Source organism: Gelidimonas denitrificans, assembly GCF_055694065.1.
Window position 1 is genome coordinate 687832 of the sequence record NZ_CM146350.1, and the last position, 922746, is coordinate 1610577.

The 922746-nt window shown below is 54.3% G+C and carries 831 protein-coding genes, 18 tRNA genes, 2 other RNA genes, 5 pseudogenes and 3 riboswitches (2 of these 859 cut by a window edge); of the genes and pseudogenes, 504 read left to right on the forward strand and 352 right to left on the reverse strand.

Annotation, left to right across the window (positions count from 1 at the left end; translation table 11 throughout):
* From ispH to FKCLFG_RS03230, 5 genes are all read left to right on the forward strand, one after another.
* On the forward strand, window positions 1-780 hold the 3' portion of the coding sequence (gene ispH / locus FKCLFG_RS03210) for a 4-hydroxy-3-methylbut-2-enyl diphosphate reductase (RefSeq protein WP_472614792.1). It extends 156 nt beyond the left edge of the window; 780 of the gene's 936 nt are visible here — the last part of the coding sequence; its start codon lies off the left edge, out of view; its stop codon occupies window positions 778-780.
* 787 nt (window positions 781-1567) lie between these two features.
* Window positions 1568-2497, forward strand: a complete 930-nt coding sequence (locus tag FKCLFG_RS03215; protein ID WP_472614793.1) for a branched-chain amino acid ABC transporter permease — start codon at window positions 1568-1570, stop codon at window positions 2495-2497.
* Window positions 2498-2508: 11 nt separating this feature from the next.
* Window positions 2509-3735, forward strand: coding sequence for an ABC transporter permease subunit (locus FKCLFG_RS03220; protein WP_472614794.1), 1227 nt, complete (start codon window positions 2509-2511; stop codon window positions 3733-3735).
* Window positions 3735-4505 (forward strand): ABC transporter ATP-binding protein, encoded by a 771-nt coding sequence (locus tag FKCLFG_RS03225; protein WP_472614795.1) that lies wholly within the window; start codon window positions 3735-3737, stop codon window positions 4503-4505. Before FKCLFG_RS03220 ends, FKCLFG_RS03225 begins: the two co-directional genes overlap by 1 nt.
* Complete coding sequence (locus tag FKCLFG_RS03230; RefSeq protein ID WP_472614796.1) at window positions 4505-5230, forward strand: ABC transporter ATP-binding protein; 726 nt, start codon at window positions 4505-4507, stop codon at window positions 5228-5230. The genes FKCLFG_RS03225 and FKCLFG_RS03230 overlap by 1 nt, the downstream gene beginning before the upstream one ends.
* Window positions 5231-5327: 97 nt before the next feature.
* Here the strand turns inward: FKCLFG_RS03230 and FKCLFG_RS03235 are convergent, their stop codons facing one another.
* Together FKCLFG_RS03235 and FKCLFG_RS03240 are read right to left on the reverse strand one after the other, a co-directional pair.
* Window positions 5328-5621, reverse strand: a complete 294-nt coding sequence (locus FKCLFG_RS03235; protein WP_472614797.1) for a YkvA family protein — start codon at window positions 5619-5621, stop codon at window positions 5328-5330.
* Window positions 5622-5896: 275 nt separating this feature from the next.
* Window positions 5897-6460: a phasin family protein gene (locus FKCLFG_RS03240; protein ID WP_472614798.1), complete on the reverse strand. Its 564-nt coding sequence runs from the start codon at window positions 6458-6460 to the stop codon at window positions 5897-5899.
* Window positions 6461-6871: 411 nt separating this feature from the next.
* On the opposite strand from FKCLFG_RS03240, the gene FKCLFG_RS03245 reads away from it, so the two are divergent.
* From FKCLFG_RS03245 to pbpG, 5 genes are all read left to right on the forward strand, one after another.
* A complete protein-coding gene (locus FKCLFG_RS03245; RefSeq protein WP_472615780.1) occupies window positions 6872-7795 on the forward strand; it encodes a histone deacetylase family protein in 924 nt (307 codons plus the stop codon).
* A gap of 65 nt (window positions 7796-7860) precedes the next feature.
* Complete coding sequence (locus tag FKCLFG_RS03250) at window positions 7861-8742, forward strand: DMT family transporter (RefSeq protein ID WP_472615781.1); 882 nt, start codon at window positions 7861-7863, stop codon at window positions 8740-8742.
* Window positions 8742-9176: an acyl-CoA thioesterase gene (locus FKCLFG_RS03255; RefSeq protein ID WP_472614799.1), complete on the forward strand. Its 435-nt coding sequence runs from the start codon at window positions 8742-8744 to the stop codon at window positions 9174-9176. Before FKCLFG_RS03250 ends, FKCLFG_RS03255 begins: the two co-directional genes overlap by 1 nt.
* A 16-nt stretch (window positions 9177-9192) precedes the next feature.
* Entirely contained in the window at window positions 9193-9888 is a 696-nt protein-coding gene (locus FKCLFG_RS03260; RefSeq protein WP_472614800.1) for a nitroreductase, read from the forward strand.
* Between the two features lie 183 nt (window positions 9889-10071).
* Window positions 10072-11178 (forward strand): D-alanyl-D-alanine endopeptidase, encoded by a 1107-nt coding sequence (pbpG, locus tag FKCLFG_RS03265; protein ID WP_472614801.1) that lies wholly within the window; start codon window positions 10072-10074, stop codon window positions 11176-11178.
* Between the two features lie 183 nt (window positions 11179-11361).
* Here the strand turns inward: pbpG and FKCLFG_RS03270 are convergent, their stop codons facing one another.
* The gene (locus FKCLFG_RS03270; RefSeq protein WP_472614802.1) at window positions 11362-12147 is read right to left on the reverse strand and encodes an IclR family transcriptional regulator; all 786 of its coding nucleotides are present in this window, start codon (window positions 12145-12147) and stop codon (window positions 11362-11364) included.
* Between the two features lie 169 nt (window positions 12148-12316).
* On the opposite strand from FKCLFG_RS03270, the gene FKCLFG_RS03275 reads away from it, so the two are divergent.
* Entirely contained in the window at window positions 12317-13042 is a 726-nt protein-coding gene (locus FKCLFG_RS03275) for a (Fe-S)-binding protein (RefSeq protein WP_472614803.1), read from the forward strand.
* A 24-nt stretch (window positions 13043-13066) separates the two neighbouring features.
* A complete protein-coding gene (locus FKCLFG_RS03280; RefSeq protein ID WP_472614804.1) occupies window positions 13067-14473 on the forward strand; it encodes a LutB/LldF family L-lactate oxidation iron-sulfur protein in 1407 nt (468 codons plus the stop codon).
* Between the two features lie 141 nt (window positions 14474-14614).
* Here FKCLFG_RS03280 and FKCLFG_RS03285 read toward each other — a convergent pair whose 3' ends face one another.
* From FKCLFG_RS03285 to FKCLFG_RS03310, 6 genes are all read right to left on the reverse strand, one after another.
* Window positions 14615-15595: an NAD(P)H-quinone oxidoreductase gene (locus tag FKCLFG_RS03285; RefSeq protein ID WP_472614805.1), complete on the reverse strand. Its 981-nt coding sequence runs from the start codon at window positions 15593-15595 to the stop codon at window positions 14615-14617.
* A 337-nt stretch (window positions 15596-15932) separates the two neighbouring features.
* The gene (locus FKCLFG_RS03290; RefSeq protein WP_472614806.1) at window positions 15933-16526 is read right to left on the reverse strand and encodes a DUF938 domain-containing protein; all 594 of its coding nucleotides are present in this window, start codon (window positions 16524-16526) and stop codon (window positions 15933-15935) included.
* Between the two features lie 111 nt (window positions 16527-16637).
* Window positions 16638-16714, reverse strand: a tRNA-Pro gene (locus FKCLFG_RS03295).
* Between the two features lie 81 nt (window positions 16715-16795).
* Complete coding sequence (locus FKCLFG_RS03300; protein WP_472614807.1) at window positions 16796-18286, reverse strand: DUF3482 domain-containing protein; 1491 nt, start codon at window positions 18284-18286, stop codon at window positions 16796-16798.
* A 10-nt stretch (window positions 18287-18296) separates the two neighbouring features.
* Entirely contained in the window at window positions 18297-19835 is a 1539-nt protein-coding gene (locus FKCLFG_RS03305) for a hypothetical protein (RefSeq protein ID WP_472614808.1), read from the reverse strand.
* Between the two features lie 62 nt (window positions 19836-19897).
* Window positions 19898-21154: an MFS transporter gene (locus tag FKCLFG_RS03310; protein ID WP_472614809.1), complete on the reverse strand. Its 1257-nt coding sequence runs from the start codon at window positions 21152-21154 to the stop codon at window positions 19898-19900.
* 323 nt (window positions 21155-21477) lie between these two features.
* On the opposite strand from FKCLFG_RS03310, the gene ubiE reads away from it, so the two are divergent.
* The 19 genes from ubiE (at window position 21478) to FKCLFG_RS03405 (ending at window position 44503) form a co-directional block, all read left to right on the forward strand.
* Window positions 21478-22212 carry a bifunctional demethylmenaquinone methyltransferase/2-methoxy-6-polyprenyl-1,4-benzoquinol methylase UbiE gene (gene ubiE / locus FKCLFG_RS03315; RefSeq protein ID WP_472614810.1) on the forward strand — a complete coding sequence of 245 codons (735 nt, stop codon included), beginning with the start codon at window positions 21478-21480 and terminating at the stop codon, window positions 22210-22212.
* A gap of 146 nt (window positions 22213-22358) precedes the next feature.
* Window positions 22359-22946: a ubiquinone biosynthesis accessory factor UbiJ gene (locus tag FKCLFG_RS03320; RefSeq protein ID WP_472614811.1), complete on the forward strand. Its 588-nt coding sequence runs from the start codon at window positions 22359-22361 to the stop codon at window positions 22944-22946.
* A complete protein-coding gene (gene ubiB / locus FKCLFG_RS03325; protein ID WP_472614812.1) occupies window positions 22947-24515 on the forward strand; it encodes a ubiquinone biosynthesis regulatory protein kinase UbiB in 1569 nt (522 codons plus the stop codon).
* 322 nt (window positions 24516-24837) lie between these two features.
* On the forward strand, window positions 24838-25446 hold the full coding sequence (locus FKCLFG_RS03330) for a methyltransferase (protein ID WP_472614813.1): 609 nt from the start codon (window positions 24838-24840) through the stop codon (window positions 25444-25446).
* Window positions 25447-25520: 74 nt separating this feature from the next.
* Complete coding sequence (locus tag FKCLFG_RS03335) at window positions 25521-26489, forward strand: MBL fold metallo-hydrolase (protein WP_472614814.1); 969 nt, start codon at window positions 25521-25523, stop codon at window positions 26487-26489.
* Window positions 26490-26652: 163 nt separating this feature from the next.
* Window positions 26653-27012: an FmdB family zinc ribbon protein gene (locus tag FKCLFG_RS03340; RefSeq protein WP_472614815.1), complete on the forward strand. Its 360-nt coding sequence runs from the start codon at window positions 26653-26655 to the stop codon at window positions 27010-27012.
* A gap of 243 nt (window positions 27013-27255) precedes the next feature.
* The gene (locus FKCLFG_RS03345; protein WP_472614816.1) at window positions 27256-27879 is read left to right on the forward strand and encodes a DUF502 domain-containing protein; all 624 of its coding nucleotides are present in this window, start codon (window positions 27256-27258) and stop codon (window positions 27877-27879) included.
* Between the two features lie 80 nt (window positions 27880-27959).
* Window positions 27960-29759 (forward strand): aspartate--tRNA ligase, encoded by a 1800-nt coding sequence (aspS, locus tag FKCLFG_RS03350; protein ID WP_472615782.1) that lies wholly within the window; start codon window positions 27960-27962, stop codon window positions 29757-29759.
* Between the two features lie 69 nt (window positions 29760-29828).
* On the forward strand, window positions 29829-30305 hold the full coding sequence (gene nudB, locus FKCLFG_RS03355; protein ID WP_472614817.1) for a dihydroneopterin triphosphate diphosphatase: 477 nt from the start codon (window positions 29829-29831) through the stop codon (window positions 30303-30305).
* A gap of 186 nt (window positions 30306-30491) precedes the next feature.
* Window positions 30492-31283, forward strand: a complete 792-nt coding sequence (locus tag FKCLFG_RS03360; protein ID WP_472614818.1) for an endonuclease/exonuclease/phosphatase family protein — start codon at window positions 30492-30494, stop codon at window positions 31281-31283.
* Window positions 31284-31292: 9 nt separating this feature from the next.
* A complete protein-coding gene (gene clsB / locus FKCLFG_RS03365; RefSeq protein WP_472614819.1) occupies window positions 31293-32456 on the forward strand; it encodes a cardiolipin synthase ClsB in 1164 nt (387 codons plus the stop codon).
* 151 nt (window positions 32457-32607) lie between these two features.
* Window positions 32608-33483, forward strand: coding sequence for a phosphate/phosphite/phosphonate ABC transporter substrate-binding protein (locus tag FKCLFG_RS03370; protein ID WP_472614820.1), 876 nt, complete (start codon window positions 32608-32610; stop codon window positions 33481-33483).
* Window positions 33483-36719, forward strand: a complete 3237-nt coding sequence (locus tag FKCLFG_RS03375) for an EAL domain-containing protein (protein WP_472614821.1) — start codon at window positions 33483-33485, stop codon at window positions 36717-36719. The genes FKCLFG_RS03370 and FKCLFG_RS03375 overlap by 1 nt, the downstream gene beginning before the upstream one ends.
* Window positions 36712-37089 carry an RNA-binding S4 domain-containing protein gene (locus FKCLFG_RS03380; RefSeq protein WP_472614822.1) on the forward strand — a complete coding sequence of 126 codons (378 nt, stop codon included), beginning with the start codon at window positions 36712-36714 and terminating at the stop codon, window positions 37087-37089. Before FKCLFG_RS03375 ends, FKCLFG_RS03380 begins: the two co-directional genes overlap by 8 nt.
* A 290-nt stretch (window positions 37090-37379) precedes the next feature.
* A complete protein-coding gene (locus FKCLFG_RS03385) occupies window positions 37380-38012 on the forward strand; it encodes a TetR/AcrR family transcriptional regulator (RefSeq protein WP_472614823.1) in 633 nt (210 codons plus the stop codon).
* Between the two features lie 38 nt (window positions 38013-38050).
* Window positions 38051-39841, forward strand: coding sequence for an acyl-CoA dehydrogenase C-terminal domain-containing protein (locus FKCLFG_RS03390; RefSeq protein WP_472614824.1), 1791 nt, complete (start codon window positions 38051-38053; stop codon window positions 39839-39841).
* Between the two features lie 144 nt (window positions 39842-39985).
* Window positions 39986-42373: a 3-hydroxyacyl-CoA dehydrogenase/enoyl-CoA hydratase family protein gene (locus FKCLFG_RS03395; protein WP_472614825.1), complete on the forward strand. Its 2388-nt coding sequence runs from the start codon at window positions 39986-39988 to the stop codon at window positions 42371-42373.
* Between the two features lie 102 nt (window positions 42374-42475).
* Window positions 42476-43672, forward strand: coding sequence for an acetyl-CoA C-acyltransferase (locus FKCLFG_RS03400; protein ID WP_472614826.1), 1197 nt, complete (start codon window positions 42476-42478; stop codon window positions 43670-43672).
* Between the two features lie 69 nt (window positions 43673-43741).
* Window positions 43742-44503, forward strand: a complete 762-nt coding sequence (locus FKCLFG_RS03405) for an enoyl-CoA hydratase (RefSeq protein WP_472614827.1) — start codon at window positions 43742-43744, stop codon at window positions 44501-44503.
* On the opposite strand, the gene FKCLFG_RS03410 is transcribed toward FKCLFG_RS03405, so the two are convergent.
* Both FKCLFG_RS03410 and FKCLFG_RS03415 read right to left on the reverse strand, forming a co-directional pair.
* Complete coding sequence (locus tag FKCLFG_RS03410; protein WP_472614828.1) at window positions 44504-44905, reverse strand: YciI family protein; 402 nt, start codon at window positions 44903-44905, stop codon at window positions 44504-44506. It abuts the gene before it with no gap.
* Window positions 44906-44953: 48 nt separating this feature from the next.
* Window positions 44954-45367, reverse strand: a complete 414-nt coding sequence (locus FKCLFG_RS03415; RefSeq protein ID WP_472614829.1) for a VOC family protein — start codon at window positions 45365-45367, stop codon at window positions 44954-44956.
* 334 nt (window positions 45368-45701) lie between these two features.
* Here FKCLFG_RS03415 and FKCLFG_RS03420 point away from each other — a divergent pair, with 334 nt between their 5' ends.
* A complete protein-coding gene (locus tag FKCLFG_RS03420) occupies window positions 45702-46496 on the forward strand; it encodes an SDR family NAD(P)-dependent oxidoreductase (RefSeq protein WP_472614830.1) in 795 nt (264 codons plus the stop codon).
* Window positions 46497-46745: 249 nt separating this feature from the next.
* Window positions 46746-47483: a metallophosphoesterase family protein gene (locus FKCLFG_RS03425; protein ID WP_472614831.1), complete on the forward strand. Its 738-nt coding sequence runs from the start codon at window positions 46746-46748 to the stop codon at window positions 47481-47483.
* Window positions 47484-47768: 285 nt separating this feature from the next.
* On the opposite strand, the gene FKCLFG_RS03430 is transcribed toward FKCLFG_RS03425, so the two are convergent.
* On the reverse strand, window positions 47769-48143 hold the full coding sequence (locus FKCLFG_RS03430) for a hypothetical protein (RefSeq protein WP_472614832.1): 375 nt from the start codon (window positions 48141-48143) through the stop codon (window positions 47769-47771).
* Between the two features lie 353 nt (window positions 48144-48496).
* Here FKCLFG_RS03430 and dacB point away from each other — a divergent pair, with 353 nt between their 5' ends.
* A complete protein-coding gene (gene dacB / locus FKCLFG_RS03435) occupies window positions 48497-49921 on the forward strand; it encodes a D-alanyl-D-alanine carboxypeptidase/D-alanyl-D-alanine endopeptidase (RefSeq protein WP_472614833.1) in 1425 nt (474 codons plus the stop codon).
* Between the two features lie 490 nt (window positions 49922-50411).
* Here dacB and FKCLFG_RS03440 read toward each other — a convergent pair whose 3' ends face one another.
* Genes FKCLFG_RS03440 through FKCLFG_RS03450 form a run of 3 tightly spaced genes read right to left on the reverse strand, consistent with a single transcriptional unit; the run spans window position 50412 to window position 52363 of the window.
* Window positions 50412-50912 carry a TPM domain-containing protein gene (locus FKCLFG_RS03440; protein ID WP_472614834.1) on the reverse strand — a complete coding sequence of 167 codons (501 nt, stop codon included), beginning with the start codon at window positions 50910-50912 and terminating at the stop codon, window positions 50412-50414.
* A gap of 2 nt (window positions 50913-50914) precedes the next feature.
* A complete protein-coding gene (locus tag FKCLFG_RS03445; protein ID WP_472614835.1) occupies window positions 50915-51754 on the reverse strand; it encodes a TPM domain-containing protein in 840 nt (279 codons plus the stop codon).
* 15 nt (window positions 51755-51769) lie between these two features.
* Window positions 51770-52363 (reverse strand): LemA family protein, encoded by a 594-nt coding sequence (locus tag FKCLFG_RS03450; RefSeq protein WP_472614836.1) that lies wholly within the window; start codon window positions 52361-52363, stop codon window positions 51770-51772.
* Window positions 52364-52522: 159 nt separating this feature from the next.
* Here FKCLFG_RS03450 and pyrF point away from each other — a divergent pair, with 159 nt between their 5' ends.
* Together pyrF and FKCLFG_RS03460 are read left to right on the forward strand one after the other, a co-directional pair.
* Window positions 52523-53338 carry an orotidine-5'-phosphate decarboxylase gene (pyrF, locus tag FKCLFG_RS03455; protein ID WP_472614837.1) on the forward strand — a complete coding sequence of 272 codons (816 nt, stop codon included), beginning with the start codon at window positions 52523-52525 and terminating at the stop codon, window positions 53336-53338.
* A 35-nt stretch (window positions 53339-53373) separates the two neighbouring features.
* The gene (locus FKCLFG_RS03460; RefSeq protein WP_472614838.1) at window positions 53374-54813 is read left to right on the forward strand and encodes a pyridoxal phosphate-dependent decarboxylase family protein; all 1440 of its coding nucleotides are present in this window, start codon (window positions 53374-53376) and stop codon (window positions 54811-54813) included.
* A gap of 287 nt (window positions 54814-55100) precedes the next feature.
* On the opposite strand, the gene FKCLFG_RS03465 is transcribed toward FKCLFG_RS03460, so the two are convergent.
* The 7 genes from FKCLFG_RS03465 to FKCLFG_RS03495 form a co-directional block, all read right to left on the reverse strand.
* Complete coding sequence (locus FKCLFG_RS03465; protein WP_472614839.1) at window positions 55101-55325, reverse strand: hypothetical protein; 225 nt, start codon at window positions 55323-55325, stop codon at window positions 55101-55103.
* A 272-nt stretch (window positions 55326-55597) separates the two neighbouring features.
* Complete coding sequence (locus tag FKCLFG_RS03470) at window positions 55598-56092, reverse strand: CinA family protein (RefSeq protein ID WP_472614840.1); 495 nt, start codon at window positions 56090-56092, stop codon at window positions 55598-55600.
* Window positions 56093-56145: 53 nt separating this feature from the next.
* Window positions 56146-56670, reverse strand: a complete 525-nt coding sequence (locus FKCLFG_RS03475; RefSeq protein WP_472614841.1) for a phosphatidylglycerophosphatase A family protein — start codon at window positions 56668-56670, stop codon at window positions 56146-56148.
* Window positions 56667-57659 carry a thiamine-phosphate kinase gene (gene thiL / locus FKCLFG_RS03480; RefSeq protein ID WP_472614842.1) on the reverse strand — a complete coding sequence of 331 codons (993 nt, stop codon included), beginning with the start codon at window positions 57657-57659 and terminating at the stop codon, window positions 56667-56669. The genes FKCLFG_RS03475 and thiL overlap by 4 nt, the downstream gene beginning before the upstream one ends.
* A 104-nt stretch (window positions 57660-57763) precedes the next feature.
* On the reverse strand, window positions 57764-58339 hold the full coding sequence (locus FKCLFG_RS03485) for a TMEM165/GDT1 family protein (RefSeq protein ID WP_472614843.1): 576 nt from the start codon (window positions 58337-58339) through the stop codon (window positions 57764-57766).
* A 145-nt stretch (window positions 58340-58484) separates the two neighbouring features.
* A complete protein-coding gene (cphA, locus tag FKCLFG_RS03490) occupies window positions 58485-61073 on the reverse strand; it encodes a cyanophycin synthetase (protein WP_472614844.1) in 2589 nt (862 codons plus the stop codon).
* Window positions 61074-61130: 57 nt separating this feature from the next.
* Complete coding sequence (locus FKCLFG_RS03495; protein WP_472614845.1) at window positions 61131-63329, reverse strand: cyanophycin synthetase; 2199 nt, start codon at window positions 63327-63329, stop codon at window positions 61131-61133.
* 266 nt (window positions 63330-63595) lie between these two features.
* On the opposite strand from FKCLFG_RS03495, the gene FKCLFG_RS03500 reads away from it, so the two are divergent.
* Entirely contained in the window at window positions 63596-65896 is a 2301-nt protein-coding gene (locus FKCLFG_RS03500) for a cyanophycin metabolism-associated ABC transporter (RefSeq protein ID WP_472614846.1), read from the forward strand.
* Window positions 65893-66369: a cyanophycin metabolism-associated DUF1854 family protein gene (locus FKCLFG_RS03505; protein ID WP_472614847.1), complete on the forward strand. Its 477-nt coding sequence runs from the start codon at window positions 65893-65895 to the stop codon at window positions 66367-66369. Before FKCLFG_RS03500 ends, FKCLFG_RS03505 begins: the two co-directional genes overlap by 4 nt.
* A gap of 202 nt (window positions 66370-66571) precedes the next feature.
* Here the strand turns inward: FKCLFG_RS03505 and FKCLFG_RS03510 are convergent, their stop codons facing one another.
* The 8 genes from FKCLFG_RS03510 to FKCLFG_RS03545 form a co-directional block, all read right to left on the reverse strand.
* Window positions 66572-68191 carry a bifunctional aminoglycoside phosphotransferase/ATP-binding protein gene (locus FKCLFG_RS03510; protein WP_472614848.1) on the reverse strand — a complete coding sequence of 540 codons (1620 nt, stop codon included), beginning with the start codon at window positions 68189-68191 and terminating at the stop codon, window positions 66572-66574.
* 32 nt (window positions 68192-68223) lie between these two features.
* Entirely contained in the window at window positions 68224-68688 is a 465-nt protein-coding gene (locus FKCLFG_RS03515; RefSeq protein ID WP_472614849.1) for a copper chaperone PCu(A)C, read from the reverse strand.
* Window positions 68689-68747: 59 nt separating this feature from the next.
* Entirely contained in the window at window positions 68748-68984 is a 237-nt protein-coding gene (locus FKCLFG_RS03520) for a DUF2789 domain-containing protein (RefSeq protein WP_472614850.1), read from the reverse strand.
* A 42-nt stretch (window positions 68985-69026) separates the two neighbouring features.
* Window positions 69027-69350 carry a chaperone modulator CbpM gene (locus tag FKCLFG_RS03525; protein ID WP_472614851.1) on the reverse strand — a complete coding sequence of 108 codons (324 nt, stop codon included), beginning with the start codon at window positions 69348-69350 and terminating at the stop codon, window positions 69027-69029.
* A 15-nt stretch (window positions 69351-69365) separates the two neighbouring features.
* Entirely contained in the window at window positions 69366-70328 is a 963-nt protein-coding gene (locus tag FKCLFG_RS03530) for a DnaJ C-terminal domain-containing protein (RefSeq protein WP_472614852.1), read from the reverse strand.
* A gap of 92 nt (window positions 70329-70420) precedes the next feature.
* Entirely contained in the window at window positions 70421-71119 is a 699-nt protein-coding gene (locus tag FKCLFG_RS03535) for a VIT1/CCC1 transporter family protein (protein WP_472614853.1), read from the reverse strand.
* Between the two features lie 53 nt (window positions 71120-71172).
* Window positions 71173-72099, reverse strand: coding sequence for a cation diffusion facilitator family transporter (locus FKCLFG_RS03540; protein ID WP_472614854.1), 927 nt, complete (start codon window positions 72097-72099; stop codon window positions 71173-71175).
* A 74-nt stretch (window positions 72100-72173) separates the two neighbouring features.
* Window positions 72174-72812, reverse strand: a complete 639-nt coding sequence (locus FKCLFG_RS03545; protein ID WP_472614855.1) for a nitroreductase family protein — start codon at window positions 72810-72812, stop codon at window positions 72174-72176.
* A 266-nt stretch (window positions 72813-73078) separates the two neighbouring features.
* Here FKCLFG_RS03545 and FKCLFG_RS03550 point away from each other — a divergent pair, with 266 nt between their 5' ends.
* The 5 genes from FKCLFG_RS03550 to FKCLFG_RS03570 all read left to right on the forward strand — a co-directional run bounded on the left by FKCLFG_RS03550 (window position 73079) and on the right by FKCLFG_RS03570 (window position 80460).
* Entirely contained in the window at window positions 73079-73945 is an 867-nt protein-coding gene (locus FKCLFG_RS03550; protein ID WP_472614856.1) for a DNA ligase, read from the forward strand.
* Between the two features lie 253 nt (window positions 73946-74198).
* Window positions 74199-76148, forward strand: a complete 1950-nt coding sequence (locus tag FKCLFG_RS03555) for a PhoX family protein (protein ID WP_472614857.1) — start codon at window positions 74199-74201, stop codon at window positions 76146-76148.
* A 129-nt stretch (window positions 76149-76277) separates the two neighbouring features.
* Complete coding sequence (locus FKCLFG_RS03560) at window positions 76278-77954, forward strand: methyl-accepting chemotaxis protein (RefSeq protein ID WP_472614858.1); 1677 nt, start codon at window positions 76278-76280, stop codon at window positions 77952-77954.
* Between the two features lie 356 nt (window positions 77955-78310).
* Complete coding sequence (locus FKCLFG_RS03565; RefSeq protein WP_472614859.1) at window positions 78311-79741, forward strand: IS1182 family transposase; 1431 nt, start codon at window positions 78311-78313, stop codon at window positions 79739-79741.
* Window positions 79742-80181: 440 nt separating this feature from the next.
* Window positions 80182-80460: a hypothetical protein gene (locus FKCLFG_RS03570; RefSeq protein ID WP_472614860.1), complete on the forward strand. Its 279-nt coding sequence runs from the start codon at window positions 80182-80184 to the stop codon at window positions 80458-80460.
* A 248-nt stretch (window positions 80461-80708) separates the two neighbouring features.
* Here the strand turns inward: FKCLFG_RS03570 and FKCLFG_RS03575 are convergent, their stop codons facing one another.
* The 4 genes from FKCLFG_RS03575 to FKCLFG_RS03590 all read right to left on the reverse strand — a co-directional run bounded on the left by FKCLFG_RS03575 (window position 80709) and on the right by FKCLFG_RS03590 (window position 83748).
* The gene (locus FKCLFG_RS03575) at window positions 80709-80981 is read right to left on the reverse strand and encodes a hypothetical protein (RefSeq protein ID WP_472614861.1); all 273 of its coding nucleotides are present in this window, start codon (window positions 80979-80981) and stop codon (window positions 80709-80711) included.
* Window positions 80982-81539: 558 nt separating this feature from the next.
* Window positions 81540-82613: an ACR3 family arsenite efflux transporter gene (arsB, locus tag FKCLFG_RS03580; protein ID WP_472614862.1), complete on the reverse strand. Its 1074-nt coding sequence runs from the start codon at window positions 82611-82613 to the stop codon at window positions 81540-81542.
* A gap of 29 nt (window positions 82614-82642) precedes the next feature.
* A complete protein-coding gene (locus FKCLFG_RS03585) occupies window positions 82643-83146 on the reverse strand; it encodes an arsenate reductase ArsC (protein ID WP_472615783.1) in 504 nt (167 codons plus the stop codon).
* A 221-nt stretch (window positions 83147-83367) separates the two neighbouring features.
* A complete protein-coding gene (locus tag FKCLFG_RS03590; RefSeq protein WP_472614863.1) occupies window positions 83368-83748 on the reverse strand; it encodes an ArsR/SmtB family transcription factor in 381 nt (126 codons plus the stop codon).
* A 544-nt stretch (window positions 83749-84292) separates the two neighbouring features.
* Between FKCLFG_RS03590 and FKCLFG_RS03595 the strand changes: the two genes are divergently transcribed.
* Both FKCLFG_RS03595 and FKCLFG_RS03600 read left to right on the forward strand, forming a co-directional pair.
* Window positions 84293-85312 carry a hypothetical protein gene (locus FKCLFG_RS03595; protein WP_472614864.1) on the forward strand — a complete coding sequence of 340 codons (1020 nt, stop codon included), beginning with the start codon at window positions 84293-84295 and terminating at the stop codon, window positions 85310-85312.
* Window positions 85305-86207, forward strand: a complete 903-nt coding sequence (locus FKCLFG_RS03600; protein ID WP_472614865.1) for a hypothetical protein — start codon at window positions 85305-85307, stop codon at window positions 86205-86207. Before FKCLFG_RS03595 ends, FKCLFG_RS03600 begins: the two co-directional genes overlap by 8 nt.
* A gap of 621 nt (window positions 86208-86828) precedes the next feature.
* Here the strand turns inward: FKCLFG_RS03600 and FKCLFG_RS03605 are convergent.
* Window positions 86829-87008 carry a hypothetical protein gene (locus FKCLFG_RS03605; protein ID WP_472614866.1) on the reverse strand — a complete coding sequence of 60 codons (180 nt, stop codon included), beginning with the start codon at window positions 87006-87008 and terminating at the stop codon, window positions 86829-86831.
* Between the two features lie 84 nt (window positions 87009-87092).
* Between FKCLFG_RS03605 and FKCLFG_RS03610 the strand changes: the two genes are divergently transcribed.
* From FKCLFG_RS03610 to FKCLFG_RS03620, 3 genes are all read left to right on the forward strand, one after another.
* The gene (locus tag FKCLFG_RS03610) at window positions 87093-87836 is read left to right on the forward strand and encodes a Mut7-C RNAse domain-containing protein (RefSeq protein WP_472615784.1); all 744 of its coding nucleotides are present in this window, start codon (window positions 87093-87095) and stop codon (window positions 87834-87836) included.
* A 161-nt stretch (window positions 87837-87997) separates the two neighbouring features.
* Window positions 87998-88861 carry an aldo/keto reductase gene (locus FKCLFG_RS03615; RefSeq protein WP_472614867.1) on the forward strand — a complete coding sequence of 288 codons (864 nt, stop codon included), beginning with the start codon at window positions 87998-88000 and terminating at the stop codon, window positions 88859-88861.
* Entirely contained in the window at window positions 88861-89547 is a 687-nt protein-coding gene (locus tag FKCLFG_RS03620) for a DUF6064 family protein (RefSeq protein WP_472614868.1), read from the forward strand. The genes FKCLFG_RS03615 and FKCLFG_RS03620 overlap by 1 nt, the downstream gene beginning before the upstream one ends.
* A 172-nt stretch (window positions 89548-89719) precedes the next feature.
* Here the strand turns inward: FKCLFG_RS03620 and FKCLFG_RS03625 are convergent, their stop codons facing one another.
* The 4 genes from FKCLFG_RS03625 to FKCLFG_RS03640 all read right to left on the reverse strand — a co-directional run bounded on the left by FKCLFG_RS03625 (window position 89720) and on the right by FKCLFG_RS03640 (window position 91800).
* On the reverse strand, window positions 89720-90202 hold the full coding sequence (locus FKCLFG_RS03625; RefSeq protein ID WP_472614869.1) for a hypothetical protein: 483 nt from the start codon (window positions 90200-90202) through the stop codon (window positions 89720-89722).
* 121 nt (window positions 90203-90323) lie between these two features.
* The gene (locus tag FKCLFG_RS03630) at window positions 90324-90800 is read right to left on the reverse strand and encodes a Spy/CpxP family protein refolding chaperone (RefSeq protein ID WP_472614870.1); all 477 of its coding nucleotides are present in this window, start codon (window positions 90798-90800) and stop codon (window positions 90324-90326) included.
* Window positions 90800-91189, reverse strand: coding sequence for an anti-sigma factor (locus tag FKCLFG_RS03635; protein ID WP_472614871.1), 390 nt, complete (start codon window positions 91187-91189; stop codon window positions 90800-90802). Before FKCLFG_RS03635 ends, FKCLFG_RS03630 begins: the two co-directional genes overlap by 1 nt.
* Window positions 91190-91251: 62 nt before the next feature.
* Window positions 91252-91800: a sigma-70 family RNA polymerase sigma factor gene (locus FKCLFG_RS03640; protein ID WP_472614872.1), complete on the reverse strand. Its 549-nt coding sequence runs from the start codon at window positions 91798-91800 to the stop codon at window positions 91252-91254.
* A 187-nt stretch (window positions 91801-91987) separates the two neighbouring features.
* Here FKCLFG_RS03640 and ssrA point away from each other — a divergent pair.
* Window positions 91988-92349, forward strand: a transfer-messenger RNA (tmRNA) gene (gene ssrA, locus FKCLFG_RS03645).
* A gap of 481 nt (window positions 92350-92830) precedes the next feature.
* Window positions 92831-92906: transfer RNA gene (locus FKCLFG_RS03650), tRNA-Asn, on the forward strand.
* A 303-nt stretch (window positions 92907-93209) separates the two neighbouring features.
* Here FKCLFG_RS03650 and FKCLFG_RS03655 read toward each other — a convergent pair.
* Both FKCLFG_RS03655 and FKCLFG_RS03660 read right to left on the reverse strand, forming a co-directional pair.
* Entirely contained in the window at window positions 93210-94022 is an 813-nt protein-coding gene (locus FKCLFG_RS03655; RefSeq protein ID WP_472614873.1) for a M90 family metallopeptidase, read from the reverse strand.
* 283 nt (window positions 94023-94305) lie between these two features.
* Entirely contained in the window at window positions 94306-95187 is an 882-nt protein-coding gene (locus tag FKCLFG_RS03660) for a LysR substrate-binding domain-containing protein (protein WP_472614874.1), read from the reverse strand.
* 173 nt (window positions 95188-95360) lie between these two features.
* Between FKCLFG_RS03660 and FKCLFG_RS03665 the strand changes: the two genes are divergently transcribed.
* The gene (locus tag FKCLFG_RS03665) at window positions 95361-96302 is read left to right on the forward strand and encodes an NAD-dependent epimerase/dehydratase family protein (protein WP_472614875.1); all 942 of its coding nucleotides are present in this window, start codon (window positions 95361-95363) and stop codon (window positions 96300-96302) included.
* A 78-nt stretch (window positions 96303-96380) separates the two neighbouring features.
* On the opposite strand, the gene FKCLFG_RS03670 is transcribed toward FKCLFG_RS03665, so the two are convergent.
* The 6 genes from FKCLFG_RS03670 to FKCLFG_RS03695 form a co-directional block, all read right to left on the reverse strand.
* Entirely contained in the window at window positions 96381-96626 is a 246-nt protein-coding gene (locus tag FKCLFG_RS03670; protein ID WP_472614876.1) for a hypothetical protein, read from the reverse strand.
* A gap of 90 nt (window positions 96627-96716) precedes the next feature.
* Window positions 96717-97415 carry a dioxygenase family protein gene (locus FKCLFG_RS03675; protein WP_472614877.1) on the reverse strand — a complete coding sequence of 233 codons (699 nt, stop codon included), beginning with the start codon at window positions 97413-97415 and terminating at the stop codon, window positions 96717-96719.
* Window positions 97416-97601: 186 nt separating this feature from the next.
* Entirely contained in the window at window positions 97602-98891 is a 1290-nt protein-coding gene (locus FKCLFG_RS03680; RefSeq protein ID WP_472614878.1) for a c-type cytochrome, read from the reverse strand.
* A gap of 133 nt (window positions 98892-99024) precedes the next feature.
* A complete protein-coding gene (locus FKCLFG_RS03685; protein WP_472614879.1) occupies window positions 99025-99708 on the reverse strand; it encodes a hypothetical protein in 684 nt (227 codons plus the stop codon).
* A 197-nt stretch (window positions 99709-99905) separates the two neighbouring features.
* Window positions 99906-100130: a DUF2788 domain-containing protein gene (locus FKCLFG_RS03690; protein ID WP_472614880.1), complete on the reverse strand. Its 225-nt coding sequence runs from the start codon at window positions 100128-100130 to the stop codon at window positions 99906-99908.
* On the reverse strand, window positions 100127-100939 hold the full coding sequence (locus tag FKCLFG_RS03695) for a DUF2189 domain-containing protein (protein WP_472614881.1): 813 nt from the start codon (window positions 100937-100939) through the stop codon (window positions 100127-100129). The genes FKCLFG_RS03690 and FKCLFG_RS03695 overlap by 4 nt, the downstream gene beginning before the upstream one ends.
* A gap of 30 nt (window positions 100940-100969) precedes the next feature.
* On the opposite strand from FKCLFG_RS03695, the gene FKCLFG_RS03700 reads away from it, so the two are divergent.
* From FKCLFG_RS03700 to FKCLFG_RS03720, 5 genes are all read left to right on the forward strand, one after another.
* Window positions 100970-101185 (forward strand): hypothetical protein, encoded by a 216-nt coding sequence (locus FKCLFG_RS03700; protein ID WP_472614882.1) that lies wholly within the window; start codon window positions 100970-100972, stop codon window positions 101183-101185.
* Between the two features lie 18 nt (window positions 101186-101203).
* Complete coding sequence (locus tag FKCLFG_RS03705; protein ID WP_472614883.1) at window positions 101204-102196, forward strand: YihY/virulence factor BrkB family protein; 993 nt, start codon at window positions 101204-101206, stop codon at window positions 102194-102196.
* 193 nt (window positions 102197-102389) lie between these two features.
* Window positions 102390-102815 carry an OsmC family protein gene (locus FKCLFG_RS03710; RefSeq protein ID WP_472614884.1) on the forward strand — a complete coding sequence of 142 codons (426 nt, stop codon included), beginning with the start codon at window positions 102390-102392 and terminating at the stop codon, window positions 102813-102815.
* Window positions 102816-103048: 233 nt separating this feature from the next.
* Window positions 103049-103585, forward strand: coding sequence for a peptidylprolyl isomerase (locus tag FKCLFG_RS03715; protein ID WP_472614885.1), 537 nt, complete (start codon window positions 103049-103051; stop codon window positions 103583-103585).
* A gap of 398 nt (window positions 103586-103983) precedes the next feature.
* Complete coding sequence (locus FKCLFG_RS03720; RefSeq protein ID WP_472614886.1) at window positions 103984-105033, forward strand: phospholipase A; 1050 nt, start codon at window positions 103984-103986, stop codon at window positions 105031-105033.
* Window positions 105034-105230: 197 nt separating this feature from the next.
* Here FKCLFG_RS03720 and FKCLFG_RS03725 read toward each other — a convergent pair whose 3' ends face one another.
* The 8 genes from FKCLFG_RS03725 to FKCLFG_RS03760 form a co-directional block, all read right to left on the reverse strand.
* Complete coding sequence (locus FKCLFG_RS03725; RefSeq protein WP_472614887.1) at window positions 105231-105920, reverse strand: DUF4197 domain-containing protein; 690 nt, start codon at window positions 105918-105920, stop codon at window positions 105231-105233.
* A gap of 288 nt (window positions 105921-106208) precedes the next feature.
* On the reverse strand, window positions 106209-106586 hold the full coding sequence (locus FKCLFG_RS03730) for an oxidoreductase (protein ID WP_472614888.1): 378 nt from the start codon (window positions 106584-106586) through the stop codon (window positions 106209-106211).
* A 226-nt stretch (window positions 106587-106812) separates the two neighbouring features.
* On the reverse strand, window positions 106813-107097 hold the full coding sequence (locus FKCLFG_RS03735; protein ID WP_472614889.1) for a DUF2442 domain-containing protein: 285 nt from the start codon (window positions 107095-107097) through the stop codon (window positions 106813-106815).
* Between the two features lie 159 nt (window positions 107098-107256).
* Window positions 107257-107523 carry a hypothetical protein gene (locus tag FKCLFG_RS03740; protein WP_472614890.1) on the reverse strand — a complete coding sequence of 89 codons (267 nt, stop codon included), beginning with the start codon at window positions 107521-107523 and terminating at the stop codon, window positions 107257-107259.
* Between the two features lie 150 nt (window positions 107524-107673).
* Entirely contained in the window at window positions 107674-109077 is a 1404-nt protein-coding gene (locus FKCLFG_RS03745; protein ID WP_472614891.1) for a hypothetical protein, read from the reverse strand.
* Window positions 109078-109228: 151 nt separating this feature from the next.
* On the reverse strand, window positions 109229-113143 hold the full coding sequence (locus tag FKCLFG_RS03750) for an AAA family ATPase (RefSeq protein ID WP_472614892.1): 3915 nt from the start codon (window positions 113141-113143) through the stop codon (window positions 109229-109231).
* A gap of 11 nt (window positions 113144-113154) precedes the next feature.
* Window positions 113155-113619 (reverse strand): endonuclease domain-containing protein, encoded by a 465-nt coding sequence (locus FKCLFG_RS03755; protein WP_472614893.1) that lies wholly within the window; start codon window positions 113617-113619, stop codon window positions 113155-113157.
* Window positions 113620-113719: 100 nt separating this feature from the next.
* Window positions 113720-114976: an exonuclease SbcCD subunit D C-terminal domain-containing protein gene (locus FKCLFG_RS03760; RefSeq protein WP_472614894.1), complete on the reverse strand. Its 1257-nt coding sequence runs from the start codon at window positions 114974-114976 to the stop codon at window positions 113720-113722.
* 179 nt (window positions 114977-115155) lie between these two features.
* Here FKCLFG_RS03760 and FKCLFG_RS03765 point away from each other — a divergent pair, with 179 nt between their 5' ends.
* Window positions 115156-115533 carry a YajD family HNH nuclease gene (locus FKCLFG_RS03765; protein ID WP_472614895.1) on the forward strand — a complete coding sequence of 126 codons (378 nt, stop codon included), beginning with the start codon at window positions 115156-115158 and terminating at the stop codon, window positions 115531-115533.
* 71 nt (window positions 115534-115604) lie between these two features.
* Window positions 115605-116231: a 3'-5' exonuclease gene (locus FKCLFG_RS03770; RefSeq protein WP_472614896.1), complete on the forward strand. Its 627-nt coding sequence runs from the start codon at window positions 115605-115607 to the stop codon at window positions 116229-116231.
* Window positions 116232-116331: 100 nt separating this feature from the next.
* Here FKCLFG_RS03770 and FKCLFG_RS03775 read toward each other — a convergent pair whose 3' ends face one another.
* Window positions 116332-116631: a hypothetical protein gene (locus tag FKCLFG_RS03775; RefSeq protein ID WP_472614897.1), complete on the reverse strand. Its 300-nt coding sequence runs from the start codon at window positions 116629-116631 to the stop codon at window positions 116332-116334.
* Between the two features lie 128 nt (window positions 116632-116759).
* Here FKCLFG_RS03775 and corA point away from each other — a divergent pair, with 128 nt between their 5' ends.
* Window positions 116760-117740, forward strand: a complete 981-nt coding sequence (corA, locus tag FKCLFG_RS03780) for a magnesium/cobalt transporter CorA (protein WP_472614898.1) — start codon at window positions 116760-116762, stop codon at window positions 117738-117740.
* Between the two features lie 142 nt (window positions 117741-117882).
* Here the strand turns inward: corA and FKCLFG_RS03785 are convergent, their stop codons facing one another.
* Window positions 117883-118320 (reverse strand): opioid growth factor receptor-related protein, encoded by a 438-nt coding sequence (locus FKCLFG_RS03785; protein WP_472614899.1) that lies wholly within the window; start codon window positions 118318-118320, stop codon window positions 117883-117885.
* A gap of 352 nt (window positions 118321-118672) precedes the next feature.
* Between FKCLFG_RS03785 and FKCLFG_RS03790 the strand changes: the two genes are divergently transcribed.
* Window positions 118673-118930 carry a hypothetical protein gene (locus FKCLFG_RS03790; protein ID WP_472614900.1) on the forward strand — a complete coding sequence of 86 codons (258 nt, stop codon included), beginning with the start codon at window positions 118673-118675 and terminating at the stop codon, window positions 118928-118930.
* 237 nt (window positions 118931-119167) lie between these two features.
* On the opposite strand, the gene FKCLFG_RS03795 is transcribed toward FKCLFG_RS03790, so the two are convergent.
* From FKCLFG_RS03795 to FKCLFG_RS03860, 14 genes are all read right to left on the reverse strand, one after another.
* Window positions 119168-119779, reverse strand: coding sequence for an NAD(P)-dependent oxidoreductase (locus tag FKCLFG_RS03795; protein ID WP_472614901.1), 612 nt, complete (start codon window positions 119777-119779; stop codon window positions 119168-119170).
* Window positions 119780-119850: 71 nt separating this feature from the next.
* Window positions 119851-120213 (reverse strand): cupredoxin domain-containing protein, encoded by a 363-nt coding sequence (locus FKCLFG_RS03800; protein WP_472614902.1) that lies wholly within the window; start codon window positions 120211-120213, stop codon window positions 119851-119853.
* A gap of 9 nt (window positions 120214-120222) precedes the next feature.
* Window positions 120223-120750: a DUF4142 domain-containing protein gene (locus tag FKCLFG_RS03805; protein WP_472614903.1), complete on the reverse strand. Its 528-nt coding sequence runs from the start codon at window positions 120748-120750 to the stop codon at window positions 120223-120225.
* 434 nt (window positions 120751-121184) lie between these two features.
* Entirely contained in the window at window positions 121185-121784 is a 600-nt protein-coding gene (locus FKCLFG_RS03810; protein WP_472614904.1) for a hemerythrin domain-containing protein, read from the reverse strand.
* A 68-nt stretch (window positions 121785-121852) separates the two neighbouring features.
* Window positions 121853-122554: an ABC transporter ATP-binding protein gene (locus FKCLFG_RS03815; RefSeq protein ID WP_472614905.1), complete on the reverse strand. Its 702-nt coding sequence runs from the start codon at window positions 122552-122554 to the stop codon at window positions 121853-121855.
* 7 nt (window positions 122555-122561) lie between these two features.
* Window positions 122562-123350 (reverse strand): ABC transporter ATP-binding protein, encoded by a 789-nt coding sequence (locus FKCLFG_RS03820; RefSeq protein ID WP_472614906.1) that lies wholly within the window; start codon window positions 123348-123350, stop codon window positions 122562-122564.
* Window positions 123343-124413 (reverse strand): branched-chain amino acid ABC transporter permease, encoded by a 1071-nt coding sequence (locus tag FKCLFG_RS03825; RefSeq protein ID WP_472614907.1) that lies wholly within the window; start codon window positions 124411-124413, stop codon window positions 123343-123345. Before FKCLFG_RS03825 ends, FKCLFG_RS03820 begins: the two co-directional genes overlap by 8 nt.
* 4 nt (window positions 124414-124417) lie before the next feature.
* Window positions 124418-125290 carry a branched-chain amino acid ABC transporter permease gene (locus FKCLFG_RS03830; RefSeq protein ID WP_472614908.1) on the reverse strand — a complete coding sequence of 291 codons (873 nt, stop codon included), beginning with the start codon at window positions 125288-125290 and terminating at the stop codon, window positions 124418-124420.
* Between the two features lie 126 nt (window positions 125291-125416).
* The gene (locus FKCLFG_RS03835; protein WP_472614909.1) at window positions 125417-126598 is read right to left on the reverse strand and encodes an ABC transporter substrate-binding protein; all 1182 of its coding nucleotides are present in this window, start codon (window positions 126596-126598) and stop codon (window positions 125417-125419) included.
* A 24-nt stretch (window positions 126599-126622) separates the two neighbouring features.
* The gene (locus FKCLFG_RS03840) at window positions 126623-127429 is read right to left on the reverse strand and encodes an alpha/beta fold hydrolase (protein WP_472614910.1); all 807 of its coding nucleotides are present in this window, start codon (window positions 127427-127429) and stop codon (window positions 126623-126625) included.
* Window positions 127430-127462: 33 nt separating this feature from the next.
* The gene (locus FKCLFG_RS03845; protein ID WP_472614911.1) at window positions 127463-127951 is read right to left on the reverse strand and encodes a hemerythrin domain-containing protein; all 489 of its coding nucleotides are present in this window, start codon (window positions 127949-127951) and stop codon (window positions 127463-127465) included.
* Window positions 127952-128003: 52 nt separating this feature from the next.
* On the reverse strand, window positions 128004-129590 hold the full coding sequence (locus FKCLFG_RS03850; protein WP_472614912.1) for a benzoate-CoA ligase family protein: 1587 nt from the start codon (window positions 129588-129590) through the stop codon (window positions 128004-128006).
* A 61-nt stretch (window positions 129591-129651) separates the two neighbouring features.
* Entirely contained in the window at window positions 129652-131238 is a 1587-nt protein-coding gene (locus FKCLFG_RS03855; RefSeq protein WP_472614913.1) for a 3,4-dehydroadipyl-CoA semialdehyde dehydrogenase, read from the reverse strand.
* A 51-nt stretch (window positions 131239-131289) separates the two neighbouring features.
* Window positions 131290-131763, reverse strand: coding sequence for a 4-hydroxylaminobenzoate lyase (locus tag FKCLFG_RS03860; protein WP_472614914.1), 474 nt, complete (start codon window positions 131761-131763; stop codon window positions 131290-131292).
* Between the two features lie 237 nt (window positions 131764-132000).
* Here FKCLFG_RS03860 and FKCLFG_RS03865 point away from each other — a divergent pair, with 237 nt between their 5' ends.
* The 11 genes from FKCLFG_RS03865 to fdhF all read left to right on the forward strand — a co-directional run bounded on the left by FKCLFG_RS03865 (window position 132001) and on the right by fdhF (window position 147690).
* Window positions 132001-132900, forward strand: a complete 900-nt coding sequence (locus FKCLFG_RS03865; RefSeq protein ID WP_472614915.1) for a helix-turn-helix transcriptional regulator — start codon at window positions 132001-132003, stop codon at window positions 132898-132900.
* Between the two features lie 452 nt (window positions 132901-133352).
* Complete coding sequence (gene boxC / locus FKCLFG_RS03870; RefSeq protein WP_472614916.1) at window positions 133353-135011, forward strand: 2,3-epoxybenzoyl-CoA dihydrolase; 1659 nt, start codon at window positions 133353-133355, stop codon at window positions 135009-135011.
* A gap of 49 nt (window positions 135012-135060) precedes the next feature.
* Complete coding sequence (gene boxB / locus FKCLFG_RS03875; RefSeq protein ID WP_472614917.1) at window positions 135061-136488, forward strand: benzoyl-CoA 2,3-epoxidase subunit BoxB; 1428 nt, start codon at window positions 135061-135063, stop codon at window positions 136486-136488.
* A 103-nt stretch (window positions 136489-136591) separates the two neighbouring features.
* Entirely contained in the window at window positions 136592-137836 is a 1245-nt protein-coding gene (boxA, locus tag FKCLFG_RS03880; RefSeq protein ID WP_472614918.1) for a benzoyl-CoA 2,3-epoxidase subunit BoxA, read from the forward strand.
* Between the two features lie 41 nt (window positions 137837-137877).
* Window positions 137878-138678, forward strand: a complete 801-nt coding sequence (locus FKCLFG_RS03885; protein WP_472614919.1) for an enoyl-CoA hydratase-related protein — start codon at window positions 137878-137880, stop codon at window positions 138676-138678.
* Window positions 138679-138701: 23 nt separating this feature from the next.
* Complete coding sequence (locus FKCLFG_RS03890; RefSeq protein WP_472614920.1) at window positions 138702-140228, forward strand: 3-hydroxyacyl-CoA dehydrogenase; 1527 nt, start codon at window positions 138702-138704, stop codon at window positions 140226-140228.
* On the forward strand, window positions 140225-141034 hold the full coding sequence (locus FKCLFG_RS03895; protein ID WP_472614921.1) for an enoyl-CoA hydratase/isomerase family protein: 810 nt from the start codon (window positions 140225-140227) through the stop codon (window positions 141032-141034). The genes FKCLFG_RS03890 and FKCLFG_RS03895 overlap by 4 nt, the downstream gene beginning before the upstream one ends.
* Window positions 141031-141516 (forward strand): MaoC family dehydratase, encoded by a 486-nt coding sequence (locus tag FKCLFG_RS03900; RefSeq protein WP_472614922.1) that lies wholly within the window; start codon window positions 141031-141033, stop codon window positions 141514-141516. The genes FKCLFG_RS03895 and FKCLFG_RS03900 overlap by 4 nt, the downstream gene beginning before the upstream one ends.
* Window positions 141517-141820: 304 nt before the next feature.
* Window positions 141821-143023 (forward strand): 3-oxoadipyl-CoA thiolase, encoded by a 1203-nt coding sequence (pcaF, locus tag FKCLFG_RS03905; protein ID WP_472614923.1) that lies wholly within the window; start codon window positions 141821-141823, stop codon window positions 143021-143023.
* Between the two features lie 47 nt (window positions 143024-143070).
* A complete protein-coding gene (locus FKCLFG_RS03910; RefSeq protein WP_472614924.1) occupies window positions 143071-144789 on the forward strand; it encodes an NADH-ubiquinone oxidoreductase-F iron-sulfur binding region domain-containing protein in 1719 nt (572 codons plus the stop codon).
* A 30-nt stretch (window positions 144790-144819) separates the two neighbouring features.
* The gene (gene fdhF / locus FKCLFG_RS03915; RefSeq protein WP_472614925.1) at window positions 144820-147690 is read left to right on the forward strand and encodes a formate dehydrogenase subunit alpha; all 2871 of its coding nucleotides are present in this window, start codon (window positions 144820-144822) and stop codon (window positions 147688-147690) included.
* Window positions 147691-147843: 153 nt separating this feature from the next.
* On the opposite strand, the gene FKCLFG_RS03920 is transcribed toward fdhF, so the two are convergent.
* The 3 genes from FKCLFG_RS03920 to FKCLFG_RS03930 all read right to left on the reverse strand — a co-directional run bounded on the left by FKCLFG_RS03920 (window position 147844) and on the right by FKCLFG_RS03930 (window position 150502).
* Window positions 147844-147919, reverse strand: a tRNA-His gene (locus tag FKCLFG_RS03920).
* A 99-nt stretch (window positions 147920-148018) separates the two neighbouring features.
* Window positions 148019-148870, reverse strand: coding sequence for a glutamate racemase (gene murI, locus FKCLFG_RS03925; protein ID WP_472614926.1), 852 nt, complete (start codon window positions 148868-148870; stop codon window positions 148019-148021).
* A gap of 93 nt (window positions 148871-148963) precedes the next feature.
* Window positions 148964-150502: a fumarate hydratase gene (locus FKCLFG_RS03930; RefSeq protein WP_472614927.1), complete on the reverse strand. Its 1539-nt coding sequence runs from the start codon at window positions 150500-150502 to the stop codon at window positions 148964-148966.
* Window positions 150503-151290: 788 nt separating this feature from the next.
* On the opposite strand from FKCLFG_RS03930, the gene acs reads away from it, so the two are divergent.
* From acs to FKCLFG_RS03975, 9 genes are all read left to right on the forward strand, one after another.
* Entirely contained in the window at window positions 151291-153273 is a 1983-nt protein-coding gene (acs, locus tag FKCLFG_RS03935) for an acetate--CoA ligase (RefSeq protein ID WP_472614928.1), read from the forward strand.
* Window positions 153274-153409: 136 nt separating this feature from the next.
* Window positions 153410-153500: transfer RNA gene (locus FKCLFG_RS03940), tRNA-Ser, on the forward strand.
* A 266-nt stretch (window positions 153501-153766) separates the two neighbouring features.
* Window positions 153767-153859: transfer RNA gene (locus FKCLFG_RS03945), tRNA-Leu, on the forward strand.
* 164 nt (window positions 153860-154023) lie between these two features.
* A complete protein-coding gene (locus FKCLFG_RS03950; protein ID WP_472614929.1) occupies window positions 154024-155262 on the forward strand; it encodes a tyrosine-type recombinase/integrase in 1239 nt (412 codons plus the stop codon).
* A gap of 99 nt (window positions 155263-155361) precedes the next feature.
* The gene (locus tag FKCLFG_RS03955; protein ID WP_472614930.1) at window positions 155362-156165 is read left to right on the forward strand and encodes a hypothetical protein; all 804 of its coding nucleotides are present in this window, start codon (window positions 155362-155364) and stop codon (window positions 156163-156165) included.
* Between the two features lie 116 nt (window positions 156166-156281).
* Complete coding sequence (locus tag FKCLFG_RS03960) at window positions 156282-156524, forward strand: helix-turn-helix transcriptional regulator (protein WP_472614931.1); 243 nt, start codon at window positions 156282-156284, stop codon at window positions 156522-156524.
* A gap of 44 nt (window positions 156525-156568) precedes the next feature.
* The gene (locus FKCLFG_RS03965) at window positions 156569-156838 is read left to right on the forward strand and encodes a hypothetical protein (RefSeq protein WP_472614932.1); all 270 of its coding nucleotides are present in this window, start codon (window positions 156569-156571) and stop codon (window positions 156836-156838) included.
* Window positions 156835-158628, forward strand: a complete 1794-nt coding sequence (locus FKCLFG_RS03970) for a DUF927 domain-containing protein (protein WP_472614933.1) — start codon at window positions 156835-156837, stop codon at window positions 158626-158628. The genes FKCLFG_RS03965 and FKCLFG_RS03970 overlap by 4 nt, the downstream gene beginning before the upstream one ends.
* A 2-nt stretch (window positions 158629-158630) precedes the next feature.
* The gene (locus FKCLFG_RS03975; RefSeq protein ID WP_472614934.1) at window positions 158631-159203 is read left to right on the forward strand and encodes a hypothetical protein; all 573 of its coding nucleotides are present in this window, start codon (window positions 158631-158633) and stop codon (window positions 159201-159203) included.
* Between the two features lie 360 nt (window positions 159204-159563).
* Here the strand turns inward: FKCLFG_RS03975 and FKCLFG_RS03980 are convergent, their stop codons facing one another.
* From FKCLFG_RS03980 to FKCLFG_RS03990, 3 genes are all read right to left on the reverse strand, one after another.
* The gene (locus tag FKCLFG_RS03980; RefSeq protein WP_472614935.1) at window positions 159564-160628 is read right to left on the reverse strand and encodes a hypothetical protein; all 1065 of its coding nucleotides are present in this window, start codon (window positions 160626-160628) and stop codon (window positions 159564-159566) included.
* Window positions 160597-161415, reverse strand: a complete 819-nt coding sequence (locus FKCLFG_RS03985) for an LPD3 domain-containing protein (protein ID WP_472614936.1) — start codon at window positions 161413-161415, stop codon at window positions 160597-160599. Before FKCLFG_RS03985 ends, FKCLFG_RS03980 begins: the two co-directional genes overlap by 32 nt.
* A 146-nt stretch (window positions 161416-161561) precedes the next feature.
* Window positions 161562-162437: a hypothetical protein gene (locus tag FKCLFG_RS03990; protein WP_472614937.1), complete on the reverse strand. Its 876-nt coding sequence runs from the start codon at window positions 162435-162437 to the stop codon at window positions 161562-161564.
* A 3-nt stretch (window positions 162438-162440) separates the two neighbouring features.
* Here FKCLFG_RS03990 and FKCLFG_RS03995 point away from each other — a divergent pair, with 3 nt between their 5' ends.
* Window positions 162441-162647, forward strand: coding sequence for a hypothetical protein (locus FKCLFG_RS03995; RefSeq protein WP_472614938.1), 207 nt, complete (start codon window positions 162441-162443; stop codon window positions 162645-162647).
* 29 nt (window positions 162648-162676) lie between these two features.
* Here the strand turns inward: FKCLFG_RS03995 and FKCLFG_RS04000 are convergent, their stop codons facing one another.
* Window positions 162677-162808, reverse strand: a complete 132-nt coding sequence (locus FKCLFG_RS04000; RefSeq protein ID WP_472614939.1) for a hypothetical protein — start codon at window positions 162806-162808, stop codon at window positions 162677-162679.
* A 132-nt stretch (window positions 162809-162940) separates the two neighbouring features.
* Here FKCLFG_RS04000 and FKCLFG_RS04005 point away from each other — a divergent pair, with 132 nt between their 5' ends.
* Window positions 162941-163408: a hypothetical protein gene (locus FKCLFG_RS04005; protein WP_472614940.1), complete on the forward strand. Its 468-nt coding sequence runs from the start codon at window positions 162941-162943 to the stop codon at window positions 163406-163408.
* Window positions 163405-165051 carry a hypothetical protein gene (locus tag FKCLFG_RS04010; RefSeq protein WP_472614941.1) on the forward strand — a complete coding sequence of 549 codons (1647 nt, stop codon included), beginning with the start codon at window positions 163405-163407 and terminating at the stop codon, window positions 165049-165051. Before FKCLFG_RS04005 ends, FKCLFG_RS04010 begins: the two co-directional genes overlap by 4 nt.
* Window positions 165052-165229: 178 nt before the next feature.
* On the opposite strand, the gene FKCLFG_RS04015 is transcribed toward FKCLFG_RS04010, so the two are convergent.
* The 3 genes and pseudogenes from FKCLFG_RS04015 to FKCLFG_RS04025 all read right to left on the reverse strand — a co-directional run bounded on the left by FKCLFG_RS04015 (window position 165230) and on the right by FKCLFG_RS04025 (window position 167686).
* Entirely contained in the window at window positions 165230-166345 is a 1116-nt protein-coding gene (locus tag FKCLFG_RS04015) for a YpsA SLOG family protein (RefSeq protein ID WP_472614942.1), read from the reverse strand.
* A 2-nt stretch (window positions 166346-166347) separates the two neighbouring features.
* Window positions 166348-167542, reverse strand: a pseudogene (locus FKCLFG_RS04020) (RtcB family protein).
* A gap of 3 nt (window positions 167543-167545) precedes the next feature.
* Window positions 167546-167686 (reverse strand): hypothetical protein, encoded by a 141-nt coding sequence (locus FKCLFG_RS04025; protein ID WP_472614943.1) that lies wholly within the window; start codon window positions 167684-167686, stop codon window positions 167546-167548.
* A gap of 667 nt (window positions 167687-168353) precedes the next feature.
* Between FKCLFG_RS04025 and FKCLFG_RS04030 the strand changes: the two genes are divergently transcribed.
* A complete protein-coding gene (locus FKCLFG_RS04030) occupies window positions 168354-168599 on the forward strand; it encodes an HGGxSTG domain-containing protein (RefSeq protein ID WP_472614944.1) in 246 nt (81 codons plus the stop codon).
* Between the two features lie 9 nt (window positions 168600-168608).
* Here FKCLFG_RS04030 and FKCLFG_RS04035 read toward each other — a convergent pair whose 3' ends face one another.
* The 17 genes and pseudogenes from FKCLFG_RS04035 to FKCLFG_RS04115 form a co-directional block, all read right to left on the reverse strand.
* Window positions 168609-169997, reverse strand: coding sequence for a capsule biosynthesis protein (locus FKCLFG_RS04035; RefSeq protein ID WP_472614945.1), 1389 nt, complete (start codon window positions 169995-169997; stop codon window positions 168609-168611).
* Between the two features lie 529 nt (window positions 169998-170526).
* Window positions 170527-172626 (reverse strand): capsular polysaccharide biosynthesis protein, encoded by a 2100-nt coding sequence (locus FKCLFG_RS04040; protein WP_472614946.1) that lies wholly within the window; start codon window positions 172624-172626, stop codon window positions 170527-170529.
* An 85-nt stretch (window positions 172627-172711) separates the two neighbouring features.
* Window positions 172712-173797, reverse strand: a complete 1086-nt coding sequence (gene pseI / locus FKCLFG_RS04045) for a pseudaminic acid synthase (protein WP_472614947.1) — start codon at window positions 173795-173797, stop codon at window positions 172712-172714.
* The gene (gene pseH, locus FKCLFG_RS04050) at window positions 173769-174296 is read right to left on the reverse strand and encodes a UDP-4-amino-4,6-dideoxy-N-acetyl-beta-L-altrosamine N-acetyltransferase (RefSeq protein ID WP_472614948.1); all 528 of its coding nucleotides are present in this window, start codon (window positions 174294-174296) and stop codon (window positions 173769-173771) included. Before pseH ends, pseI begins: the two co-directional genes overlap by 29 nt.
* Window positions 174289-175395, reverse strand: a complete 1107-nt coding sequence (pseG, locus tag FKCLFG_RS04055) for a UDP-2,4-diacetamido-2,4,6-trideoxy-beta-L-altropyranose hydrolase (protein WP_472614949.1) — start codon at window positions 175393-175395, stop codon at window positions 174289-174291. Before pseG ends, pseH begins: the two co-directional genes overlap by 8 nt.
* A gap of 10 nt (window positions 175396-175405) precedes the next feature.
* Window positions 175406-176101, reverse strand: coding sequence for a pseudaminic acid cytidylyltransferase (gene pseF, locus FKCLFG_RS04060; RefSeq protein ID WP_472614950.1), 696 nt, complete (start codon window positions 176099-176101; stop codon window positions 175406-175408).
* Window positions 176098-177258, reverse strand: a complete 1161-nt coding sequence (gene pseC, locus FKCLFG_RS04065) for a UDP-4-amino-4,6-dideoxy-N-acetyl-beta-L-altrosamine transaminase (protein WP_472614951.1) — start codon at window positions 177256-177258, stop codon at window positions 176098-176100. The genes pseF and pseC overlap by 4 nt, the downstream gene beginning before the upstream one ends.
* A gap of 2 nt (window positions 177259-177260) precedes the next feature.
* Window positions 177261-178259 (reverse strand): UDP-N-acetylglucosamine 4,6-dehydratase (inverting), encoded by a 999-nt coding sequence (gene pseB, locus FKCLFG_RS04070; RefSeq protein ID WP_472614952.1) that lies wholly within the window; start codon window positions 178257-178259, stop codon window positions 177261-177263.
* A 218-nt stretch (window positions 178260-178477) separates the two neighbouring features.
* Window positions 178478-179299, reverse strand: a pseudogene (locus FKCLFG_RS04075) (hypothetical protein); the annotation flags it as partial.
* An 18-nt stretch (window positions 179300-179317) separates the two neighbouring features.
* A complete protein-coding gene (locus tag FKCLFG_RS04080) occupies window positions 179318-181174 on the reverse strand; it encodes a tetratricopeptide repeat protein (protein WP_472614953.1) in 1857 nt (618 codons plus the stop codon).
* Window positions 181175-181285: 111 nt separating this feature from the next.
* Complete coding sequence (locus FKCLFG_RS04085) at window positions 181286-184891, reverse strand: capsular polysaccharide export protein, LipB/KpsS family (RefSeq protein ID WP_472614954.1); 3606 nt, start codon at window positions 184889-184891, stop codon at window positions 181286-181288.
* Window positions 184892-184897: 6 nt separating this feature from the next.
* Complete coding sequence (locus FKCLFG_RS04090) at window positions 184898-186619, reverse strand: polysaccharide biosynthesis/export family protein (RefSeq protein WP_472614955.1); 1722 nt, start codon at window positions 186617-186619, stop codon at window positions 184898-184900.
* A 4-nt stretch (window positions 186620-186623) separates the two neighbouring features.
* Window positions 186624-187727: a KpsE/RkpR family capsule polysaccharide export protein gene (locus FKCLFG_RS04095; protein WP_472614956.1), complete on the reverse strand. Its 1104-nt coding sequence runs from the start codon at window positions 187725-187727 to the stop codon at window positions 186624-186626.
* Window positions 187724-188389 (reverse strand): ABC transporter ATP-binding protein, encoded by a 666-nt coding sequence (locus tag FKCLFG_RS04100; protein ID WP_472614957.1) that lies wholly within the window; start codon window positions 188387-188389, stop codon window positions 187724-187726. Before FKCLFG_RS04100 ends, FKCLFG_RS04095 begins: the two co-directional genes overlap by 4 nt.
* Window positions 188386-189177, reverse strand: a complete 792-nt coding sequence (locus FKCLFG_RS04105) for an ABC transporter permease (protein WP_472614958.1) — start codon at window positions 189175-189177, stop codon at window positions 188386-188388. Before FKCLFG_RS04105 ends, FKCLFG_RS04100 begins: the two co-directional genes overlap by 4 nt.
* 510 nt (window positions 189178-189687) lie before the next feature.
* Window positions 189688-190773, reverse strand: coding sequence for a hypothetical protein (locus FKCLFG_RS04110; protein WP_472614959.1), 1086 nt, complete (start codon window positions 190771-190773; stop codon window positions 189688-189690).
* Window positions 190774-190908: 135 nt separating this feature from the next.
* The gene (locus tag FKCLFG_RS04115; protein ID WP_472614960.1) at window positions 190909-192786 is read right to left on the reverse strand and encodes a hypothetical protein; all 1878 of its coding nucleotides are present in this window, start codon (window positions 192784-192786) and stop codon (window positions 190909-190911) included.
* 25 nt (window positions 192787-192811) lie between these two features.
* Between FKCLFG_RS04115 and FKCLFG_RS04120 the strand changes: the two genes are divergently transcribed.
* The 3 genes from FKCLFG_RS04120 to FKCLFG_RS04130 all read left to right on the forward strand — a co-directional run bounded on the left by FKCLFG_RS04120 (window position 192812) and on the right by FKCLFG_RS04130 (window position 193620).
* Window positions 192812-193078 carry a hypothetical protein gene (locus FKCLFG_RS04120; RefSeq protein ID WP_472614961.1) on the forward strand — a complete coding sequence of 89 codons (267 nt, stop codon included), beginning with the start codon at window positions 192812-192814 and terminating at the stop codon, window positions 193076-193078.
* Between the two features lie 51 nt (window positions 193079-193129).
* Entirely contained in the window at window positions 193130-193327 is a 198-nt protein-coding gene (locus FKCLFG_RS04125) for a hypothetical protein (RefSeq protein ID WP_472614962.1), read from the forward strand.
* Window positions 193328-193446: 119 nt separating this feature from the next.
* Window positions 193447-193620, forward strand: coding sequence for a hypothetical protein (locus FKCLFG_RS04130; protein ID WP_472614963.1), 174 nt, complete (start codon window positions 193447-193449; stop codon window positions 193618-193620).
* A 489-nt stretch (window positions 193621-194109) separates the two neighbouring features.
* Here the strand turns inward: FKCLFG_RS04130 and FKCLFG_RS04135 are convergent, their stop codons facing one another.
* A complete protein-coding gene (locus FKCLFG_RS04135; protein WP_472614964.1) occupies window positions 194110-194304 on the reverse strand; it encodes a hypothetical protein in 195 nt (64 codons plus the stop codon).
* 916 nt (window positions 194305-195220) lie between these two features.
* On the opposite strand from FKCLFG_RS04135, the gene FKCLFG_RS04140 reads away from it, so the two are divergent.
* Window positions 195221-195811: a hypothetical protein gene (locus FKCLFG_RS04140; protein WP_472614965.1), complete on the forward strand. Its 591-nt coding sequence runs from the start codon at window positions 195221-195223 to the stop codon at window positions 195809-195811.
* Between the two features lie 144 nt (window positions 195812-195955).
* Entirely contained in the window at window positions 195956-198520 is a 2565-nt protein-coding gene (locus FKCLFG_RS04145) for a DUF349 domain-containing protein (protein WP_472614966.1), read from the forward strand.
* 81 nt (window positions 198521-198601) lie between these two features.
* Here the strand turns inward: FKCLFG_RS04145 and FKCLFG_RS04150 are convergent, their stop codons facing one another.
* Entirely contained in the window at window positions 198602-199726 is a 1125-nt protein-coding gene (locus FKCLFG_RS04150) for an ABC transporter ATP-binding protein (RefSeq protein WP_472614967.1), read from the reverse strand.
* A gap of 100 nt (window positions 199727-199826) precedes the next feature.
* Between FKCLFG_RS04150 and FKCLFG_RS04155 the strand changes: the two genes are divergently transcribed.
* The 9 genes from FKCLFG_RS04155 (at window position 199827) to FKCLFG_RS04195 (ending at window position 209690) form a co-directional block, all read left to right on the forward strand.
* A complete protein-coding gene (locus FKCLFG_RS04155; protein WP_472614968.1) occupies window positions 199827-201488 on the forward strand; it encodes an ABC transporter permease in 1662 nt (553 codons plus the stop codon).
* Between the two features lie 297 nt (window positions 201489-201785).
* Window positions 201786-201893: riboswitch (ZMP/ZTP riboswitch) on the forward strand.
* 135 nt (window positions 201894-202028) lie between these two features.
* Window positions 202029-203276 (forward strand): serine hydroxymethyltransferase, encoded by a 1248-nt coding sequence (gene glyA / locus FKCLFG_RS04160; protein WP_472614969.1) that lies wholly within the window; start codon window positions 202029-202031, stop codon window positions 203274-203276.
* Between the two features lie 206 nt (window positions 203277-203482).
* Entirely contained in the window at window positions 203483-203947 is a 465-nt protein-coding gene (gene nrdR / locus FKCLFG_RS04165) for a transcriptional regulator NrdR (RefSeq protein ID WP_472614970.1), read from the forward strand.
* A gap of 300 nt (window positions 203948-204247) precedes the next feature.
* Window positions 204248-205312 (forward strand): bifunctional diaminohydroxyphosphoribosylaminopyrimidine deaminase/5-amino-6-(5-phosphoribosylamino)uracil reductase RibD, encoded by a 1065-nt coding sequence (gene ribD, locus FKCLFG_RS04170; protein WP_472615785.1) that lies wholly within the window; start codon window positions 204248-204250, stop codon window positions 205310-205312.
* Window positions 205313-205326: 14 nt separating this feature from the next.
* The gene (locus FKCLFG_RS04175) at window positions 205327-205938 is read left to right on the forward strand and encodes a riboflavin synthase (protein WP_472614971.1); all 612 of its coding nucleotides are present in this window, start codon (window positions 205327-205329) and stop codon (window positions 205936-205938) included.
* A gap of 154 nt (window positions 205939-206092) precedes the next feature.
* A complete protein-coding gene (gene ribBA, locus FKCLFG_RS04180; protein ID WP_472614972.1) occupies window positions 206093-207205 on the forward strand; it encodes a bifunctional 3,4-dihydroxy-2-butanone-4-phosphate synthase/GTP cyclohydrolase II in 1113 nt (370 codons plus the stop codon).
* 104 nt (window positions 207206-207309) lie between these two features.
* Window positions 207310-207801, forward strand: coding sequence for a 6,7-dimethyl-8-ribityllumazine synthase (gene ribH, locus FKCLFG_RS04185; RefSeq protein ID WP_472614973.1), 492 nt, complete (start codon window positions 207310-207312; stop codon window positions 207799-207801).
* Between the two features lie 122 nt (window positions 207802-207923).
* Complete coding sequence (nusB, locus tag FKCLFG_RS04190; protein WP_472614974.1) at window positions 207924-208394, forward strand: transcription antitermination factor NusB; 471 nt, start codon at window positions 207924-207926, stop codon at window positions 208392-208394.
* 123 nt (window positions 208395-208517) lie between these two features.
* Window positions 208518-209690 (forward strand): pyridoxal phosphate-dependent aminotransferase, encoded by a 1173-nt coding sequence (locus tag FKCLFG_RS04195; RefSeq protein WP_472614975.1) that lies wholly within the window; start codon window positions 208518-208520, stop codon window positions 209688-209690.
* A 183-nt stretch (window positions 209691-209873) separates the two neighbouring features.
* On the opposite strand, the gene FKCLFG_RS04200 is transcribed toward FKCLFG_RS04195, so the two are convergent.
* Complete coding sequence (locus FKCLFG_RS04200; RefSeq protein WP_472614976.1) at window positions 209874-210851, reverse strand: transglycosylase SLT domain-containing protein; 978 nt, start codon at window positions 210849-210851, stop codon at window positions 209874-209876.
* 492 nt (window positions 210852-211343) lie between these two features.
* On the opposite strand from FKCLFG_RS04200, the gene ubiD reads away from it, so the two are divergent.
* Window positions 211344-212828 (forward strand): 4-hydroxy-3-polyprenylbenzoate decarboxylase, encoded by a 1485-nt coding sequence (ubiD, locus tag FKCLFG_RS04205; RefSeq protein WP_472614977.1) that lies wholly within the window; start codon window positions 211344-211346, stop codon window positions 212826-212828.
* Window positions 212829-212873: 45 nt separating this feature from the next.
* An RNA gene (gene ffs, locus FKCLFG_RS04210) (signal recognition particle sRNA small type) lies at window positions 212874-212972 on the forward strand.
* A 47-nt stretch (window positions 212973-213019) separates the two neighbouring features.
* Here the strand turns inward: ffs and FKCLFG_RS04215 are convergent.
* Window positions 213020-214681: an isovaleryl-CoA dehydrogenase gene (locus FKCLFG_RS04215; protein WP_472614978.1), complete on the reverse strand. Its 1662-nt coding sequence runs from the start codon at window positions 214679-214681 to the stop codon at window positions 213020-213022.
* Between the two features lie 170 nt (window positions 214682-214851).
* Between FKCLFG_RS04215 and FKCLFG_RS04220 the strand changes: the two genes are divergently transcribed.
* The 8 genes from FKCLFG_RS04220 (at window position 214852) to FKCLFG_RS04255 (ending at window position 225288) form a co-directional block, all read left to right on the forward strand.
* Window positions 214852-216027, forward strand: coding sequence for an efflux RND transporter periplasmic adaptor subunit (locus FKCLFG_RS04220; RefSeq protein ID WP_472614979.1), 1176 nt, complete (start codon window positions 214852-214854; stop codon window positions 216025-216027).
* Window positions 216024-219116 (forward strand): efflux RND transporter permease subunit, encoded by a 3093-nt coding sequence (locus FKCLFG_RS04225; protein WP_472614980.1) that lies wholly within the window; start codon window positions 216024-216026, stop codon window positions 219114-219116. The genes FKCLFG_RS04220 and FKCLFG_RS04225 overlap by 4 nt, the downstream gene beginning before the upstream one ends.
* Window positions 219117-219338: 222 nt before the next feature.
* Window positions 219339-221336, forward strand: coding sequence for a DNA polymerase III subunit gamma/tau (gene dnaX, locus FKCLFG_RS04230; protein WP_472614981.1), 1998 nt, complete (start codon window positions 219339-219341; stop codon window positions 221334-221336).
* A gap of 2 nt (window positions 221337-221338) precedes the next feature.
* Entirely contained in the window at window positions 221339-221665 is a 327-nt protein-coding gene (locus tag FKCLFG_RS04235) for a YbaB/EbfC family nucleoid-associated protein (protein WP_472614982.1), read from the forward strand.
* 55 nt (window positions 221666-221720) lie between these two features.
* Window positions 221721-222317 carry a recombination mediator RecR gene (gene recR / locus FKCLFG_RS04240; RefSeq protein ID WP_472614983.1) on the forward strand — a complete coding sequence of 199 codons (597 nt, stop codon included), beginning with the start codon at window positions 221721-221723 and terminating at the stop codon, window positions 222315-222317.
* Between the two features lie 178 nt (window positions 222318-222495).
* Entirely contained in the window at window positions 222496-223536 is a 1041-nt protein-coding gene (locus tag FKCLFG_RS04245; protein ID WP_472614984.1) for an ABC transporter substrate-binding protein, read from the forward strand.
* 88 nt (window positions 223537-223624) lie between these two features.
* Window positions 223625-224434 carry an ABC transporter ATP-binding protein gene (locus FKCLFG_RS04250; RefSeq protein WP_472614985.1) on the forward strand — a complete coding sequence of 270 codons (810 nt, stop codon included), beginning with the start codon at window positions 223625-223627 and terminating at the stop codon, window positions 224432-224434.
* 2 nt (window positions 224435-224436) lie between these two features.
* Window positions 224437-225288 carry an ABC transporter permease gene (locus FKCLFG_RS04255; RefSeq protein WP_472614986.1) on the forward strand — a complete coding sequence of 284 codons (852 nt, stop codon included), beginning with the start codon at window positions 224437-224439 and terminating at the stop codon, window positions 225286-225288.
* A gap of 83 nt (window positions 225289-225371) precedes the next feature.
* Here FKCLFG_RS04255 and tal read toward each other — a convergent pair whose 3' ends face one another.
* On the reverse strand, window positions 225372-226307 hold the full coding sequence (tal, locus tag FKCLFG_RS04260; protein WP_472614987.1) for a transaldolase: 936 nt from the start codon (window positions 226305-226307) through the stop codon (window positions 225372-225374).
* Window positions 226308-226438: 131 nt separating this feature from the next.
* Here tal and rpiA point away from each other — a divergent pair, with 131 nt between their 5' ends.
* Both rpiA and FKCLFG_RS04270 read left to right on the forward strand, forming a co-directional pair.
* Window positions 226439-227110 carry a ribose-5-phosphate isomerase RpiA gene (gene rpiA, locus FKCLFG_RS04265; protein ID WP_472615786.1) on the forward strand — a complete coding sequence of 224 codons (672 nt, stop codon included), beginning with the start codon at window positions 226439-226441 and terminating at the stop codon, window positions 227108-227110.
* 139 nt (window positions 227111-227249) lie between these two features.
* The gene (locus tag FKCLFG_RS04270; RefSeq protein WP_472614988.1) at window positions 227250-227678 is read left to right on the forward strand and encodes a hypothetical protein; all 429 of its coding nucleotides are present in this window, start codon (window positions 227250-227252) and stop codon (window positions 227676-227678) included.
* Between the two features lie 107 nt (window positions 227679-227785).
* On the opposite strand, the gene FKCLFG_RS04275 is transcribed toward FKCLFG_RS04270, so the two are convergent.
* From FKCLFG_RS04275 to FKCLFG_RS04300, 6 genes are all read right to left on the reverse strand, one after another.
* Complete coding sequence (locus tag FKCLFG_RS04275) at window positions 227786-229363, reverse strand: aldehyde dehydrogenase (NADP(+)) (protein ID WP_472615787.1); 1578 nt, start codon at window positions 229361-229363, stop codon at window positions 227786-227788.
* 49 nt (window positions 229364-229412) lie between these two features.
* The gene (locus FKCLFG_RS04280; RefSeq protein ID WP_472614989.1) at window positions 229413-230132 is read right to left on the reverse strand and encodes a ribonuclease activity regulator RraA; all 720 of its coding nucleotides are present in this window, start codon (window positions 230130-230132) and stop codon (window positions 229413-229415) included.
* A gap of 14 nt (window positions 230133-230146) precedes the next feature.
* The gene (gene araD, locus FKCLFG_RS04285; RefSeq protein ID WP_472614990.1) at window positions 230147-231886 is read right to left on the reverse strand and encodes an L-arabinonate dehydratase; all 1740 of its coding nucleotides are present in this window, start codon (window positions 231884-231886) and stop codon (window positions 230147-230149) included.
* A 78-nt stretch (window positions 231887-231964) separates the two neighbouring features.
* Window positions 231965-232834, reverse strand: a complete 870-nt coding sequence (locus FKCLFG_RS04290) for an ABC transporter permease (RefSeq protein ID WP_472614991.1) — start codon at window positions 232832-232834, stop codon at window positions 231965-231967.
* Window positions 232835-232836: 2 nt separating this feature from the next.
* Complete coding sequence (locus FKCLFG_RS04295; RefSeq protein WP_472614992.1) at window positions 232837-233685, reverse strand: ABC transporter ATP-binding protein; 849 nt, start codon at window positions 233683-233685, stop codon at window positions 232837-232839.
* A gap of 86 nt (window positions 233686-233771) precedes the next feature.
* Complete coding sequence (locus tag FKCLFG_RS04300; RefSeq protein ID WP_472614993.1) at window positions 233772-234794, reverse strand: ABC transporter substrate-binding protein; 1023 nt, start codon at window positions 234792-234794, stop codon at window positions 233772-233774.
* Window positions 234795-235028: 234 nt separating this feature from the next.
* Between FKCLFG_RS04300 and FKCLFG_RS04305 the strand changes: the two genes are divergently transcribed.
* A complete protein-coding gene (locus tag FKCLFG_RS04305) occupies window positions 235029-235727 on the forward strand; it encodes a GntR family transcriptional regulator (protein ID WP_472615788.1) in 699 nt (232 codons plus the stop codon).
* A 353-nt stretch (window positions 235728-236080) separates the two neighbouring features.
* Here the strand turns inward: FKCLFG_RS04305 and FKCLFG_RS04310 are convergent, their stop codons facing one another.
* Together FKCLFG_RS04310 and argA are read right to left on the reverse strand one after the other, a co-directional pair.
* Window positions 236081-236353 carry an oxidative damage protection protein gene (locus FKCLFG_RS04310; RefSeq protein WP_472614994.1) on the reverse strand — a complete coding sequence of 91 codons (273 nt, stop codon included), beginning with the start codon at window positions 236351-236353 and terminating at the stop codon, window positions 236081-236083.
* A gap of 55 nt (window positions 236354-236408) precedes the next feature.
* The gene (gene argA, locus FKCLFG_RS04315; protein ID WP_472614995.1) at window positions 236409-237719 is read right to left on the reverse strand and encodes an amino-acid N-acetyltransferase; all 1311 of its coding nucleotides are present in this window, start codon (window positions 237717-237719) and stop codon (window positions 236409-236411) included.
* Window positions 237720-237772: 53 nt separating this feature from the next.
* Between argA and hrpA the strand changes: the two genes are divergently transcribed.
* The 5 genes from hrpA (at window position 237773) to minE (ending at window position 243813) form a co-directional block, all read left to right on the forward strand.
* Window positions 237773-241624 (forward strand): ATP-dependent RNA helicase HrpA, encoded by a 3852-nt coding sequence (hrpA, locus tag FKCLFG_RS04320; RefSeq protein WP_472614996.1) that lies wholly within the window; start codon window positions 237773-237775, stop codon window positions 241622-241624.
* A gap of 48 nt (window positions 241625-241672) precedes the next feature.
* Entirely contained in the window at window positions 241673-241861 is a 189-nt protein-coding gene (locus FKCLFG_RS04325) for a hypothetical protein (protein ID WP_472614997.1), read from the forward strand.
* Window positions 241862-241956: 95 nt separating this feature from the next.
* Entirely contained in the window at window positions 241957-242694 is a 738-nt protein-coding gene (gene minC, locus FKCLFG_RS04330) for a septum site-determining protein MinC (RefSeq protein ID WP_472614998.1), read from the forward strand.
* Between the two features lie 38 nt (window positions 242695-242732).
* Window positions 242733-243548 (forward strand): septum site-determining protein MinD, encoded by an 816-nt coding sequence (gene minD, locus FKCLFG_RS04335; RefSeq protein ID WP_472614999.1) that lies wholly within the window; start codon window positions 242733-242735, stop codon window positions 243546-243548.
* Between the two features lies 1 nt (window position 243549).
* Window positions 243550-243813 (forward strand): cell division topological specificity factor MinE, encoded by a 264-nt coding sequence (gene minE, locus FKCLFG_RS04340; protein ID WP_472615000.1) that lies wholly within the window; start codon window positions 243550-243552, stop codon window positions 243811-243813.
* Window positions 243814-244352: 539 nt separating this feature from the next.
* On the opposite strand, the gene FKCLFG_RS04345 is transcribed toward minE, so the two are convergent.
* The 4 genes from FKCLFG_RS04345 to FKCLFG_RS04360 all read right to left on the reverse strand — a co-directional run bounded on the left by FKCLFG_RS04345 (window position 244353) and on the right by FKCLFG_RS04360 (window position 249304).
* Entirely contained in the window at window positions 244353-244571 is a 219-nt protein-coding gene (locus tag FKCLFG_RS04345; protein WP_472615001.1) for a DUF1059 domain-containing protein, read from the reverse strand.
* Between the two features lie 497 nt (window positions 244572-245068).
* Window positions 245069-245437: a DUF4148 domain-containing protein gene (locus FKCLFG_RS04350; protein ID WP_472615002.1), complete on the reverse strand. Its 369-nt coding sequence runs from the start codon at window positions 245435-245437 to the stop codon at window positions 245069-245071.
* 272 nt (window positions 245438-245709) lie between these two features.
* Window positions 245710-246660 (reverse strand): hypothetical protein, encoded by a 951-nt coding sequence (locus FKCLFG_RS04355; RefSeq protein ID WP_472615003.1) that lies wholly within the window; start codon window positions 246658-246660, stop codon window positions 245710-245712.
* 559 nt (window positions 246661-247219) lie between these two features.
* Entirely contained in the window at window positions 247220-249304 is a 2085-nt protein-coding gene (locus tag FKCLFG_RS04360) for an EAL domain-containing protein (RefSeq protein WP_472615004.1), read from the reverse strand.
* Between FKCLFG_RS04360 and FKCLFG_RS04365 the strand changes: the two genes are divergently transcribed.
* Window positions 249303-249425 (forward strand): hypothetical protein, encoded by a 123-nt coding sequence (locus FKCLFG_RS04365; protein ID WP_472615005.1) that lies wholly within the window; start codon window positions 249303-249305, stop codon window positions 249423-249425. The two genes, FKCLFG_RS04360 and FKCLFG_RS04365, sit on opposite strands and share 2 nt — an antisense overlap.
* On the opposite strand, the gene FKCLFG_RS04370 is transcribed toward FKCLFG_RS04365, so the two are convergent.
* Window positions 249422-249580 carry a hypothetical protein gene (locus tag FKCLFG_RS04370; RefSeq protein WP_472615006.1) on the reverse strand — a complete coding sequence of 53 codons (159 nt, stop codon included), beginning with the start codon at window positions 249578-249580 and terminating at the stop codon, window positions 249422-249424. The genes FKCLFG_RS04365 and FKCLFG_RS04370 overlap by 4 nt on opposite strands.
* Window positions 249581-250227: 647 nt before the next feature.
* On the opposite strand from FKCLFG_RS04370, the gene FKCLFG_RS04375 reads away from it, so the two are divergent.
* Both FKCLFG_RS04375 and FKCLFG_RS04380 read left to right on the forward strand, forming a co-directional pair.
* Window positions 250228-251427 (forward strand): chromate transporter, encoded by a 1200-nt coding sequence (locus tag FKCLFG_RS04375; protein ID WP_472615007.1) that lies wholly within the window; start codon window positions 250228-250230, stop codon window positions 251425-251427.
* Between the two features lie 35 nt (window positions 251428-251462).
* A complete protein-coding gene (locus tag FKCLFG_RS04380; protein WP_472615008.1) occupies window positions 251463-252521 on the forward strand; it encodes a DMT family transporter in 1059 nt (352 codons plus the stop codon).
* A gap of 163 nt (window positions 252522-252684) precedes the next feature.
* Here FKCLFG_RS04380 and FKCLFG_RS04385 read toward each other — a convergent pair whose 3' ends face one another.
* Window positions 252685-254007, reverse strand: coding sequence for a ferredoxin reductase family protein (locus FKCLFG_RS04385; protein WP_472615009.1), 1323 nt, complete (start codon window positions 254005-254007; stop codon window positions 252685-252687).
* Between the two features lie 189 nt (window positions 254008-254196).
* On the opposite strand from FKCLFG_RS04385, the gene otnI reads away from it, so the two are divergent.
* From otnI to FKCLFG_RS04410, 5 genes are all read left to right on the forward strand, one after another.
* On the forward strand, window positions 254197-254994 hold the full coding sequence (gene otnI / locus FKCLFG_RS04390) for a 2-oxo-tetronate isomerase (RefSeq protein WP_472615010.1): 798 nt from the start codon (window positions 254197-254199) through the stop codon (window positions 254992-254994).
* A gap of 556 nt (window positions 254995-255550) precedes the next feature.
* A complete protein-coding gene (locus tag FKCLFG_RS04395) occupies window positions 255551-257473 on the forward strand; it encodes a DEAD/DEAH box helicase (protein ID WP_472615011.1) in 1923 nt (640 codons plus the stop codon).
* Window positions 257474-257632: 159 nt separating this feature from the next.
* On the forward strand, window positions 257633-257806 hold the full coding sequence (locus FKCLFG_RS04400; protein WP_472615012.1) for a heavy-metal-associated domain-containing protein: 174 nt from the start codon (window positions 257633-257635) through the stop codon (window positions 257804-257806).
* On the forward strand, window positions 257784-258191 hold the full coding sequence (locus tag FKCLFG_RS04405) for a hypothetical protein (RefSeq protein ID WP_472615013.1): 408 nt from the start codon (window positions 257784-257786) through the stop codon (window positions 258189-258191). Before FKCLFG_RS04400 ends, FKCLFG_RS04405 begins: the two co-directional genes overlap by 23 nt.
* 54 nt (window positions 258192-258245) lie before the next feature.
* Window positions 258246-259394, forward strand: a complete 1149-nt coding sequence (locus FKCLFG_RS04410; protein ID WP_472615014.1) for a branched-chain amino acid ABC transporter substrate-binding protein — start codon at window positions 258246-258248, stop codon at window positions 259392-259394.
* A 186-nt stretch (window positions 259395-259580) separates the two neighbouring features.
* Here FKCLFG_RS04410 and FKCLFG_RS04415 read toward each other — a convergent pair whose 3' ends face one another.
* Window positions 259581-260594 carry an AI-2E family transporter gene (locus tag FKCLFG_RS04415; protein WP_472615015.1) on the reverse strand — a complete coding sequence of 338 codons (1014 nt, stop codon included), beginning with the start codon at window positions 260592-260594 and terminating at the stop codon, window positions 259581-259583.
* A 572-nt stretch (window positions 260595-261166) separates the two neighbouring features.
* On the opposite strand from FKCLFG_RS04415, the gene pgm reads away from it, so the two are divergent.
* From pgm to FKCLFG_RS04435, 4 genes are all read left to right on the forward strand, one after another.
* Entirely contained in the window at window positions 261167-262816 is a 1650-nt protein-coding gene (gene pgm, locus FKCLFG_RS04420; RefSeq protein WP_472615016.1) for a phosphoglucomutase (alpha-D-glucose-1,6-bisphosphate-dependent), read from the forward strand.
* 114 nt (window positions 262817-262930) lie between these two features.
* Window positions 262931-263485, forward strand: coding sequence for a DUF488 domain-containing protein (locus tag FKCLFG_RS04425; RefSeq protein WP_472615017.1), 555 nt, complete (start codon window positions 262931-262933; stop codon window positions 263483-263485).
* Between the two features lie 179 nt (window positions 263486-263664).
* Complete coding sequence (locus FKCLFG_RS04430) at window positions 263665-264081, forward strand: nucleotidyltransferase substrate binding protein (protein WP_472615018.1); 417 nt, start codon at window positions 263665-263667, stop codon at window positions 264079-264081.
* The gene (locus FKCLFG_RS04435; protein WP_472615019.1) at window positions 264078-264386 is read left to right on the forward strand and encodes a nucleotidyltransferase family protein; all 309 of its coding nucleotides are present in this window, start codon (window positions 264078-264080) and stop codon (window positions 264384-264386) included. The genes FKCLFG_RS04430 and FKCLFG_RS04435 overlap by 4 nt, the downstream gene beginning before the upstream one ends.
* A 131-nt stretch (window positions 264387-264517) precedes the next feature.
* Here the strand turns inward: FKCLFG_RS04435 and FKCLFG_RS04440 are convergent, their stop codons facing one another.
* The gene (locus FKCLFG_RS04440) at window positions 264518-265681 is read right to left on the reverse strand and encodes an MFS transporter (RefSeq protein ID WP_472615020.1); all 1164 of its coding nucleotides are present in this window, start codon (window positions 265679-265681) and stop codon (window positions 264518-264520) included.
* Between the two features lie 237 nt (window positions 265682-265918).
* Between FKCLFG_RS04440 and FKCLFG_RS04445 the strand changes: the two genes are divergently transcribed.
* The 11 genes from FKCLFG_RS04445 (at window position 265919) to FKCLFG_RS04495 (ending at window position 276966) form a co-directional block, all read left to right on the forward strand.
* A complete protein-coding gene (locus FKCLFG_RS04445; protein WP_472615021.1) occupies window positions 265919-266392 on the forward strand; it encodes a gamma-glutamyl-gamma-aminobutyrate hydrolase family protein in 474 nt (157 codons plus the stop codon).
* Window positions 266393-266483: 91 nt separating this feature from the next.
* Window positions 266484-267854: a glutamine synthetase family protein gene (locus FKCLFG_RS04450; protein ID WP_472615022.1), complete on the forward strand. Its 1371-nt coding sequence runs from the start codon at window positions 266484-266486 to the stop codon at window positions 267852-267854.
* 288 nt (window positions 267855-268142) lie between these two features.
* The gene (locus FKCLFG_RS04455; protein ID WP_472615023.1) at window positions 268143-269588 is read left to right on the forward strand and encodes an aspartate aminotransferase family protein; all 1446 of its coding nucleotides are present in this window, start codon (window positions 268143-268145) and stop codon (window positions 269586-269588) included.
* A 345-nt stretch (window positions 269589-269933) separates the two neighbouring features.
* Window positions 269934-270173 (forward strand): ChaB family protein, encoded by a 240-nt coding sequence (locus FKCLFG_RS04460; RefSeq protein WP_472615024.1) that lies wholly within the window; start codon window positions 269934-269936, stop codon window positions 270171-270173.
* A 74-nt stretch (window positions 270174-270247) separates the two neighbouring features.
* A complete protein-coding gene (locus FKCLFG_RS04465) occupies window positions 270248-270382 on the forward strand; it encodes a hypothetical protein (protein ID WP_472615025.1) in 135 nt (44 codons plus the stop codon).
* Window positions 270383-270467: 85 nt separating this feature from the next.
* Window positions 270468-270626, forward strand: coding sequence for a hypothetical protein (locus FKCLFG_RS04470; protein ID WP_472615026.1), 159 nt, complete (start codon window positions 270468-270470; stop codon window positions 270624-270626).
* A gap of 517 nt (window positions 270627-271143) precedes the next feature.
* Window positions 271144-272637, forward strand: coding sequence for an aldehyde dehydrogenase (locus tag FKCLFG_RS04475; RefSeq protein WP_472615027.1), 1494 nt, complete (start codon window positions 271144-271146; stop codon window positions 272635-272637).
* Between the two features lie 234 nt (window positions 272638-272871).
* On the forward strand, window positions 272872-273687 hold the full coding sequence (locus FKCLFG_RS04480) for an ABC transporter substrate-binding protein (protein ID WP_472615028.1): 816 nt from the start codon (window positions 272872-272874) through the stop codon (window positions 273685-273687).
* A 224-nt stretch (window positions 273688-273911) separates the two neighbouring features.
* Window positions 273912-275369: a Ppx/GppA phosphatase family protein gene (locus FKCLFG_RS04485; protein ID WP_472615029.1), complete on the forward strand. Its 1458-nt coding sequence runs from the start codon at window positions 273912-273914 to the stop codon at window positions 275367-275369.
* Window positions 275370-275515: 146 nt separating this feature from the next.
* A complete protein-coding gene (locus FKCLFG_RS04490; RefSeq protein WP_472615030.1) occupies window positions 275516-276031 on the forward strand; it encodes a hypothetical protein in 516 nt (171 codons plus the stop codon).
* A 167-nt stretch (window positions 276032-276198) separates the two neighbouring features.
* Window positions 276199-276966: a GNAT family N-acetyltransferase gene (locus FKCLFG_RS04495; RefSeq protein ID WP_472615031.1), complete on the forward strand. Its 768-nt coding sequence runs from the start codon at window positions 276199-276201 to the stop codon at window positions 276964-276966.
* A gap of 203 nt (window positions 276967-277169) precedes the next feature.
* Here the strand turns inward: FKCLFG_RS04495 and FKCLFG_RS04500 are convergent, their stop codons facing one another.
* Both FKCLFG_RS04500 and ppk1 read right to left on the reverse strand, forming a co-directional pair.
* On the reverse strand, window positions 277170-277628 hold the full coding sequence (locus FKCLFG_RS04500) for a SixA phosphatase family protein (RefSeq protein WP_472615032.1): 459 nt from the start codon (window positions 277626-277628) through the stop codon (window positions 277170-277172).
* Between the two features lie 2 nt (window positions 277629-277630).
* Complete coding sequence (gene ppk1 / locus FKCLFG_RS04505; RefSeq protein WP_472615033.1) at window positions 277631-279730, reverse strand: polyphosphate kinase 1; 2100 nt, start codon at window positions 279728-279730, stop codon at window positions 277631-277633.
* Window positions 279731-279953: 223 nt separating this feature from the next.
* Between ppk1 and pstS the strand changes: the two genes are divergently transcribed.
* The 8 genes from pstS (at window position 279954) to FKCLFG_RS04545 (ending at window position 287348) form a co-directional block, all read left to right on the forward strand.
* Window positions 279954-281006 carry a phosphate ABC transporter substrate-binding protein PstS gene (gene pstS / locus FKCLFG_RS04510; protein ID WP_472615034.1) on the forward strand — a complete coding sequence of 351 codons (1053 nt, stop codon included), beginning with the start codon at window positions 279954-279956 and terminating at the stop codon, window positions 281004-281006.
* 218 nt (window positions 281007-281224) lie between these two features.
* The gene (gene pstC, locus FKCLFG_RS04515) at window positions 281225-282157 is read left to right on the forward strand and encodes a phosphate ABC transporter permease subunit PstC (protein ID WP_472615789.1); all 933 of its coding nucleotides are present in this window, start codon (window positions 281225-281227) and stop codon (window positions 282155-282157) included.
* Window positions 282154-283014 carry a phosphate ABC transporter permease PstA gene (gene pstA, locus FKCLFG_RS04520; RefSeq protein WP_472615035.1) on the forward strand — a complete coding sequence of 287 codons (861 nt, stop codon included), beginning with the start codon at window positions 282154-282156 and terminating at the stop codon, window positions 283012-283014. Before pstC ends, pstA begins: the two co-directional genes overlap by 4 nt.
* 18 nt (window positions 283015-283032) lie before the next feature.
* Complete coding sequence (gene pstB / locus FKCLFG_RS04525) at window positions 283033-283818, forward strand: phosphate ABC transporter ATP-binding protein PstB (RefSeq protein WP_472615036.1); 786 nt, start codon at window positions 283033-283035, stop codon at window positions 283816-283818.
* 34 nt (window positions 283819-283852) lie between these two features.
* Complete coding sequence (gene phoU, locus FKCLFG_RS04530; protein ID WP_472615037.1) at window positions 283853-284557, forward strand: phosphate signaling complex protein PhoU; 705 nt, start codon at window positions 283853-283855, stop codon at window positions 284555-284557.
* A 5-nt stretch (window positions 284558-284562) separates the two neighbouring features.
* Window positions 284563-285252, forward strand: a complete 690-nt coding sequence (locus FKCLFG_RS04535; protein ID WP_472615038.1) for a response regulator — start codon at window positions 284563-284565, stop codon at window positions 285250-285252.
* A 13-nt stretch (window positions 285253-285265) separates the two neighbouring features.
* A complete protein-coding gene (phoR, locus tag FKCLFG_RS04540; RefSeq protein WP_472615039.1) occupies window positions 285266-286582 on the forward strand; it encodes a phosphate regulon sensor histidine kinase PhoR in 1317 nt (438 codons plus the stop codon).
* Between the two features lie 325 nt (window positions 286583-286907).
* Window positions 286908-287348 (forward strand): hypothetical protein, encoded by a 441-nt coding sequence (locus FKCLFG_RS04545; RefSeq protein WP_472615040.1) that lies wholly within the window; start codon window positions 286908-286910, stop codon window positions 287346-287348.
* A gap of 145 nt (window positions 287349-287493) precedes the next feature.
* Here FKCLFG_RS04545 and FKCLFG_RS04550 read toward each other — a convergent pair whose 3' ends face one another.
* The gene (locus FKCLFG_RS04550; protein ID WP_472615041.1) at window positions 287494-288534 is read right to left on the reverse strand and encodes an extracellular solute-binding protein; all 1041 of its coding nucleotides are present in this window, start codon (window positions 288532-288534) and stop codon (window positions 287494-287496) included.
* Between the two features lie 158 nt (window positions 288535-288692).
* On the opposite strand from FKCLFG_RS04550, the gene FKCLFG_RS04555 reads away from it, so the two are divergent.
* Complete coding sequence (locus tag FKCLFG_RS04555; protein ID WP_472615042.1) at window positions 288693-289598, forward strand: patatin-like phospholipase family protein; 906 nt, start codon at window positions 288693-288695, stop codon at window positions 289596-289598.
* 9 nt (window positions 289599-289607) lie between these two features.
* Here FKCLFG_RS04555 and FKCLFG_RS04560 read toward each other — a convergent pair whose 3' ends face one another.
* Window positions 289608-290126 (reverse strand): C40 family peptidase, encoded by a 519-nt coding sequence (locus tag FKCLFG_RS04560; protein WP_472615790.1) that lies wholly within the window; start codon window positions 290124-290126, stop codon window positions 289608-289610.
* 269 nt (window positions 290127-290395) lie between these two features.
* Between FKCLFG_RS04560 and FKCLFG_RS04565 the strand changes: the two genes are divergently transcribed.
* The 4 genes from FKCLFG_RS04565 (at window position 290396) to greA (ending at window position 295991) form a co-directional block, all read left to right on the forward strand.
* Window positions 290396-290803: a GlcG/HbpS family heme-binding protein gene (locus FKCLFG_RS04565; protein WP_472615791.1), complete on the forward strand. Its 408-nt coding sequence runs from the start codon at window positions 290396-290398 to the stop codon at window positions 290801-290803.
* Window positions 290804-291035: 232 nt separating this feature from the next.
* Window positions 291036-292199 (forward strand): glutamine-hydrolyzing carbamoyl-phosphate synthase small subunit, encoded by a 1164-nt coding sequence (gene carA, locus FKCLFG_RS04570; RefSeq protein WP_472615043.1) that lies wholly within the window; start codon window positions 291036-291038, stop codon window positions 292197-292199.
* Window positions 292192-295410: a carbamoyl-phosphate synthase large subunit gene (gene carB, locus FKCLFG_RS04575; RefSeq protein WP_472615044.1), complete on the forward strand. Its 3219-nt coding sequence runs from the start codon at window positions 292192-292194 to the stop codon at window positions 295408-295410. Before carA ends, carB begins: the two co-directional genes overlap by 8 nt.
* Window positions 295411-295514: 104 nt before the next feature.
* Window positions 295515-295991, forward strand: coding sequence for a transcription elongation factor GreA (gene greA / locus FKCLFG_RS04580; protein WP_472615045.1), 477 nt, complete (start codon window positions 295515-295517; stop codon window positions 295989-295991).
* Window positions 295992-296129: 138 nt separating this feature from the next.
* Here the strand turns inward: greA and FKCLFG_RS04585 are convergent, their stop codons facing one another.
* Complete coding sequence (locus FKCLFG_RS04585; RefSeq protein ID WP_472615046.1) at window positions 296130-296603, reverse strand: YhbY family RNA-binding protein; 474 nt, start codon at window positions 296601-296603, stop codon at window positions 296130-296132.
* A gap of 47 nt (window positions 296604-296650) precedes the next feature.
* Between FKCLFG_RS04585 and FKCLFG_RS04590 the strand changes: the two genes are divergently transcribed.
* From FKCLFG_RS04590 to glmM, 4 genes are all read left to right on the forward strand, one after another.
* Window positions 296651-297295: an RlmE family RNA methyltransferase gene (locus tag FKCLFG_RS04590; RefSeq protein ID WP_472615047.1), complete on the forward strand. Its 645-nt coding sequence runs from the start codon at window positions 296651-296653 to the stop codon at window positions 297293-297295.
* Between the two features lie 127 nt (window positions 297296-297422).
* Window positions 297423-299309, forward strand: coding sequence for an ATP-dependent zinc metalloprotease FtsH (gene ftsH / locus FKCLFG_RS04595; protein ID WP_472615048.1), 1887 nt, complete (start codon window positions 297423-297425; stop codon window positions 299307-299309).
* Window positions 299310-299394: 85 nt separating this feature from the next.
* Window positions 299395-300234, forward strand: coding sequence for a dihydropteroate synthase (folP, locus tag FKCLFG_RS04600; RefSeq protein ID WP_472615049.1), 840 nt, complete (start codon window positions 299395-299397; stop codon window positions 300232-300234).
* Window positions 300235-300254: 20 nt separating this feature from the next.
* On the forward strand, window positions 300255-301586 hold the full coding sequence (gene glmM / locus FKCLFG_RS04605) for a phosphoglucosamine mutase (protein WP_472615050.1): 1332 nt from the start codon (window positions 300255-300257) through the stop codon (window positions 301584-301586).
* A 77-nt stretch (window positions 301587-301663) separates the two neighbouring features.
* Here the strand turns inward: glmM and FKCLFG_RS04610 are convergent, their stop codons facing one another.
* From FKCLFG_RS04610 to FKCLFG_RS04630, 5 genes are all read right to left on the reverse strand, one after another.
* The gene (locus FKCLFG_RS04610; RefSeq protein WP_472615051.1) at window positions 301664-302491 is read right to left on the reverse strand and encodes a lipase family alpha/beta hydrolase; all 828 of its coding nucleotides are present in this window, start codon (window positions 302489-302491) and stop codon (window positions 301664-301666) included.
* A gap of 254 nt (window positions 302492-302745) precedes the next feature.
* On the reverse strand, window positions 302746-303249 hold the full coding sequence (locus tag FKCLFG_RS04615; RefSeq protein ID WP_472615052.1) for an RDD family protein: 504 nt from the start codon (window positions 303247-303249) through the stop codon (window positions 302746-302748).
* A gap of 6 nt (window positions 303250-303255) precedes the next feature.
* Window positions 303256-303882 carry a DUF3106 domain-containing protein gene (locus FKCLFG_RS04620; protein ID WP_472615053.1) on the reverse strand — a complete coding sequence of 209 codons (627 nt, stop codon included), beginning with the start codon at window positions 303880-303882 and terminating at the stop codon, window positions 303256-303258.
* A 2-nt stretch (window positions 303883-303884) separates the two neighbouring features.
* The gene (locus tag FKCLFG_RS04625; RefSeq protein WP_472615054.1) at window positions 303885-304310 is read right to left on the reverse strand and encodes a DUF3619 family protein; all 426 of its coding nucleotides are present in this window, start codon (window positions 304308-304310) and stop codon (window positions 303885-303887) included.
* Entirely contained in the window at window positions 304307-304876 is a 570-nt protein-coding gene (locus FKCLFG_RS04630) for an RNA polymerase sigma factor (protein ID WP_472615792.1), read from the reverse strand. Before FKCLFG_RS04630 ends, FKCLFG_RS04625 begins: the two co-directional genes overlap by 4 nt.
* Window positions 304877-305412: 536 nt before the next feature.
* Between FKCLFG_RS04630 and FKCLFG_RS04635 the strand changes: the two genes are divergently transcribed.
* The 8 genes from FKCLFG_RS04635 (at window position 305413) to FKCLFG_RS04670 (ending at window position 313044) form a co-directional block, all read left to right on the forward strand.
* The gene (locus tag FKCLFG_RS04635) at window positions 305413-307131 is read left to right on the forward strand and encodes an acetolactate synthase 3 catalytic subunit (RefSeq protein WP_472615055.1); all 1719 of its coding nucleotides are present in this window, start codon (window positions 305413-305415) and stop codon (window positions 307129-307131) included.
* 1 nt (window position 307132) lies between these two features.
* A complete protein-coding gene (gene ilvN / locus FKCLFG_RS04640; protein ID WP_472615056.1) occupies window positions 307133-307624 on the forward strand; it encodes an acetolactate synthase small subunit in 492 nt (163 codons plus the stop codon).
* Window positions 307625-307659: 35 nt separating this feature from the next.
* Window positions 307660-308676, forward strand: a complete 1017-nt coding sequence (gene ilvC, locus FKCLFG_RS04645) for a ketol-acid reductoisomerase (protein ID WP_472615057.1) — start codon at window positions 307660-307662, stop codon at window positions 308674-308676.
* Between the two features lie 80 nt (window positions 308677-308756).
* The gene (locus FKCLFG_RS04650; protein WP_472615058.1) at window positions 308757-309494 is read left to right on the forward strand and encodes an SIMPL domain-containing protein; all 738 of its coding nucleotides are present in this window, start codon (window positions 308757-308759) and stop codon (window positions 309492-309494) included.
* Window positions 309495-309505: 11 nt separating this feature from the next.
* Window positions 309506-309697, forward strand: coding sequence for a hypothetical protein (locus FKCLFG_RS04655; RefSeq protein WP_472615059.1), 192 nt, complete (start codon window positions 309506-309508; stop codon window positions 309695-309697).
* A gap of 152 nt (window positions 309698-309849) precedes the next feature.
* Entirely contained in the window at window positions 309850-310542 is a 693-nt protein-coding gene (locus FKCLFG_RS04660) for a phosphatidylserine decarboxylase (protein ID WP_472615060.1), read from the forward strand.
* Window positions 310543-310579: 37 nt separating this feature from the next.
* Window positions 310580-311464: a CDP-diacylglycerol--serine O-phosphatidyltransferase gene (gene pssA, locus FKCLFG_RS04665; protein WP_472615061.1), complete on the forward strand. Its 885-nt coding sequence runs from the start codon at window positions 310580-310582 to the stop codon at window positions 311462-311464.
* 29 nt (window positions 311465-311493) lie between these two features.
* A complete protein-coding gene (locus tag FKCLFG_RS04670) occupies window positions 311494-313044 on the forward strand; it encodes a 2-isopropylmalate synthase (RefSeq protein WP_472615062.1) in 1551 nt (516 codons plus the stop codon).
* 166 nt (window positions 313045-313210) lie between these two features.
* Here the strand turns inward: FKCLFG_RS04670 and FKCLFG_RS04675 are convergent, their stop codons facing one another.
* The gene (locus FKCLFG_RS04675; RefSeq protein ID WP_472615063.1) at window positions 313211-313747 is read right to left on the reverse strand and encodes a hypothetical protein; all 537 of its coding nucleotides are present in this window, start codon (window positions 313745-313747) and stop codon (window positions 313211-313213) included.
* Window positions 313748-313895: 148 nt separating this feature from the next.
* On the opposite strand from FKCLFG_RS04675, the gene rpsO reads away from it, so the two are divergent.
* The 4 genes from rpsO to FKCLFG_RS04695 all read left to right on the forward strand — a co-directional run bounded on the left by rpsO (window position 313896) and on the right by FKCLFG_RS04695 (window position 318219).
* Window positions 313896-314165, forward strand: a complete 270-nt coding sequence (rpsO, locus tag FKCLFG_RS04680) for a 30S ribosomal protein S15 (RefSeq protein ID WP_472615064.1) — start codon at window positions 313896-313898, stop codon at window positions 314163-314165.
* Window positions 314166-314371: 206 nt separating this feature from the next.
* On the forward strand, window positions 314372-316516 hold the full coding sequence (gene pnp / locus FKCLFG_RS04685) for a polyribonucleotide nucleotidyltransferase (RefSeq protein WP_472615065.1): 2145 nt from the start codon (window positions 314372-314374) through the stop codon (window positions 316514-316516).
* A gap of 189 nt (window positions 316517-316705) precedes the next feature.
* Window positions 316706-317272: a dCTP deaminase gene (dcd, locus tag FKCLFG_RS04690; protein WP_472615066.1), complete on the forward strand. Its 567-nt coding sequence runs from the start codon at window positions 316706-316708 to the stop codon at window positions 317270-317272.
* A gap of 167 nt (window positions 317273-317439) precedes the next feature.
* A complete protein-coding gene (locus FKCLFG_RS04695) occupies window positions 317440-318219 on the forward strand; it encodes a YoaK family protein (protein ID WP_472615067.1) in 780 nt (259 codons plus the stop codon).
* A gap of 102 nt (window positions 318220-318321) precedes the next feature.
* On the opposite strand, the gene FKCLFG_RS04700 is transcribed toward FKCLFG_RS04695, so the two are convergent.
* The 3 genes from FKCLFG_RS04700 to FKCLFG_RS04710 form a co-directional block, all read right to left on the reverse strand.
* Complete coding sequence (locus tag FKCLFG_RS04700; RefSeq protein ID WP_472615068.1) at window positions 318322-320586, reverse strand: Orn/Lys/Arg family decarboxylase; 2265 nt, start codon at window positions 320584-320586, stop codon at window positions 318322-318324.
* A 211-nt stretch (window positions 320587-320797) separates the two neighbouring features.
* On the reverse strand, window positions 320798-321292 hold the full coding sequence (locus tag FKCLFG_RS04705; RefSeq protein ID WP_472615069.1) for a dihydrofolate reductase: 495 nt from the start codon (window positions 321290-321292) through the stop codon (window positions 320798-320800).
* A gap of 85 nt (window positions 321293-321377) precedes the next feature.
* Window positions 321378-322691, reverse strand: a complete 1314-nt coding sequence (locus tag FKCLFG_RS04710; RefSeq protein WP_472615070.1) for a cation:proton antiporter — start codon at window positions 322689-322691, stop codon at window positions 321378-321380.
* A 217-nt stretch (window positions 322692-322908) separates the two neighbouring features.
* On the opposite strand from FKCLFG_RS04710, the gene FKCLFG_RS04715 reads away from it, so the two are divergent.
* Window positions 322909-323751 carry a ferritin-like domain-containing protein gene (locus tag FKCLFG_RS04715; protein ID WP_472615071.1) on the forward strand — a complete coding sequence of 281 codons (843 nt, stop codon included), beginning with the start codon at window positions 322909-322911 and terminating at the stop codon, window positions 323749-323751.
* Window positions 323752-323811: 60 nt separating this feature from the next.
* Here the strand turns inward: FKCLFG_RS04715 and FKCLFG_RS04720 are convergent, their stop codons facing one another.
* The 5 genes from FKCLFG_RS04720 to FKCLFG_RS04740 form a co-directional block, all read right to left on the reverse strand.
* Complete coding sequence (locus tag FKCLFG_RS04720; protein ID WP_472615072.1) at window positions 323812-324267, reverse strand: tellurite resistance TerB family protein; 456 nt, start codon at window positions 324265-324267, stop codon at window positions 323812-323814.
* Window positions 324268-324343: 76 nt separating this feature from the next.
* The gene (locus tag FKCLFG_RS04725) at window positions 324344-325318 is read right to left on the reverse strand and encodes a thymidylate synthase (RefSeq protein WP_472615073.1); all 975 of its coding nucleotides are present in this window, start codon (window positions 325316-325318) and stop codon (window positions 324344-324346) included.
* 65 nt (window positions 325319-325383) lie between these two features.
* A complete protein-coding gene (locus FKCLFG_RS04730; protein WP_472615074.1) occupies window positions 325384-325515 on the reverse strand; it encodes a thymidylate synthase in 132 nt (43 codons plus the stop codon).
* A gap of 302 nt (window positions 325516-325817) precedes the next feature.
* On the reverse strand, window positions 325818-326168 hold the full coding sequence (locus FKCLFG_RS04735; RefSeq protein ID WP_472615075.1) for a DUF5335 family protein: 351 nt from the start codon (window positions 326166-326168) through the stop codon (window positions 325818-325820).
* A gap of 186 nt (window positions 326169-326354) precedes the next feature.
* Window positions 326355-326858, reverse strand: coding sequence for an Hsp20/alpha crystallin family protein (locus FKCLFG_RS04740; protein ID WP_472615076.1), 504 nt, complete (start codon window positions 326856-326858; stop codon window positions 326355-326357).
* A gap of 133 nt (window positions 326859-326991) precedes the next feature.
* Here FKCLFG_RS04740 and FKCLFG_RS04745 point away from each other — a divergent pair, with 133 nt between their 5' ends.
* Window positions 326992-327141, forward strand: a complete 150-nt coding sequence (locus tag FKCLFG_RS04745; RefSeq protein ID WP_472615077.1) for a hypothetical protein — start codon at window positions 326992-326994, stop codon at window positions 327139-327141.
* Between the two features lie 199 nt (window positions 327142-327340).
* Here FKCLFG_RS04745 and FKCLFG_RS04750 read toward each other — a convergent pair whose 3' ends face one another.
* From FKCLFG_RS04750 to FKCLFG_RS04770, 5 genes are all read right to left on the reverse strand, one after another.
* Window positions 327341-327595: a hypothetical protein gene (locus tag FKCLFG_RS04750; RefSeq protein ID WP_472615078.1), complete on the reverse strand. Its 255-nt coding sequence runs from the start codon at window positions 327593-327595 to the stop codon at window positions 327341-327343.
* A gap of 318 nt (window positions 327596-327913) precedes the next feature.
* On the reverse strand, window positions 327914-329767 hold the full coding sequence (locus FKCLFG_RS04755) for an ABC transporter transmembrane domain-containing protein (RefSeq protein WP_472615079.1): 1854 nt from the start codon (window positions 329765-329767) through the stop codon (window positions 327914-327916).
* The gene (locus FKCLFG_RS04760; RefSeq protein ID WP_472615080.1) at window positions 329764-330843 is read right to left on the reverse strand and encodes a lipocalin-like domain-containing protein; all 1080 of its coding nucleotides are present in this window, start codon (window positions 330841-330843) and stop codon (window positions 329764-329766) included. Before FKCLFG_RS04760 ends, FKCLFG_RS04755 begins: the two co-directional genes overlap by 4 nt.
* Window positions 330843-333377 carry an FtsX-like permease family protein gene (locus FKCLFG_RS04765; protein ID WP_472615081.1) on the reverse strand — a complete coding sequence of 845 codons (2535 nt, stop codon included), beginning with the start codon at window positions 333375-333377 and terminating at the stop codon, window positions 330843-330845. Before FKCLFG_RS04765 ends, FKCLFG_RS04760 begins: the two co-directional genes overlap by 1 nt.
* Window positions 333378-333402: 25 nt before the next feature.
* Window positions 333403-334050, reverse strand: coding sequence for an ABC transporter ATP-binding protein (locus FKCLFG_RS04770; protein ID WP_472615082.1), 648 nt, complete (start codon window positions 334048-334050; stop codon window positions 333403-333405).
* 324 nt (window positions 334051-334374) lie between these two features.
* Here FKCLFG_RS04770 and FKCLFG_RS04775 point away from each other — a divergent pair, with 324 nt between their 5' ends.
* Both FKCLFG_RS04775 and FKCLFG_RS04780 read left to right on the forward strand, forming a co-directional pair.
* Window positions 334375-334752 (forward strand): cupin domain-containing protein, encoded by a 378-nt coding sequence (locus FKCLFG_RS04775; protein WP_472615083.1) that lies wholly within the window; start codon window positions 334375-334377, stop codon window positions 334750-334752.
* 108 nt (window positions 334753-334860) lie between these two features.
* A complete protein-coding gene (locus FKCLFG_RS04780) occupies window positions 334861-335421 on the forward strand; it encodes a chlorite dismutase family protein (RefSeq protein WP_472615084.1) in 561 nt (186 codons plus the stop codon).
* Between the two features lie 378 nt (window positions 335422-335799).
* On the opposite strand, the gene FKCLFG_RS04785 is transcribed toward FKCLFG_RS04780, so the two are convergent.
* Window positions 335800-336063 (reverse strand): Txe/YoeB family addiction module toxin, encoded by a 264-nt coding sequence (locus FKCLFG_RS04785; RefSeq protein WP_472615085.1) that lies wholly within the window; start codon window positions 336061-336063, stop codon window positions 335800-335802.
* Window positions 336060-336302: a type II toxin-antitoxin system Phd/YefM family antitoxin gene (locus tag FKCLFG_RS04790; RefSeq protein ID WP_472615086.1), complete on the reverse strand. Its 243-nt coding sequence runs from the start codon at window positions 336300-336302 to the stop codon at window positions 336060-336062. Before FKCLFG_RS04790 ends, FKCLFG_RS04785 begins: the two co-directional genes overlap by 4 nt.
* A 463-nt stretch (window positions 336303-336765) precedes the next feature.
* Here FKCLFG_RS04790 and FKCLFG_RS04795 point away from each other — a divergent pair, with 463 nt between their 5' ends.
* Entirely contained in the window at window positions 336766-337134 is a 369-nt protein-coding gene (locus FKCLFG_RS04795; RefSeq protein ID WP_472615087.1) for a CzcE family metal-binding protein, read from the forward strand.
* 182 nt (window positions 337135-337316) lie between these two features.
* Here the strand turns inward: FKCLFG_RS04795 and FKCLFG_RS04800 are convergent, their stop codons facing one another.
* From FKCLFG_RS04800 to FKCLFG_RS04810, 3 genes are all read right to left on the reverse strand, one after another.
* A complete protein-coding gene (locus FKCLFG_RS04800; protein ID WP_472615088.1) occupies window positions 337317-337745 on the reverse strand; it encodes a hypothetical protein in 429 nt (142 codons plus the stop codon).
* A gap of 209 nt (window positions 337746-337954) precedes the next feature.
* The gene (locus tag FKCLFG_RS04805; protein WP_472615089.1) at window positions 337955-338599 is read right to left on the reverse strand and encodes a hypothetical protein; all 645 of its coding nucleotides are present in this window, start codon (window positions 338597-338599) and stop codon (window positions 337955-337957) included.
* A gap of 77 nt (window positions 338600-338676) precedes the next feature.
* Window positions 338677-339030: a thrombospondin type 3 repeat-containing protein gene (locus tag FKCLFG_RS04810; protein ID WP_472615090.1), complete on the reverse strand. Its 354-nt coding sequence runs from the start codon at window positions 339028-339030 to the stop codon at window positions 338677-338679.
* 341 nt (window positions 339031-339371) lie between these two features.
* Here FKCLFG_RS04810 and FKCLFG_RS04815 point away from each other — a divergent pair, with 341 nt between their 5' ends.
* Window positions 339372-339977, forward strand: a complete 606-nt coding sequence (locus FKCLFG_RS04815) for a chemotaxis protein CheB (RefSeq protein ID WP_472615091.1) — start codon at window positions 339372-339374, stop codon at window positions 339975-339977.
* Window positions 339978-340125: 148 nt separating this feature from the next.
* Here the strand turns inward: FKCLFG_RS04815 and FKCLFG_RS04820 are convergent, their stop codons facing one another.
* From FKCLFG_RS04820 to FKCLFG_RS04855, 8 genes are all read right to left on the reverse strand, one after another.
* A complete protein-coding gene (locus FKCLFG_RS04820; RefSeq protein ID WP_472615092.1) occupies window positions 340126-341346 on the reverse strand; it encodes a hypothetical protein in 1221 nt (406 codons plus the stop codon).
* A 183-nt stretch (window positions 341347-341529) separates the two neighbouring features.
* On the reverse strand, window positions 341530-342261 hold the full coding sequence (locus FKCLFG_RS04825; protein ID WP_472615093.1) for a hypothetical protein: 732 nt from the start codon (window positions 342259-342261) through the stop codon (window positions 341530-341532).
* A 24-nt stretch (window positions 342262-342285) separates the two neighbouring features.
* Window positions 342286-342861 (reverse strand): hypothetical protein, encoded by a 576-nt coding sequence (locus tag FKCLFG_RS04830; RefSeq protein WP_472615094.1) that lies wholly within the window; start codon window positions 342859-342861, stop codon window positions 342286-342288.
* Entirely contained in the window at window positions 342858-343145 is a 288-nt protein-coding gene (locus FKCLFG_RS04835; RefSeq protein ID WP_472615095.1) for a DnaJ domain-containing protein, read from the reverse strand. The genes FKCLFG_RS04830 and FKCLFG_RS04835 overlap by 4 nt, the downstream gene beginning before the upstream one ends.
* 102 nt (window positions 343146-343247) lie before the next feature.
* Window positions 343248-344042, reverse strand: coding sequence for a phosphonate ABC transporter, permease protein PhnE (gene phnE, locus FKCLFG_RS04840; RefSeq protein ID WP_472615096.1), 795 nt, complete (start codon window positions 344040-344042; stop codon window positions 343248-343250).
* 4 nt (window positions 344043-344046) lie between these two features.
* Entirely contained in the window at window positions 344047-344877 is an 831-nt protein-coding gene (locus FKCLFG_RS04845) for a PhnE/PtxC family ABC transporter permease (RefSeq protein ID WP_472615097.1), read from the reverse strand.
* 5 nt (window positions 344878-344882) lie between these two features.
* A complete protein-coding gene (locus tag FKCLFG_RS04850) occupies window positions 344883-345707 on the reverse strand; it encodes a phosphonate ABC transporter ATP-binding protein (protein WP_472615098.1) in 825 nt (274 codons plus the stop codon).
* Window positions 345708-345720: 13 nt separating this feature from the next.
* Window positions 345721-346599, reverse strand: a complete 879-nt coding sequence (locus FKCLFG_RS04855; RefSeq protein WP_472615099.1) for a putative selenate ABC transporter substrate-binding protein — start codon at window positions 346597-346599, stop codon at window positions 345721-345723.
* Window positions 346600-346797: 198 nt separating this feature from the next.
* On the opposite strand from FKCLFG_RS04855, the gene egtD reads away from it, so the two are divergent.
* Entirely contained in the window at window positions 346798-347787 is a 990-nt protein-coding gene (egtD, locus tag FKCLFG_RS04860; RefSeq protein ID WP_472615100.1) for an L-histidine N(alpha)-methyltransferase, read from the forward strand.
* Window positions 347788-347805: 18 nt separating this feature from the next.
* On the forward strand, window positions 347806-349014 hold the full coding sequence (egtB, locus tag FKCLFG_RS04865) for an ergothioneine biosynthesis protein EgtB (protein ID WP_472615101.1): 1209 nt from the start codon (window positions 347806-347808) through the stop codon (window positions 349012-349014).
* 150 nt (window positions 349015-349164) lie between these two features.
* On the opposite strand, the gene FKCLFG_RS04870 is transcribed toward egtB, so the two are convergent.
* The 7 genes from FKCLFG_RS04870 to senB form a co-directional block, all read right to left on the reverse strand.
* The gene (locus FKCLFG_RS04870) at window positions 349165-349839 is read right to left on the reverse strand and encodes a phosphatase PAP2 family protein (RefSeq protein ID WP_472615102.1); all 675 of its coding nucleotides are present in this window, start codon (window positions 349837-349839) and stop codon (window positions 349165-349167) included.
* Between the two features lie 72 nt (window positions 349840-349911).
* A complete protein-coding gene (locus tag FKCLFG_RS04875) occupies window positions 349912-351702 on the reverse strand; it encodes a PAS domain-containing sensor histidine kinase (protein ID WP_472615103.1) in 1791 nt (596 codons plus the stop codon).
* Window positions 351703-351849: 147 nt separating this feature from the next.
* Window positions 351850-354435 (reverse strand): chemotaxis protein CheB, encoded by a 2586-nt coding sequence (locus FKCLFG_RS04880; protein WP_472615104.1) that lies wholly within the window; start codon window positions 354433-354435, stop codon window positions 351850-351852.
* A 165-nt stretch (window positions 354436-354600) separates the two neighbouring features.
* Window positions 354601-356304, reverse strand: a complete 1704-nt coding sequence (gene leuA, locus FKCLFG_RS04885) for a 2-isopropylmalate synthase (RefSeq protein WP_472615105.1) — start codon at window positions 356302-356304, stop codon at window positions 354601-354603.
* Window positions 356305-356372: 68 nt separating this feature from the next.
* On the reverse strand, window positions 356373-356519 hold the full coding sequence (locus tag FKCLFG_RS04890) for a hypothetical protein (protein ID WP_472615106.1): 147 nt from the start codon (window positions 356517-356519) through the stop codon (window positions 356373-356375).
* Window positions 356520-356765: 246 nt separating this feature from the next.
* Window positions 356766-357827: a selenide, water dikinase SelD gene (gene selD, locus FKCLFG_RS04895; RefSeq protein WP_472615107.1), complete on the reverse strand. Its 1062-nt coding sequence runs from the start codon at window positions 357825-357827 to the stop codon at window positions 356766-356768.
* Between the two features lie 19 nt (window positions 357828-357846).
* Entirely contained in the window at window positions 357847-358809 is a 963-nt protein-coding gene (gene senB / locus FKCLFG_RS04900; RefSeq protein WP_472615108.1) for a selenoneine biosynthesis selenosugar synthase SenB, read from the reverse strand.
* A 48-nt stretch (window positions 358810-358857) separates the two neighbouring features.
* Here senB and senA point away from each other — a divergent pair, with 48 nt between their 5' ends.
* Window positions 358858-360048: a selenoneine synthase SenA gene (gene senA / locus FKCLFG_RS04905; protein ID WP_472615109.1), complete on the forward strand. Its 1191-nt coding sequence runs from the start codon at window positions 358858-358860 to the stop codon at window positions 360046-360048.
* 163 nt (window positions 360049-360211) lie between these two features.
* On the opposite strand, the gene FKCLFG_RS04910 is transcribed toward senA, so the two are convergent.
* The 6 genes from FKCLFG_RS04910 to FKCLFG_RS04935 all read right to left on the reverse strand — a co-directional run bounded on the left by FKCLFG_RS04910 (window position 360212) and on the right by FKCLFG_RS04935 (window position 366366).
* Entirely contained in the window at window positions 360212-361627 is a 1416-nt protein-coding gene (locus FKCLFG_RS04910) for a DEAD/DEAH box helicase (protein ID WP_472615110.1), read from the reverse strand.
* 317 nt (window positions 361628-361944) lie between these two features.
* Window positions 361945-363354, reverse strand: coding sequence for a c-type cytochrome (locus FKCLFG_RS04915; RefSeq protein WP_472615111.1), 1410 nt, complete (start codon window positions 363352-363354; stop codon window positions 361945-361947).
* An 18-nt stretch (window positions 363355-363372) separates the two neighbouring features.
* Window positions 363373-365004 carry a GMC family oxidoreductase gene (locus FKCLFG_RS04920; RefSeq protein WP_472615112.1) on the reverse strand — a complete coding sequence of 544 codons (1632 nt, stop codon included), beginning with the start codon at window positions 365002-365004 and terminating at the stop codon, window positions 363373-363375.
* Window positions 365005-365014: 10 nt separating this feature from the next.
* The gene (locus tag FKCLFG_RS04925) at window positions 365015-365560 is read right to left on the reverse strand and encodes a sugar dehydrogenase complex small subunit (RefSeq protein WP_472615113.1); all 546 of its coding nucleotides are present in this window, start codon (window positions 365558-365560) and stop codon (window positions 365015-365017) included.
* Window positions 365561-365638: 78 nt separating this feature from the next.
* Entirely contained in the window at window positions 365639-365959 is a 321-nt protein-coding gene (locus FKCLFG_RS04930; RefSeq protein ID WP_472615114.1) for a carboxymuconolactone decarboxylase family protein, read from the reverse strand.
* Between the two features lie 23 nt (window positions 365960-365982).
* Window positions 365983-366366, reverse strand: coding sequence for a DoxX family protein (locus FKCLFG_RS04935; RefSeq protein WP_472615115.1), 384 nt, complete (start codon window positions 366364-366366; stop codon window positions 365983-365985).
* A gap of 307 nt (window positions 366367-366673) precedes the next feature.
* Between FKCLFG_RS04935 and FKCLFG_RS04940 the strand changes: the two genes are divergently transcribed.
* Window positions 366674-366832 carry a hypothetical protein gene (locus tag FKCLFG_RS04940; RefSeq protein WP_472615116.1) on the forward strand — a complete coding sequence of 53 codons (159 nt, stop codon included), beginning with the start codon at window positions 366674-366676 and terminating at the stop codon, window positions 366830-366832.
* An 84-nt stretch (window positions 366833-366916) separates the two neighbouring features.
* Here the strand turns inward: FKCLFG_RS04940 and fabI are convergent, their stop codons facing one another.
* Window positions 366917-367699, reverse strand: a complete 783-nt coding sequence (gene fabI, locus FKCLFG_RS04945) for an enoyl-ACP reductase FabI (protein WP_472615117.1) — start codon at window positions 367697-367699, stop codon at window positions 366917-366919.
* A gap of 308 nt (window positions 367700-368007) precedes the next feature.
* Here fabI and FKCLFG_RS04950 point away from each other — a divergent pair, with 308 nt between their 5' ends.
* From FKCLFG_RS04950 to truA, 12 genes are all read left to right on the forward strand, one after another.
* Window positions 368008-369807 (forward strand): extracellular solute-binding protein, encoded by a 1800-nt coding sequence (locus FKCLFG_RS04950; RefSeq protein ID WP_472615118.1) that lies wholly within the window; start codon window positions 368008-368010, stop codon window positions 369805-369807.
* A 282-nt stretch (window positions 369808-370089) separates the two neighbouring features.
* On the forward strand, window positions 370090-371148 hold the full coding sequence (locus FKCLFG_RS04955; RefSeq protein ID WP_472615119.1) for a microcin C ABC transporter permease YejB: 1059 nt from the start codon (window positions 370090-370092) through the stop codon (window positions 371146-371148).
* Window positions 371145-372182: an ABC transporter permease gene (locus FKCLFG_RS04960; protein WP_472615120.1), complete on the forward strand. Its 1038-nt coding sequence runs from the start codon at window positions 371145-371147 to the stop codon at window positions 372180-372182. Before FKCLFG_RS04955 ends, FKCLFG_RS04960 begins: the two co-directional genes overlap by 4 nt.
* The gene (locus FKCLFG_RS04965; protein ID WP_472615121.1) at window positions 372179-373804 is read left to right on the forward strand and encodes an ABC transporter ATP-binding protein; all 1626 of its coding nucleotides are present in this window, start codon (window positions 372179-372181) and stop codon (window positions 373802-373804) included. The genes FKCLFG_RS04960 and FKCLFG_RS04965 overlap by 4 nt, the downstream gene beginning before the upstream one ends.
* 203 nt (window positions 373805-374007) lie before the next feature.
* Complete coding sequence (locus FKCLFG_RS04970; protein WP_472615122.1) at window positions 374008-374847, forward strand: M48 family metallopeptidase; 840 nt, start codon at window positions 374008-374010, stop codon at window positions 374845-374847.
* Between the two features lie 190 nt (window positions 374848-375037).
* Window positions 375038-376441: a 3-isopropylmalate dehydratase large subunit gene (leuC, locus tag FKCLFG_RS04975; protein ID WP_472615123.1), complete on the forward strand. Its 1404-nt coding sequence runs from the start codon at window positions 375038-375040 to the stop codon at window positions 376439-376441.
* A 24-nt stretch (window positions 376442-376465) separates the two neighbouring features.
* Complete coding sequence (locus tag FKCLFG_RS04980) at window positions 376466-376588, forward strand: entericidin A/B family lipoprotein (protein ID WP_472615124.1); 123 nt, start codon at window positions 376466-376468, stop codon at window positions 376586-376588.
* A 10-nt stretch (window positions 376589-376598) separates the two neighbouring features.
* Window positions 376599-377246: a 3-isopropylmalate dehydratase small subunit gene (leuD, locus tag FKCLFG_RS04985; RefSeq protein ID WP_472615125.1), complete on the forward strand. Its 648-nt coding sequence runs from the start codon at window positions 376599-376601 to the stop codon at window positions 377244-377246.
* Window positions 377247-377311: 65 nt separating this feature from the next.
* Window positions 377312-378382 carry a 3-isopropylmalate dehydrogenase gene (leuB, locus tag FKCLFG_RS04990; protein ID WP_472615126.1) on the forward strand — a complete coding sequence of 357 codons (1071 nt, stop codon included), beginning with the start codon at window positions 377312-377314 and terminating at the stop codon, window positions 378380-378382.
* Window positions 378383-378439: 57 nt separating this feature from the next.
* Window positions 378440-379567 carry an aspartate-semialdehyde dehydrogenase gene (asd, locus tag FKCLFG_RS04995; protein WP_472615127.1) on the forward strand — a complete coding sequence of 376 codons (1128 nt, stop codon included), beginning with the start codon at window positions 378440-378442 and terminating at the stop codon, window positions 379565-379567.
* A 205-nt stretch (window positions 379568-379772) separates the two neighbouring features.
* Window positions 379773-382505, forward strand: a complete 2733-nt coding sequence (locus FKCLFG_RS05000) for a motility hub landmark protein FimV (protein ID WP_472615128.1) — start codon at window positions 379773-379775, stop codon at window positions 382503-382505.
* Window positions 382506-382580: 75 nt separating this feature from the next.
* Window positions 382581-383396, forward strand: coding sequence for a tRNA pseudouridine(38-40) synthase TruA (gene truA, locus FKCLFG_RS05005; RefSeq protein WP_472615129.1), 816 nt, complete (start codon window positions 382581-382583; stop codon window positions 383394-383396).
* Between the two features lie 393 nt (window positions 383397-383789).
* Here the strand turns inward: truA and FKCLFG_RS05010 are convergent.
* From FKCLFG_RS05010 to FKCLFG_RS05035, 6 genes and pseudogenes are all read right to left on the reverse strand, one after another.
* Window positions 383790-384029, reverse strand: a pseudogene (locus FKCLFG_RS05010) (DUF2249 domain-containing protein); the annotation flags it as partial.
* Window positions 384030-384166: 137 nt separating this feature from the next.
* Window positions 384167-385228 carry a hypothetical protein gene (locus tag FKCLFG_RS05015; RefSeq protein WP_472615130.1) on the reverse strand — a complete coding sequence of 354 codons (1062 nt, stop codon included), beginning with the start codon at window positions 385226-385228 and terminating at the stop codon, window positions 384167-384169.
* 250 nt (window positions 385229-385478) lie between these two features.
* Window positions 385479-385658, reverse strand: a complete 180-nt coding sequence (locus tag FKCLFG_RS05020; protein ID WP_472615131.1) for a hypothetical protein — start codon at window positions 385656-385658, stop codon at window positions 385479-385481.
* The gene (locus FKCLFG_RS05025) at window positions 385634-386209 is read right to left on the reverse strand and encodes a zeta toxin family protein (RefSeq protein WP_472615132.1); all 576 of its coding nucleotides are present in this window, start codon (window positions 386207-386209) and stop codon (window positions 385634-385636) included. Before FKCLFG_RS05025 ends, FKCLFG_RS05020 begins: the two co-directional genes overlap by 25 nt.
* 91 nt (window positions 386210-386300) lie before the next feature.
* Window positions 386301-386603 carry a TPR end-of-group domain-containing protein gene (locus tag FKCLFG_RS05030; RefSeq protein WP_472615133.1) on the reverse strand — a complete coding sequence of 101 codons (303 nt, stop codon included), beginning with the start codon at window positions 386601-386603 and terminating at the stop codon, window positions 386301-386303.
* A 16-nt stretch (window positions 386604-386619) separates the two neighbouring features.
* Window positions 386620-388377 carry a glutamine--tRNA ligase/YqeY domain fusion protein gene (locus FKCLFG_RS05035; protein ID WP_472615134.1) on the reverse strand — a complete coding sequence of 586 codons (1758 nt, stop codon included), beginning with the start codon at window positions 388375-388377 and terminating at the stop codon, window positions 386620-386622.
* 196 nt (window positions 388378-388573) lie between these two features.
* Between FKCLFG_RS05035 and FKCLFG_RS05040 the strand changes: the two genes are divergently transcribed.
* Window positions 388574-389332, forward strand: a complete 759-nt coding sequence (locus tag FKCLFG_RS05040; protein WP_472615135.1) for a sulfite exporter TauE/SafE family protein — start codon at window positions 388574-388576, stop codon at window positions 389330-389332.
* Between the two features lie 105 nt (window positions 389333-389437).
* On the opposite strand, the gene FKCLFG_RS05045 is transcribed toward FKCLFG_RS05040, so the two are convergent.
* Together FKCLFG_RS05045 and FKCLFG_RS05050 are read right to left on the reverse strand one after the other, a co-directional pair.
* The gene (locus FKCLFG_RS05045; RefSeq protein ID WP_472615136.1) at window positions 389438-390523 is read right to left on the reverse strand and encodes an alpha/beta hydrolase; all 1086 of its coding nucleotides are present in this window, start codon (window positions 390521-390523) and stop codon (window positions 389438-389440) included.
* Window positions 390524-390956: 433 nt separating this feature from the next.
* The gene (locus FKCLFG_RS05050) at window positions 390957-391445 is read right to left on the reverse strand and encodes a DUF1499 domain-containing protein (RefSeq protein ID WP_472615137.1); all 489 of its coding nucleotides are present in this window, start codon (window positions 391443-391445) and stop codon (window positions 390957-390959) included.
* Between the two features lie 54 nt (window positions 391446-391499).
* On the opposite strand from FKCLFG_RS05050, the gene ugpQ reads away from it, so the two are divergent.
* The 12 genes from ugpQ to FKCLFG_RS05110 all read left to right on the forward strand — a co-directional run bounded on the left by ugpQ (window position 391500) and on the right by FKCLFG_RS05110 (window position 406389).
* Window positions 391500-392288 carry a glycerophosphodiester phosphodiesterase gene (gene ugpQ / locus FKCLFG_RS05055; protein WP_472615793.1) on the forward strand — a complete coding sequence of 263 codons (789 nt, stop codon included), beginning with the start codon at window positions 391500-391502 and terminating at the stop codon, window positions 392286-392288.
* A gap of 133 nt (window positions 392289-392421) precedes the next feature.
* Window positions 392422-395043 (forward strand): alanine--tRNA ligase, encoded by a 2622-nt coding sequence (gene alaS, locus FKCLFG_RS05060; protein ID WP_472615138.1) that lies wholly within the window; start codon window positions 392422-392424, stop codon window positions 395041-395043.
* A 289-nt stretch (window positions 395044-395332) separates the two neighbouring features.
* Window positions 395333-395560 carry a sulfurtransferase TusA family protein gene (locus FKCLFG_RS05065; protein WP_472615139.1) on the forward strand — a complete coding sequence of 76 codons (228 nt, stop codon included), beginning with the start codon at window positions 395333-395335 and terminating at the stop codon, window positions 395558-395560.
* Between the two features lie 577 nt (window positions 395561-396137).
* Window positions 396138-397133 (forward strand): ABC transporter substrate-binding protein, encoded by a 996-nt coding sequence (locus tag FKCLFG_RS05070; RefSeq protein WP_472615140.1) that lies wholly within the window; start codon window positions 396138-396140, stop codon window positions 397131-397133.
* A 12-nt stretch (window positions 397134-397145) separates the two neighbouring features.
* Window positions 397146-397970: an ABC transporter permease gene (locus FKCLFG_RS05075; protein ID WP_472615141.1), complete on the forward strand. Its 825-nt coding sequence runs from the start codon at window positions 397146-397148 to the stop codon at window positions 397968-397970.
* A 12-nt stretch (window positions 397971-397982) separates the two neighbouring features.
* A complete protein-coding gene (locus FKCLFG_RS05080) occupies window positions 397983-398774 on the forward strand; it encodes an ABC transporter ATP-binding protein (protein WP_472615142.1) in 792 nt (263 codons plus the stop codon).
* 22 nt (window positions 398775-398796) lie between these two features.
* On the forward strand, window positions 398797-399066 hold the full coding sequence (locus FKCLFG_RS05085) for a hypothetical protein (protein ID WP_472615143.1): 270 nt from the start codon (window positions 398797-398799) through the stop codon (window positions 399064-399066).
* A 16-nt stretch (window positions 399067-399082) separates the two neighbouring features.
* Window positions 399083-400960 carry a sensor histidine kinase gene (locus FKCLFG_RS05090; RefSeq protein WP_472615144.1) on the forward strand — a complete coding sequence of 626 codons (1878 nt, stop codon included), beginning with the start codon at window positions 399083-399085 and terminating at the stop codon, window positions 400958-400960.
* Window positions 400960-402315, forward strand: coding sequence for a sigma-54-dependent transcriptional regulator (locus FKCLFG_RS05095; protein WP_472615145.1), 1356 nt, complete (start codon window positions 400960-400962; stop codon window positions 402313-402315). The genes FKCLFG_RS05090 and FKCLFG_RS05095 overlap by 1 nt, the downstream gene beginning before the upstream one ends.
* Window positions 402316-402624: 309 nt before the next feature.
* Entirely contained in the window at window positions 402625-403374 is a 750-nt protein-coding gene (locus tag FKCLFG_RS05100; RefSeq protein WP_472615146.1) for an electron transfer flavoprotein subunit beta/FixA family protein, read from the forward strand.
* Window positions 403375-403488: 114 nt separating this feature from the next.
* On the forward strand, window positions 403489-404418 hold the full coding sequence (locus tag FKCLFG_RS05105; RefSeq protein WP_472615147.1) for an electron transfer flavoprotein subunit alpha/FixB family protein: 930 nt from the start codon (window positions 403489-403491) through the stop codon (window positions 404416-404418).
* A 168-nt stretch (window positions 404419-404586) separates the two neighbouring features.
* The gene (locus tag FKCLFG_RS05110) at window positions 404587-406389 is read left to right on the forward strand and encodes an acyl-CoA dehydrogenase (RefSeq protein WP_472615148.1); all 1803 of its coding nucleotides are present in this window, start codon (window positions 404587-404589) and stop codon (window positions 406387-406389) included.
* Window positions 406390-406623: 234 nt separating this feature from the next.
* On the opposite strand, the gene FKCLFG_RS05115 is transcribed toward FKCLFG_RS05110, so the two are convergent.
* Entirely contained in the window at window positions 406624-407880 is a 1257-nt protein-coding gene (locus FKCLFG_RS05115; RefSeq protein WP_472615149.1) for a D-amino acid dehydrogenase, read from the reverse strand.
* Window positions 407881-407983: 103 nt separating this feature from the next.
* On the opposite strand from FKCLFG_RS05115, the gene FKCLFG_RS05120 reads away from it, so the two are divergent.
* Window positions 407984-408472 carry an Lrp/AsnC ligand binding domain-containing protein gene (locus FKCLFG_RS05120; RefSeq protein WP_472615150.1) on the forward strand — a complete coding sequence of 163 codons (489 nt, stop codon included), beginning with the start codon at window positions 407984-407986 and terminating at the stop codon, window positions 408470-408472.
* Between the two features lie 9 nt (window positions 408473-408481).
* Here FKCLFG_RS05120 and FKCLFG_RS05125 read toward each other — a convergent pair whose 3' ends face one another.
* The gene (locus tag FKCLFG_RS05125) at window positions 408482-408898 is read right to left on the reverse strand and encodes an NINE protein (RefSeq protein ID WP_472615151.1); all 417 of its coding nucleotides are present in this window, start codon (window positions 408896-408898) and stop codon (window positions 408482-408484) included.
* 368 nt (window positions 408899-409266) lie between these two features.
* Here FKCLFG_RS05125 and rpsP point away from each other — a divergent pair, with 368 nt between their 5' ends.
* The 7 genes from rpsP to FKCLFG_RS05160 all read left to right on the forward strand — a co-directional run bounded on the left by rpsP (window position 409267) and on the right by FKCLFG_RS05160 (window position 413745).
* Window positions 409267-409518 carry a 30S ribosomal protein S16 gene (rpsP, locus tag FKCLFG_RS05130; RefSeq protein ID WP_472615152.1) on the forward strand — a complete coding sequence of 84 codons (252 nt, stop codon included), beginning with the start codon at window positions 409267-409269 and terminating at the stop codon, window positions 409516-409518.
* Window positions 409519-410073, forward strand: a complete 555-nt coding sequence (gene rimM / locus FKCLFG_RS05135) for a ribosome maturation factor RimM (RefSeq protein WP_472615153.1) — start codon at window positions 409519-409521, stop codon at window positions 410071-410073. It begins immediately after the preceding gene.
* A 55-nt stretch (window positions 410074-410128) separates the two neighbouring features.
* Entirely contained in the window at window positions 410129-410875 is a 747-nt protein-coding gene (trmD, locus tag FKCLFG_RS05140; RefSeq protein WP_472615154.1) for a tRNA (guanosine(37)-N1)-methyltransferase TrmD, read from the forward strand.
* A 113-nt stretch (window positions 410876-410988) separates the two neighbouring features.
* Window positions 410989-411372, forward strand: a complete 384-nt coding sequence (gene rplS, locus FKCLFG_RS05145; protein WP_472615155.1) for a 50S ribosomal protein L19 — start codon at window positions 410989-410991, stop codon at window positions 411370-411372.
* Window positions 411373-411444: 72 nt separating this feature from the next.
* Window positions 411445-412116 carry a CoA pyrophosphatase gene (locus FKCLFG_RS05150; protein ID WP_472615156.1) on the forward strand — a complete coding sequence of 224 codons (672 nt, stop codon included), beginning with the start codon at window positions 411445-411447 and terminating at the stop codon, window positions 412114-412116.
* A 177-nt stretch (window positions 412117-412293) separates the two neighbouring features.
* Window positions 412294-413250, forward strand: a complete 957-nt coding sequence (locus FKCLFG_RS05155; protein WP_472615157.1) for a CobD/CbiB family protein — start codon at window positions 412294-412296, stop codon at window positions 413248-413250.
* 162 nt (window positions 413251-413412) lie between these two features.
* Window positions 413413-413745, forward strand: a complete 333-nt coding sequence (locus FKCLFG_RS05160; protein ID WP_472615158.1) for a DUF3579 domain-containing protein — start codon at window positions 413413-413415, stop codon at window positions 413743-413745.
* 439 nt (window positions 413746-414184) lie between these two features.
* On the opposite strand, the gene FKCLFG_RS05165 is transcribed toward FKCLFG_RS05160, so the two are convergent.
* Complete coding sequence (locus FKCLFG_RS05165; protein WP_472615159.1) at window positions 414185-417091, reverse strand: Rne/Rng family ribonuclease; 2907 nt, start codon at window positions 417089-417091, stop codon at window positions 414185-414187.
* 575 nt (window positions 417092-417666) lie between these two features.
* Between FKCLFG_RS05165 and FKCLFG_RS05170 the strand changes: the two genes are divergently transcribed.
* From FKCLFG_RS05170 to FKCLFG_RS05235, 14 genes are all read left to right on the forward strand, one after another.
* A complete protein-coding gene (locus tag FKCLFG_RS05170; protein WP_472615160.1) occupies window positions 417667-418668 on the forward strand; it encodes an RluA family pseudouridine synthase in 1002 nt (333 codons plus the stop codon).
* 103 nt (window positions 418669-418771) lie between these two features.
* A complete protein-coding gene (locus tag FKCLFG_RS05175; RefSeq protein ID WP_472615794.1) occupies window positions 418772-419431 on the forward strand; it encodes an HAD-IIIA family hydrolase in 660 nt (219 codons plus the stop codon).
* Window positions 419432-419809, forward strand: coding sequence for a Rieske (2Fe-2S) protein (locus FKCLFG_RS05180; protein WP_472615161.1), 378 nt, complete (start codon window positions 419432-419434; stop codon window positions 419807-419809).
* Between the two features lie 167 nt (window positions 419810-419976).
* Window positions 419977-420939, forward strand: a complete 963-nt coding sequence (locus tag FKCLFG_RS05185; protein ID WP_472615795.1) for a S49 family peptidase — start codon at window positions 419977-419979, stop codon at window positions 420937-420939.
* Window positions 420940-421555: 616 nt separating this feature from the next.
* Entirely contained in the window at window positions 421556-422035 is a 480-nt protein-coding gene (gene iscR / locus FKCLFG_RS05190) for a Fe-S cluster assembly transcriptional regulator IscR (RefSeq protein WP_472615162.1), read from the forward strand.
* A gap of 19 nt (window positions 422036-422054) precedes the next feature.
* Window positions 422055-423308 (forward strand): IscS subfamily cysteine desulfurase, encoded by a 1254-nt coding sequence (locus FKCLFG_RS05195; protein WP_472615163.1) that lies wholly within the window; start codon window positions 422055-422057, stop codon window positions 423306-423308.
* A gap of 61 nt (window positions 423309-423369) precedes the next feature.
* Entirely contained in the window at window positions 423370-423768 is a 399-nt protein-coding gene (gene iscU, locus FKCLFG_RS05200) for a Fe-S cluster assembly scaffold IscU (protein ID WP_472615164.1), read from the forward strand.
* 57 nt (window positions 423769-423825) lie between these two features.
* Window positions 423826-424149, forward strand: coding sequence for an iron-sulfur cluster assembly protein IscA (gene iscA / locus FKCLFG_RS05205; RefSeq protein ID WP_472615165.1), 324 nt, complete (start codon window positions 423826-423828; stop codon window positions 424147-424149).
* A gap of 138 nt (window positions 424150-424287) precedes the next feature.
* Window positions 424288-424803 (forward strand): Fe-S protein assembly co-chaperone HscB, encoded by a 516-nt coding sequence (gene hscB / locus FKCLFG_RS05210; RefSeq protein WP_472615166.1) that lies wholly within the window; start codon window positions 424288-424290, stop codon window positions 424801-424803.
* 27 nt (window positions 424804-424830) lie between these two features.
* Window positions 424831-425451, forward strand: coding sequence for a LysE family translocator (locus FKCLFG_RS05215; protein WP_472615167.1), 621 nt, complete (start codon window positions 424831-424833; stop codon window positions 425449-425451).
* Window positions 425452-425457: 6 nt separating this feature from the next.
* Entirely contained in the window at window positions 425458-427326 is a 1869-nt protein-coding gene (gene hscA, locus FKCLFG_RS05220; protein WP_472615168.1) for a Fe-S protein assembly chaperone HscA, read from the forward strand.
* 80 nt (window positions 427327-427406) lie between these two features.
* Window positions 427407-427745: an ISC system 2Fe-2S type ferredoxin gene (gene fdx / locus FKCLFG_RS05225; RefSeq protein WP_472615169.1), complete on the forward strand. Its 339-nt coding sequence runs from the start codon at window positions 427407-427409 to the stop codon at window positions 427743-427745.
* Window positions 427746-427782: 37 nt separating this feature from the next.
* On the forward strand, window positions 427783-427977 hold the full coding sequence (gene iscX, locus FKCLFG_RS05230) for a Fe-S cluster assembly protein IscX (RefSeq protein WP_472615170.1): 195 nt from the start codon (window positions 427783-427785) through the stop codon (window positions 427975-427977).
* 228 nt (window positions 427978-428205) lie between these two features.
* Window positions 428206-429051: a class I SAM-dependent methyltransferase gene (locus tag FKCLFG_RS05235; protein ID WP_472615171.1), complete on the forward strand. Its 846-nt coding sequence runs from the start codon at window positions 428206-428208 to the stop codon at window positions 429049-429051.
* A gap of 84 nt (window positions 429052-429135) precedes the next feature.
* Here the strand turns inward: FKCLFG_RS05235 and FKCLFG_RS05240 are convergent, their stop codons facing one another.
* The gene (locus FKCLFG_RS05240; RefSeq protein WP_472615172.1) at window positions 429136-430326 is read right to left on the reverse strand and encodes an acetyl-CoA C-acyltransferase family protein; all 1191 of its coding nucleotides are present in this window, start codon (window positions 430324-430326) and stop codon (window positions 429136-429138) included.
* Between the two features lie 294 nt (window positions 430327-430620).
* Between FKCLFG_RS05240 and ltaE the strand changes: the two genes are divergently transcribed.
* Both ltaE and phaP (FKCLFG_RS05250) read left to right on the forward strand, forming a co-directional pair.
* Complete coding sequence (gene ltaE, locus FKCLFG_RS05245; RefSeq protein ID WP_472615173.1) at window positions 430621-431640, forward strand: low-specificity L-threonine aldolase; 1020 nt, start codon at window positions 430621-430623, stop codon at window positions 431638-431640.
* A 184-nt stretch (window positions 431641-431824) separates the two neighbouring features.
* A complete protein-coding gene (gene phaP, locus FKCLFG_RS05250; RefSeq protein WP_472615174.1) occupies window positions 431825-432391 on the forward strand; it encodes a TIGR01841 family phasin in 567 nt (188 codons plus the stop codon).
* 294 nt (window positions 432392-432685) lie between these two features.
* On the opposite strand, the gene FKCLFG_RS05255 is transcribed toward phaP (FKCLFG_RS05250), so the two are convergent.
* The 4 genes from FKCLFG_RS05255 to FKCLFG_RS05270 form a co-directional block, all read right to left on the reverse strand.
* Window positions 432686-433387 (reverse strand): outer membrane lipoprotein, encoded by a 702-nt coding sequence (locus FKCLFG_RS05255; RefSeq protein ID WP_472615175.1) that lies wholly within the window; start codon window positions 433385-433387, stop codon window positions 432686-432688.
* 172 nt (window positions 433388-433559) lie between these two features.
* The gene (lysS, locus tag FKCLFG_RS05260; RefSeq protein WP_472615176.1) at window positions 433560-435089 is read right to left on the reverse strand and encodes a lysine--tRNA ligase; all 1530 of its coding nucleotides are present in this window, start codon (window positions 435087-435089) and stop codon (window positions 433560-433562) included.
* A gap of 79 nt (window positions 435090-435168) precedes the next feature.
* Window positions 435169-436273 (reverse strand): peptide chain release factor 2 gene (gene prfB, locus FKCLFG_RS05265; RefSeq protein WP_472615177.1). Its coding sequence is split into 2 segments (ribosomal slippage): window positions 435169-436191 and window positions 436193-436273, totalling 1104 coding nucleotides; the frame shifts between segments, so codons are not numbered across the junction.
* A 77-nt stretch (window positions 436274-436350) separates the two neighbouring features.
* Window positions 436351-436545, reverse strand: a complete 195-nt coding sequence (locus FKCLFG_RS05270; protein ID WP_472615178.1) for a hypothetical protein — start codon at window positions 436543-436545, stop codon at window positions 436351-436353.
* A gap of 231 nt (window positions 436546-436776) precedes the next feature.
* On the opposite strand from FKCLFG_RS05270, the gene FKCLFG_RS05275 reads away from it, so the two are divergent.
* The 13 genes from FKCLFG_RS05275 (at window position 436777) to FKCLFG_RS05335 (ending at window position 448869) form a co-directional block, all read left to right on the forward strand.
* Complete coding sequence (locus FKCLFG_RS05275) at window positions 436777-437985, forward strand: cation:proton antiporter (RefSeq protein WP_472615179.1); 1209 nt, start codon at window positions 436777-436779, stop codon at window positions 437983-437985.
* A gap of 15 nt (window positions 437986-438000) precedes the next feature.
* Window positions 438001-439116: a YbdK family carboxylate-amine ligase gene (locus FKCLFG_RS05280; protein ID WP_472615180.1), complete on the forward strand. Its 1116-nt coding sequence runs from the start codon at window positions 438001-438003 to the stop codon at window positions 439114-439116.
* A gap of 295 nt (window positions 439117-439411) precedes the next feature.
* Window positions 439412-439648: a heavy metal translocating P-type ATPase metal-binding domain-containing protein gene (locus FKCLFG_RS05285; RefSeq protein WP_472615181.1), complete on the forward strand. Its 237-nt coding sequence runs from the start codon at window positions 439412-439414 to the stop codon at window positions 439646-439648.
* Between the two features lie 15 nt (window positions 439649-439663).
* Complete coding sequence (locus FKCLFG_RS05290; RefSeq protein WP_472615182.1) at window positions 439664-441982, forward strand: heavy metal translocating P-type ATPase; 2319 nt, start codon at window positions 439664-439666, stop codon at window positions 441980-441982.
* Between the two features lie 80 nt (window positions 441983-442062).
* Window positions 442063-442203 carry a cbb3-type cytochrome oxidase assembly protein CcoS gene (ccoS, locus tag FKCLFG_RS05295; RefSeq protein ID WP_472615183.1) on the forward strand — a complete coding sequence of 47 codons (141 nt, stop codon included), beginning with the start codon at window positions 442063-442065 and terminating at the stop codon, window positions 442201-442203.
* A gap of 257 nt (window positions 442204-442460) precedes the next feature.
* Window positions 442461-443912, forward strand: coding sequence for a cytochrome-c oxidase, cbb3-type subunit I (gene ccoN, locus FKCLFG_RS05300; protein ID WP_472615184.1), 1452 nt, complete (start codon window positions 442461-442463; stop codon window positions 443910-443912).
* Between the two features lie 27 nt (window positions 443913-443939).
* Entirely contained in the window at window positions 443940-444557 is a 618-nt protein-coding gene (gene ccoO / locus FKCLFG_RS05305) for a cytochrome-c oxidase, cbb3-type subunit II (protein WP_472615185.1), read from the forward strand.
* Between the two features lie 51 nt (window positions 444558-444608).
* Window positions 444609-444764: a cbb3-type cytochrome oxidase subunit 3 gene (locus tag FKCLFG_RS05310; protein ID WP_472615186.1), complete on the forward strand. Its 156-nt coding sequence runs from the start codon at window positions 444609-444611 to the stop codon at window positions 444762-444764.
* A gap of 2 nt (window positions 444765-444766) precedes the next feature.
* The gene (ccoP, locus tag FKCLFG_RS05315) at window positions 444767-445750 is read left to right on the forward strand and encodes a cytochrome-c oxidase, cbb3-type subunit III (RefSeq protein ID WP_472615187.1); all 984 of its coding nucleotides are present in this window, start codon (window positions 444767-444769) and stop codon (window positions 445748-445750) included.
* A gap of 38 nt (window positions 445751-445788) precedes the next feature.
* Window positions 445789-447201, forward strand: coding sequence for a cytochrome c oxidase accessory protein CcoG (gene ccoG / locus FKCLFG_RS05320; RefSeq protein WP_472615188.1), 1413 nt, complete (start codon window positions 445789-445791; stop codon window positions 447199-447201).
* A gap of 9 nt (window positions 447202-447210) precedes the next feature.
* Window positions 447211-447765, forward strand: coding sequence for a FixH family protein (locus FKCLFG_RS05325; protein ID WP_472615189.1), 555 nt, complete (start codon window positions 447211-447213; stop codon window positions 447763-447765).
* 25 nt (window positions 447766-447790) lie between these two features.
* Window positions 447791-448048, forward strand: a complete 258-nt coding sequence (locus FKCLFG_RS05330; RefSeq protein WP_472615190.1) for a hypothetical protein — start codon at window positions 447791-447793, stop codon at window positions 448046-448048.
* 62 nt (window positions 448049-448110) lie between these two features.
* A complete protein-coding gene (locus FKCLFG_RS05335; protein WP_472615191.1) occupies window positions 448111-448869 on the forward strand; it encodes a sulfite exporter TauE/SafE family protein in 759 nt (252 codons plus the stop codon).
* A 200-nt stretch (window positions 448870-449069) separates the two neighbouring features.
* Here the strand turns inward: FKCLFG_RS05335 and FKCLFG_RS05340 are convergent, their stop codons facing one another.
* The 6 genes from FKCLFG_RS05340 to FKCLFG_RS05365 form a co-directional block, all read right to left on the reverse strand.
* The gene (locus FKCLFG_RS05340; RefSeq protein ID WP_472615192.1) at window positions 449070-451205 is read right to left on the reverse strand and encodes a 3'-5' exonuclease; all 2136 of its coding nucleotides are present in this window, start codon (window positions 451203-451205) and stop codon (window positions 449070-449072) included.
* Window positions 451205-451576 carry a response regulator transcription factor gene (locus FKCLFG_RS05345; RefSeq protein ID WP_472615193.1) on the reverse strand — a complete coding sequence of 124 codons (372 nt, stop codon included), beginning with the start codon at window positions 451574-451576 and terminating at the stop codon, window positions 451205-451207. Before FKCLFG_RS05345 ends, FKCLFG_RS05340 begins: the two co-directional genes overlap by 1 nt.
* Window position 451577: 1 nt before the next feature.
* A complete protein-coding gene (locus FKCLFG_RS05350) occupies window positions 451578-454304 on the reverse strand; it encodes an ATP-binding protein (RefSeq protein ID WP_472615194.1) in 2727 nt (908 codons plus the stop codon).
* A 1-nt stretch (window position 454305) separates the two neighbouring features.
* A complete protein-coding gene (locus FKCLFG_RS05355) occupies window positions 454306-454554 on the reverse strand; it encodes a hypothetical protein (protein ID WP_472615195.1) in 249 nt (82 codons plus the stop codon).
* Window positions 454555-454683: 129 nt separating this feature from the next.
* A complete protein-coding gene (locus FKCLFG_RS05360; RefSeq protein ID WP_472615196.1) occupies window positions 454684-456348 on the reverse strand; it encodes a cation acetate symporter in 1665 nt (554 codons plus the stop codon).
* Window positions 456348-456653, reverse strand: a complete 306-nt coding sequence (locus tag FKCLFG_RS05365; protein WP_472615197.1) for a DUF485 domain-containing protein — start codon at window positions 456651-456653, stop codon at window positions 456348-456350. Before FKCLFG_RS05365 ends, FKCLFG_RS05360 begins: the two co-directional genes overlap by 1 nt.
* A 400-nt stretch (window positions 456654-457053) precedes the next feature.
* Here FKCLFG_RS05365 and FKCLFG_RS05370 point away from each other — a divergent pair, with 400 nt between their 5' ends.
* Window positions 457054-458970 (forward strand): DUF294 nucleotidyltransferase-like domain-containing protein, encoded by a 1917-nt coding sequence (locus tag FKCLFG_RS05370; protein WP_472615198.1) that lies wholly within the window; start codon window positions 457054-457056, stop codon window positions 458968-458970.
* Window positions 458971-459021: 51 nt separating this feature from the next.
* Here the strand turns inward: FKCLFG_RS05370 and FKCLFG_RS05375 are convergent, their stop codons facing one another.
* The gene (locus FKCLFG_RS05375) at window positions 459022-459861 is read right to left on the reverse strand and encodes a universal stress protein (protein WP_472615199.1); all 840 of its coding nucleotides are present in this window, start codon (window positions 459859-459861) and stop codon (window positions 459022-459024) included.
* A 237-nt stretch (window positions 459862-460098) separates the two neighbouring features.
* Here FKCLFG_RS05375 and FKCLFG_RS05380 point away from each other — a divergent pair, with 237 nt between their 5' ends.
* Window positions 460099-460677: a phasin family protein gene (locus tag FKCLFG_RS05380; RefSeq protein WP_472615200.1), complete on the forward strand. Its 579-nt coding sequence runs from the start codon at window positions 460099-460101 to the stop codon at window positions 460675-460677.
* 13 nt (window positions 460678-460690) lie between these two features.
* Here FKCLFG_RS05380 and FKCLFG_RS05385 read toward each other — a convergent pair whose 3' ends face one another.
* The 5 genes from FKCLFG_RS05385 to FKCLFG_RS05405 form a co-directional block, all read right to left on the reverse strand.
* Window positions 460691-461335 carry a response regulator gene (locus tag FKCLFG_RS05385; RefSeq protein WP_472615201.1) on the reverse strand — a complete coding sequence of 215 codons (645 nt, stop codon included), beginning with the start codon at window positions 461333-461335 and terminating at the stop codon, window positions 460691-460693.
* A 161-nt stretch (window positions 461336-461496) separates the two neighbouring features.
* Window positions 461497-461973, reverse strand: coding sequence for a universal stress protein (locus FKCLFG_RS05390; protein WP_472615202.1), 477 nt, complete (start codon window positions 461971-461973; stop codon window positions 461497-461499).
* Between the two features lie 431 nt (window positions 461974-462404).
* Complete coding sequence (locus FKCLFG_RS05395; RefSeq protein WP_472615203.1) at window positions 462405-462866, reverse strand: sll1863 family stress response protein; 462 nt, start codon at window positions 462864-462866, stop codon at window positions 462405-462407.
* A 170-nt stretch (window positions 462867-463036) separates the two neighbouring features.
* Window positions 463037-464731 carry a single-stranded-DNA-specific exonuclease RecJ gene (recJ, locus tag FKCLFG_RS05400; protein ID WP_472615204.1) on the reverse strand — a complete coding sequence of 565 codons (1695 nt, stop codon included), beginning with the start codon at window positions 464729-464731 and terminating at the stop codon, window positions 463037-463039.
* Between the two features lie 261 nt (window positions 464732-464992).
* Entirely contained in the window at window positions 464993-466063 is a 1071-nt protein-coding gene (locus FKCLFG_RS05405) for a hypothetical protein (protein WP_472615205.1), read from the reverse strand.
* A 209-nt stretch (window positions 466064-466272) separates the two neighbouring features.
* On the opposite strand from FKCLFG_RS05405, the gene crcB reads away from it, so the two are divergent.
* The 11 genes from crcB (at window position 466273) to ftsB (ending at window position 478143) form a co-directional block, all read left to right on the forward strand.
* On the forward strand, window positions 466273-466656 hold the full coding sequence (gene crcB / locus FKCLFG_RS05410; protein ID WP_472615206.1) for a fluoride efflux transporter CrcB: 384 nt from the start codon (window positions 466273-466275) through the stop codon (window positions 466654-466656).
* Window positions 466657-466756: 100 nt separating this feature from the next.
* Window positions 466757-466999, forward strand: a complete 243-nt coding sequence (locus FKCLFG_RS05415; protein ID WP_472615207.1) for a DUF190 domain-containing protein — start codon at window positions 466757-466759, stop codon at window positions 466997-466999.
* A 199-nt stretch (window positions 467000-467198) separates the two neighbouring features.
* Window positions 467199-468464, forward strand: a complete 1266-nt coding sequence (locus tag FKCLFG_RS05420) for a lipoprotein-releasing ABC transporter permease subunit (protein WP_472615208.1) — start codon at window positions 467199-467201, stop codon at window positions 468462-468464.
* Complete coding sequence (gene lolD, locus FKCLFG_RS05425; RefSeq protein WP_472615209.1) at window positions 468457-469227, forward strand: lipoprotein-releasing ABC transporter ATP-binding protein LolD; 771 nt, start codon at window positions 468457-468459, stop codon at window positions 469225-469227. Before FKCLFG_RS05420 ends, lolD begins: the two co-directional genes overlap by 8 nt.
* Window positions 469217-470050 carry a TatD family hydrolase gene (locus FKCLFG_RS05430; protein ID WP_472615796.1) on the forward strand — a complete coding sequence of 278 codons (834 nt, stop codon included), beginning with the start codon at window positions 469217-469219 and terminating at the stop codon, window positions 470048-470050. Before lolD ends, FKCLFG_RS05430 begins: the two co-directional genes overlap by 11 nt.
* A gap of 118 nt (window positions 470051-470168) precedes the next feature.
* Window positions 470169-472622, forward strand: a complete 2454-nt coding sequence (locus FKCLFG_RS05435; RefSeq protein ID WP_472615210.1) for a DNA internalization-related competence protein ComEC/Rec2 — start codon at window positions 470169-470171, stop codon at window positions 472620-472622.
* Window positions 472623-472635: 13 nt separating this feature from the next.
* Complete coding sequence (locus tag FKCLFG_RS05440) at window positions 472636-473442, forward strand: alpha/beta hydrolase (RefSeq protein ID WP_472615211.1); 807 nt, start codon at window positions 472636-472638, stop codon at window positions 473440-473442.
* Between the two features lie 301 nt (window positions 473443-473743).
* Complete coding sequence (locus tag FKCLFG_RS05445; RefSeq protein WP_472615212.1) at window positions 473744-475402, forward strand: CTP synthase; 1659 nt, start codon at window positions 473744-473746, stop codon at window positions 475400-475402.
* On the forward strand, window positions 475399-476250 hold the full coding sequence (kdsA, locus tag FKCLFG_RS05450; protein ID WP_472615213.1) for a 3-deoxy-8-phosphooctulonate synthase: 852 nt from the start codon (window positions 475399-475401) through the stop codon (window positions 476248-476250). The genes FKCLFG_RS05445 and kdsA overlap by 4 nt, the downstream gene beginning before the upstream one ends.
* 78 nt (window positions 476251-476328) lie before the next feature.
* The gene (eno, locus tag FKCLFG_RS05455; RefSeq protein WP_472615214.1) at window positions 476329-477612 is read left to right on the forward strand and encodes a phosphopyruvate hydratase; all 1284 of its coding nucleotides are present in this window, start codon (window positions 476329-476331) and stop codon (window positions 477610-477612) included.
* 165 nt (window positions 477613-477777) lie between these two features.
* Entirely contained in the window at window positions 477778-478143 is a 366-nt protein-coding gene (gene ftsB, locus FKCLFG_RS05460) for a cell division protein FtsB (RefSeq protein WP_472615215.1), read from the forward strand.
* A 54-nt stretch (window positions 478144-478197) separates the two neighbouring features.
* Here ftsB and FKCLFG_RS05465 read toward each other — a convergent pair whose 3' ends face one another.
* The 3 genes from FKCLFG_RS05465 to FKCLFG_RS05475 all read right to left on the reverse strand — a co-directional run bounded on the left by FKCLFG_RS05465 (window position 478198) and on the right by FKCLFG_RS05475 (window position 480770).
* Window positions 478198-479127 (reverse strand): delta(1)-pyrroline-2-carboxylate reductase family protein, encoded by a 930-nt coding sequence (locus tag FKCLFG_RS05465; protein ID WP_472615216.1) that lies wholly within the window; start codon window positions 479125-479127, stop codon window positions 478198-478200.
* A 162-nt stretch (window positions 479128-479289) separates the two neighbouring features.
* Entirely contained in the window at window positions 479290-480243 is a 954-nt protein-coding gene (gene hslO / locus FKCLFG_RS05470) for an Hsp33 family molecular chaperone HslO (protein ID WP_472615217.1), read from the reverse strand.
* 2 nt (window positions 480244-480245) lie between these two features.
* Window positions 480246-480770, reverse strand: a complete 525-nt coding sequence (locus FKCLFG_RS05475; protein WP_472615218.1) for a gamma carbonic anhydrase family protein — start codon at window positions 480768-480770, stop codon at window positions 480246-480248.
* 58 nt (window positions 480771-480828) lie between these two features.
* Here FKCLFG_RS05475 and FKCLFG_RS05480 point away from each other — a divergent pair, with 58 nt between their 5' ends.
* Window positions 480829-481668 (forward strand): ferritin-like domain-containing protein, encoded by an 840-nt coding sequence (locus FKCLFG_RS05480; RefSeq protein ID WP_472615219.1) that lies wholly within the window; start codon window positions 480829-480831, stop codon window positions 481666-481668.
* A gap of 312 nt (window positions 481669-481980) precedes the next feature.
* On the opposite strand, the gene FKCLFG_RS05485 is transcribed toward FKCLFG_RS05480, so the two are convergent.
* Complete coding sequence (locus FKCLFG_RS05485; RefSeq protein ID WP_472615220.1) at window positions 481981-483666, reverse strand: acyl-CoA synthetase; 1686 nt, start codon at window positions 483664-483666, stop codon at window positions 481981-481983.
* A 61-nt stretch (window positions 483667-483727) separates the two neighbouring features.
* Here FKCLFG_RS05485 and FKCLFG_RS05490 point away from each other — a divergent pair, with 61 nt between their 5' ends.
* The 10 genes from FKCLFG_RS05490 to FKCLFG_RS05535 all read left to right on the forward strand — a co-directional run bounded on the left by FKCLFG_RS05490 (window position 483728) and on the right by FKCLFG_RS05535 (window position 493182).
* The gene (locus FKCLFG_RS05490; RefSeq protein ID WP_472615221.1) at window positions 483728-484615 is read left to right on the forward strand and encodes an alpha/beta fold hydrolase; all 888 of its coding nucleotides are present in this window, start codon (window positions 483728-483730) and stop codon (window positions 484613-484615) included.
* A 131-nt stretch (window positions 484616-484746) separates the two neighbouring features.
* Window positions 484747-485580 carry a 3',5'-nucleoside bisphosphate phosphatase gene (locus FKCLFG_RS05495; protein ID WP_472615222.1) on the forward strand — a complete coding sequence of 278 codons (834 nt, stop codon included), beginning with the start codon at window positions 484747-484749 and terminating at the stop codon, window positions 485578-485580.
* Window positions 485581-485729: 149 nt separating this feature from the next.
* Complete coding sequence (gene htpX / locus FKCLFG_RS05500; protein ID WP_472615223.1) at window positions 485730-486617, forward strand: protease HtpX; 888 nt, start codon at window positions 485730-485732, stop codon at window positions 486615-486617.
* Between the two features lie 101 nt (window positions 486618-486718).
* Window positions 486719-487342 carry an L-threonylcarbamoyladenylate synthase gene (locus FKCLFG_RS05505; protein ID WP_472615224.1) on the forward strand — a complete coding sequence of 208 codons (624 nt, stop codon included), beginning with the start codon at window positions 486719-486721 and terminating at the stop codon, window positions 487340-487342.
* Window positions 487343-487565: 223 nt separating this feature from the next.
* Window positions 487566-488225, forward strand: a complete 660-nt coding sequence (locus tag FKCLFG_RS05510; protein WP_472615225.1) for a site-2 protease family protein — start codon at window positions 487566-487568, stop codon at window positions 488223-488225.
* Between the two features lie 10 nt (window positions 488226-488235).
* Window positions 488236-489438 (forward strand): tryptophan--tRNA ligase, encoded by a 1203-nt coding sequence (locus FKCLFG_RS05515; protein WP_472615226.1) that lies wholly within the window; start codon window positions 488236-488238, stop codon window positions 489436-489438.
* A 28-nt stretch (window positions 489439-489466) separates the two neighbouring features.
* A complete protein-coding gene (locus tag FKCLFG_RS05520) occupies window positions 489467-490051 on the forward strand; it encodes a class I SAM-dependent methyltransferase (RefSeq protein WP_472615227.1) in 585 nt (194 codons plus the stop codon).
* A 102-nt stretch (window positions 490052-490153) separates the two neighbouring features.
* The gene (gene dapA / locus FKCLFG_RS05525; protein WP_472615228.1) at window positions 490154-491056 is read left to right on the forward strand and encodes a 4-hydroxy-tetrahydrodipicolinate synthase; all 903 of its coding nucleotides are present in this window, start codon (window positions 490154-490156) and stop codon (window positions 491054-491056) included.
* Window positions 491057-491130: 74 nt separating this feature from the next.
* Window positions 491131-492321 (forward strand): outer membrane protein assembly factor BamC, encoded by a 1191-nt coding sequence (gene bamC / locus FKCLFG_RS05530; protein ID WP_472615229.1) that lies wholly within the window; start codon window positions 491131-491133, stop codon window positions 492319-492321.
* 78 nt (window positions 492322-492399) lie between these two features.
* Window positions 492400-493182 carry an MBL fold metallo-hydrolase gene (locus tag FKCLFG_RS05535; protein ID WP_472615230.1) on the forward strand — a complete coding sequence of 261 codons (783 nt, stop codon included), beginning with the start codon at window positions 492400-492402 and terminating at the stop codon, window positions 493180-493182.
* A gap of 110 nt (window positions 493183-493292) precedes the next feature.
* On the opposite strand, the gene FKCLFG_RS05540 is transcribed toward FKCLFG_RS05535, so the two are convergent.
* The gene (locus FKCLFG_RS05540) at window positions 493293-493520 is read right to left on the reverse strand and encodes a hypothetical protein (protein ID WP_472615231.1); all 228 of its coding nucleotides are present in this window, start codon (window positions 493518-493520) and stop codon (window positions 493293-493295) included.
* A gap of 286 nt (window positions 493521-493806) precedes the next feature.
* A complete protein-coding gene (locus tag FKCLFG_RS05545) occupies window positions 493807-494928 on the reverse strand; it encodes a JmjC domain-containing protein (RefSeq protein WP_472615232.1) in 1122 nt (373 codons plus the stop codon).
* 66 nt (window positions 494929-494994) lie between these two features.
* Between FKCLFG_RS05545 and FKCLFG_RS05550 the strand changes: the two genes are divergently transcribed.
* Window positions 494995-495543: an FKBP-type peptidyl-prolyl cis-trans isomerase gene (locus FKCLFG_RS05550; protein ID WP_472615233.1), complete on the forward strand. Its 549-nt coding sequence runs from the start codon at window positions 494995-494997 to the stop codon at window positions 495541-495543.
* 183 nt (window positions 495544-495726) lie between these two features.
* Here the strand turns inward: FKCLFG_RS05550 and FKCLFG_RS05555 are convergent, their stop codons facing one another.
* On the reverse strand, window positions 495727-496674 hold the full coding sequence (locus FKCLFG_RS05555) for a hypothetical protein (protein WP_472615234.1): 948 nt from the start codon (window positions 496672-496674) through the stop codon (window positions 495727-495729).
* A gap of 12 nt (window positions 496675-496686) precedes the next feature.
* Window positions 496687-499365 carry a DNA mismatch repair protein MutS gene (gene mutS / locus FKCLFG_RS05560; protein ID WP_472615235.1) on the reverse strand — a complete coding sequence of 893 codons (2679 nt, stop codon included), beginning with the start codon at window positions 499363-499365 and terminating at the stop codon, window positions 496687-496689.
* 258 nt (window positions 499366-499623) lie between these two features.
* Here mutS and ada point away from each other — a divergent pair, with 258 nt between their 5' ends.
* Window positions 499624-500745, forward strand: a complete 1122-nt coding sequence (gene ada, locus FKCLFG_RS05565) for a bifunctional DNA-binding transcriptional regulator/O6-methylguanine-DNA methyltransferase Ada (protein ID WP_472615236.1) — start codon at window positions 499624-499626, stop codon at window positions 500743-500745.
* Between the two features lie 265 nt (window positions 500746-501010).
* Complete coding sequence (alkB, locus tag FKCLFG_RS05570) at window positions 501011-501664, forward strand: DNA oxidative demethylase AlkB (RefSeq protein ID WP_472615237.1); 654 nt, start codon at window positions 501011-501013, stop codon at window positions 501662-501664.
* Between the two features lie 142 nt (window positions 501665-501806).
* On the opposite strand, the gene FKCLFG_RS05575 is transcribed toward alkB, so the two are convergent.
* The 10 genes from FKCLFG_RS05575 to FKCLFG_RS05620 form a co-directional block, all read right to left on the reverse strand.
* Complete coding sequence (locus FKCLFG_RS05575) at window positions 501807-502838, reverse strand: Glu/Leu/Phe/Val family dehydrogenase (protein ID WP_472615238.1); 1032 nt, start codon at window positions 502836-502838, stop codon at window positions 501807-501809.
* Between the two features lie 198 nt (window positions 502839-503036).
* Entirely contained in the window at window positions 503037-503741 is a 705-nt protein-coding gene (locus tag FKCLFG_RS05580; protein ID WP_472615239.1) for an ABC transporter ATP-binding protein, read from the reverse strand.
* The gene (gene livG, locus FKCLFG_RS05585) at window positions 503741-504508 is read right to left on the reverse strand and encodes a high-affinity branched-chain amino acid ABC transporter ATP-binding protein LivG (protein WP_472615240.1); all 768 of its coding nucleotides are present in this window, start codon (window positions 504506-504508) and stop codon (window positions 503741-503743) included. The genes FKCLFG_RS05580 and livG overlap by 1 nt, the downstream gene beginning before the upstream one ends.
* On the reverse strand, window positions 504505-505743 hold the full coding sequence (locus FKCLFG_RS05590) for a high-affinity branched-chain amino acid ABC transporter permease LivM (protein ID WP_472615241.1): 1239 nt from the start codon (window positions 505741-505743) through the stop codon (window positions 504505-504507). Before FKCLFG_RS05590 ends, livG begins: the two co-directional genes overlap by 4 nt.
* A gap of 81 nt (window positions 505744-505824) precedes the next feature.
* Window positions 505825-506751 carry a high-affinity branched-chain amino acid ABC transporter permease LivH gene (livH, locus tag FKCLFG_RS05595; RefSeq protein WP_472615242.1) on the reverse strand — a complete coding sequence of 309 codons (927 nt, stop codon included), beginning with the start codon at window positions 506749-506751 and terminating at the stop codon, window positions 505825-505827.
* Window positions 506752-506880: 129 nt separating this feature from the next.
* Window positions 506881-507996, reverse strand: a complete 1116-nt coding sequence (locus tag FKCLFG_RS05600) for a branched-chain amino acid ABC transporter substrate-binding protein (protein WP_472615243.1) — start codon at window positions 507994-507996, stop codon at window positions 506881-506883.
* A 210-nt stretch (window positions 507997-508206) separates the two neighbouring features.
* The gene (gene lpdA, locus FKCLFG_RS05605; RefSeq protein WP_472615797.1) at window positions 508207-509640 is read right to left on the reverse strand and encodes a dihydrolipoyl dehydrogenase; all 1434 of its coding nucleotides are present in this window, start codon (window positions 509638-509640) and stop codon (window positions 508207-508209) included.
* Window positions 509641-510981 (reverse strand): dihydrolipoamide acetyltransferase family protein, encoded by a 1341-nt coding sequence (locus tag FKCLFG_RS05610; protein ID WP_472615244.1) that lies wholly within the window; start codon window positions 510979-510981, stop codon window positions 509641-509643. It lies immediately after the preceding gene.
* A 1-nt stretch (window position 510982) separates the two neighbouring features.
* Window positions 510983-512026 (reverse strand): alpha-ketoacid dehydrogenase subunit beta, encoded by a 1044-nt coding sequence (locus FKCLFG_RS05615; protein ID WP_472615245.1) that lies wholly within the window; start codon window positions 512024-512026, stop codon window positions 510983-510985.
* Between the two features lie 2 nt (window positions 512027-512028).
* On the reverse strand, window positions 512029-513261 hold the full coding sequence (locus tag FKCLFG_RS05620) for a thiamine pyrophosphate-dependent enzyme (protein WP_472615246.1): 1233 nt from the start codon (window positions 513259-513261) through the stop codon (window positions 512029-512031).
* Between the two features lie 772 nt (window positions 513262-514033).
* Here FKCLFG_RS05620 and FKCLFG_RS05625 point away from each other — a divergent pair.
* The 3 genes from FKCLFG_RS05625 (at window position 514034) to FKCLFG_RS05635 (ending at window position 516390) form a co-directional block, all read left to right on the forward strand.
* Window positions 514034-515917: a methyl-accepting chemotaxis protein gene (locus FKCLFG_RS05625; RefSeq protein ID WP_472615247.1), complete on the forward strand. Its 1884-nt coding sequence runs from the start codon at window positions 514034-514036 to the stop codon at window positions 515915-515917.
* A 109-nt stretch (window positions 515918-516026) separates the two neighbouring features.
* Window positions 516027-516164: a hypothetical protein gene (locus tag FKCLFG_RS05630; RefSeq protein WP_472615248.1), complete on the forward strand. Its 138-nt coding sequence runs from the start codon at window positions 516027-516029 to the stop codon at window positions 516162-516164.
* Between the two features lie 58 nt (window positions 516165-516222).
* Window positions 516223-516390, forward strand: coding sequence for a hypothetical protein (locus FKCLFG_RS05635; protein WP_472615249.1), 168 nt, complete (start codon window positions 516223-516225; stop codon window positions 516388-516390).
* Between the two features lie 272 nt (window positions 516391-516662).
* Here FKCLFG_RS05635 and FKCLFG_RS05640 read toward each other — a convergent pair whose 3' ends face one another.
* Window positions 516663-517103: a CBS domain-containing protein gene (locus FKCLFG_RS05640; RefSeq protein WP_472615250.1), complete on the reverse strand. Its 441-nt coding sequence runs from the start codon at window positions 517101-517103 to the stop codon at window positions 516663-516665.
* A gap of 381 nt (window positions 517104-517484) precedes the next feature.
* Entirely contained in the window at window positions 517485-518204 is a 720-nt protein-coding gene (locus FKCLFG_RS05645; protein WP_472615251.1) for a Crp/Fnr family transcriptional regulator, read from the reverse strand.
* A gap of 422 nt (window positions 518205-518626) precedes the next feature.
* Between FKCLFG_RS05645 and aceA the strand changes: the two genes are divergently transcribed.
* Entirely contained in the window at window positions 518627-519925 is a 1299-nt protein-coding gene (gene aceA, locus FKCLFG_RS05650) for an isocitrate lyase (protein ID WP_472615252.1), read from the forward strand.
* On the opposite strand, the gene FKCLFG_RS05655 is transcribed toward aceA, so the two are convergent.
* Window positions 519881-520141 (reverse strand): hypothetical protein, encoded by a 261-nt coding sequence (locus tag FKCLFG_RS05655; RefSeq protein WP_472615253.1) that lies wholly within the window; start codon window positions 520139-520141, stop codon window positions 519881-519883. The genes aceA and FKCLFG_RS05655 overlap by 45 nt on opposite strands.
* A 261-nt stretch (window positions 520142-520402) precedes the next feature.
* On the opposite strand from FKCLFG_RS05655, the gene FKCLFG_RS05660 reads away from it, so the two are divergent.
* Entirely contained in the window at window positions 520403-521320 is a 918-nt protein-coding gene (locus tag FKCLFG_RS05660) for a 23S rRNA (adenine(2030)-N(6))-methyltransferase RlmJ (protein WP_472615254.1), read from the forward strand.
* A gap of 65 nt (window positions 521321-521385) precedes the next feature.
* Here FKCLFG_RS05660 and FKCLFG_RS05665 read toward each other — a convergent pair whose 3' ends face one another.
* Both FKCLFG_RS05665 and FKCLFG_RS05670 read right to left on the reverse strand, forming a co-directional pair.
* Window positions 521386-522138, reverse strand: a complete 753-nt coding sequence (locus FKCLFG_RS05665) for an SAM-dependent methyltransferase (RefSeq protein ID WP_472615255.1) — start codon at window positions 522136-522138, stop codon at window positions 521386-521388.
* An 89-nt stretch (window positions 522139-522227) separates the two neighbouring features.
* The gene (locus FKCLFG_RS05670) at window positions 522228-522842 is read right to left on the reverse strand and encodes a Maf-like protein (RefSeq protein ID WP_472615256.1); all 615 of its coding nucleotides are present in this window, start codon (window positions 522840-522842) and stop codon (window positions 522228-522230) included.
* A 117-nt stretch (window positions 522843-522959) separates the two neighbouring features.
* Here FKCLFG_RS05670 and FKCLFG_RS05675 point away from each other — a divergent pair, with 117 nt between their 5' ends.
* From FKCLFG_RS05675 to FKCLFG_RS05810, 28 genes are all read left to right on the forward strand, one after another.
* Window positions 522960-523454 carry a YceD family protein gene (locus FKCLFG_RS05675; protein ID WP_472615798.1) on the forward strand — a complete coding sequence of 165 codons (495 nt, stop codon included), beginning with the start codon at window positions 522960-522962 and terminating at the stop codon, window positions 523452-523454.
* 94 nt (window positions 523455-523548) lie between these two features.
* Window positions 523549-523731, forward strand: a complete 183-nt coding sequence (gene rpmF, locus FKCLFG_RS05680; RefSeq protein ID WP_472615257.1) for a 50S ribosomal protein L32 — start codon at window positions 523549-523551, stop codon at window positions 523729-523731.
* A gap of 142 nt (window positions 523732-523873) precedes the next feature.
* Window positions 523874-524956, forward strand: a complete 1083-nt coding sequence (gene plsX, locus FKCLFG_RS05685; protein ID WP_472615258.1) for a phosphate acyltransferase PlsX — start codon at window positions 523874-523876, stop codon at window positions 524954-524956.
* A gap of 18 nt (window positions 524957-524974) precedes the next feature.
* Window positions 524975-525961 (forward strand): beta-ketoacyl-ACP synthase III, encoded by a 987-nt coding sequence (locus FKCLFG_RS05690; RefSeq protein ID WP_472615259.1) that lies wholly within the window; start codon window positions 524975-524977, stop codon window positions 525959-525961.
* Between the two features lie 23 nt (window positions 525962-525984).
* Window positions 525985-526917 carry an ACP S-malonyltransferase gene (fabD, locus tag FKCLFG_RS05695; protein ID WP_472615260.1) on the forward strand — a complete coding sequence of 311 codons (933 nt, stop codon included), beginning with the start codon at window positions 525985-525987 and terminating at the stop codon, window positions 526915-526917.
* Window positions 526914-527669, forward strand: coding sequence for a 3-oxoacyl-ACP reductase FabG (fabG, locus tag FKCLFG_RS05700; RefSeq protein WP_472615261.1), 756 nt, complete (start codon window positions 526914-526916; stop codon window positions 527667-527669). The genes fabD and fabG overlap by 4 nt, the downstream gene beginning before the upstream one ends.
* A gap of 126 nt (window positions 527670-527795) precedes the next feature.
* Entirely contained in the window at window positions 527796-528038 is a 243-nt protein-coding gene (gene acpP / locus FKCLFG_RS05705; RefSeq protein ID WP_011871492.1) for an acyl carrier protein, read from the forward strand.
* Window positions 528039-528067: 29 nt separating this feature from the next.
* Window positions 528068-529309, forward strand: coding sequence for a beta-ketoacyl-ACP synthase II (gene fabF, locus FKCLFG_RS05710; RefSeq protein WP_472615262.1), 1242 nt, complete (start codon window positions 528068-528070; stop codon window positions 529307-529309).
* Window positions 529310-529357: 48 nt separating this feature from the next.
* The gene (locus FKCLFG_RS05715; RefSeq protein WP_472615263.1) at window positions 529358-529864 is read left to right on the forward strand and encodes a protein YgfX; all 507 of its coding nucleotides are present in this window, start codon (window positions 529358-529360) and stop codon (window positions 529862-529864) included.
* Between the two features lie 94 nt (window positions 529865-529958).
* On the forward strand, window positions 529959-530561 hold the full coding sequence (gene rpoE / locus FKCLFG_RS05720; RefSeq protein WP_472615264.1) for an RNA polymerase sigma factor RpoE: 603 nt from the start codon (window positions 529959-529961) through the stop codon (window positions 530559-530561).
* Window positions 530562-530622: 61 nt separating this feature from the next.
* Window positions 530623-531300, forward strand: coding sequence for a sigma-E factor negative regulatory protein (locus tag FKCLFG_RS05725; protein WP_472615265.1), 678 nt, complete (start codon window positions 530623-530625; stop codon window positions 531298-531300).
* Window positions 531301-531303: 3 nt separating this feature from the next.
* Complete coding sequence (locus FKCLFG_RS05730) at window positions 531304-532323, forward strand: MucB/RseB C-terminal domain-containing protein (protein ID WP_472615266.1); 1020 nt, start codon at window positions 531304-531306, stop codon at window positions 532321-532323.
* A gap of 4 nt (window positions 532324-532327) precedes the next feature.
* Window positions 532328-533815 (forward strand): DegQ family serine endoprotease, encoded by a 1488-nt coding sequence (locus FKCLFG_RS05735; protein ID WP_472615267.1) that lies wholly within the window; start codon window positions 532328-532330, stop codon window positions 533813-533815.
* 79 nt (window positions 533816-533894) lie between these two features.
* The gene (locus FKCLFG_RS05740) at window positions 533895-534161 is read left to right on the forward strand and encodes a glutaredoxin family protein (protein WP_472615268.1); all 267 of its coding nucleotides are present in this window, start codon (window positions 533895-533897) and stop codon (window positions 534159-534161) included.
* 390 nt (window positions 534162-534551) lie between these two features.
* Window positions 534552-536345, forward strand: a complete 1794-nt coding sequence (lepA, locus tag FKCLFG_RS05745; protein ID WP_472615269.1) for a translation elongation factor 4 — start codon at window positions 534552-534554, stop codon at window positions 536343-536345.
* A complete protein-coding gene (gene lepB / locus FKCLFG_RS05750; protein ID WP_472615270.1) occupies window positions 536342-537253 on the forward strand; it encodes a signal peptidase I in 912 nt (303 codons plus the stop codon). The genes lepA and lepB overlap by 4 nt, the downstream gene beginning before the upstream one ends.
* Before the next feature lie 20 nt (window positions 537254-537273).
* Window positions 537274-537657, forward strand: a complete 384-nt coding sequence (locus FKCLFG_RS05755) for a DUF4845 domain-containing protein (RefSeq protein ID WP_472615271.1) — start codon at window positions 537274-537276, stop codon at window positions 537655-537657.
* Between the two features lie 33 nt (window positions 537658-537690).
* Window positions 537691-538518 carry a ribonuclease III gene (rnc, locus tag FKCLFG_RS05760; protein ID WP_472615272.1) on the forward strand — a complete coding sequence of 276 codons (828 nt, stop codon included), beginning with the start codon at window positions 537691-537693 and terminating at the stop codon, window positions 538516-538518.
* Window positions 538519-538584: 66 nt separating this feature from the next.
* Complete coding sequence (era, locus tag FKCLFG_RS05765) at window positions 538585-539514, forward strand: GTPase Era (protein WP_472615273.1); 930 nt, start codon at window positions 538585-538587, stop codon at window positions 539512-539514.
* A 22-nt stretch (window positions 539515-539536) separates the two neighbouring features.
* Complete coding sequence (gene recO / locus FKCLFG_RS05770; protein ID WP_472615274.1) at window positions 539537-540442, forward strand: DNA repair protein RecO; 906 nt, start codon at window positions 539537-539539, stop codon at window positions 540440-540442.
* A 32-nt stretch (window positions 540443-540474) separates the two neighbouring features.
* Complete coding sequence (pdxJ, locus tag FKCLFG_RS05775) at window positions 540475-541248, forward strand: pyridoxine 5'-phosphate synthase (protein ID WP_472615275.1); 774 nt, start codon at window positions 540475-540477, stop codon at window positions 541246-541248.
* A 23-nt stretch (window positions 541249-541271) separates the two neighbouring features.
* A complete protein-coding gene (gene acpS, locus FKCLFG_RS05780; protein WP_472615276.1) occupies window positions 541272-541664 on the forward strand; it encodes a holo-ACP synthase in 393 nt (130 codons plus the stop codon).
* Window positions 541665-541680: 16 nt separating this feature from the next.
* Window positions 541681-542760 (forward strand): beta-N-acetylhexosaminidase, encoded by a 1080-nt coding sequence (gene nagZ, locus FKCLFG_RS05785; RefSeq protein WP_472615277.1) that lies wholly within the window; start codon window positions 541681-541683, stop codon window positions 542758-542760.
* A gap of 149 nt (window positions 542761-542909) precedes the next feature.
* Window positions 542910-544763, forward strand: a complete 1854-nt coding sequence (uvrC, locus tag FKCLFG_RS05790) for an excinuclease ABC subunit UvrC (protein ID WP_472615799.1) — start codon at window positions 542910-542912, stop codon at window positions 544761-544763.
* 63 nt (window positions 544764-544826) lie between these two features.
* Window positions 544827-545411 (forward strand): CDP-diacylglycerol--glycerol-3-phosphate 3-phosphatidyltransferase, encoded by a 585-nt coding sequence (pgsA, locus tag FKCLFG_RS05795; protein WP_472615278.1) that lies wholly within the window; start codon window positions 544827-544829, stop codon window positions 545409-545411.
* Between the two features lie 49 nt (window positions 545412-545460).
* Window positions 545461-545536 (forward strand) — tRNA-Gly (locus tag FKCLFG_RS05800).
* A 40-nt stretch (window positions 545537-545576) separates the two neighbouring features.
* Window positions 545577-545652, forward strand: a tRNA-Gly gene (locus FKCLFG_RS05805).
* Between the two features lie 40 nt (window positions 545653-545692).
* Window positions 545693-545768 (forward strand) — tRNA-Gly (locus FKCLFG_RS05810).
* 108 nt (window positions 545769-545876) lie between these two features.
* Here FKCLFG_RS05810 and FKCLFG_RS05815 read toward each other — a convergent pair.
* The gene (locus tag FKCLFG_RS05815) at window positions 545877-546356 is read right to left on the reverse strand and encodes a high-potential iron-sulfur protein (RefSeq protein WP_472615279.1); all 480 of its coding nucleotides are present in this window, start codon (window positions 546354-546356) and stop codon (window positions 545877-545879) included.
* A gap of 272 nt (window positions 546357-546628) precedes the next feature.
* On the opposite strand from FKCLFG_RS05815, the gene FKCLFG_RS05820 reads away from it, so the two are divergent.
* The 5 genes from FKCLFG_RS05820 to FKCLFG_RS05840 all read left to right on the forward strand — a co-directional run bounded on the left by FKCLFG_RS05820 (window position 546629) and on the right by FKCLFG_RS05840 (window position 550077).
* Window positions 546629-547276 (forward strand): dienelactone hydrolase family protein, encoded by a 648-nt coding sequence (locus tag FKCLFG_RS05820; protein ID WP_472615800.1) that lies wholly within the window; start codon window positions 546629-546631, stop codon window positions 547274-547276.
* Between the two features lie 89 nt (window positions 547277-547365).
* Window positions 547366-547953 (forward strand): hypothetical protein, encoded by a 588-nt coding sequence (locus FKCLFG_RS05825; RefSeq protein WP_472615280.1) that lies wholly within the window; start codon window positions 547366-547368, stop codon window positions 547951-547953.
* Entirely contained in the window at window positions 547950-548297 is a 348-nt protein-coding gene (locus FKCLFG_RS05830) for a peptidase associated/transthyretin-like domain-containing protein (protein WP_472615281.1), read from the forward strand. Before FKCLFG_RS05825 ends, FKCLFG_RS05830 begins: the two co-directional genes overlap by 4 nt.
* 444 nt (window positions 548298-548741) lie before the next feature.
* Complete coding sequence (locus tag FKCLFG_RS05835) at window positions 548742-549098, forward strand: DUF1304 domain-containing protein (protein ID WP_472615282.1); 357 nt, start codon at window positions 548742-548744, stop codon at window positions 549096-549098.
* Window positions 549099-549279: 181 nt separating this feature from the next.
* Window positions 549280-550077: a DUF4145 domain-containing protein gene (locus tag FKCLFG_RS05840; protein WP_472615283.1), complete on the forward strand. Its 798-nt coding sequence runs from the start codon at window positions 549280-549282 to the stop codon at window positions 550075-550077.
* Window positions 550078-550542: 465 nt separating this feature from the next.
* On the opposite strand, the gene FKCLFG_RS05845 is transcribed toward FKCLFG_RS05840, so the two are convergent.
* The 25 genes from FKCLFG_RS05845 to FKCLFG_RS05965 form a co-directional block, all read right to left on the reverse strand.
* On the reverse strand, window positions 550543-551991 hold the full coding sequence (locus FKCLFG_RS05845) for a cobyric acid synthase (RefSeq protein ID WP_472615801.1): 1449 nt from the start codon (window positions 551989-551991) through the stop codon (window positions 550543-550545).
* A gap of 41 nt (window positions 551992-552032) precedes the next feature.
* On the reverse strand, window positions 552033-552923 hold the full coding sequence (locus tag FKCLFG_RS05850) for a cobalamin-binding protein (RefSeq protein ID WP_472615284.1): 891 nt from the start codon (window positions 552921-552923) through the stop codon (window positions 552033-552035).
* Window positions 552920-553930: a threonine-phosphate decarboxylase CobD gene (gene cobD / locus FKCLFG_RS05855; RefSeq protein ID WP_472615285.1), complete on the reverse strand. Its 1011-nt coding sequence runs from the start codon at window positions 553928-553930 to the stop codon at window positions 552920-552922. Before cobD ends, FKCLFG_RS05850 begins: the two co-directional genes overlap by 4 nt.
* Window positions 553931-554427: 497 nt before the next feature.
* Window positions 554428-555378 carry an adenosylcobinamide-phosphate synthase CbiB gene (gene cbiB / locus FKCLFG_RS05860; RefSeq protein ID WP_472615286.1) on the reverse strand — a complete coding sequence of 317 codons (951 nt, stop codon included), beginning with the start codon at window positions 555376-555378 and terminating at the stop codon, window positions 554428-554430.
* The gene (cobU, locus tag FKCLFG_RS05865) at window positions 555372-555941 is read right to left on the reverse strand and encodes a bifunctional adenosylcobinamide kinase/adenosylcobinamide-phosphate guanylyltransferase (protein ID WP_472615287.1); all 570 of its coding nucleotides are present in this window, start codon (window positions 555939-555941) and stop codon (window positions 555372-555374) included. Before cobU ends, cbiB begins: the two co-directional genes overlap by 7 nt.
* Window positions 555938-556708 (reverse strand): ABC transporter ATP-binding protein, encoded by a 771-nt coding sequence (locus FKCLFG_RS05870; protein ID WP_472615288.1) that lies wholly within the window; start codon window positions 556706-556708, stop codon window positions 555938-555940. Before FKCLFG_RS05870 ends, cobU begins: the two co-directional genes overlap by 4 nt.
* A complete protein-coding gene (locus FKCLFG_RS05875; protein WP_472615289.1) occupies window positions 556708-557748 on the reverse strand; it encodes a FecCD family ABC transporter permease in 1041 nt (346 codons plus the stop codon). Before FKCLFG_RS05875 ends, FKCLFG_RS05870 begins: the two co-directional genes overlap by 1 nt.
* A gap of 348 nt (window positions 557749-558096) precedes the next feature.
* Window positions 558097-558672 (reverse strand): HupE/UreJ family protein, encoded by a 576-nt coding sequence (locus FKCLFG_RS05880; RefSeq protein ID WP_472615290.1) that lies wholly within the window; start codon window positions 558670-558672, stop codon window positions 558097-558099.
* Between the two features lie 110 nt (window positions 558673-558782).
* Window positions 558783-559379: a 5,6-dimethylbenzimidazole synthase gene (gene bluB, locus FKCLFG_RS05885; protein ID WP_472615291.1), complete on the reverse strand. Its 597-nt coding sequence runs from the start codon at window positions 559377-559379 to the stop codon at window positions 558783-558785.
* A gap of 18 nt (window positions 559380-559397) precedes the next feature.
* Window positions 559398-560723, reverse strand: coding sequence for a cobyrinate a,c-diamide synthase (locus tag FKCLFG_RS05890; protein ID WP_472615292.1), 1326 nt, complete (start codon window positions 560721-560723; stop codon window positions 559398-559400).
* Entirely contained in the window at window positions 560720-561322 is a 603-nt protein-coding gene (gene cobO / locus FKCLFG_RS05895) for a cob(I)yrinic acid a,c-diamide adenosyltransferase (RefSeq protein ID WP_472615293.1), read from the reverse strand. Before cobO ends, FKCLFG_RS05890 begins: the two co-directional genes overlap by 4 nt.
* 6 nt (window positions 561323-561328) lie before the next feature.
* Complete coding sequence (locus tag FKCLFG_RS05900) at window positions 561329-562435, reverse strand: CobW family GTP-binding protein (RefSeq protein WP_472615294.1); 1107 nt, start codon at window positions 562433-562435, stop codon at window positions 561329-561331.
* Window positions 562432-563994, reverse strand: coding sequence for a precorrin-3B C(17)-methyltransferase (cobJ, locus tag FKCLFG_RS05905; RefSeq protein WP_472615295.1), 1563 nt, complete (start codon window positions 563992-563994; stop codon window positions 562432-562434). Before cobJ ends, FKCLFG_RS05900 begins: the two co-directional genes overlap by 4 nt.
* A gap of 231 nt (window positions 563995-564225) precedes the next feature.
* The gene (locus tag FKCLFG_RS05910) at window positions 564226-565008 is read right to left on the reverse strand and encodes a cobalamin biosynthesis protein (RefSeq protein ID WP_472615296.1); all 783 of its coding nucleotides are present in this window, start codon (window positions 565006-565008) and stop codon (window positions 564226-564228) included.
* The gene (gene cobM / locus FKCLFG_RS05915; protein WP_472615297.1) at window positions 565005-565823 is read right to left on the reverse strand and encodes a precorrin-4 C(11)-methyltransferase; all 819 of its coding nucleotides are present in this window, start codon (window positions 565821-565823) and stop codon (window positions 565005-565007) included. Before cobM ends, FKCLFG_RS05910 begins: the two co-directional genes overlap by 4 nt.
* Window positions 565820-566581 carry a precorrin-2 C(20)-methyltransferase gene (cobI, locus tag FKCLFG_RS05920; RefSeq protein WP_472615298.1) on the reverse strand — a complete coding sequence of 254 codons (762 nt, stop codon included), beginning with the start codon at window positions 566579-566581 and terminating at the stop codon, window positions 565820-565822. Before cobI ends, cobM begins: the two co-directional genes overlap by 4 nt.
* Window positions 566578-567732: a cobalt-precorrin-5B (C(1))-methyltransferase CbiD gene (gene cbiD, locus FKCLFG_RS05925; RefSeq protein WP_472615299.1), complete on the reverse strand. Its 1155-nt coding sequence runs from the start codon at window positions 567730-567732 to the stop codon at window positions 566578-566580. Before cbiD ends, cobI begins: the two co-directional genes overlap by 4 nt.
* The gene (locus FKCLFG_RS05930) at window positions 567719-569290 is read right to left on the reverse strand and encodes a precorrin-8X methylmutase (protein WP_472615300.1); all 1572 of its coding nucleotides are present in this window, start codon (window positions 569288-569290) and stop codon (window positions 567719-567721) included. The genes cbiD and FKCLFG_RS05930 overlap by 14 nt, the downstream gene beginning before the upstream one ends.
* A gap of 5 nt (window positions 569291-569295) precedes the next feature.
* Window positions 569296-570000: a cobalt-precorrin-7 (C(5))-methyltransferase gene (locus FKCLFG_RS05935; RefSeq protein WP_472615301.1), complete on the reverse strand. Its 705-nt coding sequence runs from the start codon at window positions 569998-570000 to the stop codon at window positions 569296-569298.
* A gap of 192 nt (window positions 570001-570192) precedes the next feature.
* Entirely contained in the window at window positions 570193-572139 is a 1947-nt protein-coding gene (locus FKCLFG_RS05940; RefSeq protein WP_472615302.1) for a putative cobaltochelatase, read from the reverse strand.
* A gap of 11 nt (window positions 572140-572150) precedes the next feature.
* Window positions 572151-576296 (reverse strand): cobaltochelatase subunit CobN, encoded by a 4146-nt coding sequence (locus FKCLFG_RS05945; protein WP_472615303.1) that lies wholly within the window; start codon window positions 576294-576296, stop codon window positions 572151-572153.
* Window positions 576289-576627: a (2Fe-2S) ferredoxin domain-containing protein gene (locus FKCLFG_RS05950; RefSeq protein ID WP_472615304.1), complete on the reverse strand. Its 339-nt coding sequence runs from the start codon at window positions 576625-576627 to the stop codon at window positions 576289-576291. The genes FKCLFG_RS05945 and FKCLFG_RS05950 overlap by 8 nt, the downstream gene beginning before the upstream one ends.
* A gap of 325 nt (window positions 576628-576952) precedes the next feature.
* On the reverse strand, window positions 576953-577744 hold the full coding sequence (locus FKCLFG_RS05955; protein WP_472615305.1) for a CbtA family protein: 792 nt from the start codon (window positions 577742-577744) through the stop codon (window positions 576953-576955).
* 20 nt (window positions 577745-577764) lie between these two features.
* Window positions 577765-578115 carry a CbtB domain-containing protein gene (locus FKCLFG_RS05960; RefSeq protein ID WP_472615306.1) on the reverse strand — a complete coding sequence of 117 codons (351 nt, stop codon included), beginning with the start codon at window positions 578113-578115 and terminating at the stop codon, window positions 577765-577767.
* A gap of 23 nt (window positions 578116-578138) precedes the next feature.
* Window positions 578139-578370: riboswitch (cobalamin riboswitch) on the reverse strand.
* A 118-nt stretch (window positions 578371-578488) separates the two neighbouring features.
* Window positions 578489-580438: a TonB-dependent receptor gene (locus tag FKCLFG_RS05965; RefSeq protein ID WP_472615307.1), complete on the reverse strand. Its 1950-nt coding sequence runs from the start codon at window positions 580436-580438 to the stop codon at window positions 578489-578491.
* A gap of 71 nt (window positions 580439-580509) precedes the next feature.
* Window positions 580510-580743: riboswitch (cobalamin riboswitch) on the reverse strand.
* A 258-nt stretch (window positions 580744-581001) separates the two neighbouring features.
* On the opposite strand from FKCLFG_RS05965, the gene cysK reads away from it, so the two are divergent.
* The 3 genes from cysK to FKCLFG_RS05980 all read left to right on the forward strand — a co-directional run bounded on the left by cysK (window position 581002) and on the right by FKCLFG_RS05980 (window position 582927).
* Window positions 581002-581934: a cysteine synthase A gene (cysK, locus tag FKCLFG_RS05970; protein WP_472615308.1), complete on the forward strand. Its 933-nt coding sequence runs from the start codon at window positions 581002-581004 to the stop codon at window positions 581932-581934.
* A gap of 342 nt (window positions 581935-582276) precedes the next feature.
* Window positions 582277-582561, forward strand: a complete 285-nt coding sequence (locus tag FKCLFG_RS05975) for a DUF3563 family protein (protein ID WP_472615309.1) — start codon at window positions 582277-582279, stop codon at window positions 582559-582561.
* Window positions 582562-582798: 237 nt separating this feature from the next.
* Entirely contained in the window at window positions 582799-582927 is a 129-nt protein-coding gene (locus tag FKCLFG_RS05980; RefSeq protein ID WP_472615310.1) for a hypothetical protein, read from the forward strand.
* 35 nt (window positions 582928-582962) lie between these two features.
* Here FKCLFG_RS05980 and panC read toward each other — a convergent pair whose 3' ends face one another.
* The 11 genes from panC to metG all read right to left on the reverse strand — a co-directional run bounded on the left by panC (window position 582963) and on the right by metG (window position 595283).
* Complete coding sequence (gene panC, locus FKCLFG_RS05985) at window positions 582963-583802, reverse strand: pantoate--beta-alanine ligase (RefSeq protein WP_472615311.1); 840 nt, start codon at window positions 583800-583802, stop codon at window positions 582963-582965.
* 66 nt (window positions 583803-583868) lie between these two features.
* Window positions 583869-584672 carry a segregation and condensation protein A gene (locus FKCLFG_RS05990; protein WP_472615802.1) on the reverse strand — a complete coding sequence of 268 codons (804 nt, stop codon included), beginning with the start codon at window positions 584670-584672 and terminating at the stop codon, window positions 583869-583871.
* A 90-nt stretch (window positions 584673-584762) separates the two neighbouring features.
* On the reverse strand, window positions 584763-584972 hold the full coding sequence (locus FKCLFG_RS05995; RefSeq protein WP_472615312.1) for a DUF3460 family protein: 210 nt from the start codon (window positions 584970-584972) through the stop codon (window positions 584763-584765).
* A gap of 109 nt (window positions 584973-585081) precedes the next feature.
* Window positions 585082-585594 carry an NADH-quinone oxidoreductase subunit B family protein gene (locus FKCLFG_RS06000; RefSeq protein ID WP_472615313.1) on the reverse strand — a complete coding sequence of 171 codons (513 nt, stop codon included), beginning with the start codon at window positions 585592-585594 and terminating at the stop codon, window positions 585082-585084.
* On the reverse strand, window positions 585594-587150 hold the full coding sequence (locus tag FKCLFG_RS06005; RefSeq protein WP_472615314.1) for a hydrogenase large subunit: 1557 nt from the start codon (window positions 587148-587150) through the stop codon (window positions 585594-585596). The genes FKCLFG_RS06000 and FKCLFG_RS06005 overlap by 1 nt, the downstream gene beginning before the upstream one ends.
* Window positions 587147-588607, reverse strand: coding sequence for a hydrogenase 4 subunit F (locus tag FKCLFG_RS06010; RefSeq protein ID WP_472615315.1), 1461 nt, complete (start codon window positions 588605-588607; stop codon window positions 587147-587149). Before FKCLFG_RS06010 ends, FKCLFG_RS06005 begins: the two co-directional genes overlap by 4 nt.
* Before the next feature lies 1 nt (window position 588608).
* On the reverse strand, window positions 588609-589268 hold the full coding sequence (locus FKCLFG_RS06015; protein ID WP_472615316.1) for a formate hydrogenlyase: 660 nt from the start codon (window positions 589266-589268) through the stop codon (window positions 588609-588611).
* A 1-nt stretch (window position 589269) separates the two neighbouring features.
* Window positions 589270-590220 carry a respiratory chain complex I subunit 1 family protein gene (locus tag FKCLFG_RS06020; protein ID WP_472615317.1) on the reverse strand — a complete coding sequence of 317 codons (951 nt, stop codon included), beginning with the start codon at window positions 590218-590220 and terminating at the stop codon, window positions 589270-589272.
* Window positions 590217-592226: a hydrogenase 4 subunit B gene (hyfB, locus tag FKCLFG_RS06025; RefSeq protein ID WP_472615318.1), complete on the reverse strand. Its 2010-nt coding sequence runs from the start codon at window positions 592224-592226 to the stop codon at window positions 590217-590219. Before hyfB ends, FKCLFG_RS06020 begins: the two co-directional genes overlap by 4 nt.
* Before the next feature lie 378 nt (window positions 592227-592604).
* Window positions 592605-593084 carry a GNAT family N-acetyltransferase gene (locus tag FKCLFG_RS06030; RefSeq protein ID WP_472615803.1) on the reverse strand — a complete coding sequence of 160 codons (480 nt, stop codon included), beginning with the start codon at window positions 593082-593084 and terminating at the stop codon, window positions 592605-592607.
* Window positions 593085-593162: 78 nt separating this feature from the next.
* Window positions 593163-595283, reverse strand: a complete 2121-nt coding sequence (gene metG, locus FKCLFG_RS06035; RefSeq protein WP_472615319.1) for a methionine--tRNA ligase — start codon at window positions 595281-595283, stop codon at window positions 593163-593165.
* Between the two features lie 125 nt (window positions 595284-595408).
* Between metG and apbC the strand changes: the two genes are divergently transcribed.
* The 17 genes from apbC (at window position 595409) to FKCLFG_RS06120 (ending at window position 612444) form a co-directional block, all read left to right on the forward strand.
* Window positions 595409-596497, forward strand: a complete 1089-nt coding sequence (gene apbC / locus FKCLFG_RS06040) for an iron-sulfur cluster carrier protein ApbC (protein WP_472615320.1) — start codon at window positions 595409-595411, stop codon at window positions 596495-596497.
* A gap of 198 nt (window positions 596498-596695) precedes the next feature.
* Window positions 596696-597217 carry a DUF3305 domain-containing protein gene (locus tag FKCLFG_RS06045; protein ID WP_472615321.1) on the forward strand — a complete coding sequence of 174 codons (522 nt, stop codon included), beginning with the start codon at window positions 596696-596698 and terminating at the stop codon, window positions 597215-597217.
* Window positions 597204-597836: a DUF3306 domain-containing protein gene (locus tag FKCLFG_RS06050; RefSeq protein WP_472615322.1), complete on the forward strand. Its 633-nt coding sequence runs from the start codon at window positions 597204-597206 to the stop codon at window positions 597834-597836. Before FKCLFG_RS06045 ends, FKCLFG_RS06050 begins: the two co-directional genes overlap by 14 nt.
* Complete coding sequence (locus FKCLFG_RS06055; protein ID WP_472615323.1) at window positions 597833-599947, forward strand: 4Fe-4S binding protein; 2115 nt, start codon at window positions 597833-597835, stop codon at window positions 599945-599947. Before FKCLFG_RS06050 ends, FKCLFG_RS06055 begins: the two co-directional genes overlap by 4 nt.
* Before the next feature lie 12 nt (window positions 599948-599959).
* A complete protein-coding gene (locus FKCLFG_RS06060) occupies window positions 599960-600574 on the forward strand; it encodes a TorD/DmsD family molecular chaperone (RefSeq protein ID WP_472615324.1) in 615 nt (204 codons plus the stop codon).
* A gap of 369 nt (window positions 600575-600943) precedes the next feature.
* Complete coding sequence (locus tag FKCLFG_RS06065) at window positions 600944-601141, forward strand: hypothetical protein (RefSeq protein ID WP_472615325.1); 198 nt, start codon at window positions 600944-600946, stop codon at window positions 601139-601141.
* A gap of 15 nt (window positions 601142-601156) precedes the next feature.
* Window positions 601157-604117: a formate dehydrogenase subunit alpha gene (locus FKCLFG_RS06070; protein WP_472615326.1), complete on the forward strand. Its 2961-nt coding sequence runs from the start codon at window positions 601157-601159 to the stop codon at window positions 604115-604117.
* A gap of 31 nt (window positions 604118-604148) precedes the next feature.
* On the forward strand, window positions 604149-604778 hold the full coding sequence (gene fdh3B / locus FKCLFG_RS06075; RefSeq protein WP_472615327.1) for a formate dehydrogenase FDH3 subunit beta: 630 nt from the start codon (window positions 604149-604151) through the stop codon (window positions 604776-604778).
* Window positions 604775-605002 (forward strand): hypothetical protein, encoded by a 228-nt coding sequence (locus FKCLFG_RS06080; protein ID WP_472615328.1) that lies wholly within the window; start codon window positions 604775-604777, stop codon window positions 605000-605002. Before fdh3B ends, FKCLFG_RS06080 begins: the two co-directional genes overlap by 4 nt.
* Before the next feature lie 31 nt (window positions 605003-605033).
* Window positions 605034-606164: a formate dehydrogenase subunit gamma gene (locus FKCLFG_RS06085; RefSeq protein WP_472615329.1), complete on the forward strand. Its 1131-nt coding sequence runs from the start codon at window positions 605034-605036 to the stop codon at window positions 606162-606164.
* A gap of 19 nt (window positions 606165-606183) precedes the next feature.
* Window positions 606184-606549 carry a hypothetical protein gene (locus tag FKCLFG_RS06090; protein ID WP_472615330.1) on the forward strand — a complete coding sequence of 122 codons (366 nt, stop codon included), beginning with the start codon at window positions 606184-606186 and terminating at the stop codon, window positions 606547-606549.
* Between the two features lie 58 nt (window positions 606550-606607).
* On the forward strand, window positions 606608-607465 hold the full coding sequence (locus FKCLFG_RS06095; RefSeq protein ID WP_472615331.1) for a formate dehydrogenase accessory sulfurtransferase FdhD: 858 nt from the start codon (window positions 606608-606610) through the stop codon (window positions 607463-607465).
* A 105-nt stretch (window positions 607466-607570) separates the two neighbouring features.
* Complete coding sequence (gene gltX / locus FKCLFG_RS06100; RefSeq protein ID WP_472615332.1) at window positions 607571-608962, forward strand: glutamate--tRNA ligase; 1392 nt, start codon at window positions 607571-607573, stop codon at window positions 608960-608962.
* 62 nt (window positions 608963-609024) lie between these two features.
* Window positions 609025-609100, forward strand: a tRNA-Ala gene (locus FKCLFG_RS06105).
* A gap of 28 nt (window positions 609101-609128) precedes the next feature.
* A tRNA-Glu gene (locus FKCLFG_RS06110) sits at window positions 609129-609204 on the forward strand.
* An 81-nt stretch (window positions 609205-609285) separates the two neighbouring features.
* Window positions 609286-609361, forward strand: a tRNA-Glu gene (locus FKCLFG_RS06115).
* 494 nt (window positions 609362-609855) lie between these two features.
* Window positions 609856-612444 (forward strand): bifunctional aconitate hydratase 2/2-methylisocitrate dehydratase, encoded by a 2589-nt coding sequence (locus FKCLFG_RS06120; protein ID WP_472615333.1) that lies wholly within the window; start codon window positions 609856-609858, stop codon window positions 612442-612444.
* A gap of 256 nt (window positions 612445-612700) precedes the next feature.
* On the opposite strand, the gene FKCLFG_RS06125 is transcribed toward FKCLFG_RS06120, so the two are convergent.
* The 3 genes from FKCLFG_RS06125 to aat are packed head-to-tail and all read right to left on the reverse strand — an operon-like array spanning window position 612701 to window position 615320.
* Complete coding sequence (locus tag FKCLFG_RS06125; RefSeq protein ID WP_472615334.1) at window positions 612701-613738, reverse strand: quinone-dependent dihydroorotate dehydrogenase; 1038 nt, start codon at window positions 613736-613738, stop codon at window positions 612701-612703.
* A gap of 38 nt (window positions 613739-613776) precedes the next feature.
* Complete coding sequence (locus FKCLFG_RS06130) at window positions 613777-614514, reverse strand: arginyltransferase (protein WP_472615335.1); 738 nt, start codon at window positions 614512-614514, stop codon at window positions 613777-613779.
* Window positions 614511-615320 (reverse strand): leucyl/phenylalanyl-tRNA--protein transferase, encoded by an 810-nt coding sequence (aat, locus tag FKCLFG_RS06135; RefSeq protein WP_472615336.1) that lies wholly within the window; start codon window positions 615318-615320, stop codon window positions 614511-614513. The genes FKCLFG_RS06130 and aat overlap by 4 nt, the downstream gene beginning before the upstream one ends.
* Before the next feature lie 179 nt (window positions 615321-615499).
* On the opposite strand from aat, the gene FKCLFG_RS06140 reads away from it, so the two are divergent.
* The gene (locus tag FKCLFG_RS06140) at window positions 615500-616702 is read left to right on the forward strand and encodes an ammonium transporter (RefSeq protein WP_472615337.1); all 1203 of its coding nucleotides are present in this window, start codon (window positions 615500-615502) and stop codon (window positions 616700-616702) included.
* 258 nt (window positions 616703-616960) lie between these two features.
* On the opposite strand, the gene FKCLFG_RS06145 is transcribed toward FKCLFG_RS06140, so the two are convergent.
* Complete coding sequence (locus FKCLFG_RS06145) at window positions 616961-618064, reverse strand: NAD(P)/FAD-dependent oxidoreductase (RefSeq protein ID WP_472615338.1); 1104 nt, start codon at window positions 618062-618064, stop codon at window positions 616961-616963.
* Between the two features lie 123 nt (window positions 618065-618187).
* A complete protein-coding gene (gene fdxA, locus FKCLFG_RS06150; protein ID WP_472615339.1) occupies window positions 618188-618511 on the reverse strand; it encodes a ferredoxin FdxA in 324 nt (107 codons plus the stop codon).
* A gap of 311 nt (window positions 618512-618822) precedes the next feature.
* Here fdxA and FKCLFG_RS06155 point away from each other — a divergent pair, with 311 nt between their 5' ends.
* From FKCLFG_RS06155 to FKCLFG_RS06175, 5 genes are all read left to right on the forward strand, one after another.
* Entirely contained in the window at window positions 618823-619485 is a 663-nt protein-coding gene (locus FKCLFG_RS06155; RefSeq protein ID WP_472615340.1) for a LutC/YkgG family protein, read from the forward strand.
* A 178-nt stretch (window positions 619486-619663) separates the two neighbouring features.
* Window positions 619664-621052, forward strand: a complete 1389-nt coding sequence (locus FKCLFG_RS06160) for a sodium:proton antiporter (protein ID WP_472615804.1) — start codon at window positions 619664-619666, stop codon at window positions 621050-621052.
* A gap of 7 nt (window positions 621053-621059) precedes the next feature.
* Window positions 621060-622037 carry a 2-hydroxyacid dehydrogenase gene (locus FKCLFG_RS06165; RefSeq protein ID WP_472615341.1) on the forward strand — a complete coding sequence of 326 codons (978 nt, stop codon included), beginning with the start codon at window positions 621060-621062 and terminating at the stop codon, window positions 622035-622037.
* A gap of 4 nt (window positions 622038-622041) precedes the next feature.
* A complete protein-coding gene (locus FKCLFG_RS06170) occupies window positions 622042-622320 on the forward strand; it encodes a polyhydroxyalkanoic acid system family protein (protein WP_472615342.1) in 279 nt (92 codons plus the stop codon).
* A gap of 248 nt (window positions 622321-622568) precedes the next feature.
* Window positions 622569-622823, forward strand: coding sequence for an acyl-CoA-binding protein (locus FKCLFG_RS06175; protein ID WP_472615343.1), 255 nt, complete (start codon window positions 622569-622571; stop codon window positions 622821-622823).
* A 151-nt stretch (window positions 622824-622974) separates the two neighbouring features.
* On the opposite strand, the gene FKCLFG_RS06180 is transcribed toward FKCLFG_RS06175, so the two are convergent.
* Together FKCLFG_RS06180 and FKCLFG_RS06185 are read right to left on the reverse strand one after the other, a co-directional pair.
* The gene (locus FKCLFG_RS06180; RefSeq protein WP_472615344.1) at window positions 622975-623136 is read right to left on the reverse strand and encodes a hypothetical protein; all 162 of its coding nucleotides are present in this window, start codon (window positions 623134-623136) and stop codon (window positions 622975-622977) included.
* 19 nt (window positions 623137-623155) lie between these two features.
* Complete coding sequence (locus tag FKCLFG_RS06185; RefSeq protein ID WP_472615345.1) at window positions 623156-623512, reverse strand: FKBP-type peptidyl-prolyl cis-trans isomerase; 357 nt, start codon at window positions 623510-623512, stop codon at window positions 623156-623158.
* Between the two features lie 564 nt (window positions 623513-624076).
* On the opposite strand from FKCLFG_RS06185, the gene FKCLFG_RS06190 reads away from it, so the two are divergent.
* Window positions 624077-624153 (forward strand) — tRNA-Arg (locus tag FKCLFG_RS06190).
* Window positions 624154-624742: 589 nt separating this feature from the next.
* Here the strand turns inward: FKCLFG_RS06190 and cobA are convergent.
* Window positions 624743-625576, reverse strand: a complete 834-nt coding sequence (cobA, locus tag FKCLFG_RS06195) for a uroporphyrinogen-III C-methyltransferase (RefSeq protein ID WP_472615346.1) — start codon at window positions 625574-625576, stop codon at window positions 624743-624745.
* A gap of 270 nt (window positions 625577-625846) precedes the next feature.
* Here cobA and FKCLFG_RS06200 point away from each other — a divergent pair, with 270 nt between their 5' ends.
* From FKCLFG_RS06200 to FKCLFG_RS06240, 9 genes are all read left to right on the forward strand, one after another.
* Complete coding sequence (locus FKCLFG_RS06200) at window positions 625847-627577, forward strand: cytochrome D1 domain-containing protein (protein WP_472615347.1); 1731 nt, start codon at window positions 625847-625849, stop codon at window positions 627575-627577.
* An 11-nt stretch (window positions 627578-627588) separates the two neighbouring features.
* A complete protein-coding gene (locus tag FKCLFG_RS06205) occupies window positions 627589-627924 on the forward strand; it encodes a c-type cytochrome (protein WP_472615348.1) in 336 nt (111 codons plus the stop codon).
* Between the two features lie 95 nt (window positions 627925-628019).
* A complete protein-coding gene (locus FKCLFG_RS06210; protein ID WP_472615349.1) occupies window positions 628020-628424 on the forward strand; it encodes a c-type cytochrome in 405 nt (134 codons plus the stop codon).
* The gene (locus FKCLFG_RS06215) at window positions 628420-629598 is read left to right on the forward strand and encodes a cytochrome D1 domain-containing protein (protein WP_472615805.1); all 1179 of its coding nucleotides are present in this window, start codon (window positions 628420-628422) and stop codon (window positions 629596-629598) included. The genes FKCLFG_RS06210 and FKCLFG_RS06215 overlap by 5 nt, the downstream gene beginning before the upstream one ends.
* A gap of 16 nt (window positions 629599-629614) precedes the next feature.
* Window positions 629615-630694 carry a siroheme decarboxylase subunit beta gene (gene ahbB / locus FKCLFG_RS06220; protein WP_472615350.1) on the forward strand — a complete coding sequence of 360 codons (1080 nt, stop codon included), beginning with the start codon at window positions 629615-629617 and terminating at the stop codon, window positions 630692-630694.
* The gene (locus FKCLFG_RS06225) at window positions 630681-631124 is read left to right on the forward strand and encodes an Lrp/AsnC family transcriptional regulator (RefSeq protein ID WP_472615351.1); all 444 of its coding nucleotides are present in this window, start codon (window positions 630681-630683) and stop codon (window positions 631122-631124) included. Before ahbB (FKCLFG_RS06220) ends, FKCLFG_RS06225 begins: the two co-directional genes overlap by 14 nt.
* 3 nt (window positions 631125-631127) lie before the next feature.
* Window positions 631128-631664 carry a siroheme decarboxylase subunit beta gene (gene ahbB, locus FKCLFG_RS06230; protein WP_472615352.1) on the forward strand — a complete coding sequence of 179 codons (537 nt, stop codon included), beginning with the start codon at window positions 631128-631130 and terminating at the stop codon, window positions 631662-631664.
* A gap of 22 nt (window positions 631665-631686) precedes the next feature.
* Window positions 631687-632892 carry a heme d1 biosynthesis radical SAM protein NirJ gene (gene nirJ, locus FKCLFG_RS06235; protein ID WP_472615353.1) on the forward strand — a complete coding sequence of 402 codons (1206 nt, stop codon included), beginning with the start codon at window positions 631687-631689 and terminating at the stop codon, window positions 632890-632892.
* Window positions 632889-634517 carry a cytochrome D1 domain-containing protein gene (locus FKCLFG_RS06240; RefSeq protein WP_472615354.1) on the forward strand — a complete coding sequence of 543 codons (1629 nt, stop codon included), beginning with the start codon at window positions 632889-632891 and terminating at the stop codon, window positions 634515-634517. Before nirJ ends, FKCLFG_RS06240 begins: the two co-directional genes overlap by 4 nt.
* Window positions 634518-634666: 149 nt before the next feature.
* On the opposite strand, the gene csgH is transcribed toward FKCLFG_RS06240, so the two are convergent.
* The 7 genes from csgH to FKCLFG_RS06275 all read right to left on the reverse strand — a co-directional run bounded on the left by csgH (window position 634667) and on the right by FKCLFG_RS06275 (window position 639156).
* Window positions 634667-634975 carry a curli-like amyloid fiber formation chaperone CsgH gene (gene csgH, locus FKCLFG_RS06245; RefSeq protein WP_472615355.1) on the reverse strand — a complete coding sequence of 103 codons (309 nt, stop codon included), beginning with the start codon at window positions 634973-634975 and terminating at the stop codon, window positions 634667-634669.
* A gap of 218 nt (window positions 634976-635193) precedes the next feature.
* Window positions 635194-635889, reverse strand: a complete 696-nt coding sequence (locus FKCLFG_RS06250) for a hypothetical protein (RefSeq protein ID WP_472615356.1) — start codon at window positions 635887-635889, stop codon at window positions 635194-635196.
* A gap of 52 nt (window positions 635890-635941) precedes the next feature.
* Window positions 635942-636535, reverse strand: coding sequence for a hypothetical protein (locus FKCLFG_RS06255; RefSeq protein ID WP_472615357.1), 594 nt, complete (start codon window positions 636533-636535; stop codon window positions 635942-635944).
* Between the two features lie 157 nt (window positions 636536-636692).
* Window positions 636693-637607: a CsgG/HfaB family protein gene (locus FKCLFG_RS06260; protein WP_472615358.1), complete on the reverse strand. Its 915-nt coding sequence runs from the start codon at window positions 637605-637607 to the stop codon at window positions 636693-636695.
* A complete protein-coding gene (locus tag FKCLFG_RS06265; protein WP_472615359.1) occupies window positions 637604-638053 on the reverse strand; it encodes a curli assembly protein CsgF in 450 nt (149 codons plus the stop codon). Before FKCLFG_RS06265 ends, FKCLFG_RS06260 begins: the two co-directional genes overlap by 4 nt.
* Window positions 638054-638086: 33 nt before the next feature.
* Window positions 638087-638569, reverse strand: coding sequence for a CsgE family curli-type amyloid fiber assembly protein (locus FKCLFG_RS06270; RefSeq protein WP_472615360.1), 483 nt, complete (start codon window positions 638567-638569; stop codon window positions 638087-638089).
* A gap of 356 nt (window positions 638570-638925) precedes the next feature.
* A complete protein-coding gene (locus FKCLFG_RS06275) occupies window positions 638926-639156 on the reverse strand; it encodes a hypothetical protein (protein WP_472615361.1) in 231 nt (76 codons plus the stop codon).
* Window positions 639157-639183: 27 nt separating this feature from the next.
* On the opposite strand from FKCLFG_RS06275, the gene FKCLFG_RS06280 reads away from it, so the two are divergent.
* The 11 genes from FKCLFG_RS06280 (at window position 639184) to FKCLFG_RS06330 (ending at window position 651700) form a co-directional block, all read left to right on the forward strand.
* Window positions 639184-640215: an adenosine deaminase gene (locus FKCLFG_RS06280; RefSeq protein ID WP_472615362.1), complete on the forward strand. Its 1032-nt coding sequence runs from the start codon at window positions 639184-639186 to the stop codon at window positions 640213-640215.
* A 218-nt stretch (window positions 640216-640433) separates the two neighbouring features.
* The gene (locus FKCLFG_RS06285; protein ID WP_472615806.1) at window positions 640434-642935 is read left to right on the forward strand and encodes an ABC transporter permease; all 2502 of its coding nucleotides are present in this window, start codon (window positions 640434-640436) and stop codon (window positions 642933-642935) included.
* A gap of 13 nt (window positions 642936-642948) precedes the next feature.
* Window positions 642949-643362, forward strand: a complete 414-nt coding sequence (locus FKCLFG_RS06290) for a group II truncated hemoglobin (protein ID WP_472615363.1) — start codon at window positions 642949-642951, stop codon at window positions 643360-643362.
* 66 nt (window positions 643363-643428) lie between these two features.
* Window positions 643429-644859 carry a DNA recombination protein RmuC gene (locus FKCLFG_RS06295; protein WP_472615364.1) on the forward strand — a complete coding sequence of 477 codons (1431 nt, stop codon included), beginning with the start codon at window positions 643429-643431 and terminating at the stop codon, window positions 644857-644859.
* Window positions 644860-645211: 352 nt separating this feature from the next.
* Window positions 645212-645637, forward strand: a complete 426-nt coding sequence (locus FKCLFG_RS06300; RefSeq protein ID WP_472615365.1) for a c-type cytochrome — start codon at window positions 645212-645214, stop codon at window positions 645635-645637.
* Window positions 645638-645677: 40 nt separating this feature from the next.
* Window positions 645678-647078, forward strand: coding sequence for a cbb3-type cytochrome c oxidase subunit I (locus FKCLFG_RS06305; protein ID WP_472615366.1), 1401 nt, complete (start codon window positions 645678-645680; stop codon window positions 647076-647078).
* A 56-nt stretch (window positions 647079-647134) separates the two neighbouring features.
* Window positions 647135-647725: a cytochrome c oxidase subunit 3 family protein gene (locus FKCLFG_RS06310; protein ID WP_472615367.1), complete on the forward strand. Its 591-nt coding sequence runs from the start codon at window positions 647135-647137 to the stop codon at window positions 647723-647725.
* A 19-nt stretch (window positions 647726-647744) separates the two neighbouring features.
* Complete coding sequence (locus FKCLFG_RS06315; protein WP_472615368.1) at window positions 647745-647999, forward strand: cytochrome C oxidase subunit IV family protein; 255 nt, start codon at window positions 647745-647747, stop codon at window positions 647997-647999.
* 20 nt (window positions 648000-648019) lie between these two features.
* Window positions 648020-648835, forward strand: a complete 816-nt coding sequence (locus FKCLFG_RS06320) for an AAA family ATPase (RefSeq protein WP_472615369.1) — start codon at window positions 648020-648022, stop codon at window positions 648833-648835.
* Window positions 648832-649854, forward strand: a complete 1023-nt coding sequence (locus FKCLFG_RS06325) for a 4Fe-4S binding protein (protein WP_472615370.1) — start codon at window positions 648832-648834, stop codon at window positions 649852-649854. The genes FKCLFG_RS06320 and FKCLFG_RS06325 overlap by 4 nt, the downstream gene beginning before the upstream one ends.
* Window positions 649855-649858: 4 nt before the next feature.
* Window positions 649859-651700, forward strand: a complete 1842-nt coding sequence (locus FKCLFG_RS06330; RefSeq protein ID WP_472615371.1) for a nitric oxide reductase activation protein NorD — start codon at window positions 649859-649861, stop codon at window positions 651698-651700.
* 167 nt (window positions 651701-651867) lie between these two features.
* Here FKCLFG_RS06330 and moeA read toward each other — a convergent pair whose 3' ends face one another.
* The 4 genes from moeA to dapC all read right to left on the reverse strand — a co-directional run bounded on the left by moeA (window position 651868) and on the right by dapC (window position 656134).
* On the reverse strand, window positions 651868-653166 hold the full coding sequence (gene moeA, locus FKCLFG_RS06335) for a molybdopterin molybdotransferase MoeA (RefSeq protein ID WP_472615372.1): 1299 nt from the start codon (window positions 653164-653166) through the stop codon (window positions 651868-651870).
* A gap of 82 nt (window positions 653167-653248) precedes the next feature.
* Window positions 653249-653845 carry a molybdenum cofactor guanylyltransferase MobA gene (gene mobA / locus FKCLFG_RS06340; RefSeq protein WP_472615373.1) on the reverse strand — a complete coding sequence of 199 codons (597 nt, stop codon included), beginning with the start codon at window positions 653843-653845 and terminating at the stop codon, window positions 653249-653251.
* A gap of 210 nt (window positions 653846-654055) precedes the next feature.
* Window positions 654056-654883, reverse strand: coding sequence for a 2,3,4,5-tetrahydropyridine-2,6-dicarboxylate N-succinyltransferase (gene dapD / locus FKCLFG_RS06345; RefSeq protein WP_472615374.1), 828 nt, complete (start codon window positions 654881-654883; stop codon window positions 654056-654058).
* Window positions 654884-654919: 36 nt separating this feature from the next.
* A complete protein-coding gene (dapC, locus tag FKCLFG_RS06350) occupies window positions 654920-656134 on the reverse strand; it encodes a succinyldiaminopimelate transaminase (RefSeq protein WP_472615375.1) in 1215 nt (404 codons plus the stop codon).
* A 268-nt stretch (window positions 656135-656402) separates the two neighbouring features.
* On the opposite strand from dapC, the gene smc reads away from it, so the two are divergent.
* The 5 genes from smc to def are packed head-to-tail and all read left to right on the forward strand — an operon-like array spanning window position 656403 to window position 664603.
* Window positions 656403-659927, forward strand: a complete 3525-nt coding sequence (smc, locus tag FKCLFG_RS06355; RefSeq protein WP_472615376.1) for a chromosome segregation protein SMC — start codon at window positions 656403-656405, stop codon at window positions 659925-659927.
* Window positions 659924-661063 (forward strand): cell division protein ZipA C-terminal FtsZ-binding domain-containing protein, encoded by a 1140-nt coding sequence (locus FKCLFG_RS06360; RefSeq protein WP_472615377.1) that lies wholly within the window; start codon window positions 659924-659926, stop codon window positions 661061-661063. The genes smc and FKCLFG_RS06360 overlap by 4 nt, the downstream gene beginning before the upstream one ends.
* Window positions 661063-663168, forward strand: a complete 2106-nt coding sequence (gene ligA, locus FKCLFG_RS06365; protein WP_472615378.1) for an NAD-dependent DNA ligase LigA — start codon at window positions 661063-661065, stop codon at window positions 663166-663168. The genes FKCLFG_RS06360 and ligA overlap by 1 nt, the downstream gene beginning before the upstream one ends.
* 6 nt (window positions 663169-663174) lie before the next feature.
* Window positions 663175-664053: a UTP--glucose-1-phosphate uridylyltransferase GalU gene (gene galU / locus FKCLFG_RS06370; protein ID WP_472615379.1), complete on the forward strand. Its 879-nt coding sequence runs from the start codon at window positions 663175-663177 to the stop codon at window positions 664051-664053.
* Between the two features lie 16 nt (window positions 664054-664069).
* Window positions 664070-664603 carry a peptide deformylase gene (def, locus tag FKCLFG_RS06375; RefSeq protein WP_472615380.1) on the forward strand — a complete coding sequence of 178 codons (534 nt, stop codon included), beginning with the start codon at window positions 664070-664072 and terminating at the stop codon, window positions 664601-664603.
* 261 nt (window positions 664604-664864) lie between these two features.
* On the opposite strand, the gene FKCLFG_RS06380 is transcribed toward def, so the two are convergent.
* The 3 genes from FKCLFG_RS06380 to map all read right to left on the reverse strand — a co-directional run bounded on the left by FKCLFG_RS06380 (window position 664865) and on the right by map (window position 669067).
* Window positions 664865-665611 (reverse strand): pseudouridine synthase, encoded by a 747-nt coding sequence (locus FKCLFG_RS06380; RefSeq protein ID WP_472615381.1) that lies wholly within the window; start codon window positions 665609-665611, stop codon window positions 664865-664867.
* A gap of 70 nt (window positions 665612-665681) precedes the next feature.
* Window positions 665682-668234 carry a [protein-PII] uridylyltransferase gene (locus tag FKCLFG_RS06385; RefSeq protein WP_472615382.1) on the reverse strand — a complete coding sequence of 851 codons (2553 nt, stop codon included), beginning with the start codon at window positions 668232-668234 and terminating at the stop codon, window positions 665682-665684.
* 2 nt (window positions 668235-668236) lie between these two features.
* The gene (gene map / locus FKCLFG_RS06390) at window positions 668237-669067 is read right to left on the reverse strand and encodes a type I methionyl aminopeptidase (RefSeq protein ID WP_472615383.1); all 831 of its coding nucleotides are present in this window, start codon (window positions 669065-669067) and stop codon (window positions 668237-668239) included.
* 153 nt (window positions 669068-669220) lie between these two features.
* Here map and serA point away from each other — a divergent pair, with 153 nt between their 5' ends.
* Complete coding sequence (gene serA / locus FKCLFG_RS06395) at window positions 669221-670450, forward strand: phosphoglycerate dehydrogenase (RefSeq protein ID WP_472615384.1); 1230 nt, start codon at window positions 669221-669223, stop codon at window positions 670448-670450.
* Between the two features lie 152 nt (window positions 670451-670602).
* Here the strand turns inward: serA and FKCLFG_RS06400 are convergent, their stop codons facing one another.
* Complete coding sequence (locus FKCLFG_RS06400; protein WP_472615385.1) at window positions 670603-672183, reverse strand: acetyl-CoA hydrolase/transferase family protein; 1581 nt, start codon at window positions 672181-672183, stop codon at window positions 670603-670605.
* Window positions 672184-672419: 236 nt separating this feature from the next.
* Complete coding sequence (locus FKCLFG_RS06405) at window positions 672420-672995, reverse strand: helix-turn-helix domain-containing protein (RefSeq protein ID WP_472615386.1); 576 nt, start codon at window positions 672993-672995, stop codon at window positions 672420-672422.
* Between the two features lie 167 nt (window positions 672996-673162).
* Between FKCLFG_RS06405 and kbl the strand changes: the two genes are divergently transcribed.
* From kbl to FKCLFG_RS06435, 6 genes are all read left to right on the forward strand, one after another.
* Window positions 673163-674380: a glycine C-acetyltransferase gene (gene kbl / locus FKCLFG_RS06410; RefSeq protein ID WP_472615387.1), complete on the forward strand. Its 1218-nt coding sequence runs from the start codon at window positions 673163-673165 to the stop codon at window positions 674378-674380.
* Between the two features lie 11 nt (window positions 674381-674391).
* On the forward strand, window positions 674392-675369 hold the full coding sequence (locus FKCLFG_RS06415) for an NAD-dependent epimerase/dehydratase family protein (protein WP_472615388.1): 978 nt from the start codon (window positions 674392-674394) through the stop codon (window positions 675367-675369).
* Between the two features lie 86 nt (window positions 675370-675455).
* Window positions 675456-676859 (forward strand): L-serine ammonia-lyase, encoded by a 1404-nt coding sequence (locus FKCLFG_RS06420; protein WP_472615389.1) that lies wholly within the window; start codon window positions 675456-675458, stop codon window positions 676857-676859.
* 167 nt (window positions 676860-677026) lie between these two features.
* On the forward strand, window positions 677027-678226 hold the full coding sequence (locus FKCLFG_RS06425; RefSeq protein ID WP_472615390.1) for a PQQ-dependent sugar dehydrogenase: 1200 nt from the start codon (window positions 677027-677029) through the stop codon (window positions 678224-678226).
* Window positions 678227-678268: 42 nt separating this feature from the next.
* Window positions 678269-678442, forward strand: coding sequence for a hypothetical protein (locus FKCLFG_RS06430; protein ID WP_472615391.1), 174 nt, complete (start codon window positions 678269-678271; stop codon window positions 678440-678442).
* 3 nt (window positions 678443-678445) lie between these two features.
* Window positions 678446-679267: an SIR2 family NAD-dependent protein deacylase gene (locus tag FKCLFG_RS06435; RefSeq protein WP_472615392.1), complete on the forward strand. Its 822-nt coding sequence runs from the start codon at window positions 678446-678448 to the stop codon at window positions 679265-679267.
* 100 nt (window positions 679268-679367) lie between these two features.
* Here FKCLFG_RS06435 and FKCLFG_RS06440 read toward each other — a convergent pair whose 3' ends face one another.
* Window positions 679368-680018: a hypothetical protein gene (locus FKCLFG_RS06440; RefSeq protein WP_472615905.1), complete on the reverse strand. Its 651-nt coding sequence runs from the start codon at window positions 680016-680018 to the stop codon at window positions 679368-679370.
* 58 nt (window positions 680019-680076) lie between these two features.
* Entirely contained in the window at window positions 680077-680502 is a 426-nt protein-coding gene (locus FKCLFG_RS06445) for a hypothetical protein (RefSeq protein ID WP_472615393.1), read from the reverse strand.
* Window positions 680503-680654: 152 nt separating this feature from the next.
* On the opposite strand from FKCLFG_RS06445, the gene FKCLFG_RS06450 reads away from it, so the two are divergent.
* The gene (locus tag FKCLFG_RS06450) at window positions 680655-681653 is read left to right on the forward strand and encodes a helix-turn-helix transcriptional regulator (RefSeq protein ID WP_472615394.1); all 999 of its coding nucleotides are present in this window, start codon (window positions 680655-680657) and stop codon (window positions 681651-681653) included.
* Window positions 681654-681839: 186 nt separating this feature from the next.
* On the opposite strand, the gene FKCLFG_RS06455 is transcribed toward FKCLFG_RS06450, so the two are convergent.
* Entirely contained in the window at window positions 681840-682226 is a 387-nt protein-coding gene (locus FKCLFG_RS06455; protein ID WP_472615395.1) for a hypothetical protein, read from the reverse strand.
* A 302-nt stretch (window positions 682227-682528) separates the two neighbouring features.
* Between FKCLFG_RS06455 and FKCLFG_RS06460 the strand changes: the two genes are divergently transcribed.
* Window positions 682529-683182, forward strand: a complete 654-nt coding sequence (locus tag FKCLFG_RS06460; protein WP_472615396.1) for a hypothetical protein — start codon at window positions 682529-682531, stop codon at window positions 683180-683182.
* Between the two features lie 273 nt (window positions 683183-683455).
* On the opposite strand, the gene FKCLFG_RS06465 is transcribed toward FKCLFG_RS06460, so the two are convergent.
* The 4 genes from FKCLFG_RS06465 to FKCLFG_RS06480 all read right to left on the reverse strand — a co-directional run bounded on the left by FKCLFG_RS06465 (window position 683456) and on the right by FKCLFG_RS06480 (window position 687214).
* Entirely contained in the window at window positions 683456-684421 is a 966-nt protein-coding gene (locus tag FKCLFG_RS06465; RefSeq protein ID WP_472615397.1) for an alpha/beta hydrolase, read from the reverse strand.
* A 244-nt stretch (window positions 684422-684665) separates the two neighbouring features.
* Complete coding sequence (locus FKCLFG_RS06470; protein WP_472615398.1) at window positions 684666-685169, reverse strand: thermonuclease family protein; 504 nt, start codon at window positions 685167-685169, stop codon at window positions 684666-684668.
* Between the two features lie 168 nt (window positions 685170-685337).
* Window positions 685338-685757 carry a hypothetical protein gene (locus tag FKCLFG_RS06475; RefSeq protein ID WP_472615399.1) on the reverse strand — a complete coding sequence of 140 codons (420 nt, stop codon included), beginning with the start codon at window positions 685755-685757 and terminating at the stop codon, window positions 685338-685340.
* Window positions 685757-687214 (reverse strand): multicopper oxidase domain-containing protein, encoded by a 1458-nt coding sequence (locus FKCLFG_RS06480; protein ID WP_472615400.1) that lies wholly within the window; start codon window positions 687212-687214, stop codon window positions 685757-685759. The genes FKCLFG_RS06475 and FKCLFG_RS06480 overlap by 1 nt, the downstream gene beginning before the upstream one ends.
* 335 nt (window positions 687215-687549) lie before the next feature.
* On the opposite strand from FKCLFG_RS06480, the gene thrC reads away from it, so the two are divergent.
* The 6 genes from thrC (at window position 687550) to FKCLFG_RS06510 (ending at window position 694294) form a co-directional block, all read left to right on the forward strand.
* A complete protein-coding gene (gene thrC / locus FKCLFG_RS06485) occupies window positions 687550-689034 on the forward strand; it encodes a threonine synthase (RefSeq protein WP_472615401.1) in 1485 nt (494 codons plus the stop codon).
* A gap of 183 nt (window positions 689035-689217) precedes the next feature.
* Window positions 689218-690450, forward strand: a complete 1233-nt coding sequence (locus FKCLFG_RS06490) for a molybdopterin molybdotransferase MoeA (protein WP_472615402.1) — start codon at window positions 689218-689220, stop codon at window positions 690448-690450.
* 8 nt (window positions 690451-690458) lie between these two features.
* A complete protein-coding gene (gene moaD, locus FKCLFG_RS06495; RefSeq protein ID WP_472615403.1) occupies window positions 690459-690716 on the forward strand; it encodes a molybdopterin converting factor subunit 1 in 258 nt (85 codons plus the stop codon).
* Between the two features lie 74 nt (window positions 690717-690790).
* Window positions 690791-691789, forward strand: a complete 999-nt coding sequence (locus FKCLFG_RS06500) for a Stealth CR1 domain-containing protein (protein ID WP_472615404.1) — start codon at window positions 690791-690793, stop codon at window positions 691787-691789.
* Between the two features lie 184 nt (window positions 691790-691973).
* On the forward strand, window positions 691974-693605 hold the full coding sequence (locus FKCLFG_RS06505) for a methyl-accepting chemotaxis protein (RefSeq protein ID WP_472615405.1): 1632 nt from the start codon (window positions 691974-691976) through the stop codon (window positions 693603-693605).
* Window positions 693606-693700: 95 nt separating this feature from the next.
* A complete protein-coding gene (locus FKCLFG_RS06510) occupies window positions 693701-694294 on the forward strand; it encodes a chalcone isomerase family protein (protein WP_472615406.1) in 594 nt (197 codons plus the stop codon).
* A 71-nt stretch (window positions 694295-694365) separates the two neighbouring features.
* Here FKCLFG_RS06510 and FKCLFG_RS06515 read toward each other — a convergent pair whose 3' ends face one another.
* Window positions 694366-694725, reverse strand: coding sequence for a YbaN family protein (locus tag FKCLFG_RS06515; protein ID WP_472615407.1), 360 nt, complete (start codon window positions 694723-694725; stop codon window positions 694366-694368).
* Window positions 694726-694870: 145 nt separating this feature from the next.
* Between FKCLFG_RS06515 and moaE the strand changes: the two genes are divergently transcribed.
* Complete coding sequence (gene moaE / locus FKCLFG_RS06520; protein ID WP_472615408.1) at window positions 694871-695359, forward strand: molybdopterin synthase catalytic subunit MoaE; 489 nt, start codon at window positions 694871-694873, stop codon at window positions 695357-695359.
* 13 nt (window positions 695360-695372) lie between these two features.
* Here moaE and FKCLFG_RS06525 read toward each other — a convergent pair whose 3' ends face one another.
* Entirely contained in the window at window positions 695373-697109 is a 1737-nt protein-coding gene (locus FKCLFG_RS06525; RefSeq protein ID WP_472615409.1) for a histidine kinase N-terminal 7TM domain-containing diguanylate cyclase, read from the reverse strand.
* A gap of 662 nt (window positions 697110-697771) precedes the next feature.
* Between FKCLFG_RS06525 and FKCLFG_RS06530 the strand changes: the two genes are divergently transcribed.
* Window positions 697772-698458: a RibD family protein gene (locus FKCLFG_RS06530; protein WP_472615410.1), complete on the forward strand. Its 687-nt coding sequence runs from the start codon at window positions 697772-697774 to the stop codon at window positions 698456-698458.
* Window positions 698459-698692: 234 nt separating this feature from the next.
* On the opposite strand, the gene FKCLFG_RS06535 is transcribed toward FKCLFG_RS06530, so the two are convergent.
* Window positions 698693-699598: a LysR family transcriptional regulator gene (locus tag FKCLFG_RS06535; protein WP_472615411.1), complete on the reverse strand. Its 906-nt coding sequence runs from the start codon at window positions 699596-699598 to the stop codon at window positions 698693-698695.
* A 199-nt stretch (window positions 699599-699797) separates the two neighbouring features.
* Between FKCLFG_RS06535 and aceB the strand changes: the two genes are divergently transcribed.
* The 6 genes from aceB to FKCLFG_RS06565 all read left to right on the forward strand — a co-directional run bounded on the left by aceB (window position 699798) and on the right by FKCLFG_RS06565 (window position 705550).
* Window positions 699798-701384: a malate synthase A gene (gene aceB / locus FKCLFG_RS06540; protein WP_472615412.1), complete on the forward strand. Its 1587-nt coding sequence runs from the start codon at window positions 699798-699800 to the stop codon at window positions 701382-701384.
* 200 nt (window positions 701385-701584) lie between these two features.
* Window positions 701585-702982 (forward strand): MATE family efflux transporter, encoded by a 1398-nt coding sequence (locus FKCLFG_RS06545; RefSeq protein ID WP_472615413.1) that lies wholly within the window; start codon window positions 701585-701587, stop codon window positions 702980-702982.
* Window positions 702983-703014: 32 nt separating this feature from the next.
* The gene (locus FKCLFG_RS06550; RefSeq protein WP_472615414.1) at window positions 703015-703146 is read left to right on the forward strand and encodes a hypothetical protein; all 132 of its coding nucleotides are present in this window, start codon (window positions 703015-703017) and stop codon (window positions 703144-703146) included.
* Window positions 703147-703344: 198 nt separating this feature from the next.
* A tRNA-Cys gene (locus FKCLFG_RS06555) sits at window positions 703345-703418 on the forward strand.
* Between the two features lie 472 nt (window positions 703419-703890).
* Window positions 703891-704088: a DUF3149 domain-containing protein gene (locus tag FKCLFG_RS06560; protein ID WP_472615415.1), complete on the forward strand. Its 198-nt coding sequence runs from the start codon at window positions 703891-703893 to the stop codon at window positions 704086-704088.
* 481 nt (window positions 704089-704569) lie between these two features.
* Window positions 704570-705550, forward strand: a complete 981-nt coding sequence (locus FKCLFG_RS06565; RefSeq protein ID WP_472615416.1) for a glucokinase — start codon at window positions 704570-704572, stop codon at window positions 705548-705550.
* 18 nt (window positions 705551-705568) lie between these two features.
* Here the strand turns inward: FKCLFG_RS06565 and FKCLFG_RS06570 are convergent, their stop codons facing one another.
* From FKCLFG_RS06570 to glgA, 8 genes are all read right to left on the reverse strand, one after another.
* On the reverse strand, window positions 705569-710842 hold the full coding sequence (locus FKCLFG_RS06570) for a malto-oligosyltrehalose synthase (protein ID WP_472615417.1): 5274 nt from the start codon (window positions 710840-710842) through the stop codon (window positions 705569-705571).
* Window positions 710835-712742 (reverse strand): malto-oligosyltrehalose trehalohydrolase, encoded by a 1908-nt coding sequence (gene treZ / locus FKCLFG_RS06575; protein ID WP_472615418.1) that lies wholly within the window; start codon window positions 712740-712742, stop codon window positions 710835-710837. The genes FKCLFG_RS06570 and treZ overlap by 8 nt, the downstream gene beginning before the upstream one ends.
* Window positions 712726-714897: a glycogen debranching protein GlgX gene (gene glgX / locus FKCLFG_RS06580; RefSeq protein WP_472615419.1), complete on the reverse strand. Its 2172-nt coding sequence runs from the start codon at window positions 714895-714897 to the stop codon at window positions 712726-712728. Before glgX ends, treZ begins: the two co-directional genes overlap by 17 nt.
* Window positions 714898-715204: 307 nt before the next feature.
* Entirely contained in the window at window positions 715205-715903 is a 699-nt protein-coding gene (locus FKCLFG_RS06585) for a mechanosensitive ion channel family protein (protein ID WP_472615420.1), read from the reverse strand.
* A 147-nt stretch (window positions 715904-716050) separates the two neighbouring features.
* A complete protein-coding gene (gene treS / locus FKCLFG_RS06590; protein ID WP_472615421.1) occupies window positions 716051-719455 on the reverse strand; it encodes a maltose alpha-D-glucosyltransferase in 3405 nt (1134 codons plus the stop codon).
* Between the two features lie 10 nt (window positions 719456-719465).
* On the reverse strand, window positions 719466-721463 hold the full coding sequence (locus FKCLFG_RS06595) for an alpha-1,4-glucan--maltose-1-phosphate maltosyltransferase (protein WP_472615422.1): 1998 nt from the start codon (window positions 721461-721463) through the stop codon (window positions 719466-719468).
* Between the two features lie 28 nt (window positions 721464-721491).
* Entirely contained in the window at window positions 721492-723429 is a 1938-nt protein-coding gene (glgB, locus tag FKCLFG_RS06600) for a 1,4-alpha-glucan branching protein GlgB (protein ID WP_472615423.1), read from the reverse strand.
* A gap of 205 nt (window positions 723430-723634) precedes the next feature.
* Window positions 723635-725176 (reverse strand): glycogen synthase GlgA, encoded by a 1542-nt coding sequence (glgA, locus tag FKCLFG_RS06605; protein WP_472615424.1) that lies wholly within the window; start codon window positions 725174-725176, stop codon window positions 723635-723637.
* Between the two features lie 744 nt (window positions 725177-725920).
* On the opposite strand from glgA, the gene FKCLFG_RS06610 reads away from it, so the two are divergent.
* The 6 genes from FKCLFG_RS06610 to tssA all read left to right on the forward strand — a co-directional run bounded on the left by FKCLFG_RS06610 (window position 725921) and on the right by tssA (window position 733475).
* Window positions 725921-728362, forward strand: coding sequence for a PAS domain S-box protein (locus tag FKCLFG_RS06610; protein WP_472615425.1), 2442 nt, complete (start codon window positions 725921-725923; stop codon window positions 728360-728362).
* A 170-nt stretch (window positions 728363-728532) separates the two neighbouring features.
* Window positions 728533-728609: transfer RNA gene (locus tag FKCLFG_RS06615), tRNA-Arg, on the forward strand.
* A 176-nt stretch (window positions 728610-728785) separates the two neighbouring features.
* A tRNA-Arg gene (locus tag FKCLFG_RS06620) sits at window positions 728786-728862 on the forward strand.
* A gap of 315 nt (window positions 728863-729177) precedes the next feature.
* Window positions 729178-729381 (forward strand): cold-shock protein, encoded by a 204-nt coding sequence (locus tag FKCLFG_RS06625; protein WP_010398811.1) that lies wholly within the window; start codon window positions 729178-729180, stop codon window positions 729379-729381.
* A gap of 230 nt (window positions 729382-729611) precedes the next feature.
* Entirely contained in the window at window positions 729612-732203 is a 2592-nt protein-coding gene (clpB, locus tag FKCLFG_RS06630; RefSeq protein ID WP_472615426.1) for an ATP-dependent chaperone ClpB, read from the forward strand.
* A gap of 219 nt (window positions 732204-732422) precedes the next feature.
* Window positions 732423-733475 carry a type VI secretion system protein TssA gene (gene tssA, locus FKCLFG_RS06635; RefSeq protein WP_472615427.1) on the forward strand — a complete coding sequence of 351 codons (1053 nt, stop codon included), beginning with the start codon at window positions 732423-732425 and terminating at the stop codon, window positions 733473-733475.
* 27 nt (window positions 733476-733502) lie between these two features.
* Here tssA and FKCLFG_RS06640 read toward each other — a convergent pair whose 3' ends face one another.
* The 6 genes from FKCLFG_RS06640 to FKCLFG_RS06665 all read right to left on the reverse strand — a co-directional run bounded on the left by FKCLFG_RS06640 (window position 733503) and on the right by FKCLFG_RS06665 (window position 741860).
* Window positions 733503-734285, reverse strand: a complete 783-nt coding sequence (locus FKCLFG_RS06640) for an OmpA family protein (protein WP_472615807.1) — start codon at window positions 734283-734285, stop codon at window positions 733503-733505.
* 4 nt (window positions 734286-734289) lie between these two features.
* Window positions 734290-735276, reverse strand: a complete 987-nt coding sequence (gene tagF, locus FKCLFG_RS06645; RefSeq protein ID WP_472615428.1) for a type VI secretion system-associated protein TagF — start codon at window positions 735274-735276, stop codon at window positions 734290-734292.
* Window positions 735273-739127, reverse strand: coding sequence for a type VI secretion system membrane subunit TssM (gene tssM / locus FKCLFG_RS06650; protein ID WP_472615429.1), 3855 nt, complete (start codon window positions 739125-739127; stop codon window positions 735273-735275). The genes tagF and tssM overlap by 4 nt, the downstream gene beginning before the upstream one ends.
* 26 nt (window positions 739128-739153) lie before the next feature.
* Window positions 739154-740623: a hypothetical protein gene (locus FKCLFG_RS06655; protein WP_472615430.1), complete on the reverse strand. Its 1470-nt coding sequence runs from the start codon at window positions 740621-740623 to the stop codon at window positions 739154-739156.
* A 46-nt stretch (window positions 740624-740669) separates the two neighbouring features.
* A complete protein-coding gene (locus FKCLFG_RS06660) occupies window positions 740670-740933 on the reverse strand; it encodes a PAAR domain-containing protein (RefSeq protein WP_472615431.1) in 264 nt (87 codons plus the stop codon).
* Window positions 740934-741020: 87 nt separating this feature from the next.
* The gene (locus FKCLFG_RS06665) at window positions 741021-741860 is read right to left on the reverse strand and encodes a M15 family metallopeptidase (protein WP_472615432.1); all 840 of its coding nucleotides are present in this window, start codon (window positions 741858-741860) and stop codon (window positions 741021-741023) included.
* Window positions 741861-742015: 155 nt separating this feature from the next.
* On the opposite strand from FKCLFG_RS06665, the gene FKCLFG_RS06670 reads away from it, so the two are divergent.
* The 12 genes and pseudogenes from FKCLFG_RS06670 to FKCLFG_RS06725 form a co-directional block, all read left to right on the forward strand.
* On the forward strand, window positions 742016-742945 hold the full coding sequence (locus FKCLFG_RS06670; RefSeq protein ID WP_472615433.1) for a hypothetical protein: 930 nt from the start codon (window positions 742016-742018) through the stop codon (window positions 742943-742945).
* Window positions 742946-743188: 243 nt separating this feature from the next.
* Entirely contained in the window at window positions 743189-746188 is a 3000-nt protein-coding gene (locus FKCLFG_RS06675) for a type VI secretion system Vgr family protein (RefSeq protein ID WP_472615434.1), read from the forward strand.
* 29 nt (window positions 746189-746217) lie between these two features.
* Window positions 746218-748371 (forward strand): M23 family metallopeptidase, encoded by a 2154-nt coding sequence (locus FKCLFG_RS06680; protein ID WP_472615435.1) that lies wholly within the window; start codon window positions 746218-746220, stop codon window positions 748369-748371.
* On the forward strand, window positions 748368-748868 hold the full coding sequence (locus tag FKCLFG_RS06685; protein ID WP_472615436.1) for a hypothetical protein: 501 nt from the start codon (window positions 748368-748370) through the stop codon (window positions 748866-748868). The genes FKCLFG_RS06680 and FKCLFG_RS06685 overlap by 4 nt, the downstream gene beginning before the upstream one ends.
* Window positions 748869-749187: 319 nt before the next feature.
* Window positions 749188-749799, forward strand: coding sequence for a hypothetical protein (locus FKCLFG_RS06690; protein ID WP_472615437.1), 612 nt, complete (start codon window positions 749188-749190; stop codon window positions 749797-749799).
* Window positions 749800-750075: 276 nt separating this feature from the next.
* Window positions 750076-750702, forward strand: coding sequence for a hypothetical protein (locus FKCLFG_RS06695; protein WP_472615438.1), 627 nt, complete (start codon window positions 750076-750078; stop codon window positions 750700-750702).
* A gap of 48 nt (window positions 750703-750750) precedes the next feature.
* Complete coding sequence (locus tag FKCLFG_RS06700) at window positions 750751-751791, forward strand: DUF2345 domain-containing protein (RefSeq protein WP_472615439.1); 1041 nt, start codon at window positions 750751-750753, stop codon at window positions 751789-751791.
* Between the two features lie 164 nt (window positions 751792-751955).
* Window positions 751956-753464 carry an esterase/lipase family protein gene (locus FKCLFG_RS06705; protein ID WP_472615440.1) on the forward strand — a complete coding sequence of 503 codons (1509 nt, stop codon included), beginning with the start codon at window positions 751956-751958 and terminating at the stop codon, window positions 753462-753464.
* Window positions 753457-754068: a hypothetical protein gene (locus FKCLFG_RS06710; protein WP_472615441.1), complete on the forward strand. Its 612-nt coding sequence runs from the start codon at window positions 753457-753459 to the stop codon at window positions 754066-754068. Before FKCLFG_RS06705 ends, FKCLFG_RS06710 begins: the two co-directional genes overlap by 8 nt.
* Window positions 754069-754083: 15 nt before the next feature.
* Window positions 754084-754482: pseudogene (locus tag FKCLFG_RS06715) on the forward strand (T6SS immunity protein Tli4 family protein); the annotation flags it as partial.
* 78 nt (window positions 754483-754560) lie between these two features.
* Window positions 754561-755082: a DUF2345 domain-containing protein gene (locus tag FKCLFG_RS06720; protein WP_472615442.1), complete on the forward strand. Its 522-nt coding sequence runs from the start codon at window positions 754561-754563 to the stop codon at window positions 755080-755082.
* Between the two features lie 119 nt (window positions 755083-755201).
* Window positions 755202-755313: pseudogene (locus FKCLFG_RS06725) on the forward strand (DUF1289 domain-containing protein); the annotation flags it as partial.
* A 139-nt stretch (window positions 755314-755452) separates the two neighbouring features.
* Here FKCLFG_RS06725 and fumC read toward each other — a convergent pair.
* Together fumC and FKCLFG_RS06735 are read right to left on the reverse strand one after the other, a co-directional pair.
* Window positions 755453-756871 (reverse strand): class II fumarate hydratase, encoded by a 1419-nt coding sequence (gene fumC / locus FKCLFG_RS06730; protein ID WP_472615443.1) that lies wholly within the window; start codon window positions 756869-756871, stop codon window positions 755453-755455.
* Between the two features lie 111 nt (window positions 756872-756982).
* A complete protein-coding gene (locus FKCLFG_RS06735) occupies window positions 756983-757408 on the reverse strand; it encodes a thioredoxin family protein (protein WP_472615444.1) in 426 nt (141 codons plus the stop codon).
* A gap of 216 nt (window positions 757409-757624) precedes the next feature.
* Here FKCLFG_RS06735 and FKCLFG_RS06740 point away from each other — a divergent pair, with 216 nt between their 5' ends.
* From FKCLFG_RS06740 to FKCLFG_RS06750, 3 genes are all read left to right on the forward strand, one after another.
* The gene (locus FKCLFG_RS06740) at window positions 757625-758794 is read left to right on the forward strand and encodes a polysaccharide biosynthesis/export family protein (protein ID WP_472615445.1); all 1170 of its coding nucleotides are present in this window, start codon (window positions 757625-757627) and stop codon (window positions 758792-758794) included.
* A complete protein-coding gene (locus FKCLFG_RS06745; RefSeq protein ID WP_472615446.1) occupies window positions 758791-759261 on the forward strand; it encodes a low molecular weight protein-tyrosine-phosphatase in 471 nt (156 codons plus the stop codon). Before FKCLFG_RS06740 ends, FKCLFG_RS06745 begins: the two co-directional genes overlap by 4 nt.
* A 265-nt stretch (window positions 759262-759526) precedes the next feature.
* Window positions 759527-761776, forward strand: a complete 2250-nt coding sequence (locus FKCLFG_RS06750; protein ID WP_472615447.1) for a polysaccharide biosynthesis tyrosine autokinase — start codon at window positions 759527-759529, stop codon at window positions 761774-761776.
* Window positions 761777-761945: 169 nt separating this feature from the next.
* Here the strand turns inward: FKCLFG_RS06750 and FKCLFG_RS06755 are convergent, their stop codons facing one another.
* The 3 genes from FKCLFG_RS06755 to FKCLFG_RS06765 all read right to left on the reverse strand — a co-directional run bounded on the left by FKCLFG_RS06755 (window position 761946) and on the right by FKCLFG_RS06765 (window position 766262).
* A complete protein-coding gene (locus tag FKCLFG_RS06755) occupies window positions 761946-763307 on the reverse strand; it encodes a hypothetical protein (RefSeq protein WP_472615448.1) in 1362 nt (453 codons plus the stop codon).
* Between the two features lie 572 nt (window positions 763308-763879).
* Complete coding sequence (locus FKCLFG_RS06760) at window positions 763880-765178, reverse strand: putative glycoside hydrolase (RefSeq protein ID WP_472615449.1); 1299 nt, start codon at window positions 765176-765178, stop codon at window positions 763880-763882.
* A 10-nt stretch (window positions 765179-765188) separates the two neighbouring features.
* Window positions 765189-766262 carry a glycosyltransferase family 2 protein gene (locus FKCLFG_RS06765; protein WP_472615450.1) on the reverse strand — a complete coding sequence of 358 codons (1074 nt, stop codon included), beginning with the start codon at window positions 766260-766262 and terminating at the stop codon, window positions 765189-765191.
* Between the two features lie 582 nt (window positions 766263-766844).
* Here FKCLFG_RS06765 and FKCLFG_RS06770 point away from each other — a divergent pair.
* The 10 genes from FKCLFG_RS06770 (at window position 766845) to FKCLFG_RS06815 (ending at window position 781123) form a co-directional block, all read left to right on the forward strand.
* Window positions 766845-768320, forward strand: coding sequence for an O-antigen ligase family protein (locus FKCLFG_RS06770; protein WP_472615451.1), 1476 nt, complete (start codon window positions 766845-766847; stop codon window positions 768318-768320).
* Window positions 768321-768346: 26 nt separating this feature from the next.
* The gene (locus FKCLFG_RS06775; protein ID WP_472615452.1) at window positions 768347-769447 is read left to right on the forward strand and encodes a glycosyltransferase family 4 protein; all 1101 of its coding nucleotides are present in this window, start codon (window positions 768347-768349) and stop codon (window positions 769445-769447) included.
* A complete protein-coding gene (locus tag FKCLFG_RS06780) occupies window positions 769448-770620 on the forward strand; it encodes a glycosyltransferase family 4 protein (protein ID WP_472615453.1) in 1173 nt (390 codons plus the stop codon).
* Entirely contained in the window at window positions 770610-772061 is a 1452-nt protein-coding gene (locus tag FKCLFG_RS06785) for a lipopolysaccharide biosynthesis protein (RefSeq protein WP_472615454.1), read from the forward strand. The genes FKCLFG_RS06780 and FKCLFG_RS06785 overlap by 11 nt, the downstream gene beginning before the upstream one ends.
* 69 nt (window positions 772062-772130) lie before the next feature.
* Complete coding sequence (locus FKCLFG_RS06790) at window positions 772131-773570, forward strand: phenylacetate--CoA ligase family protein (RefSeq protein ID WP_472615455.1); 1440 nt, start codon at window positions 772131-772133, stop codon at window positions 773568-773570.
* A gap of 141 nt (window positions 773571-773711) precedes the next feature.
* Entirely contained in the window at window positions 773712-775157 is a 1446-nt protein-coding gene (locus FKCLFG_RS06795) for a phenylacetate--CoA ligase family protein (protein WP_472615456.1), read from the forward strand.
* Window positions 775158-775419: 262 nt separating this feature from the next.
* Window positions 775420-776517 carry a glycosyltransferase family 4 protein gene (locus FKCLFG_RS06800; protein ID WP_472615457.1) on the forward strand — a complete coding sequence of 366 codons (1098 nt, stop codon included), beginning with the start codon at window positions 775420-775422 and terminating at the stop codon, window positions 776515-776517.
* Between the two features lie 107 nt (window positions 776518-776624).
* Window positions 776625-777710: a glycosyltransferase family 4 protein gene (locus FKCLFG_RS06805; protein ID WP_472615458.1), complete on the forward strand. Its 1086-nt coding sequence runs from the start codon at window positions 776625-776627 to the stop codon at window positions 777708-777710.
* 197 nt (window positions 777711-777907) lie between these two features.
* Window positions 777908-779932, forward strand: coding sequence for an alginate lyase family protein (locus FKCLFG_RS06810; RefSeq protein WP_472615459.1), 2025 nt, complete (start codon window positions 777908-777910; stop codon window positions 779930-779932).
* A gap of 249 nt (window positions 779933-780181) precedes the next feature.
* Entirely contained in the window at window positions 780182-781123 is a 942-nt protein-coding gene (locus tag FKCLFG_RS06815) for a lipid II:glycine glycyltransferase FemX (RefSeq protein ID WP_472615460.1), read from the forward strand.
* An 8-nt stretch (window positions 781124-781131) separates the two neighbouring features.
* On the opposite strand, the gene cysE (FKCLFG_RS06820) is transcribed toward FKCLFG_RS06815, so the two are convergent.
* The 5 genes from cysE (FKCLFG_RS06820) to FKCLFG_RS06840 form a co-directional block, all read right to left on the reverse strand.
* On the reverse strand, window positions 781132-782022 hold the full coding sequence (gene cysE / locus FKCLFG_RS06820) for a serine O-acetyltransferase (RefSeq protein ID WP_472615461.1): 891 nt from the start codon (window positions 782020-782022) through the stop codon (window positions 781132-781134).
* Window positions 782023-782126: 104 nt separating this feature from the next.
* Complete coding sequence (locus FKCLFG_RS06825; protein WP_472615462.1) at window positions 782127-783416, reverse strand: glycosyltransferase family 4 protein; 1290 nt, start codon at window positions 783414-783416, stop codon at window positions 782127-782129.
* The gene (locus tag FKCLFG_RS06830; RefSeq protein ID WP_472615463.1) at window positions 783377-784069 is read right to left on the reverse strand and encodes a class I SAM-dependent methyltransferase; all 693 of its coding nucleotides are present in this window, start codon (window positions 784067-784069) and stop codon (window positions 783377-783379) included. The genes FKCLFG_RS06825 and FKCLFG_RS06830 overlap by 40 nt, the downstream gene beginning before the upstream one ends.
* Entirely contained in the window at window positions 784053-785363 is a 1311-nt protein-coding gene (locus FKCLFG_RS06835) for a nucleotide sugar dehydrogenase (protein WP_472615464.1), read from the reverse strand. Before FKCLFG_RS06835 ends, FKCLFG_RS06830 begins: the two co-directional genes overlap by 17 nt.
* Window positions 785364-785809: 446 nt before the next feature.
* On the reverse strand, window positions 785810-787237 hold the full coding sequence (locus FKCLFG_RS06840) for a sigma-54-dependent transcriptional regulator (protein ID WP_472615465.1): 1428 nt from the start codon (window positions 787235-787237) through the stop codon (window positions 785810-785812).
* A gap of 652 nt (window positions 787238-787889) precedes the next feature.
* Here FKCLFG_RS06840 and FKCLFG_RS06845 point away from each other — a divergent pair.
* The 9 genes from FKCLFG_RS06845 (at window position 787890) to FKCLFG_RS06885 (ending at window position 797558) form a co-directional block, all read left to right on the forward strand.
* The gene (locus FKCLFG_RS06845; RefSeq protein WP_472615466.1) at window positions 787890-788555 is read left to right on the forward strand and encodes a phosphoribosylanthranilate isomerase; all 666 of its coding nucleotides are present in this window, start codon (window positions 787890-787892) and stop codon (window positions 788553-788555) included.
* A 12-nt stretch (window positions 788556-788567) separates the two neighbouring features.
* Window positions 788568-789800 carry a tryptophan synthase subunit beta gene (trpB, locus tag FKCLFG_RS06850; RefSeq protein WP_472615467.1) on the forward strand — a complete coding sequence of 411 codons (1233 nt, stop codon included), beginning with the start codon at window positions 788568-788570 and terminating at the stop codon, window positions 789798-789800.
* Between the two features lie 240 nt (window positions 789801-790040).
* Complete coding sequence (gene trpA, locus FKCLFG_RS06855) at window positions 790041-790838, forward strand: tryptophan synthase subunit alpha (protein WP_472615468.1); 798 nt, start codon at window positions 790041-790043, stop codon at window positions 790836-790838.
* Window positions 790839-790890: 52 nt separating this feature from the next.
* A complete protein-coding gene (gene accD / locus FKCLFG_RS06860) occupies window positions 790891-791763 on the forward strand; it encodes an acetyl-CoA carboxylase, carboxyltransferase subunit beta (protein ID WP_472615469.1) in 873 nt (290 codons plus the stop codon).
* Between the two features lie 97 nt (window positions 791764-791860).
* Window positions 791861-793165 (forward strand): bifunctional tetrahydrofolate synthase/dihydrofolate synthase, encoded by a 1305-nt coding sequence (gene folC, locus FKCLFG_RS06865; RefSeq protein WP_472615470.1) that lies wholly within the window; start codon window positions 791861-791863, stop codon window positions 793163-793165.
* A gap of 27 nt (window positions 793166-793192) precedes the next feature.
* Window positions 793193-794179: an SPOR domain-containing protein gene (locus tag FKCLFG_RS06870; protein ID WP_472615471.1), complete on the forward strand. Its 987-nt coding sequence runs from the start codon at window positions 793193-793195 to the stop codon at window positions 794177-794179.
* Window positions 794180-794219: 40 nt separating this feature from the next.
* Window positions 794220-794708: a CvpA family protein gene (locus tag FKCLFG_RS06875; RefSeq protein ID WP_472615472.1), complete on the forward strand. Its 489-nt coding sequence runs from the start codon at window positions 794220-794222 to the stop codon at window positions 794706-794708.
* A gap of 21 nt (window positions 794709-794729) precedes the next feature.
* On the forward strand, window positions 794730-796247 hold the full coding sequence (gene purF / locus FKCLFG_RS06880; protein ID WP_472615473.1) for an amidophosphoribosyltransferase: 1518 nt from the start codon (window positions 794730-794732) through the stop codon (window positions 796245-796247).
* A 69-nt stretch (window positions 796248-796316) separates the two neighbouring features.
* Window positions 796317-797558 (forward strand): cystathionine gamma-synthase family protein, encoded by a 1242-nt coding sequence (locus FKCLFG_RS06885; protein ID WP_472615474.1) that lies wholly within the window; start codon window positions 796317-796319, stop codon window positions 797556-797558.
* 120 nt (window positions 797559-797678) lie between these two features.
* Here the strand turns inward: FKCLFG_RS06885 and FKCLFG_RS06890 are convergent, their stop codons facing one another.
* Both FKCLFG_RS06890 and FKCLFG_RS06895 read right to left on the reverse strand, forming a co-directional pair.
* On the reverse strand, window positions 797679-798272 hold the full coding sequence (locus tag FKCLFG_RS06890; protein WP_472615808.1) for an LOG family protein: 594 nt from the start codon (window positions 798270-798272) through the stop codon (window positions 797679-797681).
* Between the two features lie 64 nt (window positions 798273-798336).
* Window positions 798337-799002 carry a TetR/AcrR family transcriptional regulator gene (locus FKCLFG_RS06895; RefSeq protein ID WP_472615475.1) on the reverse strand — a complete coding sequence of 222 codons (666 nt, stop codon included), beginning with the start codon at window positions 799000-799002 and terminating at the stop codon, window positions 798337-798339.
* 254 nt (window positions 799003-799256) lie between these two features.
* Between FKCLFG_RS06895 and FKCLFG_RS06900 the strand changes: the two genes are divergently transcribed.
* Together FKCLFG_RS06900 and FKCLFG_RS06905 are read left to right on the forward strand one after the other, a co-directional pair.
* A complete protein-coding gene (locus tag FKCLFG_RS06900; RefSeq protein ID WP_472615476.1) occupies window positions 799257-799622 on the forward strand; it encodes an HPF/RaiA family ribosome-associated protein in 366 nt (121 codons plus the stop codon).
* 272 nt (window positions 799623-799894) lie between these two features.
* Window positions 799895-800842 (forward strand): DUF808 domain-containing protein, encoded by a 948-nt coding sequence (locus tag FKCLFG_RS06905; RefSeq protein ID WP_472615477.1) that lies wholly within the window; start codon window positions 799895-799897, stop codon window positions 800840-800842.
* A gap of 36 nt (window positions 800843-800878) precedes the next feature.
* Here FKCLFG_RS06905 and FKCLFG_RS06910 read toward each other — a convergent pair whose 3' ends face one another.
* The 4 genes from FKCLFG_RS06910 to wrbA are packed head-to-tail and all read right to left on the reverse strand — an operon-like array spanning window position 800879 to window position 803738.
* Entirely contained in the window at window positions 800879-801304 is a 426-nt protein-coding gene (locus FKCLFG_RS06910) for a hypothetical protein (RefSeq protein ID WP_472615478.1), read from the reverse strand.
* Window positions 801305-801337: 33 nt separating this feature from the next.
* Window positions 801338-802744 carry an FAD-binding oxidoreductase gene (locus FKCLFG_RS06915; RefSeq protein WP_472615479.1) on the reverse strand — a complete coding sequence of 469 codons (1407 nt, stop codon included), beginning with the start codon at window positions 802742-802744 and terminating at the stop codon, window positions 801338-801340.
* Window positions 802741-803133, reverse strand: a complete 393-nt coding sequence (locus FKCLFG_RS06920; RefSeq protein WP_472615480.1) for a DUF2069 domain-containing protein — start codon at window positions 803131-803133, stop codon at window positions 802741-802743. Before FKCLFG_RS06920 ends, FKCLFG_RS06915 begins: the two co-directional genes overlap by 4 nt.
* Window positions 803133-803738, reverse strand: a complete 606-nt coding sequence (wrbA, locus tag FKCLFG_RS06925; RefSeq protein WP_472615481.1) for an NAD(P)H:quinone oxidoreductase — start codon at window positions 803736-803738, stop codon at window positions 803133-803135. Before wrbA ends, FKCLFG_RS06920 begins: the two co-directional genes overlap by 1 nt.
* 191 nt (window positions 803739-803929) lie before the next feature.
* On the opposite strand from wrbA, the gene FKCLFG_RS06930 reads away from it, so the two are divergent.
* From FKCLFG_RS06930 to rpoD, 3 genes are all read left to right on the forward strand, one after another.
* Complete coding sequence (locus tag FKCLFG_RS06930; protein ID WP_472615482.1) at window positions 803930-805198, forward strand: YihY family inner membrane protein; 1269 nt, start codon at window positions 803930-803932, stop codon at window positions 805196-805198.
* Between the two features lie 225 nt (window positions 805199-805423).
* The gene (locus tag FKCLFG_RS06935) at window positions 805424-805663 is read left to right on the forward strand and encodes a hypothetical protein (protein ID WP_472615483.1); all 240 of its coding nucleotides are present in this window, start codon (window positions 805424-805426) and stop codon (window positions 805661-805663) included.
* A gap of 460 nt (window positions 805664-806123) precedes the next feature.
* On the forward strand, window positions 806124-808289 hold the full coding sequence (gene rpoD / locus FKCLFG_RS06940; RefSeq protein WP_472615809.1) for an RNA polymerase sigma factor RpoD: 2166 nt from the start codon (window positions 806124-806126) through the stop codon (window positions 808287-808289).
* A gap of 302 nt (window positions 808290-808591) precedes the next feature.
* On the opposite strand, the gene FKCLFG_RS06945 is transcribed toward rpoD, so the two are convergent.
* Window positions 808592-809491, reverse strand: coding sequence for a 1-aminocyclopropane-1-carboxylate deaminase/D-cysteine desulfhydrase (locus FKCLFG_RS06945; RefSeq protein ID WP_472615484.1), 900 nt, complete (start codon window positions 809489-809491; stop codon window positions 808592-808594).
* A gap of 192 nt (window positions 809492-809683) precedes the next feature.
* Window positions 809684-811279, reverse strand: coding sequence for an OpgD/OpgG family glucan biosynthesis protein (locus FKCLFG_RS06950; protein WP_472615485.1), 1596 nt, complete (start codon window positions 811277-811279; stop codon window positions 809684-809686).
* Window positions 811280-811344: 65 nt separating this feature from the next.
* Here FKCLFG_RS06950 and FKCLFG_RS06955 point away from each other — a divergent pair, with 65 nt between their 5' ends.
* The 5 genes from FKCLFG_RS06955 to FKCLFG_RS06975 are packed head-to-tail and all read left to right on the forward strand — an operon-like array spanning window position 811345 to window position 818055.
* A complete protein-coding gene (locus FKCLFG_RS06955) occupies window positions 811345-811533 on the forward strand; it encodes a hypothetical protein (RefSeq protein ID WP_472615486.1) in 189 nt (62 codons plus the stop codon).
* A 32-nt stretch (window positions 811534-811565) separates the two neighbouring features.
* A complete protein-coding gene (locus FKCLFG_RS06960) occupies window positions 811566-815357 on the forward strand; it encodes an ATP-binding protein (RefSeq protein ID WP_472615487.1) in 3792 nt (1263 codons plus the stop codon).
* Window positions 815347-815973 carry a condensin complex protein MksE gene (locus FKCLFG_RS06965; RefSeq protein ID WP_472615488.1) on the forward strand — a complete coding sequence of 209 codons (627 nt, stop codon included), beginning with the start codon at window positions 815347-815349 and terminating at the stop codon, window positions 815971-815973. The genes FKCLFG_RS06960 and FKCLFG_RS06965 overlap by 11 nt, the downstream gene beginning before the upstream one ends.
* Window positions 815974-815981: 8 nt before the next feature.
* Window positions 815982-817211 carry a hypothetical protein gene (locus FKCLFG_RS06970; RefSeq protein WP_472615489.1) on the forward strand — a complete coding sequence of 410 codons (1230 nt, stop codon included), beginning with the start codon at window positions 815982-815984 and terminating at the stop codon, window positions 817209-817211.
* On the forward strand, window positions 817204-818055 hold the full coding sequence (locus tag FKCLFG_RS06975; protein WP_472615490.1) for a DUF7281 domain-containing protein: 852 nt from the start codon (window positions 817204-817206) through the stop codon (window positions 818053-818055). The genes FKCLFG_RS06970 and FKCLFG_RS06975 overlap by 8 nt, the downstream gene beginning before the upstream one ends.
* A gap of 334 nt (window positions 818056-818389) precedes the next feature.
* On the opposite strand, the gene FKCLFG_RS06980 is transcribed toward FKCLFG_RS06975, so the two are convergent.
* Window positions 818390-818466, reverse strand: a tRNA-Pro gene (locus tag FKCLFG_RS06980).
* A gap of 185 nt (window positions 818467-818651) precedes the next feature.
* Between FKCLFG_RS06980 and FKCLFG_RS06985 the strand changes: the two genes are divergently transcribed.
* Window positions 818652-819800 (forward strand): M14 family metallopeptidase, encoded by a 1149-nt coding sequence (locus FKCLFG_RS06985; protein ID WP_472615491.1) that lies wholly within the window; start codon window positions 818652-818654, stop codon window positions 819798-819800.
* A gap of 115 nt (window positions 819801-819915) precedes the next feature.
* Here the strand turns inward: FKCLFG_RS06985 and FKCLFG_RS06990 are convergent, their stop codons facing one another.
* The 4 genes from FKCLFG_RS06990 to FKCLFG_RS07005 all read right to left on the reverse strand — a co-directional run bounded on the left by FKCLFG_RS06990 (window position 819916) and on the right by FKCLFG_RS07005 (window position 823888).
* A complete protein-coding gene (locus FKCLFG_RS06990) occupies window positions 819916-821139 on the reverse strand; it encodes a DUF2863 family protein (protein ID WP_472615492.1) in 1224 nt (407 codons plus the stop codon).
* A gap of 160 nt (window positions 821140-821299) precedes the next feature.
* Window positions 821300-821773 (reverse strand): hypothetical protein, encoded by a 474-nt coding sequence (locus FKCLFG_RS06995; RefSeq protein WP_472615493.1) that lies wholly within the window; start codon window positions 821771-821773, stop codon window positions 821300-821302.
* A gap of 24 nt (window positions 821774-821797) precedes the next feature.
* Window positions 821798-822811: an HpcH/HpaI aldolase/citrate lyase family protein gene (locus FKCLFG_RS07000; RefSeq protein WP_472615494.1), complete on the reverse strand. Its 1014-nt coding sequence runs from the start codon at window positions 822809-822811 to the stop codon at window positions 821798-821800.
* Between the two features lie 87 nt (window positions 822812-822898).
* A complete protein-coding gene (locus FKCLFG_RS07005; RefSeq protein ID WP_472615495.1) occupies window positions 822899-823888 on the reverse strand; it encodes a malate dehydrogenase in 990 nt (329 codons plus the stop codon).
* Window positions 823889-824198: 310 nt separating this feature from the next.
* Here FKCLFG_RS07005 and FKCLFG_RS07010 point away from each other — a divergent pair, with 310 nt between their 5' ends.
* From FKCLFG_RS07010 to FKCLFG_RS07070, 13 genes are all read left to right on the forward strand, one after another.
* Window positions 824199-824990: a GntR family transcriptional regulator gene (locus FKCLFG_RS07010; RefSeq protein WP_472615496.1), complete on the forward strand. Its 792-nt coding sequence runs from the start codon at window positions 824199-824201 to the stop codon at window positions 824988-824990.
* Window positions 824991-825159: 169 nt separating this feature from the next.
* Entirely contained in the window at window positions 825160-825582 is a 423-nt protein-coding gene (gene sdhC / locus FKCLFG_RS07015; RefSeq protein WP_472615497.1) for a succinate dehydrogenase, cytochrome b556 subunit, read from the forward strand.
* Window positions 825583-825948: a succinate dehydrogenase, hydrophobic membrane anchor protein gene (gene sdhD, locus FKCLFG_RS07020; RefSeq protein ID WP_472615498.1), complete on the forward strand. Its 366-nt coding sequence runs from the start codon at window positions 825583-825585 to the stop codon at window positions 825946-825948.
* Window positions 825949-825950: 2 nt separating this feature from the next.
* Window positions 825951-827729, forward strand: coding sequence for a succinate dehydrogenase flavoprotein subunit (sdhA, locus tag FKCLFG_RS07025; RefSeq protein WP_472615499.1), 1779 nt, complete (start codon window positions 825951-825953; stop codon window positions 827727-827729).
* A gap of 16 nt (window positions 827730-827745) precedes the next feature.
* Window positions 827746-828456 (forward strand): succinate dehydrogenase iron-sulfur subunit, encoded by a 711-nt coding sequence (locus FKCLFG_RS07030; RefSeq protein ID WP_472615500.1) that lies wholly within the window; start codon window positions 827746-827748, stop codon window positions 828454-828456.
* A gap of 115 nt (window positions 828457-828571) precedes the next feature.
* Window positions 828572-828841 carry an FAD assembly factor SdhE gene (locus tag FKCLFG_RS07035; RefSeq protein WP_472615501.1) on the forward strand — a complete coding sequence of 90 codons (270 nt, stop codon included), beginning with the start codon at window positions 828572-828574 and terminating at the stop codon, window positions 828839-828841.
* Window positions 828842-828900: 59 nt separating this feature from the next.
* Window positions 828901-830208 carry a citrate synthase gene (gltA, locus tag FKCLFG_RS07040; RefSeq protein WP_472615502.1) on the forward strand — a complete coding sequence of 436 codons (1308 nt, stop codon included), beginning with the start codon at window positions 828901-828903 and terminating at the stop codon, window positions 830206-830208.
* A gap of 201 nt (window positions 830209-830409) precedes the next feature.
* On the forward strand, window positions 830410-833265 hold the full coding sequence (locus tag FKCLFG_RS07045) for a 2-oxoglutarate dehydrogenase E1 component (RefSeq protein WP_472615503.1): 2856 nt from the start codon (window positions 830410-830412) through the stop codon (window positions 833263-833265).
* Window positions 833266-833324: 59 nt separating this feature from the next.
* A complete protein-coding gene (gene odhB / locus FKCLFG_RS07050; RefSeq protein WP_472615504.1) occupies window positions 833325-834587 on the forward strand; it encodes a 2-oxoglutarate dehydrogenase complex dihydrolipoyllysine-residue succinyltransferase in 1263 nt (420 codons plus the stop codon).
* Window positions 834588-834667: 80 nt separating this feature from the next.
* A complete protein-coding gene (lpdA, locus tag FKCLFG_RS07055) occupies window positions 834668-836095 on the forward strand; it encodes a dihydrolipoyl dehydrogenase (protein WP_472615505.1) in 1428 nt (475 codons plus the stop codon).
* A 10-nt stretch (window positions 836096-836105) separates the two neighbouring features.
* Window positions 836106-836513 carry a hypothetical protein gene (locus FKCLFG_RS07060; protein ID WP_472615506.1) on the forward strand — a complete coding sequence of 136 codons (408 nt, stop codon included), beginning with the start codon at window positions 836106-836108 and terminating at the stop codon, window positions 836511-836513.
* Window positions 836514-836961: 448 nt separating this feature from the next.
* Window positions 836962-838059 carry a cell division protein ZapE gene (zapE, locus tag FKCLFG_RS07065; RefSeq protein WP_472615810.1) on the forward strand — a complete coding sequence of 366 codons (1098 nt, stop codon included), beginning with the start codon at window positions 836962-836964 and terminating at the stop codon, window positions 838057-838059.
* 132 nt (window positions 838060-838191) lie between these two features.
* A complete protein-coding gene (locus tag FKCLFG_RS07070) occupies window positions 838192-838851 on the forward strand; it encodes a hypothetical protein (protein ID WP_472615507.1) in 660 nt (219 codons plus the stop codon).
* 27 nt (window positions 838852-838878) lie between these two features.
* Here FKCLFG_RS07070 and FKCLFG_RS07075 read toward each other — a convergent pair whose 3' ends face one another.
* On the reverse strand, window positions 838879-839664 hold the full coding sequence (locus FKCLFG_RS07075; RefSeq protein WP_472615508.1) for a PP2C family protein-serine/threonine phosphatase: 786 nt from the start codon (window positions 839662-839664) through the stop codon (window positions 838879-838881).
* Window positions 839665-839866: 202 nt separating this feature from the next.
* Here FKCLFG_RS07075 and FKCLFG_RS07080 point away from each other — a divergent pair, with 202 nt between their 5' ends.
* The 3 genes from FKCLFG_RS07080 to FKCLFG_RS07090 all read left to right on the forward strand — a co-directional run bounded on the left by FKCLFG_RS07080 (window position 839867) and on the right by FKCLFG_RS07090 (window position 842446).
* Window positions 839867-840073 carry a YdcH family protein gene (locus FKCLFG_RS07080; RefSeq protein WP_472615509.1) on the forward strand — a complete coding sequence of 69 codons (207 nt, stop codon included), beginning with the start codon at window positions 839867-839869 and terminating at the stop codon, window positions 840071-840073.
* 82 nt (window positions 840074-840155) lie between these two features.
* Window positions 840156-842132, forward strand: a complete 1977-nt coding sequence (locus FKCLFG_RS07085; protein ID WP_472615811.1) for an ATP-dependent DNA helicase — start codon at window positions 840156-840158, stop codon at window positions 842130-842132.
* Window positions 842133-842281: 149 nt separating this feature from the next.
* Complete coding sequence (locus FKCLFG_RS07090; RefSeq protein ID WP_472615510.1) at window positions 842282-842446, forward strand: hypothetical protein; 165 nt, start codon at window positions 842282-842284, stop codon at window positions 842444-842446.
* Window positions 842447-842669: 223 nt separating this feature from the next.
* On the opposite strand, the gene FKCLFG_RS07095 is transcribed toward FKCLFG_RS07090, so the two are convergent.
* Complete coding sequence (locus FKCLFG_RS07095; RefSeq protein ID WP_472615511.1) at window positions 842670-843644, reverse strand: NADPH:quinone oxidoreductase family protein; 975 nt, start codon at window positions 843642-843644, stop codon at window positions 842670-842672.
* 121 nt (window positions 843645-843765) lie between these two features.
* Here FKCLFG_RS07095 and surE point away from each other — a divergent pair, with 121 nt between their 5' ends.
* From surE to FKCLFG_RS07130, 7 genes are all read left to right on the forward strand, one after another.
* On the forward strand, window positions 843766-844503 hold the full coding sequence (surE, locus tag FKCLFG_RS07100) for a 5'/3'-nucleotidase SurE (RefSeq protein WP_472615512.1): 738 nt from the start codon (window positions 843766-843768) through the stop codon (window positions 844501-844503).
* Window positions 844500-845357, forward strand: coding sequence for a protein-L-isoaspartate(D-aspartate) O-methyltransferase (locus FKCLFG_RS07105; RefSeq protein WP_472615513.1), 858 nt, complete (start codon window positions 844500-844502; stop codon window positions 845355-845357). The genes surE and FKCLFG_RS07105 overlap by 4 nt, the downstream gene beginning before the upstream one ends.
* A gap of 50 nt (window positions 845358-845407) precedes the next feature.
* The gene (locus FKCLFG_RS07110; protein ID WP_472615514.1) at window positions 845408-846343 is read left to right on the forward strand and encodes a peptidoglycan DD-metalloendopeptidase family protein; all 936 of its coding nucleotides are present in this window, start codon (window positions 845408-845410) and stop codon (window positions 846341-846343) included.
* Between the two features lie 6 nt (window positions 846344-846349).
* Window positions 846350-847387, forward strand: coding sequence for an RNA polymerase sigma factor RpoS (gene rpoS, locus FKCLFG_RS07115; RefSeq protein ID WP_472615515.1), 1038 nt, complete (start codon window positions 846350-846352; stop codon window positions 847385-847387).
* 125 nt (window positions 847388-847512) lie between these two features.
* Window positions 847513-848856: a 23S rRNA (uracil(1939)-C(5))-methyltransferase RlmD gene (rlmD, locus tag FKCLFG_RS07120; RefSeq protein ID WP_472615516.1), complete on the forward strand. Its 1344-nt coding sequence runs from the start codon at window positions 847513-847515 to the stop codon at window positions 848854-848856.
* A gap of 37 nt (window positions 848857-848893) precedes the next feature.
* Window positions 848894-849304 (forward strand): LysR family transcriptional regulator, encoded by a 411-nt coding sequence (locus FKCLFG_RS07125; RefSeq protein ID WP_472615517.1) that lies wholly within the window; start codon window positions 848894-848896, stop codon window positions 849302-849304.
* A 452-nt stretch (window positions 849305-849756) separates the two neighbouring features.
* The gene (locus FKCLFG_RS07130; RefSeq protein ID WP_472615518.1) at window positions 849757-851442 is read left to right on the forward strand and encodes a thiamine pyrophosphate-binding protein; all 1686 of its coding nucleotides are present in this window, start codon (window positions 849757-849759) and stop codon (window positions 851440-851442) included.
* A 36-nt stretch (window positions 851443-851478) separates the two neighbouring features.
* Here the strand turns inward: FKCLFG_RS07130 and FKCLFG_RS07135 are convergent, their stop codons facing one another.
* Both FKCLFG_RS07135 and FKCLFG_RS07140 read right to left on the reverse strand, forming a co-directional pair.
* Window positions 851479-852699: an AI-2E family transporter gene (locus tag FKCLFG_RS07135; RefSeq protein WP_472615519.1), complete on the reverse strand. Its 1221-nt coding sequence runs from the start codon at window positions 852697-852699 to the stop codon at window positions 851479-851481.
* A gap of 228 nt (window positions 852700-852927) precedes the next feature.
* On the reverse strand, window positions 852928-853239 hold the full coding sequence (locus tag FKCLFG_RS07140) for a BON domain-containing protein (protein ID WP_472615520.1): 312 nt from the start codon (window positions 853237-853239) through the stop codon (window positions 852928-852930).
* Window positions 853240-853617: 378 nt separating this feature from the next.
* On the opposite strand from FKCLFG_RS07140, the gene FKCLFG_RS07145 reads away from it, so the two are divergent.
* From FKCLFG_RS07145 to FKCLFG_RS07155, 3 genes are all read left to right on the forward strand, one after another.
* A complete protein-coding gene (locus FKCLFG_RS07145; protein ID WP_472615521.1) occupies window positions 853618-853878 on the forward strand; it encodes a heavy-metal-associated domain-containing protein in 261 nt (86 codons plus the stop codon).
* Window positions 853879-854229: 351 nt separating this feature from the next.
* On the forward strand, window positions 854230-855363 hold the full coding sequence (locus FKCLFG_RS07150) for a methyl-accepting chemotaxis protein (RefSeq protein WP_472615522.1): 1134 nt from the start codon (window positions 854230-854232) through the stop codon (window positions 855361-855363).
* A gap of 58 nt (window positions 855364-855421) precedes the next feature.
* On the forward strand, window positions 855422-856030 hold the full coding sequence (locus FKCLFG_RS07155; protein WP_472615523.1) for an FmdE family protein: 609 nt from the start codon (window positions 855422-855424) through the stop codon (window positions 856028-856030).
* Window positions 856031-856312: 282 nt separating this feature from the next.
* Here FKCLFG_RS07155 and FKCLFG_RS07160 read toward each other — a convergent pair whose 3' ends face one another.
* The 9 genes from FKCLFG_RS07160 to FKCLFG_RS07200 form a co-directional block, all read right to left on the reverse strand.
* Entirely contained in the window at window positions 856313-856633 is a 321-nt protein-coding gene (locus FKCLFG_RS07160; RefSeq protein WP_472615524.1) for a non-heme iron oxygenase ferredoxin subunit, read from the reverse strand.
* A gap of 103 nt (window positions 856634-856736) precedes the next feature.
* Window positions 856737-857093, reverse strand: coding sequence for an SUF system Fe-S cluster assembly protein (locus FKCLFG_RS07165; protein ID WP_472615525.1), 357 nt, complete (start codon window positions 857091-857093; stop codon window positions 856737-856739).
* Window positions 857094-857097: 4 nt separating this feature from the next.
* Entirely contained in the window at window positions 857098-857547 is a 450-nt protein-coding gene (gene sufU, locus FKCLFG_RS07170) for a Fe-S cluster assembly sulfur transfer protein SufU (RefSeq protein WP_472615526.1), read from the reverse strand.
* The gene (locus FKCLFG_RS07175) at window positions 857544-858812 is read right to left on the reverse strand and encodes a SufS family cysteine desulfurase (protein WP_472615812.1); all 1269 of its coding nucleotides are present in this window, start codon (window positions 858810-858812) and stop codon (window positions 857544-857546) included. The genes sufU and FKCLFG_RS07175 overlap by 4 nt, the downstream gene beginning before the upstream one ends.
* A 2-nt stretch (window positions 858813-858814) precedes the next feature.
* Window positions 858815-860185 (reverse strand): Fe-S cluster assembly protein SufD, encoded by a 1371-nt coding sequence (gene sufD / locus FKCLFG_RS07180; RefSeq protein WP_472615527.1) that lies wholly within the window; start codon window positions 860183-860185, stop codon window positions 858815-858817.
* Window position 860186: 1 nt separating this feature from the next.
* The gene (sufC, locus tag FKCLFG_RS07185; protein WP_472615528.1) at window positions 860187-860960 is read right to left on the reverse strand and encodes a Fe-S cluster assembly ATPase SufC; all 774 of its coding nucleotides are present in this window, start codon (window positions 860958-860960) and stop codon (window positions 860187-860189) included.
* A 24-nt stretch (window positions 860961-860984) separates the two neighbouring features.
* Window positions 860985-862451 carry a Fe-S cluster assembly protein SufB gene (gene sufB / locus FKCLFG_RS07190; protein ID WP_472615529.1) on the reverse strand — a complete coding sequence of 489 codons (1467 nt, stop codon included), beginning with the start codon at window positions 862449-862451 and terminating at the stop codon, window positions 860985-860987.
* Window positions 862448-862960: an SUF system Fe-S cluster assembly regulator gene (locus FKCLFG_RS07195; protein ID WP_472615530.1), complete on the reverse strand. Its 513-nt coding sequence runs from the start codon at window positions 862958-862960 to the stop codon at window positions 862448-862450. Before FKCLFG_RS07195 ends, sufB begins: the two co-directional genes overlap by 4 nt.
* A 141-nt stretch (window positions 862961-863101) precedes the next feature.
* Window positions 863102-863536 carry a MarR family winged helix-turn-helix transcriptional regulator gene (locus tag FKCLFG_RS07200; RefSeq protein WP_472615813.1) on the reverse strand — a complete coding sequence of 145 codons (435 nt, stop codon included), beginning with the start codon at window positions 863534-863536 and terminating at the stop codon, window positions 863102-863104.
* 507 nt (window positions 863537-864043) lie between these two features.
* On the opposite strand from FKCLFG_RS07200, the gene FKCLFG_RS07205 reads away from it, so the two are divergent.
* Entirely contained in the window at window positions 864044-864589 is a 546-nt protein-coding gene (locus tag FKCLFG_RS07205; protein ID WP_472615814.1) for a YIP1 family protein, read from the forward strand.
* A 40-nt stretch (window positions 864590-864629) separates the two neighbouring features.
* Here FKCLFG_RS07205 and FKCLFG_RS07210 read toward each other — a convergent pair whose 3' ends face one another.
* A complete protein-coding gene (locus FKCLFG_RS07210; RefSeq protein ID WP_472615531.1) occupies window positions 864630-864827 on the reverse strand; it encodes a hypothetical protein in 198 nt (65 codons plus the stop codon).
* Here FKCLFG_RS07210 and FKCLFG_RS07215 point away from each other — a divergent pair.
* From FKCLFG_RS07215 to FKCLFG_RS07370, 32 genes are all read left to right on the forward strand, one after another.
* Window positions 864826-866496 (forward strand): cbb3-type cytochrome c oxidase subunit I, encoded by a 1671-nt coding sequence (locus FKCLFG_RS07215; RefSeq protein WP_472615532.1) that lies wholly within the window; start codon window positions 864826-864828, stop codon window positions 866494-866496. The two genes, FKCLFG_RS07210 and FKCLFG_RS07215, sit on opposite strands and share 2 nt — an antisense overlap.
* 2 nt (window positions 866497-866498) lie before the next feature.
* Entirely contained in the window at window positions 866499-867092 is a 594-nt protein-coding gene (locus FKCLFG_RS07220; RefSeq protein ID WP_472615533.1) for a cbb3-type cytochrome c oxidase subunit II, read from the forward strand.
* 65 nt (window positions 867093-867157) lie between these two features.
* The gene (locus FKCLFG_RS07225) at window positions 867158-867754 is read left to right on the forward strand and encodes a c-type cytochrome (RefSeq protein ID WP_472615534.1); all 597 of its coding nucleotides are present in this window, start codon (window positions 867158-867160) and stop codon (window positions 867752-867754) included.
* 20 nt (window positions 867755-867774) lie between these two features.
* Window positions 867775-868422 carry an SCO family protein gene (locus FKCLFG_RS07230; RefSeq protein WP_472615815.1) on the forward strand — a complete coding sequence of 216 codons (648 nt, stop codon included), beginning with the start codon at window positions 867775-867777 and terminating at the stop codon, window positions 868420-868422.
* Window positions 868419-869054, forward strand: coding sequence for a hypothetical protein (locus FKCLFG_RS07235; protein ID WP_472615535.1), 636 nt, complete (start codon window positions 868419-868421; stop codon window positions 869052-869054). Before FKCLFG_RS07230 ends, FKCLFG_RS07235 begins: the two co-directional genes overlap by 4 nt.
* A gap of 106 nt (window positions 869055-869160) precedes the next feature.
* Complete coding sequence (locus tag FKCLFG_RS07240; RefSeq protein ID WP_472615536.1) at window positions 869161-869922, forward strand: metallophosphoesterase family protein; 762 nt, start codon at window positions 869161-869163, stop codon at window positions 869920-869922.
* A 353-nt stretch (window positions 869923-870275) separates the two neighbouring features.
* A complete protein-coding gene (locus FKCLFG_RS07245) occupies window positions 870276-870719 on the forward strand; it encodes an OsmC family protein (RefSeq protein WP_472615537.1) in 444 nt (147 codons plus the stop codon).
* Between the two features lie 359 nt (window positions 870720-871078).
* A complete protein-coding gene (nosZ, locus tag FKCLFG_RS07250) occupies window positions 871079-873010 on the forward strand; it encodes a TAT-dependent nitrous-oxide reductase (RefSeq protein WP_472615538.1) in 1932 nt (643 codons plus the stop codon).
* A gap of 478 nt (window positions 873011-873488) precedes the next feature.
* A complete protein-coding gene (locus FKCLFG_RS07255; RefSeq protein WP_472615816.1) occupies window positions 873489-875711 on the forward strand; it encodes a 4Fe-4S binding protein in 2223 nt (740 codons plus the stop codon).
* Window positions 875708-877012, forward strand: coding sequence for a nitrous oxide reductase family maturation protein NosD (locus FKCLFG_RS07260; RefSeq protein ID WP_472615539.1), 1305 nt, complete (start codon window positions 875708-875710; stop codon window positions 877010-877012). The genes FKCLFG_RS07255 and FKCLFG_RS07260 overlap by 4 nt, the downstream gene beginning before the upstream one ends.
* Window positions 876984-877922: an ABC transporter ATP-binding protein gene (locus tag FKCLFG_RS07265; RefSeq protein WP_472615540.1), complete on the forward strand. Its 939-nt coding sequence runs from the start codon at window positions 876984-876986 to the stop codon at window positions 877920-877922. The genes FKCLFG_RS07260 and FKCLFG_RS07265 overlap by 29 nt, the downstream gene beginning before the upstream one ends.
* The gene (locus tag FKCLFG_RS07270) at window positions 877906-878730 is read left to right on the forward strand and encodes an ABC transporter permease (RefSeq protein ID WP_472615541.1); all 825 of its coding nucleotides are present in this window, start codon (window positions 877906-877908) and stop codon (window positions 878728-878730) included. The genes FKCLFG_RS07265 and FKCLFG_RS07270 overlap by 17 nt, the downstream gene beginning before the upstream one ends.
* Complete coding sequence (locus FKCLFG_RS07275) at window positions 878727-879275, forward strand: nitrous oxide reductase accessory protein NosL (protein ID WP_472615542.1); 549 nt, start codon at window positions 878727-878729, stop codon at window positions 879273-879275. The genes FKCLFG_RS07270 and FKCLFG_RS07275 overlap by 4 nt, the downstream gene beginning before the upstream one ends.
* Window positions 879276-879295: 20 nt before the next feature.
* Entirely contained in the window at window positions 879296-879946 is a 651-nt protein-coding gene (locus FKCLFG_RS07280; protein WP_472615543.1) for a hypothetical protein, read from the forward strand.
* 102 nt (window positions 879947-880048) lie between these two features.
* A complete protein-coding gene (locus FKCLFG_RS07285) occupies window positions 880049-880507 on the forward strand; it encodes a c-type cytochrome (protein ID WP_472615544.1) in 459 nt (152 codons plus the stop codon).
* Window positions 880508-880742: 235 nt separating this feature from the next.
* Window positions 880743-881642 (forward strand): FAD:protein FMN transferase, encoded by a 900-nt coding sequence (locus FKCLFG_RS07290; RefSeq protein ID WP_472615545.1) that lies wholly within the window; start codon window positions 880743-880745, stop codon window positions 881640-881642.
* A gap of 445 nt (window positions 881643-882087) precedes the next feature.
* On the forward strand, window positions 882088-882513 hold the full coding sequence (gene ndk, locus FKCLFG_RS07295; protein WP_472615546.1) for a nucleoside-diphosphate kinase: 426 nt from the start codon (window positions 882088-882090) through the stop codon (window positions 882511-882513).
* Between the two features lie 60 nt (window positions 882514-882573).
* Window positions 882574-883743 (forward strand): dual-specificity RNA methyltransferase RlmN, encoded by a 1170-nt coding sequence (rlmN, locus tag FKCLFG_RS07300; protein ID WP_472615547.1) that lies wholly within the window; start codon window positions 882574-882576, stop codon window positions 883741-883743.
* A 47-nt stretch (window positions 883744-883790) separates the two neighbouring features.
* Window positions 883791-884540 carry a type IV pilus biogenesis/stability protein PilW gene (gene pilW, locus FKCLFG_RS07305; protein WP_472615817.1) on the forward strand — a complete coding sequence of 250 codons (750 nt, stop codon included), beginning with the start codon at window positions 883791-883793 and terminating at the stop codon, window positions 884538-884540.
* On the forward strand, window positions 884533-885459 hold the full coding sequence (locus tag FKCLFG_RS07310) for a helix-turn-helix domain-containing protein (RefSeq protein WP_472615548.1): 927 nt from the start codon (window positions 884533-884535) through the stop codon (window positions 885457-885459). Before pilW ends, FKCLFG_RS07310 begins: the two co-directional genes overlap by 8 nt.
* A gap of 6 nt (window positions 885460-885465) precedes the next feature.
* A complete protein-coding gene (gene ispG / locus FKCLFG_RS07315) occupies window positions 885466-886734 on the forward strand; it encodes a flavodoxin-dependent (E)-4-hydroxy-3-methylbut-2-enyl-diphosphate synthase (RefSeq protein WP_472615549.1) in 1269 nt (422 codons plus the stop codon).
* A gap of 48 nt (window positions 886735-886782) precedes the next feature.
* Window positions 886783-888129, forward strand: a complete 1347-nt coding sequence (gene hisS, locus FKCLFG_RS07320; RefSeq protein ID WP_472615550.1) for a histidine--tRNA ligase — start codon at window positions 886783-886785, stop codon at window positions 888127-888129.
* A 20-nt stretch (window positions 888130-888149) separates the two neighbouring features.
* Window positions 888150-888800, forward strand: coding sequence for a YfgM family protein (locus FKCLFG_RS07325; protein WP_472615551.1), 651 nt, complete (start codon window positions 888150-888152; stop codon window positions 888798-888800).
* 17 nt (window positions 888801-888817) lie between these two features.
* Window positions 888818-889966, forward strand: coding sequence for an outer membrane protein assembly factor BamB (gene bamB / locus FKCLFG_RS07330; protein ID WP_472615552.1), 1149 nt, complete (start codon window positions 888818-888820; stop codon window positions 889964-889966).
* Between the two features lie 7 nt (window positions 889967-889973).
* The gene (gene der, locus FKCLFG_RS07335) at window positions 889974-891311 is read left to right on the forward strand and encodes a ribosome biogenesis GTPase Der (protein ID WP_472615553.1); all 1338 of its coding nucleotides are present in this window, start codon (window positions 889974-889976) and stop codon (window positions 891309-891311) included.
* A 123-nt stretch (window positions 891312-891434) separates the two neighbouring features.
* Window positions 891435-891671 (forward strand): RNA chaperone Hfq, encoded by a 237-nt coding sequence (gene hfq / locus FKCLFG_RS07340; RefSeq protein ID WP_025916438.1) that lies wholly within the window; start codon window positions 891435-891437, stop codon window positions 891669-891671.
* Window positions 891672-891709: 38 nt separating this feature from the next.
* The gene (gene hflX / locus FKCLFG_RS07345) at window positions 891710-892834 is read left to right on the forward strand and encodes a GTPase HflX (protein WP_472615554.1); all 1125 of its coding nucleotides are present in this window, start codon (window positions 891710-891712) and stop codon (window positions 892832-892834) included.
* A gap of 47 nt (window positions 892835-892881) precedes the next feature.
* Window positions 892882-894177, forward strand: coding sequence for an FtsH protease activity modulator HflK (gene hflK, locus FKCLFG_RS07350; protein WP_472615555.1), 1296 nt, complete (start codon window positions 892882-892884; stop codon window positions 894175-894177).
* A complete protein-coding gene (gene hflC, locus FKCLFG_RS07355; RefSeq protein WP_472615556.1) occupies window positions 894177-895067 on the forward strand; it encodes a protease modulator HflC in 891 nt (296 codons plus the stop codon). The genes hflK and hflC overlap by 1 nt, the downstream gene beginning before the upstream one ends.
* 147 nt (window positions 895068-895214) lie before the next feature.
* Entirely contained in the window at window positions 895215-896366 is a 1152-nt protein-coding gene (locus tag FKCLFG_RS07360; protein ID WP_472615557.1) for an ATP phosphoribosyltransferase regulatory subunit, read from the forward strand.
* 3 nt (window positions 896367-896369) lie between these two features.
* The gene (locus tag FKCLFG_RS07365; RefSeq protein ID WP_472615558.1) at window positions 896370-897686 is read left to right on the forward strand and encodes an adenylosuccinate synthase; all 1317 of its coding nucleotides are present in this window, start codon (window positions 896370-896372) and stop codon (window positions 897684-897686) included.
* A 15-nt stretch (window positions 897687-897701) separates the two neighbouring features.
* Window positions 897702-898238 (forward strand): phosphoribosyltransferase, encoded by a 537-nt coding sequence (locus FKCLFG_RS07370; protein ID WP_472615559.1) that lies wholly within the window; start codon window positions 897702-897704, stop codon window positions 898236-898238.
* A gap of 257 nt (window positions 898239-898495) precedes the next feature.
* On the opposite strand, the gene FKCLFG_RS07375 is transcribed toward FKCLFG_RS07370, so the two are convergent.
* Window positions 898496-898580, reverse strand: a tRNA-Leu gene (locus FKCLFG_RS07375).
* Window positions 898581-898866: 286 nt separating this feature from the next.
* On the opposite strand from FKCLFG_RS07375, the gene rnr reads away from it, so the two are divergent.
* The 4 genes from rnr to FKCLFG_RS07395 all read left to right on the forward strand — a co-directional run bounded on the left by rnr (window position 898867) and on the right by FKCLFG_RS07395 (window position 903661).
* Window positions 898867-901299: a ribonuclease R gene (rnr, locus tag FKCLFG_RS07380; RefSeq protein ID WP_472615560.1), complete on the forward strand. Its 2433-nt coding sequence runs from the start codon at window positions 898867-898869 to the stop codon at window positions 901297-901299.
* 2 nt (window positions 901300-901301) lie between these two features.
* Window positions 901302-902042: a 23S rRNA (guanosine(2251)-2'-O)-methyltransferase RlmB gene (rlmB, locus tag FKCLFG_RS07385; protein ID WP_472615561.1), complete on the forward strand. Its 741-nt coding sequence runs from the start codon at window positions 901302-901304 to the stop codon at window positions 902040-902042.
* A 145-nt stretch (window positions 902043-902187) separates the two neighbouring features.
* A complete protein-coding gene (gene cysE, locus FKCLFG_RS07390; protein ID WP_472615562.1) occupies window positions 902188-902937 on the forward strand; it encodes a serine O-acetyltransferase in 750 nt (249 codons plus the stop codon).
* Window positions 902938-902959: 22 nt separating this feature from the next.
* Entirely contained in the window at window positions 902960-903661 is a 702-nt protein-coding gene (locus tag FKCLFG_RS07395) for a YceH family protein (RefSeq protein WP_472615818.1), read from the forward strand.
* A 234-nt stretch (window positions 903662-903895) separates the two neighbouring features.
* On the opposite strand, the gene FKCLFG_RS07400 is transcribed toward FKCLFG_RS07395, so the two are convergent.
* The 3 genes from FKCLFG_RS07400 to FKCLFG_RS07410 are packed head-to-tail and all read right to left on the reverse strand — an operon-like array spanning window position 903896 to window position 905846.
* Window positions 903896-904684, reverse strand: coding sequence for a UDP-2,3-diacylglucosamine diphosphatase (locus FKCLFG_RS07400; RefSeq protein WP_472615563.1), 789 nt, complete (start codon window positions 904682-904684; stop codon window positions 903896-903898).
* Window positions 904685-904723: 39 nt separating this feature from the next.
* Window positions 904724-905215, reverse strand: a complete 492-nt coding sequence (locus FKCLFG_RS07405; protein WP_472615564.1) for a peptidylprolyl isomerase — start codon at window positions 905213-905215, stop codon at window positions 904724-904726.
* A gap of 52 nt (window positions 905216-905267) precedes the next feature.
* Window positions 905268-905846, reverse strand: a complete 579-nt coding sequence (locus FKCLFG_RS07410) for a peptidylprolyl isomerase (protein WP_472615565.1) — start codon at window positions 905844-905846, stop codon at window positions 905268-905270.
* Between the two features lie 476 nt (window positions 905847-906322).
* Between FKCLFG_RS07410 and cysS the strand changes: the two genes are divergently transcribed.
* The 7 genes from cysS (at window position 906323) to FKCLFG_RS07445 (ending at window position 914387) form a co-directional block, all read left to right on the forward strand.
* The gene (gene cysS / locus FKCLFG_RS07415; protein ID WP_472615566.1) at window positions 906323-907738 is read left to right on the forward strand and encodes a cysteine--tRNA ligase; all 1416 of its coding nucleotides are present in this window, start codon (window positions 906323-906325) and stop codon (window positions 907736-907738) included.
* The gene (locus FKCLFG_RS07420; protein WP_472615567.1) at window positions 907735-908382 is read left to right on the forward strand and encodes a DNA-3-methyladenine glycosylase family protein; all 648 of its coding nucleotides are present in this window, start codon (window positions 907735-907737) and stop codon (window positions 908380-908382) included. Before cysS ends, FKCLFG_RS07420 begins: the two co-directional genes overlap by 4 nt.
* 31 nt (window positions 908383-908413) lie before the next feature.
* The gene (locus tag FKCLFG_RS07425; RefSeq protein ID WP_472615568.1) at window positions 908414-909388 is read left to right on the forward strand and encodes an acetyl-CoA carboxylase carboxyltransferase subunit alpha; all 975 of its coding nucleotides are present in this window, start codon (window positions 908414-908416) and stop codon (window positions 909386-909388) included.
* A 4-nt stretch (window positions 909389-909392) separates the two neighbouring features.
* Window positions 909393-910853, forward strand: coding sequence for a tRNA lysidine(34) synthetase TilS (tilS, locus tag FKCLFG_RS07430; protein ID WP_472615569.1), 1461 nt, complete (start codon window positions 909393-909395; stop codon window positions 910851-910853).
* A 132-nt stretch (window positions 910854-910985) separates the two neighbouring features.
* Complete coding sequence (locus FKCLFG_RS07435) at window positions 910986-912236, forward strand: aspartate kinase (RefSeq protein WP_472615570.1); 1251 nt, start codon at window positions 910986-910988, stop codon at window positions 912234-912236.
* 107 nt (window positions 912237-912343) lie between these two features.
* Window positions 912344-912437 (forward strand) — tRNA-Ser (locus tag FKCLFG_RS07440).
* A gap of 201 nt (window positions 912438-912638) precedes the next feature.
* Window positions 912639-914387: a DUF6538 domain-containing protein gene (locus FKCLFG_RS07445; protein ID WP_472615571.1), complete on the forward strand. Its 1749-nt coding sequence runs from the start codon at window positions 912639-912641 to the stop codon at window positions 914385-914387.
* 743 nt (window positions 914388-915130) lie between these two features.
* Here FKCLFG_RS07445 and FKCLFG_RS07450 read toward each other — a convergent pair.
* Window positions 915131-917176: a hypothetical protein gene (locus tag FKCLFG_RS07450; RefSeq protein ID WP_472615572.1), complete on the reverse strand. Its 2046-nt coding sequence runs from the start codon at window positions 917174-917176 to the stop codon at window positions 915131-915133.
* A gap of 222 nt (window positions 917177-917398) precedes the next feature.
* On the opposite strand from FKCLFG_RS07450, the gene FKCLFG_RS07455 reads away from it, so the two are divergent.
* From FKCLFG_RS07455 to FKCLFG_RS07465, 3 genes are all read left to right on the forward strand, one after another.
* On the forward strand, window positions 917399-917554 hold the full coding sequence (locus FKCLFG_RS07455) for a peptidoglycan-binding domain-containing protein (RefSeq protein WP_472615819.1): 156 nt from the start codon (window positions 917399-917401) through the stop codon (window positions 917552-917554).
* Between the two features lie 233 nt (window positions 917555-917787).
* Window positions 917788-918042, forward strand: coding sequence for a hypothetical protein (locus tag FKCLFG_RS07460; protein WP_472615573.1), 255 nt, complete (start codon window positions 917788-917790; stop codon window positions 918040-918042).
* Between the two features lie 733 nt (window positions 918043-918775).
* Window positions 918776-919546, forward strand: a complete 771-nt coding sequence (locus tag FKCLFG_RS07465; RefSeq protein WP_472615574.1) for an SIR2 family NAD-dependent protein deacylase — start codon at window positions 918776-918778, stop codon at window positions 919544-919546.
* Between the two features lie 158 nt (window positions 919547-919704).
* On the opposite strand, the gene phaP (FKCLFG_RS07470) is transcribed toward FKCLFG_RS07465, so the two are convergent.
* The 4 genes from phaP (FKCLFG_RS07470) to FKCLFG_RS07485 all read right to left on the reverse strand — a co-directional run.
* Window positions 919705-920271, reverse strand: a complete 567-nt coding sequence (gene phaP / locus FKCLFG_RS07470) for a TIGR01841 family phasin (RefSeq protein WP_472615575.1) — start codon at window positions 920269-920271, stop codon at window positions 919705-919707.
* Between the two features lie 623 nt (window positions 920272-920894).
* Window positions 920895-921305, reverse strand: coding sequence for a group III truncated hemoglobin (locus FKCLFG_RS07475; RefSeq protein WP_472615576.1), 411 nt, complete (start codon window positions 921303-921305; stop codon window positions 920895-920897).
* A gap of 64 nt (window positions 921306-921369) precedes the next feature.
* Window positions 921370-922575, reverse strand: a complete 1206-nt coding sequence (hmpA, locus tag FKCLFG_RS07480; protein ID WP_472615577.1) for an NO-inducible flavohemoprotein — start codon at window positions 922573-922575, stop codon at window positions 921370-921372.
* A 73-nt stretch (window positions 922576-922648) separates the two neighbouring features.
* Window positions 922649-922746: the final stretch of an RrF2 family transcriptional regulator gene (locus tag FKCLFG_RS07485; protein ID WP_472615578.1), read on the reverse strand. It continues 382 nt past the right edge of the window; only the last 98 of its 480 coding nucleotides appear in the window; the start codon falls outside the window, past its right edge; its stop codon occupies window positions 922649-922651.

A 922746-nucleotide genomic window follows, 5' to 3' on the forward strand; every position in this document is an offset into this window, starting at 1 on the left:
CGTGTCAAGGGGGCGATCTTCATCGAGGAACTCGATGACGTGCCGGCCGGTAATATTGTGATTTTTTCCGCGCATGGTGTTTCCAGGGCCGTGCGTGACGCAGCAACCGCACGCGGCTTGACCGTTTTCGATGCAACCTGTCCTTTGGTGACCAAGGTGCATATGGAAGTGGCGAAAATGCGGCGGGAAGGGCGTGAAATCGTCATGATCGGCCATCAGGGCCATCCTGAAGTGGAAGGCACGATGGGGCAAGCGGAACAGGGGATGTATCTGGTGGAGACCGTTGCCGATGTCGAGGCCCTGACCGTGCTGCGGCCCGACATGCTGGCCTATGTTTCGCAAACCACTCTTTCCGTTGATGATACGGCCGATATTATTGCCGCATTGCGAAGCCGCTTTCCGCTCATCGTCGAACCGAAAAAAGGTGATATTTGCTACGCCACCACGAATCGCCAGGAGGCGGTCAAATTTATGGCGCCACAGGTAGATGTGGTCATTGTTGTAGGTAGCCCAAACAGTTCCAACTCAAATCGCCTGCGTGAAGTCGCCGAGAAAAAGGGAACCATAGCGCATATGGTTGACAATGCTGCCCAAATCGATCCCAACTGGTTAGCTGACAAGAGAAGAATTGGTGTAACTGCGGGCGCATCTGCTCCTGAAGTATTGGTGCAAGCTGTAATCGACCGCCTGACAATGCTGGGAGCCAAGAACATCAGGCACCTTGAAGGGGTTAAGGAGCACGTTACCTTCCCCATGCCAAAAGGTCTGGGCCACTCGTGACAGGCGACCGCTGTTCGCGTATTTGGAAGCAGCGCGTTTGTGTAGTTTTTTGTTTAAAAAACGTGGCTTCTGATTTGATGCGGCGAACGAGATTGGCGCATGTCGATGCATAGGTGCGCGCCACATATTGGGCAAATACGCGCAAAGAAAGCGTAATCATAGTGTTTGTCCACATTGAAATAGTGGATAAATGCAGTTCCCATGCAGTAACTTTTCCTGTAAATACAAAAAATACAGGTGCATTTTTTGTATGCAAGTTATTACCATGGCGAAAATTGTTATCTGTGTCCCAATACGCATTGATTACGTGGTGCTGAACTATGTTCAGGATAAACTGAAATTTTCCATATATTGTTTATCGAATTCCTCATTATCATATCTACCGTGCGAAAGCTGCGGTTTTTAGCCGTACGCAATAAAAATTGTTTGATATATAAGTATTGAAGTAGCATGAATCTGCGCTGAAGTGGCCAAATTGTTATTTGGATTGTGTACAATCCCGGCCTAATTTGGATGTGCCCCAATAGAGGGCGCACACACATTAAAAAATCGTTTAAATAAAACGCAAGATAAGGAGACAATATGTATATTGAACACTTCCTCAATGCTCCCCTGGTAGTGAAAAGTTTGATCGCGTAAGCGGTAAAAAAGCCTCACGGCACCCAAGAGTTTTACGACGGGTGCCGTTTTCATTACTAGGAACGGTTTTTGCTGCAGTCGCACATGATGCGATCGTAGGTGAGCCGCAGAATAACTAAATTACGGTCCTCTAAGGGAGCTTGAACTTATGGATATTTTTATCCAACAAATCATTAACGGCCTGGTCCTTGGCAGTATGTATGCGTTGATTGCTCTTGGTTACACAATGGTATACGGCGTTCTTAGTCTTATTAATTTCGCCCACGGTGAGGTATTAATGATCGGTGCAATGGTCGGACTGACCGTTCTCAAGATTATCCAAACCTCGGCACCCGACATGCCGGGTATCTTCAAGCTGGCAATCGCAATTGCGGCTGCAATACCGGTATGTGTGATCGTCAATGTATTTATTGAACGTGTGGCCTACCGACGGCTGCGCAATGCGCCACGTTTGGCCCCTTTGATTACGGCTATCGGTATCGGTATTTTGCTGCAAACTTTTGCCATGATGATTTGGGGGCGCAGTCCATTGCCTTTCCCGCAGGTCATGTCGAGTGAACCGATTCATATCGGCGGCGCACTGATTTCCCAGACCCAGGTCATGTTGCTGGTGCTGGCAACTATTTCGATGGTGGGCTTGGTAATCCTGATTGAAAAAACCAAGATGGGTCGCGCCATGCGCGCCACCTCGGAGAATCCGCGCGTGGCTGGCTTGATGGGAGTCGATGCGAATAAAGTGATTGTGGCGACATTTGCCATCGGTGCCGCTCTGGCGGCGGTAGCCGGTGTAATGTGGGGTGCCAATTATTCTTCGGCACAGTTTGCGATGGGGTTTTTGCCAGGTTTGAAGGCATTTTCTGCTGCTGTGCTGGGTGGCATCGGTAATATATATGGTGCGATGTTGGGCGGCATTCTGTTGGGGGTAATTGAAAGCCTGGGTGCTGGTTATATTGGCGATCTGACCGGCGGCTTTCTGGGTAGTCACTATCAGGATATTTTTGCTTTTGTCGTGCTAATTATAGTATTGACACTGCGCCCGTCCGGAATCATGGGTGAGCGTGTGGCTGATCGCGCTTAAAGGAAAACTTCATGGCACTTAACTTTGACATCAAAAAGAATCCGACCACTGCTTATTCCAGCTTTGCCATTCTGGCAATCGTCGCGATTGCATTCCCTTTTTTCGCCGCCAATTTTGGTAACTCCTGGGTGCGCATTATTGATTTTGCACTGCTCTACATCATGCTCGCCCTGGGCTTGAATATTGTTGTGGGTTTTGCCGGTTTGCTCGATTTGGGCTACATCGCTTTTTATGCTGTCGGTGCTTACACTACGGCCTTACTTGCGTCGCCGCAGTTTGCGGTAGTGCTGGAGTCGTTTGTGAATCAGTACCCGCCCATCGGCAATTTTTTATTGTGGGTATTTGGCCCTGAAATTGCGCAAAATGGGATTCATCTCTCGGTCTGGTTGATTGTGCCAATTGCAGGAGGCGTGGCGGCATTGTTTGGGGCTTTGCTGGGTGCGCCGACACTGAAACTGCGTGGCGATTATCTGGCGATTGTGACGCTCGGGTTCGGCGAAATCATACGGATTTTCCTGAATAACCTGAATGGGCCGGTGAACATCACCAACGGGCCGCAGGGCATCAATATGGTCGAGCCGATTCGGATCTTCGGCGTTTCTTTGGCAGGTGAATCAGGCTCGATGGCGACGGTTGAATTTGGCAGTTTTTCTATGCCATCGGTAAATGCATACTATTTTCTGTTTCTGGCCTTGTGCATTGTCATCGTTCTGATTACTTCCCGCCTGCAGCATTCGCGTCTTGGCCGGGCCTGGGTTGCCATTCGTGAAGATGAGATTGCTGCGAAAGCAATGGGCATCAATACCCGGAACATCAAGTTGCTAGCGTTCTCGATGGGAGCCTCTTTTGGTGGCATCTCCGGAGCGATGTTTGCGTCTTTCCAGGGCTTTGTTTCCCCGGAATCCTTCACCTTAATGGAATCCATCATCATTCTGTCAATGGTGGTGTTGGGCGGGATGGGGCACATTCCCGGTGTGATACTGGGCAGTATTATTCTTGCCGCCTTGCCTGAGGTACTACGTCATGTAGTTGAACCGGTTCAGAAGTTACTGTTTGGACATGTGATCATAGATGCAGAGATTCTGCGCCAATTGCTGTACGGCTTGGCCATGGTTCTGATCATGCTCAACCGCCCCGCAGGATTGTGGCCAGCCCCCAAGCACGAGGATAGACCTGATGCAGATATCGATAAGCCGGAGCGCGTAACCGGCGTAGTTGCTGCCCAAGGAGAGCATTGATGAGCGACCAAATCATTCTGAAAATTGCCGGCGTCAACAAACGTTTTGGTGGCTTGCAGGCATTATCGAATGTCAATCTCCAGATTGTCAAAGGACAGATATATGGCTTGATCGGTCCCAATGGAGCTGGCAAGACAACTTTTTTCAATGTTATAACCGGCTTATACCAACCTGATACCGGCTCGTTTGAGCTGGCTGGCAAGCCTTACTCGCCTTCAGCGCCGCATGAGGTCGCCAAGGCAGGAATTGCACGCACGTTCCAGAATATTCGTCTATTCAGCGAAATGACGGCACTCGAAAATGTCATGGTAGGGCGCCACGTGCGCACCCACCAAGGTGTGCTGGGCGCGATTCTGCGTTATAAAGCCGCGCGTAAAGAAGAGCAGGAAATTCGCGCACGTGCAATGGAGCTTTTGGATTTCGTCGGTATAGCAAAGTTTGCAAATCGGACTTCGCGCCATCTGTCATATGGCGATCAACGCCGTCTGGAAATTGCGCGCGCGCTCGCTACTGATCCGCAACTGCTGGCTCTGGACGAGCCAGCAGCCGGCATGAATGCAACCGAGAAGCTGGGCTTGCGCGAATTGCTGGTGAAAATCAAATCTGAAGGCAAGACTATTCTGCTTATCGAGCATGATGTAAAACTGGTGATGGGTCTTTGTGATCGTCTCACTGTTCTGGATTATGGCAAGCCAATCGCGGAAGGGTTACCGTCCGAAATCCAGAAGAACCCGGCTGTTATCGAGGCGTATTTGGGAGGTGCTCATTAATGGTTGCAAATGTACTCAAAATTACCGGTCTGAAAGTTTCCTACGGCGGCATTCAGGCTGTCAAAGGTATCGATCTCGAGGTAAATAAAGGCGAATTGATTACGCTTATTGGTGCTAACGGCGCTGGTAAGACAACTACTCTTAAGGCGATTACGGGCACCTTGCCGATCTGTAGGGTGGATGGCGATATGCAATATATGGGCAAATCGATTAAGGGCCAGGAGTCGTTCAAGCTAGTTAAGAATAATCTTGCCATGGTGCCGGAAGGCAGAGGCGTCTTTACCCGCATGAGCATCAAAGAAAATTTGATGATGGGAGCTTTTACGCGGGACGATAAGGCTGGTATCGAAGCAGATATCGATAAATGGTTTGGTGTATTTCCTCGTTTGAAAGAGCGCGCATCGCAGATGGCGGGAACCCTGTCTGGTGGCGAGCAACAAATGCTCGCCATGGCGCGCGCATTGATGTCGCATCCTAATTTATTGCTGCTTGATGAGCCATCCATGGGCCTGTCGCCAATCATGGTTGAAAAAATCTTTGAAGTTGTGCGCAACGTATCGGCCGAAGGCGTGACCATCTTGCTAGTCGAGCAAAATGCGAAGCTTGCCCTGCAGGCGGCCCATCGTGGTTATGTGATGGATTCTGGTTACATCACCATGAGCGGAGATGCAAAAGATATGCTGAACGATCCGAAAGTCAAAGAGGCTTATCTGGGTGAGGGCTGATTAAAGCCTGTTATCTGTGTTTGACGAATAAAAATGCCTTGCCTGAATCATTTGCAAGGCGTTTTTCATGGCCAATATCAATGCCGGTGACGTGCACTCACTCGGCTTTTCCTGAGCGGTATTTGTACCTGTTCTCTGCTGCTCGCCTGATATGCGGAGGTACTTTCTTGAGCAGAAAAGGTAAGCCCAGAGCAAGTAGTGTTGCATCATCGAGCCAGCCCAATACTGGGATCAGGTCAGGGAACACATCCCATGGGCTGATAACGTATAGCGCTAACAATATCGCCCCGATCTTGATATAGACGGGTGTTTCAGACTGGCGTAATGCGTACCACAACAGCGACGCATCGCGACCGCCTGCTTTTAGCAAAAAAAGAATACGGGTTAGCACGGGGATCTCCTGTTCCAATATTTTAAAATACATAGCCTAGATGCGATGCAAGGCTTAAGCAACGGCAGGTTGCAAGAGTCATAGCTATCAGTCTATTCCATATTCCGCGAACGAACAGGATCTGGCTGGGCGAGTACCGCCGGTGCTTCAGTATTGTTTACAAATAAAAAATGCCCCGTAATTACGGGGCATTTGGAATGTGCGACTAGCGCCAATTCAGTTGTTACTGCATCCGCAAATCCGAAGAACGGAGTGTGGTTGCTAAACGTGTGTAATTATTTCTTTACAGCGCCGCTTACTTTGCTTGTTGCATCAGTAAATTTGTTCGCAGCGGTATTCATGTTGGTTTCTAGCGTTTCAACTGCTTGCTTCGTGGTTTTTGTCAGCTGATCATAACCGGCGTTGGCGTTACCAATCGCTGTTTTAAGCATTGCGACAACATTTTCAGAACCAGCTGGCGCGTTTTTTGTGACTTCTTCAATCAGTGACAGCACTTTACGGTTGGTTTCAGCAATTTGTGTTTCAGCAATCTTGGTAAACTCTGCTTGAGCGTTTGATGCGATATTTGCCAGATGACGGCTATATGCTAGTGCTTTCTCGGCAGTTGGCTTGGCTTGAGTTGTTGTCAAGGAAAAAAATTCTTGGGAGTCTTTGGCAGAAAGTAATTGCCTAACTGCAACCGTAGATTCTTCCAGTGAGGCTTTGGCTGCATTCATGTTCAAGTCAATAACTTTTTCAACGCTTTCAAATGCTTTATTTGTCAGTAACGTGATCATGGCGATTTGTGCTTCAAAATTTGCTTTGGTAGCGCTGGAAAATTGTTCTGGGACTGAAAACATGGAAATCTCCTAGGATTATCGGGTGGTTAAGTAATATTTTGAAATTAAATTGTGCATCGCAACAATTCTTATTTTAGTGGTTAAATAATATTAGTCAAGAATTTATTTGTGCAAGGCACAAATAAATGTCAGGTTATGCGCGTGTGACTTTGATCGGCATTTTTCGCGCTTAATACATGAGTATGCGTAGTTAGTCGCGTGCAATCGCTCAGGCGCTTGCCCCCAATTACTAACTGCTGCAAACGGTAAATTTTCGCTGTGCTGCGTCGCTGTGCTACATATTTATCGGGCTGCTTGGTTGATGCTCGATTGTCAATGGCAGAAGTATTTCCGATCCTTCGCTACCCCGGAACGCAATCTTGCCAACATGCTACACTTTCAAGCCCCCCAAATATTGATTTCCTTTCCGCCTTGAACGCCTATTACAGCGACCACTTCGTTTTGCCTTTGCCTGTTGGGCATCGCTTCCCGATGGAGAAATACAAGCTTGTTCGTGAGGCTGCACTCACGGCTGTTCCAGCTCTTCAGTTACAGGAAGCGCCATATACATCAGATGGTGTCCTGGCTCTGGCGCATGATCCAGCGTATATCCGGCGTGTTGCAGCAGGAGAGTTAACCACTCAGGAGCAAAAAATCATCGGCTTCCCCTGGTCGCCTCAGATGGTCGAGCGGTCCCGCCGTTCTGTCGGGGCGACCATCGAGGCCTGCCGCGCGGCATTGCGTTCTGGAGTGGCGCTCAATCTTGCGGGCGGCACTCACCATGCTTATGCCGGCCATGGTGCAGGGTTTTGTGTCTTCAATGATGCTGCAATCGCAGCCCGCCAGATGCAGTCTGAGCAAAGGTTGCGCTCTGTCGCGATCGTTGACCTGGATGTTCATCAAGGCAATGGGACTGCATCAATTCTGGCAAAAGATGATTCGATATTCACTTTGTCGATACACGGAGCCGATAATTATCCATTCCAAAAAGAACAAAGCGATCTGGATGTCGGATTGCCCGATGGTACCGGCGACGCTGCGTATCTGAACGCTTTGCGGGATTCTCTGGGAGCATTATTTGCGCGTTTTTCGCCACAATTGATCCTGTTTCTCGCCGGAGCCGACCCGCATGAAGGTGATCGGCTAGGGCATTTGAAGCTGACTTTTTCAGGGCTTGCTGCACGTGACAGAATGGTGCTCGATGCTGCCTATAGCAGAAAAATACCGGTTGCAATAGCGATGGCAGGCGGTTATGGCAATGATATCCGCGACATAGTTACGATACACTTGCAGACGATCGCAATTGCAGCAGAATATGCGCTGCGATGGCAGGATCATTACAGCAGTGCGGTATAACGTACTGCAACATTTTTAATTCACTTATGACTCGTGCCATAAACTCCCCAGCGATCAGCAAAACAATGACCGGCGCACCGCAGAATCGGTGGCTAGTTGCCACTCCCTTTATTTTTGTTTTAATCTGGAGTACGGGTTTTATTGTGGCCAAGTTTGGCTTGCCTTACGCCCCTCCATTGACTTTTTTATTGCTCCGTTTCACTGGCGTATTGATGGTATTGGTACCGCTGGTGCTGCTGATGCAGGCCCCTTGGCCAGTGGGCCAGATACGGCATATTGCCGTGGCGGGTATTTTTGTGCAGGCAGGTTATCTGGCCGGTGTCTGGTGCGCCATCAAGCTCGGCATGCCTGCCGGTTTGTCGGCGCTGATTGTGGGCATGCAGCCGATTCTGACGGCGTTTGCGGCACCTTTGATCGGCGAATCGGTAAAAAGGCGTCAATGGTTAGGATTGTTATTAGGACTGTTCGGCGTGGGGTTGGTCGTTTCCAATAAAATTACCGTCATTGGCTTATCTTGGGAGAGCATTGCCTTGTGTCTGGGGGCGTTATTATCGATCACGATTGGCACTCTGTATCAAAAACGATATTGCGCACATTTCGATCTGCGTACTGGCACTACCATTCAGTTTGTCGCATCATTCATAGTTATATTGCCGATGGCAATAGTGTTTGAGCATGTGACGCCGGCTTTGGCCGCCGTACAATGGACGCCGCAGTTTATTGGCGCATTGCTATGGTCAGTCTTTGCCTTGTCGATTGGCGCCATTTTCCTTTTATTTTCGCTCATCCGCAAGAGCGCCGCCACCAGCGTCGCCAGCCTTTTATATTTAACGCCGCCAACCACCGCAGTAATGGCATGGATGATGTTCGGTGAAAGCTTCAGCATTGCAGGTATTGTCGGTATGCTGGTGGCAGTGATTGGTGTGGTTTTCGTTATGAGGAAATAATGCGGATAAAAGCGAACCAGCGCAGTGAATACAAGTATTTTCAAGAAATTACGACACGCTGGATGGACAACGATGCTTACGGGCATGTCAATAATGTGATTTATTACAGCTGGTTCGACACGGTTGTAAACCAATTTCTGATAGAACAGGGTGCGCTGGACGTTGATCATGGCCGGGTCATTGGACTGGTGATCGAAACCCAGTGCAACTATTTCGCATCAGTGGCTTTCCCGGATCGGGTGTATGCAGGATTACGTGTCAGCAAACTGGGAAACTCCAGCGTGCGCTATGAGGTGGGAATTTTCCGCGGCGACGCCGATGTTGCAGCTGCTCAAGGGCATTTCATCCATGTATATGTCGACAGAGCGACGCGTCGCCCGACTGCAATTGCCGACAATATGCGAGAGCTTCTCCAATCCATTCAAATCGAGTAACAGAAAGACATACATCATGATTGAGACAGCAGAACAGAAAATTGTGGATGCAGCGATCGTTTCCCGCCGCTCCATCCGCGCCTTCTTGCCCCAGGCGGTGGCGCGTGAAGACATCGAAAAAATTCTGGAGGTTGCAGCACGCGCTCCCTCCGGCACCAATACACAACCCTGGAAAGTGTATGTGCTGACCGGCGCCATCAAAGATCGGTTGTCTTCGGAAATTGCGCAAGCCTTTACCGACGTTGCTGCCGCTCAGGAGCACGTGGAAGAATATAGTTATTACCCGCGCCAATGGGTGTCGCCTTACGTTGATCGTCGTCGCAAGGTGGGCTGGGATCTGTATGCGTTGCTCGGATTGACGCGTGATAACAAGGCGGGAATGCAGGAGCAGCATGGCCGAAATTATGCATTTTTTGATGCGCCAGTCGGTTTGATGTTTACTATCGACCGAATCATGGAGCAGGGGTCATGGCTGGATTACGGCATGTTTCTACAGAACATCATGATCGCTGCACGTGGCCGTGGCCTCGATACCTGCCCGCAAGCGGCATTCACCCAGTATCATAAAATCATTCGCAATGTGCTGGAGTTGCCGGATAATGAGATGGTTGTCTGCGGCATGTCGCTGGGTTATGCGGATATGGGCAAGGTTGAGAACACCTTGCAGACCGAGCGTGATCCTGTAACAGGCTTCGTTAAGTTCCTGGAATGATCATCCTGGAACCTGTCGAGGCTCGCGTCTTAACAGTCCGTTTATATTTTAATTTGTGGCCCCTCAATAATATGAAGAATTTTGTTCAAGTCTCTGCGCTAACCCCCTAATTTACTTGCGAATTTTATCGGTTTTGCTAAACTAAAAATGTATAAAAATTTGCACCAAATAGGGAGGTTCCAGATGCCTAAGTCGGCGTTAATTTTATTTTTTTCAATACTGTGCGTTACTATTTCTGCGCCCGCAGCGCTGGCTAAAGAAGTCACCCCGCATGCAGTGCAGCGCAAGAAAAGCAGCGTGCAGCCAGCGGTCACAAAAAGCAAATCTAAAGTCATTGCCAGTCAGGGCCGAGCAAAAAGAGTCATTGTCGGCCATAAAAAAAATGCAAAGATTGTCGCATCCAGTCACAAGCGCAAAACTGCGTATAAGCGCGTATTGACAGCGCCGCCTGTAGTGGTAATACCGGCCAAGCCAACGTTTGGCGACATGGCTGGGTTGAGCCACACGCGTGACTCGCTTGCTCTTGAATCCAATGTCGCATTTGTCATGGATCAGGCGACTTCTGAAGTGTTGTTTGAAAAAAATTCAAGGGTGCCGTTGCCGATGGCGTCCATCACCAAATTGATGACAGCGCTGGTCGTGCTTGATTCCGCACAAGATATGAACGAAATACTGGAAGTGACTAGCGAGGATATCGATTATGAAAAGAATAGCCACTCCCGCCTGAGAGTGGGGTCTCAGTTGTCGCGCACCGATATGCTGCATATTGCACTGATGAGTTCGGAAAATCGTGCCGCTTCGGCGCTAGGACGTAGCTATCCAGGCGGTTTGAAGAATTTTGTCAAGCGCATGAATGAAAAGGCGCGAACGATCGGCATGACTAATTCCATGTATGTCGATTCTACCGGGCTATCGAGCCGGAATGTGGCCAGCGCGCGTGATCTGGCCAAACTGGTCAGTGCTGCCTACAATTACCCGATAGTGCGCCAATATTCGACCGACACCAGTTATATAGTGGAGCCGGGAGGGCGCGCTTTGCAATACTCAACATCCAATCGATTGGTCAAAAATCCGGAATGGGATATCGGCTTACAAAAAACAGGTTATATCTCTGAAGCCGGACGATGCTTGGTGATGCAGGCAAAGATCGACGGGCGACCGGTTGTGATGGTTTTCCTCGACTCTAAAGGCAAGTTATCACGCTTGGGGGATGCCGCAAGGATACGCAAATGGCTTCAGGCGTCGCCACCAACATTCTCCGGGACGCATGCGCTCGCCGAACAAAGTTAATTGCTCGGCGACAGGATAAAAAAAGGCGAACCTTGGTTCGTCTTTTTTTATCCTGTCGCTTTTCGAAGATTGCTGTCTCGAATGCTGTCATTCCATATATATTTCATGGGGGTATTTTTTCTACCGTGCTATATTATTGCGGAAACATAGTGAAAAATAATCATACTCGCTCATGTTTGTCGATCATGGGTTTTGCGCAACGTAACCCAATGTAGCTGAAATCTGGTTCGCGGTCTGGACCAGGTCTTCCACCCAGTCATCTTGCAGGCGATCTGCCGGAGCGGAGATCGACAAGCCGGCAATCAGTTTTCCACTGTCGTCTCGAATGCCGGCGGCCATGCAGCGTACCCCGAGTTCGAGCTCTTCGTTGTCGCGCGCATAGCCGCGTGCGCGGATCAGGCTCAATTCACGCTCCAGTTGGCCTAGATCGGTAATCGAATTCTTGTTATGACCTGTCAGGCCAGTGCGGGTGGCGTAGGCGCGCACTGTTTTCGGTTCGTCGACCGACAGGAATAGCTTGCCGGTCGATGTCAGGTGCAGCGGGCCGCGGCCGCCGATGGCTCGCACCACCTGCATGCCGGAACGTTCGGAAAATGCCCGATCGATATAGACGATTTCATCGCCCTGTCGCACCGACAGGTTGATGGTTTGCTGCGTCTTTCGATGCAGGGTGCGCATGAAATCCAGCGCTGCCTCGCGCACACTCAAGCGGCTCTTGACGATATTGCCCAGCTCCAGCAGGCGCATGCCCAGACGGTAAGTGCCGGGGTCAGCCCGGTCGACAAAGCGGGTCACTACCATATCGCCGAGGATGCGATGTGCGGTTGACGGATGCAATCCGGTCATTCTGGAAAGTTCCTTGAGACTGACCGGGTCCGGGTAGAGCGCCAGCGCATCGAGCAGCGAGACCATGCGTGCGATTACCTGAATCGAGGTTGTACTTTTAGTTGGTGTTAATTTGCTTTTCATTATTCATGGGCACATCAGAATGCTTCTTTATACCACAATGTGAAAAAATATTGCGGGAAGCGAAAATATTCCTGTGAAATAGCATAAATTATTTCATCAGCGGGAGCGGTGTTCTTTCCAATTCCACGCGTCATAATAAGGTTTGTCTAAAATTAAACGGGAGCAGTCGATGCGTATCGGATTATTTGTAACCTGTCTGGTCGATATGGTCCGTCCGGAAATTGGCTTTTCCACACTGAAGCTGCTGGAGTCCAATGGCTGCGAAGTGGTGGTGCCGGATTTGCAGACCTGTTGCGGTCAGCCTGGTTATAACTCCGGTGACCGTCAATCGGCGCGTGCGCTGGCCGAAAAATTCCTGAATGAATTCGAAGGTTTCGACTATGTGGTGATTCCATCCGGCTCCTGCGGCGGCATGGTCAAGACGCATTATTCAGACCTGTTTGCCGATGATCCAGATCTGCTCGCACGCATGCGCAAGCTGGAACCACGTGTGTTCGAGCTGACCGATTTTCTGGTCAGCGTACTGAAAATAGCAACCCTGCCTTCCAGCTTCAAGGGCCATGTTACCTATCACGATTCTTGTTGCGGCCTGCGCGAACTGGGCGTGCAGGCGCAGCCGCGCGCGCTGCTCGGCCAGTTGCCCGATGTCCACCTCACCGAGATGAAAGATAGCACCGCCTGCTGCGGTTTCGGCGGCACTTTTGCAATCAAATACGGCAACATCTCGAGCGCCATCGTGGACGAGAAGTGCGCCAACATTCATGGCTCCGGCGCTGACGCGGTGGTGCTGGGCGACTTGGGCTGCATGCTCAATATCGAAGGACGGCTGCGCCGCACCGGCGATGACAAGACCCGTGTTTTGCACGTGGCGCAAGTGCTGGCTGGCGATTGCTAACAAGAAAAGCAAAGAGACAACATCATGCAAATCCAATCGATGCATTTCAAGGCCCGTGCCGGGCAACGCCTGGCTGACGTGCGGCTGCAAAACAACCTGAAAAAACTGTCGACCAAGTTCGTAACAGGCCGCGCCTCGGCGATCATGGAGCTGGACGACTTCGAAGGTACGCGCGACACCGCAGTCGAGATGCGCATGCGCGCCATTGAAAACCTTGATGTCTGGCTGGAGACTTTCGAGAAGGAAGCGACCCGGCGCGGCGCCACCGTGCTGTATGCGGAAAGTGCCGCAGATGCGTCGCGCCTGGTGGTCGAAATCGCCCGCAAGCACGAGATAAAAAAAGCCATCAAGTCAAAATCGATGGTGTCGGAAGAAATGGCGCTGAACCAGGCGCTGGAAGCTGCCGGCGTGCAGGTGGTCGAAACGGATCTCGGTGAATACATCCTGCAGATCAACGGCAACGAAGCGCCGTCGCACATCATCGCGCCGGTGGTGCACAAGGATAAGGAAGAGATCTCCGACCTGTTCGCCCGGGTTCACAAGCGGCCGCGTCTGACCGACATTCCGGCCATGACGCGGGAGGCGCGCGAAATCCTGCGGCCGCAGTTTTTGTCCGCCGACATGGGCATTACCGGCGGCAATTTCATCATTGCCGAAACCGGATCGGTCGCGATCGTCACCAATGAGGGCAACGAAGGCATGTGCACGATCATGCCGCCCAAGGTGCATGTGGTGGTGACCGGCATCGAAAAGGTACTGCCGACGCTGGAAGACCTGGCCACCGTGATGCGCTTGCTGCCGCGTTCGGCCACCGGCCAGTCGATCTCGAATTATTTTTCCCTGCTCACCGGCCCGCGCGCGGAAGGCGAGCAGGACGGCCCGGAACACATGTATTTCGTGCTGATCGATGGCGGGCGCACCGGATTGATCGGGGGCGAATTCCAGGACATGCTGCGCTGCATTCGCTGTGGCGCCTGCATGAACCATTGCCCTGTGTACCAGAAAATCGGCGGCCACAGCTATGGTTGGGTCTATCCGGGGCCGATGGGCAGCGTACTTACGCCGGCCTATGTCGGGATCGAAAACGCACTCGACTTGCCGCAGGCGTCAACCCTGTGCGGCGAGTGCGAGGTGGTTTGCCCGGTGAAAATCCCGCTACCGGACCTGATGCGCAAACTGCGCGAGGAACAGTTTGCAAAGCAATTGCGGCCACCAATGGAGCGCCTCGGCTTGCGGGCATGGGCCTATTTCGCCAAACGGCCTGCCTTGTATCACTTGGCGACCAAGGTCGGCGTGCGGGTGATGCGCCTCATGGGCGGCAGTAAAAAATCGATTTCCAGGTTGCCGTTCGCGGGCGGCTGGACCGATTATCGCGATATACCTGCGCCCTCCGGCAAAACTTTCCGCGAGCTGTACAAAGAGCGCAAGTGATCGGCTACGGCTGCAATGCCGTAGCATTCACACATGTTCGCGATTAATATCGCAGATAAATAAATGATGGGGTATGCCAAATAATGGCACATTTACCGCATATATCAATTGCAGAAACATAAAATACCGTAGCAAGTATATTTATATGACCTGCAAAATGATTTTTCCGATATGCGTACTCGATTCCATCAGACTATGCGCCTGCGCCGCCTGAGCCAGCGGGAAAGTCTGGAAGATGACAGGTTTGATGGCTCCGGATTCAAGCAGCGGCCAGACCCGCTGCAGTAGGTTTTTCGCAATCGCTGCCTTGAATGCAACCGGACGCGGTCGCAGCGTCGAGCCGGAAATCGTCAGGCGGCGCAGCAGAATTTGCCCCAGGTTGATATTGGCTTTGGAGCCGCCGAGCAAGGCAATCAGGCCGATGCGGCCATCGTCGGCCAGACAGCTGATTTCACGCGCCACATAATCACCGCCGACCATGTCGAGGATCACATCGACGCCTTTGCCGTCGGTCAATTGCTTGACGACAGCGGTGAAATCTTCCGTTTTGTAATTGATGCCGCGCTCGGCTCCCAGCGCTTCGCAGGCGCGGCACTTGGCGTCGCTGCCGGCGGTGGCGAAGACCCGATGCCCGAGCGCGCTGGCGACTTGCAGCGCGGTCACGCCGATGCCGGAAGTGCCGCCCTGCACCAGCAGGGTTTCCCCGTCAGTCAGGCGGGCGCGGTCAAACACATTGCTCCACACGGTAAAAAAAGTTTCCGGCAGGGCGGCAGCCTGCAGCGCGCTCAAGCCCTTCGGTATCGGCAGGCATTGTTCTATCGGCGCCACGCAATACTCGGCATACCCGCCGCCTTGCACCAGCGCGCACACCATGTCGCCGATTTGAAAGGCGCAGCCGCTCAAGTCACCGCCGGCAATTTCGCCTGCTACTTCCAGGCCCGGCAGGTCGGATGCGCCGGCAGGGACCGGGTAGTTGCCGGTTCTCTGCAGGACATCCGGCCGGTTCACTCCAGCAGCATGGACTTTGATCAATAGTTCGCCGGCTTTCGGAATCGGCGTCGGGCGTTGGCAAATTTGCAGCACATCGGGCGCGCCGTATTGGGTGATTTCAATCGCATTCATGTGATTTCCTTGGTCTGAAATTCATTATCCTAGCAGCCATCGCAGCTGTAGCGCTTTCAACCAAACGGTTAACTGTTATTTTTAGGATTAGAGGGGGCGACTCGATGTTGTAGAGAATTTTACCGGCGCTGCTGCAGTGGCTAACGTGGGCTGGTTGCTGTTGCTGTATGGCATAGGCAAAAAAAAGCCCGCTGATTAAAGCGGGCTTAAGTCCATATCTGGGAAGAGATATAGAGGAGACAGACGCATTATGCTGCACTGCAAGATAGCGCGATAATTTTTTATATTCATATCAATTATTGTCATCAGTAATATCTCGTGCGAGCTTGTTGGTGCATCAGGTGCGTCGCCACACCAGCAGTTGGTTGTTGGCCGGCATCTTGTAATCTTCCTGCAGCACCAGGCCTTGCGCAGCGGCCAGCGCATTCACCGCTTCGAAATCGCGAATCCCCATGTGCGGCGCTTGTGCGCGCAGCATTGCATCGAATTCCGCATTGCTTGGACTGCTGAACCGGCCGCCATAGTTGAACGGGCCGTAAATGCAGACCAGACCGCCGGGCGGCAAAAGGCGGCCGATGCCGGCAAACATCGCTTCGACTTCTTGCCACGCCATGATGTGGCAAGTATTGGCGCTGAAGACCGCATCGAACGGCCCGCTCGGCCAGTCCGGCTGGCTGACTGACAATGTTAGCGGACCTACGACATTGGGTAAGTGCGCTTCCTGCTGCCAGGCGATGATGCTGGGATGATTGTGCGGCAAGTCGCTGCTGTGCCAGACCAGATGCGGCATGGCAGCGCCGAAATACACTGCATGTTGGCCGCTGCCGCTGCCGATTTCAAGCACATGTGTGCTGTTTTTCAGGATCTGTTGCAGAAGAGCGCAGATAGGTGCGCTGTTGCGTTCGCAGGCGGTGGAAAATTGCTTGGGCATGGCGGCTGACGGATAGAGTGTGCGGCCGATCAGTGTAACTGTGAAGTGCGCGGGTGTCGCAAGGGTGTCGGAAATGAAAAAAGAGCTGTCAAAGACAGCTCTTTTTAAACTTGGTCGGAGTACAAGGATTCGAACCTTGGACCCCCTGGTCCCAAACCAGGTGCGCTACCGGACTGCGCCACACTCCGAAGAGATCGGATCATACCTAGCTATTCGCAGCAGGTCAATCACAGAATTGCTGCATAGCGCAAATATTCCGAAATGGCGCATCACTTCCCGCCGTCTGGATGGAAGATGGCGGCGGCCGTTGGGTAGAGCGAGATCAGCAAGTCCGCTGCGCAAATGGCGAGCACGGCCTCGATCTCTGGCGTAATGCGGCCGATGTCATCGGTTGATTTGCCGAGAGCCCAAATGGCATGAATTTCGGTGCGATGGGTGTTGACGATATCGGCTACGGCTTTTTGCCAGAAAGTCGGGTGCTCGCTTTGCGCAAAATCGCCGCGTCCACGACCGAAATGCGCCACCGCCAGGTAGCGCAGCAGGGCCGAGCGCACCAAGCCTTCATAAAACTCGGCCGACCAGCGGATCGACGGTGTTTTCCCTTTGACCAGATTGTAGCCACGCGCCAGACCGCTGGCGCCTAATGCCCCAGTGATGCCGCCGGCGACCATGCCGCCGCCGAAAGTCAGGCCGCCGGCGGCGATGTCGGCAGCCAAGCCGCCTAATGCCCCGGACAGCAAGCCGCCGAAGATTGCTGCGGTGTTGGTATTGAACGGCATATTGGCGCTGTAATCGTCGTGCAGGCGACGCAATACCTCTTGCGCGGCATGGCCCTGCAGCCCGTGTCGCTGGATCAGCCGATCTGTGGTGTGGTGGATATCGGCATCGAGTCGCTCTGCCATCCTTTGCATCGCCGCATCCTTGTCCGATGGGGCGTTATGGCCGAAGGATTTGATGAGTCCGCCGATCTTGCTGGTCCAGGTCGGATTGCTGACGGTTTCGCGGTCGCACGCGGTGCGTGCCAGCTGCGCGGCCAGGATCGCCATCGCGTCATGAAAACTGGATAGGTTTTGCGCGCGCCAGACGCTGCGCAGCGTGTCGAAAACGCTTTGTTTGTCAGCCGGCAGCAGGCTGGCGACGGTGTCCAGCAAAATCCCTTCCTGCACCCAGCAGCGAGCGAACGCGTCCAGCGTCAGCACTGCGCGCAGAATCGGAAAGCGCTGCAGATGGACGCGCCATTTTTGTTCTTCCTGCGCTTCCAGGTCGCCTCTGTGTGGCGGACCGATCTGGTTGAGTAGCAGCACTACCGGCTTGCCGATCCAGCTCAGGATTTGCATCTCCATATCGACATACGCGGCGTCTTGCGGGTCTTCGCAGGCATTGACCAGATAAAGGATCACGTCGGCCTGTTCGCGCGCGTTGCGCATTGCTTGCTGACTGCACCACAGCGGACGGTCGGCAAACCGGTCCCATACCTGAGTCATGATCCAGCCAATCGGATTGCCGGACATTTGCAGCCGGTGCAGCAGGCGCGCGGTATCGCCAAAGCCGGGCGTATCCCACAGCATCAAGGCGTCGCCTTGTTTGGTGCTCAGCATCGGGTAGGCCTGGGCCAGATCAGTGACATGAGCGGCGTCGCGCACTTCACCGACGTCGCGTCCCAGCAGCGTGCGTGCCAGCGTGGTTTTGCCGGCATTGGTGTGCGAGATCAGGCTGAGGTTGATGGGGCTGCTCGTGTCGTTTCGATGTCCGTCGGTCATGCTGTCATCCCTATTCCAGAACGATGTTTTGTAGTTGCAGCTGCGCGTTGCTGCACTCGCCATCTTCGCAGCCGAGGTCGAGCGCCAGCATTTTTACTTGATGTTGCTGCAGAATATGTTGCCAGCCGCGGCGTCGCTCGGCGAGCCGTTCGGCCGCGCCGGCCTGGCCCGCCAATCGCTGCCGGTAGGGCGATTCATCCAGTATCGCCAGCAATTGGCAATGGTCTTTACGTTGCGCCAGCTTGCGTTGAATTTCTTCCATCAATGTGCCCTGAATTTCATGTTCCGGCGTGGCTGCCGCGCTAAACAGCACGATGTTCAGGGTGGTCGGATTTTTTGTCTCGTCTGCGATATCGCCCAGCAGGTCGAGATGCTCTTGCTCGCTGCCATACGCTACAGTCGGTGCAAATTCGATCTGGCTGGCCGGACCCAGCGCATTGCGCAACATATCAAGCAAGCGCTGCCGGGCCGCTGCAGCGAGGTGGTAACTGTAGGGCGTTATGTTTACCCGCCTTTTGTTATCGTCCGGACTGGCCAGCAGGCGGCGCAGGTACGATTCGCCCGGATCGGCCAGCGGAAAGCGCTGTTGCAGACGGTTGGCGCGGTTGGCGGCATAGGTGGCCAGCAACAAGCGCGGCAGAATGATGAAGAGGGCGACGGTGGCTGCATACAAATGAATCCAGCGCGCGGCATTTTCGCCTGCTTGCAAGCCGTTCCATTCGATGGCGACGAGTTGCGCGGCGCTGGCGAGCGGAATCCCGGTCAGTTGCGATGCAGGGTTGAGTATCAGGTGCAGCAAGCTTTCCAGCATGCCGGCATTGAGGAAGGTGCTTTGCCAGCCAGCCAGATATTCCAGCCCGAGACCGCGCACATACATGCCGGCCAGCGTGCCGGCAGCCAGCAGTGCGGCACTCAGATGCAGAATGCAAGCGGCGCGCTGCGCCATCTGCGGGCTGCAGAAAGCTAGCCAGTCCCGGCCAAAGCGCGCCAGGCTGGCGTTCAGCGGCGACCCTTTCGGCAACTGCATTTGGTCTGATGCGGTAAAACTTACTGTGCGCGCCAGGCGGACCAACAGTTGCGCCAGCGTGGCCGACCTGGCGCGCATGCCGAGCAGGTTACCCAGCGCATTGAGCATCAACAGCAGATACACCAGTGCATTCCAGGCCAGCATCGTCAGTAACGGGAGCGACAGGATATTGATCCGTTGACCGGCAGTCATTTCATTGGCCAGCGCACCGAGCAGGAATGCCCCCAGCGGCAGCGCCCACAGCAGCCAACGCGGCCAGCGCGCCAGCAGATCGAACGGGCGCAATGCCACCTGCTTGTTACTTAGGCGGGCGCGCAACAGTTCGGCGCGCCTGACAAGGAAATCCTGCTGGGCAACGCTTGGATCCTGGCTGCGGGAATCCTGATTTTCGTCCAGTGGAGCTTGCGCACGCGCGGTCTCGCTGGCCCATTGCCGATCCTCGCGCGGCAGAATGGCGCCGCCGGTGTCGCTCAGTTCGATGGCGCGCACCAGCAATACATTGCGTGCCTGGGGTTCTTTCAACGGCGCATTCCTTAGATTCCGGTTCAAATCAGGGTTGGGTGTGGATGTTTTTGGCTCTCGGGCTAGGCGCGCCGCTCTGTAATGTCATCTTCTATAATCGCTCTGGGATCCATCTGCAGCACCACCGGCGAACTGCTACTCATCACCACCACATAGTCCGCTTTATCGGCCGCCGGCACTGCAGGAAACAGTTTCATCCGGTGTGATATGAACACGGCGAACAAGCCTAGCACCAGGGCAAAAAATAGCATCAGACTTGCAGCGCCGAAGGTATCCATTAAAGCGCCAGCGAGGGTGGGGCCAATCGCCGCGCCAACTCCGTGCACCAGCAATAAACCGCTCGTAACTTCAAGCAAGATGGAGGAGTCAATCAAGTCGTTGACATGCGCGACGTTGAGCCCGTAAAGCGTAAAAACCAGGCCGCCATATAAAGCGCCAAGTCCAATCAGAGAATTTTCCGATGCCCCGGAAAGCAAAAACCCCACACCCGCCAGCACTGCGCTGCCGATGCAGACCCATAGCATGACGACCCTGCGATCATGGCGATCGGAAAAATTTCCCACCGGCCACTGGAATATGGCCCCGCCTAAAATTGTTACTGCCATGAAGGTGGCAACACCAGCCGTTGTGAAGCCCACGCCCTGCGCGTAGGCCGCGCCCATTCCGTAAAACGCACCATTCAGCAAGCCGGAACACACCGCGCCAGCAACGCCTAACGGCGAGATTTTATACAGTTCACGCAGTCCCATCCGTGGCGTATCTACCGGCTTGGGCTCCGCTATGCGAATCAGCGTTATAGGCAGCAAGGCAAAAGAGAACAGCACGGACACCATGGCGAAGGAAAAAAAACCGAGCCTGTCGCCGACTAAAATCAACCATTGTCCCAAGGCCAATGCCACAAAACACACCGACATATAGATGGCAAACACTTTGCCGCGTTGATGGTTGGGCGCCAATACATTGAGCCAACTCTCAATTACGATATACAGCCCTACCAGACACACCCCCGTGAGCAAACGCAGCAATCCCCAGAACCAGGGATCAACCCAGAGCGCGTGCAGGATGGGCATAGTCGAAGCAATGGATGCCATCGCAGCAAATGCCCGAATGTGGCCCACCCGCCGAATGACCGCAGGACAAATGAAGGTGCCCAGCACAAACCCGGCAAAATACGCCGACATGATCAAGCCGGTGACCACGCCGGAAAAATCGGCTAATCCTGAACGTAAACCTAGTATCGAAAAAAGTAGACCAACGCCCACGATCAGCATGCTTACCCCGCTGAGCAACGAGGCTAGCGGGATCAGCAATCCTTGCATTTATGGGTCTCTTTTGATGAAATCAGCTTGAGCATTGAATCGGTTTTAATTTCGGCTTTGTTGATTGATTTGCCACGGCTTATTGCGTCGCATTGGCGCAATGGATCTATCGCGATAGCCTGCAAAACATCGAAGTATATAGTGGATTGCGGTCGCTACCGGCGCTGCTCATGCTTCGTTGCCGCATCTGCGCAGGTGCGGTAAAGCGGTGCTTGTATAATCAGGAACTTTAATGCATGGCGATCTGCAGGAGCCGACCCTGTCCGTGCACAATGAATCTCCGAATATCCCAATCTCCCACGCTCCTTTACGCGCTTGAAGCCATGACAAATACAACCCATTTCGGTTTTCAGACCGTCGACGAAGAAGAAAAGGCCCACAAGGTTGCCGAAGTTTTTCATTCGGTCTCCGCCAAGTACGACGTGATGAACGACGTCATGTCGGTCGGCCTGCATCGGCTCTGGAAAATGTTCACCATCGCGCAGGCTGGAGTGCGGCCCGGTTTCAAGGTGCTCGATATTGCCGGCGGCACCGGCGATTTGGCCAAGGCGTTCGCCCGCCAGGCCGGCAGCAGCGGCGAAGTCTGGCTCACCGACATCAATGAATCGATGCTGCGTGTCGGCCGCGATCGGCTGCTTAATCAGGGCTTGAATACGCCTGCCATGTTGTGCGACGCTGAAAAACTGCCATTCCCGGATAATTATTTCGACCGCGTCAGTGTCGCCTTCGGACTGCGTAACATGACGCACAAGGATGTGGCGCTAGCCGAAATGCAGCGCGTGCTGAAGCCGGGCGGCAAGCTGCTGGTGCTGGAGTTCTCCAAAGTCTGGCAGCCGCTGCAAAAGCCGTACGATCTGTATTCGTTCAAAATCCTGCCGTGGATGGGGCAAAAAATCGCCAACGATGCCGAAAGCTACCGCTACCTGGCCGAGTCGATCCGCATGCATCCGGATCAGGAAACCCTGAAAACCATGCTGGAAGAAGCTGGTCTGGAGCGCGTCAATTATTTCAACCTGAGCGCCGGCGTGGCGGCACTGCATACCGGCGTCAAGCTGTAACCGGACGCAACCATCCAGCGCACAGACGACGGCGGTTTTCTCATCCTCTTTCAAGAGAGCAGGTGGGAGTTTTTGCTCCTCCCCTTGAAAGGGAGAAAATTCCTCCTGCGCCATTTCCAGTTCGGCTATCAATGATCCCTTCCGCAATGTTTCCAACCATTTTGCCCGCCATCCTGCCCGCAGCCATCAATCACTTGCTGGCCCAGGAGCCCTGGGCGCGTGACAAGCTCGCTGTCCATGCCGGCAAGATTGCCTGCTTCGACGCCGGCCCGCTTTGCGTCCGGTTCAAGGTCGCGCCCGGCGGCATGCTGGAATCCGCCCCGCCCGAAATGCCCGCTACCGTCACTATCCGCGCTCAAGCTGCGGATCTGCCGCTGATGTTGCAAAACCGCGAACGCGCATTTTCGTATGTGCAGATCGAAGGCGATGCCGATTTCGCCAATACGATCTCGCAACTCAGCCAGACATTGCGCTGGGAAGCGGAGCACGATCTCAGCAAGCTGGTAGGCGATATCGCCGCTACCCGCATCGTCAGCGGCGTCAGGTCTGCATCCCGCAGCGTGCAGTCGACCGCGCAATCGCTGGCGGAAAATGTCGCAGAATATTTTCTGGAAGAGAATCCGACTCTGTTAAGACCGCAAGCGGTAAGCGATTTCGGACGGGAAGTCGCACGCATGCGCGATGATGTCGAGCGCCTCGCCAAGCGCATTGAAAAATTACAGAGGCGCAAGTAAATGATTTTGATCCGGAAATTTTTACGTTTGTTCAAGATCGCGCGCGTGGCAATCCGCTACGGATTGGACGAGATCGCGATTTCCGGCCTGGCCGTGCCGCGCACTGCAAAGCTGATCGATACGCTGATTTTCTGGCGCGACATTTCCGCCCCGCGCGGCGAACGCCTGCGCCGGGCGCTGGAAGATCTGGGCCCGATTTTCGTCAAGTTCGGCCAGGTATTGTCGACCCGGCGCGACCTGATGCCGCCCGACATCGCCGACGAACTGGCTCGGCTGCAGGACCGGGTGCCACCATTCAGCAGCGCACTGGCGATTGCGCAAATCGAAAAATCGCTCGGCGCTCACCCCGATACGCTGTTTGCTAGCTTCGAGCGGACGCCGGTAGCTTCCGCCTCGATCGCCCAGGTGCATTTCGCCACGCTCAAAGACGGCACCGAGGTCGCGGTCAAGGTATTGCGCCCGGGCATGAAAAAATCGATCGATGAAGATGTCGCCCTGATGCACATCGCCGCCGATCTGGTCGAGCGGCTATGGGCCGACGGCAAGCGCTTGAAACCGAGGGAAGTGGTCGGCGAGTTCGATAAATACCTGCACGACGAACTCGACCTGATGCGCGAAGCGGCCAATGGCAGCCAGTTGCGCCGCAATTTTGCCGACTCCAATCTGCTGGTGGTGCCCGAGATGTACTGGGACTATTGCTCGTCCGCGGTAATCGTGATGGAGCGCATGAATGGCATCCCGATTTCGCAGCTGGACCGGCTGCAAACGGCCGGCGTCGATCTGAAAAAATTGTCGCGCGATGGGGTGGAAATTTTCTTCACCCAGGTTTTTCGCGATGGGTTCTTTCATGCCGACATGCATCCCGGCAATATTCTGGTGTCGATGGACCCGGCCACCTTTGGTCGTTATATCGCGCTCGATTTCGGCATCGTCGGCACTCTCAATGACTATGACAAGGATTACCTGTCGCAAAATTTCCTTGCTTTCTTCCGGCGCGACTACAAGCGGGTCGCCGAAGCGCACATCGAATCCGGCTGGGCCCCGAAGGAAACCCGGGTCGACGAGCTGGAGTCGGCGGTGCGGGCCTGCTGCGAGCCGATTTTCGACCGGCCATTGAAGGACATTTCGTTCGGGCAAATCCTGTTGCGGCTGTTCCAGACCTCGCGCCGCTTCAATGTCGAGGTGCAGCCGCAACTGGTGCTGCTGCAAAAGACTTTGCTCAATATCGAAGGATTGGGCCGGCAGCTCGACCCTGAACTCGATTTATGGAAGACCGCCAAACCGCATCTGGAACGCTGGATGAGCGACCAGATCGGCTGGCGCGGCCTGATTGAGCGGCTCAAGGCGGAAGCGCCGCGCTATAGCCAGTTGATGCCGCAGTTGCCACGCCTGGTGCATCAGGCATTGACGGTCGCCGGCCAGCCGCAGCCGCAAAACACCGATCTGCTGAAGCATTTGCTGATCGAGCAAAAGCGCACCAATCGTCTGTTGAGCACCGTCATCTATTTCGGCAGCGGTCTGGTGGCCGGCATCATTCTGATTCAGGTGCTGATGCGGATTTATTATTAGAGTCTGTCGTTACTATTCAGGCCACTATAAGCAATTGCCAAACCGAAGTGGTTTTTGTAGGAGCGCACCCGGGCGCGACCAACGGCCGCAGTCTTGCGACTGCTTTCGCGCCCGGGTGCGCTCCTACAGCACCACTTCGCTCTTAATTGGCATGCCGCTTGAATAGTTATAGCCTGTCCAATTTATATGGGAGTATGACGTTAAAGCGCACTTTTCTCGCATATAAACAAAGCGGATTGTTAAAATACGTCCAGTAGTATAAAAAAATAGAAGCGCGTTTCGCTTTTGCCCTGAATCCCATTCTCCCCAAAAAGACCACTCCATGACGACCTTCGAGAGCCGCGATCCGACCGACCAGGCGTTCTGGAACGAGCGCTTCGACCGCAATTTCATGCCGTGGGACAAGGGCGGCGTGCCGGCCGCTTTGCGCGATTTCGTTGCGCAAGCGGCGCAAGTGTCACCTAATGCGGTGGTGCTGATTCCCGGTTGTGGCAGCGCTTACGAGGTTGCTTATTTGTCCGAGGCCGGTTGGGACGTGACTGCCATCGATTTCTCTGCGGCGGCGGTTGACGCTGCACGCGCGCTGTTGGGTCAGTGGGCGGCGCGGGTGGAGCAGGCGGATTTCTTTACCTTCACACCCCAAAAACTGCCTGACATTATTTACGAACGGGCATTTCTGTGCGCGCTGCCGCCGCGCATGCGTGCCGCAATCGCCGCCCGCTGGGCCGCTTTGCTGCCGCCCGGCGGATTGCTGGCCGGCTTTTTTTACTTCGACGACGCGCCCAAAGGCCCGCCATTCGGTATCGCCGCTGCACAGCTGGATGCCTTGCTCCAACCTTATTTCGAGCGCATCGACGATAGGCCGGTGATCGATTCGATTGCAGCTTTCGCCGGCCGTGAGCGCTGGCAGGTGTGGCGGCGACTGGCGTGACGGTGGCTGGCGTGAGATTTGCCGGCTTCGGGGATACGTTACACTCGGCACACGATTTTTTGGAACCTGATCCCATGTTGAGAATGACAAAAAACAAATCCATTATGTCGTTGCGCGGCTTGCTTGGGATTGTCATGGCGTGCTGCTGCACGCTGGGTGCTGCGGCGGATCTGCAATTGGAGCCGGTGCGGGTCGCTCCCGGCGTGTATGTCGTGTATGGCGACCTCAAGCCGGCCAGTTACGGCAACGATGCGCTGACGGTCAACCTCGGCTTTGTCGCCACCTCGGCCGGGGTGGTCGTCATCGACAGCGGTCCCTCGTATCGCGTAGCCCAGATGCTGCATCGGGCAATCGAGAAAATCAGCAGCTACCCGATCAGATACGTTATCAACACAGGCTCCGACCCGGCGCGCTGGCTCGGCAACAGCTACTTCAAAAAACTCGGTGTGCCCCTGATCGCCCATGAGGAAGCCCGCAAACTGATGGAGATGCGCGGTGCCGATCAACTCAAGGCGATGCAGGCTTTGCTGCAGGAAAAGGCTTACGGTACCGAAATCGCCCTACCACGCGGTTTTTCTAGCGACATGGAAGAGGTCCGCTTCAGCGACAGCCTGCTGCAATTGTCGTATTTCGGTCCATCTCAAAGTCCCGGCAACATCGCGGTCTGGCTGCCGCGACAGGAAATCGCGTTCGCTGGCGCCATCATGCAATCCGACGTCTTGCTCACGCTTACTCCCGACAGCCGCATCGCCAGCTGGATCGCTGCTTACGATAGCCTTGCCGGCTTGCGCCCGCGTCAGATTGTTCCTGGCCGCGGCGCGCTCGTCGAGCTGACGCGCCTGGACGCCGACACCCGCGCCTATCTCGTAACATTGCAAGCCGAAATCGACCAAGCGGTGCAGCGTGGCGCAACCAAAGCCGAAATTATTTCTCAGACTGAAAAGTCGAAAAAACTTACTGCGTTCAAGCGCCTGGCGGGTTACGCCGCATTGGCCCCAGCAAACGTTTTGCAGGTTTTACGTGAGAAGGATGTGCTGCGTTGATACCAACCAGTGCAGCCTTCCTGATCTGAAAGTCATGCTTTTCAATCTCTGCCGGATTGCCGACTGCCTTCCGGGCGATTTTGACGCGCCCCTGCCAGCGCGGTGATAGTGCCGGCGAAAACCTTTATAATGCCGGGTTTTGGATGATTTTTCCGGGATTACCATGCCAATCTATGCTTACCGCTGCGAAGTCTGTGGCTTTGCCAAAGATGTGCTGCAAAAAATGTCTGATGCGCAGTTGACCGAATGCCCTTCTTGCGGCAAATCCAGCTTTAAAAAGCAAGTCACTGCTGCCGCTTTTCAGTTGAAGGGGTCGGGTTGGTATGCGACCGATTTTCGCGGCGGTTCTGGCGGCGCCAATACTAACGCTAGCGCCAACGGGGGCGGTGAAACTTCTACTGTCGGCGCGTCGTCTGACAGCAGCGCTGCAACAACGGCAACGACAGCAGCTGCAGCGCCAGCGACAGCGGCGTCGTCCGGCGTCTCTGCCGGCAGCAAAGCAAGTGTTTCTGCCGAGAAATAATCGCCATCTATAGATCCGGAATGAATAGTATTGGAACCGGATTCCCTCACTTGCAGTGCGCGTCTCCGCTTGCAAGCGGAGACCGTTACGCAGGCGGATGGCATGCCATCCGAAACACCTGCTTCACCCCCCAGCTCCTCTCTCCCGCTCGCGGGAGAGAGGAGCGAAGTGAGTCGCTACGCGACTTTCGCGTTTAACTGAAATACCTGCTGCCAGCCTTGATGGTTGGCAATAAAGAAAGCCATGCGCAAATATTTCATCACGGGTTTGCTGGTTCTGGTGCCGCTGGTCATTACCTTGTGGGTGTTGAGCCTGATTATCGGCACCATGGATCAATCCTTGCTGCTGTTGCCGGAGCGCTGGCAACCGAAGACGCTGTTTGGTTTCAACTTGCCTGGGCTGGGGACGATTCTCACATTGCTGTCGATCTTCCTGGTCGGCTTGCTGGCGCAGAACTTCATTGGCAACTATGTGGTGGTCGCCTGGGAGGGTGTGCTCAGGCGCATTCCGGTGGTCAATTCGATTTATTCCGGCGTCAAACAGGTTTCCGACACGCTCTTTTCGCCGAACGGCAATGCCTTTCGCAAGGCCTTGCTGGTGCAATATCCGCGTGAAGGCTCGTGGACTATCGCCTTCATGACAGGCACCCCGGGCGGCGATGTCAAAAACCATTTGCTGGGCGATTACGTCAGCGTCTACGTACCGACCACGCCAAATCCGACTTCAGGCTTTTTTCTGATGATGCCCAGGGCAGATGTGATCGAGCTGAACATGAGCGTCGATGCAGCGCTGCGCTATATTGTCTCGATGGGCGTGGTGGCGCCGGAAAATACCGCTGCGCCACGCCCCAAAAAAACTGCGCCATAACGACTCACCGCAACTCACCGCGATCCACCGAACAACCGAACACTGAATTTTGATATAGACAGGGTAAGACAATGTCCTCCATGCGAACCAACTACTGCGGCCTCACCACTGAGGCACTGCTCGGCCAAACCGTCAGCCTGTGCGGCTGGGTGCATCGTCGCCGCGATCACGGCGGCGTCATTTTCATCGACCTGCGCGACCGTGAGGGCTTGGTGCAGATCGTCTGCAATCCGGAGCAAGCCGAGGTATTCAAGGCGGCCGAACAAGTGCGCAATGAATTCTGCCTGCGCGCCATCGGCACCGTGCGCCACCGCCCGGACGGCACCATCAACAACAATCTGAAATCCGGCAAGATCGAAGTAGTGTGCGAGACCTTGGAAGTGCTCAATCCATCGGTTACGCCGCCGTTCCAGCTTGATGACGATAATCTGTCGGAAACCACGCGCCTGACGCACCGGGTGCTGGATTTGCGCCGCCCGCAAATGCAAAACAATTTGCGTCTGCGCTACAAGGTGACGATGGAAGTGCGCAAGTTCCTCGATGAACTCGGCTTCATCGATATCGAAACCCCGATGCTGACCAAATCCACGCCAGAAGGCGCGCGCGATTATCTGGTGCCGTCACGTGTGAATGCCGGCGCATTCTTCGCGCTGCCGCAATCGCCGCAATTGTTCAAGCAATTGCTGATGGTGGCCAACTTCGACCGTTATTATCAGATTACCAAATGCTTCCGCGATGAAGACTTGCGCGCCGACCGCCAGCCTGAATTCACCCAGATCGATTGCGAAACTTCATTTTTGAACGAGCAGGAAATCCGCGACATGTTCGAAGACATGATCCGCCTGGTGTTCAAGAACTGTCTGAGCGTCGAACTGCCCAACCCATTCCCGGTGATGGATTACGCCACCGCGATGGGCGTGTACGGCTCCGACAAGCCGGATATGCGCGTCAAGCTGGAATTCACCGACCTGACCGCCGTCATGAAAGATGTCGATTTCAAGGTATTCAGTGGCGCGGCCAACATGGAAGGCGGTCGTGTGGTCGGCTTGCGGGTGCCAGGCGGAGCGGCGATGCCGCGTTCCGAGATCGACGCTTACACCCAGTTCGTCGCGATCTACGGCGCCAAGGGGCTGGCTTACATCAAGGTCAATGAAATCGCCTTGGGCCGCGAAGGCTTGCAATCGCCGATCGTCAAGAACCTGCATGACGCCGCACTGGCGCAAATCATCCTGCAAACCGGCGCACAAGACGGCGATCTGATTTTCTTCGGGGCCGACAAGACCAAAGTCGTCAATGATGCAATCGGCGCGTTGCGCGTGAAGATCGGCCATTCCGATTTCGGCAAGAGCCACGATTTGTTTGACGATGCATGGCGTCCGCTGTGGGTGGTGGATTTCCCGATGTTCGAATTCGATGAAGATGGTCAGCGCTGGAACGCTTGCCACCATCCGTTCACTGCGCCGAAAGACGGCCACGAAGATTACCTGGAAACCGATCCCGGCAAGTGCATCGCCAAGGCTTACGACATGGTCTTGAACGGCTGGGAACTGGGCGGCGGTTCGATCCGTATCCACCGCGCCGACGTGCAGAGCAAGGTGTTCCGCGCGTTGAATATCGATGCCGAGGAAGCGCAGCTCAAGTTCGGCTTCCTGCTCGACGCGCTGCAATACGGCGCGCCACCGCACGGCGGCCTGGCTTTTGGCCTGGATCGCCTGGTGACGATGATGACCGGTTCCGACTCGATTCGCGACGTCATCGCCTTCCCTAAAACCCAGCGCGCCCAGTGCCTGCTGACGCAAGCGCCGTCGGTAGTGGACGAGAAGCAATTGCAGGAATTGCATATCCGTTTGCGCAATGTGGAACCGGTGGTGAAGGCTTGATGCCAGACGGTTTCGGGGCATAATCAAAAGGCGCGGATTTTCGCGCCTTTTTTTCGACTTAATATTGAGATGACTCCTAAAATCCCCGAATCCGTGCTGGTTGTGATCTATGCCGCCAATCTCGATGTGCTGCTGATAGAGCGCGCCGACCATGCTGGCTATTGGCAGTCGGTGACCGGATCGAAGGATTTTCCGGAGGAGCCCTTCGCACTGACTGCTGCGCGCGAAGTGGCGGAAGAGACCGGAATTCTGGTTGCGGATTGTGCGCAGCCGAGCGGCTCTGCGGTGCCGTTGCATCATCTGCGCGACTGGCAGCTATCGAATATCTATGAGATTTATCCAATCTGGCGTCATCGTTATGCGCCCGGGGTGACGCAGAATACCGAACATGTGTTTGGCCTTCTGGTGCCGCGCTCGATCCCGATTGTGCTGGCGCCGCGCGAGCATGTCCGGCATCGCTGGCTGCCTTATCGCGAAGCGGCGGATCAGTGTTTCTCACCTTCCAATGCGGAGGCGATTCTGCAGTTGCCGGCGCATCTGGGCTGATTGCATGTGGCTAGCGCGGTTTTCGACAAAGTAGCATACTGATAAATGTATTTTTTTATACCGCATTGTTTTATTGCGGCAAAGGCATGATTATTAACCATACTCCCATATTTATTATTTCTCATAGAGGCGGTGCCGGGCGCATGTAGTGGTTGTAATCTGATCGGCAGACGGTAGAATATTCACATGAAACTAAGCATCGCAACTTATAACATCCACAAGGGCATGTCTTCCTTTGGCAGCCATCCGCGCATTCTGGCGATGAAGAAGGCTATCGATGCACTCGATGCAGATTTGGTGTTTCTGCAGGAAGTGCAGGGACGGCATGATTTGCATGCGGCGCGCTATCCGCTGTGGCCAAGCCAGGCGCAGGCTGCCTTTCTGGCTGGCGCCTCGCGCCATTCGGCATATGGGATGAATGCGGTGTATAGCCACGGCCATCACGGCAATGCGCTGCTGAGTCAGTTCGAGATAGCTTCGTCGAGCAACCGGGATATCTCTGACCATGCATTCGAGCAACGCGGGATTCTGCATTGCGTGGTGCGCACGCCAGCCGTCGAGGTGCATTGCTATGTGATCCATCTGGGACTGTTTGCGGCTGGGCGGCGACGCCAGACCGAGGGCTTGATCGAAACTATCGAGGCCTCCGCAACGCCAGGCGCGCCGATTATCATTGCCGGCGATTTCAACGACTGGGGCAATCGCCTGAGCGCGGCGCTGCAGTCGCGCCTGGGCGTGACGGAAGTATTCGACGATGGCATGCCCAAATTGCGCCTGCGCGATTATTTGCACCGCAAGAGCCGCCGCGTGCCGACGGCAATGCCGGCGCGCACTTTTCCTGCCGCCTTGCCGATGTTGCGGCTGGACCGGATTTATGTGCGCGGTTTTACGATCGAGTCGGCCGAGGTGCTGCACGGCGCGCTGTGGGCCGGGCTGTCGGACCATGCCCCGATTATCGCGACGCTGCGTCTTTGCTAGTCGCGGCCCATGCGACAAGTCAACTTCACTTCTCAAAACTCCGTCACGTTGCTGTATTGCGGCACTGAATTCTTCCCGGCCCTGATTGCGGCGATGGATGCTGCGGTGTCCGAGGTGTACCTGGAAACCTATATTTTTGCCGACGACATCACCGGCCAGGCCGTCAGGGAGGCGCTCAAGCGGGCGGCGGCGCGCGGCGTGGCGGTCAACGTGATCAGCGACTGGCACGGCACCGGGCGCGTCTTTACTGGCTTGCTCGACGCCGAACTGCGGGCAGCCGGCGTGCATCATCGCATCTTCAATCCCTGGTTTCGTCGCGGCGTGGCGCGTTCGCACCGCAAGATCTGCGTGGTGGATCGGGACTGCGCGTTCGTCGGTGGCCTCAATATCAATAACGACTTGCAGGACGACAGCGATGCATCGGTGCGGCTGCCTGCGCCGCGCTGGGACTTTGCCGTGCAGGTGCGCGGCCCGCTGGTGGACGTGATTTATGACGAGGCGCGGGCGCAGTGGGCGCGCTTGGGCAAGATGCCGCTGATAGCGCGGCTGGAACTGTTTCAGGAATTGCGCACCAAGCGGCCGACGCGATCGAACCAGCCGGCGCTGGCCGGGCTGGTGGTGCGCGACAATCTGCGCAATCGCCGCACCATCCAGCGCGCTTACCTGCAGGCGCTGGGCGGCGCGCGCAAGAGCGCATTGCTGGCCAATCCCTATTTTGCCCCGGGCCACAAGTTCCGCCGGGCGCTGGCGGCTGCCGCAGCGCGCGGGGTGGAGGTGACGTTGCTGATCGGAGTCGGACAGTTCCGGTTGCAGGATTCAGTGGCGCATGCGTTCTATCCGAAACTGCTGAAAAGCGGCGTCAAGGTGGTCGAATACCGCAAGACCCAACTGCACGGCAAGGTCGCGGTAGTGGATGACGATTGGGCCACGGTCGGCTCCAGCAATTGCGACGGCCTGAGCCTGTTCATCAATCAGGAGGCGAATGTGGTGGTGAAGGATGCCGCATTTGCCGGCACGCTGCGGCGTCATATCGAGGATGGCATTGCCGCTGGCGTGATGATCCAGCTGGAGGATTTCACCAGTATTCCGTGGTACAAGCGGGTCTGGTACGGCTTCACGTATCTGGTGTATCGGGGTGTGATGCGCATCGTTACCCTGGGTAGTTATTCCTGATGGCGTTGCGGTTTTGGCAGGAGCGCCTTCAGGCGCGATTTAAACCCGGGAGTGACTGATTTTGTCAAAATAATTGCTTGATGTAAATTTTACCCAATAGAATGTTGGGAGCAATTGCTATGGATATGCATGTAGTTTTTTAGGGGATGTCATGGTCCGGCCAATTTTTCTGGCGCGTGTTGCATTGATTTTTTTCGGGCTGGAATGCGTTGCGTTTCAGGTCTGCGCCACCGAAGCTGCCGAGACCGCCTCGGCACCCGCCTACACTTATTTCGGTGTGCTGAATCAACGCTCCATCACTCTGACCGCAGAATTGTGGAATCCGATTTTGCGCTATGTCAGCGCCAGAAGCGGCGTGCCATTACGTTTGAAGATGGGCAAGACTGCTCAGGAAACCACGCAGATGACGCTGCGCGGCGAGTTTGACTTTGTGTACACCAACCATCTCTTCACGCCGGAACGCAACCAACTCGGTTATCAGATCATCGCCCGCTTCAATACGCCGGGGATTCGTGGTCAGATCGTGGTGCCGGACCATTCACCGATGAAGACACTGCGCGATTTGCAGGGCAAGGAAGTCGCTTTCTCCTCGGTTGGTGCGTTTGCCGGTTACTCGCTGCCAATGGCTGGCTTGCTGCGGACTGGTGTGCGGGTCAATCCCTTGTTTACCGGTAATCAGGAGTCGAGTATGGCGCGTCTGGCGCTGGGCAAGGTGGCCGCTGCCGGGGTGAATAGTCAGGTGATGGAGAATTATGCGCAGCGCGAGAGATTCAAGTATCGCGTGCTGTACAGTTCCGAGCCGTATCTCGATCTGCCAGTGATGGCGCATCCTCGTGTTTCCTTGGATAAAGTTAAACGGGTACAGAAAGCGTTGCTGGGAATGGGAGCAGATACCGAGGGACGGCAGATTCTGCAGGCGGCAGCCGATCTTCTCAAGAGTCGGCAATTGCGGGAATTCATCGTCGCAGACAAAGCGGATTATGAAAATTATCGCCGGTTTTACCGGACTACCAAGGTAGGGAAATAGTGACGTATCTGATTGAAAAAATAGTGCAGGCATGGCGCAATACCGGGCTGTATGCGCGTTTGTCGCTGCCCATTTTCTTGCTGATCCTGTCGGTGACTGTGGTCCAGGGATACTGGCTGCTATCGGATGCAAAATCCGATGCGCAGATAAGCTACCGGGAGGAATTGCACGAAATACAACGCTACCTGGCGCCGACCTTGGCCGAGCTAGTAGTGATTGAAGACATCAGTGCGATCAGGCAGTTGCTGCAATTGCAAGTCAGTGAGCGTGCTGATCTTGAATGGGTGCAGTGGCAGTACCAATTGAATCTGCTGCAAGTGATGGATCCGGATGACAGAGTCGGGCTGGTTGCGCCAGCCTGGTTTGTGGGCCTGCTTTCGATCCCTGCGTTAGAAGCGGCGGGGCCGGTCATGCTCGGCGGCGAGCACTACGGTGTCTTACGCTTACGGATCACGCCGGTCCCGGTCATCAACAAGGTATGGCGCCGATTTCTGGATTGGGGCAAGCTTTTCAGTGTATTGAGCTTGGCGCTATTCGTACTGGTGAATCTGATCCTGCGCGGCAATCTTGCTGCGCTCAGGCAACTTTTTGATGCGGTCAAGAGATTCAAGTCAGGCAATTACAGCGTGCGTGTGCCGGCCAGTGGCGGCACCGAGACCCGCGCGGTGGCCAGCGCTTTCAATGACATGGCCGCCGAACTGGAAGCCTTGCTGCAGTCATTGAAAGAAAGTCACAGCACGCAAAGCCAGCAACTGCATTTCAACCAGCAGTTGCTGGCGGCGTTGCCAATCCCCATCTATTTCAAGGATACCGAGGGGCTGTGCCTCGGTGTAAATACGGCTTGGGAAAATTTGTACGGATTTTCTGCCGACCAGATTGTCGGCCGCACTGCGCAGCAGGTATTTTCCAGTGCGCCGGAGTTTCTCTCTTATCACACCGGAATGGATGCCGAGTTATTGCGCCACCCGGGCCGGCAGACCTACGAAATCGTTATTCTGGCGCATGGCGCCTTGCATGATGTCATTTATTGCAAGGCCACCTACACCAATGTTGACGGCAGCGTGGCCGGTTTGATCGGTGCGATTGTCGATATTACCGAGCGCAAACAGGCGCAAATCGCACTGCAAGCGGAAAAGGAGTGGGTCGAGGTGACGCTTGCGTCGATTGGCGACGCGGTGATCACCATCGACCTGGAGGGCCGGGTGGGGATGCTTAACGGCGTGGCGCAGCAGCTGACCGGGAATACTTTCGATGCGGTGCAAGGGCATCCGCTGGAGGCGGTTTTCAAGGTGTTGGATGAAACGACCCGACAGCCTGCCAAGGATTTCATCTCGTCTGTCACGTCGGGAGAACCCCGTACGGCGCTTACCAACTTGATATTGCTGGGCAAGGAGGGCAAAGAGTGTTCGATCGAATGTTCGGCAGCTCCCATCCGCAATCCCGGGGGCACGCTATTCGGCTGCGTGCTGGTGTTTCGCGATGTCAGCGAGAAGCGCCATTTGCTCAGTCAGATCACCTGGCAGGCCAGTCATGACGCGTTGACCAAACTGCCCAATCGGGTCTTGCTGGCAGATCGCTTCCGGCAGGCCATCGCCGGTGCGCAGCGCCACCAACAGCTGCTGGTGGTTTGCCTGCTTGATTTGGATGGGTTCAAGCCGATCAATGATTATTACGGCCATGAGTTGGGCGATCATTTGCTCATAGAGCTGGCCGGCCGCTTGTCATCTGCGCTCAGAGGCGAGGATACCGTGGCCCGTCTGGGCGGAGATGAGTTCGTCCTGCTACTCAGCGGCTTGAACGATACCAATGAAATCGGGCTGGCGATGAGCCGGATTCTGGCGAAAGTGGCCGAGCCTTATCTGCTCGATGGTCAGCAGGTCCAGGTTACGGCCAGCATCGGCGTGGCGGTATATTCGCACGACGATGTCGATTCGGATACCCTGCTGCGGCATGCCGATCAGGCCATGTATCAGGCCAAGCAGGCCGGGCGCAGTCGCTATCATCTGTTTGACACTAATCAGGATCATCAGGCGCAAAGCCAGCAGCATCAGCTGGATCGTATTCGTCGGGCGCTATTGCAGGGCGAGTTGCGTTTGTATTATCAGCCCAAGGTCGATATGCGACGTGGACAGGTGGTCGGGATGGAGGCGCTATTGCGCTGGCACCATCCTGAAAGAGGCGTGGTCGGGCCGCTGGATTTCCTGCCCCTGGTCGAGCAAACCGACCTGATCGTCGATATCGGCGAGTGGGTGCTGCACGAAGCCCTGCGGCAAATGGCGTTGTGGGCGGAGATGGGGGCGAGCTGGGTTGTCAGCGTCAATATTGCTGCACGTCATTGTGAACGTCCTGATTTCCTGGCGCGACTCAAAGACATCCTGGCCGACCATCCCGCGGTATCGCCCCGCCTGCTGGAGCTGGAGATTCTGGAGTCGGCCGCGCTGGGCGATATCATTTACGTGCGCAATCTGATTACAGCCTGCCATGCGCTGGGCGTGACTTTCGCGCTGGATGATTTTGGCACCGGCTATTCATCGTTGACCTACCTCAAACGCTTGCCCGCCGATGTGTTGAAAATCGATCAAAGCTTTGTGCGTGGCATGCTCGATGATCAGGCGGATTTGGCGCTGGTCAAGGCGGTCATCAGCCTGGCAGCGGTATTTAATCGCACCGTCATTGCGGAAGGGGTGGAAACTGATGAGCATGGGGCGTTGCTGATGCAGCTGGGGTGCGATCTTGCGCAAGGTTACGGCATTGCCCGTCCGATGCCGGCAGCGCAAGTGGTGGCCTGGTCACGGCAATACCGTCCTGCGCCACTGTGGGCTGAATGGGCCGATAGCAAATTGGATGACAAGGATTTTCCGCTGCTGGTGGCGCAATATGATCATCAAAAATGGGTCAGGCAAGTGATGGATTCGAGTGAAGGCCAATGTGCATTGAGTTTTTCGCAGATCAATGACCATCATTGTTGCCGTTTTGGCCTATGGTATGACGGGCATGGCAGTACGCATTACGGCCATTTGCCGGAATTTTCCGCGCTGGAAGCGCTGCATGTCAGGATGCACGATATCGGGCCGGAAATTGTGGGTTTGAATAGCGCCGGCCAATTTGCAGCAGCCAAGGCATTGGAGCCGGGTTTGCTGCTGATGCAGGAAGAGATGCTGCTGCAATTGGCAAGCTTGCAGCAGGCAGTGGCCAAGCAGCGCTCTGGAATGCACAATGGGAGTGATGATGTCTGACCATGTGCGTATCGATAAATGGCTGTGGGCGGCGCGCTTTTTCAAGACCCGTTCACTCGCCACGGATGCGGTCGATAACGGCAAGGTGCGCTGCAACGATGAGCGCGTCAAACCGGCGCGCAACCTCAAGCCCGGCGACATCCTGACCATCAATAATGGCGCGACCGAATGGGAAGTCGAGGTGGTCGGCTTGTCGGACCTGCGCGGTTCCGCCCCGCAAGCGCAGCTGCTGTATGCAGAAACCCCCCGAAGTAGTTTGAAACGCCAGAACGAGACCGAACAGCGGCGCCTGTTCCATGAACCTACCAGCGAGATCAAGGGCCGCCCCACCAAGCGCGACCGGCGGCTGCTGGATAAATCCAGCACATAAGACGCACGCAATTGTGTAGGTTGGATGAGCGGCTTCATCGCTGAACCTACAAAACTGCCCCGACATTTGCGGGCGTGAATGTCGGATTACGCACTCGCTAACCTGACGTAACCCACCAATAATCCCCCGCATCACCAAATAGAACGCCAGCTCTAAACTTCCGGTTTGACATTTGTAGCGTGCAGCATAAAATAGAACGGCCGTTCCTATTTGATTTGTGCCAGACTTCTGCAAATCGATTAAACACCATTTGGATACCTTTGAACATTATTAATACGCCATTAAAATCCATGAGAAAAGGCGAGCTTACCCGCGCCGCCATTCTCGATGTGGCACTCAATCTTGCTAGCCGGAATGGCTTGGAAGGTCTGACGATCGGCTTGCTTGCAGAAAAGATGCACATGAGTAAATCCGGCGTGTTTGCGCATTTCGGCTCACGCGAAGATTTGCAAATCGAAGTGCTGAAGCTGTATCACAGCCATTTCGAGCAGGAAGTGTTTTATCCAAGTACGAAAGCGCCACGTGGATTGCCGCGGCTGGAAGAAATGTTTGCGCGCTGGGTCAAACGCGTGACGGTTGAGATCGCCTCCGGCTGCATCTACATCAGCGGTGCTGCCGAATACGATGACCGTCCGGGCCAGATTCGCGATGCCTTAGTCGGCATGGTGCGCGCCTGGCAGGAAGCCTTGCTGCGTTGCGCACAGCAAGCGGTCGAAATGGGCCATTTACGCATTGAGACCAATCCGCAGCAAATGGTCTTCGAGATTTACGGGTTGATTCTTGCCTTGCATCATGATGCCCGGTTCTTGCAGGTGCCTGGCAGTGTGGAGCGGGCACAAATCGGTTTTGAACGCTTGATTGAAAGCTATCGCATGCCTGCCCCGGATGCTATTGGCAGAAATAGTAAACCCACCGCCACATAAAGTTGGCGGTTTAATTTAAATGTTGTGAGGAGAAAATAATGGGTCAATACGTCGCTCCCTTGCGTGATATGCAATTCGTGCTACATGAATTGCTGCATGTTGAAGATGCACTGAAGCAAATGCCGAAACATGCTGATATCGATGCCGATATCATCAATCAGGTACTGGAAGAGGGCGGCAAGTTCACCTCAGAAGTATTGTTCCCGTTAAACCACTCCGGTGACCGCGAAGGCTGTCATCACGACAAGGCGGCGCACAGCGTGACCACGCCAAAGGGCTACAAAGAAGCGTACCAGCAATATATCGCTGCCGGCTGGCCGGCATTGTCATGCGACCCGGAATACGGCGGCCAGGGCTTGCCGCTGGTGCTCAACAATTCGTTCTACGAGATGATGAATTCGGCCAACCAGGCCTGGACCATGTACCCCGGCCTGTCGCACGGCGCGTATGAATGTCTGCACGAACACGGCACGCCGGAGCAAAAAGCGCTGTACCTGCCGAAGCTGATCTCCGGCGAATGGACCGGCACCATGTGCCTGACCGAGTCGCATTGCGGCACCGATCTGGGCATGTTGCGCTCGAAGGCGGAGCCGCAAGCGGACGGCTCCTACACGATCAGCGGCAGCAAAATTTTCATCTCGGCCGGCGAACATGACGTGGCGCCGAACATCCTGCATCTGGTGCTGGCGCGTCTGCCAGGCGCACCGGAAGGCTCGAAAGGCATTTCGCTGTTCCTGGTGCCGAAGTTCCTGCCGAACGCCGACGGCACGCTGGGCGCGCGCAACCCGATTACCTGCGGCGCGATCGAAGAAAAAATGGGCATCCACGGCAACTCGACTTGCCAGATGAACCTGGACGGCGCCACCGGTTGGCTCATCGGCGAACCGCACAAAGGCTTGAATGCGATGTTCGTGTTCATGAATGCGGCGCGTCTGGGCGTGGGCATGCAGGGCCTGGGCCTGACCGAAGTGGCTTACCAGAACGCCGTGGTATACGCCAAAGACCGGATTCAGATGCGCAGCCTGTCGGGCGTGAAAGCGCCGGACAAGCCAGCCGACCCGATCATCGTGCATGCCGACGTGCGGCGCATGCTGCTGACCGCCAAAGCGTATGCCGAAGGCGGCCGCGCTTTCTGTTCGTATGTCGCGCTGCAGATCGACCGCGAACTGAATCATCCGGATGCAGATGTGCGCAAGGAAGCCGCCGACCAGGTCGCGTTGCTGACGCCAGTCGTGAAAGCCTTCATCACCGACAACGCCTGGATTGCAACTTCCGAGTGCATGCAGGTGTACGGCGGCCACGGTTTCATCGCCGAGTGGGGCATGGAACAGTATGTGCGCGACGCCCGCATCAACATGATTTACGAAGGCACCAACACGATCCAGTCGCTGGATTTGCTGGGCCGCAAGATCCTGATGGACAACGGCGCCAAATTGCGCAAATTCGGCGCGCAGATTCAAGCTTTCGTGGAAGAAAACGGCACCGACGAAGCGCTGTCCGAATTCATCACCCCGCTGGCCGATATCGGCAGCAAAGTGACCAAACTGACGATGGAAATCGGCATGAAGGCGCTGCAGAATCCGGACGAGGTCGGGGCTGCCGCGGTACCGTATCTGCGCGTAGTCGGGCATCTGGTGTATGCGTACTTCTTCGCGCAAATGGCCAAGGTCGCACTGGAAAAACAGGACTCCGGCGATACTTTTTACACTGCCAAACTGGCCACCGCGCGCTTCTATTTCGCCCGCCTGCTACCGGAAACCGCGATGCTGATCCGTCAGGCGCGCTCTGGTTCGGCCAGCCTGATGGCGCTCGACGCAGATTTGTTCTAAACCACATACTGTTTAGTGTATTTTTTTATTCCGCAATAAAAATATGCGGTAATTGCGGCATTTATTCGCATACTCCCGTCAATAATCAATATAAGCGGCGGGGTATGCGGTGCTGAAAATAGCTGTATTTGAGAGGATTAAATGATGTCGAATTTCATCGTAAAAAAAGTTGCAGTACTGGGTGCCGGCGTCATGGGGGCGCAAATCGCCGCCCATTGCATCAATGCCAAAGTACAGGTTGTATTGTTCGATCTGCCTGCCAAGGAAGGGCCGAAAAACGGCATCGTCCTGCGCGCCATCGAGAATCTGAAAAAACTCAACCCGGCGCCGTTCGGCAACAAGGATGACGCCGCCTATATCGAAGTCGCCAATTACGAAGACAACCTGGAGCTGCTCAAGGGCTGCGACCTGATCATCGAAGCGATTGCCGAACGGATGGACTGGAAGCACGACCTGTATCAGAAGGTCGCCCCATTCATCGCGCCGAACGCGATTTTCGCTTCCAACACTTCCGGCCTGTCGATCACCGGATTGTCCGAAGGCTTCAGCGCGGAACTGAAAGAACGCTTCTGCGGCGTGCATTTCTTCAACCCGCCGCGCTATATGCATCTGGTGGAACTGATCCCGACCGTTGCGACCCGTCCCGAAATCATCGACCAGCTCGAAGGCTTCCTGACCACCACGCTGGGCAAAGGCGTGGTGCGCGCCAAGGATACGCCGAACTTCATCGCCAACCGCGTGGGCGTATTCGGCATGATGGCAACCATGTTTGAGGCCGAAAAATTCGGCTTGACGGTGGATGTGGTCGATGACCTGACCGGCAAGAAACTGGGGCGCGCCTCTTCTGGCACGTTCCGCACTGCCGACGTGGTCGGGCTCGACACCATGGGCCACGTCATCAAGACCATGCAGGACAATCTGGCCGATGACCCGTTCTTTGCGATCTACAAAACGCCGGATGTGCTGGCTACGCTGGTGGCTGCCGGCGCACTCGGTCAGAAGAGCGGCGCCGGTTTCTACAAGAAAGTCGGCAAGGAAATCCAGCGGCTCGATTTCGCCAGCGGTGAATACGTCGCAGGCGGCGCCAAGGCCGCCGATATTGTGGCCCGTATCCTGAAAGAAAAAGATCCGGTCAAGCGCATGAAAGCGCTGCGCGAATCGAGCAACCCGCAAGCGCAATTCCTGTGGGCCATTTTCCGCGATGTGTTCCATTACATCGCGATCCATCTGGATACCGTGGCCGACAATGCCCGCGATATCGATTTCGCGATGCGCTGGGGTTTCGGCTGGAACGTCGGCCCGTTTGAAACCTGGCAAGCATCCGGCTGGCAGCAAGTTGCAAGCTGGGTCAAGGACGACATCGACGCCGGCCACGCGCTGTGCGATGCGCCGCTGCCGGCCTGGGTGTTCGACGGCCGTGAAGGGGTGCATACCGCTGACGGCTCGTATTCTGTCATCAGCAACAGCTATGCACCGCGTTCCACTCTGCCAGTCTATGCGCGCCAGATATTCCGCGCGCCGGTCTTTGGCGACGGCGCAGCCGATGGCCGCACTGCCGGCGTGACCGTGCATGAAGACGATTCGGTGCGGATCTGGCATCAGAACGACGATGTGCTGATCCTGTCGTTCAAGACCAAGATGCACGTGATCGGCGACGGCGTGGTCAACGGCATGAAAATGGCGCTGGCGGAAGCTGAAAAGAATTTCAAGGGTCTGGTGATCTGGCAGGCCGATGCAGCCGAAGGCGGCGCTTTCTCCGCCGGGGCCGATTTGCAATCGATGCTGCCGCTGTTCATGTCCGGTGGCGTCAAGGCGATCGAGCCGGAAGTCGTCAAGCTGCAAAACGCCCATCAGGCGCTGAAATATGCAAATGTGCCGGTAGTCGCCGCAGTCGCCGGCCTGGCGCTGGGCGGCGGTTGCGAAATTATGCTGCACGCGGCCAAGCGGGTGGCCTCGATCGAATCCTACATCGGCCTGGTGGAAGTCGGCGTCGGCCTGATCCCTGCCGGCGGCGGCTTGAAAGAAGCTGCCGTGCGCGCCGCCGCCAACGCCAAAGGCAACGATTTGCTGCAATTCCTGAAAGTCTCTTTCACCAATGCCGCCATGGCGAATGTGTCGAAATCGGCATTGGAAGCGCAGAAAATGGGTTACCTGTCGGCTGACGACGTGATCGTATTCAACACTTATGAGTTGCTGCATGTAGCCAAAGTCGAAGCGCGCGCAATGTTCGACGCCGGTTATCGCGCTCCGCTGCCGGTGCAAGTGCCGGTGGCGGGCCGCTATGGCATGGCAACCATCATGGCGCAACTGGTCAACATGCGCGACGGCGGCTTCATCTCGGCCCACGACTACAAGTTGGGCGCGATGATCGCCGAAATCGTCTCCGGCGGCGAAGTCGAACAGGGCAGCATCGTGAATGAGCAATGGCTGCTCGATCTGGAGCGCAAAGCCTTCATGGAATTGCTGAACCATCCCAAGACCCAAGAGCGGATCATGGGCATGATGCAGACCGGCAAACCAGTTCGCAACTAGTAACTTAACTAGTAACTAATATCATCACTCCTATTAAATTAGGGGTGGCCGATTTTTCTCCCTGCGCCTGAAGCGCAGGGAGTTAAAACAAGGAGCACCACAATGACCAAACAACTTCAAGAAGCCTACATCGTTGCTGCAACCCGTGCCCCGATCGGCAAGGCGCCGCGCGGCATGTTCAGAAATACCCGTCCGGACGACCTACTGGTGCGCGTGCTGCAAAGCGCGCTGCTGCAGGTGCCGAACCTCGACCCGGCACTGATCGAAGACGCCATCGTCGGCTGTTCTTTTCCGGAAGCGGAGCAGGGCGGCAACATGGCGCGCATGGCGATATTGCTGGCCGGATTACCCAATACCATCGGCGGCGTCACCGTCAACCGCTTCTGCGCGTCCAGCATCACCACGATTGCGATGGCGGCAGACCGCATCCGTGTCGGTGAGTCCGATGTGATGATTGCCGCCGGTGCGGAATCGATGTCGATGGTGCCGATGATGGGCCACCATCCGTCGATGAACATGAACCTCTTCAAGGATGAAAATATCGGCATGGCCTACGGCATGGGCCTGACTGCAGAGAAAGTCGCGCAGCAATGGAAAATCTCGCGTGAAGCGCAGGATCAGTTCGCGGTGGATTCGCACCGCAAGGCGATTGCCGCCCAGCAGGCCGGTTACTTCAACGATGAAATGACTTCAGTCGATATCATCGAACGGGTGCCGAACCTGGCCACCGGCCAGATCGACATCAAGACCCGCACCGTCAGCCAGGATGAGGGCGCACGCGCCGACTCCACGTTGGAATCGCTGGGTCGCCTGAAACCGGTATTCGCCGCCAAGGGCACGGTGACTGCGGCCAACAGCTCGCAAATGTCGGATGGCGCCGGCGCGCTGATCCTGGTCAGCGAGAAAATCCTGAGGCAGTTCAACCTGACTCCGCTGGCACGTTTCGCCTCGTTCGCAGTCAGGGGCGTGCCGCCGGAAATCATGGGAATAGGACCGAAATTTGCGATTCCTGCCGCCTGCAAGGCCGCCGGCATCACGCAGGACCAGATCGACTGGTTCGAGCTGAATGAAGCGTTCGCTGCGCAATCGCTGGCAGTGATTCAGGACCTCGGCCTCGATCCATCCAAAGTCAACCCGATGGGCGGCGCGATTGCGCTGGGCCATCCGCTGGGCGCAACCGGCGCGATCCGCTCCGCCACCACCATCCACGCATTGCGCCGCAACAACCTGAAATACGGTATGGTGACCATGTGCGTCGGTACCGGCATGGGCGCGGCTGGGATTTTCGAGCGCATGTAATCACGCTTGATTGCATCGACAGGCGCGACCGGCAATCCCGGCGCGCTTTTTTAATATTAGGGAGACAAGATGGATATTTTGACCAGCAAGAATGCGGGCATCCTGACGATAGAATTCAATCGTCCCGACAAGAAAAATGCGATCACCGCCGCGATGTATCAAAGCATGGCCGATGCCTTGCAGGATGCAGAAACAGACGGCGCGGTGCGTGCCATCCTGTTCGTCGGCAAGCCGGAAATTTTTACCGCCGGCAATGACCTGGCAGATTTCATGGCAAATCCGCCACGCACTGAAGCCAGCCCGGTATTCCAGTTCCTGCAGCAGATCAGCCACGCCAGCAAACCGATCGTGGCGGCGGTATCCGGCGCAGCGGTCGGCATCGGCACCACCATGCTGATGCATTGCGACCTGGTGTATGCGGCCGATAACGCCCGCTTCTCGATGCCGTTCTCGCAACTCGGCCTGTGCCCGGAAGCAGCGTCGAGCCTGCTGTTTCCGCAGATTGTCGGCTATCAGCGCGCAGCGGAGAAGTTGCTGTTGGGTGAAGCATTTTTAGCCCAGGAAGCTTTCGACATGGGCTTGGTGAATCGTATTTTGCCGGCCGATCAATTGCTGGAGTTTGCGCGCCAACAGACCGCTAAATTGGTGGCTTTGCCAGCTTCTTCGATTCGCACCACCAAGCGTTTGATGAAGAGTCAGAAAGCGGCGATTGAAGCCAAAATCGCGGAAGAGGGGCAATATTTCCGCGCGATGCTGTCTGCGCCGGAAGCGAAAGAAGCTATCAGCGCATTTCTGGAGAAACGCAAACCGGATTTCACGCAATTTTCCTGATCAATTGACGCTGCCAAAAGATGCCGGTGGTTCGCCGGCGTCAGCAGGGAAGTCCGAGAACTCCATCACCTGACGCACCTCGATGGTTTCATTGTCGGAAGCGGGGCAGCGCGAGGCCCATTCGAGCGCCTCTCGCTTCGACTTCACCTGAATCATCCAGTAGCCGCCGAGCGTTTCCTTCACCTCAGAGAAGGGACCGTCGGCCACCATCGGCTTACCTCTGGAAAACGTGACGCGCGCACCCATCGAGGGCGGGTGCAGGCCAGCGAGTGCGAGCAGCACGCCGGCCTTTTGCAGGGATTCGTTGTACTGCATCATCGCTTCAACCGCCTTGGCGTCCGGCATGGTACCCGGCGCTGCATTCTCATACCCGTTGGGGATCATCAGCATCATGAATCGCATTGCGGTAACTCCTTCTGGTGGGCGTTGGGGCAGGGCTTTTGGACCGGCTCAGGGCATGACGATGACCATCCAGCCAACGCCGAAACGGTCGGCAACCATGCCGAAGCGCGAGGAATAAAAGGTCTTGGCCAATGGCATCTGGACCTGCCCGCCGTCGGCCAGAGCGGCGAACCGCCTTTCGGCCTCGGCATCATCAGGCACTGCGAGCGAGAGCGCAAAGCCCTGGAAATTCGGCTGCCCCAGGCAGCGGCCATCTGAAGCCATCATCGTTGTATCGCCGATGCGCAAGCTCGCATGCATCACCTTGTTCTCCGAACCGGGCGGACACATCCCAGGCTCGTGCGGCTCCGGGCTGTCCTGGAAGCGCATCAGCATCATCACTTCTGCGCCGAGCGCGCTACGGTAGAACTCGATGGCCTCTTCGCAACGGCCATCAAAGAACAGATAGGGTTGGACTTGCATAGGAATCCTTTCGGGTTGGGTTAGCAGCCGGACTTGCGGACGGACCCGGCCGGTTGGAGAATCCGCACTTTGACTCTACGACGAACGAGGCTGCGCACAGTCGACTTTGCACAAACTTTTTTCATCCGGATCGCAGTCCTCCCGACGCCCGGAGCCTGCCACGGCCCTCCGATACACCCCAAATCGCTCAGTATCGAACAACAGCAGAATATATTGTTAAACTTGCCATATTGGCCGCGAGGTGCGGCTTGCTTGAGGGCCGCCGCGGCACTATTGACACACTTTTCCACGCTGATTGCGCACTTCTCATCTCCGTCACAAAAGGATCACTCTCATGAAAATCGACCTCTCCGGCAAGACTGCCATCGTCACAGGTTCCACGGCCGGCATCGGCTACGCCATCGCCAAAGGCTTGGCGCAGGCGGGTGCCGAAGTGATAGTGAATGGCCGCACGGCAGCCGCTGTCGAACGTGCCGTCGCCAGGCTGATGTTGGAAGTTGCGCAAGCGAACATCCGTGGCGTTGCGGCCGATGTCGGTTCTGCCGATGGCTGCGCGGCACTGGTGGCTGCGCAGCCATCAGTCGACATCCTGGTCAACAACGTCGGCATCTACGGGCTGCAGGATTTCTTCGAGATTCCGGATGCCGAATGGAACAGATTTTTCGAGGTGAATGTCATGTCGGGGGTGCGGCTGTCGCGTGCCTATCTGCCCGGCATGGTGCAACGTCATTGGGGCCGCGTACTGTTTCTATCCTCGGAGTCGGCGCTGAACATTCCTGCCGACATGATCCACTACGGCTTCACCAAGACAGCACTCCTTTCGATCTCACGCGGGCTGGCCAAGCGTGTTGCGGGCACGGGCGTTACCGTCAACGCCATTCTGCCCGGTCCAACCTTATCGGATGGCCTCGAAGCCATGCTGAAAGAAGAGCAGAAGGCATCAGGCTTGTCTATGGAAGCGACGGCAGCAGCTTTTGTAATGAAGCATCGCCCCAGTTCGATCATCCAGCGCGCAGCGACCGTAGAAGAGGTGGCGAATCTGGTCGTCTACGCCGCTTCTCCCCAAGCTTCGGCCACCACCGGCGCGGCACTGCGGGTGGATGGCGGTGTGGTCGAAACCATCGCTTGATGGCATGCGTATGTTCGGCTCTTACAAGAACGATTTGGCGAACATGGCTAAACATTAATCTGCACGAATTGACTGCTTCGGGGCGACTCCAGCCATTCACGAATCTTGCATATTGGCCAATAACGACAATCATCCGTGCGCATCAGCTAGGCAGGATAAGGTTTGGCTTGGCAGCGACTGTTGGCGTAAGTGGCGCAAAAATTACGTCTTTTAGGACGTTTTCCTATAGTTATCGTGAAAGCCCACTCTATGCGTATTGCCGTTGTATCAGACATTCATGGAAACTTACCCGCACTTGAGGCGGTTGTGCGAGACATCAAACGCCGCGGCGTCGATGCCGTAGTTAACCTTGGAGACAGTTTGTCGGGCCCGTTATTGCCCCTCGAAACGGCGCAGTTCCTAATGTCACAAGATTGGGTTCATCTTGCCGGCAACCACGAGCGCCAGCTTCTTACTCACGGGCCGGGCCAGCGCGGTGCCTCTGACGAATTCACGCATTCCAAACTAACCGCCAAAGAGTTTGACTGGCTGGCCTCACTGAAGCCGAGTGTTACGTTTAGTCCTGAAGTGTTGCTTTGCCACGGCACTCCAGCGAGTGACGTCGAGTATTTTCTCGAAACGGTCGAGCCTACACACGTACGTGCTGCCACGCAGCTAGAGATTGATGCACGCCTTGGCGCAGTTCGCGCTGAACTGATTGCCTGTGGACACACTCATGTTCCAAGGTTGGTGCGTTCATCGGTTGCTCAACTAATCGTGAATCCAGGCAGCGTAGGGCTCCCAGCCTACGACGACATTTATCCGTATCCACACGTTATTGAGGCTGGTAGCCCAGACGCCCGCTATGCAATCATAGAGCGACGGGATGGTGTGTGGGCGGGTGCGCTCATTGCGGTTTCCTACGATTACAAGGCGATGTCGAAACTCGCGCAGGGGCGGCAAAGGCAGGATTGGGCCAAAGCCCTATTGTCTGGGTACATGTCTTGAACATGGCTAAACATTAATCTGCACGAATTGACCGCTTCGGGGCGACTCCAGCCATTCACGAATCTCGCATATTGGCCAATAACGACAATACATCGGTGCGCATCAGCTAGGCAGAATAAGGTTTGGCTTGGCAGCGTCCAATGTTGCCCATCTGCATGTGTAATTTCATTATGCGGCTTGCGGGCAAATGGCTACCCTAAACCCCACAGCATCCAGATTCCTTGGCGAACCCGTAACTACCAAGCCAGGGTTCGCCCGGGGTTCCTTAGCGCGGCGGCGGCACAATCACGATGGTTTCGCCATTTGAGGTTCTGGTGCCCGTGTTTCCTCTTGCGCCAGTCCTGCCGGTGGCGCCGGTGCCTCCAGTTGCACCGGTGTATCCGGTGGCACCGGTATCCCCAGTGGCACCGGTGTATCCAGTCGCGCCAGTATCCCCGGTTGCGCCAGTGTATCCAGTGGCACCGGTTTCCCCGGTTGCGCCAGTGTATCCGGTGGCACCGGTTGCGCCGGCACCGCCAGCCCTGCCGGTTGCACCGGTGTATCCAGTCGCGCCGGTGTCACCGGTTGCCCCTGTGTATCCGGGCTCTCCTTGCGGTCCGGCCGGACCTGCGGGAAGCGAAATACATCCACCCAGCGCGAGAGCAGCCAATATTGCAACAAACAGTTTTGAGTACTTCATGATGATTTCCTTTATTTGGCAAACGAGTACTACGCACGTTATTGTGAGCAGCCACCCGGATTCGATCAGTTTCCGACGACAAGGTTCAGTGTCGGCAGATCAGACCATCGCTATTGCAAGGTCGCATCCGCAACCGACACGCACCGATAACCCCGGCGCATATCCTGTCGATGCGTTGCGATTGTTGATGATGCTACGCGAACTGCCCAGCTGATTCTGTACGCTAGCGCGCATAGTAAAATTTGTCTGCAGGGCCCATCCGTGTGCTCGCGCCAGAGAGATTGGCGAACAAGTGCAACGGCCGCATGCGCCTCAAATTACCAACAGGAATACGATGCACTTATTTACCATTAACAAATTTGCCAGATTGGCCGCCGGGAGTTGCTTGCTGGTGTGGGCCGCTGCGGGCTGGGCTCAGACGTTGCCGGCGACGGTGGATGACGCTCTGCAGCGCGCCGGCATTCCGGTGGCCGGGGTCGGGATTTATGTGCAGGACGTGTCGGCTGGCGCGGCGTTGCTGGAGGTCAATGCAGCGGTCGCGTTCAGTCCGGCATCGGTGATGAAGCTGGTGACTACCGATGCGGCGCTGGAACTGCTGGGTCCTACTTACGCCTGGAAAACCCGGGCTTATGGAGCCGGGCCGCAGCGCGGCGATGTGCTGCAAGGCGATTTGATCATCCAGGGCAGCGGCGACCCGAAACTGGTGCTGGAGAATTTCTGGCTGTTCCTGCGCCGGATTCGGGCTCAGGGAATCCGCGAAATCAGCGGCAATCTGGTGCTCGACCGCAGTGCGTTCGAGGACAATCCGCACGATGCGGCCGCCTTCGATGACGAGCCCGGCAAGCCGTACAACGTCGGGCCGGACGCCTTGTTGCTGAACTACAAGACGATAGGTGTGCGCTTCTTGCCGGATGCGGCTGGCACCGTGCGGGTCTCGATGGATTTGCCGTTTGCCGGATTCAGGGTCGCCGCGCCGCTGCTCTCAAACGGCGATTGCGGTAACTGGCAGGATAAGCTGGGCGCTGAATTCACCGCCGATGGCCTCGTTTTTAACGGCGCGTTTCCGGTCGCATGCGGCGACAAGACCTGGTACATGAACCCTTACCGAATCAGCCATGTGGAGTTTTTCGGCAAGATGTTTCGCCAGATGTGGCTGGACCTGGGCGGGACGTTCAATGGCGCAGTCATCAACGGCCGCCTGCCTGACGACGCCAGCCTGATTGCCGAATGGTCATCCCAGGCGCTGCCGGAAATCGTCCGCGATATCAACAAATACAGCAACAACGTGATGGCGCGCCAGGTTTTGTTAAGCCTGTCGCCCGCAATCCCGCTGCTGCCGGCCAGCACCCGGCGCGGTGCCGATGCGGTGCGTTTCTGGCTGGCGGGCAAGGGCATCGCTGCGCCGGAACTGGTGATCGACAACGGTTCCGGCTTGTCGCGCACCGAACGTATTTCACCCCGCACTCTGGGGCGCATGCTGGTGGCGGCATTCCATGCGCCGACCATGCCGGAATTCATCGGGTCGCTGCCGCTGGTGGGGCTGGATGGCACGATGCGCAAGCGGCTGCGGGATGACGATATCGCCGGCCATGCCCATATCAAGACCGGTTCGCTGGACCAGGTGCGTTCGATTGCCGGCTTTGTACTGGCCGCGTCCGGCCGGCGCTATGTGGTGGTGTGCCTGATTAACGATCGCAACGCCGCAGCGGGACGCGCGGCGCAGGATGCGTTGCTGCAGTGGATTTATCAGGCTGGGTAAGTTACTGTTCAGCCCCCTAGGGATGCCCCCTCGCCCGCTTGCGGGAGAGGGTGATTGCAAAGTCGACGACTTAATTAATCGCTGCACTCTTCGTGGATGCTTTGTCGGGGTAGCCCGACAGCTACTCACTTTTCTTTGCTTCGCCAAAGAAAAGTAAGCAAAAGAAAGGCGACCGCAGACTTGCCCTTCGGGTACCCGTTTGTGTGCTGCAAAAAATGGGAAATGAAGGAACTCGCTACGCTCAGACAGCCTTCATTTCTGATCCATTTTCTTCAGCGCACAAACGGCTGCGTCCCAAGCGGCCTAACGTCAAAAACAGCGTCAAGACAACCGTCAATAGCATAAATTCATCACGTGGATATCCACCGTATAGTGGGCTGAATAATTACCCTGGTAATAATTTTTACGGGGGTATGCAAGTTTTCCGCATTAGGTATATGCGGAAAACGATGTCGCCTATTGGAGTATATTGCTCACGCAGAGCATTGCATCACAGCAGCACCGGCCGGTTGTCGAGTTGATTGCTGCTCGCGCCCTGCGCCGGGTAATGCTTCTGCAGCAATGCATTGATTTTTTGCAGCGCCGTAATGACGCTGTGGTGAAACTCGTCACGGGCGAAGCCGTGTGTCATGGCGTGACAAATTGCTTGCCAGTCGCTGCTGTCAACCTGCCGGCCTACGCCCCGGTCGGTCACGATCTCGACCTTGCGATCGGCTAGATTGACGTAAACCAGTACGCCGCAATTCTCTTCGGTATCCCAGATCCGATGCAGTGCGAACAGTTCGCGGGCACGGTCGCGGGCCGAGACATGCTGCAGCACTTCGGCCAGGGTCAGCGACGGCTCGATGATCAGGCAGACTTCGGCCCGGTGCAGCGCTTCGCCTGCGGCGATGGCGGCTTCAATCGCTTTCAGGGTGGCGGGCGGAAAAACGCGGCGGCCGGTGCCGGAAGTCGTCAGCAGATGCCGCTTCAGGCGTGTAAGTAAATGCATCATCACCAATCCCCCGACGCGCCACCGCCATCAAAACCACCACCTCCACCACCAAAACCACCGCCACCACCGCCGCCAAAACCACCACGGGATGAGCCACCGGAATGTCTGCCGAATTCGCCGCCCAGCAGGCCCCCTAGTCCGGCGCTGCCCAGAATCACGCCGGCGTTGCGGCCCTTGGCGCCGTATTTGAAGGAACTGCGCGAGCGCTGATAGATGATGGCGATGAACATGAATAACAGAAACAGGATCGGCAGCCAGCCCGAGAGCCCATCGTCCGTCGCCTGTTGTTTACTCTTGCCGGTGGGCGCTGGCAGATGCTCCTGATCCATCAGTGTGGTCAGTGCGGTGATGGCGGCCACCAGCCCGCCGTGATAATCGTTCTGGCGGAAATACGGCGCGATCACGTCCTGCAGGATGCGTTTCGACTGGGCATCGGTGACGGTGCCCTGAATCCCGCGCCCGGCCTCGATGCGCAAGCGGCGCAAGGCTTTATCGTTGTCTTTTGCGACCACCAGGATGACGCCGTCATCGACGCCTTTGCGCCCCAGCTTCCAGGCGTCGGCTACCCGGATGCTGTATTGCTCGATGGCTTCCGGCGCGGTGCTAGTCACCAGCAAAATCGCAATCTGGCTACCGCTGCGGACTTCGTATTCCTTCAACACCTGGTCCAGATTGCTGCGCTGCTTGGCGTCCAGCATCCCGGCCTGATCGATTACATGGGCCGACAGCGGCGGCACCGCTACAAGGCCTTGTAACTGCGCTTGCACCTGCGCCTGCGCGCCAGCCATCGACAACCATAGCGCCAGGGTGCAGGTGAGCAGAATACGGAATGTGTACATGCTTGTGTGTGAAAATTATTTGCCGAAATTCACTGTGGGTGCGTTCGAGATTGCTTTTTCATTCTCGACCGTAAACGAGGGCTTGACTTTGTAGCTGAAGACCATCGCAGTCAGATTGGTCGGGAAGCTGCGCGCCAGCACGTTGTATTCTTGCACGGCAACAATGTAACGCTGGCGCGCCACGGTGATCCGGTTTTCGGTGCCTTCCAGCTGTGATTGCAGATCGCGGAAGCTGGTGTCGGCTTTCAGATTCGGATAATTTTCCGACACCGCCATCAGGCGCGACAGCGCGCCGGACAATTCGCCCTGTACTTGCTGGAACTTGTTGAAGGCTTCCGGATTGTTCAATACTTCCGGCGTGATCTGGAAGCTGGTGGCGGCGGAGCGCGCCTTGATCACGGCTTCCAGCGTTGCACTTTCGTGCGAGGCGTAACCCTTGACCGTATTGACCAGATTCGGGATCAGATCGGCGCGGCGCTGGTATTGGTTGACCACTTCGCCCCAAGCCCCCTTGATGCCTTCATCCTTGGCCTGAAAATCGTTATAGCCGCAGGCCGACAGGGTGACGCTCAACACCGCGATTGCAATCAGTTTCAGCCATTTGTTCATTTTATTTTTCCTGAAGTATTGGGATAGTAATGCAGTGATCATCATGTTACCGCTCAAAGCTTATTTTGGGGACTGTGCCGGGATTTCAATTGTTCGCCGTCCGAAACAGCATGATCGGTGGCGTTACAATGCACGGGTTTGCCTCACTCAAGACACGTCATGACATTCATCGAAAAACTCTCCGCCGCCTGGGCCGCGCACGATTCTCTGTTGTGCGTTGGGCTGGACCCCGACATCAGCAAATTCCCGCCTCATCTGCAAGGGCAACCGGACGCGATCTTCACTTTCTGCAAGGCGATTATCGATGCGACAGCCGATACCGCGTGCGCGTTCAAGCCGCAAATCGCCTATTTTGCCGCGATGCGGGCCGAAGATCAGCTGGAAGCGCTGTGCAGCTACTTGCGCGTCAATTATCCACAACTGCCGGTGATTCTGGACGCCAAACGCGGCGATATCGGCGCTACCGCCGCACAATATGCGCGCGAAGCGTTCGAGCGCTACGGTGCCGATGCGGTGACGGTGAACCCGTACATGGGTTCCGATTCAGTCGCGCCGTATCTGGAATGGCAGGATCGCGGCACCATCGTGTTGTGCCGCACCTCGAACCCGGGCGGCTCCGACCTGCAATTCCTGAACGCCAACGGCCGTCCGGTGTACCAACATGTGGCGCAACTGGTGGCCGAAAAATGGAACACCAACGGCCAGTGCGCGCTGGTGGTCGGCGCGACCTTCCCCAACGAACTGGCTGCGGTGCGCGCGATTGTCGGCGAGATGCCGCTGCTGGTGCCCGGCATCGGCGCGCAGGGCGGCGACGTTGCCGCCACCGTGGCAGCGGGCAAGACCGCCGATGGCTGCGGCATGATGATCAATTCTTCCCGCGCCATTTTGTATGCGGGGCAGGGCGAGGATTTTGCCGCTGCCGCACGCGTGGTGGCGCTGGCGACGCGGGATGCGATCAATCGCTGCCGTAAATAATCTCCATTTCGCACATCAAGAGAAATAAGCAAAAAATGATTTCGAAAGATTCCCCCTCGCTGGACCCGGATGACTGGCAAGCGCTGCGTGCGCAAGGCCACCTAATGCTGGACGACATCATTGATTACATGGCGAACGTGCGCCAGCGCCCGGTCTGGCAACCGATCCCGCAGCACAAGCGCGACATTTTCACCGAACCGTTGCCGACCGCGCCGACTGCTTTGGCCGCTGTGCATGACAGTTTCATGCAGGATATTCTGCCGTATGCAGGCGGCAATACGCATCCCGGCTTCATGGGCTGGGTGCAGGGCGGCGGCAATCCGGTCGGCATGCTGGCCGAGATGCTGGCGGCCGGTTTGAACGCCAATCTCGGCGCGCGCGATCAGATGCCGCTGGAAGTGGAACGCCAAGTGCTACGCTGGGTGCGCGAACTGTTCGGCTTCCCGGATACGGCCACCGGCCTGTTCGTCACCGGCAGTTCGATGGCGAACCTGATGAGCGTGCTGGTGGCGCGCACTGCGGCGCTCGGGCTGGAAGTGCGGCAGCACGGGCTGGCCGCCGACGACCGCCGGCTGACCGCCTACACTTCGGCCGGCGCGCACGGATGCATTGCGCAAGCGGTCGATTTGTCCGGGCTGGGTTTTGATGCCTTGCGGGTGATTCCGATGAATGCGCAGCATCAGATGGACCTGGCGGCGCTGCAGCGCGCGATTGTTGCCGATCGCGCACAGGGTTTCACGCCATTCTTCATTGCCGGCTCGGCCGGCACGGTCAACCACGGCGCGATTGATGACTTGACCGCGCTGGCTGATATCGCGGCCAGAGAAAGGCTGTGGTTCCATGTCGATGGCGCTTACGGTGCGCTCGGGATGTTATCAAGCGAAATCGCGCCGCGTCTGAAAGGCATCGAGCGCGCCGACAGCATCGCCTTCGATTTCCACAAATGGATGCAGGTACCTTACGACGCTGGCTTCTTTCTGGTGAGGGATGGCACAGTACATCACGACGCCTTTGCTTCGCCGGCGGCGTATCTGCGCAGAGAAACACGCGGTCTGGCGGCCGGTTCGCCCTGGCCTTGCGATTTTGGCCCCGACCTGTCGCGCGGTTTTCGCGCCCTCAAAACCTGGTTTACGATCAAGGTCTACGGCGCTGAAAAGCTCGGGCGGGTGATTGCCGGCACTTGTGCGCTGGCGCAATACCTGCAGCAAAAAATCGAGGCCGAACCGAAGCTGGAACTGCTGTCACCGGCCTCGCTCAATATCGTTTGTTTTCGCTATCGCAGCGCCGAGTGTGATCGCGTCAATGCCGAACTGATCGCCGATCTGCACGAATCCGGCATCGCCGCCCCATCCGCCACCACGGTCCACGGCTGCCTGGCGATACGGGTGGCGATCGTCAACCATCGCACCGAGAAGCGCGATATCGACGCCCTGTTCGACGCAGTGATCAAGCTGGGCGATGCAGCGGGCAAGTAAAAAAGATGCGATAGATATTGAAACAGCTTAATGGCCAGCATGGCGCGAACTTCATTCATGGCGGCTGGCTGGGCTCGACCGCCGGGACGGAATCGCTGGTTGTATTGGGATTATGCTGAAAACAGCATGAAAGCAGGATAAGCAGAATTGGCAGACAGAATTGGCAGAATTAACAGGCAGCCACAACGGAAAACACCGAGACGCTCAGTGTCCCGTGTGGCTGGCATATGCCAAGTCGCACCGTAGAGGCATCAGTAGCTGGTCCACCTCTATCGTATAAGCGGCAGCTAATATTGTGATTGTGGCTTATTTTTCATTTCGTCATTCTTCATCATGCACTCTTTCATCATCATTTCATCTTTCTCCATTTTGCAGTCCTTCATCATCATGTCCTGCTTATTCGAGTCCTGCTTATCCATCATGCGGTCTTTATGCATCTTGTCGTGTCCAGGTTGCGCGCATCCTGCCAGTACACCCAAGGATATGCTCAGCACTGCAATAAGCTTATTCATATTGTTTTTCCTCAAATATAAGTTGCATAAGTCGCGCGATATTGCGCAATTTAGTTTAATTAAATTTAGTGATTACTTTGTTGTCGCGGCTCAAAAAGGTGCTAATTGAAGTGGCGATTTGCCATGCAAATCCGTTGCCGGGAATGATTGGGCATATGCTAACCGGACCGGTTGCCAGAACCAGGCACGCATGCGGGTGAGCATGTGGCGTGCCAGTTGGTTCGTGCCCTGCAATGAGGTGCGGTTGAGGTGGCGCTGTAAAACCGTCGTTTTTAGGATGAAACAGGCGTTTTCAGGAAGCGCAATATCCCGTTCAAGCTATGTACCACGGTCTGTTCACGCACCGCGTGCCGGTCGCCAACGAACACCTTGCGTTCGGTTATGGTCCGCCCACCCATGGCCCAGCTGAAGCAGACGGTGCCGACTGGCTTGCCCGGCACTGCGCCGGTGGGGCCGGCAATTCCTGTGGTGGCGATGGCGATGTGCGCATTGCTGTTGACCAGTGCGCCTTGGGCCATCGCAGCGGCGATTTCTTCGCTGACCGCGCCGTGTTGCGCAATCAGCACTGCCGACACGCCCAGCATTTCAGTCTTCGAGTCGTTTGAATAGGGGATGTAGCCGCAGTCGAACCATTCCGAGGAACCGGCAATTTCAGTGATCGCTTGCGCCACGCCGCCGCCAGTGCAGGATTCTGCGGTGGCTAGCAGCAAGTCTTTTTGTTGCAGTGCCTGGCCGACTTCTGCGGCCAATTTGATGATGTCTTCCATTTCAGTCCCCTCTGGTTTGTCACTGTTGTAAATCTAAACTTAGTCCTAAATCTTTACATTGCGCGCCACAACGCGAACACCAGCAAGGTGTAAAACGCTGCCATGATGTCGTCCCACATTACGCCAAAGCCTCCCTTGAGGTGTTGGTCGAAATAGCGAATCGGTGGCGGCTTAACCATATCAAAAAAACGGAACCAGACAAAGGCCCAGCATTGGGTATTGAAGTCGGCCGGTGTAATGAAGAGCAGCACCAGCCAGAACGCGATGATTTCATCCCACACCATGCTGCCGTGGTCGGGCGCGCCCAGATTGCGCCCGGTGATGGCGCAGACCCAGACCCCGAGCGCGAAGCCGAGCACTATGATGATGGCCCAGTTGGTCGGGGTGAAGAGCTCCGGCCAGCGCAAGCTCAAAACTGCAAACGACAGCCAAGCGTACAACGTGCCGGAGGTGCCTGGCATGATCGGCGACAAGCCGCTGCCGAAGCCCTGGGCGATCAGATGCGCCGGATGGGCCAGCATGAAGCGGGCAGTGGCCTTGATTGGGTGGGCGCTGTGGCTGGGTTTTGGTGTGTTCATGGGGACGTGAAATGGTCGAAAGAAGAGTACTGCAGATCGAGCGTCGCGCCGTCGGCGTCAACCAGACGCAGGCCGGTGGCCGGCTCGATGCTGCCGATGCGCGTGACGGCGGTGCCGGCAGCGTGCGCCGCAGCCAGAACCGCGGCCCGGTGCGCGGTGGCGGCGGTGAAACAGAGTTCGTAATCGTCGCCGCCGGCCAGTGCAAATTGGCGCTGTAGCGCTTGCGGCTGTCGCGTTAGTACCGGGCCCAGCGGCAGTGCATCGAGGTTGATCCGCGCGCCACAACCGGAGCGCTGCAAGATATGTCCGAGGTCGCCGCTCAAGCCGTCCGAGATATCGATGGCGGCATGGGCGATGCCGCGCAAGGCCAGTCCGAGCGCCACGCGCGGGGACGGTGCATCCATGCGCAGCGCGGCAGCGGCCTGGCTTGCGTGGTCGAGCGCGACTTCCTGCCGCAAGCCGGCCAGCGCCAGACGCGCGTCGCCCAGCGTGCCGGAGATCCAGATATCGTCGCCGGTTTGCGCGGCGTCGCGCCGTAGCGCTTGCCCGGGCGGGATTTCGCCGAAGATCGTGATGCAAATATTCAATGGCCCCCGCGTGGTATCGCCGCCGATCAGTGCGCAATCGTGGGCGTCGGCCAGCGCGAACAAGCCGTCGGCAAACCCCGCCAGCCACGCTTCGTCAGCCTGCGGCAAGGAAAACGCCAGCGTAAAGCCGAGCGGCCGAGCGCCCATCGCCGCCAGGTCGGACAGGTTCACGGCCAGGCATTTATGGCCGAGTTTCTTCGGATCGGCGTCGGGGAAAAAATGCCGTCCCTCGACCAGCATGTCGCTTGAGACCGCCAGCTCCATGCCGGGCGTCGGACGCAGCAGAGCGCAATCGTCGCCGATGCCCAAGGTAATTTGGGAACGGCTCCGATTGGGGCGGGTGAAGAAGCGAGCAATCAGGTCAAATTCGGAAATCGTGCTTTTGGGGACTGTTGATGCCATATTTTTCCGTCATGGTTCTTTTGAAAGAGCGCCGTAGGATGGGTTGCGCCCATCCTACTGCATTCGTTTTGCCTGAGTAGTGCGTGACAGCAATTAATTGCGACTTAAAAGCCCAGTCGCGCGCCTGCGCCAAACAAGGTGGCCGCGCCCAGAATGGCGAAGATGGCCGCCGCAATTCTGTGCACCAGGAGCACCGGCATCTTTTCGGCAATCCGGTTTCCCAGAAAAACTGCGGGTACGTTGGCGATCATCATGCCCAGCGTGGTGCCGGCTACGACGGTAAACAGGGCTTGATACTGCGCCGCCAGCGCGATCGTGGCGACCTGTGTCTTGTCGCCCATTTCTGCCAGGAAAAAGGCCACAAGCGTAGTGCCAAACACGCCGAAGCGGACGAATTTGGCGTCGCCTTCATCGAACTTGTCTGGAATTAAAGTCCAGATTGCCATGCCGATAAACGAGATGCCGAGCACCCAGCGCAGGGTTTGCGGCCCCATCAGTGTGGTAATCCAGGCCCCGAGCGCGCCGGCGAAGCCGTGATTGGCAAGGGTGGCTACCAATATGCCGAGCACGATGGGAACCGGTTTTTTATATTTTGCGGCGAGGATGAAGGCGAGGATTTGTGTTTTGTCGCCGACTTCGGCCAGGGCTACGATCCCGGTCGAAATGAGAAATGCTTCCAATTGATGCTCCTGGAGTAACTTTGCGGGGGTATTTTTTTTGTCCGCAGGTTATATATGCGGAAAATGGCATGTTTTTTGGCATACCCACCATGCCTTTGATATGTGGCATGGTGGGTTGGCGCTGAACGCAGCGACGCCCAACACTTTACTGCGGGCTGGATTGGCCTTTTTCTGCGCAGCGCTGTGCAATATACGCCAGCGCTTCTTCCACCTGATCGATCAGAATCAGGCATAAGTCGCCGGCTGCCAGGCTGTCCAGTGCGGTATCGATGGCGATGAATTCGCCATGCACTTCCTTTACCGACGTGGTGCGCTTTGCCTGTTTCAGACCATCGCGCAGCAGTGCCATGACTTCGCCGTCGGCACGGCCGCGCTGACACTGGTCTTCATACAGGATGGCTTCGTCGAAGGCGTCTCCGAGGATCTCGGTTTGGCGCCGAATGTCGTGGTCGCGCCGGTCGCCGGCAGCACTGATGACGACCGAGCGGCGCTGCGCCGGCATGTTCTCGATTGCGGCCACCAGCGCCGCAATCGCATCCGGATTGTGGCCGTAGTCGGCAATGATGGTGGCATCGTTAAACGAGAACAGGTTGAATCTTCCCGGCGCGCTGTGGGCGTCGTTGATGAAGGTATTCAAGCCGGCATGAATGATTTCCCAGTCGAGGCCCAAACCCCATGCTGCGCCCACCGCCGCCATCGCGTTTTCAACCTGAAAGCCGATAGCGCCTTTGTGGGTCAGCGGGATCTGTGCCAGTTCGATCCGATGCGTGTTCCGGCCCTGTGCGGCGACGATTGCGCCCTGTTCCAGATACACCACGCGCAGTCCTTGCGCGCGGTGAGTCGCAATCACCGGATGGCGGGGATTCATGGCGAAATAGGTGACCGAGCCGGGACAGCCGATTGCCATTTCGGCCACCAGCGGGTCGGCTGCGTTGAGCACCGCTACCCCGTTGGGGGCCACATTTTCGACTATCACCCGCTTGACTACAGCCAGGTCTTCCACGGTGCTGATGAAGCTCAAGCCGAGGTGGTCGCCGACACCGATATTGGTCACCACGGCGACATTGCAGCGATCGAACCCGAGCCCTTCGCGCAAAATTCCGCCGCGCGCGGTTTCGAAAACCGCGGCGTCCACATCAGGGTGCATCAATACGTTGCGCGCACTGCGCGGACCGCTGCAGTCGCCGCTGTCGATGCGCTTGTCTTCGATATAAATACCATCGGTGCTGGTCAGGCCAACCCGGTATTTGTTGGTTTTCAGGATGTGCGCAATCAATCTCGCAGTGGTGGTTTTGCCATTGGTGCCAGCCACGGCGACTACCGGAATCCGGCCATCGTCGCCCTCGCGATACATGGTGGCAATGATCGCTTCGCCGACTGGGCGGCCTTTGCCGTATGAAGGGTGCAGATGCATGCGCAAACCGGGTGCTGCATTGACTTCGACAATCCCGCCGCCTTGCTCCTGCAATGGCTTGCGCACGGTTTCGCACACCACGTCGACGCCGCAAATGTCGAGTCCGATCATCTGTGCCGCTTGCACCGCGCACGCTGCCAGCTCCGGATGGACGTTGTTGGTGACGTCGGTCGCCGTGCCGCCGGTGGAGAGGTTGGCATTGTTGCGCAGCGCCACCGGCTCGCCTTTGGGAGGAATGCTCTGGATCGTGTAGCCGTGCTTGGCTAAGGTTGCCAGAGTAATGCTGTCGACTCTGATTTTGGTCAGGGAGGTAGCGTGGCCGTCGCCGCGCAGCGGGTCAAGGTTGATGTTTTCGATCAGTTCGCCGATGCTGTGAATGCCGTCGCCGATGACTTGCGGCGGGGCGCGGCGGGCTGCGGCGATGAGTTGATTGCCGATCACCAGCAAGCGGAAATCATGGCCCGGCAGATAGCGTTCAACGATCACGTCCGAGCTGATTGCAGACGCTACGGCGAAGGCCGTCAGTACTTCTTCGCGGGTCTTGATGTTGACCGCGACGCCTTTGCCCTGGTTGCCGTCGCGCGGCTTGAGCACGACCGGGCCGCCAATTTCAAGTGCAGCTTTCCAGGCATCTTCCGGATTCGATACCGATCGGCCTTGCGGCACCGGCACTCCTGCTGCGTGCAGCAAGATTTTAGTCAGTTCCTTGTCTTGCGCAATCGCTTCGCCAATCGCGCTGGTATGGTCGGTTTCTGCGGCTTGAATGCGGTGCTGCCGGCTGCCCCAGCCGAATTGCACCATGCTGCCTTCGGTCAGGCGCCGGTACGGAATGCCGCGCACGGTTGCCGCCTGCACAATGGCGCCGGTGCTGGGCCCGAGCCGCACGTCTTCATCGAGTTCGCGCAGGCGGGCCAGCGCTTGCGCCAGATCGAACGGCGTGTCTGCAACTGCGGCGCAGCACAGATTTTGCGCCAGCTCGAAGGCAAGCCGGCCGACTGCTTCTTCGCTGTACTCGACTACCACCTGATAGGTTCCCAGGTCAATTGTTTGCAGCGAGCGGCTGAAGGTGACCGGGCATCCGGCCTGCGCCTGCAGGCCGAGCGCCGCGGCTTCCAGCGCGTGCGCCATGGAGCAGGGGGCTTTGTGGCGCACCTGATCGAGAAATTTTATTTCGGGAAAGCGTGCGCGCAGTCTGGCTTCGAAGCCGGGAATGTCGGTAATTGAACGTTCTGTGTCGAGGCAAGACACGATCGCTTCGATCGAGGTATGACGGCTCCAGAGGTTGGGGCCGCGCAATGCTCGAATACGTGATATTTCCATGAATATTTCCTTGTGTGCATTCAGCACGCTGAACGTGCATTGATGCAGCGAATAGTCTTAATGTGCGACATTCTTATTATCAAAATCGAAGGTTTGAATGCCGGCGCGGATCAGATCGTCGGCAATACCCAGCGCCCAGGCCGCAGCCACGGCGGCCTGAATGTTTTGCGTAATAAAGGGCCGCTGGGCGGGGTCCGGAAAGGATATGGTGCCGAGATCGATGACGGCGGTCTGGTTCATGCCGGTGGCCAGCACGACGTGGCCATTGTCCACAAATACGCAGCGCCTGCCCTTGGCGCGGTGCTTGGCTACGGCAGGGATGTCCCAGGAGGTGCTAAAGAAAATCACGCTGCCATCGCACAAGGCCGCCATCTCGGCTACCAGCGGATCGGCCGCATTGAGCACCGCCACCCCTTCCGGCAACACCAGGTCGACCTGGGTCCGTGCAACATTGACCATTTGTTCGGCGTTATTGATATGCAGTTCCGGCAAGCACTCCTGGGGATCGATGTTGGTCACGACGCCGACCTGGCAGCGGTCATAAGCCAGTCCCTCGGTCAGAATGGTGCGCCAGCTATTTTCAAAAACGGCGGCCTCTACCGACCGGTTCAGGAGCACCCGGTGCGCCGCCTGCCAATGGGCGCAGTCGCTTGATTCGACGGGCTTTTCGCGTAAATACAAGCCGTCGCTGCAGGCCAGCCCGACATACGCACCGTGCAGGTGCAGCAGTCGGGCGATCAGGCGCGCCACCATGGTTTTGCCCGAGCTGCCGGTCACGCCGACAATCGGAATCCGGCCGCAGCCGCAGTCGTTGCTGTTCTGCGGAGCCGGGAACAGGTGATCGACGATCGCCTGCCCAATCGGGCGGGCCGGGCCGTCGGCCGGTTTCAGGTGCATCAGCAATCCGGGGCCGGCGTTGACCTCGACAATCGCGCCGCCTTGCTCTTCCAGCGGACGGGAAATGTCGGCGGCGACCAGATCGACCCCGGCGATATCGAGTCCGATGATGCGCGCAGCCAGCGAAGCCGCAGCCGCCACTTCCGGATGGACCAGATCGGTGACGTCAAAGGCGACATTGCCATTGCGCTGGATCAGTACCGCGGCGCCGGCCGGCGGCACCGCATCAGGGCTAAAGCCCTGGCGCGACAACTCCAGCAGTACCGCAGGGTCTTCATCGACCAAGACCAGATTGAGCGGGTGATCTTCGGTGGTGCCGCGGCGCGGGTCGGTATTGATTTGATCGTCTATCAGTTGCGTGATGCTGGCTTTGCCATCGCCGATGACCGACGCGGTTTCGCCGCGCGCTGCCGCCACCACACGGCCGCCGACAACCAGCAGCCGGTGTTCGTTGCCGGCCACGAAGCGCTCGACTATGACTGCGCTGCCTTCTTCGGCTGCCAACTGGAAAGCCGCCTCGATATCGCTGCGCGTTTTCAGGTCGGTGGAGACGCCGCGGCCGTGGTTGCCGTCCAAAGGCTTGAGCACTACCGGAAGGCCGATATCTTGCGCGGCTTCCCACGCATCTTCGAAGTTTTCGACAATCCGTCCTTCGGGAATCGGCACGCCGCAGGATTGCAGCAGATTTTTGGTCAAGTCCTTGTCGCGCGATATGCTCTCGGCAATTGCGCTGGTGGCATCGGTTTCCGCAGTCCAGATGCGCCGTTGTTTAGCGCCATATCCCAGTTGCACCAGATTGCCTTCGTTGAGCCGAATCGAAGGGATGCGCCGTTCGTTTGCGGCCTCGACGATGCAGGCGGTGCTAGGGCCCATAGCTACTGACTCGCGTATCTCATGCAGCTCTGCAATGGCCGCGGCAACATCGAACGGTTGATCTTCGATTGCCGCCATGACCAGATCGCGCGCCGCCACCAGCGCGGCCCGGCTGACTTGCTCGTGTCTGGCGCGCACTGCGATCTTGTAGACGCCGCGCTGCCCGGTCTGGCGGGCTTTGCCGAAACCGCTTTGCATGCCGGCCAGGTTTTGCAACTCGATCATCACGTGTTCCATGATGTGCGCCGGCCAGGTGCCGTCGCGCAGGCGTTCCAAAAAGCCGCCGCGCTTGCCGATCCCGCAGCGATGCTCAATGAGTCCCGGCAGCCATGCTGTCAGGCGCTCGTAAAAGCCGGGAATGGTATTGGAGGGTGCATCTTCCAGGTCATTGATATCGACCCAGGCTTCCAGGACTGGACGATAAGTCCAGATGTTCGGCCCGCGCAAAGACAACACATTGATGATGTCGATAGTTTTTTTATTCATATGAATAGTGAGGCGGTTAGATGAAAAGCAAAAAATGTATACGTACAAAGTAACTTTAACGCGCCTGACGAAATTTGGTTTGGATTAGAGGAGGGAAATTGTGTGCGGATGTGAAATACTAGCAAATAACTGCAATGCCTTTGGATATACTTGGCGCAAAATAGCGATTAAACCTAAGTTAAAAGATAATTTCAAGATAGTTTCAAGTTAATTTCAAGATAGTTTCCGCTCATAAACCCATTTACCGCACGCCCCCTGCCGCTTTAATGAAAACTGCCTCGCCAATATTGTTATCTAAAAAGTATGAAATGCCTGCCGCCTGGCATCACGACTTACATTCTCAACTGGTCAAAAATGAAACTGTGCTGGCGCATTGCGAGATTGATCTCGATGCGCAGTTGCACTTTGTGCCGGGCATCGTGGTTGTCAGCAACTTCAGGTTGCTTTTCAAAACCCGTGACGATGCCGTCTGGCAACAGTGGTCGTATCGACCGGATCTGATTCTGGTGCATCAGGATCATGCCGGCGTGGGCAGCCTCGAACTGCACGATGCCAGCGCCCGCCTGGCTTGCTGGCGCTATACGTTGAGCCATAACCCGGACGCGTTGCGCCTGATGGTCCAGTTCGAGCAGCAATGCCATGCTGCCGTATCGGGCCAACCGGTGGCCGAGCCCGACGAAACCGTGTGCCCGAGCTGCAACGCGATTCTGGAGCCTGGGCAGGAAGAATGCCCGACCTGCACTCCGGACGCCGCCACTGCACCGTCGACCTGGACGCTGTTCCGGCTGTGGCGTTTTGCCCGGCCCTACAACGGCCAATTGCTGCTGGGATTCATCCTGACTCTGGCCGCCACCGCAGCGACTTTGGTGCCGCCCTACCTGACCATGCCGCTGATGGACAATGTGCTGATTCCGTACCAGAACGGCGCGCCGATTGATGTCAGTCTGGTGACGCTGTATCTGGGCGGCCTGTTTGGCTCGGCCTTGCTGGCCTGGCTGTTGAGCTGGGCCCGCACGTATATTCTGGCCCTGGTGAGCGAACGCATTGGCGCCGACTTGCGCACCAGCACCTATGAACATTTACTGCGGCTGTCGCTCGAATATTTCGGCGGCAAGCGCACCGGCGACCTGATGACGCGCATCGGCTCCGAGACCGACCGCATCTGCGTGTTCCTGTCGCTGCATCTGCTGGACTTCGCCACCGATGTGCTGATGATCGTGATGACGGCGGCAATCCTGATTTCGATCAATCCCTGGCTGGCGCTGGTGACGCTGGTGCCGTTGCCGTTCATTGCCTGGATGATCCATGTGGTGCGCAACAAATTGCGCTATGGCTTTGAAAAAATCGATCGCATCTGGTCGGAAGTCACCAATGTGCTGGCCGACACCATCCCCGGCATCCGCGTGGTCAAGGCTTTTGCCCAGGAAAAACGCGAGGCGGCGCGCTTTCGCGAAGCCAACAACCACAATCTCGCGATCAATGATCGGGTCAACAAGATCTGGTCGCTGTTTTCGCCAACCGTGGGATTTTTGACCGAAATCGGTTTGCTGATAGTGTGGGCGGTCGGCATCTGGCAAGTTTCGCACGGCATGATAACGGTCGGTGTGCTGACCGCGTTTCTGGCTTACATCAGCCGTTTTTACACCCGGCTCGACTCGATGAGCCGGATCGTTTCGGTGACGCAGAAGGCCGCAGCCGGCGCCAAGCGCATCTTCGATATTCTGGACCATGTATCGAGCGTGCCGGAAGCGGCCAATCCGGTCCATCTGGCGAAGATTGAGGGCCGGATCGAGATCAGGAATATCGGCTTTCGCTACGGCAACCGGGCGGTAATTCGCGACCTCGATCTGACCATCCAACCGGGCGAGATGATCGGCCTGGTCGGCCATAGCGGCTCCGGCAAGAGCACGCTGGTCAACCTGATTTGCCGTTTTTACGATGTTTCCGCCGGCGCGATCCTGATCGACGGCGTCGATATCCGTTCGCTGCCGATTTCGGAATACCGCAGCAATATCGGCCTGGTGCTGCAGGAACCGTTCCTGTTCTTTGGCACCATTGCCGAAAACGTCGCCTACGGCAAGCCGGACGCCAGCCGCGAGCAGATCATTGCCGCCGCCCGCGCCGCCAACGCGCATGAATTCATCCTGCGCCTGCCGCATGGCTACGATTCGATGGTCGGCGAGCGCGGCCAGACCTTGTCCGGCGGCGAGCGGCAGCGGATCTCGATTGCGCGCGCGCTGCTGATCGATCCGCATATCCTGATCATGGATGAAGCCACCTCGTCGGTCGACACCACCACCGAGCGCGAGATTCAAAAGGCGCTGGATAACCTGGTGCGCGGCCGCACCACAATCGCGATTGCGCATCGGCTTTCTACGTTGCGCCAGGCCGACCGGTTGGTGGTGATGGATCGCGGCCAGATCGTCGAGGTCGGCAAGCACGATGACTTGCTGGCGCGCGAAGGCGCTTACTATCGGCTGTATCAGGCCCAGGCGCGTCAGGCCGAGCAGGATAGGCTGGAGCAAGGCGTGGAGCACAGCGCGGAACTTGATGAAAGTGTTGCATGAGTGATTTGAACGGTTTTAATGTAGAGCGCAATGCTTTCGGCAAACTGGTATTTACCGCCGCCGGGGAGACTGAGAGCCACGTCGGCGTGGTGCCGGTACGCGCATTTCCCATCGCCGCGCCAGACAGTGGAATTGCCATCGTCAGCGCCGAAGGAAGCGAATTGGCCTGGATCGACCGCTTATCCGATCTGCCCGAGGGCGTGCGGATATTGCTGGAGCAGGAGCTGGCCAGCCGCGAATTTTTACCGCAGATTCTGCAGATTCTGCGAGTGTCGGCATTCGCCACGCCCAGCACCTGGCATGTCGATACCGACCGCGGCGACACCAGCTTCGTGCTCAAGGGAGAAGAGGATATTCGCCGCGTCGGGCCAGAGGGACTCATCATTGCCGACAGCCACGGCGTTCAGTATTTGGTGCGCGACATGCAAACGCTGAACCAGGCCAGCCGCAAGTTGCTGGACCGGTTTTTGTAAAAAAGACGTGGGTAGGGCGGGCGCAACCTGCGCCAAATCTGGAAATATGTTGCAGAGTGCGCGCGTGGATTGCGCCCACAATACTTATTGTATATTGGAGTATGCCTAAAAACAGGCATATTTACGCATATATTTAAACGATTTTTAAATAATACATATGCAGGTATGCATTCCCGCACAGAAACTTGTGATGCGGGTTGCATCAAATCGCTGCCAGCAATCGATCCAGCTGGTCCCAATTCTGCGTTAAAGCCCCAAAGCCGCTGCTGCCGGCTTGACTTTCGAATATGACGGTGTGCGTTAATTCTTCCGCCGACAAGGGTTGCTGGACGCTTGCGAGTTTTTCCAGCACCGCGAGGTTGGCGTCCGACGGATCGGTGCCGAGCGCGCTGCGGTGCAGGATGCGGCGGCGCAGAGTCGCTGTATCGGCCTGGGTCGAGGCGATTGCGAACGGAACCGCCATCTGCTGCGCCAATTGCCGGAACATTGTTCGTTCTTCCTGCCGCAGGAAGGCGGCATCGACGATTACCGTATAACCGGCTTCGATCAACTGCCGCGCCATGTGCTGCAGCCGGCTATAGTTTTGGCGGGTTGCCGTGGGGCTATAAATACCTTGATCGATATCGTGATCGGCATTGCTGCGGCCGCGGTCGAGGGCTTTGATGCCAAACAGACGCTTGCGTTCGACATCGGAGCGCAACCGGATCGCATGCTGACGTTCCAGCGCTTCCTGTGACAGCGTGCTTTTGCCGGAGCCGGGCAAGCCGTGGCTGATGATCAGCGCCGGTTGGCGGGTGCGCAGCAGCGTGCTTGCCAGATTCAGGTAGCTGCGTCCGCTAGCCAGCGCTTCTGCTGCGTCGGCCTGCGATATTCCGGGCTGGCTGATGCGAATCGCGCTTATTTTGGCGCGCACCGTGGCCCGGCCCGCCAAATAGAAGCGCAGCAACGCCACGCCGGCGTAGTCGCCGCTGATTTCCAGATAAGCATTGAGCAGGCGAAAGGCGAGTCCGCTTTGTTGATGGTGCATCAAGTCCATCATCGGGAAAGCGAGTTCGTTGATGACGTCGATCCAGCGCAAGCCGGGATCGAATTCGAGACAATCGAACGGCACCGGTTGATCGTCGATCAGCACGATATTGCCCAGATGCAGATCGCCGTGGCATTCGCGCACGAAACCGTCGCGGCGGCGTTGTTCGAAGATCGGCTGGCAGGCAGCAAATTCCGCTTCCGTAGCGTGCCGCAAATCCTGCAAATTTTGCTGGTCTTCAGCGCTATTCAACAGCGCATCGAGTTGTTCGAAATTCTGCTGGCTGACGGCAAGAATGGCTTCAGCAGTGCCGAACTCGCTGGCCGGGTTGGCCGACTGCAGGTCGGCGTGAAAGCGCGCCAGGATGGCGGCCAAGCGGTCGATATGTGCGGCGCGCAACTGGCCGGCGGCCAGCGTCGTATCCATTTTGCCGGAACCATCGAAACGGCGCATCCTGACCGCATATTCAAGCGCCGGCAAATGACCCAGCAGCGGCGCATTGACGCTGCCGCCGATAGGAATCACATCGATATAAATATCCGGCGCCAGCCGCCGGTTGAGCCGGATTTCTTCTGCGCAAGAGAATTCCCGCCCGGCCAGCGTGCTGAAGTCGAGAAAGCCCAGATCGAGCGCCTTCTTGATCTTGTAAGCAGTGTCTGCACTCAGCAAAATCCATGAAATATGGGTTTCGATCAGCTCCATGCGCTGCCGCTGCAGCGCATGGATAAGTTGCAATTGTTGTTGCAACTGCTGCTGCAGGGCGGCCGGCGGGGTGGCGTGCAGCTTATTTGGCATCGCGCATTTCCCGGAAGGTTTTATGACGCTTGCTAATGCGAAGCAAGGTGTTTCATGCCGCCGGCCGCAGCGCTATTGAGCGGCCGCGCCGGCACTTGCAGTTCGATGGTCTGGCGTTTCTTGTCCTTGCCTTCGAATACCAGCGTCACCGGCACCATGTCGCCATCCTTGATTTGCTGTTTCAGGTTGATCAGCATGATGTGATAGCCGCCTGGCTTCAGGTCGACAGCTTTGCCGGCCGGCAAATCCACGCCGGGAACGGCGCGCATCTTCATGATGTTGTTTTCCATCGACATTTGATGCACTTCGACCACGCTGGCAGCCGGCGAGCGCACTTCGACTAAGCGTGCATCCTGTTTGGCGGTCAGTTGCATGAAAGCGCCGGTGGCTTTTTGCTGCTGGACGGTGGCGCGCACCCAAGGGTCTTTAACTTCGACCTGGGCTAAAGCGGCAGTGGTGGAGAGTGCGAGCAGAGAGGCAAGAATTACATTTTTCATGGATTTCCTTTAATTTTTAATCGGGCGTGGATGCCGACGCGCAGTACAACCGAAGTGCATTATTTGGCGCGCAGCGCCACGTTCAGATGATCGACGATCTCGGCCCAGTCGGCGTCTTCCAGAATCTCTTCACGTAAAAATGCGGCTTGGGCCGGGGTCCAAAACGGCGCATCGGCCAGTGCAACATCAGCCGCTAGCGGCGCATGGGTGGCGATGAAGCGGTCGATTGCCTCGATTTCTGCGGGCAAGCCCAATTGCTTGAACAATTCTGCTAGCGGATGTACGGGTTGTTCCATGACGGTCTCCTGGTGAGTTTTCAATGCGTTTCAAATGCGTTTTCAATGTGCGCTGCGGCGCTTGAGTTGGGTTTTCAGCGCCGCGATTTCATCCAGTAGATTCAGCGCCAGCGCGGCTCCGGCCGGATTGATTTCGAGGTCGCGGGTGAGCCGCACAGCCAATCGCGCGCGCTGCAGCGCGGCACCGCCAAAGCGCCAGTCTTGCGGCTGCAACTGTGAACTGCGCGGCTCCAGCATGCCTTCCAGCACCCAGATCGTGATCTGTTCCTGTGGCGCATCGCACGCCTGGCACAGCTCAATTAAGGTCAGTTCGATTTCTTCCTCGACCACCTGACCTTGAAGATAGCTTGTAGTTGTTTGGTTCATCAGATTGTCTCCAAATCATCCCAGCAGATGGGCGCGCGGGTTGAAGTCGAAGGCTTGCGCCATCGCGCGGTAGGCTTCCTTGGCGCGCTCGTCGTTGGCGGGCGGCAGCGCGATCACCAGCACCGCGTACAGATTGCCGGCCGGGTTGCCTGGAATGCCCTGGCCTTTCAGGCGCAGCTTGCGCCCGGCGCTGGAGCCGGGCGGGATGGTCAGATGCACCGAGCCTTCGGGCGTCGGTGCGGTGACGCTGCCGCCGAGCGCGGCTTCCCACGGCGCCAGCGGCAAATCGAAATAGACATCGCGCCCATCGACCCGATAATGCGGGTGCGCACGGAAGACGATTTCCAGATACAAGTCGCCGGCCGGCCCCTGGCCCAGCCCCGGCCCGCCTTGACCGGAGAGGCGCAAATGCTGGCCCTCGCGAATTCCTTTCGGGATGGTGATGTCGAGCGTGCGGTCCTGGGTGCTGACGTGACCTTGGGCGTCCATGGTCGGCAGGCGCAGCGAGATGCTGCGCTGCGCTCCGTGGTAAGCGTCTTGCAGATCGATTTGCACCTTGGCATGATGATCCTGGCCTTGCGCTTGCCTGGCCTGCCCCGGCGCATGGTTGGCTGCTGCTGCGGCTCCGGCCCTGCGGCCGAACAGCGCTTCGAAAAAGTCGCTGTAATCGGCACCGTCGCCGGTCCCGCTCCCAGTATCGCGGCCACTGAATTCGAAACCGGCATCCCAGTTCGGCGGCGGCTGGAATTCCTGCCCGTTCTGATGCTGGCTGCCGACCTGGTCGTAGGCGGCGCGCGTTTCCGGGTCTTTGAGCACCTTGTACGCTTCGCCCATTTCCTTGAAGCGTGCTTCCGCTCCCGGTTCCTTGCTGACGTCGGGATGGTATTTGCGCGCCAGTTTACGATACGCGCCCTTGATTTCATCCTGGGTGGCGGTGCGCGGCACGCCTAGGCTTTCGTAATAATCTTTGAATTTCATGGATCGATGCTTCCGCGTGCGGGGTTAAGAAAACGCAATGAGCCTTATTGAAATTAGCGCATGTTGCATGGGTACTGCTTGCGTTGCATCAATTACATCACGGCACCAAACAGTTTTCCCGCGCCAGCCGTGGCCGCCATCGCCAGCGCGCCCCAGAAAGTCACGCGCAGCGCCGCCTGGAATACCGGCGCGCCACCAGTGTAAGCACCCAGTGCGCCTAGTGCGCTCAGACACACCAGCGAGGTGCCGGCTACCAGCGGCACCAGTTGCGGCAGCGGAGCCAGCAGGGTCGTCAATAGCGGCAAGGCGGCGCCTGCGGCGAAGGTGACGGCCGAGGTCAGCGCGGCTTGCACCGGCCGCGCGCTGACGGATTCGGAAATGCCGAGTTCGTCGCGTGCATGGGCGCCCAGCGCGTCATGCTGCATCAACTGGCGCGCCACTTGCGCCGCCAGTTCACGCTTCAGCCCGCGACGTATATAAATAGCGGTCAACTCTTGCTGTTCGTGCTCCGGTTGTTCGGCCAGTTCGATCCGTTCGCGCTCCAGGTCGGCTTGCTCGGTGTCGGATTGCGAACTGACCGAAACATATTCGCCGGCCGCCATCGACATCGCTCCCGCCACCAGCCCCGCCACGCCGGCCACCAGCAGTTCGCTACGCCCGCCACTGGCCGCAGCAATGCCCACCATCAGGCTGGCGGTGGAAACGATGCCGTCGTTCGCCCCCAGCACGGCGGCGCGCAGCCAGCCGATGCGTTCGGTGCGGTGCAGTTCGGGGTGTCTGTGACGGGTCATGTTGATCTCTCTTGCAACGCGAATGCGATGGCTGGCGGTATCGGCAGCCGCAGTTAATGAGAGTGGGCGTGGCTGTGCGGCGCATTCGGCGCGGTCGGGCCGTCGCACGATGGCATCAGGGATGCCGTTGCGACTTGCAGCGTGGCATGGTCGATATCGAAGCGCTCGTGCAGTCCGGTGCTGGCCTGGCACAGGAACGCGTCGCCCGGATGCCCGGCAGACATGATCAGGTGGGCGGTGAGCGCCACCTGCGAGGTGCCCATCGCCCACACATGCAAGTCATGCACGCGGGTCACGCCGGGCAACGATTCCAGATAGGCGCGCACCTCGGGCAGAGCGATTGCTTCCGGCACGCCATCGAACAACAGGTGCAGCGATTGCCGGAACAGGCTCCAGGTGCTGACCACAATCACGGCTGCAATCAGCAGACTGGCCACCGGGTCCAGCCAGTTCCAGCCGAACCATAGCGCCAGCGCGCCGGCACCCACTACGCCGGCTGACACCAGCGTGTCGGCCGCCATGTGCAGGAATGCGCCGCGGATATTCAAGTCATTCTTGCCGCCATGCATGAACAGCAGCGCAGTCGCGCCATTCACGGCAATGCCGATTCCCGCCACCAACATGATGGTCACGCCCTGCACCGGTCCCGGCGCACCCAGTCGTCCGATCGCTTCCCACGCCAGTGAACCCATCGCCACCAGCAGCAGCAATGCATTGGCAAAGGCGGCCAGAATGGAGGCGCGTTTCCAGCCGTAGGTATGGCGCGCGTCCGGCCGCAGCCTGCCGGCCAGCGCACCGCCCCACGCCAGCACCAGCCCGGCCACGTCGGATAAATTGTGGCCGGCGTCAGCCAACAATGCCAGCGAGTTGACCTGCCAGCCATAAAAGGCTTCCAGTGCGACAAAAACGGTATTGAGCGCGATGCCAATCGCAAACGCGCGGTTGAAGCTAGCAGGCGCGTGATCGTGTCCAGCGCTCATGCGCGCGCCTCATCGATCAATCTGAAAACCTGATGCAAACCTGTCATGAGCAATACTCCGCCTGTTTTTTAATTTTAAAGAATGGAGGTGAATTCCCACGGCCTCGGCCGCGCTTGCTGCGGTTTGCGCTTGCTGGCGGTGCCGATATTGATGAAGCATACCGGATGCTCGCCGGCGGCCAGCGCAAATAATTGTTGCATATGCACCGAGCACATCGCCTGTCCGCTGGTCAGACCGGCGCCGAAACCCATTGCATTGGCCAATAGCAGCATGTTCTGCAGCGCGCAGCCAAACGACACCATACGTTCCAGCGCCGGAATATCCGGCTCGGCCGGCCCCAGTTGGGCCACCGCCAACAGCAGCAGCGGCGCACGGTGCGCTTTTTCACGCGCGCTGGCAATCTGTTCGGGCGTGGCGTCGGCATCGCGCTCGATCAGCGCTTGCGCGAACACTTCGCCCAGCAGCGCACGCTTGTCCGGCGGGATGATGACGAAGCGCCACGGATGCAACTGGCCGTGATCCGGCGCTGCGGCGGCAGCGCCCAGCAATTGTTCGAGTTGGGCCGGTGTCGGGCCGGGCGCGGCCAGCCGTTTGGGTGAAATGTTCTGGCGCGAGTGAATCAGTGCCTGCGCGACGTCGCATAACTCTTCTGCCGACACCGCTGCCGGCGCGGCAGTGCTGTGTGTCTGTGGCGCTATCGATAACTCCGACATGGATGATCCTTTCCCGGTAATCCTGCAAATCTGAAGCCCAGATTTTGCATTATCGCCCCGGCCCGCGCAATGCTCCAGCGCACAGGGTGGGGTTGCGCCGGCAGGCATTGCAATGCATGGTAAATTATTGCTTGTAAGAATGTTATCAACCGTTCAGGAGAACTTACTGTGATTAATGTGCGCTCCCATCTTTCACTTTTCCCGCAGTGCCATCGTGTCGCCAGATTGCGAGGCATCCGATGAAGCTGCCTCCGTTGAAGTTGCCAATGCGGCGTTTGCTCGTGCTGTTAATGCTGGGCGGCGCGCTGCATTCCGGGCCGATGGCGCATGCAGTCGCAACCGAAAATATTACCGACGATGCAGCGCCACCCGTGTTGCTGGCGCAAAATTTCAATGAGGCCATTGACCCCGGAGCTTACCTGGTGAGCGAAAAACTCGACGGCGTGCGGGCATTGTGGGATGGCAAAGCGCTGCACTTTCGCAGCGGTAGGACAATCCAGGCGCCGGACTGGTTTATTGCCGGTTTTCCGGCGCATCCGCTGGATGGCGAATTGTGGATGGGGCGGCGCAAATTCGACCTGTTGTCGGCTGCGGTGCGGCGCGACAGTCCGAGCGACGCCGAGTGGCGTCAAATCAGCTATCAGGTATTCGAGTGGCCGCAAGCGCCCGGCACTTTCAGCGAACGCGTAGCAGCGTTGCAGGTCAGCGTGGCGCGCGCCAATCTGCGCTGGCTGCAGCTGGTGCCGCAAGTGCGCATCGCCAATCGTCAGGCGCTGCAAGCCCGGTTGCAGCAAGTGGTGCGCGGCGGCGGTGAGGGCTTGATGCTGCACCGCGCCGATGCGCTCTGGCAAACCGGACGCACCGATGCGCTGCTGAAACTCAAACCGCAGCATGACGCCGAGGCCAAGGTCATCGCCCACCTGCCGGGAAAAGGAAAATACCAGGGCATGTGCGGCGCATTGCTGGTGGAAAGTCCCGACGGGCAGCGCTTCCGCCTAGGCAGCGGCATGAGCGATGCGCAGCGCCGCGCGCCGCCACCGGTAGGCAGCATCGTGACCTACCGCTACCGCGAACGCACGTCGAAAGGCTTGCCGCGCTTCGCCAGTTTCATGCGGGTGCGCGCGCCAGAGTAAGTCCGGCTCTTTGGGATTGGCAAAAAAAACCAGCTGAATGCTGGTTTTTTTTGCGCTCGGCCATCGTTAAGTCCAATCTGTTGTCATTCGAGCGTCATATTCCCACTGTACATTTTCGTTTGCTGCGCTGCACAAGGTCATTCCTGGTCCACAACCTGCGTTGCGGCAGCGGGCAGCGCCAAAAACGCTGTTGGTTATTGCTGGTATTAATTTCTTTACCGCTCATTTTTGTACCCATTATGGAGTTTTCGACATGCACGAAATCACAGACAACAAGCGCCGCAGTATTCTGAAAATGTTGGCCGGCGTACCGCTGTTGCCCGTTGCCGGATTAAGCAATGCCATGTTCCTGGCTGGTTGTGGCGGTAGCTCTGCCGCCGTAGCGGCGTCTGCTGCAACCATTGCTGCCGTCTCTTTTGTGTCGATGACCGCGCCGAGCGCCGCTGCAGATCAAGCCACCACCAGCGTAAAGTCGAAAATGTTGCTGGAGATGTCCGACGGCAGCAAGCAGGAAGTGGCATTGAGTTATCAGCCGTTTTTCATTACGGGCGACAAAGTGCCTGATGGCAAGGGCGGCACAGTGGTGGCCGGCGGCTATTTCGATATCAATGGCCAATCCATCCTCGACCCCAGCGCTGCCAGCAAGCCGCAATTTTATTCGGATAGCCCGGACGGTTATACCCTGTTGAAGCTGGACAATCCGACGGTTTCCGGTGTGACCGGCAACACGGTTTTCGCGGTGGTGCAATTCGAGTACACATCGACCGATTCCGCTGGCGGAGATATGTACGGCAAACTGCCTTCGCCGATCGCGATTCTGACGCTGGATCAGGATAAGAAGTCCGGTCAGCTCAAATTGGTCAAGTACGCCACCGTCGATACTGCGCCAGCCCATGGCCTGTGGATTACGTGCGGCGCCAGCATTTCGCCATGGAATACCCATCTGTCGAGCGAAGAATATGAGCCGGATGCGACTACCGCTGCTAACGACGCCGGCTTCAAGGCTTTCAGCCAGAATTTGTTTGGCGGTGCCGCCAGGGCCAACCCGTATCACTACGGGCACATGCCGGAAATAACCGTCAAGCCGGACGGCACCGGTTCGATAAAAAAACATTACTGCATGGGCCGCATCTCGCATGAGTTGGTGCAAGTCATGCCGGACCAGCGCACCGTGTTGATGGGCGACGATTTCACTAACAGTGGCCTATTCATGTTCATCGCCGACAAGGCCGCCGATTTGTCGGCAGGCACTTTGTACGTGGCGAAGTGGAAGCAAAAAACCGCAGACAACGGCGGTTCCGCCGACCTTGGCTGGATCAGGCTCGGCCATGCCAGCAGCGCGGAAATCGAGGCGCTGGCCAATAGCCTCAAAGCTGCCGACATCGTCGATGTGAAAACGGCCGATCCGCTGGATGTCAGCTATACCAAAATCGGCTTTAGCGGAAAATTCAACTGGGTCAAATTTGTACCCGGTAAAGAACAGGCCGCGATCTTCCTGGAAACGCATCGCTACGCAGCCTTCAAGGGTGGCAGTCTGGGTTTCACCAAAATGGAAGGCGTGACCGTCAATGTCAAGGACAAGAAGGCATATCTGGCCATGTCCTACATTCAGGGCACCATGATCAATGGCACTACCGACATCAATGTCAAGGGCCCCAAGGCGGGCGCGGTGTATCAGCTGGATCTGGTTGATGCGCAAAAGGACGATGCCGGCGTCGTGATCGATAGCGCCTGGGTGCCGGTATTCATGGCGATCGTGCCGGCGCTGGTGGGTGCGGATCTGGCGGTGCCGGATGCGATCGGCAATCTGGCCGATGTCAACCTGATCGCCAATCCCGACAACCTCAAGTTTTCCGAGCGGCTGCGCACCTTGTTCATCGGAGAAGACAGCGGCATGCACGTCAATAATTTTCTGTGGGCGTACAACGTCGATAGCAAGGTGTTGACCCGCATCTTGTCCTGTCCGGCCGGTGCCGAGTCGACCGGTCTGCAGGCGGTCGACAACTTGAACGGCTTCGCTTACATCATGAGCAATTTTCAGCATCCCGGGGACTGGCAGTTATCCAAGGATAGCGGCAACAACGTGACTGGCGGCCTGCATTCCAAGGTCTACCAGGATCTGGACGCGCTGATTAACCAGAACTACAAAAACAAGCACGGCGGCGGTGTCGGCTACATCCAGGGCTTGCCGCTAGCCGGCTAAACCGCAATCGCACATGTGCATTAAGTTACGTCCGTTTCGAAGAGTTTGAAAATATTCTTCGGAACGGTTTTATGCATTGAACGACAGACAATATCGCAGCGCTGCCAGAGTTAAAAAGAGGTCAAAATCATGAATAATTACAGTATCAGTACCCGTTTGAATGCCGGCTTTGCCGCTGTGCTGATCTTGATGCTGGCGATTGCCGGACTGGGTATCGCCCGATTGCAGGCGGTGGGCGAAGTGGTCCACACGATGTCATCTGAAACCATGGCAATCGAGCGGCTCGGCGCAGAATGGTTTACCGAGATCAGCGTCAATAGTGCGCGCACCGTAGCGGTTGCCAGAACCGATGAGCCGGAATCCCAGGAATATTTCAAAGAGCAAATCAGATTCACCGACAATAGAATCAGCACGATTCAAAAAAACCTGGAGCCGATGATTGGATCAGCCGGAGGCAAAGCGCTGCTGCTGCATATCGCTGAAAAACGCAAATTGTATGCAACTGTCGGCGGCACCATTCTCGAACTCAAAAGGACCGGGAGGAATGCGGTTGCCGACCAGATGATCGAGGAAAAATTCCTGCCAGCGGTCGATGCCTATCTGCACAGCGCCCGTCAACTGATTGTCTATCAGCAAAGCCTGTCGCTGGCACTGGCTAGCCAGGCCGACCATCATTTTCAGAACGGCCGCATCCTGATGGCGTCCCTGAGCATGGCTGCACTGTTACTCGGGCTGGCGTGCGCATGGCTGATCAGCCGTTCCATCTCAGTACCGTTACATGCAGCGGTGCGGATTGCCCAGCGCGTTGCCGCAGGCGATCTATCGGCGCAAATCGTGGTGGCCGGCAAGGATGAAACCGGCCAGCTACTCGCCGCGCTACGCGACATGAATACCGCGCTGCATCAAGTCATTGGCAACGTTCGCAATGGGGTTGATACCATTGCGCTGGCTTCCGGCGAAATCGCCACCGGCAACGCCGACCTATCGTCGCGTACTGAGCAACAGGCCAGTGCGCTGGAAGAAACCGCCAGTTCGATGGAAGAACTGACAGGCGCCGTGCGCCGGAATGCCGACAATGCACACCAAGCCAATCAGCTGGCGGTGTCGGCCTCCAGCGTGGCGCTCAAGGGCGGCCAAGTGGTGTCGCAGGTGGTTGACACCATGGGCTCGATCAAGGCCGGTTCGAGCAAGATTGCCGACATCATCAGCGTCATCGACGGCATCGCTTTCCAGACCAATATCCTGGCGCTGAATGCAGCAGTCGAAGCGGCGCACGCCGGGGTACAAGGACGCGGCTTTGCAGTAGTCGCCGCCGAAGTGCGCAATCTGGCGCAACGCAGCGCCAGTGCCGCGAAGGAAATCAAGGCGCTGATCATTGACTCGGTACGACAAGTCGATCAGGGCAGCAAGCTGGTGGATGACGCTGGCCAGACCATGATTGAAATCGTCGGCTCGGTCAAGCGGGTGGCCGACATCATGAGCGAGATCACCGCCGCCAGCCAGGAGCAAAGTGCCGGCATCGAACAGGTCAATCAAGCTATCGGCCAGATGGATGCAATGACGCAACAGAATGCGGCGCTGGTGGAACAAGCGGCAGCAGCGGCCGAAAGCATGCAGGTTCAGGCGGTTTCGCTGACGCAGGCGGTCAGTGTGTTCAAGTTAGGCCACGAAATTGAAGCGGCACCGATAGCCGCAGTTTTTACACAACCACAACGCGCTACGCTGCAAATGGGTGGCCGCAGGCTGGCGATTGACTACTCTGGCAATGGATCGGAAAATCGATTTTCAGCAGCATTGTGCAATTGAATATACCTAAGCATGTATATTTACAATCCGCAATGAAACAATGCGGAAACATAGGCGTTTTTACCTATACTCCCACGATAAAAGTTAAGGCGTAGGGCATCAATAAGCGTAGCGCATTGCGCCGTTAGCGGCGTGCAACCAGGTGCGGCCAACAGCTGCAGTGTGGCGACTCTGTCGCGCCGCTTCGCAGCAATAGCGGTCTGTCACCGTATCTGCCTGACCGGCAGAATCCGGCCGAGGCTGTGTCAAAACGCATGAAATATTATTAAAAATACTCCGATTGCAGCGTCCTACGTGTAAACAAAACCAGTCTTCAAACGTTATATGAATATCGCATTCAACGTTGGGGTATCTACATGGGGCGTTTTGTTCCAGGTGAAGATCGAACCCAGGGCACACTCCTGCCCGAGCTACTGGATGATTACGTCACAGAGAGTAATGCGGTGCGCGTGATTGACGTCTTCGTTGATCAACTTGATCTCGGCAAGCTTGGTTTCGGCGGGGTTGAACCAGAGGTCACAGGCCGACCTTCTTATCATCCATCCACACTCCTCAAAATCTATATTTACGGCTACCTTAATCGCATTCAATCAACGCGACGCCTTGAGTTGGAAACACAACGCAATGTCGAGTTGATGTGGTTGATCTCCCGGTTGATGCCGGACTTCAAAACGATTGCCCGATTTCGCAAGGACAATGGCAAAGCGATTCGCAGCGTGTGCCGTCAGTTTGTTGACCTGTGCCGCCAGCTCGATTTGTTCTCACAGGCGATCGTCGCCATCGACGGCAGCAAGTTCAAAGCGGTCAACAATCGAGATAAGAACTTTACCTCTGCAAAGATGGAACGTCGTATGCAGCAGATCGAGGACAGCATCAATCGCTACCTCGCTGTGCTCGACACCGCAGACCGGGAAGAACCTGCGCTCGTCCTTGCCAAGACAGTCCGGTTGAACGAGAAGATTGCTGCACTGAAGGAAAAAATGCAGCAACTCAAAGAACTCGAAATGCAGATGAATGCGGCGCCGGACAAACAAATCTCGCTGACTGATCCCGATGCGCGATCAATGAAGACCAGAGGCACCGGCATTGTCGGTTACAACGTTCAGACAGCGGTTGACACCGAACACCATCTCATCGTCGCACACGAAGTGACCAATGTTGGCAGCGACCGCAGCCAACTGTCAACGATGGCCAAGCAAGCGCGTACAGCGATGGGCACCAAAGAACTCACCGCACTGGCAGACCGCGGTTACTACAAAGGCGAAGAAATTCTGGCCTGTCATGAGGCCGGCATTACGGCACTCGTTCCCAAATCGCTCACTTCCAACAATAAAGCGAAAGGGCTATTCGACAAGAAAGAATTCATTTATCTGGCCGACAAGGATGAATATCGGTGCCCTGCGGGACAGCAGTTAATCCACCGTTATACGTCTATCGAACAAGGCAGGAAACTCAACACGTACTGGAGTTCAGGATGCCAAACATGTCCATTGAAAGCGAAGTGCACTCCAAGCACGGAACGGCGCGTCAAGCGCTGGGAGCATGAAGCGGTACTCGATGCCATGCAAGTGCGCCTGGAAAATGCGCCCGACACGATGGTGGTGCGTAAGCAAACCGTCGAGCATACGTTTAGTACGCTCAAAGCTTGGATGGGGGCGACGCATTTCCTGACAAAGACACTGGAGCACGTCAGTACCGAGATGAGTTTGCATGTGCTAGCGTACAACATGAAGCGCATGATGAAAATCGTGGGTATTGGCCCATTGATGCAGGCGATGCGGGCCTGAAGGCCTTTTTTACTTCACCAACCACGTTCAATTGAACGAATGGCAGTCATTCTTTGCTTGAATTTCGAAAAACCATTTCCAACGATATTTGCCAAATTGATTACCAGGCGTGGCTGTTGTGGCGCGTTGGTCAAGATACAAAGCATTCTGCGCAGTCTTTTGCGCGTATCTTGCGTTTTGACACAGCCTCGGCCAGCTCCGGTCATTCGGTGATCTCTGATGTCTGCCAACTGACCGCCAGCAACGCATCAGGGTACCGACGTTAAAAAGTCCTAGCGAACTTCCACACTTCAACCTTGCTAGAAGCAGGGTGTTGGTTGCGTGGGGGCGTCAACTTAGCTTGGACAGGATCGAAATACCGAAGCGGGAATGATCGGAGGGGTGCATGATATAAGCAAGGGCCGCAATCGGGCTGCGGACGGTTTAGGAGTGAATTGGGCATGACAACCAGGATCACTGTAGCCGCAGGCAACGCCAGGATCGGCGATATTATCTACAACGGCCTTGGCACTAGCAAACACCCAACCTACGCCTGGGAAGCTATCACCCAGGTCAATTCGGTGGATGGACTGATTCAGCTGATTACAGGCCGTCTCGACGGTCCACACGGTGAATTCTGGTTCGACCCGGACGAATCAGTTGTCGTGGTTCGCCACCCACCGGCAGAGCCCAAACCAGCTATCGCAGAGCCCCATAACAAGCGAGCTCACGGGCATTAGGACAGGCTTTATCCTTGGCGGTGGTTGCATGATGGCCCATTGGCGCCACAAAATACACGGGCTGCGACTGGTGTCGGCCAAAATCGGTCGTTCGATTCGCCTGCATGGCAGAAAAAGCGGACGACCAAGATGTTTTAAATCACCTTGACCTTAGTTTACGCGTCAAGCGCAAATCGAGAAGAGAGTTTAGAGTTACGTGTCGCAACCGTGCGCAATTGTTGATGTGGACAAGTTAGGCGCGGGTGATGCTAATCATCTTTATAGTGTTTCTCCTTCTTGCCTTTCTTTAGTTTGCATTTGTCTTTCTTGCATTTCCAGTATCCGTCTTCTTGCTCTACATAAACTCGCTGTGGTTGTACGTAGACTGCCTGAGGCTGCACATATACAGGCGCCGGTACATAGATACCTGGGATACCCACATTGATGCCCACATCAACGGTGCTTGCCATAACAGGTGTCAAAGAAAGTATTGATGCAGCTGCAGTCATGAGATACGCCGAAGCGGAGAGATACTTTTTCATTATTTTGACTCCTTTATTTATGTAATCATTGAAAACTTAACTACTCTAGATAACTAGATGGAAAAAGTAAGAGTCGTTGCAAAATGTATGTATTGGATGTAACTTTTATTTTAGCCTTGACGGGCAGCAACCCTGCGGGATTCTGCTAGGAATGCAAGATTGAATTTAACAAACCACTTTTTTCATAACGGTTTGAGCTGTGGGGGGCCTCATCTGGAAGAAGTTGCAGTTTGCCGTGTGCGACAGCGTTGCGTAACGATAACGCCCCTTACTGAACAACACTTGGAATTGTGGCCACTCTGGTCGGAAATGGTGTTGTGTCCAAGCGTAATTGCGTTGCTAAAGATGCCATGCCGTGAACCGTCAAAATTTGTGCTTTTTGTTGTGTCTGACCGGCGGCTTTGGGTCGGGAGCCGCCTTTCACCTGAAAAACTTGAACGACCGGAATTACTTTTCATCCGTCCCTCAAAACTACTCATCTGAAACGGCACGCTCTCTGTCTTAACAGGGCATTCAGACAGAATGGTTTGGCCACATGAATATCTATTCGTTAAACACTTAGCCGCGCTCGTACCAAGTTTTAGAGTTGTTGACGACCTTCACCACCAGCAGCATCACCGGCACTTCGATCAGCACGCCGACCACGGTCGCCAGCGCCGCGCCGGACTCGAAACCGAACAGGCTGATCGCTGCCGCCACCGCCAGCTCGAAAAAGTTGGAAGCGCCGATCAGCGCCGACGGGCCGGCTACCGAATGCTTTTCGCCTACTTTCTTGTTAAGCCAGTAAGCCAATCCCGCATTGAAGAAAACCTGGATCAGGATCGGCACCGCCAGCAGCGCAATCACCAGCGGTTGCCGTAGGATGGCGTCGCCCTGGAATGCGAACAGCAATACCAGCGTTGCCAATAAGGCGGCAATCGACCACGGCTGAATTTTGTGCAGCACCGCATCGAACCTGGCCGTGCCTTTGGCCAGCAGCGCGCGCCGGATTATCTGGGCGATGATCACCGGCAGCACGATATACAACACTACCGAAGTCAGCAGCGTGTCCCACGGCACGATGATGCTCGACACGCCCAGCAGCAAAGCGACCAGCGGCGCGAACGCAAACACCATGATCGAGTCATTGATCGCCACCTGCGACAGCGTGAAATACGGGTCGCCGCCGGTCAGCCGGCTCCAGACGAACACCATCGCGGTGCAGGGCGCGGCTGCCAGCAGGATCAGGCCGGCGATGTAGGAATCGATCTGCGCGCTCGGCAAATACGGTGCAAACCAGACCCGGATGAAGAGCCACGCCAGGAACGCCATCGAAAACGGTTTCACCGCCCAGTTGACGAACAGCGTGACGGCAATGCCCTTGCTGTGCTGCCTGACCTGATGCAGCGCGCCGAAGTCGATTTTCAGCAGCATCGGGATGATCATCACCCAGATCAGCAAGCCGACCGGCAGGTTGACCTTGGCAATTTCCATTGCGCCAATCGCCTTGAACATATTCGGCCAGCCTTGGCCGAGCGCGATGCCGACCACGATGCAGATCGCAACCCACGCCGTCAGATAGCGTTCAAAAAAACTCAGCGGAGCCACAGCCCCAGCCGCCTGTTTGGCGGTAACTTCACATTGTGCAGACATAACAGTTCCAGTAGGGATGCAGGGATAACTTAGGCGCTCTGGCTTTGGCCGATTTCGCGCAAATGCTTTTGGAGCGACAGGCGATCGAGCTTGTCGATCGGCAGGCTCAGGAGCAGCCGGATGCGGTTGGTGATTTCCATGTGGGTGTGTGCGAAAGCCCTGCGTTTGCTTGCGTCGTCGCCTTCCACATGCGACGGGTCGGCGAAGCCCCAATGTGCGGTGACCGGTTGTCCCGGCCAAAACGGGCAGACTTCGCCGGCCGCCTGATCGCAGACGGTGAAAATGAAATCCATCTGCGGCGCGCCGGGCCCGGCAAACTCGTCCCAGCTTTTGCTGCGCAGCGTGCTGACGTCATAACTGTGGCTTTGCAACAAATCCAGTGTCAGCGGATGCACTTCGCCGCGCGGGTGACTGCCTGCGCTGTAAGCACGAAAGCGTCCTGCGCCAAGCTGATTCAGGATGGATTCGGCAATGATGCTGCGCGCCGAGTTGCCGGTGCAGAGGAACAGCACGTTGTAAATTTTGTCGCTCATAGCGAACTCCGTTTGGCAATGGTTGGTGATACTTGAAGAGGTGCATCTGTCAACGCCAATAAGTGCCAATAAGCGCGCCACGCCGACCGGTTCCTCGGTCAGCAGCGGCACTACTGCATAACGCTGCGCATGTTGCGTTGCTACCAAGTCGATCTGCGCCAGTTCGTTGGCGGCGCGGCGCAGATCGGCTTGCAAATTCGCCGATGCACAAAAAAGCAGGTTTATCGGATTGAATTTTCAAGCGGGTTTGATGCAGTCGCAACAGCGTCGCCATCGGCGCACAGCGGCGTATCGCACCCGACCGCGCACTGTTCCGGATGTCCGGTACAGCATTCCTCGGTCAGGTAAGTGATCAGTTCCTGCATCAGCGGCATATTTGCGCGGTAGCGCTGAAAGCGGCCTTCCTGGGTCGAACTCAGTAAATTGGCCTGCGTCAGCGCCTTCAGGTGAAACGACAAATTGGTCGGCGCAATATCAAGCGCACTGGCGATTTCGCCGGCGACCAGACCCGCCGGGCCGACGCGCACCAGCAGCCGATACACATCGAGCCGGATGCCGGAAGCCAAAGATTCGAAGACAGTAGTTGCGGTTTTTTTATCCATGAGGCGATTATACGACGACTATTCAACAATAGTTGAAGTATAAAAACGATGGGTCGGATTGCGGCCGGGGCAGAGTGCGTCGGCGGTCAGATGGGCCGTCAGGTTGGTGCAATTTAATTGGGAGTATAAGTAAAAAATAATGCTTTATCGCATGTTTTAATTGGTCTTTTAAAAATACAGATAGCCGTATGTTTTTAGCGTGGGAGACGGCTGCAAGCAGTTGTTGACCGGTTCGACAAGGCCAAAATCATGCAGCCGAGTGCGATGCAGCTGACTTGTCATGCATCACGGCGGGTGGGACGAGCAGTGGACGGGATTTGATCAGGCCAGGTGATTGACTGCAATCGACCCAAACCAGCCAGTCAAGCTTATTTCTTGAATGTCAACTATGCAGCGGAAGCGGCCGGTCAGGCTTTGCGGCCGACATGCCGCAGCCGGCCATCTCAAGCCGGAATGCTTGTTAGCTAAGCTTGGATAGGATTGTAGCTTTCAGCTTAAAGACGTATTATCCAAAAATTAATAATTTTTAATTTTGAGGCAGAGCGTGAAAATACTTGATATGCAAATTGATGGAGTTATTAATGGCCAAGTCGCCCTTGCGAAAATGTCTTATAAAGAAGCCGTTAAGGTTTTGGTGCCGCTAATTGATAAAACAGAATTTCAGCGCAAGCTTCAGGATAAGAAATTTTATAACAAATTGGAGAGGGATATTGAAGACGGCTGCGTAATGCCACCAATTACAGTTGCTATATTAACTTCTGAGTCTTTCAATACCCTCAAAGAAATCGAAGAACATGTTAATAAAAGCATTGCGAAATCCTTTGTATTGGATGGAATTCAACGATTAAATACGCTGTCGAGGGCTGCTGCTAAATTCGATTTTACCGACGAATATCAGATATATATCAATTTTATTTTGTGCGATTCCGTCGAAAAATTGCTTTATAGAATGATCACTCTCAATAATGGCCAACGTCCTATGACGCCAAGGCATCAGGTTGAGATTATGATTGCCAATGTTTTTAACTTTAAAGATATGGGAATTGATATCGTTGCTGAGAAAGATTCAACGGTTGCAAGCGCACGAAAGGCATTTAGGAAAGCAGATATCATTCAAGCATATTTGGCGTTTATGGCCGATAGCCCTATTGTTGACAATAAAAAAATTATCGAAGAGAAAATGGATGAGCTGCTTGTCGGTCGAATTATGGCTGTTGAGCCTAAAAAATATATTTCTAGTTTTAAAAATTTCGTCATTTTACTTGCGAGATTCCAGAAAAATCCAGAAGCATTCAAATGGTTAAAAGTGACCAATAATCTTGTTGGGCTTGCAGCTGGGATTAAACATTCGATGGAATCAATGCAATCGCTAACTGAGGAGGAATTTGCTGAATTTATAGAAATTTTTGATCAAGCATTTTCTGATTTTAATCCTTCTCGGATTAAAGTTGGAAAGTACCGTAGGGAGCTTGTATATGAATATTTTAAGAATTTCGACGAATATAAGATGCTGGACGCCGATGAGCTGCTGAGCGTATTCGCGGAGCTCACGGCAAATGATTGAGCGATACTCCTATGTCGAGAAAATATTTGATCAAGATAATCAGTTTTCGACCGGATTATCGCTAGCTAAGAATTCGAATCCGGCATTTCGTATTTTTAGATTGTTGTCAGGTAGTTGCGACCTTAAGGATGAGTATTTTTCGCAATTATTTAAGGTCCGAGTCAATTATCTCAATATTCCATTTAGTAAAAACCATCGATTGAGCAAGAAAATTATTCTTCAAAGCTTTCCAGATGAGGTTACTTTATCTGATTTATCGGATTATTTTCTCAATTTCAAAGCCAACGTAGAGTTTTATAGATTAATTGAATTCGAGTTGATCAATTGCCTAACATCTCGTATGCAAGGACGATATTTAGAGGCATTTGTTTTCCTTTATAGATTATTGGAAGGAATTTGCTACAGTGTCCCACTTATGTATATTTCTCGTTCAAAAATCTTTATGAGCTCTTTTAAGTCTCTGCAGGCTTGTATGCCTGCATCAGAGAAAGAAGGTGAATTATTATTATTTAAGAATTTTATTGATATACATTGGAATAAAAAATCTTTTTTTGAGTTAACAATGGATATTAATTTGTCAGAAATTGAAGTGGAGGAAATGAGAAGTGTCTATTTCGAAATGTACAAAAAACTCATTCCTAGAGGTGGCATTGAATCGGAAACTGAGGATGAGGAAATAAAGGTTAAGTTCCCTGATTTTAGAGGATTTTTGGTTTCAATCAGGAATCGATATTTTCATTTTTTGCAAGGCAGCTGGCAAAAAAATATAGAATCAGGAGAAATTGTTTTCCCTGATTTATTTTTTAAACCATTGATCGATTTAGGATTAAATTGGATAGCAATTTCACTATTTGAGATAATAAGTTTTGATATTGAAAATAACAGTGCCAAGTAGAACATCTGACGATGAAGACTAGACGTATCTCTTGCAGCACGAGAAGCAACTCGCCAACAGTATAAATCTTAGCCATGTAGGTGCCTGGTTTGATTGCGCGGCGCTCGGGGCCGCCCACAACGACGCACGAGCGTTTAAATGGAACACTTCCCTTCTTTCGGCTAAGCTCTAATCGTCGTATCAGTGCCGGATTGTTCATTGCTGTGCGCTCCTTTAAGCCTCGCGTTGGCTAAACCGCAGTGTTATGGACACAACCAGCCGACTCTCTGCTTTGAAAGGCCGCTTTCAGAAAGTGGCAACTTTCGCTATTGGGTCGCCCAATAAACTGACCGTCCGCTCTCAGTCTGGTACTGCCGGTAGCAATCGCCATCCCATCGTCAGCAATTTGCCTGATAGCTGACGTTCGCATGTTTCATGCGACTGACTGGAAATGGCCGGTAACAGCCATTCATCACAACTCCAATAACAAGTTGATCAACACGTCTGCATGAGTTGCACTTGCGTGCTGTGCCAGATTTCGATGTCCAGCAACCGATCAGCCGTTCGTCGTTGCAAGAGCCGCGACGCAGGGGCTTATCGCGCAGCCGGAACGGCTCCTGGAACAATTCACCGTCTCGGAAATTAATGCAACATAAGTTGGAGTATCATTAATAAACATAACTCTGCCGCATATTTTAATTGGTATATTAAAAATACAATGGTGGAGTATGTTTTAATTTTAGTAGTGCCGAAGCGGGCAGGGTTGCCGCCAATAGCATGCGCCAGCATTTCAGGACTGCGCTTGCCGGTGGGCGCAATCAAGCTTTCGGCCCTCCTCGCTTTGTGCCGTTTTTTTATCGGCGCACTATGATTAAAAGCAGTTTTCTGAAATGGCAGGCTGGCGCAATGGTCACCGCAACATTCCGCTTCTATCAAGAATTGAACGACTTCCTGGCTCCCGAGCGGCGCCGGCAGACATTCGATTGTCCATGTGCGCAGTCGGCAACGGTCAAGCACATGATCGAAGCGCTCGGCGTCCCCCACACCGAAGTCGAGCTGGTGCTAGTCAACGGCGAGTCGGTCGGCTTTGAGCGGATGCTGGAGGAGGGCGACCGGGTGGCGGTTTACCCCAAGTTCGAGACGTTCGACGTCAGCCCTTTGCTGCGGGTGCGCGACACCCCGCTGCGCATCATGCGCTTCGTCGCCGATGCCCATCTGGGCGGGCTGGCGCGTCTGCTGCGGATGGCCGGTTTCGACACGCTCTACGACAACAAATTTGACGACAACGAAATTGAAACCATCGCCGCCCGGCAAGGCCGCATCGTGCTCAGCCGCGATCGCGATCTGCTCAAGCGCCGCTCGATCACGCACGGCTGCTACCTGCATGCGCTAAAGCCGGCGCAGCAATTGCGCGAACTGTTCGAACGCCTGGACCTGGCGCGCAGCGCGCGGCCGTTCACGCTATGCCTGCATTGCAACACGCGATTGCATGCGATCGACAAGGCGCTGGTGCTGCAGCGGATTCCGCCGAACACGCGCGCATTTTATGACCATTTCAGCACCTGCGATGCTTGCCGGCGCATATTTTGGCAAGGTTCGCACTGGCAGCGCATGCGCGCGCTGCTGGATGACATCGCGCTGCCACGCTGATCAAGACGTCCTGCGGAACTCTTCATGCAGGCAGCTATTCAAATCATTGTCTCAAGTGCAGTGGTATGCAGGATATTGAACGGAGTGTTTCCATACAGCAGCCTTTACATCCGCGACGCCGTTGTTTGCTCCAATCCCTGTTGGTAATCGGAGCTAGCGTCATGCTTGGCCCGGCGTTCGGAGCGACGCCGCAACAGGCGATACGCACCCGGCCGATCCGCTCCAGCGGCGAAGTCTTGCCGGTGATCGGACTGGGAAGCTGGATCACTTTCAATGTGGGCAACGACCGTGTCGCCCGCGATGCCTGCATCGAGGTGATGCGCAACTTTTTCGATGCCGGCGGCCGCTTGATCGATTCTTCGCCGATGTACGGCTCTTCGCAGCAAGTCATCGGCGATGGGCTGAGGAAACTGGGCATGGCGTCACGCGCATTCTCGGCCGACAAGGTCTGGACCCCTTCCGGCTCGCGCGGCCCGAACCAGATCGGGATATCGCGCCGATATTGGGGCATTGCACGTTTCGATCTGCTGCAGGTCCACAATTTGCTGTCCTGGCAAGCGCATCTGCCGACGCTTCTTTCGATGAAATCGGCCGGTCAGCTGCGCTATGTCGGGATCACAACTTCAGAGGGCCGTCGCCACCCCGAAATCGAACAGATCATGCGCAGCCATCCGATCGACTTCGTTCAGATCACCTACAACATTTTCGACCGCGAGGTCGAAGCACGCATTCTTCCGCTGGCGATTGACCGCGGTATCGCGGTGATCGTCAACCGGCCATTTCGTCAGGGGGCGCTGATCCAGGCGGTAAAACGTCATCCGCTGCCGCCATGGGCAGTTGATATCGATTGTGCGAACTGGGCCCAGTTCCTGCTCAAGTTCATCGTTGCGCATCCGGGGGTGACCTGCGCCATTCCGGCGACCTCCAGCGTGGCGCATGTGCGCGAAAACATGGGTGCCACATTCGGCCGTATGCCGGATGAAGCAATGCGCCGCCGCATGATCGCCTATGTCGGGAAGCTCTGATGTCCGAGCGGTGGACTTATACGCTGTCGGATTTTCTGATGTTTTCGGCGCAGACCTACTATCGCCTGTTTGAACTCTACAACGGCGAAATATGGCCAGCCCAGATCCTGGCTATCGCGCTCGGCATCGTGATTCTGGTGTGTTTGCAGCGCGCCCGCCACTGGCAAGGAAGGATCGTCGCGGCGATCCTCGCGGCGTGCTGGCTGTGGGTGGCCTGGGCATTTCACATGGAGCGTTACGCAACCATACATTGGGCCGCGTGTTATTTCACGATCGGGTTTGCGATCGAGGCGCTGCTTCTGATCTGGACTGGAGTCATTCGCGGTCAACTTTTATTCAGGCCGGCAGCCAAAGCAATCCGTCGCGCCGGTTTTTATCTGTTTCTGTTCGCACTGGTGGTTCAGCCATTAATTGGGCCAGCCATCGGGCGGCCGTGGCTGCAGGCCGAAATCTTCGGCATTGCGCCCGATCCTACCGTCATCGCAACGCTGGGCATCCTGTTGTCCGCGTCGGGGTGGATGCGCTCGGTACTGCTATGCATCCCGATAATATGGTGCGTCATCAGCGGCGCCATGCTTTGGGCGATGGGGTCTGCAGATGCGCTGCTGATGCCGCTTATTGCGCTACTGGTGTTGCTCCTGGTCGCGGGCCAGGCGCGGTCTGTTTGCGCCGGGCGTACTCGCTGAGTGGCTGGTTGCGGGCGTCCGCTAACTGCTAGGCGTTGATGTCCCTTGGCGCGCATGCAGTGCGCAATACAGGTCTGGACGAGACATTCCGGCGGTAAAAGCCGGGTTTTGGCGCAAGATGATCACTGAACCAAAACCACTGTCTGTGCCTGTTTGGCTCAAGCATGATGCATTAATGCGGCAGCTTGATCTCCTTCCAGTCTGCGTGATCGAAATATTTTCCATAGCTATTCAGGGATTGCACAATCTTGACTACGCCCAGCGCTCTTTTCTGGTCGGGCTGCTTGCCGGTTGCGGTATCAATGCCGCTCATGATGTCGCCCACAACGATGTGGAGTTGGGCGTCCGCCTCGGGATCGAGCTTGCAGTTCTGCACGATGTAGGTGATCTGTGCAGTGACGTCATTGCCGAACGCGTCGTACTGCGCTGGCGTCAGCTTGCCGCCGTGGGCTGCCGGCAATGTGGTTGCAGCGGTGGCTCGGATATTATTCATGGCTTGGCGCAGCGGTGCATCGGTAATCCATTTCTTGCCGGCATTGAGTTCGAGTTGGGCCTGCACCGCAGCGCCATGTTCGTGTTTGAGTGCCGCTCCGGCCAAGGTGGGTAAAGGTAACGCCAGTGCGATTGCCAGCAGCAAAAATTGAGGTGATTTCATGCGAACTCCGTATCAGGTTGAATCAAGTTATGTCGAGCAAAACGTCCGACTGCCTGTTTAAACGAACGGCTAGTGCGCATGTTCCATTTTTTTGCAACTTGATGCTGAAGAGTACGAATTTTCATGGTTCGCGGTGCAGCAATTCTTCTTCCGTCGCCGCATTCGTGTAACGGTTAAGCAGCAGCGCCATCAATGCAGCGCGCTGCCGCTGATCCAGCAAATCGCGCTCGGCCAACAGTTGCGTAATCACGCGGCGCTGCTGCGCGTCTTGCAGCGTCGCGATCCTGGCTTGCTGGGCATCGATTTTTACCCGCTCGGGCTGGGTCGAAAAAATGTGCTTTATCAGCGTTTCGCGGTGCTGCCCGATTTCGCGCCAGTTGGCGGCCAGATCGGTAACGAAACCTTGCTCGATCTGGTGCCAGCGAATCCGTTGCTCGGCAGTCAATTGCAGTTGATCGGGCAGGTTGGCCGGTGGTTCGCTCTGCCCGTTCCGGGACGCCGGTGTTGCTCGCAGTTGGTGGTAGGCGACCGTTGCAGCGAAACCGACATTGAGCGAAAGTGAGGCTGCCAATAGCCATTTCCAAGTGTTGCGATGCATTACATTCCCCTTGATAGGCGACAAAGTTCAGTGGCCGCGCACAACCCGCCCGGGGGTACCGGATCGAATACGCGCACCATCGCGGCTGGTGGCGCGCTGGCGATTGTGCCGCCAGTCAACAGGACGCCGAGCCAGATGCCGCAGGCCAGCGACGCAGCCGCTGCCAATCCGGTCGGCCCCCATGCAAACCAGAAAGATCGGGCAGGCTGGCGCTGCACGGCCCCGTTGCGAATGCGGTTCTGCAGCCGGGCGGCCAGATCAAACCCCAAAACTGGCGAAGGCAAGTCGCGCAGATTTTGTTGCAGCGCGGCCAGCACCTCCAACTGGTGCTGGCAGAGTGGACAACTTTGCAAATGGACTGTGAACTGAGCGTGCTCATGGACCGCCATAGCGTGGTCCAGATAGTTCGATAATTTGTTGTGTTGCGGGCAATGCATGACAAGTCCTCCCATCAACGTTCAATGTGGGCCAGTAACGCAGTGCGCGCCCGGGCGATACGCGATTTGACCGTGCCGAGATTCAATTCCAGAACCAGCGCAATTTCATCGTAAGTCATTTCTTCGATTTCACGCAGCAGCAAAATCTCGCGCTGCTCCACAGGCAGCTTTGCCAGCGCGGTCTCCAGTTGGCGATAGCGTTGCACCGTTTCCAGTCGCGCATCTGGCCCCGCGGTTGGATCTTGCAGTGCAGAATCTTCTTCCAGTTCGATGAAGACCACTCGTTTTTCACGCCGCAAGCGGTCGAATGCAATGTTGCGTGCGATCCGGAACAGCCAGGTCTTGAACAGCGCATCGGGACGCCAGCGTGCCAGATTTTGATAAGCCCGCAAAAAAGTATCCTGTGTCAAATCCAGCGCAGCATCTGGTGCGCACGTCAGGCGCACCAGAAAGCGATAAATACGATCCTGATAACGTGCAACAAGCTCCGAAAACGCCTTGCCATCCCCATCTTGGGCCAGCGTCACGCATTGATGATCGTTAAGGTTGGAAAAAATTCGCATTGCACAGTTTAACGAACGGACGTTGAAAAAGTTCCAATCGTCGGGCTGGGGGAACACGATATTTACAGACCGAGCGTCTCTATTGTTTTGCGTCGTTGGAGAATTCGCGTAGTCTTTCTTTTGCCATCGGCTCTTGAAACCAGTCAGCGAGATGCCAACTACTACGCTACAATACAAGTTCTGTATTGGGGGCGACCTGGTTTCGACAGGGGTTGCAAAGCAGCGCAGGGCATACCGAGGACTGGTTACCTCGTAAATACATCCAGAAAAAACACAACTGCAAACGATAACTCGTACGCACTAGCCGCTTAATAACCGGTTAGCTCTACACCACTTCTTCCTTGGGGTGGGCTGGTAACAGCAGTAGAGTCATTCACAAGGAATCGCAATCGGCCGGGTCGCTTGGTCAGTTGCTAAATAATAGGCGACTCGTCTTTACGCAGCGTGTGCGTCCGCGGCGTACGGATTAAATCAAATGGCAGCACTAAGTATGTAGAACTGTCTGTAGAGTACTTCTGGACGCGGGTTCGATTCCCGCCGCCTCCACCAAATATTCGTTTCAAGAAGTCCATAGAAATCCAAAAGCCCACATTTCTTTCCAGAGAATGTGGGCTTTTTATTGGTCAACTGCCTGTCATGTCCACGTTATCGCCCGTCCGGGCTATTTTTCCGTTTTCTCGTGCTTGCTGTTTTGGATATAGTAAAGCTGATGGCAAGTAAGGATCTCGCGTCTACAAAAAATGGGACGAGGACAAAGCAACGTCGTCCGGCGGCGTCATCTTTGAGAATTTAAAAATCATGAAGAAACTGATCAAGCTCACCAGCTAATAATTGAGCTAATAGTTGCTTTCACAGTATTTTTATTGCCAATTTGCCTCATCTTGGTCATGCGCCTTTTACCTCAAAGGGGGGGGGGCATTACTGCTTAATACAAACAAACCTAATAAAAATTGGGCGCATCTTAATTAACGCCTGTTATAATCTTAGGCTTGCTTTGATTCTGATGATAATATCAAAAACAAGCGGCAATTCCCTGATAGCTCAGTTGGTAGAGCGACGGACTGTTAATCCGCAGGTCCCAGGTTCGAGTCCTGGTCGGGGAGCCAGAATACACAAAGGGTCGGGCTATGATGCTCGGCCCTTATCAGTTTACAGCTTTGCACCATTGGGTTTCCAACCAGTAGGCTGCAATTTCACAAATCCGCAAGCGCGGTGCATCCCAATATCAAGCACAAATAAGACTCCAAGGTTTTGCCTGGCTCACGACACCATGCATTGAGCGTTTCGCCTATTAGTCCGCAGGTTTCTTGCCGGGCAAGTAGTTGTTCTTCAGCATACCAGTCTTGGGTCGCTTGTCTTTGACCGCCATTACGCCGCGCTTGTCCATCGATCATTTCAAAATGGCGCACTCACTGCCATTCACGTGGATCAACGCAGTAGTACTCTCTGAGCGCAGCAAACAGGGCCGGGTGCTGCTGGCCCAGCGCCACGGATTTTTCAAAAAAAGCCTCGGTCGCCACGGCAAAAAATTCTGCCGGATTGGTCGCGCCATAGGGATCGATTACGCTCACAGAATGATGCTGCGCGGCCTCTTGCAACAGCGCAAACTCTTGCAAAAAAATCGTTGACCAGCGCGCATAACGTGCCTTGCTGATCAAATACGGCGCGCCATTCGTGCTGCCGGATTCGCTGTCGAGTTGATGCGCGAATTCATGCAACACCACGTCAGAGCCCGGCTCAAGCACCGCGTTGCGGCGCTGAATGTGATCCCATGCCAGGATCACGCGATCATCGCTCCAGGATTCGCCCAGCAAGGTTTGATTGCGATGCGTGACCAGTCCGTCGGCATCGACCTCGGCATGCTGCACCACGAAAGCCGATGGATACACCAGCACGAAAGAGAGCGCCGGATACACCAGCGTGGGCCGATTGAGCAGCAGCAGACATGCCTTGCCGGCAATCGTCAGCTTGATTTCGTCGGTGATGGTCAAGCCATCGCATCCGACGAACTTTTTCTGGTGCAGAAATTGTTGTATCAGGCGCTTTAACTGCAACTGAAGATCGGCCGGCATGCGGTTATAGACCGGCATATTCTCACGCAGAATTTTTGCGTAACGACGCGGAAAAGGGCGCGCAAGCGCAAGTTGCAAGCGGTATTTCGGCAGCCAGAACAGCAGCCCGATTACGACCATCAACAGCACCATCAGCAGAGTGAATGCCATTACACGGCCCGATTTTCTGTGTCGTTTATTGTCGCATTCATGGATTTCCTCTTTACCTGATGAATCCTTGGTAGATGGGACAGGCAAAGCGAAAAGCAATAGTCGGCGCGAAGCTGCATTTTCAATGAGGAGATTCTGTTTTAATTTGTTAAAAATATGGGGGGTATAACTTAAAATATGTATGTTTACACATATAAATAAAGCACATACTAAAAATACACGTTTATGTATATGTTGAAACGTTGCGCTTTGCGGGCAATGATGTACGTAAGCCCATGCGCTCTCACAGCTTCTGCTGCAAAAATTCCAGGAAGCAGCTAATGCGTCGCGACAACTGCGTGTTGCGATAGTAGACCGCATGGATCTGCTGATCGGCGCCATTGTAGAAATCCGCACACACCGTGATCAAACGCCCCGCTGCAATATCCTCCCGCGTCATGAAATCCGCCAGGCACGCGATGCCTTGGCCGTACAGCGCCAGTTGCCGCAGCGTTTCACCGCTGGATGCGGCCAGCGTCGGCGTGATCGCCAGTTGATCGCCATTCTTGTGGCGCAGCGGCCAGACGTTGCCGGCCTCGTATTGGGTAAAACCCAGCAACTGATGCTGCGCCAATTCCTCGACCGTGGCCGGCGTGCCATAGCGCTGCAAATAGTCGGGGCTGGCCAGCAAGTGGCGCGGGCTGGTGCTCAAGGCACGCGCATGCAGCGTCGAATCCTGCAACGCGCCGATCCGAATCGCGATATCGGTGCGATGTTCCAGCAAGTCGATAATCCGATCATTGCTGGTCAGTTCCAGCGTGATATCCGGATAGCCGGCGCGAAATTCGGCGACGTGCGGAACGATGCAATGCAGCATGAACGGCGAAGCCGCATCGACGCAGAGGCGGCCCGCCAGTTTCTGGCCGCGGATGCGGATCGACTCTTCCGCTTCGTCCATCGCGGCCAGGATGCTGCGCGCTTTTTCCAGCAGCAACTGGCCTTCTTCGGTCAGCACCATGCGGCGCGTGGTGCGTGCCAGTAACGAGGTCGCGAGTTTTTCCTCCAGACGCGATAGCGCCCGGCTGACGCCGGACGTGGTTTGCCCGAGATGCGTGGCCGCCGCGCTCAACGTGCCGCTATCGACGACAGCGATAAAAACAGCAAGGTCATCCGAATTGATATCCATTGGTATTCCTTATTGTTGATTATGAATCACATATTATTTGATATTAGCGCTATTTTTCTCAACAAACTAAACGCGCATAGTATCGACTTCAGATCAGCGCCGCGGTCCGCTCACGGCAGCCTGGCACAATTTAATCGGCGCTTCGCTGCGTCATCAACCTCAATGGACACAAAATGAACGTATTTATCACAGGTGCAACAGGTTTTATCGGTGGCTCGGTTGCTGCGCGTTTTATTGCCGAAGGATATACGGTGCGCGGTTTGGTGCGCACCGAAGCGCAGGCTGCGCGTTTGACTGCGCTGGGTATTGAACCTGTCCTGGGCAGTCTGGAAGATGTTGCGGTTCTGACGCGTGAAGCGCAGCGTGCGGATGCGGTGGTGAATGCCGCCAGCTCGGACAATCTGCCTGCCGTTGAAACCTTGCTCAACGCGCTGGCCGGCTCAAACAAAGTATTTATCCACACCAGCGGCTCCAGCGTGATTGGCGACGATGCACGCGGCGAATGGGCTTCCGAGCAAATTTTCGATGAAGATACGCCCTTCACCCCGGCACCGGAAAAAGCCCTGCGCGCGGCTCTGGACAAGTTGATCTTGGACGCCGCCGGGCACGGCGTGCGTTCGGTCATTCTGTGCAACACCATGATTTATGGCAATGGCCTCGGGCTGCATCCATATAGCGTCCAAATTCCACCCTTAGTGGCGCAAGCGCGCAAAAGCGGCATCGCCCGCTTTGTCGGCAAGGGCGTCAATATCTGGTCCAACGTGCATATCGAAGATGTAGTCGAACTGTATTTGCTGGCGCTCCAGAAAGCGCCGGCCGGATCGTTCTATTACGTTGAAAACGGACAGGCTTCGTATGGCGAGATCACTGCCGCGATCGCCGAACGGCTGGGTCTGGCTGCGCCGCAAGCGTGGCCGGTGGAAGAGGCGATCAAGGAATGGGGTTTCGGCCACGCGGTGTATTCGTTCGGCTCCAACAGCCGGGTTTCGGCCAAGCGCGCACGCAATGATCTGGGCTGGAGACCGAAGCACACTTCGGTCATCGAGTGGATCAAGCGCGACATGAAGATCAGCGACGAAATCGACGCAAGCGGAAAAATCACGGATACCCAATAATAACTTGCAGCAATCCCAATCTCGCAAGCAGCGCGGACCGGCTTTGCAGCCCAATCTACCGCGCTGCTTGTGAGGGGTTTATTCGCGCAAAAAATACAGTCCAGCACACAGACCGACGCCAATCAGATACAGCAGCCAAGTCTGCGAGACCGCATACGGATAAAGCATCAGACCGATGCCGATCCACTTCGGAGTGCTGCTATAGGTTTTTTTGCCATAGCGATAGGCGGCAATGCCGATGATGCCAAAGACGATTGCGCCCAGCAGGTATGCCGGGCTGGGTAATGTCAGCCCAAGAGATCCAAGAGTATTCAAGTCATCCATGGTGGGTGTGCAATCCAGTGGTAATGATGAATGCTGTGGACTTTTATCGATCCCCTGAAATGGCAGCATTGGCCTGCATATTGCACGCTATCAAGCCTCAGGCGTCATTCCCAGCACTATATCAAAGCGTGCGGCCAGTTCGCCCGCATGTGCCTGGTTGGGTAAAAACGGTACCAGCACCGTAGCGCGTTGTTTGGAGTCGTGGATGGTGCGCAATACGCCGTCGCGCTCGTTTAAAGTGTGGCCTTGCACATATAACTGGGTGGTCAGCAATTCGCGGCCGCCCTTGTGCAACTTGACGTGGATATGCGGCGTGCGCCCCGGATACGGCACCGGCTTGATGGTGCGGAAACGGTATTCACCGCTGCGGCCGGTCTCAAAGCGGCCAAAACCCTGGAAGTTGGCATCGTTTCTGGCGCTGGCGTCGGCCGAATGGATGTAATGACCGTTATGGTCGACCTGCCAGATTTCTATCACCACCCCGCGCAAGGGATTGCCTTGCAGATCCAGAATGCGCCCGGTCAATTCGGTAATCTCGCCCACAGCCGGCGTCTTGTGCCCTGTAATGATGGTCAAGTTGTTATCCTGATCGAGCGGCAGCCGGTCGGGATAAAACGGCCCTTCCGTCTGCGCCGGTGTCGTGCTCAGGCCTTGCGCCCATGACTGCGGTGCACTGCAAACTAGCGCGCCGAGCAACAAACGGTGTAACACGATGCGGCGTTTATTCTCGCCCGCATCACCATCGCGCGGCAGACCCGGTTCGGATCGTGCGGTTTCGGCGTCGGGCATCGCAGCTTATCCTTGATTGTTCACACAATGTTTGAGAGTCGGAAAGACCATTGAAGTTGCAGCCATGTCGAGGCACCGGATGCCAGGGCCACTGTTCACTAATAACAAAGGAAACTGCAATGAACAAACTGTTCGCACGCCGGTTTTCCTGCTGAAGGCATCAACCCGGCGCCAACTGCAACCTGCTCACAAGGATTTCAGATACTGCGCCAGATCGGATGCTTCAGCCGGTGTCAGGCCCAGCGCTTTTTTCGTGTCATAGGTCTGGACCACCGCCTCCAGCGTTGCGGCAGTGCCGTTGTGGAAATACGGTGGATGCTGCCACACCCCACGCAACGGTGCGGTGCGGTACTGTTTGGTTGCGCTGCGCGAGGCGTAGCTCGGCGCGCCGTTGGGTTCCGGCTCGCTCACCACATCGCTAACAGGATGGAGCTGGAAATTGGCATCGGTGAACTCGGCCCCGCTATGGCAACTCGCGCAATTTCCTTTCCCCGCGGCGTTGAAGACAAGCTTGCCGCGGGCTGCAGCAGTTGCATCAAAACTGTTGGCCGGAGCTGGCGGCGCAGTCAATGTCAGCTGATACGCCTGCAATGCGGGCAGCTTCGAGCTGATCAGATCGTCGGCGCCATTGGTTACATTGACGCCATTGACGCCAATGCGCGCATCGGAGAATGTGCCGTGTCCACCCATTTGCGTGACGCCTACATAACGGTTCCAATAGGCCAAATCTTCGCCATCGCCGGTGGATGTGATGCGATGAATGCCTTTTAATCCGTATGCGGGAGGAATCACCTGCGGGCCATTAAAGCCATCCTGATTGAAGCGCGGATCGTACTTGCCCTTGCCCCAGGAGAGATAGACTGCTTTCTTGGCGATATCCAGCGCCGGTGACGAGGCAATAATGGCGCCTGGATCGAGATCCCGATTGGGCCATCCGTCCAGCCGCTTTCCGATGCCGGGCGCGAACGAATTGTCGACGGTTGAATGGCATAGCGCGCAGGTGACGCCTACCCGGGTCAGCGTGTCCTTGCCATTGATGGTTTCGACCTTGCCCTGGACTCCAACCACTGCGTTCAGCTTCAGCAAAGCAACCGTGGTGGCCGGGCTATTCAGGTCAACAGTGCCGTTCTGTATTCCCAGTACTAGCGCTGGCGGCAAAACCTCCGAATCCACTTTCAAGCCAAATACCGTCAGCGCAGTCACGGGACTGACTGCTGTGCTGATCACTTCATGCAGGCGCAGCGTGTCGGTCCATTGCGTTTCGTCGCCAAAGGTGTCGAAGCGGAAGATGGTCTTGCCTTGCGCCACCACCGCAGGATCTGGTGTCGTACTCTCGGCCCTGTCGTGGTCACTGCCACAGCCGTTGAGCGCGACAGAAGCGAGGCTGGCGGCACCGATCAGCAACAATTTGTACTGACGATCTGAGAAAACCAAGCGTTTGATGCGACTCACTCTGGATCTGCTGGAAGATTCCATAACCATTCTCCTGATTGGCGATCTGGTGCAAACCGGCTGCAACCGACAGGTCCGCTTGCATGATGAGGCATCACCACACCATTTTTAGCGGAACGCGGTTGCTCTTTAACGCAGTCTATTGATGCTTGTGGCCTTACTTGACCGCAAAACAATACAGCAAGCCCGCGCCGCCAGTGCTGCGCAGCGCATCGAGGCTGCAACCGCCCCTGGACGGGTGGGATGCGTTCCATGATTTGGAGGCGTCGTCGTCCTTCAGGCCGATGCGGTCATGATGGCCGAGCATGGCCACGCCTTCGCTGCCACTCTTGGTCCAGTTGCCGCAGGTCATATCTGCGGCGCCCGCAAAAGCCTGTCCGTCGGGCTGAGACCCGGTCAGGATGTCGTGCATGTTGGGCGTATCGCCGCGGCCATTGATCACTTCGCCTGTTTCAGTCAGAGCCGTCTGCTTGTTAATTTTATTGTTGCTGTGCAGCGCATCAACGCTGCCGGCAATCACCACGCCCTTGGCGTTTTGCCACGGCCCGGTGCCGATGCGGTCGCGCGCATTGACTGCAGGCGCAGCGGCAGTGGCGCTGGTGCTGAGGTAGGCATGCCAGGTATGGCTGCCGGCACCCGCTGCATTGGCCAGCGTCTGGCAATGCCGATCGGCACCCGCCAAGCCGCCCAGATCGGCACCGTTGCCGGGGTTGCTGCTGCTGACGAAGAACGTCATCGGGCTTTGATCCGGGCCTTTTACCGAGTTTTGCATCTGCGAGCAAGCTGCCAACAGGCCGGCAGCGGCGCAGGTAAGTAGCGATAATCTGATGGGGATGCGCATGGCTGATCTCCTGTTATTTTTCGGGATTATGCTGTGCCTGCAGCGCCTGCACAGGTTTTCAGTCTAGGCGATGTGGTGTTAATTGCAAGCCGAAAGCCAGTGATGCGCGCTTTGACGTGCTGGCGCAAGCACCGGGTCTTGCGGTTTTTTGCCCGGCTACGAATTGCGCGTTCCAGCCGTGATCCCTGCGCCGCACATTATTTGATGCCAAGCGCCCATTGAATGATGTATTTGGCTACAAATCCCACCATCCCAAACGCCAGGCCGAGGAACAGCACAAAAGCACCAAAGCGTCCGGCCTTGGCTTGCCATGCAAGCTGGCCGATGATGAACAGCATGTAGAGCATAAAAGCGCCCACGCCAAAGGTCAGGCCAAAATTGGCGATCTGGGCTTCCGTGAAGCCGAATACTGTGCCGGTCAAGAGTGCTCTCCATTGTTGATATCAGGGGCGGCAGCTTCCACCAAGTCGCGATAAGCATGCCAACTGGCGTGGCCGAGCAGGGGAATGAGCAGAATCAGGCCCAGCAGCAGCGATGCCAGCCCGAGCAAGGTAAAACCCATGATCAGCCCGGCCCATAACGCCATCGGTGCCGGGTTGGCCAGAATCACTCTCCAGCTGGTCAGGACCGCATCCATCACGCTGATTTTCCGGTCCAGCAGCAATGGCATGGTCACCACGCTGGAGGCGAAAACCGGCGCCGCCATGACGCCGCCAAGCACCAGCCATAATTCAAATAAATAATTGTCGGGCGCCAGCATCACCCGATGCACAAATTCCATCGGGCTGGCGATGGGCTGCGGCGCAAACGAAATCACCAATGCCGCCGAAGTCATGACCCAGCCGGTTCCTGCCAGCGCCAGCAACAAGCCGAAACGCACCAGCCGGGTATCGAGCACACCGTCAGGCGTGCGCCATTGCAGCCAGGTACGCAGCACGCACTGGGCATTGGCCGGTGCGCCGCGCTCCAGCGCACGACTCAGCGCATACAGCCCGGTCGCCAGCACCGGCGCCACCAGCAAAAAACCGGAAAAGGCGCCGGTCAGCAACCAGAAGCGATCGTGTGCAATTGCTGCCAACAGCGCACCGAACAACGCAACTGCCAAGCCATGCGCGATGCTCAACGGCGGGCAACGCGCAATATCGTGCCAGGCCAGAATCAGCCATTGCAAAGGCCGCAACAGCGGTATGGTACGCACAGCAGGAGCTTGGGTCGGGAAGGTGGTTGGCATGATGGTTTTGTGTTTTAGAGGGAAGTAGGCATGTACAGAACACTTGATCCAAGGCAAGTTGCCTATGGTATACGGATATTGATAACGATACTGATAGCGCGCCGTGTCTGCGATCCTGATTCGTTACCCAACGATGCATCAATTTTACTTTTCCAGCCGGAAATTCAAACATTGCGCTGCCACTTTATGAAGGCAGAGCGGCTTAAAGCGAAAGCAGCGAATGTAGGTAAAATCATGACTTATTGACCACCCCAGTGAAAAGTCATGACCGTGAAAAATATCTGGATACTGATTAAAGCCGCCGCCTCGTCCTGGGTCGACGACTATGCACAAAGCATGGGCGCGGCCCTGGCTTACTACACCATGTTCTCGATCGCACCGTTATTGCTGATTGTGATTTCGATCGCCGGACTTATCTTCGGCGTCGAAGCCGCGCGCGGCGAAATTGTCGGGCAGTTGCAGGGTTTGATGGGGCAGCAGGGCGCGGAAGCCGTGCAGGGTTTGCTGGAAAGCGTGAACAAGCCGGCCGAAAGCGTCGTCGCCACGCTGGCCGGAGGAGTTCTGCTGTTGATCGGCGCCACAACGGTGTTCGGCGAACTGCAGGATGCGCTGGATCGGATCTGGCGCGCACCCAAAAGAAACAAGGGCGGAATCTGGAGTTTGCTGCGGGCGCGCCTGCTGTCTTTCGGCATGATCATGGGCATCGGCTTTTTATTGATGGTGTCATTAGTGGCCAGCGCGGCACTGGCCGCACTGGGAAAATTGTGGGGGCCGCTGTTCGCACATTGGGAAATCTTTGGCAACGTGATTGATTTCCTGGTCAGCTTCGCATTCACCACCACAGTATTTGCCATGATCTACAAGATCATGCCGCGCGCGCGCGTTGACTGGATGGACGTGTGGATCGGCGCCGCCGTGACCGCTCTGCTGTTTTCGATCGGAAAATTCCTGATCGGGCTCTACATCGGCAAAAGCGGTGTGACGTCGGGATTCGGCGCCGCCGGTTCGCTGGTCGTGGTGCTGGTGTGGGTCTACTACTCGGCCCAAATATTTCTGATGGGCGCGGAATTTACCTGGGCTTATGCGCTGACATTCGGATCGCGCAAGAAGCAGCCGGTGCCCGCCGCTGCGCCCGAAGTTCCCAGCCAGGCGACAAAAAGCCAGCCTGATGAAAACATGATCGAGGCCAAGCAAGCGGCGCTAGAGGAGGACCGCAGCCAGAAAAATGAAAGCGGCGCGCCGCAAGCTAAAAACTAAAGCTTAACGGCCGCTTGTCGTCGCACTGATTCGCTTCCTTGCACCGCAGCACAGCTTTCGCGCTTATCCCGCCGGGCTGGCCAAATTTGCATCGGATTGACGCGTTATTCTTGCAATTTCTCGCCGCGTCGGCTGTCATACAGGCGGGTGCTGCAAAAGCAGCGCCCTTTTCTCTCAACACCAAGGAGCTATCATGATCAAGAAAGCATGGGCGGTCTGGAAGGGCGGTATCAAGGAGGGCGGCGGGACAATTTCCACCGAAACCGGGGTTCTCAACGAAGCGCCTTATGGTTTCAAGTCGCGGTTTGAAAACGGCAAGGGTACTAATCCGGAGGAGTTGATCGGGGCTGCGCATGCTGGTTGTTTTTCGATGGCGCTGTCCTTAATGCTCGGAGAGGCCGGCTTAACGCCGGAAAAGATCGAGACGCATGCTGATGTGACTCTCGAAAAGGTAGGCGACGGCTTTGAGATCACTGCCAGCCATCTCACCGTGGTGGCAAAAATCCCCGGCGCCGATCAGGCCAAGTTCGAGGAAATTGCAAACAAGGCCAAGACCGGTTGCCCTGTATCCAAGCTGTTGAAGGCAAACATTACGATGGATGCACGGTTGGAGCCATGAACAAACCGCGTGCGTCGGACTATCGGTAAGTCGGCGCTGCGCTTGCGAAGCCCAACATGCGTTAGCGATATCTGCATGTTCCGAATGTTGGGCTTTGCGGCCCAACCTACCGTGCCGGGACGATAAATAAGGAATAATAGAGGGCAGCGCACAAAGTAGTGCTGAAAACCTGATCTGTCCCTATCATTCGTGCCTGCATCAATAACCCAACCAACAACACAGAAAGAGAAAAAATGACTACATTAAAAGCCATCATGGAAACCAGCAAGGGCACCATCAACATCACCCTTTTTGCCGATCAGGCGCCGGTCACGGTTGCCAACTTCGTCAACCTCATTGGCCGCGGTTACTACGACGGGCTTAAATTCCATCGCGTTATCGACAATTTCATGATCCAGGGCGGCTGCCCGCAAGGTAGTGGCATGGGCGGCCCCGGCTATGATTTTGAGGATGAATTTTCCAAGGACCTGCGTCATGACAAGGCCGGGATATTGTCGATGGCAAACTCCGGCCCAGCCTCCAACGGCAGCCAGTTCTTCATTACCCACGGCCCGACACCGCATCTGGACGGCAAACATACCGTGTTCGGCGTCGTGGTCGGCAGCGAAGACCAGAAAGTGGTCAACAGCATCGCCAAGGATGACATCATCAAAAAAGTCACCATCGAAGGCGATGCTTCCGCGTTGCTGAAACAGGTCGAAGAGAAGCTGACAAAATGGAATCAAGTCATCAACAAAAGATTCCCCAACCTCAAGCCAAGCGCTGCTTAACACGTCAATAAGGCGTCAATAACGTGGGGTGGTCACTACCTCCGCGTAACATAGCGTGGGCACATTTCTGTGCCCACGCACTGGTAAAGCCGCCGGCATAACCTCTACCTGACTTGCGCGATTTACCTGACGCAGCCCACTTTCCTCAAACGAACGGCGTCACTCCCGGAACCTGCGGTGCAATACGCGTCGCTATTGCCCTACTAATTGCCCCTTACGGCCTTTGTGATTTGTCAAAATACATCCGAAATACTGTTTTTCTGGTGAAGAGAATAGTCATTCAGCCATAGCGAACTAGTAAGATCAATCACAAAACAGGTCCCGGCGCAATATTTCAAATGCATGAGATTGAACAGTCTCAATCCTTTCAAGACCGGATAACGCACAGAAAGCGACCAATGCTGACCAGGCTCAATCCAAAATCAATGACTCTATTGCTTCTGATTTCTGGCCCAGCGTTGGCGTTGGAGCAGCCGGCAACATTGGCGGACTGCGCCCGTATTGTCGAAAACAGCCAGCGGCTAGAATGCTTCGACCGACTCGCCGCCAATGATATTCGGCCAAGCAACGACAACCCGCAGCAGGTGGCTGTCCAGGCGCAGCGGTTGCCTGAGCGTTCCCTGGCTGCCGGCCATCTCCGTACCGGGCAGTCAGAATCTTCGAGCCTTGCAGAACAATGGGAATTAGGCGTGGAGGACAAGCGCGGTGTTTTTGCCTTTCGTCAGCATAGGAAAAACACCCTTCTGGCCACCTATAGCACTGCGCCCAATGCGGCCCCGTATCTTCCTTTCAAAAACCTGGCGCCCGAATCGTCCGGCCTTTCCCATTCTGAAATCGCGTTCCAGCTCGGCTTCAAGCTGAAGCTGCTGGAAGACTTCTCTGCCCGGCACGCCGACCTATGGTTTGGCTACACGCAACAAAGCTTCTGGCAGGCGTACAACAAAAGCGTATCCAGCGCCTTCAGGGAAACCAATTATCAACCTGAGGTGATGGCAGTCTTGCCGGTGAACTTCACGCTATTGGGGATGAATGCGCGCTTTATCAATTTTGGATTCGTGCACCAATCCAACGGCCAGGCATCGACGCTATCGCGGAGCTGGAACCGACTGTACCTGCAGGCAGGCCTGGAAAAAGACAACTTTAGCGTTTTAGCCCGGATATGGAAACGCCTTGAAGAACGTCGGACGGATGATAACAATCCAGACATACTGGACTACATGGGTTACGGCGACATCGTGGGAACTTATACATCCGAGGGCCACGAATTCTCGCTTCTAGCCAGACGCAATTTCAGTACTAGTCGAGGTGCAATCCAGGCTGGCTGGGCATTTCCGGTGGCGAATCAGCTGAAAGGGTATGTGCAATTATTTTCAGGATATGGGCAAAGCCTGATCGACTATAACTATTCACAAAAAATGATTGGATTGGGCCTGCTCCTCAATTACTAGCGCTCATTTGATCAAATCCCTGCTACACCTTTGCGCCGCCCCATCTTCATGGTTTTATAAAAAATGTGGAGTATCAGTTAAAACAGGCATGTTCCCGCAGGTACCACCTGCGGTATTAAAAAATACACTTGTTGGTATGCATAGGTACATGCAGCCTTACGAATTGCGGTTTACGGGCTTGCCCGTATGTTACCGATTCAACGCAAGGCCCCGAAAACCTTGCCGATGATCTTGCTGCCGCTGCCGATCGGGTCCTGCCGGATCGCTTTTTCTTCCTCTGCGATCATCGTATACAGGCCATCCAGCGCGCGTTGCGTTACATAGCTTTCGACGGTGGCTTGCTGTTGCCCCAGTCCCAGCTTCGATACCTGACCCATCACGCCGTTGTACTGGGCAGACAGGCCGGAGCGGTCGGTGACCTTCTTCACCACAGGCAAAAACGTGACACTGAGCTGGTCGGCCGTCTTCTCACGAAAAAACTGGGTGACCGAGGTGTCGCCGCCAGTCAGAATATTTTTGGCATCGGTCACCGACATCGACTTCACTGCCTTGAGTAGCAGCGGTTTGGCCATCGGCACCGCCGCCTCGGCCGCGCGATTCATTGACACCACCAAGTCATCGAGTTGCTGGCCGCGGCCGGTCATCTTCAACAACGGCCGCGCCTGTTCCAGTATTCCCGGCAACTGGATCTTCACCTTGTCGTTATTCAGGAAGCCATTCTCGACCCCGAGTTTGGCCACCGCCGCAACCGAACCCTTTTCCAAGGCTGCCTTCAGACCGCTGCTGGCATCCTGATTTGACAGATCCGCCAGCGAAAACGCCAGCGCGCCCGAGGCAATCAGGCACAGCGGCAACAACAGTGATTTTGCGAAAAGACGGTTTGACATGGCGGACTCCAGTGGGTTGACATGACGCGGCATGCGCGCTGAATAGCATTGGAAAATATACCCGAAGCCCGCGAATCGCGTGCGGCTTACGCATTGCGCCGGCCAGCCTTTATGGTTTTATAAAGCAGGTGGAGTATCAGTTAAAACATGCATTTTTCCACATGTATCACTGCGGTATTTAAAAATACACTTGTAGGTATGCGTGGAAACTACGAATTGCGCCTACGGCATTGGCACCGGGATAGCCCGCTTGCAGTTGCCTGACAGGCGGGCTGGAGCAGTGGCCGATTAATTGTAATCGTGCTGGTCGTGCTTGCTGGAAATCAGCTTGTTTCTGGACAGCGACATCATCAGGACCGCGATCAGTTCATGCATGATGATCGTATGGTGATTGCCGCTCTTCTGGAAATAATCGCGCAACTGCTCGCGCACCTTCGCCACGCCGGTCACATCGATCAGGATGTCGACGCCGTTGCCTAGCCGCGCAATATCCATAAAGTCGGCGGTGGTCACAATGCCATGCTCGCGCGCCAGCTTGATGCCCGGCATATCCTGGTTCAGGTCAGCCACGCCGACCACTTCGACAAAGCTGGAATCGAGCAGTTGCTTCAAGAGCGGGGTACCGGTTTCTCCGGCGCCGATTACGCCAATACGGATTTTTTCCATGATATTTCGCCTTTATTTTGCAATGTAAAAAATCGAGTTTCGTTTCGCTGACATTATAGCCCTGCAACTGATGACAAAAAGCAACTAAACAAAGCTGCCGCCGGCTTGTCGTTATCGCGTAAGACACCCTACGGAATACGCCTTACGGCCTTGAAGTTTTCCCGCAAATATCCGTGAATATTCAATCTCGGGTTTGGCAGCCCAAGCTACCTTGACATGACGAATATCACGAAATATAGCCCCACTTCCTAAATTGCGACTGCAGCGACGGATCGTTTTTGAATGCTGTGAAATAAACAAACTCAGGCGCAAGATCAAGCCCATTCGGCCAGACGACGGTATCGAGTTCCGGCTCGAGGGCAACTTGGGAGAACAGGGAGATGTCTTGCAGCGACTGGAATACGCCTTCCTTTAATGCCGGCGATAAATCCGCTTCCCCTTTGCGCCCGTCATTAAAGACCACTTCGATTTTGTAATCCTTGACGTATTTCGCACTCGTAATATGCAGCATGCTTGTTTACTCCAAAATTACTCCAACGGGGCGATGGGGGCAGGGTTTTTATTTTTTGCGCACCATGCACATGGAACCATCTGTAGGTTGGCGCTGAGTTTGCGAAGCCCAACATTTGTTAACGATATCTGTATGTTCCAAATGTTGGGCTTTGCGGCCTCACCTACGTGCTATTTTTAACAGATTTTTTTTGCTGGGTTTGATAAGATTATCTGAAACTTTCTCAGCTTTAAGATTTTCAATTTCAATTTTAAGAGATTCTATTATTTTATCTTTATCAACAGTATTGCCACCTTTGACAACATAATTAGTTAACATTTTTAACTCATCTTTATAGGCAAGTAGAGGTTGATATAAGCGATGATATGCACGCCCTATAGCGCCACGAAACAATGTGAGTTCTGGTGAATTGGTACCGGTGTTCAATACATGTTGTTTGGATATTCCAGGATATGGATCAATAAAAACAATTTTTTTAATACCTAATTGGTATGCCTTTTTGGCGCATAACTCGCAAGGACTAGCTGTAGTAAATAAAACGCCGCCTTGTATTGCCTCACCGCCATATTTTGCAATTTATAAAAAAGCATTTTCTTCGGCATGCAATGATCGTGTATGTACTTGGTTTTTTTCCCCATCTATTTCATTTTGAATGTCTTTAAAATAGTAAGAAAACGGTATCCCTTTGAGTAATGGAGTCTCCATTTTATTCTTGAATGTTAATCGCATTACTTTCTGAAATTGTTCGTCTGTTCTTTCATAATGGCTATATATTTCATTTTCCCCACCATCCAATAAATCGCCAGCACTTCTTAGCTGACATGGTGTTTGTCCTTCAGGGGTGCTGTTCCATCCGACAGCCTTAACTGAATAATTTTTATCCGTAACAACTGCTCCTACTTGTCGAGAAATACAGCCAGAATTTAATTTCGCACTGTATGCAAGTTGCATCCCTCTTTCAATTGCAGTTGGAGTTACTAATCCCGGATGAAGTATTAAAGAAATATACCAAGATAATTGAAATTTTAATTCATTAGTATTAAATTCCTGACGATCTGGATTATTTAAATGTATATCTGAAATTTCTATACATTTTTGAATATTCTGTGATATGTATATATCTTTCCCTGAAAGTTTTTCAGGGTATTCTTTTCTATCAAGCGCTGTAATTTGTTGTTCTGAGAATTTGTGGCTATTTCTGAGATGCTTCAGTCTTTCATCGTTCGGAGTATTAATAGAGATTAAATAGAACCCAGAATATCGTTGATGAAAAAAAACAGCTTCAAATGGGTTTCTTATCGCATCAATTGTAATATAGGCACCACTTTCATTTTTTTCTCTAATAACTTTTATAAGTTTGTTTACAATTTTTGGTAGTGTAAATATTTTATCTGCATTAAATTTTATATCGTTAGCACTTCCTGATGCTCGGATGTTGTCTCCGATATTTTGGTATATAGATGTGTATGAACTTGTTCCTAATTTCTTTTGTAAAATATCTTTAAATTTAGCGCAGAATTCTGGTAGATATTCGAAATATATTTGCCATGCCATTACTTTTTTTTCTTCATCTGGCATGGTTTTATAATTTTTTATTGTAATATGCGCATTTTCATAATATTCTTTATATTCTTTTAATTTATTTTCTGTTGTTTCTATATTTTCGCTGAGTATTTTTGAAATTAATTCTATTAATTGCGCGTAGTTTAATTCAAGGAGTATGCCTGTTATAACATCCCTCATTTGAATTTTAATGAATTGTTTCCAGTTTTTATTTATATAATTTCTAATAATTTTGTATTTTAATATGTCATTTCTAGCTGTATAGGCACTCGAATTTTCAGGTATTGATATATTTTTATTTGATAATATATCTGCAGCAGTAGTACACCCAGATCCTGTTCTTCCAGTTAATCCAAGTATTATAAATTCACCAGTTTCTTTAAATACTCTTTCAAGGGCATTCGCTTCATCGCTCAAAATTTTTACTCCTTATTATGTATATTTATAGAAATTTATTTAATTAAATATTTATGTTTTTATGGTACTTCAAACTATAAAAATATATTACGACAATAACTATATGTGATTTAATTGTATTGAAGGTGATTATTTCAAATAAGCAACTATCTCACCCAACCCCCACCAAACTCCGCCCTCCTGCCGTCCTCTGCACCAATATCCTGGTCGCAATCCGTTCCGTCATTTCCTGCACATGCGAGATCACGCCGACTTTGCGGCCCATCGATTGCAGGCCGTCGAGCGCATCCATTGCGACGCGTAACGTGTCGGCATCTAAGCTGCCGAAACCTTCATCAATGAACAGCGATTCGACCCGCACCCGGTTGCTTGACAGCGATGCGAGGCCGAGCGCCAGCGCCAGCGAAACCAGGAATGATTCGCCGCCGGATAGCGAGTGGACAGAGCGCAATTCATCCCCCATGTCCTGATCCACCACCATCAGCGCCAGCGTGTCGGGGATGCGTTGCAGCCGGTAGCGGCGCGAGAGTTCGTTCAGGTGGCGGTTGGCGTAGCCGAGCAGCACGTCGAGTGTGGTTTGCTGCGCGTAATTGCGAAATTTTTTGCCGTCGGCGGCGCCGATCAGGTCATTGAGTTTCGCCCACAGCCTGTAGGTGGCTTCCTGCTTGGCGATGGTGGTGAGCATGTCGGCCGCATGCACGCGGCGCGCCTGGTCTTGGGCCAACGACAGTTGCAATCCGGTGGCTTGGGCGTGGGCGCTCTGGCGCTCGGCGGCCAAGCTGTGCAGCGCTTGCTGCAGCGTGTCTATCGGGTTGGCGCTGATGTCGGCTGCAAGCTCGGGCGCAATCGCGTCGGCTTCTGTTTCGTCCAGCGTGTTTTCTATAGGTGCTGTGTCGGCTGGATTGTCCTCTTGCGGTGGGCGCTGTTGCTGGTGCGCTTGCCGTTGGCTGGTGCGCTCTTGCAGCACGGTGGCGGCTTGCTGGACGGCGGCGTCGATTGCGTGTAATTGCTTGCGCTCGCTGGTGATCCAATCGGCGGGGTGGGCTAGCAGCGCGTGCAGTTGGGCGGTGTCGAATGTGGCCGGTTCGTTGTCGGCAACCTTATTTGCAACATCATTTGCAACATCATTTGCAACATTATTTGCAACATTAACGCGGCTGATCCAGTCGGCCACTTGCTCGGCGGCGGTTTGGGCTTCGCTGGTGTGGCTGGCGAGGCGCGCTTTGGCTTGTTCCAGCGCTTCGCTAAAACGGGTTTGAGCTTGCTTGCTGTCGTTGCTGGCTTGGGTGCGTTGAAGTAATACGGTTTTGGCGGCGGTAATCGCGTTGGCAAGTTGCGTTTCTATCTGTTGTACCGGCTGACCATTGAATAGCGCGTGGCGTTGGGCTTGCATCGCTTTCAATGCGGCGTCGCTGGCGGCGAAGGCGCTGTTGGCGCGCAATTGATCGGCGGCTGCCTTGTTGTGCGCATCGAATAATCCCCTGTGTTCCAGCGTCAGAGTGACGTTGTATTGCAGACCTTGATCGCGGGCGTTGCGCTGGGTTTGCCATTGCTGGACGTTGTGCGCGCAGCGATTGTAGAAGGCGTCCGGCTCTTGTTGCCAGTCGATTCTCCAGCCGATTTTTCCATCGATTGCCCCGTTTTCCGCATCATCCGGAGCGCTGAAGGCGGCGTCGAGCTGGTCCAGGCACTGGGTTAAGCGTTGCTGGCTTTGGGTCAGTTGTTCGGTGCTGGCGCGTTGTCTGGATTGGGTCTCAAACAGCGCGATTTGCATCGCGCTGGCGGCTTCTTTCTTTGCGTTGTGTTCTGTCGCGGCGCGCTCGAACGCGGCTTGGGCTGTGTCTTTGGCTTGGGCGGCGCTGCGCCAATCGGTTTCCAGCTGGTTGATGCTGCGCAGTTGCGTTTGCACGGTGGTGCGCTGGCTGGCGAACCAGTCGGCTTGTTGTGCAACATCAATCTCTGTTAATTCGACGGCGATCGGGTGCGCTTGCCAGTCTTGGCGGTGGCGCTCTAGCGCGGCGTGCAATTGCTGCTGCTCTTTTTCGATGGCGGCCAGTTGGCGGCGGTGGCTGGCAGCGTCCGCGCTGTGGGTGGCGTGCTGTTGGTGCGCGTGCTGAGATTGCTGGCGGCAGTGGGCAACTTCGGTTTGCAGGCTGGTCAGCATCGCGTGCAGTTGCGGATTGTCGATATCGACAGAATACGGATGCGCGGTGGCGCCGCAGACCGGGCAGGGCGCGTCCGGTTCCAGCGCGGCGCGCAGGGTTTCTACGTTTTCACCGCAGGCGGCTTCGGCGCTTTTCAGCGAGCGTTCGGCTTGCGCCAATGCGGCGGTGCGCGCCGGGATCTGTGCGCTGACTTGGGCCAATGCAGCATCGGCTTCGGTTGCGGCGTGCTGGCTGTTTTGGCTTTGCGTGTGCAGCGCTTGTTGGCGTGTTTGCTGCTCGGCCAGTGCGCTCCAGATTTGCTCGGCGCTGCCGAGTTGGTCGCGGCGGGTTTCTGCGTTGTGCTTGCGCGCTTGCAGCGCGGCGATGTCGATGCTAGCGTGTAGCAGTGCGGCGTGCTGGCGCTGCTGGTCGGCCTCGTTCAATGCGACGCCGGCGGCAGAGAGTGCTTGTGTCGTCGCGTGGAGTTGTGCGTTCTGCTTGGCTTCATTTTGTGAAAATGTTGCCAGTATGCATTCAATATTACCTATTTCATTGCGTAAAATGCATGCCTGCTTTAGGAGTATATCCCAGCGCGGCCAATTTTCCGCCAGCGTTTGCAGCGGTGCGTGTTGCGCTAGCCAATGTTCGGTGGCTTGCTGCTTTTGTTGCGCATCGTTGATTTCTGTTTGCTTGGTGTGCAGGTTTTTCTGGGCCAGCGCGGCGGCTTGGCCGGCGTCGATTTGCGCTTGCTGCGCTTGACGATGCGCGGGCAGCGATGTGTCGATGCGGGCGTCGAGCGCCTTGGCCTGATCCAGCGTGGGGGCGGCGTTGCTTTGCGCTTGTTCGGTTTCCAGCAGCGTGCGTTGCGCGATTTCCAGCGCGGCGTCGGCTTGCTGGCGGGTTTGCTCGGTGTTGGTCAGCGTGGTTTGGCAATCGGCAATCGCGCTGTGATCCTGGGTGATGGTGCGCGTCAGCCGGTCGACTTCGGCCACTAGCGGGCGGGCGGCTTGTACCGATTCGACACGTTGCAGGTCGGTGCGGCGTTCGGCGGCGGCCTCTTGTTCCGTTTGTTTTTGCTGCAATTGCGCTTGCGCTAGTTGTTCGTTCTGGTGGAATTTGTCGTCGTCCTGATGCCAGCGCAGTTGGATGTCGAGTTCAGTTTTGCGCAGATCAAGCGCGCTGACGGCGGCGTTGGCGGCGCTGCTGTCTTGTTCCAGTTGGCTGCGGGCATCGTCGGGCAGCGGTCGCTGGTCGGCCAGTTGGTCATTGATGCGCTGCAATTTAAGCTGTTCTTCCTTGGCGCGGACAAAAGCGCGCTGCGACAGGACGCTGTAGATAGCGCTGCCGGTCAGGGTTTCCAGCAATTCGCCGCGCTCGTTGTCGTCGGCTTTCAGAAATGCAGAAAACTCGTTTTGGGCCAGCAGCACCGCGCGGGTGAATTGGTCGAAGGAGAGGCCGATGCGTTGCACGATTTCGCCTAGGACTTCCTTGTTGGTACCGCCGATGGGATGCAGGTCGGGCAATTGTTTCAGGCTCATGTCGGTTTTTTGCAAGCCGCCGCCTGCTTTGCCACGCGCACGCCGCACGCTCCAGCGGGCGCGGTAGGCAATGCCGTCGTTGCCGACAAAATCGACTTCTGCATATCCTTCTGCGGTGCCGCGCCGTAACAGGTTTCGGGCGTCTTGCTGGCTGATAGTGTTGTCGCCAACGTCGGGCAAGCCGATGCCGCCGGCTTTTAATAGCCGCGGCGTTTTTTCATACAGCGCCATGCACAGCGCATCCAGCAGCGTGCTTTTGCCGGCGCCGGTCGGGCCGGAAATAGCGAACAGGCCGGCTGATTTCAGCGGTTCCTGTTCAAAATCGACTTCAAATTCGCCCGCCAGCGAGGCCAGGTTTTTGCCACGGATTGCGAGGATTTTCATATCTTAATTATTTACTTTTCATTTCTCTCCCTTCTCCCGCTTGCGGGAGAAGGGCCGGGGATGAGGGCGGTCGTCGGAGCCGTATTGCGGGTATTTACCGACGCCGTAGCTTGCAACACCTGATAAATCGACTCCAAGACACCTTCCGTTTCCGTCAGCATCTGGTTATTCCAGAAGCGCATTATTTGGATGCCTTGCCCGCGCAACCATTGATCCCGTACCTGATCGTACGCCACCGCCTCGCTATGCTGCCCTCCATCAAGCTCAATGCCGAGCTTACGTTCATCGTAGTAAAAATCCAGAATGTAGCGTCCGACTGGATGCTGTCGTCTGAATTTTGCACCAGCGAGACGGCGATTGCGCAATAGCTTCCACAGCAATGCTTCGGCGTCGGTCATGCCGCTCCGCATTTCTCTGGCCCAAGTGCGGATATCGTCGGGGAGTCTGGCAGGGTGGTGGGGTGAATGGATTTCCATTGAGCAGGTTTATTGGGTTGTTTTTAGGGTAGTGATTGTGCGGAGTCCCTCATCCCCAGCCCTTCTCCCGCAAGCGGGAGAAGGGAGTAAATGCAGGATTTCAATGAATATCTTCGGATGGGTTGAGCATCAATTCGGCAAAGGCGGCGCGCAGTTCCAGCGGCGCGTCGGTTTTATATTTGGTGCTGTAGAGCCGGTTGAAGATGTCTTCCGGTTGCAGCCGTTCCAGTTGGTCTAGCGATACGGTGGTGTCATTCGCGCTGGTCACGATTTTGGGCGTGAAGCTGGTTTCGATCTTGGCCAGGCGCACCTGCTTGCCTTCCAGCGCGGCTTCGATGCGGGCGCGCAGGCCGGGTTCGGGCGCGTCGAGACGGATGCGCACTTCCAGGTACGGCTGTCGCTGTAAATCTGCATGGTCTGGTAATGCTAGCGCGGCCAGCGCAGTGATCACTTCTTGCAGCGGAGCAGGCTGTTTCGGCACGCGCAACAATTCGACTGCGCGCGGCACCGGCAGGGCGGTAATGTCCACCACCGTTTCGCCATTCAGATCGACGCGCAACACTTGATGCGGATAGTTGACTTCGGCAAACGACATTGGCAGCGGGCTGCCGCAATAGCGCAGGTGCGCTTGCTTGCCGACGCTTTGCGCCAGGTGCAAATGGCCCAGCGCCGCATAGGCGATTGCGGGGTCGAAGATGCCTGCAGGCAACGCTTCGGTGCCGCCGATGACGATGCGGCGCTCGGAGTCTTGCGAGATTTCGCCGCCCACCATGTGGCAATGGCCCAGCGCGACAATCGCCTGGCCGGGCTGGCGCAATGTCAGCGCATGTTGCAGCGCCTGACGGTACAGCAGCGCGATGCCTTCCATGTAGGGATCGTCCGCAGTTTCTGTATTTTTTTCAGTACGCGGTACGTCGCCGGGGCGCAGGAAAGGGATCGCCAGACACCAGGCGGCAATATCGCCCAGCCGGTTCTTGAGCGGCACCACCAGCCGCGCAAGGTCGATTGCGCCGTCCGGCAAGCGTGGAACAAAGCCGATCACGGTCGCGTCCAATGTTTCCAGCAGCGGCCCCGGCGCTTCCAGTCGGCCCGGTGAATCATGGTTGCCGGCGATGATGACGATGTTCAGATGCGGCACCCGCGTTTTGGCTTGCTGCAAAAAGCGGTACAGCTGCTTTTGCGAAGCGGCGGATGGGTTCGCGTTGTCGAAGATGTCGCCGGAGATCAGCAAGCCTTCGGCCTGTTCGGCGACGAGCGTATCGAGCAGCCAGTCCAGAAAGTGTTGATGTTCGAAGCCGCGTTCGAAATTGTGCAGGGTCTGGCCCAGATGCCAGTCCGAGGTGTGGATGAAGCGCACGATGATGTCCTTTGGTCAGCGTTTGGGTGACGGGAGGTAGTGATATATTGGCCGTTAATATAACTGATGTTACGCACAAAAATCAGCAGGTAGGATGGGTGAAACCCATCATGCGCTGTGGTAATTACAGTGATGGGTTTCACCCATCCTACAAAACTGCTCAAGCCAAAGGAAGAACCATGTTGCCGAAAAAACCGGACAGCGCCAAGCTGGACAAGATCGTCGCCGATGCGCGCCGTAACGCTGATCAGCGCGAGCTGGGATACCGCGAGCGTGCGCTGAAAATCTACCCGTGGATTTGCGGCCGCTGCATGCGGGAATTCACACTCACTAATCTGTCGCAACTGACCGTGCATCACCGCAACCACAATCACAGCGACAATCCGCCCGACGGCAGCAACTGGGAATTGCTGTGCCTGTACTGCCACGACAATGAACACTCGCGCTATCTGGAAGCCGATCAGCAAGGCACGTCGGCGCAGGGCAGCGGCGGCGTGCAAGCGGCAACCCATAATCCTTTTGCCGCCTTGTCTTCCCTGATTAAGAAACAGCCTTAATGGTATCTATGCAGACCGCTTTGTGTGCCTGAGATAATGCGCCTTCCAATATTCACCAGAAAGAATGTGCCGTGTTCGACAAACCGATTGTGATGCTGGATTTTGAAACAACAGGCTTGTCCCCGGATAGAGGCGACCGCATTACCGAGGTTGCGGCGCTGCGCATCGTGGATGGCAAAATCGCTGAACGCTATGTGTCGCTGGTGAATTGCGGGGTGCGGATTCCATCCTTCATTACCGGCCTGACCGGCATCTCGCAATCCATGGTGAATGCCGCGCCAAGGGCGTCGGTGGTGGTGCCGGAGTTACTGGATTTTATCGGCGGTGACGCGTTGTCGGCGCATAACGCCAGCTTCGATCTGCGGTTTCTGCTGGCGGAAAGCCGGATGCAAGGTTTGAGTCCGGCGCATCAGGGCTTGATCTGCTCGCTCAAATTGTCGCGGCGGGTGTTTCCCGGCATGGCCAGTTACAAGCTGTCAGCGCTGGCGTCGGCGCTGCGCATCCGCTTCAACAGCGCAGCGCATAGGGCCGAAGCCGATGCCGAAGTGTCGGCCAAGTTGCTGCTGCATATCGGCGATCATCTGGGATGTCATTACGGCCTGCGCAAGATTGATCCGCTGTGGCTGGAATCGGTCAACCGCCAGAGCGCGGCCAAGGTGCCGGACTTCCTCAAAAAGCGCTGTGCAATGCAGGCGTAGCAGTGGATCGCTGAGGATTCGGTTTGCTGATGCTTGAGTCGCCCAGGCAAGAGTAATAAAAGTAATGCAGCTTCCTGAATAACTAGATGGCTCAATATTGTTATAAAGCAAGGCGATATTGCTGAGGGTTATCTGTTTTTCTATTGAATAGTGGAGACCTCTTCATATAATGATCTGCTGTAATAAGTTGCAGCAAATAAGCGAGGGTGCCATGGAGAACGTATTGCAAAAGACCATTGAAGTTCCACCACAGCGGAAAAAAAATGGCTTCAATTTTAATAAATTTCAAGCAATCGTTTGCATGGCAGCCTCCGCAGTCGTCAGCATTGGCTTGATCGTCTGGGCGGTTAAGGCGATTTTCTAAAATTGCGCGCTGCGCTCCACTGCGTTTGCGCTTCATTATCCAAGTCCGTGGGATTTGACCAGAAAACCGCAGAGGTTTTCTCCGCCTTCGTGAGCCGGGCAAGCGTTAAATAAATGGCAGAATTAGATAATTGCCACCACAGAAAACAATCAGAGGACGCATCAATGAATGCACCAAACGCGATTATCAATTGCTGCGCGTACAGAAACGGTAAAAAGCTAAAAGACATCACGATTGAAGCCATCAGTGACGTGTTACAGGAAAACGATACTTTCGTTTGGGTCGGGCTGCTCGAACCGGACCCAGAACTGATGGGCAAAATCAAAGAGGAATTCGGTCTGCACGAACTGGCAGTAGAAGATGCACATAAGGCGCATCAGCGGACAAAGCTGGAAGAATATGGCGACACGCTATTTTTGGTTCTCCACACCGCAATGTTGGCTAATGAAGAGATTCAGTTTGGCGAAACGCATATTTTCCTGGGACCACGCTTCGTTGTCACCATACGGCATGGGCAATCGATGGGCTACGCCAAGGTTCGGGAACGCACCGAGAGCCTGCCAGACAGGCTGGCAAACGGCCCCGGCTATGTGTTGTATTCGATTGTCGATTTCGTGGTCGACCAGTATCAACCGTGTATCGACAATCTGCAGGCAAGGTTCAAAAGCTTTGAGAACCAGCTGTTCAAACCTAGTTCTCAAGCAGACAACTTACAGGATTTTTACAGCCTGAAAAATGAACTGCTGACACTGCACGCGGCGGCGGTGCCATTAATCGAGATTTGCACGCAATTACTGCGCTTTCATAGCGACATAATCCCCAAGGAAAACCGCATTTATTACCGGGACATCATCGACCATGTCGCCCGGGTCACCCATGCCGCCGACCGGATGCGCGAAATGATTAATGCCGCGATGCAAGTCGCCCTGGCGCAGGTGACTATTCGCCAGAACGAAGTGGTCAAACGGCTCGCCGGCTGGGGCGCTATTTTGGCGGTGCCCACCATGGTATTTAGTTTGTATGGGATGAATTTCGAGTACATGCCAGAACTGAAATGGAAATGGGGTTACCCGATAATTTTGGGCTGCATTATGGTTGGCTGTGTTTTGCTGCACCGCCGGCTGAAGCGTGCCGGTTGGTTATAAAAACATCAAATGAAAAAACTGTTTCCTTTTCATGAAAAAAATTCAATTGGATGTTTAGGCATTGATTGCATGGCTATTTTTATAGCGAGACGTCGACAGTTTTTCTTTGCCGAACACGTTTCCCGGGCCCCTTGGGAAGACGTTAAAACTTCACTGCGTTCTGCCAGTAAGCCAGTGCAACCTTGCGGCTGGAGCTCAAGGAATTTTCCAGAACCATATTCTCCAGGAAGCTTAAAAATGCCTGCGCTTCGGCGTTCAATCCAAATAAATTCAGTGAATGCAGTATTCGGGTAATTCGCAAGTCATTGTGGGTCGGCGTCCAGGCCCAATTCGAACAACGCGCATGCCAGTTGGCGGACTTGATGATGTCTGCGCCGCTCCACTCAAGGCCATAGAAACGCAACATCCGGCTGAACCCGTCTCGCAGACCAGCGAGGACTTTGGGGTCATGGCCAAGCTCGCTGCACTCGTTTCGGGTTAGCACGGGCGCGTCTGCATTGACTCTGCTCGGCTCCTCAAGCGGAAAGAGCCACTGAATGAAATCATGCTGGAATTCAAGCGCATCGTCCGACCATGCCAATATGCTTTCAAGCGAACGCCCACCACTGTCAACTCCATCTCGGGATAGAAAATGTCTGGCCGTATCTTTTATCTGAAGTTTGATGTTGGCTCCTGTGCGTTTATGGGCGTTCAGATGGGAACGGTATTTGTCGCGAGTATGTCGGTGAACTTGTTTGTTGCGAAATAGATCTCTATATAAAGTGTGAACAAGATGCGCCTGCTCACCTTAGCGAACGCTGTTTCAAACAAGCTCAAAAACAACGAATCGCATGCTATGTAAGCATCATCTTCTTGAGCAATATCACTACACAGTTATTCTGAAATGATATTTTCTCCTGGCTGTATTTTGTTATAAAAAAAAGGAGAGAGACATGACAGAAAACAAAACAAAACAAATATGCCCGAACTGCAGGCAGGCCAGTGGTGTAGAGATAATCTATGGCAGCGTCGATACGTTAAGCGAAATCCTTCGCAGCGCTGTGAAAGATGGCGATGTTGTGCTCGGAGGCACTTATCGCAAGTGGGACTGGGAGGAAGAATTAATCAACACCAAGTGCTTGCAATGCAACCATGAGTGGCACTGGCGGCATAAAAACTTGTGGCATAAACAAAATTTAATTCACGCCTAGACAATGCCAGTCGCAGAAATGATGTCCTGATATTGTCATAGTTCCGTAGTCAGATTTTATTGCAATACGTTAATAAACGCTTGCCCTCTCTGGCCGCTATGAGAGGGCCGGTTACTCAGTAGCGAATTAGCGAGCTCTTTTCTCATCATCCCATCTGTGCTGTTTCCACGATAAAAAGCAATACGAAAAGCAGTATGTTTCGCACCCTGCTCGGGCGGTTCAATCCTGATTTATCGCTCAATAGGCGACCGTGAAGCGTTGGCGGACGTGCTGCGGGCGCTCAAGTTCGTCGATCATGGCCACCGCGTAGTCTTCCATCGAGATGCGGCTTTGGCCGCTTTCATCTGACAGCAGCTGGTCTGTGCCAACGCGGTACTTGCCGGTGCGCTCGCCTGGCGCAAACATGGCGGGTGGGGACAGGAAGGTCCAATCCAGCTCCGTTTCAGCATGCAGGTCATCGAGGAATTGCTTGCCCGGGATGGCTTCCACCTTGTACTCCTCGGGGAAAGTCGGGCTGTCGAGTAGCAACGTTCCCGGAGCGACTTCCAGGCTGGCGGCACCTCCCACGACCAGCAGGCGTTTCACGCCGGATGCCCTGACCGCCTGAAGTAGCGGGGCCGCCTTCAGCACTTGAAAAGTGGCCGCGCTGATAACCGCGTCGTGACCGCGCAAGCGTGGAGTCAGCTGCTCCGGTTGCGTGGCATCACTTTTTTGTACGGTCACGCCTTCGGGCACATCCGCTTTTTCTGGCGAACGGACAATGCCCGTGACAATGTGGCCACGGCGAAGCGCTTCTGCGGCAATGCGGGAGCCGGCGCGGCCGGTGACTCCAATAATCGCAATTTTCATGAGTACTCTTCCTTCTGTAGTGATACACGCCATGCGAATTCAGGGCAAGAAATTGGTGCTCAATTGGTCCCCTATTTGACAACCAGATTTCCTTTCATCGTCGGATGAAACGTACAAACATACGGGAAGACGCCTTTCCTGCGTACCTTGAATTTCCAGGAACGGTTCTGCGCAATCTCGCCGGAGTTGAAACTGCGATTTTGTGCGGTAGCGGTATGCGCAACGATATCTTTGTTTGTCCACACAATTGTATCGCCAGCGTTTGCCGCAATAACCTGCGGGGAAAACTGCATTGCCTCGATGATGACGGTATGCACCTTCGGTTTCGCAACCGCATGCGATCCGTGACCTGCGCTAAACAGTGCAACAGCCAATAACAATGCACCCCCGGTGTAACGCGGGTGTTTATTGCCCGGGGGTGTTAAAGCGAGCACAGCAATGACTTATTTCAGTGACGTCTGTACCTTCATCGCATGCTGCAAATGCGCGTCAAATGCCGGACGAGTTTTTGTCAGTAAATCTTTTAATTCAGCATTTTTCGCGTTTGGCAGGAGAGTCTTGTCGATGGCATCCAGCACAGCCTGGTGATAAGTCACTTCATTATCGACATATGCTTTGTCGAATTCAGCGCCCTTGAGACCTTTAAGTTTTTTCAGGTTCGCGGCGCCGTCGTCGTTGAGACTCTTGCTGGTCGGGCTGTCCTCAGGTTTTACCTTAAGTTTCTTAACCAGCGCCGACGCCGATTTGTTGACGCTGGTATGGTCAGTAATCATGCGCTGCGCAAAGGCCTTAACTTCTTTGTTCTGTGACTTGGACTTGGCAAGCTTTCCGGCGTTGATATCAACCGTGTTCGCAGCAACAACGATACCTGCGATTTGGGCATCGTTCGGCGCCTCCGTTTGCGCAAACGAGACCGTTGCAACGAAACTCAGCAAAGCCGCTGCTGCAAGACCGCCAAATGTTTTTTTCATGAAATGCCTCCAAAATAAGGTTATTTTGCCAAATGTTGTAAACACGCTCCAGCAAGCGGACGATTCTTCTTTATGGTGGTAAATCGCGCGCCGCCAAGATGCTGCATTGCCTGTTGTGGAGCATTTGTACTGCAACAAATTATGGATTAATGCATGAATATTAATTTGCGTTTTGTCAATGCCCGTGGCTTCGATGGATTTGATGTTGTCAAAATTTATGGCGCGTCAAGACAAGGCTGGTAGAGCATTCTCAGGATCAACGGGTTTTTAAAAAGAAAGGAGTATTGCCATTTTTATGGCAATACGCGCATATATTAATTGCGAAAATAAAATATACTCCGATTAATGCAGGCAGTCGTTGAATCCCCCGTAATCTGGGCCACTGTTCCGACGCACTCCACTCCGTTCCTTTTTTGCGGGCAAGTTGCGTAGCATCAGTGTGGTAATGGCCCCAACCCAAGCGGCGCAGGTGTGATGTTCACAATCAGTGAGAACAGCTGGTCGAAGCTCTCCTGGTATTCAGCGCCGGCAAGCGGGTCCTGATTGTCAGCAAACTGCGCATCGATGACGGCCCAGTCATCCGGCGTCAGGAACTTAATGGCGGCGGGAAGAATCGCATCTTCTTCCAATTTCATATGACCAAAATAGAATTTTGAATAGGTTTCCACCATGTCAAAAAATGACTGGAATGCTGCGGCGCCCTCAAGTTCATAGTGCGTCAGTGCGCGTTCCAGTGCGCGCACCTGCGACTCGCCTTGCATGTGCTGGGACGCAAGTTCATCCAGAGTCTGATTGACTTGATTGGTGCGCTCGTGTAATCGTGCAAACAGGTATTGATCTTCTTTCGGATGATGTACTTGCTCCGGATACTCGCTAATGTAAAGCAGCATTGCCCGAAACACCTTGGGGTCCGGCGCCTTCCCTGCGTTGTTGATAGCACGCACGAAATGCTGCATGCCATGGATTACGGCCGACAACCGATCGTGCTCATCCTGGATGACACGTATCGCAATATGATTTGATAGCACACGCATAAAAGATCCTCTTGAAATCAGGTTGCCCGGATTGCTCCGACAAAGTGTTGATGCTCGAAGATGGGCGTCTAAACGCCAAGATAGCGTGACAGCTTATCGGCGGCATTCAATAGCGTTGCCGATTCGCCGGCCAGCGCGATTTTCCCTTTTTCCATGATGACCGCCACATCGGTATGGGACAGAACAGAGTGATAGTTACGGTCCACGATCAGCGTGCTGATGCCGGTTTGACTTATTTGTCTGATCACGCGCCAGATTTCCAGGACGATCAGCGGCGCTAACCCTTCGGTGGCTTCGTCAAGGATCAGCAGATCGGGGTTCGTCATCAGCGCCCGTCCAATGGATAGCATTTGTTGTTCGCCGCCAGACAACTGTTGGCCGCCGTGGTCGAGCCGCTCGGTTAACCTGGGAAAGGTTTCCAGCACCCGATCGTAGGTCCAGTCGCATCGGCCTGCAGCCCCAGGCCGCGCGCTCATCACCAGATTTTCTCTGACTGAAAGATTGGGGAAGATCCCCCGGCCTTCCGGAACGTAGCCGATGCCCAGGCGCGCCATGCGTTCGGGGGTGTGGCCGGTGACATCTTTGCCACGCCATGCTATTTGGCCTGATGCCGCCGGCACGAAGCCCATCAAGCTGCGGATCAGCGTGGTCTTGCCCATGCCGTTGCGGCCCAGCAGTCCGACTGCTTTTCCTGCCGGAATCTCAAGATCGACGCCATGCAAAATATGACTGTCACCGTAGTAGGTATTGAGAGATTTAATTTTTAGCATGGTTGCCTTAAGCTGAATGCGTTTCGCCCAGGTAGGCCACTTTGACGTCGTGGTTGTTGCGGATATTGTCCGGCGCGTCAGTCGCAATGACTTGCCCGTTGACCATCACAGTAATGCGGTCGGCCACGCGAAACACTGCATCCATGTCGTGTTCGACCAGCAAAATCGCATGCGCAGTTTTAAGCCTCTCAAGCATCGATAACATGCGATCCGTTTCTTCTGCACCCATGCCTGCGAGCGGCTCATCGAGCAGCAATACCTTGGGATTGGTGGCCAGACACATGGCAATTTCCAGCTGGCGCTGCTGACCGTGGCTGATGGTGCCGGCGATAAGATGCGCGAAATCGTGCAAGCCGGCAGATTCAAGCGCATGCCACGCAGTCTCCACGCTATGCGGGCATATTGCTGCCGCCTCCCATAACAACCAGGGCCGTTGCGCCGCAGCTTGCGCGGCCAGGCGGCAGTTCTCCAGCACCGTAAACTTTGGAAATATGGTGGTGCGCTGATAGCTGCGACCGATGCCGGAACGCGCACGGCGCGCTTGCGACCATCCGGTAATATCGATTCCGCTCAATGTAATTGCGCCGCTAGAGGCCGCAATTTCGCCGGACAACATGTTGATCAGGGTGGATTTGCCCGCGCCATTGGTGCCGATGACCGCATGCACCTCACCGATATGCAAATCTACCGACACCCCGTTGACAGCCGCGAGGCCGCCAAAGCGACGGGTGAGCGCCGCCGCTTGCAACAGCGGCGCTGCTGCAGCCAGTACTTGAGCGCGCGCAGGATTAATCATGAGGTGCCTCCTTGTCGTTGGGGCGGTGGGGCGTTGAAAGTGAAAGGCGCTGGCCGGCTCTGCTGCGCTGCCATTGCGCGAGCAAGCCGATCAGACCATTGGGCATGACGGCGACAAAAAATATCATCGTCAACCCCAGCGTCATTTGCCAGCTATGCGCGATCTGGCCGAAGATCGCCTCGGATGAATAAAACTCTTTCAGCAAGATGAACGCCACTGCGCCAATGATGGCGCCGCGCAAGCTGCCCAAACCACCCAGAATAATCATCAGCAGCACCGCGCCGGATTCATGCCATGACAACAGCTCCGGATTCACAATGCCATTTTTTGCAACAATCAAGAACCCGGCCAGCCCGGCCAGCATGGCAGCGATGACGAACGCTGCCAGTTTGTAGTTATACGTGTTGTAACCGGTTGCCCGCATGCGCTGCTCGTTGGCACGGATGCCGGCGAGCGCATGGCCGAAGCGGGAGCGCTGCATCATCGCCAGCAGCGCGTAGCTTGCCGCCAGACAGCCGATCGCAAAAAAATACATGTGCCGCGGTTTTTCCAGGTCTAGCAGAGTGAAGTCGCCGATGCGCAACGCCGGCCGAAAAGTCAGGAAAATGCCATCGCTGCCGCCGCCGAGTGCCGTATCGTGGAATACGAAATAAGCCATCTGTGCAAACGCCAGCGTCACCATGATGAAATACACGCCTTTGGTACGCAAACTGAGCGCACCGACGAACAGCGCATAAGCGCCGGCGCCCAGCATTGCCAGCGGCAACAGCCAGCCGATCGAGGAAGCCGAAGCATCGGACGATGCCAGCACCGTGATGTAAGCGGCAATGCCAAAGAAAGCGGCGTGCCCAAGGCTGATCAGGCCAGTGGTGCCGACCAGCAGTTCCAGGCTTAACGCGAAGATTGCGTAAATCACGATCTTCAGCACCAGATCCTGCAGATAGGACGACAAAAACATCGGCAGCGCGGCGAGCACGACCGCGCCAGCTACTGGCAGCAACCAATGCCGGATACTGTTGTGGGAAGGTGCGATTGCCGGACTTGAGAGGGACGATATGGCCATGATTTTAGTATCCTTTGCTTTTCAAGCCTTCGGGACGCCAGATCAGAATCAGCGCCATCAGCAGGTACACGCTAAGGCCGCTGAACTGGGCGAAAAATACCTTGCCGAAGGTGTCGACAAAACCCACCAGCAATGACGCGATCAAAGCGCCAGAAATGGAACCGATGCCGCCGATGACGACCACCACGAAACAGATGATCAGGATCTGCCCGCCCATGCCCGGATAAACCGAGGTCATGGGCGCGGCAATCATGCCGGCCAGTGCCGCCAGCGCCACGCCGGCGGCAAACACAATCCGGTACAACAGCTTGATATTGATGCCCAGGCCGCGCACCATGTCGCGGTTGCTGGCGCCGGCCCGGATCATCATGCCCAGCCGTGTGCGGTTGACCACAAAATACAGTCCGATTGCCACCACCAGACAGGCCGCCGATGCGAACAGGCTGTATACCGGATAGCTCATCAAGTCGCCGAGCTGGATGCTGCCGGACAGCCACTCGGGCGCTTTGACGCCGTGTACTTCGTTGCCGACCAGCAGGCTGCGCGCTTCCTCGAACACCAGGATCAGCGAATACGTCATCAGCACCTGCTGCAGGTGGTCCCGCTGATACAGGTAGCTGAAAAACAGCCATTCCAGTACGAAACCGAACAAGGCGGCCAGCACGACCCCTGCCAGCAGTTGCAGTAAAAACTGATCGCCGAAGAAAGGCGCCAGCCCGAACGCCATGTACGCGCCTATCATGTAAAAGCTGCCATGGGCCAGATTGATCACGCCCATGATGCCGAAAATCAGGGTCAGACCGCTCGCCACCAGAAACAGCAGCAAGCCATATTGCACAGCGTTCAAACACTGCGCCAGAAACGTAGAGATATCCATGGTGATTCCAGGTAGCAATAGGGCCGATGCGAACAACCGGTGCGCGCTCGTAAGATGGGCTTGGGTAGCATTGGCAGCATGGGCGGCAGCGGTGCCGCTGCCGCCCATGTCCATGCTGCCAAAACATTACATTCTGCAGCCCTTGGCCGGATCAGCCAGTGCCTTGATCGCGACGTTCTTGATTTCGTTATTGTTGGCTTTGACCTGACGCAGATAGATATCCTGAACCGGGTTATGTGCAGCCGAGATGGTGAATTTTCCGCGTGGGCTATCGATCTGCGCCGCCGCCATGCCGGCGATGACCTTGTCCTGTTTCTTGATATCGCCGCCAGCCGCTTTCAGGCCAGCCGCCAGCATTTGCGCGGCATCGTAGCCCTGTACTGCATACACATCGGCATTGACCTTGTAGGCTTTCGCAAAGCTGAGGCGAAATGCGTTGTCGCGCGGCGTATTCAAATTGTCCGCATAGTGCAGGGTGGTAAACATTCCCTGCGCTGCGTCGCCTTGCGCTTCCAGCGTGCCGTCTGTCAGGAAGCCGGGGCCGTATAACGGAATCGTTTTGTTCAACCCGGCCGCGGCATAGTCCTTGACGAACTTGACCGCGCCGCCACCGGCAAAAAATGCATAGACTGCATCCGGCTTCTGCGCTGCAATCTGCGTCAGCATTGCCTGGAACTCTACATTCGGAAACGATAACGTCATGTTTTGCGTCACTTTGCCGCCGGCCTTCTCGAATCCCTCGGTGAAGGCTTCCACCGACTCATTGCCGAACGCGTAGTTCCAGGTAATCGTCATGATTTTTTTGTGTCCACGCTCGGCGGCCACCTTGCCCATTGCAAAACCGGACTGCCAACTGGAGAACGAACTACGGAAAATATTTTTCGCGCACATTGCGCCGGTGATCGCATTGGCGCCGGCATTCGGCACAATCAGCAGCGTTCCTGTTTCCTTGGCAACCTTGGCCATGCCGAGCGCCACGCCGGAATGCACGGTGCCGACCAGCACATCGACCTGATCGCGCTTGATCAGCTTGTTGACGTTATCGATGGCTTTTGCCGGGGCGGATTCATCGTCGACCTTGAAATACTGTATTTCCCGCCCGGCCAGTTTGCCGCCCTGTTCAGAGACATACAGCTTGAAGCCATTTTCGATCATCGTGCCGAGACCGGCGTAGGTGCCGGTCGCCGGCAGCATCAGGCCGACCTTCACTGGCGCAGTTTGCGCATGAACCTGGCTGGCCAGAAATAATGTTGCGGCTGCCACGGCGAATTGGGTAGGTTTGAAACGAAGTTTGAAATTGAGTTGCATGTTGTCTCCTGCTTATGTGGTTTTTTAAACTCTGTGGGTAATGAAATGCGCAACTTCCTGGCTGAGTGCTTCTGGCTGATCGCGATGCGGTGAGTGGCCGCATTGCGGTAGCACGACAATCTGTGCAGCCGGAATTTTTCTTTGAATTCCGTAGACTTGTTCGAGGGTGCCGTATTCGTCGTCTTCGCCTTGAATCGCAAGCACCGGGCAGGTGATGCTGGTGAGATCGTTTTCGATATTCCATGCACGGAATTCGGGGTCAAGCCAGATATCGTTCCAGCCCCAGAAAGCCGAATCGACGTCGGCATGGTATTGCGCCAGCCTGGCGCGCAAATTTTTCGTCAGATAGACGTCCCGAGCGACGCGGATGCTGGCGACGGTAATATCTTCGACAAAAATATGCGGGGCGGCGACCACAATTCCGCTCAGATTTTCCGAAAAACGCGACGCATACAGCAGGGCGATCGAAGCGCCATCGCTGTGGCCGAACAGCCAGGGATGTGCAATACCCAGGTGCGAAAAAAAGGCCGGCAGCACCTGATGCGCCTGCGCATGCATGAAGCTGACTGGCCACTTCTCCGTTGCCGGCCTTGGTGTCGATTGACCGTAGCCGTAGCGTGAAAACACCAGTCCGGTAAAGCCGTGCGTCCGGCAAAAAGTCTCGGGAAAATCTTTCCAGAGCGCGATCGAACCCAGGCCCTCATGCAGAAATACGATTACCGGGTAGTCGGAATGCCTGGCGCCGATCCATTGATACTCCAGCCTGAGCGGGCTATTGCGCCATTGGATATCGGCAAACTGGACGCCGCTATTGTGCATATCTGAACGCATCGCAGATGGTTCCTTTTCGTGTTCCATGCATTGCTACCAGGCGCTATAGCGGTTGGTGGCGAAAGCTGCGCCGATGATTTGCCAGTCCGCTTGCGTCAGGTATTTTTCCGCTCTCGGGATGACGATATTTTCTTCCTTGCTCATGTGATCCCAATTGAACTCGGCATACGCGGTAAGGGCCAGATCGAAAGGCGCAAGCGCGCCGCCGTCGCGATAGGCGGCAAGTTGCTTGCGCAGAGCTTCAAGCAATTCGCCACCCGTTTCATGCTGGGCTTCGAGAAGATCGAGAATCGGTGCCGACTCGGGATCGCGTATGCGCAGAAAGCGGAACAAATATTCGTTTTCCTTCGGATGATGGACCCGCTCCGGTATCACTTCGATGTAGTCGAACATCGCCCCGAACAGCGCGAAGTCGGGCGCTTCTGTGCCGTCTTTGACCCGTGTAACGTGGTCCAGCAGCCCCTTGAGAACTGCTGCGATGGAACGATGTTCATCGCAGAGGATAGCTATTGCAGTATTCATTGTCTCGGTACCAGGTTAGTTGTGGGATCTCGGGCCGCTGCTGTGATTCAGGTCAGGCGGCTCCGGCGCGCAACTTGAAGCGCTGTATCTTTCCGGTTGCGGTTTTTGGCAATTCGTCGACGAACTTCATCCAGCGCGGGTATTTGTAGGGCGCCAGGCAGCCTTTTACATGCGCCTTTAATTCCGCCTCCAGCTCGGGCGAAGGCACAATGCCCGGTTTCAGCACGATATAGGCAATCGGCTTGATGAGCTTGTCGTCGTCTTCCTTTCCTACCACGGCGGCTTCCAGCACGGCAGCGTGACCGATCAATGCCGATTCGACTTCAATCGGCGAGACGTAAATGCCGCTGACCTTGAGCATGTCATCGCTGCGGCCGGCATAGACGAAATACCCATCTTCGTCTTCATGGTATTTATCGCCGCTGCGGGTCCAGCCGCCGAGAAAGGTGTGACGCGATTTTTCACGGTTGTTCCAGTAAAGGGTGGCGCTGGTGGGGCCGGAAATATGCAGTTCACCCGCTTCGCCACGCACCACCGGCTTGTCTTCTTCATCGACCAATCGCACCGCATAGCCGGGAACCGGCTTGCCGGTGGTGCCGTAACGGACTTCTCCAACGCGGTTGGAAAGAAAGATGTGCAGCATTTCGGTGGAGCCGATGCCATCCAGAATATCCAGGCCGAAGTGCCTCGACCAGCGTTTGCCGATTTCTTCGGGAAGCGCTTCGCCGGCAGAGATGCAACGACGCAGCGTGAGTTCGTCGCGAGCCGGCAGCTCCGGATTGGCCAGCATGGAGGCGTACAAAGTAGGCACGCCGCAGAAAATGCTGGGCTGATGCTGGCGCAGGCGCGCGCAGACCGAGGCCGGCGTCGGACGTTCAGCCATCAGCACCGCCGTGGCGCCAACCGCCATGGGAAACGTCAGACCGTTGCCGAGCCCGTAAGCAAAGAACAGCTTGGCGGCTGAGAAGATGACATCGTTCTCGTTGATTCCTAGGATCGGCCGTGCATACAGTTCTGCGGTCTGGATCAGGCTGGAATGGACATGCACGGTGCCCTTGGGCGCGCCAGTGGAGCCGGACGAATAGAGCCAGAAGCAGGGCGTATCGCTGGAAGTGGCTGCGACTGCAAAGTCGCCGCTGGCCTGTTCCAGCAGCGGGGTAAGCCCATCCGGGACTTGCTTGCTGCCGGCGACCAGAATGCGCTCCAGCGTCGGCACTTTGCCCAACAATGGCTGGAACAGCGGCAGCAGCGCGGCTGAAACCACCGCAATTCTGGCCGCGCTGTCGGTCAGCATGTATTCGTAATCACCCTGGGTCAGCAGCGTATTGACCGCAATCGGCACCACGCCAGCCTTGATCGCACCCAGAAAAACCGTCGGAAAATCGATCGTGTCATGGATGCACAAGAGAATGCGCTGCTCGGCCACTACGCCCAGTTGACCGAGTACATTCGCGAATGCGGAGCTTCTATGCGCAACTTCGCCGTAGGTGTATGCGCCGTTGTCGTCGATGAATGCAGGCTTGTCTTTGCGGCCTGCCTGCAGATTGCGTTCGATCAGGTCATGCGCCGCGTTGTAGCAACGCGGAATATCGATGACTGGCGGGCTTACCCGATGGTCAGCTGTAGATAAATCCGGCATTTCATCTCCTGTTGTTGCGCATCGCATGCCACATGCCGCGCGCTAAAATTTCATCAACTTCTCAAACGTTCCAGTGTGCTGCGGTGGGCGCCAGTTGCTGCAGCGTGACGGACGATCCTTGCAGTGCCGCGCGGCGGTGGTAAAAACCCAGTGCGCGCAAGCCGCCCAGTTCCTCGCCGCCGCCGGCGCGACCCGGTCCGCCGTGGATCGATGCGGGCATCACATTGCCGTGACCGGTATGGGTTTTGCCGACATCGGGGCTCACTATGTGAACCCGGCCATGGGTGCCGGCCAGTTCGCGTCCGACCTGCGCCATCCACGCGCTATCTGCGCTGAATACGGAGGCCACCAGCGACCCCAGGCCGCGATGGGCCAGCGCCAGCGCATGTCCGGTATCGCGATAGCCAAGCAAGGTCGATACCGGTCCGAATACTTCATGGTCGTGCACCAGCACGGCCTGATCCGCATCGCGCACGCCCAGCAAGGTGGGCGCAACGCATGCGGCGATGGCAGGATCGACATCTATCAGCGCCTGCTTGCTGCCGTCATACAGAACGCTGGCTTCGCTGGACAGTTGGGCAATGCCTGCCTGTACGCTGTCAAACTGCTCGCGGCTGACCAGCGAGCCCATCCGCACTTCCGGATTGCGCGGATTGCCGACACTGACCTGCGCCAGTTTGGCGCCGACCGCTTCGGCCACCGCATCGAAAAATTGTGCGGGAACCAGCGCGCGGCGAATCGCGGTGCAGCGTTGCCCGCTCTTGGTGGTCATTTCGCGTACCAGTTCATTGACGTAAAGCTCGAACGCGGCGGTTCCCGGTGCGGCGTCGATACCGAGCATCGACGAATTCAAGCTGTCGGCCTCGATATTGGCGCGCACCGAATGGCGCGAGATGGCGGCGTGCGAGCGGATCAGCGCAGCGGTATCGGCCGAGCCGGTAAATGACAACACATCGAATGGCTGCAATGCGTCGAGCAGGCCGGCGGAACTGCCGCAGACGATGGACAGCGCACCCGCAGGCAAAATGCCGGCGGCGATCACGTCGGCCACCATGCGATGGGTCAGCCAGGCGGTGACCGTGGCCGGCTTGATGATGACCGGCACCCCTGACAGCAAGGCCGGCGCCGCTTTTTCCCACAAGCCCCAGGCCGGGAAATTGAATGCATTGATAAACAGCGCGACACCGCGTACTGGCGTCAGGATGTGTTGCGATTGAAATAGCTGATCTTTCGACAGCATCGCCGCAGCGCCGTCGAGCAGCGTGCGGACGTCGCCCAGTCCAGCGCCGATCTTTGCGTAATAGCCCAGCGTAAATGCCGCGCCTTCGATATCGACCGCGGAATCGGCTTTGGTGGTGCCTGAATTGGCTAGCGAGATATCGTAATAGGCGTCGCGATTGGCTTGCAGCACTTTCAATATCTCGCCCAGCATGCCGGCACGTTGACCATAAGACATTGCTTGCAGCCCGGGTGCGCCTTGGGTGCGGGCGAAAGCAAATCCTGCATCCAAACCTGCGGCAGGCCCGCCCGCAGTGGCAAGCGGCTGGCCAGTGACCGGATCAAGCAAGGTAGCGCTGCGGCCTGATTCAGGTTGCCAGACGCCGCTTAAATAGTTGGGAAGATGGGGAAGATGGGAGAGAGGGATCATGTGAATGCAATCAAAAAATGGGGAATCGGCCAGCAGGATCGAATGGTGCGATTACGCCGCTTCAGGCGTAAAGTCGATTGCGCCTTGCGGCAGCAGATACAGCACTAGAGCGCGCCCTTTGGCGACAGTCGGGCGATGTCCGCTGCCGGGTTCATAGACGCACCAGCCGGCCGGGTTGGCGTCGAAGCAGGCGCCCTGCGTCAGCGGCATGATCAAATCTATCTCGCCGTTGGGATGGACATGGTAAGGGCCGGCCACATTCTCCATCTCGACCACGTCGACGCTGAAACCGTGGGTAGCCTCGGTGGCCTTCAGCACGCGGCCGTAACGTATGCCGGCACCTTCCCGATTGCACATCCAGCCATCCTTGACGCCAATCTTGCAGGCAGCGAAAATCGCTTCGAACAAATCGCTTTTGGAACCATGCTCCGCATTGAGGTGCGCCTCAAGCATTGACCCCAGCGGAACCCCGGCAATTTCTCCGGTCAGACGGGCAATCAGCAACTGAAATCCGTTTATATCCACTTTTATATCCACGTTTAATTCTCCGGGAAATGCGCTTGTGATTTATAGTGCATCAAGTGCTTGCGTTACAGGATTTATAATGCATATTTGAATAAGTATATGTGCATTATTTTGCTTGTGTCAAGCATATATGCATGCATTGCGCATATAATTTGCTGGCCTGCTGATGCATGCTTGTATTTACAAAAGCGGTTTAAAAAGCGCGGGATGAATTGATAATTTTTTATGGCAATTTTTATGACAGATAACTCAGAGCAACGCAAAGATCCATTCCTGATTGCGCTCGGCGAGCGCTTGAAAATCCTGCGGGCGCGGCGCGGCCTGACGCGCAAGGCGCTGGCGCGCATGGCCGATGTGTCCGAGCGCCATCTTGCCAACCTGGAATCCGGCGTGGGCAATGTCACGGTGCAGTTTCTGCGCCAGCTCACCTCGGTGCTCAATTGCACGCTGGCCGAAGCGATCGGCGATGAAACTGCGTCGTCGCCGGAATGGCTGATGATTCGCGAAATTCTCCGTGGCCGCTCAGAGACCGAGCTGGCCAAGGGCCGCGCCGCGCTGGCGGGCGTTTTTGATGCGCCGACCAGCGAATCGGCACGCCGTCAGCGGGTGGCGATGATCGGTTTGCGCGGCGCAGGCAAATCGACGCTGGGGCAAATGTTGGCAGACAACTGGGTGGTGCCGTTCATCGAACTGAGCCGGCAGATCGAAACGCTGGCGGGTTGCAGCATTTCAGAAATTTATAGTTTGTATGGCCCAAGCGCGTATCGACGCTATGAATATCGCGCGCTGGAAGACGTGATACGGCGCTTTCCACGCGCGGTGATTGCCACGCCGGGCGGCATCGTTTCGGAGCCTGCGACCTTCAACTTGCTGCTTTCGCATACCTACACAGTCTGGATGCAGGCATCCCCGGAAGATCATATGGCGCGCGTGCTGGCCCAGGGCGACACCCGACCGACCTTCGGCAACCGTGAAGCGATGGAGGATTTGAAACGCATCATGGAAAGCCGCGCAGAGTTTTATTCCAAGGCCGATGCCGTGTTCAATACCAGTGACATCACGCAGGAAGCGGCTTTTATGGGGCTGGTAGACCAATTGCGCGGCTCCGTCCTGGTGCAGGACAAGGTTTTCTATTAAGTGTCGCACGGTGGCTGATCAGCACAATGTTGGGCTGCGATGGTGGCTAATAAGGCGTTAGCCCAGCCTGCACATTCAAGAAATATGCAGGAGTATATGAGAAAATATGCCATTCTCCGCATATATGTAATGCGTATTCATAAATACATACCGTAGTTAGCCAGATTGGCGCTGCGCTTGCGAAGCCCGCCATCCTGCGCTGCGCACGATTCAAACCAAAGTCAAAAAATCCCCCCAGTACCTTAATAATGTGCCGGCTGCCATTGCGTAGCTGTCCATTATTTGCATTACTTGCCGGCTTGCACGGCGTCATTCCCATCACCGCGGCCAAAATACTATTTTTTATAGTGAATGCAAAAAAATGCATTTTGATGCTTGACTGTAGAATTTATATGCAATATATTGCGTATATAGATTTTTTTCAATGTATCTTAATGCCTACGTGGAGTGCCATGAATACCTCGCCGCAAATCAGCTATCAAACCGCACCTGAGCGTTATCAACATTGGTCCATTGCCTGCGACGGACCGATTGCCACACTGACCATGAACATCAATGAGGATGGCGGCTTAAAGGAAGGTTACAAGCTCAAGCTCAATTCCTATGACCTCGGGGTCGACATCGAACTCAATGACGCGGTGCAGCGGATTCGTTTTGAACATCCGGAAGTGCGCACGGTGATCCTCACCAGCGGCAAGGACCGGATTTTCTGTTCGGGCGCCAACATCTTCATGCTGGGCAAATCAACCCATTCGTGGAAAGTCAATTTTTGCAAGTTCACCAATGAAACGCGCAATGGCCTGGAAGATTCCAGCCGGCATTCCGGATTGAAATTCATTGCTGCGGTTAATGGCGCTTGCGCCGGTGGCGGCTATGAACTGGCTGCCGCCTGCGACGAAATCATTCTGGTCGATGATCGCGCTTCTTCCGTGAGCTTGCCGGAAGTCCCGCTACTGGGCGTTTTGCCCGGCACCGGCGGGCTGACACGCCTGACCGACAAGCGCCGCGTGCGCCATGACCATGCCGATATTTTTTGCACCACTTCCGAAGGCGTGCGCGGACAGCGCGCCAAAGACTGGCGTCTGGTGGATGAGATCGCGACACCGGCGCAGTTTCAGCAAACCGTGCGTGACCGTGCGTTGGCGCTGGCCGCCAACAGCGACCGTCCGGCAGACGGCAAGGGCGTCAAGCTGACGCCTTTGCACCGGACCCAGACCGACACCACGATCGATTATGAATTTGTCGGCATCGTGATGGATCGTGATGCGCGCCATGCGACGCTGACCGTCAAGGCGCCCACTGCGCCGCAGCCAACCGATATCGCTGGCATCGAAGCCGCAGGCGTGCAATGGTGGCCATTGCAGATGGCGCGAGAACTCGACGACGCGATTTTGCACCTGCGCACCAATGAACTCGAGCTCGGTACCTGGATCCTGAAGACCCGCGGCGATGCGCAAGCAGTCCTTGCCAGCGACGCCACGTTGCTGGCGCATAAATCGCACTGGCTGGTGCGCGAAACCATCGGCTTTTTGCGCCGCACGCTGGCCCGGCTCGATGTGTCGTCGCGCTCGCTGTTTGCATTCATCGACGAAGGTTCCTGCTTTGTCGGCAGCTTGCTCGAAATTGCATTGGCGGCCGACCGCAGCTACATGCTTGCCCTGCCATCGACACCGGAGCAGGCACCGCGGATCGCCGTATCCGAGCTTAATTTCGGCAGCTTGCCGATGGTCACCGCGCAATCGCGCATCGCACGCCGCTTCTATGAAGACGAGGCTGAGATCGCTGCGGTGCGCAACACCATCGGGCAATCACTTGATGCAGGTCAGGCTCTGGCGCTGGGCATGATCACTACCGATCCGGATGACCTGGATTGGGCCGATGAAACCCGCATGGTGCTGGAAGAGCGCGCCAGCATGTCGCCCGATGCCTTGACCGGGCTGGAAGCCAATCTGCGCTTCAATGGCAAGGAAACCATGGAAACACGCATTTTCGGCCGTTTGACCGCCTGGCAAAACTGGATTTTTATCCGTCCGAATGCGGTGGGTGAATTGGGCGCGCTGAAGGTCTATGGCAGCGGCAACAAGGCCAAATTCGATATGAACCGCGTTTAAAGATTGACGCTATCAACTCTTGCAATAACCCTGATTAAAGGAATTTACCGTGAGCACAATTGATTACAGTGAACTAATCCCAAACAACGTCAATCTGTCCGAAGACAAGACATTGCAGCGTGCGCTGGAGCATTGGCAGCCTAACTACCTGAACTGGTGGCGCGACATGGGCCCGGATAACTCGAGCGGCCATGACGTGTATTTGCGTACCGCTGTCAGTGTTACGCCAGAGGGCTGGGCCAGTTTCGGCCATGTGAAGATGCCGGACTATCGCTGGGGCATCTTCCTGGCGCAAGCCGAGGAAGGACGCAAAGTCAATTTCGGCGAGAATAAAGGCATGGCTGCCTGGCAGGACGTGCCCGGCGAGCACCGCGCCAATCTGCGCCGCATGATCGTCACGCAAGGCGATACCGAGCCGGCGTCAGTCGAACAACAGCGCCATCTGGGTCTGACCGCGCCATCGCAATACGATCTGCGCAATCTGTTTCAAGTCAATGTCGAGGAAGGCCGCCATTTATGGGCGATGGTGTATCTGCTGCACAAGCATTTTGGCCGCGACGGCCGCGAAGAAGCGGAAGCACTGCTGCAGCGCAATTCCGGCGACGCAGAGAAGCCGCGCATCCTCGCAGCATTTAATGAAGAGACGCCGGACTGGCTGGCGTTCTATATGTTTACGTACTTCACCGACCGTGACGGCAAGTTCCAGTTGTGCGCATTGGCCGAATCCGGCTTCGATCCGCTGTCGCGCACCTGCCGCTTCATGCTGACTGAAGAAGCGCATCACATGTTCGTCGGCGAATCCGGGATTTCACGCGTGGTTGCCCGTACTTGCGCTGTCATGAAAGAGTTCGGCATCGAAGATCCGGCGCAAGTGCGCGCCAAGGGCGTGATCGACCTGCCAACCATCCAGCGTTACCTGAACTTCCATTTCAGCGTCACGATTGATTTGTTTGGCGCCGACCAGTCCTCGAATGCGGCGACTTTCTATAGTGCGGGCCTGAAAGGCCGCTATGAAGAAACCAAGCGCGATGATGACCATCTGTTGAAGGATGGCCATTACCACATTCTTGAGATTGCCAACGGCGCACTGGCGGAGCGTGAAGTCCCGCTGCTGAATTCGCTCAATGAAGTGCTGCGCGACGATTACATCCGGGACGCAGTGGCCGGCATCGGGCGCTGGAATCGGGTGATCGAGAAGGCAGGATTGAGCTTTCGTCTGACCGCGCCGCACAAGGCATTCAACCGTCATATCGGTGCGTTTGCAGATACCCGCATCTCACCTGATGGCAGAGTAATTTCAGAAGTGGAATGGGCTGCCAATGCGCGCAACTGGCTGCCTAGCGAGGAAGACCGTGCCTATGTCGCATCGCTGATGGGGCGCGTGATCGAGCCGGGCAAATTTGCCAACTGGATTGCGCCGCCGCCGGTGGGCATCAATCGGCAAGCGATCGATTACGAGTACGTCCGCTTCAACTAGGCAGAACAGGGTTGCCCGGCATTGATCGCTAATTGATCGGTCAACCCTGTTTGATTTTGTCCGCACTAGGCTGCACTAATGCGCACCATATGGATGGCACCCGATGAACGCTCCCGAATCAATCGTATTGATACGACAACATGTAATCGATCCTGAGGTTTGCATTCGCTGCAATACCTGCGAAGAAACTTGCCCGGTCGATGCCATCACGCACGACAGCCGCAATTACGTGGTCAACGTGGATCTTTGCAATGGATGCATGGCGTGCATTTCGCCGTGCCCAACCGGTTCGATTGACCACTGGAGAACCGTGCCGAAAAATGCGGCGTATTCGCTGGCAGAACAATTCGGCTGGGATGAGTTGCCAGCGCAACAGGAAATATCGGACGACGCGCTGGTCAGTTCTGCTCAGGATGACGCTGCGAAGGTGACGATTGAAGGGCTGCAAATCAACGCAGCCACATCTTCCTCTTCTACCATCGCGCCGTGGTCGGCGGCGCATCCCTACATCAATTTGTACACGCTGAAAAATCCGGTGACGGCAACGGTGGCGGGCAATTACCGCCTTACCGCAGCGGATATGGAAAGCGATATTCACCATATCGTGCTGGACTTCGGCACCCAGTTTTTCCCGATTCTGGAAGGGCAGTCGATCGGCGTCATTCCGCCCGGCGTCGATGCCGGCGGCAAGCCGCATTACCTGCGCATGTATTCGGTTGCCAGCCCGCGCGAGGGCGAGCGCGACGGCTACAACAACCTGGCGCTGACCGTCAAACGCGTGGTGGAAAACCATGAAGGTCATCCGGTGCGCGGGGTCGGCTCCAATTACCTATGCGATCTGCAAAAAGGCGATAGCGTCCAGGTTGCCGGCCCGTTCGGCGCCAATTATCTGATGCCGAACCAACCTGGCGCCAATATTCTGATGATTTGCACCGGCACCGGCTCGGCCCCGATGCGCGCCATGACCGAGCACCGGCGTCGCCTGGTGACAAAAGGGCAGTCAAAAGGGGGCAAGCTGATGCTGTTTTTCGGTGCGCGCCGGCCGGAAGAGTTGCCCTATTTCGGCCCTCTGCTGAAGCTGCCGACCAGCTTCATCGACATGCATCTGGCTTTTTCCCGGGTGGAAAATCAGCCGCGCGCGTATGTGCAGGACAAGATACGCGAAGCCGGCAGCACAGTGACCGATTTGCTCAATGGCGACAGCTACATCTATATCTGCGGCCTGAAAGGCATGGAGACCGGCGTCATGGAAGCACTGCGCGAAAGTTGCAGCGCGGTCGGCATGGATTGGCCGTCGCTGCACGGCAAGATGGTCAGGGAAGGGCGTTTCCATGTCGAGACCTACTGAGCCCGTCTATTTTTTACGTTCAATTGTTAGCAGGAGTCATGTTGGCTGATTCAAATTACACAACGCTCAAACTGGCGACCGACGGGCGCGGCGTCTCGCAGGTCACGCTCGCCAAACCGGAAACACTGAATGCGTTCGACGAAACAATGATCGCCGAGTTGAGCGCTGTATTCGACGCACTCAGCAATGCGCACGCTACCCGGGTGGTGGTGCTGGCCGCCGAAGGCCGCGCCTTCAGCGCCGGCGCGGACCTGCGCTGGATGGAGCGCGCCAGCAATAATTCGCAGCAGGCCAATCTGGCCGATGCGCAGCGCTTTGCCCGCATGATGCAGCTGATCCAGACTTGCGCCAAGCCGGTCATCGCACGGGTTCAGGGCGCAGCCTATGGCGGCGGTGTCGGCCTCTGCTGCGCCTGCGACATTGTGTTCGCGGTGCCGCAGGCGCGCTTTGCGGTGAGCGAGGCAAAGTTCGGCATCCTGCCGTCCGTGATCGGCCCCTACCTGAACAATGCAGTGGGCAAGCGCCAGGCGCTGCGGCTGGCATTGACCGCAGAACTGATCGACGCCGCACGCGCCGCCGAGATCGGGCTGGTGCATGAAGTCGTGGCGGCGGATCAGCTGGACGCTGCGATTGAAAAAACCATCGTGCAATTGCTGGCCAATGGGCCCAAAGCATTGGGCGAGATCAAGCTGCTATACGGTCAGCTCGCGGTAGCCGAGGTGGATGCAGCGGTGCGTGAACTGACCGCGCAAACGATTGCACGGGTACGCTCGACGCCGGAAGCACGCGAAGGATTTGCGGCATTCCTGGCCAAACGTCCGGCCGCCTGGGTGAAGTCATGACAGAGACGAAAGAGCCGATTCCTATGACAACAGAATATCCAATCAATACGCAACCGGCCATGCAGCAATTGGTGGGCGTAATCGGTGCCGGCACCATGGGCGCGGGTATCGCGCAAGTCGCTGCGGCGGCCGGGCATCCGGTGCGCTTGATGGATGCGCGCCCGGATGCGGCCCGCGCAGCCCATGACAATATTGCTGCAGCACTGTCTGGCCTGGTCGGCAAGGGACGCCTGTCCGCGCTCGAGCGGGAAACGATTCTGGCGCGCATTGTGCCGGTCGATACGCTAGCCGATCTGGCCGAGGCCGCACTGGTGGTGGAAGTGATCGTCGAGCAATTGCAAGCCAAGCAAGCCTTGTTGCGCGAACTGGAAACGCACGTCGGCCGCCATACCATCCTGGCGTCGAATACCTCGTCCCTGTCGATTACCGCACTCGCCAATGGCATGCGGCATCCCGAGCGGGTGGTCGGCATGCATTTCTTTAATCCTGTGCCCCTGATGAAGCTGGTCGAGGTGGTTTCCGGCGCGGAGACTGCCGCCGGCGTCGCCGATGCGATTGTCGATCTGTCGCGTCGCTGGGGCAAGACGCCGGTGCATGCAAAATCGACGCCGGGCTTCATCGTCAATCGGATTGCGCGGCCGTTCTATGCGGAAGCGCTGGCCTTGCTGCAGGAACAGGCCGCCACGCCGGCCCAACTCGATCGGGCGGCACGCAGCGCCGGGTTCCGGATGGGGCCGTGCGAACTGATGGACCTGATCGGGCACGACATCAACTACGCGGTGACGGTCTCGGTGTTCGATGCCAATTACGGCGACCGCCGCTATCTACCGTCGCTGGTGCAGAAAGCACTGGTTGACGGCGGCCGTCTGGGGCGCAAAGTGGGCCAGGGTTTCTACGAGGGAGCACCAGCCCCGGTGCCGAATCTACCAGTCAGCAATCCAGGATTGCCGATAGAAGTAATGGGAAATACGGCAATCATCCAAAAGCTGGCGAACTGGTTGAATAGCAGGCAACTGGCGTTTTCCCATGTGGCCGACAGCGACTGGAAAGGCTTGCGGATCGGCGACGCGGAATTGCATCTGACCGATGGCCGCAGCGCCGCCCAACTTGCCAGTGAACGCAACATCAGCCAACTGGCAGTCATCGATCTGCCGCTGCTGTCCGAACGCAGCGACGCAATCGGGATTGCATTTGCTCCAGATGTGTCGTCTGAAGCGCAGGCCGGCATCGCGGCCACTCTGGCCGCCTGCGGCCTGCAAGCGATCGTGATGCGCGATGTGCCGGGTCTGTTGATCGCACGCACGATTGCGATGCTGATCAATGAAGGTGCCGATGCGGTGCATCAAGGCGTCTGCGACGCAGCGAGCGCCGATCTGGCGATGAAGCTCGGCACCAATTATCCGGCCGGACCGTTTGAATGGCTGCAGCAGATTGGCGTTGATTACACCGTCCATCTGCTCAACAATTTATTTGCCGCGTACCGTAGCGAACGCTACCGTATCAGCCCCTTGCTGCAACATCGCTACTGGATCGAAAGGCAGACAACATGAACATTTCCATTCCCGTAGACACCATCAATTTTCGCGTCGAGATCGACCATGACGGCATTGCGCATCTGATATTTCAACCGGCAGGCGGGATGCCGGTGACCGATGCGCAAGGCCACGGTGCGCTGGCTTCCATCTGGCGCACGCTGAATGCGCATCCGCAGGTAAAGGTTGTCCTGGTGCGCAGTGAAGGCAAGGCATTTTGTGCCGGCGGTGCGCTGGACATGGTGGAAGACATGCTGCACTCCGAGCAGTCACGTATGCGCGTCATGCGCGAGGCGCGTGAACTGGTGCAGGGCATCATCGACTGCGACAAGCCGATTGTTTCTGCGATCAATGGCGCGGCAGTCGGGGCCGGATTGGCGGTGGCATTGCTGGCCGATATCTCGGTGGCCTCGCGCAGCGCCAAACTGATCGACGGACACACCAAACTGGGGGTGGCTGCCGGCGATCATGCGGCCCTGATCTGGCCGCTGTTGTGCAGCATGGCCAAGGCAAAATATTATTTATTGCTGTGTGAAACGGTCAGCGGCGAGGAAGCGGAACGGATCGGCCTGGTCAGCCTCGCAGTCGATGCCGAACAATTGCAAGACCAGGCATTGGAGATTGCGCAAAAGCTGGCGGCAGGCAGCCAGAGCGCACTGGCCCACACGAAACGTTCGCTCAATCACTGGTTGCGCGCCGCCTGGCCGGCTTTTGAAGCATCCTTGAATGCCGAGATCATGGGCTTTGGTCATGCGGATGCGCGCGAAGGACTGGCCGCCATCAAGGATAAACGCGCCCCTCAATTCAATCAGGTCGCCTCATGAAATTCGCAGATCTGAGCAGCGGCCAGCGCATCACCCTAGGCCCGGTGGAAGTCGATGCCGAAGAAGTCCTTGCCTTTGCCCGCAAGTACGATGCGCAGTGGTTTCATACCGATCCGATGCAGGCGGAACAAGGGCCTTGGGGTGGCTTGATCGCCAGCGGCTGGCATACCTGTGCAATGGCGATGGGGCTGGTCAGCAACCACATTCTGAACGGTTCCGAATCGTATGCATCGCCCGGCCTGAACTATGTAAAGTGGCCGCATCCGGTGCGCCCCGGCGATCTGCTGACCCTAAGCGTGCTGGTCCATGAGTCGCGCAGATCAGCGGCAAAACCCTGGCTGGGGATCATTCGCTGGCAGTGGATCATGCAGAACCAGCGTGGCGCGGAGGTGCTCGACCTTGAGGCCACCAGCCTGTTTCGACTTGCGGCAGAAGCAATGCCGCCAAGCGTTGATCTGCCAGCCGGTGCGCTCCGGCCGTAATGCATACTGGCTTGCGTATATATTTAATTGTATTTAAATATATGCGGGAAATGATGTGTTTTTATTCATACTCCCTATTTATTTAACACCACAGTAACTATTCAGCCGGCAAGGAAATTAAGAGTGAGATGCTGCGATTTTGTAGGAGCGCACCCGGGCGCGAAAGTAGTCGCCAGACTGCAGCCGTTGATCGCGCCCAGGTGCGCTCCTACAAAAAACTGCATTCTGTGGCTAAGTAAGCCCTCGAAGTAAACCTTGTTAATGTCGCTTGAGCGACCCATCCATTTTCTTATTTGGACATCTGATGAACCAAGCCTATATTTGCGACGCACTGCGCACCCCGATCGGCCGCTATGCCGGTGCCTTGAAAGATGTCCGTGCCGACGACCTTGGCGCAATCCCGCTGCGCGCATTGATTGCCCGTCATCCCAAACTGGATTGGGCCGCCGTGCAGGATGTGATTTATGGCTGCGCCAATCAGTCGGGTGAAGACAATCGCAACGTGGCGCGCATGTCTGCGTTGCTGGCGGGCCTGCCGCAGGAAGTGCCGGGTTCCACCATCAATCGTCTGTGCGGCTCAGGCATGGATGCGGTAGGTACTGCCGCGCGTGCGATCCGCTGCGGCGACACTGACCTGATGATCGCCGGCGGCGTCGAATCGATGACGCGTGCGCCGTTCGTGATGGGCAAAGCCGATAGCGCCTTTGCGCGCAACGCAGAAATTTTCGACAGCACGATGGGCTGGCGTTTCGTCAATCCGCTGATGCAAGCGCAATACGGCGTCGAGGCGATGCCGCAGACGGCCGAAAACGTCGCCACCGAGTTCCGCATCAGCCGCGAAGATCAGGATTTGTTTGCCGTCGCCAGTCAGACCAAGGCTGCTGCCGCGCAATACAACGGCATCTTCGCGCAAGAAATTACGCCGGTCATCATTCCGCAGAAAAGAGGCGAGCCAGTTACTGTCACGCATGACGAACACCCGCGCGCAACCAGCATGGAAACGCTGGCGAAATTGAAAGGCGTGGTGCGCCCGGACGGCAGCGTGACCGCAGGCAATGCCTCGGGCATCAACGATGGCGCGTGTGCGCTGTTGCTGGCCAGTGAAGCCGCTGCCAGACGGCACGGCCTGACGCCGCAAGCGCGCATTGTCGGCATGGCAACCGCTGGCGTCGCACCGCGCGTGATGGGCCTCGGCCCGGCGCCCGCAACCCAGAAGTTGCTGCAGCAATTGGGCATGACGCTGGAGCAGATGGATGTGATCGAATTGAATGAGGCATTCGCCGCGCAAGGGCTGGCGGTGCTGCGCATGCTGGGCTTGCAGGACAACGATCCGCGTGTGAATCCGAACGGCGGCGCGATAGCATTGGGGCATCCGCTCGGCATGAGCGGCGCGCGGCTGGTGACAACCGCGATGTATCAGCTGCATCGTAGCGGTGGGCGCTACGCTTTGTGCACCATGTGCATCGGCGTCGGCCAGGGAATTGCAATAGTGATCGAGCGGGTTTGATGTGCTTACAATGCTAAACAAGCAATCATGAAACGGGCCACTCAGGCATGAACCAGACCATTATCCCCATCATCGCAAGCGGGGGCGACAGACAGCGCAAGCGCCAGGCGCCGAAGGGCCGTCGCGTCGATCCTGCTGCGCTGGCCGAGGTGCAGGCGCTGCTCGGTGCGGCGTCGCGTCAGCCCGATCTGCTGATTGAACATCTGCACAAGATCCAGGACCGTTTCGGCTGTTTATCAGCCGCGCATCTGGCGGCTCTGGCGCAAGAGATGCTTTTGTCCCAGGCCGAAGTGTATGAAGTTGCGACCTTTTATCATCATTTCGATGTCGTCAAGGAAGGCGAGAGCGCACCTGCGGCATTGACGGTGCGGGTCTGCGACAGCTTGTCGTGCGAAATGGCCGGCGCGCGCGAGTTGCTGGCAAAACTCCCGCAAATATTAGGCAAAGAGGTGCGCGTGATCGGCACGCCCTGCGTCGGCCGTTGCGAGCAGGCGCCGGTTGCCATCGTTGGGCAAACCCCGGTGCCGCGCGCCAGTTGCGATGCGGTTGCCATCAACGTTTCAGCCCAAGTTGCGGCCAAGGCAGTGCAACCTATCCCGGACGGCTGCATCGACTATGCCGGTTATCAAGCGCAAGGCGGTTATGCGTTGTTGCAGGACTGCATTTCCGGCGTGCGCGAGGTCGAATCGGTGCTCCGGACAATGGAAGGCTCCGGCTTGCGCGGCTTGGGCGGCGCGGGCTTTCCGGCCGGGCGCAAATGGCGCATCGTGCGCGCGGAAGCCGGGCCGCGCCTGCTGGCCGTCAATATCGATGAAGGCGAGCCGGGCACCTTCAAGGATCGGGTCTATCTGGAACGCGACCCGCATCGCTTTCTGGAAGGCATGCTGATTGCCGCATGGGCGGTCGGCATCGATGCAATTTATATCTATCTGCGCGACGAATACCACGCTTGCCGCGCCATGCTGGAAGCCGAACTGGACAAGTTGCGCGCCAACCCGCCGATGCCTGCAATGCCGCAAATTTTCCTGCGGCGCGGCGCCGGTGCCTACATCTGCGGCGAAGAATCGGCGATGATCGAATCGATCGAAGGCAAGCGTGGCATGCCGCGCCTGCGCCCGCCCTATGTCGCGCAAGTCGGCTTGTTCGGCCGGCCAACGCTGGTGCACAACTTCGAAACCCTATTCTGGGTCCGCGAGATATTGGAAAAAGGCGAAGACTGGTTCGCCTCCCACGGCAGAAACGGCCGCAAGGGCTTGCGCTCGTTTTCAGTTTCCGGTCGCGTCAGGCAGCCTGGCGTCAAGCTGGCTCCGGCCGGCATCACAATTGCCGAACTGATCGATGAGTATTGCGGCGGCATGCAGGACGGCCATACCTTCTATGCGTATCTGCCGGGCGGCGCATCGGGCGGCATTCTGCCGGCGACGATGAGCGCGATTCCGCTCGATTTCGATACCCTGCAACCCTACGGCTGCTTCATCGGTTCGGCTGCGGTCATTGTGCTGTCGGATCAGGATACGGCGGTCGGCGCGGCGCGCAACCTGATGCAGTTTTTCAAGCACGAATCCTGCGGTCAATGCACGCCGTGCCGGGTCGGCACCGCCAAGGCGGCCAGTTTGATCGAACGGCCGAAGTGGGCGCAGTTGGACATCGCGTTGCTGGCAGAGTTGTCGAACGTGATGCGGGACGCCTCGATTTGTGGCCTGGGCCACGCGGCGCCGAATCCGATCGATTGCGTGGTCAAGTATTTTCCGCATGAACTGGCCTGACAATTTAGCCTAAAGGCGCAAAGAACCATCATGAATGTGATTGCCAGAAATGAAATGGCGCAGCTTGCAGCGCCGCACGTTACCTTCACGCTGAATGGACGCGAAGTGCATGGCAAGGCGACCGAAACCCTGCTGCAGATCGCCAGCCGCGAAGGTATCGAGATACCGCATCTTTGCTACAAGGAAGGATTGGAAGCGGTCGGCAATTGCCGCTCCTGCGTGGTCGAGATCAATGGCGAGCGGGTGCTGGCAGCGTCATGCTGCCGCAATCCAAGCAACGGCATGGAAGTCACCTCCAATAGCCAGCGCGCCGTTGCGTCGCAAAAAATGGTGCTGGAACTGCTGCTGTCGGACATGCCGGAAACCAGCTATACGCGCAACAATGAAGTCGATTTCTGGAGCCGTGCGCTGGGCGTGGACAAACCGCGCTTTACTACCAGTGCCAGTGCCAGTGCCCGCACCCGCGCCAAAGTCCAGTCCGATGTTTCGCATCCGGCCATCACCGTCAACCTGGACGCCTGCATCCAGTGCACCCGCTGCGTGCGCGCCTGCCGCGACGAGCAGGTCAACGACGTGATCGGGCTGGCTTTTCGCGGCGATCAGGCGAAAATCGTGTTCGACATGGATGATCCGATGGGCGCATCCACCTGCGTCGGCTGCGGCGAATGCGTGCAGGCTTGCCCGACCGGCGCGCTGATGCCGGCGCGCGATGCGGCGCTGGCGAAGCCCGACAAGAGCGTTGCTTCGGTCTGCCCGTATTGCGGGGTCGGCTGCCAGCTGACGTATCACGTCAGGGACAACAAGATCGCCTTCGTCGAAGGGCGCGACGGCCCGGCCAACCACGGTCGCCTGTGTGTGAAGGGACGCTACGGCTTCGATTATGCGCATCATCCGCAGCGCCTGACAGTGCCGCTGATCCGGCGCGCCGATGCGCCCAAACGCGGCGACTTCACGATGGACCCGGAGCGCGTGATGGATGTGTTTCGCGAAGCCAGTTGGGAAGAGGCGCTGGCGTTAGCCGGCGGCACGCTGGCAAAAATCCGCGACACGCATGGCAAAAGATCGCTGGCCGGCTTCGGCTCGGCCAAGGGTAGCAACGAGGAAGCGTACCTGTTTCAGAAGCTGGTGCGGATCGGCTTCGGCAGCAATAACGTCGACCATTGCACCCGCCTGTGCCATGCATCGTCGGTGGTTGCGTTGCTGGAAGGCATCGGCTCCGGCGCGGTATCCAATCCGGTGATGGATGTGACCAAGGCGGAAGTGGTGGTCATTATCGGCGCGAATCCGACCGTCAATCATCCGGTAGCCGCGACCTGGATCAAGAATGCGGTGAAGAACGGCACCAAGCTGGTAGTGTGCGATCCGCGCCGCTCCGATATGGCTAGGCTCGCGCACCGCTTCCTGCAGTTCAAGCCGGACACCGACGTTGCCATGCTGAATGCGATGATGCACGTGATCGTGCATGAGAACCTGGTCGATCAGGAATTCATCGACAGCCGCACCATAGGCTATGCGGAATTGAGAAAGAACGTCGAGGGCTATAGCCCCGAACTGATGGCCCCGATCTGCGGCATCGATGCCGACACCATCAAATATGTGGCGCGGCTATACGCCAACTCCAGGGCATCGATGATCCTGTGGGGCATGGGCGTATCGCAGCATATCCACGGCACCGACAATGCGCGCTGCCTGATCGCGCTGGCGCTGATGACCGGGCAAATCGGCCGGCCCGGCACCGGCTTGCATCCGCTGCGCGGACAAAACAATGTGCAGGGCGCGTCCGATGCCGGCCTGATTCCGATGATGTATCCGGACTACCAGCATGTGACCGATCCGCAAGTGCAAGCCAGTTTCGAACAAAGCTGGCAGCTGCCACCCGGCACGCTGGACGACAAGCCCGGCCTGACGGTGGTGGAAGTCATGCACGCAATCAAGAAAGGCGAGATTCGCGGCATGTACGTGATGGGTGAGAATCCGGCGATGTCGGACCCGGATGCCAACCATGCCCGCGAGTCGCTGGCCGCACTGGATCATCTGGTGGTGCAGGATATCTTCCTGACCGAGACCGCGTATCTGGCCGATGTGATCCTGCCAGCTTCCGCCTTCCCCGAAAAAACCGGCAGCTTCACCAACACCGACCGGCTGGTGCAGATGGGCCGCCAGGCCATTGATCCGCCAGGCGACGCCAGGCAGGATTTGTGGATCATCCAGCAGATCGCACAGCGGCTTGGGCTGGATTGGCATTACGGACATGTCTCGGAAGTATTCGACGAAATGCGGCATACGATGCCGAGCATCGCCGGCATCACCTGGGACCGGCTGGAACGCGAGCATGCAGTGACTTACCCGTGCCGCAATGAAGGCGATCCGGGCCAATCGGTCGTGTTTATTGAAGAATTCCCCAGAGAAACAGGGCGTGCGCGTTTTGTGCCGGCCGACATCATTCCGGCTGCCGAACGCCCCGATGCCGAGTATCCGATGGTGTTGATTACCGGGCGCCAGCTGGAACACTGGCACACCGGCAGCATGACGCGCCGTGCGACCGTGCTGGATGCGATCGAACCAGATCCGGTGGCGCTGGTGCATCCGCTCGACCTGGATGCGCTGGGTGGAAAGCCGGGCGATATCGTGACCATCGAATCGCGGCGCGGCACGGTTTCCCTGTATGCGCGGGCCGATGACAGTTCGCCGCGCGGCGCGGTTTTTGTGCCGTTCTGTTATTACGAAGCTGCGATTAATAAGCTGACCAATGCGGCACTGGACCCATACGCAAAAATTCCCGAATTCAAGTATTGCGCGATTCGCATTTCCCTGGGCGGCGCGGTGCCGCTGCAAGGCAGTTATGGCGGCGGGCAAGCGCTGGATAAGTTGGGTAATAAGTTGGGTAAGCTGGCGAGGTAGCCGAAGTTGCCATCGGCATCACAAAAGCCGCCTTGCGTGGCTTTTTTTCGGGCTCTTTTTAAATTCAAGTTCCAAAAATTGGAATTCACGTTCCAAAAATAAAAAAGAGCTACCAGCCGAAGCGTGTAACTCTTTGATTTAATGCGTATTCTGTGGGGTGGCTGATGGGGCTCGAACCCACGACAACAGGAATCACAATCCTGGACTCTACCAACTGAGCTACAGCCACCACTGTTTTTTGCTTTTCTACGTTGATTTGCAGAAGACGACGATTATATAAATTTGTGCCTTGCTTGTAAATCAAAATATGCACTAGTTTATTTGTTTTCTAGCTGACCGCCACCATTGCAATGCTTGGCTGCAGGTGCAACAGATTGCTTAAAGCGACTTTTAGCGCTGTTTCGTTGCCGGTGGTAAATGTCTGTAGCTGACCCGGGTTGCTGGATGTGTTCAGCAGTTCATGATTTTTGAGGATTCGCTCCAGTTGCAAGGCAATTGGCAGGCCGGTGTCGATGATGGTCACTGGCTGAGACGCGGCGCGGCGGGTTGCATCCTGGAGCAGCGGCAGCACGAAAGGGTAATGGGTGCAGCCGAGTACCAAGGTATCGGCTCCCTGTGCAATCAGTGGCGCGACATAACGCTGCACCAGCAAGGCGGTTGCTGCGGATTGCAGTTCGCCTTTTTCGATCTGGTCGGCCAGTCCGGCACAGGCTTGTGTGAATACCCGTACGCCAGTGCTGGTAGCGATGTGTTCGCTCAGTTGCCTGAATTTGCTGCTGGCAAGCGTGCGTTCAGTGGCGAGTACGCCGATCGCGTTGTTTTTGGTCAGTGCTGCAGCCGGTTTGAGCCCGGGTTCGACGCCGACTAGCGGCAACTGCGGGTAACGCGTTCGCAGTGCCTTAATGGCAGCTGCGGTGGCAGTATTGCAGGCCACTACGATGGTTTTGGCACCGTTCAGCAGCAGGAAGTCTGTAATTGCCAGCGTACGGTTGACGATGAATTGCTCGGTTTTTTCGCCGTAAGGGGCAAAGCCAGAGTCAGCAAAATACAGCAAATTTTCTTGTGGTAACTGGGCCTGGATATGGCGCAATACTGACAGGCCGCCGATGCCGGAGTCAAAAATGCCGACGGGCGCATCTGCTGCCGTAAAAACGCTGGTGCGCACGGAGGAAGTGGTCAAGGGACGATGCGGAAAAGTGTATGGGATTGGATTGCCGGGCGAAGTGGCCGAAAACAATATTCAGTACTTCGTCCGGCGAGGGCAGATCCGTATTTACTTGGTGGTAACTGCGATGTCGCCCACGGAGGTTGCGGCAATCCGGGCTTGCCATTCTTTCGGTCCGGTATCGTGGACTGAGGTGCCGTTAGCATCGACCGCTACTGTGACCGGCATGTCTTTCACGTCAAATTCGTAAATTGCTTCCATGCCGAGGTCGGCAAAGCCAACCACTTTTGCGCTCTTGATGGCTTTCGAGACCAGATAAGCTGCGCCGCCGACCGCCATCAGGTAAGCCGATTGGTGCCGCTTGATCGATTCGATGGCAACCGGGCCGCGTTCTGCTTTGCCGACCATGGAAATCAGGCCGGTTTTTTCCAGCATCATGTCAGTATATTTGTCCATCCGGGTCGCGGTGGTTGGACCGGCCGGGCCAACTGCTTCGTCGCCAACCGGGTCAACCGGGCCGACATAGTAAATCACGCGATTGGTGAAATCGACCGGCAATGGCTCGCCCTTGGCCAGCATGTCGGCGATGCGCTGATGAGCGGCATCGCGGCCGGTCAGCATCTTGCCGTTCAATAGCAGGGTTTGGCCCGGCTTCCAGGATGCAACTTCTGCCTTGGTCAGGGTATTGAGGTCGATGCGTTTGGACTTTTCGGTGTCCGGTGCCCATTGCACTTCCGGCCAGTCCGACAGAGATGGCGGTTCCATGAAGACCGGGCCGGAACCGTCGAGCACGAAATGTCCGTGCCGCGTTGCCGCACAGTTCGGGATCATTGCCACCGGCTTGGAGGCGGCATGGGTCGGATACATCATGATTTTCACGTCGAGCACCGTGGTCAGGCCGCCCAAGCCCTGCGCGCCGATGCCGAGCGCATTGACTCTCTGGAATAGTTCGATGCGCAGTTCTTCAGTCTTGTTCTGCGGGCCGCGTTTAAGCAGGTCGTACATGTTGATGTCTTCCATCAGCACTTCTTTTGCCATCAGCATAGCTTTTTCAGCAGTGCCGCCGATACCGATCCCTAGCATGCCCGGCGGACACCAGCCGGCGCCCATGGTCGGCACGGTCTTCATGACCCAGTCCACCACCGAGTCGGATGGATTGAGCATCACGAACTTGGTCTTGTTCTCGGAGCCGCCGCCTTTGGCTGCGATCTGGACCTCGACTGTGTTGCCGGGTACTAATTCCATGTGGATCACGGCTGGGGTGTTGTCGCGGGTATTTTTGCGCTCGAAAAGCGGGTCTGCCACGATCGAGGCGCGCAACTTGTTTTCCGGATTGTTGTAGCCGCGTCGCACGCCTTCGTTGATGGCGTCGGCGATGGAGCCTTTGAAACCTTCAAACCGGACTTCCATGCCGATTTTCAGAAAAACATTGACGATGCCGGTGTCCTGGCAGATCGGGCGGTGACCTTCGGCGCACATCCGGGAATTGGTCAGAATCTGCGCAATCGCATCCTTGGCCGCCGGGCTTTGCTCCGCCGCATAAGCGCGTCCCAGATGCGCGATGTAGTCGGCCGGATGGTAATAGCTGATGTATTGCAGCGCGCCGGCAACGGATTCAATAAGGTCGTCTTGCTTGATGAAGGTCATGATGGTTCTCGCTTGGCTAAAATTAAGGATTGCTATTCTTTTGGCGTATGCAGGCCGGAATGGGGTTGTGGTCGACAATCATCGGTAGACAGTTGAGCCCAAGAGCTGTCGTGCTGGTGTATGAATGAAAGGTGAATTGTGGGCTCGGTCTGTGGTAATAATTGTAATGAACAGATTTGCAAAAAAATGGATTTTGGAAATTTTTTAACGCGTCGCATGCTAAGCGGAAATTTTTCATGGGTTTCCATGGAAAAATATACTGGCATTTGTATTTTTTAAGTGTCGCTAAAACAATGCGATCAAATCGGTATTTTTATCTATACTCCAACATTAAATTTATTATTTAAGGGCGTTTTGCGCTTGTCTTATGTTTTTCCAAACATCTTTCTATTGTTTCTGAACCAGACGGGATTTTACACTTGCTGGCCACGAAGTCGACACATGGGCGATTCTTGACCCGCTAAAACGCCTGCCGGCGCCGCTCGGCGTGAAACCTAACCCGGGATTGCGCTCAAGTTTTGAGGCGATAAAATCGTTACAACAATGACGAAACGCAATAACGCAGACGGCAAAGCTGGCATAACCATGAATGTGTTTTGGCGAAATTCAGCGGAAAGAAAGAAATAAGCAGAATTTCTCGACTTTATGACACATGCAACGCCAGGTTTTCAAGTACGCATGTTTGTGCTACAGCGTATTGATCGTATGCCCGGTTCCGGATGTGTAAGACTTTAGTAAGAGTAAAAGTCTATGTTATCAACTAAATCATCATCACATGGAGAAGACAAATGGCAGGCATTGAATCCACAAATCAAGAGAGTCGTGTTTTTCTGCCGCCGGCAGAGTTCGTCAAGAACGCCACCATATCCGGCATGGATGCCTACAATGCGATGTGCGCCGAGGCAGAGCAGGATTACGAAGGTTTCTGGGCTAAGTTGGCACGTGAAAACATCCTCTGGCAAAAACCTTTCACCAAGACCCTCGACGAATCCAATGCGCCGTTCTACAAATGGTTTGAAGACGGCCATCTGAACGCCTCTTACAACTGTCTCGACCGCAATCTGGAAAACGGCAACGCCGACAAGACTGCAGTCATTTTTGAGGCCGACGACGGCAGTTCCACCAAAGTCAGCTACCGCGAACTGCACCGTACCGTCTGTAAATTTGCCAATGGCTTGAAATCGCTCGGCGTCAAGAAAGGCGACCGCGTCGTCATCTATATGTCGATGTCGGTCGAAGGCGTAGCCGCCATGCAAGCTTGCGCACGCATCGGTGCCACCCATTCGGTCGTGTTCGGCGGCTTCTCCGCCAAGTCTTTGCAGGAACGCATTATTGATGCCGGCGCCGTTGCCGTTATCACCGCAGATGAACAGTTCCGCGGCGGCAAGCATCTGCCTCTGAAAGCCATCGTCGATGAAGCGCTCGCACTGGGCGGCTGCAGCACGATTCGCAATGTCATCGTCTATAAGCGCACCGGCGGCAATATCAGCATGGTCGAAGGACGCGATCTGTGGCTGCACGATCTGCTACAAGATCAGGCCGAAAGCTGCGAACCGGAATGGGTCAGCGCCGAGCATCCATTGTTCGTCTTGTACACATCCGGCTCCACCGGCACCCCCAAGGGCGTGCAGCACTCGACCGGCGGCTTCCTGCTGTGGGCCATGCTGACCATGAAGTGGACCTTTGATATCAAGCCTGACGACGTATTCTGGTGCACCGCCGACATCGGCTGGGTCACCGGCCATACCTACATTGCCTACGGCCCGCTGGCAGTCGGCGCTACCGAAATCATCTTTGAAGGTATTCCGACTTACCCGAACGCTGGCCGCTTCTGGGACACGATTGCCAAACACAAGGTCAGCATCTTTTATACTGCACCAACCGCAATTCGTTCGCTGATTAAGGCCGCCGATGTAGACCCGAGTGTCGCCCCGGCGCAATACGATCTGTCCAGCCTGCGCTTGTTGGGCTCGGTGGGTGAGCCGATTAATCCGGAAGCCTGGATGTGGTACTACAAAAATATCGGCAGAGAAAACTGCCCGATAGTCGATACTTTCTGGCAAACCGAAACCGGTGGCCACATGATCACGCCGCTGCCGGGTGCGACACCGATGGTGCCGGGCTCCTGCACTCTGCCATTGCCAGGCATCATGACGGCGATTGTCGACGAATCAGGGCAAGACATGCCGAACGGCCAAGGTGGCCTGCTGGTGGTCAAACGCCCTTGGCCGGCCATGATCCGTACCATCTGGAATGATCCGGAACGCTTCAAGGCGAGCTATTTCCCAGCCGAGCTTGGTGGTAAGACTTATCTGGCCGGCGACGGTGCAATCCGCAATCCGGATACCGGTTACTTCACCATCACTGGACGCATCGACGATGTGCTCAACGTTTCCGGTCACCGCATGGGTACGATGGAGATCGAATCGGCACTGGTGGCTAACCCGCTGGTAGCCGAAGCCGCGGTGGTGGGTAAGCCGGACGACACCACGGGCGAATCGATTTGCGCCTTTGTGGTGTTGAAACAGGCACGTCCAATGGGCGATGACGCAAAACGTATCGCTACCGAGTTACGCAACTGGGTCGCCAAGGAAATTGGCCCGATTGCCAAGCCAAAGGAAATCCGCTTTGGCGACAACCTGCCGAAAACTCGTTCCGGCAAGATCATGCGCCGTTTGCTGCGTGTGCTAGCCAAGGGCGAGGACATCACGCAGGACATCTCGACACTGGAAAATCCAGCCATTCTGGAGCAGCTAAAGCAGGCACAGTAATTTCAGTAGATGTGCAAGGAAGCGGTGCATTGGTTAGATGCACCGTTTTAAATTTTAAGATCCCGTCATTAGTTAGCACTGGCAATATTTACGTATTGTTTGTTATAATCTGCGGCTTCGCAAGAGCGAAGATGCAGGAGAGATGGATGAGTGGTTGAAGTCGCACGCCTGGAAAGCGTGTATAGGTTCATAGCCTATCGGGGGTTCGAATCCCCCTCTCTCCGCCACAGTGTTTATAAGGCCTCCCAAGTGGGAGGCCTTTTCATCAGAGGCGGACGCCGTTACTTATATTGTAGGAATCCCCGTTCTATAGACTGGGAAGACGTCAAGTGCTCCGTTGTAGTAAATATGGTAAATATAAAATTTTTGATTTGCGGTAGGTGTAAACAGCTTGTAAAGCTTTTCAGACCGGTTACAATTCGGCCTACTGCTACAGAATCACAAAGCGCCTTAGTCGTTTTATTTCTAGGCAAATTGTTTTAAATGGTTGCATGCCCGGGTGGTGAAACTGGTAGACACATCGGACTTAAAATCCGCCGCTTACCTGAAAAGGAGCGTGCCGGTTCGATTCCGGCTCCGGGCACCAAGAACACCGCAAACGTTAGCTAAGTTTGCCTAAAAGCCCCTAAGAAATCAAACGCTTAGGGGCTTTTTCACGCTTGTAGCGCCAAAGTTTGCCAATTGACACCCACTATTTTTAGGGGCAGTCTTAGGGGCATACAACATCACGAAAATGGTTGCCCCTAAAATATGGCCAGAATCGCCGTCCCCCTCTCCGACATACGGATTAAAAACGCCAAGTCCAAGGACAAACCCTATAAGCTCGCGGACGGCGGCGGTCTGTACTTGGAGATCATGCCGACCGGCTCGAAGCTGTGGCGCATGAAATACAAGCAGGCGACCGGCAAGGAAAGCCGCCTATCGTTCGGCGTCTATCCTGATGTGTCTCTCGTGCAGGCGCGAAAGCAGAGGGACGCGGCGCGAGAACTGAAAGCGACGGGTACCGACCCCGGACAACTCAAGCGCGACGACAAGCAGGCCAAGGCCGTTGCAGGGGCGAATACCTTTGAGCGTGTGGCGTGGGCGTGGCTGGGAAAGACTGCGGCAATCCGTGCGGCGACAACGCAAGACAAGGTAACAAGCTGGTTAAAAAAGGATGTGTTCCCCTTCATCGGAAATATGCCCGTCTCCTCAATCAAGCCGCTTGACGTGTTGGCGGCCGTACAGAAAATAGAAGCGCGTGGAGCCGTCGATTCCGCACATAGTGTAAAGCGGCTATGCGGGCAAATTCTGCGCTACGCCGTGGCGACGGGACTTGCAGAGCGCGACGTGACGATGGATTTAAAAGGAGCATTGTCGGTTGCACCTCAAATACACTACGCTGCCATCACGGAACCAAAGCAGGCCGGGGAGTTGATGCGTTCAATTCATGCATACGCTGGACACCCCTACGCAGTAGCGGCGCTGAAATTATCACCGCTGGTATTTGTGCGCCCCGGTGAATTGCGTTCTGCTGAGTGGGCAGAAATCGACCTGGACGCGGCAGAGTGGCGCATCCCTGGCAGCAAAATGAAAATGAAGATCGACCACCTTGTACCGCTATCCGTGCAAGCCGTGGAAATCCTGCGCAGCGTACACGCCATGACCGGGGGAGATAGATTCGTTTTCCCAAGCATCCGCACCGGCGCACGCTGCATGAGCGAAAACACGATCAATGCTGCATTGCGCAGCATGGGTTACGGCAAGGAAGTGATGACAGCTCACGGCTTCCGGGCGATGGCGCGCACGATCATGGATGAAGTGATGGGCGAACGGGTTGATCTGATCGAGCACCAACTGGCGCACGCCGTCAAAGACCCGAACGGGCGCGCCTACAATCGAACAGCACACCTACCAGCACGCCGGAAGATGATGCAGCGATGGGCCGACTACCTAGGCGGATTGAAGGACGGGGCCGAAGTGACCCAACTCCACGGTAGCACCACATAGATTCACCAGTTTAATCATACCTACCGCGACGGCGAAAAACAAAATTTGTCCTTTATTCTTCTTGCATGGATTCTATTTAAAGAGAAATAAAAAGCCACAATGACTCTAAAATTTGCAGCCTATCACCCATATTTAAGCTACTTTGGAAATGGCAAAAATTTTATAAATAATGACGGTTGCCACATAATTTCTATACATCTTCAACCGAATATGAGCGACAACGGTTTAGCATTATGGCGGTTAGGAAAGAAAGCATTTTCTGCAATGCCAATGTTTGAAAGTATAGAAAAATTCGATCACGAATATAAGAGGTATCGGAATGGAATTAAAGTTCTAGAGGACGTAATAAAAGACTATTCACCGGGGAATCTTGTTTTTAAGAACGAAGATGAAGATGAAAAAATTTTTAATCCTAATTTTGGCGATATGAGATCCAGTCAACTACTAGATACTTATTTTCAATTGGGAATGAGGAATAGTAAAAATTGTGGACATTTGGCCTATCCCTTCTTATTCTCATGTTTAGAAGAAATTGATAACACCTTATGTTTGTTGGAATTGGATATGCGTGCAGGATTAGTGGATGCGATTATTTTTGCGGCGAACTCCTATGCAAATTTTCACTCTATAAATTCAGGGGATGACAGATTACAACAAGCGCGTAGTGACTTGGCTATGTTTGGCGCCATTGAACGATACAAGCGCGACCCTAAGCAAAATGAAAAATCTTTTATTTTAGAATGCTGGAAGGTATGGCAGGCAAAACCTGATCAATATAAAAGCAAAGCCAATTTCGCTCGCGCAATGCTGGACAAGTGCGAGCACCTGACCAGTCAAAAGAAAATAGAAGATTGGTGCAGGGTTTGGGAAAATGCCAAAACCGCCGCTATGCCAGCACAGTGAGCATCATTCCAGCAAAGTGCGCACCGTGCAAGCACAAGGGTTTTTTGATTCAACCGTAACGCCTATCTTGCATCAACCCGGCATCCAGTCCGGTACAAAGCAAAAGATAGGCAACCATGGCAAAGCGTACGGCCCCCCCGGTAGCATCCAGCAAAACCCTGCCCCTAGACGGCATGAGCCGTTGGAATCAGATCGCCCCGTTTTCCCCCTTCAGCCGTGAGAAATACCGGCAACTGGTTCGAGTCGGAAAAGCACCCCAGCCCATCAAATTTTCCGAACGCTGCACGGCCTACCAAAACAGGGAGCTTCATCGCTTTTTTGCAGACCCGCTGAACTATCGTGCAGAGGGTTTTGCATAATGAGCGCGCTGAACCAATTAAAAGAAGCCGTAGACGCAGGTGGCATGCCTGCCAAACGTATCCTGTGGCTCGGCCTGGGCATCACCCCGCAAAAACTCAACGCAATAAAAATCGAAATTAATGACCTGCCGACCGACAACGAATGCCTGTCAGTGGCAGGGCTGGACATTGTGCTGACCTATCGTGGCAACCTGACCAAGTACCGCACTTTGTGGAATATATGCGGGTCATTGCTGCAGGCCAGTCCGCGACGATTGCAAATAGTGGACGTCGACACATACCGCATTGCATTCCTCAAATTGGGGGCGATATGAACCTGGTCGCTACGCCAAAAATGATGATAGAGCCCGCCGAGCCGGACTTGATCGAGATGCGGGAGTTGATCGCAAAAAGCCGTGCCGTTGATTTGATACAGCATGTCGATGGTATTCCAAAAGGTTTTGTAGTATCCAAATCAGGCGTGTTCTTCACCCCCGACAGCACAGAAAAAACAGAGGCGAAAACTATCCGCGTGTGTTCTGAATTGCGCGTCATTGCCTTGAGTCGTGACCGCGCATCCGAGGGATGGGGGCGCGTGATCGAATTCAAGGATGCCGATGGCATTTACCATAGATGGTCAGTTCCAATGGAAATGCTAGCGAGTGATGGTGTAGAAGTGCGGAGGGAGTTGCTGCGCCTGGGGCTTTCAATTGGACCCAGCATGGCTGCTAAAAACAAACTATCTGAGTACTTGATTGAGAGCAACCCAACAATACGAACGCGATGCGTTCAGCAAACCGGCTGGTTTAATAATGTCTTCGTCATGCCTGATAAAACCATAGGCAAAGGTAATGAAGTCGTCTTGTATCAGTCAGAAAGCAAGATCGTCTGCCCATACGCACAAGCCGGTACGCTGGCACAGTGGCGCGATGAAGTGGCGCTTCTTTGTATCGGCAACAGCCGTTTGATCTTTGCCACTTCCGCTTCGTTTGCCGGCATGATCCTGCATCATGCCGGGCAGGAATCAGGTGGCGTTCACTTTGTCGGCAGCAGTTCGACAGGCAAGAGCACTGCGCAATTGGTGGCGGCTTCTGTCTATGGCAGTCCGGTATTTAAAAAAACCTGGAAAAACACCGGCAACGCACTAGAGGGCACATGCGTACTCCATAACGACGCGGCGCTTATTCTGGATGAAATGGCCGAAGTCGAGCCCAAAGAGGTCGGCAGCATCATCTACATGATCGGCAACGGCACAGGCAAAGGAAGAGCCAATCGCACAGGGGATGCAAAGCAGCGGAAAACGTGGCGTTTGATGACCATATCTTCGGGGGAAATTGGACTGGCGCAGCATATGCGCGACGGCGGCAAGATTGTCAGGGCAGGGCAAGAAGTGCGCATGATCGACATTGCAGCCGATGCAGAAGCCGGCCATGGAGTGTTTGAAGATTTGCACGGCCATCAGGGCGGCGCCCCGTTGTCGGATGCTATCAAGGAGGCTACACAAGCGTACTACGGCACGCCTGCAATCGCTTTCTTGGAGCGATTCACCAGTGACCTGAAAACCTTTCCCGCAATGCTAAAGCAGGCAATGAGCGTGTTCGTAGCGAGCAACCTGCCCAGCGGTGCCGGCGGACAGGCAGCACGCGTATGCAACAAGTTCGCGGTCATTGCTATTGCAGGCGACTACGCTACAGAAGCAGGCATTACCGGATGGCAGCAAGGCGATGCAGCAGCGGCAGCGTCAACGTGCTTTCAATCGTGGCTCGACAGTCGCGGCGGTGGTGGCAATCAGGAAAAAAGTGCAATTTTAGCCGGCGTGAAGGCGTTTTTTGAGTCGCATGGGGAATCTAGGTTCTCTGACATGACTGATACGTCCGGCAGGGCAACGATCAATCGAGCGGGGTTTCGCACCGTCAAAACCAAGGGGCAGGAATACTATGTTTTGCCTGAGGCATACCGGCGGGATATATGCGCTGGGTTCGATATGACGACCGTCACCAAGGTTTTGAGGGATGCCGGATGGATTGAGGCGGACAAGGAGGGGAAAGCGGCACAGAGCAAGAACTTGCCGGAAATGGGGAAGACTCGCTGTTATGTATTCACATCAAAAATGTGGGAGGCATAACTATGTGGCTCGATGCGTTCAAACCAAAATCCGCGGAAGTGCAAAAAGTCGGTATTCCCGGTGTTCTGGGTGTTCCGCCATCCCGTAAACTCAATGAATACGCGAGTTTCGCTGGAACACCTGACCGGAAACTCGAAAAAAATGAAGGTGTTCCCGGTGTTCCTGGTCGGACTTCTGGAACACCCAGAACACCACCAAACGCCATGGACAAGACAGGGTGTTCCAGCGATGAACCACCCAACCAGCCCAATGAATACGGTGACTTCCCTGTTTTTGGAACACCGGGAACACCTGGAACACCGCGAAAACACGGTAAGCCAGGAAATAAAGCAGATGCAGCCGAAACGCTGGCCCAATTTCGCTTTGATCATGTCCAGCAAGAGATTGATGCAGGATATCCCGCGGATGAATTGCGGCGCACCAATAACATTGCATGGAAACTGATTACGGCGCGTGGCTTCCTGTTTGATGAGGCGATAACAGCAGCGGCCCAGTGGGTTGTAGATAATCCGCCACACCATGACGAAGCCGCTTTCGTTGACGTGATGGCGCTCTGTAAAGGGATGAAGCAATAGCCACAGTGCAAAAGAAATCAACCCCATTGAAATCGCGCCGAAGAAGTTCGTGCCACGGACGGCGCGGCAAAACTGGCGCGATTTTAATCGTACATCGGTCATCTGGCAGCATACAAAAGGTAGAAGCACATGCATAAAGAAATCAGCATCAACTGGGGCGCCATTGAGACAGACTATCGCGCCGGAGTGAAATCCTTGCGCATCATCGCAGGAGAACGCGGCGTGACCGAAGGTGCTGTGCGCAAACGTTCCAAACGCGATATGTGGGTGCGCGATTTGCATTCGAAGATCAAAGCCAAGGCCGATGATCTGATACGAAAAGCAGTGGTACGCAGCGTGGTACGCACGGAAAGCGCGATTTCAGAACGCGTACTGGTAAAGGTCAATGCCCAGGTCCAGACCGACGTGATCCTGGCGCACCGCACCGACATTGCCCGCACCCGCAAACTGGCAATGACGCTGCTGGAAGAATTGGAGATCGCTACCGGCGACAATGCGATGCTGCGCGACTTGGCCATCTTGATGTACTCCCCGGACAAGAACGGCGTCGACAAGCTGGGTGAAATCTATCAGAAGGTCATCGCCATGCCGAGCCGGGTCGATGCGCTCAAGAAGGTGGCGGAGACGTTGCGCACATTGATTGCATTGGAAAGGGAAGCGTTCGGCATCGTTGACAAGGACGATGGCGCGGGCAACAACGCGATCGAATCCGTCATCAAGCGTGTGCTGGAAAAGCATCCGCGCGAGTAAGGACATCGCGCTTGAATAGGCGATAGCCAAGCAGTTGGCCGTTATCAAATTGCAGGACCGCATCGGATTTCGATCGAGAAGTTCGACGCTATCCGGGATTAAAGTGTGCATGGCAGGATCGGCGCGCGCCAGCGTGGCGTCGTGCATCAGCTCGTACAGTTGCCGCTCGTCGGCCAGTTCTTCCCAGTCCACCGTGATCTTGTCGGCCCCGGCCACGGCCACGGCCTTGTTCTTGTCGGCGTCCATCTGCGTGACCAGCTTGTTGTACTGGCCCAGCGGCGGGATATCCTGCTCGTACAGTTCCAGCGCCTGCAGCGCCAGGCCGCGATAGTCGGCCAGGCTATTGCCGGCCTGCTTCAGATTGGTGACGGTGATTTTCTTCAGTGCGGCGCCGATCGAGCGGTCGTGCATGTTGCCCATGATGCTGTCGTCGCCCGGATCGAAACTACCATTGTTGCCGGTGGCGCTCTTGATCTGGTTCGGATTGAACGCGATCCAGGTGGGAGCCGGCCATTCATCCGCGGCCATCGTGTCTTTCAATGACGCGTCGCTGGCTACGTGGATGCCGTCATACCCTTCTGCCTCAAGCTTGGCGCGCAAGGCTTCGGCCTGTTCGATGCGGGCTTGCTGCGGCCTGATGGCATCATGGCGCGAACTCGGCAATGGACATTTCATAGGGGTTACTGATATCCAAGTACACCGGCATGATGTTGCCGCCTTGCTTTGGCCCCCGCGTTATCGGCCCTGTGCTCAAGTCTTCGCGTTGCGGCACGAACTCGCCGGCCACCTCGGACGATTCGGAAAAATAGTGCCCAAGGTAGGCGGTAGCGTGCATTGATGACGCGCTTGACTTGGCGCCATCGAAAATATCGAAGTCGCCGGCGGTGCCGTGATACACCACCAGCGGCCGGCCGTCGGCGTCGACTACCTTGCTTTTACGGAACCAGTTCTTGAACGCCTGGGTGGCGGTTTGTGCTATATTTAAATTGGCTTCCGACGCAGGCTGGAGTGATGAAGTGCCGGGCTCGTTTCCAGGCAGGTTCCCTGAACCCCCGTCGAAAGCCGCTTCCCGGTTTTCAAAATGGTCATAGTATCGTTTCCCATCTGACATTTCCCGTACCACAAAGCGCACCACCGATTGTTTGTCACCAATAATGACGGGCGTATCGTAATAGTGGATCGCCTTGACCTCTGCCGGGCCTTTGTTGTCCGGCACGGTTGCAGCCAATATTCCGTTTCTGATGATCTGGTCCAGCTTGGTGGCGAGGGCTGCGGTCACAAAGTCGACATTCCCGCTCAATGTGTGCCTGATTCCCCTCCACGGCACTTGAATCTTTGCGTTATCCGAAGCAATCGTCAGAGGCGTCGGCGTCGGACGTGGTCCCGTGCTTGTCCAGGCTAAAAGCCTGAATTTCCCCGTGCGGCGAACCGTGTTACACCACAAGTGGATTGCCTTGGCCATCGACTACCTTGCTTTTACCGAACCATTTTTGAACGACTGGGTGGCGGTCTGCCCGGTATTCCCGCTTTGTCCCGTTGCGGGCTGTTCCTGGAATTCTCTGCCATCAGCGCCCGGCCCAGGGTCAGCGCATGCTCCAGTGCGTCGCTCTAATGCACCTGCATCCCCAAAGCAGCGCGCACGACATCGACAAAGCGCGCCCACATCGACTTGAACTTGCCGGCCAACGGGATTGCCTGCAGCGCCGCCCGGCCGCCCTGCTGGATCGCGCGGGCAGTGGCCGCATGGGTCAGCTCATGAATCAGGTTGCGCTCGGCGTTTTCTGACGCGTACAGCGCCACATGATGGTTCTTGGGCGAATAGCTGGCCACGAAATCGCCGTGCGGGCGGTCCACCTGGAACGTGGCGCCGGCCTTGCTGCCAGAGCCCACCGTCGCATCGACCCCGTGGGCCAGCAATTGCGCCGCAATGGCCCGGTTACCGGCGCTGCCGGATTCATTGACGATGCGCGTGAGCAATGCGGTCGCGGTGGCGCCTTGCTGCACGTCATCGAACAGCGTGGCGTCGAGCTTAGACGCCGGATCATAACGCTCCCAGCGCGTCGAGCGGGTCTCGGGCGCGGTGTTGTCGCGCAGCTTGGCGAAGGTAGTGGCGATCAGATTGCGGGCGTCGTCCTGCGCGGCGTAGGAGCGCCATTTTTGCGCCGCGGCGGCGAATTCGAACGCATCGGCCAGTCTGGCCATCCAATGCGACACTGCGCGCCGGGCTTTTGCCAGCAGGGTATTGTTGTTGTAGCCGGTAGGCTGGGTCTGCATGATTTCGGCCAGGCCCGCCAGTGCTTCATCGACCCCACGAGCGCGGATGTAATTGGCTGGGCGGCCTTGCTGGCGCATCCGGTCGCCTTCCGCGCCGGCTATCCATGCATTGGCTTTGTTGCGCACCCATTCGTCGGACAGATACAGCTGCCCCATGGTTTGGATATACTGATCTTCTGTCAAGAAACGGCGCAAGCCGAAATGGAGCATTTCATGCCACAAAGTCCGCGTGACGGCGTCGATGTCGAGCAGGCCATTACGAAACAGAATGATCTTCCCGTCTATGGTTACACCCTGGGCGACGACGCCACCAGATTCAGCAGTCCCCATGTCTTGAGCCCGGTCAAGCACAGTTACAGGTATTGTCGTTTTGAGTGGATCAACAAGCTGCTCAATGCGCTCAAGGATAACGCCGACTGACAGCCAGGCATTTTCTGGCACTTCTGTGGCTAGGGCAGATAGACTTCCAGTAGGCGATACATGGTGCGCACCGATCCGAGGCAACGCCCCTCGTCGAGCAAGGCGGCATAAATCGCATAGGGTGTGCGGTCTCTAAAACGCGCAGTGTCGAACCCGGACATGATGAAAATCAACACATCGAGGAATGGCCGCCCGTGAGCTGATCGACATACTGCGCCTGCGCAAGCCCCATGCCAAAATAATTCTGCACCCTTAGTGCTTTAGTGCTTTAGTGCCTTAGCGAGGAGGAAAGCATGTTTGGCGACGCTTCTTTCATTGGAACGAGAAATTCGGGCATGCATTGGGTTGCCGCGTTCATAGCGGGGTTTATAGCAGTCCTCATTTTCCATCAACTGACTTTGTCACTGCTTGCTTCGCTGCAAATAACACAAGGCGTTCCCTATTCACTCAAACCTGTAGGCCCATTTGCATTGCCACAGTTTTTGTCTGCTGCATTCTGGGGCGGAATTTGGGGAATCGTATTTTATTTCTTCAGCCGGCGCTGGGGTCATGATTATGCATACTGGCTAAAGGCATTCGCGTTTGGCATGATTTTTCCTACGCTCGTTGCCTGGTTCGTGGTCGCCCCATTAAAGGGGTTGCCGATCGCAGCAGCGTGGAAATTCAATGGAATGCTGACGGGGCTGTGCGTGAACGCGGCATGGGGATTAGGCACCGCAATCCTGCTTCGGTTATATGCTCGATGGCTTGAACATCGATGATCGATATCTCGTCACTGCTTAAAGCCTTGCCGGTCTCAGGCCTTGCGCCGCTATGGATGGCGATAATTGAAGGATTAGGCGATAAAGAGCCTGAAGGTGGGCGTAATCCCACCATTTATCTTCTTGAGCCGCCGGCAGGGCAGCATGTACCGTTTATTGATCCGGTACAGGCCATGACCATCATTTTCAAACATCAAGGCACACACTCTGATTTTGCGGCGACACGGGCGACAGCCAAATACGCAGAACTTAGACCTTCGCTCCAATTGCTTCAACGGGTCCGGTTTTATGGTGATCTCCATTCCGATTCACCTGAATGTATTCCAGCCCCTGTCTTGATCGGCTTTTTGCGTGAGCAAGAATTAGCTTCTGAAGCGTTGATATGTTTTCTTGAACGCGCTGTCGATGCCGTAACGCGAGCACCGATTTTTCAGGGTCCGGACAATGGGGAGACCCCCTTGTCGCTTTCCGAGCTTCCGGACCTGCCCACGCCCAAGTCAATGATCGAATTTCTTCCTTGTCCTTTTTGGGATGACTCGACGGAAGAAGACGACCAGAAGGATCGTGTCTCTGCATGGCGCGAGGAAATACGTCCCGTGGCTGAAGACCTTGAAAACCGATTGGGCGAGCCTGTGTATTACTTTGGAGATCCCGCTTGCGACTACGACGCAGATAGTGCCCATCGCTTCTTAACACTGCATTGTTGTTGTATGTTGCGGCCGGAATCGTCGTTTGTCCGGTTCCTGATTGAAGCCAGTGGAGCGCAGAACGTTGCGGAATTCAAGAGCGCGATGATCAGTCCGGGAAGCTATACGCATCCGTTCAAGATGAACGACGCCTTCACCGGGTGGGAATCGAGGTTTTTACGTCTTGAATACTCCCCTCTGACGATACGTAGAGTCTGCATTGTTTTCTCGACATTGGCCGCCCGGCCTTGGGCAGAATCGTTGTTGTCCCAGCAAATCAACGCCGCCGTCTTTATCGTCGCACCGAAGATGCTTGTCCCTGACGAATGGATAAAGTCAGCGACAAAAAATTGCCGAAATTGGGAGATTCAATATCTACAAGACGGAAAGCTGGATAACCCAATCGAAGTGCTTTCCCGCGTTGACGCGCTCTACGTGGTTGCAGACGAAAAGAGCCCCAGTTCTGGATTTGATCTCAGAATCTCTGCGCCAATGGAGGACTTGCTTTGGCGGGCACATGTGCTCCAGGTTCCGACGAAATTCTTCTGCATCAATGGATCTCAATGGGCGAATCCGGAAACCAGCCTGGAAGCCCGTGGTGTGCCAGAAAGAGTCGCTGGCCAGGATAAATTGCGTGCGTTATTTACCCATCAGCTCGAAGAAATCCATGTGGACTGTGACTATTGCAGTAGCGGCCTTTGGAACAGCAGAGGTCAAATGCTGGGCTACGATCTCCTGTCCCTCCCGTTCCCACTTGTGCAACGCCTGGCCGCTTGGCAACTGGATTTTGATGAAACAGAATTTCCTCCCGCCACTGGCGATGAGGCTTGGTGGAATAGGTATGAACAGGAAGAAATTGAGATCGCCAAGGATCTGCAAGCCGCACTTGGGGGCGGCACACGTATAAAAGTCTTCCGTCACGCTCGTTGGGAGTGGATCGGCGACATCAATTCATAATTGCCACACATCAGGAAATCAATCTGCATTGTCCAATCGATTTCCGGCGCGTCCATCGAGACAACTTTGACGGACCGCTCTTGCGCATTCGTTCGCATCGCTTTATTGTCCGGGCTGCCAGGCCACGGAACACAAGCCAAATGCCGTAAATGCCGACCAGCACCGCATCACTCGCCTATCAATCACCTTTAGGCAGGAGGGGCAGCACCTCCTTGCTGAAGGTCGCTAATAGCTGCGCATCCCCGTTGGCGCCGGGCCCGACTACGTTGAGTATGCGGATAGGCGTTTGGTCCAGCCAATCGGCCAATGCATGCCGACATTCCATGCTCGGGTGTAGGTGAAGCCACGGTTTTCCCATGCGCTGGGCGAACTGTCGGGCCAGTAGGCTTCTACCCGACAGATCCGGCTGGATCGAGACGATCAGTGTAGCGTCGCAATCGCGCACATTGCTCTTCGTCATGCACCGCTGGGCGCCACTCGGCAGTTCGGATATTTGGTAACTTGCGCAGTTCGCACCGTCATTAACCCATCGTCCGTCGGAGTACTGTCCACCATGGGAAATGTCGTTCTCGATTGCCCAGTCGAGCGCCGCAAGCTCAGCGCCTGTTTGACCACAGCAGACGATTCTCTCGATCGCGACAGTTCGAGGGCGGTTGCGTTCGAGCCACCGATCAATCATCGAAAAGTCCAGTCTGCGAATATCGATCCTGCGGAAATACTGTTCGTCATTGTGCAAGTAGTCCTGCCAGAGACCCGCCGCCCACGCTTCTGGCCTGAAATCATGGGAAATGAAGTCGGCAAACCTGCGCCGCCATTCAGCGAGGAACTCGTACCTGCGCACCCGGCACACAATGCCGCGTTCGGCATCGATTTCAGGCGCGTCCTGCCACGTTCCGTCCGCTTGCTCATTGGGCATGGCAGGCCGCAGCGCCCGAAATTCGAGCCAGTTTTCGTCGTAGGGCAGCACGCTGAGCCGTGTCAATATCCCCTCTTCGTCGATTTCCACGATAGCGGGCAGCCGGTCTTCGACGATGTCGTGGAGCCAGTCACGCAGATCATGGAATGGTGCGCCAATAGTGCTCAGGTATGCGATGTGGTGCTGGCCGAACGCGCTGCTTACCAGCACCAAGTCCGCCCATCCCGCGTCGGGTGGCGTGAAGCATACCGTCAGGAGGGACTCCCACAACGCGCAGTTCCACGGCTGCCTCAACAACCCGAAGACGGGATGGGGTTCATCCGGGATATCAGAGTCGATTGCCAATGGTTTGACATCGGTGATTTCTCCGTGCTCCATACTCACCCCTTTACGCAGACGACCTGCTTGAGCGTATGCAGGATTTCAGTCAGGTCGCTCTGATTGTCCATGACCTGATCGATGTCCTTGTAAGCGCAGGGAATCTCATCGATCACACCCTTGTCCTTGCGGCAGATGACGCCAGCGGTCTGCCGCGCCAGGTCGGGCTCGGTAAAGTGCTTCCCGGCGGCCGTGCGGCTCATCCGTCGGCCGGCTCCATGGGCGCTGGAGCAGAAACTCTCGGGATTTTCTTTTCCGCGCACGATGTAGCTGCACGTCCTCATGCTGCCAGGCACGATGCCCAAATCACCCTCACGGGCGCGGATCGCCCCTTTGCGAGTGACCCAGACGTTCGCGCCATAGTGGTGCTCCATGGCCACATAATTGTGGTGGCAGTTCACGGCATCGGTCGTAACCCCGAAGGGCGGCAGGTGAAGCGCCAACGCGGATAACACCAGATCGAGCATCGCCTGGCAGTTCTGCATTGCATACTTTTGAGCCCAGTGCACCGCTTCGATGTAGTCGGCGAAGTGCTCGGTGCCCTCCGGGAAGTAAGCCAGATCCCGATCGGGCAACTGGAACATCCAGCGCTCCATGTCCTTGCGGGCCAGTTGTATGAAATAGTCGGCGATCGCGTTGCCGATGCCCCGACTGCCGGAATGCAGCATCACCCAGACACGATCGGCCTCGTCGAGGCAGACCTCGATGAAGTGGTTGCCACCGCCGAACGTGCCCATCTGGTTCATCCAATTGGAGAACTTGCCAAATGCCTTCAAAAGTTGGGGGTGTCGGTCGGTCAGCGTCTTCAGCCCCGGCTCGAACGGCCGAGCGGCCACCATCAGCACACGGTCGTCGGCGTGCTGTTCACGACCGACCGGCACATCGTGAGTGATCTGGTCGAAGACCTTCTTCAGCGCCTTTTCGTCGAGATCGTTGGCCGTGATCGAGAGCCGCGCGGCGACCATGCCTCAACCAATGTCCACCCACGACGGCCGGAATGATGGCCTTGTGCGTGGCAATCACCAAGCCGATAGTGGCGCCGATTCCCAAATGCACATCAGGCATCGCGGCGACGTGGTGGTAGACGAAAGGCAGGCTGGCGATGTTGGCCAGTTGTTCCTTCGATCGCTCATCGATGTCGTCAGTCCAGATCTTGACCGGGACGTGGCTACTCTTGAGAATTTGTTGAACTGGCATCCGTCATTCTCCTTTGCCCAATTCGTAGTACTGCTTGGTCGGTTCGACGCCGTCTTCCAGCCGCAGTTCAAATTGGTTGTTGGTTTTCTGGCCCTGTCCCGCCTCATGACTGTTCAGATCGGCGGACTGCTGCTTATCTTGCATCCGGACTCCTTCCACCACCGTTCCCAAGGTTTAAACCCGGTCCGGCCAGGCATTGCGGTTATTCCGTCCAGGACTGCCATCATTTCTTTCACCAGCCACGCATAAACGCCGGGACGACCAGCGTCCGATTCGTCCGCGAACAAACTCTTGAGTCTCTGGGCAATTACATTGAAACGTTGCAGCACCCGCATCTTGGCGCGCGTGAGGTTCTCGTTGACATTCTATTATTTCATAGCGATCTTTTTCGCTCTACAAAATTTAAAGAGCAAAAATTGCCTTGATTTTTATCAACTCGATAAACCACATAGTAATCATGGTCTTAGGTAACGTTGCTCTAAGTTATTCACAAGATTGTCCACAGTTAATGTGAGTAACTAAGCAGCGTTGCAACCTTTAATTGGAGGCGAAATTACAGATATGTTTGAGGCTGGGGAAGAGTTGACGGTCCGGTCGAGATAGCACGGCTCATCAATGCCAGTGGCCGGATGATGTCGGCGTTTCAGCAAGGACTGCTCGCTTTGCACCGTATCAAAAACGGCGGCAATCAGTCTATCGTTGTGCAGCACTTCCATGTCACTGGTGGTCAAACGCTAGTTACCGGCAGCATGCAGGCTGGGGAGCGTCACACGTTACTCGGGGGTGGTAAGTGAATTCTAAGAACAACCCGATGCAACTAGTTGAAGCCCCCCGCTGCGGTGCCCGGACGCATTCTGGCGCACCTTGTAAATCACCCGCTATCCACGGCAAGAAGCGCTGCAGGATGCATGGTGGCATTGGTTCAGGCGCACCCCAGGGAAACCAAATTGCCTTGAAGCATGGCCGCTACGTGGCAGGAGTGATATTTCAAAGGCGCAAAGTGTCGGCGCTCATGGAGGAATTGAGACGCCTCGTAGCCCTGGTGCCGCCCCTATGACGACCACTATCAAGTCGCTGATTGAATATCTACTCGCTGGGCGCCAGCCATTGTTGCGTTGTCTGCTTCTGGCCGTTTGAACGTCCTGACGTTGTGCCGCAGCAACAATACGAGCGGTACGGGTAGCTGCATCTTAGGTAGCGACGCTGGCTCCGTCGGTAGTGTGTGGAAATCGCGCCCGTAAAAAGCGCCATTCAGCTGGGTCTGGGTAATCAGAAAGGCGCGAAAGCGGCGCCACAGCACCTTGTCGACCCGGCCCCGATATGACCAGAACTGCGCCAGTTCTCCCTGAAACGTCAGACCCGGCAAATCGTACAGCGCCCGTCCCAGCACCATCAACGGCTTGTCGTGGTACAGCGCCGACAGGCCGACTGTGCTATTGATCGTCAGCATTCCGCGCGCATGCCGCAACAGGGTAGGGAGGTGCACATCGTGCACGTAATGGACTCGCCCGCTGACGCCGTATTGTTGACTGAGGGTCGTGATCAGGCGCCGGTAGTCGCGCTGTCCGCGATCCATCGGATGATGCTTGAACACCAGATGATGACCGGCGTCGGCATGCGCGGCGAATGACAGCAACACTTCGGTAATGAATTCGCGCACATCCTGATAGGCGCTGTGACGCAGCACCTGGCTGTCGTTATATACCTGCAGCACCACGGCAAAATATCGGTCATCCCGCTGCCGCAGCAGCGTCTCGAACACGGGCTTGTCGCGCCGGAGGTTCACACGCTTGCGTATCCATGACCTGAACCATGCGCGCGCCTCGTAGGAAATCGAGAATATCTTGTGATGGCGATAGGCCGGATAACGGCTACGCAGCAGCCGTCCAGCCGCGTAGTACAGCATAGCGCTCCACGCCGCGCGGCCAAAACTGGGGTACGCCGGTTTCGGTTTCGGTACATCGATTTCCGGCAAGGCACGGTAAAAATCGGTAGCGCGCGGCAATAGCGAGTGGACGTTGACGCCGCCACGTTCCAGCGTGATGTAATCCGGCCGGATGTAGCCTTCCTCAAACGCAAAGAACGGTATGCCCAGTCCGGCCGCCAGTTCCGCCGCCGCTTCATGGTAGTGCCGGCAATCGCCGAAACATACGATGCCATCGATGTGGTGAGTCTGTATGAATTGCCGCAAAAAAACCGGAAAGTCCCTCGGCGTGCCACGGTAATCGGTCGCGTTCAGATGACGATGGAACAGCCAGTCGCCACCATTGAAATTGATCTTTCGGACATGAACTCCATGCTCTGCCAGCCATACTGCCACCCGGTTGAAGAAATTGCCCATCGGCCCCTGCAACAGCAGCACGCGCTTGCACTGCAACAGATGATAAAACCCCGGCAAGGTGTAATCACCTTGTCGGTAGCGTAAAACCTGTTCTGCGTCCAAACGTGCGCTCATCTCTTATCGCCCCAGCTCATTACGTAATCATTGCCTCAAGTTATTATTTTACGATATTTGCCTGGAAGAAATTCACACAAACCCGTTTCGGGCGCCGCATTATCTGGATAAGTGGGTTTTTTTTGCGGCGGTGCAACATTGGGCTGGAAAGGACGGGCCAAATCGCATTTGATGCTGTTATAAGCTGAGATGCTTTATGCTCAATTGGGCATGATGGCGCAGCATGATCGAGCGCGGGGGTTATGCAGGAAGATATTCAAATAGCTCACGCCAGTAAACTAGTTCTCTTGCGTAAATAGCGTGATCTCACTATGCAGGTATTTTAATAAACCCCATGTTTGCATGCGCAAGCAGTGCTCTTTAAAGTCATACTCCAGTTAATCTGGATATTTCACAAAGCCGTAGCGATCTTGCTGCAGGCTTTTGTAGGAGCGGACCTGGCCGCGAACAGTCCTGAAAGGATTGAATAACAAAGCAATCGCGGCCGGGCCTGCTCCTACAAATAACCCTATCCATCTGACGATATTCATCAGCACCGCGACAACCAGGCGTTCGCCAAAATTCCCAGCTTGCGCCACTGCCGCCTGACCATCCCCACCCGCAACTTCTCCAGCCCACCGCTGGCCTCCAGCGCATTCCGGGTTTCCACAACGCGGTGCAGCACTGCCTCGCAACTGGTGTAACCCTTCAAGTCCCAGTCCCAATAAATCGGATAGCGCAGCAAGGTGCCGGCCACCAGTTCGTCCAGCGTCAAACGCCGCTGACGGCGTGCAAAGGCAGCGCCTTCCTTGAGCACATCCTCGGTCAAGCCCCAACCGGCATAAAACGGCTGGCCATACACCACCACCCGCTTGCCGCGCAACAGTGCATCAAAACCGGTCAGCGAAGTCATCGTATGCACCACGTCGCACGCGTCGATGCAGCTCACCACCGAAAACCGTGCCTCTACATGGTCAGCCAACTCCTGCGCCTGTGTCAGCGCCAGTTTGCCGGCACGATTACCCGACATCACATCCGGGTGCGGCTTGTAGACGATAAAGGCATCCGGATGTGCGCGGCGCGCCGCCTGCAGCAGACCCAGGTTGGTGTTGACACCCGTGCAGCCATAGCGGATCGATGCATCGTCCTCCACCTGACCCGGCACCAGCACCACCTCTCTGGCCCCGCTTGGCCAGACCAGCTTATCGCGCGGCTCCAGGTTGTATTTGGTAATGCCGTGTTCAACGATCAAGGACCGCACATGGCGCGCGCGCGCCAATTCTTCTTCGGAAAACTGTGCCGTGCCGAGAACCTGCTCCAGGTCAGAAGGCTGGGTCGGATCAAAATAAATCCCGCACTCATCCAGCACCAGCGACAACGGACGAATCAGATCCGAACCCAGCCCCACGGAGCGCACAAAACCATCTTCCATGCGCAGCACACGCGCTGAATTTTCGCCAGCCAAGGCCAGCAACCCCGCCGGAGCCTGCCGCCCCCAGTAGACCAGACAGTCGCCAGACCGTGGTTCCAAGGCTGCTACCGCCCTGACGTTGGGCACAAACACCACCTGCTTCTGATCCAGCGACAACAAGGGCTTGATATTGGTCGCCTTCCAGCGCCGAAAACCCACACAGATCATCCGGCCCGGATAGCGGGCTGCTATATCCCGCTGCCGCACCAGCCAGTCGATCACGTCAAAAATCGTTCCGCGTTGATGCGTCACCGGATTCAGGTAGCGGGAATAATGAAAATAGGCAGCAGCAAACAGCTCATCCACCGAGCGCTGGCGGGTGCGGCGCGCACAGCTTTGCCGGTCATCCGTCGCCCCCCAACCCGCATACCAAGGCATACCGAACACCGTCACCGGCTTGCCGGCCAACAATGCCTCGAAGCCCATGGTCGAAGTCACCACATAGACCCGATCCATCTGCTCGATCAAACTCAGCGGATTGATCGCCTGGCGCAGCACCACGGTGCTCTCGTCATCCTGCACATGCGTCAGGTAACCGCTCTTGCGGCCGGAGGTTACTTCGGGATGGGTTTTGATATAGATCGTGGCGTGCGGGTTTTCCGTGCGGGCAGCAGCCAGCATGGCGGCAAAGGTTTCCGCACCGGCACCGCCCAGCGTCACACTCATGTCGCCGGCGGTCTGATCGATCACCAGCACCCGCTGAACAGTCCCTGGGTTTGCCCCCTCGCCCGCAAGCGGGAGAGGGCCGGGGAGAGGGAGGTTTTGATGGCAGCGAAGAGAAAATTCCTCCAAGTCCCACAAAGGCGCATGGTTGTACTTGCTCAACCGGCCCCCAAGCACCAGCGCCTTGGCCCGCGCCACATCGGCGGCAATGCCATCCAGCAGATCAACGGGTGAAGCCAGCAAAGATTCCAGCGCCGACGGCCGGATGCTGTCGTAGTAAATGCCCTGATCATCTACCACAAGTGACATTGGTGGGAAATGCTCACCCGTGCCGAAGGAGCGCAAAAAGCCATCTTCCAACCAAATAGCTTGCCCACCAGCCCGTTCTGCATACCAATCGGCACGCTTTGCGCTGGCCTTCGCCCCCCAACCTACCCAATTGGTATCGGCGTCACCGCCCAGCGGTAACAACGCCACCTTGATCGGCTGACTGCAAAATGCGTTGAGCAGGGGCAAGCGCCATAACCCGTAACTCCATATAGGTATTCGAATCACTGGAAAAGCCGTGAAAAACGTATCTGAGAAGTAACGCAGGCAGGCATTACGACAACTGCGTCAACAGCACCGGTGTATTGACGTCCACGTCGCTACGCATCCGCTTGCCGATCACGGCGTCCAGATGCTTTGGTGCGGCCCCGAACCCTGGACGCACACTGCGTACAGCATCAGGCGTCACCACGTCGCCAGCCTTGAGAGCTTTCACAAAATAAAGAGAACGGCGGAACTGCGCATTGCCTTGCTCGCTGGATTTACGGCCGTAATCTATCTTGCCCAGTGCCTCCCAAGCGGTGCGCGCACCGTTGCAGAGTGCAGTGAGTTCTGCCGGCTCAAGCGAAAAACTGTCATCCGGGCCGCCGCCGCTGCGGTTGAGGGTAAAGTGTTTTTCGATGATTGAAGCACCCACTGCCACACTGGTGATGGCTGTAGTGTTGTCCAAGGTATGGTCGGACAGACCGGTCACCAGCCCAAAGCGCTGCATCATGTCCGGGATGGTGCGCAGGTTGTAATCCCCGGCCGGTGCCGGGTAGCCGCTGACGCAATGCAGAATGGCCAGTTCCTTGCAACCGCCCGCGCGAGCGGCCTCTATGGCTTCCCGAATCTCTTCGGCATCGGCCATGCCGGTGGAAATAATCATTGGCTTGCCGGTGCTGGCGACGTATTTGATCAATGGCAGATCGACGGCTTCAAAAGAAGCGATTTTGTAGGCGGGAGCATTCAAGTCTTCCAGCAAATCGACGGCGGTATTATCGAAAGGCGAACTGAAAATCGTGATATCGAGCTTGCGAGCGTACTCGAACAGCGGAGCGTGCCACTCCCAAGGCATGTGCGCCTGGCGATAAAGGTCGAAAAGAGTTCTGCCATCCCACAGCCCACCGCGAATACGAAAGTCTTCCGAATCGCAGTCCAGGGTGATGGTGTCGGGCCGATAGGTCTGCAGCTTGACGGCATCGGCACCGGCGATCTTAGCCGCTTCGATGATTTTCAGTGCGGTTTCCAATTTTCCGTTGTGGTTTGCAGATATCTCGGCAATCACAAAAGGGGGAGCATCTACCGCAATACGCCGACCGGCAATGCTAATGCTAGGGTTGTACATGTTGTCATTCTCCTTGATGCGGTTGCCATTCATGGCTTAGCAGGCCAAAACAGACTACTGAGTGATAACGCTCGCCATCGAAGTGCTGGTCGCGCAGAATACCCTCCTGCTGAAAGCCCATGCTGCGATGGAAGTTGATTGATCGTTCATTGAAAGCGAGGGCCTGACCACAGATTTTGTGTAGATTCAGCTTCTGAAAAGCGTATTCGAATGCCGATTGCCCCAGTTGACGACCACTGCCTTTAGGTGCATCCGGATCAATATAGAAACCCCAATCCGCAACGCCAGAGCTGCCTAGTTGGCTAAAATTGATGAACCCTAACGAGGCTTCTCCAGATTCGAAGATCAGCAAATTTTTGCACGGGTCCTGAGAAGCACGCTTAAACCAACTTCGGTGCTCGGCCAAGCTGATTTCATGCTGGGTATACATGTAGCGACGGATGTCAGGGTGATTGCGCCATGCCAATACTCGTTCCAGATCCGCAAGGGTCATGGTGCGGACACGTTGGCTGTTTATGCGGTTGTCAGTCATGGATAACTCTCAGTTGGTGGATTAAGCGCGCCATCCCTTGACCATCGCTGATTTGGCTTGCGGTGTGACTCATGTTGCATAAAATCTCATCTTGAGCCAATGCAACCATGGCCAGAGGAAGCTGCATTGGAATATCGCCCACCTCCCCGATCAGGCAGACGCCGTTAGCAGCCTGCAAGGCTTTAGCGCCGGGCCATTGATTATCCGCCAGTACCACCATCAGAGTCGGTAATCCCAGGCAGCAACGCTCCCATGCCGTACCGCCTGCTGCACCAAAGGCCAGATCACTATCAGCCATGCGCTGCGCCATATCGTTGATATTTACCAGCACTTCGGTGGACCATGGCATTTCAGCTGCCTGTTTTTCTACTTCCTGCAACCAAGGTGCCTTCCAGCCCATGACGACATTGATGTGGCAGTCTGCAGGAAGTGGACATGCCTTTAGCGCTTCGAGTACTTGCCCGGTGGCATTGGGTTGATCCACGCCGCCCATGGTGATGAGCAGTTGCTTGAGCGCGGGTTGGCCGCGTCGCTGCAAACTATACTCACGCAAGGCGGCGAACTCGGGTCGCAACAACGCATATTGAGGGCCGGCCAGTACAGAGCAATGTTCCGACACCAGGCCGGCATAATGCTTGACTTCACGCCCGAGATTCTGATCCAGCAGCAGATCGCAGTGGTGGGCTCGATCGGCGAGGTCATCAATGGCCAGTAATCGCTGGTAATGGGGCCGCAAAGCAATTTCCCAGCGCTGGTCGAGGCCGTAGTGATCAACTACCAGCCAGTCAGGCTTGATTGCCACGAGGATTTCGCCGGTTTGTTGTGCATCGGCCTGCCAATCGCAGCCCAGCCAAACCGAGTGGGCTGGCAAGTCGCTGCCACAGGCAAAGTTCGGCTGAAAATCAGTAGGCCCGGTTGGCAAGACACTGACGGCAAAGCCTCGTTGGCGAATGACCTCAAGCAGATGGCCAGGATGCTCGCGGCTGACGAAATGACACTCGCAACCTTGTTCTTTCAGGGCTTCGGCCAGAGTCAGGCAGCGCATGACATGGCCGCTGCCAATGTGCAGAGAGGCATCGGCACGGAATACTATTCTCATGGCACTCACGTCAGCCGATCTGTGCTTGCATGGCCTTGAACATCCACTCGGCCCTCAGCCAGTCCTCAGGCGTATCGATATCCTGCACGCGATGGCGCGGCAGCAAGACGGGAGCAGAATCGGGACTGAAGATCATCTTACCTTCCAACCAGGCCTTAGCCTGTCCCCAGTAGAACTGACCAGCATCGTGATAAGCCTCTTCGAGATCCTGCGAACGGGTGTTGAAATGCGCGGGATTGAACATTTCAACCCGGCATTCGCCAGTGATACGAATGGCGCGCTGGATCGGGAAGGCGTAACTGGTCACCGAGAAAGCATAGTCACTACCGGTCTCGTCGAGCGTTTCCAGACCGTGCTGAATATCCTTTGCCCGGACGAAGGGGGCTGTGGCGTACAGGCAGCAGACTTGCTCGGCAGCCTGCCCTTGGTCTTTGACCCACTCAATCGCGTGGCGAATGACCGGAATAGTGCCGACGTGGTCATCCGACAACTCCGCGGGACGCATGAACGGCACCGTAGCCCCATACGCCCGTGCGACTTCGGCAATCTCGGCATCATCGGTGGATACAATGACCTGATCAAAACAGGCGCTTTGCAGCGCTGCCTCAATGGACCAAGCGATCATTGGTTTACCGCCGAACAGTTTGATGTTCTTGCGCGGGATACGCTTGCTGCCGCCGCGAGCAGGGATGACAGCTAGTCTCATATCTGAATTGCCTTGCGTACAGCTGCCACTACCTCATCCTGCTGCGCTTCGGTCATGGTCTGGAACATCGGTAGGCTGATGGCTTCACAGTAATAGTTTTCCGCTTGCGGAAAATCACCTTGATTGAAACCCATACGCAAGTAATGCGGCTGGGTATGCACAGGGATGTAGTGTAGGTTGACCCCAATGCCCAGTTCACGCAGCGACTCGAAAACTTGGCGATGCGTCTTGCCGATGTTGTCCAGTTGTAGTCGGATTACATATAAGTGCAGGCCGGAATAACTGTCCGGATGTTGCCAAGGGGTGATGACAGGCAGTTCGTCGAGCAGTCTGTCGTAGCGCCGGGCCAATTGGTGACGGCGGGCGACGTACTGATCTAATCGCTCCATCTGGCTGACACCCAATGCTGCCTGCAACTCGGTCATGCGATAGTTAAAACCGAGATCGATCTGCTGGTAATACCAAGGACCGTCAGCCTCGTGTGTCATCTGTGCCGGGTCACGGGTGATGCCGTGGCTGCGCAAGAGGTTCATTTTATTGGCGAGTTCAGGATCGTTAGTCAGCGCCATGCCGCCTTCGGCGGTAGTGATGATCTTCACCGGATGGAAGCTGAATACGGTGATATCACTGTAGCGGCCGTTACCAATTGGCTCGCTTTTGTAGCGACCGCCGATGGCGTGCGATGCATCTTCGATAATCTTGAAGCCATAGCGCTGCGCAAGCGCGTGGATGGCCGCCATGTCGCACGGTTGGCCGCACAGATGTACCGGCACCACCACCTTGGGCAGGCGGCCTTCGCGCTCGGCAGCGATCAGCTTGCGCTCCAGTGCCTGGGGGCAGAGGTTGTAGGTAGTCGAGTCGACATCAACGAAATCGACTTTCGCACCGCAATACAGCCCACAATTGGCCGAGGCGACGAAGGTGATCGGTGTGGTCCACAACCAGTCACCTGGGCCGAGACCGAGCGCCAGGCAGGCGATATGCAGTGCCGACGTGGCGCTATTTACTGCCAAGGCATGTCGGGCACCGCAGTAGTCGGACACCGCTTGCTCGAATCGCGGCACCATCGGCCCTTGAGTGAGGTAGTCCGAACGCAGCACCGCGACCACGGCATCAATGTCTGCCTGGGTAATGTCCTGGCGACCGTACGGAATCATGCTCAGATGCTCCCGATTTTGTGCTGGTTGGCAGTAATCCAGTCCTTCAAGTCCCTGTTGCTCATCCATTCCGGGTTGTTGTCGCTGGTGTAACTGAATCCTTCGGCCACCTTTTGTCCATCCTTGATACGCTTCACGCAATTGCTCCAGTTGTTGATGGCGGGCAGAATTTTGTAATGCTCGGGGTATTCGTACGTATAGAAAGAGTCGTCCTCACCGATCATTTGTTCGTGCAGCTTTTCACCGGGACGAATGCCCACGAAGTCCAGCCGAGCTTCGGGGGCAACAGTCTTGGCAAGCTCGGTGACTTTCATCGACGGGATTTTTTTTACGTAGATTTCCCCGCCTTCCATGTCGTCGAAGGCATGCCACACCAGATCTACGCCTTGCTCCAGCGAAATCATGAATCGCGTCATGCGCTCCTCGGTGATTGGCAGAACGCCCTTGTCCTTGATCGACATAAAGAAAGGGATCACCGATCCGCGCGAACCCATGACATTGCCGTAACGGACTACGGCGAAGCGGGTATCGTGTCCACCCGCATAGGAATTGCCTGCGACAAACAACTTGTCGGAGGCCAATTTAGTAGCGCCATAAAGGTTGATCGGGCTACTTGCCTTGTCGGTAGACAACGCCACCACGCGTTTAACGCCCTTGTCGATACAAGCGTCGATCAGATTCATCGCGCCGTTGATATTCGTCTTGACACATTCAAAAGGGTTGTACTCGGCGGTCGGTACAATTTTTGTTGCCGCCGCATGGACCACATAATCTACGCCATCGAGCGCACGGTAGAGACGGTCTTTGTCGCGCACATCGCCGATAAAGAAGCGCACGCGCGGGTCGCCTTGAAAGAGCTTGGCCATTTCCCATTGCTTCATTTCATCGCGTGAATAAATGATGATTTTTTTAGGGTTGTGTTTGGCTAAAGTCATTGGAACAAAAGTATGACCAAAAGAGCCAGTGCCGCCAGTTACAAGAATCGTTGAATTATCTAACATGTTATTTAAATTTCTAAGTAGTTAAAAATAGGAGCCAGCGCCCCGAAAAAATCATGAAGCTTTTCGTGCTAGATCATCGAAATATGGTTTAACAAATTCGGCATAGGTTTTATCGATAAATGAAAATACGCGTTGGTAATCTTGAAAACCGCAGCAAATCTGGCCATCTACAAATCCCATGGCTTTCTCGGGTGCTACCGAATCAGCTTCCAGCGTCGCTAAGACAGCGCTTCGAAACATCCGACATCCGTACCCGGTGTATGCGCCAATCCATAGGACCTTGCATCTTCGACCAGCAATACCGAAGGCTTGCGCCTGCGCAGAAAGGAAATATGACCATGCAGACGGTAGCCAATATGCAGATCCATATCGTCATAAACGTCCAGGTTCTTCACCTCGCCATACAAATGCAATTCCGCGAACCCTAGCGCTACAGCATGATCCGCAATTTTTTGATGGTTGGGACCAGCCTTGCTATGAAACGCCACATAGAGTTTCGCATCCGGGAAACGCGCTTTAATCAGGTCAAGCAAGCTAAATGATTGCGCCTCATATCGCGGGTGATGTTGAATCGTAAATACAACCGAGTTAATTGTTTTAGGCGGCACAAATGCCGTATTTACTTTTTCCTCGTCGAAAATTGCCAAATCCCCGCTGTATACCGCCGGAATCTCATGACGCTGTAGAAGCTCGACGATAAGCTGATCGCGGCAAGGCAATGCACCGGATCTGGCTGTTATAAAGCGCAAAAATTCCAGAGTTTCCTTACCATATTCATAGGTCTCGAATGTGCTGTGCGCAGGAATCGTGTGTTGGAACGAACAGCCGATCGGATAAAAATTCGGCATTCTCTCCAAATCAGAATACAAACTGAATAATCCCGGATAAACGCCATCCGATACAGAAAATCCGGGCGCGATAATGTTCCGGATTGCGCCATCAGCATAATGGTCCAGACTCTCCTCGCAAAAAGCCATGATCGGCTTGAAATCCGGATTTCTCGACGCAATCATCTTGATCGCCGAATAAGTAATAAGATTGTCACCAACATTTTTAGACTAATGCCCTGGAAAAGTTGTCAGCAGCAAATTCCTTTGGGCAAGTGGTCCGGCAATTTTTTCTTTGGGTACCTCGATGCTCGATAAATCGGATTTTTCTTCACTGGCAGAAGTGACCGTGTACTCGGTCTTAATTTTAATGCTGTTTGGAAATTTAGTTAATCCTTCCGCCAGCATTGCATCAGCTTTGTCAAGCCTTCCCAACTTTCTGTATACTTGCGCTAAGCGTACATAAGTCTTATCTCCAGCCCGAGTTCCTTGCAGAGCCAGTAATTTTTCCAATCTCTCAACCGCAGCGGGCCAGTTCTTCTGGGTTTGTGCGTTCCAAGCAAATTCGCTTTGTATTGAAACGTTGTCCGGAAATGCTTCTAGCCCATCAAACGCGACAGCCTCAGCCTCTTTAAACTGCTTGGCATTGCGATAAGCTTGCACCAAGCGCACAAAAGTCTCAGCGGTTTGATTTTTACTGCCTTCGATGGTCAACAGTTTTACGAGTCGATCAACAGCAGCGGGCCAATTTTTTTGAGCCTGTGCTATACAGGCATATCGGCTTTGAATTAGTGTGCTATTGGGAAAATTTTCAAGCCCCTCAAGCGCTGCAACCGTTGCATTTTCAAAGTCTATTGCTTTTAAATTTATGCCGATCAAATCCACATAGGCAATTTCCGTGATCTTTTCTTTTTTATGGCTAAGTGAATTGTAAGGATTTGAGAGATGTTGAATATCCGAACATATTTCACTTAGTAAAGTTTCCGACAATGGCGCTAAGGATGGCGCAGTCGAATTAGATTCATTCAATAATGGCAAATATAGGCTAAGGTCTTTTTTAATATCCGTAATTATTTGCAAATATAACTTATGCTCATCTTCGTATTGTCGAAATTTTTTATGAATCATGGACATGCCAAATAATGCCTGTTTTCTATATTCTTGACTTGGCTGCACGGCCATGAATGCGTCTATTGCCTCTTTATGCCTGCCCATGCGTCGAAGACATTGAGCCTTCAGAAAAAGCATTTCCGCGATAGGCCCGTGATCATCTATTGCTGTCTCAACTAATTTTAATGCAGATTGAACCACTCCTCGCGCGCGCAGGTGTGCGCAAATTTGCAGAACATCATGAAGTTTTAACTTGCAATAAATTATCTGAATGTATTCGTTCAAAAAAGCATCAGAGAAAATAGCAGGCTCAACGAAGTCATAATGAGAAAAAATCTCGTGGGGGGCGGACAATGGCTCTAGCAGCTTAGACACATCAATATGATGTACAAAGTCGTCGATTACCTTGTTCAGTAAGTCATGATCCTTTAAATGTCGAGCCGTACCATGGCCGCATCTTTTAAAAAAATAACTTTTGCAGTCAAGCCATTTGTTTCGGAAGTATTCTGCGCAAACTACATCTGATGGGGAATTAATTCCGGCAAAAATTAATGCCCTTCTTGGACTTTGCATATTCTCTAAGCGCGGTAAATTGCCACTCAGATTGTCACCTTTGGAAAAATCGCTATAAACGTTGAGATGGAGTTCTGGAGCGAAACAGATAAGTTCCGCATGGAGATGGGATGCAAATAGCGTAGCTCCAAATGCCCCCATTGATGATCCAATAAATATAATCCTTTTCGCTCCTGTAGTGGCAATTAACTCTCGGAGTTGCAGCAGCGAGGAATCAAAATCTTCTCCCCAGCATGGCAATCCATTGATATACCAATCTTTGGCGCAAGAGTTTAAATAAATATTGGAAGCATCATCCGGCACGGGATATTTATCAAACTTTCCTTTGGGTCTGTTTCGACTGGAAACATGCACAAAACAAAGGTGTGCCCCTTTCCGGATTTCCACATTTATATATTGCTCCATCAGTACCTTTGATTTTTTTGGATTTCTTCAGACATCATCGACAATGTAATTTGTGAAATTAAAAAACTCATGCTTCATAGCATGCAAATATTTATTTTTTAAATGGCTATTTTAAGCCGTGCGTCGATCCAAGACTTCTTGGTTGCCACACTCAAGTAGTTTCTTGCATAACTGATTGACCAAAGTGCTCTTGTCACCAAGCACCGGCCCTTCGATATGGATAATGCTGTTGTGCCAAACATCGGTGCCGAGCTGGTCTATTTTTCTCCAATACAGCTCTGATGAATTTGAAAGCAGCCATGTCGGGCAGCCAAGTGCACCGGCAAGCTCTACTACAGTGGTAGCAGGCGCGACTATCAAATCCATACATTTCATCAACGCAGCCACGCTATCAAAATCATTATAGTGGTCTATTTCAGCAATGTTAATTACCTTGCCGGGATAGCGTTTTTCAATCCAGTCCAGTTCTTCCTGGCATTCGTCATACTGAAAATTAACAAACTGCAAGCCATCGATTTTGAATATAGGTTCAAGTTCTTCCACTGTCAGGTAATGTTCATTACGAGAATGGGTAGTTAAGCTGCTGCGCCAACTCACACCGATTAATTTGATATTTTTAGGCAGTTGGTTGCGATAAAATTTGGTCAACGAATCATCATGTTTCAGATAAGGCTTGCCAGGGAATGCTTCATAACCTGGCAAGCATTCATGAAGCATGTCAGTGACAAGCATGACTTGATCTGCCTTGTGGATCGCATCAGTCGCTGTATTGTCAATAACCCCTGTTAAATCCGAGCCTAATACGTTTGTATAGTCTTGCGGGTTAATTTGATCACTATTTCTCGGACGAGATACGGGGACAAATTTCAGATTTGCAAACGATCTCGTAAATATATTTAGCAATCTCGGAGAGCAACTAATCGAAATATTTTTTTGAACAAGCTTGGCCGGCAGTAAGTTATAAATACTGGCAAATCTTATTTCATCCCCGGGGCCAAATATAGCCAGTGCAATTAATTTATCGGTTTCAGATACTTGAGATCCGGGATAAAAATACTTATCCGAATAATAGGTTGCCACGGTCTTCTTAATGGACAATTCTGTAAATGTTTCAAGCGCCTCTTTAACCATGCGGCAACCAAAATAAACCTTTCTTGGATGCATGTCGCCAAGTTCAATTTTTCTGAGCTGAGCATCTTTAAGCAGCTTGAGACTTTGCTCATACATTCCAGCTAGCACATACAAACGAAGCGTCTCGCGGTAGTTCGCACTCGTTTTTTGCAACTTCCTCGCGTCATCCATAACTTTTAGGGATTCTTCGAGCCTATCAGCATACGAAAGCGCTTGCGAATACGCAATTCTAATATTAGCTGACTGGTCACCTTGAATAATCAGATTTTCTATTATTTTCACGGCCAATAATGGTTTTTCAATGGCAATAAAGCCTGAAGCCTTTCTTATAGATTGTTCATTATCCAGCATTAAAGTACTGGTAAAAATTCTCTCCAATTTGTCATCATCAAAATTTTCTGAAAACTTTTTAACTAAAAATGTTGCATCATTAATTTTATCTGGTTTTAGAGTAATTAATTTAACGAGACACTGAATAAATTCTAAAGGATTGCCTGAAATGCACTTTGCAGTGAAACTTCTGGCTTCTATTAAACTCATCATTCTATTCAGATCATTTAAATCGATATGCTGACCAAATTTCGCAATATTTTTTGCAGAGTCGTTATCAAATTTAATGTCAGCAAGCTTTGCCATTTTCTGAATTATTTTTGACACTGAAAACCCTGCCAATAGCAATTTTTTCCCAACTTCCATCGCGTCATCATGTTTTCTCATTGACACGTTATGTTCAAACATTTCGAGAAGCAAATCTGCTTGATCTTTTGAAATTAGGGGAATTTCTATATCATTAGAATTGGGCAAGTCTGCATCTTTGTTGGCATTTGCACTAACATTTTCCCGCTCATTTTCGGTCTTAATCAAGCGCAAACTTGCTTCTTGGCTTCGCGCAAGCTCTTTAGCTAGCATATGCAATGAAGCTTTGCTGTCTTTTGATTCTGCAAGCAACCAAGCGAATTGCCTGGCAATATATTCACCAGGGTAGAATTTACTCAAATCCAACAATAGGAAATTAAATATATCTGGATCGATATGATCTCGAACGGCATTGATAAATATCTCACGAGAAGAGTTGCTTTTACATGCCCCCGACAAAGTATAAACCAACACTATTTGGTACATACGTCCCGGTTGATTACTTAGCAGGCTTTTAAAATCAATTTGACCGATCGCTTTTTGAACTAGTGCTTCATTTTCATTTGTCTGTTTTTTAAACAAAAGATGAGGCCAATAATCAGATTTTGCAAATGCTTGAATGTTTTCAGCCGTATCCGCTTTTTGTAAATTAAACAGCTCAAAACTTCCAATTTCGTAATCAGCTTTAATTCTTAAGCACGCTGCCTGTAACCCGATTTCGTTGTCCTCCAAATCGGCCAGGTACCGTGGGTACTTTAAATAAATACCCGCAAACAGTTCCAGCAGTGTTCGCTTCGTCGTCCGCCGCGGAAATTCCACACGATCGTCGGTCAGTCCCCAACCGGCATAAAATGCAGCGCCGACGACAGTCACTTTTTTCCCTCTAAGCAAGGCTTCGAGCCCGGACAAGGATGTGATCGTATAGACATGATCCACTGTATCCAGAAATTCGATGAGTGAAATATCGGGCGATGTCAACTCGCATATTTTTTCGACAGTGCGCGCCCTGAATTTGCTCTTTTGATAACCCTGATATATATCGGGATGCGGTCTGTACAAAATATCCGCATCGGGGTTTTCAAATTTGGCGAGACGGATCAGTTCAATCATCGACCAGCGGTCGGGATTGCCCAAGCGGACCGACATGTCGTTATCCACCTGGCCCAATACGACGACTCTTTTGCGGATTTTAATGACACTCGAATTGCCGGTGTTGAAACTCGGAGGATTGTATTTGGACAGCGCGAGATCCTGCATCAAGGCCATGCAGGTTTTCGCGGAAGCCAGTTCCTGCTCAGAAAACGTGTGATGATTTAATATCTCCTCGATGTCCGACGCTTCTTCAGGATTATAGTGAAGTCCTTTTTCGTCCAGTAAAAGAGAATAGGGAGTCGAGTGCGATGCGCCCAAGGAAGAAGAGCGAATGAAGCCATCTTCCATGCGATAGATTCTGATGTTATTTGCTCGCGCATACCACTTTACGATCCACGACTCCGTATAACCCCAGAATATGAAGGCAGCCGGCTTCAACGGAAATCTTTTAATTGCAAATAATGATTGCAGTGACAGAATCTTTCTTGGTGCAATAGCGGTACGGTACTCCGGCAGATAATCGCTGACGAATCCCCATTTCCAGTTATTAAAACCCCACAGGATGGCAACCGGCTTGTCGCTGTTTTTATCGCGCCAGTCATCACCGACAAGATTGAAATCGCCAAACCGGTTCTCCTCGCCAAAGACATCGTAAGGATCAATGACGGTAAAAGGATAGGCATCCGAAACTGGTTTTTTCTTCTTGAAAAAAATCCTGTCCCGGATCTTGAAAATATAGTTTACTTTCCGCCGGTCGTTCGTGAGCGCGCCATTAAACAAGGAGATAGACAGCTTGTCTTTGCTATCCAGAATGAATTGTTTGGAATTGCTCAGCAATTTTTTAAAGTTGATATCCATTTTTTATTACAATCCCAAAACAACCTTCGCACTTACCGCTATCTGGTAAATGATCTGGGTCATGTCTTTCCAAATCTGCCGCGACTTCACGTCGATCTTCGGCAGTACCAAAATCTCATCACCAGAACGGATGGCGACGTCGCCATTGCTGAAGTCAAAAAATCCTTTGTCGCTATTTGCTTCGGCAAAGCTGCCGTCGCGATGGGCGACGACGATGCGCGCAGTCTCGGCGTTCTGGGTGTAACCGCCGGCGCGACGCACATACGCATCCATGCTCAAAGCCTTGTCGAACGCGATGGCGTTGGGGAACAGCACTTCACCGCTGACCAGTACCAGGCCGTCTTTGATGGGTACGCGCAGAATGTCGCCGTTTTCCAGCAGCAGGTCGCCTCTGGTATCAGTTTGGGCGATCACCACTTGGCCGGACGGTTCGATCTTTTTGGCACGCTCCACCCATTGCAGCAGCAGGTCAGCTTCATCTTTGCGCAGGCGCGCTTCGTCGCTGGTGCCGGAGCGGGCTGTCAGGGCGGCGGCTTCCAGGCTTCTGAGCGAGGCTTGCAGCATTTGCTTTTGGCGCTCTTTGACGCTGATGCGAAATAGTTGCAGGCTGTCTTTGTCGGAGCGTTCCGAATATTGGATTTGCTGCAGCAGTGCAGCCATGCGCACGCCGTAGGGCAGCACATATTCCTGCGCGCTCTGGTGTTCGCCTTCCACCCGCACGGTGATGGTCCCGGGCTTCTTGTCGGCGGTGAATTCGAGTTCATCGCCGTTTTGCAGGACGACGCGGGCGGCGTCAAGCAGCGGGTAGTACTCGGTGTTTTTGACGGAGCCGGTATTGCGTATCACGCGCACATGTGTGGCTGCGGCTTTGGGGCTGGTCACCTTGACCAGATCGGCCACGGTGCGGGTGCTGTCGGCGAATTCGAAGCGTTTGGCATTTTCTGTCAGGCCGGCGACCTTGACGGTGTTTTGACGCGGCGCGACAAAGATCACGTCGCCATCGGCTAGTTGGATTAGCGGCATGGTGCCGTCGAGCAGGAAGTCGTACAGGTTGGCGCTGGCGCGTACCTGCTGGCTGCGCTTGACTTGCACCTTCAGGAATGAGCCGCGCTCGGGGTCGATGCCGCCGGCCTGGTCCAGATAGTGCAACAGGCTGTCCATGCTGGTGCCGCTATACAGGCCGGGGCGGTTGACGAAGCCGCTGACGAACACCCGCACCGGTTGGGCCGCGGCCAGGCTTGCGTAGCTGAACACATTGGAGCGGAAGACCTTGCCGACCGCGGCTTCCACCAGGCGCTGCAAGTCCTGGTTGCGCACGCCCAGCACCTGCACCGGCCCGGCATGCGGCAGGAAGATGTTGCCTTTGGGGTCGACGGTGAGCGGTGCGTCGAAGTCGAACGCGCCCCAGAGACGTATCTGGATCTTGTCGCCCACAGCGACTGCGTAGTCTGGGTTGAACTGGGTGGCGCCTTCGCGGGCGAATGCGCCGGTGAAGAGGTTGGCGCCGAAGACATCGCTGTTCTGGTTGGCGGAGTAATCAAAGAACTGAGGTGGTTGGGTGCGTGGTTCTGGCGCTGCTGGTTTTGGCTGTGCGGTGGCGGCTGCGTCGGTGCGCAAGTTTAGCGCCTGGTTTACGCCCAGCGGGTCATTGGTCGCTGCAAGGGTAGGGGTGACCAGCGCTGTGGCGATGACCCCGGTGAGAATTACGGAAAACAATTGCTTGAGCATGGGGTCAGTCCTTATGGTCGCGCACGATGGCAGCCAGCAGGTGCACTACACCGGCCAGCAGCAAAGCGACCAGCATGAACACCAGGGTGTTGTAAAAACGGCGGGGTTCCAGCGCAGATTCTGGCATGGTGGGTGCCTGTAGCACGGAGACTTTCTTGATCGTGCGGGTGGCTTCGATGCGACCTTTTTCCAGCGCCACCAAGCCGGTTTTGTAGATGTCTTGCGCAAAGGCGGCCTCCATTTCCAGCCGCTGGAATTCTTCTATCGTGCGGTTGAGTGTTTTGCCGTCGGGCGAGGCGAGCTTGGCTTGCTCCTGGGTGATCTGTTTTTCCACAGCGGCGATTTGCTGGCTGATCTGGACGATGTTGGGGTGGCTGGGGACCAGATAGGCCTGGTTTGCACTGCGCTGGGTTTCCAGTTCGGTGCGCTGTGCTTCGAGCTTGGCGACGATGCCGGCAATGTTTTCTGCGGTGGCCTGGGGCGAGACCAGGCCTTTCTTGTCCTGGTAGCGCAATACGGCCTGGCGTGTCTGCATCGTCCGCTGGTTCATTTGGGCCACCTGATTTTCCAGGAAGGCAACCTGCCCTAGCGCCAGACTGTGGGCCATGCCGTTCATGAAACGCTCGCCCTCCTGCACCAGTTGGGTGGTGATCGCATGGGCGGTCTTGCGGTCGTAGCCCTGGGCCTTGATCATCAGTACGCCGGCGTAGTCGTCGAACTCGACATTCACCCGGGACAGGTAATAACGGTGGAACCATTCGATGGCGGTGTCCTGAGACCACATGCGCGAGAGGGGGTCGCGATCCTGGTCGCTGTAGTGGGCGCGCAGATGCAATGCCGCGTCGAGTTTCTTGAGCATGTCCACCGAGAGCAGGTGGTCGCGCAGCAACAACTGATCAGCACGGTTGCCGCCGGCGCCGCCCAGCAGGCTGGAGAAATCCATGGTCTGACCGCCTGCTAGATCGGTGCGCTGGATGATGACGTGCGCTTCCGACACGTAACGGTCCGACGCAATCGCCAGCCAATACACTGCTGCCAGCAGAGAGGCGATGACGGCTGCGCCAATGATGCGGCGGCGCAGCAGGGTTTGTTTGATGCGATCTATCATTTGGGTAGGCTGTCCTTGTAGGCTTTTAGCGCGTCGTCAATCTGGTCGAACCAGTGCGCCTTGCCATCGTGTATCCAGATACCGGCTGAGCAGAATTGCCTGAGCGTGCCTTCGCCATGGGACACCATGATCAGGCCGGCATGGTCGGCCAGTTTTTTGAACGCGGCGGCGGCTTTGTTTTTGAAGGCGGCGTCACCGGTGGCGGTTACTTCATCTGAAATATATACATCAAAGTCGAAGGCGAACGACAGCGCGAACTGCAGTCGCGACTTCATGCCGCTGGAGTAGGTTTTAACGGGTTCGTCGAAGGCGTCACCGATTTCGGCAAAGTCCTGGATATAGGCTAGACGGTCGGGAATATCGTCTTCATGGCCATGGATGCGGCACACGAACTTGGCATTTTGGCGGCCCGTGAGTGAACCTTGAAAACCGCCGCCAAAACCCATCGGCCAGGATACACGGCACTGCCGCTCAACCCGGCCCTTGTTGGGCTGGTCCACGCCGCCAATAATGCGCAGCAGCGTCGACTTGCCGGTACCACTGGCACCGATCAGACCCACATTGAGCTTGGGTGGGATGGTGAAGCTCACCCCTTGCAAGATCCATTTGCCGGCGCCGTGATCGGTTTGGTAACGCTTGTGCACGTCGTCGACGATGATCATTGGGTGGTCAACCTCAAGGCAAACTGGCGTTGCAGCGCCAGTCCCAAAAAGATACTGACTAGCGCGAACTGATAAATGTAGGCAATGCTCAACTCAGGGACCGCGTGGTAATACGGAGCAAAACCGAGGCGGGCCGCCTCCAGACCGTGTGCCACCGGATTGAGCAACAGCCAGTCACGGTAAGGCTGCGGCACGGCGGAAATCGGCAACATAACACCGGAGATGATGTAGAGCGGCATCATGACCAGCTTGAGGACCCGGCCCAGTTCGGGCACCAATTTAACCGCCACCGATGTCACCAGGCCGAAACCCATGCCCACCAGCCAGAGGCCGAAGAAGGCTTCGAGCACCGCCAGCGGATCTGCAGGGACTACCGAATGACCGAACAAGGCTGCACCGGCCAGCAAAATACTGATGATGATGATCATCAGAAAGCCTTCCAGGCCGCCACGCACCAGAACGGTATCAACCGGCTTGACCTGCCTGTAGACAAGGAGCGCCTGGTTGGCCCCGACCGCATTCATGACCTGGGTGCCGGTGCGGCGAAACATGAAAAAACCCAGTAACCCGGCTATGATCCAGATGGCGGTGTCGATGCCGCCTATGGTGCGTACGCGAATCACCGTGAAAATTAAGATCAGATAGGACACATGAAACACAGGTTCGACCAGCAGCCAGAACCAGACCGCGCGCCCGGAAAAGAGGCGGCTCAGTGCCTCGCGCAGGAACAGCGCTTTCCAGACGGAAAGCGTAATGACGATGGAGCTGCGGGGCGAATGGACTTGCATGTTATTGCGCGCCCAGTACAAGCCGCGAAAAACGATGCAGGCGTGAAGGAATAGCTGCCACGGCCCGGGGGATTGATCCTGAACTGGCGCTTTCTTTCACTGAATTTTCTGCACTTGCAGCAAAAACTTCATTTTCGCGTTGACCCACACACCCACCTCTATCATTAATTAAAAAGCCCCCAGTTGAACCCGGCAGAAAGGCATCTGTCGGGTTCGACTGGGGGACATGGCAATATCTCTGGGTGGCTGCTAAGTCCTTGACTAAACCAAATTAATTTTGCCAGTGCGCAACACAAGGCAAATTAGGTGCGAAATGGTAACATTTGCAGGGTTTTTTTGGTTGTTTTTAAGCAACTAGCGGAAATCACCTGAAGCAAAATATTTTTTGTGGTGGGTAAATGGGTTTGGGCAAAGCGAAACCCAACTTGTTTGAATCCCCGTGTGCGGGAGCTCGTCTCATGTTGTGCTGTGCAGCACAACATGCTGCACACTTTCCAAAATAGCGACTGACTAGAACGTGAAAATCAGTCCCGTGCTTACTATTCCGTAACGTTGATTGAACCGATCCGCGGTCAAACTGTTATAAGACAATGGCACTTCACCATTGAACTGATTTAGCATGTACTGACCCCGCAGAAAAACGATCGTATTCTTGAAAGCTTTGTAGCTGACATCACCAACAAGGACATGATTATGCTTGTAAGGTGTGTCGCCTCGGGCGTCGATGATGCCGTCGACTTCACTGCGATTGATCGTCTGATACTGATAGCCGCCCCGAACCCGCCAGTCATCCGTGTGCCAAGCTGCCATAAAACCAGCCTGATAATACGAGGCGGTATATTTAGCTTCTTTGTTGACATTGACGGTGGCGCTAGTCGGTTGTGCGAACCTGGTGACAACAACTGCAGCATTGCAAGGCTGCGCGAGTGTGCTCACCACTTCGGTCTGGCTGAATGCGACGTTATATTCGCAGCCGTCTTTTCTGGATGTCGCGCTGACCGAGTCAAACGTGACGCGACTTACACCTGCACCTGCGAAAATTGACACCTCGGTCCGCTGCGATACAGGCCAAGTGCCAATCAAATCAAGTTGATATTGTGTGTCTTTCGGCTTTGTTACTGTCGCCGAAGTGAATTTGGTGCCGGCTACTGTCGTATTGGTGAATTTTGTAAGCGAGTCTGCATAGTTACCCCAGGCACCCAGCCGGACTGCCACGCTCGGCATGGCTCCTCTGCCCTCGATCACCTTGTACTGGCCAGCAAGTTGCCACGTATTGAGTTTTGCCAGGAAACTGCGATAGTCGATTTCCCTCTGCCACAACGCGCCATCCACCCACAGTTGCGGGGTGATTGCAATGCCGCCGCGCACGTGAGCACCTTTGTAATCTCCCACAGTCGTGGTCGCACCGTTCTTTTCTCGCGCATTCAGGAAGTCGAGCGAGTTGTTGAGCACGTCATAACTGACTTCAACTTCACTTGCCCAAGGTATGTTGTTCTGGTTCGCCGTGAGAAGTGCGTCCAGCGGAGCTGCACCCACGGATGCGCAGGCAGCTGCATTTATGAGCACAGCACCGATGATGCAGCAAGGTTTATTCATTGAAAATTCCGGTCTGACGTCTTGCACAAGGATGATCGAATAGCGAAAGTGACAATTCACTGACTATGATTGAAAAAGAGCGGCCAACAGCGCCGCTCCCTATCTAATTAATACAACAACTTTAGTTAGCTATGATCATTGAATCGTGAGATTGCCTGAAAACCCGACACCGCTTACCGATTGGACTGGATCGCTGTGGGTCACTGCAATCGTGGTGGACGGTAGCGCTGAACCGTTGGCATTCCGGACTTTTAGACCACCAACCGCGAGATTGATCTCAAATTTACCGGCAATGCTGGTAAATTTCTGCGCAGTGGTTTTGGTCGTGTTGTCGACACTAGTGAGAACCTTGTTGACCATTGCTTGATAGTTCAAAGTCAGTGCGTTGTTTGTGACAGTAATCGGTTTGAAAGTCAAATCAGTCAATGTGAGATTGAATTCAGTACCGCTACCCGCGTGGCCGAATACGTAGACCTTCGCGGTGCTATCAGGAACAATCGACAACTGGCCGTTAGTATTTGCGACATTAACCTTGTCGATCATCAGTTGCAGAACGCGTTTTTCACCTCCGACTTCCACCAATTCCAGAGCCAGGCTAGCTACGGTATTGATCACAGGCGTGCCGGTGATGCTGAAATCAAGCCCGAACGTAGTTGGTGTGCTGATCGACGCCCCAGCTTTCAAAGTTACATATGAAATTGGATTTCCGTTGATGCTGACTGAATCACTCTGCAGCGCCAGATAATTGGCCGTTGTCGAAGTCTGGATTGGAGTTGCTGCGGGATCTTGAAGTGTTGAGGACAATTCAGTTAGGGCCGTCGCATCTGTAGCTTGCAGAAACTTCTGCGATTGCGTAAGAATTTGTGCACTAGCGCTAATCACATCCGCATCGCTGATCGCGAAAGCTGCGTATTTGCTATCGGCCTTCATCAACTTGACCGCATCAACTGCCGCTGCGCTCAACATAGAAGAATTCACTACACCGCCTGCGCCGAATAGAGGTGTACTTGGTTTAGCCAGCAATGTTGCAGCAACTGCTTTAGCTACGTGGGAATAAATGCCGGATATATCGCCGCCGCCAGCTTCAGCCTCAAATACATTTGCCAACTGCTGAATGATTTGTTGCACTGCGAGAGTGACTCTATGCAATTCAAAATTCTTACCGTCTGCAGGATCAAGCTTGGTTACGTCGGTTCCTGCCGGCAATCCCAGCGCGGTGGCCAGTTGCGCAGCTGTCATGCCGGTATCGGCGAGCAGGGATGTCAATGGAGTGACGACTATGCTACCTGCAGGGGCTTTCAGAGTGCCATTGAAATGATGTCCTGTCGCCTCATCAGTACCACCGGTAACCACTACAGTGCTGCTGCAACCTGCCGGGAATGTGAAAACACCGCCAGCGATAGTTTGTACCGTAGCTTCACCTGCGTCGGCAACACCATTCTTGTTAGCATCACAGAACACCGTCGAACCTTTGAGGTATCCGTCGACTGCCTTGCCTGAGGTTGGAGTCGCAGCGCTACCGCCACCGCTACCGCTACCGCCGCATGCCGCGAGGGCTAAAGTCATAGCCAACAAAAGGACAGCGTTTTTCTTTTTAAACATTTTAGGATACCTATAGGTAGATTTTGCTACAAAAAATGACAATAATTGAATTTGATAATTGTCGGATAGTAACACTAATTTATTTCTAGAAAAACACTTTTTCTTGGGAGTAACGTATGCTCCAAGCCAGTTGCTTCGTCTCATTAACAGTGCAGTAATGCCGGCGTTAACTTCCAGATTACTTCCGGTACTTATCGGATGAATCCATAGGTAGGCATAACAGGCCATCCATTGCGGATGCATGCTGGAATCGCGAATTGCCATGAAATATAGCGATTCATCGTTGCCATTTTCATTGCGGACGGTTTTGCCAATGCCTGCTCCGCATGCTTTTTCATTTAATTTTTGTAATCGTTTTTTTGATAGCTGTCTCTGCCATGGTCGGCATAGCCGGACAGATACAAGCCCCATCGGCCTTCTTTGCCCGCGAACTGAAATGCGCTATCAACTCGTTCGTCGACTGCAACAGGAGGCCATCTCCGTCCAACACCGTTGCCGCGTCCTGTGCGTCAGCCGTTCCGGCTATTACGAGGCACAGCATCGTTCTGCCAAGCCGGCTTTGTGCAAAACCAGCGCCCGCCTGAAAGCCGCATTCATGGCCAGCCATCAAAGCTATGGAAGCAGTCGGTTGGTCACATCGATGGCAAACCAGGGAATCCAGATTGGGTGTTACAAGGTATGCAGCCTGATGCGCCAGGCTTAAAGCCCGTCTGGAAGCGCAAATTCGTTCACACCACCAGACAACAAGCACGACTTGCCAATTGCCGCCAATGTGCTCGACCGGCAGTTCAATCCGTTCGCGTCGAACATGGCATACGTGGCCGACATCACGTACATTCGTACTGGCGGCGGATGGCTGTATCTCGCAATCGTGCTTGACCTGTTCGCGCGCAAAGTGGTCGGCTGGCCATGGCTACGAGTATGCCTGCCGAATTGGTCTGCGCTGCCTTGAACATGGCCAATTCAACAGCGGCAACCGGCACCGGGCCTGATCGTCCACTCTGACCGTGGCAGTCATATGCCAGTAAGCTATATCAGGATCTGCTGGACGAACATGGCTTTGTTTGCAGCATGAGCCGCAAAGGTAATTGCTGGGACAATGCGGTCGCAGAACGCTTCTTCATGAACTTCAAGATGGAGCGCGTTTGGCAACGTCAATGTGCCAATCACATGGAGGCCAAGGCTGACATCACGGACTATCGTCGGCTTTTACAACTGCAAGCGATTGAATTCAGTATTGGGTAATCTGCCGCCCGCCGCCTATGAGCGGAAAATGGCAGAAAAAGAACTATTGGTGTGTCCGAAATTACTTGACCACTGCAAACGCTACCTGACGAAAAACTATTAAATTTTTTACACCGATAGAAGAATATCATCATGGTGATGATGGCAGGTTTAGGCTTGTTGGCTGGGACCAGATCAAGAACAGTTAAGAAATTATTCTTAGGGGCAGATTTGGGGGCATGCTCTAATTTAAAAAAACGTAGAACGTTTATACATATAGGTTTTAAGAGATTTGGCGGTTCCGGCTCCGGCACCAAGTAGTTTTTTTTACCGTATTAATTTCTCTCAAAGCCCGCATGCTTCTCAGTATTGTGGGTTTTTTGTTGTCTTACGCCATTTCAAGCAGTAAATAACTTGATTAACCCAATTTAATAATCCCGGTTTAATTTTTAGATAGCTATTCCATGCGAGCGCTATCTTTCGCTCAATGCACAGGTTGTGAAATGCGTTCTATTTTAATCCCCATGTTGTCGCATAGTTAATTTCAAATGAATTGGATTTACCTGTTGGAGGCGTGGCATCGAGGGTTCCACTGGTACTACCACACTGAATATTCAAAAAAATATACAAGGGAGCAGACATAATTATATTTACTGAACAGGCTTCTTTTTCATCAAAATAAAATTTTTGCTTGTTCGCTTCCAATTTCAGCTCATATTTGTGAAAACACGTTGAAATACCACTCAAATTCGTAAGTATCTTCGTATGGCTCGGGCCTTTGGGCCCAGACGCACTCTTTGCCAGGTTGCTACCGCAGAAGCTGTCGGATGGAGTTTCGTACCAGCCTATTTATTTGGCAGTCCACCACCCGGATATGCTTCCATTATGTCTGTCTCCGGAAAAAATATCATCACGTAAATAATGATAAACAAAATGTGGGCCCAATACATTCCTTAGTGGTATTTTCGCTTCCATTTAAAAATAACAATCAGCCCGTGAAAAGCGGCAGCCTGTATCGAATATTCTGCCGTAGAACTTTCCGGTTTCATCTGGTTCTGGCCAAATCTTGAGTTGGCCGTTTGATACCGTATATGGGCGTTCTAAAGATCGGGATTCAGATCCATGTTGAATTCCTCGGAGAGCGCTGAAACCTAGGTATTTCGATTTGAATATTATTGGTAACAAACCAGGTTTCAATTGTGTTCGTAATTTTATATTTTAGATTAAAGACATTCTAATAATTTAGAATATATTCAGAATGTATTATAGATAATACAAATTCATTTGATTAATAATATCTATCAGCTCGAATTTAAAATCGCAGATATCGTATTTCGACATTTTTGTACCGGAAATTGTAAGCTCACGAAAACTGCATGTGCGATCGAATTTTCATCACCGCGGCAAGAGGTTCGCATCTTTACGCTCAAGAACGAAATTGTGACTAGCTAGCAGCTAGTTATTTTTTAGTCAAGAAGTTCCGTCATGGTTATTGCGCCATCTCAAAATCTCGTTATCACGCGTCTTTTATAATTTGGCTTGTGTACGCTTTTATGTATATCTATCGATTCAATTTGGTCGCTCGTTGCCCACAACGGCAGCCGATGGCTGAGGATCTACTATGCTGACGACTACTTATTCCCTCATCGTGTTTTCTGCTGAAGAAAACGGCACTCGTACAAAACTAGCGTCGTTGCGCGATCATATTCAGCAGGGAATGACGGGCATTTCTGTGATGGATAGCGCCATGATAGATGGCGTATTAACGCAATTAAATCATTTTCATGAATGCGCTCAGTGCCGCAAGATAGATATCTACCTAATAAGCAGAATGCGCAAAATGAGTCTGTATGCAGGTTCACTGTTGGCAGAGCTGGAATCGATGGGCCTGCTCATTTTGAACATATTGCGTTCAATAAGAGGAAAGCTGACGCAGGCGCTTGGACGAGGAGGCTTGCGTGCGCTGGAATTGCAGGAAGCCGTCGAACTGTACTGCACCACAGTGTTGAAGAAAGTCGACAAGGAAGAAAACGCGTTATTCCCGATGGCAAGCCGGATATTGACGGCGGAAGACTGGTTTCAGATTGCCAGACAATTACTGTCTCACAATGCCAAGATAGGCACTTCCGCTGCGGTACCTGTTGTGTCCCAAAAGACAAGTGCTTTATTGGATCGACCGGCCTTATTCGATAACGATACCGGCAATCTGTAGTACCCAGCCATCAATTTGGATCGGCTAAGAGATTTTGGAGCCGATCCCCCGCAAGTTAGACAGGCTGTAAGATGACAAAAACGACTGCAGGAAGGCAGCGGCTTGTTATTATGTGCGCCTTGTTCAACCTTCCTCGTCCTCGTCATGTTTTCTTTCCTTTTCAGGCGTTCTGCCAAGAAGTCCTTATCCGTACCGCCAGTGGCGCGGTCTGCGTCGGCTGAAGCTAAATCGCAGCAAGAGAATGCCCGGCAAGCGGCTCTGGCCCAGGCCGGCGCTCTGGAAGGCCAGGAAACAGCCGCAGTGGAATTCATACTGCAATGCGGGTTTGCCGATGCGCGCCTGATAGCGGCCGCTCACATCAATTCGCAGTCGCTGCAGGAACAGGTACGTAGCGCGATGCGCAATACCGATCGCCGCGTTGCCCGATTGATGCAAGGCAAAATCGAGTCCAGCCTGCAACTTGCCCAGTGCGAACAGCGGGCGCAGCAATCTCTGGAACAGGCCCATCGACTTGTTGCCGATCCGCAATTAATGCCGAATCAGGTCGCCGATCTGGACCGGATTTGGACTGCAATCAATGTGCCGATAGGGCAAACCCGGCAGACCTTCGAGACCGTTCGCGCCGCTTTGCACAGTCGCCTGACGTGTCAGGTGGAATTGCAGCGTGCGTTAATCGATGCGATGGCCCGGTTGCGCCAACTCCCGAGCGCGCTTGACGATGCGCCCGACCTCAGTGTTATTGCCAACACGCTCGATGAACTGGCGCTGACGGTGGAGCAGCATGCCGCTGCCACTGAAGTGCCGGCGTTGCCGAAGCACTTGCTGCCGGCTTGCCTGAAAGAACTGGACATGGCGCGCCAGAAACTGGCAGTGCGGCAGCGCCAAAGCGCACTGTTGGCCAGTGCAGTATTGCTTACCGCAAATGAAACAGAGACGCCACCGGCACCGGAGGCATCATCTGCGTCTGGACCAGCAGGCAGTGACGAGTTTGATGTGGATGCGAATTTTCAAGATGTGGTGCCAGCGACGTTGATTGCGGAGCTGATTATATTGGAAGCAGAATCCGCAGCGCCCCAGCCAACTGCGACACCGCAAGCAGCAATAGATCCTGTGACTGCCGCCCAGTTGCAGGAACTGAAGCAGCGCTTTGCCGAAGCACTGGATGGCATGGAAAAAGCGCTGGAGCAAGGCTTGTTGCAGGTGGCCTGCGAGCACGACAAGGCGTTGCGCGCAATCGATGCCAAATTATGCAAACCGTCGGCAGCACAAGCGCCGCACTTGGCCAAGGCCCGGGTGGAGTTGGCGCATCTGATGAGCTGGGCGCGATGGGGCGGCAATGTTTCACGCGAAGAATTGCTCAAGACTGCCGAAGAATTGCCACTGCAAAAATTGCCGCTGGCAGAGCTGGGCAAAAAAATCGGTAGCCTGCGCGAGCGCTGGAAGTCGCTCGACGTCTCGGCCGGCGCGTCATCGCGCGAACTGTGGCATCGCTTCGACGCTGCCTGCAACTGTGCCTATGAACCGGTAGCCGCCCATTACCGGGAACTGGCCGAGGAGCGCCAGCAAAATGCAGTCAAGGCGCAATCATTGCTGGAGCAATTGCGCAGTTTGAGTGCAGAAACGCAGGAGGCATCTGAGGTCGACTGGAAGAATGTTGCGCAACAATGCCAGCGCATGCAGTTGGCATGGCAGCGGCAGGGCATCATCGAGCGCAAGGAGAAAAAACGTCTGGACGCCGAATTTACCGCCGCCCTGTCCGTACTGGCCGATCCTTTGGCGCGCCAGCGCGCCGCCGCCATCGAGCGTCGCGAACGCCTGATCACCGACGCCAGCGAGATTCGCGCCGATGACCGCACTGCGCCCGAGGCGCTGCGTGCCTTGCAGGCACGTTGGCAAGAGCAATCGCTCTCTCTGCCGCTGGAGCGGCGCGACGAACAGGCGTTGTGGGTGCGTTTTCGCGAGGCTTGCGACGCGGTCTTTGCCAAGCGCAAGGAAACGGCACAGGTCGCCGATGCTGATCGGTTACAGAATTTGCAGCAGAAAGAAGCGATCTGTGCCGGTCTGGAAGCCGCCGCGAAGGAGTCTCCCGCTGCGCTGGACAGGATTTTGCGCGAGTTGCAGGATAGCTGGAGCCAGACCGGTTATGTGCCGCGAGCCGCCGAGCAGCAATTGACGCAGCGTTTTGATGCCGCGGTGGCTGTTTTGCGGCAACGCATTGATGCGGCCCAACGCGTCGCGCAAACCGGCGAACTCGCTACGCTGCAGTGCAAATTATCCCTGTGCCAGGCGGTCGAGGCGGCAATTGCGCAGGTGCCGCAGTCAGATAGGGACTGGTCCGCCGAATGGTCGCAGCAAGCGCCGCTGGCGGCGCATCTTGAGCGTGCGCTGCAGACGCGTTTTTCCGCTGCGTTGACGGCTTTGGCAGCCAATGACAGCGCGTATGCGGCAACGTTGGCCGATAACAGCGCGCAACTGGGGCAGGAACTGTTGCGGCTGGAAATTCTGCTGGGCTGCGACAGTCCGGCAGAATTGTCGCGCGAGCGTCTGAAGATGCAGGTGGAAGTTTTGCAATCGTCGCTGCGGGCGGGGCAAAAACAGGTCACGCAACAGGAGCAACTCGTCGCCTTGTGCGCATTGCCTGCAACAACCGATGCCCAGAGTGCGCAGCGCATCGCGGATTTGCTGCAGAAAATGAAAAGCGGTGACTGATGGGTGGAACCCATTGCATATCGAACTAACAGGATGGGTTGCACCCATCCTACTGTCTTTCGTGGACAATGTTCAAGCCAGCTACTCAGCAACCGCCGTGTGTTCCAGTTCCGGTTCGCTCAGAAACGTCACCACGTGATCGGCGCACAGCCGAATCCCGATTTTCTCGCCGACCGCATGATCGTGATGCGATGGCACCAGGGCCAGCAAAGGCTGGCCGCTCGGCAATTTCAGCGTATACAGAAAATCCGCGCCGCGGAATGCCTTGCGCACCACCTCGGCCTTGAGCACGCTTTCGTCGTCATGCACCACGTCGTCGGCGCGCAGTAGCACGTCGACCTGCCGGGCATTTTTTGCATTGGTGGCGCAGGTGTCCATTCCTTGCCACAAGGGCAAACACCCGAGTTCGATGTTTACCAGCTCGCCGGGGATGTCCATGACGCCCGGCACGAATACGCCGTGGCCAATGAAATCGGCCACAAAGCGCGAGGCCGGCCGGTGGTACAAGTTGTAAGCGCTGTCCCACTGCACAATTTCCCCGGCCTGCATGACCCCGATCTGGTCCGCAATCGCAAACGCTTCATGCTGGTCATGCGTGACCAGCACCGCAGTCGTGCCGCTGGCTTTCAGGATATCGCGCACTTCGGCGGCCAATCGTTCGCGCAGATCGACATCCAGATTAGAAAACGGTTCATCCAGCAGCAACAGATCCGGCTCGGGCGCTAAGGCGCGTGCCAGAGCAACCCGTTGCTGCTGACCGCCGGAGAGTTCGTGCGGATATTTGTCGCTCTGCACCGACAGCCCGACCAGGCTCAACAAGGCCTGAACCCGCTGCATGCGCTGCGGTTTGGCCAGTTTGCGCAGACCGAAGGCGATGTTTTCCGCCACGTTTAAATGCGGGAATAGTGCGTAATCCTGAAATACCACGCCGACCTGGCGGCTTTCAGGCGGTGCAGTGACGCCGGGGCGGCTGATTTCCCTGCCGCCCAAGGCGATCCGCCCGGCCAGCAACGGTTCGAACCCGGCTATCGCGCGCAGCACGGTGGTTTTGCCGCAGCCGGAAGGTCCTAGCAGGCAGCCGATTTCTCCGCGCTCTAATGAAAATGACAATGCATGCACGATCTCATGCATATCGCGTCCGAGCTGATAGCCGACCCGGATCGACTCAACGCGAAGGTGTGCGGTGCCAGGAGATGGATTGTCCATAATAGTAAATTCAGTTTGCTTGTTGGTTAATAATGTCACTGCACCATATTCCAATTGATTATAATTCTCATTTAGCCGGACGTGCAGTTAATCCCACTTTATGCCTTTCTCGAATAATCATTCCCCACGCCAGGCTGGCGGTTTTCATCCCATGCTATTGGCGTCGCTGGTAGTGGCTTTTCTGGTGGGCGTGCCGATTTTTGGCGTGCTGTCGAACTTACTGGTCGGCGGCGCTGATGGCGCCGGCGAATCCGGTGCGTCCACGCTGGCGCATTTGTGGAGCACGGTATTGCCGGAATACCTGTTCAACAGCTTTGCGATTGCCGCCATCGTGGCGGTGCTGGGCGCGACTATCGGCATCGGTTGCGCGTGGCTGGTGGCGGCTTTCGATTTTCCCGGCAAGCGGATGTTCGAATGGGCGCTAGTCTTGCCGTTGGCGATGCCGGCCTATGTCGTGGCTTACGCGTACACCGATTTCCTGCAATTTTCCGGCCCGGTACAAAGCGGCCTGCGCGCACTGTTCGGCTGGCAGCCGCACGAATACTGGTTTCCGCAGATACGCAGCGTGGGTGGCGCCGGCGTGCTGTTTGCGCTGGTGCTGTATCCGTATATTTATCTGCTGGCGCGCAATGCTTTTCTGGAGCGCAGCCCGCGCATGCTGGATGCAGCGCGCACGCTGGGCGTCGGCCCGTGGCGCGCATTCTTTACCATCAGCCTGCCGCTGGCGCGTCCCGCCGCCGCCGCCGGCATTGCGCTGGCATTGATGGAAACGCTGGCCGACTACGGCGCAGTGGCTTATTTCGGGGTGCCGACCCTGACCACTGGCATTTATAAATCCTGGTACGCTTTTTCCGACCGCACCGCCGCCGCGCAGATCGCTGCGGTATTGCTCATTACCGTCACGGTATTGATGCTGCTGGAACAGAAAAGTCGCGGCCGCGCGCGCTATTACGCGGCCGGCGGGCGCACCAGCGGCCAGTTGACGCGGTCTTTGCCGGGCAGATCGGGCTGGCTGGCGACCTTATGTTGCGCGCTGCCGGTATTAACCGGATTTTTGCTGCCATTGCTGATTTTGGTGCGGCTGGTCATGCGCGAGGATGCTCTGGCAATGGGTGCGCGCTACCTTGGTCTGGTGAAAAACAGCGTCACGCTGGGCGGCGTGACCGCGCTGCTGGCAGTGCTGATCTGCGTTTTGCTGGCGTATGCGGCACGCGTGAGCCAGAGCCGGGTGCAAGCTGCCTGCAACCGCATCGTGACCATGGGTTATGCGGTGCCGGGCGCAGTGATCGCGGTGGGCATTCTGATTCCGTTGTCGCGTCTTGATAGCCTGGCCGCTGGATACGGCGCAACTTTTTTGTTGGCCGGCAGCTTGGCGGCGCTGATTTATGCGTATCTGGTGCGTTTTCTGGCAGTGTCTTATCACGGGGTGCAGGCCGGGCTGGCGCGAATCACGCCTGCGATGGATGCCAGCGCCCGCAGCCTCGGCCACGGTTTGGGCTCGATGCTGCTGCGGGTGCATGCGCCGCTCTTGTGGCGCAGCGTGCTGACCGGCGGCTTGCTGGTGTTCGTCGATGTCATCAAGGAATTGCCGGCAACCCTGACCATCCGCCCGTTCAATTTCGATACGCTGGCCGTGATCGCGTTCCAGCTCGCCTCTGACGAGCGATTGGGCGAGGCGGCGCTGCCCGCACTCACCATCGTGCTGATCACCACCATCCCGGTGATCATCCTGGCCCGCGCTATCGCCAAGGGCGATAGCTGATGCTTCTCTTGATGTTTGTATAAATGAAGGAGTATGCTTAAAAAGCATGTTATTGCCGCATTGATATATGCGGTATTTAAAAATACAGCAATGTGTATCATCATGATGATAAGTCGAAGTTTTTGTAGGTCGGGTTAGCGGTTTCATCGCGTAACCCGACGTTTGCGGCCTGGGAATGTCGGGTTACACACTCGCTAACCCGACCTGCGATGCATTCCCACTCGCCACCAATAACATCCGGGGAAAAACCCGGCGGCTTGCTCAAATCATCTCCTTACCTTACAATTTGCGGACCATTTCATCTCACGTGACTGGCGAAAAGTCGGAAGGACGCACTTCCGGCGACAAGGTGGGTATCCACTGGGGAACGTGAGAATTCTTTAGCCGTTCGCCTGGGCAGCCCAAAATGGAGTGCACGACTGAGGCTGTCCGTCATTTACATCTTGCATTAGATGCATTAGATGCATCAGATGACTCCTCAATCGATCCCAGTAAAAACTTAGTTGCACTTATTTTGCATACTTATCGATAGGAATCCGCATGTTCTCCAAAGACCACACCATCGCCAATATCGACCCTGAATTGTGGGCCGTGATTCAGCAAGAAAACGTTCGCCAGCAAGATCATATCGAACTGATCGCGTCTGAAAACTATACTTCGCCAGCCGTCATGGAAGCGCAAGGCTCGCAACTGACCAATAAATACGCCGAAGGCTATCCAGGCAAGCGCTATTACGGCGGCTGCGAATTCGTCGATGTCGCCGAACAATTGGCGATCGACCGCATCAAGCAATTGTTCGGTGCCGAAGCCGCCAACGTGCAGCCGAATTCCGGCTCGCAAGCCAACCAGGGCGTGTTCTTCGCCATGCTGAAACCAGGCGACACCATCATGGGCATGTCGCTGGCTGAAGGCGGTCACCTGACGCACGGCATGAAGCTCAACATGTCGGGCAAATGGTTCAATGCCGTTTCCTACGGCCTGGACGCCAATGAAGAAATCGATTACGACGCCATGGAACGTCTGGCGCGCGAACACAAGCCGAAGCTGATTATCGCCGGCGCGTCGGCCTATGCACTGCGCATCGATTTCGAGCGTTTCTCTAAAATCGCCAAAGAAGTCGGCGCTTATTTCATGGTAGACATGGCGCACTACGCCGGCCTGATCGCCGCCGGTGAATATCCGAACCCGGTGCCATTCGCCGATTTCGTCACTTCCACCACGCACAAATCGTTGCGCGGCCCACGCGGCGGCTTCATCCTGATGAAGGCCGAGCATGAAAAAGCCATCAACTCCGCGATTTTCCCAGGCATCCAGGGCGGCCCGCTGATGCACGTCATTGCCGGCAAGGCAGTCGCCTTCAAGGAAGCGCTGGCGCCGGAATTCAAGACTTACCAGCAGCAAGTCGTCAAAAACGCCAATGCGCTGGCACAAGCGCTGATCGCGCGCGGCTTGCGCATCGTCTCCGGCCGCACCGAAAGCCATCTGATGTTAGTCGACCTGCGCGCCAAGAACATCACCGGCAAGGCCGCCGAAGCATTGCTCGGCTCCGCCCACATCACCTGCAACAAGAATGCGATTCCGAACGATCCGGAAAAACCATTCGTGACCTCCGGCATCCGGCTTGGCAGCCCGGCCATGACCACCCGCGGGTTCGGGGAAGCGGAAGCGACCAAGGTCGGCCACCTGATCGCCGACTTACTCGACAACCAGAACGACGCCGCCACCATCGACCGCGTCAAAGCCGAAGTCAAGAAACTGACCGACGCTTTTCCGGTCTATGGCTCTTAGGTTTAGTCAAATAAGCACGCAGTCATCCTGAAAAGGATGCGCTGCTGAGAAGCACAGACGACTTCCCTGAAGCTTTCACGGAAGTCGTTTGCACATCGTCGGCACATCCGTACACATGGACACAAAATGCATACAGCAGCTTCCTCCGATCCAAAACCATTGATGCCGCACGGCATCCAAGCGGTACTCTCGATCCATTTACCATCATGAAATGTCCGTTCTGCCACCACGAAGACACTCAGGTTCTCGACACCCGTCCATCGGAAGAGGGCGATTCCATTCGCCGCCGCCGCCGATGCATCAAATGCGAAAAACGCTTCACCACTTATGAACGCATCGAACTCACGATGCCGGTCATCGTCAAGAAAAATGGCAGCCGGGTTGAATTCGCCGCCGCCAAATTGCGCGCCAGTCTGATGCTGGCACTGCGCAAACGGCCAGTTTCTGCCGAGGTCGTGGACGCCACTATCAGCCGCATCGAGCAGAAAATCCTTTCCCTTGGCGAGCGTGAAATCAGCACCGGGCAGATCGGAGAATTGATTATGGAAGAGCTCAGGCAGCTAGATAATATTGCGTACATCCGTTTCGCATCTGTCTATAAGAATTTTGAAGACTTAGGGGCGTTCCAGGATGCGATTAAAGAGGTTGATCCAGAGCGCAATCGGCACTGAAACGACCCGCAGAATTGACTTGTATAAATGTATTGGATAGTTGATTGCGTGTGCTGCACTAATCACTTCAGCATCAAGCTTTTCATAAAAATATACTGCATTGTGTAATATTTTTATATTCAATATATGCATGCGTAAGACTGGCTATTTTTTGTCATACCCCCTCATTAAATTACATAAATAGTAATTTCAAGAAGCGCTTGCCGACTTTGTAAAATCGATTTCTTCGGCTTTGCGTTTATCCTGCATCATCAAACATTCTTTCAAAATATCGTGGAAATTCTCAATCATTTGCAAGGTATGGCGCTGGCTTTGAAGTGGGCGGAGCGCGGGCTGCTTACGACCGCCCCCAATCCCCGTGTCGGCTGCGTCATCGTCAAAAACAATCGCGTCATCGGCACAGGCTTTACCCAGCCGCCCGGCGGCAATCATGCCGAAATCGAAGCACTGCACGACGCCGCCGCCAAAGGGTTTGATGTACGCGGCGCAACCGTGTATGTGACGCTGGAGCCGTGCAGCCATTTCGGCCGCACCCCGCCTTGCTGCGACGCGCTGATACGCGCTGGTGTGGCCAGGGTGGTGGCGGCGGTGCAGGACCCGAATCCTCTGGTTGCCGGGCAGGGCTTGGCGCGCCTTAAAGCCGCCGCAATCGACGTCGTCTGTGATGTAGTGGCCGATGCAGCGCGGGAAATGAATATCGGTTTCTTTTCCCGCATGCAGCGCGGTAAGCCTTGGGTGCGGATGAAAGTGGCGGCCAGTCTGGATGGCAAGACTGCGCTGGCCGATGGGCAAAGCCAATGGATTACCTCGCCGGCGGCGCGTGACGATGGTCATGCCTGGCGCGCACGGTCCGGTGCGATCCTGACCGGGATCGGCACGGTAAATGCAGATGATCCACAAATGACGGTGCGCGCGCTGGCTGTGACGCGTCAACCGCTGCGTATCGTGATTGACAGCAAACTGGCGATTAGCCCGGATGCGCGCGTGCTGGCGGGCGACGGCAGCCTGGTGGTGGCGGCGCAAGCCAATCCTGGAAAAGAAGCGCAGTTGCGCGATATGGGGTGCGAAGTCATTTTTCTGCCCAACGCCGCCGGCAAGGTGGATTTGCCGGCGCTGATGCAGGAACTGGGACAGCGGCAGATCAATGAGTTGCATGTCGAGGCCGGTTGCAAGCTCAATGGTTCATTGATCCGCGCCGGTTGCGTCGATGAGTTGCTGCTGTATCTGGCGCCAAGCCTGATTGGTGAGGGCATGCCGATGTTTGCGCTGGGCGCGCTGGAGTCGTTGCAGCACAAGCGCCTGCTGCGCTTTCACGAAATCCGGCAAATCGGCGAGGATGTGCGTATCCTTGCCCGGTTCAATTAATTTTTTGGTGCGATATGTTTACAGGAATTGTAGGTGCAGTAGGGAAGATTACTTCAGTGCACGCGCAGGACGTGGGGGCGGACGCTGGCGTGCGTTTGACCATTGATGCCGGCGGCATGCCGATGCAGGACGTGGCCCTGGGCGACTCGATTGCCATCAATGGCGCCTGCATGACGGTGGTCGATAAGACGTCGCAGGGTTTTGTGGTGGACGTCTCGCGCGAGAGCCTGAACCATACGGTCGGCCTGGATGCGGTGGGCGAAGTCAATCTGGAGAAGGCGCTGACGCTGGCTGACCGGCTCGGCGGTCACCTGGTCAGCGGCCATGTGGATGGCTTGGGTACCGTCTGCAAGTTCGAGCCGATTGGCGAATCGTGGGAGCTGGTGATCGAAGCCCCGCTCGCCTTGGCTAAATATCTGGCGTACAAAGGCTCGATCGTGGTCAATGGCGTCTCGCTGACCGTGAACCGGATCGAAGATGTGGCCGCAGGCTGCCGTTTCTCGATCAACCTGATTCCGCACACGATTGAAGTGACCGTACTGAAACATTTGAAGGTGGGCTCGAAGGTCAATCTTGAAATTGATTTGATCGCGCGCTACGTCGAGCGGATGCTGTCAGTGCAGTAATGCTATTGATTTTTTCGGTATGAAAAGCAGTCTTCCGGCTGCTTTCTCGGTTTACGCAACGGCGTTAGGCATGAATTCCAGCATAGTTGGCCGTTTTGAGATTGCTCTAGCTTAAATCCATTAAAATAGCGGTCTGTTCAGGATAAAAAAAGTCATGTCTATTTCAACTACGCAAGAAATTGTTACCGAGCTTCGCGCCGGACGTATGGTAATCCTCGTCGACGAGGAAGATCGTGAAAATGAAGGCGATCTGGTACTTGCCGCAGAATTTGTAACGGCTGAGGCAATCAACTTCATGGCCAAATTCGGTCGCGGACTGGTGTGCCTGACCTTAACGGAGGAGCGTTGTGCGCAACTCGATTTGCCCATGATGACAGCCAATAACGGCACTTTTTACGGCACCAACTTTACGATGTCGATCGAGGCTGCCGAGGGCGTCACCACCGGCATTTCCGCGGCTGACCGTGCCAAGACCATTCAGGTCGCAGTCAGCAAGGACGTCAAGCCGTCCGATATCGTCCAGCCGGGGCATATTTTCCCGCTCAAGGCGCAAAAAGGCGGCGTCTTGATGCGCGCCGGTCACACCGAGGCTGGCTGTGATTTCGCCGAGCTGGCGGGTTTGACGCCTGCCGCGGTGATTTGCGAAATCATGAATGACGACGGCACCATGGCGCGCTTGCCCGATTTGATCGAGTTCGCCAAGCTGCACGGTTTGAAAATCGGTACGATTGCCGATCTGATCCATTATCGCAACCAGCACGAAAGCGTGATTGAGCGGATTGCGGAGCGTTCGATGCAGACCATCCACGGCGAATTCAAGGCGATCGCTTACCGCGACAAACCTAGCGGTGCCGCCCATCTGGCTTTGGTACACGGCAATATCACGTCTGACAGCGAAGCTTTGGTGCGGGTCCATCAGCCGGTTTCGGTCCTCGATTTTCTGGAAGTGCAAGTGACTACCCATTCGTGGAATCTGGCATCGGCAATGACAGCCATCAAGGCTTCCGAGTGCGGCGTGGTGGTATTGCTCAATTGCGAAGAATCGGCCGAGCAAATGTTTAGACAGTTTGCAGCGCTGAATTCGCCCGAGGCTAGCCCGCGTCCGCGCGGCGCCAGCGTGGATTTGCGCAACTACGGCATCGGCGCACAGATATTGAAGGACGTCGGCGTGCGCAAGATGCGGCTGCTGTCGAGCCCGCGAAAAATGCCTTCGATGACCGGCTTTGACCTGGAAGTGACCGGTTATCAGAATCACCCGCTGGATTAAGCACGCAGTCACGTTTTGCGAATTTTCAACAATGCCATTAGTTAGAGCGTAACTAAGACGTAACTAAATCGCAACTAAAGCGTACGAGCGCACAAAGGAAAATCATGACTGTAGGAAAATTCGAATCGAATATGAATGGCGAAGGCTTGCGCATTGGCATCGTTCAGGCGCGCTTCAATCCGGATGTTTGCCATGGCTTGTTGTCGGCTTGCATTTCTGAACTGCAACATCTCGGCGTGGCGCCTGAAGATATCCTGCATGTGAGTGTGCCGGGTGCGCTGGAAATTCCGTTAGCCTTGCAAAAAATGGCGGACAGCCAGCAATTCGATGCGCTGGTGGCGCTGGGCGCAGTCATTCGCGGCGAAACCTATCATTTTGAACTGGTCTCGAACGAATCCGGCGCCGGCATCACCCGCGTCGGTCTGGATGCCGGCATCCCGATTGCCAATGCGGTGCTGACCACCGAAAACGACGAGCAAGCCGAAGTGCGCATGGCCGAAAAAGGCGTTGATGCGGCGCGGGTTGCAGTCGAGATGGCAAATCTGGTTCTGGCATTGGAAGAGTTGGCCGATTTGACCGATCTGCCCGAGCAGTAAAGTTGGCGTGACAAACGAATGCATCCCGAGCCAGGTTCCAGCGAACTGTCGGGCTGCGGTATCTGTACTGCAACAAAATACGCACATGGCGCTGGCCATGGCGCGAGATAGACCTGAAATTTATGACCAACAAGACCACCCTCCATGCCAATCCGAGCAAAAGTCGCTCACCCCGTCACCGGGCGCGCGAATTCGCGTTGCAAGGCCTGTACCAATGGCTGCTCAATAACGAGGATGTCAACGCCATCGAAGCCCATATCCGCGAAGCGCATGGCTTCGACAAGGCGGACAAGGAGCATTTCGACGCCTTGTTGTACGGCGCCATCAATGCCGCAGTGCCGTTGCGGGCCGAAATAGCCCCGCTGATTGACCGCGCCATCAGTGAATTGTCGCCGATTGAACACGCGGTTTTGCTGATCGGCGCTTATGAATTGAAAAACCATCTTGAAATACCGTATCGCGTCGTCATCAACGAAGCGGTCGAGATAGCCAAATCTTTCGGCGGCATCGATGGTCACAAATATGTCAATGGCGTGCTGGATAAGTTGGCCGGCAAGATGCGCGAAGCCGAAGTCCAGGCTGGCCGCAAATAAGACAATATCGCTCTTTTCCTTCGGGGAAGAGCGCAAAAAAACCGCCATATCGTGATGGGCTTTTCGGTGCCAAAGTGCCGATGACCGATCGCCATGGCGGTTTTTCTTTTGGAAAGAATACCCATGTCATCGATTAGCATCGCTGCGCGCTTGCAAAACATTGCACCATTTCATGTGATGGAAATCGCCAAAATGGCCGCCGCACTGGAGCGGGAAGGGCGTCACATCATCCATATGGGCATTGGCGAGCCGGATTTTACCGCGCCGCCGGCAGTGATCGAAGCTGCTGCCCGGGCCATGCAGGACGGCCGGATGCAATACACCGCAGCTACCGGCCTGCCAGAACTGCGGGTGGCGATCTCGGACCATTATCGCCAGGTATATGGGCTGGAAGTGGCACCGACACGCATCATCGTCACCGCCGGCGCATCGGCGGCGTTGCTGCTGGCTTGCGCCGCGCTGGTCGACAAGGGCGCGGAAATCCTGATGCCGGACCCATCTTACCCATGCAACCGCCATTTTGTCGCCGCCTTCGACGGTTGTCCGGTGATGATCCCGAGCGGCCCGGCCGAGCGTTTCCAGCTGTCCGACGCCATGGTGCAGGGGCATTGGAACGACGCGACCCGCGGCGTGCTGCTGGCTTCGCCATCGAACCCGACCGGTACTTCGATTGCGCCGGAGGAATTGCAGAAAATTGTCGCAACCGTGCGCAGCAAGGGCGGCTTCACCATCGTGGACGAGATTTATCAGGGCTTGAGTTACGATGCCGCGCCGTTTTCCGCATTGTCGCTGGGCGACGATGTAATCGTGATCAACAGTTTTTCCAAGTATTTCAACATGACCGGCTGGCGTCTGGGTTGGCTGGTGGTGCCTGAGGCGCTGGTGTCGCCGCTCGAAAAGCTGGCGCAAAACCTGTTCATTTGCCCATCCACCATTGCGCAGCATGCGGCGCTGGCATGCTTTACGCCGGAATCGATTGCGATTTACGAGCAGCGCAAAGCCGAGTTCAAACGCCGCCGCGACTATATCGTGCCTGCCTTGCGCGCGCTGGGTTTTGTGGTGCCGGTGATGCCGGATGGGGCGTTTTATGTGTATGCAAATTGTTCGGCATTCACTGATGATGCCGATCAGTTGACGATAGATATGTTGAACCAGGCCGGCGTGGTGCTGGTGCCCGGACTGGATTTTGGCGCGCATACGGCGCGCAACTATATCCGTCTTTCATACGCCACATCGATGGAGAATTTGCAGGAAGCAGTGCGCCGTTTGTCTGTATTTCTGGCTGGCAGGAAGTAATATACTAGACATCGTATTTTTAATATACGCATATATGTATTGCGGTAAATCGATGTTTTTTAGCTATACTCCTTTTTTTTCTTCGATATGTGCGCGCCATAAAAACCTTGGCAGCAATAAAAAAGAGCCTCTCGTTACAGGGCTCTTTTTTATTGCGTTGGTCGCACTCTAGTTGGTCACGCTCTATAAGGCGGCAACCTGATCGGATGAGTTTTTCTGATTGTGCTTTGGCAAGTCATCTCTTGCGGTCGGTGGCAGTTCGGCAGGCTCGGCCTTTTTAGCCATTATTGGCCGCGCGTGCGGTCTTGCTCTAGCCGTTATGTGTGATGACACTTTCTTGCCCGTCGCAACTTCCTGCAGGTAACTGTATTCGGATAGAACTTTGCTGCCATAACCGGAATCAGTGGCGAATGCGGCCGCGCCGACATATTTCTTCAGGCCAGCCTCGACTGAGCCGCCCTGGACCACATATTCCTTCAGAATGCGCGAACCTACCTTGATGTTGGCTACCGGATTCAAGGCTGCTTCAACGCCGCCGTGTTTCTGGAATTTATCCTGATGAATTTTTGACATCACCTGCATCAGGCCTTGCGCGCCCACTGGGCTTTCAGAGAGCGGATTGAAACGCGATTCAATAGCAATCACGGAAAGAATCAGCAACGGGTCCAGTTTGAGCTCGTGCGCTACCTGATAAGAGGTCAATACCAGCTTGTGAATGGCGTCCCCGGCAACCCGGTAGCGCTTGGAGAGCCAGTAGGTAACCCATTTTTGCTGCGTCGAAGTGGCGCCAGCAGCTTGCTGTGGCCGCTCGGCCCGGGTCGTTTCCGGTTGGGTAGCGCGAATTTCCGGAGCAGTGGCGGCTGCAGCAGTGTTTAGCACAACCGGCGCTTGCGGCGCTTTCGCAGCGACGTTTGCATTTGTGTCATTTGCCGCATATTTTTCGGCGAATGGGGACCACTCCTTGAGTCGGTCGGCTAGCTCCGGCTTGACGAATATCAGGCTGACCAGGCCGATCGCAAGCAGACCTAAAATCAATACTGTGCGGTGCGCGGTAACGACATAATTTTTAGCCGCTTCACGGGCAAAATTTGTCCATAAGGCAGACTGGCCCGCCGTTTTTTGGGCATAACCGTACATTGCCCTGTTAATCTGGATAAACATGGAACCTCCTGAGCTGTCACGGCACGCACAGAATCCCGTTAATAGCGCATCAGATGCACAATCGCGAGAGACTTGTTACAAATATCGTGATTCAGAAACATCGTTTGTCGTCGCATGGCGCGCACGACAAACGCCGGAGTTGTTTGCTGCAGCTGGCTGCTCTGTGTGTCGGCAGGGTGTGGCAAACAACTTTTATCGGGGGCAAGGCAGACGCCTTATGAAAACACTCCTTAAAATGTCATATGGGGCCCCGAACCCCGTGAACATGAAAAATGTTTTTTTTACGCAAGTTTTTTATGCTAGTAAAGAACGCTTTCTCATCAAGTTGGCGCATTGTAGAAGCGTGAATATATCAAGTCAATACTATAAAATTTAATTTCTATTACTTTTATGTCTTATGTTTATGCTGCTATGCAGCATAAACCCATTAAATCAACTACTTGGCAGTACTTTCTCGGACAATGAGATAACTTTTGAAAACACTGTAAAAAAATGAAATATTCAGATTTGCGGGATTTTATTTCTAAATTGCAACAAATTGACGAGTTAAAGCGTATTTCCACGCCGATTTCGCCGCATTTGGAGATGACCGAGGTGTGCGATCGTACTTTGCGCGCCGGCGGACCGGCGCTTTTGTTCGAGCGGCCGGTCGGGCATAGCATGCCGGTGCTGGGGAATCTGTTCGGCACACCGCGCCGCGTGGCGCTGGGCATGGGAGCCGACGATGTCAGCCAATTGCGCAAGATCGGCCATGTATTGGCGAGCTTGAAGGAGCCGGAGCCGCCGAAAGGCTTCAAGGAGATTCTGGGCCTGGGTTCGCTGGTCAAGGCGGTCTGGGATATGGCGCCGAAGGAATTGCGCGGCGCGCCTTGCCACGACATCGTGTGGGAAGGCAATGATGTCGATCTGGCCCGGTTGCCGATTCAATACTGCTGGCCGGGCGATGCCGCGCCATTGATAACCTGGGGTCTGGTGATCACCAAGGGGCCAAACAAGAAGCGCCAGAATCTCGGCATTTACCGCCAGCAGGTGATCGGTCGCAACAAGGTGATCATGCGCTGGCTCGCGCATCGTGGCGGCGCGCTGGACTTTCGCGAGCATGCGATTGCCAGCAAGGGCCAGCCGTATCCGATTGCAGTCGCGCTCGGCGCCGACCCGGCCACCATACTGGGCGCAGTCACGCCGGTGCCGGATAGTTTGTCGGAATACCAGTTTGCCGGCTTGCTGCGCGGCAGCCGCACCGAACTGGTGAAAGCCATCGGCAGCGAATTGCGGGTGCCGGCCTCGGCCGAAATCGTGCTGGAAGGGCATATCTATCCGGATGAGTCGCATCCAAGCGGTTACGAACACGCATTGGAAGGGCCGTTTGGCGACCATACCGGTTATTACAACGAACAGGATTCGTTTCCGGTGTTTACCATTGACCGCATCACGATGCGGCGCGATCCGATTTACCACTCGACTTATACCGGCAAGCCGCCGGACGAACCGGCGGTGCTGGGCGTGGCGTTGAATGAGGTATTCATTCCATTGTTGCAAAAGCAGTTTGGCGAAATCACCGATTTTTATTTGCCGCCCGAAGGCTGCAGCTACCGGATGGCGATAGTGCAAATGAAGAAGTCGTATGCCGGCCATGCCAAGCGGGTGATGTTCGGGGTCTGGAGCTTTCTGCGCCAGTTCATGTATACCAAGTTCATCGTGGTGGTGGATGAGGATGTGAATATCCGCGACTGGAAGGAAGTGATCTGGGCCATCACTACCCGGGTTGATCCGTTGCGCGACACCACGCTGGTCGATAACACGCCGATCGATTATCTGGATTTCGCTTCGCCGGTCAGCGGCCTGGGCTCCAAGATGGGGATCGATGCCACCAATAAATGGCCGGGCGAGACCAGCCGCGAGTGGGGCACCACGATCCAGATGACGCCCGAGGTCAAGGCACGCATTGATACCATTTGGCAAGAACTGGGAATCTAAAAACACAATGCTGTAGGGGCCGATAAGTCGAGTATAATTCGCCTCGGCGGGCCCCTGCGCATTGTGGCATGGCTAACCTGGTCAGGTCGGGAACGAAGCAGCCACGGCCATTACCTGCAAGTGCCGCAGATCAGGCTCGCCTTTGTTTTTCTCCAGATTTTCCCCCATCTTCGGTATTTTCCCAGTCATTTTTAAACCGGCCAGGCGCGCTCCAGTATTGCTGTTTGCGAGCTGACAGTTGCCAGCGTGCCATAGACTCGGCCGGATTCGGTATCGATTCTGCTGGCGAGGAAGGCTTCGGCAATCGGCGCTGGCGCATGACGCAGCATCAATACGCCTTGCGCGATCAGCACCAGGCGCTGGGCAAAGCGGCGCGCCTGCGCTTCGCGCTGCTCCGGCGGCAACATTAAGTCGCCGCGCAACGCTTGCATCATGCGCTGCAGCCCGGGGTGGCCCGCAGCGGTTTCTTGCAGGTTGTCCAACAGCAGATGGAATCCTTCCGCTTCGCGATCGATCGCGCGCAATACGTCCAGGCACATCACATTGCCGGAACCTTCCCAGATCGAATTGACCGGTGCTTCGCGATACATGCGCGCCATCGGCCCGCTTTCCACGTAGCCGTTACCGCCCCAGACTTCCATGCATTCGCCGGTGAATTCCAGTGCGCGCTTGCAAATCCAGAACTTGGCGGCAGGCGTCATGATGCGCTGCCATGCGCGTTGCAACTGTGGTTGATCTTGAGGCCGATCTTTAAACTGCTCGCAAGCGCTGGCCAATTGCAGCATCAGCAAGGTTGCGGCCTCGCTTTCCAGCGCCAGATCGGCCAGCACATTGCGCATCAGCGGTTGTGCTGCCAGTGGGCGGCCGAATGCGCTGCGATGGCGGGCGTGGTGCGCGGCCTGCACGAACGCCTGGCGCATCAGCCCGGCGCTGCCGATCACGCAATCGAGCCGGGTGCTGTTGGCCATTTCGATGATGGTGGGAATGCCGCGTCCTTCTTCCCCGATCATGATGCCGTAGGCATCCTGGAACTCGACTTCGGCGCTGGAGTTGGAGCGGTTGCCCAGCTTGTCTTTCAGGCGCTGGATCAGCACCGCATTTTTCGTGCCGTCCGGCCGCCAGCGCGGCACGAAAAAGCAGGACAGGCCCGGATCGGTGCGTGCCAGCACCAGATGGGCGTCGCACATCGGCGCCGAGAAAAACCATTTGTGGCCGGTCAGCGCATAGTCGGCCCCGCGCCCAATGCCGGACAGCGGCCGCGCCAGCGTGGTGTTGCTGCGCACGTCCGAGCCGCCTTGCTTTTCGGTCATGCCCATGCCGATCAGAATCGAGTGCTTGTGCGCCAGCGGCAGATCGCGCGCATCGTGCTGACTGGAAAACAGCTTGACTTGCAACGTGGCGAATAGTGCGGCTTCGTTCCGGAGCACCGGGATCGCGGCAAAAGTCATGGTGGTCGGGCATAACGAGCCGGATTCCACTTGCGCATGCAGGAAGTAGCCGGCCGCGCGCGCCGCCTGCGCGCCCGGCTGCGGCCGCATCCACGGCAGCGCGTGCAGGTTTTCCTTGCGCAGCAGGGCCAGCAGCGCATGCCAGCTCGGGTGAAATTCAACCACATCGATGCGCTGTCCGTTGCGGTCATGCGTGTGCAATTCAGGCGCATGCCGGTTGGCCAGTTCGCCCAGTTCCAATACCGCTGGGCGACCCAGTTCAGCGCCGAACTGCGTCAGTGCCTGGGTGTGCCAGACCGCCTGCTCGCGCTGTACGCCTTCAGCCAGCGCAATATCGGTCGTAAACAGGTTGTAGTCTTGCAATTGCGGCACTTGATTGGTGATTTCGTGGGTTTGCCATTGCATGGTGCATACCTTTTTCCGTTTAGCGGTTACTCCAGAATAGATCGTTCATGCGGGGTTTGCCAAGGATTCGCTAGGGTCTGGCCAATACATTGCGATACATACCATCGGTTGACCGACATTGCTTTAGGTAAGTATTATCGACAGCTGCCTTTATAGATTGATTATTTCTTATGCGTTTGACTTTCAAGTATTTACTGATTGCTGCCGGTGTCGTGGTGCTGGGTGCGGGTGCTGTTGGCGCTTATTACGTGATGGTTCCTGACAGGAAACCGGTCGCGGCCAAAGCGCAGGATTCGTCCCAGAGCGTGAAGACTGTAGTAGCCGAGCAGAAATCGATGCCGATCACGATCAATCTCAACGGGAATGTCGTAGCCATCAATACAGTCGATGTGCGCCCGCAAATCCAGAATGTGGTGCGCGCGATTCACGTTGTTGAAGGGCAGGAAGTGCGCGCCGGTCAGTTATTGCTGACTCTCGATGGGCGCAGCGATGCCTCCATTGTTGCCAAGGCGCAGGCGCAACTGGCCAAAGACCGCGCCGATCTGGTGGATGCCGAAAGCACGCTCCAGCGCAACGAGGACTTGCTAGCCAAAAAATTTGTCTCGCAGGCGGTGGTCGATACCGCGCGCAGCCGGGTTGCCGCCGCGCGCAGCGTGATGCGCGCCGATCAGGCCAGCATCGAATCCAGCAGCATTGCACTCGGTTATAACAAGATTGCCGCCAGCATTAGCGGCCGCATCGGCGCCATCAATGTACACGCAGGTAGTCTGGCGCAACCGAGCGCCGCGCCGATGCTGACCATCTCGCAACTCGATCCTATTGCTGTCAGCTTTTCTGTGCCGGAGCGCGAGCTCGCCAATATCATCGCGACTTACCCCAAGCTGGATGCGCCGGTGCTGGTGCAACTGCCAGGCGGCCAGACGATTGAAGGCAAGTTGTCTTTCGTCGACAATGCTGCGGATGCCGCCACCGGCACGATACGGATGAAGGCGCAGTTCGCCAATCCGCAAAAACGGCTGTGGCCGGGTTCGTTCGTGAATGTCCGGCTGATTTCGCGCACTCTGCCGGCGGCAGTGGTGGTGCCGGCGCAGGCAATCATCACCGGCCCAACTGAACAGTTTGTGTATGTGGTGCAGCCTGACCATAGCGTGAAACCCCGCAAGGTCAGCATTGTGACTATCGAGGATGGGCAGGCTGCTGTGTCCGGCCTGGAAGCCGGTCAGCGCGTGGTGCTGGAAGGCGCACAAGACCTGCGTCCCGGCGCCACTGTCAAGGAAGTTCAGTCCGATATCCCAGCGCTTCCGGCTGCGGACAATGCCAAGCCACAACAGAAAAATCCATCGTGAATATTTCGGAATTATGTATCCGCAGGCCGGTAATGACGGTCTTGCTGTCGGTGGCCCTGGTCGTCGTCGGCTTGTTTGCCTATAACAAATTGCCGATTGCGGCCTTGCCCAGCTATAACACGCCGATCATCAATGTCAGCGGCTCTTTGCCGGGGGCCAGCCCCGAGATCATGGCGTCGTCGGTCGCAACGCCGCTGGAGAAGCAGTTTTCCACCATCGCCGGCCTGGCTACCATCAGTTCCAGCAACACCCTGGGCAGCACCTCGATCACGTTGGAATTTACGCCCGACCGGGACATCGATGCCGCTGCAGTGGATGTGCAGGCAGCCTTGCTGCGCGCGCAGCGCAGCTTGCCGGATGAAATGACTTCATTGCCCTCTTACCGCAAGGTCAATCCGGCGGACTCGCCTATTCTCTTGCTGGCGCTGACATCGCCGTCGATTTCGCTGGCCGATTTGGATGACTATGCGGAAAACCTGATTTCTCCTACGCTGTCGATCATCGATGGCGTGGCGGAGGTGTCGGTGTTTGGCCAGCGGCGTTACGCGGTGCGGGTGCAGGTCAAGTCGGACCAGTTGGCGGCGCGCAACCTGACGATGGATGAACTCGCCAGCGCCTTGCGCGCGGCCAATGCGAATAGTCCGGTTGGCGTGCTGGATGGCGCGCGCCAGAGCCTGACCCTGCAGGCGAATCAACAATTGCGCGATGCTAATGCCTTCGCCAACCTGGTGATCAGTAGCAAGGATGGGGCTACGGTAAGGCTCAAGGACGTCGCGAATGTGATTGACAGCGTCGAATCGACCAAGAACGGCAGCTGGTCGAATGGACAGCCTGCCATCGTGCTGGCGGTATTGCGCCAGCCGAATGCGAATACGGTGGCGGTGGTGGATGCGGTAAAGGCGGCTTTGCCGAAATTTCAGACGCAGATGCCGGCCTCAATTGATGTGCGGATATTGAACGACCGCGCGACCTCGGTTCGGGAAGCAATTCACGATGTGAAATTTACCTTGCTGCTGACCATTTTTCTGGTCGTGATGGTGATTTTCCTGTTCCTCAAGCGCTTGTCGGCCACCATGATCCCGGTGGTGACGCTGCCGATTTCGCTGATCGGCTGTTTCGGCCTGATGTACTGGCTCGGTTACAGCCTGGACAATATTTCCCTGCTCGGCATCACCATCGCGGTCGGCCTGGTGGTCGATGATGCGATCGTGATGCTGGAAAACATTGTGCGTTATGTGGAGCAGGGCATGGAGCCGCTGCCGGCCGCTCTGAAAGGCTCGCGCGAGATGGTGTTTACAATTATCTCGATTTCGATTTCGCTGGTGGCCGTATTCATTCCGATTTTCTTCATGCCGGGCGTGATCGGCCAGATGTTCCACGAGTTTGCGGTGGTGGTGTCGCTGGCGGTGCTGGTGTCGGCTGCGGTGTCGCTGTCGCTGGTGCCGATGCTGTGCAGTCGTTTCCTGCGCCACGAGACGCATGAAAACGATAGCTGGCTCAGTCGCAACTTCGAAAAAGGCTTCCAGGCGGTGGTCAGGGGCTATACGCATGGGCTGGACTGGTGTTTGGTACACAGCAGGACGGTATTGCTGGCGGCGCTGTCCACGTTTGCCCTGACTGCGGTGTTGTTCATCGAGATACCGAAAGGCTTTTTCCCGAGCGAAGATATCGGCCAGATTAGCGCCTCGATCGAGGGACCGCAGGATATCTCTTATCCGGCGATGGCGGCGCTGGTCCAGAAGGTGGCGGCGCTGGTCGAGAACGATCCGAACGTGGAGAGCGTCATGGCCCGTGCCAGAAGCGGCAACAGCGGCAACATGTTCATCGGTCTCAAACCAAAGGCGCAACGCCAGTCGATGGATGCGGTGCTGGAGCAACTGCGCAGCAAGGCCAATAGCATCCCCGGCCTGTCGGTGTATTTGAGCCCGGTGCAGAATTTGCGTCTGGGCGGCAAATCCAGCAAGAGTCGCTATCAATATGTACTGCAAAGCGTGCGCGCCGATGAACTCAACGATTGGTCGGAACGGCTGCAAGCCAAAATGCGGGCCGATCCGATCTTTCGCGACGTCACCAGCGACTCCCAGTTGAAAGGCTTGCAGGCGCAGTTGGATATCGACCGCGATCGCGCCAATACGGCCGGGGTTCAGGTCGAGGATATCCGCACCGCGCTCTACAGTGCCTATGGGGAACGCCAGGTCTCGACCATTTTTACCAGCAGCAACAGCTTTCAGGTGATTCTGCAGGATGCCGATAGCGGCAGTCAGGACGAGACGGATTTGCATAAAATCCATGTGCGCAGCACAAATGGCACTCTGGTACCATTGATGAGCATTGCCAGCGTGCGCCGCACGGTCGGGCCGGTCACGGTGAATCACCAGGGACAGTTGCAGGCCATCACCATTTCGTTCAACCTGGCCGCGAACAGCCCACTGGGTGACGCCAGCGCAAAAATCGATCAGTTCAAAATCGCATTGGGCATGCCGGCCAGCGTGATTACTTCCTACGCCGGCGATGCTGCCGCTTTCCAGTCGTCGCAGGGCAGCCAGGTCGCACTGTTGCTGCTGGCGGTGATCGTGATCTACATCCTGCTCGGCGTGCTGTACGAGAGTTATATCCATCCGCTGACGATCCTGGCCGGTCTGCCTTCGGCCGCGATTGGTGCGTTGCTCACCTTGCGTCTGTTCGGTTTCGAGCTGACCTTGATCGCCACCATCGGCATCCTGATGCTGATCGGCATCGTCAAGAAGAACGCCATCATGATGATCGATTTCGCCCTGGCAGCGCAGCGCAACCAGGGCATGACGCCGTTTGATGCGATCCGCAGCGCCTGCCTGCTGCGTTTCCGGCCGATCATGATGACCACGCTGGCGGCCCTGATGGGCGCGTTGCCGATTGCGCTCGGGTTGGGGGCTGGGGCCGAATTGCGCCAGCCGCTGGGCTTGGCAATCGTCGGCGGCTTGATCTTTTCGCAGGCGATCACGCTTTTCATTACGCCGGTGATTTACCTGTTCCTGGACCGTTTCAGCGGCAGCGGCCCGCTGCAAATCGCGCCGGAACTGATGCCGGATGATTACAAGCGCGCCGGTTAAACTTGGTGATTTTTAGAAATAGCAGGAGTATGCAAATAAATACAGTTATTGCCGCAATGTAAGCAGCATAACTTTAAAATACATAAAGCAGTATGTTATTTATTGGGAAGCGCGAGAATGCGGCTGCGATTGCCGGCGGCGTTCTGTGCGGCGCATCCGACTAAAATCCCGGCTTGCCACGGCGCTTGAATTGTTTGCTGCTCCATAAGGTAAAATCACGCCATGTCATATCAAGTCCTCGCCCGCAAATACCGCCCCAAAAACTTCGAAACCCTCGTCGGGCAAGAGCATGTGGTGCGCGCATTGACGCATGCGCTGGAACAAAAGCGCTTGCACCACGCGTATCTGTTTACCGGCACCCGCGGCGTGGGCAAGACCACGCTGTCGCGGATTCTGGCCAAAGCCCTCAATTGCATCGGCGCCGATGGCAAGGGCGACATCACCGCCCAGCCCTGCGGCGTGTGCGAAGCCTGCACCGCCATCGATGCCGGGCGCTTCATCGATTACATCGAAATGGATGCCGCCTCCAACCGCGGCGTGGACGAAATGGCGCAATTGCTGGAGCAGGCGGTGTACGCGCCGTCCAACGCGCGCTTCAAGGTCTACATGATCGATGAAGTCCACATGCTCACCAATACCGCCTTCAATTCGATGCTGAAGACGCTGGAAGAGCCGCCCGAGCATGTCAAGTTCATTCTCGCCACCACCGATCCGCAAAAAATCCCGGTCACGGTGCTGTCGCGCTGCCTGCAATTCAACCTCAAGCAAATGCCGCCGGGCCACATTGTCAGTCATCTGGAAAATATTCTGGGCCAGGAACAGATTCCATTCGAGTTGCCGGCGCTGCGTCTGCTGGCGCAAGGCGCGCAAGGCTCGATGCGCGACGGCCTGTCGCTGACCGATCAGGCGATTGCCTACGCGGCCGGAAAAATTACGCTGGAAGCAGTGCAGGGCATGCTGGGCGCGCTCGATCAATCGTTCCTGATTCGCCTGCTCGATGCGCTGGCGGTCGAAGATGGCGCTGGTTTGCTGGCGGTTGCCGATGAAATGGCGGCGCGCAGCTTGTCGTATAACGGCGCGCTGCAGGATTTGGGCACTTTGCTGCATCGTATTGCGCTGGCGCAAACCGTGCCGCAAGCGCTGCCGGATGATTTGCCTGAGCGCGACGATGTGCTGCGTCTGGCCGCCTTGTTCGATGCCGAAGAAGTGCAACTTTTTTACCAGATTGCCGTACATGGCCGCAATGAACTGGGGCTGGCGCCGGATGAATATGCGGGATTTTCCATGACGCTGCTGCGCATGCTGGCGTTTCGTCCCGGCGTCGGCGTCGGCGTCGGCGGCGCGCAAGCGGCACTAGTATCAGCGATTGTGCGACAGCCGGCTGCCAGAACAGCATCAGGCATGAACGCCGCAGCGGCGAGTGCAGTCGCCAGTCCCGCTCCGGCGGTAGCACAGGTTGCAGCACAGGTTCCAGCAAAAACCGGCATCAGCCCGGCAATGGCCGCCTTGCATGCGGCGCGTGCCGGGAGCAAATCCACGTCAGGTGCAAACCGATCCAGGCCAAGCGCGACCGTCAGCACCAGCAGCAGCATCAGTGCGCCGCCACCGTGGGACGAGGACGAATCGTTGTCCCGAGTTGCGCCATCTGCACTTTCCACATCCGGTTCTCCTGACGCGGCGGCTCAAAAAAAAACTGAATCGTCCGCGCAACCCGTATCTTCAGCCGTTGCCGTAACCGCGCAGGAGCCGCCACCGACTGTGATTTTGGCACCGGAGCCGGCACTGATACTGGAATTTCATCCATTGCCAGCCCTGGGCTGGGACGGTGACTGGCCGCTGTTGGCAGCGGCTTTGCCGATTCGCGGTGTGGTGCAGCAACTGGCCTTGCAAAGCGAGTTGGGCCAGGCGGCAAGCGAGGGCGACGGCGCTGTATTGCATTTGCGGGTGCCGATGGCAACCCTGCTGTCTTCCGGCAGTGTCGATAAACTTACCGCTGCATTGAACGTCCATTTCGGTCAGCAGCTGCGTATCACAACTGAAATCGGCGCGGTGATCCATACCGCCAACGCCCAGGCCAAAGCCGCGCAGGCCCAGCGCCAGCGCGAAGCGGAAGCAACGATTCAGAACGATCCTTTCGTGCAAACTTTAATGCGCGAATTCGGCGCCACCGTCGTACCGGGATCGATCAAACCCCTTTTATTAAAAACGCAAGGAGAGTAACCATGATGAAGAACCAACTGGCAGGCTTGATGAAGCAAGCGCAGGCAATGCAAGACAACATGAAAAAAGCCCAGGACCAACTGGCCCTGATCGAAGTCGAAGGCCAATCCGGCGCAGGCCTGGTGAAAGTCGTGATGACTTGCAAAAATGACGTCAAACGCGTCACCATCGATCCATCCCTGTTGGGCGACGACAAAGACATGCTGGAAGACTTGGTGGCAGCTGCGTTCAACGATGCGGCGCGCAAGGCCGAAGCCACTTCCGCAGAAAAAATGAGCGGACTGACCTCTGGCATGCAGATGCCTCCCGGCTTCCAATTGCCGTTCTGATGCAGCGATTATTTTCGCAGTCATTGTCGCAGTCACTGTTTAGGACGCGGACTCGGTGAAAACACCTTCCAGCCTGAGCCTGCTGACCGAAGCGTTGCGCCGCCTGCCCGGCATCGGGCCGAAATCGGCGCAACGCATGGCCTATCACTTGCTGCAGCATGACCGCGACGGTGCGGCGATGCTGGGCCGGGCGCTGTTCCAAGCGGTGGAAAACATCCGTCACTGCAGCCTGTGCAACACTTTCACCGAACACACTGTGTGCGAAATGTGTCTGGATGAAGAGCGCGACAAATCGCTGTTGTGCGTGGTCGAGACGCCCGCCGATCAGCTGATGATCGAACAGACATTGACCTTCAAAGGGCGTTATTTCGTGCTGATGGGGCGGCTTTCGCCGCTGGACGGCATCGGCCCGAAAGACATCCACCTCGAAAAACTGATCAATCGCGCCACCGATGGCAATGTGGGCGAAGTCGTGCTGGCTACCAATTTCACCAATGAAGGCGAAGCCACCGCGCACTACATCAGCGAAATGCTGAAAGCGCGCGGCCTGAAAGTCAGCCGTCTGGCGCGCGGCGTACCGGTCGGCGGCGAGCTGGAATACGTCGATGCCGGCACCATCGCCCGCGCCATGCTGGACCGCCGCGCAACCTGAGCGTTGGGGTATGCTCAAGAAAATACACCGGGCTGAGATGGCGGCCGTATTGCCATACTCATTGCCGTACTCATTGCTGTACTGCTGCATTGCATCAAAATTATTGATACAAGCTGGGTTATGATTAGAGCGAAATTTTTCCATAAGGAAACGTTCACGCCACACAGGAGACGGCATTATGAGCAAGGTTTATTTCAAGAAATTGGGTGGCGCGCTGGGACTTTTTTTGTTCGGGCTCACCGCTGTTAATGGTTCACTATTGGCGCAGACCATTGAGAAGCCGAAGGTTTCAATCGCCGTCGGCGGCAAAAACCTGTTTTATTACCTGCCCCTGACCGTTGCCGAGCAACTCGGTTACTTCAAGGATGAAGGCTTGCAAGTCGAAATCAGCGATTTCGCCGGCGGCTCCAAAGCCCTGCAGGCGCTGGTAGGCGGCAGCGCCGATGTCGTTTCCGGGGCCTATGAACACACCATCACCATGCAGGCCAAGGGACAGCCGATCACCGCATTTGTCCTGCAGGGGCGCGCACCGCAAATCGTGATGGTGGTCAGCAACAAAACCATGCCGAATTACCGATCGGTGGCGGATTTGAAGGGCAAGAAAATCGGCATTTCCGCGCCCGGTTCCTCGACCAACATGATGGCCAACTTCGTGCTGGCAAAAGGCGGCCTGAAGCCATCCGATGTGTCTTTCATCGGCGTCGGCACCTCGGCTGGCGCCTTGTCGGCGATGCGTTCCGGCCAGATCGATGCGATGGCCAATCTGGACCCGGTGATCACGATGCTGGAGCAGAAAAAAGAAGTCAGGGTAATCGCCGACACCCGCACCCTGAAGGACACCAATGCCGTTTTCGGCGGTCCGATGCCGGCCGCAACCCTGTATACATCCGAAGCCTTCCTGCAAAAATATCCGCATACCGCGCAAGCGCTGACCAATGCGATGGTGCGCTCACTGAAGTGGCTGCAAAAGGCCACACCGTCTGACCTTATCAAGGTGGTGCCGGAAAGCTATCTGCTGGGCGACCGTGCGCTGTATATCGATGCTTTCACCAAGGTACGCGAAGCGCTATCGCCGGATGGCACTTTCCCAGCTGCCGGCCCGAAAACTGCGCTGGCTACCTTGCAAGCCTTCCAGCCTGAACTGGCTGGCAAAAAAATCGATCTTGCCAAGACCTACACCAATGAATTTGTAAAGAAGGCTAACGCCAAATACAAATGATCTTCGGCGCTTCCGGTGCAAGCCGGAAGCGCCAACCTCCCTCGCAATCCGTATGACAATGGATTCCGGCTTGCCGGAATGAACCTCCATGACACCAGCACTTTCCCTGGATAATATTTCCTGCACTTTCATATCGAAACAGGATCGTTCGCAGCGCTATACCGCAGTGGCCGATACGCAGCTCCATATCGCGCCGGGCGAATTCGTGTCCGTGGTCGGCCCGACCGGTTGCGGCAAATCGACCTTGCTCAATGTCGGCGCCGGCTTGCTGGAGCCTTCCAGCGGCAGCGTCAAGGTTTTCGGCGAACCGCTGCACGGCATCAACCGCCGCGCCGGCTACATGTTTCAGGCCGATGCCCTGATGCCCTGGCGCAGTGCAATCGACAACGTGATTGCCGGACTGCAGTTTCGCGGCATGGAAGACCAAGCGGCCAAAGCGCTGGGCGAAAAATGGCTGGTGCGGGTTGGCTTGCAAGGTTTTGGCGACCGTTATCCGCATCAGTTGTCGGGCGGCATGCGCAAGCGCGTCGCACTGGCACAAACCCTGATCCTCGACCCGGACATCATCCTGATGGATGAACCGTTCTCCGCACTGGATATCCAGACCCGCCAATTGATGGAAAACGAGGTGCTGGAACTGTGGAATGCGAAGAAAAAAGCGGTGCTGTTCATCACTCACGATCTGGATGAAGCGATTTCCATGTCGGACCGCGTGATCGTGTTATCGGCCGGCCCGGCCACCCATCCTATCGGTGAATTCATCATCGATCTGCCGCGCCCGCGCGACGTGGCGGAAATTCGCATGCATCCACGCTTTGTCGAACTGCATGCGCAAATCTGGTCGGTCTTGCGCGATGAAGTGCTCAAGGGCTATCAACAACAAAACAAGGCAGCCTGATCATGTGGCAATTATTGAAACCGAATCACAACAATCTGCGGGCCTGGCAAGTGCTGGTACTGGTCGTATTTCTGGCCGGCTGGCAGATTGCAACGCGCGATCCGCAAACCGCCTTCTTCTTCGGCGAACCGCTGATCGTCATGCAGCGCATCTGGCAGTGGTTTACCGTCGGCAGCGGCAGCCTGGAGGTCGGCATTGGCGACAGCACCTGGTTCACCCTGCATTTCCCGGCTGAAATCTATTCGCACCTGCTGGTGACGCTGACCGAAACCTTGCTGGCCTTCGGCATCGGCACCTTGCTCGGGCTGGGAGTCGGCCTGTGGCTGGCCCTGTCACCGTTGACCTCGGCCATATTGGACCCTTACATCAAGGCCTCCAATTCAATGCCGCGCGTGATCCTGGCGCCGATCTTCGCGATGTGGTTCGGCCTGGGCATCTGGTCGAAGGTGGCGCTGGCGGTGACGCTGGTGTTTTTCATCGTGTTCTTCAATGTGTACCAGGGCGTCAAGGAAGTCAGCCCGATCATCCTGGCAAACGCGAAGATGCTGGGCGCTAACGGCAAGCAGTTGCTGCGCAGCGTGTATCTGCCGTCGGCAACCTCGTGGGTGTTTTCCAGTCTGCATACTTCGGTTGGACTGGCGTTCGTCGGCGCAATCGTCGGCGAATACCTCGGCTCCGCGCGTGGCGTCGGCTATCTGATTCTGCAGGCGGAAGGGAGTTTTGACATCAATACCGTGTTCGCCGGGATCGTGGTGCTGACCGTGTTTGCGCTGATACTCGATACGGCGGTCGGCCTGATAGAAAAACGCCTGATGAAATGGCAGCCGAAAGGCGGCGAAACCGAAAAAATATGAGGCGTTGACCAAGCGCGAATTTTGCAGAATTTACCAAAAAAAAGCGGCCGTTTGGCCGCTTTTTTGTTGCTGCAAGGTGATACCTAGCGCAGCGCTTCGATCATCTGTTCCAGTTTGACCGAATCGGCGCAGAACTGGCGGATGCCTTCGGCCAGCTTTTCGGTCGCCATCGCATCGTCGTTGAGCATGTTGCGGAAGGTTTTTTCATTCAGCACCAGTTTTTCGATTTCGGCGCTTTTGGCGTCTTCCTGGTTCAATGTGCGGCTGATTGGAGCCTCGCTGTCGGTCAGCTTTTGCAGCAATTCCGGGCTGATGGTGAGCAAGTCGCAACCGGCCAGAGCAAGTATCTGCGAAGTATTGCGAAAGCTCGCGCCCATGATTTCGGTGGGGTGGCCAAATTTGCGGTAATAGGTATAGATGCGCTTGACCGATTGCACGCCGGGGTCGAGCTCGCCGCTGTATTCCTGCCCGGTCGACTTCTTGTACCAGTCATAGATGCGGCCGACGAAGGGCGAGATCAGTTGCGCGCCGGCGTCGGCGCAGGCGACAGCTTGCGGCAATGCAAACAGCAGCGTCATGTTGCAGCGGATGCCTTCCTGCTCCAGCACTTCGGCCGCGCGGATGCCTTCCCAGGTGGATGCGATCTTGATCAGGATGCGTTCGCGCGCAATCCCGGCCGCTTCGTACAGCGCAATCAGCGCGCGCCCTTTGGCGATCGAGCCCACGGTGTCGAACGACAGGCGGGCGTCGGTCTCAGTGGAAACGCGGCCGGGAATAATCTTCAGAATTTCAAGCCCGAACGAGACCAGCAGGCGGTCGATGATATCGGCAGTCGGTTTGCCGCGATGCTGCTGGACCGCCTGTTCCAGCAAATGCCGGTATTCCTCCTTTTGCACCGCTTTCAGGATCAGCGACGGATTGGTGGTGGCGTCACGCGGCGTGAACGCTTTCATGCTCTGAAAGTCGCCGGTATCGGCGACGACGGTGGTGTACTGTTTGAGTTGTTCCAGTTGATTCATGGTGAGCATGTCCGTGTGATGTAGTGCGATAAGTTAATCAGCTTATTGTAGCCGCATCGCCGCGCCGCACGTTTGGCCGATCCGCTAAAATACGTCCATTCCAACTGAAGGCAACTGATATGGCAACTCTGATGACGCAAGATGAACTGAAGCAGGCAGTGGCGCGGGCCGCAATCGAATACGTGGTCGAAGGTGAAATCGTCGGTGTCGGCACCGGCTCCACCGCCAATTTTTTCATCGACGAACTGGCGAAAATCAAAGACAAAATCAAGGGCGCGGTCGCGTCTTCCGAAGCCACCGCCCAGCGCTTGCGTTCGCATGGAATAACCGTGCTGGACTTGAATCAGGTCGCATCGATGCCGGTGTATATCGACGGCGCCGATGAAATCACGCCGTTTGGCGCGATGATCAAGGGCGGCGGTGCGGCGCTGACGCGCGAGAAAATCGTCGCATCGGTGGCCGACAAGTTCATCTGCATCGCCGATGGTTCCAAGCTGGTCGATGTGCTGGGAAAATTCCCGCTGCCGGTCGAGGTGATCCCGATGGCGCAAGCGGTGGTGGCGCGCAAATTGGCGCTACTCGGCGGCGAACCGCGCCTGCGCCTGAAAGATGGCGTGCCGCTTCACACCGACAATGGCAACGTGATCATCGACATGGTTGGCATGCAGATCCTGAATCCGGTCGAGATGGAAGCCATCATCAATAACATCGTCGGCGTGGTAACGGTCGGCCTGTTCGCCAAACAAGGCGCGAATGTGTGTTTGCTGGGTACTCCGGAAGGCCTCAAGAAATTAGTTTTTTGATGGAGTATAGGTAAAAACATGGAATTGTCCGCATATTTCATATGCATACGTTAAAAATACCCGTCATAGTATTTTAATTATTTCAATGCGGGTGAGGGTTGTCCATTCATCGCCCCATTTTTTTGTCAGGATGCAACACGTGCCACTAGACCCAACCGCAATAAGCTGGACCAATCCCCGCAACATTCCTTTGGCGGAGGGAAAGATATTGCTGTATCTCATCCGTGTGGTCGACGCTACCGGGACGCAATACAGCTATATCGGCCAAACCAAACAAGGCGCGAAAGGATTGCAGGAATACGTCAAGGACGTCAAGAAAATTTTTGCAGCGAAGCCGCGCAAAGCCACGCTCGGCAAAGGGAAATACCGGGCGGTGCATCTGGCGCTGGCCAAGGCGTGCGAGCACGGCTGGGCTGTCGAGTTTTACCCATTGGAAAATGTCGGCATCGCGCTGCTGGAAAAAGTCGAGCAGAAACGCAAGGCCGAGCTGGAATGCAACCTGAACGCCGGTCGCAACTGGCTGGTCGAGGATTACAACAGCCTGTCGATCGCAGACCTGTTGCAATGATGTGGAATGCCGGCACTGGTTGTCACGCCGGCAACATGGGCATTGCACTCGAGAGTTGAAGTCGCGATGTCCGCGGGTGATGCTGCCAAAAACTGCCTTGGCTCCTCTCAGGCGTTGGCCAATTCGCCGTCAAGCACTCTCCATAAGCCAAGCGCATTGCCGTCCTGCAGAGATGCAGGCAGCAGATCCGCAGGCAGATCCTGATAACAAACAGGGCGCAGGAAACGGTCAATCGCACCAGCCCCGACCGACGTGCTGCGGCTGTCGGAGGTGGCGGGAAACGGGCCGCCATGCACCATCGCATGCGAGACTTCAACCCCGGTCGGATAACTGTTGACCAGAATCCGGCCCGCCTTGCGCTCCAATATGGGCAATAGCTGCTGGGCCGCGGCACGGTCAGCTGCGGTCAAGAATAAAGTGGCGGTCAATTGGCCGGACAGCTGTTCGGCAACTTCTCGCAACTGTTCGATGCTGCGGCAGGAGACGATCAGTGAACACGCGCCGAACACCTCATTTTCCAGTGCCGGTGTCGCCAGGAAAGTATCGGCGTCGGTCATGAACAGCGCGGCCTGCCCGGCGCACGGTGCTGCTGCGATCTGACCCCGCGCCAACAAGCGCACACCGGTTGTGGCGGCCAGACGTTCGACGCCCTTGTCATAGGCGGCGTGGATGCCGGGGGTGAGCATGGTGGCGGCAGATTTGCCCTGCAATGCTTCGACTGCGGCGTCGCTAAAGGCGGTCAGACATTCGCCTTCAAGCGCGATGACCAGACCCGGATTGGTGCAGAACTGCCCGGCACCCATGATCAGGGAATCGACAAAGCCCGTGCCGATTTGCCGCGCCTGAGTTGCCAGCGCATCCGGCAACAAGAAAATCGGATTGATGCTGCTCATCTCGGCATAGACCGGAATCGGCTCGTCGCGTTGCGCTGCAGCACGAACTAAGGCGAGGCCGCCCTGGCGCGAGCCGGTGAAGCCGACCGCCTTGATGGCCGGATGGCCGGCCAGTTCCTGACCGACCAGATTGCCATCGCCAAAGAGCAAGGAAAACACGCCTTCATGCAGGCCGCACGATGCGACCGCTGCCTGGATTGCCTTGCCCACCAGTTCCGAGGTGCCAGGATGGGCGCTATGCGCCTTGACCACGACCGGGCAGCCGGCAGCTAGCGCAGATGCGGTATCGCCGCCCGCGACTGAAAATGCCAGCGGAAAATTGCTGGCCCCAAAGACCGCGACCGGACCCAGGCCAATCTTGCGCAGACGCAGATCGGGCCGCGGCGGTGCGCGCTCTGGCAGCGCCGAGTCCAGCGTCGCCCCGAGCCAGCGGCCGTCGCGCACCACCTTGGCAAACAGTCGCAGCTGACCGACCGTGCGGCCGCGCTCGCCTTCCAGGCGCGCTTGCGGCAAGCCGGATTCCCGCATCGCGCGCTGGATCAATGCCGGGCCGATGTCGATGATATTTTGTGCGATCTGCTCCAGAAACCTGGCACGCTGCTCCAGCGTGGTTTCCCGATAACTGTCAAACGCCTGCTGCGCAAGAGTACATGCATGGTCTACGTCAGCGACATTGCCGGCGCCGAACGCCGGTTTGATTTCGCTGCCGCTTGACGGGTCAATTGCATACAGTTGACGTTCGGTGCCGTGTACGGCTGTTTTGCCGATCAGCATGTCGCCGGTGATGTCAATATTCAAGATGAACTCCTGGGTCTGGTATGGAATGGCAACAGGGCAAAATTTAACGATCCTTGGCCTTGCGCCAGACGGCGAAATCGATACGCGACTGCTCGTCGGTTGGTGGGTACAGGCCGAGAATGCTGCGCCCCTTGGCCACTTCTTCCATCACGAAATCCTCGAAAGACGTCATTTCAACGGCTTCGTCAGCGATTTCGTCGGCAATGCCGGCCGGGACCACAATCACGCCCTCGGCGTCGCCTACCATCACGTCGCCAGGGAAGACGGCCACGTCGCCGCAGCCGATCGGCACGTTGATGTCGAGCGCCATGTGCAAGGTCAGGTTGGTCGGTGCCGAAGGGCGGTTGTGATAGGCGGGCATCGCCATCTGCGCGATTTCAGGCGAATCGCGAAAGCCGCCGTCGGTGACGATGCCGGCCGCGCCGCGCACCATCAGGCGCGAGATCAGGATGCCGCCAGCCGATGCAGCGCGCGCGTCCTTGCGGCTGTCGATCACCAGCACTGCGCCGGGCGGACATTCTTCGACCGCCCGGCGTTGCGGATGGTTGCGATCCTGGAACACGCTGATTTGATTCAAGTCCTCGCGCGCCGGGATATAGCGCAGGGTATAGGCTTCGCCGACCATGTTGCCGGCCTCGGGGTTCAGGGGCCGCACGTCCTGAATGAACTGATTGCGCAGGCCGCGCTTGTAGAGCGCGGTGCACAGGGTCGCGGTGCTGACGGTCATGAATTTGGCGCGGGTCTGCGGATTAAGTGTTGTCATGTCTGTTCCAGTAATTAAAATATGTCGGGTTCACGGACGGCTGCGCCAAAATCGGTGCGCAGGAAGTCAAAATCGCAACCTTCATCGGCCTGCCCGATGTGGCGCGCAAACATCCAGCCATAACCGCGTTCGAAATACGGTTTAGGCGCGACCCAGGCTGCCTTGCGCTGCGCGAATTCTTCTTTGGAAATATCCAGATTGATGCTGCGGGCATCGACATCGACCGAGATCATATCGCCGGTGCGCACCAGCGCCAGCGGGCCGCCAATGTGCGATTCGGGCGACACATGCAGGATGCAGGCGCCGTAACTGGTGCCGCTCATGCGCGCATCCGACAGGCGCAGCATGTCGCGCACGCCTTGCTTGACCAGCTTGGTCGGAATCGGCAACATGCCCCACTCCGGCATGCCGGGGCCGCCTTGCGGGCCGGCATTCCGCAGGATCATGATGTGGTTTTCGGTGACGTCGAGATTCTCATCATCGACCGCTGCTTTCATTGACGGATAATCGTCGAACACCAGCGCCGGGCCGGTGTGTTTGAAGAAGCGCGGCGCGCATGCACTCGGCTTGATCACGCAGCCGTTGGGCGCCAGGTTGCCTTTCAACACGGCCAGCGCGCCTTCCGGATACAACGCTGTTTCCACCGTGCGAATCACGTCATCGTCATAGACCTCGGCCGTGGCGATATTTTCCCCCAAGGTTTTGCCGGTCACCGTCAACACGTCCAGATGCAGCTTGTCGCGGATGCGGGTCATCAGCGCCGGCAAGCCACCGGCATAATAGAAATCTTCCATCAGGTAGGTGTTGCCATTGGGGCGGATGTTGGCGATCACCGGCACCTTGCGGCTGGCGCGCTCGAAATCATCGAGGCCGATGTCGCAACCGGCGCGGCGCGCCATGGCGATCACGTGAATCACCGCATTGGTCGAGCAGCCCATCGCCATCGCCACTGCGATCGCATTTTCAAATGCGGCGCGGGTCTGGATGCGCGCCGGCGTCAGGTCTTCCCATACCATTTCCACGATGCGGCGTCCGCACTCAGACGACATGCGGATGTGGTTGGCGTCGGCGGCCGGGATCGATGAAGCGCCGGGCAGCGTCATGCCAATCGCTTCGGCAATGCCCGTCATCGTGCTGGCGGTGCCCATGGTCATGCAGGTGCCGTGGCTGCGCGCGATGCCGCCCTCGATGCCGACCCATTCTTTATCGCTGATCTTGCCGGCACGCCGCTCGTCCCAGAATTTCCAGGCGTCCGAGCCGGAGCCGAGCACCTGACCTTTATAGTTCCCGCGCAACATCGGGCCTGCCGGCAAATAGATCGCCGGGTAGCCGGCACTGGTTGCGCCCATCAATAAGCCGGGCGTAGTCTTGTCGCAGCCGCCCATCAGCACCACGCCGTCGACCGGATGGGAGCGCAGCAATTCTTCCACTTCCATTGCCAGCATATTGCGGTACATCATCGTGGTTGGTTTGACGTTGCTCTCAGACAGCGAAATCGTCGGCAATTCAACCGGAAATCCGCCGGACTGCAACACGCCGCGCTTGACGTCTTCCACGCGCTGCTTGAAATGCGAGTGGCAGGAATTCAGGTCGGACCAGGTGTTGAGGATGCCGATGATCGGGCGTCCAACCCAATCTTCGGGCGCATAGCCCATCTGCATGATGCGCGAACGATGCCCGAACGAGCGCAGGTCGTCCGGTGCAAACCATCTGGCGCTGCGTAATTCTTCTGGTGTTTTTCTTGGGTGAGTCATATCGGCGCCTTGGTTTAGCGAAGTATTTAAGGTGGTGTGCCGGACCGCGGTTACGCGGCCCGTTAGTCAATCAAGCAATCAGCCCTGCAGGCCCCATTTTTGAATGGTCTTGCGTTCGATGATGCGGAAGATGAAGTTTTCGACGATCAGACCAATCGCAATTACCGTCAGCAATCCGGCAAAGACGGCCGGGATGTCGAGCAGGTTGCGGTTTTCGAAAATGAACCAGCCCAGGCCGCCCTTGCCGGACGAGACGCCAAACACCAGTTCGGCCGCAATCAGGGTGCGCCAGGCGAACGCCCAGCCGATTTTCAGGCCGGTCAGGATCGAAGGGAAGGCGGCCGGCACCAGAATCTGGGTCACATACGCAATCCCCTTCAGTTCATAGTTACGCCCGACCATGCGCAAGGTGCGCGAGACGCCGAGGAAGCCCGCATGGGTGTTGAGTGCGACCGCCCACAGCACAGAATGGATCAGCACAAATACCAGGCTGCCATTTCCCAGGCCGAACCAGATCAGCGCCAGCGGCAGCAGAGCGATTGCCGGCAGCGGGTTGAACATGGCCGTCATCGTTTCCAGAAAATCGGTGCCGATACGGGTGTTGATGGCGAGGATGGTCAGGATCGCAGCCAGGGTGATGCCGGCGGCGTAGCCCATCAACAGCACCTTGATAGTGGTGAAAGTGCGGTCGACCAGGGTGCCGTCTGCGAAGCGGCTGTACATCGTGTGCAAGGTTTCCGACAGAGTGGGAAACAGCAGCGGGTTGTCCAAAATCGTGGCATACACTTGCCAGACGATCCCGATAAAAACAATGATCCCGGCCTTGCGCAAGAATGCGTTGCCCCACAGCCGTTCCATGGTGCTTAATTTGCGCTCGACTTCGGTGGGCTCGCCGGCCAGGCCGGAGGCGAAATCCGATTGCAAAATGATGCGTGATGTATTCGTCATGATTATTCCCTGTGACCTGGTTCGGCAAACAGCATGTCGTGGATCTGCTGTTCGAGTTGGGCGGCGCTGCCATCTTCGGCCGAGACGGTCTCGACCCCGGTGACTTCGGCCTTGACCCGGCCCGGATGCGGCGACAGCAGCAGAATGCGGTTGCCGATCTTGATCGCTTCGGCAATCGAGTGGGTCACGAACATGACGGTGAAGCGCGTGTCGTCCCACAGCTGCAGCAATTCATCTTGCATTTGGCGGCGCGTGAGCGCATCAAGGGCCGCGAACGGCTCGTCCATCAGCAAAATATCCGGCTCCATCGCCATGCCGCGCGCGATGGCAACCCGCTGTTTCATGCCGCCCGACAGAACGTGCGGCAGGCTGTTGGCGAAGCTGCTCAGGTGTACTTTGTCGATATACGCCATGGCGCGCTCTTTGGCATCCTTGCGCGACATCTTGCGCGCTACCAGCAGCGGAAACATGACATTGTCGAGCACGGTTTTCCAGGGCAGCAATTGATCGAACTCCTGGAACACCATCATGCGATCGGCGCCCGGTTCGGTCACGGTGCGGCCGTTGATGCAAATCTTGCCTTCGCTCGGCGTCAGATAACCACCGACCGCCTTGAGCAGGGTCGACTTGCCGCAGCCGGACGGCCCCAGCAGCACGAAACGATCGGATTTATTGACCTGGAAGCTGACCCGCTCTGTTGCGGTGATCAGCGAAGTCGGCGTCTTGTAGCGCAGCGTGACCGAGCTGACTTCCAGCAGTGAGGTTGCGGCTGCAGTTGTGGCGTGGCCGGCGGGCTGCGCCGCGTCCTGCGCAACGGCGCTGATGCGGGGAAATGGTTGGACTATTGACATGATGGTGGCGGGCTGCTTTTAGGTGTGGGGGAGCAAACCGGACGGTGCATTGCACCGTCCGGTCGTTTCGTCGCGAAAACCGTGGGCTAGTTGCCGTTGAGGTCTTTGGAAGACGGCAGGTAATAATCGGACCAAGCTTTTGGCATGGCTTTCAAAGTGCCGGTTTTGTAGAGGTGCGCGGCAAATTTCATGGTGCCTTGCGGCTTCGGACTAAAGTCCATCATGCCGGGCTGTTTCATCAGCTCTACCAAGTCTTCGATACTGGTTTTATCCTTGGTCACTTCCTTGTAGATCTCGAGCGCGGCGCGCGGGTCCTTCTGGATGAAGGCAATCGCTTCGATGGTGGCCGCCTTAAGCGCTTCGATCAGCTTCGGGTTGGCGTCGGCGAACTTGGTGGTGGTAAAGAACTGGCCTTGGGTCAGCGGACCGCCGATGATGTCGGTCGATTGCATGATGGCGCGCGCGCCCGGAACCGTTTTCAATTCCATATACTGGTACGGCGGCGCGGAAAAGTGATTCGTCACTTCATGCGTGGCGATGCTTAACGCAGCGGCGGCGTCGGGATGGCCGAGCTGCACCGTATTCGCGTCCAGCTTGGACAACTGGTCAGGACCGAAAGCCTTGACAGAAGCCATTTGCAGCAAGATGGCCTGGGTCGAAATTTTCACAGTCGGGACGGCAATTCTATCGGCCTGGCCGAAATCCTTGATCGACTTGACCTGGGGATTGCGCGTGATCAGGATCAGCGGTTGCGCCGAGATGGCGATGATGCCCTTGACGCCGCCGCGCGTGCGATCCCACAACAGCAGCAGGTTGCCAACCCCGGTATTGACGATATCGACGCCGCCAGCGAGCAGGGCATCGGTTTGCGCGCTGCCACCGTTAAAGGTCAGCCAATTGACGCTCACATTGGGCATGCCCATTTTTGCGGCCTGTTTTTCAATCAGGTGCTGCTTTTCCATCACATGGGTTGGCAGATAAAGAATGCCATTTTGACGGGTGATGGCGAGCTCTGATTTCTGCTGGGCCATGGCGCCGGCGCCACACAGAGTGCTGCCGATCGCGAACGCTACACTGGCGCAAAGGAATCGCGCTTTATTTCTCATCATGATGCTGTCTCCAGTTCGGTTGCATTACATAGATTGATGCTGCATAACGGTCTTTCAGTTGCCGTTTTGAAGCATTAAAACACTAATATATTAGTGTGTCAATGATGCGAAAAATGTTTTATGATGTGCCCACACGCAAGCGGAAATGCGCCTTTCAGATTCTTTATCGCCCTATTCACAACCCTGCTCACAACCCTGTTCACAACTCTACTTACCAGACGAAATAAAATTTTTATGAACGCAATCCTCCAACCTCCGCAGCATCAGCTTGACCGTTTCCGGCATGCAGCCCCGCAGGTGTTCGAGCATCTGCGTGAAATGATCATATCGATGACCCTTACGCCCGGAACCGTATTGTCCCGCGCTGAACTTGCCGCGCAGTTCGGCCTGAGCCAAACGCCAATACGCGATGCCTTACAGCAACTCGGGGTGGAGAATCTGGTGGATATATTTCCGCAGCATGCGACAGTTGTGCGGCCTATTGAGATTCCCCTGGCCCGGCAAGCACATTTTTTGAGACGCTCGATTGAACTGGAAATTGTTCGCACCCTCGCAGAAATGCGGGATGCAGACTTGATTGCACGTCTACGGAGCAGCCTCGCGCATCAGCGCCTTCTGGTCGATATGGATGAGCTCAAGGAGTTTGCCGCAGCTGATCAGGCATTTCATAAGCTGATGTATGACGCTGCACACGTACCTGATCTCTGGGTGTTGGTGCGCCGCCATAGCGGCCATCTTGATAGATTGCGGCATCTGCACTTGCCTATTCCGGGCAAGGTGCATGCAATCTTGCAGGACCATACGGAAATTGTGGACGCGATAGCAAACGGCGATGCAGCTTTGGCGCAACAACAGTTACGCAACCATCTGTCCGGCACGCTTTCCCATATTGAAGAGATCCGTGCGCGCTTTCCGGCCTACCTTAAAGATTAAGAATTGGCGGCTATTCAGCCCGCCACTTGGAGCGCAGAACGAACGCCCGGCAGCAGGCTGAAGAAGCTGGCTACAGGAAAATTTTTGCCGGCATGTTTGCGGGAAAAGTTGGCAACTCAACCTTGTTTTATGCATGTTAGCCGTGGAGTATGGCGAAAAATATAGCATTTACCGCATGTATTAATGCGGTATATTTAAATACTCTATGTGTTATCTATGCAGGTTAAACGCTTGGGCAGGTGGTCCGCAGGCACAGGTTTGGAGTCTGCAGTTTCAATATATTGATGGGAAAAAGCCATAAAAAAACCCGCTGGAGCAAACCAGCGGGCAGGTCTTGATTGCGCCGACAGTGCTTACTCGGTCGGCGGCGTATATCCGGTTGCGGCATCGGCACCTTCGCCAAAGAAATACTTTTCCATCTGCGTAGCCAGGTATTTGCGGGCCCGCAAATCGGCCAGGTTCAGGCGGTTCTCGTTGACCAGCATGGTCTGGTGCTTGAGCCAGGCTGCCCAGGATTCTTTCGATACGCTTTCGTATATCTTTTTGCCGAGTTCGCCCGGATACGGTGGGAAGTCCAGTCCTTCGGCTTCCTTGTTCAGTTTGATGCAGTGAATCATGCGTGCCATTGTGTTCTCCTTGGGTGCCATCCTTGCGGGAATGGCTGAACTTAAAGATTGAAAATTAAAGATTCTTGATCAAAACCAGCGATTTGCGCTGCCAGTTATACATGTGTTGCCGGTCTTTTGGCAGCGCGTCGACGCTGGCCCGGATAAAGCCGCGTTTCAGGAACCAGTGCGCGGTGCGCGTGGTGAGCACAAACAGTTTGCTGAAGCCGGCCAAGCGCGCGCGTTTTTCCATATGCATAAGCAGGCGTTCGCCGTCGCCCTGGGCTTGCACCTCCGGGTTGACCGTCAGGCACGCCATCTCTGCCATTTTTTCCGAATGGAATGGATAGAGCGCCGCGCAACCGAAAATCACGCCATCGTGCTCGATCACCGAGAAATAATCGATTTCGCGTTCGAGCAGTTCGCGCCCGCGTTTGACCAGGGTGCCGTCGGCTTCCAGCGGCTCGATCAGCTTCAGGATGCCGCCGACATCTTCAATCGTCGCTTCGCGCAGGCTTTCCAGGTTTTCGTAACTGATCATGGTGCCCACGCCGTCATGGGTAAACAGTTCCAGCAGGGCCGAGCCGTCCAGATCGAACGGCACTATATGGACACGCGGAATGCCGCTTCGGGAGGCGCTGACGCAGTTTTTTAAATAAAACGCGGTATCTTCATGCAGATATCCGGTATTGAGTACGGCGTCGGCCTGGGCTGAGGACAATTCGCGTATTGCGACTCCGGCACTGTCCAGCATCATCGGCGTTTCGGTAATGAAGATCAGTTTTTCAGCCCGCAGCGCGATGGCGGCAGAAACTGCAACATCTTCCATGGTCAGGTTGAACGCTTCGCCGGTGGGCGAAAAACCCAGCGGCGACAGTAATACCAGGCTGCCGGCACTGAGGATCTGATCGATGGTTTCGTAAGCGATCTTGCGGGTTTGCCCGGTCAGTTGCAGGTCGATTCCATCGACGATGCCGAGCGGACGGGCGGTGACGAAATTGCCGGAAATGATGGTGATTGCGGCGTGCGCCATCGGCGTATTCGGCAAACCCTGGCTAAACGCGGCTTCGATGTCGAGCCGCAATTCGCCTGCGGCTTCTTTCGCGCATTCCAGCGCGGCAGTGTCGGTGATGCGTATGCCGTTTTGAAAAAAGCCCTCGACATTGCGCAACGCCAACTGTTCCGCCACTTGCGGGCGCGAGCCATGCACGATCACGATTTTGATGCCGAGCGCATGCAGCAGCGACAAATCCTGCGCCAGCACCGGCAGCACGCCGGCCGTGACCAGCTCGCCCGGGAAGGCAACCACAAAGGTCTTGCCGCGAAACGCATGAATGTAGGGAGCGACAGAACGTAGCCACTGGACGAATTGAAGTGAATTTTCCATGCGCGCATTATAATTCGGCACGCTCTATTTCGTGCCTGTGTCTCTTAAAATCAATGTTAAATCCCCGCCATTCGCAGCCAAAACCTGCCGTAATTCCATTTCGCAATCCACTGCCACCGATTACTTTCCCGGAAGAATTGCCGGTGTCAGGCATGCGTGCCGACATTGCAGCGGCGATACAGGCGCATCAAGTCATCATCGTCTGCGGCGAAACCGGCTCCGGCAAGACCACCCAGTTGCCGAAAATCTGCCTGGAACTGGGGCGCGGCCAGCTGGGCCTGATCGGCCACACCCAGCCGCGCCGGATTGCAGCGTCTTCCACCGCCAAGCGCATCGCGCAGGAAATCGGCTCACCGTTGGGCGAGCATGTCGGTTTCAAGGTGCGTTTTGCCGATACGCTGACCCGCGGCGCATCGATCAAGCTGATGACGGACGGCATCTTGCTGGCTGAAACTCAGACCGATCCGCTGCTGAAACAATATGACACCATCATCATCGATGAGGCGCATGAGCGCAGCCTGAACATCGATTTCCTGCTGGGCTATCTGAAGCAATTGTTGCCACGGCGGCCGGATTTGAAAGTGATCATCACTTCCGCCACCATCGACGCCAACCGTTTCGCGCGCCATTTCGGGACCGATGAAAAACCTGCACCGGTAATCGAAGTGTCCGGTCGCCTGTATCCGGTCGAGCTGCGTTATCGCCCGGTGCAAGCCGACGCCAAGGACAAGGATCGCGATTTGATGACGGCGATTACCGATGCGGTCGATGAATTGTGCCGCATCGGTTCCGGCGACGTGCTGGTGTTTTTGCCCGGCGAGCGTGAAATTCGCGACACCGCCGAAGCGTTGCGCAAGCATCATCCGGCGCATGTGGAAATTCTGCCGCTGTTTGCGCGCCTGTCGGCGCAGGAGCAGGAGCGCGTCTTCAAGACGTCGAATGGACGCCGCATCGTGCTGGCCACCAATGTGGCCGAAACTTCGCTGACCGTGCCCGGCATTCGCTACGTGGTGGATGCCGGTCTGGCGCGGGTGAAACGATACAGCTATCGCAATAAAGTCGAGCAATTGCAGATCGAGCCGATTGCGCAATCGGCGGCTAATCAGCGCGCCGGGCGTTGCGGCCGGGTCGCCGCCGGCGTGTGCATCCGCCTGTATGAAGAGCAGGATTATTTGCTGCGGCCGAAGTTCACCGAGCCGGAAATCCTGCGCTCGTCGCTGGCGGCGGTCATTCTGCGCATGAAGTCGCTGCACTTAGCCGATGTCGAAACATTTCCTTTCATCGAGCCGCCGCCGGGGCGGGCGATTGCCGACGGCTATCAATTGCTGCAGGAGCTGGGTGCGGTGGATGACAACAATGCCTTGACGCCGCTGGGCAACAAGCTGGCCAAGCTGCCGCTCGATCCCCGCGTCGGGCGCATGATTCTGGCCGCGCTGGAAAATGTCTGCCTGACCGAAGTGTTGATTATCGCGTCGGCCTTGTCGGTGCAAGACCCGCGCGACCGGCCGATGGAGGCGCAAGCCGCGGCTGACGCCGCCCACAAGAAATTTGCCGACGAGAAATCGGAATTCCAGAGTTATCTGAAAATCTGGAAATGGTTCGAAGACGCGATCGAGCACAAGAAAACCAACCGCCAGTTGCAAGACAATTGCCGCGCCAACTTCCTGTCGCAAATGCGCCTGCGTGAATGGCGCGACGTCCACACGCAACTGCTGACCATCGTGCGCGAGCAGGGCTGGCGGCTGAATGAAGCGCCGGCCACGTACGAGAATCTGCACAGCGCGCTGCTGACCGGCTTGCTCGGCAACGTCGGCTTCAAGGCCGAAGACGAGCCGCACTTCCTGGGCGCGCGCGGCATCAAGTTCCATATCTGGCCCGGCTCCAGCCTGCTCAAGAAGCCGGGGCGCTGGGTGATGGCGGCCGAACTGGTCGATACCACGCGGCTGTATGCACGCTGCATCGCGCAGCTTCAGCCGGAATGGCTGGAGCGCGTCGGCAGCCATCTGCTGAAGAAATCCTGGGGCGAGCCGCGCTGGGAAAAGCGCTCGGCGCAAGTCTCGGCTTCCGAGCGTGCCACTTTGTACGGGCTGGTGGTGTACAGCCAGCGCCGCATCAACTACGCGCTGATCAATCCCAAGGAAGCACGCGAAATCTTCATCCGCGATGCGCTGGTTGGCGGCGAATTCGACACCCGCGCACCGTTTTTCGCCTTCAACCACAAGCTGGTGCGAGAAATTGAGAATTTGGAACACAAGTCGCGTCGGGTCGATGTGCTGGTCGACGAAGCGCTGATCGCCGCCTTCTACGACCAGATCATTCCAGCTGACGTGTGCAACGGCATCACGTTCGAAAAGTGGCATAAGGACGCCACCGCGCAGAATCCCAAACTGTTGTACTTGAATCGCGACGATTTGATGCGGCACGAGGCGGCCGGCATCACCACCGACTTGTTCCCGAAAAAATTAATGGTGGCCGGTGCCGAAATGCTGCTGACCTATCATTTCGAACCCGGCAGCCCACGCGACGGCGTCACCATGGCCGTGCCGCTGTATGCGCTGAACCAGATCAGCGCCGACCGCTGCGACTGGTTGGTGCCCGGTATGCTGAAGGAAAAAATTCATCTGCTGCTGAAATCGCTGCCGCAAAAACTGCGTCGCCACTGCGTGCCGCTGCCGAGCTACGCCGCAGATTTTTGCGAGCGGGCCGAGTTTGGCAAGGGCAATCTGATCGATGCGCTGATCGCCGACATCCGCGAGCAAGTCGGTCTGGTGCCGCTGACCACCGATTTCAAACAGGAAACCCTGCCGACCCATCACACGATGAACATCAAGGTCATCGATGAGCATGGCCGGCAACTGGAAATGGGCCGCAATCTGGCCGCCTTGCGCGCCGAGTTCGGCGGGCAGGCAAGGGAAAGTTTCCAAAAGCTGGCAGTGCAGGCGGTGACGGCATCGGGCGATGGCGCACCCGGCGTTTCTCAAATGGCAGTGCGTGGCGGCACGACTGCCCCATCGACGCAAGCCATCGGGCAAGCTGCCGGCAAAGCCAGCAATCCGTCCCAGCAGGAAAGCCTGACCAGTTGGTCGTTCGGCGCGCTGCCGGAACTGTTGGAAGTGCAGCAAGGCAAGCAAACGCTGATCGGCTTTCCCGCCCTGGTGGATCAAAAAACCCATTGCACGCTGGAAGTGTTCGACGACCCGGCCGTTGCGCAGCGCACCCACCGCATCGGTTTGCGCCGTTTGTTCGCGTTGCAGTTGAAGGAGCAGGTCAAGTATCTGGAGAAAAACATTCCCGGAATGCAGCAAATGGGCATGCAATTCATGGCGCTCGGCACCCAGGAAGAATTGCGCGACCAGATCATCCAGACCGCGCTCGATATCGCCTGCCTGCAGGAACCGTTGCCGACCGATGCGACCGCGTTCGACAAACGTCGCGACGAAGGCAAGTCGCGGCTGGGCTTGCTGGCCAACGAAATCGCGCGCCTGATCGGCCAGATATTGACCGAATTCCACGGCTTGCCGAAGAAGCTGCAAGGCGCCAAAGCCCATGCTGCGGCGGCAGCCGACATGCAATCGCAATTGCAGGCCCTGATCGGCAAACGTTTTCTGGCAGACAACGCCTACGCGCAACTGGCGCATTTTCCGCGCTACCTCAAGGCCATCAATGTCCGGCTGGACAAGCTGCGCGCCGATCCGGCACGCGACGTCAAGCTGATGGCGGAATGGGCTGCCGTTGCAACGCCCTGGCAGCGTGCGCTGAAAGAGCGGCACGCTGATCCGAAAATGACCGAATTCCGCTGGCTGCTGGAAGAGTTGCGGGTCTCGCTCTACGCCCAGGAATTGCGCACGCCGATGCCGGTATCGGCCAAGCGGCTGCAGAAGGTGTGGGAATCAATGCAGCGATAAATCAAGGAGTATGTTGATATTTATCAATAAATATATGCGGGAATTGATATGCATATATGGGAGTATGGTATTGCATCAACGCTTGAGAAAACAGCTCGCTTGTATGTGGCCCAGCATGTTGCCCATTCAGCCGGTGAATTAGCTGGTTTTACGGTCATCAACCTATTCAAAGCGGGGTTTCATCGTTATATTGTTATCAATCGCAGCGCTGGAAACACGCTTCGTATTTGTCGATAAAATTCCCTGTGTATTGTGATGAATGTTCATGGTCCGATGTCCATGGAAATTTGTTGCTTTAACGGTAATAAATAGTAATAACATTTTTCGTTTTTATGCAAAATAGCAAAAGCAAAAAGCCGATTGAAATCAAGATATCCACCGTGGTCGCGGTCTCCGTCATCCTGCATGTTGCAGAGTTGCCGCTGTTGCAGGCGGCGCTGCTTGAAATGACCGGCGGTGCGCCGGATTTTTTTGATGATGAATTTGCCGTGATTGACGTCGGCACGCTCGATCTGACTGGCGCGGTGGTCGATTGGCCGGCCCTGATCGACTTGCTTAAATCGCATCACCTGAATCCGATGGCGGTGCGCAATGCCCCGGCCGAATTGCACGCCCAGATCAAGGCATATGGCTTGAGCATTGACGTGGTGGCCAGGCCGCGCGCTGAAGAAAGTGAGGCCGCAGCGCCATCTATAATTATGCAGGCAGCGCCGCTCGCGGCTGCAGCGGCGATGATCATCGATACGCCGGTGCGCGCCGGACAGCGCATTTATGCGCGCGGTGTTGATCTGATCATCACCGCGGCGGTCAATAACGGCGCCGAAGTGATTGCCGATGGCAGCATCCATGTCTATGCGCCATTGCGCGGCCGCGCGCTGGCCGGCGCCAGCGGCAATGCCGATGCCAGAATTTTCGCCATGGTGATGGAGCCCGAGTTGGTGTCGATTGCCGGCATGTATCGCACTTTTGAAAACGGCTTTCCCCAAGACAAGGCGCCGCAGCCTGCGCAAGTCCGTCTGATCGGTGACAGGATCGAGATCGTCTCACTCAATCCTGCTCCGCGTTCCTGATCTGTATTCCCTATTTCGTATTCTGAAGGAGTTTTTTTGTGGCAAAAATCATTGTTGTGACTTCCGGCAAGGGCGGTGTCGGCAAGACTACCTCCAGCGCCAGTTTTTCTACCGGTCTGGCCATGCGCGGTCACAAGACTGCGGTGCTGGATTTCGACGTCGGCCTGCGCAACCTCGATCTGATCATGGGCTGCGAGCGGCGCGTGGTGTATGACCTGATCAATGTCATCAAGGAAGAAGCAACGCTGAACCAGGCTCTGATCAAGGATAAGCATTGCGACAACCTGTTCATCCTGCCTGCTTCGCAGACGCGCGACAAGGATGCGCTGTCGGAAGCTGGGGTCGAAAGGGTGCTGCAGGATCTGGTTAAAATGGGCTTCGATTACATCATCTGCGATTCGCCAGCCGGTATCGAGCACGGCGCGCTGATGGCGCTGACCTTTGCCGATGAAGCCATTGTGGTGACCAATCCCGAGGTATCGTCGGTGCGCGATTCCGACCGGATTCTCGGCATCATCCAAGCCAAATCGCGCCGCGCACTGAATGGCGGCGAGCCGGTCAAGGAACATTTGCTGATCACGCGCTATTCGCCCAAGCGGGTCGAGGCCGGCGAAATGCTGTCGTACTCGGATGTGCAGGAAATTCTGCGCATACCGTTGGTCGGCATCATCCCGGAATCGGAATCGGTGCTGCACGCATCGAACCAGGGCAATCCGGCGATTCACCTCAAAGGCAGCGACGTCTCCGAAGCCTATGAAGACCTGGTGTCGCGTTTTCTGGGCGAGGAAGTGCCGCTGCGCTTCACGACTTACGCCAAGCCGGGGATATTCAAACGCATGTTTGGAGGCAAGTGATATGGCACTGCTCTCATTCTTGTTCAAGGACAAGCCTAAAAGCGCGTCTGCCGCCAAGGAACGGCTGCAAATCATCATCGCCCGCGAACGCAGCGGCCGCGATGGCTACGACTTTCTGCCGGCGCTGCACAAGGAGTTGATCGAAGTCATTTCCAAATACACTAAGGTAAATGCGGAAGACATCATGATTTCGCTCGACCGCAAGGGCAATTTGGAAGTGCTGGATGTGAATGTGGTGCTGCCGGACCCGCAAATTAAGCGTTAATTTTTGGCAACGATGCAGTCCATAAAGAGTGGAATGGTTTTCTCCTCCGCTATCAAGGGGCGGCCGGCGCTCCCATCAAGCCCGCACGACTTAATATCTAATATCGCGTAAGCCCTTAATTCTTGAGGGCGCTCTCTCGCGATGGTAGCTGCCTATTCCTGCGGGATAACCAGCATAATCGATTGAGTAATGACGGAGTATCATCGAAAAGAATGCATTAGACGCATGCAAAACAGCGCTTGCGAAAAATACACACATTAGTATATTTCATCGTCAGATTTCGCCAGAAATGCGTGGGCAGCATTACAGAATCCCCCGAGCAGCATCCAGCCACCCCAGGCAATCAGCAACAGTCTCAAAGTAGCTTGCCGCCACTTGCCATAGATTGCCCTTGGTGCGGCTTCTATACTTTCATTACCCAGTGTATTGCTACGCCACCAAGCTGGCTTGGTTATGCTCCACATGGGCCACCGAACTGTGTGTGCTTAAAACTAATCGGGCCGGCTACTTCCAGCATGGCGGCCCTTGCGCAAAGCGCATCAAGCCTGTTGCTTGACCGGAGCCTCGACAGGCGGCGTGCCTTCCTTGAACAATTGTTGTAGCTGCGTGCGCAGTTCCGGCGTGTCCGGATGCTGGTGGACCGACACCGCATGTTGTACTGCGGCATCCAGCAACTCTTTGTCTGTGTCGGCAGACAGCGCCACCGTGCAATTCGTGTCGCTTGGGAATTCCCGGCAATCAATATATTTACGTGTCATTTCAACCTCCTCATCAAGCAAATGATGGCAAAACTCGGGGTAGGGCATAGTTCCGAGTCCGCCCGGACGAATACAAATGCGGACTAGGCCGCACTTTTATTTATAGTTGAAAACACCCCGCCCGCAAGACCATCTCGACACCAAATTGACGGCGTTATAGACGCTGATCAAAGAAACCGCAGTTACGATCTTATTTTGATAAAACCTGGCACCGCCTTTGTCCGCAGCTTCTGGTCGACGATCAATGCCGGCCGCCGTGCCGCTTTCTTACCGTAAAACAGATAAATACACATCGTAACGCACGCAATGCAGAGGTTTCACCAACAGCAACACGTGATGAACGGCAGATAAAAAAACTCCCGCGAGATGATCCAGTTCAGGTCATCTCGCGGAAGTTTAATTGTTACTGTAAAGCAAATTTACAGTTGTACGGTTATCCACCGTTCATTACTCATTTATCGTGTATTCATTGTTTTCGTGCGTTCAAAGTAACCCTTTCACCTGCCATACATCTCGTCGAAAGCTGGTTTATAGTCTTTCATGTACTCAATCGTTTCAGCTTTTACTTCTTCGCGTGTGCGACCGGAATAGCGTGAACCAGCGACACCGTGTGCGCCCGACCATTCACTCAAGTTGTCGCCGCGTTCGCTCTGCATCAACAGACCAGCGGCACGGGCTTGATCCAACTCAGCGCGCACTTCAGCACGAGATTTGGTTGATACTGCAATCGGCCCTTCAGAAGGTTCATCTGCGAAAGTTGAGCCGACGGTAGCGACTGCAGATAACGCAATCACCACAGCAACTAATAATCTGGTTTTCATATAGCCTCCAACCAGTAAAAATAACACCTTATCTGGCGGCTCCATCAGAGGTGTGCCTTACGCACCTCATCATTCATAAAAAAAACCGCCCCCACGCTTGCAATCATGAAACCACTTACTCTTGTTGCAAACCATCCTTCAAACATCCTTCTTTTAACGAAATAAAATCAAGACCATTTTCAAGAATCCGAACCAGCGTTTTAATCATCAAATAGATTTTAAGCTGTCGCATGAATAAATCTTGATTAAATTCTAGTTCGTAAAATGTGTAATGCAAGCTTTAATCAGCATTAAATTAGTGCTGTATTGAACCAGTATTAAACGCCAGGGATTGCAGCTGTTTGGCTGGAACCCGCTGCGTCGGGTTGCGCCAATACCAGCGGTTGCGACCCAGCCTTGACAAATTTGTGCTCACCGGCCTCGGGTGCGTCGAAATGAAACATTCGCATGGCAAGTCGGGTGAATTCCTGGTGCTCCGGGGGAGTCCTGCTGTGCCAACTGGCAAGGTGATCATAAAATCCCATTTTTTCTTGTGGCGCGCTGGGATTGAGGAAACCGACCGCCTGCCAGTCCTGGGTATGTTCGAGGATAGGCAGGAACAGATTGGCGACTAACTCATTTTTGCCGCGCAGATAAGGGTTTTCAAGCAGCAGCGGCCCATTTTCCCGGAACCATTGCGCCAGCGACGTGTTGACAGGAAGTTGACGACGCGGGTCGTTTAGCACCCGTCCCATAAACCTGTCTAAAGTCGGCGCGTATGAAGCCCATCCCGCGCGCGGCAGCGACTGCTCCCAAGTCGCGGACAGTCGTCTCAAGGTATACAACGAGACGGCTTCGCACAGTGTTTCCTCAAACCACAGGTGGGGTGCAATATTTGGTGGCGCGTGATTCTCGTAGTTGGCGAGGATATGAAATAGCTCGTGGGAAAACTCATAGACGAACTCTGCCCAATGCTTGCCCTTGGCAGCCAAATGAACCTGGTATTCGTTGGCCGGCCCCTTTTGGTACAACACAATAGGGCCTTGGGTGGTGGGCGAGACGATGATCGGACCCAGTTGCCGATCTGGAAAATGTATCAGCAGTTGGTCCGCGATCGCATACAACAAGGTTTCGATTTCCTCCGGTTTTGCATCGCCCCAATCGCCATCCATGACCCGGATCATGAATTTGTGGCTCTTCTCGGCACTTTGGCTATTGCCAGTTTTTTTCTGCTGGTCGATTTTCAAGTCCGCAGCACGGACTCCATGCGTGGTCAAAATCGACAGCATGATTGATGCACCCACAACAACCCGTCTCATGATTACCTCCGTAGCCAAGGAAACAGTGACACAGAAAACGCGATCCAGCCATGCCCGCAGTTGTTTAACCCAGCTATTTAAAATTTATACAGTCAAAATTTGTATCGAGTTTTGCAATTATTGAATCCGGTCAATGCTCAACTGGAATTTTCAATATCACATGTTCAATGTAGTCCATCGTCAATACACTTGCAACGACGAATGCTGCATCGGCAGTGCCTTCGGACATAGTTCATGCGGCAAAAAGTTAGCGCCTAGTCCACAGTCGATAGAGGCGAAAAAGGGCGGCGACATGCGGCTTCAGCCTTGCTGTAAAAATTCTCTGCATTAATTATAGTTAACGGGAGTATATTGTTAAATGCCGAGTTATCCGCATGTATGCATTGCGTAACTTAAAATACTAAAGCTAGTATATTGTGAGTAGTGTAGTCCTGCGGTGCCGGCATGCAATGTCCTGGTTAGTCGAAATCGAGGTAATCCGGAAGCCGGAATCGGCCAATGTCGCCGATTCAAAAATGGCGGCATCCGATTATCCGTACGTACTGCCAGCATTCCTGCTGGCGGTGATATAGGTGTAGCAGGTCCGTGCATCTTCAGCGAGTTCAAGGAAACTAATGGTGCGGTGTTGCCATTCGTTGAATTCAGGTTCATCCGGCCTTGGCGTGAGATCGCGTAACGCCATGCTCCAGTCCACGAAAACGCGGTGCTTGGCCCGTCCTTCAATGACCAGGCGCACATCGCAGTGGCGAGGATCGTCCTTGATCTTGTCCAGCAGGGCGAACAAGACTTCCCGCTTGCCTTCCAGCATTTGCATGAAGTAGCCATCCTGATAGATCAGGCAGCCGGTGACGCCCACCGAACGATTGGAAGCCTGGGACTGTTTCAGCAGAGCATCGAGTGTCTGCCCGGCCATCGGTTCCACCGCTTGGCTGACATAGATCAGGAAGTGGAGGGAAGCCGCAGCGCCCGGCGAGCCGTCCCGGATTTCACGCTCCACGGTCTCGATAAAAGTCTTTTCCTGTAGTGGGCGGTGAAAATGGTAGCCCTGGATGAAATCGCAGCCATAGGCGCAGAGTTCGATCTGCTGGGCACTGTTCTCGACCCCTTCCGCTACCAGTTTCAGCCCGAGCGCGCGGCCGAGGCCGATCACGGCACGAATAACGGTGCGGTTCTCGGGGCTCTTGTTGATGCCATCGACGAAGGTCCGGTCAATCTTCAGTACGTCGACCGGCAGCCGCGTCAACTGTGCCAGCGAGGAATAGCCAGTGCCGAAATCGTCTACGGCCACCCGCAGACCGAGATCGGTCAAGCTACGCAATATGCGCAGACTGGTTTCAACATCCGCCATCAGCGAGGTTTCAGTGATTTCCAGCACCAGGCGTGTCGGGTCGGCCCCGGTCGCGCGCAGCATGGTTGTAAAATCTTCGGCCAACGACTCTTCATTCAACTGCCGCGCCGAGACATTCACCGAGACGTAAGGGGCATTCCTACCCCAGCGATGGCGCCAGTCGACTTCAGCCTGGCAGGCCTGGTGAAATACCCAGGCGCCGATTGGCACGATGACGCCCGTCATCTCTGCAATCGGGATGAAAACCTCCGGGGAGACCTCGCCCTCGGACGAGTTCCAGCGCAGCAGCAGTTCTGCGCCGACAATACGGCCACTCTCTGCCGCAACGATGGGTTGAAAGCGGGGCGACAACTCGTCACGTTCAATCGCCATGCGCAGGCCATTGGTAATGGCCATCCGCTGCTTGGCCTGCTCGTGAAGACTCTCGCTGAAAAACTGCCAGCCATCACGGCCTTTTTCCTTCACCGCATACATCGCCGTATCGGCATAATGCAGCATGTCGTCAGCGCAGTGCGTACTGCCGTTGCCGATAGCGATACCCACGCTGGCCGTCACAAACAACGGCAGGCCCGCGAAATCGAATGGTTGGCGCAGAGCATTATTGATCCGTTCCGCCAGGACGGACAGAGTGGCCGGTTGTTCCACCTGATTGCACAGAACAACAAACTCGTCCCCGGCCAGGCGCGCCACGGTGTCGCCCGGCCGCACCTGCTCGATCAGTCGGTTCGCCACAGTCTTGAGCAGCATGTCACCGGCTTCATGGCCGTGGGTGTCGTTGATCGTCTTGAACCAATCGATGTCTACGAACAACAATGCCACGCTCAATCCATTGCGTCGCGATCGCTGCAAGGCAGTGACGATTCTTTCGCGGATCAAAGCACGGTTGGGTAGACGAGTCAGGGCGTCATGGGTTGCCCGCCACGTCAGTTCTTTCTCAACTTTCTTGCGCTCGGTGATGTCGCGCAGGGTAACAATCAGCATCCATTCGTGGTTATTATGGAATTTGGTGATGGAGGCCTCAAGCGGAAAAAAACTGCCATCCTTGCGATATCCGGTTACCTCATTACGCCCAGACATGCGACGCTCGGTTTCCTTCCCATCGACAAACCGTTTTAATAATTCGGCATACCGTTGACGGAAATGGGGCGGCAGCAGTAGGTGCACCGACAGGCCGAGCAGTTCTTCCTCGCTGTAGCCGAACATCAGGCAGACGCTACGCTTGGATTCGGTGATGATGCCATGGGCGTCCGTGGCCAGAATCGCCATGTTCGCTTTGGATAGGTTTTGTTGCATGGTGCCGATCTTTCGTCTTGCGACACTGACTACTGCCGCCAATGTGGTCGTGACCTCGGGTGATGTCGGCGATGCGCTCAACCGAGCCGCCTAAACCTGCTCAAGCGCACGCTCGGCAATCTGCGGCGGATTGCGGCAGACATTCTCGACGATGCAAAACGTGCTATCGACCTTGCAGCGCAATAGATAACTATTGATGATGACATGATGAATTTTGGCATTTCTGTGGATAATTGCAGTTAATTTCAACCGAAAAAGCCGTTGAATGCTGGCTGGAGCAGTCCCCAATGCAAGTCGTCACAGATAGCGATTTAGGGATTTGGAAATTTGGAATACGCTGATGCCTGATGCGGCTTTGGAGTCGAAAAAACCTCGTAAAATCCCGCAAGCCAATATTTACACAAAGAAATTTTGTGGTTTTGATTTGTAACAATTCATGCGTAGATTCCTGCGTGCGGTACTGCTGGCACTACTTAATATTGCGTCTTGACTAACTTATATTGTGCATCTTAATCACGGCGAGCACCGTCTACAAAAACATCAAAGACACGAAAAAAGAGTGGTCATGGGGCACATAGAAGGAGTGTGTAGAAACAGGACTCTACGCTGAAATTACGATTGAGCGCATTTTCTTATTTATTGGAGTATTTTTACAGTACCAATAAAAATATGCGATAAATACCATGAAGATAGTGATACACCCTACTTTTTACGAATCACATTGGGTTGTGGTGTCTTTCGGGTTTTTTATATTTTTCATGGACAATGCGTAATATCAGGACTTTGTCTGACTGTCGCAACCAAGGTCGCGGTGCAACGATGACGATGCATTCTTGCAAGAGATGGGCGGCGTGCCGGCCTCGCTGTACACCCATTTCAACAAAGAGCCCGCAACCATGAACGAATCCGCTGAAGCTGTCACCGCGCCCGGGTATAGCCTGCAACAATTAGTCTGGTACATGCTGCATCTGGGCGCACTGGGATTTGGCGGGCCGGTGGCACTGGTCGGCTACATGCAGCGCGACTTGGTCGAGGCGCGCAAATGGATTACGCCGGCCGACTATAAGGAAGGCTTGGCGCTGGCACAACTTGCGCCCGGTCCGCTAGCGGCGCAACTCGCCATCTACATGGGTTACGTCCATTACCGCATTCTGGGCGCTACGCTGGTCGGAATCGCTTTCGTCATTCCCTCGTTTCTGATGGTCGTGGCGCTCGGATGGGCGTATGTGCATTTTGGCGGATTGCCCTGGATGCAGGCAGTATTCTATGGCGTCGGGGCAGCGGTCATCGGCATCATCGCAATCAGTGCGAAGAAATTGACGGCCAAAAGCGTAGGCAAAGACAAGCTTCTATGGGCGATCTATTTACTTCTCGCTGCCGTGACGGTAGTGACCGAATCCGAAATTGCGTGGCTCTTTATTGCGTCCGGCGTATTGGTGTGGCTGTTGCGCGCACCGCCGAAATGGTTGCGCAAAACCAGTCTTCACGCGGTGGGTTTGGTACAGATTGCACCTATCGCACAACTGCCGCTGGTGCCCGGTTTGTTTGGCGCGGTAGATATTGCATTGCTGACGCAACTCGGGATTTTCTTCACCAAGGCCGGTGCCTTCATTTTCGGCTCGGGCCTTGCCATCGTGCCGTTTCTCTATGGCGGCGTGGTGACCGAGCATCACTGGCTCACGGATAAGCAGTTCGTCGATGCAGTGGCGGTGGCAATGATTACCCCCGGTCCGGTCGTCATTACCGTCGGTTTCATCGGCTACCTGATTGCCGGATTGCCCGGTGCCTGCGTCGCGGCGCTGGGCACTTTCATCCCGTGCTACCTATTCACCATTATCCCGGCGCCTTATTTCAAGAAATACGGAAAACTGCCCGGCGTTATTGCTTTTGTCGATGGCATCACCGCGGCTGCGATTGGCGCAATCACCGGCTCTGTCATCGTGATAGCCAAGCGTTCCATCATCGATATCCCGACAGCTTTAATTGCCCTGATTGCCATCGCGGTGCTGTGGAAATTCAAAAAGCTGCAAGAGCCGGTAGTGGTTGCCGTTGCCGCGCTTGCCGGACTGGTGCTGTACCCGTTGTTGCATGAGTAGGTTGGCGATCAACCAAAGGTACAAAGGTCCATAAGATGCGCTGGAAAAAAAGATTGTTGCAGCCGGGTGTGGCGGCAGCGCTGGGTGCGGCCTTGTTGTTCGGCGCGGGAACGCCGCTGGCAAAGTCGCTGCAGGATGGTGGTGCTGGCGTTACTCCCTGGATGCTGGCCGGACTGCTGTATTTGGGTTCCGGCGTCGGCCTTGCGCTGTATCGCTTTCTGATCCATGCCCCGGCGGTGCATCTTCCCCGCGATGAACGCGCCTGGTTTGCCGGCGCTATTATTTTTGGCGGGATAGTCGCGCCCGTGTTGTTGATGCTTGGCCTGACCGGGATGCCAGCCTCCGGCGCATCTCTTTTATTGAACGCCGAAGGCGTGTTTACTGCGCTGCTGGCATGGTTTGTATTCAGGGAAAATTTCGACCGGCGCATTGCGCTCGGCATGGTTGCCATCGTGCTAGGCGCGGCCATTCTCAGCTGGCCGGGGGATTTCAGTTTCGCCGGGATGATGCCGGCGCTGGCGATCCTGGCTGCATGCTTGGCCTGGGGCATCGATAATAATTTGACGCGCAAGGTGTCGCTCGCCGATGCGTCGTGGATTGCGTCAGTAAAGGGTCTGGTATCCGGTTGCGTCAATCTGACTCTGGCTTTGATGTTGGGGGCCGCAATGCCGCAGCCGCTGATTATTGGGCAAGCGCTGCTGGTGGGTTTTCTGGCGTATGGAATCAGTCTGGCGCTGTTTGTGGTTGGGCTGCGGCACCTGGGCACCGCGCGCACCGGAGCGTATTTCTCGGTCGCGCCATTCTTCGGTGCCGTGCTTGCCGTGTGGATGGGAGAACCGATAACGCTGCCATTGCTGGTTGCCGGCGCATGCATGGCGGTGGGAATATGGCTGCATCTGACAGAGCGCCATGCGCACCGCCATACGCATGAAGAAATCGAACACGACCATTCGCATCTCCACGACGCGCACCATCTGCATGACCACGATCACTTTGTCGCGCCCGGGATCAGGCATAGCCATCTGCATCGGCACGACGCGATCGCGCACACGCATGCCCACTTTCCGGATGCGCATCATCGACACCGACATTGATAGGTATTGAGGCGAGCAAGCAACTTTTGAAAGAATTGTGTCATGAATTTTTTTCGTGCTTTTTGTGGACAACAGGATAGGGTGCGCTATGCGCACCACCATCCATCATTGGCGCTAACCTGACGGCCGCATCGGTGCCGATGACGCACCGATGCGGTGCACATTAGCGCATCTCGAATGCTTCCTGGTGGAAGCTGAGGCGGCTTTTTAACGCGCTTTGCAAGCCCTCTTTGAGAGCGTCTGCAAGTCCTTGGGGACCGCAGAACCACACTTCCGTGCGTTTGATGCCGGTCTGCGTGGCGCTCAGTTTGTCGGTGGTCAGTACTTCGCCCTGACGGGCGCCATGTACGTGCAGCCGCACGCTCGGGAGGGTTGCGCACAGCGACTCCAGCTTCGCAACCAGGTTGTCGGTGTCGCGGTCGCGTGTGCAGTAGTGCAGATCGGCCACAGGCGCTTTTTCTGGCTGGCCTTGTAGCGCTTCGAGCCAGGCGAGGAACGGCGTAATGCCGATGCCGCCGGCAATCCATATTTGCTGCGCACGCGGGTTGCGGCGCGACAGGTCGAAGTGCCCGTATGGCCCTTCGACTTTGACCGTTTGCCCGGATGTTAATCGCTGCGCCAGGCCGCGGGTGTAATCGCCCAGCCCCTTGATCTGCAAGGTAATGTTGCGGTCGCTCCGGTTTGCGCTGGCAATGGTGAAAGGATGCGCGCCCTCGTTTGGATCAAAAGTGACGAAGGCAAATTGACCGGGGCGATGGCCTTTCCAGTCTGCGTCGAGGCGGCAACATACTTCGGTGATGTCGGCGGCGCTGCTGCTGACGGAAACAATCGTCCCGCTCACCAATCGACGCTGCCCGATGCGTCCGGTGAGCGAGAGCACGCTGGAAATCGCGCCACCTGTGAGCAATAGCGCAAGCAATACGCCGACCGGTTGCAGCCAGTAGTCAAGCGGCGCCAGCATCGCGGTGTGAAAGGCGAGCACCAAATAGATAGCTGGCATGATCCGGTGCAAATGGCGCCAGAATTTATAAGGGAAGCGCTTCCAGAGTGTGAGCAACAGCATCGCCAGCACTATGTAAATGGCCCATTCGCCCATGTCCTTGGAGAGATGGCGCAGGGTGTTGAACAATCCGGTGTAATGCTCTTTCGGCAAGCGGCCTGCGCTGCCGATCAATGTCTTGAGCACATCGCTTGACATCTTAAGCAGCCAATGTGCTGCGGCGAAACCAATGGCGAGAATACCCGCCCATTTGTGCAGCCGATAAATGCGATCCATGCCGCCCAACGGCCGTTCCAGCCAAGCCGGCCGGGTGGACAGAATCATGGACAGCGACATCAGCGCAATAGAAAAGAGCCCGGTCAGGTACAAGCCTTCCTGACGCATGGTCCATACAAGGGAGCCGCCGGACGGGCCGGTGCTGGAGAGAATATCCCAACCCCAAGTGAGGGTGACGATGGCCAAAAGGCCAGTAAGAATTGTTTTCATGGTTTGAGCCTGAAAGTTGAGGAGCTGTCCGCTGCAAGGTAGCGCAGCGGTCGAATCTGTGACCGTGCAACCATTTTGCGTAATCACGCCTGAACCTGCGGTGAAGCGCTCGTTCATGCTGGGTTCAGGATTGCCCGGGGTAGTGAGGGTCGTTATCATTGATGGATATTCAGCCTCAAAGGATTTGCTATGCCCCGCTTTGCCGCCAATCTCACCATGATGTATACCGAACATGCCTTCATCGACCGCTTTGCAGCGGCGGCGCAGGATGGTTTCAAGGCGGTGGAATTCCTGTTTCCATACGAATATCCGGCCCAGACTTTGCGCCAATTGCTGGCGGATAACGGATTGGCGCAAGTCTTGTTTAACGCGCCGCCCGGCGACTGGGAGAATGGCGAACGCGGCCTGGCGTCGTTGCCGGGGCGCGAGGATGCATTCAAGCGTTCGATCGACATTGCGCTGGAATATGCGCACGTGTTGGGCAACAGCAAGCTGCATGTGATGGCCGGTTTGATACAGCCGCAGCAAGACCAAGGCCGCCAGCGTGCGGTGTATCTGGAGAATCTGTCGTATGCGGCGCACTTGGCGGCGGCGCAAGGCGTGACTGTCGTGATCGAGCCGATCAATACCCGCGATATTCCGGGTTACTTCCTGACCCGGCAGGATGCGGCACAAGCCATCTGCGCCGAGGTGGTGGCCGCCAATTTGCAGGTGCAGTTCGACCTGTATCACTGCCAGATCGTGGAAGGCGATCTGACAGCCAAGCTTAAACGCGATATGGCGCGCCAAGCGTGCGGCACTGGTGGCATCGGTCATATCCAGATCGCCGGTGTGCCCGAGCGGCACGAGCCGGATCTCGGCGAGATCAATTATCCTTACCTGTTCGAGTTGATCGACAGCCTCGGTTATCAAGGCTGGATCGGTTGCGAGTACCGGCCGCGCGCCGGCACTTCGGCTGGGCTGGACTGGCTGAAGCCGTGGCTGTAAAGAGATTGCAGGCGTCAGAATTTGTTGCTGCTATGCAGCAATGGCCCGCAATGATCGGCTCTTTCATCATCACCGGCGAAGCCGGCACCCGGTTGCGGTTGCAGTCCCGCAGCCTGAAATAATATTCGGCCTTGGCGCTTGAAAAACTCTGCAATGCGCACGATGTACTCGCAAATCCCTCTCATATACGCCTGAATATCCTGATGAAGACGATAAAAAGTACTACTGCAATCGATCCCGCGCTGCCGCGCCGGTACCTCCCGCGTTGAATCGTATTATGTATTTCGTGAATAATACATATTTGAATAATAAATTAGTGATATATGCTGCATTGCGATATAGTTTGCCTGTCTCCTCCAACTCCGTAAAAAGATTGGATTTAGCCCGCGCCGCAAGGTCCGCGGGCATTTTTTTGCCTGCATGTCTTTAGCCACGCTGCTGCGCCGGCCATATCGTTCGCGCCGTCAAAGGTCAACCCCGCCTGCGCAACAACAGAGTAAACTGCGCACCACGTTCTTTCGCATAGTGCGATTCGAGCGAACTTGTGAGCGTCACCATGTCTGAAACACCTATTCCGTTATTTTCCGATCTAAACCTCAGTGCGCCATTGTTGCGCGTTCTGCAGGACCTCGGCTATGAGTTGCCGTCGCCGATTCAGGCGGCCACGATTCCTATTTTGCTGGACAATCGCGACGTGATTGGCCAGGCGCAAACCGGCACCGGTAAAACCGCCGCTTTTGCGCTGCCGATTCTGGCCCGCATCGACCTCAAGCAGACCACACCGCAAGCGCTGGTGCTGGCGCCGACGCGCGAGCTGGCGATTCAGGTGGCCGAAGCATTCCAGAGCTACGCCGCGCATATTCCCGGCTTTCATGTGCTGCCGATTTACGGCGGCCAGAGTTATGGCGCGCAACTCTCCGCATTACGCCGCGGCGTGCATGTGGTGGTTGGTACGCCCGGTCGCGTGATCGATCACCTCGATAAAGGCTCGCTGGACCTGTCGAAACTCAAAACGCTGGTACTCGATGAAGCCGACGAGATGCTGCGCATGGGTTTCATCGATGATGTCGAACGCATCCTGCAGGAAACGCCGGAATCGCGCCAAACCGCCTTGTTCTCGGCCACCATGCCGTCGGCCATCAAGCGCATCGCCCAGACCTATTTGCGCAAGCCGTCGGAAGTCACGATTGCCGCCAAAACCGGCACCGCCGACAATATCCGCCAGCGCTACTGGCTGGTGTCCGGCATGCACAAGCTCGATGCGCTGACACGGATTCTGGAAGCTGAAACGTTCGACGGCATGATCATTTTTTCGCGCACCAAACTGGGCACCGAAGAATTGGCCAGCAAACTACAGGCGCGCGGTTTTTCTGCGGCGGCGATCAATGGCGATATCCAGCAGCAACAGCGCGAACGCACCATCGGGCAACTCAAGAGCGGCGAGATCGATATCCTGGTCGCCACCGATGTCGCCGCCCGCGGGCTGGATGTGGAGCGCATCAGCCACGTGATCAATTACGATGTGCCGCACGATCCGGAAAGTTATACCCACCGCATCGGCCGCACTGGCCGTGCCGGGCGCAGCGGCGAGGCGATTCTGTTCATCACCCCGCGCGAACGCAATTTGCTGAAAGCGATCGAACGCGCGACCCGCCAGCCGATTTCGCAGCTGGAATTGCCGACCGTGCAAGTGGTCAACGACGTGCGGATTGCCAAGTTCAAGGATCAAATCACCGATACGCTGGCCCTGGGCGAACTGGAAATATTCACGTCGCTGATCGAAGAATATGAGCAGGAGCACAATGTTCCTGCGCTTGACATCGCGGCAGCACTGGCGAAAATGGCGCGCGGCAACGTGCCGCTATTGCTGGATAAAAAACAGCGCGAGCCGCAAGCAGCGCCGGCCCGGTTCGATGAAAGACCGGCCCGTTCCAGCAAGTTTGAGCGCCCTGAGCGGCAGGAGCGGTTTGAGCGTCCTGAACGTCCTGAGCGTTCCGAACGGCAAGAGCGCAGCGAGCACGCCGAGCGTCCGGCTTTCCCAAGGAAAGAGCGGGGCGAGCGCCCGGCTGACGCCGGCATGCAGACTTTCCGCATCGAAGTCGGCCATGCGCACGGCGTCAAGCCCGGCAATATCGTCGGCGCGATTGCCAACGAGGCCGGGCTGGACTCCAAAAACATCGGCCGCATCGACATCCAGGATGATTACAGCATGCTGGATCTGCCAGCCGACATGCCAAAAGAGCTGCTCGATCATCTGAAAACCGTGTGGGTGGCTGGACAACAGTTGCGCATCAGCCGCGATGGCGAACAGCCGGATAATGCCGAAAAACCTGCCGGCAAGAAAACGCCGTTTGCTGCTGCCAAAACGGGTGGCGATAGACGCGTGGGCGAGAAAAAATTCGGCGACAAACCGCCGTTCAAAGCCAAAAGCGATTTTGCCAAGGCCAAGCCACATCGCAAAGGCCCCAAGCCGGCGTAATGTTGAGCAGGTCGGGTTACGCGATGAAGCCGCTAACCCGCCTGCTGATTCTACTGATTCCGACTCGTCCTGTTTGGCGAACATGTAAGGTCAATATTTCATTGGATTTTTGCCAGATCGGTCTAAAAATTGAAAACTATACTGATCAAAGTGACTGGCATGGAGAACGCGCAATGCGTTCGCCTGGTCACCAATGCGATCCAGGATCTGCCCGGCATCGGCCACGTTGAGGTTTCTCTGGTCAACGGCGAAGCCAGCATCGAGCATGGACCGATGGTGTCGCACGAAGATATTCGTCAGGCAATCCTGGATGCCGGCTTTGACGCTTCCTGAACCCGTTTCCTGGATGCACTTGCTGACGCCTTACGAGGCCGAGGCCTGGATCGAAAATCTGAACCAGGCGTTGCAACAGTACCTACCCGAAGTCAGCACAGGCGGTTACGGCGTCTGTTTTTCGCTGGCGCAAGGGGGCGATATTTTTTTGCATAGCACCTCGGAAGGGTATGTGCTGCTGGACGTTACGCCGGATGCGCAGTGGGCCGCGCCGGTGATTGCGGCCGCCGTCAACGTCGCGCAACCTGACTCCCAAATCTGGCATTTCCCCGACGACAACTTAGTGCAATTGGTGCTGGGGCTCAGCAGTTTGGTCGCGTCAACAACCCTGGTCTTGCGCCACGATTTCCATTTGAACAGAAAGCGCATTCCGCCGCATCGCTGAGTGGTCAATTTCAGCCGGCTGCACCTCCCATTTCCACCACTGAGTAAATTTTCCATGAATCAGACAAAATTAATTCCACTACTGGGCGCGATGGCGTTCGCTATCGCAGGCAATGCCGCGGCCGCCGAACAAGTCGTCAAGATTGGTCACGTCGCACCGATTTCCGGCGGTATCGCCCATATTGGCAAGGATGTTGAAAACGGCGTGCGCATGGCGATCGAGGAACAGAACGCCAAAAACATCGTCATTGGCGGCAAGACAATCAAGTTTGAATTGCTGGCGGAAGACGATGCCGGCGATCCAAGACAAGCCACCACCGTGGCGCAAAAACTGGTGGATGCGAAAGTCAATGGCGTCATTGGCCACCTCAATTCCGGCACCACGATCCCCGCTTCGCGCATTTATCACAACGCCGGCATTCCGCAGATTTCCCCTGCCGCTACCAATCCGAAGTACACCCAGCAGGGCTACAACACGACCTTTCGCGTAGTCGCCAACGACAGCCAGCTCGGCGGCGCGCTCGGCCGTTACGCCACCGATGTCCTGAAAGCCAAGAATATTGCGGTGATCGACGACCGTACCGCATACGGCCAGGGCCTTGCGTCCGAGTTTGCCAAGAGCGTCAAGAAGCAGTCGGCAAGCGCCAACATCGTATCTAGGCAGTACACCACGGACAAAGCGACTGACTTCAACGCGATTCTGACCGCGATCAAGGGCAAAAATCCCGACGTTATCTTCTTCGGCGGGCTCGATTCGGTAGCCGGCCCGATGCTGCGCCAGATGAAGCAACTCGGCATTCATGCCAAGTTCATCGGTGGCGACGCCATTTGCACCGGCGAACTTGTCAAGCTGGCCGGCGACGCGATGGGCGAAGGCCAGGTGTATTGCGCGGAAGCGGGCGGTGTGATTGAGGCCAATAAAAAATCGCTCGACAACTTCAAGACTGCCTACAAGAAGAAATTCAATGCCGAAGTCCAGATCTATTCGCCGTATTCATTTGACGCCACCAACGCCATGATCGCTGCGATGCAGCAAGCCAATTCGGTCGCGCCGGCAAAATATCTGCCGTTTTTGGCCAAAATCAACTACAAAGGCGTGTCGGGCATCATCGCCTTCGACGCCAAAGGCGACATCAAGAATGGCGCGCTGACGATCTACACCTACAAGGACGGCAAGCGCACTCTGGTGACCGTGACCAAGTAAGTCGGGTGTACATGATGCCGGCACAACTGAATAATGGTTGCGCCGGCATTTTTATTTGTTATTAAATAACGTGGGGTATATGGAAAAACATGTGTTTTTCCGCATATATATTATGCGGTATTAAAAAATACATGGGGTAGGTTGGCGTCGAGCCAGGCGCAGCCCCATAGGACGACAAAAAACTGTCTAGACCCAGCCGCAATCGTGCAATTCCTTCTTGCAGTAGGCGTAAAACACCGGTGCTGCAACCACGCCGTGCAGGCCGAATAGCGTTTCCATTACCAGTATCGCGGTCAGCAATTCCCACGCGCGGGCGTTGACTTGGGCGCCGATGATTCTGGCATTCAAAAAATACTCCATCTTGTGAATCACGATCATGAAGATCAGTGAGGAAATCGCCGTATGCAAGCCGTGCGACAAGGCCACAATCACGATCACCGTGTTAGAGACGATGTTGCCGACCACCGGTATCAGGCCGACAATAAAAGTGATGGCAACCATGCTCTTGGTAAATGGCAGATGCACGCCTGCCAGCGGCAGCACCACCATCAGATAAAGCGCGGTGAAGGCGGTGTTGATGAGCGAAATCCGGACCTGGGCGAACACTACTTTCTGGAAAATTTCGCGCAAATTGACCACCCGTTGATGTAGCGCGGCGGCAAATGGCTGGTAGTGCGCATGCGCAGTGGCGTCCTGCAGCGCGACCATGCTGCCGATGATCATGCCGAGCAGCAGATGGACGATGATGCGCCCGGCTTCTTGCCCTAGCAATTTTGCCTCGCCCGCGTGCGCCCGCAACCAGTCGGTCAGGAGTGCGCGCAACGCATCGACGCCATCCGGCAAATGTTCGCGCACCCAGGCCGGCGTTTGATCGCGCGACGCTTCGATAATGTCGGCCAGCTTTTGCAGCAGCGCGGAAAGATTGCCGGTATCGCTGCGTGCGAATGCAAATATTGCCCAGATCAGGGCCGACACCGCCGCCACAATCAGCCCGGACAGCAAGGCAACCGCGATCCAGCGCGCCTGGCTGTTGCTAAATTTTTTGGCAATCGTGGGCGCTACCTGATGCACCAGAGAATGCACCAGCAAGCCGGAAAACAGCGCCAGCAGCAGGCCCGATTTGAGGACAATAAATAACGCCAGCGCCATCAGTGCGTAAGAGACTGCGACCGGCAAAGTGATCTGGCTTGGTTTGTTCATAGGGACAATGAATGGGAAGGTGAGCGTGATTAAGCCACTGCTTGTCAATAAACTCAATCGAAATAGGATTGAAGCACATCTGTCGAGAACAAAATGGCGCGGTGAATGTGCCGCTTAAATGCCAGCGAAGGTGGGAGTATGTTGATAAAACAATGCCTTTGCGCAAGTATATAAAGCGGCTTTAAAAATACATTAATCAGTATGTTAAGTCGTCATCAGTTGCAAATAATCAAGCTATTTTCCAGCAAAAAGGCGCCGCCGGCCCGGTTTTGATGCGCCGGCCACACTTGTCTGGCGCTGCGCCGCTCCGCGCCTTCATAGTCGGCCTTGCTGCAGGTTTGACCCAGATGACAGTTCAACCTACAAAATCCAGGCTATGTTGGCTAGCGCACAGAGAAGGATGATTTTTCGCGGTATTATTAAATTTACAATAATAATATGCGTATTGCATCGCAACACTTCCTCTCTAGCCCACGCAACACCACAACGAGTATCGTCATGGACCCATTATTCGCATCACCCCAATCTTCCATCTGCCTGATCCGGCGTTGTCATCTGCCGGAGATCTGCGCATGAGCACCACAATCAGCCCGCTGGCCGGCAAGCCGGCGTCGCAGTCGCTGCTGATCGATGTGCCGAAGTTGCTGGCGGCGTATGCCGAGCTGCACCCCGATCCTTCGGTGCCCGCCCAGCGCGTCGCTTTCGGCACCTCCGGTCACCGCGGCAGCTCGTTCGAGTGCAGTTTTAATGAATCGCATGTGCTGGCGATCAGCCAGGCGATTTGCGAATACCGCAAAATCCAGGGCATCGATGGCCCGCTGTACATCGGCATGGATACCCATGCGCTGTCGCAGCCGGCGTTCGAGAGCGCGCTGGAAGTGTTGGCCGCCAACGGGGTTGAAACGATGATCTCCAAGGGCGGCGAATTCACGCCCACGCCGGCGGTCTCGCATGCGATTCTGGTCTACAACCGCGGCCGCACATCGGGGCTGGCCGACGGCATCGTCATCACGCCCTCGCACAACCCGCCCGCCGACGGCGGCTTCAAATACAACCCGCCCAACGGCGGCCCGGCCGATACCGGCATTACCGGCTGGATTCAAGCCAGGGCCAACGCTCTGCTCGAAACCGGCCTGAAGGAAGTGCGGCGCATGCCGCTGGCGCAAGCGCGCCGCGCCGCCACCACGCATGAGTACGATTATCTGGAAGCCTATGTCGCCGACCTGGGCAGCGTGCTCGATCTCGATGTGATTCGCGCTTCCGGCATCCGCATGGGGGTGGACCCGCTGGGCGGCGCGGGCGTGCATTACTGGGCCCGGATCGCCGAGCGCTATCGGCTCGATCTGAGCGTGGTCAGCGAGGTAGTCGACCCGACTTTCAGCTTCATGTCGCTGGATTGGGACGGCAAAATCCGCATGGACCCGTCTTCGTCCTATGCGATGCAGCGGCTGATCAGATTGAAGGACCGCTTTCAGGTCGCCTTCGCCTGCGACACCGATTACGACCGTCATGGCATCGTCACGCCCGGTGCCGGGCTGCTGCCGACCAACCATTACCTGAGCGTCGCGATCGACTACCTGTTCCGCAATCGTCCGCACTGGAACCCGCAAGCGGCAGTCGGCAAATCGGTGGTCAGCAGCGCGCTGATCGACCGCGTGACGCAGCGGCTGGGCCGCAAGCTGTACGAGGTTCCGGTCGGCTTCAAGTGGTTCGTCGATGGCCTGTGCGACGGTTCGCTCGGTTTCGGTTGCGAGGAAAGCGCCGGCGCAACTTTCAGCCGCATCGACGGCACCGTCTGGACCACCGACAAGGATGGCATCGTGGCGTCGTTGCTGGCGGCGGAAATCAGCGCCCGCAGCGGCCGCGATATCGGCGATTTGTATCGCGACCTGGTGCGTGATTTGGGCGAGCCGTTCACGGATCGGGTCGAAGCGCCGGCGACTGCTGAGCAAAAAACCCGATTGGCGAAGCTGTCTCCGAGCCAGATACAAAGCACCGAGATGGCGGGCGAGAAGATCGAAAGCGTGCTCGATCATGCGCCCGGCAACGACGCGCCGATTGGTGGCATCAAGGTGATTACCGCCAGTGGCTGGTTCGCGGCACGCCCGTCCGGCACCGAGGACATCTACAAAATTTACGCGGAGAGCTTCAAGAGCAAGGCGCACCTGAAATCGATCGTGCAGGAGGCGCAAAGCATCGTCGATGCCGCGCTCGCGGCGTGATGTCGTCAGTGGAGCCGCGAAATGCAGCCATGAAATGGAGCCGCAAACGCGGCGGCTCTCGAACACGGGCACAGGTCTGGCGCGCAAACCAGCGCCGGGCAAAGGAGCTCGTGCGTGAGCAATGCTAATGCGCTAACGGTCTGGACTATCGGCCATTCGACGCATACGCTGGATGATTTTCTGGCGCTGTTGGCGCAGTACCGGATCGAGGCGGTGGCGGACGTGCGCAGCTTTCCTGGCTCGCGCCGCTATCCGCACTTTGGCCGGCTCGCGTTGGAAGCTAGCCTGACCCAACATCAGCTTGAATATCACTGGCTGCCGGCGCTCGGCGGACGTCGCCGGCCGGTTCCGGATTCGCCCAATACCGCCTGGCGCAATATCAGTTTTCGCAGCTACGCCGATTATATGCAGACGCCGGAATTCGCCGCGGGCCTCGATCAGTTTCTGGAACTTGCGCAGCGTTTGCGCACCACCCTTATGTGCGCGGAATCCCTGTGGTGGCGCTGTCACCGCTCGATGATCGCCGACGCCCTGCGCGCCCGCGGCATCGACGTGATGCATATCCTCGATGCGAAACACAGCACGCTCCATCCCTGGACTGAGCCGGCGCGCATCGTGGACGGCAAGTTGACCTATATAACTGCGGAAAACGACGCGCCGTTGCTGTGATCCCTCTGTCCGGTAAAAACGCAGATTGGCGCAAGTCTGCTGGCACATTCCGAATCGGCAGGCAAAGCAGGTATGTCTTGGCAGACGGCCTAGTAGAATGTGATGCATCGTTGCAGCATTAGAAAAATTGATAATTTTATATGCGTCGGCGCACCCACCACCTAACGCAATGGATTGATATGAATTTGCAACTTGACCTCTCGTCGCTGGTAAATGCCTTGTTGCGTCTGGAGGAAGCGCTGCAAGCGCATGGCGCTACGCCGGAGAACACGTTGTATCGTGATGCGACAATTCAGCGCTTTGAATTCAGTTACGAGCTATCCCACAAAATGCTCAAGCGTTATCTGGAAATGGCATCGCCCAATCCGGCCAGCATCGATGAGATGGCATTCCCCGATATGATCCGTAGCGCCAGCGAGCAGGGCTTGCTGCGCAGCGGTTGGGATCGCTGGAAGGACTATCGCAAGGCGCGCAGCATCACCAGTCATACCTATGATGAAGAAAAAGCCAAACAGGTGATGACCATCGTTCCCGACTTCCTGCAAGAAGCGCGTGCATTGCTGGGCGAACTCCAAAAAAGGGGTAAAAACGCATGAGTTCCATGCCTGATATAGACATCACCCCGGCGCAGTGGGTCAGCATATCCACCATCTTGCAGCGTCACGTATCGGGCCAGCCGATCTGGGCATTCGGCTCCCGCGCCACCCGCAGCGCCAAGCCCTACTCGGACCTCGATCTGGCGATCATCGGCGAACAGCCTTTGTCAATCGCGCTGCTGGCCGCACTGGAGCATGATTTCACCGAATCCGACTTGCCGTTCAAGGTGGATGTGATCGACTGGGCAACCACAAGCGAGGGATTTCGCGGGATCATTGCGCGAGATCGCGTGGTGTTGAAATGATACGTAGGAAACTGCAGGCCAAACGCACATGGCGCATATCGAAATTATTTATAAAATATCGGAGTATGCATAAAAACACTGTAATTTACGCATGATACACATGCGCATATAAAATATACTGGCACAAATAACTAAGTCCGCGCCAGTTTCTTGGCGATGAAGGCCGGGCGCTGTTCCCACAGCAGGCTGGCCACGAAAGTTGCTGCTCCCAGCCACAATACGACCACCAGCGCATTGACGTTGATGCTTTCCATTAAGGCTCCGGTCAGCAGCGGTCCGCCGCTGCCGGAGACGCCCCAGGTGGCGTTGATGATGGCGGTGGCGGCGACCAGGCGCTGGCCGGAAAAGCGTTCGCCGCAGGCCACCAGCGACAGCACATAGATGCCGCCAACAGCGCCGCCCAACACATACAGCAGGGTCCACCACAACCATGGCAGCGTGACTGCAAACGGCATCAGCGGCAGCAGCAGGCAGACGACTAATCCGCATCCCATATGGACGCGAGCACGGCCGGCGTGGTCGGCCAGCCAGCCGAGCGGGAACTGTAAGGTGGTGTTGCCGATCAACATCACGCTAGCAGACAGTAGCGCCTGTTCGACCGGAACCCCATGGCGCATCCCGAACAGCGGCAGCAGGCTTAGCGCCAGCGCATCGAACAGCGCGAAGAAGGCGGTGCCGAGGATGATCACGGGCATGCGCGGAGCGACGATTTTCCAGTCGGCCTTGTGCTCGTCGTCGATGATGTGGCTGCGGTTGGACATCAGCGCCAGGCCCGGAATCGATAGCAGAAACAGTGCGCCGCAAGCCGCGAAGGGCCAGGCAATCCGGCCTGAAAGCAGCGCCACCAAAGCCGGGCCGATCAGCTGGAACAGCGTGAAAGTGGTGGCATACAGCGCCAATACCCGCCCGCGCGAGCCATCCGGCGCCAGCTTGTTGACCCAGGCTTCGCCGACGGTAAACAGCACGCCCAGAGCTGCGCCGAAGATGAAGCGCAGTGCGCTCCAGTAGATCAGGTCGGTGCTGGTTTGCATCAGCACAGTGGCCAGCGCGGCAATTGCCACCGCGCCGATCATGCTGTTGCGCGGCCCGAAGCGCGCCACCCAGCCCGCCACGAACGGCACCACCGCCAAGATGCCGAGCGCGCCCAGCGCCGTCATCAGGCCGACGATATGGTTGCCCAGGCCGCGCTGATCGAGCGTTAAGGCGGTCAGCGGCAAGGTTGCGCCGAGGCCCAGGCCGACCACGGCCACGCTGACGGTGAGCGCCAGAAAATCCCGCCACGGCAGCGTCTTCATGGCCGCGCCCCGTGAGCGGCAGGCTGGCCGAACGCGAAAAAGTCAGCCAGTGCCAGAGTCGCTTCTGGCAGATCGGTAGTCGGATGATTGATTGTCAAGGGATGTAAAGTGCTTCTGTCGATAGGATAAAAGTGGTGTTGGCGGTTTCATGCAATCCAGCCCGGGATAATTTTAACAGCGCTGGACGGCGGCACTTGCATGCTCCTTCTCTCCCTGCCTCTCCCACAAGCGAATCGCATGGCGATTCGGGCACCAGGAAAAGTCATGCCAGGAGAGCATACAAGAGGAGCAAAACAGTGGATTGCCAGTTGGTGCGCTGCAAAACGTTTTGTTGTGACAAATTTCTACCAGCCGCGTTATGCTGATTTTCCTGATGCTTTTATGGATCGTGTTATGGATTGCGTTAAGTCCATCCCACTCGTCATCGTTCCTGCTTGCACCCTGCAGCAAGGCGCACATCCTAGCTATGTCGCGCAAATGAAATATGTCGATGCGGTATTGACCGGCGCTACTTGCCTGCCTTTGATTTTGCCTGCGTTGGGCGCGCGTATCGACTGGGATGCTCTGTTGTCTGCGGTCGATGGCGTGATGCTCACAGGATCGCCGTCCAATGTGCATCCCAGCCATTTCGGCCAGAGTGTCTTTGATGCTGCATTCGGCGCAGCTTGCCGGCAATACCAGTCGCAGAGATGCGCGCAAGTTGATTTATGAATATACCTAAGTAGTGCAGGCACGGAGCCTGCACTACTTGAAATACATAATATGAAATACATAAAATAGTTAAGCAACGATGGAGGCAGTTATGTCGATACGTGAAAACTTTTCTTATACGGATATGGATCTGTGGCTCAACGAAAAACGGGTTACGGAAATTGAATGTCTGGTGCCGGATTTGACCGGTGTGGCGCGCGGCAAGATTCTGCCGCGTGGAAAATTTACCCAGGAGCGCGGCATGCGTATCCCGGAAGCGGTATTAGGGATGACGGTGACCGGCAACTATCCGGTGGACGACGGGCCGTATGATCGCGCCATTTCATCGACCGACCGCGACATGATCCTGAAGGCGGACCCGACCACCATCACGATGGTGCCGTGGGCGGTCGATCCAACCGCGCAGGTGATTCACGACTGTTTTTTTGCCGATGGCATGCTGGTCGACTTCGCGCCGCGTTCGGTGCTGCGCCGGGTCCTGAAATTGTATGCGGACAAGGGCTGGAGGCCGGTGGTGGCGCCCGAGCTGGAGTTTTATCTGACCGCCAAGAATACCGATCCCGATTTGCCTTTAAAGCCGCCGGTCGGACGCAGCGGCCGCGCCGAAACCAGCCGCCAGGTCTACAGCATCGACGCAGTCAACGAGTTCGATCCCTTGTTCGAAGATATTTACGATTACTGCGAATTGATGAATCTGGACGTCGATACGCTGATCCACGAGATCGGCGCCGGCCAGATGGAAATCAACTTCCTGCATGGCGACCCGCTGGGCCTGGCCGACAAGGTGTTCTTCTTCAAGCGCACCCTGCGCGAAGCGGCGCTCAAGCATGATATGTACGCCACTTTCATGGCCAAGCCGATGACGGGCGAGCCGGGTTCGGCGATGCATGTGCATCAGAGCGTGGTGGACGCCCAGACCGGCCTGAATATTTTCAGCAATCAGGACGGTTCGGCGGCACCCATCTTCAAGCATTACATCGGCGGCCTGCAGCGCTACATGCCGGCGGCGATGGCGATCGTCGCGCCGTATGTCAATTCCTATCGCCGCATCGTGCGTCATACCGCAGCGCCGATCAACATCCAGTGGGGCCAGGATAACCGTACCGTCGGTTTCCGCGTGCCGGAATCCGGGCCGCAGGATCGGCGCGTAGAGAACCGGATCATCGGCGCCGACGCCAATCCTTATCTGGCGTTGGCGGTGACACTGGCATGTGGTTATCTGGGCATGACCGAGCAACTGGAACCGACTCCGATCACGGTCGGCAGCGCCTACGATCTGAAATTCGAGCTGCCGCAAGGCTTGCCGGAGGCGCTGCAATTATTGCGCGCGGAAGACAAGCTGCGCAGCGTGCTGGGCGAACGCTTCATCGATGTCTATTCGGCCATCAAGGATCTGGAGCACGCGGAATTCATGCAGGTGATCAGCCCTTGGGAACGCGAACATTTGTTACTGCACGTTTAAGGTAAATATTCGCTACGCGAGGACCGCTTGGTCCCCTCTCCCGGCATGGCTTTTCCTGGTGCCCGAATCGCCATGCGATTCGCTTGTGGGAGAGGGTTAGGGAGAGGGTCTTAGCAAAAATTGCGGCCGCATTATGTGGCAATACAATCAAGGTTAAGCCTTGTTTTGACCACCTTCGTTCTTGCGAGCACCCTCTCCCCAGCCCTCTCCCGCGCGCGGGAGAGGGGGCAGTCTAGTAACCATTTAAGACCCTATTGAAGCTATTACATCAAAAATTTCAGGTAAATCATGCATACAAAAACACTCGCCCCAACGGCCATCGTCGCACCTGCTGCAACCCGGCAGCACGCGCAATACAACACCAAGGCAATCCAGCAGTTGGATTCCGCCCATTTTTTGCATCCATTTACCGACCACAAGGATCTGGCCAGCCGCGGCGCCCGCGTGATGGTCAAGGGCGACGGCATCTACCTCTGGGATTCCGAAGGCAAGCGCAGCCTGGACGGCATGTCCGGCCTGTGGTGCGTCAATGTCGGCTACGGCCGCAACAGCATTGCGGACGCGGCCTATGCCCAGATGCAGCAACTGCCTTTCTATAACAGTTTCTTCAACACCACCAACATTCCGGCGGTGGAACTGGCCCACGCACTGGTCGAGATTTCTCCGCCGCAGTTCAATCATGTCTTTTTCACCAACTCCGGATCGGAAGCCAATGACACCAACGTGCGCATGGTGCGGCGTTACTGGGATTTGATGGGATGCAAAGACCGACACGTGATCATCAGTCGCCACAACGCGTATCACGGCAGCACGATGGCAGGCGCTTCGCTCAGCGGCATGTCCGCGATGCACGAGCAGGGCGGTTTGCCGATTCCGGGCATAGTCCACATCGGCCAGCCGTACTATTTGGAAGGCGGCAAGGGCATGACGCCGGAAGAATTCGGCTTGAAAGCGGCTTCCTGGCTGGAAGAAAAAATTCTTGAGGTGGGTCTGGATAAAGTGGCTGCTTTCATCGGCGAGCCGGTGCAGGGCGCCGGCGGCGTCATCATCCCGCCCTCGACGTACTGGCCGGAGATTCAGCGCATCTGCGACAAGTACGGCATCCTGCTGATCGCCGACGAAGTCATTTGCGGCTTCGGCCGTCTGGGGCACTGGTTCGGCTCGGAATACTTCGGCATCAAGCCGGATTTGATGACTTTTGCCAAGGGCGTGACATCCGGTTATATCCCGCTGGGCGGCGTGCTGGTGGGGGATCGTGTGGCCGATGTATTAATCGAGAAGGGCGGCGATTTCAATCATGGCTTCACCTATTCAGGCCATCCGGTCGCCTGTGCCGCCGCACTGGAAAATATCCGCATCATTCGCGCAGAGAAGCTGATCGAAAAAGTCCGCGCAGAAACCGGCCCTTATCTGAAGCAGCAATTCGAAGCGCTGGCCGATCATCCGCTGGTCGGCATGGCGGAGGCCTGCGGCTTCGTCGCCGGACTGGTGTTGGTCAAGGAAAAAGGCGCGACCATTTTTGACGCGGTTCCCTTCCCGAAAGAAGTGGACATCGGCATGGTGTGCCGTGGCCACATGTTCGACAACGGCATGATCATGCGCGCAGTAGGGGGCCGCATGATTATTGCGCCGCCGCTGGTGATGACGAAAGCGCAAATCGACGAAATGGTCGCTTTGATCCGGTTCTGCCTGGATGCGACTTTGGCGGATTTGACAGCGCGCGGTTTGCGCTGAAATACTGCATGCAGGTTTGATAAAATTTTCTGCTGCGGCTGGGAAGGCACACTCCACGAAAAACAGGCTAGGTGGCAGTTGCTTGTTGTCAGTGTCTTTCTTTCCCGAGGATGCCCGTAGACAGATCAACAGTTAAGTGCGAGATATCCGCCCAAAGGCGGTCAGTACATGCCGATTGATGGGTGCAAGCGGTATGGTATTGCGCGCTCCTCACTCCGGCATGGGGTTTGCTTATATACAGTATGTGGGACAGAGTTACTGTAGCGGCAAAAGAGGTTGACGGCGTGAAATCAATCAGCAATCAACGCAATGTCAAAGCACCAGCCCGAAGCTCAGGGAGCAACCATGCCCTACCATAATTTAAGTGATTTACCAGACAGCGTGCGCAATCATATGCCCGGCCATGCTCAAGAAATTTACAAGGAAGCCTTCAATCACGCATGGCAGGAATATGCCGACAGCGAGCAGCGACGTGAAGATGCGTCACGCGAAGAAACCGCCCATAAAGTCGCATGGGCAGCCGTAAAACGGAGTTATCAAAAAGACGATAAAACCGGCAGGTGGAAACCGAAACCGAAAAATTGAACTGTGCGCTGGTGGGAATATTGGTTGTAGCGAGGCCAAACGTGAATTCGTAGTCGCCACAAGATCATTCTGCTATGTTGTCATCCACCTTAAAATTCGCCAATTCGAAGCGCGAAGTCGATCTTGGCAGTGGTATTCCCAAGATTGAATTGCTGCGCTTTTATGCGGTTTTTGCGGCTATCCCTTGGGATGGCATGGAGGTTGCATAGATTGTGGCCGACGCCGTTTATCGCTGCGTTCACGTGGCTTTGCCGTCGGTGAAGTCTCATTTTATTCATTATTAGGAGCGTTGCCATGAATGCCCCCACTGAAAAGCATAAGGATCTGCCAAGCACCCCAAAGCAGGATGCGAAATCGGATGAACATAAACAACACGAGTCAAAGAGCAAACAACAAGATACCAAGAGCGGCCAGCAGAAAAAAGGTTCCGACACCCACCATAAGGGCAGTTAATTTTATCTGACCAAGGCGCGGGCTAGCTGCCCGCGCTTTTTTATTGTCCCTGACGCAAACAAATTGTATTTTTTACATTGTCTCTGTAATTTTTACCATTTTTGCATCGTTGAGTCCGTTCGCAATTGTTTCCCATATCATTTAGGATTTCCGCAAATATTGTGGGTTGTAGTAATAGTGCAGGCCTCCAGTTTTGCACCGGGCTGCAGACACGGAAGTCTGCACTGCTTGATTTTGCGTAGGAATTACGTCTGCCGTGAAGTTAAAAAAAATTTCAAGACATTCACCTCCTTAACATTGCAGCCTGCCAATTGATGCCCGCCGCGTCCGCCACCTCAAGGTCAGACTTCGGCATCGTTCAGAATATCCACATTCCGCGCTAGCCATTCTTCGAGGCAGCACCGGCACCAACGCCTACGTGATAGTGTCAAGCTTATGTGAGCCTGTGAGCGCATGCGCCAGAAACAAGTTTCGGTTGGACTACTTAATTAACAATTCAAGCTTAAGGAGCAGCAACATGCAAAAACAAAAAACAGATTGGCATGCGCAAGCAGCCGCCATGCAATTCAACGGCCGTGCTTTCATCAACGGCGAGCGGCTGGCGGCGCAATCGGGCGCTACTTTCGAATGCCTGTCGCCGGTGGATGGCCGCAAACTCACCGATGCGGCGCGTTGCGACGCGGCCGATGTCGATGCAGCGGTGCTTGCAGCCCGTGCGGCTTTTGACGATCGGCGTTGGGCCGGTCTGGCGCCTGCTGCGCGCAAACGCATCCTGATCAAGTTTGCCGATCTGATGCTGCAGCACCGCGATGAACTGGCGCTGCTGGAGACGCTCGACATGGGCAAGCCGATCAAGTACAGCCGCAGCGTGGATGTGCCTGCCGCCGCCAACTGCATCCGCTGGTACGGCGAAGCGATAGACAAGATTTATGACGAAATCGCCCCTACCGCCGACACCGCCTTAGCGCTGATTACGCGTGAGCCGGTCGGCGTGGTGGCTGCCATCGTGCCGTGGAATTACCCGATGATGATGGCGTCATGGAAGATTGCGCCGGCGTTGGCAGCGGGCAACAGCGTGGTACTCAAACCTTCCGAAAAATCGCCATTGAGCGCGTTGCGGCTGGCTGAAATCGCGCTGGAAGCCGGCATTCCGGCCGGCGTTTTCAATGTCGTGCCGGGTTACGGCCATGAAGCCGGCAGCGCGCTGGCGTTGCACATGGATGTCGATTGCATCGGCTTCACCGGCTCCACCAAAGTCGGCAAGCTGATTTTGCAATACGCCGGCCAATCCAATCTGAAACGCGCCTGGACCGAGCTGGGCGGCAAATCGGCCAACATCGTCTGCGCCGATTGCCCCGATCTGGATGCGGCGGTGAAAGCATCGATCGGTTCGATCTACTTCAATCAGGGCGAGAGCTGCAACGCGCCTTCGCGCCTGTTCGTGGAAGAATCGATCAAGGCGGAATTTCTGGCCCGTGCAGTGGCCATGCTGCCGCATTTCCAGCCCGGCGATCCGCTCGATGAAGCCACCGTGATGGGCGCGATTGTCGACAGCATCCAGCTTAAAACCGTGCTCGGTTATATCGCATCCGGCCAGGCCGAAGGCGCCAAGCTGCTGTCCGGCGGCACGCAGCAGCGCAGCGAATCCGGCGGCTATTACGTCGCGCCAACCTTGTTCGACGAGGTGAACAGCAGCATGAAAATCGCCCGCGAAGAGATCTTCGGGCCGGTGCTGTCGGTGATCGGCTTCACGGACTTGAATGACGCGATCCGCCAGGCCAATGCCACCACCTACGGCTTGCATGCGGCGGTCTGGACAGCGGATATCAACAAGGCGATCCAGACGTCGCGCGCGTTGCGTGCCGGCACCGTGCATGTGAATTCCTACGACGAGGACGACATCACGGTGCCGTTCGGCGGCGTCAGGCAATCCGGCAATGGGCGCGACAAATCGCTGCACGCGCTGGAAAAATACACGGAACTGAAGACCACCTGGATTCACATCGGCTAATGCGCATTGGCGCATTGGCACATTGCGGGCCAGACTTTTGGCCGCGTAGATAAAACCTGCATCACTCTTGTGTTGCAGGTTTTATGTTTTATGCCAGTATTTTTATAGACGCTTTATTTGTATGCGAAAAAGGCATTATTTTCGCCTATACTCACGTTTATATTTGACGCTGAAACCGGCGCTGATGTAAGCATAAACACCAAATTTTTTTAAACCACTGCACAGGACCGTTCCATGTTGCGTCGTCACGTTTTACGTTTTTCCATAGCACTTGCCTTGGCTCCGTTTTTGACCGGATTCGCCGCAGCGCAGGAAGTCATCAAACTGTCCACCACTACCAGCACGGAAAATTCCGGCTTGCTGGCCTACTTGCTGCCGCAATTCGAGGCCAGCACCCACACCAAAGTGCATGTGATCTCGGTCGGCACCGGCAAGGCGCTGGAGCTGGCGAAAAACGGCGATGTCGATGTGACGCTGGTGCATGCGCGGCCTTCCGAAGACAAGTTCATTGCCGCGGGATATGGCGTGAACCGGCGTGACGTGATGTACAACGATTTCATCATCGTCGGGCCGGAAAACGACCCGGCCGGCATCCGGGGCAGCCAGGACGTGATCGGCGCAATGAAGAAGATAGTCGATAGCAAAGCCAAGTTCATCTCGCGCGGCGACAACTCCGGCACCGATCAGATGGAAAAAAACTACTGGAATGATGTCGGCGTCAAGCCGCAAGCGCCATCGTATATTTCTGCCGGTCTCGGCATGGGCGAAGTCCTGACCATGGCGGCGCAATTGCAAGCCTATACCCTGACCGACCGCGCAACCTATGGCGCATATCGGGCCAAAACCGGCTTGGCGGTGGCGGTGCAGGGCGACCCGAAAATGTTCAATCCCTACGGCATCATTGCAGTCAATCCTGCCCGATACAAAGACATCAATTACAAAGGGGCAATGCTGCTGATCAACTGGATCACGTCAGCCGAAGGGCAAAAGAAAATTGCCGATTTCAAAGTCGATGGGCAACAGTTGTTTTACCCTTCAGCAACGAAATAATAGCCGGGAAAATTTCTGGCAGCGCGGTCCGTTGTCATCAAATCGTCATATGGTGCGATTACAGTGAATGGCGTGGGCGATAGTCTCGGCTATCACTGTATATTGACGCTTTATTTCACGAAAATACCGCCGGAATCCCGTTGCATCCAGGATGCAGCGGCTATATTCGCGGCCTGTTTGTCTTTGGCCGGGGTTCGGTACGCGATTGAATACGAGAGGGTTGCATGTTTGCTGCAGTAGATTTGGGTTCGAATAGTTTTCGCCTGCATATCGGTGTGCATGACGGCGAGACGATACGTGTGGTCAAGAGTTCGCGCGAGCCGATTCGCTTCGCCGCTGGCCTGGACCAGAATGGCTTTTTGAGCGAGCAAGCGATGCAGGGCGCGATAGAAACTCTGCGCCGTTTTAACGCCGTATTGGCGGCTTTTCCGCTGCATGCGATCAGGGTGGTGGCGACCAATACTTTTCGGATCGCCAAAAATGCGGCCGATTTTTTGCCGCTGGCGGAGCAGGCGATCGGATATCCGATAGAGATCATTTCCGGCGAAGAAGAAGGACGCCTCATATACATGGGCGTCGCATGCTCGGTGTCGGTCGCCAGCGAGCGACGGCTGGTGCTCGACATCGGCGGCGGCTCCACCGAGCTGATTCTGGGACGCGGCCCCGACATCGAACATGTCGAGTCATTCGGCATCGGCACTGCCAAGCAAAGTCTGGTATTTTTTCCTAGCGGCAGCATCGATGCTGTGACTTTCGATGCTGCGATACTTTCCGCCCGCAGCCATTTCGAAGATGCCGCGCCGCCCTATCATCCCGACAATTGGTCAGTTGCCTACGGCTCTTCCGGCACCATGCGGGCGATTTCGGATGCGATCCTGAAGAACGGCCTCGGCGACGGTGCGCTGTCGCATGCCAATCTGGACGCTTTGCGGCAGCGCCTGATTGCGTTTGGCAGTGTCGACAAGATTGATCTGATCGGCTTGAAGCCGGAGCGCGCGGCAGTGCTGGTGGGCGGGTTGTCGATTTTGATCGGCGTAATTCAGGAGCTTGGCATCTCCAGCCTGCAGCCGATTGCAGCCGGGCTGCGCATGGGCGTCATGTGGGATTTGTATTTGCGCTCCACCCGGCGCGATCGGCGCGAGCAAACGGTGCGCGATTGCCTGCAACGCTTTCATGTGGTGGAAAAGCGCGCCAACAGCGTCGCCGCCATCGCGGTCACTCTGTACCGGCAACTGAAGCCGGCGTCTGACGCCCTCGGCAAGCAGCTCTACTGGAGCGCGTTGCTGCATGAGGTTGGCCTGGCGGTGTCGCAAACCGATTATCACAAGCACGGCGCTTACCTGATCGAACATGCTGATTTGCCCGGCTTTACGACCCGCGAGCAAAAGCTGATGAGCCGTTTGATTCTGGCGCAAAAGGGCAATCTGCGTAAAGTCAGCGAGGTTTTATCCAATCCGGATTCGGCCAAGGCGGTATTGGCGCTACGTCTGGCGGTCATATTCATGCATTCGCGCATTGATTTGGACGTAAGCAGCTTGCGCCTGAAGATGAAAAACCGGATCGAACTGGAGCTGCGCCGTGACTGGATCGCGAGCCATCCGACCATTTTGTACTGGATGGAAAAAGAAATCGATTGCTGGGAAGATGTCGACATCGATTTCGTTATCAAGCGCACTGCGTGACACCTAATCTCTAGCCCCTCTAGCCCTCTATCTCTCTAGTCTTTAATTCCGCGGGCGTTCCAATGCGGCGTCCGGGGAGTAATTTAATTCTTGCATAATCCTATTTAATTTTATATATTATTTATACTATTTATTGGAGTATGAAAATGAACAAGAATCCTGTGCCAAAATCAGAGAACGCTGCAACTCCTGTTGCAGAAAAACCGGCGCCAGTCGTAGTCAAGGCAGCAACTGCTGCAGCGCCGTCCAAGACGGCTGCGGTGGTCAAAGTAACGCGCGTTGGCAAGCCGCCAGTCGCTACAAAAGCAGTTGTAAAACCAGTCGTAAAAAAGGCTGTAGCCCCCAAGGTCGTCAAAAGCACCGTGGCAAAAGTTGCCGCATCCGCAGTCAAGCAGCCGGCAGTTGCCAAGCCTGTGGTCGTAGCCAAGGAAAAAGCTAAAAAATCCAAGCTGGTCAGGGATAGCTTCACCATGCCGGAAGATGAATTCGCCGTTCTGGGTAAGGTCAAAAAAGCATCGCTCAAAGCTGGCTTCGATGTCAAGAAAAGCGAATTGTTGCGCATCGGCGTGGCGCTGGTCGATCAGCTGAGCGTGGCCCAATTGCAGAGCGCATTGGCTGGCCTGATGCCATTGAAGGCGGGGCGGCCGAAGAAAGACAAGTAATCCATCTGCGCAGAAAAGTAAGCAACACTACGCCGGGGCAATCGCCCCGGTTTTTTATGCATCGCAGTCAACAATTCTGTGCGCATGTCACGCAATCGACATGCAGCCGTCATGGCACGGAAATATTCCGCAGTTACGCTCTGCTTGTCTCCAATACAAGGGCGAACATGCGATTACTGACAATTCCTGCCGATGCGAACCCGCATTTTTCAAAACTGACATTAAGCCTTGCCACCAGCCCGGCCGAGGTGCGCGAAGTGCAGCGCTTGCGCTACAAGATTTTCATCAAGGCCATGGGGCTGACGACGCTGGTCAATCCGGAAGGTCTGGATCAGGATGAGTTCGATGCGTTCTGCGACCACCTGATTGTGCGCGACGGCAAAACCCTCAAGGTGGTCGGCACTTACCGCGTGCTGAGTGCCGATGCGGCACGCCGGATTGGGCGTTTCTATTCCGAGCAGGAGTTCGACCTCAGCCGGCTGGCGCATTTGCGCGGCCGCATGGCCGAAGCCGGGCGCGCCTGCATTCATCCCGATTATCGCAGCGGCGGCGTCATCATGTTGCTGTGGGCGGGGCTGGCCGCGTACATGCGCCGTGAACGTTGCGATTACCTGATTGGCTGCGCCAGCGTTAGCCTGACCGATGGCGGTCATAACGCAGCCGCGCTGTATCACGCGCTCACCGAACGCAATCTGGCGCCGCCCGAATATCGGGTAACACCACACCTGCCGTTTCCGACTGAAGAGCGCGAGGCAGGTCACGCGCCGGTTATCCCACCGCTATTGAAAGGCTATCTGCGCAGCGGCGCCTGGGTCTGCGGCGAACCGGCCTGGGACCCCGATTTTCACTGCGCCGACCTGTTCCTGCTGTTGCCGCTGGATCGGCTCGATGGCCGTTATGCGCGCCATTATCTGAAAGAGACGGATGCGTTGTGACGTCTTTCTTTCAGGCGGCCGGTCGTAGTGGCGGGTTTGGAGCCCGCCACTACGATGCCAACACGTTCATGGTGTGCTTAAAGATTAGAATGATGTTATTAAGTGCGGGAGTATATTAAATAATGGTGCCATTGCCGCATATATACATGGGTATCTTAAAAATACACATCAATGCACATAAAAATGTCATGCAATATTCATGATTATTTCAGCACCAGCTCCGGCGCCATTACAGCGCGCACATAAGTCTGGCTGAGGTCGTCCCGCATTTTTTGCGCAATCCACCAGACGCTGCCTTTGCGGATCGGCCAGTCTTGTTCGGCGCCGGTTATGAGCAGGGCTGCCAACTGGCCCAGGCTGGGCTGGTGGCCGATGATCAGGACCGGTTCGCGGCCTTGCGGCCAGTTTGCTGCAGCCAGTATTTTTTTCGCAGTGGTGCCGGGCGCGAGTTCGGCGCTGAGTTTGAATGGGCGTCCCAGCACTTCGGCGGTCTGGCGGGTGCGAGCGGTTGGGCTGACCAGAATTTTGCAGCCGCTGGGCAGGGTGCTATCGAGCCACTCGGCCATTTTCGCTGCCTGTTTGCGGCCTTTGCCGGTCAGAATACGATCCGCATCGGGCTCGCCCGGTTCAGCTTCTGCGTGACGCCACAGGATCAGTTCCATCATCAACCCTCATCAATTGCAGTGTGCGATCCCAGCGTTTGCATCAGGAATTGCTGGGCGCAAAAGTGGGCTTGTTTGGGGCGTGGTTTCTTGCGGTGGTAAGCGCCGCTGGAGCTCAGTTCCCACGCATTTACATTGTCTTTCAGGTAGGGACGCAAGCCTTCGGATATCACGCGTTTCTTGAGCGCCTTGTCATATATCGGGAATGCGACCTCGATACGGCGCAGCAGGTTGCGGTTCATCCAGTCGGCGCTGGCCAGATAGACGTTGTGCTCTAGATCATTGCGGAAATAATAAATGCGGCTGTGTTCCAGGAAGCGGCCGATGATCGAGCGCACCTTGATGTTGTCCGACAGGCCGGGCACGCCGGGTTTCAGCGCGCAGGCCCCGCGCACGATCAGGTCGATCTTGACGCCGTCGGTGGAGGCCGCATACAGCGCGCGGATTACCGGTTCATCGACCAGTCCATTCATCTTGGCGATGATGTGCGCCGGCCGGCCTTCGCGGGCAATTCTGGCCTCATTGCGAATCGCGCCGATGATGTTTTTTTGCAGTGAAAACGGCGCCAGCCATAGATGTTTCATGCGTTTCGGCACGGTCAGGCTGGTCAGGTGCATGAATACTTCGTTGACTTCGGTGCCGATTTCAGGGTGCGCGGTCAACAGGCCGAAATCGGTATACAGCCGGGTGGTTTTCGAATGGTAATTGCCGGTGCCGAGATGGGTGTAAGTGCGCAGTACGCCTTTTTCGCGGCGGATCACGAGCGCCAGCTTGGCGTGCGTTTTCAGCCCCACCACGCCATACACTACTTGTGCACCGGCTTGTTCCAGCTGATCGGCCCAGTTGATGTTGGCTTCTTCATCGAAGCGCGCCATCAGTTCGACGATGACGGTAACCTCCTTGCCCAGCCGGGCCGCAGTAATGAGCGCCTGCATCAGATCGGAATCCATGCCGGTGCGATAGATGGTTTGCTTGATGGCCAGCACATCGGGGTCCTGCACCGCGCACCGGATGAAGTCGATCACGGTCTGAAAGGTCTGGAACGGATGGTGCAGCAGCACATCCTGTTTCTTGAGCAGGGTGAAAATGTCGCCGTTGGACGGCAGCGGCGACTGTCCCGGAAAAAAAGGCGGAAAGCGCAGGTTCGGCGCTTGGGCGTGATCAATCAATTCTGACAGGCGCACCATGTTGACCGGCCCATCCACTGCATACAAACGGCTGTGATGCAGCGAAAACTGGTTCAGCAAAAACTGCGACAGATATTCAGGACAGTTTTTCGCCACTTCGAGCCGGACCGCGGCCCCGAACTGGCGGCTTTGCAACTCGCCTTTCAGGGCTTGGCGCAGATTTTTGACTTCTTCCTCGTCAACCCACAGATCACTGTCGCGCGTAACGCGAAATTGCGAGTAAGCCAGCACTTCGCGGCCGGTAAACAGATCCTCGATATGGGCATGAATAATGGAGGACAACAGGCAGAAGGTGATGCCGCCGCCGGACAGCGCTTGCGGCAATTCGATCACGCGCGGCAGTACCCGCGGCGCTTTCACGATGGCAACCGCGGTGCCGCGGCCAAACGCATCCTTGCCGGACAGTGAAATGATGAAATTCAGGCTCTTGTTAACAACTTGCGGGAATGGATGCGCCGGATCAAGCCCGATGGGTGTCAGCAATGGCCGTACTTCGCGTTCGAAATAGGCTTTTATCCAGGCCCGTTGCGCATCATTGCGCTCATTATGGCGCAGCAGACGGATGCCGTTTTTGGACAGTTCCGGCAACACCGCGTCATTGAGAATCGTATATTGATGTTGCACCAGTTGGTGGCATTCAGCACTGATGCGATCCAGTGAAGCCAGCAGGCTGGGATGTTCGGTGAGGACACCATCGATGCTGTTCTGCGCCAGGATACTGGCCACCCGGACTTCAAAGAACTCATCCATATTGCTGCTGACGATACACAAATAGCGCAGGCGTTCCAGCAGTGGCACGCTGCTGTCTTCAGCCTGGGCCAGCACGCGCCGGTTGAAGGCGAGCAAAGACAATTCGCGGTCAAGATAGACGCTGCTATTGGCATAAGGGGCAATGATGGCAAGACTGGACTTCATATTTTTTTTATTCATCGTTACACGGAAGCAATGGTAAAAATTTGGATAAATGAGTAGGTTAAGATTCTGGCAGTGTAGAGAGCTAATATGACAAGTTAATGACGAATTGACCTTAATATTAATGCCGCCTGGAAATATATCAAATAAATACTTCGCGTCATAAAGATGTCATAAATGTTCGGTAGAGTTCAGCCTGTCACATTTTTTACACAACGGAGCTGTCATGAATCTGAACAAACTCATTAAATCAGTAGTGCTTACAGCAGTCACAGCAGTCTCGGCAATGACGTTCTCTACCGTAGTGGCAGCCGATATCACAGGCGCCGGTGCAACTTTCCCGTATCCGATTTATGCAAAATGGGCCGAAGCTTACAAAGCGGCTACCGGCAACAGCCTGAACTATCAGTCGATTGGTTCCGGTGGCGGCATCAAGCAGATCAAGGCAAAAACTGTCAACTTCGGCGCTTCTGATATGCCCCTTAAATTTGAGGACATGGAAGCGGGAGGATTGATGCAGTTTCCTGCCATCATGGGCGGCGTTGTACCTATCGTCAACTTGCCAGGTGTCACTCCAGGGCAATTGAAAATGACTTCCGATGTTCTTGCGAAGATTTATCTCGGCAAGATTGTCAAATGGAACGCGCCTGAAATCGTTGCGATCAACGCAGGGGTGAAACTTCCGGATCAAGACATTACTGTAGTGCATCGTTCAGATGGTTCCGGCACGACATTTGTATGGACTGATTTCCTCTCCAAGACCAATGCCGACTTTAAAGCGGTGGTTGGCGCTGGTACTGCCGTTAAATGGCCTGCCGGTGTCGGCGGCAAAGGCAATGAAGGCGTTGCAGCCAACGTGCAACGTATCAAAGGCACGATTGGCTACGTAGAGTATGCATACGCGAAGAAGAATAAGATTGCGCATACCCAGGTAAAGAACCGTGACGGTCAATTCGTGCAACCTGACGATGCGAGTTTCAAGGCCGCAGCAGCGGGCGCTGATTGGGTGAAGACGCCAGGCATGTCGGTTCTGCTGACGAATCAGCCTGGTAAGGCAAGCTGGCCTATCACTAGCGCATCATTCATCATCATGCACAAAGCGCAAGCAGACGCAGGTCGTGCGAAAGAAGTATTGAAGTTTTTCGACTGGTCATATAAAAATGGCGGCGCGATGGCTACAGAACTTGGCTATGTGCCGATGCCTGCTCCAGTCGTCAAGCTGGTCAATGACGCCTGGAAAACACAACTGAAGGACGGTTCCGGCAAGGCAGTTTGGTAAGATAGTAATATTTGAATAGCTGCCGGCCGCCGGTTGTTAATAAGCATCCGGCGGTCGGCCGCTATTCTATCCCCCACTTCGGGATGTCATATGATCGCAGTCTTTTTTAAATACCCCAACCCATGAGCGCAAACATGAATGCCTTTTCGGATCGAGTTTCGCAACAAAATGGTGAAGCCAGTGATGGTCATATATTCAGCAAGGCGCTGAAGGCCACGATGCGCAAGCAGCGGCTTCAGGACTTTTTCTTCCATAAATTGACACTCTTGTTTGCCCTGAGTGTCTTGTTCGTTTTGATGGGCATTATCGTTTCGTTGATGATTGGCGCCTGGCCGGCTTTGCATGAATTCGGGCTGCCTTTCGTTACCAGCATCGAGTGGGACCCGGTCAATGATAAATACGGCGCTCTGATCGCTATCTCCGGCACTCTTGTTACTTCATTGATCGCACTGTTGATCGCGTTTCCGATCAGCTTCGGCATTGCCCTGTTCCTGACGGAAATCTGCCCGGCGTGGTTGAAGCGTCCATTGGGTACGGCAGTCGAGTTGCTGGCCGGAGTGCCCAGCATCATTTACGGTATGTGGGGCATGTTCATCTTTGCACCCATATTTGCCGACTATATTCAGCCGGCGCTGGCCAATACACTGGGGAAATTGCCCGTTATCGGCGAGTTGTTCAAAGGCCCGATGATGGGGATCGGCATGCTGGCCGCGGGTTTGATTCTGGCGATCATGATCATTCCCTTCATTGCCTCGGTGATGCGCGATGTATTTGAAACGGTGCCGCAGGTATTGAAAGAATCCGCCTATGCGCTCGGCTGCACCAAATGGGAAGTGGTGCGCAATGTTGTTTTGCCCTATACCCGGATTGGCGTGGTTGGTGCCGTGATGCTGGGCCTCGGCAGGGCGCTTGGCGAGACGATGGCGATTACCTTCGTGATCGGCAATGCGCACAAATTATCATGGTCTCTGTTTGCCGCGGGCAACAGCATCGCGTCCACTCTGGCAAACGAGTTCGCAGAAGCTGAGTCGGTTTTGCATGTGTCGTCGCTCTACGCTCTGGGCCTGATCCTGTTTGTAATCACCTTCATCGTGTTGTCAGCCGCTAAATTAATGTTGATGGGCATGTCCCGAAAAGAGGGGGTGAAATGAAAAATCCCGAGATGAATCCGGTGTATCGCCGGCGCTTGTGGACTCACCGAGTCGGCATAGCACTGTCGTTTTTCGCGATGGCGATCGGCTTGTTTTTCCTGATGTGGATCTTGCTGACCTTAGTCATTAAAGGCGTGGGCGGAATTGATCTGGCTATGTTCACACACACCACTCCCGCTCCCGGCAGCGAAGGCGGTGGTTTGATGAACGCGATTATCGGCAGCCTGTTAATGGTGGGCGCCGCCGCTTTCGTCAGCACCCCAATTGGTATTCTGGCGGGCATTTACTTGGCTGAATACGGAGAAGTCAGCTGGTTCGCCCAAATCACGCGCTTCGTCACCGATATCATGTTATCGGCACCGTCGATTGTGATCGGCCTGTTCATTTATGCAATTTATGTCGCCAACGTGCATCATTTCTCCGGTTGGGCCGGTAGTTTCGCGATGTCTCTGATTGCAGTTCCAGTGGTTGTGCGCACCACCGACAATATGCTTAATCTGGTCCCTACCAGCCTGCGCGAAGCAGCGTTTGCTCTTGGTGCACCGCGCTGGAAGGTGGCGACATCGGTGCGCCTGCGCGCGGTAAAGGCGGGGGTTGTGACCGGTATATTGCTGTCAATTGCACGGATCTCCGGCGAAACCGCACCGTTGCTGTTTACTGCGTTGAATAACCAGTTCTATAGCGCGAACATGAACGCTCCGATGGCCAATTTGCCGGTCGTGATTTACCAGTTTGCCATGAGCCCGTACGATAACTGGCGCTCGTTGGCCTGGGGCGGCGCGCTACTGGTGACATTTAGTGTTCTGGGCTTGAATATCCTGTCGCGCACCTTGTTTAATCAGAAAATCCAGCATTAACTTTCCACAGTGATCGATATGCATAATCAAACGTCTGTGAGCATGAACCCAAAAACGACTATCGGAATTTCTGACCTGAATTTTTTTTATGGCGCTTTTCAAGGCTTGAAAAATATCAATTTGAATATTCATGAAAAGAAAGTGACTGCCTTTATCGGTCCTTCCGGCTGCGGCAAATCGACTTTGCTGCGCACGCTGAATCGCATGTACGACCTGTATCCAGGGCAGCGCGCCGAAGGCAAGATCATGTATCACGGCAGCAATATTCTGGATCAGGGACAGGATGTCAACATGCTGCGCGCCAAAGTCGGCATGGTGTTCCAGAAGCCGACACCATTCCCGATGTCGGTCTATGACAACATTGCCTTCGGGGTGCGCTTGTATGAAAACCTGTCCAAAGGTGCGCTGGATGAACGGGTCGAATGGGCTCTGAAAAAAGGCGCAATCTGGGATGAGGTCAAGAACCAGCTGAACAAAAGCGGTCTTAGTCTGTCAGGCGGCCAGCAGCAGCGGCTGTGCATTGCGCGCGGAGTGGCGGTCAAGCCGGAGGTGCTGCTGCTGGATGAGCCGACCTCGGCGCTGGACCCGATTTCTACCGCCAAGATTGAAGAACTGATCAATGAACTGAAGGAGGATTACACGATTGCCATCGTCACTCACAACATGCAGCAGGCGGCGCGCATCTCTGACTACACTGCATACATGTATCTGGGCGAGTTGGTCGAATTCGGCGAGACGGATCAGATATTCATGAATCCGGCGAAGACGGAAACGCAAGATTACATTACCGGCCGTTTTGGCTAATCCCTGCATCTATTAAAACTACAAGGAGAAAATGATGCCAAGTGTGCATTCTTCCAAACAATATGATCTGGAGCTGGAAACGATGCAGTCCCAGGTACTGGCAATGGGCGGTTTGGTCGAGAGCCAGTTCCACGATGCGATGGCATGTTTTCGCAGCGGCGATATGGCGCAGGCTGAACAGGTCATCAAGGGCGATGCTGCGGTCAATCAGCTTGAAGTTGCCCTGGATGATGCCTGTAGTCGTTTGATCGTACGGCGTCAGCCAACTGCCAACGATCTGCGCATCGTCATGTCGACGGTCAATATCATTACCGATCTGGAGCGAATCGGCGACGAATCCAGCAAAATTGCCCGAGCCGCCAAGAGCATCAATGAACGTGGTGCAGCGATTCTGAATCACTTTGAGACCGTACGCGTAATCGCCGCCAGCACCAGCGCCATGTTGCATGATGCGCTTGATGCACTCGCACGCCTGGATGAGAAACAGGCGATTCAGATCATTGCGCAGGATGATGGCGTCGATTACGAGTTCCGTTCCATCATGCGCAATCTGGTTACTTTCATGATGGAAGATCCGCGTACGATTTCGGTTGCGCTCGATACCCTATGGGTTGCCAAGGCGATAGAGCGAATCGGCGATCACGCTAAAAATATTGCCGAATATGTCATTTACATCGTTGAAGGCAAGGATATTCGGCATACCGATTACGCTGCTGCCAATAAGGATAGCGCAGGGTAAGCATTATGGCGGTCGATAAAATATCCATTCTGGTGGTGGAAGATGAGCCTGCAATTGCGGAACTACTGGTTTTCACTTTGCGCTCCGCTGGCTGGAGCCCGGTAGTGGTGCGCAGTGTTGCGGATGCCTGGGAGTTTCTGCAGAAAAACACGCCGCAAATGATCTTGCTGGACTGGATGCTGCCCGACCAGAGCGGCTTGCGGCTGCTTTCCCGGGTGCGCGCCGAGCGCCAGTGGAATGGCTTGCCGATCATCATGCTGACGGCCAAAACCATGGAAGAAGATAAGATCGCCGGGCTCGATCACGGGGCCGATGATTACATCACGAAGCCATTTTCTCCGCGCGAACTGACTGCGCGCATCAATGCCATGCTGCGGCGCAAAAGCCCTGAACATGCGCAGAGCATGATGGCGATTGATAATGTGATGCTCGACCCGCTGAGTTGCAGCGTCAGCATCCTTGGACAAAAAATCGAGATCGGGCATGCTGAATACAAGCTGCTGAAGTTTTTCATGGCGCACCCGGAGCGGGTTTTTTCCAGGAGTCAATTGCTCGACAATGTATGGGGTGACCATGCCGTTATTGAAGAGCGTACCGTCGATGTGCATGTGCTGCGGCTGCGCAAGGTTCTGAAAGGTGCAGAGCATTTGATCAAGACCGTGCGTAGCGTAGGTTATATGCTGACCGAAAAATGAGTATCCAGACATTATGAGAGCAGCGTTGTTGTTCTGGATTCCGGCCGCCTTGCGGCTGATAATCCTCTTGCTTGGGGCCACAGTCTTAGGATATTTTTTCGGCCTGGTAGCGGGTTTGATTGCCGCCCTGATCGCGGTCATCAGTCAGTTGGGCCTGCAACTATCCTATCTTTACCAGTTAAATTCCTGGCTGGATGAGCCCATCAGCGCGAAATTGCCCGATGGCTGGGGCGCCTGGACCGATGTTTTCTCCCGTCTGTACCGAACCCGCCGCCTGGATGAAAAGAATCAGATTGAGTTGACCGAGTGGCTGGCGCGCTTTCGACAGGCTATGCACTTGCTGCCTGACGGGGTGGTCATCATGGATGATGTACTGTTTCTGGAATGGTGCAACCCGGCGGCAGAAGAGCATCTCGGCCTGACCCTGGATCGGGACAAGGGAATGCGGGTGACCAACCTGGTGCGCAGCCCGGACTTCATGGATTACATTATCCTGGGCCGTTATGAGCGGCCGCTGACGCTGTCGTTTAAAGAGCGCAAGCTAATCGTCCAGATTATCCCTTTCGAAAGTCGCCGCCAGATTCTGGTCACGCATGATGCGACCGATTCCGATCGTATTGACATGATGCGGCGCGACTTCATCGCCAATGCTTCGCATGAATTACGTACGCCGTTGACTGTCATTAACGGTTTTCTTGAAATTGCGCTCGGCCAGGGCAAGCTGGAGCCGCAAACCCGGACCGCGCACCTGAAGCTGATGTCAGAGCAGGGCAGACGCATGCAGAACCTGGTGGAAGACATGCTAACGCTGTCTCGCCTGGAGTCGGTCGATTACCCGATACGCTCGCAACATGTCAAGATACAGGTGTTGCTGGAAAGCATTCTGCGCGAGGCTAATGCCCTATCATCCGGACGGCATACGGTAACGCTGGAAATCGACGGCCCCGACATCAAGGGCAATACGGAAGAACTCAGAAGCGCTTTTGGCAACCTGGTGTCAAATGCAGTGCGCTATACCGACGACGGAGGAACCATCCAGATCGGCTGGCACATGGGTGCCAGCGGGCCACAATTTTCGGTGCAGGACACTGGCATCGGGATTTTGCCGGAAAATATCGCGCGTCTGACCGAGCGCTTCTATCGGGTCGACAAAAGCCGCTCCCGCGAGACCCAAGGCACAGGCTTGGGTCTGGCTATCGTCAAGCATGTGCTGTTGCGGCATGGCGCGACTCTGTCGATCGAATCGGCGCCCTCCGCCGGCAGCACCTTCACCGTACAGTTTTCCCATGGGTCTTTGTGTGAGCCGGCAGCGCTGCCGATGACAAAATGATTCCATTTGTTTCGTTTGATCTATGCCATAGGATCGCCTGTTATTTGTTTCATGGTGGCATTTTGCGGGCAGAATAAGACCCTATATCTCCGAGTCTTTGCGTCTTTGAATTGCTCCGGGATACTTCCTGAATGGCTTGGTATCGTCGTCGTCCAGGTTTATCAAACGGTCAAACGGGCACCATATGAGACTGATGCGGCGTTGCGATCTGAAAAAATGCTGCACCGCCGGCGTTTTTTTAATGCTATCCGGGTGCGCCAGTCTGTTGCCGCATTCCCGGGAAGATATGCGCACTCCATGGCACAGTTATTCTGATGCACAAGCCATGTTTGACAGCATCATTCCCTATACAACTTCGACAGCGGAACTGAAAGCGTTAGGCGTCGATCCGGAAAAAACGCCAAACGTCGCCATCTTGAGTCACGCCGACTTGCTGCGCAAGATTACCGCCGGCTCTTCCATCGATATCCGTTTGCTGGATACGGAATTGCAAAGCTGCCTGATGGAAAGTAAGACTTGCGTTGCCTATGAGATAGAACAGACGCATCTTGAACGCAAACGTTTTGGCAATTTTTGGTTGGATTTTCTGAATTTCCAGCGACGCGTGGATATTTCCGGATGGCAGTTCGATGCAATCGTCGTGGTCAGGAATGCGCGCGTGATATACAAACTGTGGAGTGGCAAGCCGAATATCCGGCAATTGCAGGAAGAGCGCACCCCTTTGGGGCCGCTACAGGGCTTGGGCGGTTCTTTGGTGCGCCGCTAGAGTCTGCTCCGGTCTCTTTTCCGGTGCTGCCTTGCCTCTGAAGTACTGGATAATGTATTTTAATTTTACCAATTAAATAATGCGCTAACAGGATAGCTATTACTGATACTCCCAATAACTATCCTGTTGTGTGGAGATTCGCGATTTATTTGTAGCCGGCGCGATCAAGGATTTTTTGCGCCACAATCTGGTTCTTGCCTATGGTGGCGATGGAAAGTTTCTCGGCCTTGAATTTGCCGAGCGACTCCAGTGCGGCATTGTGCGTTTTGACAGTGTGCACCGCTGGCCATTCGTTATTGCCATCAGAGAAATTACGCTGGGCGGAATCGCTGGCCAGATATTCTAAAAATTGGACTGCTGCTTTCGGGTGCGGAGCATTCGTGGCAACTCCGCCGCCGGCGACATTCACGTGTGCGCCAGAGGTTTTTTGATTGGGCCAGACAAAGCCGATCTTGCTCATTGCCTGGCGATCTTCCGGTTTGGTCGAGCGCATCATGCGCACGTAGTAATAGGTATTGGCTAGCGCTACCCCGCATTCGCCGGAGGCTACGCCATTGATCTGGTCGGTGTCGCCGCCGCGCGGAGGGCGGGCAAAATTGCTGACCATGCCGCGCGCCCAATCTTCTGTGGCCTTCTCGCCATCGCGCTCAACCAGAGAACCGATCAGGGACAGCATGTAAGGATGCGAGCCGGAGCGGGTGCAGACTTTACCCTTGTTTTTCGGTTCAGCCAGAGCTTCGTAAGTTGCTACATCTTCCGGTTTGACTGTTGCTTTGTTGTAGACGATGACGCGGGCGCGGGTCGAAAAGCCATACCACTGCGGTCCTTGGCCAGCGTCATTGCCTTGTAGGTGGGCCGGGATGCGCGCTGCTAGCACCTTCGATTTGACTGGTTGGAACAAACCCTCAATTTGCGCGCGCCACAGACGCGCGGCGTCCACCATCAGGATGATATCGGCCGGACTGTTCTTGCCTTCAGTCTTCAAGCGTTCTAACAGCGCATTATCGTCGGCTTCGATGCGGTTAATTTTGATCCCGGTTTTTTTGGTAAAGTCGCCATATAACGCATCATCGGTCTGGTAGTGGCGGGCCGAATAAATGTTTAACTCCTTGTCTTCTGCATGGACGCCAGCAACGACAGACAATGCAATAGCAGCGGACAGGATGTTGAGGGTGAATTTATGCATGCGGAATCCTTAAATGAGAATGATTTGCAACTTTTAAAGTATAACTGAAACAATTTTAAATACAAATCATTCTCAATTAAAAAATTTCGCAACGCAATATAAACCCGCGTCATAAGCTACAATCCGCACGTTACAAAACAGGCCCAAGCCATAACTCAATGCCATCTCTACGTTGTTTGTTTCCCTGCCTGAGCGCGGCACTATTTCTGATAAGCGGTTGCAGCCTGATTGCTCCAGCCCCGGTTGCCGAACCTGTAGCCATTAAACCAGTGCGTAATATCAAGATTGGACTGGCTTTAGGTGGTGGTGCTGCCCGCGGTTTTGCCCATATCGGCGTGATCAAGGCATTGGAGGTGCAAGGTATCGTTCCCGATATCGTGGTTGGAACCAGCGCCGGCAGCCTGGTCGGCGCCCTGTATGCGGCGGGCAACAATGGCTTCGCTTTGCAGAAAATGGCGATGGAGATGGATGAAGCCGCTATTTCGGACTGGTCGGTGCCGCTGTTTTCCAAGTTTAGCGGAATCATCAAGGGTGAAGGTTTGCAGAATTACATCAACAAGACGATTCGTGACGTGCCGATTGAAAAGCTGAAAAAGTCGTTCGGCGCAGTGGCGACCGATTTGAATACCGGTCAGCCCATTTTGTTTCAAAGGGGTAATACCGGCCTGGCAGTCAGAGCTTCATCGGCTGTACCCAGCATTTTTCAGCCGGTTAAAATCGGTAGCCATACTTATGTCGATGGAGGATTGGTGTCGCCAGTTCCCGCGAAGTTTGCGCGCGACATGGGGGCCGATTTTGTGATTGCGGTAAATATTTCATCGCAAGCCGATGTACTGACGGCGTCGGGTTCGCTTGATGTTCTGCTACAAACTTTCACCATCATGGGGCAGCGGATCAATAAATATGAGTTGAGAGAGGCTGATATCGTCATCCAGCCTGGTTTGGGTGGCATGAAGGGTAATGACTTCAATGGCCGTAATGTAGCCATCATGGCCGGTGAAAAAGCAACCGTTGCCGCGATGAGTGAAATCAAGAACAAATTAAAGGTAATGCGGCAGCAATAAAGCTCTTATTTATTGCACTGGTTCATTGATGCGGCGGGCGCCGTTGAAACGCTGTTTCCAGTATCCAATATCCATGCTTTCAATCCGCACCCGACCTCCGGCCGATGGGGAGTGGATGAACTTGTTATTGCCCAAATAAATTCCGACGTGCGAAAAGCTACGCTTAAGCGTGTTGTAGAACACTAGATCGCCTGGTTGCAGGTTTTGCGGCTCAATTGTCTCGCCAACTTGGCTAATTTCAGCCGAAGTGCGGGGCAGATTGGCTCCCCAAGCTTCTTTAAATACGTAACGCACTAAACCGCTGCAATCGAGCCCGCTTTCAGGTGTGTTGCCGCCGTATTTGTAGTGAATTCCGATCATCCCCATCGCTTGCATGGCCAATTCCGAGGCGCGATTGGAAAATTCAGCCGCACGATGACCCAAGTTCTGCAGTTTTTCGAGCGCAATGTTGGTTTTTGGCGGCAAAGGTTCAGAGGCCCAAGTCTGGCCATAACATAGCAGTGCGCTAACAAACATACACGAACGCATAATTTTTCTGCTCTGGCTAAACGCGAATTCTATTGTCATTGTTGCAACTTTATTCTATGAAGCTACAATGTAAATGAATGTCGCCAGCCTGTCAAAGTGCGGGACTGAAATAAATTTCATTTAATGGCTGGTTTTAGTCCGTCTGCGAAGGTCATCACTCTTGTTAAATGTGGCTGGCTTTAAGCGGCTTGCTGAAAGTAAAAACAGTTTTGATAGTGGGTATCTGGCACCTGTCGTACAATCCAGCAATATTCATTTCAGGAGGCGTGATGCAATCCAAGCAAATATTGACCCTTGACGATGTCAAGAAAATTGCCGCCGCAGCAGAAGCGGAAGCCAATAAAAACAATTGGGCAGTCGTGATTTCGATTGTGGATGACGGCGGGCATTTGCTCTGGCTGCAACGATTGGATGGGGTGGCACCGATATCGGCCCATATTGCGCCAGCCAAGGCAAAAACCGCTGCAATGGGTTGTCGTGAATCCCGGGTTTATGAGGAAATGATCAACAACGGTCGCGTTTCTTTCATGTCGGCACCATATATCGATGGCATGCTTGAAGGTGGTGTCCCTATCATGATTAATGGGCAATGCCTGGGAGCGGTCGGTGTCTCCGGCGTAAAATCTGCCGAAGATGCGCAGATTGCCAAGGCGGGTATCGCTGCATTATCGTTGTAAGCACACAAAATCTTTCCCTGACGTTTGTGGGTTTCTTACGCAAGCTTACAGATTTACGGGAGAGGGTATTTTGCGTTACAATCACCGGGTTTAACTAAACTTACACCCGCCGTAGCGCATACCATATTTCATCCTGTCAAAACAATTTGTCACCGACTCAGGCATATAAGCCCGAGACGCCGGTGATTGTCTTGGTACGGCGCAGCGGCGGTAACAATATCAGGAGTTACCCTTGCTGCCATTCTTTTCTGGCCACACCGTTCCGGCCATACTCGCACTAGCAGATGGGTCGATTTTTCAAGGTTTCTCAATTGGCGCTGAAGGCCATACAACCGGTGAGGTGGTATTCAACACTTCGATGACCGGTTACCAGGAAATTCTTACCGATCCTAGCTATAGTCATCAGATCGTCACACTTACTTATCCCCATATCGGAAACACCGGCGTCAACCCTGAAGATGTGGAGTCCGGCAAAATACATGCGGCTGGACTAATCATCAAGGATTTGCCGATTGTTACATCCAGCTTTCGGGCCACGCAAACTTTATCGGATTATTTAAAAGCTGAAAACATCGTTGCCATTTCCGGTATCGATACTCGCAAACTGACCCGAATTCTGCGCGAAAAAGGGGCGCAAAGCGGTGCCATTCTGGTGGGCAATGATGTCGATCAAGCATTGGCGCTGGCACGCACTTTCCCAGGACTTGGTGGCATGGACCTGGCCAAGGTGGTGTCTACTACCAAACCTTATTCCTGGGTCGAGACCGAGTGGCATTTGGGTAGGGGCTATGATCGGCAAATAGCGCCAAAATATCATGTTGTCGCTTTCGATTACGGCATCAAGCGCAATATCCTGCGCATGTTGGCACAACGCGGTTGCAAGATTACTGTGCTGCCCGCACAAGCCAGCGCTGCAGAAGCATTGGCCCTGAATCCGGATGGCATTTTTCTGTCCAATGGCCCAGGAGACCCGGAGCCTTGTGATTACGCCATCACTGCTGTCACGGAATTGATAGAGAGCGGTATTCCGACTTTTGGTATCTGCCTTGGACATCAAATCATGGCACTGGCCTCCGGCGCAAAAACGCTGAAAATGAAATTTGGCCACCACGGTGCCAACCACCCGGTACAGGATTTAGAAACCAGGCAAGTGCTGATTACTTCGCAAAACCATGGTTTTGCGGTGGATGCGGCAACTTTGCCGGCCAACTGCCGAGTGACCCACGTATCTCTTTTTGATGGCTCATTACAGGGTTTTGTTCGCACCGACAAGCCTGCTTTCTGCTTTCAGGGACATCCTGAAGCGTCGGCCGGCCCGCACGATATCGCCCACCTGTTTGACCGCTTTGTGACAATGATGGAAACAAGCGTGACGGAGAAGAAAAAAAATGCCTAAACGCAATGATATTAAAAGCATCCTGATTATCGGTGCCGGTCCGATCATTATCGGCCAGGCCTGCGAATTCGATTATTCCGGCGCACAAGCGTGCAAAGCCCTGCGTGAAGAGGGCTACAAAGTTATCCTGGTCAACAGTAACCCGGCGACCATCATGACCGATCCGGAAATGGCCGATGTAACTTACATCGAGCCGATCACTTGGCAGGTGGTCGAACGCATCATCGACAAGGAACGTCCGGATGCGATTCTGCCGACCATGGGCGGCCAGACCGCGCTGAACTGCGCGCTTGATTTACACAATAATGGCGTGCTAGCCAAGTACAACTGTGAACTGATCGGCGCTTCGCCGGAAGCAATCGACAAGGCCGAAGACCGCTCCAAATTCAAGCAAGCGATGACCCGGATCGGTCTCGACTCTGCTCGCTCCGGTGTGGCGCATACGATGGAAGAGTCCTGGGTAGTACAAAAGGAACTCGGTTTCCCGACGATCATCCGCCCTTCGTTCACTATGGGCGGCAGCGGTGGCGGGATTGCGTATAACGCAGAAGAGTTTGAAACCATCTGCAAACGCGGCCTGGAAGCGTCCCCGACTTCCGAATTGCTGATCGAAGAATCACTGATCGGCTGGAAAGAGTATGAGATGGAAGTGGTGCGCGACAAGGCGGACAACTGCATCATCGTTTGCTCAATCGAAAATCTCGACCCGATGGGCGTGCATACAGGCGATTCGATCACGGTCGCGCCGGCGCAAACGCTCACTGACAAGGAATACCAAATCATGCGCAACGCCTCACTGGCGGTTTTGCGCGAGATCGGTGTCGATACCGGTGGCTCGAACGTGCAGTTTTCAATCAATCCGGCAGATGGCCGCATGATTGTCATCGAGATGAATCCGCGTGTATCGCGTTCTTCTGCGCTGGCATCGAAAGCGACCGGTTTCCCCATCGCGAAAATCGCTGCCAAGTTGGCGGTCGGTTTCACGCTGGACGAGTTGCGTAACGAAATCACCGGTGGTGCAACTCCGGCTTCGTTCGAACCATCGATAGACTATGTTGTCACCAAAATTCCACGTTTTGCCTTCGAGAAATTCCCGCAGGCGGATTCCCATCTGACTACGCAAATGAAATCGGTGGGCGAAGTGATGGCGATCGGACGCACTTTCCAGGAATCTTTCCAGAAAGCGTTGCGCGGTCTGGAAGTTGGTGTCGATGGTCTGAATGAAATGACCAAAGATCGCGAAATCATAGAGGAGGAACTCGGTGAACCCGGCCCGGAACGTATCTGGTATGTGGGCGATGCATTTGCCCAGGGTTTTACACTCGAAGAAGTGCATCAGCTAACGCATATCGACATGTGGTTTCTGGTGCAGATCAAGGAAATTGTCGATATCGAATTGTGGCTGGAAACCCAGACCCTCGATGCGCTGGACAAACCGCTGCTGTACAAGTTGAAACAAAAAGGCTTTGCCGACCGTCGTCTGGCAAAGTTGCTCAAGACTACCGAAACTGTTGTGCGTGAGAGGCGCCATGCGTTGAATATTCGCCCGGTCTACAAGCGGGTCGATACTTGCGCAGCGGAATTCTCGACCAAAACCGCGTACATGTACTCGACTTATGATGAAGAGTGCGAAGCGCAGCCGACTGACCGGAAAAAAATCATGGTGCTGGGCGGTGGTCCAAACCGTATCGGTCAGGGCATCGAATTCGATTACTGCTGCGTTCATGCAGCACTGGCGATGCGTGCGGATGGCTATGAAACCATTATGGTCAACTGCAACCCCGAAACGGTCTCGACCGATTACGACACCTCGGACCGGCTGTATTTCGAATCGCTGACACTGGAAGACGTTCTGGAAATCGTTGCCATCGAAAAACCGTACGGCGTTATCGTCCAGTACGGCGGTCAGACGCCGCTGAAACTGGCACTCGAATTGGAAGCCAACGGTGTGCCCATCATCGGCACTTCACCAGACATGATCGATGCAGCCGAGGATCGCGAGCGCTTCCAGCAATTATTGCAAGAATTGAATTTGCTGCAACCGCCTAATAGGACTGCGCGCACCGAGCAGGAAGCGCTGGAAAAGGCAATGGAGATTGGTTATCCGCTGGTTGTGCGCCCATCGTATGTGCTGGGTGGGCGTGCGATGGAAATCGTGCACGAGCAACGTGATCTGGAACGCTATATGCGCGAAGCGGTCAAGGTATCGCATGATTCGCCGGTATTGCTGGATCGTTTCCTCAACGATGCGATCGAGTGCGATGTCGATTGCATCAGGGATGGCACGCGAACCTTTATCGGTGGCGTGATGGAGCATATCGAACAGGCTGGCGTACATTCCGGCGATTCTGCGTGCTCGCTGCCGCCTTATTCACTGTCGCAGGAAACCATTGATGTGATGAAGCTTCAAACTGCACAGATGGCGCAAGGCTTGAATGTGGTGGGTCTGATGAATGTGCAGTTTGCCATTCAGCAAAAGGACGGCAAGGATATCGTTTATGTGTTGGAAGTCAATCCGCGCGCCTCGCGCACGGTGCCTTTCGTCTCCAAGGCCACGGGTCTGCAACTAGCCAAAATTGCGGCGCGCTGCATGGTTGGGCAGTCCCTGGATAGTCAGGGCATTCTGAACGAAGTAGTGCCGTCTTATTACAGTGTCAAGGAAGCGGTTTTTCCGTTCGTGAAATTCCCGGGCGTGGATACAATTCTTGGCCCTGAGATGAAATCGACTGGCGAAGTCATGGGAGTCGGCAAAACCTTCGGTGAGGCTTTTGTTAAATCCCAGCTCGGTGCTGGCGTGAAATTGCCCAAGTCCGGCAAGGTATTTATTAGCGTCAAAGCCAGCGACAAACCGATCGCCGTGCAAGTCGCCAAAGATCTGGCTCGGCTCGGATTTGCGATTGTTGCCACCAAAGGTACGGCAGCAGCCATCAGCGCCGCTGGGGTGCAAGTCACGATGGTCAACAAAAAGAGCGAAGGTCGACCGCACGTTGTGGACATGATCAAGAATAACGAGATTGCCATGGTCATCAACACGGTCGAAGAAAAGCGCAGTGCGATCATCGATTCACGTGCCATCCGCACCTCTGCACTGGCAGCGCGTGTGACGACGTTTACCACTATTTTTGGCGCGGAAGCGGCGGTGCAGGGTATGGCGCATCTGGATAAGTTGCATGTCTATGATTTACAAGGGCTGCATAAAACTCTACACTAAGACGATACTTAAATAGTTAAACCCTAACCTGCAGAGGTCATAAACGGTGCCGAGCCTGATCGGTACCTTTTGTGGCCTCTGTAGCATTTATATAGTTGGAAATTATGAGCTCAGTACCTATTACCAAGCACGGCGCCGAACTTCTCAAGCAAGAGTTGCATCGTCTGAAAACAAAAGATCGTCATGAAGTTATTAGCGCAATCGCCGAAGCGCGCGCGCAGGGCGATTTATCTGAGAATGCCGAGTACGATGCGGCCAAAGAAAAGCAGAGTTTTATTGAGGGGCGTATTCAGAATCTGGAAGGAAAACTGGGCGCAGCCCAGATTATCGATCCATTGTTGCTGGAGGCTGAGGGACGCGTGGTGTTTGCTTCAACTGTCTACCTCGAAGATCTGGAGTCGGAGCTGAAAGTGACCTATCAAATCGTCGGTGAAGACGAGGCCGATATAAAGGAATTGAAGGTATCGGTGACATCTCCAATTGCTCGCGCACTAATTGGCAAATCCGCCGGCGATGTGGTCGAAGTTATGGCTCCAGCAGGTATCCGCGAATATGAAATTTTGGAAGTGCGTTATATTTAAAGCGCCTGCTCTGTGTTTCGCATCGATTGCCAGCAATTGAATTTTCAATGATTAACAGGGGGTATATTGAAAAATGCACCGTTCTCCGCATATTAATAAAGCGAAAAAATTTATACCCCCGTTTTTCAGTACTAGACGCTATTTGCTTCCGAGTGCGCTTTTTTTGGCGCTAGTTTGACGGGGCTTGGCGCGTTTGATGGTGCCACCTTCGGTTACGCGCTCATTGCCTTTGAGCATCACCTTGCTAACTGAGGGGCGCTTTGTTCCGCTGGCACTAGGTTTGACAATGGTCACCTCGCGCATGCCTCTGCCTTTTTTCTCGACGCGTCCTTTTGATGCTTCTTTTTGAGGACGATAAACCACCAGCAGTTTTCCAATATGCTGCACTGGAGCAGCCTTGAGATTTTCGCAAATGGTGTCATACATGGTAATCCGGGCTTCACGATCATCACCGAAAACACGTACTTTAATCAATCCGTGCACATCGAGCCCCGCATCAATTTCTTTGAGCACGGCAGGCGTCAAGCCGGCTTCACCGATCAACACAATAGGATTGAGCGCATGCGCTTCTGAGCGGAGTGCGCTACGTTCTACGGGGGTAAGTTTCAACATGATTTCGGTAACCAACTAATATATTCTAAAGGCACTATTCTACGCGAATGGCTAAAAACAAATTAAACAAAAACTGGCTGCACGATCATATCAACGATCCCTATGTAAAGCTGGCGCAGAAAGAGGGTTATAGAGCCCGGGCTGCATATAAGCTCAAAGAGATTGATGAGGATGAAAAACTGGTCAAGCGCGGCCAGGTCATTGTTGATCTAGGCTCTACTCCAGGCAGTTGGTCGCAGTATGTGCGCAATAAACTCTCCGGCCAGGATGGAGGTGGCATTCATGGCACGATTATCGGCCTGGACCTGCTGCCCATGGAGCCAATTGCGGATGTGCACTTTATTCTGGGGGATTTTCGTGAGGACGGTCCCTTACTTGCTCTGGAAAATGTGTTGGCTGGGCGCAAGGTAGATCTTGTGTTATCCGATATGGCTCCAAATTTATCCGGGATTGCTGTGACAGATGCGGCGCGCGTCGAATACCTGATCGATTTGGCCATAGCCTTCTCTAAGATACATATGAAGCCATCCGGCTCTTTACTGGTCAAATGTTTTAATGGCATGGGCTTCAATGATATTTTGGCGAAATTAAAATTGGAATTTAAAATTGTTACACAGAAGAAACCGAAAGCGAGCAGGGACAAGTCTTCTGAGATATTTTTACTTGGAAAAATTTTGAAAAATCCTGCGTAGATTACATTTCACACCTTGATTTTCACATTAAGCAGTCGCATATGCGCAATATCAAGCGCATGACATTGCGCGTAAAATAAGCACAGTGGGATAGGCAACAAATCGCGTTCGCGCTAAAGGAGTTCTTGTGAACAATATGTTTTCCAAAACAGCAATTTGGGTGGTGATTGCCCTTGTGCTATTTACCGTATTTAAACAGTTCGATAGTCGAGGAATGGCGGCTGGTGCTACACCTATTCAATATTCCGATTTTCTCGATGAGGTGAAGGCCCAGCGCATCAAGGAAGCGGTTATCGAGGATCGCAGCATCATTGCGACCACGAGCGATGGCAAGAAAGTTAAGACTTCAGTTACTTATCTAGACCGTGGTTTGATCGGCGATTTGGTCAACAATGGCGTCAAATTCGACATCAAGCAACCCGAAGAGCAGTCTTTCTTGTCGCAAATCTTCATTTCCTGGTTCCCGATGTTGTTACTGATTGGAGTGTGGGTATTTTTCATGCGCCAAATGCAGGGTGGCGGCAAGGGCGGTGCCTTTTCTTTCGGCAAATCCAAGGCGCGCATGCTCGATGAAGCTAGTAATACGGTGACTTTCGGCGATGTGGCCGGTTGCGATGAGGCCAAGGAAGAAGTGCAGGAATTGGTCGATTTTCTGAAAGAGCCTGCCAGGTTCCAGAAATTGGGCGGCCGCATTCCGCGTGGTGTCCTGTTGGTTGGACCTCCGGGTACAGGCAAAACTTTGTTGGCGCGCGCCATTGCTGGTGAAGCGAAGGTGCCTTTCTTTACAATTTCAGGCTCCGATTTCGTTGAAATGTTCGTGGGCGTTGGTGCGTCGCGGGTACGTGACATGTTCGAGAATGCCAAAAAGAATGCGCCCTGCATTATCTTTATTGATGAAATTGATGCGGTCGGACGTCATCGTGGTGCTGGCATGGGCGGCGGCAATGATGAGCGTGAACAAACGCTGAACCAGTTGCTGGTCGAGATGGATGGCTTCGAACCTAATGCCGGTGTCATTGTGATTGCCGCAACCAACCGTGCCGATGTTCTAGATAAGGCGCTGCTGCGCCCTGGCCGTTTTGACCGTCAGGTAGTGGTTGGTTTGCCTGACATACGCGGTCGTGAACAGATTTTGATGGTGCATATGCGCAAGGTGCCGGTTGCACCCGACGTCAAGGCAGATATTCTGGCCCGTGGCACTCCTGGTTTTTCTGGTGCCGACTTGGCCAATCTGGTCAATGAAGCCGCACTGTTTGCAGCCCGCCGCAATAAGCGACTCGTCGAAATGAAAGATTTCGAGGATGCTAAAGACAAAATCGTAATGGGCCCCGAGCGCAAGTCCGCGGTCATGCGCGAAGAAGAACGCAGGAATACGGCTTTCCACGAATCCGGGCATGCGGTAGTAGCAAAATTATTGCCAAAAGCAGATCCAGTGCATAAAGTCACCATCATGCCGCGTGGTTTTGCGCTCGGTCTGACGTGGCAATTGCCGGAGCATGATCGCGTCAATATGTATAAGGACAAGATGCTGGAAGAAATTGCCATCCTGTTTGGTGGCCGTATCTCGGAAGAAATTTTCATGCATCAGATGTCGACCGGCGCCTCGAACGACTTTGAACGCGCTACTAAACTGGCTCGCGCCATGGTCACTCGCTACGGCATGTCAGAATCTCTTGGTACGATGGTGTATGAGGATACAGAGCAAGATGCCTACTTTGGCCGCTCGTCTGCAAAGACAGTATCCGAGGCCACGCAACAAAAAGTTGACACCGAGATTCGACGCATTCTCGATGAACAGTACGCACTCTCACGTAAATTGCTGGAAGATAATCGTGAAAAAGTCGAGATGATGGCCAAAACCTTGCTGGATTGGGAGACCATTGATGCAGACCAAATCAACGACATTATGGAAGGCAACGCGCCACGCCCACCTAAAGATGGCATTCCGGCGAAGCGTTCTTCGTCCGATGATCATTCCGGTGATATATCACCCACTGCAACTGCACCTGCTTAACAACAGAAAGTTGTCCTCAGGCTGGACCCAGATGTAATTGCAAGGGTGAGACTATTCGGTCTCACCCTTTTTTATTATGGTCAATATGGAAACTTATTTTCAATGTGGACGTTATCGCTTGCCACTGCAGGAGGGTACGCGGCCACTCGTTATGGGCGTGCTGAATGTGACCCCGGATTCTTTTTCGGACGGGGGGCAATATCATGCGCTTGAGTCTGCGCTGTCGCATGCCGAACAGATGATTGCCGAGGGTGTCGATATCATCGACATTGGCGGTGAAACCACACGCCCCGGGGCTAAAGTGTTGCCTCTGAAAGAAGAATTGCAACGCATAATGCCGCTTGTTTACGCTTTACGTGATTGTGGCAAACCGATCTCGATCGATACCTACAAGCCGCAGGTAATGCGCCAAGCCTTGGCAGCTGGTGCCGACATGATTAATGACATCAACGGTTTCCGTGCGGAAGGGGCCGTGGATGCTATTAAAGACAGCGATTGTGGATTGTGTGTGATGCACATGCAAAAACAGCCGCAAAATATGCAGGATTATCCGCAATATACAAATCTGGTAGATGAGGTGGTTTGTTTTCTTCGGGAGCGCGTCGCGGTACTGCAGGCAGCAGGTGTTTCCCGCTCACGCATTTGTATTGATCCCGGTTTTGGCTTTGGCAAAACTTTGCCGCACAACCTGGATTTACTCAAGAGCATCGCCGTGATGCAGGAGACGCTGGACTTACCTTTGTTGGCCGGACTGTCGCGCAAATCCATGCTGGGTGCAATAACCGGGCAACCGGTTCAGAAGCGGCTTGCCGGTAGCCTTGCAGCTGCCTTGGCTGCGGCAGCGAATGGCGCCAAGATAGTGCGCGTGCATGATGTAGCAGAAACAATTGACGCTCTTGCCGTCTGGCAAGCGGCGACACGATAAATAGAATAATGAGGATCAATATGTCGAGGAAATATTTCGGTACTGACGGAGTGCGCGGTCGCGTGGGAGATGCACCGATTACCCCTGATTTTGTCATGCGGCTCGGTTATGCAGCAGGAAAAGTGCTCACCCGGACCGGGCTGACCGATACTAAGCCGGCAGTATTGATCGGCAAGGACACCCGTATCTCTGGTTATATGCTGGAGGCGGCGTTGGAAGCAGGGTTTTCCGCCGCCGGCGTAGATGTAATGCTGGCGGGCCCGGTGCCGACACCCGCAGTAGCCTACCTGACCCGCGCACTTCGTTTGTCTGCCGGTGTTGTTATTTCTGCTTCCCACAATCCTTACTATGACAATGGGATCAAGTTTTTTTCTGCCCAGGGCAACAAATTGCCGGATACCGTCGAGCAGGCAATCGAAGATGCGCTGGAGACTCCCATGTCCTGCGTATCTTCTGAGAAATTAGGTAAAGCCCGACGTATTGATGATGCGCAGGGCCGATATATCGAGTTTTGCAAATCGACTTTTCCGAATGAGCTGGATTTGCGAGGGCTGAAAATTGTTCTCGATTGTGCTCATGGTGCCGCCTACCAGATTGCCCCGCTTGTATTCCATGAATTAGGTGCGGATGTCGTCACCATTGGAAATCAGCCTAATGGCTTGAATATCAATGACGGTTTCGGCGCTACAGCGCCTGAGGCCTTGATAGCTGCCGTGCGCGACCATCAGGCTGATCTGGGCATTGCTCTGGATGGCGATGCTGACCGTTTGCTGATGACAGACGCTAGCGGGTGCCTGTATAACGGTGACCAATTGTTATATTTGATGGTCAAGGACCGATTAAAGAATGGGCCAGTGAGCGGCGCGGTTGGGACGCTGATGACTAATATGGCGTTGGAAGTTGCCTTGAAAAAAATGGGTGTCGGTTTTGCTCGTGCCAAGGTGGGTGATCGCTACGTGCTTGAAGTGCTGCAGGAACGTGGCTGGATTTTAGGCGGCGAGGGTTCTGGCCATCTATTATTTCTTGATAAACAGACGACAGGCGATGGCATCGTTTCAGCTTTGCAAGTTCTGTCTGCCCTGAAGCGCAGCGGTATGACGCTGGCCCAGTCGGTAGCTGACCTCCCGTTATTCCCGCAGACTTTAATCAATGTCAAAGTACCGGCCGGTTTCAATTGGCTGAAAAATGCTGGAATGGTGGCTGAGAAAGAGAAAGTGGAGCGTGAATTGGGTGACAACGGTCGTGTGCTGATCCGCGCGTCTGGCACCGAGCCACTGATACGTGTGATGGTTGAGGCTAAAAGCGCAGATTTGGCGCAACAGATGGCGCATCGTATTGCCACGAAAATATGAATTCAAAATTATTGTGGATTATTCCCCCGTGGTATTACGGTTGAATAGGTACCTGCGGTTGCAGTTTTCCTGAAAACCTAACCGTGCTCGACTGCAAGCTTGATTTCTTCAAGAGCCAGCGCTTGCACTACCGGGTGCAGTCCCAGAGCGACATGACCGATTTCAGACAATCCGATGTTTTTTGCGCCGTGGAGATGGCATGATCGTTGTGGCGCTACTATATTGTCGTGCAGCGAATAGATGGAAGTAATCAGCGCGCGACTGGCGGCGTCTTCCGAGTTGGCTAAATTGCGCAGCCAGTCGGAGGGCTGACCATGCTCCGCATCGCCACACCATCGCATCTGCAGACTGTTGATGCCAATAGCAAAATTCGCCAACACAGTGCCATGATGCGGGGTTCCAACAGAGATGATTTTTGCTATCCTGCGGCCGCTGTACTGGCGCAGATATGCCCGCGCGACCAGCCCACCCATGCTGTGCGCCAGAATGATAATTTGCTCTTTCCCGGTTGCTCGGCAGAGGTATTTCACCGCTTTGTCAATGCTGGCAGCATAGCCATCAATTCCACCCAATAATGGCTCAAGGTCGACAGCTTTGTGACTGATGTGCGACTGCACCAGGCACCGATGCATGCTGTGCCAATAGCCGCTATTGCAGCCATATCCATGTATGAGTAATACCGGCAACCCCGTTGCCTGCGGTGCAATAGCACCGGAAAATGATCGGAATGGCATATGCCACGAAGTCACCAGCATGCTAGCCCAGAACTCCTGCAGCAATAAGTGTATAGCCGTTTTCCAGCCAAGCCGCTGTTCGGTTGGTAGTGGGCTGCGGTGGCGATAGGCAATGAAAAAGCTGTTGGCGATCAACATAAAGCGAGCGCCGACGACTGCGCTGAAACTCAAGATCCATGCCAAAGGAATGCTGGTAACAAATAAAAAATCACGCAGCAGAATGTACAGACCAACGATTAGGGCGATTTGTAAAACAATCAAAACATTCGTGAGGAGTGTAATCATGAAAAGCCCAGTGCGACCACATCGAGGCGGTGATGGGTTACATGCGTTTTATTTTAAACAAATTTATATGGGAGTATGCTGTTAAACACCTTATTTTCCGCATAATAATAAGCGAATGTAAATAATACATGCCTTGGTATTTATTTTGCGCAGGTTTTTTTGCTGGGTGCCAGACTGACCAATCTGGTGCCGGCAAGTTTGTCATGTAAAAACTGGCCGTCTTTATCCAGTTTTGCTGTCAGTGCCCACAGGCACATGCCGGTAGCTATAACGCCAATGCCTTCCCACCCTTTCAGGCCCAATGCAAAATTGAGTGCCATGGCCGGCAGAAACCACATCCATGCCAGAAGGTAGCGTAGCGCCGCTTTGGCGAATGGGACGCTATCCAGACCAGGCGCTTCAAGCTTGATATGCCAAGTCTTCATCGCCAGTGTCTGGCCGCCGCGCATCCAGCTATACAAAAAATATGCACCCAAAACAATAAACAGCCAGAATTGTCGTGTGTGTCGCAATGTCAGAGCATGGCGGCTTTGCGTGAGGGTATCGAGTAGCAGCCCCGCAACGAAAACGATGCCAAAAACCAGCATGGCTTCGTACAGCATGCAGACCAAGCGACGTTTAAGCAGGGCAGGTGGTTTCAGCAAGGAGTTCTACTTTGTGTCGAGTGGCGCGGAGGGCGTCAGTATACTGGAATCTTTGTCAGGCGTTTGATTGGGTGACGTCGGTATCTTTTTGGGCTCTACACGCAAAATTTCATTGTTTTTGTGCGCCCTGGATAAATTTGCTACTTTTTTTCTGCTGGCAGCGGCAGCGGCAAGACTTTTTTTCTGTTCAGCGGAAAGTTGTTGATACTTTTGCCAATGTGCGCTTTTTTGGCTTGGATTGATTTTTTTTGCGCGCCAATAGTTCTCACGTGCAATGTGCCGTTGTTGCGGAGATAACTTGACCCATTCGCGCATCCGATTTTGTATTCGTCGGCGCTCTTCCGGCTGCATCGAGGGAAATTTATTGCCGATTGCCAGCCATTTCGTTTTCTGGGCGGAACCCATGCTGCCCCAATCGGCCGCCAATGGAGCAAGCGCCTGCTGTTGCGCTGCGGTTAATGTTGACCAGCCAGATTTGGCGTCACTTTGGGATGCCGCGGCCGCTTGAGTTGTCGTGGCAGTCGTACTTTGTGCCGCCGCTTCCGGGTTGGGGCCGCAGAGCGATAATGCGATTGTTAAAGCAATAAGCGCACATGCGCGAACTGTAGAGTGGAAAGTAATTTCATGCTCCATATTTACTCGCCGCGGTCAGTGAGATACGCGTTGAAACCATGATCGAGATAGGCGGCCGGCGGTAGTTCATCTGTCAGAATTGCGGTGTCGATATCTGCTGTGTCTGCGATACGCTGTTGCTGTTCAAATTGATAAATGCCGACTAGTCCGCCAATTAATACAAGCGCCGGCACGGCCAAGCCGATACGCTGCAACCAATTGAATGGAGTATGCAAGCCTAGTGTGCCGTGTGCGCCATATCCTGCAAGCCCTGCTTGTGTTACGGCTACGCGCAGCGGGGCATCTTTTTTCTTGCGCGACAATGCAATATTACGTGCCGTGGCCAATCTGGATACCGTGTCGTCTGGCAAATTCGCCATATTTTGATCCAGCGCGTGCCGAATTTTATAGGCGAATTCCAGTTCTTTGGCTTCTTTTGCGGTATTCATAATCGTATTCCTTTGGCGCGCAGAGAGATTGCGAGTGCATGCGTTGCCCTTGAGCAATGCGTTTTTACACTTCCTTCAGAGCAACCCATTGCGTCGGCTGTTTCCGTTACATCCATGTCCTCCCAATAACGCATCAGGAATGCTTCCCGTTGACGGGCAGGTAGTTTTTGTACTTCCGCGTCGATCAAGGTCAGCACCTGCATGCGCTCTACTTTGTCTGCACTGGATTCGGTTGCTTGCGAATCTCCCTGAGCTTCATGGTGTTCAAGCAGATCGAAGTCTTCGCCTTCTTCAGTGTTGCCGCGCATTGCCGAAAAAAGCGTAACCCAAGTGTTGCGCACTTTTTCCCGACGGAAAAAATCCAGGATGGTGTTTTGTAGAATGCGCTGAAACAACATCGGTAGCTCAGCGGCTGGTTTATCGCCGTATTTTTCAGCGAGCTTGATCATTGCGTCCTGCACAATATCCAGTGCCGTCTCGTTTTTACGTACTGCATAGAGCGCGTGTTTGTAGGCGCGACGCTCAACATTTTCCAAAAAATCCGAGAGTTCTTTGTCAGTTGCCACGTGCAGAAATGGTAATCGTGCGTTAAATAAAATAAATTCAGCCGGCGTCACAGTAAAACTGCAATGAAAGATACTGCATCGAACAGACTGGGGGATTTGGCGCAGTTTTTAAATTACGGGGCAATCGTAGCAAATATGGGGAAATCCTGCCTGCTTTTTGTAAGGGATGCCTAATTTGCACAGGATTAGCTTGACCAAAATGGTGCTACGCATTAACGTTACATTCGCTTCGCAATCTCGGAGTTACTGGTCTTTTCGTGCGCCGCGCATGATGCAGTGCATCGATTAGACGTGCTTTTACTTAAGAAGCTGTTTGTTCTAACCCACGCCACAAGCGTGAGAAATCGTAGTGCCGCAACAAAACTCTGGCTGAACGAGTGGCGTTTAGCGCTCACTTTGAACCATGTCTACGGATATGCTACGAAGCGACGTGACCGCACAAGAAAGGGAAGCCTCGGATTGTCGCATTGCACAGCATGATTTCGTCAGGAAAGAACATCCGATCAATCTCCAATGGATCTTGAAAGGAATGTAGCATGAGTGCAGAAGAAATTACAGGCGCGGAAATTGTAGTGCGTTGTCTGGCTGAAGAAGGTGTAGAACACGTTTTCGGCTATCCCGGCGGTTCGGTACTTTACATATACGACGCCATTTTCAAACAGAATAAGTTTCAGCATATTCTGGTGCGTCACGAGCAGGCTGCAGTGCATGCCGCCGATGCTTATTCGCGCAGTTCCAAAAAAATCGGTGTGGCCCTAGTCACGTCTGGTCCAGGCGTCACCAATGCGGTGACCGGTCTGGCTACTGCCTATATGGATTCGATTCCGATGGTGGTGATATCCGGCCAGGTGCCGTCGCACGCAATTGGGCAGGATGCGTTTCAGGAATGCGATACGGTGGGCATCACCCGTCCTTGCGTGAAACATAATTTCTTGGTCAAGGACGTCAGGGATCTGGCAACAACAATACGCAAAGCGTTTTTCATCGCGACTACCGGCCGTCCGGGCCCGGTACTGGTCGATATCCCTAAAGATATCTCGATGCACAGGTGCGTCTTTGAGTATCCGCGCGAACTGGAAATGCGTTCTTACAAGCCGGTCGATAAAGGCCATTCGGGCCAGATTCGCAAGGCGGTGCAATTGTTGCAGCAAGCCGAGCGGCCGATGATCTATGCTGGCGGCGGCGTGATTTTGGCCAATGCTGCTCCTGAGTTGAACAAGCTGGTCGATAAGCTGGGTTTTCCCTGCACCAATACGCTGATGGGATTGGGATCATGCAGAGCTTCCAGCGATAAATACGTGGGCATGCCCGGCATGCATGGTACCTATGAAGCGAACATGTCGATGCAGCATTGCGACGTATTGATCGCCATTGGTGCCCGTTTTGATGATCGCGTCATCGGCAATCCAAAACATTTTTGTTCATCCCCGCGTAAAATTATTCACATCGATATCGATCCATCGTCGATTTCGAAGCGCGTCAAGGTGGATATTCCGATTGTTGGTAACGTCAAGGATGTGCTGCAGGAATTGCTGGCGCAACTGGATGCGTCCGAGCTCAAGCCTAATGCAAACGCCCTGGCAAATTGGTGGAAACAGGTAAATGAATGGCGTAGTCGCGAGTGCCTGAAATACCCGACATCAACCGAGGTCATCAAGCCGCAGTCGGTGGTGCAAAAACTGTGGGAAGTCACCAAAGGCGATGCCTTCATTACTTCCGATGTGGGGCAGCACCAGATGTGGGCGGCGCAATATTATCCGTTCGAGAAGCCGCGACGCTGGATCAATTCCGGCGGTCTGGGCACGATGGGAGTCGGTCTACCTTTCGCAATGGGCGTACAGATGGCCAATCCGGATGCCACGGTCGCCTGCGTAACGGGTGAGGGTTCGATCCAGATGTGCATACAGGAACTGGCGACCTGCAAGCAGTACCACCTGACGCCCAAGATCATCATGCTCAATAACCGTTTTCTAGGCATGGTGCGTCAATGGCAGCAAATCGATTACGGCTCGCGCTATGCGGAGTCATATATGGATTCGTTGCCGGATTTCACCAAACTGGCTGAGTCTTTCGGCCATGTCGGCATGAAGATCGAAAAACCGGGTGATGTCGATGGTGCAATGCGCGATGCGTTTGCGATGAAGGACAAGTTGGTATTCATGAATTTCATTACGGATCAAACCGAGAACGTCTGGCCGATGGTCAAGGCAGGCAAGGGTCTGACTGAAATGCTGTTGGGCTCGGAGGATCTGTAATATGCGACATATCATTTCTGTATTGCTGGAAAATGAGGCAGGGGCTTTATCGCGTGTAGTAGGCCTGTTTTCCGCTCGTGGTTACAATATCGAGACTTTGACGGTCGCGCCAACGGAAGATGCAACGCTGTCCCGCATGACTATCGTCACTAGCGGGTCTGATGACGTCATCGAGCAAATTACCAAGCACTTGAATCGCCTGATCGAGGTGGTCAAGGTGGTTGATTTGACCGAGGGTGCGCACATCGAGCGTGAATTAATGCTGATCAAAGTGCGCGCGGTCGGCAAGGAAAGGGAAGAGATGAAACGCACCGCGGATATTTTCCGTGGCCGCGTCATTGATGTCACCGATAAAACTTATACCATCGAACTTACTGGCAATAAGGGCAAGCTTGATGCATTTATCAATTCAATCGAGCGCACCGCCATCCTGGAAACGGTCCGCACCGGCGGTTCCGGCATCGGTCGCGGCGAACGCATCCTCAAAGTTTAATGTAATCATCACCTTCAACTGATTTGGGAATAATAATGAAAGTTTTCTACGATAAAGATTGCGACCTGTCGCTGATCAAAGGCAAAACTGTAGCAGTTATCGGATACGGTTCGCAAGGCCATGCACACGCACAAAATCTCAATGACTCAGGCTGTAAAGTTACGGTCGGCCTGCGCAAGGGCGGCGCTTCCTGGGACAAGGCTAAAAATGCCGGCCTGAATGTTGCCGAAGTCAATGACGCGGTCAAGGCTGCCGATGTCATCATGATCCTGTTGCCGGACGAGAATATCGCTCAGGTTTACAATGAAAACGTCGCGCCGCACGCCAAGCAAGGTGCCGTACTGGCTTTCGCGCACGGCTTCAATGTGCATTACGGCCAAGTCGTGCCACGCGCTGATCTTGACGTCATCATGATCGCACCGAAAGCGCCAGGTCACACTGTGCGTGGCACTTACACCCAAGGCGGTGGCGTACCGCACCTGATTGCCGTCCATCAAGACAAATCCGGCATTGCCCGTGATATCGCGCTTTCCTACGCAATGGCCAATGGTGGTGGACGTGCCGGCATCATTGAAACTAATTTCCGCGAAGAAACTGAAACGGACTTGTTCGGTGAACAGGCTGTCTTGTGCGGCGGTACTGTTGAACTGGTCAAAGCCGGTTTTGAAACTCTTGTGGAAGCAGGTTATGCACCGGAAATGGCTTACTTCGAGTGCCTGCACGAGTTGAAGTTGATCGTCGACCTGATTTATGAGGGCGGTATCGCCAACATGAACTACTCGATTTCGAACAACGCCGAGTATGGCGAATACGTAACTGGCCCGCGCATTGTGACGGAAGATACCAAGAACGCCATGCGCCAGTGTCTCAAAGACATCCAGACCGGCGAATACGCGAAGAGCTTCATCCTGGAAAATAAGGCCGGTGCACCGACCCTGATTTCCCGCCGTCGCCTGACTTCCGAGCATCAAATTGAGGAAGTTGGCAGCAAGCTGCGCGCCATGATGCCTTGGATTGCCAAAAACAAGCTGGTTGATCAAAGCAAGAACTAAGAAATAGTCGTATCCGTATTGTTGTTCATTTAAAAAAAGGGGTGTGCGGCGACGTACACTCCTTTTTGTCTGGAAATGTTATGAAAAAAATCTGCACAGCAGTATCGCTATTGTTTGCAATCACTGGCGGGGCCATGGCTGCGCAAGTTGCCACTACCGGCACTCTCGTGAGCGTTTCTGCGGCTGGTGAAGTCCGGGCAGAAAACAATGAAGCGCGCGCCTTATTTTTTATCGAAGAACAGGATAAGGACAAGGCAGCGGCCGCTTCGAGGGTTAACCAGAAAATGAAGCAGGGCGTAGATATTCTAAAGAAGGAAGATCCTCAAGCGAAACTGGCTTCGCGCAATTACTACACTTATCCGGTCTATGCAGAAGAGCAGCCGCAAAGTGGCAATGGTGAGCCCAAGCGCCTGTTGACAGGATGGCGGGTCGGGCAATATCTGGACATGAAAACCGAGAACTTGCAAAAACTGCCCACCACCGTAGCAGCAGCACAAAATATTCTGGCGCTCAATGGCGTCACATTCGGCCTGTCCGAAGCCTTGAGTAAGCGCCTCGATGCAGACCGCATTACCGACGCTTACCAAAATCTGATGGCGCGGGTGCAGGTGATTGCCAAGGCGATGGGGCGCAATGTGGCAGACGCTGTCATGGAAAATATCGATTTTGACGGCGGCGATAATCCTGGACGGCCCTATATGGCAGCGTCAACGATGGGAAAATCGGCCAGAATGGATGGGCAGGTTGCCGAAGCCAGTTTCGAGCCAGGAGAAAGTACGCTAGCCACGCGCGTGGTGGCGCACGTACGGTTCAAATGACGCGGTAGATTATGGGCATTCTGTACAAAGTCATCGGGCTGTTGCTGCTGCCCTGTTTTGCATCCTGTTCCAAGCCGGCGCCGCCAGAAAATAATCCGCTCATGGAGCCGGTGAAAGCGCTGGAACGAGCCAAGGCTGTGGAAAGCCAGGTCACGCAGCAGGCCGAGCAGCAAAAGCGCATGTTCGAAGCCATAGAGAAATAGCGCGGTTTTCGTCGCAAGGAATTGACGTTATACTTGCCAGCCAAAATATTTGTTATGTCATTTTCATATTTGCCCCGGCCATATTGCATGAATATCGGAAGTGCAGGCAATAAGAAGGTATGGCAGAGAAGCCGGCACCGACTGATTTGGAAATGGAATTACGAATTACAATACGGGGCAAAAAGCCTCTCTACCGGAGTTATTATTTGAATAATTATCCTCATCCGATCATCGCGCGCGAAGGCTGGCCATTTTTGGCGATTGCCTTTGTAGTTGCCATTGTCGTTAGTACTTATTCAATCGCAATATCGATCCCATTCTGGATCATCGCCTTGTTTGTGCTGCAATTCTTTCGCGATCCTGCCCGGGTTATTCCACAACAGCCCAACGCAGTATTGTCTCCGGCCGACGGCCGAATCGTCGTGGTAGAAAAAGCGCACGATCCTTATGCCGGGCGCGAAGCGCTTAAAATCAGCGTCTTCATGAATGTGTTCAACGTCCATTCCAATCGGGCGCCGGTCGACGGCGAGATTGTGAATGTGCAATATTTCCCCGGAAAATTCGTGAATGCCGACCTCGACAAGGCATCGATAGAAAATGAGCGGAATGCGCTAACGATCACTGCATCGAATGGTCAAACCGTTACCTGCGTGCAGGTAGCAGGATTGATTGCCCGTCGCATCCTGTGCTATGTCAAAACGGGCGATAACTTGCATCGTGGTCAGCGCTATGGATTTATCCGTTTCGGTTCGCGCGTGGATGTCTACCTGCCGCTGAGCGCGAAACCCAAAGTTGCGGTAGGCGACAAGGTATCGGCGACCGAAACAATTTTGGCCGAATTTTAATTCCTGCAACAATTGGGCATCGCCAGAATGGAACTGCATGACAATCTTCAATCGTCGTAAAGCGAAAAGCAGCACCAACCTGTCGTCTAGGGCGCTCCGCGCAAAAAATAAATTATTGCACGGAGTGTCGCCGGATGAAGACGCGATAGCTGTTCGCCGGTTGCCGCGCCGCGGCATTTATCTGTTGCCCAATGCGGTGACTACCGCCGCACTGTTTTGCGGGTTCTATGCCATCGTGATGGCCATGAACCTGAAATTCGATCATGCGTCGATTGCCATTTTTGTCGCCATGGTGCTCGATAGCCTGGATGGCCGGATCGCCCGGCTGACGCATACCCAGAGCGAATTCGGCGCGCAATACGATAGTTTGTCCGACATGGTGTCATTTGGCGCCGCGCCCGCACTGGTGGTCTACGAGTGGTCTTTGCGCGGCATGGGTAAACTCGGCTGGCTTGCCGCTTTCGTTTATTGCGCTGGGGCCGCCTTGCGTTTGGCGCGCTTCAATACCAATATCACGGTGGTAGACAAACGCTATTTTCAGGGTTTGCCAAGTCCCGCCGCCGCCGCCCTGGTAGCGGGTTTTATCTGGCTGATGGACGACTTGCGTTTTGCCGGTGCCGATTTAAACTGGCTAGCCTGGTTCATTACACTCTCAGCGGGCCTGACGATGGTTACCAACGTCCCGTTTTACAGTTTCAAAGACATCAACTACCGAAAATCAGTCCCTTTCATCGCGCCTCTGCTGATTGTGCTGGCTTATGTTGCGGTATCAAGCGATCCACCCAAGGTTTTGTTTGGCTTATTTGTCTTGTATGGCTTGTCCGGGTATGTGCTGTATTTCTGGCGTTTGTTCAAGGGCAAGCCGGTCAGCATCATCCAGACCAAAACGGAATCTCACGACGATGATATCGATATCAAATAGAAATCTCGCGTCTTAATCAGGAGCACAGCATGGCCGCAAATTCAGCAGAAAAGCTCATCATATTCGACACCACCTTGCGCGATGGAGAGCAATCTCCGGGCGCCTCGATGACCCGGGACGAAAAGATCCGCATCGCCCGGCAACTCGAGCGCATGCGCGTCGATGTCATCGAGGCCGGTTTTGCTGCTGCATCCCAGGGTGATTTTGAATCGATCAAGGCGATTTCCGGCATCGTAAAAGATTCCATCGTGTGCTCGCTGTCGCGCGCCAATGACCGCGATATCGCACGTGCGGCGGAAGCGCTGGCACCAGCCGAGCGCTTTCGTATCCATACTTTCATCGCGACTTCACCGTTGCACATGGAAAAAAAGCTGCGCATGACGCCCGATCAGGTGTTTGAACAAGCCAAACAGGCGGTGCGATTTGCGCGAAAATTCACCGACGATGTCGAATTCAGCCCTGAGGATGCAAGTCGTTCCGACATGGATTTCCTGTGCCGGATACTGGAGGCGGTGATTGCCGAGGGTGCTACCACCATCAACTTCGCCGATACGGTCGGCTACGGTGTGCCGGAGTTGTACGGCAATATGCTGAAAAATGTGCGGGAACGGATTCCGAATTCAGACAAGGCAATCTGGTCGGTGCATTGCCATAACGACTTGGGCATGGCGGTCGCCAACTCGCTGGCCGGGGTCATGATCGGCGGTGCGCGGCAAATCGAGTGCACGATCAATGGCTTGGGTGAGCGCGCCGGCAATACGGCGCTGGAAGAAGTCGTGATGGCACTGCGCACCCGCAAGGATTATTTTAATTTTGAAGTGGGCATTGACGCTACGCAAATCATGTCGGCTTCCAAATTGGTGTCGCAAATCACCGGTTTCGCGGTACAGCCGAACAAGGCTATTGTGGGCGCCAATGCGTTTGCCCACGCGTCAGGCATCCATCAAGACGGCGTCCTGAAGGCGCGCGATACCTATGAAATCATGCGGGCCGAAGATGTCGGCTTGTCGGCCAACAAAATTATTTTGGGAAAATTGTCCGGACGTAATGCATTCAAGCAGCGGTTGGACGATATGGGCATCGCTCTCGATTCCGAAGCGGAAGTCAATGCGGCATTCGCACGCTTCAAGGAACTGGCCGACCGCAAATCCGATATTTTCGACGAAGACATCATTTCCCTGGTGTCCGACGAGCAGCAATCCCGCGAAAAAGAATGCTATCGATTCGTCGCACTATCGCAGCATTCCGAAACTGGCGAGCGGCCGGTAGCGAAAATCGTATTTTCGATTGAGGGGAAAGAAACTTCCTGCGAAGGGCAGGGCAACGGTCCGGTTGATGCCACCGTCAATGCGATCGAGTCGATTACGCAAAGCGGCGCCGAACTGTTGTTGTTTTCAGTCAATGCCATTGCCACCGGCACCCAAGCGCAAGGCGAAGTAACTATGCGCCTGTCCAAAGCCGGGCGTATCGTCAATGGCATAGGTGCAGACCCGGACATCGTGGTGGCATCTGCCAAAGCCTATCTGTCGGCATTGAACAAGCTGCAATCGAAGTCGGAAAAGCTCAATCCACAGTTGTAATGCAGATGTTCGTTCTGGACTGATAAGCGCGCAGGCCTTAGTCTGCACGCTCAATATAGGGAAATTATGGGGGTATGCCCATAAAACATCAATTTCCCGCATTAAATTTGTGCGCCGTTTAAAAACACAGCACGCAGTATGCTTTTATTCGCAAATGCTGCTTGTTCTACCTCATCCGATTGAAGAAATGTCTGCCTACCAATTCTTCCCGCGGCTCCAGCCAGGTATCCGGCCCATTCATCATCTTTCGCACGATGCCATTGCGATCGAAATGAACGTGCATCATCGAATCCCACACGCCATTTTCCTTGTAGCGATAAGTCCACACCGTCAAGTCCGATAATGACAGATAAGAGGTTTCAGCCGGCTTGCCGAAAGTGTGCAAAACGGTTTCCTGGTTCGTTACGCCGATCTTCACCGTTGCAAATTTTTGTGTGGTGAGCACTTGCTCATAGGATTTTAGCCGCTTGCTGGCGTCCAGCCGCGCCATGTAGGTTTGCTGTCCCCACGGGCCATGCACATATGCCAGGATGCTGTCGTCCCCGTCCTGATAGCGCGCGCTGGGTGAGCCCAACTTGCTGATGATTTCAGCTTCGCTCTGGCCGGGTGTAACGACCGGCACGCCAAGGTTGGCGCAACCTGCCAAACTGACCAAGATACAAGCCAGCAAAATTAGTTGGGCTGGTTTGGGGAATGTTTTCATCGGATTTTCTCACTCTGACCAAGTGTTTGAATGGACTTTGCATTTCCGCTATAATGCGCGTCTGGTTTAAATTAAGACCAGATTTTTATTTATTTGTTCACGGTGTGTAGGGTTAATTACTCTGTGCATCGCATGTTAAAGGTTCATTATGACTATCGAAAAATCCGCAAAAGCTGCCATCGTTGCAGACAATGCCCGCGCCCAAAATGATACCGGCTCCCCGGAAGTGCAAGTTGCGTTGCTGACCGCGCGCATCAATGACCTCAATGGCCATTTCAAACAGCACGTTAAGGATCACCATTCACGCCGTGGTTTGATCATGATGGTCAACCGTCGCAAAAGCCTGCTCTCTTACCTCAAGAGCAAGAACGTAAGCCGTTATCGCGACCTGATTCAAAAACTCGGTTTGCGTAAATAAGCAGTCCACGTTATTGCTATCGGATCGTATAAGTTGAAATGCCTGCGCCAGTTCGCTGTCGCAGGCATTTTGCTATTTTGCGATTCTGCATCGCAATGTTGTTTTGGTGTAAAGCAAGAGGGTGGCACGTCAACATTGACTTGGCACCTGCGGTGAGGTGAACGACAGCGCCTGAAATTCTGTCGGCAATTAGAAAGGAACTCTCCGTGTTTAATAAAGTCACTAAAACCTTCCAGTACGGCCAACACCAAGTCACGCTCGAAACCGGCGAAATCGCACGCCAAGCCTCTGGCGCAGTTCTGGTATCGATTGAAGATACTGTTGTGCTCGCTACTGTTGTGGCACGCAAAGATGCCAAGCCTGGGCAGGATTTTTTCCCCCTGACCGTTGATTATGTTGAGAAAACCTATGCTGCCGGTCGTATTCCCGGCGGTTTTTTCAAGCGCGAAGGCCGTCCTTCTGAAAAAGAGACATTGACTTCGCGCCTGATCGATCGTCCAATCCGCCCTCTGTTTCCAGAGGGTTACATGAATGAAGTACAGATCATCATCCATGTGCTGTCAGTCAATCCTGAAATCGACCCTGATATCGCAGCAATGATCGGCGCTTCTGCCGCGTTGAGCGTAGCCGGCCTGCCTTTCAACGGCCCGGTCGGTGCTGCTCGCGTCGGTTATGTCGATGGTCAGTATGTGCTGAACCCGACTACCTCGCAGTTGGTGAACTCCCAAATGAATCTGGTGGTTGCGGGTACCGAACTGGCTGTATTGATGGTTGAATCCGAAGCCCAGCAATTGTCGGAAGAAGTCATGCTAGGCGCAGTGATGTTCGGCCATGAGCAAATGAAAGCAGTCATCGACGCGATCCACGAACTGGTGCGCGATGGTGGCAAACCGGAAGTGCAGTGGGCACCAACTGCAAAAAACGAGTCGCTGATTGCTGCTGTTACCGCAGTCGCCGAGCCGCTGTTGCGCGCCGCTTATCAAATCAAGGAAAAACAAGCTCGCACCGCCAAGCTCAAAGAAGCGACCGCGAGCGTATCTGCTGCACTGGCCGAGCAGGCGGCAGCCCGTGGCGAAACGGCGCCGGATGCAGCTGAAGTTGGCAATATGCTGTTCGACCTCGAAGCCAAAATCGTGCGTTCCCAGATTCTGGACGGCGAACCGCGCATCGATGGTCGCGACACGCGCACTGTACGGCCGATTTCGATTCGCACCGGTGTCTTACCGCGTACCCACGGCTCAGCATTGTTTACCCGTGGTGAAACGCAGGCTTTGGTTGTTGCTACTCTCGGTACTGCACGCGACGAGCAAAAAATCGATGCGTTGATGGGCGAGTACGCTGATCGCTTCATGTTGCATTACAACATGCCTCCGTTCGCCACCGGCGAAACCGGCCGTGTCGGTACCCCGAAACGGCGTGAAATCGGCCATGGCCGTTTGGCCAAGCGCGCGTTGCTGGCAGCCTTGCCGGCACCGGAAGATTTCAGCTACTCGGTACGTCTGGTGTCGGAAATCACTGAATCGAATGGTTCTTCCTCGATGGCTTCGGTCTGTGGCGGCTGTCTGGCGCTGATGGATGCCGGCGTGCCGATGAAGGCGCACGTGGCCGGCATCGCGATGGGCTTGATCAAGGACGGCAGCAAGTTCGCCGTGCTGAGCGATATCCTGGGCGATGAAGATCACCTGGGCGATATGGACTTCAAGGTGGCCGGCACTGCGGAAGGCATCACTGCGCTGCAAATGGATATCAAAATCCAGGGTATCACCAAGGAAATCATGCAAGTCGCACTGGCGCAAGCCAAGGAAGGCCGCATCCATATTCTGGGCAAGATGCAGGAAGCAGTACCGCACGGCAGCAAAACCGAGCTGTCCGACTTTGCACCGCGTCTGATCACGGTCAAGATCAATCCGGAAAAAATCCGTGACGTGATCGGCAAGGGCGGCGCAGTAATCCGCGCGCTGACCGAAGAAACCGGCACCCAGATCGACATCAGCGACGAAGGCATTGTGACCATTGCGTCGGTCGATGCCAGCGCCGGCCAGGAAGCCAAGCGCCGTATCATGGAATTGACGGCGGAAGTCGAAGTCGGCAAGATCTATGAAGGCACAGTCCTGAAATTGCTCGATTTCGGCGCGATTGTCCAAGTCATGCCGGGCAAGGATGGTTTGCTGCACATCAGCCAGATCGCCAACGAACGCGTCAATGCGGTCGCTGACTATCTGAAAGAAGGCCAGCAAGTCAAAGTCAAGGTACTGGAAACCGATGACCGCGGCCGCCTGAAACTGTCGATGAAAGCCGCAGCGGCGGAAACCGGCGAAGCTGCACCACAGCAGTCGCAACCGCAGCAGTAATTTACAGCGCGTCTGTAGCAAACCGCCCGTACTGTAAAGCCGGGCGGTTTTTTACATTTGCGCGAGCCTGAGAACTAGCAGTAGAGGCAATACGACGCTCATGGCGTAAAATTAGGGGTTGGCAATTCGAGCGATAACAGACAAGCTCGCAACCTTTTATTCACTTTTAGCTAAAATTAACCGTTCATTATGAGCATCAAATCCGATAACTGGATCCGCCGCATGGCGCAACAGCACCGCATGATTGAGCCTTTCGAGCCTGGACAGGTGCGTGAGCAAAACGGCCACAAAATCGTCTCCTACGGCACTTCTTCCTACGGTTACGATATCCGCTGCGCCAATGAATTCAAAATTTTCACGAATATCAACAGCACCATCGTGGACCCCAAGAATTTCGATGAAAACTCTTTCGTCGATATCAAGAGTGACGTGTGCATCATCCCGCCCAACTCGTTTGCCTTAGCCCGCACCATCGAGTATTTCCGTATTCCGCGCAGCGTGCTGACCATTTGCCTGGGAAAATCGACCTATGCGCGTTGCGGCATCATCGTCAACGTGACCCCGTTTGAGCCCGAGTGGGAAGGTTATGTGACGCTGGAATTTTCCAATACCACGCCGTTGCCGGCCAAGATTTATGCCAACGAAGGTTGCGCACAAGTGTTGTTTTTTGAAGGAGACGAGGTGTGCGAGACGTCTTACAAGGATCGCAATGGAAAATATCAGGGCCAGATGGGCGTGACACTACCCAAGGCTTGATCCTTAATTTTTGTGAAAAAATAGGGAGTATCACTCCTAAACAAGTATTCCTGCATGCTTTCCATGCGCATAATAAAATACAAATATGAGTATATCAATGCCCGGTAACTGTGAGATATGACTTCCATTTCGCAGTGTAGTACCTGCATTTCGTTTTAAGTTTTATCATGCCAATTTTGTATCTCCGTCGCCTGACGGGTAAGGAACGTACTGCGGCGTCGAATCGGCATCTCGGTTTTTCGCTCGCTTTCATTGCCGGCGCCATCAATGCCGGCGGATTCTTTGCGGTCAATCAGTACACCTCCAACATGACCGGTATCGTCACCTCGATGGCTGACGATCTGGCGCTGGGCAATGTCGCCCTGGCGCTGGACGGATTAGGCGCCCTGTTGTCGTTCGTTAGTGGCGCTGCCTGCTCGGCGCTATTGATTAACTGGGCACAGCATCGAAATATGCAAAGTCAATATGCGTTTCCGCTGATGCTGGAAGCCGGCTTGCTGCTGTGCTTCGGACTGATGGGCGGCACGCTTTCGTTGCGTACCGGCTTGTTCGTGCCGGTCACGGTGATGCTGTTGTGCTTCATCATGGGTTTGCAAAACGCAATTATTACCAAGATATCGCATGCCGAAATAAGGACTACCCATGTTACCGGCCTGGTGACCGATATTGGTATTGAGCTCGGCAAGCTGTTGTATTGGAACAAGACACACCATGTTGGCGACGCTGCTCACGTGCAGTCGAATCTGCCCAAGTTGCGTCTTTTGAGTACGATATTATTAATGTTTTTTTGCGGAGGCGTGACCGGCGCGCTGGGTTTCAAGCATGTTGGCTTTATTTCCACCGTGCCGCCGGCCGTGCTTCTGATGCTCTTTGCCGTGGTTCCGGTGCTGGATGACGTGAAGAGCATCGCGCGGCGCTACTGGATCAGGCGGCGGTGGTTTCGCTGAGTCCGATTGCCTCCTGGCAGCTGTGATAAAACTGATTCTTGATCAGCCACAAAGGCATGTCGGGCAAGTTCCTTTGTGACTGATGCTCGGGACTGAATCGAATTACTGCTGAACGCAATCGACGTAGTAGCACAGCTTGCCATCCACTTCGCCCTTGACCAGACCATGCACATCGGTCTCGAAACCAGGGAATTTCTCGTTGAAATCGCGGGCAAAGCGCAGGTAATCTACGATGATCTTGTTAAAGCGCTCGCCGGGGATCAGCAGCGGAATGCCGGGCGGGTAGGGCGTCAGCAGGATCGAGGTGACGCGGCCTTCCAACTCGTCAATCGGCACCCGATCGATGGTGCGGTGCGCCATCTTGGCGAAGGCGTCGCTCGGCTTCATGGCCGGCTGCATGTCCGACAGATACATCTCGGTGGTCAGACGCGCCACGTCATAAGCCTTGTAGGTTTCGTGAATTTGCTGGCATAAATCGCGCAAGCCCATTTGTTCGTAGCGCGCATTCTTGCCGTTGTTGGCGGCGGCGAACTCGGGCAGGATGCGCCAGATCGGCTGGTTTTTATCGTAATCGTCCTTGAACTGCTGCAGCGCGGTCAGCAGCGTATTCCAGCGGCCTTTGGTGATGCCGATGGTAAACATGATGAAGAACGAATACAGCCCGCATTTCTCGATGATGACGCCGTGCTCGGCCAGATATTTGGTCACGATTGAGGCCGGGATGCCGGTCTCGCCGAACTTGCCGTCAATCGACAAGCCGGGCGTCACGATGGTGGCCTTGATCGGGTCGAGCATGTTGAAGCCCGGCGCCAGTTTGCCGAAACCATGCCAGGTATCTTCGGCCTTGATGACCCAGTCCTCGCGCGATCCGATGCCTTCTTCGGCCAAGCTGTCCGGGCCCCAGACATGGAACCACCAGTCAACGCCGTATTCTTCATCGATCTTGCGCATGGCGCGGCGGAAATCCAGCGCTTCGAGGATCGATTCTTCCACCAGCGCAGTGCCGCCCGGTGCTTCCATCATGGCGGCGGCCACGTCCAGCGAGGCGATGATCGCGTATTGCGGCGAGGTCGAAGTGTGCATCAGATACGCTTCGTTGAAAGCATCCTTGTCGAGCTTGACCGACTCCGATTCGCGCACCAGAATCTGCGACGCCTGCGACAGGCCGGCCAGCAACTTGTGGGTCGATTGGGTCGAGAAAATCATCGACTCCTTGGCGCGCGGCCTGTCCTTGCCGATCGCGTGCATATCCTTGTAGAACTCATGGAAGGTGGCGTGCGGCAGCCAGGCTTCGTCGAAATGCAGGGTATCGATTTTGCCGTCCAGCATTTCTTTCAGCGTTTCGACGTTGTACACCACGCCATCGTAGGTCGATTGCGTGATGGTCAGGATGCGCGGTTTCTTGTTGGTCGCTTCACGGGCGAACGGGTTGGCTTCGATCTTCTTCTGGATGCTTTCCAGCGTGAATTCTTCCAGCGGGATCGGGCCAATGATGCCCAGATTATTGCGGGTCGGCATCAAAAATACCGGAATTGCGCCGGTCATGATGATCGCATGCAAAATCGATTTGTGGCAGTTGCGGTCCACTACCACGATATCGCCCGACGCCACCGTCGAGTGCCAGACCATCTTGTTGCTGGTGCTGGTGCCATTGGTGACGAAATAGCAATGGTCGGCATTGAAAATGCGCGCCGCGTTGCGCTCGGATGCGGCCACCGGACCGGTATGGTCGAGCAACTGGCCGAGCTCTTCGACTGCGTTGCAGACGTCGGCGCGCAGCATGTTTTCGCCGAAAAACTGGTGGAACATCTGGCCGATCGGCGACTTCAGGAAAGCCACGCCGCCCGAGTGGCCGGGGCAATGCCAGGAATAAGAGCCGTCCTGCGCGTAATGCACCAGCGCGCGGAAAAATGGCGGCGACAGGCCGTCGAGATACGATTTGGCTTCGCGGATGATGTGGCGCGCGACGAACTCCGGCGTGTCTTCGAACATGTGAATGAAACCATGCAGTTCGCGCAGGATATCGTTCGGGATGTGGCGCGAAGTGCGGGTTTCGCCATACAGATAAATCGGGATATCGGCATTCTTGTAACGAATTTCCTGGACGAAGGCGCGCAGCGATTTGAGCGCGTGATTGGTTTCTTCCAGCGAGCCGCCGCCGAATTCTTCGTCGTCAATCGACAGGATGAAGGCCGAAGCGCGGCTTTGCTGCTGCGCAAATTGTGACAGGTCGCCATAACTGGTGACGCCGACAACTTCCATGCCTTCCTGCTCCATCGCCACGGCCAATGCGCGAATGCCCAGGCCGGAAGAGTTTTCTGAGCGGAAGTCTTCGTCGATGATGACGATCGGGAAGCGGAATTTCATGAGGTCTCCAATACAGTCGGATTACTTGGGAGACGCCTGGGCCAGTCGTGGCGAATGCCACTCCGCTTGCGCGCCGAAAAATTTAAGAAAGGATTTTCCCAGATATGCGGGTCAATGGGGAAAAAAATAACCCTGAACATTGCCAGAGCGCCGCCGCAGCGGGAAAGCGTTATTTTAGAGCCACAAAATGGCGCCTCAAGGGAATATTCCGCTAACGTTTTTGATAAGTCACGAAAGCGTAATTAAAGTCATTTTGCGCGCAATGATGCTGCTCCCGGGAAACTTCGCGCCAGTCTTGTGCGGAAATCGGCGGGAAAAAAACATCGCAATTAAAATTTTTGTCGATCTCTGTCACGATCAAACGCTCTGCCAGCAGCAGCGTTTCCGCGAAAATCTGCGCGCCGCCGATGATGAAGGCTTCTGCCTCTCCAACCAGTTGCAGGGCAGCGGCGATGGAATTTACAACTTCGATCCTGTCGTGGTTTGTAGCGGCACCGCATGCCGTGCCCCGGCTGATGACGATATTGCGCCGGTTCGGCAGCGCTCGGCCGATCGAATCGAAGGTTTTGCGGCCCATGATGATCGGGTGTCCGGACGTGGTGCGCTTGAAGTGCGCCAGGTCTTCCGGCAAACGCCAGGGCAGAGTGTTATTGATGCCGATCCCGTGCAGGGAATCGGTGGCGACGATGATGGTGAGTTTGCTCATGGAATGGCTGGCTTTTGCTGAAACGGTTGAATAGCGAGGATACCAGAGGCAATCGGTGCAGAAATCTGTTTGGACTGACAGCCTTTTAAGATTCGCGCTTGCGCCGCCAGAAAATATGCATCAAGGGCTTGACGCTGATGCCATGCACCACGATGGACAGCGTGATCACGATCAGCGTCAATTGTATGAACTCCAGGGCCATCGGCTCTGGCAAGTCGTGCTGTATCGCATACATCAGGTAATACAAAGAGCCTATGCCGCGCACGCCGAACCAACCGGTCAGGCAGCGCAAGCGCCATGGCGTGCCGCTACCCAGCATTCCCAGCATCACGCTCACGGGACGCGCCACCAGGAACAGGAAGAACGCAAAGCCCACCGCCCGCCAGCTCCACGAATTAATAAACAACATGCCGCCCACCAGCAGAATTAGCACCACTTCCGACAATCGCTCTAGATGTTCCTTGAACACCAGAGCGCCTTCGCTGACTGTTTCCGCCGCTGCATCAGCATGCACATCAACACCGGAAGCGTCTTTTGATTCCGGCAGCGGCCGGCCATCATACTGCTGGCCTTCGGCGCCACCAGACAGCGTTAACTCGGTTTGGTGCAGCGCGACAGCGGCAAAGAACACCGCCAAAAAGCCCCAGGCATCCATCAACACGCTCAAGCCATACACGACCCCGATCAAGCCCAGCCCAAGAAAATCGTCCAGGAGCTTCCTGCTCTGCTGCGGGCCGCGTATCTTCCAGACCAGCCGCGCCAGTAATACGCCCGACACCACGCCCAATGCGATGCCTGCCACCGTCGCCCATAGTACGTCCAGCAAGACCCAGCGTATTCCGGTTTCACCCACTTCATGCAAACCCAACATCCCCATGCCCAGCATCACAAACGGGAAGGCGCTGCCGTCGTTGATGCCCGCTTCGCAAGTCAGGGTAAAACGCAGTTGGTCGTGGTCGCCAGGATGGCGAATCTGCACGTCGGTTGCCAGCACCGGATCGGTGGGCGCGACGATAGCACCCAGCAATATGCATGCGCCCAGCGGCAAATCCAATACGTAGTAGCTAAAGGCTGCGACCAGCGCGACGCTAGCCGTCATCGACACGGTGGCCAGTAGTATGGGGGTGCGCCATCGTTTTAAACTGATGGGCGCCGGCATTTTGACGCCGGCAGAAAATAACGATATCAATACCGCGATTTCGGTCAGAATTTCCAGTAGCGCCGATTCATACAGCGGATTGAAGTGCAAGATATCCAGCACGGTAGGCCCTACCAGCAAGCCCGCCGCGAGATAAATAATGGCGGACGTGATAGGTAAATGCTTCAGTCTGGAAGAAGTCAGCCCCATGAAAAGCAGCAAACCGCCAACCAGTAAAAACCATAATGCAGTAGGAATCATGGTATCCGTTCAAACTTGCCATCTTGCATGGCGGGGTAAAACTTAATGCATTTGACAACAGTTTATCCGATTACGCCATCGCCGCAATGCGCGAGGCGCTGCCGGTCGCTGGTGATGTTTAGCGCTGTTGTATTGTTTTATATATAAGTGTTGAATCGAACCGCCGGCACTTGTTACACTTGTTATAGTCTTATCAAGAAAATAAGTGGGGATCGTTATGCCAAGCCCAGATATACACTTACCCCTCGCAGCATCGCATCCGTGGTTGATTGACCAGATTGCGTTTGACTGCATAGCGCATGAACGCATCGTCGCTGAGGACACGTGGTTTTATGTGCTTGCTGCGGCGTCCTTCGTCGAGAGTTTGGCGGATTTATACGCAGACAACCTGTTGCGCCACATGGAGGACGATCCCGAAACCAGCCAATGGCTGCGCGAGCGCTGGGAACCGGAGGAGTTGCAGCACGGACGTGCGTTGCGTCGCTATGTGGAGACGGTGTGGCCCGCGTTCGATTGGCAAACCGCATTTGACGGCTTTTGCACAGACTATCGCCCGTATTGCAAACCCGAACTGCTGGAGCCCACGCGCACGCTAGAGATGGTGGCACGTTGTGTGGTGGAAGCCGGCACCGCAGGCCTGTATGGTTTGCTGCAGCAAGTCAGCCCGGAGCCGGTGCTCACCACGCTCGTGGGGCATATCCGCGACGATGAAGTGGGGCATTACAAATACTTTCACCACTTTTTCCTGCGTTATCGCGCGATAGAGCGTCCGTCACGCTGGCAAGTGGCGCGTGTATTGCGGCAGAGATTAGGGGTAATCGGTCAGGAGGATGCCTACCTGGCGTTGAAAAATGCATTTGTAGTGCGCAACCCGGGACAGGCATTTAGTCCGAAGGATTTCCAGCGGTTTCAACACACGGCGGGCCACTGGGCGCGCGCCGATTATCCTTATGAAATGACGGTGAAAATGCTGCTCAAGCCGCTGCGCCTGCCTGGCCTCATCAACCGCATGGCTTTGCCGCTGCTGGTGCATCATGCCCGGCGCGTGGTAGCGCCGTGAACGCCGATGGGTTATTTCGTCGGTCGGGATGACCTTGGTCGCCCCGGCCTTGAAAAATAATTATTCCAGTTCAAATTCCGATGGATTAATCGCTAATTCCTTGGCGATTTTGACGGCTACCTTTTTCTCCGTATCGTCAAAATTGCCGTCGGAAGCGGCAATCGCAATAATCATGCGAATCAACAGACGCGAAGCCTCGGCATTCGATTTCATCTTGCCCAATGCCTGATAAGCCTTGGCTTCACCAATGTCTTTATCGAATTCAATCTGCCCGACAAAATCCTGGAAAGCCTTGATGACATCACTGGTCGTAAAAATCGATAGTGCGTCGTGGCTTTCGATGAATTTAATCATTTTTTGTTTTTCTTCTGAGCTGATATTGCCATCAGCCATTGCAATCAGTGCCGAACCGGCCATAGACGCATTCAGAAAATCCTTATTTTTGTATTTCAAGGCTTCTGTTTTTAATTCACCGGCTTTTGTTTTCAGCTTACTCAGAAAATTATTGAAACTCATTATGGATTCCTTGGTTAAGTATGTTGTTAGGTTGACTATGCATCTTACTTTTTTATCTTACTTTTCAAACGCTTGCTTAAACTGCCATGGGCGCGGTTAAAGCTGGGTGGTGCTGATAGTTGCTTAATGAAAAATCGGACGGTTCTATTTTTTCAAGCCACTCCGGTTCGAACTTTCCTGTCGCAGCAAAATCTGGAATGCGATCGGAAATGACTAACTCCGGCGCGGCGTATGGTGCGCGCTGCAATTGCTCCTGCAGCATATCGAGATGATTCTCATAGATATGGGCGTCCCCGATGAAATACGTGAACCAGCGCGGTTTGTATCCGGTCAGCCGGCCCACCAAGTGTAGCAGCGCTGCCGCTTCAGCCAGATTAAACGGCGTTCCCAAACCGATATCGTTGCTTCGGATATACAGGCAAAGCGAGATTTCCTTAGCTGTGGCATTCGGGATGAACTGGTACAAAAGATGGCATGCCGGCAGCGCAATGGAATCCAGATCGGCGCAATTCCAGCCGTGGAACAAAATGCGCCGGCTTCCAGGATTCGCGATGATCGTGCGCAGACAATCGCCCAGTTGATCGACTGCCTTATACAAAAGAATCTTGTTGACGCCCTCATCCTGCAGCGCCGATACCACCCGAAACCCTCTGTTTTTCGCGTCCGCAATTTGCAGCGTTCTGGTAGCGTCAAGCAGCTTGTAGGCTGGCCATGCGCGCCACTGGACGCCATACACCGGGCCCAGATCGTCTTCTTGCAGCCGGTACGGGTTTGAAAGCCATTCGGCATTTTCGTTGGCGTTCTGGTCCCACACCTTGCAGCCCAGAGCGCGAAAGTCGGCCGCACTGCGCGATGCTCGCAAAAATCCGACCAGCTCGCCCACGACTGATTTGAATGCAAGCCTCTTGGTTGTAATCGCCGGGAAACCGTCGTTTAACAAATCGAAGCGCAGCATGGCGCCAGGAATGCTGATCGTTCTAATCCCGGTGCGATTCTCTTGCCAACTTCCAGTGTCAATAATGGTTCGGACCAGATCGAGGTATTGCTTCATTGCATTTTTCCAATTCAGGTGCTGGATAGGTGGGGGCGCTTTCCGGTGGGCTTTCTTGCGCGTGGTCAGCGCAACGCTACTTGCAGATTGACGCGCATCCGATGGCAGAATGTTGCGCGTGCGCCGTCACCGGTGCGATCTGTTTTTTCGCTGCCGTGATCATAAACATGGCGCATGAAGTCGAGGTATCGGCGCATGGTGCTTTTGGCGAAAAAGATGTGTGGATTATATATAGATACCTACACACAGCAGACAGGAAGGGATTGTGGCGCACCACAGAAATTATATGAATAAAAAATCATTGGAGTATCGTTAAAAACACCTGTTTGCCGCATATTTACGCTGCAGTTATAAAAAATACATTGCGCAGTATATGCATGGTTGCAAGCCATGCTTGGCGGGCGTAACCCGGCCTTTCTGATCTTCATGTGCTTGATGAATACCGTCGGCATGGCGATAAAACCTCCGGCACCATCTTCGATTTTCTCGATAGCCTTACTTACGAAGCAGGTTTTCCGGACAGCAGGAGCGGGTCTCTCAAACGAATGATGTGCTGTATGTCATCCTCATCGGTGACGCTAATACTGAGCAATCCGGCCGCGCTCTCGTCCACAAATATCGTCTTTGGCTTATGAATCAGGTGGTCAAGCCCTTCCAGCCCGATCTCTAGCATGTCGCCCTTGGGGTTGTAGGTCACGCCGAACATCGGCACCCATTCTGCAGCGATATGGTCGCCGAGACTCAATCCCACCACCTCGATCTCGGCGCATTTCCGATCCAGGCCGCCAACTTTGGAAACGCCATCAAAAAACGTTTTCCATTCCGATTTTTCAATCTTGCGCGTAGTCATGATGCATTCTCCATCAAGTGAAATTGCCGGCGTGCTTAGTCTGCACGCCGACTGGAACCTCATCCCTTATGGCTTAATGGTCATTGCCAGGGATAGCCCAACCTGGATGCGGCACTGGCCGCACTGATACTTCGCACTGCCACATATTTATCGATGATTCCCGATATGCATTTTTCCGGACAAACCCTAGCTGACCTTGATCTGGGTCTCTCTCGTTTTTGTCGGCTCGGCCTTGGTCAATTCGATTTTGAGCACGCCGTTATGGTAGCTTGCGCTTCCTTGGTCGACGACAATCGGCGCCGGCAATGGAATGGTGCGGCTGAAGCTGCCGTAAGCGCACTGGAGTACACGGTAACGTCCATCGCCGGACTCTGATTCGAAACGTTTTTCTCCGCGCACGATGAGCACATCATTGCGCACCTCAATGTCGAAATCGCTCTTTTCCATGCCGGGCACTTCGAGCCGAACCATGATCTTCTTGCTATCCTCGAACACATCGCCGGCAAGCAGCGCCCAGTTCGGCGACGGCAGGTCGAAATCATTGCGGATATCGACCGCTGCCGATGCTTTGTCGCCGGGCTTGAAGCGGGTTAATGCACCGGCCGCCTGATGACGCAGCCGACGCCATCCTTCGGTGGCCGATTCCCATAACTCTTCCACATCCTGTTTCAATTCTTCGAGAATTCGCATGGCGGCTCCATTGCAAGATGGCGCACTTGTTGTGCGCTGGTGTCTAGAAAATGGTTACAGCCGATCAGTCGTATGCAACCGGGCGAAGTGCGTGCCTTCTTTACGCCTGTAAATAAGGAAAATGCTAAGGTAAATGCAGTTATTTCCTGTCATTGTTACTTTTGGACAGTCCAAAGGCGATGAGTTCTATGACAATGCCCAATGCGGCAAGTACAGCGCCGATCCATACATTGCCTGGCGCAAGAAAAATCAGCAACCCGCCCAGAACAACCAGAACGGTTGAAAGCGCGCGCCGCCAGTGCGGATGTTTAACCACATGCATTTACCTGGATTCCCACTGTAAAATTTCTCGGTAAGAATTCATAAATTGGACATGGCCGGCATCAGGACGTTTGGAAAACACATCATGATTCCATCATGAGATTGCAGATTGGATGCGTGTTGATTTGGCTCAAAACGATGCGATCCGAGACGTATCCTGCTTATTTCCTATTTAACTGCTTTTCGAAAGCCACATCCAGCTTGCTGACCCGCCTGGCCACTTGCGGGCCGACGCTGTTGACGTATTTCACGAAGTCGTCCAGCGGCAGCGCCTGGCCCATTTTTTCCTGCTTGCCTAGACCTGTGTTGAGCACCAGATAGAATAATTCGTCGCCGGTGCGCACCATCGAATACGGCTTGTTGCCGTCGCGCGCTTTCAGGCGTTCGATGGCGGCGCTGGCTTTGGTTGATCGCATCTTGCTTGCTCCTCGGGAAAAGATAATTTGATGTGCAGTGTCGGTTTGCACTGTGCGCGCCCGACTTGAATATAATTTTTATAGGGAGTATGCCAAAAAACATACACTACTCCCCATATTTTTAATGCGCTATATAAAAATACATAACGTGGTATGTTATTTCAATAAGGCCGTAAGCCGCATCATGTAGGGCGTCAATAAGCGCAGCGCATTGCGCCGCATGTACGTTAAATATTGTGAAAATTTAGCATATTACCTATGGCGCAATGCGCTGCGCTTATTGCACCCAACGAGAAAACGGTTGCCCAATAATTAAAATTATCCCGGCAGCGTATGGAACTGCAGCGCCGCCAGATTCGCATAGATTCCGCCCAGCGCCACCAGCGATGCGTGGGTGCCGGTTTCGACGATCTGACCATCTTCCATCACGATGATGCGGTCGGCGCGCTGCACGGTAGCCAGACGGTGCGCGATGATGACGGTGGTGCGGCCGACCATCGCCGCTTCCAGCGCCTTTTGCACCAAGCGTTCGGATTCGGCGTCGAGCGCGCTGGTGGCTTCGTCCAGCAACAGCAGCGGCGGGTTCTTTAACAGTGCGCGGGCGATGGCGATGCGCTGGCGCTGGCCGCCGGACAGGCGCACGCCGCGCTCGCCGAGGAAGGATTGATAGCCTTCCGGCAGTTGTTCGATGAACTCGTGCGCGGCGGCCATTTTGGCGGCGGCGATCACTTCCTCGTCGCTGGCACCGGCGCGGCCGTAGCGGATATTTTCCAGCGCATTGGCGGAGAAAATGACGGTGTCTTGCGGCACGATGCCGATGGCGTCGCGCAATATCTGCAAATCAAGCTGCTTGATATCGACGCCGTCGAGCGTGATTTGCCCTTGCTGCGGATCGTAAAAGCGCAGCAGCAATTGGAATAGCGTGGTCTTACCGGCACCGGACGGGCCAACCACGGCGACGGTTTCGCCCGGTTCGATTTCCAGCGTCAGCTGCGACACAGAGTCCGTCAGCGGCCGTGACGGATAGTGAAAAAACACGTTTTTCAGCGCCAGCGCCGAGCCGACTGCGGCGCGCGGCGGCAACGGTTGCGGCTGGGCCGGCGACTGCACTTGCGAATGCGCCGACAACAATTCCAGCAAGCGCTCGGTGGCGCCGGCTGCGCGTTGCGCCTCGCCCAGCACTTCCGACAGTGCGCCGATGGAGCCGGCCACCAGCACCGCGTACAGGATGAATTGCCCCAGTTCGCCGCCGCTCATGGTGCCTTGGATCACCGCATGGGCGCCGAGCCACAGCACGAATACGATGGCACCGAATACCAGCAGAATCGCCACCGCCGTCATGGTGGTGCGGGTGCGGATGCGCTGCATCGCGGTAGCGAACGCATCCTCGACCGATGCGCCAAAGCGCCGGCCTTCGATCGCTTCGTGGGTGAAAGCTTGCACGGTCGGCATCGCGTTGAGTATTTCACCCGCCATCGCCGAGGCATCGGCAATCCGGTCTTGCGAGGCGCGCGACAGTTTGCGCACCCGCCGTCCGAAAAATACGATCGGCAGCACCACCACCGCCAGCAACACGATGATGATGGCGGTGAGCTTGACGCTGGTGACGAACAGCATGCCGAGGCCGCCGACGAACAGCAGCGCATTGCGCAGCGCCATCGAAATGCTGGTGCCGACCACGGCCTGGATCAAAGTGGTGTCGGCGGTCAGGCGCGACAACACTTCGCCGGTCTGGGTGGTTTCGAAAAACTGCGGACTCTGGGTGATAACGTGGCGGTAGACCGCGCTGCGGATATCGGCGGTGACGCGCTCGCCCAGCAACGACACCATGTAAAAGCGGGCAGCGGTGGCGATTGCCAGTACCGACGCCACGCCAAATAAGGCCAGAAAGTAAAAATCGACGTTCTGAATGTTCTTGCTACCGGCAGCGACGACAGCGCCGGCGTTGCCAAAGCCGAGATCGATCATCTGCCGGAATGCATACGGAATCGCCAGCGTGGCGCCGGCGGCGACCAGCAATGCAATCCCGGCCAGCAGGAATTCACGCTTGTAAGGCGCGAGAAAAGGCAGCAGTCCTTTGAGTGTGGCCAAGCTGCTTTTTTGCGGCTTGAGCGCGATTGCGGTGCTGCTGGAAGTTGTGCTGGTGCTGGATGTTGTGCTGGTAGTGGTCATAATTTCTGTGGTTTGTCGTATCCGGTCATTTCAAGATAGCCGCGCCCGGCGGGTGCGCCGTCGCGGCTGATGGTCACAGCGCCTTCCCAATATACCGCGCCGGTGGAGCGCCGCGCATCGAGTTCCTGATCATCCTGCAACGGGGTTATGTGCCAGAGATCGCCGCCGGTTTGTATCTGCATCGCCACCGGGTAAATCGCTTTGGTGCGCGGCGATTGCCAGCGCCGTTGCGGGGTAAATAGTACGGCGTCCGGCATGAATTGTGTCATCTTTCCGGCTGGATTGCGCAGCGCAGCATGGCTCCACAGTGTCGCGCCGGCTTTGCTTCTGATGCGAAACGCCATCAGCGCGCTGCCATCATCCAGATTCGCGCCCAGCCAGTCCCAGCCGGCCGCATCGGCATCCAGCACGCTGCTCGACCATTCGTGATCGAGCCAGGCTGTGCCGGTTACTGTTAGCGGTTTGCCCTGGCGGATCAAAGTGCCGGCGACCGTCAATTGCGGCTCGCTGTAGTAATAACTGGCTTGTTGCGGTTTCGGCCCTTTGCGCGAGTAACCTTGTTCGCCTTGCAGCATCGGCGCTTGGCTTGGCTGCAGCGTCAGTTGCAAATCGAAGTCGCGGGTACGGACCACGGCCTGATAGCGGCCATCGGCGCTGCGGGTAAGCTGCCAGTCGTCGAGCTTGACGTCGGTATCGCCTTCCGCCGCGTAAGCCAGGCCAAAACCCTGACGGGCGCTTTTTTCGCTGTGCAGTAATTTCTTTTCAGCCGGATCGGACAAAGCCGCGTGCGCGATGATCAGTTGCTTCGGCGCAAAGTTGCTCGGGTTGGCGGCATCATGCTCGGTGGCCGAGCGGAAGAAAGTGATCTGGAAACCGAGCGGCTTATGCTCCGGCATTTGCAGCCAGCCGGTTGCGTACCACCATTCGGTGCGAAATTCAGGATGCGCGCCGAAGTCGGATGGAAAAATGAGCGCTTTATCCGGCGTGACCGCGGAGAATTGCGGCGGCGCAGCCCAAGCATTGGAAAGTAGCAAACACAGAAGTAGGGTGCGCCATGCGCACCGGAACAATTCCATCACCAATCCTCCTTCACCGCCTGAATCGCGCTGCCCGACAACGCTTGCCGTCCCGCCACCAGCGCTGTCAATGCGGCCGACACCAGCAGCAAACCGGCCACGGATACCAGCAAACCCCACGGCATGTGCAATTCCATAGTCCAGTGAAACGATTGCGGATTGACGATAAATACCAAAATCAAACTGATCAGCCAGCCCAGCACGAAACCCACCGCAATCCCGATCGCCGTCAGCAAGCCGCCTTCGGCCGCCAATATCGCCAGAATCTGCCGGCGCGTGACGCCAATGTGACGCAACATGCCGAACTCCCGGGCGCGCGCCAGGGTTTGCGCGGAAAAGGTAGCGGCCACGCCGAACAGGCCGATCACGATTGCGATCAGTTCCAGCAAATAGGTGACGGCAAAGCTGCGGTCGAAAATCTTCAGGCTGACAGCACGGATCTGGCCCGGCTCGGAAAACTCCAGTGCGCTGCCGAACGCAAGCCGCTTCAGCGTGGCGCTGGCTTGCGCCGGATTGACGCCGGCTTGCAGCCATAGCGCAGCATCATTGACCGTCAAATCGCCGGTCAGATTTTGATAATCCGATAGCCGGATTTGTATCGCGCCCGACTGTCGCGCATAGTCGCGCCAGATGCCGGCCACGACGAAGTCGTGTGGCTTGCCGCCAATCGGCAGGCTGACGCGCTTGCCCACCGCATAGCCGTACAAATCGACCATCGCTTCCGAGACCCAGATCGGCATCGCATCGGTGGGAACGATGGTGGCGCCGATAACCGGCACCACCTTGCCCGGCGCGTTGACATCAATCGGGCGCGCCAGCAAAACCACATCGGCGCGGTCGGACGCCAGCGCCAGTTTCGACAGGCGCAGGAAATCGGCGCGATTGACGCCGTTGGCAGCGCGGATCGCCTGTTGTTCCTCCGGCTGCAGACGGCCAGTGTCGCCTGTCATCGCCGAGCGCACATAAAGTTGGGCCGGCAAAACCTGCGTCAACCAGTCATCGACCGAGACCCGGAAGCTGGCGACCATGATCGCCATCGCCACCATCAGCGCAAAACTCGACAGCACGCCGCCCAGCGCAATCGAGGCTTGATTCGGCGCATTCGCCAGCCGCGCCAGTGTCAGGCTCAACACCACATTCGGCGTCTGTATCCGGCCCGTGAAAGAAAACAGGCCGGCTGCCAGACGTGGCATCAGTGCGATGCCGCCAATCAGCAGCAAGGCTACCGCCAGAAATCCGAATACCGGCAAGTCCGCCACCGGCGGCAATTGCGTGAATACTACGCCCAATGCCAGGCAAGCCAGCGCCGGCCACGGCGACGCCAGTTTCGCCAGCGCCGCATCTTCGCTGCCGGATTTGAGCGCCAGCGCAGGTTGGGCGCGGGCGGCTTCCCACGCCGGAGCCGCCGCGCCCAAAACGGCTACCGTCGCGCCGAGCACAAAGAACACCAGCGCGGCCAGCGGGCTGAAATGCACGGTGGGTTGCACTCCGGGGAAATAACCGCCGCCCAAGTCGCCGCCAAAAAAATGCAGAGCGGCAGCCGCCATCCCGTATCCGGCTGCGATGCCGCAAGCGGCGCCGATTGCGCCCAGCGTTGCGCCTTCCAGCAATATCTGGCCCATCAAATGGCGGCGCGTCATGCCCACCACGCGCAACAGCGCAAACTGGCTGCGGCGGCGCAGCACCGACAACGCCTGGGTGGAAAACACCAGAAACGCACCGGTAAACAATGCCACCAGCGCCAGCACATTCAGATTGACGCGGTAAGCGCGCGACATATTGGCGGTGCGCGCTTCCTGATCGGCGGTTTCCGTCGCCAGCAAACGGCCTTGAAATTCGCGGTTGAGAGCAGCCTTGAAAGCAGCGCGATTGACGCCGTCAGCCAGCTTCAGTTCGATCCGCGACAGCTGGCCGATGCGCCCGAAGCGCCATTGCGCCGCGCCGATATCCATCACAGCGATGCGTTGTCCGGCGCGGGAACGCAGCAAAGTGCCGGCCACGCGCAAACGGATGGTGCGACTGCCTGAACGCAGCTGCAAAAATTCGCCTGACCGAATTTTTAGCCATTCCATTGCTGCCGGGGAGAGAAAAATCGCATCATCGGCGAGAGTGTCGAAAGGTTGATCGTCAGCGGGAATTCCGATCAAGTCGGGCGCAATTTCAGCGGCACGGAACACATCAATGCCGAGAATCTTCAGCGCGCTGCGCTCACCTGAACCGGGTGCATTAACAACGCTTGCGTCCAGTTCCAGCACCGGACTAGCCAGCGCCACGCCATTACGCTCTGCCAGCAGCGGATAAAGCCGCTCGTCAAAGCGCGCCTGTACGCCGCGCACCTGCAAATCGGACAAGCCCGACAGGCTCTTGATCGCCGCCGAAAATTCGTTAAAAGCCGCCGCATTGATCAGATGGATCGCAAACCCGAGCGCCACCCCCAGCGCAATCGCGCCGATGGCGACAATGGCGCGCACCGGATGGGCGTGCCATTCGCCGAGCAACAGCCAACGGGTCAGGAGTCGCAAACGGATTGGCATGGGCGCAGACATTGAGGTAAGAAAATCAAGCCGGGCGCAAGCCGTTTTTGCTCAACACCAGCACGCGGTCGGCCAATTCCGCCGCCGCATACGAATGGGTCACCATGATGGCCGACGCGCCGCTGGCCTTGATTTCTGCACGCAACAACAGCAACACGCTGTGCGCAGTGTCGGGATCGAGGTTGCCGGTCGGCTCGTCGGCCAGCACCAGATTCGGCCGATGCACCAGCGCGCGGGCAATCGCCACCCGCTGCATTTCGCCGCCCGACAATTGGCGCGGGAAATCTCCGCCGCGCCCCTGCAAGCCAACCGCATCAAGCATTTCCTGCGCCCGATGCCGGCTTTCGCCATTCAGCAGCAAGGGCAGGGCGATGTTCTGTTGCAAGGTCAGATGCGGCAATACATGGAAAGCCTGGAACACGAAACCCATCTTCTTGCGCCGCAATAAAGTCGCAGCGTCGTCATCCAGCGCCGACATGACGACGCCATCAATAACCACCTCGCCCGAGTCCGGCGTATCCAGCCCGGCAATCAAGTTCAACAGCGTCGATTTGCCCACGCCCGATTCGCCCATCACCGCAATGAATTCACCCGCAGTCAGCGTGTAAGACAAGTCATCCAGCACGGGTTGTGCATTGCGGTACGACTTGGTGATATGGCGCAGTTCCAGCATGGATGCTCCGGTGGTGTTGTCCGTTTTGAATTGCGGAGAATTGCTATTTAGTTTTAATAATATAGGGAGTATCAATAAAAAATGCCACTTCTCCGCATATTTTCATTGGCTTTTATAAAAATACGTTGTTGAGTATGTTTTTAGCTAAATACGATAGATTGATAATGGGCGCTGCCGGCGAGAAATAGCTTATCGGCGTGTTGGGTGTAAGCGCTGATTATCCTGCATACGGCGGTTGGACGGGCGCGAAGCAGCAGCGTTTTGGATGATGCGCCATCCGAGTGCGTTTTTGCGGCGCGTATACTGAGCCGTTTCGGAATACTTATGAACGAGGATATCGCTATGACTCCCGCAGTAAGAAAATTTGTAGTGTCGGAGTTTGCCAGCCCGTCTGATGGCGAGCCGATTCGATCTGTAGTGCTGGAAACAGAAGAGTCCGTAATCGTCGTTTGGCATGTTCTTCCTGGGCAAGAACTCGCTGCTCACGTTCATTCACACGGCCAAGACACCTGGACCGTCCTCTCGGGTTCTGCCGATTATTACCAGGGAAACGGCGTGGTTACCAAGCTTAAAGCCGGAGAAATTGCCGTCGCGAAACCTGGGCAAGTTCATGGTGCCATGAACACTGACGCGAAAGATCCCTTTGTCTTCGTTTCCGTAGTAGCGCCGGGTAATGCCGGCTTTGCGTTGGCTGAAAAATAACCGTTAACAGCAGATGGCCGCGGTGAATGAAGCTCTAACATGCATTCCACCGGACTGCCTGCGGCGGCAGGTGAATTTAGATGTCAGACCTCAGCACGAAAGGTTGAAATGAATACACGATTATTTGCATTCGTCGGCGCAGACATTGGCCCATGGCGAATTGTCAGGACCGAAACCAGAGTTGGCGAGCCCCTGCCTGAAGCCAAAAGGCTCAACGTCGTATCCGCTTCAGAGGTGCAGTCTGAAACCAGTGCACCCTGGATACTTCGTGGGATAACCAGCAATGAACGATATGTCATGCGCGCAGAGAAGAACGAAATTGTGGCGAAGCAGCAAGGTCTGGCGCGCCCAGAAGCAACGTGCGCTGCACTAATACCGATCCGGAAGAACACAGCTTGGTGGGAGCTCACGCAAGACGAGCGCCAGAGCGTTTTCGAACAGTCAAAGCACGTCCAAATCGGGCTTAAGTACTTGCCTGCAGTAGCGCGCAAACTCCACCACTGCCGCGACCTCTCTGAGAATGAACCGTTCGATTTTCTTAATTGGTTCGAGTACGCGCCCATCCATGAGGTTGAGTTCGACAGGCTGCTTTCCGAACTGCGTGCGTCAGAGGAATGGAAGTACGTTGACCGAGAAGTCGATATCCGTCTCATACGCGAACATGTCTAACTCTTCGTTACAAGGTCGTAATCCGCACCCTTATGAAATGGACTCCACCATGAATGCTGCCGCAAAAGTAATCGGCCTGGATATTGCCAAAAACGTGTTTGTCGCTGTCGGCCAAGATACGCACGGGAAGATTGTATTGAAGCGCACATTATCGTGTAGTGACATGCTCAGTCATGTAGGGCGGGTGCAACCCGCATAGGGAGCATCAAAGGCCGTAACCCGCAACACGCGGGAGGGCGCAATTGAAGCGAAGCGCATTGCGCCGTATGTGAGTTTCAGTACTACTGGGGTCAGTCTCGATTAGTTTACTAATCAAAAAAACTATTCCGAAGCGGATTCCCTTTAATCTTGGTCCAACTGGTTGATGGGTGCGCGGCATTACTCATAGTGCGACCACATCCTGAGTATCTTGACGGTCCGTTGTTCCTCCAACACTTGATAGACCAGACGGTGCTGAATATTGATGCGCCGCGAATAAGCGCCAACCAAGTCCCCAACCAGCTTTTCGTAAGGAGGTGGATTCTGGAATGGGTTTTCGCTCAGGACCGCCAGCAATGACTTGGTTTTTTCCTTCAATCCGGCGGATGCCAGTTTCTGGGCATCTTTTTGCGCGTGTTTCGTGTAGACAATTTGCCAGCTCACCAGCCGAGCTCCTTGCCGCATTCGTCAACGGAAGCCGACAATCCTTCCCGTATCGATTCGCGCATGCCAGGGATAGACAATAGATAAACGGTTTCCTGAATCGATGCCCAGTCGTCTGCCGACACCAGCACTGCGTTGTGTCGCTTGCCAGTAATGACAATGGGTTGATGGCTGGTAGCCGTTTCATCGATCAGGCGATAAAGGCTTGCCCGTGCTTCGCTTACGGTAATGGTAGTCATGTTTTGCTCCTTCGTTGATTGCAATACCGTACGTTATGACGTACTTTTTGTCAATTTGCGCGTTTGGTGAATGATAACGAGGCTGCGCTAAATACGATGGATTGATGATGGGCGCTGCCGGCGAGAAATAGCTTATCGGCGTGTCGGATGTAAGCGCTGATTATCCTGCATACGGCGGTTGGACGGGCTAGTTATAGCGCCGCACGATCCCGCCCTGCAATCGGATTTCGGCAAAAGATTCACGATGAAGAAATATGTGTTTCCAGGACACCTGGCATGACGGTAATGAGACTTCGGTTGTATTTGGCGCAACATGCGGCGCAATGCGCTGCGCTTATTGACGCCCTACGAATTGCGCCTTACGAATTGCGGTTTACGACCGTGGAGTTGATCGGGCGGCGCAAGCGGTGACGCTGCGCATAGGTTAAGATTTTCTTAATCGCCCAATTTCAGGAGATACGTCATGAGTTCAAAATTGCGTTTTCCAGTCATTTTTACAGCCATGTTATCCACTGCATGCGTGTCTCCAGTTGCTTGGACGCCTCGATCTGATCTTTTGGGCAGTCCGGCATCAGTATCAGCCGCCGCGCGTGCGATTGTTATTACCCCGGACACTAAGTATGTAAACGTAATCGGCGGCGAAACCATTAGGTTCATTGCGGGTGACAAATCATTCGCCTGGGCTTTTGATGGTGCAAGAGACGCATTTTACTTAGACCAGATTGCACCACCAGGCGTGCTTGACCACAAAGTGATCGCTTATGTCGCGCCGAATCCTCTATATACCGGCGGTAATGGCGATCGTGCGGGTGATGGCGGCGGTCATAAGTAACTCCCGCGTCAGAACAGATGTCGCCTCGATAGGTATTTAATCAGCGGGGGCGCGAACGCATGATCCGCGTGGAAAGGCCGTAACCCGCAACACCCGGTAGGACGCAATTGAAGCGAAGCGCATTGCGCCGTATGTAAAGCATCAGGCACGACGCCGCGCGGGTTGCACCCGCACTTCATGACTTATTTGTCATCCGGCACAACAAGTTCTCGCAACACGCCACCGTCACGTACGGTGCCGCTGGTTGTGCCTTCACCCTCTATGCGGCGCTGACACGCTTCACGCTCCTCTGCCGGCAGCGCATTGCAACGTATCAAGGCATTTTGCTGATACGCACCCTGGCCGCTATCGAGGCGTCCCTTTTTTGACTCTTGCAGCGTTGCCCCGGCCTCTTTCAGGCACGTTGCGCGATCCTGGTTCGACTGGCCACTATTGCACACTGCGCGATCTGCCTGGTAGCGTGCGTTCGCGTCTGCCACATTACTTGCAGCCATTGCCGCTGTTGCGGCAAACGCGGTGCTCAATATGAATAGCGCCAGAGCCGGCAAGCGAGTTGTTTTACGGTGGTTATTCGTGGCTGCTGAAGCCCAATGAATTTGATTAATTGACATGATGATCTCCGATTTAGAGCCTGAATCTATCGAAAAACGGTGCCTGTTGTATGTGCGCTACCCGACTTAGTGCGCGCTTAATTGCGCCCGCTAACGGATCTCTGTGAGGCTTGCCTGGCGCAATCAAATTCCTCCCCACCGGCTTCGAGAATGGATTTTTGCCGATGGAACTCAGACGCGCCTTATCGGCGCTTATCTGTTCCTTTCTGTTAATAGCGCTCGCGGCGATCATCGCGCATCATCCGCTCCACCTCATCACGCAACGCCGTCAATTCATTTCGTAATTGAAGCTTTTCTTGCCGGGTAACGATGCCATCAGACTTGAAACGGGCTTCCTGGCGTTCAATCTCGCGTTCCCTGCGCTCCAGTTTGCGCGCTTCACCTTCCGTTATGCGGCCGGAGCGAACCCCTTCTTCAATCCGATCGCCGATTCTGAATTCGCGACTGTCGATACCGGGCGTATTGTCTGGCCGGTCAGACCGGTCAGCCCGGTCAAACTGGCCTGACTGTCGTGCATCAGCGCGAGGATTTGAATTGGTGATTTTATATTCAACTTCAGCGCGGAGGGCATCCAGATCCTGCCTTAATTGCTGGCGTTCTTGCGGACTGGCAGAGCCATCAGACTTAAAGCGATTTTCCCGGATTTGAATTTCCCGGTCACGTTGATATAGATACTGCGCCTCAGCAGGGGTAATGCGCCCAGACGCCAAACCTTGTTGAATCCGTGCGTTGATATCTTGCTGGGCACGGTTGATATCGGGTGTATTTGTACCTTGCGCCATCACTGGGGACATGCCTATGCCAGCAAACAAAGCAGAAGCTAAGAAGGAGCCAGCTATCAATTTCGATTTCATATCGTTTTCCTATTGTGTTTATGGATTAGCAAACAACGTGCAGAACAATTTAGCGAAAGGCTTGAATAGCAACGTATTTAATCGCGGTATGGGTTGTTCGGCCGGCGGTCAAAGCGGTTTGGTACGCCGTCACCATCACGGTCACGGTCGAAGCGGTTTGGTACCCCGTCATGATCGCGATCATGACGGGGGCGATGATCGCGATTCCAGCGAGGTTGGCGCCAGTCCTGCCTGTATGGCTGTTCCACATAGTAGGGTTGCGGCTGTACATAGACCGGGCGCGGCTGCACATAGACCGGCGCTGGTTGCGCATAGAAACCCGGAACCCCAATACTGACTGAAACGTCAGCACGCGCCATGGCAGGAGCGGCAGCTAACATCAGCATGGCGCCTGACAATAATCCTGTGATAACTGCGAATCGGCTTTTCATCGTAAATCTCCTTGAAATATTTCCGGTTGATGTCCGTATTACATGCCAAACAACGATGCCCTGCAATGCCGGATGCGTAACCGAGGTAACCAGATGTATCGGCACAGGGAAGCGGGAAGGGCAAGTCTGCTGACCAAATCAATTTCCAGCGCGCGCCGGCATCGGCAGAAAAAGTTCTCGTGCTGTCTTGATTTTCCGCATTGAAAATCCACATGCCAAGTGCCAAAGATGCCTGTCCGGTTATTCTTTGTATGGTGCGCTCGCAGTATCCTGAGATGCGTTCCCGACCGGCTGCTATGCGCAAAGTGTGTATTTGTGAACTACTCTATTGGGGGGGATATATGTCGATTACAGCGGGTGCCCCGGTGAAAGATTTTCCTATCGTTTGCGTCGGCGGTTCGGCCGGCGGCCTGGACGCCTATATTCGGCTATTGCAAAATCTTCCGGCTGACATGGGTGTCGCCGTCGTCGTCGTTAATCACATCACAATCATGCCTACCCGCCTGCATGAAATTCTTCCTCGCTACACAACTATGCCGGTCGATCTCATCACGGAAAGTTTGCTAATCGAACCTAACCGCGTATTTATCATTCCCGCAAATCGGGATTTACATGTACTTAATGGAGAGTTCCGACTAAAGCCAATCTCAAAGCCGCGGGGCTGGCCTGATGTCATCACGGTTTTCCTGCGTTCACTGACGCGTTACTGGGACGGCAAGCTGATTGCTATTATTGTCTCTGGCTATGATGGCGACGGGGCAGCAGCGCTGTGCGGCATCCAGGAAGTAGGCGGTATTACCATCGCGCAAAAGCTTAGTACCGCAAGCCAATCAGACATGCCGGCGAGCGCAATCGATAGCGGGTGCATCGATTTTGTGCTGTCGCCAGAAGAGATTGCGCAAGAAATTGTGCGCATTGCGCGAGAGTCGAAGTTGAAGACGAAGTAACACGAACTGCCGCTTGAGGGCGATATCGCCCATTCAAATTGCCGATGTTCGATGTTAATAGCTGCTCAATTTGCAACTTGCAGGTTGCAGGATCATTTCAGGAGGTAGGGTGCGCGCTGCGCACCGATTTGCGGCCAATCACGGCCAATCACGGCGTTTTCAGAATATTGCAGTTGTCCTTCAAGAAAGACAGTACTTCGACGAATTTTGTATCCCAATCGTCCAGCAGGTATTTTTCTGCTTCCGCAAAAAAATCATCCCATAGCGCTACCAAGCCTTCGCGCATTTCGTATGGGGCAAATTGGTTGATGTATGCCGGCACCAATACCGGATTGATGCCTTCCTTGCGGATTTTTCGCACTATTTCCCGCGCTTTTTTCTCGTTGATGCTGATTTTTGGCGCGGCGCTTCCGGCCAGACAGAGAAATAGGGTCAGCAGGGAATCCGAGTCCGATTTGCCTTCGGTGACGCGGGTCCAGTCTTTCGAGACGATGGCGTCAAAATTGCTCACATCGTCGGCGTCGTCACTGCGCAAGAAGTATTTTTGCTTGAGCTTGTCCAGCAACTCGGCCAGCGTGGTGCTCGGGTCGAGGATTTCCGGGATGTCGGTCTTGACGATTTTCTTGCGGATACGCTCCACAATGGGCCTGTACTGCTCGGGCATGTCGTCGGGGATCACGTGGGCGCGTTTTTTGGCGTCGGCGCTAATGCCCTTGGTTCTCAGAGCGTCTATCAATTGTGCAAATTCGAATGCGCTCGGCATCGCGCCTGCCTTGCTCTGACTTTTGCTGGCGCTCAAACGCAGCAGTATCGCAGTGCGTATCACCAGTTCAGCGGCTTCATCTTCCAGCGCGTCAGCGGGCATTCCTGCCTGTTCGGCGAGCCAGATCGCCGCTGCAATTTCATCCTGCGCATCTATGCGTTTCTTCTGCTCTTTCCGGTAGGCAACTGGCGTCAGGCGCGACCATTTTTCCAGGAAATCCTTGACCTGCGTGCTCTTGTGGCTGCCGATGATGGCGTCTTCCGGCAGGGCAAACAATTTTTTCAGCATCTCGGAGCCGCCGCGCGAATGCGACAGGAATGAATTGTCGCGCAGCGATTGCGCTGCCTTTTCCACATCCCCAGCGGTTTTTTCTTCAAGGTACAGACTCACCAGATTGACCATGCGCGTCAGCGCAGTTTCCACATTCGGGCGCAGGTATTGGGAGCCAAAAAAGTCGGCAATCTGGATCATGCCTTTCGGCGCGTCATCCAGAATGGCGCGCACTTTGGCAGGATCAATGATGCTGTTTTGCACTCCGAAATGCAGCGCCTTTTCAAAAAACGGGCGACCGTCGTACAGTGAAATCTTGTTGCTGTTATCGGGCATAGGAAATTGGAATTGGTTTAAAACGGTCTGATGCAGCACGGTGCAGGCAAGACATGACATGAAAAACATTGTCCACGAAAGACACGAAAAGCACGAAAGAATGCATAAACCTTTCTTTGTGCTGCGACTGAGAAGGGTTTTTCGTGCCTTTCGTGTTTTTCGTGGACAGTTTTACTGCATTATTTACAGCGCGGATTCCTCGCCCAATACAGCGGCAGGCGCTTCTTCCTGAACCTGTTCTTTGGCGTTCAAGGCCGCTTCAGCAAGCGCTTCAAGGCGCACGCTGTCACGCCAGCGCGCGCGCAACATGAACAGAATTTCGCTGAACAGATCGGGGGTGACATAGCGCAGCGTCCAGGTCAACTCCATCCAGTCGTGATCATTCACTTCTTCCAGGCTGAGGCGCGGATGCTCGTCGGGGTCGGCCGCCAGGTCATAATCGACCAGAGCGGTTTTCGACTCGTTGCCGTACTTGAAAAGATCGAACGTCGAGTACTGAAAGAAATGTTCAACCCGTTCGGCCTTGTCGGACAGATAGTCCACCAGCGCATCGCAGCCGCCATCGAGCGCGCCAATCGCATTCAGGAATTCGCCGGTATCGTGGTCTTCGCGAAAGATGACCGAGTTGATCATGCCGCGCAAGTGTTCGTGGCTGACATCGTTGTAGCGCGTCTCCAGAACCACCGCGCGGGCGAATTGTTCCGGCGTGACCAGCATATTGACGATGGACTCCTTGGATACGTCATATTCCCGAATGATCGCCAGCAGGTCGGAGGGCGGCAGATCATCGAGGGCGACCACCAGCGCGTAATCGCCCTCGGTATCGGCCAGGGATACCAGCGCAAATTCCGCACCGATAATATCGCCGGCGCGGACCAGACTTTGTGCTTTCAGTAGTGCAGGAATGGTGTTCATGGGCTATCCAGTGCAAAAAAGTGATTAGTTGTTGCGGTCAAATCCCTGTTCGGCGAGCCAGTCTGATCCTGCTTCTGCGAGATCGGAATCTGCGTCATTCCTGTCATCGTTTTCGTCGCCATAGTCGTTGCCAAATTCGTCACCATCATTGCTATCGGCCTCATCCGAGCCCTCGGCGTCATCCGAGCCGGCATGTTGCGGGATGCCGATATCGCCTCTGCAGTGCAGATATTCCAGGCCGGCTGTGACGATCAGGAACTGTTCGCCGTCCGGATGTGCAAGGACAGTTTTGGCAAGCTTGCTGGCCCATGCGGTTAATTCCAGCGATGGCAGCAGCGTTGCCCACAAGGGAAAATCTTCCGGCTCCTTGGTTACCAATGCTTCCATTGCCTTGCCGCTGACAAAGTTGATGCCGTTGTGGAAAGCGACTGCACCCATTTCCGGATAGTTCTTGATCATCGGCATCAGGGAAGGGATTTGGGCCCGCTTCGCTTCCAGTCGCGACGCTAGGACATCATTGCCGGCAGAATCGGTGCTCATGTCATCAAGCTCGGAATCATAGGCGGATTTGAGGTCGTGGAAAAATGGGGAAAGTCTCAATGCAGTACTCCTTGAATATAATTTGTCCAAATTTCTTTGGCTGTTTCAATCGGGTTGTCGAGCAAGTTGCGGCGGCGATTTTCATCATAGGCAGACCGTTTTGCTGCGACCGACAGCGTGTCATACGCTTCCTTGATTTCCCGAAATTTGTCTGGCGCATCGTCCGATGCATTCTTGTCCGGATGGAACAATGACGCTTTTTGCCGGAAGGCAGTTTTTACCTCCGCGAGCGAGGCGTCGCTTTCGATGCCCAACACGAGATAGTAATCTTTAATATTCTTCATTTAAGCTACCTTGGTATTTCTATGAGTATATTTAATGACCGCAATTAAAATATGCGTGAAATATACTAAAAATATCAATACTCCTTGTTTTTAGAAGTTTGACTACCGGGTCATTAGGCGCCGCAGCCAGAAACTGATTGCATCGACTGCAGCTACCATCATCAGCATCGCAATGATGACGCTGGCGGCTTGCTGCATCTGGAATAGCGACAGGTGGTATTTCAGCATCTGGCCCAACCCGCCGGCGCCGACCACGCCCAGGATGGCGGCGGCGCGGATATTGTTTTCCCAGCGGTACAGTGTATACGACAACATTTGCGGCAGCACTTGCGGCAGTGTCGCATAAAAGAAGGCCGTCATCGGCCGCGCGCCGTTAATGCGCAGCGTCGCTTCCGGCGCTGGCGGCAGGTTTTCCAGCGTGTCGGCGAACAGACGTCCCAGTACGCCGGTGGTATGCGCCGCCAGCGCCAGCGTGCCGGCGAACGGGCCAAGGCCGGCGGCAATCAGCAGGATCGAGGCCCAGACCAGTTCCGGTATCGAGCGCAAGATATTCAGTTTCAGGCGGATCACCGCGCGCGCAGTGCGGCCAAAGCGGCCGCTGGCCGGCAGCGCCAACGCGATGCCGAGCACGACTGCGATGCCGGTGCCGAGCGCCGACATCGACAGGGTTTCCAGCGTGCCGATGGCGATTTTCAGTAGGAAAGGTCCGGCCAGTTCAGGCGGCGCGAAGCCATGCAAAAATTCCATGCTGGAGCGCAGTGCATCGGCACTGAACAGCGCGCTCCATTGCAGCGGCAGCGAGGCAAAACTGGCGACGATCAGCGCCAGCAACGCAACGAGCAGGGCGACAGCAGAAAAATCGGCTACCGGCGGCGAGGGAATTTGACGGGTTTTCATGGCATTAACCCAGGCGTTTGCGCAAAAAGGTGCTGACCAGATCGGCGCACGCCACCAGCAGCACGAAGATGATCAGCATGGTGGCGACTTCGCCGCCGGCCAGCATCTTCATCGATTCATCCATCCGTTGCCCGAGGCCGCCGGCACCGACGAAGCCCATGATGACCGAGCCCCGGATCGCGCATTCCCAGCGGTAGGTGGTGTAAGACACCAGTTCCGAGGCCGCTGCCGGCAACGTGCCATACAGCAGCGCAGCCAGCCGGCTGCTGCCATTTTTCAGCAGCGATTCTGTAGCATGGGCGTCGGTGGATTCGAGGATTTCGGCGTACACCTTGCCCAGCATGCCGCAGTAAGTCAGTGCAATTGCCAGCACGCCGGCAGTCGGCCCCAAGCCGACGATGCGCACGAACAGCAGCGCCCAGACCAGTTCCGGCACGCTGCGCAACAGCACCAGCAGCCAGCGCGCAATTTGCCGGATGATGAAGCCGGCCAGTCGCATGCGGCCGCTGCCGAGACGGGAAATCGATAGCGACTGCGTCACCAGCAAGGTCAGCGGGATTGCTCCCAGCAATGCCAGAGTCAGGCCGGCGGTAGCCATGGCGACGGTTTGCCAGGTTGCTGCCACCATCAGCTGCAGAAATTCGCCCGAATGGGCCGGCGGCGCAAAATCGGCCAGGAAGCGCCCGGCAGCGTTCAGGCTTTGCGCATCGAGCAAAATCCAGGGTTTGAATTCGCTCGCTACCAGCATCGGCCACAGCAGCACCAGCGCGATGATGCTGCCCATAACGCGGGCGCGCCAGGCTGGATCGGGATGTTGCGAACGGGTTACAGGCATGGGTGTCAGCAGTGCGCAATGACGATGGCAGGCGGTGCGAAATCTACGGGTTGCGGCGTGCTGCCGGCATTCTGGTACAGCGCCGCAATCATCGCGTCGGTCACTTGCGCACGCGCCGCATCGAACATGATGCGGCCATCGCGCAAGCCGACGATGCGCGGGAAATGGCTGCGCGCCAGCTCCACCTGATGCAGGCTGCAGATCAGCGTTGCATTGCGGCTGGCAGATTCTTGTTGCAGCGCGGCCAGGGTTTGCAGCGCCAGTGTCGGGTCCAGCGCCGACAGCGGTTCATCGATCAGGAAAGCTTCGGCGCTGGATACCAGCAGGCGCGCCATGCCGCAACGCTGGCGTTCGCCGCCGGACAGGCGATCGACCCGCGCATACAACTTGTCTTGCAGATTAAAACGCGCCAACGCGTCATAGGCGGCTTGCGCGTTGCGCGCGCCCGGCTTGATCAGCGACGCCAGCGCCCGCCAAAAGCCCCATTGCGGCAAGCGTCCGGCCAGCACTGCCGTCACCACGCGCTGGCGCGGCGGCAGCGGCGGCGTTTGCGGCGCCAGAAACAGCCGCGCGCGCAGCAGATGGCGCTCGGCGTGGGTCAAATCCCAGGGCGACATTCCGAATGCGGAAAATTCGCCCGATTGGGCCCGATGGGCGCAGGCGAAAGTGTGCAGCAAGGTAGTCTTGCCGGCGCCGGAAGGCCCGATCAGCGCCACCTGTTCGCCCTGGTCGATCGACAGGCTGACGTCAAGCAAGGCAAATCCGGCCCCGGCATCTGCATGCGCGGTCGAAGGATGGCGTACGCTGACGCCGCGTAGAACGAATGACATTGTTATTTCAGTCTTATTTCAGCAAGCCGGCGTTGCGTGCTGCCGCTTCGATGGCTGCATAATTTTCAGCCTTGGTCGGAATGAATTTGCTGGCGCGTTGCAAGTCGAGGATTACCTTGTCGGCCGGATTCTTGGCATCCAGCGCCAGGAAAGCGTCGGACAGTTTTTTACGCACTACCGGGTTCATGTCGGCGCGCACGGTCCAGTTATAGTCGTAATAGCCGGGCGTGGTGTAGAACACATGCACCACTTTGGTGTCGACCTTGCCGCCCGCGACCAGTTTTTCCCAGACCGAAATATTCAGCGCGCCGGCATCGACTTTGCCGCCGGAAACTGCGGCAACGGTGGCGTCATGCGCGCCGGAGAAAGCGATGCGCTTCATGTCGGTATCCGGATTGATTTTCGCTGCCAGCAGGTAGGAACGCGGCATCAGATGACCGGAAGTAGACGATTCGGAACCGAAGGTGAAAGTCTTGCCTTTCAGGTCTTCCAGTTTGGTGATGTCTTTGCTCGTGGTGATGAAGACCGATTTGAATTTCTCGTCTTCTGCGCGTTGCACCAGCGGCACAACCTGGTTGTTGCTGCGTACTTTGGCCTGGATGAAAGTGAAGCCGCCGAACCAGACCATATCTAGTTTGTTATTGATCAAGCTTTCGACCGATGTTGCATAGTCGGTTACCGGCGTGAATTCGACCTTCATCCCGAGCTTTTTCTCCAGATAATCGCCCAGCGGCTTGAACTTGCGCTGCAATTCAGTCGGTGCTTCGTCGGGAATGGCCGACACGCGCAAAACCTGCTGCGCCTGCGACAGGCCGGATGACAACAGCATGACTGATGCGAGTGCGGTCGACAGCAGCGTTTTGAGCATTTTGGAGCACGAGAGATGCGACATGGAAAACCTTTCTTAGTGTTTGCGAGAATTTTTGGCGCGATTTTGTGTCTATTTCAGGCGCGTATTATCCGCGAATTACCAGTTACGGGCATAATTGGTAAAAATTCAAGTTCAAGATGTCGCTGCAGGAGTTGCTGGTTTTTGCTGGTTTTTGCTGATTTTTGCTTATTCCCGATCAACTTACCTGAATCCATACCTATGCCACTACAACAGAGACTTTCCGCGTCGCGTGCGACCGCCGCAGATCTGCTGCACAACAGCGCGGCCAACGCAGAGGCGATACGCGCCGAACTGCACTCGGGCTTGCTGGCAGCACAAGCCACCACTTCACCGAAATACCTGTACGACGCGCTCGGCTCCCGTTTGTTCGAGGCGATCTGCCTGGTGCCGGAATATTATCCGACGCGCACCGAGGCGGCGATTTTCGATGCCAACCTGGCGCAGATCGCGCAAGCGGTCGGGCCGGGTGCAACCTTGATCGATCTGGGCGCCGGCAATTGCGCCAAAGCGGTGCATCTGTTCCCTGCCTTGCAGCCGCGCCAGTATGTGCCGATCGATATCTCGGCCGATTTTCTGGCGCAGGCGCTGGCGCCGATACAGCCGTGCTTTCCGGCTATCGAAATGATGGGAGTCGGGCTCGATTTTTCCAGCAACCTGGAGTTGCCTGCTACCGTCAGGCACGAAAAACGGGTGTTTTTTTATCCGGGCTCGTCGATCGGCAATTTTGCGCCGGCACAGGCGGCGGCCTTCCTGAGCCGGATACGCGCTGCTTGCGGTGCCGACGGCGCGCTGCTGATCGGGGTCGATTTGATCAAGGATCACGCCATCCTCGACGCCGCCTACGATGATGCGCTGGGAGTGACGGCGGCGTTCAACCTGAATCTGTTGCATCATCTGAACAGCTTGCTCGGCACCGATTTTGCGGTGCGCGATTGGCGGCATCGGGCGTTTTACAGCCCGCAGCAGAGCCGCGTCGAAATGCATCTGGAAGCGCGCCGGCCGCTGACTGTGCGCTGGCCGGGCGGGCAGCGCCATTTTGCCGAATTTGATCGCATCCATACCGAAAGCAGTTACAAGTACACCCCGCAATCGTTTGCCGACTTGCTCGGCGCAGCCGGTTTTGGCGCGATCCGGACCTGGACCGATGCGCGCGGCTGGTTTGCCGTCATGCATGCGCGGGCTGTGTGACCGGACCAGGAGCCCGACATGCTCATTTCCCTGCTGGCTGAATACGACCTGACAAGACAGGCCACGTTGGCGCTGACTGAGCCGTTGTCCGACGAGGATTGCTGCGTGCAATCGATGCCGGACGCCAGCCCGGTCAAGTGGCATCTGGCGCACACCACCTGGTTTTTCGAGACTTTTGTGCTGGAGCGGTTCGAGCTTAACTTCAAGCCGCATCATCCGGCTTTCCGTGTGCTGTTCAACTCGTATTACCACGGTATCGGCAACCGGCATCCGCGCGCCCAGCGCGGCCTGATCACGCGGCCATCCCTGGCCGAGGTGGAAGATTACCGCAGTAATGTCGATGCCCGCATGGCGGCGCTGATTCTGATCGCCGCCGCGTTGTCGCCGGCACGGTTGGACGAACTGGTGCAACTGGTGACGCTGGGCTTGCAGCACGAACAGCAGCATCAGGAACTGTTGCTAACCGATATTCTGCATCTGCTTTCCTGCAATCCGATGCTGCCCGCCTATGCCAGCGGCGCGGTGCCGCCGCTGGCCTTGGTGTTGCCCCTACATTGGCAACAGCATCAGGGCGGCTTGGTCGAGATCGGTAATGCCGGCGGCGGATTCTGTTTTGATAACGAGTTGCCGCGTCACCGGCAGTTTGTCGAACCGTTCGCGCTGGCGTCCCGGCTGGTGACGAACGGCGAATACCTGGCTTTTATCGAGGATGACGGCTATCGGGAGCCCGCAGAGTGGCTGTCCGAAGGCTGGGATTGGCTGCAATTGCAGCAATCTCAGCAACCGCTGTACTGGCGTCAGATCGACGGCGAGTGGCATGAATTTACCCTGCACGGTTTGCAACCACTGGATTTGCAGCGCGCAGCCACCCAACTGTCTTATTTCGAGGCCGATGCTTACGCCCGCTGGTTTGATGCGCGCCTGCCCAGCGAAGCCGAGTGGGAGTGTGCGGTGGACAGCCAGGCGCAGTCAGATGAACAAGCTTTATTGCAATTATTCGATACCGCATGGCAATGGACGTCGAGCAGCTATGCGCCGTATCCGGGCTTTCGGGCGGCTGCAGATGCGATCGGCGAATACAACGGCAAATTCATGGTCAATCAATATGTATTGCGCGGCGCATCCTGCGCCACGCCGGCTGATCATGCGCGCTCCAGCTACCGCAATTTTTTCCCGACCAGCGCGCGCTGGCAATTTACCGGCATCCGCCTGGCACGATCTTTGTGATTTTTTGAGGTGCGACTCTATGGGAGTATGCCTAAAAACAAGGTATTTTCCGCACGTTTTAATTGGTTTTTAGAAATATACCATTTATAGTATGTTGCTAAAAATTATGCGATATCAAGTTTGGTGTAGGGGTGGGTTTGGAATCCGCCCCTAAAATTCAACGCGCATTTTTGCAAAAGGCTGTTCTTTTCCAGTAATGCCGAGTTCCGTGTCGTGATGCAATTTCCAGTTCGCACGCGTATACGGTTTGTCATGGCCGGAGAGGACGAGCGCCACTTTGGTTAGCATGCTTTGCGACGGCACCGGTTTTACATACGACATGCCTATCAGGCCAATGAGGGTTGCGATCATCAGTGCACGGTTCAGCAGGGGTTTTTCCAGCTTGCAAGATAATGCGATGAAGCCCAGGCTGACCGCGGTGCCGAGGATCCCGCCCGATACCGCTTCCGTTACCGAATGGACTTGCACCGCAATGCGCGAGGTGCAAATCAGCGCTCCCAGCAACAGCCCGCCCAGCACTCCGGCGGTGCGGGTCGCAGTGCCGGCGTTTTGCAGCACTAGGTAGAACAGCACCGGCATCACCGCCATGGCGCGCATCGCGTGACCACTGAAGCCGGTAAAATCCAGCGCCGGGATGCCGACGCCCCAGCCGATAAAGGCGATTTTCGATGCAATTACGACCGCCAGACCTGCGCCAAACAAGCCGCACCACCACAAAGACATGCGCCAAGCCCCACCCAGCGCAAGCCAGGCGGCAAAAGCGGCGGCAGCAGGCATCATTACGGTGCTGCCGCCATAACCGGTAATCGTGGTCCAGTAATGCATGTGAAAATTTCCTAAAATGTAAATGAATAAAAAAATCCCGACCAGGCGGGAACCCGGCCTGTCGGATATGCGTTATTGAGCGTTTTCGGGTTCAGCGTTCTTGGGCGGGTACGCAATCGGGATGATGACGGTCAAAGCGGTGCCCTGGTTCTCGCGGCTGTCGATGATCAGTTTGCCGTGCAGCGTGTTGACGCGTTCCTTGATGCCGATCAGTCCATATGAATGTGTTTTCCTGTGGCTATTCGGGAGCAAGCCGATGCCGTCGTCGGCCACTTTCATCAACACGTTGCCGGCCTCCTGCGACAGGCTGATCGTGATTTGATTGGCTTGGGCGTGACGGCAGACGTTAGCCAACGATTCTTGCAGAATGCGAAACAGTGCGGTGGATTGCTCGTCATCGAGCTTGTACTGCGCATCGGCGCCGCTGATGTTCAGGGTGCAGGTAATGCCGCTGCGGCGCTGGAATTCCTTGACTTGCCACTCGAATGCCGCCGGTAGGCCCAAGTCCAGTACCGGCGGGCGCAGATTGTTGATGATGCCGCGCACCGATTTGATGGTGGTATCGATATCATTGAGCGCCGACTTGACCTTCGCGTTGAGTCGCGGATGGCTGTGTGCGGTGCGTGCTGCCAGCATCGAGGCGTCGATGCGCAAGGCCATCAGATTCTGCCCCAGTTCGTCGTGAATTTCGCGCGCGATGCGCTTGCGTTCGCTTTCCTTGACGACTTCCTGATGCGCGGCCAGGCTGCGGATGGTTTCCTGCGATTGCAGCAAGGCATCTTCAGTTTGCTTGAATTCGGTAATATCAAGCACAGAGCCGACCAGCGTTTGTGGCTTCTGGTTTTCGTTGTACAGGATGTTGCCCTGTAACCGGACGTGCCGTATCGTCCCGTCCGGGCGGACAATCCTGCTGATGCCGCTGAAGTTGTTATCGTGCTCGATTGCGTGCTGGATCATCTGATATGCCGCCTTGCCATCTTCCGGATGCATAACTTGCAACATATTTGCAATGCTGGGAATAAATGCTTGCGGCGGCAGGCCACAAATCCGGAAAAATTCATCCGACCAGAGTGATACACCGCTGGCAATGTTGCGCTCCCAACTACCCACATGCGCCACCCGTTGCGCCTGATGCAAGATATATTGGGTGTGCTTCAGCGCTTCTTCGGTGCGTTTGTGTTCGGCAATTTCTGCGTTGAGCCGGGCATTTGTCTGTAATAGTTCCGCGGTGCGTTCCCGTACCTTTGCTTCCAGGTTGTCATGGGCGTTGTGCAGTGCCTGCTCGGCCGTCTTGCGCAAGCTGATATCTTCTACTACCAGGCGACAGGTGTGTTCGGCGGCATCAGCATTGGCTTCGATATGGGCGAAAAACGGGCGTTGCTCGGCATTCAGAAGCTGCACTTCGCACGACTGTTTTGTCTCGCTGGCAAATACGCGCGTCAGAAAAGCATTGAAGGTCGGACGTGATTCGGGCGAGATGAAAGCGCCAAAGCGCCGTCCCACCAGTTTGGAGCGCGCCAGCCCGATCAAACTGGTGCCGGTCAGGTTGACTTCGTGCAAGGTAGCGTCGCGGTCCAGCGTGAAATACCCGATCGGGGCAAACTCATAGAGATCGGTATAGCGCGCCAACAGCAATTCGATTTCCCGTCGGGCATCTTGCAGCTCCAGTAGTTCGCTATTTTGCAGCGTGAGTTCGATTTGATTGACCTGCAGTTCGTGCAGTTGCTTGCGTACATCCGTGTCACTAAGCAATGTTGCCGGATTGAGGCCGTCATTGCGCAACACTTGCTCCGCTCTCAGACGCAGATGATCGGTGCCTGTGGAGTCATTAGAACTATTCATTTTTTGTTTGTTAGCAGTCATTAATATCTCCCTTCAGGTCTTTGCAGGTCGTACTGCGCAAGAAAGAATGCATTGCTTATTTATACATAATATAGGTTTGGACGCAATATGTTTGGTGCGATGGAAAGTGTGCTGAGTATGTTGCAACCATCGGCCGCGCGCGTCATTTTATTTCTTGGCGGCGCTGATTTTCAGGCGCAGTTCTGCTTCCAGATGTTTGGCGACGGTGATGTCGGTGAAGGTCATTACCACACCGTCGATCACGTTTTCCAGCGTGCGGTAAGGCATGATGCGCGCTTTGAACCAGCGACCATCGCCGGTTGCAATCTGTTTTTGCGAAAACACCAGCGTGCGCAGCACTTCGCGGGCGTCCTGCTGCAGTTCCGGATAGCCTAAATCAGTGACAATGTCGCTCAACGGGCGTCCGATATCGCTGCCGATCAGTTTGAAAATCTGGGTTGCGTGGGTGGTGAAGCGCCGTACATGTAGTGATTCGTCCAGAAATATGGTGGCAATGTCGGTGCTATTGAGCAGGTTTTTCATGTCGTTGTTGAGCAGCGACAGATCGTCTACCTTTGATTGCAGTTCGGTATTGACGGTTTGCAACTCTTCATTCAGGGATTGCATCTCTTCCTTGGAGGTGGTCAATTCCTCGTTGGTGGATTGCAGTTCTTCATTGGTCGACTGTAATTCTTCATTGGTGGCGGTAAGCTCTTCCTGCGAGGTCTGCATTTCTTCGCGGATGAGCAGGATCTCTTCGCGGGCGCGTTCCAGTTCGGCCTGCGGCACATGGTCGAGCAGGTCGGTGGTTGGGGCCGTCTTCACCAGTGGTGTGGCCACATCGGTAAATACGATCATGACCATGCCATGCAACAGTTCCGGTTTTTCAATCAACTGCACCGTGATATTGACGGTTTGCACTGCGTCGCCGCTGCCTTCGAGCTGCAAATTTTCCAGCGTGACGGCGCCAGTCTGGCGCACCACTTTTTTGAATGCGCTGGCCAACTGGTGGCGCAAGCTGTCGCGCGCCATCGCATAAATATTCCAGTTGGCCTTGCCTGCGGCCGGCTCCAGATATTTTCCGGTGCGTCCATTGATGTACAGGATGTCGCCCTCGGCGTTGACCAGGACTGCTGCCGGCGTGTATTGCTGCAATAAAAACTGATCGGCTTGAAACTGCAGGTTGGTGGCCGGGTGGACGACCTTGTGTTGCTCCTGCACGACGCTTAATCCGACCGGAAATTTGACTGGAAAATCGACCGCCGTAGTGCGCGAGGTATTGCTAAGACGCCGATACAGCCGCGCCTTGTTGTCCAGCGGCGCGAATAGACTGGTAAAGCTGCCGGTGGTTTCGGCGCTTCCCAAGAGCAAAACGCCGTCGCGGTTGAGCGCGTAGTGAAACAGCGGTATCAGCCTGGCTTGCAGTTCCGGCCCGAGGTAGATCATCAGGTTGCGGCAGGTCAGGATGTCGAGTTTGGTGAAAGGCGGGTCCATGATGATGTTTTGCGGTGCAAAGACCACCATTTCCCGGATTTCCTTGCCAATCCGGTAGCCCTTTTCATCGGCTATGAAAAATCGACTCAGGCGCTCGGCAGAAACATCCGCAGCAATATTGGTGGGAAAGAGACCCTGACGCGCACGGTCGATCGCATCATGATCCAGATCGGTGGCGAAAATCTGCAATGAATAGCGCGCTTTCGGCTTGATGCGTTCCAGCGTTTCCTTGAAAACAATGGCCAGCGAGTATGCCTCTTCGCCGGTCGAGCAGGCCGGCACCCACGCTCGCAGCGCCTTGCCATTCGGATTGGCGGCCAATAGCGCAGGGAGTGTTTCGCTTTGCAAATAATCCCAGACTTGCGTATCACGGAAGAAATTGGTGACGCCGATCAGCAATTCCTTGAATAGCAAGTCTTGCTCCTGCGGATTTTCGCGCAGATAGCGCACGTAATTGCTAATCGCGTCGATCTGGTGCAGGCTCATGCGGCGCTCGATGCGGCGGTAGACGGTGTTTTTCTTGTAGAGCGAAAAATCGTTGCCGGTGCGCTCGCGCAGCAAGATGACGATTTTTTCTAAGGCGCTCTGGGATTTGCTTTCCAGAATCAGTTCATGTCCGGTGTTCGGGCGCACTTGCCGCAGGTAGGTTATGATTTTTCCCGGCAATTCTTCCACGGGGGCGACGATGTCGGCCAGCCCGGCATTGATCGCGCTGTGCGGCATCGCATTGAATTTGGCGCTGGCCGGCTCCTGCACCACGGCCAGTCCGGCTTTTTCCTTGATGGCGCGCAGGCCCAGCGTACCGTCCGAACCCATTCCCGACAGAATGACGCCGATCGCCATTTCACGCCGATCTTCGGCCAGAGCCCGAAAGAAGAAATCAATCGGCAAACGCAGCCCACGCGGCGCTGCCGGTTCCAGCAGGTGCAGCAGGCCGTGCAGGATCGACATATCCTTGTTGGGCGGAATCACATAGACGCAATTCGGCTTGACCTTCATGCGGTCGGTGGCTTGAAAAACAGCCATCGGCGTGATGCGCTGCAGTAGCTCGGGCAGCATGCCTTTGTAGGTCGGGTCCAGGTGCTGGATCACGACATACGCCAGTCCGCTTGCCAGCGGCACGTTTTCAAGAAATTGCGTCAGCGCTTCCAGTCCGCCGGCGGAGGTGCCGATGCCAACCACCGGCGGCATGCCGGTCTTCGGCTTTGCTTTGGACGCGACGATTTTCTTCACTGAAATTGATTGGTCCAAATTGGCCATGCATTCTTTCTTGCCCGCAAAGCGCGGGATTTCGGGCGCTAGTCCGCAATTGTATCAATGCCAGGCGCGTTCAATAATCAATCGATATTGCGACGGCGCAAAGTAGTCGCGGGATCAGAGGCGGGCAGGGTAACAATAACCCATGCCACGCCGCTGTCTGCGCAACTACGCGCTAATTATTACCTGCGCACTGCCCGCCTGCTCCCGCTGGCGCAGCGCCAGATGCCGGTTGACGGCGCTCAGTACCGCCTTGAACGAAGCGGTCACGATATTGCCATCGAGGCCGACGCCGAACAGGGTTGGCCCATTTTCGAGGCGCAGCTCGACGTAGCACACCGCCTGCGCATTGGCGCCGGAACCGATCGCATGTTCGTGATAATCCATCAACTGGATATCCAGGCCGAGCGCATTGACGAAGGCATCGATCGGCCCGTTGCCGCCGCCCGCCAGCGCCATTTTCTTGCCATTCTGGACGATGTCGATTTCAATCTGGACCGCTTCCGCCTTGGCAGAATCCTCTTCCATGCGGTGCGCCTGATAGGCATAGGGCGTGGTGTGAGCGAGGTACTCCTGCTCGAAAATAGCGTAAATGTCTTGCGCGGCAACTTCGCCCCCGGTGCGGTCCGTGGTTGCCTGCACCGCGCGGCTGAATTCTATTTGAAGGCGGCGCGGCAGCGACAAACCGTATTCCTGTTCCAGCAAATACGCCATGCCGCCTTTGCCGGACTGGCTATTGATGCGGATCACCGCGTCGTAGCTGCGCCCGAGATCGGCCGGATCAATCGGCAGATACGGCACGTCCCACTGTGCCTCCGCCTGCTGCTGGGCGAGACCTTTTTTGATCGCATCCTGATGCGAGCCGGAGAAAGCGGTAAACACCAGATCGCCGACATACGGATGGCGCGGATGCACCGGGATCTGGTTGCACTCTTCGACGCAGCGCCGCACGCTATCGATATCGGAAAAATCGAGCCCCGGATGTACGCCTTGGGTGTACAGATTCATTGCCAGCGTCACCAGATCGACGTTGCCGGTACGCTCGCCATTGCCGAACAAACAGCCTTCGACCCGATCCGCGCCGGCCATCATCGCCAGTTCGGCTGCGGCCACCGCGCTGCCGCGGTCGTTGTGCGGATGGACGCTGATGACGATTGCATCGCGCCGTGCCAGATTGCGGTGCATCCACTCGATCTGGTCGGCATACACGTTCGGCGTACTGGATTCGACGGTGGCCGGCAGGTTGAAGATCATCTTGTTATCCGGTGTGGGCTGCCAGACTTCGGACACCGCATCGCATACCTCTTTGGAAAATTCCAGCTCGGTCTGGCTGAACGATTCCGGCGAGTATTCGAAACGCCACGCGGTTTCCGGATGCGCGCCAGTCATGGCTTTGATGTGCCGGGTGCCGCTGATGGCGAGCGCCTTGATGTCAGCGCGCGACATTTTGAAGACGATGCGGCGAAAAGCCGGCGCCACCGAGTTGTACAGATGCACGATTGCGCGTTTGGCGCCGAGCATGGATTCGATCGTGCGGTCGATCAGGACCTCGCGCGACTGGGTCAACGCAATAATGCTGACGTCGTCCGGAATGCGGTTTTCATCAATCAACATGCGCACGAAATCAAAATCGGTTTGCGAGGCGGAAGGAAAGCCGACTTCAATTTCCTTGAAGCCGATCTTGACCAGCATCTCGAAAAAACGCAGCTTCTTTTCCAGGCTCATCGGCTCGATCAATGCCTGATTGCCGTCGCGCAAGTCGCTGCTCATCCAGATCGGCGCTGTGGTGATGATCTGATCCGGCCAGCTGCGGTTGCTTATTTGGACAACGGGAGACGGGCGATATTTGGCTGCAGGGTTGAGCAACATCATGATGAATCCTTTGGGTTTTGAGAAAAATTTGAATAGCGAATGTGGCAGCGAGGCTGCCTGACTGCCACTTAACGCGAGGCCAGGCAACCGATCGGTAGCGGTAGCAGCAGTAGTGGCAGTAGCGGTAGATTCAGCAGACCCAGCGAGCGCGCAACAACCATCATGGCGACAAATGCGCCTTGCGTGATGGTTGCAGGATTCGGTGTGGAATGCATGTTGGATATTAAATCAGCAGTATTGTTTTCTTGCCGGACTGCTGGCAGCGCGCTGCCAGCAGGGTAAAACAGAAGGCGGGCGTTTTACGCCAGCGGCAGTCGTAGCAAGCCTGCTAGCGGAGCGCCAGCAGGCTGTACAAAGTTCGGAAGGGGGAATTGAGCGAATGACATGGGCTCAATGTAGTAGGCGCAAGCGGGGTTTGTCAAGCCTCTTGCGGTATTTCATGCATATTGGCGATGCTGCAACTACGCTGCTGCTACGACTATCCCGGCTGGTCCTTCTGTCATTTCGCCAATCACTGCCGCGTCGGCAAAGCCTTCACGGGCGAATAATGCAAGGATTTCGTCTACCGCGGCCGGATCGCACGAAACCAGCAAGCCGCCGGAAGTTTGCGGGTCGCATAGCAACGCTTGTTGGGTCGGCGTGATGGCGTCCACCAGTTTCACATCGTGGCCGTAGGCTTCCCAGTTGCGGCCTGAGGCGCCGGTGATAAAGCCTTGTTCAGCCAGTTGCTGGACGTTCGGCAGCAGTGGAATCTGCGCCATGTCGAGCTTGGCGGTCAGCTTGGCGCCGCGCGCCAGTTCCAGCAAATGGCCGAGCAGGCCGAAACCGGTGACGTCCGTCATTGCATGCACAGTGTCGAGGTCGGACAGCGCGCGGCCGGGTTTGTTGAGCTTGGTGGTGTTGGCTATCATCGCCGCGTAGCCGGCGGCGTCCAGCGCATCTTTTTTCAGCGCAGCGGACAGGATGCCGACGCCGAGCGGTTTGCCGAGAATCAGCTTGTCGCCTGCCTTGGCGTCGGCATTGCGCTTGACTTTGGACGGGTGGATCAAGCCCATCACGACCAGGCCATAGATCGGTTCCACTGAATCGATGGTGTGTCCGCCGGCAATCGGGATGCCGGCTTCGGCGCAGATAGCTTCGCCGCCGCGAATGATTTGGCCAATCACTTCCACCGGCAGTTTGTTGATCGGCATCCCTACCAAAGCCAGCGCCATGATCGGCGTGCCGCCCATTGCATACACGTCGGAGATCGCATTGGTGGCGGCGATCCGGCCGAAGTCAAACGGGTCATCGACGATCGGCATGAAAAAATCGGTGGTGGCAATTAGCGCCTGCTCGTCATTGAGCTTGTATACCGCTGCGTCATCGGCAGTTTCGATGCCGACCATCAACTCTTTCGGCACCGGGAAGCCGACCGAATTTTTCAGAATTTCAGACAGCACGCCGGGCGCAATCTTGCAGCCGCAGCCGCCGCCGTGGGAAAACGCGGTCAGTTTGATTTTCGAGTCGGTCGGTGTATTCATTGGGATTGCCTTAGTAAGGTCATAAGTGAAGCAGATTATCCATCAACTGCAGCAAAGCGGTTTTTTCCCGCTCTGGTGAAAATAGCGGCGCACGCGCCGCGCATTGCCTTTGCAGCAGCGCGTAAAACGCCGGGTCGGCGATGCTTTGGTCGATCAGATGCGCCAGTTGCCGGCTGTCTCCCAGCGGAAAATAGCCGGCGTAGTCGTCGCCCAGCATGCCCCGGTTGCCGGATATGTCGCTAGCCAATATCGGCACGCCGCTGGCGATGGCTTCGATAATGACATTGGCGCCGCCTTCCATCCTGGAACTGATGACCATCAGATGGCTGCGCTTCAAGCGCTGGCGGGTGGTCGCATGCGGCTGGTCGCCGAGCCAGCGGTAGCGCGCTTCTTGTTGTTCAGTTTGCGCTGCCAGGCGGCCGAGAGCAGGTTCCAGCGCACCGCCGATATGGATCAGCCGCGCTTGCGGCGATTGCACCAAATGGACGGCGCGCATGAAGGTGGCCGGGTCCTTTTCGGCGCGCAGGTGGCCTATCATCGTTATATTCAGGTGCCGCCGTGCTGCAGGTGATGTAGATGCGACGGCTTTCAGAGTCGGCGTCGATTGGTGGATAACCTGTGTTTTTGCGCGCAGATCGGCCGTCAATTCCTGCCGTCCCGACGCTTGCAATACCACCAGTTGTGTGGCAAGTTGCAGCGAGCGCTGCGCGCTGGTATCGGTTTGGATGTCGCGATACAGGTCGGTGCCGGTCAGTACCACCACCAACGGAGATTCGGGCTGGGCCGCGGCAAATGCCGCAATCGATTCCGCAGAGCGTCGCGCATGCAACGCGATCATTGCATCAATTTTCTGGCCGTCCCACTCGGCGGCGATGCGTACTCGATAATGTTGGCGAAGAAATTGCGACCAGCGCCGGGCAGTTTGCCAGTTGCCGTTATTGGCTTTTGCCAGTGCGGGACTGATAATGACAATCTGCGGCATATTTCTTGTTAGCATATTCCTCGATAGCGCGAAAATTTTCCGAAAAATATGATAAATCCTTCGTTTCGAAACGCCTCTTCGGAAGAACTGGCAGCGGCCTTGCAAGACGCGAGGCATTATACGCTGGTGCTGTTTGATCGTTTTTCGGCCGCCAGCCTGGATGTATCAGCGCATGTGCCGTTTTTGCCCATCATCAATCCGCCGCTGTGGGAGTTGGGGCATATCGCTTGGTTCGCCGAATGGTTCGTGCTGCGCGAGGCCGAATCGAGCAACCCCGCTGCGGCGCAGCGCCCCTGCCTGCTGACACAGGGCGACGACTGGTTCGATTCGAATACCGTGCCGCATCGCACGCGCTGGCTGATCGATTTGCCCAGCGCCGGCGCGCTCAAGATGTATTGCTGCGAGATATTGGATCGGGTGCTGGATAAGCTGGAGAAATCAGGCGCATCAGGCCGTGACTTGGCACCTTACCAGCTGGTGTTAGCGCATGAAGATATGCACGGCGAGGCTTTCGCGATGACCTTGCAAACCCTGGGTCTGGAAGCACCGCCGCGGATAAACCAAACGACGGCAGCGCCAGCGCCGCAGATTGCGATCGATTTTCCCGGCGGCACGATGATGCTCGGCAGCGCACCGGAGTCCGGCTTCGTGTTCGACAACGAAAAATGGGCACATCCGATGCTGGTGCCTGCCTTTAGTATCGATGCAACATTGGTGTCGAATGCCCAGTACAGCGATTTCATTGCGGATGGCGGTTATCAGAAGTCGGATTTTTGGAGCACTGCCGGCCGGGCATGGCTGATGCAGCAGGACCGTTCAGCACCGCGTTACTGGCAGCGCGATGGTCTTGGGTGGTGTACTGAAAGTTTCGGCCGGCTGACCGCTTTGCCTGCCCATCAAGCGGTGCGCCATATCAGCCTGTTCGAGGCGCAGGCTTACTGCCGCTGGGCCGGTCGCCGGTTGCCAAGTGAATCCGAGTGGGAGTACGCGGCCATGTCGGGTCATGCGGCTTTTCAATGGGGTAGCTTGTGGGAATGGACCTGTACGCAGTTCGAGCCTTATCCCGGCTTTGTGGCAGATGCCTATCGCGAGTATTCGGCGCCCTGGTTTTGCACCCATCAAGTCTTGCGCGGCGCATCTTTTGTGACCCGGCCGCGGATGCGTTCACCGAAATTCAGGAATTTCTATTTGCCGCAACGCGACGATTTCTTCGTCGGCTTCCGGACTTGCGCTGCATGATAATGGGGTAATTCAGTTAGATATACATGGCAATGTATTTTCTAATATGCCAATGAGAATATGCGGAAAATGGTATGTTTTCTGGCATACCCATGGTAAACGTAAAAATGGCCGCCGGATTGCTCCGGCGGCCATTTTCTATCTTGCGACTACTTGTTGCCGATTACCGATTGCCATCGCTGTAAGAGCGACGCGCACCGCCGGTGTCGCCGGTGCGGCCTTTGTAGCCGCCGCCATTACCGTTGGCACTGCGCGGCGCAGCATTCGGATTGCTGAAAGTGCGTTGGCCTGGTTTGGCGCTGCCACGATTGTCGCCTGGCTTCCAGCCGCCTGCTTTAGATGGCGAACGTGAAGTAGACGCTGTCTTTTTAGGCTCAAAACCTTCAACCACATCGACTGGAATCAATTGCTTGGTGAAGCGTTCGATACGCTTGACGTTCATGCCTTCAGCATGATTTACCAGTGACACGGCAACGCCGTTACGACCAGCACGGCCGGTACGACCGATACGGTGGACGTAATCTTCCGGGAATTTTGGCAAATCGTAGTTGAACACATGCGTGATCGCCGGTACGTCGATACCGCGGGCGGCAACGTCGGTGGCAACCAGCACGCGAACTTGACCGCGGCGCAGCGAATCCAGTGTGCGGTTACGCGCACCTTGGTGCATGTCGCCATGCAGCGCAGCAGCGGAGAAGCCAGCGATGTTCAAGCGGTCGGCTATGGTGTCGGCGTCACGCTTGGTGGCGGTAAATACAACTGCCTGGTCCATCGTGGCGTCGCGCAACAGATGGTCGAGCAAGCGATTCTTGTGCGACAGATCGTCTACAAAGTGGACTTTCTGGGTAATGTTTTCATGCTTGGTGGCGGAGCCGGCAATTTTGACAACAACTGGATTGTTGGTGATTTGCTGTGCCATGCGGCCCACTGTGCCGTCCAGCGTAGCGGAGAACAACATGGTCTGGCGTACCGCAGGAGTGGCAGCAACGATTTTTTCGATGTCTTCGATGAAACCCATATCCAGCATGCGGTCGGCTTCGTCCAGCACCAGAATTTGCAACTGGGAGAAGTCAATCTTGCCCGATTCCATATGATCAATCAGACGTCCAGGCGTGGCGACCAGAATTTCCGGGTTTTTCGCCAGCAATTGCATCTGTTTTGGATAAGGCATGCCGCCCAGGATGGAAATAGTTTTCACACGCTTCATGTGCGAGCCGTATTTTTCAGCAGCATTGGTAATTTGCAGCGCCAGTTCACGCGTCGGCGTCAGCACCAACATTTTTGGCTGTGCCGGCTGAAAACGTGGACGGTCGCCGCGGGCACGGGCTGCCTGGCGTTCTTGATTGGAAGTTTTGTTTTGTCCCGCATCGGCTGGTTGCTCGATGGAGGCGAATTTGTGCAGTGCAGGCAACATGAACGCGGCAGTTTTGCCGGAACCCGTTTGCGACGAAACCATCAGGTCGCGGCCCTGCAATGCTGCCGGAATTGCTTGTTCCTGAACCGTGGTCGGCTTGGTGTAACCAGCCTCAGTCAGTGCTTGAATTACGGACGCGTGTAGGCCTAGAGCTTCAAAAGTCATTTTTTTCTTTCGTAAAAGTCAGCGTTCATGCAAATGCGAGAACGCAAAATAGCAACGCCAACCAACGAAATGACTTGAAATGAATACAAAGAAATTTCGGCACAAAAGCTTTGCGCCGGGACTGTGTCGGTGTGACACAAAAGGCGGGAAGGCTTTAAATGCTGCATCCGATGGAATGCAACATAGGCTTGCGAAGCTGCTAATTTTATTGCGGTTTTATTATTTCTGCGCTGCGTACTGCAATGCAAGGCGCATATCATACAGCAGTTTTGCTGCACTTGCACCATCTCATTCAATCCGTATCGGACGCGGTGGATTCAGGGCTTGTTTTCCCGGGATGGCCGCTTGCGTCGGGCGAGCGCGAAGAGCGCGGCGATGATCGCAATGAAGAGCGCGGCGATCCCCAGTCGTGCCGCCAGCAGCAGATTCGACGGTGCGCCGCCGGCCCGCAGGGTTTTTACCTGCGCCGCGCTGATCTGTGCCTTTGGATTGCCATAGTGTTGCAGCAGATACGCGCCCAGCGTTGCAATCTGTTGATCCGACAACTCCTTTTTAAATCCCGGCATCAACACCTCAGACGTATCGCCTTGTCGCTGAATGCCTTCCAGCAGCACCATCGCCAGATTGTTGGTGTTGCTTCTGCCGAGCGCCGTATTATGAAACAGCGGCGGCAAACCGCCATCGAAGCTGCCCTGGCCGCGGGCCTGGTGGCAGGTCGCGCAGTGGGCGTCATACAGTTGCGGGCCGTTCATCCGGCTCAGGTCGCTGGGCAATGCCACGCCGCGGATGCTGTTCAACTCGTCGGCCGCCGCGCCCCATGCATATACCGGGCGGGTGTCGGCCGCCTCGCGCAGCGCCGGTACCGTCTTTAGATAGCTGGCCATTGCGCGCAAGTCGTCCTCGGTCAGATGCCGTAGGCTGTGATCGATCGCCTCCGCCATCGGGCCGGCCGTCTGTGCCTTGTCGGCAATATGGCCGAGTCGCAAATAGTCGATCAGTTCCTGCTCACTCCAGCCGCCGACGCCGCTATTCGGATCCGACGTGATATTCGGCGCGTACCAAGCGCCGACATCGCCGCCGGCCAGTTCGAGCGATTTCTTTTCAGCCATCAACATATTGCGCGGGGTGTGGCAGGAGCTGCAATGCGCCAGCCCGCGCGTCAGATAGGCGCCGCGATTCCATTCCGGGCTCTTGCCGGCGTCCGGTGCGAACGGCTTGCTGTCGAGGAACAGCAGATTCCAGACCGCCATCGTGGGCCGGATGTTGAAGGGGAAGGGCAGCCTGGTCTGTTGTTGCGGTGCGGCATCCACCGGTGCTACGCCCTGCATGAAATACGCGTACAGCGCGCTGGTGTCGTCGTCCGAGACCAGTGCGTAAGAGGTGTAGGGCATCGCCGGATAGAGCTGCCGGCCATCGGCACGGATGCCGGCGCGCAAGGCAGCGTTGAATTGCGCCTGCGTATAGTTGCCGATGCCATGGGTTTTCGAGGGCGTGATGTTGCTTGACACAATCGTGCCCAGCGGAGTCGGTAGCGCCAGGCCGCCGGCCATGGCCTTGCCGCCCGGCGCGGTGTGGCAGGCGATGCAATCGCCGGCGGTGGCCAGATATCGGCCGCGCTGGACCAAATCGGCATTGGCGGCCTCCGGCGCGGCGGCGCAAGCGTTCCAGCTGGCGAGCGCCAGCGCGACGGTGCTGAAATTAAGGTGCAGGCGTGTCATCCATTTCATTGCAGGCCACCTTGACGCTCAGGATTTCGGCGCAGCCGCAGCCGGCGCACGCAGGTTGGATTGTTCGAGTATGTGCTGCGCGGTGCGCAGCGCCACGGCCAGCCCGGTCAGGGTCGAATTGCAGGTGCCCGCGGTGGGCAGCACACCGGTGCTGGCGATGAACAGGTTGTCGTGGTCGTGTGTCCGTCCGTAGCCATCGACCACCGAGGTGTTCGGATCGGTGCCCATGCTCATGGTGCCGCAGATGTGCTGATTGTTGGCGAAACTGCCTTCCTTGCTGTAGCGCAGGTTGCTGCTGCCCATCAGTTCGGCAATCCGCGCGAAATCGGCTTTGGATGTCTCCGCGCCCTTGCGCGTGTAGTCGTCGATCGCGTAGTGCGCCTGCGGTTTTCGGATGCCCATCGCATCTTTCTGGTCACTGAGCGTGATGCGGTTTTCCGGGTTGGGCAAGACTTCCAGCACGTTCTTGACGTTGAACTCGTGGGCGGCGCTATGGCGCAGGCGCTGCTCCAGTTCGATGCCGTACACGCCCTGGTCGATTAACGATTGCGTGCTGCCGGCCACCCGCGAGCTGTTGGTGAAATCCAGGCGGTACGGCGCATGTTCGCTGCGGAACGGGCCGTCGCGCAAGGTATTGATCGAGTTCGGACTTTGCGGCCCGCGTCCCAGCCAGAGTTCTTCCTCGACGTCAAATGTCAATGAGGTGCTCGGATGATCCATCAGGTTGCGCCCCACCATGTCGGAACTGTTGGCCAGGCCTTTCGGATACTTGTCGCTGGCCGACAGCAACAACAGGCGCGGGCTTTCGATGCCGTTGGCCGCGAGAATGAAGCTCCTGGCCGTGACACGATGCGATAGCTTGTCGGGGTCGTAATAATGGACGGCGGCAATCCGGCCCTGGGCATCATGCTCGATCCGGTACACATTGGCGTTCGGAATCAGCCTGGCGCCGGCGGCTTCGGCGTCGGCGGCCGCAATACCGCCGTGGTATTGGGCATCGATCGGGCAAATCGGCTGGCAACTATTGTTGCCGCAGCAGGCCGGCCGGCCGCCGTAGGTGCGGCTATTGCGTGCGGTGGTGTTGCCGACCACCTGGTAGGCCGGTGCCAGCCGTTCGCGCAAGCGCTGCATCGCATACGGTTCGGCCACCGGTTCCATTGGAAACGGTTGGCTGCGCGGTGAGCCGGTGTTGGGTGCGCCCGACACGCCCATGATCTGTTCGCCTTCCTGGTAATACGGGTCGAGTTCTTCGTAAGTGAGTGGCCAGTCCACGCCGACCCCGTACAGGCTGCGTATGCGCAGGTCGTTCGGCAGCATGCGCCATGCCTGCGCGGCCCAATGCCAGGTAGTGCCGCCGACCTGCCGGATGTACTCGGCCGGATACGGATACGGCCCGGCCTGCACCAGATAGCCATTGTCCTTGGGCTGGTATACCGGATACGGCGCCCAGGGCGACGGCGGATACGGCGACATCCAGTCGCTCTTGCGGGTGGAATTGCGGAAGCGGGCCACGATTACGTCGCGCGTGATGCGCGGCCCGGCTTCCAGGATGATGACCGATGCGCCGTGTTGCAGCAATTTGCGCGCGATGAGCGAACCAATGATTCCGGAACCGATGACCACGAAGTCGGCCGACAATTGTTCGGACATGGTGCGCTCCTCAGAGTGGTTTTCTGGCCCAGCTGCCGTACACGCCGTAGGCGTAGGTCGGCGGCTTCAGCTTGTCTGCGACGATGACCGCGTTGAGCGCGGTTTCATACGCCAGACAGCGTGCCTGCTCGCCGCTGCCGACGATGCCCATGAACCAGGCGGTGACGATCTTGCGCGGCAGCGCGGCCAGCGGCGAATGCTCGGCGTCCAGTATCTGCTGCAATTGCAACAGATCGATCTTGCGCGCGTTGAGCAGCGCCAGCAGCGCCCTGGTGGCCGCAGGAAAGCCAGGATCGTCGGCGCTGAGGGCGTCGTACAGGCGCGTGGCCTGCACCGTATCGAGCGATTGGCGACCTGCCAGCAGCGCGGAAACCGCCAGGAATGCGCCGTGGTCGAGGTCGGCCGCCGGTTGCGCCAGCGCCCACGGAATCAGTGAAACGGTGTAAGTGGACAACAGCCCGGCCGACAGCAAACCCGCCAGCAATGTGCGCCGCGCAGGATTGGGCGAGCCGGCGCTCCCTGTTGTTTTCTCTGGAATTTCCTCTGGATAATCCATGGCAAGTGTCCATCTCAACAAATACTCAAAAGGAATGGTGCGCACCGATCATCGGGATCGTCCGATTGTTGACGCCGCTCAGGGTTGCTTGACTGAAAAGGCGTCCATTACACGCGCTGAGTACACCAGCGCCGCTCCGGCATTGACCGCGATGGCGACGCCCAGCGCTTCGGCGATTTCTTCCCGGCTGGCGCGGTGCTTGGCGGTGGCGTCGGTATGCGTCGTGATGCAGCCGTCGCAGCGGAGCGTGACCGCTACCGCGAGCGCGATCAGTTCGTGCGGATTGGGGCCGGTATCTTCGCCGCCATGCTGTAGCGGCTCATCGGTCAACAGCCGGAGCGGCCCGATGTCGATGATGTGCTGCAGCTTGCCCTGGCCCTTGTGGACAGTGATATCCATCACGATCTCCCTGGGTTGCGCGATTATTTCCTGCTCTTGTCGTCGATGCTCGGCGAGCCGGCGCCATATTTGACAAACATCAGAAAGCCGCCGGCCATCGCCAGGTTCTTCAGGAAGTTATTCATCTGATTTGGATCGGCAAAATTCGTATGCGCTACCAAGGCTGTTCCCACGCTGAACAGTGCCAGAATCGCCGCCACCCAGCGGGTCTTGAAGCCGAACAGCAAAGCCAGGCCGCCGCCCAGTTCGATCAGGATTACCAGCGGCGTCAGCACAGCCGGCATTGGCAGGCCGATCGACGCAAAGTATCCGACGGTGCCGCTGTAGCCCATCAGTTTGCCGAGGCCCGCGATGATGAAAATTTGCGACATCAGCAGTCGTGCTGCGATCGTAAGCACCTTGTCCATGATGACCCCTCTGTTATTGGCAAAACGGAAACAAATCATTGATCAGATTAGCCCCGTTGCGTGCCTCCGCTTTGTTTTGCAACAATAAATACAATGCTGCCGTTGCGCACCTGTGCGCGAAAAATGCGAAAAACACGAGCCTGCCCCGCAATGCGGCGGTTTTCTTGCATATATGGAGTATGTTTATTTTTATGGCATATACCGCATATAGCTATTGCGGATGTAAAACATACTCCAGCAATAATCAATCATGTTTCAACCATATTTTTTCGTGTATTTCGTGCGGTCGCGGCATAAGGAATGCCGAGTGCCGCGACATCCGTGCGGCAAGACGGGCGAAGGGCGCAAACCCGGGGGAGTTGTGACTGGACTGGTGCAGGACGGCATCGTCCATGTGTTGCGGACGGCGCGCGATCCTGGTCGCAAGATCGCGGCCGCTGATGGGGAGTTGCTGCAGCGGCGCTGAATCATCCGGCCGCCGCCATCCTGCATTTGGGGAAATGCCGATGGCTGTGAATGCTGGCTGTGAATCCTATTCACGGCGCAATTTTTAGTCCGCGTTGATTCCCATTACATGCGAGAAGCCGCCATCGACATAAGTGATTTCGCCGGTGACGCCAGCCGCCAGATCCGACAGCAGGAAAGCGGCGACATTGCCAACATCTTCAATCGTTATGTTGCGGCGCAGCGGAGCATGTTCGGCGACAAAACCGAGCAATTTGCCGAAATCCTTGATGCCGCTGGCAGCCAGGGTTTTGATCGGGCCGGCAGAGATGCCGTTGACGCGAATGCCTTTTTTGCCGACCGATTCCGCCAGGTAGCGCACGCTGGCTTCCAGCGAAGCCTTGGCCAGACCCATCGTGTTGTAGTGCGGAATGGCGCGTACCGAGCCGAGGTAAGACAGCGTCAGCAATGCCGAATTGGCGCGCAGCATCGGCAATGCCGCTTTGGCCAGCGCCGGGAAACTGTAAGCCGAAATATCATGCGCAATCGCGAACGCTTCACGCGTGAAGCCATCGAGGAAGTCGCCGGCAATCGATTCGCGCGGTGCGAAGCCGATCGCATGCACCAGGCCGTCGAGATGCTGCCAGGATTGGCCCAGATCGGCGAACAGTGCATTGATTTGATCGTCGCGGCTGACGTCGCAATCGTAAATCAGTGTGCTGTCGAATTCCTTGGCGAAATCGACGGTGCGTTCCTTGAAGCGTTCGCCGACATAGGTGAATGCCAGTTCGGCGCCTTCGCGTTTGCATGCTTTTGCGATACCGTACGCGATGGAGCGGTTTGACAACAAACCGGTGATCAGAATTTTTTTGCCTTGCAAGAATGCCATGTATGTCTCCAGGTGCTACCGCAGGATAGAAGCGGCTTTCAGCGCCAAACTGGCGGGAAGCTGCAAATATATATTCGAATAGGGTTATTTCTTCGGTGTGCCCGAGTTTTTTATAAATAGCTCGGGATTGTAGGTTGTCGTCGACGGGACGGCAACTGTTCTCGCGATACTTTCTTGCGATACAGTCCGGTGCGAAGTATAAATGTTCGCGTTCGTGCCGGGTGCCTTTCGGTAAAATGGCGTAAAAAAGAGGGAGTTGTGATGCACGATATGCACTTTGGTTCCCGGCACCTGTTCTGGTGCGCCGGATGAAAAAAATTCTGAATGCCTTAGTGCTGTGCGCCAGTTGCCTGCTCGGCACTCATGCCTTGGCCGCGCCTGCTTTCTCGCTCTATGACACGCCGCGCTATGCAGCCGGTTTCACCCATTTCGACTACGTCAATCCGGCCGCGCCGAAGGGCGGCGAGCTGTTCCTGGCCAATCCCGACCGCCGCACCAGTTTCGACAAGTTCAATCCTTTTTCGATGAAAGGCGTCGCCGCTGCCGGCGTCTCGACCCTGATGTTCGAGACCCTGACGGTGGGTTCCAGCGATGAAATTGCGACCATGTACGGCCTGCTGGCCGACGACATGGAATTGGCGCCGGACCGGATGTCGATGACGTTCCGGCTCAATCCATTGGCCCGCTTCAATAATGGCGATCCGGTGCTGGCAGTCGATGTCAAACACTCATATGACATGCTGGTGACCAAGGGCGCGCCGCAATTCAAGTCGGTGTTTGCCGATGTCAAGCAATGCGTGGTGACCGGCGAGCGCAGCGTGCGTTTCGATTTCAAGACGCTGAACCATGAATTGCCGCTGATCGTCGGCAGCGTGCCGGTGTTTTCGCGCAAGTGGGGCGCGAAAACCGAATTCGACCGGATTCAGCTGGAGCCTCCGATCGCCTCCGGCCCGTATCTGATCGATAAATTTGATATTGGCCGCGCCATCAGCTTCCGGCGCAATCCGTCGTATTGGGGTACGAACGTGCCGTCGCGCAAGGGCATGTTCAATTTCAACCGGATCAATTATCGTTTTTATCAGGACGATGTGGCGCGACTGGAAGCGTTCAAGGCCGGCGAGTTCGATGTCGTGGTCGAATACAGCGCGAAGAACTGGGCGCGCAGCTATAAGGGGCCGAAATTCACCAGCGGCGAGATCGTCAAGCGTGCCTTGACGCATTCCAACGGCGCTGGCATGCAGGGCTTCGTGATGAACTTGCGGCGGCCGCAGTTTCAGGATATTCGGGTGCGCCGCGCACTGGCGCTGGCGCTGGATTTCGAATGGATGAACCGGCAACTGTTTTACAGCCAATACACGCGCATTTATTCGTTCTTTAATAATAGCGAGATGGCCGCGACCGGTTTGCCGTCGGAGGACGAGCTGAAGCTGTTGCAACCGTTGCGCGCCAAGCTCGACCCGGCGGTGTTCGGCCCGGCTCCGCTGCCGCCCAGCACCAACCCGCCGGCGTCGCTGCGCGCCAATCTGCTGCAAGCCAAGGCTTTGCTACAACAAGCCGGTTGGAATTACCGCGACGGCGCGCTGCGCAATGCCAAGGGCGAACCGTTCGAGTTCGAAATTCTGGACGACCAATCGGCGCTGTCGCGCGTCATCAGCGTGTATGTGCGCAATTTGCAAAAGCTGGGTTTTCAGGTCAAGCAGCGCACTGCCGATTTTGCGCTGGTGCAAAAACGCATGGAGGAATTCGATTTCGACATGACCAGCACCCGGTTCCCGGATGTCACCAGCCCGGGCAATGAAATGTTTGACATGTTCGGCTCCAAAGCGGCCGATCAGCCGGGTTCGAACAATGCCTGGGGACTGAAAGATGCTGCGGTTGATCGCTTAGTGGAGTTGTTGGTTGCGGCAAAAACGCGGCGCGATTTGGTGGCAGCGGCGCGAGCCTTGGACCGGGTTTTGCTGCACAAGCATATCGTCGTCACGCACTGGTTTTCATCCACCCATCGTGTCGCTTACCGCAATCGTTTCGGCATTCCCGCCAAGATGCCGCTGTATTACCAGGCCGATCCGTATGTGATTTCGAGTTGGTGGGAAGAAAAACCTAGATGACAATTAAAACCTGATGTTGCGCAGGATGCAAAGACAGGAGAATTCTTGTCCACGAAAGACACGAAAAGCACGAAAGAATGCATCGCAGCCACTTTTCGACTGCAGCTAAGAAGGTTTGTTCGTGTCTTTCGTGGATTGAATTTTTTATCTGTAATATCAGTAAAAACTATGGAGTATGGTTAAAAATAGTGCATATTCCGCATACTTTATATACGGAATATAAAAATACAATTGGTAGTATATTAGTAGTATTCATGCGACACGAATCGGAATGAGACAACGATGAATCTGTGGGCTTACATAGCGAAACGCCTGTTGCTGATGCTGCCGACCTTGATCGGCGTGGTCAGCATCACCTTTGCGGTGATCCAGTTCGTGCCCGGCGGTCCGGTTGAGCAAGCGTTGCTGGAACTCAAGGGGCGCGGCGCGGCGGGCGAGGCATCCGGCGGCGGCGCGGCACAATATCGTGGCCGGCAAGGGATCGATGCCGAGCGGGTGGCGGAGATCAAGGCGCTGTATGGTTTCGACAAGCCAGCGCCGGAGCGTTTCTGGAAAATGCTCAAAGGCTTTGCCACCTTCGATCTGGGCCAGAGTTTTTACCATCACAAGGATGTCTGGGAATTGGTTAAATCCAAGCTGCCGGTGTCGATCACGCTGGGATTGTGGACTTTCTTCCTGACCTATTTCGTCTCGCTGCCGCTGGGGATTGCGAAGGCGATCCGCGAAGGCAGCCGTTTCGATGTGTTGTCGAGCATGCTGGTGTTGATCGGCTATTCGATTCCGGGCTTTGTGCTGGGCGTGTTCCTGCTGGTGATGTTCGGCGGCGGCAGTTTCGTGCAGTGGTTTCCTTTGCGCGGTTTGACCTCGGATAACTGGGAATCCTTGTCGTTGCTGGGCAAAGTGCTCGATTATCTGTGGCACATCACGCTGCCGGTGACGGCTTCCGTGGCCGGTTCTTTTGCGGTCATGACGATGCTGACCAAGAACACTTTTCTGGAAGAAATCCGCAAGCAATATGTGCTGACCGCGCGCGCCAAGGGTTTGAGCGAAAACACGGTGCTGTACAAACATGTGTTTCGCAATGCGCTGATTCCGCTGGTGACCGGCTTTCCGGCGGCATTTATCGGCGCTTTCTTTGCCGGCAGCTTGCTGATCGAAACCCTGTTTTCGCTCGACGGTCTGGGTTTGCTGTCGTATGAATCGGTGGTGCGACGCGATTATCCGGTGGTGATGGGCACGCTGTATCTGTTTACCCTGATCGGCCTGGTGGTCAAATTGTTGGGCGACCTGTGTTACGTCTGGGCCGACCCGCGGGTGCAGTTTGAAAGTCTGAACAAATGACAACTTCTTCCGCTTCCATATCACCGGGACGCCGCATCTGGCTGCGTTTCAAGCAAAACCGCCGCGGTTACTGGAGCCTGATCCTGTTTTCCGTTTTATTTGGACTCAGCCTGATGGGCGAATTGTTGTCCAACGATAAGCCGCTGGTGGCGCGTTACAACGGCGAACTGGTGTTTCCGGTGCTGATAACCTATTCGGAAAAAACCTTCGGCGGCGATTTTGATTCGCAGGCAGATTATCTCGATCCCTTCATCCGCGAGCAGTTCAGCAAAAATGGCAACTGGGCGATTTACCCGCCGAACACGTACAGTTTCGACACCCTGAATTATTTTGCCAAGTCGCCCAATCCAGCGCCGCCATCCAGCGAAAACTGGCTCGGTACCGACGACCGCGGCCGCGATGTGAGCGCCCGCCTGCTGTACGGTTTTCGGGTATCGGTGCTGTTTGCGCTGGCGCTGACTTTTACCGGCGTGCTGCTAGGCATGATCACCGGCGCGGTGCAGGGCTATTTTGCCGGCAAGACCGATTTGCTTTTTCAACGCTTCATGGAAATCTGGAGTTCGATGCCGGAACTGTACTTGCTGATTATCTTTTCTTCGATTTTCGAACCCAGCATTGGCCTGTTGTTGATATTGCTGTCGCTATTCGGCTGGATGGGTTTGTCGGACTATGTGCGCGCCGATTTTCTGCGCAACCGCAATCTCGAATACGTGCAGGCGGCGCGTGCGCTGGGCTTGTCGCATGGGCAAATTATCTGGCACCATGTGTTGCCAAATAGCCTCACGCCGGTGGTTACCTTTTTGCCGTTTCGCATGAGCGGCGCAATTCTGGCGCTGACCAGTCTGGATTTTCTCGGACTGGGCGTGCCACCATCCACGCCTAGCCTGGGCGAATTGCTTGCCCAGGGCAAAAACAATCTGGATGCCTGGTGGATCGCGCTGTCGACGTTCGCGGTGCTGACTATCACCCTGCTGCTGCTGACCAATATCGGCGACGCCTTGCGCAATGCGCTGGATGTACGGAGGAAGGCATGAGCTTGCTGGAGATACACAACTTGAGCGTGGCCTTTGGTTCGGCCACCGTGGTCAATGACGTCAGCTTCTCGATTGCTGCCGGCGAAAAGCTGGCGATTGTCGGCGAATCCGGTTCCGGCAAGACCGTCACCGCCTTGTCGCTGTTGCGGCTGAATCAGGATGCGCGTTATGACGGGCGCATCCTGTTCGAGGGACAGGACATCCTGAGCCGCTCGGAAGCTGCGATGCGTGCTGTGCGCGGCAAGGACGTGGCGATGATCTTTCAGGAACCGATGACGGCCTTGAATCCGCTCTTCACCATTGGCAACCAGATCGCCGAAGTCCTGATGCAGCATGAAGGCATCAGCACCAAGGCGGCGGCGCTGCGCACCGTCGAATTGCTGGACAAAACCGGGATTCCGGAGCCGGCGCGGCGGGCTTTGTCGTATCCGCACCAACTCTCCGGCGGCCAGCGCCAGCGCGCGATGATCGCGATGGCGCTGGCCTGCAAGCCCAAGCTGCTGATCGCCGACGAGCCGACTACCGCGCTGGACGTGACGATCCAGGTGCAAATTCTGGAGTTGTTGAATCAATTGCAGCGCGAAGAAAACATGGCGGTGCTGATGATCTCGCACGACCTGAATCTGGTGCGCCATTTTGCCGACCGGGTGGGCGTGATGGAGCAGGGCCGTCTGGTTGAAATCGCGCCGACGGCAGAATTGTTTGCCCATCCGCGCCAAGCCTACACGCGCCAATTGCTGGCTAGTCGTCCGCAACGGCAGGTTAATCCGGTGGCGACCGACGCACCGGTATTGCTGGCTGCGCAACAGTTAAGTTGCACCTTCCAGATCAAGCAGGGCTGGTTCAAAAAATCGCAATTTGTCGCCGTCGATGACGTCACGTTAACGCTGCAACAAGGCGAAACGCTGGGCATCGTCGGCGAATCCGGCTCCGGAAAATCGACGCTGGGGATGGCCTTGCTGCGGCTGTCTTCGGCCAGCGTCGAGGGCCGGATTCAGTTTGACGACCAACCGGTGAGCGCGATGTCGAGCGCCGCGATCCGGCCCTTGCGCGCCAAGATGCAGGTGGTGTTCCAGGACCCGTTCGCCTCGCTGTCGCCGCGCCGCACTATTGAGCAAATCGTCGGCGAAGGGCTGGCGCTGCACCAGCCGCAATTGGACGCCGCCGGGCTGCGCGCCGCGGTGGTCAGCGGCTTGCTCGAAGTCGGCCTGAGCGCCGACATGCTGTCGCGCTATCCGCATGAATTTTCCGGCGGCCAGCGCCAGCGCATCGCGATTGCCCGCGTGCTGGTGCTGAAGCCGGCGCTGATCCTGCTGGACGAGCCGACTTCATCGCTGGACGTTTCGGTGCAGCAGCAGGTTTTGCTGTTGCTGGCGGAATTGCAGCGCAAATACGGCATGGCATATTTGTTAATCAGCCACGATCTGGCCGTGATCCGCGCGATGGCGCACCGAGTGATGGTGCTGAAGGACGGCAAGGTGCTGGAAGCCGGCCTGACCGAAACGGTCATGTCGCAGCCGAGCCATCCCTACACGCAACGGTTGCTGGCGGCTTCGGCGTATGCGCTGGAGGGGCAAAGCGCGAAGGCGGGTTTGGAGCGCGGCCCAGCGAAAGAAGAATGATTGCAGGCGTCGGATGGGTGAAACCCATCATTTGCGTTGATAGCGATTGAAAAGCGATGGGTTTCACCCATCCTACTAAAAAACAGGGAGTATAGTAAATAATAGGCTTATTCACGCTTATATTATTGCGGATGCTAAAAATACAGTATTAAGTATAATTAATAGAACGGAAACTGATCGGCTGCCCGCCAAGGAGATGCAAGATGAAAAAATCCCATGTTCATATAATTTCCAGGCCGCTCGGTGCGCTGGCCGCTGCGCTGATTCTGGCATCCTGCAGCACAGTCCAGACTACCCAGGGCGGCGCTGTCGGCGTTGGCCGCGCGCAAAGAATGTCAGTGTCGGAGCAGCAGGTAGAACAAGCGGCGCGCCAGCAATATGCGGAAGTGCTGGAGGATGCGAGGAAGAAGGGCACGCTGAACCGGGATGCCGCGCAAATAAGCCGGATTCGCAGCATTGCCAATCGCCTGATTGCGCAGACTGGCGTATTCCGTCCTGACGCGCGCAACTGGCAATGGGAAGAAAACCTGATCACCGCGCCCGAAGTCAACGCCTGGTGTATGCCCGGGGGCAAGATTGCGGTGTACACCGGCCTGATTGAAAAATTGCGCATCAGCGACGACGAACTGGCTGCGGTGCTCGGCCATGAAATCGCCCACTCGTTGCGCGAACATGCGCGCGAGCGGGCTTCGCAGCAGGTGGGAACCGATCTGGCCTCGGCCGGCGCAGAAATACTCGGGTCCATTTACGGCATCGGAGGGCTGGGCAAGGTCGCCAGCACCGGCTTGCAGCTCGGCATCGGCTTGCCGAATTCGCGCTTGCATGAGACCGAGGCCGACCGCATCGGCGTTGAACTGGCCGCCCGCGCCGGTTTCGACCCGCGCGCTGCAATCAGCCTGTGGCAAAAAATGGCGCAAGTGAGCAATGGTTCGTCGCCGGAGTTCCTGTCGACGCACCCTTCGCGCGAAAGCCGCATCAGCGATTTGACCGAATATGCGCAACGCGTGATGCCGCAGTTCGAGCAGGCCAGGAAAAAACGTTGATGCCGCTGATGCCGTGCGCGCTGGATATGGGGGCGTGGGAGGTGCGCGCGATCTCGCCCGGTAAATTTGCTGCGCCCGTATTCGACTTCGAACTGCGTACAAATATGCCATAATCCAAAGCTAATTCATGCATTTGCACGCATATTTACACCAAAATTTATACCGAAATTTACACTAAGCAGCTTAAAACATGGCCAAGACGCTCTATGACAAACTTTGGGATTCGCACGTTGTACATGCCGGCGAAGATGGCACCACGATACTGTATATCGACCGGCATCTACTGCACGAAGTCACCAGCCCGCAGGCTTTCGAAGGGTTGAAACTGGCCGGGCGCAAGCCGTGGCGGGTTGCTGCCAATCTGATGGTGGCGGACCACAATGTGCCCACTACCGACCGCATCCACGGCATTGCCGATCCAACTTCACGGCTGCAAGTCGAAACGCTGGATGCGAACGCCGCTGAATTCGGCCTGACCTATTTCAACATGCGCGACAAGCGCCAGGGCATCGTCCATGTGATCGGGCCGGAGCAGGGCGCAACGCTACCCGGCATGACGGTTGTTTGCGGCGATTCGCACACCTCGACCCACGGTGCGTTCGGCTGCCTGGCGCACGGCATCGGCACTTCCGAAGTCGAACACGTGCTGGCGACGCAGACCTTGCTGGCGAAAAAATCCAAGGCGATGCTGGTGCAGGTGGACGGCGCACTGCCGTTCGGCGTCACCGCCAAGGATATCGTGCTGGCCATCATCGGCAAGATCGGTACCGCCGGCGGCACCGGTTACGCGATTGAATTCGCCGGCTCGACCATCCGCAGCCTGTCGATGGAAGGCCGCATGACTGTCTGCAACATGGCAATCGAAGCCGGTGCCCGCGCCGGCATGATCGGCGTCGATGAAACCACGATCAATTATGTCAAGGGACGGCCGTTGTCCCCGGTCGGCCCGCACTGGGACCGCGCAGTGGACTATTGGCGCACCCTGCATACGGATGCAGGCGCCCGGTTCGACCTGGTGGTGACCCTGAATGCAACTGAAGTCAAGCCGCAAGTAACCTGGGGCACTTCGCCCGAGATGGTGGTCTCGATCGAGGATCGGGTGCCGGACCCGGATCAGGAAAAAGACGCAGTCAAGCGCGATGCAATGGAAAAAGCCCTGGCTTACATGGCTTTGAAGCCGAATACCGCGATCTCCGACATCCGCATCGACAAGGTTTTCATCGGTTCTTGCACCAATTCGCGCATTGAGGATTTACGTGCCGCCGCTGCAGTGGTGCGCGGCAAGTATCGGGCCTCGAATGTGCGGCTGGCGATGGTGGTGCCAGGCTCCGGCCTGGTGAAAGATCAGGCCGAGCGTGAGGGACTGGACAAGATTTTCCGGGATGCCGGTTTTGAATGGCGCGATCCGGGTTGTTCGATGTGCCTTGCCATGAATGCCGATCGACTGGAGCCGGGCGAGCGCTGTGCTTCGACCTCGAACCGCAATTTCGAAGGACGCCAGGGGCAGGGCGGTCGCACCCATCTGGTGTCGCCCGAAATGGCCGCTGCCGCTGGTATCGCCGGACATTTCGTCGATGTGCGGCTGTTCCGTTAAACCACTTATCACTAAAAAATCAATATGAAAAAACTATTCGCCCTGAGCTGCATCGTTTTCATCCTGAGCGCCTGCAACACCATGGAAGGGTTTGGCAAGGATGTCCAAAAAGTAGGCACCAAGGTTGAGGGTGCGGCGAGGAAATAAAGCAAATATTATGGAAAAATTTACCGTACTCGATGGCTTGGTAGCACCGCTGGATCGTGCGAATGTGGATACCGATGCCATCATCCCGAAGCAGTTCCTGAAATCCATCAAGCGCTCCGGTTTTGGGCCGAACTTGTTTGACGAATGGCGCTATCTCGACCATGGCGAGCCCGGGCAGGATAATACCCGGCGTCCGCTCAATCCCGATTTCGTCTTGAATCAGCCGCGTTATCAGGGCGCTGCCATCCTTTTGACGCGCAAGAATTTTGGCTGTGGCTCATCGCGCGAACATGCGCCATGGGCGCTGGAGCAATACGGTTTCCGGGCCGTGATTGCGCCCAGCTTCGCCGATATTTTCTTCAATAACTGTTACAAGAATGGCTTGCTGCCGATTGCGCTGACCGAGTCGCAGGTAGATCACCTGTTTAATGAAGTCAAGGCGTTTCCGGGTTTCCGGCTTGTGATCGATCTGGAAAAACAGTTGGTGACGACCGCCAATGGCAGCGTAGCGTATCCATTCGATATCGATACATTCAGGAAGTATTGCATGCTCAACGGGCTGGATGACATCGGGCTGACATTGCGTCAGTCTGACCTGATTCACGCTTTCGAAGAACGCCATATTGCCTCCCAACCTTGGCTGGCCAATACTATTTGATGCTTGCATCTTGACCGACTAATTAGTCGGTCAATCATTTAGTCATTTAATTGCAAAGAACAACAATGAAAATCGCAGTCTTGCCGGGCGATGGCATCGGCCCTGAAATCATCGAACAAGCGGTGTTGATACTTAACGCGCTGGGCGAATCTTTTGAGATGGAAACTGCGCCTGTCGGCGGTGCCGGTTATGCCGCGCATGGTCACCCGCTGCCGGAAGGTACGCTGAAACTGGCGAAAGAGGCCGATGCCATCCTGTTTGGCGCGGTCGGCGACTGGAAATACGACACGCTGGAACGTTCGTTGCGCCCGGAACAGGCAATTCTAGGCTTGCGCAAAAACCTGAATCTGTTCGCCAATTTCCGGCCTGCTATTTTGTATCCGGAACTGGCTGGCGCATCCACACTGAAGCCGGAAGTGGTTTCTGGTCTCGACATTCTGATCATCCGCGAACTGACCGGCGACGTTTATTTCGGCCAGCCACGCGGTGTGCGCGAATGTCCGGACGGCCCGTTCAAGGGCCAGCGCGAAGGTTTCGACACCATGCGCTATGCGGAAGGTGAAATCCGCCGCATTGCCCACGTCGCATTCCAGGCGGCGCAAAAACGCGACAAACGCCTGACCAGTGTGGACAAGGCCAATGTGCTGGAAACCTTCCAGTTCTGGAGAGACATCGTCACCGACGTCCACCGCGAATATCCGGACGTGGCGCTGGACCACATGTATGTTGACAACGCCGCCATGCAACTGGTGCGGGCCCCGAAGAAATTCGACGTGATAGTGACCGGCAATCTGTTCGGCGACATCTTGTCGGATGCCGCTGCGATGCTGACCGGTTCGATCGGCATGTTGCCATCGGCTTCGCTGGACGCCAACAACAAGGGTTTGTATGAGCCGTCACATGGTTCCGCACCCGATATCGCCGGCAAAGGCGTGGCCAACCCGCTGGCCACGATTCTGTCGGCAGCGATGATGTTGCGTTTCTCGCTGAACAAGGCGCAGCAGGCTGATCGGATTGAAGCCGCCGTCAAGAAAGTGCTGGCGCAAGGCTTGCGCACACCGGATATCTTTGAGGCTGGCACGCGCAAGGTCGGCACCCAAGAAATGGGCGCGGCGGTGTTGCAAGCACTGGCCTGAGTAGTACCTTATATCGGTAACGATTGAAATATTTTTGGAATTGCACGTGAGGAAATTATGAAATTAGTCGGTTTAGTCGGTTGGCGCGGCATGGTTGGTTCGGTCCTGATGCAGCGCATGCAGGAAGAGGGCGATTTCGCCCATATCGAACCCGTATTCTTTTCGACCTCGAACGCGGGTGGCACAGCGCCCACAATGGCGAAAAATGAAACGGCGTTGAAAGACGCCAATGACCTCGATGCACTCAAGAAATGCGACATCATCATCACGTGCCAAGGCGGCGATTACACCACCGAAGTGTTTCCAAAGTTGCGTGCAGCAGGCTGGAACGGCTACTGGATCGATGCGGCATCGACCTTGCGTATGCAGGACGATGCGATCATCGTGCTCGATCCGGTTAATCTGGGCGTCATCAGAACCGCGCTGGACAATGGCGTGAAAACCTATGCGGGCGGCAATTGCACCGTGTCTTGCATGCTGATGGGTTTGGGCGGCTTGTTCCAGCATGATTTGGTGGACTGGATGACCGCGATGACGTATCAGGCTGCCTCGGGCGGCGGAGCCCAGCACATGCGCGAATTGCTGACCCAGTTTGGCACCATCAATTCTTCGGTGAAAGCGTTGCTGGACGACCCGGCTTCCGCCATCCTGGAAATCGACCGTCAGGTACTCGCCACACAACATGGTATGGGCGCTGATGAAACCCAGCAATTCGGTGCTCCTCTGGCCGGCAACCTGATTCCGTGGATAGACAAGGACCTCGGCAACGGCATGTCGCGCGAAGAATGGAAGGCCGGCGCCGAAACCAACAAAATTCTCGGCAAGGGTGAAGGATTCGGTTCCAGGGCGATTCCGGTGGATGGCCTTTGCGTGCGCGTGGGCGCGATGCGTTGCCATTCCCAGGCATTGACCATCAAGCTCAAAAAAGATGTGCCGCTCGATGAAATCAACGACATCATTGCGCAGAATAATCAATGGGTGAAAGTGGTGCCGAACAACCGCGAAGCATCGATGCGGGATTTGACGCCTGCTGCAGTTACGGGCAGCCTGACCATCCCAGTGGGGCGCATGCGCAAGATGCAGATGGGTGGCGAATATCTTTCCGCATTTACGATTGGCGACCAACTGTTGTGGGGTGCAGCAGAACCCTTGCGAAGGATGCTAAGGATATTGCTGGAAGCATAATTTTTTGTTGTAAATATACAAATCTAACCCACTGAATTTTATTCGAGAGAATGTTTGGTGGGTTTTGCATATCAAGTGTGGGCTTAGTGAATGTGGTTCGCTTGCACGGCAAAGATTGTAATGATATGTTGATCGCTCTGAGAACAATATTGCCCGGAAGCAGTAATCGTGTTTCTTGTAAGGTAAGCTAACCGTAAGCATAAATATGCCAATCAATACGCATCCAAAAAGCCCGTCCAAATTTATTTCCTCTAGCCTAAGAACACTAGCCTTTGCTGTGGCTTCGACCGTATTGTGTTCTGCAGCGCATGCTGCCGGCTTGGGTAAACTGACGGTTTTGTCCTCGCTCGGACAGCCGCTCAGGGCGGAAATTGAACTATCTTCTACCTCTCAAGACGAGGCCGGATCTTTAGTGGCGAAACTGGCCCCAACCGATGCATATCGACAAGCTAAAATTGATTTCAATCCTGTCTTGCTGTCATTGCGTTTCGCTATTCTGCAGCGTGGAGGGCGGCAAGTCATTAGCATGACTTCAACGCAGCCAATTAATGAGCCGTTCGTTGACGTGCTGCTTGAACTGGGCGGGAACAAAGGCCGCCTGATTCGCGAATACACTTTCTTGCTGGACCCGGCTGACTTGCGCCTGAGTCAGAATGCCCAGGTAGTTACACCGGTGGCGGTGCCCGTTGCGCCGGCGCTGGCAACCGCAGCGTCCGCCCCAGGATTGCCCCCGCAAGAAAGGGCCGCAGGGGTCAATAATCCGGTGGCAAAAGAACGTTCCAGGGCAATCGAAGACAAAAAATCCGCCAGTTATAGAGTCAAGAGCGGGGATACGCTGACTCTTGTTGCATTGAAATTCAAGCCGGAAGGCATTTCGCTGGATCAAATGCTGGTTGCATTGTATCGGGCGAATCCGAATGGATTTGTCGGCAACAACATGAACCGGATGCGTGCCGGCGCTGTTTTGTCGGTTCCCGACAGTAATACTACAAGCAACGTCGCGTCACCTGCCGCTTCTGCCGTCGTGATTGCTCAGGCTGCTGACTTCAACGCTTATCGTAACCAACTTGCCGGCAAGATTGCCCGAGACGCAGCAAAATCTTCTGCCGCAACGAAACAAAATGCGCAAAATACGCAAAGTGCGGTAGGCAAGATTGAGGCCAAAGTCGAAGAAACGCAGGCAACCGTTTCTGAATCAAAAGATAAATTGCAGTTATCCAAAGCGGTTGCCGGGGCCGGCAGCCCAGCCGGACTGGCTAACGGAGCTGCGCTTGGCGGCGAAAACACAATTGCAGCCGATAAAGCGCTAGAAGAGGCAAGTGCGCGCATTAAGATCCTGGAGAAGAATTTAAACGACTTGCAACAGCTTCTGGAGATCAAGAATAAATCGCTGACGGAACAACAACTTAATGCACAAACTGCTCAAACTTTGAAAGTGGCGCAGCCAGCAACGCCTGCTGCAGTTGTCCCAGTTGCCGCATTGTCAGCGCCGGCGCCGACAAAAGCGAAAGTAGTCGCTGCAGAGCCGCTCGCCAAAACAAGTTTCTTTGACGAATTACTGGATAATCCTTTATTGCTGCCTGGCGCCGGTATTCTGATCGCCATTCTGGGCGCTTTCGGTATCTACAGTAATCGCCGTAGAAAAAAATCGCACAATAAGTTCGACGACAGCACGTTTGCCGCATCGGGTCTGCAAACGAATTCACTTTTTGGCTCGACCGGCGGCCAAAGCGTGGATACCAACAATAGCGTCTTCAATTCCAGTTTTGCACCGTCAGCCAGCCAACTCGACGCCAATGAAGTCGATCCGGTCGCTGAAGCAGATGTGTACATTGCCTATGGGCGCGATGCTCAGGCTGAAGAAATTTTGAAAGAGGCGTTGAGGACGCAGCCGGACCGCCATCCGGTACGTCTGAAGTTGCTTGAAATTTATGCGAATCGCAAGGATTTACGCTCTTTTGAGATGCTTGCCAGCGAACTGTATGGAATGACAAAGGGGGAAACTGATGAGTGGCATCAGGCTGCCCGGCTCGGTGCGGCACTGGACCCGAATAATCCTTTATATGCCGGTGGCGCGCTTTCTGAAGAAATCGCTGCCAAGGCCGTTGCATTGGGTGCGCCAACCTTGCCCCTGGAAGAACTTGATCCGGAAGCTCTGCTGGGCAATTCGCAATCGCATGCCAACGTTGATTCGGTGGAGTTTGCATTCGAAGCTATCGAACCGGTGCCGGTAATTGGACCCAAGCCTGAATCTGCCGAATCGATTGATCCGGTTCCTGATTATATTGCCGAGGCAGAGAATTCGATTTCCAATGGACTTGATTTTGATTTGGGTGAGATTGCTGACTCTACATCGGAATTCGATACAGTCGCGACCAAGGATAACGAGCCTGACGATAGCAGCATTGATTTTGTAACTGAATCCCTGGCTGAACCCGTCATGCCGGAAAAGGAAGTGGAGGCCGCACCTAATTCCATTTTTCCCAAGTTCGATTTGGATGAATTCGATTTTGATTTCCTGGGAAGCACAGCAACCGACAAAGCAGATGCCGGGCAAGATTCGCAGCTACCATTGGCGAATGCGGCTCATGCCGCTTTGCCTGTAATGGATGCTGAAATTGAAATTGAACTTGAACCTGAAACGGAAGCTTCTGCCGAGCCGACAACACCAGGGCTAGAGTTCGATTTATCCGGATTCGATCTGGATTTTGATCCAGTCGAGCAGCCAAGCGCGTCTACTCCAGATGAATTAGATCAAGTGGCACAATCCGATATGGTTTTTGGAGATGTTGAAATGTCGACAAAACTCGACCTGGCAGTTGCTTACCAGGAAATTGGCGACAAGGAAGGTGCTCGCGAGTTGCTGGATGAGGTGCTGATGGATGGCACAGCGGCGCAAATCGAGAAAGCCAAAATCATGCTGGCCGAACTGGTCTGATTACTTATGTTGCAAAGGACGGGCGCAGCGTTTTGCTGACGCCCGTTTTATTTTTTGATATTGAATGGATCTGAATTGAAGCGCATAGCCCTCGGTATTGAGTACGACGGTTCGCCCTGGTCTGGCTGGCAAACCCAGCCGGATGGCAGGACAGTTCAGGATGTACTGGAATCCGGACTCGGTAAATTCACCCGGCGCGAGATGGCAACCGTGTGCGCTGGCCGCACCGATGCAGGTGTCCACGCAATAGAACAAGTAGTGCATTTTGATACCGATATAAGCCGGGAAACGGCTTCCTGGGTGCGCGGCGTGAATGCTTTTCTACCGCCCTCGATTGCAGTACGCTGGGCCTGCGAAGTCAAGCGTGATGACGATGTGGCTGACCACGCATCTGGCCATTTCCATGCGCGCTTTAGCGCGAGCGCGCGCACTTATCATTACGTCATCTATAACCATCCGATCAGATCGCCACTGTTGACCGGAAAAGTCGGCTGGGTATTTCGTCCGCTGGATGAAAACAACATGCGCATTGCAGCCCAAGCGCTGATTGGCGTACATGATTTCTCCGCCTTCCGGGCCTCGCAGTGCCAGGCAAAATCTCCTGTGCGGACGATGCATGCGATCGATATTGTGCGCAACGGCAATTTGATTGTAATTACCTTGTGTGGCAATGCTTTTTTGCATCACATGGTTAGAAATATCGTCGGGTCCTTGATATTCATCGGCAACGGTAAAAAGTCATCCGATTGGCTAAAAGAAGTACTGGAGGGGCGCGATCGGAAGTATGCAGCGCCAACATTCATGCCCGATGGACTGTATCTGGCGAAAATTGAATACGATCAAAAATGGCGATTGCCACAGGAAGAGATGAATTTTTTGCCGTGGATATAAGGCTATCAACTATTTCATGATTATTGAAATATGTTGGAGTATGCTAAATATCGTATTAAACGCCGCTTTAATTCATTGGCTATTATAAAAATACGGTAGATAGTATGTGTAAAAAATTTAATGGCTTGGCAATGACAGCCAGCGCGGACACGAATATCGTTTGATATAAGTTTGTAAATGCTGGTGATGATTAGATCGACGCCACTTTGGCAAAACCTGTTTTTGACCAAAGTGAAGATTCCGGCGCCATCGTTGACGCCGTGGGGTGCAGGGCATCAACGATGGCATTGCAAATCAGGAACCCTTGCAGCCACAACCGCCGCCACCACCGCCGCATCCGCCTGATTGCGGCGCATTATCGGCATCAGCCGCTGCTACCGGCTGTTTTGGGTGGATAGTGAAATCAATCACCACGGCATCCGGGCCATTTTGCACATATTCATGGCGAACCTGGCCATCGTAGCGCTGCTGAATCTGGCTCAATAATGGCAGAGGATCATGATCGTTGACAAAGCGCATTACATCGCCTTGCTCCAACGATTCCAGCGCACCAAAAATGGCCGCATGGCGCAAGCGTTTGGAAACGCCACGTACATCGAATTGATAAACTTCAGGGGTTGCTTGGATTGACATAATAAATTCCGAAAAAGTAATACGTCATCCTATTTTTTACCCTGCGTGATTTCCTTAAGACCGATCAAGTTTTTGCAAAGGTGTTCAGCGTCGGGCCCGCCGTGCGCACTTTAAAACGGCTGGCGGCCTCCAGGCTCTTAGAATGCATACCCGACACCGATCAGCAGCACGTCGGTGTCGCGGTGGTAGTCGGTGAGGACGCGGTTCCATGAAAATCGCAGCAGGAAGTCCTGACTCAAGCGGTAACGCGCGCCTATCGAGAGCAAACCTGCCCATTGCTTGCGCTTGTCCTGCCCGCGGTCGAAGGCGAGGTAAGGCCCGGCACCAACTCCCAGCGCAAGCCGTTCGTTCAGCGGACGTACCAGCCAAAGTTGCGTGGCTACGCCTTGGCGGCGCAGCAGGTGGGCATCGTTTTCGTTCAGCCAGGTGAGCGTCCAGTCCAGATTGCGGCCAAGTCCGCGCCGGTATTCCAGGCTGGTGGCCGTCGCATCTTCAGAGTGGAAGCTGTTGACTATGGTTTGCCCCACCGACAGCGTCAGTTCGTGGCCGGTGGCCGACCGGTCTGACGACGACATGGTGCTCTGCGCATCCGGCACCGGCGAGTCATCAAGACGGTAGCCGACACCGAGCAGCACGGAAGAAGTATCGATGCCGTCGGGCACAACAACCCGGTTGGCGCGCAGCTGCACGAACCAGCGCCGTTGCGTCTGCCAGGTCGCTGCCAGGCTGGCCAGCATGCCCCAGCCGTGCTCGTTGAGGTGATCGGCGCCGTTGATGGAAGTGGTGTCGAAGTAAAAATAAGGACCGATCCCGGCGGCAACCGAGAGCCCCGGCCCCAGCTCGTTGGTGCGCGCCCAAATCTGGGCGCCGATGCCGTCGCGGTGATGGTTAGCCGGGTGGCCCTCGTTGAGATAGGTCAGGCCCAGTGCTGCATGATTGCCGAGCCGGTGTTGATAGTCCAGCGACCAGGCATAGGTATTTTCATCCGTATGGCGCTGTTTCAGTCCCCCAGCCAGTATGGAAATCTCCTGCGCCTGCACAGAATGCGCGACCAGACTCAACAACAGGAAAATGGCAAAAAGCGCATCACGCATCTTGATTGACTCCGTCAACTCGGATACCGGGGGCAGAACACGATTTATCCAGATAAAACCGATGCCGACAGCGGGCACCGAATCACGCGCCTTCGAAGCGGACACGCTTGATTATAAGGTTATCGCATTTGCAATGTTGATGGCTAATGCAAGGTTTCTTGCTTGATGTTGCGTCAGCTGCAGTTATTCGCCTGCACTTGCTGTAAAACAACGCTGGCTACACGTGTAGGATTTAAGAAATACATGGGTATGCGATAGAAACATCGACTTGCCGCATGAATTCACTATGAGTTGAAAAATACAGTATTAAGTATATTGCAGGCGCAGAATGTGAAAGAAATCCAGATTATGCATGCTAGGGACGCTGTTTTTCTGTCTCGGATTGTGCCGGCATGGGTAAAAATCCCAAGCGCCGCGCCTTGTCTACCGCCTCAAACACCGCTTGTTTGACGAATTTTTCCAGTGTGGCGGTGTCACGCAATTTCTCAGCAATAGGATCGGGCTGCTGATTTAAATCGATTGAATCTTGTTCCATGATGTTTCCTCATAAATTTTATCCTGTACGCCAACTGCACCTTCTGCAATTAACTGCGGGTTAGCAGGTTCAGAATTGTCGAATACGCTCCATTCGTCCGCAATCGGCAAATACAGCGAGCGAAAATTTTGCACGCTGCGTGCATAGCGCCGTGCGATCACATCGGGCGGAATATCATGCCCACCCATCCGTACACGCAATGCAACCCGTTCTTGCGCCAGCCTCACAGTATTGAGCCAGACATAGCAAAGATCAACCCGATAGCCTTGCGCTTTCAGTTTAGTCAGGAAAACCGAAAAGGTACGACTGGATAAGGTAGATTCAAACGCAAAACTCTTGCCCGAGCCAGCCAATTCATGCAAGCGACGCAACATGATGCGCCCCGCTTCAAACGCAGCGGCTTCCGGATTAAAAGCGGAAAGCCCGGCAGCGATTTGATCCACATTCACAAAATCCGGAATCGCCAGATAGTCACGCAAGACCAGCGGCGCAATGGTGGATTTGCCTGCGCCGTTGGGACCGCCTATGACGATTACGTGGGGTTGGGGCATGGTGGTTTGCTTGGTTCTTGATATGGGGTTGAGTGTTGTGCTGGTGAAACTTTAGCCCAACCTACGGGCTGTTGGTGTGCGACTTGCGGTCTTAGATCGATATTGCGCGCGCAAAATCATTGTCAGATCTAAAATCATCAAAGGCAGGCCACCTTAATGCATCAAACCGAAATGTCTTGTCGTCTTCCATGGCTTTTTTGATATTTTCTAACATTTCATTTTTCTTGTTTAGAAGTGCATAGGATGCGGCTTTGACACTGTGTGACGATGTGAAATTTAGAACGGTTTCCAGCCGACTAGTTTGTACTTTATTTTTAAGTTTTTTACACGCTATTTCGTAGTTAATAATTTCTCCTTCAGCCTCAGCCCGGTAGGGCGGAAAAGCGAAGCGCATTCCGCCGAATGACCACTTACTTCCCCCAACTATCCTTCAAAGTCACCACCCGATTAAACACCGGCTTCCCGGCCACAGAATCCACCCGATCCACCACAAAATACCCTTGCCGCTCGAACTGATAGCGGTCTTCCGGCATCGCGGCGGCCAAGCTGGGTTCCAGGTAGGCCATCACCACTTCCTTGGCGGTCGGGTTCAGGGCCAGTTTGAAGTCGCGGCCGCCGGCGTCGGGTTGCGGATCGGTGAACAGGCGATCAAACAGGCGCACTTCGGCTTGCAGCGCTTCGTGGCTGCTGACCCAGTGGATGTTGCCTTTGACTTTGTAATTGGCGCTGCCCTCAGTGCCGCTTTTGCTGTCGGGGAAATAGTTGCAATGCACGGCGATTACATTGCCGTCGGCGTCTTTGTCGCAACCGGTGCATTCGATTACATAGCCGTAACGCAGCCGCACTTTGTTGCCGGCCTTGTCGCCGATCGGCGGATAGAGGCGGAAGTAGCCTTTGCTCGGCTCTTGCATGAAGTCATCTTGCTCGATCCAGAGTTCACGGCTGATGTTGAAGTGGCGCAGGCCGCGTTCCGGGTAATGCGGGTGGATCGGGGAGGTGCAGGCGTCGCGCAACTCTGCGGGGAAGTTGTCGATGATCAGTTTTAGCGGACGCAATACGGCGGCGGCGCGCGGCGCTTTCGGGTCCAGGTCTTCGCGCAGGCAGCCTTCGAGCGTGCTCATGTCGATCCAGCCGTCGGATTTGGTGACGCCGATGCGTTCGCAAAACAGTTGGATCGATTCCGGCGTGTAGCCACGGCGGCGGATGCCGACGATGGTTGGCATGCGTGGATCGTCCCAGCCATCGACGATGCCTTCGTCCACCAGTTGTCGCAGCTTGCGCTTGCTGGTGACGACGTAGGTCAGGTTCAGCCGCGCGAATTCGTACTGGTGCGGCACCGGTTTCTGGAAGAAACCACCTGCGGCGCAGCGCTCTATGATCCAGTCGTAGAACGGGCGGTGATCCTGGAATTCCAGCGTACAGACCGAATGCGTGATGTGTTCGAGCGCGTCCGACAGCGGATGCGTGAAATCGTACATCGGGTAGATGCACCAGGTGTCGCCGGTGCGGTGATGATGCGCGTGGCGGATGCGGTAGATGGCAGGATCGCGCAGGTTCATGTTGGGCGAAGCCATGTCGATCCTGGCGCGCAGGATGTGTTCGCCATCCTTGAATTCGCCTGCCTTCATGCGCCGAAACAGGTCCAGTGATTCGGCGGCCGGGCGCTGGCGGAACGGCGAATCGATGCCGGGCTGGTTGAAGTCGCCGCGGTTGGCTGCCATGTCTTCGGCGCTCTGGCTGTCGACATAGGCGTGGCCGCTTTTGATCAGGTATTCGGCCATGTTGTAGAGCTGGTCGAAGTAATCGCTGGCGTAGTGCAAATGTTCGATGCCGTCCTGTTCCCAGCTGAAGCCGAGCCACTTGACGCTGTCGATGATGGTGTCGACGTATTCCTGATCTTCCTTGGCCGGGTTGGTGTCGTCGAAACGCAGATGGCAGCGTCCATCGTAATCGCGCGCCAGACCGAAATTCAGGCAGATCGATTTGGCATGGCCGATGTGCAGGTAGCCGTTCGGCTCCGGCGGGAAGCGGGTAATCACGTTCGGCAAACCGGGGCGAGTGTAAGTGCCGGCCTGGAGGTCGGTCTCGACGATGGCGCGCAGGAAGTTGGAGGTGGCCGGAGTTGTTGCGGCGGCTTGGCCATTGCCTTTTTTGATGTCGGTGCTCATGTGTGTTCTTTGATGATGTGTTGGATTGATATTGGTTGAAAGCATTCTACCGTAGAGGCTGACAGGCAGTCGGCTAGTGTGGCTGATGCAATAGTGCAACAGGCAGCCTTGCCAGACGTTAGACTGATGGGCTTTGATTGGCCCAGTTGCACCGAACCGCGCCGAATCGCCATTTTGTTTCCAAGCCTGCCATCCGATGACCGAAATACTATTGCTGTGCCTGTTCGCCTTTTTTGCCGGCTTGATCGATGCGGCAGTCGGCGGCGGCGGTTTGATCCAGATTCCTGCGCTGTTTAATTTCATGCCGACTACCGCGCCGGCGACTCTGTTCGGCACCAATAAGGTGGCGGCTATTTCCGGCACTTTTTTCTCTGCGCGCTCGTATTTCAAGCGGGTGCGCATTGCCTGGACGCTGGTGTTGCCGGCTGCGGCCAGCGCGTTCGTGATGGCATTCGCCGGAGCGGCGACGGTGTCGATGGTGCCGAAATCGTTTCTGAAACCGGTGGTGTTCTTCCTGCTGGTGGTAATTGCAATTTATACGCTGTGGAAAAAGGATTTTGGCACTATCCACAAGCCGGTCCAGGTCGGCCGGCGCGAAAAAATTATCGCGGTGCTGATCGGCGGCGCGATCGGTTTTTACGACGGCTTGTTCGGCCCCGGCACCGGCAGTTTTTTGATCTTCCTGTTCATTCGCTTCTTCGCGTTCGATTTTCTGAATGCTTCGGCTGCCGCCAAATTCGTCAATATCGCCACCAATGCGGCCGCGCTGGCTTTCTTCGTACCGGCCGGCTATGTGTTGTGGCAAGTTGCGCTGCCGATGGCGCTGGCCAATATTATTGGCGCGGTTTGCGGCACTTGGCTGGCGCTGCACAAGGGTGCCGGATTTGTGCGGGTATTGTTTCTGGTGCTGGTGACAACGCTGATCATGAAGCTCGGCTACGAGATATTCTTTTAACTGATTCAGCGTTGGTTTGATGGGATTATTGCGTGGTCATTGCGCGTTGTTTCTGGCAGCCACAAGTCTTTTGCCAATGGCGCGCTAATGATCAATAGCTAATAACTAACGCGCGCTCGAAAAAGCCTTCTTCAGTGCCTCCGCCGCCATTTTTTCCGCTGCTTTTGCTTTCGGCACGACGGCTCCCATGCCAAAGAACTCGTGCGTGACGCCGGTATATTCTTTATACGTAACCTTCACGCCGTCTTTCTTCAATCGGTCGGCATAGCTTTTTCCCTCAGAGCGTAGCGGGTCGATTTCAGCTGCAATCACCGTAGCCGAAGGCAGACCTTTCAAGGATTTTGCTTTCATCGGCAATGCGTAAGGATTGTCGCCGTCCTCCTCCTTGCTGGAGTAGTGCTTGAAAAACCATTGCATCATGGCCTTATTGAGCGGTTTGGCTTCGGCATTTTCCTGATACGAAGGGGTATTGAAGCCGTTATTAACCACCGGGTAGACCAGCAATTGATGCACCGGCAAAGGCGCCTGTTTGTCCCGCGCCATCAGCGACACCACTGCCGCCAAGTTGCCGCCGGCGCTTTCGCCGCCTACCGCAACACGCTTCGGATCTGCATTGATTTCTTTCGCATGTTCCAGCACCCAGGTGTAAGCGGCGTAGGCATCGTTGGGCGCGGCTGGAAATTTATGCTCGGGTGCCTGGTGATAGTCCACCGCCACCATGATGGCTTGCGCGCCTTTGGCCAAGGCACGGGGCGAGGCATCATACGTTTTCGTATTTGCGATGACAAAGCCGCCGCCGTGGTAATACAGCATGACCGGAAACGGTCCTTTTCCTTGCGGGGTGTAGACGTGAATCGGAATTTCGCCGGCTGGCCCCGCAATCGTCATGTCTTTCACGCTCACGCCCGGTTCAGGGTCTGTGCTTTTTCCTTGATCCTGCAATACTTTCTTGACCGCATCCGCCGGCGTGGGCTGTTTGCGCGCTTCTTCGGGGGTTAAGGTTTCAAGCGGTTTTGCTCCAAGCGCTGCCAGCGCATCGAGCACCTTTTGCATGTGCGGTTCGGCCATTGACTGCTTGCTGGCAGGTTTTACGTCATTTTTCGGGTCATTTTTCGCATCATTTTCTTGTGCAGGAGAGAAGCCGGCAGCCAGGAAGAGTGCAGTGGGAACAATAAAATAGGTGCTTTTCATGCCAAGTTCTTTCTGATTGTTATTCAAAATTGATTGGGAGCATTCCTGGACATTGTAAATATGCAAATTTGGCTGATTTTGCCACCCACTCGAATATGCGGTGCATTGCCTATTGCGCGGCTGGGCCAAGTTAGTCATGGTGTTTTTCTTGTTCGTTCCTACTTGCGTAACAATTAGTTGAAATTAGTACAAACCCGGATCGATTTCAAGCGGGGGATGCTTGGTTTGTGCGTAACAACAAATTCATTGTTCTGGTTCAAATCAGCCGGCCATAACATTGCTACGGATTAACGCGCGCTGTTTCAATCACCTCGCTAGCGCCGGGCTTTGTGGGTGCAGTTTCATAGGGAGTATGGTGATAAATACAGTGTTTTATGCATATATTCACTGCGTAAATTATAAATACATTATCCAGTATGATTTTAATGCCAGGTCACTGTGCTGCAAATGCGCTTCGAACCGCTTCCAGCCGCTTGCGGTTGACGCCGAAATCCTTGCGCCCCAGGCGCGATGCCGAGCGCATCTGGATCACTCCGGCTGGTTCGTCGAGTGCAAATTCGACATCGTCGATATATTTCATCAGAAGCGTCTGAAATTGCGCGTACAGATAGCCGGGTTCGGCGCTGATGACGGTGGCGCCGCGCATGCCGCGCACGATGGCGGTCAGCCTGGCGAAAGCCGCCTTGCCGTCGCCGCGATAGACGAGCGGGGCGATCACGTGATAATCGGTGTGCGGATGCAGCGCGGCCTGGCTGGAAACGCTGTTCCAGGCGTCGGCCCGCGGTGGTTTTAGCTGGCCGTCGTGCAGCCCCAGATCGGCCGGCTGTTTGCCGTTAAGCAGCCCGGCCTGACCGACCGCCAGCACCAGCAGCGGAATGACGATGAACACGACGACGGCGATCACACGCAGAGTTTGGCTCATGATGGGCGGCTGGCTGGTATCAATGATTGGTATATTACCGTCATGCGTAAAACATTGTGGCCCTATCCGAAAATCGTCGCCCATCGCGGCGGCGGCGCGCTGGCTCCCGAAAACACGCTGGCGGCGTTGCGCTGCGGCTTGGCGCACGGTTTTCATGCGGTCGAGTTCGATGTGATGTTGAGCCGGGACGAAATTCCGGTGCTGATGCATGACGAGCAATTCGGCCGCACCATCAGTGGCGCTGGCAGCGTGCCGACGTCGAGTGCGGCTGAACTGGCCGCGCTGGACGCCGGCAGCTGGTTTGGCAGCGCATTTGCCGGCGAACCGGTACCGAGCTATGCGCAAGTGGCGGCGTTCTGCCGGGCCCAGGCTATCTGGATGAACGTCGAACTCAAGCCGGCCGCTGGTTTCGAGGCTGCAACCGGGCGCGTGACGGCGACGCTGACGCGGCAACTGTTTGCCGACGAAATCGCCGCTGAAATTGCAACTCCAAGCGCCGCTCCGCGCGCTTTGCCCTTGTTTTCTTCATTTTCTTTTGATGCATTGATGGCGGCCCGGGCCGCTGCGCCTGAAATCCCACGCGGCTATCTGGTGGATGTGATCCCGCCCGACTGGCGCGCACGATTGCTTGCGTTGGCGGCAGTGGCGCTGCACACCAATCATCAAAATCTGTCACGCACACTGGCGCAGCAGGTAAAGGCGGCGGGCTATGGCCTTTTTTGTTACACCGTCAACGACCCGGCGCGGGCTGCGGAAATTCTGTCCTGGGGCGTGGACGGATTTTGCACTGATCGCATCGACCTGATCGGCGCGGATTTTTCGCTGGGTGCGGCGGCGACGTAATTGCTGATAAATAGCCAATTTATAGCCGCTTAATGGACGGTAAGCGGCGGGTAAATGCCATTTACCCATCACGTATAATCGTTTTTCTTGCAAAGCATCTTTTATAACGCATTCTTATTCTTAGCCAAAGCACATGAACTCGTCCGAAATCCGCGATAAATTCCTCCAGTTTTATGAATCCAAGGGCCATACGGTGGTGCGCTCATCAAGCCTGATTCCCGGCAATGACCCGACCTTGTTGTTTACCAACTCCGGCATGGTGCAGTTCAAGGACGTGTTTCTGGGCCAGGACAAGCGCAACTACACCCGCGCCACGACTGCGCAGCGCAGCCTGCGTGCCGGCGGCAAGCACAACGATCTGGAAAACGTCGGCTATACCGCGCGTCACCATACTTTTTTCGAGATGCTGGGCAATTTCTCGTTTGGCGATTATTTCAAGCGCGACGCGATCCATTACGCATGGGAATTGCTGACTTCGGTCTACAAGATGCCGAAAGAAAAGCTGTGGGTAACCGTCTATTTTGAGGACGACGAAGCGTATGCGATCTGGGAAAAGGAAATCGGCGTGCCGGCCGAGCGCATCATCCGCATCGGCGACAACAAGGGCGCGCGCTACGCATCGGACAACTTCTGGCAGATGGCGGAAACCGGCCCGTGCGGCCCGTGCAGCGAGATTTTTTACGACCACGGCGCCGAAATTTGGGGCGGCCCTCCGGGCAGCGCCGAGGAAGACGGCGACCGTTACATCGAGATATGGAATCTGGTCTTCATGCAGTTCAACAAGGACGAGAAAGGCGTGCTGCACCCGTTGCCGAAACCTTGTATCGACACCGGCATGGGACTGGAGCGCATCACCGCAGTGCTGCAACATGTGCATTCGAATTACGACATCGACAGCTTCCAGACGCTGATCATCGCTGCGGCGCGTGAAACCGGCTGCATGGACCTGACCGACAATTCGCTCAAAGTGATTGCCGATCATATCCGCGCCTGTTCCTTCCTGGTCGTCGATGGCATCATCCCCGGCAATGAGGGGCGCGGCTATGTGCTGCGTCGCATCGTGCGCCGCGCGTTGCGCCACGGTCACAAGCTGGGTCAGACCAAACCGTTCTTCTTCAAGCTGGTCAAGGATCTGGTGGGCGTGATGGGCAATGCCTATCCGGAACTGACTGATGCCGCATCCCGCGTCGAGCAGGTATTGCAACAGGAAGAAGAACGCTTCGGCGAGACGCTGGAACACGGCATGAAACTGCTGGAAACCGCGCTGGCCAAGAACAGCAAGAAGCTCGATGGCGATACCGCCTTCGCCTTGTATGACACTTTCGGTTTCCCGCTCGACTTGACCGCTGACATCTGCCGCGAACGCAATATCACGCTCGACGAGGCAGGTTTCGATGCTGCGATGGCGCGCCAGAAGTCAACCGCGCGCGCCGCCGGCAAATTCAAGATGGCGGCCGGTATCGAATACAGCGGCGACAAGACCCAATTCGTCGGTTACGACCGCTTGATCGAGGCCGGCAAAGTCGTCGCGCTGTATGTGGACGGCACCGCGGTACAGTCGATTGCGGCGGGCCAGCATGCGATTGTGGTGCTCGATAGCACGCCGTTCTATGCGGAATCGGGTGGACAGGCGGGCGACTCCGGCGTGCTGGAATCGGTCTATGGCGCTGACGCGGCGCGCTTCGAAGTGGAAGACACGCAAAAAATCCAGGCCAACGTTTTTGGCCATCACGGCATCCTGAACAAAGGCGTGCTGACTATCGGCGATACGCTCAATGCGCAGGTCGATGCGGCTGTGCGCGCGCACAGCATGCGCAACCATTCGGCCACGCATTTGATGCACAAGGCGTTGCGCGAAGTGCTGGGCAGCCATGTGGCGCAAAAAGGTTCGCTGGTCGACGCCGACAAGACCCGCTTCGATTTCAGCCATAACGCACCGATGACGGCTGACGAGATCGGTCGCGTCGAAGATATCGTCAATCGCGAAATTCTCGCCAACGTCGCGACCCAATCGCAAGTGATGTCATATGACGACGCGGTCAAGCACGGCGCGATGGCGCTGTTCGGCGAGAAATACGGCGACGAAGTGCGGGTGCTGGATATCGGTTCCTCGCGTGAATTGTGCGGTGGCACGCATGTATCGCGCACCGGCGACATCGGCTTGTTCAAGATCGTCGCCGAAGGCGGCGTCGCGGCCGGCATCCGGCGCGTCGAAGCCGTCACCGGCGAAGGTGCGCTGGCGCTGGTGCAAACCTTGAGCCGCCGGGTGCAGGACGCCGCGGCCGCACTGAAGGCGCAACCGGAAGAATTGACGCAGCGCATTATGCAAGTGCAGGACACCATCAAGACGCTGGAAAAAGAAGTCGCCGCGCTGAAATCAAAACTCGCTTCCGGTCAGGGCGATGAATTGCTCAAGCAAGCTGTGGCTGTGAACGGCATCAAGGTGCTGGCTGCAACGCTGGACGGCGCCGATGTGGCGACGTTGCGCGAAACTATGGATAAGCTCAAAGGCAAGTTGAAAACCGCCGCCATCGTGCTGGCCGCCGTCAATGACGGCAAGGTCAGCCTGATCGCCGGCGTGACTGCCGACGCGACTGCAAAAGTCAAAGCCGGCGAACTGGTGAATTTCGTCGCGCAACAGGTCGGCGGCAAAGGCGGCGGCCGCGCCGACATGGCGCAAGCCGGCGGCACCGATCCGAGCGGTCTGGCGCAAGCGCTGGCCGGCGTTGCGGCCTGGGTCGGCGAGCGCACCTGAGTATTGCTGCGGAGCGAGCGGGCTTTGCCTGATTTCAGGTTTTGCCCGGTCTGAAGCGCTGCGCCGATCATCGATTTCATGCTGATCGGCGCAGATGCGTTCACGCACCAGATTGAACGCAATGTGTTGTTTTTAATCGCATTAACATTAACTCTCCATGATTTTGCACCGGTCTGTTGCATGTAAGGATCACGATTGAAAATTATTTTGTTGCGACGCACCATGAAAATGCGTTTTCTGTGAAATTTGGCGTATTATTTGATGACTAAATTATCCACGGATAGAAATCATGCAATTTAATAAAGAGATAGATGCACGCGGTCTCAATTGCCCTCTGCCTATTCTGAAGACCAAAAAAGCGTTATCTGAAATGTTAAGCGGGCAAATATTGCACGTGCTGGCAACAGACCCTGGTTCGGTGCGGGATTTTCAGGCGTTTTCGAAACAGACCGGTAATGAATTGTTGTCACATGAAGAACACGATAGGGAGTTTGAGTACTACGTTAAACGCAAGTAATTTATAAGTAAATCCCCCGCTCCGCTGGGACTCAACAAGATAGGCGCCCACTCCAATAACGCGATTGCGATTTTGGGCGGCCTTGCCCGAAATAGGCGCATGGTGTTTTTCCTGCCGCCCCCCGCTGTACCGCCTCCGGCGTTTTGATTCGAAACGACCGGTGCGCACATTTTCCTCCACTGCACCATCCCGCCCTCTATTGTTTCTAAAAAACAATATTAACGCCTGCTGCTTTTAGCGATAGCCCCAAAAATTAGCCAGAGAATGGACCTGCGTGGACCCGCGTTCTGCCTGTGGCGGCGCACTCCCAAAAACTATTGCTGCCTGCATGGCGGTGCGATGTCTGTGCGGAAATCCAGCCTCGGATTGCGTGCCTAGTGCGGAAAGCCAGAAAATCCCTGTTTTCCAAGCTTTAAAAATTTTATAAATATTCCTTTTTATTCATGATGTTAGGCAAGTATCCTGCTGTTTTTTGAGGTTGGCATGAAAGATGCTTTTACCTGTTGCAGGCGGCAGGGTATTAATGCCGTGCGCCCGAAATGCAACGCATACAATAAATCCAAAACAGGAGAAGACAATGAATTCAAAACACCATCTCAAGAGATTCCTCACCACGCATACTCTGGCTGCACTGGTCGCGGTGGCCGGGTTTCCGCTGGTCGCGAATGCCGCTGACCTGGTTCGTCTGGGCAATCTGAAATTCGCCCACTACGGTGCGGTCGCCTATATGAAAGAAATTGCACCCAAGTACAACCTGAAAATTGAAGAGCGGGTATTTGCCAAGGGGCTCGATATCGTCCCAGCGATCATCGCCGGTGAAATCGATGTATCGGCCAGTGCGCTGGAAGCGGCGATATCCGGACGGGCCAGCGGGGTCAAGGTATTTCTGGTGGGCGGGTTTGCCAAGGGCGGCGTGCGCATCGTCGGACGCCCCGATCTGAATATCCGCAGCATTGCCGAACTTAAAGGCAAAAAAGTCGGTGTCACCAGAGGTGGCCCGCAGGAAATTCTGCTGTTTACCGAGCTGGCAAAAAACCATCTGACATGGTCGGATAAGCCGGGCAAGGATGTTCAGATCATGTACATGGGATATCCGGACCTGAACCAGGCCCTGTTGACGAAAAACATCGACGCGATGAGCCAGTCCGAGCCTTATTCCACCCAGGCGCTGAATAAAAAATATGGCACGGAAATCATGCGTCCGTATGACACCCCGCTGGGCGAGCCGGTGCGGGCGCTGGTGATGACGGAAAAAATGTACAAGGAACGACCTGACGTGGCAGTACGTTTCATGCAGTGCTTTGTGGCGGCCACACGCCATTTCATCAGCGATCCGCTAGCGGCCGAGACGTATGTCCGTGCCTCGATGTTCAGGAATCAGGTCAGCAGCGAGGATTATCGCGACGCGATGGAGAATGCCTCCTTTACAGAAGATATTTCCGTCAATCACGTGCAATTGACGACCGATTACATGGTGAAGTACGGTATCGGGAAGATGTCAAGCCCTCCTGCAGCGCTCGATTGGGTCAAACTCGATTTGCTGGGCCAGGCCAAGAAGTCGATCAAGAATTGAGAAGGGACCGACATGAACTTCTCTTTTCTCAAAAAATTTCTGCACGGCGCGATCGTGCCCCTGATTGCGCTGGCGCTGTGGCAAGCGCTGTCGTGGTTTGGATTGATCAATCCACAGATCGTGCCGTCGCCGCTGGCGGTGGTGCGCAAGTGGGGCGAATATCTGGCGCCAACCGAAGCCTACTCCCCGGAACTGGGGAATTACGCGCTGTGGCTGCTATCCGGTGAATTGCTGCACGACGCTTATGCCAGCATGTCACGCGTGATTGGCGGATTCCTGATCGGCGCGGTGCTGGCGCTGCCGCTCGGGCTGTTGATGGGGACCAATAAAACGATCTACAAACTGTTCGATCCGCTGATTCAGGTGCTGCGTCCGATTCCACCGATTGCGTACATTCCCTTGGCGATTTTATGGTTTGGCTTAGGCAATCCTCCCGCGTTCTTCCTGATCAGCATCGGCTCTTTCTTCCCGATCCTGATGAACACTATTGCCGGTGTGCGTCATGTCGATGGCATTTACATCCGGGCGGCGCGCAATCTTGGCGCCGGGCAAATGACCATGTTCCGGCGCGTGATTCTACCGGCAGCCACGCCCTATATTTTGACCGGCGCCCGGATTGGCATGGGGACCGCATTCATCGTGGTGATCGTGGCGGAAATGATCGCGGTCAACAATGGCCTTGGATTTCGGATTCTGGAAGCTCGCGAGTATTTCTGGTCGGACAAAATCATCGCCGGGATGTTTACGATCGGCTTCTTCGGCCTGGCAATCGATATGGCAATGAACGCGTTGAATAACCACTTGCTGAAGTGGCATCGCGGACTCGAGCACAACTAATCTGGAGACAATATGACAACCATCAGAATTGAAGCAGTCAACAAGGTATTTTCTGGCGACGGCGGCGATGTGGTAGCGCTCAAGGATATCAATCTGACGATTGCCGGCGGCGAATTCATTTGCTTGCTCGGCCCATCGGGTTGCGGGAAATCGACGCTGCTCAACGCCATAGCCGGATTTTCACATCCGACTTCGGGTGGCATTTGGGCCGGCGACGTGCGCGTCGCCAAGCCTGGCCCGGATCGCGGCATGGTGTTTCAGGAATATGCGTTGTTTCCCTGGATGACGATTCAGCAAAACATTGCGTTTGGCCTCGAAATCGCCGGACGTTCGGCGTCTGCGATCCGGGAACGGGTCGAATTATTGCTGAACATGTTGGGCCTGCATGAATTCCGGGATCGTTTTCCGAAGGACTTGTCCGGTGGCATGCGGCAACGGGTCGCCATCGCACGGGTGCTGGCGCTGGATTCCCCGATCATGCTGATGGATGAACCGTTCGGTGCACTGGACGCATTGACCCGCCGCAACCTGCAGGATGAGTTGCTGAAGATATGGAAAGAGTTCGGCACCACCATCGTTTTCGTGACCCACAGTATCGAAGAGTCGATCTATCTGGCTGACCGCACCATAGTCATGACGTATCGCCCCGGCACCATCAAGCGCGATGTGCGGATCGCGCTGCCGCGCCCACGCGACCCGAGCGACCCCGAGTTCAACCGCCTGAAACGGGAACTTGGTACGCTGGTGATGGAAGAGCAGCAACGCCATCGCCAGGATGAAATGCTGGCAACAACGGCGGATTGAGGCGCTCTATTGATCCGCAACGATGATGCGGCGGAAAGGATTTTCCAATAAACCAACCTTTCCGCAACTTCATTTTTACAATTTATGCTGGAGTATAGTAAAAAATACTGCTTCTTCCGCTTTATTTTATAGCGATTTAAAAAATACACTTGATAGTATATTTTTATTGGCAAGAAGGCTGAAAGGCTGGTCTTCTGCCCTGCCGAGTCCCCTTCGCCTGCCTGCCGCGGTGTATGATGGCGCGCCGGTCGATGCCGGGTGTGCATCGATGTTGTCACAAGGTGTGGTTTAAACGCGGAGTTCAGCCAGTGTTCGCTCATCGCAATCTCAAAAACTCGGTCATGGTAGTGCTGGCACTGGGCTTGCTGGTCGCAGTTGTGGTTTTTGCCTACTGGTTTGCGAAACGCCGCAGTCTGGACGATATGCATCGGATACTGGCGCCGCGTGCGGAGTTTTACGCGGCAACTCTCGACGGCATCCTGAGTAAATATGAATTCCTTCCCTTGGCGCTGGCGCAAAGCGCTGAAGTGGCCGATCTGCTGCAACACAAGGACGCGGCAAAGGTGGCGCGCGTCAATGGCTATCTCGAGGATATCAATGCCCGTGTCGGTGCCTTCGCCGTCTACGTGCTGGACCCTCAGGGCGTCGTGTTCGCATCGAGCAACTGGCGAGAGCTGACTTCGTATGTCGGCCAGAACTATGCTTTCCGACCGTATTTTGAACAAGCCATTCGCGGCGGGATCGGACGTTTCTACGGTATCGGCGTATCGACCGGCGAGGCCGGATTGTTCATTTCCCAACCGATTCGACGTGGCGGGCGCATCATCGGCGTCGCGGCGGCAAAAGTAAATCTTGACTGGATCGAACGGTCATGGCGAGCGCCGGGCGCAACCGAGCGGATATGGGTGACCGATTCCAATGGCGTAATCATCCTGTCCTCATTTCCCGGTTTGAAATTTACAACCCTGGTGCCGTTGTCGGATGCGCGCAGAAAAACGATTAGCCAGCAGCGCCAATTCATGCATGAAGCCTTGCCCTCGGTTGACCATCCGGTGCTGGAGCAATTTGCAGATGGGGCGAAGGTCATCTCTCTGACCCACCCGGCGCATGACCGTGCGGCACCCAGCGGTGAGTTTCTTGCTGTGGGGCGTCGCCTTGCACCTTTGGAATGGCAAATTACCGTGTTGTCCGATCTGGGCCAGGTGCGCGCGGTAGCCAGAAATGCGGCGCTCGCTGCGACGCTTGCCTGGGCGGTAGTATTGCTCGGCGTATTGTATGCAAGGCAACGCCGCCGGCGCATACATGAACGGCTGGCCGCGCAAGCAGCACTCAAGTGTGCCTACGATGAGCTGGAAATCAAGGTTGGACAACGGACTTCGGATTTGCTCGATGCCAATCAACGTCTGCAAGCCGAAGTGGCCGAGCGCGAGCGCGCAGAACAAACGCTGCGCTGCGCCCAAGCCGAACTGGTGCAAAGCGGGAAACTGGCCGCGATCGGACAGATGGCGGCGGGCGTCACCCATGAACTGAACCAGCCGCTGGCCGCACTGCAAACCTTTTCTGATAATGCCCGGGTATTCATTGCGCGGGGCCGCACCGAGGAAGCGCTGGAAAATCTTTCCATCATCTCCGATCTGGTTAAACGGCTTGGTTACATTACCTCGCAGCTGAAAGCATTTGCGCGGCGCAGCGACGATGCCAGAAGGCCAGCCCATGTGCAGAAAGCCTTCGCACAGACGATGCTGTTGCTGCATGCAAGAATTGCCGCAGAACAGATACAGCTGACAGCTGCGTGGCCGCAGCAGCCACTCGTAGTACTGTGTAGCGAGATCGGGCTGGAGCAGGTTCTTACCAACCTTTTGTCAAACGCGATCGACGCGATGGCCGAATCCGCTACCAAGCGGATCGAGCTCAAGACCGTGAACAATGCCGATTGCCTGGAAATCCACATCTGCGATACAGGGACCGGAATTCCTGCGACTCTGATCGAGAAGATATTCGACCCGTTCTATACCACCAGGGAGCAAGGCTTGGGGCTGGGGCTTTCGATTAGCGCAGGGATCATTCGCACCGCCGGCGGGCTGCTATCGGTTCGAAACCGGCCAAGAGAAGAGGGCGGCGGTGCGGAATTTATCATCAGGCTGACATGCGTATCCGAGTGTGATGCCGAAAAGAGGGAAACATGATGCAGGAGCGAAGCTTTGACGGCATGCAGGTCTTGTTGGTGGAAGACGATGCGATTGTCAGGAAGGGGGCCAAGCAGGCTCTGGAATTGGCCGGTCTGAGCGTCATCCCGTGCGCCACTGCCGAGCAGGCGCTCGAATATTTATCACCTGAGTTCCCCGGCATTGTGATCAGCGACGTGAAGTTGCCCGGTATCGACGGCCTGGAATTGCTGCGAATTGCAGTCACGCAAGATGCGTCGTTGCCGGTCATTCTGGTTACCGGCCATGGCGATGTCTCGATGGCGGTGAGCGCAATGCGGCAAGGCGCCTACGATTTCATCGAGAAACCATTCTCCGCCGATCTGCTGGTAGATGTGAGTTATCGCGCGCTGGATAAACGGCGCCTGGTGCTGGAAAACATCGATTTGCGACGGCAACTGGAAAACCGCGAGGGCATCGAGGCACGGATTATCGGGCGCAGCAATGCCATTGCAAAGGTACGGCAAGTTGTACTGAGTCTGGCGGCGAAGTCGGCGGACATCATGATCCTGGGCGAAACAGGCACGGGCAAGGAGCTGATTGCACGCTGCCTGCATGACTTCAGCGATCGCAGAGACCATCACTTTGTCGCGATTAATTGCGGCGCCTTGCCGGAGTCTATTTTTGAGTCCGAGCTGTTCGGTCATGAGGAGGGGACATTTACCGGCGCCAACCGGCAACGCATCGGCAAGATTGAATACGCTAGCGGGGGTACGCTTTTTCTGGATGAAATTGAAAGCATGCCGCTCTCGCTGCAGGTCAAGTTGTTGCGCGTGTTGCAGGAAAGGCAGGTGGAGCGGCTGGGGTCGAATCAGGTGATTCCGATCGATTTGCGGGTGATTGCCGCGACCAAAGACGATCTGCGCATTCTGGCCGAGCAAAACAAATTCAGGGCCGACCTTTACTACCGCCTGAATGTTGCCAGCATGACCCTGCCCGCGCTGCGGGATCGGCGTGAAGATATACCGCTGTTATTCGAATTCTTCGTTTTGCAGGGGGCGGTACGCTATGGCCAGACTGCCCCCTTGATCGGGATCGAATTATTGCGTGCATTGATGGCGCAGAAATGGTCAGGCAATGTGCGGGAACTGCGCAATATTGCCGATCGCTTTGTCTTGGGATTGCTCGACGAAATGTTGATGCCGTCCGGCATGCAGCGGGAAGGTTCGCTTGCCGAGCAGGTCGACGCATTTGAAAAATCCATTATCGAGGATGGTCTGCGGCGTCTGGAGGGTAATGTGGTTGCAGCGGCCGAGAGCCTGAATATCCCGCGCAAAACGCTGTATGACAAGTTGAAGCGATTTGAGATATCTACAGAAAAATTCCGATCCAGATGAATGAAGCGTCTGGCAAGGCTGGCTACAGTGCGTGGGTCGGATTCAGGATTTTCTTGCATGGATTAATCCGCAGTAATCACCCATGTAAAATGCGCTGCTGCAGCGTCGATGTGATAAAACCTTGCAACTACTGCCAGCAGAACTGAATATAGGCAATTGTTGAAAACAAGCGGCATTCAGGTGCAGGAATAAATAGAACGACCGTCTTAAATTATGTCTCGGTGTTTATGATTCGCTTTATAATTCAATTTCGTTTACGTTAACGTCAATTAAACTTCATTTGCAAACTTGCACAGTAAAGGCAGAACTATGAAAGTCTTGGTCCCGGTCAAACGCGTGGTGGATTACAACGTCAAGGTGCGTGTCAAGTCAGACAACACTGGTGTCGATATCGCCAACGTCAAAATGTCGATGAATCCGTTCGATGAAATCGCACTGGAAGAAGCGATGCGGCTGAAAGAAGCAGGCAAAGTTACTGAAGTTGTCGCCATTTCATGCGGCGTGACGCAATGCCAGGAAACCCTGCGCACCGCGATGGCCATCGGCGCCGATCGCGCCATCCTGGTCGAAACAGAATCCGACATCCAGCCGCTGGCCGTGGCCAAACTGCTCAAGGCGCTGGCCGACAAGGAACAACCGCAACTCATCATCCTCGGCAAACAAGCCATTGATGACGACTGCAACCAGACCGGCCAGATGTTGGCGGCCTTGCTGGGCTGGCCACAAGCCACTTTTGCTTCCAAAGTCGTGCTGGAAGACGGCAAAGTCACCGTCACCCGCGAAGTCGACGGCGGCCTGGAAACACTTGCTTTGACCTTGCCTGCGATCATCACCACCGACCTGCGCCTGAACGAACCGCGCTACGTCACGTTGCCGAATATCATGAAAGCCAAGAAAAAGCCGCTCGACACAGTCAAGCCGGCCGATCTGGGTGTAGACGTCAGTTCGCGCCTGAAGACCCTGAAAGTTGTCGAGCCAGCCAAGCGTAGCGCCGGCATCATGGTGCCAGACGTCGCCACGCTGGTTGCAAAACTCAGAAACGAAGCGAAAGTCATTTGATTCACTGAATGACGCATTGATCGATTTATTCATTGATTTACGGACGATAGGCGCAGATTGTGGCACCGCGTCCTTTTCACTTCATCCTGCTCATCCTGTTATTAGGAAAACATCATGGCTGTACTCGTCATTGCTGAACACGACAATGCTTCCTTAAAAGGAAGCACGCTCCACACCGTCACCGCTGCCGCCGCCTGCGGTAGCGATCTTCATATTCTGGTAGCGGGCCACAATTGCGGCGCTGCCGCCCAGGCCGCGGCCCAGATCGCCGGCGTCGCCAAGGTACTGGTGGCCGATGCCGCCGCTTTTGCCGACGGCCTGGCCGAGAACGTGGCGGAACAAGTGCTGGCAATCGCCAACAACTATTCCCACATCCTTGCGCCTGCCACTGCCTACGGCAAAAACATCCTGCCTCGCGTGGCGGCCAAACTCGACGTCGCTCAGATCTCCGAAATCACCCGGGTTGATGCGCCCGACACCTTCGAGCGTCCGATCTACGCTGGTAACGCGATCGCTTACGTACAGTCGAGCGATCCGATCAAGGTCATCACCGTGCGTTCAACCGGCTTCGATGCCGCTGCTGCCGGCGGCTCCGCTACAGTCGAAAACATCGCAGCGGTGGCCGATTCCGGCAAATCCGCCTTCATCGGGCGCGAAGTCGCGAAATCGGACCGTCCTGAACTGACCGCCGCCAAGGTCATCGTATCTGGTGGGCGCGGCATGGGTTCCGGCGAGAACTTCAAGATCCTTGAACCGCTGGCTGACAAGCTTGGCGCCGCAATGGGTGCCTCGCGCGCTGCAGTCGATGCCGGCTTCGTGCCGAACGACTGGCAAGTGGGGCAGACTGGCAAGATCGTCGCGCCGCAGTTGTATATCGCGGTCGGTATCTCGGGCGCGATCCAGCATCTGGCCGGGATGAAGGATTCAAAAGTCATCGTTGCCATCAACAAGGATGCGGAAGCGCCGATCTTCAGTGTGGCCGATTACGGTATCGTCGGCGATTTGTTCGATGTGGTGCCGGCACTCGTGGCGGAATTAGGTTAATTCGCCGATTTAACGGCATTAAAGCGATGGGACGTTTGGTCTTTGTCGCTAGATTGACAGGCACGCGCCTGTCAATCCGCAATAATTACAGGGTTTGTTAGCAATGGGTTCTTGACCGAGCCTATCGCTAACAGACCTATATTTTTGCCCATTTACTGGAGTTGGACGATGAGTTATGTTGCACCTTTGAAAGATATGCTGTTCGCGATGAATGAACTCGCTGGTTTGTCTGTCGTGAACGGCCTGCCGGGTTGCGAAGACGCTACACCGGAAACCGTTGAGGCGGTGCTGGAAGAAAATGCCAAGTTCTGTGGCGAGGTCATTGCCCCGCTGAATTGGGCGGGTGACCAGACGCCGAGTACTTGGCGTGATGGCCAAGTCACTACCACCAAGGGTTTCAAGGAAGCGTTCAAGGCCTACGGCGAAGCCGGCTGGCAAGGCGTGCAACATCCGGTCGAATTTGGCGGGCAGGGTTTGCCAAAACTGGTGGCAACGCCGTGCATCGAAATGCTCAATTCTGCCAACCTGTCTTTCGCCCTGTGCCCACTGCTGACCGATGGCGCGATTGAGGCGCTGATGACTGCCGGTACTGACGAACAAAAATCGATCTATCTGGAAAACCTGATCTCCGGTAAATGGACCGGCACCATGAACCTGACCGAGCCGCAAGCCGGTTCCGACCTGGCAGCAGTACGCACCCGCGCGGTGCCGCAGGGTGACGGCACTTACAAGATATTCGGCACCAAGATATTCATTACCTACGGTGAACACGACATGGCCGAAAATATCGTCCATCTGGTGCTGGCCCGCACCCCCGATGCGCCTGAAGGAGTGAAAGGCATTTCACTGTTTGTTGTGCCGAAATTCATGGTCAATGCCGATGGTTCGCTCGGTGCGCGCAACGATGCGCATTGCGTCTCGATTGAGCACAAGCTCGGCATCAAGGCCAGCCCGACCGCAGTATTGCAATTCGGCGACCACGGCGGTGCCATCGGTACTTTGGTCGGTGCAGAAAATCGCGGTCTGGAATACATGTTCATCATGATGAATGCGGCCCGTTTTGCGGTCGGGATGCAGGGCGTAGCTGTCGCCGAGCGCGCCTATCAGAAAGCCGTGCAGTTCGCCAAAGACCGCGTGCAGTCGCGCGACCTGGCCGGTTCCGCCGGGCCGGTAGCTATCATCCATCATCCGGACGTGCGCCGTATGTTGATGTCGATGCGCTCCCAGATTGAAGCATCGCGTGCGCTGGCTTACGTCGCCGCCGCCGCTTCCGACATCGCGCATCACCATGCTGATGATGCGACGCGCAAGACCAATCAGGCTTTTTACGAATATCTGGTGCCGATCATCAAGGGTTGGTCGACCGAGATGTCGCTGGATGTGACCTCCACCGGCGTGCAGGTGCATGGCGGGATGGGCTTTATCGAGGAAACCGGCGCGGCGCAGCATTATCGCGATGCCAGAATCCTGACCATTTACGAAGGCACGACTGCAATCCAGGCCAATGATCTGGTTGGCCGCAAGACGGTGCGCGATGGCGGTGCGACTGCCAAGACGATTATTGCCCAGGTACGTGCAACTGAAGCGGCGCTAGCGGCCCACTGCGTACAACATGCGTCAGCCGATCTGGCCGCCATCGGCACGCAACTCGCTGCCGGCGCGACTGTGCTGGAAGAAGTTGTTACTTATGTGGCCGGCAACATGAAGTCCGACATCAAGGCTGTGTTCGCCGGTTCGGTGCCTTACCTGAAGCTGGCGGGCATCGTGCTTGGCGGCTGGCAAATGGCGCGTGCGGCATTGATTGCCGACCAAAAACTGCAATCAGGCGAGGGCGATGCCAAGTTCTACCAAGCCAAGATCGGTACGGCGCGTTTCTTCGCAGACCACATCCTGTCGCAGGCGGCCGGCTACCGGACTGCAATTGTTGCGGGCAGCGCGGGCGTCTTGGCGCTGACCGAAGACCAGTTCTGATGTAGTTCCCGGTCTCCACGATGAAAGGGCAGCCTGACAGCTGCCCTTTTTTATTGCAACAATTGTTTAAGGAGAGCACGTCTGCGATTAATTATCAACCTAACCGGTAAACCCGGTTTGCACGCCAACGGATCAGTTCAAAAATGTCCGGGGGCGGCAGGATATTGAGTTTAATCTCAGGTTTAATCTATCTCAGTCCGGTTAAGCTATTGGTGGCGCTTGTCGATGCAGGTCTCAAGTTTTTGCATACCTGCGCACACCTAGATCCTCCGCTGCAATTTCCGGTGTCTTGTCCGACATCAAATCTGCCAGCAATTGTCCTGAGCCGCACGACATGGTCCAGCCCAAGGTGCCGTGGCCTGTATTGAGCCATAAACCGGGGATGGAGGTTGGGCCGATAATCGGAGTGCTGTCTGGAGTCATTGGCCGTAGTCCGGTCCAGAAGGTGGCTTGCTTGACATCGCCGCCGTGCGGGAATAAGTCGGTGACCACGTACTCCAAGGTCTCACGCCTGCTGTCATGCAGTTCCAGGTCGTAGCCGACCAGATTGGCCATGCCGCCGACGCGGATGCGGTCATTGAAACGGGTCACAGCAACTTTGTAGGTTTCGTCCAAAATAGTCGAGACTGGAGCTGCCGCTGCATCGGTAATCGGCACAGTGATCGAGTAGCCCTTGACCGGATAGACGGGAACATCCACCATGCCGCGCAACAGAGCGGTCGAAAAGCTGCCGAGCGCCACCACAGTTGCATCCGCTTCCACAGTTTCGCCTGCCGAGCGCACCCCCCTCACTTTGCCGCCTTCGATCACCAGACTGTCAATACTGCGGTTGAACAGGAAACGTACCCCGGCAGCTTGCGCCAGTGCGGCGAGTTTGGTGGTGAAGAGTTGGCAATCGCCAGTCTCGTCGTTGGGCAGGCGCAGGCCGCCGCTCAATTTGTCTTTTATCTGCTCCAATGCAGGTTCGGCACGACTGAGTTCATTTCTGGTGAGTAACTCGAACGGTACGCCCATCTCATGCAGGACCGCGATATCCTTGGCAGTGTCATCTACTTGCTTCTGGGTGCGGAATACTTGCAAGGTGCCCTGTTGACGTCCTTCGTAATCGATGCCGGTGTCGGACCTGATGGTCTTGAAGCAATCCCGACTATATTCGGCCAGCCGCACCATGCGCGCCTTGTTGACCGCATAGCGTTTCTCGGTGCAATTGGCTAGCATCTGGGTCAGCCATTGCAGTTGAAACAGTGAGCCGTCCGGCTTGAGAGACAAGGGCGGATGTTTTTGCAGCAACCACTTGATCGCTTTCGCGGGTACGCCTGGGCCGGCCCAGGGTGATGCGTAGCCAGGGGAGATTTGTCCGGCGTTGCCGAAGCTGGTCTCCAGTGCGACTTCGGGCTGGCGCTCGATTACAGTCACATCATGCCCTGCACGTGCCAGATACCACGCGCTGGTGACGCCGACTACACCGGCTCCAAGAATCAGAATGCGCATTAGAATCTCCTGAAAAAATACATATATATTATTAAGTATTGCTATGGTAGTGATTACAATCTAGTAAATGTTCATGTATTTCAGTGTTTTAAAGGAAAAAATAATGCGTATTCAACGACAACCTGTGCGCACTCTGGATAAGCTAGATCGCAAGATACTGACGCTATTGCAGCAGGATGGCCGGATGGCGATGACTGAATTGGCTAATGCGGTCGGCCTGACCATCACCCCTTGCATCGAGCGCGTCAAGCGCATGGAGCGTGACGACATCATTACCGGTTATCACGCGCGTGTTAACCCCTTGTCGCTGGATGCGGGTTTACTGGTGTTTGTTGAAATTACGCTGTCGGCCAAATCCGGGCGGACTTTTGATGATTTTCGACGCGAGGTGGTGCGGATTCCGCAAGTACTGGAGTGTCATCTGGTCTCGGGCGACTTCGATTACATCATCAAGGCCCGCATCAAGGAGATCGGCCAATATCGAAAATTGCTGGGCGATATCCTGCTGCAGTTGCCGGGAGTAACGCAATCAAAAAGTTTTGTCGTAATGGAGGAGGTCAAGGAAACATTGACGTTACCCACAGACGTATGACTCTCTGGCTCATCCGAAAGCGCCGCCGGTCAGTAATAGGTCCGAAATGCGCGCCATCGCAGCAATCAGAGCGGTCGCACCGGTGCCGACAGTCAGTACCAGCAATATTGCCAAAGGCCAGTCCGACATAGATTGTCGTCCTGAATTGGGATTGAAGCGCGCATCCCATACATCATCGGACGTGACGCCGATAGTCAGCGATTCGATGCATCCCGCCAGCACAGACAGGACGAACAGACAGCCTGTAAACATCCAGGGTTGATCAGGTGCCATCAGAGCGATCAGCACAGAGATCGGAAGACTGGCAAAGTGTAGCCACGCCCATTTGTCTTGCCAGCCATGTAAATACACCCGATGCAGGCCCATACCGCCCAGAAACGTGGCTAAAAAAGTGGCAACAGTCTTGTTTTTGTGGCGAGAGCACATAATTTCGTTAATTATGGTTAATTAATACAGGGAGTATGGCTTAAAACGCATAGTTTTCCGCATATATATTGGATGTTATTTAAAATGCACTATAGAGTATAGTGCATGACCATGCGGTATTTTTGAAATTCATAGCCTTGTAGCGATTCTGCTGAGTTTGAACTATTATTCCGGGCATTGTCCGGGCGACTGTTAAGCCAATGTTAAATATCTGATAAATGGAAGTCTTGATAGCGCCGAGTGCAGATGGTTTTGCCATGGTTGGCAACTGCGCGCAGCCGGCAATATGTTTCTTGTTGCAGTGGCCGTGGTAATCAAGCTATAATTTACGGCTTTTTCCGCATTCGAACACTTTTTTGGAAATAAATATGGTCGTCATTCGTTTAGCTCGTGGAGGCGCAAAAAAGCGTCCTTTTTTCAATATCGTAGCAACTGATTCACGCAATCGTCGCGACGGTCGTTTTATCGAACGTATCGGTTTTTATAATCCGATGGCTGCAGGTGGTGAGGAATCGATTCGCATTGTGCAGGATCGTCTGGCTTACTGGCAGGGCGTTGGCGCACAATTGTCGCCTACAGTGGCTCGCCTGGTTCAGGCTGGCAAAAAAGTAGCTGCTTAATTGTCGCTTAAAGTTGTAGCAGGGGTGCAAATTCCTGCCGATTTAGTGCTGGTGGGGTACGTATCTGGTGCTTACGGAATTCAAGGCTGGGTTCGTATCAGGCCATATTCTGCTGACGCTGATGCGCTGCTGAACGCAAAAAAATGGTGGTTTGACCGGCCTGATGTGCATGATGTTGATGTGATTCAGGCAAAGTTGCATGTTGACGATGTCGTTGCGCAATTGGTCGGAGTCTCAGGTCGTGACGCGGCGGAAGCGCTGAAGGGTACCGCTATACAGATTCCTCGCAGCCATTTTCCTACTCTGGCAGATGGTGAATTTTACTGGGTTGATTTGATCGGCCTGGATGTCAATGATCTGGAAGGTGCGCCTCTGGGCGTCGTCCAGGATTTGATGAGTACCGGTGCGCATCCGATTCTGCGTGTGGCGGTGGTGGATCTCCAAATTAAGGATAAACCGGCACGGGAGTTATTGATTCCTTTTGTGGATCAGTTCGTCAAGACGGTTGATTTGCAAGCGCGAAAAATTACGGTCGACTGGGGTCTGGATTATTAGATTCCCGCATACTATGTTCTTGATCTGGCTGGCATTGTTGGGATAAGGAGGCGAGATGCAATTTGATGTCGTCACGCTCTTTCCTGAGATGTTTGTTGCGCTGACGCAGTCCGGCGTTACAAGGCGTGCATTTGAACAAAAAAAATGTGATTTGATGTTGTGGAATCCGCGTCAGTTCACGTACGACAAGCATCGCACCGTAGACGACCGGCCGTATGGCGGTGGACCAGGGATGGTGATGCTGGCTCAGCCTCTGGATGCAGCCATTGACGCTGCCAAGCAGCGTCAGAAAGCGTTGGGTTTGCCTGTTCCAAAAGTGGTGTATTTGTCGCCACAGGGTAAGGTGCTGAATCATCGGCGTGTAATGGAATTGACCAGGCAGCCTGGGCTGGTGCTGCTGTGCGGGCGTTACGAGGCGGTTGATCAGCGTTTGCTGGACGCCTGTGTTGATGATGAAATCAGTCTCGGCGATTTTGTTCTCTCCGGCGGAGAATTGCCTGCGATGGCCTTGTTGGATGCGATTATCCGGCAATTGCCTGGTGTGTTACACGCCGAGTCATCTGCAATTGAAGATAGTTTTGTCAACGGTTTGCTCGATTGTCCGCACTACACAAGGCCGGAGAACTATCATGAAGTGCTGGTGCCTCCAGTATTATTAGGTGGGAACCATGCAGATATTTATAAATGGCGACGTCAGCAGGCGCTCGAAGCAACTGCCAGGAAACGTCCAGACCTGTTAGCTAAAGCGCGTGAGGAAGGTTTGCTTACAGTTGCAGATGAGAAATTTTTAAGGTGTTTTTAGTAGATAGTAAAGAGCGGCTAAAACCATTTGGTTTGCCGTATGTTTAATCCCATCCTCTACTGGGCAATGGTGGAAAATCAAATGCGCCAGCAAGATGGTATATGGAGTTAAAAATGAATTTGATTCAACAACTTGAGCAAGAAGAAATTGCTCGCTTGGACAAGAATATCCCAGAATTTGCACCTGGCGATACCGTCATCGTCAATGTGAACGTTGTAGAAGGTACGCGCAAGCGCGCGCAGGCTTATGAGGGTGTGGTTATTTCTCGTCGTAACCGTGGCTTAAATTCCAACTTCATCGTTCGCAAGATTTCTTCTGGTGAAGGCGTCGAGCGTACATTTCAGTTGTATTCTCCATTGATTGCTTCAATTGAAGTCAAGCGTCGTGGTGATGTTCGTCGCGCCAAACTGTATTACCTGCGCGAGCGTTCAGGTAAATCGGCACGTATTAAAGAAAAATTGCCAAATCGTCGTACGGTGGCAAAAAAATCCGCATAACGTCGGGTATGTGTTTTGTGTGAAAAAAGGGCGCCCGATGGTGCCCTTTTTTTGTTGAAGCAGAGGTGACTTTTGTCCAAACTGATTTTTGACCCGAAAATTGCACCAGTGGTGTCGATTGCAGGCGAACTGGCGGTGCCATCGGAACACCTGGTGTCGTCGTGGCTGCGACAGCGCTTTGCCAGTCCGCCGGTGTGGCACCCCGAAATCACAGACGAACACGGCTTGAGATTGCAGCGATTGCCGCTACGCCCAGCATCGGTGCTAATTCCTCTAGTGGCTAGAGAGGGTGGGATGACTTTGCTTCTGACCCAGCGTACTGCACATTTGCATGATCATGCGGGGCAGGTCAGTTTTCCTGGCGGCCGTGCCGAAAAAATCGATGTGTCGGCCATTGAGACCGCCTTGCGGGAAACTGAAGAGGAAGTTGGTATTCATCGTAGTCGTCTGGATGTATTGGGCACCTTGCCCAACTATTGCACTATTACCGGTTATCTTGTTACTCCGGTAGTTTCAATCGTCACGCCTCCATTCGATTTCGAGCCAGATCCTTTTGAGGTCGCCGAGATTTTCGAGGTCCCGCTCTCATTTTTGATGGACGGTGCGCATCATCAGCGCCGCACAACCGAATTTCCGGCGGGACTTGGTCGCCGAACATTCTATGCCATGCCTTATGAACGATTTTTCATATGGGGTGCGACTGCAGGCATGCTGCGTAACCTGTTCCATTTTTTGAGAGCTTAATTTATTGTTGCTGCGGTATGCTCTCAGGATGGCATCGTTTACTGTAAATTCCGATTATAGAATTATGTTTTTCCATATTATCGTCAGTCCTCTGTTTTTTTCTGATCGTATAAAGCTGTTTGATTCTATTGGTGCGCTAGGTTAAGGTAGAGCTTCACTGATTTTTAAGATGTTCCAATGACCTTTCTCTCCATACTTTGCGCTTTGTTGATTGAGCAACTCAAGCCGTTACGCGCGGACAATCCGATTTATACCGAAATCAAAGCTCTGGCAGTCCGTGCGGAAGGCTGGTTCAACGCCGGTCAGGCTCATCATGGACAGCGCGCCTGGATTTTCATGATGCTGGCACTAATGTTGCCCACCATATTGATTTATTGGCTAAGCATCAAAATCAGCCCGATTGCTGCCTTTGCCTGGAATGTCTGTATCGTGTATCTGACGCTCGGTTTCAGGCATTACAGCCATTTTTTTACTTCTATTCAATTGGCATTGAATGCCGGCGACGATGTGACCGCTCGTAACTTGCTGGCAGAGTGGACTCAACAGGATACAGTCGGTATGGATGTTGCTGAAATATCGAGGATTGCAGTCGAAAAAGCCCTGATTTCCACACATCGGAATGTGTTTGGTGTTTTTTTCTGGTTCCTGATGCCATTGGGCCCTGCCTGCGCAGTCATGTATCGCGTTGGCGAATATCTGGCACGTGCTTGGAATGATTCAGATCGCGTGGGTAGCAAAACGTTTGGCCAGTTTTCTGCCCGCGCGTTTTATATCATCGACTGGATTCCGGTGCGTTTGACGGCAGTGGCATTTGCCATAGTGGGCAACTTTGAAGATGCCATTTATGCTTGGCGCAATTTTGCAGGTAACTGGAAGGATGAAGCGATTGGTATCATCCTTTCCTCTGGCGGCGGTGCCATGGGCTTTCGGCTTGGCACACCGTTTGAAAATGCGATCGACATATTGCCTGTAGATGCCGCTATAGTGGACTCGATTGCCATTGAAGTTGATAGCGCACCGGGAGATGAACCATCGATCCGTGCGCTGCAGAGTACGGTGGGTCTGGTGTGGCGCGCACTCTTACTTTGGATGTTATTGCTCTTGCTATTGTCGATAGCAGTCTGGCTGGGTTAGTCTTCCAGAGGCTATTGGTTGCTATCGATTTCATATTGTGGCTTGCTTTTTCGTGCACAAGTCTTCTATAAGATATAATACGTAAGAATTTTAAAGGCTTGATGCTACATAATGGCGGCAAGCAAACCTGGATAGCAGATATTATAGAAATTAGCTGCAAACATGGCGCATAAAGATATAGATCCAATCATTAAAGAGTTTTTCATACTCGGCATTAATAGTAATGGAAAACAGTTTCGCCCAAGCGATTGGTCTGAACGCCTATGTGGGGCCATGTCCTGCTTTCAGCAGGGTGGAGGCAGAAACGCCCATCTCCAGTATTCGCACTATGTGCGTCCGATTCTGCTCAATGGCATTCGTTCAGTAGTGGTGAACGAAAAATTGCGCCTGATTGAGCCGCTGGCATACCATTTTGTTGTTGATTTTGCAAAAGATAATGATTTGCAAGTGGTCGATGCCTGTTTGCTGCCCGAGCCTGATAAGAAAAAAATCTAAAAATGTCTTTCCTAGCTGCAATCGTAGCTGATTTTCTTGCCTGCGCTGCTTAAAAATCAATTATTTGTTGAGAGTAAGAAATTAGATGCGGTGCGCCCAGACTACTTTACATTTGAAAATGGATTGATGGATTGATGGATCGACAAAATAGCAACAACTTCTGAGATTACTTTTGGTAAGGTAACGTATTTCTAACCATACTGCAATAATTAACGGTACTGAGATGGGGCTGTCGAGTGCCTTTAATGAAGTAGTTCCCCTATGTATTTTCAAGTATTCAAGTGTGGTGTGCTTGATTTTTTCATCAGTATCGTGTTTTTTGCTTACTCCAAAAACGGCTACTTTAGTATAGTAAAGAATGTAAAAAAGGAGAGCTGTTGCTCTCCTTTTTTACATATAAAATCTGGCTGTTTTGTTAAAATAAAAACAGTCCCTCAGATTAACTGCGTGTTTCTACCTGTGATAACGGTTCCGTCGATAACGATGGCAATGGCTTGCGCTCGCGATGCACTTCCACGGGGGGAGCAATTTTGTCAGCAGCTTCCTGTGCTGCGCGCAATTTCTCTGGATCGGTAGTAGCTTGCATAAGACCAGCCGAGGCAAGTACTTGCTGCAAATCGAGAGCGGTGCTTGGCATTGAAACTGCAGAGATGGGGGTAGATGCAATCGGTGTTTCCTCCTCAATCGGAACAGCAACTGCAACTGGCACAGTTACCTCAATCATCTCAACTGGAGCAACCACCTTACTCGGAGTAGCCATTTCATGCGGTGCAGTGGATTCACTTGATGTCGTTTCTGCATCATTAATCTCGACAACAGGTATTGGAGCAATAGCGGTCGGTGCCGGGGTTATCTCGATGAACGCATTTACCGCGATTTCAGGCACTGTCTCGATCCGGGTTGTAGCAGGTGCTACGATGGACACGGCGTCAGATACTATTGGCGTCGAGTGAACCATATTGGCCCAAGTTGATTCAACAGTTGCTTCAGTTGCCTCTGTAACGGCATTATCATCGACGAATTCGAGTTCGTCTCCGGCCTCGCGATCGCGACGGTTGCGGTTGCGGCCACCACGACGGCGGCGGCGGCGCGGCTCATCGCCCTGCTCACTGGTTTCTGCGCTCGTTAGGGCGGCATCTTCCATAGTCGATTCGCTGCTATCCGTATTGTCGGGTAGAAGTATTGGTGCAGCAACAGCAACAGCAACAGATACAGTACTGGCGTCGGCGGCCAATGGTAGCGACGGAAGCGGCAACGCCTCTTCAATTTTCAACTCCGCAGCATCGGAATCCTTATTTTCAACGCGGCTGCGTTGCTGCCGCTCTCCACTATTGCGACCACGACGACCTTCATTTCCTTCTTCAACTTCGCGTGGCGGCCTGGGTTGGCGCGGAGGGCGTGGCGTGCGTATTTCCATAGCCTCGCTTACGACGGGCTTGACTATTTCGTCACTGACATCAAGCCGTGCAGCGTCACGTTCTTCGCGGTTGCCACGGTCTTTGCTATTGCGACCGCCTCGGCTGCGCGGGCCGCGGCTGTTGCGCTCATTGCGTTCGCGGCTTGTTTGTGGTTTTTCCTCATAGATAATGACTGGAGTGGCAACGGTCGTGAGCGGTTTTTTGCCGAACAACAAGTCCATGAATTTGCTTAAGAAACCTTCCTTAGCCGGCTTTTTCGCTGCCTCTGCAGAGGTGTTTGCCAAAGGCACCGCTACCGGTGTGCGATCTACCAGCGGGGCAGGTTGAGATGGCGTGATTCCTTTGACCATAGCTTCCTGGCGAGGCTTTATTTCCTCTTTTTGGCGCTTACCGTAACCGATGTCGGTTTCAGCCTCTTCCACCATAGTATAGCTGGCCTGGCTGTCTTCCAAGCGCGGATCGTCCAGTTTGATACGTTCGAGTTTATAGTGTGGTGTTTCCAGGTGTTTGTTCGGAATCAGGATTACGGTAACGCGATGACGAGTCTCTATTTTTAGTATTTCGCCACGTTTTTCGTTAAGCAGGAAGGCTGCGACATCCACTGGAGCCTGTACGTGGATGGCGGCCGAATGTTCTTTCATCGCTTCTTCCTGGATGATGCGCAGGACTTGCAAAGCGGAAGATTCGGTGTCGCGGATATGGCCAGTGCCGTTGCAGCGCGGGCAGGTTACATGGCTGCCTTCTGATAGTGAAGGGCGCAAACGCTGGCGTGACAATTCCATTAGTCCGAAACGGGAAATTTTGCCCATCTGGACCCGAGCACGATCATAGTGCAGCGCATCTTTCAGGCGGGTTTCAACTTCACGCTGATTTTTTGCGTTCTCCATGTCGATGAAGTCGATCACGATCAAACCGCCCAGATCCCGCAGGCGCATTTGGCGGGCAACTTCTTCGGCCGCTTCAGCGTTGGTATTGAAAGCCGTGGCTTCGATATCCGAGCCGCGTGTTGCGCGCGCTGAATTGACGTCGACTGATACCAGTGCTTCAGTATGGTCAATCACAATCGCGCCGCCGGACGGCAACGGCACAGTCCGCGAATAAGCGGTTTCGATCTGATGCTCGATCTGGAAGCGGGAAAACAGTGGTACGTCATCGCTATAGCGCTTGACGCGATGCACCATGTCGGGCATCACATGGCTCATGAACTGGTGTGCCTGTTCGTAAATGCCATCTGTATCGATCAGGATTTCGCCGATATCTGGCTGGAAATAATCGCGAATAGCGCGGATCACCAAAGAAGATTCCTGGTAAATCAGGAATGCACCCGGCGCTGACTTGCCGGCACCTTCAATCGCACGCCAGAGCTGCATCAGATAATTTAAATCCCATTGCAGTTCGTCCACATTGCGCCCAATTCCTGCTGTGCGGGCAATGACGGACATGCCGCCTGGCAAATCCAGCTTGTCCATGGTTTCGCGCAGTTCCTGGCGGTCTTCGCCTTCTACTCGGCGCGACACACCGCCGCCGCGCGGATTGTTCGGCATCAGAACCAAATAGCGGCCCGCCAGTGAAACGAAGGTGGTCAGAGCAGCGCCTTTATTGCCGCGTTCCTCTTTTTCCGCCTGCACCATGATTTCTTGGCCTTCACGCAAGGCATCCTTGATCGAGGTATTGCGGACATCAACACCTTCCTTGAAGTAGCCGCGTGCGACTTCCTTGAACGGTAGGAAACCGTGACGTTCTTCACCATAATTGACGAAGCAGGCTTCCAGAGAGGGTTCGATGCGGGTGATGACACCCTTATAGATGTTTGACTTACGCTGTTCGCGTCCGGCCGCTTCGATATCGATATCGATGAGTTTTTGCCCATCGACAATAGCGACGCGCAATTCTTCTTGCTGCGTGGCATTAAACAACATGCGTTTCATGTATATGCTCCATGGCCAAAAGGCCAGCTTAAATGCTGTCTGATCTGTTTGTTAGCAGGCAGCAAATGTATAGGGATGCACGCAAAACGATAGCTTGGGGAGAGAATTGCCTTATTCTGAAGAAGACGGGCCATAGGCGCCGAATTCAACATGGGCGCGGATGGAGTCAATCTGTTTGCCGAGTGCGCACATCGTCAGTGGTGCTTCTGTCGTCGAATCTATCGATTCAGATGCTTGGCGGTGAGCAGTTAAAATGAGCTAAACAAATTACGGGTTTAGCGAAAGCGGCAATAGTAATCAACCACATCAACCAGCAAGCCTTCTTTTATGTTTAGTATGAAGGTGGGCTTACCGGCAATATATCCTTGTAATCCAAGCAATCTTTTCCAACATCCTTTACGTTATCCGATTACAACAACGGTGCAACCTTGATTCGCACAGAATGGTACGTACACATCTTTTCCACCGAATTTGCAAATTGGCGAGGCCAGTGGAGACGCCCCTGTGTAGAATGCCTTTATTATTCTTACACTTGCGACGGTTTTTAACTGTAGCGAAATGATTATATATTCAAAATGAAAGACTTAATGAGATTTTCTGGGAATGAGGCTCAAAAGCCGGTTCATCATCCGGAGTTGCAAAACCAGTCGCCCGCGCGATTCGTCCATATCGCTGAAGAAGAAGCCGGGCAGCGGATCGACAATTTTCTGCTGCGCGTATGCAAGGGTGTGCCAAAAAGTCATATTTACCGGATTTTGCGTTCTGGGGAAGTTCGCGTCAACAAAGGGCGGATTGATCAAACATATCGGTTGCTGCCGGGCGATATGGTGCGTATCCCGCCGATTCGCGTATCGGAAAAAAAAGTGCAATCGGTACCTGGTGCGGAATTTAAAATATTGCTGGAGGATAATCATCTTCTTGTGATTGATAAACCTGCAGGTATAGCTGTACATGGAGGCTCTGGAGTAAGTTATGGTGTGATAGAACAGTTGCGTGCAGCCCGTCCTGATGCGAAATTCCTTGAACTGGTGCATCGACTGGACCGCGATACCTCAGGTATTTTATTGCTGGCGAAAAAACGCTCTGCCTTGGTGCTTCTGCATGAACAGATCCGTGAAAGGCAACTGGATAAGCGTTATCTGGTACTCGTGCATGGTGATTGGCAAAATCAACGACAGCATGTCAAATTGCCTTTATTTAAATACACTACGTCCGAAGGAGAGCGCAGGGTGCGGGTGCAGGCGGATGGCTTGGCATCGCACACCGTGTTTACATTATTAGAAAATTATGGAGCGTTTGCATTGCTTGAGGCAGAATTGAAAACAGGCCGCACACACCAGATTAGGGTGCATTTAGCATCAAGCGGATTTGCGATTGCAGGTGACGATAAGTATGGCGATTTTGCCCTCAACCGTGCATTGTTAAAAGCGACTGACACGCGTGGTGTACTAAAACGCATGTTTTTGCATGCGCATCAAATCACTTTTAATCATCCCGAAACGGGCAAGCCTGTGACTTTAAAGGCAGCACTGGCGCCGGAATGTGAAAATTTCTTGAAAAGCATGATGCGTGTTTGAAAATGCCGCGTTAAATTGATATAACACGAGCCTATTAAAGGCCGCTTTTAACGCTTTACCAACATATGAATTAATGGAGTTGGCAGTATGTGCTGCCAAAAAAATGGCAAGAAAGCAATTTGATTTAATCGTGTTCGATTGGGATGGCACCCTGATGGATAGCACTGCGACCATCGCTAAATGCATTCAGTCATCGGCCAGGGATTTGGGCTTGCCGGTTCCGGACGATAAAACGGCATCGCACGTGATTGGATTGGGTTTGCAAGAAGCCATGGAGGCCGCGTTGCCTAGCGTCAACCCAAAATATTATCCGCGCATGATCGAGCGTTATCGTTACCATTATTTGACTAAAGACCACGCATTGACCTTATTTGAGGGCGTTCCTAAGATGCTGGCAGAGTTATCGCAAGAAGGGTATTTTCTTGCTGTAGCAACCGGCAAGAGCAGGGTTGGCTTGAATCGAGCTCTAGACGCTGTCAATTTGTTGTCTTTATTTGATGCGACACGTTGTGCGGACGAAACCTTTTCCAAGCCCCACCCAGCCATGCTGCAAGAATTAACCCGTGAACTTGGTCAGGATGTAAAGCGCACAGTCATGATCGGCGATACCACGCACGATCTGCAGATGGCTGCCAATGCAGGTGCCGCCGGCATTGCCGTAGAGTATGGCGCGCATCCAGAGCATCAATTGCGAATAATGAACCCGTTGTTTTCAGCCAGTTCCGTGCCTTTGTTACATGACTGGTTGTGTCGGTACGCGTAAATGAGAATAGTCGATGTAATCATTCCAATCTGTGGTTCGGATGAAGTCCAGGAAGGTGGAAATGGGGTGCGTTTTCTCGTTACTGCGGGGGGAGAAGATGCCGTGGGCTTCGTCGTACGTCATAAAGGTATCGTGCGTGGCTTTCTGAACCGATGCGCGCATGTTCCAATGGAACTAGATTGGAATCCAGGTGTTTTTTTTGAATCCAGTGGCTCATATCTCATGTGTTCAACACATGGGGCACTTTATACTCCAAGTACAGGAAATTGTGCCGGAGGACCTTGCCGTGGTGCAAACTTGCGGGTAATAACAGTCCTTGAAGTCGATAACGAGATTTTTTGGCAGGCGGATGACTACATTCGCCCGGCAATGGCCTGATACAGTATCTCGATAGTTAAACGGCAGCAATTATTCCCGTCATTTTTTCGTAAATATTCTATCAATCGCTTCGAAGCCGCGTTTGCATTTTGCGGCCATCAGGGCAAACGTAAATAGCTAAAACCATGAATGATAATGACTTCGACAGTTTATCTAGGAAGAATTCAATGGACCAAATGAAATCCGACAATAAAAAAGATGGATGGGAGCGTGAGGTGTTGGAAAAATTAGCTTTTTCCACAATCAGGGAGCAGCGAGCAAGCCGTCGTTGGGGAATATTTTTCAAGCTTTTAACGCTTTCTCTCCTTTTTTATGGCTTTTGGCTGATATTCAATCTGGGTGATGCCACTATGAGCACGCAGGGTCGCCATACCGCGCTGGTAGAGATTAATGGGACAATTGAAGCCGGAGGCAGTGGTGCGGCTGATGTGGTTGTTCCCGCGCTGAATAATGCATTTTCTGCAGATTCGTCCGTTGGCGTCATTTTGCGTATCAATAGTCCCGGTGGAAGTCCGGTGCAGGCTGGCATGATCAACGACGAAATTGTGCGGATGCGAAAAACGTATCCGGGCAAGCATCTTTATGTTGTCGTTGATGAAGTTTGCGCATCCGGCGGTTATTACATTGCTGCGGCCGCAGATAAAATTTATGTCAATAAAGCCAGTATCGTCGGTTCTATTGGAGTGCTGATGGATGGTTTTGGCGTAGCTGGTTTGATGGAAAAGCTCGGCGTTGAGCGTCGGTTGCTTACTGCAGGAAGTAACAAGGGTTTCATGGATCCATTTTCGCCGCAATCTGAAAAAGATAAAGCTTATGCTCAAACCATGCTGGATGAAATTCATACGCAATTTATCGATGCGGTACGCAAAGGCCGCGGAGCGCGCCTAAAAGAGTCGCCCGAGATATTTTCCGGTTTATTCTGGAGTGGGGCCAAGGCAATTGAGTTGGGCTTGGTTGACGGGCTGGGAACAGTTGATACAGTCGCTCGCGAAATAATTAAAGCTGAAGATATTGTCGATTACACCGAGCATGAAGGCTTGCCTGACCGAGTCTTGAAAAAATTTGGAGCTGCGGTGGGGGCCGCAGCGGTCAAGTCGGCATGGCATGGCACTCTGCCGATTTTGCGATAAATGATGGCAAACTGAGTCCGGGGAAAAAGTATCTTTGGATGCAGTTTGAGGGGGTTTTTTTGCCGCAGCGTTACAAAGAACTGCAAGCTTAATAAATAGAGATATTCTTGCTTTTGTTTTTTAAACGCAAATATTTCCTTGTAACTTTTGAGTCACTGCCTATATTTAGAATGTGATCAGTTGGTTCCGCAAGGAGGTGAATATTCACACAATATTTGAGTTTTAGAAGTAATAAGTTTGGATACGAGAACACTACTCGTAACCGCATTCAATGCGGCCTGAGGAGTATGATGCTCCTTAAAAATGCTCCCACAATACAAGGGGAATGAAAGCGGCGGCGCAATACCGCCGTTTTTATTTGATTCTGAGTTTTCTTTCTGCGGTCGGGTAGCGCCTGTTCGCAGATGCAAAGAGTGCATCTTGGCGGAGTCCAGCCATCGTTCGACCAACCCAGTTCTCTGAAAAAAAATAGCGTTCACCAGGATCAGGCTCTCCTCATCCATCCTTGATGCTTACCTGACAGATTTACTCAGGTTTGCTATACTTGACAAAATCGTTTGGGAATTAAATGAATCTTTAATGGTTTGCTGAATGTGTTTTTAGGATTGGGGTTTTGATGCGTCTGACAACAAAAGGCCGTTTTGCGGTGACTGCCATGATTGACTTGGCTTTGCGTCAGGATAATGGCCCTGTCAATCTGTCTGGCATCAGCCAGCGGCAGGAGATTTCACTTTCTTATCTCGAGCAACTGTTTGGCAAGTTGCGTCGCCATAAGATTGTAGAGTCTGTGCGTGGTCCAGGAGGGGGTTACAGCTTGGCGCGCAAGGCCGAGGATGTAACGGTGGCAGACATTATAATTGCGGTTGATGAGCAGCTTGACGCGACCCAATGTGGTGGCAAGGAAAATTGTCAGCACTCGAAACCGGAAACCGGTGGCCGTTGCATGACGCATGACCTGTGGACAACCTTGAATGCAAAAATGGTCGAATATCTCGATTCCGTGTCGCTCAAGGATCTTGCTGATCAGCAAATACAAAAGAATACTGAACAAAACGTGATTGTCATGCAATCGCGTCGTACCCACGTCGTCGCCTGATGATATTTGGAGCTTGAGAATGAATGCACCGTTGGAAAAAAGCCTGATCGAGTCATTGAAGGCACCGCATTTCCCTATTTATATGGACTATTCTGCAACAACGCCGGTTGATCCACGCGTTGCTGACAAAATGATCCCTTATCTGCGTGAGCAGTTTGGCAATCCTGCTTCGCGTAGCCACCTGTATGGTTGGTCGGCTGAAAAAGCCGTGGAGGAGGCGCGTGCGCAAGTCGCCGCGCTGGTGAATGCCGATCCGCGCGAAATTATCTGGACTTCCGGCGCTACCGAAAGCAATAACCTCGCTATCAAGGGCGCAGCCCAGTTCTACAAGACCAAGGGCAAACACATCATCACCGTCAAGACCGAGCACAAGGCAGTGCTCGATACGGTACGCGAACTGGAGCGGCAAGGCTTTGATGCAACCTACCTGCAGCCGCAAGAAAATGGCTTGATTACGATTGACCAATTGAAAGAAGCGATCCGTCCCGACACGATCCTGGTATCGGTGATGCTGGTCAATAACGAAATCGGCGTAATTCAACCAATCGACGAGATTGGCGAGCTATGCCGCGCCAAAGGCATCATTTTTCATTGTGATGCAGCCCAGGCAACCGGCAAAGTGGAGATCGACCTGGAAAAGTCCAAGGTTGATCTGATGACTTTCACCGCACACAAGACTTATGGCCCGAAAGGTGTTGGCGCACTGTACGTAAGGCGCAAGCCACGGGTACGCATCGAGGCGCAAATGCATGGCGGCGGACATGAACGCGGCTTGCGTTCCGGCACCTTACCGACGCACCAGATCGTTGGCATGGGTGAGGCTTTTCGTATCGCCAAGGATGAAATGGCGACAGAAATGGTCCGCATCAAAGCGTTGCGTGACCGTCTGGCCAAGGGTTTACAGGATATTGAAGAGGTCTACATCAACGGCGACATGGAACACCGTGTGCCGCACAATCTGAATGCAAGCTTCAATTTCGTCGAAGGCGAATCGCTGATTATGGCGATCAAGGATATCGCGGTATCGTCCGGCTCCGCCTGCACTTCGGCCAGCCTGGAGCCTTCCTATGTATTGCGTGCGCTGGGTCGTAGCGATGAACTGGCGCATAGCTCGATTCGGTTCACCATCGGCCGTTTTACAACTGAAGAAGAAATTGATTTCACCATCGAACTAATGAAATCCAAAGTGGCTAAATTGCGCGAACTGTCGCCGCTATGGGACATGTACCAAGAAGGAATCGACATCAGCTCAATCAAGTGGGCAGCCCACTAAGCTGGATTTTTTCGTATAGAAATGTAAAACGAATCAACGTATTGTTTTAAGGATCATCAAAATGGCTTACTCGGAAAAAGTTCTCGATCACTACGAAAATCCCCGCAATGTCGGCACGTTCGACAAAGGTGACGATTCTATTGGCACCGGCATGGTTGGTGCGCCCGCTTGCGGCGATGTGATGAAGCTGCAAATCAAAGTCGGCGCGAATGGCGTGATCGAAGATGCCAAGTTCAAGACTTACGGTTGCGGCTCCGCGATCGCATCCTCGTCGCTGGTGACCGAATGGGTCAAGGGCAAGACGCTGGATCAGGCGCTGGATATCAAGAACACACAAATTGCCGAAGAACTCGCGTTGCCGCCGGTGAAAATCCACTGCTCTATCTTGGCTGAAGATGCGATCAAGGCAGCGGTGCTGGACTATAAAACCAAGCACGGCGCGCAATCGCCAGCGGCATAAGTATTTGGTGCAAACAGCATTCCTTCTCCCAATCGGGGGAAGGGTATGGAGAAAATCATGGCAATCACTCTGACTGAAAAAGCGGCGAAACACATCAGTCGTTACATTGACCGGCGTGGTAATGGCATCGGCCTGCGTTTCGGGGTTCGTACCACCGGTTGTTCCGGTTTGGCCTACAAGCTCGAATATGTTGACCACATGGAAGCGGAAGACATCGTGTTCGAATCGTATGGCGTCAAGGTATTCGTCGATCCGAAGAGCCTGTCTTATATTGACGGCACCGAACTGGATTTCGCTCGCGAAGGCTTGAACGAAGGTTTCAAGTTCCATAACCCGAACGTCAAGGACGAATGCGGTTGCGGAGAATCGTTTACGATCTGACGTATTTTGCAGAGTGCAGATTATCGCTTTCTACTTTTCTTCCCCCCATTCTCTGCTGAAAATGATGGGCATATTGCCCGAAAATGAGCCTGTTGATGTTTGGACAGGCTTTTATTTTGATTATTGTGCAACTACAAAATGCAAAATCACTTCGACTTATTCCAGTTTCCGCAACAGTTCACGATCGATGCCAATGCGCTGGATGCCGCATATCACGAGGTCCAGAATCGTGTTCATCCTGATAAGTTTGTCAGTGCCACCGACGCCGAAAAACGGGTGGCGATGCAATGGGCGACACGCGCCAATGAAGCTTATCAGACCTTGAAGGATTCTCTCAAGCGTGCTGCTTACCTATGCGAACTGCATGGCATCGATCTGCAGACAGAATCGAATACCTCGATGCCGACGGCATTTCTGATGCAGCAGATGGAATGGCGCGAAGCGCTCGATGATGCCAGGGCGACCAAGGATGTGTCGGCGCTGGACCGGATTGATGCCGAATTGCGTACGGTACGCAAGGACCAAGTGGCGCGGATCGGCACCGCGCTCGATGGCGCAGATTTCACGCAAGCAGCGTTGGGCGTGCGCCAATTGATGTTTCTGGAAAAATTCGGCCATGAGATCGGTGATACATTCGCCGCCCTCGAAGCTTGAGTTCCGAATACGCGAAAGTGACAATTGATGCCTGATATCTGGTTATTCCTGGCCGCTGCCGCGACTGTGACGCTGGCACCGGGGCCGGACAATATTTATGTGCTGACCCGCGGCATTACGCAAGGCAAAAAGGCCGGTTTGGTGGCCGCGCTGGGTTTTAGCTCCGGACTGATTTTCCATACCTTGCTGGCGGTGCTTGGTTTCGCCGCGATGATCAAGGCTTCGCCGATTGCTTATGACGTGATCCGCTATGCGGGAGCCGCGTATCTGATCTACCTCGGTGTGCGTACTTTACGCTCTGGTGCAATCGTCAACACGGGCGCGCCTGTCGCTCTGGTCGCACCAATCAGAATTTATTGGCAGAGCGTGATCGCGAATATCCTCAATCCCAAGGTAACGCTGTTTTTCATCGCTTTCCTGCCGCAGTTCGTCAATCTACAGGCTGGGCACGTCGCAGCACAAATGTTGTTGCTGGCAGCATTATTCATTCTGGTAACGCTATGCATATTCGGGAGCCTCGCCTTATTTTCCGGAATAGTCGGGGCCTACCTGCAGCGTAACGCTTCCGCTTCCATTTATTTGAATCGTCTGGCAGGGTGCGCCTTTATCGGCCTCGGTATCCGCATCGCCTTGCCGGCATCACGGTAACTTCGCATGGCACTCTTACAAATCGCAGAACCCGGCATGTCCACCGCGCCGCACCAGCATCGGCTGGCGGTCGGGATTGATCTAGGTACCACCAATTCGCTAGTCGCCACCGTGCGCAACAGCATCCCCGAAATCCTGATGGATGCGGAAGGGCGCTGCTTGCTGCCTTCCATCGTGCGCTATCTGCCAGGCGCTCAGGTGCATATCGGCCACAAGGCGCAAGCGGCGCAAACCACGGACCCGAAAAACACTATCGTGTCGGTCAAGCGTTTCATGGGGCGCGGCCTGAAGGATGTTCCGTATGTCGAAAACCTGCCCTACGATTTCCAGGATGCGCCCGGTATGGTGCAGATTAATACCATTGCCGGCGTGAAAAGCCCGGTGGAAATTTCCGCCCAAATTCTTGCCACATTGCGCCAGCAGGCGGAAGACGCGCTTGGCGCCGATCTGGTCGGTGCGGTCATTACGGTGCCCGCGTATTTCGACGATGCGCAGCGCCAAGCCACCAAGGACGCTGCCAAGTTGGCTGGCTTGAACGTATTGCGCTTACTGAGCGAGCCGACTGCGGCGGCGATTGCTTACGGACTGGATAATGGCTCCGAAGGAATTTATGCGGTGTATGACCTCGGTGGTGGCACTTTCGATATTTCAATCCTGAAGCTGACCAAGGGCGTGTTCGAGGTTTTGTCCACTGGCGGCGATTCTGCACTGGGCGGTGACGATTTCGATCATCGCTTGTTTTGCTGGATCATCGAACAGGCGAAACTGGCGCCGCTGTCGGACCGGGATACTCGCCTGTTGATGGTCAAGGCGCGCGAAGCCAAAGAGCTGCTGTCCTCCAAATCCGAGACCCATATCGATGCAGTGCTGCACTCGGGCGAGAACGTGCATCTGGTATTAAGCGCCGCTAAATTCGTCGAGATTACCCAGCATTTGGTTGCCAAAACCCTGTCGCCTTGCCGCAAGGCGCTGCGCGATGCGGGTTTGTCCACGGACGATATCGATGGCGTGGTGCTGGTCGGCGGCGCGACCCGGATGCCGCATGCCCGCAAGGCGGTCGGCGATTTCTTCCAGAGCACGCCTCTGGCCAACATCGATCCGGACCAAGTAGTCGCGCTGGGTGCGGCGATTCAAGCCAATTTGCTGGCGGGCAATCGCGCTGCGGGCGACGACTGGCTGTTGCTGGACGTAATTCCGCTGTCGCTCGGGATCGAAACCATGGGCGGTTTGGCTGAAAAAGTCATCCCGCGCAATGCCACCATTCCCTGCGCCAGGGCGCAAGAATTCACTACCTTCAAAGACGGTCAGACTGCGCTGGCGGTGCATGTGGTGCAGGGCGACCGCGAACTGGTCAGCGATTGCCGCTCGCTGGCGCGCTTCGAGTTGCGGGGCATCCCGCCGATGGCGGCCGGCACCGCGCGCATCCGGATCACTTATCAGGTCGATGCGGACGGCCTGCTGTCGGTGTCGGCGCGTGAATTGCGTTCCGGCGTGGAAGCCTCGATCGTGGTCAAGCCATCGTACGGCCTGGGCGATGACGAGGTAGCCCGCATGTTGCAAGATTCATTCGCGTCGGCGGATATCGACATGCAGTCGCGCGTCTTGCGCGAAGAGCAGGTCGAGGCCGAACGGATCATGCTGGCAACGCAGTCGGCGCTGGAAAGCGATGGCAACTTGCTATTGTCTATTGATGAGCGCATCGCAATCGAGGTCTTGCTGCAAGGCGTACGGGCGCAAGTGCAGGGCATCGATCATGTCGCCATTCGCGCTGCGGTCAATGCGCTGGCGCACGGCACTGAACAATTCGCGGCCCGGCGCATGGATCGTAGCGTGCGTTCTGCGCTGGCAGGCAAGAAGCTCGATGAAATCGCCTAAGGCTAGAATAATGCTTTAACAATTTAATGCGTCGTTTCCTGCCGGAGACGACAGCTCATCCCATTATCGAGGTAAATATAGTGCCCCAAATCGTCATACTTCCCCACCCGCAACTGTGCCCGGAAGGCGTGGTAATCGATGCGCCGGTCGGAAAATCGCTGTGCGATGTATTGCTTGACAGCGACATCGAGATTGAACATGCATGTGAAAAATCCTGCGCCTGCACCACTTGCCACGTCATCATCCGTGAAGGCTTTGCCTCGCTGGAAGACGCAACTGAAGCCGAGGAAGATTTGCTCGACAAGGCCTGGGGCCTGGAACCGGCTTCACGCCTTTCCTGCCAGGCGCTAGTGGGCGAAGAAGATTTGGTAGTCGAAATTCCAAAATACACAATCAACCACGCCCGCGAAATGCATTAGTTGCATTATTCGCAGACAGGTGAGACCGGAGAAGCGCATGAAATGGACCGATACCCAGCGTATTGCAGAAGAGCTTTTCGATAAATTCCCGCAGATTGATCCGTTGACAGTGCGCTTTACGGATTTGCATCGTTGGGTGACTGAACTGGATGGTTTCGACGATCAGCCTGAACATTCGGGCGAGAAAATACTCGAAGCGATTCAGATGGCCTGGATCGCCGAAGCAGAATAGATTCAGCCTAAAATCGCACTGAAATACGCGCTGGTACGTACACTGGTATGTAGTCATAAGGCGTTTTAAACGCGTTCAATGTAGATGATAATACTGTGTTGTGTATTTTTTTAATCCGCAATATAAATATGCGGTAATAGCAATGTTTTTAGTGGTACTCCCTGTTTTTTAAATTACGCAGGAATTTTTCCGGTACTTTTTTCTGCGTTCAGAATGGATGGTTGTGCAATGACAGATGTAAAACCCGCAAGCCAGATGCATGAAATCCGACCTGGCCAGTCGATTGAACTGCTCAAGGAATTGCATATCTTGACGCGCGACGGCAAGATGAATCAGGATAGCCGCCGTAAGCTCAAGCAGGTGTATCACCTATATCAATTCATCGAACCATTGATGCAGCAAGTGTTGCAGGAGCGCAGCGAAATCCGTTTGGTCGATCACGGGGCAGGGAAGTCGTACCTGGGCTTTATTCTGTACGATTTGTTTTTCAAGTCGTTGGCCGGCTCTTCGCATATTTACGGTATCGAAACCCGGGATGAACTGGTCAGGAAGTCCGAAGAATTAGCAGCACGGTTGGATTTTCCCGGCATGTCTTTCCTGAATCTATCGGTAGCCGAGTCTACATTGTCCGACTTGTTGCCAGCCGAGGTCGATATTGTCACCGCCCTGCATGCCTGCAACACGGCTACCGACGATGCGATTCATTTCGGTTTGAAAAAGAAAGCGCGTTTCATGGTGCTGGTACCTTGCTGCCAAGCAGAAGTCGCTTCAGTGCTGAAAAGGAACAAGGGCAAAACGCTGGCAAAAAGCGCCTTGACCGAAATCTGGCGCCATCCGCTGCATACGCGCGAATTCGGCAGTCAGGTCACCAATGTGTTGCGTTGTCTTCAACTGGAAGCACATGGTTATCAGGTCAACGTGACCGAACTGGTCGGTTGGGAACATTCGATGAAGAATGAATTGATCATCGCCACTTATCAGGATTTGCCGCGCAAGCGTCCGTCGGAACGGCTGCAGGAAGTCTTGGCAACGCTGGGGCTGGAAGAAATGACAGAGCGATTTTTTACCGCATAGCGCTAATGCTCTGTAAACGTTAAAAACCCGCGCATCGTTCTCGATGCGCGGGTTTTTAACTGATTAGACTTTGGCAGTAACGACTCAGAGGCGTTCGATGACCGCTGCAATACCTTGGCCGCCGCCAATGCACATGGTGACCAAGCCGTAGCGTTTGTTGGTGCGAATCAGTTCATACACGCACTTCACGGTCAGGATCGCACCGCTCGCGCCCAGTGGATGGCCTAGCGCAATTGCGCCGCCGTTCGGGTTTGTGCGCGCTGGATCGAGTTCCAGGCCGCGGCAGACGCCCAACGACTGCACTGCGAAAGCCTCGTTCGATTCGATTACATCCATGTCGTCCAGTGTCAGACCGGCGCGTTTCAGCGCAAGTTGCACGGCAGGAATCGGGCCGGTACCCATAATCGCGTTATCCACGCCGCAAATCGCATACGACACCAGACGTGCCAATGGCGTCAGGCCAGCGCGTTCCGCTGCGGATGCTTCCATTAATACACAGGCAGCGGCGGCGTCATTCAAGCCGGAAGCGTTACCAGCAGTCACGGTGCCGCCTTCTTTCTTGAATGCCGGCTTGAGCTTGGCCAGGCTTTCCATCGTCGTATCCGCTTTTGGATGCTCGTCTGTATCAAAAACGACTACGCCTTTGCGGGTCTTGATTTCGATTGGAACGATTTGCGATTTGAAGTGACCTGCAGCGATTGCGGCAACCGCTTTCTTCTGGCTATTCACGGCAAAGGCATCCTGCTCTTCGCGCGAGATACTGTATTTGTCTGCCATGTTTTCAGCCGTGATGCCCATGTGGCCCACGCCAAACGGGTCGGACACTGCGCCGACCAGCATGTCGATCATCTTGGTATCGCCCAGACGTGCGCCCCAACGAGCCGACGGAACAGCAAACGCGGCACGGCTCATGGTTTCAACGCCGGCACCGACGGCAATGTCGGTGTCACCCAACTGAATCGCATTGCTTGCGGTAATGATTGCTTGCAGGCCGGAACCGCACAGGCGGTTCAGGGTCAGTGCCGCCGATTCCAGCGCCATGCCGGAATTGATGCCGACCACGCGCGAAACGTACATGTCGCGTGCTTCAGTGTGGATCACGTTGCCGCACACGATTTGACCGGCGCTCGCAGGATCTACCTTGGCGCGGGAAAAGGCTTCCTTTACTGCATACGCCCCAAGGTCGCAGGCTGCTATGTCTTTCAAGGTTCCGCCATAAGTGCCAATTGCAGTACGTGCTGCGCCGACGATCACTACTTGTCTTACGTTTGCCATGTCATTTCCTTGTGATTAAATTATCTGTAGTTAACGAATGATACGAAATATGCAGCGATGCCAAGCGCGCAAACTTGCATCCAAATTAATTATAGCGCGCAACAACACATAAATTTCTTGCTATAAAGCGGAAACAAGCATGCTTGCCAAGGTAATATCGGAGTTGCTTAATGCGCTACGGTAGCACAGGCCGGATGGCTACAACCTGTTTCAGAGAGATAGTATGCGCTGCATCAATTTATTGCTGTTATTGCATCTGTTAAATCGGTATGCGTCAAAAAAAGGAAAATAAACATGACACGACTAACAATCGACCTGCGTAGCGATACGGTCACCCAACCTTGTGCCGCCATGCGCGCCGCAATGGCGCAGGCACCGGTGGGCGACGACGTGTATGGCGATGACCCCAGCGTCAATCGTTTGCAGGCACTGGCGGCAGAAATTTTCGGTTTTGAAGCGGCGCTATTCGCGCCTTCCGGCACCCAGACCAATCTGATTGCCCTGCTCACGCACTGCGGACGCGGCGATGAATACATCGTAGGCCAGCAGGCGCACACCTATAAATATGAAGGCGGCGGTGCCGCCGTTCTGGGCAGCATCCAGCCACAGCCGCTGGCGCATCAGGCCGATGGCAGCCTGGCGCTGGAAGATATTGCCGCTGCCATCAAACCGGACGACTTTCATTTCGCCCGCAGTCGTTTGCTGGCGCTGGAAAATACCATTGGCGGGCGCGTGCTAGGTGCCGATTACCTGCGGGCCGCTACCGATCTGGCCCATCAGCGCGGCTTGGCTACCCACCTTGACGGCGCACGGATCTGCAACGCGGCGGTGCAGCAGGGCATCAGCCTGAAAGACTCGGTCCAGGGTTTTGACAGTGTTTCGGTTTGCCTGTCGAAGGGACTCGGCGCACCGGTCGGTTCGGTACTGTGCGGTAGTCTCAGCTTTATCGGTCAAGCCTTGCGCTGGCGCAAGATGCTGGGTGGCGGCATGCGTCAGGCTGGCATCTTGGCCGCTGCCGGCATCTATGCGCTGGAGCATAACGTTGCGCGCTTGGCCAAGGATCACGCCAATGCACTGTATCTGGCGCAAGGGTTGGCAGAGATACCTGGCCTGGTGGTGCAGGTACCGCAAACCAATATCGTGTATGTGGATTTGCCGCCACAGTGCTTGCCGGATCTTGCGGCTGCGCTGCATGAAAGCGGCATCGTTGCCAGCGTGAGTGCCCATATGCGGCTGGTGACACATAAGGATGTGTCGCGTCAGGACATGGCATATGTAATTGAGGTATGTGCGCGCTGTATTGGGGCGAACTGACCTGCTCGCGGTTCAATCGATGTACCAATAGTGCAGTGTGAGACACAGTGCTGTTTGTTTTTGTTCTTTTATGCTGCGCTGCACAAATAATTCTGGACAATTTTTTTCTGCATGTGTAAAGTGTATTTGTGCAGTGCAGCATTACTTGGTTTAATCATCCATCTTTATCAGCAAGGAGAATGTTATGTCTACAATTCAAGAGCAGTTTCTGGAAGCCAGCAAGTCGCATTTTGAAGCACAATTGGCAATGATCAATTCATTGACTGCCAAGGTGTTTGGCGAAGCTGAAAAAATCATCACACTGAACGTCAATGCCGCCAAAGCCACATTCGAAGATTCTGCAGCCGCAGGCCAAGAGTTGCTGGCTGCAAAAGACGCGCAAGATTTTATGAAGATTTCCGCTGCCCAGACACAGCCGAGCGCAGAAAAAGCAATGGCGTACAGCCGTGAACTGGCCAGCATTACTGCCGCCAGCCAAAAGGAACTGACCAAGGCTGCAGAGGCGCAGATCGCAGAAACTAACGAAAAACTCACGAAGATGATCGCCGAACTGACCAAGAACGCTCCGGCCGGTTCCGAAAGCATGGTTGAGATGCTCAAGTCGGTGGTTGCCAATACCAATGCTGGCTACGATCAGATGCTGCAAACCACCAAAAAGGCAGCAGAAACATTGGAAGAAAATGTTGCCAAGGCATCTAAAAGTTTTTCTGAAGCAGCACAGAAGTCGACTGTCAAAACCGGTAAGAAGTAATTTGGTGACGACAATCTAAAAAAGGGCCGCCATTGCGGCCCTTTTTTGCGTTTACCGGTTGCTGCCGATTATCTTATTGCGAGATGAAACTGCCATAATGTTTTTATAAAATTAATAATAACTATGGGAGTATGCTAATTAATACTGGCTTTTCGCATAATATGAATTGGCCTATTTAAAATACACAAGCATGTATAACTCAGGTGACGCTTTTCTTACGGACTGGAACGGCAGGCAAGCAAAAAGGCGGCAGTGCCGCCTTTTTGCTTAGACTAAAGACAAGCTCCAGATTGTTTATCCTTGCGAAGTCAAGCTGCCGTTAACCACTTTGATCCGGTCGCCACTGCGCCATCCTGATTGCCCGGAATCAGCAAAACTGCGCATGCTGCCGTCTTCCATGCGAACCCGAATTTCATAATTGGTGGTGGTCCGGGTGCGTCTTTCAACTTCATTGCCGGCAAATCCGCCGCCGACAGCACCGGCTACGGTTGCCAGCTTTCTGCCGTTGCCGCCGCCGACCTGATTGCCCAATATGCCGCCGAGAACGGCACCGGTGACAGCGCCGATACCGTTCGGTTGCGCCGCTTGCTGGATCGCATTCACTGATTCAATCGTGCCGCAATTGCCGCAGATTGCGGCCTGCACCGGTGGCACATAGGCGTTTTCACTATAGCTCGGAGCCTGTTTATAGACCGGCTTATGCACCGGCTTAAACACTTGTTTGTGCGTGGGTTGGCTTTGTGCGTCCGTAGTGGAGCTGGCCTCTTTCGTGGTTGCGAACTGTGTTACTTCCGTGGTCGGCACCAGCGGCGATACTTTATCGGCGGCGGGTATTGGCGCCGATGACGCAAGTACCGCTACCGGTGTCGTGCTGCTGTTTGAGTTTGGTAGCAAGCCGGTCATGGCGGCCACGCCGACCAGACTGAGCAACATGACCGAGACAGCGGCACCTGCAACCAGCGGGTGGATTTTGCTTGATGTTTTTTGATTTTCCATTATCAGTCCCGAATGCCATTGATTATTTTGATGACGTGATTATCAATGCTAAAACGCAATACAAAAAGTCGGATTGTGTGTCAGTTGTAAGGCTATGTAAGCGGAATATTTCTGGCATAAATGCGATGGGGCCGCATCGCGCGGCCCCATGAAACTTCCTATTGCAGAAAAATCAGTCTTCGCGGCGCAAATGCGGAAACAGGATGACGTCGCGGATATTCGGCGAATCGGTGATCAGCATGATCAAACGGTCGATACCGATACCGCAGCCGCCGGTCGGCGGCAGGCCGTATTCAAGCGCGCGGATGAAGTCGGCGTCGTAAAACATCGCTTCCTCGTCGCCGGCATCCTTGGCCGCGACTTGCGCTTGAAAGCGCGCAGCCTGGTCTTCCGCATCATTCAACTCGGAAAAACCATTGGCGATTTCGCGCCCGACGATGAACAGTTCGAAGCGCTCGGTGATGCCGGGCTGGGTGTCGGAAGCGCGCGCCAGCGGCGATACTTCGACCGGGTAATCGATGATATAGGTTGGCTCCCATAGCTGCGCTTCGGCGGTTTCTTCGAACAAGGCCAGTTGCAGCGCACCCAAGCCGGCGCCGGCGAATGGCTGAACACCGAATTTTTTCAGTTCAGCCTTGATGAATTCGCCGTCGTGCAGTTGTTCATCGGTGTAATGCGGCGCGTACTTGTTGATTGCGCCGACGATGGTCAGGCGATGGAAGGGCTTGGTCAGATCGAGTTCGCGACCCTGGTACGTCAGCAGGGCGGTGCCGTGCGCATCGATGGCGGCCTGGCGGATCACCGCTTCGGTGAAATCCATCAGCCACAGGTAATCGACATACGCGGCATAGAATTCCATCATCGTGAATTCCGGATTGTGGCGCGGCGATACGCCTTCATTGCGGAAGTTGCGATTGACTTCGAATACGCGGTCGAAGCCGCCGACTACCAGGCGCTTCAGATACAGTTCTGGCGCGATGCGCAGGAACATTTGCATGTCCAGCGCGTTGTGATGGGTGATGAAAGGCTTGGCTGTCGCACCGCCGGGAATGGTGTGCAGCATCGGTGTTTCGACTTCCATGAAGTCGTTTTTTTCCATGAAACGGCGGATCGACGAGATCGCAGCGGTACGCGCCTTGAAAGTGCGGCGCGTTTCTTCGCTCATGATCAGATCGACGTAACGCTGCCGGTATTTGGTTTCCTGGTCGGAAAGGCCGTGGAACTTGTCGGGCAGCGGACGCAGCGATTTGGTCAGCAGACGCAGCTTGGTGACCTTGATCGACAATTCGCCGGTTTTGGTCTCGAACAGCGTGCCTTCAGCGCCGAGGATATCGCCCAGGTCGTAATGCTTGAACGCTGCGTGCTCCGCTTCGCCGGTCACGTCATTGGTGATGTAAAGCTGGATGCGGCCGTCGGCTTTGGGTCCGGAGGCGTCCTGGATGGTGGCGAAGGAAGCTTTGCCCATGACGCGCTTGAGCATCATGCGCCCGGCAACCACCACCGTCACCGGTTCGGTCAGTAGCGTTTCACGTGCGGCTGCGCCTTGGTATTGCGCCTGTAGTGCAGCGGCCTTGTGCTGTGGCCGAAAATCGTTTGGGAAGGCAATTCCCTGGGTGCGAAGTGCAGCAAGCTTGCTGCGCCGTTCGGCGATGATCGAATTTTCGTCTAGCGGCGTAGCCGCTGGTTCATTGTGCTTGGTCATATTATTTTAGGCAATGTGTGCAAAATGGCGAGATGGTGAGATAGCGCGTGGGCGTATCGGGCCGGAATGCGAAGTGAGTTTAGACGCCCTGTTTTAGCGAGGCAGCGATGAATTCATCCAGATCACCGTCCAGTACCGCTTTGGTGTTGCCGGTCTCGAAACCGGTGCGCAAATCCTTTATGCGCGACTGGTCGAGCACGTAAGAACGGATCTGGTGGCCCCAGCCGACATCGGTTTTGGAGTCTTCCAGCTTCTGCTGTTCGCTCATGCGGTTGCGCATTTCCAGTTCAAACAGTTTGGCTTTGAGCATGTCCCACGCTTCGGCGCGGTTGCGATGCTGGCTGCGGTCGTTCTGGCATTGCACCACGATACCTGTTGGTCCATGCGTCAGGCGCACCGCGGAATCGGTCTTGTTGATGTGCTGGCCACCGGCGCCGGAGGCGCGATAGGTATCGATTCGCACGTCGGCCGGATTGATGTCGATATCGATCGAATCATCGACCTCCGGGTATACGAACAGGCTGCAAAATGAGGTATGGCGACCGTTGGCGGAGTCGAACGGTGATTTGCGCACCAGTCGATGCACGCCGGTTTCGGTGCGCAGGAAGCCATAGGCATAATCGCCTTCGACTTTCAGGGTCGCGGTCTTGATGCCGGCCACTTCACCGTCGGACTGTTCCAGGATTTCGACCTTGAAATCCTTGCGTTCGCAATAACGCAAGTATTGGCGCAGGATCATCGAGGCCCAGTCTTGCGCTTCGGTGCCGCCGGCACCGGACTGAATGTCGATGAAGCAGTTGTTCGGGTCCATCGGATTGCTGAACATGCGCCGGAATTCCATCGCGGCAACACGGGTTTCGATATCTTTGGTGTCGGCTTCTACCGCTTCAAGCGTGTCTTCATCCTGCTCTTCGCGCGCCATCTCGAACAGGTCGCGGGTATCGCGCAGATCGGCTTCGATCTTGATCAGGGAGTAGACGATATTTTCCAGCGACTTTTTTTCCTTGCCCAAGTCCTGCGCCCGTTTCGGGTCGTTCCAGACAGTGGGGTCTTCCAGTTCCGCGTTGACGGATTCGAGTTTCTCGGACTTCAGATCGAAGTCAAAGATACCCCCGAAGTTCGGTTTCACGGCTAGCCAGGTCGGCGAGCAAGGCGGAGAGGGCGTTTAAGCGTTCAGCTTCCATGATGTAATTATCTGCAATCAAACCGCAAATTATACCCGAGCATGTAGCAAAAATTGTTCTGCGCATGTATTCCTACACTACCCAAAATGCGCGTTATTGACGCCGCATTGCTTTTCGATCCATGCGCAATAGCGTTGCGCAGCACGCATCACCAGCCGAAATTTCTTCAAAATACCCAAATGGGTAAACGCTTCTTCAAAGCAATTTTTGCCATTATTTTTCATTTTGGTAATATCTGCACTTCTTTTGCGAGGCAAAATTGTTTTTTTCACAAATGCGTTATTCGTTAGAATGTATCTGCGCAGGTCTCCAATAATCATGTTGTCCGATTAATTTCTTTGGCGGTATGGAACAAGAATAATCGTCGTCGGACAAGCACTTTTCAGGCAGTTGCCCGTATTTCTTCGTGGTTTTCAATAGGTTCAATAGCGGTTTTTTGCCTACGATAATTACAGGCATGCATTTTTATCCATGCGCTACCTTACTTGTCATAGGAAACCCATATGTCATCATTCAGTTTTTTTCCAGACCTGCCAGGCAGCCTTAATGTTTTGACCGCTTTGGGGTTGATACTGATTGCCGGGATATTTGGCGCACGTCTGGTTAAGCATTTTGCTCCGGTGCCGGCGATTACCGGTTATGTGCTGACCGGATTGTTGATCGGCCCCGTTGGCCTGAATCTGATCAGCGCTACCGCGCTCAATGAGCTGGAGCTGATTGTCGAACTGGCGCTGGGTTTATTCGTCTTTGAGCTGGGGCGGCGTCTTGATTACCGCTGGCTGCTGAAAGAACGGTGCCTGCTGATTACCGGCGTAGCCATCAGCATCAGCGTGTTTGTAGCCTTATTTATATTGTTGCTCAGTCTGGGGCTCGATACCCTCACTGCGGCACTGGCTGCGGCCATCGGCATGGCGAGTTCACCGGCGGTGACGCTCAATGTGGTACAGGAAGTCAGGGCCGAAGGCCAGGTCAGCGCCCGCATGCTCAATATCGTTGCGATCAACAATTCGCTGGCTTTTCTGCTGTTTATCGTGTGCCTGTCGGTGCTGCATTGGCAGTACGGCGCCAGTTGGAGTATCGCCCTGCTGCATCCGTTGTATCTGATTTTCGGCTCCATCGTGTTCGGTTTGCTGGCCGGCAGATTGCTGGTTTTTGCCAGCCGCCACCTGGGGCCGGAGAGTCACGCGCAGCGGATCGTGGTGTTTGCGCTGGTTGCAGCCACCATCGGAATTGCCGATATGTTCAAATTCCCGGCGCTGGTGTCGTTGCTGGTATTTGCCGTCAGCAGCCGCTATCGCGACCGTCAGCAAGTGGTGGTCGAATCCGAATTCAGCCAGATCAACAGTCTGCTATGCGTCATCTTGTTCGTGTTCGCCGGCGCCCGTCTGGAGCTGGCGCATCTGGGACAGTTCTGGCTGATTGGCCTGGCGTACATTGCGGTGCGGTTGGCCGTCATGACTGGGCTGGGCGCATTGTTGTCGTCCTGGAACGGCTTGCATGCGCGCCAGGGCGCGTTGCTCGGTTTGGGCTTGTTGCCGATGTCCGGGGTTGCCATCCTGACCGCGCAGTATGTTTCCAGTATTCATCCCGAGTTTGGCGCGCAGCTCTCGGCGCTGGTGCTATCGGTGGTGGTGGTGCTGGAAATCATCGGCCCGATTTCGACCCATTACGCACTGCTGGCGTCGGGCGAATCGAATATTCATAAACCCTGAGCTGAGGAGAAAATCATGCTGGAATTCATATCTTCCAAGCCGCTGACGATGGGCGTCGAGCTGGAATTGCAAATCGTTAATCGGCGCGACTACAATCTGACCCGCGGCTGCCCTGATTTGCTGGCGCTACTGGACAAGACCGCGCACGGTTACGACATCAAGCCCGAAATTACCGAAAGCATGATCGAGATTGCCACTTCGGTGCACACCAATCATCGCGATATGCTCTCTGAGCTAGCTGCTATGCGCACGCTGCTGGTTACTGCCGCAGACAAGGTCAATGTTGGCCTCGCAGGCGGTGGCGCGCATCCGTTTCAGCACTGGGACGAGCAACGCATTACGCCGGTTGCGCGCTACCATCTGGTGTCGGAACTGTATGGCTATCTTGCCAAACAATTCACCGTATATGGCCAGCACATCCATATCGGCTGCGCCAATGGCGATGAGGCGGTGCGACTGGTGCATCTGCTGGCGCGCTACATTCCCCACTTCATTGCGCTGTCGGCTTCCTCGCCGTTTTATCAGGGCGTCGATACCGCGTTCCAGTCTTCGCGCCTAACCAGCATCAACGCGTTTCCTCTGAGCGGCTGCATGCCGTTCGTGCTGGACTGGGCAGCGTTCGATGCGTATTACCAAAAGATGGCGAGCTTGAATATCGTTGCCAGCATGAAGGATTTTTATTGGGATATTCGGCCCAAGCCGGAATACGGCACGGTGGAAATCCGGGTCTGCGATACCCCGCTGGGGATCGGCACGGCGGTGCAGTTGGCTGCTTACGCGCAAACTCTGTGCAAATACTTCCTCGATCATCGTGCGCTGTGTCCGACCCAGGATACGTACCTGACGTATTCGTATAACCGTTTCCAGTCGTGCCGCTTCGGACTGGCGGGTCTGGTGATCGATCCGGCCAAAAATACCCAATTGCCGATCAAAGACGATATTCTGAATACACTCGACATGCTAGGCGACACTGCGCGCGAACTCGGCACCACGGACGTGATAGCGGCAATCCGGGAAAACGCGATCAAGGGCAGTTCCGACGCGGACTGGTTGCGCGCCGCCTATGCTGAAACAGGTTCACTGAACGAAGTGGTGCGGCGGCAAGCGGAAGTGTGGATGGGCAACGCTTGAAAATTCTTCCTTGATATTATTTATAGTGGGAGTATGGCGAAAAACATGGCATTTTCCGCATTATATAATTGCGAATTATTAAAATACAATGGTATGTATCGTTGTATTGAGAAATTAGTGGCAAAACCATATTGGCAGCCCGCTCATCCTGTATTCGATCGTGCGCACGCTTAAACCGGTGTCTGAATCAGGCACAATGGCAACTGTGGCGACAACAAAGCTAAATCGTGAGCATGTGCAATTCTTTCAATCCCTTGATTAAAAACGCCAGCGCGCAATGCTTGCTGCCCGGATAATGCTGCGCAAATTGTCTTCCGCGCTGGCCGCGATGTTTGCCAGATCGGCTGCCGCCAATCCGAAGATCGCATGCTTCCACTGCGGCGAACTGGTACGCCAGAAGCGCGTGGTGCAAGTCGTGTTCGACGGTGTTTGCCGCGACGTCTGTTGCCACGGCTGCGCCGCTATCCTGTCTACGGTCGAACAACTGGGCCAGTCTGAACAATACCTGGCCCGCAAACAGCAATTAGATTAGAGATGGATGCGCCCGATGCATAATTCACACCCAGCCTCAGCCTCCCCGGGCAGCCTTGCGCCAGCCGCCGGCGACCCTGCCCTGAAACACGAAAAATTGACAATTGGCGGCATCCGTTGCGCGGCCTGCGTGCAATTGATCGAATTCCGTCTGCAACAACTGGTCGGCGTAACTGCTTTCAAGGTCAATAGCGCCAGCCATCGCGCCGAAATCACCTGGGATAACCGCAGCATATCGCTGCCGCGCATCGTGGCGGCTATTTCGGATTTGGGCTATAGCGCATTGCCGGCCGGTTCGCAAGGCTCGCTGGAAGAGCGTGAAAAGAAAATGGCCCTGTGGCGCCTGTTTGTGGCCGGGTTTGCGATGATGCAGGTAATGATGTATGCATTTCCGGCATATCTGGTTCCGGTGGCTACCGTAGGTGGCGATCTGACGCCCGATATCGACTTGCTGCTGAAATTGGCGAGTTTGGCAATTACGGTGCCGGTGGTGGTGTTCTCTGCCTGGTCATTTTTCCGCGCTGCCTGGCGCGATCTGCGCAATCGGCATGTCGGCATGGATGTGCCGGTCTCGGTGGGGGTGCTGGTGACTTTTTTCGCCAGCATCTGGGCCACTTTTGCCGGCGGCCCGGTGTATTACGATTCGCTCATCATGTTCGTATTTCTGCTGCTGGCAGCACGCACCATCGAAGCCAAGGTGCATCGAAAAAGCACCTCGGCCTTGCGCGCGCTGATCCAACTGGTGCCGGCGCACGCCGAAAAATTGACCGATTACCCGAATTCGCGTCAGGTCATTCAGATTGTCGCAGAGTCGCTGCAGGCCGGCGACAACATCCTGGTGCCGGCCGGCGCCCACATTCCGGTCGATGGCGTGGTTATCGAGGGCCAGAGCGAGTGCGACGAAGCCTTGATGACCGGCGAATCGCATCCGGTTCTCAAGTCCCGCGGCAGCAAGCTGATCGGCGGCGCACTCAACCTGATCGGACCGCTGGTGATGCAGGCCGAACAGGTGGGCGACCAGACCCAGCTCTCGTCGCTGGTCAAGATGATGGAAGCCGCAGCCAATGAAAAACCGCCGCTGGTGGCGCTGGCCGACCGTCATGCCAGCCGCTTCCTGTTTGCTATCATGCTGCTGGCTATCGCATCCGGCATCGTCTGGTGGCAAATCGATCCGGCCCGTGCGCTGTGGATTGCCGTCACCATCATCATAGTTACCTGTCCCTGCGCATTGTCGCTGGCCACTCCGGGCGTGATGTCGGCGGCAGTCGGACGGCTGGCCAGGAATGGCGTGCTGATCGCGCGCGGCCGGGCGATTGAATCACTGGCACGCACCACTCATGTGGTGTTTGACAAGACTGGCACACTCACTCACGGCCAGCTACGCCTGCTCGATACGTTGTTGCTGCGACAGGATGCAATCTGGAACGGAGATTCCGCGCAGGCGGCAGCGGCCAGCTTGGCCGCTGGCTCGCTGCACCCGGTGTCGCAGGCACTGGCAGCGTCACCAGCCTCAATAGTGCAGGATGAACGGCGCGCGCAAGGCATCCCGGAGTTTGAAAGCATCACGGAAATTGCCGGTCTAGGTCTCCAAGCCCGCGCTGGCAGCGGACAGACTTACCGTTTGGGAAGCGTGCATTTCGTGCAACAACTGCACTGCCAGCCATTGGAAATTCCGCCGCAATATGCTGGCAAGACTCTGGCCGCGTTCGGCGACGCAGGCGGCTGGATTGCCCTGTTCGTGATGCAGGATGGATTGCGTTATGACGCCAAGGATTTGATTGCTTTTCTGCTGCAGCAAGGTAAGAAAGTCATGCTGCTGTCAGGCGACAGAACGGATGTGGTGGCGCAAGTCGGGCAGGAACTCGGCATTGCAGAAGCGTTCGGGGAGCTGGGTCCGGCACAGAAATATGCGGCGATTAAAAAAATTCAACAACAAGGCGGGGTGGTCGCGATGGTCGGCGACGGCATGAACGACGGACCGGGACTGTCGCTAGCCGATGTTTCGATTGCGATGGGGCAGGGCGCACCGATTTCACAGGCCAGAAGCGACGTGATTCTGATTTCAAACCATCTGGGCGATTTGCGGCACGCCTTCCAGACCTCGGTCAAAGCGATGCTGCTGATCCGGCAGAACCTGGGCTGGGCCCTGCTGTATAACGCGATCGCCATTCCCGCTGCAATGTCGGGTGTGCTGGTGCCGTGGCATGCCGCAATCGGGATGTCCCTGAGTTCTCTGGTGGTGGTACTCAATTCGCTGCGCATATCCTCTCAAAATACGCAATCGCAGCGCAATTTGAATGGCACAATAGCGGCTGTTGCGCGGCATGCGGGGTGAGTTTTGGCCTGCGTTTCGAATGTCGCGGGTGATTTTTGTTTGGGCCAAGCATTTTTTGTCGACACGGGTAATTGCTTTCTATGGATATACTTTATTTACTGATTCCGATGAGCGTCGTACTGGTATTTGCCATCGGCGCGGTTTTCTGGTGGGCAATAAATCATCGTCAGTTCGATGACCTCGATGAAGTATCTGAACGCATTCTGAACGATCCCGATTAATGTGCATTGTTCTCGGCGGAAACTGCACCGGGAATGATAAAAAATATCGCAACAGAGCCTGGCATATCCATTTTTTAGCCAGCAGCTTGCATATTTGTCGCTAACACGAAAATCAATTACAAGCTTTCCTATTTCACCGCCATTGGTCGGCGTCTGCGGCGTCCTGCCGAATTTGATTTAGATCAACATTTGATTTCCACCCAGCACTTAAAGTGGCGTCAGAATTTAACAAACGAGCTTAATAACCGAGCTAAAACATGAGCCAATCAAAAGTAGATACCTACAATTATCGTGTGGTGCGCCAGTTTTCCATTATGGCGGTAGTCTGGGGCCTGGTAGGCATGACGGTAGGGGTGCTAATTGCCGCCCAACTGGCGTGGCCGGAGCTGAATTTCGGCATACCTTGGCTGAGCTTTGGCCGATTGCGACCATTGCATACCAACGCAGTGATTTTTGCGTTTGGGGGTTGCGGCCTGTTTGCCACTTCATATTATGTAGTGCAGCGCACCTCTAATGTGCGTTTGTTTTCCGACAAGTTGGCGGCATTCACTTTCTGGGGTTGGCAACTGGTGATTTTACTGGCGGCTATTTCGCTGCCTCTAGGCTATACCCAAGGCAAGGAATATGCCGAACTGGAATGGCCGATTGACATTCTGATTGCCTTGGTCTGGGTAGCTTATGCAGTGGTGTTTTTCGGCACACTGGTCAAGCGCAAGGTTGCGCATATCTACGTGGCAAACTGGTTTTATGGCGGCTTTATTCTGGCGGTCGCGTTGTTGCATATCGTCAATGCTGCCGCCATCCCAGTATCTTTTACCAAATCGTACTCGGCTTATGCCGGCGTGCAGGATGCAATGGTGCAATGGTGGTATGGCCATAACGCGGTCGGTTTTTTCCTGACAGCGGGTTTCCTGGGAATGATGTATTACTTCATTCCGAAAGTCGTTGAACGTCCGATTTACTCGTACCGTCTGTCGATCGTCCACTTCTGGGCGCTGATTTTCACTTACATGTGGGCCGGTCCGCATCATTTGCATTACACAGCGCTGCCTGACTGGACGCAATCGGTCGGCATGGTGTTTTCGCTGATTTTGTTGGCGCCTTCGTGGGGCGGCATGATTAACGGTGTGATGACCTTGTCCGGCGCCTGGCACAAATTGCGTAGCGACCCGATTCTGCGCTTTTTGATCGTGTCCCTGTCGTTTTATGGTATGTCCACCTTTGAAGGCCCGATGATGGCCATTAAGACGGTCAATGCGCTTTCGCACTACACCGACTGGACTATCGGGCACGTACATTCGGGTGCCTTGGGCTGGGTTGGGTTCGTTACCATCGGCAGTCTGTACTACATGATCCCGCGTCTGTTCGGGCGCACTTCGATGTACAGCAAATCGCTGATCGAGGTGCATTTCTGGGTGGCTACGATTGGCGTGGTGCTGTATATCGCATCGATGTGGATTGCCGGCGTGATGCAGGGCCTGATGTGGCGCGCTGTCAATGTCGACGGCACCCTGACCTACACTTTTGTTGAGTCGGTCAAGGCTACCTACCCGTACTACGTCATTCGCTTGACCGGTGGAGTGCTCTATCTTTCCGGTATGTGCTTTATGGCCTACAACGTATACAAAACCATTGCAGGAGTAGCGCCTTCGGAAGCAAAGATTCCGGTATTGGCACCAATGGCAGGTCATTCGACTGCCAAAGCCTGAATCAACAGACGTCTTTAGGAGAGAATAATGCGTAAATTTACTCATGAAATGATTGAGAAGAATGTCGGCTTGTTACTGGTGCTAATTATCCTGGTGGTGAGCGTCGGCGGTCTGGTGGAAATTGTTCCCTTGTTTTTTCAAAAATCCACCACCCAGCCGGTGGCTGGCTGGAAACCGTATTCGGCGCTGCAATTGTCGGGCCGGGATATTTATCTGCGTGAGGGTTGTTATAACTGCCATTCTCAGATGATTCGCCCGTTTCGGGCCGAGACCGAGCGTTACGGGCATTATTCGGTCGCTGGAGAATCGGTCTATGACCATCCATTTCAGTGGGGTAGCAAACGCACTGGGCCGGACCTGGCCCGTGTCGGCGCGCGCTATAGCGATAATTGGCACCGCACTCACTTGAACAATCCACGCGATGTTGTGCCTGAATCGAACATGCCAGCTTATCCGTGGCTGTCTCAAAACACGCTCAATGCAAACGATGTCGCGCCCAAAATGCGTGCTTTGCGCAAGGTGGGGGTTCCATACACCGATGTCGAAATTACGCAAGCTGCAGCAGAAATTGACGGCAAAACAGAGCAGGATGCCTTGATTGCCTATTTGCAGATCCTCGGGACTGCAATCAAGAACAAGGATTAAGCGCTGGCCGGAGTGAATAATGTCTAGGCAAGTCGAGATAGCGAGGGATGTATGAATTTCACATTGATAAGCAGCATTGTTACGGTACTGAGCTTTGTGGCTTTTGTCGGTATTTTATTTTGGGCTTACAGCCGAAATAATAAGGAGCACTTTGACGCGCTCGGCAAGTTACCTATTGATAACGATAATGAAACGACAGGAAACTGATCATGGCAGATTTTTTTAATCAGGGGTGGAGCATCGGGATCGCCATCGTGGTGGCGATCAGTATCTTGGCGTGTGGATTGCTGTTATGGTCGCAATCAAAAGTGCGGGTCAAGTTGGGTCAGGACGGCAAGCCTTTGCCAGTGGAAACTACCGGGCATGTCTGGGACGGTAATTTGTCTGAAAACAACAATCCATTGCCGCGCTGGTGGATGGGCCTGTTTTACATGACGATAGTATTCGGCGTTGTATACCTGGCGCTGTATCCGGGCATGGGAAGCTGGCAGGGTGCATTCGGCTGGAGCCAGTTGAGTGAATACAACCAGGAAGTGGATGCCGGCGAGAAACAATACGGTCCACTATTCAACAAATTCCTTGCAATGGATATTCCGGCAGTAGCGAAAGATCCGCAAGCCAGAGAAATCGGCCAGCGACTCTTCCTCAATTCCTGTGCGCAGTGTCACGGATCCGACGCGCAGGGTACCAAGAGTTTTCCGAATCTGGCTGATAAGGATTGGTTGTACGGTGGCGCACCGGAAGCCATTAAAACCACTGTACTTGCGGGACGAAATGGTCAGATGCCGCCAATGGGTGCTGCCGTGGGAAATGAGGATGATGTACGCAATGTTGCCAACTACGTGCTGAGTTTATCAAAATCAACGCACGATCCAATCAAGGCAGTACTGGGCAAACCCAAATTTATGGTGTGTGCCGCTTGTCATGGAGCCGACGGCAAAGGCAACCAGGCGTTGGGAGCACCCAATCTGACTGACAAGATATGGTTATACGGCGGTGATATTAATACCGTCATGGAAACCATTAATAAAGGGCGCACCAACCTGATGCCCGCCCACAAGAGCATGTTGGGTGAAGCTAAAGTGCATCTGCTAGCAGCGTATGTATGGGGGCTTTCAAATAATCCATCTTCCGATGGGCAAATTTCCACCTCAGATGCCAAGACAGTTGGGTTATTGGCAAATACCAAATAAAACAGGATATCTACCTTAGACAGGCAGTAACGATTTAAATGGAAATTAAGCCACTAAAGCAATACAGCGCCAAGGAAATTGACCAGTCGCTTTTCGAGACAGGCAAGAAGATTTATCCACGGGCGCTGACCGGCTGGTTCTCGACATGGCGCTGGACTATGGTTTGGTTTACCCAAATCATTTTTTACGGGACCACCTGGCTCACATGGAATGACCGCCAGGCGGTACTCTTTGATTTGGCTGCCCGTAAATTTTATATTTTCGGTATGGTTTTCTGGCCGCAGGATTTTATTTATCTGGCCGTCTTACTGGTCATTGCGGCTTTATCGTTATTCTTGTTTACGGCCGTGGCGGGCCGTGTTTTTTGCGGATACGCTTGCCCGCAAACCGTCTACACAGAAATTTTCATGTGGATCGAGAGCAAGATTGAGGGCGACCGCGCCAAGCGCATGCGCCTCGATGATGCGCCGATGTCGCCACGCAAATTTATTCTTAAAACAACCAAGCATGTCGCCTGGATCGCGGTTGCACTCTGGACCGGCTTTACATTTGTCGGCTATTTCACGCCGATTCGCACCTTGGCCGCAGAAGTTGCCAGCTTTGATCTTGGCCCGTGGCAAATATTCTGGATACTGTTTTACGGTTTTGCCACTTACGGCAATGCCGGCTGGATGCGGGAACAGGTTTGCAAGTACATGTGCCCTTATGCACGTTTTCAAAGCGCGATGTTCGATAAAGACACCCTGACCGTGACTTACGATGAGCAGCGCGGCGAACCGCGCGGCTCACGTAGCAAGCAAGCCGATCTCTCGACACTGAATCTCGGCTCCTGCATTAATTGCACTCTATGCGTGCAGGTATGTCCGACTGGGATTGACATCCGTAACGGCTTGCAATACGAGTGTATCGGTTGCGCTGCTTGTATTGACGTCTGCGATCAGGTCATGGACAAGATGCATTACCCGCGAGGCTTGATTCGGTATACCACCGAGCATGCGCTAGCGGAAAATCTGAGCAAGCGCGGCATCTGGGGCCGCGTCTTGCGCCCTCGTACCTTGATTTATTCGGGGATTCTGGGCTTGATCATATTGATTACCGCTCTATCACTGGCCACTCGTTTGCCACTGAAGGTGGATGTGATTCGGGACCGCGGCATGCCGCGCATCATGGAAGACGGATCGGTGCATAACGTGTATCGCCTACAGGTAATGAATACCGAGGAAACTCCCCACCGATACACGATAGAAGTTGGCGGTATTTCGGGCGCGGAAATTATTTCCGATAACAACTTTGCCGTTCCGGCGGCGTCCACGACAGCAGTGCCAGTCAGGGTTCGGGTAGCATCGGGCCAGGCTGAGCCTGGCTCCAATAAAATCGTCTTTACCGTGCAAGATCATGATGATATGAGCGTGTCAGTGAGCGAAAAAGCGGTATTTCTGATCCCGCGTTAAGGAAATATTATGGAAGCACGTCTTCATCCAGAACTTCAGCCAGGCAAAGCCAAAGCTGTGCACTGGTATACCGAGCCTTGGGTCTGGTTAGTGATTGCAGGGCCGGCGATCGTTATGGTTGCTGGTTTTTATACCGCTTATTTGGCCTTTCAAGGGGCCGATAAAGTGGTTGCCCAGGATTATTACAAGCAGGGTTTGATGATCAATACGAATATCCAGCACGATGCCAATGCCCGTGCCCGCAACATGTCTGCTGATATGGATTTTGATCGGGTAACTGGCCGCATTGCAATCCATGTGAAAAGTGACGCCGCCCTCCCGGACTCCTTGCAGTTAAGCATTGCAGAATCCAGCCCGCGTTCTGCCGTCAATGAATTCATCCGTCGTGGCACTCTGAATCGGACCAGCCCGGGCACTTACCAGCTGATGTACTTGCCGCCATCTGCGCCTGCGCAGCAGGCTAACCTGCTTTGGCATGTCAAGATCGAAGCTCCCGATTGGCGGCTCACCGGCGATTGGTCCGATCCAATGCACGCCCAGTTACAACTCAAGGCAATCAATTGATTCCATACAGCAGAAGGGGTGTAATGTGAAGAGTACCGAGGCGGTGTATCCAGCGGTTGCCGTGCGCAGTATCCTGATGGTGATACTCTGGCCTTCATTCCTGACAGCATGTGTGGCAAGCGGGCTGCTGTTTAGCCTGGTCGATCCGGAGCAGCTGATTCTTCTGGATAATAGAATTGAATTAAGCAATCTGGGTGTGTACACCATAGGTTTTTTTGTGTTCTGGTTATTGGGGGCAATCTCCAGCGGCCTGACGGTTTTGTTGTCGACCGATTCCAAATAATCGGAAATAATCTGAAATTGCGCAGCGCGCTTTGCCCGCAGTCCTCGGGGATTTAATCCGACATGCTTTCCGTTCCATTAGTTATTGCAGCACTATCCGCTGGCCTGCTTGGCGGTGCGCATTGTATTGGCATGTGCGGCGGTATTGCAAATCTGCTGGGTTCTGCCGGATCTGCAGGTTCTTCCGAACGCAAAGTCATCTCCATCAAACTGCAACAGTCCGGTGCGCCTGGTAAAGCATGGCGCATGTCAGCATTGCTGCATGCCGGCCGTATTTGTACCTATGGCGTGCTCGGCGGCATAGTCGGTGCGCTGGGTGCTGCCGGCTTGCTTTTCAAACCATATCTGCCGGTGCAGATGACAATGTTTATTGTCGGTAATTTGGCCTTGATCTGGCTGGGGCTGCGTTTGGTCGGTTATGCGCCAGGATTGATGCTGCTCGATCGACTGGGGCAAAAAATTACATCTCGTGTAAAACTGCCGGTCCGGTTTTCACTGGCTGCACAAACGCGCCGCCATCCGTTTCTGGTCGGCATGACATGGGGTTGCATGCCCTGCGGTCTGGTGTATGCCGTTCTGCCATTTTCATTGCTGTCGGGTGGCGCTTTTTCCGGTGCAGTGCTGATGCTGATTTTCGGTCTGGGCGCCTTGCCATACCTACTGTTCGCGCAGGGGATGGGCCAATGGCTCAATCAGCGCGTTTTACCTATTATTTTGCGGTGTAGCGGTGCTGCAGTATTGATCGGCATCGGCCTGTTCGGGTTGTGGCATTACGATATGACGGGCTTGCCGGCCATATTCTGCGTCACGCCAATACATTAATCCTGGAGCCGAAGCCAAAGCTCAGAAACGCCTTATGCACTGTGCTGCAGAATCTGCGATTCAGGCACCGCTTAATCGGCTGAAATGGACGCCGAAAATATAATAAAAATTGTGGGGTATGCGCATATTAATAGGGTTTCACGCATGTGTTAATTGCGTATATAAATATACAGATATAGGTATATGTTTTCTTCCAAGCGTTAATAGTGGACCCGTGCGTAGGGCGTCAGCTGTGCTGCATCGCGCGCTTGCTTGAGGGTGAAGATACCTTTTTCGGCCAGTAATGGAATCATTTTGAGCAGCACCTCGGCGGTGACGATGGCGTCTCCCAATGCGGTGTGGCGACCGACAATATCTACTCCGAGGCGAATTGAGATTGCTTCCAGCGAGTGCTGTTCCTGGTGCGGATGAATTACTTGAGACAGCAGCAAGGTGTCGAGGACCGGTTGGGTGAAGCTGATGCCAGTTCTTGCCTCCAGCATCTGTAAAAAACGCATGTCGAACGCTGCATTGTGTGCCACCAGAATGGTGTCTTGGGCGAAGCGATGGAATTGCGGCAGCACTTTTTCTATCGCCGGCTGACCGATCAGCATGGCGTCGCTGATGCCATGGATGGCGATTGATTCTGCGCTGAGTTTGCGGCCTGGTTGTATCAGTTGATCCAGGTTTTCATGCGACAACAGGCGGCCATTGACGATATGCAGTGCGCCCAGCGAGATGATTTCATCGCCGGCCGCTGGTTCCAGCCCGGTGGTTTCGGTGTCGAACACGGTGTAGCTGAGTTGCGACAGCATTTGCTGATCAAGCACTGCGGTCTGGCCCGATTGCTGGAACAGGTTAAAGTCGTAAAATTCTGGCCGCGCGGATGTGCTGCGGCGGATATCGAGTGCTGCCCGCGCTGCCGCCAGTGGCAATAGCAAGCGGTAGCACGAGGTCTGCCGCGCCAGATCAAACCGGTAAACTGCTTCGCCGCCTTGGCCAGCGATCACCGCGTTTAAGGTGAGTAATGGGTTGGCGGCGCCCATCTGGAGCGGCGTGTTCTCCCATAATCGCAAGGTTTCTGCGGCCACCGGCGCACCGCGCCAGGTCAGGTCCAGATGGGCCAGGCGTTCGGTACGCTGCAAATCTAAATGCAGCGTGCTGACATTGCATTGGGTGGTCAGGCGCTGCGTCAAATACGCCAGTGATTGTGTCAGTGCATAACTATCCACCTTCAGCCACAGCGCTGGATCGATGGTGTCGCTGCTGTTGATGCGCAGGGTTGGCGTTGCGATGCGCCGCTGCAACAGTGCAATCAGATCGACGCCACGCATCTGTTCAAGCTGCCAACCTTCGTTTCGACAATCAGCCTGGCCCTGTTCCGCCTGGTTGATCTGGCGTGCCAGGCGCTGCGATTCATCATCTATGACGGCAGTGAACTGGCTTCTTTTTTCGCTACTCATGTCGGGGAATTGCTGCATCGTTTCCAGCGATGCGCGGATGTTGGCCAGCGCCGCACGCGTGTCCTGGGTAAGCGACTGCAGTAATGTGTCGCGCTGGCTTTCTGCGGCAACGTTGCGGGTGATGTCTTCCAGCGTCAGCACAAAGCCGTCTAGTGCATTGCTGCCGTCCAGCACCGCAGCCATGTGCGCGCGCACCAACTGGCCATTGGCCAGGGTGGCAACAAAATCGGAGACTGCTCGCGCTGATGGTTCGGTCTCTTGTCGGCGTTGATGCTGGATTTGTTCCAATGCATGCACGATTAAGTCGCGCTCAATCACGCCAAAAATAGAGCGCCCCAGCCCAATCGTGGTGCCGGTCGCATCGTGCGCCTCCAGCACTTCGGTTGCGTGGGTGTTGTAGAGCAGGATGCGACCTTCGATATTGCAGACCAGAACACTTTGGGCCAATTCCGACATCAGCACTGCCAGCCGGTTTTTTTCTTCCGCCAGTGCACGATTGGTCTGCGCAATTTTGGCTTGAACGTCAAGTTGCAGCGCCTGAAAAGTGGTTGCGAGAGTGTTGATTTTTCCTGCCAGCACACGTACTTCTGCCGCCCCCTGCGGTGTTGCGCGATGTTCCGGATTGGTGCTCAGCATTATTACGACATCTTCAGCCAGTAGCGCCAGCGGACGCACATAGCGGTCCTGCAGCGCCGCAAGGCCGGTGCCCAATCCCAGCAGTAGCAGCAGCGCCAGTGGAATTAAAAGTGGCAGGCGCGAACCCAAGAGTTGGGCCAGCAACGCCTGTTGCGGTGCCTCCAGACTCGCTGACAAGATCAGAAACGGGAGGACGAAAATCCCCAGAAGAACTGCATACAGCAGCGCCAGCACCAGCCAGAAACGCATTTTCGCCATCATTCGTGCGCCAGCAGGCGCTGCACCTGGGCGATCAGATCCTTGGTGGAAAACGGTTTGGTGACATATGCATCGGCTCCCAGCGCGATCCCTTTACTCACTTCTATTTCGCGCCCCTTGGCCGAGAGCATGACGATCTTGATCTGGTTCCATTGACTGTTTTCGCGCACTCGCTGGCAAACTTCGAAGCCATTGAGTTTTGGCAGCATGATGTCCAGCAGCACCAGGTCAGGCTGGAAAGAGGCAATTTTTTGCATCGCATCTTCACCGTCGCGTGCGGTAGCGACTGCATAACCGCTTTGTTGCATCAGGAATTCAAGCGAGATGACTATGTTCGGTTCGTCATCGGCAATCAGGATTTTATGGGTCATGTTATGTCTCCGGCGTTGCTGCTAGTGGTAGCGTAAACGCAAAAGTTGCGCCTTCGCCCGGCCGGGATTGGACCCATAACCGGCCACCGAAATGATGAATGATTTCCCGGCTGATCGGCAAGCCGAGTCCGGTTCCTTGCGGTTTGCCGGTCAGCGTGTCGCCGCCCTGGCGGAATCTGTCGAAAATCAATTCCTGGTCTTGCTGCTGCACGCCGGGGCCATTGTCGTTGACCGCAACTTGCCACTGATCGCCAAGCGTATCCAGGCTGACGCGGATGCGGCCTTGGGTTTGATCGCAGAACTTGACTGCATTCGACAGCAGATTGAGCATCACTTGCATCAGACGGTCATGGTCCGCCACGATGGGTGCCGGCTGCGATGGCAATTCAAGCGTCAGGCGGATGCCATTCTCCTTCAGCAACTGGCTGATGGTGCTGAGCGAATCGGTAATTACATCCCTCAGATCGAGCGCTACCGCTTGCCATTCTGCGCTGCCGGAGCCGATCTTGGCAAGATCGAGTACATCGTTGATCAGCCGGGTCAGGCGTTCGCTTTCCTTGATCACTATATCCAGATACGCACTGCGTTGAGCGGCTGCCAGGCCGGGATTGTCGCGCAGTATTTCCGAGAAGGCTCGAATCGAGGTCAGCGGCGTGCGCAGCTCATGGGTTATGGTCGAAATGAAATTATCTTTTAAATGATCCAGCTCGGTCAGTCTGGCATTGGCGGCCTTCAGTTCAGTCGAGGCTTGTTCCAATTCGTGCGATTTTTGCTCCAGTTCACGGCTGTAGGCGATTACTTGCGAAGTTTCATTCAATATCGCCATGACTTCTTCCAGTCCGAGCGGCTCTTCATCTACCACCGATGCGATCATGGCGCGCGCCGAAGCCGCGCCAATGGTGCCGGCCAGCTGGATTTCAGCGAAATGCACCAGTTCGGCATCGGCCATCTTGAGATTTTTGGTACCGCGCTGCCGGCTGTGCTGGGCCAGCAATGCATCGGCTCGGGCGGCTCCCAGGAAGCGCCGCAACAAATCCGACAGTACCTCGACCGAGGCACTGCCGCGCCATACGCGGGTGCCAAGCGCGCGGGCGTCCACAAACAAAATCGCCTGGGCTTTTTCGGCGGCATTCTGACGCCCTGTGAGCGAAACCCCAACATACAAGCCCAGATTAGCCAGCAGGCTCCAGAACAGCGCGTGCGATACCTGATCCAGCCCGTTCAAGCCGAACAGTTGACGCGGTTTCAGCCATTCGATGCCAAACGGCCCGAGTTCGATAAAACTTTCTGGCAGCCAGCCGGACTGTGCAAACGAGGGCAGCAGCAGGGTGTACAGCCAGAGCAGAAAGCCGGCGCATAAACCGGTCAGCGCGCCGCCCAGGGTACCGTTTTTCCAGTAGATGCCGCCCAGCATGGCCGGCGCGAACTGGGCCACCGCCGCAAATGAAATTAGGCCGATCGAGACCAGCGCATAGGTTTCTCCGGCCAGGCGAAAATACGCGTAGCCCAGCATCATCAGCAGCACGATCGCGCCGCGCCGGATATTGAGTAGAAACTTGCTCAGGTCGGCATGCCGGTTGCGCCGAAAGGACGCGCTGCGCAACAGCAGCGGCATTACCAGGTCGTTACAGACCATGGTGCTCAGAGCGATGCTTTCGACGATGATCATGCCGGTTGCCGCGGACAGTCCGCCGATGAATACCAGCAGCGTCAAGCCTTGCTGCTGTGTTTGCATCGGCAGCGCGAGCACGAACATGTCGGCATCGACGCTGCCATCGGGGAAGTGCATGATGCCGCCAAACGCAATCGGCAGCACAAAGATGTTGATGATCAACAGATATAGTGGCAACACCCAGATGGCGCGGTTGAGGTGGCTTTCATTGATGTTTTCAATCACTGCTATCTGAAACTGGCGCGGCAGAAACAGCAATGACAGCATCGACAGCAGGATCAGCGAAGCCCAGCTGCCGAAGGCGATGCTGCCAGTGTCGCTGCCGACGGTGAGTAATTTTTGCAATTGCGGAACCAGCTGGGCCTGCTGGAACAGGTCGCCAAAACCGTCATACATGCTGAAGGTAACGAAGATGCCGACCGCCAGGAAGGCCACCAGCTTGACGATGGATTCGAAGGCGATGGCGGCCACCATGCCTTCATGTCGTTCTGCAACATCCAGATGGCGGGTGCCGAACAGGATGGTGAAGGTTGCCAGCAGCAGGGCAATATACAGCGTGGTGTCGCTCCAAATCGGCCCCGCCTCGATACGCCCGGTCATGATGCTCGGATAGTGCAGCAGTACGGAAAAGCTGGCCGAGACGGCTTTCAGCTGGAGCGCGATGTAAGGCACGATACCGACTACGGCAATGATCGTCACCAGCCCTCCGAGCAACGCGCTTTTGCCATAGCGTGAAGCGATGAAGTCGGCAATGGAAGTGATGCGGTTGGCTTTGCTGATGCGGATGATCTTGCGCAGCACCATCCACCACAGCGCGATCATCAGCGTCGGGCCTAGATAGATCGGCAGAAATCCGATGCCGCTTGCAGCGGCGCGCCCGACGCTGCCGAAGAAGGTCCACGAAGTCGCATACACTGCCAGCGATAGCGCATAAATTGTCGGATTATTGATGATGCTGGCACCGGCGTCGGCCCGTTTGTCGCCGTAATAGGCGATCGCAAACAGCAGGCCCAGATAGGCGAACGACGCCAGTACGATGACCCAGCCCTGCAGCATCTCAGTCTTCCGCAGCCAGAGTCACGGCGTCGCCGGCCGCATGGCTCTCGGGGTGCGACGATTTTTCCGCAATATACGCCAGCAGGCCGATAATTAGCGCCCAGACAATAAACAGATAAGCATACAAAATAGGGATGCCGAGCCAAGTGTTTGCATCGTTGAAAAGTGCCAGTAGCGGGTAATTCAACAGGAGCCAACCCAGGACGAATATGGCGGCAAAGCGCTGGCCGGTAAGGTTGTGTTGGAACATGGAATATCCTTTGCGGCCTGACTTCGGATGGGATTGATATTGCTCTAAAGCGTGGCGACCGTCAAATTTGCTCCGATTAAAAAAGCCCCGGAAATTACTTGCCGGGGCTTTGTGTTTCACATCAGGATATTAATGACCGGAAGCGCCTGCAGCTCCGATACCGGTTTCAGAACGCACTTTCTGCGCTTCGTAACCTGCGCGGTCGAGACGGGCCCGATCGCTGGTGTCAAGAATCGAAAACAGCCAGATGCCGACGAAACCGGCAGTCATTGAGAACAATGCCGGCGAGGTGTACGGGAAAATCGCTTCCGCGTTACCTAATACATCAACCCATACCGACTTCGATACCACCGTCAAACCAACTGCGGTAATCAGGCCGAGGAAGCCCCCGATGGTGGCGCCGCGCGTGGTGCAATCTTTCCACAAAACTGACATGAACAACACCGGGAAGTTGGCCGAAGCGGCAATCGCGAATGCCAACGACACCATGAAGGCAATGTTCTGTTTCTCGAACACGATACCCAGAACCACCGCAATGATGCCCAGGACAATGGTAGTGATGCGCGATACCCGTAGTTCACTGGCGCTGTCTGCCTTGCCTTTTTTGAACACGGTTGCATACAGGTCATGCGATACCGCTGACGCGCCGGACAGCGTCAAGCCTGCCACAACAGCCAGGATGGTTGCAAACGCTACGGCCGAGATGAAGCCGAGGAATACGTTGCCGCCCACTGCTTTTGCCAAATGGATAGCTGCCATGTTATTGCCGCCCAACAGCTTGCCGGCCATATCCTTAAATTCAGGATTGGTGCTTACCAGAACGATGGCGCCAAAACCGATGATGAAAGTCAGAATGTAGAAGTAAGCGATCCAGGTGGTGGCCCAGAATACCGATTTGCGTGCTTCTTTTGCACTTGGCACAGTGAAGAAACGCATCAGGATGTGTGGCAAGCCGGCAGTACCGAACATCAGAGCCATACCGAACGAGATCGCAGAGATAGGGTCCTTGATGAAAGTGCCTGGCCCCATGATGGATTGCCCTTTTTCATGAATTTCAACCGACTTGGCAAACAGCGCTTCAGGGCTGAAATTGAATTGCGACATCACGACATAGGCCATGAAGGTGGCGCCTGACAACAGCATGATCGCCTTGATGATCTGTACCCAGGTGGTTGCAGTCATGCCGCCGAACAAGACATAAACCATCATTAGGCTACCGACGATCACGACTGCGATCCAGTATTCCAGGCCGAACAGCAGCTTGATCAACTGGCCGGCACCCACCATTTGTGCGATCAGGTAAAAAGCGACTACCACCAGCGTACCCGACGCTGCAAAGATACGAATTGGCGTTTGCGAGAAGCGATAAGCTGCTACGTCGGCAAAGGTGAAGCGGCCGAGGTTGCGTAGCCGTTCCGCCATCAGGAAGGTAATGATAGGCCAGCCGACCAGGAATCCGATCGAATAGATCAAGCCGTCATAGCCATTCAGATAAACCGCAGCCGAAATGCCCAGAAAGGATGCTGCCGACATATAGTCGCCGGCAATCGCCAGACCGTTCTGAAAGCCGGTGATGCCGCCGCCTGCAGTGTAGAAATCGGCTGCGGACTTAGTTTTGGCAGCGGCCCATTTGGTAATGAACAGGGTGAAGATAACAAACGCGGCAAACATGCTGATTGCCGTCCAGTTGGTCGGCTGCTTGACAGCCTGACCAAGATCGGCGCCGGCAGCATAAGCGGCACCTGCCAGCGAAAACAGTGCCAGCGCACCAAAAATACGTTTCATATTCGACATTAAAGAACCTCTTTACGAATTTTAGCGGTTAGATCATCGAATTCGGTATTGGCGCGTCGAACGTAGATGCCTGTGATGATGACGGTAAATACAATCACGAAAAGCCCGATTGGCATGCCCCAGGTCATGACGCCTGCCCCCATTTTGGTGGAGAGTAATTCCTTGTCGAACGCGATCAGCATGATGAAGCCGTAATACACGATCATCATGAGCCAGGTCAGAGTCCAGCCATAACTTGAGCGGGTTGAAACCAGCTTTTGATAGTTAGGGTTGGATTTTATCTTTTGAACAAGATCATCTTCCATTTTTGAAATCTCCTATAGTTAGATTGTCAGTACGCGAGGTCGAATTGATAGAGACGTTGGCGCAGGAAAATTATCGGTTCGCCTGGCGCCATTTGATGTAAAGAGATGTTTAAATCATCGTCACAATATGGCCTCAACAATCAGGCTATCTTCAATTACTTACTTCACACTTACTTTGTGCGCAATCCTTGAATAGGAAAATTAATGCGCTGGCAGCAGCTAAGTGCAGATGCGCGGCGCAGCCGGGCCGAGATTTGGCGCTGATTTAATACTGTTCTGTGTAATTATTTATCGGCATTAAATGCGTGCGGTAAATGCACTATTATTGGCTATACTCCTATAGATTTCCTTATTCCATAAACCTGCTTCTTTTCTCTTTATTCATGTGCGGGCCGATCCTATGCGCCAGACCAAATCCTCCTTGACCGACAAAGAGCTTGCCAAGATGGCAGATTTAGAACCATTTTCCACCTTGGCGCAGGAACGGCTGCGGGAACTATTCGAGGCAGCCCAGCTGGTTTGCTTTGCCGCCGGCGCACCGATTTTTGATTCCCAGCTTCAGCACGGACAGCGCGGCATCCTGATTATTCGTCAGGGACGCGTGTCGGTGCGCAGCACCGCCATAGAAAATGGTGCCGGCGAACTGCTCGGTCCCGGCATGTTGCTGCCGCTCGATCTCGCTCTGCCGGGGCGGGAGACGGATGAGACCTATACCGCAGCCGAAGATTGCGTGTGCTGGTCGCTGGCGGCACCTTGCATTGCCGCGTTGCGGGCAGAGCCGGCGGTGCTGCGCTGGGCCATCGCCCAGTGCTGGCGCCATCACGAGCGGATGCTGCACGATATCGCGGCCGATATTGAATCAAACCGCATCGCCGCACAGATCAAGTTTCAGCCTTTGAGCAGCCTGATCAAGCACAGTCCATTGACTGTCGACGTATCAGATAGCGTCAGCCAGGCGATTGCACTCATGACCCAGCACCGCATCGGGTCGGTGATCGTGACCGATGCCGGGCGCGTGGCCGGCATACTGACCGAGTCCGATACGCTGCGACGGGTACTCGGGCCCGGCTTGGATCTGGCGCGTCCGGTCAGCACGGTAATGACGCCAGCGCCGGTATGTTTGCCTATGACCAGTTCGGTGGCGGAAGCGGCGCTTGCTATGGCCAGCCGCTCGATTCGTCACCTGCCGGTGGTGTCGGAAGATGGCGCGCTGGTTGGAGTAATTTCGGAGCGTGACCTGTTCGTGCTCCAGCGTACCGGTTTCGGCCATCTGGAAGCCCCGATCGAGCGGGCAACTTCGGTGGCAGCGTTGCGCAATGCGGTCGATAGCATCCGTACCACCTGCAGTGGTCTGTTTCGTTACGGCATGAGCGCCGAGCAGATCACGGCCATGGTCTCTGCGCTCAATGACCGGGTGCTGGTTCAGCTGATCCACATCGTCGGCGAGCCGGTGATGCAGGAGGGGCAAGAGGGGCAGCCAGCGCGCTATTGCTGGCTGGCCTTTGGATCGGAAGGGCGCCAGGAGCAGACCTTTTCCACCGATCAGGACAATGGCATCATTTTTGCGCCGCCGCCGGGCGCCGATGCAGCTGCAGTCACGGCGCTGCGCAACACATTGCTGCAGTTTGCGTCCACCGTCAATGTGGGGCTGGATGCCTGCGGCTTCCCTCTGTGCGAGGGCGACATCATGGCGCGCAATCCCAAGTGGTGCCTTACTTTCGATGAATGGAAGAGCCGTTTTGCCACATGGATTTGCACGTCCGACCGGCAAGCGTTATTGCTTTCAAGTATCTTCTTCGATTTGCGCCCCCTGTACGGGGATGCGGCACTGGCGGAAACCCTGCGCGACACTCTATTTGCGCTGTGTCGGGATAATCCCCTATTTCTGCATCTGATGGCCAAGAATGCGCTGGAAACCTCGGTTCCGCTGGGCGTGCTGTCGCGTTTTTCCACCGATGGCGGCAAGTTCGGAGGGACTATCGACCTGAAAAAACGTGCGGCCCGACTGTTTGTGGATATCGGCCGAATCTTTTCTCTGGCGCACGGTGTGCGCGCCACCAATACCGCCCAGCGCCTGCTGTTGGGCGGCGCCAGGGCGGGGCGAAAACCGGAGGCGATCGAGGCCGATGTCGCAGCCTTTCATTTCATCCAGACCATCCGCATACGCGGCCAGCTCAACCGTTCCGCGGACAGTCACGATGATCCTAACCGGATCAATCCCTATGCCTTGAACGAAATCGATCAGCGGGTTTTGATCGAAGCATTACGGCAGGTAAAGCTGTTGCAGGCGCGCTTGCGAGTTGACTATCAGATATGAGCCGGCCGGACTCTCCCTGATCCGGCGAATGGTCGGCGAGCCTGTCAGATGTTAATGCGACATCAGCACCGGCAATGTCATGGATTGCATCATGGTGCGGGTGGCGCCGCCAAGCATCGTTTCACGGAAGCGTGAATGACCGTAACCGCCCATGACGATCATGTCCACATGCATATCGCTGGCCAGGGATAACAGGCTGTTGCCAATATCGATGTTGCTAGCTTGTAGCGATACTTCGACCTTGACGCCGTGGCGGGCCAGGTACAGTGCGATATCGGCGCCGGGCTCGACGCCGTGGGTATCGGTCTTGGCGTCGTTGTTGAATATCACGACATGGACGATCTCGGCCCGTTTCAATAGCGGGATCGCATTGGTCACTGCGCGGGTGGCTTCCTTGCTGCCATCCCACGCGATCAGGATGCGTTTTCCGACTTTTTCAAAGTGTCCTGCATAAGGAATCACCAGCACCGGGCGCCCGCTATGGATCAACACATATTCCGGAAAATCTGACAGCACGGTGGGCGATGCTTGATCCGGATCGATTTGTCCAATCACCACCAGATCGCTGTAACGGGCCTGCAAGCAGATGCCGCCGGCAGCCTCGTCATCGATCACCCGCTGCTCGAATGAACTGACGCCGATTTTCTGAACCAGCGGCTCGAATTGCTGCAGCGCCAGGTTGGCGCGCTCCCTGAGAAACGCCATGTGCGAGATCAAGCCCGGATCGTTGTCGCTGATGGTCTGGTCCCGATACAGGTAACGGGATACGCCGGTCATCGCTGCGCCGATCAGGTGGGCATTTTCAGCCAGTGCGATTTCACTCGCAATCCGGATGCAATCTGCTGCGTGTTTTGACTCGTCGACGTGCACGAGAATGGTCTTGAACGACATGGCGTACTCCCTGGTTGATGTACAACTGAAAACAGTAATGTGGGCCGCTCCCGACAGGTTTGATCAATATCAATATTTTTAGCCGCAGTTGCGGAAGCGGTAGTGAATCAACTTTTGATATTGCTCAAACCACGATTCCCTCCAAGTACAAGAATATTCTTTCATGCGGTGGCCGGATTCTTTGTTTGCCGCAGAATGTCGCCCATGGTTTCTCATTAATTATCCAGGAGCACCATCATGCAAAACTCCGAAAACACTATGTTAGATTCCTGCAAAAACCAGTTGCATGCAACCCAGCAGCTGGCAGAAACAGTATTAACCTGCACCGAAAAAATCGATCAGGTAATTCTGAGTACAGCGCATGCGTTGTTCAATGAGCAAATGCGGCTTGCGCAGGCGCTGCTGACCAGTCGTGATATGAATCAGATTGCCCTGTTGCAATCGAGTTTTTTCATACACACGCCGGATTACATTAGCAAATCCCAGAAAGAGATGTTGCAAATATGTCAGGAAATGCAAAACAAGGTCGGAAAAAACATTGAACAGTACTTTGAACATGCCAGTAACGCACAATTCATGCCGATGCCCATGATGCCGATGCCAATGCCAATGGCGGGGAGTAAGGGCAGTGGTGACTTAATGAGGCCAATGAGCGATCTGTTTAATGTCTGGAGCACGGCCTTGAAGGAGGCGTCGACTCTTGCTACCCATAATATCGAGGTCGCTCGCACCAATTTTGAAAAAGTCAGCGACACCATCACGGAAGAAAAGAAAGCCGCAATCAAATTCGCAACCGTCCACGAAAAGCAGAAGTAAGAATTTTCCGGCGTCAGCGATGCGGGGTGTTAATAATGTTTTGCGCCACCGCATACTGCACCAGTTGCGCGAGCGAATCCATATGCATTTTGTGAAGCAAGTTGGTTTTGTGGGTGCTGATGGTTTTTACGCTTAAATGCAAGAATTTGGCAATTTCGGTAATCGATTTGCCATGCACCAGAAGATTGAAAACCTCGAATTCGCGGTTTGACAGCCGGTCGTGCGGCAATATCTCGTGCGGCTCCATGATTTCCAGCGCCAGTTGCTCGGCGACTTCGGCGCTTATGTAGGGGCGACCGGCCGCCACTTTTTCAATCGCACTGAGCAATTGCGTACCGGCGCTTTCCTTGGTCAGGTAACCGCGCGCTCCCGCCCGTATCGTGCGCACTGCATATTGCTCTTCTTCATGCATGGTGAGCACCAGAATCGGCAGTTTTGGCGCTTCGATCTTGATTTGCCGGATCAGTTCGACCCCGCTGCGCCCAGGCATCGAAAGATCCAGCAGCAGCAGGTCAAATCCGCCTTCCCTTACTTTTGCCAGAACTTCAAAGCCGTTAACGGCTTCGCCGACGACTTCGATATTTTCTGCGCCGTCCAGGATGCGTTTGAGGCCTTCACGCATGATGGTGTGATCGTCTGCAATGACTAAACGTATCATAGGTTTAACCATTCTTGAAAGGTAAGGTGATTCCTTGAGTGGACAGAAGCATTGATCTTAAGCCCGGGCGGAACGATGTTGTGAATGTAGCACTATTCATTCCGGGCCTATGGTGTTACGACTATCCTGCGATACAACACAATCATAATTATTCAGTCTAATCAAGCGGTGCTTGATTTGGTGCTTGATTTTCCCACCCGATATACCAGCACCGGGATCTTGCATAAGGAAAGCACTTTCGAGGTAACGCTGCCCAGAATCAGTTGCCCCCAACCGCCGCGTCCGTGGGACCCCATAAAAATCAGGTCGCACTGATTTTCCTGGGCTACGTGGACGATATTTTTCGCAGGAGTATCCGCAAACTCGATTAACCCGGTAAATTTCAGGCCGGCGGCCTCAGCCGATTTCTGTACCGTCTGCAAGTAGCTTTCCCCTGCCTGGCGCATTGATTCCTTATACTCTTCTTCAGACGGATAGCTGGGGGGAATGATTTCCACATAGATCGGATACTGGTAATCGGGGGCGACGTACACTCCCACCACTTCAGCATTCAATTGCCGGGCAAATTCCACACCGGCTTGTGCGGCAGTGTTGGAGAAGTCGGAACCATCAGTTGGAATCAAAATCTTTTGATACATATGGCCTCCTTGAAGAAATATATTCCGAAGTGTTAAAGGTGACAGGCTGCTTATGACTATGCTTTGCGAATGAACAAACTGCACTCCTGATAATTGCAAACAATTGCAAATTGGCAAAGGAAGTATAGGTGATTGTGGCAATGGTGGCTAGATTTACCTTGATGGTGCAGGGAGCTCCGGCAGCAGGCCGTCGCGCGACTCCGACTCGGGTAAGAATGCCTTGAAAAAATGGTGCATAAAGCTGAGAAAAACCAGCCAGCCGGCCCCAATAGTGGCGCTTGGCGTGACCTCATCTTGCTCCGCTGGGAGCAATTGCGTATTTCAATCTCTTCCAGAAAAGCATAAAAATACGAGAGTATGCTTTTTTTCAATGCCTTTCCCGCATTAAAATAATGCGGCATTAAAAATACAACTTGCAGTATGTTTCTATCTCAATACGAACTGCCCGTCGGATTCGATTGCTTGCCGGACTTTTCGACTGATCCTTTGAGTTTGTCGATCGCTGCGGTGAAAGATGTTTTCATGTCTTGCCAGGCGCTTGCGCTGGCGTTTTTGAGCGCGTTGAATTTCGTCTCAAGATCTTTGAGGTCCTGGTTGAAGCCCTGAATATCCGTTGTCAGCTTTTTTTTCAAAGCGGCGCTGGCGTCTTTCGCCTTGACTCCCAGTTCATCGACCTTGGCTCGCAACTGGTCGATTTCCTGGCGCGCCATCTGCAGCGTGGATTCGCGTTCGCTCTGGGTAGCCGTCGCTGCGCCGCTTGCTTGCGTTTGTGGTGCCGATGGTTCTGCCGTCCCCATTTTCGGCAGCGGTGTTTCAGCCTTTTCGCATCCTGCCAGCAAGCTCAGACTGGCCGTCAATGCAATTGCAATCACAGATAATCCGGTTCGTTTCATCTTGGGCCTCATCGGGAAAAAGAGAAAAGCGTGGGATGCCTGCAGCAAGGACGACGTACATCGGAGACCGGCCCAAGCTGCCGCATTTCACGCATTTCCAGCCTAATGCAAGAGCCTGCAGCTTGTCTGATAAAAATCAAATCGCCGCAATAAAAACCAGCCTTGCGCGCTCAGGCCGCTTCCGCATGCTCCACCATCAATTGCACCCGTGTCACGCCGTTGTATTCATTGGCGTCGAGCCGGAATGCAACGCGGGTCCGTTCCGGCAGCGCATCGGCGTGGCCGAACCAGATCGCATCGAAGCGCTGGCCGTTTTTTTCCAGCTGCAGTTTCAGGTGGCGCTCCTTCAGCACGCGCTGGCTGACGATGCGGAATTCGTCGCAAAACAGCGGCGGCGCGAAACCTTGGCCCCACACCTGGCCATCCATGACTTCGATAAACTGGGTGGTGAAATACGCGTCTTCCAGCGCGCCGTCGGTTTCGATGATGCGCTCCAGTTGATGCGCGCCGAGCCAGCTTTGTCCGACGGCCTCGAACGCTTTTGAAAACGCCGGCAACGCATCGGCGCGGATCGTCAAGCCGGCCGCCATCGCATGGCCGCCGAATTTTTCGATCAGGGTCGGGGCTTGCTTGGACACCAGATCGAGCGCGTCGCGCAGATGGAAGCCCGGGATCGAACGGCCCGAACCCTTGATCAATCCTGCGCCGCCGGGCGCGAAGGTGATAGTCGGGCGGTAAAACTTGTCTTTCAGGCGCGAGGCGACGATCCCGATCACGCCCTGGTGCCAGCTTTCATCGAACACGGTGATGGTAGTGCTGTCCTGCGGCGCGAAGTCGTCCAGATGCAGCAGCGCGGCGTCCTGCATGTCGGCTTCTATCGCACGCCGTTCGATATTGATTTCATTGAGCTGTTGCGCAATCGCCCAGGCCCGGCCTTCGTCGTCGGTGCTCAGGCATTCGATGCCGAGAGACATGTCGGCCAGCCGTCCGGCCGCGTTCAGCCGCGGCCCGAGCGCAAAGCCGAGATCGAACGGCGTGGCGCGCCGGGCTTCGCGCCCGGCAGCGCGAAACAGCGCCGCCACGCCGGCGTGCATGCGGCCGGCGCGCATGCGCTTCAAGCCCTGCGCCACCAGAATCCGGTTATTTGCATCGAGTTTGACCACGTCGGCCACCGTGCCGAGCGCCACCAGGTCGAGCAGGGAATCGAGCTTGGGCTGGGTCTGGGCATCGAATACGCCGCGCTGGCGCATTTCGGCCCGCAGCGCCAGCAGCACGTAAAACATCACGCCCACGCCGGCCAGGTTCTTGCTGGGGAAACCGCATTCAGGCTGGTTCGGGTTGACGATCACACGCGCATTCGGCAGCGTGTCGCCCGGCAAGTGATGGTCGGTAACCACCACTTCGACGCCGCGCCGGTTGGCTTCCTCCACGCCGTCGATGCTGGCGATGCCGTTATCGACGGTGACGATGATGTCGGGCGATTTTTCGCGGATGGTCAAATCGACGATTTCGGGCGTCAGTCCATAGCCGTATTCGAACCGGTTCGGCACGATGAAGTCGACTTGTGCGCCTAAAGCACGCAAGCCGCGCAAGCCTACCGCGCAGGCAGTGGCGCCGTCGCAGTCGTAATCGGCGACGATCACCAGCTTTTTGTGCGCGGCAATCGCATCGGCCAGAAATGCCGCCGCTTCATTAATGTGCAGCAAGCCGCCGGGCGCCATCAATGATTTCAATTCGCTGGATAGTTCGTGCATTTCGGTCAGGCCGCGCGCCGCATACACGCGCGCCAACACCGGATGGACGCCGCTCTGGCGCAGCATTTCGGAAGCGCGGAAAGAATAAGGACGGGTGGTGATTTGGGTCATGGTGTGTCTTTTTTAACTGATGTTACGGATTGTCCACGAAAGACACGAACAGGCGTTCAGAGTGCGATGAGTTCGGTAAAAATAAGGAGTATCGTAATTTTCATGGCAATTCCCGCATATATTTATTGCGGCTTTGAAATATACTCAACACATTGATGGAAATGCGTTGAGTCCTTGCCTTAACTTGGTGCTTATTCCGCACTATTTTTTCGTGCCTTTCGTGGACATCATTTTTGCCATGATGAACCTGCGTAGCGCCGCTTACCGGAGTTTATTCAGCGTCGGCTGCAACCAAAACCGCCGCAACGCCATTCTGCTGGTGCGGTAACCGCGCAATTCTTTGTTGTGGTTCAGAATCAGCGCAATGCTGCTGATTTGACCGGACTTCAACGCGTCCAGCAGCGGCGCGAACCAGTGTGATTCCAGTTCCTGTACTTGCGCCAACCAGCGCCCCCAGTCGCCGGCCAGAGCTGCTTCCAGCAGCGCGTCGAGCACCAGCAAGCCCTGTTGCGGCGCAGCCGAAATCAGTTGCCCGGCGGTCATGTCGCGGGTCTGGCCCAGCGCGCCCATCCACTTGGGCAAGTTGATCGCGGCGGTATAAGAAGGGTGCGCCGAAGAGTGCGCCGGGGTTTGCTCCGACAGCATGGCGGTTGGCGTGCCGCCCCACAGCCAGAGCGAATTGACCGGCTTCTGACCGCGCATTTCACGCGCTTGATTGATCGCATGATCGTGCCAATGCATCTGGACTTCATTTTGCAGCTTGCGCCAGTCGCGCTCAAAGGGGCCTTTCGGCATCCAGATATCGATATTGTGGCCGCAGGCCGCGTCCGGCGTAGAAGTGCGCAACGCATTCCAGGCATCGGCGCGCATGAACCAGGTGTGTGCATCGCCATAGCGCAGCGACATCCCAACTTCCGTAAATAGCGGTTCGGCCAAGTCGAACAGGGCGCGGGACTCCTGCTCGGAAATCGCTAACTGCCGCTGATCCATCAGCACCAGATGGTCGCGCGTGACATGAATGTGGACCGGGTGCAGCAGAAACCAGACGCCGTCATCCGGACTCAGGCCGAACATTTTCATCGCCGCCGCCGCCACCGGCGGACTGCCGCCCTGCGCCAAGTGCGCAGCCAGCCCGAATTGCTGCGCCAGCCAGGCTTCGTGCGGCAAGGCGTTGGCAAAGCCGTCGAAAGTCTGCCATTGCGGCGCTTGCGGCACGATTTTGGCGCGTCCAAGCAGGGTGGCTAACGCCGGGGTTTTTAATTGCCTGATCAGGTCAGGCGCCAGTTCAGGCGGCGGCAGGCCGAACGGCAGCAGGATTTCAATATGACTCATGCCGCGATTGTAGGACAAAAAGCGCATATTAATCCCGCAGCTTCTCAGCAAACGGCAAGCGTCATGTGCCCGCATGATGTTGGTTTTTCATCGAACTTTCTTGTTGCTCGCGGAGAGTCGCAGTAATCTACCCGCACTAATAATTGCCATGCAGAGTCGACCATGCCGGAAGAATGTTTATATAAAATTAAGAAAGCGGATTGAGCGCTATGATTGCTTCGATCGTATCCATCGCTTTGGGCGCAGCGCTTGGCGCGTTGCTGCGCTGGAGGCTGGGGCTGGCATTGAATGCAATCTGGCCGAATTTGCCGCTCGGCACTTTGGTGGCAAACTTGGTCGGCGGCTTGCTGATTGGTATTGCGAGCGAAGTTTTGATCAGCCGGAGCGCCATTCCGCCCGAGTGGCGGCTGGCCATCATTACCGGTTTTCTGGGCGGTTTAACCACGTTTTCAACCTTTTCGCTGGAAGTCAGCACGCAACTGCAGCAGGGCAGAATCGCCAATGCCGGGATTGAAATAATGGTCCATGTGGTGGGTTCGGTGCTGCTGACAATCGTCGGCATCGTGATTGCGCAACAAGTGCTGCGCGCCTGATTCGGCCTGATTCAAGGAGAATTGCATGACCGGTTATCAACTGACATTCTTTACCCAGCAAGGCCGCCGCCATGGCCATGTGCCGCTGGCCGAATAGCTGATGGCGCTGGTGCAGTCGATGCAAATTCGAGGAGCAACCCTGCGCACCGCGCAGGAAGGCATCGACAGCCATCACCGGCTGCATTCCGCCCATTTTTTCGAGCTGGCCGATCAACCGGTCGAGGTCACCATGGTGGTTTCCGAAGAAGAGTCGGAAAAATTGTTTGCGCTTCTGAATGCGGAGCCGGGCCTGCATCTTTTTTACGCCAAAACCGCGGTTGAATTCGGCACCATCGGAGCGTAGGAGCACGGCATGCCGTGCCGTACCCATACAACCACGGCATGCCGTGCCCCACGGACATCGCCCGGCCAATTGGCTTGGCGCGGATTGAAACAAACGATAAATACCGCAAACGTTATAACGTATCATTCTGCATCGCCCTGCCAATTGGCTGGGCGCGGATTGAAACAAACAAAAAAAACAAACAAACGGGAATTACACATTGAGTATCTTAAAAAACCTGCCGTTTGAATGGCTGGTCGGCTTGCGCTATACCCGCGCCGGACGACGCAGCGGGCGCAATAGTTTCATTTCCTTTATTTCACTGATTTCGATGGCCGGCATCGCGCTCGGCGTGGCGGCGCTGATTGTGGTGCTGTCGGTGATGAACGGCTTTCAGAAGGATGTGCGCGACCGGATGCTGTCGGTGCTGGCGCATATCGAAGTATTTGACGCCAGCGGCGCCATGACCGACTGGCAGGGCACCGCCAGGCAAGCGATGCAGGATAAGGAAGTCATCGGTGCCGCGCCGTATGTAGCCACGCAAGCGATGCTCACGCGCGACGATATCCTGCGCGGGGTCGTTATCCGCGGCGTGTTGCCGCAACAGGAACGGGCGGTGTCGGATGTCGCCAATCAGGTGCGCCAGGGCAACTTCGATGATTTGAAGGCGGGCGAATTCAACGTGGTGCTGGGCGGCGAACTGGCGCGCGCGCTGCATGTGGAAATTGGTGAAAAAGTGACGATGCTGGCGCCGCAAGGACAGGTGACGCCGGCCGGCGTGCTGCCGCGGCTGAAGCAATTCACCGTGACCGGCATCTTCGAGGCGGGGCATTTTGAATACGATTCGACGCTGGCGTTCATCCATCTGGAAGACGCGCAAAAGATGTTCCGGCTGGCAGCGCCGTCCGGCCTGCGCCTGAAAATCAGCGACATGCAGCGCGCGCCGCAAGTGGCGCAGGATTTGTCGAAACTCCTTTCCGGCGACTTGATCATCAGCGACTGGTCGAAGCAAAACCGCAACTGGTTTGCCGCGGTACAGACGGAAAAACGCATGATGTTCATCATCCTGACCCTGATCATCGCAGTGGCCGCCTTCAATCTGGTGTCGACCCTGGTGATGACGGTGACCGACAAGCAGGCCGATATTGCGATTTTGCGCACGCTGGGCGCGTCGCCGGGTTCGATCATGAAAATATTCATGATTCAGGGCGCGCTGGTCGGCTTGCTCGGCACCGGAATCGGCGTCTTCCTGGGCATTCTGGTGGCGCTGAATGTCGATGTGATCGTGCCAGTTATCGAGCATCTGCTGGGCGTGCAGTTTTTGCCCAAGGATATTTACCTGATTTCCTCGCTGCCGTCCGATTTGCGCTGGCCCGATGTCTACACCATAGGTTGCGTGGCGGTGGTGCTGGCTTTCCTCGCCACTTTATACCCGAGCTGGCGCGCCGCGCGCGTGCGCCCGGCGGAGGCTTTACGCTATGAATGATCTTAATACCCATCTCCGGGAGCACTCGTTGCCGCCGCTGATCCAACCCGTCGTATTGTCGTGCCGTGGTCTGTCCAAAAAATTCGTCCAGGGTGCATATTCGGTCGATGTGCTGTCCGGCATCGACCTCGATGTGCGCAAGGGCGAGCGGGTGGCGATTGTCGGTGCGTCCGGTTCCGGCAAATCGACCTTGCTGCATTTGCTGGGCGGCCTCGATACGCCGACCTCGGGCCGAGTATCTTTGCTGGGGCGCGATTTTGCCAGCCTGAACGAAAAAACGCGCGGCGATGTGCGCAATACCGCACTCGGTTTTGTGTACCAGTTCCACCATTTGCTGCCGGAATTCTCGGCGCTCGATAATGTCGCGATGCCGCTGCTGATCCGGCGTCTCAGGCGCAGCGATGCGCAGCAACAGGCGGCAGCGATCCTGACGCGGGTTGGATTGGGGCACCGCGTCACGCATGTGCCGGGTGAATTGTCCGGCGGCGAGCGGCAGCGGGTTGCGCTGGCGCGCGCGCTGGTGACGCAGCCGGCTTGCGTGCTGGCCGACGAGCCGACCGGCAACCTTGACCGCAAGACTGCACATCAGATTTTTGATCTGATGCTGGAATTGTCGAGTACGCTCGGCACCGCCTTCATCATCGTGACGCACGATATCGAACTGGCGCGGCGTTGCGACCGCGTGCTGCGTCTGGCCGAAAATGGCTTGCAGCCCTATGTTGAACAAGTTGAACAAGTTGGGCATATCGAGCATGTGGATTGACAGCCATTGCCACCTGGACGCGCACGAATTTGGCGCCGACGGTGGCTTGGCGGGCGCATCAGTGGCGCAAAAGGCGGCGCAATTGGGCGTCGACTGGATTGTCATTCCGGCGGTGGAGTCTGCCAATTTCGCGGCGGTTGCCGCCTTAGCGCACAGCCAGCCCAATTGCGCGTATGCGCTGGGGATTCATCCGATCTTCGTGCCGCAGGCGCAACAGGCCGATTTAGACGGTTTGCGCCAGAGCGTGGCGGCTGCAATGCAGGATCCGCGCCTGGTCGCAATCGGTGAAATCGGACTCGATTTCTTTGTGCCCGACCTGAAAACTGCGGCCATGGCTGAAAAGCAGACCTATTTCTACCGCGAACAATTGAAAATCGCCCGCGACTTTGGGCTGTCGGTGCTGTTGCATGTGCGGCGCTCGCAGGATTTGATACTCAAGCAGTTGCGCATAATTGCTGTTCCCGGGGGCATCGCGCATGCATTCAACGGCAGCATGCAGCAAGCGCAAGCTTTCATTAATCTCGGCTTCAAGCTGGGCTTTGGCGGCGCGATGACTTTCCCGCGTGCATTGCAGGTTCGCCGTCTGGCCGTGGCGCTGCCGCTGGAATCTATCGTGCTGGAAACCGATGCGCCGGACATTTCGCCGGCATGGCTGCACCCGGCGCGCAACAGCCCGGAACAGTTGCCGCAGATCGGCGCGCACCTGGCCGAGCTGCGCGGGCAAGCGGCCAGCCATGTCGCCAGCGTTACCTCCGCCAATGTCGCGGCGGTGCTGCCGAGATTGGCAGCGCTGGCAGCCGTCAACGTTCAAAATTTTCGATAGCATTATAAAAAATGGCAGAGTATGCCGATAAATTGCCTATTTTCCGCATATGTACAATGCGGAATTTAAAAATACGCAATCCAGTATGTTAAATATTCAGTTTCCCATATAAATATCCATGCGTAGCGCCATCATCGGTTTTGTGATCGGTATTGTCTGGCTGCAAAACCAGCCGGCGTTGCCGACTTTGGCGCTTACGTTGCTGTTGCTGGCGGCGGCAGCGATGCTCGGCATGGCTGCGCGGCGCTGGCTGCGGCCAGTTTTGCGGCCGGCTTTGCTGCTGGTCTGCGGTGCCGCGCTGGGTTTTGTCTGGGCCGGGCTGCTGGCGCAGCAGCGTCTGGCGCATGCGTTGCCGGACGATTGGGAAGGGCGCGACGTGACGCTGATCGGCACCATCGACAGCCTGCCTTACCGCTTCGATCAGGGCGTGCGCTTCAATCTGGCGCTGGAGCAGATGGTGGCTTTGCAGCCGGACGGCAGCACGTTAATAGTCCCCGACTTGCCGCCCGATTTCCCGCCTAAAATCGCCTTGTCCTGGTATGCGATGCCGGCAGCGGATGTGGTGCCGGCGATTGAGCCCGGTGAGCGCTGGCAACTCACGGTGCGGCTGCAAAAGCCGCACGGCAATGCCAATCCCGACGGTTTTGATTATGAAGTTTGGCTGCTGGAGCAGAATCTGCGCGCCACCGGTTATGTACGGCCAGATGCGCAAGCGATGCTGAAGAACCGGCGCTTGTCCAGTTTTGTGTTTGGCTTCGGCAATCTGGTCGAATACTGCCGCGCCGGTTTGCGCGAACGCATTTATGCCGCATTGCCCGAGCATGAATATGCCTACGCCGGCGTGATTGTCGCGCTGGTGGTCGGCGACCAGCGCGGGATCAATCAAAGCGACTGGAAAGTATTCAACCGCAGCGGCATCGGCCACCTGATTTCAATTTCCGGCCTTCACATCACGATGGTGGCCGGCTTGTTTGCTGCATTGGCGCAATGGCTATGGCGGCGCTCATTTTTTACCAATGCCGAGCTGCCTTTGCTGCTGCCAGCGCAAAAAGTCGCAGCCTTAAGCGGGGCCGTGATTGCGCTGCTGTATGTGCTGCTGGCCGGTTTCGGGGTGCCGGCGCAGCGCACTTTATACATGTTGACGGTGGTGGCAGTTGCGCTCTGGTGCGGTCGCCTAACCAGCGTTTCGCACGTGCTCTGCACTGCATTGCTGGTGGTGGTTGTGCTCGATCCTTGGGCAGTGCTTTGGCCCGGATATTGGCTGTCATTCGGCGCGGTGGCGACCATCCTGTATGCCAGCGTCGGGCGCGCCCAGCCGCAGCGCCATCTGACGGAGATGCCCGACAGAATGACGCGCTGGCGTCAGATTCTGACATCCGCCGCCCATACCCAGTACGTGGTGACGCTGGGTCTGGTGCCGATGACGATGCTGCTGTTTGGCCAGGTGTCGCTGGTCAGCCCGGTGGCCAACGCGGTCGCGATTCCACTGGTCGGTTTGCTGGTGACGCCGCTGGCCTTGTTGGGCAGCGTGCTGCCGGCACCATTATCGGACTGGATTTTGGTCGTCGCGCATGCGCTGGTGGCGTGGCTGGCGGACGGGTTGCAGTGGCTGGCCGGTTTACCGTGGGCGGTCTGGTCGGCGCCGCTGCCGTCCTGGTGGATTTTCCTGTTCGTCTTGCTGGGAGCCGTATGGTTGCTGGCGCCGCGCGGCTGGCCGCTGCGTTGGCTGGGTCTGGCGGGCTGGCTGCCGCTGGTGCTGAACAGCCCGACCCAGCCGCAGCCGGGCCAGATGTGGGTGACGGCTTTCGATGTCGGCCAGGGCATGGCCTTGCTGGTGGAAACAAAGCAGCACCGGCTGCTGTACGACACCGGTGCGTATTATTCGCCGCAATCGAATGGCGGCAACCGCGTCATCTTGCCGTACCTGAAAGCGCGCGGTATTGCGACACTGGATGGATTGGTCGTGAGCCACAACGACAGCGATCACTCCGGCGGCGCGCTGTCGATTCTGGACGAGATCAAAGTCGGCCAGGTCTGGTCTTCGTTGGCGCTGGCAAGCCCAATTGTCGCTGCGTCGCCGCGCCATCAGCATTGCGTGGCAGGGCAATCGTGGCAGTGGGATGGGGTCCGGTTCGAAATGCTGCACCCGCAAGCTTTGATCCTGGATAACCCGAAACAGAAGCCGAATACGCTCAGTTGCACCCTGAAAATCAGCGCCGGCGGCCTTTCGATCCTGCTGCCGGGCGATATCGAGGCGGCGCAAGAATCCGAGTTGCTGGGCAGTAACCGCGACGCATTGCGTGCTAATGTGCTGCTGGCGCCGCATCATGGCAGCGGCACTTCGTCGACCGTGGCTTTCCTGGATGCAGTCCGGCCGGATCTGGCGCTGTTTCAGGTCGGCTACCGCAACCGTTATCGGCATCCGAAGCTAGAAGTGTTCGAGCGTTATGGCGCAATGGGAATACAGCGCCTGCGCAACGATGCATCCGGCGCAATCACTTTACAATTCGATCAGACAGTACACATTTCCGAATATCGCAGCAGCCATGCCCGCTACTGGTATGGGCGCTGAAACAAAAAATATAATGACAACCAAACCACTACTCCATTTCGCCCACGCAAACAGTTACCCGGCCGGCACTTATCGCGTATTTTTCCAGCATCTGCAACAGCATTACCGGGTTCAGGCGCTCGACATGCATGCCCACAACCCGAAATATCCAGTCAAAAACGGCTGGCGCGCGCTGAAACAGGAATTGATCGACGACATGGCGGCGCGTTATACCAAACCGGTGATTCTGGCCGGCCATTCGCTGGGCGGGATGCTGAGTCTGATGGCGGCCAAGGATCGGCCCGATCTGGTGCGTTGTGTGGTGTTGCTGGATTCGCCAGTGGTGGCGGGATGGCGCGCATTGCTGTTGCGGGTCGCCAAATCGACCGGCCAGGATTTAAAATTTTCGCCGGCCAGGCTGTCAATCAAGCGCCGCAACGTGTGGCCCGATACCGACGCCGCATTTGCGCATTTCGCCGCCAAGAAGATGTTTGCGGTTTGGCCGCCGCAAGTGTTGCACGACTACCTCGACAGTGGGCTGGTGCCGCATCCGGATGGCGTGACCCTGCGCTTTACGCGTGAGATCGAGACCGCCGTCTATCGCAGCCTGCCGCATCATCTCGGCATAATTGTGCGGACACCGTTCCCGGTGCCGGTCGGGTTTGTCGGCGGCACCGATTCAGTCGAGTGCCGGCAAGCCGGTATGGCTGCAACCCGGCGTCTGGTCGGACGGCATAACCGGAAAATCCCGGGCGGCCATCTGTTTCCGATGGAGTCGCCGGTGCTGGCCGCCAGCGCCCTGCACGACATGATCCGGTCGCTTTTACCGTCGCGGGGGTAAACCTTGCTACGCACTCGTCCGCGAAAGACACGAAAAGCACGGAAGAATGGAATAAACATGGGAACGATTTTTGCAAGTTGGGTTAGCGGCTTCATCGCGTAACCCAACTACTGATTCCGATTCATCCGGTCCCGGACGTGCGTATCTAACATCAGTGGGTAATTTCCTCTGAGCATTAATCCTTTTTTGCGGCTTGCCGATCTGCCGGAATGGGCCAGATTGGGCTGGGATAGTGGCAAGTACGGTGCCGGTTTGCGGTATAATTTCAATTTCCCGCTCGTGCCGCTCGGCACCTTCTGCAATGACCAAGTTTGTATTCGTAACCGGTGGCGTAGTCTCTTCCCTTGGCAAAGGAATTGCAGCCGCCTCCCTCGCCGCGATTCTCGAATCCCGCGGCCTCAAAGTCACCCTTCTGAAGCTCGATCCGTATATCAACGTCGATCCCGGCACCATGAGCCCGTTCCAGCATGGTGAAGTGTTCGTAACCGACGATGGCGCCGAGACTGATCTCGACCTCGGCCATTACGAGCGTTTCATTTCGACCCGGATGAAGAAGGTCAATAATTTCACTACCGGCCAGATTTACGAGTCCGTGATCCGCAAAGAGCGCCGGGGCGAGTACCTCGGCAAGACCGTGCAGGTGATTCCGCACATCACCAATGAAATCCAGGATTACATCCATCGCGGCGCTTACGGTTACGACGTCGCATTGGTTGAAATCGGCGGCACCGTCGGCGATATCGAATCGCTGCCATTTCTGGAGGCGGTGCGCCAATTGAGCCTGCGCGCCGGCCGCAATGCTGCCGCATTCGTGCACCTGACACTAGTGCCTTACCTGGCTTCCGCCGGCGAACTGAAGACCAAGCCAACCCAGCACAGCGTGCAAAAATTGCGTGAAATCGGCATTTCGCCGGACGCCTTGCTGTGCCGCGCCGACCGTCCGATCCCGGATGACGAGCGGGCCAAGATTTCTTTGTTTTCCAACGTGGTCGAAGAAGCGGTGATCTCGGTCTGGGATGCCGACACGATTTACAAGATTCCGCAAATGCTGCACGACCAGGGCCTTGATGACATTGTCTGCGAAAAGCTCGGCCTGTCGCCGAAGCCCGCCGATCTGTCGATGTGGACCAAGCTTATATACGCGCTGGAACACCCGAAGACCGAAGTGACCATCGGCATGGTCGGCAAATACGTCGATCTGACCGAATCCTACAAGTCCCTGATCGAAGCGTTGCGTCACGCCGGCATTCATACCGAAAGCCGCGTCAATATCGAGTACCTGGATTCCGAGGAAATCGAAGAAAAAGGTACGGCAGCACTCGCCAAGTACGATGCGATTCTGGTGCCGGGCGGCTTCGGCAAGCGCGGTGTGGAAGGCAAGATCGCCGCCGCCCAGTTCGCGCGCGAACACAAGATTCCTTATCTGGGAATCTGTCTCGGGATGCAGGTTGCCTTGATTGAATACGCGCGCAACATGGCCGGCCTCGCCAATGCCAATTCGACCGAATTCAACCCGGAAACCGATCAGCCTGTGGTGGCCCTCATCAATGAGTGGCAAAACCATGATGGCCAAGTAGAACGACGCGATATCAATTCCAACCTCGGCGGCACCATGCGTCTCGGTGCGCAAACCTGCACGGTCAAGCCGGGCACAATGGCAGCGGAAATCTATGGCACTACGGTGACGGAACGCCATCGCCACCGCTACGAAGCGAATAACCATTATCTGGGTCGGGTCGAAGAAGCCGGCATGGTTGTGTCGGCCCGTACTCCAACCGAAAATCTGTGCGAAATCATGGAGCTGCCGCGCTCCGGACCGAACGCGCATCCGTTCTATTTCGGCGTGCAATATCACCCGGAATTCAAATCGACTCCGCGTGATGGTCATCCGCTGTTCACCGCCTTTATCAAGGCAGCACTGGCCTACAAGCAGGCTGCCGAAGTTACGGAGACCGCATGAAGCTTTGCGATTTTGAGGTCGGTCTCGACTATCCATTTTTCCTGATCGCCGGCCCGTGCGTAATCGAGTCGCGCCAGATGGCTTTTGACACCGCTGGTCAGCTGAAGGAAATCACCGCGGCGCTGGGAATTCCATTCATCTACAAATCCTCCTTTGACAAGGCCAACCGTTCTTCCGGCACTTCTTTCCGCGGCCTCGGCATGGAAAAAGGCCTGGAAATTCTGGCTGATGTAAAGAAACAAATCGGGGTGCCGGTCCTGACAGATATCCACGAGATCGACGAAGTCAAACCGGTAGCCGCCGTGGTCGATGTGTTGCAAACGCCAGCTTTCCTGTGCCGCCAGACCGATTTCATCCATGCTTGCGCGCAGTCCGGCAAGCCGGTGAACATCAAGAAAGGTCAGTTTCTGTCGCCGCACGACATGAAAAACGTGATCGACAAGGCGCGTGCCGCCGCCAGGGAAGCCGGTTTGCCGGAAGATAATTTCATGGCGTGTGAACGTGGCGCATCGTTCGGTTACAACAACCTGGTGTCCGACATGCGGTCGCTGGCGATCATGCGCGAGACCGGTTGTCCGATCGTGTTCGACGCTACCCATTCGGTGCAATTGCCGGGCGGGCAGGGCGCGACTTCCGGTGGACAGCGCGAATTCGTGCCAGTGCTGGCGCGGGCTGCGGTAGCGGTGGGCATTTCCGGCATCTTCATGGAAACCCATCCGAACCCGGCAGAAGCAATGTCGGACGGCCCGAATGCAGTGCCGCTGGCGCGCATGCGCGAACTACTGGCGACCTTGATCGATCTGGACCGGATCGTAAAGAAAAACGGCTTCCTCGAATCCAGCTTCTGATTCAAGCTGATTTCTGGTGATCCTCAAGCCATTCAGTACCAGATTACCAATCTACAAAATTCTTTTTTGGAGCTTTACATGAGCGCTATCGTTGACATCATCGGCCGTGAAATACTCGATTCACGCGGCAATCCTACTGTCGAATGCGACGTACTGCTGGAATCCGGCGTCATGGGCCGTGCTTCAGTGCCGTCCGGCGCATCGACCGGTTCGCGCGAAGCGATTGAACTGCGCGACGGCGACAACAGCCGTTACTTCGGCAAGGGCGTGCTGAAAGCCTGCGAACACATCAACACCGAAATCTCCGAAGCGATCATGGGACTCGACGCCAATGAGCAAGCGTTTCTGGACCGTACCCTGATCGACCTCGACGGCACTGAAAACAAATCCCGCTTGGGTGCCAACGCCATGCTGGCAGTCTCGATGGCAGTTGCGAAAGCCGCTGCCGAAGAAGCTGGCCTGCCGCTGTACCGCTATTTCGGCGGCTCCGGCGCAATGCAGATGCCGGTGCCGATGATGAACATCATCAATGGCGGCGCGCACGCCGACAACAACCTGGACATTCAGGAATTCATGATCATTCCGGTCGGCGCACCGAGCTTTCGCGAAGCGATTCGCTATGGCGCCGAAGTATTTCACACGCTGAAGAAAATTCTGCAAGGCAAGGGCTTGACCACAGCCGTCGGTGACGAAGGCGGTTTTGCGCCATCGGTCGCCAACCACGAAGAAGCCATCAAGCTGATCATTCAGGCCATCGAAGAAGCCGGCTTTGAACCAGGCACCCAGATCGCACTCGGACTGGACTGCGCCGCCAGCGAATTCTACAAGGATGGAAAATACCACCTGGCCGGCGAAGGCTTGACGTTGTCGGCAACCGATTTCACCAACCTGCTGGAAACCTGGTGCGACAAGTACCCGATCATCTCAATCGAAGATGCAATGGCTGAAAACGACTGGGAAGGCTGGGCAATCTTGACCAAAGCCTTGGGCCAGAAAGTCCAGCTGGTGGGCGACGACCTGTTCGTGACCAACACCAAAATTCTGAAAGAAGGCATCCAGAAGGGCATCGCCAATTCGATCCTGATCAAGATCAACCAGATCGGCACTCTGACCGAGACTTTCGCTGCGATTGAAATGGCCAAGCGCGCCGGTTATACCGCAGTGATTTCGCACCGCTCCGGCGAGACCGAAGATTCCACCATTGCCGACATCGCGGTCGGCACCAATGCACTGCAGATCAAGACCGGCTCGATGTCGCGCTCGGACCGCATGGCGAAATACAACCAGTTGCTGCGCATCGAGGAAGATCTGGGCGACATCGCCAGCTATCCTGGTCGTGATGCGTTCTACAACTTAAAATAAACCGATTCCATTTCTAAATCACTCGTGCACTTTGTCGGCTTCGCTTGCCGTACCTGCGTACTGTCTACGCTTCGCCTTCGCGTTCACGAATGATGTAGAAACGGAATAAGGCCCGGTCGCAAAAATTCAGTTTTGCGACCGGGCTCTTGATCCTGATTTTTCCCGATGCGCCTGATCACCATTTCCCTAGTGCTATTACTGGCGCTGATCCAATATCCACTCTGGTTAGGCAAGGGCGGTTGGTTGCGTGTGTGGGATCTGGATCATCAAGTCAATGAGGCGCTTGACAAGAATATTGCGCTCAAAGCGCGCAACGACAAGCTCGAATCTGAAGTTCGTGATTTGCAGGATGGCACCGGTGCGATTGAAGAGCGGGCCCGGTCTGAGCTGGGCATGATCAAGGAAGACGAAATATTCATTCAGTTGCTGGCGCCTAGCGCGGGTGGCGCGCCGCTTCAGATAGCACCACCGCCAGTACCAAAGTTAGCACCTCGCCCCAAGGCGCCTGCAGCTAAAAAACCTGCCCGGTAGCGCCGGCGGCGCAAAATCTGCGCCGTCTGCCTTTTTGGAGGATGGAATCCAGGTTTATGCCAGCGACCCCAGCGCCACCCGTGCCGCGGCCAAATCCCAGGCGGCCTGACCTACGGTTTTAAATACCGGCATCTTCGGCATTTGCGCCGATAAGCGCACCGTGCCATCCAGTAGTTGTGATAACGCAACTACCTGGCTCCAATCGACTTCAGCCTGCAGCAGATCGCCTGCCTCATGCCGGGCACCGTCCAGATCGTCCACTATTATTTGCCGCTGGTGCAGTAATTGCGGCGGAAATTCCGCCATCTCAGGCTTGAACGCGCCCACTCCGATAGCCAGCGTGGCGGCGGCAATCTGCCTCGGAATGACCGGGGTTTTGGACGTGGTTAAGGCGATCACGACATCGGTTGCGGGCAACTCCGATTCCAGTTGTGCTGCGCAAAGCGGCGCAGCGGTAATCCCGGAATGGCGCTCGCGCAACGCAGCGCAAAATGCTTGCGCCTTGTGCGTCGTAGTGGCGGCGATCCAGAACCGCGACACGCCAAAAAAATCCACCAGCGCTTCGACGTGCGCTGCAGCCTGGATTCCGGTGCCGATGATCAGCACTGATTCGGGCGCTTGCGGCATCAGAACCTGAATTCCCAGCAGCGTGACGGCCGCGGTGCGGCGCGCGGTAACGGTCGGGCCATCCAGCAGCATCAGCCTGCGCCCGCTGGCGGTTTTAAAAACGATCACTTCGCCCTGAATTGCGGGCAGGCCGTGCTGCGCATTGCCGGTGTGCACTGTCACCAATTTGGTCACGCTGATGTCGCGGCCGATGGCGGGCATACACAGCAAAACGCTGGCCGGATCAATCGGCACCACCAGACGCTCGGGAGCCTGGATGTGCTGCTGGGCTAATTCGCGCATCGCTTGCGCGATCGCAGGCACCAGTCTGGAATAAGGCAACGCTTGCGCAGTTTGGCTCGAATCTAAAATTTTCATGGCGATAGTTTTATAATTTTTATAGGGGGTATATGCAAAAAATCATGATTTTCCGCATATATCTATTGCGCTATCAAAAAATACATTGGCGGGTATATGTTCCGGAAAAATCTGCTACGCCAGCCGCCCGGATTGCTGCACGCCGGCTCAAGATTGCGCAATTCAATGCTTGAATGCGCTGTCAGGCAGCAAGTGTTCGACCGGCACGCCAGTCACAAACAATTGCGCGCAATCGACTTTGTCGAACGCGTAGTGCTGGCCGCAAAAGTCGCAATTAATCTCCAGCGCGCCTTGCTCCTGCAGCGCCTCGGTGATTTCGTCCTGACCCAGCATCTTCAGCATGTTGCCGACTTTCTCGCGGCTGCAGTTGCAATGAAAGCAAGGTTGCCGGGGTTCGAAGACGCGGATGGTTTCTTCCCAGAACAGGCGGTGCATCAGAGTGCTGATGTCGGTCGATAGCAACTCGTCGCGCTGCAAGGTGGTTCCCAGCGCCACTGCGCGGTGCCAGGTTTCCAGGTCATCTTCGACCGGGGCGTCGATGCCGCCGTTCTTGGGCAGTTTCTGCAGCAGCAAGCCGCGCGCTACCGCGCCGTTGGCGGCAAGCCAGAGCTTGGTGTCGAGCTGCTCGGAACGCAGCATGTAATTTTCGATCACTTCTGCCACCGAATCGCCATCCAGCGGCACGATGCCTTGATAGGCTTGCTGGCCCGGCAGTTTGTCGTGCGGATCGAGCGTGATCGCAAAGCGGCCTTTGCCGTGCGCATGTATCAGTTGCTGCAAGCCGGCCGCGTCGTCGATGACAACATCAGGCGCGAGTTTGGCGGTGGCGCGCAGTTGCAGATCGGCGTCGCATTCGACCACCAGCAGCCGCACCGGGCCATCGCCGTGGATCTGCATGATGATCGCGCCATTGAATTTAAGATTGGCCGACAGCAGGGCGGCCGCCGCCAGCATTTCGCCCAGCAGCGTCTTGACTGCCGGCGGGTATGCGCTGTGCACCAGAATCTGCTGCCAGGTGTCGGATAGTTCAACTAACTCGCCGCGTACCGCGGCGTTTTCGAACATGAATTTTTGCAGCGTATCTGCTGTGTCTGCGGTATTTTCTGTAACTGCCATCATCATCCGATCCGTTTGCATTCTGTTTTGAACAATTGGCCGCGCGCGACGTAACTGGCGGCGCTGGCCTGGAGTTGCGCCACGTCCTGTTCGCTCAAGCTGCGCACGGCCTTGGCCGGCGCGCCGATGATCAGGCTGTTGTCGGGGAATTCCTTGCCTTCGGTGACCAGCGCACCGGCGCCGACCAGACAATTTTTGCCGATTTTTGCGCCATTCATGATCACGGACTGAATACCGATCAGCGTACCGTCGCCGATGGTGCAGCCGTGCAGCATTGCCTGATGGCCGATCGTGACATTCTCGCCGATGGAAAGCGGATAACCGATGTCGGTATGCAGCACGCAGGATTCCTGCACGTTGCTGTTTTTACCGACGCTGATAAGTTCATTGTCGCCGCGCAGCGTGACTTCGAACCAGACGCTGGCGTTGGCTGCAATGTCGATTTTGCCGATCAGGTTGGCGCTGTCGGCGATGAAGGCGGAAGGATCGATCCGGGGCGCGTGTTCGCCCAATTGGTAAATGGCCATGTTGTTCCGTAAAATAAGGGGGTTAAATTTTTTATGGCGTTATTTTAACGCTGCCCGCATGAATCCATCTTCCCCGCCTGATTTCTCTCCATCACTAGCAGAGTTGCGTGATTTGCGTGCCGCCGCGCTGTTCTGGTTGTGCGAACCCGATCCAACCCACAAAGCCGCAGGCGTGACCGCACTGGCGCAGGCTTGGCAAACGGGCGCGATGGCGCTCGATGTGGCGGCGACGCTGGCGACGGATCGCACCATTCCGGGCCAGCCGGCCAAGCCGGAACTGGTGTCGCCGCTGGCGGTGAAGCGGCGCGCAATGCACACCGTCGAAGGCCGGGCAATCCTGATCCATGCGCTGGCGCACATCGAATTCAATGCGATCAATTTGGCGCTGGATGTGATCTGGCGCTTTCCGGATATGCCGGTGGCGTATTACGCCGACTGGCTGCAGGTGGCCGCCGAGGAAGCGCTGCATTTCTCGCTGCTGGCCGGGCATTTGCACGCTCAGGGTTACGCTTACGGCGACTTTCCGGCGCATAACAGTTTGTGGGAAATGGCGGCCAAAACCTCGGACGACATTCTGGCGCGCATCGCGCTGGTGCCGCGCACCATGGAAGCCCGCGGGCTGGATGCCGCGCCGCCGGTGCGCGCCAAGCTGGCGCAGGCCGGCGACTTGGCGGCAGCGGCGATCCTCGACATCATCCTGCGCGATGAAATCGGCCACGTCGGCATCGGCAACCGCTGGTACGACTGGCTGTGCCGGCAGCGCGGCCTGGAACCGGTCGCAACTTACGCCCGGCTGGCGCAGGAATTTGCTGCGCCGGTGCAGCGCGGCCCGTTCAACCTGGAAGCGCGGCGGGCGGCGGGTTTCAGCGAGGCGGAACTGGCGGCGCTGGGGCAGTGAAGCGTTGCGATCCACCAAAATCGCACCATTTCGCTTTTCATTGGCTTGCCGGCTGAATAGTTATTTAATTTTTTAATAATTGGCAGTATATAAATATACCGCATGTTATATATGCGGTAAATGCCGTGTTTATTGGCATACTCCATATAGGATAGCAGATATGGAAGTCGCTGCCGGTTTGGCTGTATAGCTAAATTCATCCATGCGCTGCGCGACGAAGGCAGAATCCAGGCCGAAGCCTGGCTCACTCAAAATTTCGACAGCATCGGCGCGCGTTCGTCGTTCAACCTGGCGCGCCTGCTGCACGCGTGACTAGGGCTGGGCGGCGCGCTCCTGTTCCATCAGGCGCAGCACGCGGCGCTGGATTTTGCCGGTGGTGGTCATCGGCAATTGCGCGATGAATTCGATCTCCTTCGGATATTCATACGGCGCCAGCTTGCCGCGTACATGATTTTGCAATTCGGCAATCAAATGCTGGTCGCCGATGATGCCGTCGGTGAGCACCACGAAGGCTTTGACGATGTTGCCGCGTTCTTGGTCCGGCTTGGGCACCACGACCACGTTGGCCACTGCCGGATGCTTGAGCAGGCAGTTTTCGATTTCGGAGGGGCCGATGCGGTAGCCGGCGGCCTTGAACATGTCGTCGGCGCGGCCTTCATACCAGAGGTAGCCGTCGCCATCCATCCGCGCCAAGTCGCCGGTGCGGCACCATGCACCGCTGTATTTGCTGCTGGTCGCTGCCGGGTTTTTGAAGTAACCGATGAAAAATATCGGGTCCGCATCGCCGTGGATGTCGGTGCGGTTGAGCGCCACTTCGCCAATCGTGCCGGCACCCACCGGATTTCCGTCGTCGTCGATCACCGCGACCCGGTGGCCGGGGTAAGGGCGGCCCATGCTGCCGGCTTTGGCCGGCCACTGCAGATAGGAATTTCCGACGATGTAATTCACCTCGGTCTGGCCAAACATTTCATTGACCGTAATGCCGAGCGCGCTGCGGCACCAGTCGAACACCGCATCGCCGACCGCTTCGCCGGCGCTCATGATGGCGCGCAACTGCAGCGTGTGATGCTGTTTCGGATCAGGCCTCGCTTTCATCATCATTTTCAGCGCGGTGGGGAACAGGAAGGCATTGGTGATGCGATATTTTTCCAGCAGCGTGAAAGCAGTTTCTGCGCTGAAGCGGCCGCGGTAACCCAGAATCGGCATGCCGAAATACAGGGTCGGCAACAATGCATCCATCAGGCCGCCGGTCCAGGCCCAGTCGGCTGGCGACCAGAAGACGTCGTTATCTTGCGGAAAGCCGTTTTGCGATGCGACAAAGCCGCTCAGGTTGCCGATGATGGCCGAATGCGGGATCAGAGCGCCTTTTGCCGGGCCGGTGGTGCCGCTGGTATAGATCAGGATCGCCGCATCGGTGGCCAGTGTCACAACCGGCGCAAATTCGACGCTCGCCTGCGCCATTTCCTGCTGCCAGTCCAGCGCGTCGGGCAGACTGCACTCCAGCGCCAGCATATGTTTGAGATGCGGGCAAGCGGCGCGTATTTGTTGCAGATGGGCCGCGCCGGCCTGATCGACGATGGCTATCGTCGCCGCGCTATCCTGCAAGCGATATTCCAGCGCATCGGGGCCAAACAGGGATGACAGCGGCATGGCGATCGCGCCGAGTTGATGGCAGGCGATATGCGTAATCGCCGTTTCGGGACATTGCGGCAAAATGATCGCTACGCAATCGCCGCGTTGCACCCCGAGTCGGCGCAACAAATTGGACAGCCGGTTGGCCTGTTCTTGCAGCGCCGCATAGGTGAGCGTTGCGGTGTGGCCGGTTTCATCTTCGTGATAAATCGCGATGCGCTTGCTGCTGTTGCTGTCCTTGGCCCAGCGGGTGCAACAGACTTCGGCAATATTGAGTTCGGTCGGCACCTCCCAGTGAAATGCTTGGTAGATCGCGGCGTAATTGTCTGCCGCATCTGTCGTCGGTGTGGAATTGGGTGAATTCATTGGGTCTCCAGTATAATTATTGAACGGTCGTGCTTTTTAATCGCTGGTTAAACAAATATTTATGGAAATCATCAAACAATCTCGCTCTGAATTTATCACGCTTCGCGGCCTGCAATACCATGTGCGCCATTGGGGTAATGATGATGCGCCAAAACTGTTCATGCTGCATGGCTGGATGGATGTGTCGGCCTCATTCCAGTTCGTAGTCGATCGTCTGCGTCAGGAATGGCATGTGATTGCGCCGGACTGGCGCGGTTTCGGCCTGACGCGATCAATCGGCGTTGACTGTTATTGGTTTCCCGATTATGTGGCCGACCTGGATGCGTTACTAGACCACTATGCTCCGGCGCAGGCGGTCAATCTGCTGGGGCACAGCATGGGCGGCAACGTGGCTGGCATTTACGCCGGCGTGCGGCCGCAGCGCGTCGGCAAGCTGATCAATCTGGAGGGTTTCGGCATGCCTGTGACGCATGCGCAGCAAGCGCCCGGACGTTACGCCCAGTGGCTCGATGCATTGCGCCAAAAGCCGGCGCTACGCACTTATCCGAGCCAGGCGGCGGTTGCCGCCCGGCTGCAAAAGACCAATCCGCGCCTGAGCAATGCGCGGGCGGCTTTCCTTTCTGCGCATTGGGCGGCTGAAAATAGCGACGGCGCTTGGGAAATTCTCGGCGACCCGGCGCATAAAATGACCGGCCCGCTGCTGTATCGGGTCGAGGAAATCATGGCTTGCTGGCAGGCAATTACGGCACCGGTGCTGTGGGTCGAAGCTAGCGATACCGATGTCTGGAAGTGGATGGGGCCGAAATCGGAGGCCAGAATCGAGATCGATCGCCGCATCGGTTTTATCCGCAATGTCACCACCGCAATGATCGACGACGCCGGCCATATGCTGCACCATGATCAACCGGAAGTTCTGGCGCGCCTGGTGGAAGATTTTCTGCTGGAATAATAAGAATCACGCTGATGCTGGCCGAGGCACTGGCGAAGCGAAAAATGTGCACTTGCAGCATTAGTCTTCCAAGGGGGGTACAATAAATTTCCCCCTGATGCGCAACCCGCTACCATTTTTATGTTATTTCCATGTTAAATGCCGATCTCCATTGCCATTCCAACGTCTCCGATGGCGTCCTGACACCACAGGCGCTGGCTGCGCGCGCCAAACTTAATGGCGTTGAGCTGTGGGCCTTGACCGACCACGATGAAGTTGGCGGCATTGCGCGGGCCAGAGTGGCCGCGGCTGAGAACGGGCTGCGCTTTGTGGCAGGGGTTGAGGTTTCCGTCACTTGGGCGGCGCAGACGGTGCACATCGTTGGCTTGCAGGTTGATGAAACCAATAGTGCGTTGTTGCAAGGCTTGCAGGCGACTCGCGGCGGGCGCGAACATCGCGCACGCGCAATCGCTGCAGAACTGGCGCAACATGGTATTGCGGATGCTTACCAAGGCGCGCTCAAGTACGTGGGCAATCCGGATTTGATTTCCCGCACCCATTTTGCCCGCTACATCGTCGAGTTAGGCCATCAACCGGACATCAGCGCGGTGTTCCGCCATTATTTATCGGAAGGCAAGCCCGGTTACATACCGCACAGCTGGGCCACGCTGAAAGATGCTGTCAGCTGGATCCGTGGTGCCGGTGGCACTGCAATTGTGGCGCACCCGGGGCGCTATAAATATAGCGCGCTGGCACTGGGCGCATTTTTGGATGAATTCAAGCAGCTCGGCGGCGCCGCTATCGAGGTTGTTACCGGCAGCCATACGACCGACCAGTATCCGATTTATGCCAAGGTGGCGCAGGACTACGGCTTCATGGCGTCGCGCGGTTCGGACTTTCATGGACCGCACGAGTCGCGCGTCGATCTGGGCGGATTGCCGCCTTTGCCGGCTGGCGTGATACCGGTCTGGCACGACTGGATTTGACCGTTCCACGACTGGGCTATCGTTCCTATACGCAGCGCAAACAGACGCGCTATATGTACATTCTGCCAGGCTTGCACCCTTGAAATTTCTTTGTGAACGCCTTATCTTCGGAATAACTTATTTCTGATCCAGTCGATAAAAGGCTTTAAATGAAACGCATTGTCCTGTTCCTCGCCACCAACCTTGCCGTGATGCTGGTTATGTCCGTCGTATTGTCGGCATTGGGGGTGAATCGCTACTTGACTGGCAGCGGCCTGAATCTGGGCAGCCTGATGGCGTTTTCTCTGGTGATCGGCTTCACGGGCGCGATTTTTTCCCTGTTGATTAGCAAACCGATGGCGAAATGGTCCACCGGCGCGCGCGTCATCGATGCACCTGCGTCGTCCACCGATCTGTGGCTGCTCGATACGGTGCGCCGCCTAGCCGAGAAAGCCAGCATCAGCATGCCGGAAGTAGCGGTGTTTGATGGCGCGCCGAATGCCTTTGCCACCGGCGCATTCAAGAACTCTGCGCTAGTTGCGGTTTCCACTGGCTTGCTGGAAAGCATGACCAAGGAAGAAGTCGAAGCCGTCATCGGCCATGAAATTTCTCACGTTGCCAATGGCGATATGGTAACCATGGCCTTGATTCAGGGCGTGGTGAATACCTTCGTGGTCTTTTTGGCGCGGGTGGTGGCTTATGCAATCGACAAGGCCGTGTTCCGTGGCGGCAATAACGATCGCGGCCCCGGCATCGCCTACATGGCTACGGTGTTCGTCTGTGAGCTGGTGTTCGGCTTGCTGGCATCCATCATCGTGGCCTGGTTTTCGCGCCAGCGCGAATTCCGTGCGGACGCCGGATCAGTGCAGTTGCTGGGTCGCACCGAGCCGATGGTGCATGCGCTGGCCCGTCTGGGCGGCGTTGAACCGGGCGAGTTGCCGAAGTCGATGGCAGCGTCCGGGATTAGCGACAAGCCGGGTTTTTCAGCGCTATTTTCGACCCATCCACCGATTGAGGCGCGTATTGCGGCACTAACTGCGTTGCGCGGCGGCCAGTAAATTTGTAATTACCCAATTACCCTTAATCCCATATTTAACCCACATTTAATCCACTACAGCGACGGTAGTTTCTTACGCTACCGTCGCTTTCATTTTCCATCATGAGCCAATTTTTCCAGCTACACCCAGACAATCCGCAACCGCGCTTGCTCAAGCAGGCGGCGCAAATCATCCATGCCGGCGGCATCGTTGCATTGCCGACCGATTCCTGCTACGCGCTGATCTGCCATCTCGATGACAAACACGCGGTCGAACGCTTGCGCCGTATCCGCGGCATCGATGACAAGCATCTGTTGACCTTGCTGTGCCGCGATTTGAGTGACATCGCGGTCTATGCGCGAGTCGACAATACACAGTTCCGCATGCTCAAGGCCGCCACGCCCGGCCCGTATACCTTCATTCTGGAAGCCACCAAGGAAGTGCCGCGCCGTTTGAGCCATCCGTCGCGCAAGACGATCGGCTTGCGAGTGCCGGAAAACCGCATCGCGCAAGCTTTGCTGGAAGAGCTGGGTCAGCCCTTGCTGGGTACGACCTTGATCTTGCCGGGACAAACAGATCCATTGAGCGACCCGGAGCAGATTCGCGAACTCCTGTCCAAGCAAGTCGAACTGATTGTGGATGGTGGGACCCGTGGCTTGGGAGTGACTACCGTGATCGATTTGGTTGGCGCTGAGCCGGTGCTGGTGCGCCAAGGGCGCGGCGACGCCGCATTATTCGGTTTGTAAGAAATTCCAGGAAAAATCCGCGTGCTTTAGTATAGTGTGGTATGTATTTTTTTATAGTCAATATTTATATGCATAAATAGCACTATTTTTACCTATACTCCCATCATGTTTAAAATATGATGGGAGTGTGAAACGTACCTGCTCCGGTTTTTATCGCGCTTGATGCGGTATCTGTAATTGCCGCAAACCGGTGGCGGCCCATCCCCTCTGATAAAATCCAGCCATGAATGACATGATCCAAACCGTCGCGGTATATGCGCTACCGGTATTATTCGCCATCACCCTGCATGAGGCGGCGCATGCCTATGCTGCCAAGTATTTCGGCGATTTGACTGCTTACCAGCAGGGGCGCATGAGCCTCAATCCGATCAAGCATATCGATCCTTTCGGCACCATCCTGATCCCGATCATGATGTATTTCGCTACCAGCGGCGCTTTTCTGTTCGGTTACGCCAAGCCGGTTCCAGTTGATTTTTCACGTTTGCGTAATCCGAAGAAGCAAATGGCCTGGGTCGCTCTGGCGGGTCCGGCGGCGAATCTATTCATGGCACTGTTGTGGATGATATTCGGCATTCTGCTGGCTGCGCTGCAGGTAGGCGACGTGTTTTTCATGCGCATGGTGCAAGCCGGAGTGCTGGTCAATCTGGTGATCTTTGCTCTCAACCTGTTTCCGTTGCCGCCACTGGACGGTGGGCGCATCGTCACCAGCCTGCTGCCGGATAAATATGCGGTTCAGTTTGCCCGCATAGAACCTTACGGCTTCTTCATCCTGATTGGACTGATGCTGCTGCGTGTGTTGGAATATTGGCTGATACCGGTAATGGTGATTGCCAATACCGTATTGAAATTAATCGTTTCTCCTTTGAACTTACTTTTGAACTGACCGACTAACTATGTATCCTGATCGCGTTGTATCCGGCATGCGCCCCACCGGCGCCTTGCACCTTGGCCATTATCATGGCGCCTTGAAAAACTGGATAAGGATGCAGACCGAAATGCCGTGCCTGTTCTTTGTTGCCGACTGGCATGCATTGACTACCAACTATGACGACCCTTCGCTAATAGAATCTAGCACGTGGGATATGGTGATCGATTGGCTGGCGGCCGGCGTGGACCCGTCCGAAGCGACACTCTTCATTCAATCCCGGGTGCCGGAACATGCAGAATTGCACTTGCTGCTGTCGATGGCCACGCCGCTGGGCTGGCTGGAGCGGGTGCCGACCTACAAAGATCAGATCGAAAAGTTGTCGCACAAGGATCTCACTACCTACGGCTTTTTGGGTTATCCATTGCTGATGGCTGCCGATGTGCTGATTTATCGCGCCACCCAGGTGCCGGTAGGCGAGGACCAGGTGCCGCACGTCGAGATAACGCGTGAAATCGCGCGCCGTTTTAATCATTTATATGGCAAGGAAAAAGGCTTCGAGGAAAAAGCGCAGGGCGCAGTCAAGAAACTCGGCAGCAAGCGCGCCAAGATGTATAACCAATTGCGCACCGAATTCCAGCAGCAAGGCAAGGAAGATGCTCTGGAGCAAGCCAAAGCCATGCTTGATGATGCGCAAAGTCTATCGATGATCGACCGTGAGCGGCTATTCGGCTATCTGGAAGGCAGCCGCAAGCTGATTCTGGTCGAACCGCAGGCGCGTCTGACTGAGTCCTCGCGCCTGCCGGGGCTGGATGGGCAAAAAATGTCGAAAAGTTACGGCAACGCGATTGCGCTGCGCGAGGACAAGGACTCGGTCACCAGGAAAATCCGCACCATGCCGACCGATCCGGCGCGCGTGCGCCGCACTGACCCGGGCGATCCGGAAAAATGCCCGGTGTGGCAGTTGCACCAGGTATATTCCGATTCCACCACCAAGGAATGGGTGGTCAAGGGTTGCACCTCCGCCGGCATTGGCTGCCTCGAATGCAAGCAGCCGGTGATCGACGCGGTGTTGAAAGAGCAGGAACCGATGCGCGAACGAGCCCAGCAATACCTCGACGATCCGTCGCTGGTGCGCGCAATCGTCGCCGACGGCTGCGACAAGGCGCGCAAACTGGCGCAGGAAACCATGCGCGACGTGCGCGAGGCAATGGGTTTGAGCTATAGCTAGCCTAATAAGCATCAATAAGCCGATCCGGATGCGCCATCTTGCCGCTTCGCCCACAGGTCAGGGTGCTCCTTCCGCCTGGGTGCAGCGCTTTGCTGCGCTGATTCCGCCAGGAATAGTGCTGGATTTGGCTTGCGGCAGCGGTCGCCATGCGCGCCTGTTGGCGGCTTTGGGGCATCCGGTATTGGCTGTGGATCGCGACTCGGCTGCGCTGGCTAGCGCGGCCGGCCAGGGCGTGGTCACCTTGCAAGTCGATCTGGAAGCCGATGCTGCGGAATGGCATTTTGACGCCGGACATTTTGCTGCGATTATTGTTACCAACTACCTGCATCGACCTTTGTTCCCGCATATTTTAGACAGCTTGGCAAACGGTGGCTTGCTGATATTTGAGACTTTCGCCAGCGGCAATGCGCTCTACGGCAAACCGTCCAATCCGGATTTTTTGTTGGGCCGGGGCGAGTTGCTCGAAATGCTCAGGCAGCATCCTTCAGTTACCATGCATGTGCTCGCATTTGAAGACGGTTATACCGAAGTGCCGAAGCCTGCGATGGTGCAGAGGATTTGCGCCATCAAAAACGCAGCAGACTTTGCTCCTGGTCAGCCGCGATTGTTTTGAAACCCTATACAAGCAAAAAAAGCAAAAGAGCAACACTGCACCACGGCCGCGGGCTATCCGCTACAATTAATCCTTTATATCCCAACGTATTAAAGACTCTCTATGATTAAGGGCAGCATAGTAGCAATCGTCACCCCCATGCACGCAGACGGCAGCCTCGATCTGCCTGGCTTGCGCAAACTAATCGACTGGCACATCGCAGAAGGCACCGACGGTATCGTGATCGTCGGCACCACCGGCGAATCGCCGACGGTCTCGGTGGAAGAGCACTGCGAACTGATCAAAGTCGCGGTCGAACATGTCAACAAGCGCATTCCGATCATTGCCGGCACCGGCGGCAATTCTACTTCCGAAGCAATCGCGCTGACGCGTTATGCCAAAGAAGCTGGTGCCGACGCGTCCCTGCTGGTGGTGCCGTATTACAACCGGCCCACGCAGGAAGGCATGTATCAGCACTTTAAAAAAATCGCCGAATCGGTTGATTTACCGGTGATCCTGTATAACGTTCCCGGCCGTACCGTGGCCGATATGCATAACGACACCATCCTGCGTCTGGCGCAAGTTCCGGGCATCATCGGGGTCAAGGATGCAACCGGCAACATCGGACGCGGCACCGACCTGATTCGTCTGGCACCGCAATCTTTCGCGGTATATTCAGGCGATGATCCGACCGCCATGGCTCTGATGTTGTGCGGCGGTAAAGGCAATATTTCGGTAACCGCCAACGTCGCTCCGCGCGCGATGCATGCATTGTGCATTGCGGCAATGGAAGGCAATGTGGCGCGAGCAATTGAAATCAACAATCGATTACTGCCGCTGCACAACAAACTCTTCATCGAACCAAACCCGCTGCCGGTCAAGTGGGCGTTGACTGAAATGGGTTTGATTCCGCCGGGGATCCGGCTGCCGCTGGTGCCGATGTCTGCGCAATACCAGGATACGGTACGTTCTGCCCTGCGAGAATCCGGTGTATTGCCGGGTGCATTACAGGGTAAATCGCAGTAAGCGCCAACTTCTTTAACGGCCGGAGAGGTTGCATTACTCCGGCTCCGAACTTCGCTTTTTCATTCCGAAATGATATGACTATTCGCAAGAACACTCAGATGGATCAACGTAAGATCGCCCAGCGTGGCATTGTTTATGGCCTGGTTTTGGCTGGCCTGGCCGGTTGCAGTTCCATCGGTTCCATGCTTGAGTCAGACAAGCTCGATTACAAAAGCGCGGGCAAGGCATCCACATCTTCTTTGGAAATTCCACCGGATCTGACGCAGTTGCAGCGCGACAACCGCTATACAATTCCTGATATCAATAACCGTGGCACTGCAACCGCTTCTGGTTTTAACTTGCAACAAAATGTGCAGCGTCCAGCCGCAACTGCTGCAGCGGTTGCGCCCAAGGCGGTGGCCGACATGCGCATCGAACGGGCTGGCGACCAACGCTGGCTGGTCATCAAGCAAGCGCCGGAAGTGTTGTGGCCGAAAATCAAGGAATTCTGGCAGGAATCCGGCTTTTTGATCAATATTGAATCTCCTGAAACCGGCGTGATGGAAACCGACTGGGCAGAAAATCGGGCAAAAATTCCGCAGGATATTATTCGCAAAACCCTGGGCAAGGTTCTGGATTCGTTGTATTCGACCGGTGAACGCGATAAATTCAGGACGCGGCTGGAGCGTGGCGCTGATGGCACCACCGAAATTTTTATCAGTCACCGCGGCGCGCAAGAAGTGCTGACTGGCAGCGACAAGGAAACTACGGTATGGACGCCGCGCCCTGCCGATCCTGAGCTTGAAACCGAATTTCTGGCACGTTTGATGGCGCGCTTCGGCGTCGAGACAGAGCAGGCCAAGGTGATGGTGGCGAACGCCGCGCCTGTGCAGGCGCGGGCCAGGATCGTCAAGGCGGGCGGCGCCAATGGCACCTATGTCGAAGTTGATGAAAACTTTGATCGGGCCTGGCGTCGGGTAGGCCTTGCTCTGGACCGGGTCGGATTCACGGTGGAAGACCGCGATCGCAGTCAGGGCCTGTATTTTGTCCGTTACGTGGATCAAGACCTGGATGCCAATAACAAGCCTACTGCCGAGAAAGGCTTCCTGTCCCGCCTGTTTTCATCCAGCCCTTCTGACAAAGCCAAAAAAGCGCAGCGTTATCGGGTTGTGGTCAAGGGCGTTGCCGCGACCAGTCAGATATCTGTCATGGATGACAAAGGAAATTCTGAAACTTCATCGGCGGCCGGGAAAATTCTATCTTTGCTGAATGAGCAATTGAAATAAATTACGGGAGCTGAGGTTGCTTATGGCGTTTATGGCTTTCATGGCGCTGAAGGTGCCAATTATCGCTGTACCTGTTTTTTGAAGTTTTCCAGCCTGGGCAGCGGCAGCGATGGTAACGCGCTGCTGATCTGCGCTGCATCGGGTATCACGCGCACCACGGTGATGCTCGATTGTGGCTTTGGCATGCGCGAGGCCGAACGCAGATTACTACGACTTGGCATGACGCCAGGAGATTTGTCCGGCATCGTGGTCACCCATGAACATCAGGATCATGTCGGCGGCGTATTCACGCTGGCGCGCCGCCACCGCATTCCTGTCTGGCTCAGTTTCGGTACTTATCTGGCTGTAGCGCATAAATGCGAGGGAGTTGAACTGCATTTTTGCCGCGATGGCGATAATTTGACCATTGGCGACTTGTCCTTGGCGCCTTACACCGTGCCGCATGATGCGCGCGAGCCGCTGCAATATATCGCAACCGATGGAAACTCCACACTTGGCGTGCTAACCGATGCAGGCCAATCAACGCCGCATCTGGTGCAGGCTCTGGGCAGATGCGACGCTCTTTTGATGGAGTGCAATCACGATCGGGTGATGCTAGCCAATTCCAAATATCCGTATTCACTCAAAAAGCGTATCGGCGGCGGCTATGGACATCTTTCCAATAAAAGCGCGTCAGAGATTCTGCGTCAAATCGACAAGTCACGCCTGAAGCGGCTGGTCGGAGGCCATCTCAGCCTACAAAACAATACGCCTGAACTTGCTCTGACAGCTTTAATGCGGGGTTTGGATGGTCATCAGGCCGAGGTGACAGTGGCATGTCAACAGGATGGATTCGGCTGGATCGACTTGTCGCTGACTTGATTTATTTTTGTGTCCACGGTACGGACAAGTTTTTTGCTGCAGCGCAATAAAATTTGTTTCAGATACAAAAAAGCCAGCCGACTGGCTGGCTTTTTTAAGCAATCTTACGATTACTTGGCTGGTGCATCAGCAGCTGGTGCAGCAGGAGCAGCTTCAGCAGCTGGTGCGGCAGGAGCAGCTTCAGCAGCTGGTGCGGCAGGAGCAGCAGGTGCAGCTTCAGCAGCTGGTGCAGCAGGAGCAGTTTCAGCAGCTGGAGGAGTAACAATAACTTCTTCTTTTTTGCCGCAGCCAACCAAAACGATAGCCAACAGGGAAGCTAACAAAAGTGATTTTTTCATGGGTATTCCTTAGGTTGAATAAATTACAAATTTATGCGATGAATAATTACCGGTAATTATCGCTCAATAGGCTGGTCTTTGTTCGAATATGCACTTTTTGGTGCACTGCGATACTTATGACCCTACCAACCCGAGATTATAGTGATTTTTCAGCGTTCTGCTATAAGTGCTTAAATTATTTTTTGTAATATCGCAACATATGCCGGCTCAAATCCAGTAGCCCGAGATGAAGACGCGCCATTCCGTAAATTTGATTAGGCATTGTGTGTTGTTAATATATAAATATTTAAGCTGGGTTCAGCCAGCCGTCCTTGTACCACAAATGCAGTGCCTCATGTACGTCAAGCGAAGCAGTCGCTACTTCTTTGCCGTCCAGCACACGGCTATCCGCCAGCAAGTCAAGCGTGGCCTTGTCGGCGCGAGCGACGGCGAACGATTCTCCATTGATGAAGACATGTTTGCCGCGATACAGCATTTGGGTTTTGCGGGATAGCGTTAGGCCGCGCTCGCTGGCCGCCTTTATGAATTTTTCAGCAGAGAGCGGGCGTGCTGGCGGCTTAAAAGTGACGCTGGCTTTCGGCTCCGACAGGTAGCCGCCCAGAAACAGCGCCATATCGTCTTCGGTGAATTGCACCTTGATCAATTCAGCCGAGATGCGCGACAGCATGGCGCGGCTGATTTCGGCCGGGTGCGCAGTCGGTTTCAGGTCCGGGTCAGCGTATTTTCCGGGCAGGTCGATCGAATCGGCCATGAATTGCAGGAATGCTTCACCCAGTTCCTGGTAGGCAGGGGCCCGGAACCCGATCGAGTAGGTCATGCATTCGCCGAGCGCGACGCCGTCATGGGCGTAATGGGGTGGCAGGTACAGCATGTCGCCCGGTTCCAGCACAAACTCTTGTTCCGGCTGAAAATCGCGCAGGATCTTGAGTGGCAAGCCTTCGATGATGCTCAGGTCTTTTTGCGCCCCGATACGCCAATGGCGCTGGCCGTGCGCCTGCAGCAGGAACACGTCGTAGGAATCGAAATGCGGGCCGACGCCGCCGGTGTCGGTGGCGTAGCTGATCATCAGGTCGTCTAGGCGCGCATCGGGCACGAAGCGGAACTGCCGCAGCAGCGCATCGGCCGCATCATGATGCAGGTTGACGCTTTGCACCAATAGCGTCCAATTCTTCTGCAGCAGGTCGGGAACGGCATCAATCGGACCGTTTTCCAGTTTGTATTGCTGATCGAAATGGGTCAGTAGCCGGGATTCAACATCCTCTTGCCGGGCCAGCGCGAACAGCGCCTGGCGCGATAGCAGGGGCTTGAAGCCGGGAATGGCTTGCCGGATCAGCAGCGGTTTTTTATGCCAGTAATCGCGGAAGAATTGTGCCGGCGTCAATCCGCCCAGGAGAGTGAGTTTTTTCATGCGTGCATTATAGTCAAGCTAGCTGGGCAGGTATAATCTGGCCATTAACCTCAGAAAGGATTGAACATGAAGATTGCCAAAAATACGGTAGTGACTGTGCAATACAAACTGTCAGATGCACAAGGTAATCTGATCGAAGAGGGCCGTGAACCGATGGTGTATCTGCATGGCGGCTACGAGAACACCCTGCCCAAGATCGAGGAAGCGCTGGAGGGCAAGGAAGCCGGCTTTGAGACCACGCTCCAGGTTGAGCCGGACGACGCCTTCGGTGAATACGATGCCGAGCTGGTCAAGGTCGAGTCACGCAAACATTTGCCGAATCCGCTGGAAGTCGGGATGCAGTTCGAAGGCACTCCGGAAGAAGAAGATGGAGACGACAATGGCTTGATTTTTACCGTGACCGATATCACCGACGACAAGGTGGTGCTGGACGGCAATCATCCGCTGGCAGGCATGGCGTTGCGGTTTTGGCTCAATGTCAAGGAAGTTCGCGCCGCCACTGAGGAAGAAATTGTGCATGAACACGTGCATGGTGCGCATGGCCACCATCATGACGATGACGATGATCTCGATGAAGGCGCGGGTGACGCATTTCGCTCCCATCCGCTGCACTAAATCGGCTGCTACCGGAAGCAAAATTTGCAATATAAAAAAACCGCAGACTGCGTTCTCTGCGGTTTTTTTACGTCAGGCAATTTTGAACGCGGTTTTTGTGCGAAATATATACTAATTATAGTATTTTTAGTAACCGCTTAATATATAAGCGGTAATAGGCATGTTTATACACATACTCCTTGTTTAATCTGCGATCGATGATGCTGTGAGGCGAAACAGCGTGCGGCTTGCCGGTTGGACGCTGATCTTTGCCCAGCCGGTGCTTAGGCCCATGCTGCCGATGTTTGCCTGCCAGTTGATCGCATCCGGTTTTGCTTGCGCCTGGCCGTGCAGCAGCAACACCTTGCCGGGGAATTTTTTTGCCAGTGCGGCGAGTTGCTTGCGCACTTCGATAAAGCCATCGCGCCGCCCTCCGAGCTTGGCCAGTTGCACCGCATCGGGCACGATTAACGGGTTGCCATCGCAAAACAGCACGATCGCCCGATTTTTTCGCTGCGCCGCATGGATGAAGATCCGTTCCAGCCATTCGCGATTGGCGATTAAACGGTCTTCGAATTCGCTGTTGCGCCCGGCATCCGGCAGGTAATGGTTGTTGTCGGCGGGAAAATTGATGGTTGCAAACAGGACGTTGCCATATTCCCACCGGGCATTTTCCGCATAGCTGCGAAATTTGGCGCTGCTGCTCTGGCGAATCAGCGTGGTGCTGGTGCTACCAAACGACACATCGTCTGAAAAAAACAGTTCGCGTACGCGATTCAATTTTTGAATCGCGATCGATTTGCCGTTTTTGGCTTTGCAATTTGCCCAGTCGCTGGCGGCAAGCGATACGATCAACGCGTTTTCAGATCTGCCGAAGATTTTTCGGCTGCGAGAATATACATTGTCGCTACAGCTCTCGGTGTCGGATTTGATGCCATTGACAACCACGAACCCAAGGTTCTCTGCATTACTGGCATTGATTGCCTGCTGCAGCGGGTTTTTATTGGCATCAAGCTGGAAGGTATGCGCAATCACGCCAAAGTCGAAGCTATTCGGTTGCGCCCCTGCAGCCACGGATGGAGTCAGCAGCAAGCTGGCCAGGAGTGGTGATAAAAACGGCAATAAAAATGGAAATAAAGCCGGTCGATTCATCGCAGCGCGCATTCAGGCATTGGCCAATTGTTTGAGGCGATACAGCGCATCGAGCGCTTCACGCGGCGTCAGTGCATCCGGTTCGATCTCGGCCAGCGCGTCGGTGACGGCATTGCGTGCGGTGGGTTCTGGTTCGATCTCCGGCGGTTCGATCTCCATTGCGCTGGCCGCTGCAAACAGGTCCAACTGCGGCGACGCCGATGCCGAATGCGCCTCCAGCGTAGCCAGATGCCGGCGCGCGGCGCGGATCACCGTCGGCGGCACTCCGGCCAGTTGCGCTACTTGCAAACCGTAGCTTTGCGAGGCCGGGCCGGCTTCCACCGCATGCAGGAACACGATGTTGTCCTTGTGTTCGATCGCCGACAAATGCACGTTGGCAGCGCTCGGATGCAGTTGCGGCAGTTGCGTCAGTTCAAAGTAATGGGTGGCGAACAGCGTCAAGCTTTTGGTGGTTTCGATCAGATGCCGGGCAATCGCCCAGGCCAGCGCCAGACCGTCGAAAGTGGAGGTGCCGCGCCCGACTTCATCCATCAGCACCAGCGATTGCTGGGTGGCGCCGTGCAGGATGGCAGCCGATTCGGTCATTTCGACCATGAAGGTGGAGCGCCCGCCTGCCAGATCGTCGGCCGCGCCGATGCGCGTGAAGATGCGGTCGATCGGGCCAATCGAGGCGCTGGCGGCCGGGACATAGCTGCCGACATACGCCAGCAGGGTGATCAACGCCACCTGGCGCATGAACGTCGATTTGCCGCCCATGTTGGGGCCGGTGATCAGTTGCAGCCGGCGCTCGGGATTGAACAGGCAATCGTTGGCGATGAAGCGTTCGATCTGGTTTTCCACCACCGGATGGCGGCCTTGCACGATGTCAATGCCGGGCTCGGCTACCAGCGTCGGTGCGCACCAGTTGTGGCGCGCAGCGTGGCCTGCCAGCGCCACCAGCACATCGAGTTGCGCTACCGCATGGGCAATATTTTGTAACGTGGCAATAAACGGCGCCAACGCGGTGAGTAGTCCTTCATACAGATATTTTTCGCGTGCCAGCGCCCGTTCCTGCGCCGACAAGGCCTTGTCTTCAAACGCCTTGAGTTCCGGCGTGATGTAGCGCTCGGCATTTTTCAGGGTTTGGCGACGCCGGTAATCGTCCGGCACCTTGTCGGTTTGGCCGTGCGTGACTTCAATGTAAAAGCCCTGCACCTTGTTGTATTCGACCCGCAAATTGGCGATGCCGGTGCGCTGGCGTTCCCGCGTTTCCAGATCGAGCAGGAATTGCCCGGCGTTCTCGGACAGCGCGCGCAATGCATCGAGCTCCGCGTCGCAGCCGGTTGCGATCACGCCGCCGTCGCGCACCATGGCGGCCGGTTCCGTCATCACGCTGCGCGTGAGCAGATCGAGACAGTCTTGCGGGGTGGCTAGTGCATCCTGCAGGTACGCCAGCAAGGCGGTGTCGGCTGCGCTAGTGCAGCGCGTAACCTGGTCGCGCAATGCCGGCAATTGTTGCAAGCCGTCACGCAGGCTGGCCAAGTCGCGCGGGCGGGCGGACACCAGCGCGATGCGGGTGGTGATGCGTTCGATATCCGGAATCGCAGCCAATAGTCGCGACAGTGCATCGTTAGCGTCGTACTGCTGCAGCGCGGCAATCGCGCCAATCCTTGCCTGTGCGATAGATTTGTCGCGGCTGGGATGGTGCAGCCAGTGGCGCAGCAGGCGCGAGCCCATCGCGGTGCGGCAATGGTCCAGCAACGAAAATAACGTGGGCGCCGCCGATGAAGCATCCTGGCCGCGTATCGTTTCGCTGATTTCAAGGTTGCGCCGGGTAGCCGCATCGAGCCCAATGAATTCGTTTTCGGACTCGACCGTCAGCGTGCGCACATGCTGCAAGCTCTTGCCCTGAGTCGCTTGCGCATAGCGCAGCAGAGCGCCGGCTGCGCCGATGGCGGCGCTGAAGCCTTCTGCGCCGAAACCGCTCAGGGTGGCGACATTGAGCTGTTCCAGCAAGGCTTTTTGACTGCTGGAGAAATCGAAATGCCAGTCTGCCACCCGCACGGTTTTATCGGCGATATTCGCCGGCAGCGCGAAATCGCCGCCATCGGCCAGCAGGATTTCGGCCGGTACGATGCGCTCCAGTTCCTGCTGCAGGCGCGTATCGGAGGGTTTCGCCTGTTGCGTAAATTCCATCAATTTCAATGCGCCACTGGCCATCGAGAGCCAAGCCAGGCCGATAGTGACGGTTTTGCGTTGCGTGACTTTGCACAGGGCCAGCAAAGGCTGCTCGGATTTTTCCGCCAGCAGATGCGGGTCGCTCAAGGTTCCGGGCGTGATGACGCGCTGGACCTTGCGCTCGACCGGGCCCTTGCTGGTCGCCGGGTCGCCGATTTGCTCACAGATCGCAACCGACTCGCCCTGCTTGATGAGTTTGGCCAGATATTGGTCGGCGGCATGAAAAGGAATGCCCGCCATTTTGATCGGATTGCCGGCGGAAGCGCCGCGTTGGGTCAGCGTAATGCCCAATAGTCGTGAAGCCTTTTCCGCATCTTCGAAAAACAGCTCGTAAAAATCGCCCATCCGATAAAACAGCAATGTGGATGGATAGTCCGCTTTGATGCGGAAATATTGCTGCATCATTGGAGTGTGCTTTTCCAGGGGCTTTATTGCACTAGATTTTTCCTGGATTTCATTGATTTCTACCGCCATTCAATCCTCTCGTGTGGTGTCAACTAAAGACACTTTTTTCAAATTTTTCACTAAAAAGTAGCAGCTCAGTAGCATGGCTGCTGACTTTGCCGATGCGCATCGGAAGATGCGGTTTGCGTCCTGAGCATTTCCCATTGCCGAAAGGCGATACTGACCATCTGCGCCATTGCAGGATTTAAAAGCAAGCGCCGGAGTGCAGTGTACTGTAGTCGTTGCTAAACTTGGTTTCAACAAGTAGCTCGTTGAAAGGAATGCAGCATGAACATATCAGCGAAAAATGCACAACAGGCGGCCGCCACCCTCGGCGATCCGCGCTGGGCTGCGGTTGTCGCTCGTCAGCCCGAGGCAGAGGGCACGTTTTATTACTCGGTCAACAGCACCGGCGTGTATTGCCGTCCTTCCTGCGCAGCCAGGTTGGCGCGGCCGGAGAACGTGCGTTTCCACGCGAGTTGCGCGGACGCCGAACTGGCCGGATTTCGGCCCTGCAAGCGTTGCAAACCGGACCAGCCTTCGCTGCTTGAGCAATATGCAGTCAAAGTCACTGCAGCCTGCCGGATTATCGAAACATCGCAGAGCGTGCCGGGCCTGCAGGAGTTGGCACAGCGCGTCGGCGTAAGCCCTTATCATTTTCATCGCCTGTTCAAGCAGGTCACCGGATTGACGCCAAGGGGATATGCGACGGCGCAGCGCGAGCAGCGAGTGCGCAATGCACTTGACGGTAGTGACACGCGCATTGGCACCATCACCGCAGCCATTTTCGACGCCGGTTACAACGCCAACTCCCGTTTTTATGAAAAATCGGATGCGCTGCTGGGGATGACGCCGACCACCTATCGGGCCGGCGGCGTCAACACGGAAATCCGTTTCGCGATTGGCGAATGCACGCTCGGTGCGATTCTCGTGGCCCAAAGCGAGCGCGGCGTTTGCGCGATTCTGCTGGGCGACGATCCCGACGCGCTTGCGCGCGATCTGCAAGATCGCTTCCCCCGCGCCACGCTGATCGGCGGCGACAGTGCATTTGAGCAACTGGTGGCCACGGTGGTCGGCTTGGTCGACGCGCCCGGCACGGGTCTGGGCCTGAATTTGCCGCTGGATATACGCGGCACCGCATTTCAACAACGGGTCTGGCAAGCGCTACGCGAGATTCCGTCCGGCCAAACCGCAAGCTACACCGAGATCGCCCGCCGTATCGGCGCTCCGAAATCAATGCGGGCGGTGGCTGGGGCGTGCGCCGCCAACGCGCTGGCGGTGGCGATTCCATGCCACCGGGTGGTGCGCAACGATGGCGGCCTGTCCGGCTATCGCTGGGGCGTCGAACGCAAGCGCGCTCTGCTGGAGAATGAAGCGCGCGCATTGCTGCAACAGGAGGTGCAGGGATAACAAGTCCGCAATGGCAATCTGACGCATTCTCCACGAAAGACACGAAAAGCACGAACATCACTCAGAACCCAACTGGTTTCATGAAAATAGGGAGTATCACAATTTTCATGGCATTTTCCGCTTATATTAATTGCGTATATTAAATACACTGCAGATAGTACATGGCATGAGCCGAACCCTTGCCGGCGCGCACGCAGCTTTTTTCGTGCCTTTCGTGGAGATTTTTTCACCATGATGAACCTGCAACATCAGAGGCGTAACATCCGTGACAATGAATCTATTCGACGACACTGAGCAAGGCCGAACCTGGCGCGAAGAGTTGTGTCCAGGTGCAGTAGTGCTGCGCGGCTTTGCGCTGGAATGTCAGACGACTATCTTGGCGGCCTTGCACGAAATCACAGCCAAAGCGCCGTTTCGCCACATGGTCACGCCAGGCGGTTTTCGGATGTCGGTGGCGATGACCAACTGCGGTGCCTGCGGCTGGGTGTCCGATCGTAGCGGCTACCGCTATGACGCGCTGGACACCGACAGCGGCCAGCCTTGGCCGCGCATGCCGGAGGCGTTCCTGAATTTGTCCCAAGCGGCCGCGGCGAGCGCCGGTTTCCAGAACTTCGAACCGGACGCTTGCCTGATCAACCGCTACCAACCGGGCGCACGCCTGTCGCTGCATCAGGACAAGAACGAGCGCGACTTTGGGCAACCGATCGTCTCGGTCTCGCTCGGCATTCCGGCGGTCTTTCTGTTCGGCGGTTTCCGGCGCGACGACAAGCCGATGCGGGTGCCGCTGACGCATGGCGACGTGGTGGTGTGGGGCGGTCCGGCAAGGCTGCGCTATCACGGCGTGATGCCGCTAAAAGCGGGCCATCATGTGTTGTTGGGCGAACAGCGCATCAATCTGACATTTCGCAAAGCAGCCTGATTTTGAAATCGAATATTGAAAGCCGCGATGGGTGTTGATCACTTCAGGATATTTGAAGAAAAGTGAAGAAAATCCATTCGCCCTGTATTGCCATTCAGTAAGTTGAATAGCCCACAGGGCATATATATTCCCAGTCCCTAATTTATCGCTTGAAGCGCGCTTCCGCCATTTCGTCGGCCACCACGCTGGTCGGTAATCCTTCGCGGTCGGCGCGGGCGAAGACTTCAGCCAGGGTGTCGCTGATTTTACGCACCTGGGCTTCGACTTCAGCCTCCGGTTTGTGGAAGTATTCGTAACAGACCTTGATGATGCCACCGGCGTTGAGCACGAAATCCGGTGCGTACAGCACGCCTTTTTGACGCAGCAGTTCGCCCACGTCGGCGGTGGCAAGCTGGTTATTGGCAGCGCCTGCCACGATCTTGGCTTTGAGGCGGGACAGGGTGTCGGGGTTGAGGGTAGCACCCAGCGCGCACGGGGCGTAGATGTCGGCCTGTACATCGTAAATGGCGTCGGCCGCTACGATTTCGGCACCGAACTCGGCACGGGCACGTTCCAGCGCGGCGCGGTCGATGTCGGCCACGATCAGTCTGGCACCGGCTGCATGCAGGCGGCGGGCGTAGTCGTAACCGACGTGGCCCAGACCTTGCACCGCAACGGTCAAGCCTTCCATCGTGTCACGCTTGAGGTGGTGCTTGACGGCCGCCTGAGCGCCGACAAAGCAGCCCAGTGCGGTGTGGGGCGATGGATCGCCACTGGCCCCGAGACCGGCAACATAGCCGGTTTTGGTGGCGACATGCGCCATGTCTTCCGGGCTGGTGCCAACGTCTTCGGCCGTGATGTAACGGCCGCCGAGGCGTTCCAGCGCTTCACCCAAGGCTTCGAACAGGGCCGGCGTCTTGTCGGTCTTGGGGTTGCCGATGATGACGCTTTTACCGCCGCCGAGGGGCAGGCCGGCGACCGCGTTCTTGTAGGTCATGCCGCGCGACAGGCGCAGCACGTCGTTGATGGCCATCGCTTCGCTGGCGTAATTCCACATGCGGCAACCGCCCATGGCCGGGCCGAGGTTGGTGTTGTGGACCGCGATGATGCCTTTGAGGCCGGATTTTGGTTCGGAGACGAATACCACTTGTTCGTGGTCGTCGAAATTGAGTTCATTGAAGATGAAAGCGCTCATGCTGATGGCTCCGCGCGGATGACAGACACTCGACCGGATAAGGGCGGGTGATGCTTTTCCACATTGTTTATGGTTAAAGGTCAGTAGGTAAAACGAGGCGTTTGCGGCGGGTTGGTGCCGGCAAACGATACAAGCGGCGATTTTGTCGCCTCGGTATGCTATAAATTATCGGTTTTCAAAAGCGCAATTACACGCGCCTCAACCCTCGCCCAGATACGCTTTGCGCACTGCATCGTTGGTCAGCAAATTGGCGCCGGTATCGGCCAGCACCACGCAGCCGTTTTCCAGCACGTAACCGCGATCAGCCACATTCAGCGCCTTGTTGGCGTTCTGTTCGACTAAAAATACTGTTACGCCCTGCGCGCGAATGGTGCGGATGATCTCGAAAATCTGCGCGATGATCAGCGGCGCCAGGCCCAGCGTGGGCTCGTCCAGCAACAGCAGGCGCGGCCGGCTCATCAGGGCGCGACCAATCGACAGCATTTGCTGCTCGCCGCCCGACATGGTGGCGGCGCGTTGATTATTGCGCTCCATCAAGCGCGGAAACAGCTTGAAAACGTGTTCGATGCCGGCGTCGATTTCCCCGTTGCTAGCGAAAAAGGCACCCATCTTCAGGTTTTCCAGCACGGTCAGGCTGGGGAACACGCGCCGTCCTTCCGGCGAAATCCCGATCCCCATGCGCATGATTTCATGTGTTGCGCACTGCGTGATATCGCGCCCTTCAAACAGGATCTTGCCGCTGGAGGCGCGCGGTTTGCCGCACAGCGTCATCAGCAGCGTGGTTTTGCCGGCGCCGTTGGCGCCGATCAGGGTCACGATTTCGCCCTGTTTGACTTCAAGCGAGACACCGTGCAAGGCTTCGATGGCACCGTAGTGAGTGTGTACCTGCTCAAACTGCAACATCATTCTTCTCCCAGATAAGCTTTGATCACGCGCGCATCGTTGCGTACCTCGATTGGCGTTCCTGTCACGATCGGCTTGCCTTGCTCCATCACCAGAATGCGGTCGGAAATGCCCATGATCAGGCTCATGTCGTGCTCGATGAGCAGCACGGCCACGTCATGTTCGCGTCGCAGGCGGTCGATCAATTGCTGCAATTCCTGCTTTTCCTGTGGATTCAAGCCGGCTGCCGGCTCGTCCAGCAACAGCAGACGCGGCTTGGTGATCATGCAACGGGCGATTTCCACGCGGCGCTGAAGGCCGTACGACAGCGTGCCCGCTGCGCGGTTGGCCAGCGCCCGCAAGTTCAGCTGGTCGAGCCAGTAGGCGGCACGCTCCAGTGCCTCGCGCTCGGAGCGTCGATAGCCGGGTAGTTTGAGCAGGCCCGGCAACAGCCCCGTGCGGAGCTGGGTATGCTGCGCCACCAGCAGGTTTTCCAGCACGGTCATGCTCTTGAACAAGCGGATATTCTGGAACGTGCGCACCAATCCATGGCGCGCCACCAGATGGCTCGGCATGCCGCCGATAGCGGTGTCGTCGACCAGAATAGCGCCGTCGGTCGGCCGGTAAAATCCGCTGATGCAATTGAATACGGTGGTTTTGCCGGCGCCATTGGGGCCGATGATCGCAAAAATTTCTTTTTGCATCACAGAAAAATCGACGCCATCGACTGCCAGCAAGCCGCCGAAACGCATCGACAGCCCAGCAACTTTCAATAATACGGCGCTCATTGCGGCAACTCCACATGTGGGCGAGTGGCGGGCAGCAAGCCCTGCGGACGCCACATCATCATCAAGACCATCACCAGGCCGAAAAACAGCATCCGGTATTCGGCAAAGCCGCGCGCCAGTTCCGGCAATACAGTCAGCAAAATCGCTGCCAGAATCACGCCCAGTTGCGAGCCCATGCCACCCAGTACCACGATGGCCAGGATCAATGCTGACTCGATGAAGGTAAACGATTCCGGTGTGACCAGGCCCTGCCGGGCGGCAAAGAAGCTGCCGGCGAGTCCGGCAAAAGCCGCGCCCAGCGTAAAGGCGGACAGCTTGACCCGGGTCGGATTGATGCCGAGCGAGCGGCAGGCGATTTCATCTTCCCGCAACGCTTCCCAGGCCCGTCCCATCGGCATGCGGATCAGGCGACTGGTCACGAAGTAGGTAAACAGCACCAGCAGCAACGCCATGAAATACAAGAAGATCACCATGTGCCCACCCTCATAGGGCAGACCGAGCATTTGGTGGAAGGTGGTGCCGCCTTCGACGCTGGCGGTGCGCGTCATTTCGATCCCGAACACGGTGGGTTTGGGAATGCCGGACACGCCATCCGGGCCGCCAGTCAGGCTGGTCAGGTTGTTGAGCAGCAGACGAATGATCTCGCCGAAGCCGAGCGTGACAATGGCCAGATAATCGCCGCGCAAGCGCAATACCGGAAAGCCCAGCAGAAAGCCGAATAGCGCCGACATCCCGGCGGACAGCGGCAGGCATTCCCAGAACGTCAGGCCGAAATACTGGTTCAGCAGCGCATAGGTGTAACCGCCCACCGCATAGAACGCAACATAGCCCAGATCGAGCAGGCCGGCAAAACCGACCACGACATTCAAGCCCAGTCCGAGCACGATATAAATCAACGCCAAGGTGGCCACGTCTACCGCGCCACGTGAGCCGAAGAAAGGCCAGAGCACGCCGATTACCAGCAGCAACAGCACGATGGCGCGTTGTTGCCCCGGCTGCATCCGAGGTACCGCCGGCCAGCGCACGCTGGCGCGCACGTCTGCCGTGGTGCGCGCCAGCCACGGTTTGGCGAGTTGAAACAGAAACACCAGCGCCACCGCCATCAGTACCGGTGTCCAGTTTGGATGCAACACGACCCGATAGCCTTCAAACTGCAATCGCAGTCCGAGGATAGGAATCGTCAGAATGGCGGTTACTACTGCCGCCGCCACGGCGTTCTTGAATGTATGTCCCATCGGGCGTCCGTTCTATTCTAATGTCTCGTTTTTGTCAGCCTGGCCAGCGCTGCTAGCGCTTGTATTTGTGTGTGCGTTGCTTCACACTTTTTCCACATCCGGTTTGCCCAGCAAGCCAGTCGGACGGAATAGCAGAATCAGCACCAGCAGGCCGAACGACACCACGTCTTTATATTCGGAAGGCATGTAGCCTGCGGCGAAGGTTTCCGCCAGGCCCAGCAGTACGCCGCCCAGCATCGCACCCGGAATGCTGCCGATGCCGCCCAGTACCGCCGCGGTGAAGGCCTTGATGCCGACAATGAAGCCGATGTACGGATTGAGCTTGCCGACCGATAATGCGATCAGCACTCCGCCCACCGCAGCCAGCATGGCGCCCAGAACGAAGGTGAAGGAGATCACGCGGTTGGTATCGATGCCCAGCAGATTGGCCATTCCCATGTCTTCGGCACAGGCACGACAGGCGCGTCCCATGCGTGAACGTCCGATAAACAGCGTCAGGGCCACCATCAGCAGCAGCGTTACGCCAACGATCAGCAGACGCGAATAGGGAATGGTGACAGTGAAGTCGCTACCCATTTGAAACTCGATGGCGCCCGAGATCAGCATTGGCACCGACATGTCGCGCGAACCCTGGCCCAGTTGCACGTAGTTTTGCAGGAAGATCGACATGCCGATGGCCGAGATCAGCGGCACCAGGCGCGGCCCGCCGCGTAGCGGCCGGTAGGCGACCCGCTCGACCGTCCAGCCGTATAAGCCCGTCACCAGCATCGATACCATAAGTGCCGCAACCAGTATCAGCGGCAACGGATAACCGGCTTGCACGCCGATGGCGGTGAGTGTGACCAGGCCGACATAAGCCCCGATCATGTAAATTTCGCCATGCGCGAAATTGATCATTCCGATAATGCCGTAGACCATTGTGTAGCCGATGGCGATCAGCGCGTAGATTGCGCCCAGACTTAGACCGTTGATAAGTTGCTGGGTAAATTGCGGAAGCAGCTCATTCATGGATATGTATGCATGGGAAAAAGAAATTATAGATGGCACGCGCTCCCCATCCATATTGCGATGGGGGCAGGTACAAGGTTGAGATCAAATTTGCCCGGATACCATGTGCAGGTACCGTGCCGCTACCGACTACTTGGCTTCGCTCTTGGTAGCGTCCTTATGCCAGGTATACACAACGAACTTGAAGGATTTCAGATCGCCCTTGGCGTCATATGCCACGTTGCCGATCGGCGTTTTGAAAGGATTGCTGTGGATGTAGGCGGCAACCTTGGTCGGGTCGGTGCTCTTGGCGCCGGTCATGGCGTCGGCAATGACTTTTACGGCTGAGTAGGCAGACAACTGGAACGGCCCGCTCGCGTCACGCTTTTTGTCTTTGAAGGCTTTGACCAGGGCGGCGTTTGCAGGGTCGGCAGCAAAGTCAGCTGGCAGTGTCACCAGCATGCCTTCAGAGGCCGGGCCGGCGATCGCCGTAATGTCCTTGTTGCCGACACCTTCCGGACCCATGAAGACCGCTTTGATGCCTTGCTCGCGCGCCTGGCGCATCAGCATGCCCATTTCCGGGTGATAACCACCGAAATAGACAAAATCCACACCTTTGGATTTTAGTTTGGTAATGACGGCCGAGTAATCGCTGTCGCCTGCGTTGATGCCTTCAAACAGCACGACCGGAATCTTCGCTGCTTCCAGGCTCGCTTTGACTGAAGAGGCAACGCCCTGTCCATACGATTGCTTGTCATGCAGAACCGCTGTTTTTTTGGGTTTGAGCTTTTCGATTACATACTTGGCGGCGGCAGGACCTTGCTGGTCATCGCGGCCGATGGTGCGGAAAATGAATTTGTGCGGTTTGTTTTCAGTCAGTTGCGGCGCGGTGGCCGAAGGCGTGATCATGACTACGCCTTCATTCTCGTAAATATCCGAAGCTGGAATGGTGGAGCCCGAGCAGACGTGACCGATCACGTATTTGATGCCCTGGCTGACGATTTTGTTGGCCACTGCCACCGCCTGCTTCGGCTCGCAGCTGTCATCCATGATCACGGCTTCGAATTTATTGCTGCCGCCGGCAGCGTTGATCTGTTCGATGGCAGTCAGTGCGCCGGCCTTGACCATATCGCCATACTGCGTCACGGCGCCAGTCATCGGACCGGCGATGGCGATTTTTACGGTTTCCGCGTGGGCAACCCCTGCAAAGGAGACGGCAGCACTGACGGCCAAGGCAATTTGTGTAAGACGATTCAACGATTTCATGAAAATTCTCCGATTTATTTTGTTATGGTTGCGGTAATGTCGATTCAGCATGACAACGTCCGGGTTTCCTATTATGCCTATAGGAATTTATAAAAAGGGCTGCCGGTTTCAGGTGCAGCCGATTTATTTTTTGCCGTAGAGCTGAATTAATCCACGGCTTGAAATTTTGGATGTTCCAATCCTGACGGGAATTTGCCAGGTGAGAGGTCGTTAGACATGCAATGCATGTCCGAGCGCGCGCAGCGCTGCTTCCTGTACCGCTTCGCCGAGTGTCGGATGGGCGTGGATGGTGCCCGCCACGTCCTCAAGCAGTGCGCCCATCTCAATCGAATGACAGAACGCTGCGCTCAGTTCGGATACGTTGCGTCCCACCGCCTGCCAGCCGACAATCAGATGGTTGTCACGGCGTGCCACCACGCGCACAAAACCGTCCGTGGACTCAATGGTCATGGCGCGGCCGTTGGCGGCGAACGGAAACAGTGCATTGATGCAGTCAAGTCCCGCTTTCAGCGCGCTTTGTGGCGTCTGACCGACGACCACCACTTCGGGATCGGTGAAGCATACGGCGGGCATTGCGGCCGGCAAGAAATGACGGCGTTTGCCGGCAATGATCTCGGCCACCATTTCACCCTGCGCCATGGCGCGGTGTGCCAGCATCGGCTCACCCGTCAGATCGCCAATCGCCCAGACATCGCGCATCGAGGTACGGCATTGGTCGTCGATTTTCACCGCGTGACCCGCCATGTCGAGCATCAAATTTTCCAGGCCCCAGCCTTGCGTGCGAGGGCGACGGCCGACCGCCACTAGCACTTGGTCGGCCGGCAGTTCAGATTCTTCGCCCTGCGTGTTGCGCACACGTACCGCCTCGCCGCTCGCGTTCAATCCCTGCACCGTACAGCCCAGATGCAATTTCACTCCCAGCCGTTGCAGCGCGGCAGCCACCGGCTTGGTCAGATCTTCGTCGTAGGCAGGTAGCACGCGGTCGATCGCTTCGACCACGCTTACCTCTGCACCCAGCTTGCGATAGGCGATACCCAGTTCCAGCCCAATATATCCGGCGCCGACAACCACCAGACGCCGGGGCAGCGATGATGGCGACAAGGCTTCGGTAGAACTGATTACGGGGCCGCCGAACGGCATGTTTGGCAGCGCCACCGACTGCGAACCGGTTGCCAGTAACAAGTGCTGGCAACCTATACGCAGCGGCGTAGATCCTGCCACAGCCCCCGCACTTTCTGCGCCTTCGCCGTTCTGTTGCACCTCGACCGTCTTGCCGTCGATGATGCGCGCCCACCCTTTAATTACCTGCACTCCGTTTTTCTTGAGCAGCGCCGCCACGCCAGAGGTCAGTTTGGTGACGATGCCATCCTTCCAGCGCACTGTTTGCGCCAGTTCGATGCGCGGTGACTGTACATGGATGCCCAGCGCCGAGTCGGCAGCATAATGGCACGCCTTTTCGAACTCGTCGGCGGCGTGAATCAATGCCTTGGACGGGATGCAACCGATGTTCAGACAGGTTCCGCCAAGTTGCTCGCCTTCGATTAGCGTAGTGGCAATACCCAGTTGTGCAGCACGAATTGCGGCGATGTAACCGCCAGGACCGCCGCCGATTACCAGCAATGTTGTTGATTGTGTGTTCAATATTTACTCCACGAACAGGGTTGCCGGACATTCCAGATAGCCGCGCAGCGTTTGTATGAACTCGGCTGCGTGCATGCCATCGACTACCCGGTGATCGAATGACGACGATAAATTCATCATTTTTCGCGCCACCACCAGACCGCCACGCATCATCGGCCGTTCGACCATCTTGTTGACGCCGACGATGGCCACCTCGGGATGATTGATGACCGGCGTGGAGACGATGCCGCCCAATGCACCCAGGCTGGTAATTGTGATGGTGGAACCAGAAAGCTCTTCGCGCGTCGCCTTGCCGCTGCGCGCAGCTTCGGCCAGGCGTGCCATTTCCGCTGCGCACGACCACAGGTCACGCGCCTCCGCATGCCGCAACACCGGCACCACTAGGCCAGCGTCGGTTTGGGCGGCAATGCCGATGTGGACCGCACTGTAGCGCGTAACGATGCCGGCATCGTCGTCGAAACGTGCATTGATTTGCGGAAACTCGCGTACCCCGAGTACCACCGCGCGCATCAGCAGCGGAAGCAAGGTAAGTCGTCCACGCTCAGCGCCCCATTGATTGTTCAGACGGGTGCGCAACGCTTCGAGCTCGGTTACGTCGATTTCTTCGACATAGGTAAAGTGCGGAATGCGCCGTTTGGCCTCCTGCATCTTCTGCGCTATCTTGCGGCGCAGTCCGATGATCGGCAGCGCTTCTTCGTCATTGCGCTCCTGGTAGCGCATTTCATTCTTGGTTGCGCCTTGTGGATTTGCGCCGCGGGCGACATAAGCATCAAGGTCTTGTTGCATGATGCGGCCTGCCGCACCACTGCCTTGCACGTACTGCAGTTCGACACCCAGATCCCAGGCGCGTTGGCGCAAGGCGGGCGACGCGAGAGGTTTTTCGCCGGCTTGCCGCGCTGCTGACGCAACATATGCCGGTGCCGTGTTCGCAGTATTGTTCAGCGCAGGGATTTTCTTGGGTGCAGGTGCAGCCACAGCCACAGGCGGTGTGATTGGTTTGGATGCAGTCGCAGCCGTGGATGGCACATTCGGCACGTTCGGTTCGGCTGGCGTCGCGATGGGGGCCGCCGCGTTGCTGGCACTGGCGTCAACGTTGCCTTTGCCTTCGATTTCAATCCGTATCAGTTCAGCGCCTACCGCTATCACTTGTCCGGCTTTCCCGCCCAGAGCCAGGACGGTGCCTACCACTGGTGACGGAATCTCGATGGTGGCTTTGTCGGTCATTACATCGGCCAGTACCTGATCCTCGGCCACGGCGTCACCTGGTTGCACACGCCACACTACTAATTCGACTTCTGCAATGCCTTCGCCGATATCCGGCATCTTGATTACATGAATACCCATGTCATGCCTCCATCGTACGTTTGAATGCCGCCGCTACTCGCGCTGGTCCGGGGAAATAAGCCCATTCCTGCGCATGCGGATAAGGCGTGTCCCAGCCGGTCACACGCTCGATCGGCGCCTCAAGCTGATAGAAACAATGTTCTTGCACCAGCGCCGTCAATTCGGCACCAAATCCGCCGGTGCGCGTCGCCTCGTGCACGATCACGCAGCGGCCAGTCTTTTTAACCGAAGCAATAATAGTCGGCAGATCCAGTGGCCACAGGCTGCGTAAATCGATAATTTCAGCATCGATCCCGCTCTCTTTTGCTGCGGCCTCCGACACGAAAACCATGGTGCCGTAAGTAAGCACTGTCAGAGCAGTTCCAGCACGAAACACCGACGCTGTCTCCAGCGGTATCGTGTAGTAGCCTTCCGGCACTTCGCCCAGCGGATGCTTGGACCACGGTACTACCGGTTGGTCGTGGTGGCCATCAAACGGTCCGTTGTACAGGCGTTTTGGTTCGAGAAAAATTACCGGGTCGTCGTTTTCTATCGAAGCGATCAGCAAGCCCTTGGCGTCGTAAGGATTGGACGGCATTACGGTGCGTAGTCCGCAGACATGCGCAAACATTGCTTCCGGGCTTTGGCTGTGGGTTTGCCCACCGTAAATGCCGCCGCCGCAGGGGGTTCGGATCGTGATCGGCGCGGTGAACTCTCCGGCTGAGCGAAACCGCAGTCTTGCCGCTTCGGAAACAATCTGGTCGTAGGCGGGATAGATGTAATCGGCGAACTGGATTTCGAGCACTGGCCGCAAGCCATACGCTCCCATGCCGACGGCCGCACCCACGATTCCTCCCTCGGAAATTGGGGTATCAAATACCCGTGATGTGCCGTATTTTTTCTGCAAGCCTTCGGTGCAGCGAAATACGCCACCAAAATAGCCAACATCCTGGCCGAACACGACCACATTGTTATCGCGTTCAAGCATCACATCCATGGCCGAGCGCAAGGCCTGGATCATGGTCATGGGCGTCTTTTTTTCGTTCATGTTTTTATCTGCGCTCATGGTCAAATTCCTAGCTGCTGGCGTTGTACTCGCAAATGTTCCGGCATCTCTTTATAGATATCGTCAAACATCTCGGCAGGGCTGAAAACATTGCCGCTCGCCATCGTGCCGTATTGCTCGGCTTCTTTTTGCGCGGCAATAACTTGCAACTCCAACTCCTTCTGGGTTTCTGCATGCTCTTGTTCTGACCACGCGCCAATACCGATTAAATACTGTTTGAGTCGTGCAATCGGATCGCCGAGCGGGAAGTGCGCCCAGTCGTCGGCCGGACGGTACTTGGACGGATCGTCCGAGGTCGAGTGCGGACCGGCGCGATAGGTGACCCATTCGATCATGGTCGGACCCAGGTTGCGTCTAGCCCTTTCGGCAGCCCACTTCGAGGCCGCGTAAACGGCGAGGAAATCGTTGCCATCCACACGTAGTGATGCGATGCCGCAGCCGACACCGCGTGCCGCGAAAGTAGTGTCCTCGCCGCCTGCGATAGCCTGGAATGTTGAGATGGCCCACTGGTTGTTGACCACATTGAGAATGACCGGCGCCCGATATACATGGGCAAAAGTCAGAGCGGTATCAAAATCGGCTTCGGCAGTAGCGCCATCGCCAATCCAGGCCGAAGCAATCTTGGTGTCGCCCTTGATGGCAGAGGCCATTCCCCAGCCCACTGCTTGAATGTACTGGGTCGCCAAATTGCCAGAGATTGAGAAGAAGCCAGCCTCACGCACCGAATACATCACCGGCAACTGCCGTCCCTTGAGGGGATCGCGCTCGTTCGACATAAGCTGGCAAATCATATCCACCAGAGGCACGTCGCGTGCTATCAGGATGCTTTGCTGGCGATAGGTAGGAAAGCACATGTCGTCGACGTTGAGCGCCAGCGCTTGTGCCGTCCCGATGGCTTCTTCGCCCAGGCTCTGCATGTAAAAAGACATTTTTTTCTGGCGCTGTGCGATCAGCATGCGGGCATCGAAGATGCGCGTTTTCATCATGGCGCGCAGCCCGGTACGCACTGTTTCCAGTTCGATTTCCGGTACCCACGGCCCGACGGCGTGACCTTCGTCGTCGATCACCCGCACCAGCGAATAGGCAAGATCGAGGGTATCAATTGGCGACGCTTCAACCGGAGGTCTTCGCACCTCGCCCGCAGGCGATAGCCGCAAATAAGAAAAATCAGTCGCATGACCCGGGCGCCCAGTAGGCTCCGGCACATGCAGACGAAGGGGTTCGTTCTGCCGCATTCGTGTCTCCTCGCGTGATCGTGTCGCGCGTTTTGTCGTTATATTCGGCTCGGCGCATGGTGGTGACCGGTGCCGACCTTTTGTTGTCTTGAAGTCTGCGTGATTGCCGCTGGCTTCATTTTTCACTGATAGGAAATCCAATTGGATCGACCGAAGTATCCTCGTCGTGCATAAGCATGTCAACTCGAAGTCGTCGTAATGTCAGGGCTATCTCATCAAAATTAATTTGACATAAATCATTGCAAAAATCGGAATTTTCTTTTCGCGAAAAAGGAGAAACGCGATGGAAAAATAAATAGAAGAAAAGTTCCAAGAGCATTTTTGAAAATTGACGGATCTATATTGACGGATCTATAAATAGAATGGAAAAACTGTATTCGTTAGAGAAATTTTTTTGCGATGTTGTATGGATTCCGGTTGCACTTCGTGTCTGAATCCGCGTGCTAAAAGCGAGAAAATCTTAAAGTGCCGGACCATAATTTCCCCGATTGCAGCTAGGAAAAAATTGTTCAACATCTACTCTCGGCAATATCTATAAAACAAACAGAAATGCCGCAGAACATTTAAAATTGGCTTTGAGCATCATCGCCGACGCCATCCTGCGCTAATGGAATTACTTCGTTTTTCTACAGACAAGCAATGAACTTCCGCAAATTTTTTTAAACGTTCTTAGTTTTAAATTGATCCGGAAATTTCAGGATGATCTTCATGAAATTTCAGAAACAATCCTAAAAGTTCACCAACATCCGGGTATCTTACAAAGGTTTTCACTATGTTTTCATCACTGCGCACACGGCTCATCGCCATCTGTGTTTCTGTCGTTGTTCTCGCCATGCTGATCGTCGTGACGGTCAATTACAACACCGCCAGGCGTCATACGCTGACGTCATTGAATGGGCAGATGCAGCAGCTGTCGCAGAGTCATGCAAGCGGCATTGCCGAGTGGGTGCGTTCAAAGCGCACGGTCGTGGAGTCGATCAAACTAAACATCGGTGCGCCAGATCCATTGCCGTTTTTGACGGCGGCGGATAAGGCCGGCACGTTTGACAATGCCTATATCGGCTTCGCTGATAAACACGCTGTTTTCTCTCGGCCGGAAGGCATTCCTGCCGACTACGACCCTACGGTTCGGCCGTGGTACACGAGGGCCGCGCAGACTGGCGGACCAATCCTGACGACACCCTATGTCGATGCCGCCACCGGCAAGCTGGTGGTCACTTTCGCCGAGCCTGCCAGTTCACAAGGCAATCTTCAGGGCGTGGTCGCAGCCGACGTTCTTCTGGATAACGTGGTGAAGACGGTGATCGCGATCAAGCCGACACCGAACAGTTTTGCCTTCCTGCTGGACGAAAATGGCATGATCATTGCCCATCCGAATAAACAGCTGACGATGAAGCCTGTGTCGGACCTGAGCCCAGATTTGACTCCTCAGAGGCTGACAGAGATTGACCGTTCCCGGCAAAACGATGCGGTGCATCTTAATGGTCGTGATGGCATGCTGCATGTGACCCGCGTTGAAGGCACCGATTGGTTGCTCGCTGTCGTTCTCGATCGAACTGAAGCGACGCAAGCGCTGGCCGCAATGCTGACCACGTCCGCCATTACCGCGTTGCTGGTCATTGCACTGGCTGCGTTGCTATTGACCGTGATAGTCGCAAAGGCACTGAAGCGGATGCAAATGGCGCGCGATGCAATGGAGGATATCGCTTCCGGTCATGGCGACCTGACCCGACGCCTGGATGATCGCGGTTCAGATGAATTGGCGCAGATCGGCAGCGCCTTCAATCGCTTCATCGGTAAAATCGCTTCTATGCTGGTGGAAATTCGCATCGCCGGTGAGTCGGTCAAGGTGGCAGCTCAGGAAATCGCGATGGGTAACCTTGATCTGTCTTCCCGCACCGAAGAGCAAGCCAGTTCGCTGGAAGAAACGGCCTCATCGATGGAAGAACTGACCTCGACCGTAAAACAGAGCGCTGAAAACGTGCATCAAGCGAACTTGTTGGCAGGATCTGCATCCGAGGTGGCGCAAAAGGGCGGAGCCGTTGTGGCGCAAGTCATTGAAACGATGGGATCGATCAATGCATCCGCGAATAAAATTGTAGATATCATCAGCGTGATCGATGGCATTGCATTCCAGACCAATATTTTGGCGTTGAATGCCGCCGTGGAAGCGGCACGTGCGGGAGAGCAGGGACGCGGCTTTGCCGTAGTCGCCACCGAAGTGCGCAACCTCGCCCAGCGCAGCGCGTCGGCCGCCAAGGAGATCAAGATTCTGATTGGCGACTCGGTCGACCAAGTCGAGGCTGGCAGTAAATTGGTGGGGCAGGCCGGCACCACGATGGACGATGTGGTGACAAGCATCAAACGGGTAACCGACATCATGAGCGAGATCACGGCTGCGGGCCGGGAGCAGAGTAGCGAGATCGAGCAAGTGAATCAGGCCATCGCTCAAATGGATCAAGTAACGCAACAGAATGCGGCTTTGGTGGAACAGGCGGCCGCAGCAGCCGAGAGCCTGCAGGATCAGGCCACTAGCCTGACGCACGTGATCAGCGTGTTCAAACTCGACGATCAGCCGAGGATAGCGGCACCGTCACCCCGGTCAAACCAAGCGCGCCATTTCCTGCCAGACGATGCGTCAAGTCAGGACGCATGAACACCAAGGCGATTGCATGAAGCGGGTGCCAGTACCATGACCAAGAATCGAAAGTAGTGCTTGTAAGCTGGTCCGGAAAGGCGTTTACTCTCGATACTTGGACGTCGAGATGGCAAACGCACCGATATCACTGCTCGAAGCATTCGAAGAATTGTTGCTGGCCGCCATTTGCGCATTCATCAGTGGGCTGTGCCCGTCACTGGCGGGCCAGCACATGGCTATCGATGGCAAATGTGTACGCGGCTAGCATGGTGGCAAGCAGAGCGCATTCATCTGTATAGACCTAGAGCAGCACGAGTGGTTTGATGCTTGAGCAGATCAAAACTGCCGACAAGAGCAACGAGATCACCGCCATACCGGAATTGCTGCATGCACTGGCATCAAAGGGAGCATCGATCGCCATCGACGTGATACCAGCACGACATTGCTGCACAAAATTGTGCAAAGCGGTGCGGACTACGTATTGGGTGTGAAGAACAACCAATCCGGCCTGGACGAAGCCGGATTGGCAAGGCGCACAAAACTTCGCCATTCTGCGCCGTATTGCGCTCAACCTGCTCAAAAGCGACATCACCACAAAACTCGGTATCACCGCATCGCCGCATCGCCAACAAGCGACTGAAAGTCGGTTGGAACGTTGATTACCTCGGCAAGTTACTGGGCCTAAACAACTGACCATTCATGCAATCGCTTTGGTGGAAACGGTTATCGCTTCCAAGTCGTTTCACGACCATATGTCAATCCCTTAACCCCGCTCGCCCATGATGTAGTGTTCAAGCTGCTGAATAATGAATTGCTGTTCGGAAATTATGTCTTTCACCAGGTCGCCGATAGAAATAAGGCCAACCAACTTGCCATTGTCCATGACGGGTAAGTGTCGCAATCGATTTTCAGTCATCAATGCCATGCATTGCTCATTGGTTTGGTCAGGGCTTACATACATGACAGGGGAAGTCATGATGTCGCTGACCGGGGTATTGTCCGACGAGCGCCCCAGGATATGCACTTTCCGGGCGTAGTCACGTTCGGTAACAATGCCGACGACCCGTTCTCCCTCCATTACCAACAGCGCTCCAATACCTTTCTCTGCGAGTAACTTGATAGCATCCAACACCAATGCTGCGGGCGTGATGTTCCAGACCGTCTGATTGTGCTTTGAGTTGAGAATCTGTGCGACGGTTTGCATGGCTGATCTCCTTTAAAAATTTCAATATAATAACTATATATTCGCTGATTCGGCCTATCCTGACAATCGTTTCTACTGTTGGTTTTGGGATGGATGCCGTAAAACCATTTCGCGCTACAACAAAATATATTTTCCTTTAAAACAATCTCAGTCTGCCACGAGCGTGAATTTTTTAGTGTCCTTTGGAGGCACTCATGCGACGTCCTTGCTTGGGTATGCCGAATAGTTGACCTCGCTCAACACAGTACCGTGCCACCAGCCTTTTCATAGCCAGTTTTCAGCGGCAAACAACTGACGCGCGGCAGGGTAAAAAGGAATCGGGGATTGGCGTTCTCTAAGCAAGGATATTGGAAGCGGCGGTCGCTATGGGTGATTTGCCGCTTACAAAGCGCTGGATTGCGACTCCTTCTCCAGTGCCGCAATATCGATCTGGTAGTGACGGTCGCCACCATTGATGCGCCTGATTTTCCCCTCCCGCAGCAGAGTGTTGATAATACGGCTGGCTGTTTCGATGGTCATGCCCAGCACCGAGCCTATGTCTTCCAGCGAAAACAGCGATGACACATCGGAATCATCCGAGTCACGCATCTTCAATAGCAGGCGGGCCATTCGTACGCGCGCCAGACCGTTGGTGAGCTCGCCAAACCATTGGTCGGCCTCGATCACGGTCTCGTGCCATTTCCTCATCAAATTGCGGTGCAAGCGGGGCGACTCGCGATCCAGACGTGCAATGGCATCGCTCGGAACACGACAGGCAGTTACTGTATTGATGGCAATTGCGTCGTTCTCGTAATGTTGGCTGAGACTGGCTTCCAAGCCAACGATGTCGCCGGTGCGCAGGATGCGCAGGATGCGCTGGGTGCCATCGGCATTCAGGCGATTCAACTTAACCATGCCGCTACGAATCGTATACAGACCATTTACTTTATCACCCTGCTTATATATTACCGCTCCGGGAGTAAACCGGAAATCTTCGATGGGCGCTTGAATCAGACGAAAATCTTCATCGGTAAAATCAGAAAATAATGAGTTTTTACGCACTGCGCACTTACCGCAATCGGCAATATCTCGTATTACAGGATGAATTTGCGTAACTTTCATAATGGGTCTCTGGTTGCGAGAAAAATATAAGTACTCGGATAATACATGGATGTTTGACTAGGGAAAACCAAGCTTGCCTCTATTGTAAGTCGAATCAATTGTTGCGACGCAATACAACTGCACCTGAAAATAAATCTTTCATACCTTATTTTTAAATGGCCAACTAGATATTTTTCATGAAGTGGAATCATTTTTTCATATCGTGGAAACTGATTCGCTCCAATAACGAAGTTATCTTTCATTTTGAGAAATGATATTCCACATCGCGATAATTAGTTTATAAGGTATTGATAAATATAAATAAAATTTTAGATATATGTCTTATATAAGACCTTGTTGCTTTGCAAAAAAAAGCCTAATATTATTTACATCAACTTTGACTTTATTTAATTTATCTACTTTTTTGCCATCAGGAGAATGCAATGTCGACACGTGAACAGCAAGTAGCAGAACTGCAAAAAGATTGGGACACCAACCCGCGCTGGAAAGGTATCAAGCGTAACTACAAAGCGGAAGACGTGATCCGTCTGCGTGGCTCCATCAAGGTTGAGCACACTTTGGCGAAAAACGGTGCCATCAAGCTGTGGGACCTGGTCAACAACGAGCCGTTCGTCAACGCACTCGGCGCATTGACTGGCAACCAGGCAATGCAACAGGTCAAGGCAGGCCTGAAAGCGGTCTACCTGTCCGGCTGGCAAGTTGCAGGCGACGCCAACGTTGCTGGTGAAATGTATCCCGATCAATCGCTGTACCCAGCCAACTCGGTACCGCTGGTGGTCAAGCGCATCAACAACTGTCTGACCCGCGCTGATCAGATTCAATGGTCCGAAGGCAAAGGCGACACCGATTTCTTCGCGCCGATCGTGGCCGATGCAGAAGCCGGTTTCGGCGGCGTGTTGAACGCATTCGAATTGATGAAATCGATGATCGAAGCGGGCGCTTCCGGCGTTCACTTTGAAGATCAGTTGGCTTCGGTCAAAAAATGCGGTCACATGGGCGGCAAGGTTCTGGTTCCTACTCGTGAAGCGGTTGAAAAACTGAATGCTGCGCGTCTGGCAGCCGACGTTATGGGCACACCAACTGTATTGTTGGCTCGTACCGATGCAGAAGCAGCCGATTTGATCACCTCCGATGTGGATGACAATGACAAGCCATTCCTGACGGGGGAGCGCACGGTTGAAGGCTTCTACAAGACCAGACCAGGTCTAGAACAGGCAATCTCGCGCGGTTTGGCTTACGCTGAATACGCCGACATGATCTGGTGTGAAACCGGCAAACCTGACCTGGAATACGCCAAGGCATTCGCTGACGCGATTCACGCCAAGTTCCCAGGCAAGCTGTTGTCCTATAACTGCTCACCGTCGTTCAACTGGAAAAAGAACCTGGACGATGCCACCATCGCCAATTTCCAGAAAGAACTCGGCCGCATGGGCTACAAGTTCCAGTTCATCACCTTGGCTGGTTTCCACGCACTGAACTACGGCATGTTCAACCTGGCGCACGGCTATGCCCGCAACCAGATGTCGGCTTTCGTTGAGTTGCAAGAATTGGAATTCGCAGCAGCCGAAAAAGGCTTCACCGCAGTCAAGCATCAGCGTGAAGTCGGTACTGGTTACTTCGATGCAGTAACCCAGGTAATTCAGCAAGGCCAGTCGTCCACCACTGCACTGCGTGGCTCAACTGAAGATGCACAATTCTTCGATGACAAGAAAGTTGCATAAATCGCGCACATTGCGCTGATGCTGCGTCGGGAAAATTTCTTCGGCGCTGCTAATGCTGCGATGATGTTGCAATAAAAAAACCGCCGGGGGCAACTCTGGCGGTTTTTTTATTGCAACATCATCGCGTTCTATTAAGTGCTTGAAATGCTTGCGTCCTCTTAATACTGGAGTGGAGAATATTTTTTTCACGCATTTAATATATGCGGTAAATCCCATGATTCTTGGCATACTCCCTATTTATATTTTTCCGCCTGCTTATCTTGCCTGCTGCCGAGCGCTGGCCGGGTTGGTAATTCTGTTGATGGCATGTCCGCAGTGCAGACTTGTTAGAATGGCGGCATTGTTGCGGCGGCGCGCACCGCGTTTTTCTGTCGACTTGAAAGGTGCGGTTTTTGATCAAGCGTCAAAAATTTTATTGGCCGTCGCTACGCCGTTTCTTACTAAATATACTCACTTACCACGATTGAACCCTTTTTTATGTTGAGCTACCGCCACGCCTTCCATGCAGGTAACCACGCCGATGTCTTAAAGCATGTCGTGACCATGCAGTTACTGCAGTACCTCGGCCAGAAAGACACGCCTTACATGTATATCGACACCCACGCCGGTGCCGGGCTGTATGCGCTCGATAGCAGTTACGCGACCAAGAATGCCGAATTCGAAAGCGGCATAAGCCGTCTGTGGGAGCGCAAGGATATGCCTGCGCCGCTGGCCGAATATGTCAAGCTCATCAAGCAGCTCAATCCTAGCGGCAAGATGCGCTATTACCCCGGCTCGCCTTATGTGGCAGATAAAACCATGCGCGAGCAAGATCGTCTGCGCCTGTTCGAGCTGCATCCGAGCGATAGCAAGATTCTGGCCGATAACTTCCGCAAGCTCGCAGCGCACGCGGCAGAGCAGGGGATACGGCAGACGGGACGCGGCACGCGCGTGATGATTCAGCGCGCCGACGGTTTTGCCGGTTTGCGGGCGTTATTGCCGCCACCGTCGCGGCGCGGCTTGGTACTGATCGACCCGCCCTACGAGGATAAAAGCGACTATCGCCGCGTTAAAGACACGTTGACAGATGCATTGACCCGTTTTGCTACCGGCACTTACGCGGTCTGGTATCCGGTGCTTAACCGGATGGAGTCGCGCCAGTTGCCTGAAAAGCTGAAACAACTGCCCGCCAGCGGCTGGCTTAATGTCACGCTTTCCGTTTGTGCGCCGTCGCCTGATGGTTTCGGCCTGCACAGCAGCGGTATGTTCGTGATCAATCCGCCGTGGACGCTGGAGCCCATGCTCAAGGAACTGATGCCCTACTTGGTGAGTGCGTTAGGAACCGACGCCAATGCCGAATTTACACTGGAATCGGGCGCGACGTTAGCGAAGTTTACCGGTACGCGTCGGGTTTAACTGATATGAAAATCGCGCTCAAAGCTGTTATCGGCTATTTGCCGGCCGCGACCGCCTACAGAGCGTTATTGCGTCAATAGCAAAAATACCGTCGGTTTTTTGTGGAAAGCAGGCATTTCGCCGGCACCGAGTTCCCGGCGCCACTTGCCAGCTGTTTGCGTACGAATCGATTCGGTCGGCAAAGTCAGGTCTGTGGCGATGCAAATCAGGGTATCTGGCAGGCAAGCGCCGGCCAGTGCTTCGAGCATCGCACCGTTGCGGTACGGCGTTTCAATGAAAAGTTGGGTTTGCTTCTCCTGGCGCGAGCGCTCTTCGAGCGCCTTGATGCGCTTTATACGCAATCCGGCATCGGTCGGTAAATATCCGTTAAAAGCAAAACTCTGGCCGTTCAGGCCGCTCGCCATGACAGCTAGCAGCAGCGATGACGGCCCGACCAACGGGCGCACCTGAATGCCGTGTTGATGCGCCAAACGCACCAAATTGGCGCCTGGGTCGGCCACCGCCGGCACCCCTGCTTCAGAAATCAAGCCCGCATCCTGGCCGGCCAAAATCGGCGCCAGTAATGCCGGCAGGGCTGCAGCTGGAGTATTGACATTCAACTCGGCAATGCTAATTTCCTGCAAAGGTTTTGCCAGTGGATGTGTGGCAGCAAGCAATTTCAGGAAAGCGCGCGTCGATTTGGCATTTTCCGCCACAAAATAATCGAGACCAGCGCTAATGGCCTGGACTTGTTGTGGGATGATGCGCGACAACAAGTCGCCTGCCTCGCCATCGGTCTGGCCGAGCGTGTTGGGGATTAGATATAGAATGCCAGCCATAGTTTTATCGATAATATAATGAGTATATTTTTATAGCCATAATTAATGTGCGGTAAAGTGGCAATAAAACACTATACCCATTACTGTATTTATATGGAAGTGTAAAATGGCACGCCGGCGCGGCGTAGCATCGTAGTCAGCGCAATGAGCGGCAAGCCGGTCAGGGCAGTGGGATCGGTGCTCTCGATTTTTTCAATGATCGTAATCCCCAGCCCTTCGTTTTTAGCACTGCCAGCACAGTCGTAAGGCTGCTCAATATGTAAGTAAGCACTCAATTCATTGTCTGGCAAGTCGCGGAAAGTGACGAAAGTTTGGACATTCTCGACTTGTACCTGATTTACAAGCGTGTTCTGGCGGCTATCCCAAAGACATAAGGCGGTATGAAAAATCACGCGGCGGCCGCGCATTTTTTGCAATTGAAGCAATGCGTTTTCATAATTTCCCGGCTTACCGATCTGGAGATCGTCGAGTGTGGCGACCTGATCCGAGCCTATCACCAGCGCGCCCGGTGCTAACGTTGCGATTGCTTGTGCTTTTGCGCGGGCCAGACGCAGCGCGGTCATTGTCGGTGTTTCGCTGGCAAGCGGGGTTTCGTCGATATCAGGAATCAATACCTCGAACGGCAATTGCAATCGGCTCAATAATTCATGCCTGTAACGTGAGCTTGATGCAAGAATTAGTCGGGGCGGTAATTTGAGAATCAATGTGAATGACCTGGTTAGCTAACGAATATAAATATACTTCGATAAAGTGCGCTAACACTTTGACGAATGCTTGAAAAGCCTGTTATTATCGCAGGTTTTCCGGGTTCGGCTTTGCCTATGAATGCTTTTGTAATCGACGCCTTCGAATTTTGTCGGCTTAAAGAACGCCGTCAAGGTGAGATAGCTGTCGCAGATTCTTCACGGCTTTCAGGCGAATGTATTGATAAATCAGCAGTTCTGTCCTGGTCGATTGATGGCGGAACCGGCGCTTTAGGGTTTGAGCAACTGACGTTGTCCGTATCCGGATCTGTGTCACTGCTGTGTCAGCGCTGTTTGACTCCATGTACATTTGATATCGCATCCGAATCAAGCCTGACTCTTGCAAAAGATGATGTGCATGCGGATGAAATTGAAACAATGCTGGACGACGATGCAATAGACGTTATCGTTGGAACAAAAGAGCTGGATGTTGTTGAGCTGATTGAAGACGAGGTGTTGTTGGCGATACCTCTTTCACCCAAGCATGAAGTATGTCCGGATCCAGCAGCGCTGAAGGCTTTGAATGGGGCAAAAAAAAGCTCGCCATTTGATGTTTTGAAGCGGTTGAGTTAGGCTGGGAACTGATTTTAAGCAAGTGTTCCAGTTTGCCTGTGGGCTTGTAAACTGGATGTGTTACTATTTTTGATCTTGAGTATTAGGAGTTATCATGGCTGTTCAGCAAAATAAAAAATCCCCGTCGAAGCGCGGCATGCATCGTGCGCATTCTTTCCTGGTTACACCACAATTGGGCATTGAACCAACTACTGGCGAAACGCACTTGCGTCACCACATCAGCCCAAATGGCTTTTATCGTGGTCGTAAAGTGCTAAAGACAAAGAACGACGATTAATCGCAGTTCCGGATTAAGAACGGCGTGACGAGTTTTGACTTGGCGCCGTTTTTTTGCGCCTAAAATTAATGCTTCCGTGATTTTGAATCGCGCCGATTCTGCCCCATAATGCGTGGCTTGCATAAGGCACTGAATCAAAATAATGACAATTAAAATTTCTATTGACTGCATGGGCGGCGATCATGGTCCGTCTGTTACTGTACAAGCCGCCATTGCATTTCTCAATCGTCAACCCGATGCCGAGTTGGTGCTGGTTGGACTGGAAGACGTGATTCTCGCGGAATTGAAAAAACATAAAGCGGTAGGACATACGCGTCTGTCCATAGTGCATGCATCCGAAGTTGTCACGATGGACGATCCCGTAGAAATTGCCTTGCGCCGTAAGAAGGATTCCTCCATGCGCGTAGCAATTGGTCTGGTGAAGGACGGACGGGTGCAAGCCTGCGTATCGGCTGGTAATACGGGTGCGCTCATGGCGGTATCGCGGTATGTGCTCAAAACGATAGCGGGTATTGAACGTCCGGCCATCTGCGGCATTCTTCCTAATCAGAAAAACGGCCCAACCTACATGCTCGACCTTGGCGCGAATGTGGATTGCAAGCCGCAGCATTTGCATCAGTTTGCTATCATGGGCTCGGCGCTGGTATCGGCGATTGAAGGTAAGCCCAGACCGACAATCGGCTTGCTGAATGTCGGTGAAGAAGCAATTAAGGGCAATGACGTCGTCAAGCAGGCGGGTGAATTACTGCGTGCTGACAGTGCCAAGGGTCTACTTAACTTCTATGGCAATGTAGAGGGCAATGATATTTTTGAAGGCACTACAGATATTGTCGTTTGCGACGGTTTTGTTGGCAATGTTACATTGAAAGCGGCTGAAGGCATGGGCCGCTTGGTAAAATCAGGATTGACAGCAGAATTCAAGAGCAATTTTTTGAGTATGTTGGGTGCATTACTGGCGCAGAAAGCAATTAAATCTTTTTCCGCTCGGATGAATCCGTCCCGCTACAATGGTGCCAGTTTGTTGGGATTACGCGGCTTGGTATTCAAGAGTCATGGCGGTGCAGACACCTATGCGTTTGAATGCGCAATCAGACGAGCTTTTGACGCAGCAAAGTATGATGTTTTGTCCCGTATTTCCAGGGCGATCGAAGACTTGATGCCGACTACAGTAAGCGAAATCTTGCCAGGTCCAGATGCAATCAAATCAACGCAATTAACTAAGTAATAATGAGCATAAAACGGCATGAATCCATACAGTAAAATCATTGGAACAGGTAGTTTCCTGCCTAAAAATCGTGTAACGAATCAGGATCTCGCCAAACGAATGGCTGAAAAGGGGATCGAAACTTCGGATGAATGGATTGTTTCGCGCAGTGGTATTTCTGCCCGTCACTATGCTGATCCAGGTACACAATCCAGCGATCTGGCTGTTGAAGCTGCAAAAAATGCACTTCAGATGGCTGGACTGGTTGCAAATGACATTGACCTGATCATTCTTGCCACATCAACGCCAGACTACCTTGGCGGTTTTCCCAGCACCGCGACCGTAGTGCAGCGCAAGCTTGGTATTACCAATGATTGTGCCGCTGTGGATGTACAGGCGGTATGCAGCGGATTTATCTATGCCGTTTCTATTGCTGATAGTTTCATCAAATCTGGTGCACACAAGAACATACTCGTAATTGGCGCAGAGGTGTTTTCCCGCATCCTCAATTTTGACGATCGTGGAACCTGCGTATTGTTTGGCGATGGCGCCGGTGCCGCTATTCTGTCATCTTCTGAAGAGCCAGGGATTCTGGCCAGTAAATTACATGCGGATGGAAGGTATAACGAGATTCTATATGTCTCTGGCAATGTCGGTGGTGGGGTCCTGGAAGGTAGTGCTTTTCTATATATGGACGGCCAGGCAGTGTATAAGTTGGCGGTAAAATTACTAGATAAAGTCGCGCATGAAGTGCTCGATAAAGCTGGACTAAATGCATCGCAAGTAGATTGGATGGTTCCACACCAAGCGAATATCCGAATTATGCAGGGCACAGCCAAGAAGCTCGGTTTGCCTATGGAAAAAATGATTGTCACAGTTGATCAGCATGGCAATACATCTGCAGCATCCATTCCATTGGCACTGGATGTCGGTATGCGCGATGGACGCATCAAGGCTGGGCAAACTGTGATGATGGAAGGCGTTGGTGGTGGTTTCACTTGGGGTGCGGTGCTCGCACGGATGTAATTAATCGATTATCAATAACTAGCATGAAAAAATTTGCATTCGTATTCCCGGGTCAGGGCTCTCAAAGCATTGGGATGTTAAATGGCTTCACAGATAACGTAGTCGTGCGGCAAACTATTGCTGAAGCATCAGAGGCATTGCAGTGTGATCTTGCCAAGTTGATCGGGGAAGGTCCGAAAGAAGAACTGGATCTAACAACGAACACACAGCCGATAATGTTGGCTACTGCCGTAGCGTTTTATCGGGCATGGATTGCCGTCGGTGGTGCGATACCATCACTTGTTGCAGGCCACAGTCTTGGTGAATATTCTGCCTTAGTCGCTTCTGGCGTCATACCGTTTTATGATGCTGTGCGTTTAGTGCGTTTTCGTGCGCAGGCAATGCAAGAAGCTGTGCCCGTCGGCAAAGGCGGCATGGCAGCGATCCTCGGTTTGTCGGACGATGCAGTGCTTGAAATATGTGCGGCGTCCGCGCAAGGCGAGGTTGTGGAGGCGGTTAATTTTAATGCGCCGGCACAAGTGGTAATTGCAGGGCACAAAAATGCCGTTGAGCGCGCCTGTGAAGCGGCCAAGGCAAGTGGTGCGAAGCGTGCATTGCTACTTTCCGTATCTGCTCCATTCCATTGCTCTTTATTAAAGCCAGCATCAGACCGTTTGCGTGATTTTATGGCGGACCTGACTTTTTTTGCACCACGGATTCCTGTGATCAATAACGTCGATGTTGCAATCGAAAACGATCCATTGAGAATCAAGGATGCTTTGGTGCGACAGGCTGCTAACCCGGTCAGGTGGGTAGAAACGATGCAAAAAGTTGCAGCAGAAAGTGTTACCCATGTCGTAGAATGCGGACCGGGCAAGGTATTGATCGGGCTGACAAAGCGTATCAATGCTGATTTGGCGGTGGAAGCACTTTTTGATCAGGCATCTCTGGATAAAATTTTGGAGCTAATGAAGTGACGGTGCGCAATTTAAATAATCAAGTGGCACTAGTTACCGGTGCTTCCCGTGGCATTGGCCGCGCAATTGCACTCGAATTTGCCAAGCAAGGAGCGATAGTCATCGGTACCGCAACTTCCGAAGCTGGAGCCGCTGTAATTACCGATTACCTAGCTACATTTGGTGGTGGTCTGGGTAAGGGTGTGGTACTTGAGGTGAACGACGTGGCGGGATGCAGCGCGCTGGTTGATCATATTCAGAAAAATTACGATGGGTTGTCGATTCTAGTTAACAATGCCGGCATTACGCAAGATCAGCTTGCTTTGCGTATGAAAGAAGAAGAGTGGGATGCTGTCATTGCGACTAATTTGACAGCAGTGGCACGTCTTTCCCGCGCTGTGCTGCGTGGCATGATGAAAGCGAAAAGTGGGCGCATCATCAATATCACTTCGGTGGTGGGATCGACAGGCAATCCAGGGCAAATGAACTATGCGGCGGCAAAAGCCGGAGTGGCAGGGATGAGTAGAGCGCTGGCGCGGGAAATTGGCAGTCGCAATATCACTGTCAATTGTATTGCCCCCGGCTTTATCGATACGGATATGACAAAATCATTGAACGATCAGCAAATAGCGGCATTATTAAGTCAGATACCATTAAATCGTTTTGGCATACCTGAGGATATCGCTGCTGCTGCAGTATTCCTAGCCTCACCTCAGGCAAGTTATATCACCGGCACGACCTTGCACGTTAATGGCGGGATGTACATGGGATGATGTATCACTGATGGATGTTATTAGTTTTTAAGCTAAATTTGAACGAAGAAACTGAAATTTATTTTTTGCGTCGCAAACCTGATAAAATGCGCGCACTTTCCGTAACCAATACACTGGAGGCAATACATGTCTGATATTGAACAACGCGTAAAAAAAATCGTTGCAGAGCAACTGGGTGTCGCCGAAGCTGACATCAAAATCGAATCATCGTTTGTTGATGATTTAGGTGCGGATTCACTCGACACAGTTGAGCTCGTCATGGCATTGGAAGATGAATTTGAAATGGAAATTCCGGATGAGCAAGCCGAGAAAATAACTACTGTGCAACAGGCGATTGATTATGCCAAAGCACACGTTAAGGCTGCTTAAATTACTTTGATTGACTTCTGGAGAACTGTTTGAGCCGCTCACGTGAACGCCGTGTCGTCGTAACTGGTCTCGGTTGCGTTTCACCTATTGGCAACACGGTTGCCGATACGTGGAGCGCAGCGATCTCAGGCAAATCCGGTATTGCGACCATTACCAAGTTTGATGCTACATCTTTTTCGACGCATTTTGCAGGAGAGGTGAAGGGCTTCAATATTGAGGAATATATTCCTGCTAAGGAAGCACGTCACATGGATGCTTTTATCCATTTTGGTGTGGCAGCCGGAATTCAGGCAATGCAAGATAGTGGTCTGGTTGTAACAGAAGCTAATGCCGAGCGCATTGGCGTCATAATAGGATCTGGCATCGGTGGTTTGCCAATGATTGAGCAGACGCACACAGAATATGTCGCGCGCGGACCGCGTCGGATTTCACCGTTTTTTGTGCCCGCATCCATCATTAACATGACTTCCGGTCACCTGTCGATCAAGTATGGGCTAAAAGGTCCTAACCTTGCCATTGTTAGTGCGTGTACTACTGGTTTGCACAGTATTGGTACAGCTGGGCGCATGATTGAATATGGCGACGCCGATGTGATGATTGCCGGTGGCTCAGAATCCACCTTGTCGCCGCTCGGTCTGGGGGGGTTCGCTTCTGCCCGTGCACTTTCCTCGCGTAATGAAGATCCTCAGACCGCATCTCGACCTTGGGATGCCGATCGTGACGGATTTGTACTTGGGGAAGGGGCCGGTGTGATGGTTCTGGAAGAGTATAAGCATGCAAAAGCGCGAGGTGCCAGGATATATGCTGAACTCGTCGGGTTTGGCATGAGTAGCGATGCCTACCACATTACCGCGCCAAATATGGATGGTCCGCGTCGCAGCATGGTGAATGCATTAAAAAACGCAGGCATTAATGTCGATGAAGTGCAATACCTTAATGCGCATGGCACATCAACGCCAATTGGTGACAAGAATGAAACTGATGCGGTCAAGGCTGCATTTGGTCAGCATGCCAAGAACTTGATCGTTAATTCGACAAAGTCAATGACCGGTCACTTACTGGGCGGTGCTGGTGGGTTGGAATCTGTCTTTACAGTGTTGGCCTTGTATAACCAAGTATCACCGCCGACTATTAATATTTTCAATCAGGATGCTGAGTGTGACCTGGATTATTGTGCTAACACAGCACGAGATATCCCTATTCAATATGCAGTCAAAAACAACTTTGGCTTTGGTGGTACCAACGGTACACTCATTTTCGGAAAAATCTAATTAATACAGCCCGTCCTCGCGAAGGGCGGCTCCTTTTTTCTTTCAATTATGTCCATAGCGGTCACTACCGTTGTGCGTCCATCCCGATTGTTGCTGGTCATGGTGACCGCGGCTTGGCTATGCATCATTTTGATCGCAGGTCTGATAGGGTGTAATTATTTGAGCATTTTGTCATCGTGGGAGCGTCTATTCGTCGTGCTGGCCTATTTTTTTGTGGCAAGTCCATGTTGGAGTTTCTTTTTTTTCTTTGCACAAAGATATTATTTGATCACCATATCTCCTGCCGGGCAGATACGATTATTAGAGTTGGGCACATCGGCCAATAATGGATGGGGCGTATTGGATAACGACAGCTCTGGTAAGTTTATTGTCAATTTGTTGGAAGATTCGACTTTATGGCCAAAATTGTTATTGTTGCGCCTGCGTTCAGATAGTGGGCACCTTACTGTTTTACCTATATTGCCAGATAGTGTTTCACTTCAGTCATTCAGGTCATTGTCGGTAGCTTTACGATGGATCGCTGCACGGGTAAAACGAGATAATAATGAAATTTGATGAGGCTTTCAATCTCAAGAGTTGAACTTAATGCATTGCATGCAGTCAATAGTTTTAAGCCGCGTGCATGTTGCGAAATACAAGGGAATAAGGATTGACAACAGAACGCGACATTGATAAACGACTTGTCGAGCGTGTTCAGCATGGCGACAAAAAAGCGTTCGAGCTATTGTTTTCCAAGTATCAGCGGAAATTGATGCGGCTTGTGTCTCGACTCGTCCGTGATCAGGCAGAAGCAGAAGATGTAGTGCAGGAAGCTTTTATTAAGGCTTATCGTGCATTGCCACAATTTCGCGGAGACTCAGCCTTTTATACGTGGTTGTATCGGATTGGCATCAACACGGCAAAAAATTACTTAGTCACGCAAGGACGGCGCGCACCAACCTCGACCGACGCAGACGTAGAAGAAGCGGAAACTTTTGACGATGGAGAGCACCTAAGGGATATCAATACACCGGAATCTATGCTCGCTACTAAGCAAATTGCCCAGACAGTGAATCTGGCAATGGAATCCCTTCCTGAAGAGTTGCGTACAGCGATTAGTTTACGTGAAATTGAGGGTTTAAGTTATGACGAAATTGCGGATGTGATGGAGTGTCCGATCGGTACGGTGCGCAGCAGGATATTTCGTGCCAGAGAAGCGATAGCAGAAAAATTAAGACCACTGTTGGATACAGCATATGACAAGCGCTGGTAAAACAGGATCAACCACTTGAGCTTAAGGGGATAACCAAGCTGCGGCAAGGTAATTTATGAACATGAAAAAAATGACCCAAGAACACATTTCGGCTTTTGCCGATTCTGAGTTGGCAGATCAGGAGTTCGCTGCTGTGTTATCTGCTCTTCGCGTTCCAGAACAGCGCGAAGCTTGGGATGTTTACCATCGTATTGGTGATGTATTGCGTTCGGAAGATCTGGCATATGAGATGCGGCCTCGGGCACAGCAGCGGATGGCAGCTTTACTGGATGCAGAACCGATTGTATTTGCGCCTGCCCAAACGAGTAATCAGTCTAAAAGGCTGTCTTCTGATTTTGAGTACTTGTCCGTTGAACAAAACGGACCTGCATCAAAGAGGATTGGGAAACATTTTTTCAGACCCGGGCTTGCAGTTGCGGCGGCGGCAGCAGTTGCGTTTTTCGCTGCACCCCCACTCATGGTTGCATTCAATGGCTGGGGCACTGATGTTCCTCGTTTTGCGTCATCTAGTTCGCCTGTGATGGCAGCGGTTGAAAAAGGTAATATCAAACTTAAGGCGGGAGTTACCACCAAAGACAGCGTTATGTATGCGACTGATACGAGCTCTTCCAATGTGATGTTGCACGACTCCAATATGGATGAATATCTTTTTGCGCATCAACGCTTTTCTCGTTCTGGCTACAGTAATGCACAGTATGCAAAACCTGCGTCTTTTACAACAGAAATACAAAATAATTAATTTATGCGCATAGCATTGGTTGGGATGAGGCTTGTCGTTCTTTTTTTTATTTTTTATGCATTTTCTGCGCGAGCAGGCAATAGTAATTCTTCCGGAAATCTTCCTGAGCAGACAATGTTCAAAAAGATGAGGGTGGCTGCGCAAAAATATAATTATTCCGGCACGTTCGTGTATCAGCAGGCCAATCAAATGCGTACATCACGCATTACGCATTTGCTGGAAGGGGAAAACGAGCTTGAAAAACTTGAGATACTCGATGGTAATTTGCGTGAATACATACGTCGTAACGAAGAAGTAACCTCTTACATCCCGGAAGAAAAAACGCTTTTAATTGAAAAGCGTGTGACTCAAGATGTCTTCCCTGCAATATTTTCTGCTAGCTTGGATGACGTTGCTATTTATTACCATTTCAGGAAGAGTGGTGATGGCCGTGTGGCGGGATTTTTTTGTCAGTCCATTCTGCTGGAGCCGAAAGACGATTTGCGTTATGGCTACAGGCTATGTGTTGAGAAAACCACCGGCTTGTTATTGCGCGCACAAACGCTGGATAAGGATAATGCAGTAATCGAGCAAATCTTTTTTACCCAGATTGAAATCGGTAAAATTGATCGCAACCGCGTTAAATCTGGTTTTGGAAATGTTTCAGGCTGGCGCTTAGAGAGTGCAGCCATGAAACTCGTCAGTATTCATGGCTGGGAAGTTAAATGGGTGCCGCCCGGATTCAAGAAAATTCGTGAAATGAAACGCCTGGTTTCGGACAATTCTGCTTCTGCTGTCGAACATGCTAACAAGCCAGTTGTTGTCAGGCGTGAGATTGAACAAATAGTGTTTTCCGATGGCCTTGCAGCGATCTCAGTATTTATCGAACCTAGTACGCAAAGCCGCACGGAGGGTGTGCGTCAGCAGGGTGCAATGAGCATTCTAGGTAAGCGGCAAGGTGATTTTTGGCTTACTATCGTCGGTGAAGTGCCTGCAAAATCAGTTATGCAACTGGCTAACTCCATTGAATACAACCCAAAATAACCATATGAAAATTCCTATTTTTATTAGCAAGACACTTTCTGTGATCATGTTGAGTGTGGTAGGCGTGTTTTTTTCGTCTGCTATACCCGGCTTGGGTGGTAGTGCGATTGCGGCTCCTGCAGCGGTGATGCCTGCTGGTTTGCCAGATTTTGCCGCGTTGGTGGAAAGAACCGGCCCTGCAGTAGTCAATATACGTACGACGGAAAAAATGAAAGCCGAACCTGCTACTCGCAGTAATGATGAGCAGGAGATGCAGGAATTTTTTCGCCGCTATTTTGGTATTCCGATCCCGCAGCAGCCTGACCATGCCCCACGTAACAACAAGCAGGCTCCGCAACAAGAGGAAGACGTGCCACGTGGAGTTGGTTCAGGATTCATCCTGTCGGCAGATGGTTATGTGATGACCAATGCGCATGTCGTTGATGGTGCGGATGAAGTCTATGTCAAATTAACTGACAAGCGGGAGTTCAAGGCGAAAATTATTGGCGTCGACAAACGCACCGATGTTGCTTTGGTCAAGATTGAAGGTAGCAATCTGCCGCGCTTGACCATTGGTGACTCCAACAAGATTCGGGTGGGCGAGTGGGTGATTGCGATCGGCTCCCCCTTCGATCTGGACAATACAGTGACTGCCGGCATCATTTCGGCCAAAGCGCGTGAGACCGGGGATTATTTGCCTTTGATTCAGACTGATGTCGCAGTCAACCCAGGTAATTCGGGTGGTCCTTTAATCAATATGCGCGGCGAGGTAATTGGTATCAACTCCCAAATCTACAGTCGCTCCGGCGGTTACATGGGAATTTCGTTCGCCATTCCGATTGATGAGGCGATTCGCGTTTCCGAACAATTGAAAGCATCAGGCAAGGTTACCCGTGGTCGTATTGGGGTGCAGATCGGCGAAGTTACCAAGGATGTCGCCGAGTCGCTTGGCATGTCCAAGGCACAGGGAGCGCTGGTGCAGCGGGTCGAATCAGGTAGTCCGGCAGAAAAGGGGGGGCTGCAGGCTGGCGATATTATTCTTAAATTTAACGGTATTGCCATTGAGCGACTCTCCGATTTGCCGCGCCTGGTGGGTAATACCAAGCCAGGTACCCGTACTTCGTTGATGATCTGGCGCAAAGGCGCTAGTCGCGAACTGGCTCTGGTGATCACGGAAATGGAATCCGATAAAGTTGTTCAAAAAGAGGATAAGAAAGCCAAGCCTGCTGCTGTAGCAAATGCTTTGGGCTTAGTGGTCAGCGACCTTGCGGTTGCGCAAAAGAAAGAGCTCAAAGTCAGCAACGGTGTAATGGTTGACTCTGCCGAAGGATCAGCCGCTCGGGCTGGGCTGCGAGCCGGCGACCTGATTTTGCAATTTAATAATACCGATGTCAAAGATGCAAAGGAGTTCAACGCATTAGTGGCGAAAGCTGAACAGAAAAAAATGGTGGTACTGCTGGTGCGTCGCGGGGATTCTTCGCAGTTTGTCCCGCTAAAGCCAAATAGCCAATAAATCAGTTGCCGTTTGCAAGGGCTGCAAGCTAATCTGGCTTGCAGCCCTTTGTTTTAATAACGCTTACTGGGTGCGGTCCATGATTAAATTTACGCTTTACTCGCGACTGTATTGCCATTTGTGCGATGACATGTTGCAAGCATTGGAGGCGCTGCGGGAGCTAGCTTCATTTGAAGTGGAAGTTCTGGATGTCGATAGGGATGAGGCCTTGTTGGCGCAGTATGACGAACTGGTGCCAGTGCTGGTCGGGTGTCGTGACGATGCGACCGCGCTGCAGTTATGCCACTATCATCTGGATGTAGAGAAGGTAAGTGCGTTTTTGATGATCCAGCCCGATCATGCATGATCCCTATGATTACAGCTTCCTTGAAACTGACATTAATAAACGTACAGCTATAGGTATTTTTTAAGACGCACTGATTACGTGCGGTAAGCACTATGTTTTTTCATATACTCCATATAAATTATATTTTTTGGAGAGCTATTACGAATCTGATAAGAGATCATTTTTGTGACGTGCTGACGTTCCGGATTGGTTTGGTGGGAAAATTTTTCTGCTTGATCTTTGCAGTTTGTTTTTGGGCTGGGACAAGTCTACAGTCGATGGTCCCGATTACATGGGTATTCCATCCTAAAATCCGGTAAAATGCCGGCTTCGAATAACCTTCAGCAATAAGGCGCTCGCCAGGGAAATTGCCCGGCTTCGAGCGCCTTTTTTGTAACCGCGCTTGGCTCAATGAATAATATCCGCAACTTTTCCATCATCGCTCATATCGATCACGGCAAATCGACTCTGGCTGATCGCATCATCCAACTCTGCGGCGGCTTGTCTGACCGCGAAATGGAAGCACAAGTTCTTGACTCCATGGATATCGAGCGTGAGCGTGGCATCACGATCAAGGCGCAAACGGCAGCGTTGAGTTACAAGGCCCGCGACGGCCAAATTTACAATCTGAACCTGATCGACACTCCCGGTCACGTCGATTTCAGTTACGAAGTCAGTCGTTCTTTATCCGCTTGTGAAGGCGCGCTGCTGGTAGTGGACGCCTCACAAGGAGTGGAGGCGCAAACCGTTGCCAACTGTTACACCGCAATTGAGTTGGGAGTGGAAGTGGTGCCGGTCTTGAACAAGATCGACCTACCGTCTGCCGACCCGGAAAACGCGATTGCGGAAATCGAAGAAGTCATCGGCATTGATGCCGCCGATGCGGTCCATTGTTCCGCCAAGACCGGCCTCGGCGTGCAGGATGTAGTTGAGTCGATGATTCGCAAGGTACCGCCGCCGCAAGGCGACCCGGATGCGCCGTTGCAGGCCCTGATCGTCGATTCGTGGTTCGATAATTATGTCGGTGTGGTAATGCTGGTGCGCGTAAAAAACGGCACCCTTCGTCCCAAGGATAAAATTCTGTTCATGGCTACCGGGGCGCAACATCTGGTCGAAAGCGTTGGGGTGTTTACGCCAAAATCTGTGTCCAGAAGTTCCTTGTCGGCGGGACAAGTCGGCTTCATCATCGCCGGCATCAAGGAATTGAAGTCGGCCAAGGTGGGCGATACAGTAACCTTGCTGGGAAAACCTGCGGCGGAAGCGTTACCCGGCTTCAAGGAAATCCAGCCGCAAGTCTTTGCCGGCCTGTTTCCGGTCGAAGCGAATCAGTATGATGCGTTACGCGACTCGCTCGAGAAGCTGAAACTGAACGATGCGGCATTACAATATCAACCGGAAGTGTCGCAGGCGCTCGGTTTCGGTTTTCGCTGTGGATTCCTGGGCTTGCTGCACATGGAAATCGTGCAGGAGCGACTGGAACGCGAGTTCGATATGGACTTGATTACTACCGCGCCTACCGTGATTTACGAGGTTGTGTTGCGCGATGGAACCATTTTAATGGTTGATAATCCATCCAAGATGCCAGAGCCCTCCAAAATCGAAGAAATTCGCGAACCCATCGTCACCGTCAACCTCTACATGCCGCAGGAATATGTCGGCTCGGTGATCACGCTGTGCACCCAGAAGCGCGGCATTCAAATCGACATGAATTACCATGGTAAGCAAGTTCAATTGACCTACGAAATACCGATGGCGGAAATTGTGCTGGATTTTTTTGACCGCTTGAAATCGACTTCGCGCGGCTACGCCTCAATGGATTATGTGTTCAAAGAATATCGCACGGCCGATGTAGTCAAGGTGGACATGCTGATCAATAGCGAGAAAGTCGATGCGCTGGCGATCATCGTGCATCGCGCCAACAGCCTATACCGCGGCCGCGCAGTGGCTGCGAAAATGCGCGAACTGATTCCGCGTCAGATGTTTGACGTTGCAATCCAGGCTGCCATTGGCGCCAACATCATTTCACGCGAGAATGTCAAAGCCTTGCGCAAGAACGTGTTGGCCAAGTGTTACGGCGGCGATATCAGCCGCAAGCGCAAGCTGCTGGAAAAACAGAAGGCTGGTAAAAAACGCATGAAGCAAGTCGGCTCGGTGGAGATTCCGCAAGAAGCGTTCCTGGCTATTTTACAAGTGGATGACAAATGAACCTGCAAGCTATTTTGGGAAATTTCGCATTAATTCTCTTCGTTCTGACGATTGTTACCGGGGCGGTCTGGTTTCTGGATAAGTTTTATTTGTCTAAACAGCGGCGTGCTGCGGCAAATGCTGCTTTGGCTGCATTTGATGCACGCAATGCCAAGTTGCAAAGCGATGGCATCAAACTCGATATCAGCGGACGTGCCGCGATGGAAGCCAATATCCTCAGACAACCCACCTGGATTGAATATTCCGGGAGTTTTTTCCCTGTTATTGCGATGGTTTTTTTTCTGCGCTCATTTTTGTATGAACCTTTCAAGATACCGTCGAGTTCGATGGTGCCAACCCTGGTGATAGGGGATTTGATTTTGGTAAATAAATTCACTTACGGGATTCGTTTGCCTATCATTAACAAGAAAATAATCGAAATCAATAATCCGCAGCGCGGTGATGTGATGGTATTCAAGTATCCGAAGGATACGGCGCTGGATTACATCAAACGGGTGGTCGGTGTGCCTGGCGATAAAATAATGTACAAAAACAAGCGCTTAACGGTAAATGGTGAAAAAATTAGCTATCAGCCACTACCAGATTACCTTGATGAAGAACATTTGAGCTATTCCAAGCAATACACGGAGAATTTGACCGGGGCCGCGCACCAGATTCTCAACGATGAGCGGGCACCATCGTTCGTGCAAAATCCCGACGCTTTTCCGCAGCATGAATTGTGTACTTATAATATCGAAGGATTCGCGTGTATCGTGCCGAAAGGGCATTATTTCATGATGGGCGACAATCGCGACAATAGTCTGGATAGCCGCTACTGGGGTTTTGTACCGGATCAGAATATAGTCGGCAAAGCATTCTTCGTCTGGATGAATCTGGGCGATATCAAACGTATCGGCAGTTTCCATTAAATCAAAACGGGGACGGATGTATGCGCGCAGCAGTAAAAATCAGACAACAGGGGCTTACTCTGGTAGGGTTGATTTTTGTATTGGCAATTGTCGGTGTGATCGCCATATTGGCAATGAAGGTGGTGCCAACTGCAATTGAATACAGTGCAATCCGCAAGGCTATTGTGTCGGCAAAAGATAGTGGCACGACCGGGGCTGAAATCCGGGCCGCCTTTGACCGGCAAGCAAATGTCGGCTATATCGATGCGATTGCCGGCAAGGATCTGGACATCACTAATGTTGATGGTGAAACGGCGGTAAGCTTTGCTTACCAGAAAAAAATTCCTCTGTTTGGCCCTGCTACCCTGTTGCTTGAATATGCTGGCACCACGGCCAAAATTTCTCCAACCAAAGTGTTAGATTGAGATAAGTTGAAATAGATAGAGTTACGGACCAAAATGGATTTGATGTTATTACAGAAGCGAATGGGCCATACGTTCAAGAATATCGCCTTGATGGAACAGGCCTTGACGCATCGCAGCCACAGCAGCTTGCACAATGAGCGTGTCGAGTTCTTAGGGGACTCGATACTGAATTGCGTGGTCGCTTCATTATTGTATAAGCGCTACCCCGACATCAATGAAGGGGATTTGTCGCGCGTGCGTGCCAACCTCGTCAAGCAGCAGGCATTGTTCGAGATAGCCCAAAGCTTGGGCTTGTCGCATTTTCTCCGTCTGGGCGAAGGAGAGTTGAAATCCGGCGGTTTCCGGCGGCCATCCATATTGGCCGATACGCTCGAAGCCATGTTCGGCGCTATTTATCTGGATGCAGGTTTTAATGTTGCGCACGATGTCATTTGCGCGCTATACAACCCGATTCTCGATTCGGTCAATCTGGCTACTTTAGGTAAAGATGCCAAAACGCTATTGCAAGAATTTCTGCAAGGCAAAAAAATAGCTCTGCCACAATACAATGTGGTGGCCACGCACGGGGCTGCGCACAATCAGGAATTCGAAATTGAATGCCTGGTTCCCAAGCTCGATATCCAGGTATTCGGCACTGGTGGAAACCGGCGTGCCGGGGAGCAGGAAGCGGCAAAACTGGCATTGGAGGCTGCAAAAGCTGTAGCCTTGAAGCCAGCTGCACACAAGATCAAGCCGCGTGCTTCACAATTGAAGCTGACTGGAATAGCGACACACCAGCCTGATGCGCCTGTAAATTCAACTGCCGAGAATACGGAACGAAACCCGGAGCGCTCCGGACTCGACAGCGCAAAAATAATATAATGCCAGTATGTTCAGATCCATATCCGAACCCCATCATCCATTACCGCCACCGATACTCAAAAACGCATGACAGAATCCGTAACTACCGAAGCTTCCGCAACTCCTCCAATCCCCGCTAATTTCCGCTGTGGGTACATTGCCATTGTCGGCCGCCCAAACGTCGGGAAGTCAACCTTGATGAATGCCTTGATTGGCGCCAAAGTCAGCATTACGTCGCGTAAGGCGCAAACCACGCGCCATCGCATCACCGGCATTCAGACGGTTGAGGATGCGCAATTCGTATATGTCGATACGCCAGGCTTCCAGACGCGCCATTCGAATGCATTGAACAAGACGCTCAATCGCACGGTCACTGGTACGCTCGGCGCTTCCGACGTGATCCTGTTCATCATCGAAGCTGGCACGTTCGGCCCTGCGGATAGCCAGGTGCTGGCGCTGATCCCCAAAGACGTGCCTTGCATCCTGGTCATCAATAAATCGGATCGCATCAAGGACAAGGCTGTGCTGCTGCCATTCGCACAAAAAATTGCGGCGATGCATAATTTTGCTGCTGTAGTGCCGGTGTCGGCCAAGCTGCGCTTTCAGCTCGATAATCTGCAAGGCGAAACCAAACGCTTCCTGCCGGAAAATCAGCCGGTATTCGGCCCCGACGATATCACCGACCGCAGCGAAAAATTCCTTGCCGCCGAGATCGTGCGGGAAAAATTGTTCCGCTTTGTCGGCGACGAGTTGCCGTATACCAGCACCGTATTGATTGAGAAATTTGAGCAGGAAGGCGATCTGCGGCGCGTTTTTGCTGCCATTCTGGTGGAACGTGACACGCACAAGTCGATGGTCATCGGTCAAAAAGGTGCGCGTCTGAAAGATATCTCGACTCAATCGCGGCTGGATATGGAAAAACTCTTCGGCGGCCCGGTCTATCTCGAAATCTGGATCAAAGTAAAATCCGGCTGGGCCGATAACGAAGCCGGATTGCGCGCCTACGGTTACGAGTAAGACCAGGAATCTGACGGACGTGGTGGAAGTGACAAGCGCTGACGTCACGCAGCCGCCCGATGCTGCAACATCCGTGCGGCAGCCAGACTTGGCGCAGGACAACATTCCTGAATCCAGCAAGCCAGTTGTCAAGCGCGGCCCACGGGCCCAGCGCGCGGCCAATTCCACTAGTGCGGTTGCAGAGCCGCCGCCCAAGCGGCTCCAGTCGCTGGAAAAAAATCATCGCATCCTGGCGCAACCCGGTTTCGTGCTGCACAGTTATCCGTACAAGGAAACCAGCCTGATCATCGATTTTTTTTCGCGTGATCATGGCCGCGTGGCGCTGGTTGCCAAAGGCGCCAAGCGCCCACATTCTGCCTTGCGCGGCGTGCTGCAGACGTTTCAGCCGCTATCGGTGGGCTGGAGCGGCAAGGCGGAAATCCGTACCCTGATTAGCGCGGAATGGGTCGGCGGCTTACTGCCGCTGGAAAAATCCGCGCTGTTGTGCGGCTTTTATCTGAATGAATTACTGGTCAAGTTGCTGGCGCGCGATGATCCGCATCCAGCTCTGTTTAATCATTACGTTTCGACCCTGAACCAGTTGGCGCATGGTGAAGCCGCACCGATCGTATTGCGCCGTTTTGAGCGTGCGTTGCTGAAAGAAACTGGAGTGGCGGCTGATCTGACTCTGTGTACCACCACGCGACATGTCGTAACAGCGGATGCCATATATGTCGTCGATCCGGAGCGCGGAGCGCGTCTGGCGCGGTCCAGCGATCCCTGGCCGCGGGTTAAGGGGCAGACTTTGCTGGATATGGAGTGCGGGAATTATGCCGCTCCAACCACTCTTGCCCAGAGCAAGCTCTTGATGCGCGCATTGCTGGCCCATCATTTGGGCGGTGCACCGCTCAATACGCGCCAAATTCTGATAGATTTAATGCAGTTATAAGTCAACCATAGTCACCACTCTCCATCACCCAAATGAGCTTCTTGCAACCGACCAGTCAAATCATCGATTTAGGCGTCAATATCGATCACGTAGCAACCTTGCGCAATGCGCGCGGCACCATTTATCCGGACCCCATCCGCGCTGCGTTGTGGGCCGAAGAGGCCGGTGCCGATTCCATTACCCTGCATTTGCGCGAGGACCGGCGGCACATCAAGGATGCCGACGTAATAGCGATTCGCCCCCAACTGCTGACCCGGATGAATCTTGAATCTGCAGTCACCCCCGAGATGGTCGATTTCGCCTGTCGCATCAAGCCGCAGGATGTGTGTCTGGTGCCTGAGCGGCGCGCCGAAGTGACCACCGAAGGCGGGCTCGATGTGGTGCGCTATTTTGCGCAAATCAAAGCCGCAATACTTCAGTTGCAAGCGGAAAATATTCGCGTGAGCCTGTTCATCGATCCTGACCCTGAGCAGATTGCAGCGGCCGCGCAAGTCGGCGCGCCGGTGATTGAGCTGCATACCGGCCGCTATGCGGATGCGCATACGCAGGAAGAGCAGAGCAAAGAATTGGCACGGGTAAAAGAAGGTGTGTTGGATGGCATCAGGCGCGGCATGCAAGTCAATGCAGGTCACGGCCTGCATTACACCAACGTGCAAGCGATCGCCGCCATTCCCGGGATTGCCGAGCTCAACATCGGTCATGCTATCGTGGCCCATGCGGTATTCGTCGGCTGGAAAGCGGCGGTGGGCGAAATGAAAGCGATCATGGTGCAAGCGCGTCTGGCTGCACTGCAAGCGTGCGAGTAGATGAAATAACGAGTGGGTGAAAAATGATTTTCGGCATCGGCACTGACATCATCCGCATCCAACGCATCGAGGCTGCACTGGAGCGCAATGGCGAGCGCTTTGCAGAAAAAATTCTCGGACCGCTGGAGCTGGAAAAATATCATCGGCGCAAACAGCAGGTCGCCGCACGCGGCATCCGTTTCCTGGCTACCCGTTTTGCCGCCAAGGAAGCGTTTTCCAAGGCAATCGGACTCGGCATGCGCATGCCAATGACCTGGCGTGCGATGCAAACGCTCAATGCCCCGAGCGGCAAGCCGATCGTTGTCGTCAGCGGTGCGCTCAAGGAATTCATGGACAACAATCGGTTAGCGGCCCAAGTTTCGATTACCGACGAGACCGATTATGCGGTCGCCTTCGTGATGGTAGAAAAAACGTAAAAAAGCATAGAAAAACATGAGAACAATTCGTAAGGCAGATTTCATTACCCCATCCCTAGTCGCCACCCTCGGCCCGATCATGCTCGATGTGGTCGGCACTACGCTGGACGCTGAGGACATCCGCCGCATCCAGCATCCGCAGACTGGCGGCGTCATACTGTTTGCGCGCAATTACACCAGCCGCAAGCAATTGACCGCATTGACCGCCGCGATCCATGCGGCCCGCCCTGGCGTCCTGATTGCGGTCGATCACGAAGGCGGGCGCGTGCAGCGCTTCAAAACCGGTGGCTTCACCAAATTGCCGGCGATGCGGACTTTGGGGGCTTTGTGGGAGCACGATGTATTGCAGGCCACCAATGTCGCCACTGCGGTGGGCTATATTCTTGCCACTGAGCTGCGCGCCTGCGGCGTCGATATGTCCTTTACCCCGGTGCTGGATCTGGATTATGGCGCATCCAGCGTGATCGGCGACCGCGCCTTTCATCGCGATGCGCGGGTGGTCACGCTGTTGGCGAAGAGCCTGAATCATGGTCTGCTGCTCGCCGGCATGGCGAATTGCGGCAAGCATTTCCCCGGTCATGGCTTTGTCCAGGCCGATTCGCATGTCGCCATTCCGGTCGATGAGCGGCCGCTGCAAGCCATTCTGGCGGAAGATGCTGCGCCTTACGACTGGCTCGGCATGAGTTTGTCGGCAGTGATGCCAGCTCATGTGATTTACCCCAAGGTGGACAAGCATCCAGCCTGTTTTTCCAAAAAATGGTTGTCGATGCTGCGCAATGAGATGGGCTTCGAAGGCGTCATTTTCAGCGATGATCTGAGCATGGAAGGCGCCAGCGTGGCTGGCAGCGTGCTCGACGGCGCCAAGGCAGCACTGAAAGCAGGTTGCGATGTGGTGCTGATCTGCAACGCACCCGACAAGGCAGATCAGCTGCTGGCAGGGATCAAGCCTGGCACCAGCTTGGCCGCGCGTGCCGCTGCTGCGCGTTCGGCGGCGCGCCTCGCCGCTATGTTGCCGGTTGGGCCCGCGCTGGATTGGCAAAACTTGCAACAGGATGCGCGTTACCAGGCTGCACTTGTCCTGATGAAATCACTATAAATTGTATTTATAGTGAGTATATTTTTTTCAGCCATAAATTAATGCGGTAATAGCATTGTTTATTGGTATACATAGCTTAGTATATTTTATTTTATGATGCCGTATAAACACTGTTCTTGACTGACACATTAGGTATTCATGTCCTCGCGATGACCGAAAATGTTGTTCCACTTCCCCGTGATCTTGTTTTGGAAACGGTTGCCAAACTGCCGCATTTGCCCGGCGTGTATCGCTATTTCGATGTGGAAGATAAGGTGTTGTATGTTGGCAAGGCGCGCGACCTGAAAAAACGCGTTTCGAGTTATTTTCTGAAAAATCTCGCTAGCCCGCGCACTGCAATGATGGTCGAGCGCATTGCGCGGCTGGAAACCACAGTGACCCGTAGCGAGGCCGAGGCCCTGATTCTCGAAAACAATCTGATCAAATCGCTGCAGCCGCGTTTCAATATTCTGTTTCGCGACGATAAGTCGTATCCCTATCTGAAGATCAGCGGACAGAACGTGCCGCGCATGGCGTATTACCGTGGCGCGGTCGACAAGAAAAGCCAGTATTTCGGGCCGTTCCCGAGCGCCTGGGCGGTCAGGGAATCGATGCAAATCCTGCAGAAGGTTTTCCAGCTGCGCACCTGCGAAGATAGCGTGTTTGCCAACCGTACCCGGCCCTGTCTGTTGCATCAGATTCACCGCTGCAGCGCGCCTTGCGTAAATATTATTGCGCAGGAGGATTACCTGGTCGATGTCGAGAATGCAGCCAAATTCCTGCGCGGGCGGCAGTCCGAGGTGCTGCAGACGCTGGAAGCGAAGATGCATGGGTTTGCCGCTGAACTCAAGTTCGAGCAGGCTGCGGCAGTACGCAATCAGATGAATGCGTTGTCGCGGGTGCTGCACCAGCAAAGCATGGAAACCACGGACGATAGCGATATCGATATCATCGCGGTGCTGGTGCAGGGTGGGCGCGCCTGCGTCAATCTGGCTATGGTGCGGGGCGGACGCCATCTTGGCGACCGCGCTTATTTCCCGATTCAGCTTGACAGCGCCGACGTTGGTGCCGGCACGCTGGAAGTTGAGGTTCTGAAGGCATTTCTGGCCCAGCATTACCTCGACAAATTTATTCCCGGCACGCTGATCCTGAGCATCGAATTTGATGAGCCCGCTTTGATGGTGGCGCTGATGGAGCAATGCGGTCATCGGATCAACCTGCTGTTTCAGCCGCATGGACAGCGCCATCAATGGCTGGAAATGGCTGCCAAGGGAGCCGAGATATCGCTTGCGCGCCTGCTCTCGGAGCAAGGTTCGCAGCAAACGCGCACCCGCATGCTGGTCGATGTGCTGGGCATCGATATTGCCGATATCGATGCATTGCGCATCGAATGCTTCGATATCAGTCACACCCAAGGCGAAGCGACTCAGGCATCGTGCGTGGTGTTCCAGCATCATGCGATGCAAAATGGCGAATATCGGCGCTACAACATCACCGACATTACGCCCGGCGACGATTACGCAGCAATGCGCCAGGTATTAAAACGGCGCTACGAGAAAATCGCCAACGGCGACGGCATAATGCCGGACGTGGTGTTGATCGATGGTGGTAAAGGCCAGGTCGAGGTGGCGCGGCAAGTGTTTAGCGAGCTGGGGCTTGATATCAGCCTGATTGTCGGCGTCGCCAAAGGGGAAGGCCGCAAAGTCGGACTGGAAACGCTGGTGTTCGTTGACGGCCGTGCGCCGCAGGAGCTGGGGCGCGAATCTGCCGCCCTGATGCTAGTGGCCCAGATTCGTGATGAGGCGCACCGTTTTGCCATCACCGGCATGCGAGCCAAGCGTGCTAAAACGCGCCAGACTTCGCGTCTGGAAGAGATTGAGGGAATTGGCGCTAAACGGCGTCAGAAACTTCTGATACGCTTCGGCGGTCTGCGTGGCGTGGTAGACGCCAGCGTGGATGATATTGCTTCGGTTGAGGGCATTTCGCGACAACTGGCAGAAGAGATCTACAAGCAACTGCACTGAATCGGTCGCTGGATTGCCTTATCAGCGATTCGCATATTAAGATAAGAATCAAAAGATAAACTTATGCCACTAAACATTCCTATTTTTCTTACTTGGTTGCGCGTCGCGCTGATTCCGCTGGTGGTCGGCGTATTTTATTTGCCCCACGGAATGTTGTCGCCCGACGCCCAGGGCTTGGCCTCAACGCTCATATTCATAGTGGCTGCCATAACGGATTGGTTAGACGGTTTTCTGGCCCGTCGCTGGAATGAGACTTCTGCATTTGGCGCTTTTCTGGACCCGGTGGCGGACAAGCTGATGGTAGCGGGCGCATTGCTGATACTGGTGCATCTGAACCGTGTCGATGCAGTGATTGCATTCATCATTATCGGGCGGGAAATCACCATCTCGGCGTTGCGCGAGTGGATGGCGCAGATCGGCGCTTCCAAATCGGTTGCAGTAAGCTCTTTGGGGAAAATCAAAACCGCGGCGCAAATGATTGCCATCCCCATGCTGCTTTACTATGACGACCTGTTTGGCGTAATCGACACGCGCCTGTATGGTGCCTGGCTAATGGTTGTGGCGGCGGTTCTTACCGTGTGGTCGATGTTTTATTATCTGCGCCGAGCATGGCCGCTTATCAAAGAAAACGCCGGTAAATCACTCTAAGTTCTTGACAAGCAATTTACGTATTATATAATGTGCGACTGTTGTGAACGCGGGAGTAGCTCAGTTGGTAGAGCGCAACCTTGCCAAGGTTGAGGTCGAGAGTTCGAGCCTCTTCTCCCGCTCCAGTTTTAGAAGTGGCAGTAATATTAGTAAAGCAAGAAAATTGCGGGAGTAGCTCAGTTGGTAGAGCGCAACCTTGCCAAGGTTGAGGTCGAGAGTTCGAGCCTCTTCTCCCGCTCCAGTTTTAGAAGTGGCAGTAATATTAGTAAAGCAAGAAAATTGCGGGAGTAGCTCAGTTGGTAGAGCGCAACCTTGCCAAGGTTGAGGTCGAGAGTTCGAGCCTCTTCTCCCGCTCCAGTTCATAAAAGGAAGCTATCAAGCTTCCTTTTTCTATTTTCGCCTGGCTTTTTCCTCGTGTCTAATTGGCCTGCGAATTGCGCTGTCCGGCCTTGATGAAGTAACGACTCAAACCTTCTTGGCCCACAGACTGCACCAGCCCTCGGGGCTGATCTGGCCATCAACCAGCTTGCAGGTATTCGATTCGGCAATGAAATTCTGGCATCCACTGCATTTCTGCTCGCCCTTCGGCTGAGTCTGGTACTGCACGCTTGCCTGTGGCACTTTCTTGGTCGCCGCCGGTGCGGCAGAATCTGCACTGGGGGTTGGAGCGCTGGCTGGAGCGGAACTGGTTGAGTTCGCGCCTTTCTTTGAATCACATCCTGAAAGTGCGATCGGCAGCCACAGACTGCAACCAACCGCCAGTGCTCCGCGCAATACAACCCTGCGTGGCGGGATTTCTTCTTGCATCATGCTTTCTCCTTTGGGGGATGCTTCCTGGATCTTGCCGCGCCGTGCTTTCACCTTGCCATTGAACTGCTTCCAGTTGCCTTCAACGATATTCTTCACCATCTCGAATTCACGCATTTCATGCAGACTTAATGACACAGCGGGTGCACCGGTCTTTGGCTAACCCGTGCGCCAAAATCCCGGCTGGCATCTCAGGCGAAAAACCGTATAGGTTCAGCATGCGTGGCCACTTTATTTGTTTTTTTGTCATCCATGTTGTTATCTTGTTCGATTCCACAGCAACTGGATTGAGAGAAATCAAGCAGATTGCAGCCAATTTAAGCCGCATCAACAAAACCTGCAACGACGCCAATAACAGCGCGATCCCGTGTCATATCATCAAAAACATCATCCACGAAAGCCACGCGACCATGGAAACCGCCAACTTCGACCAGGTAGTATCGATTCCCGCCGCAGACGCGGTCATCGAAGGGCGCCTGGTGTTGCCCGGCGAAGCCATCGGCATTGTGGTGTTTGCCCACGGCAGCGGCAGCTCACGTCATAGCCCGCGCAACAATTATGTGGCAAGCATGCTGTATCAGGCGCAGATCGGCACGCTGCTGCTGGACCTGCTGACACCGCAGGAAGATGAAAAATACGCAAACCGGTTTGATATCGCACTGCTCACCCAGCGCCTGCTTGCCGCGCTGGAATGGCTAAAGAGCGAAACGCGGAGCCGGGCATGCAAGCTGGGGATTTTTGGTGCCAGTACCGGCGCTGCCGCCGCACTGGAAGCTGCAGCGGTGCTGGGCGACGACATTAGCGCGGTCGTGTCGCGTGGTGGACGCCCCGATCTGGCCAGCAGCACGCTGCATAAGGTCCGGGCAGCGACCTTGTTGATCGTCGGCGCCCAAGACGAGCAAGTGCTGCAACTGAATCGACAGGCCTATGCCCAATTACAATGCGAAAAATCCCTGGATATCATTCCCGGCGCGACCCATTTGTTTGAGGAAGCCGGCACCCTGGAGCAGGTCGCCCATAGTGCTGCGGACTGGTTTGAAAAAATATTTCGGAGTTAGGGTGGCAGCCGACATGGATACGCAGCAAAACTGTCGCCCATATCAAAGTTAGATCCGCCCATTGACCCATCACAAGCCGGGAAAAAGTAATGACTGCGTTTGAGATAGTCGCACTTATAGGTGCTTTTGCGGGCCTTGCCATGGTTCTTGGCGGCATATGGTTGGTAGCAAAGGGGGTCATTACGATGGCCGCAACCCCCAAGGCGGATGCGCTGACAATTGAATGGAAGAAACAATTTAGGCTGAATACTCAGGTTCCCGGCTTGGCATTCTTCCTGGTAGGCCTACTGTTCGTATCTGTCTCATTGGGATTCCTGAAACCCCCAGAGATAGTGCCGATCGAATTTGAAGGCCAAATCAAGGGAGTTGATGAGCCTGTTTCTGTCTTTGTACGGCCCGCGAATTGGGAGCTGCCCAGCAACACAACGGGACAAATAAACGGGAAGGTATATCCAGACTTCTCTTTTCTAGTGCTCATAATTAGTGCGCCAGGATACGAGCCGTTCACGAAGTCGATAAAGATAGGCGCCGACGGCCAACGCCTGGCACGACTTGGTACCTTAGAATTGCGTCGCAAAATTCGCGAGAGTGACCTCGACAAAAAGATCGCCGACCTGCCGTTCAACTCGCCTGCACCCGCAGCCCCTAACGCCGCTGCCTTCGGAGTACCGCAATGAAAGACCGCAGATATTTTCTTTCAGCAATCGTTGCCGCCGCGGCATTGGCATTGGCATCCTCAGCAATTGCGCAACCCATCTACGGACCGAGCGTTCCAGTTCAAGGTCAACTGCTGTCACGCACTCTCAACACGCCAGTCCCGGGTGTAACCGTGTTTCTGATCCATCCAGTACTCGGGCGAAGCGGACCTTCGTTTACAGACGCATATGGCCGCTTTGGATGGTTCGCAATACCCATTCGGCCGGAGCCCTACTTCATTGAGCTGTACTGGGGCCAGAATTTGATCTACCGCCAATTGATTTCGATAACCGCCCCAACGCTGCTTCCGCCCATCTATCTGTGACAAAGCGGTCTAATCAATAACCCTGTGGTCGAGCGGGACACACCCACCCACACGGTAGCAAGCCTGGCCGTTGCAGGCAGCGTCCGGTATTCCCAAAAGCAACTGGCTTCCGCACCCCCGCAGGGTACGGTCTTTGTTGGTTCCATCCGCGCTACGCGATCTGGACCGACAACATACTTCCGTTGATGAAATTGCCCTAAGGTTACCCACATTTTCTATGAATAACGCTGTGCGCAAGAAGCCTGGAAATTTATTAAGTCATTGAAGAAAAACACTTTTATGGCAATGCAGAATTGCATTGCATCGGCTTGCGATCAATGCAGGAGAATAACAAACAGGGCCTGAAATACCACCTTTCGTATAAGGTGCCAACTCAGAACCGATCTCACATGTAATGTCAGAGTTAGTCGAAACTACTACAATTTATCAAGCACAGGAGCTTCTATGTCGCTGATCGCCAACCTAGTCGTAGCCCTGATCGGGCTCCTGCACGTCTACTTCCTCGTGCTCGAAATGTTCCTTTGGGATAAACCAGCCGGGCTTCGCGCTTTCGGCCAAACCAAGGAGGCCGCTACCGCCTCGAAAGTTCTCGCTGCCAACCAAGGCCTATACAACGGCTTCCTGGCCGCCGGTCTGTTTTGGAGTCTGATTCTTGGCGCAAGCGGCACCGGCGTGAAAGTGTTTTTCCTCTGCTGCGTTCTGATTGCGGGACTGTATGGCGCGGCAACCGCCAGCCGAAAAATCCTCTTTATCCAGGCCGTTCCAGCGGCACTTGGTCTGGTTTTGGTGCTTCTGTCGTGAGCACGCCCGCACACATGCGGCGCAATGCGCTGCGCTTATTGATGCCCTACGAATTGCGCTACGGCTTTCTATGTACAAGCCAAGTCGCCCAATTCATTCAACATGGGTGCCACGCGCCAATCGACTTAAACGTTAGGCAGAAAAGCCGAAGATTCGGCACGTCCAAAAGGTTATCTATCAAATGAACATAGAATACAAAGCCATTACCGATCGTATCGCCGCCTTGATGATCCGTATTCCGAAACTCGGTTTATTTCTGCAATCGGCTCAGGCGTATCTGTCATCCGATCCTGCAAGCTCTTTGACCAAGTCCCGCATTATTTTGGAAAAGCTGCTTCTGATGCTTTATCGCAAGGAGATGAAAAAGGAACCGTCACGGCCGATGATTGGAGACATGTTGGGTGACAAGGGGTTTATTGTCAAAATTCCCAGGCGGATCTCTACACGTATGAGCGCCGTCAGGGATATGTCAAATCTTGGTCCGCACGGCGAAGATGTCATTGCGGCTGACGCCATCCGTGTGATGCGAGACTTGATTGACGTGCTGGAGTGGTATGTAGCAAATCACAATCCCAATTTTCAGGTGCCTGTAGGTGACGACGCCAGACAGTTTCTCGACATCCTTCCGCAATTGAGGACCAAGTACCAGCAGTATCTGCGTTCCGAGATCACATCAGTCAGGTTTGTCCAAACTCCGGATCGCTGCTATCTCGAAATCACGACAGCTGACAATGTCAGCGGCTACCTAATGGACGAGACTAGTAAGCGCACTGATTTGGCGTTCATTTCAGGCAGTTCCACGGCTGATGACCAGTTATTATTTAGCCCAAAAAATTCCATCACCGAAAATGCGATCCGTCTCCTTACAAACTTCGACGTGGTATCAATCATCAACTGCACCGACTTATTTATGCCGGAGGCTGCAAAGAGGATCGACGACCATTGGAGGCAGCATCGCGAACTTCTAGATAATGTATAGGTTCCGCTGGAATGGAAGCGGTGCCTCACAAATCAATCAACCAAGGACGTAAAGCGCAATGCGTAGGGCGTCAATAAGCGTAGCGCATTGCGCCGCATGCCTGCGCAGCATGACAACTCCCGATAATCCACAATGCGGATGATCCGATAACACGGCCCATGCATGGATGATAAAAGGATGCGTAATCCGAACCAAGCGAACCCGCATCCGGGAGAAGATCAATATGATGTACCAGCAGATCGTTGTCGAATCGCCGCAGAAGAGTCATCGGAAAGAAGTAAGTGCCGCCCGGACGCCATGCGCGTCGGTAATTGAGTACTGTTAGTATTTACATACGTAACATATGGCGCAATGCGCTGCGCTTATTGACGCCCTACAAATTCAACCTATACATTAGATGGGTATTTTTATAATACTAATGAGAACGTGCGGCTAACGATGCGTTATTGGATATACCCCACTGAATCATGATTTAGCATGGCGCCATATCGCTGCCAGCAAAGGCGCGCTGGCGTCGGCGATGCGGTCCAGGCTTTGTTCGCGCAATTGTCCCAGATCGACGGTTTCGTCCGTTTCCAGACCGGCCCAGCGCAGCAGCGCGGCGCAGGCGGCGGGGCTGTCGAACAGGCCGTGCAGGTAGGTGCCCATGATTTGGTCGTCGTTTGAACGGGCGCCTTCCGGCCGTGTTTGGGCGCCATCGTCGATGATGAAGGCTGGGCGCGCTAATGCTGCGCCGTGCGAAATGCCCATGTGGATTTCGTAACCAACCACCGGAATGCATGCTTCCACATCGCCAAACGCGCAGTGGCCGGCGGCTTGCGATAGATGCTTGTCCTTTGTCAGCAGGGTGTCGATATCGAGCAAGCCCAGCGCGGGCGTGACGCCTGCCGCGCCTTCGACACCGTGCGGGTCGGTCACGCTCTGGCCCAGCATCTGGAAGCCGCCGCAGATGCCGATCAGTTTGCCGCCGTAGCGCAAATGCTTGACCAGCGCATCCTGCCAGCCTTGCGCTTTCAGCCAGTCGAGATCGGCGCGGGTATTTTTGCTGCCGGGCAGGATGATCAGGTCGGCGGCCGGGATCGCGTGGCCGGGGCCGACGAAGATCAGATCGACGTCGGGATGGGCGCGCAGCGCGTCGAAATCGGTATGGTTACTGATTCTTGGGAAGACTGGCACCACGACGCGGAATTTTCCGCCTGCGGTCTGGCCCGGCTGGATCGCATCTTCTGCATCGAGGAATAATCCATGCAGATAGGGCAAGACCGCCAGCACCGGTTTGCCGGTTTGCTGCTCCAGCCAGTCGAGGCCGGGTTCGAGCAGGCTGATGTCGCCACGAAAACGGTTGATCACGAAGCCGATAATGCGCGCGCGTTCGCTGTCCGACAGGCAGGCTAGGGTGCCTACGAAATGGGCGAAGACACCACCGCGATCAATATCGGCCACTAGAATTACCGGGCAATCGACTGCTTCGGCAAAGCCCATGTTGGCGATGTCGCGGTCGCGCAGATTAATTTCGGCCGGGCTGCCCGCGCCTTCGACCAGCACCACTTCATAGCCGGCCAGCAAGCGCTGGTGCGATTCCAGCACCGCTGCCATCGCGATCGTTTTGTACTGGTGATAATCGCGGGCGTTCATGTCGGCGCGCACCTGGCCGTGGATGATGACTTGCGCGCCGGTGTCGCTGGACGGCTTCAGCAGCACCGGGTTCATGTCGGTGTGCGGCTCCAACCCTGCGGCCCGCGCCTGCAAGGCTTGGGCGCGGCCGATCTCGCCGCCGTCGGCGGTGACGGCGCTATTCAGGGCCATGTTTTGCGGCTTGAATGGCACCACCCGCACTTTTTCACGCGCCAGCAAACGGCACAGCGCTGCCACCACGGTGGATTTGCCGGCGTCGGAGGTGGTGCCTTGCACCATCAAGGTACGGTAGGGGAAGTTTGTCGTGGCTTGATTTGTCATTATTTGATCTTTCGGTGTTGGCGCGCCAGTTCGATTTTTTCGCACAGCGCAGCCGCGCCGTCTATCATGCGCGGCCCGGCGCGGCTGAGTAGGTCGCCGTCGAGTGAAAATAAATTACCGCGCCGCACTGCCGTCATGGTGCTGTAGCGCTTCCATACATTGACGCCGCCACTGGCTTGATTGCGCTGGTCGCCGCTGAAAATGGCTTCCGGATTTTCTTGCAGCACCGCTTCGATACTGACATTGGGCGCGGTGACTGTCATGTTGGCAAAGATGTTTTCGCCGCCGCACAGGCGCATCGCGTCGCTCAGGATGTGCTGGCCGTTGAGCGTGTACAAGGGTTTGTCCCAGACTTGGTAAAACATCCGCACTGGCGGTCGGCTTTGATATTGCGTCTTCAGCTTTGCCAGTTTCTGGCGCAGCTCGGCGGCGGCTGCCTGTGCCGTCTTGTCGGTTCCCAGTAGCTTGCCGATGCGCAGGATGTTGTCGGCAATGTCATCGAGCTTGTGCGGCTCGCTATAAAACAGCGGGATGCCGAGTGCGCGCAATTGCGTGATCTGGCGTTCCGCATTGCCGTGCAGCCAGACCACGATCAGGTCCGGCTTCATGGCAATCACCCGTTCCATGTCGATCTGGCGGTTGTCGCCGACCTGCGGAATGCTTTTAGCTGCTGCTGGAAAATCGCTATAGCTGACGGTACCGACGATGCGCTCGCCGCCGCCGGCCGCGAATACCATTTCAGTCACGTGCGGGGCCAGCGTCACCACCCGCTGCGCCGGTTTTTGCAGGGTCACTGTCATGCCGGCGTCATCCCGCACGCTGATCGCCGCCATTGCCGGGCCGGCTAATAAACCGAGGATGAGGAATAACCAATGCAGTCGATTGTTCATAGTTTTTCTTTGTCCCATGTCGTTAGCGCCGCGCCCAGGCGCTGCCATCCATCTTCATCCGGCGGCAGTCCGAGCCGGATACCCCGGGCGGCATTCTCAAACAGGCGCACCCAGATGCCGCGCCGCGCCATGTGCTGCCAGAAGGCAGCGGCCTGCGGTTGCTGCTCCGGCCACCACTGGTACAGGTCGCTGCCATTGCTGGCAATGCCCACTTCAGCCAGCAGTTGCCGCAGGCGCGCGCCATCCATGTGCAATTCGGCGCGCATCGCGCGCTGCCATGCGCGATCCATCAATGCGGCGCGGCCAATCTGCTGCGCCGGGCCGCTGACCGCCCACGGGCCGAGCATGTCAGCTAGCGCCGTCAACATCTGCTGCCGGGCGGCGACGAAGCCCAGCCGCAGACCTGCCAATCCGAAAAATTTACCAACCGAGCGCAGTACGATCAAGCCCGGCCGGTCGCTCCATTGCCCGATGCTGTTGTGCGGCGTCATGTCGCCGAAGGCTTCGTCCACCACCAGCCAGCCGCCGTGCGATGCCAGCCGTTCAGCCCAGGCCAGCAGCAGTTCCGGCGCGACAGTGGCGCCGGTCGGGTTGTTCGGATTGCAGATCACCATCACGTCGCACGCATTCACCGCAGCATCCAGTTCGGCGTAAGGAACTTGCCGCAGTTGATGCCCATGCTGCGCCCAGTGGTGCGCATGTTCCGCATACGAAGGCGCTGCCACCACCACCTTGGATGCTCCATTTAACAACAGGCGCAAGCGCGGCAAAGCCTGAATCGCTGCCTGCGTGCCAGCCACCGGTAACATCAGCGGCGCGTTGTAATACGCGCAAGCGGCCAGCGCCAGTTCCGGATCGGTTTCCGGCAGCCGGTGCCAGGCGTCAAACGTCAGTTGCGGCGCTGGATACGGATGCGGATTGATGCCGGTCGAGAGGTCGAGCCAGTCCTGCAATGGCCGATCAAAACGGATTGCCGCGTCGCGCAGATTGCCGCCGTGTTCCAACATATATCATCACCTCAATCGTAACTGTTCAGACTACTATGAATGCCCCCTCGCCCGCTTGCGGGAGAGGGTTGGGGAGAGGGCGATTGCAAAGTCGACGACTTAATTAATCGCTTTGCTCTTCGTGGATGCTTTGTCGGGGGTAGCCCGACGGCTACTCACTTTTCTTTGCTTCGCCAAAGAAAAGTAAGCAAAAGAAAGGCGACCGCAGACTTGCCCTTCGGGTACCCGTTTGTGTGCTGCAAAAAATGGGAAATGAAGGAACTCGCTTCGCTCAAACAGCCTTCATTTCTGATCCATTTTCTGCAGCACACAAACGGCTGCGCCTCAAGCGGCCTAACGTCAAAAACAGCGCCAATACAACCGCTAATGACATAAAAATGTAACTTGGATATCAACCGCATAGCTGGCTGAACAGTTACCCTCAATCAGTAGTTGCAGGGGGTATATCGATAAAGCATAGCATTTCCGCATATTTTCATTGGGTATTTAAAAATACCTTAATTAGTATATGCAAGTATCGCAGTCAGACCCAGAACAACAAACCAGAGCGCTGCCGTTGCCGCCACCAGCTGCCAGGCGCGGCAGATGTCCGCCGCCACCGCAGTGCGCCCCAAGCCCAGCGGCGGGCGTTGTTCAAGCTCGCCGTGATACACCGCTGCGCCGCCCAGCGTCAGACCGAGCGCACCGGCACCGCTGGCCATCACCGGCCCGGCGTTGGGGCTGGACCAGGCCGGCGCTTGCGTGCGCCAGCACTGCCAGGCGCGGCGTTTGTCGGCCAGAGTTTCGCCCAGCAACAAATACGAGGCGGCCGTCAATCTGGCCGGAATCCAGTTCAGCACATCATCAAAGCGCGCCACAAAGCAGCCGAATGCCAGAAAGCGGGGAGTGCGGTAACCCCACATCGCGTCCAGCGTATTGGCCAGCCGGAACAGCAGCGCGCCCGGCCCGCCGGCAATGATGAACCAGAACAGCGTGCCGAATACCGCGTCGTTGCCATTTTCCAGCAGCGATTCCACGCCGGCCTTGGCCAGATCGGTTTCCTGCGCGGTCTGGGTGTCGCGGCTGACGATGCGGGCGGTCAACAAGCGCGCCTGCGCCAGATCGCCGCGCGTCAAGGCGTGGGCAATCGGCAGCGCATGTTCGCGCAGGCTGCGCAAGCCGATGCAAAAATACAGCAGCAGCGCATGCAATACCAGCCCCGCACTGCCCATGCCGCTATCGGTCAGCCACACCGCTAGCAGCGTGAACGGCATGACCGCCAGCAGCCACGCCAGCGTGCCGCGCCAAAAACGGCCGGTGCCGCAGTTCAGCCGGCGTTCGATCAGATTCGCCCAGCGCCCGAAACCCACCAGCGGATGCCAGCGCCGCGCCTCGCCCAGCAGCGCATCGAGCGCGATGCCGGCCAGCGTCAGCAGCGCCAGCAACGGCAAATCCAGCCCGATCAGCATCGGCCGCCCTTGAGCGCCAGCGGCAAACCGGCTGCAACCAAGATCACCCGTTCGCAACGGGCCGCAACCGCCTGATTCAGGCGTCCGGCTTCGTCGGCGAACCAGCGCGAAACTGCACTGAGCGGCACCACGCCCATCCCGACTTCATTCGAGACCAGCACGACGTCGCCGCTCACCGTCTCCAGCGCGTGCAAAAACCGTTCGCGCTGGACTTCAAAACAGGCCGGCGGCGTGATGCGGCCGATTTCGGGAAAATCCTGCGCTTCGGCAAACAGCAGATTCGACAGCCACAAGGTCAGACAATCGACCAGCACCAGGCGCCCGGGCGTGCTCCATTGCAGCAGCGTGTCGCCCAGCGCCAGCGGTTCTTCCACCGTGGTCCAGACGGCAGGGCGCTGCTGCCGGTGATGCGCAATGCGTGCTGTCATTTCAGAGTCGCCGGCCTGGGCGGTGGCGAGATATACCACTTCGCGGCCGCTGGCAATCGCCACACTTTCGGCGTAGGCGCTCTTGCCGGAACGGGCGCCTCCCAGAATTAAAGTACGGGTCAAGTGTTGGTTCATGTCGTTTCCTCGACGGGAATATAAATTGTCCGCTTGCCGTGTTGCACCGTTTCAATCGGATGCCCGAGGCAGCGGCTCAGAATCGGCGCTTGCATCACTTCGGCCACCGGCCCCGCCTGCCATCGGCCGTCGCCCATCAACAGCAGCGCGTGACTGGCGACGCTGTGGGCCAGATTCAGGTCGTGGCCGACCATCACTACGGTTTTAGCCTGCTCGCGGCACAGTTGTGCCAGCAAACGCATCACGCTGACCTGATGCGCCAGGTCCAGCGCATTGGCCGGCTCGTCCAGCAGCAGCAGGGACGTATCTTGTGCCAGCAGTGCGGCAATCGCGACCCGCTGTCGTTCGCCACCGGACAGCGTGCGCACATCGCGCGCGGCCAGCTGATCGACTTCCATTGCCTGCAGCGCCCGGTGTGCGGCCAGATGGTCGTCGCTGGCTTCCCAATACTGGTCGGCGTGATACGGATGGCGCGCAGTCAGCACGGTTTCGATCACGCTATAGCCGAACGCGTCGCTGCGCGCTTGCGGCAGATAAGCGCGTTCGCGTGCCAGCGCTTCCAGCGGCCAGTCGGATAGCGCTTTGCCGCCCAGTTCGATATGGCCGCCGTCCGGTTGACGCAAGCCGGCCAAGGTGCGCAACAACGTGCTTTTGCCCGCGCCGTTGCGGCCGATGATGCACCAGCATTGTCCAGCCTCGATTTGCCAGTCCAGACCATCCAGCAACAGGCGTGCGCCGATCTGCAGTTTTAGATTAAAGGTGCGCATTATTTCCGTCGGATATGGTGGAGCTGCAACAGGAATACTGGCACCCCGATCATCGCGGTCACCACGCCGACCGGCAATTGTTGCGGCGACAGCACGGTGCGCGCCAAGGTGTCGGCCAGCACCAGAAAAGTCCCGCCGACTAGCACCGCTGCCGGCATCAACAATCGATGGTCCGGCCCTAGCGCAAAGCGGCAGGCGTGCGGCACGATCAGCCCGACAAAGCCGATGCTGCCGGCGCTGGTGACCGCGCTGGCGGTGAGCACGGCAGCGCACAGGAATAGTCCTTGGCGCAGCAAGCCGACGCGCACCCCCAAGGTTGCCGCCGCCTCCGCATGCAGCGCCATCACATTGATCGAACGCGCCACCCGCTGCGCGAACAGCAGGGCTGCGATTAGCACCAGCCACGGCAGCCAGCGCACCTGGGTGCCGGACAGATCGCCGATCATCCAGAACACCATGCCGCGCAAACGACTGTCCGGCGCAATCGACAGCATCAGGGTCACCAGCGCACCGCAACCCGAGGCCAGAATCACGCCGGTCAGCAGCAACAGCGAGGCCCCGCCCTCCGCCGCCAGGCCGCCGCGCAGATCGCGCCGCGCCAGCAGATACAGCAACAGAGCCACCGTTATTGCGCCGCCGAAGGCAGCCGCATCGATCACCCAGGCCGACGCCATCAGCAGCATCGCCGCCAGCGCGCCGACTGCCGCGCCACCCGAGACGCCCAATACATACGGGTCGGCCAGCGGATTGCGCAACAATGCCTGCATCATCACGCCGGCCAGCGCCAGCGCAGCGCCGGTCACGAATGCGGATTGCGCCCGCCCGAGGCGCAACTCAAGCAGCGTCGCCGCCAGCGTGGTCGGCGCGCCTTGCAGGATTTCGCCCAGGGCCGCCACCAGATCAGACACCGGCAACACGATTGATCCCACCATGCCGGCCAACAGCAGCGCGCAAGCGGCAAGCGCCGCCAGCAAGGTCAGGGTGACGAGGCTGCGATGGCGCGCCGTGAACGATGCAGCAGAATCAGGATTACAAGACACTCTTGTCCTTTGTCAGGGATAAAACGGCTACCAGCATAATGTGCACCGGCCTTCAAGTTGGTGATTGTACTTTTGCGACAACTTAAGCCGGACGGGTCGGATACGGTAGGTTGGTGCTGAGCGGTTTCTGTAGGAGCGCACCCGGGCGCGATTAACAGCTGCAGTCTGGCGACTGCTTTCGCGCCCGGGTGCGCTCCACCAAAATCGTGGCATTTCGCTCTTAATTGTCTTGCCGGTTAAACAGTTACTCAATTTTTAATAAACATGGGAGTATGCCTAAAAATAGCGGATATCCCGCATATATCACTTACGCATTTAATAAATACCAGACAGAGTAACAATAAACAATCAGATCCCCGCCATCATCCAGGCGCCGCTGGCGGCCACCACGGCGCCGGTTGCGCGCAGCACCAGATTTTGTTTATCCAGGCCCTTGCCCAGCGCCAGGCCGAGGCCATGCAACGCGGCGGTGGCTGCGACAAAGCCGATGCCGTACTGCCATGCCGAACCGAGCAGCGGCATTTCCGCTCCGTGCGCATGGCCATGGAAAATCGCGAACAAAGCCACAATGCCGGCACCAATCGCCGGCGTCACGCGCACCGAAAAAGCGATCAGCAAACCCAGTATCAGCACCGAAGCGGCAATGCCGATTTCGACCATCGGCAATCCGATACCGGCCATGCCGACGCCGCCGGCGACTGCCATCAGCGCCACGAAACTGGCCGGCACCAGCCATTTTGCCCGCCCGCCCAGCTGAAAGGCCCAGACCCCGACCGCGACCATCGCCAGCAAATGATCCAGGCCAAACAGCGGATGGGCAATACCGGCCATCAAGCCGCCGCCATGACCAGGATGGGCATTGGCAATGCCGCAGAAAGCGACGGAAATCAGGGCGATACAACAGCGGATAAATTTACGGTTCATTGGAGTTTCCTTAAGATAAAAATGTGACGGACGATTCAGGTTTATTACGATTCTTTATTTATTTCAGTGTTATTGCGCCAAACGTTCTCATACACCATGTCCTGCAAATCCTACCGCTGGGCCCAGCCTTCCAGCTCCAGCATCGGCTTCGGATAGAACGCTTCCACGTGTCCCACGCACAATATGGCGACTGGTTTGGCACCGTCAGGCATGCCCAGCAGCAGGCGCAGTTGCTCCGGGTCGAACAAGGAAACCCAGCCCACGCCGATCCCTTCGGCGCGCGCCGCCAGCCAGAGGTTCTGGATCGCACAGGCGACCGAGGCCAGATCCATTTCCGGCAGCGTGCGGCGTCCGAACACATGCTCGTCGCGCCGGTCCATCAGCGCCACCACCAGCAGTTCGCCGCACTCGCGTATCCCTTCGACCTTGAGGCGCATGAATTCGTCTTCGCGCTCCTGCAAGGCCTGCGCGGTAGCGACGCGCTCCTGCTCGACCATCTGATGAATCGTGCTGCGCAGGGCGGTATCCGAAATCCGGATGAAGCGCCACGGCTGCATGAAGCCGACGCTGGGCGCCAGATGGGCCGCATGCAGCAGGCGCGCCAGCAATTCCGGCGCGATCGGGTCGGGCAGAAAATGGCGGATATCGCGCCGTTCGGCAATGGTCTTGTAGACCGCTGCGATCTCTTCGTTGCTGAATCGGTTCATGGCAAGCTCATGGAAAATTCATGGCAAAAACAGCGCGGCGGCCGCGGCTGGGTTGGAGGGGAAGTAACAGTGCAGATAACTGGCTGTCAGTCGCCCTGATTGGAAGATTTTTTCACCGGGCGAGGTATTGTGCAAGCGGGTTCCGCAAGCCAGCGGCACTAACGGCGACTCGATCATCGAATGGTGAAAGGTATGGCTGCGCAACACGCCGCCCGGCATCGGCGCCGATTGATAGCCGAGGCCTGTCAGGCGCGGCTGCATCACCGCATGCCCTGGCAGCAGACCGGCCATCGCGCCGCGTTGTCCGGACTTGTCGGTCAGCGATTCGAACAGGTACAGCATGCCGCCGCACTCCGCGTACATCGGCTTGCCCTGTTTGAAATGGTGCTGCAATGCCGCTTTCAGCGCCACGTTGTCTTGCAACTCTGCCAGATGCAGTTCCGGATAGCCGCCCGGCAGGTACAGGCTGTCCACCTGCGGCAGCGCCTGGTCAAGCAGCGGGGAGAAAAATACCAGTTCGGCCCCCATCGCCCGCAGCAGATCCAGGTTGGCCGGATAAATGAAGGAGAACGCCGCATCGCGCGCAATGCCGATGCGCACGCCGGACAGGAGCTGCTGCGGCTGCTGCGGTGCATTTTCAGCGCCGGCGTTGAATTCGACGGCGGCCGGCAATGCGGCCAGGCCGGTCAATCCAATTGAAGCGGCGGCGGCAGACAGGCGCGCTTCGAGGTCGTCGATCTCGTCGGCCTGCACCAAGCCCATGTGCCGTTCCGGCAACGCAAAATGTGCGGCACGCGGCAGGCTGCCGAAATAATGCAGTTCCGGGCGCATGCCCTGCTGGATCATTTCCGCATGGCGTTCGCTGGCAACTCCGTTGGCGAATACGCCGGCAAACGGCAGCCCCGCACGGAAATGCGCGAGCCCGTAGGCGATCGCGCCCAGCGTTTGCGCGACGCCCTTGGCATCGATCACGGCCAGCACCGGTACGCCCAATAGTTCGGCCAGATCGGCGCAGCACGGCGTGCCGTCGAACAAGCCCATCACGCCTTCGATCAGGATCAGATCGGCATCCAGCGCGGCTTCATATACCAGCCGCCCGCATTCGGCCTCTCCGGCCAGCCACAGATCGAGCTGATACACCGGCTGACCGCTGGCACGTTCCAGAATCATCGGATCGAGGAAATCCGGCCCGGCCTTGAATACTCTGACCTTGCGCCCCTGATCCGCATGAAAACGCGCCAGCGCCGCCGTCACGGTGGTTTTGCCGTGATTGGAAGCGGGCGCGCTGACGAATAGGGCAGGGCATAGGGCAGGGCAGCGTCGCGGATTGTGCGAGCTACTCAAAACTCGACGCCTTTTTGCGCCTTGATGCCCTGGGTCTGATACGGATGCTTGAGCGGGCGAATCTCGCTGACCAGGTCGGCCAGTTCGATCAGCTGTTCCGGCGCATGCCGGCCGGTGACCACAATGTGCAGCATCTCGCGCCGCTTGGCGAACACGCCGAGCACTTCGGCCAGGTCCAGGTATTGATACTTGAGCACGATATTCAGTTCGTCGAGTATCACCATGTCGTAGCTCGGATCGTTGATCATCCTGAGCGCTTCGGCCCAGCCGCGGGCCGCGGTTTCGATGTCGGCGTTGCGGTCCTGGGTGTTCCAGGTGTAACCGGCTCCTACTACGTGGAAGTCGCAGTTCGGATTGCTGCCCAGCACTTCGCGTTCGGCGCTGTGCAACGCGCCCTTGATGAATTGCACCACGCCCAGCTTCATCTTGTGCCCGAGTATCCGCATCCCCATGCCGAAGGCGGCCGTGGATTTGCCTTTGCCGGTGCCGGTGTAGACCATCAGCAAGCCTTTTTCCTTTTGCGCAGCGGCCTTCTTCTTTTCGAAGCCTTCCTTGTGGCGCTCGGTCATCCGCTTGTGGGCTGCTGTATCAGTCTTCATTCAGAATTATCTCCAGGTGGTTCCGCTCAGGTCGGATAAAAGTGCCGCTACCCGGGCACGGCTCGGGTGGTAGCCGATGAAGACCAGCTCCGATTTCTGCGGTGCCGGTTTGGCCGCATCGGCGCTGATGACCAGCCGCGAACGCACCGCCTGTACCAGCACCGCGCTGGCGCTGTCATCGCTGCGAATGAAGCCCTTGATGCGCAGCAGCGGTTCCTGCTGTGCGGCTGCCAGCAGCGCAGCTTTCAATTTTTCGGTCTGCTGCGGCGCGCTGCTGCGCAGCGTAAACGACAGCCAGCCCGGGTCCTGCTCATGGAAGTGCTTGTGCGTCGCCAGCCCGTGCGTATGGGCATTCATGCCGGAGTGTGCATGGCCGTTCAGGCGGCTCTGGCTGGCGAGTACCGACGCATCCGAACCCGGCATCGACGCAACCGGGGTATAAGTTTGGTGCGCGACCAGCGTTGGCTGGTGCAGCCGCAGCCCCAGTGCCAGCCGGATATCGAGTTGCGCGTTGTACGCGAGTTCCAGGAAGCGCACGTTTGGCGCACGTTGCCGCACCCGGGTTTCGGCCAGCAGCAAAGCGGCTTCATCCATCGCGTCAATCTTGTTGAGGACCACCACATCCGCATATTCGAGCTGCTGATCGAACAGGCTGGATATCGAATTTTCAACTGCGGAATTGGCTTCAGCACTGCGTTCGAACTGATTCGACAGCAGCAATGGCGTATCCACCACAGCCAGCGTCGCGTCCAGGATGAAATCGCCGGTCAATTCAGGCCCTTGCAGCAGTTCCATGATCGCCGTTGGCAGCGCCAGTCCGGAGGTTTCGATCAGCACATGATCGACATTCGCACGCCGCGCAGCGATCGCGCGCATGGTGGGGATAAACAGTTGGTCGTCGCCATACGCAATCAAGCCGTATGGAAAATCATGAATCCGGATCTGCTCGTGACCGTCCGCACTGTCGCGAATCAGCGCACCATCGATCGACACTTCGCCGAACTCATTGATCAATAACGCCAAGCGACGACTTTGCCGGCTTTTGATCAGGTTGCCGAGCAAGGTGGTTTTGCCGGAGCCGAGGAAGCCGGTCACGATGGTGACTGGGATCATTTCCTGATATCCCATGCAGTCAACTGCTGCACCACCGCAGCGAAGGTCGAGGCGGCCAACGGGTACGCCAGTTGCGGGCGTTTGATCACCAGCAGCGGAATATCCAGCGCTTGCGTCGATGCCATTTTGGCGCGATAGCCGCCGGCGTCGCCGGAATCTTTGGTGACCACGCAATCGATTTCCCAGTCCTGCCACAGCGCGGTATTGAACGCTTGCGAGAACGGCCCTTGCATCGCACAGATATGGCTGCGCGGCACCCCTGAATCGATTGCCCGTTGAATGAATTCAGGTTCCGGCGTGACCCGCACAAACCACTCGCGCTCGGCCGCACCCGGAGTTTGCAGAAAGGTCGCCAGATCTTTGGAGCCTGTCGTCAGAAAAATCCGCTTGCCGGTCGCAATCGCGTGCTGGGCCGCCTGCTCGACGCTGTCGAACAACTTTTCGTGCAAATCACTGCCTTCCGGTTCAAGCGTGCTGGGACGCTCGTAACGGATATACGGAATCCCGAGTGCCTGCGACAGGCCGATCAATTGTTCCGACATGTGGTTCGCATACGGGTGCGTCGCATCGACCAGTACGCTGGCCCGGGCGCGGGTCAGCGCCTGTTTGCGCGCTTCCACCCCTTGCCGCCCGGCCCAGACTGTCACGCCCGGGCAATTGTCCATCGCCACTTCCGCGCCGTATTCGGTGGCGGCGGAAACCACCACCGGATACTCCAGTCGCGCCAATTCGGTAGCCAGCGCATTGCCGTCGCTGGTGCCGGAAAACACCCATACCGCGTGTTCCGGCATCGGTTCATCTTCCACCTGCTGCTTGGCCGGAGAGGCCCAGTCGTTGTAGCCGCGCGGGGTGAAAATCCAGTCGCGCTTGCGCTCGGTAAAGCGGTTGCCGATCACGATGGTGGTCAGCATGTCGAACTTCAGCGTTAGCAATTCGTCGAGCCGGTGGATGCTGACTTTCTGGTCGGGCCGGTAGGCATTCCGGACCACGCCGCACAGCGTTTGCGGGGCTTTTGATTCGAGCATGATGTTCAGGATTCGGTACACGCCTTGCTGACGGCCGGCGCTCTGCACGTTGTAAAACACGCAAGCCAGATCGGCCTGCGCAATATGGCGCGCGCGGTTTTCGATCCAGTCCCACGGGCACAGCAGATCGGACAGGCTGAGGGTCGCGAAGTCATGCGACAGCGGCGAGCCAAGCAGCGATGCGCAGGCATTGGCCGAGGTAATCCCTGGCACCACGTTGACCGCGAAGGTATCGTCTTCGCGGATTTCCTCGAAAGCCAGCGCCGCCATCGCATAAATGCCGATGTCGCCGCTGGAAACCAGCGCGACTTTGGCGCCGCTGCGGGCCTTCTCGATTGCCAGCAATGCGCGTTCGCGCTCCTGCGTCAGCGGCGGCGTGTGGACTTCCTTGCCGGCCAGCCAGGGTTCGATCCAGCGCAAATACAGCTCGTAGCCGACAATCACATCGCTGTCACGCAATGCCGCTTCGGCACGCGGCACGATCATATCGGCAAATCCCGGCCCGACTGACACCAGATTCAATACTCCACTCATAATCCTAAATTCCCCAGTTGACCGCTTAGTGGCTTCGATATCCACATGATTAGATTGATGTTTTTCCCACTAATGGGTTTACTTTTTGGGTGGCCCCGCTACAGGTGCGATTGCACATTTTTCCGGCTCCCTGGCGTTGTTGTTCCTCCTAGCAGAATGCAGTCTGCGTCGTCGTCACGCCTAGCCAGGAATCCGGAAAAACGCACACTCGCACCTGCCCAACTGAGGAATCTAGGATCCCATCCAATTCATATCCTGCACCACTGCCACGGCTACGCCGTCCAAAGTTGTTTTCGGCACCAGCAAATGACCGCGCCCGCTGGCAATCAGCGCGCACGGCTCGCATACCCCATCAACGCCCACATTTTGCTGCACCCAAGCCGAAGGCTGCGTCACCCACGGCCGCGCTGCCACGGTTGCGCGTGCAATCACGCGCAACGGCAAGTCATGGCGCTCGCAGAAATCGAGCAATCCCGGCTCCCGCGCTTTCAGATCTATGGTCGCGATCTCGCGGATTTCACTGATGTGGCGCTGCCCCAGTGTCAGCGCCTTGCACACCGCCGCTTCGATCCGCTCGGCAGGCACGCCTTTGCGGCAGCCGATCCCGACCACCAGCGGCTTCAGGGCCTCGGTCGCGGTGGTCACCACCGGCACCGCGCCGACCGCATTGGCAACCCGATACGCGAGACGGTTGGCGCCGCCTTCGTGACCGGCCAGCAGCGACACCGCATAACGCCCGGCTTCATCCATCACCACCAGCGCCGGGTCGCTGTGCTTGTCCAGTGTCAGTCCGTCGAGAAAACGTACTGCGATACCACTGGCCGCCAGCATCAGCCACTGCCCATGCCGTCGATAAGTTGCTGCGAACTGCTGTTTCTGCGGCACCTCGGGATTCAGCCAGGGTCGATAGATTTCACCGCCGAGCCGTGCTTGCAGGGCAAGCGCCAGCGCTTCGCCTTCTGCGCGCACCGGCCAGATGCCGAGCGAGGCATCAGCAGCATTCAAAACACTCACGCAGCGGCCTTTTCAGGCTGCTCTGGCGTTTCGGCTTTGACGGCTTTCGACCTGGGTTTTTTCACCGCACGGAACAGATGCTTGAAATCCTTCGAGTACAAGCTCGATTCCACTTGCGCGCCATGTCCCAGCGCCGCGCCGACCAGCATCATGGTGGTCAGGTTCCATTCGCCGCGCTTGGTCTCTTTCAGTATCGTGCCCAGCGTGCCCTGATAGATGCGCTGTTCCGGCCAACTGGCGCGATACACCAGAGTCACCGGCGTATCCTCCGGATAATGCAGGCGCAAATCGGTGACGATCTTCTTCAGGTGCGGCCCCGACAGGAAGATGCACATGGTGGCGCGATGCTCGGCCAATTTGGCAATCGCTTCCGCTTCCGGCACCGCTGACGCCCGCCCGGAAACACGGGTCAGGATCACGGTCTGCGACACCTCCGGCTTGGTCAGTTCGGACTTGATGGCGGCTGCGGCAGCACTGAACGACGACACGCCGGGCACCACTTCGTATTCGATGCCGAGCGCATCAAGCCTGCGCATCTGCTCGGCCGTCGCACCATAGATCGCAGGATCGCCGGAATGCAGACGCGCCACATCGCTGCCGGCCGCTTGTGCGCGCACATAGCAAGCCTCCTGCTGTTCCAGGTTGAGTTCAGCGGTATCGATCAGCTCGGTTTCCGGGCGACAATGCTGCAGCATCTCTTTCGGCACCAGCGAACCTGCGTACAGGACCATCGGGACTTGCCCCAGAACTTTCGCGCCGCGCAGCGTAATCAGATCGGATGCGCCGGGACCGGCGCCTATGAAATACACTTTCATGAATGTCTCTTTTCTCTTGGTGTCTTGCGTATCAGTAGCGTGGCGAGGTAACCCATCGCCTCGGTCGCGCACAGGCTGCCGACATCGGCAGACAGCATTTCGCCCGGCAAGCCGATGCGGCGCGCAAACGCGCAATGCTCGGCAATACCCATCTCGCGCAGCAAATCCAGCACCCAGGGCAGACGCGCACCGACCTTCATCAGCACGATGATGTCGTGACTCTCGATGTCGCTGCGCAGCGCGGCGGGATCATCGGGGCAGGGCAGGATCAGGGTGCGCTCCTTGCCTTCGCCGAGCGGCCAACCGAGCGCCGACGCGGCTGACGCGTAGCTGGTAATGCCGGGGAAAGTGCGATGCGGCATACCCGGCAGCCGATCGCGCAATGCTGCCAGCACATAGCCGTAAGTCGAGTAGGTGAGTGAATCGCCGATTGTCAGGTAAGCCACATTGCGCCCGGCGCACAGCTCGACGGCAATCGTCTCGGCCACGCCGGTGTAATGTTCGCTTAACACCGAGCGGTCCGGGTCCATGTTGAACTCGACATCCCGTATCCGTTCCGGTGCTATATCAAAACCCGCAATACCGGTCAGACATTGCAAGGCGACCGAGTCCTGCGTACCACGCGCCCGAGGCGCGAACACGACATCAGCCTGCTGCAGGGCCTCGACTGCGGCCAGCGGAATATAACCGGCCGGGCCGGGGCCAACACCTATGCCCCAGAACATGCCGAGTTTTTGGGGCGTGCCGGTCGCACTCATGCGTCCTCTCCAAGTGCATTGCCGTGCAGATCGAACAGGCGTACTTCAATCCGCTTTGCGGCTGGCACGCGCTGGTGCGCCAGCACGCCGATGCGGCGTTCGATTTCGATCCACAAGGCGTGCGCGCCGGGTTCACTTTTCATTCGTTCCATTGCTGCTTCCACTGTGTTTGCATTCGTTATTTCCTGTACCAGATGCGGCGCGAATCCGCGCTCCGCCGCCACCCGTGCCACACATCCCATCGCCATTCCGCTCTTGCTGGAATGCGTGTCCCACACGCCGTCCAGCACCTTGGCCAGCTTGCCCGGATGCCCTAGAAGCCACAGCACATCCAGCCCGCGCTGCTCCTCGATCAGCGCTTTTTGCGTGAAGTCGAGCGCGTCGCCCAGGAAATTCGCAATTTGCACCGTGCGCTTTTCCGGCAACAACAGCACGTCCTTGGCGTAGTCGCGGCCGATTTTGCCCGGCAGGTAGGCGATGCACTGCGCATCGCCGCCCAGTGCGACCCGGATGTAGACCTCAATCGAGGCAATCCAGGACGCCATCGACATCGGCTCGACAATGCCCGAGGTGCCGAGAATCGAAATTCCGCCAAGAATGCCGAGGCGCGGGTTAAAGGTTTTTCGCGCAATCACTTCGCCGTTTTCGCAACCGATGCGCAAATCGAAACCTGCATCCTGTTCTTTTCCGCCATCAGCCTGCTCCGCCAGCACTTCGGCCACCGTCTGCCGCATCATCTGGCGCGGCACCGGATTGATCGCCGGTTCCCCCACTGCCACCCGCAAACCGGGCTGGGTCGCGGTGCCGACGCCTTTGCCGGCGAAGAACCGGATTTGCCCCGCATCGTTGCGACACACTTCGGCGAAGATGGTCGCGCCGTGGGTATTGTCCGGATCATCGCCGCCGTCTTTCAATACTTCGACGCGCACCGTGGTTTCGTCCAGCCAGTGCACATTCTGGATCGGCACTATCAGGTAATGGGCGCGGTCCGGCAGCGTCACGCGTACCCGCTGACATTCCTTGCCATTGAGCAGCAGGTAAAGTGCAGCCCTGACTGCGGCTGTCGCGCAACTGCCCGTGGTACGCCCCCGGCGCAGGCCATTCAGCGCCAGTACACTCAGATCGAATTCCTCTTGTTCAGCCAGGTTCATACGCTGCGAGCTGATTTAATGCATCGATCATCATTGCGTTGACCACGGTTGCCGCCCAGGGCGAACCGCCGCGTGTGCCGCTGTTGGTAATGCGCGGCACTTGCATGCAGCGCCGCAAACTGTCCTTGCTTTCACGCGTGCCGACAAAGCCAACCGGCAGTCCGATTACCAATTGCGGACGCCAACCGTGTCCGCGTATCAGGCGCGTCGCTTCTGTGATGGCGGTGGGCGCATCGCCTATTGCCAGAATGATGTCGTTGCCGAATTTTTCCCACGCGCGCCGGATTCCGGCTGCAGAGCGGGTGATGCCTTGCGCCTGCGCCATCAGCGCGGTTTCCCGATCATGCACGCCGCACCAGGTCTCGATGCCGAGTTGCTCCAGCAATGCGCGTTTCAGGCCGGTCTGCACCATGGTCACGTCAGTCACCACACGCTTGCAACGCAATAGCGCGCGGATGCCGGTCTCAATCGCGCCCGGCGAAAAATAGATGTCATCGACCGCGTTAAAGTCGCCGCTGGTATGCACCAGCCGCTGCAGCGCGGTCAGATGCGCGGCAGGGAAGATCGACCAGTCGCGCCCCGCCGCGATAATGCGAAAGCTTTCGGCTTCGATCGGGTGCGGTTCATAACGCGTGAATTCGGGTTCGGCAGGCGTCGGGGGCAGGGTGGCTGCGCCTTCCAGCAAGCCACGCACCTGCAGATGATGCGCTTGCTGCGGCTCTCCGACTTGCTGTTCGAAGCCGACAATTTGCACCCGGTACTTGCACAGCGAACAATTCATCGCTGCACGGCCCTCAACCGCCTCCCGCGCACGATCGATCAACACATCGGCCACGAACGGATGCACCCCGAGATAAGCGGCCTTGAGCAGTTCCAGTTCCGGCTCGCGCTGCTGTAATGCATCGGCGGCGGCGTAAATCCGCTTTACCAGCACGCCGTCGAACAGGAAGAACGGCAGCACGACCAGCCGCTTGAATCCCAGGCGGACGGCAGCGCGCAGGCCGTCATCGACCAATGGCTTGGCGGTGCCGGAAAAACAGACATGGACGCCGCCGAAACCCATGCCTTCTTCGAGCATACGGGCGAGCTTGGCGATTTCTCCGTTGGCATCCGGATCGGTGGTGCCGCGTCCAACCAGCACCAGACAAGTATCGTCGCGCCGCACTGTCTGCGCGGAAAGCGCTTCGGCCGCAACGATGCGTTCCCGGGCCAGTTGCAGCAGTTGCGGATGCAGATTCAGCGGCGCGCCGAAATGGAAATCGATCTCCGGATATTCCTGGGCCAGCGCCAGCACCTCGCTCGGCATGTCATTTTTGGCGTGGCGCGCACCCAGCAGCACTCCCGGCACCACCGCAATTTGCCGCACGCCCGCAGCCAGGTTGGCTTTAACCGCCTGGTCTATCGTCGGATTGGCAAATTCCAGATAACCGTGACTGACCACATGCTGTGGCGCACGTGCGCGGACCAGCTCAACCAGCGCCTCGAACTCGCGCACGCCATCCGGGTCGCGGCTGCCATGACCGGCAACGACGATGCCGAACTGAGCAGGATTTTGCATCTGCGTCATTTCTGCACCGCTGCTTCGATCTGGCTGGACATCGGATTGCGCGTGCGGATCAGCATGATGCTCATGTCGGAGACATCGCGCTGCGCGCATTCGGCCAGCGTGCCGCGCCATTCCGCTTCGCCGCGTGTCAGGTTCTCCCAGACTTCAGTCGGATGTTCGGGCGAAATGCCATTTTCGAGCAGGTAAGCTGCGATATGGCGTGGCATGAACGAGCGCGCTGCATCCCACGGGCAGGGGATCACGATGGCATTGCGATTATCTTCGAGCACATGCACCAGATGACGTTTGAACGGAGTCAAATCGCCGCGCCGATGAAAGGTGATGAAGGTGGTTTCATCAAAGCAGACCTTGCCGCGTGAGGCCAGAATTTGGGCCGAGGAAATGCCGGGCAGGGTTTCCACCGGATGGCCGCAGGCGCGCTCGACCCGTTCCAGATACTGGAAGCCGCTGAAATGGATGTCGCCCATGAAAACCACCACGCAACGCTTGCCCGCATGATGCGCCGCGGCCACTTTGTCCAGTTGCGCGACCTGGTCGCGATAGTTCATCAGCACCACTTCTGCGCTGGCCGGAATGATGCTTTGCACGACATTGACCACCGCGTCGAACCCGGCCACCACGTCGGCATCACGGATCAATTCTGCGCCGCGCTGCGTCAAATAACCGATGTCGCCCGGGCCTGCTCCAATACAAATAATCATGTTGGTTCCTTAATATTTGTCAACGGGATTGATGCTTCCCATATTCATAGGACTTACGCAATCCCAGAAACGTAGGTCGGAAAAGCGCAGCGCCTTCCGACAATCAGACGCAACGTCGGAAGGCGCTGCGCTTTTCCGACCTACAGTTCTACTTAAAAAGCCGTATTTTGTGTAAGTCCTAATTCATGTTGCTCATGTTGTTTTCATGCAGCCACGGATCGTCAGCGCCAGACTTTCCGCCGACAGCTCTTCCAATGTCAGGCATTCAGCGCCTAAAGCCTGCGCCAGTTGCGCGGCCCGCCCCAGGCGCAGATAACCGGTTTCGGTATCGAGCACCAGCGCCGGCACAGCGCGCGCGGCCAGCATCTCTGCCAGCGCCAGCGTTTCACGCCAGGGATCGCCGCCATCGTGCAATGCCACGTTGGCCTTGCCGTCACTGAGCAATACCAGCAATGGGGGCGCACCGTTGGCAGCGGACTGCTCCAGGGTTTCCAGCGCCATTTGCAGTGCGTGTGGCAACGGCGTGCGGCCGCCGGTGGGCAGCTCGCGCAAGCCCTGTTCGGCACGATCGACGCTGCGGGTAGGCGCCAGCAGCAGCGCCGCTGCGTCCCCGCGAAAGGAAATGACTGCCACTTCGTCACGCCGCTGGTAGGCATCGGTCAGCAGTGCCAGTACCGCGCCCTTGACCGCTTCCATGCGGCGCTGCGCAGCCATCGAGCCGGACGCGTCCACCACGAACAGGATCAGATTGGCGCTCTTGCCGGCGCGAATCTGCTGGTGCAGATCGTTCTTGCTTACTTTGAATTCCAGCGGATTACCTGGTGCGGCAGTGCGCAGCGCCGCGCTTCGCAATGTGGCCCCGACCGCAAGGCTGGTTGGATTCTGATCCGGTACTGCACGCACCATACGACCACGCGGCACATCCGCTACCGCGCTGCGCCGGCCGGCGATGGAACGCGCAGAAATTGCGTCCACTGCAATCCGCCGCACAGTACCGCTGGCTGCGGCGGCGAATACCTGTTGCCCGGTTTCTTGTTCATTATTTTGTTCGCGCTCTTTTTCATCCCTTTGCTGCGGCCCGTCTTCCTCGGATGATGCTTCGGACTCTTGTTCCGACTCTTGCGGCTGGCTGGCTTGCTGCATCAATTCGTCAAGTCGATCCTGATCCAGTCCCGGCTGTTCGAAAGGCTTGCGCCGGCGGCGGTGCGGCAGCACCAGTTGCGCCGCACTGCGCACATCGTCGGGCATTACCTGCAAGCGCCCGTCGAGTGCCGCCAGCGCGCGCGATGCCTTGTGCATCACGATATCGGCACGCAGGCTGGCGACATCGAATTCGCAGCACAGATGGCTGATCAGATCGAGCAGTGCATCATCCAGTATCACTTTCGACAATAACTGCTGCGCGGTGGCAAGTTGCGCCCGCAATGCATTTTGCTGTTGAGCCCAGGCGCTGACGTAGCCGGCCGGATCGGCTTCAAACGCAATGCGACGGCGCACCACTTCGGCGCGCAAGGTCTTCTCGCGCGGCGCGGCCACTTCGACCATCAGGCCAAAACGGTCCAGCAGTTGCGGGCGCAGATCGCCTTCTTCCAGATTCATGGTGCCGATCAGGGTGAAACGCGCCGGATGCGTGACCGACAGACCTTCGCGCTGCACCGAATTGACGCCCATCGCCGCCACGTCCAGCAGTACATCGACCAGGTGATCTGCCAGCAGGTTGACTTCATCTATATACAGAATGCCGCGGTGCGCTGCCGCCAGCAAGCCGGGTTGAAAAGCGCGCTTCGCGCCCTGCAACGCGCGCTCCAGATCGAGCGTGCCGAGTACCCGGTCTTCGGTCGCGCCCAGCGGCAGCGTAATGAAAGGCACTGCAGCAGGCTGCACGATGGCAGCCGCGTCGCTGCAGATTTCGCAGTGCCCGCACGGCGTACCGGGCAGACAGTTGAACGCGCAACCTACAATGCGTTCGATTGGCGGCAGGATATCGGTCAGCGCCCGCGCTGCCGTGCTTTTGGCGGTGCCTTTATCGCCCCGGATCAGCACCCCGCCCAGAGTGGTATCGACCGCGCACAGCAGCAACGCCGTCTTCAACTGCGGCTGTCCGACGATGGCGGAAAATGGAAAATGCATGTTTGTCATTTTTTCTAAGTTTATATGCCGCGCGGAGTTTCGCCGCGCGCTTCCAGCAAGGTTTCGCTTTGCAGATACAGTGCGCGCAGCGCTTCCAGTGTCTGCGGTTTCGGCTCGGCCCACATGCCGCGATGGGCGGCTTCCAGCAGGCGCTCGGCGATGGCGTTCTGCGCCCACGGATTGGCTTCCTGCAGGAAGCGCTGAATTTCGGGATCGAATGCATAACTGCTCGCCACCTGCTCGTACATCCAGTCATCCATCACCTGGGCAGTGGCGTCGTAACCGAACAGGTAATCGACTGTTGCAGTCAGTTCCAGCCCGCCCTTGTAACCATGCCGCTGAATGCTCGCCAGCCACTTCGGATTGACCACGCGCGAGCGGAACACCCGCAGGGTTTCTTCCTTCAGATCACGGACCTGAGCCCGCGCCGGATCATGGCTGTCGCCGAAATAGCGGCGCGGCTGCTGGCCGGTCAGCGCGCGGATGGTGGCGATCATGCCGCCGTGAAATTGCAGGTAATCGTCGCTATCGAAAATGTCGTGCTCGCGATTATCCTGGTTGTGCAGCGCCACCTGAACGCCCGACAGCCGGACCCGGAACGCATCGCGCTGGTCTGTCCCTTGCGCGCCACGCGCATACGCATAGCCGCCCCAGTTGACATAGGCTTCGGCGAAATCGGCATCGGTTTGCCAGTTTTTTTCCTGAATCAGCGGCAGGATACCGGCGCCGTAGCTGCCGGGTTTTGCCCCAAAGACACGATAGCCAGCACGTTGTGACGCCTCTTCTTGCGGCAATCCCTTGCCAATCCACTCGCCCAATTCAGCCAGATAATGCTTGCGCACGAAATTCTGCGACGGCGGCTCGTCGAGCTTGATCACGGTATTGACCGCATCATCGATCAGGTCGATCAACTGCGGGAATGCGTCGCGGAAAAAGCCGCTGATACGGGTTGTCACGTCGATGCGCGGGCGTTTCAACTCTGCCAGCGGCACCACTTCGACACCGATCAGCTGACGGTTCTCCGGCCGCCACACCGGGCGCACGCCGAGCAGTGCCAGTATCTGCGCCACGTCGTCGCCGTGGGTGCGCATCGCGCTGGTGCCCCAGATGCTGAGGGCGACGCTTTCCGGATAATCCCCGGTTTCACGCAGATGGCGCGTCAGCACTTCGTGCGCCAGTTGCTGCCCGACACGCCAGGCCGATTGCGACGGCACGCTGCGCGGATCGACTGAATAGAAATTGCGCCCAGTCGGCAGGATGTGCGCCATGCCGCGCGTCGGCGAGCCGCTTGGCCCTGCAGGAACATAAGCACCGGACAAACCGCCCAACAAATTATCGATCTCGTCCGAAGCGCGCGCCAGGTTCGGCACCAGTTCGCGGCAGGCAAAACCGAGGACCCGGCGCAAGGCGTCGTAACGAACGCTGTCATCCGTGACTGCAACTTTGTGGACGATTTTGGCCGGCATGCTGCGCGCCGCGGGTTCTTTTAACCGGTGTTTGCTCACTTGCGACAGAACACTGCTGCGCGAGCGCAGTGCCGGTTGCAGCAGCGGCCGACTGGCTGCGGCGCTATCGGCATCCAGTCCGGAAAATGTCTTGGCCAGGACTTCGTCGATACGGGTTGCAAGATAATCGTGGGCCTGCAATTCGATGAACAGTTTGCGGCACAGCACGTCGATTGCCTCCAGCGCATCGGCGCGCGTGACCACAGGCCGTTCGGCCAGCCGGCCCAGGGCGCTGACGACATTCAATCGACGCCCCTTGGAATCCAACAGCATCTCGATTTGCAAGCCGAACAGCCGCGCCACTTCCGCCTGCAGGCCGGGAATATCCTGATTCGGCAGACGCGTCAGCGACACCAGCATGTCCACCAGTTGCTCGTCTTGCGGCGACTGCCCGAGAATATGCAGGCCGTCGCGGATTTGCGCCATCCCCAGTTCGCACAGGTAGCCGTCGAGATCTTCAATCAGATGGGCGACATCGGCGCCTTCCATATTTGTCAGCGCAGCCGGAAGTGCTTCGTCATCCTCATGTGGATGATCGTGATCGTGCCCATGTTCATGCTCGTGATCGTGATCGTGCTCGTGCTCGTGCTCGTGCTCGTGATCATGGTCATGGTCATGGTCATGATGCAGCAGTCGGGCCTGCAAATCCGCATCCAGATTGGTTTGCTTGACCAATTCCCATATCTGTTGCTGCAACAGCGGCAGCTTGGCCGGATCGAGAACCTCGACCTGATAATACTCATCGACCAGTTGCGTCAACTGGGCCAGCGCGCCATAGGTGTCGGCGGTGGTCATCGGCGGCGTCAGGTGATCGACGACGACCGCGTGGGCGCGGCGTTTGGCCTGCGCGCCTTCGCCGGGATCGTTGATGATGAATGGGTAGAACAGCGGAATATCCGCCAGCAGCGCATCCGGAAAGCAATTCTCGGACATGCCGACGCCCTTGCCGGGCAACCATTCGAGCGTGCCATGCTTGCCGACATGGACGATGGCGTCGGCGCGCCATTCGTCGCGCAACCAGCGATACAAAGCGTAGTAATGATGGGTCGGCGGCAAATCCGGCTGATGGTAGATCGCGTCCGGGTCCATGCCGTAGCCGCGCGGCGGCTGCAGTGCCACGAAGGCATTGCCCAGTTCTATCCCCGCCAGCGCAAGATGATCGTCATGCAGATAGGCGACACCCGGCGCTGCACCCCATTGCGCAGTCATTTTTTCCTGCATTTCGTGCGGCAAATCGGCAAACCAATCTGCGTATTGCGCTGATGGCACGCGGCCAACCGCGTGCGTCAACTGCTCGCTGGTGAGATAGGTATTGTCGTAGGCGCAGCGATCAATCAGCGCGTGGATCAGCCCGGTGCCGCTCTCGGGCAACTGATCAATTTGGTAACCGGCGTCTTGCATTGCACGCAGGATATGCATCAGCGAGGCAGACGAGTCGAGGCCCACCGCGTTACCGATTTGCGATGCCTTGCTATTCGAATTGGTGAAGATGAAAGCCACGCGCTTGTCCGCATTGGGCAAGCGTTTCAACTGTGCGAAGCGCGCCGCCAGCCCGGCTACACGCGCCACGCGATCTGGTACCGGTTCGTATTCGATCAGCTCTTTGGAGTGGCCGACAGAGTGGCCGGCAGCCCTGGCCTTGAACGATACCGGCACGCTGATAATGCGCCCGTCGAACTCCGGCAACACTACGTTCATTGCTGCTTCGAGCGGATTCAGGCCACGCGCCGATTGCTGCCACTGATCTTGCGTCATGCCGCTGGTAATGGCTTGCAGCACTGGCACATTCAACTGTTCCAGCGCGCTTACCGACCAGCCGGCCGGGGTGGGCCCGCCCGGCGTGATTTCGCCCATCGCAAACGAGGTGGTGTTGATCAGCACGTCGATATGCGAAGCCGGCTGACCGTCGATTGAACCCGTGAAATAAGCCAAGGCAGTCGGCAGCTGTGCGCCGCCATCGCTGCCGGCACGTAGCGACGAGGTGAATACCGGCAGCACATTCATGCCGTGCTTTTCCAGCGCATCGATCAACGCATCGACAAAACGCGTGTTGCCGCTGATCCAGTGCGCACGGTAGAAAATAATTCCGACGTTCGGCCGCTGCGATCCATGCACTAATTCGCGCTGCGCCAGCCAATCATCGATGCCAGCGCCCTGGGCCAGATCCGGGTGGTAGATTCCGTGCTCGGGCAAAGCAACCGCAGGTTCGTAGGCGAAGCCGCTCAGTAGAAAATGATCGGATAAATAACACAAGAACTGGGCCAGATTCACGCTGCCGCCAGCTTGGAAATACGCCAGCGCCTGCTGCAATACATCCGATGCAACAGTCGATACAGCCGCCAGCTCCAAGTCGGGTTCACCGGTGCCGCTGATTGCGATCAAATGCAGACCGCGATTCTGGACTTGTCGCAGCAGTTCGGCAAAACCCAGCACGCTGCCAAGACGCCCCAGTACCCGCAAGATAATGATTTGTGCGTCGGCGAGTTCATGCGTCAGCAACGCCGCCATCCGGGTTTCACTTTCCAATGCTTGCAGGTTGACTCCGGCGACAGCAGGAAATTCTTGTGGCAGTTGCGCCAGCGCACTTTGCAGGACGGTCAGATCGTTCGGTGCATGCGTCAGCAATGCGATTTGGGAACGCGGCAGCATTGCTTCAGACATGTTGGTTTTCCAATGAGCAGGTATCGCCTTCAGCCAGGCGATGAAAAATCAGATCGCTGACTTCGCGCCCACCTTCCAGATGTTCGACAACGATGCGTTCCAGCGCTGCCTCGTCGGCACATTGGTACCAGACGCCTTCCGGATACACGACGAGTATCGGTCCCTGATTCTGGCAGGCAACCATGCAATGGGTTCGGGTGCGCTTGATGCGCAGCTCCGGGCGGGCGTCAATCTTCTCCCCCATCAATTCGAACATGGCTTGCGCCTGCACGCCATCTTCGGTACAGCGCGGCCCGACGCACATGAATACGTGTCTGGTGTGAGTTCTCATCAAATTTTCTACAAAGTTGTCCGGGTTTGCACCACGGAAGCAGTTAGCTGACTGGTATTACTAAAGCAGTTTTTTGTAGGAGCGCACCCGGGCGCGAAAGCAGTCGCCAGACTGCAGCCGTTGATCGCGCCCAGGTGCGCTCCTACAAAATCGCACCATTTCGTTCTTAATTGCCTTGCCGGCTGAATAGTTGCGTTATTTTCATAAAAGTAAGGAGTATCGTTATTTTTATTGTGTTTACCGCATATATTTATTGCGGTAATAAAATATACTATTCTTGGTATATAAGTCCGTCATCCCCGTGAAGATGGGGATGAACGGATTTTCAGGGATTACTTCTTGCGTGCTGAATAGTTGCGAGCTTCTTGTAAAACAAGCCCATCAAGCCACCCAGCGCCAGCCAAAACACCGCATTCGCAATCGTTGTGGCCTGGATGAAATCCTGCGCCAGTTCGGCGGGCGCTGCGCTTGCGTGAACTTCCGGCTGTGGCGCACCAATCAGATGCGGAACAGCCAGCAACAATGCGCCGAACAGTTTGAGTTTCCAGTTGCGCGTAAAAATCAGCAGCGATAATCCGCCGGCCGTCACCACCGCAGTGCCGAGCCACCATAGCTGCCGATCCGCCAGCGGCGCTGCTTCGGTGCCGGGCACCTCCGGCGGCAAGCCCAAGGAAGGAGCAACGAAAAAAACCGCGTAGCCAGCCAGTCCCCACAACAAGCCGGAACGCCAGCCGCCGGCATCACTGCGCAAGCACAGGCCAGCGCCCAGCAGCAGCCCGAAACCAACGGCCAGAATGGTATTGGCCAGCACCGTAAACGCCGTCCGCTCCATACCATCGGCAGGCTGCCACGCATCCGGCGCATGTTCGTGTTCGTGCGCTTGCTCAGGCGTATGGGTATGCGCATTTTCGGCATGTGAAGGCGCAACAGCAGCATCGGATACTGCGGCCGCAGCCGCAGCTTCTTCATACACTTCGGCCTTCGATATGATCGGGCTGACCTGGATTTTCTGAACAACAGTCAATGTCAAGCCCGCCAGCATTCCTGCCAATGCAGCAGCGGTAACGATGCGCTTGAATGCCGCCATATTGAGGATGCCTGGCATTGGTATTGGCATATTCATCAGTGACATGCGAATCAATGACAAGGAAAAGCTGCGGAATGACGGGCGTCATGCGCGGCATTATGCAAAACTGAAGTCTCGGCGAAAGCCGCGCCATATAGCAGCACCAGTCCAAGGCTGCAGGAAAGTAAAACAGGCATTACTTTGTCTTTCCAGACAGTTGAGCGGGGCTGCGAGTCGACGTTATCGAGCAAACCAGGTATTGAAGACATCTGATACTCCTTCTTGAGGGAAACACCCAAGCCATGGCAGCGATCAGCACAGAGATGGATGACATCTGCATAGCGAATCAGCGCCATAAGCGCATGAACAAGCTTGTATGTTGAGAAGGAAGTGACAGACGGAGGGCGCAAAAGGCCAGCCATCTGCATCGCCCTCCGCGATACAAACTCTACGATAGCTTCAGGCTGGTCTCCGGGCTTACGAGTGGAATTCCCTAGTCGGGTTTTCCTAGATTTGCGCCTTCCCATGCATTGCACAGTGGCTTACTGCAAATCTTTTTACTCGATTACCGTTGCGGGGGCAGCGTCGGATTTGCTCTCTAAATCAGAAAACTTACCGACTTCCCATTTCATTTTGCAAACGACTGTTTGCAAAATACCTGAAACAATGAAAATTATTATAGGTGCCGAAGGAGATACTTACAAGCCTTTAAAACGCGCTATTCAGTCAAAGCAGCATCGTTCATGAGGCCTGTAATGCAAGTATTTCCAGCGGTAAACACAAACATCAAAACGATCAGAAATCGTAGCGCGCAGAAAGCTTCAACTGGCGGCCGGCATCAGGGTAAATCCCGCCACGGCAACTGAATGCTTGGCTGAAGTAATCCCTGTTGGTCAGGTTGGTGCCGGCGATCGCCAACTCCCATGCGCCGAAGCGTTTGGCATATCGTCCATCCAGAGTCACAAAAGATGGTATATGCGACGGACAGCTATTGTCGAAATCGCCGCCATAACGCTGCGCATCCACCCACTGCACGCCGATATTGGCGGTCTGGCCATTGCCCGGAAGCCAACTCAAACGGACCGAAGCAGTGTTTTTCGGCACCAATACCAGTTCGCGACCGGTATTGGGGCCATCAGTAAATTTGGCGGAAACATGTTGCAAGTTGGCCGATAGCATGAAAGCGGTTGCCAGGCGCGTGCTGGCTTCAATTTCCACTCCTTGGCGACGGGTTGGGTCGAGATTGGTGTTGGCGCCAAACAAGCCTACCGTCGGATCGAAGAAAATTTCGTTTTTCAAACGATGCTGGAACAGTCTGACCGTAACTTTTTTACCGGCGTCGCCGATGCTGCCGCCGAGCTCCAGATCGCGCGAGATTTGTGCTTCGAGCGGCGTATTGAAGACTGGCGTGAAGCCGTTTTCATCGACATTGGCTACGCGGAAACTCCTGCCGGTCTTGGCGAAAAGGTTGACCATAGAAGTGACGTCATAGCTGCCCTGCAGTTCCCAAGCATTGAGGGAGTGCGATTTGGTGTAGTTGGTTCCGCCTGCCGGATCGACAGAATCCTTGTCGAAGATTTCGTGGCGTGCGCCTAGAGCCACGCGGGCTGGACCCACACGGATCTCGTCACGCGCGTAAACCGCTTTTGATTTCTGGGTGGCATGTTCAAAGTCTGTGTCGCGACTCCAGTCTAGGAAATCGAATCCAGCGACCAGTTCGTTGGTCATGCTGCCTTGTGCCGTGACATTACGTATGCGCGGCGAAAACTGGGTCTGCTTTCCCTTGAGAATAAAGTTTGGTGTACCACCGCTTCCAAAATTAGTGGTTCTTTCACGGTGCGACAACTCGGCCGCGGCTTCCCAAGCGCCAAATTTGCGCTCGATGAAAGCCGTGTAGCGGTTGGTGTCGATGGAAGCAAAATCATCCGGCTTAAGGGTTTGGCGCGGATTTTTTTCAAATTGCTCCAAAGTAAGCCCGCCCGCCAAACGGGAATCCTGACGCGCGATATCCACCCGCAAGCCGACTCGTCCCTCGTTTGACGCCCATTGCGCACCACCGCTGAAATTTTCCTGGTTCACCGCATTGTTGTCGCGGTAGTTGTCGGACTCCAGCTTGCTGACGTTGGCATCCAGAGAGAATCCATCCCAGCCTTTCGCGACGGAGGCACGTACAGCTTTGTGGTTGAACTGGCCGATTTCGGCCGTCACGGAACCATGCGTCGCATTCAATTGTGGACGCTTGGTGATGATATGGATCACGCCGCCAGTTGCACCATCTCCATACAGCACGCTGCTCCCGCCGCGCACGATTTCGATGCGTTCAACGGTTTCAATAGGAATGGAAGAAAAAACCGCTCCGCCAAACTCGCTTTCCGAAAGTCGGACACCGTCAACCATAACCACCAGATTGTTATCGCTGGTGGTGCCGAAGCCACGCATATCGAGAGAAAAATCCTGCGTCCCAAAAAGATTCTGGCGGCCATACACGCCGCCTATTTTGCGGATCGCTTCATTGACATTATCGGCACCGGCCTCACGAATTTGGTCGGCTGTGATAACTGTCGCACCGATCGGACTGAATGCAGGATCGTTCGCAAAACGTGAAGCCGTCACCATAACCGGCGCCAGCGTTTTATCGTTATTGGTTTGGGCTGATGCCGGAGCGATGCAGCAGGCAGATAAGGCAGACGCCAGCGCAAGCGGCTTCCAGGCCGGCGTGCGGCTGGGGAGGGTGGAGAAAATCATGATGTCGTTTCAAATAAAAATCCCCCGGCCTGCGTCCCCGCAAGCCGGAATCAACGAAAGTGCGGGTTCGCGCGCTTCCACCTATTCTGGCCGGTATCCGGGCTGACAAGCCAAACCGTCTCACCTTCCCGTGCGAGTTGCACAGTGGTCCTGAGAGGCGGTTTGTCACTGAAATTCATAGTGACGCTTGTTTTACCGTTGCGGGGGCAGCACACGTTGGCGGACGAGGGTGTCATCTACGCCGTGTTTCCCGTTTAACTGCAGACATGGGGATGTCTGCGGGCACCAAAACGTGCGTATTGTATGCCGCAAGCCCAGCTTGCAACAACCGCGCTCTAAAAATCTTGTGCTGGTATTTTGTCAATCCGCATGGATTGGCGCGGTAAATAGAGTATTTTATTGTTTGCTTTGGGCAAGTATGTTAATTGTTAAAACGTTACTAAAAATCCGGAAGATACCGATTTGTAAGGTTTTTCCAGAATTACGAAACGGGCATCTCACGGCATAAATCGCACGCTAAAAATCGCTAATTACATGCCCATAATGGGCTAGAGAGCTTATCCATGAAAATCGCAAACGATGTCACCGCACTGGTTGGCAATACGCCTTTGGTCCGTATCAACCGCATGGCGCAGGGCGCGGTTGCCACCGTGCTTGCCAAACTGGAATTTTACAGTCCGGCGCACAGTGTCAAGGACCGCATCGGCGTGTCTATGATCGAGGCCGCAGAGCAGGCCGGCCTGATCAAACCCGACACCATCATTGTTGAGCCGACCAGCGGCAACACCGGCATCGCGCTGGCCATGGTGTGCGCGGCGCGCGGCTATCGCTGCATGTTGATCATGCCCGACACCATGAGCCGCGAGCGGCGCATGCTGCTGCGTGCTTACGGTGCGGAATTGGTGCTTACGCCGGGCAGCGAAGGCATGCCGGGCGCCATCAGGAAGGCCGAGGAGTTGGTGGCGTCAGATGCGCGCTACTTCTTGCCGCAACAATTCAAGAATGCGGCCAATCCAGAAGTGCATCGCCGCACTACGGCTGAGGAAATCTGGAACGATACCGACGGCCAGGCCGATATTCTGGTGGCCGGGGTCGGCACCGGTGGCACCATTACCGGCGTGGGTGAAGTATTGAAAGCACGCAAGCCCGGCTTCCAGGTGATTGCAGTGGAGCCGGATGGTTCGCCGATGTTGTCCTGCGGCACCAAAGGCCCGCACTTGATTCAAGGGATCGGCGCCGGTTTTGTGCCGGATATCCTGAACACGCAGATTTACGATGAAGTCATACGGGTCAAGAATGACGACGCGTTCACATTCGCCCGCCGTGCCGCGCGCGAAGAAGGTTTGCTGGTTGGCATTTCATCCGGCGCTGCGCTCTGGGCTGCGCTGGAAGTTGCGCGCCGTCCGGAGAATGCCGGAAAAATGATCGTTACCATCATTCCATCCTTTGGCGAACGCTATCTGAGTACGGCGCTGTATGCCGATCTGATGGATTGATCGGGACCAAAGGCAAGTAGGGCGGATTATGTTGCGTTGCGGAATAATTCTTATACGGCAAGTCTCAGCCTATACATAAATTATTTATTGGGTATTTTAAATTATGTGAATGCTGTTATTCCGCAGTTGCTGGTTTCTCTACTTTGAAGCAATTTTTTCTTGTTTTTTTCTGGTTTTTACAAGAATTTTGCTTCGAAGTTAATTTTGTTACGGTAAATCATCTACCTTAAGATATTCTTTTTATGAATAAAACGTATAGTTAAACATAATTTGATTTATATCTTTCTGTGCCTATACTTATACTGCATTGCAGCATTTTAGATTACACAGAAGGAGTAAATTATGTCCATCCATACGCACCCAGCAAGTAGTTCACCCAGATTCAACATTCTGCAGTTCATATATGCGCGACTGGTTCCTGTTGCGGCTAACGTCGGCGCAGAACGCAAACCGATGGGATTTTTCAAACGCTTGGGCCAAAGGATTGAGCGCAAGGATATGGAGCGGAAAGAAGCTTATTTGGCTGATGCGTCCGATATCTATGATCTGGAACATCGGATGAAACAATTTGAGAACATGCGTTCTAATAATTCCAGCCAATGGGGCAACAATTCAAGGTACTACTGATCTGGTCTGGTGTGTTTTGTGGTTTTCATGCGCAATTCAGGCTCCATAGCCCATGTAATGAAATTGAAAAAAATCAAACTTCACTGAGCCCGGTCCATAATCGTCAGGTTTTGGTGCATCCAGCGCAATAGCAGGCTAACGTTAAAAATCAATTAACTGGTTGACGCAGTGCACGCGAACTGAAGTCGCGCTGCGCCGTTGAGACGTTGGTAATGTGCATGTTTTTAGTGCACTCGCGTGCAACAACTCAGCAGCGGAGCAGGAGCAGGCGTCACCATGGGTGCCACGCTCTACGCGAACGCTTTGTCCAGCCCGCAGGACGCTGCGTCCACTTACCTGAAAATAATGCGTTACAACATCGAGTAGTTGATGCTGGGACAAAAATTGAATTGAGAGTTTCCTCAGATTTCGAGGTTGTCGATCAAGCGTGTGACGCCTATTTTGGCGGCGCACAACGCTACTAACGGCACGCCTTCTGCCAGATCGCCAGCGGAGGGCGGTTGGAGGTCGATGCGCTTGCGCACGGCAACGTAATCCGGCTTCCACCCGCGCTTTTCCAGTTGCGCCATCGCGTGCCGCTCCAGTTCGAACATGTCGAGATGGCCGGTCCGGACTTCTTGCGCCACCGCGTTCAGGGTCTGGAACAGGTGCGGCGCTTCGGCCCGCTCGTCGCTTGATAAATAACGATTGCGCGACGATAGCGCCAGGCCGTCGTCTGCCCGATAGGTTTCGGCTGCGATGATCTCAGTCGGTAGCGCGAACTGCCTGGACATGTTGCGTACAATCATCAATTGCTGGTAATCCTTCTTGCCGAATACCGCCACCTTGGGTTGCACGCACGAGAACAGTTTCAACACCACCGTGGTGACACCGGTGAAGAAACCAGGGCGAAACTCGCCTTCCAGGATATTGCCCAGATCGTTTGGCGGCTGCACCCGGTATTCCTGCGGTTCCGGGTAGAGGTCTTTTTCGGTTGGTGCGAACAATACGTAGACGCCTTCTTTTTCCAGTTTTTCGACATCGGCCTGGAAGGTGCGCGGGTACTTGTCAAAATCTTCGTTGGGACCGAATTGCAGGCGGTTGACGAAAATCGATGCCACCACAGGGTCGCCGTGCCGGCGCGCCAGACGCATTAGCGACAAATGCCCCTCGTGCAGGTTGCCCATCGTGGGGACGAATGCGCTACGCAACTGGCCGCGTAACTGATCGCGCAATTCTTCAATCGAGGTGACTATTTTCATGGGACTCTTTCAGGCTTGTGTCAAGTGTGCGCCGGCATCTCGGCAAGGACGAATGCATTTTGATAATCAGGTCGGCGCGTAAGCCAGCCGTACGTAAATCGGGGCAAACGGTTCAGCCTGGGTAATTTCTATCAGGGTTTCTTTTGCCAGTTCGAGCAATGCGACAAAATTCACCACTAATACCGGTATTCCGCGCGTGCTATCGAATAGATCCGAAAACTCGACAAATTTGCAGCCTTGCAAGGCACGCAGGATGCCCGACATGTGCTCGCGCACCGAGAGTTCTTCGCGGCTGATCTGGTGGTGCTGGACCAACGTAGCCCGACGTAGCAGGTCGGCCCATGCCGATTCCAGTTCTATGACGCTAATATCGGCCCAGCGCACCACGCTTTGATCCACCTGTACTTGTGGCAGCAGGAAATCGCGCCCCAGTTGCGGCAGTGCATTGATCTGCAGTGCAGCCAGCTTCATCTGTTCGTATTCCAGCAGGCGGCGTACCAGTTCGGCGCGCGGATCTGCGGCTTCGTCGCTGCTATCGATTTTCCTGGCCGGCAGCAACATGCGCGATTTGATCTCGATCAGCATGGCCGCCATGAGCAGGTATTCGGCTGCCAGTTCGAGATTGTGGATGCGCACCTGCTCGACGTATTGCAGGTATTGCCGGGTTACCTGCGCCATCGGGATGTCGAGGATATTGAAGTTTTGCCTGCGAATCAGATATAACAACAAATCCAGTGGCCCCTCGAATGCTTCCAGAAAGATTTCCAGCGCATCCGGTGGGATGTACAGGTCGGTGGGCATGCGCAACAGCGGCTCGCCATACAATTTGGCCAGCGCAGGGGTTTCAACCGGACTATCGCTGGCACTCACGACTGCTTTATCAACTGCGGTTGCGGCGTTTTCCTGTATCGACGGCTGTGTCGGTTGTGCCTTGAGTTGCACTTTCTGCAACTAGTACTCTTAAAGTTTATTTTGGTACACGTAAGCCTGTTGCTTCACCTGCGAATCCTTGATGCGTTCTTGCGTATTCAGATCAAGTGGTTCTTTGTCCCACAGCAGGGCGCGACCTTCGCGTTGGCTTTTTTCGATGTTTGGATTTTGTTCCTTCAAATTCTTGAGAAACAGGGTTATTTCGGATTCGTAGCGCTGGAATTGTTTGGTGAGTTTCATTATGTTTTTGATTGTCTGGTAAGTTCAAGACATTATTCTACCTTGTCTCAAAGCGATTTTAACCAAAGGAAAAAGTACTTTGTGCAACGATCTGCTTGCACGATTCGTTTTAAACGCGTGCAGATACCGCTGTCAATATACCCCTGAGAATGTCGATTGGTTTTGGCGGGCATCCGGGCACGCTCACATCGACCGGAATCACATTGGAGACGCGCCCGCAACTTGCATAACTTTCGCCGAAAATTCCGCCAGTGCAGGCGCATTCTCCAATTGCCACGACAAGTTTCGGATGCGGTATAGCGTCGTAGGCATACTGCAAAGCGGCTTCCATGTTTTTTGTCACCGGGCCGGTGACCAGCAGCATATCGGCATGGCGCGGACTGGCAACGAACTTGATGCCCAGTCCCTCCATATTGTAGTAGGGGTTGCCCAACGCCTGTATCTCCAGTTCGCAGGCATTGCATGAGCCGGCATCCACTACGCGAATACATAAGGCGCGCCCAAGAGTATGCAGGATTTCCGTTTGAATTTTTCCATGTTCTGTGCGCCAGACATCATGCGGCTCGGGTGCCGTTTCGGTCGGAATGCCAACATGAACGATTTGTTTAAATAGTTGCCACATCAGAGGTCATGTCCCGAATAGCTGAGGTTGAAGGATTTGTTGATCAGCGGAAAATCCGGAACAATATTGCCCATGATTGCATGTTGCAGAATTGGCCAGTTCTGCCAGGAAGGATCGTGGCAGTGACAACGGAGAATATTTCCTTGCGCATCATTTTCTATCGCCACAAATACCGCGCCGCGCCAGCCTTCTACCCAGCCTACGCCTAAACCATCGGTACTGGGTTTGGGCAAGGAGACTGTGGTCGGTCCTGGCGGTAATTGACGCGCGATTTCCCGCAACAGACGAATGGATTCGAAAATTTCTTCGAACCGTACAAATACCCGCGCCGCGACATCACCATTGTTGTGCGTCGCCATGTGAACATTGAGTTGCTCATAGGGACTAATGGGCTGATCGGTCCGCACATCCCATGCCTGCGCGCTGGCCCGTCCGGCCAATCCGCACAAGCCGAGTTCTGATGCCAGTTTCGGCAACACACGGCCGGCGGTAATGAACCGGTCCTGCAAGCCAGCATGTCCTTCATAGATGCTGCGAAGCGTTTTGACCTCCGCCTCAATGTGCGCGCACTGCGTCGTCATCAAGTCTATGCCAGAGGCGTCAATATCGACTGCCGTGCCACCGGGGACAATACAATCCATCATGAAACGGTGGCCAAACAGTTGATCATTCAGCCGCACCCAATCCTCTTTCAGCAACATGAACTGCGCTAGTCCCACCGCAAAACCAGCATCATTTCCGATCCCGCCCAAGTCGCCCAAGTGATTGGCGATACGCTCACGTTCCAGCAGCAATGCGCGTAACCATTGCGCGCGCGACGGTATTTGGCATGCGGTTGCGGCCTCAGCGGCCATGCAATAGGCCCAGGCAAAGGCGACCGTCGAATCGCCAGAAACGCGGCCCGCAAGCTTGTATCCGTCAGCGATATGGAGCCTGGTAAAAAGCTTATCGGTCCCTTTGTGGGTATAGCCAAACCTTTGTTCCAGACGCAAAACTTTCTCGCCCACTACCGAGAAACGGTAGTGTCCAGGCTCGATAATGCCGGCATGAATTGGGCCTACGGCAATTTCGTGTACGCCGTCTCCCGCTACCGATACAAACGGATAGTTTTCCAGCTCGCTGTCAAATTTTTCTAGTCCTGAATATTGTTGGCGTAGCGGGAAGTAGTCTTTAGGCCACCTGCCGTGATTGAGCCAGGGACGCACATCTTCCGCTCTGTTCGCACTAATGCCTAAAAGATCGAAAATTGACCGTTGCATGCGCACTGCAGCGGGGAACACTCCGGACAGGTCCGGATATCCTTCCTGTTCGCTCACCACTAGCCGAAACCAAAGCAATCCCTCTGCCACACAATACGCTGCCGAGATAATGAATTGATCGGTCTCTGGCGTTTTGTGGGTACCCCAAAGAGAGATCAGACGCCCTCTTTCAGTCTGGATTATTTGTGCAATGCGCACCCAGTCCTGCCTCCCGATCTCGGCAATCCATGCCGGCGCGCTTCCCGGCAACGATCTCAAAGGAACCGCATATCTTTCAACCAAGTCATCAGTTTTCATACATTCCCCACGATGATATTGGCCGCTTGCCGGAACCACGTATTCAGGTAGGGCGGGATATACAAGCCGAGCATCAGCGCCAGCCCAAGATGCATGAATACCGGTAACAATGCCGGCGAGTGCGCGAGCGGCTTCGCGGTGGTTTCGCCGAATACCATAGCCTGCACGCGACTAAAAATCGAGGCGAACGCTACGCCCAGCGACAACAGCAGTATCGGTGTCGCCCACGGCAAATCACGCATGGCGGTTGTAACAATCAAAAACTCACTGGCGAACACGCCAAACGGCGGCAAGCCGAGAATCGCCAGCGATCCTATCAGCATGCCCCAGCCCACTGTCGGACTGACTTTTACCAAGCCGCGGATGTCTGCGATGACCTGGGTGCCCGCCTTCTGACAGGCATGACCGACAGTGAAAAAAATCGCGGATTTCACTAGCGAGTGCACCGTCATGTGCAGCAAGCCGGCATACGTTGCGATTGGCCCACCGATGCCGAATGCAAAAGTCATCAGCCCCACATGTTCGATTGACGAGTAGGAAAACATGCGCTTGACATCTTTTTGCCGCGACAAGGAAAAGGTCGCCACTACCACCGAGATCAAACCGAAGCCGACTAGCAACTTGCCCGGGATGCCATTCTGTAACGCGCCGTCTGCGAGAACTTTGAAACGCAGCACCGCATACAGCGCGACATTGAGCAAAAGGCCCGACAGCACTGCAGAGATTGGCGTTGGCCCTTCGGCATGGGCGTCGGGCAACCAGTTATGCAGCGGCACCAGGCCCATCTTGGTGCCGTAGCCGACCAGCAGGAACACAAATGCGAGCGACATGATGGCTGGCTCAAGTTGTGTCTTGATGCCATTAAGATTGGTCCACAACAGCGCATCACTGTCGCCGCCAAGCTGACGATCAGCGGCAAGATACAAAAGTATCGTTCCAAACAGTGCCAGTGCAATACCGACGCCGCACAAGATGAAATATTTCCAGGCCGCCTCCAGGCTGGTGAGGGTGCGATATACGCTAACCAGCAGAACGGTAGCCAGCGTTGCGCCTTCCATTGCCACCCACAAGATGCCCATATTGTTGGTCAACAGTGCCAGCAACATGGTGAACATGAATAGCTGATACATGCTGTGATACAGACGCATGCGGCTAGGCGTCATCTTGCCGCGATCGCGCTCGATGCGCATGTAGGGACGGGAAAATAATGCGGTAGTCAAGCCGACAAAAGCGGTCAAAGTGACCAGAAAAACATTCAGGGGATCGACGAAGAATAATTTTCCGAAAGCGAAGATGGGACCGCCGGCGATGATCTTTGCAGTCAATACTGCGGCTGCAATGAAGGTAACCAAGCTGAACCCGACATTGACTTCAGGCGCTGCTTCATGTTGCCCAACCAGGCCCAGCACGACGCCGCCTAGTAACGGCGTGATGAGAACCAGCAATAATGGATCCATGTCAGTCTTCTTTCAGCTTTTCCAGATTGTGGATATCGAGGTTGTCGAACTGCTCGCGGATCTGGAACATGAATATGCCAAGTATCAAAATACCGACCAGAACGTCAAGCGCTATTCCGAGTTCGACGATCATCGGCATGCCGTTGGTGGCGGCAGTCGCCGCAAAAAACAATCCATTCTCCATGGCGAGAAATCCGATTACCTGCGGCACCGCTCTGGAGCGCGTGATCATCATCATGAATGCAAGAAGGATGCAAGCCAGCGCAATGCCCAGGGTGCCGCGGGCGATCGAGGAAGATAGCTTTGCTACCGGAAGAGCGAGATTGAAGGCGATGATCACCAGCACAATCCCGACCAACATGGTGGCGGGAACATTGATCAACGGTTCCACATCCCACTTGACATTCAAGCGCAGAATTAACTTGTGGAGTATCCAGGGAATCAACAGCACTTTAAGCGCAAAGGTCAGGCCGGCAGAAAAATACAGATGAGGGTCATTCGTGACATACGCCACCACTAAAGCGGAGGCAACCAGCGTGGCGCCATGCAAGGTGAACAGGTAAATCAATGAAAGGATTCTGCGTTGACTAAGCATGGCAAAAGTCAGTAACAGCAGCGTGGCAGCCAGCAGGTTCAAGATTTGTATCGTGAAGTTTGGCATTCTATGCGCCTAAAAGGAAATGCACGAGCATGCCGATGACCGCCAGAAGAAACGCGGTGGTAAGAAATTCAGGGACCCGGAAGATGCGCATTTTGGCGCTACTCATTTCGATCATGGCGAGTAATGCGCCACCAATGGCCAATTTAATTAACAAAATAGGGAGTGCCGTGAGCAGCGCAAGCGGATGGCTCGCTTCCGCGATACCCCAAGGCAGGAATAGTGCAATTCCTATGCAGGAATAGGCGAAAAGTTTCAGGCTGGCTGCCCATTCCATCAATGCCAGATGGCGTCCCGAGTATTCCAGTAAAAGCGCTTCATGAATCATGGTCAGTTCGAGATGCGTGGCGGGATTATCGACTGGCACACGGGCATTTTCTGCCAGCGATACCATCGTAAATGCCACTCCGGCAAAGGCCAGGCTGGGGTAGATCGCCAACTCGCGATGCACCAGACTATCCACCATGCTGGTCAGCAGGGTCGATTGTGTAATCAGCGAAGCGGAAAACAACACCATCAGCAGTGCGGGTTCAGCCAGGAAGCCGACCAGCATTTCTCGCCGCGCACCCATGCTGCCAAACGCGGTGCCGACGTCCATCGCGGCCAGCGACATGAAAACGCGCGCCAGCGCCAGCAGGCCGACTAGCGCAATCGCATCGGCGGCAGGCGATAGCGGCAGATCGGTCGACAGGGTCGGCGTGATCGCGCAAGCCAACGTCAGGCAGCCAAACACGATATAAGGCGCGGTGCGAAACAGCGGACTAGCGTGTTCGGCCAATACGGATTCTTTATGGAATAGCTTGTGCAGCATGCGGTAAGGCTGGAACAGGCTGGGAGCCTTTTTATTCTGCAGCCAGGCTCGACACTGATTGACCCATCCGGTCAACAATGGCGCAGCCGCCAGCGCCAGTATTATTTCCAGTAGTTGTACAAAAGAACCAATGAAAGTGATCATAAATTCACCGCCAGCAACAATATCAAAAGAGTCAGAAAACTGTAGAACAGATACACAGCAATCCGCCCTTGCTGCAGCAGGCTGATTACGCGCGCGATGCGATCGGTAATCGCCTCGATCGGACGATACAGCAGGCCCCAGAAAGGATCTTCAATCGTCACCTTGTAGCGAGGAATTTTATCGAATGCTGAAGGTAGTTCGCGCGTCATTCGGAAAAAAGAGCCGAAAATTTCCCGGATCGGCTGACCGAAGCCTTCTGCTGTGTCTTGCATCCGAGCCGTTTGAAAAGGGAATCCGCAAGCCCATGGAATAGAGCGCCGGAAGCGGCCATGGTACAGGCGTCGCACTAGAAAATAAGCCGCGACGCAGCATGCTATCAATACCAGCACGAATGCCACCGGCATGTAACTGGCCCGATCTGGCGTGACTGGTGTAAGCAGCAGCCAACCGCTTTGCGTGACGGCCGCACCGATGCCGCCGCCTACCAGCAGGTGCGTGACTTGATCTATCAGCACCACCACCTGCACCGGAAACAAGCCGAAGAATATGCATGCTGCGACCAACCATGCGAAACCCGTGCGCTCCCAATTATCCGCATCATGCGCACCGTACAGCTTTTGCTCGCGCGGCTGGCCGAGAAAGATGATCGCGAAAAATTTGACCATCACGTAACCTGCCAACGCGCCAACCAATGCGATGACCGCAGCCACGACAGGGATCAGCATATTGAGGAATGAGTTCGGCAACCCCGGAGTAAATAAGAAGCTTTGCAACAACAGCCATTCCGACACGAAACCACCGAACGGAGGCAGGCCGGCAGCCGCCAGTGCGCCCACCAATGCTGCCCATCCGGTCCAGGGCATAAAGCGCATCAGCCCGCCCAGATGACCGAGACTGCGCTCCTTGGTTGCATGCAGCACCGTGCCGGTGCCGAGGAAAAGCAAACTTTTGAAAGCGCCATGGCTTGCCACATGATAAAGCGCTGCAGTGAGCGACAGCGCGGCCAGGGCCGTCATGTCGTAGGCGCTAAACAGAATCGTCAATCCGATGCCGACAAATATCAATCCGATATTTTCTATGGAAGAGTAGGCCAGAAGACGTTTCATGTCAGTTTGGGCCGCACTCAGCACCACGCCGAACAAGGCTGTCGCAAGTCCGATTGCCAGCGTAATGCCACCCCACCACCAAACCTGGGTATGCAGCAAATCGAACGTTACCCGTAAAACGCCATAGATGCCGGTCTTCAGAACGAAGGCGCTCATCAGGGCCGAGATCGGCGATGGCGCGGCCGGGTGCGCTTCCGGAAGCCATATATGTAACGGCAATATGCCGGCCTTGGCGCCAAATCCGAATAGCGCCAGAAAGAAAGCGATCGCGGCCCAGAACATATCCAAATGCTGCAGGCGCATGTTGGCAAATGTGTAGTCGCCGGTATTCGCCTGTAGCAGGCCAAAACACAGCAATAGCGCGAGCGCGCCAACATGGGATATCAGAAAGTACAGAAAGCCTGCACGGCGCACTTCAGGCATCCGGTGATTCGCGGTAACCAGCAACGTTGCAGACAAGCTCATGGTTTCCCACGCGACCATGAACACATAGGCATCGTCGGCGATTAACAACAAAGCCATGCTGGCAAGGCAGATGTGATATTCAAGGCATAACAGTCCCGGCGGGGTTCCTTCGCCTTTACGAAAATAGCCGGCAGAAAAAATCGAAACCCCGGTGCTGACGATGCCAAACACAAACAGGAAATAGGAAGACAGACTGTCGAGTCGCAGGTGAAACGGCAAATCCGGCAAGCCGATGGGCAAGACTGCGGTTTGCGTAGCCCCAAAGGCGCTGATCAGGCCGGTAGTGCCCATGATGATGCCCAGTACTGCTCCCAACGGGAACAGCGCATACGCAACCAAAGCGGTTTTTTTTATAATGAGCAGGCCACAAAAACCAATAATCAGCCACCCTGCGATGACCATTAGTATGTAGTCAATTGGAATCAAGTTTGGCACCGTCGCCTTTTATAGTTGTTCGCGAGGGTGGCAGTGACGTTAAGACGATTCATCCGGTAGTCCCCCCAACATTGATCATGCCGGACATGTTTATAGATTTTTTTGTATTGTGCACCTTGGAGTATGGATGCCTCAAGTTATTCATCATGCATGTGCGCCTGGAAAGTGCTCTACGCTTGCCGAACTCAGGACGAATCGGCTGCAAAAATGTGAACAGTCGATGCTGCATTTACTGCCCGCGATAGACGCCGAACCAAAGCCAGGGCAAATAGTCCCCTATCAGACTTATTTATAAAAAAATATTGGGAGTATGGGTAAAAATATAGTGGTTCCCGCTTGTATTCAATGCGAGAAGAAAAATACGGTATTGAGTATGTTCTATCGCCTGAGGATTCGGCGCATCACTGTCGGCGCTGGTTCTTCCGGGTTGGCATGGGTGTGCTCGAGTTCCGGCGCGATTTCGAATCCGAGCGCCGCATAAAAATCCAGCAGGCGCGGCTGATCGGCGCGCACCGCCAGTCGCAGTTCGGTGACATCGCAACCGAGCGCATGGTGGATTACCGCTTCGAGCAAATGCAGCGACAGATTTTGCTCGCGGAAGGCAGGAATAATGCCCATCCGCAGTATTTCCCAGATGTTGTGCTCGGTATCCATCGGCAGCCAGCGCACCGAGCCGACCGTCTGCTGGCCGATTTGCAGGATAAAGCCACCGCCGAGGTGCAGGTCCTGTTCGACTCTGGCGGCCGATTCGGTATGGCCACTGGAGCTTGCCGCCACTTTTTCTGCCCACGCGGCGGTGGTGATCTCCGCGATGGTTTGGGCGTCTTCCAGATTTGCTTCTCGTATGATCATATCTATGGGAAATCGACAGCGGGGGTGAAAAGCGGCTGGTGAGGATGCATCGTCGATATCGTCCTGTTGTGGTTTTAGATGCGGTTAACCTACTCGCATCCCAGGTGCGGCGCCCGGCCACGGGTTGAGGATGTAAAGCCCCGGATTGGCTTTTTCGTCGGCGGCAGATGCGGCTAATACCATGCCTTCTGACACGCCAAATTTCATCTTGCGTGGCGCCAGATTAGCCACCAGCACGGTCAGTTTGCCGATCAGTTCTTCCGGCTGGTAAGCCGATTTGATGCCGGAGAACACATTGCGCAAACGGCCTTCGCCCGCGTCCAACGTTAAGCGCAGCAGCTTGTCGGAACCTGCGACGTGTTCGCAATTGACGATCATGGCGATGCGCAAGTCGATCTTGGCGAAATCGTCGATTTTAATTTCAGGCGCAAGTGTTTCGATTTCATGATTGGCGGAGCCACCGTTCTCACCCTCTTCCTGAGGGAGAGGGTGAGAACGGTGGTTTTCGTTAGTGTTGGCAGACTGCTCCGGCATCTCAAACAACGCATCTAGCATTTTTGGGTCAACCCGCTGCATCAGGTGCGCATAGGGTTTGATCCGATGTCCATGCGACATCGGCACATTTACGTCGGCCCATTGCAATGGCTGCAGATTGAGCATGGATTCAACCTGCTTCACCAATTCAGGCAGAACCGGTTTCAGGTAAATGCTCAAGATGCGGAACGCTTCCATAAGGCGGCTGCACACTTCGTGCAAGGCGGCGCTGTTGGCCGAGTCTTTCGCCAGTTCCCACGGCTTGTTGGCGTCCACATAAGCGTTGACGATGTCGGCCTGGTCCATCACGGCACGCAAGGCCTTGCCAAATTCGCGGCCGTTAAAGAGCGCCTGAATCTCGGTTGCGGCAGTGCGCAGCGTCGACAGGAACGGGTCAGAATCAGTCGCCCATTCCATGCTGAGTGTGCCGTCGAATTTTTTGGCGACAAAACCGGCTGCGCGGCTGGCGATATTGACATACTTGCCGATCAAATCCGCATTCACCCGCGCCACGAAATCGTCCGGGTTGAAATCGACGTCTTCCACCTTGGCATTGAGTTTGGCGGCGATGTAATAGCGCAGCCATTCCGGGTTCATGCCGATGTCGAGGTAGCGCAGCGGCGAGATGCCGGTGCCGCGCGATTTCGACATCTTCTCGCCGGAGACCGTGATGAAGCCGTGCGCGAATACGTTATTCGGTATTTTCTGGCCGGAAAACTTCAGCATCGCAGGCCAGAACAAAGTGTGGAAGTAGGTGATGTCCTTGCCGATGAAATGGTATTGCTCGGTCGTCGGGTCGGCCATGAAGGCGTCGAAGTCGCGTCCGGTCTTGTCGAAATAGTTCTTCAGCGACGCCAGATAACCGACCGGCGCATCCAGCCAGACGTAGAAATATTTGCCCGGCGCATCGGGGATTTCGATGCCGAAGTAAGGCGCATCGCGGCTGATGTCCCAGTCGCTCAGTCCGCCGTCATTTTCCAGCCATTCTCTGGCCTTGTTGGCGACTTCCGGTTGCAGGCGCGGCTTGCCATCGACCGTATTATCAATATTCCCTAATGCCCATTCGCGCAGGAAGTCCACGCATTGCTGGTCAGACAGTTTGAAGAAGAAGTGTTCGGACGATTTCATCACCGGCGTGGCGCCGGTCAGCGTCGAGTACGGATTTTTCAGGTCGGTCGGCGCATAGACCGCGCTGCAGACTTCGCAGGAGTCGCCATATTGATCCTTGGCGCCGCATTTCGGGCATTCGCCCTTGATGTAGCGATCCGGCAGGAACATGTTCTTGACCGGATCGTAGAACTGTTCGATGGTTTTGGTGGTGATGAAGCCGGCGGCCTTGAGCTTGCGGTAGATGTCGCGCGAAAGTGCGTGATTTTCCGGGCCGTCGGTCGAATGCCAATTGTCGAAGGCGATATGAAAGCCGTCCAGATATTGCTTGCGTCCGGCCGCGATGTTGGCGACGAATGCCTGCGGCGTGACGCCGGCTTTTTCGGCCGCGATCATGATCGGTGCGCCGTGCGCATCGTCGGCGCCGACAAAGTGCACTTCGTGGCCCTGCATGCGCTGAAACCGGACCCAGATGTCGGCCTGGATGTATTCCATGATGTGACCGATATGAAATGCGCCATTGGCGTAAGGGAGGGCAGTAGTAACGAACAGCTTGCGGGTCATAATTGGTGCGCTTTTGATATGAAGTAAGCGTCATTTTAACAGTGCAATAGGCCTGTGGGGCATAGGGGCATGCTGTAGCGCCTGCGGTTTTGCGCTAGACTTGCCCATCAATCATGGAGATACGTATGCAGATTAGTGTAGAAGCGGTTAAGGAAGTCCTGTCGAGAGTAATCGACCCCAATACGAATAAAGACTTTGTAGCCACCAAATCGGCGAAGAATATTGTGCTCGACGGTGCCGATATCGCACTCGATATCGAGCTCGGTTATCCAGCCAAAAGCCAGATCGATGCGATCCGCAAAAGCGTGATTAGCGCGCTGCGCGGCATTCCCGGCGTGGGCAATGTCAGCGTCAATGTGTACACCAAGATCCTTTCGCACTCGGTGCAGCGCGGCGTCAAGCTGATGCCGAATGTCAAGAACATCATCGCTGTCGCCTCCGGCAAGGGCGGCGTCGGCAAATCGACTACTGCGGTCAACCTGGCGCTGGCGCTGGCCGCCGAAGGCGCGGCGGTCGGCATTCTGGACGCCGATATTTACGGTCCTTCGCAACCGATGATGATGGGCATTTCCGGCCGTCCGGAGACGGTGGATGGCAAGACCATGGAGCCGCTGGAAAATTACGGCCTGCAGGTATCCTCGATCGGTTTCATGATCGACCCCGACGAGCCGATGGTGTGGCGCGGTCCGATGGTCACGCAGGCGTTGCAGCAATTGCTGGAACAGACCAACTGGCGCGACCTCGATTACCTGATCGTCGACATGCCGCCGGGCACTGGCGACATCCAACTTACGTTGTCGCAAAAAGTGCCGGTGACTGGTGCAGTGATCGTCACCACGCCGCAGGATATCGCTTTGCTGGATGCGCGCAAGGGATTGAAAATGTTCGAGAAGGTCGGGATTCCGATTCTTGGCATCGTCGAAAACATGAGCACGCATATCTGCTCCAACTGCGGTCACGCCGAAGCGATATTCGGCTCCGGCGGCGGCGAGAAAATGTGTTCGGAATACGGCGTTGCGTTCCTCGGCGGGCTGCCGCTGACGATGTCGATTCGCGAGCAGACCGATTCCGGCAAGCCCACCGTGGTGGCCGATCCGGATGGCCAAGTGACGGCGATCTACAAGGAAATCGCCCGCAAGATCGCGGTCGGGGTAGCTGAAAGAGCGCGCGACATGAGCAGCAAGTTCCCCAGCATCGTGATCAAAAATGATTGAATTCCGGCGCGGATGGGTTCTTTCTGCTAGCGGGTTACTCAGTTATATTGGGAGTATGATTAAAAACACATGCTTTCCCGCATTATTTTAGTGCTGTGTTTAAAAATACATTGCTAAGTATGCTTTAATTCAAGATCATCCCGGCTGCAACCGCAGCTGGAATTGATTTGATCCATCGCACTGAAATGAGGTTTGAACGTGGAGACGCAAGCAATCGATGTGAGTGTCATCATGCAGCGCAAGGCGCTCGATAATCGCTGGCAGTCGCACCAGTGGCGTCCGCTGGAAGTACTCGACAGCGCCGCCTTGCCGCCCGGCAGCGCCCGCTGTCTGCTGGATGACGACAGCGATACGCGCTGGCTGTTTCCCGGCTTCGACATCAAGCTGTTCAGCGATGAAGGCGAGGGTTATTACCTCAATATCAGTTCCGCCACCCCATGCTGGTTCATCATGTGGCGCATCGAGCAGATCGACGCGCAGGAAATTGCCGTGCCCAAAGCGGTCACGCTGTCCTACAACGAGGCGGCGCGTCTGATGGATGGCGGCGAACAGGTCGATACCTTGCCTGCATCGGCGGCGATCATCGAACGACTCAGCCGTTTCACGCAGGAACATTACCAGCCCGAGATCAAGCGTAAACGCAAAAAACCCTCATTCGAAGGCGGCGCTGGCGTTGACCTGATGGCGCAAGCGGAAGGGAAGAGCGATGGCGGCCGATGATTTCTTCGCGCGCTGGAGCAAGCGCAAGATGGATGCGACGTCAGCGCCAGCCGCCGTTGATTCTGCAGTCGCGCCCGATGTAGACAACTCGCCGGCGGTAACCGATGCGCCAGCGGTAGTCAAACCCTTGCCGACGCTGGCCGATGTCGAAGGCTTGACCGCAGAATCCGATTACACCGCATTTTTGGCTAAAGGCGTCGATGAGAGCGTTAAACGCTCGGCGATGAAGAAATTGTTTGCGTTGCCGCAGTTCAACATCATGGATGGGCTCGATATTTACATCGGTGACTACAGTCAACCCGACCCGCTGCCGCCCGGCATGCTGGAAGCGTTAAATCACGCCAAGAGCGCGCTCAATCCGGCGCAATTCTTTACAAAACCGGTGTCGCAATTGCTGGACAAAGTGGAAGAACAAGCGCCGTTTGCAGCAAATCCGTCCGAGGCGACCGAACTTGAGCAGGACGCAACGGAGTCAGCGTTCGCAGCGGACAATCCCGCGCCAGTCTTGCCGCAAGATGACATGCAAAATAATATTCAAGCAGACCCGCAGCCGGCTTTGGCGCAGCAATTGGATGCGCTGCCGGCTGGCGTCGAAACACTTAAAAACGAGACAGTATGACGACCGAATTCAAAATTTGTAATTGCAACCACAGCATGCCGCTGGACGCTGCGGCCGGCGCACAACTTGGCGCAGCGCTGGGCGTCGGCGCGCTGCCGGTGGCGAGCCAGTTATGCCGGCGTGAAATCGGTGCGTTTCTGGGCGCGTTGGACGGCGTGAATGATGTTGTCGTCGCCTGCACCCAGGAGCGCGCGCTGTTTGCTGAACTGGCGCAGCAAAAAAATACCGTGGCGCCGATTCGTTTCGTAAATATCCGTGAAACTGCCGGCTGGAGCATGGAATCGAAAACGGCATTGCCGAAAATGGCCGCATTGCTGGCCGCCGCCGCTTTGCCCGATCCGGAACCGGTGCCGATTGTCAATTACGATTCGGCCGGACATACGCTCATTATCGGGCCAGCCGATCAAGCGCTGCCGTGGGCGCAGCGTCTGGGCGCACAAGTCGATGTCAGCGTGTTGTTGACCTCCGGCAGCGATTCCCAAATGCTGGGCGAACGCAGCTTTCCCAGCTTTTCGGGCAAGCACATCGCGATTTCCGGCTGGCTGGGCGCATTCAAGGTGCGCTGGCAGCAAGATAATCCGATCGACCTGGAAACCTGCATTCGCTGCAACGCCTGCATCGAAGCCTGCCCGGAAAGCGCGATTGACCTGGCTTATCAGATCGATCTCGACAAGTGCCGTTCGCATGGCGATTGCGTCAAGGCCTGCGGCAGCATCGGCGCCATCGATTTTGCGCGTGGCGACATCAAAGCGGGCAACGACCGTGGCGGCGAGTTTGATCTGATATTCGATTTGTCCCGCACGCCGCAAGTGCGCGCCCATCAGTTGCCACAGGGATATTTCGCACCCGGGCAAGATGTCGCCCGCCAGTTTGAAGATGGCCTGAAACTCACGCACATGATTGGGGAATTCGAAAAGCCGAAATTTTTTAGCTACAAGGAAAAGCTGTGCGCCCATAGCCGCAATCAAAAAATCGGTTGTAACGCCTGCATCGATATTTGCTCGGCCGAAGCTATCAGCCACAACGGCAATCACGTCAAGGTCGATCCCAATCTCTGCGCTGGTTGCGGCGCTTGCACCACAGTTTGTCCGTCCGGCGCGATGGCGTATGCATACCCGCGTGCCGCCGACATGGGGCTGCGCCTGAAAACGCTGCTGACCACGTATGCCAAGGCCGGCGGCCGTAACGCCGGGCTGTTATTACACAGCAAGGGGCAGGGCGCAACATTGGTCGAACAGGTGGGCCGTTTGGCGAGAGCCGGCGGGCGCGGCATTCCAGCGCGCATCATTCCGGTCGAATTACATCACACCGCTGCGGTCGGCATCGATATATGGCTGGCCGCGTTTGCTTACGGCGCAACCCATATCAGCGTGCTGGTGACGGAGGAAGAAGCGCCACAATATCTGGAAGCGTTGCAGCAGCAGATGGAAATTGCCCAAACCATCCTGTCCGGTTTGGGATATGCGGGCGCCCACTTGCAGTTAATCCGGGCTAAAACTGCCGCCGATCTTGAGATCGCCGTGAACGCGCGGGCGCTGACGCCAGCCCAGACGGCGCAAAGCTCTGCCTCTTTCAACGTGGCGGCCGATAAGCGCACCACATTGGAATTTGCACTGGAGCATTTGCACCGGCATGCGCCAACTAAGGTGGAGCAGATCGCGTTGCCGGCCGGCGCTTTGTACGGCGCGGTAATGGTCAACAAAGACGCCTGCACCTTGTGCATGTCCTGCGTTGGCGCTTGCCCAGAATCCGCGCTGACCGATAACCCGAATTTGCCGCAATTGCGTTTTATCGAGAAAAATTGCGTGCAGTGCGGCTTGTGCGAAAAAACCTGTCCCGAATCTGCGATCACGCTGTCGCCGCGCTTGCTGTTTACGGATGCGGCCAAACAGACGGTGGTGTTGAACGAAGCGCAGCCCTACCATTGCATTCGTTGCAACACCCCATTCGGCACGCTGCAGATGATCGACAACATGCTGGCTAAATTGTCGGCGCACGGTGCTTTCGCCGGCAATCTGGATCGCATCAAAATGTGTTCCGAATGCCGCGTGATCGATATGATGGAAAATAAAAACGAGGCGTCAATAACCTCTTTAACGCGCCCGCATTAAGCCGGAGATTACATGAATACCAGTGAATCATTGAAGTTTGAAACTCCGGATCAGAGCGAAGAAACCGCCCGCGCGGATTTGTACGGTTTGCTCGCTACGCTGTTCTACGCCCCGCCATCACAGACGCTGATCGATACCATCGGTTCGGCGCAATCCGAGGGCGATGGTGTGTTGGAGCAAGCGTGGGCGGAGCTGGTGCTGGCATGCAAAAATGCGAAAGCAGAAGAAGTGCGGGAGGAATACGATCAACTTTTTATCAGCACCGGCAAGCCGGAAGTGATGTTGTACGGCTCGTATTACCTGTCCGGATTTCTGATGGAAAAGCCCTTGGCAGCGTTACGCACCGATCTGGCTGAACTGGGTTTGGAGCGCGTGGCTACAGTAAACGAGAGCGAAGATCACATTGCCAGCTTATGCGAAGTGATGCGTTATCTGATCGCCTCAGATGATGTTTTGCACGCCAATATTTCAGCGCAAAAAACTTTTTTCACGACGCACATGCAAGCGTGGGTTCTGGATGCATGCGCCGCCATCAATGCCAGTCGCCACGCCCGGCTGTACGCGGCAGTGGCCAACTTGGCGCGGACGTTTTTTGAAGTGGAGACGCAGGCTTTTGATATGGATTAAGTTTCCCTCTGTAATTGGTATTTACTAATGGTACGCATAAGATCAAATTTGCATTGAGACAATTTTTTAAATTAAGTATACTATTCCAGAGTATTTTTATTTGCGCATTAAAAACATGCGATAAATTCACTATTTTTGATGGTACTCCATAGTTTTTTGAATTTCGGAAAATGATATGGCAAGCACGAGAACGCATGCGTGAAGCCGTTTTGCAAAATTTGATGCTGGTATGTCGAGACCACATTGCATTTGTCCGTTGAACTATTGAAATAATTTACATAAGATACAAGGCAATAAGCAGCCAAGTCATGATCCACGATTGGTTGTATAAAAACATCAGGATTCCCACCCTGTATTGAGGAGATAGTAATGGCGGATACCAACAAAATCGCACGCCGGACATTTTTTTCCGGGCTTGGTTTGGCTGTTGTGGCTGGAGTTGCTGCCAAGGTTGCAAGCACCGCACCTGCTGGAAAAGCGCTGGATGTCGTCGTTGCCGAACCTGCCGGCAATGGTTATCGACTGACAGAGCACGTCAAAAAATACTACCGCACTACCACTATCTAATACTGAGGTGACAACATGCTGTTGACTCGCAAAAGCGACGCCGGCCAGCGCTCGCATAGCCGTTTTACATCAAGTCTTGCCGCGAGCTTGTCGCGTGCGCTACCGACAATGGATCGCCGGCTGTTCCTGAAACGCTCCGGCATCGGCGTCGGTGCCGGGATCGCCGCCGCGCAATTGGGCTTGATACAAAAAGCCAGGGCGGCTGTTGAAGGCAAAGCAACCGGTCCCAAGATCGAAGTGAAACGCACGGTATGCACGCATTGCTCGGTCGGTTGCGCAGTGGACGCTGTGGTGCAAAACGGCATCTGGATTCGTCAGGAACCGGTCTTCGATTCGCCGATCAATCTGGGCGCGCATTGCGCCAAAGGCGCGGCGTTGCGCGAGCATGGCCATGGCGAATATCGGCTGAAATATCCGATGAAGCTGGTCAACGGCAAGTATCAGCGCATCAGCTGGGATCAGGCGCTGAACGAAATTTCGGCCAAAGTGCTGGATATCAAAAAGGCCAGTGGTCCGGATTCTGTGTTCTGGGTCGGCTCGTCCAAACACAACAATGAACAGTCCGCCTTGCTGCGCAAATTCGTATCCTTCTTCGGTAGCAATAATTGCGATCACCAGGCGCGCATTTGCCATTCGACTACGGTCGCAGGTGTTGCCAACACCTGGGGTTATGGCGCAATGACGAATAGCTACAACGATATGCAGAATTCGAAGGCGGCGATGTATATCGGCTCCAATGCCGCCGAGGCGCATCCAGTATCGATGCTGCATTTGCTGCACGCGAAAGAAATCGGCTGCAAGGTAGTCGTGGTCGATCCGCGTTTTACCCGTACTGCAGCCAAGGCACATCAATATGTGCGGATTCGCTCCGGGTCCGATATTCCATTCCTGTATGGTTTGCTGTATCACATTTTCCAGAATGGATGGGAAGATCAGGAATACATCCATAATCGCGTCTACGGCATGGACAAGATCAAGGAAGAAGCGCTGACCTGGACGCCTGAAAAGGTGGAAGAAGCGTGCGGCGCGACCGAAGCCGAAGTTTTCAAGGTCGCAGAAACCCTGGCCAAAAATCGCCCTTCAACCGTGGTCTGGTGCATGGGGCAAACCCAGCACAGCATCGGCAATGCGATGGTGCGCCTGTCCTGTATCGTGCAACTCGCGCTGGGCAATATTGGCAAATCGGGCGGCGGCACCAACATTTTTCGCGGCCACGACAATGTGCAGGGCGCAACTGACGTCGGGCCAAATCCTGACTCTCTGCCAGGTTACTATGGGCTGGCAACCGGTTCCTGGAAGCACTGGTGCACCGTGTGGGGCGTAGATTACGAATGGGTTAAAAAGCAGTTCGCATCACAAGAAATGATGGAAAAATCCGGCACCACCGTGTCGCGCTGGATTGATGCGGTGCTGGAAAAAAATGAGTTTATCGACCAGGAAAACAACGTCAAGGCGATGGTGTTTTGGGGCCATGCGCCGAACTCCCAAACCCGCGGTCTGGAGATGAAGAAGGCATTTGATAAGCTCGATCTGCTGGTGGTAGTTGATCCTTATCCATCGGCAACAGCTGCCATGGCCGCCATGAAAGTGGATGGACAGGAACTCAATCCCAACCGTGCCGTGTATCTGCTGCCTGCTGCGACCCAATTTGAAACCTCGGGTTCCGTCACGGCGTCCAATCGTTCACTGCAATGGCGCGAAAAAGTCATTGAGCCTTTGTTCGAGTCGCGTACCGACCATATGATCATGTATCAGTTGGCGCAAAAGCTCGGCTTCGGCAAGGAGCTGGTCGCCAAGATCAAGCTGGTCCCAGGCAAGGGCGGCATGATGGAGCCGGAGCCGGAGGATATGTTGCGCGAGATCAACCGTGGCAGCTGGACCATTGGTTACACCGGCCAGTCGCCGGAACGGTTAAAAGCACATATGCGCAACATGCATTTATTCGATGTTAAAACATTGAGATGCAAGGGTGGCAAAGACGCCGCCACCGGGTACAACCTAACCGGAGATTATTTCGGCTTGCCGTGGCCCTGTTATGGCACACCGGAACTCAAGCATCCCGGCACACCTAATTTGTATGACACCTCGAAGCACGTGATGGATGGCGGCGGCAATTTCCGTGCCAATTTTGGTGTTGAAAAAGATGGTGTGAATTTGCTGGCTGAAGACGGCTCACACTCGGAAGGTGCTGATATCACCACTGGATACCCGGAATTTGATCATATTTTGATGAAAAAACTGGGCTGGTGGAACGAACTCACTGATGCCGAAAAAACAATGGCAGAAGGCAAAAACTGGAAGACCGATTTGTCAGGCGGGATCCAGCGCGTGGTGATGAAAAATCATGGCTGCTATCCATTTGGCAATGCCAAGGCACGTGCCGTGGTGTGGAATTTTCCTGATCCAGTGCCAAAACACCGTGAGCCTTTGTATGGAACGCGGCCCGATCTGGTAGCGAAATATCCGACCCATGACGATAAAAAATCATTCTGGCGCCTGCCGACTCTGTATAAGTCAATCCAGGACAAGAATGTTGCGGAAAAGCTGTACGAGAAATTCCCGATCATTCTTACTTCAGGCCGACTAGTCGAGTATGAGGGCGGTGGCGAGGAAACGCGCTCCAACCCGTGGCTGGCAGAATTGCAACAGGACGCTTTTGTCGAATTAAATCCGAAAGCTGCTACTGACCGCGGCATTCGCAACGGTGAATATGTGATCGTTTCAACGCCAACCGGGGCGCGCATCAAGGTCAAGGCGCTGGTCACGCCACGCGTCAACGCCGAAACCGCATTTATTCCGTTCCATTTCTCGGGTTGGTGGCAAGGCAAGGATTTGAAAGAATATTACCCAGAAGGTGCAATGCCGATTGTGCGCGGCGAAGCTGTCAATACGGCGACTACATACGGCTATGACTCCGTCACGATGATGCAGGAAACCAAGACAACCATCTGCAACATCGAAAAATTTGTTGCGTGAAGCCCGTAGATACGATTGGGAGGAAAGTTAAATGGCACGAATGAAATTTATCTGCGACGCCGAACGTTGCATCGAGTGTAACGGCTGCGTTACCGCTTGCAAAAACGAGCATGAGGTGCCTTGGGGCGTGAACCGACGTCGGGTTGTCACCATTAACGATGGCGTTGTCGGTCAGGAAAAATCAATTTCCGTCGCTTGCATGCATTGTTCGGACGCTCCCTGCATGGCGGTATGCCCAGTTGACTGCTTTTACCGCACCGATGAAGGCGTGGTGTTGCATGACAAGGATGTTTGCATCGGTTGCGGGTATTGCTCTTACGCTTGCCCGTTTGGTGCGCCGCAATTTCCTTCCAACGGGACTTTCGGTTTGCGCGGAAAAATGGATAAATGCACTTTCTGTGCCGGTGGCCCTGAGGAAGACGGCTCACAAGCGGAGTTTGAAAAATACGGCCGCAATCGTTTGTCCGAAGGCAAGCTACCAGCCTGCGCAGAAATGTGTTCAACCAAAGCCTTGCTGGGTGGTGATGGCGATGTAATTGCCGATATTTTCCGTAATCGCGTAGTCCAGCGCGGCGCTGGCAGCGAAGTGTGGGGCTGGGGGACGGCCTATGGTCGCGCCCCACATCCTGAAGCAAAAGCGCCGGTGGAGAATAAATCATGATCCGCTTTCTTTTGGTATCCCTGAGCGCGCTGCTATTAATAGCTTGCAGCGAAAGAGATCAGTCGCTAACTGGATCCACCGTCAAGTCTGACGGCAAGCCCTGGCAGGGCGCAAAGAATGGCTTTGTCGCCGGTAGCTGGACGACTCCCGGCGACAAGGGTAGTTGGGAGAAGCAAATCCGTACACGCGGTCAAAATCAAAACGAATACGTTCGAATGAATTGATGGCGCTGGCAAGCCGGCAAGTGGAGACAATATGAAAACGAAATTTGGTAGCTTGATATTGGGTTTTTACCTATTGTCCGGCTGGATCGGCGTGGTAACGGCACAGGGCGTGCCACCAGTGGGTGTCAGCCAATCCAGCCAGGCAGCACCGAATGTTGAGTCGATTGATATTCTGAAACAGAATCAGGCCGAACGGAGTCAAAGCCAGCCCGGCAATCTGGCGCCGACCTATCGCATCGTAAATTCTGGTACGCCAAACTACTCCAGCTTGCCCGCACTGGAGGCGAGCGTGCTGATACAGCCGAAGGCGCAGTTTCCGGGACAGGCCCGGGCTACTACGGCTGGCGAAGCATGGCGGCAATATCGCAATGGTCCGCTCACCAATATTGGCGGCTGGCTATTGATAGCCGTGCTGCTGGTGCTGGCTGCGATGTATCTGATCAAGGGACAAATTAAACTGAAAGGTAGCGCCACCGGACGCTTGATAGAGCGCTTCACTTCAGTCGAGCGTTTGACGCACTGGATCACGGCAATTAGTTTCGTGGTGCTGGCGCTTACCGGCGGCACCATGTTGTTTGGAAAATACGTGCTGTTGCCGGTGTTTGGGCTAACGCTGTTTGGCTGGCTGTCATTTGCCTTTAAAAATATCCACAATTTTGTGGGCCCGGTATTTACTTGCTCGATAGTCGTGTTTTTTGTCATTTACGTAAAAGACAATTTACCGGGAAAAGGCGATCTGAACTGGTTTGTACAGCTTGGCGGTTTGTTGAGCGGCAAGCACGTCAGCGCCGGTAAATTCAACGCGGGTGAAAAAGCCATGTTCTGGGGCGCTGTGGTGGTGTTCGGCTTGATTATGAGTGCCTCGGGTTTTGTTCTTGATATGCTGGTCCCCGGTTTGTTGTACACACGCGGGAATATGCAGATAGCCAGTATTGTTCATATTGTTGCAGCGGTATTAGCCATTAGCATGATTCTCGGCCATATTTACCTAGGTACCTTGGGGATGGAGGGTGCCTATAAGGCAATGCGCACTGGGTATGTAGATGATGCGTGGGCCAAGGAACACCATGATTTATGGTATGACGACATCCAGTCTGGAAAAGTGGCGCGGAATCGCTCATCCGAGTTGCATACTGAAACAGCCAAAAAAGCCAATGTATAACGCACAGAGTGGGGCAGGCATGAATAAATTTATTTATATGATTTGTATGATGTTGGGCTTGATGGCAACGGGCTTGGCTGCTGCCAAGTTGCCGCCAATAAGTGAAGATGCCGCCACCAAGGCGGCAGAAGCCAAGACCAAAGTTGCATGGAGCTCTAAAGTAGAGATGTATAAATTATGTTTATCGCAAGATAAGGTTGTTGCCCGTTACCGGCAAGAAAAAAGCGCAACAGCGCAACCCGCCGAGGCGGTGCCGGCCTGTTCTGACCCCGGACCTTATGTCGTTGCAAGTCCCATTGTCGTAAGCCCAATGGCAGCAAGCCCAGCTGCAGCACCTGCAGGATTGCCAGTTGCAACCGATGCTGCGGCCGCAGTAAAAAAATAAGCATGGTGGCTTGTTATTCATACTGATCAAACATCACCACCAGATGAGAATGTTCTCCATGACTACAGGGCCAATTCTTTCTAATGCACATGCAATACTGACTTATCCGGTGGACGTACTGGATGAGCATGGACGTGCTTTGACTATAGAGATCCCGGCCGAACGGCCTTTGACGGTCTATCTGGACAATCGCGAACTGGTGACTCTGATGACTTTGGGCGGTGCGCCGGAAGCACTGATACTGGGTTATTTGCGCAATCAGCGTCTGGTAAAAACGATTGCAGAGATCGCAGCCGTGCAAGTGGACTGGGATGTTGATGCCGTGGCAGTCACCACGCACCATGGCATTGATTACATCGAGGAGCGCACCGCCAAACGCGTCATTACCACTGGTTGTGGCCAAGGCTCCATGTTTGGTGGATTGATGGACGAAGTCGATACCATCACGCTGCCCGTAGACGCCAAGTTGAAGCAGTCAACGCTTTACAGAATCGTTGATCTGATCCGTACCCAGGCGTCAATTTACAAACAGACGGGGTCGGTACACGGGTGCGCGTTATTTGATGCCGCGGGTGAATTACTGTATTTCATCGAAGATGTCGGCCGCCATAACGCGGTGGATGCAATTGCGGGAAAAATGTGGCTGGACGGCATAAGCGGCCATGATAAAGTTTTTTATACTACCGGCCGCCTGACTTCGGAAATGGTGATAAAAGGTGCCCAGATGGGCATTCCTTTCCTGTTGTCGCGTTCTGGCACTACGCAAATGGGCCATGCGGTAGCGCAACGTGTCGATATGACCTTGCTGGCGCGCTGTACCGGTAAGCACTTTATTTTGCTAACAGGCAAGCAAAGATTCATTGCTGAACCACATTTGCTTGACGGCAGCGTTTCAAAATCACTCAGGGTCGCCTAAACGCAAATTACAAAAAAGCACAAGTACCGCAGCAGTTATGCAACGCGGTAAAATAAGCCTTTAACGCCATCACGGCTTTGGTCAACCAAGGCCGTTTTTATCGCCATGATCGTTCGCACTCGTTTTGCTCCCAGTCCAACCGGTTATTTACACCTTGGTGGTGCCCGCACCGCGCTTTTTTCGTGGGCTTATGCCCGTCATTTTGGCGGCACTTTCATCTTGCGCATCGAAGATACCGATCTGGAGCGATCCACGCCAGAGGCAGTCGAAGCAATTCTGCAGGGCATGAACTGGCTGGGCTTGTCCCATGACGAAGGTCCTTTCTATCAGATGCAGCGGATGGATCGCTATCGTGAAGTCGTGGCGCAAATGCTTGCTGCAGGCACCGCATATTATTGTTATTCGTCGCCGGAAGAGGTGGAAGCCATGCGTGAGCGCATGCGCGCCGCCGGTGAGAAGCCACGTTACGACGGCACCTGGCGTCCTGAAGCGGGCAAAATATTGCCCGCTACTCCAGCCGACCGTAAGCCGGTGGTGCGTTTCAAAAATCCGCAGGATGGCGATGTGAGTTGGGATGATGTCGTCAAAGGCACAATTACCATCTCTAACCGCGAAATGGACGATTTGGTGATTGCCCGCCCGGATGGCACGCCGACCTATAATTTCTGCGTGGTGATTGATGATTGGGATATGCAGATTACACATGTCATTCGTGGCGATGATCACGTCAATAACACGCCGCGTCAGATTAATATTCTGAAAGTGCTCGGAGCGACCTTGCCACTGTATGGTCATGTGCCGATGATTCTCGGGGCCGATGGAGAAAAACTGTCGAAGCGTCATGGTGCGGTAAGTGTGATGGATTATCCGGCACAAGGATATTTGCCCGAAGCGATGCTGAACTATCTGGCACGCCTGGGCTGGAGTCATGGTGATGACGAGGTTTTCTCGATGGAGCAATTTTGTGCATGGTTTGACCTCGATCATCTATCCAAGTCGCCTGCGCAATTCAATCCGGAAAAACTGGCCTGGTTGAACAATCATTACATCAAGCTGGCCGACAATGGCCGCCTGGAAGGCTTGGTCAAGCCTTTAATGGAAAAGGATGGGGCGGATTTCATCAATGCACCTGACCTGCGGGCGGTGATCGCATTGATGAAAGAGCGCGTCAATACCATCAATGAACTGGCCGCTGCAGCAATGCTGTTTTATCGAGCGCCTGAACCCGCTGCAGATTTGCTTGCACAGCATTTGAACGAATTATCCAAGCCTGCGCTGCAGGATTTTTCCATGCGCTGTCAAACCGTCAAGTGGAAAAAAGAAGCGCTGTCAGCCATGCTGAAAGAAGTGCTGGCTGCACACAAACTGAAAATGCCGCAGATGGCTATGCCTTTGCGCTTGTTGCTGACTGGACAGTTGCACACGCCATCGATCGACGCAGTTATTGCATTGTTTGGCCGTGAAACAGTTTTGGCGCGCATGGCGAAATATATTTAGTATTTTCGAAAAGATGATTTACACGCGGTAACGAAGCTTGCTATAATTTCGTTCTTCGCAAGGGGGGTATAGCTCAGCTGGGAGAGCGCTTGCATGGCATGCAAGAGGTCAGCGGTTCGATCCCGCTTACCTCCACCAGCGGAAAAGTAGTGTAATGCAACTTAGGGTCCCCATCGTCTAGAGGCCTAGGACATCACCCTTTCACGGTGAGTACAGGGGTTCGAATCCCCTTGGGGACGCCAGCGTAAATAAATCTGACATGGTTCAGATTTAAAGTTTAAATGCTAGGTGTCAAATAAGTTAAGTAGTATGGGCAGGTCACTGTCCCCATCGTCTAGAGGCCTAGGACATCACCCTTTCACGGTGAGTACAGGGGTTCGAATCCCCTTGGGGACGCCAATATATCCCCCGGTTGATATGTTAAGTAGATAAGTAGAACTGCTTAAAATCATATCAGTCGGGCATCGGATAACATTTTTTCAAATTCCATATAATTTCTGTTCGATATGCGCGCGTGGTGTGTCGCCAGATTCTTTGTCCTGCCGCGTAACATAATTACATCTTAATTTCGTTCGTGCTGGTATGGTGGCGATTGCTGCGCATAGCCTGCCTATTCTTTCCGGGAAACGGGTCGGCAGCCTGCCGGGCACACGAGTGGGGAAATGTTTTCGGCCCGCGGGTCATTGCAGACAGATTCAAGTTATTTTTACATACCTTGCTTGCGCTGGAATAACGTGTTCTGGGAAAGTGACGCAGTGACTCAAGTAAAAGATATAATATATAAGAGTTGATTTATGGCTTGCTGCGATTGTTTGCCAAATTGACCAGAATTTATTATTTTCCGGCGCTCCAAGCACTTTGCGCCACAATTAACCAACCTGTGAGGATTTGCCATGCTAGAAGCCTATCGCCAACATGTCGCTGAACGCGCTGCTCTCGGTATTCCGCCCCTGCCGCTGTCGACACAGCAGACTGAAGAACTGATCGGCCTGCTCAAAAATCCGCCGCAGGGCGAGGCGCAAGCCTTGGTCGAGCTTATTACCTACCGTGTTCCGGCTGGCGTGGATGATGCCGCCAAGGTCAAGGCTACATTCCTGGAAAAGATTGCAAAAGGCGAGGAAAGCTGTTCATTGATTTCGCGTGAAACCGCTACCCAATTGCTGGGTACGATGCTGGGCGGCTTCAACATTACGCCGATGATTAACTTGCTGGCTGACCCTGTGGTCGGTGGTATCGCCGCCGAGGGCTTGAAAAAAACCTTATTGATGTTCGACTATTTCCACGACGTCAAGGAGCTGGCTGATCAGGGCAACGCCAATGCAAAGGCTGTATTGCAATCATGGGCCGATGCGGAATGGTTTACTTCCCGTCCCGAAGTGCCGCAAAGCCTGACTTTGACCGTGTTCAAGGTCACTGGCGAAACCAATACCGATGATTTGTCTCCAGCGCCAGACGCATGGAGCCGTCCGGATATTCCGCTACACGCCTTGGCGATGCTGAAAAACCCGCGTCCAGGTATTATCGCTGACGAACCGGGCAAGGTCGGTTCGATCAAGCAGATCGAAGCGCTCAAAGCCAAGGGCAACATAGTCGCTTACGTGGGTGATGTAGTGGGCACTGGTTCTTCGCGCAAATCAGCGACCAATTCGGTACTCTGGTTTACTGGCAAAGACATTCCATTTGTGCCGAACAAACGCTTCGGCGGTTTCTGCCTTGGTAACAAAATTGCACCGATTTTCTACAACACGATGGAAGATGCCGGTGCGCTGCCGATCGAGCTCGACGTGTCCAAAATGGACATGGGCGATGTGATTGAACTGCGTCCGTTTGAAGGTAAAGCACTGAAAAACGGTGAAGTCATTTCTGAATTCACCGTTAAATCTCCGGTAATTTTTGATGAAGTACGCGCCGGCGGCCGTATTCCGTTGATCATCGGCCGCGGCCTGACTGCGCGCGCACGTGAAGCGTTGGGCCTAGCGCCTAGCACTCTGTTCTGCCTGCCGACTAATCCGGCCGATTCCAGCAAGGGCTTCACGCTGGCGCAGAAAATGGTGGGTCGCGCCTGCGGCTTGCCTGAAGGCCGCGGCGTCCGTCCGGGCACATACTGCGAGCCGAAGATGACGACCGTCGGATCGCAAGATACGACCGGCCCGATGACGCGCGACGAACTTAAAGACCTGGCCTGCCTCGGTTTTTCTGCCGACATGGTGATGCAGTCGTTCTGCCATACCGCAGCATATCCAAAGCCAGTCGACGTCAAGACGCATCATGAACTGCCGAAATTCATTTCCAACCGTGGCGGCGTGACACTGCGTCCGGGCGACGGCATCATTCACTCGTGGCTAAATCGCTTGCTGTTGCCTGATACCGTCGGCACTGGCGGCGATTCGCATACCCGCTTTCCAATTGGTATCTCGTTCCCGGCCGGCTCAGGCTTGGTCGCATTTGCCGCAGCAACCGGCGTGATGCCGCTTGACATGCCTGAATCGGTGTTGATCCGCTTCAAGGGCGTGATGCAGCCTGGCGTGACACTGCGCGATCTGGTCAATGCAATTCCGCTGTATGCGATCCGCCAGGGCTTGCTGACTGTCGAGAAGCAAGGCAAGCAAAACGTTTTCTCCGGCCGCATTCTGGAAATCGAAGGTTTGCCGAAGCTGAAAATCGAGCAGGCATTCGAGTTGTCAGACGCTTCTGCCGAGCGCTCTGCCGCCGGCTGCACCGTGCATCTGGATAAAGAGCCAATCATTGAATACATGACTTCCAACATCACACTGATGAAATGGATGATCGCTAATAATTACCAGGACAAGCGCACGCTGGAACGCCGCATTCAGGCGATGGAAGCCTGGATTGCCAAGCCAGAACTGCTGGCGCCTGATGCCGATGCCGAATATGCTGCCGTCATCGAAATCGACCTGGCCGATATCCACGAGCCTGTGGTTGCCTGCCCGAACGATCCGGACGATGTGAAAACGCTGTCTGAGGTCGCCGGCAACAAGATCGATGAAGTATTTGTCGGCTCCTGCATGACCAATATCGGCCATTTCCGCGCTGCTTCCAAGCTGCTCGAAAACAAGTCCGATTTGCCAGTGCGCTTATGGATTGCTCCGCCAACCAAGATGGATCAGCAAGTGCTTGTTGCCGAAGGTCATTACGGCGTTCTCGGCCGTACCGGTGCGCGGATGGAAATGCCGGGTTGTTCGCTGTGCATGGGCAACCAGGCGCAAGTGCGCAAGGGTTCGACTGCAATGTCGACCTCGACCCGCAACTTCCCCAATCGTCTCGGCATTGATACCCAGGTTTATCTCGGCTCGGCTGAACTGGCGGCAGTCTGCGCCATGCTCGGCAAGATTCCGACCAAGGAAGAGTACATGGCAAACATCGGCGTGCTCGCCAAGAACGCAGCCGATATTTATCGCTACATGAACTTTGACAAGATTGCCGATTTCAGTGATGTTGCTGACACTGTGAATGTGCAGTAAGGCATTTAGTGTTTTAAATTTGGTGCTTTAAAAAACCCGCTACGGCGGGTTTTTTTTATGGGTGACTATGGTTAATTGTGGTGAAGACACGCAAGATTCGGAAAAATTGCCTGTTTCATTCCACCCGTAAATTAATCATTTAATTAAATATACAAGGAGTATATGTATAAAATACTTATTTTCAGTATATAAAATATGCGGAAAATAAAAATACACATATTAGTATAATTTAACTCAATCCAATTGCATAGTCAGTTTATTTACGTAGCGCGGCCACGCACTCGCGCACCAGCGCCGGGCCGCGATAAATCAGGCCGCTGTATATCTGTACCAGCGCGGCACCTGCGTTTATTTTTGCCTGGGCATCCTGGCCAGAAAAGATGCCGCCGACGCCGATGATCGGTAGCGCGTTGCCCAATTCAGCCTTCAGCGCCCGGATCACATTGTTGGACAGCGCAAATACCGGCGCGCCAGACAGGCCGCCGGCTTCCTCACCATGTCGGATGCCTTTGACTGCGTCGCGCGCGATGGTGGTGTTGGTGGCGATGACGCCGTCAATTTGGTGTCGCAGCAATGCTTGCGCGATGGTTTTGATTTGTTCGCTATCGATGTCCGGCGCGATTTTCAGTGCGATCGGGACGTAGTGCCGATGCTGGTCGGCCAGGCGCTGTTGCTCCTGTTTCAGTTGCGATAGTAACGCGTCGAGTTCGCTGGCGCCTTGCAACTGGCGCAGGTTTTTGGTGTTGGGCGAAGAAATGTTGACGGTGACATAACTGGCGTAGGGATAGACTTTTCGCAAACAATGCAGATAATCCTCGGCGGCGCGTTCGATTGGCGTGTCGGCATTTTTGCCGATGTTCAGCCCCAGCACGCCCTCCTTGTTTTGATAGAACTTCGATGCCTGCACATTCGCGACGAACGCATCCACGCCGCCGTTATTGAAGCCCATGCGGTTGATGATGGCGTGCGCTGCCGGCAGACGAAACATGCGCGGCTTCGGGTTGCCGGGCTGGGCTCGCGGCGTGACGGTGCCAATCTCGATCGAGCCGAAGCCCAGCGCCGCCAGGCCGTCGATAGCGCTGCCGTCTTTGTCTAATCCGGCGGCCAAGCCCACCGGGTTGGCGAAAGTGATTCCCATCACGCTCTTCGGGGCGGACTGCGGCTTGGCGAGCAGTCCAGTGATGCCGAGAGCGGCGGCGCGTTTCAGCCAGGACAGTGTCAGGTTGTGTGCGGTTTCGGGATCAAGCGAGAACAACAGCGGGCGGGCGATGGCGTACAGAATTTTGTCAGGCATGGCAGGAAGCAGGAAAAATGGGTTGGTTGGCGCGTATTTTAGCGCGGCCGTTGTTCCAGCAGTTCCCATTTTCCCTGCTGCAGCGCTTCCAACGGTTGAAAATTGATCTTGTAAGCCATTTTTCGGCTTTCCCGAATCCAGTAGCCTAAATAGATATAGGTAAGCCCCAGTTGCTTGGCTTGCTCGATTTGCCACAGCACGTTGTAGGTGCCATAAGAGGCGTCTCGCCGGTCCGGTTCATAGAAGGTATAGACCGAGGATAAGCCGTCGTCGAGCACGTCGATGATGCTGACCATACATAGCGTGCCGTCTGCCTCGCGAAATTCCACCAGTCGGGTGTTGACCTTACTTTGCAGCAGGAATTGCGCATACTGGTCGCGACTGTCCTGGTCCATGCCGCCACCAGCGTGTCGTGCCGTTTGGTAACGCAGATACAGGTCATAATGCTCAGGCGCATACGCCAGATCGGTGATCCAGACGCTCAGGTGCCGATGCTTGGCCCAAGCCCGCCGCTGGCTGCGTTTGGGGGTAAATTCAAGAGCCCTGATCCGCACCGGAACGCAAGCCCGACAGCCGTCGCAATTGGGCCGATAGGTAAAAACCCCGCTGCGCCGAAAGCCGTTTTTAACCAATTGCGAATATACATCCGCGTTGATCAGGTGCGAAGGCGTAGCGACTTGCGAACGGGCTTGACGATGTTCCAGGTAACTGCATGGATAAGGCGCCGTTGCATAGAATTGCAAGGTAGAAAACGGCAGCTCTTTAAGGTGCGTCATGCATTTTCCAGCGTCGGTAACGAGGGAGTCAGGCTGCTCTTTGCAGCATCAGTGGAAGGAGGGATATTGGCGATATTGTCGGTATCAAACAATCGGATCGGCGTCCATCTTGCAATCTGCGGCTGTATGGTTAATTCCATGAGCCGGGCGATGAATGCTGCTCTGGGTATCGGTGCTGCGCCTAGTGACGCCAGATGCGCTGTTTCTTGCTGGCAGTCGATCATCGACACGCCATTTTTTCTCAGGAAATGCAGCAGGTAGGCGAGCGCGATCTTGGAGCCATCTGTTACGCGCGCGAACATCGATTCGCCGTAAAACATGCGTCCGATGCACACCCCATAAGCACCGCCGACCAGTTGACCGTCCAGCCATAACTCGGATGAGTGCGCATAGCCCTGGCGGTGCAACGCGCCATAGCCGCGAATAATTTCCTCCGAAATCCAGGTGCCAGGCCCATCCTTGCGCGGTGCAGCGCAGGCTCGCATGACTGCTTCAAAGGCGTGGTCGAAGCGAATCTCCCAGCGCCTGCCGGCTTGTATCTCACGGTCGATTTTTTTGAGCGTTTTTTGCAGGCTGCGGGAAATCTTGAAACTTTCAGTTTCTAACACCATGCGCGGATCGGTACTCCACCACAGGATCGGTTGCCCCTGCGAAAACCATGGAAATATCCCGCGCCGGTAAGCGTCCAGCAGACGTTGCGGCGACAAATCCGCGCCTGCCGCGAGCAGACCGGCAGCACCGTCTTCTGCGGTAAGTGCAGTAGATATGTCCGGAAAAGGGGAGTCTGGCTCAAGCCAAGGAATCATTATGGTGATTTTATCTGCACATTATCAGTGCATTATGTTAGTTAAAACGCCTCTTATAATTATGCGCCAACTTTAGTCTAGTTAAATCAATGGGTTATTCAATTTATAAAAATGGAATGTTTTTTGCTTTATAGATACACAAATATTTTTTTTATGCACTTTTATGGGGAGTCTTTTATATGAATGCGCATGAATATGGCGCCAACGCATTATTTGTCTTGCTTGGCGCCATCATGATTTTGGCGATGCATGCTGGTTTTGCCTTTCTGGAGCTGGGAACCGTTCGCAAGAAAAATCAGGTTAACGCGCTAGTTAAAATATTAGCTGATTTCGCGATTTCAACCATTGCTTATTTTTTCGTCGGTTACAGCGTCGCCTATGGCGTCAATTTTTTCAGCAGTGCAGAAGTGCTCTCGGCCAGGAATGGCTTTGATCTGGTTAAGTTTTTCTTTCTGTTGACCTTTGCTGCTGCAATTCCAGCGATCATATCGGGCGGTATTGCCGAACGTGCCAAATTCCATCCGCAGCTGGTTGCCACCGCTTTGCTGGTGGGTTTTGTCTATCCGTTCTTCGAGGGCATTGTCTGGAATCATCGTTTCGGCATCCAGGCGTGGCTGAAGCTGATGTTTTCTTACGAATTCCATGATTTCGCTGGTTCGGTCGTAGTGCACGCGGTTGGCGGCTGGGTGGCGTTGCCGGCGGTTTTGTTGCTCGGCGCGCGTCGGGGGCGCTATGGAAAGGATGGTGCAATCTCTGCGCATCCGCCCTCCAGCATTCCGTTTCTGGCGCTGGGAGCCTGGATTTTGACTATCGGCTGGTTCGGTTTCAACGTGATGAGCGCGCAAACCCTGGACCAGATGAACGGACTGGTGGCGATCAATTCACTGATGGCGATGGTTGGCGGTACTCTGGTAACTTTGCTGCTGGGCAAAAACGATCCGGGTTTTGCGTATAACGGCCCGCTGGCCGGCCTGGTTGCCGTTTGCGCCGGTTCGGACCTGATGCATCCTTTGGGGGCGCTGGTGACTGGCGGCATCGCTGGCTGGATTTTCGTCTGGATGTTTACGCTGACCCAAAACAAATGGAAAATCGACGATGTGCTGGGTGTCTGGCCGCTGCATGGTTTGTGTGGCGCATGGGGCGGTCTGGCAGCGGGTATTTTTGGATTGCAATCACTGGGCGGGCGCGGCGGCGTCTCAATACTGTCGCAACTACTCGGCACCCTGATGGGAATTAGCATCGCCTTTGTCAGCGGGCTGCTGATTTACTGGGTATTGCGGAAAGTCGTCGGCATCCGGCTCGATCCGGAGCAGGAATTCGATGGCGCCGACCTTGCCATCCACAAGATCAGTGCGACACCGGGGCGCGAATCCAGCTGGTAGACTGGCGTACAACAGGTATTGAACAGCACCACAAAAATCGCTATCTGCTCCATTTTTATAAAAATTATAGGGAGTATGGCAAATTTATATGCCATTGCAGCAATATTTTATTGCGTAACTTAAAAATACCTATTGTAGTATATGCATTGCATTTGCCGCCGGCTGTTGCATGACAGTCGTTCCCAAGCAAAATGGCCCTGAAGCGCAGACAATCTTTGCGCTACAGGGCCATTCAAATTCAGCTTGAATAAACGGTAATTAGTCGAAAATCGGGCTTTCGACGCCGAGGATTTTGTGCAGCTTCGGCGATGTGGTGGTGTATTGCATGTGGATTTTCTTCTCTGGGAAGATGTATGGTGCAGCGCCGAACGCAGCAAGTGCGGCTTCGTGGAAGCCAGACAGGATCAATTTTTTCTTGCCTGGATAAGTATTGATGTCGCCGACCGCAAAAATGCCCGGTACGTTGGTTTCGAATTTTTCAGTATCGACCACTTTGAGTTGCTTGCGCTCGATATCCAGACCCCATTCGGCAATCGGCCCGAGTTTCGGCGACAGGCCGAAAAACACCAATAAATCATCCAGCGGCAGGCGGCGGGTCACACCATCGGCACAGGTGACCTTGATTTCCGACAGCTTGTCGTCTTTGGTTTCCATGCCGGTAATTTGCCCAACCAAAAACTGCATTTCGTAGTCTTCGCATAGTTGCTTCATCTTTGCAACCGAGGCTGGCGCGGCGCGGAAGTCTTCGCGGCGATGAATCAGGACCACCGATTCTGCCTTGCCGATCAGATTCAGCGCCCAGTCCAGCGCGGAGTCGCCGCCGCCGCAGATCACGATATTCTTGCCTTGGAAGCTGGCTGGATTCTTGACGCGATAGAACAACTGCGTGCCTTCGAACTGTTCGATGCCGTCCACTTTCAGGGTGCGTGGCTGAAACGAACCAACGCCGGCCGCAATAAAGATGGTTTTGGTGATGAAGAGGGTGCCGGCTGAAGTTTCCAGATTGAAGCGGCCGTCTTCCCGTCTTTCGACACCGGTGACTTCCTGATTCAAGTGGAAAGTCGGTTCGAACGGTGCAATTTGCTTGAGCAAATTGTCAGTCAGTTCCTGGCCGGTACACATGGGAACAGCCGGAATGTCGTAGATCGGTTTGTCAGGATAGAGTTCGACGCATTGACCGCCAACTACAGGCAGTGAATCGATCACATGCGCCTTGATTTCCAGCAGTCCCAGTTCGAACACCTGGAATAATCCGACCGGGCCGGCGCCGACGATGACGGCATCGGTTTCGATCGGAGTATTGCCGGAGATTGTTTGATTCGGTACGGAGGTCGTGGCAATAGTGCCGGCGCTGGTTTTCATACTTCTAGTTCCTGTTTCATTTCAGTTGTCCAAAAACGCCACGCTGTGGCCCGAGCCAATCAGGCGTCAAGCCTGGCGTAAATACTGGCGCATCTGCGTACATGCGCCATAGAATGAACGCATTTAGCGTTTGAGGAGCGGTAACTTATCCTTAACGTCTTTCCACTCTTCGGCGATATCCAGTGGGCTTTTGGTCTTCGTGATGGAGGGCCATTTGCGTGCCAGCTCGACATTGATTTTAATGAATTGCTGCTGATCTGCCGGAACATCTTCTTCTGCAAAAATCGCATTGACCGGGCATTCGGCAACGCACACTGCGCAGTCGATGCACTCATCTGGATCAATGGTGAGAAAATTCGGGCCTTCACGGAAGCAATCTACCGGGCAAACATCCACACAGTCCGTGTAACGGCACTGGATGCAGGATTCGGTGACAACGTGGGTCATAGCAGTCCTATCTGTAATTTTGCTGAATCAGCCGCACGTCTGGGCGTCCTATCGGGCTCCCAGCGGGACGCTACTATATGTATGCAATAACGGCCAAGCTGCGGTAAGCCCTGTATTTTAAGTTAATCAGGCAGTTATAACAAACTTCTCTTTTAGACTAAATACCTATAAGCAAATTCCGGAGCCTGTTAGCGTGGGGAATACGTGAATTATTTGCTTTTGCGGTTTGAAATAAAATCACGTTGGTATCAGCGATATTGGAAGAATGATTCGGCTACACTGCCAGTTCTTATATTGGGGATGAAGGCATTATGGATACTTCGGCAGCGCGTCAGGCCATTTTTGGCCGCATCCGCAAAGCACAGCAACGATCAAACCAAGCCAGCCAAGGCGAACTCGATGCGGTGCAGGATTATCTGCGTCATCATCCGAGCGGACCGCAGCCGCATATCGGGGATGACCTGATCTCGCATTTTAAAGAGCAAGCACTGCGCATGTCGGATACCGTGGCCGTAGTTGCCAGCATGGCCGGAGTGCCGGCGGCGGTCGCCGTTTATCTGGGCGATTTAGGTATTGCCAAGCAGGCGATTGCCTGGAGGTCGCTAGATGCGCTGGCATGGGCGCAGGCCGGAATCCAATTGGCGTTCCGTCCCCCCGTCAACGAAGATCTGGTTGGCATCACAGGCGCTTTCTGTGCAGTCGCCGAAACCGGTTCGCTATTGCTGTTGTCCGGCCCCGATACCTACGCCTCCGCCAGTTTGCTGCCGGAAACGCATATCGCGGTTCTGCCGGCCTCGCGCATCGTGGCTTATATGGAAGATGCTTTTGCTCTGGTGCGCGCTGAACGCGGTGAGTTGCCGCGTGCAACCAATTTCATTTCCGGGCCATCGCGCACCGGCGACATCGAGCAGACTATTGTCCTTGGAGCGCACGGTCCGTACCGCGTACATGTGATCGTGGTGATGGACGCCTGATTGCCGGATTCACAATTGCCAAATAACCGTATTATCGTGATCTTTTTTACTGCCCGTTCTCCATCGAACCAGAAATTGTCGGTGGGAAACGGGTTTTTCTCATTTGACGCGATAATAACGGGAGCTATAAATCATAAGGAGACTGCAATTGCGTATCAAAAATAACATCAGTGTTCTGATGTGCCTGCTTACGGTACTGCCGGGCTTGGCACATGCATCCGCCATCGATGGCAGTCAATTATCGCTCTGGTGGGGCATCCCATTCGCCGGCATGTTGTTGTCGATTGCGTTTGTGCCATTGCTGGCGCCCCAGTTCTGGCACCACCATTTCGGCAAGATTGTGATCGGCTGGTCGCTGGCTTTCTTGCTGCCGTGCATCGTATTTCTCAGCCCCGCGACGGCGACGGCCGGGCTGATGCATGCACTGACCGATGAATATATTCCGTTCATCATTTTGCTGACTGCGCTGTTCGTGGTGGCTGGCGGTATTTGTGTGCGTGGCAATCTGCATGGCACGCCGATGCTCAATACCGGATTGCTGCTGATGGGGACGCTGCTAGCCAGCATTATGGGGACTACTGGCGCCTCGATGTTGATGATTCGCCCGTTGATTCGCGCCAACGATAACCGCAAGCATGTGATTCATGTCATCGTATTTTTCATTTTCCTGGTCTCCAATATAGGCGGTTCGCTCACGCCCTTGGGTGACCCGCCGTTATTTTTGGGATTCCTGAAAGGGATTGATTTTTTCTGGACCCTGAAGAATATTTTTCCGGAAACCCTGTTCGTTTGTGGCGTACTGCTGGTATTTTTTTATTTTTTGGACCGTCACTATTACCGCATCGGCCAAGAAAAATTGCCGCAATTGCAAGACCCGGCTACGGATTCAGCCATCCGTTTGGAGGGTAAAGTCAATTTTGTACTGTTGGCAGCCATCATCGCTGCAGTTCTGATGAGCGGATTTTGGAAATCGGGCGTGAGTTTCCCAGTGTTTGGCGCGCATATCGAATTGCAAAATGCACTGCGCGATGTGTTATTGGTGGCGATTACCCTGATTTCGCTAGGCATCACGCCAAAGACAGCGCGCATCGGCAATGATTTCAGCTGGGGGCCAATGCAGGAAGTAGCCAAGTTATTTGCCGGTATTTTCATCACCATCATTCCGGTAATCGCGATGCTCAAGGCCGGCGAGGCCGGCGTCTTTTCAGCCGTGGTGCGTGCTGTTACCGATACCAATGGGCAGCCGATCAATGCGATGTACTTTTGGGCTGCCGGTTTCCTGTCAGCCTTTTTGGATAATGCACCGACCTATCTGGTGTTCTTCAATATTGCCGGCGGCGATGTCCATCAATTGATGACGACAATGGGATCGACCCTGGCCGCGATTTCCTGTGGCGCGGTGTTCATGGGCGCGGGCAGTTATATCGGCAATGCGCCGAATATGATGGTCAAGGCGATCGCCGAAGATCGCGGCATCAAGATGCCATCGTTCTTTGGATATATGGCGTGGTCGACGGCGATACTGGTGCCGCTGTTCGCCCTGACTACCCTGATTTTTTTCCGTTGAGGCCATGATGAACCCCAAAATTCTTGTTACCCGTGCGGTGTTTCCTGACGTGATCGATTTGCTGGCGCAGCATTTCGAGGTTGAATCGAATCAGACCGACCAGATTTATACCGAAAGCGAGCTGATCGGCAAGCTGCGCGGCAAGGAGGGCGTATTCACCACGTCGAGCGAACGCATTTCAGCCGAGGTCATCGCCGCCAATCGGCAGCTCAAGGCGATTTGCAATATGGCGGTTGGCTTCAATAACATCGATCTTGATGCCGCCACCCGCGCCGGCATCATGGTCACCAACACGCCGGAAGTGCTGAATCAAACTACCGCCGATTTCGCCTGGGCCCTGATGATGGCGACCGCGCGCCGCGTGACCGAGTCAGAACACTGGCTGCGCGCCGGGCAATGGAAAAAATGGCGCTTTGACACCTTGCTGGGAGCCGATGTGCATGGCTCCACGCTGGGTATTCTCGGCATGGGGCGGATCGGCCAAGCCATTGCCCGGCGCTCGCTCGGATTTGACATGCGGGTGCTGTATCACAATCGTTCCCGTTTGCCGGTTGAAAAAGAAGCGCACGCGAATAACGCCACTTTTGTCAGCAAGCAGGAATTGTTGGGCAGCGCCGATCACCTGATTCTGGTGCTGCCGTATTCGCCGCAAACGCATCACGCCATCGGTGCGGCAGAGCTGGCGCTGATGAAACCCGGCGCTACGCTGATTAATATCGCGCGTGGCGGCATCGTCGATGATGTGGCGCTGATCGCAGCCTTGCGGGAGCGGCGCATTGCCGCCGCCGGGCTGGATGTGTTCGAGAATGAACCCCGTTTCCATCCGGATTTTCTGAGCTTGCAAAATGTCGTGCTGACACCGCATATCGCCAGCGCGTCGGAACCGACCCGGCGTGCAATGGCATACTGCGCGGCAGAAAACCTGATTGCCGCCTTAAACGGCGCGCAACCGCAAAATATCTTGAACCCCGAAGTCAAAGGATAAGGCCATGGCCGACATCAGCATTACGCAGCAACACACGCTACCGCACGACCAGGCCAGGACCGCGGCGCAAAAAGTCGCCGACCAGATGGCCAAGGAATATGACATGAGCATCGTCTGGGAAGGCGATATTTTGACATTCAAGCGCAGCGGTATCGCGGGCACGCTTGCAGTCCAGCCGAGCCAGGCCGTGCTTGATGTCACGCTCGGCGTCATGCTGAAAGGATTTGCGGCCCAGATTGAAGAAAAGCTGGTCCGGAATATGGCCCAGGTATTTGTCGCTTAATCTGCAATTTTTATGGGGTATATGAAATTATGCATAATTTTACGCAATACAATATGGCGATATAAAAAATACATTATGTAGTATTATTTTTCGATGTAAGTTTGGAAAGGTGCTGGAATATCCCCTCTAGTTGTTTGCTTTGTATGCGCTTTCATCCGTGCTATTTTTGCTGCGATTGTTTTGATGCCCGCATCTGTCGCCTGTCGTCAGATGCATCACTTTCCACAAATTCCACAAATGGAGCACCCATGACCCTGCAATCCCAATTTGAGCAAGCCGTATCCGACTCCAAGAACCTGCCTGAACGCCCCGACAACATGACCCTGCTGAAGCTGTACGCATTGTACAAACAAGGCAGTGCAGGGGATGTGCAGGACGAACGTCCGGGCATGACCGATTTTGTTGCGCGCGCCAAATGGGATGCCTGGGCGGCGCTGAAAGGACTGTCGCAGGATCAGGGCATGCAGCAATACCTCGATCTGATTACGGACTTGAAAGGATAAGCGCCAGCTAACTTAACTGCGCTTGTGCCAAAAGCGCAGGCAATAAAAAACCCGCACTGAATTTCAGTGCGGGTTTTTTATTGCCTGCCAGCCACGTGGCTATTATTCGGCCACTGTTTCCACTGCGCTGGAGCCAATGTTGGCGACACCCTTAACGGCAGAACCGGCAACGTTGAGCGCAGCGGAGCACCGTCACGCCCACGCTAACTACAGTGCTGGCGACCGAGACTGCGGCGCCGGCGACCGTCACCACGACGCAACCGCTGCACAGCAGTGCGGCGCAGAGCAGGCCAGCCAGCGCAAACGATCTCATTGGGCTATTCAGACAGGCTTCAGACGCCTAGCAGTTCGACTTCAAAAATCAGCGTCGCGTGGGGAGGAATCGCGCCACCGGCGCCACGGGCACCATAGCCCAATGCGGCCGGAATGATCAATTTGCGTACGCCGCCGATTTTCATGCCTTGCACACCCTCATCCCAGCCCTTGATAACATGGCCGGCACCGAGCGGGAACTGGAACGGTTCGTTGCGATCCTTGCTGGAGTCGAATTTGCTGCCGGCACTGCCGTCGGCATTTTGCAGCCAACCGGTGTAATGAACGCTGACATTGACGCCAGCCTTGGCTTCTGCGCCAGTGCCAACGGTGATTTCTTCGTATTGCAGTCCTGATGCGGTCATGATTGCTGACATGATTTTCCTTTTAAAATTGGCTCACAAAGTGGCCAGATTGTAGACCAAATCAGGCCGTTCGTAACATTCAGGCCATGATCCATATTGATAAGGTTCATTGGAGGTGTTCTCACCGTGGTAAAATGCGACGCTTTTGAAAAAAGGTGAAAACAGTGACGCATTTGGTTTTACCTTTTAACCTAAAAAAACAATAGCGGATGATTTCCTTTTTGTTAGCATTCTTTGAATCAAGTTTGGCGAAACACAGCATTCATGCGGGTTTAAGGCCAAATCCGGCTCAGGCACCATATATCGTTTAAGTTGCTTGAGATTATGCGGGGTCTGTGAATTCAATTGCCATGCCAACTTATTCGTTGGTGTAAGCGTGCTTAATAAGTAATAAGTGCCTGGTTTATTTTTCGGTCAAGTTACTTTCTACTAAAATGCAGGGCGTCTTTCGATTGCACTCGTTGTAAATCTGTGGCAGTAGCTCAGTTGGATAGAGCAAGGCCTTCTAAGCCGTAGGTCGTGGGCGCTTATTGCAGGTGTTTGTAGTTGCATATCATACTGAACAGGTATATCTACCTGCCCTTAGCTCAACTGGATAGAGCAATGCCCTTCTAAGGCATAGGTTACTGGTTCGATTCCAGTAGGGCAGACCAAAATTAAGCATTAGAATCAATGATTTAACAAAAATTCATGTTTGGATTTTTTGTTCCTGCCCCTCTCGCCCTCTCCATGTGCCCGCTGTGTAACCTAGTTTAGGGAATGCTGCCATTTTTTGGCTGGCGCACCATTCGTCATTCGTAATGGCAGAGAGCGGGGCTCAATATGCATAAGTCCCGCTACTGTTACAAATCACAGTATTTGATATATTTATTGCGCATTATCAATTCGCTAAAATCGCTATTATCCATACTCTTTTGTCACATACATAAAGGAGAACATGATGCAAAAAGCGGCTAACTTGGATAAGTTGATTGGAAACGGGTTATTTGTTACCGCTCTTTTACTCGCAGTTTGTATGACCGTTATCTCTCTCTAATTGCGTCTTAAGGCTGCCCGCATCGTGCGGGAAAAGCGAGGCTGTAGCCAGCAATTTTCATTTTACGGATTCAGTTACAAGTGCAGCCGAGTAGCTGGTTGCCCTTCGTGACTGAATCCGTCTGATTTTTACCGAATTTTCCTCTGAACTGTCATAAATTTCTCAAACCAGCAATGCATGATTGCTTGTAGATCCTTTATGTCGGGCTAAACGATTTCTCGCGCAGGTATCATTTGCGAAATTTTATCTCCCACAAACCACTGCAGGCGTTTGTGCAACGCGACAACTTGGCCAACGATGATAAGGCAAGGGGATTTCAGGCCCAGTGTACGTACCAGATCTGGCAGCGTTTCCAGTGTGCCGGTAAATACCTTTTGATTACTGGTAGTGCCTTTTTCAATAATCGCAGCAGGCATGCTGGCTGGCATTCCATGAGCAATCAACTGCTGCGCTATTTCAGCTAATGCACCTAAGCCCATATAGATCACCACTGTTTGATTTTTCCGTGTAAGTGATTGCCAGTCCAGGTCAAGTGAGCCGTCTTTCAGGTGGCCAGTGGCAAACAGACAGGATTGCGCATAATCCCGGTGCGTAAGTGGGATGCCGGAATAACATGAAACACCATTTGCAGCTGTAATTCCGGGGACGACCTCAAACGGGATAGCGTGCTCCACCAGCACTTCCAATTCCTCGCCGCCGCGCCCAAATATAAATGGATCACCGCCTTTCAATCGTACGACTTTTTTTCCTTCCTTCGCCAGTGTGACTAGAAGCTGGTTGATTTTCTCTTGTGGCATGGTATGCCGACTTTTTTCCTTACCTACGTAAATCCTTTGAGCACCATGACGGGCGAAATTGACGACGTCTTCACTGACCAGATGGTCGTATACAACCACATCTGCCTGCTCCAGCAGTTTCACAGCGCGTAGCGTTAATAAGTCGGGATCACCCGGGCCAGCACCCACCAGATACACGACGCCTGTCTGCGATTGACGCTGAGGTGTATCAGGTCGTTTTTTAGATATTGATAAGTTATTCAACGATTTTCCTCACTCATTATTATTGGTTGTCTCGCCAAGACGCTGCAACGTGGTTTGTTGCTGTCAATTTAACGCTACATTGCCTAAATAAAATTGATATCCATTAAGGAGGTATGGGTTTTTTTGTAGCACTCTACGCACGACAGAAGTGAAAAGTCTAATTTCGCTGGTAATGACTGATCAATGCAACAAATCCGTTTGTAGAGCCTGAATTTTTTGTGTGAGCTTGCAGTAATCAGATCAATTTTATCAACAGGAAGGGAAATAAAAATGACCACAGCGTTAAGAAAACCTTTAATCCGCCCTATCGTAGCTTTGCTTGCGGCATTGCCGCTGGCGCTGGGTGTTGCCTACGCCGAGGATGCAAAACCGCACGCCAATGCCGAGCTGAAATATCAGGCTGGTGGGTCGCCGCTGGCTAATGAAGAGATGCATCAAAACATCAATCCTAAAGCGCCGCCGATGACCAAGGCCGAGTTTGACGCTGGTAAACAGATTTATTTCCAGCGCTGTGCCGGTTGCCACGGAGTGTTGCGCAAAGGCGCCACAGGTAAAGCCCTGACTCCAGACATCACGCTCGGAAAAGGAACGGACTACCTGAAGGTATTCATTAACTATGGTTCTCCGGCGGGCATGCCGAACTGGGGTACTTCTGGCGATCTGACCGATAAAGAAGTCGATCTGATGGCGCGCTATATCCAGCAAGAGCCACCAGTGCCACCTGAATTCAGCTTGAAAGACATGGAAGCAACCTGGAAAGAAATTATTCCAGTTGCCAAGCGTCCTACCAAGAAAATGAATAACTTCAATATCGCGAACATTTTCTCCACCACGCTGCGCGATGCAGGTGAAGTGGCACTGATAGACGGCGATACCAAGAAAATCATCAATATTGTCAAAACCGGTTATGCAGTGCATATTTCCCGCACTTCGGCATCCGGTCGCTATCTGTATGTGATTGGCCGCGATGCGCGTGTCAACCTGATTGATCTGTGGATGGAGAAGCCAGACAGCGTAGCAGAAATGAAAGTAGGCCTTGAAGCACGTTCAATCGAAACTTCCAAGTTCAAGGGTTATGAAGATAAATACGCGATTGCCGGCGATTACTGGCCACCGCAATTCGTGATCATGGAAGGCGATACCCTGAAACCGCTGAAGGTCGTATCGACACGCGGCATGACAGTTGATAACGAATATCATCCTGAACCACGGGTTGCTTCTATCGTCGGATCACACTATCGTCCGGAATTCGTGGTCAATGCCAAAGAAACCGGCAAGATCATGCTGGTCGATTATAAGGATATTAAAAATCTGAAAATCACCACGCTGGATGCCGCCAAATTTCTGCATGATGGTGGTCTCGATTCAACCGGCCGTTACTTCATGGTTGCTGCCAATGCATCGAACAAAATTGCTGTGGTCGATACCAAGGAAGGCAAGATGACCGCAATTGTCGATGTAGGCAAAACCCCTCATCCAGGGCGCGGTGCCAATTTTATCCATCCGAAATTCGGTCCTGTATGGGCGACTAGCCATCTGGGCGATGAAACGATTTCAATGATTGGGACTGATCCTATCAAGCATAAGGCACAGGCTTGGAAAGTGGTCGCAACCGTAAAAGGGCAGGGCGGCGGTTCCCTGTTCATCAAAACACATCCGAAATCGAAAAATCTGTGGATTGATACACCGTTGAATCCGGATGCCAAGATGAGTCAATCGATTGCCGTATATGACATCAATGCATTTGATAAGGGCTTTGTCGTGTTGCCAATCGCCGAATGGGCAAATCTCGGTGAAGGTGCAAAACGCATCGTGCAGCCGGAATACAACAAGGCTGGCGATGAAGTCTGGTTCTCGGTATGGAGCGCCAAAGATAAGGAATCGGCAATCGTTGTCGTCGATGACAAGACCCGCAAACTGAAAACCGTTATCAAAGATCCGAAACTGATTACCCCAACCGGTAAATTCAACATCAACAATACGCAACACGACATTTACTAAGAAAGCATGTGATGAAAAATCGTCTCATTCCGATTCTGGCTGCTGGCGCAGGAGTTGTTGCGCTTTTGATTGGCAGTAATTCAGCATTTGCAGCAAGTGGCGCTGACTTGGCGCAAAAAAATGGCTGCATGGCTTGCCATAGTATTGATAAGAAAGTGCTTGGCCCAGCGTTTAAGGATGTTGCAAAGAAGTACCAAGGCAATGCGGATGCGGTAGCAATGCTTTCCAAGAAGATCAAGGACGGCAGTAGCGGTGTATGGGGGCCAATCCCGATGCCGCCGAATGGTCCTAAGGTGAGCGATGCAGACATTAAGATATTGGCTGAGTGGGTTTTAGCCAGCAAGTAAGTAATTGCTTGATTAATTAAGTATCTGAGCCGACACACAGGCTTTCGGGTCTGTGTGTTTCTCTTGCTCCAATATAATGTGTCTGAATACAAAAAATGTTGAAGGATCTGGAAGTGTCTGTAAAACCGTGTGTTATCAAACAATGCACCAAGTCTGTCATTGCCGGTATTGCAAGTCTTGGTCTGATCTTCTCTACGGCTGTTTTCGCCACCGATTATGGTGCAAACGCCAGCACCGCAATTAGTGCTGCGCGGCAGGTCGAACTTACCTCTCTGGTGCGGCAGGATTGTGGCTCTTGCCATGGCTTGACGCTCAAAGGCGGCCTGGGTCCTGCATTGCTGCCTGAAGCCTTAAAAGATAAATCTGTTGATTACCTCAAGTCCATCATCCTGCATGGCCGCCCAGATACAGCAATGCCGCCTTGGCAGCGTTTCCTGAGTGAAGCAGAGGCAGAATGGATCGTGTTGAATTTGCAGAAGGGTTTCCCAAGTGAACATTAAAAAATTCCAAACAGTGCTGCTTGCTACGACGTTGTTCGTGCTGGCCGGTTGTGCCGGCCCGGTCCTGCGCGGCACTGGCGACTTGGGTGTCGTCATTGAGCGCGCCAGTGGCAGTGTCCAAATTGTTGATACCAGCAAGCGTGTAGCCCTGGCTACAGTGAAAGGATTGGGTGATCTCTCCCATGCTTCGCTCGTTTATTCACGGGATGGTCGCTACGCTTATGTGTTTGGACGCGATGGTGGTTTGAGCAAGGTTGATTTGTTGCGTGGCGTCATCGGGCGCCGCGTGATGCAGGCCGGTAACAGTATTGGCGGCGCGATTTCACAAGATGGCACATTGGTAGCGGTGCAGAATTATGTGCCGGGCGGCGTGAAAGTGTTTTCAGCGGATACCCTGGAGCTGATTGCAGACGTTCCATCGACTTATGGAACTGCTGGCTTGCGCTCTAAGGTGGTCGGCTTGGCAGATGCGCCAGGCAACCGTTTTGTATGGAGTCTTTTTGATGCTGGTGAAATCTGGGTCGGAGATTTTTCCAATCCAGGCAAGCCGCGCATAAACAAATTCAAGGATATAGGACTCCAGCCTTATGACGGTTTGATTACGCCGAATGGACGGTACTATTTGGCCGGCCTGTTTGGGGAAGATGGCATGGCATTGCTGGATTTGTGGCATCCGGAGCAGGGTGTGCGCCGCATTCTCGATGGCTATGGTCGCGGGCAGGAAAAACTGCCGGTGTATAAAATGCCGCATCTGCGCGGCTGGGCTGTTGCTGGACGCTATGCGTATCTACCTGCTGTAGGCCATCACGAAGTGTTGGTGGTGGATATGGAAACATGGCTAGAAGTTGGCCGCATCAAGGTTTCCAGTCAGCCGGTCTTTGTTATTGCGCGACCTGATGGCCGGCAGGTTTGGGTTATTTATGCATTCCCCGACAACGGCAAGGTTGATGTGATCGACACCGAAACTCGCAGCATTATCAAACAATTGGCACCCGGAAAAACCGTATTACATATGGAGTTCACTCCACGCGGCGAATCCGTCTGGATTTCGGCGCGTGACGACAACCGTGTGGTGGTGTACGACACTGAGAATTTTGCCCAACGCAACGTGTTGTCGGCTGAATCGCCAAGCGGGATTTTCTTCACCTATCGTGCGGCACGCATCGGGTTCTAAGGCGGATAAAGAACATATGCGCGCGACAAATCTGAAGCAAGAGGGAATTCTGGAAGCATTGGAATTCAAATTGTTGAATGATTTTCAACGGAATTTTCCGCTGGTGGCGCAGCCCTTTGCTGCACTGGCAAAACGTCTGGACGTTGATGAGGCGACTGTCATAGAAGTTTTGCAATCCATGCGCAAGCGTGGTCTGGTCAGTCGGGTCGGTGCTGTATTCAGGCCGAACGTGGTCGGAGTCAGTGTTCTGGCTGCGTTGGCTGTTTCTGCCGAGCGTTTGGAAGCGGTTGCTCTCCAGGTTAATGCCTTTGCCGAAGTCAACCACAACTATGAGCGCGAACATCGTTTCAATCTTTGGTTCGTGGCAACCGCTTTTTCGGCTGAACATCTGCGAGCGCTGTTGCACAAAATTGAAACCGTATGCGCATCCGGACCGGTGTTGACGCTGCCGTTGCTGGAACAGTTTCACATCGATCTGGGATTCGATCTGAGGTCCGCTTGTAGGTCAGATTCAGCATTAACTAAATCGCAAATTTTTCAGCAGAACAAGCAAGCGCCGGCAGAGGTCGCTGCGATTACATTGAGTCAGCACGAGCAGGCTTTCATGGCTGCTTTGCAGCGTGGATTGCCGCTGGTTGCGCGGCCATTTGCACAATTAGGATGTGCCGAGTCGGATGCGATCGCCACCCTTGTGCGCTGGTGCAGGGATGGCGTAATCAAGCGTTTCGGTGTTGTAGTGCGTCACCATGAACTGGGGTTTACTGCCAATGCTATGGTGGTGTGGGATGTGCCTGATGCGCTGGTTGCAACCGTTGGTAAGCGCATTGCCGATTCCGGACGGGTCAGTTTGTGTTATCGCCGGCCCCGATGTTTGCCGCATTGGCCTTACAACCTATTCTGCATGATCCATGGCAAAGACCGTAGCGAAGTTGAGCAGAGCATCGCTGACTTGACGCAGATGTGCGGGTTGGACGAGTACCCGCACTCCATCCTGTTTAGTCGCCGCCGTTTCAAGCAATGCGGTGCCCAGTATGTGACGAACGTGACGGATGTAACCCCCCTAACTTTGCCGGAGCTTGCTTATGGACCCGATTGATCGTGCCATCATCAATGGCCTGCAAGAGGGGCTGGCGGTGTGTGAACGTCCTTATCTTGAGGCGGCGCAGCGCCTCGGCCTGACTGAGGAAGATCTGATTGCGCGGCTGGCCCGTATGCTGGCCGAAGGCGTGCTGACGCGGATTGGACCGCTGTACCAGATTGAACGCATCGGCGGCGCTTTTACCCTGGCCGCGCTGCATGCCCCGTCAGCGGACTATGAACGGGTGGCGCAACAGGTCAATGCCTTGCCGCAAGTCGCGCACAACTATGCGCGCGAGCATGATCTGAACATGTGGTTCGTCATCGCCACTGAAACACCGGCAGAAATTGCCAGCGTGATTGATACGATAGAGCAGCAAACCGGCTGCAGCGTATTCAACTTCCCCAAATCTCGCGAGTATTTCGTCGAGTTGAAATTGAAGGCATAACGCATGCCCTACACACCCATCACTGCACCACAAGCGATCGACGCCATCGACCGCGCCATCATCGTGGCGACCCAGGGCGGGCTGCCGTTGGTAGCGCGCCCTTACCACGCCATCGCTGCAAGCCTGCAACTAGAGCCGCAGGAAGTGATGGCACGGATGCTACGCATGCAGCAGGCTGGCGTGATCCGCCGCTTGGGTGTGGTGCCGAATCATTATGCAATTGGTTATCGGGCCAACGGCATGTCGGTGTGGGATGTGCCTGATGCGCTGGTGGATCAGTTAGGGGCATCGGTGGGCGGCTTTGAATTCGTCAGTCACTGTTACTGCCGTCCGCGCCGCCTGCCAGAATGGCCCTACAACTTGTTCGCGATGGTGCATGGCAAGAGTCGCGATGAGGTCGAACTTAAAGTGGCGCAAATCGCTGCATTGCTAGGCGAGCATGTGCGCAGTCACACCATCTTGTATAGCACCCGCATTTTGAAAAAAACCGGCTTGCGGCTGAACCAACAAACCAAGGCAACGCAAAAAATTGCCGGCTGAAAGACAAGAAAAAGGAAAAATCATGTTTCGAATTACCCAATACATGCGAGAAATCGCCCATCCGACGCCACTACAACCCAAACGCAATCCACCCGGCCCAGTAGTGATCTGGAATCTGATTCGGCGTTGTAACCTCACCTGCAAGCATTGCTATTCAATCTCGGCGGACAAGGATTTTGCCGGCGAATTGAGCACCGCAGAAGTGCATGGCGTGATGGACGATTTGCGCGGCTTCGGCGTGCCGGTGCTGATCCTGTCGGGCGGCGAGCCATTGCTGCGCGAGGATATTTATGACGTTGCAAAACGCGCCAAAGAGTTGGGATTTTATGTCGGACTATCGACCAACGGCACTCTGATAGATGAATCGAATATCGAGCGTATCGCCGCTATCGGCTTTGATTATGTCGGCATCAGCTTGGATGGCCTGCGCGAAACGCACGATATATTTCGCCGCAAGCAAGGTGCATTCGACGCTTCGCTGCATGGCGTCAAATTGTGCAGCGACGCCGGCATCAAGATCGGGGTACGCTTCACACTGACTCAGGACAATGCGAAGGATCTGCCGGCGTTGCTCAAACTGGTGGACGACGAAGGCATCGACAAATTTTATCTGTCGCACCTGAATTATGCCGGGCGTGGCAACAAGAATCGTGGCCACGATGCATTCCTGGAAACCACGCGCAATGCGATGGATTTGATGTTTGATACCTGCTGGGCAAATATCCAGAATGGCATCGATAAGGAATTCGTCACCGGCAATAACGATGCTGACGGCGTGTATTTGCTGCACTGGGTGCGCCGTCATTTTCCTGAAAAGGAAGCGGCTTTGCGCGCTAAATTGGCGCAATGGGGCGGCAATTCATCGGGCGTCAACGTTGCCAATATCGACAATCTGGGCAATGTCCACCCCGACACATTCTGGTGGCACCATAACCTGGGCAATGTGCGCGATCGACCATTCTCTGAAATCTGGAGCGACACCTCCGACCCGCTGATGGCAGGCCTGAAAGCCGTGCCGCGTGTGATTAAAGGCCGTTGCGGCGAATGCAGTTATTTCGATGTTTGTGGCGGCAATACCCGGGTACGTGCGTTGCAATTGACCGACGACCCGTGGCAGGAAGACCCTGCATGCTACATGTCGGATGCGGAAATCGGGCTCGGCGGCGAGCGCGAGCGGGTCAAAATGGCACCGTATATTCCGGTGCGGCGTGCAAGGGCTGCGGAATGAGACCGACGTCAGCAAACAAACTACTATCCGGCTTGACGATGGTGCTGGCCGGCACCGCGTTTTCGGCCGGTGCGGCATCTAACCCTCCACCGGCTGCGCCCGCTGCACCAACTACGTCAGCCGCGCATACGGGAGTAATCGCTGATGTGAATGCTACCTACCAAGCCAACTGCGCCTCCTGTCACGGCGCAGATCGCCTGGGCGCTGTCGGCCCGGCTTTATTGCCGGGCAATCTGGATCGCTTGCGCCGCCCGGCCGCCATCAAGACCATCACTGAAGGCCGCATCGCGACCCAGATGCCGGCATTTGGCGCCACCTTGACTGCGCAAGAAATCACCGCGCTCGCCGACTTGATCTATGCGCCATTAGCAAAGACGCCGGTCTGGGGCATGGATGAAATTCGCGCCTCGCGGATTGAATATGTGAAAGACGGCAGTCTGCCCAATAAACCGGTATTCAAGGCCGATCCGCTGAATCTCTTCGTGGTGGTGGAAATCGGCGACCATCACGCGACGATTCTGGATGGCGACAAATTTGAACCGATTGTGCGTTTTCCAACGCGTTACGCGTTGCATGGCGGCCCGAAATTTTCACCCGATGGGCGCTATGTGTATTTTGCGTCGCGTGATGGCTGGATCGCCAAATACGATATCTGGAATCTGAAAATGGTGGCGGAAGTGCGTGCCGGCATCAATTCCCGCAATCTGGCGATATCCAGCGATGGGCGCTTTGCGATGGTTGCCAATTATTTCCCGAATACGCTGGTGGCATTCGATACCCGCGACTTGTCGCCGATCCGGGTAATTGATGTCAAGGATGACAACGGAAAATCGTCGCGCGTGTCCGCCGTGTACGACGCCGCGCCGCGCAAAAGCTTCATTGCCGCATTAAAAGACATTCCCGAGGTATGGGAAATGAGTTACGACGAAAAAGCACCGCCCGTTTATGGCGGCTTGGTACACGATTACAAGATGGCCGAAGGGATAGCCGCCAAAGGGCCGTTTCCACCGCGCCGCATTAAGCTCGATGACTTCCTGGACGATTTCTTTTTCGACCCTGCTTATGACCACGTGATCGGATCTTCTCGCGGCGGCCACGGTCAAGTGGTAAATCTGAATATCGGGCGCAAAATTGCCGATGTCGATTTACCCGGTTTGCCGCATCTGGGTTCCGGCATCACTTGGGATTATCAGGGCCGGCCCGTGATGGCGTCGCCCAATCTGAAAGATGGCGTAGTGTCGGTGATCGACATGAAAAGCTGGAAAACCATCAAGCAGATACCGACGCTGGGGCCGGGTTTCTTCATGCGCAGCCATGAGAAGACACCATATGCCTGGGTCGATGTATTCAATGACCCAAAACATCATGATGTGATCCAGATCATCGACAAGAAGACGCTGGAAGTCGTCAAGGAGTTAAAGCCCAGCCCGGGCAAAATTGCCGCGCATACCGAATTCACGCGCAACGGAAAATACGCAGTGGTGAGCATCTGGGAAAATGATGGCGAGCTGGTCATCTACGATGCGAAAACGCTCCAGATAGTCAAGCGCATCCCGATGAACAAGCCTTCCGGCAAATACAATGTGTACAACAAAATCACGCGTTCGGAAGGAACCAGCCATTGAGTCACAGGCGTTAAGAAACAGTCTGCGTAATTGAGAACTGTGGGCAAGGAAACAACCCGCCAGGGTTGAATCCTACTCACTGTTTTAAGCTTTGATCGGTACGCTTGGCCATGCGGCGCAAATGGATAAAATCGAGCGATGGTGGGCTTTTAGCGTGGACAGTCAAAGCGGTAATTGCCTACTTCTTGTTCACCCTCGCGCAAGGCCACCTCAATCCGGCATTCGCCTTCTTTGCCCGGTGCAATTACGACGCGCGATAGCGGCATAGCACTTGCCGCGCTCACTTTTATCATGCCGCCCTGGCTGATGCGTGACGAACCGCTCTGGCCGGCTTGAATTACGATCAACCGGTAATTCAATTGCCTGTCTTTGATACTTTTGACGTAAGGGATCACGACTGTTTGTGCCGCGCTGGGCTGGCTGTCGAGCCATACCTGTAAATCTGTATCGGCAATCATGCTGGTTTCCTTGTTTCATTTTCTGCAGTTGTATGTCTTTGCTTATCGACATCAATAAATCCGCCGCATTATTGCTAAAACTTGAAAATTATTTCACGTGCGAAAAGTCAGAAGTCTGGCTTGCCAGTGAGCGACTTGTTATTTGCTGTACTGCACTTTTTTCTGTTTAAAAATCGTGCCTGTCCCGGGCAGACAGGCACGTCAATCCTAGCGGTATATTAATGCTGCGTAATGGTTGCGTTATGGCCGTTGCCGGTTTGGGTGATATTTCCTATTGAAGCTACGCCTGCCGTTTGAGTTACCGATGCGATGTTCATCGCTACATGCCCACCTGATTGGTAAATCTCTGCAGAGTGACCATAACTATATTGTTCTATTTTTGCATCGTTTTCTCCAAACTGTGTAACGAGCGCCGTTTGGTAATGTCCACCTTGAGTGACATCAGCAGTATTTGCGCCAGTCTGGTTTACCGTTGTCTCATTGTGGGAACCGGTTTGATTAGTAATGGCGTAGTTGCCGGCCGCAGAGCCATAAGAGTCTTGATTGATAGTGGCTACATGGTTGCTGCCAGTTTGATATGCATTAGCTTGGTTATAGTCGGATTGCTGTTTTATTGTCACGGTAGAATCTTTACCGCTGGCTTGATCCACGTTGGCGAAATTGTAGTTGCCGTGTTGAAGAACGTCTGCACTCGTCGCGCCGCGAGTGCTGGACTGCAGGATATGACCTTCATTGTCGGTTCCACCGCCCTGTTTAATTTTGGCATATGTATTGCCAGCTACGTTATCTTGGTCAATGGTCGCAGTTTGCGATGATTTATGCTGCACGATTTCCGCTGTTGGGGTTGCAAATGCGGGTAAAGCGGCATAGGACAATGTAATTGCCAGAGAGATTGTGGAAAGTGTATGTTTCATGGTTATAGCTCCTTAGGATAGAGGCATTTAAGAACATATTGATCCAGTTGCCTTAGTACTGGGTCACTCTAGCTACGTTGTAATTCCCGTATTGGCGAACCACAGCATTAGATGCGGTTGAAGACTGTGTAACGTCGGCGCGGTTACCGTTGCCGAACTGTTCGATGAATGCCATGTTGCCAGCGCCGCTTTGCGTGACGTTGGCCGTATTGGCTGCGCCTTGCTGATGTAAATCGATTGCGTTGAAGCTGCCGGATTGCGTGATCCAAGCTAGATTGTCACTGCCACTCTGGATCGCTTGAAGGCGGTTGGCCTGGCCGGACTGGAAAGCCTGCAGCTGATTGTTCAAACCGCTCTGGCCAATCTGCGCGAATTGCGACCTTTCTCGTTGTTCAAGCGCCGCCTGATTGAATTGGCCATCCTGGAATACGGTCGCTCTATGGCCTGGGTTGCTAGCCAGCGAAAGCTCTGCTGCCGCCAGGTCGGCGGCGATCGCCGAGGTCGCAGGCAGCAGCGCGAAGGCTGCGGCGATTGCCAGCACACCAGCTCGAATCGATGTCAAGGCTGGCGAGCTTCCACTACTGTAAGTCGATACCGCATACAGGCCGTTATGCCGCCGCATCGATTTGTTTTCGCTTTCAATCATCAAGAGCTTTCGTTATTGGTAATGAAACAGCGTGATACACCGGGAAGGACGATGCCGGCGCGCTACACGCACCCGCTACTACAGATCAAACTTTCTGTTCGGTAGTAGATGGTCTTGGCAGCAGCGACATAAGAAAACGTGAGCAAACCAAAGCAATCTATGTGGGTACCTTCTGCACCGGGTTGTCTTTCAATGATGCCGGCAAGTCGGGTTCCACCTGGCCGTACGAGCTGGCTTCGCGCAGATACGTCTGGATCAATGGGTTGTACCAGTCTTGCCCGTCTTTCAATTCCCAAATCTGATCTTTCAGCCCCTGCACGACTAGGTGCACTACTGCCGACTCGATCGCTTCTTTGACGCACAATTGCGTGGGTTCGTTGCGCGTCATGCCGGCTTCGAATTGAACCAGATCCTTGAAGTTGACAAACTTGAATACGCTTGGACGCACTTCGTAAGAAAAGATCGTCTTGGTGGTCGACACGCTGTTCATTACCTGGCCGCTGCGGATATCGACGCTGCGCAGGTTGATGGTGACCTGGTCTACCCGGTACTGGGTAGAAAGCCCGATGCCCAGAAAGTTGGCTCCGACGCCGCCAGTGCGCACGTTGCTTTCATACGCGATGACGCCGCCCTCGACGATGATCGACGCAGGCACCAACTGTTGAATCTGAATCGGAGGATTGTTCTTGTCCTGTGGGAGCTCCAGCGCGCGCACGATCTTGCGTTCAGTGAGCAGGTTCTGCAGGTTTTCGCGTTCCACTGGCGTGAACCAGCCGGAATCCTTCAGCGCCTTGACCAGCATCGAAGCAGCGCCTTGGGTCACCGAGGTCGAAAAGGAACTGTCAGGCGAGGACTTGTATTGGCCGGTCTGGTCGCGGAAACCGTACACGGCGACAGCGACCTTGCCTTTGGGCTTGGGAAGCTGCAGCAGGTCGTGTGTGATCTTGGTAGCCGGCGTCAGCTGCGCATTTGCCGCAACGTCGGACGGTATCTGCCGTGTTGCGCAACCGGTGAGCAGCAAGGCTACAATCAGCGCCGGTCCGGCCAAGGCTAACGTTCGGGTGGCGCTCATTTTCCCACCTGAAATGAAGACGAGCCGCCGGTGACCTTGTCGGTGGTCGTGATCTGCAACAGGCCGCTGCCTAAATCGACGATTTTGATACTAAAATTGCCGGTCTCGACAGTGCCCGGAGTCAGCTGGCCGCTTGTCCCCAGAATGCCGGACGTCGCGGCAGAAGACAATTGACTCAGGATTGATCGCTCCAGCATATCGTTGAACTGCTGCAGCTGAGTTTTCTCTGAAAACGGAGAAGCGGTCTTGGCGTCCGGGTCCTTGTGCTTGTTCGTCACTTGCGCCGAATTTAGCAGGCCAGGTGCGTTTAACGGGTTGCCGCCGAAGTTCGGGTTGATCGGCACATAAACCATTTCGCTCGCAGCAACGTTCGTTGGTGACAGTCCAATCAGCAGGGCTGGAACAGCCAATGCGAGAAGGCGCACTATTTTGTTATTCAGCTTCATTTTTCTCTCCCTATTCTCATATCTCTTATCGATTTACATTTCATCCGGGCCAATGTCCTGGTCACGAAAGAACAGGCGTTGCGTTTCTGTATCTACTACGTTCCTGTATGAAATCTCGACGGCCTGTTCGCTAATGGCTTTGATATTGCTGCGGTTTGCTGGCAGCATTGCTTCGAACACCATGTGATGCGCATATTCGACCGAGACCTTGTTGCCCCAGCGTGCAGAGGGGCGCTCGCGAATCGCGATGGCGTAGCGTTCGTTCAGTGGCTGGTCCCGCCACAATGTGACGAAATACTGATAGAAATCCTGGCCCGCCACAGTAATGGTCTGATCCGTGACAATGCCGCCGTACTGTTCCTGTAATGTTTCCCCGTTGATTTTCCTGTCGCTGGTTTCCAGTGCGTTTTTGGTGTCCGCCAGTTTGTCGTTGGTGGCTTCGTTTTGATCCGGCGCAGCAAACGCCAACGTCATCCATGTCATCAGTGCGGCTGCTACAGTTATCAGACGGGACATATCGATTCATTTCCTTCCTTCTTCTGGCTATTGCCATCACACTTTTGCCAACATCACGTTGCGATCGGAGTGGTGGACATCAAACACTGGAATCTCATTAAAGCAAGTACTTCCCTATGCTGCTGCCTTGCAATTAAAACAAATATTTCGTTAAAAATTTGTCATGTGTTCTTTATACAAGATTTTTTTATGCAATTTTTCAAGACGACAATATGTTTGTTTTATGTCAATAAAATTTCCTGAGTAAAATATTGTCAAGTGAAATTATTAAAGCTTCTGCGAGAGATTAATGACGCACGCCGGAAGGGGTGTAGGCGGGGCTAATGGTCGGCAGTAAATGCAATGCAGATGGAGTTTTACGCGGCTTTTAGAAGAAATCTGAGTCGTCCCGCTGCTGATATTTGTGTCGCTTTGCGCTCGCTGCGGCCGGATTTCAGCAAAACGGCAATGAAGTTTTTTACATCAATCAGATACAGGTGCGACATCACACGTCCCAATAACATGCCGGAAGCCGGGGTTTTACAATCGAGAGGTGCAGATAAGCCGCTTACTTTTTGCCGGTATGATGGCGCATTCAGTAATGCCAAAACACTTACGCCAATCGGAAAAACCTCATGATGAACAATACCTTGCGTAATATCGTGCAAAAGATGCCCAAGGCTGAATTGCATATCCACATTGAAGGATCGCTGGAGCCGGAACTGATTTTTGCGCTTGCCAAGCGTAATCAGATTGCGCTGGCGTATCTCTCGGTCGAGGCGTTACGCAGCGCCTATGCATTTACCGACCTGCAATCCTTCCTTGATATTTACTATGCAGGCGCCAGCGTATTGCAAACCGAGCAAGACTTTTATGACATGACAGCCGCTTATCTGGCGCGGGCGTGGGCTGACAATGTGCGCCACGCCGAGATTTTCTTCGATCCGCAAACCCACACTGCGCGCGGGGTGCCGATGGAGGTGGTGATCAACGGCATCCACCGCGCCTGTGCCGACGCGCAGCAACAGTTTGATATCAGTGCAAGTCTGATCCTGTGCTTCTTGCGCCACTTGTCCGAGGAAGACGCGTTCGAGACGCTGGAGCAGGCGTTGCCCTGGCGTGAAAAGTTCATCGGCATCGGTCTGGATTCCTCCGAGCGCGGTAATCCGCCGGAGAAATTTGCCCGCTTGTTCGCCCGCTGCAAGGAACTGGGCTTGCATCTGGTGGCGCACGCCGGCGAAGAAGGGCCGCCGGCCTACATCGAAACCGCGCTCGACGTGCTGAAGGTGGAGCGCATCGATCACGGCGTGCGCTGCCTGGAAGATGCTGCGTTGGCGCAGCGCCTGGCCAGGGACAAGGTGCCGCTGACGGTGTGTCCGTTATCCAACCTCAAGCTGCGCGTGGTTGACAACATGGCCGCGCATAACCTGCTGCAACTGCTGGAGGCGGGGCTGGTGGTAACCGTCAATTCGGACGATCCGGCGTATTTCGGCGGCACCATGAATGACAATTTCATCGCCATCTTTGAGGCACTGCCGCTGACGCTGCAGCATGCACAGCAACTGGCGCGCAACAGCTTTCAGGCCGCATTCCTGGATGACGCAACAAGGGCGCGTTATCTGGAAGAAGTGGATGTCTATTTCTGCGAGGCGGATTGGGGCGGATGAATTTTGTAGGGCGGGTGCAACCCGCGCTTTGCGTGCGATCAAAAATGTAGATTGCGACAACCCTATTTTATAGGGGGTATTTTTACTTCACGCACAGGTAATATGCGGCAAGTGCATCGTTTTTTTGCATACAAAGGCATGTATATAAATACTACAGCGGCGGGTCCCGGGCCGTTTCCCTTGCGTGCCCTGTTAATATTTGAAAGGCTGACGAATTGATTTTCAAACAATCCCTGCGCATGACGCTGCGCGATTGGCGTGCCGGCGAGTTGCGTTTTCTGCTGATTGCACTGGTGGTGGCCGTTGCCGCCTTGTCTTCGGTCGGCTTTTTTGTCGACCGCATGCGTACCGGGCTGGAGCGTGATGCGCTGCAATTGATCGGCGCCGATTTGCTGATCCGGGCCGATCAACCGATCGATGCGGCCTGGCGTGCCGAGGCGCAGCGGCGCGGCCTTAAATTGGCCGATACCGTAACTTTTCCCAGCATGGCAACGGCAGGGCTAGGGGAAGATTCCGTATCGCAGTTGGCCGCGCTCAAGGCGGTTTCAGCCGGCTATCCGCTGCGCGGCAGCATGAAGGTTTTTGATCAACTCGATGGGCCAGAAAACGTCACGCGCGCGATTCCGGCAGCCGGCACGGTGTGGGTCGATCCGGTGCTGCTGACCAGCTTGCACCTTGCGGTCGGTAGCCCGCTGAGATTGGGCGACAAAGTGTTTGAAATTGCCAAGCTGATTGCCGCCGAGCCGGATCGCGGCTCGGGCTTCATGAGTTTTTCGCCCCGCGTAATGATCGCCGCCACGGATTTGGCGGCAACCAATCTGGTGCAGCCCGGCTCGCGCGTGACCTATCGCTTGCAGGTGGCGGGCGAGCCGCTGGCGGTCAATGCCTTCCAAAGCTGGATACAGCAGCGCATCAAGACCGATGACCGCAAAGGCGTCTCGCTGGAGTCGCTGGAATCCGGTCGCCCCGAAATGCGTACCACGCTCGACCGCGCCGGTCAGTTCCTGTCGCTGGTCGGGCTGCTGTCGGCGATGCTGGCGGCAGTGGCAATCGCGATGGCGGCGCGGCGCTTCATGGTGCGCCATCTGGACGCCTGCGCGATGCTGCGCTGCCTGGGTTTGACCCAGAACGAAGTCACGCTGCTGTATCTGAATGAATTCCTGCTGATCGGCTTGGCCGGCAGTGTGCTGGGCGTACTGACCGGCTTTGCCGCCCATTTCGTGCTGCTGGAGTGGCTCGGGCAACTGGTATCGCAATCATTGCCGCCGGCGTCGATTTTGCCGGCGCTGCAGGGTATTGCCATCGGTTTGTTGTTGCTGGTCGGCTTTGCATTGCCGCCGATTCTGCAGCTGCGCAATGTGCCGCACAATCGCGTGATCCGGCGCGAACAGGAAGCGCCTAAACCGATGGCGCTGGCTACTTACGGCTTGGGCGGCGCGGTGTTTGTCGCACTGTTGCTGTGGCAGGCCGGGGATGCCAAGCTGGGTTTGATTACGGCAGCGGCATTTTTGCTCGGGCTTGCTGGCTTCGCCCTGATCGGCTGGCTCGCCCTGAAATCGCTGCGCAGCCTGCGCGGCGCCATCGATAGCCAAAGCTGGCGCTTCGCGGTGACTTCCCTGCAGCGCCGCCCCGCGGCCACCGTGGTGCAGATCGTCGCCCTCGCGCTGGGTTTGATGGCATTGCTGCTATTGACCGTAGTTCGCGGCGACTTGCTCGGCGCCTGGCGCAATGCGACGCCGCCGGATGCCCCGAATCATTTTGTGATTAACATTCAGCCTGAGCAGAAAGCGCTGATCGATGCCCGTTTCGCGCAGCAAGGCATCAAGGGCGCAACCCTGTATCCGATGATTCGCGGCCGGCTAATCGAAGTCAACGACAAAGCCATTGACGGCGCAGGTTTTGAGGATGAGCGCGCCAAACGATTGGTGGAGCGCGAATTCAATCTGTCCACCATGGTAGGCTTGCCGCCCTTGAACAAAATCGTCAGCGGGGGCTGGTACGACGACACCAAACCCGAAGCATCAGTCGAGCAAGGGCTGGCCAAGACCCTGAACCTGCAACTGGGCGACACGCTCGCTTTCGAGATCGCCGGCCAAAAAGTGGCAGCGCCGGTGACCAGCATCCGCAAGCTGGACTGGAGTTCGATGCGGGTCAATTTCTTTGTGATCCTGAACCCGAAGCTGATGGCTGATATGCCGCAGAGCTGGATAACCGCCTTTCATCTGCCGCCAGCGGCGAATAATTTCGTCAATGACTTGACGCGCGATTTCCCGAATCTGACGGTGGTCGATCTGGGCAGCGTGCTGCGGCAGATTCAGACGGTGCTGGATCAGGTGATTACTGCAGTCGAATTCTTGTTCCTGTTCACGCTGGCGTCCGGCGTGCTGGTGTTGTATGCGGCGCTGGTCGGCACCCAGGACCAGCGTATGCAAGAGTCCAGCCTGTTGCGCGCGTTGGGAGCGACGCGTAAGCAGTTATCGCGGGCGCAGTGGATTGAATTTTTGCTGGTCGGCAGTTTGGCCGGTTTGCTGGCTGCCAGCGGCGCGGCGGCAGTCGGCTGGGCGCTGGCTACCTTCGTGTTCGATTTCGAATGGAGCTTCAATCCGATAGTCTGGCTGGCCGGCATCTTCGTCGGCGCGCTCTGCGCCTTCATCGGCGGCTGGTTCGGACTGCGCAATGTGCTGAACCGGCCACCGCTGGAAACCTTGCGTGACGCTTGAGGAAATATCATCTATGACAACTGAAAAATCTCCTGCATCCTCCGCGTTCGAACTGATCGGCGGCGCTACCAAGTTGCGCGAATTGGTAGACCGTTTTTATGATCTGATGGAGCTGGAGCCGGAATTTTCCGGCATCCGCAAGCTGCATCCAATCCAGCTCGATGACACGCGCGACAAGCTGTACTGGTTTTTATCAGGCTGGATGGGCGGCCCAGATTTATACGTCGAGCGTATCGGCCATCCGCGTTTGCGCGCCCGCCATTTGCCGTTTCCGATTGCGTCAGACGAGCGCGACCAGTGGCTGCGCTGCATGGCGTGGGCGTTGCAAGACGGGGAAGTCGAGGAGGCGCTGCAATTGCGTCTGATGGAATCGTTCTATCAGACCGCTGACTGGATGCGCAACAAGGCAGAATGCCCGGTGCATTGAATTGGCATTTGTACAGTCCACACCTGCAGCATCATCCAGTTTTATTACATCTTTCAACTTCCACTCATGATCCAGATCGAACTCATCCTCTTGCTGCTGCTGGCCGCAGTCATCGTCATTTTGCAAATCGTCCTATTGTTGCGCGGGCGCGCAGCGGACATCGGGCCGGAGATCGCGCAACTGCAGCACAATTTACAACAACACCAGCAAAACACCAGCGAACGTACCGAGCGCGAATTGCGCACGCAGGTACAGCAAACCGCCCAGGGTACGCGGGAAGAATTGACGCATAATTTTGCGCAGTTCCACCAGACTTTCGCCACCCAGCTCACCAGCGTGGCTACGGTGCAGAATAAGCAGATCGACGCCTTCGGTCAGCAACTTGAGGCGATGCGCCAAGCCATGCTGTTGCAGGCGCAAGCCGGGCGCGAGGAGCAGTCCGGCTCGCTGCAGCGTTTCGGCGACACGATTCATCAGTCGCTGACGACCCTGACAGAATCCAACGCCCAGCGCATGGCCGAAGTGCGCGCCACGCTGGAAGCCAGGATCAAAGATTTGCAAGCCGATAACGCCGGCCGGCTGGAAGAGATGCGCAAGACGGTGGATGAAAAGCTGCACGCCACTTTGGAACAACGCCTGGGCGAATCTTTCAAGCTGGTGTCCGACCGTCTGGAAAAAGTGCATCAAGGGCTGGGCGAGATGCAAACGCTGGCCATCGGCGTGGGCGACTTGAAGCGCGTTCTGACCAACGTCAAGTCGCGCGGAACCTGGGGCGAAGTGCAACTAGGCATGCTGCTGGAGCAAATGCTGACCTCTGAGCAGTACGCCAAGAACGTGGAAACCATTCCCGGTACCGGCGCACGGGTTGAATTCGCCATCAAGCTGCCCGGCAATGACGACCGCGGCACGCCGGTCTGGATGCCGATCGATGCCAAGTTCCCGAAGGAGCAATACGAGCGTTTAAGCGAAGCCGCCGAGCGGGCCGATGCCGAAGGCGTGGCCACGGCCGGACGCGAGCTGGAGCGCGCGATACTGGGTGAAGCCAAGACCATCGCCGAGAAATATCTATCGCCGCCGCTGACCACCGACTTCGCGATCCTGTTTTTGCCGACCGAAGGTTTGTATGCCGAAGTCATGCGCCGTCCCGGTCTGGCCGATGCATTGCAACGCCTGCACCGCGTCACCATAGCCGGCCCCTCGACTTTGTCGGCATTGCTCAATAGTTTGCAAATGGGCTTTCGCACGCTGGCGCTGGAGAAGCGCTCGTCCGAAGTGTGGCAAGTATTGGGTGCGGTGAAGACTGAGTTTGGCAAGTTCGGCGAAGTTCTGGCCGCCACCAAAGCGACGCTGGAACGCGCAGCAAAAAATATCGAAAGCGCCGAAACCCGCACCCGCCAGATGACCCGCAAACTTAAGTCGGTAGAAGCCTTGCCGACCGATCTGGCGCAGCAATTATTGGCAGGCGAGAGCGATAACCTTTCAGCATCCGCAGAATAATTCGATCAAAAATTTCTTGATAGGTATCAATGGAGGATTACTTCTCCCACATTTACCATTGCGTGCGTGATACGGCCATTACCTGTCCGTGCCATGCCGCAAAATTTTGATTAAAAAAAGCTTCACAGCGATCGATGCATAGCTCAAACCTTGGCCTTACTGCGGGCATCAATAAATTAATCGCACTAAAAATTCATATACCTTGTTCGAAAAAATTTATTATTGAGCGCATTTAAAACATGTATTATGTGTACTTCTTAAAAAATCATGGCCAGACCAGCATTACGCTGCCACTACACAAACAACTGCAGACAAGTTTTTTTGCGGATTATAACGAAAGGAAGCACTTGACATGAGTTCAGCATTTACAAAATCGACTGCCAGAAATATTTTCTATGGCGGCTCGGTATTTTTCTTTTTGCTGTTTCTGGCATTAACCTTCGACACGATGACTACGTTGCCAAAACGTGATAATCGCGCAAATTTGACTGATTCTGCAGTACGCGGCAAGCATATATGGGAGACGCGCAACTGTATTGGCTGCCACACGCTATTGGGTGAAGGTGCGTATTTTGCACCGGAGCTGGGTAATGTGTATAAACGCCGCGGCCCTGAATTCATCAAGGCATGGATCAAGTCTCAGCCGACTGGTGCGCCAGGACGCCGACAAATGCCGAATTTTCATCTGACCGATGCGGAACTGGATGACATGACGAATTTTCTGAAATATACGTCAGAAATCAATACTAACAATTGGCCGCCGAATATCGAGGGTTGATTACGGTATCAAGACAAGATGAAGCAAGCGGAGAAAAATAATGCAATATAAATCACAGGCAGTCGCGAAGCCATATTTCATAGCGGCGATTGCTCTTTTCACAGGACAGATCCTTTTTGGTCTGGTCATGGGACTGCAGTATGTCATTGGGGATTTCCTGTTTCCGGCAATCCCGTTCAACGTGGCGCGGATGGTGCATACCAATCTGCTGATCGTCTGGTTGTTGTTCGGATTTATGGGATCTGCGTATTACCTGATTCCCGAAGAGTCCGAGCGAGAATTGCATAGCCCGAAACTGGCGATATTCATGTTTTGGGTGTTTCTTGCGGCCGGGGCGCTGACGGTTGTTGGTTATCTGGCGGTGCCGTACGCCACACTGGCCGAGATGACCGGTAACAATCTGCTGGCAACTATGGGACGTGAGTTCCTGGAGCAGCCGTTGCCGACCAAGGTCGGGATCGTGATCGTCGCCTTGGCGATGCTGTACAACCTGTCGATGACAATCCTGCGCGGTCGCAAGACCAGCATCAACCTGGTGATGATCGTTGGTTTGTGGGGGCTGGCGCTGTTCTTCCTGTTCTCGTTCTACAACCCAAGCAATCTGGTCCTGGACAAGTTCTTCTGGTGGTGGGTTGTTCATATGTGGGTGGAAGGCGTCTGGGAACTGATTCTCGGTGCGATGCTGGCCTTCGTGCTGATCAAGGTAACCGGGGTTGATCGTGAAGTCATCGAGAAGTGGCTGTATGTGATTATCGCGATGTCATTAATCTCGGGCATCATCGGTACCGGCCATCACTTCTACTGGATTGGCGCACCTGGATACTGGCAATGGTGGGGTGGCGTATTTTCTGCTCTGGAACCGATTCCATTCTTCATGATGACTTTATTCGCGTTCAATATGGTTAGCCGCCGACGTCGCGATCATCCAAACAAGGTTGCTGTGTTGTGGGCGTTGGGTACTGGTGTGACGGCATTCCTGGGCGCTGGCGTATGGGGCTTCCTGCACACGCTGGCTCCGGTGAATTTCTACACGCATGGCACCCAGCTTACTGCAGCGCATGGTCACTTATCTTTCTATGGCGCTTATGTGATGGTAGTTCTGACCATGATCAGTTATGCGATGCCGTTGATGCGCGGTCGCCTAGCCAACAGCCAACGTGCTCAGGCTGTGGAGAAATGGGCATTCTGGCTAATGACAGTGTCGATGGTATTCATCACCCTGTGCCTGACCGCCGCCGGCGTTATGCAGATAAAGCTGCAACGTATGGCAGATGTGCCAATGTCGTTTATGGCGGCACAGGACCAGATAACGCTGTTCTATTGGTTGCGTGAAATTTCTGGGGTGGTATTTTTGATCGGTCTGGTGCTGTATATCATCAGTTTCTTCATGAAGCCTGCCACTGTTACTGTCAAAGTCCCTGTAGGTGCAGTTGTAGCCTAAGCCTGAATCTCCGCCCGGGGCGGTGACTTGGCCCCGGGTGGTTCTGGATATTTATTTTGAACACGAGTGTACAAACCCTGCCACGCAAGATCGGCCGCGAATTATCAGGCGATCTTGCTATGTGGTTCTTCATATTTGCCGAACTGCTAGTGTTCGGCATCCTTTTTTTGGCTTACGCTTTTGCGCGTACCAGCGATGTTGCATTGTTCAATGCCTCCCAGTTGCAACTGGACCGGGTTAGCGGCGCAATCAATACTGTTTTACTGATCAGCAGCAGCTATTTCGTCGTCAGAGCCGTCGAGTGCATCCGGCATGACCAAGGCAAGAGCAGCGCGCGCTGGCTGGTCGCAGCCATAGTATTGGGCAGTTTTTTCGTGGTGCTCAAACTGTTCGAATTCGGCGCCAAGTACGAGGCCGGCATCACGATGTCGACCAATACCTTCTTTATGTTTTACCTGTTTCTTGCGTTTTTTCATTTCATGCACGTCATTCTCGGCATGGTGATTCTGGGTGCGGTTGCCCTCAAGGCGTGGCGCGGCGGTTACAGCGCGACTGACCATGCCGGGGCTGAAACCGGCGCCGCCTACTGGCACATGGTCGATCTGGTCTGGATCATATTGTTTCCGTTGATTTACGTATTGCACTGAATTTTTTACTGCATTAATTATGTCGAATATAAAAATAGCCACCTTTCAATGGGCCGCCTTGTTGCTGCTGACCGGAATTACTTTTAGCCTGTCCGAATCTGGCTTGTCCGGCCGCGCCATGATTATTCCCATATTGCTGGTTACCTTGCTCAAGGGCCGCCTCGTGATTGATCGCTTCATGGCGCTGCAAGGTGTGGCCGGTCCGTGGCGCTGGATCGTGCTGGGCTGGCTGGCGCTGGTGCTGGGTCTGATTGGCGTTGCCTTCAGCGCCTAAAAATTTAACCGGAGATGTAAATGAACGACAGGACTGCACCTGGCCTCTTGGCCAAGATTGCCATTCCGTTTTACCAGCCGGTCGGCAATGAGTGCACGTTGTTCGAATATGCATTTCAGAATCGCCTGCCGCTGCTGATCAAGGGCCCGACCGGCTGCGGCAAGACGCGTTTTGTCGCCCACATGGCTGCCAAACTGGCGCGCCCGCTGATTACGGTTGCCTGTCATGACGATCTGACCGCAGCCGATCTGGTTGGACGGCATCTGATTGGCGATGGTCAAACGATCTGGTCCGACGGCCCGCTCACCCGTGCAGTGCGCGAAGGCGGCATCTGTTATCTGGATGAAGTGGTCGAGGCGCGCAAGGACACCACGGTGGTGCTGCATCCATTGACCGATGACCGGCGCATTTTGCCGATCGAGCGTACCGGCGAAGAATTGCATGCGCCGGATGATTTCATGCTGGTGGTTTCGTACAATCCCGGCTACCAGAATTTGCTCAAAAGCCTGAAGCCATCGACGCGCCAGCGTTTTATCGCGATCAGCTTCGACTTTCCGCCGGCCGAGCTGGAGCAGCAGATTATTGTCAGCGAAACCGGCATCGATTCTTTACTGGCGCAACGTCTGGTGTCGCTGGTCGGGCATTTCCGGCAGTTGAAAGATCACGATCTGGAAGAGGCCGCCTCGACCCGTTTGCTGGTGTACGCAGCGACCCTGATCAAGACCGGTTGCGATCCGGTGACGGCTTGCGAAGCCGCGCTGATCGAGCCGCTGACCGATGACGCCGACACTGCTGCGGCTTTACTGGAAGTGGTCAAGGCAACTTTCGGACGATGAACGCCGCGCACCCCGCGGCCGGTCTGTCGGTGCAGCGTTGGCGTCAGTTTACGCAGGCCGGGTTTTTCATCCTGTTCATTCTGGCGCCGGTATTTGATATTTTTCGGCTGGACCTGAATCTCAAACATTTCATTCTGTTCGGCTTCAACTGGACGCTCGGGCTAGACGCCTTCGCTGCGGGGCGGATTTCATCAAATCAGGCGGCGGCCAATATCGTATTGCGCGGCTTCCTACCGCTGCTGGCGATTGGCGGCACGCTGATTTTCGTCAGCTGGAAGTGGGGCCGCCTGTACTGCGGCTGGCTCTGCCCCCATTTTTCAGTGGTCGAAACTATCAACCAAACCTTGCGGCGGGCCATCGGCAAGCAAAGCTTGTGGGACCGGGAACCGCTGCCAGCGCGCAATCCGGATGGCAGCGAAACGCGCAAAGATGCGATCTGGTGGTGCGCGGTGATACCGCTGGTGATTGGCTTTTCGATGCTGTGGGCAGTGGTTTTGCTGACGTATTTGCTGCCGCCATTCGAAATTTACGGCAATCTTTGGCATCGCACGCTCACCCGCAACCAGAGCATTTTTCTGATTGCCGGCAGCCTGGCCTTTTTTGTCGAATTCATGTTTGCGCGTCACCTGTTTTGCCGCTACGGTTGCGCTGTGGGCTTGTTTCAGAGTCTGGCGTGGATGGGCAACAAAAAAGCCATGGTGGTCGGTTTCGAACGCGCGCGTGGCAAGGATTGCGCCAGCTGTTATTCCGCCTGCGATCACGTATGCCCGATGCGGCTCAATCCCCGTAATGTGAAGCGCCTGATGTTTGCCTGCGTGCAGTGCGGCCAGTGCGTCGATGCCTGCGAACAAACCCAGACCGATAATCCGGGCGGCACGCTGCTGCACTGGGTGCACGAAGCCCGGGCCGAATCGGAGGCGGCATTGAATGGCAGCACCGCACGGGCGCGCACGATACAGATAACGCACTTGCGCGAAGCCCCCGCAAACTCCGATAGCCAGGAAGGCAAAGAAAGGTAAGTAAATGGAACAATTCATTGGCGGTCTGTGGGACAAGCTGATCACGCGCACCGCTTATCAGGGTTTTCCCAAAGCGCGGGTTGACCTGAAAGAAATCGAACGCATCGCACCGATTTTTTTCCGGGCGCTGGGCGGCGACGCCGGGCTGACAATCAGTGCCGGTACCGCCACCGCGCACGGCGCTAAACGCAAATGGCTGGAGCGGGTTGCCGGCATCGGCCAGAAAGTGGAATTGGCTTGGCTCGACGATGCCACCTTGTATCTGCCGGCCTGGATCGACACTTTTCCCGAACGCGCTCAAAACCGCGAGTTGTACCTGTGGTTGATCGCGTTGGCGGCCCATGATGTTGCGCCCGAAGCGGGCTGGATTGTGCGCAATCAAAAGGCGGTCCAAGCCACGTTGCAAGCGCTGCCCGGCATGCAGACGCGCTACCGAAATCTGTGCGATGCAGTAATTGCACAGCGCACAGACCCCGCTAGTTTGCCGCCGCTGGATGCGGCCGCAGAGGTGGCGATTCGGGCCGCCTTATCCCAGCCGGGTTCCATCGCAGACTTTACGCCCGGTAAAAATCCGCCGGCTCCGGTGCCGCTGTGGTTGCATCCGGAGCCGCCGGTGGCCTTGGGCGCGCAGCCTAAAGCGCAGCAGAACGCGCCGAAGCAGCCGGAAGGCAGCAAAGTCAGCACCGATGCCGAAGCGCGCAAACGCCGCGCCGAAGCGGTCGACATGCCGGAAAATGACAGCCCTTTCATGTTGATGTTTCGCGCCGAGAGCCTGTTTTCGTGGGCTGAATATGTGAAGGTCAACCGGCCGCTGGATGAGGATGAAAACGATAACGCTGCCAAGGCCGCCAACGATCTCGACTTTCTCAGCGTCGCCAACGACGGCAAGACCACGGCCAGCCGGATTCGTTTCGACCTCGATCTGCCGGCCGAATCGGATGACGATTTTGTGCTGGTGGACGGCATCCTGCTGCCGGAATGGCATTACCGCAAACAGCAATTGCAACCGGCCCATTGCCGCCTGCAAATGATGCTGGCCCGCGACGCCGAACCATGCCCGCTGCCGCTCGCCTTGCGCGCCACCGCACGACGTTTGCGCAACCAGTTCCAATCCTTGAACACGGCACCGGCCCGGCTCAAGGGCCAGGTTTCCGGCAGTGACCTCGATCTGGATGCCTGCGTGCGCTACGCGGCGGAAAAGGCCAGCGGCGCGCCGATTGCCGAGCCGGGGCTGTACATCGACAACCGCAAGCAGTTGCGCGATTTGTCTTGTTTGCTGCTGGCGGATCTGTCGCTATCGACCGATGCCTGGATCAATAATTCGGCGCGGGTGATCGACATCATTCGCGACAGTCTGATGCTGTTTGGCGAATCGCTGGCTGCCACCGGCGACCGTTTCGCGCTGTATGGCTTTTCTTCGGTGCGGCGTCAGAACATCCGTTTTCATTTGCTCAAAGGTTTTGACGAGCGCTACAACGACACCATTCGCGGCCGGCTGGCGGCCCTGAAACCCGGCTTTTATACCCGCATGGGAGCGGCAATCCGCCACTCCGCCGCGATTCTGTCAAAGCAGAAATCGACCCGTCGCCTGTTGTTGATTCTGACCGACGGTAAGCCCAACGATCTCGATAAATACGAAGGTCGCTATGGCATCGAAGACACGCGGGTGGCGATTCAGGAAGCACGTCGCCTCGGCCTGACGCCGTTTTGCGTGACCATCGATGAAAAAGCCGGCGATTATCTGCCGCATCTGTTTGGCGCCAACGGTTATGTCATGGTCAAAAACGCGGCTGAACTGCCGCAAGTGTTGCCGCGTTTGTATGTGCAATTGACTGGCGCGAACTGAATAAGAGATTTCCGAACCGAAGTGGTTTAGAGGTCTTTTGGCGCTGGCCGAATATTTGCCGATTATTCTAATAAAATATGGGGTATTTTTACTTACCGCATTATTTATATGCGGCAAGTGTGGTGTTTTTAGGCATACGTGCTGGTGTATATTTTTTCTAAAATCTGTTACAGCAAACCTTCGAACAGCAACACATCGACCGCATCTCCTGCCGCCACATTGCCTTGTTCATGATGCAGCACCACCATGCAATTGGCCTCTGACATCGAGCGCAGAATTCCGGAGCCCTGGCTGCCGGTGATGCGAACCTGCTGTTGCCCGCTGGCGTCGGTTGACAGAATGCCGCGCTGGTATTCGGTGCGGCCGGCTTTTTTGCGAATCGCCGATTGCGCACTGGCGCGCAGCAGCGGCAGCGCTGCTGCAGATAGGTTCGCTCCCATCATGTGCAGCAGCGCGTCGCGCACCAAAAAGTAGAACGTCACCATGACGGCGACCGGATTGCCGGGCAGGCCGAACAGGATCGCGCTTTTGCCGCCCGAATTGATGCGGCCGAAAGCCATCGGGCGGCCCGGGCGCATGCCGATTTTCCAGAATGTGACGTCGCCCAGCTGCGCCATTATTTGCTTAGTGTAGTCGGCCGCGCCGACCGAGACGCCGCCTGAGGTGATGACGGCGTCGGCGTTTTCGCACGCGTTGCGAAAGGCCGCTTCGAGCGCGGCCGGGTCATCCTTGACCACGCCCATGTCGATCAGGTCGCAGCCGAGCCGGGTCAGCATGCCAAACAGCGTGTAGCGGTTGCTGTCGTAGACGCAGCCTGCATCCAGCGGTTCGCCAATTGAGCGCAGTTCGTCGCCGGTGGAAAAGAACGCCACCCGCAGGCGGCGCTGCACCGGCGCTTCGGCAACCCCGAGCGAGGCCAGCAAGCCCAGATCGGCGGGACGCAGGATTTTTCCCATGCGCAGCGCGGCTTGTCCGGCCGCCAAGTCTTCGCCCTTCAGGCGGCGATTGTCGCCTGTTCTGACCACGCCGGCGGGCAGGGTGACGCTGTCTTGTGTTGCATTTTGGGTGAATTCCTGCGGCACCACGGTGTCGCAGCCGTCCGGCATCACGCCGCCGGTCATGATGCGCACGCATTCGCCGCTGCCAACCATGCCGTCGAATAGGCGGCCGGCGTAGGCGGCGCCGATCACGCGCAAGGCCAGGTCCGTATCGACAATCAGATCGCTGCCGCGCAACGCGTAGCCATCCATCGCCGAATTGTCATGCGCCGGCACATTGATGGACGACACGATGTCGGCCGCCAGCACGCGGTCCAGCGCAGCGCGGATCGCGACTTTTTCGATCGCATTTACCGGCTGGATGAAACTGCGGATGATCTGTTGCGCCTGCGCTACCGGCAACGCGTTGGGGTCGTAATCGGTCAGGCAGCTGACAACGTCGGACAGGGCTCGGTGGGTTTCGGTCATGGCAGGTAGCGAGAGGTAAAAGTAGGCGGAAAAAATAGGCGAATAGCTGACAACAGACCGCCTATTGTGAACGGAGGCCGGACTACAGGATTTCGAATTGGCGCAATTCTTCCAGCGTATTGATGTTGCGGAAGGCCGCTTCGTCCTCGAATTGCACTTCGACGGTTTTTAGATTGGCATACCAGCCATCGACCTTGCGACCGCCGCCTTGCAGATAATCGGTCAGTTGCGGCAGCAAGGATGTCTTCAACAGGCAAAACACCGGATGCGGCTGGCGCGTCGGACCTGCGCCGGTGGCCGCAACCGCCAGGTCGGCATCCGCGGCTTCCAGCGCGGCCGACAGGCGCGCCACCAGATCGGTCGGCAAAAACGGCGTATCGCAGGGAGCGGTGACCAGATAAGGCGTAGTGCAATGGTTCAGGCCAGTCTGCAGGCCGGCCAGCGGCCCGGCAAAAGAGCCGAATTCATCCGGCCATACCGGCACCCCGAAACTTTCATACGGCGCCAGGTTCTGGTTTGCATTAATCATCAGGTCACCCACTTGCGGCGACAGTCGCAGCATCACGTGCAGCGCCATCGGCGCATCGCGGAATGGTTGCAAGCCTTTATCCACATGGCCCATGCGAGAGCCGCGGCCGCCGGCCAGAATCAGGCCGGTGATGAATTCCTGGTTAATCATTGGAGTCCAATTTTGTAAGTTGACATGCATGACACGGTCATCCGCACTTTAGGGGGAAGGGTGGGTTTCATCCGCCTTACTGGTGACTAGAGTATATTTAACAAGCGCAATGAATATATGCGGGGAATTCCATGAAAATTGCCATACTACCTATTTTCCGTAGGGTGCGCATGGCGCACCCTACCACTGACGGAATCCGCCGCATTACCATCAAGCTTCGCGCAGCAATTCGTTGATGCCGGTCTTGGCCCGTGTTTTGGCGTCAACGCGCTTGACGATGACGGCGCAGTACAAGCTGTATTTGCCGTCGGCGGAAGGCAGGTTGCCTGACACCACAACCGAGCCGGCAGGAATGCGGCCATAAGTGACTTCGCCGGTGGCGCGGTCGTAAATCTTGGTCGACTGGCCGATATACACGCCCATCGAAATTACCGAGTTTTCCTCGACGATCACGCCTTCGACGATTTCCGAGCGGGCGCCGATGAAGCAGTTGTCTTCGATGATGGTCGGGTTGGCCTGCATCGGTTCCAGCACGCCGCCGATGCCGACGCCGCCGGACAGGTGAACGTTTTTGCCGATCTGGGCGCAGGAGCCGACGGTGGCCCAGGCATCGACCATCGTGCCTTCATCGACATAAGCGCCGATATTCACGAAAGACGGCATCAGCACCACATTCTTGCCCAGGAAGCAGCCGCGGCGCGCAACGGCCGGCGGCACCACGCGAAAGCCGCCTTTGGCGAAGTCGTCCGCGCTGTAGTTGGCGAATTTGGTCGGCACTTTATCGTAAAACTGCATGTGCGCACCGGATGGCATCGCAATATTTTCTTCCAGTCGGAACGACAGCAATACCGCTTTCTTGATCCACTGGTTGACGACCCATGCGCCGCTGTCTTTTTGCGCAACCCGCAGGCTGCCGTCGTTGAGTTGCTCGATGACGTGCGCAACGCCATCGCGGACCTCTGCCGGAGCTGATGATGGGGAGAAGTCGGCGCGATTTTCCCACGCGGCATCGATAATTTGCTGGAGTTGCTGGGTCATTGGATTGCTCTTGTAGGTTAGGGGTTAATCAATTGATTAATCTATGCTGCGCAGTTTTTGGGTGAATGCGACGATGCGGCGCGCCGCTTCCAGGCATTCGGCCACTTCGGCCACCAGAGCCATGCGGATGCGGTTGCGACCCGGGTTGACGCCGTGCGCCTCGCGGGCCAGATAGCTGCCTGGCAAAACCGTCACATTATATTCGGCATACAGTTGCCGCGCGAATTCGACGTCCGACAGTGCAGTGTGCCGGCTGACATCGGCCCACAGGTAAAAACCGGCATCAGGCAAATCGACATCCAGCACCGTTTGCAGCAGCGGCGTGACTTGCCGGAATTTTTGCTGATACAGCACGCGGTTTTCCACCACATGGGCTTCGTCGTTCCAGGCTGCGACCGAGGCGGCCTGGACTGACGGGCTCATGGCGCCGCCCTGATAGGTGCGATACAGCAAAAATTTCCGCATCAATTCGGCGTCGCCGGCCACAAAGCCGGAACGCATGCCGGGCACATTCGAGCGTTTCGACAGGCTCGAAAATACGATCAGGCGCGGGTAATCGCTGCGCCCCAGTTGATGGGCGGCTTCCAGTGCGCCCAGCGGCGCTTCGGCCTTGAAGTAAATTTCGGAATAACACTCGTCAGCCGCGATCACGAAATCATAGCGGTCGGACAAATCAAACAATTCCTTCCAGTCGTCCAGCGTCAGCACCGCGCCAGTCGGGTTGCCCGGCGAGCAGACATACAGCAGTTGCACGCGCTGCCAGATGGCAGCCGGAACGCTTGCGTAATCAGGGGCGAAATTGCGCGCCGGGTCGGAATTGACGAAGTAGGGCTGGGCGCCGGACAGATAGGCGGCGCCTTCATAAATCTGGTAAAACGGGTTCGGGCACACCACCAGCGCATCGTGCCGGGATGGGTCGACCACGGTCTGCGCCAGCGCAAACAAGGCTTCGCGCGAACCATTGACCGGCAGTATCTGGCTGGCAGGGTCGAGCTTTGGCAAGCGATAGCGGCGTTCCAGCCAGCCGGCGATTGCGCTGCGCAATGCGTCGCTGCCGGCGGTGCTGGGGTAACTCGCCAGGCCCGCCAGATTGTCCGTCAGCGCTTGCTGGATGAAAGCCGGCGTGGCGTGCTTAGGTTCGCCAATGCCGAGGCTGATCGGATTGAACGCAGGATTCGGCGTGATCCCTGCAAATAGCTGCCGCAGTTTCTCGAAAGGGTACGGCTGGAGATTTTGTAGGAGTGGATTCACGGAGGTATCGGATAAGAGGCAGTGATTGACGAAAATGGAGCGATTGGCGCCTGTAAAGGCCAAAACGGGATCGCGACATTATACCGGTCCGTGCTTTGTTTGCGCTGCAGCAAGCCAAGCCGGAAATGCGCCTGAAAGTGTCATGCGAATTGCCTGAACTGCTATCATTGCGGCCTTTTGCGGGATATTTTCTCGTATTATTAAGAGAACATTATTCCCTGCATTTTTAAACCGCTTTTTAACGATCAAGAGAAGAACTGCTCCCAACGTGCGCCTATCTTCCATTAAGTTGTCAGGATTCAAGTCTTTTGTAGATCCGACACATTTTCAAGTGCCGGGGCAGCTGGTCGGCGTGGTGGGGCCGAACGGCTGTGGCAAATCCAACATCATCGACGCGGTGCGCTGGGTCCTGGGCGAATCCAAGGCTTCCGAGTTGCGCGGCGAATCGATGCAGGATGTCATTTTCAACGGTTCGACCCACCGCAAACCGGCTGGGCGCGCCTCGGTTGAGCTGCTATTCGACAATGCCAACGGACGCGCATCCGGCGCTTGGGGTCAATATGCGGAAATCGCGGTCAAACGCACGCTCACGCGCGACGGCGCGTCAAACTATTACATCAACAACCAGGTAGTGCGACGGCGCGATATCCAGGATATTTTCATGGGCACCGGGCTGGGGCCGCGTGCTTACGCGATCATCGGCCAGGGCATGATTTCGCGCATCATCGAGGCGCGCCCGGAAGAGTTGCGGATTTTCCTCGAAGAAGCCGCCGGCGTATCCAAATACAAGGAACGCCGCCGCGAAACCGAAAACCGCCTGAAGGACACGCGCGAAAACCTGCTCCGGCTTGAAGACATCCTGCGCGAACTGAATACCAACCTGGAAAAGCTGGAAGCCCAGGCGGTAGTGGCGCAAAAATTTCGCCAAATGCAGACCGATCAGGATGAGAAGCAGAAATTGCTCTGGTTGTTGCGCAAGAACGAAGCGCAGATCGAGCAGCAAAAATATTTCCGCGACATCGAACAGGCGCAAACCGATCTGGAGCAGCACACCGCCCAGTTGCGCCACAGCGAACTGGAACTGGAGCAGATGCGCCAGACCCATTATGCGATGGGCGACCACATGCATCAGGCGCAAGGCGCGCTGTACCAGACCAATGCCGAGATCGGCAGCCTGGAAGCGCAAATCAAGTTTGTCATCGAGTCGCGCAACCGCTTGCAAAACCAGCTGGCCGCATTGACTGCACAGCGCGATCAATGGCAGCGTCAAAGCCAGCAGAACCAGGATCAGTTTGCCGAGGCCGAATTCAGTCTGGAAGAGCAGGGCGCTCTGGTCGAGCACGCGGAGCAAACGTTGCAACTGGCCAGCGACAAGTTGCCCCAGCTAGAACAGGCTTGGCGCGCAGCGCAGGACAGCACCACCGAATCGCGCGGCAAGATCATGCAGGCGCAGCAGCAAATTGAGCTGGAGTCGGCGCATCAGCGCAATGCGTCGAATATCCTGAACGGACTGACAGTGCGCCGCGAACGGCTGTCGCAAGAGAAAAATGGTTTGCAGATGCCGGACAACACGCATCTTGCCAACCTGAAAATGCAGCTGGAACAGCAGCAGGCGACGCTGGAAGAAGCTGCGCTGCAACTGGAAATTGCCCAAGAGCAGCAACCGGCGCTGGAGCAGGAGCGCAGCAATGCGCAAGAGCAAGTCAATCTTGAGGCGGCCAGCAACGCGCAACTGGAAGCGCGCTTGCATGCCCTCAGGCAATTGCAGGAAAACGTCCAGAATCAAGGCAAAGTACAGCCCTGGCTCGACAAGCACGAATTAGGTAATCTGCCGCGCCTGTGGCAAAAAATGCAGATCGAGCAGGGCTGGGAAACCGCGCTGGAGTCGATCTTGCGCGAGCGCACTTCTGCCCTGGAAGTGTCGAACCTGGACTGGGCCAAGGCTTTCTTTGGCGACGTGCCGCCAGCCAAGCTGGCGTTGTTTTCACTCAATGGTGCGCCGCACACCGAAGTTGCACCGGACGGATTGACACCGTTATTGACGCTATTGAAACTCAATGACCCAGGCTTGCGCTCGCTGCTGCAGGATTGGCTGCACGGGGTTTTTGTGGCTGACGATGCCGCCAGTGCATTTTCTGAGCGCAACAATTTGCCATTGGGCGGCTGTTTCGTGACCCGCCAAGGGCATGTGATCGGTCGCGCCGGAGTGCGGTTTTATGCCGCCGACTCCGAGCAGGACGGCATGCTGGCGCGCCAGCAAGAGATAGAAAACCTCGGCAAGCAAGTGCGTGCGCAACAATTGTTGGCGGAACAGGCCAGGTCGCGTGCGGTGCGGGCCGACGCGGCGCTGTCGCAAGCGGCCAGACAATTGCAGGACAGCCGTCAGAGTGTGGGCAGCCTGACGCAAGCGGTACACGGCTTGCAGATGGAGGTCGTTAAATTGTCCGAAGTGCAGGAACGCTTCAATCAGCGCAGCGGACAAATTGTCAGCGACTTGGCTGAAATTGCCGAGCAGGAAGCCGAGCAGCAACAGATCCAGGGCGAGTCCGAAGCCCGTTTTGAAGAACGGGATGCCGCGCTGGCAGAATTGCAAGGTGCGCACGAGGATGGGCAGACCGCGTATCTGGAAAAAGAGCTGCAACTGGCTGACGCCCGGCAGCGCTTGCGTGAATTGGAGCGGGCCGCACAGGATGCGGTATTTGCCGAAAAATCGCAGCGCAACAAAATGGATGAGCTAAAACGCAATATCGCCACCGCGTTGGAGCAATCGTCGCAACTGGCGGTGACGATGCAGCAAGGCACGCTGGAACTGGAAAACCTGAACGATCAGACCACCGACGCCGGCTTGCAGACCCTGCTGGAGCAACGCAGCGCGCAGGAACGCGCGTTGTCGGATGCGCGCCATGAACTCGATCAGATCACCCAAAAGTTGCGGCATCTGGAAGATGCGCGCGCACAAACCGAGCGCAATTTGCAGCCGCAACGCGACAAAATCATGGAGCTGCAATTGAAAGAACAGGCTGCGCGCCTGAATCAGGAGCAATTCACCCAGCAATTGCTGGAAGCCGATGCCGATGAGGTCGCCTTGAACGAAAAACTGCATCCGGACCTGCGGCCGTCCTACCTGCAAGGCGAAGTCACGCGGCTCGCCAATGCCATCGCCGCTCTGGGCGCGGTCAATCTGGCCGCACTGGACGAACTGTCGCAGGCCGCTGAACGCAAGAATTTCCTGGATGCGCAGAATGCCGACCTGACCGAAGCCATCGATACGCTGGAAGACGCGATTCGCCGCATCGACAAGGAAACCCGCGAGCTGTTGCAGGAGACGTTCAACCAGGTCAATGCCCATTTTGCCGAACTGTTCCCGATCCTGTTCGGCGGCGGCCAGGCCAGGCTGATGATGACCGGCGATGAAATTCTGGATTCCGGGGTAATGGTGATGGCACAACCGCCCGGCAAGAAAAATGCAACAATTCACCTTCTTTCCGGCGGGGAGAAGGCTTTAACAGCAACGGCGCTGGTGTTTTCAATGTTCCAGCTCAATCCCGCCCCATTTTGTCTGCTGGATGAAGTCGATGCGCCGCTGGACGATTCGAATACCGAGCGTTTTTGCAACATGGTCAAGCGCATGTCTTCAAAAACCCAGTTTCTGTTCATTTCGCATAACAAGATCGCGATGGAAATAGCACAACAATTGATCGGCGTTACCATGCAGGAACAAGGGGTATCCCGTATTGTGGCGGTGGACATGCAGTCCGCAGCCAATTTCGCTTTAGAGGGCCAAGCCGCATGACAGACTTACAAACAAGCTTAATCGCCATCGGCGGCACCATCGTAGTCGGTGTCATCTCCTATAACAAATGGCAGGAATACAAGGCCAAGAAAAGCGTTGAACGCGCATTTTCAAGCAATCACGACGACGTCCTGATGCAGCCTTCGGGTGCGGCTGAGGCTGACGCCGTTGTGGACGTGCGGCATGAGCCCAGCTTTGCCGCTCGCGGCGACGATACTGCTGTAACGGATGACGCGAATCAAGCGCCAGGCGCGCTGGACGCTGTGGATGCTGCCGCGCACGTGGAAGCGCAAATACCAGTGCCGGCGCAGGAGCTGCCGGTCGATCCGCTCATCGATTGCAATATTCCCCTGATGCTGGAGGGCACGGTGCATGGCGCAACAATATTGCCGGCACTGCAAACCTTGACGCAAATCGGCAGCAAGCCGATTCATTTCATCGGCCAGCGCCAGGATCAGATCTGGGAAGCGGTGTGCAGCGACGGCATATACACCGCGCTGCAAGCCGGTGTGCAATTGGCTAACCGCAGCAGCGCATTGACTGAGCTTGAATATTCCGAACTGGTAATGCGACTGCGCGAGGTGGCCGATAAGATGGGCGCCGAACCCGACGTGCCCGATATGGCGGAAGTGATCTATATTGCGCGTGAGTTGCATCGCTTCATCGTCGAGCATGACGTGCAGTTAGGCATCAATATCCACACCAACGGCGCACCGTGGGCGCTCAACAGCTTGCGCCCGATGTTGAAAAAAATTGGCTTCGAGCATCGCCCTGACGGCCGTTACAGCATGCCGGACGGCGACGGCGGCAATCTGTTCCTGCTGTCAGTCAATGCCAAGCCCGCAGCACCCGCCACCGCCGCTGCCACCGTCACGATCACTCCCACCACGGCCCGTCTCACCTTGTTGCTGGAAGTGCCTAGTGTGGCACCGCTGCGCGACGGTTACGGCGCGATGACGGCCTGTGCCAAGCTGCTGGCCGTCAAATTGGGCGGATCGGTGGTGGATGACGATAGCCAGGCTCTGACCGATGAAGCGCTGGCCGAAATCGCGTCCCAGGTCGCTGCCTTTTATGAAGATATGGATGCATCGGAAATCCCGGCTGGCTCCAACCGGGCGCAGCGCTTATTTCAATGATGTCTTCCGATTTATTTGCAGTACCAAATGGCGGCAGCGACAGCATCGGCAACACAGGCAGCGATGGTGCTGCTCCGGCAGACTGGCAGGCGCGCGTGGTTTGGCTGCGCGCTGAGTTGGGTCGGCACAACATTGCTTATTATGTTTTCGATCAGCCGATCATCCCGGACGCGGAATACGACAAGCTGTTTGGCGAACTGCAGGCGCTCGAAACCGCGCATCCCGAACTGATAAGCGCCGATTCGCCTACCCAGCGCGTCGGCGCGGCCCCGCTGGGCCAGTTTTCGCAAGTCACGCATTCGGTGCCGATGCTGTCGCTCAACAACGGTTTCAACGAAGCCGACATCATCGCCTTTGACCGCCGCGCCAAAGAAGCGCTGGCACAGAATCCTAGCCATAGCCAGCAGGAAATCGAATATGCGACGGAACTCAAATTCGATGGACTGGCGATCAACTTGCGCTATGAACACGGCGTCTTCACCCAGGCGGCCACGCGTGGCGATGGCGCCACCGGCGAGGATGTCACTAAAAACATTCGCACCGTGCGCGCCATTCCGCTGCGGCTCCATACCAGTACGCCGCCGGCGCTGATCGATATTCGCGGCGAGGTATTGATGTACAAGGCGGACTTCGCCCGCCTCAATGCACGCCAGCGCGCCGCCGGACAAAAGGAATTCGCCAACCCGCGCAATGCCGCCGCCGGCAGCCTGCGCCAACTCGATTCGCGCATCACTGCCCAGCGGGCGCTGCGTTTTTTTGCCTACGGCATCGGCGCACTGGAAGGCGTCGCGTTGCCGCCGTCCCATTCCGCCTTGCTCGATTGGTATAGCAACATGGGAGTACCGGTCTGTAACGAGCGAACTACGTGCGGCGGTGCGGCGGGCTTGCTGGAGTATTTTAAATATATCGGGCAAAAGCGGGCGGAATTGCCGTATGACATCGACGGTGTCGTGTACAAGGTGAATTCTGTTGTCGAACAGCAAAAATTGGGCTTTGTTTCGCGTGCCCCGCGCTTTGCGCTGGCGCACAAGTTCCCGGCCGAAGAAGCGCTGACGGTAGTGCAGGAGATCGAAGTTCAGGTCGGGCGCACCGGCGCAATCACGCCGGTGGCGCGGCTGGCACCGGTGTTCGTCGGCGGCGTCACGGTGACCAATGCGACGCTGCACAACGAGGATGAAGTCAACCGCAAGGATATCCGCATCGGCGACACCGTCATCGTGCGCCGCGCCGGCGATGTGATACCGGAAGTGGTGGCCTACGTGCCTGAGCAGCGGCCGCAGGATGCGCGCCGTTTCGTGATGCCCGGCAACTGTCCGGTGTGCGGCTCGGCCATCGTGCGGCTGGAAGATGAAGCGATAGCGCGCTGCTCCGGCGGCTGGATCAAGTGCGCGGCCCAGCGCAAGGGCGGCTTGCAGCATTTTGCCTCGCGCAAGGCGATGGATATCGAGGGCCTGGGCGATCAGTTGATCGACCAATTGGTCGACCGGCACGTCATTACCACCGCAGCCGATCTGTACAAACTCGGCCTGACTTCGTTGGCCGCGCTCGACCGCATGGCTGACAAGTCGGCCCAGAACGTGCTGGATGCGCTGGAAAAATCCAAGTCAACCACGCTCGGACGCTTCGTTTATGCATTGGGCATCCGGCATGTCGGCGAAGCCACTGCCAAAGCGCTGGCTAGTCATTTCGGCACCCTCGACGCGTTGACGCAGGCGTCCGATGCGCAATTGCTGGAAGTGGCTGATGTCGGCCCGGTGGTGGCTAAATCCATTACCCAGTTTTTTGCCGATCCGCTGAATATCGAATTGATAGCGCAATTGCGCGCAGCCGGGGTCCACTGGGCAGAAAACAGCGTTGCCGAAACCAGTCCCCGGCCTCTGCTGGGCCAGACTTTCGTCCTCACCGGCAGCATGCCCACGCTGACCCGCGACGTCGCTGCGGCGATGATCGAGGCGGCGGGCGGCAAAGTCGCCGGTTCCGTCTCCAAAAAAACCAGCATAGTGGTGGCCGGCGAAGAAGCTGGCAGCAAGCTGGTCAAGGCGCAGGAACTGGGCATTACGATCATCGATGAAGCAGGTCTTTTGAACCTGTTGTCGCAACCATAAATAAACATGAAAAAAATCACAAAAGCTGTTTTTCCGGTAGCCGGCCTGGGCAGCCGTTTTTTGCCAGCGACCAAGGCGCAACCGAAAGAAATGTTGCCGATTGTTGACAAGCCCCTGATCCAGTACGCAGTCGAGGAAGCGGTAGCGGCCGGCATCACCGACATGGTTTTTATCACTGGACGCAACAAGCGGGCCATCGAAGACCATTTCGACAAGGCCTATGAAATGGAGGCCGAACTGGAAGCGGCCGGCAAGGTGGAATTGCTGGCGCTGGTGCGCGGCGTGATTCCGCCCCATATCAATTGCATCTTCATACGCCAGTCGGCGCCGCTGGGGCTGGGGCACGCGGTACTGTGCGCGCGCCCGGTGATCGGTGACGAACCGTTTGCCGTTTTGCTGGCCGACGATCTGATGGATGCCGATAGCGGCCAGCCGTCCGTGATGGCGCAAATGACCCGGCTCTATGACGCCGAGCAAGCCAGCATCGTTGCGGTGCAAGACGTGCCGCGCGCATTGACGCGGCAATACGGCATCGTCAGCAGCACGCCGCACAGCGAGCGCCTGGAGCGCATGAGTGGCATCATCGAAAAGCCAATGCCGGAGCATGCGCCGTCGACGCTTGCCGTCAGCGGGCGCTATGTATTATCGAACCGGATTTTCGATTACCTGGAGCGTCAGGGCAAAGGGCTGGGCGGCGAGATTCAATTGACCGATGCAATCGCCCAATTGTTGCAAAACGAGCCGGTATATGCGTATCGCTACGCTGCCACCCGCTATGATTGCGGTTCCAAATTAGGCTACCTGCAAGCCAGCGTCGCATTGGGTTTGAAGCATCCGGAAACCGGTGCGGCGTTCGCCGACTATCTGCGCAGTCTTTCATTTTGATGGAGTTAAAACCAGTATGATCCGGCCAATTCTGAAAATGGGCGACCCAAGGTTGCTGCGCAAAGCGGAGCCAGTGACGCAGTTTGCCAGTGCCGCACTGGATGAATTGATCGCCGACATGTTCGACACCATGCATGCGGTCAAAGGCGTCGGGCTCGCCGCGCCGCAGATCGGGGTCAACCTGCAACTGGTGATCTTCGGCTTCGGGAAAAATACCCGCTATCCGGATGCGCCGGCAGTGCCCGAAACGGTTTTGATCAATCCGCAACTGACGCCGCTGTCGCAGGAAACCGAGGATGGCTGGGAAGGATGTCTGTCGGTGCCGGGTTTGCGCGGCATGGTGCCGCGCTGGAAGATGTTGCATTACCAAGGCATGGACCAGTTCGGCAATATCATCAGCCGCGATGTGGAAGATTTCCATGCCCGCGTGGTGCAACATGAAGTTGACCATCTGGAAGGCATCCTGTACCCGATGCGCATCAGGGACATGACGCAGTTCGGTTATGTGGACGTGCTGTTTCCCGAACTGGAAGCGGACAGCGACGAATGATTATGTTTGAGAGCGGCTGCAGACGATTGCAGCAGATTTTCTGGTCGAGTTTGGCGTGATATCTATACTGCTATTGGTATTTTTATTTTCCGCATATAAAATATGCGGAAAATATGGTGTTTTTTATGATACTCCCCGTTATTTTTATATTGATAACTAATCGGTGCGCACTGTACGTAGGTGCGAATTTATTCGCACAAGTCCGCATGGAGTCGTTAAGAGTGCGAATAAATTCGCACCTACAAGGCGCGTAACAATCTCTCAGAAGCGCTCGTCAGCCCGCAAATAACGCCATTCGCCAGTCGGCAAGTCGCCCAGTTTGACATTGCCGATCCGTACCCGCTTCAGACCGAGCACCTCCAACCCCACGATGTCGCACATGCGGCGAATCTGTCTTTTTTTACCTTCGCGCAAGGTAAAACTGAGTTGATCCTCGTTTTGCCATTTTACTTTTGCGGGCAGCAGCGACTTGCCGTCAAGCATCAAGCCGTGATTCAGGCGTTTTAGCTGGTCCTCGGGCAACTTCCCCGGCTTGCCGTATTTCACCCTGACCAGATATTCCTTCTCGACGCTGGTGTCGGAACCGATCAAATGCTTGGCGACGCGGCCATCTTGCGTCAAGACCAGCAGGCCGACCGAATCGATATCCAGCCGCCCGGCGGCCACCAGGCTGCGCAATTGGGTCGGGTGGAATTTTTCCGGCGACGCGTCTTCCTGCCATCGGGTTTCCGCTTTCACCAGCGCGATCGCAGGTGTATAGCCGTCTTCAGCCTGACCGCTGACATAGCCCATCGGTTTGTTGATCAGTATCGTGACGCGTTTCGATTGTTCGGCACTGGCCTGGCGTTCGACCGTTATTTTCTGACTGGGCAAGACTTTGCTTCCCAGCACCGACACCACCGCGCCATCGACGCGAACCCAGCCGCGTTCGATCCATGCGTCGGCTTCGCGCCGCGAGCAAAGACCCAGTTCAGACATGCGTTTGGATAAGCGAAGGGGTTCAGACATGGCGATAAGTATCAATTTTAGTGTGAGTGCGAGGCTGCAGAATGCGAAAGCCCCGATTGGAGGGGCGCAATTATACGCGCAGCGCTTCCAGTAAATCGGTTTCGAGCTTGATTTGGGTTTTGGCGTTATTCAGTATCGGGCCGTCGATCAGGAAAACGTCTTCAACCCGCTCGCCCAGCGTCATGATTTTTGCCATGTGCAGATTCACCTTGTATTTCGCCAGCACAGTTGCAATCGCATACAGCAAACCGTTGCGGTCGTTGGCGGAAACCGATAGCAGATAATATTGGCCGCGCTCATCCGGGCGCAAATCGACGGTCGGCTTGATCGGGAAGGTGCGCGACAGGCGCGACAGGCGACCTTGGCTCGGCGCCGGCAGCGCTGCCGAACTCCGGAGCAGTTCGGTCAACTCGTGTTCTATCAGGTTGATGATGTCGCGGTAATTATTGGCGAAAGTCGTTTCCGTGACAAAAAATGTGTCGAGTGCATAACCATGCCTGGTGGTGTGGATCTTGGCATCGAGAATGCTGAAATTCTTGTGATCGAAGTAACTGCAGATGCGGGCGAACAGATCGGGCTGGTCGCGGGTGTAGACCGTTACCTGCAAGCCTTCGCCAATCGGCGCCAGCCGGCTTTTAACGATAGGCAGCGGACTGTCGATTTTGTCATACAGTGAGCGGGTTTGCCATGCGATATCAGCGGCGTCGCTGCGCAGGAAGTAGGCGACATCGAGTTGCTTCCAGAGCGCGGCGTGCGCGTTTGCCGGCAAGCCATACAGGCGCAGCGTCTTCAGCGCATTTTCCTGCCGGTTCCGGAATTCGCGGTCGGTGGAAGGCGATTCGCCACCCAACACCCGCAACGTCAGTTGGTACAGGTCTTCCAGCAGCTTGCCTTTCCAGGCATTCCAGACTCTGGGGCTGGTGCCCCGAATGTCGGCCACAGTCAGCAAATACAGTGCGCTCAGATGGCGCTCGTCCTTTACCATTTGGGCAAAACCGAGAATCACATCGGGGTCCGACAAATCTTTTTTTTGCGCGACTTGCGACATTGTCAGATGGTTTTCGACCAGGAAAACGATCAGCTCGGTGTCAACTTTGCTTAAGCCGTGATCCTTGCAGAATTTGCTGGCATCGACCATTCCCAGCTTGGAATGGTCACCGCCACGGCCTTTTGCAATATCGTGAAACAAGGCTGCGATGTACAGCAGCCAAGGTTGGGCGAAGTTGCCCATCAACTGGCTGCAGAACGGGTATTCGTGCGCATGCTCGGTCATCGTGAAGCGACGCACATTGCGCACCACCATCAAAATATGCTGGTCTACCGTGTACACATGGAACAAATCGTGCTGCATCCTGCCTACGATGCGCCTGAAATTGGGCAGATAGCGGCCCAGGATGCCGGTCTGGTTCATCCTTCTGAGCGCATGCGTGATGCCTTGCGGCGCCTTTAGAATGGCAAGAAACAAGGCCCGATTGGCGGGTTCGCGCCGGAAGCTTTCGTCGATTTCGAAACGTGCATGCCACAGCGCGCGAAAGGTGCGCGCGCTCATGCCTTCCAGGTCCGAATGCAGCGCCAGCAGCAGGAATACCTCCAGCATGGCCGATGGACTGGTCTCGAAAGTATCGTTCTGCGCGATATCGATGAAACCGTTGACTTCATTGAAGCGCTCGTTGATCGCGCGCGGATTGATCGGCCGCGGAAATAGCTGCACCTCGATGTTTTGCAGCAGGATGGAATTTAATTGAGATACCGTTTTTGCGGCCCGATAATAGCGCTGCATCAAGAATTCGCTGGCCCGGCAGGCATCTGTGGTGACGAAGCCGAAGGTTTCGGCGATCGGCGTTTGCACATCGAACAGCAAGCGGTCTTCGCGCCGGCCGGCATGGATGTGCAAGCGTATGCGGATATCCGTGAAGGCGCGTTCTTTCTGCGTCAACTGGCGCGCTTCGGTGGCCGTGATCAAGCCTCTTTCGGCCAGTTCGCGCCAGGAATTGCCCAGTCCGGCCGCTTTTGCGACCCACAGAATGACTTGCAAATCCCTTAATCCGCCAGGACTTTCCTTGCAGTTCGGCTCCAGGCTGTACGGGGTGTCTTCATATTTCGCATGGCGCTGATGCAGTTCCAGCATTTTGGCCTGAAAAAAAGTCTGCGGGTTCATCGCCGCCATGTACCGGGCCTGCAGAAACTGGAACAGTTTTTTGTTGCCAGTCACCAACCGGGCTTCCAGCAGGCCGGTTTTAACCGTGATGTCGGCCTCGGACTCGCTCAGGCACTCGTCGATAGTGCGGATGCTGTGACCGATTTCCAGCCCGATATCCCACAGTAGCTGCACCAGTTGTTCCAGTGTGGACTGGAGCTGTGCATCCGGACTGGATGGCAACAGCACCAGCAAATCCACATCCGAGCAAGGGAATAACTCGCCGCGGCCATAGCCGCCAACACCCACCAAAGCCACCGAAGCAGGCAACGCCAGCGCTTGCCAGGCGCGTATCAGTGCGGCATCGACGTTCTTGCGCAAGGCTTTCAGGAGCTTGTCAGGTTTGCTATCCGCCTGGAAAGCCAGGATGGCAGTTTGCCGTTCCGACTTCAGTTGTTCCTTCAGTGCCAGCGCAAGCGATGCCATATTCAGAATGTGACTATGCTGGCTGGCGTATTGGTAATAAATGCCGGCGGTGGCGGCATGCCGGGAGACAGGGTAAGCACTTCATAGCCTGTTTCAGTCACTAGAATCATGTGCTCCCATTGCGCGGAAAGGCTGCGATCCTTGGTTTTGATGGTCCAGCCATCACCCATTTCGCGCAGTTCACGCCGTCCGGCATTGATCATCGGTTCCACCGTGAAAATCATGCCCGGCGCGAGCTCTTCCAGCGTGCCAGGACGGCCGTAGTGGAGAACTTGCGGTTCTTCATGAAATACCTTGCCAATGCCGTGGCCGCAGAATTCGCGCACTACGCTGTATCCCGCCTTTTCGGCGTGCTGCTGGATAACGAAACCGATATCGCCCAGATGCGCGCCGGGCTTGATTTTCGAAATGCCCAGCCACATGCATTCATAGGTAATCAGGCTCAGGCGTCGGGCCAGGATCGATGGCTCGCCCACAAAGAACATGCGGCTGGTGTCGCCGTGGTAGCCGTTCTTGATGATCGTGATGTCAAGATTAATAACATCGCCATTCTTGAGCACTTTGTCGCCCGGAATCCCGTGGCAAATAACGTCATTGACAGAGGTGCAAATGGCTTTCGGGAAAGGAGTGTAGCCGGGCGGGCAATAATTCAGCGGCGCTGGAATAGTGTCTTGCACGTCGGTCATGTATTCATGACACAGGCGGTCGAGTTCGCCCGTGGTCACGCCGGCCTTCACGTAGGGTGCAATGAAGTCCAGGACGTCCGCGCCGAGTTTGCCGGCGATCCGCATACCAACGATATCGTCTGGAGTTTTAATAGAAATAGAAGACATAATAAGTAGCAGTAAGCGTAAATAGCTTAAGAATCGGTTAAAAAAGAATTATAAACGAGCTGACAATTATTTTCTTAGAGGGTGGCTTGTTAGTGATGCGAAATTGGAGCGCCGACAACCCGCTTTTGCCTGCCATGCTAATATTTATTTCAAATGCCTCTTAACCTGCAAATGGAAAAAACAATGCGCAAAATAGTCCTTCTGGAAAATATTCACCCGAATGCTGCGGCCCATCTGGCCGCGTTCGGTTTGACCGATGTGGTGCAAATATCGGCTGCATTGTCGGGGCCGGAACTGATTGCCGCGCTGTTGGACGCGGATGCGGTCGGTATCCGTTCGCGCACCCATATTACTGCTGAAGTTTTGGCGGCCTTGCCCAAGCTGAAGACTATCTGCTGCTTCTGCATCGGCACCAACCAGGTCGATCTCGCTGCGGCGGCGCAGCATGGCGTGCCGGTGTTCAATGCGCCGTTTTCGAATACCCGTTCGGTGGCCGAATTGGTGATCGCGCAAGCCATCCTGCTGTTGCGCCGCATCCCTGAAAAGAACGCCAAGGCGCATCGCGGTGTCTGGGACAAGAATGCGCAGGGCGCGTTTGAAGTCCGGAACAAGGTGATCGGGATTATCGGTTACGGCAATATCGGCGCCCAGGTCGGCATCTTGGCCGAAAGCGTCGGCATGCGGGTAGTCTACTTTGACCCGGAAAACAAGCTGCCGCTGGGCAATGCAACGCCGGTGCCATCGATGCAAGCATTGCTGGAACAGTCAGATATCGTCACCTTGCATGTGCCGGGCTTGCACAGCACGGAAAACATCATGAATGCCGAGTGCATTGCGCAGATGAAGCCGTCGGCGGTGCTGATCAACGCATCGCGCGGCAATGTGGTCGATATCGATGCGCTCAACCGCGCGTTGCGCGACAAGAAATTGGCGGGGGCGGCAATTGATGTATTTCCGGTCGAGCCGAGCAACGAGAAAGAACCGTTCGTGTCGCCTTTGCTCGATCTCGACAACGTGATCCTGACCCCGCATATCGGCGGCAGCACCGAAGAAGCGCAGGAAAATATCGGCTTCGAAGTCGCCGACAAGCTGGCGCGTTTTCTGCAGGCTGGTACTACCAAGTCGGCGGTCAATTTCCCCGAAGTGGCGCATCAGGATAAGGGCGATTTCAGCCGCATCCTGCATGTGCATCGCAACGAACCTGGCGTGATCGCCCGCATGAACCTGCAGTTCGCGCAGTTCGGCCTGAATATCGTCGCCCAGCAATTGCAAACCCGCGGCGCGCTCGGCTATGCGGTCACCGACGTGGATGGACCGATTCCGCAGCCATTGATCGATGCCTTGCAAAAAGATGCGGCAACGATACAATGCCGCCGGGTATAACTTGGGAAAGTTGAACGGCCCGTTTTCGACTGCAGGAAAGTAAAGCGGCGTGTAGATATACAATAGTCTGTATATCTACACGCCGCAATCTAACTATGCGGAGAATGCCATGTTATTTGGCATACCCCCGTCATTTCATTTGTGTTTGCAGCCTAAACCGGCTGCATTTCGGAATTTTCCAACGGCTCGGACAACAAGCGAATCAGTTCGATTTCCGGCGTCGGATGTACGCCTGGCGGCAGCATGGAACCAGTGTCGCGGTAGCGGGTGTGCCATGAAAATGCTTGTTCCAGCACGTGCGGCGTTTGTCCGCCGCCCTGATTGGCTTTTGCCACGTACTCGTTGAGGAGTTGGCGGTAAGGCTCCGCCACGCACTGATTGATGATGACCTGGGCCCGCTCGCGCGGCGCCAGTCCGCGCAGGTCGGCCAGGCCGATTTCGGTGACCAGAATATCGACATCGTGTTCGGTGTGGTCGACATGCGACACCATCGGCACGATGCTGGATATCTTGCCACCTTTGGCAATCGATTTGGTGGCAAACACCGACAGATAGGCGTTGCGCGCAAAATCGCCCGAGCCGCCGATACCGTTCATCATGTGCGTGCCCAGCACATGGGTCGAATTGACATTGCCGTAGATGTCCGCTTCGAGCGCGGTATTGATGGCGATGATGCCAAGCCGGCGAATGACTTCAGGATGGTTGGTGACTTCCTGCGGGCGCAATACCAGACGATCCTTGTAGCGGCCGATATCGCCAAATACTTGTTTGCTCTTTTCCCTGGACAGGGTAATCGAGGAACCGGAAGCGAAATCGAGTTTGCCGGCGTCGAACAGATCAAAGGTGGAGTCTTGCAGCACCTCGGAATACATCACCAGGTGTTCGAACGGGCTATCGACGAAGCCCATCATTACCGCGTTGGCGATGGTGCCGATGCCGGCTTGGATCGGCAACAGGCTGTCGGTCAATCGTCCCAGTGCCACTTCCTGCTTGAAAAAATTGACCAGATGGCCGGCGATGGCGGCGGTTTCTGCGTCGGCGGGCAGGATGGTCGAGGAACTGTCTTTTTCGTCGGTAATGACGATGGCGACGATTTTTTCGAATGGAATTTCAATTGCCGTAGTGCCAATCCGGTCATGCGGCGTCATCAGCGGCATCGGTTCGCGTTGCGGCCGATGTTTGGGGATGAATATATCGTGCAGACCTTCGAGTTCCAGCGATTGGGTCAGGTTGATTTCGACAATCACTTTTTCGGCAAAAATCGCAAAGCTGGCAGTGTTCCCCACCGAGGTGGAAGGAACGATGGCCCCGGTTTCGGTGATGGCGATGGCTTCAACGATGGCGATGTCAATCGGCGCGAGCTGTCGGGTGCGCAGCATTTCAACCGTTTCCGACAGATGTTGATCGATATACATCACCTCGCCGCGATTGATTGCCGCGCGCAGCACCGGATCAGCCTGGAACGGCATCCGGCGCGCCAGCGCGCCGGCCTCGGTCAATATCTTGTCTACATCGTGGCCGAGCGAGGCGCCGGTTATCAGCGTGATTTTCAACTTCTCATGGCGAGCCCGCTCGGCTAATGCCAGCGGCACCTTTTTGACGTCGCCGGCGCGGGTAAAGCCGCTCATGCCGACAGTCATACCATCTTGCACCCACTCGGCGGCGGCCGCAGCAGTGGTCACCTTGCTATGTAATAGGGGCAAACGTATACGATCCAGATATTTTTCAAGCATTTTTCAATCCTTATTCATATTGCTCTGCAAGGCAGACGGCGCTGCCAATGGAGAAAATGATACGTAAAAAAACCCACTTCGTGAGCGGGCTGAAATCAATTTTGATTGGGGTCGAAGCTAAAACGATCCAATCAGTATGTAGCCTAAACAAACTGATCGCAAATTCTAAATTTCAATGACAGTTATTAATTTGGTAAATATGGGTAATATCAAAAGGCATGGATGCCTGCACTATTTCAGCGGTGAATCACCACCATCAGCGCCCTGGCTTCGGTTTTGCCGGTGTTGCGAATAGCGTGTTGCTGATCGCCCGGATAACGGGCGGTGCTGCCGATTTTCAGTTTTTTCTTTTCGCTGCCGACTTCCAGTTCCATTGCGCCGTGCAACAAGCTCAGGTGTTCCACCGTGCCGGGATCGTGTGGATTGGATGCCAGTTCGCCGTTCGGCGCCAGCGTCAATTCATACCATTCAAATTTTCCGGCCAGTTCCATCGGGCCAAGTATGCGCATCACATATCCGGCATGGTCGCCGGGCAGAGTGGGAGTTTCATGCGCTTCCAGGGTGCGTATGGTTGTCGCCAGCGGAGTCTGGCTGGTCAGCAATTCGCCAATGCCGACTCCCAGTGCATTGGCCAAGCGCCAGGTGATGGCAATGGTCGGGTTGGCTTTTTCGCGTTCGATCTGGGACAGCATCGACTTCGAGACGCCAGCCACACGCGATAAATCCTCCAGCGTCAAGCCGCGTTCAAGCCGCATTTTTTGCAGGGCGGCGCCGATTTTAGGCGGGGAATTGGCGGGTTGATTGCTTTTCATGATTGCAAAAATTTTCTTCTGTCAGTAATATCCATTATATTGAATATTAGTTCTGTATATTGGAATATTGTATTTTAGTGAATTTCGCACATCGTAACAGATGACTTTCAAAAAACGCTGCAGTATGGATGTTCTGGCACAAACCACATTAATAACAAGAGGTCAACATGAGCGCACAACCGAACAATAAGCAATTATTTATCAATAACTTGAGCGAAAAACTCGATGCCTTGCGTGAACAGGGTTTGTACAAGCAAGAACGCGTGCTGGCATCGCGCCAGGGCGCGCAAGTGGTGTGCGACGATGGCCGCAGCCTGATCAATCTGTGCGCCAACAATTATCTGGGCCTGTCGGGCGACGAAGACACCGTGCAAGCTGCCATCAAAGCTACCGAACAATACGGCTACGGCCTGTCTTCGGTGCGCTTCATCTGCGGCACGCAAACTGTTCACAAGCAACTGGAGCGCGCGTTGTCGGATTTTCTCGGGATGGAAGACACGATTTTGTATGCGGCGGCGTTCGATGCCAACGGCGGCGTGTTCGAACCGCTATTCGATGAGCAAGATGCAATCATCTCGGATGCGCTGAATCACGCCTCGATCATTGACGGCATCCGGCTGTGCAAAGCGGCGCGTTACCGCTACCAGCACAACGACATGGCGGACCTGGAGCTGCAATTGCAAGCCGCCGCCGCAGCCGGCAAACGCCATACGCTGATTGCGACCGACGGCGTATTTTCGATGGATGGCACGATTGCGCAACTCGACAAGATTTGCGATTTGGCCGACCGCTATGGCGCGCTGGTGATGATCGACGAATGTCACGCCTCCGGCTTCATGGGCGCGACTGGACGCGGCACGCACGAGCATCACGGCGTGATGGGGCGCGTCGATATCATCACCGGCACGCTGGGCAAAGCCTTGGGCGGCGCGATGGGCGGCTTCACCGCTGCCAAGCGCGAAGTGATCGAGACCCTGCGCCAGAAATCGCGCCCGTATCTGTTTTCCAACACGCTGGCACCCTCGATCGCCGGCGCTTCGCTGTCGGTATTGCAGCGCCTGTCCGCATCGACGGAACTCCGCGACCGTCTGCATGCCAACACGGAATATTTCCGGCGTGAAATCGCCGCCTTGGGCTTCACCATCAAGCCCGGCACCCATCCTGTGGTGCCGGTGATGCTGTTCGACGCCAAGGTGGCGCAACAGTTTGCGCAACGCCTGTATGAACTCGGCGTGCTGGTGACTGGCTTTTTTTACCCGGTGGTGCCGATGGGGCAGGCCAGGGTGCGGGTGCAGTTGTCGGCCGCTCATAGCACCGAACAACTGGACGTGGCGCTGGCCGCTTTTGCACAGGCCGGGCGCGAACTTGGTTTGCTGAATCAATAAGGAATACGGTAATGGAACAAATTTTAGTTATCGGCGCGAATGGACAAATTGGCAGCGAACTGGTGCTGGCGCTGTCGGCGCAACACGGCGCAGAGCATGTGATTGCGTCCGACATTGGCAGCAATCTGCATGGCGCGGCGCGATATGAACAGCTCGATGTGCTGGATGCGGCGCGCATGGCGCAACTGATCGAACGCCATCACATCACACAGGCATACCAACTGGCCGCATTGCTGTCCGTCACCGGCGAGCAAGCCCCTTTGCGCGCCTGGACCCTGAACATGGACGGCTTGCTCAATATCCTGGAAATCGCGCGCAAACGCGACCAGGCCGGCACGCCGCTGCGGGTATTCTGGCCCTCTTCGATTGCCGCCTTCGGCCCGAATACGCCTGCCGTGGCCACGCCGCAAACCACGATCATGGACCCGACCACCATTTACGGCATCAGCAAGTTGGCCGGCGAACGCCTGTGCGAATATTATTTTCATAAATTCGGCGTCGATGTGCGCAGCATTCGCTATCCCGGCATCATCAGCTACAAGTCGCCGCCGGGCGGCGGCACCACCGATTACGCGATTGCCATCTTCCATGCGGCTTTGCAAGGTGATTGTTATCAGTGCTACCTTGGCCCCGACACCACCTTGCCGATGATCTACATGCCAGATGCCATCCGCGCCACCACCCTGCTGATGGATGCGCCGGCCGCGCAAATCCGGGTGCGCTCTTCCTACAATGTGGCGGGTGTCAGCTTTAACCCGCAGCAATTGGCGCAAGCGATTCAGCGCGTATTGCCGCAATTCGAGATACGTTATGCGCCGGATGAACGCCAGGCGATTGCCGCCAGCTGGCCGCAAAGTCTGGACGACACCCAGGCCCGCGCCGATTGGGGCTGGCAAGTGCAGGTCGATCTGGAGCAGATGGTGGACGATATGCTGAAAAACATTGCGCCGCAGCAAACTAAACCGCTGGAATTAGAACGGCTTTTGTAGGGCGGATTACGCGCTCGCTAACCCGACTACGGCGCTGGAATTTTCAGGTTTTTAATCTTCAAAATTAAAAGACAAAAGAGACAACCATGGACATGCGGGTATTCGACCTTTTTAAAATCAGCATCGGGCCCTCCAGTTCGCATACGGTCGGGCCGATGCTGGCGGCGCGCCGTTTCCTGATGGAATGTCCGGCGCTGGAGCAGGCGGTGCAAGTGCAAGTGGCGCTGTATGGCTCGCTGGCCCTGACCGGCGTTGGGCATGCGACCGATAGCGCGGTGCTGCTCGGCCTGATGGGCGAAACGCCGCAGGATATCGCGCCGGAATCGGTCGCCGGCAAGCTGGCGGCGATCAAGAGCAGCGGCCAGATCAGATTGCTCGGCCAGCATCCGGTCGCCTTCGATGCGGCGCGTGATCTGCTGTGGTGCAAGAAAGAAAGCTTGCCGGCCCATCCAAACGGCATGCGTTTTAGCCTGATTCGCAAGGACGGCAGCGTGACCGAAACGGTGTTTTATTCGGTCGGCGGCGGCTTTATTTGCAGCGCCGAAGAGATGAATGCCGCCAAAGCGCCAGTCGCAAACGCCTTGCCCTATCCGTTCGACACCATGGCAGATTTATTGCAGCACGGGCGCGACAGCGGTTTGGGCATTGTCGCCATGATGCGCGCCAACGAACAGGTGCATTGCAGCGCGCAAGAACTTGATGCCGGGCTAGACCGGATTTGGGACGTGATGCACGACTGCATTGCCAGCGGGCTGCTTGCCAAAGGCGAACTGCCCGGCGGCCTGCATGTCAAGCGCCGTGCTGCGGCGCTATGGCAGGCGGAGCAGGAACCGGCCGACAGCTTGTTGCACGATAGGTTATTACACGACACTTTGCCGCACGATGCGCTGCACCGGGTCAGCCTGTATGCGATGGCGGTCAACGAACAAAACGCCGCCGGTGGCCGCGTCGTTACCGCGCCTACCAATGGCGCAGCCGGCATCATTCCGGCAGTGTTGCGCTATTACACCGAAGATTGCCGTCCCAGCGACTCGAAAAGCGGAGTGCGCGCTTTCCTGCTGGCGGCGGCTGCAATTGGCATGCTGTGCAAACGCAATGCCTCGATTTCCGGCGCGGAAGTCGGTTGCCAGGGCGAAGTCGGCGTCGCCTGCGCGATGGCCGCCGCCGGCCTGGTCGCCGCACTCGGCGGCAGCAATGCGCAAATCGAAAATGCCGCCGAAATCGGCATCGAACATCATCTCGGCCTGACCTGCGACCCCATCGGTGGTTTGGTGCAAATTCCGTGCATCGAGCGCAACGGCCTGGGCGCAGTCAAAGCGATCACGGCCGCCTCGCTGGCGCTGAAAGGCGATGGCACCCATTACGTCAGCCTGGATCAAGTTATTGAGACCATGCGCCAGACCGGTGCCGACATGCAAGCCAAGTACAAGGAAACCTCGCTCGGCGGTTTGGCGGTGCATGTGGTGACGGTCAATCATGCTGCTTGCTAGGAGCAGGTCGAGCTGAGAAAAAAGCATGCTTGATATTTATCAGTATTTATGAAGATCAAGCCAAGTTGTCCAGGCACTATTTATCGTTCTGGAGGTTCCAACCTAAGCAATTGGCAATGACATAAATCCGTGTAGCCGCGAAGCTTTGCACTCTTCAGGTACTTACCATGCTAAATCTTTCTATGCCGATTAAAGCCGTTCGAGTCTTGTTGTTGGGCTTTCTGGTGCTTCTGCTCACCACTTGCGGTGGAGGTGGAGGTGGAGGTGGCAGCGGTGGGCTAACGACAATCCCTCCGGGAACGCTTAAATTGGCGCTGCAACCAGTCGCCACTGGATTGGATAGCCCGGTTTTTCTCACGGCGCCCGCCGGCGATACGCGTTTGTTCATCGTCGAGCGTTCCGGGAAAATTCGCATCGTGCAGGATGCGACATTGCTAACTACACCATTTCTCGACATTACCAATCGAACCACCACCGATAATGAACGGGGATTGTTGTCGATGGCATTCCATCCGCAATATGCCTCGAACGGTTTTTTCTTTGTTTTCTATACGGATGTATTCGGCAATCTGGTGATCGAGCGTTTTCGTGCACCGCTAGCCAGTGCATATGTGGCGGACCCGCTTTCCGGGTTGCGCATACTGACCATTCCACATCCGACTTTCGGCAATCACAATGGCGGCCTGGCCGCCTTTGGGCCGGACGGTTTTCTCTATTTGGGAACGGGTGACGGCGGTGGCGCTGGCGATCCTTTCGGGAATGCCCGGAACACCAATTCGCTGCTCGGCAAGCTGCTGCGGATAGACGTGAATGCCGCTACGGTTGCCCAGCCTTACACAATTCCACCGAACAATCCTTTCATCAATCAAAGTGGCAAACGGCCCGAGATCTGGGCTTATGGCTTGCGCAATCCGTGGCGCTATGCTTTTGATGCCCCGCTTCTTTATATTGCCGACGTGGGCCAAGACCGGCGCGAAGAAGTCGACGTAGCCGGCTTGGGCCAGGCCGGGTTGAACTATGGCTGGAACATCACCGAAGGCACTCTCTGTTTCCCGGGAGATCCCTGCAACAAGCAAGGCATTACCCTGCCGATTATTGAGCACGATCATTTGAATAATCGCTGTTCGATTACCGGCGGCTATGTCTATCGCGGAACGGCAATTCCTGAAGCGCAGGGGCGTTATTTCTATTCCGATTTTTGCGCAGGCCGACTACAGAGTTTTTTGTTTGCGAACGGCACAGCCACAGAGCAAAAGGACTGGGGCATTCAAAATGTCGGGTCAATTCTTTCGTTTGGGCAGGATGCCGGACATGAATTGTATTTGCTTTCCCAAAATGGCAGTGTGTATCGCATCGTTAGAGATTAGTGTGCAATTTGCGCCGCTACAGCAGAACACTCACAAGTATCAATGATCGCTCGATTGCTTATCTGGCAAGCTAAAAATACACTCAAGACAGGCACCAACGTGGATGCCACCATCATTGCGGAGCCGAACAGGATTGTTGGTCAAATGATTTTTATGCGACATATATCGTCGCATCATGCTGGCATACTTGAAATCTTCTCAAAATTATCCAAGTGAATCATGGGCGATATTCATAAATTGGTGGCGGCCGGGAATTTGCTACGGCAAGCGGATGGCCTTTTAATCACAGCAGGAGCGGGCATAGGCGTAGATTCCGGTCTTCCGGATTTTCGGGGCAATAGCGGTTTCTGGAAAGCGTATCCGCCGCTCGCGCATAGCAGGATATCGTTCAGCGATATTGCCAATCCTGTTGCGTTTGCTCAGATGCCACGCCGTGCTTGGGGATTCTATGGGCATCGCCTGCAGCTGTACCGGAATACGGTGCCTCATGCGGGATTCGCCATTCTTCGAGAGATTGCCGCCCGCATGCAGCATGGCGCTTTTGTCTTCACAAGCAATGTCGATGGCCAGTTCCAGAAAGCGGGGTTTGATGCATCAAGGATCGTCGAGTGCCACGGTTCGATTCACCACCTGCAATGCTGTACGCCATGTCAGTCGGATATATGGCCTTCAGACGAGATGGAGCACGAGCTTGACATCGAGAACTGCCTGTTGCGGTCTGAGTTGATTTGCTGTCCATACTGCGGCGGTCTGGCGCGGCCAAATATTCTGATGTTTGACGACTGGCGCTGGCTGTCGGAACGCACCGATTTACAAACTGCGCGCCTTGCCATGTGGCTGAAAAAGACAAGCAATCTGGTCGTGGTGGAGATCGGTGCCGGCATTAATATTTTGACCGTGCGCCGCAAAGGGGAGTCATTGAACATTCCTTTGATTCGTATTAATCCGACCAATGCGAGAGTGCGTAGCGGATCGCATATTGGTCTGGTGACGGGAGCTCTGGAAGGTCTTCGTTTGCTCCAGACCGTATTGGGCGAATAGCGCAAGAAGGTAACGTGGTATTTCGTACATTGGTGAACCCATCTTCGCCGGTGGAGTCAGGATTTGAATCGACGGAGCGCCGGTTGGGTTCTTTCTCTCGCTATCTGCTCCACCACTCTGACCGCCGATTGCATGGTTTTTCCCATTCACCTGAGTCGATATCCAGGCAGTATTGATACGTAACGACCACATCGATCCAGGCGTTGCCTGTTCTCAGGAAATTTGTCAAACAAACTTGCTGATTGTTATCATCATGGTCAATAAAATCATGAAAAATGTAGCAATGCGGACGTTGTACCACTTGCCCCGCCAAAGCATATGACTCCCAGTAGTCGTCGATATTGCCAGGTTCTAGTGCGTAGCTGGAGAGGTCACGTTCAGCCACGATATTATCGTCATCTTCCAGATACTCTGGATCGTCTTCCCGCAGATACAGAGTGACCCTTCCCTGCAACTCATAGTCATGCAGGCAATGCGCCCATTGTGCGAGCGCGGCATCCGCTTCGGAGCCGACTTGCCGATAGGCTTCACGCATCTTCATTTCTATTTCCGCCATCCGCTGGTTGAACAGGTTGAGCCGTCTGCGCTCGTCGGCAGTGAAATTGGGTTCTGGATCATATGTGAAGCCGAGATTGCCTTGCCGATCCAGGAGGCAAGAAATTCTTTCTTCCAGTGAGTTGCTTTCTTCCTTTAATGCGATGCGGCGCTTCATTAATGACGCCAGTTCAGTCTCATCTGTATGTTTGGTCATAGTGGTTTTTGCAGCAGCAGCTTAATCTTACGATTCGCCAAATCCAGGGGGCTTAGCGCTACCAGGATTTGATCCAATCGTCCCAATATCCGGGCGCGTCATGGTGAGCATTTTTCATCGCAATTTCCAGCGGAAGAAGATAAAAACGCACGCTCGGAATTTTCGGCTCTTCGTCTGGCGTTTCAAGGAAATCGCTCAACTTCCGATAGATCGGGTCTTGCGGATCATTCGGCACATCCAGATACACCTCGCCGCGCCAGCCGCCGATGGTATTTTCATCGGCAATGCCAGCGCATAACTGGTGCGGGATATGATTTTCTTCCAACCATTTCATTACGTTGCTGCGCACCGGATCGGAGTCGGGGCAATAGGTTTCAAAAAAAGATTGCTCATCGGGCCCACTTGCATGGCCAAATGAAAGAAATATGACATCGTGTTTTTTCTGACGCGCGATGGCATCGATATGTTCGATCAACATCGACATAGCAGCTCCTTGTTTTCGTTAGCAAACCATTCTATTTTTACGGATACTCTTCACATAGTAACTGCCGCCTACGACAATGCGTGTCGTATCTGAATCAGGTTTTGCATGGCGCGTGCGACAATCAAAATAATCATTTTTAGCCGAGTGTTCCCATGTCTGAAACATTGCTGCGTTATATCGAAGTATTAAAGTTGCTGTCACGCGACCGAAAACTGAGTTCTTCCGAAATTCATCTGCGCCTGGCGGATAGGGGATATCACACCAGCAAACGTACGATTGAGCGCGATTTGCAAATGCTGTCGATACCGTTTGGGCTCGAAGTTGACGACCGCAGCAAGCCGTTCGGCTGGAAATACGCAAGTAATGTTTCAGTAAGCCTATTTCCAGGATTGAGCGAGCCGGAAGCGCTGAGTTTTTTGATGCTGAAACAGTTTTCCGATCGCTTGCTGCCTACCAGTATTTGCGAGGATCTGAAGCCCTACTTCAAGGAGGCAAGCCGCAAACTGTCGGCGGAGGTATCGAACAGTGCAGTCAAAGACTGGCCGGGCAAGGTTCGCAGTATCGAGCCACACCAGCCGCTTCTGCGACCAAAAATTAATCCGCAGGTGCAAAAGGAAGTTTATGCCGCACTATTACGTGGAAAGCAGATTCACATTACTTACCTACACGCTGGACAGGAGGATGCGCGCGAATATGTGCCGGTTAACCTGCTTGCTCTGGTCGAAAATGGTCCGGTACTGTATCTGGTAGTTACGTTTTTTGAGTATCAGGATATTCGCCTGCTGGCGCTGCACCGCATTCAGTCGGCATCGATGCTGGAATTTGACGTCAACTGGCCGGTTGGTTTTGACCTTGACGCCTATATTGCGTCCGGCGCATTCGGGTTTGGTGGCGATGCGAAGGAAATCAAGCTGGAAATCCGTCTTTTCAATGGCCGGGGGCGGCATCTGTTGGAGACGCCGCTTTCCACGGATCAGGATGTGCGCAAAATTGACGAGTCAATATTGGAGATCACAGCAACCGTCCTCGATACGCGCCGTTTGCGCTGGTGGCTGCTTGGTTTCGGCGGAGATATTGAAGTAGTGGGGCCGGCTTCCTTGCGTAAGGATATTCGCAAGGAAAATCACAACGCCATTGCGCGTTACCGGTGACCTGAATGTGCGTTCTATTAGACTCTGGGCATTCGGCTGCTGCCGCACTTGTACGCTAAATCAATCTTGAACATCTCTCCAATTTTCTTCTGATATCCTGATCTGGGTCATCCAGTAATTCCAAAAACGCATCTGGATTGGCATTTACGTAATCAGCTGCCAGGATATAGATGTGCGGATCGGGGTTCATGGTATCCGGCGAAGGGTTTCAAGCGGATTGCAATTAGAAAGATTTTCTAGCGTGAGCAAGATCATTTCAATCAGATCAACATCGCCCAGCGCAATCATCCGATTCAAGTCTTCCTGGCACAGTAATTGTTCGGCCTTCGGGTTATACAATATCCCGCACAGAACACTTGCTTCGGTGTCGTTCTTCAACCTGTTGAAGGCCGCTGTGCTAAGCGAATCAATTGCCGCCGTGTTGCTCCGGATTTCCGGGTTTGGATGTTTTGCTAAATCGTCATAGATTTCCTGATACTCATCGGCATCCGGAAGACAGAGAACGATTCGGCGCAGTGCTTTATCCCCGAGTGGAATGGTTTTCCCGTTGATATTCAGTTCTGCTTTAAACATGACACATCTCCCTATTCGTTAACTGGTCGTTGACCCAAGTAAAGATTATGGTGTAAGCATGCGTCACTCTATGACGCATTAAATACGTGTTTTGGAGGGTGGCAAAGGAAGTTGACTTAAATAAATAACAGGGGAGGATTTATGCAAAAAAGTCAGAATCGAGTACTAAAATCAAGGATCAGTCTTACGTTTATATCTATCGGGAGCTCTCTGGGAAAATTTTCTATGTCGGTCGCGGTAGTTCTGCTACTCGTGCAAACAGTCACGAGACGAAAACACATAACAAAGAGTTGGAAAGGCGTTTGGCGGATAAGGAAAAAAAGTGGCATGTAGAGATTACTGGACCATTTCCTGCAGTAACAGCAGATATTGTTGAGACGGCCTTGGTGTCCGCCCTAAAAGGGGCGGATCCAAAACTATTTAACGTTCATCTTTGCAGTACTAAATGGCGTTTCCGACCACTTGGAGTGCCGCGACTTCTTGTTGGGCGATTGGACGATAGAGATATTGCCAAAAAAGAATTGAAAGTAATTGCGAAAGAAGGCGCAATCTTGGTGCATATAAATCTCGATATGGAAATTACGGACCGAGAATTTTCGATGGCGAATTTGCCTGACGATAAAGCAGTGCTTGAACGGATTGATCGGTGGTGGCGAATGGCAGGGCTTGCTGCTGCTTGGGCGAAGAATTCAGATTCTTCGCCAAAATGGCTACTTGGGGTAAGCGGTCCGCCAAAAAATCAAGTCGTAATAGGATGTGTAGAAATCGATCAGGACGGATGGGGAGCAACGGAAACGCGCAAAGGATTAAAGACTGTTGTTGCCATTCCGGTCAAATCAAAATTTATTGATGAGCATGAGTTTCGGGGGAGAAAACTGGACCCGGAGCTCAATATAAAATTTACTCAACAGAGTTATATTTCACCAGATAAATTTCGTGAGGTGCTCGGGATATAGAACAATTCGACAATGATTTTTGATTCGTCCCTTGCTGTCTGTTCCTTAACTGACGGCTGAAATTTCATTCCCAGCTTAGCGCTCAGACGCTAAGCTGGGTCCAATTCCTATCTTTTCTTCTTGATACCCAGTCATGAGTGGAACCGACACCTTCACCGAAAGTTTCTTTTACCATGCACCGCCTGACGACTTCGTGCCAGCGGAACCTCCTTGCGCCCGATAAGCTAGACCGTCAATCATGCGGCCTGCTAACCTGAATGTTTCAAATTAGGCTCAGTTAATCCGAAACGCATTTAACCGCGCATCAAAAATAAACCCGGCAACATCGTCACCGCGTTTTCCATTCAATACCGCAGCGAAAAAATTCTTCACAATTTTATTGTTTACTTCGCCCCACAACTGGTGCTTTAGACCGACGCCCCTGCCGTTGGTAAAGTCAAAATAGGTAGCCTTGGTTGATGCCAGATTCATCAAGGTTTTTCCCAATCGGGGCGGGTTGACGGTCTCTGACCAGCTCAATATTTTATCGTTTTCGTTGATGGTCACAAAGATGCGTTGCCCCGCAACGATCTTGTCCACCCATTTCAGATGGTCGATGCTGTTGACATCGGCCTGGCTCAAAATGACATTGGTAAAGATGCGCGTCTCGACTTGATAGGCGTTGCTTAATATGTAATTTTCAAACAGATAATTCCCCAGGCTGTGCGACAGGAAATTGATGGTCACGCCGCAATTCAACAACGACGATTCATCCATCGGCGTCATCCAGTCATACAGATAGATGCTGAATTTTTCCAGCAACGCATCGAGTGCGCCGAACGACACCTGTGCAATGCGGCGCGCTTTTCTGTATTCGACTAGCTTGAAGCCGCCGGTGTTGGATGGCCACGAGAACAAAACCATCTCAACGCCGTAAGTCTCCTGCAGCAGCCATGCCTGCTCCAGCGTTTCGGGAAAGGGTTTGTCGTAACCGTGGACATAAAACAGGCAATTCTTCTTGCCGGCGACGCAGCGCTTGGCAAGTTTTTGAAACTCCATGCGGGAGGGCAGGGTCTCCGGCGTCAGATTGGCGGGCTCCTGCGCCAGCTTTACAACCCATCGTTCGTTGACCCGCGTCACATTGGCCAGTCTCAGCTCGTTGGGGCCTTTATCGTTGACTTGCTCGCCGAAGCCCGTTTCGTTACTGACGCCGTTCTTGAAATTGCTTTCGATGATATTTCGATTAGTTACGACCAGCATGGCCCGCTCCTCTCGCTTGGATCATTATTGATTATGCCCAGTGCTTATTAGACGATGGACTTTGTGCGCGCTTATTGCGGTACGTCAGAGCGAAGTCTTTCTAAGCGGATTAGTTGTACCGCCGAAGTATGGAAGAGACGGGGAAGAGACGGCATAACTGTGCATGCTGGCCGACTACTTTTTGCTTTTGATTAATGTGTTTAACGCAATATCGCACAGTAGAGCGGGGCAGTTTTGGCATGCGCTAGCGCCGCTTCCTGCGTATATCGACCGGCACGCCCCAAATCCCGATCCCCCGGGATTGTGCAATCCTTTCCAATGCAGAATATTGGAAAGGGGCGTCCGGCAACGCCACCGCCCATCCTTTCTGCAACAGCCATTCACTGAGATCCTCATTTCCCAGTGTGCAACTGGCTGTGATGCTGTCGTCAACGTGACGCATCTGTTGCGTGCAGTGTACGAAGTCGCCCTCGATCTTGAAGTTAAGCGCCAGCGCTGCCCGACTTCCGCATGGCACAGGCCGCACGAAGGTATAGCAGGTCTGTTCGGTCGGTGGAATATAGATGCCGTAGAGACGGATGCGGTAGCCGGATATCTTCAGTAAACCGTCATCCTGCATGGAGGCGAAGCCCGAGATCTCGCCATCGGCCATGGCTTGCAGCGGCGTCGTGGCGGCGACAAGAATTGCCAGCGCAAAGTTGAGTAGGGGGGGGCGGAAGTGAGTGAGGAAGTGCGCGGTAGTTTTCAACGTGGCTTCTCATCGGGTCAATGAACCGAGCATATTCAATTATGTTTGATCGGCTCTGATCCTGTTAGTGCCGTGAACAGCCTGCAGCGGCGATTTATAATTTGTTGAACCCGACTCGAACAAGTTGCTCGTGCGCGCCGGCTCAGGCTTTGGATACTACCCGCGCTCTTATGACCCCGCGTTTTTAGCTTTATCTGTCTGATTCATTATTTTTATTAGTAATAGGGTCATTTTTTTCTCCGCCAGCTTTTTCTCAAGCGATTTCTGTATAGCCGCAAACGACTGCCGCTTTGGGTCAAAAACCAGAGAGAGTGCCGCCAACTCCACGGACACTCTTATGCTGTTTTTCTCGATGCCTTCGACTGACTTGACGATTGATTCGAGTGACTTTCTGGTTGCCTCATTGGCGGGGAAATTGCCATCGATGGCAAAAAATACAACTTGGCGTTTTTGCGCCAGCGCTTGCGTAATCAGCGCATGGTCGTAGACCGCAGCAATTTTATCTTCAACGCAATGACCGCAGGCTAGAGCCACTGAACACTGCAGGGCCAGGACCAGCCCTGCCAGAAGAATAGTGGCTCGCCGCATTAGTGTCCTGCGTCAGCGGGAGCCGATGCTTCCGGATGGGAATCGATCCAGTGGAAATATTTAAGGTATTGCTCAATTTCCAATGCGCTCAAATTCTGATTGGGCATTGGAATGCCGCCATACTCCTTCAGCATCGCCTTGGCATCTGCATCGCTTTCGAGCATTTTTTCAGGCGATTCCAGCCATTTTGTGAGCCACTCGTCGCTGCGGCGTTTGGTCACGCCTGCCAGATCAGGTCCGAGTTTTTTGCCTTGTCCTATCGAATGGCAGGCCAGGCATTTGCTCTCGAAATCAAGTTTTCCCTTGACCGCTGCAGGCTCTGTCGGCGTCGCAGTTGCCTCCATGTTGTGATGCTCGATGTCGTTCATATCTTCTTTTTTACCGCTGGCGTCGACCAGGCCGATGGCGCCTTGCGATGCATTAGCAAAATGATGATCGACCATAATGTATTGACCCGCTTCGGGCACTATGAACTCCACAATGGCGCTATTGGACGACCCGAGCAGCACGGTTTGCATGCCTCGGAACTGGTTATCCGGATTGCCATCCATCCAGACCCGGTCGAAGATGGTCCCGACCACATGGAAGCTGGATGTTTTGCTGGGGCCAACATTGAGCACAAACAAGCGAACCCGCTCGCCTGGCTTTGCCAGCAGAGGTTTTCTCACAAGTCCGTTGTGTACGCCATTGAACACGGTATAACTTGAAATCGCTTTCTTCAAATTGTCGCCGTCAAGAACGTGAACGGGTTGGCCGTCAATCTTGCGGTCCTGTGGGTCAGGCTTGACGTAGAACTCGCTCTGAACCACAACGTATTCGCGGTCGGCCTTGGTTGGATAGCCTTCACGCGGTTCGACGATAAAGGCGCCATACATTCCTGAGGCGATATGTTCGAGGATCATGGGCGTGCCGCAATGGAACATGAAGACGCCCGGATAGTTCAGCGTAAATTCGAATTCGATAGTTCGTCCGGGCGCGATGGAACGATATTTATCCTGTGGTGACAACATCGCTGCGTGAAAGTCCATCGAGTGCATCATCGGTGCGGCCGTAAACTGAACGCCCGGCATAACCTCGTCGCTACGGTTTGTCATGCTGAACTTGATTCTGTCGCCGACACGAGCGCGGATGGTCGGCCCCGGCACCTGATTGCCAAAGGTCCACGCGCTGAACTTCACGCCGGGTGCAATCTCTATGATTTTATGGGAAGTGTCGAGCCGAATCGTTTTGACCGGAGACGGGTCCAACGGCTTGAGTCGGGCGTCCAGGTTGAGGGCAGCGCCTTCGGCATAGGGACCTTGGTGGCGTTCTGACGTGATTTTCGCCGGGGGCGACTTAAAATCCATTTTGCTTTGATCGTATCGATCGGGTTTGGGCTTTTCCTGGCTACATGCGCACAGAATAACGGTCGCGGCCACCAAGGTGAGTAGGCGAGAAAACTGTTTTGCGATTTTCATGAAGCCCCCTTGAAAGGAGAATAATACGGTCACACCTGCCTTCTAGCATGAAATGCTGTACCTGTCTGTTTTTTTATGCAAGTTCCTTTGTTATCCAAAATAGACAGTCAAAAACGCAACAGAAATGCGGCTTGTTCCGGCGTATCCCGGCAAAGATCAAGCTTACGCGTGGATTGCCGGAGGGCCGGTTGACGCCCATTTCCGCATCGCCCGCAATCAGGAGCGCCGAAGTTATAATGGTCGCCGACTCCCCATAACCAACCTTCAGCGCTCGCCCGGCACCAGACTGCGTCAGTTTGCGTGATTTTTGGCTCCGTGCAGCCACGCCCGCCACTATGCAATACGTATCCACTCGCTCCGGCACAGTTCAATCCTCTGCACCGCAATCCTTTTCCGAGATTCTATTGGGCGGCCTGGCGCCTGATGGCGGCCTGTATCTGCCGGCCGAATATCCGCAGGTCACAGGCGAAGAATTGAGTGCCTGGCGCAAGCTGTCTTACGCCGATTTGGCGTTCGAGGTTTTGAAAAAATTCGCCACCGACATTCCCGCCGCCGATCTCAAGGCCATCACGCGCAAAACCTACACTGCTGCGATCTATCGCAATGCGCGCGCGGGTGATGACGCCAGCCAGATCACGCCGCTGCATGTGCTGGACGAACAACTCGGCCGTGGCGGCGCCAAGACGCTGATGCTGCTGGCGCTATCGAACGGCCCGACGCTGGCCTTCAAGGACATGGCGATGCAGTTGCTGGGCAACCTGTTCGAATACACGCTGGCCAAGAAGAATGCCGAACTGAATATTTTCGGCGCGACTTCCGGCGACACCGGCAGCGCGGCCGAATACGCGATGCGCGGCAAGAAGGGCATCCGCGTCTTCATGCTGTCGCCGCACAAGAAAATGAGCGCGTTCCAAACCGCCCAGATGTTCAGCCTGCAAGACCCGAATATCTTCAATATTGCGATTAATGGCGTGTTCGACGATTGCCAGGATATGGTCAAGGCGGTATCGAACGATCTGGAATTCAAGGCGCGCCAGAAGATCGGCACCGTCAACTCGATCAACTGGGCCCGCGTGGTGGCGCAAGTCGTGTATTACTTCCGCGGTTATTTGCTGGCCACGACCGGCAACGATCAAAAGGTGTCGTTCACGGTGCCATCCGGCAATTTCGGCAACATCTGCGCCGGCCACATTGCCCGCATGATGGGCTTGCCGATCGACAAGCTGATCGCCGCCACCAACGAGAACGACGTGCTGGACGAATTCTTCCGCACCGGCGTGTACCGCGTGCGCAAATCGGCCGAGACTTATCACACCAGCAGCCCATCGATGGACATTTCCAAGGCGTCCAACTTCGAGCGCTTCATCTTCGATCTGCTGGACCGCGACGGCGACCGCGTGCGTGCGTTATTCCAGAAAGTCGAAACGCACGGCGGCTTCGATCTGTCCGGCAAGCCGGGCAGCGACGGCGACGAGTTCGTTAAAATCGCGCAATACGGTTTCCTGTCCGGAAAATCGACGCATCAAGACCGGCTCGATACCATCCGCGACGTGCAGGATGAATACGACATCACCATCGACACCCACACCGCCGATGGCGTCAAGGTCGCGCGCGAACATCTGACTCCGGGCGTGCCAATGATCGTGCTGGAAACCGCGCTCGCCGCCAAGTTCAACGAAACTATCCTGGAGGCGCTGGGCACCGACGCCGAGCGCCCGGCCGGTTTCGAGAATATCGAAGATTTGCCGCAGCATTTTGAGGTGATGCCGGCCGATGTCGACCTGGTGAAAACGTTCATCGCCAAACATACGGGCTTATAAATAGCGCAAGCACGTCCATAGTTTCTGTAGGAGCGCACCCGGGCGCGCTCCTACAAGAACGCGCTATTTCGTTCTTAATTGTCTAAACGTATAAAATCAGGAGTATAGGAAAAAAAAGCGCATTTTCCGCATATATACATTGCGGTATTGTTTTTTACTGCCATAGGTATGATTATAAAATCCATGACCGAGAAAAATCCCATGTTGAACGCCGCCGAAGCGCTGGGCTTGCTGCTCGCCGCCGCCAAGCCGGTCACCGAGGTCGAACAGTTATCGACGCTGCAAGCCAACGGCCGCATCCTCGCTGACGCCCAAACATCGCAACTCGACGTGCCGCCCAAAGACAATACGCACATGGACGGCTACGCAGTGCGCGCCGCCGATTGCGCCAGCGGTACGGCGACGCTGACCGTTAGCCAGCGCATCCCGGCCGGCCATGTCGGACAAAAACTGCAAGCCGGCACTGCGGCGCGCATTTTCACCGGCGCGATGATTCCAGATGGAGCGGATGCGGTCGTGATGCAGGAAATGTGCGCGCTTGACGGCGATAAAGTCACCATCAACCATGCGCCACCCGCAGGCGAATGGATACGCCGCGCCGGCGAAGACATCCGCGCCGGTAGCGTGATTCTGCCTGCAGGCACACGCTTGCGCGGGCAGGAACTCGGTCTGGCCGCGTCTGTCGGCTTGGCAACCTTGCCGGTGGTGCGCAAGCTGCGCGTCGCGGTATTTTTCACCGGCGACGAGCTGGCAATGCCGGGCGAGCCATTGAAGCCGGGCGCAATCTACAACTCGAATAAATTCACGCTGCGCGGCTTGCTGGAAAACCTCGGCTGCGCCATCACCGATTACGGCATCGTACCCGACACGCTGGAAGCCACCCGCGAGACCTTGCGCCGCGCCGCGCAGGAACACGACTTGATCGTGACTTCCGGCGGTGTTTCGGTCGGCGAAGAAGACCACATCAAGCCGGCGGTCGAAGCAGAAGGGCGCCTGAACCTGTGGCAAATCGCGATCAAGCCCGGCAAGCCGCTGGCGTTTGGCGAAGTCAACCGCGCGGCAGGCAAGGGCGGCGCTGCTTTCTTCATCGGTTTGCCGGGCAATCCGGTATCGAGTTTCGTCACTTTCCTGTTATTCGTGCGGCCTTTCATCCTGCGCTTGCAAGGCGTGCCGGATGTTGCGCCCAAGACATACAAGTTGCGCGCCGATTTCACCCAGAGCAAAGGCGACCGCCGCAACGAATTCTTGCGCGCCAAAATCAACGCCGAAGGCGGGCTGGATCTATTCCCGAATCAAAGCTCGGGCGTGCTCACCTCCACCGTCTGGGGCGACGGCCTGATCGACAATCCGCCCGGTTGCGCTATCGTCAGCGGCGACATGGTCAATTTCATTCCTTTTAGCGAACTCCTCCACTGATGAATATGATGAACATCCAGCTCCGATTTTTTGCCAGCATCCGCGAAACCCTCGGCACCAGTCAGGAATCTGTCGCCGTGCCGGCGCAAGTGCGCACCGTCGGCGACGTGCGCCATTTTCTGATCGCACGCGGCGGCGCATGGGCCGAATGCCTGGCGGAAGGCCGCACATTGCGCATGGCGTACAACCAAGTGATGACCGAGCCGGAAACGCTGCTTAGTGAAGGCTGCGAGGTGGCGTTCTTTCCTCCAGTGACAGGCGGTTGAGGAAGTTGGCCCGGAAAAGTGCAGACAGAGCCACTTTTTTTGCGCTTTTTTCCGTTCGTAATGGTTCGTAACTAATGTCGAAGACCGAGTCCCAGAACAACGCAGAGCGCATCGACATTGTCTACTTGTGGGTCAACGGTGCCGATCCGGTCTGGCGGCAAAAGCGGCAGCAAGCGCTGGTACGCCGGGATGCCCAGCAACAAACCGATGATTTGGCGCGCTACGGCAATGTGGCCGGGCGCTATCGCGACAATGGCGAGCTGCGCTTCAACCTGCGGGCGCTGGAAAAGTTTTACCCGAATCACGGCCATATTTATCTGGTCACCGACGCTCAGGTGCCGGATTGGCTGCAGCCCAGCGACAATCTGACGCTGGTCGATCATCGCGATCTGATGCCGGCGGCGGCGTTGCCGGTGTTCGATTCCGGGCATATCGAATCGTATCTGCACCACATCCCCGGCCTGGCCGAGCGCTTCATTTACCTCAATGACGATGTGTTCTTCGGAGCCACGGTGGACCCGGATCAATGGTTTGGCGTTGATGGCGTGGCGCTGTTTACGGAAACCGCGCCGGTCCCGGATTACGATACTTTACAAACCGACGAGACCGCACTGGTGAATGCGTCTGTGTTGTCGAAGCACTGGCTGTCGCGGCGCTATCCGAAATATTGCCATACGCAGCGCATTTTTGCGCACGCGCCGCGTCCGATGTTCAAAAGCGTGCTGTACGAACTGGAGCAGGCCGCACCGGAACTGTTCCGGCAAGTGCGTAAAACGGTTTTTCGCTCCTGGCGAGTGCCGCCGATCGTGCCGGATCTGGTGCCGCGCTGGATGCTGCATACCGGCCGGGCCGCAGTACAGGCACAGGCGCTGGAGCCGCTGTACATCAGCAGCGGCGCAGCGGATGTAGAGCGGCAGTTTCAGGATTTGATAGCCGGGTTCGGCCGGATTCCGTTTTTTTGCATCAACGACACCAGCGACGATGCTGTTGACGATGCCCCGCAATTGCAGAGTATTGCCCAGACCTTGGGCAAATTGCTGCCCAATCCCTCCTCCTTCGAGCGCATCGATTAGCCTGCGTTTTCAAGATGCCATGCTGCATCGCAAAAAAGAACGATAGTGCGATTTTTAGAGCGTCGCCACTACTAAAACGCACTAGCATGTCTCTTTCCAATTGCTATAGTGTTGTTCAAATAATTTCTTCATAGACACATTTTCCTTCCAAGTAATCTCGCCTATAGACAAAGGCTCGCACATAATGAATATTAAAAAATTGCGTATTGGACAACGACTTGCGCTCGGTTTCGGGGTCGTCATTGCTTTATTAATCATGCTGGCCAGCTTGGCTTATGTTCGCATTGCCAGCCTCAATAGCGAAATCAACCAGCTGGTCAAGGATCGTTATCCAAAAACCGTGATTGCCAACGCCATCAAGGCCGATCTGAACGAAATTACCCGCAATATGCTCAACGTTTTGATCATGACCGACCCGGGGCAAATCAAAAAAGAGCTGATCAACATCGAAGACAAGAATAAAAGCACGCAATCAGCTATCGCCACCCTGAGCCAAATCATCGCCGATCCACAGGGCCGCGAGCATCTGAATGCAATCACCGCGTTGCGGGATAAATTTTTGCCGGTGCAAACCGGTTTTGTGGCTCTCATCAATCAGGATGCAAAAGACGAAGCGATGCTGAAGCTGTTGTTTTCGGTGCGGCCGCTGCAAACCAAATATTTCATCCAGCTCGACAATTTCATCACATACCAAAACAGCCAGATGGAGCAGTCCGGCGCGCAGTCCACGCTGGCGGCCAATCGCACTGCGCTGTTAATCCTGATTCTTGCTGCCATTGCCAGCGCCATGAGCGTGCTGGTCGGCTTTTTCGTCTCGCGCAGCATTACCAGGCCGCTCAATGAAGCTGTCGATATCGCCAAACGGGTGGCCGATGGCGACCTGACCAGCACCATTGCAGTCAAGACATTCGATGAAACCGGCATGCTGATGCAGGCGCTCAGGCACATGAATGAAAGCTTGTCGAAAATTGTCGGTGAAGTACGTTCTGGCACCGAGACCATTACCTCAGCATCGGGCCAGATTGCCCGCGGTAATCAAGATTTGTCGTCGCGCACCGAGCAGCAGGCCTGCTCGCTGCAACAAACCGCTGCCTCGATGCTCGCCTTGACCAGTACCGTGCGCGAAAATGCCAACCATGCGCAGCAGGCCAATCAACTCGCGGCCTGTGCCTCGGAAGTCGCGGCCAAGGGCGGTGCGGTGGTGGCGCAAGTGATCGGCACCATGGGCTCGATCAATGATTCTTCCAGGAAAATCGTCGACATCATCAGCGTCATTGACGGCATTGCGTTTCAAACCAATATCCTGGCGTTGAATGCGGCAGTGGAAGCGGCACGCGCCGGCGAGCAGGGACGCGGTTTTGCGGTGGTGGCGTCCGAAGTCAGAAATCTGGCGCATCGCTCGGCTGCGGCGGCCAAGGAAATCAAATTGCTGATCGGCGACTCGGTCGATAAAGTCGAAATCGGCAGCAAACTGGTGCGTCAGGCCGGCATCACTATGGATGACGTGGTGGCAAGTGTCGCGCGCGTGACCGACATCATGGCGCAGATCACTAGCGCCAGCCAGGAACAAAGTTCAGGCATCGAACAGGTTAATCGCGCCCTCAGCCAGATGGACGAAGTTACCCAACAGAATGCGGCGCTGGTGGAAGAGGCAGCCGCTTCAGCCGAGTCGATGCAGAATCAGGCGGTCAATCTGGCCCAGGTGGTGCGTGTTTTCAAACTGCCTGGCAGGAGTGCAGCAGTTGCTGCGATTGTGGCGCACGTCACGCAGCGGGCCATGATAGATATCACTGCCCCCCGGATTGCTGCCGAATAATTTACGGCGTGGCATGCGCTGTTTTTTTAGTTTCGAAAAAGACCCGTTAGAGGTCTCTTCGTAAACAACTACTGAGTATTTTTTGGAGAGACAACATGATTAAAAATTTGCGCATCACACGGTTATTGGCTTTGGGCTGCCTCGTAATGGGCTTTTGTCAGAGCGCATCGGCAGTTGAAATCGCCGGTATGAAACTGGATGAAACCGTACGCGTGGCTAACACGGAACTGAAGCTCAATGGCGCGGGGATTCGCGTCAAGGCCATCTTCAAGGTGTATGTGGCGGGGTTGTATCTGCCAACCAAGAAAACCACCGTGCCTGAAATTCTGGATCTGGCCGGCCCACGGCGGCTGGCGCTGGTGATGCTGCGCGAAGTCAGCAGCGAAGAATTCGGGCAGAGTTTCATGACCGGCCTGAACGCCAATTCGGACAAGACCGAAAAATCAAAAATCGTCAACCAGACCGTCAAGATGGGCGAAATCTTCGCTTCCATCCCTTCGATTAAAAAAGGCGACACGATTACCGCCGATTGGGTGCCTGGCTCCGGCATGCTGATTCATGTCAATGGCAAACAAGTAGGCGAAGTCATACCGGGCATTAATTTTTACAATGCGTATCTAAAAATCTGGCTGGGCGACAAGCCCGCTGACAGTTCGCTCAAGCAAAACTTATTGGGCGGCAAAGAATGATTTTGTAAGCGCTGTGCTTGGTTTGGGCGGGCTGAACAAAAGGCCGGCCCGTTTTTTTATCTGTTTTTTGTCTACCGCAGCGTCTTCATGCGCAGGATTACCAGACTGACCGCGATCCCGATGGCAGCCAGGATCAGCTTCACGACCACGGCCTCCATCTTGTAGATCGAGAACAGCAGCGACGCCCACATCAGCAGCAGCGACACAATCTTGCCGCGCAGCGGGATGCCCCGTCCGCTCTGAAAATTGAGTATGTAAGTCCCCAGTATCCGGTTGCTTACCAGCCAGCGATACATCCGTGGCGATCCCCTGAAATAGCAAGCCGAAGCCAGCAACAGGAAAGGCGTGGTCGGCAATAGCGGCAGAAATACGCCCAGAATGGCGAGCACCACAGCTATGCTGCCCACGATATTGAGAACAATTTTGGTCAACGGGTTTGTTTTCACGACATCCTTGCTGCATCTCTTGTTGCAAATTACCGGAGGTTCCATTGTAAGACGGCGCTGCTTGCAAGGCCGCGTTTGGTTCGGGCTAAAATACGCAACCGATAGCAGTTAAAAAGAGAGCAACGCCATCATGCCTGTGCGTGTACAAACCGAAGATTTCGACCTGACAACTGAAGTCAGCCAGCTGCGCCTTACCAACCCGAAAGTGGGCGCGGTGGTCGCCTTTGTCGGCACCGTGCGCGATTTGAATGACGGCGTCGATATTGCCTCCATGGAGCTTGAACATTATCCCGGCATGACCGAAAAGGCGCTGGAAGATATCGTGCAGCAGGCGCGCACGCGCTGGGAGTTTTTCGATGCGCTGGTGATTCACCGGGTCGGGCCTTTGATGCCGCTGGACCAGATCGTGCTGGTGGCGGTTACCGCGTCGCATCGCGGCGAGGCGTTTGCCGCCTGTGAATTCATCATGGATTATCTAAAAACCGCGGCGCCGTTCTGGAAGAAGGAACAGACGCCCAGCGGCGCGCGCTGGGTGGATGCGCGCGAATCGGACGATCACGCGCTGGCGAAGTGGGGCATATCGTCCAGCAATGGCGCGCACGGCGGGCCGGAGTTGTAATTTCACTTCCCCGTCAACCGTGTACCTTGTTGGTTCCGCTGGCGGTATCTGCGTTCTGTTTGCGCTTCGCACTCATGTTCACGATCGATGGTGAAACGGGACAATCTGGCGTTAGCCCAAGGGTATCATCCTGGCATTCGACCCGGTTGCGGCCCGCCTCTTTGGCTTTGTAGAGAGCTTTGTCGGCCAGGTCGATCAGCGTATCGATGCTGTTGGCATCCGTCGTGTACATCGAGATGCCGGCCGAAAACGTTGCGCAAACAATGTCATCGTCGAGCGGGATCTTGATGGCGGCGAATTTGGCGCACCAGTTATTGGCGCGAATGAATGCCTGCTCGCGGCTGGTATTGGGCAGCAAAACCAGAAATTCTTCCCCGCCCATGCGAAACACATAATCGCTTTGCCGGATGCTGCTTTGCAAAAAATTGGCGATGGTGCGCAACACCTGGTCGCCCGCAGCGTGGCCGTAGGTATCGTTAAAGCGCTTGAAGTGATCGATGTCGATCATGACCGCCGCCAGCGGTTTATTGCTGCGCACAAATTCAGCTTCCAGCCCGGTTTTCAATTCATCCAGAAAGCGCCGGTTGTGCAGACCGGTCAGGACATCGCGAATCGCGTCTTCGTGCAACTGTCGCTGCAGCTGCAGATTGGTTTCGAGCTGATCTTCAAGTTCGGACATGGCATTACGCAGCTTGATTTCTCCCAGCTTGCGATGCGTGATATCACGCAACATCAACAGCACTCCGACCTTCTTGCGCCAATGCGACAACGGCACTTTTTTAAGCTCGAAATGGCGTTCAGGATGCCCCAGGACGATATCGAACCGGTCTTTCGTGCCGTGCGACAGTAACGGCTGCAGCACATCGTTGAGCATTGGAAACTGCTGCAAATGGCAGCCGACGGACATTTCCGGCATGCCCGGCAAGTCGGCCGCGGCGCTGTTGCATTCCACGATACGGTGTTCCAGATCCAGCACCAGCACCACATCCGGCACTGCGTCGAGCAAGACGGTGCGCGCTACCGGCAGCAAGTCGAACAATTGATTGCGGCTGATGAGCCAATAAAAAACCAGCGTCATCAGCAAAAAGCTGAATGGCGTCGGATCAAGTCCGAACAACAGCACGGTATCTGTGACATAGCCGATATTGGCGATCCAGGGGAATAGCATGGCCAGCGCAAAACCGAGGTAATGGCGGCGATAAACCGGGCTCGCACGCGGCAGGGCGTTGACGATGGCAACTATGCTGAGCAGCATGAAAACATACGAATAGACGGTAGTGAGATAAAACCACGGGCCGTGAACGTACAGCATCCGCAACCCGGTTTGGGAGATTTGCGCGGTAGTTTGCACATACATCAGGTGATGGATTGGATTCGTCAGGGCGAGGATGCAGGTCACCAGCGGCATTGCCAGCAGGATCAGTCGCCACCTGGTGCGCAAGGGGTTGACGTTGCCGCTGACATAAGTCCAGATAAACAAGGCCCAGAATGTCGGGGCGGCCACGATGCCAGGCCAGGCCAGGCTGGCCCACATTATCTTGTTCTGCGGCAGCACGGCGAAGTTTTCGAGTCCAGCTGCCGTGGTCCACCAGGCAGCGGCCAGCAACATCGCAATGAAATTGCCGCGCCCAGGAAACGGCGGCAGTTGCCTGGTGCGCAAGGCCACGAAGAGAGTGATGACGCCGACGGCCAGCAGCAGGATAGGCGCGATTAGAGTGGTTTTTGCATTAAATGGTATTAAATCAAGCATCGGGTTTGTTGTTATTTTTTTGCATGAGGGAGTGTGTCTGTTGCATCGGTGCATGGTCAGACAGTGAAACTCTTGAATTACTCCCGGGAAAATAAATAAATTTTGATTCGCGATGTTAAATGTGTTGTTCGAAGTGCTGCTAATCTTGATTGATTTTTCTTAAAATACATAAATAATCAGGAGTATATGAATATTTGTTAATGTTTATGTGCGCAAATAAGTATGTACTCTATGAGTATATATTTTGCACTGGGGCAATGTTGATCCTAATTTGTAACAAATTGCTTACAAAAAATATGCGGCCAGGCAGAACTCGGAGTGTGGATTGATGGTTTCGTCGCATTATTTTGGGTGTTTTTCACTTCGATTGCGTAAGTCCGACAGGTTGCCAGGCGGAAAGAGTGCTCAAAGTGGGCTGGATAATTAAGATATTCGCAACTATCCGGCCGGCATGCCAATCGAGAGCGCAGTGGTGCGATTTTGCAGGTGAGTTCGTTTGGTTGTCAGTGTCCGGCAACGACAATTTTTAAAACTGTTGAAGATGTGGTGGTGCCTTTACTGAAAATTAGATGTGGTAGCCTTACGCGAATCTGACTGCCTGCCGACAGGCGGCCCGACATGTTCAGAATTTATCAACCATCAAAGATTGCTGGGAGTTTTCCATGAAACCATATGTCATCTGCCATATGATGTCCTCCATTGATGGACACGCGCTCACAGACGGCTGGGCCCGCCCTTTTAAAAAAAACGCCGGTGACCTGTATGAGAAGCTTGCCCAGCAGTTTGAGTTCGATGCGTGGATCTGCGGTAGGGTCACCATGCAGGAAATCGCGCACGGCGACGACTATCCGAGAGGCCTGGCCAAAGCGCCTATCCCACGCATCCATTATTTTGCCAAGCGCAATGCGGACTGCTACGCCGTCTCAATTGATCCTCACGGAAAAGTGGCTTGGACGAGCAACGAAGCGCTCGATTCGCACGTCGTCGCGGTTGTGACAGAAGCGGTGTCGGATGATTATCTGGCCTATCTGAAATCCATTAACGTGTCTTACATTTTTGGTGGCAAGACAGAGATTGATCTGGCCCAAGTTATTGCAACCCTTGCGAAGGAACTCGGCACAAAGCGTCTAATCGTCGAAGGCGGACCCACCGTAAGCGGGTCATTTGTAAACGCCGGGCTTGTCGATGAGGTCAGTGTTCTGATCTTGCCGCTGATCGACGGGCGTGGAGAGCATCCTGCATCGTTTGAGATCGCCAAAGATACCTGGACGAAGCCAACCTATCTTACATTGGATTCGGCAGATATCCAGGAAGGCGGCGGTGTGTGGCTGCGGTACAGGAAGCAGTGATGTCCCAAAAAAAAATGGCTATGTTTGCATTACACGTTGCTGCGTAAATAATCCCGGGCAAAGTTGGATATTTTGCTTCACTCTATAGCAACGCGTAACGCGAATAGAGCCAAAAATATCTGGGTATGCAATAAAACATGCTATTTAGCGCATGTTTTATTGCATATTAAAATAATACGGCTTGCAGTATCATTTATTTAAGCAGCTGGGCGTCAATCGCCCGGGTCCGCCCGCTTAATGCTTTTGCCAATATTCCGCCTGTGCGTACACGTGCCGTAAAAAATCGATAAACGCCCTGATGCGCAGCGGCATGTGCTGGCGTTGCGCAAATACTGCATAAATATCATTGCCGGCCGCGGCAAAATCGTCCAGCACCGTCACCAGCTGGCCGGATTCCAGCGCGCTGCGCACTTCCCACATCGAACGCCACGCCAGACCGCGGCCTGCCAGCGCCCAGTCGTGCAATACCTCGCCGTCATTGCAGACCATATTGCCGGCCACCTTGAGCGTGATATTTTTGCCATTTTGGCGAAAAGTCCAGCCGCGCTGGCTGCCATCGGCGGGCAGGATCAGGCAATTGTGTTTGGCCAGATCGTCCGGAACCAGCGGCGCGCCATTTTTTTTGAGGTAAGCCGGCGCTACTACCACCACGCGTTTATTGTCGGCCAGCTTGACGCCGACCAGATTCGAATCGGCCAAAGTGGCGATCCGGATCGCGACATCGATCCCTTCGCCGATCAAATCGACCAGGCGGTCATTCAGATTCAGGTTCAATGCGACATCGCGATGCTCGGCCAGAAAAGAGGGCAATAACGGCGCCACATGCATCCGGCCAAAACCGGCCGGGGCCGAAATGCTGAGGTGGCCGCTGGCGCGGGCGCTGCCTGCGGTGACGGCGGATTCGGCATCTTCCATGTCGGCCAGAATGCGCTGGCAATCTTCGAGGAAGGCCGCACCTTCGTCGGTGAGGGCGATTTTACGGGTGGTGCGCTGCAATAGCTTGACCCCAAGCCGTTTTTCCAGCGCATCGAGCCGCCGCCCTATCATCGCCGGGGCGATGCCTTCGGCGCGGGCCGCTGCGGACAGGCTGCCACGGGTGGCCGCTTCGACAAAGGTGGAAATCTGTTTGAAATGATCCATGATGTATGTGGCTTGTTGCCGGTTCACTGTTTGACTTATGATTAAAACGCAATAATAAAGTGATAAATCATTTTGTTTGCATTGTTTTTATTTAATATACTGGATTCCAATCACACCGTAAAATCATTCTCCAACCCGTTTTAAACCATCTTGTCGTCAATCTCGACGCGCAACCGAAACCCACTACCAGGAGCACCACATGACGCAAATCACTTTGCCAGCCGGCATGGAAATCAAGGCTGAGATTGCATCCGGCTACGAACAAATTCTGACCACCGAAGCATTGGCGCTGGTAGCCAAGCTGACCCGCGCTTTTGAGCCGCGTCGCCAGGAATTGCTGGCCGCGCGCGTGGTGCGGGCGCAAGAACTCGATAACGGCAAATTGCCGGATTTTCTGCCGGAAACCGCGCACATCCGCAACGGTGACTGGAAAATCGCGCCGATTCCAAAGGCGCTGGAATGCCGCCGGGTTGAAATCACCGGCCCAGTCGAGCGCAAGATGGTCATCAACGCGCTGAACTCCGGCGCCGACAGCTACATGACCGACTTCGAAGATTCGAACACGCCGAACTGGGAAAACCAGATCACCGGCCAGATCAACATGAAAGACGCGGTACGCAAGACCATCGCACTGGAACAAAACGGCAAAAGCTACAAGCTCAACGATACCGTCGCCACACTGGTGGTGCGCCCACGCGGCTGGCATTTGGACGAAAAACATGTGCTGATCGACGGCAAGCGCATTTCCGGCGGCATTTTCGATTTCGCGCTGTTCATGTTCCATAACGCCAAGGAACAACTGGCACGCGGCGCTGGCCCGTATTTCTACTTGCCAAAACTGGAAAGCCACCTCGAAGCGCGCTTGTGGAACGACATCTTTGTGATGACGCAAAACGAACTCGGCCTGCCACAAGGCACGATCAAAGCCACCGTATTGATCGAAACCATCCTGGCTGCATTCGAAATGGACGAAATCCTGTACGAATTGCGCGAGCACTCAAGCGGGCTGAATGCCGGTCGTTGGGATTACATCTTTTCCTGCATCAAGAAGTTCAAGAACAACGCAGATTTCTGCCTGGCCGACCGCGCCAAGGTAACGATGACCGCACCGTTCATGCGTTCCTACGCATTGCTGCTGCTGAAAACCTGCCACAAGCGCAACGCGCCAGCCATCGGCGGCATGGCCGCGCTGATCCCGATCAAGAACGATCCGGCAAAGAACGATATCGCGATGGGCGGCGTGCGGGTGGACAAGGCACGTGATGCTACCGACGGTTACGACGGCGGCTGGGTTGCCCATCCTGGCCTGGTTGAATTGTCGATGGCTGAATTCAAGAAGGTACTGGGCGACAAGCTGAACCAGATCGAAAAACAGCGTCCAGACGTGAACATCACTGCTGCTGACTTGCTGAATTTTCAGCCAGAAGCGCCAATCACCGAAGCTGGCCTGCGCTACAACATCAACGTCGGCATCCATTACCTCGGCGCATGGTTGTCAGGCAATGGTTGCGTGCCAATCCATAATTTGATGGAAGATGCCGCCACCGCAGAAATCAGCCGTTCGCAAGTCTGGCAATGGATTCGTTCCAGCAAGGGCGTGCTGGAAGATGGCAGTAAAGTCACCGCCGACATGGTGCGCAAAATGATTCCGGAAGAGTTGGTCAAAGTAAAAGAAATCGCCGGCAGCGGCCCGACTTACGACCGCGCTGCGCAAATTTTCGAAGAAATGTCGACTTCGGAAGACTTCGCGGAATTCCTGACTTTGCCTTTGTACGAGGAAATTTAACGGGTTTTGACCGCATTGCGCCGCAATCTGGCGTCATGCGGCTGAAACCTGCAATGCAAGAACAACCGGCTGCGGCCGGTTTTTGCATTATTAGGCGCACATTATTGGGCACACCATGCGCTGCGTGGATCGGCTTTTGCGCTACCATGCCAGTCTTGATTTCCCGACTATTTCCTGTAAGTAAGTACGATAGGTTAAAAATGCATCTGGCAAAGGTCAATCCCGGCGTGCTGCACGGCAGCCACCGGACGCTCAAACTGGCAATTCCGCTGATCCTGGCGCAAATGGCGATTGTCGCCATGGCGGTGGTCGATACAGTGACCTTCAGCCGGCTCGGCGTAACGATGCTGGCGGCTGGCGCGCTGGCGACCGCCGTGTTTTCTCTGGTGCATATCATTTGCACCGGCGTACTGATTGCAATCAGCAACCAGGTGGCCTTTGAAAGCGGCGCCAATAATCGGGAAAATATCGCCACGGCGGTCGAATCGGGAGTGATTCTGTCGGTCGTGATCGGGCTGGTGGCGATTCTGGCGATTTCCCTATCCGGTCCCTTGCTGCTGATGGCCGGGCAGGACAAGCAGATGGTAGCGAACGCGATGGCGTACCTGCCGGCCGCGGCTATCGGCATCATTCCCAGCCTGCTGTTTACAACTCTACGCGGCTTGACGGTGGGCCTCAAGCAGCCGGGACCGATCACCTTCATTACCGCTTGCGCGGTGTTGTGCAAAATTGCGCTCAATGCCGGCCTGTTTTTCATGCTGCAGGCGGGCTGGATTACCACGACCGTGCCCCATATTTTGATGGCGCTGGGGTCTATCAGCAGCCTGATATTCGGCCTGATGGCGTTAGCCTTGTGGCTGTATTGCCGCCGCTCCCTTGCCTGGTATTTGCGCCGACCGCGGTTGTTGACCGTTAAAAGCCCGATTTTTCGGGAAACCCTATCGCTGGGCGTGCCTATCGGCATCAGTTATGGCGTGGAAGCCGGCATGTTCACGGGCGTGGCATTGCTCATCGGTCATTTTGGCCCGACTGCGCTGGCCGCGCACCATATCGCCAACCAGTGCGTATTTCTGACTTTCATGATGGCAGTCGGGCTGTCGCATGCCAGCTCGATTCAGGTGGGCGAAGCAGCCGGCAGCGGCAATCTGCGGGAAGCAAGACGGCTAGGCCGGCAAGGCATTTTGATCGGCCTGATTCCGATGACATTAACGGCGGGCTTGTACTTATTTTTTGGCGATGTGCTGGTGGGCATGCTGGTCGGGCAGGGCGCATCTTCGTCCAAGGCGGTGGCGGCTCTGGCGATTCAACTATTGGCGGTGGCTGCGTGTTTTCAGTGGTTCGACAGCACCCAGGTGATCGCGGCGGGTGCTTTGCGCGGGCTCAAGGATGCGCGCTATACGATGATGGCGTCGATTCTGGGTTACTGGGGCGTCGGCATGTCGACCGCGCTATTCCTGAGCCGCAGCATCTATGCCGAACCGAGCGGCGTCTGGTGGGGATTGGTGGTGGGGCTGGGCACCACCGCGTTGATTCTGGTGCTGCGCTTTGAGCAGTTGACCCGGATGCCTGCGATCAATCGGATGGCAGTGGATTATTGAAGTGATTTATGGCCTCGCCGGTTTAGGGCGATATGCATAGCATCACTTTATGCCAGGTCAATGGAGCAACCGGCTTGATCGTGCCGCAGGAAGTGCTGGATAAACTATGGCATGCGCTTACACCGGAGACCAGCGCGCATGCGCGGATCGCCAGTTTGGATTAGCGTTTGTGTTATCGATTGGCAAATATTCGATAACAATTTACCGTAGCCCACAAGCGCCGAACGCGGTGCTATTTCTGATTTTTTGATCTACAAGTTATTGATTTTTATAGATTTTTTTTGTTGTTGTGAAGCTCTGGTTAAATATTTTGGAATTATAAATAAAGCGAGTACAATTTCGCCTTCGGCAAAGGCATTAATGGCGGGGTAGCAAAGAGGTTATGCAGCGGCCTGCAAAGCCGTTTAGATGGGTTCGATTCCCGTCCCCGCCTCCAGTTTTATCGTTATGAATCAAATATTTAACCCACTACTCAGTGGGTTTTTTATTGCCTAAATAAAACACAAGCTCCCTAAAACATCCTATAACCCCCGCAAAACACCCGTTACCAGCCTGTTGTCCTCTAGGGCATGGCAAATCTTAAAACGCTCCAAGCACGCAAATCTGCTGGTTTTCAATTGACCGTTCACAAAAATTCTGCCGGGCAATAAAGAAGAACCCTCTGCCCAGTAAATTTTTATCGGATTTAAGACAGTACCCGGTTCACACTGCAGCGCAATGACGCTCTCAATTCTTCCGCCTCGTGCCAAAATTTCATTCCACCAGACTGCCGACGGTAGCCGGTAAATTCTGGCAACAACTTAGCCAGCCAGAAGATGTTGATAGGGTTGTCAAAGTTGATAAAGATCATGCATGTTGACTCCGGACAAGTTTAAGGTAAGCATTTTGAACGTCAAGGGGCTACCACTATGAAACTGCTGACCGACCTTTTTTCTACCACTTCTGGCCTGATGAGTATTATCGGGATTACATTCATGATCGGAATGGGCGTTTTTTTTATTCTTTACTTCAAGCGCAAGATGGCAGAAGACGGTCTTGCCGCTGATATTCAGCAAGCAAGCGACTTAGTCAAGCAGCGCAAACTGGAGCCTGTTGCGCAGCAATAACCAATAACCATAACGATAAGCGACATTTTTTTAAATTAAAAAGCCACTTGCTCCGGCATCCCGGACACAAGTGGCTTTTTTTTTGCAGTAACAGAAAAGCGTGTTAACACTGTCAGGCCAGGGCTAGGGCTCGGACTCGCTCTTCAAATACCGATCTCAAGCGTTTGCTAAAGGCAGGGCGTTCATATGCGGGTTTGTTTGCCATGAATTATTGTGTACTGAATACTGTATTTTTAAATTATCTATAAATATATGCGGTTATGTATATATTTTTTACTATACCCCTGTTTTTTATGATTTTTTCTACGCTTAAATCATGGTGCAAAGATAACGGCTGGCTGTATTTAATGCTTCTTTCGGCGCACAAGTGAACTGTGGCGCAGGACTCCCGTTGCTCTGTGGCCGCGACGCGCTATATTGATATCTATAGACCCATCAGACTGTAGCTAAAGTTGGCCGAAGCGAGCCAAGCGAGAACGCCATGACACCAGCAAATTCTTTTCCCTGCCTTGTCGCCGACATTGGCGCCACCAATGCGCGTTTTGCGCTGATGGAGCGGCGTGCCGCCGGGCTCAGTCATTATCAGCAGTTGGCCAGCGCCGATTTTGCCGATCTGGCGGATGCAATCACGCAGTATTACCAGTTGGCCGGCATCTTCGCCGGTGGCGCGCCAAAGCCGCGGCGGGCAGCGCTCGCGATTGCCACCTCCATCGTCGGCGATCGGGTCAGCATGACCAACCAGCGCTGGACGTTCTCGATTGAAGCGACGCGACAGCGGCTGGGGTTCGACCAGCTACTGGTGCTGAACGACTTTACCGCGCTGGCAATGGCGTTGCCGCTGCTCAAACCCAGCGAATTGCATCAAGTCGGCGGCGGCGAGCCGGTGCCGCATACGCCGCTGGCGTTGATCGGTCCCGGCACCGGGCTCGGCATGTCCGGATTGATCCCCTGCGGCGGCGGCTGGGTGCCGCTGCACGGTGAAGGAGGACACATCACATTCAGCCCGTCCAACCAGCGCGAGATGGATATTCTGGCCGTGGTGCGGCGTGAATTCAGCCATGTTTCCTGCGAGCGGCTGGTATCCGGCATGGGCCTGTCCACTCTTTATCGCGCCATTGCGGCATTGCAAGGCGAAGGCGTCGCGCCGGAAGTGCTTTCTAGCGCGCAAATTAGTGCGCGAGCGCTCGACAATAGTTGCCCCGCGTGTGTGGAAACGCTCGCGACTTTCTGCGCGATGCTGGGAGCCGCGGCCGGAAATCTGGCCCTGACCCTCGGCGCCAGAGGGGGCGTTTATATTGGTGGCGGGGTTGTGCCGCGACTCGGAAGTTATTTCGAAACATCATCGTTCCGGCAGCGTTTCGAGGAAAAAGGCCGCTTATCCAGCTATCTGTCGGCCATCCCTTGTTACGTGATTCAGGCTCCCGATGCCGCTATGCGCGGTGCGGCCAGCGCACTTGCATGATCCTGGGAACGCCCCGTTTCAAGTCTCAACCACACAAAGCAACAACGCATAGGGGAAACGGGCTAATAGCTCGGCGACTCCAAGCCGCCGTCCTTCCGGTTCCTGGCTGCAGATGGTTTCATTTGTAAAAACATTCCTCCACGTTTTGCCGGCCAAGCCCTGCGGCAGGTCGATAGTGGTGTCAGCCCAGACCTCGGCTCCCGCAGGGACGCGATCGCCATCAGCAACCAGCGCGTAAAAAAACCTGGGGGCGACAATGACGACTGCAGCCTCCTTGCAGCACCGCGCGAAAGCGCAAACATGCTCGCCCCGGATGCCTTCCGCCCGCAGCGGCAGGTAATCTCCGTCGCGAAACAGGATTTCGCATTGCCGGCGTAGCTCCAGCGTCCGCCAAGTCAGATATAGCTTGATGCGGCCATCTTCCATCGTATGCAACAGCGCGCTGGCGCGTTCGGCACACTGATCGGAATCGACTGCAAAATCCGTTTGCAATGCATCCAGCATGGTGCGCCGTCGCCGGTAGTCCACAGGCCTTCGATTGTCCGGGTCGGCCAGACTGAAATCCCATAGTTCGTTGCCTTGATAAATATCGGGCACGCCGGGAGAGGTCAATTTGAGCAAGGTCTGCGACAAACTATTGAACATGCCCAGCCGGGAAACCAGCCTCTGGAATGGCAAGTGATCCGCAATGAATGGATTCAATGGATTCATGTTCGGCGGCTTCTGGCCCGGCGCGAGCAGAGCCTTGATGAATTTCGATACCGCGCTTTCATATTCCAGATTGGGGTTGATCCAGCTGCTGTTTATCTTGGCCTCCCTGATCGCTTTTTGCATGTAGCTTTCGATGCGTTCGCAGAATCCGGCCAATGCCGCCTGGTCCAACGGTTCCAGCGGCCATGCGCCGATGAGCGTCTGATGCAGCAGGTATTCGTCGTTGCGCGTAGGTGCGGTTACGCCATCTTCGCCCAATTGCACTCTCTTGCTGCGGTTGAATCGGTTCCAGCGGTGCAGGCGCAGTTTCCACAGCGCCGGCATCTCCGACAGGACGTTGATGCGCGCCCGCACATCTTCGGAGCGCTTGCCGTCATGGGTCGAGGTGGCGAGCATGGTGTTCGGCCAGTTTTTGGCGCGATCCTGGCTTGCTGCGTGAAATGCCGCCAGCGTGATGCCGAAGGTGCGTGGGTCGCCGCCCACCTCGTTGAGCGAGGTCAGCCGGTGGTAGATATAAAAGCAGGTGTCCTCCATCCCTTTCGCCATCACCGGGCCCGTGAATTGCTGGAACTTCATCGCAAATTTTGTCACGGCGTCGCGATATGCTGGCCCTGTGTTCTCGGCGATGCTGGTCAGCAGCGCTGCGCGTACAAAATCGAAGACGCTGATGTCTGCGGCCTGGCTCCTCTTTTTGGCGGCCGATACCGCCCAGCCGATAAAGCGCCTGTCATCTTCCGATACCGCATCGGCAGTGATGTAAGTGCGGTACACCGGAAAACAAGCGGTGATCTCGATCAAGGCATCCCGCAAACTATTTGCCGTGAAATCGCAGGTGTGCCGGTCCAGCTGCGCAATGCGGTCCAGTTGGTTGGCCAGCACATTGAGTTCGCTGGCCAGAACGACTTTCATGATGAGTTTCTTGCTGCGGTAGAGCTGCTCGCTGAAATCGATCGATTCGCCGATAAAAGCCGCGTATATGCGGTCCATGCGCTCTTCGTTCCCGGTATCGACAAACACGCCGTTGACCACGCTGCCGAACCGATAACCGGTGGTTCCATGCACCGGCCACTGTGTGGGCAGATGTTCGTAGCTGGCAATGATTTTCTCCACCGCGATGTAAAGCCCGCTGCGGTTGGCTGCAACCTCGGCTGAAACCTCGGTTAGGCCGGCATCCGGCTGGGTCGATGCGCGCCCGCAAACCTGCTGCAATCGACGCAGGTATTGCAAGGGATCGTACAGTCCGTCCGGATGGTCGATGCGCACGCCGTCCACTTTTCCTTTCGCAACCAGATCGAAGAGCAGGCGATGTGTGGCATCGAAAACCTCTGCGCGTTCCATCCGCAGCCCGGCCAGGCTGTTGACATCGAAAAAGCGGCGGTAATTGATTTCGTCGGCGGCCACGCGCCAATAGGCGAAGCGGTAAGCCTGTGCCTTGATCAACTGATGCAAGAGGTTGAAGCTTTCCGGGTTTCCAGGATCGCCGTTGAATTCGTCGATATTCTGCTGGACAAACAGGGCGATGTCGGCGCACGCGGCGCACAGTGCGGCCAGATGGCGCTTGTGGATTTCCTTGTCGCGGCTGCGTTCCGCCCTTTGTTCGGGCGCCAGATCGGTGCGCTGCGGCAAATGACTGAATGCGGTGACGAGGCTTTGAAACTCCAGCAGTTGGGGCTGATCCGCGCCGAGTTTTTCCGCCAATTGTTGCCACCGATGGCCGGCGATGCGCGAATACTCGCGCGGGTCCAGCGGGAAGCGGTGCTCGTCATACCAGATGCTGAATTCGCCGCGTGATTCGTCGAAAACCAGTTTCAATCCCCCCAGCTCGAGCACGTTGCCATACTGGTCGCCCAGCACCGGCACCAGCACCTTGCTGCGCAACTCCTCCTTCTGCGGGGTCCAGTCGATATCGAAGAATTCCGCATACAGCGAAGATTGCCCATTCTCCAGCACGTCCAGCCACCATCCATTGTCGCTGCCCATCACGCCCATGTGGTTGGGCACGATATCGATGATTTGCCCCATGCCGTGACGCTGCAATGCCGCGACATAACGATCGAACTCCAGCTCGGTGCCGATCTCGGGGTTGAGCGCATTGTGGTCGATGATGTCATAGCCGTGCGTGCTGCCCGGCCGCGCTTTGAAATAGGGCGAGGCGTAGCAATGGCTGACACCGAGCGCGTCCAGATAGGAAATCAGCTGTTCGGCCTGGACGAAGGTGAATGCGCGGTTGAACTGAAGGCGGTAAGTGGCGCGCGGAATGTGGGTAACTTGCGGCGTCGAGTGCAATACCGTGGCGGGCTGGTTGGTTCCGGTGGCGGCAGCAGGTACGCCACCGTCACTTCCGCGTACCTGCCGCAACGCGGTCGTCAGTGCTTGCACACGCGAGTCCCTCGTCCATTGCTCCAGATCGAGCGTCAATTTGCGTTGCCAGTTGGGGTACTTGCCGCCGCTGGCAGGAAAATTGACTTGCTCCACTTGTCCTAATATGTCCTCCAGCTGCACCACCATGAATTTGGCCGGAGTGCGCGCCAGGTAGATGTGGACTGCGAGCGACAGTGCGTCGGTCATCTCGGGATAGGCAACCGGATTCACGCTGGCGCCGGCGGGCAGCAACTCCGCCCGCTCCAGCGCCATCAGAAGCTGGGTTCGGCTCTGAGACCGGTCCAACAGCTGGGCGTCGCGCAACTGGACCGAAGGGAACAAGTCAAGCGCACAACGCAGATCAATGTCGTGTCCCAGCCAATAGCCGGCAAGGGTCGGCAAGTCATGGGTGCTTGCCGCCACCAGCGCCCGGGCAGGATAATCGGCCGGCGCCTTGAATCCTCCATCCTGGTTTTTTTCAAAATACAACAGCCGGTAGGACAGCACCGCACTTTGCGCGAGTGCGTCGCGCACCTCCGGCGGGACGGTGCCCAGGTCTTCGCCGATCACCGTGCAACGATTGCGATGACTCTCCAGCGCCACGATTCCCAGCAGATCAGAAAACGGGTAACGCACATAAGTGCCGGCGCTCGGTATGCCGCCGGCCGGCACCCAGAACTGCCGCATCAGCCCCATCACATGGTCGAGCCGCAGCGCACCGGAGTGGCGCATGTTTGCGCGCAAGGTCTCGATGAATGGCGCATAGGCCGCTGCGCGCAGGCGTTGCGGAATCAGCGGCGGCAGCCCCCAGTCCTGGCCCAACGTATTGTATTCATCTGCGGGTGCTCCGATATAGGTGTGACGGGCATACAGTGTCTGCTCGGCCCAGCACTCGGCTCCATCGGCGGCGACGCCCACCGCAATATCCTGGTACAGGCCGACGCCCAGCCCAAGCTCCAGGGAGCGCTGTTCAACCGCTGTCAATTGCAGTTCGGCGTTCCATTGCAGGTATGCATAGAATTCGATGCGCTCCACATGTGCAGCCGCGAATGCGGCAACCGGGCCAGAAAATGGGTCTTGGTAATCCTGCGGCCACTGATGCCAGCCGTGCATGGCACTGTCGCTGCGGGAGAAATGCTCCTGCAGCGCTTCGAACAACGCCTGGCACCGCAACGCTTCTCCGGCTTGCTCCTGAAAAGCGCGAAAGGCGATTGCGCGCGGACTGTCCAAGTCGAGATGATGTGCGCGGAAGTGCTTGTACAACAGCTCCAATATCTGAAGCTTGAGCGCACTGACTTCTTCGTAATTCACCAGTTCGCTAGCACGCAGTATGCGCAGATGCGCCTGAAACAAAGGTTCACGCACTGTGTTCCGGGCTGCCTCGCATTCGGCGAAGTCTGCAATGCCTTCCACGTCCAGGTACAGCACATTGAGAAAGCGCCGGCTGGAGGGACTGTAGGGGCTGGCTTGGGACGGATCGCACGGAAACAGCGCGTGCAGCGGACTTGAGCCGACTAAGCCGGCCCCGGATTGTGCGGCGAACTCCACCACGCTTCTCAGGTCGGAAAAGTCGCCGATACCCCAGTTGCGTTGCGAGCGCAGCGCGTATAGCTGAATCGCAAATCCCCACACCCGGCCGTCTTCGTTTAGCGCAGCCGGCAGGTAACAGACGGTAGGAACCACGAACAAAATCATCGCGCTGTGCTGCGATGCATCCGTTTCTGCGCCCTCTACTAAAACATTATCTGCCGCGTCAATTTCCAGCCGGTGGTAGCCGGTTGCCAGCGCAGCTGGTAATGGCAATGGCAAAACATAGCGCACAAACAATGTGCCTGCGATATTTCGGTGTTCGAGCACGGCAAGATCGGCTGGCGTGAATCGTCCGCCGGTAGTTGCTCCGGATTCCAGCGTCAAGCTCCAGCTAAAAACGTTTTCTACCATTGCAATCGGCATCGCCAGCGCGATTTGAGGCGCGGCGTCTGTTTCAACAATTACCAGGACTGGCGCAAGCATGTTGCGCCAGGATTGCGCCTCGCATTCTTCAACTGCATGCTCCAGATCAGCGGCACTCTCTGCATCGATTTTCATGGCTGCCAGCAGCGAGCGCTTGGTTTCCTCGGAAGTTGCATGCCGGTTACCCCAGATATCGGTGTACTCCGGCGCGATGCCGCACAAGGCGCACAGCCGGTCCAGCATTGCTTGATGTGACGCATTAGTCATGGCAAGGTTTTTCCATGCTGGTGTCGAGGAACCACGCGACCGACCAGGGCGGCAACTGTTGTGATAACTGTTGTGGCAGCTGCTCGCTGGCGAAGCTTGCCGCCACCGATGCGTCGCTGGCATAAAAGAGTTCTCCGGGCGGACGCGTGAAGCCTGACAGCGCTTGCGCACCAAGATTGGCCGCAACGCTAAGAACGCTATCGTTGCCCAGCCGCCAGCGCACCATCAGCCCGCAACCGGCGACAATTTCATGCTGCGCCTGCCCGCCGCGAGTGCCGATTAAGTTTGGCATGACAAAATCGCGCCGGTGCGCGAGCAGGGCCCGGTAGTGCGACAGCCAACTGTCATGGGGCGGCATGGCAGCAGCGCGTTTCCAGTCAAGCCTGGAACGCTTGAAAGTGGCCGGATCGCACGGGTCCGGCAGCGCCGCCAGATTCAGATGCGCCACCTGGCCCGCTTCCGTGAATCGGGTGAACCGGGTGAAGCCCGCAAATTCCCGGCGGCGTCCTTGCGTGACCGCCGCCGCCAGGTCCGGCCCGAAGTTGCAGAAAAATTGAAACGGCTGGAGTGCGCCAAATTCTTCTCCCATGAAAATCAGGGGAGGCGAGGGGGCCAGCAACACGATTGCCGTCACCGCGCGCAAGGCCGCAGGGTCGGCCAGCAAGGACAAACGTTCGCCGAAAGCCCGATTGCCGATCTGATCGTGGTTTTGCAGGAATGTAACAAAGGCCGTCGGGGGCAGATGCGCGCTCGGCGTGCCGCGTGGTTTTCCATCGTGAAAATGCGAGGTCTGGCCTTGATAAGCGAAGCCCTGCGTCAGGCAGCGGCCGAGTTGCTCAATCGGAGAGTCGGCATAGTCGGCGTAATAGCCATCTTTTTCGCCAGACACCAGCACGTGCAGCGCGTGATGGATATCGTCGTTCCATTGGGCCGTGTACCAGCGCGGCCGGCCGGCGTCGTCGCGCTCAAGATAACGGGTGTCATTGCTATCGTTCTCGAGGATCAGGTGAATTGACCGCTGCCGCCCCGGCCCCGCATGCACTGCTTGCGCCAGTTCAATCAGAATGTCGGACTCGGAATCGTCGCAGATCGCATGCACCGCATCGAGCCGCAAGCCGTCGAAATGAAATTCTTCCAGCCAGTACAGGGCGTTGTGGATGAAAAAATCGCGCACCGTCCGGCTGCCGGGGCCATCGAAATTAATCGCCGCGCCCCACGGCGTGTGATGGCGTTCGGTATAAAACTGCGGTGCGTAGGCGTGCAGATAATTGCCTTCGGGGCCGAAATGGTTGTATACCACGTCGAGCAAAACCATCAGCCCCTTGCGATGGGCGCTTTCGATCAGCGACTTCAAGTGCTCCGGCCGGCCATAGCGGCTGTCCGGAGCGAACAGAAGAACGCCGTCATAACCCCAGTTGCGCGCGCCCGGAAAGTCGGCCACCGGCATCAGCTCGATCGCGGTGACGCCCAGCGCAACCAGGTAATCGAGCTGTTTTTCGACGCCCAGAAACGTGCCTGCCGGGGTGAAGGTGCCGACGTGGAGTTCGTAGATCACCGCATCTTCCCAGCAGCGCCCGCGCCAATCGGTGTCATGCCAGTTAAACGCAGCGGGATCGACCACGCAGCTTGCACCATGCACGTCGTCCGGATTGCAGCGCGAGGCGGGGTCGGGTACCGTGAGTGTGCCGTCGATCCGGTAGCAATAACGGCACCCGGCATGGGCGTGATCGGTCAGCAGCTCGAACCAGCCATCGGCCATGCGCGTCATCGCGATCATATGTTCAGCGCCGGCCAGGGTCAGGCACAGCGCGACGCTTTGTGCGGCCGGGGCCCATAAGCGAAAGCGCACGCCGCCATCGGCCAACTCCGCCCCGAACGGCATCCTATGCTGGCGTTGCATTCTGATTTTCGATCAAACTTGCAGGCTCCCGCGGTATTTCCATCAGTAGCACCAGGGAACGCGCTTCGAGCGGATAGTTGTCGCCGGTCGAGAATATGCTGTCCGGTTTCAGTTCCATTCCGTAGTGGGTATCGATTAACGTGCGCCAGTGGGTGCCGGCTACGAAAGTCGGCATGGCAAAGTGGATCATTTCATGATGGGCGTTTAACAGCAGAAGAAAATTGTCGTCCAGCAGCGGACGGCCTCTCTCATCCTTCTCATCCAGCGCCTCGCCGGAGAGTGACAAGCCGAGGCAACGGGCGAAGGAACGCTGCCATTCCTCATCGCTCATCTCTATCCCGTCGGGATTGAGCCAGAGAATGTCCCTGATTTCACTGCCTTTGATGCCGCGTCCCTGGAAAAAACTGTGTCGGCGAAAAATCGGATGCGCTTTGCGCAGTGCAACGAGGTGCTGCGTAAATGCGAGCAATTTCGTATCTTCCGGCGTCAAATTCCAGTGTACCCAACTCGACTCATTGTCCTGGCAGTAGCCGTTATTGTTGCCGTTCTGCGTGTGGCCAACGGCGTCTCCTGCCACTATCATCGGCGCACCCTGAGACAGCAGCAAGGTGGCGAGAAAATTGCGCTTCTGGCGCACCCGCAGCGCGCTGATTTCGGGATCGTCGGATGGCCCCTCAACCCCGCAATTCCAGCTGATATTGTTGTCGGTGCCATCGCGACTGTCTTCCTGGTTCGCTTCGTTATGCTTGTCGTCGTAACTCACCAGGTCGTGCAGCGTGAAGCCGTCGTGGGCGGTGACGAAGTTGATGCTGGCGTAGGGGCGTCGTCCGCTCTGTTCATACAGATCGCTCGATCCGGTGAGCCGGTAGGCCAGGTCGCCGATCAGTCCGCCGTCACCTTTCCAGTAGGCGCGCACTGTGTCGCGGTAGCGGTCATTCCACTCGCCCCAGCCCACCGGGAAATTGCCCACCTGATAGCCACCTTCGCCCAAATCCCAGGGCTCGGCGATCAGTTTGACTTGGGACAGCACCGGGTCCTGATGAATGATGTCGAAGAAGGCGCCAAGCCGATCCACTTCGTGCAATTCACGGGCCAGGGTCGCCGCAAGATCGAAGCGGAAGCCATCCACATGCATTTCCAGCACCCAGTAGCGCAGGCTATCCATGATCAGTTGCAACACGCGCGGGTGCATCATGTTGAGGGTGTTGCCGGTGCCGGTGTAGTCGACGTGGTAACGCGGATCGTCGGGCTGCAGGCGGTAGTAAGCGACGTTGTCGATGCCGCGAAAACACAGCGTAGGGCCGAGCTGATTCCCTTCGGCCGTGTGGTTGTAGACCACATCGAGGATGACTTCGATACCAGCCGAATGCAGCGTCTTGACCATGGTTTTGAACTCGTTCACGGAGCCGGTCGCAGAGTAGCGCTGTTCGGGCGCAAAAAAGCCAATCGAGTTATAGCCCCAATAATTGCGCAGGCCTTTTTGCACCAGTCGCCGGTCGTCGATGAAGGCATGCACCGGCAGCAGTTCCACGGCGGTGATGCCGAGTCGCAGCAGATGTTCGATTGCCGGTGCCGTGGCGAGTCCGGCATAAGTCCCGCGCAATTGTGCCGGCACTTCGGCATGCAGCGCGGTATAGCCTTTGACGTGCAGTTCATAGATCACGGTCTGATGCCATCGGATGCGCGGCGGCCGGTCATCGCCCCAGGTGAAAGCGCTGTCAATCACCCGGCATTTCGGCATGCCGCGTGCGCTATCGCGCCGATCGAAGGATAGATCGGCATTGCGGCTGCCGATCCGATAACCGAAATGCGCATCGCTCCAGAGGATGTTGCCGACGATGTCACGCGCATATGGGTCCAGCAGCAATTTATGCCGGTTGAAGCGATGACCGCGCTTCGGATCATAAGGGCCGGCCACCCGGTAGCCGTAGAGCAGGCCGGGACGGGCTTCCGGCAGATAGCAGTGCCAGACCTGGTTGGTGCGCTCGCGCAGGGTCAGGCGCTGAATTTCGTGGCGGCCCTTGTTGTCGAAAATGCAGAGTTCGACTTTTTCGGCATGCTCCGAGAACAAGGCGAAATTCACGCCTTCCCCATCCCAGGTCGCTCCCAGCGGGTAGGGTTTGCCCGGCCAAGTGGCGGTGATGACTTTGTTCATGGCGCACTCCCGGCCAATAGTAATGAAAATTTCACGCTGTAACTGGCGTTGCAATTTATTAATACTAAGCTGTGTATATTTTATTTACGCAATTAATATATGCTGTAAATACCATAAAAATAGACATACTCCTTATATATTAACAATTATGTAATTGTTCAGTCTGCTATAAAAGACATCGAGGCAGACGTGGCTTTGGCATGTCATTTTCTTGTAGGTGCGAATTTATTCGCATCAGCTCATATGGAATCGTTAAAAGTGCGAGCTGATGCAAATAAGTTCGCACCTACGCCGCGGTTGTTTCAAACTAATCGCGGTCACTCACATCACGCACATCCTTGTCCGCATTTGGCCACCATCGCTGCAGCAGCGCCGCTGCCCATTTCTGCCCTGCGATCCCGAACGCCAGGGCGAGCGCCAGCACCACCCCAGCCAGAATGATCAGAAAACTCTGGCGCACGATGTCGCCGCCGATGTTCAATTGGTCGAGCGCGATCAGGACCACGAAGACAATAATTGCGTAGCGCGCCAACCGTCCCAGCAACTCCGCATCGGTCAATTCCACATTCGTGCCGTAAGCGGTGACCAGGTTTTCGATGAAGTGGGCGAAGTAGGAGCCGAAGGCGAGAATCACCACCGCCAGGATGACCCGGGGAACGAACAGCATGATGCGCCCGAGAAGATCGGTCACATGGGCCAGTCCCAGGCTGTTGAAAGCCAGAACCAGCGCGGCCAGGATGACCAGCCAGTAAATCAGGCCCCCAAGAATATGGGTCGTGTCGGTTTTGGTTCCGCCTTGCTGCAGGAAAGAATCCATTCCGGCGCGTTCGGTCAGCACGTGGAAATTGACTGACTTCAAGCCCTTCACAACGGCGATCCTGATCGCCTTCGCAATCAGCCATCCGGCTACCGTGATAATGATCGCAACCACCAGCTTAGGCAGAAATTCGCCCACTTGGATCAGAAAAACCCGTAGCGGCTCCAGCAACACATTCACATGTTCCATCACACCCCTTTTCGAATCGCGTTAGAGGTACAGGCATGAAAGCCTGTGTTTGCTACGTTCTAACTGATGTTGCACGCAAAAAATTCAGTCCAATGCTTTTCATGTCGTGCAGGCACCGTGCGTAACATCACTTACCCTAATTGCTTGCTACACCCCATCTTGTCTGGCTATGCTGCCGGTAATATCCAATATGCCGCTCAGTGGAATGTGAACCCAGCTCGGCCGGCTGGCCAACTCATAACGCAACTCGTAAAACGCCTTGCCCAGCAGAAACATATCAAGCAAACCTTGCATGCCTTCCCATGAAGCGTACAGGCCCGATGTCTCTCCCGCTTCCCGGTACGCTTCCACGAACACCCGCGCTGTCTCGGCCTCCCAGACATGACCAAGCGGTTTGAACACAATCATGTCCTCGGGCCGTTCGGCCGTGCTGTGCAATAACGCCGTGTGCATCGCATAGTTAAAGGATCGCAGCATTCCGGCTACATCCGCCAGCGGAGAGTGCTTCTGCCTGCGCTCGGCAAGCGAGCGCGCCGGCTCGCCCTCGAAATCGACAATTACGAAGTCGTTCTGGGTCAGCAAAATTTGGCCTAGGTGATAGTCGCCGTGGTAACGAATTTTTACCGCCTGCACGTGCTCCGGCAGGCAGCCCTCGATGCGCTGCAGGATCGTTTCGCGCCTTTCAAGCACGGCATCCGCCTGGGCCTGTGCAGATTCGGCAAGCATCTTGCGGCTGTGGGCTAGTTGGTCCAGCGTCGCGCTGGCTTCTGCGCGTATGCGCTGCATCCAGTCCGCCAGATCAGTTGGTTCGATCGGCTCCGGATCGAACGCTGGATCGCCTGACTTCGTTGCCAGCGCCATGTGCAGCTCGGCGGTGCGTTGTCCGAGCACGCGAATCAGGGCCAGATAGCCGCCATGGACGTCTGGCAGTTCGGGCGACTCTATCTGGGATTGCTCGAAAAATCGCGCAAGGTAATCCAGCGTGTAAGTCCAGCCGTCGCCCTGATTCTCGACATATCCCTGCAGCATCGCCAACATCATGGTGCTGCCCTGGTCCGAGGTGTACTCCACCGTACCGGCTACCGGCACGCTGTGCGGGAAGTGCGCTTTCTCGGTGAGAAAGCGTCCTACCTCAACTTCCGGGTTTATGCCAATCTGCAGGTGCCGGTAGCCTTTCAGGAATAGGCCCCGCTCACCCAGTTCCACAATGGTATTGCTGGTCTGCGCGGCGCGCACATGCACTTCAAGTGGTTGCTGCGCTGGCGACGATGGCCCGACAAGATCGGCGAAAACGCCGGTTGGAGAAAAGCGAATGGTGCCGCCTGCGCAACGCATTTCCTGATTGGAACCGATCGCACTCACCAGCGCCCGGCAGAATGATTCGTCGGCGAAAGCGTCGGCCAGGATGCCGACTTGCGCCTGCTGCCGCACCTTGGCCACCGTCATCGGCAGCAATTTGCGTAGTCGCGATTCTTCTTCGGCACGTTCCCAAAGCAGCGTCAGCGGTAAAAAATAGACCTGCGGTGCAGCGCCAGCGGCATCGCCCTCCGTATGGAATAAAGCCACCAGCGTGTTGGTGTTCTCATTGACCCACTCGACGTAATCGACCAGTGCCACCCGTCGTAGCGGCTCGCCTTTCGCCGCGTACCAGCGCTGGGCGGTGACGAAGCGCGGCAACACTTCTTTTTCAAACTGGGCACGGACCTTCTCGGCCAAGCCGATGCGCCATGGCACCACCCGGTCCCGGAACAAGCTGCTCCAGCCATCGAATAGCACCAGCACCGGCAGTTCCTCGTGCATCACATGTTCCTCGTGCCAGTCGGGCATTTCCTCGACCTTGGTGAGCCGGAACCAGTAAAAGCAGTGACCTGGCATGGTCAGCAGATAGGGCAGCTCGCCGATTGGCGGGAAGGCTGTGCGCCCCATGACTTCTACCGGCACGCAGTCGCGGTGACGCATCAAATCAAGTTCCACCGGCTGGGCGGTGCGTGCAAGATTCGCTACGCAGAGAAAGATTTCCTCGTCGTCCTCGCGCAGATAGGCGAGGACCTTGCGGTTACTGGCCCGCAGGAATTCAAGCTTGCCGCGGCCAAAGGCTTTATGTGCCTTGCGCACCGCCAGCACCCGCCGCATCCAGTTGAGCAGCGACGATGGATTGCGCAATTGCGCTTCCACATTGAGCGCCTGATAACCGTATTCCGGGTCCATGATCGGCGGCAATTTCAGGCGTTGCGGATCGGCGTTGGAGAAGCCGGCATTGCGGTCCGGACTCCATTGCATCGGTGTGCGCACGCCGTCGCGGTCGCCGAGATAAATGTTGTCGCCCATTCCGATCTCGTCGCCATAGTAGATAATCGGCGCGCCTGGCATGGACAGCAACAGGCTGTTCATCAGCTTGATTTTGTCCAGATCGTTGTCCATCAGCGGCGCGAGTCGCCGCCGGATACCCAGATTCAGACGGGCGCGCGGGTCTGCGGCGTACATCTGATACATGTAATCGCGTTCTTTATGGGTCACCATTTCCAGCGTGAGTTCGTCGTGGTTGCGCAGAAAAATCGCCCACTGGCAATTGTCCGGAATGTCCGGCGTTTGACTCATGATCTCGACGATCGGATGCCGATCCTCCTGCGCAATGGCCATGTAGATGCGCGGCATCAAGGGAAAATGGTAAGCCATGTGGCATTCATCGCCATCGCCAAAGTAATCGCGCACGTCCTCCGGCCACTGGTTGGCTTCGGCAAGCAGCATGCAATTTTTGTAATGCGCATCGATAACCGCCCGGATCTGTTTCAACACCGCGTGGGTTTCAGGTAAATTTTCGTTGCTGCTGCCTTCGCGCACGCAAAAATACGGAATCGCGTCCAGCCGCAAGCCGTCCACCCCGAGGTCCAGCCAGAAACGCATCACGCGTATCACTGCCTTGACCACGCTCGGATTGTCGATATTCAGGTCCGGCTGGTGCGAAAAAAAGCGGTGCCAGTAGTAGGCTTTGGCGATATCGTCCCACGCCCAGTTGGATTTTTCGGCATCGGTAAAAATGATGCGGGTTCCGGCGTATTTATCCGGGGTGTCGCTCCAGACATAAAAATTGCGCTTGGATGAGCCCGGCGGCGCACGCCGGGCGGCCTGAAACCAGGGATGCTGGTCCGAGGTGTGATTGATGACCAGTTCCGTGATCACGCGTAGCCCGCAGCGGTGCGCCTCGCGCACAAACAAAGCAAAATCCTTGCGGGTGCCATAGTCCGGATGCACATTGCGATAGTCGGCAATGTCGTAACCATCATCCTTGAGGGGAGAGGGGTAGAACGGCAGTATCCAGATCGTATTGACGCCGAGATCGCGGATGTAGCCGAGTTTCTCGGTAAGTCCCTTGAAGTCGCCGATGCCATCGCCATTGGTGTCGAAAAATGCTTTTACATGGACTTCGTAAATGATGGCGTCCTTGTACCACAGCGGATCGTTGGCCCAGGCGACTTTCGCCGCAGCAGAGGCGGCCGCCACCGCTGTCGCAGAGTCGATTTGCACTGTTGCCTGATTGAACGCCTTGCTCATTCGCTCTTCCTTACAAGAAGTAATCGAAGTCACGCTCGGTGCGCAGGTGACGGCGTAGCTGAAAAATATGCGCCGGCGTTATTGCAGGGTCCAGCATCACGAAATTGCGCGGACCGTGCCAGAGATAGCATGCTCCGCTCAGTAAATCGTGCATCTGGTATTGCGTATCGGCAGGAAGATCGAATTGCACTGGATCAAGTTCGACCCAGCCCGACTGCTGATGATGCGGGTCCAGATTAACCACCACTATTACAACGTTGGAAAGGTCCTCGGTGAGCTTGCCGTAACACAGCAACTGATCGTTATCTACCGTTAAAAAGTGCAGGTTCCAGTCATTCTGCAACGCCGGATTAGTGTGCCGAATACGGTTCACCCGTCCGATGAATTCACTGAGGCTGTCCGGATGGGCCAAATCCCATTGGCGCAATTGATACTTCTCCGAATCCCTATATTCTTCGCTTACCGCCGCTATCGGTTTGCGTTCGATCAATTCAAATGCCGGCCCATAGATGCCGTAATTGCTGCAAAGAGTCGCCGCCAGCACCAGCCGCGTCATGAACGCAGGGCGGCCGCCGAATTGCAGATACGCCGGCAGAATATCCGGCGTGTTCGGCCAACAATTAGGCCGGAAATATTCGCGGCTTTCACTTTGTGCGAGCTCGGTGAAATACGTGATCAGTTCCTGTTTGGTATTGCGCCACGTGAAGTAGGTGTAAGACTGGCTGAAGCCGAGTTTGGCGAGCCGGTGCATCACTTTCGGGCGGGTAAACGCTTCGGCCAGGAACAGTACTTCCGGATGATCGCGTTTGATTTCGCCAATCAGCCACTCCCAGAATGGAAACGGCTTGGTGTGCGGATTGTCAATCCGGAACAGGGAAACGCCCTGAGCGATCCAGAATTTCACGACGCTCTTCAACTCTTGCCACAGGCCCAGCCAGTCGGCGCTTTCAAAATCGAACGGATAAATATCCTGATATTTCTTGGGCGGATTCTCGGCGTACTGGATGCTGCCGTCCGGCCGGTGCCGGTACCATGCCGGATGTTGCTGCACATACGGGTGATCGGGCGCGCACTGGAAGGCAATGTCGAGTGCGATCTCGATGCCGAGTGCGCGCGCTTGCGCCAGCAGCGATTGGAAATCTTCAAACGTGCCAAGTCCGGGATGCAGCGCCTTGTGGCCACCCTCGGCGCTGCCTATCGCCCACACGCTGCCGACATCGTCCGGGCTCGCCTGCAGCACGTTGTTCGGCCCCTTGCGGTTGACGACACCTACCGGATGCACCGGCGGAAGATACAACACGTCGAACCCCATTGCGGCTATGTACGGCAGCCGCGCCTCGCAATCCTTGAGGGCGCCATGCTGGTCTGCTTCCGGCGCGGCGGAGCGCGGAAACATTTCGTACCAGGTGCTGAATTTGGCCCGCGCGCGGTCCACCACAACCACTAGTTCCCGCCCAAGTTCGCAGGCAAAGCGCCGATCCGGATAGCGCGCCATCCGTAGGCTTAACTCGTCGGACAAGGCAATGTTGTGTTTCGCGGTGATGTCGTGTTCGCCTGACAGCGCGTCGTGCAGCGCCGTCAGGCGGGCGGCATCATCGCCATTGGCGTAGTTGGCAGCAGCGGCGACCAATTCCGCCCCGGCCAGGAGCGCCAATGCAATATCGTCCGGATCGGTGCGGCGTACAAAGTCATGACGCCAGGAAAGAAAATGATCGACCCAGGCGGTCAGCGTGTAGCGATAGCGGCCGATCTCGGTGACCGTGAATTCCCCACGCCAGCGGTCATTCGGCAGCGCCAGCATGTCCGTTTCGGACCAAGTTGCATCGTTTTCATTGCGGTAACGCAACAGGCAGCGCAACACATCATGTCCGTCGGCGAAGCCATCAACCTCAATGACGACCCGTTCGCCCAGAACCCGTTTGATGGGGAACCGCCCGCCATCGACTTCCGGCTTTACGTTCTCAATGACGGCCCGTCTGCGGCCTTCGTCAAGTGGTGTCCCAGGCATGTTTCCGCTCCTTTCACCTTATTCCGCCTTATCCAGTCTTGAAATAAGCAACTGCCAGCGGCGGCAGCGTCAGCATCAGCGAATGGCTGCGGCCGTGCGCCGGGATTGGCGCTGCCTCGACGCCACCCATATTGCCCTGGCCGCTGCCGCCATACAGCGTGGCATCGCTATTGAGCAGCTCGCGCCAAAATCCGCCGTGCGGTATGCCCACGCGATAGTTATGGCGCGGCACCGGCGTGCAATTGCACACCACCAGCACGATGTCCTCCGGTGTCAATCCCTTGCGCAGGAAAATCACCACGCTTTGCTGGGCATCGCTGCAATCAATCCATTCAAAACCGTCCGGCGAAAAGTCGAGCGCATGGAGCGCAGGTTCACTGCGGTAAAAACGGTTGAGATCCTGCACCCAGCGCTGCAGGCCGTGGTGTTCCGGGTACTGCAGCAGGTGCCAGTCCAGGCTTTCCTCATGTTGCCATTCGTGCCGTTGTCCGAACTCGCAACCCATGAACAGCAGTTTTTTGCCGGGATGCGCCCACATGTATCCATACAGTAAACGCAGGTTGGCAAATTGCTGAAAAGCGTCGCCAGGCATTTTGCCAATCAATGCACCCTTGCCATGCACCACCTCATCGTGCGACAGCGGCAGCACGAAGTTTTCTGTAAATGCGTACCAGATGCTGAATATCAGCTGATCCTGGTGATATTTGCGGTTGATCGGGTCAAGGGAAAAATACACCAGCGTGTCGTGCATCCACCCCATATTCCATTTCATTCCGAAACCCAGCCCGCCCAAGTAGAGTGGATGGGACACCAGCGGCCACGCGGTCGACTCTTCGGCGATGGTTTGCACGTCGGGATGGTCGCGGTAGATGGCCAGATTGAGATCACGCAGAAAGCTGACTGCTTCCAGGTTTTCATGGCCGCCATGCACGTTTGGTATCCACTCGCCGGGCTTGCGGGCGTAATCGAGATACAGCATTGACGCCACTGCATCTACCCGCAGTCCGTCGATATGGTATTTTTCCAGCCAGAACAGCGCACTGCTAGCCAGGAAATTGCGCACTTCGTTACGCCCGTAATTGAAAATGCAGCTACTCCATTCGGTATGGAAACCTTGCCTCGGGTCCTCATGTTCGTACAAATTGGTGCCATCAAAATAGGCGAGTCCGTATTCATCGTTAGGAAAATGCGACGGCACCCAATCGAGAATCACTCCGATGCCGTTCTGATGCAGGTGGTCCACCAGAAACATAAAATCTTCCGGCGCTCCGTATCGAGCCGTCGGCGCAAAGTAACCGGTAGTTTGATAGCCCCACGAGCCGTAAAACGGATGCTCGGTCACTGGCATCAGTTCGACATGGGTGAAGCCCATTTCTTTCAGATAGGTGGCAAGGCGCGGTGCGATTTCGCGATAGGTGAGAAAACGGTTGCCTTCTTCCGGCACCCGCATCCAGGAGCCGAGATGCATTTCATAGATGGACAAGGGCGCATCGAGCGCGTTGGCCGTGTGGCGGTCATGCATCCATTGGGCATCGCCCCAATCGTAGTCGAGCTGCCAAATGCGGGACGCATTGCTGGGCGATAGCTGCCAACAGAATGCAAACGGATCACCCTTGTCCACTTGGAAACCATTGTATTTCGACGCAATGTGATATTTGTATGCAGCGCCGTGACCAATACCCGCGATGAAGCCCTGCCAGATGCCTGAGTCATCGTCGCGCAAGGCAAGCGGGTGCGCCTGCTTGTCCCAATTATTGAATTCACTGATGACGGAAACTTGCGCGGCATTCGGCGCCCACACGGCGAACCAGGTGCCCGCCACGCCATCTTGTTGCACCGGATGCGAGCCCAGTTTGTCGTATAAGCGGAAATGCGTGCCCTGCTTGAATAAATAAATATCATGATCGGTAAGGTGTTCCGGCACCGGCTGGATCTTTAACTGCTTGATATTTTTATTTCTTGGCATTACTCGTGTCCGGTTAAAAACTGAATACATTCGTAACTGTTTAGCGCGCTAGGGCGATACATGCAATCAGGCTGGGTATTCCCTCCCCATCAAGGGGAGGGGAAGGGTTAGGGAGGGGATGGGTTTTTTGCCGCACCATAAATCCATCCCCCACCCATCCCCCACCCGGCCTCCCCCTTGAAAGGGGAAGAGAAAACTAGTCTGCTCACATTTGTGCCACAGCCAAATCCGGCCCCTCGCTGGATTTGACAGACAGCGCGTTTATGAATAGCGGCTTCGCAGCTGCCGACGCGATTTCGGAATACATCTCGATATATTTTCGTACCGGACCGTTCCATGAAAAGTCGCCGCTCATCGCATTGCGTTGCATGGTCAGCCAGTCGCCGGCATTGCCGAATATCGCAAACGCGCGGTCTACCGCGGCGATCATGTCCGCCGGCTGTTCGCCATCGAAAAGTATGCCGTTCGCGCCCTTGCACAATGTGCTGCCTGCGCTGCCGGAGCCCGGATCGACAATCGTATCGATCAAGCCGCCGACCCTGGACGCAATCGGAATCGTGCCGTAACGCATGGAATAAATCGGGGTCAAGCCGTAAGGCTCAAATCTGGTGCCGTGCAGCAACATGTCAGCGCCTGCATGCAGCGCATGTGCGCGTCGTTCATCGTAGCCAATATAAACACCGAGCCGGCCCGGATAGCGCTGGGCCAGCTCCATGAATCCGTTTTCATAGACATGGTCTCCGCGCCCTAGCACCACGACTTGCACGCGCGGATATTTATCAAAGATGGCGGGGAGTGCCTCCAGCGCGACATCCGCCATTTTTTGATGGGTGATCCGGCTGCCCAGCGCAAGCAGCGGCGCGAACGGGTCTACCGGCAGGTTAAACATTTTCAGCAAATCCTGTTTGCAGAAATTCTTATTGCGCCGCGTGCGCCGTGAAAAATGTCGCGCAATCAATGGATCTTTTGCCGGGTTCCAGAGGTTCATGTCGACCCCGTTGGAAATCGGAACGATTGCCTGCTTGCGATGATTGAGAACGCCGTCCAGGCCGTTGCCGAATTGCGGCGTCAGCACTTCCCTGGCATACGACTCGCTGACGATGGAAATGCGATCGGCATACTGGATGCCTGCTTTCAGGAAACTGAGCTTGCCCCAGAGCTCGATCCCATCCGGATTCAGCATGTCGGCGGGTATGCCGAGTGCAGGCCCGAGTTCGATCGGATAATTGCCTTGAAACGCCAGGTTGTGGATCGTCAACACCGAACCGACTTGCCGGATGTCGTTGGTGCGAAGCAGCAGGGGAACCAAGCCCGCGTGCCAATCGTTGACATGCACGACATGCGGCGCGGCCAGCGGAGTGCGACCTGCACAAATGCGCACGGCCGCATGGGCAAGCGCGGCAAAACTCGTTGCATTGTCAGCGTAATCCTTGCCGTTCGCATCCACATACGGATTGCCGGACCTGGCGCGAAAGCTCTCGGTTTCCAACAAAAAAACCGGAATATCGCTGTCTGGAATGAATCCCTGATGCAAGCATGCGGGCCCGCCTGGAAGATCATCCAGAGCGGCAACTTTGGCCAATCCTGTCGCTCCATCGAGCGCAGACGGATAGCCAGGCATCAAAATACTGGCATCGATATTTTTTTCGCGCAAAGCGGCGGTGAGGGCCGTAATGACATCGGCAAGACCGCCGGTTTTGACAAGTGGAATGGCTTCTGAGGCGACTAATAGAACACGTGGGCGCAAAATAATGCTCTCTTCAGATAGGCTATGCTCCGGTTGCATCTCGTGATTGAATCCGCCGTGTCTTGAAGAGACACGATTGTCTAAATGCGGTTCGATACGCGATGACACGTTCAGTTACATCGTTATTTTTTAATTAACATATGGCTCAATAATAAGCATCCGCATAAAGTCATCTTTACGTAAGATCAAAGTTTTTGATGATCCTGGAGTTGCTTACTTTGCCACTTGGTCAAAATCCGTTAGTCTTCTTTCGCTCCTGATAATCCCCAGACCGATGTGATCTTGTGGCGTCAGGGAAGGGCGTTTTTGTGTGCGTTCTCCTGTCATGCTTAAAAACATACTGGATAATGTGTTTTTAAAGCTGCACAAGATATATGCGTAGATATACATATTTATGACCATACTCCTTTGTTTTTACTTGAAATAGATTTTCAACGGTAAATAACAAGAGCCATATTGCCTTGGGCATTTTGGTAAATTCAGAGCCGGTAAAATTTAAACGCAGCAACACTGCATCTAGACAACGCGCATGTGCCGGACAAGATAGAAAAGCCATTTCCAGATACTCCCAATGCGGCCGAATGGCGGACGTGGCGGAATCGTGTAAAGGCTATCGCCCAATAGACTTAAGCATCTTCTGCACGTATGCTCTAGTCCAAATAACAGATACATTCATGCAACTAAAGGCCTCGATGTTTCAATGCCACTTTCTTATACGGCGCCTGCCATGATGCGGGCCAGATCATGAAATCTCCCCTTGTGCGTGTGTCCCTGGAATATTCCCTCTTCCGTCGTCGTCTGGTGATGGGCTTGCTGGCGGTCGCCTGCCTATCCATCGCGGCCGTGTCCTGGGAAATCTACTCATCCTTTCGCGAGCAGGAAAATGCGGCGCGCATCCAGGCCAAAACCTACGTGCAAACGATTGCAGCCCATGTGTCAGATTCGATCCAGCGCGTCGATTTTGCGCTGATGGGGTTTGTGAATGCCATCAAGGCGTTGCCGCCGGAGAAGCGCAATTCCGTAGCAACCATCCAACCATTGCTGGCGCGCGATGACCCTGCTTCCAGTGATGATTTCTGGACGATATTTATCGATGCTAACGGGGTTGGCATCGTGGCATCTAAAAATAGTGCGGCTCAGGGAAAGTCATATGCAGACCGCGGCTACTTTAAGGCACACGCCGGGAGTCAGGCTGATCAAGGCCTGTATGTTGGTGAGCCGATGATAGGAAAAACAACAAAGAAACGGATTTTCACACTGAGCCGGCGCGTTGTAAGCGCACAAGGCGAGTTCCTGGGCGTTATCGTCGCACCGATGGATGCTGCCCGTTTTGCCTCGATGTTCGAATTCGCGCGATTGAATAAGGATATCTCGATCGCTCTGGTCCATCAGGGTGGCAAAATAATTGCCCGTGTTCCTCTATTCGAGCAAACGTTCGCGGCCAGCTTATTGCACTCTGATCTCTTTGGGAAAACGCAGGAAGCACCGATCAAGTCCTTCCAGGTGAACAGTCCGGTTGATGACCGTACGATGATCTACAGTTCCCGTGCTCTTGAAAACATGCCTTTGAATGTAATTGTAGGAATATCCGTCCAGGCGTTGAGCCAGGATTTGCAGGAAGATTTGTTGATTGGAGGCACAGGCATTTTGTTGATGATGATGATCATGTTCCTGAGTGCTCATGTTGCGCTCCATTCGTACCGCCGTCTTGAAATCAGCAAACAAGCACTGCAGGAAAGCGAATTTCGCTGGAAATTCGCACTCGAAGGTGCGGGCGATGGTGTATGGGACTGGAATGTCGTGTCCAATGAAGTGTATTTTTCGACCCGCTGGAAGCAGATACTGGGCTATGCCGAGGATGAAATAGAAAACACTTTTGACGCCTGGGGAAACCGTGTTCACCCAGACGACAAGTCACGTGTGATGGCAAAACTCCAGGCGTGTTTAGAGGGTAAAACGCCGGTCTACCTTAGCGAATATCGGATGCGGAACAAGGACGGCAGTTGGGATTGGAATCTTTCCCGCGGCATGGTGATCAGCCGTGATGCGGCTGGCCAGGCGCTACGCATGATCGGCACTCAAACAGACATCACCGATCGCAAACAGGCTGAACAGGCACAGGTGCATAAAATAGTCGAAGCGGCGCCTGAACCGATGTTGTTAATCGGTAATGACGGCATGATTACCTTTGCCAATGGCGCTGCCCAGGCAGCTTTCGGCTATGCGTTCAATGAATTGAAAGGCATGAATGTCGATGACCTGGTGCCGTTCAGTAGTCGTAGCAGTCATGCGCATTACCGTAAAAAATTTGAAACCAGCAGGACTCAGCACCCGTTAAATTTAAACCGGCCGCTGACCGCAGTGTATAAGGACGGCACCGAGTTTCCTGTTGACATCAGCCTCAGCCCATTCCAGATGGACGGTCAACCGGTCGTCATCGCCTGCATACGCGACATCACCGAAAGAAAACGGTCAGCGGAACTGCTGCAGCAATCCTTTACCCAATTGCGCCGGCTTTCCGATCATCAGGAAAACATCAAGGAAGGCGAACGAAAACGCATCGCGCAAGATATTCATGATGATCTGGGCCAAAATTTGTTGGCGCTGAAAATGGACGTGGACACGCTGTACGCGCGCACCGGAGATGCGCATCCAAAACTGAATCAACGGGTATCGGTAGTACTCAACAACATTAATGCCACCATTAAGTCCGTGAAATCAATCATGAATGATCTGCGTCCTGCTGCGCTGGAACTGGGCTTGTATCCAGCGGTGGAGTGGCAGCTAAAGCAATTTGAGCGGAGAAACGGCATCGCCTGCAAACTGGTGACGATCGCGCCAGGGGCAGAGTTTGGATTGGATGCGGACCAAACCTCGGCAGTATTTCGGATTTTGCAAGAGTCGCTGGCCAACGTTACCCGCCATGCCCAAGCTACAGAAGTCGAGATAACTCTTAGTCAAGACGAATGCGGCTTTTTGATGCAGGTAAAGGACAACGGGAAAGGACTTCAGCCAGGCGATAGAAGAAAGACAAATTCGTTTGGACTGATGGGGATCCGGGAGCGCATCCATGCGCTTGGAGGCGAACTCATCATCGCAAGCAGCCTGGGAAATGGCACGGCCTTGTCGATCTCTATTCCTGTGCGTTCCATGCACCGGTTCAACAATATGCAACATTCTCTTTAATTGCATCAAAGGGATTGCTGTGGTCTAACAAAATTTTCATTTCAGACTTTTCTTGCTATCTCTCATGTGTTAACATGCGGGCTCTCTTTGAGATAGGAAGAAATTTAATACTATCAATAGCTCGGAGGAAAGGAAATATTTCGTCAATTTCCTCCGGCTTCAAAGGTATTGCGGCTGTAGCTCAGCTGGATAGAGTACTTGGCTACGAACCAAGGGGTCGTGGGTTCGATTCCTGCCAGCCGCACCAGCATTGGAAAATTGATTGGCAAGCGCCAATCAATTTTTATTTATTTTTGCAATGACATGATTTTATTCAGCATGTTTTTGTTTTCAGAATAAACGGTAGCAGAATGTTTAAAGTTGAAAGTGTTCGCGAAACATAGTTCTTTCAATCGAAAATATCATGCTATAATTTATTTTTTCGCGGCTGTAGCTCAGCTGGATAGAGTACTTGGCTACGAACCAAGGGGTCGTGGGTTCGATTCCTGCCAGCCGCACCAGTATTTAAAGCCGTTAGTGATGCGAATCACTAACGGCTTTTTTGCGTTCAACGTATAAACGCTTCATCTGCTTCTACATGATCCAAGTTGCTCTATCGCGCCATGTTTATTTGCTGTGAATGCAAGGTTTTAAGTGCGGGTATTTTGTGACGGTGCTTAAACAAAATCAGGCTGCTAGGTTTTTTTAAAACTTATAGAGTATAATTCCTCAATCGTTGAGATTCGAGCGAGTAGTGCAGTATTAGTCTGTCATTCCTTTCTTGCTTCAAACGATTTAACGGGTATATGCCCAACTTAACTGAAATAGGAATTGCAATGGCAACTGGTATCGTAAAATGGTTCAATGATTCTAAAGGCTTCGGCTTCATCACACCTGATGAAGGCGGAGAAGATTTGTTCGCTCACTTTTCAGCGATTCAATCGAATGGCTTCAAGTCTCTGCAAGAGAACCAACGTGTGTCTTTCGAAGTAACTGCTGGCCCTAAAGGCAAGCAAGCTTCGAACATTCAGCCTATCTAACGCTGAATACAGCGAGATAGAAAAAACCCCGGCTTGCCGGGGTTTTTTTTCGTCCAGAGAAACACCACATTCGGTTTGTTTTGTATGGCTCTTGCGATTTGTCATATAACAATGCCAGCAATACAGCGGCGTCCTATTATCAAAGTTGATAAGAAAATAGGTGCACGTTATCGTGCTTGAAAATACATTTTTTAGCCTTATTTCACCCTATATACATGATTGGAGTACATATGCGTGCTGATAAATGGACGACAAAATTGCAAGAAGCCCTTGCAAATGCCCAAAGTCTGGCGGTGGGTAACGATAACCAATATATTGAACCGGTACATTTGTTAGCGGCCTTGTTGGATCAGGACGACGGCGGCGCGCGCTCCCTGATGCAGCGGGCTGGGGTGAATATCGGTAGACTTTCAGCCGCACTGAAAGGGTCAATCGACCGTTTGGCGAAAGTAAGCGGCACCGGGGGCGAAATGCAGGTCGGGCGTGAGCTCGGCTCTTTGCTTAACTTGGCTGATAAGGAAGCACAAAAACGCGGCGATCAGTTCATCGCAAGTGAAATGGTGCTGCTGGCGATGGTGGATGACAAATCGGATGCCGGTAAGTTGTCGCGTGAGAACGGCTTGACACGCAAGGCATTGGAAGCTGCGATTACTGCGGTGCGCGGTGGCGCCAACGTGAATTCGCAGGAAGCAGAAGGGCAGCGCGAAGCACTCAAGAAATATACGGTGGATCTAACCGAGCGCGCCAAGATGGGCAAGCTTGATCCGGTGATCGGGCGCGATGACGAAATTCGCCGCGCCATTCAGGTGCTGCAACGCCGCACCAAGAACAATCCTGTTTTGATTGGTGAGCCGGGCGTGGGTAAAACTGCCATTGTGGAAGGTTTGGCGCAGCGCATCGTCAATGGCGAAGTGCCCGATAGCCTGAAGAACAAGCGCGTACTTTCACTCGATATGGCGGCCTTGGTCGCCGGCGCGAAATATCGCGGCGAATTTGAAGAACGGTTGAAATCGGTCCTTAAGGAGTTGGCGCAGGATGAAGGCCAGACCATCGTGTTCATTGACGAACTGCACACCATGGTGGGTGCCGGCAAGGCCGAAGGTGCAATGGATGCCGGCAATATGCTGAAACCTGCCCTGGCGCGCGGCGAGTTGCATTGCGTTGGCGCCACCACTCTGGATGAATACCGCAAGTATGTTGAAAAAGATGCCGCACTGGAACGGCGTTTCCAGAAGGTTCTGGTGGATGAGCCCAGCGTGGAGGCGACCATCGCCATCTTGCGCGGCTTGAAAGGAAAGTACGAAGTGCATCACGGGGTTGAAATCACCGACCTGGCCATCGTCGCTGCAGCGGAGCTATCGCATCGCTACATCACCGATCGCTTCCTGCCGGACAAGGCAATCGATCTGATCGACGAGGCAGCGTCCAAGATCAAGATCGAAGGCGATTCCAAGCCGGAAGTAATGGACAAGCTTGACCGCCGGATCATCCAGCTGAAAATCGAGCGTGAAGCGGTCAAGAAAGAAAAAGACGAAGCATCACTTAAACGTCTAGGTCTGATCCAGGATGAAATTCTTAAGCTTGAGCGGGAGTATGCTGACTTTGAAGAGATATTAAAAGCGGAAAAGGCTAGTATGCAGGGGAGTACCCATATTAAGGAAGAGATCGAGAAAACTCGCTTGCAGATGGAAGAGGCGACTCGCCAGAGCGACTGGCAGAAAGTTTCGGAGTTGAAATACGGTAAATTGCTGGAACTGGAAAAAGCGCTGGAAGAGCAGACGCAGCAAGATGCGCAAGTCGATAAGTTGGTTACAGGCAAGCCGAGATTGTTGCGTACCCAAGTTGGCGCGGAAGAAATCGCTGAAGTGGTGTCGCGCGCGACCGGCATTCCAGTCGCGAAAATGATGCAGGGCGAACGCGAAAAACTACTGCACATGGAAGATGCCTTGCATCAGCGCGTGGTGGGACAGCATGAAGCAATTGTTGCCGTGTCGGATGCGATCCGGCGTTCGCGTGCCGGTCTGGGCGACCCGAATCGTCCCTACGGTTCGTTTATGTTCCTCGGCCCGACAGGTGTCGGCAAGACCGAGTTGTGCAAGGCGCTGGCTACATTTCTGTTCGATACCGAAGAATCGATGATTCGTATCGACATGAGTGAATTCATGGAAAAACATTCGGTAGCGCGCCTGATTGGCGCGCCGCCAGGCTACGTCGGTTACGACGAAGGCGGTTATCTGACAGAAGCTGTACGGCGCAAACCGTATAGCGTGATCTTGCTCGATGAAATTGAAAAAGCGCATCACGACGTATTTAATGTGCTATTGCAAGTGCTCGACGATGGCCGTATGACGGATGGTCATGGGCGTACCGTAGACTTCAAGAATACGGTAATCGTGATGACTTCCAACTTGGGTTCCCATAAAATTCAGGCGATGGAGGGCAGTGATCCGGCATTGGTAAAAATGGAGGTAATGGCGGAAGTGAGAGCGCATTTCCGTCCGGAATTCATCAATCGTATCGATGAAATCGTGGTATTCCATGCGCTCGATGAGAAGAATATCGGCGCCATCGCCAAAATCCAGCTGAAAATTCTGGAGCAGCGGCTAGCGAGTATCGAAATGGCGCTCGACATCTCTGACGAAGCATTGCAGAAAATTGCGGAAGCGGGCTTTGATCCGGTGTATGGCGCACGGCCACTGAAACGTGCCATTCAGCATGAAATCGAGAATCCGCTCTCGAAACTGATATTGCAGGGGCAGTTTGGCCCTAAGGATGTAATCAAAGTCGGTGTGCATGAAGGACGATTTACATTCATGCATTGACCAGTTGTGGCGAAAAAAAACCGCCGACAGACACGGAGTGTGATATTTGTAGCCCCACTTGGTATGACTCAAACTTTGATACTCTTTCACATGAAAACTTTTTCTTTTGATAGAGACAGAAGTTTCGGAGCGACCAACGTAAAGGTCAATCCTTGGTGAGTCCACCGGCAAAGCCGGGGGTTTACTTTATTTAATTAAATTTCAGGAGTCAGCGTAACTATGCCCGCGGTCAGCCAACAATTTAATCCAATTAGTGATTCACAACCTTGTGGCGACGATTTATCATTTTCCGCAGACCTTGATGCGATTGCGGAGGCGCGTCGTTTTGACGACCCTACGCTCGATCAAGGCGAATGGGTAACCGCACTCAAAGAGGCCGACTGGAACTTTGTGGTGCAACACTGCACATCATTACTTACTTTAAAAAGTAAGGATTTGCGTCTCGCCGTCTGGTTTGCGGAAGCCAGTGCCAAGATAAAAAAATTTCGGGGTCTTGGCGATGGCTACAGCTTGATTAGTGGACTGTGCGACAATTTTTGGGAAAATCTCTATCCGCTGGCGGAAGATGGTGATCAGGAAAGAAAAATCGGTAATCTGAGCTGGCTGCTCTCTCGCTCGGTGCAATTAATCCATGAAATGCCGATCACGGAAGGCAAAGGCACGTCGTTCTCAAGCGCCGATTTTGAGTCGGCACGTACGCGGGCTGCGCATGCTGAAAAAATAGCCGCAGAAGGCGGTACGCCTGAGGAGGGGCTAAAGTTGGCGACCTTCGAAGCGACACGACGTAAAAGTTCGCGCGGATTTTATGAAGAGCTGCTGGTGGATTCGCATTACTGTCTGGCCGCATTGCTCCAAATGGAAAAATCGGTCGATGTACGATTGGGCGTTGATGGGCCGGGGTTTTCCGCTGCCAAAGAAGCGTTGGGTAATGTGATAATAACCATCGAGCGCTTTGCTGCGGACGCCGGGATCAAGACGCAAAATGCTGAATCACTACCTACCGACTCAGGTGCGGGCCATGCACCCGCACATACAGCGTCCAATGGTCCAATCCAGACCCGCGCACAGGCACTTGCGCAACTGCGAGCAGTCGCGGAATTTTTCAGACATACCGAGCCGCATAGCCCCGTCGCTTATCTCGCAGAAAAAGCGGCGAATTGGGGCGATTTACCTTTGCATGCTTGGCTCCGGACAGTCATCAAAGACAGTGCTTCTCTGGCGCACGTCGAAGAGTTACTGGGCTTGCAAATCGCTGGGTCCGACGATCACTGACGGACGCCAGGATCGCGCGGAAAAAATTTACTGCGCGATCCTGAATTCAATGCGCCGATTACGCGCGCGTCCACTGGATGAATCATTGCTTGCGACCGGACGATCCGGCCCTTGCCCGGATGTGGACAGCAAGCCTTCGTTGATACCTTTATTATTGAGATAAACTTTAACCGCATCGGCGCGTGCTTGGCTCAACGCTAGATTGCTCGCGCGCAGACCACTGCCGTCGGTGTGGCCGATGATTTCCACTTTCTTTCCCTTGAATTTTTGTAACGCGACAGCCATCTCATCCAGGATGGCTTTCCCCGCTGGAGTGAGCGTAGTCTGGCCACTTTCGAACTCGACAATGCGGTTCGCGAGCGTATTATCCAGAACACTTTGTTCGGATACGGACGCGGACACGCGCAAGCCGTTGTTGACGGTATAGGTCGGATTGAGATTGGTGGCGATCTCGCTGGCGATTTGCTGACGTTGCGCTTCGTTGGCGACTTCGCCGCGCACGCTCACGGCATTGCCATCGATTTTCAACTGGCCGCGGCTGATGAGCTTTAGGTTCGGGTTGATTAATTTTTGGACATAACCATTCCAGTTCGACGGCAACACGACGGAACCGATGGCGATCTGGTCGACCACTTTGTCCGCTCCATATAATTCGCGCAAACGCACGAGTACGCTGGCTTTACTGGCTTCGTCGGGTACCGTACCAGTTATAAGAACCTGCCCCGGATTGGGTGTTGCAACAGGCGGGGTAACATTTTGTGCCCATCCAAGGGCGGAGATGAAGTACAGAGTGATACACAAGCAACGCATGGCGTTAGGCTCCAATAAACGCTTCACGAAACGAATCGTGAGCGGATTTCAAGGACAGGTTAGGTTGCGACAGATAGCTGGATAATTTTTTGACGCCATAATCGGTGTCAAGCTGGTCCTCGATCCAGTCGGCGTCTTCGAATGCAATATGATGCTCGGCACCAATTTGTGGATTGATGATCGCTTGTAGCGTACGGGCGGATGCCCCGCTGAAGCCGAGAACCATACTGGGCTTGTTCTCTATTCGTGTGAAAAACATGGCAAGCTCAAAATCGGCGCGGTGCAAGAACGGCGTGATCAGATGCATCCAGAATGTAGCGACTAAATAGCGGTACACCGGATCGTTTGGCAGCGGGAGAATAAGACTTTTTTCCAGGCGACTGGAACTGCTTGCCATCACAGGTTGCAGCAACAAACCGAGCGCTAAAAGCAGTTGCCGTGAGGTTCCTTTGAAGCCTGATTGCATCAACAGCGCATCCAGCGCACCGATGGTTTGCATATCGAGGAAATCAGAAAATGCGGCATCATAGGCTACTGTGTTGAGTTCAAGAGCGACCACCGCTGTTGCCAGATTTTGTAGCGACGTTGTTGGATCGTTTGCAGTCATTAAATCTTCTGTCAATAGTTCAAGCCGAGTCCATAGGCGCGACAGTATCATCGGACTGCGTTTGACGAATTCGTAGGGTTCATCGATATCCACTGCGCTCATTGATATAAATGGAAACCGTCGTTGTGCCTGGTCGGAGCTAGCGAACAGATGGCCTGCAATAGACCGCACGCTTCTTGGGCCCATGAAAGCAAAATGCAATGGCTTGACGTCGTCGTAAATAATTTTCCAGCGGGGATCTGCAGATAGCAGATCCATCGACTGCGCCAACCAGTTATCCAGCAAGGTGATCAACGCGATATTGTCAGTCGCCTTGATGAAGTCTCCGTGTGAGGGAATTTTTCCGAAATAGCCAACTTTGGTTTGTGTTGCGATGCTACTCATTGGGCCACTCCAGATGCGCGTGGTACTACTGGCGCGATTGCATCTGCAATCGCAGAATTGGGAACGGTGATGGTGGTAGCGGCCGTCTGAACAACAGGTGCAGACGCGCCACCGGCAATCGATTCAGGTAATTTCATGCCGCGCAAGCTTGGTGTGGTTCCTGCCTCGGAGGTGGCGCCTGATACTTGGGGGCTGCTGATGATTTTCAGATCAACCGACACCGAGGCGCCGCCACCGACCCAGTTCAGTTCAAAAACGCCGCCGGCCTTGCGCTTGCGGGTAGCAGAATTGATGAGCCGTTCAAGTCCGAATCGGCCTGGCTGATTGGCGACTTCAACGGTGCGACCGTCGAAGGTAACAGCGGTTACGCGCGCGCCGGGTATGCCCTGAGGATTAGGCCAAATAAAGTTGGTCCATTGTGTCTGTGTATTGCGGTAACGCAGTTGCTGCCCGTCGATTTCAATCGTATATTCCAACGTGCCGGGAGCAGGTAAGGGCTGAATCTGGAATACGGACTGCGAATCGGCTGTTCCACCAGTTGGTGCTGCCGACCCTGCTGCACCTTGCGGGGTGACCCAGCCGGCGAAATTACTGACGACAACTGGCGACAGATTGATACCCATGTTCGCCCATGTCTTCGGTGCAAGCATATCGCCGCGCCGAATCACCAGTGGCCCCATTGATGTTGTGACAAATTTCGCGATTGCACCGTCAGCACCGAAGATTGCGCCGATTTCGGCATTGTTTGCCTCAATCTTTGAATCCGCTGTGAACGGATACTTTCCGGCCAGAGTTTTCTGGAAAGGTTCGTACACTTGTGCCAGCCAGACCTTGTTCATTTCATTTTCGGTCGGTTTAATGATGACTGTGAACGCCTGTATCAGCGGCCGCACCAGCAGCGGTCGGATCGACAGTTTTTGTGAATCGGTCATGCCAGTCAGCATTTGCTCATCAACATATTTCAATGCATCGGACAACTCGGAGCTGCTGCCTTCGAGTGTTTGCTGCATCAATTGTTTTGCGCCGGGCCCTGTGTCACCTTGATTTTTAATGAGATTAAAACGCGTGCGCAGCTTGGACAAGGATTCCATGTAGCCGCGCATCAACGATGATTCCTTATCCTTGCTGACAACAAGTTTGGCTACACCTGCGAACTCTTTGCCGACCGGTCCCATAGGAATATCACCGGTGGGCGCGGCCATGTTGACGTTGACAGGTATTGGCGTCTGCCGCAGGATCGCTTCCTTGAACCAGCCGATGAAACCGCGCTGGGCGCGCAACAAGCCTGCATTAACTAGCGACGGGTTGTCCCAAGACGTTTCCTGATACACCGCGTTGACCAACTTGTTGATCGGGGACGTCAATGGATCGCCAAGGCGGTTCATTGCCGTCACGGCAATATCGAACCCATTCAAATCAGCTACTGCCACGCCCTGCACGAACTTCTGCCATTCCTTTGCATATTCAGTCTTGTACTGGTTGACCAATGCTTTCTGGATTTGCTCTGGGCTACCTTCCAAAGTCAGGTCGTCCTTGGATGCGGTTTTTAAAACCCAATCGGCGCTTTGTAGTTCTTTATTTGCAGCTTCCTTGAAGGCATTTTCAACGAATTTTTCCCATGCATCACGAGTGAATGTTCCTGAAATCGCATAACTACCGACTATCAACCCCTTATCCTGATCGCCGACAATACGGGCTACTGTCATGCTTGGGAAACGGGTTGATGCACGCGCCTTGACATCAGCATACACACGGTCACGCGCCGGCATACCGCGCACCACGCGGCGCAGATTTTCGCGTGTTTGATCAACCAGCGATAGTTTGCGATCCATCGTGGGCCACGACGGATCGTTGATTTGTCCCAGCGAGAAACTTATCAAGCGCTCGGCACTGCGAATCATTTGTTCGCGTGGCATCGTACCCCGATGACTCTCAAGCCAGCCACGCCAGAAGCGCGCCAATTGATCGTTAAGGTGACTGGTTTCGGCGCGCGACTTGTCGCTCAGCATCAGATAGGTCTTGAGCGCGTTATAGGCATCTTCCACGCTGGCAGGCGATACATCCTTATATGGATGGGCACTATTGCCAGCTGCCAAACGAGTGTCAGATGTGCTTCCAGAAACCGACACTCCCGCAAACTGCGGCGGTTGTGTCATCGGTTCTAGTTTGTCTGTGCCGCTATTAACTTCAGCCAGAAAGGCTTCAATATTGGCGGCAACCGGTTTCAGCATTACTTCTTTAATACCTGAGTAATATTCCTCGCGCAGTTTGCGCTCCAACAAATCCCCTTGATAGAGCCCCAGACCGACCGACAGCGGTCGGTCGGTGTGAAATTTATCGAGCTGCTCTATACGATCCTGTAGGATTTCCAACGCTTCAAAGCGGGATTGCAAGTCGAGACGTTTATCTTGCAACTTCACAATTTTATCCAGATCAGCCTGGACATTGGCGACCAATTGTTTGTTGCCGATATACGACCAGCTCCATCCGCCCAGCGCCAACCCAACGAACGCTGTTGCCGCGAAGAAGGCGGCATAACGCAGCTTCGTCTTGTTCGGACTTGCGTATTGAGATACTAATTGCTTGTCGGCGAAAATAACTTGTTTGAATAAATTCAGTAGGAAGAATCCGTGCTTGGAATAAATTTCAGGTTGCTCCTGCGGCTGCAGTTTCAAGCCGAAACGATCAGCGATGCGCTGTGACGACGCGCTGACGGCTGTACCTTCCTGCAATGCGCTGGTGAAATAAAAACCGCGGAACACCGGTTTGAATTGAAATGGATTTTCCTCAAACAGCGTGGCGACAAACGAGCGCAATACGCCTTTGAGCGACGAGAACTCGAGAGGAAAAGTTAGCACGCCAGGCGCCATGCGCTCTCCTCGATTCATGGCCATGCTGGCCAGACTCATTTCCTTCAAGCCGTCATACAGTTCATCGAAGCGAGCGTCGAAGAAGCTCAAAACTTCCTGGCCTGTATTGTTGCGGTTATATGGCAGTGTCGCGCCCCAGACTCGATCTCTTTCGGTGCGTTCGCTGTCAAGGAAAAATTCATTGAAGCCGGTGATCAAGTCTGCCTTGGTAAACATCACATAGACAGGCGCAAATACTTCAAGCCGTTCGGTGAGTTCCTGGACACGCTGGCGCAGACTCTTTGCCAGATTAATGCCGAATTCAGGTCGATTACCAGTCAATTCCGCAATACTGACCGCGATGATGATGCCATTGATCGGTGCTTGCTTGCGATGTTTTTTGAGCAGGCTCAGGAAGCTGAACCATTCTTCACGATCCTCGTCGTACACTGAATATCGGCCTGCAGTATCGAGCAGAATGCCGTCGGTCGTAAAGAACCAGTCGCAGTTGCGTGTGCCGCCAATACCTTGAATGATCTTGCCATTCTTATTCGCAAACGGAAATTGCAAACCTGAGTTGGTGATGGCTGTGCTTTTGCCGGCGGCAGGATTGCCGATTACCATATACCAAGGCAACTCATATAGCGCTGACGCACCGGAGGTAAGGCCAAGCTTCGAATTCTTGATCGTTGTAATCGCTTCCAGCATGCGCTTGCGTACCGCTTCGACTTCATCGCGCTTGATGCTGTCGGTCTTCGATGATGTCTTGTCGGCTTGCCGCTCCAGCATGTCTCCAAACTGCTGTGATGCCTGCCCGGCACGCCAGCGTTTGAATAGCCAGAACGTTAACCACGCTACGAGTGCCGCAAGTAGGATGATCGCGACCCAGATCGCGGTGATTTGTAACGCGCGGGCACCGAGAAACAGGAACGCGGCAAGTGCCGCGAAACCGATGATAACCAATGTGCGCGTGTCAGTGAGGAATTGCCAAATTCTTTGCATAAGGGAGACGTGGTTTTAGGTTGAGTTTAATGAATATTTAATGCAGTTATTTGCGTATCAATCGTGGCCTTGATGAACGGGCCTACGACTACAGTGCTGCGATCGAAGGCATCCTGATTACTGGCACACAAAATAAAAGTCGTATTTGCGGTCGCCTCGTGGTGCGCAAGCGCAAGAGCAGTAAGACTTGACACTGCGCCGGCTGCGCCGCAGTCTGCAGCAATTTTCATACATTGGTCGTTGAAATCGAGCTCTGGAAAAACCGCGTGGCTTAGGCTCATCAATTCGATCATTCGGCTGCCACGGTGGTCGCTGTCTGTAATCAGCATGGTAATTTTGTCTGATGTTGTGTCCGCGATCAGTAGGGCATCCCGGGCCAATTCAGATAGCAGTTCCGCACTCACTTGGCCGTTTGCATCCGCAGATTTTTCACGACGGCCTTGAGCGGCACGATGGATCGTCGCAGGAAATTCGGCGTCCATCAGCGTTGCCTGGTTTTGATCGGCGAGTAGTAAGCCGGCCGCGCCTTCTCCAGGTATTTGCCCTGTGCTGCCTTTGCCTTTCAATAACTGCCCGGCGGCATCCCACTCGCTGACGCTTTTTTCGCCGATAAACGATTCGAAAGCAATTAGCAGGCAGAAGCAGGGCAGCGATTGACGGTGCGAGTGGACAGACAGTCGATCAATCAGACTGAACGGCTCGGTGCGGTTGCTAGTCATCATCGGGCTGATCAGAATCTTCTCTGTCGGCCAGCCGTGCTGTTCAATCAGATGCATTAACCAGCTGGCGACCGTCTTACGCACGTCGCTTGGCCAGCGATCTGGAAACACAGGTAGCAACTGCAGCACGGGTAGTTCAATGGAACTACGTTTCGTGGTGTCTGCATTTACATAGTCAGTCAAATATGGGTGAGTCAGCGCCTGACTTACCAGTTCCACCAAGACGTCGCTCCCCATGGCTAGCGCGCGCAACTGTTCAGCGGTCCATGCCGGTATTGGCATATTTGCAGAGTTGAGCCATGCTGCAATCACTTCTGCCGCCGCGTCGCCATCGATGTCACTAATGCGTCCAGTACGTACCGGAAAACCATTGGAGTCTGTTAGTTCAGTGTCCAGCTCGAGGCGGGCTTCTTTTGATTTCAGCGCGGCCGCCAATTCATCGGAACTTTCGCCGTGCGGTGAACGCAGTGCACTTGCGAGGATTGCCAGTGTCCAGGTCCGCTCCTGTTTGTCATCGCGTGACGGCGGATTTGCATCATCGGGTTGCGGCGTGGCGGCAGCTGCGACACGTGCTGCAGCGCTGGCAGCTATGGCCACTGTCATCTTGCGAATCAGCCAAAGGCCGAACAAAAAGCTGACTGGCAGGACGAGTAGATAGAGAACAACTTCGGAGGAAGTCGGCATGCGGTTCGTGCTGCGCCAATACACCACCATCAAAATCCAGACGGTGACGAAAATGGCGCACATAAACAGACCGCGCATTAGCAAAGCGCGCATCAGTTGCAGTCTTTGAATTCAGTAATTCGCATAGGACGACCGTATCTCAATCAGTCGTCGCGGTTTGACTCGCAATCAGAACAGCACCGCATGCAGTTGTATCGCCGGCACGGGCTATGGCGGCCCCATCGATGATCAATGTCACATCCCCGGTTGCGATCGCGTTAGTGCCATGCCCACGGATTGGGCAGGTGACTTTATCACCGACACGGGCGACCCCAATATTTCCGGCGAAGGTCTGGCCGGAAGCTTCTACAACGGTGCCGCCGTGTGAAGTCTTGTCGCCTAAAACGATAAACGCTTGTGCCATGTAATTCCTTAATTTTTTTTTGCAACATTGATTATTCGCAACATTTATTATAAAGCGCGTTATAAGCAATACGTTTCTTAATGAACATTATTTTCTTATCACGCCTTGCACGCGCAGTTCGGTATGGCCGAAATCCATCATCTTCCAACGGCCGCCCCAAGTCAGACCGACCGATTCAGCTACTTCGCCATACAGGCGATACCCTTCCATTGCCCAAGAGTCTTTTTCGCTGATAACCAATGTCCCGTTACGCACGAAGGCACAATCTGCAGCGAGACCGTATTGGTGATAACTCTTAAAAGCCGTAGCCTTCGTGACATGCTCGCCGAGGTTGGCCAGCATGTTCTGGCGCTCAGGGCTGCGATAGCCCTCGATAATGGCCATGTCATATCCGTGTTTTTCTTTCATAATTTTGAAAATCAGCAATAGGCGCTGTGCGTAATCATTGTTAAGCAACTGCCAGTTTCGGCTCGCATTGACCAGCATCGGGCGCACCTGCATCACTTCTTGCGTAGTGAAAAAATCTGGTGGCAATGGTGGCGGCGGGGCAAGTTGTTCACCCTTGAGAAGTTCCGCCACTTGCAGATTGGCACCCCGTCCAGAATCCTCAAAACCTTGCAGCATCGACTTACTACTGAGCATCAAAGCGACGAGGGGAGGAAGTGCAATCAGGGAAATTGCAACAATGCAGAGCAGGTAATGTCGGCGCAAGCCGCGCGCCCAGCTAAACAACGATGCGCTAAGCGACGCTAAAGCGAGGCTCCGAGCTTTGTCTTTCGATTGCTTCCAACGCCTCAAGCTGTCGCCAATTTTCGCTGAGACGCCACCGATCAGCCGTAGCGTCGCCTCTCTCGTGGCAGGAAATAAAACTAGCCAAATCACACTGCAAGCCAACAAAAAATAAAGGGCGAGAACAACGAAGAGCACGAATATCCTTGATATGACGTATTTATCGCAACTTTTGCGAAAAATAACTTGGTAGATTGTTAATCCATATGGATGTCGTTACAATCCAGTATAACTTATTAAGTTTCCATAGAAAAACAAAAATTGCTTATTAGATAATTTAAGGAGTATGCATTTTGCAGCAATCCGAACCACAAAAACGTATCGCGGCCAAGCCAAGTCTCTTATCGCCGTCTGACCAAAACGACACGGGAAACGTGCGGATACTAAGCATGCTGTCGCATGGCAGCTCGCCGCAAGCGGCGTCAAGTCCTGTTCGGCGACGTTTGGGATTGTTTGCATTTGTGTTCGGTTTGGTCGCGATAGCTGTTGCAGGGACCTTGATGAGCGGATTCGACAATACGCTTACGGTTTTGGCTCCAGCCGGCATTCATACCCAACCGGCACTCGCGGACAGTGCCGGTACCAGTGCCAACACACCGTCGCAGCCGCTTGCAAGTCTTCCGGATACTGGCAAGAGCGACCTAACAGCCACGTCGGCGGCCGCGACGATCATCACAGACGCACCCACCGCACTCGCAAAAATTGATGGACACAATAATCTCACGACTGTTTTGGAAACCGGCGTCAAGCCTCCACCAGCAGCACTCCAGAGCGCACTTGAAGCGTCATCCTCCTCAGCTCCGGTAAAGCCGGTTGCGGTTGTGCATGCACCGCAGGTCAATCGCGTCACCAGCGCCAAAGCGGATAAACACCCCGCAAAGCCAGGCAAGCAAGCCGCCAGTCAAAGCAACAACCTGGTTGACAGCGACACCAAATTAATCGCGGCCCTGGTGGCATACTCGACAGAGCGCGACCCAAAGCAAACAGCAAAAAATGTCGTGCCCGTCACTAAGCCAGACAACTTGGCGAACAACAACAACGGCACTGAGGCAAACGCCCAATCAACCCAACACAATCAAGACGTCGTTGCGCGGCAGATGGGCGACAGCACAGCGTCTTTACTCCAGCGCTGTAAAAGCCTCGGTTTTATCGAAGGCGAATTATGCCGCTTGCGCATTTGCTCCGGGCGCTGGGATAGCGATGCGGCCTGCAAGGCCAAATAATCTCAGCTGGTGATATCGGGTGATTTGCGCATCCGTAGGCATCTGCACCCACCCTAAAATAACCGTTCAATAAATATTTTATATTTACTGGAGTATATTTAACATAAGCATTAATAACATGCGGAAAATGCATTAAAAATAGTGATACTCCATGTTTTTGTAAAATGGTTTCCCCCGCTCCGCTCTGCACCAGAACACAAAAAAACCGCGCACCTTCCTCCTTCAACGTCTTCCTCCCAGCCCATGTCAGAACTCTTAACGCAACTCGCGCAACTTGCGCACTCCGGCAGCGCGACACGGCTCTACGCACTGACCATCAACAGCAACACCAACACCAACTACGGCAGCAGCGGATTGCAAGTCGAAGCCTTCGCTGCGATAGAAGGCTTGCATATCATCGGTGCGCGCGACATCATCGTTCTCAGCACCAACGCGGGGATAGCGTTAAAAACACTGCTCGGGCGCAGCGCCACCCTCCAGATTTCCCTGTCGGACGGCACGCGGTGCGCCTTCACTGGGCTGATCAATGAAGCTGCACTGCTGGGCAGCGAAGGCGGATTCGCCCGTTACCGGGTGCGGCTGGTGCCCTGGCCCTGGTTGTTGACGCAATCGCGCAGCAGTCGCGTCTGGCAAGATAAAACCGTCATCGACATCATCGAATCGATTTTCCGTGAATACAGCGCCCACGCCGCCTGGCAATGGAGCAGCGAAGTCGCGCCCTTCATGGCTTCTGCCCGTACCCGCAGTTATGTTGCGCAATACCGCGAAAGCAATTTCGATTTCGTCAGCCGCTTATTGACCGAAGAAGGTCTGAGCTTTCGCATCGAAGAATCCACCAGCGCCCCCAGCGGCCATCAGATCGTCCTGTTTGCCGACACCACGCAAAAAAGCGCCTGTCCGGAAGACGCCACCAGCAGCCATGCGCTGGGCGGCCACGGGATTCGCTTCCACGCCGGTACCGCGCGTGAAGAACAGGACAGCATCCAGGCTCTGAGCGCCAGACGCACGCTGCAAGCCGGCGCGATCACCTTGCTGTCGTATGACTACAAGACCAAGACAGCCGTGACGGCCCACATTCCGACCCACCATGTCTTTGGCGGCAAGCAAGCGCCGCTGCTGGAAAGCTACGATAGCCCGGGCCCGTATGCGTATGCCAACAGTGCCGAAGCCGAGCGTTACGGCCAATTGCAGATGCAAGCGCATGAAGCGCGCAACAAACGCTGGTATGCGCGCAGTACCGTGCGCACCTTGCGCCCGGGCACCACATTCGATTTGACACAGGGCCCGCTCAACGCCGCAGCCAATGCAGCCCCAGTGCCCTACACGGTGTTGCGCGTCACCAGCATCGGCGTCAACAACCTGCCCAAAAATGTGTCCGAAGGCATCGCCGAACTGTTCGGCCCGATCCCGCAACTGCTGGAAGAATGCATTGCATCGTGCACTGCCGCAACGCCTGCGTCAGCCACCGCCGGCGAGGGTGGATTCGGGGACGGATCGGAATCAGGATTCGGATTCGAATCTGACGATAACAATCTCGCTACCGTGATTGCGCAAGCCACGGCGCTGGGCTACGCCAACCGTTTCGAAGCGATCCGGGCCGATATCGTCTGGCGTCCGGTGCTGGCCGACGGCACCGGTTTACGCCACAACCCGCGTCCTACCGCCTTCGGCAGCCAAAGCGCCATCGTGGTGGGTGCCAGTGGCGAAACCCGTCCCAACGGGGCCGATGAAATCTATTGCGACCGGCTGGGCCGGGTCCGGATTCAATTCCACTGGCAGGATGCGCAGCAGAATGGCAGTAACGGTAATGGCAACAGTAATAGCAACAGTAATAGCAACGCCACCTGCTGGGTACGGGTAGCCCAACGCGCAGCCGGTGCCGGCATGGGGGTGCAATTCCTGCCGCGCATCGGGCAGGAAGTCCTGGTGCAGTTTCTCGAAGGCGATATCGACCGCCCGATCATTCTGGGCGCCTTGTACAACGGCCAGGGCGAAGGCGGTGTGATCCCGACGCCGGGCGGCAATGCCGATACGCTGGCTGACGTTACCGTCTTCGAAGCTGCCAACGACCACCGCAGCAGCGCCCAGGGCAATCTGGCCGGCAGCAACAGCCCGACCTGGCACGGTGCCAGCCCGGACAGTGCCGGCCATCAGAATGCAGGTGCCCAATGGGGCATTCGCAGCAAGGAATTCGGCGGCAGCGGGTACAACCAGTTGCTGTTCGACGATACCGATAATCAGGGCAGAATCCAGCTCAAGACCACCCATGCGGGGTCGGAACTCAATCTCGGCCATCTGATCCATAGCGCCGACAATTACCGCGGCAGCTTTCGCGGGCTCGGGGCCGAATTGCGCACCGACGCCTATGGTGCCGTGCGCGCTGCACAAGGCATTCTGGTGTCGAGCTATTGCATCAGTCACAGTGCCGGCTGCCGCGACCCGGCCGGCGACAACAGTGCCGGGCAAGCGTTGTTGAAACAAGCGGTGCTGCTGGCAAAAAGCTTCAACAGCGCTGCCACCACCCACAAGACGGTGGGCTACGCAGTCCATCAGGGCCCGGTCAAGGCCAACGCCAGCATCCTCGATAGTCAAGCCGCACCGCTGCAGGCGCTCTATACCGCCACCAGCGGCATGCTCAGTAAAGACACCTTCGAACAAGCCAAAAGCGATGCGCAAGACAAGAACACCCGTGCCAGTGACGACAAGGTGCCGCACAGCACCGCCCCGATCATCGGCATCGCCGCCCGGGCCGGATTGGGCGTTGTTGCGGGAAGCGACCTGCAGCTGGCAAATGGTGAGACGGTATCGGTCATGAGCGGGCAGGATAGCCAATTCATCACCGGCAATCAGCTGAGAATGCACACCGGTCAGGCGATCGGGATGCTGGCGGGAGCCGTCAAGCCGGGTGCGGGCAATATCGGTTTGCAACTGATCGCTGCGCAACACGCCATCGATGTGCAGGCGCAAAGCGATGCGATCACGATCCAGGCCCGGGATCAGGTCAAGGTGATGAGTGCGCATGGGCATATCGACTGGGCCGCAGCCAGGAGCATCAGCCTGAGCACGGCCGGTGGCGCCAACATCACAATCGCGGGCGGCAATATCACGGTGCAGTGTCCGGGCAAGATTACCGTGCATGCCAGTTTGAAACGGTTTGATGGGTCGGACAGGTTGAGTTACGAACTGCCACTGATGCCCAAAGGGGATTTCAAGTTGAAGAAGAAATTCCCCTTCTCGTTATAAACACATTCAAAATACATTGAAGAACTCTGATGCTCATTAGTCCTCCATTTCTACCTGCAAGACAAGATAATCAAATCGATGAAGAATGGCTGAACATCGCCATGTCCGGCGGACAACCCGGTGATGGTTCTTTCCCTGTCAGCTTCAGCTTGGGTTGGCATGGTGGCATGCACCTCACTGCACCGATGAATGGCAACTTAAGCGAACGCGTACGCGCTATTGCTGACGGCACTGTAGTGTTTAAGCGCGCACCTGTCGCCAGACAAGATAGCCACGCACACCCGCAAAATTATCGTGGCGGATGGACTGATAGCGGTTGCGTTGTGATTCGCCACGATACCGCCATCGGCGAAGGAGAGAACGCAGCAACGGTTACCTTTTTCTCCGTCTACATGCACTTATCGGAATTACACCCCACCATCAAGGATGATCGAAAGGTGTATCGCAAAGATGCGTTAGGTCAGGCAGGGCAAATCTATGGTGACACGCATCGAAAAATTCATTTTGAAATTGTGTGTGACGACGCCAATCTGCGTAAGTTGGTAGGGCGTGCCAACGGCGATTTAAGCGTGGCACAAAACGGACGTGATGATGCGGTGTATGGAGAGATGTATTTCCATTTGCCGGTTGGGGCACAAGTCTTTGGAGAAAAGCCACTGCCGCAACTAGTAATCGCCCATTCTCAGCCACCCAAACCAAGTGTGCATGCGCCACTGCCGGCTCCTGTTGCAATGGCTGCGGTACACACCACAACGAAAGCATTGATTGTTGGACTGAGTTATGCAGCAGGTATTGGCACCACCGATCAGAAAGGTGATGCCTGCCTTGCTTCCTATACGCTAGATGGCAAGAGCATAGGCACGGCACTACGAGAAACAGATGCTGAGTACAAAATATATAAAGCTGCAACAGCGATCAGCACTGCATTTCCCGCTACGGCCCAGCCAGCCCCAAGCGCAGTCTACGAATTGCTGCGCTTTGGGCGGGTCGTCAATACTGCGCACGAAACACTCACGCCGTCCGACACCCCACACTGGCGGCATGTAAATTATCCCGGTGGCACAGGATGGGTGAATCTGAACGCAACAGGCATCACCAAGTTCAGCGATGCAGACTTTCCGCATTGGCGCGGATGGACGCTGATAGACGATTCACACGACCTGGACAGCCGTTGCGATTCGCCCATCCTCAAAGGCTGGCTCGATATGAACGGTAACGGCAAGGTTGATCCGAATGAAGCGATGCACTCTTTGCGCGATACGGCAATTGCTGAAAAACTCGCCAAAACCATTTGCAAATTCCCCTCTGAGTGGCAAGTCTCTACCATCGACAAACGGTGGAGTTGGCTGCTGGAAGAATCTGAAGAAAACCCGGTGCCGTTGACTGAAGAGGATTTTAAGGAACTAAAGACGCACATCGCTGCGTTATGTATCGCCACTCCGGTACTCGATACGGCTTTATGGCATTGGAATCCGTTGCAGTTTATTAAGCATTTTAGAACTTGTGGGTGGTTGAGTGATGACGAGTACACAAGGACTTTCCCTAACGCCACCCGAGTAAACATCGTACGATTTTCAAACGATTTGAACAAATTGTCACAGAAGTATCTAGGTACATCTACTTTCAGACGCAGTCATTTTTTCGGACAGATGGCTCACGAAACCGGGCAACTAGGCAAGGCATTATTGGAGGGTGGCAATACACCACCGAGCAGAGAATTTGAAGGCGCTGCTGATTATTTCCGTGGCCCAGATAATTACTTTAATCGTTATGAACACAATCAAGGGCTTGGTAATGTCTCATCTGGCGACGGAATCAAGTTTCGAGGCCGTGGTGCAATACAACTAACCGGTTTATACAATTACACGCAATATTGGATGTACCGTGGCTGGATTTCACGAAGCAGCTTTGATGACCCTTGGTGGAACCACCCCAATAAAAGAATTCCTCAAATTCGTAACCCTCAGCTGCTAAGTGCCAGACCAGGCAACCAGCAATACGACACGTTGGATTCAAGTCTTTCTTATTGGGGGAGGCGTGCGATCAATCGCGCAGCAGATGCAGGAATATCCGAAAACGACATTAGAAGCGTAACTACACTTATTAATAGCGCGGCACTACATCTACCTCAACGCACCACACAGACGCGTGCGACTTATCAACGACTAGGAGATGATGTATGAATTTCAAATTTGTAGTTTTTTCTTTGTTGACATTGATTGCTCCAACTACTTTTGGGCAATCACCAATTATTCCAAAATCTTACAAAACCATAAAGTCTGGCGATAACAATTGCGTCTCCTTAACTTTTCCCAAGGCAGTAAAAGGAGCTGAAGTATGCAGCTATTCTTTACCTATAGCGGAAAGTGCTTTTAAAGCTAATTTTTTTGAATTAATTGATAACAAGTGGCATCTTATCGGCCCAGGCATCCCGGTTCCTGCAAAAGTTAAAGAGCTAGATCAAGTTACTTTTGTGGAAGGGATCACATTTTGTCAAATTGAAGATAAATCGGGTATTCATTCTGCTGGGGGTAAATGCTATTACGGCATGGCTTTCAGTACAGCATCTACTTTGACATTTCGTTCAAACGCCATCGACTTAAGAAGGCTAAATAAAACCAGTTTTTCCGCCTATGTAAAAGCGTTTGAACATATTGCAAGAGCCAATTATAAAAATTGAAAAATACCAGATGCACTGATTTGATTTCTGAATATATATTGACGTCACTTCTGCTTGATGGGCTATTGGAGACATTTTTTCTGCCGACAAGTCCACACTTGGACCACTACAAACGCTTTTTCAAGGTGTGCCAGTTTTGTCATTTGAGAAAAAATAAAATCAGATAAAACAAGGACAAAACAAGGACAAAACCCGGCCAATTTGGCGCATAGATGTCGACTTCCCACCACAGAGACCTTAAATTAAATTGATAAAAAATTATAGTTTCATTAAAATTTTTACAAAAATTTTTTTACTTGTAGGCCTAATCGCGTACCAAATGGCATTTGCCGATGAAGTAATTAAAACCTATAAAATAAATAATGGATCATCACAAAAAAACGTACTCACCATCAATGAATTAACGAAAGCATTGCCAATTACGGCTGACGGTAGCAGCGATGGATATGTGCAAATTCGCGCTACCGGTGATGGTGCGAAAATAGTGTCAACTGAATCAGAGGCAGTAATAGCGATCCTACCATTTCGATTGAGTTATAAAAATTCTGAGAATGCTTACTGTCGATTAGCGATTAAAAATCTTAAATCAAATAAAATTAATATCATATCGGCACCCACGAAAAGTGAGCCAGATCAATGTCCTGGATTATCAAAACCAGTAGTAGTTGATCTTAACAACGATAATTTTCCAGATTTTGTATTTAAAACACAAACAAAATCAAATAAAGGTGAATTTCAAGTCTCACAATATTTTGTTTTTCTCAGCATGGTTAACTCAAACGAAATAACTGAATTAACCTACTGTCATTCCACTTCAATTAGTGAGTTCTTATCAGAAGAAATCCCTTTTACAGCCAGCCAAATATATTTTTCAGTAAAAAAAGAAACTACTAGAAAAAAAATTGAAATTCAAAAATGTGACCATTCCTAGCGCAGCCATAGGGCCAATGGCGAGACAGTACACGCAGCAGCAAAAGCATTAATTGTTGGACTGGGTTACGAGTCTAGACATCTAGACAGCTAAATATTAACCGGGTTGCAGACGAAGGCCTGACTGAGCCCGATTTATGGTCAGTAACAAGAAATGTGAATGGTGCGGAGGATGCAAAATACACAGGCTTGTTTGAACGTCGTTCGCATTTACTCGTATTGACGTCTGTTTTGCTTGATGGACTATTACAAATTAATCCTGAGGTGGAGCGCAAAGATGCTTAAATTATTAAATGTATTAATTTGTTTATTGTGCGTCATAGGCTCTACTACAGCGACTGCGCAGCATCGTTTTCGGATTGACGAAAATTCTGATAAACGAATCGTATGCGGTCTTTCAGTCGGTAGGCAACCGGGACTTACCATTGATGCGGTAGAAATTGTGTTCAAGTCACGCCCCAGTCGCGCCAACAATGACCGCTACAACGCTTGCCCCTATCGAGTCACTTTAAAATATAAAGGACTGACGATGCCAATCGATTTCAGCAATGAACCTACATTACTGCAAGTCAAAAATTTTGAGGAAGTGGATGAACACCTCCTCCGCTTTGGAACATTTGAATACGATGAAACCGGTTGGCATATTGCCAGCGAGGTCTACGATAGTCCCAAAACAACCATTTCAGTGCAAAGTTCTGAGAACAGTGCATTTATTGTTGGCAACGGAGACCGTCAAGGTATTCGCCCAAATATTTTGGATCGTTGCATTGATATTTTAGTAGCTGGAAATGAACGATGGGCTATTGGAGGCATTTGTTCTGCCGACAAGTCCGCACTTGGACCACTACAAACGCTTTTTAAAGGTGTCCCAGTTTTGTCTTTTGAAAAAAATAAAATCAGATAAAGCAAGGACAAAACCCGGACAATTTAGCGCATAGCATCCAATGCCGAATTGCGCACCGACGCCTATGGTGCCGTGCGCGCCGCGCAAGGCATTCTGGTGTCGAGCTATTGCATCAGTCACAGTGCCGGCAGCCGCGACCCGGCCGGCGACAACAGTGCCGGGCAAGCTCTACTAAAACAAGCGGTGCTGCTGGCAAAAAGTTTCAACACCGCTGCCACCACCCACAAGACGGTGGGATACGCAGTCCATCAGGGCCCGGTCAGGGCCAACGCCAGCATCCTCGATAGTCAAGCCGCACCGCTGCAGGCGTTGTATGCCGCAACCAGCGGCATGCTCAGTAAAGACACGTTCGAACAAGCCAAAAGCGATGCGCAAGACAAGAACACCCGCACCGGCGACGACAAGGTGCCGCACAGCACCGCCCCGATCATCGGCATCGCCGCCCGGGCCGGATTGGGGGTGGTTGCGGGAAGTGACCTGCAGCTGGCCAATGGCGAGACGGTATCGGTCATGAGCGGGCAGGATAGCCAATTCATCACTGGCAATCAGCTGAGAATGCACACCGGTCAGGCGATCGGGATGCTGGCGGGGGCGGTCAAGCCGGGTGCGGGCAATATCGGATTGCAACTGATCGCCGCGCAACAAGCCATCGATATACAGGCGCAAAGCGATGCGATCACGATCCAGGCCCGGGATCAGGTCAAGGTGATGAGTGCGCATGGGCATATCGACTGGGCCGCAGCCAGGAGCATCAGCCTGAGCACGGCCGGTGGCGCCAACATCACAATCGCGGGCGGCAATATCACGGTGCAGTGTCCGGGGAAGATTACTGTGCATGCGAGTTTGAAACGGTTTGACGGGCCGACCTCACTGTCGCGGGAGATGAATACCTGGCCGAAAACGCAGTTCGACCAGCGCTATGTGATTCGCCATCGCGCCACGAACGAACCCATGGCTAACATGCTGGTAGAAATCACGCGTGCTGACGGCTCGAAAATCAAGGCGGTAACCGATGCTGCCGGCAAACTGCCCATACAAAAAGGATTCAGCCCGGAAGAGCTGTCGATCAAAATTCTCGGGAAAGTATAAAAACTGCCATGCCGCAAAACGAAAACAAAAACGATAGCGAAGTTTTCATCATTCCCACGCAAGTGGACAAAGATGGGCGTCCTATAGCCCCCACTCGATTGACACTTACGCAAGACAAGCGAGAAAACGTCATATTGCCCATGCCCATTACGGTAATTCCGATTGTGTTCATTCCGGGCATCATGGGAACCAACTTGCAGTCCGCAAACGGTGAAATCATCTGGCGCCCGCCTAATTTGGACGGTGCCGGTGCCGTCCTGGATGCGGTTGGTCAGTTGTTCGCGTTTTTCTTTCGCGGCCCCGCTACCCGCCAAAAAAACCTCAATCCATCGGACGCCAAGGTCGATGACCGCGGCTCGGTCGATGCTGGGAATGCAGGGGACACCATGAACGACAAGTTAGCCCGGGAACGTGGCTGGGGCAGCGTGATGCGTTCGTCCTACCAGCCCATGATGTGTCGACTGCAAAAGGAACTCAATGACGTTATGCTCCAAGCCAAGCTGAAACCTTGGTGGGAAGGCGAAGGCATGCGCGCCCCGTCTGATTATGGTGAGCAAAAAGGCGATGCCGTACTGACCGAGGCAGAGTTAAGGCACGCCGCCCACTACCGCTATGAGGTCTGGGGCGGCGGCTATAACTGGATCAAATCCAGCAGGGATTCGTCCCAAGAGTTGATCGACTATATCGACAAAACCGTACTGGCCCACTACAAAAAAACTCATCAACGGGCCGACAAGGTAATTTTGGTCACGCACTCCATGGGCGGTCTGGTGGCGCGGGCCATTACCCATATTCACAACTACCCCAGCGTACTGGGCGTAATCCATGGCGTCATGCCGGCCACGGGTGCGCCGGCAACGTACCACCACGCGCGCTGTGGCTACGACGGTGTTTCAAGCATCATTTTGGGTCGCAATGCCAAGGAAGTCGTGCCCGTGATGTGCAACTCGCCCGGCGCACTTGAATTGATTCCGAGTGCAGATTACAAAGAGGGCAAACCCTGGCTCAAGCTGGGCGGAGCAACCAACGAAGGGCCGCAATTGCCCAAGGTTGATGTCTACGAGGAAATCTACAAAAGCCGCGAATGGTATGGGCTGGTGCCTGCATATAATGAGAAATTGCTGGATCCGGCAAAGACGGCTGCTGATAAAAAATTGGAGGGAAGTGTTTCAGATAATGGGCAAAAATCGGTTTTCGCCTTGTTTGATGAAAGAATCGATAAGGTTAAAGAATTTCACGAAGCCATTTCAAAAAAATACCCCAGTCCCGCCTATGCGCATTACGGTGCTGACTCCAGGGAGCACAGTTGGGAAACGGTGCACTGGAAAGGCCCATCTATTAGCGAAGACGCATCGCAGCATGTGGACAAAGACGACCACAATGGCAGCCTGAGATTGGGCAGCAGCAAAGCGCCCATTGCGCTGGAGTTTGGCGAAGCCAGTCAGCCCGGTGATGGCACCGTGCCGACCGTGTCCGGCGAAGCGCCGGGTCAGGCGGGAACAAATGCCTCATTTCGCCAGGGCGACCAGGGAAAAGGGGCCTACGCCGGGGAGAACCATAAAGGCAAGGCAAAAGGCTACGACCACCAAGGCAGCTGCAACGATCCGCGCGCGCAGTGGGCCACCTTACACAGCATTATCAAGATCGCACAAGAGGCCAATTGGCATGACTAACTCGTTACGTTGTAAAACAGCTATCGCTGTTTTGCTGGCATTGTGCGGCTGCACTGCCACCTATTCAGATACCCAAGAACGAACCAAGGCAATCAACATGAGTCAAGACAACACACCAAAAAAAACCCACTGCTTGGGGCGTTACCTCGTTGATCTGAACGCCGATACCACAGTTGATGCCTATTTTGTTTATGGCGAAGGCAAAGTGGAAACCCGGCTAAATGTTCTTCAATCTAATTTCGAGCAGTTGATCCTATCCCGTGAAACCAAGCTTAAAACCACTTCCCATAAAAAGGGGGGCAACATGTTTGTTGGACGAACTGAGCTAGGCCCAAACAGAATACTTATAGAGTCTTGGACAAGCGATGTCGGTAGTAAAAAACTGATCATGAATGAAAGCTATATCTACCTGCCCGCCAAGCGTACCTTATTTCTTCGCAACACTGATAGTGATACGTCAGCTCAATCGAACACCATCGATCTCGCAAAACGCATAGCAAGCTATTACACATATCGTGCGCCAAGTGAAGTTCCGTCGGGCGTCGGATTTTGCATTAACTCAGGACTGATGACCGCTAACAAACTGAATAGCGAAGAAGTATAAGCCGCCTTCCACTTCAAGCAATACCCCAGCGTCTCCGTATACTTCAACTCCTACGTCACTGGCAATTCTGACAAAGAACTACTCGATCGGCTCGGTGGACTGCCAGCTTCACTCATGCAAGCCGCAGCTGGCATGACGAGCGTGCGCCGCGGCGACCGCAACCTGGGCCCGGTCAAAGGCCAGGAATTGCTGGTGCGCGCCAGCGCAGAGGGCAAACGCAGCTATGAATTCTTGTGGGAATCTCAAGGCCGTGACAGCTCTATTGAATTTCCTTTCATCTCGCTAAAACTGACGACGACCGCCGAGACCCATAACGGCAAGATTATTGATGCGCCTTTCAAAACCGATGCAGAAGCGCTGCGGTTTTGGGATGCGATATTGCAAACGCTCAGGCTCCGGCCTGGTGCTGTTTAGGAGAAGTGTCCAGACTTGCCTACGGCGTCACCAGCAAATAGGTTCGGATTCGAGTGTGACGATAACAACCTCGCCGCCATGATTGCGCAAGCCACTGCGCTGGGCTACGCCAACCGTTTCGAAGCGATTCGGGCCGACATCGTCTGGCGTCCGGTACTGGCCGACGGCACTGGTTTGCGCCACAACCCACGCGCTACCGCCTTCGGCAGCCAAAGTGCCATGTTCAAGCCGGGCACGGGCAATATCGGCATGCAACTGATCGCCGCGCAACAAGCTATCGATGTGCAGGCCCAAAGCGATGCAATCACGATCCAGGCCCGGGATCAGGTCAAGGTGATGAGTGCGCATGGGCATATCGACTGGGCCGCAGCCAGGAGCATCAGCCTGAGCACGGCCGGTGGCGCCAATATCACGATCGCGGGCGGCAATATCACGGTGCAGTGTCCGGGCAAGATTACTGTGCATGCGAGTTTGAAACGGTTTGATGGGCCGGTGCGGGTGAATTATCCGTTGCCTGTGATGCCAACGAGCTTGTGCAAAGCCTGCATGCTGGCTGCGCTGCGCAGCGGTAGCCCATTCGTTGCGTCAAGCGCTGCCTGAGGTCACGAATATGGACGATATGAACGCTATGTACTTTGCTATGAATACCCCCGATGCGGCATTGCCCCTGCTTATCTCGCAGGAACTCGCAGATGTGCGCAGCGCGCACGTTGATGCGCCGCGGTTGCGGTCGCACCGTGGCTGAAGTTGCCAATTGGGTTTTTATGCTGTCAGAGGAAAAAGACGGCGTCTGGCAGACGTATCACAGCTGAAAGCTATCCACGGCGTAATACCTGGATTGTCGCCCGCGTTCCTGAGGATCTACTGATTCCAGACCATGCTAGAAAAAGCACCTGTAGCATTCTCACCCAGACGACGACAGTCCTAAGAACACAATAGCCAAATGATTTCAATTTCTTTTTGATACAAATTAGCGGTCAACTGCTTTTGCCAGGATTGTGGTGTTATGCGTCATCTGCGCCGGTTGCACCCAGCGGTCGAAATCTTCTTCCGTTACATGGCCCAAAGCCAGCGCAGCCTGCTTCAGCGTGCTGCCGTCCTGATGCGCCTTTTTTGCTATCTGGGCGGCGCGGTCGTAGCCGATATGGGGCGCCAGGGCAGTCACCAGCATCAACGAGCGCTCCATCAGTTCCGCAATGCGCGGCCTATTCGCTTCGATGCCGGACACGCAATAGCGATTAAAACTGCTGATGCCGTCGCTTAACAGGCGCAGGCTTTGCAGCAAGTTGTGGACAATCAGCGGCTTGAAAACATTCAGTTCGAAATTGCCGGAAGCGCCGCCAAAACCGATCGCAACATCATTGCCGAACACCTGGCAGCACAGCATGGTCAGCGCTTCACATTGGGTCGGGTTGACCTTGCCCGGCATGATGGAACTACCGGGTTCGTTTTCCGGAATGCTGATTTCGCCCAGGCCCGAGCGCGGCCCGGAAGCCAGCCAGCGGATATCGTTGGCGATTTTCATCAGTGCCACGGCCAGCGTCTTGAACGCGCCGTGGGTGGACACCAGCGGGTCGTGGCTTGCCAGCGCAGCGAACTTGTTGGGTGCTGAAGTGAACGGCAAACCGGTAGTGCGCGCCAGTTTCTCCGCCACCCGCTGGCCGAATTCGGGGTGCGTGTTGAGTCCGGTGCCGACTGCCGTGCCGCCTACAGCCAGCGCATACAAAGCCGGCAGCGTCGCGGTGATGCAGGATTCGGCATGTTCCAGCTGGCTGCCATAAGCGGAAAATTCCTGGCCTAGCGTCAATGGCGTTGCATCCTGCAGATGGGTGCGGCCGATCTTGACGATGTCATCGAATGCCCGCGATTTTTCGATCAGCGTCATGCGTAATTTTCGTATTGCCGGCAGCAAGGTTTTTACAATCCCGACCGCGGCGGCGACATGCATTGCGGTCGGAAAAATATCGTTCGACGACTGACCGAAATTGACTTCGTCATTCGGGTGCACCAGCCGTGCTTCGCCGCGCGTTCCACCCAGCAGTTCTGAGGCGGCATTGGCCAGCACTTCATTCATGTTCATGTTGGTCTGGGTACCGGACCCGGTCTGCCAGATCGCCAGCGGAAACTCGGCCTGATGTTGGCCGGTACTAACCGCTGCTGCCGCTTTGATGATGGCATCGGCCTTGGCCGCCGGCAGCAAGCCCAGATCGAGATTAACGCTGGCGCAGGCACCTTTGATGGTTGCTAACGCTGTGACCAATGCATCCGGCATGCGCTCGGTAGAAATGGCGAAGTGCTCAAGCGCGCGCTGTGTTTGCGCCCCCCAAAGCCGATTGGCAGGGACTTCTATGGTGCCGAAGGTGTCGCGTTCCGTGCGGTTCTGCTTCATGCTGCTCTCCAATGGGTTAGCAAACGGGTTAGCAATAAAGCGCAAACCTATTCTGCGTTTTTTGTTAATCCATTGGATGCAGTAGTGATCAGGAAGTTCGGGTTTTCGACTTCATGATGCCGCTTCCAATAACCTGCGCAGATTGCAATCACTCTGCCAGGCACGGTGCTCGGCGCTGCTTTGCGCTTCTGCATGCAAGGCAGTTTCGCTTTTCTCCAGTTGCGACCGGATCAACCGGTCGGCCAGACGCATATCCGGCAATATGGTGCCGAAAAAAGCCACCGTATCGCCGTGCTGTATCAATAAGGTGGGGAAATTGTCGATGTCGAGATCGCCGACAACCTCGGCCTGATCCTCGATATCGATCCAGACCAGTTGCTTGTCCGGGTGGCGTGCAGCCAGTTCTTCAAAACTACTCCGAAAATCATTGCAAGTGCCGCACCAGGAGGCGCAAAGGCAGGCAATGAGCCAGCGGCCGTCGTTCAGAGCAGCAGAAACTTGGCTGCGATTATCGTTTTCCAGAGTCAGACTGAGCATAGGCGTGTGTGGTGCTGCAAGCATGAGGTTGTACGCAGAACATTGATAGTTTGATACTTGTCAAATTTAATCTGTGCAAATTAATTATATTGAACTTCATCATCAGCCTCAAATTTATGCAATGAGCAACATAAGGTTCGTGATGGTAACCAAGGTTTACAGGTTGCGCTAAATATTTTAATTGCACCTCGAATAAATTATCACAGCGCATCAATCTTGAACGGTTTGCTAAATTTAATTGGATATTCCATGCGCACATTTTCAAAAGCATCACTCAAAAAAATGAGCTTGCTGGCATTAGTGCCATGGCTTGCTGCATGCACTACAGTTTATCCGGGCATGCAGAATGAATCCAAATCCAATGTGGAGGAAAATTTAACTGGAACAGCGCCAACTATCAAAACGATCACTGCGAAATTGCTAAAATCCGAGAAAGAGCAATTCGAACAACAATCCAGTCAGAATATTAGCCAGCTTCAGATTACTGATCCGACGCCGAAGCCTTATACCATTGGCGCCAGCGACATTCTATCCATTGTTGTATGGGACCATCCTGAATTGGCCAGTGCGGTCATGCTGGGAAAAGCATCGGCGGGAATAGATGGAGCCAATGATGCGCTAAGGCCTTTACCTGCCGGGTTTGTCGTAGATCATGACGGCATGGTGCAATTCCCTTATGCCGGCAGCCTCAAGTTGGCTGGCTTGACAGAGGAGCAGGCAAGAAGTCTCCTTCATTCCAAGCTCGCCCGCTATATCAAAGATCCAAAAATTACATTAAGTGTGCAGGCTTACCGCAGCAAGCGCATTTATATTGATGGTGAGGTCAAAACCCCCGGTCTGCAAGCGATCAACGATGTTCCGATGACGTTGGTCGAGGCACTCAACCGTGCAGGTGGTTTATTGCCAACTGCAGACCAAAGTCGGATTGTTATCAGCCGAACGGACATAAGCTATCCCATTAATCTTTTGCAACTGGTTCAAAAGGGTGTCAATCCCACCAGCATCATGCTCGTAAATGGCGATGTTGTTCGTGTGATGTCACGCGATGAAAGCAAGGTTTTTGTATCGGGTGAAGTTATCGTGCCGAGAGCGCTCACCATGCACAATGGCCGTCTGACGCTTAATGAAGCCCTTGGCGAATCTGGCGGCATCAATCCGATTACGGGCGACGGCCGGCAAGTCTATGTAGTGCGCAAATCTGCCAAGGAACCGATTGTGTACCAGTTGGACGCGAGTGCGCCAGGAGCAATGGCAATGGCGGAGGGTTTCGAACTCCATCCCAAAGATGTCATCTATGTTGCTGCCTCGCCGCTTGCCAACTGGAATCGTGCGATCAGCCTCCTTATTCCAGGATCGTTAACGTCAGCTGTTGGGGTAACCAAGTGATCAATCAAATTCTGATTATTTGTGTGGGTAATATTTGCCGGAGCCCCATGGCGGAGGCTTTGCTGAAACAAGTATTCCCTGAGAAATTACTATTTTCTGCAGGCCTTAGCGCATTGACGGGTTGTCCTGCTGCTCCCCATGCTGTTCAATTAATGCGGGAGCATGGACTTGATATTGCTGCACACAGAGCCCAAAGACTTGCAAGCTGGATGATTTACGAAGCTGATTTGATCCTGACTATGGATCTGGATCAAAAAAATTACATTGAAATGAAATATTTGGCAGCAAAAAATAAGGTGCTGCGATTGGGAGAGTTTGGCGATTACGATATTCCAGACCCATACCAACGCCCCATGACTTCTTTTTGTGAATCCTATAAGTTGATTGCCAAGGGTGTAAATGATTTGATGCTGGATTCAGATCACATGTTGATGAACCTTTCTCTTCCTATGACCCGGGAGTTTTAAGGATCTACTTGAAAAGCAACAAATATCAACATGAAATTTGAATACACCCTGATTTGATACCTCCATTGGTGCATTTGTATAACTAAAAAATTGAAATGACATGATGGCACCATCAGTTTTTTGAATTTAAGCAGTACAGGCGACACGTCCCTGCAAGTGTATGCAGTAAAGAGTAAATACTTTCCTGTTTTTAGCACAGCAAGGGGGACGGTTAAATTTGATTTGGCGACTTTTTGTGCGCTCTTAATAGGTGTCAATAATCATCATGACAAACCAACTCATTCCGCAACCTGTTCTTGCACCGATTACGCAATATGTCCCCACCATGATCAGAGATGATGATCATGGCGACGTTGACTTAATGGCTAACCTGGATACTCTCTATGACAATCGGTGGTTAATTGTCAAGATTACATTAATGGTCAGCTTGCTGGGCTTGATTTTTGCATTTATGGCGAAGCCCGTTTATGAAGCAAATATGTTGATCCACGTAGAAGATGAACGTAATAATAAGGATTCTAAAAACATATTGGGCGATATGGCTTCGATATTTGAGTCAAAGGCAGCGGCGGCATCCGAAATGGAACTTCTACGTTCACGTTTGGTTGTGGCGCATGCCGTCGATAATTTGAAGCTCTATATCAGTGCAGGTCCAAAATATTTTCCTGTCGCAGGTGCTTGGATAGCTGGTCTCAGTAAACAAATTTCGAATCCGGGAATTTTTGGTTACGGGGGCTATGTATGGGGATCAGAGAAAATAGATGTCCCCCTTTTTGATGTTCCGGATGCGCTGCTTGATCGTGATTTTGTCATCAGGGCAGAAGGAAATGGGAAATTCCAATTGAGCCTGAATGAACTTAATCTTGCTTGGAAAGGAGAAGTCGGGAAAACGCTTAATTTTGATACCGAGTCAGGCGACATCGTGCTACGGATCGAGCATCTCGCGGCTAATCCCGGGGCTGAATTCATGCTCAAACGTAATTCCAGGCTGATTACGATTGAAAATGTGCAAAAGGTTATGAACATTTCCGAGCAGGGTAAGGAATCGGGTGTGATCAACGTTACATTGCAAGGGCAGGATCCGGTACTGGTCAATCGCACTTTGAGCGAGATTGGCAGGGAATACATGCACCAAAATCTGGCCCGTAAAACAGAAGAGGCACAAAAATCACTTAGTTTTCTCGATGAAAAATTACCGAAGCTCAAGCAACAATTGCAGCTATCGGAAGAGAAATACAACCAGTTTCGCAACATCAATGGCACGATTGATTTGAGCGAGGAAGCTAAACTAAGCCTGCAACAATTGAGTGCAGCGAAAACTCGCCGTCTGGAGCTGCAACAAATGAAAACGGAATATCTGACCCGTTTTACGGAAAATCATCCTGCCCTAGCAGGTATTAACGGTCAGATTAATGACGTCACTAATGAAATGAAAGTCGTGGCTGGCAATATCAAGCGTTTGCCGATGTTGGAGCAGGAAATATTGAGCCTGAGCCGCGATATCAAGGTTAATACTGATTTGTACACCACGTTATTGACAACAGCGCAGCAGTTACGCCTGATTACCGCCAGCAAGGTAAGTAATGTGCGTCTGGTTGATGCTCCGATGATGCCGGAAAAGGCGGTGAAGCCGAATCGCCCCGTAATTATTGCGCTGGCCGTGTTACTTGGATTATTTTTTGGTGTGATAAGCGCATTCATCAAAAAATCCCTTAATCGCAGTATTGACGATCCTGATGAAATAGAAAGAAAGTTTGGGCTGCCTGTCTATGCATCAATTCCGCATAGTGAAAAATTGAAAGCATTGAATAATAATGTCAAATCGAAGGATCTGAGCATGCCACTCTTGGCAAATCTGTCTTCTACTGATATTGCCATCGAAAGTTTGCGTTCATTTCGCACTGCCCTGCAATTTTCGATGAGTCATTCAAAAAATAATATCGTATTAATGACTGGTGCTACACCAGGCCTTGGTAAAACATTCGTATCGGCTAATCTTGCTGCAATCATTGCAACAACAGGAAAAAGAATTTTGTTGATTGATGCGGATTTGCGAAATGGTCATTTGCACAAATACTTTGGTCTTGACAGACAAAATGGTCTATCTAATGTTCTTACCCAAGAAATTTCTTTAGAGAAAACAATTCACCGCGGAGTGATGGGAAATATGGACTTTATTTCCGCAGGAAACTTACCCGCTAATCCTTCTGAATTATTGTTGCGGCCAGATTGTGGTGAACTGTTGCAAATACTTTCGGCTAACTATGATCTTGTTCTGATAGATACGACGCCGATTCTGGCAGTTTCAGATACCTTGATTATTGGCGCACATGCTGGTGCTATTTATATAGTGACACGCTCTGGCGTTACTACTGCAGGGCAGATTCAGGAATCTATAAAGCGTTTGAGTCAGGCTGGGCTTTCAGCGAAAGGCGTTATATTAAACGATCAAAAACTGCGGGCAGGGAGCTATGGCTATGGTTATGGTTATGGGTATGGCGTTCAGCCTAATTAAAAATCCAATTAATTAATGCGATGTTTAAATATATAGGATGATGACAGGTGATTAATTAACGACAATGGACAATGTAAAAAATTATAAGTGGCTTGAGGGCACGTCAACATTATTGAGGAAGTGCCCTCACCATCTTTAGCCAGAGGCCTAGATAATTATTACTTCATTTTTATTGGAAAGCTGGTGCAAGTGGTTGCCGAGGTGTACCGCCGCCGCCGATTGAAGTTGGACTATTGTTGTTTACAACGTTCAGAGCCTGAGATAGTTTTTGTATATCACGAACCCAAGCCGTATTTCCATTGACGCGTTGCTCCAATTCGTAGCCCCAATCCGCTTTGAACTGAGTACGCAATGATCCATCTGGACCTTGCTCTGAATTGAACGCAAAACTTGGTCCATAAGTATCATCTACAATATAGGCACCATAATTCTGCAATGTCCAGGCAAGTTGTTTTGCTGGTTCGGTTTCGAGTTCGAGAGCGGCAATGTTTTTTGTCGCAGGGATAGCCAAAAGCGCACCCATTTTCATTGCGGTATTGCTGTTATTTCCATTAGTGCCATAGAAGCCAGCCGCATAACCATCTGCAGTGGTTGCAGGCCAACGGAAACAATCTGCTCTCGTAGCACACTTAAACAACGCTTGTTTTGCATAGACATTCACCTTCAATGCGTGCTTCGGTCCTTGGCTACCAGGGCGAAGCTCTCCGATACGGATGGATCCGCCAATGGCAGACAGGCCAGAGCCACCGTGAGAGCCAATTGTTCCATCCCCTTTAATGTCAACAGTGTTAAATTTAACAAGGCTAGTCGCAGCACCACCGCTAGCGCAGCGTGCAAATGGTTGTGTATGAGTCAGGGTTTTTCCATCAGCACCAAGAAAGACCGCTGAACCATTTTTATTGTTGGTTGGAACCACATAATCGGACGGTATTGGCACTTGTGTCAGTAGGCCACCGGTCGCCCCGCAGCGACTTTTATCTGACCAACCGGCATCACTATAATTGATGTTAGTCAGTGGTGCGCTGGGCTTGAGAACAATTATTTCATCATCGATTTGCGGCATTGGAGCCCAAACATCGCCACCAGGAACGGCCGGCAGGTTGGCCGGGACATATACCGCGCCACTACCAATAGGCATGTTCCAAATACTGTTTGATGCAAAAGGCCATTTTAATGGATCACGGCTTGCTGCAGTTGAAGTAGCGGGAGTCGTTGGAGCTGTTACCGTACTTGAATCAGCAGCTGTTGTCGTATTTGTATCAGTAGGTGTCGCCGCACTTGTATCAATAGGGGTTTCCGTACTTGTATCAGTAGGAGTTGCCGCACTTGTATCAGTAGTTGTTGTTTTATTTCTATCCCAAGCACGTTCGCGATCTGATTTGTAATAACCACTTCTTGCCAAAAGTTCTTCATCTTGCTGTGTATTCGTTTGGGCGGTATCTGTACCAGAACCGCCGCCACATGCTGTGAGTAATACAATCAAGCTGGCACTTAAGACAGTGCGAGGTGATTTGGACGCCAAAATTGTCATATTTATCATAAAAAGTTCTTTAAATCACTAATTTAATCGAACTTTATTGATAAATACCAACTAGCATAGTTCCATTACTTTTAAAAAATATTCTTTATTGCAATATAAACAATTTATATATATAAATAAAAAAATTTCAATATGGAAATATATTCCTATTTAAAAATTGTTTTAAAAAACAATTAAATCGCCATTTTTTTGACCTTAAAAAATCTACTTAAATAATGTTTTTTATATGCAATCAAATATAAAAAACAACTACATTACCTATAGATATTTGTTTCATTATGGAATCACATGGTTCATGTTGGGATGCATGCAATTAGAAATTTATATATATTTTTCTTGCTTTGTTGCTTCAGATAAATATTTGAAAACCTGTTAAATTCACATTTAAAACTAAACAAATTTTATTGATTATTATGAATTTAATATTGAGCAACCAATTCATAATATGAAATGAAGAAAAGGGTTTTGATATAAAAAATGCAGCGCTAGGCTGCAAAAAGGTGTTGATTTATCCGAAATAAGTCGACTTGACACCACAAATCACTATCGCTTATCGCAGTCCACTAGCGAGTTTTAATCAGCAGCACCCCATCTCTTGGTGCAAGGAATATTGTTTTTACGGGGCTTCCATTATTGATCTGCGGAGCCTGTTTTCCCCGAAAGTGAGTGTAGCCCGTTTCGATTTCAATGCGACTAGGTTGAGAACTTGGATTGACGAGTACTAATCCGTTTTCGAACTGGCGACGATAAATGCCGTTCCGCCATGGCTTTGTCTGAGGGGGGTCAAGCGGCTTGCCTAGCTTTATCCCATATTCATCAAACCACGGCACGGTACTGTAGCCTTTTGCCGCATCGGTGAATGAAAAATACCCGTCGTTCATCAGGCAAGATGACAAAGCGAACCGGAAGAAAGGGTAATCCTGCGGATTACCCACAACATTGAAGCCTACTATGCTTGGCGAAACCAGGCTATCGAAGACCTTATTGTAGCGATCCATCATGCGTCCCCAACCTCCGTTCGCATACAAGGACCAGGCTTTACCCATCAATCCTTCAAGAAAAACCGCATGTAGCCTACCCTTATATTCCGGGAACGATAGATCGTTATCAGAATTTCCCAAGAGCAAAATTTTTGGAGCCAGCTCATGCGCTTTTTTCCAATGTGTTGCCTGTCCACGTCGAAATGCTTTTTGAGCTTGAGGACTGTCTCCAGCATCATCCTTTCCATTCCTACGCCAGTCAGCGGAAGCGATTCGCTGATGTGCCATGACATTATCGAAGTACCAAATATCAAATTCTGGCACCGGCTCAAAGAAAACGCGGTAATCCCGCTGTGCAAGCCAATCCGGATAACGCTGCCCATTGGCATCCGGCTTGGTCCATTCTGTGATGTTGATATCCCAAGCCTGGTATTGGTCGGTCCACTGTACCCGGCGACCGTCAGCTCTTTTTAGCCACCAGTCCTCAGTGCGCAACTTGAACTGTTTGTCGTTTTCAGCCGTGTTCGTGGTGTCGTCGTTCGCTTCGTTGAGTATCGTGTATTGCCCTACCAGCAGGTTCGGATTTAAGCGCTTGAGCGTACGAACAACATCCCTGATAGGCTGTTGAGAATGACTTTGCCCCCACCCCCGATAAAAACCGAGGATGACAATGTCCATGCGCGCAAGCTGCGCCTGATAAGCGGGGTCATCGTAATTTTTATCACCAATATTCATACCCATTAAGCGTGGAAATCCCTGCTCGGCCCTTGCGAAGCCATGCCAGGCCAATAGCGCAATCGTCGCTGCCAGTATCAGCGCGCGGCAAATGCCTCGCAGGCTATGTGCAATAATTTGAAATTGCGGCATGATAATTTCATCCATGGAAATCCATTTATGCCAATGATGCGACATCTCCGCCATCCCGTCTGTGGCGAAATAAACATTTCATTGCAAACTTTAAGCGCTCCCGGAGCGTCGGCTGCCAGTAGGGCTGCAACGCCGATGCATGCCAAGTGCGCAAAGCATGAAATCCCAACGGAGAGGCAAACTTGCATACGTTAAACCACTCCGATGCGAGAATGCGAATGAAGGCGGCTTCGGGATAACGCTTGATGTTGGTGTTTGCATTGTGCAATTTCATCAGCCAAGCTTCGACCTCGTCTAATAACTCGGGAGAGTTCGGCAAGGTCAGTGCGCCCACATGCCGGTTCAGGTTTAGTTCTCTTACCGTCGGTTCAAAATCAAATTCCCGTATCAGTTCGCGCATGACATTTTGTACGCAGACCTCCATCAAGTCCTTTTTTGTCTGTGTCAGCCCAGTATGTCGAATACGTACTTGTGTTAGCGGTTTGTTAATATTCGTCACCTTGGAATGTCGGGCCATCCGCATGTTGAAATCGTAGTCTTCCGCCATCGGCAGATGCCGATACGCGTCCGGTGGAATCGCAGATTTTCGCATCGTCATCACAGCTGAAAAGGTATTGCGAAACAACATGCGGATTGCAGCGTCTTCTGGAGTGACCGGGCGTGTCCACATATTCCCGTTGGGTTGTCCGTTTTCCCTGAGCACTTCCACATGCGAACCTACCATGCCCAGTGTCGGGTCCTGCTCGAGCGCTGTCACCTGTTCGGCCAGCCGGCTCGGCAGCGCAATATCGTCCGCATCCAGCAAGGCAACGAATTCACCGCGCGCATGATCCAGCCCTGTGTTACGTGCAGCGGAAAGCCCTTGATTCGCTGCGTGTCGAATCAGGACTATTCTTACATCGTCGTACGTTTCAATGATGCTGACCGTGCCGTCGCTTGATCCGTCATCGATGACGATAATTTCGAAATAAACGAAGCTCTGTCGCAAAAGGCTGTCGAGCGTCGCCCGTATGTATTTTTCAACGTTGTAGCACGGTACGATGACGCTGACACGAATCTCATGCGGTTTCTTGCAATCATCCCACGGCCTTTTCTCCATTGCGCCCCTTCCGATCAGTAAATCAAATTATTGCGTCCCCTGCTAACAGGAAGCAGAGTGCAGACAAAAATGACATAAACAGTGATTTTTGCCAGCAGCATCAGAAACGCATCCCAACTCACGTAACTCGATATCACGGTGACATCGCCCAATGAATAATACGTCGCTATCACTGTCGACCAAAACGCACTCAAAGCCAATGTCACTATCGTGACCACCAGATGGAGTATCCACATTACTGGCATAAACAATGATTGCCTTGCTGCCATGCTGGGGAGTCGCACAGTTATTTATTTAATTAAATGTTGGCCATTTTTTCCAAAAAGCTCAAAACAGATTCTAAGTACAAATCTATGCAGACTGTCACGAACAGCATTGATGAACGTCAATTAATACCGACTTACTTAAGAGAATTAAATTTCAATTAATTGATTCATTGTATCAATCAGAAAACATATTAACAAAAGCAGTAGTTGATAGATGTCAAGTTATGACTTCAGAAGTCATCTAGCATATTGTTAACAATTCAATTTAAACATAGTTTATTTAAGAAACTGTGACATTGGGATTTAGGGGGCTATCTTGCAATCATATGAAACAAAGTACAAACCTGTTTCACATGGCGTGAGTAATAGACTCTTGCTTGTGACTTTAGGCATTATTACTGTGTTATTGCTGACTGGCATAGTTGCAGAATTATTTGGAAAAATTGTTGCTCAAGTGACATTTGCAGGAATTATTTTTATCGCTGTAGCGTTCAGTGATTACAGAACTGGCGCATTAATTGCTATTGTTTTACTGCCATTTAGCGCAACTCATCTTATGCCCAGAGAGATGTTTGGGGTTTTAGGGATGAACCCTTTCAATGTGACTTTGCTGCTCTCGGTGCTATCGCTGTTTTATCTGTATGTATTTCATCGACAAAAAATCGTTATACCAAGTTACTCACGCTACTTTTGGTTATATTTATGTGCGATGGGCTTTGCCGCAATTCAAGGCTCATTACATGTTTCTGAGATTCCATCTTTTTACAGATTGATTCCGATTATTAACTTTGATTCGATGATAGGTTATGTTCGTGATATTTTTATCAAGCCATTATTTATCATACTTACTGCCTTAATTTTATCGATTGCCATTAGAAATTCTCGCCGCCCAAAAATTTTTCTCATTCCGCTCTTTTGTTCTGCGATTACGTTGCCAATTGTCGCCATTATCTACATTAAAGCTTCAGGTGCTTCACTCAGCGTATTGGCTTCCGATACATCAAGGGGTGTGCTATCGGTGGTCGGTATGCATGCTAATGAAATGGGCTTGATGTTCAATATGGCGTGGGCCTTGGCATTATTTACGCATTTCAGTACGTCTTCCGTGAGTGGGAAATGGCTACTGAAACTGGCGATGGTCATATTGACAGTGGCTGTTTTTTTGACTTTTTCACGCGGAGCTTATCTGGGATTTGGTGCGGTTATTGCCTACTTTCTATTTACGCATAGAAAATTCCGCATCATTCTGGTCGGCCTGTTCCTGATTCCTTTGGCGATACTGTTTATGCCGCAGGCAATGATAGAGCGCGCCACCACCGGTACGCAAAGCGGCAATGTTGCGGAGATGAGTGCTGGCCGGGTCGATAATATTTGGCTCCCGCTGGTACCAGAGGTTTTATCCCGCCCGGTCATCGGCCATGGCATGAGCTCCATACTTTGGTCTGATGCAGCGCGTAGAGGCCGCATTCTTCAGGTAGGACATCCGCACAGTGCCTATCTCGGCGCGCTACTGGATTTTGGCGTCTTAGGTTCATTGGTGATCCTGCTTTTTTTCGCTCATATGTGGCGACTTTTCAGTGATCTTGCACAACGTCCCCCGGAACCAATCTGGCGTGGTTTTTTTAGGGGCGCGCTTGCCTGCATTTTGTTGTTGGCGGTGCAGGGCATGACTGATGATCGTTTTACGCCCACCGTGCCGCAAACCTTTCTTTGGCTGTCGTATGGCATAGCTATGGGACTATCGCCCAAGTCGCGTGCGCGTTCGAATCAAACTGGAAAAAGATCAGAATGATCTAAGTTATTCTTGCAGAGGCTTCAATGAAAATTTGCTTCCTAGGTTGGGAAAATCTACCAGTTCTGTCACCTGAATTCAATCAACACGGTATTGGTGGCGAGCAGGTGCAACATACTTTGCTGGCTAAAGCGCTGGTCAGGCGCGGCCATGAAGTGGGTATGGTGGTCAACGATTACGGACAGCCTGATCGTGCCAAATGGAGTGATATTACGACCTTTAAAGCATTTCGCGCTGATGCGGGTATTCCAGTGTTCCGTTATATCCACCCACGATGGACAGGTGCCTGGGCGGCCCTGCGCAGAGCCGATGCCGATATTTACTACACCAGTTGTGCCGGTATGCACCTGGGCTTGCTGGCGATGTTTTGTAAAAGAGCAAGAAAGCGATTTGTATTCAGGGTCGCGCATGATAGTGATTGCGAACCACATAAACTCTTAATCCAATATTGGCGCGACAAAAAACTGTATGAATTTGGTCTGCGACATGCAGAGGGCATTCTCACGCAAAGCGTGCAGCAACAGCAGGCCATGTTAAATAATTACGGCTTACAGAGCCAAGTGGCAGAGATGTTGGTAGATCCACCAGAACAGCAAACTGAGCGTGATATTGATGTGCTTTGGGTTAATAATCTACGGCAATTTAAACGCCCTGATTTATTTTTGGCGCTAGCAAAACGGCTGCCGCAATTGAAGTTTCATATGGTTGGAGGACCGCAGCCTGGATATGGTGAGTTATTCGAAAAAATCAAACAACAGGTTACTGATATACCAAACCTTACCTTTCATGGGCGAGTGCCATATCACGATGTCGGCGCAATGTATGGACGGGCGCAGTTATTTGTCAATACATCCGATTCAGAAGGATTTCCGAATTCTTATCTGCAGGCCTGGATCAGGGGTACGCCGGTTGTGGCCTTTTTTGACCCGGATGGTTTGATACGTCGCGAAAAGCTCGGTTGCGCTGTTGCCACTCTTGATGAAATGGCAGATTCCGTTACCACGCTCAGGCATCAATCAATTTTTTGGACAGAAGCGAGTGAACGTTGCCGGGTTTATATGCAGCAGGCATATAGTGAAGATAAAATTCTTGCGCCGTATCTGGACTTATTTCAAAGAGATGCGTAAATGGAAAATCGGCCTGTCAATCTGCTGTTTATCGTCAATTCTCTCGGCTTTGGCGGTGCGGAAAAACATGTGATCACATTGTTGAATAATCTTAATTCTGCAAAGTTTAAGCTTTCACTAGCTTATTTAAAAGATGATGAAACACTGTTGCCGCAACTTAACTCTAAGGTAGTAGAAGGCAGAATATTTCATTGCAAGGCAACGCGCAAGATTGATCACCGGGTGATTAAACAATTGGCCACGCATATCCATGAGGATGAAATAGATATCGTCGTGTGTACCAATACCTATTCCTTATTTTATGGCTGGTTGGCACGCCTGCGCTCCGGGCGGCAGCCAAAAATGGTGGAAATACTGCATTCCACCGAATTGAGTTCGGTCCAGGATGAGCTCCAGATGATGTTTTATCGACCGTTTATTCTGGCTTGTAATAGGCTGGTTTATGTCTGCGAAAACCAGAGAAAATACTGGCGCGCCCGCGCTCTCAGAGCCAGGCAAGACGCCGTTATTCATAACGGCGTTGATGTTGACCACTTTACGGATCGCTATAGCGGCGATGAAAAAAATTTTCTACGTCAAACTTTTGGATTTTCAGCCACTGATTATGTGGTTGGTTTATGTGCCGCTATGCGAACGGAGAAAGCACATGGCGATTTGCTGGAGGCTATCGCGAAATTAAGAGCCAGCGGGTTGAATGTGAAGGCTTTATTCATTGGCGACGGCCCTGAGCGTAGTAGGCTAGAAAAAAAAATTCAAGCGTTGGGGCTGGCTCAAGATGTCACGATAACCGGCTACATTGCAGATGTGCGGCCAGCGATTGCCGCCTGTAATGCCATGGCACTGGTGTCCCATCACGTCGAAACTTTTTCGATCGCAGCGCTGGAAGCCATGGCTTTAGGTAAGCCCGTCATCATGAGTGAAATAGGTGGGGCAACCGAACAGATTATTCACGGTAAAAATGGGTATCTATTTCCTCGTGGGGATATTGGCGCCTTGGTTAAGGCGCTCAATCAGCTCTCTGATCCGGCTCGCTGCAAGTCTATGGGTGAACATGCGCGCGCCCTGATGGCACAACAGTTTTCACTTGTGACGATGGTGGATGCTTATGAAAAACTGTTTGTTGAGCTTCACGAGTCGTCTGTAATGATCGTGGGGAACCGTAATGCGTGCTGATGGAAGTTTGCGCAAAAGTGCCATTACGCTTGCTTTGGCAGGTGGGTTGGAATACGGCCTTCAATTGGCGATACCGATTATTCTAGTGCGTTACCTGGATGTGACATCTTTTGGCCAGTACCGCTTGTTGTGGCTCCTATCCGGTACGGTATTGGCAATCATGCCGGCCTTTATGCCGCAATCCCTATTTTATTTTTTACCAAGAGCTGCACAAGGGCAAAAACGCTTAATCATCGGCAATGTCCTGGTTTATTTAATTGCAGCGGGCTGCGTCACCGGGGTGGTTGTGAGTGGCTGGAACCCTTTGTTGCCAGTTATGGCAAAGGACTTGTTTTTTCACACACATGGTATTTCGGCCGTTTTTCTTGCGCTATGGGTGGTGGCGTCGATGTTGGATGTGTTGCCAACTGCAGATGGGCACCCGCGCTGGCAGGCAAATACCACTGTGTGCCTGGCACTATTCAGAACGTTACTATTGGTAGCTGCTGCTTTGATTACCGCTAATATTGCGTGGATAGCAGTTGCCTTGTTGTTAGTGGCTGCGGCAAAAATAAGTTTGCTGTGTTTCTATGCATTTACTATTGGTGCCGATGGCAAACTGATCTGGCAGATGCCGGCGTTAAAAAAACAATTAGGATTTGCCTTACCTTTTGCCTTGGGCAATGCCTTATTTTTGACACGTATGCAGGCAGATGACTGGGTGGTTGCCAGTATGCTTACGCCAGCAATGTATGCAACGTTTTCAATCGCCGGGGTGTTTACCCCAATCACAACCCTGATCCGTCAGCCCGTCAATAACGCGATGATGCCGCGTCTCAACACTGCACATGCGCAGAAAAATTTCTTTGAAATTGCCCGCCTGATCGCAAAAAGCAACTTCGTTACTGCACTTTTGTTAGTGCCCATAGCTGGTGGTATTTTTGTTACTGCCCCAGAGTTGGTGGAGATTGTTTACACCAAAAAATATCAACAGACCGCGCCCATCATGCAGATCTATTTGATCAGCATGATGATGAACGCATTCGCAGTGGGGCATGTATTGCCGGCATTGAATAAGGGACGTTTTGCTGCTATCAATAGTGGCTGTTGCCTGGTGATCTCAGTGATTTTGAGTATTTTTGGAGTTAAATATTTTGGTTTGCCGGGTGCGGCCCTGGGCAGTGTTTCAACTTTTCTGATCGGTGAATTATGGGCGATCAAAGTGGTTGCACATACACTCGGGATCGAGATGCGTCAGTTACTATTGTGGCGCGAGTTGCTACCGACCATGCTGGGAACTTTTTGTGCATTGGCTGGCGTTTCAATGTTTGGTAGTGTAATCACTGGCAATATTTATGCGGTATTGATAAGTAAAGCTTTCCTTTATCTCATTATCTTTGCGGCCTGTTTCCTGTTAAGTGGTGGTAAAAAAAATGTCGGGCTATTGATGGGGCAGCGTTAATGGTGCTCATAGCCAGTTTTTTTACTTTAAGCATTTGAACAATTCGTAGAATGAATCAGGGGTAAAAAAATGGAAATTGAGGACTATCTTTATCCTTTACTTGGAACCTACCTTGCTTCACCTCAATGGGTCAAGAATTCTGTTGGACGTGCGTATTCGATGGTTTCAAACTCCTTTCATAAAGGATCTCATTTCAAGCAGTTTGCGGTTGAAGCTGCAATCAGTAATGAAAATCAAATTCGTGCCTTGTCCTCGATAAAGCTGGCCAAGACGCTGCGTTGGGCTATCGAGTCGGTGCCTGCCTACAGACAATATCAATATTTGGTGCCTCACTTGGATGCACCTTTTGATGTTTTGCAGGCCTTGCCGCTTGTATCTAAAGACGATATCAAGCGCGATATCACACAGTTTCTTTCATTGAATATTTCTCCAAATCTGCGGATGAAAATATTTACCGGCGGCTCAACGTCAACGCCGATGATGTTTTTTCTTCATAAAAATATTACGCGCATAAAAGAATATGCGTTCATTGAAAATTTTCAACAGCGTATCGGTTTTGATGAATCAGCAGTAGTTCTGGCATTACGAGGGCGTACGGTACCGACCGCAGCCAAACAGCCAGGTGGTTCGCTCTGGATGTATGAACCAATCAAAAAACAATTGGTGCTGAGTTCCGATCACCTTGATCGTACTTATATGACTGCTTATATTGCAGCGATTCACACCTGGAAACCGACGTATATTCAGGCATACCCATCTGCACTATATCCGCTGGCACGTTGGCTTAAGGAGAATCCAGACCCTGATGTTGCACGGCGCATCAAAGGCATCATGCTGTTTTCCGAGAATGTGTTTGATTACCATATGAGCTTGTTTAAAGAAGTGTTTACTTGTCCAATATTGAAACATTATGGGCACTCGGAGCGGGTGTTGATGGCAGCTTCGATGCCAGACGATGACCGCTATTTTTTCTGGCCACAGTATGGTCATTTCGAACTAGTGGACGAGGCAGGACGATTGATTACCCAACCCGGGATATTAGGGGAGATTGTGGGTACTGGATTTGATAATCAGGTCATGCCATTTGTGCGCTATCGCACTGGGGACATGGCTATCCTGAGCAATCAATCACACCCTTTATTGCCAGGTTATCCGGTAGTCGAGCGCATTGAAGGCAGGCGGCAGGAATTTATCGTCTGCCGCGATCACAGATTAATTGGGGTGTGTGGCATGGGTTCGGCGCACTCGGGCGATCTGGCAGGAATTGAGACGATGCAGTATGAGCAAAAAAAGCCAGGACATTTCTGCATCCATGTGGTCACATCAAGCCCATTATCAGCCGAAGCACGTCAAAAAATCATTCATGGAATGGAAGCGAAAACGCAGGGTGGATGCACTGTGGAATTGGTACAGGTGGAAAGAATTGCGCGAACCTTGCGGGGTAAGCACCGGTTGTTGATACAACATCTGGATATTAGCCAATATCTCGGTGCGCCTGAAAAGGGATGAAGATAAAAAAATAAATTTGTATGTAGATGCAATTTTTCATATTGAAAAATATTTAGACAGTGTTCAAAACATACAACAAAAAACTCGTCTTAATAGGCCCGCCATCTACGACCTTTTATCATATTGCTCTTAGGGGATGGAATGATTATTGAAGATTTTTTGCACCCTTTCCTAGGAGCGTATCTTGCTTCACCTCAATGGGTCAAGAATTCAGTAGGACGCGCTTATTCAATGGTGCCACCATTCTTGCTTAAAGGAGTCCATTATAAGAAATTTGCTTCTGAAGCCGCGATCAATAATGAAAATATAATTCGCTTACTAAGCTCCATAAAGCTGGTCAAGACGCTGCGCTGGGCTATTGAGTCGGTACCTGCATACCGGCAATATCACCATCTATTATCCCAAATGGACATGCCATTTGATGTTTTGCGAGAATTGCCGCTCTTATCCAAAGATGATATCAAGCGGGATTTATCTTACTTTCTCTCCACAGCGATAGCACCCAGGCACCGAATGAAAGTGTTTACGGGCGGATCGACATCGGTGCCGATGACTTTTTATTTACATAAAGGTATATCGCGCACCAAGGAATTCGCTTTTATAGAAAATTTTCATCAGCGCGTAGATTTGAGCAAGCCCGATGTGATATTGGCTTTACGAGGCGGCAAGGTGTTGACCTCCAAAAAGTCTGGTAAGCCGCTCTGGATGTTCGAGCCGATAAAACGGCAGTTGATCTTGAGCACGGACCATCTCGATCGCGCTTATATGGCTGATTACGTCCACGCACTTCGAATCTGGAAGCCAACTTATATCCAAGCTTACCCATCAGCACTGTTCATGCTTGCAAGTTGGCTTAAGGAACATCCGGCACCAGATGTTTCGGAACGAATTAAAGGCGTAATGCTGTTCTCTGAAAATGTGTTTGATTACCATATGAGCTTGTTTAAAGAAGTGTTTACTTGTCCAATATTGAAACATTATGGGCACTCGGAGCGGGTGTTGATGGCAGCTTCGATGCCAGACGATGACCGCTATTTTTTCTGGCCACAGTATGGTCATTTCGAACTAGTGGACGAGGCAGGACGATTGATTACCCAACCCGGGATATTAGGGGAGATTGTGGGTACTGGATTTGATAATCAGGTCATGCCATTTGTGCGCTATCGCACTGGGGACATGGCTATCCTGAGCAATCAATCACACCCTTTATTGCCAGGTTATCCGGTAGTCGAGCGCATTGAAGGAAGGTGGCAGGAATTTATCGTTTGTAAAGATAAAAGAATGATTTCGATCAACTCCATTACGACTTCAGCGCAATACGATAATCAAGAGTTCGAAGGGGTTGACGCTATGCAGATTGAGCAGGCAATTTGCGGACATTTTGTGATTAAGGTTGTTATGTCAAAACCCCTGATGCAAAGTGCACGCCGCAAAATTATTCAGTCCATGCAGGCCAGGACGCAAGGAGGATGCACAGTGGAAGTGGTCGAAGTCGATGAAATTGCCCGAACTGCACGTGGTAAGCAGCTCATGCTGGTGCAGCATCTGGACATTAGGCATTATCTGAATGCACCTGCAAATGGGTAAAAGCCATTCCACGCGATGGCTTTATCCCTGAGAGAAATAATCTTCAAACATTAATGTGTAGATGATTAATTAAGCTTGATTCTTGATCGTGTCCATGGTGTTCGCATTAAAAATGTAGGCAACAATTACTTATCGTTGTGTATGAACTGCATACATTTAGATTTGAGAGCACCATTTTTTTAAGTGTACTTATATTTTTATTTTTGGAATGTGAATTCGTGGCGTCAGACTTTCTTTAGCGTGCAAAGATAAAAATATCGTTATGGTCAAGCCTAAGATTGCTATTTTAAGTCCATCGCTAGCCGCGGTCAGTGGCGTCAGCACACATGCAAATTTGCTGCTGCATTCCAATTTGCTCAAAGAGTATGAATTACTTCATTTCCAGGTTGGTAGTGAGGGCAGAACAGAATCGAGATTAAAAAAAATCGTACGCCTTGTTATTTCCCCGTTTGCTCTGGCACGTCTTATTGTGAGTCAGCGAGTTGATATTGTGCATATCAATACTAGTATGAATTACAAGGCTTATTGGCGTGATTTTGTTTACCTTGCGGTCAGTAAATTAATGCGTGTCAAGGTGGTTAATCAGATACATGGCGGGCCTATGCCCCAGGAATTATTTAGATACAGCTCTTTACTTACTTGGTTGTTGCGTCAGTTTTTGTTGTCCAGCGATGCTGTTTCGGTTCTGTCACGCGACGAGTACCATTCTTATAACTCGTTCGTGCCAGAAGTTTTGATTGTCCACATTCCCAATGCCATCGATCCGGCGCAACTGCTAGGTGATATTGCTGCAATTGATTCGTCTCGGCCTCTACGGCTTATCTATATCGGCAGACTGGTGCGGGAAAAAGGTTTGTTTGAGGTGCTTGATGCAATAGCGTTACTGCAGCAATCTGGGCGAAGGTTGAGCTTGGATGTGGCGGGGGGAGGGGTTGAGGAAGAAGCTTTGTGCGCGAGAGTTTCTGCGCTTGGGTTGGATGATATCGTCCATTTCCATGGGCCCGTTTTTGGAACGGAAAAGAATCGTTTGTGGCGCGAAGCGGATGTATTTGTATTTCCAACGTATCACGCCGAGGGCCTTCCATATTCATTGCTTGAGGCGATGGCGGCAGGCACCCCTCTGATTTCATGCCCAGTAGCGGGAATTCCAGACGTAATGCAAGACGGCGTACATGGATTATTTGTGCAGCCCCACGATGCTCGCGCGGTTGCCGATGCTATCGCCATTCTTGACAATAATCGTGGTTTACTCGAACAAATGGCGCATGCCGGCCGAACTAGAGTGCTCGAAGTTTACACGCTCGAGAGACTTGCTAAGGATTTTAGCGGGTTATACAAAGCGGTTCTGACGCGACCTTGAGTTGTTTCCTAAGTAAATAATTGGAAATGGTCTTGGTTGCATAAGACAAGATTTGATGTGTATGCGCATATTGATTACTGGGGCTATTCGAGTGTAGTTGCAAAGGTATGAAAAACAAAAAACATATTGTTATGCTGGGAACAAGCCCTTCAACTATGGGAGGTATTTCTTCAGTAGTGCGTGTGTATCAGGAAGCTGGTTTGTTTGACCGGTTTCCTATTCTCTATATTGCTACGCATAGTGATGGCAGTAAGTTGAGTAAATTACGTTTTTTCATCACTTCTTGGATTACCTATTTATTTTTACTTTTGCAAGGAAAAATTGCACTTATTCATGTACACAGTGCTTCGCATAATAGTTTTTATCGTAAAGCTTTTTTTCTATACCCGGCTTTTATATTCCGGATACCGTCAATTTTTCATCTGCATGGCGCGGAATTCTCAATATTTTATTCCAACAGCAACAAGTTTATCCAAGCCTTGATTCGGTATACCTTGAACAAGGTAGATAGTATTGTGGTTTTATCGCATAGTTGGAAGCACTGGATACAAAGTATCTCAAAAAATGCACGTATATTTTCCATATATAACCCAGTCAGTTCGATACCTGCCGTTGATTTTAGTCTACGAGATTCTGTAAGCGTTCTTTTTTTGGGCAGGCTTGGTGAAAGAAAAGGGGTCTACGATTTGCTTTTGGCTGTAGCCCGGCTTATTGAGAAACATCCGAATTTGAAACTTATGCTAGGTGGTGATGGAGAGTTGGATATTGTCAGAGAGCAAGCTGACAAATTGGGCATTGGTGCTAACGTTGAGACACTCGGCTGGGTGACAGGTATGGATAAATCTGCGCTTCTGGAGCGAGCAGCCATTTACGCTTTACCTTCTTACGCGGAAGGCTTACCAATGAGCGTGCTCGAAGCTATGGCAGCAGGACTACCTGTGATTACTACACCTGTTGGCGGAATACCAGAAGCTGTCACGGATGGTATAGAGGGCTATCTTATTCAACCCGGGGATATTGAAGCCTTGTCGAATGCTCTCGATAAATTGTTGTCCGATAAGGATTTACGGCAGCGCATGGGTGAAGCGGCACACAATAAAGTTGAGCATCATTTTTCTGCCGGAAGCGTCCTGCCACAGATTGAGAACTTATATCAGGAACACGGCGTGCGTGGGGAACTTCCCACTGGCTAGAAAGATTAATGGGATATGTTGGAATTTCAAGCATACCCTGACTTGCAAAAAACCATCTCAGCCAGATGCAGATCATGGAACAGTGCGAGTAATCACGTCGATAGGCGCAGTTGTATATAAGAAGGTTAAGAATTATTTTTACATTATAAATATTTTATTTCAGATTGAAAATATCGGTATAAATACGGATTCCTGATATGACCTCATTAACTTGGAAAATTAATCGGCTATATACGATGGGACCTTTAGAAATTCTCTGGCGTGGAAAAAAAATCATTCAGACTAGATTTGAATATCAAGGATTAGGGCTAGCACATCATCCACCACACGCGCAAGAATTGTGGGGGTGTAGCTGGATCAGTGTCGCACCGCATAAATTTAGCACTGAGCTTTACCAGCAAGCGGCCGAGCGTGTGTTGGCCGGTCACTTTGATGTGTTTGCCTTGCATGACATTAAACTGGGTTTCCCGCCACGCTGGAATTGTGACCCCAAAACGGGCACTACTGCGCCGCTTTGCTTTGGTAAGACTCTAGATTATCGAGATGAACATCTGGTTGGTGATATCAAGTATCAGTGGGAGCCAAATCGACACTACGAGTTAGTGAGTCTGGCACAGGCATTTCATTTAACCGGTCAAATTCGTTACGCTACTGCTTGCCGTTTACTTCTTGAATCTTGGTTTCTGCAAGCACCTTATCCTCTCGGTATTAATTGGGTCAATTCACTTGAGCATGCAATACGTCTTTTGAATTGGGCTGTGGCCTGGCATTTGCTCGGTGGTGCAATGGCCGAGTTTTTTGAAGGACATGGCGGGCAGGATTTCAAGCAGCGCTGGCTTACTGCAATCTATCAGCATTGCCATTTCATAGCAGGCAATTTTTCATGCTATTCCTCGGCCAATAATCATCTCTTTGGTGAGTATATGGGGCTATTCATTGGCGCCATAACATGGCCTTGCTGGCAAGAAAGTCTCTCCTGGAGCAATTTAGCCAAGCTAGGCCTGGAGGACGAAGCGTTAAAGCAAAATGCGGCGGATGGCGTCAATCGGGAGCAGGCCATCTGGTATCACCACGAGGTGGCCGACATGATGTTGTTGTGTGGTTTGGCTGGCAGAGCGCAAGGTATTGAATTTTCCACGGCTTATTGGAAACAACTTGAGGCCATGTTGGAATTCATCCATGCAATGATGGATGCGGGGGGCAATATACCGATGATTGGCGATTCGGATGATGCCGTCATGGTGCGCTTTTCCCAGGAGCCCGGATTTGATGTTTTTTGTTCTTTGCTGGCCACAGGTGCAGTATTGTTTAATCGCGCTGATTTCAAACATAAAGCGGGCCATTTTGATGATAAAAGCCGTTGGCTATTGGGCATGCAAGGCAGTGACACCTTTGCTTCTTTGAGTGCCGACTTGGGAAACAAGCGTATTAGCCGAATATTCCCGGAATCTGGTTATTACATTCTTGGCAAAGCGTTTGACACTGATGCCGAATGCAAAATTGTGGCTGATGCTGGTCCGCTTGGTTATCTTTCTATCGCCGCCCATGGTCATGCAGATGCACTAGCTTTTACTCTCTCGGTTGGTGGCAAGCCGCTACTCATTGATCCGGGCACCTATGCGTACCATACTCAAAAGAAGTGGCGCAATTATTTTCGCGGCACCTCCGCACACAATACAGTACAGATCGACGGTCTTGAACAGTCCGAACCGGGTGGGAATTTCATGTGGTTGTGCAAGGCTAAGGCGCACTGTGAAAATTGGGAAAGCAATGATGAGCTCGATAGTTTCACTGCCACCCATGACGGTTACCAGCGCTTAAAGGATCCTGTGAGTCATACACGTAAAATCGTATTTCATAAAAAAGAGTCCAAATTGTATGTGGAAGACACACTGGAATGTCGTAGCACACACGAAGTTGCGTTTTGCTGGCATTTCGATCCTTCGTGTTCGGTAATAGAGCAGAACGGCAAGGTGACGGCCACTTGCGGCAATGTGCAATGTGAAATGCAGATGCTGGAGAATAAAAACAGGCCGGAAATTTTACTGGGAAGGATTGAGCCACCGTTCGGATGGATATCACGACATTTTGATGAAAAAATGCCTTCCCCCTCAGTAGCCTGGAGTGAAAAAATAAACGGTACCGTGAAGCGCTTGACTGTTTTTCAGATAACGATCAACTCACCAGTTTTTAAGTCAGGTTTGACACCCATCATAGATTGAAATGACTGCTGCCATATGATGGATTTTACATCTCTATTAAGTCGCTAAAGCCACCTAGGAAATCTTCTTATACACCTCTCGTGAGAGCGGAAATAATTATGAGATATCGCATTTTTTGCATATTAAGAATATGTAAAAAATATTTATTAACGTAAATATTTTCATAATTTTACGGAAGTAAATATATCGTTCTTATTTGATGTTATCAATACCCTATTTTTTCTTTTAGATAAATTAAGGTTTAATAATATGCCTTCTCGCTATAGCGTACGTCCTGTAAAAAATTGCCAGGAATGGGATATTTTTCTAAACGCGGTGTGCAAACCGCATTTGATGCAGTCTTATGCTTATGGTGAAGCCAAAAGAATCGCACAGAACTGGCATATTAATAGACTTGTATTTGAATATGGCGGTACACCGGTTGCGGTCTGCCAAGTATTGGAAAAACGCGTGGCGGGCCTGAGAGTTGTTTCTCGCATCAATCGTGGGCCACTATTTATAAACGAGATTCCTTCCTACGAAATAAAAGAAAACGTTTACCAATTACTGCGCAATCAGTGGAAATATCTGATCGGCGGATTATTGCTGATCGCACCGGCATTGGAGCCATCAGATGAGAATAACTATATATTGCGACAGCTTGGCTTTATAGATCGAAAAAAAACTGGTTGGTGTTCTTCTTTGATTGATCTCGCGCTGGATGAAAGTGAAATACGACGCAACCTTTCTTCAACTTGGCGAAATCGGTTGAAATCAGCGTTGAATAGCGGGTTGACTTTACATACTTCAACTTCAATAGAGAATGTTGAGTGGATGTTAAGCAAGCATCATGAAAATATGGGAGCAAAGAATTTTAAAGGCCCGAGCACAACGCTGCTTTCTGCGCTACATAAAACAAAACCGTGCGACTTCACTATATTTAAAGCGATATTAAATGGCGAAGCATTGGGTGGCATGATTGTGGCCAAATTTGGTCAATCTTCTGAATACTATATTGGGTGGTTTGGCGCTGAAGGTAGAAAATGGAATGTCGGGAATTATCTGTATTGGAATAGCATTCTTGAGATGAAAAAAGCTGGATGCAGATGGTTTGATTTGGGTGGATATGACACTTCAGATAAATACGGGCATTTCAAACAAAGTATGCGAGGCTCTGAGTATAGATTGATTGGGGAGTGGATATCATATTGAATTGCCGATCAGAAGTGACTTGAGGCCGCAAGATCATTTGTCCTGACTGACTGATCCATCTCAAATGCAGGCAGGCCATCACATACAAGCCGCCGCACAATTTTTCCTGGCACGCCAGCGACAGTGCAGTGAGATGGTACATTTTCCAGTACCACACTGCCTGCAGCGATTTTACTCATCTCGCCAATTTTAATGTTACCTAAAATTTTTGCGCCAGCGCCTATCATGACGCCGCTGTGTATTTTGGGGTGGCGGTCGCCTTGTTCCTTACCGGTGCCACCTAGTGTGACGTTCTGAAGAATCGAGACATTGTTGTCAATGACGGTAGTTTCACCAATTACTATACCGGTGCCATGATCAAGCATCACGCCAGAACCTATGCGGGCGGCGGGGTGGATATCGACGCAGAAAATCAGCGAAGCCATATTCGCAAGCGAAAAGGCGAGTTCCTTACGATTTCTTTGCCAGAGCCAATGTGTGATCCGGTAGGTTTGCAATGCATGAAAGCCCTTCATATTGAGCAGAGTATGTAAGTGATTCAAGCAAGCGGGATCACGATTTTTAACAGCAAGCATGTCTGCCGTAACCTGGGTCAAAATGATTTGATCTGTTTCTAAAATATCCAAAATCAGATGGTATATTGCGATTTTCGGCATGTCATCGCTAGCAAGCTTACAAGCCAATATTGCAGCAACCATATCAGCCAGTGATGAGCGTTCCAGCACTAGTTGCTTCATTCGCACAATCAATAAAGGCTCACGCAAGGCAAGTTCGGTCGCTGCACTATAGATTTCAGACCAAATATTAGTAGTACCCGATATGCAAGGTAATGGGCTTTTCGCTTCAACATAACTATCGGAAGCGGGAACAAAACCAATATCTATTTGAGATAGAAACATGTCGGAAACCACCTTATACAAATAGATCTGAAAATATTTTTTAAAAACCTTTGGTACGAGCCAAATCAAACCAAATTTGTAATAATCTTTTCAGAATAAAATCTTTATTTGACAAATTCCGGTGAAGATATTGTTTTAGATAAGCTGAAAACTTCGTTGTATGCGGCCAATAGCTTTGGCACTTCATATTGCCATTCCAGTTCGTTGAGCACGCGCTTACGACCGAATTCGCCCATTGATTTGCGACGTTCAGGATCATCCAATAGGGCAACTATCTGTAGAGCCATGTCGACCGGATCATTTTTTTTCGCATACAGGGACGCTTCCTGAGCCGAAACACGTCCCTCCGTAAGGTCGAACTGGACAATTGGCTTGCCTAGTGCCATGTATTCCATGATCTTATTCATGGTGGACTTGTCGTTCATTTCATTGGCCACGTCCGGGTTGACGCACACATCGGAAGTGTTGAGCATTTCCAGCAACTCCTGATCCGGCACCCGGCCGGTAAAGGTCACAAAGTCGGCGATGTCGAGATCGACCGCCATTTGCTTCATCTCGTCCAGTGAGGTGCCGCCACCTACTAGGCCGAAATGGACGTCCAACCGTCCCAGATCATGAATAATGGTGCGCGCCGCTTGCAGCAGATAATCAATGCCTTCTTGTGCCCCCATAACACCGACATAACCAACCAGATATTGCCGACCTTGTTTGAGTTCATTTCTGGGCGGAAGAGTGCGCAGGCGTTCAAGCTGCGGGCCGCTACGCACGACGTACACTTTATCTGGTGCCATGCCGCCTCGCTCAATCGCTATTCGCTTGTAAGACTCATTGGTGGCGATAGAGATGTCTGCTGTCTTGAATGTCCACCGCTCGAACAGCAGGAGCAATTTGTAAAAAAAATCACGTCGGCCGAATTTGGCTTCGTAAAGTTCGGGATTGATGTCGTGATGGTCAAACACAAATTTTTTGCGCAAAAATATCTTGAAAAAAGCGCCAATCAAAAATAGCAAATCAGGCGGATTACATGCCTGGATTACATCGAAGCCACGCGTCCGTTGAACCTTCCATGTCAGCCTGAATGTATGAAAAATGGCGAAAAAATACTCCAGCAGATATCCTTTTGCACCTTTGGCTTCTAGCAGCAAGTTATAGCGATAGATGTGGACCCCTTCAATGACTTCGTATTTTCTTTCATACCCCTTGCCGGTTGGGCAAATAATCGAAACTTCGTAGCCGTTGGCACGGAGTGTGATCGCTTCCTGCCATACCCGCCGGTCGAAGGGGGAAGGGAGATTCTCGACAAGGATGAGAATCCGTCCCGCCTTAGCTTGCATTGGTTGTCGTTGGTATGGCATCAGCGGATCCCATAAAAATAGATAGCGGGAAACAGCCACCGCCACAGCCCAGTGTGACAAAGCGAGGAGACAAAAAGCCGTCTCGTGTCGTAAAGCCGGGTGTAATATTCCGACGTGATATTTTCCGTAAGAGTGAAAACACTAGCCAGCTCTGCCTGCAATTCATCCAGTTCGTAACCGGCATGAGCACCTAGTTCGTTGTGGAATTTTCCGCGTAGCCTGGCCTTCCAATCAGCTATGTTCCATCGCACCTTGTCCGCCAGAGGGGTATCTATGCTTCCGAGGTAGCCGATTAGCCGGCTGCGGTTGGGCGTGCCGATCAAATACCCTCCCTTTGGTTTGAGAACACGATGCATCTCCCGCAAGGCAGACTGATAATCGGGGATGTGCTCAAGCACATGGAAGGAGTAGACAAAGTCAAAGCTCTCATCGTCGAATCTCATCTGCGTCGCGTCACCTTGGTGCAGGTCGGCGAGCAGCTCCGCACGCTTGTCAAAGTCAGTAACGATGTCTATGCCCGTTATCGCAGTTCCCAGGCGCTGTGCCAGGACCGCAGCTTCGATACCCGATCCACACCCCACCACGAGCAATCGCATAGGCGCAGCACCCTGCCGCTCAAGCAGTATCTTCGCAAGAATCGATGTTTTTGGATCGTTAAAAATAATTTCCTGGGAATTACCAGCAGATGCCATCGTATTGCTCCCCGCTTTTATTTTCACTAATTCTGACCAGGTCGACGATGACTTGATTGGCATTGAGATTGCTGCGCACGCTTTTAAATTCTTCGGCACGATTGCCTATGACGATCGTTTCTGCAAAATCCAGCACCTCCTTCATCGAGAGCACCATTAGTTTGGATATGTGCGGGATCAGATTCAGGATGTAGTCCTGATTAGCGCCGGTAAGTGCGGCCAGATTGACATTCTTATCGTAGAGTTTTAGTTCATACCCCTTGCCTAGTAGATATTCGATGATATCGACTACCGGAGATTCGCGTAAATCATCGGTTCCGGATTTGAATGAAAACCCTAAGATGCCAATTTTTTTGTAGCCCTTGTCCACCACCATCTTGATGCCTTTTTCAAGTTGCCTTTTATTCGATGGGAGAATGGCATTGATTAGTGGTAAATCAAGATCGAGATTTTTCCCCTTGTACAGCAGGGCGCGCACGTCTTTAGGCAGACAGGAGCCACCAAATGAAAATCCCGGTTTCATGTAATAGGAAGATAAATTTAATTTGGTATCCTGGCAAAAAATATCCATCACTTTGTGGCTATCAATGCCCACCTCCTTGCAGATATTGCCGATTTCATTGGCAAAAACTACCTTGATTGCGTGCCAAGTGTTGTCAGTGTATTTCACCATTTCTGCCGTCTCAACATCGGTGCGAATCAGCGGGGCATCCATTTTCTGGTACAGGCTTGCCAATATCTCGATGGAACGGGTGTCGATACCTCCAATCACTGTTTTGGGCGGGTGATAGTAATCAAATACAGCGCTCCCCTCGCGCAGAAATTCCGGATTGATGCATACCCCAAAATCGGCACCGGCTTTTTTGCCGGAAAATTCTTCCAAGGTTGGAATGACTAATGTGTGCATCGAGCCGGGTAGTACAGTGCTGCGCACCACGACCACATGAAAAGAATTTTTTTCTTTCAAGGTGGCGCCAATTTCTTCACAGACTCGGCGCAAATAACGTAAGTCGAGATTGCCATTGAGTTGGGATGGAGTGCCGACGCAAATGAGTGAAATGTCGGAATCAAGAACGGCTTGGTCTGCATTCACAGTGGCACGCAACAGGCCATCCCTGACAGCCTGGCCTATCATTTTCCCGATATCCTTTTCTATGATTGGCGTTGCCCCCCGATTAATCAGATCAATTTTAATTTTGTTTGGATCGACGCCGATCACATTATGGCCATCTGTGGCGAGACATCCTGCGGTAACTGCACCAACATAACCCAAGCCAAAAATGCTGATTTTCATAAAAAACTCCCTGAAATATTGAGCTCCCAATAGCCAGTAATTGCATGCATAGCTAATGCGGGAAGGTTGTTTTTATTGCACTTCAATTCTGGGATGTCAGCGTTTTTGTAACTTGATTTTTCTCATGTTTTTCGTTGATCGAATAACACTATTTTAGGAAATCAGCCTGCATAACCTTGCGGGTTCAACTGTTACTAGCACCAGTGATCTATGCACATTTTTCCCATGTTTTTTCGCCTGATAATCCAATAACTTGCGTGCTTTCTCAAGGGTTGCCCTGAACAGCGACCCTGATTGCGGAGATCAGCGATGAACATCTGCTGGCTTTGGCGTAACGCTGTCGCCGTAATAGGTTGGATTGGAATTTATCAGAAATTAAGCGCAGCAATCATTGCAATAACTGCCACTTACGCCACTAAAAAAATCGGCGAAAGAAATCACTCGCATTAAATGCCGGGTGTGCGTTCGCGCTGCTCAAAGCTGCTTCCGGAAGAATCGACGGACAGCAAGTCAGACTCGGAATCGTATTCGTGCAAGCGGTTATAGAGCGTTTTCAAGCTGATTCCCAAGATGTCTGCCGCCTTTTCCTTGGCGCCTTGGCATTGGTCCAGTGTAGCCAGAATGAGCCGGCGCTCCACTTCCGCGACTGTGCTGCCGATGCGCACCTGCAGAAAGGGACCGGCGGCATCGTTTGCCATATTTAACCTCACCGACTGCAGCGAAAAGCTTTTGGCATTGACCAGATCGTCAGCCAGGATGTAGGCCCGATGTATCGAATTTTTTAGCTCCCGCACATTGCCCGGCCAATGGTATTTTTTCAGTAGGTCAAGCGCATCCGAGGAAAAGGTCTTGGTGGAACGTTCAGCCTGATTGAGTTCGTTCAGATAAGCATTAGCGAGCAGCGCAACGTCTTGCTCCCGCTGGCGCAACGGCGGTAGAGACAGCGGGAATACTTGCAGTCGATATAACAAATCTTCCCGTAATTTACCGTCGGCAACGGCCTCTTCAGGAATGCGGTTGGTAGCGGCAATCACCCGCACATCCATTTCAATTTCCTGACCGGAGCCGACTCGCATGAAAGTGCGCGCCTCCAGGACCCGTAACAATTTGACCTGTAATTCAGGCGGCATTTCAGTAATTTCATCGAGAAACAAGGTGCCGCCGCTGGCGCGCTCGAAATATCCCTTGTGTTCGCGCAGGGCACCGGTAAAGCTGCCTTTTTCATGGCCGAACAGTTCGCTTTCAATTAACTGCGACGAGATGGCGCCACAGTTAACTGCAACAAACGGATGCGTACGCCGGCGGCTCAGATCATGCAGCGTCTGCGCCACCAGTTCCTTGCCGGTACCGCTTTCTCCAGTGATAAATACAGTCGCCGAGGTAGGGGCGACGCGCTCAATCTGGAGATATATTTCTTGCATTGCGGGAGAAATTCCCAGCAGTCGTCCGAAATATTCCCCATTGCGCAATTGCCCCGGTAATGCACCGAGGTCATTTTTGAGGGCCGACGAATGGAGCACGCGCGACAGGATGGCTTTTAAGTGCTGGATGTTAATCGGCCTCATCAGGCAGTCGACAGCGCCCAGGCGCAATGCCTGGGCCGAGGTCTCGACGCTGGAAGGGCAGGTAATGATAATGACCTGGTTGGTAACATGCTCGACAATGTGGCGCAACAACTGCATGCCACCTCCATCGTCATCGCCATCAGGCAACAAGACATTGAACAACACAACATCGGGGCGCTGTTCCGCGATGCTTTCCCGCGCTTGTTGCAGATTGGTGGCGATAGCTGTCGTGAAGCCCTCACCAGAGACCACTTCGGCGAGCACATTCAAAGCAATTTGGTCATCATCTACAAAAAGTGCATGCATCATCCGGTTTAACCTGCAGGAATGATTTTACAAACAAAAAATAGGGTCTGGAACCTAAGGCCTGAAACGCAAAGTATCGTGATTTTTGATATCGAAGTGATGAGATTGTTCCCGACTGGCCGCCTACAGCGCCGGCGCACCCTGTCGCTTATGGTAACTGTCATCCGGCTTGTGGCGGATATGGGGATAGCGCCCAATGTCGCAGTATTCCCGATTCCACAAGCGAATTGTGCAGGGATTGATCATAGCTTATAGGTTAGTGAGAAGGATCGACAGATCAAGGCTGCATCGGGTACACATTTGCGTTATATCAAGGAGCGCACACTCCGCCATCAACAACACACGGGACACGGGAAAGCAATGGGTTATACCTTCATTACCATTCTTGTGATGACCAAACAGCCAATCCATTCCTACTAAAATGTATCGTTTCAAGCGCATTCATTCTTAGCTGGAAATACAAGTACCGTTCAGGCTTATACTTTTTTGGGTAAGTATCCGGCTTTTCATGCGGCATCCTGGCGGGTACACTCTAGCCGGATTGCTGTCTTGCACCATATTTTATAAGTCGGGAATCAGCGTAAATACTGTTTTTTTACCTGCATTACTTAATTACTTAATATTAATTGCATAGCCCTATACTTGATTGGATCCGATGCGCCAGCGAACCCGAATTAAAATTTGCGGACTGACCCGCAGCGAAGATGTGCAGGCAGCGGTGACTGCCGGTGCCGATGCGATCGGCTTCGTGTTTTATCCCGGTAGTCCGCGTTATATCGCACCCGAAGCGGCGGCGCGTTTGATTGCCGCAATGCCGCCGTTTGTCACTGCGGTAGGCCTGTTCGTCAATGCCACTGAGCAACAAATAGCGCGGGTGCTCGCACAAGCGCCGGTTGCATTATTGCAATTCCATGGCGACGAAACTCCGGCTCAGTGCACGGCCATTGCCAAGGCGGTCGGACGGCCGTTTATCCGCGCGCTGCGGGTACGCCAGGATATGCGCGCCGCTGATTTGCTAGAATACGAGCAGGATTATTGTGATGCCGCCGGATTGTTGCTCGACACTTTTGTGGACAGCTATGGCGGCGCTGGAAAGGTATTCGATTGGTCTGTCATTCCAAAAGAACTCGCGCCTCGGGTCGTTTTAAGTGGTGGCTTGCGCGCACAAAACGCGACTGACGCAGTGCAGCGTGTGCGCCCTTACGCGGTCGACGTCAGTAGCGGCGTCGAACACAGCAAGGGCATCAAGGACGCCGACAAAATTCGCGCTTTCATCGACGCGGTACGTCAGGCCGACGCCATCCCAGACACTCCCGACTAATTGAGAAAAACCATGAGCGAACACGATATCACCCCTCTTTTCCATGCGGAAAATTATCCTTTTCCGGACGCCAACGGCCATTTCGGCCCATACGGCGGTACTTTCGTTTCCGAGACGCTGACCCATGCGCTCACGGAATTGAAAGATGCCTATGCACATTACAGCAGCGATCCGGAATTTCTGGCGGAATTCCGTTACGAGTTGAAGCATTTCGTCGGTCGTCCGAGCCCAATTTATCACGCCAAGCGCTGGTCCGAACTGCAGGGCGGGGCGCAGATATTTTTCAAGCGCGAAGACCTCAATCATACTGGCGCGCACAAGATCAATAACACCATCGGCCAGGCGCTGTTGGCGCGGCGCATGGGCAAACCACGGGTGATCGCCGAAACTGGTGCCGGCCAGCATGGCGTGGCAACCGCCACCATCTGCGCTCGTTTCGGCCTTGAATGTGTGGTCTATATGGGCTCGGAAGACGTCAGACGCCAAGCGCAGAATGTTTACCGGATGAAGCTGCTGGGCGCTACCGTGGTGCCGGTCGAATCCGGCTCCAAGACGCTCAAGGATGCGCTGAATGAAGCGATGCGCGACTGGGTCACAAATGTCGAAAACACGTTTTACATCATCGGCACCGCCGCAGGCCCGCATCCTTATCCGATGATGGTGCGCGATTTCCAGTCGGTGATCGGTGAGGAATGCCTGACACAGATGCCGGAAATGACCGGCCGTCAGCCCGATCATGTGGTGGCCTGCGTTGGTGGCGGCTCGAATGCGATGGGGATTTTTTACCCGTATATCGACCGCAAGGACGTCAAGCTGATAGGCGTCGAAGCGGCAGGCGAGGGCATGGAGAGCGGCAAACATTCGGCCTCCCTGACTGCCGGCACGCCGGGCGTGCTGCACGGCAACCGCACTTATCTGCTGCAGGATGAAAACGGCCAGATCATCGAAACCCATTCGGTTTCGGCCGGTCTGGATTATCCCGGTGTCGGTCCGGAACATGCATGGCTGAAAGATTCCGGCCGCGCCCAATACGTAACCATTACCGATGAAGAAGCGCTGCAGGCGTTTCACCGCTGTTGTCGCATCGAAGGCATCATCCCGGCGCTGGAATCGAGTCATGCACTGGCCTACGCCGCCAAGCTGGCCGCCACGCTACCGAAAGAGCAGACGATATTGGTCAACTTGTCGGGGCGCGGCGACAAGGATATACATACGGTAGCCGAACGGATGGGCGATTTTTATTGATTTTGCAACAATTTTAAAAATTGTAACTATCCTGCGATGTGCATTATCCAGATTTTTCTTCAGAATGCATACTGCGCATCGTATTTTTTTATAGTTATTTAAAATATTGCGGAACAGTGGCTGTTTTTTGCCATACTCCCCTATAAATATTTTTTACAGAAATCGGCTGGCAAATTTGGCGTAAGCCGTTTATGCACTGCATTCCGGCCGGATAACGAACACATTACTGCGAGTCCAACCATGTCCAGAATCCAGCCCACTCTATCCGCCCTGGCGGCGCAAAACAAAAAAGGCTTGATCCCCTTCATCACCGCCGGCGACCCGGACCCGTCGCTGACCGTGCCGCTGATGCACGCGCTGGTCGCAGGCGGGGCCGATATTATCGAATTGGGCGTGCCGTTTTCCGACCCGATGGCCGATGGCCCTGTGATCCAGCGCGCATCGGAACGCGCATTACTGAAAGGCGTCGGGCTGCGCGACGTCTTGGGTTATGTCAGCGATTTCCGTGCTACCAACCAGAAAACGCCCGTGGTTTTGATGGGTTACGCGAATCCGATCGAGCGCATGGGTACCGATGCCTTCATTCTGGCGGCCAAAGCGGCCGGCGTCGATGGCGTGCTGGTGGTGGATTACCCGCCGGAAGAGTGCGAACAGTTCGCCGCTGCAATGCGGGCCCAGGAACTCGATACCATCTTCCTGTTGGCGCCCACTTCGACCGATGAGCGGATCGCAAAAGTCGGCAAAATCGCCAGCGGTTATGTCTATTACGTGTCCCTGAAAGGCGTCACCGGCTCCGGCAGCCTCGATCTGGACGCGGTGGCAGCCATGATTCCGCGCATCAAGCGCCATGTCCAGGTGCCGGTTGGGGTCGGTTTTGGCATCCGCGACGCCGCCACCGCGAAGGCGATTGCCTCGGTGTCGGATGCGGTTGTAATCGGTAGTCGCATCATCGAAGAGTTGGAAAATACGCCGCCAGATCACTGCGCTGAGGCAGTACAAACCTTCATTTCCGGCGTGCGTCGGGCATTAGACGCGTAAAATTGCACAAAATTATGCGGCAAAGTCGCAGTATTCCACCAAGGAGTTCACTATGAGTTGGCTAGAAAAGCTGCTTCCCCCGCGCATTCAGCGCTCCGATTCCGCGAATCGCAAGTCGATGCCGGAAGGCCTGTGGGTCAAATGCGCATCTTGCGAGGCGGTGTTGTACCGTTCGGACTTGGAGTCCAATCTCCATGTCTGCCCTAAATGCAACCATCACATGCGAATTCGCGCCCGTGAGCGGCTCGATGCCTTACTCGATGCCGGCGGCCGTTATGAGATCGGCCAGGAATTGCTGCCGGTCGATACCCTGAAATTCAAGGACAGCAAAAAATATTCGGATCGGCTCAAAGCCGGCGTTGACGTCACCGGCGAAACCGATGCGATGGTGGTTCTGGGCGGTGCCATCATGACGGTGCCCGTGGTGGTGGCCTGTTTCGAGTTCGATTTCATGGGCGGTTCGATGGGTTCGGTAGTAGGCGAACGTTTTGTGCGCGGCGCCAAAACCGCAATCGAACAAAAAGTACCATTCATCTGCATCACCGCAACCGGCGGCGCGCGCATGCAGGAAGGCTTGCTGTCGCTATTCCAGATGGCTAAAACCACGGCGATGCTGACCAAGCTTTCCGAAAAGAAAATACCGTTTATTACCGTCCTCACCGACCCCACTATGGGCGGCGTGTCGGCATCCTTCGCCTTCATGGGCGACGTGGTGATTGCCGAGCCGAAAGCACTGATCGGTTTTGCCGGTCCGCGTGTTATCGAAAATACCGTGCGCGAAATACTTCCGGAAGGCTTTCAGCGCGCCGAATTTTTGGTCAAAAAAGGCGCAGTCGACATGATCGTCGACCGTCGCAAGATGCGTGAAGAAATCGCTCGTATCCTGGCGTTGTTGCAAAATCAGGCCGCAGACGCGGTGGCCTAAGTCGTCTGAATGCACCGCCTAACTCCGGCCAGCAACCGGAGCGGGATGTCATGCAAGCGATTACAATTGCACGTTTCCTCTTTTCTACAAGTTTTGCATGTCGATCCAAACATCACACACACTGCCGCAATGGCTCGAATACATCTCTCATTTGCATAGCCACACCATCGACATGGGGCTGGACCGGGTGGCTGAGGTGTATGCCCGTCTGGATATTAGTTTTAACGCCGCCGTCATCACTGTTGCCGGCACCAATGGCAAGGGATCGACTTGCGCATTGCTGGAATCGATCCTGTTGCAGGGCGGCTATCAGGTCGGCTTGTACACTTCGCCGCATTTGCTGGTTTTCAACGAGCGGGTGCGCATCAATGGCGAAATGGTGACCGATGCAGCGCTGATGGCTGCCTTTACACTGGTCGAAGTGGCCCGCGGCAAGATCACCCTGTCTTATTTCGAATTCACCACGCTGGCGGCACTGAAGCTGTTTGCCGACGCCGGACTGGATGCAGTGATTCTGGAAGTCGGTCTGGGCGGCCGCCTGGATGCGGTCAATGTAGTCGATGCGGATGTGGCTATCGTCACCAGCATCGATATCGATCATACCGATTACCTGGGTGACACACGCGAAAAAATCGGCTTTGAGAAAGCCGGGATTTTCAGGACCGGCAAGGCGGCGATCTGCAGTGATCCTGTGCCGCCGCAGTCGCTGATTGATCATGCTTTGGAAATTGGCGCCGACTTGTGGCTGTTCGGCCGCGATTTCAATTATTCCGGCGATCAGTTGCAATGGAATTTCGGCGGTCGTAATCAGCGGCGCAACTCGCTCGCTTACCCTAGTCTGCGCGGCGCCAACCAGTTATTGAATGCCTCGGCGGCGCTGGCGGCGCTGGAAGTATTGCGTTTGCGCTTACCGCTGGGCGCGCAAGAAATCCGTAAAGGCATCGTGCTGGTGGACTTGCCGGGACGCTTTCAAGTCTTGCCGGGACAACCGACCGTGGTGCTGGATGTGGGGCATAATCCGCACGCGGCAGCGACGTTAGCCCAAAATTTGGGCAACATGGGTTATAGCCCCTACACTTACGCAGTATTCGGCGCAATGCAGGACAAGGATATCGATGGCATCATCGCGCATCTGAAGTCTTGCGTTGATCATTGGTGCGTAACGGACCTGCCGTTGCCACGTGCAGCTTCCGCTGCCGCATTGCAACAAAAGCTCTTGCAAGCGGGCGTTAAAGAGCAGTCAGGGTCGACAGGAGATTCAAGCATAAATACTTTTAGGTCTCCGGCAGAAGCTTTTGCAAATGCGCAAAGCAGGGCAGGTGTGAATGATAGAATCGTGGTCTTCGGCTCTTTTTTGACCGTCGCCGGCGTGTTAAATGCACGAAAATCCAAATCTCACTAACTCACTAACGAATTTAGCATCTAGCGTATGGGCTTGTTCTCGTTTCTTGGTACAAAAAAGCAGAAATCCACTAGCGGCAAGCCAGAATTTAACTCTCGCTCCGAAGAAAATTCTCATGCTTCTAGCAACCGAAGCACCCGCAGCAAAAAGAAGCCGGATGATACTGAAAATTCATCTTCCGACGCCGCGCTGCCTGAAAAAAAACGGGCCCGCAGACGCCTGATCGGCGCCATCGCTCTGGTACTGGCAGCCATTATCGGATTGCCAATGCTGTTCGATTCCGAGCAGAAATCAGTGCCAAGCGATATCGCCATCCAAATTCCTTCTGTGGATACCCCACCAGTACCAGCCGCACCAGTCTCCCCGGCCATGCCGCCGGCGCCATCGGCCGCAGCAGCAGGCGCATCGTCTTTCGGGGCAGTGTCTGCTTCCACCGCATTGAGCCAGCAAGAGGAAATTATCAAATTGGCACCAGCACCGGTACCGGAAATTGCGCCAGTTCCCGTAACCAGCAGTGCCGCCGTGCAGCAAGCACCGGTGGTGGATGGTGCGCGGCACAAGCCCGTTCCGGAAACCAAGCCCGCCCCAAAGTCAGAACCGAAGCAGGAGCCAAAACCGAAGCAGGAGCCAAAACCAGAATCCAAGCCGGTGCTTAAACCAGAGCCGGTGCCTAAACCCGAGCCTAAACCAGAACCTAAGCAAGCTAAAAAAGCAGATGAGACAGCGCGAGCTCGGGCCATTCTGGAAGGGCAGGCCGTTACCGTTGTAGCGGAAAAAGTATCGTCCAAATTCGCGCTGCAGATTGCTGCATTGGCAAGCCAGGAAAAGGTTGATGAATTGCAGGGAAAGTTAAAAGGCGCTGGCATTAAATCGTATACGCAAAAAGTTACGGCCAAATCCGGCTCGCCTATTCGTGTCAGGGTAGGACCATTTGCCAGTAAGGAAGAGGCCGAGAAAATGCGCGCCAAACTGGTTAGTCTGGGTTTCGGCGGCACTCTGGTGCCGATTAACTAGCAGCCGCTGGCAACGAATGGCAGCGGATGATGACTAACTTGTGACGATCTTCGATTATCTGGTTTTGTTCGTGTTGCTGTGCTCAGTTGTCATCAGCACGATGCGAGGTTTGCTTAAGGAAGTGCTGTCATTGCTTGGCTGGATAGCGGCGTTCGTTGTCGCCAATGCGTATGGTGCAAAACTGGCTGTGTTGTTGCCGGAGATTATTCCCGGCAGCACATTGCGTTTGATTGTGGGCTTTATCGTGCTGTTTATTGGCACCCGTTTGTTAATGTCGTTACTGACGGTGGCGGTCGATTCTGTGGTTACTGCCAGCGGTCTGAAGGTGATTGATCGCGGCTTGGGTGGTTTGTTCGGCCTCGGGCGTGGAGTTGTGATTGTGCTCGCCATGGCTTTGCTGTGCGGCATGACCTCGATTCCGCAACAGCCGTTCTGGACCGATGCACTATTGAGTCCGCTGGTGGAAAGCGCTGCGCGCACCGTCCAGCAGTTTTTGCCGGGCGATTTCATACGGCATGTAAAATTTTGAATCATTTGTTAGGAGTCTTCCATGTGTGGCATTGTCGGTGTTGTTTCTCATGGTCCCGCTAATCAGCTGATTTATGACGCTTTGCTCTTGTTGCAGCATCGAGGCCAGGATGCTGCGGGTATTGCAACCAATCACGGAAATAAATTCATCATGCACAAGGCCAATGGCCTGGTGCGTGACGTATTTCGCACGCGCAACATGCGCTCGCTGCTGGGCAATACCGGCATCGGTCAGGTGCGCTATCCGACCGCCGGCTCCGCTAGCGAAGAAGAGGCGCAACCGTTTTACGTCAATGCGCCGTTCGGCATTATTCTGGCGCACAACGGCAACCTGACCAATAGCGGGCAGCTGAAAATCGAACTGTTTAAAAACGATCGGCGTCACATCAATACCGATTCCGATTCGGAAGTGCTGCTCAACGTGCTGGCGCACGAAATTCAGGAAGCCACCAGCGGTTATTCGCTCGACCCATCTACGTTGTTCAAGGCGGTTGCAACCGTGCACAAACGGGTCCGCGGCTCGTACGCAGTGGTGGCGCAAATCGCCGGCCACGGTTTACTGGCCTTTCGCGATCCGTACGGCATCCGGCCACTGTGCATCGGCGTCAATGAGACGGCCAAAGGCAATGAATACGTAGTCGCCAGCGAATCGGTGGCGCTTGAAGGCTTGGGTTTCCGGTTTTTGCGGGATGTCACGCCTGGTGAAGCCATCTTCATTGATCAAGATCATGTCATGCATAGCCACCAATGCGCGGACAATCCGACGCTCAATCCTTGCGCGTTCGAGTTTGTATATTTTGCACGTCCGGACTCCATCATCGACGGTGCATCTGTCTATGCCAGCCGCCTGAAAATGGGTGAGTATCTGGCAGAAAAGGTGCGGAAGCAGTTCCCGCAAGGCGACATCGATGTCGTGATGCCAATTCCAGACTCAGCCCGCCCGGCAACGATGGAACTGGCTCTGAAACTGAATATCCAGTATCGCGAAGGTTTCATCAAGAATCGTTACGTGGGTCGTACTTTCTTGATGCCGGGGCAGGCAATCCGGCAAAAATCGGTGCGCCAGAAGCTCAATGCGATAGCCTCCGAATTCAAGGGGAAATCCGTATTGCTGGTAGACGATTCGATTGTGCGCGGCACCACCAGCCGTGAAATCGTCCAGATGGCGCGCGATTCCGGTGCAAAACGGGTTATTTTCGCTTCTGCAGCGCCACCGGTGAAGTTCCCGAACGTGTACGGAATCGATATGCCCACGCGTCATGAACTGATTGCTTTCGGGCGTTCCGATGAGGAAGTCTGCCGCGAGATTACCGCCGATGCGCTGGTGTATCAGGATCTTGATGCATTAAAACGCTCCATCTCGGATGTCAATCCGGCCCTGAAGAGATTCGAGGCATCCTGCTTTGATGGCGTCTACGTGACCGGCGACATCACGCGCGATTATCTGGACTGCATCGAAGCGGCGCGCAACAATCCGCGGCCCTTGCTCGAAGATGCGGTGCGCTCGCAATTGAACCTGAATCTTGCGCACGCAGATTGATCACTGCATTTGCGACGATGCCCTGGTTATCCGGGGCAGAAGTGCTTGTTACAATTAATATTGATTAATATGGCCGACCTCAAAAACACCGGATTTACCACCAGCATTCTGCATAGCGATCGGCAAAAACCGATCGAGCATGGTTCGCTGCACAAGCCGATTCATACCTCGGTCGCGTTCGGCTATAAGGATGCGCGTGAACTGGCCGCCGTATTTCAGGGCAAGCAGCCCGGTTACCGATACGGACGCCAAGGCAACCCGACCGTCTCGGCGCTGGAAGATAAGATTACCCGGATGGAAGGTGCCTATGCGACCGTTTGTTTCGCTACCGGCATGGCTGCTATCGGCGCTATTTTCCAGAGTTTGCTGCGCCAGGGAGACCACGTTGTATCGTCTTCCTTTTTGTTCGGCAATACCAACAGTCTGTGGCAAACGGTGAATAGCCAAGGCGTCGACATATCGTTTGCTGACGCCACCGATGTCCGGCAGATCGAAGCGGCGTTGACGCCGGCTACCCGCATCGTGTTTGTCGAAACCATCGCCAATCCGCGCACCCAGGTAGCCGACCTGAAGCACATCGGACGCCTGTGCCATGACCGCGGCATTCTGTATGTGGTCGATAATACGATGACTTCGCCTTACCTGTTTCAGGCGAAATCGGTCGGGGCCGGGCTGGTCGTCAATGCCTTGACAAAATCGATAGCCGGGCATGGCAATGTACTGGGCGGCAGCCTTACCGATACCGGCCTGTTTGACTGGACTGCATTTCCGAATATCGCACCGGGTTACAAGCGCTTCATACCCACTCAGTGGGGCATGGCGCAGGTGCGCGCCAAGGCCTTGCGCGACTTCGGCGCTACATTGGGGCCGGAAGCCGCGCATCACATTGCGATGGGAGCCGAAACCCTGGCACTGCGCCAGGAGCGCGCATGTGCCAGCGCACTGGCGATTACCAGCATGCTGGAGGCCGATCCACGGGTCGCAGCGGTCTACTATCCGGGCCTGCCTTCGCATCCGCAGCATGCCATTGCTACCGAGTTATTCCGACATTGGGGCAGCCTGTTCAGCTTCGAGTTAGCCGCGGGTATTGATTGCTTTGACTACCTGAATCGGCTCAGACTGGGAATTCCGGCCAGCAACCTGGGCGATACGCGCACTTTGGTGATCCCGGTTGCCCACACGATTTTCTTCGAGATGGGTGCCGAGCGCCGCGCCAGCATGGGAATTGCCGATTCGCTGATCCGGGTCTCGGTCGGGATTGAAGATACGGCCGACCTGGTTGAAGATTTCCGGCAGGCTTTAGAGGCTTGATGCGCTGTCTGTAGGGGCGGGTCCCAAACCCTCCCTACCAGAGTTTCTGAATTTTTAATGGAGTATTATTTTTCTCGCTTATAAAACATGCGTAAATTGCATGTTTTATTGATATACACATCAGGGGTATATATTGCGATCCGCAGGCAGCGTCCATTTGTTCAGATCGCCCGGATGATAAGACTTGAATCTTGCCACCAGCGCAGCGGGCGTCGTTTCCATCAGCAGCAAGGATGCCTGTTCCGGGCGCAGGAAGCGCTCGGTGACGATGTGCTGCATGAAACTAAGCAGGCCGTCAAAGAAGCCGCCCACATTCAGCAGCCCAATTGGCTTGTTGTGCAGTCCCAGTTGCGACCAGGTAAACACTTCGAATAGTTCCTCCAGCGTACCAATCCCGCCCGGCATCGCAATGAAGCCGTCTGACAAGGTCGCCATCATGGCTTTGCGCTCATGCATATCCTTTACGATGTGCAGGCGCGTCAGGCCAGGATGCCCGATTTCCTTGTCCCGCAAAGCGCTCGGGATGACGCCGGTGGCTTCGCCACCGAGCCGCAAGACTTCGTCGGCGATAATACCCATCAGGCCGACGCTGGCGCCGCCATAGACCAGGGCGATATTGTCAGCGACCATTTCCTGGGCCAGCGCGCGCGCCGCTTGTGCATACATCGGCGAGGCTCCGGCAGAAGAGCCACAATAGACGCAAATTGATTTCATTTTCATCGTTGAAATTAATTGTTGAAATTTATTGTTGAAATTAAGCTTTGAAATTCAGGCACGTCTATTTGGATTTTTGCAAATATTCGGACGACAGCTTGTCGAACAGGGAGTGCGTATCGCCGCGCAAGAATGGTTCAATTACCGACAGCACCTGATAACAGCCGCGCGCCAGCGCTTCCGACATTATTTTTTGTTCGGAATAATTGCGCGGGTTGCGCACGTATTCGTATGACAGCCAGTAAGTCGCCACCACCACCATGTTGGTGGCCAGAGCATCGATTGCTGCATCGCTGGCTTCGAGCGCCTTTTCAGTACGCAGTTCTTCACATAAATGCTTCGCGACTTTGACCTTCTGCGCCAGAATCTGCTTGAAATGCAGTTCAAGTTTGCGGTTGCGCGACAGCAAGTCATTCATGTCGCGATAAAAGAAACGGTAGCGCCACACCAGCTCAAACATCCAGTGCAGATACAGCCAGACGTCTTCGATGCTGGGCCGGCGTTCGGCTGGAATCGCCAGGCGACGGTTGATTTCTTCTTCGAACTGGACAAAGATCGAGTTGACGATGTCATCCTTGTTGCGGAAGTGGTAATACAGGTTGCCCGGTGAAATATTCATTTCTTCCGAGATCACCGTGGTCGTGATGTTCGGTTCGCCGAATTCATTGAACAGGCGCAATGATAATTCCAGAATGCGTTCGCGCGTGCGGCGTGGGGCTTTTTGTTGCATATATAGCAATCTTTCTGTATGAAATCAGTTTCTGCGCAAGCTTAACATCATTGAAATTTTACGCAAACGCCCTGAATAGTGCCAGCGGTCAATGATTAAGTCCGCACCTTGAAATGGCATTTTGTAGCGCCATGTAAAAGGCAGGGCAATAAGACGGCAAGAGACAACCGGCATTGCTGTCCTCGTAAAAATTGCCGGACCCGGTCTTGCACCGGGAAGTTCGATTCATCCACCCGTATCAGGAGTAGGCAACCATGCAAATTCAAGTCAATACCGATAGCAACATCGAAAACAATGAAGGACTGACTAGCCATATTGAAACCGTAGTCCACGGTGCACTGAGCCATTTCAAAGAACAGGTGACAAGAGTGGAAGTCCACTTGAGTGACACTAATGGCCCAAAATCAGGTGCTGCCGATAACCGTTGCTTGATGGAAGTGCGGCTGCAAAACCATCAGCCAATCGCCGTAACCGAGCAAGCAGCGACGGTGCATCAGGCGGTTCAGGGTGCGGCAGAGAAATTGAAGCGTACGGTGGAAAGCACGTTGGGCCGGTTGGATGCGAATGCAAAAGCGCGGCCGGTGGTGGTGGATGCGGCAGAAATCGATGAGGATGCATAAGCGATAAATATCGCGTTTTTTCATTATTTTTACTGGTAGCCGGATGGCGCCTTTGATGTCTGGTTTTCTTCGGGTATCAAGAGCATCATCCGGCTGCCGCTTTTTGTACGGTGGATTGGATCGCCTGAATTCGGATAAAATGCGCAGCGCGCGCAAATCCTGCAATTTGACACACGTAATTCGACAACGCTGACAACGTCAACTTTGGCCGCCTCCATCATGGCAAATACGCGTCATGTTTGAAAAAATTTTATCATCCAAGGAACTCAAGCATGGCCGGATCCAGCCTTTTAGCCCTCATCGATGACATTGCCAGCATCCTCGATGACGTTAGCCTGATGACCAAGGTTGCAGCCAAGAAAACGGCTGGAGTGCTGGGCGATGACCTGGCATTGAATGCCCAGCAAGTCACCGGCGTGAAGGTCGAGCGCGAACTGCCGGTAGTCTGGGCGGTGGCAAAAGGCTCTTTCCGCAACAAGCTGATTCTAGTGCCGTCAGCGCTTGCCATCAGTTTTTTTGCGCCGTGGGCGGTAACGCCGCTTCTGATGCTAGGCGGCGCTTTTTTGTGCTATGAGGGTTTTGAAAAGCTGGTGCACAGCTTCTCGCACAACAAGGAGCAACACGGCGCGCATCAGACCGCATTGCTGCAAGCCTTGTCGGACCCGGTGGTCGACATGGTCGCGCTGGAGAAGGACAAAATAAAAGGCGCGGTGCGCACCGACTTTATCTTGTCGGCTGAAATCATCGCCATTACTTTGGGCACGGTGGCCGCAGCGTCGTTCGGCGAGCAAATCGTCGTGCTGTCGGTGATTGCGGTCATCATGACCATTGGCGTCTATGGTCTGGTGGCCGGCATCGTCAAGCTTGACGACGCCGGACTGTACTTGAGCCAAAAAGATGGCGGCAGTCTTTTGCTGAAAATGCAGCGCAGTCTCGGCAGAGGCATCCTGATATTTGCGCCTTACATGATGAAGAGCCTGTCGGTGATCGGTACGGCGGCGATGTTCATGGTGGGCGGCGGCATTCTTGCCCACGGCGTGCCGGCGGCAACAGCATTGATCCACGATTTGGCGCTCAGTTCAGGCGCGCTCCCGATGGTTGGCGGCGTACTGGAAACGCTGGCTCCGACGCTGCTGAACGCGGTGTTGGGAATCGTGGCCGGCGCAATAGTGCTGATTGCCGTGAGTGGTGCACAGAAAATCTATCGCCTTTTCCCGTAGGTGTGAATTTATTCGCACACATCAAATCGTGATTTATTATTTTCCGCAAGCGAGGGTATATTTCTCGGCGGCGCGGTGCGCTTTACTTTTGGCGTTTTCCATCGACTTCCGGGGCGCAGTTGCGGCATCCTCTTTGGCCCATTGCTGGCGCTGTCCCAACACCGCGCATTGTTTGCGCCTGGTGGCAGCGGCGCGGGCGAATTTTTCATGGGCACGATCTTCGCTGGCCTCGTTTTTATTGCGCTCACGCGTCAATCGATTCAGTTCGGCCTTGTCCGTTGCCAGGCGCTGGCGCGCATCTCCGGCAGCTTGTGCGGAAAACGTATCGTCTGTCTTGATGGCCGTTCCGTTGGCGCATTCGGTATCGCTATAAGTGATTTGCGCGCCTGCTTTGCATTTGTAAATAGCCGATGCGGGTACCGATACCGCGCACAGGGCGGCTAACAACAGCAATCTGTTCATAGTGTTTTCTCTGGACGCTGCTACAGAACGAGGTTACAAAACTTTACCCGGATTCATCAGGTTCAATGGATCGAACGCTTGCTTCAGCGTTTGCATCATCTGCATTTCCACTGCCGACTTGTAACGCCGGATTTCATCGCGTTTCAGCGCACCCAGACCATGTTCGGCGGAAATCGAGCCGCCGCAGCCATGCACGCTGTCATGCACTACCAGGTTGATTGCCGCTTGCTGCGCGATGAACGCCGCGTCGCTGATGCCTTCGGGCGGCGATACGTTGTAATGCAGGTTGCCGTCGCCGAGGTGGCCGAAAGTGACCATCCTGCAGCCGGGAGCTGCCTGCTGCAGCAGCACATCGGTGGACAGGATGAAGTCGGCGATGCGTGAGATCGGCACCGAGATGTCGTGTTTGACATTCTTGCCTTCAGTTGCCTGCGCCAGCGAGATGTGTTCACGCAGGTTCCACAGCGATTTGGACTGGGCGATCGAGGCCGCGACGATGGCGTCTGTAATGACATCCTGTTCCAGCGCCGCGCCTATCAGGCTTTCCAGCATCGCGTTTGCATGCTGTTCCGATTCGCTGTCGGACAATTCCAGCAGCACGTATTGCGGATGATTTTCCGCAAAAGGCAGGCGCATCTGCGGAAAATGTTTGGTCACCAGCTGCAGGCAGAAATCCGACATCAATTCGAAGCCGGTCAGCGCCGCGCCGCAGTGCGCCTGCGCCAGCGTTAACAGTCGCAGCGCATCCGCTGGCGTTGACATTGCAGCCAGCGCGGTAATCTGCGCTTTCGGTTGCGGAAACAGTTTCATCACGGCAGCGGTGATGATGCCGAGTGTGCCTTCGGCGCCGATGAACAGGTCGCGCAGATCGTAACCGGTATTATCCTTGCGCAACCCGCGCAAGCCATCCCAGATTTCACCCTGGGCGGTCACGACTTCGAGGCCGAGGCAGAGTTCGCGCGTATTGCCGTAACGCAGTACGGCGGTGCCGCCGGCGTTGGAGGACAAATTGCCGCCAATGGTGCAACTGCCTTCGGACGCCAGCGATAACGGGAACAGGCGCTCGGAACTACTGGCGGCCTGCTGCAGGTTTTCCAGGATGCAGCCGGCTTCCACCGTGATGGTGTTGTTGAGCGTGTCAATCGCGCGGATCTGGTTCAGGCGCGTCAGCGACAAAACAATGGCCGCACCGCTGTCGTCCGGCACGCTGCCCAGCACCAGCCCGGTATTGCCACCCTGCGGCACTAGCGGGATGCGAAACTGATTGCAGAGTTTGACTACGGCAGCGACTTCGGCAGTGGAGCCGGGTTTGAGCACGGCAATGGCGCAGCCGGTAAAACGCCCGCGCCAGTCAGTCAAATAGGCGGCGGTGTCAGTCGCCTCGGTCAAGACATAATTGGCCCCAATTGCTGCGCGGCAGTGAGTGAGGAAATCGTTCATTTTGCAGCCTTCTCGATGGTTTCACGCGCCAGTTTTTTGGCGGCCTGTTTGAGCGGTCGCAGATACAAAATCGCGCACAAGAAATAAATCACGGACAGTGCTGCTTCAGCCCAGCCCAGTGCGGCCGACAGCCCTTGATCGCTGGTGGCGCGCACCAGGCCTTCCATCAAATACAGCAGGACCAACATCGACGACCATTGCAGCGTGTAATTGTCACGCTTTAAAACCCCACGTAGCGGCAGCAGCAGCGGCACGACTTTGAGCACCATCCACGAGCCGCCCGGGCGCAGCGGCGCCAGCACCAGTTCCCATGCAACGCATAACGCAATCAGTACGATCAGACTGAGGCTGGCACCGAGGTGATAATTTTTATGGAGGTTGTTTTGCATCATTTTTGTAATTTAGTGGCGGTACTGGCGAGCCGTTGTCCGAGGGCGATGGCAAGGTGCCGGGTGTCGTTTGAAATCGTCTTGTTGCCGTCGGCGCCGGCCCAGTGCGTGGCGCCATAGGGGCCGCCGCCGCTGGCAGTAGTCATCAGTTCCGGATGCGTGTAAGGCAAGCCCTGGATCAGCATGCCATGATGCAGTAGCGGCAACATCATCGACAGCAAGGTCGATTCCTGGCCGCCATGCAGGCTGCCGGTCGAGGTGAAGACGCAGGCCGGCTTGCCGCACAGGGCGCCGGACAGCCATTGCGCGGCAGTGCTGTCCCAGAAATATTTCATCGCGGCTGCCATGTTGCCAAAGCGCGTCGGCGAGCCCAGCGCCAGACCGGCGCACTGTTCCAGATCGGCCAGTTCGACATAGGGCGCGCCTGCATCCGGAATGGCCGGTGCTGTGGCTTCCGTCACGGTCGAGACTTCCGGTACGGTGCGCAGCCGGGCATCGCAGCCGGGCACGCTTTCAATGCCTTGGGCGATGCATTCTGCTAGTGTGCGGGTGGAGCCATGCCGGGAGTAGTACAAAACGAGCAGGGTAATGTTGGATGGATTCATGCTTGATATTATATTGTGGTTTATTAGTATCCGATGTTACGCACGTTGCATGCAAGACATGAAGGGCATTGTCCGCGAAACACACGAAATACACGAAAGAATGTAAAGAAGTTTTTTCGTGTCTTTCGTGGACCGAGTTTTTTTGTGCGTAACATTAGTAACCACTTTATTGCACCGAATTATCGCAGCCAATGTCCCTGAAAAACCTATCGATTCTGCGTGGAATGTCCTGGGCCGACTTGCGCGACCTGTTCCTGTTCGCGCGCAACCGTTTGCATGAAGAACGCCTGTCGCAAGTGGCGGGCAGCTTGACTTACACCACTGTGCTGGCGCTGGTGCCGATCCTGACGATTGCGCTGGCGATCTTTACCACTTTCCCGCTGTTCAATACCTTTCGCGCAGCGCTCGAATCATACTTGGCCGGCAGTCTGATGCCGAGTTCGATTTCCAATACCATCCTGGGCTATCTGACCCAGTTTGCGACTAAGGCCAAGAGTCTGTCGGCGGTAGGCGCAGTACTGCTGATCGTGACCGCAGTGCTAATGATGATGACGGTCGACCGCACCTTAAACGACATCTGGCGCGTCAAAACACAGCGCCCGTTCGCCCAGCGGGTGACCGTATATTGGGCCGTCGTGACGCTGGGCCCGCTGCTGATGGGCGTGTCGATGACGCTGACTTCGTATTTATTTACCGCCACTAGCGATGTGGTGGCAAGCGTGCCCTTCATCGGCGCGGTGTTTTATACGCTGGTTTCGATCCTGATTACCGCCGGCGCGTTCACCCTGTTGTATGTAATGGTGCCGAACCGGCCGGTCGATTGGCGCGACGCCGCTTGGGGCGGCCTGGTCGCCGCGATTGCATTCGAGCTCGTCAAGCGCTTGTTTGCCGGCTTCGTCAGCCAGTCGCCGACCTACACTCTGGTGTATGGCGCAGTGGCTGCGATACCGATATTTTTGTTGTGGATTTATCTTTGCTGGCTCATCACTTTGTTCGGCGCGGTGCTTGCCGCATCCTTGCCGATTGTGAAGTACGAACGCTGGTGGCATGTCGCCGCGCCCGGCAGTGCTTTTGTGGATGCGATGTCGGTAATCGAAGCGCTCTATCGCGCGCGCGTTTCAGGTGCGACTGCCGTGGTCGACACCCTGACGATCCGGCGCAAGACGCGGCTCGGTTTTGAAGAGATAGAACGCCTGCTGCAAAACATGCACGACGTCAATTGGGTCGGGCGCGTCAAGCCGGAGCAAGCCGGAACAAACCGGGCACGCTGGGGCAGGCGCATTGAAAAAGGATTCGATAGCTGGGTGCTGGTCGCCAATCCGGAACAATTGACGCTGGCAGATGTCTATCGGATGTTCGTATTCGATCCTGCCGGCGATGCGGGACTGGCCAGACAGGTGGAAGCGGCGATCGAGCAGGGCTTAAAAGAGACTTTGGCGGAACATTTTGCCAAGGGTTGATATATTTTTGACGTAAAAGCATACTGCATCCACTATTTTTATATAGTCGCATAATGTATGCGTATATTCACATATTTTTGTCTATACTCCGCAAAAAATAGCGATGGCATGACGCGGTAGCGGACTCGGAATACGACGTATGGATGAGGATATGCACGGTTATGCGCTTAAAAAATGCCCGATATGCGACTCAAGTATTGGAAATTATTGTCATAAAGCGGCATAATGCCAACTTTTCGTCATTATCTTTTTTGGAATGAATTCCCAGCTCGCTTTTATCAGCGGGCTTTTTTGCTTTCCAAACAAACCAATAGAAATTTTGCATCTTATAAATCGATCCGGCCTATCCAGCAGGCACAAGGGGAAGCAAATCTTCACCCATCCAATGAGCAATTCTGGAGCGCGGATTGTCGGTGCGTGTTTGGTGGCAAGTGGTTGAGCGGTTACGCCAGCCTTGAGCGGTAACACAGTGATCTTCAACGGTACACATATTACAAGCTCTACCTATTCCCCCGTTAGCCGGATTGGGTCGAGTCATTCACCTCGTACATGAAAGTAACCAAGTTCGTCTTGACTTGGTGTTAAAGCAATGAAAAATACTTCAAAAACACTGAAACTCGCCACCAAAACTGAGCGCACGGATTCGACGCCATTGACGCTGCCAAAAGGCACGCTGAGCCATGTACTCGATAATGCCGAAGCGCCAAACAAGGTGAAAGTCGTCACCAAACGTTCCAGGCTGGCCGTGTCCGTTGTGGCAGAACCGGCTGCAGCGCCTGAAGAAACCTTGCCCGCGAGCGCGCTCATAGAGCTGGCTGCAGATCCGGATTCTGCTCTTGCCGTGGTCAAGGCTCCTGTAGTCGCCAAGAAAGCCAAGGCAAAAACAGTTATTGTGCCTGCCAAAATTGCCGTCCAACCTGAAACCATGTCGGACGCGACTCCGATGGCAGGGCAGGTGGTCAAACAAACCACCGATGCCGCAACGCTGGCGGCGATCGACACCTCCGGCTATTTCCTGCCTTCGGTCAAAGTGCCGGGCCGTCGCGGGCGCAAGCCGAAAGAATTCCAGCCTGAGAACGATGAAGTCGCCGCATTAAACGCGGTCGAGCGCTCCGAACTGAAATCGGTAGCCAAGGCCAAAAGCCGTAGTGCGAAAGAAAAAGCCCTGCTCAAAGATGCGCTTTCGGCCGATACCGAAGCGACCCCGGAGGATCTGGAGCAGCGTCGCAGCAAATTGCTGGCCTTGATCAAGTTCGGTAAGGAGCGCGGCTTCCTGACCAACGCGGAAATCAACGATCATCTGCCGGAAAACATTTTCGAGCCGGAAGCCATCGAAGCCATCATCAGCACCTTCAACGATATGGGCATCGCAGTCTACGAACAGGCTCCGGATGCCGAGTCATTGTTGTTGACGGACAATGTTGCGACCGTCACCAGCGATGACGAGGTCGAGGCAGGCGCCGAGGTGGCACTGTTGACTGTCAATGCGGATTTTGGCCGCACTACCGACCCGGTGCGCATGTACATGCGCGAAATGGGCGCGCGCGATCTGCTGACACGGGCCGGTGAAATCGAGATTGCCAAGCGCATTGAGGGCGGCCAAAACGATATGATTCAGGCAATTTCCGCTTGCCCAACCACGATTGCCGAAATAATTGCCACTGCAGAAAAAATCGCGAATGATGAAATCAAGATTGATGAAATCGTCGATGGTTTAATCGATCCGGATAAGTCTGACGAACAAGCTGCTACCGCAAGCACGGACGAAGACGATGAAGACGATGCCGACGACGAAGCCGAGGCCAATGAAGACGAACCGGACAACGGCGGCATTGCCGGCATTGGTGGCGCAGCCGGCTTTAGCGCCGAGCAGATCGCGCAACTGAAGCAAGCCGCGCTGGCGAAATTCGCCATCATTTCGGTCCAGTTCGAGAAGATGCGCAAGGCCAACGACAGCGGTGCTTACAAATCTGACGCTTACAACCAGGCACAGGCAGTCATTTCAAACGAACTGCTGGGCATCCGCTTTACCGCCAAAGTGGTCGAGAAACTGTGCAACACGCTGCGCGGGCAAGTCGACGAAGTGCGCCACATTGAAAAACAATTGCTCGGGATTGTGGTCGACAAGTGCGGCATGCCGCGCACCCACTTCATCAAAGTGTTTCCTGGCAACGAAACCAACCTGGATTGGGTCGATGGCGAAGTCGACGCCAGGCATCCATACAGCCTCGTGTTGAGCCGGAATGTGCCGGCAGTCAAAGAGTTGCAGAAAAAACTGATAGCCTTGCAGTCGCGTGTCGCATTGCCGCTGCCTGACGTGCGCAGCATCAACAGGCAAATGTCGGCCGGCGAAATGCGCACCCGCAAGGCCAAGCGCGAGATGACGGAAGCCAACTTGCGGCTGGTGATCTCGATTGCCAAAAAATACGTCAACCGCGGCCTGCAATTTCTCGATCTGATTCAGGAAGGCAACATCGGTCTGCTGAAAGCGGTCGACAAGTTTGAATACCGTCGCGGCTACAAGTTCTCGACCTATGCGACATGGTGGATTCGCCAAGCGATCACCCGTTCGATCGCCGATCTGGCGCGCACCATCCGCGTTCCGGTACACATGATCGAAACCATCAACAAGATGAACCGGATCTCGCGCCAGGTGCTGCAATCCACTGGCGCCGAGCCGGATGCGGCGACCCTGGCAACGAGGATGGAGATGCCGGAAAACAAGATCCGCGAAATCATGAAGATCGCCAGAGAGCCGATTTCAATGGAAACCCCGATGGGCGAAGACAGCGATTCGCAACTGGGCGACTTCATCGAGGATAGCCACACCGTGGCGCCGGCCGACGCCGCGCTGTATTCATCGATGCGCCGGGTGGTCAAGGATGTGCTGGACTCGCTCACGCCGCGCGAAGCCAAGGTGCTGCGCATGCGCTATGGCCTTGAAATGTCGTCCGACCATACGCTGGAAGAAGTCGGCAAGCAGTTCGATGTGACCCGCGAACGGATACGCCAGATCGAAGCCAAAGCGATGAACAAGCTGCGCCAACCGTCGCGCTCGGACAAGCTCAAGAGCTTCATGGGAGCTAATTAAGCAAGCAGTGGATTACTTGCATTGAAGATATACAGTTATCTGTATTTTTAATGGGCGCAATGAGCACGTGCGGTAAATGCAGTGTTTTTGTCTATACCCCTTGATAAATCGTGAGTGCTGAACGGCTCAGTGCGTTGAAGCATCTTTTGGTGGAGCGCAGCCGGGCGCGATCAACGGCCGCAGTCTGGCGACTGCTTTCGCGCCCGGGTGCGCTCCACCAAAGCCGCAGCACTTCGCTCTTGATTGGTATGTTGGCTAATAGTTTTGGTTAATAATTGCGAATTATTAACGGCCCTGCAGCGCTAAAATCCCCGCGCCCCCTGCAAGCCCCCGGTATGCACGGCGACGATGCGTTCCTCCGGGTGGAAAGCGCCCGATTGCGCCATCTGCCGGAGCGCATAAAACAGCTTGCCGGTATACACCGGCTCAATCGGGATTCCAGTTTCCTGTACAAAATCAGCGCAAAACTGCCTTAACGCCGGCGGCGCCTTGCCGTAGCCGCCGTGATGACAATCGGTCAGCAAGGTGTAATTGTCATAAGCCGGATAACCAGCCTGGCGCAACAGTCGCGCAATTTCCTGATGCAGATATTCGGCATTCTTGAGCACGGCCACGCCGATCACGCGCCCGCGCCCCTGCAAACCGGCCAGCAAACCCGCCAGCGTCGCGCCCGTCCCGCAAGCCACCATCATCGTATCGGGAATGAAAGGCAATTCGGCCACCAGTTCCGCTACCCCGCGCAGCGCTGCCGGCGTGCTGCCGCCTTCCGGGAGCCAGACATGGCTATCGTCCATATCCGTTTCCATCAGATGCTGACGCCATTGCTCAGGGCATTCGCGCAGCGCCCGATAATCCTCGCGCGACACAAATATAATCTGCATCCCGAGCCGCCGGCAATCATCCAGCGTGGCAGTAGTCACGCCTTCCGCACCGCGCACCAGACCTATCGTCGGCCAGCCCAACAGCGCGCCAGCGTGCGCCAGCGCATGCAAATGATTCGACCACGGCCCACCCATCGTCACCAAAGTCACACGACGATCGCGCATTGCCAGCAGCGGATATTTGAGCTTGCGAAATTTATTCCCGGACACCTCGGAATGCAGCAAATCATCGCGCTTCACCCACACCTTGCAGCCGGAAAACAACGGGCTGAATGGGCTGATGAGAGGAGTGCAGGGTGATGGATGGCGGGGAAATGGCATCGATATGCTTGCTGAATAGGAGAAAGAAGGATTCTAGCGTTGAAGCGTCCGATGGACGACCCGCACCGGCCAGCTGCGCGACAGCATTTCTGCACAGAGCCGTCATCATTGCATCGGAAAATGCTTTGGTTGTCTCAAAATGATTAACACCTTCCGAGTCAGCCAGGCTCCTGAACGAAGGTGAAGTCATTCTTAAAAATGACGCTGCGCCATCGCCGGTGGAGTCCATTGATACAACCAGGTCTCGCACAATGTCTGACCTTCCGCAACCAGATACACCCGCAAATCAATCGGCACGACGCTGGCATCCATCGGTTTCAGATCGAACATCACCCGGTAGCCTTGAATATTATCTAACGGCCGCGCCGAGGTCACTTCTACCTTGCCGCGCGAAGCACTGATGACCGGCGTCACCTTAGCGTCCTTGCCTAGCAACTTCAGATCGCCACCGGCGAAATCGACCACGAAGCGCCAAGAATAATAAGTGCGCTTCTGACCAACCACACCACCCATGCCAGTGCGCGTGGCCACTACAGTTGCCAGCGGCGGCACGATTGGCATTTTGCTGCCCCAGTGCAAACGATACGTGAACAAATGTTCCTGGCCAGCTTGCGGCTTCTCAGCCGGATTCCAGAAGCAGACGATATTATCGAAAGTTTCGTCGACGGTCGGGATTTCCACCAGCTGTACCGCACCTTTTCCCCAGCCGGACTTCGGTTCGACCCACACGCTCGGACGCCGGTCATAGAACACGCCGTCATCCTGATAGTGGTCGAAATTGCGGTCGCGTTGCAGCAAGCCGAAGCCACGCGGATTCTCATCCTGATAGCTATTGAAGCGCAGCTGCGCGGGGTTGGTAAGCGGCCGCCAGACCCATTCGCCATTTCCCCGCAGCAACGAGAGTCCATCGGAATCGTGAATCTCCCGACGCCAGTCATTGGTTGCAGCAATGCGACGGTCATTTTCGCCATACTGGAACATGCTGGTGAGCGGGGCCACGCCCATACGTTCGATGGTCTTGCGCGGGTATAGCGCAACCTCGACATCCATGACCATGGTTGCCGCAGGTTGAATTTCGAATCGATATGCACCCGCCACGCTGGGCGAATCCAGCAGCGCATACACCACTAATTTGCTTGAATCCTTGCTCGGACGTTCCAGCCAAAAACTGATGAAATTAGGAAACTCTTCCGGTCGCGGCATGCCGCAATCGATCGCCAAACCGCGCGCCGATAGTCCATATTGCCAGTCGGAGCCTACAGCACGGAAATAACTCGCGCCCAGGAACGCTGCGACGTCGCGCTCCAGATCGGTATGAAAATTTACCCTGAAGCCGGCAAAACCCAAATCCTTCGGCATCTTGCCGCCATGCAAACCGCTTTTGCCGTATTCGAACATGGCAGGGTCGTACGCCAGTTCCTGGGCCTGACCATTTTTCAATTCAAAGATGTGCACCGGCGATTTGAAATAAAGACCCAGGTGGAAAAATTTGGCCTGGAAACGCAATTGATCTTTGGCCCACAAAGCGTGATCGGCGCGGTAATTAATGGATTGATACTGATCCCAGTCCAGCTTGCTGACCTCATCCGGAATATGGTTTTCGGGAGCACGGTACGGTTGTCCGGCAAGTTGTCGAGCGTATCCTTTGAGCCAGGCGGTATCAAAGGCCTGCGCCTTGCCAAGGAATTTCAATGGGCTGGGCGCAACTGCGGCAGCAAATAATGACTGGGCTGGAAAGCCGGCAGCAGCAAGTGCGGCCGATGCTTTCAAAAAATCTCGTCGTTGCATGGTATTCCCTGTTTCAGTAAATCAAATTGAGTGACCAGCTGGGTTGGTGGCAACCAACTACTGCCATGGGCAATTCTCTTTTGACAAGCTCCGAACCTAAAAGTGCAATTCGAACTGCATCAGCGGATCATCCGGCAAGGTATTTTCTGGCGCTGCGACAAGTCATCAAGGCTCCATCGATTATGCTGATGGCGGGAAATCGATTATTTGCCATCTTCCTCGTGGGACGTCATCGTTCCAACCAGCAGCACTAGCTTGCGTCATCCTTTTTTAAATGGAAATTTTTATGAATTTGACAAACCGTACAGTTGAATCGGATGGAGTCCGAGACGTGTTCGAGGTGTCGGCTGCGGCGCCAGTCGGCGCGCTCTTCGCACCCTTCACACCCTTGACACTCTTCGAAACAGATGTGATTACCGACGATCTGGGAGCACCTGATGACGTGATATCGAGCATCTGCGGACTCAACAAAGTCATTGTCATCAATTCCTACGTCAAGCATAAAGCGCGCATTCAGCACATCGACAACCACACCCATATTTCCGGACGCAACGGACGCGGCAAGACAACGTTGCTACGCTTGATCCCCTTGTTCTATGGCGAGCAGCCTTCCAAGATGGTCAAGCCGTCCGGCGAAGTGCTGCGCCCAATCCGGGAATATATTTTTGACTCCAATTCATCCTATCTGATCTTCGAATACCGCAATCATGACGGCGTCAAGCTCGCCATCATGTATTACAGCCCAAGCAACAATAGCCCTTCTTATGTTTTATGCGATGGGCCTTATGCCGGCGAATTGTTCAAGGAGAATGGGCGCTTCGTCGAAAGCGGCCATCTGAACGGGCGTCTAAAGACTTTGCGTCGCAATCCGACCAGTTCCATCGGCGTGATGGAGTATCAATCCATCATTCAGGCCCGTAACGACCGGGTGCGCACCAGCGGCGACATGCGCAGTTATATCCGGCGTTTTGGGCTGGTTGAAAAAGGAAATCTGAACGGGATTGAAAAGATCGCCAGCGCCATGTTCTTCAAGGACATCACATTTATGGCTCTGAAGCGCATGGCGTATTCGGTCATGAACGACTCGGACGAAACGGCCATCAGGACATCGATCACTGACAAGGAACTAAAGCCGTTCTTCGCCAATTTCCGCGCCTATCAGGATGTGATGAAGCAGAGCCAGGCATTTTTAGATGGCAGCACGGCCCATATCGCGATCGGCCATGCCCGCACCAGCATCACCAATGTTGCCATCAAGGCCAATCTGCTGAGCCGGCATCAGGGAATCGAAATTGAATCTGCACAAGCAGAGATCGATCAGCTGCATGCGACCATCAATAATACAAGCGAGCAATATAGTCTGGACGCAGCGGCGACAAGCAAGCGCATCGCCGAACTGAAAGGGCAGATCGGGCGCGCCGATGCACTGATTCTGCAGATCCATCGGGAGCAATCGGAATTCGAACGCCAGGATATCGACGCCCTGCGCGAATTGGTGGCGTCGATTCAGCTGATCAAAGGACGTATTTTTACTGTAACAAAAACACTGAATGCGCTCAAGGAGGCTTCAGGCAACATCAATCAGAAATACGACAGCGAAATTACCAAGGTGCATGAGCAGTCGGAAGCGCGCGCCGTGCCATTACGCGCCGAACAACGCCTGATTACCAACGATGCCACGTTGCGGCAGGCGAAAATTCAATCCGATCTGGCCACAGCCCAGAATCAGCTTAATGAGGCTATCGATCAGGCAACAGGATTGCTCAACCTGAATCTTCAGGAAGCCAATGAAAAGTGGACCGTGCTGAGAGAACAGCGGGCAAGCATTGGAATTTCGCCAGAATTTGAGCAAAGGATAAGCGTCCTCACGGATAAAAAAACAGGATTGCAAGCCGAGATCAATGCGATGCAGACGTCGCTGCAGGCGCTGGTGGATCAGCACGCGGTCAGCAGATCCCAGCACCTGCAAGTCGATCTACAACTCACGGCGGCAAAAAAACACCTGCAAACAAAAGAGCAGCGCTATGAACATTTGCTGAAACTAAATTCGCCGGCTCCTGGCACGCTGCTGCACTACTTGCGCGCGAATGTGCCTGGCTGGCTCGACAATATCGGCAAGGTTGTGCGCGACGACGTCCTGCTCAATACCGATCTGGCCCCGGTGAGCGCCGTTGATGGTGTCGGCGACAGCTTGTATGGCATCGATATCGACCTGGCAAAGATCGATTCCTCCCTGGCCGCGCGTGAGCATGTCTTAGCCGAAGAAATCGGCACCGTGCGCGTCGCGATCGGGGACGACAAGCTGCGGGTGCAGCAGCTCGAAATAGAGCTTTCCAAAGTGACCGATCAATTGGGGGCGGTGCAAAAGAGGCGCAATCTGAACGAAAGCCAGCTGGGCGCGAAAAAACGCACTCTGGCCGAGATGGATGCACCGATTGCCGCAACCCAACGGGCGGCACAAGAAGAAAAATTGATGCGCAGCAAAGAAATCGAGCTGCAGGTAAGCAGCGCAGCCACTCATTTGCAAGCGGCATCCGAAGCGATCCGCACGCGTCCCGCCGAAAACAACATTCGCCGTCGCTCGCTGAACGCGACCTTTGATGCGAAGTCGGGCGAGCTGCAAGCTTGGGCCGCGCGCGAAATGACGCGCGTAGAGCGAATGCTGGCGGATGAAGAGCATAACAAGAAAGAAACGCTCATTGGTATCAATGCGGCACGCGCGGCCGAACTGAAAAAGGGCGGCGTGGACATGGACGCGCTGCACATGTTGCAAGGCGGAATAGCGAAGGACGAGACACTGTACGCGAAGGCGCTTCTGTCGCAGGAGCAAGTGGATAAATACACGCGCTGGCTTGAAACGCGCCCGCTTGAAAGGCAAAACGGGATGGAGTCGATGACTGCGGATAAGGAATTGCTATCCACTGAAGAGGCTGTTCATCAAAAGACGATGGCGGCCTTTAATAGCATCGTCGTCACCCTGACACAGCGCAAGGAGCAGCGGGAAGCGAGGCTGGTCAGTGCGAAGGAGGCGTTGCGCCGTCTGGACGAGTTCCGTAGCAATAAGGCGACCGAAGTAGCGGGCACCACACTGGTTCAGCCTGTGGATATCGGTGGCATGACACTGGAGGCACTGGCAAACGAGCATGCCAGTGCATCGACTGAGATGAGGAGGGCGCTAGTGGTTCGCAACCAAAAGATCGCGCCGATTCATGCGTTGTTCAACCGTCCGGGAGAGCAGACGCATGTTGCCAAATTCGGCATGAGTCTGCCGTCCGTGTATTCCGATTCGACCGGCAGCAGCACGGTCGAAGCAACCATCAACGTGCTCAAAAGCTGGTATGCCGGCGGCTCCGAGCAATCGCGCGACATGATCAATGGAGAATGCCAGTCGGCATGCGGGCTGTTTCAGACCTATCTGGACAAGCTGAAGGATTTCCAGGAAAAGATCGGGCGTCTTTCACGCCAGTTGCAGAACAGCCTGAACTCCGACATGGTGTTCGACGCGATCCGCAAGGTATCAATCAGCCTGTCCGGCCGCGTCGAGCGGGTGGCGTACTGGGCCGAACTGAACAACGTGGTGTCCGACTTCGGCAGATGGAAAGAGATCGACTGCGAAGGGATGCCGCCTGCCAGCCTGATCAGCAATCTATCCGCGTTGACCAACAAGATCTCCGGTGGCAAGCTTGAAGAGTCGCCCGAGTCCTTAATCGACATGGAAATCATGGTTGACGACGGCGCCGAAAAACGTGTCAGCAACGAGGCCGAACTGAAGAATGTTTCAAGCAATGGCTTGAGCTACATGATCATGTGTCTGATCTTCGTTGCCTTTGTCAACCGGGTCAGAAAAGACGCGGATGTCTGGCTGACCTGGGCACTCGACGAGATCGGCACCATTGACCCAGGCAATTCGCGGGCGCTGTTGAAGATGCTCGCGCACCACAAGATTAGGCTAATCTCGGCCAGCCCTGTCGGCGAGGAAAGCGTGATGGGGCTATTCCAGAACCACTATGAAATTCTGCCAGACTTTGAAATACAGCGCTGCAGCCCGGCGAAAAGGAGAAACCAGCATGTCGGCTAACACCATCCAGAAATTGATGTTCCTGTTCATCGAGGGGAAGTTCGTCAACGCTGACACCGAAACCCCTTTGTTCGAATTCCTGGAGGATGACCCGGTTAACATCGAAAAAATCAATACTTTGCTGGCCGGACTGGGCGTGCATATCGTTCGAACCTCCAATGGCCGCACCTGGTTTCCGGCGTATAAGGACATGAACGACGAGGTGCGCAAGCGCGTCGAGGAGACCGTGACGGAGCACAAAAAGAAACTGCGGCATCTGGTCAGCTTTTTTCGCTTGAGTCTGGGCGCCATCGGCGGCATGGCGCCGCAGGGTGGTGTGCTATTTCGCGCCTCCACACTGTCGGAATCGATTCACTCCAACACCAACCTGAACGATGCCCTCAAGCTGCTGTGCAGTCGATTAAGCATCAGCAACGATTCGGTTCAATCCATGACAGCTGCCATGCTCAAGTGGGCCGAAAAACAGGATCTGATCAAGTCGACCGATGCCAGTCGTGGCGAATACCGGTTCACAGGCAAGACGGATTGGGCCAACGACATGATCGAGTCGTTCGATGAATGCATCGAACAGCCCATGCTGGAAAACCTGCCAGAAACAGTCCAGCTTAACTTTTAAGGCATGCCATGAACGACCAGATACCTGCGCTCATCAATGCACTTCAGCTGTGCCGACACGAGATCGACCAGATTTATGCCAATCCGCAGGGCGTGCATTTCGACGCCGAGGGTCCCAGCCACCACATCGCCAAACTGGTCGCCGCCAAGGCGATCCGGGTGGCCCACGACGGCTCATACCGGCTCGATTCCAGGCTGAAGAAATTCTTCGACTGGGCGATCAACCGCCGCAGCATTTACGGCAACTCAACGCATTACCAGGACATCCTGTCCAATCTTGAAGTCGCCGTGATCGGCTACCTTGAGGCGCTGACGCGCGCGGAGTCGGTCGAGCTCGCTGAAAAAATCGGTGCCGTGTTCGAGCTGTGCGATGATTTTTCCTCCGGCATGACCGAGGACATCGAGCGCTTCCGGTTCTTCATCGAGGTGCAACAGGGATTCACCGGCGGCAGCCTGGACGAAAAAATTCTGTATAACCGCAATCGCCTCAAGCGCGCGCGGGAACTGGTTGAAAACGTCAGTAATGTGCGTGAACTCAACCTGTTGGAAATAGCCGGTCAGGCCGAAGAACTGACGCGCGTGTTGCGCAAGGAACTGTATAACCGGCACGACGAAATCCAAAGCCGCCTGTACCAGGTGCAGACCCGCCTGTCAGCGACTCTGTTCGAGCTGGAAAGCATCGATCCAAAGGCGCTTCGCCTGATCAACCTGGACAATTACTTGGTCAAGCACCCCGATCTGGCGGTACCTGCATGGGACGCGATGCCAAAGCCGCCGGCATGGGCGACGGTATTTCCCGGAATTAAACTGGTCGCCTATCCCGACCCTTGCTCAGAGGCCTACGGCGCGTCGCTGCAGGCGATGATCAGCGCCATCAAGGACGAGGTGCCGGCACTGGCGCCGCAAAAAGAAAAACGGTCGAACGATATCGTCGACCAAGGCGAGCCGGAGATAAAGGACATTCCGATGTCGACCTATCTGACGTCGTTGTATCGTTTCTCCGACCAAGCCGAGAGAGCAGGTGGATTAAGCGCGCTGGATTGGCTTGCCAGCAACCGGGATGTATTCGCGTTCGACGCCGTCATCTGGCTCCAGATGCTGTCCAATAGCCATGCGAATGGCAACCTCGATATTCCGCAGACATTATTTGGCGAGCCGCAGAAAGCGGAAGTTGGTGACGAATATCTGCTGACCGATTTTCTGCTGAAGCTGAAAGCGCCGGAGTCCGTCGATGGCTGACACGCGGCGCGGGGATCTGGCAGTATTGGTGCGCGTCTACCAGTCGGGGGCCGATAAGACACGGGTTACGCAAGCCGCGCGCTATTTTGTCCGGGAATGCGGCTTCGGCAAGATCGGCGGACAGAACTGGCTGCTCGATGCAGACGCGCGCCGCCGCATCCGCGCCTATCTGGTGGCGTACCACCATATCGCCGATCCCGACCAGGTCGACTTCGACTTTTCCGGCATGTCGAGAATCGAGGCTGCCGCGATTACGCCGGCCGAGAAGTTCGCCGGGCGAGGACCACGCGAGGGCAGAATCCTTCTGCGCGGGCTGCACGGTACGACCCGTATCAACGGCCAGTGCTTTCCATCTATCGGCAACTCCGCCATCGATCTGCACGACAGCGACATCCTGAGTCTCGATCACGACTGTTTGATCGTCATCGAAAATTTCGAGGCATTCACGGGATTTGAACGCCTGCTGCTATCTTCGTTTCCCTATAAAAATCCGATTCTGGCGTTCCGGGGTGATGCGGCCAACCCGGCCGGCGGAGCTAGGCGGCTGGCGGCAAAAACGTCGCTGTCGGTGGTCGCGTTCACGGATTTTGATCCGCAGGGACTCAATATCGCCGCCAGCACCCCGTGCGTCGCCGGCGCCATCTTTCCGGTCGAATTTGGGCAGATGAAGAGGGCTGATCTGTTCGATAAGCAGCGCCACCTGTTGAAAGAAACGGCGGGCTATCCCGAGGCGTGGCGCCACATAGTGTCCGCGATGAAAAGCGCCAAGAAGGGGATTACACAGGAAGAGATGATCGCAGGACAGATTTCGTGTTCGTATATCCCAACCATTCTGGTGGTGTGATCATGCATCGTGTACATGGCCACAGCAGTGGGCTTTGTTTATACAACACCATCGGTGCGGCCCGGCATCAGGACTGTTTTTAACCTCCACAGCCAGCGTAGAGTCCTTGGATCAGGATGCGCTATCCGCCAGCGAGCATTACGCACGGCGGCGCGGTCTGTGACGTGTCGTGTGTGATTATCCTGAGATTCAGAATGAAGAACTGGCGCTGATGTGCAAGTCGGGCGGGTAAGGGTAAATTTCAGCCGCAATATTTTTCTCGCCTAATTTCTTACCAAAGCTAGAAAAAGAAAAAGCCGGATTTCTCCGGCTTAAGCTAAATCTTTGATTCTATTGGTCGGGACGGAGTGATTCGAACACTCGACCCCTTGCACCCCATGCAAGTACGCTACCAGGCTGCGCTACGCCCCGACGAGCTTGCGATTATAACTGAACGCGTCGGAATTCAGCTGATCGAGATGCGTGAAGTTTGATGTGATTGGCTATGCGAAATGGATTTCTGGACGCACAATGGGAGCTTCTTCATTTCCCAATAAGGTTGTCCCGACGCTGCAGGCGGCCTGCTTGCGTAAGTCTGTTTGGGCAAAAAATTACTTATGTCGATAACAATCAGTCAACAGTTTGATGCCGGTGCGATTGAGGTGGTGCGCGCTGATGACCCTCAAGATATCGTTTTGAACTTGCGCAAGGATTCCAGCGCCGATTTTACCCAATGGTTTTATTTTCGCCTGCAGGGTGCGCGCGGCGTGCCTTGCACGATGCGTTTTTTGAATGCAGGGCAGGCGACGTATCCGGATGGCTGGAAGGATTATCAGGCGGTGGCAAGTTTTGATCGGAAACACTGGTTCCGGGTGCCTACCGCGTTTGATGGCGAGGTGATGACGGTGTCGCATACGCCGACTTCCGATGTCGTGTATTACGCTTACTTTGAACCGTATTCCTGGGAGCGCCATTTGACCTTGCTGGGGAAAATCGCGTCTGCGCCGCTGGTGCGACTGGAGTCGCTGGGTCGCACGGTACAGGGACGCGAGATGGATCTGGTGGTGGTGGGGAATCCTGCGGCTGCCAAAAAAATCTGGGTAATCGCGCGCCAGCATCCGGGTGAAGCCATGGCGGAATGGTTTGTCGAGGGCATGCTGGATGCGCTGCTGGATCCAGCCAATCCGTTGGCGCGGCGCTTATTGGCGGATGCAGTGCTGTATGTGGTGCCGAACATGAATCCAGACGGTGCTGTTCTGGGTAATTTGCGCACCAATGCAGCGGGGGCAAACTTGAATCGCGAATGGATGACGCCATCGCTGGCACGCAGTCCGGAAGTTTTTGTGGTGCGTGAGAAGATCCATGCGATCGGGTGCGATCTGTTCCTGGATGTACACGGTGATGAAGGATTACCGTATGTATTTGTGGCCGGTAGCGAAATGCTGGAGGGTTTTACTGCGGAGCAGTTGGCACAGCAGCAGGTATTTATCGATGCATACCGGCTGGCTAACCCGGACTTCCAGGACAAGGTCGGCTATCTCCCGGGTAAATATCAGGCCGATATGCTGACCCTGGCGTCGAAATATGTGGGCCATCATTTAAAGTGCTTGTCGTTGACGCTGGAGTTGCCGTTCAAGGATAACGCCAACCTGCCGGACCCCGAGTTGGGCTGGAACGGTGCCCGCAGCGCGCGTCTGGGTGCAGCGGTGCTGCAACCGATGCTGCAATCAATCAAGCGAATGCAGTTGCCGATGAGTGTGGCGTGATATTGATATTGGATTAATAAAAAAAACGGGAGTATGCCTTAAAGCCATGGTACTCCCGCTTTATTTAATTGCGGTATTAAAAAATACTTTTACCAGTATTCATGAAATGCATTGTTTAGTGAAAATGTTCGCTCCCCTGCGGGGTATCTTCCGGCATTTCCGGATGCACCAACTCGCCCTCGTCATCGGCGAAGAGGGGCGCGCCGCAATCGTCGCAAAATTCTATCGAGAAGCGTGTGTTGTGGCGTTTGATGTTGGTGATGCCTTCTTCTTGCAGCAGGGCCGTGATGATTTCGATCGGTCTTTTTTGTTCTTCCTGGATCAACAGGTCGCTGTCGTCTTCCTCGCCATAGAGCGGCCAGACGATGCCGTAGACGATTTCCGGTTGCGTGCCGATGGCAAAGCCGATCCGGTACTCACTGATCTGGTCGTCGCTGCCGTCGTCGCCGAAGCCGCCGATGATGGCGCGCAGTTCCGGCGCTGCTACATTGAGCGTATGGGTCAGATAATGCTGGGCGGCGCGAATCGCTGCCGGACGGATTTGCTTGTCAGCTTCGCGACAAGCGATGTAATACGCTTCCGGCAACAGTAATTCGATGCCGCAACCCGGTAGCAAGCGGGCGATGCTAGGCGCGGCCTGCTCTTGCCATTGCGCCAGCACCTGCTGCTGATCGGCAATGACGTTTGGCTGGTTTTGTGGCATTTGCCAGCGAAACAGCGGTGTGCCTGTTGGTACTACAACGATTGCCAGCAAGTAGCGGGTATCAGCCAGGAAAGGCACTGTTTCCGCCGCTTTGGCGGGAAATTGCACCACGCTGTTTTTCAGCGCAGCTTGCGCCATGCGGCGCGTGAGCGCGAAGGTTTCGGCATGCGTGTGCGGCAGTTGGTCAATCGAAAATAGCGCTGGTGCAACGACCAAATGTGCGCCATCGGCCAATAGGTGCGCGCCGAGTTGTGCCGACAGAGTCAGGCGTATGTCTTCCGCGATCGGCCCTGACGGGATAACAAAGCGTGTCCACGCCAAAATTGGCGCAGCAATCAGCAGCGCATCAAACTGGACGCCGTCTTGTTCTATCACGCAGGATTCGCTGGTTGCCTCGATGGCTTCGACTAGCGAGTCGTAGGCGTCCAGGTCGGCCTTGAAAACATTGTCGAGGGCGGCGTCGATGGTGTCCTGATGGTTACTCTTCAACAGTTTTTGGGACAATGTGTCCAAGCCGCGCTCCCAGGCGCGTTCTTCCAGGCGGCTAGCAGCTTGCGCGATGGCATGGCTGAAGCCAATCAATCGCTGGCTGTCTGTAGATAGTTTGGGAGGGGAGCTTTTTGACGGACGACGCATGTGAAATTTCGATGTAGTGACACGGGAGGCACGTATTGTAGTGGATTAGCGCTGCATTCATGCAATTACGTTCGCGAAAGCTGCGTTGGTTGTGGGTGGAACTGGATTCTTTGCGTTGATATGGAAAATGAAAACGCATGGTCAATTTAGGAACCCAGGCTCACTGTACTTTTAATTCTGCAGTCATTTGTGCCGCATTCTTGCACTCATTGGCGAGTTGCTGCCCTTTCTTGGTGTCCAGCAACATGCTTTTTGCCGGTATGCCAATCCAGAGCAAGCCATATTTGCGGTTTTCAAAACGGTTCGCGCCGGTAGTTGTTTCTATGCGCCGGAGACGATGTATGCGTTTTTTCCAGGCCAGAGCAATATGTTTGTCATCATCCGCATTCTGGTACATCGTTAATTTATTGCCGAGTTCACAATTGTATTCAGTTGAAAGCGCGTTTTTGGTATCCAGTTCCAGATCGTCTTCGTCTATCGCGGCATTGGAGATTACGAGGGGTTTTTTTACTTTGCCATGTTTCGCGCTGGCTTTACCTGATTTGGCAGGCGCAGTCGTGGCGGCCAGCGCCTGCGGTGCAACAAATGCTATACAGGCGATCGTTAAAAAGATTCTGGGATATGTCATTTTCATGGGGTGTGTCTCGTTTGTTGGCGGTTATTTACACAACAGTGTTTTCGGGGCGGTGGTGAATTCACCCTGCAGCAGGGTGTTAGCCCAATCCGGTATTGCCATGCCACTTAATTTTGCGCGCTTCAAAAGCATCCAATAATATCTATAGCTCGCCCTGTCATATAAAACGCCATTATGCTGTATCGGCCCCCATTGGGCGTTCCTGGCCTCGGAAATGATGAGGGCGGCGTGATTGATCTCGTCATTTCGAGGTGACATTGCATGCAAAATAGGCTTGATCTGGTTGGGATGGATGCTCCACATCCTGGTGTAGCCGAATTCTGTCGTAGCTCGGTAGGCATCATTGGCGACAATCGCCATATCCTTGATTTCTGTGGTGACATTGTGCGACGGCACCTTGCCGTGCGCATGGCAGGCAGCGGCAATCTCAAGTTTGGCGCGTACCACTAATCCATGTGTAAATTGGGTAGGTGAGCGCATTGCATTATCAGGAATAGCGCCGTGATGCTCCGAAACGAAATCCATGATGCCGAATGACAGGCACTCTACCTGCGGCAGCGCCGCAATCGCATGGACATCGGCCAAGGCACCGTGGGTTTCGATCAACATGTGCACCGGCAGCGCGTCGCGACCGGCTTGCCGGGCATGTTGATTGATGCGTTCGATGGCATGCTTGGCGTCGGCTATGTCATTAATTTTAGGTACGACCAGATAGGCCAGTCGTTTGGCCGCACCTTGGCAGAGGAGGGCGATGTCTTGCTCGAAGAATGCGTGGTGGCGGCCGTGAATACGGGCGCCGATCCTGTCGAAGCGGTTATCTTCGCTATTGATGATCGATGCGATCAGTCGTGCGTGGGATGCTTCGTTGCCGGTTGCTGCGCCGTCTTCTGCATCGAACGTGATGTCAAAAACCGGGCCAAGTTGTTGCTGTAGTGCGACCGACTTGCGCATCAGCTTTTCGGAGCCGGCATAGTGATCGCAAACCGGCAATGAGGACGGTTGATGCTTGCCTTGAAATAAGGCTTCGGAGGGATGCATGCCCTGTATACCCAAATCTTATGATGAATGTCGGGCAAGTGATGTGGCTGCGAACAGCCGCATCACTTGCTCATCCAATGGAAGGTTTTAACCTACCAGGTGTTTTACGCCATTACGTTCTTCGAGCAATTCATTGAGCGTCACGTTGATGCGTTCGCGTGAGAATGCATCGACTTCCAGACCCTGGACGATCTTGTATTCGCCGTTTTCGGTCGTGACCGGAAAACCGAAGATCGTGCCTTCCGGAATTTCGTAAGAGCCGTCAGAAGGAATACCCATTGTGGTCCATTTGCCATTAGTACCCAGAACCCAGTCATGCACGTGGTCTATAGCCGCATTGGCTGCCGACGCTGCCGACGACAATCCGCGCGCTTCGATAATAGCGGCGCCGCGTTTGCCAACAGTTGGCAGGAATACATTCTTGTTCCATTCCTGGTCGTTGATCATGTCCTTGACTGACTGGCCATCAATGGTCGCGTAGCGATAATCTGCATACATAGTCGGGGAATGGTTGCCCCATACAAAGAGCTTTTCAATCGCGGTCACTGGCTTGCCGGTTTTGGCTGCGATTTGCGACAATGCACGGTTGTGATCCAAACGCAACATGGCAGTGAAGTTTTTCGCTGGCAAGCCAGGAGCGGATTTCATAGCGATGTAGGCATTGGTGTTGGCTGGATTGCCGACTACCAGTACTTTTACGTTGCGGGATGCAACCGCATCGAGTGCCTTGCCTTGGACCGTGAAAATTTGTGCATTGGCTTCCAGCAAGTCCTTGCGCTCCATGCCTGGACCGCGGGGACGTGCACCTACCAGCAATGCAACATCAATATCCTTGAATGCTGTCATTGGATCTGCATGTGCAGTCATGCCAGTGAGCAACGGAAATGCGCAGTCGTCGATTTCCATCATGACGCCCTTAAGCGCTTTTTGTGCTTTTTCGTCAGGAATTTCGAGCAATTGCAAAATAATTGGTTGATCTTTTCCCAGCATGTCGCCATTGGCGATGCGAAATAGCAGGGAATAACCGATTTGACCGGCGGCGCCAGTCACGGCAACACGCATGGGGGCTTTAGTCATGTTGAATCTCCAGTGAGAGAAAGGAATAAATTATTTGAAAGGAACTGTTATTCATGTTCGATTATTACAATAATAACGCCGAAAAGCATTCGAGTCTGTTGATAACGATACACGACTGCGTGGACTTTTTATATTCAGGCGTATGATAATCGACATTGTGAATCTGGCATGCATCGGATGCAAGAACGATCCAAGGGGAAGTTTAGGGGTGCAGTTCTTGTGTGTCAATAAATATCTTATGTCTTATATAAGACATAAGATATTTATTTTGCTGGACGGCAGTAGGTAATTTATGGTGAAATCACAGGTTATGAATCCTGTCTTATCCAATCTGAGTCCCAATGCTATCCCTAACGTAGGGACAGGAACTACTTTTCCTGGCACCCCACCGACGTTTAGTCCCCTCTATCAGCAAATAAAATCTCTTATTACTAAAAGTCTGCAGAGCGGTGAGTGGAAGCCTGGGGAATTAATTCCGAGCGAAATGGAGCTTGCCAACCGTTTCAAGGTGAGTCAGGGCACCGTGCGCAAGGCGATTGATGAACTGGCAGCTGAAAATCTGGTAATGCGTCGTCAGGGAAAGGGTACCTTCGTTTCGTCGCACCATGAAGCTCGGGCTCAGTATCGTTTTCTGAGGTTGATGCCGGATGTGGGGGAGCCGCGTCCGGCGGATAATAAAATTATTGAGATCAAAAGATTGCGGGCGCCGGCCGAAGTGGCACGTCTGTTGGATATGAAGTCAGGAGATTCGGTCGTGTTTATCAAGCGCATCCAATCTTTCGATCAAATTCCAACCATTATTGAAGAACTCTGGCTGCCCGGTTTAATTTTCAAAGGTCTGACAGCAGAGCGCTTAATTGAATATAAGGGGCCAATGTATGGGCTCTTTGAAACTGAATTTGGCACCAGGATGATACGTGCAACGGAAAAAATTCGTGCTATTTCTGCATCTAAAGATGTGGCCGAGTTACTTGACATTGCCACCAATGAGCCCTTGCTAAGTGTGGAGCGCGTTTCCTTTACTTATGGTGATAAACCAGTTGAAGTGCGACGCGCTCTGTATTCAACCAGCCAGCATTATTATCAAAATGATTTGAGTTAGTCTTGGCTTAACACCAAGCCAGGTGTAGGTGCGTTCCAGGATTGGGGCGCATTGCGCCTGATAAATGGGGTCGCTGTTTTACTCGCAGTGCACAATTTTTATTTGAGCACTGTGAAAAATAGGCGAAAATAGCAATATTATTTTAGTCAAATCAAGAGAGGACACCTTAATGTCAGAAGCCATAAATGGGGTTGTAAAAAAGGAGCGTCCGGAGTTCCGAAATATTCATTTGACGGACATCGCGCGTTACCGCATGCCTTTGGCAGCGCTAGTGTCTGTTTTGCACCGTATCAGTGGAGCTTTGATTTTTTTGCTGCTGCCTTTCATTTTATACCTATTAGAAAGCAGCCTCACTTCCGAAATTTCTTTTGATTACTTTAAAGGGTTTGCTTCAGGTTGGTTTGTGAAGTTGATCATACTTGCCCTGTCTTGGTCTTACTTGCATCATTTTTGTGCCGGTATCCGGCACCTCATAATGGATACCCATGTGGGTCTGGACAAAGATTCGGCGCGTAAGTCCGCGTTGAGTGTTTTGGCGGTTAGCCTGTTTCTGGCTGCGCTGGTTGCATTGAAACTATTTGGAGTGTTTTAAATGCCAAAAAATAATATTGGGCCGAAGCGTTTGGTTGTTGGTGCGCATTACGGCTGGAAAGACTGGTTAGCGCAGCGCGTAACGGCAATTGTCATGGTGATTTACACCATCTTGTTGCTAGTGAGTTTCTTGACGGCTAGCAGTTTTAGTTACGAAACCTGGGCTGGCCTGTTTGCAAATCAATGGTTCAAGATCGCTACTTTTGTAACCTTTCTCGCGCTTTTTTATCATGCATGGGTTGGTGTTCGTAACATCTGGATGGATTACATCAAATCGGTTTCAGTTCGGATTGCATTACAAGTTGCCACACTCCTGTGGCTGATTGGTTGTGCCGGTTGGTCGGCACAGATTCTCTGGAGAGTGTAATCGTGGCAGCAATTAAATCTGCAATTCCTGTTCGTCGCTTTGATGCGATTATTGTTGGCGCCGGTGGTTCTGGCATGCGTGCTTCGCTACAAATGGCTGAGGCTGGTCTGAATGTGGCAGTATTATCCAAAGTGTTTCCTACCCGTTCGCACACGGTTGCCGCACAAGGCGGGATCGGTGCGTCGCTAGGCAACATGGCTGAGGACAGTTGGTACTGGCACATGTTTGACACAGTCAAAGGTGGTGATTACCTGGGTGACCAGGATGCTATCGAGTTCATGTGCCGTGAAGCGCCAAAAGTTGTTTATGAGCTTGAGCATTTCGGGATGCCTTTTGACCGCAATCCGGATGGCACGATCTATCAGCGTCCGTTCGGTGGTCATACGGCTAATTTTGGTGAAAAAGCGATACAGCGCGCATGCGCAGCTGCGGATCGTACCGGCCATGCTCTGTTGCATACGTTGTACCAGCGCAATGTGCGCGCCAAGACGCATTTCTTTGTTGAATGGATGGCAATCGACTTGATCCGTGATGCTGACGGTGATGTATTGGGTGTCGTAGCACTGGAAATGGAAACTGGCGATGTAATGTTGCTGGAAGCCAAGACCACGGTTTTTGCAACTGGCGGCGCCGGTCGCATTTGGGCCTCGTCAACCAATGCTTATATTAATACGGGGGATGGCCTCGGAATGACGGCACGTGCCGGCCTACCTCTGGAAGATTTGGAATTCTGGCAATTCCATCCAACTGGCGTTGCCGGTGCCGGTGTGTTGATTACCGAAGGCGTGCGCGGAGAAGGCGGTATTTTGATTAATAGTGAGGGCGAGCGCTTCATGGAGCGTTATGCGCCCCAGTACAAAGATCTGGCACCACGTGATTTTGTTTCGCGTTCGATGGATCAGGAGATCAAAGAAGGCCGGGGCTGTGGCCCAAACAAAGATTATATTCACTTGGATCTTCGTCATATCGGTGCCGATACCATCATTAAACGGCTGCCTTCCATACTTGAAATTGGTCGTAAATTCGCCAACGTAGACGCAACCAAAGAGCCGATTCCAGTAGTGCCTACCGCGCATTATCAAATGGGCGGAATTCCGGTGAATATCCATGGCCAGGTGGTCGCACCCAAAGATGGTAATCCAAATGCCGTTGTCAATGGCATGTACGCGATTGGTGAATGCGCCTGCGTATCAGTGCATGGCGCCAACCGGCTTGGTACCAATTCTTTGCTCGATATAATTGTATTCGGTCGCGCCGCAGGCAATCATCTGGTGCAAAGCAATTTGAAGGATAAGCAGCATAAGCCGTTGCCGGCTGATGCCGCTGATTTGGCGCTGTCGCGTTTGGACAAGCTTGAAACCAGCACCGGTACAGAGCGGGTTCAGCATGTCGCGAATGATATTCGGACGACAATGCAACAATACTGTGGCGTATTCCGTACCGACGAGTTGCTGCAAAACGGTTACAAGAAAATAATGGAACTAGATGAGCGTCGTAAGCATGTGTCGTTCAAGGATAAGTCCAAGGTATTCAACACCGCACGCGTCGAAGCTCTGGAACTCGACAATCTAATCGAAACGGCGAAAGCGACCATTACATCTGCGGTCGCACGCAAGGAATCGCGTGGTGCACACGCACATCGCGAATACGAGAAGCGTGATGATGAGAATTGGTTGAAACACACGCTTTGGTTCTCGGAAGGCAATCGACTCGAATACAAGCCGGTAATCACCAAGCCGCTGACAGTTGAATCCTTTGTGCCTAAAGCTCGCACTTTCTAATAAGGTAAGAATGAATATGGCTCGCACTCTCAAATTTCAGATTTACCGCTACGATCCCGACAAGGATGCTAAACCTTACATGCAAGACTTGACGGTTGAATTGCAAGATACCGACAGGATGCTGCTGGATGCATTAGTTCGCATTAAAGCCGACGTAGACGATTCACTCGCTTTGCGCCGTTCCTGTCGTGAAGGCGTGTGCGGCTCCGATGCGATGAACATTAATGGAAAAAACGGCCTGGCTTGCACTACCAATTTGAATGAATTGAAAGAGCCGATCGTTTTGCGTCCTTTGCCAGGTTTGCCTGTCATCCGCGATTTGATCGTCGATATGACGCAATTTTTCAAGCAATACGATTCAATCAAGCCATTTTTAATTAACGATTCCATACCGCCTGAAAAAGAGCGTTTGCAGTCGCCGGATGAACGTGAAGAACTGGACGGCCTTTACGAGTGCATTTTGTGCGCATGTTGTTCCACTGCATGTCCTTCGTTCTGGTGGAATCCCGACAAGTTTGTTGGACCTGCTGGGTTGCTGCAGGCATATCGTTTCATTGCAGACACTCGTGATCAAGCTACAGCCGATCGTTTAGATAATCTGGAAGATCCATATCGACTGTTTCGTTGTCATTCGATTATGAATTGTGTGGATGTCTGTCCAAAAGGACTCAATCCAAACAAGGCTATCGGCAAGATCAAGGAAATGCTGGTTCGACGTGGCGTGTAAGTAGTACCGATATGCAATAACAACGGGTAGTGGTAAAAAACCACTTCCATCCATTTCGTGCGTTATCCAATTGAAGTCGCTTGTGATTTCATGCAACAAGTTAAATGGTATTTTTATGTCCATCACTCATCAGGCCGATCCAGCAAAGCGTGCCCGCCTACGGTGGCGATCCCGGCGCGGTTTATTAGAGAATGATTTGATTTTGACGCGTTTTCTTGATACGCAAGAGATAACTTTGACAGATGATGAGGTTGATGCGTTTACCCGATTGCTGGAACTTTCGGATAGTGCGTTAATGGATCTGATAATGGGACGCAATGAACCATCTGATGATCTGGATTTACCCAATGTTCATGGACTTTTGAAAAAAATACGCAGCGCTTGATTGACGCGTCGTTTCAGTTTTTTGACTAACGACTCACCCCTCATATTGAAGGAAGAGCTATGACTACTACTGTAAAAAGTAAAGCCACACTATCGTTTTCTGATGGCACACCCTCGCTGGAAATGCCAATTTACGGAGGAACGATTGGGCCAGATGTAATCGATATCCGTAAACTGTATGCCTCGACTGGGAAATTCACTTACGATCCAGGGTTTATGTCGACGGCGGCATGCAATTCCTCCATCACTTATATCGATGGTGACAAGGGTGAATTGCTTTATCGCGGCTACCCTATTGAGCAGTTGGCTGTGAATTGTGATTTCCTTGAAACATGCTATCTGTTGCTGAATAGCGAGTTACCTAACGCTACAGAGAAAGATAAATTTGTATCGCTCATAACCAACCATACGATGGTTCACGAGCAGATGCAATTCTTCTTCCGTGGTTTTCGGCGGGATGCGCATCCAATGTCAGTACTGGTTGGAACTGTTGGTGCCCTGTCGTCGTTCTATCATGATTCGCTGGACATCAATGATCCGCATCACCGCGAAGTCTCTGCAATTCGTTTGATCGCAAAATTGCCAACCCTAGTGGCAATGACGTACAAATATAACATTGGACAGCCATTCGTCTATCCGCGTAATGACTTGTCGTACAGCGCGAATTTCATGAACATGATGTTCGCTACACCCTGCGCGGATCACAAAGTCAATGAAGTTCTGGTGCGCGCGTTGGATCGTATTCTGATTCTGCATGCAGATCATGAACAGAATGCTTCCACTTCAACAGTGCGCCTGGCTGGCTCATCCGGCGCCAATCCATTCGCGTGTATTGCTGCCGGTATCGCATGCCTGTGGGGCCCTGCACATGGCGGTGCTAATGAAGCTGCACTGAACATGCTCGAAGAAATCGGTAGTGTTGATAACATTGGCGAGTTCATTAAGAAAGTCAAAGATAAAAATTCTGATGTGAAATTGATGGGCTTCGGCCACCGCGTGTATAAAAATTATGATCCGCGCGCAAAATTAATGCGTGAAACATGCTACGAAGTTCTGGAAGCCTTAGGATTGCAAAATGATCGTTTGTTCAAACTGGCGATGGCACTGGAAAAAATTGCACTGGAAGATGAATATTTTGTTTCCCGCAAACTTTACCCGAACGTCGATTTTTACTCAGGTATTGTGCAGCGCGCATTAGGCATTCCGGTTTCTTTGTTTACCGGGATTTTTGCACTTGCCCGCACCGTTGGATGGGTTGCTCAATGGAAAGAAATGATTTCTGATCCAGAGCAAAAGATTGGCCGTCCACGCCAATTATTTGTCGGCGCAACACGGCGTGATGTGCCGCCGATGAGCAGCCGAGGTTAAACTGAAAAAGCGAGCCAATCAGGCTCGCTTTTTGTTGTTGTGTTCAAGTATGAATGATATGCTTGAAAAGTTAAGTGCAACACCACGTAACGTCGTCCTTCCCCACAACTTGATGTGCAATCCGCTAATCGGTCAGGCCGTGTCGCGGAAGGTTAAATTAACCCGCTAATCTCGCGAAACGCGAAGAAAGGTGAGCAATATATGATGCAACAATTCAGTGACAACTCCTATCTGTTTGGAGGCAATGCCCCGTATGTGGAGGAATTATACGAGGCTTATCTTGATAACCCCAGTTCGGTGCCCGACAACTGGCGCGCTTATTTTGATGCAATGCAGCATGTTCCGGCGGTTGACGGATCTAATAAGCCAGATGTGGCCCATGCCTCTGTTATTGCGTCATTTGCCGAGCGTGCGAAGCAGGGCCCAATTCGGACGGTAAGCGCCTCAACTGATGCCGATATGGGTCGCAAGCGTGTGGCAGTCGTGCAATTGACAGCTGCATATCGTTATCTGGGCTCGCGGTGGGCCAATCTCGACCCGCTACAGCGACAAGAACGCCCGGGGATTCCAGAACTTGACCCGAATTTTTACGGATTTTCGGATGCAGATTTGGATATCGTATTCAATATTAGTAATACTTATTTTGGGGTTGAAACTGCTTCATTGCGCGACCTGATCAATTCCCTGCGCGATACTTATTGCCGTTCTATCGGCGCCGAGTTCATGTATATCAGCGATCCTGCCGAGAAACGCTGGATACAGCAAAAACTGGAGTCGATCCGCTCCACTCCGAATTTCACTGCGGAAAAGAAAAAACATATTCTGGATCGCCTGACAGCTGCCGAGGGTCTTGAGCGCTATCTGCACACCAAATATGTCGGACAAAAACGTTTTTCACTGGAAGGTGGCGAGAGTTTCATTGCGTCAATTGATGAAACGATTCAGCGCGCCGGCGAGCGTGGCGTACAGGAAATAGTAATAGGTATGGCGCACCGCGGACGCCTGAACGTATTGGTTAATACACTCGGTAAGATGCCGGGAGACCTGTTTGCCGAGTTTGAAGGCAAACACGCGGAGGACCTTCCTTCAGGCGACGTCAAGTATCACAATGGCTTTTCGTCCGACATCACGACCCCGGGCGGTCCAGTGCATCTCTCGCTGGCATTCAATCCTTCGCACCTTGAGATTGTCAATCCAGTGGTTGAGGGTTCGGTCAAGGCACGCATGGAGCGTCGTGGCGATAAAAATGGTGCACAGGTTCTACCTATTTTAGTGCATGGCGATGCGGCATTTGCTGGGCAAGGCGTTGTAATGGAAACGCTCAACCTGGCCCAAACCCGTGGTTACGGCACCGGTGGCACAGTGCATATTGTGATCAATAATCAGATTGGTTTCACGACTTCTGACCCGCGTGATTCACGCTCCACGCTGTACTGCTCCGATGTCGTCAAGATGATTGAAGCACCGGTGCTACATGTGAACGGGGATGATCCAGAGGCGGTGGTGCTGGCAACTCAGATTGCTCTTGATTATCGTCTTGAGTTCAAAAAAGATGTGGTCGTCGATATCCTCTGCTACCGTAAATTGGGCCATAACGAGCAAGATACTCCTGCGTTGACGCAACCCCTGATGTACAAGAAAATTGCTCAGCATCCCGGAACGCGCAAACTATATGCCGATAAACTGATTGCGCAAGGCTTGTTGCCCGCGGACGGCGGTGATGCAATGGTGATGGCATTTCGCGATGCAATGGATACCGGCCACCTTACGGTCGATCCCGTTCTCACCAACTTCAAGAGCAAGTACGCGGTTGACTGGATGCCTTTTCTTAACCGCAAATGGACCGATGCAGCCGATACTGCCGTGCCGCTCGCCGAACTGAAACGCCTTTCCGAGCGAATCACGGTTATTCCGGAAGGATTCAAGGCGCACTCCCTGGTTGAGAAAGTACTGAACGATCGTGCAGCGATGGGCCGGGGCGAACTCAATCTGGACTGGGGCATGGGCGAGCACCTCGCTTACGCATCCCTGGTGTCATCCGGGTATGCGATTCGCTTGACCGGACAGGATGTCGGACGCGGCACCTTCGTTCATCGTCACGCAGTATTGCATGACCAGAAACGCGAACGCTGGGATGTCGGCAGCTACATACCATTGGAAAATGTGACGGAAAATCAGGCGCCATTTACAGTGATTGATTCAGTTCTTTCTGAAGAAGCCGTTCTTGCATTTGAATACGGTTACTCAACTTCCGAGCCAAATACGCTCACCATCTGGGAAGCGCAGTTTGGCGACTTTGCCAATGGCGCACAAGTGGTGATCGATCAATTCATCAGTTCCGGCGAAGAGAAATGGGGCCGTGCCTGTGGTTTGGTCATGATGTTGCCGCATGGTTATGAAGGGCAAGGCGCGGAGCACTCGTCAGCACGCATTGAACGTTACCTGCAATTGTGCGCAGATAACAATATGCAAGTGGTGCAACCTACCACTTCGGCGCAGATTTTCCATCTGTTGCGCCGTCAGATGATCCGTCTGTTCCGCAAGCCTTTGATCATCATGACGCCGAAATCCTTGCTGCGTAACAAGGATGCGGGTTCGCCATTATCTGATTTGGCCAAAGGCCAATTCCAAACGGTGATTGGCGAAATGGATAATTCTATTGATGCGAAAAAGGTCAAACGCATTATTGCCTGCTCCGGCAAGGTGTATTACGACCTGATTAATTCCCGCAAGGAACGCGGACAGATGGATGTAGCTATCATCCGTGTGGAACAACTTTATCCTTTCCCACACAAGGCATTTGCGAATGAATTGAAAAAATTCCCGAACTTCAATGAGTTGGTATGGGCGCAGGATGAACCGCAAAATCAGGGGGCATGGTTCCAGATCGAGCACAATATTTTTGAAAACCTGGGAGATGGGCAGAAGCTTGCCTACGCTGGCCGCCCTGCGAGCGCAGCGCCTGCAGTTGGCTATTATGACAAGCACTATGCCCAGCAAAAAGCACTGCTGGATACCGCTTTTTCAAAACTTAAAGGTTTTGTGCTAACAAAATAATGAGATGGTGGCGGGCAGAATTGCCCGCGCCACTTGAACAACTAAAAACGGAGAATTACATGGCAATTATTGAAGTTAAAGTTCCGCAACTGTCCGAATCCGTCGCAGAAGCGACCTTGCTGCAATGGCACAAAAAAGAGGGCGAAACAGTTGGCCGTGATGAAAATTTGATTGATGTGGAAACTGATAAAGTAGTCTTGGAATTGCCAGCGCCAGCAGCCGGCGTGATCACGCAAATTATCAAAGGCGATGGCACCACGGTTGTTGCTGGCGAAATCATCGCAATCATCGATACTGAAGCAGTGGCTAAAATGAGTCCAGTGGAAGTGTCAGCTGCTCCGGTAGTCGTTTCAGCAGAAACTGTGGCGCAGGCAGCGGCACCCGTGTCCGCTCCAGCGGCAGGTATTGCCATGCCGGCCGCCGCAAAAATGCTGGCCGATAACAATATGACTACTGCCCAAGTCGCCGGCAGTGGTAAGGATGGCCGCGTTATCAAAGGTGATGTCATCAACGCTCTGGAAGCGAAACCTGCTGCAGTTGCGAATGTTGCACCGCTGGCAGTAGCTACTGCCAAACCTGCTTTACAGAAGGTAATCTCACCGGTTGCGCTGAACTTGGGCGATCGTGCTGAAGAGCGGGTTCCAATGAGCCGCCTGCGGGCCCGTATCGCTGAACGTTTGCTGCAATCCCAGCAGACCAATGCGATTCTGACCACGTTCAATGAAGTCAATATGCAGCCGGTGATGGATTTGCGCACCAAATACAAGGATAAATTCGAAAAAGAACACGGCGTCAAGCTCGGTTTCATGTCGTTCTTCGTCAAGGCTGCTGTAGCTGCGCTAAAAAAGTATCCAATCATCAATGCCTCCATTGACGGCAACGATGTCGTCTACCACGGCTATTTCGACATCGGTATTGCAGTGGGTTCGCCGCGTGGTCTGGTAGTGCCGATTCTGCGCAATGTCGATCAAATGTCGATTGCAGATATTGAGAAAAAAATTGTCGAATTCGGCCAGAAAGCCAAAGAAGGCAAATTGACACTGGATGACCTGACTGGCGGTACTTTCACTATTTCGAACGGCGGCACTTTCGGTTCGATGCTGTCGACCCCAATCATCAATCCGCCGCAAGCGGCTATTCTTGGCGTGCATGCTACCAAGGATCGCGCAGTAGTGGAAAACGGCCAGATCGTGATTCGCCCGATGAACTATCTTGCGATGTCTTACGATCACCGCCTCATTGATGGCCGCGAGGCTGTATTGGGCTTGGTAGCGATGAAAGATGCACTGGAAGATCCTGCACGTTTGTTGCTGGATATCTAATCGTACTTGGCGAAAAGACACAATGCCTGCAAAGAACTCCTTTGTGCGCTTGTGTTTTTTTGCATTAAATGGATTTGATTATGTCGAAAAATTTTGATGTTGTTGTTATTGGCGGCGGCCCCGGCGGCTATATTGCAGCGATCCGCGCTGCGCAACTGGGTTTTACGGTGGCATGCATTGATGATTGGAAAAATGCCAAAGGTGGTCCCGCACCCGGTGGAACTTGCACCAATGTCGGTTGCATCCCGTCGAAAGCGCTATTGCAATCGTCCGAACATTATGAACATGCAGGGCATGCATTTGCCGAACACGGTATTGAAGTCAAAGGTTTGAGTTTCAATGTCGGCCAAATGCTGGCGCGCAAGGATGGCATTGTCAAACAAAATAACGATGGCATTCTTTACTTGCTCAAAAAGAACAAGGTTACGTTTTTCCACGGTCATGGCTCTTTTGTTAAAAATGATGCCAGCAGCATCACGCTCAAAGTTGCGGGTGCCAATGAAGAAACATTGACCGCCAAGCATGTCATTATTGCCACCGGATCGAATGCACGCGCATTGCCAGGAGCGGCTTTTGATGAAAAACGGATTCTTTCCAATACCGGCGCTCTGGCAATCGAGGCAACGCCGAAAAAACTTGGTGTCATCGGTGCTGGCGTAATTGGTTTGGAAATGGGCAGCGTCTGGCGTCGTCTGGGTGCTGAAGTGACTGTGCTGGAAGCTCTGCCAACCTTCCTGGGTGCGGTGGATCAACAGATCGCCAAAGAAGCGCACAAATTGTTTGCCAAGCAAGGCTTGACGGTTCATCTGGGCGTGAAAATCGGTGCCATCACAGTTGGCAAGAAGGACGTATCTGTTGCTTACACGGACGACAAGGGCAATGCGCAACAGGCCGTTTTCGACAAGTTGATTATCTCGATCGGCCGTCTGCCGAACACCAACGGCTTGAATGCCGAGTCGGTCGGTTTGCAACTTGACGAGCGCGGCTTCGTCGCGGTGGATGCCGACTGCAAGACCAACTTGCCCAATGTATGGGCGGTCGGCGACGTGGTGCGCGGACCGATGCTGGCGCACAAGGCAGAAGAAGAGGGCGTCGCTGTCGCTGAACGCATTGCCGGCCAACATGGTCATGTCAACTTCAATACGATTCCCTGGGTAATTTATACGTCTCCCGAGATCGCCTGGGTTGGCAAGACCGAGCAGCAACTGAAGGCCGAAGGCATCGCTTATAAAGCGGGTACTTTCCCATTCCTGGCCAACGGCCGTGCTCGTGCGTTGGGCGATACTGCGGGCATGGTCAAGTTCCTGGCCGATGCCAAGTCCGACGAAATCCTCGGCGTGCATATCATCGGCCCGATGGCTTCCGAATTGATCGCCGAGGCAGTGGTGGCGATGGAATTCCGCGCCTCTGCGGAAGATATTGCCCGCATCTGCCATGCCCATCCTTCCCTGTCGGAAGCGACTAAAGAAGCGGCGCTGGCAGTGGATAAGCGCGCACTTAATTTTTAAGGAGACTGTCATGCGTCATCTGACCCTGTTATTGCCTATTGTGCTCGCTGCGTGTGCAACAGCCGGGCCGGGTGACGGCACTATTTTGATTGAGACGGCGGTGCAAGGCCGTTTATTGACGGGCGTCGCTTGCACCGTTGCAAGCAATGCCGGCAGCTGGAAAATAATCACGCCGGCCAAGCTAAATCCTGGTCGCGCCTATGGCGACTTGCATGTGTTATGCAGCCAGCCGGGTTACCGCACCGTAGAAGTGGTGTACCAGGCGATGGGGGTTGGGGCCAGCGGCTCCAGCGTCGGCGTTGGTTTGGGTGGTGGTGGCGGCAATGTCGGTTTTGGGGTCGGCTTGAGCTTTCCAGTCGGTTCGGGTGGCGGCGCGATATATCCAGTGCGCATCACGGTCGAGATGAAACCGCTGTAATCTCTCCAGATTGCATTTGAGCCGAACTGCTTCCGTATCTTGATTGCATTCAATTTAATGGGAGTATATTAATAAATACTGCTTTTCCTGCATGTGTTCATTATTTTTATTAAAAATACCTGTTGCAGTATATTTTTTGATGTGCAGAAGTGATCCACGAGTGCGCCTAAACGGCTTACTGCGTCAAGAAAATTTGGACGGGGCTGCACCCACCCCGCCCAAATTCAGAATCGCCCTGAAGGGCGAGGTTTTGACCGGTAGTGCCTTTGATAAAACACCTGAAATTGAATGTGGCAAAATCGCCGTACCGCATCAATATCAAATACCACCAGCTTTTTCGTCATATCAGGGCCGCGCTGACTGGCGTTGGTCGGCTGGCCTATGGCTAGCTTAGTAAATCACAACACGCCTGATCCTAAGGCGCTCGTATGGAAGTATGCGAATGCGAATGAATGTCCAGCAGTATTACGACCATGCGCTGTCTGCGCGCGGCTTCACATCGGATGAGGCCCAGCGCCGCGCCGTAGTGCGTCTGCAGCAGAGCTTTGACGAATGGGTTGCGTTCAAGTCGCAGCGTTCCAGCAAGTTCAAGCGCTTGATCAATCGGCCTCTGATGCCGCGCGGGCTATATATGTGGGGCGGCGTCGGACGTGGCAAATCGTTCTTGATGGATAGCTTTTATTCGGTGGTACCGCTGGTGCGCAAGACGCGGGTGCATTTTCATGAATTCATGCGCGACGTGCATCGTCAGCTGGATGAATTTAAGGGCGTGGCCAACCCGCTGGACGAAGTGGCGCTCCGCATTGCCAAAAAATATCGACTGATCTGTTTCGACGAGTTTCATGTATCCGATATCGCCGATGCCATGATTCTGTACAACCTGATGCGGGCGCTGTTTGCGAATGGCGTATCGTTCGTCATGACCTCCAACTACGCGCCGGATACGCTCTACCCGGACGGTCTGCATCGCGATCGGATGTTGCCTACTATCGCCTTGATCAAGCACAACATGGACGTGATGAATGTTGACACCGGTCTGGATTACCGCAAGCGCGCGATGGAACAGGTAGCGTCCTACCATACCCCGCTGGGCGCTGAGGCCGATCACGCGCTGCGCGAGGCCTATGCCGGCATCGCCGATATCGCCGACGAAGACCCATGCATTCGTATCGAAACGCGCGAGATCAAAGCCTTGCGTCGCGCCGGCGGCGTAGCGTGGTTTGATTTTGCAACCTTGTGCGGCGGGCCGCGTTCGCAAAACGACTATCTGGAGATTTCCAGCCGTTTTCACACTATCATTCTGTCTGGCATACCGTGTCTTTCGGCCTCTATGTCGTCGGAGGCGCGGCGCTTTACCTGGCTCATCGACGTGTTTTACGACAACAAAATAAAGCTGATCATGTCAGCCGAAGTCGAACCTGAAGAACTTTATACGGAAGGCATACTGGCCAATGAATTTCACCGCACCGTGTCCCGCATCATCGAGATGCAATCGCGCGAGTATATGCAGTCCGAGCGACGCGATACTTTGGCAGGGCTGGTGTAATTCGCCATGAATTGTCTTTTAAACATATATCGTATGCTGCCTATCCACAAAAGCAGGCTTCTTTTACGAGGGTTGGCAGGTGGTCTGCTGGCCCTGTTTTTCCACTACGCTGTTGCGCAGGATGCTGGCGCGATGCTGTCTACACGATACCCGCCCGATTCAATTGCGACAGTCGAGGCGGCTGAGGCTGCGCAGGAACAAGCGGCCAACGAAAACGCCCGCATCGAACTGCAATATGGACAGGATGAGCAGGCCTGCGGTGGAATGTTTTTTGTCAGCGCCTGCCGGGACAAGGCGCAAGAACGCCGCCGCGCTGCCCTGGAACCGGTGCGCTTGGTGCAGATTGAAGCGGAAACGGTAATACGGCGTATGAGGGTTGCCGACAGGGATCGAGCATTGATCGACAGGCGCCGAGAAAAAGCGGTGGAAGCGGTCCAGATCGAGAAAAATGCTCTGCAAAAAGCACAAGAAATTGCACAAAAACAGGCGCGTAATACAGAAAAAGAAAGACAGCAGGTGCAAAACGAACAACTTCATGCGCAAGATGCCGCGCAGCGCAGCGCCGACCATCAGGCCCGGCAGACACGCATGCAGACGGAGGTTGCAGCCGATGCGCAAAAACGCGCGGCCAATGTTGCTGCTTACGACAAAAAAATCAGGGAGGCGCAAGCGCATCAGCGCGACCTCGCCGCCAGGAAGGCCGAAAAAGATCGCAATCGTAAAGTTCAACCACTAGCGGTGCCGCCCGCCGTGGCTGCAGAAAGCTTGCCGCCACCGCTAGATTCGCATTAGCAATACCCAAACCGGGGTCCAGGATGATTAGCTTAAGCTGGCTGGCCGGATAATTTTTTCTGAGTGGACCAGTTTGACGATTGCCATGCTGCAGTTGTCGCCGCTGCCGTTGGCCCGCTCCCGGGTTTTGCGGATCAGCATTTCGGACGCGTTGCGGGGTGAATTCATGGCGATTGCCGCACCCATTTCGAGCTCCGAAAAATAATGCCACAAACCATCGCTACAGAGCAGAAATGCATTCCCGGCGTGCAGCTTATCGTGTTGTCCGAAGGTAATGGTGGGTTCGCTCTTGTGGGAACCCAGTGCATTGGTCAATACGTTGGAGAGCGGATGATTTTTTGCTTCCTGCCGGCTCAGTTTGCCTTCGCTGACCAGTCTTTCCACATACGAGTGGTCAACCGTGCAGTGGATGCAGTTTGGCCCTTCAAAAAGATACAGGCGCGAATCGCCGACATGGGCCCAGACGGCGCGATGGTCCGGGCTGATGACCAACGCGACTATGGTGCTGTGCGGTTTTTTTTCGGATGAGAAGCTGCTCAGTTTGATGATGCTGTGGGCTTCATGCACGATTCTGCCTAGCAGGGCTTCAACCGTTTCCAGTCCAGGTGAGAATTCGTTGAATAACTGTTGCGCCGAGTTGATGATTTGTTCCGCCGCCAGCGCGCCGCCGGTACGTCCGCCCATCCCGTCCGCCAGCACCGCCAACATGGTGCCGGGGGCTTTGGGGGCGGCAAACAGGGCAACCCGATCTTGCTGTTCATGACGGTCGCCGATGTGTTGCCCGGTACCTGCTTCTAACTTGTATTGGCGCATACGTCTCGGTGGATTAAACTGTCAGCCTGAATTGCCTTGGAGCGACAAACGTAGCGCGAGAAAGTCTGCCGAACCGCAGCAGCTCCGCGCAAAGTCACACAGTGTTGTAACCAAAAAGACGTTGATACTACTGTATTGCAAGCCGGTTTTGCAATGATGACTGTCGGATCAATTTGCAAATTTTTTAGTTGGATGCCACCATATGACTACACCAATTCCAGAACTTACCCAGCGTCGCATCATTGAACTGGAAGTCGAGCACCGTGATCTGGATACGGTAATCGATGCGCTTATCTTGAGCGGGCGCCCGGATGAACTGCAACTGCGGCGCTTGAAGAAGCGCAAGCTGCAATTGAAAGATTATGTCACCCTGCTGAAAATGCAGCTTATCCCCGATGTTCCGGCCTGATTGACGACCGTTATTTCTGGTCCTTCCCATATTCTCGTTAGCTATCTTGACTGAAGACTCTTCCGCATCGCAACACCAGGGCATGCATGATGCCGATATCGATCAGCTTTTCGGCCCCGCCGGACGCTTGGGGGAAGTGGTCAGCGGCTTTCGGGCGCGCTTGTCGCAGACTGAAATGGCGAAAGCGATTGCAGACGCGATTGCCGGGCAGAGCACCCTGATCGCCGAAGCCGGCACCGGCACCGGCAAGACCTTTGCCTATCTGGTGCCGGCGCTGCTGTGGGGTGGCAAGGTGATCGTCTCGACCGGCACCAAGAATCTGCAGGATCAGCTGTTTCTGCGCGATATTCCGACCGTGCGCCGCGCGCTCAATGTGCCGGTGTCGGTGGCGCTGCTCAAGGGGCGTGCCAATTACGTCTGCCATTATCATCTGGAGCGCACGCTGGAGAACGGCCGCCTGACATCGCGCGATGACGTCGGTTATTTGCGTGCCATTTCGCGCTTCATAAAAACCACCACTTCGGGCGACAAGGCGGAACTGGCGGAGGTGCCTGAAACCGCGCTGATCTGGAACCTGGTGACATCCACCCGCGACACCTGCATGGGCGCCGAATGTCAGTATTATCAGGATTGCTTCGTCATGAAGGCGCGCAAGGAAGCGCAGCAGGCCGATGTGGTGGTGGTCAATCACCATCTGTTCTTTGCCGATGTCGCGCTCAAGGATACCGGCGTGGCGGAGTTGCTGCCTTCGGCCAACACCATCATCTTTGACGAAGCGCATCAGCTGCCGGACACCGCAACCCTGTTTTTCGGCGAAACCATATCGACTTCGCAAGTGCTGGAATTGTGTCGCGACGTGCTGGCCGAAGGCTTGTCGCACGCGCGCGACGGTGCCGAATGGGCCAAGGTTGTGATGCCGGTAGAGCGCGCCGCGCGCGATTTGCGGCTGGCATTTCCGCAGGATTTCGTGCGACTGTCGGTGAACCAGATCGCAGCATCCTCGGCATTTTTCCCGGCGCTGGAGACCTTGCGCAAAGAGTTCCGCGCGATGATCGAAACCCTGGAAAGCCAGGCCGAACGGGCCGACACCATCGAGCAATGCCGCACCCGTGCGATTGAACTCGGTGCCAGGCTCGATCAATGGAATACCCCGCAGGCTGCACCAGCCACCAGTGCCGATGACAAATCCGGCGAAGGCCAGGAATGCGTGCTGTGGGTGGAAGCGTATTCTTCATCCCTGCAGCTGCACCGCACGCCGCTCTCGATTGCGCCGATTTTCAACAAGCAGCGCGAAGGCGTGCCGCGGGCCTGGATTTTCACCTCGGCCACGCTGGCGGTAAAGAACGATTTCAACCATTACGCATCGCAAATGGGCTTGTGGAATGCGCCGGCGCAAACCTGGCCGAGCCCGTTCGATTATGCCCAGCAAGGTTTGCTGTACGTGCCGAATCACATGCCGTTGCCGAATTCGCCGGATTACACCGATGCGGTAGTCGATGCCGCGTTGCCGCTGATCGAGGCTGCCGGCGGGCGCAGTTTCCTGTTGTGCACCACCATCCGGGCCGTGAACCGCGCGGCCGAACGCTTGCGCACCGAGTTTGAAAAACGGCAACTGCCGTTCCCGCTGCTGGTGCAGGGTGAGGCCGGGCGCACCGAGTTGCTGGAGCGTTTTCGTGCGGCTGGCAATGCAGTCTTGATCGGCAGCCAGAGTTTCTGGGAAGGAGTCGACGTGCGCGGCGAGGCATTGTCGCTGGTGATCATTGACAAATTGCCGTTTGCGCCGCCGGATGACCCGGTGCTTGCAGCCCGTATCGAAGTGATGGAAAAGAAAGGCTTGAATGGCTTCATGCATCATCAGCTGCCGGAAGCCATCATCACGTTGAAACAGGGCGCCGGCCGTCTGATACGCGACGAGGCCGACCGCGGCGTGCTGATGATCTGCGATCCGCGCCTGATTTCAAAACCGTATGGCAAGCGGATCTGGCAAAGCCTGCCACCGTTCAAGCGCACACGGGAATTGAGTGTCGCGCAAGCATTTTTTAATTCGCCGGAAAAATAGAGTGTTTGTTGGGGGATATGCAGTAACTAATGGTTTTACGCTTGTAAAATAAGCGGTAATTTATTTACTGGATAGTGGTATTTATTTCGTCTCTGGATTTTGGCGGGGAGGCTGGAGTTGCCCCGATGGCTGTAACTGAAGGTTTATAAATGCGTAAATTCTCTTCTCTGGCTCCGGTCCTTGCCACCGATATTGCTCTGGGCAGGCCGCTGCTGTGGTCGGTTTATGATACCGGCGGCAAGCTGTTGCTCGCATCTGGTCGGCGGGTTTGTGGCGGGATTAATGGCAATAGGAGTATGTTGAATTACATATAATTTGCCGCATGTATTCATTACTGCTTAAAATATACCCCTGCATTTAATATATTTATCTGAGGCACTATCCACGAAAGACACAAAAGACATAAAAGACACGAAAAAGTTTCATGAAGCAATCCTTTCTCCTTTCGTATGCTGCTTGTATCTGCCGACACGCTTCTCTGCACCAAATTTTTTTTCCGCTTTTTTTGTGTCTTTCGTGGACCATGCCTTCTCCAGATTACGGCTTGATCAACACTTTGCCGGTTACCTTGCGCGAAGCCATTGCATTGAGCGCGGCGGCGGTGTCGGCCAGCGCATAGCGCGCCGAGATGTGCGGGCGAATCGTGCCATCGGCCAACCAGCCCAGCAATTGCTGCATCGCAGCCAGGTTCGCTTTTGGCTCGCGCTTGACAAACTCGCCCCAAAACACGCCAACCAGCGACGCACCCTTGAGCAAGGCGAGATTAAGCGGCAAGCTCGGGATTTCGCCGTTGGCAAAACCAACCACCAGGTAGCGGCCGCGCCAGCCGATCGAGCGGAAAGCCGGTTCGGCATATATGCCGCCGACCGGATCGTAAATCACATCCGGCCCTCTGCCTTCAGTTGCCGCCTTGATGGCTTGGCGCAAGTCTTGCGTGCTGTAATTGATGGTGGCGTCAGCTCCGTGGGCGGTACAGACCGCCAGCTTTTCATCGGTGGATGCGGCGGCGATCACGCGCGCGCCAAGCGCCTTGCCGATTTCGATCGCAGCCAGTCCGACACCGCCGGCGGCGCCCAATACCAGCATGGTTTCTCCGGCCCGCAACTGCGCACGGTCTACTATTGCATGATGTGAGGTGCCGTAAGTCAGGCTGATGGCAGCGGCAGTGTCGAAATCCATGTCTGCCGGCATCGGTATTACTGCCTGTGCCGGCACCGCGACTTGCTCGGCAAACGCACCCTGGGCAACAAAGGCAAGCACCCGGTCGCCCACCTGGTAGCGGGAGACGCCGGCACCGACCGCGCATATGGTTCCGGCCAGTTCACTGCCGGGGGTAAATGGCAGCTCCGGTTTGTATTGGTATTTGCCCTGGATAATCAGGACATCAGGGAAATTTACGGCGGCCGCCTTGACCGCAATAACGACCTGATCTGCAGCGGGCAGCAGATCCGGCATATCTTCAAGTTTGAGCGTGTCGGGCAGTCCCCATGCATGACAGACGGTAGCTTTCATTTAGTCTCCTCAGATGTTATCTAAAATAGAACGGTCGTGATATTTTGTGATTATGCCGTAAATTTTACGAGACCTCTTATCAGATGCAAATTCAGGATGGTCCATCAGGTAAAATTGCCACATGAGAATCCTTATCAGTAATGACGATGGCTACCTGGCGCCAGGCATCATCGCGCTGGCTAATGCGCTGGCGCCGATTGCCGAAATCGTGGTGGTGGCGCCCGACAGCAACCGTTCAGGCTCGTCCAATTCGCTGACGCTGGACCGGCCACTGTCGGTGCTGCGCGCCGAGAACGGCTTTTATTTCGTCAATGGCACGCCCACAGACTGCGTCCATGTGGCGCTTACCGGCATATTGTCGTACAAACCCGATCTGGTAGTGTCCGGCATTAATCAGGGCCAAAATATGGGCGATGACACGCTGTATTCCGGCACTGTGGCAGCAGCTACCGAGGGCTTTCTGTTCGGTATTCCGTCGATTGCCTTCTCGCAGGCGCAAAAAGGCTGGAAGCAGCTGGAAGCAGCGGCACGCGTAGCGCGCGAGATCGTCGAGAGACAATTCGCAGCATTGCCAAAGCCCTATTTGCTCAATGTCAATATTCCAAATCGCCCCTACCATGAACTTAAGCCGCTGCTTGCCACCCGACTAGGTAAGCGTCACCAATCGGAAGCGGTGATCAGAACGCAGGATTCGCGTGGACATGAGATATTCTGGATCGGCCCGGCAGGCGCGGCCAAGGATGCGGGCGAAGGCACCGATTTTAATGCAGTCGCAAAAGGACATGTGTCGGTGACCCCGTTGCAGATTGATTTGACCCATACCATGCAATTAGAAGCGCTCAAGAAAGGGCTGCTATGACCGACAAAGCCAAGCGGTTTCCGCTTTCGCTGTCTGCTCTTGCGCAAAAGCCGTTCAAGTCATCGTATGGTGCGTCTTCTTCCGCTCGTCCAATTGCCACGCCGCAAACTGCCACCAAAAACAGTGCACAGCATAGCCAGCGCCAAGCCAGCCAGATGACGCCAATCGCTGTGGCATCGAAGCCGGCGCCAGGCAATTTGACGGCTGGCGCACACGTCCCGCTGGTGCCGGATGCATTGCGGCATGCAATGGTGGCACGACTGGTCAAGCAGGGCATTACGAACACGGCCGTATTAACGGCAATGGAGGCGGTACCGCGCCATCTCTTCATGGAGCCCGGTTTCTCTGGTCAGGCGTATGTGGATGCTTCAATTCCTATCGGGTACCAACAGACCATCTCGCAACCGTATATTGTGGCGCGGATGCTGGAAATTCTGTGTAATGGCCGCACCCTGAATCGTGTGCTTGAAATCGGCACCGGTTGCGGTTATCAGGCATCGGTATTGTCGCGGGTGGCGAAGGAGGTTTTTTCGATCGAGCGGATCAAACCGCTGCATGAACTGGCCAAAACCAACCTGCGCCCAATGCGCATCGCCAATATCCGGCTACATTACGGAGATGGTATGCTTGGACTGCCGCAAGCAGCGCCGTTTGATGGCATCATTCTGGCTGCGGCCGGTCTGGAAGTGCCACACATATTGCTGGAGCAACTGTCCTTGGGTGGACGCTTGGTAGCGCCGATAGGTGCCCAGCAGCAGCAACTACAATTAGTCGAGCGTATCAGCAAATCGGAGTGGAGCAGGGTGACTTTGGAACAATGCTATTTCGTCCCCCTCCGTCCAGGAACGGCATGAAAACTGTAGCTATGACATGCGCTGCAGCGCCATATCAACATAATAAGAGAATGAATAAAATACGCTTAAGTTTGTCAGCAGCACTGCTTGGCCTATTGGCCGCGTGCAGCACACCACGTCATTCGGCACCTGTGACCGACCACGCAGCGGGAACCAGGGCGGTTGAGCTGGCCAGGTCGCAAACCCCTGCCGGCCCCGGGTATTACACTGTTAGAAAAGGTGACACTCTGTATCGCATTGCATTGGATCAGGGGCAGGCCTATCGCGATATTGTGGCCTGGAACAATCTGACCAATCCGAACGATATCCAGGTTGATCAAGTCTTGCGCGTTCTGCCACCGGATGCGGCGGCGGGAGCTGCGCAAACCGGCAGTATCGCCAGTTCCGGGGTTGAAGTGCGCGCGTTATCGGCCCCATTGGCAGCCTCTGGCGGTGCCAGCAATAAATCAGCTCCCCGTGGCGACAAGCGCCCCTATTCGGAAAGCGCACTGACCGAATTGCAAAAGCCAGAAGCTGCTGCCGCCATTGCAGCGGCAAAGGTGCCGGTAACATCCGCCACTGCCGCCGCTACGCCCCCGGCGAAAGTGGAACTAGCCAAAACGGCTGATGCAGCCGACGATGGAATCGGCTGGATCTGGCCGGCACAAGGTAAAATCATCGCCCGCTTTGAAGAGGGCAAGAACAAAGGCATCGATATTACCGGCAAACTGGGACAACATGTGATTGCCGCCGGTTCTGGCAAAGTGATGTATGCCGGCAGCGGAATTCGCGGTTACGGCAATCTGGTCATCGTCAAGCACACCAACAATCTGTTGTCAGCCTATGCCCACAATAAAACCATTACAGTCAAGGAAGGTCAGAGCGTCAACAAGGGGCAGGTAATCGCTGAAATGGGCAATACCGATACCGACGCAGTCAAGCTCCACTTCGAGATTCGGCAGCAGGGAAAGCCTGTCGATCCATCCAAATTCTTGCCGAGCAGATAACCATCCATGATGAACAAGCCGCCGCACCCGCAGAATAACAATCAGGATGACGAGGCTGAGGACATCCCCGATACGCCATTCGATGGTGCGGTTGCGGAATATGGCGTGCCAGTCAACGATGGTGACGATAGCGAAAACCAGGATGCGGTCGAGACGGTAGCCTTACTGGCTAGTTCGGACGATCTGAAAATTGTGTTGGTGGCCGAGCTTTCTACCGATACCACGCAGCATTATCTGAACCAGATCGGAACCCGGCCGTTGCTGACGGCGAGCGAAGAACTGCATTTCTCGACACTGGCCAAACAGGGGAATTTCGAGGCGCGACAGAAGATGATCGAACACAATCTGCGCCTGGTGGTTTCAATCGCGAAGCATTACATCCATCGCGGCGTCGTGTTGCTGGACATGATCGAAGAAGGCAACCTTGGATTGATGCGTGCGATCGACAAGTTCGAGCCTGAACGCGGTTTTCGTTTTTCGACTTACGCCACTTGGTGGATACGCCAGAACATAGAACGGGCAATCATGAACCAGGCTCGTACCGTGCGCTTGCCGGTGCATATGGTGCGCGAATTGAACCAGGCTCTGCGGGCGAAATATCATCTGGAAGCGCAACATCAGGACGGCAAAGAGGCAACAGTCGATGACATTGCGCACCTGATCGACCGGACGGTGGAAGAAGTGCAGGATATCCTTGCTCTCTCCGAACATGCCGCTTCGCTGGATGCTCCTTTGGATGGCGATCCGCAATCGAGTTTGATGGATCTGCTGCCCAGCGATACCGACGATGCGCCGGACAGGCATGCCGAGCAACTTGAAATGACGGTGTTGGTGCGGGAATGGCTGCATAAATTATCGAACAAGCAACGTATGGTGATTGCGCGCCGTTTCGGTCTGGATAACGATTCCCCGGCTACGCTGGAAACGCTGGCGGAAGAGATGGGCGTAACGCGTGAACGCATCCGGCAAATTCAGCAGGAAGCTCTATACAAATTGAAGCGTTCGCTGGCCGCCCGAGGGGTAGGAAGAGATTCTTTGCTGTAGGACTTTAAGCGAAATTTTCGCATTCAAATGTATTTGTCTTTGCAGAAACGTCACACGTAGTACCTCCCCGCAACAAATTTTTTCAATATCGGATTGAGGTCGCATCCGTAACTTTATGTATTCCTATGTCGCTTAACATGATTGAAATCGAGTCCCTGGACATGGATGGCCGCGGCGTCGGTCACCTCCAGAATGAAGACGGCAGCGTCGGTAAAGTGGTCTTCGTGGAGGGCGCATTGCCGGGCGAGCGTGTCAGTTATCAAACCTATCGCAAAAAAGCACACTGGGAAGCCGCCACCATGATCGCCATCGATCGGGAGTCGGCGTTGCGGGTCAAACCGAAGTGCGATTATTTCGGACTGTGCGGCGGTTGCGCAATACAACATCTGGAGCCTTCGGCGCAGGTGGCGGTCAAGCAGCGCGTGCTGGAAGACAATTTGTGGCATATCGGGCGGATTCGGGCAGAAACCATGCTGCGGCCAATTTACGGCCCGACCTGGGGTTACCGCTACCGGGCGCGCCTGTCCGTCAATTGCGTTCCCAAAAAGGGCGGCGTGTTGGTGGGGTTTCACGAGAAAAAATCGCGCTACATCACCGATATGAAAACTTGCGAAATTTTGCCGCCGCATGTATCGAAGATGCTGGTGCCGCTGCGCCATTTGATTGCATCCTTGACGATCGTGCGTCAGTTGCCGCAGATTGAGCTGGCAGTAACCGAAGAGGTAACAGCGATGGTGTTGCGCATCATGGCGCCGCTCACCGCAACGGACGAAATCAAGCTGAAGGCTTTTGCCGACGCGCATGCAGTGCAATGGTGGTTGCAGCCCAATGGGCCGGAGAGTGCGGTGCCGTTTTATCCCGAGAATACGACGCTACACTATTCTCTGCCCGAGTTTGGCGTGAAGATGCCTTTCAAGCCGACCGACTTTACCCAGGTCAATCACCATATCAACCGCGTCATGGTGGCGCGCGCACTGCGTCTGCTGGATGCGCAAGCCTTTGATCGTGTGGCGGATCTGTTTTGCGGCCTGGGCAATTTCACGCTGCCGATTGCAACCCAGGCGCGGGAAGTGATCGGCATTGAAGGCAGCACCGCCTTAACCGAGCGTGCGCTGGAGAATGCGCAAGCAAATGGTCTGGCGCAGAAAACGCAGTTTTTATGCCGCAACCTGTTTGAAGCCACCACGCAAGATTTTATTGCACTGGGTAAATTTGACCGTCTTTTGATCGACCCGCCACGCGATGGCGCAATCGCCGTATGCCAGGCACTGGTCGGCCTGCGGCACAGCCATCCGGACATGATGCCGAAACGCATCGTATATGTATCCTGCAGTCCTTCAACCCTGGCCCGGGACGCCGGACTGCTGGTGCAGGAAGGCGGCTATACGTTGAAATATGCCGGCGTAGTCAACATGTTCCCGCATACCGCGCATGTGGAATCGATGGCGGTATTTGATCTGAACACATGATCGATTTCGGCTCAGACATGGGTACGACTGCATAGTCATGCGCAGATTCATTCCGTCCACATCCTGTTTGATTGCTTTTGAGACGGCAGCGCGTTATCTGTCTTTTACCCAAGCGGCACATGAACTGCACCAGACCCAAGGTGCGCTCAGCCGCCAGGCGGCAATACTGGAAGAGTATCTCGGCGCTGATTGTCCCAATGCATTGTTTGGGCCGCGCTTTGAACAATTGTCGATGGTGATTCAGGCAGCGGTGGCGGGATTGGGGGTTGCATTGATGCCGAAGTTTCTGGTTGAAACTGAACTCCGCCTGGAACAGTTGCTGGTGCCGTTTCCGTTTGCCGTCAAAAGCGCGCAATCCTACTATCTGACTTATCCCGAAAAAAATGCCAGCAAGCCGGCCGTAATCAAATTCCGCGATTGGATTGTGAGTGAGTTGCAGAACGATTGATGGCGCAGCAGGTGTGTCCACGAAACACACGAAAAGCACGAACAGGACAAGCCATCCAAAAAATATAATAATAGGGAGTATGGCAATTTTAGTGCCATTATTCGCATATATCTATTGCGCATACTAAAAATACGATAGCCAGTATTTTTTATCAGGCCGTAGGATGGGTGCAACCCATCGCATATCGAACTTACAAGATGGGTTACACCCATCCTACCGTGCTGTTTTTCGCGCTTTACCTGGCCCTGCTTTTCGCCATGACGCATATGTTTGCATGAGCATACGTAATGATGTCATGGCTTTTTTTGATTTTGAAAATAACTGGCTTATTGCATATACTCGAACGCAAGCGCAAGCCATGCTTCCTGTTTTTCCCATCGGGCGCGGAAGTCAATCGCAGTTGAACCCCTCCCGAACCCCCTTCCTATGTTGCACCTGATTCCGAGGCAAAAATGCATACTGATCTGATTCACACCGGTAGCGGTGGAAAAGTCCTTGTCGATAGCCTGATTACGCATGGCGTGCGGCAAGTGTTTTGCGTGCCGGGCGAAAGTTATCTGGACGTACTCAATGCCTTGTATGACGTGCGCGAGCAGATCGCCCTGCGGGTGTGCCGCCACGAAAGCGGCGCGTCCAACATGGCCGAAGCCTATGGCAAGCTGACCGGCACACCCGGCATTGTGATGGTTACGCGCGGTCCCGGAGCTACCAATGCTGCGATCGGCATTCACACCGCGTATCAGGATTCGACCCCGCTGATCATGTTCGTCGGCCAGGTTGCGCGCGATTGCATGGATCGCGAGGCATTTCAGGAAATCGACTATCGTCGCATGTTCGGTCAGATGACCAAATGGGTGGCGCAAATCGACGACGCCCGACGGATTCCCGAATACCTGAGCCGCGCTTTTCATACCGCGGTTTCCGGCCGGCCCGGCCCGGTAGTGCTGGCGCTGCCGGAAGACATGTTGCGCGATCAGGTCAGCGCGCCCGCTGCGCCCCGGTTTCAGCGCGTCGCTGCAGCGCCGCCGCCAGCCGCACTGCAGCAATTGTCCGGCTTGCTGGCACAGGCCAAACGCCCGTTGGCGATTCTCGGCGGCAGCGGTTGGACGCCGCAAGCCTGCGCTGACCTGCGCCGCTTCGCCGAAGCCTGGCAATTGCCGGTCGCGTGCGCGTTCCGTTTTCAGGATTTGTTCGACAATACGCATCCGCTGTATGCCGGCGATGTCGGCATCGGCATCAACCCGAAGCTGGCGCAACGCGTCAAAAATGCCGATCTGGTGCTGGCAATCGGCCCGCGCTTGGGCGAAATGACCACCAGCGGTTACAGCCTGTTTGATATTCCGGTGCCAAAACAGCAGTTGGTGCATGTACATGCGGGCGCCGAAGAGCTTGGCAGCGTATATGCAGCGACTCTGCCGATCAATTCCGGTATGCCGGAGTTCGCCGCTGCGATGGCTGAGTTAACCCCAGTCGCAGCGCCAGTCTGGCAGGATCAGGCTGCGACAGCCCACGCCGATTACCTGGCCTGGAGCACGCCGCCACAAGTGGATGGTCCGGTGCAGATGGGCGAGATCATGCTGTATCTGCGCGATTATTTGCCGGCCGACGCCATTATTTGCAATGGCGCGGGTAATTACGCAACCTGGGTGCATCGCTTTCACCGGTTTCGCCATTTCAAATCGCAACTGGCGCCGACTTCCGGCGCGATGGGTTACGGCGTACCGGCCGCGATTGCCGCCAAATCGCTGTATCCGCAGCGTACTGTGGTGGCGTTCGCCGGCGACGGCTGCTTCATGATGAGCAGTTCAGAGCTGGCCACCGCGATGCAATACCAGTTGCCGGTGATTTTCATCGTCGTCAATAACGGCATCTACGGCACGATTCGGATGCATCAGGAGCGTGAATATCCGGCCCGCGTGCATGGCACCACCCTGACCAATCCGGATTTCGCTGCTTTCGCCCGCTCTTTCGGGGCTTTTGGTGCGGTGGTTGAAAAAACTGCCGATTTCATGCCTGCATTCGAACAGGCGCGGGCCAGCGGCTTGCCGGCAGTGATAGAAATCCGTCTGTCGCCGGAAGTGATTACCCCGACGTTGACGCTGTCAACCATTCGGGCGCAGGCGCAGCAGGGTGCATAGCAATAAGACCGTCATCAACGAGTGAAAAAATCAGGCTCACTCTCCGAGCAATTCTGCAACCGGCTGCAATCCTTCAATATGCTCGGAGATTACTTTTACTATAACGATGATCGGGATGCCTAGCAGCATGCCCCAGATGCCCCACAGCCAGCCCCAGAACAGCAATCCGATAAAGACTGCGGCGGTATTCATTTTCGCGATTCTTCCGGTCATCCACGTCGTCACGAAAGTGCCGACAACGGTGGCAATTGCCAGCGATGTGCCCGAGACCAGCAGCACCATCGAGAACGATGCAAATTGCATGAATGCGCTCACTCCGGTCGCGACCGTAATCAGCAACGGGCCAAAATACGGGATGATGTGCAGAAAACCAGCAGCAACTGCCCATGCACCCGCATTTTCAAGGCCAATCCAGCGCAATGCAATCCACGTAACTACTCCCAATAGCACATTGGTTACCAACAGCATCGACATGTAGTTTTGAACCGAGGTATTGATGTTGTCAAGTATGTGTACCGCGATCTTTTTCCGGGCCATTGATGGCCCGGATAACTTGACCAGTTTGCGTTTGAAAGTGTCGCCGGACAATAGAAGAAAAAATACCAGAAAAGTGACGATTGTGGCCTGGCCGATGAACTCGGCAGCACTCAGCGAACCCGCCCAGAGCCAGTCGCTTACCTTGAATGCCGGTTGCTCGGGGCCAGCCATTTTTTTGGCAGCGAATCGCGTGTCGGTTGCCTGACCGGTGGCCTTTTGAAACTCGATTGCCGCTGCCTGCATTTGTTGTATCGTGCTGGGCCGACTGCCTTGTATTTTTTTCAGTGCCCGCGATATTTTTTGCGTTGACGCTGGCAATTCATTCAATATCGATTGGAATTCTTCTTGTAATGTATTGGTCGCTATGGCGGCTCCGCTCAGTATCGTGAGCATTACGATGCAGGTGCCAAAGAAGCGGGGAATTTTCAGCCGGGATAACCAGCTGACAAACGGATTGAGTGTGTACGCAATAAAGATGCCGAACAGCAAAGGAATGAAAAATTTCTGGGCCCACTGCAGGGTAAACACAAACGCCAGTGTTGCTATTATAACAATTGAAAGCCCGCGCGCATCTAGATGATTGGGCAGGCGAAGGTAATCGGAAGGGGCTTCTATTGCGTTTTTTGCTGCATCTTCGGGAAGTGGGCTGTCAGCTATTGTCAGATCAGCGGGATCATTAAGATCAGCGGGTACTGCCAATTTAGTATCTATTGGATTCATTGCACAACGGTTTCATCTGGATAGGGTGTAAATCTGAAAAATTACATGAGGCAAAAAAACGCGAGAAGAGTTCCAATTTATATATTCGAGTGTTTTAAAAATGAAAACGGTTAATGACAATTAAACCAAAAACGATAATTAAACCAAAATCGGGTACTCAAACCAAAACCGGGCCGGCATTGCTTTGTACAAAATCAATGCCGGCCCGGTTAATTGGCTATCAGATTGTTACTTAATACGCATATCATTTTTAACCGATCTGACACCCTTCACACCCCGTGCAATTTGGGCCGCTTTGTTGATGTCTGCCTGCGAAGTAACAAAGCCGCCCAACTGAACTACACCCTTGAAAGTCTCGACATTGATTTCTGTCGATTTCAAGGTAGGCTCGTTGAAAATCGCAGCTTTTACTTTAGTCGTGATGACGGTGTCATCCACATATTCGCCAGTTCCTTCCTGTTTTGCCGTTGATGCGCAGCCTGCCAGGGCAACCAGTGTAAAAGCAAGCAGATAAGTTGGGATGCGTTGGGATATTTTCATGATTAAGTTTCCTTTAGAGAATAAATAATAAATGCTTTTTAATCGACATCGAGATTTATTGCTACTTCCATGCTCTTCCACTGCGGCCTGCTTAACTGTGTGACGATTTTCATAAGCCTTGAATTATTTCTCGGCCACTTATTTATTGCACTGTTGAGCAACATTACTATCGGAAAAAAATATAGTTTTGCGCGCTAGCAAACATAGATTAGCTTATTTGCCATGCGCTTGTAAATTAACTGAATTCGTAATCGAATTTTTGTAGCATGGTGCAATTTAAAGATGTATTTAATATGATTGTTATGTCACAATAACGCTGAAGAAATTAGAGAATATGTTTTTTCCCATTGCCCTATCCCACTTACAAAAGGAAATATGATGCGATCCGAAACCCTGAAACTTGCCGGAACGACAACCCAGGATTGCGCTGACAGCGTGATTCGTAAACTGCAGAGCGTCAAAGGCGTAAGCGGCGTAGTAGTGGTACTTGAAAACAGCGAAGTCAACGTTCAATTTGACGAAGAAGTCACTTCTCCGCAAGAGTTGCAAAATGTATTGACACAAGCTGGCTATGCACTCAGCACCAAAAAATCGGCGCATGGCGAAAACGGCAGTTGCTGCGGCAGTTGCGGCGGTTAAACCTGGTTGATGCCAGTAACAGATGCAGCGGTTTCCTGCCGGAATTGGCCGGCCACGCAGCATGACTGGATAAACTGGCCAAATCCATTCCGACGACCAAAAAGAGCGAGTCGCCGCGGCACTCGCTCTTTTTGGTTTTAGCGCAAACTTCCAAAGTCACCTGCGCCACCTATCTACTATTACTTTTCATTTTCGCGTTGAACACCATTGTTTATTGATGTATCCAGGCAATACACAATGTTGCTCGATGACATAATTTTAATAATTAGCACCATATCAGTTCCATATAAAACCACTGGCCGGTAATTAACCTGTAAACAGTTACTTGCGGAAGAAAAAAGGCTCACCACCATGTTTGACGGAAAGATAAAACGCGCATTGTCTGAGGCGCTGTTGCAAAACAAAACGCTGCTTGCACAGAACCAACTGTTGCAGACGCAACTGGTACAAGCGCAAGCCCGGCAGAACGTGGCTGAGGGTGTATTTTCCAGCCTGTCGAATTTTGGCGTATCGCTGCAGGGGATTCGTCAATCGTTCCAAGGCTTGGCATCGACCCTGAACGAAGAAAAACAATCGGCCTTGCAAGCCGCATCGGAGTCGGATGCGAATCGCCAGGCATTGCAAAAAATTTCCGGAAATTTATCCCACATGTTTGACAGTATTAATGCGGCATCGGTCAATGTGGATGGCCTGAATTTGCGCGCCGGGCAAATCAGCGGGATTGTCCAGACCATCCGTGAAATCGCAGCCCAGACCAATCTGCTGGCGATCAATGCCGCAATTGAAGCGGCGCGGGCAGGCGAGCATGGTAGGGGTTTTGCGGTGGTGGCCGACGAAGTGCGCAAGCTGGCGGGGCGCACCACCATAGCCACTGCGGAAATTTCCACGCTGGTGGGTACCATTCAAGTTGAGTCGAGCGCAGCGAAAACCGTGATGGAAGCCGGCGCCCAGGACGCCAGCCGCTTTAGCAGCGAAAGCGAGGCCGCGATGCATGGCATGCAGCGCCTGCTGGAACTGTCGCACAAGATGGAAATCGCGATTGAATCCTCGGCCGTACTCAGCAATATCGAACTGGCCAACATAGAAGAACTGACCATCAAGCTGGAAGTCTATAAGGTCTTCATGGGCTTGTCGCAGGTCGCGCCGGAAGATTTGCCGGGTCATACCGAGTGCCGCCTCGGCGCCTGGTACTACGCAGGAGAAGGCAAATCGCAATTCTCCAAGCTTGCCGGCTATCGCCAAATTGAGGCACCACACAAGGCAGTCCATGAACAGGCACGGCGCGCCGTGACCTGCTATTACGCCGGCGATTTCGCGCAAGCGCTGGATGCTCTTGCTGCGATGGAAACCGCCAATCTGGCAGTGATGTCCGGTCTGGAACAGATCTTCCAGCGCAGTCCAACGCTGCCAGTCAGTATCGCACCGGCGCGCCTTGCGTTGCACCGCACAACTCGGCCGCTGGCGCGCTTGCAGCGTGTTGCGTGACAAGTGCCAATCATTAATATTTCAAGATGCATAAAAATTGCATATTCAGGAGCACTCCATGCACTATCCAGCCTTTTTTGATGAAGCCAGAAAAATCTCCGTATACGATCCGCTTTCCGAATTGCTCGGGGCGGCCGAAGACGGCGTGATCGAATACTCTTACGCCGATGCGGTCAAGCTGGCCGGCCATTCCTGTCCTACGGTGGCGGGTGCCTATTTGATGACGTTAAAGGCACTTGCTTATTTGTATGACGATAACCTGCCGCAACGGGGCGGCATCAGGGTTGATTTCCGCAACGCGCTCCAGAGCGGCGTGACGGGCGTGATGGCGAATGTGGTTAGCCTGATTACAGGAGCCACCAGCGATAGCGGTTTCAAGGGTATTGCAGGACGCTTCGACCGCCGCGATTTGCTCTTTTTTGATGTTGCGCTGGACGGCGAAATACGTTTCCAGAGAACCGATACCGGCGCTAGCGTGACAGTCAGTTATCACCCCGACATCGTGGCGTCAAACCCTGCGGTGATGCAGCTGATGCAAAAGGTGCTGGGCGGCGCAGCCGAAGAGCAGGAAAAACGCGATTTTGCAAACCTGTGGCAAGAGCGGGTGCGGCACATCCTGGAAATGATTGACGATCCACGGCTGGTGACGTTTGGCGCTGCCGTTTAATGGCAGGGCAACTGTTCAGCCGGCATACCAATCAAGAGCGAAGTGGTGCGGTTTTTGTAGGAGCGCACCCGGGCGCGAAAGCAGTCCCCAGACTGCGGCCGTCTGTCGCGGCCAGGTCCGCTCCTACAAGAACTACTTCAGTTTTACGTTTTTTGTAGGGGTATGCCTTAAAGCAATGCCATTGCAGCATACATACACTGCGGCACATAAAAATACATTGCCATGTATATTAAATTGCCAGAAACTTATTGCCAACGCAGTTTCCGCTCGAAAATAATCGCATCAATCCCAACGCATATCTCGCACTTGCACCATGCCGGACTCTACCTGCACGGGAAATCGGCTGACATCTTCATACGCCGGCGGCGACAGAACCTTGCCGGTTTTGATCGAAAATCGGGCGCCGTGGCGCGGGCAGACGATTTCCTCGCCTTCCACAGTGCCGCCGGTCAGGATGCCGCCGTCGTGGGTGCAGACATCTTCGATCGCGTAATACGCGCCGCCCAGGTTGAATACGGCAATCAGGGTTCCATCCAGATCGATTGAACGCCAGTCTCCCGCCGCGAATTCGCTTGCGGGTGCGACATCAAACCAGTTAGACATGACAGCTCCTTTGAGTGAAAAGGCGTTATCCACGAAAAACACGAAAGACACGAAAAATGATCAAGTGCATTTTCGTGCCTTTCATGGACAGTGGATTTTTAACTTAAAACAAACCTAATTCGAGCTTGACTTCATCGCTCATCGAATCCATGTTCCAGGGCGGTTCCCACACCAGTTCTACGTGTACGCCGTTTACGCCCGGCACTTCGGACAGGCGCTCCTCGACGGTGGCGGGGAAAGTGCCCGCTACCGGGCAGGCCGGCGCGGTGAGCGTCATTTCGATTTCAACCTGTCCATCGGGCGCGATCTCGATATCGTAAATCAACCCAAGATCGTAAATATTGACGGGAATTTCGGGGTCGTAAATGGTGCGCAGCATGGCGATCAGATTCTCTCTTAGCGCATCGCTTGCAAAATTGGGATCGTTGTCCGCTGCCAGGAATGATGTGTCTGGGTTCATTTTCTTACTCCGTTTTAACTGGTATCGCTTGATTTTTGAGTGCCGCCTGCAATGTGTGCCAGGCCAGCGTTGCGCATTTCACGCGGGCCGGAAATTCATGCACGCCAGCCAGCGCTTCGAGCTTGCCCAGATCAGGGCGTGGCACCGATTCGTCGGCCGCCGTCACCATCTGGTGAAAATCGTTGAACAGGTGTTCGACTTCGGCGATTTTTTTGCCCTTCAACGCTTCCGTCATCAAGGACGCGGAAGCGGTCGAAATCGCGCAGCCGGTGCCATTGAAGCTGAGGTCTTCAATCACGCCGTTTTCGACTTTCAGATAGACCGTCACCTGATCGCCGCACAGCGGGTTGTAGCCGTCAGCCTGGTGATTGGCGCAATCCAAGACGCCGCAGTTGCGCGGCTTGCGGTAGTGATCGAAGATCACTTCCTGGTACAGCTCTCGTAGGTCATTCATGGCTGAAACATCTCCTGTACTTTGTGCAGCGATGCCACCAGCGCATCGACTTCCTGGCGCGTGTTGTAGAACGCAAACGAAGCCCGCGCGGTGCCGGCAAGGCCGAAACGTTGCATGACCGGCATCGCGCAGTGGTGACCGGCGCGAATCGCAACACCGTCGTGATCCAGAATGGTGCCGATGTCGTGCGGATGGATACCTTCCATCGTGAAGGACAGAATGCTGGCTTTTTGCTGCGCGGTGCCGATGATGCGCAGGCCCGGTATTTTGGACACCAGGCCGGTTGCGTATTCAAGCAAATCGTGTTCGTGCTGCGCGATGGCGTCGATGCCGATGGTGTTCACATAATCGAGCGCCGCACCCAGCCCGATGGCACCGGCGATATTCGGCGTGCCGGCTTCGAACTTGTAAGGCAGGTCGTTGTACTCGGTCTTGCCGAAAGTGACCGAACGGATCATGTCGCCGCCGCCCTGATAGGGCGGCATGGCCTCCAGCAAGGCTTCTTTGCCGTACAGCGCACCGATGCCGGTCGGCCCGAAAATTTTATGCCCGGAAAAAGCATAAAAATCGCAATCCAGCGCCGTGACATCGACCCCGATATGCGACACCGCTTGCGCGCCGTCCAGCAACACCGGCACGTCGTGAGAATGCGCAAGATCGATAATGCGCTTGACCGGAGGTATGCTGCCCAGCGCGTTCGACAGATGCGTGACGGCGACCAGCTTGGTGCCGGGACCGATCAGTTTGACAAAGACATCGAACTCGAATTCGCCGGCGTCATTGACCGGCACTACTCTGAGTTCCGCGCCGGTCTGGGCGCACACCATTTGCCACGGCACGATGTTGGAGTGATGTTCCATCGCGCTGATGATGATGTTGTCGTCTTTGGTCAAAAGCGGCCGGGCATAGCTTTGCGCCACCAGGTTGATGGCTTCGGTGGTGCCGCGCACGTACACGATTTCCTTGCTGCTGGCGGCGTTGATGAAGCGCCGCACCTTGTCGCGCGCCGCTTCATAATCGTCGGTGGCGCGCTGACTCAGGGTATGGACGCCGCGATGCACGTTGGCGTTGCTGCGGCTGTAAAACGCGACTTCGGCATCGATTACCGATTGCGGTTTTTGGGTGGTGGCGGCATTGTCCAGATAAACCAGCGGCTTGCCGGCTACGGTGCTTTGCAGGATAGGGAAATCCTGGCGCAAGTCGGCCACGCTGCGCTGCACGATGGCTGGATGCGATGTTGGTTGCGAGAGCACTTCAGTTTCCATTTTCATGTCAGTTCCTTGATGCGATCACCCTGTGGCAATCGGGTGAGCAGGATTTGTTCGATCCTGGTGCGTAGCGATGCGACCCGGATGCGTTCGATCACGTCATGCGCGAACGCGTGGATCAGCAAGCCTCTTGCCATTGCTTCTTCCACCCCGCGCGAACGCAAATAAAAGAGCTGCGTTTCGTCAATCTGGCCAATGGTTGCGCCGTGCGTACATTGCACGTCGTCGGCGTAGATTTCCAGTTGCGGCTTGGTATCGATTTCCGCATCCCTGGACAGCAACAGATTGTGGTTGGTCTGATGCGCGTTGGTTTTTTGCGCTCCCGGATGGACGATTACCTTGCCATTGAACACCGCCCTCGCACGGCCATCCAGCACGCCGCGATAATATTCATGGCTTGTGCAGCCCGGTTCGAGATGATCGATGCGGGTGTGGTTATCCACATGCTGCTGGCCGCCGACCAGATACAGACCGTTGAGCGTAGCTTCGCTGCCCGGCGCATTGAATGCCGTCGTAATATCGTTGCGCGCCAATGCCGCGCCGAGCGTGATGGAGTGCGACGCCAGCCGGCTGTTGCGTTGTTGCGCCGCGTGAATGCCGGCGACATGGAACGCTTGCGCAGCTTCCTGTTGCAGTTTGTAGTGTTCGATTGCGGCATTTTCTGCGGTGAAAATCTGCGTCACGGCGTTGGTGAAATACACCACGCCATCCGGCCCCGCGTAGTGCTCGATCACCGTCGCTTGCGCGTCTGCTTCGGCCACGATCACGTTGCGCGGGTGGGTTGAAAACGGCGTTGCAGCGCCTGCTTCAGTCGTGATGAAAAGCAGATGCACCGGCTGTTCCAGCACCACGCCGCGCGCCAGATGCAGATAAGCGCCATCGGCCATGAAGGCGGTATTGAGCGCGCCAAATACGGTTTGACGATCGTTGTTGCTCAGATACGGTTCAAGCACGTCCGGCGTCTGCTGCAGCGCATCGGCCAAACTGCCCAGTGTCACGCCCGCAGGCAGTTGGCCCGGTGCCGACAGGGCAGGGGCATGGCGGCCATTATGAAATACCAGCAAGTGGCCGGTGCCGCTTAGTACCAGATTCTGTGTCAGGCTTTCGACTAATGCGGCTGTCGCGTGATTGCGCTTGCCGCCGTCAGGCAATGCCAGGAAAGCATGCTTCTCGATGGCAGCGACATTGGTGTATTTCCATTCTTCATCGCGGATGGTGGGAAAGCCGCTTTGCGCAAAACGCTCCAATGCCGCGCTGCGTATCTTCGCCAGCCACGGCGCTTGCGCGCCCGGCAAGACTGCTGCGATACGCTTGAAATCGGCGAGAATGTGTTCTCTGGCTGGGCTATTGCTATTGCTATTGCTATTCATATCATGCCACCGCGCTATTCTCGGTGGCAGGTGCCGCTTGTTCCAGCCAGCCGTAACCGCGCTGCTCCAGTTCGAGCGCCAGTTCCTTGCCGCCGGTCTTGACGATGATTCCTTGCGACAATACATGCACAAAGTCGGGCACCACGTAATCCAGCAGGCGCTGGTAATGGGTCACCATGATCATCGCGCGCTCCGGACTGCGCAAGGCATTGATGCCGCGGGCCACGATTTGCAGCGCATCGATGTCGAGCCCGGAATCGGTCTCGTCAAGAATCGCCAGCTTCGGCTCCAGCAATGCCATTTGCAGGATTTCGTTGCGTTTTTTCTCGCCGCCCGAAAAGCCTTCATTGACTGAGCGGTACAGTAATTCCTTGCTCATATCCATCTGAATCATCTTCTCCTTGATCAGGCTGAGAAATTCCATCGCGTCGAGTTCGGGCAAACCGCGATGCTTGCGAATATTATTCAGCGCAGCTTTCAGCAAATAGACATTGCTCACGCCGGGGATTTCAACCGGATACTGGAACGCCAGGAAGACGCCTTCCCGCGCCCGCTCTTCGGGTGCCAGCGCCAGTAAATCGTGGCCTTGATAGAGCACTTCGCCACCGGTGACTTTATAGTTTTCATGCCCCGCCAGCACTTGCGCCAACGTACTCTTGCCGGAGCCATTCGGCCCCATGATCGCATGCACTTCGCCGGCTTTCACGGTCAGATTGAGGCCGCGCAGGATCGGCTTGTTGTCAACGCTTGCTTGTAGATTTCTAATTTCCAACATGCTGTATTCCTTTACATTTTTTAATTAACCGACACAGCCTTCAAGGCTCACGCTCATCAATTTCTGTGCTTCCACTGCGAATTCCATCGGCAGCTCCTTGAACACCTCCTTGCAAAAGCCGTTGACGATCATCGACACCGCGTCTTCGGCCGAAATGCCGCGCTGCTTGCAGTAGAACAGCTGGTCTTCGCCGATGCGCGAGGTGGACGCTTCGTGTTCGACCCGTGCAGTCGGGTTTTTGACCTCGATGTACGGGAAGGTGTGCGCACCGCATTTGTCGCCCAGCAGTAGCGAGTCGCACTGGGTATAGTTACGCGCTCCTTCGGCCGATTTCAGGATTTTCACCAGCCCGCGATACGCGTTTTGTCCGCGTCCTGCAGAAATTCCTTTGGAAATGATCGTGCTGTGGGTATTGCGGCCGATGTGGATCATCTTGGAACCGGTATCGGCTTGCTGATAATTGTTGGTCAGCGCCACCGAATAAAATTCGCCAATCGAATTGTCGCCGCGCAGAATGCAGCTCGGATATTTCCAGGTGATAGCTGAACCGGTTTCAACCTGGGTCCAGGAGATATGCGAATTGGCGCCGCGGCAGTCGCCGCGCTTGGTGACGAAGTTGTAGATGCCGCCCTTGCCATTCTTGTCGCCGGGGTACCAGTTTTGTACCGTCGAGTATTTGATGCGTGCGTCATCCATCGCCACCAGTTCCACTACGGCAGCATGCAACTGATTTTCGTCGCGCATCGGCGCGGTGCAGCCTTCCAGATAGCTGACGTAAGCGCCGGCATCGGCAATGATCAGCGTGCGTTCGAACTGACCGGTATCCTTGGCATTGATGCGGAAGTAAGTCGACAATTCCATCGGGCAGCGCACGCCGGGCGGGATATAGCAAAACGAGCCGTCGGAAAACACCGCTGCATTGAGCGCCGCAAAATAATTGTCGGTGTACGGCACCACCGAGCCCAAGTACTGCTGCACCAAATCAGGATGCTCGCGCACCGCATCCGAGAAAGAGCCGAAGATGATGCCGAGTTCGCCGAGTTTGTCTTTGAAAGTGGTGCCTACCGATATGCTGTCGAATACCGCATCGACCGCGACTCCGGCCAGCATTTCGCGCTCCCTCAACGGCACGCCCAGCTTTTCATACGTCTTGAGCAATTCCGGATCGACGTCGGCCAGACTCTGGGGCCGGTCCAGCATGGATTTCGGGGCCGAATAGTAGATGATGTCCTGATAATCGATAGCCGGATAGCGCGCAGTAGACCAGTCCGGTTCGGTCATGGTCAGCCAGTGTCGGAATGCTTTCAGACGCCATTCCAGCATGAACTCCGGCTCATTCTTGCGCGCCGAGATCAGACGAATCGTATCTTCGGTCAAGCCGCGCGGTACGGTGTCGGTCTCCAGGTCGGTCACGAAACCGTGCTGATACTCGCTGCTGATTAATGCTTCCAGACTAGTTTCCAGACTGCTTGTTGCTGTTGCTTCGGTCATGGTTGCTCTCCATTCATTCTGTGATTTTTGGCTGGCGCTGATTTTGGTACAGACAGTGGCAAAGTCCTGCGCAGCGCACTGATATCGACCGTTTCAATCGTTTCAGTCACCGGCTGAATCATCTGATCCAGCGTTATCTGATCCAGTGCATCGAGCACAACCCGATTGACCCGTTGCCAGTTGGCGCGTACCGGACAACCCGATTCCTGAGCGCACAAACCGGGCGTGATGCTGCATTCGGTCATGCCGATCGGGCCGTCCATCGCGTTGATGATGTGCGAAATGGTGATCTGGGTCGGTGGCCGGGACAGCATGTAACCCCCCTTGGCGCCGCGCAGCGAGACCACCAGGCCTTCGCGGGTCAGTATCTTGAGTATCTTGCTGACAGTCGGCACCGGCACCCGAATCATGACTGCTATGCCTGCCGCGCTTTGCACGCGCTCCGGTTCAGTCACCATCGTGGTCAGGATCAGGGTGCCGTAATCCGCCATCTTGCTCATTCGTAGCATTTTTGTATCCCTGAAAATCAATGAGTACTAATATAGTCCTGTTTAAATCCAAGTGCAAGCGCATCGACAGCATTGGTGTTTATAAAAATGATTGTGGCCGATTGCCGAATCGGTCCGGCGCCGCGTTGGTCGGACCGATTCCTAGCTGAATCGCTTCAGGATATTCTCGCTCGGAATTTTCAGCATGTGCTGCAGATCGACCAGTTGATCCCGGTGCAGCACGGCCAGTTGCCGCAATAGTTCTTCGCCTTTGGGCAGCAGATAGACCTCGACGCAGCGTCCATCATCACGGCCCGGACGGCGCGCTACCAGTACCGCTTTTTCACAACGCGACGTCAGTGCGACGACACCGTGATGATGCGATTGCAGGCGCTCGGCCAGTTCGGCGATGGTTGCCCATTCTCGTCCCGGGTAACCCTTGACCTGCAATAACAGCAAATATTGAAGCGGAGTGATTCCACGGGTTTGCGAAATTTCTTCGCTGAAGCGTAGAAATCGTCGGAGTTGATATCGAAAATCCGCCAGCAGTTCGTAATCCAGTTTGGAAAGAGCGTCGATAGGTAGGGGATTGGTCATCATGGGTTGGAAAGATGAATGAGATCAGAGCTGATCATAACCTTGGAAATCCGGATTGGCTTGCTTCTGTATCAACTTGACGATAGATGGATTGATCCGTCCACGACGAGAGAATTTTGAAATTTATATCACGACATGATATTATAACTGGTGCGAATAGGGTGTAAATAACGTTGTAGAGATGCTGCTTCACCAAGTGTGCGTGATTTGCGCTTATCGCAATCCAAACATTCCTACAGGAGAAATGTACTGCCGGAATTTTGGTTGCGGTATTTGCCAATGAATGGCATGAGTGTGGGTTACCCAGCAGAACCAAAAAATATAGATTAGACTTCGTTGCGTTTGTATCATACATTGATATAAATATCAGATGCCTTGATCCGAATCATTTAAATTGATCGGAGCAATAAAGATTTTTCGTGGTAGTGGCGGTTGGTAAAGCGTAATCGAAGACTTTGTACGATAACTAAGGAGATTCTTAAAATGAGCCAGTCAAATTATTCAAAAATGCCATTTTCTTTCAATGATAGCTGGGACAAAGTCGGTGCCGTGCATCCTTCGGCGCTAAAAACTTTTTTACTACTGGTTTTACCTTTTTCGCTGATTCCGCCCGCGATGCTGCTGTATGCCGGTAGCCATCATGCGTCGGTATATTTAATGGATGCGGCGTTTTCGCGTTGGCAGGATGTAGCGCTGGTGTTCCTGATAGCAGAGTTGCTTACGGTTCCGCTCATGGGCTGGATCATCAAAAACGTAGCGTCAGTGCATAAATTGTCTGTTGATTTCAAGGATGCTTTCTTGCTTGCCGCGATTACCGGCGTGCCGATGTGGCTTTCCAGTTTAGGGTTGGCGATACCCAATTTGTGGGCAATGATCAGTATTGTTATTCTCGGATTTTTGGCGGCGGTCAGCATGCTGTATTACGGCACCTTTAGAATTTTCAAAATGGACGAGCAGATCGAGGCGCAATCAATGAGCTTTGCGGCATTTTCCGTAGGCGGCATTGTGTGGGTATTGTTGTGCGCTTTTGTGGTAATGCCGCTCATGAATTAAGTATGCCGACTGTTGCTGCAATTGCTCAATTGCACATTGTTTAAGCCGGAATACGCGTATCTGCCGTTGGTGGCATTATCTTAAGAACCCGGCTCCATCCTACTGTTGAAATCGTACTTTCAGGATGGTTTGTCGGGTTCGGTTTCAGCCTTATTTCTTGCTTTAAGTAATCGCCAAAATCAGCATGGCGATGCGGTTTTCTTTTTTCAATTTGTACACTCTCCTTATTAAGTGCCATGGAAACAATCACAATATTGTTATTTTCTTTTGTTCTATCTGTAACCGGATTGTTTATATTTATTTGGTCGTTACGAAAAAAATTATTTGACGACAACCCGGCTGCCGCCAATGTGATTTTTTCAGAAGGGGAAATCGGTCAGGTTGAAGAGCCTGCGGCGACTTCGGAACAACGCGCCGGTTTGCAGAAAACAGTCGACAGTACGCATCTGCCGCTGCCTGACTTCGGACAAGAAGCGACGCTAAAACAAGAGTTGGAAGAACGGGTTCAGGCCGATCGATCGACGGCTTTTGTCACCTTTGTATTCCTGTCATGCGCGGTGGTATGGCTGGTTTTTGCTTCATTCGCCGGCTTGACCAGCTCGATAAAATTGCATGAGCCGGATTGGCTCACTGCGCAATCCTGGCTCACCTTCGGCCGCCTGCGCACCATCCATCTGAACGCGGTTGCCTACGGGTGGGCACCCATGGCTGCATTGGGTATTGCAATCTGGCTGTTGCCGCGCCTGCTGAAAACCAAGCTGATGGGCGGACGCTTTGCGATGCTGGGCGTCATGCTCTGGAACGCCGGCCTGATTGCTGGCTTGGGCAGCATAGCGGTGGGCTTGAATGATGGACTGGAATGGTTGGAAATTCCGTGGCAAATCGATATTCTGTTGGTCATAGGCGGTGCGCTGGTGGCATTGCCACTGGTTTTTACCTTGCAAAATAGACGCGTAAAGCATCTCTATGTATCCGTCTGGTACATGGGCGCAGCCTTGTTCTGGTTTCCCACTTTATTTTTAATCGGAAATATCCCGGGCGTGCACTTCGGTGTGGAACAGGCAACCATGAACTGGTGGTTCGGCCATAACGTTCTGGGATTGTTTTACACTCCGCTGGCATTGGCTGCTGTGTATTATTTCTTGCCAAAAATCATCGGTCGCCCGATACAGTCGTACAACTTGTCGCTGCTGGGTTTCTGGGCGCTGGCGTTTTTTTACGGTCAGGTAGGCGGGCATCATTTGGTCGGCGGCCCAGTGCCCGGCTGGCTGATTACGCTATCGATTGTGCAAAGCATGATGATGATAGTGCCGGTGCTTTCATTTTCAATCAATCAGCATTTGACCATGCGCGGCCATTTCAAAACGCTGATCTATTCGCCGACGCTGCGCTTCATTGTGTTGGGCGGAATGATGTACACGCTGAGTTCGCTGCAAGGTTCGATAGAGGCGCTGCGCAGTGTCAGTACCGTTGCCCATTTCACCCATTTCACTGTGGCACATGCACATCTGGGCTTGTATGGTTTCTTTTCGATGGTCATGTTTGGCGCAATTTATTTCGTAATGCCGCGCGTCATGTCGTGGGAGTGGCCATACCCGAAACTGATTTCACTGCACTTCTGGCTGGTCGTGGTCGGATTTTCGATTTACTTCGTCGGCCTGTCGATTGGCGGCTGGCTACAAGGATTGGCCATGCTGGACGCATCCAAGCCATTCATGGAGTCGGTGCGCGTGACGCTGCCGTATTTGCGGAGTCGCTCGGTGGGCGGCGCGATCATGACGTTGGGGCATCTGGTGTTTGCATTCCATTTCGTCGCCATGGCGCTACGTCATGGCCCGCAGCGCACTGGTGCTGCGCTGTTTCATAAACCGGCCGCAACAGCCGCTTCAACACTGGCCGGAGTCTGATCATGGAAAACGAAGTCAAACTCTTGAGCGGTGCGATGGTAACGCTGGCATTGGCAACCACGACACTGGTGGTGCTTCCCTTTTTACAATTATCGGATCTGAAACCCGTTGCCGCCTTGAATCCTTATACCTCGGCACAATTGCGCGGCCGCGATCAATACATCAAGAACGGCTGCATCTATTGCCATTCGCAACAGCCGCGCGATAAATCCCAGGCACCCGATGCGTTGCGCGGCTGGGGCCGGGCGTCAGTTGCTGCCGATTATTATTACGACGCTCCGCATTTGCTCGGCACTGCGCGCACCGGCCCAGATCTGTTCAACATCGGCGCCCGGCAGCCGAGCGTGGATTGGCATCTTGGTCACCTGTACCAACCGCGCGCATATGCACCGGGCAGCATTATGCCGTCTTATCCTTATATGTTCGAGGTCAAGGACAAGGCCGGCGCGGGCGAGAAAGTGGTGGCGTTGCCGCCTGGTTATGCGCCCCAGGGCAAGGTGGTCGTGGCCAAGCCGGAAGCGCTGGATCTGGTGCAATATCTGATTGGATTGGATCATACGTATCCGGTCTTCCCGGCTCCCGTTGGCAAGAAATAATATAAAAACAAAAAGCAAGGCATAACAGCGATGCCTGTGAGTGAACTACATTTTGGAGTTTTAGCATGACGGACAGCGAGAAGAGAATTGAAGCGCAGCAAAGAGAGCAGCCTGATCCGTATGAAGGCAATCATCCGGTTCCGTGGTTTATCATCGCAATTATTGGACTTGTATTTAGCTGGGGCATTTATTATCTTGCCACTTCCAACTTAAGTGACCCGCCGGAGTTGGGCGATAGTCGCACCAGAGCCGATCTCACTGCGCAGACCGGAGCCAAAAATGGCGTCGTCAATGGGGCGCAGATTTATGCCGCGCAATGCGTTGCATGCCATCAGGCTAGCGGGGCCGGCTTGCCTGGCGTTTTCCCGCCATTGGCTGCATCCGAATGGGTTACTGGCAAGGAATCGGTGGCGGCGCAAATCCTGTTGCATGGCATATCCGGCAGCCTGACGGTCAAGGGTGTTGTCTACAACGGCCAAATGCCGGCCTTCCAGAATAAATTGAATGATGCAGAGATCGCTGCGGTATTGACCCACGTCCGTTCCAATTTCGGCAATACCGCCGCCAAGGTGGATGCGGCGCTAGTGAAGACCGAGCGCGAAGCCAGCAAGGATCGCAAACAACCATGGAATGGCGATGATGAATTAGGCAAGCTCAAGTAGTCGTGCATAGCGTGCGCAAAATGTTGGCAGCGCTGCTACTGGTATTGGGCCTCGGAATCGGGGCTTTTTACCAGGTGACGGATGGCTTTCGCGTCGTCACCAGCGAGCAGTCGCGCCGGCTTTCCATTGCCGAGCGGCCAAGGCCGCTTCCGGACGCCGCGATCCGGTTTGAAACCGGCGTCGCAGCATCGTTGGCACAGGCGCTGCGTTCGGACGGACGCACCACCATCGTCAATTTTATTTATACCCGCTGCAATGCGGTGTGTTCAGCCATGGGCACCGAATTTCAGCAGCTGCAGCAAACCATCCATGCAAACGGGTTGGCGCAGCGGGTGCGGCTGTTGAGCATCAGTTTTGACCCGCGCGACACGCACGAACAGCTGGCCCGTTATGCCCAGCGCATGCACGCGCAAGCCGATGTATGGCAATTTGCCAGCGTGCCCGATACCCGGCAACGCCAGGCTTTGTTGACAGCCTTTGGCATCACGGTCATCCCCGCGCCGTGGGATGAATTTGAGCACAATGCGGCTTACCATGTGGTGACGCCCGATGCGCAGCTGTCGCAAATCATCGATATCGGCCAACCGGACGCCTTGCTGGCATTGATAGCGCTGCCGCCGCAGCTACCGCCCCTAGTGCAGTTGCATGGTATCGGTCAGGGGCGATGAAACAATCTACTCAAAGATTTTTAGCCGCGTTATTGGGCGCGTTGCTGCTGACGATTGCGGCCGCGTTCAGATTTACGCTGGAACGCTCAATGGCTTTGCACATGCTGGTGCAGATGCCCATGCTGTTGGGCGCGGGCGTTGCGTGCGCGTTCGCTCTATCCCGAACTGTGCGCAACGCGCAAAATACCCCGAACAGACTGCAGAACGGCATCGCTCGCCTGGCCGGCTACCGGTTCTGGAAAATGGACGAATACGGGATTGTCGCGCTGTCCTTTTTTTTACTACTGAGCGCGTACTGGATGATTCCCAAGGCGCTCGATGATGTGCTGCTGTCGCCCGCAGCGGAAATGCTGAAGTTCGCCACATTCTTCATCGCCGGCCTGGTGCTGCCCGGCACCTTGTCGCGCGCGAATCGGGTTACCCAGCTTTTCTTTCTCGGAAATTTTGCCTGGATGATGGCAATTGTCGGCATGCTGTATCAAGACACCACAGTTAGGCTGTGCAATGCTTATTTACTGGATGATCAGCTTATAGCGGGCAGGGGTCTGGTTGTCTTGTCGATCGCGATCCCGGTGCTCTGGTTTATACATACGGCCCGAACCGGAGGTAAAAAAGAGTGGGGTATTTTTTAAAATTTTCCAAAGTAATGCGGAGAAGCATAGTTTTTTCGTGGTACTCATAGAAGTATCAAATTTCACAAATATTTGACTGAGCTTGCTTCATTAAGCGAAAGATATTATGCGCGTGGCTATTCTTTCTGATCTGCACCTGACGGTCGCCGCGATGCCGGTGCCGCAGCCTGATTGCGATCTGGTGATTCTGGCCGGCGATGTGGCGCGGCCGCAGCAGGCGATAGACTGGGCCCGGCAATGTGCGGTGCCGGTGATTTATGTTCCCGGCAATCACGAATTTTACGGCGCCAGTTTGAGCGGCACCTTGTCTGCATTGCGGCAGGGTGCCCACGGCAGCAACATTCATGTGCTGGATCGGGATGAAATCCGCATCGGCGGCGTGCGCTTTCTTGGGTGTACGTTGTGGACTGATTTCCGCCTGTTCCCGACCGCAGAGATGCGCGCCGCCTCGGTTGCCGAAGCCAGCCAGTCGATCAGGGATTTCAGCCGGATCACGGTAGGCGATGCTGCCGATACGCTGTTCAGTCCTGCCATTTCGCGCCAGATCTTCGATCAGTCGGTCAGCTGGCTGGAGATGAAATTTGCCGAACCATTTAACGGCAGCACCGTCGTGGTCACGCATCACGCGCCTTCCCGCGGCAGCATCAATCCGAAATACGCCGGTTCCTTGTTGAACGCCTGTTTTGTATCCGATCTTGACGCCCAGATCGCACGCTGGAAACCGGCGTTGTGGGTGCATGGCCATACCCATGACAGTTATGACTACCAGGTTGCAAACACCCGCATCGTTTGCAACCCACGCGGCTATGCGCGTGAAGGCATTGCCGAGAATGCCGCGTTCGACCCCGCACTGATAATTCAAATGTAAACAATGCTGCTGTAGCTTATTGTTCCAGCAGCGGAGCATGCCGATCATCGAGGCCGCGGTGTATTGCGCGCCGAGCAGCGCATGGCAGGCATCACGTCGATGATCGTCAGATAGACGCCATGATGATCAGCGGCGTCAGGTACGGAGTCGGCTGCGCTACAGTTGCAATTGCGGCTGGCCCGAATATCGCGCCCATAAAAACATTGCTGCAACCATGCCCCAAGTCTGGGTTGCCAACACGATCCGCTCAGGGGATTGCTTGCAGCGATTTTGCATCAGTCTCTGCGCATCTTGCAGGTGCGGATGCTGCGAATGCCAATTCGGCCGGCAATAATCCAATAAAGGAAAACAAAATGATTGAAACGGTAAGCATCACCATTACGCAAAAAGAAAATTATCAATTTCTGGTGGACTTCGGCGATGCGGCTCCGGATTTGCTAGTGGACGAACCGGCACCGATGGGCGAGGGGCGCGGTCCGGCGCCGGCGCACATGTTGTTGACTGCTGCTGCCAATTGTCTGTCGGCAAGCTTGCTATTTTCGCTGAAAAAATATGGGCAGGATGCGGGCGGCATCACAACCAAAGCGACGTGCACTATCGACCGTAACGCCAACAACCGACTGCGCGTGTTGCAGATCGACGTCATGATTCGGTTCGCTCAGGATGGCGCCAGTATTAAGCATCTTGATCGCGTGCTGGGACAGTTTGAGGAGTTTTGTACGGTTTCCCAAAGCATCCAGGCAGGAATTCCGATCAAGGTCAGCGTGACGGATGGCAACGGTGTTTGCTTGAAGTAGCTTTAGTGGCGCGAGTTATATTTTCTGACGAAGGTTAGATGTGCTTTTAAACGCAATTAGTAAGGCAGTCGAAATGGCGCTCTAAGGGCAAGAATATAAATATATTTAGAGCAAGTTTATTAGTGGTAATTTTTTATATCAATAAGTTACGAAAAATTAAAATTCTGTCTCCTTGCCTTTTTTTTGAGTGTATATTGCACAAACTTGAATTGATAAACGGGATTTCCATATTGATATGGATCATGTTTTTTATCGTTTCTAAAGTTGATAATACGTAGGGTGGCATTTGAGAAGTAAACAGTATGCTCAGCCCGAAGTTCAACTAACTAATTAATAGCAAGCACAAAGGAAAAGCGCAGATGGATAACGTTGAGAAGAAGATGGTGGTTGAAGATGCACCGAAGCTCGGAAACCGGCGCAGTTTTCTAGGTCGCACTGCATTGCTGGGGTTGGCTGGCGCAGGCGTGTCGCTTGGTTTGAGCGGCTGTAAAGAAGAGGTTGTTGCGGCGAAGCCAGCGGACGCTGTCAAGCCAGTTGCTGGTGGCGGCCAAGAAATTGCGCCCGGCCAACTGGATGAGTACTACTCTTTTACCAGTGCAGGACACGGCGGGGAAATGCGAATTTTGGGGCTTCCTTCCGGCCGCACTTTGAAGCGGATTCCGGTATTTAATACTGATTGCATGGTGGGTTGGGGATTTACCAACGAATCGAAGGCGATCATGGGCACCAAGGCCGATGGCAGCCTGAAATACACTACTGGCGATACCCACCACGTGCACGGCAGTTACAAGGATGGCACTTACGATAGCCGCTGGTTGTTTGTCAACGACAAGATTCATTCGCGTCTGGCACGCATTCGCATGGATACGATGGAGTGCGACAAGATTATCGAGATACCTAACGTCATGGGTTTCCACGGCATTTTCCCAGACAAGTGCGACCCAGTTGATACTGCTATCAATTACACAACACGCGTATTCTGCGGTGCCGAGTTCCATATTCCGTTGCCCAATGATGGCCGCGACCTGGATGATCCAAGCAAATGGGGCTGTCTGTTTACCTGTGTAGACGCCAGCACGATGGAAGTGCGCTGGCAGTGTCGCATCGATGGGAATATGGAGCTGTTGGCCACTTCCTACGACGGCAAGCTTGCCGCAGCGACGCAGTACAACACTGAAAATTCTGCAGAGTTGGCCGGGATGATGGCGGCCGAGCGTGATGCCTGCATTTTCTTCGACGTTGCACGTGTCGAGAAAATGGTCAAGGATGGCAAATTTACAACGATCGGCTCTTCCAAGGTGCCGGTAGTGGATGGCCGCAAGGCTGCCAATACTGATCCAAAAACCGCGGTTACCTGCTATGTGCCGGTAGGCAAGAACCCGCATGGCGTGAACGCCTCGCCGGACGGAAAATATTTCGTTTGTGCCGGTAAATTGTCGCCCACAGCCAGCGTGATCGATTTGTCGCTGGTGGCGAAGTGGTTCGCCGGCGAGCTGAAAACTGAACGCGATGCCGTTGTCGCAGAACCAGAAATTGGACTGGGCCCACTGCATACCGCCTTCGATGGCAAAGGCAATGCGTACACCTCGCTCTTCCTGGATAGTCAGTGCGTAAAGTGGAATGTCGAGAAAGCAATTGCGCAGTTCAAGGGCGATAAAACGGTAAAGCCGGTGCTTGACAGGATTGATGTCCATTACCAGCCTGGTCACGGCTATTCATCGATGGGTGAAACCAAAGAAGCCGATGGCAAGTACTTCAACTCCGGCAATAAATTTTCCAAGGATCGTTTTCTGCCGGTAGGTCCTCTCCATCCGGAGACAGAGCAACTGATTAATATCAGCGGCGAGAAAATGAAGCTGGTGTCGGATCACTCCGCGTATCCGGAGCCGCATGACGGCATCATCGTGCGCCGGGATGTGGTCAAGACGCGCCAAGTCAGCACCATGGACGACTTTCCAAATGCAGTCAAGCCGGAAACCGCAGGTATTGAACGCAAGGGCAACAAGGTGCATGTGCGTCTGATGTCGCAAGCGCCGGCGTTCAGCATGCCGATCATCAAGGTCAAGAAAGGCGACGAAGTTACGCTCACCCTGACCAACCATGACAAGGTTGAAGATTTGACCCATGGCTGTGCGATTCCGACTTACAACATTAACTTTATTGTAAATGCGCAGGAAACCAAATCGGTCACTTTCAAGGCCGACAGAGCGGGTGCTTACTGGATTTATTGCACTCACTTCTGCCACGCATTGCATCTCGAAATGCGTAGCCGCTTCCTGGTAGAAGCTTAAAGCTGTATGCCGCGCGCTGTTCCCAGCGCGCGGTACTTGTTGGTTTTATCTTTGTTTGTTGGTACACCTTACATTTTTACCATATTGTTTTACTCAGTGAAAATACGGCTTTATCGCCACTAAGTTTTGCGTCAAATGGTATTCCACCCCAGCAAATCCCCGCCGATCAAATCGGCCGCGGCAGAAATAAAGCAGATTTATGTCTAATCATGCTTTGACAAATTATTTACTGCTGCTGGTATGCATGAAAATGCTATGTTATCCGCATATATTCATTGTGTAATTAAAAATACTCCTCGCTTTATGGCGGCTATGTGAATTTACAAGGGATTTGATGTCGCGGCAGAACGGGCTAAAGCTCGCGGATACTTTGTTGTATCGCCGCTCACAGAATGACGTGTGCCATCAGTGTGCGCGTCACTCAATTTATAAAAGTTCGGTAAATTTTATGAAATATATTTTTGATCGTGGCTTGTTGCTGCACGTGGTTTTTAAAACTGTCCTGGTATTGTGCGCAGGATTTGCCGGCCTGCTACTCGCGGCTAACGCCCGCGGCGCCTCCATCTACGACGCCGAACTATCGGCGGAACTCATGACCGGGCCGGATCTTTGTGCCTCTGCGCCATGCGGCGACGTGATGCCCTCGGCCACGCAATTCTCCAAGCGCAAGGGACGGCCCAGCTATGTCGAGGCTTACGCGGAAAGTAAGGGCGAATCAGGGAGCAAGGGCGAACAGAAGCAATTAGTCGGTTATGTGTTTCTATCGACCGACGTGGTGGATATTCCGGCCTACTCCGGCAAGCCGATCGTGACCCTAGTGGGCATGGATACGAAGGGCATCATTACCGGAGTGCGGGTGCTGAAACACTCGGAACCGATTTTGCTGGCGGGTATTCCTGAATCGGTATTGCTCAAATTTATTAAGCAATATATCGGCAAATCAGCCGATGCCAAGCTGGTCATCGGCCAAGGTCTGAATGATAAAGGTGCGCAGAGCCTGGACGCCATCAGTGGCGCGACTGTTACCGCGATTGCCGAAAATCAGGTAATTTCCCGCAGCGCCTATGCCATTGGCCGGCAAGTAGGGCTCATCAAAAGCGTACCCAGACCGCCGGCCAAATTTACCGCTTTCAACGCCAAATTGAATTGGGAAACTCTACTAAAAGAAGGCAGCGTCCAGCATATGCTGGTGTCGGCCGAAGATGTCGGCGCGACTAACCTCGATCAGCCCTATATGGATTTGTATTTCGGCTATCTGAATGTGCCTGCGATTGGCACCAGCTTGCTCGGGGAGCACGCCTATAAACGCCTGATGGCAGATTTGAAGCCGGATGAGCACGCGATTTTCATTATCGCCAATGGCGAGAGCTCATTCAAGGGTTCAGGCTACGTGCGCGGCGGAATTTATGACCGGATTCAGGTGCGCCAGGACCCGGACACCTTTACCTTCCGCGATACCGATTACCAAAATCTCTACCACTTGCAGCCAGCCGATGTGCCAGGTTTCAAGGAATCCGGCATCTTCATTATTCGTTCTGCCGACTTTAACCCCGCGTGGCCGTGGCAGCTGACATTTCTGGGCAACAAGACCGATGCAAAGACCGGTGCCAAAACATTCGTCCATTTCGACCAGGAACTGTGGCTGCCGGCACAATATCTGGAAGGCGGCCGTCCCAAGATCGAACGCCCGCAAGCCGTATGGGAAGGGATTTGGTTGGGCCGGAAACTGGAAATAGTGTTGTTCGTGCTGGTACTGGGATTTACCGCACTGATGTATTCGCAACGCGACAAACTGGTGCGCATTTCCAGCCGCAAGCATAAGCCGTGGATTTCCCGGCCGCGCCATTTGCTGTGGTTGGCCAGCGTGGTATTTCTGGGCTTTTATCTGAAGGCTCAGCCCAGCATCACACAAGTGCTGACCTGGTTCCATTCGCTGATTCACCAGTGGAAGTGGGAATTGTTCCTGTCAGACCCGTTTATTTTCATCTTCTGGTGGTTCATCATCATCAGCGTGCTGCTCTGGGGGCGCGGCGTGTTTTGCGGCTGGTTGTGCCCGTTCGGCTCGCTGCAGCAATTGGCCCATAGTGCTGGCAAGATGCTTGGCCTGGAAAAATTCCAGCGGCTGTTGCCCAAGCGCTTGCATGACAAACTCAAATGGATCAAGTACGGCGTCTTTTTCGTGCTGCTGGGAGTGTCGTTTTATTCGATGGAAGCGGCGGAGCGTCTGGCTGAGATTGAACCGTTCAAGACTACATTTTTAGTCGGCGTGTGGAACCGTAGCTGGCCATTCTGGTTGTTTATCGGCGGCATTCTTGGCATATCTATTCTGAGCGAGCGGCCATATTGCAAATACATTTGCCCGCTCGGCGCCGGTCTGGCGATCCCCAGCAAATTGCGCCTGTTCGGCTTGAAGCGCAAGACCGAATGCCAAACCTGCCATGCCTGCGCTAGCGGTTGCGGTTCTCACGCGATTGACGCGGCCGGTAAGATCGATCAGACCGAATGCATGCAATGTCTCGACTGTATGGTGTTGTATTACGACGATCATGCGTGTCCGCCGCTGGCGAAAGAGCGTAAAACGCGCGAGAAGCTGAGCTTGCCGCTGACCCCTATCGATGCCAAGGGTTATTTCATTCCACTGGACAGCGTGCGTCGCAATCTGTCTGAGAAAACCGCGCAAATGGCGGCCAAAAAACCGTGATCCGACAAACACCAAGCGCTTCACTAAAACGGTTGGGGTGTATCGCAATACTGGCAGCCTGGCTTGGCCTGGCTGGCGGTACTGCCTGGGGCGCTGTGCTCCAGGTGCAGGCAGGTCAGTCGATCGCTGCGGTGCTTGCTGCGGCCAAATCAGGTGACACCGTGCAGGTGGCGCAGGGCGATTACAGCGAACACTTGGTGATCGATAAACCGCTTACCTTGCAGGGCATCGGCCGGCCAACCATTAGTGGCGGAAATACCGGCGACGTCATCCGCGTGCGTGCCTCGGACGTGACAATCAAAGGCTTGATCGTGCGCGACAGTGGCACAGACCTGACTGCGCAGAACGCGGGCATCTACATCCAGCCCGGCTCAGACCGTGCCACTGTGCAGGATTGCAACCTGGTTTATAACTTGTTTGGCATCTGGCTGGAAAAGTCGAAAGACTCGAAAATTGTTCGCAATGTAATTACCGGAAAACGCGATCTGCAGTCGGCAGCACGGGGCAACGGCATCCAGGTTTTCAATACGGACGGGGTCCAAGTCATTGAAAACAATATCAGCTACAGCCGTGACGGCATCTACGTAGATGTATCCAGGAATGCGCTGTTTCGGGGGAATAAAATTCATCACCTGCGTTATGGCACGCACTATATGACGACCGACCACAGCGTCTGGGAAAACAACGAGTCCTATCTCAACCATGGCGGGCTGGCGCTGATGGAAGTGCGCAACCTGATCGTGCGCAACAATATCGCATGGGGCAATGCCGACCACGGCATCATGCTGCGCACGATTCAGGATTCCGTGATTGAAAATAACATCGTGGCAGGCAATGGGCGCGGCTTTTTTATTTACGACGCCGAGTACAACACGCTGGAAAAAAACCTGGTGATCGGTAACCGGATCGGCGTGCATTTGGCGGCCGGTTCCTACAACAATAAAGTCAATGGCAATGACTTCATCGACAATAAATCGCAGATTAAGTACGTAGCCACGCGTGATGTCGAATGGGGCCTCACGCAGGGTAATTACTGGAGCAATTACAGCGGCTGGGATCAAAGTGGCGATGGCATCGGCGATGTCGCCTATGAAGCCAACGACGTAGTCGACCGGCTCAACTGGCAATACCCTTTGGTCAAACTACTGTTGTCGAGCCCGTCGATGCAGACATTGCGTTTTGTGGCACGACAGTTCCCGGTGTTACGCGCCCCCAGCATCGTGGACAAGCATCCGCGCATGCGCCCTTTGAATCAGGATTGGAGACGGTGGAGTGACAAACAACCCCCTGCAGCTGAATAACGTCACCAAACATTTTGGTGACATACATGCCGTCAACGATATTAGTCTGTCGGTCGCGAAAGGTGAAATGTTCGGCCTGATCGGCCACAATGGCGCTGGCAAGAGCACGCTTTTCAAACTGATGTTGGGACTGATTCCAGCCACCAGTGGCGAAATCAGGATTCACGATGCATTGATCAGCGGCCGCGATTTTCGGCAGATGCGGCGGCGTATCGGCTACTTGCCCGAGAGTTTCGTGACCTATGACAATCTGACTGGCTTGGAAGTGTTGCGCTTGTTCGCCGATTTAAAGCAAGTGCCGCGCAATACCTGCGATGCAATCCTGGCGCGCGTTGGACTGGCAGATGCGGCCGGGCGGCGGGTACGCGGTTATTCCAAAGGCATGCGGCAGCGACTGGGTTTTGCCCAGGTGCTGCTGGGTAACCCTGATCTGATTTTTCTAGATGAGCCGACCAATGGGCTCGATCCGGAGGGGATTCACGAGTTTTACCGTATTTTGCGCGATGTGCAGTCACAAGGAGCGACCATTATCATTACCTCGCACATACTGGCGGAGATTCAGGGCCGGGTTGACCGCCTGGTGATTCTGAGCTCCGGTCAAATCGTCGCACAAGGCACGCTGACGGAATTGCGCTCCCACATGGTGCTGCCTTCTGTCATCGAGGTCACGCTGCGCGTTGGCCACGAGACGCAGATGCGCGCCGCGCTTGGTGCGTTGGCTGGGCTGGCAGGGTTGGAGTGGCAGCTCGATAACGAGTGCGTGCGAATTTCCTGCCCGGCAGCAAACAAGGTGAATGTACTCGCCAAGATCATGGCGTTGTCCGATGCCGTACGCGATATCGTGGTGCATGAACCATCGCTGGAAGACCTGTTTCTCGGTTATGGAGAACGCCATGTCCAAGCGCATTGAGTGGGCTCAGGTGCGCGTCATTGCCACCAAGGAGTTTCGGGACCGGCTGCGCAACTTGTGGGTAGTCGCGGTTGCCGTGATATTTGCTCTGTTTGCGCTGGCAATTGCCTACCTCGGCTCAGCGCAACTGGGTTCAGTCGGCTTTCGCGGCATCGATGTCACGATTGCCAGCCTGGTCAGCCTGGTCATTTATCTGGTGCCGTTAATTGCATTGATTATGGGTTACGACACCATCGTCGGCGAGAAAGAACGCGGCTCGCTGGAGTTGCTGTTGTCGATGCCGATTACCCGTTTTGAAATCTTATTGGGAAAATATCTGGGACTGTCAGCCGCGCTGGCCAGCGCCACTGTGATCGGATTCGGTGCCGGTTTGCTGCCGCTGGCTTCCAAGTTGGGGGCGAACGACCTGTATCACTATACCGGCTTCGTATTGAGCGCGATTCTGATGGGTATGGCTTTTTTGAGCCTGTCGTTATTGGTGTCGGTAATCGCCCAGGATCGGATGCGCGCCAGCGGCGCAGCCATCATGCTGTGGTTTTTTTTCGTGCTGATCTTTGATCTGCTGCTGATGGGTGCATTGGTCGTCAGCCAGGGAAAACTGGACAGTACGGTTTTTGCCGGATTACTGATGCTTAATCCCGCCGATGTTTTCCGTTTGCTGAATATTTTCAGCTCCGATCAGGTGCAGAGCATGTATGGCCTGGCAACCGTGATGCCGGAGAGTCTGACCAATCCCGCAATATTGGTCAGCATCATGCTGGGCTGGATCGTGCTGCCATTCATATTTACGCACTGGAGATTCAAATGAGAGCGAAAATAATCGGCTGGCAAAAATCCCTGCCGGCGCCACACAAATTGGCAAGCAGTCTGGTGTTATGCATCTTGCTGGCTGCCTGCAATCAGGCTACGCCCAAGGTGGTAGCGCTGGAGCCAACCAGCGAGACCACCTGTGAACTCGACGGCATGATACTCAAGGATTATCCGGGACCCAAGGCGCAGATCCATTACGCGCAAGGCAAGCCCGAATTTTTCTGCGATCTGATGGAGCTATTCTCGATGTTGCTGGCACCTGAACAAAAGCGTTCGGTTACCGGCGTGTTTGTGCAAGATATGGGCAAGACGGCATGGGAACATCCCGACGGAAACTGGATCGATGCCAAGAGCGCCATCTATGTGGCAGGAAGCAAAAAAACGGGTTCGATGGGGCCTACCTTCGGATCATTTTCCAGCATGCAGGATGCCGAGGCTTTCGTCAAAAAAGAGGGCGGAAAAATAGTGCGTTTTGCGCAGATGACGCCGGATATGCTCAATAAAAATGACGATGCAGCGCACGATACAACGATGTCGCATTAAGGCTAAATTAAGGATAAATGATGGAACAGGACGCTTTGATGGACCCCGTGAATGCAGAAGCGCTGCAAGCGCTGTATGCGAAAACAGCCTATATGCTGCGCGAATCGCGCAAGGAAATTTTGCGGCAATATGCGATTAATAGTGAAGCGGACTTGCTGGAGAAAATAAAAAATGGTGAGCTCAACGAGCACCCTGCATATGATCATTATCTGAGCGCCTTGATCCTCGATCAAACTCGCATGCAGGTGCGCGCCGAGATGATGATGCAGTTTGGTGATATGCCTGCCGTGACTGTTGAGCCTACGGCATGCCTGCATCTGATATTCAAAGAACAGCTTGAGGAACATTACGCCGAGCGCCTGGCCGAACCGGTGCGTCTGGCTCAGGATGCGTTGACGCTTTCCTTTGATACCGGTTTGATGATGGAACTGCGCTTTTTCAGCAGCGCTGAATATTCCATCAACTGGAGTTGGGGCGAAGCAGAGCTGCGCATGGATACGGCTCCAATGCATCCTTCCTGCGTCACTTTTCCGCTGCATGTGCATGATGAAAACGGTGTAGTAAGGGCTGGTCCAAGTGTTGATCATAGTCTGGATAGTTGGCACAATTTTTCCGGGCTATTGGATACTTTATTGTTGGACCCACTGCTGGAGCGTATCGAACCTTTGTAGCAGGAGTTGTGCGCTGCCAGAGATACATTGGTATGATTCAGCGCGTGATGCAACGCATTGCATTGCATCGGAAAATTTTTAATTTAAATAGGAGAAAAACACATGAAAACACTTAAATTCTTGCCACTCGCCATTGCTCTTGTCATGGCAGGCTGTGGAGATAAGACACCACCCGCAGCGGAGACAATGCCAGCGGCCCCGGCCCCTGAAGTGGCAACTGCTCCTGCCGCTCCTGCACCAGTTGCACCCGTTGAACCAGCAGCACCTGCCGCTTCTTCCTCGGCAGCTCCTATTGCGAGCGCAGCACCTGCCGGTGACTTAGTCAAGGGCGAACAGGTTTATACCGCCACTTGCTTGTCATGCCATGGAGCCGGAGTGCTGGGCGCGCCGAAATTTGGCGACAAGGCAATGTGGGGCCCACGCATTGCACAGGGAATTGACACATTGCACACCAATGCAATCAATGGCATCAAAATGATGCCACCTAAAGGTGGCAATGCCACCCTGAAGGATGAAGACGTTAAGGCTGCAGTCGATTACATGGTCAGCAAGGCTAGCTGATGATGCAAGGACGCGAACGACTGCACGAAACAGATGCACCGTTCGTGTCCTTGCAAGATTAGCCTCGTACTGATGCAGGCGTATTTTGTAAAATCCCCTGGAATCAGGCGTTATGATCAAGCGTAATTTTTATCATTATCTGTTCAGTGCATTGTTATTGGTGCTACTGAGTGGATGTAACAACAAAACTGTTGAAACTACTTACAGTACCCAAGGCAATGTATTTGGCACTTTGGTGAAGATAAGTATTTACGGCGAACCGGAAGCACGCGCGAACCTGCTTGGTGCGCAAGTATTGCGTGAATTTGACAGGCTGCACCATAAATTCCACGCCTGGCAGCCGAGCGCGCTGACAGCGCTCAATGACAGCATCGCCCGCGGCGAACCCTATCAAGCTGACGCTGAAATGGTGGACATGCTCAAGGCAGCCACCAGCCTGGCTGAACATTCGGACAATCTGTTTAACCCTGCCATTGGCGGCTTGATTCGGCTCTGGGGATTTCAGAGTAGCGATATCACGCTGCATGAGCCGTCACCTGCCGAAATTAAACGTTGGGTCGATGCCAAGCCGCGCATGACCGATCTGAGTTATGACGGCACTGTTATTTCCAGCAGCAATAAAGCCGTTATGCTCGATTTGGGCGGGTATGCCAAAGGGTATGCGCTTGACCAGGCCGCCAAAATTCTGCGCGCCGAGCACGTCAAGGCGGCACTCATCAATATAGGCGGCAACGTTTTGGCAATAGGGCAGCCCGGAGCGCATCCTTGGAAAGTTGGCATCCAGAATCCGCGCGGAGAAGGTACGGTCGCAATCGTTGAGTTGCATGACAATGAAGCGATAGGCACCAGCGGCGATTATCAGCGGTATTTTATGCAGGACGGCAAGCGTCGTCCCCATATCATTGATCCAAGGACAGGAGAAACTACCGATCTGGTAGCGTCGGTCACGATCATCACTTCTGGCGGCAATGATGCCGGCACCCGTTCAGATGGAAACTCCAAGCCGCTATTTATTGCTGGCCCGCTGCACTGGAAAGCGTTCGCAGAGCGCTTGAACTTGACGGAAGTAATGCTGATCGACACTAACAAAAATGTGGAAATGACGCCAGCCATGCGCAAACGCCTTATGCCATAAAGCTACAGTACTGGGTTTTTCGCATCTATTTCTTAAGCCAACAGTCATCTGGAGCCATGTACGCATGACTGCTCTGGGCATCATATCCAGGAGAAAGTTCTGTTGATAGCTTGTGGCTCTGGCTGGTTTGTGCGAGCATTTTTTACACAAAACCGGAAACCGAATTCGATGGGCCACATGTGTAGCCTCAAAGGCATACATGGTTGTGTATTATTTTTGTCGCTATAGTTCTATGAAGAAAATATGGTCTTTTATAAAAAATGGCAGGAGTATGTGTAATTTTACATTAAATATTTTGAATATGAATGATTTGTCATAAATCCTGATGAAGTCCGGGAGCCGCGAAAGTCGTGTTTTTATTCAATAACGCTTTATGTTAAAATCCGCAACTGGCTGGAACTGCAGCTACTATCTTAACCCGTTATTTTTATTGGAGTTTTTACAGATGGCAATCGAACGCACCCTGTCAATTATCAAGCCCGACGCAGTTGCAAAAAATGTTATTGGTCAGATTTATTCGCGTTTCGAAGGCGCTGGTCTGAAAATTATCGCTGCTCGCATGATGCAATTATCGCGCGCAGAAGCGGAAGGCTTTTACGCAGTACATCGCGAGCGTCCTTTTTTCAACGCGCTAGTCGATTTCATGATTTCCGGTCCTGTAATCGTTCAGGCTCTTGAAGGCGAAAACGCCATCTTGACGCATCGTGACCTGATGGGCGCAACCGACCCTAAAAAAGCTGACAAAGGCACGATCCGGGCTGATTTTGCAGATTCGATTGATGCTAATGCGGTGCACGGTTCTGATGCAGCTGAAACCGCAGCTGTGGAAATTGCTTATTACTTTCCTGCACTGAATGTGTATTCACGTTAATTGATGTGTTTTCTCGTGTGAAACTGTGTTCACGCGAGGATAACTTGATGGAATGATGTTATGACGCAACTCACCAATTTGCTGGACCTGGATCCTGCGCAACTTATCGCTTATTGCGGTGAGTTGGGTGAGAAGCCGTTTCGCGCTAAACAATTGCAGCGCTGGATTCATCAATTTGGCGCGGACAATTTTGATGCAATGACTGATTTGGCGAAATCGCTGCGGGATAAATTATCCACGCGCGCGATGGTTGCTGCGCCAGCAGTAATTAGCGATCACACATCAATTGATGGGACTCGGAAGTGGTTAATTGATGTGGGAAAAGGCAATGCGGTCGAGACCGTATTTATTCCAGAAGAAAATCGCGGAACCTTATGCATCTCGACACAAGCAGGCTGTGCGGTCAATTGTCGTTTTTGTTCTACCGGGAAGCAGGGATTCAGTCGTAATCTTACGGTCGGTGAAATCATTGGGCAACTGTGGATGGCAGAGTTTGAATTGCGACGCACCAAAGGTATTGAGCCCGGTCCGAAAGGCGAGCGTCAGATCACAAACGTCGTAATGATGGGAATGGGCGAGCCGTTATTAAATTATGAGCCGACAGTGACGGCGTTAAAGTTAATGCTGGATGATAATGGATATGGACTGTCACGTCGGCGAGTGACATTGTCAACGTCTGGCGTAGCGCCGATGATTGATCGCCTTGCGCAGGATTGTCCAGTTGCGTTGGCCGTTTCTTTGCATGCTTCAAATGACGCTTTGCGAGATGGTCTTGTTCCGTTGAATAAAAAATATCCATTGCGTGAATTGATGGCCGCTTGCAAGCGCTATCTTGATTATGCGCCGCGTGATTTCGTCACTTTTGAGTATTGCATGCTCGATGGCGTGAATGACTCCGATGCGCATGCACGGGAACTGGTTGCCTTAGTGCAAAATGGTGTGGACTCGGTATCTTGCAAATTCAATTTGATACCGTTTAATCCTTTTCCAGAATCTGGATTGATTCGTTCAAAGAACCCACGAATCAAGGCGTTTGCGCAAATCTTGATGGATGCAGGTCTTGTGACGACCATTCGCAAAACCCGTGGTGATGATATTGATGCCGCCTGCGGTCAATTGGCAGGAGAGGTGCAGGATCGTACTCGTGTCCATGAACGCATGGGAAATATTGCGCATTATCAGCAAAAATTTGGTAAGAATTTTGGCCGTTTAGTGGAGGTCATTGAGTGAACCTGGCTTTACATAGATTGCTTAGAGTATTTTTTTTGCTGGTTGTCATGTCTTTGTTCGGTTGTGCATCAAGCCCATCAGGTGGATCGTTGGCAGAGTTGCCCACTAGCTCGGATCAAACCAATAATCAGAAAAGAGCTAATATCAGATTACAATTGGCTGTTGGTTATTATCAACAGCATCAGTTGGAAGTTGCGCTTGATGAGATTAAGCAGGCGCTTACAGCTGATCCCAATTTTGCTGAGGCATACAGCATGCGTGCGTTGATCTATATGGAAATGGATCAAATGCCTCTAGCCGAAGAAAATTTTTTGAGAGCAATTAAACTTGCTCCGAACAATCCCGATTTTAGTAATAACTATGGATGGTTTTTGTGCCAAATAGGGCGCGAAAATCAGTCTATTTCTTATTTCGAAGCTGCGCTCAGGAATCGTTCTTATCAATCTCCCGCAAAAGCTTTGCATAACGCTGGGGTTTGCAGCCTTAAACTGAGAGAGCAAAACGCCGCGGAGAAATATTTTATGCAGGCATTTAAGATTGAGCCGGATAATCCCAGCGTCACTGTTAATTTGGCAAACATCTACTTTAATCGCAGGGATTATGAACGTGCCCATTTTTATATTACACGCGCCATTAAAGCAGACCTGCTGTCATCTGAGGTTCTGTGGCTGGCGATAAAAGTGGAGCATAAATTGGAAGATCGTGCTGCAGAAAGCAGTCTTGTGACACAGTTGCGCCGCCGCTATGTTGACTCAGCTGAATATGCTGCTTATAAACGCGGGGCATATGATGAGTGAGCAATTTAAAGACATTATTGAAGAGCCGGCTCAGAGCCAGTCGCAGGAGTATTCAATTGATTCACCTGGGGCTTGTTTGTTAGGAAGGCGTCAAGATTTGGGCTGGTCTATACAGCAAGTTGCTGATCAGATTAAACTTTCCCCGCGTCAAATCCTTGCTATTGAAAGCAATGATTACGCAGCGTTGCCTATGGTTGTGACGCGTGGGTTTATTCGTGCCTATGCAAAATGCTTAACAATGGATGTAACTCCATTATTGGAAATGCTCAAGTCAGAGGATGTTCCAAAATTAGATGCGCCGTTATTACGTCGTGCAATTCCCATGAATTTTTCTGAGAGCCGATTTCCTTTAATGGGAAAAAGGAATGGCATCTTATCCAAATGGAGCGTAGGCGTCATTTTTTTGATCCTGCTACTTTTGTCAGCTGTATTAGCCCAAAAAATGGGATGGTTGCCGAACTTGTCTACAGTGACAGTTGCTTCATCAATTAGTCGAGATGTTTTGATGCCAGGGAAAATTTCAACTCTTCCGAAGAGTGATGTGAATACACTTCCTCTGCAACTAAGCAAAGCTGACGCGGCAGTTACCTCTATTTTGACAACAGCACCAATTTCTGAGCCTAAAGTGATATCCGATGTTCCTGTTATCGTAGCTCCGACAGCACCTAATGCGGCAGCAGAAGAAAATCAACTTGTATTACAAGCCCATGAAGATTCCTGGATTGAGATCAAGAGAGCCAATAAAAGCATTGTAGTCTCCCGAATTCTAAAGGCCGGTGAGGTCGAAAAATTTGAAATAAGCGAACCAGCTTTATTGACAATCGGTAACGTTGCCGGCGTGAGCGTCACTTTGCGTGGTGAGTCGTTCAATGCTAAGGCGGGCGTTAATGGCAATGTTGCCAGGATCAATTTGAAATAATCAGGCATGTTAAAAAATACGCCCACAGCATCAGGCCCAGCTCCTCGACGTAATACTAAAACGACGGTCATCCGTTATGGGGTGCGTGAAGTTTTCGTCGGCGGAGGATTCCCTGTAGTGGTCCAGTCAATGACTAATACTGATTCCGCAGATGTAATCGGTACGGCAATTCAGATCAAGGATTTGGCCCGCGCCGGTTCGGAGATAGTGCGAATCACTGTTAATAATCCAGAAGCAGCAGCAGCTGTACCGGCAATTCGCGAGCAGTTGGATAAGATGGGCGTCGACGTGCCATTGGTAGGGGATTTCCACTATAACGGTCATACGCTGTTGAACGATTATCCTGATTGTGCGCGGGCGCTTTCAAAATATCGCATCAACCCTGGAAACGTAGGGCAGGGCGCCAAACGAGATATACAGTTTGCGCAAATGATTGAAGTTGCCTGCAAATATGACAAGCCGGTACGTATCGGAGTCAATTGGGGAAGCCTGGATCAGTCATTGTTGGCGCGGATCATGGACGAGAATGCTAAAAGACCAGAACCTTGGTCTGCCAGCGGTGTTATGTATGAAGCTTTGGTTACTTCTGCCATAGATAACGCGCAACGGGCAGAAGCGCTGGGGTTGCCAGGCAATCAGATTATCTTGTCGTGTAAAGTTTCAGGTGTGCAGGATCTGATTGCAGTCTATCGTGAACTTGCCCGTCGTTGCGATTATCCACTTCATTTGGGCCTTACTGAAGCCGGTATGGGGAGTAAAGGCATTGTTGCCTCTACTGCCGCGCTGTCAGTATTACTGCAAGAGGGGATAGGCGACACTATTCGTATCTCTCTAACGCCAGAACCAGGTGGGGACCGCACAAAAGAAGTAGTTGTGGCGCAGGAAATTTTGCAAACTATGGGGATGCGAAAATTTACGCCCATGGTGATTGCATGTCCTGGATGTGGTCGTACAACTTCGACGGTTTTTCAGAATTTGGCCGATGGAATCCAAACATATTTGCGTGATCAGATGCCAGTCTGGAAGAAAGAATATCCTGGGGTTGAGGGCATGAATGTCGCTGTTATGGGATGTATCGTAAATGGCCCTGGTGAATCCAAGCATGCAAATATAGGCATTAGCCTGCCAGGAACGGGAGAATCATCCGCTGCCCCTGTATTTGTAGACGGCGAAAAGAGTGTGACTCTGCGTGGTGATCACATTGCCGAGGAATTTCAGGCGATCGTACTGGATTATGTTAAAACGCACTATGGCAACACTACTATTGCCGTTTGAATGTGATTATTCGAGCTGCTATTCACCGTTAATAAATGTATAAATAGAATGTCTGAAAATAAAAAAATCGAAAAAATTGTTGGTGTGAAAGGTATGAATGACATCCTTCCAATCGACGCCCCGCTCTGGGAATTGTTTGAAAATACGGTGCAGTCCGTATTGAAGAGTTATGGCTTTCAACAGATTCGCACTCCAATCGTTGAGCCTACCGCTTTGTTTTCTCGCGGATTGGGAGATGTGACTGACATAGTCGAGAAAGAAATGTATTCCTTTACTGACTCGATGAATGGTGACCAACTGACGCTACGTCCCGAATGTACTGCAAGTGTGGTTCGGGCAGCGTTGGAGCATAACCTGACGTACGATGGTCCGAAACGCTTGTGGTATGCAGGTCCGATGTTTCGCCATGAGAGGCCGCAACGTGGACGCTATCGCCAGTTTCATCAGATTGGTGCTGAAGCTCTCGGATTTATTGGCCCCGACATCGATGCAGAGCTCATCATGCTGTGTCAACGCCTTTGGGATGACCTCGGGTTACAAGGCATAAGGTTGGAGCTGAATTCGATCGGGAACGCGGATGAACGTAATAAACATCGGGTTGACCTTGTAACTTATTTCGAAAAGAATGCGAATTTACTTGATACTGATGCGCAAAGACGCTTGCATTTAAATCCGTTAAGAATACTCGATACAAAGAATCCTGCGATGCAAGCTTTGGTGAATGCAGCTCCAAAATTGCTGGATTATCTGGAAGATGATTCGCGCGCCCATTTCGAGGGTGTGCAAAAGATACTCCGTCATAACAGTATTCCGTTCACCATTAACACGCGATTAGTGCGCGGCATGGACTACTATAATCGTACCGTGTTTGAGTGGGTGACTGACCAGCTTGGGGCGCAAGGTACGGTCTGTGGCGGTGGTCGATATGATCCCCTGGTTGAGATATTCGGGGGTAAGCCGACACCTGCGTGTGGCTTTGCAATAGGTGTTGAACGCATTCTGGAACTTATGAAGGCAAGCGGAGAACTGTTACCACCAAACCACTGCGATGTTTATATTCTCCACCAAGGTGACGATGCACAGCTACAGGCGTTCGTTCTAGCCGAACGGATCCGTGATGCTGGCTTGGATGTTGTGTTACATTGCGCATCTGCCAATTCTGCAAGCAGTTTTAAATCGCAAATGAAACGTGCTGACGCAAGCGGAGCGGCTTTCGCAGTCATTATTGGCAAAGATGAAATAGATGGCGGGGTAGCTGCAATCAAGGCGCTCCGTGTAGTCGAAACGGATCAACAACAGGTTAGAGTCGCATTCGATGCGGTAGTGGATTATCTGGTTGATCAAGTCGTCGGCGAAGATGAGCACGATCACGAGCATATTCACTACCATCACTAATACCACTAACAATACATCACATGGCATACGATCACGAAGAAGAAGAGCAACTAGCCTCAATCAAGGCTTGGTGGAATCAATATGGTAACCTGCTGACTTGGCTGCTCATTTTTGTTATGGCTATTTATGCAGGCTGGTCTGGATGGAATTACTATCAGCGTAAACAGTCGGTACAAGCATCTCTACTCTATGACGAGTTGGAAAAATCGATTGCAGTTAAAGATAATGTAAAGATTCTGCGTGCAGCAGAAGACTTGCAAACGAAGTTCGGTAAGACTCCCTATGCACAAATGAGCGCACTTGCTGCGGCTAAAAGCGCATTTGATGCCAATGATATGAAAGTTGCGAAAGCCCAATTGGTATGGGCAATCGACCATGGCAATGAGGAAGAATACAAAGCTATCGCCAAGCTCCGACTTTCTGGTCTTTTGTTAGATACCAAATTATATGAAGAAGCATTAAAGCTATTAGAGACAAGCTTCCCTACACAGTTTTCTGGTTTGGTCGCCGATCGCAAGGGAGATATTCTTGTTTCGCAAAATAAAAATAATATGGCGCGCTCCTCCTATGAATTAGCACTGAAAAAAATAGAGCAAAATAGCCCGATACGCCCCTTAATTCAAATGAAACTGGATGCGTTGGGTAATTCGTCAGTTAAGGATGCAGGTTAAAAAAACTAGGGAAAATAATGCGAATTGCAGTTAAGCTTGCGTTTGTCAGCATAGTTGCTGTGTTGTCTGGATGCTCTTCGTTAAACCCTTTCTCCAGCAAGGTGGCGCCAAGAAATCAACCAGCAGCGTTAGTAAATTTTCAGCCAACATTATCGATTCACCCGGCTTGGTCAGCTGCAATAGGTAGCGCGGGAGCGTTTGATTTCTCCCCTGCTGTTATAGGTAATGATGTTTTCGTCGCTGCAGAAGATGGATCAATTGCACGTATGGATGCGGCCACAGGCAATCTAGTTTGGCGCATTAAAGCAGGGATGTCATTAACTGCTGGTGTTGGCAGCGACGGTAATACAGTCGTGGTAGCAGGCGAGAAAGGTGCAATTTTAGCATTTGATTCCAACGGAAAATTGCGTTGGAAAGCGCAAACTTCCAGCGAAGTACTCTCCGTGCCCGCAGTAGGTCAGAAACTTGTAATCGTCCGCAGTCACGATAATCGAATTATCGCATTGGACGTGGAGACTGGATTGCGTCGCTGGGTTGCGCAACGAGCGGTTCCTTCTTTGACCCTACATACAGCGCCAGGGATAATTATTGACGGGTCGATCGTTTTCGTTGGCATGCCCGGCGGCAAGCTGTTAGCTTTGGAGTTAAATAACGGCGGTGCGCGCTGGGAGGCTACAGTGGGAGACCCACGCGGCACGACAGAACTTGAACGCATAGCGGATATTTCCGGCGCACCAGTTATAGCGGGCGAAGATGTCTGTGCGGTTGCTTACCAAGGTAGGGTAGCGTGTTTTAATAAGTCGACAGGTTCTGCGCGTTGGGCTAGGACGCTATCAAGTGATGTCGGGATAGGAATAGATGAGCGCTTTGTTTTTGCTGCCGATGAGCGTGGAGCGGTGACGGCGTATACACGTGATGCTGGATTGAATATGTGGCGTAACGATAAACTAGCGAATCGCCGTCTTTCTACCCCAACATCATTTGGACGCGCTGTGGTCGTAGGAGACGGTCAAGGTTATGTACATTTCCTTTCTCGTGAAAATGGCGCGTTTTTAGGTCGTGTTGGTACTGACGGGAGTGCGATACTATCCGCTCCAGTTGTTGCTGGCGTGAATTTGATTTTTCAAACCCAATCAGGGGCAGTGGTCGCTTTGGCGACCGAGTAACAATTTGATGAAGCCGGTAATTGCATTAGTAGGCCGACCTAACGTCGGCAAATCCACGCTGTTCAACCGTCTTACACGATCGCGAGATGCACTGGTAGCTGACTTACCTGGCCTCACCCGAGATCGCCATTATGGTGAAGGGCGCTTGGGAGAACGGCCATTTTTGGTGATTGACACAGGAGGATTTGAGCCTGTGGCCAAAGAGGGCATCATGCACCAGATGGCCAAACAGACTAAACAGGCAGTAGCGGAAGCCGATATCATTATTTTTATTGTTGATGGTCGCCAAGGGCTTACTCCGCATGACAAGACCATAACGGATTTTTTACGAAAATCCGGTAGATCGGTCATGTTAGTTGTGAATAAATCTGAGGGTATGAAGTACACCTCCGTTGCCGCTGAGTTCTATGAACTTGGATTGGGCGACCCTTATGTTATTTCAGCAGCACACGGTGATGGTGTGATGGATTTGGTAGATGAATCCTTGAACCTGGCATTCACGCAGCACCCTAGCGAGAAGGATGAGCAGGATACTTCTCAGAGGGGGGTTAAAATTGCAATTGTTGGCCGGCCAAACGTGGGTAAGTCAACTTTAGTAAATACCGTGCTGGGAGAAGATCGTGTTATAGCCTTTGATATGCCTGGAACTACGCGGGATTCTATCGAAATTCCGTTTGAGCGAGAAGGCAAACATTACACATTGATTGATACTGCTGGAATACGGCGACGTGGAAAAGTTTTCGAGGCAATTGAAAAATTTTCAGTTGTTAAAACATTGCAGTCAATTTCAGAAGCTAATGTGGTATTGCTGTTGCTCGATGCGCAACAGGATATATCTGAACAAGATGCCCATATTGCCGGCTTTGTGCTGGAAACCGGTCGAGCTTTAGTCGTTGGTGTTAACAAATGGGATGGTCTGACATCTGATAAACGTGATGAAATCAAGATGGATTTAGAGCGTAAATTGAGTTTTTTGTCTTTTGCTAAATTTCATTTTATTTCTGCTTTGAAGTCGACTGGTATTAGCCCCTTGATGAAATCAATTGATGCGGCATATGTTGCAGCTATGGCTGATTTGACTACTCCTAAATTGACACGGGCATTAATAGAGGCGGTGGAGCATCAACAACCTCGTCGCAAAGGATCAATTCGGCCAAAATTAAGATATGCCCACCAAGGTGGTCAGAATCCACCTATTGTTATCATCCATGGAAATGCACTCAATTTTGTCGAAGATAACTATAAACGTTATCTGGAAAAACATTTCAGAGAAACTTTCTCACTTACAGGAACTCCTTTACGTATTGAATTCCGGTCGAGTAAGAATCCATTTGCCAGAAATTAAAATTGTAGTATCTCTGAAAAATCAACTTGCTAATGCGTTCAAACTGACAACTTTTAGCCAGTATCGCTTGATAATTTTCAAGTCGTCACCAACTCTTAATTACAACAACAGAATGGAGCTGTCATGAGCAACAAAGGGCAACTGTTACAAGACCCCTTCCTCAATGCCTTGCGGAAAGAACATGTACCTGTTTCAATATATCTCGTCAATGGCATTAAATTACAGGGGCACATTGAGTCTTTTGATCAATATGTTGTTTTGCTGCGTAATACTGTTACACAAATGGTATATAAGCATGCAATCTCTACTGTTGTGCCGGCACGTGCAGTTAACTTAAATATTGAACAAGAAGAGCAATGATTCCTTTCCTCTCCACAACCTAACGCGAGACTACTTCAATGCGTGCAGTGTTAGTTGGGATCGATTTTGGTAAAAGTGATTTTACTGAAGGTTTAGAAGAGCTAACTTTGCTGTCAACTTCTGCTGGAGCTGATCCTGTTGTTGTCATTACGGGAAAACGTTCACGTCCGGATGCATCCTTATTTATAGGCTCCGGTAAAGCAGAGGAAGTCGCATTTGCTGTGGCTGAAAATAAGATTGATATCGTTATTTTCAATCATATCCTGACACCAGCTCAGCAACGCAATCTTGAAAAATTATTAAAAGTTCGTGTGGTTGATAGAACCACCCTGATTCTCGACATTTTTGCACAACGTGCCAAAAGTCACGAAGGAAAAGTGCAGGTCGAACTTGCCCAGTTGCAGCATTTGTCTACTCGTTTAATTCGCGGTTGGACGCATCTGGAGCGCCAAAAAGGTGGTATAGGATTGCGAGGGCCTGGTGAAACACAGTTGGAAACAGATCGTCGTTTGATAGGCGAGAGAGTTAAATCTCTTGGTGTGCGGCTCGAAAAGTTACAGCGTCAGCGTGAAACACAGCGTCGCTCCCGGGGCAAGGGAAATACTTTCTCGATATCATTGGTAGGATATACCAATGCGGGCAAGTCTACTTTATTCAACGCGCTAACCAATGCTGGCACTTATGTAGCGGATCAACTTTTTGCGACATTAGACACGACTTCGCGTCGAGTTTATCTTGGCGATACCGGCAATGCGGTACTTTCTGATACCGTTGGCTTCATCCGTGAACTACCTCATCAATTAGTTGCAGCATTTAAGGCAACTTTAGAAGAGACAGTAAATGCAGATTTATTGTTGCATGTCGTCGATGCAGCAAGTCCAGTGAGAATGGATCAGATCGAGCAAGTCAATATGGTCCTTAAAGAAATCGGCGCAGATCATATTCCGCAGATATTAGTTTGGAATAAGATTGATGTTATAGGCTTGCAGCAATCTGTTGAGTTGAATGAATATGGTAAAATCCAGAAAGTTTTTGTTAGCGCTAAGGCGGGTATTGGCCTCGATTTATTGCGGCATACTCTTGGCGATTTTTCAAAGTCGCGTATGACTGTTCTGCAGGAATATTTACCGATAAATCAATCAAGTGATATTCATGTTGAATAAAATCGAATAAGCGCCTTTACTCATTTATAACGCTGGATTTGGAAACAATGCCTGTATCTTTGCTGAAAAAAATTGGTTTAAAATTTTCACTCAACGACCCTAAATGGGGTCGGAATTCTCGTAGCGATGAAAACAAAAATCATATGCAGAATGATAAAAATCCCAATAATGGACCTCCGGATTTAGACCAGTTGTGGCGTGATTTTAATCAACGACTGAATCGTTTTTTAGGCCGCAAAAATGATGGAGGTAGTTCTAATGGTGACGGCTTCAAACCTGATGCCAAAGGTACCGGCATTGGGATAGGGATAATTGCCGCTATTGCGATTTTTTTGTGGTTGGTGAGTGGGTTTTTTATTGTTCAGGAGGGTCAAACAGGCGTTGTGATGACTTTTGGAAAATACAATAACATGACTCCTGCTGGCTTCAATTGGCGCTGGCCGACTCCGATTCAAAGTCATGAAATAGTGAATGTGTCACAGGTACGTACAGTTGAAGTGGGATATAGATCCAGTGTTAGAAATAAACAGCCAAAAGAAGCGCTGATGCTAACTGAAGATGAAAATATTATTGATATTCAGTTCGCGGTGCAGTATCGACTTAAGAACGCCTCCGATTGGATTTTTAATAATCGCGATAAGGAGGAGTTAATCAGACAGGTTGCTGAAACTTCTATTCGCGAGATTGTCGGTAAGAACAAGATGGATTTTGTTCTTTACGAAGGCCGAGAAAAAGTTGCATTTGACGTTGCTCAGCTAATGCAAAATATCGTTGATCGTTATAAGTCAGGGGCGCAGATTATAAATGTAACAATGCAGGGTGTGCAACCGCCCGAACAGGTGCAGGCTTCATTTGATGATGCTGTTAGAGCAGGTCAAGATCTTGTAAGACAAAAAAATGAAGGGCAGGCCTATGCAAATGATGTTATTCCGAAGGCTCGTGGTGCTGTTTCACGTTTGATGGAAGAAGCTGAAGCATATAGGTCTAGGGTAGAGGCAAATGCCTTAGGTGATGCATCTCGTTTTAATCAGGTTTATGCAGAATACCAAAAAGCGCCGGCCGTTACACGAGACCGTATTTATCTAGATACTATGCAGCAGATTTTTACTGGCACAACTAAGTTAATGGTGGACGTAAAAAATGGTAATTCTCTGCTTTACTTACCTTTAGATAAATTAATTGGACAAACAAATGCGAGTGGATTTTCTGCCTCTAATCCAACTAGCGCTCCAAATACAGCGACTAGTCCCACTGTAGATACTTTGCAATCTAGTGGAAACGCTCAACAGAAAGATTCTCGTAGCCGTGAATCACGTGATTCCCGTACTCAGGAGACTCGATAATGAATCGCGTAATCTCTTATGTCTTTGTCGGGTTAATTTCTCTTTGGATTTTATCATCGACGCTGTTTGTCGTCGATCAGAGACAATTCGCCATAGTGTTTGCTCTGGGAGAGGTTAAGCAGGTTATTAAAAAACCTGGACTATATTTCAAGTTGCCGCCACCGTTTCAAAACATTTTATTCATGGACAACAGGATTCTGACACTCGATACCCCTGACGCAGATCGTTTCATAACAGCAGAAAAAAAGAATATTCTTGTGGATGCATTCGTAAAGTGGCGAATTATCGACCCAAGGTTATATTTTATTAGCTTCGGAGGTGATGAACGTAGCTTGCAAGACCGGATGTCACAGATTGTTAAGGCGGCACTAAATGAAGAAATCACAAAGCGCACTGTACGGGAGGTCATTTCTGGAGAGCGCGGCAAAGTTATGGATGCTATTCATAAAAAAGTAGGTAATGAAGCAAAGGAAATTGGTGTTGAAGTTGTTGATGTGCGATTAAAAAGAGTTGATTATGTAGAGCAGATTAGTAATTCAGTTTACGATCGAATGAAATCCGAGCGTGCGCGGGTAGCTAATCAGTTGCGATCAACGGGTGCTGCTGAATCGGAAAAAATTCGTGCTGATGCAGACAGGCAACGTACAGTCCTTTTGGCTGAAGCTTATCGTGATGCAGAAAAAATTAAGGGTGCAGGCGACGCGAAAGCGTCACAAATCTATGCTCAGGCATTCGGTAAAAGTCCTGAATTCTATAAATTCTACCGTAGTCTTGAGGCATACCGTGCAAGCTTCAAAAGTCGTAGTGATGTAATGGTTGTGGATCCAAGTTCTGAGTTTTTTAAATATTTCAAGAATCCAAGCAGCTTAAGTTTTATGGGACAAAAGTAAAACTGAAACCATGATGGCTGTTAGCCAAATCGGATTGCATCATGTTATTGTAAGCATATGACCCATATATTTTTGTTGGCTGATTGTTATTTTTTGTGCGGGATATAAATAATCTCGCGCATTTTCTTTTTTAAGTATCTTTCCTTTATGCCTAATTGGCTCCTTCCAGAATATATTGCTGATGTTTTACCATCAGAAGCACGCAAAATCGAAGAATTAAGACGCTTGCTGCTTGATAATTTTCGCCTGTACGGCTATGAGCTTGTCATGCCGCCCTTATTGGAATATATCGAATCTCTTTTGAGCGGAGCTGGTCAGGCGATGAATTTACGCACCTTCAAGTTGGTCGATCAGTTATCAGGTCGAACAATGGGCGTGCGTGCTGATATTACTACTCAAGTTGCACGCATAGACGCGCATTTACTGAATCGTGCCTCTGTCACTCGACTGTGTTATGCAGGAAGTGTGTTGCATACCCGCCCGTCTGGCCTGCATGCAACGCGCGAACCTTTGCAAATTGGTGCTGAGATATATGGGTATGCAGGACTTGAAGCCGATGCCGAAATTCAAAAATTAGTTTTAACATCCCTTGAGTTAGCGGGAATTACACAAGTACGTCTTGATTTATGTCACGTTAATGTATTGCGTGCACTTTTAAAAAATGATGAACGCGCTATCCAATATGAGGCAGAACTTTTCGCGCTGTTAGAGGCAAAGGATGTGCCCGGATTGATGTCAATTTCAACAGAATTTTCTGCTGTGACGCGAAATGCCTTGCTGGCCTTGCCAACTCTTTATGGAGATATTTCAGTAATTAATCGGGCGCGCCGCGTTCTACCTAATTTACCAAACATATCGCAAGCTCTGGACGAACTTGATACTTTAATCACGCTAGTAGGTGCTACCAATATCACAATTGATTTAGCAGATTTACGCGGGTATCACTATCATAGTGGAATAATGTTTGCAGTTTACATTCCCGGTTTGCCGAACGCAGTAGCACGTGGCGGTCGTTATGATCATGTTGGTGAGGCATTTGGGAGAGCACGGCCGGCTACGGGATTTTCAATGGATTTACGAGAATTGGCTAGATTGTTACCGATGGCTAAACGAACACGGGCAATTCTTGCTCCTTGGAGTGGTGATTATTCATTGCAGGCAAAAATTAATGAATTGCGAAAGGCTGGAGAAATAGTCATTCAGACCCTGCCTGGACATGAGAGTGATCAAGGTGAATTTGATTGCGATCAGGCTGTAGTATTTGAAAACGGAAACTGGATTCTCAAAAAATTAGGTTAAGAGATGTTACAAAATAATAGTATTGCGAAAAATGTAGTCGTGGTAGGTACTCAATGGGGTGACGAGGGTAAGGGTAAAATCGTCGATTGGCTCACAGATCACGCACAAGGTGTAGTGCGGTTTCAAGGTGGACATAATGCGGGTCATACGCTGGTTATTAATGGAATAAAAACAGCTTTACAACTTATTCCTTCAGGGATAATGCGGGCAGGTGTTGCTTGTTATATTGGTAATGGTGTGGTGCTATCTGTCCCAGACTTATTGCGTGAAATTGATAAGTTACAAGTAGCTGGAGTAGAAGTCGCTTCGCGATTGAAGGTATCTGAAGCTTGCCCCATTATTCTGCCTTATCACACTGCCTTAGATGTGGCTCGTGAAATTTCTCGCGGAAATTTCAAAATTGGTACAACTGGCAAAGGTATCGGTCCGGCTTACGAAGATAAAGTCGCACGCAGAGCAATTCGCGTAGCTGATCTCATGAACGAAAATCGTTTTGCAGAAAAATTACGCGAAAACCTCGATTATCATAATTTTGTATTAACGCAGTATCTGAAAGCTGATTCAATTGATTACCAGAAGACATTGGATGATGCGCTCTCAACTGTGCCGCGTTTAGCTCCTATGGTTGCAGATGTATCAAGTGCGCTTCATGCAGCATATAAAGCTGGTGCAAATTTATTGTTCGAGGGAGCGCAAGGTAGTTTGTTGGATGTCGATCATGGGACCTATCCTTTCGTTACATCAAGTAATTGTGTCGCCGGCAATGCAGCTGCAGGGGCAGGAGTAGGCCCCAATATGCTTCATTACATTCTTGGCATAACTAAAGCTTACACTACGCGTGTCGGCTCAGGGCCATTTCCTTCTGAGTTGCCGACTGACCAAGGTATCGGGGAGCATTTGTCGCGGATAGGGCATGAATTTGGAACGGTCACCGGGCGGGCGCGCCGGTGTGGTTGGTTTGATGCAGCATTATTGCGTCGTTCAATGCAAATCAATGGAATCTCTGGTATGTGTCTAACCAAGCTTGATGTTTTGGATGGCCTTGATGCCCTTAGATTATGCACAGGGTATCAGCTTGATGGGAAAACCATCGGTATTTTCCCTGTCGGTGCAGAAGATGCTGCCCGCTGTGTGCCTATTTATGAAGAAATTCCAGGCTGGAAGGAATCGACGGTTGGCGCTACGTCTATAGACGCTTTGCCTGTAAACGCTCGTCGTTATATTAAAAGGATAGAAGAACTGGTTGGTGTTCCTATCGATATGGTATCTACAGGTCCCGACCGTGAAGAGACTATCGTACTTCGACACCCATTTAAATAATAAAAGGATGCATACATGGCGCTTAATACTGAGACAGACCTTTGGGTGTCGTGGGAGGGTTACCATCGTTCTATTTTAAAATTGGCACAGATCGTGCATGAATCAGGCTGGAAATTTGATCAGATACTTTGCTTGGCGCGCGGCGGATTGCGGCCTGGAGATATTTTTTCCCGTATTTTTGATGTTCCTTTGGCTATTCTTTCGACGAGTTCATATCGCGATGAATCTGGGACTCTGCGTGGAGAGTTAGATATTGCAAAATACATCACCATGGCAAAAGGTGCGCTTACTGGTAAGGTTTTGGTTGTCGATGATCTAGTGGATTCGGGCGTTACTCTTGAACGTGTCCAACACCACCTCCAGCAAAATTTATCATTGGTTACAGAAGTTAAGTCAGCGGTAATTTGGTGTAAAGCATGCTCATCAATACGACCAGATTTTTATCTTGATTATCTAGAAACAAATCCCTGGATACATCAGCCTTTTGAGGACTATGATGGTTTGCGACCTTATCAACTTTCGGCCTGGTTAAAGAAAGGCGAGAGCAATTGAGCGCCTCTTCTTGAAAAATGTGATCACTAATACAGAACCAATAAACCATCAGGTAACTGATGGTTTATTGGTTTGTGACATAAAAATCGTGTTTTCTGAAGATAATGATGGACGTGGACGTAACAGACACACAGATATCTCATAAAAAATATAGTCCTTAGTATCTATTATTGAGATTGCAGAAACAAAAAATCTGCAAAGGCTTCATTATTTTAGGCGAAAAAAAACCATTGAATTCTCAATGGTTTTTAATCTTTTGGTGCCCACGGAGGGACTCGAACCCCCACACCCAAAGGCACATGGACCTGAACCATGCGCGTCTACCAATTCCGCCACGTGGGCACTGCAACCGTTATTATCTTGTTTAACGCAAGATAAAATATATTATACTTTTGCTTCTCGATCTATATAAATAAAACTTAATCTATATTAAGTTTCATCTGCTAGTATATACACTTTACAGACATTCTTAATATTGACTTGCTGCGAAAGAATGAAATTATAAAGCAAAAATGCAAAAAGTCAACATCTCTAATCATGTAGTTTCTTCAGGCTTCACTGGTTAGGACAATTTCCCTACCTCCGTTACACTACTACATATTGTTACTAAAACTTACTTACAGATCCTTTGAGCCAATTCCCCTACATTATTCCTAGCCGAGAAGACATTCTCGGCGTTCTACGTTCAACCAGCGTACCCTTGGATGCGCAATCTATAGCGCTGTCGCTTAATGTTAAACCAGATGAAATTGATGGTTTGATTCGACGCTTGAAAGCGATGGATCGTGATGGGCAGATCAAACCCGACCATAACGGTTGTTATCAATTGGCAAATCAAACCAGTTTTATTTTAGGTAGGGTCAGCGGTCATCGCGACGGCTATGGATTTTTGATTCCTGAAGATGGCAGTGCAGATATTTTTCTTTCCGAAAAAGAGATGCAGAAAGTATTAAATGGTGATCGTGTTCAGGCAAGAGTTGTTGGCACCGATCGGCGCGGCCGTCCTGAGGGTAGTATCGTTGAGGTAGTTGAAAGGTCCAACAACTATATCATCGGACGTTTATTGAATGAAAATGGTGTCTGGATTGTGGTGCCGGAAGACCAGCGCATCGGGCAGGATATTTTACTCACCGGTTCGTTAGGCAAGGCAAAATCCGGCCAAATTGTTAATGTAAAATTAACCGAACAGCCATCCCGTTATTCTCAGCCAGCAGGCAAGATAATGGAAGTGTTGGGTGATATTGACGATCCAGGGATGGAAATCGAGATCGCCGTGCGAAAGTATGGTGTGCCGCATGTATTTTCTGAGGCTGCCTCCAAATTGGCAGCCAAACTTCCGGCTGAGGTGCTGGCAGTAGATTTTGCGGACCGAATAGATTTACGCGATATACCATTGGTTACCATTGATGGCGAAGATGCACGGGATTTCGATGATGCCGTTTATTGTGAGCCTGTCAAGATAGGCCGCAGCAATGGCTTTCGTTTAATCGTTGCTATCGCCGATGTCAGTCATTACGTAAAACCAAATGATGCGCTGGATAAGGATGCACTGGAGCGCAGTACTTCAGTTTATTTTCCACGACGCGTCATACCGATGCTGCCTGAAAAATTATCGAATGGCCTTTGCTCACTGAATCCAGATGTAGATCGATTGACACTGGTGTGTGATCTAGCGGTCAGCGCCCAAGGTGAAATAAAGGCATATCAATTTTATCCTGCAGTCATACATTCCGCGGCGCGATTTACTTATACGGAAGTAGCCGAAATTCTTGCTGATAGCAATGGCTTGGCAGCTTCCAAGCGCCAGTCGTTGGTGCCGCACCTGTCGAACCTGAATGCTATTTACCACGCTTTATTGCAGGCGCGTAAAGCGCGTGGTGCCATCGACTTTGAAACTACTGAAACCTATATAGTATGTAATCCGGCGGGAAAAATTGAAAAAATCATTCCGCGCACTCGAAATGATGCTCACAAGATCATTGAAGAATGTATGCTGGCAGCAAATGTTTGTGCTGCCGATTTATTGCAACGGCATAAACATGCTGGCACGTACCGTATTCATGCTGGACCCACAGAAGAAAAACTGAATCAACTTAGGACGTTTCTCAAGCAGGCGGGTCTGTCCTTAGACGGCGGTGACTGCCCTTCGTCCGGTGATTATTCCGATTTGATGAATAAGATCAAGCTACGCCCGGATGCTGCTTTGTTGCAAACGATGTTATTGCGTTCAATGCAACAAGCTGTCTATAGTCCTGACAATATCGGACATTTTGGTTTGGCCTATGAGGCTTATGCCCACTTCACTAGCCCCATACGCCGTTACCCGGATCTGTTGACGCATCGTGCGATCAAGGCAATCATTCAGGGAAAACGATATGAGCCTAAAGGGATTGATGCCAGTCTGCTGAACACGACCCTGTCTACATCCACCCGGCGTCAGCAGGTTAAGGATAAGGCACAGGGCAAAATGAAGCCAGAAGCCAATCTAACGATCTGGGATGCGCTGGGCGTTCATTGCTCCGCAAATGAACGTCGTGCAGATGAGGCGTCGCGTGATGTCGAAGCCTGGCTGAAATGCTATTTCATGCGGGATAAGCTAGGCGAAGAATTTACCGGCACAATTTCCGGGGTGACGACCTTTGGTATTTTTGTGCAGTTAGACTCACTTTTTATTGAAGGTTTGGTGCACATCACTGAGCTGGGTACGGATTACTTCAAATACGATGAGGCACGACACGAATTACGCGGCGAGCGTACCGGCAAGCGGTATCAATTAACCGATCGTGTAACCGTGCAGATCAGTCGTGTCGATATTGATGCACGTAAGATTGATTTGCGCCTTGTGAGTGAACTTGCTGCGGAAAATTCAGCTAAGGAACCTGCACGCCGCGCAATCGCAAAAGCGCCCACTGGCAAGAAAAATAAGACTAATTTAGACAAAAACAAGGCGCTGGCCGGACCAGAACAAACGTCTAAATCAAAATCCGTCAAGCATGCGGCAGCACCTATAAAAGCGCGCTCACCAAAAACAGCCCCTAAAGCAGCCAAAAAGAAACGATAACAATGAAGAGTAAAATTATTTTCGGATTTCATGCCGTTACAGCACGTTTGCGACATGACGCCTCATCGGTTGAGGAAATTTATATTGACTCTGCTCGCCACGACAGGCGCATGCAGGAACTGATCCGCGCCGCTGAAGCTGTCAAGGTGCGCATTATTCAGGCCGATGATCAACGTTTAAGCAACATCGTCGGTACGCGCCGGCACCAGGGTGTAGTGGCCAAGGCCGGCGAACTTTCCTTAGCGCGCAATCTGGATGAACTACTTGACGCAATCGTCGGGCCGCCTTTGCTCTTGATATTGGACGGTATTACTGATCCGCACAATCTGGGCGCTTGTTTACGGGTGGCGGATGGCGCTGGTGCTCATGCAGTTATCGCGCCCAAGGACCGTGCGGTTGGGCTCAATGCTACCGCGGCCAAAGTGGCCAGCGGTGCGGCAGAAACGGTACCTTACATTACAGTGACCAATTTGGCCCGCACCATGCGGGATCTTAAAGAACGTGATATTTGGCTAATCGGCACCACTGAGGATGCAGAAAAAACCATTTACCAGGGAGATTTCTCCGGTCCCGCAGCACTTGTGATGGGGTCAGAAGGAGAGGGCATGCGTCGCTTGACGCGCGAGACATGTGACGTGCTGGTGAGCGTGCCGATGTTTGGTTCCGTAGAGAGCCTGAATGTCTCGGTCGCTTCAGGCATTTGCCTTTACGAAGCGCGGCGCCAACGAATCGCTACAGCCTAAGCTTCGAAACAGGGTCTGAATTCAATTCGGGCCTTGTTGAACCAGAGGCATTCAGCCTTGCGTTTGCGAACGCTCCATCTGACGCTTCGGCAAATCTTCCCCTTAAACGTTAACATCGCGTTTTAGCCTACTTATTCCTATTTTTATGTTTAGCAGCCTTCGAGAAGATATTCGCAATATCATTGCGCGCGACCCAGCGGCGCGCAATACATGGGAAGTTTTGACATGCTATCCGGGCCTGCATGCAATCGTCGCACATGGCTGGGCGCGCTGGTGTTGGACGCATAATCTGAAATGGCTGGGACGCTTCATTTCGCATATCGCACGCATTCTGACCGGTATCGAAATTCACCCCGGAGCCATTATCGGGCGCCGTGTTTTCATCGATCACGGCTTTGGTGTGGTGATCGGTGAAACGGCCGAAATCGGTGACGATTGCACAATTTATCAAGGAGTAACGCTGGGTGGGACGTCCTTATACAAGGGCGTCAAGCGCCATCCAACCCTTGAACGGGGCGCCATTATTGGCGCCGGCGCGCAAGTCCTGGGCAATTTTACTGTGGGCGAGAATGCCAAGGTAGGTTCCAATGCCGTCGTAGTAAAAGCCGTACCGGCGGGTGCAACGGCGGTTGGCAACCCTGCGCGTATCATTCAAAAAAGTGCGCCGGAATCCAGGGAAGAATCTGCGGCGCGCATGTTTGCGGCTTATGGCGTTACGCCGAATGGGGATGACCCTCTATCCAAGGCGCTGCATGGATTGATTAACAATGCAGCAGCGCAAGAGCACCAGATCGAGAAGATGATGGTAGCGCTGAAGTCCGCCGGAATCGCATGCGATAGTGCTCCCGATTCAGAAAAATTCAATCCTGACCAAATGAACAAACTTGTGGAATGAGGGTGGTAAATTGGATACACAATTGAATACCGACGGTACGGTCGAAAAAAATCCTGACACCCGCCATTTGCTGGATGTTTTTGAAATCAGAGTATTGGCTGTTCTGGCTGAAAAAGAGGCGCTGACACCAGATAATTACCCGTTATCGCTCAATGCGCTAGTCAATGGCTGCAATCAACTCTCGAGCCGCGATCCGGTAATGTCGATTTCCGAGAGCACAGTACAAGATATCCTGCAGCGCCTGATGCAAAGAAAATTTGTGGCAGAGGTACGCCAAGCCGGTGCGCGGGTGTCGAAATATGAACATCGCTTGCGCATGGTATGGCTGCTGGAGCAGGACAAGCTGGCAATCCTTACGCAGCTGATGTTGCGCGGAATTCAAACCGCCGGTGAAATCCGCGCCCGCAGCGTGCGGCAGCATGACTTTTCCTCGATTGCCGAAGTGGAGTCCGGATTGCAGTTCCTGATGGATAAATACCCGCCTTTGGTCGTCTGTCTGCCTAAAGCGCCCGGTACCAAAGAATCCCGTTATGCACATTTGTTGTCCGGGGATGACGTATTGACGCGTCAGGAAACGGCGGCTGGTTTTGTCTCGGGCAGTGTGATCATAGAGTCATCACGGCATGACCGTGTTGGTCAGCTGGAGGAAGAGGTGGTAAGGCTGCGTCGTGAGGTCGACTGGCTGACCGAGCAGTTTGAAACTTTCAGGAAACAATTTGATTGATGCAGGATAGTTGGCATCTTATGCTGATAATTCGACTCTATTCGCGTTAGGCGTTGCTATAGAGTGAAGCAAAATATTCAACTTTTCCCGGGATTATTTATGCACCAACGTCTAACGCGAATAGAGCTGATAATTTCTTATACATCCCATAGTATTTTTTAAATCTTCTTTATATATATGCGGAAATATAAGAATTTTTAGGCATACTCCCTATTTTTTATATTGTGATTGTGGCTATAATATTTCATGTCCGGCAATATCGCAGCGTTTGATTGCTCCGTTTGCATCGATTGCAATCCAGCCTCCGCGCGGTGCCTTCGTATCAAGATCCCAATCGGGCAGCACATATCTGACACGTTGCTTGCCACCACTGGCAGATTCGTGGCGGGCAGGGCGGTGCGTGTGGCCATGAATCATGATGGCTGTGCCGGTCTTATCAAATAAATCATCAATCGCCAAGGCATTGACATCCATGATGTCGTACGATTTTGTACTTTTTGCCTGACGGCTGTCATTGCGCAAACCGGCAATGATTGTCTTGCGCTGTGACAACGGTAGTGACAGAAAGGTCGCTTGCCATTGCGCTTGCCTGACTTGCTGACGGAATACCATGTAGGCAGTGTCATCAGTACACTGCGCATCGCCATGGGTTAGCGTGATGCGATGGTTACCGATGCTGGCAATAAACGGGTCTGGCAGCAACCTCAAACCAGTCGCCTGTACAAATGCAGCGCCAACCAGGAAATCGCGGTTGCCGGCAATCCAGAATATCTTAACGCCTGTATCGTTGAGCAATCGTAGCGCATCGATTACGCTTTTGTTATACGGATTACCCAAGTCATCATCGCCAGCCCAGTATTCAAACAAGTCTCCCAGTATGTATAGCTCTTGCGCCTGACTAGCCCGTTGCTGCAGGAAATCGAAAAATGCCTGAGTAGTACGAGGCTGCGACTCGCTTAGGTGCAAATCGGAAATAAATAGCGCAACCGTCGCCGGTTGCGCTATTGAAGAGACCGTCGTCATAAAATTGGTTGCAGACAAAAACCGGACGTTATCAGGTGCTTAAACAATCTCTACTTTTTCAATGATCACGTCTTCAACCGGGACGTCGGCATGTCCGCCTGCCGCACGGGTGGTTTTGACCGACTTGATCTTGTCTACAACATCCATGCCTTCAACTACCTTGCCGAATACGCAGTAACCCCATCCATCTTGTCCGGGGCAGTCGAGAAAATCATTTGCCTTGAGGTTGATGAAAAATTGTGCCGATGCAGAGTGGGGGTCCGAGGTGCGCGCCATGGCAACACTGTATTGCGCATTCTTGAGGCCATTTTTGGCTTCATTCTCAACGCAATCGTTCGCAGGTTTTTGTTTCAGACCCGGCTCGAATCCACCGCCTTGAATCATGAAGCCATCAATTACGCGATGGAAAATGGTGCCGTCGTAATGCCCGGAACGGACATACTTGAGGAAATTTTCAACTGTTTTTGGTGCTTTTTCAGCATCCAGCGCAAGTTTTATATTGCCGTGGTTGGTGGTGAGAATGACTGCCATAAAAATCCTTTTTATATGGGGTGACGCGTGATTTTTTGCTGGTTTTTATAATTTAACGGATGAGCGTAGCCGACTCAATCACGATGGCCTTAACCGGTACATGTTGATGCATGCCCTGATCTGAAACAGAAACCGTTTTTATCTTGTCGACTATTTCGGTGCCTTTAATGACCTTGCCGAAGACAGCGTAACCCCAGCCGTCCTGACTCGGATAATCCAGCGGCCGGTTATTGTTGGTGTTAATGAAAAACTGTGCGGTGGCAGAATGTGGTGCGCCGGTACGGGCCATTGCGATGCTGTAGGTCACGTTCTTGAGGCCATTTTTGGCTTCATTTTCTATCGGTGCGCCAGTGGGCTTCTGCTGCAATTTTTGATCAAAACCACCACCCTGAATCATGAAATCTTCGATTACGCGGTGAAAGATAGTGCCGTTATAGTGGCCGTTTTTGACATATTGCAAAAAATTGGCAACAGATTTCGGCGCTTTTTCCGGATAAAGTTCGAGTACGATTTCACCCATGCTGGTCTTCAGGGAAACCTGAGGCGCGTCGGCAGCGTGTGCTGCGCCGAGTACGCCGCAAAATGTTAGTCCGGCAAGCAAGGAACAGAAATGACGTCGTGCATGTTGCATTGTGGAATCCTTAAATGTTGGCTTCATAGATAATTTTCACTGATATTCCTACTTGGATCAGTATTGGCGTTTGCGAATGAATTTGCTTGCCTTGCCACAATCCGGATGTCTTGCGTGAATGTGCTCACGATAAATTCATCATCGACGAGATTCAGAATGGCCTTATGGCATCTGCATGCATCATCAGAAAATTGGCACGTATCAAGTTAGTTAGAAGAACGGTATTAGTGTATGGAAGCGAACAACAGGCCAGACAGGGTAATAGTTCGACCAAAAACACAATTGGCGGACAGATTTACTGAATGAAGAGTGGCAAAAGGCATGGATTTATCAATGTTATACTTCGGCGAAAAAGTCATTCTATCAAATAAGCACAATTAAAAGGATTTCGGCGATCCTTATTGCAATGCCGTTACATGCGTCAGCATGGACAGGCATTGCAATACATACACTTTCGACTGAAACACATATTCCACATGATCATCCAAAAGATTTACAACACGCTTGCGCGTGAAAAGGAGGCATTTACTCCTATTGTGCCTGGCAAGGCCAGCATCTATGTTTGCGGTATGACTGTCTATGACTATTGCCATCTGGGTCACGCGCGCGTGATGGTGGTATTCGATATGGTTCAGCGCTGGTTGCGTGCATCGGGTTATGACGTTACATACGTGCGAAACATCACCGACATCGACGATAAAATTATTAAACGTGCGGTAGAAAACGGCGAAACCATTTCGCAATTGACCAATCGTTTTATCCAGGCAATGGATGAAGACGCCGCGGCGTTGGGAGTGCAAAAACCAGATCATGAACCGCGCGCCACGCACTATGTGTCCCAGATGCTGGGCATTATTGAGAAACTAGAAATGAATGGTTTGGCCTACCGGGCTACCGATGGGGATGTTAACTTCTCGGTGCGTGACTTTGCCGGCTATGGCAAGTTGTCCGGGAAGTCCTTGGACGATCTGCGTGCCGGAGAGCGGGTTGAACTTAATGTCGGCAAACGCGACCCACTGGATTTCGTGCTTTGGAAAGCATCAAAAGAGTCCGAGCCGGATGAAGTCAAGTGGGATTCGCGCTGGGGCCAGGGAAGGCCAGGATGGCATATCGAATGTTCCGCCATGTCAGAGCAAATTCTGGGCGAGCATTTTGATATTCATGGCGGCGGCCAGGATCTACAATTTCCCCACCACGAAAACGAGATTGCGCAATCCGAGGGCGCGCATCGGCATCAATTTGTCAACTATTGGATGCACAATGGATTTGTGCGGATCGACAATGAGAAAATGTCGAAGTCTCTCGGTAATTTTTTCACCATCCGCGAGGTGTTGAAGAAATATGATCCGGAAGTGATTCGCTTTTTTATTCTGCGCGCCCATTATCGTAGTCCGCTCAATTACTCGGATGTGCATCTCGATGATGCCAAAGGTGCTTTGACTCGCCTTTATACGGCGCTCAAGGGGGTTGCTTGCGATCAATTACCACTGGACTGGCAAGAACCGCATGCGATTCGCTTTGCCGAGGCGATGGCGGATGATTTCAATACGCCGCTGGCAATTGCAATCTTGTTCGAGTTGGCAAATGAACTCAACCGGACCCAAAACCCCATGGTGGCCCGTCAGTTGCTCGGTTTATCCAGTACGATTGGACTGCTGCAACGTGAAGCGGATGACTTCTTGAAGGGGCGTACCGTAGCAAACGACGTTGCGCAAGATTTAGATGTGTCCTCATTATCTGAAGATGAAATTGAATCGATGATCAATGCTCGTGCCGAGGCTAAAAAAAGCAGAAATTTCGTAGAAGCGGACCGCATTCGCGCAGCTTTATTAAATAGCAGGATCGTATTGGAAGACAAGGCTGGCGGCGCAACCGACTGGCGTCGTTCATGAATGATACAAACAGTATGACGATACAGGATGTCCCTGCTTATTGGCTTGAGGCTAAAGTCCAGTTAATGAAGCGCGACCGCATCATGAGCCGATTGATTCCGCAATTCGGTGATCTGCATTTGGTGGGCAGAGGTGAGCCGTTTACAACCTTGGCGCGTTCCATCATCGGGCAGCAAATATCAGTCAAATCAGCAGAAGCTGCTTGGCAAAGATTGTTGTTGGCAAGTCCAAAATGTACTCCTGCACAATTACTCAAGCTGGGGCTGGAGGGACTTTCTGGTTGTGGATTGTCTAAGCGTAAGACAGAATACATTTTCGATCTGGCAGAGCACTTCAAGGAAAAACGGGTGCATGCAGACAAATGGGTTGAAATGGATGATGAAGATGTCATCGAAGAGTTAATTCAGATCCGCGGTATTGGACGATGGACAGCAGAAATGTTTTTAATATTTAATCTGCTACGTCCGAATATTTTGCCTTTGGACGATCTTGGATTGCTCAAAGGTATTAGCATGAATTATTTTTCAGGCGAACCGGTTTCTCGTAGCGTTGTTCGTGAAGTGGCTGCCAATTGGGAGCCTTGGCGTACTGTAGCTACGTGGTATTTGTGGCGTAGCCTGGACCCTGTCCCGGTAGAATATTGAATCCGCTTCAGTTGAAGTGACAAGGAATACGATGACTAAAACAACATTTCTCAATTTTGAGCAACAGATCGCCGAACTTGAGACCAAAATTGAAGAATTGCGCTTTGTGCAAGATGACTCAGCGGTCGACATTTCCGAAGAAATCGATCGGTTGTCCAAAAAAAGCCAGCAACTGACCAAAGATATATATGCAAAGTTGACGCCTTGGCAGGTTTCGCAAATTGCACGGCACCCGCAGCGTCCATACACGATGGATTATGTAAACGAAATTTTCACTGATTTCCACGAGTTGCATGGCGACCGCACTTATGCAGATGATTTATCCATTGTGGGTGGTTTAGCCAGATTCAATGGACAGTCCTGCATGGTGATCGGTCATCAAAAGGGCAGGGATACCAAGGAGCGCGCATTGCGCAATTTCGGCATGCCCAAGCCGGAAGGGTATCGCAAGGCAATGCGCCTAATGAAGCTGGCTGAAAAATTTGGCTTGCCGGTGTTTACCTTTGTCGATACGCCAGGTGCATTTCCTGGTATCGATGCCGAAGAGCGCGGACAGTCGGAAGCAATAGGTCACAACTTATATGTAATGGCCGAGCTTAAAGTGCCGCTGATTGCGACGATTATCGGTGAAGGCGGTTCAGGCGGTGCGCTGGCTATTGCGGTCGGCGATGCGGTGCTGATGTTGCAATATGCGACGTATTCTGTAATTTCCCCCGAAGGATGTGCCTCCATTCTCTGGAAAACCTCTGAACGTGCTTCCGATGCGGCCGAGGCATTGGGCCTGACAGCACATCGCCTCAAGGCAATGGGACTGATCGACAAGATCATTAACGAACCACTAGGCGGGGCCCACCGCGATCCGAAGCAAATGGCGTCGTTGCTCAAACGCGCATTAGCCGATACTTTGCGCCAGTTTCAAGGCGTGAAAACAAAGGATTTGATCGCAACACGTCATGAAAAACTGATGAGTTACGGTAAGTTCAAGGAAATTTCCCCTTCGGAGTAATCTTGTGAACAATAATCAGGCTGCGTTAGTCAACGACGCCTTCGAACGCGCGCTAAATAATATCCTGGCGCGCTTTTCTGCTTCTGGAAATATGCAAAATGGACCGGTTGACGATGATGTGTCGGTTTTGCCAGGCTTGCATGAAACACCACCAAAATTAGCGATTGCATACAGTGGTGGACTCGATTCATCAGTCTTGCTGCATATGGCGCATAAATTCTCGATCAAATATGGATTTGCCCTGTGCGCGTTCCATGTTCATCATGGGATCAGCCGTAATGCAGACGACTGGTTGGCGCACTGTGACGCGCAATGCCAACAATTGGATGTTCAGTTTGATGCGCAGAAAATCACGGTTGAAAAATCGACCAAGACTGGCATAGAAGAAGCTGCACGCATCGGACGCTATGCAGCACTGGGAGCGTTATGCCGCAAACATCATGTATCAATACTACTGACTGCACATCACCAGGACGATCAGGCAGAGACTGTATTGCTGCAATTATTGCGTGGTTCTGGAGTAGCGGGACTATCCGGTATGGATATCCAGAATGCCGCTCCTGATTTGCTGGGGGATGCCAGTGTGCAGATGGCTCGCCCCCTATTGACGGCATCCCGCGCAGAGTTAGCAGCATTTGCGACTAAAAATGACGTCAGTTTTGTAGAGGATGAGTCGAATTCCGATCTTCGTTATGCGCGTAATGCGTTACGGCATACAGTGATGCCGGCACTGGCGCAATCCTTTCCGGGTTTCCAGGAGCGTCTTGCCAGAACCGCACAGCATGCACAGTCGGCACAGCGCTTATTGATTGCATTGGCGGAACTGGATTTGCGAGATTGTCAGAACGGCGTTTGCCTGGATATCAGGCACCTCAGGCGCCTGAGTCCGGATCGAACCTATAATTTGCTGCGTTACTGGTTCGGTTCGCGCGGCGTAAGAATGCCATCTACCGCTTGGCTAAGCGAAATGTTGGTGCAGTTACTGGAAGCGAAGGAGGATGCGCAACTGTGTGTAACGCACGCCGATTGTCATATTCGTCGTTATCACAATCGCATATTCATGACGCCCAAACTCGATGAGGCCGGATTATCTGTGGCGCCGGCATCTTTTCGCTGGATGGGGGAAAGACAGATTGTTTTTCCAGCCTACAGCGGCATTATGTATTTTGATGTGTCGGAGCAGGGAATCGATGAGGAGTGGTTGCTTAATGAGCCTCTGACGATTCGTCTGCGCTGTGGTGGTGAGCGAATGAAATTAGCGCTAAATCGTCCGACCAAAAGTCTAAAGTCACATTATCAGGCCTGCAATGTTCCAGCCTGGGAGCGTGCGCGTCTGCCTGTCATTACGGCGTGCGACGGTGCGGTTTTATTTGCGGCCGGTATCGGTATGGACTGTCATCGCTTTCACCTTCTGGATACGCCGGGGCAGAAAATTTCACTGCGCTGGCAAGCGGACGATTTTTAACTTGGGTTTATGCCTGCCGCTCTTTATAGCTGGATTTTCCAAGGCGGCCACTTGTTATTTTGCGTTGCAGCATGTAAAGTCAAAGATTGTTTTTTACGTTTTTCCATTTTTTAAGTCAACCTTTTAATCCCCATGGCCTTAATCGTTCATAAATATGGCGGCACATCGATGGGCTCAACTGAGCGCATCAAAAATGTAGCCCGGCGCGTTGCAAAGTGGCATGATGCCGGCCACCAAATTATTGTGGTTCCTTCCGCAATGTCTGGCGAGACCAATCGTTTGATTGGTCTCGCCAAAGAGCTAATGGATCAACCAGATCCGCGCGAGCTCGATATGATTGCCGCCACTGGTGAACAGGTATCCGTCGGCTTGTTATCAATGGCCCTGTTGGCGATTGGAAAAAAAGCCGTCTCTTATGCCGGCTGGCAAGTGCCGATCAAGACTGACTCTGCGTTTAACAAGGCGCGCATTCAATCTATTGATGACGTCAAAGTGCGTCGCGATCTGGATGCAGGGAAAATCGTTATCATTGCCGGTTTTCAGGGCGTGGATGAAGACGGTAATATTGCCACGCTGGGACGCGGCGGCTCAGATACATCAGCGGTTGCCGTGGCTGCTGCAATGCAGGCGTCAGAATGTATGATCTTTACGGATGTGGATGGTGTCTACACAACTGATCCTCGTGTGGTTCCCGAGGCACGACGACTGAAGACAGTTACGTTTGAAGAAATGCTGGAACTGGCTTCGCTGGGTTCAAAAGTTTTGCAAATTCGATCGGTTGAATTTGCGGGTAATTACAGAATGCCGACACGGGTGCTGTCGTCGCTGACTGATCCGATGATACCGCTGGAAATAGAAGCTAATTCCGGTACACTGATTTCGTTTGAGGAAGATACACATATGGAGCAAGCCGTTATTTCTGGTATAGCATTTAGCCGCGATGAAGCCAAAATTACCGTACTGGGAGTGCCTGATAAGCCAGGAATTGCCTATCAGATTCTTGGCCCTATTGCGGATGCCAATATTGAAGTCGATATGATCATCCAGAATCAATCAGTCGAAGGCAAGACGGATTTTACTTTTACGGTGCTGCGCAATGAACATACCAAGGCGATGGATGTTTTGAACGAAAGCGTTAAGGCGCACATTGGTGCAGCCAGCATTGTCGGCGATACCAAAGTTTCGAAGGTATCTGTGGTCGGTGTCGGCATGCGCAGTCATGTAGGAATTGCTTCACAGATGTTCCGTACCTTGTCTGAAGAGGGTATTAACATTCAAATGATTTCTACTTCTGAAATCAAGATATCAGTTTTGATTGATGAAAAATATATGGAGTTGGCAGTGCGTGCCCTGCATAAGACCTTTAATCTGGAAAATGCATAAAAAGCGCGTCAAAATGCGTTTTAAGGCATAGATTTCTTGACCGATTGCATCCGAGAAGATATGATCCTTTTCTTTGTCGCAGCAGGTAATTATTCCCGCTAAGACGTGGAGACTTGGCCGAGTGGTCGAAGGCACTTCCCTGCTAAGGAAGCATATGGGCTTAAACCTGTATCGAGGGTTCGACTCCCTCAGTCTCCGCCAGTATCACTAAACCCTTGATTTTTCAAGGGTTTTTTCATTTTTGGTGCTACCCCATCCTGTCGACGGTGCTACCCCGGAGTGTGTATGGTGTAGCGTCGCCTGATTATATTTAGAAATATTCAGAAATATTCTGCGTATTTCTGAAAAAGGCTAACTTGCCTATCTGTACTCCGGACATACACATTGTTCAGGAGTATTAATATGGCTACCGTTGTTCGTCTTTTCCCTCAGCAGCATCCTGCCGCTCAGCCCTTAACAAAAAAACAGCATCAGACTGCTTCCCGTCAATCGGCCACGGGCAGGGCATTTCCCCCGTACCTGGCGCAGCGCAACGGCGTCTTCTACTTCAAGCGCAAGGTTCCGGCGGACTTGGTGCAGGGTTTCGAAAACCACTCCCAAGTATGGAAATCGCTCGAAACGACGGATTTCGTCCTCGCCTGCAATGCACTGTCGAAAGAATCTGCCGCATTCGAATTGCGGGTCGCCACCGTTCGCCTTCGGTTGCTCAGTGACGGCATCGCGGTGAAGCCGACGTTGAACGTCATCGAGTTGCGGGAGGACATGATTACGTGGTTGATGCAGCGTTACTACGCCCATATGCTGGAACGTGAAGAAAAGGAACTGCGGTCGATGCGGCCCATTTGTATGGCTGACATGTGCCAGCGCAAGGCCGATGCCGATGCGGCGTTGAAGTATTACCAGCTGGCGCAGGCTTGCGAAAACTACGAAGCGGTCGAGGAGACGGCCAGCCAGCTTCTGGACGGTGAAGCCTTGTCGGCCCTCCCGGATTCCGCCGCGTACAAGCTACTTTGCGAAAAGCTTTTGGCAACCGAAATCAACATTTTGGAGGAGCAGCGTGCCCGCCTCGATGGCAAGAAGAAACCGACGCCTCCAGAGCCGCTTCCCGTGCGCCTGCAGCCGACATTCAGCGACTATCTCAACGTGTGGCTAAAGGCCAAAATACGGCCGACTAAAACGCGCGATACGGTATCGCACATGTTTCAACTATGGAATGAACTGATGGGGCCCAACCCGGCATCGTGCATTACACGCGGCGACGTCAAAGCCTTTCGCGACATGCTATTGGGTAGACAGCTTTCTACGGAAACCATCAAAAACCGGCTCGGGTTGATGCGTGCGGTAGTCAACGCCTATCGCGATGAAAATGACATTAAGGAGGGGCGCAACCCGTTCGAGGACATTGAAGTCCCGGATAACGGCCAGCGGCAGCGCGTTGAGAAAGACCGGCGTGCATTCGAGATGTGGGAGCTCAACCAAATTTACAGCAGCCCGGTTTTTACCGAACACAAATTGCCCAGAGGGCAGGCAGGGGAAGCCGCCTATTGGTTGCCCCTAATGGGCCCGTTCGTGGGTGCCCGCATCGAAGAACTTGCGCAGATGCGTATGGTCGACATCGAAATCATCAACCGCGTCTGGACTCTGCGTATCTGCAATCTGGACCCGAAGACGCAGAAATTAAAAACGAAGAATAGTTTCCGCAGAGTGCCAATTCACGACGAGCTCACCAAGCTCGGTTTCCTACGCTACGTGTGTGAGCTGAAACGCGGTGGTGCTGAGCGCCTGTTCCCGACTTTGCAAAATAACAATAAATACGGTATCTGGTCCAATGCGGTCGGAAAATGGTTCGGAAAGCTGTTGGGAAAGCAGTGGTTGACGACGCCCCAGCTGGATTACCACTCGTTCCGGTATGTTTTCAAGCAACGTATGACGCAGTGCAAGGTCATTCCGGAAGTCAGGGATGCACTGACCGGTCACTGGCTGGGAAAAGAAAGTGCGGGGAGGGTGTATAACAAAGGTGCCAACTGCCAGTATGATTTCGTCATGCTATGCGATGCTATCAAAAGTTTGCGGTATGACGAGCTCGACCTGTCGCATCTTCATGTGGACGACCCGTGGGATAACGTGGACGCCAAATTGTTTTATCTCTAGCAGAAATTTGCCGCTTCAATCCTGGCAATAAGATGCAATGCAATGCCGCGGAGGGAATGGCTCCGCGGCATCTCTGCAATACACTTCTAAAGCCCAATCGACCTGGGATTCTCGGATTTTCTAAAGCCTTGCGCTCGGATAGGAGACAATCCGAACGCAATGTTGCCCCAAAGCGTCCCCTACAGCAATAACAGCGGTGATGGTGCCGCGTTGCGCTCCAGGTGGCACCTGACACCTGCTCAGAGCACATAGTTGAAAGTACATCACGGATCTAAAGTACATTATGTGTCTATCCGGGCAAATTGGGCCGAATGCCATGACATCCAACAAGGACTAGCACGGCTTTAGCAAGTAAAACCGTGCATTTTCCCAACTAATCATTGAATCGGAAAAAACCGTTTTTCCTGTCTTATCATTCTTGCTATCTTGCTTACAGGATACTGCTAAGTTTGTTGCGTAGCCATTTCCCGATACGATTTGCGAAAGTGTGTCGCATAAGAATTTTGGCCATTACATCCGTTCATAGCTTGACGCTAAAATTGCAAACTGTCGTTCAGCGCCATCGTTGCTGCGCAGGTGCGCATAATGTTTTCAATTGGCTCTGATTGCGATTGGAACACTGTTGGCGATTAAGTCGATAACCCCTAACTGCACTACGTAACTAGGATAAAGTTCATAGCTGGCCCTGCAGTGGACTTAGGGGCTTCGCTTAGACTTCATGCCGATAGCTTCTGTCACAAAGACTAGCGATTCACCATATTCGCCAGCTCCGCCAAGTGCACGTTATGCTGATTGAACGCCTTGTCTATTTTTTCACGGTCATATCGTATCAAAACAGTTTCCAAGCGGTCATGAAGAAGATGCGCCACACCGCGAAAATTGCTCGGTGACTTATTAAGAGAATAGGTGGCCACAAGGTGGCGGACGCCATGCGGGCCAAACGAATGCACTTCGGGGATGTGTCGCTTGGTAATTCTCGTAAATACTATGTCTAATGTGAGATGCTTTCCTCCTGTCAGCCCGTTAGGGAAGAGCCACTCGCTGCACGGCTGCTGTCTGACCAGTACCGGGCGATATTCAGTGAGGTAGTCTTCAAGCCGCTCGGCAAGGTCAGTCAGGCCAAGTTGCGAATCATAATCAGTAAGCGACGAACCTCCGTCGTTTTTGAAATTGTCACCAGATAATCGTACGTGCCAGTGTCCATCAGCATGCCGATAAAGATTCCCGCTGTTGTCGTCGCGCCAGCGAATCAAGCTGACCGTTCGAATCCGAAGTGGATTGCTGATTAACAGCATGACAAGTAATGCATTACGTTTATGCTCCGCTTGCGTTTTGCTGCCAGGTGCAGCTTCAGCTGCAAGTTCATCTAGTCGGTTAATTGCACGAAACAAGGGGAGTAAAGGCTCCTTAAGGTCAAGTAGCGGGCGTAGTGGTTCATCAGGGTCCCTGGAAATTTGTTTTGCTACTTTTTTCCATTCCATCGCCATTTTATAACCTGTTGCGCAGAAAGCGTGCCAGCTATTTTTGCCGAGCAACTCGAGCGGGATGCTGCTAGCAAGATGGGGTTGTTGCCAAAGGTATCCTGTGTGTTCACGTGTAAGCTCAGCCACGAACGCGGCAAATGCGCGGTGACCGCCGTGAATGAGGCCATTTGACCCCGATTTCATGAACCGGAAGTATGCGTCAACGTACTTAGGATTTGCTAGGATGGCTAAAGTTTGAATTTTCTCCAGGGCAATACCTAGACCGCTACGCCAGACAGGTTCCCTCGGGAATTTTATCCCTGCCTGAATCTGCTTTTCCTTAACCTGTTCGGCCCAACCGGCGGGGGGCGTGGGTGAGAGGCAAAGAAAGCCCATAAAATAGCGAAGTCGTTCAAGTGTAAAGTTTGCGGTTTCGCAACCCATGCCGTCCACCATGCATATGGTCTCGGGTCGCGACATGAGGTCATTTTGGGGAAGAACTCGCCACGATGCATTTCGTTTTAATTCCGGTGAGATACAAGTTTTGTAGTCTACGAAGTTTTTCCATTCTGCCAACCATTCTGGGCTGAGGCTTGACAGCGGTAGCCCATAGACTTGGCGCTGAACCCGCTCACGAAACGATATTGGGGGCGGTGTAGCAACATTCTCATCGGGAGATTCTGTTGGAAGAAGTGATTCAAGATGGCCGTGCCTCAGTCCAAGCGCATTTTCCAAGCGACGAAGAGAGGGTAATCCCCTAACGTTCGGAAATGCGCCGGCACCCCATCGATGCATCGCAGATGTTGAAATGCCGAATTTTCGTGCCAAGCTTTTCGGAGGAAGGTCCTGCAGTGCCAAACAACGGCGTAGTTCGGCATGAAAAGGGCGCTCTTTTGTAGGCAACTGTTGGTTCTGAATTTCTTGCACCGTCAGGTGCCAGGAACGTAGATGGGACTGGCGGTCAGACCTACTCTTTGGGTTATTTTCCCATTGCAAGAGATACTCACGGGAGCGCGTCTCAAATTGCGCAATAAATTCTGGCCCAACCCGATTTGCCTCGCATTTCCCTAAAAAATTAAGGAAACTGTTCAGTGTTGAGCGATTGTTTCGAAAAACCTGGGTATCAATGGGGGGAGTGCTGCCCGCAGAAGAATTGTCTGAAATGCGAAGGCGATGGAGTTCAATAAGTTGTGTATACGTAAGGTCCATTTCGGGGTCGGCCCCGACGGCACTCAATTGGGATAGTCGCATTGCGTTATGAACATACGTTATGTCGTAACGCAAATTTTTTAAATCATTGAATTTAAATGACATTTTTAATTTCATACGAACCCCTGATTTGAAGTCAGGTGTGCGGCTTTGCGTTATGGCCTCCCCAATGAATACCGGCAGGTGTTTTAGAGTTAGTCGGAATATGTATAGCAATCAGCTTTAAATGTCCGGACGAGAAGCGCTGGGGAGCGCAAGGTTACGTCCTCGAACGGGGGACACCGCTGACGTTCGGCTCGAATCGCCCTGATGGCCGGTTGACGCCGGTTTGGTTTGGCCTTGGCCTGCGAATATGGATTCTGGTACCTGAGTGGAGTCGCTGATGGGAATGTAGGACCGCGAAGTCGGGCGGCTATCGCGCGATACGAGCGACACGAAGGTCTCAATCCAGATATTACTTTTCCGAACTTACTGGCTTACATGCAGCGGCTCTGAAATGGCCACTTTAAATCCGAAACGGTTGCCAAGAGCAATGCGATTTTTCGCCGATTAGCGGAGAGAAGAATAGCCGTAGATGTTTTTAATACCGTGGGGCCGACGGGAGTAGGTGTCAGGGTTCGAGGTCCTGGCCTTACGTCAGATTCAAGTGTAGATGTAGGGAAGTAGCTCAGCTGGCAGTGCGCGTAACTCTGAATCACGAGGTCGTCGGTTCAAGCCCCACTACCGCCATGCAAACATATCTGCACCGAAGCACAGATGCACAGGTTCGTGCGTCTTTATCTCAATGGAATGCGCTTGATGACGCCGTGGCTGATAGCTACTTGGTACTACCAAAGGCAGTCTCTTTTTCGCTAAAATTCCAACGGGAAGGCATCAAATACAATAACCTCTCTGATGATGAGGAAGAGCATTGGGACGCGCTGGAATGGGATGAGGACGGCACAACCCCTGACCAAGTTGACGCTGCTGCAATGAATTGTTAATCAGCTTCCAATTCTTTTCACCTGTCAGCGTTGATAATTATTAATGCGACATGGCACTGCCAAGGACATTTTGAGAAATGCCTTTGGCAAAATGGCGTTGATTATTGGAAATAATCACACGCTGATTAACACAATATTGAGCAGAATGCCGGGCTAGAACCTGGCAATCTTGGCCGTTACAATCTTGCGAATACAGCACAATGCAATTCCTTTTATCTCAATAAAACATCATGAGAGCAAGAGTGTGTTCAAAAAATTTAATTCGTTCGACGCCATAAAATATCGGTCATCGAAAACAATATCCAGCCGCAAAGGGTTCGCCTGGCCAACGGATGCGGCCCAGGGAAACGATTGGTAGCGCGGAATCGGGGGCATCACGCCAGTCGTTGCCATTAATGACCTCGCTAGGGCGGCACACCAAATTTCAGGGTCATATACCTCGAAAGGTTTCCCTTCCCGCACATCGTCTGTGTTAACAAATTGCAGATATCCTGCGGGAACGCTCAGCCAAATGTTTGGGGATTTTAGGTCTTTGAGGGTTGTGAATTCGTTCGCAGCCGCGTCCGCTTCGCGCTGGAGTAAGCGAAACAGGTTCGCGGCCGGTAGTTGCTATCCTAATTTGAGATAATGCAGCTTTTCTTCAGGTCATTTAACTCAATAAATCCATTAACCACGCCAATCACATCTCGCGTTTGTCATGATGCTTCTGTGGCTTAGAGTGACCATATAAACCATGAATCGTCCATCCCCTGCTGCGGCCATCCGCGACGCTGCACTTTTTCTCGGGCAAGCAACCCGCATCCTTGTCTTGTCCGGCGCAGGTCTGTCGAAGGCTTCTGGCATCCCAACCTATCGTGATTCTGGCGGTCTCTGGGTAACGGGGGATAACCTCAAATACTCCCATATCGACGCTTATCACGAAGACCCCGTGTCTTTTTCCACTTTTTGGGCAGCGAGGCGAAAGGAAATCGCTTTTGCGAGGCCAAATGCCGCCCACCTGGCACTGAAAGAACTTCAAAAACACAAGCGCGAAACAATGCTCGTCACCCAGAACATCGACGGGTTATTGCAGCAGGCGGGGTGTGAGGGGGTGCTGGAGTTACACGGCAATTTGATGTCCTCTCGCTGCGGCGGGTGCGGCACATCCGGCACGGGGTCGCTTGCCGAAATATGTGTTCACTGCTCCGCGCCGATGCGGCCGGACGTCGTCATGTTTGGCGAAGCATTGCCGGAAGAAGCGCTGTTTTCTGCCGAAATGGGTGCAAGCCAGTGTGACGTGATTCTGGTTGTTGGAACCACCGCAGCCGTCTACCCCGCCGCAGAGTTACCCGTAATCGCTCTTCGCCATGGAGCCAAGCTCATCGTGATTGATGTTGAGCCGCCACTATTGGCGAACGCAGCGGAGGTTGTACTGGAAGGTAAAGCTGAAGACCTCTTGCCAGAACTCGTGGAGCGGGTAGTTCGTGAGATTCGGCGTGAATTAGATACCACTGGGCGCTTTTGAACCGGTTGAGATAATGCCAGTTGTGCGTTCGAAGTGTACTTGCGGGGGAGGCAAGTCAAACATCAAAAATCCACACGCAGGCAAAACAGTATTGAGAAAATGCAAACGGGCCGCATTTGCGGCCCGTCAAAATACTGCTTTGCTCTGCTAGCTATTGATTACTTCTTTGTAGCCAGTGATGTCGTTTTTTCTACTGCTTTCGAGAACTGTTCAGTTGTTTTAGCAACATGCGCTTCCACAGTTTCATTGGCTTGCTTGGCAGTCTTGCTCAGTTGCTCGTAGCCGGCACTTGCATTATCGATGGCCGATTTCAACATGGCCACTACCTGTTCGGAACCAGCAGGTGCGTTTTTCGTAACTTCTGAAACCAGGGCAGTTACCTTGCCTTTGGTTTCGGCGACTTGCGCTTCAACTGCCTTGCTGAGTTCGGCTTGGGTGCTGGAGGCGATTTCAGTCAGGTGACGACCGTAAGACTGCGCTTTTTCGGCGCTCAGCTTCGACTGTTCGGTAACCAGTGCCAGGAACTCCTGTGCGTCTTTGGCAGCAATCAGTTGCTTTGCAGCCGCAGTAGATTCTTCTGTTGATGCTTTGATAGCAGCCAGGTTCAATGCGACAACTTTTTCCACCGAACTTACAACTTTGTTCGTGAGTGCGTTGAATGCCTCGAATTGGTTATCAAAAAGAGATTTAGTAGCGGTTGAGAATTGTTGGGTATTTGAGAACATGATTTTTTCCTTTGGATGCGATGGATAAAGCAGCCTTCCGGTAAAATGGTGCGCTGCAACAATTTGTATTCTACCGGAAGATTTAATGCTGTCCACAGTTATTTGCGAATAATTTTGGAAATTATTGGAGGGTACCTCCACACGTTCTCGAACGTGTTCCAAAGTGGCCAAGCACTGCAGACTTCTCCGGTCATTTTCTGGGCAACCGTCATGCAAAGGCTACCTTGCTGTTCGGTGCTTTTGCACTGCGCTGGAAAATTCGACCATGGAATGATTGTGACAGTGCGCTGTTATTAATCATTCCCAGTTGTTGGTGCTGGAATATTTCCCGACCGCCAGCTACGGTAGAGCTCGATTACAGACCCTAGTCTGCGAGCAAAAAAATTTCAACATGCTGAAGAAATCGGACAGACGAAAGATACTATTGGGTGATTACATCTTGATGACATGGTGACTTTTGCAGTGCAAGGTCGATTGGAAAGATTTCATCGATTGGCGGAGCGAGAACTTCTAATGCTGGGAGGGCAACGAACTGATAACCGCAGCTCCAGTCAATAGACCGCCAGAACCTGATATCCGTACTGATTCTTTTGCCCATCAGCCCGGGGCAGTGCATCAAGCGGTCACAAACGTACTGGCCGCTCGCCAAAGAAACCAAGCTGCAGACTCCCGGCAATGCGGTCAGCGGTCTGTAAAATTTTAATCGTGGCATCATCGCCATAAAGATGCGTTACTACCATTTTAAACAGAGATAACCATCGAACGAAATGCTCTTTCTCTATTCCCTTAAGCGCCATATGTTTTTCGTAGACGTTTCCTTGGAATCTTCCCGTACTGAGCAAGATTGTTGACCAAAAATCGACCATCCTAGGCATGTGAGTCGACCATCGCCCCTGCAATGCATTCTCGAATACCGGTCCCAGGACTTCATCCTTTCGTACAGCAACGTAAAAAGTGTCGACGAGAATACGAATGGATTCCTCTGTTATAGCTTGAAATTTCAGACTGTTCTGAAGCGTACCGGATTGCAGCATCGTTTTCCCTGAGTTCTCACAAATAAGAAAGTTACATGGCAGACGCCAAAGTCCACCGTACGCCTTAGTTCAAGTAATCCAGCATTTCAGGCCCGAATACTTCCCGATGCAGTCGTGTCACTGGTACGCCAGCCTCCACCAGACCTAGCCATTGCGCTTTCATGAAACCAAACGGTCCGCACATGTAGACGTTGGCCTCAGAGCGTGGCCACATAGGAAGTCTGGACACGTCCATCATCCCCTCATGAATACTTCCATCGCTTGTTGCAATATCAGATGTGGATTCATAGAACGTGACGTTCTGAAGGTTAGGCATCAATGCTTTTGCCGCGTTTATATCGGTTTGGTGCGAATGATACTGTTCGTCACGTGCTGCATGCGCAAAAATTACAAAGCGTGATGGATGCACTTCCGCAATACGATTCAACACCGAAATCATCGGGGTGATGCCGACACCAGCTGATATCAGAACGATAGGTTCAATTGACTCCGTATCGGGGATAAATTCGCCGAACGGGTGCGTAATTTGCAGAATGGTACCTGATGCGACGTTGTCATGTAGCCAGTTGGATACTTGTCCTTCCGGCGTTTCTTCCCCGGCTCTTTCGCGCTTGACCGAAATCCTCAGGAAGTCGGCGTTGGGGGCGTCTGACAGGCTGTATTGTCTGAGCTGGCGACTGTTATCTTCGAACTCGACTGAGACGCTGACGTACTGCCCGGGTTTAAAACTAGGCACAGGCTGTCCATCTGCTGCTTGCATGGTGAAAGAGGCTACTTCTTCACTTTCCTTGTTCACCTCTGTCACGCGCATGTTATGCAACTGGCCTGCCGCGACACCGGCATGGGCGTAAAGCTTTTTTTCTGCCTCAATGAAAAGTTTGGCCAGACTTCTATACGCCTCATCCCAAGCTGCCAACAAAGGTGGCGATGCGGCATCACCCAAGGTCTCCTGAATTGCTCCGATGAGATGGCGTCCCACAATTGGATAGTGCTCCGCAGTGATACCAACGGAAGCGTGTTTGTGGACAATTCGATTCACCACAGGCCCAAGAGCATCGGTGTTGTCGATATTGGCTGCGTAAGCAAAGACCGCGGAAGCGAGTGACTGCTGCTGGGCGCCGTTTGCCTGATTGCCCATATTAAAAAGATTGGATAACTCTGGATGCGCAACAAATAAATTACGGTAAAACGTCTGGGTAATTGCCAATCCATGTTCGCGTAGCACAGGTACGCTGGCATCGATATAAGGGCGTGAAGCGGATGAAATCATTATTTCTCCTAATTGTTGCATATTAAATGCAACTTAAAGTACAAAAAAAAGCCGGTTTGGATGGGCGGTGCTGTCAGTTAATCGATGCGTCAGTTCTGGTGTGCAGTGACTGGCTGAGAAAAGTGCGATGCATGAGCACAATCTGTTCCCCTGTGGCCCCTTCTGCAATGT

What these genes read in the sequence shown, in the direction of transcription:
- glmM (WP_472615050.1), top strand. Translation starts at nt 300,255, where the DNA reads ATGTCGAGGAAATATTTCGGTACTGACGGAGTGCGCGGTCGCGTGGGA.
- FKCLFG_RS05505 (WP_472615224.1), top strand. Translation starts at nt 486,719, where the DNA reads ATGAGCCAATTTTTCCAGCTACACCCAGACAATCCGCAACCGCGCTTG.
- FKCLFG_RS06550 (WP_472615414.1), top strand. Translation starts at nt 703,015, where the DNA reads ATGCATAGCATCACTTTATGCCAGGTCAATGGAGCAACCGGCTTGATC.
- FKCLFG_RS03270 (WP_472614802.1), bottom strand. Translation starts at nt 12,147, where the DNA reads ATGAAAAGCAAATTAACACCAACTAAAAGTACAACCTCGATTCAGGTA.
- FKCLFG_RS03960 (WP_472614931.1), top strand. Translation starts at nt 156,282, where the DNA reads ATGGCAAAGCGTACGGCCCCCCCGGTAGCATCCAGCAAAACCCTGCCC.
- iscA (WP_472615165.1), top strand. Translation starts at nt 423,826, where the DNA reads ATGGCAATCACTCTGACTGAAAAAGCGGCGAAACACATCAGTCGTTAC.
- FKCLFG_RS07030 (WP_472615500.1), top strand. Translation starts at nt 827,746, where the DNA reads ATGGCTCGCACTCTCAAATTTCAGATTTACCGCTACGATCCCGACAAG.
- FKCLFG_RS06930 (WP_472615482.1), top strand. Translation starts at nt 803,930, where the DNA reads ATGTCCCTGAAAAACCTATCGATTCTGCGTGGAATGTCCTGGGCCGAC.
- FKCLFG_RS06415 (WP_472615388.1), top strand. Translation starts at nt 674,392, where the DNA reads ATGGAACAAATTTTAGTTATCGGCGCGAATGGACAAATTGGCAGCGAA.
- moeA (WP_472615372.1), bottom strand. Translation starts at nt 653,166, where the DNA reads ATGACCGAAACCCACCGAGCCCTGTCCGACGTTGTCAGCTGCCTGACC.
- kbl (WP_472615387.1), top strand. Translation starts at nt 673,163, where the DNA reads ATGAGCGCACAACCGAACAATAAGCAATTATTTATCAATAACTTGAGC.
- sdhD (WP_472615498.1), top strand. Translation starts at nt 825,583, where the DNA reads ATGCCAAAAAATAATATTGGGCCGAAGCGTTTGGTTGTTGGTGCGCAT.
- FKCLFG_RS03965 (WP_472614932.1), top strand. Translation starts at nt 156,569, where the DNA reads ATGCCTGCCAAACGTATCCTGTGGCTCGGCCTGGGCATCACCCCGCAA.
- FKCLFG_RS05540 (WP_472615231.1), bottom strand. Translation starts at nt 493,520, where the DNA reads ATGAAAAAATCACTTTTGTTAGCTTCCCTGTTGGCTATCGTTTTGGTT.
- FKCLFG_RS04480 (WP_472615028.1), top strand. Translation starts at nt 272,872, where the DNA reads ATGTTGCGTCGTCACGTTTTACGTTTTTCCATAGCACTTGCCTTGGCT.
- FKCLFG_RS03975 (WP_472614934.1), top strand. Translation starts at nt 158,631, where the DNA reads ATGTGGCTCGATGCGTTCAAACCAAAATCCGCGGAAGTGCAAAAAGTC.
- FKCLFG_RS03855 (WP_472614913.1), bottom strand. Translation starts at nt 131,238, where the DNA reads ATGATCCCTCTCTCCCATCTTCCCCATCTTCCCAACTATTTAAGCGGC.
- FKCLFG_RS04105 (WP_472614958.1), bottom strand. Translation starts at nt 189,177, where the DNA reads ATGCAAGTCCATTCGCCCCGCAGCTCCATCGTCATTACGCTTTCCGTC.
- lolD (WP_472615209.1), top strand. Translation starts at nt 468,457, where the DNA reads ATGAATGATCTTAATACCCATCTCCGGGAGCACTCGTTGCCGCCGCTG.
- FKCLFG_RS04980 (WP_472615124.1), top strand. Translation starts at nt 376,466, where the DNA reads ATGAAAAAACTATTCGCCCTGAGCTGCATCGTTTTCATCCTGAGCGCC.
- fdh3B (WP_472615327.1), top strand. Translation starts at nt 604,149, where the DNA reads ATGGCACGAATGAAATTTATCTGCGACGCCGAACGTTGCATCGAGTGT.
- FKCLFG_RS04565 (WP_472615791.1), top strand. Translation starts at nt 290,396, where the DNA reads ATGCAATCCAAGCAAATATTGACCCTTGACGATGTCAAGAAAATTGCC.
- FKCLFG_RS06835 (WP_472615464.1), bottom strand. Translation starts at nt 785,363, where the DNA reads ATGAAAATCAGCATTTTTGGCTTGGGTTATGTTGGTGCAGTTACCGCA.
- ccoP (WP_472615187.1), top strand. Translation starts at nt 444,767, where the DNA reads ATGGCAGATTTTTTTAATCAGGGGTGGAGCATCGGGATCGCCATCGTG.
- alaS (WP_472615138.1), top strand. Translation starts at nt 392,422, where the DNA reads ATGAACTCGTCCGAAATCCGCGATAAATTCCTCCAGTTTTATGAATCC.
- FKCLFG_RS05275 (WP_472615179.1), top strand. Translation starts at nt 436,777, where the DNA reads ATGTCATCATTCAGTTTTTTTCCAGACCTGCCAGGCAGCCTTAATGTT.
- pseB (WP_472614952.1), bottom strand. Translation starts at nt 178,259, where the DNA reads ATGTTAGATAATTCAACGATTCTTGTAACTGGCGGCACTGGCTCTTTT.
- FKCLFG_RS04115 (WP_472614960.1), bottom strand. Translation starts at nt 192,786, where the DNA reads ATGGGGCTTGTATCTGTCCGGCTATGCCGACCATGGCAGAGACAGCTA.
- FKCLFG_RS03215 (WP_472614793.1), top strand. Translation starts at nt 1,568, where the DNA reads ATGGATATTTTTATCCAACAAATCATTAACGGCCTGGTCCTTGGCAGT.
- FKCLFG_RS04450 (WP_472615022.1), top strand. Translation starts at nt 266,484, where the DNA reads ATGTCGATACGTGAAAACTTTTCTTATACGGATATGGATCTGTGGCTC.
- FKCLFG_RS04880 (WP_472615104.1), bottom strand. Translation starts at nt 354,435, where the DNA reads ATGGCCAATTTGGACCAATCAATTTCAGTGAAGAAAATCGTCGCGTCC.
- FKCLFG_RS06060 (WP_472615324.1), top strand. Translation starts at nt 599,960, where the DNA reads ATGAATACCAGTGAATCATTGAAGTTTGAAACTCCGGATCAGAGCGAA.
- hscB (WP_472615166.1), top strand. Translation starts at nt 424,288, where the DNA reads ATGCAAAATCACTTCGACTTATTCCAGTTTCCGCAACAGTTCACGATC.
- FKCLFG_RS04535 (WP_472615038.1), top strand. Translation starts at nt 284,563, where the DNA reads ATGGCGGTCGATAAAATATCCATTCTGGTGGTGGAAGATGAGCCTGCA.
- FKCLFG_RS05820 (WP_472615800.1), top strand. Translation starts at nt 546,629, where the DNA reads ATGGAAACCGCCAACTTCGACCAGGTAGTATCGATTCCCGCCGCAGAC.
- FKCLFG_RS07060 (WP_472615506.1), top strand. Translation starts at nt 836,106, where the DNA reads ATGCGTCATCTGACCCTGTTATTGCCTATTGTGCTCGCTGCGTGTGCA.
- FKCLFG_RS03850 (WP_472614912.1), bottom strand. Translation starts at nt 129,590, where the DNA reads ATGCCGGATTTATCTACAGCTGACCATCGGGTAAGCCCGCCAGTCATC.
- FKCLFG_RS04500 (WP_472615032.1), bottom strand. Translation starts at nt 277,628, where the DNA reads ATGGAACTGATCCTGTGGCGTCACGCAGAAGCTGAACCGGGCGAGCCC.
- FKCLFG_RS07070 (WP_472615507.1), top strand. Translation starts at nt 838,192, where the DNA reads ATGCTGTCTACACGATACCCGCCCGATTCAATTGCGACAGTCGAGGCG.
- FKCLFG_RS06250 (WP_472615356.1), bottom strand. Translation starts at nt 635,889, where the DNA reads ATGAAACATACACTTTCCACAATCTCTCTGGCAATTACATTGTCCTAT.
- FKCLFG_RS04300 (WP_472614993.1), bottom strand. Translation starts at nt 234,794, where the DNA reads ATGATGAGAAATAAAGCGCGATTCCTTTGCGCCAGTGTAGCGTTCGCG.
- FKCLFG_RS05325 (WP_472615189.1), top strand. Translation starts at nt 447,211, where the DNA reads ATGGAAGCACGTCTTCATCCAGAACTTCAGCCAGGCAAAGCCAAAGCT.
- ndk (WP_472615546.1), top strand. Translation starts at nt 882,088, where the DNA reads ATGGCAATCGAACGCACCCTGTCAATTATCAAGCCCGACGCAGTTGCA.
- FKCLFG_RS03675 (WP_472614877.1), bottom strand. Translation starts at nt 97,415, where the DNA reads ATGCCCGACGCCGAAACCGCACGATCCGAACCGGGTCTGCCGCGCGAT.
- FKCLFG_RS06175 (WP_472615343.1), top strand. Translation starts at nt 622,569, where the DNA reads ATGACCCTGCAATCCCAATTTGAGCAAGCCGTATCCGACTCCAAGAAC.
- asd (WP_472615127.1), top strand. Translation starts at nt 378,440, where the DNA reads ATGAAATTAGTCGGTTTAGTCGGTTGGCGCGGCATGGTTGGTTCGGTC.
- FKCLFG_RS05510 (WP_472615225.1), top strand. Translation starts at nt 487,566, where the DNA reads ATGAATGACATGATCCAAACCGTCGCGGTATATGCGCTACCGGTATTA.
- FKCLFG_RS06380 (WP_472615381.1), bottom strand. Translation starts at nt 665,611, where the DNA reads ATGTCTGAACCCCTTCGCTTATCCAAACGCATGTCTGAACTGGGTCTT.
- pgsA (WP_472615278.1), top strand. Translation starts at nt 544,827, where the DNA reads ATGCCACTAAACATTCCTATTTTTCTTACTTGGTTGCGCGTCGCGCTG.
- fdhF (WP_472614925.1), top strand. Translation starts at nt 144,820, where the DNA reads ATGAATGTGATTGCCAGAAATGAAATGGCGCAGCTTGCAGCGCCGCAC.
- FKCLFG_RS05100 (WP_472615146.1), top strand. Translation starts at nt 402,625, where the DNA reads ATGAAAGTCTTGGTCCCGGTCAAACGCGTGGTGGATTACAACGTCAAG.
- rplS (WP_472615155.1), top strand. Translation starts at nt 410,989, where the DNA reads ATGAATTTGATTCAACAACTTGAGCAAGAAGAAATTGCTCGCTTGGAC.
- FKCLFG_RS06895 (WP_472615475.1), bottom strand. Translation starts at nt 799,002, where the DNA reads ATGCAACAAAAAGCCCCACGCCGCACGCGCGAACGCATTCTGGAATTA.
- FKCLFG_RS05440 (WP_472615211.1), top strand. Translation starts at nt 472,636, where the DNA reads ATGACAACCAAACCACTACTCCATTTCGCCCACGCAAACAGTTACCCG.
- FKCLFG_RS05735 (WP_472615267.1), top strand. Translation starts at nt 532,328, where the DNA reads ATGAAAATTCCTATTTTTATTAGCAAGACACTTTCTGTGATCATGTTG.
- FKCLFG_RS03335 (WP_472614814.1), top strand. Translation starts at nt 25,521, where the DNA reads ATGTTGAGAATGACAAAAAACAAATCCATTATGTCGTTGCGCGGCTTG.
- FKCLFG_RS06660 (WP_472615431.1), bottom strand. Translation starts at nt 740,933, where the DNA reads ATGGCACAAGCGTTTATCGTTTTAGGCGACAAGACTTCACACGGCGGC.
- FKCLFG_RS04405 (WP_472615013.1), top strand. Translation starts at nt 257,784, where the DNA reads ATGCCGGCTTTGACGCTTCCTGAACCCGTTTCCTGGATGCACTTGCTG.
- FKCLFG_RS05945 (WP_472615303.1), bottom strand. Translation starts at nt 576,296, where the DNA reads ATGTCTGAAGCAATGCTGCCGCGTTCCCAAATCGCATTGCTGACGCAT.
- FKCLFG_RS05480 (WP_472615219.1), top strand. Translation starts at nt 480,829, where the DNA reads ATGAATCCATCTTCCCCGCCTGATTTCTCTCCATCACTAGCAGAGTTG.
- cysE (WP_472615562.1), top strand. Translation starts at nt 902,188, where the DNA reads ATGTTTAGCAGCCTTCGAGAAGATATTCGCAATATCATTGCGCGCGAC.
- FKCLFG_RS04000 (WP_472614939.1), bottom strand. Translation starts at nt 162,808, where the DNA reads ATGTCCGGGTTCGACACTGCGCGTTTTAGAGACCGCACACCCTATGCG.
- FKCLFG_RS07035 (WP_472615501.1), top strand. Translation starts at nt 828,572, where the DNA reads ATGTCCATCACTCATCAGGCCGATCCAGCAAAGCGTGCCCGCCTACGG.
- FKCLFG_RS06870 (WP_472615471.1), top strand. Translation starts at nt 793,193, where the DNA reads ATGGGCTTGTTCTCGTTTCTTGGTACAAAAAAGCAGAAATCCACTAGC.
- FKCLFG_RS03670 (WP_472614876.1), bottom strand. Translation starts at nt 96,626, where the DNA reads ATGGATGACTTGAATACTCTTGGATCTCTTGGGCTGACATTACCCAGC.
- senA (WP_472615109.1), top strand. Translation starts at nt 358,858, where the DNA reads ATGATAAATCCTTCGTTTCGAAACGCCTCTTCGGAAGAACTGGCAGCG.
- FKCLFG_RS05310 (WP_472615186.1), top strand. Translation starts at nt 444,609, where the DNA reads ATGAATTTCACATTGATAAGCAGCATTGTTACGGTACTGAGCTTTGTG.
- pyrF (WP_472614837.1), top strand. Translation starts at nt 52,523, where the DNA reads ATGACATTCATCGAAAAACTCTCCGCCGCCTGGGCCGCGCACGATTCT.
- FKCLFG_RS04365 (WP_472615005.1), top strand. Translation starts at nt 249,303, where the DNA reads ATGTTCGCTTTGGATAGGTTTTGTTGCATGGTGCCGATCTTTCGTCTT.
- FKCLFG_RS03425 (WP_472614831.1), top strand. Translation starts at nt 46,746, where the DNA reads ATGCGTATTGCCGTTGTATCAGACATTCATGGAAACTTACCCGCACTT.
- FKCLFG_RS07205 (WP_472615814.1), top strand. Translation starts at nt 864,044, where the DNA reads ATGCCATTTTCTTTCAATGATAGCTGGGACAAAGTCGGTGCCGTGCAT.
- FKCLFG_RS03620 (WP_472614868.1), top strand. Translation starts at nt 88,861, where the DNA reads ATGTCCGAGCGGTGGACTTATACGCTGTCGGATTTTCTGATGTTTTCG.
- FKCLFG_RS06445 (WP_472615393.1), bottom strand. Translation starts at nt 680,502, where the DNA reads ATGTCGATGTTGATCGAACATATCGATGCCATCGCGCGTCAGAAAAAA.
- minE (WP_472615000.1), top strand. Translation starts at nt 243,550, where the DNA reads ATGGCACTGCTCTCATTCTTGTTCAAGGACAAGCCTAAAAGCGCGTCT.
- FKCLFG_RS03560 (WP_472614858.1), top strand. Translation starts at nt 76,278, where the DNA reads ATGAATAATTACAGTATCAGTACCCGTTTGAATGCCGGCTTTGCCGCT.
- FKCLFG_RS07465 (WP_472615574.1), top strand. Translation starts at nt 918,776, where the DNA reads ATGAATCGTCCATCCCCTGCTGCGGCCATCCGCGACGCTGCACTTTTT.
- FKCLFG_RS04350 (WP_472615002.1), bottom strand. Translation starts at nt 245,437, where the DNA reads ATGGAGCCGCCAGATAAGGTGTTATTTTTACTGGTTGGAGGCTATATG.
- boxC (WP_472614916.1), top strand. Translation starts at nt 133,353, where the DNA reads ATGAATACCTCGCCGCAAATCAGCTATCAAACCGCACCTGAGCGTTAT.
- pseH (WP_472614948.1), bottom strand. Translation starts at nt 174,296, where the DNA reads ATGACTGACAACCGCATAAACAGCCAACGTGTCCGCACCATGACCCTT.
- gltA (WP_472615502.1), top strand. Translation starts at nt 828,901, where the DNA reads ATGACTACTACTGTAAAAAGTAAAGCCACACTATCGTTTTCTGATGGC.
- FKCLFG_RS03985 (WP_472614936.1), bottom strand. Translation starts at nt 161,415, where the DNA reads ATGGCCAAGGCAATCCACTTGTGGTGTAACACGGTTCGCCGCACGGGG.
- lysS (WP_472615176.1), bottom strand. Translation starts at nt 435,089, where the DNA reads ATGACCAAGCACAATGAACCAGCGGCTACGCCGCTAGACGAAAATTCG.
- FKCLFG_RS03535 (WP_472614853.1), bottom strand. Translation starts at nt 71,119, where the DNA reads ATGACCCGTCACAGACACCCCGAACTGCACCGCACCGAACGCATCGGC.
- FKCLFG_RS05035 (WP_472615134.1), bottom strand. Translation starts at nt 388,377, where the DNA reads ATGAGCACCGACATCAAAAAAGGCAATGGCCAAGCCGCCGCAACAACT.
- FKCLFG_RS04035 (WP_472614945.1), bottom strand. Translation starts at nt 169,997, where the DNA reads ATGAGCGCACGTTTGGACGCAGAACAGGTTTTACGCTACCGACAAGGT.
- pdxJ (WP_472615275.1), top strand. Translation starts at nt 540,475, where the DNA reads ATGAGCTTCTTGCAACCGACCAGTCAAATCATCGATTTAGGCGTCAAT.
- rlmN (WP_472615547.1), top strand. Translation starts at nt 882,574, where the DNA reads ATGACGCAACTCACCAATTTGCTGGACCTGGATCCTGCGCAACTTATC.
- FKCLFG_RS03370 (WP_472614820.1), top strand. Translation starts at nt 32,608, where the DNA reads ATGGTCCGGCCAATTTTTCTGGCGCGTGTTGCATTGATTTTTTTCGGG.
- FKCLFG_RS03625 (WP_472614869.1), bottom strand. Translation starts at nt 90,202, where the DNA reads ATGAAATCACCTCAATTTTTGCTGCTGGCAATCGCACTGGCGTTACCT.
- FKCLFG_RS06405 (WP_472615386.1), bottom strand. Translation starts at nt 672,995, where the DNA reads ATGAAAAGCAATCAACCCGCCAATTCCCCGCCTAAAATCGGCGCCGCC.
- FKCLFG_RS06505 (WP_472615405.1), top strand. Translation starts at nt 691,974, where the DNA reads ATGAATATTAAAAAATTGCGTATTGGACAACGACTTGCGCTCGGTTTC.
- trpB (WP_472615467.1), top strand. Translation starts at nt 788,568, where the DNA reads ATGAGCGAACACGATATCACCCCTCTTTTCCATGCGGAAAATTATCCT.
- thiL (WP_472614842.1), bottom strand. Translation starts at nt 57,659, where the DNA reads ATGGCATCAACAGTCCCCAAAAGCACGATTTCCGAATTTGACCTGATT.
- FKCLFG_RS05370 (WP_472615198.1), top strand. Translation starts at nt 457,054, where the DNA reads ATGCGCCAGACCAAATCCTCCTTGACCGACAAAGAGCTTGCCAAGATG.
- FKCLFG_RS06960 (WP_472615487.1), top strand. Translation starts at nt 811,566, where the DNA reads ATGAATTTGACAAACCGTACAGTTGAATCGGATGGAGTCCGAGACGTG.
- FKCLFG_RS03385 (WP_472614823.1), top strand. Translation starts at nt 37,380, where the DNA reads ATGAGAAAAGGCGAGCTTACCCGCGCCGCCATTCTCGATGTGGCACTC.
- FKCLFG_RS04130 (WP_472614963.1), top strand. Translation starts at nt 193,447, where the DNA reads ATGAGCCGCAAAGGTAATTGCTGGGACAATGCGGTCGCAGAACGCTTC.
- FKCLFG_RS04745 (WP_472615077.1), top strand. Translation starts at nt 326,992, where the DNA reads ATGCAGTTATTTCCTGTCATTGTTACTTTTGGACAGTCCAAAGGCGAT.
- FKCLFG_RS04395 (WP_472615011.1), top strand. Translation starts at nt 255,551, where the DNA reads ATGTCTGAAACACCTATTCCGTTATTTTCCGATCTAAACCTCAGTGCG.
- FKCLFG_RS05845 (WP_472615801.1), bottom strand. Translation starts at nt 551,991, where the DNA reads ATGGTGCAAGGCACCACCTCCGACGCCGGCAAATCCACCGTGGTGGCA.
- FKCLFG_RS04550 (WP_472615041.1), bottom strand. Translation starts at nt 288,534, where the DNA reads ATGCATAAATTCACCCTCAACATCCTGTCCGCTGCTATTGCATTGTCT.
- glgB (WP_472615423.1), bottom strand. Translation starts at nt 723,429, where the DNA reads ATGCCAAGAAATAAAAATATCAAGCAGTTAAAGATCCAGCCGGTGCCG.
- FKCLFG_RS05375 (WP_472615199.1), bottom strand. Translation starts at nt 459,861, where the DNA reads ATGTCGTTCAAGACCATTCTCGTGCACGTCGACGAGTCAAAACACGCA.
- FKCLFG_RS04660 (WP_472615060.1), top strand. Translation starts at nt 309,850, where the DNA reads ATGGAATTACGAATTACAATACGGGGCAAAAAGCCTCTCTACCGGAGT.
- FKCLFG_RS03835 (WP_472614909.1), bottom strand. Translation starts at nt 126,598, where the DNA reads ATGCAACTCAATTTCAAACTTCGTTTCAAACCTACCCAATTCGCCGTG.
- FKCLFG_RS04155 (WP_472614968.1), top strand. Translation starts at nt 199,827, where the DNA reads ATGCCTTTCTCGAATAATCATTCCCCACGCCAGGCTGGCGGTTTTCAT.
- cobJ (WP_472615295.1), bottom strand. Translation starts at nt 563,994, where the DNA reads ATGAGTGGAGTATTGAATCTGGTGTCAGTCGGGCCGGGATTTGCCGAT.
- FKCLFG_RS05390 (WP_472615202.1), bottom strand. Translation starts at nt 461,973, where the DNA reads ATGTATCAAAAGATTTTGATTCCAACTGATGGTTCCGACTTCTCCAAC.
- FKCLFG_RS07310 (WP_472615548.1), top strand. Translation starts at nt 884,533, where the DNA reads ATGAGTGAGCAATTTAAAGACATTATTGAAGAGCCGGCTCAGAGCCAG.
- gltX (WP_472615332.1), top strand. Translation starts at nt 607,571, where the DNA reads ATGATCGTTCGCACTCGTTTTGCTCCCAGTCCAACCGGTTATTTACAC.
- FKCLFG_RS04430 (WP_472615018.1), top strand. Translation starts at nt 263,665, where the DNA reads ATGAATTTGCAACTTGACCTCTCGTCGCTGGTAAATGCCTTGTTGCGT.
- FKCLFG_RS05940 (WP_472615302.1), bottom strand. Translation starts at nt 572,139, where the DNA reads ATGACAAACATGCATTTTCCATTTTCCGCCATCGTCGGACAGCCGCAG.
- FKCLFG_RS05335 (WP_472615191.1), top strand. Translation starts at nt 448,111, where the DNA reads ATGCTTTCCGTTCCATTAGTTATTGCAGCACTATCCGCTGGCCTGCTT.
- nosZ (WP_472615538.1), top strand. Translation starts at nt 871,079, where the DNA reads ATGGATAACGTTGAGAAGAAGATGGTGGTTGAAGATGCACCGAAGCTC.
- rpoD (WP_472615809.1), top strand. Translation starts at nt 806,124, where the DNA reads ATGTCGGACGCGACTCCGATGGCAGGGCAGGTGGTCAAACAAACCACC.
- FKCLFG_RS06330 (WP_472615371.1), top strand. Translation starts at nt 649,859, where the DNA reads ATGGAACAATTCATTGGCGGTCTGTGGGACAAGCTGATCACGCGCACC.
- iscX (WP_472615170.1), top strand. Translation starts at nt 427,783, where the DNA reads ATGAAATGGACCGATACCCAGCGTATTGCAGAAGAGCTTTTCGATAAA.
- bamB (WP_472615552.1), top strand. Translation starts at nt 888,818, where the DNA reads ATGCGAATTGCAGTTAAGCTTGCGTTTGTCAGCATAGTTGCTGTGTTG.
- FKCLFG_RS06480 (WP_472615400.1), bottom strand. Translation starts at nt 687,214, where the DNA reads ATGAAAATCGCAAAACAGTTTTCTCGCCTACTCACCTTGGTGGCCGCG.
- FKCLFG_RS03290 (WP_472614806.1), bottom strand. Translation starts at nt 16,526, where the DNA reads ATGCCCAAGCAATTTTCCACCGCCTGCGAACGCAACAGCGCACCTATC.
- ahbB (WP_472615352.1), top strand. Translation starts at nt 631,128, where the DNA reads ATGCCCTACACACCCATCACTGCACCACAAGCGATCGACGCCATCGAC.
- FKCLFG_RS06010 (WP_472615315.1), bottom strand. Translation starts at nt 588,607, where the DNA reads ATGGATCCATTATTGCTGGTTCTCATCACGCCGTTACTAGGCGGCGTC.
- FKCLFG_RS05900 (WP_472615294.1), bottom strand. Translation starts at nt 562,435, where the DNA reads ATGATCCCAGTCACCATCGTGACCGGCTTCCTCGGCTCCGGCAAAACC.
- FKCLFG_RS06305 (WP_472615366.1), top strand. Translation starts at nt 645,678, where the DNA reads ATGCAATATAAATCACAGGCAGTCGCGAAGCCATATTTCATAGCGGCG.
- FKCLFG_RS03750 (WP_472614892.1), bottom strand. Translation starts at nt 113,143, where the DNA reads ATGAAAATCCTCGCAATCCGTGGCAAAAACCTGGCCTCGCTGGCGGGC.
- ligA (WP_472615378.1), top strand. Translation starts at nt 661,063, where the DNA reads ATGTCTTCCGATTTATTTGCAGTACCAAATGGCGGCAGCGACAGCATC.
- FKCLFG_RS05110 (WP_472615148.1), top strand. Translation starts at nt 404,587, where the DNA reads ATGAGTTATGTTGCACCTTTGAAAGATATGCTGTTCGCGATGAATGAA.
- FKCLFG_RS04760 (WP_472615080.1), bottom strand. Translation starts at nt 330,843, where the DNA reads ATGGAATTGTTCCGGTGCGCATGGCGCACCCTACTTCTGTGTTTGCTA.
- hmpA (WP_472615577.1), bottom strand. Translation starts at nt 922,575, where the DNA reads ATGATTTCATCCGCTTCACGCCCTTATATCGATGCCAGCGTACCTGTG.
- FKCLFG_RS04920 (WP_472615112.1), bottom strand. Translation starts at nt 365,004, where the DNA reads ATGTCCGAACAATTGTCGGCCGACTTCGTGGTCATCGGTTCCGGAATC.
- FKCLFG_RS03795 (WP_472614901.1), bottom strand. Translation starts at nt 119,779, where the DNA reads ATGAAAATTGCGATTATTGGAGTCACCGGCCGCGCCGGCTCCCGCATT.
- FKCLFG_RS06155 (WP_472615340.1), top strand. Translation starts at nt 618,823, where the DNA reads ATGGATACTTCGGCAGCGCGTCAGGCCATTTTTGGCCGCATCCGCAAA.
- FKCLFG_RS04655 (WP_472615059.1), top strand. Translation starts at nt 309,506, where the DNA reads ATGGGCATTCTGTACAAAGTCATCGGGCTGTTGCTGCTGCCCTGTTTT.
- pgm (WP_472615016.1), top strand. Translation starts at nt 261,167, where the DNA reads ATGAGCACCACAATCAGCCCGCTGGCCGGCAAGCCGGCGTCGCAGTCG.
- egtD (WP_472615100.1), top strand. Translation starts at nt 346,798, where the DNA reads ATGCCACTACAACAGAGACTTTCCGCGTCGCGTGCGACCGCCGCAGAT.
- FKCLFG_RS06595 (WP_472615422.1), bottom strand. Translation starts at nt 721,463, where the DNA reads ATGCCTGGGACACCACTTGACGAAGGCCGCAGACGGGCCGTCATTGAG.
- FKCLFG_RS03450 (WP_472614836.1), bottom strand. Translation starts at nt 52,363, where the DNA reads ATGAACAAATGGCTGAAACTGATTGCAATCGCGGTGTTGAGCGTCACC.
- FKCLFG_RS04195 (WP_472614975.1), top strand. Translation starts at nt 208,518, where the DNA reads ATGTCATCGATTAGCATCGCTGCGCGCTTGCAAAACATTGCACCATTT.
- FKCLFG_RS03415 (WP_472614829.1), bottom strand. Translation starts at nt 45,367, where the DNA reads ATGCAAGTCCAACCCTATCTGTTCTTTGATGGCCGTTGCGAAGAGGCC.
- FKCLFG_RS05955 (WP_472615305.1), bottom strand. Translation starts at nt 577,744, where the DNA reads ATGCCAATACCAATGCCAGGCATCCTCAATATGGCGGCATTCAAGCGC.
- FKCLFG_RS06265 (WP_472615359.1), bottom strand. Translation starts at nt 638,053, where the DNA reads ATGAAGCTGAATAACAAAATAGTGCGCCTTCTCGCATTGGCTGTTCCA.
- moaE (WP_472615408.1), top strand. Translation starts at nt 694,871, where the DNA reads ATGCCTGTGCGTGTACAAACCGAAGATTTCGACCTGACAACTGAAGTC.
- FKCLFG_RS05935 (WP_472615301.1), bottom strand. Translation starts at nt 570,000, where the DNA reads ATGATTATTTGTATTGGAGCAGGCCCGGGCGACATCGGTTATTTGACG.
- FKCLFG_RS04755 (WP_472615079.1), bottom strand. Translation starts at nt 329,767, where the DNA reads ATGACCACTACCAGCACAACATCCAGCACCAGCACAACTTCCAGCAGC.
- FKCLFG_RS04800 (WP_472615088.1), bottom strand. Translation starts at nt 337,745, where the DNA reads ATGTCAATTAATCAAATTCATTGGGCTTCAGCAGCCACGAATAACCAC.
- FKCLFG_RS04475 (WP_472615027.1), top strand. Translation starts at nt 271,144, where the DNA reads ATGCAAAAACAAAAAACAGATTGGCATGCGCAAGCAGCCGCCATGCAA.
- FKCLFG_RS03390 (WP_472614824.1), top strand. Translation starts at nt 38,051, where the DNA reads ATGGGTCAATACGTCGCTCCCTTGCGTGATATGCAATTCGTGCTACAT.
- FKCLFG_RS05030 (WP_472615133.1), bottom strand. Translation starts at nt 386,603, where the DNA reads ATGCGCTTCGCTTTTCCGCCCTACCGGGCTGAGGCTGAAGGAGAAATT.
- FKCLFG_RS03705 (WP_472614883.1), top strand. Translation starts at nt 101,204, where the DNA reads ATGACCGTGAAAAATATCTGGATACTGATTAAAGCCGCCGCCTCGTCC.
- FKCLFG_RS04025 (WP_472614943.1), bottom strand. Translation starts at nt 167,686, where the DNA reads ATGCAAGATAAGCAGCAGTCCGCCGATCTGAACAGTCATGAGGCGGGA.
- FKCLFG_RS06500 (WP_472615404.1), top strand. Translation starts at nt 690,791, where the DNA reads ATGTCGAAGACCGAGTCCCAGAACAACGCAGAGCGCATCGACATTGTC.
- treS (WP_472615421.1), bottom strand. Translation starts at nt 719,455, where the DNA reads ATGAGCAAGGCGTTCAATCAGGCAACAGTGCAAATCGACTCTGCGACA.
- FKCLFG_RS04295 (WP_472614992.1), bottom strand. Translation starts at nt 233,685, where the DNA reads ATGTCAATAGTCCAACCATTTCCCCGCATCAGCGCCGTTGCGCAGGAC.
- FKCLFG_RS03955 (WP_472614930.1), top strand. Translation starts at nt 155,362, where the DNA reads ATGACTCTAAAATTTGCAGCCTATCACCCATATTTAAGCTACTTTGGA.
- FKCLFG_RS07325 (WP_472615551.1), top strand. Translation starts at nt 888,150, where the DNA reads ATGGCATACGATCACGAAGAAGAAGAGCAACTAGCCTCAATCAAGGCT.
- FKCLFG_RS04090 (WP_472614955.1), bottom strand. Translation starts at nt 186,619, where the DNA reads ATGCTCAAGCAATTGTTTTCCGTAATTCTCACCGGGGTCATCGCCACA.
- FKCLFG_RS06565 (WP_472615416.1), top strand. Translation starts at nt 704,570, where the DNA reads ATGACACCAGCAAATTCTTTTCCCTGCCTTGTCGCCGACATTGGCGCC.
- FKCLFG_RS03320 (WP_472614811.1), top strand. Translation starts at nt 22,359, where the DNA reads ATGTTTCCAACCATTTTGCCCGCCATCCTGCCCGCAGCCATCAATCAC.
- boxA (WP_472614918.1), top strand. Translation starts at nt 136,592, where the DNA reads ATGAACGCTCCCGAATCAATCGTATTGATACGACAACATGTAATCGAT.
- FKCLFG_RS04965 (WP_472615121.1), top strand. Translation starts at nt 372,179, where the DNA reads ATGAGCTTGCTGGAGATACACAACTTGAGCGTGGCCTTTGGTTCGGCC.
- FKCLFG_RS07420 (WP_472615567.1), top strand. Translation starts at nt 907,735, where the DNA reads ATGAATGATACAAACAGTATGACGATACAGGATGTCCCTGCTTATTGG.
- FKCLFG_RS04015 (WP_472614942.1), bottom strand. Translation starts at nt 166,345, where the DNA reads ATGGAGCACGGAGAAATCACCGATGTCAAACCATTGGCAATCGACTCT.
- hrpA (WP_472614996.1), top strand. Translation starts at nt 237,773, where the DNA reads ATGTTAAATCCCCGCCATTCGCAGCCAAAACCTGCCGTAATTCCATTT.
- FKCLFG_RS03465 (WP_472614839.1), bottom strand. Translation starts at nt 55,325, where the DNA reads ATGAATAAGCTTATTGCAGTGCTGAGCATATCCTTGGGTGTACTGGCA.
- argA (WP_472614995.1), bottom strand. Translation starts at nt 237,719, where the DNA reads ATGGAAAATTCACTTCAATTCGTCCAGTGGCTACGTTCTGTCGCTCCC.
- FKCLFG_RS06935 (WP_472615483.1), top strand. Translation starts at nt 805,424, where the DNA reads ATGCCAACTTTTCGTCATTATCTTTTTTGGAATGAATTCCCAGCTCGC.
- leuA (WP_472615105.1), bottom strand. Translation starts at nt 356,304, where the DNA reads ATGATGTTGCTCAACCCTGCAGCCAAATATCGCCCGTCTCCCGTTGTC.
- FKCLFG_RS07450 (WP_472615572.1), bottom strand. Translation starts at nt 917,176, where the DNA reads ATGAAATTAAAAATGTCATTTAAATTCAATGATTTAAAAAATTTGCGT.
- FKCLFG_RS04280 (WP_472614989.1), bottom strand. Translation starts at nt 230,132, where the DNA reads ATGACAACACTTAATCCGCAGACCCGCGCCAAATTCATGACCGTCAGC.
- FKCLFG_RS07195 (WP_472615530.1), bottom strand. Translation starts at nt 862,960, where the DNA reads ATGCTACGAATGAGCAAGATGGCGGATTACGGCACCCTGATCCTGACC.
- FKCLFG_RS04305 (WP_472615788.1), top strand. Translation starts at nt 235,029, where the DNA reads ATGAACGCAATCCTCCAACCTCCGCAGCATCAGCTTGACCGTTTCCGG.
- FKCLFG_RS04950 (WP_472615118.1), top strand. Translation starts at nt 368,008, where the DNA reads ATGAAAAAAATTCTGAATGCCTTAGTGCTGTGCGCCAGTTGCCTGCTC.
- FKCLFG_RS05165 (WP_472615159.1), bottom strand. Translation starts at nt 417,091, where the DNA reads ATGAAACGCATGTTGTTTAATGCCACGCAGCAAGAAGAATTGCGCGTC.
- FKCLFG_RS03230 (WP_472614796.1), top strand. Translation starts at nt 4,505, where the DNA reads ATGGTTGCAAATGTACTCAAAATTACCGGTCTGAAAGTTTCCTACGGC.
- tssM (WP_472615429.1), bottom strand. Translation starts at nt 739,127, where the DNA reads ATGCAAAGAATTTGGCAATTCCTCACTGACACGCGCACATTGGTTATC.
- ccoS (WP_472615183.1), top strand. Translation starts at nt 442,063, where the DNA reads ATGGATATACTTTATTTACTGATTCCGATGAGCGTCGTACTGGTATTT.
- FKCLFG_RS05405 (WP_472615205.1), bottom strand. Translation starts at nt 466,063, where the DNA reads ATGAGTCATATTGAAATCCTGCTGCCGTTCGGCCTGCCGCCGCCTGAA.
- ribH (WP_472614973.1), top strand. Translation starts at nt 207,310, where the DNA reads ATGACTGTAGGAAAATTCGAATCGAATATGAATGGCGAAGGCTTGCGC.
- FKCLFG_RS05645 (WP_472615251.1), bottom strand. Translation starts at nt 518,204, where the DNA reads ATGAAAGTTACGCAAATTCATCCTGTAATACGAGATATTGCCGATTGC.
- FKCLFG_RS04215 (WP_472614978.1), bottom strand. Translation starts at nt 214,681, where the DNA reads ATGCAATGGCAAACCCACGAAATCACCAATCAAGTGCCGCAATTGCAA.
- csgH (WP_472615355.1), bottom strand. Translation starts at nt 634,975, where the DNA reads ATGATTGCCGATACAGATTTACAGGTATGGCTCGACAGCCAGCCCAGC.
- FKCLFG_RS06800 (WP_472615457.1), top strand. Translation starts at nt 775,420, where the DNA reads ATGGTCAAGCCTAAGATTGCTATTTTAAGTCCATCGCTAGCCGCGGTC.
- FKCLFG_RS06020 (WP_472615317.1), bottom strand. Translation starts at nt 590,220, where the DNA reads ATGATCACTTTCATTGGTTCTTTTGTACAACTACTGGAAATAATACTG.
- nrdR (WP_472614970.1), top strand. Translation starts at nt 203,483, where the DNA reads ATGAAATGTCCGTTCTGCCACCACGAAGACACTCAGGTTCTCGACACC.
- cobU (WP_472615287.1), bottom strand. Translation starts at nt 555,941, where the DNA reads ATGAACCAACACTTGACCCGTACTTTAATTCTGGGAGGCGCCCGTTCC.
- FKCLFG_RS07160 (WP_472615524.1), bottom strand. Translation starts at nt 856,633, where the DNA reads ATGTCTAACTGGTTTGATGTCGCACCCGCAAGCGAATTCGCGGCGGGA.
- FKCLFG_RS05070 (WP_472615140.1), top strand. Translation starts at nt 396,138, where the DNA reads ATGAATTCAAAACACCATCTCAAGAGATTCCTCACCACGCATACTCTG.
- def (WP_472615380.1), top strand. Translation starts at nt 664,070, where the DNA reads ATGATCCGGCCAATTCTGAAAATGGGCGACCCAAGGTTGCTGCGCAAA.
- FKCLFG_RS05355 (WP_472615195.1), bottom strand. Translation starts at nt 454,554, where the DNA reads ATGTTCCAACACAACCTTACCGGCCAGCGCTTTGCCGCCATATTCGTC.
- FKCLFG_RS06065 (WP_472615325.1), top strand. Translation starts at nt 600,944, where the DNA reads ATGGCGGATACCAACAAAATCGCACGCCGGACATTTTTTTCCGGGCTT.
- FKCLFG_RS04465 (WP_472615025.1), top strand. Translation starts at nt 270,248, where the DNA reads ATGTTGTCATCCACCTTAAAATTCGCCAATTCGAAGCGCGAAGTCGAT.
- FKCLFG_RS06710 (WP_472615441.1), top strand. Translation starts at nt 753,457, where the DNA reads ATGACTAACTCGTTACGTTGTAAAACAGCTATCGCTGTTTTGCTGGCA.
- FKCLFG_RS06140 (WP_472615337.1), top strand. Translation starts at nt 615,500, where the DNA reads ATGAATGCGCATGAATATGGCGCCAACGCATTATTTGTCTTGCTTGGC.
- ubiE (WP_472614810.1), top strand. Translation starts at nt 21,478, where the DNA reads ATGACAAATACAACCCATTTCGGTTTTCAGACCGTCGACGAAGAAGAA.
- FKCLFG_RS04445 (WP_472615021.1), top strand. Translation starts at nt 265,919, where the DNA reads ATGGCGATTCGGGCACCAGGAAAAGTCATGCCAGGAGAGCATACAAGA.
- FKCLFG_RS03530 (WP_472614852.1), bottom strand. Translation starts at nt 70,328, where the DNA reads ATGAAATTCAAAGATTATTACGAAAGCCTAGGCGTGCCGCGCACCGCC.
- phoR (WP_472615039.1), top strand. Translation starts at nt 285,266, where the DNA reads ATGAGAGCAGCGTTGTTGTTCTGGATTCCGGCCGCCTTGCGGCTGATA.
- FKCLFG_RS05610 (WP_472615244.1), bottom strand. Translation starts at nt 510,981, where the DNA reads ATGGGTATTCATGTAATCAAGATGCCGGATATCGGCGAAGGCATTGCA.
- FKCLFG_RS06070 (WP_472615326.1), top strand. Translation starts at nt 601,157, where the DNA reads ATGCTGTTGACTCGCAAAAGCGACGCCGGCCAGCGCTCGCATAGCCGT.
- FKCLFG_RS05340 (WP_472615192.1), bottom strand. Translation starts at nt 451,205, where the DNA reads ATGGCGAAAATGCGTTTCTGGCTGGTGCTGGCGCTGCTGTATGCAGTT.
- FKCLFG_RS06090 (WP_472615330.1), top strand. Translation starts at nt 606,184, where the DNA reads ATGAATAAATTTATTTATATGATTTGTATGATGTTGGGCTTGATGGCA.
- FKCLFG_RS06905 (WP_472615477.1), top strand. Translation starts at nt 799,895, where the DNA reads ATGGCCGGATCCAGCCTTTTAGCCCTCATCGATGACATTGCCAGCATC.
- FKCLFG_RS03380 (WP_472614822.1), top strand. Translation starts at nt 36,712, where the DNA reads ATGTCTGACCATGTGCGTATCGATAAATGGCTGTGGGCGGCGCGCTTT.
- FKCLFG_RS05520 (WP_472615227.1), top strand. Translation starts at nt 489,467, where the DNA reads ATGCGCCATCTTGCCGCTTCGCCCACAGGTCAGGGTGCTCCTTCCGCC.
- ltaE (WP_472615173.1), top strand. Translation starts at nt 430,621, where the DNA reads ATGACACGACTAACAATCGACCTGCGTAGCGATACGGTCACCCAACCT.
- FKCLFG_RS03995 (WP_472614938.1), top strand. Translation starts at nt 162,441, where the DNA reads ATGCCACAAAGTCCGCGTGACGGCGTCGATGTCGAGCAGGCCATTACG.
- cobM (WP_472615297.1), bottom strand. Translation starts at nt 565,823, where the DNA reads ATGAAAGTGTATTTCATAGGCGCCGGTCCCGGCGCATCCGATCTGATT.
- ccoO (WP_472615185.1), top strand. Translation starts at nt 443,940, where the DNA reads ATGCGTAAATTTACTCATGAAATGATTGAGAAGAATGTCGGCTTGTTA.
- FKCLFG_RS07165 (WP_472615525.1), bottom strand. Translation starts at nt 857,093, where the DNA reads ATGAACCCAGACACATCATTCCTGGCAGCGGACAACGATCCCAATTTT.
- surE (WP_472615512.1), top strand. Translation starts at nt 843,766, where the DNA reads ATGAGAATCCTTATCAGTAATGACGATGGCTACCTGGCGCCAGGCATC.
- FKCLFG_RS03360 (WP_472614818.1), top strand. Translation starts at nt 30,492, where the DNA reads ATGAAACTAAGCATCGCAACTTATAACATCCACAAGGGCATGTCTTCC.
- FKCLFG_RS05870 (WP_472615288.1), bottom strand. Translation starts at nt 556,708, where the DNA reads ATGCGCACCTTTAATCTAAAACTGCAGATCGGCGCACGCCTGTTGCTG.
- FKCLFG_RS04490 (WP_472615030.1), top strand. Translation starts at nt 275,516, where the DNA reads ATGAACAAGAATCCTGTGCCAAAATCAGAGAACGCTGCAACTCCTGTT.
- FKCLFG_RS04670 (WP_472615062.1), top strand. Translation starts at nt 311,494, where the DNA reads ATGGCCGCAAATTCAGCAGAAAAGCTCATCATATTCGACACCACCTTG.
- pstB (WP_472615036.1), top strand. Translation starts at nt 283,033, where the DNA reads ATGCATAATCAAACGTCTGTGAGCATGAACCCAAAAACGACTATCGGA.
- FKCLFG_RS04805 (WP_472615089.1), bottom strand. Translation starts at nt 338,599, where the DNA reads ATGAAATCGAAATTGATAGCTGGCTCCTTCTTAGCTTCTGCTTTGTTT.
- pseI (WP_472614947.1), bottom strand. Translation starts at nt 173,797, where the DNA reads ATGAATGGCAACCGCATCAAGGAGAATGACAACATGTACAACCCTAGC.
- hflK (WP_472615555.1), top strand. Translation starts at nt 892,882, where the DNA reads ATGCCTGTATCTTTGCTGAAAAAAATTGGTTTAAAATTTTCACTCAAC.
- FKCLFG_RS07240 (WP_472615536.1), top strand. Translation starts at nt 869,161, where the DNA reads ATGCGCGTGGCTATTCTTTCTGATCTGCACCTGACGGTCGCCGCGATG.
- FKCLFG_RS03545 (WP_472614855.1), bottom strand. Translation starts at nt 72,812, where the DNA reads ATGTCGGAGTTATCGATAGCGCCACAGACACACAGCACTGCCGCGCCG.
- FKCLFG_RS04175 (WP_472614971.1), top strand. Translation starts at nt 205,327, where the DNA reads ATGTTTACAGGAATTGTAGGTGCAGTAGGGAAGATTACTTCAGTGCAC.
- FKCLFG_RS06995 (WP_472615493.1), bottom strand. Translation starts at nt 821,773, where the DNA reads ATGAAAATGACATATCCCAGAATCTTTTTAACGATCGCCTGTATAGCA.
- sdhC (WP_472615497.1), top strand. Translation starts at nt 825,160, where the DNA reads ATGTCAGAAGCCATAAATGGGGTTGTAAAAAAGGAGCGTCCGGAGTTC.
- FKCLFG_RS05825 (WP_472615280.1), top strand. Translation starts at nt 547,366, where the DNA reads ATGACTGCGTTTGAGATAGTCGCACTTATAGGTGCTTTTGCGGGCCTT.
- FKCLFG_RS06435 (WP_472615392.1), top strand. Translation starts at nt 678,446, where the DNA reads ATGGGCGATATTCATAAATTGGTGGCGGCCGGGAATTTGCTACGGCAA.
- FKCLFG_RS03505 (WP_472614847.1), top strand. Translation starts at nt 65,893, where the DNA reads ATGAGTGATTTGAACGGTTTTAATGTAGAGCGCAATGCTTTCGGCAAA.
- rpoS (WP_472615515.1), top strand. Translation starts at nt 846,350, where the DNA reads ATGATGAACAAGCCGCCGCACCCGCAGAATAACAATCAGGATGACGAG.
- FKCLFG_RS03495 (WP_472614845.1), bottom strand. Translation starts at nt 63,329, where the DNA reads ATGAATAAAAAAACTATCGACATCATCAATGTGTTGTCTTTGCGCGGG.
- FKCLFG_RS06455 (WP_472615395.1), bottom strand. Translation starts at nt 682,226, where the DNA reads ATGTTTAAAGCAGAACTGAATATCAACGGGAAAACCATTCCACTCGGG.
- mutS (WP_472615235.1), bottom strand. Translation starts at nt 499,365, where the DNA reads ATGGCGGTAGAAATCAATGAAATCCAGGAAAAATCTAGTGCAATAAAG.
- FKCLFG_RS05095 (WP_472615145.1), top strand. Translation starts at nt 400,960, where the DNA reads ATGCAGGAGCGAAGCTTTGACGGCATGCAGGTCTTGTTGGTGGAAGAC.
- FKCLFG_RS05345 (WP_472615193.1), bottom strand. Translation starts at nt 451,576, where the DNA reads ATGACCCATAAAATCCTGATTGCCGATGACGAACCGAACATAGTCATC.
- FKCLFG_RS07275 (WP_472615542.1), top strand. Translation starts at nt 878,727, where the DNA reads ATGAGAGCGAAAATAATCGGCTGGCAAAAATCCCTGCCGGCGCCACAC.
- FKCLFG_RS05365 (WP_472615197.1), bottom strand. Translation starts at nt 456,653, where the DNA reads ATGGAAGATGATCTTGTTCAAAAGATAAAATCCAACCCTAACTATCAA.
- FKCLFG_RS05125 (WP_472615151.1), bottom strand. Translation starts at nt 408,898, where the DNA reads ATGTGCTCTCGCCACAAAAACAAGACTGTTGCCACTTTTTTAGCCACG.
- FKCLFG_RS06840 (WP_472615465.1), bottom strand. Translation starts at nt 787,237, where the DNA reads ATGATGCATGCACTTTTTGTAGATGATGACCAAATTGCTTTGAATGTG.
- livH (WP_472615242.1), bottom strand. Translation starts at nt 506,751, where the DNA reads ATGAATGAGCTGCTTCCGCAATTTACCCAGCAACTTATCAACGGTCTA.
- FKCLFG_RS07425 (WP_472615568.1), top strand. Translation starts at nt 908,414, where the DNA reads ATGACTAAAACAACATTTCTCAATTTTGAGCAACAGATCGCCGAACTT.
- FKCLFG_RS07090 (WP_472615510.1), top strand. Translation starts at nt 842,282, where the DNA reads ATGCGTAAATTCTCTTCTCTGGCTCCGGTCCTTGCCACCGATATTGCT.
- iscU (WP_472615164.1), top strand. Translation starts at nt 423,370, where the DNA reads ATGGCTTACTCGGAAAAAGTTCTCGATCACTACGAAAATCCCCGCAAT.
- ccoN (WP_472615184.1), top strand. Translation starts at nt 442,461, where the DNA reads ATGAGCCAATCAAAAGTAGATACCTACAATTATCGTGTGGTGCGCCAG.
- livG (WP_472615240.1), bottom strand. Translation starts at nt 504,508, where the DNA reads ATGAGCGCCGTATTATTGAAAGTTGCTGGGCTGTCGATGCGTTTCGGC.
- FKCLFG_RS03260 (WP_472614800.1), top strand. Translation starts at nt 9,193, where the DNA reads ATGATTGAGACAGCAGAACAGAAAATTGTGGATGCAGCGATCGTTTCC.
- FKCLFG_RS06545 (WP_472615413.1), top strand. Translation starts at nt 701,585, where the DNA reads ATGCATCTGGCAAAGGTCAATCCCGGCGTGCTGCACGGCAGCCACCGG.
- FKCLFG_RS07085 (WP_472615811.1), top strand. Translation starts at nt 840,156, where the DNA reads ATGCATGATGCCGATATCGATCAGCTTTTCGGCCCCGCCGGACGCTTG.
- iscR (WP_472615162.1), top strand. Translation starts at nt 421,556, where the DNA reads ATGCGTCTGACAACAAAAGGCCGTTTTGCGGTGACTGCCATGATTGAC.
- FKCLFG_RS04700 (WP_472615068.1), bottom strand. Translation starts at nt 320,586, where the DNA reads ATGAAATTCCGCTTCCCGATCGTCATCATCGACGAAGACTTCCGCTCA.
- FKCLFG_RS05715 (WP_472615263.1), top strand. Translation starts at nt 529,358, where the DNA reads ATGTCCATAGCGGTCACTACCGTTGTGCGTCCATCCCGATTGTTGCTG.
- FKCLFG_RS04080 (WP_472614953.1), bottom strand. Translation starts at nt 181,174, where the DNA reads ATGGAGCAATATATAAATGTGGAAATCCGGAAAGGGGCACACCTTTGT.
- FKCLFG_RS05550 (WP_472615233.1), top strand. Translation starts at nt 494,995, where the DNA reads ATGAAGATTGCCAAAAATACGGTAGTGACTGTGCAATACAAACTGTCA.
- FKCLFG_RS04435 (WP_472615019.1), top strand. Translation starts at nt 264,078, where the DNA reads ATGAGTTCCATGCCTGATATAGACATCACCCCGGCGCAGTGGGTCAGC.
- FKCLFG_RS04820 (WP_472615092.1), bottom strand. Translation starts at nt 341,346, where the DNA reads ATGCCCGATAACAGCAACAAGATTTCACTGTACGACGGTCGCCCGTTT.
- leuD (WP_472615125.1), top strand. Translation starts at nt 376,599, where the DNA reads ATGGAAAAATTTACCGTACTCGATGGCTTGGTAGCACCGCTGGATCGT.
- FKCLFG_RS06750 (WP_472615447.1), top strand. Translation starts at nt 759,527, where the DNA reads ATGACAAACCAACTCATTCCGCAACCTGTTCTTGCACCGATTACGCAA.
- FKCLFG_RS03765 (WP_472614895.1), top strand. Translation starts at nt 115,156, where the DNA reads ATGTTGCCGAAAAAACCGGACAGCGCCAAGCTGGACAAGATCGTCGCC.
- FKCLFG_RS06295 (WP_472615364.1), top strand. Translation starts at nt 643,429, where the DNA reads ATGATCCAGATCGAACTCATCCTCTTGCTGCTGCTGGCCGCAGTCATC.
- FKCLFG_RS07005 (WP_472615495.1), bottom strand. Translation starts at nt 823,888, where the DNA reads ATGACTAAAGCCCCCATGCGTGTTGCCGTGACTGGCGCCGCCGGTCAA.
- FKCLFG_RS04925 (WP_472615113.1), bottom strand. Translation starts at nt 365,560, where the DNA reads ATGGATTATCCAGAGGAAATTCCAGAGAAAACAACAGGGAGCGCCGGC.
- panC (WP_472615311.1), bottom strand. Translation starts at nt 583,802, where the DNA reads ATGAAAATAGTCACCTCGATTGAAGAATTGCGCGATCAGTTACGCGGC.
- FKCLFG_RS03820 (WP_472614906.1), bottom strand. Translation starts at nt 123,350, where the DNA reads ATGATTAATCCTGCGCGCGCTCAAGTACTGGCTGCAGCAGCGCCGCTG.
- FKCLFG_RS03285 (WP_472614805.1), bottom strand. Translation starts at nt 15,595, where the DNA reads ATGAATGCGATTGAAATCACCCAATACGGCGCGCCCGATGTGCTGCAA.
- FKCLFG_RS06885 (WP_472615474.1), top strand. Translation starts at nt 796,317, where the DNA reads ATGGCCGACCTCAAAAACACCGGATTTACCACCAGCATTCTGCATAGC.
- FKCLFG_RS06080 (WP_472615328.1), top strand. Translation starts at nt 604,775, where the DNA reads ATGATCCGCTTTCTTTTGGTATCCCTGAGCGCGCTGCTATTAATAGCT.
- cbiD (WP_472615299.1), bottom strand. Translation starts at nt 567,732, where the DNA reads ATGAACCTGGCTGAACAAGAGGAATTCGATCTGAGTGTACTGGCGCTG.
- FKCLFG_RS03250 (WP_472615781.1), top strand. Translation starts at nt 7,861, where the DNA reads ATGACCGGCGCACCGCAGAATCGGTGGCTAGTTGCCACTCCCTTTATT.
- ppk1 (WP_472615033.1), bottom strand. Translation starts at nt 279,730, where the DNA reads ATGAAGTCCAGTCTTGCCATCATTGCCCCTTATGCCAATAGCAGCGTC.
- FKCLFG_RS04890 (WP_472615106.1), bottom strand. Translation starts at nt 356,519, where the DNA reads ATGCATTCCACACCGAATCCTGCAACCATCACGCAAGGCGCATTTGTC.
- FKCLFG_RS05620 (WP_472615246.1), bottom strand. Translation starts at nt 513,261, where the DNA reads ATGCGGCAGAACGAACCCCTTCGTCTGCATGTGCCGGAGCCTACTGGG.
- FKCLFG_RS03840 (WP_472614910.1), bottom strand. Translation starts at nt 127,429, where the DNA reads ATGCGTTCAGATATGCACAATAGCGGCGTCCAGTTTGCCGATATCCAA.
- FKCLFG_RS07135 (WP_472615519.1), bottom strand. Translation starts at nt 852,699, where the DNA reads ATGAATCCAATAGATACTAAATTGGCAGTACCCGCTGATCTTAATGAT.
- FKCLFG_RS04255 (WP_472614986.1), top strand. Translation starts at nt 224,437, where the DNA reads ATGTGGCAATTATTGAAACCGAATCACAACAATCTGCGGGCCTGGCAA.
- FKCLFG_RS03845 (WP_472614911.1), bottom strand. Translation starts at nt 127,951, where the DNA reads ATGAATACTGCAATAGCTATCCTCTGCGATGAACATCGTTCCATCGCA.
- hscA (WP_472615168.1), top strand. Translation starts at nt 425,458, where the DNA reads ATGGCACTCTTACAAATCGCAGAACCCGGCATGTCCACCGCGCCGCAC.
- FKCLFG_RS03555 (WP_472614857.1), top strand. Translation starts at nt 74,199, where the DNA reads ATGCACGAAATCACAGACAACAAGCGCCGCAGTATTCTGAAAATGTTG.
- FKCLFG_RS06125 (WP_472615334.1), bottom strand. Translation starts at nt 613,738, where the DNA reads ATGCCTGACAAAATTCTGTACGCCATCGCCCGCCCGCTGTTGTTCTCG.
- aceA (WP_472615252.1), top strand. Translation starts at nt 518,627, where the DNA reads ATGTCGACACGTGAACAGCAAGTAGCAGAACTGCAAAAAGATTGGGAC.
- FKCLFG_RS06585 (WP_472615420.1), bottom strand. Translation starts at nt 715,903, where the DNA reads ATGGAACATGTGAATGTGTTGCTGGAGCCGCTACGGGTTTTTCTGATC.
- FKCLFG_RS03950 (WP_472614929.1), top strand. Translation starts at nt 154,024, where the DNA reads ATGGCCAGAATCGCCGTCCCCCTCTCCGACATACGGATTAAAAACGCC.
- FKCLFG_RS03440 (WP_472614834.1), bottom strand. Translation starts at nt 50,912, where the DNA reads ATGCATTTACTTACACGCCTGAAGCGGCATCTGCTGACGACTTCCGGC.
- FKCLFG_RS03585 (WP_472615783.1), bottom strand. Translation starts at nt 83,146, where the DNA reads ATGAGCGACAAAATTTACAACGTGCTGTTCCTCTGCACCGGCAACTCG.
- wrbA (WP_472615481.1), bottom strand. Translation starts at nt 803,738, where the DNA reads ATGAATCCATCCAACATTACCCTGCTCGTTTTGTACTACTCCCGGCAT.
- serA (WP_472615384.1), top strand. Translation starts at nt 669,221, where the DNA reads ATGCCTCTTAACCTGCAAATGGAAAAAACAATGCGCAAAATAGTCCTT.
- FKCLFG_RS04970 (WP_472615122.1), top strand. Translation starts at nt 374,008, where the DNA reads ATGAAAAAATCCCATGTTCATATAATTTCCAGGCCGCTCGGTGCGCTG.
- pstA (WP_472615035.1), top strand. Translation starts at nt 282,154, where the DNA reads ATGAAAAATCCCGAGATGAATCCGGTGTATCGCCGGCGCTTGTGGACT.
- FKCLFG_RS06610 (WP_472615425.1), top strand. Translation starts at nt 725,921, where the DNA reads ATGAAATCTCCCCTTGTGCGTGTGTCCCTGGAATATTCCCTCTTCCGT.
- FKCLFG_RS06685 (WP_472615436.1), top strand. Translation starts at nt 748,368, where the DNA reads ATGAATTTCAAATTTGTAGTTTTTTCTTTGTTGACATTGATTGCTCCA.
- hfq (WP_025916438.1), top strand. Translation starts at nt 891,435, where the DNA reads ATGAGCAACAAAGGGCAACTGTTACAAGACCCCTTCCTCAATGCCTTG.
- FKCLFG_RS06360 (WP_472615377.1), top strand. Translation starts at nt 659,924, where the DNA reads ATGACAGACTTACAAACAAGCTTAATCGCCATCGGCGGCACCATCGTA.
- FKCLFG_RS07460 (WP_472615573.1), top strand. Translation starts at nt 917,788, where the DNA reads ATGCAAACATATCTGCACCGAAGCACAGATGCACAGGTTCGTGCGTCT.
- FKCLFG_RS04545 (WP_472615040.1), top strand. Translation starts at nt 286,908, where the DNA reads ATGTTTGACAGCATCATTCCCTATACAACTTCGACAGCGGAACTGAAA.
- FKCLFG_RS05555 (WP_472615234.1), bottom strand. Translation starts at nt 496,674, where the DNA reads ATGAATCGACCGGCTTTATTTCCATTTTTATTGCCGTTTTTATCACCA.
- FKCLFG_RS03695 (WP_472614881.1), bottom strand. Translation starts at nt 100,939, where the DNA reads ATGCCAACCACCTTCCCGACCCAAGCTCCTGCTGTGCGTACCATACCG.
- FKCLFG_RS04930 (WP_472615114.1), bottom strand. Translation starts at nt 365,959, where the DNA reads ATGGATATCACTGTCCACAAGGGCCAGGGCAAGCTGCAGCACATCATC.
- FKCLFG_RS04910 (WP_472615110.1), bottom strand. Translation starts at nt 361,627, where the DNA reads ATGACTTTTGAAGCTCTAGGCCTACACGCGTCCGTAATTCAAGCACTG.
- FKCLFG_RS03460 (WP_472614838.1), top strand. Translation starts at nt 53,374, where the DNA reads ATGATTTCGAAAGATTCCCCCTCGCTGGACCCGGATGACTGGCAAGCG.
- ahbB (WP_472615350.1), top strand. Translation starts at nt 629,615, where the DNA reads ATGCGCGCGACAAATCTGAAGCAAGAGGGAATTCTGGAAGCATTGGAA.
- FKCLFG_RS03500 (WP_472614846.1), top strand. Translation starts at nt 63,596, where the DNA reads ATGAAAACTGCCTCGCCAATATTGTTATCTAAAAAGTATGAAATGCCT.
- FKCLFG_RS04750 (WP_472615078.1), bottom strand. Translation starts at nt 327,595, where the DNA reads ATGCGATCAACCAAAGCCAGCGCCGCCATCGAACGCCTGAAAGCGCGC.
- FKCLFG_RS04220 (WP_472614979.1), top strand. Translation starts at nt 214,852, where the DNA reads ATGCGTTTGACTTTCAAGTATTTACTGATTGCTGCCGGTGTCGTGGTG.
- tagF (WP_472615428.1), bottom strand. Translation starts at nt 735,276, where the DNA reads ATGAGTAGCATCGCAACACAAACCAAAGTTGGCTATTTCGGAAAAATT.
- FKCLFG_RS03990 (WP_472614937.1), bottom strand. Translation starts at nt 162,437, where the DNA reads ATGCTCCATTTCGGCTTGCGCCGTTTCTTGACAGAAGATCAGTATATC.
- FKCLFG_RS06915 (WP_472615479.1), bottom strand. Translation starts at nt 802,744, where the DNA reads ATGAACGATTTCCTCACTCACTGCCGCGCAGCAATTGGGGCCAATTAT.
- FKCLFG_RS06830 (WP_472615463.1), bottom strand. Translation starts at nt 784,069, where the DNA reads ATGGCATCTGCTGGTAATTCCCAGGAAATTATTTTTAACGATCCAAAA.
- FKCLFG_RS05020 (WP_472615131.1), bottom strand. Translation starts at nt 385,658, where the DNA reads ATGGAACAAGATTCAATCGATTTAAATCAGCAGCCCGATCCTATTGCT.
- sufC (WP_472615528.1), bottom strand. Translation starts at nt 860,960, where the DNA reads ATGTTGGAAATTAGAAATCTACAAGCAAGCGTTGACAACAAGCCGATC.
- FKCLFG_RS03910 (WP_472614924.1), top strand. Translation starts at nt 143,071, where the DNA reads ATGAACCAGACCATTATCCCCATCATCGCAAGCGGGGGCGACAGACAG.
- FKCLFG_RS07155 (WP_472615523.1), top strand. Translation starts at nt 855,422, where the DNA reads ATGCACTATCCAGCCTTTTTTGATGAAGCCAGAAAAATCTCCGTATAC.
- FKCLFG_RS05240 (WP_472615172.1), bottom strand. Translation starts at nt 430,326, where the DNA reads ATGGCAAACGTAAGACAAGTAGTGATCGTCGGCGCAGCACGTACTGCA.
- FKCLFG_RS05465 (WP_472615216.1), bottom strand. Translation starts at nt 479,127, where the DNA reads ATGAAAATTTTAGATTCGAGCCAAACTGCGCAAGCGTTGCCTTATTCC.
- araD (WP_472614990.1), bottom strand. Translation starts at nt 231,886, where the DNA reads ATGACTCACCCAAGAAAAACACCAGAAGAATTACGCAGCGCCAGATGG.
- FKCLFG_RS07145 (WP_472615521.1), top strand. Translation starts at nt 853,618, where the DNA reads ATGCGATCCGAAACCCTGAAACTTGCCGGAACGACAACCCAGGATTGC.
- pilW (WP_472615817.1), top strand. Translation starts at nt 883,791, where the DNA reads ATGTCTTTGTTCGGTTGTGCATCAAGCCCATCAGGTGGATCGTTGGCA.
- FKCLFG_RS04765 (WP_472615081.1), bottom strand. Translation starts at nt 333,377, where the DNA reads ATGCCAATCCGTTTGCGACTCCTGACCCGTTGGCTGTTGCTCGGCGAA.
- FKCLFG_RS05435 (WP_472615210.1), top strand. Translation starts at nt 470,169, where the DNA reads ATGCGTAGCGCCATCATCGGTTTTGTGATCGGTATTGTCTGGCTGCAA.
- FKCLFG_RS05615 (WP_472615245.1), bottom strand. Translation starts at nt 512,026, where the DNA reads ATGAGCGCAGATAAAAACATGAACGAAAAAAAGACGCCCATGACCATG.
- FKCLFG_RS03590 (WP_472614863.1), bottom strand. Translation starts at nt 83,748, where the DNA reads ATGGATAAAAAAACCGCAACTACTGTCTTCGAATCTTTGGCTTCCGGC.
- FKCLFG_RS05755 (WP_472615271.1), top strand. Translation starts at nt 537,274, where the DNA reads ATGCGCGCAGCAGTAAAAATCAGACAACAGGGGCTTACTCTGGTAGGG.
- FKCLFG_RS06760 (WP_472615449.1), bottom strand. Translation starts at nt 765,178, where the DNA reads ATGGATGAAATTATCATGCCGCAATTTCAAATTATTGCACATAGCCTG.
- FKCLFG_RS06200 (WP_472615347.1), top strand. Translation starts at nt 625,847, where the DNA reads ATGACCACAGCGTTAAGAAAACCTTTAATCCGCCCTATCGTAGCTTTG.
- FKCLFG_RS05025 (WP_472615132.1), bottom strand. Translation starts at nt 386,209, where the DNA reads ATGCCCCAACCCCACGTAATCGTCATAGGCGGTCCCAACGGCGCAGGC.
- FKCLFG_RS05105 (WP_472615147.1), top strand. Translation starts at nt 403,489, where the DNA reads ATGGCTGTACTCGTCATTGCTGAACACGACAATGCTTCCTTAAAAGGA.
- FKCLFG_RS04780 (WP_472615084.1), top strand. Translation starts at nt 334,861, where the DNA reads ATGAATACACGATTATTTGCATTCGTCGGCGCAGACATTGGCCCATGG.
- glgX (WP_472615419.1), bottom strand. Translation starts at nt 714,897, where the DNA reads ATGAACAAAGTCATCACCGCCACTTGGCCGGGCAAACCCTACCCGCTG.
- FKCLFG_RS05575 (WP_472615238.1), bottom strand. Translation starts at nt 502,838, where the DNA reads ATGAGCGCTTTCATCTTCAATGAACTCAATTTCGACGACCACGAACAA.
- zapE (WP_472615810.1), top strand. Translation starts at nt 836,962, where the DNA reads ATGAATGTCCAGCAGTATTACGACCATGCGCTGTCTGCGCGCGGCTTC.
- FKCLFG_RS05830 (WP_472615281.1), top strand. Translation starts at nt 547,950, where the DNA reads ATGAAAGACCGCAGATATTTTCTTTCAGCAATCGTTGCCGCCGCGGCA.
- FKCLFG_RS03405 (WP_472614827.1), top strand. Translation starts at nt 43,742, where the DNA reads ATGGATATTTTGACCAGCAAGAATGCGGGCATCCTGACGATAGAATTC.
- FKCLFG_RS06810 (WP_472615459.1), top strand. Translation starts at nt 777,908, where the DNA reads ATGACCTCATTAACTTGGAAAATTAATCGGCTATATACGATGGGACCT.
- FKCLFG_RS03815 (WP_472614905.1), bottom strand. Translation starts at nt 122,554, where the DNA reads ATGCTAAAAATTAAATCTCTCAATACCTACTACGGTGACAGTCATATT.
- FKCLFG_RS06300 (WP_472615365.1), top strand. Translation starts at nt 645,212, where the DNA reads ATGAGTTCAGCATTTACAAAATCGACTGCCAGAAATATTTTCTATGGC.
- FKCLFG_RS05445 (WP_472615212.1), top strand. Translation starts at nt 473,744, where the DNA reads ATGACCAAGTTTGTATTCGTAACCGGTGGCGTAGTCTCTTCCCTTGGC.
- FKCLFG_RS05170 (WP_472615160.1), top strand. Translation starts at nt 417,667, where the DNA reads ATGAAAGACTTAATGAGATTTTCTGGGAATGAGGCTCAAAAGCCGGTT.
- FKCLFG_RS05115 (WP_472615149.1), bottom strand. Translation starts at nt 407,880, where the DNA reads ATGCGCATTCTGATTCTTGGAGCCGGTGTAGTCGGCGTCACCAGCGCG.
- FKCLFG_RS04855 (WP_472615099.1), bottom strand. Translation starts at nt 346,599, where the DNA reads ATGTCGCATCTCTCGTGCTCCAAAATGCTCAAAACGCTGCTGTCGACC.
- pcaF (WP_472614923.1), top strand. Translation starts at nt 141,821, where the DNA reads ATGAACCAAGCCTATATTTGCGACGCACTGCGCACCCCGATCGGCCGC.
- FKCLFG_RS06490 (WP_472615402.1), top strand. Translation starts at nt 689,218, where the DNA reads ATGACCGAGAAAAATCCCATGTTGAACGCCGCCGAAGCGCTGGGCTTG.
- FKCLFG_RS04245 (WP_472614984.1), top strand. Translation starts at nt 222,496, where the DNA reads ATGAGCAAGGTTTATTTCAAGAAATTGGGTGGCGCGCTGGGACTTTTT.
- FKCLFG_RS06430 (WP_472615391.1), top strand. Translation starts at nt 678,269, where the DNA reads ATGATCGCTCGATTGCTTATCTGGCAAGCTAAAAATACACTCAAGACA.
- FKCLFG_RS03890 (WP_472614920.1), top strand. Translation starts at nt 138,702, where the DNA reads ATGACAACAGAATATCCAATCAATACGCAACCGGCCATGCAGCAATTG.
- FKCLFG_RS04355 (WP_472615003.1), bottom strand. Translation starts at nt 246,660, where the DNA reads ATGCTGTCGATTTTGACCACGCATGGAGTCCGTGCTGCGGACTTGAAA.
- FKCLFG_RS03280 (WP_472614804.1), top strand. Translation starts at nt 13,067, where the DNA reads ATGCAAATCCAATCGATGCATTTCAAGGCCCGTGCCGGGCAACGCCTG.
- FKCLFG_RS03730 (WP_472614888.1), bottom strand. Translation starts at nt 106,586, where the DNA reads ATGGAAAAAATCCGTATTGGCGTAATCGGCGCCGGAGAAACCGGTACC.
- hisS (WP_472615550.1), top strand. Translation starts at nt 886,783, where the DNA reads ATGTCTGAAAATAAAAAAATCGAAAAAATTGTTGGTGTGAAAGGTATG.
- FKCLFG_RS07000 (WP_472615494.1), bottom strand. Translation starts at nt 822,811, where the DNA reads ATGCATCCCTCCGAAGCCTTATTTCAAGGCAAGCATCAACCGTCCTCA.
- FKCLFG_RS07110 (WP_472615514.1), top strand. Translation starts at nt 845,408, where the DNA reads ATGAATAAAATACGCTTAAGTTTGTCAGCAGCACTGCTTGGCCTATTG.
- FKCLFG_RS06180 (WP_472615344.1), bottom strand. Translation starts at nt 623,136, where the DNA reads ATGAGATCGTTTGCGCTGGCTGGCCTGCTCTGCGCCGCACTGCTGTGC.
- FKCLFG_RS04735 (WP_472615075.1), bottom strand. Translation starts at nt 326,168, where the DNA reads ATGACTACGCGCAAGATTGAAAAATCGGAATGGAAAACGTTTTTTGAT.
- phaP (WP_472615575.1), bottom strand. Translation starts at nt 920,271, where the DNA reads ATGTTCTCAAATACCCAACAATTCTCAACCGCTACTAAATCTCTTTTT.
- FKCLFG_RS07475 (WP_472615576.1), bottom strand. Translation starts at nt 921,305, where the DNA reads ATGCTGCAATCCGGTACGCTTCAGAACAGTCTGAAATTTCAAGCTATA.
- tssA (WP_472615427.1), top strand. Translation starts at nt 732,423, where the DNA reads ATGCCCGCGGTCAGCCAACAATTTAATCCAATTAGTGATTCACAACCT.
- phnE (WP_472615096.1), bottom strand. Translation starts at nt 344,042, where the DNA reads ATGAAAACCCGTCAAATTCCCTCGCCGCCGGTAGCCGATTTTTCTGCT.
- FKCLFG_RS05180 (WP_472615161.1), top strand. Translation starts at nt 419,432, where the DNA reads ATGAGAATAGTCGATGTAATCATTCCAATCTGTGGTTCGGATGAAGTC.
- FKCLFG_RS06910 (WP_472615478.1), bottom strand. Translation starts at nt 801,304, where the DNA reads ATGAACAGATTGCTGTTGTTAGCCGCCCTGTGCGCGGTATCGGTACCC.
- pstC (WP_472615789.1), top strand. Translation starts at nt 281,225, where the DNA reads ATGCGCAAGCAGCGGCTTCAGGACTTTTTCTTCCATAAATTGACACTC.
- eno (WP_472615214.1), top strand. Translation starts at nt 476,329, where the DNA reads ATGAGCGCTATCGTTGACATCATCGGCCGTGAAATACTCGATTCACGC.
- FKCLFG_RS03600 (WP_472614865.1), top strand. Translation starts at nt 85,305, where the DNA reads ATGATTGAGCGATACTCCTATGTCGAGAAAATATTTGATCAAGATAAT.
- FKCLFG_RS03685 (WP_472614879.1), bottom strand. Translation starts at nt 99,708, where the DNA reads ATGCGCATCCCCATCAGATTATCGCTACTTACCTGCGCCGCTGCCGGC.
- FKCLFG_RS06325 (WP_472615370.1), top strand. Translation starts at nt 648,832, where the DNA reads ATGAACGCCGCGCACCCCGCGGCCGGTCTGTCGGTGCAGCGTTGGCGT.
- FKCLFG_RS03575 (WP_472614861.1), bottom strand. Translation starts at nt 80,981, where the DNA reads ATGAAAAAGTATCTCTCCGCTTCGGCGTATCTCATGACTGCAGCTGCA.
- tal (WP_472614987.1), bottom strand. Translation starts at nt 226,307, where the DNA reads ATGAATCAACTGGAACAACTCAAACAGTACACCACCGTCGTCGCCGAT.
- FKCLFG_RS03565 (WP_472614859.1), top strand. Translation starts at nt 78,311, where the DNA reads ATGGGGCGTTTTGTTCCAGGTGAAGATCGAACCCAGGGCACACTCCTG.
- FKCLFG_RS07225 (WP_472615534.1), top strand. Translation starts at nt 867,158, where the DNA reads ATGACGGACAGCGAGAAGAGAATTGAAGCGCAGCAAAGAGAGCAGCCT.
- FKCLFG_RS04710 (WP_472615070.1), bottom strand. Translation starts at nt 322,691, where the DNA reads ATGATTCCTACTGCATTATGGTTTTTACTGGTTGGCGGTTTGCTGCTT.
- FKCLFG_RS04110 (WP_472614959.1), bottom strand. Translation starts at nt 190,773, where the DNA reads ATGAATAAACCTTGCTGCATCATCGGTGCTGTGCTCATAAATGCAGCT.
- hflC (WP_472615556.1), top strand. Translation starts at nt 894,177, where the DNA reads ATGAATCGCGTAATCTCTTATGTCTTTGTCGGGTTAATTTCTCTTTGG.
- FKCLFG_RS06320 (WP_472615369.1), top strand. Translation starts at nt 648,020, where the DNA reads ATGAACGACAGGACTGCACCTGGCCTCTTGGCCAAGATTGCCATTCCG.
- FKCLFG_RS06280 (WP_472615362.1), top strand. Translation starts at nt 639,184, where the DNA reads ATGATGAACAATACCTTGCGTAATATCGTGCAAAAGATGCCCAAGGCT.
- FKCLFG_RS03470 (WP_472614840.1), bottom strand. Translation starts at nt 56,092, where the DNA reads ATGGAAGACATCATCAAATTGGCCGCAGAAGTCGGCCAGGCACTGCAA.
- FKCLFG_RS03410 (WP_472614828.1), bottom strand. Translation starts at nt 44,905, where the DNA reads ATGCGATTCATGATGCTGATGATCCCCAACGGGTATGAGAATGCAGCG.
- FKCLFG_RS06475 (WP_472615399.1), bottom strand. Translation starts at nt 685,757, where the DNA reads ATGCGGCGAGCCACTATTCTTCTGGCAGGGCTGGTCCTGGCCCTGCAG.
- FKCLFG_RS07010 (WP_472615496.1), top strand. Translation starts at nt 824,199, where the DNA reads ATGAATCCTGTCTTATCCAATCTGAGTCCCAATGCTATCCCTAACGTA.
- FKCLFG_RS05515 (WP_472615226.1), top strand. Translation starts at nt 488,236, where the DNA reads ATGTATCCTGATCGCGTTGTATCCGGCATGCGCCCCACCGGCGCCTTG.
- FKCLFG_RS06950 (WP_472615485.1), bottom strand. Translation starts at nt 811,279, where the DNA reads ATGCAACGACGAGATTTTTTGAAAGCATCGGCCGCACTTGCTGCTGCC.
- FKCLFG_RS05730 (WP_472615266.1), top strand. Translation starts at nt 531,304, where the DNA reads ATGCGCATAGCATTGGTTGGGATGAGGCTTGTCGTTCTTTTTTTTATT.
- FKCLFG_RS07230 (WP_472615815.1), top strand. Translation starts at nt 867,775, where the DNA reads ATGTTGGCAGCGCTGCTACTGGTATTGGGCCTCGGAATCGGGGCTTTT.
- FKCLFG_RS06985 (WP_472615491.1), top strand. Translation starts at nt 818,652, where the DNA reads ATGTCGATAACAATCAGTCAACAGTTTGATGCCGGTGCGATTGAGGTG.
- cobD (WP_472615285.1), bottom strand. Translation starts at nt 553,930, where the DNA reads ATGTTGGAACACGGCGGCAATCTGCGCGACGCGGCAATCCGTTTTGAT.
- sufB (WP_472615529.1), bottom strand. Translation starts at nt 862,451, where the DNA reads ATGACCGAAGCAACAGCAACAAGCAGTCTGGAAACTAGTCTGGAAGCA.
- FKCLFG_RS05120 (WP_472615150.1), top strand. Translation starts at nt 407,984, where the DNA reads ATGCGTATTCAACGACAACCTGTGCGCACTCTGGATAAGCTAGATCGC.
- acs (WP_472614928.1), top strand. Translation starts at nt 151,291, where the DNA reads ATGGCAGGCATTGAATCCACAAATCAAGAGAGTCGTGTTTTTCTGCCG.
- FKCLFG_RS03400 (WP_472614826.1), top strand. Translation starts at nt 42,476, where the DNA reads ATGACCAAACAACTTCAAGAAGCCTACATCGTTGCTGCAACCCGTGCC.
- FKCLFG_RS04835 (WP_472615095.1), bottom strand. Translation starts at nt 343,145, where the DNA reads ATGAAGAATATTAAAGATTACTATCTCGTGTTGGGCATCGAAAGCGAC.
- FKCLFG_RS04145 (WP_472614966.1), top strand. Translation starts at nt 195,956, where the DNA reads ATGTTTTCTTTCCTTTTCAGGCGTTCTGCCAAGAAGTCCTTATCCGTA.
- FKCLFG_RS06400 (WP_472615385.1), bottom strand. Translation starts at nt 672,183, where the DNA reads ATGCTTGAAAAATATCTGGATCGTATACGTTTGCCCCTATTACATAGC.
- FKCLFG_RS05000 (WP_472615128.1), top strand. Translation starts at nt 379,773, where the DNA reads ATGCCAATCAATACGCATCCAAAAAGCCCGTCCAAATTTATTTCCTCT.
- FKCLFG_RS03515 (WP_472614849.1), bottom strand. Translation starts at nt 68,688, where the DNA reads ATGAAAAATGTAATTCTTGCCTCTCTGCTCGCACTCTCCACCACTGCC.
- FKCLFG_RS03980 (WP_472614935.1), bottom strand. Translation starts at nt 160,628, where the DNA reads ATGAAATGTCCATTGCCGAGTTCGCGCCATGATGCCATCAGGCCGCAG.
- FKCLFG_RS04650 (WP_472615058.1), top strand. Translation starts at nt 308,757, where the DNA reads ATGAAAAAAATCTGCACAGCAGTATCGCTATTGTTTGCAATCACTGGC.
- FKCLFG_RS05665 (WP_472615255.1), bottom strand. Translation starts at nt 522,138, where the DNA reads ATGGCTGGCATTCTATATCTAATCCCCAACACGCTCGGCCAGACCGAT.
- FKCLFG_RS04380 (WP_472615008.1), top strand. Translation starts at nt 251,463, where the DNA reads ATGCGCTGGAAAAAAAGATTGTTGCAGCCGGGTGTGGCGGCAGCGCTG.
- rnc (WP_472615272.1), top strand. Translation starts at nt 537,691, where the DNA reads ATGGATTTGATGTTATTACAGAAGCGAATGGGCCATACGTTCAAGAAT.
- FKCLFG_RS04795 (WP_472615087.1), top strand. Translation starts at nt 336,766, where the DNA reads ATGAGTTCAAAATTGCGTTTTCCAGTCATTTTTACAGCCATGTTATCC.
- lpdA (WP_472615505.1), top strand. Translation starts at nt 834,668, where the DNA reads ATGTCGAAAAATTTTGATGTTGTTGTTATTGGCGGCGGCCCCGGCGGC.
- FKCLFG_RS06210 (WP_472615349.1), top strand. Translation starts at nt 628,020, where the DNA reads ATGTTGAAGGATCTGGAAGTGTCTGTAAAACCGTGTGTTATCAAACAA.
- map (WP_472615383.1), bottom strand. Translation starts at nt 669,067, where the DNA reads ATGTCTTCTATTTCTATTAAAACTCCAGACGATATCGTTGGTATGCGG.
- FKCLFG_RS05285 (WP_472615181.1), top strand. Translation starts at nt 439,412, where the DNA reads ATGCTGCGCAAATTGTCTTCCGCGCTGGCCGCGATGTTTGCCAGATCG.
- ribBA (WP_472614972.1), top strand. Translation starts at nt 206,093, where the DNA reads ATGTCTATTTCAACTACGCAAGAAATTGTTACCGAGCTTCGCGCCGGA.
- FKCLFG_RS05195 (WP_472615163.1), top strand. Translation starts at nt 422,055, where the DNA reads ATGAATGCACCGTTGGAAAAAAGCCTGATCGAGTCATTGAAGGCACCG.
- FKCLFG_RS05965 (WP_472615307.1), bottom strand. Translation starts at nt 580,438, where the DNA reads ATGATTTTCTCCACCCTCCCCAGCCGCACGCCGGCCTGGAAGCCGCTT.
- FKCLFG_RS05350 (WP_472615194.1), bottom strand. Translation starts at nt 454,304, where the DNA reads ATGCTGCAGGGCTGGGTCATCGTACTGGCGTCGTTCGCCTATCTGGGC.
- FKCLFG_RS07405 (WP_472615564.1), bottom strand. Translation starts at nt 905,215, where the DNA reads ATGGCAGTCATTCTCACCACCAACCACGGCAATATAAAACTTGCGCTG.
- FKCLFG_RS05050 (WP_472615137.1), bottom strand. Translation starts at nt 391,445, where the DNA reads ATGAGCCAAACTCTGCGTGTGATCGCCGTCGTCGTGTTCATCGTCATT.
- FKCLFG_RS06085 (WP_472615329.1), top strand. Translation starts at nt 605,034, where the DNA reads ATGAAAACGAAATTTGGTAGCTTGATATTGGGTTTTTACCTATTGTCC.
- FKCLFG_RS05175 (WP_472615794.1), top strand. Translation starts at nt 418,772, where the DNA reads ATGGCAAGAAAGCAATTTGATTTAATCGTGTTCGATTGGGATGGCACC.
- FKCLFG_RS03810 (WP_472614904.1), bottom strand. Translation starts at nt 121,784, where the DNA reads ATGCGTGTGCTATCAAATCATATTGCGATACGTGTCATCCAGGATGAG.
- FKCLFG_RS03805 (WP_472614903.1), bottom strand. Translation starts at nt 120,750, where the DNA reads ATGAAAAAAACATTTGGCGGTCTTGCAGCAGCGGCTTTGCTGAGTTTC.
- FKCLFG_RS04140 (WP_472614965.1), top strand. Translation starts at nt 195,221, where the DNA reads ATGCTGACGACTACTTATTCCCTCATCGTGTTTTCTGCTGAAGAAAAC.
- FKCLFG_RS03420 (WP_472614830.1), top strand. Translation starts at nt 45,702, where the DNA reads ATGAAAATCGACCTCTCCGGCAAGACTGCCATCGTCACAGGTTCCACG.
- FKCLFG_RS05380 (WP_472615200.1), top strand. Translation starts at nt 460,099, where the DNA reads ATGCAAAACTCCGAAAACACTATGTTAGATTCCTGCAAAAACCAGTTG.
- FKCLFG_RS07080 (WP_472615509.1), top strand. Translation starts at nt 839,867, where the DNA reads ATGACTACACCAATTCCAGAACTTACCCAGCGTCGCATCATTGAACTG.
- FKCLFG_RS05235 (WP_472615171.1), top strand. Translation starts at nt 428,206, where the DNA reads ATGACAGATGTAAAACCCGCAAGCCAGATGCATGAAATCCGACCTGGC.
- FKCLFG_RS04010 (WP_472614941.1), top strand. Translation starts at nt 163,405, where the DNA reads ATGATCGATATCTCGTCACTGCTTAAAGCCTTGCCGGTCTCAGGCCTT.
- FKCLFG_RS07220 (WP_472615533.1), top strand. Translation starts at nt 866,499, where the DNA reads ATGGAAAACGAAGTCAAACTCTTGAGCGGTGCGATGGTAACGCTGGCA.
- dcd (WP_472615066.1), top strand. Translation starts at nt 316,706, where the DNA reads ATGAGCATCAAATCCGATAACTGGATCCGCCGCATGGCGCAACAGCAC.
- FKCLFG_RS06015 (WP_472615316.1), bottom strand. Translation starts at nt 589,268, where the DNA reads ATGCCAAACTTCACGATACAAATCTTGAACCTGCTGGCTGCCACGCTG.
- otnI (WP_472615010.1), top strand. Translation starts at nt 254,197, where the DNA reads ATGCCCCGCTTTGCCGCCAATCTCACCATGATGTATACCGAACATGCC.
- FKCLFG_RS04740 (WP_472615076.1), bottom strand. Translation starts at nt 326,858, where the DNA reads ATGCGAATTCTCGAAGAATTGAAACAGGATGTGGAAGAGTTATGGGAA.
- purF (WP_472615473.1), top strand. Translation starts at nt 794,730, where the DNA reads ATGTGTGGCATTGTCGGTGTTGTTTCTCATGGTCCCGCTAATCAGCTG.
- FKCLFG_RS06695 (WP_472615438.1), top strand. Translation starts at nt 750,076, where the DNA reads ATGCTTAAATTATTAAATGTATTAATTTGTTTATTGTGCGTCATAGGC.
- FKCLFG_RS05640 (WP_472615250.1), bottom strand. Translation starts at nt 517,103, where the DNA reads ATGCAAACCGTCGCACAGATTCTCAACTCAAAGCACAATCAGACGGTC.
- bluB (WP_472615291.1), bottom strand. Translation starts at nt 559,379, where the DNA reads ATGAACCGATTCAGCAACGAAGAGATCGCAGCGGTCTACAAGACCATT.
- FKCLFG_RS05590 (WP_472615241.1), bottom strand. Translation starts at nt 505,743, where the DNA reads ATGGGACATACATTCAAGAACGCCGTGGCGGCGGCAGTAGTAACCGCC.
- FKCLFG_RS06465 (WP_472615397.1), bottom strand. Translation starts at nt 684,421, where the DNA reads ATGCTGGTCGTAACTAATCGAAATATCATCGAAAGCAATTTCAAGAAC.
- FKCLFG_RS04415 (WP_472615015.1), bottom strand. Translation starts at nt 260,594, where the DNA reads ATGAACAAACCAAGCCAGATCACTTTGCCGGTCGCAGTCTCTTACGCA.
- FKCLFG_RS06815 (WP_472615460.1), top strand. Translation starts at nt 780,182, where the DNA reads ATGCCTTCTCGCTATAGCGTACGTCCTGTAAAAAATTGCCAGGAATGG.
- folC (WP_472615470.1), top strand. Translation starts at nt 791,861, where the DNA reads ATGTCGATCCAAACATCACACACACTGCCGCAATGGCTCGAATACATC.
- FKCLFG_RS03790 (WP_472614900.1), top strand. Translation starts at nt 118,673, where the DNA reads ATGACAGAAAACAAAACAAAACAAATATGCCCGAACTGCAGGCAGGCC.
- FKCLFG_RS05385 (WP_472615201.1), bottom strand. Translation starts at nt 461,335, where the DNA reads ATGATACGTTTAGTCATTGCAGACGATCACACCATCATGCGTGAAGGC.
- selD (WP_472615107.1), bottom strand. Translation starts at nt 357,827, where the DNA reads ATGAATACACCGACCGACTCGAAAATCAAACTGACCGCGTTTTCCCAC.
- FKCLFG_RS05930 (WP_472615300.1), bottom strand. Translation starts at nt 569,290, where the DNA reads ATGCAAAATCCTGCTCAGTTCGGCATCGTCGTTGCCGGTCATGGCAGC.
- FKCLFG_RS05040 (WP_472615135.1), top strand. Translation starts at nt 388,574, where the DNA reads ATGACCGAAATACTATTGCTGTGCCTGTTCGCCTTTTTTGCCGGCTTG.
- FKCLFG_RS04555 (WP_472615042.1), top strand. Translation starts at nt 288,693, where the DNA reads ATGCCATCTCTACGTTGTTTGTTTCCCTGCCTGAGCGCGGCACTATTT.
- dapD (WP_472615374.1), bottom strand. Translation starts at nt 654,883, where the DNA reads ATGACCCAGCAACTCCAGCAAATTATCGATGCCGCGTGGGAAAATCGC.
- FKCLFG_RS05475 (WP_472615218.1), bottom strand. Translation starts at nt 480,770, where the DNA reads ATGGCCATTTACCAATTGGGCGAACACGCGCCCCGGATCGATCCTTCC.
- aat (WP_472615336.1), bottom strand. Translation starts at nt 615,320, where the DNA reads ATGATTCCTTGGCTTGAGCCAGACTCCCCTTTTCCGGACATATCTACT.
- FKCLFG_RS04695 (WP_472615067.1), top strand. Translation starts at nt 317,440, where the DNA reads ATGCCAATTTTGTATCTCCGTCGCCTGACGGGTAAGGAACGTACTGCG.
- bamC (WP_472615229.1), top strand. Translation starts at nt 491,131, where the DNA reads ATGACTATTCGCAAGAACACTCAGATGGATCAACGTAAGATCGCCCAG.
- FKCLFG_RS03225 (WP_472614795.1), top strand. Translation starts at nt 3,735, where the DNA reads ATGAGCGACCAAATCATTCTGAAAATTGCCGGCGTCAACAAACGTTTT.
- era (WP_472615273.1), top strand. Translation starts at nt 538,585, where the DNA reads ATGACAGAATCCGTAACTACCGAAGCTTCCGCAACTCCTCCAATCCCC.
- FKCLFG_RS03755 (WP_472614893.1), bottom strand. Translation starts at nt 113,619, where the DNA reads ATGGAAATCCATTCACCCCACCACCCTGCCAGACTCCCCGACGATATC.
- FKCLFG_RS04495 (WP_472615031.1), top strand. Translation starts at nt 276,199, where the DNA reads ATGCGATTACTGACAATTCCTGCCGATGCGAACCCGCATTTTTCAAAA.
- FKCLFG_RS03930 (WP_472614927.1), bottom strand. Translation starts at nt 150,502, where the DNA reads ATGACCTTCATCAAGCAAGACGACCTTATTGAATCCGTTGCCGGCGCG.
- FKCLFG_RS05580 (WP_472615239.1), bottom strand. Translation starts at nt 503,741, where the DNA reads ATGTTGCAGTTTGAGCAGGTACACACTCACTACGGTGCCATCGAAGCC.
- fdxA (WP_472615339.1), bottom strand. Translation starts at nt 618,511, where the DNA reads ATGACCCACGTTGTCACCGAATCCTGCATCCAGTGCCGTTACACGGAC.
- FKCLFG_RS04455 (WP_472615023.1), top strand. Translation starts at nt 268,143, where the DNA reads ATGCATACAAAAACACTCGCCCCAACGGCCATCGTCGCACCTGCTGCA.
- nagZ (WP_472615277.1), top strand. Translation starts at nt 541,681, where the DNA reads ATGAGAACAATTCGTAAGGCAGATTTCATTACCCCATCCCTAGTCGCC.
- FKCLFG_RS05045 (WP_472615136.1), bottom strand. Translation starts at nt 390,523, where the DNA reads ATGAAAAGCACCTATTTTATTGTTCCCACTGCACTCTTCCTGGCTGCC.
- FKCLFG_RS04720 (WP_472615072.1), bottom strand. Translation starts at nt 324,267, where the DNA reads ATGAGTTTCAATAATTTTCTGAGTAAGCTGAAAACAAAAGCCGGTGAA.
- FKCLFG_RS06780 (WP_472615453.1), top strand. Translation starts at nt 769,448, where the DNA reads ATGGAAAATCGGCCTGTCAATCTGCTGTTTATCGTCAATTCTCTCGGC.
- FKCLFG_RS04810 (WP_472615090.1), bottom strand. Translation starts at nt 339,030, where the DNA reads ATGAAAAGCCGATTCGCAGTTATCACAGGATTATTGTCAGGCGCCATG.
- recJ (WP_472615204.1), bottom strand. Translation starts at nt 464,731, where the DNA reads ATGACCCAAATCACCACCCGTCCTTATTCTTTCCGCGCTTCCGAAATG.
- FKCLFG_RS04005 (WP_472614940.1), top strand. Translation starts at nt 162,941, where the DNA reads ATGTTTGGCGACGCTTCTTTCATTGGAACGAGAAATTCGGGCATGCAT.
- phoU (WP_472615037.1), top strand. Translation starts at nt 283,853, where the DNA reads ATGCCAAGTGTGCATTCTTCCAAACAATATGATCTGGAGCTGGAAACG.
- FKCLFG_RS07410 (WP_472615565.1), bottom strand. Translation starts at nt 905,846, where the DNA reads ATGCAACATGCACGACGTCATTTCTGTTCCTTGCTTGCCGGACTAACA.
- FKCLFG_RS06420 (WP_472615389.1), top strand. Translation starts at nt 675,456, where the DNA reads ATGGACATGCGGGTATTCGACCTTTTTAAAATCAGCATCGGGCCCTCC.
- FKCLFG_RS04400 (WP_472615012.1), top strand. Translation starts at nt 257,633, where the DNA reads ATGGAGAACGCGCAATGCGTTCGCCTGGTCACCAATGCGATCCAGGAT.
- FKCLFG_RS07445 (WP_472615571.1), top strand. Translation starts at nt 912,639, where the DNA reads ATGGCTACCGTTGTTCGTCTTTTCCCTCAGCAGCATCCTGCCGCTCAG.
- clpB (WP_472615426.1), top strand. Translation starts at nt 729,612, where the DNA reads ATGCGTGCTGATAAATGGACGACAAAATTGCAAGAAGCCCTTGCAAAT.
- nusB (WP_472614974.1), top strand. Translation starts at nt 207,924, where the DNA reads ATGACCAACAAGACCACCCTCCATGCCAATCCGAGCAAAAGTCGCTCA.
- FKCLFG_RS05840 (WP_472615283.1), top strand. Translation starts at nt 549,280, where the DNA reads ATGAACATAGAATACAAAGCCATTACCGATCGTATCGCCGCCTTGATG.
- minC (WP_472614998.1), top strand. Translation starts at nt 241,957, where the DNA reads ATGCAAAATAGCAAAAGCAAAAAGCCGATTGAAATCAAGATATCCACC.
- mobA (WP_472615373.1), bottom strand. Translation starts at nt 653,845, where the DNA reads ATGATTAACCAGGAATTCATCACCGGCCTGATTCTGGCCGGCGGCCGC.
- cphA (WP_472614844.1), bottom strand. Translation starts at nt 61,073, where the DNA reads ATGGAAATATCACGTATTCGAGCATTGCGCGGCCCCAACCTCTGGAGC.
- FKCLFG_RS06450 (WP_472615394.1), top strand. Translation starts at nt 680,655, where the DNA reads ATGTCTGAAACATTGCTGCGTTATATCGAAGTATTAAAGTTGCTGTCA.
- FKCLFG_RS04590 (WP_472615047.1), top strand. Translation starts at nt 296,651, where the DNA reads ATGGCTAAAAACAAATTAAACAAAAACTGGCTGCACGATCATATCAAC.
- carB (WP_472615044.1), top strand. Translation starts at nt 292,192, where the DNA reads ATGCCTAAACGCAATGATATTAAAAGCATCCTGATTATCGGTGCCGGT.
- FKCLFG_RS06160 (WP_472615804.1), top strand. Translation starts at nt 619,664, where the DNA reads ATGTGCCTGCTTACGGTACTGCCGGGCTTGGCACATGCATCCGCCATC.
- arsB (WP_472614862.1), bottom strand. Translation starts at nt 82,613, where the DNA reads ATGTCTGCACAATGTGAAGTTACCGCCAAACAGGCGGCTGGGGCTGTG.
- FKCLFG_RS03825 (WP_472614907.1), bottom strand. Translation starts at nt 124,413, where the DNA reads ATGGCCATATCGTCCCTCTCAAGTCCGGCAATCGCACCTTCCCACAAC.
- FKCLFG_RS06775 (WP_472615452.1), top strand. Translation starts at nt 768,347, where the DNA reads ATGAAAATTTGCTTCCTAGGTTGGGAAAATCTACCAGTTCTGTCACCT.
- FKCLFG_RS06655 (WP_472615430.1), bottom strand. Translation starts at nt 740,623, where the DNA reads ATGCGCGCTTTGCTAATGCGCGGTCTGTTTATGTGCGCCATTTTCGTC.
- FKCLFG_RS04360 (WP_472615004.1), bottom strand. Translation starts at nt 249,304, where the DNA reads ATGGCGATTCTGGCCACGGACGCCCATGGCATCATCACCGAATCCAAG.
- ada (WP_472615236.1), top strand. Translation starts at nt 499,624, where the DNA reads ATGAACATATCAGCGAAAAATGCACAACAGGCGGCCGCCACCCTCGGC.
- cobO (WP_472615293.1), bottom strand. Translation starts at nt 561,322, where the DNA reads ATGAAGACTGATACAGCAGCCCACAAGCGGATGACCGAGCGCCACAAG.
- FKCLFG_RS03775 (WP_472614897.1), bottom strand. Translation starts at nt 116,631, where the DNA reads ATGAAGCGCAAACGCAGTGGAGCGCAGCGCGCAATTTTAGAAAATCGC.
- pseC (WP_472614951.1), bottom strand. Translation starts at nt 177,258, where the DNA reads ATGATTCCGTACGGTCGCCAGGACATTACCCAGGCAGACATTGATGCC.
- FKCLFG_RS06795 (WP_472615456.1), top strand. Translation starts at nt 773,712, where the DNA reads ATGATTATTGAAGATTTTTTGCACCCTTTCCTAGGAGCGTATCTTGCT.
- aspS (WP_472615782.1), top strand. Translation starts at nt 27,960, where the DNA reads ATGCGAACCAACTACTGCGGCCTCACCACTGAGGCACTGCTCGGCCAA.
- FKCLFG_RS05600 (WP_472615243.1), bottom strand. Translation starts at nt 507,996, where the DNA reads ATGAAATCGTTGAATCGTCTTACACAAATTGCCTTGGCCGTCAGTGCT.
- FKCLFG_RS04200 (WP_472614976.1), bottom strand. Translation starts at nt 210,851, where the DNA reads ATGTTTATCCAGATTAACAGGGCAATGTACGGTTATGCCCAAAAAACG.
- FKCLFG_RS06990 (WP_472615492.1), bottom strand. Translation starts at nt 821,139, where the DNA reads ATGCGTCGTCCGTCAAAAAGCTCCCCTCCCAAACTATCTACAGACAGC.
- FKCLFG_RS07095 (WP_472615511.1), bottom strand. Translation starts at nt 843,644, where the DNA reads ATGAAAGCTACCGTCTGTCATGCATGGGGACTGCCCGACACGCTCAAA.
- FKCLFG_RS05395 (WP_472615203.1), bottom strand. Translation starts at nt 462,866, where the DNA reads ATGAAACGAACCGGATTATCTGTGATTGCAATTGCATTGACGGCCAGT.
- FKCLFG_RS05280 (WP_472615180.1), top strand. Translation starts at nt 438,001, where the DNA reads ATGCTGGAATTCATATCTTCCAAGCCGCTGACGATGGGCGTCGAGCTG.
- FKCLFG_RS04935 (WP_472615115.1), bottom strand. Translation starts at nt 366,366, where the DNA reads ATGGACAAGGTGCTTACGATCGCAGCACGACTGCTGATGTCGCAAATT.
- FKCLFG_RS04235 (WP_472614982.1), top strand. Translation starts at nt 221,339, where the DNA reads ATGATGAAGAACCAACTGGCAGGCTTGATGAAGCAAGCGCAGGCAATG.
- FKCLFG_RS07210 (WP_472615531.1), bottom strand. Translation starts at nt 864,827, where the DNA reads ATGGCACTTAATAAGGAGAGTGTACAAATTGAAAAAAGAAAACCGCAT.
- acpP (WP_011871492.1), top strand. Translation starts at nt 527,796, where the DNA reads ATGTCTGATATTGAACAACGCGTAAAAAAAATCGTTGCAGAGCAACTG.
- FKCLFG_RS05155 (WP_472615157.1), top strand. Translation starts at nt 412,294, where the DNA reads ATGACCTTTCTCTCCATACTTTGCGCTTTGTTGATTGAGCAACTCAAG.
- trpA (WP_472615468.1), top strand. Translation starts at nt 790,041, where the DNA reads ATGTCCAGAATCCAGCCCACTCTATCCGCCCTGGCGGCGCAAAACAAA.
- FKCLFG_RS03680 (WP_472614878.1), bottom strand. Translation starts at nt 98,891, where the DNA reads ATGGAATCTTCCAGCAGATCCAGAGTGAGTCGCATCAAACGCTTGGTT.
- nudB (WP_472614817.1), top strand. Translation starts at nt 29,829, where the DNA reads ATGACTCCTAAAATCCCCGAATCCGTGCTGGTTGTGATCTATGCCGCC.
- FKCLFG_RS05725 (WP_472615265.1), top strand. Translation starts at nt 530,623, where the DNA reads ATGAAAAAAATGACCCAAGAACACATTTCGGCTTTTGCCGATTCTGAG.
- FKCLFG_RS06240 (WP_472615354.1), top strand. Translation starts at nt 632,889, where the DNA reads ATGAGACCGACGTCAGCAAACAAACTACTATCCGGCTTGACGATGGTG.
- FKCLFG_RS03525 (WP_472614851.1), bottom strand. Translation starts at nt 69,350, where the DNA reads ATGAACCAAACAACTACAAGCTATCTTCAAGGTCAGGTGGTCGAGGAA.
- accD (WP_472615469.1), top strand. Translation starts at nt 790,891, where the DNA reads ATGAGTTGGCTAGAAAAGCTGCTTCCCCCGCGCATTCAGCGCTCCGAT.
- FKCLFG_RS05625 (WP_472615247.1), top strand. Translation starts at nt 514,034, where the DNA reads ATGTTTTCATCACTGCGCACACGGCTCATCGCCATCTGTGTTTCTGTC.
- FKCLFG_RS04470 (WP_472615026.1), top strand. Translation starts at nt 270,468, where the DNA reads ATGAATGCCCCCACTGAAAAGCATAAGGATCTGCCAAGCACCCCAAAG.
- FKCLFG_RS04875 (WP_472615103.1), bottom strand. Translation starts at nt 351,702, where the DNA reads ATGACTGCTAACAAACAAAAAATGAATAGTTCTAATGACTCCACAGGC.
- FKCLFG_RS05880 (WP_472615290.1), bottom strand. Translation starts at nt 558,672, where the DNA reads ATGAACCGTAAATTTATCCGCTGTTGTATCGCCCTGATTTCCGTCGCT.
- FKCLFG_RS06440 (WP_472615905.1), bottom strand. Translation starts at nt 680,018, where the DNA reads ATGACCAAACATACAGATGAGACTGAACTGGCGTCATTAATGAAGCGC.
- FKCLFG_RS06165 (WP_472615341.1), top strand. Translation starts at nt 621,060, where the DNA reads ATGAACCCCAAAATTCTTGTTACCCGTGCGGTGTTTCCTGACGTGATC.
- FKCLFG_RS05975 (WP_472615309.1), top strand. Translation starts at nt 582,277, where the DNA reads ATGTCCATCCATACGCACCCAGCAAGTAGTTCACCCAGATTCAACATT.
- acpS (WP_472615276.1), top strand. Translation starts at nt 541,272, where the DNA reads ATGATTTTCGGCATCGGCACTGACATCATCCGCATCCAACGCATCGAG.
- cysE (WP_472615461.1), bottom strand. Translation starts at nt 782,022, where the DNA reads ATGTTTCTATCTCAAATAGATATTGGTTTTGTTCCCGCTTCCGATAGT.
- FKCLFG_RS03665 (WP_472614875.1), top strand. Translation starts at nt 95,361, where the DNA reads ATGAACGTATTTATCACAGGTGCAACAGGTTTTATCGGTGGCTCGGTT.
- FKCLFG_RS05430 (WP_472615796.1), top strand. Translation starts at nt 469,217, where the DNA reads ATGTGGATTGACAGCCATTGCCACCTGGACGCGCACGAATTTGGCGCC.
- FKCLFG_RS04385 (WP_472615009.1), bottom strand. Translation starts at nt 254,007, where the DNA reads ATGAAAACAATTCTTACTGGCCTTTTGGCCATCGTCACCCTCACTTGG.
- dnaX (WP_472614981.1), top strand. Translation starts at nt 219,339, where the DNA reads ATGTCATATCAAGTCCTCGCCCGCAAATACCGCCCCAAAAACTTCGAA.
- FKCLFG_RS05835 (WP_472615282.1), top strand. Translation starts at nt 548,742, where the DNA reads ATGTCGCTGATCGCCAACCTAGTCGTAGCCCTGATCGGGCTCCTGCAC.
- FKCLFG_RS05545 (WP_472615232.1), bottom strand. Translation starts at nt 494,928, where the DNA reads ATGAAAAAACTCACTCTCCTGGGCGGATTGACGCCGGCACAATTCTTC.
- FKCLFG_RS07075 (WP_472615508.1), bottom strand. Translation starts at nt 839,664, where the DNA reads ATGCGCCAATACAAGTTAGAAGCAGGTACCGGGCAACACATCGGCGAC.
- hslO (WP_472615217.1), bottom strand. Translation starts at nt 480,243, where the DNA reads ATGGCAGTTACAGAAAATACCGCAGACACAGCAGATACGCTGCAAAAA.
- FKCLFG_RS06535 (WP_472615411.1), bottom strand. Translation starts at nt 699,598, where the DNA reads ATGGATCATTTCAAACAGATTTCCACCTTTGTCGAAGCGGCCACCCGT.
- FKCLFG_RS05960 (WP_472615306.1), bottom strand. Translation starts at nt 578,115, where the DNA reads ATGGCTGGCCTTTTGCGCCCTCCGTCTGTCACTTCCTTCTCAACATAC.
- rpiA (WP_472615786.1), top strand. Translation starts at nt 226,439, where the DNA reads ATGACGCAAGATGAACTGAAGCAGGCAGTGGCGCGGGCCGCAATCGAA.
- FKCLFG_RS07400 (WP_472615563.1), bottom strand. Translation starts at nt 904,684, where the DNA reads ATGACGACGGTCTCTTCAATAGCGCAACCGGCGACGGTTGCGCTATTT.
- FKCLFG_RS07270 (WP_472615541.1), top strand. Translation starts at nt 877,906, where the DNA reads ATGTCCAAGCGCATTGAGTGGGCTCAGGTGCGCGTCATTGCCACCAAG.
- FKCLFG_RS05495 (WP_472615222.1), top strand. Translation starts at nt 484,747, where the DNA reads ATGTTAAATGCCGATCTCCATTGCCATTCCAACGTCTCCGATGGCGTC.
- FKCLFG_RS06055 (WP_472615323.1), top strand. Translation starts at nt 597,833, where the DNA reads ATGACGACCGAATTCAAAATTTGTAATTGCAACCACAGCATGCCGCTG.
- FKCLFG_RS06130 (WP_472615335.1), bottom strand. Translation starts at nt 614,514, where the DNA reads ATGACGCACCTTAAAGAGCTGCCGTTTTCTACCTTGCAATTCTATGCA.
- FKCLFG_RS03715 (WP_472614885.1), top strand. Translation starts at nt 103,049, where the DNA reads ATGACTACATTAAAAGCCATCATGGAAACCAGCAAGGGCACCATCAAC.
- FKCLFG_RS05630 (WP_472615248.1), top strand. Translation starts at nt 516,027, where the DNA reads ATGGCAAACGCACCGATATCACTGCTCGAAGCATTCGAAGAATTGTTG.
- cysS (WP_472615566.1), top strand. Translation starts at nt 906,323, where the DNA reads ATGATCATCCAAAAGATTTACAACACGCTTGCGCGTGAAAAGGAGGCA.
- FKCLFG_RS04310 (WP_472614994.1), bottom strand. Translation starts at nt 236,353, where the DNA reads ATGGCACGCATGATTCACTGCATCAAACTGAACAAGGAAGCCGAAGGA.
- FKCLFG_RS03735 (WP_472614889.1), bottom strand. Translation starts at nt 107,097, where the DNA reads ATGCTGCATATTACGAGTGCGAAATACGTCAAGGATTACAAAATCGAA.
- FKCLFG_RS06525 (WP_472615409.1), bottom strand. Translation starts at nt 697,109, where the DNA reads ATGCTTGATTTAATACCATTTAATGCAAAAACCACTCTAATCGCGCCT.
- FKCLFG_RS04730 (WP_472615074.1), bottom strand. Translation starts at nt 325,515, where the DNA reads ATGCGCCGATACCTCGACTTCATGCGCCATGTTTATGATCACGGCAGC.
- FKCLFG_RS07140 (WP_472615520.1), bottom strand. Translation starts at nt 853,239, where the DNA reads ATGAAAATATCCCAACGCATCCCAACTTATCTGCTTGCTTTTACACTG.
- FKCLFG_RS04560 (WP_472615790.1), bottom strand. Translation starts at nt 290,126, where the DNA reads ATGCGTTCGTGTATGTTTGTTAGCGCACTGCTATGTTATGGCCAGACT.
- FKCLFG_RS07130 (WP_472615518.1), top strand. Translation starts at nt 849,757, where the DNA reads ATGCATACTGATCTGATTCACACCGGTAGCGGTGGAAAAGTCCTTGTC.
- FKCLFG_RS03635 (WP_472614871.1), bottom strand. Translation starts at nt 91,189, where the DNA reads ATGGCGGTCCATGAGCACGCTCAGTTCACAGTCCATTTGCAAAGTTGT.
- leuC (WP_472615123.1), top strand. Translation starts at nt 375,038, where the DNA reads ATGGCCAAGACGCTCTATGACAAACTTTGGGATTCGCACGTTGTACAT.
- FKCLFG_RS05850 (WP_472615284.1), bottom strand. Translation starts at nt 552,923, where the DNA reads ATGAACAATCGACTGCATTGGTTATTCCTCATCCTCGGTTTATTAGCC.
- ccoG (WP_472615188.1), top strand. Translation starts at nt 445,789, where the DNA reads ATGGAAATTAAGCCACTAAAGCAATACAGCGCCAAGGAAATTGACCAG.
- corA (WP_472614898.1), top strand. Translation starts at nt 116,760, where the DNA reads ATGAATGCACCAAACGCGATTATCAATTGCTGCGCGTACAGAAACGGT.
- FKCLFG_RS05690 (WP_472615259.1), top strand. Translation starts at nt 524,975, where the DNA reads ATGAATCCATACAGTAAAATCATTGGAACAGGTAGTTTCCTGCCTAAA.
- FKCLFG_RS06965 (WP_472615488.1), top strand. Translation starts at nt 815,347, where the DNA reads ATGTCGGCTAACACCATCCAGAAATTGATGTTCCTGTTCATCGAGGGG.
- FKCLFG_RS03340 (WP_472614815.1), top strand. Translation starts at nt 26,653, where the DNA reads ATGCCAATCTATGCTTACCGCTGCGAAGTCTGTGGCTTTGCCAAAGAT.
- FKCLFG_RS06955 (WP_472615486.1), top strand. Translation starts at nt 811,345, where the DNA reads ATGGGCAATTCTCTTTTGACAAGCTCCGAACCTAAAAGTGCAATTCGA.
- htpX (WP_472615223.1), top strand. Translation starts at nt 485,730, where the DNA reads ATGAAACGCATTGTCCTGTTCCTCGCCACCAACCTTGCCGTGATGCTG.
- egtB (WP_472615101.1), top strand. Translation starts at nt 347,806, where the DNA reads ATGCTCATTTCCCTGCTGGCTGAATACGACCTGACAAGACAGGCCACG.
- FKCLFG_RS03830 (WP_472614908.1), bottom strand. Translation starts at nt 125,290, where the DNA reads ATGGATATCTCTACGTTTCTGGCGCAGTGTTTGAACGCTGTGCAATAT.
- senB (WP_472615108.1), bottom strand. Translation starts at nt 358,809, where the DNA reads ATGCCGCAGATTGTCATTATCAGTCCCGCACTGGCAAAAGCCAATAAC.
- FKCLFG_RS03630 (WP_472614870.1), bottom strand. Translation starts at nt 90,800, where the DNA reads ATGCATCGCAACACTTGGAAATGGCTATTGGCAGCCTCACTTTCGCTC.
- FKCLFG_RS07215 (WP_472615532.1), top strand. Translation starts at nt 864,826, where the DNA reads ATGGAAACAATCACAATATTGTTATTTTCTTTTGTTCTATCTGTAACC.
- FKCLFG_RS07150 (WP_472615522.1), top strand. Translation starts at nt 854,230, where the DNA reads ATGTTTGACGGAAAGATAAAACGCGCATTGTCTGAGGCGCTGTTGCAA.
- FKCLFG_RS06205 (WP_472615348.1), top strand. Translation starts at nt 627,589, where the DNA reads ATGAAAAATCGTCTCATTCCGATTCTGGCTGCTGGCGCAGGAGTTGTT.
- treZ (WP_472615418.1), bottom strand. Translation starts at nt 712,742, where the DNA reads ATGCAACGCCAGCATAGGATGCCGTTCGGGGCGGAGTTGGCCGATGGC.
- FKCLFG_RS05185 (WP_472615795.1), top strand. Translation starts at nt 419,977, where the DNA reads ATGGACCAAATGAAATCCGACAATAAAAAAGATGGATGGGAGCGTGAG.
- FKCLFG_RS06720 (WP_472615442.1), top strand. Translation starts at nt 754,561, where the DNA reads ATGATTGCGCAAGCCACTGCGCTGGGCTACGCCAACCGTTTCGAAGCG.
- FKCLFG_RS03725 (WP_472614887.1), bottom strand. Translation starts at nt 105,920, where the DNA reads ATGTCAAACCGTCTTTTCGCAAAATCACTGTTGTTGCCGCTGTGCCTG.
- FKCLFG_RS04815 (WP_472615091.1), top strand. Translation starts at nt 339,372, where the DNA reads ATGTCGATTACAGCGGGTGCCCCGGTGAAAGATTTTCCTATCGTTTGC.
- FKCLFG_RS03900 (WP_472614922.1), top strand. Translation starts at nt 141,031, where the DNA reads ATGAAATTCGCAGATCTGAGCAGCGGCCAGCGCATCACCCTAGGCCCG.
- FKCLFG_RS03710 (WP_472614884.1), top strand. Translation starts at nt 102,390, where the DNA reads ATGATCAAGAAAGCATGGGCGGTCTGGAAGGGCGGTATCAAGGAGGGC.
- plsX (WP_472615258.1), top strand. Translation starts at nt 523,874, where the DNA reads ATGACAATTAAAATTTCTATTGACTGCATGGGCGGCGATCATGGTCCG.
- FKCLFG_RS04085 (WP_472614954.1), bottom strand. Translation starts at nt 184,891, where the DNA reads ATGGATATCAACTTTAAAAAATTGCTGAGCAATTCCAAACAATTCATT.
- FKCLFG_RS06675 (WP_472615434.1), top strand. Translation starts at nt 743,189, where the DNA reads ATGTCAGAACTCTTAACGCAACTCGCGCAACTTGCGCACTCCGGCAGC.
- FKCLFG_RS04345 (WP_472615001.1), bottom strand. Translation starts at nt 244,571, where the DNA reads ATGACACGTAAATATATTGATTGCCGGGAATTCCCAAGCGACACGAAT.
- FKCLFG_RS04150 (WP_472614967.1), bottom strand. Translation starts at nt 199,726, where the DNA reads ATGGACAATCCATCTCCTGGCACCGCACACCTTCGCGTTGAGTCGATC.
- FKCLFG_RS06625 (WP_010398811.1), top strand. Translation starts at nt 729,178, where the DNA reads ATGGCAACTGGTATCGTAAAATGGTTCAATGATTCTAAAGGCTTCGGC.
- FKCLFG_RS04870 (WP_472615102.1), bottom strand. Translation starts at nt 349,839, where the DNA reads ATGCATTACTGGACCACGATTACCGGTTATGGCGGCAGCACCGTAATG.
- FKCLFG_RS05740 (WP_472615268.1), top strand. Translation starts at nt 533,895, where the DNA reads ATGATTAAATTTACGCTTTACTCGCGACTGTATTGCCATTTGTGCGAT.
- phaP (WP_472615174.1), top strand. Translation starts at nt 431,825, where the DNA reads ATGTCTACAATTCAAGAGCAGTTTCTGGAAGCCAGCAAGTCGCATTTT.
- ftsB (WP_472615215.1), top strand. Translation starts at nt 477,778, where the DNA reads ATGCGCCTGATCACCATTTCCCTAGTGCTATTACTGGCGCTGATCCAA.
- FKCLFG_RS04290 (WP_472614991.1), bottom strand. Translation starts at nt 232,834, where the DNA reads ATGACGAATACATCACGCATCATTTTGCAATCGGATTTCGCCTCCGGC.
- greA (WP_472615045.1), top strand. Translation starts at nt 295,515, where the DNA reads ATGAGCTCAGTACCTATTACCAAGCACGGCGCCGAACTTCTCAAGCAA.
- FKCLFG_RS04375 (WP_472615007.1), top strand. Translation starts at nt 250,228, where the DNA reads ATGAACGAATCCGCTGAAGCTGTCACCGCGCCCGGGTATAGCCTGCAA.
- FKCLFG_RS07105 (WP_472615513.1), top strand. Translation starts at nt 844,500, where the DNA reads ATGACCGACAAAGCCAAGCGGTTTCCGCTTTCGCTGTCTGCTCTTGCG.
- ilvN (WP_472615056.1), top strand. Translation starts at nt 307,133, where the DNA reads ATGCGACATATCATTTCTGTATTGCTGGAAAATGAGGCAGGGGCTTTA.
- dapA (WP_472615228.1), top strand. Translation starts at nt 490,154, where the DNA reads ATGATTAAGGGCAGCATAGTAGCAATCGTCACCCCCATGCACGCAGAC.
- FKCLFG_RS04585 (WP_472615046.1), bottom strand. Translation starts at nt 296,603, where the DNA reads ATGTTGAAACTTACCCCCGTAGAACGTAGCGCACTCCGCTCAGAAGCG.
- FKCLFG_RS03615 (WP_472614867.1), top strand. Translation starts at nt 87,998, where the DNA reads ATGCTTGGCCCGGCGTTCGGAGCGACGCCGCAACAGGCGATACGCACC.
- FKCLFG_RS03240 (WP_472614798.1), bottom strand. Translation starts at nt 6,460, where the DNA reads ATGTTTTCAGTCCCAGAACAATTTTCCAGCGCTACCAAAGCAAATTTT.
- FKCLFG_RS04725 (WP_472615073.1), bottom strand. Translation starts at nt 325,318, where the DNA reads ATGAAGCAATACCTCGATCTGGTCCGAACCATTATTGACACTGGAAGT.
- FKCLFG_RS05290 (WP_472615182.1), top strand. Translation starts at nt 439,664, where the DNA reads ATGCATAATTCACACCCAGCCTCAGCCTCCCCGGGCAGCCTTGCGCCA.
- nirJ (WP_472615353.1), top strand. Translation starts at nt 631,687, where the DNA reads ATGTTTCGAATTACCCAATACATGCGAGAAATCGCCCATCCGACGCCA.
- FKCLFG_RS06000 (WP_472615313.1), bottom strand. Translation starts at nt 585,594, where the DNA reads ATGTGGCAACTATTTAAACAAATCGTTCATGTTGGCATTCCGACCGAA.
- FKCLFG_RS05255 (WP_472615175.1), bottom strand. Translation starts at nt 433,387, where the DNA reads ATGGAAAATCAAAAAACATCAAGCAAAATCCACCCGCTGGTTGCAGGT.
- fabD (WP_472615260.1), top strand. Translation starts at nt 525,985, where the DNA reads ATGAAAAAATTTGCATTCGTATTCCCGGGTCAGGGCTCTCAAAGCATT.
- FKCLFG_RS06050 (WP_472615322.1), top strand. Translation starts at nt 597,204, where the DNA reads ATGGCGGCCGATGATTTCTTCGCGCGCTGGAGCAAGCGCAAGATGGAT.
- FKCLFG_RS04845 (WP_472615097.1), bottom strand. Translation starts at nt 344,877, where the DNA reads ATGCCTGTAACCCGTTCGCAACATCCCGATCCAGCCTGGCGCGCCCGC.
- FKCLFG_RS06005 (WP_472615314.1), bottom strand. Translation starts at nt 587,150, where the DNA reads ATGAAAACTGATGACTTGGTTGAAAGATATGCGGTTCCTTTGAGATCG.
- FKCLFG_RS05360 (WP_472615196.1), bottom strand. Translation starts at nt 456,348, where the DNA reads ATGTCGAATATGAAACGTATTTTTGGTGCGCTGGCACTGTTTTCGCTG.
- FKCLFG_RS06785 (WP_472615454.1), top strand. Translation starts at nt 770,610, where the DNA reads ATGCGTGCTGATGGAAGTTTGCGCAAAAGTGCCATTACGCTTGCTTTG.
- FKCLFG_RS06755 (WP_472615448.1), bottom strand. Translation starts at nt 763,307, where the DNA reads ATGACAATTTTGGCGTCCAAATCACCTCGCACTGTCTTAAGTGCCAGC.
- FKCLFG_RS03720 (WP_472614886.1), top strand. Translation starts at nt 103,984, where the DNA reads ATGCTGACCAGGCTCAATCCAAAATCAATGACTCTATTGCTTCTGATT.
- FKCLFG_RS07365 (WP_472615558.1), top strand. Translation starts at nt 896,370, where the DNA reads ATGTTACAAAATAATAGTATTGCGAAAAATGTAGTCGTGGTAGGTACT.
- FKCLFG_RS05675 (WP_472615798.1), top strand. Translation starts at nt 522,960, where the DNA reads ATGAATGCTTTTGTAATCGACGCCTTCGAATTTTGTCGGCTTAAAGAA.
- FKCLFG_RS03660 (WP_472614874.1), bottom strand. Translation starts at nt 95,187, where the DNA reads ATGGATATCAATTCGGATGACCTTGCTGTTTTTATCGCTGTCGTCGAT.
- trmD (WP_472615154.1), top strand. Translation starts at nt 410,129, where the DNA reads ATGCAATTTGATGTCGTCACGCTCTTTCCTGAGATGTTTGTTGCGCTG.
- FKCLFG_RS06315 (WP_472615368.1), top strand. Translation starts at nt 647,745, where the DNA reads ATGTCGAATATAAAAATAGCCACCTTTCAATGGGCCGCCTTGTTGCTG.
- FKCLFG_RS06290 (WP_472615363.1), top strand. Translation starts at nt 642,949, where the DNA reads ATGACAACTGAAAAATCTCCTGCATCCTCCGCGTTCGAACTGATCGGC.
- cysK (WP_472615308.1), top strand. Translation starts at nt 581,002, where the DNA reads ATGAAAATCGCAAACGATGTCACCGCACTGGTTGGCAATACGCCTTTG.
- FKCLFG_RS03570 (WP_472614860.1), top strand. Translation starts at nt 80,182, where the DNA reads ATGACAACCAGGATCACTGTAGCCGCAGGCAACGCCAGGATCGGCGAT.
- FKCLFG_RS06805 (WP_472615458.1), top strand. Translation starts at nt 776,625, where the DNA reads ATGAAAAACAAAAAACATATTGTTATGCTGGGAACAAGCCCTTCAACT.
- FKCLFG_RS06890 (WP_472615808.1), bottom strand. Translation starts at nt 798,272, where the DNA reads ATGAAATCAATTTGCGTCTATTGTGGCTCTTCTGCCGGAGCCTCGCCG.
- FKCLFG_RS07045 (WP_472615503.1), top strand. Translation starts at nt 830,410, where the DNA reads ATGATGCAACAATTCAGTGACAACTCCTATCTGTTTGGAGGCAATGCC.
- FKCLFG_RS06270 (WP_472615360.1), bottom strand. Translation starts at nt 638,569, where the DNA reads ATGTCCCGTCTGATAACTGTAGCAGCCGCACTGATGACATGGATGACG.
- FKCLFG_RS07125 (WP_472615517.1), top strand. Translation starts at nt 848,894, where the DNA reads ATGCGCAGATTCATTCCGTCCACATCCTGTTTGATTGCTTTTGAGACG.
- rlmD (WP_472615516.1), top strand. Translation starts at nt 847,513, where the DNA reads ATGTCGCTTAACATGATTGAAATCGAGTCCCTGGACATGGATGGCCGC.
- FKCLFG_RS03345 (WP_472614816.1), top strand. Translation starts at nt 27,256, where the DNA reads ATGCGCAAATATTTCATCACGGGTTTGCTGGTTCTGGTGCCGCTGGTC.
- FKCLFG_RS05075 (WP_472615141.1), top strand. Translation starts at nt 397,146, where the DNA reads ATGAACTTCTCTTTTCTCAAAAAATTTCTGCACGGCGCGATCGTGCCC.
- clsB (WP_472614819.1), top strand. Translation starts at nt 31,293, where the DNA reads ATGCGACAAGTCAACTTCACTTCTCAAAACTCCGTCACGTTGCTGTAT.
- FKCLFG_RS06975 (WP_472615490.1), top strand. Translation starts at nt 817,204, where the DNA reads ATGGCTGACACGCGGCGCGGGGATCTGGCAGTATTGGTGCGCGTCTAC.
- crcB (WP_472615206.1), top strand. Translation starts at nt 466,273, where the DNA reads ATGATTGCTTCGATCGTATCCATCGCTTTGGGCGCAGCGCTTGGCGCG.
- FKCLFG_RS06900 (WP_472615476.1), top strand. Translation starts at nt 799,257, where the DNA reads ATGCAAATTCAAGTCAATACCGATAGCAACATCGAAAACAATGAAGGA.
- FKCLFG_RS05660 (WP_472615254.1), top strand. Translation starts at nt 520,403, where the DNA reads ATGTTGAGCTACCGCCACGCCTTCCATGCAGGTAACCACGCCGATGTC.
- FKCLFG_RS06255 (WP_472615357.1), bottom strand. Translation starts at nt 636,535, where the DNA reads ATGATTGAAAGCGAAAACAAATCGATGCGGCGGCATAACGGCCTGTAT.
- FKCLFG_RS03540 (WP_472614854.1), bottom strand. Translation starts at nt 72,099, where the DNA reads ATGAGCGCTGGACACGATCACGCGCCTGCTAGCTTCAACCGCGCGTTT.
- FKCLFG_RS04955 (WP_472615119.1), top strand. Translation starts at nt 370,090, where the DNA reads ATGAATCTGTGGGCTTACATAGCGAAACGCCTGTTGCTGATGCTGCCG.
- FKCLFG_RS06385 (WP_472615382.1), bottom strand. Translation starts at nt 668,234, where the DNA reads ATGGCATCGCTTGCGCTGGCACTGAAGGAACAACTGAAGTCGGAACGG.
- FKCLFG_RS04100 (WP_472614957.1), bottom strand. Translation starts at nt 188,389, where the DNA reads ATGATCATCGTCGACGACGTGCACAAGCGTTACCAAACCGATCACGGC.
- FKCLFG_RS06920 (WP_472615480.1), bottom strand. Translation starts at nt 803,133, where the DNA reads ATGCAAAACAACCTCCATAAAAATTATCACCTCGGTGCCAGCCTCAGT.
- FKCLFG_RS03640 (WP_472614872.1), bottom strand. Translation starts at nt 91,800, where the DNA reads ATGCGAATTTTTTCCAACCTTAACGATCATCAATGCGTGACGCTGGCC.
- FKCLFG_RS05655 (WP_472615253.1), bottom strand. Translation starts at nt 520,141, where the DNA reads ATGGGATTTACCGCATATATTAAATGCGTGAAAAAAATATTCTCCACT.
- FKCLFG_RS04715 (WP_472615071.1), top strand. Translation starts at nt 322,909, where the DNA reads ATGCCAAGCCCAGATATACACTTACCCCTCGCAGCATCGCATCCGTGG.
- pssA (WP_472615061.1), top strand. Translation starts at nt 310,580, where the DNA reads ATGACAATCTTCAATCGTCGTAAAGCGAAAAGCAGCACCAACCTGTCG.
- FKCLFG_RS04675 (WP_472615063.1), bottom strand. Translation starts at nt 313,747, where the DNA reads ATGAAAACATTCCCCAAACCAGCCCAACTAATTTTGCTGGCTTGTATC.
- FKCLFG_RS05160 (WP_472615158.1), top strand. Translation starts at nt 413,413, where the DNA reads ATGGCGCATAAAGATATAGATCCAATCATTAAAGAGTTTTTCATACTC.
- rpsP (WP_472615152.1), top strand. Translation starts at nt 409,267, where the DNA reads ATGGTCGTCATTCGTTTAGCTCGTGGAGGCGCAAAAAAGCGTCCTTTT.
- cobI (WP_472615298.1), bottom strand. Translation starts at nt 566,581, where the DNA reads ATGAGTGCGACCGGCACGCCCCAAAAACTCGGCATGTTCTGGGGCATA.
- lepA (WP_472615269.1), top strand. Translation starts at nt 534,552, where the DNA reads ATGAATAATATCCGCAACTTTTCCATCATCGCTCATATCGATCACGGC.
- pseF (WP_472614950.1), bottom strand. Translation starts at nt 176,101, where the DNA reads ATGAGACTAGCTGTCATCCCTGCTCGCGGCGGCAGCAAGCGTATCCCG.
- pstS (WP_472615034.1), top strand. Translation starts at nt 279,954, where the DNA reads ATGAATCTGAACAAACTCATTAAATCAGTAGTGCTTACAGCAGTCACA.
- thrC (WP_472615401.1), top strand. Translation starts at nt 687,550, where the DNA reads ATGCAATACGTATCCACTCGCTCCGGCACAGTTCAATCCTCTGCACCG.
- kdsA (WP_472615213.1), top strand. Translation starts at nt 475,399, where the DNA reads ATGAAGCTTTGCGATTTTGAGGTCGGTCTCGACTATCCATTTTTCCTG.
- FKCLFG_RS03970 (WP_472614933.1), top strand. Translation starts at nt 156,835, where the DNA reads ATGAACCTGGTCGCTACGCCAAAAATGATGATAGAGCCCGCCGAGCCG.
- ilvC (WP_472615057.1), top strand. Translation starts at nt 307,660, where the DNA reads ATGAAAGTTTTCTACGATAAAGATTGCGACCTGTCGCTGATCAAAGGC.
- FKCLFG_RS05995 (WP_472615312.1), bottom strand. Translation starts at nt 584,972, where the DNA reads ATGAAACTCACCAAACAATTCCAGCGCTACGAATCCGAAATAACCCTG.
- FKCLFG_RS04120 (WP_472614961.1), top strand. Translation starts at nt 192,812, where the DNA reads ATGCGCTATCAACTCGTTCGTCGACTGCAACAGGAGGCCATCTCCGTC.
- pbpG (WP_472614801.1), top strand. Translation starts at nt 10,072, where the DNA reads ATGCCTAAGTCGGCGTTAATTTTATTTTTTTCAATACTGTGCGTTACT.
- moaD (WP_472615403.1), top strand. Translation starts at nt 690,459, where the DNA reads ATGAACATCCAGCTCCGATTTTTTGCCAGCATCCGCGAAACCCTCGGC.
- FKCLFG_RS06510 (WP_472615406.1), top strand. Translation starts at nt 693,701, where the DNA reads ATGATTAAAAATTTGCGCATCACACGGTTATTGGCTTTGGGCTGCCTC.
- FKCLFG_RS06570 (WP_472615417.1), bottom strand. Translation starts at nt 710,842, where the DNA reads ATGACTAATGCGTCACATCAAGCAATGCTGGACCGGCTGTGCGCCTTG.
- glyA (WP_472614969.1), top strand. Translation starts at nt 202,029, where the DNA reads ATGTTCTCCAAAGACCACACCATCGCCAATATCGACCCTGAATTGTGG.
- FKCLFG_RS06120 (WP_472615333.1), top strand. Translation starts at nt 609,856, where the DNA reads ATGCTAGAAGCCTATCGCCAACATGTCGCTGAACGCGCTGCTCTCGGT.
- ribD (WP_472615785.1), top strand. Translation starts at nt 204,248, where the DNA reads ATGGCGCTGGCTTTGAAGTGGGCGGAGCGCGGGCTGCTTACGACCGCC.
- FKCLFG_RS03475 (WP_472614841.1), bottom strand. Translation starts at nt 56,670, where the DNA reads ATGAACACACCAAAACCCAGCCACAGCGCCCACCCAATCAAGGCCACT.
- fabI (WP_472615117.1), bottom strand. Translation starts at nt 367,699, where the DNA reads ATGGCATTCTTGCAAGGCAAAAAAATTCTGATCACCGGTTTGTTGTCA.
- FKCLFG_RS06145 (WP_472615338.1), bottom strand. Translation starts at nt 618,064, where the DNA reads ATGAAAACCAGCGCCGGCACTATTGCCACGACCTCCGTACCGAATCAA.
- FKCLFG_RS06095 (WP_472615331.1), top strand. Translation starts at nt 606,608, where the DNA reads ATGACTACAGGGCCAATTCTTTCTAATGCACATGCAATACTGACTTAT.
- FKCLFG_RS05215 (WP_472615167.1), top strand. Translation starts at nt 424,831, where the DNA reads ATGCCTGATATCTGGTTATTCCTGGCCGCTGCCGCGACTGTGACGCTG.
- FKCLFG_RS03300 (WP_472614807.1), bottom strand. Translation starts at nt 18,286, where the DNA reads ATGACCGACGGACATCGAAACGACACGAGCAGCCCCATCAACCTCAGC.
- FKCLFG_RS04485 (WP_472615029.1), top strand. Translation starts at nt 273,912, where the DNA reads ATGTTTGCTGCAGTAGATTTGGGTTCGAATAGTTTTCGCCTGCATATC.
- FKCLFG_RS03510 (WP_472614848.1), bottom strand. Translation starts at nt 68,191, where the DNA reads ATGCCAAATAAGCTGCACGCCACCCCGCCGGCCGCCCTGCAGCAGCAG.
- FKCLFG_RS07245 (WP_472615537.1), top strand. Translation starts at nt 870,276, where the DNA reads ATGATTGAAACGGTAAGCATCACCATTACGCAAAAAGAAAATTATCAA.
- dacB (WP_472614833.1), top strand. Translation starts at nt 48,497, where the DNA reads ATGCACTTATTTACCATTAACAAATTTGCCAGATTGGCCGCCGGGAGT.
- FKCLFG_RS07175 (WP_472615812.1), bottom strand. Translation starts at nt 858,812, where the DNA reads ATGGAAACTGAAGTGCTCTCGCAACCAACATCGCATCCAGCCATCGTG.
- uvrC (WP_472615799.1), top strand. Translation starts at nt 542,910, where the DNA reads ATGACCGAAAATGTTGTTCCACTTCCCCGTGATCTTGTTTTGGAAACG.
- FKCLFG_RS03895 (WP_472614921.1), top strand. Translation starts at nt 140,225, where the DNA reads ATGAACATTTCCATTCCCGTAGACACCATCAATTTTCGCGTCGAGATC.
- FKCLFG_RS07235 (WP_472615535.1), top strand. Translation starts at nt 868,419, where the DNA reads ATGAAACAATCTACTCAAAGATTTTTAGCCGCGTTATTGGGCGCGTTG.
- odhB (WP_472615504.1), top strand. Translation starts at nt 833,325, where the DNA reads ATGGCAATTATTGAAGTTAAAGTTCCGCAACTGTCCGAATCCGTCGCA.
- FKCLFG_RS05950 (WP_472615304.1), bottom strand. Translation starts at nt 576,627, where the DNA reads ATGAGAACTCACACCAGACACGTATTCATGTGCGTCGGGCCGCGCTGT.
- FKCLFG_RS04705 (WP_472615069.1), bottom strand. Translation starts at nt 321,292, where the DNA reads ATGAGCAAACTCACCATCATCGTCGCCACCGATTCCCTGCACGGGATC.
- FKCLFG_RS07200 (WP_472615813.1), bottom strand. Translation starts at nt 863,536, where the DNA reads ATGACCAATCCCCTACCTATCGACGCTCTTTCCAAACTGGATTACGAA.
- apbC (WP_472615320.1), top strand. Translation starts at nt 595,409, where the DNA reads ATGCAGATTAGTGTAGAAGCGGTTAAGGAAGTCCTGTCGAGAGTAATC.
- FKCLFG_RS03395 (WP_472614825.1), top strand. Translation starts at nt 39,986, where the DNA reads ATGTCGAATTTCATCGTAAAAAAAGTTGCAGTACTGGGTGCCGGCGTC.
- FKCLFG_RS06690 (WP_472615437.1), top strand. Translation starts at nt 749,188, where the DNA reads ATGGCATTTGCCGATGAAGTAATTAAAACCTATAAAATAAATAATGGA.
- FKCLFG_RS03445 (WP_472614835.1), bottom strand. Translation starts at nt 51,754, where the DNA reads ATGTACACATTCCGTATTCTGCTCACCTGCACCCTGGCGCTATGGTTG.
- sufD (WP_472615527.1), bottom strand. Translation starts at nt 860,185, where the DNA reads ATGAATAGCAATAGCAATAGCAATAGCCCAGCCAGAGAACACATTCTC.
- ubiD (WP_472614977.1), top strand. Translation starts at nt 211,344, where the DNA reads ATGAAATATTCAGATTTGCGGGATTTTATTTCTAAATTGCAACAAATT.
- folP (WP_472615049.1), top strand. Translation starts at nt 299,395, where the DNA reads ATGGAAACTTATTTTCAATGTGGACGTTATCGCTTGCCACTGCAGGAG.
- metG (WP_472615319.1), bottom strand. Translation starts at nt 595,283, where the DNA reads ATGACCCGCAAGCTGTTCGTTACTACTGCCCTCCCTTACGCCAATGGC.
- FKCLFG_RS04825 (WP_472615093.1), bottom strand. Translation starts at nt 342,261, where the DNA reads ATGAACACCATTCCTGCACTACTGAAAGCACAAAGTCTGGTCCGCGCC.
- FKCLFG_RS06845 (WP_472615466.1), top strand. Translation starts at nt 787,890, where the DNA reads ATGCGCCAGCGAACCCGAATTAAAATTTGCGGACTGACCCGCAGCGAA.
- FKCLFG_RS05490 (WP_472615221.1), top strand. Translation starts at nt 483,728, where the DNA reads ATGGAAATCATCAAACAATCTCGCTCTGAATTTATCACGCTTCGCGGC.
- FKCLFG_RS06170 (WP_472615342.1), top strand. Translation starts at nt 622,042, where the DNA reads ATGGCCGACATCAGCATTACGCAGCAACACACGCTACCGCACGACCAG.
- FKCLFG_RS04790 (WP_472615086.1), bottom strand. Translation starts at nt 336,302, where the DNA reads ATGACTACCATTACCGTAAGCGAAGCACGGGCAAGCCTTTATCGCCTG.
- rlmB (WP_472615561.1), top strand. Translation starts at nt 901,302, where the DNA reads ATGAAGAGTAAAATTATTTTCGGATTTCATGCCGTTACAGCACGTTTG.
- FKCLFG_RS07280 (WP_472615543.1), top strand. Translation starts at nt 879,296, where the DNA reads ATGGAACAGGACGCTTTGATGGACCCCGTGAATGCAGAAGCGCTGCAA.
- aceB (WP_472615412.1), top strand. Translation starts at nt 699,798, where the DNA reads ATGACGCAAATCACTTTGCCAGCCGGCATGGAAATCAAGGCTGAGATT.
- FKCLFG_RS04325 (WP_472614997.1), top strand. Translation starts at nt 241,673, where the DNA reads ATGCATATATGGGAGTATGGTATTGCATCAACGCTTGAGAAAACAGCT.
- FKCLFG_RS05635 (WP_472615249.1), top strand. Translation starts at nt 516,223, where the DNA reads ATGCTTGAGCAGATCAAAACTGCCGACAAGAGCAACGAGATCACCGCC.
- FKCLFG_RS06560 (WP_472615415.1), top strand. Translation starts at nt 703,891, where the DNA reads ATGAAACTGCTGACCGACCTTTTTTCTACCACTTCTGGCCTGATGAGT.
- FKCLFG_RS03610 (WP_472615784.1), top strand. Translation starts at nt 87,093, where the DNA reads ATGGTCACCGCAACATTCCGCTTCTATCAAGAATTGAACGACTTCCTG.
- FKCLFG_RS07360 (WP_472615557.1), top strand. Translation starts at nt 895,215, where the DNA reads ATGCCTAATTGGCTCCTTCCAGAATATATTGCTGATGTTTTACCATCA.
- FKCLFG_RS04850 (WP_472615098.1), bottom strand. Translation starts at nt 345,707, where the DNA reads ATGTCATTCGTTCTACGCGGCGTCAGCGTACGCCATCCTTCGACCGCG.
- FKCLFG_RS06260 (WP_472615358.1), bottom strand. Translation starts at nt 637,607, where the DNA reads ATGAGCGCCACCCGAACGTTAGCCTTGGCCGGACCGGCGCTGATTGTA.
- der (WP_472615553.1), top strand. Translation starts at nt 889,974, where the DNA reads ATGAAGCCGGTAATTGCATTAGTAGGCCGACCTAACGTCGGCAAATCC.
- FKCLFG_RS04410 (WP_472615014.1), top strand. Translation starts at nt 258,246, where the DNA reads ATGAATCAGACAAAATTAATTCCACTACTGGGCGCGATGGCGTTCGCT.
- FKCLFG_RS05485 (WP_472615220.1), bottom strand. Translation starts at nt 483,666, where the DNA reads ATGAATTCACCCAATTCCACACCGACGACAGATGCGGCAGACAATTAC.
- FKCLFG_RS06970 (WP_472615489.1), top strand. Translation starts at nt 815,982, where the DNA reads ATGAACGACCAGATACCTGCGCTCATCAATGCACTTCAGCTGTGCCGA.
- FKCLFG_RS06640 (WP_472615807.1), bottom strand. Translation starts at nt 734,285, where the DNA reads ATGCGTTGCTTGTGTATCACTCTGTACTTCATCTCCGCCCTTGGATGG.
- FKCLFG_RS04770 (WP_472615082.1), bottom strand. Translation starts at nt 334,050, where the DNA reads ATGCTGGAACTGCGCCATATCACCAAGTCGTACCGCAATGCACAACCC.
- FKCLFG_RS04775 (WP_472615083.1), top strand. Translation starts at nt 334,375, where the DNA reads ATGAACGAGGATATCGCTATGACTCCCGCAGTAAGAAAATTTGTAGTG.
- FKCLFG_RS03255 (WP_472614799.1), top strand. Translation starts at nt 8,742, where the DNA reads ATGCGGATAAAAGCGAACCAGCGCAGTGAATACAAGTATTTTCAAGAA.
- FKCLFG_RS03655 (WP_472614873.1), bottom strand. Translation starts at nt 94,022, where the DNA reads ATGGCATTCACTCTGCTGATGGTGCTGTTGATGGTCGTAATCGGGCTG.
- FKCLFG_RS05080 (WP_472615142.1), top strand. Translation starts at nt 397,983, where the DNA reads ATGACAACCATCAGAATTGAAGCAGTCAACAAGGTATTTTCTGGCGAC.
- FKCLFG_RS06790 (WP_472615455.1), top strand. Translation starts at nt 772,131, where the DNA reads ATGGAAATTGAGGACTATCTTTATCCTTTACTTGGAACCTACCTTGCT.
- FKCLFG_RS03520 (WP_472614850.1), bottom strand. Translation starts at nt 68,984, where the DNA reads ATGGAACAACCCGTACATCCGCTAGCAGAATTGTTCAAGCAATTGGGC.
- pseG (WP_472614949.1), bottom strand. Translation starts at nt 175,395, where the DNA reads ATGAGAATAGTATTCCGTGCCGATGCCTCTCTGCACATTGGCAGCGGC.
- FKCLFG_RS06765 (WP_472615450.1), bottom strand. Translation starts at nt 766,262, where the DNA reads ATGGAGAAAAGGCCGTGGGATGATTGCAAGAAACCGCATGAGATTCGT.
- FKCLFG_RS06185 (WP_472615345.1), bottom strand. Translation starts at nt 623,512, where the DNA reads ATGTCAGCAATCATGACCGCATCAGGACTGCAATACGAAGAAATCACC.
- FKCLFG_RS04620 (WP_472615053.1), bottom strand. Translation starts at nt 303,882, where the DNA reads ATGGAGCATGAAATTACTTTCCACTCTACAGTTCGCGCATGTGCGCTT.
- FKCLFG_RS04030 (WP_472614944.1), top strand. Translation starts at nt 168,354, where the DNA reads ATGCAACTAGTTGAAGCCCCCCGCTGCGGTGCCCGGACGCATTCTGGC.
- FKCLFG_RS03700 (WP_472614882.1), top strand. Translation starts at nt 100,970, where the DNA reads ATGTACAGAACACTTGATCCAAGGCAAGTTGCCTATGGTATACGGATA.
- FKCLFG_RS03550 (WP_472614856.1), top strand. Translation starts at nt 73,079, where the DNA reads ATGCGGCGTTTGCTCGTGCTGTTAATGCTGGGCGGCGCGCTGCATTCC.
- FKCLFG_RS05085 (WP_472615143.1), top strand. Translation starts at nt 398,797, where the DNA reads ATGATGCGGCGGAAAGGATTTTCCAATAAACCAACCTTTCCGCAACTT.
- FKCLFG_RS04095 (WP_472614956.1), bottom strand. Translation starts at nt 187,727, where the DNA reads ATGATAGATCGCATCAAACAAACCCTGCTGCGCCGCCGCATCATTGGC.
- cbiB (WP_472615286.1), bottom strand. Translation starts at nt 555,378, where the DNA reads ATGCTGATCGGGCTGGATTTGCCGTTGCTGGCGCTGCTGACGCTGGCC.
- FKCLFG_RS06945 (WP_472615484.1), bottom strand. Translation starts at nt 809,491, where the DNA reads ATGCCATTTCCCCGCCATCCATCACCCTGCACTCCTCTCATCAGCCCA.
- galU (WP_472615379.1), top strand. Translation starts at nt 663,175, where the DNA reads ATGAAAAAAATCACAAAAGCTGTTTTTCCGGTAGCCGGCCTGGGCAGC.
- FKCLFG_RS06680 (WP_472615435.1), top strand. Translation starts at nt 746,218, where the DNA reads ATGCTCATTAGTCCTCCATTTCTACCTGCAAGACAAGATAATCAAATC.
- FKCLFG_RS03310 (WP_472614809.1), bottom strand. Translation starts at nt 21,154, where the DNA reads ATGCAAGGATTGCTGATCCCGCTAGCCTCGTTGCTCAGCGGGGTAAGC.
- ispG (WP_472615549.1), top strand. Translation starts at nt 885,466, where the DNA reads ATGTTAAAAAATACGCCCACAGCATCAGGCCCAGCTCCTCGACGTAAT.
- FKCLFG_RS05065 (WP_472615139.1), top strand. Translation starts at nt 395,333, where the DNA reads ATGCAATTTAATAAAGAGATAGATGCACGCGGTCTCAATTGCCCTCTG.
- FKCLFG_RS04250 (WP_472614985.1), top strand. Translation starts at nt 223,625, where the DNA reads ATGACACCAGCACTTTCCCTGGATAATATTTCCTGCACTTTCATATCG.
- hflX (WP_472615554.1), top strand. Translation starts at nt 891,710, where the DNA reads ATGCGTGCAGTGTTAGTTGGGATCGATTTTGGTAAAAGTGATTTTACT.
- FKCLFG_RS03865 (WP_472614915.1), top strand. Translation starts at nt 132,001, where the DNA reads ATGACAGATAACTCAGAGCAACGCAAAGATCCATTCCTGATTGCGCTC.
- FKCLFG_RS04625 (WP_472615054.1), bottom strand. Translation starts at nt 304,310, where the DNA reads ATGAATACCGCAAAAGAAGCCAAAGAACTGGAATTCGCCTATAAAATT.
- leuB (WP_472615126.1), top strand. Translation starts at nt 377,312, where the DNA reads ATGAAAATCGCAGTCTTGCCGGGCGATGGCATCGGCCCTGAAATCATC.
- FKCLFG_RS05415 (WP_472615207.1), top strand. Translation starts at nt 466,757, where the DNA reads ATGGCGCTGGTGCAGTCGATGCAAATTCGAGGAGCAACCCTGCGCACC.
- rpmF (WP_472615257.1), top strand. Translation starts at nt 523,549, where the DNA reads ATGGCTGTTCAGCAAAATAAAAAATCCCCGTCGAAGCGCGGCATGCAT.
- FKCLFG_RS06735 (WP_472615444.1), bottom strand. Translation starts at nt 757,408, where the DNA reads ATGCTCAGTCTGACTCTGGAAAACGATAATCGCAGCCAAGTTTCTGCT.
- FKCLFG_RS04915 (WP_472615111.1), bottom strand. Translation starts at nt 363,354, where the DNA reads ATGAAATGGATGACACGCCTGCACCTTAATTTCAGCACCGTCGCGCTG.
- FKCLFG_RS03330 (WP_472614813.1), top strand. Translation starts at nt 24,838, where the DNA reads ATGACGACCTTCGAGAGCCGCGATCCGACCGACCAGGCGTTCTGGAAC.
- FKCLFG_RS04635 (WP_472615055.1), top strand. Translation starts at nt 305,413, where the DNA reads ATGAGTGCAGAAGAAATTACAGGCGCGGAAATTGTAGTGCGTTGTCTG.
- sufU (WP_472615526.1), bottom strand. Translation starts at nt 857,547, where the DNA reads ATGAATGACCTACGAGAGCTGTACCAGGAAGTGATCTTCGATCACTAC.
- ubiB (WP_472614812.1), top strand. Translation starts at nt 22,947, where the DNA reads ATGATTTTGATCCGGAAATTTTTACGTTTGTTCAAGATCGCGCGCGTG.
- FKCLFG_RS03220 (WP_472614794.1), top strand. Translation starts at nt 2,509, where the DNA reads ATGGCACTTAACTTTGACATCAAAAAGAATCCGACCACTGCTTATTCC.
- FKCLFG_RS04960 (WP_472615120.1), top strand. Translation starts at nt 371,145, where the DNA reads ATGACAACTTCTTCCGCTTCCATATCACCGGGACGCCGCATCTGGCTG.
- fumC (WP_472615443.1), bottom strand. Translation starts at nt 756,871, where the DNA reads ATGAAGCAGAACCGCACGGAACGCGACACCTTCGGCACCATAGAAGTC.
- FKCLFG_RS07435 (WP_472615570.1), top strand. Translation starts at nt 910,986, where the DNA reads ATGGCCTTAATCGTTCATAAATATGGCGGCACATCGATGGGCTCAACT.
- lepB (WP_472615270.1), top strand. Translation starts at nt 536,342, where the DNA reads ATGAACCTGCAAGCTATTTTGGGAAATTTCGCATTAATTCTCTTCGTT.
- FKCLFG_RS07285 (WP_472615544.1), top strand. Translation starts at nt 880,049, where the DNA reads ATGAAAACACTTAAATTCTTGCCACTCGCCATTGCTCTTGTCATGGCA.
- rpsO (WP_472615064.1), top strand. Translation starts at nt 313,896, where the DNA reads ATGACTATCGAAAAATCCGCAAAAGCTGCCATCGTTGCAGACAATGCC.
- FKCLFG_RS07370 (WP_472615559.1), top strand. Translation starts at nt 897,702, where the DNA reads ATGGCGCTTAATACTGAGACAGACCTTTGGGTGTCGTGGGAGGGTTAC.
- FKCLFG_RS03275 (WP_472614803.1), top strand. Translation starts at nt 12,317, where the DNA reads ATGCGTATCGGATTATTTGTAACCTGTCTGGTCGATATGGTCCGTCCG.
- FKCLFG_RS06530 (WP_472615410.1), top strand. Translation starts at nt 697,772, where the DNA reads ATGAAACCATATGTCATCTGCCATATGATGTCCTCCATTGATGGACAC.
- FKCLFG_RS04440 (WP_472615020.1), bottom strand. Translation starts at nt 265,681, where the DNA reads ATGAAGACGCTGCCGTGGCGGGATTTTCTGGCGCTCACCGTCAGCGTG.
- FKCLFG_RS06425 (WP_472615390.1), top strand. Translation starts at nt 677,027, where the DNA reads ATGCTAAATCTTTCTATGCCGATTAAAGCCGTTCGAGTCTTGTTGTTG.
- FKCLFG_RS04460 (WP_472615024.1), top strand. Translation starts at nt 269,934, where the DNA reads ATGCCCTACCATAATTTAAGTGATTTACCAGACAGCGTGCGCAATCAT.
- FKCLFG_RS06225 (WP_472615351.1), top strand. Translation starts at nt 630,681, where the DNA reads ATGGACCCGATTGATCGTGCCATCATCAATGGCCTGCAAGAGGGGCTG.